The organism is Pantoea sp. X-Soil-YNGN-785, assembly GCF_059730585.1.
In genome coordinates this window covers 1,265,759-2,180,433 of record NZ_AP035942.1, presented here as the reverse complement: position 1 = coordinate 2,180,433, position 914,675 = coordinate 1,265,759, and the positions used below count along the sequence as shown (strand labels likewise).

The 914,675-nt window shown below is 55.7% G+C and carries 850 protein-coding genes, 9 tRNA genes, 1 other RNA gene, 6 pseudogenes and 2 other annotated features (2 of these 868 running past the window's edge); of the genes and pseudogenes, 358 read left to right on the top strand and 508 right to left on the bottom strand.

Translation table 11 applies throughout. The features are described 5' to 3' along the window. On the bottom strand, window positions 1-1,098 hold the 5' portion of the coding sequence (gene cls, locus AC6I8E_RS10160; RefSeq protein WP_497823946.1) for a cardiolipin synthase. It extends 363 nt beyond the left edge of the window; the window shows 1,098 of its 1,461 coding nt (coding positions 1-1,098); the start codon lies at window positions 1,096-1,098; its stop codon lies off the left edge, out of view. A gap of 170 nt (window positions 1,099-1,268) precedes the next feature. Between cls and AC6I8E_RS10155 the strand changes: the two genes are divergently transcribed. Next, window positions 1,269-1,442: a YciY family protein gene (locus AC6I8E_RS10155; protein ID WP_095707117.1), complete on the top strand. Its 174-nt coding sequence runs from the start codon at window positions 1,269-1,271 to the stop codon at window positions 1,440-1,442. 22 nt (window positions 1,443-1,464) lie between these two features. On the opposite strand, the gene AC6I8E_RS10150 is transcribed toward AC6I8E_RS10155, so the two are convergent. Then, window positions 1,465-1,782 carry a hypothetical protein gene (locus tag AC6I8E_RS10150; RefSeq protein ID WP_013358036.1) on the bottom strand — a complete coding sequence of 106 codons (318 nt, stop codon included), beginning with the start codon at window positions 1,780-1,782 and terminating at the stop codon, window positions 1,465-1,467. A gap of 345 nt (window positions 1,783-2,127) precedes the next feature. Here AC6I8E_RS10150 and ycgZ (AC6I8E_RS10145) point away from each other — a divergent pair, with 345 nt between their 5' ends. Then, a complete protein-coding gene (gene ycgZ, locus AC6I8E_RS10145) occupies window positions 2,128-2,370 on the top strand; it encodes a regulatory protein YcgZ (protein ID WP_033732828.1) in 243 nt (80 codons plus the stop codon). A gap of 192 nt (window positions 2,371-2,562) precedes the next feature. Here the strand turns inward: ycgZ (AC6I8E_RS10145) and AC6I8E_RS10140 are convergent, their stop codons facing one another. Both AC6I8E_RS10140 and AC6I8E_RS10135 read right to left on the bottom strand, forming a co-directional pair. Next, the gene (locus AC6I8E_RS10140; protein WP_041456886.1) at window positions 2,563-2,748 is read right to left on the bottom strand and encodes a hypothetical protein; all 186 of its coding nucleotides are present in this window, start codon (window positions 2,746-2,748) and stop codon (window positions 2,563-2,565) included. 76 nt (window positions 2,749-2,824) lie between these two features. Then, window positions 2,825-3,121 (bottom strand): YciI family protein, encoded by a 297-nt coding sequence (locus AC6I8E_RS10135; protein ID WP_003853909.1) that lies wholly within the window; start codon window positions 3,119-3,121, stop codon window positions 2,825-2,827. A 197-nt stretch (window positions 3,122-3,318) separates the two neighbouring features. Between AC6I8E_RS10135 and tonB the strand changes: the two genes are divergently transcribed. Then, window positions 3,319-4,068, top strand: a complete 750-nt coding sequence (tonB, locus tag AC6I8E_RS10130; protein WP_278496277.1) for a TonB system transport protein TonB — start codon at window positions 3,319-3,321, stop codon at window positions 4,066-4,068. Window positions 4,069-4,104: 36 nt separating this feature from the next. On the opposite strand, the gene yciA is transcribed toward tonB, so the two are convergent. From yciA to AC6I8E_RS10110, 4 genes are read right to left on the bottom strand one after another with little or no spacing between them, the layout of a single operon-like run. Further along, complete coding sequence (gene yciA, locus AC6I8E_RS10125; protein WP_013358032.1) at window positions 4,105-4,527, bottom strand: acyl-CoA thioester hydrolase YciA; 423 nt, start codon at window positions 4,525-4,527, stop codon at window positions 4,105-4,107. A 59-nt stretch (window positions 4,528-4,586) separates the two neighbouring features. Further along, on the bottom strand, window positions 4,587-5,126 hold the full coding sequence (locus AC6I8E_RS10120) for a septation protein A (RefSeq protein WP_013358031.1): 540 nt from the start codon (window positions 5,124-5,126) through the stop codon (window positions 4,587-4,589). 51 nt (window positions 5,127-5,177) lie between these two features. Further along, a complete protein-coding gene (locus tag AC6I8E_RS10115) occupies window positions 5,178-5,912 on the bottom strand; it encodes a YciC family protein (protein ID WP_013358030.1) in 735 nt (244 codons plus the stop codon). A gap of 27 nt (window positions 5,913-5,939) precedes the next feature. Beyond that, window positions 5,940-6,356: a YkgJ family cysteine cluster protein gene (locus AC6I8E_RS10110; RefSeq protein WP_013358029.1), complete on the bottom strand. Its 417-nt coding sequence runs from the start codon at window positions 6,354-6,356 to the stop codon at window positions 5,940-5,942. A gap of 254 nt (window positions 6,357-6,610) precedes the next feature. Here AC6I8E_RS10110 and ompW point away from each other — a divergent pair, with 254 nt between their 5' ends. Then, window positions 6,611-7,243 carry an outer membrane protein OmpW gene (gene ompW, locus AC6I8E_RS10105; protein ID WP_033732824.1) on the top strand — a complete coding sequence of 211 codons (633 nt, stop codon included), beginning with the start codon at window positions 6,611-6,613 and terminating at the stop codon, window positions 7,241-7,243. A 48-nt stretch (window positions 7,244-7,291) separates the two neighbouring features. On the opposite strand, the gene AC6I8E_RS10100 is transcribed toward ompW, so the two are convergent. The 6 genes and pseudogenes from AC6I8E_RS10100 to AC6I8E_RS10075 form a co-directional block, all read right to left on the bottom strand. After that, complete coding sequence (locus tag AC6I8E_RS10100; RefSeq protein ID WP_009089937.1) at window positions 7,292-7,606, bottom strand: BON domain-containing protein; 315 nt, start codon at window positions 7,604-7,606, stop codon at window positions 7,292-7,294. Between the two features lie 149 nt (window positions 7,607-7,755). Further along, window positions 7,756-8,559 carry a tryptophan synthase subunit alpha gene (gene trpA, locus AC6I8E_RS10095; RefSeq protein WP_497823945.1) on the bottom strand — a complete coding sequence of 268 codons (804 nt, stop codon included), beginning with the start codon at window positions 8,557-8,559 and terminating at the stop codon, window positions 7,756-7,758. Further along, the gene (gene trpB / locus AC6I8E_RS10090) at window positions 8,559-9,749 is read right to left on the bottom strand and encodes a tryptophan synthase subunit beta (RefSeq protein WP_312214912.1); all 1,191 of its coding nucleotides are present in this window, start codon (window positions 9,747-9,749) and stop codon (window positions 8,559-8,561) included. The genes trpA and trpB overlap by 1 nt, the downstream gene beginning before the upstream one ends. A gap of 46 nt (window positions 9,750-9,795) precedes the next feature. Next, complete coding sequence (gene trpCF, locus AC6I8E_RS10085; protein ID WP_497823944.1) at window positions 9,796-11,157, bottom strand: bifunctional indole-3-glycerol-phosphate synthase TrpC/phosphoribosylanthranilate isomerase TrpF; 1,362 nt, start codon at window positions 11,155-11,157, stop codon at window positions 9,796-9,798. A 2-nt stretch (window positions 11,158-11,159) separates the two neighbouring features. Next, window positions 11,160-12,754 (bottom strand): annotated as a pseudogene (gene trpD, locus AC6I8E_RS10080) (bifunctional anthranilate synthase glutamate amidotransferase component TrpG/anthranilate phosphoribosyltransferase TrpD). Beyond that, window positions 12,754-14,319, bottom strand: a complete 1,566-nt coding sequence (locus AC6I8E_RS10075; RefSeq protein WP_013358022.1) for an anthranilate synthase component 1 — start codon at window positions 14,317-14,319, stop codon at window positions 12,754-12,756. Before AC6I8E_RS10075 ends, trpD begins: the two are co-directional and overlap by 1 nt. Window positions 14,320-14,342: 23 nt before the next feature. Beyond that, window positions 14,343-14,444, bottom strand: a sequence feature (Trp leader region). Between the two features lie 153 nt (window positions 14,445-14,597). Between AC6I8E_RS10075 and rnm the strand changes: the two genes are divergently transcribed. Beyond that, window positions 14,598-15,482, top strand: coding sequence for an RNase RNM (gene rnm, locus AC6I8E_RS10070; RefSeq protein ID WP_497823943.1), 885 nt, complete (start codon window positions 14,598-14,600; stop codon window positions 15,480-15,482). 12 nt (window positions 15,483-15,494) lie between these two features. Further along, a complete protein-coding gene (locus AC6I8E_RS10065; RefSeq protein ID WP_013358020.1) occupies window positions 15,495-16,115 on the top strand; it encodes an L-threonylcarbamoyladenylate synthase in 621 nt (206 codons plus the stop codon). 12 nt (window positions 16,116-16,127) lie between these two features. Here the strand turns inward: AC6I8E_RS10065 and AC6I8E_RS10060 are convergent, their stop codons facing one another. Continuing rightward, a complete protein-coding gene (locus AC6I8E_RS10060) occupies window positions 16,128-16,775 on the bottom strand; it encodes a hypothetical protein (RefSeq protein ID WP_033783249.1) in 648 nt (215 codons plus the stop codon). 779 nt (window positions 16,776-17,554) lie between these two features. Here AC6I8E_RS10060 and rluB point away from each other — a divergent pair. After that, window positions 17,555-18,445 carry a 23S rRNA pseudouridine(2605) synthase RluB gene (gene rluB / locus AC6I8E_RS10055; protein ID WP_013358018.1) on the top strand — a complete coding sequence of 297 codons (891 nt, stop codon included), beginning with the start codon at window positions 17,555-17,557 and terminating at the stop codon, window positions 18,443-18,445. 54 nt (window positions 18,446-18,499) lie between these two features. Here the strand turns inward: rluB and cobO are convergent, their stop codons facing one another. Further along, complete coding sequence (gene cobO / locus AC6I8E_RS10050; RefSeq protein ID WP_095707124.1) at window positions 18,500-19,090, bottom strand: cob(I)yrinic acid a,c-diamide adenosyltransferase; 591 nt, start codon at window positions 19,088-19,090, stop codon at window positions 18,500-18,502. After that, window positions 19,090-19,851 carry a YciK family oxidoreductase gene (locus AC6I8E_RS10045; RefSeq protein ID WP_095707721.1) on the bottom strand — a complete coding sequence of 254 codons (762 nt, stop codon included), beginning with the start codon at window positions 19,849-19,851 and terminating at the stop codon, window positions 19,090-19,092. The genes cobO and AC6I8E_RS10045 overlap by 1 nt, the downstream gene beginning before the upstream one ends. Before the next feature lie 173 nt (window positions 19,852-20,024). Here AC6I8E_RS10045 and sohB point away from each other — a divergent pair, with 173 nt between their 5' ends. Further along, entirely contained in the window at window positions 20,025-21,071 is a 1,047-nt protein-coding gene (sohB, locus tag AC6I8E_RS10040; RefSeq protein WP_013358015.1) for a protease SohB, read from the top strand. A 26-nt stretch (window positions 21,072-21,097) separates the two neighbouring features. Here sohB and AC6I8E_RS10035 read toward each other — a convergent pair whose 3' ends face one another. Further along, the gene (locus tag AC6I8E_RS10035; RefSeq protein ID WP_013358014.1) at window positions 21,098-21,346 is read right to left on the bottom strand and encodes a YciN family protein; all 249 of its coding nucleotides are present in this window, start codon (window positions 21,344-21,346) and stop codon (window positions 21,098-21,100) included. A gap of 371 nt (window positions 21,347-21,717) precedes the next feature. Here AC6I8E_RS10035 and topA point away from each other — a divergent pair, with 371 nt between their 5' ends. The 5 genes from topA to acnA all read left to right on the top strand — a co-directional run bounded on the left by topA (window position 21,718) and on the right by acnA (window position 29,509). Next, window positions 21,718-24,342 carry a type I DNA topoisomerase gene (topA, locus tag AC6I8E_RS10030; RefSeq protein WP_497823942.1) on the top strand — a complete coding sequence of 875 codons (2,625 nt, stop codon included), beginning with the start codon at window positions 21,718-21,720 and terminating at the stop codon, window positions 24,340-24,342. Window positions 24,343-24,599: 257 nt separating this feature from the next. Next, a complete protein-coding gene (gene cysB / locus AC6I8E_RS10025; protein WP_013358012.1) occupies window positions 24,600-25,574 on the top strand; it encodes an HTH-type transcriptional regulator CysB in 975 nt (324 codons plus the stop codon). Window positions 25,575-26,070: 496 nt separating this feature from the next. Beyond that, window positions 26,071-26,229, top strand: a complete 159-nt coding sequence (locus AC6I8E_RS10020; RefSeq protein ID WP_003853864.1) for a YmiA family putative membrane protein — start codon at window positions 26,071-26,073, stop codon at window positions 26,227-26,229. Window positions 26,230-26,233: 4 nt separating this feature from the next. Then, window positions 26,234-26,413 (top strand): YciX family protein, encoded by a 180-nt coding sequence (locus AC6I8E_RS10015; RefSeq protein ID WP_497823941.1) that lies wholly within the window; start codon window positions 26,234-26,236, stop codon window positions 26,411-26,413. A 414-nt stretch (window positions 26,414-26,827) separates the two neighbouring features. Then, window positions 26,828-29,509 carry an aconitate hydratase AcnA gene (acnA, locus tag AC6I8E_RS10010; RefSeq protein ID WP_095707126.1) on the top strand — a complete coding sequence of 894 codons (2,682 nt, stop codon included), beginning with the start codon at window positions 26,828-26,830 and terminating at the stop codon, window positions 29,507-29,509. Window positions 29,510-29,541: 32 nt separating this feature from the next. Here the strand turns inward: acnA and ribA are convergent, their stop codons facing one another. Continuing rightward, window positions 29,542-30,135 (bottom strand): GTP cyclohydrolase II, encoded by a 594-nt coding sequence (ribA, locus tag AC6I8E_RS10005; RefSeq protein WP_010244482.1) that lies wholly within the window; start codon window positions 30,133-30,135, stop codon window positions 29,542-29,544. A 227-nt stretch (window positions 30,136-30,362) separates the two neighbouring features. Here ribA and pgpB point away from each other — a divergent pair, with 227 nt between their 5' ends. The 5 genes from pgpB to yciH all read left to right on the top strand — a co-directional run bounded on the left by pgpB (window position 30,363) and on the right by yciH (window position 33,980). Continuing rightward, window positions 30,363-31,121, top strand: coding sequence for a phosphatidylglycerophosphatase B (gene pgpB, locus AC6I8E_RS10000; RefSeq protein ID WP_013358010.1), 759 nt, complete (start codon window positions 30,363-30,365; stop codon window positions 31,119-31,121). A 134-nt stretch (window positions 31,122-31,255) separates the two neighbouring features. Beyond that, window positions 31,256-31,564, top strand: a complete 309-nt coding sequence (locus tag AC6I8E_RS09995) for a LapA family protein (RefSeq protein ID WP_013358009.1) — start codon at window positions 31,256-31,258, stop codon at window positions 31,562-31,564. 6 nt (window positions 31,565-31,570) lie between these two features. After that, window positions 31,571-32,740, top strand: coding sequence for a lipopolysaccharide assembly protein LapB (gene lapB, locus AC6I8E_RS09990; RefSeq protein ID WP_013358008.1), 1,170 nt, complete (start codon window positions 31,571-31,573; stop codon window positions 32,738-32,740). Window positions 32,741-32,937: 197 nt separating this feature from the next. Continuing rightward, window positions 32,938-33,657, top strand: coding sequence for an orotidine-5'-phosphate decarboxylase (gene pyrF, locus AC6I8E_RS09985; protein WP_497823940.1), 720 nt, complete (start codon window positions 32,938-32,940; stop codon window positions 33,655-33,657). Beyond that, window positions 33,657-33,980, top strand: a complete 324-nt coding sequence (gene yciH, locus AC6I8E_RS09980) for a stress response translation initiation inhibitor YciH (protein ID WP_201251837.1) — start codon at window positions 33,657-33,659, stop codon at window positions 33,978-33,980. The genes pyrF and yciH overlap by 1 nt, the downstream gene beginning before the upstream one ends. A gap of 78 nt (window positions 33,981-34,058) precedes the next feature. Here yciH and osmB read toward each other — a convergent pair whose 3' ends face one another. Continuing rightward, window positions 34,059-34,274, bottom strand: coding sequence for an osmotically-inducible lipoprotein OsmB (gene osmB, locus AC6I8E_RS09975; RefSeq protein ID WP_003853848.1), 216 nt, complete (start codon window positions 34,272-34,274; stop codon window positions 34,059-34,061). Window positions 34,275-34,622: 348 nt separating this feature from the next. Between osmB and araD the strand changes: the two genes are divergently transcribed. From araD to AC6I8E_RS09960, 3 genes are all read left to right on the top strand, one after another. Continuing rightward, window positions 34,623-35,321: an L-ribulose-5-phosphate 4-epimerase gene (gene araD / locus AC6I8E_RS09970; protein ID WP_033783235.1), complete on the top strand. Its 699-nt coding sequence runs from the start codon at window positions 34,623-34,625 to the stop codon at window positions 35,319-35,321. Between the two features lie 217 nt (window positions 35,322-35,538). Continuing rightward, entirely contained in the window at window positions 35,539-36,522 is a 984-nt protein-coding gene (gene kdgT, locus AC6I8E_RS09965; RefSeq protein WP_013358004.1) for a 2-keto-3-deoxygluconate transporter, read from the top strand. A gap of 145 nt (window positions 36,523-36,667) precedes the next feature. Further along, window positions 36,668-37,534: a crotonase/enoyl-CoA hydratase family protein gene (locus AC6I8E_RS09960; RefSeq protein WP_003853843.1), complete on the top strand. Its 867-nt coding sequence runs from the start codon at window positions 36,668-36,670 to the stop codon at window positions 37,532-37,534. Window positions 37,535-37,546: 12 nt separating this feature from the next. Here the strand turns inward: AC6I8E_RS09960 and pdeR are convergent, their stop codons facing one another. The 5 genes from pdeR to AC6I8E_RS09935 form a co-directional block, all read right to left on the bottom strand. Further along, window positions 37,547-39,532, bottom strand: coding sequence for a cyclic di-GMP phosphodiesterase (gene pdeR, locus AC6I8E_RS09955; protein ID WP_013358003.1), 1,986 nt, complete (start codon window positions 39,530-39,532; stop codon window positions 37,547-37,549). Between the two features lie 159 nt (window positions 39,533-39,691). Continuing rightward, entirely contained in the window at window positions 39,692-39,982 is a 291-nt protein-coding gene (locus AC6I8E_RS09950) for a YbdD/YjiX family protein (RefSeq protein ID WP_013358002.1), read from the bottom strand. Then, window positions 39,975-42,044, bottom strand: coding sequence for a carbon starvation CstA family protein (locus AC6I8E_RS09945; protein WP_497823939.1), 2,070 nt, complete (start codon window positions 42,042-42,044; stop codon window positions 39,975-39,977). Before AC6I8E_RS09945 ends, AC6I8E_RS09950 begins: the two co-directional genes overlap by 8 nt. A gap of 200 nt (window positions 42,045-42,244) precedes the next feature. Continuing rightward, complete coding sequence (locus AC6I8E_RS09940; RefSeq protein WP_497823938.1) at window positions 42,245-44,179, bottom strand: exoribonuclease II; 1,935 nt, start codon at window positions 44,177-44,179, stop codon at window positions 42,245-42,247. Window positions 44,180-44,291: 112 nt separating this feature from the next. Then, complete coding sequence (locus AC6I8E_RS09935; protein WP_110330353.1) at window positions 44,292-46,595, bottom strand: FdhF/YdeP family oxidoreductase; 2,304 nt, start codon at window positions 46,593-46,595, stop codon at window positions 44,292-44,294. Between the two features lie 261 nt (window positions 46,596-46,856). On the opposite strand from AC6I8E_RS09935, the gene AC6I8E_RS09930 reads away from it, so the two are divergent. The 4 genes from AC6I8E_RS09930 to AC6I8E_RS09915 all read left to right on the top strand — a co-directional run bounded on the left by AC6I8E_RS09930 (window position 46,857) and on the right by AC6I8E_RS09915 (window position 52,144). Next, window positions 46,857-48,443 carry a PTS transporter subunit EIIC gene (locus AC6I8E_RS09930; RefSeq protein WP_497823937.1) on the top strand — a complete coding sequence of 529 codons (1,587 nt, stop codon included), beginning with the start codon at window positions 46,857-46,859 and terminating at the stop codon, window positions 48,441-48,443. A 185-nt stretch (window positions 48,444-48,628) separates the two neighbouring features. Then, complete coding sequence (locus AC6I8E_RS09925; RefSeq protein ID WP_033783230.1) at window positions 48,629-50,173, top strand: methyl-accepting chemotaxis protein; 1,545 nt, start codon at window positions 48,629-48,631, stop codon at window positions 50,171-50,173. A 152-nt stretch (window positions 50,174-50,325) separates the two neighbouring features. Beyond that, a complete protein-coding gene (locus AC6I8E_RS09920; protein WP_013357996.1) occupies window positions 50,326-51,048 on the top strand; it encodes a YoaK family protein in 723 nt (240 codons plus the stop codon). Between the two features lie 199 nt (window positions 51,049-51,247). Next, window positions 51,248-52,144 carry a LysR family transcriptional regulator gene (locus AC6I8E_RS09915; protein ID WP_041456880.1) on the top strand — a complete coding sequence of 299 codons (897 nt, stop codon included), beginning with the start codon at window positions 51,248-51,250 and terminating at the stop codon, window positions 52,142-52,144. Between the two features lie 6 nt (window positions 52,145-52,150). Here the strand turns inward: AC6I8E_RS09915 and AC6I8E_RS09910 are convergent, their stop codons facing one another. The 5 genes from AC6I8E_RS09910 to sapC all read right to left on the bottom strand — a co-directional run bounded on the left by AC6I8E_RS09910 (window position 52,151) and on the right by sapC (window position 57,102). After that, window positions 52,151-53,263, bottom strand: a complete 1,113-nt coding sequence (locus tag AC6I8E_RS09910; RefSeq protein ID WP_497823936.1) for a CMD domain-containing protein — start codon at window positions 53,261-53,263, stop codon at window positions 52,151-52,153. Window positions 53,264-53,480: 217 nt separating this feature from the next. Then, window positions 53,481-54,269 carry an enoyl-ACP reductase FabI gene (fabI, locus tag AC6I8E_RS09905; RefSeq protein ID WP_010244547.1) on the bottom strand — a complete coding sequence of 263 codons (789 nt, stop codon included), beginning with the start codon at window positions 54,267-54,269 and terminating at the stop codon, window positions 53,481-53,483. A 141-nt stretch (window positions 54,270-54,410) separates the two neighbouring features. Next, window positions 54,411-55,214, bottom strand: a complete 804-nt coding sequence (gene sapF, locus AC6I8E_RS09900; protein ID WP_013357993.1) for a putrescine export ABC transporter ATP-binding protein SapF — start codon at window positions 55,212-55,214, stop codon at window positions 54,411-54,413. A 1-nt stretch (window position 55,215) separates the two neighbouring features. Continuing rightward, window positions 55,216-56,211: a putrescine export ABC transporter ATP-binding protein SapD gene (gene sapD, locus AC6I8E_RS09895; RefSeq protein ID WP_497823935.1), complete on the bottom strand. Its 996-nt coding sequence runs from the start codon at window positions 56,209-56,211 to the stop codon at window positions 55,216-55,218. After that, window positions 56,212-57,102 carry a putrescine export ABC transporter permease SapC gene (sapC, locus tag AC6I8E_RS09890; protein WP_013357991.1) on the bottom strand — a complete coding sequence of 297 codons (891 nt, stop codon included), beginning with the start codon at window positions 57,100-57,102 and terminating at the stop codon, window positions 56,212-56,214. Window positions 57,103-58,185: 1,083 nt separating this feature from the next. Here sapC and AC6I8E_RS09885 point away from each other — a divergent pair. Together AC6I8E_RS09885 and AC6I8E_RS09880 are read left to right on the top strand one after the other, a co-directional pair. After that, window positions 58,186-58,365: a con-10 family general stress protein gene (locus AC6I8E_RS09885; protein ID WP_135908619.1), complete on the top strand. Its 180-nt coding sequence runs from the start codon at window positions 58,186-58,188 to the stop codon at window positions 58,363-58,365. A 616-nt stretch (window positions 58,366-58,981) separates the two neighbouring features. Then, window positions 58,982-60,547: a sensor domain-containing diguanylate cyclase gene (locus AC6I8E_RS09880; RefSeq protein ID WP_497823934.1), complete on the top strand. Its 1,566-nt coding sequence runs from the start codon at window positions 58,982-58,984 to the stop codon at window positions 60,545-60,547. Window positions 60,548-61,239: 692 nt separating this feature from the next. On the opposite strand, the gene AC6I8E_RS09875 is transcribed toward AC6I8E_RS09880, so the two are convergent. The 4 genes from AC6I8E_RS09875 to AC6I8E_RS09860 all read right to left on the bottom strand — a co-directional run bounded on the left by AC6I8E_RS09875 (window position 61,240) and on the right by AC6I8E_RS09860 (window position 64,425). Beyond that, window positions 61,240-61,410 (bottom strand): hypothetical protein, encoded by a 171-nt coding sequence (locus tag AC6I8E_RS09875; protein WP_156105692.1) that lies wholly within the window; start codon window positions 61,408-61,410, stop codon window positions 61,240-61,242. 82 nt (window positions 61,411-61,492) lie between these two features. Next, entirely contained in the window at window positions 61,493-62,458 is a 966-nt protein-coding gene (gene sapB, locus AC6I8E_RS09870; RefSeq protein WP_033783219.1) for a putrescine export ABC transporter permease SapB, read from the bottom strand. Continuing rightward, window positions 62,459-64,081, bottom strand: coding sequence for an ABC transporter substrate-binding protein SapA (gene sapA, locus AC6I8E_RS09865; protein ID WP_033783217.1), 1,623 nt, complete (start codon window positions 64,079-64,081; stop codon window positions 62,459-62,461). Window positions 64,082-64,233: 152 nt separating this feature from the next. Continuing rightward, entirely contained in the window at window positions 64,234-64,425 is a 192-nt protein-coding gene (locus tag AC6I8E_RS09860; protein ID WP_033783215.1) for a hypothetical protein, read from the bottom strand. Window positions 64,426-64,587: 162 nt separating this feature from the next. Between AC6I8E_RS09860 and AC6I8E_RS09855 the strand changes: the two genes are divergently transcribed. Continuing rightward, complete coding sequence (locus AC6I8E_RS09855) at window positions 64,588-65,823, top strand: MFS transporter (protein WP_497824701.1); 1,236 nt, start codon at window positions 64,588-64,590, stop codon at window positions 65,821-65,823. A gap of 138 nt (window positions 65,824-65,961) precedes the next feature. On the opposite strand, the gene pspF is transcribed toward AC6I8E_RS09855, so the two are convergent. Continuing rightward, window positions 65,962-66,963 carry a phage shock protein operon transcriptional activator gene (gene pspF / locus AC6I8E_RS09850; RefSeq protein WP_195858049.1) on the bottom strand — a complete coding sequence of 334 codons (1,002 nt, stop codon included), beginning with the start codon at window positions 66,961-66,963 and terminating at the stop codon, window positions 65,962-65,964. A 165-nt stretch (window positions 66,964-67,128) separates the two neighbouring features. On the opposite strand from pspF, the gene pspA reads away from it, so the two are divergent. The 6 genes from pspA to AC6I8E_RS09820 are packed head-to-tail and all read left to right on the top strand — an operon-like array spanning window position 67,129 to window position 71,143. Next, entirely contained in the window at window positions 67,129-67,794 is a 666-nt protein-coding gene (gene pspA / locus AC6I8E_RS09845; protein WP_013357983.1) for a phage shock protein PspA, read from the top strand. Window positions 67,795-67,829: 35 nt separating this feature from the next. Continuing rightward, entirely contained in the window at window positions 67,830-68,057 is a 228-nt protein-coding gene (gene pspB, locus AC6I8E_RS09840) for an envelope stress response membrane protein PspB (RefSeq protein ID WP_013357982.1), read from the top strand. Beyond that, complete coding sequence (pspC, locus tag AC6I8E_RS09835; RefSeq protein ID WP_013357981.1) at window positions 68,054-68,404, top strand: envelope stress response membrane protein PspC; 351 nt, start codon at window positions 68,054-68,056, stop codon at window positions 68,402-68,404. The genes pspB and pspC overlap by 4 nt, the downstream gene beginning before the upstream one ends. Window positions 68,405-68,458: 54 nt before the next feature. After that, window positions 68,459-68,707 carry a phage shock protein PspD gene (gene pspD, locus AC6I8E_RS09830; protein ID WP_003853796.1) on the top strand — a complete coding sequence of 83 codons (249 nt, stop codon included), beginning with the start codon at window positions 68,459-68,461 and terminating at the stop codon, window positions 68,705-68,707. Further along, window positions 68,688-70,085, top strand: coding sequence for a YcjX family GTP-binding protein (locus tag AC6I8E_RS09825; RefSeq protein ID WP_497823933.1), 1,398 nt, complete (start codon window positions 68,688-68,690; stop codon window positions 70,083-70,085). The genes pspD and AC6I8E_RS09825 overlap by 20 nt, the downstream gene beginning before the upstream one ends. After that, entirely contained in the window at window positions 70,082-71,143 is a 1,062-nt protein-coding gene (locus tag AC6I8E_RS09820; protein ID WP_195858051.1) for a YcjF family protein, read from the top strand. Before AC6I8E_RS09825 ends, AC6I8E_RS09820 begins: the two co-directional genes overlap by 4 nt. A 39-nt stretch (window positions 71,144-71,182) precedes the next feature. On the opposite strand, the gene AC6I8E_RS09815 is transcribed toward AC6I8E_RS09820, so the two are convergent. The 3 genes from AC6I8E_RS09815 to AC6I8E_RS09805 are packed head-to-tail and all read right to left on the bottom strand — an operon-like array spanning window position 71,183 to window position 73,958. Continuing rightward, entirely contained in the window at window positions 71,183-72,604 is a 1,422-nt protein-coding gene (locus tag AC6I8E_RS09815; RefSeq protein ID WP_497823932.1) for a hypothetical protein, read from the bottom strand. A gap of 47 nt (window positions 72,605-72,651) precedes the next feature. After that, a complete protein-coding gene (locus tag AC6I8E_RS09810) occupies window positions 72,652-73,602 on the bottom strand; it encodes a glycosyltransferase family 2 protein (RefSeq protein ID WP_013357977.1) in 951 nt (316 codons plus the stop codon). Further along, on the bottom strand, window positions 73,602-73,958 hold the full coding sequence (locus tag AC6I8E_RS09805) for a GtrA family protein (protein ID WP_033783203.1): 357 nt from the start codon (window positions 73,956-73,958) through the stop codon (window positions 73,602-73,604). Before AC6I8E_RS09805 ends, AC6I8E_RS09810 begins: the two co-directional genes overlap by 1 nt. 229 nt (window positions 73,959-74,187) lie before the next feature. Between AC6I8E_RS09805 and tyrR the strand changes: the two genes are divergently transcribed. Beyond that, complete coding sequence (tyrR, locus tag AC6I8E_RS09800) at window positions 74,188-75,753, top strand: transcriptional regulator TyrR (RefSeq protein ID WP_013357975.1); 1,566 nt, start codon at window positions 74,188-74,190, stop codon at window positions 75,751-75,753. Between the two features lie 49 nt (window positions 75,754-75,802). On the opposite strand, the gene tpx is transcribed toward tyrR, so the two are convergent. Then, complete coding sequence (gene tpx / locus AC6I8E_RS09795; RefSeq protein WP_013357974.1) at window positions 75,803-76,306, bottom strand: thiol peroxidase; 504 nt, start codon at window positions 76,304-76,306, stop codon at window positions 75,803-75,805. 146 nt (window positions 76,307-76,452) lie between these two features. On the opposite strand from tpx, the gene ycjG reads away from it, so the two are divergent. Further along, window positions 76,453-77,436 (top strand): L-Ala-D/L-Glu epimerase, encoded by a 984-nt coding sequence (gene ycjG / locus AC6I8E_RS09790; RefSeq protein WP_497823931.1) that lies wholly within the window; start codon window positions 76,453-76,455, stop codon window positions 77,434-77,436. Here ycjG and mpaA read toward each other — a convergent pair. Then, complete coding sequence (gene mpaA, locus AC6I8E_RS09785) at window positions 77,411-78,118, bottom strand: murein tripeptide amidase MpaA (RefSeq protein ID WP_033783201.1); 708 nt, start codon at window positions 78,116-78,118, stop codon at window positions 77,411-77,413. The genes ycjG and mpaA overlap by 26 nt on opposite strands. A 152-nt stretch (window positions 78,119-78,270) precedes the next feature. Here mpaA and AC6I8E_RS09780 point away from each other — a divergent pair, with 152 nt between their 5' ends. From AC6I8E_RS09780 to ynaL, 3 genes are all read left to right on the top strand, one after another. Beyond that, a complete protein-coding gene (locus AC6I8E_RS09780; RefSeq protein WP_497824700.1) occupies window positions 78,271-79,890 on the top strand; it encodes a peptide ABC transporter substrate-binding protein in 1,620 nt (539 codons plus the stop codon). A 118-nt stretch (window positions 79,891-80,008) separates the two neighbouring features. Beyond that, the gene (gene zntB, locus AC6I8E_RS09775) at window positions 80,009-80,992 is read left to right on the top strand and encodes a zinc transporter ZntB (RefSeq protein ID WP_013357970.1); all 984 of its coding nucleotides are present in this window, start codon (window positions 80,009-80,011) and stop codon (window positions 80,990-80,992) included. A gap of 301 nt (window positions 80,993-81,293) precedes the next feature. Beyond that, window positions 81,294-81,440, top strand: a complete 147-nt coding sequence (gene ynaL, locus AC6I8E_RS09770; RefSeq protein ID WP_010244632.1) for a proline-rich small protein YnaL — start codon at window positions 81,294-81,296, stop codon at window positions 81,438-81,440. Window positions 81,441-81,484: 44 nt separating this feature from the next. On the opposite strand, the gene ttcA is transcribed toward ynaL, so the two are convergent. The 4 genes from ttcA to AC6I8E_RS09750 form a co-directional block, all read right to left on the bottom strand. Further along, window positions 81,485-82,420 carry a tRNA 2-thiocytidine(32) synthetase TtcA gene (gene ttcA, locus AC6I8E_RS09765; protein WP_013357969.1) on the bottom strand — a complete coding sequence of 312 codons (936 nt, stop codon included), beginning with the start codon at window positions 82,418-82,420 and terminating at the stop codon, window positions 81,485-81,487. A gap of 142 nt (window positions 82,421-82,562) precedes the next feature. After that, a complete protein-coding gene (locus tag AC6I8E_RS09760) occupies window positions 82,563-82,820 on the bottom strand; it encodes a hypothetical protein (protein WP_497823930.1) in 258 nt (85 codons plus the stop codon). 727 nt (window positions 82,821-83,547) lie between these two features. Beyond that, complete coding sequence (locus AC6I8E_RS09755) at window positions 83,548-83,814, bottom strand: hypothetical protein (RefSeq protein WP_201251820.1); 267 nt, start codon at window positions 83,812-83,814, stop codon at window positions 83,548-83,550. 219 nt (window positions 83,815-84,033) lie between these two features. Then, window positions 84,034-84,690: an MgtC/SapB family protein gene (locus AC6I8E_RS09750; protein WP_013357964.1), complete on the bottom strand. Its 657-nt coding sequence runs from the start codon at window positions 84,688-84,690 to the stop codon at window positions 84,034-84,036. A gap of 184 nt (window positions 84,691-84,874) precedes the next feature. On the opposite strand from AC6I8E_RS09750, the gene AC6I8E_RS09745 reads away from it, so the two are divergent. After that, on the top strand, window positions 84,875-85,150 hold the full coding sequence (locus AC6I8E_RS09745) for a putative hemolysin (RefSeq protein ID WP_003853763.1): 276 nt from the start codon (window positions 84,875-84,877) through the stop codon (window positions 85,148-85,150). A 46-nt stretch (window positions 85,151-85,196) separates the two neighbouring features. Here the strand turns inward: AC6I8E_RS09745 and AC6I8E_RS09740 are convergent, their stop codons facing one another. Further along, entirely contained in the window at window positions 85,197-86,189 is a 993-nt protein-coding gene (locus AC6I8E_RS09740) for a 2-hydroxyacid dehydrogenase (RefSeq protein WP_147789181.1), read from the bottom strand. 145 nt (window positions 86,190-86,334) lie between these two features. Here AC6I8E_RS09740 and AC6I8E_RS09735 point away from each other — a divergent pair, with 145 nt between their 5' ends. The 3 genes from AC6I8E_RS09735 to AC6I8E_RS09725 are packed head-to-tail and all read left to right on the top strand — an operon-like array spanning window position 86,335 to window position 89,497. After that, window positions 86,335-88,962 carry a YdbH family protein gene (locus AC6I8E_RS09735; protein WP_497823929.1) on the top strand — a complete coding sequence of 876 codons (2,628 nt, stop codon included), beginning with the start codon at window positions 86,335-86,337 and terminating at the stop codon, window positions 88,960-88,962. Further along, window positions 88,959-89,147 carry a YnbE family lipoprotein gene (locus tag AC6I8E_RS09730; protein WP_013357961.1) on the top strand — a complete coding sequence of 63 codons (189 nt, stop codon included), beginning with the start codon at window positions 88,959-88,961 and terminating at the stop codon, window positions 89,145-89,147. Before AC6I8E_RS09735 ends, AC6I8E_RS09730 begins: the two co-directional genes overlap by 4 nt. Before the next feature lie 11 nt (window positions 89,148-89,158). Further along, a complete protein-coding gene (locus AC6I8E_RS09725; protein WP_013357960.1) occupies window positions 89,159-89,497 on the top strand; it encodes a YdbL family probable chaperone protein in 339 nt (112 codons plus the stop codon). Between the two features lie 62 nt (window positions 89,498-89,559). On the opposite strand, the gene AC6I8E_RS09720 is transcribed toward AC6I8E_RS09725, so the two are convergent. Further along, window positions 89,560-90,159 carry an FMN-dependent NADH-azoreductase gene (locus AC6I8E_RS09720; RefSeq protein ID WP_497823928.1) on the bottom strand — a complete coding sequence of 200 codons (600 nt, stop codon included), beginning with the start codon at window positions 90,157-90,159 and terminating at the stop codon, window positions 89,560-89,562. A gap of 256 nt (window positions 90,160-90,415) precedes the next feature. Between AC6I8E_RS09720 and hrpA the strand changes: the two genes are divergently transcribed. Then, window positions 90,416-94,318 carry an ATP-dependent RNA helicase HrpA gene (hrpA, locus tag AC6I8E_RS09715; protein ID WP_497823927.1) on the top strand — a complete coding sequence of 1,301 codons (3,903 nt, stop codon included), beginning with the start codon at window positions 90,416-90,418 and terminating at the stop codon, window positions 94,316-94,318. 52 nt (window positions 94,319-94,370) lie between these two features. Here the strand turns inward: hrpA and AC6I8E_RS09710 are convergent, their stop codons facing one another. From AC6I8E_RS09710 to rstA, 6 genes are all read right to left on the bottom strand, one after another. Further along, window positions 94,371-95,180, bottom strand: a complete 810-nt coding sequence (locus AC6I8E_RS09710; protein WP_147789186.1) for a trypsin-like serine peptidase — start codon at window positions 95,178-95,180, stop codon at window positions 94,371-94,373. A 113-nt stretch (window positions 95,181-95,293) separates the two neighbouring features. Next, the gene (ydgU, locus tag AC6I8E_RS09705) at window positions 95,294-95,392 is read right to left on the bottom strand and encodes a small membrane protein YdgU (protein WP_008925242.1); all 99 of its coding nucleotides are present in this window, start codon (window positions 95,390-95,392) and stop codon (window positions 95,294-95,296) included. A gap of 81 nt (window positions 95,393-95,473) precedes the next feature. Then, the gene (gene asr, locus AC6I8E_RS09700) at window positions 95,474-95,998 is read right to left on the bottom strand and encodes an acid resistance repetitive basic protein Asr (RefSeq protein WP_013357956.1); all 525 of its coding nucleotides are present in this window, start codon (window positions 95,996-95,998) and stop codon (window positions 95,474-95,476) included. Window positions 95,999-96,157: 159 nt separating this feature from the next. Next, window positions 96,158-97,645 (bottom strand): carboxypeptidase M32, encoded by a 1,488-nt coding sequence (locus tag AC6I8E_RS09695; protein WP_095707149.1) that lies wholly within the window; start codon window positions 97,643-97,645, stop codon window positions 96,158-96,160. Between the two features lie 19 nt (window positions 97,646-97,664). Then, window positions 97,665-98,966, bottom strand: a complete 1,302-nt coding sequence (rstB, locus tag AC6I8E_RS09690; protein WP_107319770.1) for a two-component system sensor histidine kinase RstB — start codon at window positions 98,964-98,966, stop codon at window positions 97,665-97,667. Beyond that, window positions 98,963-99,688: a two-component system response regulator RstA gene (gene rstA, locus AC6I8E_RS09685; RefSeq protein WP_013357953.1), complete on the bottom strand. Its 726-nt coding sequence runs from the start codon at window positions 99,686-99,688 to the stop codon at window positions 98,963-98,965. The genes rstB and rstA overlap by 4 nt, the downstream gene beginning before the upstream one ends. A 178-nt stretch (window positions 99,689-99,866) precedes the next feature. Here rstA and AC6I8E_RS09680 point away from each other — a divergent pair, with 178 nt between their 5' ends. Next, window positions 99,867-100,280, top strand: coding sequence for a hypothetical protein (locus AC6I8E_RS09680; RefSeq protein ID WP_033783187.1), 414 nt, complete (start codon window positions 99,867-99,869; stop codon window positions 100,278-100,280). A 19-nt stretch (window positions 100,281-100,299) separates the two neighbouring features. Here AC6I8E_RS09680 and AC6I8E_RS09675 read toward each other — a convergent pair whose 3' ends face one another. Both AC6I8E_RS09675 and ydgH read right to left on the bottom strand, forming a co-directional pair. Beyond that, a complete protein-coding gene (locus AC6I8E_RS09675) occupies window positions 100,300-101,691 on the bottom strand; it encodes a basic amino acid/polyamine antiporter (RefSeq protein WP_201251814.1) in 1,392 nt (463 codons plus the stop codon). A 205-nt stretch (window positions 101,692-101,896) separates the two neighbouring features. Next, a complete protein-coding gene (gene ydgH / locus AC6I8E_RS09670; protein WP_095707151.1) occupies window positions 101,897-102,850 on the bottom strand; it encodes a DUF1471 family protein YdgH in 954 nt (317 codons plus the stop codon). Between the two features lie 539 nt (window positions 102,851-103,389). Between ydgH and pntA the strand changes: the two genes are divergently transcribed. Together pntA and pntB are read left to right on the top strand one after the other, a co-directional pair. Continuing rightward, window positions 103,390-104,922, top strand: coding sequence for a Re/Si-specific NAD(P)(+) transhydrogenase subunit alpha (gene pntA, locus AC6I8E_RS09665; RefSeq protein WP_033783183.1), 1,533 nt, complete (start codon window positions 103,390-103,392; stop codon window positions 104,920-104,922). 3 nt (window positions 104,923-104,925) lie between these two features. Beyond that, window positions 104,926-106,314 carry a Re/Si-specific NAD(P)(+) transhydrogenase subunit beta gene (gene pntB, locus AC6I8E_RS09660; protein WP_377794548.1) on the top strand — a complete coding sequence of 463 codons (1,389 nt, stop codon included), beginning with the start codon at window positions 104,926-104,928 and terminating at the stop codon, window positions 106,312-106,314. Window positions 106,315-106,596: 282 nt separating this feature from the next. On the opposite strand, the gene uspE is transcribed toward pntB, so the two are convergent. Further along, window positions 106,597-107,553, bottom strand: a complete 957-nt coding sequence (uspE, locus tag AC6I8E_RS09655; RefSeq protein ID WP_013357947.1) for a universal stress protein UspE — start codon at window positions 107,551-107,553, stop codon at window positions 106,597-106,599. 117 nt (window positions 107,554-107,670) lie between these two features. Further along, complete coding sequence (gene fnr, locus AC6I8E_RS09650; RefSeq protein WP_010244686.1) at window positions 107,671-108,423, bottom strand: fumarate/nitrate reduction transcriptional regulator Fnr; 753 nt, start codon at window positions 108,421-108,423, stop codon at window positions 107,671-107,673. 317 nt (window positions 108,424-108,740) lie between these two features. Here fnr and smrA point away from each other — a divergent pair, with 317 nt between their 5' ends. Beyond that, window positions 108,741-109,307 carry a DNA endonuclease SmrA gene (gene smrA, locus AC6I8E_RS09645; RefSeq protein ID WP_013357945.1) on the top strand — a complete coding sequence of 189 codons (567 nt, stop codon included), beginning with the start codon at window positions 108,741-108,743 and terminating at the stop codon, window positions 109,305-109,307. Here smrA and AC6I8E_RS09640 read toward each other — a convergent pair. Next, entirely contained in the window at window positions 109,304-110,224 is a 921-nt protein-coding gene (locus AC6I8E_RS09640; protein WP_003853723.1) for a LysR substrate-binding domain-containing protein, read from the bottom strand. The two genes, smrA and AC6I8E_RS09640, sit on opposite strands and share 4 nt — an antisense overlap. Before the next feature lie 322 nt (window positions 110,225-110,546). Here AC6I8E_RS09640 and AC6I8E_RS09635 point away from each other — a divergent pair, with 322 nt between their 5' ends. From AC6I8E_RS09635 to AC6I8E_RS09620, 4 genes are all read left to right on the top strand, one after another. Next, window positions 110,547-111,881: an MFS transporter gene (locus tag AC6I8E_RS09635; RefSeq protein ID WP_497823926.1), complete on the top strand. Its 1,335-nt coding sequence runs from the start codon at window positions 110,547-110,549 to the stop codon at window positions 111,879-111,881. A gap of 67 nt (window positions 111,882-111,948) precedes the next feature. Next, window positions 111,949-113,292 carry a 2-oxoadipate dioxygenase/decarboxylase HglS gene (gene hglS / locus AC6I8E_RS09630; RefSeq protein ID WP_033783174.1) on the top strand — a complete coding sequence of 448 codons (1,344 nt, stop codon included), beginning with the start codon at window positions 111,949-111,951 and terminating at the stop codon, window positions 113,290-113,292. Window positions 113,293-113,721: 429 nt separating this feature from the next. Then, complete coding sequence (locus AC6I8E_RS09625) at window positions 113,722-115,242, top strand: carboxylesterase/lipase family protein (protein WP_497823925.1); 1,521 nt, start codon at window positions 113,722-113,724, stop codon at window positions 115,240-115,242. Between the two features lie 217 nt (window positions 115,243-115,459). Beyond that, on the top strand, window positions 115,460-117,124 hold the full coding sequence (locus tag AC6I8E_RS09620) for a methyl-accepting chemotaxis protein (protein ID WP_312214986.1): 1,665 nt from the start codon (window positions 115,460-115,462) through the stop codon (window positions 117,122-117,124). Here the strand turns inward: AC6I8E_RS09620 and AC6I8E_RS09615 are convergent. After that, window positions 117,082-117,963, bottom strand: a complete 882-nt coding sequence (locus AC6I8E_RS09615) for a LysR substrate-binding domain-containing protein (protein WP_312214987.1) — start codon at window positions 117,961-117,963, stop codon at window positions 117,082-117,084. The genes AC6I8E_RS09620 and AC6I8E_RS09615 overlap by 43 nt on opposite strands. A 125-nt stretch (window positions 117,964-118,088) precedes the next feature. Here AC6I8E_RS09615 and AC6I8E_RS09610 point away from each other — a divergent pair, with 125 nt between their 5' ends. Both AC6I8E_RS09610 and AC6I8E_RS09605 read left to right on the top strand, forming a co-directional pair. Then, entirely contained in the window at window positions 118,089-119,255 is a 1,167-nt protein-coding gene (locus AC6I8E_RS09610; RefSeq protein WP_312214988.1) for a methionine aminotransferase, read from the top strand. A gap of 62 nt (window positions 119,256-119,317) precedes the next feature. Next, window positions 119,318-120,094, top strand: a complete 777-nt coding sequence (locus AC6I8E_RS09605; protein WP_013357937.1) for a transporter substrate-binding domain-containing protein — start codon at window positions 119,318-119,320, stop codon at window positions 120,092-120,094. Window positions 120,095-120,130: 36 nt separating this feature from the next. On the opposite strand, the gene pepT (AC6I8E_RS09600) is transcribed toward AC6I8E_RS09605, so the two are convergent. Then, window positions 120,131-121,357 carry a peptidase T gene (gene pepT / locus AC6I8E_RS09600; protein WP_497823924.1) on the bottom strand — a complete coding sequence of 409 codons (1,227 nt, stop codon included), beginning with the start codon at window positions 121,355-121,357 and terminating at the stop codon, window positions 120,131-120,133. A 127-nt stretch (window positions 121,358-121,484) separates the two neighbouring features. Here pepT (AC6I8E_RS09600) and AC6I8E_RS09595 point away from each other — a divergent pair, with 127 nt between their 5' ends. Beyond that, window positions 121,485-123,080 (top strand): ABC transporter substrate-binding protein, encoded by a 1,596-nt coding sequence (locus AC6I8E_RS09595; RefSeq protein WP_497823923.1) that lies wholly within the window; start codon window positions 121,485-121,487, stop codon window positions 123,078-123,080. A gap of 62 nt (window positions 123,081-123,142) precedes the next feature. Here the strand turns inward: AC6I8E_RS09595 and AC6I8E_RS09590 are convergent, their stop codons facing one another. Continuing rightward, a complete protein-coding gene (locus tag AC6I8E_RS09590; protein WP_497823922.1) occupies window positions 123,143-124,057 on the bottom strand; it encodes a LysR family transcriptional regulator in 915 nt (304 codons plus the stop codon). Between the two features lie 140 nt (window positions 124,058-124,197). Between AC6I8E_RS09590 and AC6I8E_RS09585 the strand changes: the two genes are divergently transcribed. Both AC6I8E_RS09585 and AC6I8E_RS09580 read left to right on the top strand, forming a co-directional pair. After that, on the top strand, window positions 124,198-125,619 hold the full coding sequence (locus tag AC6I8E_RS09585; RefSeq protein WP_497823921.1) for a M20 family metallopeptidase: 1,422 nt from the start codon (window positions 124,198-124,200) through the stop codon (window positions 125,617-125,619). Next, on the top strand, window positions 125,616-126,884 hold the full coding sequence (locus AC6I8E_RS09580) for an MFS transporter (protein WP_370426452.1): 1,269 nt from the start codon (window positions 125,616-125,618) through the stop codon (window positions 126,882-126,884). Before AC6I8E_RS09585 ends, AC6I8E_RS09580 begins: the two co-directional genes overlap by 4 nt. Window positions 126,885-127,304: 420 nt before the next feature. On the opposite strand, the gene aldA is transcribed toward AC6I8E_RS09580, so the two are convergent. Then, window positions 127,305-128,741, bottom strand: a complete 1,437-nt coding sequence (gene aldA, locus AC6I8E_RS09575) for an aldehyde dehydrogenase (RefSeq protein ID WP_497823920.1) — start codon at window positions 128,739-128,741, stop codon at window positions 127,305-127,307. A gap of 196 nt (window positions 128,742-128,937) precedes the next feature. On the opposite strand from aldA, the gene AC6I8E_RS09570 reads away from it, so the two are divergent. Continuing rightward, window positions 128,938-129,204, top strand: a complete 267-nt coding sequence (locus tag AC6I8E_RS09570) for a DksA/TraR family C4-type zinc finger protein (RefSeq protein WP_013357929.1) — start codon at window positions 128,938-128,940, stop codon at window positions 129,202-129,204. Between the two features lie 3 nt (window positions 129,205-129,207). On the opposite strand, the gene AC6I8E_RS09565 is transcribed toward AC6I8E_RS09570, so the two are convergent. After that, the gene (locus AC6I8E_RS09565) at window positions 129,208-129,306 is read right to left on the bottom strand and encodes a YoaK family small membrane protein (RefSeq protein WP_146210980.1); all 99 of its coding nucleotides are present in this window, start codon (window positions 129,304-129,306) and stop codon (window positions 129,208-129,210) included. A 43-nt stretch (window positions 129,307-129,349) separates the two neighbouring features. Continuing rightward, window positions 129,350-129,673 carry a hypothetical protein gene (locus AC6I8E_RS09560; protein ID WP_107319758.1) on the bottom strand — a complete coding sequence of 108 codons (324 nt, stop codon included), beginning with the start codon at window positions 129,671-129,673 and terminating at the stop codon, window positions 129,350-129,352. Window positions 129,674-130,031: 358 nt separating this feature from the next. On the opposite strand from AC6I8E_RS09560, the gene rhaT reads away from it, so the two are divergent. Beyond that, on the top strand, window positions 130,032-131,066 hold the full coding sequence (gene rhaT / locus AC6I8E_RS09555; RefSeq protein ID WP_107319757.1) for an L-rhamnose/proton symporter RhaT: 1,035 nt from the start codon (window positions 130,032-130,034) through the stop codon (window positions 131,064-131,066). A 286-nt stretch (window positions 131,067-131,352) separates the two neighbouring features. On the opposite strand, the gene rhaR is transcribed toward rhaT, so the two are convergent. Both rhaR and rhaS read right to left on the bottom strand, forming a co-directional pair. Further along, window positions 131,353-132,219 carry an HTH-type transcriptional activator RhaR gene (rhaR, locus tag AC6I8E_RS09550; RefSeq protein ID WP_095707164.1) on the bottom strand — a complete coding sequence of 289 codons (867 nt, stop codon included), beginning with the start codon at window positions 132,217-132,219 and terminating at the stop codon, window positions 131,353-131,355. 11 nt (window positions 132,220-132,230) lie between these two features. Beyond that, the gene (rhaS, locus tag AC6I8E_RS09545) at window positions 132,231-133,052 is read right to left on the bottom strand and encodes an HTH-type transcriptional activator RhaS (protein WP_033783160.1); all 822 of its coding nucleotides are present in this window, start codon (window positions 133,050-133,052) and stop codon (window positions 132,231-132,233) included. A gap of 291 nt (window positions 133,053-133,343) precedes the next feature. On the opposite strand from rhaS, the gene rhaB reads away from it, so the two are divergent. The 4 genes from rhaB to rhaM are packed head-to-tail and all read left to right on the top strand — an operon-like array spanning window position 133,344 to window position 137,222. Beyond that, the gene (gene rhaB / locus AC6I8E_RS09540) at window positions 133,344-134,816 is read left to right on the top strand and encodes a rhamnulokinase (protein ID WP_033783158.1); all 1,473 of its coding nucleotides are present in this window, start codon (window positions 133,344-133,346) and stop codon (window positions 134,814-134,816) included. Then, entirely contained in the window at window positions 134,809-136,065 is a 1,257-nt protein-coding gene (locus tag AC6I8E_RS09535; protein WP_013357923.1) for an L-rhamnose isomerase, read from the top strand. The genes rhaB and AC6I8E_RS09535 overlap by 8 nt, the downstream gene beginning before the upstream one ends. 10 nt (window positions 136,066-136,075) lie before the next feature. Further along, on the top strand, window positions 136,076-136,918 hold the full coding sequence (gene rhaD / locus AC6I8E_RS09530) for a rhamnulose-1-phosphate aldolase (protein ID WP_418162110.1): 843 nt from the start codon (window positions 136,076-136,078) through the stop codon (window positions 136,916-136,918). Beyond that, window positions 136,908-137,222 carry an L-rhamnose mutarotase gene (gene rhaM, locus AC6I8E_RS09525; protein ID WP_041456867.1) on the top strand — a complete coding sequence of 105 codons (315 nt, stop codon included), beginning with the start codon at window positions 136,908-136,910 and terminating at the stop codon, window positions 137,220-137,222. The genes rhaD and rhaM overlap by 11 nt, the downstream gene beginning before the upstream one ends. Window positions 137,223-137,256: 34 nt before the next feature. Here rhaM and AC6I8E_RS09520 read toward each other — a convergent pair whose 3' ends face one another. Further along, a complete protein-coding gene (locus tag AC6I8E_RS09520; RefSeq protein ID WP_147789204.1) occupies window positions 137,257-137,907 on the bottom strand; it encodes a TetR/AcrR family transcriptional regulator in 651 nt (216 codons plus the stop codon). A gap of 308 nt (window positions 137,908-138,215) precedes the next feature. Here AC6I8E_RS09520 and bhsA (AC6I8E_RS09515) point away from each other — a divergent pair, with 308 nt between their 5' ends. Together bhsA (AC6I8E_RS09515) and bhsA (AC6I8E_RS09510) are read left to right on the top strand one after the other, a co-directional pair. Continuing rightward, window positions 138,216-138,473 carry a multiple stress resistance protein BhsA gene (gene bhsA, locus AC6I8E_RS09515; protein WP_013357919.1) on the top strand — a complete coding sequence of 86 codons (258 nt, stop codon included), beginning with the start codon at window positions 138,216-138,218 and terminating at the stop codon, window positions 138,471-138,473. Between the two features lie 37 nt (window positions 138,474-138,510). Continuing rightward, window positions 138,511-138,768: a multiple stress resistance protein BhsA gene (gene bhsA / locus AC6I8E_RS09510; RefSeq protein ID WP_013357918.1), complete on the top strand. Its 258-nt coding sequence runs from the start codon at window positions 138,511-138,513 to the stop codon at window positions 138,766-138,768. Between the two features lie 78 nt (window positions 138,769-138,846). Here the strand turns inward: bhsA (AC6I8E_RS09510) and AC6I8E_RS09505 are convergent, their stop codons facing one another. From AC6I8E_RS09505 to ynfM, 3 genes are all read right to left on the bottom strand, one after another. Next, window positions 138,847-140,031: a sugar transporter gene (locus AC6I8E_RS09505; protein ID WP_013357917.1), complete on the bottom strand. Its 1,185-nt coding sequence runs from the start codon at window positions 140,029-140,031 to the stop codon at window positions 138,847-138,849. A gap of 286 nt (window positions 140,032-140,317) precedes the next feature. Further along, on the bottom strand, window positions 140,318-140,578 hold the full coding sequence (locus tag AC6I8E_RS09500; RefSeq protein WP_095707169.1) for a hypothetical protein: 261 nt from the start codon (window positions 140,576-140,578) through the stop codon (window positions 140,318-140,320). Window positions 140,579-140,746: 168 nt separating this feature from the next. Then, a complete protein-coding gene (gene ynfM / locus AC6I8E_RS09495) occupies window positions 140,747-141,997 on the bottom strand; it encodes a multidrug efflux MFS transporter YnfM/SxtP(Kp) (RefSeq protein ID WP_195858075.1) in 1,251 nt (416 codons plus the stop codon). A gap of 95 nt (window positions 141,998-142,092) precedes the next feature. Between ynfM and AC6I8E_RS09490 the strand changes: the two genes are divergently transcribed. The 4 genes from AC6I8E_RS09490 to AC6I8E_RS09475 all read left to right on the top strand — a co-directional run bounded on the left by AC6I8E_RS09490 (window position 142,093) and on the right by AC6I8E_RS09475 (window position 146,703). After that, window positions 142,093-142,986, top strand: a complete 894-nt coding sequence (locus AC6I8E_RS09490) for a LysR family transcriptional regulator (RefSeq protein WP_497823919.1) — start codon at window positions 142,093-142,095, stop codon at window positions 142,984-142,986. Window positions 142,987-143,116: 130 nt separating this feature from the next. Next, window positions 143,117-144,334, top strand: coding sequence for a sugar metabolism global transcriptional regulator Mlc (mlc, locus tag AC6I8E_RS09485; protein ID WP_013357913.1), 1,218 nt, complete (start codon window positions 143,117-143,119; stop codon window positions 144,332-144,334). Window positions 144,335-144,447: 113 nt separating this feature from the next. Continuing rightward, complete coding sequence (gene bioD / locus AC6I8E_RS09480; protein WP_497823918.1) at window positions 144,448-145,146, top strand: dethiobiotin synthase; 699 nt, start codon at window positions 144,448-144,450, stop codon at window positions 145,144-145,146. A 180-nt stretch (window positions 145,147-145,326) separates the two neighbouring features. Next, window positions 145,327-146,703 carry a nucleobase:cation symporter-2 family protein gene (locus AC6I8E_RS09475; RefSeq protein WP_033783148.1) on the top strand — a complete coding sequence of 459 codons (1,377 nt, stop codon included), beginning with the start codon at window positions 145,327-145,329 and terminating at the stop codon, window positions 146,701-146,703. A gap of 531 nt (window positions 146,704-147,234) precedes the next feature. On the opposite strand, the gene osmV is transcribed toward AC6I8E_RS09475, so the two are convergent. Genes osmV through AC6I8E_RS09455 form a run of 4 tightly spaced genes read right to left on the bottom strand, consistent with a single transcriptional unit; the run spans window position 147,235 to window position 150,673 of the window. Then, window positions 147,235-148,371, bottom strand: coding sequence for an osmoprotectant ABC transporter ATP-binding protein OsmV (gene osmV / locus AC6I8E_RS09470; RefSeq protein WP_013357910.1), 1,137 nt, complete (start codon window positions 148,369-148,371; stop codon window positions 147,235-147,237). Then, window positions 148,371-149,018, bottom strand: coding sequence for an osmoprotectant ABC transporter permease OsmW (osmW, locus tag AC6I8E_RS09465; protein ID WP_010244802.1), 648 nt, complete (start codon window positions 149,016-149,018; stop codon window positions 148,371-148,373). Before osmW ends, osmV begins: the two co-directional genes overlap by 1 nt. A gap of 9 nt (window positions 149,019-149,027) precedes the next feature. Next, window positions 149,028-149,939: a glycine betaine ABC transporter substrate-binding protein gene (locus AC6I8E_RS09460; RefSeq protein ID WP_013357909.1), complete on the bottom strand. Its 912-nt coding sequence runs from the start codon at window positions 149,937-149,939 to the stop codon at window positions 149,028-149,030. A gap of 17 nt (window positions 149,940-149,956) precedes the next feature. Beyond that, the gene (locus AC6I8E_RS09455) at window positions 149,957-150,673 is read right to left on the bottom strand and encodes an ABC transporter permease (protein ID WP_013357908.1); all 717 of its coding nucleotides are present in this window, start codon (window positions 150,671-150,673) and stop codon (window positions 149,957-149,959) included. 392 nt (window positions 150,674-151,065) lie between these two features. Here AC6I8E_RS09455 and AC6I8E_RS09450 point away from each other — a divergent pair, with 392 nt between their 5' ends. Next, complete coding sequence (locus AC6I8E_RS09450) at window positions 151,066-152,532, top strand: MDR family MFS transporter (protein ID WP_497823917.1); 1,467 nt, start codon at window positions 151,066-151,068, stop codon at window positions 152,530-152,532. 39 nt (window positions 152,533-152,571) lie between these two features. Here AC6I8E_RS09450 and AC6I8E_RS09445 read toward each other — a convergent pair whose 3' ends face one another. After that, window positions 152,572-152,868 (bottom strand): DUF1161 domain-containing protein, encoded by a 297-nt coding sequence (locus AC6I8E_RS09445; protein ID WP_013357905.1) that lies wholly within the window; start codon window positions 152,866-152,868, stop codon window positions 152,572-152,574. A 45-nt stretch (window positions 152,869-152,913) separates the two neighbouring features. Next, a complete protein-coding gene (locus tag AC6I8E_RS09440; RefSeq protein ID WP_497823916.1) occupies window positions 152,914-153,237 on the bottom strand; it encodes a DUF1283 family protein in 324 nt (107 codons plus the stop codon). Window positions 153,238-153,370: 133 nt separating this feature from the next. Here AC6I8E_RS09440 and AC6I8E_RS09435 point away from each other — a divergent pair, with 133 nt between their 5' ends. Continuing rightward, entirely contained in the window at window positions 153,371-153,697 is a 327-nt protein-coding gene (locus AC6I8E_RS09435; protein ID WP_041457218.1) for a YnfA family protein, read from the top strand. 31 nt (window positions 153,698-153,728) lie between these two features. Here the strand turns inward: AC6I8E_RS09435 and ydfG are convergent, their stop codons facing one another. After that, window positions 153,729-154,475 carry a bifunctional NADP-dependent 3-hydroxy acid dehydrogenase/3-hydroxypropionate dehydrogenase YdfG gene (gene ydfG / locus AC6I8E_RS09430; RefSeq protein WP_497823915.1) on the bottom strand — a complete coding sequence of 249 codons (747 nt, stop codon included), beginning with the start codon at window positions 154,473-154,475 and terminating at the stop codon, window positions 153,729-153,731. A 402-nt stretch (window positions 154,476-154,877) separates the two neighbouring features. On the opposite strand from ydfG, the gene guaD reads away from it, so the two are divergent. From guaD to dcp, 5 genes are read left to right on the top strand one after another with little or no spacing between them, the layout of a single operon-like run. Beyond that, the gene (gene guaD / locus AC6I8E_RS09425; protein ID WP_497823914.1) at window positions 154,878-156,206 is read left to right on the top strand and encodes a guanine deaminase; all 1,329 of its coding nucleotides are present in this window, start codon (window positions 154,878-154,880) and stop codon (window positions 156,204-156,206) included. Further along, complete coding sequence (xdhA, locus tag AC6I8E_RS09420; RefSeq protein WP_497823913.1) at window positions 156,203-157,645, top strand: xanthine dehydrogenase small subunit; 1,443 nt, start codon at window positions 156,203-156,205, stop codon at window positions 157,643-157,645. Before guaD ends, xdhA begins: the two co-directional genes overlap by 4 nt. Then, window positions 157,635-160,001, top strand: a complete 2,367-nt coding sequence (xdhB, locus tag AC6I8E_RS09415) for a xanthine dehydrogenase molybdopterin binding subunit (RefSeq protein WP_497823912.1) — start codon at window positions 157,635-157,637, stop codon at window positions 159,999-160,001. The genes xdhA and xdhB overlap by 11 nt, the downstream gene beginning before the upstream one ends. After that, entirely contained in the window at window positions 159,988-160,764 is a 777-nt protein-coding gene (xdhC, locus tag AC6I8E_RS09410) for a xanthine dehydrogenase accessory protein XdhC (protein WP_497823911.1), read from the top strand. The genes xdhB and xdhC overlap by 14 nt, the downstream gene beginning before the upstream one ends. 60 nt (window positions 160,765-160,824) lie before the next feature. Continuing rightward, window positions 160,825-162,867 carry a peptidyl-dipeptidase Dcp gene (gene dcp, locus AC6I8E_RS09405; RefSeq protein ID WP_497823910.1) on the top strand — a complete coding sequence of 681 codons (2,043 nt, stop codon included), beginning with the start codon at window positions 160,825-160,827 and terminating at the stop codon, window positions 162,865-162,867. Window positions 162,868-162,909: 42 nt separating this feature from the next. Here dcp and hpxO read toward each other — a convergent pair whose 3' ends face one another. Continuing rightward, window positions 162,910-164,067 carry an FAD-dependent urate hydroxylase HpxO gene (gene hpxO / locus AC6I8E_RS09400; protein WP_497823909.1) on the bottom strand — a complete coding sequence of 386 codons (1,158 nt, stop codon included), beginning with the start codon at window positions 164,065-164,067 and terminating at the stop codon, window positions 162,910-162,912. A 628-nt stretch (window positions 164,068-164,695) separates the two neighbouring features. Between hpxO and AC6I8E_RS09395 the strand changes: the two genes are divergently transcribed. From AC6I8E_RS09395 to AC6I8E_RS09375, 5 genes are all read left to right on the top strand, one after another. Further along, complete coding sequence (locus AC6I8E_RS09395) at window positions 164,696-165,877, top strand: glycosyltransferase family 4 protein (protein WP_095707181.1); 1,182 nt, start codon at window positions 164,696-164,698, stop codon at window positions 165,875-165,877. Between the two features lie 67 nt (window positions 165,878-165,944). Beyond that, window positions 165,945-166,190 (top strand): hypothetical protein, encoded by a 246-nt coding sequence (locus AC6I8E_RS09390; RefSeq protein ID WP_033783134.1) that lies wholly within the window; start codon window positions 165,945-165,947, stop codon window positions 166,188-166,190. A gap of 30 nt (window positions 166,191-166,220) precedes the next feature. Next, window positions 166,221-167,375, top strand: a complete 1,155-nt coding sequence (gene ampC, locus AC6I8E_RS09385) for a class C beta-lactamase (RefSeq protein WP_147789214.1) — start codon at window positions 166,221-166,223, stop codon at window positions 167,373-167,375. An 88-nt stretch (window positions 167,376-167,463) separates the two neighbouring features. Then, complete coding sequence (locus tag AC6I8E_RS09380) at window positions 167,464-167,916, top strand: Xre family toxin-antitoxin system antitoxin (protein ID WP_147789215.1); 453 nt, start codon at window positions 167,464-167,466, stop codon at window positions 167,914-167,916. Beyond that, on the top strand, window positions 167,916-168,386 hold the full coding sequence (locus tag AC6I8E_RS09375) for an RES family NAD+ phosphorylase (protein WP_497823908.1): 471 nt from the start codon (window positions 167,916-167,918) through the stop codon (window positions 168,384-168,386). The genes AC6I8E_RS09380 and AC6I8E_RS09375 overlap by 1 nt, the downstream gene beginning before the upstream one ends. A 34-nt stretch (window positions 168,387-168,420) precedes the next feature. Here AC6I8E_RS09375 and AC6I8E_RS09370 read toward each other — a convergent pair whose 3' ends face one another. From AC6I8E_RS09370 to AC6I8E_RS09360, 3 genes are all read right to left on the bottom strand, one after another. Continuing rightward, the gene (locus tag AC6I8E_RS09370) at window positions 168,421-170,238 is read right to left on the bottom strand and encodes a glycoside hydrolase family 15 protein (protein WP_147789216.1); all 1,818 of its coding nucleotides are present in this window, start codon (window positions 170,236-170,238) and stop codon (window positions 168,421-168,423) included. Window positions 170,239-170,330: 92 nt separating this feature from the next. Beyond that, window positions 170,331-171,224, bottom strand: a complete 894-nt coding sequence (locus AC6I8E_RS09365) for an SDR family oxidoreductase (protein ID WP_013357890.1) — start codon at window positions 171,222-171,224, stop codon at window positions 170,331-170,333. Between the two features lie 263 nt (window positions 171,225-171,487). Further along, window positions 171,488-172,522, bottom strand: coding sequence for a LacI family DNA-binding transcriptional regulator (locus tag AC6I8E_RS09360; RefSeq protein WP_147789217.1), 1,035 nt, complete (start codon window positions 172,520-172,522; stop codon window positions 171,488-171,490). Window positions 172,523-172,744: 222 nt separating this feature from the next. On the opposite strand from AC6I8E_RS09360, the gene AC6I8E_RS09355 reads away from it, so the two are divergent. The 4 genes from AC6I8E_RS09355 to AC6I8E_RS09340 all read left to right on the top strand — a co-directional run bounded on the left by AC6I8E_RS09355 (window position 172,745) and on the right by AC6I8E_RS09340 (window position 177,954). After that, a complete protein-coding gene (locus AC6I8E_RS09355; protein ID WP_147789218.1) occupies window positions 172,745-173,767 on the top strand; it encodes an ABC transporter substrate-binding protein in 1,023 nt (340 codons plus the stop codon). Window positions 173,768-173,855: 88 nt separating this feature from the next. Then, entirely contained in the window at window positions 173,856-176,081 is a 2,226-nt protein-coding gene (locus AC6I8E_RS09350) for an ABC transporter permease (RefSeq protein WP_497823907.1), read from the top strand. Beyond that, a complete protein-coding gene (locus AC6I8E_RS09345; protein WP_033783124.1) occupies window positions 176,078-177,139 on the top strand; it encodes an ABC transporter ATP-binding protein in 1,062 nt (353 codons plus the stop codon). Before AC6I8E_RS09350 ends, AC6I8E_RS09345 begins: the two co-directional genes overlap by 4 nt. Window positions 177,140-177,162: 23 nt before the next feature. Then, on the top strand, window positions 177,163-177,954 hold the full coding sequence (locus AC6I8E_RS09340; RefSeq protein ID WP_497823906.1) for an inositol monophosphatase family protein: 792 nt from the start codon (window positions 177,163-177,165) through the stop codon (window positions 177,952-177,954). Between the two features lie 33 nt (window positions 177,955-177,987). On the opposite strand, the gene AC6I8E_RS09335 is transcribed toward AC6I8E_RS09340, so the two are convergent. Further along, entirely contained in the window at window positions 177,988-178,425 is a 438-nt protein-coding gene (locus tag AC6I8E_RS09335; RefSeq protein WP_033783122.1) for a GNAT family N-acetyltransferase, read from the bottom strand. Window positions 178,426-178,604: 179 nt separating this feature from the next. Here AC6I8E_RS09335 and hipB point away from each other — a divergent pair, with 179 nt between their 5' ends. The 3 genes from hipB to AC6I8E_RS09320 all read left to right on the top strand — a co-directional run bounded on the left by hipB (window position 178,605) and on the right by AC6I8E_RS09320 (window position 180,477). After that, window positions 178,605-178,853 carry a type II toxin-antitoxin system antitoxin HipB gene (gene hipB / locus AC6I8E_RS09330; protein ID WP_370421155.1) on the top strand — a complete coding sequence of 83 codons (249 nt, stop codon included), beginning with the start codon at window positions 178,605-178,607 and terminating at the stop codon, window positions 178,851-178,853. After that, the gene (locus AC6I8E_RS09325) at window positions 178,853-180,166 is read left to right on the top strand and encodes a type II toxin-antitoxin system HipA family toxin (RefSeq protein WP_033783121.1); all 1,314 of its coding nucleotides are present in this window, start codon (window positions 178,853-178,855) and stop codon (window positions 180,164-180,166) included. Before hipB ends, AC6I8E_RS09325 begins: the two co-directional genes overlap by 1 nt. Before the next feature lie 104 nt (window positions 180,167-180,270). Then, on the top strand, window positions 180,271-180,477 hold the full coding sequence (locus tag AC6I8E_RS09320) for a type II toxin-antitoxin system MqsA family antitoxin (RefSeq protein ID WP_013357880.1): 207 nt from the start codon (window positions 180,271-180,273) through the stop codon (window positions 180,475-180,477). Between the two features lie 37 nt (window positions 180,478-180,514). On the opposite strand, the gene AC6I8E_RS09315 is transcribed toward AC6I8E_RS09320, so the two are convergent. Next, window positions 180,515-181,402 carry a glycosyltransferase family 17 protein gene (locus AC6I8E_RS09315; protein ID WP_195858088.1) on the bottom strand — a complete coding sequence of 296 codons (888 nt, stop codon included), beginning with the start codon at window positions 181,400-181,402 and terminating at the stop codon, window positions 180,515-180,517. Between the two features lie 384 nt (window positions 181,403-181,786). Between AC6I8E_RS09315 and AC6I8E_RS09310 the strand changes: the two genes are divergently transcribed. The 3 genes from AC6I8E_RS09310 to AC6I8E_RS09300 all read left to right on the top strand — a co-directional run bounded on the left by AC6I8E_RS09310 (window position 181,787) and on the right by AC6I8E_RS09300 (window position 186,089). After that, window positions 181,787-183,169, top strand: coding sequence for a M24 family metallopeptidase (locus tag AC6I8E_RS09310; RefSeq protein ID WP_201251786.1), 1,383 nt, complete (start codon window positions 181,787-181,789; stop codon window positions 183,167-183,169). A gap of 80 nt (window positions 183,170-183,249) precedes the next feature. Then, on the top strand, window positions 183,250-183,894 hold the full coding sequence (locus AC6I8E_RS09305; protein WP_013357878.1) for a LysE family translocator: 645 nt from the start codon (window positions 183,250-183,252) through the stop codon (window positions 183,892-183,894). Window positions 183,895-184,043: 149 nt separating this feature from the next. Beyond that, window positions 184,044-186,089 carry an FUSC family protein gene (locus AC6I8E_RS09300; RefSeq protein ID WP_497823905.1) on the top strand — a complete coding sequence of 682 codons (2,046 nt, stop codon included), beginning with the start codon at window positions 184,044-184,046 and terminating at the stop codon, window positions 186,087-186,089. Window positions 186,090-186,431: 342 nt separating this feature from the next. On the opposite strand, the gene AC6I8E_RS09295 is transcribed toward AC6I8E_RS09300, so the two are convergent. The 9 genes from AC6I8E_RS09295 to AC6I8E_RS09255 all read right to left on the bottom strand — a co-directional run bounded on the left by AC6I8E_RS09295 (window position 186,432) and on the right by AC6I8E_RS09255 (window position 197,023). Beyond that, window positions 186,432-186,767, bottom strand: a complete 336-nt coding sequence (locus tag AC6I8E_RS09295; RefSeq protein ID WP_095707193.1) for a gamma-glutamylcyclotransferase family protein — start codon at window positions 186,765-186,767, stop codon at window positions 186,432-186,434. A gap of 232 nt (window positions 186,768-186,999) precedes the next feature. Then, the gene (locus tag AC6I8E_RS09290; protein WP_497823904.1) at window positions 187,000-187,779 is read right to left on the bottom strand and encodes a fimbrial assembly chaperone; all 780 of its coding nucleotides are present in this window, start codon (window positions 187,777-187,779) and stop codon (window positions 187,000-187,002) included. Then, window positions 187,682-189,034 carry a fimbrial usher protein StbD gene (stbD, locus tag AC6I8E_RS09285; protein ID WP_081917127.1) on the bottom strand — a complete coding sequence of 451 codons (1,353 nt, stop codon included), beginning with the start codon at window positions 189,032-189,034 and terminating at the stop codon, window positions 187,682-187,684. The genes AC6I8E_RS09290 and stbD overlap by 98 nt, the downstream gene beginning before the upstream one ends. Further along, on the bottom strand, window positions 189,012-191,498 hold the full coding sequence (locus AC6I8E_RS09280; RefSeq protein ID WP_497823903.1) for a fimbrial outer membrane usher protein: 2,487 nt from the start codon (window positions 191,496-191,498) through the stop codon (window positions 189,012-189,014). Before AC6I8E_RS09280 ends, stbD begins: the two co-directional genes overlap by 23 nt. 46 nt (window positions 191,499-191,544) lie before the next feature. After that, window positions 191,545-192,291, bottom strand: a complete 747-nt coding sequence (locus AC6I8E_RS09275) for a fimbria/pilus periplasmic chaperone (protein ID WP_497823902.1) — start codon at window positions 192,289-192,291, stop codon at window positions 191,545-191,547. A gap of 57 nt (window positions 192,292-192,348) precedes the next feature. After that, window positions 192,349-192,894, bottom strand: coding sequence for a fimbrial protein (locus AC6I8E_RS09270; protein WP_033783104.1), 546 nt, complete (start codon window positions 192,892-192,894; stop codon window positions 192,349-192,351). 20 nt (window positions 192,895-192,914) lie between these two features. Beyond that, window positions 192,915-193,529 (bottom strand): helix-turn-helix domain-containing protein, encoded by a 615-nt coding sequence (locus tag AC6I8E_RS09265; RefSeq protein ID WP_013357870.1) that lies wholly within the window; start codon window positions 193,527-193,529, stop codon window positions 192,915-192,917. A gap of 1,498 nt (window positions 193,530-195,027) precedes the next feature. Beyond that, entirely contained in the window at window positions 195,028-195,543 is a 516-nt protein-coding gene (locus tag AC6I8E_RS09260; protein WP_013357869.1) for an O-acetyl-ADP-ribose deacetylase, read from the bottom strand. A 316-nt stretch (window positions 195,544-195,859) separates the two neighbouring features. Then, window positions 195,860-197,023, bottom strand: a complete 1,164-nt coding sequence (locus AC6I8E_RS09255; RefSeq protein WP_147789227.1) for a thioredoxin domain-containing protein — start codon at window positions 197,021-197,023, stop codon at window positions 195,860-195,862. A 369-nt stretch (window positions 197,024-197,392) separates the two neighbouring features. On the opposite strand from AC6I8E_RS09255, the gene uraH reads away from it, so the two are divergent. Continuing rightward, a complete protein-coding gene (gene uraH / locus AC6I8E_RS09250) occupies window positions 197,393-197,815 on the top strand; it encodes a hydroxyisourate hydrolase (RefSeq protein ID WP_013357866.1) in 423 nt (140 codons plus the stop codon). A 14-nt stretch (window positions 197,816-197,829) separates the two neighbouring features. On the opposite strand, the gene AC6I8E_RS09245 is transcribed toward uraH, so the two are convergent. Further along, window positions 197,830-198,753: a LysR family transcriptional regulator gene (locus tag AC6I8E_RS09245; RefSeq protein WP_147789228.1), complete on the bottom strand. Its 924-nt coding sequence runs from the start codon at window positions 198,751-198,753 to the stop codon at window positions 197,830-197,832. A gap of 152 nt (window positions 198,754-198,905) precedes the next feature. Here AC6I8E_RS09245 and AC6I8E_RS09240 point away from each other — a divergent pair, with 152 nt between their 5' ends. Then, the gene (locus AC6I8E_RS09240; RefSeq protein WP_013357864.1) at window positions 198,906-199,655 is read left to right on the top strand and encodes an SDR family oxidoreductase; all 750 of its coding nucleotides are present in this window, start codon (window positions 198,906-198,908) and stop codon (window positions 199,653-199,655) included. 180 nt (window positions 199,656-199,835) lie between these two features. Beyond that, complete coding sequence (locus AC6I8E_RS09235; protein ID WP_147789229.1) at window positions 199,836-200,936, top strand: NADH:flavin oxidoreductase/NADH oxidase; 1,101 nt, start codon at window positions 199,836-199,838, stop codon at window positions 200,934-200,936. Between the two features lie 42 nt (window positions 200,937-200,978). Here the strand turns inward: AC6I8E_RS09235 and AC6I8E_RS09230 are convergent, their stop codons facing one another. Beyond that, a complete protein-coding gene (locus tag AC6I8E_RS09230; protein WP_013357862.1) occupies window positions 200,979-201,563 on the bottom strand; it encodes an NUDIX domain-containing protein in 585 nt (194 codons plus the stop codon). Between the two features lie 83 nt (window positions 201,564-201,646). On the opposite strand from AC6I8E_RS09230, the gene AC6I8E_RS09225 reads away from it, so the two are divergent. Further along, on the top strand, window positions 201,647-202,396 hold the full coding sequence (locus tag AC6I8E_RS09225; RefSeq protein WP_147789230.1) for a DeoR/GlpR family DNA-binding transcription regulator: 750 nt from the start codon (window positions 201,647-201,649) through the stop codon (window positions 202,394-202,396). Here the strand turns inward: AC6I8E_RS09225 and AC6I8E_RS09220 are convergent. Further along, window positions 202,389-203,057: a glutamate racemase gene (locus AC6I8E_RS09220; RefSeq protein WP_261985086.1), complete on the bottom strand. Its 669-nt coding sequence runs from the start codon at window positions 203,055-203,057 to the stop codon at window positions 202,389-202,391. The genes AC6I8E_RS09225 and AC6I8E_RS09220 overlap by 8 nt on opposite strands. Next, window positions 203,039-203,437 carry a VOC family protein gene (locus tag AC6I8E_RS09215; protein ID WP_095707203.1) on the bottom strand — a complete coding sequence of 133 codons (399 nt, stop codon included), beginning with the start codon at window positions 203,435-203,437 and terminating at the stop codon, window positions 203,039-203,041. Before AC6I8E_RS09215 ends, AC6I8E_RS09220 begins: the two co-directional genes overlap by 19 nt. Before the next feature lie 231 nt (window positions 203,438-203,668). On the opposite strand from AC6I8E_RS09215, the gene curA reads away from it, so the two are divergent. Beyond that, on the top strand, window positions 203,669-204,700 hold the full coding sequence (gene curA / locus AC6I8E_RS09210; RefSeq protein WP_095707204.1) for an NADPH-dependent curcumin/dihydrocurcumin reductase: 1,032 nt from the start codon (window positions 203,669-203,671) through the stop codon (window positions 204,698-204,700). 255 nt (window positions 204,701-204,955) lie between these two features. Here curA and AC6I8E_RS09205 read toward each other — a convergent pair whose 3' ends face one another. Then, the gene (locus tag AC6I8E_RS09205) at window positions 204,956-207,313 is read right to left on the bottom strand and encodes a membrane-bound PQQ-dependent dehydrogenase, glucose/quinate/shikimate family (protein ID WP_147789231.1); all 2,358 of its coding nucleotides are present in this window, start codon (window positions 207,311-207,313) and stop codon (window positions 204,956-204,958) included. Between the two features lie 665 nt (window positions 207,314-207,978). Here AC6I8E_RS09205 and AC6I8E_RS09200 point away from each other — a divergent pair. Continuing rightward, window positions 207,979-208,983: a GT-D fold domain-containing glycosyltransferase gene (locus AC6I8E_RS09200; RefSeq protein ID WP_147789232.1), complete on the top strand. Its 1,005-nt coding sequence runs from the start codon at window positions 207,979-207,981 to the stop codon at window positions 208,981-208,983. A gap of 190 nt (window positions 208,984-209,173) precedes the next feature. Next, complete coding sequence (locus tag AC6I8E_RS09195; RefSeq protein ID WP_147789233.1) at window positions 209,174-210,496, top strand: MFS transporter; 1,323 nt, start codon at window positions 209,174-209,176, stop codon at window positions 210,494-210,496. Between the two features lie 111 nt (window positions 210,497-210,607). Here AC6I8E_RS09195 and AC6I8E_RS09190 read toward each other — a convergent pair whose 3' ends face one another. After that, a complete protein-coding gene (locus AC6I8E_RS09190; RefSeq protein WP_013357854.1) occupies window positions 210,608-212,038 on the bottom strand; it encodes a purine-cytosine permease family protein in 1,431 nt (476 codons plus the stop codon). A gap of 236 nt (window positions 212,039-212,274) precedes the next feature. Beyond that, the gene (locus AC6I8E_RS09185) at window positions 212,275-212,730 is read right to left on the bottom strand and encodes a winged helix-turn-helix transcriptional regulator (RefSeq protein WP_013357853.1); all 456 of its coding nucleotides are present in this window, start codon (window positions 212,728-212,730) and stop codon (window positions 212,275-212,277) included. A gap of 126 nt (window positions 212,731-212,856) precedes the next feature. Between AC6I8E_RS09185 and AC6I8E_RS09180 the strand changes: the two genes are divergently transcribed. Beyond that, window positions 212,857-214,068 carry an MFS transporter gene (locus AC6I8E_RS09180; protein WP_497824678.1) on the top strand — a complete coding sequence of 404 codons (1,212 nt, stop codon included), beginning with the start codon at window positions 212,857-212,859 and terminating at the stop codon, window positions 214,066-214,068. Next, entirely contained in the window at window positions 214,065-214,949 is an 885-nt protein-coding gene (locus AC6I8E_RS09175; protein WP_147789235.1) for an EamA family transporter, read from the top strand. Before AC6I8E_RS09180 ends, AC6I8E_RS09175 begins: the two co-directional genes overlap by 4 nt. Before the next feature lie 11 nt (window positions 214,950-214,960). Here the strand turns inward: AC6I8E_RS09175 and AC6I8E_RS09170 are convergent, their stop codons facing one another. The 4 genes from AC6I8E_RS09170 to AC6I8E_RS09155 form a co-directional block, all read right to left on the bottom strand. After that, entirely contained in the window at window positions 214,961-215,593 is a 633-nt protein-coding gene (locus AC6I8E_RS09170) for a DapH/DapD/GlmU-related protein (protein WP_095707211.1), read from the bottom strand. A gap of 632 nt (window positions 215,594-216,225) precedes the next feature. Next, window positions 216,226-217,527: a PQQ-dependent sugar dehydrogenase gene (locus AC6I8E_RS09165; RefSeq protein WP_033783080.1), complete on the bottom strand. Its 1,302-nt coding sequence runs from the start codon at window positions 217,525-217,527 to the stop codon at window positions 216,226-216,228. Window positions 217,528-217,539: 12 nt separating this feature from the next. Further along, entirely contained in the window at window positions 217,540-217,947 is a 408-nt protein-coding gene (locus AC6I8E_RS09160; protein ID WP_013357848.1) for a DUF2231 domain-containing protein, read from the bottom strand. 165 nt (window positions 217,948-218,112) lie between these two features. After that, window positions 218,113-219,228, bottom strand: coding sequence for an ABC transporter substrate-binding protein (locus AC6I8E_RS09155; protein ID WP_147789236.1), 1,116 nt, complete (start codon window positions 219,226-219,228; stop codon window positions 218,113-218,115). Window positions 219,229-219,575: 347 nt separating this feature from the next. Between AC6I8E_RS09155 and AC6I8E_RS09150 the strand changes: the two genes are divergently transcribed. From AC6I8E_RS09150 to AC6I8E_RS09125, 6 genes are all read left to right on the top strand, one after another. Continuing rightward, entirely contained in the window at window positions 219,576-220,730 is a 1,155-nt protein-coding gene (locus tag AC6I8E_RS09150; protein ID WP_497824677.1) for a mandelate racemase family protein, read from the top strand. 90 nt (window positions 220,731-220,820) lie between these two features. Then, on the top strand, window positions 220,821-222,449 hold the full coding sequence (locus AC6I8E_RS09145; RefSeq protein ID WP_147789238.1) for an ABC transporter substrate-binding protein: 1,629 nt from the start codon (window positions 220,821-220,823) through the stop codon (window positions 222,447-222,449). Beyond that, on the top strand, window positions 222,446-223,477 hold the full coding sequence (locus AC6I8E_RS09140) for an ABC transporter permease (RefSeq protein WP_187266214.1): 1,032 nt from the start codon (window positions 222,446-222,448) through the stop codon (window positions 223,475-223,477). Before AC6I8E_RS09145 ends, AC6I8E_RS09140 begins: the two co-directional genes overlap by 4 nt. Further along, window positions 223,474-224,379 carry an ABC transporter permease gene (locus AC6I8E_RS09135; protein ID WP_013357843.1) on the top strand — a complete coding sequence of 302 codons (906 nt, stop codon included), beginning with the start codon at window positions 223,474-223,476 and terminating at the stop codon, window positions 224,377-224,379. The genes AC6I8E_RS09140 and AC6I8E_RS09135 overlap by 4 nt, the downstream gene beginning before the upstream one ends. Next, window positions 224,351-225,217: an ABC transporter ATP-binding protein gene (locus tag AC6I8E_RS09130; protein WP_033784580.1), complete on the top strand. Its 867-nt coding sequence runs from the start codon at window positions 224,351-224,353 to the stop codon at window positions 225,215-225,217. Before AC6I8E_RS09135 ends, AC6I8E_RS09130 begins: the two co-directional genes overlap by 29 nt. A 10-nt stretch (window positions 225,218-225,227) precedes the next feature. Beyond that, the gene (locus AC6I8E_RS09125; RefSeq protein ID WP_110330265.1) at window positions 225,228-225,980 is read left to right on the top strand and encodes an ABC transporter ATP-binding protein; all 753 of its coding nucleotides are present in this window, start codon (window positions 225,228-225,230) and stop codon (window positions 225,978-225,980) included. Window positions 225,981-226,048: 68 nt separating this feature from the next. Here AC6I8E_RS09125 and AC6I8E_RS09120 read toward each other — a convergent pair whose 3' ends face one another. After that, window positions 226,049-226,687: an RpiB/LacA/LacB family sugar-phosphate isomerase gene (locus AC6I8E_RS09120; protein ID WP_013357840.1), complete on the bottom strand. Its 639-nt coding sequence runs from the start codon at window positions 226,685-226,687 to the stop codon at window positions 226,049-226,051. A gap of 139 nt (window positions 226,688-226,826) precedes the next feature. On the opposite strand from AC6I8E_RS09120, the gene AC6I8E_RS09115 reads away from it, so the two are divergent. The 3 genes and pseudogenes from AC6I8E_RS09115 (at window position 226,827) to AC6I8E_RS09105 (ending at window position 228,455) form a co-directional block, all read left to right on the top strand. Beyond that, window positions 226,827-227,156 (top strand): cupin domain-containing protein, encoded by a 330-nt coding sequence (locus AC6I8E_RS09115; RefSeq protein ID WP_033783071.1) that lies wholly within the window; start codon window positions 226,827-226,829, stop codon window positions 227,154-227,156. Between the two features lie 265 nt (window positions 227,157-227,421). Further along, entirely contained in the window at window positions 227,422-227,661 is a 240-nt protein-coding gene (locus AC6I8E_RS09110) for a hypothetical protein (RefSeq protein ID WP_147789240.1), read from the top strand. 315 nt (window positions 227,662-227,976) lie between these two features. Further along, window positions 227,977-228,455 (top strand): annotated as a pseudogene (locus tag AC6I8E_RS09105) (P-loop nucleotide/nucleoside kinase family protein). Window positions 228,456-228,467: 12 nt separating this feature from the next. Here AC6I8E_RS09105 and AC6I8E_RS09100 read toward each other — a convergent pair. After that, a complete protein-coding gene (locus AC6I8E_RS09100; RefSeq protein ID WP_497824699.1) occupies window positions 228,468-229,361 on the bottom strand; it encodes a dihydrodipicolinate synthase family protein in 894 nt (297 codons plus the stop codon). A 144-nt stretch (window positions 229,362-229,505) separates the two neighbouring features. Between AC6I8E_RS09100 and AC6I8E_RS09095 the strand changes: the two genes are divergently transcribed. The 5 genes from AC6I8E_RS09095 (at window position 229,506) to AC6I8E_RS09075 (ending at window position 233,368) form a co-directional block, all read left to right on the top strand. Next, entirely contained in the window at window positions 229,506-229,820 is a 315-nt protein-coding gene (locus AC6I8E_RS09095; RefSeq protein WP_013357835.1) for an antibiotic biosynthesis monooxygenase family protein, read from the top strand. A gap of 1 nt (window position 229,821) precedes the next feature. Further along, the gene (locus AC6I8E_RS09090; RefSeq protein ID WP_147789241.1) at window positions 229,822-230,205 is read left to right on the top strand and encodes an amino acid-binding protein; all 384 of its coding nucleotides are present in this window, start codon (window positions 229,822-229,824) and stop codon (window positions 230,203-230,205) included. A 4-nt stretch (window positions 230,206-230,209) separates the two neighbouring features. Further along, complete coding sequence (locus AC6I8E_RS09085; protein WP_147789242.1) at window positions 230,210-230,920, top strand: ArsR/SmtB family transcription factor; 711 nt, start codon at window positions 230,210-230,212, stop codon at window positions 230,918-230,920. Between the two features lie 320 nt (window positions 230,921-231,240). Then, the gene (locus AC6I8E_RS09080; protein WP_095707729.1) at window positions 231,241-232,548 is read left to right on the top strand and encodes an MFS transporter; all 1,308 of its coding nucleotides are present in this window, start codon (window positions 231,241-231,243) and stop codon (window positions 232,546-232,548) included. A 10-nt stretch (window positions 232,549-232,558) separates the two neighbouring features. Next, entirely contained in the window at window positions 232,559-233,368 is an 810-nt protein-coding gene (locus tag AC6I8E_RS09075) for a substrate-binding domain-containing protein (protein ID WP_147789243.1), read from the top strand. Here the strand turns inward: AC6I8E_RS09075 and psrA are convergent. Both psrA and AC6I8E_RS09065 read right to left on the bottom strand, forming a co-directional pair. Continuing rightward, the gene (psrA, locus tag AC6I8E_RS09070) at window positions 233,343-234,242 is read right to left on the bottom strand and encodes an L-proline-binding transcription factor PsrA (RefSeq protein ID WP_013357829.1); all 900 of its coding nucleotides are present in this window, start codon (window positions 234,240-234,242) and stop codon (window positions 233,343-233,345) included. The two genes, AC6I8E_RS09075 and psrA, sit on opposite strands and share 26 nt — an antisense overlap. 14 nt (window positions 234,243-234,256) lie before the next feature. Further along, window positions 234,257-234,751, bottom strand: a complete 495-nt coding sequence (locus AC6I8E_RS09065) for a MarR family winged helix-turn-helix transcriptional regulator (protein WP_033732652.1) — start codon at window positions 234,749-234,751, stop codon at window positions 234,257-234,259. Between the two features lie 73 nt (window positions 234,752-234,824). Between AC6I8E_RS09065 and AC6I8E_RS09060 the strand changes: the two genes are divergently transcribed. Next, window positions 234,825-235,766 (top strand): quinone oxidoreductase family protein, encoded by a 942-nt coding sequence (locus tag AC6I8E_RS09060; protein ID WP_147789244.1) that lies wholly within the window; start codon window positions 234,825-234,827, stop codon window positions 235,764-235,766. On the opposite strand, the gene AC6I8E_RS09055 is transcribed toward AC6I8E_RS09060, so the two are convergent. The 8 genes from AC6I8E_RS09055 to AC6I8E_RS09020 all read right to left on the bottom strand — a co-directional run bounded on the left by AC6I8E_RS09055 (window position 235,750) and on the right by AC6I8E_RS09020 (window position 241,093). Then, complete coding sequence (locus AC6I8E_RS09055; protein ID WP_095707223.1) at window positions 235,750-236,202, bottom strand: thiol-disulfide oxidoreductase DCC family protein; 453 nt, start codon at window positions 236,200-236,202, stop codon at window positions 235,750-235,752. The two genes, AC6I8E_RS09060 and AC6I8E_RS09055, sit on opposite strands and share 17 nt — an antisense overlap. Continuing rightward, window positions 236,171-236,794 carry a P-loop nucleotide/nucleoside kinase family protein gene (locus AC6I8E_RS09050; protein ID WP_147789245.1) on the bottom strand — a complete coding sequence of 208 codons (624 nt, stop codon included), beginning with the start codon at window positions 236,792-236,794 and terminating at the stop codon, window positions 236,171-236,173. The genes AC6I8E_RS09055 and AC6I8E_RS09050 overlap by 32 nt, the downstream gene beginning before the upstream one ends. Then, window positions 236,791-237,228: a PTS sugar transporter subunit IIA gene (locus AC6I8E_RS09045; RefSeq protein ID WP_013357824.1), complete on the bottom strand. Its 438-nt coding sequence runs from the start codon at window positions 237,226-237,228 to the stop codon at window positions 236,791-236,793. Before AC6I8E_RS09045 ends, AC6I8E_RS09050 begins: the two co-directional genes overlap by 4 nt. A gap of 9 nt (window positions 237,229-237,237) precedes the next feature. Beyond that, a complete protein-coding gene (locus AC6I8E_RS09040) occupies window positions 237,238-237,504 on the bottom strand; it encodes a hypothetical protein (RefSeq protein WP_095707225.1) in 267 nt (88 codons plus the stop codon). Window positions 237,505-237,598: 94 nt separating this feature from the next. Then, a complete protein-coding gene (locus AC6I8E_RS09035) occupies window positions 237,599-238,441 on the bottom strand; it encodes a class II fructose-bisphosphate aldolase (RefSeq protein WP_107319712.1) in 843 nt (280 codons plus the stop codon). Next, the gene (locus AC6I8E_RS09030) at window positions 238,428-239,795 is read right to left on the bottom strand and encodes a PTS sugar transporter subunit IIC (RefSeq protein ID WP_147789246.1); all 1,368 of its coding nucleotides are present in this window, start codon (window positions 239,793-239,795) and stop codon (window positions 238,428-238,430) included. Before AC6I8E_RS09030 ends, AC6I8E_RS09035 begins: the two co-directional genes overlap by 14 nt. After that, entirely contained in the window at window positions 239,788-240,102 is a 315-nt protein-coding gene (locus AC6I8E_RS09025; RefSeq protein WP_013357820.1) for a PTS sugar transporter subunit IIB, read from the bottom strand. Before AC6I8E_RS09025 ends, AC6I8E_RS09030 begins: the two co-directional genes overlap by 8 nt. 10 nt (window positions 240,103-240,112) lie before the next feature. Next, on the bottom strand, window positions 240,113-241,093 hold the full coding sequence (locus tag AC6I8E_RS09020; RefSeq protein ID WP_147789247.1) for a 6-phosphofructokinase: 981 nt from the start codon (window positions 241,091-241,093) through the stop codon (window positions 240,113-240,115). A gap of 588 nt (window positions 241,094-241,681) precedes the next feature. Here AC6I8E_RS09020 and AC6I8E_RS09015 point away from each other — a divergent pair. Beyond that, window positions 241,682-242,584 carry a pyridoxal-phosphate dependent enzyme gene (locus tag AC6I8E_RS09015; RefSeq protein ID WP_147789248.1) on the top strand — a complete coding sequence of 301 codons (903 nt, stop codon included), beginning with the start codon at window positions 241,682-241,684 and terminating at the stop codon, window positions 242,582-242,584. Window positions 242,585-242,640: 56 nt separating this feature from the next. On the opposite strand, the gene AC6I8E_RS09010 is transcribed toward AC6I8E_RS09015, so the two are convergent. From AC6I8E_RS09010 to AC6I8E_RS08975, 8 genes are all read right to left on the bottom strand, one after another. Beyond that, window positions 242,641-243,225, bottom strand: coding sequence for a YceI family protein (locus AC6I8E_RS09010; RefSeq protein WP_013357817.1), 585 nt, complete (start codon window positions 243,223-243,225; stop codon window positions 242,641-242,643). Window positions 243,226-243,341: 116 nt separating this feature from the next. After that, window positions 243,342-245,612 (bottom strand): pyrroloquinoline quinone biosynthesis protein PqqF, encoded by a 2,271-nt coding sequence (gene pqqF, locus AC6I8E_RS09005; RefSeq protein WP_147789249.1) that lies wholly within the window; start codon window positions 245,610-245,612, stop codon window positions 243,342-243,344. Further along, the gene (pqqE, locus tag AC6I8E_RS09000) at window positions 245,612-246,778 is read right to left on the bottom strand and encodes a pyrroloquinoline quinone biosynthesis protein PqqE (protein WP_376747875.1); all 1,167 of its coding nucleotides are present in this window, start codon (window positions 246,776-246,778) and stop codon (window positions 245,612-245,614) included. Before pqqE ends, pqqF begins: the two co-directional genes overlap by 1 nt. Continuing rightward, window positions 246,741-247,019, bottom strand: coding sequence for a pyrroloquinoline quinone biosynthesis peptide chaperone PqqD (pqqD, locus tag AC6I8E_RS08995; protein WP_013357814.1), 279 nt, complete (start codon window positions 247,017-247,019; stop codon window positions 246,741-246,743). The genes pqqE and pqqD overlap by 38 nt, the downstream gene beginning before the upstream one ends. A gap of 3 nt (window positions 247,020-247,022) precedes the next feature. Continuing rightward, entirely contained in the window at window positions 247,023-247,778 is a 756-nt protein-coding gene (gene pqqC, locus AC6I8E_RS08990; protein WP_010245074.1) for a pyrroloquinoline-quinone synthase PqqC, read from the bottom strand. Between the two features lie 3 nt (window positions 247,779-247,781). Then, the gene (pqqB, locus tag AC6I8E_RS08985) at window positions 247,782-248,699 is read right to left on the bottom strand and encodes a pyrroloquinoline quinone biosynthesis protein PqqB (protein ID WP_013357812.1); all 918 of its coding nucleotides are present in this window, start codon (window positions 248,697-248,699) and stop codon (window positions 247,782-247,784) included. A gap of 54 nt (window positions 248,700-248,753) precedes the next feature. Further along, window positions 248,754-248,825 carry a pyrroloquinoline quinone precursor peptide PqqA gene (gene pqqA, locus AC6I8E_RS08980; RefSeq protein ID WP_010245082.1) on the bottom strand — a complete coding sequence of 24 codons (72 nt, stop codon included), beginning with the start codon at window positions 248,823-248,825 and terminating at the stop codon, window positions 248,754-248,756. Between the two features lie 143 nt (window positions 248,826-248,968). Further along, entirely contained in the window at window positions 248,969-249,985 is a 1,017-nt protein-coding gene (locus AC6I8E_RS08975) for a dipeptidase (RefSeq protein WP_497824676.1), read from the bottom strand. A gap of 166 nt (window positions 249,986-250,151) precedes the next feature. Between AC6I8E_RS08975 and leuA the strand changes: the two genes are divergently transcribed. After that, window positions 250,152-251,867 carry a 2-isopropylmalate synthase gene (gene leuA, locus AC6I8E_RS08970; protein ID WP_013357809.1) on the top strand — a complete coding sequence of 572 codons (1,716 nt, stop codon included), beginning with the start codon at window positions 250,152-250,154 and terminating at the stop codon, window positions 251,865-251,867. On the opposite strand, the gene AC6I8E_RS08965 is transcribed toward leuA, so the two are convergent. Together AC6I8E_RS08965 and AC6I8E_RS08960 are read right to left on the bottom strand one after the other, a co-directional pair. Beyond that, entirely contained in the window at window positions 251,788-252,567 is a 780-nt protein-coding gene (locus tag AC6I8E_RS08965) for an AraC family transcriptional regulator (RefSeq protein ID WP_147789252.1), read from the bottom strand. The genes leuA and AC6I8E_RS08965 overlap by 80 nt on opposite strands. Further along, complete coding sequence (locus tag AC6I8E_RS08960; RefSeq protein ID WP_497824675.1) at window positions 252,567-253,424, bottom strand: NAD(P)-dependent oxidoreductase; 858 nt, start codon at window positions 253,422-253,424, stop codon at window positions 252,567-252,569. Before AC6I8E_RS08960 ends, AC6I8E_RS08965 begins: the two co-directional genes overlap by 1 nt. Window positions 253,425-253,618: 194 nt before the next feature. Between AC6I8E_RS08960 and pqqU the strand changes: the two genes are divergently transcribed. Beyond that, window positions 253,619-255,739, top strand: a complete 2,121-nt coding sequence (gene pqqU / locus AC6I8E_RS08955) for a TonB-dependent receptor PqqU (protein WP_497824674.1) — start codon at window positions 253,619-253,621, stop codon at window positions 255,737-255,739. Window positions 255,740-255,780: 41 nt separating this feature from the next. Here the strand turns inward: pqqU and AC6I8E_RS08950 are convergent, their stop codons facing one another. The 3 genes from AC6I8E_RS08950 to AC6I8E_RS08940 all read right to left on the bottom strand — a co-directional run bounded on the left by AC6I8E_RS08950 (window position 255,781) and on the right by AC6I8E_RS08940 (window position 257,406). Next, the gene (locus tag AC6I8E_RS08950; protein ID WP_013357805.1) at window positions 255,781-256,341 is read right to left on the bottom strand and encodes an isochorismatase family protein; all 561 of its coding nucleotides are present in this window, start codon (window positions 256,339-256,341) and stop codon (window positions 255,781-255,783) included. A gap of 15 nt (window positions 256,342-256,356) precedes the next feature. Further along, window positions 256,357-256,782, bottom strand: coding sequence for a MarR family winged helix-turn-helix transcriptional regulator (locus AC6I8E_RS08945; protein ID WP_013357804.1), 426 nt, complete (start codon window positions 256,780-256,782; stop codon window positions 256,357-256,359). A gap of 66 nt (window positions 256,783-256,848) precedes the next feature. After that, complete coding sequence (locus AC6I8E_RS08940) at window positions 256,849-257,406, bottom strand: helix-turn-helix domain-containing protein (RefSeq protein ID WP_033783036.1); 558 nt, start codon at window positions 257,404-257,406, stop codon at window positions 256,849-256,851. Between the two features lie 123 nt (window positions 257,407-257,529). On the opposite strand from AC6I8E_RS08940, the gene AC6I8E_RS08935 reads away from it, so the two are divergent. From AC6I8E_RS08935 to AC6I8E_RS08920, 4 genes are all read left to right on the top strand, one after another. Then, on the top strand, window positions 257,530-258,702 hold the full coding sequence (locus tag AC6I8E_RS08935; RefSeq protein ID WP_095707233.1) for a benzoate/H(+) symporter BenE family transporter: 1,173 nt from the start codon (window positions 257,530-257,532) through the stop codon (window positions 258,700-258,702). A 171-nt stretch (window positions 258,703-258,873) separates the two neighbouring features. Then, window positions 258,874-260,256: an SrfA family protein gene (locus AC6I8E_RS08930; protein WP_497824673.1), complete on the top strand. Its 1,383-nt coding sequence runs from the start codon at window positions 258,874-258,876 to the stop codon at window positions 260,254-260,256. A 2-nt stretch (window positions 260,257-260,258) separates the two neighbouring features. After that, window positions 260,259-263,222 (top strand): virulence factor SrfB, encoded by a 2,964-nt coding sequence (locus AC6I8E_RS08925; protein ID WP_033783031.1) that lies wholly within the window; start codon window positions 260,259-260,261, stop codon window positions 263,220-263,222. Next, complete coding sequence (locus tag AC6I8E_RS08920; protein WP_497824672.1) at window positions 263,219-265,585, top strand: virulence factor SrfC family protein; 2,367 nt, start codon at window positions 263,219-263,221, stop codon at window positions 265,583-265,585. Before AC6I8E_RS08925 ends, AC6I8E_RS08920 begins: the two co-directional genes overlap by 4 nt. Here AC6I8E_RS08920 and AC6I8E_RS08915 read toward each other — a convergent pair. The 3 genes from AC6I8E_RS08915 to AC6I8E_RS08905 form a co-directional block, all read right to left on the bottom strand. Further along, the gene (locus AC6I8E_RS08915; protein WP_013357798.1) at window positions 265,582-265,845 is read right to left on the bottom strand and encodes a barstar family protein; all 264 of its coding nucleotides are present in this window, start codon (window positions 265,843-265,845) and stop codon (window positions 265,582-265,584) included. The genes AC6I8E_RS08920 and AC6I8E_RS08915 overlap by 4 nt on opposite strands. Before the next feature lie 2 nt (window positions 265,846-265,847). Beyond that, complete coding sequence (locus AC6I8E_RS08910) at window positions 265,848-266,282, bottom strand: ribonuclease domain-containing protein (protein ID WP_033732609.1); 435 nt, start codon at window positions 266,280-266,282, stop codon at window positions 265,848-265,850. A gap of 86 nt (window positions 266,283-266,368) precedes the next feature. Further along, window positions 266,369-266,710: a helix-turn-helix domain-containing protein gene (locus AC6I8E_RS08905; protein WP_013357796.1), complete on the bottom strand. Its 342-nt coding sequence runs from the start codon at window positions 266,708-266,710 to the stop codon at window positions 266,369-266,371. Window positions 266,711-267,011: 301 nt separating this feature from the next. Between AC6I8E_RS08905 and AC6I8E_RS08900 the strand changes: the two genes are divergently transcribed. Together AC6I8E_RS08900 and oqxB are read left to right on the top strand one after the other, a co-directional pair. After that, complete coding sequence (locus AC6I8E_RS08900) at window positions 267,012-268,166, top strand: efflux RND transporter periplasmic adaptor subunit (protein WP_147789257.1); 1,155 nt, start codon at window positions 267,012-267,014, stop codon at window positions 268,164-268,166. A gap of 12 nt (window positions 268,167-268,178) precedes the next feature. Beyond that, window positions 268,179-271,331 carry a multidrug efflux RND transporter permease subunit OqxB gene (gene oqxB, locus AC6I8E_RS08895; protein WP_013357794.1) on the top strand — a complete coding sequence of 1,051 codons (3,153 nt, stop codon included), beginning with the start codon at window positions 268,179-268,181 and terminating at the stop codon, window positions 271,329-271,331. A gap of 68 nt (window positions 271,332-271,399) precedes the next feature. Here the strand turns inward: oqxB and AC6I8E_RS08890 are convergent, their stop codons facing one another. The 5 genes from AC6I8E_RS08890 to AC6I8E_RS08870 form a co-directional block, all read right to left on the bottom strand. Continuing rightward, the gene (locus AC6I8E_RS08890; protein WP_095707239.1) at window positions 271,400-271,705 is read right to left on the bottom strand and encodes a type II toxin-antitoxin system HicB family antitoxin; all 306 of its coding nucleotides are present in this window, start codon (window positions 271,703-271,705) and stop codon (window positions 271,400-271,402) included. An 82-nt stretch (window positions 271,706-271,787) separates the two neighbouring features. Beyond that, complete coding sequence (locus AC6I8E_RS08885; RefSeq protein ID WP_033783026.1) at window positions 271,788-272,213, bottom strand: type II toxin-antitoxin system HicB family antitoxin; 426 nt, start codon at window positions 272,211-272,213, stop codon at window positions 271,788-271,790. Between the two features lie 22 nt (window positions 272,214-272,235). Continuing rightward, window positions 272,236-272,418 (bottom strand): type II toxin-antitoxin system HicA family toxin, encoded by a 183-nt coding sequence (locus AC6I8E_RS08880; RefSeq protein WP_370421255.1) that lies wholly within the window; start codon window positions 272,416-272,418, stop codon window positions 272,236-272,238. A 195-nt stretch (window positions 272,419-272,613) separates the two neighbouring features. Continuing rightward, complete coding sequence (locus tag AC6I8E_RS08875; protein WP_013357792.1) at window positions 272,614-273,108, bottom strand: RrF2 family transcriptional regulator; 495 nt, start codon at window positions 273,106-273,108, stop codon at window positions 272,614-272,616. 207 nt (window positions 273,109-273,315) lie between these two features. Further along, window positions 273,316-274,515, bottom strand: coding sequence for an MFS transporter (locus AC6I8E_RS08870; protein WP_187266218.1), 1,200 nt, complete (start codon window positions 274,513-274,515; stop codon window positions 273,316-273,318). 186 nt (window positions 274,516-274,701) lie between these two features. Here AC6I8E_RS08870 and tus point away from each other — a divergent pair, with 186 nt between their 5' ends. After that, window positions 274,702-275,631 (top strand): DNA replication terminus site-binding protein, encoded by a 930-nt coding sequence (gene tus, locus AC6I8E_RS08865; protein ID WP_147789263.1) that lies wholly within the window; start codon window positions 274,702-274,704, stop codon window positions 275,629-275,631. Window positions 275,632-275,672: 41 nt separating this feature from the next. Here the strand turns inward: tus and fumC are convergent, their stop codons facing one another. Further along, window positions 275,673-277,070 carry a class II fumarate hydratase gene (gene fumC / locus AC6I8E_RS08860; protein ID WP_033783020.1) on the bottom strand — a complete coding sequence of 466 codons (1,398 nt, stop codon included), beginning with the start codon at window positions 277,068-277,070 and terminating at the stop codon, window positions 275,673-275,675. A 195-nt stretch (window positions 277,071-277,265) separates the two neighbouring features. Here fumC and manA point away from each other — a divergent pair, with 195 nt between their 5' ends. From manA to add, 3 genes are all read left to right on the top strand, one after another. After that, a complete protein-coding gene (gene manA, locus AC6I8E_RS08855) occupies window positions 277,266-278,441 on the top strand; it encodes a mannose-6-phosphate isomerase (RefSeq protein ID WP_147789264.1) in 1,176 nt (391 codons plus the stop codon). 132 nt (window positions 278,442-278,573) lie between these two features. Beyond that, window positions 278,574-280,073, top strand: coding sequence for a YdgA family protein (locus AC6I8E_RS08850; protein ID WP_147789265.1), 1,500 nt, complete (start codon window positions 278,574-278,576; stop codon window positions 280,071-280,073). A 180-nt stretch (window positions 280,074-280,253) separates the two neighbouring features. Next, window positions 280,254-281,249, top strand: coding sequence for an adenosine deaminase (gene add, locus AC6I8E_RS08845; protein WP_147789266.1), 996 nt, complete (start codon window positions 280,254-280,256; stop codon window positions 281,247-281,249). A gap of 296 nt (window positions 281,250-281,545) precedes the next feature. Here the strand turns inward: add and AC6I8E_RS08840 are convergent, their stop codons facing one another. The 5 genes from AC6I8E_RS08840 to AC6I8E_RS08820 form a co-directional block, all read right to left on the bottom strand. Continuing rightward, a complete protein-coding gene (locus AC6I8E_RS08840) occupies window positions 281,546-282,592 on the bottom strand; it encodes an oxidoreductase (protein ID WP_147789267.1) in 1,047 nt (348 codons plus the stop codon). A gap of 101 nt (window positions 282,593-282,693) precedes the next feature. Next, entirely contained in the window at window positions 282,694-283,611 is a 918-nt protein-coding gene (gene araC / locus AC6I8E_RS08835; RefSeq protein WP_147789268.1) for an arabinose operon transcriptional regulator AraC, read from the bottom strand. A gap of 76 nt (window positions 283,612-283,687) precedes the next feature. Next, a complete protein-coding gene (araH, locus tag AC6I8E_RS08830; RefSeq protein ID WP_497824671.1) occupies window positions 283,688-284,671 on the bottom strand; it encodes an L-arabinose ABC transporter permease AraH in 984 nt (327 codons plus the stop codon). Window positions 284,672-284,683: 12 nt separating this feature from the next. Further along, the gene (gene araG / locus AC6I8E_RS08825; protein ID WP_033783010.1) at window positions 284,684-286,204 is read right to left on the bottom strand and encodes an L-arabinose ABC transporter ATP-binding protein AraG; all 1,521 of its coding nucleotides are present in this window, start codon (window positions 286,202-286,204) and stop codon (window positions 284,684-284,686) included. A 99-nt stretch (window positions 286,205-286,303) separates the two neighbouring features. After that, complete coding sequence (locus AC6I8E_RS08820) at window positions 286,304-287,287, bottom strand: arabinose ABC transporter substrate-binding protein (RefSeq protein WP_013357782.1); 984 nt, start codon at window positions 287,285-287,287, stop codon at window positions 286,304-286,306. A gap of 365 nt (window positions 287,288-287,652) precedes the next feature. On the opposite strand from AC6I8E_RS08820, the gene AC6I8E_RS08815 reads away from it, so the two are divergent. The 4 genes from AC6I8E_RS08815 to AC6I8E_RS08800 all read left to right on the top strand — a co-directional run bounded on the left by AC6I8E_RS08815 (window position 287,653) and on the right by AC6I8E_RS08800 (window position 292,207). Beyond that, entirely contained in the window at window positions 287,653-289,356 is a 1,704-nt protein-coding gene (locus AC6I8E_RS08815; RefSeq protein ID WP_497824670.1) for a ribulokinase, read from the top strand. A 202-nt stretch (window positions 289,357-289,558) separates the two neighbouring features. Continuing rightward, a complete protein-coding gene (gene araA / locus AC6I8E_RS08810) occupies window positions 289,559-291,058 on the top strand; it encodes an L-arabinose isomerase (RefSeq protein WP_033783006.1) in 1,500 nt (499 codons plus the stop codon). A 444-nt stretch (window positions 291,059-291,502) separates the two neighbouring features. Continuing rightward, entirely contained in the window at window positions 291,503-291,733 is a 231-nt protein-coding gene (locus AC6I8E_RS08805) for a hypothetical protein (protein ID WP_195858134.1), read from the top strand. Between the two features lie 6 nt (window positions 291,734-291,739). Continuing rightward, window positions 291,740-292,207 carry a GNAT family N-acetyltransferase gene (locus tag AC6I8E_RS08800; RefSeq protein ID WP_013357779.1) on the top strand — a complete coding sequence of 156 codons (468 nt, stop codon included), beginning with the start codon at window positions 291,740-291,742 and terminating at the stop codon, window positions 292,205-292,207. Window positions 292,208-292,243: 36 nt separating this feature from the next. On the opposite strand, the gene yjfF is transcribed toward AC6I8E_RS08800, so the two are convergent. The 4 genes from yjfF to ytfQ all read right to left on the bottom strand — a co-directional run bounded on the left by yjfF (window position 292,244) and on the right by ytfQ (window position 296,789). After that, window positions 292,244-293,230 carry a galactofuranose ABC transporter, permease protein YjfF gene (gene yjfF, locus AC6I8E_RS08795; RefSeq protein WP_033783003.1) on the bottom strand — a complete coding sequence of 329 codons (987 nt, stop codon included), beginning with the start codon at window positions 293,228-293,230 and terminating at the stop codon, window positions 292,244-292,246. Beyond that, window positions 293,227-294,243 carry a galactofuranose ABC transporter, ATP-binding protein YtfT gene (ytfT, locus tag AC6I8E_RS08790; protein ID WP_013357777.1) on the bottom strand — a complete coding sequence of 339 codons (1,017 nt, stop codon included), beginning with the start codon at window positions 294,241-294,243 and terminating at the stop codon, window positions 293,227-293,229. Before ytfT ends, yjfF begins: the two co-directional genes overlap by 4 nt. Then, on the bottom strand, window positions 294,236-295,756 hold the full coding sequence (locus AC6I8E_RS08785; RefSeq protein ID WP_095707249.1) for a sugar ABC transporter ATP-binding protein: 1,521 nt from the start codon (window positions 295,754-295,756) through the stop codon (window positions 294,236-294,238). Before AC6I8E_RS08785 ends, ytfT begins: the two co-directional genes overlap by 8 nt. A gap of 76 nt (window positions 295,757-295,832) precedes the next feature. Then, window positions 295,833-296,789: a galactofuranose ABC transporter, galactofuranose-binding protein YtfQ gene (gene ytfQ / locus AC6I8E_RS08780; RefSeq protein WP_013357775.1), complete on the bottom strand. Its 957-nt coding sequence runs from the start codon at window positions 296,787-296,789 to the stop codon at window positions 295,833-295,835. Between the two features lie 432 nt (window positions 296,790-297,221). On the opposite strand from ytfQ, the gene AC6I8E_RS08775 reads away from it, so the two are divergent. From AC6I8E_RS08775 to AC6I8E_RS08715, 13 genes are all read left to right on the top strand, one after another. Beyond that, window positions 297,222-297,377 carry a hypothetical protein gene (locus tag AC6I8E_RS08775; protein ID WP_179291171.1) on the top strand — a complete coding sequence of 52 codons (156 nt, stop codon included), beginning with the start codon at window positions 297,222-297,224 and terminating at the stop codon, window positions 297,375-297,377. Between the two features lie 96 nt (window positions 297,378-297,473). Beyond that, entirely contained in the window at window positions 297,474-297,689 is a 216-nt protein-coding gene (ydgT, locus tag AC6I8E_RS08770; protein WP_033782999.1) for a transcription modulator YdgT, read from the top strand. Window positions 297,690-297,799: 110 nt separating this feature from the next. Then, window positions 297,800-298,243, top strand: coding sequence for a DUF2569 domain-containing protein (locus AC6I8E_RS08765; RefSeq protein WP_013357773.1), 444 nt, complete (start codon window positions 297,800-297,802; stop codon window positions 298,241-298,243). Window positions 298,244-298,366: 123 nt separating this feature from the next. Beyond that, entirely contained in the window at window positions 298,367-298,948 is a 582-nt protein-coding gene (gene rsxA, locus AC6I8E_RS08760) for an electron transport complex subunit RsxA (protein WP_003853423.1), read from the top strand. Beyond that, window positions 298,948-299,526, top strand: coding sequence for an electron transport complex subunit RsxB (rsxB, locus tag AC6I8E_RS08755; RefSeq protein WP_010245386.1), 579 nt, complete (start codon window positions 298,948-298,950; stop codon window positions 299,524-299,526). The genes rsxA and rsxB overlap by 1 nt, the downstream gene beginning before the upstream one ends. Then, window positions 299,519-301,987 (top strand): electron transport complex subunit RsxC, encoded by a 2,469-nt coding sequence (rsxC, locus tag AC6I8E_RS08750; protein ID WP_095707251.1) that lies wholly within the window; start codon window positions 299,519-299,521, stop codon window positions 301,985-301,987. Before rsxB ends, rsxC begins: the two co-directional genes overlap by 8 nt. Continuing rightward, on the top strand, window positions 301,988-303,046 hold the full coding sequence (gene rsxD, locus AC6I8E_RS08745; protein WP_095707252.1) for an electron transport complex subunit RsxD: 1,059 nt from the start codon (window positions 301,988-301,990) through the stop codon (window positions 303,044-303,046). It abuts the gene before it with no gap. A 3-nt stretch (window positions 303,047-303,049) separates the two neighbouring features. Further along, window positions 303,050-303,682, top strand: coding sequence for an electron transport complex subunit RsxG (gene rsxG, locus AC6I8E_RS08740; protein ID WP_013357769.1), 633 nt, complete (start codon window positions 303,050-303,052; stop codon window positions 303,680-303,682). Beyond that, entirely contained in the window at window positions 303,675-304,379 is a 705-nt protein-coding gene (locus tag AC6I8E_RS08735; protein WP_033782996.1) for an electron transport complex subunit E, read from the top strand. Before rsxG ends, AC6I8E_RS08735 begins: the two co-directional genes overlap by 8 nt. Next, window positions 304,376-305,008, top strand: coding sequence for an endonuclease III (gene nth, locus AC6I8E_RS08730; RefSeq protein WP_003849001.1), 633 nt, complete (start codon window positions 304,376-304,378; stop codon window positions 305,006-305,008). Before AC6I8E_RS08735 ends, nth begins: the two co-directional genes overlap by 4 nt. 207 nt (window positions 305,009-305,215) lie before the next feature. After that, window positions 305,216-305,935 (top strand): HPP family protein, encoded by a 720-nt coding sequence (locus AC6I8E_RS08725; RefSeq protein WP_095707253.1) that lies wholly within the window; start codon window positions 305,216-305,218, stop codon window positions 305,933-305,935. Between the two features lie 240 nt (window positions 305,936-306,175). Then, window positions 306,176-307,519: an MFS transporter gene (locus AC6I8E_RS08720; protein WP_095707254.1), complete on the top strand. Its 1,344-nt coding sequence runs from the start codon at window positions 306,176-306,178 to the stop codon at window positions 307,517-307,519. Next, window positions 307,497-308,840, top strand: a complete 1,344-nt coding sequence (locus tag AC6I8E_RS08715) for an enolase C-terminal domain-like protein (protein WP_095707255.1) — start codon at window positions 307,497-307,499, stop codon at window positions 308,838-308,840. The genes AC6I8E_RS08720 and AC6I8E_RS08715 overlap by 23 nt, the downstream gene beginning before the upstream one ends. Before the next feature lie 40 nt (window positions 308,841-308,880). Here the strand turns inward: AC6I8E_RS08715 and AC6I8E_RS08710 are convergent, their stop codons facing one another. After that, the gene (locus AC6I8E_RS08710; protein ID WP_370421282.1) at window positions 308,881-309,576 is read right to left on the bottom strand and encodes a CTP synthase C-terminal region-related (seleno)protein; all 696 of its coding nucleotides are present in this window, start codon (window positions 309,574-309,576) and stop codon (window positions 308,881-308,883) included. Between the two features lie 229 nt (window positions 309,577-309,805). Next, window positions 309,806-309,955 (bottom strand): hypothetical protein, encoded by a 150-nt coding sequence (locus AC6I8E_RS08705; protein WP_370421284.1) that lies wholly within the window; start codon window positions 309,953-309,955, stop codon window positions 309,806-309,808. A 302-nt stretch (window positions 309,956-310,257) separates the two neighbouring features. On the opposite strand from AC6I8E_RS08705, the gene dtpA reads away from it, so the two are divergent. Next, the gene (dtpA, locus tag AC6I8E_RS08700; RefSeq protein WP_033782990.1) at window positions 310,258-311,739 is read left to right on the top strand and encodes a dipeptide/tripeptide permease DtpA; all 1,482 of its coding nucleotides are present in this window, start codon (window positions 310,258-310,260) and stop codon (window positions 311,737-311,739) included. 161 nt (window positions 311,740-311,900) lie between these two features. Then, window positions 311,901-312,506, top strand: coding sequence for a glutathione transferase GstA (gene gstA, locus AC6I8E_RS08695; RefSeq protein ID WP_497824669.1), 606 nt, complete (start codon window positions 311,901-311,903; stop codon window positions 312,504-312,506). Window positions 312,507-312,538: 32 nt separating this feature from the next. Here gstA and pdxY read toward each other — a convergent pair whose 3' ends face one another. The 4 genes from pdxY to AC6I8E_RS08675 form a co-directional block, all read right to left on the bottom strand. Beyond that, the gene (pdxY, locus tag AC6I8E_RS08690) at window positions 312,539-313,399 is read right to left on the bottom strand and encodes a pyridoxal kinase PdxY (RefSeq protein WP_061062385.1); all 861 of its coding nucleotides are present in this window, start codon (window positions 313,397-313,399) and stop codon (window positions 312,539-312,541) included. Window positions 313,400-313,455: 56 nt separating this feature from the next. Next, a complete protein-coding gene (gene tyrS / locus AC6I8E_RS08685; protein ID WP_033732557.1) occupies window positions 313,456-314,730 on the bottom strand; it encodes a tyrosine--tRNA ligase in 1,275 nt (424 codons plus the stop codon). Between the two features lie 140 nt (window positions 314,731-314,870). Then, a complete protein-coding gene (pdxH, locus tag AC6I8E_RS08680) occupies window positions 314,871-315,527 on the bottom strand; it encodes a pyridoxamine 5'-phosphate oxidase (RefSeq protein WP_013357759.1) in 657 nt (218 codons plus the stop codon). Window positions 315,528-315,552: 25 nt separating this feature from the next. Beyond that, window positions 315,553-315,867, bottom strand: coding sequence for an MliC family protein (locus AC6I8E_RS08675; RefSeq protein WP_013357758.1), 315 nt, complete (start codon window positions 315,865-315,867; stop codon window positions 315,553-315,555). Between the two features lie 189 nt (window positions 315,868-316,056). Here AC6I8E_RS08675 and AC6I8E_RS08670 point away from each other — a divergent pair, with 189 nt between their 5' ends. From AC6I8E_RS08670 to ycgZ (AC6I8E_RS08650), 5 genes are all read left to right on the top strand, one after another. Further along, window positions 316,057-316,260 carry a hypothetical protein gene (locus AC6I8E_RS08670; protein ID WP_013357757.1) on the top strand — a complete coding sequence of 68 codons (204 nt, stop codon included), beginning with the start codon at window positions 316,057-316,059 and terminating at the stop codon, window positions 316,258-316,260. Between the two features lie 370 nt (window positions 316,261-316,630). After that, window positions 316,631-316,864, top strand: a complete 234-nt coding sequence (locus tag AC6I8E_RS08665; protein WP_010245442.1) for a YgdI/YgdR family lipoprotein — start codon at window positions 316,631-316,633, stop codon at window positions 316,862-316,864. Window positions 316,865-316,879: 15 nt separating this feature from the next. After that, a complete protein-coding gene (locus AC6I8E_RS08660) occupies window positions 316,880-317,110 on the top strand; it encodes a YgdI/YgdR family lipoprotein (RefSeq protein ID WP_010245445.1) in 231 nt (76 codons plus the stop codon). Between the two features lie 419 nt (window positions 317,111-317,529). Continuing rightward, on the top strand, window positions 317,530-317,802 hold the full coding sequence (locus tag AC6I8E_RS08655) for a hypothetical protein (protein ID WP_013357755.1): 273 nt from the start codon (window positions 317,530-317,532) through the stop codon (window positions 317,800-317,802). A 228-nt stretch (window positions 317,803-318,030) separates the two neighbouring features. Next, a complete protein-coding gene (gene ycgZ, locus AC6I8E_RS08650; RefSeq protein ID WP_013357752.1) occupies window positions 318,031-318,270 on the top strand; it encodes a regulatory protein YcgZ in 240 nt (79 codons plus the stop codon). A 30-nt stretch (window positions 318,271-318,300) separates the two neighbouring features. Here ycgZ (AC6I8E_RS08650) and AC6I8E_RS08645 read toward each other — a convergent pair whose 3' ends face one another. From AC6I8E_RS08645 to umuD, 5 genes are all read right to left on the bottom strand, one after another. Beyond that, window positions 318,301-318,441, bottom strand: coding sequence for a hypothetical protein (locus AC6I8E_RS08645; protein WP_230299962.1), 141 nt, complete (start codon window positions 318,439-318,441; stop codon window positions 318,301-318,303). A 148-nt stretch (window positions 318,442-318,589) separates the two neighbouring features. Continuing rightward, window positions 318,590-319,204 (bottom strand): TetR/AcrR family transcriptional regulator, encoded by a 615-nt coding sequence (locus AC6I8E_RS08640; protein ID WP_013357751.1) that lies wholly within the window; start codon window positions 319,202-319,204, stop codon window positions 318,590-318,592. A 197-nt stretch (window positions 319,205-319,401) separates the two neighbouring features. After that, a complete protein-coding gene (locus AC6I8E_RS08635) occupies window positions 319,402-319,677 on the bottom strand; it encodes a hypothetical protein (RefSeq protein WP_147788240.1) in 276 nt (91 codons plus the stop codon). A 151-nt stretch (window positions 319,678-319,828) separates the two neighbouring features. Next, window positions 319,829-321,097 carry a translesion error-prone DNA polymerase V subunit UmuC gene (umuC, locus tag AC6I8E_RS08630; protein ID WP_497824668.1) on the bottom strand — a complete coding sequence of 423 codons (1,269 nt, stop codon included), beginning with the start codon at window positions 321,095-321,097 and terminating at the stop codon, window positions 319,829-319,831. Between the two features lie 2 nt (window positions 321,098-321,099). After that, complete coding sequence (gene umuD / locus AC6I8E_RS08625) at window positions 321,100-321,519, bottom strand: translesion error-prone DNA polymerase V autoproteolytic subunit (protein WP_013357748.1); 420 nt, start codon at window positions 321,517-321,519, stop codon at window positions 321,100-321,102. Between the two features lie 337 nt (window positions 321,520-321,856). Here umuD and AC6I8E_RS08620 point away from each other — a divergent pair, with 337 nt between their 5' ends. After that, the gene (locus AC6I8E_RS08620) at window positions 321,857-322,108 is read left to right on the top strand and encodes a hypothetical protein (protein ID WP_013357747.1); all 252 of its coding nucleotides are present in this window, start codon (window positions 321,857-321,859) and stop codon (window positions 322,106-322,108) included. 85 nt (window positions 322,109-322,193) lie between these two features. On the opposite strand, the gene AC6I8E_RS08615 is transcribed toward AC6I8E_RS08620, so the two are convergent. Next, on the bottom strand, window positions 322,194-322,418 hold the full coding sequence (locus tag AC6I8E_RS08615) for a hypothetical protein (protein WP_033732545.1): 225 nt from the start codon (window positions 322,416-322,418) through the stop codon (window positions 322,194-322,196). Window positions 322,419-322,970: 552 nt separating this feature from the next. Between AC6I8E_RS08615 and AC6I8E_RS08610 the strand changes: the two genes are divergently transcribed. From AC6I8E_RS08610 to AC6I8E_RS08600, 3 genes are all read left to right on the top strand, one after another. After that, entirely contained in the window at window positions 322,971-323,228 is a 258-nt protein-coding gene (locus AC6I8E_RS08610) for a biofilm development regulator YmgB/AriR family protein (RefSeq protein ID WP_013357745.1), read from the top strand. A gap of 290 nt (window positions 323,229-323,518) precedes the next feature. After that, the gene (locus tag AC6I8E_RS08605; protein WP_013357744.1) at window positions 323,519-324,367 is read left to right on the top strand and encodes a manganese catalase family protein; all 849 of its coding nucleotides are present in this window, start codon (window positions 323,519-323,521) and stop codon (window positions 324,365-324,367) included. Between the two features lie 65 nt (window positions 324,368-324,432). Continuing rightward, window positions 324,433-325,296, top strand: coding sequence for a glucose 1-dehydrogenase (locus tag AC6I8E_RS08600; RefSeq protein WP_095707261.1), 864 nt, complete (start codon window positions 324,433-324,435; stop codon window positions 325,294-325,296). On the opposite strand, the gene AC6I8E_RS08595 is transcribed toward AC6I8E_RS08600, so the two are convergent. Beyond that, complete coding sequence (locus tag AC6I8E_RS08595) at window positions 325,289-326,299, bottom strand: apurinic/apyrimidinic endonuclease family protein (protein ID WP_013357742.1); 1,011 nt, start codon at window positions 326,297-326,299, stop codon at window positions 325,289-325,291. The two genes, AC6I8E_RS08600 and AC6I8E_RS08595, sit on opposite strands and share 8 nt — an antisense overlap. 101 nt (window positions 326,300-326,400) lie before the next feature. On the opposite strand from AC6I8E_RS08595, the gene AC6I8E_RS08590 reads away from it, so the two are divergent. Then, a complete protein-coding gene (locus AC6I8E_RS08590) occupies window positions 326,401-326,766 on the top strand; it encodes an MmcQ/YjbR family DNA-binding protein (protein WP_013357741.1) in 366 nt (121 codons plus the stop codon). A 64-nt stretch (window positions 326,767-326,830) separates the two neighbouring features. On the opposite strand, the gene zinT is transcribed toward AC6I8E_RS08590, so the two are convergent. Further along, entirely contained in the window at window positions 326,831-327,481 is a 651-nt protein-coding gene (zinT, locus tag AC6I8E_RS08585; protein ID WP_497824667.1) for a metal-binding protein ZinT, read from the bottom strand. A 387-nt stretch (window positions 327,482-327,868) separates the two neighbouring features. Between zinT and katE the strand changes: the two genes are divergently transcribed. Next, window positions 327,869-330,133, top strand: a complete 2,265-nt coding sequence (gene katE, locus AC6I8E_RS08580; protein WP_107319629.1) for a catalase HPII — start codon at window positions 327,869-327,871, stop codon at window positions 330,131-330,133. A gap of 98 nt (window positions 330,134-330,231) precedes the next feature. On the opposite strand, the gene AC6I8E_RS08575 is transcribed toward katE, so the two are convergent. Next, complete coding sequence (locus tag AC6I8E_RS08575; protein WP_033782969.1) at window positions 330,232-331,890, bottom strand: methyl-accepting chemotaxis protein; 1,659 nt, start codon at window positions 331,888-331,890, stop codon at window positions 330,232-330,234. Window positions 331,891-332,114: 224 nt separating this feature from the next. On the opposite strand from AC6I8E_RS08575, the gene AC6I8E_RS08570 reads away from it, so the two are divergent. Then, window positions 332,115-333,371, top strand: a complete 1,257-nt coding sequence (locus AC6I8E_RS08570; protein ID WP_195857032.1) for a mechanosensitive ion channel family protein — start codon at window positions 332,115-332,117, stop codon at window positions 333,369-333,371. Between the two features lie 48 nt (window positions 333,372-333,419). Here AC6I8E_RS08570 and AC6I8E_RS08565 read toward each other — a convergent pair whose 3' ends face one another. Beyond that, window positions 333,420-333,716, bottom strand: a complete 297-nt coding sequence (locus tag AC6I8E_RS08565) for a hypothetical protein (protein WP_033733000.1) — start codon at window positions 333,714-333,716, stop codon at window positions 333,420-333,422. A gap of 428 nt (window positions 333,717-334,144) precedes the next feature. Between AC6I8E_RS08565 and treZ the strand changes: the two genes are divergently transcribed. The 4 genes from treZ to budC all read left to right on the top strand — a co-directional run bounded on the left by treZ (window position 334,145) and on the right by budC (window position 341,480). Further along, window positions 334,145-335,929 carry a malto-oligosyltrehalose trehalohydrolase gene (treZ, locus tag AC6I8E_RS08560; RefSeq protein ID WP_147788243.1) on the top strand — a complete coding sequence of 595 codons (1,785 nt, stop codon included), beginning with the start codon at window positions 334,145-334,147 and terminating at the stop codon, window positions 335,927-335,929. After that, on the top strand, window positions 335,926-338,454 hold the full coding sequence (gene treY / locus AC6I8E_RS08555) for a malto-oligosyltrehalose synthase (protein WP_497824666.1): 2,529 nt from the start codon (window positions 335,926-335,928) through the stop codon (window positions 338,452-338,454). The genes treZ and treY overlap by 4 nt, the downstream gene beginning before the upstream one ends. Before the next feature lie 59 nt (window positions 338,455-338,513). After that, a complete protein-coding gene (glgX, locus tag AC6I8E_RS08550; RefSeq protein WP_497824665.1) occupies window positions 338,514-340,589 on the top strand; it encodes a glycogen debranching protein GlgX in 2,076 nt (691 codons plus the stop codon). A gap of 126 nt (window positions 340,590-340,715) precedes the next feature. Beyond that, a complete protein-coding gene (budC, locus tag AC6I8E_RS08545) occupies window positions 340,716-341,480 on the top strand; it encodes a meso-2,3-butanediol dehydrogenase (RefSeq protein WP_013357731.1) in 765 nt (254 codons plus the stop codon). Window positions 341,481-341,579: 99 nt separating this feature from the next. Here the strand turns inward: budC and AC6I8E_RS08540 are convergent, their stop codons facing one another. Next, entirely contained in the window at window positions 341,580-341,855 is a 276-nt protein-coding gene (locus tag AC6I8E_RS08540) for a hypothetical protein (protein ID WP_033732518.1), read from the bottom strand. A 544-nt stretch (window positions 341,856-342,399) separates the two neighbouring features. On the opposite strand from AC6I8E_RS08540, the gene AC6I8E_RS08535 reads away from it, so the two are divergent. After that, a complete protein-coding gene (locus tag AC6I8E_RS08535; RefSeq protein WP_013357729.1) occupies window positions 342,400-342,939 on the top strand; it encodes a TetR/AcrR family transcriptional regulator in 540 nt (179 codons plus the stop codon). Next, on the top strand, window positions 342,936-344,084 hold the full coding sequence (locus AC6I8E_RS08530; RefSeq protein ID WP_497824664.1) for an MFS transporter: 1,149 nt from the start codon (window positions 342,936-342,938) through the stop codon (window positions 344,082-344,084). The genes AC6I8E_RS08535 and AC6I8E_RS08530 overlap by 4 nt, the downstream gene beginning before the upstream one ends. A 148-nt stretch (window positions 344,085-344,232) precedes the next feature. On the opposite strand, the gene AC6I8E_RS08525 is transcribed toward AC6I8E_RS08530, so the two are convergent. Next, a complete protein-coding gene (locus tag AC6I8E_RS08525; protein WP_041456831.1) occupies window positions 344,233-344,466 on the bottom strand; it encodes a hypothetical protein in 234 nt (77 codons plus the stop codon). A gap of 286 nt (window positions 344,467-344,752) precedes the next feature. On the opposite strand from AC6I8E_RS08525, the gene AC6I8E_RS08520 reads away from it, so the two are divergent. The 3 genes from AC6I8E_RS08520 to AC6I8E_RS08510 all read left to right on the top strand — a co-directional run bounded on the left by AC6I8E_RS08520 (window position 344,753) and on the right by AC6I8E_RS08510 (window position 347,050). Further along, complete coding sequence (locus AC6I8E_RS08520) at window positions 344,753-345,274, top strand: GNAT family N-acetyltransferase (RefSeq protein ID WP_497824698.1); 522 nt, start codon at window positions 344,753-344,755, stop codon at window positions 345,272-345,274. A gap of 103 nt (window positions 345,275-345,377) precedes the next feature. Further along, window positions 345,378-346,589, top strand: a complete 1,212-nt coding sequence (locus AC6I8E_RS08515; protein ID WP_497824663.1) for a diguanylate phosphodiesterase — start codon at window positions 345,378-345,380, stop codon at window positions 346,587-346,589. A 227-nt stretch (window positions 346,590-346,816) separates the two neighbouring features. Further along, window positions 346,817-347,050 (top strand): DUF4060 family protein, encoded by a 234-nt coding sequence (locus AC6I8E_RS08510; RefSeq protein WP_013357724.1) that lies wholly within the window; start codon window positions 346,817-346,819, stop codon window positions 347,048-347,050. 49 nt (window positions 347,051-347,099) lie between these two features. Here AC6I8E_RS08510 and anmK read toward each other — a convergent pair whose 3' ends face one another. Further along, window positions 347,100-348,221, bottom strand: coding sequence for an anhydro-N-acetylmuramic acid kinase (anmK, locus tag AC6I8E_RS08505; protein WP_497824697.1), 1,122 nt, complete (start codon window positions 348,219-348,221; stop codon window positions 347,100-347,102). Between the two features lie 282 nt (window positions 348,222-348,503). Here anmK and slyB point away from each other — a divergent pair, with 282 nt between their 5' ends. After that, the gene (gene slyB, locus AC6I8E_RS08500) at window positions 348,504-348,971 is read left to right on the top strand and encodes an outer membrane lipoprotein SlyB (protein WP_013357722.1); all 468 of its coding nucleotides are present in this window, start codon (window positions 348,504-348,506) and stop codon (window positions 348,969-348,971) included. A gap of 40 nt (window positions 348,972-349,011) precedes the next feature. On the opposite strand, the gene slyA is transcribed toward slyB, so the two are convergent. After that, complete coding sequence (gene slyA, locus AC6I8E_RS08495) at window positions 349,012-349,449, bottom strand: transcriptional regulator SlyA (RefSeq protein WP_010245551.1); 438 nt, start codon at window positions 349,447-349,449, stop codon at window positions 349,012-349,014. A 150-nt stretch (window positions 349,450-349,599) separates the two neighbouring features. On the opposite strand from slyA, the gene AC6I8E_RS08490 reads away from it, so the two are divergent. Genes AC6I8E_RS08490 through AC6I8E_RS08480 form a run of 3 tightly spaced genes read left to right on the top strand, consistent with a single transcriptional unit; the run spans window position 349,600 to window position 352,696 of the window. Further along, entirely contained in the window at window positions 349,600-349,836 is a 237-nt protein-coding gene (locus tag AC6I8E_RS08490; RefSeq protein ID WP_013357721.1) for a DUF1656 domain-containing protein, read from the top strand. 5 nt (window positions 349,837-349,841) lie between these two features. Then, window positions 349,842-350,699, top strand: a complete 858-nt coding sequence (locus tag AC6I8E_RS08485) for an efflux RND transporter periplasmic adaptor subunit (RefSeq protein WP_013357720.1) — start codon at window positions 349,842-349,844, stop codon at window positions 350,697-350,699. Continuing rightward, window positions 350,696-352,696, top strand: a complete 2,001-nt coding sequence (locus AC6I8E_RS08480) for an FUSC family protein (protein ID WP_095707269.1) — start codon at window positions 350,696-350,698, stop codon at window positions 352,694-352,696. The genes AC6I8E_RS08485 and AC6I8E_RS08480 overlap by 4 nt, the downstream gene beginning before the upstream one ends. Here the strand turns inward: AC6I8E_RS08480 and AC6I8E_RS08475 are convergent, their stop codons facing one another. The 4 genes from AC6I8E_RS08475 to AC6I8E_RS08460 all read right to left on the bottom strand — a co-directional run bounded on the left by AC6I8E_RS08475 (window position 352,697) and on the right by AC6I8E_RS08460 (window position 355,101). After that, window positions 352,697-353,164 carry a hypothetical protein gene (locus tag AC6I8E_RS08475; RefSeq protein WP_013357718.1) on the bottom strand — a complete coding sequence of 156 codons (468 nt, stop codon included), beginning with the start codon at window positions 353,162-353,164 and terminating at the stop codon, window positions 352,697-352,699. A gap of 129 nt (window positions 353,165-353,293) precedes the next feature. Beyond that, complete coding sequence (gene sodC / locus AC6I8E_RS08470; protein ID WP_013357717.1) at window positions 353,294-353,812, bottom strand: superoxide dismutase family protein; 519 nt, start codon at window positions 353,810-353,812, stop codon at window positions 353,294-353,296. 84 nt (window positions 353,813-353,896) lie between these two features. Beyond that, window positions 353,897-354,793 carry an aldo/keto reductase gene (locus tag AC6I8E_RS08465; protein ID WP_195857039.1) on the bottom strand — a complete coding sequence of 299 codons (897 nt, stop codon included), beginning with the start codon at window positions 354,791-354,793 and terminating at the stop codon, window positions 353,897-353,899. Window positions 354,794-354,861: 68 nt separating this feature from the next. Then, window positions 354,862-355,101, bottom strand: coding sequence for a DUF1289 domain-containing protein (locus tag AC6I8E_RS08460; protein WP_107320176.1), 240 nt, complete (start codon window positions 355,099-355,101; stop codon window positions 354,862-354,864). A 174-nt stretch (window positions 355,102-355,275) separates the two neighbouring features. Between AC6I8E_RS08460 and AC6I8E_RS08455 the strand changes: the two genes are divergently transcribed. The 4 genes from AC6I8E_RS08455 (at window position 355,276) to rnt (ending at window position 358,333) form a co-directional block, all read left to right on the top strand. After that, complete coding sequence (locus AC6I8E_RS08455) at window positions 355,276-355,872, top strand: TetR/AcrR family transcriptional regulator (RefSeq protein ID WP_312215194.1); 597 nt, start codon at window positions 355,276-355,278, stop codon at window positions 355,870-355,872. Window positions 355,873-355,922: 50 nt separating this feature from the next. Continuing rightward, window positions 355,923-357,020, top strand: a complete 1,098-nt coding sequence (locus AC6I8E_RS08450) for an alkene reductase (RefSeq protein ID WP_033782946.1) — start codon at window positions 355,923-355,925, stop codon at window positions 357,018-357,020. Between the two features lie 116 nt (window positions 357,021-357,136). Further along, a complete protein-coding gene (gene gloA, locus AC6I8E_RS08445) occupies window positions 357,137-357,544 on the top strand; it encodes a lactoylglutathione lyase (RefSeq protein ID WP_010245580.1) in 408 nt (135 codons plus the stop codon). Window positions 357,545-357,664: 120 nt separating this feature from the next. Further along, a complete protein-coding gene (gene rnt, locus AC6I8E_RS08440) occupies window positions 357,665-358,333 on the top strand; it encodes a ribonuclease T (protein ID WP_013357711.1) in 669 nt (222 codons plus the stop codon). A gap of 43 nt (window positions 358,334-358,376) precedes the next feature. Here the strand turns inward: rnt and AC6I8E_RS08435 are convergent, their stop codons facing one another. Continuing rightward, window positions 358,377-358,712 (bottom strand): Grx4 family monothiol glutaredoxin, encoded by a 336-nt coding sequence (locus tag AC6I8E_RS08435; RefSeq protein ID WP_179291196.1) that lies wholly within the window; start codon window positions 358,710-358,712, stop codon window positions 358,377-358,379. Between the two features lie 364 nt (window positions 358,713-359,076). Between AC6I8E_RS08435 and AC6I8E_RS08430 the strand changes: the two genes are divergently transcribed. Next, on the top strand, window positions 359,077-359,886 hold the full coding sequence (locus AC6I8E_RS08430; RefSeq protein WP_147788249.1) for a C40 family peptidase: 810 nt from the start codon (window positions 359,077-359,079) through the stop codon (window positions 359,884-359,886). A 47-nt stretch (window positions 359,887-359,933) separates the two neighbouring features. Here the strand turns inward: AC6I8E_RS08430 and cydH are convergent, their stop codons facing one another. After that, window positions 359,934-360,023, bottom strand: a complete 90-nt coding sequence (gene cydH / locus AC6I8E_RS08425; RefSeq protein WP_095707274.1) for a cytochrome bd-I oxidase subunit CydH — start codon at window positions 360,021-360,023, stop codon at window positions 359,934-359,936. A gap of 281 nt (window positions 360,024-360,304) precedes the next feature. On the opposite strand from cydH, the gene purR reads away from it, so the two are divergent. Then, window positions 360,305-361,330 carry an HTH-type transcriptional repressor PurR gene (gene purR / locus AC6I8E_RS08420; protein WP_033782945.1) on the top strand — a complete coding sequence of 342 codons (1,026 nt, stop codon included), beginning with the start codon at window positions 360,305-360,307 and terminating at the stop codon, window positions 361,328-361,330. Here the strand turns inward: purR and punR are convergent. Next, entirely contained in the window at window positions 361,327-362,232 is a 906-nt protein-coding gene (punR, locus tag AC6I8E_RS08415; protein ID WP_013357707.1) for a DNA-binding transcriptional activator PunR, read from the bottom strand. The two genes, purR and punR, sit on opposite strands and share 4 nt — an antisense overlap. Before the next feature lie 107 nt (window positions 362,233-362,339). On the opposite strand from punR, the gene punC reads away from it, so the two are divergent. Then, on the top strand, window positions 362,340-363,542 hold the full coding sequence (punC, locus tag AC6I8E_RS08410; protein ID WP_095707275.1) for a purine nucleoside transporter PunC: 1,203 nt from the start codon (window positions 362,340-362,342) through the stop codon (window positions 363,540-363,542). A 310-nt stretch (window positions 363,543-363,852) separates the two neighbouring features. Next, window positions 363,853-365,001 carry a cyclopropane fatty acyl phospholipid synthase gene (gene cfa / locus AC6I8E_RS08405; protein WP_033782942.1) on the top strand — a complete coding sequence of 383 codons (1,149 nt, stop codon included), beginning with the start codon at window positions 363,853-363,855 and terminating at the stop codon, window positions 364,999-365,001. 328 nt (window positions 365,002-365,329) lie between these two features. On the opposite strand, the gene AC6I8E_RS08400 is transcribed toward cfa, so the two are convergent. After that, the gene (locus AC6I8E_RS08400) at window positions 365,330-365,989 is read right to left on the bottom strand and encodes a riboflavin synthase (protein ID WP_013357704.1); all 660 of its coding nucleotides are present in this window, start codon (window positions 365,987-365,989) and stop codon (window positions 365,330-365,332) included. A gap of 202 nt (window positions 365,990-366,191) precedes the next feature. On the opposite strand from AC6I8E_RS08400, the gene AC6I8E_RS08395 reads away from it, so the two are divergent. The 6 genes from AC6I8E_RS08395 to AC6I8E_RS08370 all read left to right on the top strand — a co-directional run bounded on the left by AC6I8E_RS08395 (window position 366,192) and on the right by AC6I8E_RS08370 (window position 370,259). Continuing rightward, a complete protein-coding gene (locus AC6I8E_RS08395; RefSeq protein ID WP_013357703.1) occupies window positions 366,192-367,565 on the top strand; it encodes an MATE family efflux transporter in 1,374 nt (457 codons plus the stop codon). 152 nt (window positions 367,566-367,717) lie between these two features. Beyond that, a tRNA-Val gene (locus AC6I8E_RS08390) sits at window positions 367,718-367,794 on the top strand. A 3-nt stretch (window positions 367,795-367,797) separates the two neighbouring features. Continuing rightward, a tRNA-Val gene (locus tag AC6I8E_RS08385) sits at window positions 367,798-367,874 on the top strand. Between the two features lie 11 nt (window positions 367,875-367,885). After that, a tRNA-Val gene (locus AC6I8E_RS08380) sits at window positions 367,886-367,962 on the top strand. Window positions 367,963-368,306: 344 nt separating this feature from the next. Continuing rightward, window positions 368,307-369,719, top strand: coding sequence for a pyruvate kinase PykF (pykF, locus tag AC6I8E_RS08375; protein ID WP_013357702.1), 1,413 nt, complete (start codon window positions 368,307-368,309; stop codon window positions 369,717-369,719). A gap of 303 nt (window positions 369,720-370,022) precedes the next feature. Then, window positions 370,023-370,259 carry a major outer membrane lipoprotein gene (locus AC6I8E_RS08370; protein WP_009090492.1) on the top strand — a complete coding sequence of 79 codons (237 nt, stop codon included), beginning with the start codon at window positions 370,023-370,025 and terminating at the stop codon, window positions 370,257-370,259. 80 nt (window positions 370,260-370,339) lie between these two features. On the opposite strand, the gene AC6I8E_RS08365 is transcribed toward AC6I8E_RS08370, so the two are convergent. Genes AC6I8E_RS08365 through sufA form a run of 7 tightly spaced genes read right to left on the bottom strand, consistent with a single transcriptional unit; the run spans window position 370,340 to window position 377,002 of the window. Then, the gene (locus AC6I8E_RS08365; RefSeq protein ID WP_147788250.1) at window positions 370,340-371,365 is read right to left on the bottom strand and encodes a L,D-transpeptidase family protein; all 1,026 of its coding nucleotides are present in this window, start codon (window positions 371,363-371,365) and stop codon (window positions 370,340-370,342) included. Between the two features lie 56 nt (window positions 371,366-371,421). Further along, window positions 371,422-371,838 carry a cysteine desulfuration protein SufE gene (sufE, locus tag AC6I8E_RS08360; protein ID WP_033732484.1) on the bottom strand — a complete coding sequence of 139 codons (417 nt, stop codon included), beginning with the start codon at window positions 371,836-371,838 and terminating at the stop codon, window positions 371,422-371,424. Between the two features lie 21 nt (window positions 371,839-371,859). Next, the gene (sufS, locus tag AC6I8E_RS08355) at window positions 371,860-373,083 is read right to left on the bottom strand and encodes a cysteine desulfurase SufS (protein WP_041457209.1); all 1,224 of its coding nucleotides are present in this window, start codon (window positions 373,081-373,083) and stop codon (window positions 371,860-371,862) included. Beyond that, a complete protein-coding gene (gene sufD / locus AC6I8E_RS08350) occupies window positions 373,083-374,363 on the bottom strand; it encodes a Fe-S cluster assembly protein SufD (protein ID WP_147788251.1) in 1,281 nt (426 codons plus the stop codon). The genes sufS and sufD overlap by 1 nt, the downstream gene beginning before the upstream one ends. Beyond that, the gene (sufC, locus tag AC6I8E_RS08345; protein WP_013357697.1) at window positions 374,338-375,084 is read right to left on the bottom strand and encodes a Fe-S cluster assembly ATPase SufC; all 747 of its coding nucleotides are present in this window, start codon (window positions 375,082-375,084) and stop codon (window positions 374,338-374,340) included. The genes sufD and sufC overlap by 26 nt, the downstream gene beginning before the upstream one ends. A 42-nt stretch (window positions 375,085-375,126) precedes the next feature. Beyond that, entirely contained in the window at window positions 375,127-376,620 is a 1,494-nt protein-coding gene (gene sufB / locus AC6I8E_RS08340) for a Fe-S cluster assembly protein SufB (RefSeq protein ID WP_013357696.1), read from the bottom strand. A gap of 7 nt (window positions 376,621-376,627) precedes the next feature. Beyond that, the gene (gene sufA / locus AC6I8E_RS08335) at window positions 376,628-377,002 is read right to left on the bottom strand and encodes a Fe-S cluster assembly scaffold SufA (protein ID WP_010245637.1); all 375 of its coding nucleotides are present in this window, start codon (window positions 377,000-377,002) and stop codon (window positions 376,628-376,630) included. Window positions 377,003-377,390: 388 nt separating this feature from the next. Here sufA and AC6I8E_RS08330 point away from each other — a divergent pair, with 388 nt between their 5' ends. After that, window positions 377,391-377,795 carry a hypothetical protein gene (locus AC6I8E_RS08330; protein ID WP_013357695.1) on the top strand — a complete coding sequence of 135 codons (405 nt, stop codon included), beginning with the start codon at window positions 377,391-377,393 and terminating at the stop codon, window positions 377,793-377,795. Window positions 377,796-377,828: 33 nt separating this feature from the next. Here the strand turns inward: AC6I8E_RS08330 and ydiJ are convergent, their stop codons facing one another. Next, complete coding sequence (gene ydiJ, locus AC6I8E_RS08325) at window positions 377,829-380,882, bottom strand: D-2-hydroxyglutarate dehydrogenase YdiJ (RefSeq protein WP_033784570.1); 3,054 nt, start codon at window positions 380,880-380,882, stop codon at window positions 377,829-377,831. 205 nt (window positions 380,883-381,087) lie between these two features. On the opposite strand from ydiJ, the gene ydiK reads away from it, so the two are divergent. Continuing rightward, window positions 381,088-382,206 carry an AI-2E family transporter YdiK gene (ydiK, locus tag AC6I8E_RS08320; RefSeq protein ID WP_013357693.1) on the top strand — a complete coding sequence of 373 codons (1,119 nt, stop codon included), beginning with the start codon at window positions 381,088-381,090 and terminating at the stop codon, window positions 382,204-382,206. A gap of 292 nt (window positions 382,207-382,498) precedes the next feature. Next, an RNA gene (gene rprA / locus AC6I8E_RS08315) (antisense sRNA RprA) lies at window positions 382,499-382,606 on the top strand. A gap of 70 nt (window positions 382,607-382,676) precedes the next feature. On the opposite strand, the gene ppsA is transcribed toward rprA, so the two are convergent. After that, window positions 382,677-385,058, bottom strand: coding sequence for a phosphoenolpyruvate synthase (gene ppsA, locus AC6I8E_RS08310; RefSeq protein ID WP_095707277.1), 2,382 nt, complete (start codon window positions 385,056-385,058; stop codon window positions 382,677-382,679). 436 nt (window positions 385,059-385,494) lie between these two features. Here ppsA and ppsR point away from each other — a divergent pair, with 436 nt between their 5' ends. Next, on the top strand, window positions 385,495-386,322 hold the full coding sequence (ppsR, locus tag AC6I8E_RS08305) for a posphoenolpyruvate synthetase regulatory kinase/phosphorylase PpsR (protein ID WP_013357691.1): 828 nt from the start codon (window positions 385,495-385,497) through the stop codon (window positions 386,320-386,322). 151 nt (window positions 386,323-386,473) lie between these two features. Next, complete coding sequence (locus AC6I8E_RS08300; protein ID WP_312215212.1) at window positions 386,474-387,520, top strand: 3-deoxy-7-phosphoheptulonate synthase; 1,047 nt, start codon at window positions 386,474-386,476, stop codon at window positions 387,518-387,520. 7 nt (window positions 387,521-387,527) lie between these two features. Here the strand turns inward: AC6I8E_RS08300 and AC6I8E_RS08295 are convergent, their stop codons facing one another. From AC6I8E_RS08295 to AC6I8E_RS08225, 15 genes are all read right to left on the bottom strand, one after another. Continuing rightward, window positions 387,528-388,979 (bottom strand): protein adenylyltransferase SelO, encoded by a 1,452-nt coding sequence (locus AC6I8E_RS08295; RefSeq protein ID WP_312215482.1) that lies wholly within the window; start codon window positions 388,977-388,979, stop codon window positions 387,528-387,530. Between the two features lie 79 nt (window positions 388,980-389,058). Further along, a complete protein-coding gene (locus tag AC6I8E_RS08290; RefSeq protein ID WP_312215214.1) occupies window positions 389,059-389,805 on the bottom strand; it encodes an EAL domain-containing protein in 747 nt (248 codons plus the stop codon). Window positions 389,806-390,099: 294 nt separating this feature from the next. Further along, window positions 390,100-390,558, bottom strand: coding sequence for a C40 family peptidase (locus AC6I8E_RS08285; RefSeq protein WP_013357687.1), 459 nt, complete (start codon window positions 390,556-390,558; stop codon window positions 390,100-390,102). Window positions 390,559-390,626: 68 nt separating this feature from the next. Further along, window positions 390,627-391,376 (bottom strand): vitamin B12 ABC transporter ATP-binding protein BtuD, encoded by a 750-nt coding sequence (gene btuD / locus AC6I8E_RS08280; protein WP_497824662.1) that lies wholly within the window; start codon window positions 391,374-391,376, stop codon window positions 390,627-390,629. Next, window positions 391,377-391,922, bottom strand: a complete 546-nt coding sequence (locus AC6I8E_RS08275) for a glutathione peroxidase (RefSeq protein WP_013357685.1) — start codon at window positions 391,920-391,922, stop codon at window positions 391,377-391,379. Between the two features lie 50 nt (window positions 391,923-391,972). Continuing rightward, window positions 391,973-392,956 (bottom strand): vitamin B12 ABC transporter permease BtuC, encoded by a 984-nt coding sequence (gene btuC, locus AC6I8E_RS08270; protein ID WP_013357684.1) that lies wholly within the window; start codon window positions 392,954-392,956, stop codon window positions 391,973-391,975. A 179-nt stretch (window positions 392,957-393,135) separates the two neighbouring features. Next, window positions 393,136-393,438 carry an integration host factor subunit alpha gene (gene ihfA / locus AC6I8E_RS08265; protein WP_003853259.1) on the bottom strand — a complete coding sequence of 101 codons (303 nt, stop codon included), beginning with the start codon at window positions 393,436-393,438 and terminating at the stop codon, window positions 393,136-393,138. Between the two features lie 4 nt (window positions 393,439-393,442). Continuing rightward, window positions 393,443-395,830: a phenylalanine--tRNA ligase subunit beta gene (pheT, locus tag AC6I8E_RS08260; protein WP_147788257.1), complete on the bottom strand. Its 2,388-nt coding sequence runs from the start codon at window positions 395,828-395,830 to the stop codon at window positions 393,443-393,445. A gap of 14 nt (window positions 395,831-395,844) precedes the next feature. Continuing rightward, a complete protein-coding gene (pheS, locus tag AC6I8E_RS08255) occupies window positions 395,845-396,828 on the bottom strand; it encodes a phenylalanine--tRNA ligase subunit alpha (protein WP_013357682.1) in 984 nt (327 codons plus the stop codon). Between the two features lie 71 nt (window positions 396,829-396,899). Further along, window positions 396,900-397,025, bottom strand: a sequence feature (Phe leader region). Further along, window positions 396,976-397,020, bottom strand: coding sequence for a pheST operon leader peptide PheM (gene pheM / locus AC6I8E_RS08250; protein ID WP_106120997.1), 45 nt, complete (start codon window positions 397,018-397,020; stop codon window positions 396,976-396,978). (Overlaps the previous feature by 45 nt.) A gap of 117 nt (window positions 397,026-397,142) precedes the next feature. Then, window positions 397,143-397,499 carry a 50S ribosomal protein L20 gene (rplT, locus tag AC6I8E_RS08245; protein ID WP_003853267.1) on the bottom strand — a complete coding sequence of 119 codons (357 nt, stop codon included), beginning with the start codon at window positions 397,497-397,499 and terminating at the stop codon, window positions 397,143-397,145. A 44-nt stretch (window positions 397,500-397,543) separates the two neighbouring features. Next, complete coding sequence (gene rpmI / locus AC6I8E_RS08240) at window positions 397,544-397,741, bottom strand: 50S ribosomal protein L35 (protein ID WP_004157374.1); 198 nt, start codon at window positions 397,739-397,741, stop codon at window positions 397,544-397,546. A 99-nt stretch (window positions 397,742-397,840) separates the two neighbouring features. Next, the gene (gene infC, locus AC6I8E_RS08235) at window positions 397,841-398,392 is read right to left on the bottom strand and encodes a translation initiation factor IF-3 (RefSeq protein ID WP_033732471.1); all 552 of its coding nucleotides are present in this window, start codon (window positions 398,390-398,392) and stop codon (window positions 397,841-397,843) included. Between the two features lie 3 nt (window positions 398,393-398,395). Further along, window positions 398,396-400,324 carry a threonine--tRNA ligase gene (thrS, locus tag AC6I8E_RS08230; RefSeq protein ID WP_013357680.1) on the bottom strand — a complete coding sequence of 643 codons (1,929 nt, stop codon included), beginning with the start codon at window positions 400,322-400,324 and terminating at the stop codon, window positions 398,396-398,398. Window positions 400,325-400,572: 248 nt separating this feature from the next. Next, window positions 400,573-401,334, bottom strand: coding sequence for a DUF481 domain-containing protein (locus AC6I8E_RS08225; protein ID WP_013357679.1), 762 nt, complete (start codon window positions 401,332-401,334; stop codon window positions 400,573-400,575). A 351-nt stretch (window positions 401,335-401,685) separates the two neighbouring features. On the opposite strand from AC6I8E_RS08225, the gene ghoS reads away from it, so the two are divergent. Continuing rightward, window positions 401,686-402,006, top strand: a complete 321-nt coding sequence (gene ghoS, locus AC6I8E_RS08220; protein ID WP_497824661.1) for a type V toxin-antitoxin system endoribonuclease antitoxin GhoS — start codon at window positions 401,686-401,688, stop codon at window positions 402,004-402,006. A gap of 79 nt (window positions 402,007-402,085) precedes the next feature. Then, window positions 402,086-402,979 carry a fructosamine kinase family protein gene (locus AC6I8E_RS08215; protein WP_497824660.1) on the top strand — a complete coding sequence of 298 codons (894 nt, stop codon included), beginning with the start codon at window positions 402,086-402,088 and terminating at the stop codon, window positions 402,977-402,979. A gap of 12 nt (window positions 402,980-402,991) precedes the next feature. Here AC6I8E_RS08215 and AC6I8E_RS08210 read toward each other — a convergent pair whose 3' ends face one another. Then, entirely contained in the window at window positions 402,992-403,528 is a 537-nt protein-coding gene (locus AC6I8E_RS08210) for a YniB family protein (protein WP_013357676.1), read from the bottom strand. Between the two features lie 149 nt (window positions 403,529-403,677). On the opposite strand from AC6I8E_RS08210, the gene hxpB reads away from it, so the two are divergent. The 6 genes from hxpB to AC6I8E_RS08180 all read left to right on the top strand — a co-directional run bounded on the left by hxpB (window position 403,678) and on the right by AC6I8E_RS08180 (window position 409,020). Beyond that, complete coding sequence (gene hxpB, locus AC6I8E_RS08205; protein ID WP_095707283.1) at window positions 403,678-404,346, top strand: hexitol phosphatase HxpB; 669 nt, start codon at window positions 403,678-403,680, stop codon at window positions 404,344-404,346. A gap of 176 nt (window positions 404,347-404,522) precedes the next feature. Continuing rightward, window positions 404,523-405,359, top strand: a complete 837-nt coding sequence (gene kduI, locus AC6I8E_RS08200) for a 5-dehydro-4-deoxy-D-glucuronate isomerase (RefSeq protein WP_095707284.1) — start codon at window positions 404,523-404,525, stop codon at window positions 405,357-405,359. Window positions 405,360-405,376: 17 nt separating this feature from the next. Beyond that, window positions 405,377-406,138: a 2-dehydro-3-deoxy-D-gluconate 5-dehydrogenase KduD gene (gene kduD / locus AC6I8E_RS08195; RefSeq protein ID WP_033782919.1), complete on the top strand. Its 762-nt coding sequence runs from the start codon at window positions 405,377-405,379 to the stop codon at window positions 406,136-406,138. Window positions 406,139-406,287: 149 nt separating this feature from the next. Further along, window positions 406,288-406,878, top strand: coding sequence for a metal-dependent hydrolase (locus AC6I8E_RS08190; RefSeq protein WP_033782918.1), 591 nt, complete (start codon window positions 406,288-406,290; stop codon window positions 406,876-406,878). A 151-nt stretch (window positions 406,879-407,029) separates the two neighbouring features. After that, the gene (locus AC6I8E_RS08185; protein ID WP_033732462.1) at window positions 407,030-408,421 is read left to right on the top strand and encodes an L-cystine transporter; all 1,392 of its coding nucleotides are present in this window, start codon (window positions 407,030-407,032) and stop codon (window positions 408,419-408,421) included. Window positions 408,422-408,609: 188 nt separating this feature from the next. Next, on the top strand, window positions 408,610-409,020 hold the full coding sequence (locus tag AC6I8E_RS08180; RefSeq protein WP_147788261.1) for a DUF6515 family protein: 411 nt from the start codon (window positions 408,610-408,612) through the stop codon (window positions 409,018-409,020). A 66-nt stretch (window positions 409,021-409,086) separates the two neighbouring features. Here the strand turns inward: AC6I8E_RS08180 and osmE are convergent, their stop codons facing one another. Next, on the bottom strand, window positions 409,087-409,422 hold the full coding sequence (gene osmE, locus AC6I8E_RS08175) for an osmotically-inducible lipoprotein OsmE (protein WP_010245718.1): 336 nt from the start codon (window positions 409,420-409,422) through the stop codon (window positions 409,087-409,089). 303 nt (window positions 409,423-409,725) lie between these two features. Here osmE and AC6I8E_RS08170 point away from each other — a divergent pair, with 303 nt between their 5' ends. From AC6I8E_RS08170 to cho, 4 genes are all read left to right on the top strand, one after another. Then, window positions 409,726-410,928, top strand: coding sequence for a multidrug effflux MFS transporter (locus tag AC6I8E_RS08170; RefSeq protein ID WP_095707285.1), 1,203 nt, complete (start codon window positions 409,726-409,728; stop codon window positions 410,926-410,928). Between the two features lie 118 nt (window positions 410,929-411,046). Continuing rightward, window positions 411,047-411,871: an NAD(+) synthase gene (gene nadE, locus AC6I8E_RS08165; protein ID WP_013357668.1), complete on the top strand. Its 825-nt coding sequence runs from the start codon at window positions 411,047-411,049 to the stop codon at window positions 411,869-411,871. A 60-nt stretch (window positions 411,872-411,931) separates the two neighbouring features. Beyond that, on the top strand, window positions 411,932-412,822 hold the full coding sequence (gene yddG, locus AC6I8E_RS08160) for an aromatic amino acid DMT transporter YddG (protein WP_147788262.1): 891 nt from the start codon (window positions 411,932-411,934) through the stop codon (window positions 412,820-412,822). A gap of 67 nt (window positions 412,823-412,889) precedes the next feature. Next, window positions 412,890-413,750 carry an excinuclease Cho gene (cho, locus tag AC6I8E_RS08155; protein ID WP_033782915.1) on the top strand — a complete coding sequence of 287 codons (861 nt, stop codon included), beginning with the start codon at window positions 412,890-412,892 and terminating at the stop codon, window positions 413,748-413,750. Window positions 413,751-413,822: 72 nt separating this feature from the next. Here the strand turns inward: cho and spy are convergent, their stop codons facing one another. The 6 genes from spy to AC6I8E_RS08125 form a co-directional block, all read right to left on the bottom strand. Next, window positions 413,823-414,317: an ATP-independent periplasmic protein-refolding chaperone Spy gene (spy, locus tag AC6I8E_RS08150; RefSeq protein WP_033732453.1), complete on the bottom strand. Its 495-nt coding sequence runs from the start codon at window positions 414,315-414,317 to the stop codon at window positions 413,823-413,825. A gap of 308 nt (window positions 414,318-414,625) precedes the next feature. Beyond that, window positions 414,626-415,621 carry a succinylglutamate desuccinylase gene (gene astE / locus AC6I8E_RS08145; RefSeq protein ID WP_033782914.1) on the bottom strand — a complete coding sequence of 332 codons (996 nt, stop codon included), beginning with the start codon at window positions 415,619-415,621 and terminating at the stop codon, window positions 414,626-414,628. A 50-nt stretch (window positions 415,622-415,671) separates the two neighbouring features. Continuing rightward, window positions 415,672-417,000 carry an N-succinylarginine dihydrolase gene (astB, locus tag AC6I8E_RS08140; RefSeq protein ID WP_497824659.1) on the bottom strand — a complete coding sequence of 443 codons (1,329 nt, stop codon included), beginning with the start codon at window positions 416,998-417,000 and terminating at the stop codon, window positions 415,672-415,674. Continuing rightward, window positions 416,997-418,466: a succinylglutamate-semialdehyde dehydrogenase gene (gene astD, locus AC6I8E_RS08135; RefSeq protein WP_497824658.1), complete on the bottom strand. Its 1,470-nt coding sequence runs from the start codon at window positions 418,464-418,466 to the stop codon at window positions 416,997-416,999. The genes astB and astD overlap by 4 nt, the downstream gene beginning before the upstream one ends. Then, window positions 418,463-419,494 carry an arginine N-succinyltransferase gene (gene astA, locus AC6I8E_RS08130; RefSeq protein ID WP_013357661.1) on the bottom strand — a complete coding sequence of 344 codons (1,032 nt, stop codon included), beginning with the start codon at window positions 419,492-419,494 and terminating at the stop codon, window positions 418,463-418,465. Before astA ends, astD begins: the two co-directional genes overlap by 4 nt. After that, entirely contained in the window at window positions 419,491-420,711 is a 1,221-nt protein-coding gene (locus tag AC6I8E_RS08125; RefSeq protein ID WP_147788264.1) for an aspartate aminotransferase family protein, read from the bottom strand. Before AC6I8E_RS08125 ends, astA begins: the two co-directional genes overlap by 4 nt. Before the next feature lie 927 nt (window positions 420,712-421,638). On the opposite strand from AC6I8E_RS08125, the gene AC6I8E_RS08120 reads away from it, so the two are divergent. After that, window positions 421,639-422,712 carry a porin gene (locus AC6I8E_RS08120; protein WP_033782909.1) on the top strand — a complete coding sequence of 358 codons (1,074 nt, stop codon included), beginning with the start codon at window positions 421,639-421,641 and terminating at the stop codon, window positions 422,710-422,712. 76 nt (window positions 422,713-422,788) lie between these two features. Here AC6I8E_RS08120 and AC6I8E_RS08115 read toward each other — a convergent pair whose 3' ends face one another. Beyond that, the gene (locus AC6I8E_RS08115; RefSeq protein WP_497824657.1) at window positions 422,789-424,345 is read right to left on the bottom strand and encodes a putative bifunctional diguanylate cyclase/phosphodiesterase; all 1,557 of its coding nucleotides are present in this window, start codon (window positions 424,343-424,345) and stop codon (window positions 422,789-422,791) included. Between the two features lie 605 nt (window positions 424,346-424,950). Between AC6I8E_RS08115 and AC6I8E_RS08110 the strand changes: the two genes are divergently transcribed. The 4 genes from AC6I8E_RS08110 (at window position 424,951) to AC6I8E_RS08095 (ending at window position 427,927) form a co-directional block, all read left to right on the top strand. Next, window positions 424,951-426,495: a methyl-accepting chemotaxis protein gene (locus tag AC6I8E_RS08110; RefSeq protein ID WP_033782908.1), complete on the top strand. Its 1,545-nt coding sequence runs from the start codon at window positions 424,951-424,953 to the stop codon at window positions 426,493-426,495. Beyond that, entirely contained in the window at window positions 426,492-426,803 is a 312-nt protein-coding gene (locus tag AC6I8E_RS08105) for a hypothetical protein (protein WP_013357656.1), read from the top strand. Before AC6I8E_RS08110 ends, AC6I8E_RS08105 begins: the two co-directional genes overlap by 4 nt. 335 nt (window positions 426,804-427,138) lie before the next feature. Continuing rightward, window positions 427,139-427,633: a MarR family winged helix-turn-helix transcriptional regulator gene (locus AC6I8E_RS08100; protein WP_107319609.1), complete on the top strand. Its 495-nt coding sequence runs from the start codon at window positions 427,139-427,141 to the stop codon at window positions 427,631-427,633. A 57-nt stretch (window positions 427,634-427,690) separates the two neighbouring features. Beyond that, the gene (locus tag AC6I8E_RS08095) at window positions 427,691-427,927 is read left to right on the top strand and encodes a hypothetical protein (protein ID WP_033782905.1); all 237 of its coding nucleotides are present in this window, start codon (window positions 427,691-427,693) and stop codon (window positions 427,925-427,927) included. A 154-nt stretch (window positions 427,928-428,081) separates the two neighbouring features. Here the strand turns inward: AC6I8E_RS08095 and AC6I8E_RS08090 are convergent, their stop codons facing one another. From AC6I8E_RS08090 to AC6I8E_RS08055, 8 genes are all read right to left on the bottom strand, one after another. Next, window positions 428,082-429,389 carry a methyl-accepting chemotaxis protein gene (locus AC6I8E_RS08090; protein WP_497824656.1) on the bottom strand — a complete coding sequence of 436 codons (1,308 nt, stop codon included), beginning with the start codon at window positions 429,387-429,389 and terminating at the stop codon, window positions 428,082-428,084. 242 nt (window positions 429,390-429,631) lie between these two features. Then, the gene (locus AC6I8E_RS08085; protein WP_179291173.1) at window positions 429,632-431,065 is read right to left on the bottom strand and encodes a YchO/YchP family invasin; all 1,434 of its coding nucleotides are present in this window, start codon (window positions 431,063-431,065) and stop codon (window positions 429,632-429,634) included. A 174-nt stretch (window positions 431,066-431,239) separates the two neighbouring features. Further along, entirely contained in the window at window positions 431,240-432,037 is a 798-nt protein-coding gene (locus AC6I8E_RS08080) for a glucose 1-dehydrogenase (protein ID WP_033732425.1), read from the bottom strand. An 11-nt stretch (window positions 432,038-432,048) separates the two neighbouring features. Further along, window positions 432,049-433,116 carry an ABC transporter permease gene (locus AC6I8E_RS08075; protein ID WP_013357650.1) on the bottom strand — a complete coding sequence of 356 codons (1,068 nt, stop codon included), beginning with the start codon at window positions 433,114-433,116 and terminating at the stop codon, window positions 432,049-432,051. A 38-nt stretch (window positions 433,117-433,154) separates the two neighbouring features. Then, window positions 433,155-434,687 (bottom strand): sugar ABC transporter ATP-binding protein, encoded by a 1,533-nt coding sequence (locus AC6I8E_RS08070; RefSeq protein WP_095707295.1) that lies wholly within the window; start codon window positions 434,685-434,687, stop codon window positions 433,155-433,157. A gap of 10 nt (window positions 434,688-434,697) precedes the next feature. Beyond that, the gene (locus AC6I8E_RS08065) at window positions 434,698-435,309 is read right to left on the bottom strand and encodes a DUF2291 family protein (RefSeq protein WP_013357648.1); all 612 of its coding nucleotides are present in this window, start codon (window positions 435,307-435,309) and stop codon (window positions 434,698-434,700) included. Between the two features lie 45 nt (window positions 435,310-435,354). Continuing rightward, window positions 435,355-436,290: a D-ribose ABC transporter substrate-binding protein gene (locus tag AC6I8E_RS08060; protein WP_033732417.1), complete on the bottom strand. Its 936-nt coding sequence runs from the start codon at window positions 436,288-436,290 to the stop codon at window positions 435,355-435,357. Between the two features lie 55 nt (window positions 436,291-436,345). Further along, entirely contained in the window at window positions 436,346-437,143 is a 798-nt protein-coding gene (locus AC6I8E_RS08055) for a GolD/DthD family dehydrogenase (RefSeq protein WP_095707296.1), read from the bottom strand. A gap of 352 nt (window positions 437,144-437,495) precedes the next feature. Between AC6I8E_RS08055 and AC6I8E_RS08050 the strand changes: the two genes are divergently transcribed. After that, on the top strand, window positions 437,496-438,308 hold the full coding sequence (locus AC6I8E_RS08050) for a DeoR/GlpR family DNA-binding transcription regulator (RefSeq protein WP_033782898.1): 813 nt from the start codon (window positions 437,496-437,498) through the stop codon (window positions 438,306-438,308). A 193-nt stretch (window positions 438,309-438,501) separates the two neighbouring features. Here the strand turns inward: AC6I8E_RS08050 and cobA are convergent, their stop codons facing one another. The 7 genes from cobA to AC6I8E_RS08015 all read right to left on the bottom strand — a co-directional run bounded on the left by cobA (window position 438,502) and on the right by AC6I8E_RS08015 (window position 450,480). Continuing rightward, a complete protein-coding gene (cobA, locus tag AC6I8E_RS08045) occupies window positions 438,502-439,383 on the bottom strand; it encodes a uroporphyrinogen-III C-methyltransferase (protein WP_370421369.1) in 882 nt (293 codons plus the stop codon). Then, a complete protein-coding gene (locus tag AC6I8E_RS08040; RefSeq protein ID WP_497824655.1) occupies window positions 439,383-442,001 on the bottom strand; it encodes a nitrate reductase in 2,619 nt (872 codons plus the stop codon). The genes cobA and AC6I8E_RS08040 overlap by 1 nt, the downstream gene beginning before the upstream one ends. Continuing rightward, on the bottom strand, window positions 441,998-446,062 hold the full coding sequence (gene nirB / locus AC6I8E_RS08035) for a nitrite reductase large subunit NirB (RefSeq protein WP_497824654.1): 4,065 nt from the start codon (window positions 446,060-446,062) through the stop codon (window positions 441,998-442,000). The genes AC6I8E_RS08040 and nirB overlap by 4 nt, the downstream gene beginning before the upstream one ends. A gap of 10 nt (window positions 446,063-446,072) precedes the next feature. Next, window positions 446,073-446,861: an ABC transporter ATP-binding protein gene (locus tag AC6I8E_RS08030; protein WP_013357640.1), complete on the bottom strand. Its 789-nt coding sequence runs from the start codon at window positions 446,859-446,861 to the stop codon at window positions 446,073-446,075. A 10-nt stretch (window positions 446,862-446,871) separates the two neighbouring features. After that, window positions 446,872-447,744 (bottom strand): nitrate ABC transporter permease, encoded by an 873-nt coding sequence (gene ntrB, locus AC6I8E_RS08025; protein ID WP_013357639.1) that lies wholly within the window; start codon window positions 447,742-447,744, stop codon window positions 446,872-446,874. Window positions 447,745-447,755: 11 nt separating this feature from the next. Then, on the bottom strand, window positions 447,756-449,006 hold the full coding sequence (locus AC6I8E_RS08020; protein ID WP_497824696.1) for a CmpA/NrtA family ABC transporter substrate-binding protein: 1,251 nt from the start codon (window positions 449,004-449,006) through the stop codon (window positions 447,756-447,758). A gap of 262 nt (window positions 449,007-449,268) precedes the next feature. Next, window positions 449,269-450,480, bottom strand: coding sequence for a nitrate regulatory protein (locus AC6I8E_RS08015; RefSeq protein ID WP_013357637.1), 1,212 nt, complete (start codon window positions 450,478-450,480; stop codon window positions 449,269-449,271). Window positions 450,481-450,967: 487 nt separating this feature from the next. Between AC6I8E_RS08015 and AC6I8E_RS08010 the strand changes: the two genes are divergently transcribed. The 8 genes from AC6I8E_RS08010 to AC6I8E_RS07975 all read left to right on the top strand — a co-directional run bounded on the left by AC6I8E_RS08010 (window position 450,968) and on the right by AC6I8E_RS07975 (window position 459,974). Then, window positions 450,968-451,459: a hypothetical protein gene (locus AC6I8E_RS08010; protein ID WP_013357636.1), complete on the top strand. Its 492-nt coding sequence runs from the start codon at window positions 450,968-450,970 to the stop codon at window positions 451,457-451,459. Window positions 451,460-451,544: 85 nt separating this feature from the next. Further along, complete coding sequence (gene icmH / locus AC6I8E_RS08005) at window positions 451,545-452,762, top strand: type IVB secretion system protein IcmH/DotU (RefSeq protein ID WP_013357635.1); 1,218 nt, start codon at window positions 451,545-451,547, stop codon at window positions 452,760-452,762. Continuing rightward, complete coding sequence (tssM, locus tag AC6I8E_RS08000; protein WP_147788270.1) at window positions 452,762-454,876, top strand: type VI secretion system membrane subunit TssM; 2,115 nt, start codon at window positions 452,762-452,764, stop codon at window positions 454,874-454,876. The genes icmH and tssM (AC6I8E_RS08000) overlap by 1 nt, the downstream gene beginning before the upstream one ends. A 13-nt stretch (window positions 454,877-454,889) precedes the next feature. Beyond that, window positions 454,890-455,588, top strand: a complete 699-nt coding sequence (gene tagF, locus AC6I8E_RS07995; RefSeq protein ID WP_013357633.1) for a type VI secretion system-associated protein TagF — start codon at window positions 454,890-454,892, stop codon at window positions 455,586-455,588. Between the two features lie 36 nt (window positions 455,589-455,624). Continuing rightward, entirely contained in the window at window positions 455,625-456,761 is a 1,137-nt protein-coding gene (gene tagH, locus AC6I8E_RS07990) for a type VI secretion system-associated FHA domain protein TagH (protein ID WP_497824653.1), read from the top strand. Continuing rightward, window positions 456,758-457,534: a PP2C family protein-serine/threonine phosphatase gene (locus AC6I8E_RS07985; RefSeq protein WP_013357631.1), complete on the top strand. Its 777-nt coding sequence runs from the start codon at window positions 456,758-456,760 to the stop codon at window positions 457,532-457,534. Before tagH (AC6I8E_RS07990) ends, AC6I8E_RS07985 begins: the two co-directional genes overlap by 4 nt. A 14-nt stretch (window positions 457,535-457,548) precedes the next feature. Continuing rightward, window positions 457,549-458,502 (top strand): hypothetical protein, encoded by a 954-nt coding sequence (locus tag AC6I8E_RS07980; protein ID WP_095707306.1) that lies wholly within the window; start codon window positions 457,549-457,551, stop codon window positions 458,500-458,502. A gap of 44 nt (window positions 458,503-458,546) precedes the next feature. Beyond that, window positions 458,547-459,974 (top strand): serine/threonine protein kinase, encoded by a 1,428-nt coding sequence (locus AC6I8E_RS07975; RefSeq protein ID WP_497824652.1) that lies wholly within the window; start codon window positions 458,547-458,549, stop codon window positions 459,972-459,974. Window positions 459,975-460,037: 63 nt separating this feature from the next. Here AC6I8E_RS07975 and AC6I8E_RS07970 read toward each other — a convergent pair whose 3' ends face one another. Further along, the gene (locus tag AC6I8E_RS07970; protein ID WP_167493432.1) at window positions 460,038-460,712 is read right to left on the bottom strand and encodes a gamma-glutamylcyclotransferase; all 675 of its coding nucleotides are present in this window, start codon (window positions 460,710-460,712) and stop codon (window positions 460,038-460,040) included. Window positions 460,713-460,937: 225 nt separating this feature from the next. Next, complete coding sequence (gene chaB / locus AC6I8E_RS07965) at window positions 460,938-461,168, bottom strand: putative cation transport regulator ChaB (RefSeq protein WP_013357627.1); 231 nt, start codon at window positions 461,166-461,168, stop codon at window positions 460,938-460,940. 373 nt (window positions 461,169-461,541) lie between these two features. Here chaB and chaA point away from each other — a divergent pair, with 373 nt between their 5' ends. After that, the gene (chaA, locus tag AC6I8E_RS07960; protein WP_013357625.1) at window positions 461,542-462,633 is read left to right on the top strand and encodes a sodium-potassium/proton antiporter ChaA; all 1,092 of its coding nucleotides are present in this window, start codon (window positions 461,542-461,544) and stop codon (window positions 462,631-462,633) included. Window positions 462,634-462,693: 60 nt separating this feature from the next. Here the strand turns inward: chaA and kdsA are convergent, their stop codons facing one another. Genes kdsA through hemA form a run of 6 tightly spaced genes read right to left on the bottom strand, consistent with a single transcriptional unit; the run spans window position 462,694 to window position 468,016 of the window. Beyond that, the gene (kdsA, locus tag AC6I8E_RS07955; RefSeq protein ID WP_013357624.1) at window positions 462,694-463,548 is read right to left on the bottom strand and encodes a 3-deoxy-8-phosphooctulonate synthase; all 855 of its coding nucleotides are present in this window, start codon (window positions 463,546-463,548) and stop codon (window positions 462,694-462,696) included. Between the two features lie 25 nt (window positions 463,549-463,573). Beyond that, window positions 463,574-464,383, bottom strand: coding sequence for an invasion regulator SirB1 (gene sirB1 / locus AC6I8E_RS07950; protein WP_147788272.1), 810 nt, complete (start codon window positions 464,381-464,383; stop codon window positions 463,574-463,576). A gap of 1 nt (window position 464,384) precedes the next feature. Further along, the gene (locus AC6I8E_RS07945) at window positions 464,385-464,777 is read right to left on the bottom strand and encodes a SirB2 family protein (RefSeq protein WP_497824695.1); all 393 of its coding nucleotides are present in this window, start codon (window positions 464,775-464,777) and stop codon (window positions 464,385-464,387) included. Between the two features lie 23 nt (window positions 464,778-464,800). Then, on the bottom strand, window positions 464,801-465,634 hold the full coding sequence (prmC, locus tag AC6I8E_RS07940) for a peptide chain release factor N(5)-glutamine methyltransferase (protein ID WP_497824651.1): 834 nt from the start codon (window positions 465,632-465,634) through the stop codon (window positions 464,801-464,803). Beyond that, window positions 465,634-466,716, bottom strand: a complete 1,083-nt coding sequence (gene prfA, locus AC6I8E_RS07935) for a peptide chain release factor 1 (protein WP_013357620.1) — start codon at window positions 466,714-466,716, stop codon at window positions 465,634-465,636. The genes prmC and prfA overlap by 1 nt, the downstream gene beginning before the upstream one ends. Window positions 466,717-466,759: 43 nt before the next feature. Continuing rightward, on the bottom strand, window positions 466,760-468,016 hold the full coding sequence (hemA, locus tag AC6I8E_RS07930; RefSeq protein ID WP_013357619.1) for a glutamyl-tRNA reductase: 1,257 nt from the start codon (window positions 468,014-468,016) through the stop codon (window positions 466,760-466,762). A gap of 216 nt (window positions 468,017-468,232) precedes the next feature. On the opposite strand from hemA, the gene lolB reads away from it, so the two are divergent. The 4 genes from lolB to AC6I8E_RS07910 all read left to right on the top strand — a co-directional run bounded on the left by lolB (window position 468,233) and on the right by AC6I8E_RS07910 (window position 472,157). After that, complete coding sequence (lolB, locus tag AC6I8E_RS07925; RefSeq protein ID WP_033782873.1) at window positions 468,233-468,856, top strand: lipoprotein insertase outer membrane protein LolB; 624 nt, start codon at window positions 468,233-468,235, stop codon at window positions 468,854-468,856. After that, complete coding sequence (gene ispE / locus AC6I8E_RS07920; protein WP_135909089.1) at window positions 468,853-469,710, top strand: 4-(cytidine 5'-diphospho)-2-C-methyl-D-erythritol kinase; 858 nt, start codon at window positions 468,853-468,855, stop codon at window positions 469,708-469,710. The genes lolB and ispE overlap by 4 nt, the downstream gene beginning before the upstream one ends. A 136-nt stretch (window positions 469,711-469,846) precedes the next feature. Then, entirely contained in the window at window positions 469,847-470,794 is a 948-nt protein-coding gene (gene prs / locus AC6I8E_RS07915; RefSeq protein WP_003850825.1) for a ribose-phosphate diphosphokinase, read from the top strand. Between the two features lie 211 nt (window positions 470,795-471,005). Further along, complete coding sequence (locus AC6I8E_RS07910) at window positions 471,006-472,157, top strand: GGDEF domain-containing protein (RefSeq protein WP_497824650.1); 1,152 nt, start codon at window positions 471,006-471,008, stop codon at window positions 472,155-472,157. Here AC6I8E_RS07910 and ychH read toward each other — a convergent pair. Continuing rightward, window positions 472,154-472,429: a stress-induced protein YchH gene (ychH, locus tag AC6I8E_RS07905; protein WP_013357614.1), complete on the bottom strand. Its 276-nt coding sequence runs from the start codon at window positions 472,427-472,429 to the stop codon at window positions 472,154-472,156. The genes AC6I8E_RS07910 and ychH overlap by 4 nt on opposite strands. A gap of 255 nt (window positions 472,430-472,684) precedes the next feature. On the opposite strand from ychH, the gene pth reads away from it, so the two are divergent. Both pth and ychF read left to right on the top strand, forming a co-directional pair. Then, the gene (gene pth, locus AC6I8E_RS07900; RefSeq protein ID WP_497824649.1) at window positions 472,685-473,272 is read left to right on the top strand and encodes an aminoacyl-tRNA hydrolase; all 588 of its coding nucleotides are present in this window, start codon (window positions 472,685-472,687) and stop codon (window positions 473,270-473,272) included. 108 nt (window positions 473,273-473,380) lie between these two features. After that, the gene (gene ychF, locus AC6I8E_RS07895; protein WP_013357612.1) at window positions 473,381-474,472 is read left to right on the top strand and encodes a redox-regulated ATPase YchF; all 1,092 of its coding nucleotides are present in this window, start codon (window positions 473,381-473,383) and stop codon (window positions 474,470-474,472) included. A gap of 171 nt (window positions 474,473-474,643) precedes the next feature. On the opposite strand, the gene AC6I8E_RS07890 is transcribed toward ychF, so the two are convergent. The 19 genes and pseudogenes from AC6I8E_RS07890 to AC6I8E_RS07800 all read right to left on the bottom strand — a co-directional run. Then, window positions 474,644-475,252 carry an ANTAR domain-containing response regulator gene (locus AC6I8E_RS07890; RefSeq protein ID WP_497824648.1) on the bottom strand — a complete coding sequence of 203 codons (609 nt, stop codon included), beginning with the start codon at window positions 475,250-475,252 and terminating at the stop codon, window positions 474,644-474,646. Then, a complete protein-coding gene (locus tag AC6I8E_RS07885; protein ID WP_497824647.1) occupies window positions 475,249-476,406 on the bottom strand; it encodes a transporter substrate-binding domain-containing protein in 1,158 nt (385 codons plus the stop codon). Before AC6I8E_RS07885 ends, AC6I8E_RS07890 begins: the two co-directional genes overlap by 4 nt. Window positions 476,407-476,449: 43 nt before the next feature. Further along, window positions 476,450-478,156: a nitrilase-related carbon-nitrogen hydrolase gene (locus tag AC6I8E_RS07880; RefSeq protein WP_497824646.1), complete on the bottom strand. Its 1,707-nt coding sequence runs from the start codon at window positions 478,154-478,156 to the stop codon at window positions 476,450-476,452. Further along, window positions 478,156-479,649, bottom strand: coding sequence for a purine-cytosine permease family protein (locus tag AC6I8E_RS07875; RefSeq protein ID WP_095707311.1), 1,494 nt, complete (start codon window positions 479,647-479,649; stop codon window positions 478,156-478,158). Before AC6I8E_RS07875 ends, AC6I8E_RS07880 begins: the two co-directional genes overlap by 1 nt. A 337-nt stretch (window positions 479,650-479,986) precedes the next feature. Further along, window positions 479,987-480,895 (bottom strand): LysR family transcriptional regulator, encoded by a 909-nt coding sequence (locus tag AC6I8E_RS07870; protein ID WP_497824645.1) that lies wholly within the window; start codon window positions 480,893-480,895, stop codon window positions 479,987-479,989. Window positions 480,896-481,275: 380 nt separating this feature from the next. Further along, window positions 481,276-482,097 (bottom strand): M55 family metallopeptidase, encoded by an 822-nt coding sequence (locus AC6I8E_RS07865; RefSeq protein WP_497824644.1) that lies wholly within the window; start codon window positions 482,095-482,097, stop codon window positions 481,276-481,278. Then, entirely contained in the window at window positions 482,094-483,137 is a 1,044-nt protein-coding gene (locus AC6I8E_RS07860; protein ID WP_497824643.1) for a DmpA family aminopeptidase, read from the bottom strand. The genes AC6I8E_RS07865 and AC6I8E_RS07860 overlap by 4 nt, the downstream gene beginning before the upstream one ends. Window positions 483,138-483,139: 2 nt before the next feature. Further along, complete coding sequence (locus AC6I8E_RS07855) at window positions 483,140-484,024, bottom strand: ABC transporter permease subunit (protein WP_110331786.1); 885 nt, start codon at window positions 484,022-484,024, stop codon at window positions 483,140-483,142. After that, the gene (locus AC6I8E_RS07850; RefSeq protein WP_095707316.1) at window positions 484,021-484,953 is read right to left on the bottom strand and encodes an ABC transporter permease; all 933 of its coding nucleotides are present in this window, start codon (window positions 484,951-484,953) and stop codon (window positions 484,021-484,023) included. Before AC6I8E_RS07850 ends, AC6I8E_RS07855 begins: the two co-directional genes overlap by 4 nt. Window positions 484,954-485,035: 82 nt before the next feature. Further along, a complete protein-coding gene (locus AC6I8E_RS07845) occupies window positions 485,036-486,577 on the bottom strand; it encodes a glutathione ABC transporter substrate-binding protein (protein WP_061062279.1) in 1,542 nt (513 codons plus the stop codon). Window positions 486,578-486,602: 25 nt separating this feature from the next. Continuing rightward, window positions 486,603-488,465, bottom strand: coding sequence for an ABC transporter ATP-binding protein (locus tag AC6I8E_RS07840; protein WP_497824642.1), 1,863 nt, complete (start codon window positions 488,463-488,465; stop codon window positions 486,603-486,605). Between the two features lie 15 nt (window positions 488,466-488,480). Continuing rightward, entirely contained in the window at window positions 488,481-489,446 is a 966-nt protein-coding gene (gene dgcA / locus AC6I8E_RS07835) for an N-acetyl-D-Glu racemase DgcA (protein WP_497824641.1), read from the bottom strand. A 1-nt stretch (window position 489,447) separates the two neighbouring features. Next, complete coding sequence (gene dgcN, locus AC6I8E_RS07830) at window positions 489,448-490,455, bottom strand: N-acetyltransferase DgcN (protein WP_497824640.1); 1,008 nt, start codon at window positions 490,453-490,455, stop codon at window positions 489,448-489,450. 340 nt (window positions 490,456-490,795) lie between these two features. Beyond that, window positions 490,796-491,008, bottom strand: a complete 213-nt coding sequence (locus AC6I8E_RS07825; RefSeq protein ID WP_312215489.1) for a hypothetical protein — start codon at window positions 491,006-491,008, stop codon at window positions 490,796-490,798. 410 nt (window positions 491,009-491,418) lie between these two features. Then, window positions 491,419-492,000 (bottom strand): immunity protein Sip4, encoded by a 582-nt coding sequence (gene ssi4 / locus AC6I8E_RS07820; protein WP_278495829.1) that lies wholly within the window; start codon window positions 491,998-492,000, stop codon window positions 491,419-491,421. Further along, complete coding sequence (gene ssp4, locus AC6I8E_RS07815; RefSeq protein WP_497824639.1) at window positions 492,000-492,947, bottom strand: Ssp4 family T6SS effector; 948 nt, start codon at window positions 492,945-492,947, stop codon at window positions 492,000-492,002. Before ssp4 ends, ssi4 begins: the two co-directional genes overlap by 1 nt. Before the next feature lie 523 nt (window positions 492,948-493,470). After that, window positions 493,471-493,863, bottom strand: coding sequence for a hypothetical protein (locus tag AC6I8E_RS07810; protein WP_278495827.1), 393 nt, complete (start codon window positions 493,861-493,863; stop codon window positions 493,471-493,473). 10 nt (window positions 493,864-493,873) lie between these two features. Then, entirely contained in the window at window positions 493,874-494,272 is a 399-nt protein-coding gene (locus tag AC6I8E_RS07805; protein ID WP_497824694.1) for a scabin-related ADP-ribosyltransferase, read from the bottom strand. Continuing rightward, window positions 494,261-495,223 (bottom strand): annotated as a pseudogene (locus AC6I8E_RS07800) (RHS repeat domain-containing protein); the annotation flags it as partial. The pseudogene AC6I8E_RS07800 and the gene AC6I8E_RS07805, both read right to left, overlap by 12 nt. A gap of 126 nt (window positions 495,224-495,349) precedes the next feature. Between AC6I8E_RS07800 and AC6I8E_RS07795 the strand changes: the two are divergent. Then, the gene (locus AC6I8E_RS07795; protein ID WP_370584684.1) at window positions 495,350-495,502 is read left to right on the top strand and encodes a hypothetical protein; all 153 of its coding nucleotides are present in this window, start codon (window positions 495,350-495,352) and stop codon (window positions 495,500-495,502) included. After that, window positions 495,456-495,673, top strand: a pseudogene (locus tag AC6I8E_RS07790) (DUF933 domain-containing protein). The gene AC6I8E_RS07795 and the pseudogene AC6I8E_RS07790 overlap by 47 nt, the downstream one beginning before the upstream one ends. 275 nt (window positions 495,674-495,948) lie before the next feature. Here the strand turns inward: AC6I8E_RS07790 and AC6I8E_RS07785 are convergent. From AC6I8E_RS07785 to exaC, 40 genes and pseudogenes are all read right to left on the bottom strand, one after another. Further along, window positions 495,949-496,320, bottom strand: coding sequence for a hypothetical protein (locus AC6I8E_RS07785; RefSeq protein WP_497824638.1), 372 nt, complete (start codon window positions 496,318-496,320; stop codon window positions 495,949-495,951). A gap of 14 nt (window positions 496,321-496,334) precedes the next feature. Beyond that, window positions 496,335-500,798: an RHS repeat-associated core domain-containing protein gene (locus AC6I8E_RS07780; protein ID WP_497824637.1), complete on the bottom strand. Its 4,464-nt coding sequence runs from the start codon at window positions 500,796-500,798 to the stop codon at window positions 496,335-496,337. Between the two features lie 3 nt (window positions 500,799-500,801). Continuing rightward, window positions 500,802-501,242 (bottom strand): DcrB-related protein, encoded by a 441-nt coding sequence (locus AC6I8E_RS07775; protein ID WP_110411526.1) that lies wholly within the window; start codon window positions 501,240-501,242, stop codon window positions 500,802-500,804. Between the two features lie 17 nt (window positions 501,243-501,259). Further along, window positions 501,260-502,105 carry a hypothetical protein gene (locus AC6I8E_RS07770; protein ID WP_140033509.1) on the bottom strand — a complete coding sequence of 282 codons (846 nt, stop codon included), beginning with the start codon at window positions 502,103-502,105 and terminating at the stop codon, window positions 501,260-501,262. 214 nt (window positions 502,106-502,319) lie between these two features. Then, entirely contained in the window at window positions 502,320-503,036 is a 717-nt protein-coding gene (locus AC6I8E_RS07765; RefSeq protein WP_497824636.1) for a hypothetical protein, read from the bottom strand. 218 nt (window positions 503,037-503,254) lie between these two features. Then, the gene (locus tag AC6I8E_RS07760) at window positions 503,255-504,034 is read right to left on the bottom strand and encodes an Ivy family c-type lysozyme inhibitor (protein ID WP_033782839.1); all 780 of its coding nucleotides are present in this window, start codon (window positions 504,032-504,034) and stop codon (window positions 503,255-503,257) included. A gap of 1 nt (window position 504,035) precedes the next feature. Further along, the gene (locus AC6I8E_RS07755) at window positions 504,036-506,621 is read right to left on the bottom strand and encodes a type VI secretion system Vgr family protein (protein WP_497824635.1); all 2,586 of its coding nucleotides are present in this window, start codon (window positions 506,619-506,621) and stop codon (window positions 504,036-504,038) included. A 533-nt stretch (window positions 506,622-507,154) separates the two neighbouring features. Then, the gene (locus AC6I8E_RS07750) at window positions 507,155-507,592 is read right to left on the bottom strand and encodes a hypothetical protein (RefSeq protein WP_497824634.1); all 438 of its coding nucleotides are present in this window, start codon (window positions 507,590-507,592) and stop codon (window positions 507,155-507,157) included. A 642-nt stretch (window positions 507,593-508,234) separates the two neighbouring features. Beyond that, a pseudogene (locus AC6I8E_RS07745) lies at window positions 508,235-508,593 on the bottom strand (immunity protein Tsi6 family protein). 132 nt (window positions 508,594-508,725) lie between these two features. Then, the gene (locus AC6I8E_RS07740; RefSeq protein WP_497824633.1) at window positions 508,726-509,160 is read right to left on the bottom strand and encodes a type IV secretion protein Rhs; all 435 of its coding nucleotides are present in this window, start codon (window positions 509,158-509,160) and stop codon (window positions 508,726-508,728) included. Further along, window positions 509,157-513,107, bottom strand: a complete 3,951-nt coding sequence (locus AC6I8E_RS07735) for an RHS repeat-associated core domain-containing protein (protein ID WP_497824632.1) — start codon at window positions 513,105-513,107, stop codon at window positions 509,157-509,159. Before AC6I8E_RS07735 ends, AC6I8E_RS07740 begins: the two co-directional genes overlap by 4 nt. A 520-nt stretch (window positions 513,108-513,627) precedes the next feature. Beyond that, window positions 513,628-514,281, bottom strand: a complete 654-nt coding sequence (locus AC6I8E_RS07730; protein WP_312215354.1) for an ankyrin repeat domain-containing protein — start codon at window positions 514,279-514,281, stop codon at window positions 513,628-513,630. Between the two features lie 65 nt (window positions 514,282-514,346). Then, window positions 514,347-515,609 carry a Tle-like phospholipase domain-containing protein gene (locus tag AC6I8E_RS07725; RefSeq protein ID WP_497824631.1) on the bottom strand — a complete coding sequence of 421 codons (1,263 nt, stop codon included), beginning with the start codon at window positions 515,607-515,609 and terminating at the stop codon, window positions 514,347-514,349. Continuing rightward, entirely contained in the window at window positions 515,602-516,756 is a 1,155-nt protein-coding gene (locus tag AC6I8E_RS07720) for a DUF2169 family type VI secretion system accessory protein (RefSeq protein WP_312215357.1), read from the bottom strand. The genes AC6I8E_RS07725 and AC6I8E_RS07720 overlap by 8 nt, the downstream gene beginning before the upstream one ends. Before the next feature lie 2 nt (window positions 516,757-516,758). Further along, on the bottom strand, window positions 516,759-518,906 hold the full coding sequence (locus AC6I8E_RS07715; RefSeq protein WP_497824630.1) for a type VI secretion system Vgr family protein: 2,148 nt from the start codon (window positions 518,904-518,906) through the stop codon (window positions 516,759-516,761). 16 nt (window positions 518,907-518,922) lie between these two features. After that, window positions 518,923-520,425, bottom strand: coding sequence for a serine/threonine protein kinase (locus AC6I8E_RS07710; protein WP_497824629.1), 1,503 nt, complete (start codon window positions 520,423-520,425; stop codon window positions 518,923-518,925). 27 nt (window positions 520,426-520,452) lie between these two features. Further along, window positions 520,453-523,062 carry a type VI secretion system ATPase TssH gene (tssH, locus tag AC6I8E_RS07705; RefSeq protein WP_061062264.1) on the bottom strand — a complete coding sequence of 870 codons (2,610 nt, stop codon included), beginning with the start codon at window positions 523,060-523,062 and terminating at the stop codon, window positions 520,453-520,455. Window positions 523,063-523,116: 54 nt separating this feature from the next. Continuing rightward, entirely contained in the window at window positions 523,117-524,163 is a 1,047-nt protein-coding gene (tssG, locus tag AC6I8E_RS07700; protein WP_041456810.1) for a type VI secretion system baseplate subunit TssG, read from the bottom strand. Beyond that, the gene (gene tssF, locus AC6I8E_RS07695; protein WP_147788300.1) at window positions 524,160-526,031 is read right to left on the bottom strand and encodes a type VI secretion system baseplate subunit TssF; all 1,872 of its coding nucleotides are present in this window, start codon (window positions 526,029-526,031) and stop codon (window positions 524,160-524,162) included. The genes tssG and tssF overlap by 4 nt, the downstream gene beginning before the upstream one ends. A 2-nt stretch (window positions 526,032-526,033) precedes the next feature. Continuing rightward, window positions 526,034-526,609 (bottom strand): type VI secretion system baseplate subunit TssE, encoded by a 576-nt coding sequence (gene tssE / locus AC6I8E_RS07690; RefSeq protein WP_061062261.1) that lies wholly within the window; start codon window positions 526,607-526,609, stop codon window positions 526,034-526,036. Beyond that, the gene (locus AC6I8E_RS07685; protein WP_497824628.1) at window positions 526,599-527,426 is read right to left on the bottom strand and encodes a type VI secretion system accessory protein TagJ; all 828 of its coding nucleotides are present in this window, start codon (window positions 527,424-527,426) and stop codon (window positions 526,599-526,601) included. Before AC6I8E_RS07685 ends, tssE begins: the two co-directional genes overlap by 11 nt. A 16-nt stretch (window positions 527,427-527,442) precedes the next feature. Next, complete coding sequence (locus AC6I8E_RS07680) at window positions 527,443-528,420, bottom strand: hypothetical protein (protein WP_095707332.1); 978 nt, start codon at window positions 528,418-528,420, stop codon at window positions 527,443-527,445. 10 nt (window positions 528,421-528,430) lie between these two features. Next, window positions 528,431-529,222: a PP2C family protein-serine/threonine phosphatase gene (locus AC6I8E_RS07675; protein WP_013357582.1), complete on the bottom strand. Its 792-nt coding sequence runs from the start codon at window positions 529,220-529,222 to the stop codon at window positions 528,431-528,433. Further along, a complete protein-coding gene (tagH, locus tag AC6I8E_RS07670) occupies window positions 529,219-531,078 on the bottom strand; it encodes a type VI secretion system-associated FHA domain protein TagH (protein ID WP_497824627.1) in 1,860 nt (619 codons plus the stop codon). The genes AC6I8E_RS07675 and tagH (AC6I8E_RS07670) overlap by 4 nt, the downstream gene beginning before the upstream one ends. A 311-nt stretch (window positions 531,079-531,389) precedes the next feature. Continuing rightward, on the bottom strand, window positions 531,390-531,761 hold the full coding sequence (locus AC6I8E_RS07665; protein ID WP_497824626.1) for a hypothetical protein: 372 nt from the start codon (window positions 531,759-531,761) through the stop codon (window positions 531,390-531,392). A 146-nt stretch (window positions 531,762-531,907) separates the two neighbouring features. Beyond that, window positions 531,908-532,267, bottom strand: a complete 360-nt coding sequence (locus tag AC6I8E_RS07660; protein ID WP_107319559.1) for a T6SS amidase immunity protein Tai4 family protein — start codon at window positions 532,265-532,267, stop codon at window positions 531,908-531,910. 153 nt (window positions 532,268-532,420) lie between these two features. Then, window positions 532,421-532,798 (bottom strand): hypothetical protein, encoded by a 378-nt coding sequence (locus AC6I8E_RS07655; protein WP_147788304.1) that lies wholly within the window; start codon window positions 532,796-532,798, stop codon window positions 532,421-532,423. A 54-nt stretch (window positions 532,799-532,852) separates the two neighbouring features. Next, the gene (locus AC6I8E_RS07650; protein ID WP_497824625.1) at window positions 532,853-533,266 is read right to left on the bottom strand and encodes a hypothetical protein; all 414 of its coding nucleotides are present in this window, start codon (window positions 533,264-533,266) and stop codon (window positions 532,853-532,855) included. Continuing rightward, complete coding sequence (locus AC6I8E_RS07645; protein WP_370421436.1) at window positions 533,263-534,255, bottom strand: hypothetical protein; 993 nt, start codon at window positions 534,253-534,255, stop codon at window positions 533,263-533,265. Before AC6I8E_RS07645 ends, AC6I8E_RS07650 begins: the two co-directional genes overlap by 4 nt. A 104-nt stretch (window positions 534,256-534,359) precedes the next feature. Beyond that, window positions 534,360-534,842, bottom strand: coding sequence for an Hcp family type VI secretion system effector (locus AC6I8E_RS07640; protein WP_013357577.1), 483 nt, complete (start codon window positions 534,840-534,842; stop codon window positions 534,360-534,362). A 538-nt stretch (window positions 534,843-535,380) separates the two neighbouring features. Beyond that, window positions 535,381-536,880, bottom strand: a complete 1,500-nt coding sequence (gene tssC / locus AC6I8E_RS07635; RefSeq protein ID WP_013357575.1) for a type VI secretion system contractile sheath large subunit — start codon at window positions 536,878-536,880, stop codon at window positions 535,381-535,383. Further along, entirely contained in the window at window positions 536,877-537,410 is a 534-nt protein-coding gene (gene tssB / locus AC6I8E_RS07630) for a type VI secretion system contractile sheath small subunit (protein WP_013357574.1), read from the bottom strand. Before tssB ends, tssC begins: the two co-directional genes overlap by 4 nt. 79 nt (window positions 537,411-537,489) lie before the next feature. Then, entirely contained in the window at window positions 537,490-538,506 is a 1,017-nt protein-coding gene (tssA, locus tag AC6I8E_RS07625) for a type VI secretion system protein TssA (RefSeq protein WP_033784560.1), read from the bottom strand. Between the two features lie 16 nt (window positions 538,507-538,522). Then, a complete protein-coding gene (gene tagF / locus AC6I8E_RS07620) occupies window positions 538,523-539,239 on the bottom strand; it encodes a type VI secretion system-associated protein TagF (protein ID WP_013357572.1) in 717 nt (238 codons plus the stop codon). Window positions 539,240-539,253: 14 nt separating this feature from the next. Next, complete coding sequence (gene tssM, locus AC6I8E_RS07615; protein ID WP_312215383.1) at window positions 539,254-542,883, bottom strand: type VI secretion system membrane subunit TssM; 3,630 nt, start codon at window positions 542,881-542,883, stop codon at window positions 539,254-539,256. 3 nt (window positions 542,884-542,886) lie between these two features. Further along, window positions 542,887-544,125: a DotU family type VI secretion system protein gene (locus AC6I8E_RS07610; RefSeq protein ID WP_013357570.1), complete on the bottom strand. Its 1,239-nt coding sequence runs from the start codon at window positions 544,123-544,125 to the stop codon at window positions 542,887-542,889. A 17-nt stretch (window positions 544,126-544,142) separates the two neighbouring features. Then, window positions 544,143-545,483 (bottom strand): type VI secretion system baseplate subunit TssK, encoded by a 1,341-nt coding sequence (gene tssK / locus AC6I8E_RS07605; protein ID WP_013357569.1) that lies wholly within the window; start codon window positions 545,481-545,483, stop codon window positions 544,143-544,145. 5 nt (window positions 545,484-545,488) lie between these two features. Next, window positions 545,489-545,986 (bottom strand): type VI secretion system lipoprotein TssJ, encoded by a 498-nt coding sequence (gene tssJ, locus AC6I8E_RS07600; protein ID WP_110331750.1) that lies wholly within the window; start codon window positions 545,984-545,986, stop codon window positions 545,489-545,491. Between the two features lie 23 nt (window positions 545,987-546,009). Continuing rightward, a complete protein-coding gene (locus AC6I8E_RS07595) occupies window positions 546,010-546,606 on the bottom strand; it encodes a hypothetical protein (protein WP_013357567.1) in 597 nt (198 codons plus the stop codon). A 1,066-nt stretch (window positions 546,607-547,672) separates the two neighbouring features. Continuing rightward, window positions 547,673-549,193 carry an acetaldehyde dehydrogenase ExaC gene (gene exaC, locus AC6I8E_RS07590; protein ID WP_013357566.1) on the bottom strand — a complete coding sequence of 507 codons (1,521 nt, stop codon included), beginning with the start codon at window positions 549,191-549,193 and terminating at the stop codon, window positions 547,673-547,675. 233 nt (window positions 549,194-549,426) lie between these two features. Here exaC and AC6I8E_RS07585 point away from each other — a divergent pair, with 233 nt between their 5' ends. Further along, entirely contained in the window at window positions 549,427-549,990 is a 564-nt protein-coding gene (locus tag AC6I8E_RS07585) for a class I SAM-dependent methyltransferase (RefSeq protein WP_497824624.1), read from the top strand. On the opposite strand, the gene AC6I8E_RS07580 is transcribed toward AC6I8E_RS07585, so the two are convergent. Beyond that, entirely contained in the window at window positions 549,978-550,703 is a 726-nt protein-coding gene (locus AC6I8E_RS07580; RefSeq protein ID WP_033782786.1) for a glutamine amidotransferase, read from the bottom strand. The genes AC6I8E_RS07585 and AC6I8E_RS07580 overlap by 13 nt on opposite strands. A gap of 172 nt (window positions 550,704-550,875) precedes the next feature. Between AC6I8E_RS07580 and AC6I8E_RS07575 the strand changes: the two genes are divergently transcribed. Together AC6I8E_RS07575 and AC6I8E_RS07570 are read left to right on the top strand one after the other, a co-directional pair. Next, a complete protein-coding gene (locus AC6I8E_RS07575; protein WP_013357563.1) occupies window positions 550,876-551,760 on the top strand; it encodes a DMT family transporter in 885 nt (294 codons plus the stop codon). Window positions 551,761-551,806: 46 nt separating this feature from the next. Continuing rightward, window positions 551,807-553,186 (top strand): CoA transferase, encoded by a 1,380-nt coding sequence (locus AC6I8E_RS07570; protein WP_497824623.1) that lies wholly within the window; start codon window positions 551,807-551,809, stop codon window positions 553,184-553,186. Between the two features lies 1 nt (window position 553,187). Here AC6I8E_RS07570 and AC6I8E_RS07565 read toward each other — a convergent pair whose 3' ends face one another. From AC6I8E_RS07565 to ghrA, 6 genes and pseudogenes are all read right to left on the bottom strand, one after another. Beyond that, window positions 553,188-553,754, bottom strand: coding sequence for a TorD/DmsD family molecular chaperone (locus AC6I8E_RS07565; protein WP_013357561.1), 567 nt, complete (start codon window positions 553,752-553,754; stop codon window positions 553,188-553,190). A 28-nt stretch (window positions 553,755-553,782) separates the two neighbouring features. Next, a pseudogene (locus AC6I8E_RS07560) lies at window positions 553,783-553,974 on the bottom strand (phosphatase); the annotation flags it as partial. A 54-nt stretch (window positions 553,975-554,028) separates the two neighbouring features. Beyond that, window positions 554,029-554,232: a hypothetical protein gene (locus tag AC6I8E_RS07555; RefSeq protein WP_201251708.1), complete on the bottom strand. Its 204-nt coding sequence runs from the start codon at window positions 554,230-554,232 to the stop codon at window positions 554,029-554,031. Further along, the gene (locus AC6I8E_RS07550; protein WP_201251737.1) at window positions 554,207-554,839 is read right to left on the bottom strand and encodes an Ssp6 family T6SS pore-forming effector; all 633 of its coding nucleotides are present in this window, start codon (window positions 554,837-554,839) and stop codon (window positions 554,207-554,209) included. Before AC6I8E_RS07550 ends, AC6I8E_RS07555 begins: the two co-directional genes overlap by 26 nt. A gap of 117 nt (window positions 554,840-554,956) precedes the next feature. Further along, window positions 554,957-555,694, bottom strand: a complete 738-nt coding sequence (locus AC6I8E_RS07545) for a phosphatase (protein WP_497824622.1) — start codon at window positions 555,692-555,694, stop codon at window positions 554,957-554,959. A 39-nt stretch (window positions 555,695-555,733) separates the two neighbouring features. Continuing rightward, window positions 555,734-556,675 carry a glyoxylate/hydroxypyruvate reductase GhrA gene (gene ghrA, locus AC6I8E_RS07540; RefSeq protein WP_110331745.1) on the bottom strand — a complete coding sequence of 314 codons (942 nt, stop codon included), beginning with the start codon at window positions 556,673-556,675 and terminating at the stop codon, window positions 555,734-555,736. Between the two features lie 210 nt (window positions 556,676-556,885). Here ghrA and treA point away from each other — a divergent pair, with 210 nt between their 5' ends. Then, the gene (gene treA / locus AC6I8E_RS07535) at window positions 556,886-558,571 is read left to right on the top strand and encodes an alpha,alpha-trehalase TreA (protein ID WP_195857108.1); all 1,686 of its coding nucleotides are present in this window, start codon (window positions 556,886-556,888) and stop codon (window positions 558,569-558,571) included. Window positions 558,572-558,762: 191 nt separating this feature from the next. Further along, a complete protein-coding gene (locus tag AC6I8E_RS07530) occupies window positions 558,763-560,862 on the top strand; it encodes a TonB-dependent siderophore receptor (RefSeq protein ID WP_497824621.1) in 2,100 nt (699 codons plus the stop codon). 66 nt (window positions 560,863-560,928) lie between these two features. Here AC6I8E_RS07530 and AC6I8E_RS07525 read toward each other — a convergent pair whose 3' ends face one another. Further along, window positions 560,929-561,177 (bottom strand): GlsB/YeaQ/YmgE family stress response membrane protein, encoded by a 249-nt coding sequence (locus AC6I8E_RS07525; RefSeq protein ID WP_013357556.1) that lies wholly within the window; start codon window positions 561,175-561,177, stop codon window positions 560,929-560,931. A 209-nt stretch (window positions 561,178-561,386) separates the two neighbouring features. Here AC6I8E_RS07525 and AC6I8E_RS07520 point away from each other — a divergent pair, with 209 nt between their 5' ends. Continuing rightward, complete coding sequence (locus tag AC6I8E_RS07520; protein WP_497824620.1) at window positions 561,387-562,121, top strand: flagellar brake protein; 735 nt, start codon at window positions 561,387-561,389, stop codon at window positions 562,119-562,121. 96 nt (window positions 562,122-562,217) lie between these two features. Further along, window positions 562,218-563,348: a mechanosensitive ion channel family protein gene (locus tag AC6I8E_RS07515; protein WP_013357554.1), complete on the top strand. Its 1,131-nt coding sequence runs from the start codon at window positions 562,218-562,220 to the stop codon at window positions 563,346-563,348. A gap of 120 nt (window positions 563,349-563,468) precedes the next feature. Here the strand turns inward: AC6I8E_RS07515 and AC6I8E_RS07510 are convergent, their stop codons facing one another. The 8 genes from AC6I8E_RS07510 to AC6I8E_RS07475 form a co-directional block, all read right to left on the bottom strand. Next, the gene (locus AC6I8E_RS07510) at window positions 563,469-564,887 is read right to left on the bottom strand and encodes an L-fucose/L-arabinose isomerase family protein (protein WP_147788315.1); all 1,419 of its coding nucleotides are present in this window, start codon (window positions 564,885-564,887) and stop codon (window positions 563,469-563,471) included. A gap of 20 nt (window positions 564,888-564,907) precedes the next feature. Next, a complete protein-coding gene (locus tag AC6I8E_RS07505; protein ID WP_497824619.1) occupies window positions 564,908-566,395 on the bottom strand; it encodes an FGGY family carbohydrate kinase in 1,488 nt (495 codons plus the stop codon). Between the two features lie 2 nt (window positions 566,396-566,397). Further along, a complete protein-coding gene (locus tag AC6I8E_RS07500) occupies window positions 566,398-567,342 on the bottom strand; it encodes a transketolase family protein (protein WP_013357551.1) in 945 nt (314 codons plus the stop codon). Then, a complete protein-coding gene (locus tag AC6I8E_RS07495; protein ID WP_418162248.1) occupies window positions 567,335-568,165 on the bottom strand; it encodes a transketolase in 831 nt (276 codons plus the stop codon). Before AC6I8E_RS07495 ends, AC6I8E_RS07500 begins: the two co-directional genes overlap by 8 nt. A 183-nt stretch (window positions 568,166-568,348) precedes the next feature. Further along, a complete protein-coding gene (locus AC6I8E_RS07490) occupies window positions 568,349-569,455 on the bottom strand; it encodes an ABC transporter permease (RefSeq protein ID WP_147788318.1) in 1,107 nt (368 codons plus the stop codon). Window positions 569,456-569,457: 2 nt separating this feature from the next. After that, complete coding sequence (locus AC6I8E_RS07485; RefSeq protein WP_497824618.1) at window positions 569,458-570,972, bottom strand: sugar ABC transporter ATP-binding protein; 1,515 nt, start codon at window positions 570,970-570,972, stop codon at window positions 569,458-569,460. Then, entirely contained in the window at window positions 570,972-571,571 is a 600-nt protein-coding gene (locus tag AC6I8E_RS07480) for a DUF2291 family protein (RefSeq protein ID WP_497824617.1), read from the bottom strand. The genes AC6I8E_RS07485 and AC6I8E_RS07480 overlap by 1 nt, the downstream gene beginning before the upstream one ends. A 2-nt stretch (window positions 571,572-571,573) precedes the next feature. Beyond that, window positions 571,574-572,515 carry a D-ribose ABC transporter substrate-binding protein gene (locus AC6I8E_RS07475; protein WP_195857116.1) on the bottom strand — a complete coding sequence of 314 codons (942 nt, stop codon included), beginning with the start codon at window positions 572,513-572,515 and terminating at the stop codon, window positions 571,574-571,576. 184 nt (window positions 572,516-572,699) lie between these two features. Here AC6I8E_RS07475 and AC6I8E_RS07470 point away from each other — a divergent pair, with 184 nt between their 5' ends. Then, entirely contained in the window at window positions 572,700-573,656 is a 957-nt protein-coding gene (locus AC6I8E_RS07470) for a sugar-binding transcriptional regulator (RefSeq protein ID WP_013357545.1), read from the top strand. A gap of 10 nt (window positions 573,657-573,666) precedes the next feature. Here AC6I8E_RS07470 and emtA read toward each other — a convergent pair whose 3' ends face one another. Beyond that, complete coding sequence (emtA, locus tag AC6I8E_RS07465) at window positions 573,667-574,296, bottom strand: membrane-bound lytic murein transglycosylase EmtA (RefSeq protein ID WP_081093833.1); 630 nt, start codon at window positions 574,294-574,296, stop codon at window positions 573,667-573,669. Between the two features lie 166 nt (window positions 574,297-574,462). Between emtA and ldcA the strand changes: the two genes are divergently transcribed. Then, window positions 574,463-575,386, top strand: coding sequence for a muramoyltetrapeptide carboxypeptidase (gene ldcA, locus AC6I8E_RS07460; protein ID WP_497824693.1), 924 nt, complete (start codon window positions 574,463-574,465; stop codon window positions 575,384-575,386). A 22-nt stretch (window positions 575,387-575,408) separates the two neighbouring features. Then, window positions 575,409-576,071: an MBL fold metallo-hydrolase gene (locus AC6I8E_RS07455; RefSeq protein ID WP_497824616.1), complete on the top strand. Its 663-nt coding sequence runs from the start codon at window positions 575,409-575,411 to the stop codon at window positions 576,069-576,071. Here AC6I8E_RS07455 and AC6I8E_RS07450 read toward each other — a convergent pair whose 3' ends face one another. From AC6I8E_RS07450 to AC6I8E_RS07440, 3 genes are all read right to left on the bottom strand, one after another. Then, window positions 576,072-576,485 (bottom strand): GNAT family N-acetyltransferase, encoded by a 414-nt coding sequence (locus tag AC6I8E_RS07450; RefSeq protein ID WP_195857118.1) that lies wholly within the window; start codon window positions 576,483-576,485, stop codon window positions 576,072-576,074. A 14-nt stretch (window positions 576,486-576,499) separates the two neighbouring features. Next, window positions 576,500-576,883 (bottom strand): hypothetical protein, encoded by a 384-nt coding sequence (locus AC6I8E_RS07445; RefSeq protein WP_135909190.1) that lies wholly within the window; start codon window positions 576,881-576,883, stop codon window positions 576,500-576,502. Window positions 576,884-577,069: 186 nt separating this feature from the next. Continuing rightward, window positions 577,070-577,249 carry a hypothetical protein gene (locus AC6I8E_RS07440; protein ID WP_013357539.1) on the bottom strand — a complete coding sequence of 60 codons (180 nt, stop codon included), beginning with the start codon at window positions 577,247-577,249 and terminating at the stop codon, window positions 577,070-577,072. A gap of 214 nt (window positions 577,250-577,463) precedes the next feature. Between AC6I8E_RS07440 and AC6I8E_RS07435 the strand changes: the two genes are divergently transcribed. The 3 genes from AC6I8E_RS07435 to AC6I8E_RS07425 all read left to right on the top strand — a co-directional run bounded on the left by AC6I8E_RS07435 (window position 577,464) and on the right by AC6I8E_RS07425 (window position 579,446). Next, entirely contained in the window at window positions 577,464-577,793 is a 330-nt protein-coding gene (locus AC6I8E_RS07435; protein WP_266308255.1) for a hypothetical protein, read from the top strand. Between the two features lie 61 nt (window positions 577,794-577,854). Continuing rightward, window positions 577,855-578,412 (top strand): hypothetical protein, encoded by a 558-nt coding sequence (locus AC6I8E_RS07430; protein WP_497824615.1) that lies wholly within the window; start codon window positions 577,855-577,857, stop codon window positions 578,410-578,412. Between the two features lie 23 nt (window positions 578,413-578,435). Continuing rightward, on the top strand, window positions 578,436-579,446 hold the full coding sequence (locus AC6I8E_RS07425; RefSeq protein ID WP_147788324.1) for a Ppx/GppA phosphatase family protein: 1,011 nt from the start codon (window positions 578,436-578,438) through the stop codon (window positions 579,444-579,446). Window positions 579,447-579,465: 19 nt separating this feature from the next. Here the strand turns inward: AC6I8E_RS07425 and AC6I8E_RS07420 are convergent, their stop codons facing one another. Next, window positions 579,466-579,678 carry a DUF2767 family protein gene (locus AC6I8E_RS07420; protein ID WP_013357535.1) on the bottom strand — a complete coding sequence of 71 codons (213 nt, stop codon included), beginning with the start codon at window positions 579,676-579,678 and terminating at the stop codon, window positions 579,466-579,468. A 180-nt stretch (window positions 579,679-579,858) separates the two neighbouring features. Here AC6I8E_RS07420 and AC6I8E_RS07415 point away from each other — a divergent pair, with 180 nt between their 5' ends. The 4 genes from AC6I8E_RS07415 to AC6I8E_RS07400 all read left to right on the top strand — a co-directional run bounded on the left by AC6I8E_RS07415 (window position 579,859) and on the right by AC6I8E_RS07400 (window position 582,185). Beyond that, complete coding sequence (locus tag AC6I8E_RS07415) at window positions 579,859-580,107, top strand: ElaB/YgaM/YqjD family protein (RefSeq protein ID WP_013357534.1); 249 nt, start codon at window positions 579,859-579,861, stop codon at window positions 580,105-580,107. Window positions 580,108-580,270: 163 nt separating this feature from the next. Further along, window positions 580,271-580,441: a hypothetical protein gene (locus tag AC6I8E_RS07410; RefSeq protein WP_013357533.1), complete on the top strand. Its 171-nt coding sequence runs from the start codon at window positions 580,271-580,273 to the stop codon at window positions 580,439-580,441. A gap of 353 nt (window positions 580,442-580,794) precedes the next feature. Continuing rightward, on the top strand, window positions 580,795-581,856 hold the full coding sequence (locus AC6I8E_RS07405) for a glycosyltransferase family 9 protein (protein WP_147788325.1): 1,062 nt from the start codon (window positions 580,795-580,797) through the stop codon (window positions 581,854-581,856). Then, window positions 581,856-582,185 carry a DUF1493 family protein gene (locus AC6I8E_RS07400; protein WP_497824614.1) on the top strand — a complete coding sequence of 110 codons (330 nt, stop codon included), beginning with the start codon at window positions 581,856-581,858 and terminating at the stop codon, window positions 582,183-582,185. Before AC6I8E_RS07405 ends, AC6I8E_RS07400 begins: the two co-directional genes overlap by 1 nt. Here AC6I8E_RS07400 and AC6I8E_RS07395 read toward each other — a convergent pair. The 4 genes from AC6I8E_RS07395 to icd all read right to left on the bottom strand — a co-directional run bounded on the left by AC6I8E_RS07395 (window position 582,179) and on the right by icd (window position 585,640). Further along, a complete protein-coding gene (locus AC6I8E_RS07395) occupies window positions 582,179-583,189 on the bottom strand; it encodes a glycosyltransferase family 9 protein (protein WP_497824613.1) in 1,011 nt (336 codons plus the stop codon). The two genes, AC6I8E_RS07400 and AC6I8E_RS07395, sit on opposite strands and share 7 nt — an antisense overlap. Before the next feature lie 297 nt (window positions 583,190-583,486). Beyond that, complete coding sequence (locus AC6I8E_RS07390) at window positions 583,487-583,687, bottom strand: hypothetical protein (protein WP_013357528.1); 201 nt, start codon at window positions 583,685-583,687, stop codon at window positions 583,487-583,489. 163 nt (window positions 583,688-583,850) lie between these two features. After that, entirely contained in the window at window positions 583,851-584,048 is a 198-nt protein-coding gene (locus tag AC6I8E_RS07385) for a hypothetical protein (protein ID WP_013357527.1), read from the bottom strand. A gap of 341 nt (window positions 584,049-584,389) precedes the next feature. Next, the gene (gene icd, locus AC6I8E_RS07380) at window positions 584,390-585,640 is read right to left on the bottom strand and encodes an NADP-dependent isocitrate dehydrogenase (protein WP_013357495.1); all 1,251 of its coding nucleotides are present in this window, start codon (window positions 585,638-585,640) and stop codon (window positions 584,390-584,392) included. Between the two features lie 104 nt (window positions 585,641-585,744). Between icd and rluE the strand changes: the two genes are divergently transcribed. The 8 genes from rluE to AC6I8E_RS07340 all read left to right on the top strand — a co-directional run bounded on the left by rluE (window position 585,745) and on the right by AC6I8E_RS07340 (window position 593,597). Continuing rightward, a complete protein-coding gene (rluE, locus tag AC6I8E_RS07375; RefSeq protein WP_497824612.1) occupies window positions 585,745-586,407 on the top strand; it encodes a 23S rRNA pseudouridine(2457) synthase RluE in 663 nt (220 codons plus the stop codon). Window positions 586,408-586,451: 44 nt separating this feature from the next. Continuing rightward, a complete protein-coding gene (locus tag AC6I8E_RS07370; protein WP_497824611.1) occupies window positions 586,452-586,925 on the top strand; it encodes an NUDIX domain-containing protein in 474 nt (157 codons plus the stop codon). A gap of 42 nt (window positions 586,926-586,967) precedes the next feature. Then, window positions 586,968-588,080 carry a tRNA 2-thiouridine(34) synthase MnmA gene (mnmA, locus tag AC6I8E_RS07365; protein ID WP_497824610.1) on the top strand — a complete coding sequence of 371 codons (1,113 nt, stop codon included), beginning with the start codon at window positions 586,968-586,970 and terminating at the stop codon, window positions 588,078-588,080. A gap of 42 nt (window positions 588,081-588,122) precedes the next feature. Then, window positions 588,123-588,764, top strand: coding sequence for a high frequency lysogenization protein HflD (hflD, locus tag AC6I8E_RS07360; protein WP_013357492.1), 642 nt, complete (start codon window positions 588,123-588,125; stop codon window positions 588,762-588,764). A gap of 44 nt (window positions 588,765-588,808) precedes the next feature. Then, complete coding sequence (gene purB, locus AC6I8E_RS07355) at window positions 588,809-590,179, top strand: adenylosuccinate lyase (protein ID WP_497824609.1); 1,371 nt, start codon at window positions 588,809-588,811, stop codon at window positions 590,177-590,179. 104 nt (window positions 590,180-590,283) lie between these two features. Next, entirely contained in the window at window positions 590,284-590,952 is a 669-nt protein-coding gene (gene phoP, locus AC6I8E_RS07350) for a two-component system response regulator PhoP (RefSeq protein WP_003849836.1), read from the top strand. A 2-nt stretch (window positions 590,953-590,954) separates the two neighbouring features. Beyond that, window positions 590,955-592,415: a two-component system sensor histidine kinase PhoQ gene (gene phoQ / locus AC6I8E_RS07345; protein ID WP_013357490.1), complete on the top strand. Its 1,461-nt coding sequence runs from the start codon at window positions 590,955-590,957 to the stop codon at window positions 592,413-592,415. 57 nt (window positions 592,416-592,472) lie between these two features. Further along, a complete protein-coding gene (locus tag AC6I8E_RS07340) occupies window positions 592,473-593,597 on the top strand; it encodes a ribosomal protein uL16 3-hydroxylase (RefSeq protein WP_013357489.1) in 1,125 nt (374 codons plus the stop codon). Window positions 593,598-593,670: 73 nt separating this feature from the next. On the opposite strand, the gene pepT (AC6I8E_RS07335) is transcribed toward AC6I8E_RS07340, so the two are convergent. Then, entirely contained in the window at window positions 593,671-594,900 is a 1,230-nt protein-coding gene (pepT, locus tag AC6I8E_RS07335) for a peptidase T (protein ID WP_095707365.1), read from the bottom strand. A gap of 313 nt (window positions 594,901-595,213) precedes the next feature. Here pepT (AC6I8E_RS07335) and potA point away from each other — a divergent pair, with 313 nt between their 5' ends. Genes potA through potD form a run of 4 tightly spaced genes read left to right on the top strand, consistent with a single transcriptional unit; the run spans window position 595,214 to window position 598,998 of the window. After that, window positions 595,214-596,329 (top strand): spermidine/putrescine ABC transporter ATP-binding protein PotA, encoded by a 1,116-nt coding sequence (gene potA / locus AC6I8E_RS07330; RefSeq protein WP_497824608.1) that lies wholly within the window; start codon window positions 595,214-595,216, stop codon window positions 596,327-596,329. After that, window positions 596,322-597,173: a spermidine/putrescine ABC transporter permease PotB gene (gene potB, locus AC6I8E_RS07325; protein ID WP_497824692.1), complete on the top strand. Its 852-nt coding sequence runs from the start codon at window positions 596,322-596,324 to the stop codon at window positions 597,171-597,173. Before potA ends, potB begins: the two co-directional genes overlap by 8 nt. Continuing rightward, window positions 597,170-597,943 (top strand): spermidine/putrescine ABC transporter permease PotC, encoded by a 774-nt coding sequence (potC, locus tag AC6I8E_RS07320; protein WP_013357485.1) that lies wholly within the window; start codon window positions 597,170-597,172, stop codon window positions 597,941-597,943. The genes potB and potC overlap by 4 nt, the downstream gene beginning before the upstream one ends. A gap of 11 nt (window positions 597,944-597,954) precedes the next feature. Then, on the top strand, window positions 597,955-598,998 hold the full coding sequence (gene potD / locus AC6I8E_RS07315; protein WP_497824607.1) for a spermidine/putrescine ABC transporter substrate-binding protein PotD: 1,044 nt from the start codon (window positions 597,955-597,957) through the stop codon (window positions 598,996-598,998). Between the two features lie 324 nt (window positions 598,999-599,322). Here the strand turns inward: potD and cobB are convergent, their stop codons facing one another. The 4 genes from cobB to lolC all read right to left on the bottom strand — a co-directional run bounded on the left by cobB (window position 599,323) and on the right by lolC (window position 603,443). After that, a complete protein-coding gene (gene cobB, locus AC6I8E_RS07310) occupies window positions 599,323-600,156 on the bottom strand; it encodes a Sir2 family NAD+-dependent deacetylase (RefSeq protein WP_095707369.1) in 834 nt (277 codons plus the stop codon). Window positions 600,157-600,302: 146 nt separating this feature from the next. Then, window positions 600,303-601,547, bottom strand: a complete 1,245-nt coding sequence (gene lolE, locus AC6I8E_RS07305; protein ID WP_033782665.1) for a lipoprotein-releasing ABC transporter permease subunit LolE — start codon at window positions 601,545-601,547, stop codon at window positions 600,303-600,305. Next, window positions 601,547-602,251: a lipoprotein-releasing ABC transporter ATP-binding protein LolD gene (lolD, locus tag AC6I8E_RS07300; RefSeq protein ID WP_013357481.1), complete on the bottom strand. Its 705-nt coding sequence runs from the start codon at window positions 602,249-602,251 to the stop codon at window positions 601,547-601,549. Before lolD ends, lolE begins: the two co-directional genes overlap by 1 nt. Beyond that, the gene (gene lolC, locus AC6I8E_RS07295) at window positions 602,244-603,443 is read right to left on the bottom strand and encodes a lipoprotein-releasing ABC transporter permease subunit LolC (protein WP_497824606.1); all 1,200 of its coding nucleotides are present in this window, start codon (window positions 603,441-603,443) and stop codon (window positions 602,244-602,246) included. Before lolC ends, lolD begins: the two co-directional genes overlap by 8 nt. A 247-nt stretch (window positions 603,444-603,690) precedes the next feature. Between lolC and AC6I8E_RS07290 the strand changes: the two genes are divergently transcribed. Next, the gene (locus AC6I8E_RS07290; RefSeq protein WP_013357479.1) at window positions 603,691-603,900 is read left to right on the top strand and encodes a hypothetical protein; all 210 of its coding nucleotides are present in this window, start codon (window positions 603,691-603,693) and stop codon (window positions 603,898-603,900) included. Window positions 603,901-604,127: 227 nt separating this feature from the next. Further along, on the top strand, window positions 604,128-607,571 hold the full coding sequence (mfd, locus tag AC6I8E_RS07285; RefSeq protein ID WP_041456757.1) for a transcription-repair coupling factor: 3,444 nt from the start codon (window positions 604,128-604,130) through the stop codon (window positions 607,569-607,571). Between the two features lie 132 nt (window positions 607,572-607,703). Here the strand turns inward: mfd and AC6I8E_RS07280 are convergent, their stop codons facing one another. From AC6I8E_RS07280 to AC6I8E_RS07270, 3 genes are all read right to left on the bottom strand, one after another. Beyond that, window positions 607,704-608,246 (bottom strand): glycine zipper 2TM domain-containing protein, encoded by a 543-nt coding sequence (locus AC6I8E_RS07280; protein WP_033732285.1) that lies wholly within the window; start codon window positions 608,244-608,246, stop codon window positions 607,704-607,706. 407 nt (window positions 608,247-608,653) lie between these two features. Next, window positions 608,654-609,193, bottom strand: coding sequence for a hypothetical protein (locus tag AC6I8E_RS07275; RefSeq protein ID WP_313679626.1), 540 nt, complete (start codon window positions 609,191-609,193; stop codon window positions 608,654-608,656). 285 nt (window positions 609,194-609,478) lie between these two features. Continuing rightward, window positions 609,479-610,042 carry an Ail/Lom family outer membrane beta-barrel protein gene (locus tag AC6I8E_RS07270; RefSeq protein WP_497824605.1) on the bottom strand — a complete coding sequence of 188 codons (564 nt, stop codon included), beginning with the start codon at window positions 610,040-610,042 and terminating at the stop codon, window positions 609,479-609,481. A 1,116-nt stretch (window positions 610,043-611,158) separates the two neighbouring features. Between AC6I8E_RS07270 and AC6I8E_RS07265 the strand changes: the two genes are divergently transcribed. Next, a complete protein-coding gene (locus AC6I8E_RS07265) occupies window positions 611,159-611,389 on the top strand; it encodes a SymE family type I addiction module toxin (protein WP_497824604.1) in 231 nt (76 codons plus the stop codon). A 44-nt stretch (window positions 611,390-611,433) separates the two neighbouring features. Here AC6I8E_RS07265 and AC6I8E_RS07260 read toward each other — a convergent pair whose 3' ends face one another. From AC6I8E_RS07260 to hinT, 12 genes are all read right to left on the bottom strand, one after another. Then, complete coding sequence (locus tag AC6I8E_RS07260) at window positions 611,434-611,709, bottom strand: hypothetical protein (RefSeq protein WP_497824603.1); 276 nt, start codon at window positions 611,707-611,709, stop codon at window positions 611,434-611,436. Next, window positions 611,693-612,433 carry a VENN motif pre-toxin domain-containing protein gene (locus tag AC6I8E_RS07255; RefSeq protein ID WP_497824602.1) on the bottom strand — a complete coding sequence of 247 codons (741 nt, stop codon included), beginning with the start codon at window positions 612,431-612,433 and terminating at the stop codon, window positions 611,693-611,695. Before AC6I8E_RS07255 ends, AC6I8E_RS07260 begins: the two co-directional genes overlap by 17 nt. Before the next feature lie 168 nt (window positions 612,434-612,601). Beyond that, entirely contained in the window at window positions 612,602-612,961 is a 360-nt protein-coding gene (locus AC6I8E_RS07250; RefSeq protein ID WP_497824601.1) for a DUF6853 family protein, read from the bottom strand. Continuing rightward, on the bottom strand, window positions 612,954-623,384 hold the full coding sequence (locus tag AC6I8E_RS07245) for a hemagglutinin repeat-containing protein (RefSeq protein WP_497824600.1): 10,431 nt from the start codon (window positions 623,382-623,384) through the stop codon (window positions 612,954-612,956). The genes AC6I8E_RS07250 and AC6I8E_RS07245 overlap by 8 nt, the downstream gene beginning before the upstream one ends. Window positions 623,385-623,423: 39 nt before the next feature. Continuing rightward, window positions 623,424-625,142, bottom strand: coding sequence for a ShlB/FhaC/HecB family hemolysin secretion/activation protein (locus AC6I8E_RS07240; RefSeq protein ID WP_497824599.1), 1,719 nt, complete (start codon window positions 625,140-625,142; stop codon window positions 623,424-623,426). 548 nt (window positions 625,143-625,690) lie between these two features. Next, window positions 625,691-626,995, bottom strand: a complete 1,305-nt coding sequence (locus tag AC6I8E_RS07235) for an NAD(P)/FAD-dependent oxidoreductase (RefSeq protein WP_013357471.1) — start codon at window positions 626,993-626,995, stop codon at window positions 625,691-625,693. Window positions 626,996-627,207: 212 nt separating this feature from the next. Beyond that, window positions 627,208-627,750 carry an alpha/beta hydrolase YcfP gene (ycfP, locus tag AC6I8E_RS07230; RefSeq protein ID WP_497824598.1) on the bottom strand — a complete coding sequence of 181 codons (543 nt, stop codon included), beginning with the start codon at window positions 627,748-627,750 and terminating at the stop codon, window positions 627,208-627,210. A 40-nt stretch (window positions 627,751-627,790) separates the two neighbouring features. Further along, the gene (nagZ, locus tag AC6I8E_RS07225; RefSeq protein WP_497824597.1) at window positions 627,791-628,831 is read right to left on the bottom strand and encodes a beta-N-acetylhexosaminidase; all 1,041 of its coding nucleotides are present in this window, start codon (window positions 628,829-628,831) and stop codon (window positions 627,791-627,793) included. 39 nt (window positions 628,832-628,870) lie between these two features. After that, window positions 628,871-629,653 (bottom strand): thiamine kinase, encoded by a 783-nt coding sequence (thiK, locus tag AC6I8E_RS07220; RefSeq protein WP_497824691.1) that lies wholly within the window; start codon window positions 629,651-629,653, stop codon window positions 628,871-628,873. A gap of 16 nt (window positions 629,654-629,669) precedes the next feature. Continuing rightward, window positions 629,670-630,269, bottom strand: a complete 600-nt coding sequence (lpoB, locus tag AC6I8E_RS07215) for a penicillin-binding protein activator LpoB (protein ID WP_033782651.1) — start codon at window positions 630,267-630,269, stop codon at window positions 629,670-629,672. Window positions 630,270-630,280: 11 nt separating this feature from the next. After that, on the bottom strand, window positions 630,281-630,649 hold the full coding sequence (locus AC6I8E_RS07210) for a YcfL family putative periplasmic lipoprotein (RefSeq protein WP_033732268.1): 369 nt from the start codon (window positions 630,647-630,649) through the stop codon (window positions 630,281-630,283). A gap of 20 nt (window positions 630,650-630,669) precedes the next feature. Next, the gene (gene hinT / locus AC6I8E_RS07205) at window positions 630,670-631,020 is read right to left on the bottom strand and encodes a purine nucleoside phosphoramidase (RefSeq protein WP_013357465.1); all 351 of its coding nucleotides are present in this window, start codon (window positions 631,018-631,020) and stop codon (window positions 630,670-630,672) included. A 360-nt stretch (window positions 631,021-631,380) separates the two neighbouring features. Between hinT and AC6I8E_RS07200 the strand changes: the two genes are divergently transcribed. Further along, window positions 631,381-632,979: an MFS transporter gene (locus tag AC6I8E_RS07200; protein ID WP_095707377.1), complete on the top strand. Its 1,599-nt coding sequence runs from the start codon at window positions 631,381-631,383 to the stop codon at window positions 632,977-632,979. A 3-nt stretch (window positions 632,980-632,982) separates the two neighbouring features. Continuing rightward, window positions 632,983-634,122: a beta-galactosidase BglB gene (bglB, locus tag AC6I8E_RS07195; RefSeq protein ID WP_013357463.1), complete on the top strand. Its 1,140-nt coding sequence runs from the start codon at window positions 632,983-632,985 to the stop codon at window positions 634,120-634,122. 55 nt (window positions 634,123-634,177) lie between these two features. Here bglB and ptsG read toward each other — a convergent pair whose 3' ends face one another. The 14 genes from ptsG to yceD all read right to left on the bottom strand — a co-directional run bounded on the left by ptsG (window position 634,178) and on the right by yceD (window position 646,386). Next, window positions 634,178-635,614: a PTS glucose transporter subunit IIBC gene (gene ptsG, locus AC6I8E_RS07190; protein WP_095707379.1), complete on the bottom strand. Its 1,437-nt coding sequence runs from the start codon at window positions 635,612-635,614 to the stop codon at window positions 634,178-634,180. A gap of 289 nt (window positions 635,615-635,903) precedes the next feature. Then, complete coding sequence (locus tag AC6I8E_RS07185) at window positions 635,904-636,695, bottom strand: metal-dependent hydrolase (protein WP_497824596.1); 792 nt, start codon at window positions 636,693-636,695, stop codon at window positions 635,904-635,906. Between the two features lie 18 nt (window positions 636,696-636,713). Then, a complete protein-coding gene (gene holB / locus AC6I8E_RS07180) occupies window positions 636,714-637,703 on the bottom strand; it encodes a DNA polymerase III subunit delta' (protein WP_033782647.1) in 990 nt (329 codons plus the stop codon). Further along, entirely contained in the window at window positions 637,703-638,335 is a 633-nt protein-coding gene (gene tmk, locus AC6I8E_RS07175) for a dTMP kinase (protein WP_497824595.1), read from the bottom strand. Before tmk ends, holB begins: the two co-directional genes overlap by 1 nt. Next, a complete protein-coding gene (yceG, locus tag AC6I8E_RS07170) occupies window positions 638,325-639,344 on the bottom strand; it encodes a cell division protein YceG (RefSeq protein ID WP_370421518.1) in 1,020 nt (339 codons plus the stop codon). Before yceG ends, tmk begins: the two co-directional genes overlap by 11 nt. After that, a complete protein-coding gene (gene pabC / locus AC6I8E_RS07165) occupies window positions 639,341-640,156 on the bottom strand; it encodes an aminodeoxychorismate lyase (RefSeq protein ID WP_370426808.1) in 816 nt (271 codons plus the stop codon). Before pabC ends, yceG begins: the two co-directional genes overlap by 4 nt. Window positions 640,157-640,247: 91 nt before the next feature. Then, window positions 640,248-641,489, bottom strand: a complete 1,242-nt coding sequence (gene fabF, locus AC6I8E_RS07160) for a beta-ketoacyl-ACP synthase II (protein WP_033782642.1) — start codon at window positions 641,487-641,489, stop codon at window positions 640,248-640,250. An 85-nt stretch (window positions 641,490-641,574) separates the two neighbouring features. Continuing rightward, window positions 641,575-641,811, bottom strand: coding sequence for an acyl carrier protein (gene acpP / locus AC6I8E_RS07155; RefSeq protein WP_003849865.1), 237 nt, complete (start codon window positions 641,809-641,811; stop codon window positions 641,575-641,577). Window positions 641,812-641,965: 154 nt separating this feature from the next. After that, window positions 641,966-642,700, bottom strand: coding sequence for a 3-oxoacyl-ACP reductase FabG (gene fabG, locus AC6I8E_RS07150; RefSeq protein ID WP_013357455.1), 735 nt, complete (start codon window positions 642,698-642,700; stop codon window positions 641,966-641,968). Window positions 642,701-642,710: 10 nt separating this feature from the next. Continuing rightward, window positions 642,711-643,643, bottom strand: a complete 933-nt coding sequence (fabD, locus tag AC6I8E_RS07145; protein ID WP_013357454.1) for an ACP S-malonyltransferase — start codon at window positions 643,641-643,643, stop codon at window positions 642,711-642,713. Between the two features lie 16 nt (window positions 643,644-643,659). Further along, a complete protein-coding gene (locus AC6I8E_RS07140; RefSeq protein WP_147788394.1) occupies window positions 643,660-644,613 on the bottom strand; it encodes a beta-ketoacyl-ACP synthase III in 954 nt (317 codons plus the stop codon). Then, complete coding sequence (gene plsX, locus AC6I8E_RS07135; RefSeq protein WP_497824594.1) at window positions 644,614-645,654, bottom strand: phosphate acyltransferase PlsX; 1,041 nt, start codon at window positions 645,652-645,654, stop codon at window positions 644,614-644,616. A gap of 25 nt (window positions 645,655-645,679) precedes the next feature. Then, the gene (gene rpmF / locus AC6I8E_RS07130) at window positions 645,680-645,850 is read right to left on the bottom strand and encodes a 50S ribosomal protein L32 (RefSeq protein ID WP_003849870.1); all 171 of its coding nucleotides are present in this window, start codon (window positions 645,848-645,850) and stop codon (window positions 645,680-645,682) included. A gap of 14 nt (window positions 645,851-645,864) precedes the next feature. Further along, complete coding sequence (gene yceD, locus AC6I8E_RS07125) at window positions 645,865-646,386, bottom strand: 23S rRNA accumulation protein YceD (protein ID WP_008925931.1); 522 nt, start codon at window positions 646,384-646,386, stop codon at window positions 645,865-645,867. Between the two features lie 140 nt (window positions 646,387-646,526). Between yceD and AC6I8E_RS07120 the strand changes: the two genes are divergently transcribed. Beyond that, on the top strand, window positions 646,527-647,114 hold the full coding sequence (locus tag AC6I8E_RS07120) for a Maf family protein (RefSeq protein WP_370421526.1): 588 nt from the start codon (window positions 646,527-646,529) through the stop codon (window positions 647,112-647,114). 13 nt (window positions 647,115-647,127) lie between these two features. Here AC6I8E_RS07120 and rluC read toward each other — a convergent pair whose 3' ends face one another. Next, window positions 647,128-648,084: a 23S rRNA pseudouridine(955/2504/2580) synthase RluC gene (gene rluC / locus AC6I8E_RS07115; RefSeq protein ID WP_033732248.1), complete on the bottom strand. Its 957-nt coding sequence runs from the start codon at window positions 648,082-648,084 to the stop codon at window positions 647,128-647,130. A gap of 573 nt (window positions 648,085-648,657) precedes the next feature. Here rluC and rne point away from each other — a divergent pair. Beyond that, a complete protein-coding gene (gene rne, locus AC6I8E_RS07110; RefSeq protein ID WP_497824593.1) occupies window positions 648,658-652,086 on the top strand; it encodes a ribonuclease E in 3,429 nt (1,142 codons plus the stop codon). A 348-nt stretch (window positions 652,087-652,434) separates the two neighbouring features. On the opposite strand, the gene flgL is transcribed toward rne, so the two are convergent. From flgL to flgB, 11 genes are all read right to left on the bottom strand, one after another. Continuing rightward, complete coding sequence (gene flgL / locus AC6I8E_RS07105) at window positions 652,435-653,400, bottom strand: flagellar hook-associated protein FlgL (RefSeq protein ID WP_418162274.1); 966 nt, start codon at window positions 653,398-653,400, stop codon at window positions 652,435-652,437. Between the two features lie 14 nt (window positions 653,401-653,414). Next, on the bottom strand, window positions 653,415-655,064 hold the full coding sequence (gene flgK / locus AC6I8E_RS07100; RefSeq protein ID WP_497824592.1) for a flagellar hook-associated protein FlgK: 1,650 nt from the start codon (window positions 655,062-655,064) through the stop codon (window positions 653,415-653,417). Window positions 655,065-655,187: 123 nt separating this feature from the next. Next, window positions 655,188-656,150: a flagellar assembly peptidoglycan hydrolase FlgJ gene (flgJ, locus tag AC6I8E_RS07095; RefSeq protein WP_033732244.1), complete on the bottom strand. Its 963-nt coding sequence runs from the start codon at window positions 656,148-656,150 to the stop codon at window positions 655,188-655,190. Then, window positions 656,150-657,259: a flagellar basal body P-ring protein FlgI gene (locus AC6I8E_RS07090; protein WP_095707388.1), complete on the bottom strand. Its 1,110-nt coding sequence runs from the start codon at window positions 657,257-657,259 to the stop codon at window positions 656,150-656,152. Before AC6I8E_RS07090 ends, flgJ begins: the two co-directional genes overlap by 1 nt. Window positions 657,260-657,268: 9 nt before the next feature. Further along, window positions 657,269-657,979 carry a flagellar basal body L-ring protein FlgH gene (locus tag AC6I8E_RS07085; protein WP_033732242.1) on the bottom strand — a complete coding sequence of 237 codons (711 nt, stop codon included), beginning with the start codon at window positions 657,977-657,979 and terminating at the stop codon, window positions 657,269-657,271. Between the two features lie 60 nt (window positions 657,980-658,039). Next, window positions 658,040-658,822 carry a flagellar basal-body rod protein FlgG gene (flgG, locus tag AC6I8E_RS07080; protein ID WP_003849881.1) on the bottom strand — a complete coding sequence of 261 codons (783 nt, stop codon included), beginning with the start codon at window positions 658,820-658,822 and terminating at the stop codon, window positions 658,040-658,042. 17 nt (window positions 658,823-658,839) lie between these two features. Next, on the bottom strand, window positions 658,840-659,595 hold the full coding sequence (locus tag AC6I8E_RS07075; RefSeq protein WP_013357443.1) for a flagellar basal body rod protein FlgF: 756 nt from the start codon (window positions 659,593-659,595) through the stop codon (window positions 658,840-658,842). A gap of 20 nt (window positions 659,596-659,615) precedes the next feature. Then, window positions 659,616-660,872: a flagellar hook protein FlgE gene (gene flgE / locus AC6I8E_RS07070; protein ID WP_135909264.1), complete on the bottom strand. Its 1,257-nt coding sequence runs from the start codon at window positions 660,870-660,872 to the stop codon at window positions 659,616-659,618. Between the two features lie 26 nt (window positions 660,873-660,898). Beyond that, complete coding sequence (flgD, locus tag AC6I8E_RS07065; protein ID WP_135909266.1) at window positions 660,899-661,573, bottom strand: flagellar hook assembly protein FlgD; 675 nt, start codon at window positions 661,571-661,573, stop codon at window positions 660,899-660,901. Between the two features lie 12 nt (window positions 661,574-661,585). Continuing rightward, complete coding sequence (flgC, locus tag AC6I8E_RS07060) at window positions 661,586-661,990, bottom strand: flagellar basal body rod protein FlgC (protein ID WP_013357440.1); 405 nt, start codon at window positions 661,988-661,990, stop codon at window positions 661,586-661,588. A gap of 2 nt (window positions 661,991-661,992) precedes the next feature. Then, window positions 661,993-662,406 carry a flagellar basal body rod protein FlgB gene (gene flgB, locus AC6I8E_RS07055; RefSeq protein ID WP_003849889.1) on the bottom strand — a complete coding sequence of 138 codons (414 nt, stop codon included), beginning with the start codon at window positions 662,404-662,406 and terminating at the stop codon, window positions 661,993-661,995. Window positions 662,407-662,560: 154 nt separating this feature from the next. On the opposite strand from flgB, the gene flgA reads away from it, so the two are divergent. The 3 genes from flgA to flgN all read left to right on the top strand — a co-directional run bounded on the left by flgA (window position 662,561) and on the right by flgN (window position 664,067). Then, on the top strand, window positions 662,561-663,220 hold the full coding sequence (gene flgA, locus AC6I8E_RS07050) for a flagellar basal body P-ring formation chaperone FlgA (protein WP_497824591.1): 660 nt from the start codon (window positions 662,561-662,563) through the stop codon (window positions 663,218-663,220). A 104-nt stretch (window positions 663,221-663,324) separates the two neighbouring features. Continuing rightward, window positions 663,325-663,630 (top strand): flagellar biosynthesis anti-sigma factor FlgM, encoded by a 306-nt coding sequence (gene flgM, locus AC6I8E_RS07045; RefSeq protein ID WP_033732238.1) that lies wholly within the window; start codon window positions 663,325-663,327, stop codon window positions 663,628-663,630. Between the two features lie 5 nt (window positions 663,631-663,635). Then, window positions 663,636-664,067, top strand: a complete 432-nt coding sequence (gene flgN, locus AC6I8E_RS07040) for a flagellar export chaperone FlgN (protein WP_013357436.1) — start codon at window positions 663,636-663,638, stop codon at window positions 664,065-664,067. Window positions 664,068-664,372: 305 nt separating this feature from the next. Here the strand turns inward: flgN and murJ are convergent, their stop codons facing one another. From murJ to rimJ, 4 genes are all read right to left on the bottom strand, one after another. Next, complete coding sequence (murJ, locus tag AC6I8E_RS07035; protein WP_497824590.1) at window positions 664,373-665,911, bottom strand: murein biosynthesis integral membrane protein MurJ; 1,539 nt, start codon at window positions 665,909-665,911, stop codon at window positions 664,373-664,375. Window positions 665,912-666,032: 121 nt separating this feature from the next. After that, window positions 666,033-666,953, bottom strand: a complete 921-nt coding sequence (locus AC6I8E_RS07030) for a Gfo/Idh/MocA family protein (RefSeq protein WP_497824589.1) — start codon at window positions 666,951-666,953, stop codon at window positions 666,033-666,035. Between the two features lies 1 nt (window position 666,954). After that, window positions 666,955-667,593, bottom strand: a complete 639-nt coding sequence (locus AC6I8E_RS07025) for a DUF480 domain-containing protein (protein WP_013357433.1) — start codon at window positions 667,591-667,593, stop codon at window positions 666,955-666,957. A 13-nt stretch (window positions 667,594-667,606) separates the two neighbouring features. Next, window positions 667,607-668,200, bottom strand: a complete 594-nt coding sequence (rimJ, locus tag AC6I8E_RS07020; protein WP_013357432.1) for a ribosomal protein S5-alanine N-acetyltransferase — start codon at window positions 668,198-668,200, stop codon at window positions 667,607-667,609. Window positions 668,201-668,488: 288 nt separating this feature from the next. Here rimJ and grxB point away from each other — a divergent pair, with 288 nt between their 5' ends. From grxB to AC6I8E_RS06975, 9 genes are all read left to right on the top strand, one after another. Beyond that, window positions 668,489-669,136 (top strand): glutaredoxin 2, encoded by a 648-nt coding sequence (grxB, locus tag AC6I8E_RS07015; RefSeq protein ID WP_497824588.1) that lies wholly within the window; start codon window positions 668,489-668,491, stop codon window positions 669,134-669,136. Window positions 669,137-669,251: 115 nt separating this feature from the next. Continuing rightward, window positions 669,252-669,815, top strand: a complete 564-nt coding sequence (locus tag AC6I8E_RS07010; RefSeq protein ID WP_013357430.1) for a lipoprotein — start codon at window positions 669,252-669,254, stop codon at window positions 669,813-669,815. 134 nt (window positions 669,816-669,949) lie between these two features. Next, the gene (gene pyrC / locus AC6I8E_RS07005; protein ID WP_013357429.1) at window positions 669,950-670,993 is read left to right on the top strand and encodes a dihydroorotase; all 1,044 of its coding nucleotides are present in this window, start codon (window positions 669,950-669,952) and stop codon (window positions 670,991-670,993) included. A 62-nt stretch (window positions 670,994-671,055) separates the two neighbouring features. Next, a complete protein-coding gene (gene dinI, locus AC6I8E_RS07000; RefSeq protein ID WP_003849907.1) occupies window positions 671,056-671,301 on the top strand; it encodes a DNA damage-inducible protein I in 246 nt (81 codons plus the stop codon). Window positions 671,302-671,446: 145 nt separating this feature from the next. Next, a complete protein-coding gene (locus AC6I8E_RS06995; RefSeq protein ID WP_013357428.1) occupies window positions 671,447-671,719 on the top strand; it encodes a hypothetical protein in 273 nt (90 codons plus the stop codon). 246 nt (window positions 671,720-671,965) lie between these two features. Then, a complete protein-coding gene (gene bssS / locus AC6I8E_RS06990; RefSeq protein ID WP_013357427.1) occupies window positions 671,966-672,220 on the top strand; it encodes a biofilm formation regulator BssS in 255 nt (84 codons plus the stop codon). Between the two features lie 94 nt (window positions 672,221-672,314). Further along, the gene (gene solA, locus AC6I8E_RS06985) at window positions 672,315-673,427 is read left to right on the top strand and encodes an N-methyl-L-tryptophan oxidase (RefSeq protein ID WP_497824587.1); all 1,113 of its coding nucleotides are present in this window, start codon (window positions 672,315-672,317) and stop codon (window positions 673,425-673,427) included. Between the two features lie 285 nt (window positions 673,428-673,712). Next, window positions 673,713-674,288 carry a cytochrome b gene (locus AC6I8E_RS06980; protein WP_147788402.1) on the top strand — a complete coding sequence of 192 codons (576 nt, stop codon included), beginning with the start codon at window positions 673,713-673,715 and terminating at the stop codon, window positions 674,286-674,288. A 1-nt stretch (window position 674,289) separates the two neighbouring features. Next, window positions 674,290-674,865 carry a YceI family protein gene (locus AC6I8E_RS06975; protein ID WP_497824586.1) on the top strand — a complete coding sequence of 192 codons (576 nt, stop codon included), beginning with the start codon at window positions 674,290-674,292 and terminating at the stop codon, window positions 674,863-674,865. Window positions 674,866-674,904: 39 nt separating this feature from the next. On the opposite strand, the gene trhO is transcribed toward AC6I8E_RS06975, so the two are convergent. Next, on the bottom strand, window positions 674,905-675,954 hold the full coding sequence (trhO, locus tag AC6I8E_RS06970; RefSeq protein WP_497824585.1) for an oxygen-dependent tRNA uridine(34) hydroxylase TrhO: 1,050 nt from the start codon (window positions 675,952-675,954) through the stop codon (window positions 674,905-674,907). Between the two features lie 253 nt (window positions 675,955-676,207). Between trhO and AC6I8E_RS06965 the strand changes: the two genes are divergently transcribed. The 3 genes from AC6I8E_RS06965 to AC6I8E_RS06955 all read left to right on the top strand — a co-directional run bounded on the left by AC6I8E_RS06965 (window position 676,208) and on the right by AC6I8E_RS06955 (window position 678,469). Next, a complete protein-coding gene (locus AC6I8E_RS06965) occupies window positions 676,208-677,131 on the top strand; it encodes a Kdo(2)-lipid IV(A) acyltransferase (RefSeq protein WP_013357422.1) in 924 nt (307 codons plus the stop codon). Window positions 677,132-677,670: 539 nt separating this feature from the next. After that, window positions 677,671-677,937 carry a hypothetical protein gene (locus AC6I8E_RS06960; RefSeq protein WP_135909286.1) on the top strand — a complete coding sequence of 89 codons (267 nt, stop codon included), beginning with the start codon at window positions 677,671-677,673 and terminating at the stop codon, window positions 677,935-677,937. Between the two features lie 130 nt (window positions 677,938-678,067). Beyond that, window positions 678,068-678,469: a MysB family protein gene (locus tag AC6I8E_RS06955; protein ID WP_013357421.1), complete on the top strand. Its 402-nt coding sequence runs from the start codon at window positions 678,068-678,070 to the stop codon at window positions 678,467-678,469. Here AC6I8E_RS06955 and AC6I8E_RS06950 read toward each other — a convergent pair. The 3 genes from AC6I8E_RS06950 to AC6I8E_RS06940 all read right to left on the bottom strand — a co-directional run bounded on the left by AC6I8E_RS06950 (window position 678,460) and on the right by AC6I8E_RS06940 (window position 682,910). Then, window positions 678,460-678,672 (bottom strand): YceK/YidQ family lipoprotein, encoded by a 213-nt coding sequence (locus AC6I8E_RS06950; protein WP_161733850.1) that lies wholly within the window; start codon window positions 678,670-678,672, stop codon window positions 678,460-678,462. The genes AC6I8E_RS06955 and AC6I8E_RS06950 overlap by 10 nt on opposite strands. A gap of 157 nt (window positions 678,673-678,829) precedes the next feature. Further along, a complete protein-coding gene (gene mdoH / locus AC6I8E_RS06945) occupies window positions 678,830-681,382 on the bottom strand; it encodes a glucans biosynthesis glucosyltransferase MdoH (RefSeq protein WP_497824584.1) in 2,553 nt (850 codons plus the stop codon). Beyond that, on the bottom strand, window positions 681,375-682,910 hold the full coding sequence (locus AC6I8E_RS06940; RefSeq protein ID WP_179291200.1) for a glucan biosynthesis protein G: 1,536 nt from the start codon (window positions 682,908-682,910) through the stop codon (window positions 681,375-681,377). The genes mdoH and AC6I8E_RS06940 overlap by 8 nt, the downstream gene beginning before the upstream one ends. 268 nt (window positions 682,911-683,178) lie before the next feature. Between AC6I8E_RS06940 and mdoC the strand changes: the two genes are divergently transcribed. After that, entirely contained in the window at window positions 683,179-684,321 is a 1,143-nt protein-coding gene (mdoC, locus tag AC6I8E_RS06935) for a glucans biosynthesis protein MdoC (protein ID WP_013357417.1), read from the top strand. Between the two features lie 168 nt (window positions 684,322-684,489). Here the strand turns inward: mdoC and AC6I8E_RS06930 are convergent, their stop codons facing one another. After that, window positions 684,490-685,950 carry a phospholipase D family protein gene (locus AC6I8E_RS06930; protein WP_147788405.1) on the bottom strand — a complete coding sequence of 487 codons (1,461 nt, stop codon included), beginning with the start codon at window positions 685,948-685,950 and terminating at the stop codon, window positions 684,490-684,492. 155 nt (window positions 685,951-686,105) lie between these two features. Here AC6I8E_RS06930 and AC6I8E_RS06925 point away from each other — a divergent pair, with 155 nt between their 5' ends. Beyond that, a complete protein-coding gene (locus AC6I8E_RS06925) occupies window positions 686,106-687,269 on the top strand; it encodes a beta-glucosidase (RefSeq protein ID WP_497824583.1) in 1,164 nt (387 codons plus the stop codon). On the opposite strand, the gene AC6I8E_RS06920 is transcribed toward AC6I8E_RS06925, so the two are convergent. From AC6I8E_RS06920 to AC6I8E_RS06810, 23 genes are all read right to left on the bottom strand, one after another. Then, window positions 687,257-687,430, bottom strand: coding sequence for a hypothetical protein (locus AC6I8E_RS06920; protein ID WP_013357414.1), 174 nt, complete (start codon window positions 687,428-687,430; stop codon window positions 687,257-687,259). The genes AC6I8E_RS06925 and AC6I8E_RS06920 overlap by 13 nt on opposite strands. Window positions 687,431-687,470: 40 nt before the next feature. Continuing rightward, window positions 687,471-687,614, bottom strand: a complete 144-nt coding sequence (locus AC6I8E_RS06915; protein ID WP_010246429.1) for a hypothetical protein — start codon at window positions 687,612-687,614, stop codon at window positions 687,471-687,473. A 132-nt stretch (window positions 687,615-687,746) separates the two neighbouring features. Continuing rightward, window positions 687,747-688,982, bottom strand: a complete 1,236-nt coding sequence (locus AC6I8E_RS06910) for a beta-ketoacyl-ACP synthase (protein ID WP_497824582.1) — start codon at window positions 688,980-688,982, stop codon at window positions 687,747-687,749. Continuing rightward, window positions 688,979-689,710 (bottom strand): 3-ketoacyl-ACP reductase FabG2, encoded by a 732-nt coding sequence (locus AC6I8E_RS06905; RefSeq protein ID WP_033782600.1) that lies wholly within the window; start codon window positions 689,708-689,710, stop codon window positions 688,979-688,981. Before AC6I8E_RS06905 ends, AC6I8E_RS06910 begins: the two co-directional genes overlap by 4 nt. Then, window positions 689,707-690,183, bottom strand: a complete 477-nt coding sequence (locus AC6I8E_RS06900; RefSeq protein WP_033782599.1) for a hotdog family protein — start codon at window positions 690,181-690,183, stop codon at window positions 689,707-689,709. Before AC6I8E_RS06900 ends, AC6I8E_RS06905 begins: the two co-directional genes overlap by 4 nt. After that, window positions 690,173-691,339: a beta-ketoacyl-[acyl-carrier-protein] synthase family protein gene (locus AC6I8E_RS06895; RefSeq protein WP_497824581.1), complete on the bottom strand. Its 1,167-nt coding sequence runs from the start codon at window positions 691,337-691,339 to the stop codon at window positions 690,173-690,175. The genes AC6I8E_RS06900 and AC6I8E_RS06895 overlap by 11 nt, the downstream gene beginning before the upstream one ends. Further along, a complete protein-coding gene (locus AC6I8E_RS06890; RefSeq protein WP_418162285.1) occupies window positions 691,336-691,908 on the bottom strand; it encodes a DUF3261 domain-containing protein in 573 nt (190 codons plus the stop codon). Before AC6I8E_RS06890 ends, AC6I8E_RS06895 begins: the two co-directional genes overlap by 4 nt. Continuing rightward, the gene (locus AC6I8E_RS06885; RefSeq protein WP_497824580.1) at window positions 691,905-694,211 is read right to left on the bottom strand and encodes an MMPL family transporter; all 2,307 of its coding nucleotides are present in this window, start codon (window positions 694,209-694,211) and stop codon (window positions 691,905-691,907) included. The genes AC6I8E_RS06890 and AC6I8E_RS06885 overlap by 4 nt, the downstream gene beginning before the upstream one ends. Next, window positions 694,198-694,806 carry an outer membrane lipoprotein carrier protein LolA gene (locus AC6I8E_RS06880; RefSeq protein ID WP_201251598.1) on the bottom strand — a complete coding sequence of 203 codons (609 nt, stop codon included), beginning with the start codon at window positions 694,804-694,806 and terminating at the stop codon, window positions 694,198-694,200. Before AC6I8E_RS06880 ends, AC6I8E_RS06885 begins: the two co-directional genes overlap by 14 nt. Beyond that, window positions 694,800-695,213 carry an acyl-CoA thioesterase gene (locus AC6I8E_RS06875; RefSeq protein WP_013357406.1) on the bottom strand — a complete coding sequence of 138 codons (414 nt, stop codon included), beginning with the start codon at window positions 695,211-695,213 and terminating at the stop codon, window positions 694,800-694,802. Before AC6I8E_RS06875 ends, AC6I8E_RS06880 begins: the two co-directional genes overlap by 7 nt. Beyond that, window positions 695,206-696,915, bottom strand: a complete 1,710-nt coding sequence (locus tag AC6I8E_RS06870) for a glycosyltransferase family 2 protein (protein WP_095707403.1) — start codon at window positions 696,913-696,915, stop codon at window positions 695,206-695,208. The genes AC6I8E_RS06875 and AC6I8E_RS06870 overlap by 8 nt, the downstream gene beginning before the upstream one ends. Then, on the bottom strand, window positions 696,909-697,256 hold the full coding sequence (locus tag AC6I8E_RS06865) for a 3-hydroxyacyl-ACP dehydratase FabZ family protein (protein WP_095707404.1): 348 nt from the start codon (window positions 697,254-697,256) through the stop codon (window positions 696,909-696,911). Before AC6I8E_RS06865 ends, AC6I8E_RS06870 begins: the two co-directional genes overlap by 7 nt. Next, complete coding sequence (locus tag AC6I8E_RS06860) at window positions 697,243-698,562, bottom strand: AMP-binding protein (RefSeq protein WP_497824690.1); 1,320 nt, start codon at window positions 698,560-698,562, stop codon at window positions 697,243-697,245. Before AC6I8E_RS06860 ends, AC6I8E_RS06865 begins: the two co-directional genes overlap by 14 nt. Beyond that, on the bottom strand, window positions 698,559-699,122 hold the full coding sequence (locus AC6I8E_RS06855) for a COG4648 family protein (protein ID WP_013357402.1): 564 nt from the start codon (window positions 699,120-699,122) through the stop codon (window positions 698,559-698,561). The genes AC6I8E_RS06860 and AC6I8E_RS06855 overlap by 4 nt, the downstream gene beginning before the upstream one ends. A 6-nt stretch (window positions 699,123-699,128) precedes the next feature. After that, a complete protein-coding gene (locus AC6I8E_RS06850) occupies window positions 699,129-699,383 on the bottom strand; it encodes an acyl carrier protein (RefSeq protein ID WP_013357401.1) in 255 nt (84 codons plus the stop codon). Window positions 699,384-699,399: 16 nt separating this feature from the next. After that, window positions 699,400-699,657 (bottom strand): phosphopantetheine-binding protein, encoded by a 258-nt coding sequence (locus tag AC6I8E_RS06845; RefSeq protein WP_010669816.1) that lies wholly within the window; start codon window positions 699,655-699,657, stop codon window positions 699,400-699,402. 13 nt (window positions 699,658-699,670) lie between these two features. Beyond that, the gene (locus AC6I8E_RS06840) at window positions 699,671-700,471 is read right to left on the bottom strand and encodes a lysophospholipid acyltransferase family protein (protein ID WP_201251595.1); all 801 of its coding nucleotides are present in this window, start codon (window positions 700,469-700,471) and stop codon (window positions 699,671-699,673) included. Next, entirely contained in the window at window positions 700,464-701,195 is a 732-nt protein-coding gene (locus AC6I8E_RS06835; protein ID WP_497824579.1) for a beta-ketoacyl synthase chain length factor, read from the bottom strand. Before AC6I8E_RS06835 ends, AC6I8E_RS06840 begins: the two co-directional genes overlap by 8 nt. 229 nt (window positions 701,196-701,424) lie before the next feature. After that, window positions 701,425-701,811, bottom strand: a complete 387-nt coding sequence (locus tag AC6I8E_RS06830) for a hypothetical protein (protein ID WP_033782581.1) — start codon at window positions 701,809-701,811, stop codon at window positions 701,425-701,427. A 269-nt stretch (window positions 701,812-702,080) separates the two neighbouring features. Then, window positions 702,081-703,463, bottom strand: a complete 1,383-nt coding sequence (locus tag AC6I8E_RS06825; protein WP_497824578.1) for an efflux transporter outer membrane subunit — start codon at window positions 703,461-703,463, stop codon at window positions 702,081-702,083. Then, window positions 703,460-704,554, bottom strand: a complete 1,095-nt coding sequence (locus tag AC6I8E_RS06820; protein WP_013357396.1) for an HlyD family secretion protein — start codon at window positions 704,552-704,554, stop codon at window positions 703,460-703,462. Before AC6I8E_RS06820 ends, AC6I8E_RS06825 begins: the two co-directional genes overlap by 4 nt. Then, window positions 704,551-706,236, bottom strand: coding sequence for an MFS transporter (locus tag AC6I8E_RS06815; RefSeq protein WP_013357395.1), 1,686 nt, complete (start codon window positions 706,234-706,236; stop codon window positions 704,551-704,553). The genes AC6I8E_RS06820 and AC6I8E_RS06815 overlap by 4 nt, the downstream gene beginning before the upstream one ends. 2 nt (window positions 706,237-706,238) lie before the next feature. Beyond that, window positions 706,239-706,670 (bottom strand): MarR family winged helix-turn-helix transcriptional regulator, encoded by a 432-nt coding sequence (locus tag AC6I8E_RS06810; protein ID WP_013357394.1) that lies wholly within the window; start codon window positions 706,668-706,670, stop codon window positions 706,239-706,241. 145 nt (window positions 706,671-706,815) lie between these two features. Here AC6I8E_RS06810 and AC6I8E_RS06805 point away from each other — a divergent pair, with 145 nt between their 5' ends. The 4 genes from AC6I8E_RS06805 to AC6I8E_RS06790 all read left to right on the top strand — a co-directional run bounded on the left by AC6I8E_RS06805 (window position 706,816) and on the right by AC6I8E_RS06790 (window position 710,411). Further along, window positions 706,816-707,664, top strand: a complete 849-nt coding sequence (locus AC6I8E_RS06805; RefSeq protein ID WP_147788417.1) for an AraC family transcriptional regulator — start codon at window positions 706,816-706,818, stop codon at window positions 707,662-707,664. A 41-nt stretch (window positions 707,665-707,705) separates the two neighbouring features. Further along, a complete protein-coding gene (locus tag AC6I8E_RS06800) occupies window positions 707,706-708,113 on the top strand; it encodes a DUF2000 domain-containing protein (protein WP_201251591.1) in 408 nt (135 codons plus the stop codon). A 393-nt stretch (window positions 708,114-708,506) separates the two neighbouring features. Beyond that, window positions 708,507-708,767 carry a biofilm/acid-resistance regulator YmgB/AriR gene (locus tag AC6I8E_RS06795; RefSeq protein ID WP_147788419.1) on the top strand — a complete coding sequence of 87 codons (261 nt, stop codon included), beginning with the start codon at window positions 708,507-708,509 and terminating at the stop codon, window positions 708,765-708,767. A gap of 138 nt (window positions 708,768-708,905) precedes the next feature. Beyond that, the gene (locus AC6I8E_RS06790) at window positions 708,906-710,411 is read left to right on the top strand and encodes a SulP family inorganic anion transporter (RefSeq protein WP_179291175.1); all 1,506 of its coding nucleotides are present in this window, start codon (window positions 708,906-708,908) and stop codon (window positions 710,409-710,411) included. 35 nt (window positions 710,412-710,446) lie between these two features. Here AC6I8E_RS06790 and AC6I8E_RS06785 read toward each other — a convergent pair whose 3' ends face one another. After that, complete coding sequence (locus AC6I8E_RS06785; RefSeq protein ID WP_013357389.1) at window positions 710,447-710,647, bottom strand: DUF6404 family protein; 201 nt, start codon at window positions 710,645-710,647, stop codon at window positions 710,447-710,449. Between the two features lie 193 nt (window positions 710,648-710,840). On the opposite strand from AC6I8E_RS06785, the gene AC6I8E_RS06780 reads away from it, so the two are divergent. Continuing rightward, window positions 710,841-711,014, top strand: coding sequence for a hypothetical protein (locus tag AC6I8E_RS06780; protein WP_497824577.1), 174 nt, complete (start codon window positions 710,841-710,843; stop codon window positions 711,012-711,014). A gap of 32 nt (window positions 711,015-711,046) precedes the next feature. Here AC6I8E_RS06780 and AC6I8E_RS06775 read toward each other — a convergent pair whose 3' ends face one another. Together AC6I8E_RS06775 and AC6I8E_RS06770 are read right to left on the bottom strand one after the other, a co-directional pair. Beyond that, window positions 711,047-711,892 carry a substrate-binding domain-containing protein gene (locus AC6I8E_RS06775; RefSeq protein WP_497824576.1) on the bottom strand — a complete coding sequence of 282 codons (846 nt, stop codon included), beginning with the start codon at window positions 711,890-711,892 and terminating at the stop codon, window positions 711,047-711,049. Window positions 711,893-712,056: 164 nt separating this feature from the next. Beyond that, a tRNA-Lys gene (locus AC6I8E_RS06770) sits at window positions 712,057-712,129 on the bottom strand. 217 nt (window positions 712,130-712,346) lie between these two features. On the opposite strand from AC6I8E_RS06770, the gene AC6I8E_RS06765 reads away from it, so the two are divergent. After that, a complete protein-coding gene (locus AC6I8E_RS06765) occupies window positions 712,347-712,604 on the top strand; it encodes a hypothetical protein (RefSeq protein ID WP_418162296.1) in 258 nt (85 codons plus the stop codon). A 131-nt stretch (window positions 712,605-712,735) separates the two neighbouring features. Here AC6I8E_RS06765 and AC6I8E_RS06760 read toward each other — a convergent pair. The 6 genes from AC6I8E_RS06760 to uvrY all read right to left on the bottom strand — a co-directional run bounded on the left by AC6I8E_RS06760 (window position 712,736) and on the right by uvrY (window position 716,277). Beyond that, a tRNA-Leu gene (locus tag AC6I8E_RS06760) sits at window positions 712,736-712,822 on the bottom strand. Between the two features lie 10 nt (window positions 712,823-712,832). Further along, window positions 712,833-712,906, bottom strand: a tRNA-Cys gene (locus AC6I8E_RS06755). 40 nt (window positions 712,907-712,946) lie between these two features. Continuing rightward, window positions 712,947-713,022, bottom strand: a tRNA-Gly gene (locus AC6I8E_RS06750). 152 nt (window positions 713,023-713,174) lie between these two features. Then, the gene (gene pgsA, locus AC6I8E_RS06745) at window positions 713,175-713,723 is read right to left on the bottom strand and encodes a CDP-diacylglycerol--glycerol-3-phosphate 3-phosphatidyltransferase (protein WP_013357385.1); all 549 of its coding nucleotides are present in this window, start codon (window positions 713,721-713,723) and stop codon (window positions 713,175-713,177) included. A gap of 69 nt (window positions 713,724-713,792) precedes the next feature. Further along, window positions 713,793-715,625: an excinuclease ABC subunit UvrC gene (uvrC, locus tag AC6I8E_RS06740; RefSeq protein ID WP_418162297.1), complete on the bottom strand. Its 1,833-nt coding sequence runs from the start codon at window positions 715,623-715,625 to the stop codon at window positions 713,793-713,795. Continuing rightward, window positions 715,618-716,277, bottom strand: a complete 660-nt coding sequence (gene uvrY, locus AC6I8E_RS06735) for a UvrY/SirA/GacA family response regulator transcription factor (protein ID WP_013357383.1) — start codon at window positions 716,275-716,277, stop codon at window positions 715,618-715,620. Before uvrY ends, uvrC begins: the two co-directional genes overlap by 8 nt. 431 nt (window positions 716,278-716,708) lie before the next feature. Between uvrY and AC6I8E_RS06730 the strand changes: the two genes are divergently transcribed. Further along, complete coding sequence (locus AC6I8E_RS06730) at window positions 716,709-716,933, top strand: DUF2594 family protein (RefSeq protein ID WP_003849983.1); 225 nt, start codon at window positions 716,709-716,711, stop codon at window positions 716,931-716,933. A 33-nt stretch (window positions 716,934-716,966) separates the two neighbouring features. Here the strand turns inward: AC6I8E_RS06730 and AC6I8E_RS06725 are convergent, their stop codons facing one another. The 3 genes from AC6I8E_RS06725 to AC6I8E_RS06715 all read right to left on the bottom strand — a co-directional run bounded on the left by AC6I8E_RS06725 (window position 716,967) and on the right by AC6I8E_RS06715 (window position 720,312). After that, window positions 716,967-717,578, bottom strand: a complete 612-nt coding sequence (locus tag AC6I8E_RS06725; RefSeq protein ID WP_033782566.1) for an acyl-homoserine-lactone synthase — start codon at window positions 717,576-717,578, stop codon at window positions 716,967-716,969. A 122-nt stretch (window positions 717,579-717,700) separates the two neighbouring features. Then, window positions 717,701-718,423, bottom strand: coding sequence for an autoinducer binding domain-containing protein (locus AC6I8E_RS06720; RefSeq protein WP_095707412.1), 723 nt, complete (start codon window positions 718,421-718,423; stop codon window positions 717,701-717,703). 1,193 nt (window positions 718,424-719,616) lie between these two features. Next, entirely contained in the window at window positions 719,617-720,312 is a 696-nt protein-coding gene (locus AC6I8E_RS06715; RefSeq protein ID WP_013357380.1) for an extensin-like domain-containing protein, read from the bottom strand. 286 nt (window positions 720,313-720,598) lie between these two features. Between AC6I8E_RS06715 and cycA the strand changes: the two genes are divergently transcribed. After that, window positions 720,599-721,993 (top strand): D-serine/D-alanine/glycine transporter, encoded by a 1,395-nt coding sequence (cycA, locus tag AC6I8E_RS06710; protein ID WP_013357379.1) that lies wholly within the window; start codon window positions 720,599-720,601, stop codon window positions 721,991-721,993. 46 nt (window positions 721,994-722,039) lie between these two features. On the opposite strand, the gene AC6I8E_RS06705 is transcribed toward cycA, so the two are convergent. Continuing rightward, window positions 722,040-723,014 (bottom strand): metal-dependent hydrolase, encoded by a 975-nt coding sequence (locus AC6I8E_RS06705; protein ID WP_497824575.1) that lies wholly within the window; start codon window positions 723,012-723,014, stop codon window positions 722,040-722,042. Window positions 723,015-723,052: 38 nt separating this feature from the next. After that, window positions 723,053-723,688, bottom strand: coding sequence for an HTH-type transcriptional regulator RutR (gene rutR, locus AC6I8E_RS06700; RefSeq protein ID WP_013357377.1), 636 nt, complete (start codon window positions 723,686-723,688; stop codon window positions 723,053-723,055). A gap of 306 nt (window positions 723,689-723,994) precedes the next feature. On the opposite strand from rutR, the gene rutA reads away from it, so the two are divergent. From rutA to rutG, 6 genes are read left to right on the top strand one after another with little or no spacing between them, the layout of a single operon-like run. Beyond that, a complete protein-coding gene (gene rutA / locus AC6I8E_RS06695; RefSeq protein WP_135909439.1) occupies window positions 723,995-725,086 on the top strand; it encodes a pyrimidine utilization protein A in 1,092 nt (363 codons plus the stop codon). Next, window positions 725,086-725,799, top strand: a complete 714-nt coding sequence (gene rutB / locus AC6I8E_RS06690) for a pyrimidine utilization protein B (protein ID WP_033732201.1) — start codon at window positions 725,086-725,088, stop codon at window positions 725,797-725,799. Before rutA ends, rutB begins: the two co-directional genes overlap by 1 nt. A gap of 20 nt (window positions 725,800-725,819) precedes the next feature. After that, the gene (gene rutC / locus AC6I8E_RS06685; RefSeq protein WP_013357374.1) at window positions 725,820-726,215 is read left to right on the top strand and encodes a pyrimidine utilization protein C; all 396 of its coding nucleotides are present in this window, start codon (window positions 725,820-725,822) and stop codon (window positions 726,213-726,215) included. Continuing rightward, window positions 726,215-727,024, top strand: coding sequence for a pyrimidine utilization protein D (gene rutD, locus AC6I8E_RS06680; RefSeq protein ID WP_497824574.1), 810 nt, complete (start codon window positions 726,215-726,217; stop codon window positions 727,022-727,024). Before rutC ends, rutD begins: the two co-directional genes overlap by 1 nt. A gap of 19 nt (window positions 727,025-727,043) precedes the next feature. After that, window positions 727,044-727,556: an NADH-dependent FMN reductase RutF gene (gene rutF, locus AC6I8E_RS06675; RefSeq protein ID WP_033782556.1), complete on the top strand. Its 513-nt coding sequence runs from the start codon at window positions 727,044-727,046 to the stop codon at window positions 727,554-727,556. A 49-nt stretch (window positions 727,557-727,605) separates the two neighbouring features. Further along, the gene (rutG, locus tag AC6I8E_RS06670) at window positions 727,606-728,931 is read left to right on the top strand and encodes a pyrimidine utilization transport protein G (RefSeq protein WP_013357372.1); all 1,326 of its coding nucleotides are present in this window, start codon (window positions 727,606-727,608) and stop codon (window positions 728,929-728,931) included. Here rutG and AC6I8E_RS06665 read toward each other — a convergent pair whose 3' ends face one another. Next, window positions 728,932-729,846: a DMT family transporter gene (locus AC6I8E_RS06665; protein ID WP_497824573.1), complete on the bottom strand. Its 915-nt coding sequence runs from the start codon at window positions 729,844-729,846 to the stop codon at window positions 728,932-728,934. A gap of 96 nt (window positions 729,847-729,942) precedes the next feature. Beyond that, the gene (locus tag AC6I8E_RS06660; RefSeq protein WP_013357370.1) at window positions 729,943-730,116 is read right to left on the bottom strand and encodes a con-10 family general stress protein; all 174 of its coding nucleotides are present in this window, start codon (window positions 730,114-730,116) and stop codon (window positions 729,943-729,945) included. Window positions 730,117-730,674: 558 nt separating this feature from the next. On the opposite strand from AC6I8E_RS06660, the gene AC6I8E_RS06655 reads away from it, so the two are divergent. Then, window positions 730,675-731,592, top strand: a complete 918-nt coding sequence (locus AC6I8E_RS06655; protein ID WP_497824572.1) for an abortive infection family protein — start codon at window positions 730,675-730,677, stop codon at window positions 731,590-731,592. A 43-nt stretch (window positions 731,593-731,635) separates the two neighbouring features. On the opposite strand, the gene AC6I8E_RS06650 is transcribed toward AC6I8E_RS06655, so the two are convergent. The 3 genes from AC6I8E_RS06650 to AC6I8E_RS06640 all read right to left on the bottom strand — a co-directional run bounded on the left by AC6I8E_RS06650 (window position 731,636) and on the right by AC6I8E_RS06640 (window position 735,080). After that, window positions 731,636-733,879, bottom strand: coding sequence for a tape measure protein (locus AC6I8E_RS06650; protein ID WP_497824571.1), 2,244 nt, complete (start codon window positions 733,877-733,879; stop codon window positions 731,636-731,638). 71 nt (window positions 733,880-733,950) lie between these two features. Then, entirely contained in the window at window positions 733,951-734,790 is an 840-nt protein-coding gene (locus tag AC6I8E_RS06645; protein WP_497824570.1) for a hypothetical protein, read from the bottom strand. Further along, window positions 734,790-735,080 (bottom strand): hypothetical protein, encoded by a 291-nt coding sequence (locus AC6I8E_RS06640; protein WP_497824569.1) that lies wholly within the window; start codon window positions 735,078-735,080, stop codon window positions 734,790-734,792. The genes AC6I8E_RS06645 and AC6I8E_RS06640 overlap by 1 nt, the downstream gene beginning before the upstream one ends. A 597-nt stretch (window positions 735,081-735,677) precedes the next feature. Here AC6I8E_RS06640 and AC6I8E_RS06635 point away from each other — a divergent pair. Next, window positions 735,678-735,998, top strand: coding sequence for a hypothetical protein (locus AC6I8E_RS06635; protein WP_497824568.1), 321 nt, complete (start codon window positions 735,678-735,680; stop codon window positions 735,996-735,998). Between the two features lie 473 nt (window positions 735,999-736,471). On the opposite strand, the gene AC6I8E_RS06630 is transcribed toward AC6I8E_RS06635, so the two are convergent. The 6 genes from AC6I8E_RS06630 to AC6I8E_RS06605 form a co-directional block, all read right to left on the bottom strand. Next, window positions 736,472-737,086, bottom strand: a complete 615-nt coding sequence (locus AC6I8E_RS06630; RefSeq protein WP_497824567.1) for a recombinase family protein — start codon at window positions 737,084-737,086, stop codon at window positions 736,472-736,474. A gap of 139 nt (window positions 737,087-737,225) precedes the next feature. After that, the gene (locus tag AC6I8E_RS06625; RefSeq protein ID WP_497824566.1) at window positions 737,226-737,579 is read right to left on the bottom strand and encodes a hypothetical protein; all 354 of its coding nucleotides are present in this window, start codon (window positions 737,577-737,579) and stop codon (window positions 737,226-737,228) included. A gap of 244 nt (window positions 737,580-737,823) precedes the next feature. Continuing rightward, a complete protein-coding gene (locus AC6I8E_RS06620; protein WP_497824565.1) occupies window positions 737,824-738,123 on the bottom strand; it encodes a helix-turn-helix domain-containing protein in 300 nt (99 codons plus the stop codon). Window positions 738,124-738,172: 49 nt separating this feature from the next. Continuing rightward, a complete protein-coding gene (locus tag AC6I8E_RS06615) occupies window positions 738,173-739,042 on the bottom strand; it encodes a hypothetical protein (RefSeq protein ID WP_497824564.1) in 870 nt (289 codons plus the stop codon). Window positions 739,043-739,702: 660 nt separating this feature from the next. Then, the gene (locus AC6I8E_RS06610) at window positions 739,703-740,380 is read right to left on the bottom strand and encodes a hypothetical protein (RefSeq protein ID WP_497824563.1); all 678 of its coding nucleotides are present in this window, start codon (window positions 740,378-740,380) and stop codon (window positions 739,703-739,705) included. A gap of 257 nt (window positions 740,381-740,637) precedes the next feature. Beyond that, the gene (locus AC6I8E_RS06605) at window positions 740,638-742,338 is read right to left on the bottom strand and encodes a recombinase family protein (protein WP_497824562.1); all 1,701 of its coding nucleotides are present in this window, start codon (window positions 742,336-742,338) and stop codon (window positions 740,638-740,640) included. Between the two features lie 43 nt (window positions 742,339-742,381). On the opposite strand from AC6I8E_RS06605, the gene wrbA reads away from it, so the two are divergent. From wrbA to AC6I8E_RS06590, 3 genes are read left to right on the top strand one after another with little or no spacing between them, the layout of a single operon-like run. After that, window positions 742,382-743,002 (top strand): NAD(P)H:quinone oxidoreductase, encoded by a 621-nt coding sequence (wrbA, locus tag AC6I8E_RS06600; RefSeq protein ID WP_497824561.1) that lies wholly within the window; start codon window positions 742,382-742,384, stop codon window positions 743,000-743,002. Window positions 743,003-743,022: 20 nt separating this feature from the next. Further along, a complete protein-coding gene (locus tag AC6I8E_RS06595) occupies window positions 743,023-743,253 on the top strand; it encodes a YccJ family protein (protein WP_003850006.1) in 231 nt (76 codons plus the stop codon). Window positions 743,254-743,305: 52 nt separating this feature from the next. After that, complete coding sequence (locus AC6I8E_RS06590; RefSeq protein WP_147788427.1) at window positions 743,306-744,679, top strand: NAD-dependent succinate-semialdehyde dehydrogenase; 1,374 nt, start codon at window positions 743,306-743,308, stop codon at window positions 744,677-744,679. Window positions 744,680-744,744: 65 nt separating this feature from the next. On the opposite strand, the gene agp is transcribed toward AC6I8E_RS06590, so the two are convergent. From agp to AC6I8E_RS06575, 3 genes are all read right to left on the bottom strand, one after another. Beyond that, complete coding sequence (gene agp, locus AC6I8E_RS06585) at window positions 744,745-746,463, bottom strand: bifunctional glucose-1-phosphatase/inositol phosphatase (protein ID WP_179291176.1); 1,719 nt, start codon at window positions 746,461-746,463, stop codon at window positions 744,745-744,747. Window positions 746,464-746,734: 271 nt separating this feature from the next. Continuing rightward, a tRNA-Ser gene (locus tag AC6I8E_RS06580) sits at window positions 746,735-746,822 on the bottom strand. 67 nt (window positions 746,823-746,889) lie between these two features. Further along, a tRNA-Ser gene (locus tag AC6I8E_RS06575) sits at window positions 746,890-746,977 on the bottom strand. A 235-nt stretch (window positions 746,978-747,212) separates the two neighbouring features. Here AC6I8E_RS06575 and yccA point away from each other — a divergent pair. Next, window positions 747,213-747,866, top strand: coding sequence for an FtsH protease modulator YccA (yccA, locus tag AC6I8E_RS06570; RefSeq protein WP_497824560.1), 654 nt, complete (start codon window positions 747,213-747,215; stop codon window positions 747,864-747,866). A 106-nt stretch (window positions 747,867-747,972) separates the two neighbouring features. Then, complete coding sequence (gene tusE / locus AC6I8E_RS06565; RefSeq protein WP_013357366.1) at window positions 747,973-748,299, top strand: sulfurtransferase TusE; 327 nt, start codon at window positions 747,973-747,975, stop codon at window positions 748,297-748,299. Here the strand turns inward: tusE and yccX are convergent, their stop codons facing one another. Then, the gene (yccX, locus tag AC6I8E_RS06560) at window positions 748,300-748,578 is read right to left on the bottom strand and encodes an acylphosphatase (protein WP_497824559.1); all 279 of its coding nucleotides are present in this window, start codon (window positions 748,576-748,578) and stop codon (window positions 748,300-748,302) included. A gap of 85 nt (window positions 748,579-748,663) precedes the next feature. Between yccX and rlmI the strand changes: the two genes are divergently transcribed. Further along, window positions 748,664-749,854, top strand: a complete 1,191-nt coding sequence (gene rlmI, locus AC6I8E_RS06555) for a 23S rRNA (cytosine(1962)-C(5))-methyltransferase RlmI (protein ID WP_013357364.1) — start codon at window positions 748,664-748,666, stop codon at window positions 749,852-749,854. Window positions 749,855-749,912: 58 nt separating this feature from the next. After that, a complete protein-coding gene (gene hspQ / locus AC6I8E_RS06550) occupies window positions 749,913-750,230 on the top strand; it encodes a heat shock protein HspQ (RefSeq protein WP_013357363.1) in 318 nt (105 codons plus the stop codon). A gap of 34 nt (window positions 750,231-750,264) precedes the next feature. Here the strand turns inward: hspQ and AC6I8E_RS06545 are convergent, their stop codons facing one another. Next, the gene (locus AC6I8E_RS06545) at window positions 750,265-750,678 is read right to left on the bottom strand and encodes a CoA-binding protein (protein WP_033732185.1); all 414 of its coding nucleotides are present in this window, start codon (window positions 750,676-750,678) and stop codon (window positions 750,265-750,267) included. Window positions 750,679-750,854: 176 nt separating this feature from the next. Between AC6I8E_RS06545 and AC6I8E_RS06540 the strand changes: the two genes are divergently transcribed. Beyond that, a complete protein-coding gene (locus AC6I8E_RS06540) occupies window positions 750,855-751,496 on the top strand; it encodes a YccT family protein (RefSeq protein WP_370426250.1) in 642 nt (213 codons plus the stop codon). A 71-nt stretch (window positions 751,497-751,567) separates the two neighbouring features. Continuing rightward, a complete protein-coding gene (gene mgsA, locus AC6I8E_RS06535) occupies window positions 751,568-752,026 on the top strand; it encodes a methylglyoxal synthase (RefSeq protein WP_095707421.1) in 459 nt (152 codons plus the stop codon). A 1-nt stretch (window position 752,027) separates the two neighbouring features. Here the strand turns inward: mgsA and helD are convergent, their stop codons facing one another. Beyond that, window positions 752,028-754,082 (bottom strand): DNA helicase IV, encoded by a 2,055-nt coding sequence (gene helD / locus AC6I8E_RS06530; RefSeq protein WP_497824558.1) that lies wholly within the window; start codon window positions 754,080-754,082, stop codon window positions 752,028-752,030. A gap of 123 nt (window positions 754,083-754,205) precedes the next feature. Here helD and AC6I8E_RS06525 point away from each other — a divergent pair, with 123 nt between their 5' ends. Both AC6I8E_RS06525 and yccS read left to right on the top strand, forming a co-directional pair. After that, window positions 754,206-754,646 carry a YccF domain-containing protein gene (locus AC6I8E_RS06525; RefSeq protein WP_013357358.1) on the top strand — a complete coding sequence of 147 codons (441 nt, stop codon included), beginning with the start codon at window positions 754,206-754,208 and terminating at the stop codon, window positions 754,644-754,646. Beyond that, a complete protein-coding gene (yccS, locus tag AC6I8E_RS06520; protein ID WP_110331649.1) occupies window positions 754,630-756,789 on the top strand; it encodes a YccS family putative transporter in 2,160 nt (719 codons plus the stop codon). The genes AC6I8E_RS06525 and yccS overlap by 17 nt, the downstream gene beginning before the upstream one ends. Here the strand turns inward: yccS and AC6I8E_RS06515 are convergent. After that, entirely contained in the window at window positions 756,786-757,415 is a 630-nt protein-coding gene (locus AC6I8E_RS06515) for a TfoX/Sxy family DNA transformation protein (RefSeq protein ID WP_312216846.1), read from the bottom strand. The two genes, yccS and AC6I8E_RS06515, sit on opposite strands and share 4 nt — an antisense overlap. 210 nt (window positions 757,416-757,625) lie before the next feature. On the opposite strand from AC6I8E_RS06515, the gene sulA reads away from it, so the two are divergent. Together sulA and ompA are read left to right on the top strand one after the other, a co-directional pair. Then, the gene (sulA, locus tag AC6I8E_RS06510) at window positions 757,626-758,117 is read left to right on the top strand and encodes an SOS-induced cell division inhibitor SulA (protein WP_013357355.1); all 492 of its coding nucleotides are present in this window, start codon (window positions 757,626-757,628) and stop codon (window positions 758,115-758,117) included. A gap of 350 nt (window positions 758,118-758,467) precedes the next feature. Then, on the top strand, window positions 758,468-759,538 hold the full coding sequence (ompA, locus tag AC6I8E_RS06505) for a porin OmpA (protein WP_013357354.1): 1,071 nt from the start codon (window positions 758,468-758,470) through the stop codon (window positions 759,536-759,538). 92 nt (window positions 759,539-759,630) lie between these two features. Here ompA and matP read toward each other — a convergent pair whose 3' ends face one another. Beyond that, entirely contained in the window at window positions 759,631-760,098 is a 468-nt protein-coding gene (matP, locus tag AC6I8E_RS06500) for a macrodomain Ter protein MatP (RefSeq protein ID WP_143813132.1), read from the bottom strand. Between the two features lie 53 nt (window positions 760,099-760,151). Here matP and AC6I8E_RS06495 point away from each other — a divergent pair, with 53 nt between their 5' ends. Together AC6I8E_RS06495 and fabA are read left to right on the top strand one after the other, a co-directional pair. Further along, window positions 760,152-762,020, top strand: coding sequence for an AAA family ATPase (locus AC6I8E_RS06495; RefSeq protein WP_195857159.1), 1,869 nt, complete (start codon window positions 760,152-760,154; stop codon window positions 762,018-762,020). Between the two features lie 68 nt (window positions 762,021-762,088). After that, window positions 762,089-762,607, top strand: coding sequence for a bifunctional 3-hydroxydecanoyl-ACP dehydratase/trans-2-decenoyl-ACP isomerase (fabA, locus tag AC6I8E_RS06490; protein WP_008925876.1), 519 nt, complete (start codon window positions 762,089-762,091; stop codon window positions 762,605-762,607). A 68-nt stretch (window positions 762,608-762,675) separates the two neighbouring features. Here the strand turns inward: fabA and rmf are convergent, their stop codons facing one another. The 6 genes from rmf to rlmKL all read right to left on the bottom strand — a co-directional run bounded on the left by rmf (window position 762,676) and on the right by rlmKL (window position 770,639). Continuing rightward, window positions 762,676-762,843 (bottom strand): ribosome modulation factor, encoded by a 168-nt coding sequence (gene rmf, locus AC6I8E_RS06485; RefSeq protein WP_008925875.1) that lies wholly within the window; start codon window positions 762,841-762,843, stop codon window positions 762,676-762,678. Between the two features lie 279 nt (window positions 762,844-763,122). Next, complete coding sequence (gene pqiC / locus AC6I8E_RS06480; protein ID WP_013357351.1) at window positions 763,123-763,692, bottom strand: membrane integrity-associated transporter subunit PqiC; 570 nt, start codon at window positions 763,690-763,692, stop codon at window positions 763,123-763,125. Next, on the bottom strand, window positions 763,689-765,332 hold the full coding sequence (pqiB, locus tag AC6I8E_RS06475) for an intermembrane transport protein PqiB (protein WP_147788433.1): 1,644 nt from the start codon (window positions 765,330-765,332) through the stop codon (window positions 763,689-763,691). Before pqiB ends, pqiC begins: the two co-directional genes overlap by 4 nt. After that, on the bottom strand, window positions 765,319-766,587 hold the full coding sequence (gene pqiA, locus AC6I8E_RS06470) for a membrane integrity-associated transporter subunit PqiA (protein ID WP_013357349.1): 1,269 nt from the start codon (window positions 766,585-766,587) through the stop codon (window positions 765,319-765,321). The genes pqiB and pqiA overlap by 14 nt, the downstream gene beginning before the upstream one ends. A gap of 14 nt (window positions 766,588-766,601) precedes the next feature. Then, a complete protein-coding gene (locus AC6I8E_RS06465; RefSeq protein WP_497824557.1) occupies window positions 766,602-768,518 on the bottom strand; it encodes an ABC transporter ATP-binding protein in 1,917 nt (638 codons plus the stop codon). Window positions 768,519-768,524: 6 nt separating this feature from the next. Continuing rightward, on the bottom strand, window positions 768,525-770,639 hold the full coding sequence (rlmKL, locus tag AC6I8E_RS06460) for a bifunctional 23S rRNA (guanine(2069)-N(7))-methyltransferase RlmK/23S rRNA (guanine(2445)-N(2))-methyltransferase RlmL (protein WP_497824556.1): 2,115 nt from the start codon (window positions 770,637-770,639) through the stop codon (window positions 768,525-768,527). A gap of 110 nt (window positions 770,640-770,749) precedes the next feature. On the opposite strand from rlmKL, the gene AC6I8E_RS06455 reads away from it, so the two are divergent. Then, entirely contained in the window at window positions 770,750-771,859 is a 1,110-nt protein-coding gene (locus AC6I8E_RS06455; protein WP_013357346.1) for a YcbX family protein, read from the top strand. On the opposite strand, the gene AC6I8E_RS06450 is transcribed toward AC6I8E_RS06455, so the two are convergent. The 4 genes from AC6I8E_RS06450 to AC6I8E_RS06435 form a co-directional block, all read right to left on the bottom strand. After that, on the bottom strand, window positions 771,860-772,399 hold the full coding sequence (locus AC6I8E_RS06450) for a cell division protein ZapC (RefSeq protein WP_013357345.1): 540 nt from the start codon (window positions 772,397-772,399) through the stop codon (window positions 771,860-771,862). It lies immediately after the preceding gene. A 153-nt stretch (window positions 772,400-772,552) separates the two neighbouring features. Next, on the bottom strand, window positions 772,553-773,563 hold the full coding sequence (gene pyrD / locus AC6I8E_RS06445) for a quinone-dependent dihydroorotate dehydrogenase (RefSeq protein WP_497824555.1): 1,011 nt from the start codon (window positions 773,561-773,563) through the stop codon (window positions 772,553-772,555). A gap of 134 nt (window positions 773,564-773,697) precedes the next feature. Then, complete coding sequence (locus tag AC6I8E_RS06440) at window positions 773,698-774,999, bottom strand: flippase (protein WP_013357342.1); 1,302 nt, start codon at window positions 774,997-774,999, stop codon at window positions 773,698-773,700. 101 nt (window positions 775,000-775,100) lie between these two features. Next, window positions 775,101-776,081, bottom strand: a complete 981-nt coding sequence (locus AC6I8E_RS06435; protein ID WP_013357341.1) for a glycosyltransferase family 2 protein — start codon at window positions 776,079-776,081, stop codon at window positions 775,101-775,103. A gap of 750 nt (window positions 776,082-776,831) precedes the next feature. On the opposite strand from AC6I8E_RS06435, the gene ssuE reads away from it, so the two are divergent. From ssuE to ssuB, 5 genes are read left to right on the top strand one after another with little or no spacing between them, the layout of a single operon-like run. Then, the gene (gene ssuE, locus AC6I8E_RS06430; protein ID WP_013357340.1) at window positions 776,832-777,383 is read left to right on the top strand and encodes an NADPH-dependent FMN reductase; all 552 of its coding nucleotides are present in this window, start codon (window positions 776,832-776,834) and stop codon (window positions 777,381-777,383) included. Window positions 777,384-777,394: 11 nt separating this feature from the next. Next, complete coding sequence (locus tag AC6I8E_RS06425) at window positions 777,395-778,348, top strand: sulfonate ABC transporter substrate-binding protein (protein ID WP_095707432.1); 954 nt, start codon at window positions 777,395-777,397, stop codon at window positions 778,346-778,348. Between the two features lie 9 nt (window positions 778,349-778,357). Continuing rightward, entirely contained in the window at window positions 778,358-779,506 is a 1,149-nt protein-coding gene (gene ssuD, locus AC6I8E_RS06420; RefSeq protein WP_013357338.1) for an FMNH2-dependent alkanesulfonate monooxygenase, read from the top strand. Between the two features lie 10 nt (window positions 779,507-779,516). Further along, on the top strand, window positions 779,517-780,308 hold the full coding sequence (gene ssuC / locus AC6I8E_RS06415) for an aliphatic sulfonate ABC transporter permease SsuC (RefSeq protein WP_013357337.1): 792 nt from the start codon (window positions 779,517-779,519) through the stop codon (window positions 780,306-780,308). Next, the gene (gene ssuB, locus AC6I8E_RS06410; RefSeq protein ID WP_013357336.1) at window positions 780,305-781,093 is read left to right on the top strand and encodes an aliphatic sulfonates ABC transporter ATP-binding protein; all 789 of its coding nucleotides are present in this window, start codon (window positions 780,305-780,307) and stop codon (window positions 781,091-781,093) included. The genes ssuC and ssuB overlap by 4 nt, the downstream gene beginning before the upstream one ends. Window positions 781,094-781,128: 35 nt before the next feature. Here the strand turns inward: ssuB and pepN are convergent, their stop codons facing one another. After that, complete coding sequence (gene pepN / locus AC6I8E_RS06405; protein WP_013357335.1) at window positions 781,129-783,744, bottom strand: aminopeptidase N; 2,616 nt, start codon at window positions 783,742-783,744, stop codon at window positions 781,129-781,131. Between the two features lie 243 nt (window positions 783,745-783,987). Between pepN and pncB the strand changes: the two genes are divergently transcribed. From pncB to AC6I8E_RS06385, 4 genes are all read left to right on the top strand, one after another. Next, the gene (gene pncB, locus AC6I8E_RS06400) at window positions 783,988-785,193 is read left to right on the top strand and encodes a nicotinate phosphoribosyltransferase (RefSeq protein ID WP_033782533.1); all 1,206 of its coding nucleotides are present in this window, start codon (window positions 783,988-783,990) and stop codon (window positions 785,191-785,193) included. Window positions 785,194-785,349: 156 nt separating this feature from the next. Continuing rightward, a complete protein-coding gene (gene asnS, locus AC6I8E_RS06395) occupies window positions 785,350-786,750 on the top strand; it encodes an asparagine--tRNA ligase (protein ID WP_013357333.1) in 1,401 nt (466 codons plus the stop codon). Between the two features lie 300 nt (window positions 786,751-787,050). Next, the gene (ompC, locus tag AC6I8E_RS06390; protein ID WP_278496937.1) at window positions 787,051-788,226 is read left to right on the top strand and encodes a porin OmpC; all 1,176 of its coding nucleotides are present in this window, start codon (window positions 787,051-787,053) and stop codon (window positions 788,224-788,226) included. Between the two features lie 231 nt (window positions 788,227-788,457). Further along, window positions 788,458-789,648: an amino acid aminotransferase gene (locus tag AC6I8E_RS06385; protein WP_497824554.1), complete on the top strand. Its 1,191-nt coding sequence runs from the start codon at window positions 788,458-788,460 to the stop codon at window positions 789,646-789,648. Window positions 789,649-789,714: 66 nt separating this feature from the next. On the opposite strand, the gene AC6I8E_RS06380 is transcribed toward AC6I8E_RS06385, so the two are convergent. The 7 genes from AC6I8E_RS06380 to cmoM form a co-directional block, all read right to left on the bottom strand. Next, window positions 789,715-790,344 (bottom strand): MBL fold metallo-hydrolase, encoded by a 630-nt coding sequence (locus AC6I8E_RS06380; RefSeq protein WP_013357330.1) that lies wholly within the window; start codon window positions 790,342-790,344, stop codon window positions 789,715-789,717. Between the two features lie 39 nt (window positions 790,345-790,383). Beyond that, complete coding sequence (gene mepK, locus AC6I8E_RS06375; RefSeq protein ID WP_010254972.1) at window positions 790,384-790,932, bottom strand: peptidoglycan L,D-endopeptidase MepK; 549 nt, start codon at window positions 790,930-790,932, stop codon at window positions 790,384-790,386. A 185-nt stretch (window positions 790,933-791,117) separates the two neighbouring features. Further along, window positions 791,118-792,929 carry a L,D-transpeptidase gene (gene ldtD / locus AC6I8E_RS06370; protein WP_497824553.1) on the bottom strand — a complete coding sequence of 604 codons (1,812 nt, stop codon included), beginning with the start codon at window positions 792,927-792,929 and terminating at the stop codon, window positions 791,118-791,120. Window positions 792,930-793,076: 147 nt separating this feature from the next. Continuing rightward, the gene (gene mukB, locus AC6I8E_RS06365; RefSeq protein WP_312216824.1) at window positions 793,077-797,564 is read right to left on the bottom strand and encodes a chromosome partition protein MukB; all 4,488 of its coding nucleotides are present in this window, start codon (window positions 797,562-797,564) and stop codon (window positions 793,077-793,079) included. Further along, on the bottom strand, window positions 797,561-798,286 hold the full coding sequence (mukE, locus tag AC6I8E_RS06360) for a chromosome partition protein MukE (RefSeq protein WP_013357326.1): 726 nt from the start codon (window positions 798,284-798,286) through the stop codon (window positions 797,561-797,563). Before mukE ends, mukB begins: the two co-directional genes overlap by 4 nt. Further along, window positions 798,267-799,589 carry a chromosome partition protein MukF gene (mukF, locus tag AC6I8E_RS06355; RefSeq protein ID WP_013357325.1) on the bottom strand — a complete coding sequence of 441 codons (1,323 nt, stop codon included), beginning with the start codon at window positions 799,587-799,589 and terminating at the stop codon, window positions 798,267-798,269. Before mukF ends, mukE begins: the two co-directional genes overlap by 20 nt. Beyond that, window positions 799,586-800,371: a tRNA uridine 5-oxyacetic acid(34) methyltransferase CmoM gene (cmoM, locus tag AC6I8E_RS06350; RefSeq protein WP_497824552.1), complete on the bottom strand. Its 786-nt coding sequence runs from the start codon at window positions 800,369-800,371 to the stop codon at window positions 799,586-799,588. Before cmoM ends, mukF begins: the two co-directional genes overlap by 4 nt. A gap of 125 nt (window positions 800,372-800,496) precedes the next feature. Between cmoM and elyC the strand changes: the two genes are divergently transcribed. Next, window positions 800,497-801,282 carry an envelope biogenesis factor ElyC gene (elyC, locus tag AC6I8E_RS06345; RefSeq protein ID WP_095707440.1) on the top strand — a complete coding sequence of 262 codons (786 nt, stop codon included), beginning with the start codon at window positions 800,497-800,499 and terminating at the stop codon, window positions 801,280-801,282. Here the strand turns inward: elyC and AC6I8E_RS06340 are convergent. The 12 genes from AC6I8E_RS06340 to serC form a co-directional block, all read right to left on the bottom strand. Beyond that, complete coding sequence (locus AC6I8E_RS06340) at window positions 801,262-802,155, bottom strand: phosphotransferase (protein WP_013357322.1); 894 nt, start codon at window positions 802,153-802,155, stop codon at window positions 801,262-801,264. The two genes, elyC and AC6I8E_RS06340, sit on opposite strands and share 21 nt — an antisense overlap. A 111-nt stretch (window positions 802,156-802,266) precedes the next feature. Continuing rightward, window positions 802,267-803,016 carry a 3-deoxy-manno-octulosonate cytidylyltransferase gene (gene kdsB, locus AC6I8E_RS06335; protein WP_312216817.1) on the bottom strand — a complete coding sequence of 250 codons (750 nt, stop codon included), beginning with the start codon at window positions 803,014-803,016 and terminating at the stop codon, window positions 802,267-802,269. Next, a complete protein-coding gene (locus AC6I8E_RS06330; RefSeq protein ID WP_003849374.1) occupies window positions 803,013-803,195 on the bottom strand; it encodes a Trm112 family protein in 183 nt (60 codons plus the stop codon). The genes kdsB and AC6I8E_RS06330 overlap by 4 nt, the downstream gene beginning before the upstream one ends. 105 nt (window positions 803,196-803,300) lie before the next feature. Continuing rightward, on the bottom strand, window positions 803,301-804,515 hold the full coding sequence (locus AC6I8E_RS06325) for a winged helix-turn-helix domain-containing protein (RefSeq protein ID WP_312216815.1): 1,215 nt from the start codon (window positions 804,513-804,515) through the stop codon (window positions 803,301-803,303). A 39-nt stretch (window positions 804,516-804,554) separates the two neighbouring features. Continuing rightward, on the bottom strand, window positions 804,555-805,541 hold the full coding sequence (lpxK, locus tag AC6I8E_RS06320; protein WP_312216813.1) for a tetraacyldisaccharide 4'-kinase: 987 nt from the start codon (window positions 805,539-805,541) through the stop codon (window positions 804,555-804,557). Beyond that, complete coding sequence (gene msbA / locus AC6I8E_RS06315; protein ID WP_095707444.1) at window positions 805,538-807,286, bottom strand: lipid A ABC transporter ATP-binding protein/permease MsbA; 1,749 nt, start codon at window positions 807,284-807,286, stop codon at window positions 805,538-805,540. Before msbA ends, lpxK begins: the two co-directional genes overlap by 4 nt. Before the next feature lie 34 nt (window positions 807,287-807,320). Then, window positions 807,321-809,576, bottom strand: coding sequence for a DNA internalization-related competence protein ComEC/Rec2 (locus AC6I8E_RS06310; protein WP_497824551.1), 2,256 nt, complete (start codon window positions 809,574-809,576; stop codon window positions 807,321-807,323). 205 nt (window positions 809,577-809,781) lie between these two features. Beyond that, window positions 809,782-810,066 carry an integration host factor subunit beta gene (gene ihfB, locus AC6I8E_RS06305; protein WP_003849360.1) on the bottom strand — a complete coding sequence of 95 codons (285 nt, stop codon included), beginning with the start codon at window positions 810,064-810,066 and terminating at the stop codon, window positions 809,782-809,784. Window positions 810,067-810,148: 82 nt separating this feature from the next. Next, window positions 810,149-811,822 (bottom strand): 30S ribosomal protein S1, encoded by a 1,674-nt coding sequence (gene rpsA / locus AC6I8E_RS06300; RefSeq protein ID WP_013357316.1) that lies wholly within the window; start codon window positions 811,820-811,822, stop codon window positions 810,149-810,151. Between the two features lie 108 nt (window positions 811,823-811,930). Further along, window positions 811,931-812,617: a (d)CMP kinase gene (gene cmk / locus AC6I8E_RS06295; protein ID WP_013357315.1), complete on the bottom strand. Its 687-nt coding sequence runs from the start codon at window positions 812,615-812,617 to the stop codon at window positions 811,931-811,933. A gap of 199 nt (window positions 812,618-812,816) precedes the next feature. After that, window positions 812,817-814,103 carry a 3-phosphoshikimate 1-carboxyvinyltransferase gene (aroA, locus tag AC6I8E_RS06290; protein WP_497824550.1) on the bottom strand — a complete coding sequence of 429 codons (1,287 nt, stop codon included), beginning with the start codon at window positions 814,101-814,103 and terminating at the stop codon, window positions 812,817-812,819. A gap of 82 nt (window positions 814,104-814,185) precedes the next feature. Then, on the bottom strand, window positions 814,186-815,271 hold the full coding sequence (serC, locus tag AC6I8E_RS06285; protein ID WP_013357313.1) for a 3-phosphoserine/phosphohydroxythreonine transaminase: 1,086 nt from the start codon (window positions 815,269-815,271) through the stop codon (window positions 814,186-814,188). A 326-nt stretch (window positions 815,272-815,597) separates the two neighbouring features. Between serC and ycaO the strand changes: the two genes are divergently transcribed. The 4 genes from ycaO (at window position 815,598) to pflA (ending at window position 821,852) form a co-directional block, all read left to right on the top strand. Then, window positions 815,598-817,361 carry a 30S ribosomal protein S12 methylthiotransferase accessory factor YcaO gene (gene ycaO, locus AC6I8E_RS06280; protein ID WP_370421625.1) on the top strand — a complete coding sequence of 588 codons (1,764 nt, stop codon included), beginning with the start codon at window positions 815,598-815,600 and terminating at the stop codon, window positions 817,359-817,361. Between the two features lie 373 nt (window positions 817,362-817,734). Further along, a complete protein-coding gene (gene focA / locus AC6I8E_RS06275) occupies window positions 817,735-818,595 on the top strand; it encodes a formate transporter FocA (RefSeq protein ID WP_033782513.1) in 861 nt (286 codons plus the stop codon). A 71-nt stretch (window positions 818,596-818,666) separates the two neighbouring features. Beyond that, window positions 818,667-820,949, top strand: coding sequence for a formate C-acetyltransferase (gene pflB, locus AC6I8E_RS06270; protein ID WP_013357310.1), 2,283 nt, complete (start codon window positions 818,667-818,669; stop codon window positions 820,947-820,949). A gap of 162 nt (window positions 820,950-821,111) precedes the next feature. Then, a complete protein-coding gene (pflA, locus tag AC6I8E_RS06265; RefSeq protein WP_110331624.1) occupies window positions 821,112-821,852 on the top strand; it encodes a pyruvate formate lyase 1-activating protein in 741 nt (246 codons plus the stop codon). A gap of 52 nt (window positions 821,853-821,904) precedes the next feature. On the opposite strand, the gene AC6I8E_RS06260 is transcribed toward pflA, so the two are convergent. The 7 genes from AC6I8E_RS06260 to AC6I8E_RS06230 form a co-directional block, all read right to left on the bottom strand. Further along, window positions 821,905-823,056, bottom strand: a complete 1,152-nt coding sequence (locus AC6I8E_RS06260; RefSeq protein ID WP_041457190.1) for an MFS transporter — start codon at window positions 823,054-823,056, stop codon at window positions 821,905-821,907. Window positions 823,057-823,374: 318 nt separating this feature from the next. Further along, window positions 823,375-824,667 carry a serine--tRNA ligase gene (serS, locus tag AC6I8E_RS06255; protein WP_013357307.1) on the bottom strand — a complete coding sequence of 431 codons (1,293 nt, stop codon included), beginning with the start codon at window positions 824,665-824,667 and terminating at the stop codon, window positions 823,375-823,377. A gap of 92 nt (window positions 824,668-824,759) precedes the next feature. Then, a complete protein-coding gene (locus AC6I8E_RS06250; RefSeq protein WP_147788455.1) occupies window positions 824,760-826,103 on the bottom strand; it encodes a replication-associated recombination protein A in 1,344 nt (447 codons plus the stop codon). A gap of 7 nt (window positions 826,104-826,110) precedes the next feature. Continuing rightward, complete coding sequence (gene lolA, locus AC6I8E_RS06245) at window positions 826,111-826,722, bottom strand: outer membrane lipoprotein periplasmic chaperone LolA (protein WP_086905548.1); 612 nt, start codon at window positions 826,720-826,722, stop codon at window positions 826,111-826,113. Window positions 826,723-826,899: 177 nt separating this feature from the next. After that, on the bottom strand, window positions 826,900-830,538 hold the full coding sequence (locus AC6I8E_RS06240) for a DNA translocase FtsK 4TM domain-containing protein (RefSeq protein WP_497824549.1): 3,639 nt from the start codon (window positions 830,536-830,538) through the stop codon (window positions 826,900-826,902). Window positions 830,539-830,656: 118 nt separating this feature from the next. Further along, window positions 830,657-831,151, bottom strand: coding sequence for a leucine-responsive transcriptional regulator Lrp (gene lrp / locus AC6I8E_RS06235; RefSeq protein WP_006118610.1), 495 nt, complete (start codon window positions 831,149-831,151; stop codon window positions 830,657-830,659). Between the two features lie 175 nt (window positions 831,152-831,326). Continuing rightward, the gene (locus AC6I8E_RS06230; protein ID WP_135909529.1) at window positions 831,327-831,527 is read right to left on the bottom strand and encodes a hypothetical protein; all 201 of its coding nucleotides are present in this window, start codon (window positions 831,525-831,527) and stop codon (window positions 831,327-831,329) included. Between the two features lie 144 nt (window positions 831,528-831,671). Here AC6I8E_RS06230 and trxB point away from each other — a divergent pair, with 144 nt between their 5' ends. The 5 genes from trxB (at window position 831,672) to infA (ending at window position 837,573) form a co-directional block, all read left to right on the top strand. Next, window positions 831,672-832,640 (top strand): thioredoxin-disulfide reductase, encoded by a 969-nt coding sequence (trxB, locus tag AC6I8E_RS06225; RefSeq protein WP_013357303.1) that lies wholly within the window; start codon window positions 831,672-831,674, stop codon window positions 832,638-832,640. 143 nt (window positions 832,641-832,783) lie between these two features. Next, window positions 832,784-834,553: a heme ABC transporter permease/ATP-binding protein CydD gene (cydD, locus tag AC6I8E_RS06220; RefSeq protein ID WP_497824548.1), complete on the top strand. Its 1,770-nt coding sequence runs from the start codon at window positions 832,784-832,786 to the stop codon at window positions 834,551-834,553. Beyond that, on the top strand, window positions 834,553-836,283 hold the full coding sequence (gene cydC / locus AC6I8E_RS06215) for a heme ABC transporter ATP-binding protein/permease CydC (protein WP_313677887.1): 1,731 nt from the start codon (window positions 834,553-834,555) through the stop codon (window positions 836,281-836,283). The genes cydD and cydC overlap by 1 nt, the downstream gene beginning before the upstream one ends. Window positions 836,284-836,316: 33 nt before the next feature. Next, window positions 836,317-837,009, top strand: a complete 693-nt coding sequence (aat, locus tag AC6I8E_RS06210) for a leucyl/phenylalanyl-tRNA--protein transferase (RefSeq protein ID WP_110331618.1) — start codon at window positions 836,317-836,319, stop codon at window positions 837,007-837,009. A gap of 345 nt (window positions 837,010-837,354) precedes the next feature. Further along, window positions 837,355-837,573, top strand: a complete 219-nt coding sequence (gene infA, locus AC6I8E_RS06205) for a translation initiation factor IF-1 (protein ID WP_002211347.1) — start codon at window positions 837,355-837,357, stop codon at window positions 837,571-837,573. An 86-nt stretch (window positions 837,574-837,659) separates the two neighbouring features. On the opposite strand, the gene clpA is transcribed toward infA, so the two are convergent. Together clpA and clpS are read right to left on the bottom strand one after the other, a co-directional pair. Next, window positions 837,660-839,936 (bottom strand): ATP-dependent Clp protease ATP-binding subunit ClpA, encoded by a 2,277-nt coding sequence (gene clpA, locus AC6I8E_RS06200; protein ID WP_033732099.1) that lies wholly within the window; start codon window positions 839,934-839,936, stop codon window positions 837,660-837,662. A 52-nt stretch (window positions 839,937-839,988) separates the two neighbouring features. Next, window positions 839,989-840,309 carry an ATP-dependent Clp protease adapter ClpS gene (gene clpS / locus AC6I8E_RS06195; RefSeq protein WP_003849318.1) on the bottom strand — a complete coding sequence of 107 codons (321 nt, stop codon included), beginning with the start codon at window positions 840,307-840,309 and terminating at the stop codon, window positions 839,989-839,991. Window positions 840,310-840,625: 316 nt separating this feature from the next. Between clpS and cspD the strand changes: the two genes are divergently transcribed. Next, window positions 840,626-840,847, top strand: coding sequence for a cold shock-like protein CspD (cspD, locus tag AC6I8E_RS06190; RefSeq protein ID WP_013357297.1), 222 nt, complete (start codon window positions 840,626-840,628; stop codon window positions 840,845-840,847). Window positions 840,848-840,921: 74 nt separating this feature from the next. On the opposite strand, the gene AC6I8E_RS06185 is transcribed toward cspD, so the two are convergent. After that, a complete protein-coding gene (locus tag AC6I8E_RS06185) occupies window positions 840,922-842,559 on the bottom strand; it encodes a DUF2813 domain-containing protein (RefSeq protein ID WP_497824547.1) in 1,638 nt (545 codons plus the stop codon). A gap of 125 nt (window positions 842,560-842,684) precedes the next feature. Between AC6I8E_RS06185 and AC6I8E_RS06180 the strand changes: the two genes are divergently transcribed. The 3 genes from AC6I8E_RS06180 (at window position 842,685) to ltaE (ending at window position 846,509) form a co-directional block, all read left to right on the top strand. After that, a complete protein-coding gene (locus AC6I8E_RS06180) occupies window positions 842,685-843,584 on the top strand; it encodes a LysO family transporter (RefSeq protein ID WP_497824546.1) in 900 nt (299 codons plus the stop codon). A 130-nt stretch (window positions 843,585-843,714) separates the two neighbouring features. Then, complete coding sequence (gene poxB / locus AC6I8E_RS06175) at window positions 843,715-845,436, top strand: ubiquinone-dependent pyruvate dehydrogenase (protein ID WP_312216788.1); 1,722 nt, start codon at window positions 843,715-843,717, stop codon at window positions 845,434-845,436. A gap of 71 nt (window positions 845,437-845,507) precedes the next feature. Continuing rightward, entirely contained in the window at window positions 845,508-846,509 is a 1,002-nt protein-coding gene (gene ltaE / locus AC6I8E_RS06170) for a low-specificity L-threonine aldolase (protein WP_312216786.1), read from the top strand. A gap of 4 nt (window positions 846,510-846,513) precedes the next feature. Here the strand turns inward: ltaE and AC6I8E_RS06165 are convergent, their stop codons facing one another. Both AC6I8E_RS06165 and AC6I8E_RS06160 read right to left on the bottom strand, forming a co-directional pair. Continuing rightward, complete coding sequence (locus tag AC6I8E_RS06165) at window positions 846,514-847,338, bottom strand: N-acetylmuramoyl-L-alanine amidase (RefSeq protein ID WP_312216784.1); 825 nt, start codon at window positions 847,336-847,338, stop codon at window positions 846,514-846,516. Further along, a complete protein-coding gene (locus AC6I8E_RS06160) occupies window positions 847,335-847,655 on the bottom strand; it encodes a heavy metal-binding domain-containing protein (RefSeq protein WP_003849304.1) in 321 nt (106 codons plus the stop codon). The genes AC6I8E_RS06165 and AC6I8E_RS06160 overlap by 4 nt, the downstream gene beginning before the upstream one ends. 106 nt (window positions 847,656-847,761) lie before the next feature. Between AC6I8E_RS06160 and AC6I8E_RS06155 the strand changes: the two genes are divergently transcribed. The 6 genes from AC6I8E_RS06155 (at window position 847,762) to AC6I8E_RS06130 (ending at window position 852,238) form a co-directional block, all read left to right on the top strand. Further along, complete coding sequence (locus AC6I8E_RS06155) at window positions 847,762-848,301, top strand: lipoprotein (RefSeq protein WP_497824545.1); 540 nt, start codon at window positions 847,762-847,764, stop codon at window positions 848,299-848,301. Between the two features lie 223 nt (window positions 848,302-848,524). After that, window positions 848,525-849,253, top strand: a complete 729-nt coding sequence (gene artP, locus AC6I8E_RS06150) for an arginine ABC transporter ATP-binding protein ArtP (RefSeq protein WP_497824544.1) — start codon at window positions 848,525-848,527, stop codon at window positions 849,251-849,253. Window positions 849,254-849,268: 15 nt separating this feature from the next. Beyond that, complete coding sequence (gene artJ / locus AC6I8E_RS06145) at window positions 849,269-850,000, top strand: arginine ABC transporter substrate-binding protein (RefSeq protein ID WP_033732083.1); 732 nt, start codon at window positions 849,269-849,271, stop codon at window positions 849,998-850,000. Between the two features lie 6 nt (window positions 850,001-850,006). Next, window positions 850,007-850,723, top strand: coding sequence for an arginine ABC transporter permease ArtQ (gene artQ, locus AC6I8E_RS06140; protein WP_107319466.1), 717 nt, complete (start codon window positions 850,007-850,009; stop codon window positions 850,721-850,723). Beyond that, on the top strand, window positions 850,723-851,391 hold the full coding sequence (gene artM, locus AC6I8E_RS06135; RefSeq protein ID WP_013357286.1) for an arginine ABC transporter permease ArtM: 669 nt from the start codon (window positions 850,723-850,725) through the stop codon (window positions 851,389-851,391). Before artQ ends, artM begins: the two co-directional genes overlap by 1 nt. A gap of 115 nt (window positions 851,392-851,506) precedes the next feature. Then, entirely contained in the window at window positions 851,507-852,238 is a 732-nt protein-coding gene (locus AC6I8E_RS06130; RefSeq protein ID WP_013357285.1) for an arginine ABC transporter substrate-binding protein, read from the top strand. A 21-nt stretch (window positions 852,239-852,259) separates the two neighbouring features. On the opposite strand, the gene rlmC is transcribed toward AC6I8E_RS06130, so the two are convergent. The 10 genes from rlmC to AC6I8E_RS06080 all read right to left on the bottom strand — a co-directional run bounded on the left by rlmC (window position 852,260) and on the right by AC6I8E_RS06080 (window position 861,020). Further along, window positions 852,260-853,390 (bottom strand): 23S rRNA (uracil(747)-C(5))-methyltransferase RlmC, encoded by a 1,131-nt coding sequence (rlmC, locus tag AC6I8E_RS06125; protein WP_497824543.1) that lies wholly within the window; start codon window positions 853,388-853,390, stop codon window positions 852,260-852,262. A 41-nt stretch (window positions 853,391-853,431) separates the two neighbouring features. Then, a complete protein-coding gene (locus AC6I8E_RS06120; RefSeq protein ID WP_013357283.1) occupies window positions 853,432-853,899 on the bottom strand; it encodes a YbjO family protein in 468 nt (155 codons plus the stop codon). Between the two features lie 75 nt (window positions 853,900-853,974). Further along, a complete protein-coding gene (gene potI / locus AC6I8E_RS06115; RefSeq protein WP_497824542.1) occupies window positions 853,975-854,820 on the bottom strand; it encodes a putrescine ABC transporter permease PotI in 846 nt (281 codons plus the stop codon). Then, window positions 854,817-855,779, bottom strand: a complete 963-nt coding sequence (potH, locus tag AC6I8E_RS06110) for a putrescine ABC transporter permease PotH (RefSeq protein WP_003849283.1) — start codon at window positions 855,777-855,779, stop codon at window positions 854,817-854,819. The genes potI and potH overlap by 4 nt, the downstream gene beginning before the upstream one ends. A 9-nt stretch (window positions 855,780-855,788) precedes the next feature. Beyond that, entirely contained in the window at window positions 855,789-856,922 is a 1,134-nt protein-coding gene (gene potG, locus AC6I8E_RS06105) for a putrescine ABC transporter ATP-binding subunit PotG (RefSeq protein WP_013357281.1), read from the bottom strand. Between the two features lie 123 nt (window positions 856,923-857,045). Further along, window positions 857,046-858,155, bottom strand: coding sequence for a spermidine/putrescine ABC transporter substrate-binding protein PotF (gene potF / locus AC6I8E_RS06100; protein ID WP_497824541.1), 1,110 nt, complete (start codon window positions 858,153-858,155; stop codon window positions 857,046-857,048). Between the two features lie 384 nt (window positions 858,156-858,539). Continuing rightward, window positions 858,540-859,019: a YbjN domain-containing protein gene (locus AC6I8E_RS06095; RefSeq protein WP_003849273.1), complete on the bottom strand. Its 480-nt coding sequence runs from the start codon at window positions 859,017-859,019 to the stop codon at window positions 858,540-858,542. Between the two features lie 87 nt (window positions 859,020-859,106). Next, window positions 859,107-860,009: a 30S ribosomal protein S6--L-glutamate ligase gene (gene rimK / locus AC6I8E_RS06090; protein WP_013357280.1), complete on the bottom strand. Its 903-nt coding sequence runs from the start codon at window positions 860,007-860,009 to the stop codon at window positions 859,107-859,109. 20 nt (window positions 860,010-860,029) lie between these two features. Next, the gene (nfsA, locus tag AC6I8E_RS06085) at window positions 860,030-860,752 is read right to left on the bottom strand and encodes an oxygen-insensitive NADPH nitroreductase (protein WP_013357279.1); all 723 of its coding nucleotides are present in this window, start codon (window positions 860,750-860,752) and stop codon (window positions 860,030-860,032) included. 16 nt (window positions 860,753-860,768) lie between these two features. After that, the gene (locus AC6I8E_RS06080) at window positions 860,769-861,020 is read right to left on the bottom strand and encodes a DUF1418 family protein (protein WP_013357278.1); all 252 of its coding nucleotides are present in this window, start codon (window positions 861,018-861,020) and stop codon (window positions 860,769-860,771) included. Between the two features lie 254 nt (window positions 861,021-861,274). Between AC6I8E_RS06080 and AC6I8E_RS06075 the strand changes: the two genes are divergently transcribed. Beyond that, on the top strand, window positions 861,275-861,538 hold the full coding sequence (locus AC6I8E_RS06075) for a GrxA family glutaredoxin (RefSeq protein ID WP_003849263.1): 264 nt from the start codon (window positions 861,275-861,277) through the stop codon (window positions 861,536-861,538). Between the two features lie 89 nt (window positions 861,539-861,627). Here the strand turns inward: AC6I8E_RS06075 and ybjM are convergent, their stop codons facing one another. Beyond that, complete coding sequence (ybjM, locus tag AC6I8E_RS06070) at window positions 861,628-861,993, bottom strand: inner membrane protein YbjM (protein WP_041457189.1); 366 nt, start codon at window positions 861,991-861,993, stop codon at window positions 861,628-861,630. Window positions 861,994-862,251: 258 nt separating this feature from the next. On the opposite strand from ybjM, the gene AC6I8E_RS06065 reads away from it, so the two are divergent. Both AC6I8E_RS06065 and ybjG read left to right on the top strand, forming a co-directional pair. Beyond that, window positions 862,252-863,940 carry an aspartate:alanine antiporter gene (locus tag AC6I8E_RS06065; RefSeq protein WP_013357276.1) on the top strand — a complete coding sequence of 563 codons (1,689 nt, stop codon included), beginning with the start codon at window positions 862,252-862,254 and terminating at the stop codon, window positions 863,938-863,940. A 403-nt stretch (window positions 863,941-864,343) separates the two neighbouring features. Continuing rightward, complete coding sequence (gene ybjG, locus AC6I8E_RS06060) at window positions 864,344-864,949, top strand: undecaprenyl-diphosphate phosphatase (protein WP_107319462.1); 606 nt, start codon at window positions 864,344-864,346, stop codon at window positions 864,947-864,949. A gap of 239 nt (window positions 864,950-865,188) precedes the next feature. Here ybjG and AC6I8E_RS06055 read toward each other — a convergent pair whose 3' ends face one another. Further along, the gene (locus tag AC6I8E_RS06055) at window positions 865,189-866,391 is read right to left on the bottom strand and encodes a serine hydrolase (RefSeq protein WP_497824540.1); all 1,203 of its coding nucleotides are present in this window, start codon (window positions 866,389-866,391) and stop codon (window positions 865,189-865,191) included. Between the two features lie 272 nt (window positions 866,392-866,663). On the opposite strand from AC6I8E_RS06055, the gene AC6I8E_RS06050 reads away from it, so the two are divergent. After that, the gene (locus tag AC6I8E_RS06050; protein ID WP_013357271.1) at window positions 866,664-867,320 is read left to right on the top strand and encodes an HAD family hydrolase; all 657 of its coding nucleotides are present in this window, start codon (window positions 866,664-866,666) and stop codon (window positions 867,318-867,320) included. Window positions 867,321-867,467: 147 nt separating this feature from the next. Here the strand turns inward: AC6I8E_RS06050 and AC6I8E_RS06045 are convergent, their stop codons facing one another. From AC6I8E_RS06045 to AC6I8E_RS06005, 9 genes are all read right to left on the bottom strand, one after another. After that, window positions 867,468-868,604: a PQQ-dependent sugar dehydrogenase gene (locus AC6I8E_RS06045; RefSeq protein WP_497824539.1), complete on the bottom strand. Its 1,137-nt coding sequence runs from the start codon at window positions 868,602-868,604 to the stop codon at window positions 867,468-867,470. 112 nt (window positions 868,605-868,716) lie between these two features. Further along, window positions 868,717-869,376, bottom strand: coding sequence for a DUF3313 domain-containing protein (locus AC6I8E_RS06040; RefSeq protein ID WP_497824538.1), 660 nt, complete (start codon window positions 869,374-869,376; stop codon window positions 868,717-868,719). Window positions 869,377-869,517: 141 nt separating this feature from the next. After that, window positions 869,518-870,153 carry a carbonic anhydrase gene (locus AC6I8E_RS06035; protein ID WP_013357268.1) on the bottom strand — a complete coding sequence of 212 codons (636 nt, stop codon included), beginning with the start codon at window positions 870,151-870,153 and terminating at the stop codon, window positions 869,518-869,520. Between the two features lie 435 nt (window positions 870,154-870,588). Beyond that, window positions 870,589-871,038, bottom strand: coding sequence for a DUF4385 domain-containing protein (locus AC6I8E_RS06030; RefSeq protein WP_013357267.1), 450 nt, complete (start codon window positions 871,036-871,038; stop codon window positions 870,589-870,591). Next, window positions 871,035-871,940: a glutathione ABC transporter permease GsiD gene (gene gsiD, locus AC6I8E_RS06025; protein WP_013357266.1), complete on the bottom strand. Its 906-nt coding sequence runs from the start codon at window positions 871,938-871,940 to the stop codon at window positions 871,035-871,037. Before gsiD ends, AC6I8E_RS06030 begins: the two co-directional genes overlap by 4 nt. Next, entirely contained in the window at window positions 871,937-872,866 is a 930-nt protein-coding gene (gene gsiC / locus AC6I8E_RS06020; RefSeq protein ID WP_013357265.1) for a glutathione ABC transporter permease GsiC, read from the bottom strand. Before gsiC ends, gsiD begins: the two co-directional genes overlap by 4 nt. A gap of 46 nt (window positions 872,867-872,912) precedes the next feature. Then, window positions 872,913-874,448, bottom strand: coding sequence for a glutathione ABC transporter substrate-binding protein GsiB (gsiB, locus tag AC6I8E_RS06015; RefSeq protein ID WP_033782461.1), 1,536 nt, complete (start codon window positions 874,446-874,448; stop codon window positions 872,913-872,915). 54 nt (window positions 874,449-874,502) lie between these two features. After that, window positions 874,503-876,359: a dipeptide ABC transporter ATP-binding protein gene (locus AC6I8E_RS06010; RefSeq protein WP_497824537.1), complete on the bottom strand. Its 1,857-nt coding sequence runs from the start codon at window positions 876,357-876,359 to the stop codon at window positions 874,503-874,505. A 10-nt stretch (window positions 876,360-876,369) separates the two neighbouring features. After that, window positions 876,370-877,329, bottom strand: coding sequence for an isoaspartyl peptidase/L-asparaginase family protein (locus AC6I8E_RS06005; protein WP_497824536.1), 960 nt, complete (start codon window positions 877,327-877,329; stop codon window positions 876,370-876,372). A 256-nt stretch (window positions 877,330-877,585) separates the two neighbouring features. Here AC6I8E_RS06005 and moeA point away from each other — a divergent pair, with 256 nt between their 5' ends. Both moeA and moeB read left to right on the top strand, forming a co-directional pair. Beyond that, a complete protein-coding gene (moeA, locus tag AC6I8E_RS06000) occupies window positions 877,586-878,821 on the top strand; it encodes a molybdopterin molybdotransferase MoeA (protein ID WP_497824535.1) in 1,236 nt (411 codons plus the stop codon). Beyond that, window positions 878,822-879,598, top strand: coding sequence for a molybdopterin-synthase adenylyltransferase MoeB (gene moeB / locus AC6I8E_RS05995; protein WP_195857186.1), 777 nt, complete (start codon window positions 878,822-878,824; stop codon window positions 879,596-879,598). A gap of 303 nt (window positions 879,599-879,901) precedes the next feature. Here moeB and AC6I8E_RS05990 read toward each other — a convergent pair whose 3' ends face one another. From AC6I8E_RS05990 to mntR, 7 genes are all read right to left on the bottom strand, one after another. Beyond that, the gene (locus tag AC6I8E_RS05990) at window positions 879,902-881,494 is read right to left on the bottom strand and encodes an ABC-F family ATPase (RefSeq protein WP_033782451.1); all 1,593 of its coding nucleotides are present in this window, start codon (window positions 881,492-881,494) and stop codon (window positions 879,902-879,904) included. Window positions 881,495-881,672: 178 nt separating this feature from the next. Continuing rightward, window positions 881,673-882,074, bottom strand: coding sequence for an H-NS family histone-like protein (locus AC6I8E_RS05985; RefSeq protein ID WP_003850507.1), 402 nt, complete (start codon window positions 882,072-882,074; stop codon window positions 881,673-881,675). Between the two features lie 868 nt (window positions 882,075-882,942). Further along, window positions 882,943-884,472, bottom strand: coding sequence for an efflux transporter outer membrane subunit (locus AC6I8E_RS05980; RefSeq protein WP_497824534.1), 1,530 nt, complete (start codon window positions 884,470-884,472; stop codon window positions 882,943-882,945). A 1-nt stretch (window position 884,473) separates the two neighbouring features. Continuing rightward, a complete protein-coding gene (locus AC6I8E_RS05975) occupies window positions 884,474-886,042 on the bottom strand; it encodes a DHA2 family efflux MFS transporter permease subunit (RefSeq protein WP_013357256.1) in 1,569 nt (522 codons plus the stop codon). Next, entirely contained in the window at window positions 886,039-887,184 is a 1,146-nt protein-coding gene (locus tag AC6I8E_RS05970) for an HlyD family secretion protein (protein ID WP_033782445.1), read from the bottom strand. Before AC6I8E_RS05970 ends, AC6I8E_RS05975 begins: the two co-directional genes overlap by 4 nt. Window positions 887,185-887,333: 149 nt before the next feature. Then, entirely contained in the window at window positions 887,334-888,443 is a 1,110-nt protein-coding gene (locus tag AC6I8E_RS05965) for an SLC13 family permease (RefSeq protein ID WP_095707474.1), read from the bottom strand. A 20-nt stretch (window positions 888,444-888,463) separates the two neighbouring features. Further along, entirely contained in the window at window positions 888,464-888,922 is a 459-nt protein-coding gene (mntR, locus tag AC6I8E_RS05960) for a manganese-binding transcriptional regulator MntR (protein ID WP_010254350.1), read from the bottom strand. A 253-nt stretch (window positions 888,923-889,175) separates the two neighbouring features. Here mntR and AC6I8E_RS05955 point away from each other — a divergent pair, with 253 nt between their 5' ends. Continuing rightward, window positions 889,176-889,367: a hypothetical protein gene (locus AC6I8E_RS05955; protein ID WP_033782439.1), complete on the top strand. Its 192-nt coding sequence runs from the start codon at window positions 889,176-889,178 to the stop codon at window positions 889,365-889,367. Between the two features lie 241 nt (window positions 889,368-889,608). Here AC6I8E_RS05955 and ompX read toward each other — a convergent pair whose 3' ends face one another. After that, window positions 889,609-890,121: an outer membrane protein OmpX gene (gene ompX, locus AC6I8E_RS05950; protein WP_013357252.1), complete on the bottom strand. Its 513-nt coding sequence runs from the start codon at window positions 890,119-890,121 to the stop codon at window positions 889,609-889,611. Window positions 890,122-890,489: 368 nt separating this feature from the next. On the opposite strand from ompX, the gene rhtA reads away from it, so the two are divergent. The 5 genes from rhtA to glnQ all read left to right on the top strand — a co-directional run bounded on the left by rhtA (window position 890,490) and on the right by glnQ (window position 894,756). Further along, a complete protein-coding gene (gene rhtA, locus AC6I8E_RS05945) occupies window positions 890,490-891,404 on the top strand; it encodes a threonine/homoserine exporter RhtA (protein ID WP_013357251.1) in 915 nt (304 codons plus the stop codon). A 325-nt stretch (window positions 891,405-891,729) separates the two neighbouring features. Further along, window positions 891,730-892,233, top strand: coding sequence for a DNA starvation/stationary phase protection protein Dps (gene dps, locus AC6I8E_RS05940; protein WP_013357250.1), 504 nt, complete (start codon window positions 891,730-891,732; stop codon window positions 892,231-892,233). A 319-nt stretch (window positions 892,234-892,552) separates the two neighbouring features. Further along, complete coding sequence (glnH, locus tag AC6I8E_RS05935) at window positions 892,553-893,299, top strand: glutamine ABC transporter substrate-binding protein GlnH (protein WP_013357249.1); 747 nt, start codon at window positions 892,553-892,555, stop codon at window positions 893,297-893,299. A gap of 78 nt (window positions 893,300-893,377) precedes the next feature. Next, the gene (gene glnP, locus AC6I8E_RS05930; RefSeq protein WP_013357248.1) at window positions 893,378-894,037 is read left to right on the top strand and encodes a glutamine ABC transporter permease GlnP; all 660 of its coding nucleotides are present in this window, start codon (window positions 893,378-893,380) and stop codon (window positions 894,035-894,037) included. Beyond that, window positions 894,034-894,756: a glutamine ABC transporter ATP-binding protein GlnQ gene (gene glnQ, locus AC6I8E_RS05925; RefSeq protein ID WP_010254327.1), complete on the top strand. Its 723-nt coding sequence runs from the start codon at window positions 894,034-894,036 to the stop codon at window positions 894,754-894,756. Before glnP ends, glnQ begins: the two co-directional genes overlap by 4 nt. A 307-nt stretch (window positions 894,757-895,063) precedes the next feature. Here the strand turns inward: glnQ and rlmF are convergent, their stop codons facing one another. Continuing rightward, window positions 895,064-895,996 carry a 23S rRNA (adenine(1618)-N(6))-methyltransferase RlmF gene (rlmF, locus tag AC6I8E_RS05920; RefSeq protein ID WP_135909590.1) on the bottom strand — a complete coding sequence of 311 codons (933 nt, stop codon included), beginning with the start codon at window positions 895,994-895,996 and terminating at the stop codon, window positions 895,064-895,066. A gap of 141 nt (window positions 895,997-896,137) precedes the next feature. On the opposite strand from rlmF, the gene AC6I8E_RS05915 reads away from it, so the two are divergent. Further along, window positions 896,138-896,770 (top strand): flavin reductase family protein, encoded by a 633-nt coding sequence (locus tag AC6I8E_RS05915; protein WP_497824533.1) that lies wholly within the window; start codon window positions 896,138-896,140, stop codon window positions 896,768-896,770. Between the two features lie 3 nt (window positions 896,771-896,773). Here AC6I8E_RS05915 and AC6I8E_RS05910 read toward each other — a convergent pair whose 3' ends face one another. The 7 genes from AC6I8E_RS05910 to hutI form a co-directional block, all read right to left on the bottom strand. Then, window positions 896,774-898,291 carry an HAL/PAL/TAL family ammonia-lyase gene (locus AC6I8E_RS05910; protein ID WP_497824532.1) on the bottom strand — a complete coding sequence of 506 codons (1,518 nt, stop codon included), beginning with the start codon at window positions 898,289-898,291 and terminating at the stop codon, window positions 896,774-896,776. Next, complete coding sequence (locus AC6I8E_RS05905) at window positions 898,288-899,082, bottom strand: ABC transporter ATP-binding protein (protein WP_497824531.1); 795 nt, start codon at window positions 899,080-899,082, stop codon at window positions 898,288-898,290. The genes AC6I8E_RS05910 and AC6I8E_RS05905 overlap by 4 nt, the downstream gene beginning before the upstream one ends. Then, window positions 899,075-899,815 carry an ABC transporter permease gene (locus AC6I8E_RS05900; RefSeq protein ID WP_497824530.1) on the bottom strand — a complete coding sequence of 247 codons (741 nt, stop codon included), beginning with the start codon at window positions 899,813-899,815 and terminating at the stop codon, window positions 899,075-899,077. The genes AC6I8E_RS05905 and AC6I8E_RS05900 overlap by 8 nt, the downstream gene beginning before the upstream one ends. A gap of 8 nt (window positions 899,816-899,823) precedes the next feature. Continuing rightward, on the bottom strand, window positions 899,824-900,543 hold the full coding sequence (locus tag AC6I8E_RS05895) for an ABC transporter permease (protein WP_013357242.1): 720 nt from the start codon (window positions 900,541-900,543) through the stop codon (window positions 899,824-899,826). A gap of 12 nt (window positions 900,544-900,555) precedes the next feature. Next, on the bottom strand, window positions 900,556-901,404 hold the full coding sequence (locus AC6I8E_RS05890; RefSeq protein ID WP_497824529.1) for a transporter substrate-binding domain-containing protein: 849 nt from the start codon (window positions 901,402-901,404) through the stop codon (window positions 900,556-900,558). Window positions 901,405-901,711: 307 nt separating this feature from the next. Then, window positions 901,712-902,503, bottom strand: coding sequence for an N-formylglutamate deformylase (gene hutG / locus AC6I8E_RS05885; RefSeq protein WP_107319451.1), 792 nt, complete (start codon window positions 902,501-902,503; stop codon window positions 901,712-901,714). Continuing rightward, window positions 902,500-903,717: an imidazolonepropionase gene (gene hutI, locus AC6I8E_RS05880; protein ID WP_278497048.1), complete on the bottom strand. Its 1,218-nt coding sequence runs from the start codon at window positions 903,715-903,717 to the stop codon at window positions 902,500-902,502. The genes hutG and hutI overlap by 4 nt, the downstream gene beginning before the upstream one ends. An 81-nt stretch (window positions 903,718-903,798) precedes the next feature. On the opposite strand from hutI, the gene AC6I8E_RS05875 reads away from it, so the two are divergent. Then, on the top strand, window positions 903,799-905,154 hold the full coding sequence (locus tag AC6I8E_RS05875) for a formimidoylglutamate deiminase (RefSeq protein WP_497824528.1): 1,356 nt from the start codon (window positions 903,799-903,801) through the stop codon (window positions 905,152-905,154). Then, window positions 905,151-905,693, top strand: coding sequence for a HutD/Ves family protein (locus AC6I8E_RS05870; RefSeq protein WP_195857191.1), 543 nt, complete (start codon window positions 905,151-905,153; stop codon window positions 905,691-905,693). Before AC6I8E_RS05875 ends, AC6I8E_RS05870 begins: the two co-directional genes overlap by 4 nt. On the opposite strand, the gene hutC is transcribed toward AC6I8E_RS05870, so the two are convergent. Then, window positions 905,677-906,432, bottom strand: a complete 756-nt coding sequence (hutC, locus tag AC6I8E_RS05865) for a histidine utilization transcriptional repressor HutC (protein WP_013357236.1) — start codon at window positions 906,430-906,432, stop codon at window positions 905,677-905,679. The two genes, AC6I8E_RS05870 and hutC, sit on opposite strands and share 17 nt — an antisense overlap. Window positions 906,433-906,758: 326 nt before the next feature. Between hutC and hutH the strand changes: the two genes are divergently transcribed. The 3 genes from hutH (at window position 906,759) to AC6I8E_RS05850 (ending at window position 911,368) form a co-directional block, all read left to right on the top strand. Then, window positions 906,759-908,309 carry a histidine ammonia-lyase gene (hutH, locus tag AC6I8E_RS05860; protein WP_497824527.1) on the top strand — a complete coding sequence of 517 codons (1,551 nt, stop codon included), beginning with the start codon at window positions 906,759-906,761 and terminating at the stop codon, window positions 908,307-908,309. A gap of 15 nt (window positions 908,310-908,324) precedes the next feature. Further along, complete coding sequence (gene hutU, locus AC6I8E_RS05855) at window positions 908,325-910,010, top strand: urocanate hydratase (protein WP_013357234.1); 1,686 nt, start codon at window positions 908,325-908,327, stop codon at window positions 910,008-910,010. Window positions 910,011-910,210: 200 nt separating this feature from the next. After that, window positions 910,211-911,368, top strand: coding sequence for a M20 aminoacylase family protein (locus AC6I8E_RS05850; RefSeq protein ID WP_147788485.1), 1,158 nt, complete (start codon window positions 910,211-910,213; stop codon window positions 911,366-911,368). Window position 911,369: 1 nt separating this feature from the next. Here AC6I8E_RS05850 and ybiB read toward each other — a convergent pair whose 3' ends face one another. From ybiB to AC6I8E_RS05835, 3 genes are all read right to left on the bottom strand, one after another. Next, window positions 911,370-912,335: a DNA-binding protein YbiB gene (ybiB, locus tag AC6I8E_RS05845; protein ID WP_095707486.1), complete on the bottom strand. Its 966-nt coding sequence runs from the start codon at window positions 912,333-912,335 to the stop codon at window positions 911,370-911,372. A 26-nt stretch (window positions 912,336-912,361) separates the two neighbouring features. Beyond that, the gene (gene dinG / locus AC6I8E_RS05840) at window positions 912,362-914,530 is read right to left on the bottom strand and encodes an ATP-dependent DNA helicase DinG (RefSeq protein ID WP_497824526.1); all 2,169 of its coding nucleotides are present in this window, start codon (window positions 914,528-914,530) and stop codon (window positions 912,362-912,364) included. A 123-nt stretch (window positions 914,531-914,653) separates the two neighbouring features. After that, a protein-coding gene (locus AC6I8E_RS05835; RefSeq protein ID WP_497824525.1) for a GNAT family N-acetyltransferase crosses the window boundary here: on the bottom strand, window positions 914,654-914,675 show its end. 497 nt of this gene lie beyond the right edge of the window; only the last 22 of its 519 coding nucleotides appear in the window; its start codon lies off the right edge, out of view; its stop codon occupies window positions 914,654-914,656.

Sequence of the window (914,675 nt, the reverse complement as noted above, 5' to 3'; positions counted from 1 at the left end):
CACGCTGACACTGACGCCACGCTGTGCGGCCGTGCAGATAGCATGCAGCAGATCGTCGCTCGGCACTAAGTAGGGTGTGGTCATAATCAGCTGTTCACGCGCGGAATAAACCGCGGTCAGCAGCGCCTGATGGATCATATCCTCCGGGAAGCCAGGACCGGAGGCGATCACCTGCACGGTGTGGCCGCTCTCCTGCTCAAACGGCATGATGTTGCGATCGGGCGGTGGTGGCAGAATACGTTTGCCGGTCTCAATCTCCCAGTCACAGCTGAACACAATGCCCATCGCGGTCGCGACCGGGCCTTCCATACGCGCCATCAGGTCAATCCACTGGCCCACACCCGCGCTCTGTTTAAAGAAGCGCGGATCCACCAGGTTCATGCTGCCGGTATAGGCGATGTAATTATCAATCAGAACGATTTTGCGATGCTGACGCAAATCCATCCGTCGCAGGAACACGCGCAGCAGGCTGACCTGTAAGGCTTCCACGACGTCAATACCGGCGTTGCGCATCATGCCGACCCACGGGCTGCGGAAAAAGTTGACGCTGCCTGCGGAGTCGAGCAGCAGTCGGCAATGAACGCCACGGCGTGATGCGGCCATCAGCGATTCTGCAACCTCATCCGCCAGTCCGCCGGGATGCCAGATGTAAAACACCATCTCAATGTTATGACGGGCCAGCTGGATATCACGAATCAGCGCCTGCATGACGTCGTCCGCGCTGGTGAGCAGCTGGAGCTGGTTGCCCTTGACCCCGGCAATGCCCTGACGATGGTAGCAAAGCTCAAACAGTGAACGGGCAACGTCGCTGTGCTCGGTTGCAAAAATTTCACGGCACTGTTTCAGGTCGTTGAGCCAGCGGGCGGTCGACGGCCACATGGTGCGGGCGCGCTCCGCGCGACGTTTGCCCAGATGCAGTTCACCAAACAAGAGATAAGCGATAATACCCACCAGCGGCAGAATATAGATTACCAGCAGCCATGCCATCGCCGAGGTTACGGCCCGGCGCTTCATTAACACGCGCAGCGTAACCCCGGCGATCAGCAGCCAGTAACCAAATACCAGCAACCAGCTGATCAGGGTATAAAAAGTGGTCATAAAGTGGACATCCCGTTCGCGCTTTCGTCTGGCAAGTTTACGTGCAGATCACCGCTAGCGAAACCCTTTATCCCGGACAGTCTCGATGAGAGATCTGATTTGGCATTACGGCGGAGATCTCTATAATGCCCTCGCACAGGTCTTGCACGTATGAAGTCAGAGAGGAAGTGATGAAAAGAAGCAGAAATGAAGTGGCGCGCTGGAGAATGTTACGTCAGGTGCATCGCCGCCGCTCCCGCTGGCTGGAAGGACAGTCGCGGCGTTACAAGCGTATCCATTGCATTCGCCATCAGCTGGCCCAGCAGCAACGACGCTCGATCCTGTTTATTACACAGTTAGTCTAGGTTATGTCGGGAGCAGCCCTGTTCAGGCTTCAAAAAATCCCGATTCTGCCATGACGCGTCGCGCCATTGAATGCTCCTGACGCGACGCACCCCGGTCGGTGACTTCGCGCATCAGGCACTCCATCGTGCTGCCCAGCGCCGTCGGTCTGCGATATCCCGTCCGATCGTACCATTCGTAAGACCATTTTCCCGATTTACGCTGGTAATAGATGGTCAGCCACGCAGAGCAGTTTGCAGGGTAACCACTCATGACTTCGATTTTCGGATCAACAATCGCCACAATTCGTGATAACAGTGGGTCGAGCAGAGTAAGTGCCTGGCCGGGATACGTTTTATTCATAATTTGCCCGCGATTCCGCTGTGCTTCCATTCAGAGGTTTAACTCACAAAAGCTAAATGTAGACAGCTCTGCCAGATAATTCCTCCCGACTGCTAAAAAAATGACACAGAGATCATTTTTTAAGGCTGAACAGGCCACCTCAGGGTGTATTTGTGGGGGTGTACAACCGCTGACGTTAAACCTGTACAACTTTACATTTTATCAAGTTATTGTTAAGTAAGGGTTTATCGATTTAATCACCAGGCAGGGCAATCTTTTGCGTTAAATACCTGTACAAGGGAGGCGTTGTTGTATAACTTTACCGCATCGGTTAGTAACTTTTAATGAATCCTATGAGGGTCAACCATGCAGACTAACGTTCGTATTCCCGCTTCAGTATCTGACATCTCCGCTTATTTACACAGTGCTGCGCAGCCTTCCCAGCAGGCCATTCTGGGTTCTGTGGTGACGGAAATTATCGCCTCTGGTCGTAGCCTGAATCGTAAAGCGATTTGCTCAAAACTCATCAGCCGTTTACAGCATGTCACCAGCCCGGAAGAAGAGCAGCACTATCATGCGCTGATCGGTCTGATTCTGGACAGGGGTTAATTCAACGCAACTATGCCAGTGAGTGACGGGAAATCAAAGCGGGTTAACTGAGCAGGCAGGCCCGCTTAGCCATGAATAAGCGCTTAACGGTTATACAGAGATCGTCGCGTTCAGCCGTATGGGCAGAGGCGTAATGCAGTGCGAAAGCCCTGTTTCGCAGAGGGTATTCACGTTAATAAGCTGTATGAATAATTAACCCGAAAGACGTTGTGACGTCATCATCAGCGTGACATTCACCAACTGCAGTGCTGCCGCCAGCACGATCAGCATCACAATCCACTGCTTTTTATTACGCCAGCCCTTTGTTCGCCAGAGGTATAGCGCACCGCCAATCAGTAAAGCGATCATTGCCAGCAGCCCCAGAATGATTATCTGCATCTTTCCTCTCTGAATATTCAAAGCAAAAATGGCTTCTGTGCCAGGCACAGAAGCCATTCTGACTGCAGATACGTTATCAGAAGACGCGTTTAAACGGTTTAACCGAGACCTGTTTGTAGACGCCCGCCGCAAAGTAAGGATCATCCTGGGCCCAGGACTGCGCGGCTTCTAATGATGGGAACTCAGCAATAACGGTTGAGCCGGTGAAGCCCGCCACGCCAGGATCGTTGCTATCCACAGCAGGCATCGGGCCTGCGATGATCAGGCGTCCCTCTTCCTGCAGCAGTTTGAGTCGCGCCAGGTGGGCAGGGCGCACGGCGTTACGTTTTTCCAGTGACTCTGCAGTATCTTCTGCATAAATGACGTAAAGCACTAAGGAACTCCTGGTTATCAGAATTTTGCAACACGTTAAGGGATTGACGATTAGAGTGCAAACGAAACCTGTGGGCGGTTAATGGCTCAGCATAAAGGGCTAAAAAGCGCTTTTCTTCAGGCCGGATGGCGGGAGTTATTGAAACTGATTGCTATTTGCATTTAAAATCGCTGTTCTATTCAATCACTGCGACTGTTATGACTACGCTGACTATGCCATTACCTAAACGCACCCCTGTCTCTATGTTGTTGTCTGTTGCGCTGCATGGCGTCGTGATTGCCGGAATTCTTTATGCTTCATTCCAGCAGGTGATTGAGGTACCCAAAGCATCCCAGCCCATCAGCGTTACCATGGTCGCGCCTGAAGTTCAGCCCGAGCCTGCACCGGCTATCGCAGAGCCGCCTGCGCCACAACCTGAACCGCAGCCTGAACCGGAGCCGGAACCGCAGCCCGTGCCGGAACCGCCAAAAGCGGAGCCGGTACCCATTCCGAAACCTGAACCGAAGCCGAAGCCTAAACCAAAGCCGGAGCACAAACGGCAGCAGCCAAAACGCGAGGTGAAGCCGCGTCAGGAGAGTAAGCCTCAGGCCGATCCGTTTAAGCAGGAAGCACCGGCGACGCAAAGCAAACCGGCGACGGCACCAAAAGCGACGCCGGCTCCTACCGCGTCGGCATCAAACGGCCCTAAGGCACTGAGCGTGAGTAAGCCTGGTTATCCTCAACGTGCTTTTGCATTGCGGGTAGAAGGGCGTGTCAGGGTGAAGTTTGATGTGGACAGCGACGGACGGGTGGATAACATCCAGATTCTCTCTGCTGAACCGCGCAATATGTTTGAGCGGGATGTTAAGCAGGCGATGAAAAAATGGCGCTATCAGAGCGGACAGCCAGGACAGGGTCTTACCATGAATATTGTGTTTAAAATTAATGGTGGTGCCAGCATTGAATAAGGCGTCGGGTCAGGCAGAAGCCGCCTGACCCGTTACTTATCCGGCAGGCTGCTGATTGGCACGACCGGCTGGCAGAGGACGTGAATTGCCCTCATTGTCGACCGCCACATAAATAAAGACCGCCTCTGTGGCACAGTAGGTCTGTCCGATGGGCTCAGACGACACTTTTTTAATCCACACTTCCACATTAATCGTCATCGAACTGTTGCCGGTCCGGAGACAGCTTGCATGACAGCTCACCACGTCACCCACCGCGACAGGCTTCATAAATGACATGCCGTCGACGCGCACGGTAACAACGCGCCCTTCAGCGATCTCTTTCGCCAGGATAGCGCCGCCCATATCCATCTGAGACATCAGCCAGCCGCCAAAAATATCGCCATTGGCGTTGGTATCTGCCGGCATGGCGAGCGTACGCAGCACCATTTCGCCTTGCGGCAATTTATGTTTTTCGCTCATTGCTTCCACTTCTTATGCAGATGAATGCTAAAAAAATGCCCGGCGTACCGGGCAGATGATTATTTTTGTTCCTGCTGCGGCATCTGACGCCAGATATAAAGCCCGCTGAGCAGGGTAAACAGTAAGGTCAGACCGGAGAGACCGAACACTTTAAAGTTAACCCAAAACGCCTGAGATAACCAAAAGGCGACATAGATGTTCACCAGGCCGCAGATCAGAAAGAACAGCGCCCAGGCGACGTTCAGCCGACGCCAGACCGCATCAGGCAACTGCAGCTCTTTACCCAGCATGCGCTGAATCAGCGTCTGCTGCATAAACCACTGGCTGTAAAGCAGGGCAGCGGCAAACAGGGTGTAGATCACCGTGACTTTCCACTTAATGAACTCATCGTTGTGGAACACCAGCGTCAGGGTGCCAAAGACGGCCACCAGCACAAAGGTGAAAATCGTCATCTTTTCCAGTTTGCGATAGAGCACCCAGCTGACGACCAGGGCCAGGCCGGTGGCCACAATCAGTGCGCCCGAGGCGACAAAAATGTCATACAGCTTGTAGAAGATGAAAAAGACCACCAGGGGAAGAAAGTCGAGTAGCTGCTTCATAGTTTTTCCATTCAGAGTTGGCTGCGAATGTGTCCGAAGGCACACCGTCAATCAACGTAACAGCATATAGAGCCGATAGAGATAGATAATCAACATGGCTGAAACCACATTGCCTGCCGCGGTAAAAATCACCGACGAGACATTGAGGGGTAATACCGTCAGCGATGAGAAGAAGAGCATCACAATGACTTTAGCCAGCAGCCAGAGCAGAATTGCCGGGGCGATCAGCCTGACATTCTTCCACGCCATCCGCATGCTGGCGCGCATGGCAGCAAAGACACCCATCTTCTCACTGGCCACCATCACTGGCGCCAGCGACAGCAGGATCGTCAGCAGAATGCCTGGCACCACCAGCACCATAAAGCCCAGCTGCGCGACCAGCGTCATCAGGAAGGTGAGCAGCAGCAGCTTTGGCAGCAGCGGTGCTGACGCGCCAATGGCCCGCAACGCACTGACGCGCTGGCCGGAAGAGACCATCGGAATCAGATAGAGCATACCGCCAAGCAGCAGCGTATTCCCCATCAGCGCGGCAAAGGTGCTGGCCGCCGAGGCGCGCAGCAGCACCTGTTGCTGTTCCGGTGACATATTCTGCACTATCTCAAACAACGAACTGGCGCTGTCATCGCCCTGCTGCAGGATGGCCATCTGATCGGCACCAGGTGTCAGCACATGCACCAGCATGACGGTGACAAACGCGGCCAGCAGCGACATCAACAGCACCGTAGCCAGTTGATGGCGCGCGAAATTTCCTGTGTCACGGTATAACGAGCTTGCCGTGATAGACATGTACACTCCTTGGAGGAACCGGGTTAATTAACCCGGCGATTGTACATGTTCTGGCAGCTCCGGGGCACCCGGCAGGGCATAACTTTCTGTAATATGAGGTAAAGAGGGCGCAAAAAGGGGAGGAAGGCCATAACGCGCGCGGGCGCGATCGCAGGCTTCGTTATGGATACCTTCTTCACCCGACATTGAGAACTCCCGACAGGGCGTCGGGCGTTGTTCATAAATGCCGCAGGAAACGCAGCCGCCAATGTCACCCTGCAGGGCGACGCAGCGAGGCGCACGATCGTTCGTACCACGCATGTTGCGCATTAACAGGCTTAACGGCTCTGTTAATTCTGTGGGCACCAGACCGCCCGCATCGTCGGCTTCAGCCCAGTAAAATGAGACGCGGAAATGGGCGCAGCAGGCGCCACAGCTGACACAAGGGTTAGAGAGTTCACTCATTTGATCACCCGCCCCTCCCAGGGCATCGAACCAAAATCAACAATGAAGATAAGCAACATAGAGCTGGCAAAATTATTCAGCAAGCGGTATTTGCGTGCTGCTGAAAGCGCCGAAATTGATCTAAATCAATTCATTGTTTTTTAAGTAATTTATCTCAGGGCTACTGAGTGCAATTTTCTGTAAATCACGTTAAATAATTGCCAGCAAAAAAAGCGATTCCGTTCGCGACATTAACATTAAGCAAAGGAGTGATAATGAAACTGGCAAAATGCGCGATGCTGCTGGCCCTGGCTCTGCCTCAACTGGCGATGGCCCACGAAGCAGGCGACTTCTTTATGCGTGCCGGCAGCGCCACCGTCCGGCCCACCGAGGGTTCCGATAACGTGTTAGGTATGGGTGAGTTCAGCGCCACTAACGACACGCAGCTGGGACTGACCTTCACGTACATGGCAACGGACAATATCGGTGTCGAGTTACTGGCCGCCACGCCTTTCCGTCACAAAGTGGGTCTTGGCCCGACCGGTACGCTGGCTACCGTACGCCAGTTACCGCCGACGCTGATGGCGCAGTACTACTTCTTCGACAGTAAAAGCAAAGCGCGCCCTTACGTTGGCGTGGGGATCAACTACACCACCTTTTATGATGCCGACTTTAACCAGACCGGTCGCGATGCTGGCCTGACCGATCTCAGCGTCAAGGATTCCTGGGGTGTGGCGGGCCAGGTCGGTCTGGATTACCAGATTAACCGCGACTGGATGCTGAATGCGTCGGTGTGGTACATGGATATTGATACGGAAGTGAAGTTCAAAGCCGCTGGCGAGCAGCAGAACATCAATATGCGCATCGACCCATGGGTCTTCTTCTTCGGGGCGGGATACCGGTTCTGATGAGAAAAAGGCCGCTGAATGAGCGGCCTTTTTTTGTCTGTTAAGACGTTATTTGATCTGCATATTGTTGACGACTGATTTCACGCCCGGCACGCTGCGCGTAACCTGAACGGCACGATTCGCCATCTGTGGTGATGAAACAAAACCGCTCAGCTGAACTTTACCTTTAAAGGTTTCTACGTTGATTTCAGTCGATTTCAGCGAGTCATCTTTCAGCAGTTCACCTTTAACTTTAGTGGTCACCACGGTGTCATCAATATAGCCACCGGTTCCCTCTTTGGTTGCGGTTGGCGCACAGGCGCTCAGTGTCAGCGCAACCACGCCCGCCAGTACAGCACCTGTCAGCAGTTTAACGAATTTCATTGCTTTCTCTCCCTGTCACAAAATGGATGCGACGTTACCGTAACGGCGCATTGTCATTGTGGTGCAGATTTTGCAAAAAGGGCAAATAGCGGAATGAAAAAAAAGGAAACAAATCATGCCTTATCGCGCGATAAGGCATGATGGCAGGATTAACGGCTGGCGGCCTTGAGGCGGCTGACAAAATTCTTCATTTCACTCAGCATGACCTCAGGCTCTGCATGGTGTTTTTCAATGATTCTGACAATCGCAGAGCCGGAGATAGCGCCCGCTGCACCGGCAGCGATCGCCTCCTTCACCTGTTCCGGTTCTGAAATACCAAAGCCCTGCAGCGGTGGCGCGGCGTGGTATTCACGCAGCTTGTCGATCAGATGCTTCAGCGGCAGGCTGGCGCGGTTTTCAGCACCGGTCACACCCGCGCGTGACAGCAGATAGGTGTAACCCCGTCCGTGTGACGCGATCTCACGCAGCAGCTCATCGCTGGCGTTAGGCGGACAGATAAAGATGGGTGCGACACCATGACGCAGCGCTGCCTGACGGAAGGGCGCAGACTCTTCAACCGGCACATCCGCCACCAGCACTGAATCCACACCGGCTTCAGCACAACGGGCATAGAACTCATCCACGCCGTTGGTGAAGACCAGGTTAGCGTACATTAGCAAGCCAATCGGCAGATCCGGGTATTTACGGCGGATAGTCGCCAGCATTTCAAAACATTGGCTGGTGTTGGTGCCCGCCGCAAAGGCGCGCAGCGTCGCGTTCTGAATGGTCGGGCCATCTGCCAGCGGATCGGAGAAGGGAATACCCAGCTCCAGTGCATCTGCACCACCTTCCACCAGCGCGTCAATCACGCGCAGTGAAAGCTCCGGAGAGGGATCGCCCAGCGTAACGAAAGGAACGAAAGCGCCTTCGTTATTCGCTGACAGCCGCGTAAACAGTTGATTGTAACGTTCCATCAGATTTCTCCCTGCGCTGTCAGAATGTCATGAACGGTGAAAATATCTTTGTCGCCGCGGCCAGAGAGGTTGACCACAATCAACTGCTCTTTTTCTGGTTCAGCGTGAATCATCTTCAGGGCGTGCGCCAGGGCGTGAGAAGACTCCAGCGCCGGAATAATCCCTTCTGCGCGACACAGCTGTTTAAAGGCGTCCATCGCCTCATTATCGGTAATAGAGACATACTCCGCGCGACCAATGCTGTTCAGATGCGCATGCTGCGGACCGACCGATGGGAAGTCGAGGCCGGCAGAGATGGAATAAGACTCCTCAATCTGGCCATCGTGGGTCTGCATCATCGGCGATTTCATACCGAAGTAGATGCCGACGCGACCATGTTTAAGCGGTGCGCCATGCTCGCCGGTTTCAATGCCGTGACCCGCAGGCTCAACGCCGATCAGCTTCACGCTGGTTTCATCGATAAAGTCGGCAAACATCCCGATGGCATTTGAACCGCCGCCTACGCAGGCGAGGATCGCATCGGGCAGGCGGCCTTCTCTTTCCATAATCTGCTTTTTGGTCTCTTCACCAATCATGCGCTGGAACTCACGCACGATAGTCGGGAAGGGATGCGGACCCGCCGCAGTGCCGAGCATGTAGTGTGAGGTCTCATAGCTGCCGGACCAGTCACGCAGCGCTTCGTTACAGGCATCTTTCAGCGTGGCGGAGCCGCTGTGAACCGGGATCACTTCTGCGCCCATCAGACGCATACGGAACACGTTAGGGGACTGACGCTCGACATCTTTCGCGCCCATATAGATGCGGCATTTCATGCCCAGCAGCGCACAGGCCAGCGCAGAAGCGACGCCATGCTGACCGGCACCGGTCTCGGCAATGATTTCGTTTTTGCCCATGCGTTTGGCTAACAGCGCCTGACCCAGCACCTGGTTGGTTTTATGCGCGCCACCGTGCAGCAGATCTTCACGCTTGAGATAGAGGCGGGTTTTGGTGCCTTTCGTCAGATTTTTACACAGCGTCAGGGCAGTAGGACGGCCCGCGTAGTTCTTCAGCAGGTCGGTAAATTCGGCCTGAAACTCGGGATCTTTCTGGGCGTCGACAAACGCCTGTTCCAGCTGGCGCAGGGCTGGCATCAGGATTTGCGGAACATACATTCCGCCAAATTCGCCAAAGTAGGGATTCAGTAACGTCATTTTTTATCTTCCTTTCTCGGGCCCGCCGTAGAGCAGGCCAGGCAAATCAGTAGGCACGCAGTGTCTGAAACACCGCGGCAATTTTACGGGCATCTTTGATGCCAGGCGCGCTTTCCACGCCAGAGTTGAAGTCCAGTCCGGCACAGCCCAGCTGCGCGGCTTCAACACAGTTATCCGCACTCAGGCCCCCGGCCAGCAGCACATTGTCCAGCGTCTGCCCCTGTAACAACGACCAGTCGAAACGCTGTCCGGTTCCGCCATCGCCATTATCAAACACATAACGGTCGACGTGCGGCCAGTCGCGCGCCGGTAAGGCACCTTCAATGCGCAGCGCCTTCCAGATTTGAATCTGTGCTGGCAGAGCCTCGCGCAGTTCGGCCACAAATTCTGGTGTTTCATTACCATGCAGCTGCACTGCAAACAGTGAAAGTGCGGTAGCCTGCGTGACAACGTCACTGACAGAGTTATTGCGGAACACGCCGACGTAGCGCAGCGGCGCAGCGGCGATCACGTTCTGCGCGGTAACGGTGTCAATCTGACGTGGTGATCCTTCCGCGAAGATCAGACCACCAAAGATTGCACCGGCTTCATAGGCGGCACGGGCGTCTTCGGCACGCGTCAGACCGCACACTTTATTGCTACCCAGCGTAACCCGACGCACCGCACCGGTCAGGTCAGCTTCTTCCATCAGGGCAGAGCCAATCAGGAAGCCGTTGGCAAAGTGGCTCAGCTCACGAATATCAGCGTAGCTGTTTATGCCCGATTCGCTGATTACGGTGACGCCGTGTGACAGGCGCGGCGCCAGCTGACGGGTGCGGTTGAGATCGATAGATAGATCGCGCAGGTCGCGGTTGTTAATCCCCACGACTTTTGCCTGAAGCGCGATAGCCCGCTCCAGCTCCTCTTCATTACTCACTTCGGTCAGAATGCCCATTTTCAGGCTGTGTGCCACGGCGGCCAGCTGACGATACTGCTCATCATCCAGCACCGACAGCATCAGCAGAATGGCATCCGCCTGGTAATAGCGGGCCAGATAGATCTGATAGGAGTCGATAATAAAATCTTTGCACAGCACTGGCTGAGTAATGGCGGCGCTGACAATCGGCAGAAAGGCGAAGTCGCCCTGAAAATATTTCTCATCGGTCAGCACGGACACCGCAGAAGCATAGTGGCGGTAAACCCCGGCAATGGCGGCCGGATCGAAATCCTCGCGAATCACGCCTTTTGAGGGGGACGCCTTTTTACACTCCAGGATAAACGCGGTTCTTGCACCCTGCAGCGCGTCGTAGAAATGACGGCTGGCAGGTTCAATGCTGTTCTGAAAGGTGGAGAGAGGCTGCTGCTGCTGACGGGCTTCAACCCAAATCGCTTTGTCCTGAACAATTTTTTCTAACACGGTGCCTTTCATGATTATCCTCTTGCTGCCAGTGCGACGACGCGTTCATAAGCCTGCCCGCTGCGGATGGCGTTAAGCGCCTGCTGGGCGTTTTCACGCAGATCTTCCTGACCGAATACTTTAAGCAGCATCGCCACGTTAACGGCGACCGCTTCCTCATGGGCCTGCTGGCCATTACCCTGGAGTAAAGCCGTCAGAATGTCACGATTTTCTTCCGGCGTGCCGCCTGCCAGCGCCTCTTTGGGATGGAAGCCAAAACCAAAGTCTTCCGGCGAAAGCTGATAGCGGGTGATTTCACCTTCACGCAGCTCAGCCACATGGGTCACATCGTGCAGTGCGACTTCATCCATACCACCACCATGAACCACCGCTGCACGCTGATAACCCAGCACTTTCAGGGTCTGCGCAATCGGCAGCACCAGTTCCGGGCTGTAGACGCCAATCACCGCCAGTGGCGGGCGCGCCGGGTTGATTAATGGACCTAACACGTTGAACAGGGTGCGGGTCTTCAGCTGCTGGCGCACTGGCATCGCGTGGCGAAAGCCGGTGTGATACTGCGGTGCAAACAGGAAGCAGACGTTCAGATCGTCCAGCGCCTGGCGCGCACGGTCAGCGGGCATATCCAGATTGATACCAAAGGCGGCCAGCAGGTCAGACGAGCCCGATTTGCTGGAGACGCTGCGGTTGCCGTGCTTCGCCACTTTCAGACCGCAGGTGGCGGCAACAAAGGCGCTGGCCGTCGAGATATTAATGCTGTTACTGCCATCGCCGCCGGTGCCGACGATGTCCGCGAAAGCGTAATCCGGGCGGGGAAAGGGTTTCGCATCTTCCAGCAGCGCGGTGGCGGCTCCGGCGATCTCTTCCGGCGTTTCACCACGTACTTTCATGGCGACCAGTGCAGCGGCGAGCTGCGTGGGTTCCAGCTGTCCGGTAATAATGGCGCTGAACAGCTGATGACTCTCAGCCTGATTCAGCGTCTGCGCCTGGTAAAGTTTTTCCAGTGTCTGTTGCATCGTTATTCTCCCTGTTACTTCGCCAGCGCCCAGGCCAGCGTCTGCTCAAGCAGGCGCGCGCCCTGGGAAGTCAAAATCGATTCAGGATGGAACTGAAACCCGCAGACGCGATCGGTTTCATGACGAACCGCCATCACCATCCCGTTAAAGCTGGCATTAACCGTCAGCTCATCCGGCGTGTTGCTGCCTACCAGCGAGTGATAGCGCGCCACCGGCAGCGGATTGCTCAGGCCGGCAAACATCGCCTCGTCGTCATGAACGATAGACGAGGCTTTGCCGTGCAGGATTTCGCCCGCCTGGCCTACATGGCCGCCATAGGCTTCCACAATCGCCTGATGTCCCAGACAGATGCCGATGATCGGCAGGCGTCCGCGCAGCACCCGCAGCAGCTCCGGCATACACCCGGCATCTTTTGGCGCGCCGGGGCCGGGTGACAGCATCAGCACCGGATTTTCCATCCGCTCCAGCTGAGCAATTAACAGTTCAGCGGGCAGGTTGTTGCGGTAGATCACCACGTTGTGACCAAAGGTACGCAGCTGATCAACCAGGTTATAGGTAAAAGAGTCGATGTTATCGAGCAGCAGAATATCGGCCATCAGAAGATCTCCTTGCAGTGATGGGCAGTCGCGATAGCGCGCAGAACGGCGCGGGCCTTATTGCGGCTTTCATCAGCTTCAGCCTGCGGATTAGAATCCAGCACCACACCGGCGCCCGCCTGAACGGTGGCAACGCCATCTTCGACATAGGCCGAACGAATAACGATGCAGGTGTCGAGATCGCCCTGCGCGGTGAAGTAGCCCACCGCGCCACCGTAGCTGCCGCGACGGGTGCGTTCAGCCCCGGCAATCAGCTGCATAGCGCGAACTTTTGGCGCACCGCTCAGCGTGCCCATGTTCATACAGGCACGATAGGCGTGCAGCACGTCGAGGTCGGCGCGCAGCGTGCCGACGACGCGGGAAACCAGATGCATCACGAACGAGTAGCGATCAACTTTGGTCAGGTCAGCCACGTAACGGCTGCCGGGCACGCAGATGCGCGCCAGATCGTTACGCGCCAGATCGACCAGCATCAGATGTTCAGCCAGCTCTTTATGGTCGGTGCGCATCTCCAGTTCAATGCGGCTGTCGAGGTCACGGTCCAGCGAGCCATCAGCATGGCGGCCGCGCGGGCGGGTACCGGCAATCGGGTAGATCTCAATCTGACGCGAGGTGGCGTCATACTTCAGTGAGCTCTCTGGTGACGCGCCAAACAGGGAGAAATCCTGATCCTGCATAAAGAACATATACGGGCTGGGATTGCTGTTTTTCAGCGTGTCATAGGCAGCCAGCGGTGACGGGCACGGCAGCGAGAAGCGGCGTGATGGCACGACCTGGAAAATTTCACCGATGCGAATCGCCTGCTGCATGGTGCGAACGACTTCACAATACTCTTCATCGCTCTGGCTGGTAGTCAGCGTCATCTGTTCGACCTTTTGTACCGGCAGCGCAGGTGCTGGCTGCAGCATCTGGCCATGCAGCTGCTCGATACGGCGTTGCAGACGCTGGAACTCGCTGGTGGACGGGCAGAACAGGCTGGCCTGCAGACGCGCGCTGCGGGTCTGGTGATCGATCACCAGTAATGTCTCTGCCAGGTAAAAACAGTAGTCAGGGCAGCGCTGCTGATTATCCAGTTCCGGCAGGGTTTCAAAACCAGCCACCAGGTCATAGGCAAACAGACCACCCAGCAGCACGGCTTCGCGCTCGTCGGCAGGGGCGTTAACCAGCTGGGGAATCAGTCGCAGTGCATCAAACACCGAGAGTGCTTTGAGACGGGAATCTTCGTCCTGATGCGGATCGGTGCTCTGTGGAAAAGTCAGCTCTCGGCCATCGGGACGGACCTGATTGCTGACGGAAGCGGGCAGAGCCTCATCCAGCAGCGGCAGCACGGCACGGCCATTTTCTGACAGCGCCTGAACGGTCACCGTATTACCCATGGCGCTGATACGCAGCGCGCTGTCGACAATCAGCAGACTTTTTAAATTACGCTTGCTGTCGATATCCGCAGATTCAAGCAGCAGGGTTGCCGGACGTGCGCCGCACAGCTGGTGAAACACTGCGGCCGGATCTTCGCGGTAAGGCGCGGTGCCGGTAATCAACTTCACTGTAGGTTTCGCATTTGGCATGATGATTTCTCTGAATTTCGCTCAAAAAAAAGCCCGCTCGGTGGCGGGCTCAGGTATTAGCACAGCGGTTACGCAAAGTGTGCACGATCCTGTCGCCCGTTTTCGGGAACATCGCGCCAACCGTTTAAATGCGTGATTACAACAGCCATGATTGAATACCCGTTACGTGTGAACTTGTGTACTAGTTAACGGGTTCATGACGTAAATGTCAATACACTTTTTCACTGACCGTGAAAATCGTTATCATGCTGGCCGGTTTAGTTTTAGCAGGAGTTCTCTTGAGCGATATCGCCCGTTTTCCGGTTTATGATTTACACAGCCACACGCGCGCCTCCGATGGCTTACTGACGCCAGCAGACCTGGTGCAGCGAGCCGTTGAGATGCGCGTTGGCGTACTGGCGATCACCGATCACGACAGCGTTGCAGGGGTAGAGGAAGCGCAGCAGACGGCACGGGACCACGATTTACCGATAAAAGTGCTGGCCGGGGCAGAGATCTCTACGCTGTGGGAGAACCATGAGATTCACATCGTCGGCCTGAACATTGATATTCATCATCCGGCGATGATGACGTTTCTGGCCGGACAACATGACTGCCGCCGGACGCGGGCGGAAGAGATTGGTGAGCGACTCGCGAAGGCACGTATCCCGGATGCGCTGGCGGGTGCGATGCGTCTGGCTGATGGCGGCATCATTACCCGTGGTCACTTTGCCCGCTTCCTGATTGAACAGGGCAAAGCGGACAATATGGTACAGGTATTCAAAAATTATCTGGCGCGTGGCAAAACCGGCTACGTGCCGCCACAATGGTGTACAATTAAACAAGCTATTGATGCGATTCATCATTCTGGTGGGTGTGCCGTGCTGGCGCATCCTGGCCGATATGGCTTATCGGCGAAGTGGCTTAAACGGCTGGTCGCCCATTTTCGCGAGGCGGGCGGCGATGCGATGGAAGTCGCGCAGTGCCAGCAGCCACCCAATGAGCGTACAACACTGGCACAATACGCCAGAGATAATGAACTGGCCGCATCACAAGGTTCTGATTTTCATCAACCCTGCCCGTGGATTGAGCTGGGCCGTAAACTCTGGCTGCCTGCAGCGGTTGAGCCGGTCTGGGAACGCTTCCCGGATCTCGCGCCCGGCCTGACAATCACGGAAAGGTGACACGAGGTTTCTATGAGTCAATTGTTTCACATCCATCCGGACAATCCTCAGCCACGGCTGATTAACCAGGCGGTCGACTACCTGAACAAAGGCAGCGTCATTGTCTATCCTACCGACTCCGGCTATGCGCTGGGCTGTCGGCTGGAGGAGAAGGGCGCAATGGAGCGTATCTGCCGTATTCGTCAACTCGACGGGCACCACAACTTCACCCTGATGTGCCGGGATCTTTCGGAGCTGTCGGTTTATTCGCAGGTAGGCAACTCGGCTTTTCGGCTGCTGAAAAACAACACGCCAGGCAACTACACCTTTATTCTCAAGGCGACCAAAGAAGTGCCCCGTCGCCTGATGAATGAAAAGCGTAAGACCATTGGTCTGCGCGTGCCCTCCAATCCGGTGGCGCTGGCGCTGCTGGAAGCGCTGAATCAGCCGATGATGTCGACCTCATTGATTCTGCCGGGCAACGATTTTACCGAGTCAGACCCGGAAGAGATCCAGCACAGCATTGGTAAGCTGGTCGATCTGATCATTGACGGCGGTACGCTGGGTCAGCAGCCGACCACGGTGGTCGATCTGACCACCGATTCGCCAGAAATCGTGCGTGAAGGCGTGGGCGATACCCGCCCGTTCCTGTAATTACGTCGGGCTTCAGACACCGCGCGACGGTGTCTGAGCCAGATTCGACTCTAACCAGTTCTTAAACTGACCGTAAGGAATATAAAGTGATACATCTTTGAGGATCACTTTGTTATTACGCCCATTCTTAATCGAGTCAGAATAGCCAACAATAACGCCGCCCAGCGTATCATCCCGATTATAAACGCCACCGCCAGACATTCCCTGAACGACCCCCGCATTCGAGGCCATCGCTAAGCAGGGACTTTTATTCCATTTATTCCGAATAGCCGTGCGGGCTAAATTAACCCCGGACGACTCAACCGGCATCGCGGAAATAAAGCTGTAACCATACATTTTAACCGGATCGCCGATGTCGCTGCTGCGGAACTTAGTCAGCGTGCTGGCATCATTCTTGTGATAAATAATCGCAAGGTCGCAATAAGGGTGATAAGACTTCACACGCTGCACGGCAGTTTTAGCCACGTGCGCAGCCGTGAGGCTATATTCAGGCGTCAGAGGAATGCTGGTGCCCAGTGTACCCAGACCGAGGATCGTCGGAATGCCTGTCACGCTCATATCAACGTGCTGCATCGCCGTACGACTGTACTCGGTGTGGCCCACGGAACACCCGCTCAGCACCAGTGCAGCAAGCACCGGGCACAGAAACAGGTTTCTCATGATGTTTTTCTTTATTCAGGCATGTCGGGAAATCCCTGGTGAAGATTTTTGACATGCAAGCAGGGTTCATCACTGAACCGTATTAACGCAACAACTCCGGATGCGCCGGTTTATTGGATTAATGTAAAAACACTATTTTTATTAAAGAATGAATTAAGCAAGACTCAAATGTCGCAAGAACGCTTTGCCGCGTATTTTGCTTTTTTATTATGCTGCCGGGATAAAGTGTATCAGCTTAATAGTGTCGTACAATTTATTAAAGCTAATGACAATCAAATGTTATGAAAAATAAGGTTATAAACGAATCTCTATTAGGAATAATCTGACTTTTCTGTTTTTAGAGTGGGTGCATCATGATTAAATTCAACTAACCAGCATTTCATGCTGATTTTAATATTTTTTTTAGATGATCTAAAGTACGGTAAGAATGATGGAAGTGTAAGATAGCGTTAAGATTTTACTCTCCGAATATCGCTTTGATGAAAAATGAGTGGTTAGAAAATTTAATTGTCATCAGCTATAAAGTTTTCGATCTAGGCGTTTTATTAAACATATTCTCTTATCATATGCCGGGTTTTATTAAATCAGCATCAAGGATTATCAGATCTCAAACTATCAGAGGTTAACCTTTCTTTATTTACTATGACACTATCCATAAAGGGCGTTACTTCAGCATTAAATGCCTGTATAATGGGGCAAACTTGCTAAGTTAACCTGTTGATTTAGAAAGGATTATCACCCAATCATGACGCCTGGGAAGGCGACAAAGAGGAAGCTCAATGAGCGAAAAGTTACAGAAAGTCTTAGCGCGTGCCGGTCATGGCTCGCGTCGTGAAATCGAATCAATGATTGCGGCCGGCCGTGTCAGCGTTGACGGCAAGATCGCCACCTTAGGCGACCGCGTCGAAAGCAGCAAATCCCTGAAAATCCGTATTGATGGCCATCTGGTTTCGATTGCTGAATCAGCAACCGAAGTCTGCCGCGTGCTGGCTTACTACAAACCGGAAGGCGAACTCTGTACCCGCAGCGATCCTGAAGGCCGCCCGACGGTGTTTGACCGTCTGCCGCGTCTGCGTGGCTCACGCTGGATTGCCGTTGGCCGTCTGGATGTGAACACCTGTGGTCTGATGCTTTTCACCACCGACGGTGAACTGGCGAACCGCCTGATGCATCCGAGCCGTGAAGTGGAACGTGAATATGCGGTGCGCGTATTTGGTCAGGTCGACGATGATAAAATTCGTCAGCTGAGCAAGGGCGTTCAGCTGGAAGATGGTCCGGCTGCGTTTAAAACCCTGAAGTTTGGCGGTGGAGAAGGCATCAACCAGTGGTACAACGTCACCCTGACCGAAGGACGTAACCGTGAAGTGCGTCGTTTGTGGGAAGCGGTCGGGGTGCAGGTGAGTCGTCTGATGCGTGTCCGCTACGGCGATATCACGTTACCAAAAGGCCTGCCACGCGGTGGCTGGACCGAACTGGATCTGCCCGCGGTGAACTATCTGCGTAACCTGGTGGAGCTGGATGATGAAACGGTCACCAAGCTGGTGGTCGAAAAAGATCGTCGTCGTACCAAGGCGAACCAGATTCGTCGTGCGGTGAAACGCCACAGTAAAGTGAGCAGCACGCCACGTGCGCCACGCCGCAATCCGGGCAGCAAACGTAACTCCGGTTAATCGTGTTGCCCGATCGCTAAAAACGCAGCCCCAGGGCTGCGTTTTCTTTTTCTGTTACCAGTCAATGCCCTGCTGAGCCTGGATACCGGCATCAAAGGCGTGCTTCACCGGCCGCATTTCTGTCACCGTATCCGCCATTTCAGTCAGGCTGCGATGACAGCCACGTCCGGTAATGATTACGCTCTGGTGCGCCGGGCGCTGTTGCAGTGCGGTAATCAAACCGTCCAGCGGCAGATAATCCATGCTGACCATATAGGTGATTTCGTCGAGCACCACCAAATCGAGCTGCGTATCGGCCAGCATCCGTTTTGCATGCTGCCACACGGTCAGACAGGCGGCGGTATCCGTTTCGCGGTTCTGGGTGTCCCAGGTGAAACCGGTTGCCATCACCTGAAACTCTACACCATGCTGTTCCAGCAGGTTACGCTCACCATTCGGCCAGTCACCTTTAATAAACTGAATCGCCGCCGCACGCTTGCCATGTCCGGCAGCGCGCAGGGCGGTGCCAAAAGCCGCCGTCGTTTTGCCTTTGCCATTGCCGGTGAACACCATCAGGATGCCACGCACCTCGGTGGCTGCCGCAATCCGCGCATCGACCTGCTCCTTTAGCCGCTGCTGACGCTGTTGATGACGATCGTCAGCCATTACTCTGCGGCTCCGGGTTTTCTGCCCGGCTGCGCATCAAAGCTGATACCGGTTTTGCGCCGGCTATCATCACCCATCAGATAAAGGTAGAGCGGCATCAGATCGGCAGGCGTTTTCAGCTTGTTAGCATCTTCCTGCGGGAAGGCGCTGGCGCGCATTTTGGTTCGCGTTCCGCCCGGATTAATGCAGTTAACCCGCAATGCCTGCGTTTTATACTCATCCGCCAGCACCTGCATCATCCCTTCGGTGGCAAATTTAGAGACGGCATAAGCCCCCCAGCCTGCGCGACCGGTTCGGCCAACGCTGGAGGTGGTAAACACCAGTGAACCGGCATCTGACTTTAACAGCAGCGGCAACAGCGCCTGGGTCAGGAAGAAGGTAGCGTCCAGGTTGATGTTCATGACCTGCTGCCAGATCTGAGGGTCGAGTTCCGCAAGCGGCACGATTTCACCGAGGATACCGGCATTGTGCAGCACGCCATCAAGACGCGGAAACTGCTGTGACAGCTCTTCTGCTACCTGATGACAACGTTCTGGTGTCGCTTCAGCCAGATCAAACACGACGGTATGAGCAGCACATTTATTAAGTTGATCGATTGCCTCTTTGACCTGCTGAAGCTTCTCAGGGTTACGGCCCATCAGGATCACTTCAGCGCCATAACGGGCATACGTCAGCGCCGCTTCCCGGCCAATGCCATCAGAAGCGCCAGTGACCAGGATGATACGGTGATTGAGCAGGTCGCTTTTCGGTTGATAATGCACAGCGGGGTCCTCCAGCGAAAACAGCATGATTCCGCTTTATGCCTGAATTTACGAATGGGCGCAATCGCCAGACCACCCATTCTGTGCCGGCTGCTGGCATTTCAGGCGACGGAGCAGGGTAAAACGGCTAAACTGGCGAATTGTTTTTTATTCTTTGTGACTAAGGCGACCTGATGGATTTTATTTCAACGTATGGACTGTTTTTAGCAAAAGCGGTGACGCTGGTGGTTGCCGTCGCTGCGATTGTCATGATTATCATGAATGCCGCGTTACGCAAACGGGCACAAAGTGGTCAGCTTCGTCTGACCCATCTGGGTGATGATTATCAGCAGATGAAAGAGGATTTGCAGCTGGCAAAAATGAAGCCGCAGGCGCAGAAAGTCTGGCTGAAAAATCATAAAAAAAGTGAAAAGCTGAAAGCCAAAGCGGAAAAACAGGCGGCAAAGCAGGGACAGACAAAGAGCGTTAAGCCCACGCTTTACGTACTCGATTTTAAAGGCAGCATGGATGCCGGTGAGGTGAGCTCACTACGTGAAGAGATTTCAGCTGTGCTGGCGGTGAAGCAGCCTGGCGATGAAGTGCTGCTGCGGCTTGAAAGCCCTGGCGGCGTGGTGCATGGCTATGGGCTGGCAGCGTCGCAGCTTCAGCGTCTGCGTGATGCGGATCTGCGCATCACGGCGGCTGTAGATAAAGTGGCAGCCAGCGGGGGCTACATGATGGCCTGCGTGGCCGATCGCATTGTGGCGGCACCGTTCTCGATCATTGGTTCCATCGGCGTGGTTGCGCAAATCCCTAACTTCAACCGCCTGCTGAAGCGTAACGATATTGATGTTGAGCTGCATACTGCCGGACAGTACAAGCGCACGCTGACGCTGTTTGGTGAGAATACCGAAGAGGGACGTGAAAAATTCCAGGAAGATCTCGACGAAACGCACCTGCTGTTCAAGCAGTTTGTTCACCAGATGCGCCCGACACTCGATATCGACCGGGTGGCAACTGGTGAACACTGGTATGGTCGTCAGGCGCTGGATCTCGGCCTGATTGACGAAATCGGCACCAGCGATGACCTGATTATCCGTCAGATGGATCAATTCAGCGTGCTCGGTGTGCATTACGCCCGCCGTCGTAAAATGATGGACCGTTTTACCCAGAGCGCCGGCTCGGTGGCTGAGCGGTTGCTGCTGAAACTCTGGCAGCGCGGCGAAAAGCCACTGCTCTGATGCGAAACCCGGCCTGTGCCGGGTTTTTATTCCAGGTGATAGCGCGGCGACAGCTCCACAGCAAGGTATTTGAAGACGTTAAACACCGCCGTGGTTTTCGCGGTCGGCAGTCCATCCGCATCAAGAAAGAACGGTCCGCGAAAGACCAGCACATCCGCCTGCTGACTTACCTCATCCGCCTGCATGCCCGCTAAATAATCATCATGTTCTTTAATTAGCGCATTGGCCTTTTCCAGCAACGCCTGGCGGGAAATAGCCTGAGTTGATCTCTGCATTTATTCGCTCCTTTTTGACAGCATCCAAATCCTTTCTATATTACTGGCCTGTCACATGCTGTGACAAATCGGTCTGAACGATGAAAACCTGGCGTAAGTTCGGGCTGAGTGCTAATTAAGTTGCGTAACAGATTTTATCAGGTAGAGTGTGGGCGATTCCGATTTCAGGGATTTTGCACCGGGATGTGCGAAGAGTTCAGATGGAAAAAGCACGCTTTATCATGTAGTTGCAGCAGGCCGCATCATCTGATCTGAGATTGACCCCTCCGCCTTGAAATGTTAAACAGGCGCAGCAATATTGAACCCACTGGGTTTTTGGGCATCCAATCCTCTCCCGTTAAGCAGGATGTTTTCATTAGGTAAAGGTAAATATGGGTAAAGCACTCGTTATTGTTGAGTCCCCGGCAAAGGCTAAAACAATCAATAAATACCTGGGTAGTGACTACGTGGTTAAATCCAGCGTGGGTCATATCCGGGATCTGCCGACCAGTGGTTCAACCGCGAAGAAGAGTGCTGACGCTTCGACAGATAAGAAAGTCAAAGACGCTTCAACTGACAAGAAAGTCAAAAAAGTTAAAAAAGATGAGAAAGCCGCACTCGTCAGCCGCATGGGTGTAGACCCTTATCACGGCTGGGAAGCGGATTATCAGATTCTGCCCGGCAAAGAGAAAGTCGTTGCTGAACTGAAGGCGTTAGCCGCCAATGCTGACCACATCTATCTCGCAACCGACCTTGACCGCGAAGGGGAAGCCATTGCCTGGCACCTGCGGGAAGTGATCGGTGGTGATGACTCGCGCTTCAGCCGCGTGGTCTTTAACGAAATCACCAAGAATGCGATTCGTCAGGCGTTTGAAAAGCCGGGCGAACTGAATATTGACCGGGTAAATGCTCAGCAGGCGCGTCGTTTCATGGACCGCGTGGTGGGCTACATGGTCTCGCCACTGCTGTGGAAAAAAATTGCCCGTGGCCTCTCGGCCGGACGTGTGCAATCTGTTGCGGTTCGCCTGGTGGTGGAACGTGAACGTGAGATCAAAGCCTTTGTTCCCGAAGAGTACTGGGAAGTTAATGCCGCACTGACCACGCCAAAAGGCGATGAGCTGTCCATGGACGTGACGCACAAAGGTGATAAAGCCTTCCGTCCGGTCAATCGCGGCGAGACTTATGCCGCGGTGGCGCTACTGGAAAAAGCGCGCTATGAGATCGTCGACCGTGAAGATAAGCCGACCAGCAGCAAGCCGGGCGCGCCTTATATCACCTCGACACTACAGCAGGCTGCAAGCACCCGTCTGGGCTTTGGCGTGAAGAAAACGATGATGATGGCTCAGCGCCTGTACGAAGCCGGTCACATCACCTATATGCGTACCGACTCGACCAACCTGAGTCAGGATGCGGTCGCCATGGCGCGTGGCTATATCGAAAGCAATTTCGGTAAAAAGTATCTGCCTGAAACCGCCATTACTTACGCCAGTAAAGAAAATTCCCAGGAAGCGCACGAAGCGATTCGTCCTTCCGACGTGGAAGTGGTGGCGGAAAAGCTGAAGGATATGGAAGCGGATGCGCAGAAACTCTATCAGCTGATCTGGCGTCAGTTTGTTGCCTGTCAGATGACACCAGCAAAATATGATTCCAGCACCATTACAGCGGCGGCGGGTGAATTTAAACTCAAAGCAAAAGGCCGTATTCTGCGTTTTGATGGCTGGACCAAAGTCATGCCAGCGCTGCGTAAGAATGATGAAGATCGTACATTGCCTGCCGTCAGCGTGGGTGATGTTCTGGATCTGCAACAGCTTCTTCCGGGTCAGCACTTCACCAAGCCACCGGCGCGCTTCAGCGAAGCGTCACTGGTGCGTGAACTTGAGAAGCGCGGCATTGGTCGTCCATCCACGTACGCAGCCATTACCTCGACCATTCAGGATCGCGGCTACGTGCGGGTAGAAAACCGCCGCTTCTATGCGGAAAAAATGGGTGAAATCGTCACCGATCGTCTGGAAGAGAACTTCCGCGAACTGATGAACTACGATTTCACCGCCCGCATGGAGAGCAATCTCGATCAGGTGGCGAATAACGAGGCGCAATGGAAAGCGGTTCTCGATCACTTCTTCGCCGACTTTACTCAGCAGCTTGAGCTGGCTGAGAAAGATCCTGAAGAGGGAGGCATGCAGCCGAACCAGATGGTGCTGACCTCGATTGAGTGTCCGACCTGTAGCCGTCAGATGGGAATCCGTACCGCCAGTACCGGCGTTTTCCTGGGCTGTTCCGGCTATGCGCTGCCGCCTAAAGAGCGATGCAAACAGACCATCAACCTGATTCCGGAAAATGAAGTCCTCAATATTCTGGAAGGCGATGATGCTGAAACCAACGCCCTGCGTGCCCGTCGTCGCTGCCAGAAGTGTGGCACCGCGATGGACAGCTACCTGATCGACAACGAACGTAAACTGCACGTCTGTGGTAATAACCCGGAGTGTGACGGTTACGAAATCGAGAAGGGCGAGTTCCGCATTAAAGGCTATGACGGTCCGGTGGTGGAGTGCGAGAAGTGTGGTTCGGAGATGCATCTGAAGATGGGACGCTTTGGTAAGTACATGGCGTGTACCAACGAAGAGTGCAAAAACACCCGCAAGATTCTGCGCAGTGGTGAAGTTGCACCGCCGAAAGAAGATCCGGTTCCGCTGCCAGAGCTGGCGTGTGAGAAGTCCGATGCTTACTTCGTGTTGCGTGACGGCGCAGCGGGCGTTTTCCTCGCGGCTAACACCTTCCCGAAATCACGCGAAACGCGTGCGCCGCTGGTGGAGGAGCTTCAGCGCTTCAAAGATCGCCTGCCTGAGAAGCTGAAGTATCTGGCCGACGCGCCAGCAGCCGATCCGGAAGGCAATAAAACGCTGGTGCGCTTCAGCCGCAAAACCAAACAGCAGTATGTCTCCTCTGAAAAAGAGGGTAAGGCAACCGGCTGGTCCGCCTTCTATATAGATGGCAAGTGGCAGGAAGCGAAAAAGTAAGTCTCAGGCCAGCATTTGCTGGCCTTTTTCTTACTCTGCTTATCCGATTTATCCACTGACACTGACAACGCACCACATTCAGGCCAGCGCTCGCTGGCCTTTTTCTGAGCCTTATATCAATCCGTTCTACTCTGTCACTTAAACTGATATAGTTGTTATAGCATTTCCGACCTTTCCTGATGCATAGCATTTCTTGACCCTTGCGACTATACGTCAAGCGGGGATGCGACTCTGTAACTTACCGGGATGGAATAGATATGAAATTACAGCAGTTGCGCTATATCGTCGAAGTGGTGAACCATAATCTCAATGTCTCTTCGACAGCGGAAGGTCTCTACACCTCTCAACCCGGCATCAGCAAACAGGTGCGTATGCTGGAAGATGAGCTGGGCGTGCAAATTTTTGCCCGCAGCGGTAAACATCTCACCCAGGTGACGCCTGCAGGCGAAGAGATCATTCGTATAGCGCGTGAAGTTCTCTCCAAAGTGGATGCGATCAAATCTGTCGCCGGCGAGCACACCTGGCCGGATAAAGGCTCGCTTTATGTCGCCACCACACATACTCAGGCACGTTACGCGTTGCCAGGCGTGATCAAAGGATTTATCGAGCGCTATCCGCGCGTCTCTTTGCATATGCATCAGGGTTCACCCACCCAGATCGCCGAAGCGGTTTCCAAGGGCAATGCGGACTTTGCCATAGCCACTGAAGCGCTGCATCTCTATGACGATCTCATCATGCTGCCGTGCTACCACTGGAACCGCGCGATTGTCGTCACGGCGGATCATCCGCTGGCCGGAAAAGGGCAGGTGAGCATCGAAGAACTGGCTGAATATCCGCTGGTGACTTACACCTTTGGCTTTACCGGACGCTCAGAACTCGACACGGCCTTTAATCGGGCAGGATTAACACCCCGCATTGTCTTCACCGCGACTGATGCTGACGTCATCAAAACCTATGTCCGTTTAGGTCTGGGCGTGGGGGTTATTGCCAGTATGGCGGTTGACCCGGTGGCCGATCCTGACCTGATTCGTATTGAAGCCGCCGATATCTTTACCAACAGTACCACCAAGATTGGCTTCCGCCGCAGCACCTTCCTGCGCAGCTATATGTATGATTTTATCCAGCGTTTTGCGCCACACCTGACCCGCGACGTGGTGGATACCGCCGTGGCGCTGCGCTCAAACGAAGACATTGAGGCGATGTTTAAGGACATTAAGCTGCCATTTAAATAGCGTTGATGCTCTCCACGACAACATAAGGCTGCCTGGTGCAGCCTTTTTTGTTGCCAGGCTTTAGCGCCAAATGAGAATCAAAAGTTTTTATGATTTTTTTGTAAATGAAACATTGATCACATGTTTTCCGGTTGGGCTTTCTTAAATGCGAAATACAACACACTTTTAACTATGTCACTTTGCGACTCGCCAGGATTATTCCCATACTCCAGTTAAGAGCTGATGTGTGAAGCCAGTAAACATAAGGTTCTTTAGATGGGTCTTTAGTTTTAAATGGATCTGTTTTTAAATTAACTCAAATTTATTAGCTGACTGTTTAATTAAATATTCGTTCAGGAGTTAATGATTTCTTACGTTACCGAAGCCTATTGATTAATACCGTTAATCGTTTTACTCAATAAAAATAACTGGATTTTTGGCCTTAACGCGTTTAGGATTCCTCCTAAATCTTAATCGATGTTATCAATCATTTTGTTGAGAGTGATTATCAAAAACTATGAATACACGACTGACTGTACAACCGGGTTTCCCGGCAAAAAGCACCAAGGTTGAGCGTACTGGCAACACCCGTCGCAATGCCTGGTTAACCGTATTCGCTGCCTCTGCGCTGTTCTGGGTGGTTGTAGCGTTAATGATTTGGCGTATCTGGGGCTAAAGCCATGTGGGCACATACACTCAGTCATAAACGTTCTTTGACCACGGGTCAGCACAAGCCAGTATCCTGCAAAGGAAAAGAAGGCCTTGCAAAGGACGAAAAAGTGTCTATCCCCGAGTCATGGGATTTGAGTGATAACCAGCGACTGTTTATTGAGTCGTTTCTGGAACCTAAAAACAAATAACGTTGTAAGACCATCTATTCGTCACTGCTCTTTTATAACCGGAGTTTCCGGTGGGCTTTTAAATGCCCCTTTCCACATCCTGTAAGATCAAAGGGTGTCGCCGATTGACAGGCGACCGCAAAAACTTTTACGCTCGATTCCGGCGAAGGAGTGAACCAAATGAATATTATTAAAATGTCCTGGCTTAGCGCGTATGCTTTCTCCTTTGCGTTCTGGTCTGCGGCGGTGTGGATAACGCTATAATTTGAATTAAATCACCTCTTTCTGATGCCTCGTGTTTTCACGGGGCATTTTCGTTTTCGGCGATTGTAGCAATTTGTGTTGTAATCAAAACGTTAACGAATTTGTGGTCTATCTTTAACATAAACCTTTGTCTCACTAAGGTTTAAGACCATGAACGAAAAAGGAGGAGCTATGTCGTCTACCCTACGCGAGCTGAGTCAGGAAATACTGCAGGTCGACACCAACAAATATCACATCTTCAGTCTTCCCCGTGCGGCTCAACATCTCGGCAACATCGATAGCCTGCCCAAATCTCTTAAAGTTCTGCTGGAAAACTTACTGCGCTGGCAGGATGGCGACTCTGTCACCACAGAGGACATCCAGGCGTTGGTTGACTGGCAGAAAGATGCTCACGCCGACCGTGAAATCGCCTACCGGCCAGCCCGCGTATTAATGCAGGACTTCACCGGCGTGCCGGCCGTGGTCGACCTGGCGGCCATGCGCGAAGCGGTGAATCGTCTGGGCGGCGATGTCGCCAAAGTGAATCCGCTGTCGCCTGTCGATCTGGTTATCGACCATTCGGTCACCGTGGACCATTTTGGTGATGATGACGCTTTTGAAGAGAACGTCCGGCTGGAGATGGAGCGTAACCATGAGCGTTACGTTTTCCTTCGCTGGGGGCAGAAAGCGTTTGATAAATTCCGCGTCGTACCGCCGGGAACCGGCATCTGCCATCAGGTCAACCTGGAATATCTTGGCAAGGCGATCTGGCATGAAACCCTCAATGGTGAAGAGTATGCCTGGCCCGACACGCTGGTCGGTACCGATTCACACACCACCATGATCAACGCGCTCGGCGTGCTGGGATGGGGAGTAGGGGGCATCGAAGCTGAAGCAGCCATGCTGGGTCAGCCTGTCTCCATGCTGATCCCGGATGTGGTTGGTTTTAAACTTACCGGCAAACTGCGCGCAGGCATTACCGCAACCGACCTCGTTCTGACCGTCACTCAGATGCTGCGTAAGCATGGCGTCGTCGGCAAATTCGTTGAGTTTTACGGTGACGGCCTGGCCGACCTGCCGCTGGCCGACCGTGCGACCATCGCCAACATGGCACCTGAGTATGGCGCCACCTGCGGATTCTTCCCGGTCGACGATGTCACGCTTAGCTACATGACGCTGACCGGACGTGATGCCGATCAGGTCGCCTTAGTAGAAGCCTATGCTAAAGCGCAGGGTCTGTGGCGCAATCCCGGCGATGAGCCGCGTTTCACCAGTACCCTGGCACTGGATATGAACGAGGTGGAGTCGAGCCTGGCCGGACCGAAACGTCCGCAGGACAGGGTGTCGCTGGGCGATGTGCCCGCCGCGTTTGATGCCAGCAACGAGCTGGAAGTGAATCAGGCGCAAAAACCGCACAAAAATGTTGAGTATACCGACAGCGACACTGGCCTGACTCACACACTGACCGATGGCGCGGTGGTGATCAGTGCGATTACCTCCTGTACCAACACCTCTAACCCAAGCGTACTGATGGCGGCCGGTTTACTGGCGAAGAAAGCGGTAGAGCGTGGTCTGAAACGTCAGCCGTGGGTCAAAGCCTCGCTGGCACCCGGTTCCAAAGTGGTTTCCGATTATCTGGCCGTCGCGCAGCTGACCTCGTATCTCGACGAGCTGGGCTTTAACCTGGTGGGCTATGGCTGCACCACCTGTATCGGTAACTCCGGTCCGCTGAAAGATGAGATTGAGTCTGCGATCAAAGCGGGCGATCTCACGGTCGGTGCCGTTTTATCCGGTAACCGCAACTTTGAAGGCCGTATTCATCCGCTGATTAAAACCAACTGGCTGGCTTCGCCGCCGCTGGTGGTGGCTTACGCGCTGGCGGGTAACATGAAGATCAACCTGCAGACGGAGCCGCTGGGCCACGACAGGCAGGGCCAGCCGGTCTATCTGAAAGATATCTGGCCGTCGCCGGAAGAGATAGCCACAGCCGTGCAGCAGGTCACCAGTGATATGTTCCACAAAGAGTACGCCGAAGTCTTCGATGGCACGCCAGAGTGGCAGGCGATCAGGGTCAGTGAAGCGGCAACGTACGACTGGGATGAAGGTTCGACCTACATCCGCCTGTCGCCGTTCTTTGATGATATGGAGAAAGAACCTAAGCCGGTGCAGGATATTCGCGGTGCGCGGGTGCTCGCATTACTGGGCGATTCTGTCACCACGGACCATATCTCGCCAGCGGGCAGCATTAAAGCGGAAAGTCCCGCCGGACGCTATCTGCTGTCACACGGCGTTGAGCGCAACGACTTTAACTCTTATGGGTCGCGTCGCGGTAATCATGAAGTGATGATGCGCGGCACGTTCGCCAATATTCGTATCCGCAATGAGATGGTGCCAGGCGTGGAGGGCGGCTATACCCGACACTATCCAAGTGGCGAACAGCTGGCCATCTACGATGCGGCGATGAAATATCAGGCGGAAGGCGTGCCGCTGGCGGTCATTGCAGGTAAGGAGTACGGCTCTGGCTCGAGCCGCGACTGGGCTGCTAAAGGGCCACGTCTGCAGGGGGTAAGGGTCGTCATTGCCGAATCGTTTGAGCGTATTCACCGCTCTAACCTGATTGGGATGGGCATTCTGCCTCTGGAGTTCCCGCAGGGCGTGACCCGCAAAACTCTGGGGCTGACCGGTGAAGAGCGCATTGACGTGGAAGATCTTCAGGCACTGACGCCAGGCTGCAGCGTGAAAGTCACGCTGACCCGTGCTGACGGCAGTAAAGAAGAGCTGGACACCCGTTGTCGCATCGATACCGGTAATGAGCTGACCTATTACCGCAACGACGGCATCCTGCACTACGTCATCCGCAACATGCTGGACTGACAAAAAAGCCGGGTATAACCCGGCTTTTTCATTTATGACTTCGGCAGCAGATGCCCCATCTTTTCCGCTTTCGTATCCAGATAGTGCGCATTCTTCGGATTACGTCCCACGACCAGCGGCACACGTTCAACAATGTTGATCCCGGCTTCGCTGAGGATCTCCACTTTGCGCGGATTGTTGGTCAGAAGACGCACTTCATTCACGCCCAGCAGTTTGAACATATCTGCGCACAGGGTGAAGTCGCGCTCATCGGCGGCAAAGCCAAGCTGATGGTTCGCTTCTACGGTGTCATAACCTTTATCCTGCAACGCATAGGCGCGGATCTTATTCAGCAGACCAATGTTACGGCCTTCCTGACGGTGATAGAGCAGCGCGCCGCGACCTTCTTCTGCGATGGCATTGAGCGCGGCTTCCAACTGAAAACCACAGTCGCAACGCAGGCTGAAGAGTGCATCGCCGGTCAGGCATTCGGAGTGAACGCGCGCCAGTACCGGCTCGTTGTCATTAATATCGCCAAAGACCAGTGCAACATGGTCATGTCCGGTTGCCAATTCTTCAAAACCAACCATCAGGAAATCTCCCCATGGCGTGGGCAGTTTGGCTTCTGCCACCCGTTTAAGCTGCATGTGACTCTCCAGAACCTTCAGAGGATGCACTATCATCATGATAGCGCACAGGCCAGTGTGGCCTGACAAACGTGCAATATTGTGCCACAACCCGGAAGCGGGCTGGTAATCTCTGAGACCAATTGCAGTGATAAAGCACAATTATCCAATCGGCAACGGTTATGTTATTCTTTTTTAAGCTAAAGTTATGCAAATGTTGCCATTTGACACCAGGATAAGGGAAGAGGATGTTTAAGATTTCGCGTCGTACCACCTTCGGAATGCTGCTATTGCTCATCATGCCGGTTGCCGTCTGGCTTACCGGCTGGCGCTGGCAGCCAGGTGAAAGCAATGCGCTGCTGAAAGGTCTCTTCTGGATGACGGAAACCGTCACCAATCCGTGGGGTATTGTCACCAGTGTGCTGCTGAGCGCCTGGATGCTCTGGTGCCTGCGCTTTCGCCTGAAGCCCGCCATCCTGCTGCTGCTGATCATGAACGCCACTATTCTGGCGGGACAATACACCAAATCCTTTATCAAAGAGCAGATTCAGGAGCCGCGTCCCTATGTGATCTGGCTGGAGCAGCATCACGGGCTGGATGAGAAAACGTTCTACGAGCTGAAGCGTAAACAGCGTGGTGAGATGGTGACGTCACTGATTGCCGATGAAACGCAGATTCCGGGCTGGCTGAAACGACACTGGGCGTTTGAAACCGGCTTTGCTTTTCCGTCGGGGCATACCATGTTTGCCGCCAGCTGGGCACTGCTGGCACTGGGACTGCTCTGGCCGCGTAGGCATTATAAAACTGTGGTGGTGATTTTCCTGTGGGCGACGGGCGTGATGGCGAGCCGCCTGCTGCTGGGCATGCACTGGCCACGCGATCTGGCGATGGCAACCGTGCTCTCCTGGTTGTTGGTCACCGTTGCGACCTGGCTGGCACAGCGCTTCTGCGGCCCGCTGACGCTACCGCCGGAAGAGCAAAAAGAGGTGGCACAGCGGGAGCCCTGATTGTAATTCACCCTTAAGACCCCATATTATTAGTCGGGCCTGCGCAAAAGCGACTCGCCCGATGCTGCTGGGAGCAGCATTTATGCTGGATTTTTGGCATAATTCTACCCGATAACCTCACAACAGGATGCACTGTGAAATATTTGCTGATTTTTTTAGTGGTACTGGTCATTTTTATCATTTCCGTCACCTTAGGCGCGCATAACGATCAGGTCATTACTTTTAACTATCTGCTGGCGCAGGGTGAGTTCAGCATCTCGACCTTACTGGCATCACTGTTTGGCGCAGGTTTTGTGCTTGGCTGGGTCATCTGCGGGCTGTTCTGGTTACGGACCCGTGTTTCACTGGCCAATGCCAACCGGAAAATTAAGCGTATGCAGACGCAAATTGAGCAGAGCACCGCCCTGGCGACCACGCCATCTTCTCCGGCTGGCCGGGAATAATCCTCAATGCATGAATTGCTGTTTCTGTTACTGCCGGTTGCGGCTGCCTATGGCTGGTATATGGGCCGCCGCAGCGCGCATCAGGATAAGCAACAGGAAGCCAACCGGCTGTCACGTGAATATGTGGCGGGCGTCAATTTCCTGCTCTCAAATCAGCAGGACAAAGCCGTTGATCTGTTTCTCGACATGCTTAAAGAGGACAGCGGCACGGTAGAGGCACATCTGACGCTGGGTAACCTGTTCCGATCGCGCGGAGAAGTTGACCGCGCTATCCGTATCCATCAGGCATTAATGGAAAGTGCTTCCCTGAGCTACGAGCAGCGTCTGCTTGCCGTTCAGCAGCTGGGTCGCGACTATATGGCGGCGGGCTTATATGACCGCGCAGAAGATATGTTTAAGCAGCTCACCGATGAAACGGATTTTCGTATCGGCGCGCTGCAGCAATTGTTACTGATCCACCAGGCCACCAGTGACTGGCAACAGGCGATCGAGGTTGCAGAACGCCTGGTTAAGCTCGGCAAAGAGAAGCAGAAAGGCGAAATTGCTCACTTCTACTGTGAACTGGCGTTACAGGCGATGAGCAGCGACGATCTGGATCGTGCGATGAGCCTGCTGAAGAAAGGGGAGGCGGCCGACCGCAACAGCGCACGCATCTCCATTATGATGGGCCGTATTCTGATGGAAAAAGAAGACTACGCCAGAGCGGTGGGTCATCTGCAGCGCGTGCTGGATCAGGATAAAGAGCTGGTGAGTGAAACATTGGGCATGCTGGAGACCTGTTTCCAGCGGCTCAATCAGCCTGATGCCTGGGCAGACTTTCTGCAGCGCTGTGTGGAACAGAACACCGGCGCGGCAGCGGAACTTTATCTTTCAGACATCCTTGAACAGCAGCAGGGCGCTGAAGCGGCACAAAATTACATCAGTCGTCAGCTTGAGCGCCATCCGACGATGCGAGTCTTCCATCGCCTGATGGATTTAAATCTGCGTGAAGCCGAAGATGGCCGGGCCAAAGAGAGTCTGATGGTGCTGCGCGACATGGTGGGTGAACAGATTCGCACCAAGCCACGCTATCGCTGCCAGAAGTGTGGTTTTACCGCACATGCACTTTACTGGCACTGTCCATCCTGCCGGACGTGGTCTTCAGTGAAGCCCATCCGTGGTCTCGACGGCCAGTAAAGCGGCCGTTATAACTAAATTAACATCACCCCATAATAGTTACAACATGCAATATAGGCAATGATCAGCAGGCTTCGGCAGAGGTGCATTTATTGCCAGGCAGAGGGGCAATGGCGATTGTGATGGCCAGACACCGCAGGTAGAATGCTTGCCGTTTGTCAATCGCGCCTGCGGGTGCTCACTGCAGAGGAAATGCCATGCCTTCACCCCACAACGTGACCGCTTCGCCGATTCTGGTAGCGCTGGATTATCATGACCTCGACAGCGCGTTGCGTTTTGTCGACCAGATCGATCCCCGCAGTTGCCGCCTGAAAGTGGGCAAAGAGATGTTTACGCTGTTTGGTCCCGCGCTGGTTAACACTCTGCAGCAGCGCGGCTTTGAGCTGTTCCTCGATCTTAAATTCCATGATATTCCTAACACTACCGCGCATGCCGTGGCTGCCGCAGCCGATCTTGGCGTCTGGATGGTCAATGTGCATGCCAGCGGCGGGGCGCGGATGATGAATGCGGCGCGTGAGGTGCTGCTTCCCTTTGGTAAAGATGCGCCCCTGCTGATTGCGGTGACCGTACTGACCAGCATGGATACCGACGATCTCCGAGAACTGGGCATTACGCTTTCCCCTGCCGAACAGGCAGAGCGACTGGCGAAGCTGACCCAGTCGTGCGGACTGGATGGTGTGGTCTGTTCTGCACATGAAGCGGTCCGCTTCAAACAGGCGCTGGGTCAGGAGTTTGCGCTGGTCACGCCGGGGATTCGTCCGGCAGGCAGCGATGCCGGCGATCAGCGTCGTATCATGACACCGCAGCAGGCGAAGCTGGCGGGCGTAGACTATATGGTTATCGGGCGTCCGATTACGCAGTCCGCCGATCCCGCCGCCGCCCTGCAGGCGATCCTGGACAGTCTGGAGACACAATAATGGCGAATGACAATCCACTGGTTTACTCAACCGACAGCGGGCGCATCACGCAGCCTGAGCCAAAAGCGGAACGGCCAAAAGGGGATGGTGTTGTGCGGATCCAGCGTCAGACCAGCGGACGCAAGGGCAAAGGCGTCAGCCTGATCACCGGCATCGACCTGGATGATGCGGCTCTGACGCTGCTGGCAGCTGAACTGAAAAAGAAGTGTGGCTGTGGCGGTTCGGTAAAAGAGGGCGTTATTGAGATTCAGGGCGATAAACGCGATTTACTGAAAACGCTGCTGGAAGCCAAAGGGATGAAGGTCAAACTGGCGGGTGGCTGAATAAAAAATCGGGCTACCAGAGTAGCCCGATTGTCATGCAGATGCTTAGCGTAGCCGATTATTCTTTTAATAAGGTCCTTAGTGGACCTGATGACCGATAATACCACCGACAGCGGCGCCGCCGACTGTGCCGAGTGCGCTACCATTGGTCAATACTGAACCACCAATTGCGCCCGCGCCCGCGCCAATCGCGGTGTTGCGGTCACGTTTAGACCAGTTAGAACAGCCACTCAGTGCAACAGCTAACGTGGTCGCCAGTACAACGGCAGTGATTCGTTTCATTGTTGTTGTCATACACTTCTCCTTTGATGTGCTCACAGAGGCAACACTCTTAGTATAGCTCCGATATTTCCTCAGCCCGCTTGTGTCGCATCATTGCCGCATCCGTTACGGCATCGAAATGTGATCACCATGGACAAACCGTTTGTAGCGGGTGAGGCGCAATGCCGGACCCGACAGGTCCACGCATTGCCTGAGAAGATTCTAAGCATTCTGGATAAATTCCGAAGATAGAAAACTCTTAAATCACCACACATTTTTCGATTCACAGCCATTCCTTCTGCGTTTATAGCCATTTGCTCCATAACCCTTTGGCGTCTGACTCCGCAAAATTCAGGGACGATTGTCAGCAGGAGAAAAGGCATGCTGGAACACCTTAAACAACAGGTTCTGGAAGCGAATCTGGATTTACCCAAATATAACCTGGTGACCTTCACCTGGGGCAATGTCAGTGCGGTTGATCGCGAACAGGGCTTGCTGGTGATTAAACCGTCTGGCGTAAGCTATGACGTGATGAAGCGCGACGACATGGTGGTGGTCGATCTGGCGACTGGTGAGGTGGCAGAAGGGGATAAACGACCCTCATCGGACACGGCGACACACCGGGCGCTCTATCTTGCTTGGCCTGAGGTAGGCGGTATTGTCCATACTCACTCGCGGCATGCCACTATCTGGGCACAGGCCGGACGCCCCATTCCGGCCTGGGGAACCACCCACGCTGATGATTTCTATGGCGAGATCCCCTGTACTCGCGCCATGCGTAATGAAGAGATTCAGCACGACTATGAGTGGAATACCGGCCAGGTGATCATCGAGACCTTCACGCAGCGTGAATTGTCACCCTCGGCGATCCCGGCGGTACTGGTCAACTCCCATGGCCCCTTTGCCTGGGGGAAAGATGCCCACGCCGCCGTGCACAGCGCGGTTGTGCTGGAAGAGGTAGCATATATGGGTCTGTTCAGCCAGCAGCTGACCGCTAACCTCCCGCCTATCAATCAGACGCTGCTTGACCTGCACTATCTGCGAAAGCATGGCGAGAATGCCTGGTATGGCCAGAAATAACAGGCGGGACGCAATAGCGTCCCGTTTTTTTGGTCTCTTTTGAGACTGGTATGGCGATCCGCATCATAGTTAATAAAACAACCTAACAACAAAAATAAAACAGTGTTTCATTTAATCGAATCGATCACTGTTTTGATTACCTCAAGTCACTATTTTGCCTGCATCGCCTTCGGGCACCTCCAGCACCACCCTCTGGCATAGCAAAGGTGACATTTATATGCACATCAAACGGGCAATAGATAAAATTCCGGGCGGCATGATGCTCGTACCGCTGTTTATCGGCGCACTCTGCCATACGTTCTCACCAGGGGCCGGGAAATATTTCGGTTCTTTCACCAACGGTCTGATGACCGGCACCGTGCCCATCCTGGCCGTCTGGTTCTTTTGTATGGGGGCGTCGATAAAACTCAGCGCCACCGGAACGGTACTGCGTAAATCAGGCACGCTGGTGCTTACCAAAATTGCCGTGGCATGGGTGGTAGCGGCGATCGCCTCGCGGGTGATGCCGGAAAATGGCGTAGAAGTGGGGATGTTTGCCGGCTTATCGACGCTGGCGCTGGTCGCCGCGATGGATATGACCAATGGCGGTCTTTATGCCTCCATCATGCAACAGTACGGTTCGAAAGAGGAAGCGGGCGCCTTTGTATTGATGTCGCTGGAGTCCGGGCCATTGATGACCATGGTGATTCTGGGCACCGCCGGCATCGCCTCATTCGAGCCGCACGTGTTTGTCGGCGCTGTCCTGCCGTTTGTGGTCGGATTTGCATTAGGGAATCTTGATCCGGAGTTGCGCGACTTCTTCGGAAAAGCGGTACATACGCTGATTCCCTTCTTCGCTTTTGCCCTGGGTAACACCATTAACCTTGGGGTGATTGCGGAAACCGGTCTGCTGGGCATCATGCTGGGCATAGCCGTCATCATCATTACCGGCATCCCGCTTATTCTGGCCGATCGGCTGATTGGCGGGGGCGATGGCACGGCTGGCGTGGCTGCATCCAGTACGGCAGGCGCGGCGGTGGCCACACCGGTGCTGATTGCCGAAATGCTGCCGCAGTTTAAACCGGTTGCCCCGGCAGCCACGGCGCTGGTTGCCACGTCCGTGATTGTGACCTCTGTGCTGGTGCCCATCATCACCGCCATCTATTCAAAACGTCTTAAGCGTCTTCATGTTGCCGTCGGGCAGCGTGCCGCTATTAAGTAACCCGCCTAATCAATCCCCGACGCGCCAGTCGGGGATCACTCTGGATTTTGTGTTGTAAATCAATCTCTCATTTGGTCTGGCCTCACTCTGCATTACGCTGATGTGGCGTATTTAACGCATCAAAATATAAACAGAGGATGAGACAATGACAGTTATTAACCAAGCAACGTGCAGATTATTTACCGAAGTCGGCAACACCACGCAGTTAGTCGCCTATTACGAAGAAGGGCGTCGTACCATGTGGATGATGCTGCGCGCTCAGCCCCGTCCGAGCTTCAACCACGAACTGATTGAGGAGATCATGAACCTGAGCTATGCCGCTCAGCGCTCCGGTCTGCCAATCGATTTCTGGGTCACCGGCTCACTGGTGCCGCAGATGTTCAACGCCGGTGGCGATCTGCGCTTCTTCGTCGAGTGCATTCGCAACAACCGCCGTGAGGCGCTGCGGGCCTATGCCCGTGCCTGTGTGGACTGCATCCACTCAGCAGCACGCGGTTTCGACACCGGCGCGGTGACGCTGGCGATGATTGAAGGCAGTGCGCTGGGCGGTGGATTTGAAGCGGCGCTGGCGCATCACTTCATTCTGGCGCAGAACAACGCGCGGATGGGCTTCCCGGAAATTGCCTTTAACCTGTTTCCAGGCATGGGTGGCTACTCGCTGGTGGCGCGTCGTTCCGGCATGAAGCTGGCAGAGGAGTTAATCTGTGAAGGGGAGTCCCATAGCGCGGAGTGGTATGAGACGCGCGGACTGGTGGATAAAGTCTTCCAGCCTGGCGACAGCTACCGCGCCACACGCACCTTTATCGATACGTTACGGCCTAAGCTCAATGGCGTGCGGGCGATGCTGAAAGCGCGTCAGCGCGTGCTGCAACTGTCACGCGCTGAGCTGATGGATATTACTGAGGATTGGGTTGATTATGCTTTCACTATCGAACCCAAAGATATTGCTTATATGGAACGCCTGGTACAGTTACAAAACCGCCACAGCGCATCACTGCGTAAAGCGGGTTAATCTTAACCAGCGTTAAACGCGGGCAGGATGCTTAGCCAGCCAATGCCCAAATTGTTCCGCGGGCATTGGTTTTGCGTAATAGTAACCCTGACGCCCATCGACACCACTTTTGAGGACAAACTTCTCTTCATCCGGGGTCTCAATACCCTCAGCAATGACCTGCAAATCGAGCGCCTTGGCGACGGCGACGATAGCGCGCACCAGCGATTGTGAAACCGGCTGCTTGTTAATATCGCGGATAAAGCTCTGGTCGAGTTTGATGGCATTGATTGGCACGCGTGCCAGTTGAGAAAGCGAGGAGTAACCGGTGCCAAAGTCATCCAGGTGCACCTGTGCGCCGAGTTCCTGAAACTGTTTCATCAGCTTCAGCGCTTCAGTTTCATTCTCAATCAGGCAGCTTTCGGTCAGCTCAATATCGATAGGGCAGTCGGTGATATTAGCCTCGTGCAGCGCCTGTTTCAGGTCAGTGTAGATGCTCTGATCAATCAGCTGACGAGCCGAAACGTTGACGGCGACGCGCAGAAAAATGCCCTGCTCACGCCAGGCGATAATCTGCTTCAGCACGTTGAGCATGACCCAGCGTCCCAGCGGCACAATCAGCCCTGACTCTTCAGCATAGGGAATAAAGTCAGCGGGCGAGACCAGACCACGCTCTGGTGAGTTCCAGCGCACCAGTGCTTCGGCGCTGCGGACCTGGCCATCGCTGTCGATTTTTGGCTGATAGTGCACCAGCAGATGATCCAGTTCCAGCGCCTTGCGCAGGTTAGTATCCAGCCACAGATACTCAAAGACCCGCTGGTTCATCTCTGCCGCAAATACGCAGAACTTGCCGCGCCCGTTCTCTTTGGCGTGATACATCGCGGTGTCCGCGTTGCGAATCAGGCTCTCGCGATCGTCGCCATGGAGCGGCGCAAAAGCGATGCCAATTGAACAGCCGCTGTAAACTTCGATTAGCCCGATACGGAAAGGCTGACGCAGCCGCTCAAGAATGCGGGAAGACATCGCTTCCAGTGCAGCCTGGCTGGTGTGCTCAGCCAGCACCACAAATTCGTCGCCACCCAGACGGCCCAGGGTCTGGTCTTTACCCAGACAGCTGAGGATGGCCAGTGAAACTGCCTGCAGTAATTGATCGCCGAACATATGACCGTAGGCGTCGTTCACTTTTTTAAAATTATCGAGGTCGAGATAAACCACGCCGGTCTCATCCCCCTCGGATCGCTCCAGCGCCAGGCTAATCTGTTGATGAATGGCGTTGCGATTGGGTAAACCGGTCACCGTGTCGGTGTTTGCCAGCACCCGCAGGCGTTCCTGGGCGCGTCGCTCCTCGGTGATGTCTGTGCCAGAACAGATGAGGAAAATTTCATTTTTGCCACTGCCGCTGTGAACAAACTTATTACGAAAAAGAAACAGTCGCTGACCTTTTTTGGTTTTGACCCAGCGCTCAACCTCATAAGAGTTACCGTCACGGAAGAAGCCCGCAATGTTGCGTCGTGACTGTGAGGCTTCCTGTTTGGTCATAAAAAGCTGAAAGACGTTACGGCCAATAACCTCGTGCTCATTCAGGCCGGTATATTCTTCACTCAGGCGGTTAAAACGCTGAATATTGCCGCGCTGATCGAGGATCACAATCACCGAATTAGCTTCAGAAACCACCTGTTCAGCGAAAGACAGCCCCAGTGTTAAATCGCGGGCAACTGCAGACGTATCGCCCCAGGCAGAGGCGGTGCCGGCCCATGAAGCCTGATTCACTTTACGTCCGACAAAATGCATCGGCACATCAATGCCCTGAAGGGTCATAGTCAGATTGATGCTTGAGGTGATGACCGGCATCGCGCGGATCATTGCGGCCTGGCCGGGGGTCAGCGGCAGGGCGATATTGGTTTGTGATGACTCATCTTCGGCAAAATGCAACGCATCGCTGTCCGCGGTCAGACGCCAATGAGGGCTGGTTGTACCAAAAAGAGTGTACAACAACGTTTGCCCGTGTTCATCGGTCATGGAAACTTCCTCCGGGAAGTGCTCTGCAGGCGTTATCTCATTATTTTAGCAACAGTATTCATCATCTGACGCCAGCACAAGATGCAAACCAAATATATTTTTCCATCCAGATAAGAATGGCACAAAAAAGCCCCGGCGGCGCGGGGCTGTAGCGTGCGGTCAGCAGGGGCATTTGCCCAGTTTACCCGCCTGGCTTGGGAAGCGGGCGTCCAGGCAGTAACGATGGAAATCGCGTTCATTCATCGGCGGCTGGTCGGGATGATGCAGACGCATATGCTGCAGATATTTTTGATAATCCTGGACCCCGACCATTAAGCGGAAGCACTGTTGCAGGCCGCGCCAGAATCCCCGCCAGCTGAGGGCCTGCGGCATCGGCGAAGCCGTCAGGTGGCAGCGGATAATCTGCCACTCACCCTGCGGACGATGGCCCTGATGAATGGCATCAGACATGACGCACCGCCTTGTTGCGCAGTGCCACCGGCGTCTCGCTGGTGGTTGGCACTGCACTGTTCAGCGCACGACGAATCACAAAGAACGCGGCGACCAGCATCGTGACCGCCACCAACATAAAGAAGGCGCACAGCGCCGCATTAATCTGATTGCTGAACACGATGGTCTGCATATCCGCCACGCTTTTTGCCGGCGCAATGATCACGCCTTCATCCAGTCCTTTGCGGAACTTATTCGCCTGAGCCAGGAAGCCAATGGACGGTTTTTCGTGGAAAATTTTCTGCCAGCCCGCGGTCATCGAAGTGATAAACAGCCAGACGGTGGGCAGAATAGTCACCCAGGCGTAGCGCTGCTTTTTCATTTTGAACAGCACGACGGTGCCAAGAATCAGCGCCATCGACGCCAGCATCTGGTTGCCGATACCAAACAGTGGCCATAGGGTGTTGATGCCGCCCAGTGGATCGACCACGCCCTGATAGACAAAGAAGCCCCAGCCCGCGACCGCAACGGTGGTGCCCGCCATGTTACCCAGCCAGGAGCGGTTGTTCGCCAGAGAGGGCACCACGGTGCCCACCAGATCCTGCACCATAAAACGGCAGGCGCGGGTACCCGCATCGACGGCAGTCAGGATAAACAGCGCTTCAAACAGGATGGCGAAGTGATACCAGAACGCCATCATCGCCCGGCTGTTAAAGATCTCGGTAATGATGTGGGCCATACCTACGGCGAAAGTGGGCGCGCCGCCTGCGCGGGAGAGAATCGAGCCTTCACCCACGTCACGGGCGATGCCGCTCAGCATTTCTGGCGTCACGACAAAGCCCCAGCCGTTGATCACCTGTGACGCGCTTTCAACGGTGGTACCAATCAGCGCGGCGGGTGAGTTCATGGCAAAGTAGATACCCGGATCCAGCACCGAGGCACAAATCAGCGCCATGATCGCCACAAACGACTCCATCAGCATGGCGCCATAGCCAATAAAGCGGATATGACTTTCCCGCTCCACCAGCTTCGGCGTGGTGCCGCTGGAGACCAGCGCATGGAAGCCGGAGATCGCGCCGCAGGCGATGGTAATAAACAGGAAAGGGAACATCGCACCGGAGAAGACCGGGCCTGTGCCGTCGATAAACTTGGTCACCGCTGGCATTTTCATCTCAGGCATCGCAAAAACGATGCCCACCGCCAGCCCGACAATCACGCCGATTTTAAGAAAGGTCGAAAGGTAGTCGCGCGGTGCCAGCAGCAGCCAGACCGGCAGCACCGAAGCAATAAAGCCGTAAATCACCAGTACCCAGGTCAGCGAGGTGCCTTTCAGGGTAAAGAAGGGGCCCCAGTAAGGATGCTGTGCCACGTCACCGCCATAAATAATCGCCGCCATCATCAGCACAAAGCCAATCAGTGACACTTCGGCAATTTTACCGGGCCGGATAAAGCGCATGTAAACGCCCATAAACAGCGCAATGGGAATAGTGGCCGCGATGGTAAACAGGCCCCACGGACTGTTCGCCAGCGCCTTCACGACAACCAGCGCCAGCGCCGACAGGATAATGATCATCACGCCCAGCGCGCCGAGCATCGTCACCACACCGGCAAACGCCCCCAGCTCCTGCCGCGCCATCTCGCCCAGCGAACGACCGTCACGGCGGGTGGAGATAAACAGGATCAGGAAATCCTGTACCGCGCCCGCCAGCATCACGCCGACCAGAATCCAGATGGTGCCTGGCAGAAAGCCCATCTGCGCCGCCAGAATCGGGCCGACCAGCGGACCGGCACCGGCAATAGCCGCAAAGTGATGACCAAACAGCACCCATTTATTGGTCGGGACATAATCGAGTCCGTCGCTCAGCCGCTCGGCAGGAGTCATCCGGCGATCGTCAAGTTCGAAGATATTGCGGGCGATAAACAGGCTGTAGAAGCGATACGCGATGCTGTAACAGGCGACAGCGGCTATCACCAGCCAGACTGCGTTGACGTGTTCGCCGCGGCTGAGGGCCAGCATGGCGAAAGCGCCTGCGCCGATTAACGCCACCACTAACCAGATGACACTGGTTTTGACGTTTTTCATGACTAACTCCTTGTAGGGACCGAGGGAAGGCGATCAAAAACAACGAGTTAAACTTAATGTAATGGAATGTAAGTGAAAGTTAATCAGTGGAGAAGTGTGAAGCGGGGTACAAATTTAACGTTTTTGTAACGCGGACGGGACGGGAACAGGCGGGATAACCGAAGTTATCCCGCCAGATTTAAAGCTTAATCACGCCGTGTTCAGACGGCAGGACGGGCCACAACGCTGCGGGTTTCCATACGGACTTCGGCGATGGTCACCTCAATCACGTCAGTTACGCGGTAAACCACTTCACCTTTAATCTGCACGCTGCCATTTTCCTGGCTGAGAACCAGCTCATCACGCACGGCGTGAATGAAGGGTGCCGGAATAAAGGCGACGGCGCCAAACTCGACCAGGCGAACGCGCATACCGCCGCGCGATACATCGATAATCTCAGCGCTGAAGCGACGGTCGGTGCCCGCAAACGGGGCCAGATAACGGGCGTAGAGCCAGTCGCCGACATCACGTTCCGCCATCCGGTTCAGGCGACGGCGTTCACTCATCGTCACCGTTACGGCATCATCCGGGCGGGCAATCTGCTCACCGCGAATAATCGCTTTCAGCAGACGATGGTTGATCATGTCGCCGAACTTACGAATCGGTGAGGTCCAGGTGGCGTACGCCTCCAGACCGAGGCCAAAGTGCGGGCCTGGCTCGGTGCTGATCTCCGCGAAGGTCTGGAAACGACGGATGCGGCTGTCGAGGAACTGGGTTGGCTGGGCATCAAGCTCACGACGCAGCACGCGGAAACCGTCCAGCGTGGTGATCGCCTGTGCATCCACGGTAATACCGTGATTGGCCAGCACGGCGGCGGCCTGCTCAGCATTGGTCGCATCGAAACCGGCATGGACGTTATAGATACCAAAGCCAAGACGGTCACGCAGCACTTTCGCCGCGCAGACGTTCGCCAGAATCATCGACTCTTCAACGATGCGGTTAGCGATACGGCGAGGTTCAGCCACGATCTCCAGCACTTCGCCTTTTTCACCCAGCAGGAAGCGGTAGTCCGGGCGATCTTTAAACACCAGCGCGTGGGTCTGACGCCATTCGCTGCGCGCCAGGCAGAGACGGTGCAGCAGACGAATCTGTTCCGCAATCGCCTCACTCTCCGGCTGCCAGCTGCCGCTGTTTTCCAGCCAGTCTGAGACGTCTTCGTAGGCCAGCTTGGCTTTGGACTCAATCCAGGCCGCAAAAAACTCGACGTCATCACTTAAGGTGCCATCGGCGGCCACCGTGACGCGGCAGGCCAGCGCCGGACGGCGCACATTCGGACGCAGCGAGCAGACATCATCAGAGAGTTCGCGCGGCAGCATCGGGATGTTGAAGCCCGGCAGATAGTTGGTGAATGCGCGCTGCGCCGCCAGCTTATCAAGCTGACTGCCTTCCGGCACGTAGGCGGTCGGGTCAGCAATGGCGATGGTCAAACGCAGGGCGCCATCATCCTGCGCTTCCACATAGAGCGCATCATCCATATCCTGGGTGCTGGCGCTATCGATGGTGACAAAATCCAGCGCGGTCAGATCTTCACGCGTCAGATTTTCATCCAGCATCTCGCCAAAGCTGACGTCAGGTGCTTCACGCTCAAGGTTATGACGCGACAGCGTCACCCACCACGGCGCCAGGTGGTCATCAGCTTTAACAATAAAATCGGTAAGTTCTGCATAAAAGCCGCGATCGCCCTTCAGGGGATGGCGACGCATTTCTGCCACGGCCCAGTCGCCATTTTCAAATGCATGGCTGACATCGCGCACAGGGCGACACTGAATGGCATCTTTCAGCAGGGGATGATCCGGCACAATCGACAGGCGATCGTCTTTTTTCTGCACCCGGCCAACAAAGCGGCTCAGGAACGGTTCAATCAGGGTTTCCGGCTCAGCGCTTTCGCGATCTTTATCGCTGTGGATCACGGCGGTGATACGATCGCCATGCATGACTTTCTTCATCTGCGGTGGCGGAATGAAGTAGCTTTTTTGCGCATCGACTTCCAGAAAGCCGAAGCCTTTTTCGGTGCCTTTAACGACGCCTTCAGCACGAGGCGTTTGCGAATGGAGCTTCTCTTTCAGCTGCGCGAGCAGCGGGTTATCCTGGAACATAATTTTTACGTTTCGTTGGCTGATTGCGGCTGACAGTTTTACGCGAATCGACGCCGCGCGGCAAGGCAAAAAGCCGGACGAACCGGCTTTTCAGGGTGTGGCGAAGGTGCTATCAGGCGATGCGCTGATCGGCCAGTGCCTCAGAGAGTTCCAGCTTCACCGGCACCGATTTAGAGGTCGGTGTACCGCTGTCATCGCCAAAGCTGTTCAGCGGCACCAGCGGGTTGGTTTCCGGATAATAAGCCGCCAGGTTACCGCGCGGAATATTGTAGGGAACCAGTTTGAAGCCGCTGACGCGACGGGTGATACCATCATTCCACAGCGTTTCGATATCAACATTCTGGCCTTCGGTGAAGCCCAGGTCTGCCATATCGTCCGGGTTAATGAACACCACTTCACGCTGACCAAACACGCCACGGTAACGATCATCAAGGCCGTAAATAGTGGTGTTGTACTGGTCATGGGAACGCAGCGTCTGCAGCGTAAATGGCACGTCCTGATCCAGCGTCGGGAACAGCGAGGACGGTAGCGCCGACGCGTTGAACTCCGCTTTCTGGCTTGGCGTATTAAAGCGCAACTCTGCTGCTGCGTTGCCCAGATAGAAACCACCCGGGATATCGCATTTGGCGTTGAAGTCGGCAAAGCCCGGAATCGTCGCGGCAATGTGCTCACGGATCAGGTTGTAATCACCCGCCAGCTCGCGCCATTTCACTTTCTCATCACCCAGCACGGCCTGGGCGATACCCGCAACAATCGAAGTTTCTGAACGCTGTGTTTCCGCCAGCGGAATACCGATACCTTCAGAGGCGTGGACCATGCTGAAAGAGTCTTCCACGGTAATGAACTGATTGCCGGTTGCCTGGGTATCGCGCTCGGTGCGACCAAGCGTTGGCAGAATCAGCCCTTCGTGACCCGGCACCAGATGGCTGCGGTTCAGTTTGGTGCTGATATGCACGGTCAGACCACAGCGTGACAGCGCCTCTTCGGTGCGCGGTGAATCGGGCGCAGCCGCAGCCAGGTTGCCACCCAGCGCGATCAGCACTTTGACTTCATCACGCAGCATCGCGTTCAGCGCTTCAACGGTGTTATGGCCTGGCGCACGTGGTGGCTCGAAACCGAAATGATTACCCAGCGCATCCAGGAAGGCTTTGGCCGGTTTCTCATCGATACCCATGGTGCGGTTGCCCTGCACATTACTGTGACCGCGAACCGGGCAGAGGCCTGCGCCTTTTTTGCCCAGCTGGCCAAACAGCAGCTGCAGGTTGGTGATTTCGCGTACCGTGTCGACCGAGTGCTTATGCTGGGTAATGCCCATCGCCCAGGTACAGATCACACGATCAGCGCTCTGATAGATGGCAGCCGCTTCACGGATTTGCGCCTGTGTCAGGCCAGACTGCGCCACAATCTGCATCCAGCTGGTGTTATCCACCGCGTCGAGATAGGCCTCAATGCCGTTGGTTTTGGCATTGATAAAGGTCTGATCAAAAAGGCCACTTTCACCGGCGGCCAGACGCGCACGATGGGTCTCCAGCAGGGATTTCACCATGCCGCGTACCGCCGCCATATCACCGCCCAGATTCGGCTGGTAATAGGAGGAGCTGATGTTGCCGGCTTTCGAGGTCACCACTTCCAGCGGTTTCTGCGGATCGGCAAAACGTTCCAGACCGCGCTCGCGCAGGGTATTGAAGGTGACGATCTTCGCGCCGTGATCGGCAGCGTGACGCAGGCTGTGCAGCATACGCGGATGGTTGGTGCCAGGGTTCTGCCCGAAGACAAAAATGGCATCAGCGTGATCGAAATCATCCAGGCGAATAGTGCCTTTGCCGACGCCAATGCTGCGCTTCAGCCCGGTGCCGCTGGCTTCGTGACACATGTTGGAGCAGTCAGGGAAGTTGTTGGTGCCCATCAGGCGGCCAAACAGCTGATAAAGCCAGGAGGCTTCATTGCTGGCACGACCGGATGTGTAAAGCTCCATCTGGTCCGGATGGTCCATCGCCTTGATGTGCTGCGCGATCAGTGCAAAGGCATCATCCCAGCTGATCGGCTCGTAGTGGTCGGTTTCCGCGTTGTAGCGTAGTGGATGGGTCAGACGCCCCTGATACTCCAGGAAGTAGTCACTCTGGGTATAAAGCGTTGTCACACTGTGCTTAGCGAAAAAATCGCTGTCGACCATGCGGCGTGTCGCTTCCCAGGTCACCGCTTTGGCGCCGTTTTCGCAGAAGCTGAAGGTACTTTTATTGTCATCACCCCAGGCGCAGCCCGGACAGTCAAAACCGCGTGCTTTGTTCATGCGCATCAGATTGCGCATATTTTTCAGGGCCGCTTTGCTGTCAAGAACGAAACGCGTGGTGGCTTCCAGTGAACCCCAGCCGCCCGCAGCCGCGCGGTAGGGTTTGATTTGGCGTTTAAATTTCATATTGAGTGCAGGCTTTTTATAGTAGGAATTATTGTTTGGTGTTTGTTATCAGGTTATAGCCTGATGGTGAAACAAAGTCTGCAGATATCCTCATACCTTGTCTAATTGATTGACTTAATGGTGCGATAGCTGGCGTTTATCGTGCCTCGGCCAGAATTGTGATGGTGGTCAGATTTTACCCGCCTTTAACCGGCTGATAACGGGAGTTCTCCCCACAACAGGCTAATACTTGCTGTTCACTATCAGAGAGGGCGCGACTCCATGAAACAGCTGACCAGCCAGATCCATGCGTTTGGCAAAGCGTTGATGATGCCAATCTCGGTCATCGCTGCCGCGGGTATTTTCCTCGGGCTGGCGGCGGCGATGCAGAACCCGGCGGTGACCGGCGAGGCCTTTGCGCAGATGCAGGTGCCGCAGTTAATCATTGGATTTATCCGCAAGGTCGCCGGGGCGCTGTTTGCCAACCTGCCGGTCTTCTTTGCAGTGGCGAGCGCCATCGGACTGGCGAAAGCGGAAAAACCTACCGCCGCCTTTGCCGCGGTGATTGGCTATATCGTGATGAACGTGGGTATCAGTGCCACGCTGGCGGCGAAAGGGATCACCGCAGCCACTACTACACCCGCCGCGCTGCAGCAGGCGGGGATGGATCAGACCACCGCCATGATGACCTCGGCGGAGTACATCAACATGCTGGGCGTCTTCACCTACAACATGAGTGTGCTGGGCGGGGTAATTGCCGGTCTGATCACGGTGGCGCTGCACAATCGTTTCTATACCCAGCAGCTGCCCACGGCGATCAGCTTCTTTGGCGGACGGCGTTTTGTGCCGATCGTGACCGTGGTCTGTCTGCCGCTGATTGGGGTGTTGCTGGCGCTGGTCTGGCCTACCATCGGGCAGGGTATCGCCTGGATTGGCCAGATGATTGGCAAAAGCGGCCAGTATGGCGCGTTTCTGCTGGGGGCCTTTGAACGCATCCTGATCCCCACCGGCCTGCATCATATCCTCAACGAAACCGTGCGCTTCACGCCAATTGGCGGCATGGCGGTGGTCGATGGTCAGACGGTGGTCGGTGCGCTGAACATTTTCAATGCCTCGCTGACCCATCCGGGATCAATACCCGATGAGACGCTGCGCACCGCCACGCAGTTTCTGGCACAGGGCAAGATTCCGGTGATGATGTTTGGTCTGCCTGCTGCGGCGCTGGCGATCTATCACACCGCGCGGCCCGAACATAAGCAACGGGTCAAAGCGCTGGTAATGGCGGGTGCGCTAACCTCATTTACCACCGGGATTACCGAGCCGCTGGAGTTCTGCTTTATTTTTGTCTCGCCGGCGCTCTACCTGCTGCATGCTTTTCTGACCGGCCTGTCGTTTATGCTGATGTCGATGCTGCATTTGATGATCGGCAACGTGCAGGGCGGCGTTATCGACCTGGTTGTATTCGGCATGCTGGGCGGCGCGAAAACCCACTGGTGGTGGACGCTGGCGCTGGGCGTCATCTATGCGCCGATCTACTACTATGCTTTCCGGCTGGTGATTACCCGGATGCATGTCGAAACGCCGGGCCGGGAGTCGGAGGATGAGAAACCGCAACAGGTTGCTGCGGATGAGCGGACGCAGGTGATTATCAGCGGACTGGGCGGGCCGGCCAATATCGAGGATGTCGATTGCTGCTTTACCCGTTTGCGGGTACGGGTCAAAGAGATGAATCAGGTGGTCGATCAGACGCTGATGAGCACCGGTGCTAACGGGGTTAATCGCGTCAGCGAGCATGACATTCAGGTGATCTACGGTCCTCAGGTCGAAAAGATCGCTAACGAAGTGAAAATGGCGCTAGGCGTTGCGTAGCAGCAGGCTGTTTCAGGTTTATCATTCGGTCAGACGCCCGGTTGCTCCGGGCGGTTAGCGCCTGTTGACTGGGGGAGGTTGAACACTACCGTCCCGCTTATTGTAACTAAAAAAAGCCGACCCCTAATGCACCGTCCCTTTTTGCCGATATAGCGACTAACCCTGTTTATTATCGGAATGTTGCAATGTCGTTAAAAAAATCCTCACTCATCATCTTTTCCTTCCTGCTGGCGTTGTTTCTTACCAGCGTGGCGATCAGTACCTGGCTGCTGATTCAGAGCAATCACTCACTGAACGCGGTCAACAAAGAGATCCGCGTGGTACTCTCGGTCATTGACCCGATCAACCACAGCCGTACGCTGCGTGTCCGCCTGATGGAGTACATGAAGGAGATTGAGGGCAGTGACGCCAGCAATCCGGCCACGCTGGACAGCGTGCGGACCGTGGCAGGTAAAGCCGATGCCGCCTTCCAGGCCTATATGAATGCGCCGCGTCTGCCGGGCGAAGAGGCAGAGGCAGATGCCTACAGTCAGGCTTATCAGGCCTATCGTCAGCAGGGGTTGCAGCCATTAATTGAGGCCGCAGAGGCGCACGATCAGGTGCGTTTTAAAAATCAGATCCCGACCGTGGTTCGTCTGGATCGTCAGTATGAAATTATTCTGGACCGTGTTCTGGCCCAGCACGAAACTTACGCCAAAAAGCTCAACAGCGACGCCCAGAGTCACTTCACCTCTGGTATTACGTTGCTGGGTCTGTTTGGCGTGCTGTTTTTCGGCATCATCATCGCCATTTACATCTTCATGAGGCGCTATGTCCTTTCGCCAATCAATGAAGCGCAGGAGCACTGCAAGCTGATTGCGGCGGGCGTGCTGGATGCCACCGTGCCGGTGAAACCGGGTTCACGCAGTGAAATTCAGATGCTGATGGGTTCGCTGGAGCAGATGCGCAGCGCGCTGACCGCCATTATTCTTCAGGTGCGTGATTCAACCCGCTCAGTCTCTACCGCCTCGCAGGAAATTGCGGCGGGCAACATCGATCTCGCCTCGCGCACTGAACAGCAGGCCGCTGCGCTGACGGAAACCGCAGCCAGCATGGAGCAACTGGGCGCAACGGTGAAACAGAACACTGAAAACGTGTTTGAAGCCTGCCGTCTGACCAGTGAAGCGGTGAAAAACGCGGAAAGCGGCGAAAAAGTCTCGCAGGAAGTGGTGACATCGATGGCGCTGATCAACGCCAGCTCGAAGAAGATTGAGGAAATTACCACCGTTATCGACAGCATCGCCTTCCAGACTAATATTCTGGCGCTGAACGCAGCCGTCGAAGCCGCCCGTGCGGGTGAGCAGGGACGTGGTTTTGCGGTCGTCGCAGGAGAAGTGCGTAACCTGGCCCAGCGCAGCGCCACCGCAGCCAAAGAGATTGAAGGACTGATTGCAGAATCGGTCTCCATCATCCACGCCGGTTCCGATCAGGTCAGCCGGACCGGCGAGGCGATGAGTGCCATTATCTCATCGGTCAGCCGCGTGAATCTGCTGATGGAGCATATCTCTACCGCGTCTGATGAACAGAGTCGCGGCATCGGTCAGATTGAGCAGGCGGTTACCGAGATGGATAGCGTGACCCAGCAGAACTCGGCGCTGGTGCAGGAGTCTGCGGCGGCGTCTGCCTCACTGGAAGAGCAGGTGCAGTACCTGACGCAGTCGGTCTCGACTTTCCGTCTGGCAAACAGCTGACTGGTTTCCCGCGCGGCGTCCAGGCAGCGCGGGATCCTGAATGATGCGGTGACGCGTATCGTAAAGCAGAGAATCGCGTGTTTGATTCAGCACCTTGTGACGGCGGCAGAATGAGCGGATTATTACGGCTTTCCACTGAACACGGGGTTGTCATGCTAATCAGCACAGAAAGTGCCCGCAGCAACAGCGCCGATACCCGACTGGCCTGCACGCTGGCCGCTGCCGCAGGCGCGCTGAATACCGCCGCCTTCGAGATTGTCGGTTTCTTTTCAGCTAACATGACCGGGAATGTCTCGCTGCTGTCCGATCATCTGGCAAAAGCGAACCTGGGGCCTGGCCTGTTTTTTTTGTCGATCGTGCTGCTGTTTATTGCGGGCTCCATGTTTTCAACGTTGATAATTAATGCCGGGCACCGCAGGAATATCCGTACTATCTATGCCTTCGTTATTCTGATTGAGGGCATCGCACTGATGACGCTAGGCGTGATTGAGAATCACTTTCCGCCGAGGTCGCCCGGTGTGGTGTTGATCATGAGCCTGAGCTTTTTAATGGGGCTGCAGAATGCGGTCGTCACGCGGATCTCCAATGCCCGGGTTCGCACTACCCATATCTCCGGCACGGCGACTGATATCGGGATTGAGCTGGCGATGCTGTTTGAAGTGTTGCGGCGCAAAGCCTCACCGAAAGATGCGCCAAGCTTGCTGGGGCGGTTGCGGCTGCACAGTCTGACCCTGCTGTCTTTCCTTGCAGGCGGCGTGGCCGGCATCGGGCTTTACCGACTGCTCGGCTACGATTTCCTGTTGCCCATAGGGTTGGGGTTAATCTGCCTGGCGCTGAATGCCCTGGTTACTAAGCCAGTAAACCAGAGGGTTTGAAACGGTGATTTTGCTGTTATCGCTGCGGTTCAGATAACCGCCGCGCGTAGCTCTGATTTATTGGTCCCGACTGCGCCGATGATCCGTGCGGTTAAAAGATCATAGCCCGCGCAGGGTAACATTGAGCCTTATACTCTGATTGATACTGCCATTGAGACAGTCACGCGAACAGTCTTAAACCTGCTGATGGATAATTAACATCGACATTAAACAACTCATTTACTTATGTAACCTGGAGCGGGAACGCCATTTCGGGCGGGCCGCGGAAGCCAGTTTTGTTACACAGCCAACCCTCTCCATGCGCCTGAAAAATCTCGAGCGCGAGCTGGGCCTGCCGCTGATTAACCGCAGCAATAACTTTGCCGGATTTACGCCAGAGGGCGATCGCGTGCTGGCGTGGGCCCGTGAAATAGTTTCGGTCTATCAGGGGCTGAAGCTGGAAGTGGAATCGCTGAAACATGGGGTAAACGGCACACTGCGGGTTGGCGTGGTGCCGCAGTGCAGCGTGGCACTGCCGCTGCTGCTGAAAGCCGTGCAGGCGCGTTATCCCCAGCTCGATTACCGCATTGCGGTACTCAGTGCTGATCAGCTGCTGGAAGCGCTTAACAGCCACACCGTGGATGTCGGCATTGGCTTTTTTGAGATGGCGACGCTGCGGGAACTTCATTTTCAGACCGAGATGCTGGCCGATCAGGGCGTTGAGGCCGTATTCCATCCTGACCACTTCCCGGCGCTGGTGGGAGAAACCCCGCTGACGCTGGACGAACTGGCACAACAGCCGCTCTGCCTGGCAGAGCCAACACGCTATTTCCGCCGCTATCTTGATATGGCCTTTCGCGAGGCGGCGCTGGTGCCGCGGGTTATCGTGGAGAGCGCCTCAATCATGCAGCTGATGCAGTGTGCTCAGGTCGGTCTGGGGTTGCTGGTCTCGCCGGTGGGTCATCTGCTGCCCGCATCACTTCAGGGGTTACAGCAGCGCGGCATTACGCTGCCGCCGATGGCGCGCCAGGCGGCGCTGGTGATAGCGGAACCTGGCCGTGCCACTCCGCTGGCACAGCACTTTTTCGACGAAGCGCGCGGTCAGTTGCCGGTCTAGCTCAGGCTACTGCGCCTCGCCCAGCGCGTAAAACAGGCGACTGTTCCAGTTGCCTATCGCCACGCTCTGAATCAGCGCGAACAGCGCCTCAGGTTCCCAGCCCGCCTCCATCAGCGGCTGCAGATGGGCCGCACTGAAACGCTCGGGTGAACGGGTCAGCTGCGCCGACAGCGCGACGATCTGCTGCTCTTCTCCTTTTAATTTCGTGTCATCGACACCCTCGATCAATACCTCATTCCCGGCCAGCAGCCGGAACGCCCAGCGGCTGCCGAGAATACGGGCGGCTGTCGCTTCCGCCAGGGTGTTTTCCTGTGAGAGATGCTGACGCAATTGCGCCCAGCCATACAGCGCCGATGGGTCATGGGCCAGCAGCCATACCGCGTCCTGCATACCGGGCAGCGTCTGACAACGGGTAACGGCAGCGAGCTGCTCTGCACTGGCATACCGCAGCTCCAGCGGCTTTAGCACCGGCTGCCAGTGGGCTGGCTGGTCAAAACCAGTGGAATCTGCATCAGGTGGTGCGGTGCTACCGGGCAGCCAGTGTACCGGCTGGGCCTTCAGCGCCTGTAATCCGGCGACGACGCGCGCCTGATAACTGACAAAGCCAATCAGCTGATTCAGCGTCACAATATCGGGTTCGGTCAGGCCGACCGCATCCAGGGCGGTGATGGCGCTGGCACCGATCAGTTCAGGCTGCATCGCCAGCTGGCGCGCATATTGCGTAATCTGAGTCAGGCGATTATTACTCTCGCGTGAAGAGTCAGGGCCAGGCAGCGGATTGAGGCGGGCAGAGTAGTGATTACACAACCGCTGCACACCCGCGACCTGCGCCACGGTCAGTGCGGTGCTGAGGCGGTCGTAAAGCGTTAAGGTGTGCGTCAGCGAGGTGACAACGCGATCGGGGAACAGCAGCTGTGCCAGATCGCGCGCCGCCAGCAGAGCCGGCTGATGCGTGCGCAGCAGTGACTGCACAACGGCGTCGCTGGCGTGGCATCCCAGCAAAAAACGGTCATCGATATGGGCGGCCTCTGGCACCAGCGGTGCAGCCTGCGTGGTACGTGGACTGGTCTGGCTCTCGTAAAACCAGTGGTTATGGCCCGGATAGCGGCGTTGTTCCATGATCAATCCTTTTGCAAATTCGGGTTCGGTATGCAGGCGGCAGAATCTGAAAATATGCATAAACCGAAGGGCAGGCTTATCGTCGCTGATGGCCAGTCCGGGGCAAAAGATTGATCGGTGATAATTAATAGCGTTACGGTATAACGGCAGCGAAATCAGGCGGGAAGGGCAGGATGGGCGTAAAGAGAAGGGCGAGCCAGGCTCGCCCTTGCAGAACTTATTTCAGTTCCAGTTCGTTCATTGCGGCGATGCTGAAGCCGCCATCAACGTGTACCACTTCACCGGTGATGCCGCCAGCCAGGTCAGAGCAGAGGAACGCTGCTGAGTTGCCGACATCTTCAATGGTTACGGTACGGCGAATCGGGGTAACCGCTTCGCAATGTGCCAGCATCTTACGGAAATCTTTGATGCCTGATGCAGCCAGTGTGCGGATTGGACCGGCAGAAACGGCGTTAACACGCACACCTTCCGGGCCCATGGCGTTCGCCATGTAACGCACGTTCGCTTCCAGCGACGCTTTCGCCAGACCCATTACGTTGTAGTTCGGGATCGCGCGCTCAGCACCCAGGTAAGAGAGGGTCAGCAGCGCAGAGTGTGGATTCAGCATCTCTCGGCACTCTTTGGCCATCGCGACGAAGCTGTAAGCACTGATGTCATGCGCGATTTTAAAGCCTTCGCGGGTAACGGCGTTCACGTAGTCGCCAACCAGCTGCTCGCCAGGGGCGAAACCGATAGAGTGAACGAAACCGTCAAATTTCGGCCAGGTTTTTGCCAGTTCAGTGAACAGAGATTTGATGCTCTCATCTTCGGCTACGTCACATGGCAGCACGATGTCTGAACCCAAATCTTTAGCAAACTCTTCCACACGACCTTTTAACTTGTCGTTCTGGTAGGTGAAAGCCAGTTCTGCGCCCTGTTTGTGCATCGCCTGTGCAATACCGTAGGCGATGGAAAGTTTACTGGCAACGCCAGTAATCAGAATGCGCTTACCGGAAAGAAAACCCATAGCTGTAATCCTTATGGTCATTGTAGTTGGCGGCCGCATGGTTAAAAAGTAAGCGACCGACGTTAATCGACGTGCGGATTCTAGCACGTCTCTCATAAATCAGGTAAATCGGCCCGCAATTTCCGCGATATGCAGCAAAAATCAGCGCTCGCGCCGCCAGGCTTCGGCACTGAGTGCTTCGCCAAAATGGCTGCTGATCAGGCGCCGGGTCAGATCGTGCAGGGGGGAGGCGAGCACGTCAGCCGTGCCGCCACGCTCAACTACTTCGCCCTGATGCATCACCAGCACTTTATCGCTGATGTGCTTCATCATGCCCAGATGCTGGGTGACATAAATGTAGGCGATTCCGTGTTTCTCCTGCAGCTCCAGCATCAGATTTACCAGCTGGGAGCGCATGGTCATATCCAGTGAGGCCAGCGCTTCATCGGCCACAATCACTTTGGGTTGCAGGATCAACGCGCGCGCCAGACCCAGACGCTGTTTCTGACCGGGTGCCAGCATGTGTGGGTAATATCCGGCGTGATCGCGCAGTAATCCTACCTGACGCAGGGTGGCGATAATGCGTTTCTCGCGCGCTTCTGCATCCAGTTCGGTATTAAGTCGCAGCGGAAATTCCAGAATCTGACTGATGCGCTGACGCGGATTCAGTGAGGTTGAGGGATCCTGAAAAATCATGCGGATGCGCTGACTGCGATAGCCGTAATCGCCAAAGGTCAGCGGGTGGTCGTCAATCAGAATCTCACCTTCGGTGGGGGCGATCATGCCGCTGAGCATCTTCGCCAGCGTGGACTTGCCGGAACCGTTTTCACCGATAATCGCCAGCGTCTGTTTTTCGCGCAGGGTAAAGCTGACAGACTTTACTGCCTCAACGTGCTGACGGCGGAACAGGCCGGTGCGATAGCGAAAAGTTTTGCTCAGGTTGCGCACTTCCAGCAGGGTCTCCATATTACTGGCCCTCCATATTCAGCGGGAAATGACAGGCAAAGAGATGTGTTTTACTGCCGGTGAGGCGCGGCGTTTCGACACATTTACGCTGCGCGTAAGGACAGCGAGGCCCCAGGCGGCAGCCTATCGGCAGGCTCTCCAGTGATGGGATCGCCCCTGACAGCGTATTGAGACGGCTTTTGTGCGGCAGCGCGCGGCCAAAATCGGGCATCGCCCGAATCAGCGCCTGCGTATAAGGATGATGTGGCGTGCTCATTAAATCTTCGCTCTGAGCGCTTTCCACCGTCTGACCGCAGTACATCACGTTAATACGGTCCGCCCACTGGCTCATGGTGCGCAGGTCGTGGCTGATCAGCAGAATAGTGGTGTTGTTATTCTGGTTCAGGCGGCTCAGCAGGCGGAATATCTGCGCCTGCGTTGTCGGTTCCATCGCATTGGTGGGTTCATCGGCAATCAGCAAACGCGGTTGGTTAGCCAGCGCAATGGCAATCATCACTTTCTGGCATTCGCCTTCGGTCAGCTCATAGGGGAAGCTGCGCATGATGTCTTTATGATCTTTAATGCCGACGCGATGCAGCAGTTCGATAGCGCGGGTTTTGCGCCAGAACCAGAAGCGTTTAAGCCAGGGGCCTTTATACGTCCAGCGCGGGATCACCTGCATCAGCTGACGGCCAATGCTCTCGGAGGGATCCAGACAGGATTGCGGCTCCTGAAAAATCATCGAGACGTTATGCCCGATAATGCGACGGCGCTCGCGCGGGGAGAGGCGCAGCAGGTCCACATCATCAAACACCATGCGATCGGCCGTCACACGCCAGTTATCGTTGGTCACGCCGCAGATAGCCTTGGCGACCAGACTTTTACCGGAGCCGGATTCACCGACCAGCCCCCGGACTTCACCTTCGCCCAGCGTCAGATTGACGCGATCGACCGCTTTGACCGGCCCGTCAGCGGTCATAAATTCAATGGTCAGATTACGGATATCAAGTAACGGCATTTATTCCACTCCCGCTTCGACGGCGCGACGGATGCCGTCACCGAGCAGGTTAACAATTAATACGCTGACCATCAGCGCCACCCCGGGCAGCATCACGGTCCAGGGCGCAACGTAGATCAGCTCCAGCGAATCGCCCAGCATCGCGCCCCATTCCGGCGAAGGCAGTTGCGCACCGAGGTCAAGAAAGCCGAGTGCGGCAATATCCAGAATCGCCATCGACAGCGCGCGGGTAATTTCGGTAATCAGCAGCGGCAGAATATTGGGCAGGATGGCGTAGCGCAGAATATTACGACCTCTGGCACCGTCCAGGCGCGCGGCAACCACATACTCTTTTTCCAGCTCATCATGCACGGCACTGTAAATTTCGCGCACCAGACGTGGCATCAGCGCCAGCCAGACCGCCAGCAGCGCATGCTCAAGACGCGGCCCGAGAAACGCCACCACGATAATCGCCAGCAACAGCGACGGAAGAGAGAGCAGGGTGTCCAGCACATGGTTCATCACCGCCGAGCGAATGCCGTGCGTCATGCCCGCCAGCACGCCCAGCACCAGCGCGCCCAGCGTAGCGAACAGCGTCACCAGAATCGCGGAACCCACCGTCGGACCGGCACCGCTCAGCAGGCGACTCAGAACATCCCGGCCCAGATCGTCGGTGCCGAGGAAAAATGAGACATCGCCGTAGCGCGACCATGACGGTGGCAGCAGCTGATATCCCAGGAACTGCTGGTCAATACCGTAAGGTGCCATGAAACCGCCAAACAGGCAGAGCAGCAGCAGTGCGCCAAAGCCATACAGGCCGACCATCGAAATCGGGTTGCCATAGAAATGATGCCAGCTCTGACGAAACGCGCTGGGCAGGCGTTTTTCGGCGTAGATATTATCGGAAGGCATACGTTTTCACTTTACTATCCTTAACGCCGGGCAATATTGCTTCAGAAAAATCAGTCATTTTAGTTACTTGCCCCGTGGGTCTGCTTTATGTTGCTTTGTTATGGAAAACTCTGAACAGCTTTAATTTACAGGGTTTGTGTACGTCTTTGCGAATACGCAGAGAGAATGTACCTGTCGCTTATCGATATCAGACACCGTTAAGCGCCGCGATAAAACGAAGGTATTCCCAAACTCGTCCAGCCTGCATGTCAGCCTCTCCCTTACTGGCGAAGTGACATTTTCAACCGTAATTGCTGGTAGGGTAAGCCCGTTCAACTGACTATAGGGGATTATCCGTCGAGATCCCCGTCACAGGCAAGGAAACGGCTTCAGCAATTTCGGCGCTGGGTTACAGAGAATTACAATCCGGGCCGTCGGGTGTTCCATGACAGGCTGCAAAAAAGGGTGGCAAAGCCGACAGAACGTTAAGACTCACATAAATCAGCAAAACTTCCTGGATCCTATTCTGGCGGTCCTGGGCAAAGGGGAGTGAATCAAATGATTAATAGTGACGTTATGGGAAGATAGTCGCTCGCTCAGGTCAGTGGCAGGTCTGTCGGATACTTGCCGTTACCGTCGCTAAAGCGTGCCATGCAAACGGACAGGGATAAGCCACGCTGCGATGTTAATCGAATCCGGTCAGCCACTGTCAGAGCACTCGGGCAAGTCGATTCATGTGTGAACCCTGATGACGGTAGCGATCGCCTGATGAAATAAAAAACCGCGATTTTTAAGCGGTTTTTGATGTGAGTGACAATAAAACGGTGGGTAATATTCAAAGCGTATGTTTTATAATTTTTATATAAACGTAATATTTTATTAACAGCATTGATAGTTTATGTTTTTATGTCGTCACCTTAAAGTTATGTTTTCTTTTTAAAAGTTCACCTTTGTTGTCTGGCTTATTTTTTATCGCCGGGTCTTTCCGGGTGCGCTTGCAAACATCAGGGGTGCTTCTGGAATAGATATTGCAACACGACTATAACCGGTATGGCTTATTTATACCGGTTGTCATCTATAAGTAAATATATCCAGGAGGATATCATGGCCGAACATCGTGGTGGTTCAGGTAATTTTGCAGAAAACCCTGAGAAAGCATCTGAAGCAGGTAAAAAAGGCGGGCAGCATAGCGGGGGTAATTTCGCCAATGACCGTGAAAAAGCTTCAGAAGCCGGTAAGAAAGGTGGCCAGAATAGCCACAGCGGCGGACGTAAGTCTGAATAATCTGATATTCTGATCAGGCCGCAGGCCCCGGCAAACCAGTCGGGGCTTTCACGTTTAAATATTTATTAAATAACGTGGTTTTTACAATGAAAGTATCTGCCCTGAATAAATCCCTGCCGAAAATGTACGGTTTATTAGCGGGGATTTATGTGTTTGCCTGCGTTAACTATCCCAGTGATTATAAAATGTTTCTCCTTCGCTTGCTGGATTGTCATAACAGGGTAAACGAAGCAGGTCTGAAAAGAGAGCGTGTTAAATTAATCAGCCATTCACCGTGCGACATCATTAAAATATTGCAACCTCAGCCCGGCAGTCGTTTATGCAAAAATAACACTGTCTGGACGTTGTCATTCACTCCCTGCCAGACCTGATTCAATCTCTTAAAATAAAATACTTGGGTCATAAAGAGAATAGAGCTGACAACGGTTGATATATTTTTCCGGCGTGGCATCCGCAGCGTGAAGATCGTGGTGATCAAAGGATTCAATTTAATCAGGAAACATGCTGTCTGGCAGCGGCAGGCTGGACGCTCACAGAAATCACAACAACATTGTGAATCATCCCGGTCTGCTTGCGGTTATCTCATGCGTAAATTATGTTTAAGTATCAGGATTTAATGGAAATCATTGTGTTGAATAAAAACTGTGGCGGTGTTGTACCTTCAGGTATCCGTAATTCTCTTGGCCGCACGATGGCCTTTTTCCTTTTGGCAACCGTGCTTGCTGTTGTTGTGATTAACATATTTACGCTCTGGGGATCGTGGCAGCATAATCAGAATGTCCGTGAAGATGATGCCCGTAACCTCTCTGTTTCTCTCGCCAAACAGGCAGAAGATGCCTTTCTGCAGGTGGATATTACGCTGGCGGATGCCGTCAGGCTGCTCAGCCTGAACGGGCTGGATTACGCGGCCACGCCCCCCTTCGCTCGTCAGCTTAAAGAGCAGCAGGGGAAACTGCGTCAGCTTCATGGGCTGTTTATTTATGACGCACAGGGTAAATGGATTGCCACATCGGGCAACTACGTTCCGGCAAACGGAAGCAACGCCGATCGGGACTATTTTATCTGGCACCGTACCCATGAGGATACCCGCGTAAGGATTGGCCGTGTTATCCGCAGCAGGTCTACAGGTGACCTTGTTATTCCGGTATCGTTGCGACTGAATGATTCAAAAGGCAACTTTGCCGGCGTCGCGCTGGCAACGGTCAAAGTAGACTATTTCCGGCAGTTCTATAGCTACTATACGCTGGGTGATCGCGACGTTCTGGGGCTGATTCTTGCTGATACCTCTGTCCTGTATATCCGGCCCTTCCCGGATTCTGCCATCAACCGCAGCCTGTCCATGAGTCCATTATTTACAACTGTCCTGAAAACCTCTGCCAGTGGCAGCGCAACGTGGCGTTCTGCACTGGATGGGGTAGAGCGGGTGTATGGCTACGCCCGCCTTGAGCAGTATCCGCTCATTGTCACGGCGGGATACGACCTCGATAAGATCCGGAGCGACTGGTTCTCCGCCAATATCATCGACGTCATACTGAACGTGGTTCTGCTTGTAATGATTTCCGGGATGGGGATGTTTGTTCTCAGACAGGTTAAAAAGAACGTCAGAAATCAGCTGGAATTAACACAGATCAGGGATGAGCTGACCACGATCAACCATACGCTGCAGTCACTGGCATTAATTGACGGGCTAACCGGACTGGCTAATCGCCGCCAGTTTGATGCGATGTTAGATCAGGTCCTGAAGCGCTCTCAAAAGTCGGGTGAACCCGTGGCACTGATCATGTTTGATATCGACTTTTTCAAGCGTTACAACGATACCTACGGGCATGTCGCCGGCGATACCTGTCTGCAGCGTGTCAGCACCATTCTGAAAGAAATCACGCAGCGACAGGATGCCGTGGTTGCACGTTACGGCGGAGAAGAGTTTGCCATTATCCTGCCTTCGGGTGGAGAAAGCATGGGGAAAAAGGTGGCGGAGCGCGCAGTAAACGCAGTTATGTCTGCCGGAATACCGCACGAAACCTCCGGTATTCCTGAAGGTATTGTGACCCTTAGCGCCGGATACAGTAGCCTGATTTCAAACGGCCAGCCAGATGAGGCCAAAAGACTTAAGCAACAGGCTGATAAGGCGCTCTATGAAGCAAAACACAATGGCCGCAACCGTGTCCATGGGCTGAATTAAATGAAATTCAGGATGTGATGAGTTCGTCCAGCCCTGGCCGTTTGGGAGCCTGGTGCCGCGCATGACCTGGCTGGGGTGATAAATCAATCGGCTGACCATTCCAGGGTTTTGGCGACGAAGGCGGCCTGACGCAGGTTTGTGCCAGAGGCTGACGTTGTTTCACCCTCCGTTAACGCTATCGAAAAACACTTACCCTCTGAGTCACCCTTCAGCTTAACCGATTTAACCCGGGGATTGTCTGGTTCCTGTGAAGAGATGTCGGTAAGCGCTGGCTGGTTTTGGGCACAAAAAAGCCCGCGTTACGCAGGCATGAATTGCATCAAAAAAGGAAAATCGTAGCATCAGCAAAGGCTGATTCGCACACCATACAGTGTTACTGTGCGATTGATAGTGACAAAAGATTTAATAGCGAAGCGTAAGCACGTTATGGTGGCGGGAGCTGAAAAAGGCCCGCCCGGACCAGGTCAGCTGAATGAACCTGATTGCTTACTTGCCATCAGCCCATCGGGTAATCTGATTATCGATTTTGTCATCAAGATAATGCGTAACCCTGAATGAGCCCGCCTTGAGTAACAGGGCAATACATGCTGCAAAAACCAGTACAAGTAACACTCTGCTGAGACTCATAATCTTTTCCCTGATGAATAACCTGTGGTCTTTATACCAGAATTTGTAAAGTCTGGTCGCGATAGTCAGAATCCTGCGGTGTCCCTGGAAATACAAACAGAAAGCCGTCCCGGCCAATACGGCTCCATCATTGCGCCAGACGCATAAGCCATTGAAGCTTTAAGGAATTGCCAGAAAGGCAACAGGATGTGCTTCTTCGCGTTCCTGTGCGAGGTCAGCATCATCCATAATTTCATAGCCTCATCCAGGTTGAAAGTCATTTAACAGCCCAAATTCATACCGGCATGTTTTGAATAACTTTCCCGCGGCGCATAAGCCCTACCGGAGGGCATACCATTCCTTGTGTTTCAGCGGATTCATTGCCGCACCAATCACATCAGAAATCACATTCACCAGAATCACCAGCCCGCCAATTACCATCACACCGGCTGAGATCGCGGCATAATCCTGCTGACGAATCGCGTTAATCAGCCAGCGGCCCAGACCCGGCCAGTTAAAGACCATTTCGGTGATCATGGCCAGCGTCAGCATGGTGGAGAACTGTAGGCCCAGACGCGGGATGACCGGCGGCAGCGCGTTGTGCAATACGTGGCGACGGATCACCGTGAAGCGCGAAAGACCGCGTGTGGCCGCCGCTTTGACATAGTTTTTATCCATCACGTCGCTGGTGCTGTTGCGCAGCAGGCGGATCACTTCTGTCGTCGGGGCCATCGCCAGCACCAGCACCGGCAGAATAAGGTGGGACAGGGCGCTGATAATCATCTCATGCCGCCATTGCGAAGGACTTAGCCAGGCGTCAATCAGCGCAAAGCCGGAGATATTCTGCACCGGATAGAGCAGGTCATGACGTCCCGATACCGGCAGCCAGCCCAGGGTCAGCGAAAAGAACAGCGTCAGCAGCAGCGCCAGCCAGAAGATGGGCGCAGAGAAGCCGACCAGTGCCAGCGCACTGATGGTTTTATCCTGCCATTTATTGCGCATCACACCGGCGCAGATCCCCAGCGGAATACCTACCAGCAGCGCAAACAGAAACGCAAGGATACAGAGCTCCATGGTAGCCGGGAAAACCTCACGCAGCTGTAGCCCAATCTCCTGACCGTTAGTGCTGGAGACGCCAAAATCAAACTGCAGCATCCCTTTGAACCAGAACCACCAGGCATCGGAGAGCGCAGCGCCTTCCAGCGGGGCATTAGGGGTAAAGTAGCTCAGGCTGAAGCTGACCAGCGAGAGCAGAAACAGGGTAATGAGCAGCAGCAGCAGACGGCGCAAAATATAGATAATCACTTACTTACCCTCATCAGCTTCACGATAAACCCCGGCAAACGAGGCGTTGCCAAACGGACTCAGTACCAGCCCTTTGATGTCATGACGAAATGCCTGCAGTCGCAGAGAGGAGGCCAGCGGTAACACCGGTAACTCCTGTGCCAGAATCTGCTGCGCTTTGTCATAACTGTCGATGCGGCCAGAGAGTTGTTGTGATAGCAGAGCATTCTGCAGCGTTTCGTCAAAGGCCGGAGAGCACCAGTGCGCGTAATTGGTCTGCGAGCGAATCGCCGCACAGCTGAGCAGCGGGCGGAAGAAGCTGTCCGGATCGTTACTGTCGGTGGCCCAGCCTGACAACGTCAGATCATGGTTCATCGCCATCAGCTGCGCCTCCTGAAAACGGCCCTCGACCGGCACAATGGTCAGCCGGACACCAACCTGCGCCAGATCCGCCTGTAACAGTTCGGCGGTTTTCAGTGGGCTGGGATTCCACGACTGCGAGGCGGCAGGCACAACCAGCCGCAGATGCAGATCGCTGATGCCGAGTGCGGCAAGCGCGGCGCGTGACTTCTCAGGATCGTAGCCGGTAATGCGCGAATCATTGTCATAAGCCCAGGACGCGCGCGGTAATATCGAAGCGGCCGTTTCGGCAGTGCCGTAGTAGATCGACTCCATCAACCGCTCATTGTTGATGGCCAGCGCCAGCGCATGCCGGACTTCAGGCCGGTCGAGTGGAGGCTTACGGGTATTAAAAGCCAGATAAGCAATGTTCATACCGGGACGCAGTGTCATCCGCAGGCGCGGGTCATCACGCAGTATGCTGAGCTGGCTTGCCGCGGGGTAGGCCAGTACGTCGCATTCACCGGTCAATAGTTTGGAAAGGCGACCGGTTCCGCCGGAACCAAGATCGATCACCGCCTGTTGCAGACGCGGCACCCCACGCCAGTAGTGTGGATTGCGCGCCAGACGGATGTACTGACCGGTGCGATATTCGCTGAGCTGATAAGGACCGGTGCCCACCGGCTGACGATCCATCTCTTCCTGACGGCCCTGAGCGGTGAGCTGGTCGGCATACTCTTTCGACAGTACCGGCGCATAGTGGGTCGCCATATGCCACAGGAACGAGGCGTCCGGGCTGTTCAGCCTGAACTCAACCGTCCTGTTGTCAATCTTTTTAACACTCTGGACGGAATCGGCAAATTGCAGACTATCAAAGTAGGGGTAGTTACCGCCGTTGACGTTATGCCAGGGATGATGACGGTCAAACATCCTTGCGAAGCTGAATACCACATCGTCGGCGTTTAGTGCGCGGGTAGGGCGAAACTGGTTAGTCTGCTGGAACTGGACGCCGCTGCGCAGATGAAAGCGATACGTCGCGCCGTTATCGCGTACTTCCCAGCTCGACGCCAGATCGGGCTTGAGACGATAGGTATAGGGATCGACATCCAGCAAGCGGTCATATAACTGTGCCGCCAGCGTATCGACAGTCAGCCCGCTGCTGGCCATCTGCGGATTAAACGTGTTCAGCGTGCCGCTGACGCAATAGACAAAGCCGGTCTGGCGGATATCACCCGCAGGCGCTGACCACGCAGGCGAACTCAACGCGCTGAGACTGAGCAACAGCGAACATAGTAGTTTTGACATAGAACTCAACGATTTTGAGGCATTAACCAGAGTGTATCGCAAAGCAGGCATAGTCCCAAAACCTGCAACCACTGCCAGCCTGATTTTCGTCATCGCAACTTAAAATGAGCGCACAAATGATGTGGTGATGAGAAAAGTTCTCAATAACTGCTTTACAGATGATAATAAGAATGATTATTATTCACCTGCACTTCGACGGTGGCTCTGCCGAAGAAGAGCACGACATTGCTCACATTGCTTCCAGTATTGTTGCCCGCCTTAATGGCGGGCTTTTTTTTGGCTTTTGCAGTTGAACGGTCAGGTCTGAAGGGCAGGATCGCCTTTGAGTGAGCAGCTGAATTCATTGCGATTTTGCGTGGAATGCACGTCTCTGGAAAAGAGAGTAAAAGACGGTGCTATCTGTAAAGCCTCGCAATAACGTGCGGGAGACCTGCATAAAACCGGACTTAACTATTACAGAAACGCAGTTACTATATGCACAACTTCAGCTCAACCAACTCCTGACAATGAATAAATTCCAGAAAAATGCTCAGGTTTTCCATTATGCATCCTTTCGTTATCTCTTTTTAGGACGTCTGTTCACCGTACTGGGCAATGGAATCGCACCCATTGCGCTGGCTTTTGCGGTGCTGGATATTGGCGGCTCTGCCTCAGATTTAGGCGTAGTGGTTGCATCCCGTTCCCTGTTCAACGTGCTGTTTCTGCTGGTGGGGGGTGTCGTTGCTGACCGCTATTCACGCAGTCGGGTGTTAGTTGTATCGGCGCTGGTTGCCGCTGTTTCTCAGGCTATCGTTGCGTGGTCTGTGCTTGATGGTTCAGCCACGGTACTGAGCCTCACCTTGCTGGGTGCTCTGAATGGCGCGGCAGCGGGGATTGCTTTGCCTGCTTCGTCTGCGTTGGTTCCGCAGGTCGTGCCTGCAAAGCACCTGCGTCAGGCTAATGCATTAATTCAGCTCGGTGTTTATGGTGGCACCGTGATGGGGGCGTCGATGGGAGGCGTGATCACCAGCGCTGTCGGGCCGGGCTGGGGACTGGCGATTGATGCGCTGGGCTTTGCGGCTTCCGCGCCGCTTTATTTTCTTATGCGCGTCAACCCGAATAATGCCGGGACGACGCAAGGCAATATCCTGAGCGATATCAAAGAAGGCTGGGTAGAGTTTGCCGGGCGAAGCTGGATTTGGTCGATAGTCCTTCAGTTCGCCATTATCAACGTCGCGTTCAATGGGATTGTGGAGGTCTATGGCCCGATGATTGCCGACGCCTCTTTCGGGCGGGCGCAGTGGGGAATTATTGTGGCTGCACATAGCGTGGGTTTAATTGCGGGTTCATTTCTGGCTATGAAATGGCATCCTCGTCGCGATCTCTTGATTGGCGCGATGCTGGCGGGTCTATGCGCACTCCCAATATTTATGCTGAGCCAGAATATGCCAGCAGCAGGGCTGATTGTGGGTTTCTTAATTGCTGGCGTTTCATTAGGCCTATTCGGCGTAACCTGGGCGCATTCATTACAGACTCACATTCCGGCGGATAAACTGGCACGCGTGTACGCTTACGATGCGATGGGCTCTTTTATTGCCATTCCCTTTGGACAACTGGTTGCGGGGCCGCTGGCGGCACAATATGGCATAGAGCGTGTCTTACTGATGTCAGCACTGGCGATTGTCATTGTTACCGCTGCCGTCGGATGGGTTCCCGCCCTCAGGCAACCTGAACGAATGGGAACTAAGCCGTACAACATGTGATAGCAATTTTATTCATGACAAAGCAGCAGGGAATCAGCTTTTCATTTCTCTGGAAGGTAAGAAACCTTGCCAACAATCGCCTGCCTCGTTGAGATAATTCTTCATGAGGCAGGGTGAGCATTCATCGGCGGGGGCGAATCAAATTTCCGCTTTTATATCGTGCTTTTTCATCATCGCGCGCAGCTGATGGTAAGTAACGCCTAATAATCCGGCGGCGCGGCGCTGGTTGTAACGAGCCTGGTGCAGGCTGGCATCGACCAGCTCCCGCTCCTGCTGGTTCTGCCATTGACGCAGATCCAGCGGCAGGGCAGGCAGGCCGCTGCTCTCTGTCTCCTGACTGGAGCGCGGGAGCACAACCGGTTCAGAGCGTGAAGCGAACGGATTAATAATGACATTATCCAGCGGCAGCTCGCTGCTGTTGTGACGATAGACGGAGCGCTCAACCACGTTTTTTAGCTCGCGAACATTGCCGGGCCAGTGATAATCAAGCAGGGCTTGCTGCGCTTTAGCGGTAAAGCCGGGAAACAGCAACAGGCCAAGCTCGCGGCACATCTGAATCGCAAAATGCTCGGCCATCACCAGAATATCACTGCGGCGTTCGCGCAGTGGCGGCAACTGCACCACATCAAAGGCAAGACGATCCAGCAAATCGGCGCGGAATTTGCCTGCCGCTGCCAGGGCGGGCAAATCTTCGTTGGTGGCGCAGACCAGCCGTACGTTAACCTGCAGGGCATGATTGCCGCCCACGCGCTCGAGCTGCCCGTACTCAATTACCCTGAGCAGTTTTTCCTGCACCAGCATCGGTGCGGTTGCCAGCTCATCCAGAAACAGCGTACCGCCGTCAGCACGCTCAAAACGTCCCAGATGGCGCTTCTGTGCGCCGGTAAAGGCGCCGGCTTCATGACCAAACAGCTCAGAGTCGAGCAGATTTTCATTCAGCGCGGCGCAGTTCAGCGAAATAAACGGTCCCTGCCAGCGGTCAGAGAGATAGTGTAGCCGGCTCGCGATCAGCTCTTTACCCGTGCCGCGTTCGCCAATCACCATCACCGGTTTCTCAAGGGGAGCCAGTTTTGAAACCTGCTCCAGTACCTCCAGAAAATTATTAGACTCACCCAGCAGATTATCATTCGTGCCTGTCATGATGAATTTCGCTACCCCTTAATCATTTTGACTATCTTAAAACATGACGAAAAGCCTGTAAAATTTAAAATGTGATTTAAATCAAAAAGATATAAAGTTGGCACGCATATTGTATTAATCAGGCAGGACATCACGTTTTAAAACATTAAAAAGAGGAACATCATCATGGGTATTTTTTCTCGTTTCGCTGACATCGTAAATGCCAACATTAATTCCCTGCTGGAGCGCGCAGAAGATCCACAAAAACTGGTCCGCCTGATGATTCAGGAAATGGAAGACACCTTAGTTGAAGTACGCTCTACCTCCGCGCGGTCGCTGGCTGAAAAGAAACAGCTGTCACGCCGTATTGAGCAGGCCGAGCTGCAGCAGGCTGACTGGCAGGAAAAAGCGGAGCTGGCGCTGCGCAAAGACAAAGATGATCTGGCCCGTTCGGCGCTGATTGAAAAACAGAAACTCACCGACCTGATCGCCTCCCTGAAACAGGAAGTGGGCCAGGTTGAAGAGACGCTGGAACGCATGAAAGGCGAAATCAGCGAGCTGGAGAAAAAACTGACCGAAACACGTGCCCGTCAGCAGGCGTTAACCCTGCGTCATCAGGCGGCTTCTTCATCACGCGATGTGCGTCGTCAGCTCGACAGCGGCAAAATCGACGAAGCGATGGCCCGGTTTGAATCTTTTGAACGTCGCATTGACCATATGGAAGCGGAAGCTGAAAGCCACGGTTTTGGTAAACCGAAAACCCTGGACCAGCAGTTTACTGACCTGAAAGCGGATGATGAAATCAGCCAGCAGCTTAATGCGCTGAAAGCCAAAATGAACCGCAGTGAGTAATCATCGACGTTGCGATAAGTGATTAAGGAGAGTCAATGAGCGCACTTTTTCTCGCCATACCGCTAACGATCTTCGTGCTGTTTGTTGCACCGATCTGGTTATGGCTGCATTACAGCAACAAACGCAACGGCGGTTCGGAACTGTCGCAAAGCGAAATCCAGCGGCTGCAGCGCGTCACGCAGGATGCGCAGCGGATGCGTGAACGTATTGATGCGCTGGAAGCGATTCTGGACGCTGAGCATCCCAACTGGAGGCAGCCATGATGAAAGGTCGTAAGTTATGGCGCAAGCCTGATGAAGGCAAGCTGATGGGCGTCTGCGCGGGTCTGGCGGAGTATCTCGACATCCCGGTTCGCCTGCTGCGGGTTATTGTGGTGTTATCGCTGTTCTTTGGACTGTTTGTCTTTACGGTGATCGCCTATTTCGTGCTGGGTTTTGTGCTGGATGAGAAGCCTGCCAACGCCAGTGACGGCGAACGCCAGCCAACCGCCAGCGAGTTGCTGGATCAGCTGGAGAGCACCCTGCAACGGGATGAGCGCAACGTGCGCGACCTGGAGCGCTATGTTACGTCTGAAACCTTCAGCGTGCGCAGCCGCTTCCGCCAGATTTAATTCTGCTATTGCCGGGCCTGTTTCAGGCCCGAACGCTGGCTCAATGGAGGTTTAATGTCTTTTTCGCGATCCACTGCTTTTCGTCACCGCGCGGCACCTGCATTGAAGTCGGCGGCTAAATTCATCATTATCAATGCTGTTACCTACGGTCCCGCTGGTGTCACTGGCTGGGCGGTGAAATCGGTAGCGCGACGCCCGTTACGTCTGTTGCTGGCTGTGGCACTGGAGCCACTGCTGAAACGCGTAATGAACCGGGTGGCTTCGCGCTTCATCAGGGAGAACGATGAAAAGACTGCAAACTGAATTAGTGGCGTTGATGAACCGTGGCGTCGATCGCCACCTGCGGCTGGCGGTAACCGGCTTAAGCCGCAGCGGTAAAACCGCCTTTATAACCTCACTGGTTAATCAGCTTTTAACGGTTCACAGCGGCGCACGTTTGCCGCTGTTTTCCGTTGTGCGGGATGAACGCCTGTTGGGGGTAAAACGGGTGCCACAGCGTGACATGGGCACGGCGCGTTTTACCTACGACGAAGGCCTGGCTCAGCTCTACAGCACGCCGCCTGCCTGGCCCACGCCAACCCGCGGCGTCAGCGAAATGCGTCTGGCGCTGCGCTACCGGCCCAATGATTCCCTGTTGCGCCACCTGAAAGAGACGGCGACGCTCTATCTTGAGATTGTCGACTATCCTGGCGAATGGCTGCTTGATCTGCCGATGCTGGCGCAGGACTACCTCGCCTGGTCCCGACAGATGAACGGTCTGCTGCAGGGCGATCGCGCTGAGTGGGCTAAGCTGTGGCGCGCACTCTGTGAAAAACTCGACCCGCTTGCCCCCGCAGATGAAAGCCAGCTGGCGGAAATTGCTGCCGCCTGGACCGACTACCTGCATCGCTGTAAAACGGAAGGCTTACACTTTATTCAGCCCGGCCGCTTCGTGCTGCCCGGTGATATGGCAGGCGCGCCCGCACTGCAGTTCTTCCCCTGGCCGACGTCTGATGAGGCGCAACTGACTAAGCTGGCGCAGGCGGACAAGGGCAGTAACTTCAGCATGCTGCAGCAGCGTTTTAACTACTATTGCCAGCATGTGGTGAAAGGCTTCTATAAGAATCACTTCCTGCGGTTTGATCGCCAGATTGTGCTGGTTGACTGCCTGCAGCCGCTGAATAGCGGTCCCCAGGCGTTTAACGATATGCGGCTGGCACTTACGCAACTGATGCAGAGTTTTCATTACGGTCAGCGCACTCTGTTCCGCAGGCTGTTCTCACCGGTGATCGACAAATTACTGTTTGCCGCTACCAAGGCGGACCACATTACCAGCGATCAGCATGGCAACATGGTCTCCCTGCTGCAGCAACTGGTGCAGGATGCCTGGCAAAACGCGGCGTTTGAAGGCATCAGTATGGACTGCATCGGGCTGGCGTCGGTGCAGGCGACGCAGAGCGGGCTGGTCGATCACCGTGGCGAGAAAATCCCGGCCCTGCGCGGTCATCGTCTGATCGATGGCGAGCCGCTCACCGTCTATCCCGGCGAAGTGCCGCCGCGCCTGCCCGGTAATGCCTTCTGGCAGCAGCAGGGCTTTCAGTTTGAACAGTTCCGGCCGCAGCAGCTCGACGTTGATCGTCCGCTGCCGCATATCCGCATGGATGCCGCGCTGGAATTTTTATTGGGAGATAAATTGCGATGAGCGATCCGCTGAAGCCGCGTATCGATTTTGCCCGTCCGCTGGATGAGAGCAACACGACGCCGCTGCGCCCGGCGCAGACCTTTGAAGCCGAAGCGCAGGCTGCATTTCTGGCGGTGCAGGATGAGGATGCCGCCGTCGAAGAGGAGGGCGCAGGTGAACGGGCGGTGGAAGCCGCGCTGAAGCCAAAGCGCAGTCTGTGGCGCAAAATGGTGACGGCAGGCGCGCTGCTGTTTGGCGTCAGCGTGATTGCACAGGGTGTACAGTGGACGCACGATGCCTGGCTGGCCCGCGACTGGTTTTCGCTGGGCAGCGGCGTGGCAGGTGGCCTGATTGTGCTGGCGGGCGTGGGCGCGCTGACCACCGAGTGGCGTCGCCTCTATCAGTTGCGTCAGCGCGCGGAAGAGCGGGATGTGGGCCGCGAGCTGCTGCACAGTCATGGCATCGGCAAAGGCCGCGCATTCTGCGAAAAGCTGGCGCAGCAGGCGGAGCTGGATCAGGCGCATCCGGCCCTGCAGCGCTGGCATGCCTCGCTGCATGAAACCCACAATGACAGTGAAATCGTTCGCTTATATGCCCAACTGGTGCAGCCAGTGCTGGATCGCCAGGCGCGACGCGAGATCAGCCGTCATGCAGCGGAAGCCACATTGATGATTGCGGTCAGCCCGCTGGCGCTGGTGGATATGGCGTTTATCGCCTGGCGTAATCTGCGGCTGGTCAACCGTATCGCGGCAATCTATGGCATCGAGCTGGGCTACTTCAGCCGCATCCGGCTATTCCGTCTGGTGCTGCTTAATATGGCCTTTGCCGGGGCGTCTGAACTGGTGCGGGAAGTGGGTATGGACTGGATGTCGCAGGATATCGCCGCCCGGCTTTCCACGCGGGCCGCGCAGGGTATTGGTGCAGGTTTATTAACCGCCAGACTGGGTATTAAAGCGATGGAGCTTTGCCGTCCGTTGCCCTGGCTGGAGCAGGATAAGCCAAGGCTCGGCGACTTTCGTCGTGAACTGCTGGGGCAGATGAAAGAGGCGCTGCAGAAGGGCGGCAATAAGTCAGCCTGAATCTCTGTTGGATGATAAAGGCGGCCTGGCCGCCTTTTTTTAGTGTAGCTGGCGCAGGACCTGCCTCGAATCAATAGTCAGGCATTCACCCGGACACGCCGCTTCATCGGTGATCACCGGATTCGCTGGCAGCGTAAAGGCCATTCCGTTTTTCTCCCGGATAAAATGTGCCATTCCGGCGAATGTCCATGACATGCTCAGCCCAAGCCCACCGAAATCATCATATTTTCGTAACGTCGCAACCTTCGGCAAATACTCTCCGGTCAGGCGATAATAGAGTGCGCCATTGAAATCTTTCGGAACCTGCTGAATGATCGCCTGATCGAGCAGGGCAAACTCTTTGCGAGCCGGAACTGAGTAACCGTTGATCAGATGGCTTATCGTCAGCGAGCCAGCCACTATCACCAGCAGCGCATAGAATGGCTTTTTCCATTTTAACTTTTTGCTGATTTCAAACAGGCCGAGAATAAATGCGCTGGTGGTTATCAGCGCACCGGCAATCAATGTCCGGTAAGCGGCCATGCTTTCACTGACTATCAGATTAGGCAGTGCGGCAATCAGCAGTAAGACAAAAATCAGATAAAATTTGTCGTTGCCCGCGGCTTTAATTTTCTTCAGGCCAAAACCAATAATGATCGAAGAGATGATCACCGATACCGTTTTTGCGCCAAGGTCAAAATTGCAGATCACGTTCTTCAGGTATTCGGTAAAAAACCATTTCAGCTTAACCAGGATGTCGTAGCTGAATGCTGAGCGTGGCAGTATATGACCATAAAGCTGGACAGGCAGCACCTTCGAGGCGATTAGCGCTGCAAACATGCCTGCACCCAGCACCATCAGTGAGATGAGCGCCTGTTTCTTATCAATTTTTCGCGCGGAAAAGCAGAGGTGCAGCGCAGCAAAGAAGGTAAAGCTCATCGCAGCCGGTTGATAAAGACAGAATGCGATGGTCAGCAGGCAGAATGCTAACAGGCGGGCGGGGATGCCCGGTTTAATCGACAAACGGTAGCTGGCACCCGCCAGTAAAATCGCAGCGATATAGGGGAAACAGGATGCCCATGCAACGTAAACCTGAAATGAAGGGAGCAGACAAAGCAATAATGCAAAGGTAATTCGCTGAGCCTGATTCTCCAGCAGCCCCTCTTTCTGACACAGGGTATAGATGTAATAACCGGTTAAAATGAGCAGAACAATCGCGACTGAACGCAGCAGTGCCAGCTTTTCTACGCTCTCCACCAGAAATGAGGCGCTGTACTGAATGATCCCATACATTGGCCTGCCGGATAACGTGTCCCAGTTTAAAATACTCAGCCTGTCAAAGTTAGCCCAGTAGAGATTCGTCCAGTCATCGGTATAGGCGTAATGGGTTAGATAAGCGGGGCTGTAAGCAATCAGAAAAACTACCGCAATAAGTAAAAAAACCTTACGACGTGTCAGTCCGGTATCAGTGGCGAACATCATTCATCCTTTTTTAATCTGGCCATCTTCTCTGCGCCTGAACGGGCAGTTTAATCCGTGTTCTGAGGCGGGTTTAGTCTGGTCGTCACGGATTTTCGCAAAATATAGCGAGGCCGGTTTTTGGTTTCTATATAGATGCGGCCAATATATTCACCCAACACGCCAATGCCAATAAGCTGCACCCCACCGAGAAACAGCACCGAAACCAGAATAGAGGGGTAACCCGGCACCGGATTACCAAACAGCAGTTTATCCACGATCATCCAGAGTCCATACAGGAAGGCCAGCGAGGCCACCAGAAAGCCCAGATATGACCAGATGCGTAGCGGAACGGTAGAGAATGAGGTCAGTCCCTCCAGCGCAAGATTCCATAGCTTCCAGCCGCCGAATTTACTGCGGCCTGCGATCCGCTCAGTGCGCACATATTCCACGATGTCCGTCTGTCCGCCGACCCAGCTCAGAATGCCCTTCATAAAGAGATTCTTCTCGGGCAGCAGCTTAATGTTCTCAACCACTTCACGCGACATTAGCCGGAAATCACCGACGTTCTCCTCTATCTGCGGATCGCTGATGCTGTTGTGCAGTTTATAAAACCAGTGCGCTGTTTTACGTTTGAGGTGGCCATCGGCACGCCTGTCAATCCGCCTGGCTAACACGACATCAGCGCCTGCCTGCCATTTACGGATCATGTCGGGAATAATCGTGATCGGATCCTGCAAATCCACATCAATCGGGATCACGGCATCGCCGGTGGCGGCTTCCAGGCCGGCAAACAGCGCCGGTTCCTTGCCGAAATTACGAATAAACGACAGACTGCGCACCAGCGGATCGCGCTGGCTTAGCTGGGATATCAGTTTATAGGTTGCGTCTGTGCTGCCATCATCGATAAAAACAATCTCAACCTGCCACTCTGCCAGCGCTTCATATTTTCTGACCGCATCATAAAAAAGAGGGATAACCTCCTCTTCATTAAATACCGGCACCACCAAAGAGATTTTCATTATTCTCCCTTGAAGACGATAAAGCGGGAAAAAAGAAAGCCACACACCAGGCTGATAGCTGATGAGATGACAAGGGTAATAATCGGATAGAGGCCTAATCGATCGGCCAGATAACCCACGCTGAATGCCATCGCACCCATAAAAACGACGTAAAGAATATAACGCCACGCGGTCGCCTGCTGTTTAAAGGTCCAGCGCGCATTCACAAAGAAAGAGAAGGTGACGGCCATGCAAAATGCAATCAGGTTAGCGGTCGACTGCATGAGACCCAGGCTCAGGGCGATGAAAAAGGTCACCCAGTGAATCAGGGTATTAACCATACCCACAGTCAGATATTTTGCGAAGAAAGTCAGCATTTTATAATCAATTCTAATCAGTTGTGAAAAATATACCCTGGTTAGCCCGCAATCAACAGTCCGCTGCTGACAAAGACTGACATTCAACCGGCAATGACAGTCGACAGCAGGTCCGTACAAAAGTCCACCATATGCGCGGTAACTGTCAACATTTCCTGACAGATACCTTTCTGCAGGTGCGCCACATAGCGTATTATTGTTTTATCTGAACCTGATTAAGGCGAACGCAATGCGTCTGGAAGTGTTCTGTCAGGACCGTATCGGTCTGACGCGTGAACTGCTTGACCTGCTGGTGGCACGCAACATTGATTTACGCGGTATCGAAATTACGGCGCTGGGCCGCATCTACCTGAACTTTTCTGCACTGGAATTTGACGCCTTCAGTAATCTGATGGCGGAAATCCGCCGTACACCCGGCGTAACAGATGTGCGCACGGTGACGTACATGCCCTCTGAACGGGAGCATCGCGCGCTGAGTGCGCTGCTGGTGGCGATGCCGGATCCGGTTTTCTCCATTGACCTGAAAAGCAAGGTTGAGCTGGCCAATCCGGCCGCTCAGAACCTGTTTAATCTCGATGAAGAGAAGATGCGCAACTTTAGCGCCGGTCATCTGATTAATGGCTTTAATTTCCAGCGCTGGCTGGAGAGCGATCGGGTTGAGGCGCAGGCCCAGCATGTCGTCATTGAGGGGCGTGATTTTCTGATGGAAGCGCGTCCTATCTATCTGCCGGGTGAAGAGGGCCAGAGTGACAGGCCGGTTGGGGCGATGGTAATGCTGAAGTCGACAGCCCGCATGGGCCGCCAGTTGCAGAATCTGGTGGTCACCGACGAATCGGAGTTTGACCATATCATTGCCGTCACGCCGAAGATGCGTCAGGTCGTCGATCAGGCGCGCAAACTGGCAATGCTCGATGCGCCGCTGCTGATTGTTGGCGACACCGGCACCGGGAAAGATATGCTGGCACGTGCCTGCCATTTGCGCAGTGCGCGTGGGAAAAATCCTTTCCTGGCGCTGAACTGTGCCTCTCTGCCCGACGACGTGGCGGAAAGCGAGCTGTTTGGACATGCTGCCGGCGCTTATCCGAATGCGCTGGAAGGCAAGAAAGGCTTTTTCGAGCAGGCCAATGGCGGATCGGTTCTGCTGGATGAGATTGGCGAGATGTCGCCAAGAATGCAGACCAAGCTGCTGCGTTTTCTGAATGACGGTACTTTCCGTCGCGTCGGTGAAGAGCATGAAGTGCATGTCAATGTGCGCGTGATCTGCGCCACGCAGAAGAACCTGATTGAACTGGTGCAGCGCGGGGAGTTCCGCGAGGATCTCTTCTACCGTCTCAATGTGCTGACGCTGCAACTGCCACCGTTGCGCGACCGTCCACAGGACATTCTGCCGCTGACCGAGATGTTTGTGGCCCGCTTTGCGGATGAGCAGGGGATGGCGCGTCCGCGTCTCTCGCCACAGCTCAACGCGTTTCTGACCCGCTATGCCTGGCCTGGCAACGTGCGTCAGTTGAAAAACGCGCTGTACAGGGCGTTAACTCAGCTGGAAGGATACGAACTGCGTCCGCAGGATATCGTGTTGCCTGAACAGGCGCTGGATGTGTCACTCGGCGATGAAGCCCTGGAAGGCACACTGGATCAGATCACCAGCCGTTTCGAACGCTCGATTCTGACGCGGCTCTATCTCTCTTATCCCAGCACCCGAAAGCTGGCAAAACGGCTGGGGGTGTCGCACACCGCGATTGCCAATAAGCTGCGGGAATATGGTCTGGGGCAGAAGCGCAACGAAAGCGAATAAGCGGCAAACAGAAGGTGAAAGCGGATAACCGGGTTATCCGCTTTTTTTATTACTTCAGCGCGGCCAGTGCAGCGTCGTAGTCAGGCTCAGTGGTGATTTCATCCACCAGCTGGCTGTAGATCACTTTATCGTTCTCATCCAGCACGATCACCGCACGAGCAGTCAGACCTTCCAGCGCACCATCGGCAATTTCCACGCCATAATCATATTTAAACTCTGAGCCGCGCAGCGTCGACAGGGTGACTACGTTGCTCAGGTTTTCTGCGCCACAGAAACGTGACTGGGCAAACGGCAAATCCGCAGAAATACACAGCACCACCGTATTATTCAGTTCGCTCGCGGCCTGATTGAATTTGCGCACTGATGAAGCACAGACGCCGGTATCAACACTCGGGAAAATGTTCAGAATTTTGCGTTTTCCTGCATACTCAGAGAGCGCAACGTTGACCAGGTTTTTAGCGACCAGCGTGAAAGCTTTGGCTTTATCGCCAGCCTGAGGAAACTGACCAGCAACCGGTACGGCGTTACCCTGAAAATGAACAGTCTGAGACATAGTGATTCCTTTTGATGAGAAAAAATATCCAATACAAAACGGCTAAAGATAGCCGTTGTTTATGACATAAATGTTAAGGGTTTACGAGTTCAATTGTTGAATTTAACGTGGCGGTCTGCCACTGCATCCTGCATTGTGGAGTGGAAATGAGAACGGTAAAAAGTTATCCCGAAGCCTGGCCATTGCATACGCCGTTTGTCATTGCCCGTGGAACGCGAACCGAAGTCAAAGTGGTGGTGGTTGAAATTGAGGAAGACGGCGTCAAAGGCGTCGGAGAAGCGACGCCTTATGCGCGCTACGGTGAAAGCGAAGCCTCGGTGCTGGCGCAAATCGCCACGCTGCTGCCCGCGCTGCAACAGGGCATGACGCGCGAAGCGCTGCAACAGGCGCTGCCTGCTGGTGCTGCACGCAACGCGATTGACAGCGCCCTGTGGGATTTAGCCGCACATCAGCAGCAGAGCAGCCTCTGGCAGCTTAGCGGCGTTAGCGCGCCTGAGGATGTGGTCACCGCACAGACCGTCAGTATCGATACTCCGGAGGCGATGGCCAGCAGCGCACTGGCGCTGTGGCAGCATGGTGCAACGCTGCTGAAGGTTAAGCTGGACGATAATTTCATCACCGAACGGCTGATGGCGATCCGCGCCGCCGTGCCGGACGCGACGCTGATTGTAGATGCGAATGAGTCATGGCACGCCGAAGGCCTGGCGGCACGCTGTCAGCTGCTGGCCGATATCAATGTGGCGATGCTCGAGCAGCCTCTGCCCGCGGATGAGGATGCGGCACTGGAGAACTTTATCCATCCGTTACCGATCTGCGCGGATGAGAGCTGTCATACCCGCGAAAGCCTGGTGGCACTACGAGGCCGCTATGAGATGGTCAACATTAAGCTGGATAAAACGGGCGGGCTGACCGAGGCGCTGGCGCTGGCCGATGCGGCTCAGCAGCAGGGTTTTACGGTGATGCTGGGCTGCATGCTTTGTACCTCGCGGGCGATACGCGCTGCGCTGCCGCTGGTGCCGCAGACCCGCTTCGCCGATCTCGACGGGCCAACCTGGCTGGCGGTCGATGCAGAACCGGCGATCAACGTGCGCAACGGTCAGCTGATTATTGCTGCCAGCGCAGCAGGTTGACCATCATCTCAAGGTAAGTCTCTGTGGCTTCATCCACAGAAATCACCGGCATTTCAGCGGTGACGCAGGGCAGACTGAGATCGTGACACCAGCTGCCGAATGAGCCTGGCGTGTCATAGCCGACGCTGCTGACGCGGGGAAGGCCGGTGTGGCTGGCCAGCCAGCCGCCAATCTCCACCTGATGCGGATCGTCAATGCAGCCCAGCGGTTCATGCCATGAGACGATCCAGCGCGGCTTAAGCTGATGAATCAGGGCACAGAGCGCCTGGGTTTCCGGTTCAGAGCCCGGATGCGTGCCGGTTGAGAGCGCCACATCACGCGCATCGGCCGCGCTGTTCCAGCGATACACCGTCTCGCCTGACTGCCAGTTTGCTGCCGGGAAGTTACGGTTGAGATCGACGCCATTTGCGTTAGCGCGCAGCCCAAGCTGACAGCCATCCGGATTCACCGCTAATACCACATGGTGCCGACGCATGCCGTCGGGCAGCGTGCGTAATGCGGCGGAGAGCGTCGCGATGGCCGCATTCTCATCACCATGGGTGCCGGCCAGGATCAGACCGCTGTCGGGATCGCCGAGCGGAGCCGGAAACCACAGCAGCGGTGCGCCCAGCACAGAGCGGCCATACTGCTGATAGGGAACGTCAAGTTTGCCCCGCAGGGGTCGCGGATGGAGTGGTGACATACTCATTTCCTCAAAGGGTTTTACTCAAAGTAGCGGAAAAGCCGTGCGCGGAAAATAGCTATTTATCTGTCAGCCATTTGCGCTAAAGTGCCCTGCACAAGCTGTATCAGCAACAGACTGATGCAGCACTTCTTTGGGGTAAAGGAGTGATGATGGTTAAGACCTTTCGTATGACGCTGGCAGCAATCAGTCTGAGCAGTGTTATCACACCCGCTATCGCGGCGAATCCACCCGCTGCCGCACAGCTGGCTGAACAGCAGCAGATCGTTCGCCACATTAAAGATGAACCCGCTTCACTTGATCCGCTTAAAGCAGTGGGACTGCCGGAAATTCAGGTGATTCGCGATCTGTTTGAAGGCCTGACCAATCAGGATGCACAGGGCAAGATTGTGCCGGGCGTGGCACAGAGCTGGAGCAGTAACGACAATAAAACCTGGGTCTTCACCCTGCGCAATAACGCGCGCTGGTCAAACGGCGATCCGGTGACTGCGCAGGATTTTGTCTACAGCTGGCAGCGCCTGGTCGATCCAAAAAACAGTTCACCCTTTGCCTGGTTCGCGGGCTTAAGCGGCATTGAAAATGCGGCAGCGATTACCAAAGGCGAAATGACGCCCGATAAGCTGGGTGTGATCGCTCAGGGTAAAACGCAGCTGAAAGTGACGCTGGATCGTCCGGTGCCGTGGTTCCCGGCGCTGGTGGCTAACGTGGCGCTCTTCCCGGTTCCTCAGAAGACGATTGCGCAGGAGGGCGACAGCTGGACGTCACCCGGCAAACTGGTGGGCAACGGTGCCTATCAGCTCAGCGAGCGGGTGGTAAATGAAAAAATCGTCCTGATCCGTAATCCGGACTACTGGGATGATGCACATTCGGTGCTGACAAAAGTGACCTTTGTCCCGATCAATGAAGAGTCGAGCGCCACCAAGCGCTATCGCGCGAATGATGTCGATATCACCGAATCCTTCCCTAAGAATATGTATGCGATGCTGAAAAAAACGTTGCCGGGAGAGGTCTACACACCTGACCAGTTAGGTACCTATTATTATGCCTTTAATACGCAGAAGGGACCGACTGCCGATGTGCGGGTTCGTAAAGCGCTGTCATGGTCTATTGACCGTAAAGTCATTGCTGAAAAAGTGCTGGGCACCGGTGAGAAGCCGGCGTGGCACTTAACGCCAGATGTGACAGCAGGCTTTAAGCCGTTGCCCACTTTCATGCAGCAGCACGATCAGAACACCCTGAACGCGCAGGCGAAAGCACTGCTGACATCAGCCGGATATGGCCCTGGCAAGCCATTGAAACTCAAGTTGCTCTACAACACCTCTGAAAGCCATCAGAAGATTGCGATAGCCGTGGCCTCAATGTGGAAAAAGAACCTCGGGGTGGATGTCACGCTGGAGAATCAGGAGTGGAAAACCTATATCGACAGCCGTAATAGCGGGAACTTTGATGTAATCCGTGCTTCGTGGGTGGGTGACTACAATGAGCCCTCTACCTTCCTGAATCTGCTGACCTCAGGCAACAGCAGTAATATTTCGCGTTTCAGCAACGCGGATTATGATGCGGTCATCGCCAAAGCCAGCAAAGAGACCAATGACCAGGCGCGCAACAGCGACTACAACCGGGCGGAGCAGATCCTGGCTGAACAGACACCCATTGCCCCTATCTATCAGTACACCAATGGCCGACTGATTAAACCCTGGGTCAAAGGCTATCCCATCACCAATCCTGAAGACGTCGCCTACAGCCGTGAACTCTGGATTGAAAAGCACTAAGCCTGTCATGGCCGGTTTTCCGGCCATCGGCTGACATCTTTCTACACAGCCCGGAGATTGCAACTCAACGCCGTCACGCTAGACTGTATCGTATTGATTTCAGTAGAGAGGGGACGGTGTGGACGTTATTGAAGGAAAAGCATTACAGGTTTCAGATGCCATCATTTCCTGCCAGCTGGATGGCAAGGGTGGGATGATCCCGATTGCTGAAGATGAAGTCATCCAGTGTGAGCAGCCCTGCTGGCTGCATCTCAACTATACCCATCGCAAGAGCGCCGAATGGCTGCAGTCAACGCCACAAATCCCCGATACGGTGCGTGACGCCTTAGCAGGCGACAGCATGCGTCCTCGCGTCAGCCGACTGGGCGACGGGTTTATGATCGTACTGCGCAGCGTCAACCACAATAGCGATGCACGTCGCGACCAGCTGGTGGTCATGCGGGTCTTTATCAACGATAAGCTCATCGTCTCGACCCGGCGGCGCAAAGTCTCTGCCGTCGATGAAGTGCTCACCGATTTGCAAAACGGCAATGGCCCGATTGACTGCGGCAGCTGGCTGGTGGATGTCTGTGATGCGCTGACCGATCACACCAGCGAATTTATCGAAGAGTTACATGACAAAATCATTGAGCTGGAAGATGCGCTGCTTGATCAGCGGATGCCCGCGCGCGGCGAGCTGGGCCTGCTGCGCAAGCAACTGATTGTGATGCGACGTTATATGGCACCTCAGCGCGATGTCTATGCCAGGCTGGCCAGTGAAAAACTGGCCTGGATGGATGATAGCGAACGCCGCCGGATGCAGGAAATTGCCGACCGTCTGGGACGCGGGCTGGACGATCTGGATGCAGGCGTGGCGCGCACCGCGATTCTGGCTGATGAGGTCGCCTCTGCGATGGCGGAATCGATGAACCGCCGCACCTATACCATGTCACTGATGGCGATGATCTTTCTGCCCGCCACGTTCCTGACCGGCCTGTTTGGCGTCAACCTTGGCGGCATTCCGGGCGGTGAATGGAAATATGGGTTTTCAATCTTCTGTCTGCTGCTGGTGGCGCTGGCAGTAGGGGTGGCGGGCTATCTGCGTAAACGGCGCTGGCTCTGATGCGCCAAAGGGTAATGCGGTAATGCCGATATAGGGGCTGAAAATCCCGTTAAGCGAGCAAAAGCTGATCGACATCAAGAACCCGTTGCCGCAGCTGACGCAAACTCTCTCCCGCAGGTGAATGCAACGTCAAGCGATGGGCGTTGCGCTCCATATTGTCTTACTTCCATATTTAGAATTATTGCATAGCACATTTAATTCGAAACATGCCGGCCAGTGTGCCGGCTTTTTTTTGTCTGCCTGGCTGTAACGCCGTTCCTTATCTAAGCTTAAACTCCATTCGCAAGAAAAGGAGTACGGCATGAGCGCGATTCTTAACAGCGAGCCGATCCCCACGGATCCAATCCCGATTCCTGAACCCATTCCCCAGCCGCAACCGCAGCCTGATCCACCAACCGATCCGGAATTTCCGCCGATAATGGATCCTCCGCCTCATCGAAACATATAAAAAAGGGCGTGCTGCCTGCAGCACGCCCTTAAACTTTCCCGCACTTATTTAATCTGTAGTACATCCAGACGCGCGCTGATATCGGGTGCATCGTCTTCATCAACCCGCCAGCCCACAGGCTGTGCTGGCAGCGTTTGCCGGTCAAAGGCGAGATCGCCGCCATCAACGACGGCATCGCCATGTTTGATGCCTTTAAAATCGAACAGACTGACATCGGCCAGGTGCGACGGCACCACGTTTTGCATCGCGCTGAACATGGTTTCGATACGGCCAGGATAGCGCTTATCCCAGTCACGCAGCATATCGGCTACCACCTGACGCTGCAGGTTCGGCTGAGAACCGCAAAGGTTGCACGGAATAATCGGGAACTGACGTGCTTCGGAGAAACGAATGATATCTTTCTCACGGCAGTAGGCCAGTGGACGGATCACAATCTGCTTGCCATCGTCGCTCATCAGTTTTGGCGGCATGCCTTTCAGTTTTCCACCGTAGAACATGTTCAGGAACAGCGTCTGCAGGATGTCATCGCGATGGTGGCCCAGCGCAATTTTTGTGCAACCGAGTTCTGTCGCGACACGATAGAGAATGCCACGGCGCAGGCGCGAGCAGAGTGAGCAGGTCGTTTTGCCTTCCGGAACCTTATCTTTGACGATGGAGTAGGTATCTTCTTCGACAATCCGGTACTCAACACCCTGTGACTCAAGATATTGCGGCAGGATATGCTCAGGGAAGCCCGGCTGTTTTTGGTCCAGGTTGACGGCAATCAGGCTGAAGTTTACCGGTGCGCTTTTTTGCAGACTGCGCAAAATTTCCAGCATGGTGTAGCTGTCTTTTCCGCCCGACAGGCAGACCATGATGCGGTCGCCTTCTTCAATCATATTAAAATCTGCAATGGCTTCGCCGACATTACGACGCAAACGCTTCTGCAGTTTATTCAGGTTGTACTGTTCTTTCTTGTCAACCGTTTGATTATCTTGCATTTTTACCTATCTCAAAAACCAGAAAGCGTCGCTAAAGGGCCTATTGATGCGCGCGCCCAGCCGGTCACTTCACTGTGATGTCACGAATATGCAGCGTATGGTACGGATTGTTGCCGCGAATGCCAGTACTGGAGTGAAGTAATCAGCGGATAATCGCCGTCAGAGTCACAGGCCGCTTTCCCGTCAGGACGATGATTGCCGGAATGCGGTACTGCGAAAGAGCGCAAGCTAAGAGGGCGGGTTTTGCTTCGTCGTGAGCAAACCGGCGGGCTGAGGTAACACGGAAAGCGATCAGCTGCGCGATGTCAGCTGACGGGCACATCTTTCCACTGACAATCAATTTCATCACTGTGCGTTGAACAGGATGGCGGTGATGACGGGTAAGCATCAGTCCGCGCATGCTCTCTTTTTACTGCACAACCTGCGGTCATAAAAATGACAGAGATAATTAAGAAAATTTTCATCAGTACTACCGGATTAATAAAAAGCACAACATGCGCTGCTATAACTCAATCAGGCCTAAATGCATTCCGGATTGTATCGGTCTGATTTGATGCACATCAAAAGAAATGTTTTCATTAAATTCACAGTGAGTCGGATATTAATCGCTGCTTTCATTTTTCAGGTGATAATCTTAAAAACAGGCTCTGTTGAATGTGCGTTGACCCGTCGGGTTTATAATAATAAATTCAGACGTACTGACGTGTTGTGTATCTCATTAAAAACGATAGTTTTATAATTCCTGTGGCGCGCAATAAAAAATGACTTTCCAGTAAAATCAGGGATGTTCATGACATCCGATAAGCAGACTGCGTGAGCGCGGTCGTTTACATTTATGCTTATATGCGTTTACACAGACTCTCTTACATTGACCTGTAGGTTCGCACCTTTCGTCAATACAGACTGTCTGTGAAGCCGTTTAATGTCGGGCTATCTATGTGAAAAAAAATGAATCAATATTTAATGTCTATGAGGCATCCCGATAAAAATCGCAAAATAAAAAAGTACGGCATCAGATTTATTATGACATTGATACTCTTCTTACTTTGCTATGTTGCGGTTATGTATTGTGGCGTTCTGCTGCTGGTCAACCGGCATGGTTTACTCCATTTTTTGCTGCACTGAATTCAGCCGCAGGCCTGAAAAATCCAGCGATAAGCATGATGTAAAAAATGCCTGAGTACTTCCAGAATATCTTCCGCACCTTCTCCAGCAAGACATTGTCCGGTCTCCAGCGCATTATTAACCGAGTTCCGATGATCCAGGATCATCATGATTGTCACAGCACCCGCGCCCGCAATCAGCGTAAAAATCAGCACCATTAATGAAGGCTGGTAATTTTTTCGCGCGGCAGCAGGCAGGGTATCTTGAGAATGGTCAGAGTTTTGGCGCATTGGTCCCCGGGAAAAATTATTACATGGATAAACAATAACGGATTATGCCATTAATTACCGGCTCGCTCTATGTCTCAGGTCAGGCTGTGGCTTCTTTGGTTTGCGGGCAGAGGGATTCGGATGGGGGAGGGCAGAAGGCGCTGGCTGCTACTAATCGCCTTCTGCGATGTCCGGATGCCTGCAGGAAGATATCTGGTCTGAGGCCTATTTCCGGCGGGATTACATCATTTCCAGCGACTGAACACCCTTGATCTCCATAACCTTGTCATAAAGGTGCGCATCATTTGATTTGCGTGAAAGCGTCACCTGAACACTCAGTTCGCACAGACCGCTCTCTTCATCACGATTAATGACCGTCACATTGCCGTAGCGAATGCCTTCGCGCTGCATCACCAGCAGCACCAGCGGCACGCTTTTAGGCTTAAGGAAAACCAGCAGCGTATGGTGTTTGCCGATTAAAACATGGCTCAGACGGCGGAACACCTCCAGCACCACCAGCGCCAGCACCGTGCCATAAATGCCGATCTCATACATGCCGCTGCCGATTACCAGACCAATCGCCGCCGTAACCCATAATCCCGCAGCGGTGGTTAAGCCTTTCACCACCTGCTTCTGAATCATGATAGTGCCCGCGCCAAGAAAGCCCATGCCGCTAACCACCTGAGCGGCAATACGGCTGGGATCAAGGGCCACATGGTCGCTGCTGAGCATGTCGGCGAAGCCATATTTCGACACCAGCATGAACATGGCACTGCCGATTCCGACCAGAATATGAGTACGCAATCCCGCTTCTTTAGCCCGCATCTGCCGCTCCAGACCAATCAGGCCGCCGAGAATGCCGGCAAGGGCGATGCGAATTAACATATCCATTAACATGGCTTTACTCCGAAATAAAAGGGGCCGCAAAAGGGTGACAGTTCAGCGATGGCAGGTAAACAAGATAATTCTGCTTGCAAATGACGCCGGAGAATTTTGTAAAAAGCTGTTTCACCTCTCGACCCCTTGTGCCGCCTGACATATGCTGAGCCAGCCTATTACACCCATTCCCGGAGTCCGACTGATGAAAGCAGCCACCTTTTTGCTGGCCGGTGCCGCGCTATTACTCTCTGCCTGCAGCAGCAACAGTGATGATAACGAGCCACCACAACAAGCCACCGCCGCCCATATCCAGCCACGGGTGGTGATGTCTTCCCTGGCAGAAAGCACCTGTTCGAATGCGGGTGGAACGCTGGCCTTCTCGCATCAGCTGGATGGATCGCGTGTGGGAATGTGTCAGTTAGTGAATGGCCGTCGCTGTGATGAGCAGGCGTTAATTGGCGGAAATTGCGCGCGCTGATGAACAGGCCGGATTGCTCCGGCCCGCATAGCTATACAGAGAATAATCAGGCAGAGAGTCGGTTCGGACACTCCTCACCACGGTCGAGCTGGCTGAGATTACTCAGCGTCGTTTCAGAAATGGCGGTCAGCGCTTCGGCGGTTAAAAACGCCTGATGGCCGGTGAACAACACGTTATGGCACGCCGACAGACGGCGGAATACATCGTCCTGAATCACATCATTCGACTTATCTTCAAAGAACAGGTCGCGTTCATTCTCGTAAACATCCATGCCGAGCGCGCCGATCTTCTGCTGTTTCAGCGCGTCAATCGCCGCCTGTGAATCAATCAGACCACCGCGACTGGTGTTGATAATCATCACGCCATCGCGCATCTGTTTAAACGCGTCAGCGTTAAGCAGATGATGATTCTCTGGCGTCAGCGGGCAGTGCAGCGTAATGACGTGGGATTCAGCAAACAGCGTTTTCAGATCGACATACTCCGCGCCCAGCTCCAGTGCCTGCTCGCTGGGGTAAGGGTCAAATGCCAGCAGCCGCATACCAAATCCTTTCAGAATGCGCATCGTCGCAATCCCGATTTTACCGGTGCCGATAACGCCCGCAGTTTTGTTGTGCATGTTAAAACCGGTCAGGCCATCGAGCGAAAAGTTTGCATCACGGGTACGCTGATATGCACGATGAATACGGCGGTTCAGGGTCATCATCAGGCCGATCGCGTGTTCAGCCACCGCTTCCGGTGAGTAGGCCGGAACCCGGACGACTTCCAGACCCAGCTCTTTCGCGGCAGCCAGATCGACATTATTGAAACCGGCACAGCGCAGCGCGATGTATTTCACACCCAGCCCAGCCAGCTCTTCCAGCACCGGGCGACTCCCGTCATCGTTTACGAAGATGCAGACGGCATCGCAACCCACAGCAGTTTTGGCCGTGCTTTCAGAGAGTAAAAAGTCAAAAAACACCAGTTCAAAACCGAACTGCTGATTAACCTGCTCAAGGTATTTCTGATCGTAATGTTTGGTGCTGTAAACCGCGATCTTCATCGTTATGCTCCTGCAGAGTGATAAACCAAGGATAACGTTTTCTGACTGACTTTGCTGAAACAGCTGATTTGCGCCTGGTGCAGGCCTTCACCTCTGGCAGATTACATGCCATCATTCCTGTCAGGATACTGTAAGGAAAAGGATTATGGCTTTTATGCCACGGATTTTCCGGCGACGGCTGGCGGCTATTCTGGCGCTGATTCTGCTGCTGCTGGGCCTGATGTTGACTGTGACGCAATGGCTGCCACGGCTGGCCGGCATCTGGCTGCCTGACGGGACGCGCATTGCGCTGTCAGGCGCGCCGCGCTGGCGGAACGGTGGACTGTGGTTGCCTCAGATTCGTTATCTCGCCGGTGATTGCTCGCTGGCCACCATAACGGCGGTGTCACTGGGCTGGCATCAGTCGCGCTGGAAACTCAATGCGGAAGCGCTGACGCTGGATAGTGACTGCCTGCAAAAACTACCGGCCAGTAACAGTACGGCTGCGCCTAAAACGCTGGCCGAATGGCAGGCAATGCTGCCTGGCACCGACGTTCATCTGGGCAAACTGATTGTCGCGCCCTGGCAGACTTATGCGGGCGCGCTGGATCTCACGCTGGAAAAAGATCGCCAGCAACTCAATTACCGCGGCGATAATCTGCAGCTGGCGGCCACGCTGACCGGTCAGCAGCTCGCTATCCGTGACCTGACGCTCACCCATCCTGCACTGCCTGAACCCATCACGCTGAGTGGTCATCTGACGTTACCCACTTTTGCTACAGATCTGCCGGTAAACGGTGAGGTGGCCGGGCAACTGGCGCTGGACGCGCTGCCACATCCGCTGCAGCTGACGCTCAACTGGCAGCAGCAGCAGGGCGAGCTGCGGGTAGCAATGGCGGAAGAGAGCAGGCCGCTTCTCCGGTTACCGTGGCAGATCAGCCGCGAGCAGATTCGGATTGAAAAGGGCGAATACTTCTGGCCACTGGCGGACCAGCCCTTGTCTGGGTTTGTTAACCTGACGCTGGATAACTGGCAGTTGGGCCTTGAAGGCAGCCAGATTACGGGTCGCGTTAACCTACTGACGCAGGGACGCGGCGGCAAGGGCAACGTGGTGCTGGGCGTCGGTCCCGGTAACCTTAGCCTGACCAACAGCAACCTGCCGTTTCAGCTGACCGGTGAAAGCAAACTGGCCGATCTGCAACTTTACGGCTCGATTCCGGGTGTGCTTGGGGGTTCGCTGCTCGATCCTCAACTGGTGCTGCAACCTAAATCGCTGCTGCGTCTGCGTGGCCGGCTGCTGTCAACGCTGGAAGTGGATGAGGCGCGCTGGCCGCTGGCGGGTGTGCGTCTCTCCTCACAGGGCATAGATGGTCGCCTGCAGGCGATTCTCAACGCACACGATGCCAGTTTTGGCCGCTTCCGGCTACATCTCGATGGCCGCGCCACAGATTTCTGGCCCGATAAGGGTGAATGGAACTGGCGCTACTGGGGCGGAGGCGAGATGCTGCCGCTGCAGGCTCGCTGGGATGTTAAAGGAACCGGCGGCTGGCATGACACACTGATCCAGCTTGATACTCTGTCTGCCGGCTTTAATCAGCTGGCCTACGGCAGCGTCAACATAGCAAAACCGCGTCTGACGCTGACTGAGCCGGTAAACTGGCAGCGTGATGCGGCACATCCTTCTTTTAATGGTCATTTCAGACTGCAGGCGGGACCGACCCGCTTCACTTATGGCGGCCGTCTGGCTGACTCAGTGCTCGACTTTGAAGCTAAAGGCCGGGATCCTGGCTATTTCCTCTGGCGGGGCGAGTTAAAAGCGGGCAAGGTTGGCCCGCTGCGGGTGAATGGTCGCTGGGATGGCGAACGATTACGCGGCCAGGCCTGGTGGCCAGCTCAGTCGCTGACGGTATTTCAGCCGCTGATCAGCCCCGACATGAAAATGCAGATTCAGGGCGGCAGTCTGCAGGCACAGATCGCTTTTTCCGCCGCCAGCGATCAGGGCTTCCAGGCTGGGGGCCACTGGACGGTTAAGCAGGGCAGCGTCTGGACGCCGGACAGCCAGGTAAACGGTATCGACTTCTCGCTGCCGTTCAGATTCCACGAGCAGCAGTGGCAGTTTGGTCAGCATGGCCCGGTTTCACTGCGCATTGCCGAGGTGAAGAACCAGTTTGCGATGCAGAATATTCGCGCCGACCTGCAGGGGAACTGGCCATGGTCTGAACAGGCGCCGCTGACGCTGCAGGATGTCAGCCTGGATCTGCTGGGCGGACAAATCTCGCTGCCCTCCCTGCGTATGCCGCAGCATGAACCCGCGCGGGTGTCGCTGCGTCAAATCAGCCTCAGCGAGCTGGTGACGGCACTGAAGCCGAAACAGTTCGCCATGTCGGGCAAGGTTAACGGCGAGCTGCCGCTGTGGCTCAATAATCCACGCTGGCTGGTGGAGAAGGGATGGATTGCCAACAGCGGCCCGCTGACCTTCCGGCTGGATAAAGATATGGCGGATGCCATTACCCGCAACAACGTAGCGACCGGCGCGGCGCTGGACTGGTTACGCTATATGGAGGTCTCCCGCAGCTGGGCCACGATCAATCTGGATAACCTCGGCGACCTTACTATGGAAGCACAGGTGCAGGGCGTCAGCCAGTTCAGTAACCGTCGGCAGACGGTCAATCTCAATTATCATCATCAGGAAAACCTTTTTCAGCTCTGGCGCAGCCTGCGCTTCGGCGATAATTTGCAATCCTGGTTAGAGCAACATGCGACTTTGCCATCGAACAAGGACAATTCACCATGAGCCTGAGGCCATTACTGGTTCTGGCAGCCGGACTGCTGAGCATTGGCTGCGTGCCGCGCATCGAAGTCACGGCACCCAAAGATCCCATCACCATTAATATGAACGTAAGAATCGAGCATGAGATTCACATCAAAGTCGACAAGGATGTGGAAGCGTTACTGAAAAACCAGAGCGGTCTGTTCTGAGGAGAGCAACGATGAAACGCATAAGTGCGGCGCTGTTACTCGCTCTGGCGATGGCGCAGCCTGCCTGGGCACTGACGCTCAATGAAGCGCGGCAAGCGGGTCTGGCAGGCGAAACGCTCTCAGGTTATCTGGCGGCACGGTCACAGGACAGTGAAACGCTGGCGCTGGTGCAGCGTATCAACGCCGGACGTAAACAGGAGTATCAGCGACTGGCAGAGCAGAATAATCTCTCCACGGCTGATATCGCCAGTATTGCCGGACAGAAGCTGGTGGGCCGAGCGGCCGCGGGGGAATATGTGCGCGGCATTAACGGTCAGTGGCTGAGAAAGGAAGCAGGCAGCGGCCAGTGACAGGCGAAAAAAAAACCGGGCGCATGGCCCGGTTTCCAGTGTCATCCTGAGATGACTGAGACTTATGCGGTCACGATCTGCTTAATTGTGTCTTTTGCTTCAGCGGTCGCTTTGCTGGCCACTTCCGGGCCGTACGCGATGCCTTCAGCAAACACGAACTCAACGTCAGTGATGCCGATGAAGCCCAGGAACAGCTTAACGTAAGGGGTCAGCAGGTCAGTTGGGGTATCTTTGTGAATGCCGCCACGGCTGGAGATCACCACAGCCTTTTTGCCTTTAACCAGACCTTCCGGGCCTGCTTCGGTGTAGCGGAACGTCACGCCAGCACGCGCAATCAGGTCGAAGTAGTTTTTCAGCTGGGTTGGAATGTTGAAGTTGTACATTGGCGCGGCAATCACCACTTCATCATGAGCCTGCAGTTCTGCAATCAGTTCATCGGACAGATCCAGTGCTTCCTGCTGACGGGGTGACAGCGGCGTTTCGGATGGGCGCATTGCACCGACTAACTCACCATCCAGAACCGGAATCGGGCTAGCGGCCAGATCACGTACAGTGACGTCTTTACCCTGTGCCTTTGCCTGTTCGATGTAGAAGTCAGCGAGCTGGCTTGATTGTGAGTAGCCTGCAAGGATGCTTGATTTCAGAACTAAAACTTTGCTCATGGTGGTTTCCTGTCTGTTACGCGGAAGACTTTCCGCTCAATGGTTTACACTCTACGGTTATCGATGGCGCGGTGAAAGCGCAATATTTCGAGACCCATGTTCGAATTTATTGAATAAGCGTAACCGGGGCGAGCCGCCGGAACGGTTCAGAATGTGCTATGATGCGCACAATTATATTTATTGAATCAGCTGGTTATCCCGGCTTGCAGGGCGCTGCTTCAGGCAGCGACACCGTCTGAGTAAGGTTGTCACTATTATGTCATCTCCCGATACTTCCCCACTGGCAGCGCTCTGGCCACGGCTCGACGGTGTCATGCTGCGCGATCGCCAGCGTCTGCAGCGCCGCTTGCAGGGTGCCAGAAAAGCTAAAAATCCCGAGGCACAGCAGGGCATTGCCCGCGAGCTGGAGCAGGAATTTATTGCTGCTGAACAGCGCGTGGCCCAGCGCCGCGCGGCAACGCCAGCCATAACCTTCCCGGACAATCTGCCGGTCAGTCAGAAGCAGCAGGATATTGCGGCGGCGATTCGCGACAATCAGGTGGTGATTGTTGCGGGTGAAACCGGTTCAGGTAAAACCACGCAGCTGCCGAAAATCTGTCTGGCGTTGGGACGCGGTATCACCGGGTTAATTGGTCATACGCAGCCGCGTCGTCTGGCTGCGCGCACTGTGGCGAATCGCATTGCTGATGAGCTCAGTACCTCACTGGGCGGCTGTGTCGGCTATAAGGTGCGGTTTAACGACCAGGTCAGCGACCTGACGCAGATTAAACTGATGACCGACGGTATCCTGCTGGCGGAGATCCAGCAGGATCGCCTGCTGATGCAATATGACACCATCATCATTGATGAGGCGCACGAGCGCAGCCTGAATATCGATTTCCTGCTCGGTTATCTGCGTGAGCTGCTGCCGCGCCGCCCCGATCTGAAAGTGATTATTACCTCGGCGACCATCGATCCGCAGCGCTTCTCGCGGCACTTCAACAACGCGCCGGTGATTGAAGTTTCCGGCCGGACTTACCCGGTCGAAGTGCGCTACCGGCCGGTGGTTGAAGAAGCGGATGATGGCGATCGCGATCAGCTGCAGGCGATATTTGATGCGGTGGATGAGCTGGGACGCGAGAGTCGCGGCGATATTCTGATTTTCATGAGCGGTGAGCGCGAAATCCGCGACACCGCCGATGCGCTGAACAAACGCGACCTGCCGCACACCGAAGTGCTGCCGCTCTATGCGCGACTGTCGAACGCCGAACAGAACCGGGTATTTCAGTCGCACAGTGGCCGTCGCATCGTGCTGGCGACCAACGTGGCGGAAACTTCACTGACGGTGCCTGGGATCAAATATGTTATCGATCCAGGCACGGCACGTATCAGTCGCTACAGCTTCCGCACCAAGGTGCAGCGCCTGCCGATTGAGCCGATATCGCAGGCCTCCGCCAACCAGCGAAAAGGGCGTTGCGGCCGTGTTTCAGACGGTATCTGTATTCGTCTCTACTCGGAAGATGACTTCCTGAGCCGTCCGGCCTTTACCGATCCGGAAATCCTGCGTACCAACCTGGCGTCGGTGATCCTGCAGATGACCTCGCTGGGACTCGGCGATATCGCTGCTTTCCCGTTTGTGGAAGCACCCGATAAGCGCAACATTCAGGATGGCGTCCGCCTGCTGGAAGAGCTGGGTGCGCTGACCCTGAATGAGGAGAGCGGACACTACAAACTCACCGGCTCCGGTCGTCAGCTGGCACAGTTGCCGGTCGATCCGCGTCTGGCACGAATGGTGCTGGAAGCGCAGAAATTTGGCTGCGTGCGTGAAGTGATGATCATCACCGCCGGTCTGTCGATTCAGGACCCGCGCGAGCGCCCGGCAGAGAAAAAGCAGGCGTCCGATGAGAAGCACCGGCGCTTTGCCGACAAAGACTCCGACTTCCTCGCCTATGTGAACCTCTGGAACTACCTGGCGGAGCAGCAGAAAGCCCTGTCGGGCAACCTTTTCCGCCGCCAGTGCAAAAGCGACTTCCTGAACTATCTGCGCGTACGGGAATGGCAGGATATTTATACCCAGCTGCGGCAGGTGGTGCGAGAACTGGGCATTCCGGTTAACAGCGAACCGGCTGAGCTGCAGCCCGTTCACTGCGCGCTGCTTAGCGGTCTGCTGTCGCACATCGGCCAGAAGGACACCGACAAGCAGGAGTACACCGGCGCACGCAATACCCGCTTCTCGATTTTCCCGGGTTCCGGGCTGTTTAAGAAGCCGCCGAAGTGGGCCATGGTGGCAGAACTGGTTGAAACCAGCCGCCTTTGGGGCCGCACGGCGGGTCGGATTGAGCCAGAGTGGATTGAGCCGCTGGCGCAGCACCTGATCAAGCGCAGCTACAGTGAACCGCACTGGGAGAAATCGCAGGGCGCGGTAATGGCTGCCGAGAAGGTTACGCTCTATGGCCTGCCGATTGTGGCCGCCCGCAAGGTGAACTATGGCAGCATTGATCCCACTCTGAGCCGTGAGCTGTTTATCCGTCACGCGCTGGTGGAGGGCGACTGGCAGACGCGTCACGCCTTCTTCCGTGCTAACCAGAAGCTGCGCAGTGAAGTCGAAGATCTGGAACACAAATCCCGCCGTCGCGATATTCTGGTGGATGACGAAACGCTGTTTGCTTTTTATGACCAGCGCATTGGCAAAGAGGTTGTCTCAGCGAAGCATTTCGACAGCTGGTGGAAAAAGGCCAGCCGTGAAAACGCGGAGCTGCTGAACTTTGACAAACAGATGCTGATCAAAGAGGGCGCGGATAAGGTCAGCCAGCTTGATTACCCTAACTTCTGGCATCAGGGCAACCTTAAACTGAAGCTGAGTTACCAGTTCGAGCCGGGTGCCGATGCGGATGGCGTGACGGTACATATTCCGCTGCCGCTGCTGAATCAGATTGAAGATAGCGGTTTTGAATGGCAGATCCCCGGGGTACGCCGTGAGCTGATCATCGCGCTGATTAAGTCACTGCCCAAGCCGCTGCGCCGCAACCTGGTGCCGGCACCCAACTACGCCGAGGCGTTCCTGGGACGCGTCAACGCAATGGAGATGCCGCTTCCCGATGCGCTGTCCCGTGAGTTTCGCCGCATGACCGGCGTCACGCTGGAGCGGGAAAACTGGCAGTGGGAACAGGTGCCCGATCATCTGAAAATGACCTTCCGGGTGGTAGATGAACACAACCGTAAACTGCTGGAAGGTAAAGATCTCACCGCGCTCAAGGCACAGCTGAAAGGCAAGGTGCAGGAGACGCTGTCAAAAGTGGCAGATGACGGGCTGGAGCAGAGCGGTCTGCATATCTGGAGCTTTGGTGAACTGCCGCGCAGCTACGAACAGAAGCGCGGTAGCTATCAGGTCAAAGCCTGGCCTGCGCTGGTCGATGAGAAAGAGAGCGTCGCCATTCGCCTGTTTGACAGCGAGCAGGAGCAGCAGAAAATGATGTGGCGCGGTCAGCGTCGTCTGCTGCTACTGAATGTGCCGTCACCGGTTAAATATCTGCACGAGAAGTTGCCGAACAAAGCCAAGCTCGGACTTTACTTCAACCCTTATGGCAAAGTGCTGGAGCTGATTGATGACTGCATCGCCTGTGGCATCGACAAACTGATGGGTGAAGCGGGCGGTCCGGCCTGGGATCAAACCTCGTTTGAGCAGTTGCGTGACAAAGTTAGCGGCGAACTCAATGAGACCGTCGTGACCATTGCGAAGCAGGTTGAGCAGATCCTGACGGCCGTCTTCAACATCAATAAGCGTCTCAAAGGCCGGGTCGATATGACGATGGCGCTGGCGTTGTCCGACATCAAGGCGCAACTAAGTGGTCTGGTTTATCGCGGCTTTGTCACCGGCAACGGCTGGCAGCGACTGGCGGATACGCTGCGTTACCTGCATGGCATTGAGCGGCGGCTGGAAAAACTGCCTGCCGATCCACACAGCGATCGCGCGCGCATGTTAAAAGTGCAGGCAGTGGAACAGGCGTATCAGGCGTGGCGCAACAAATTGCCGCCGCAGCGTCAGGATGATGAAGAGGTGAAGAACATTCGCTGGATGATTGAGGAGCTGCGTATCAGCTACTTTGCTCAGCAACTGGGTACGCCGTATCCCATCTCAGAGAAGCGAATTCTGCAGACAATGGAGCAGATAGCAGGGTAAAAGCCAGGATGCGCGCCGTAACAGGCGCGCATCCTATGAAGGGTAAGAAAGATTACTGCGCGAGAGATTCCAGCTTATCTTTAAATGAGGTGACCGAAATCGCACGGTTATCAGCCAGATAGCGATCTTTGGCTGCCGGCGCAGAGCTTTGTACCGCGATTAACTGCCAGCCTTTATCACTTTTGAGCAGCAGCGGTGATCCACTGTCACCCGGCAGGGTGTCACACTGATGCGATAGTACGGCGCGCTGCGCCCAGCCGGTAATCAGGCAATCACTGTGAGAGTAGAGCGTATCCAGATGATCGGCCGGATAGCCTGCCTGCGTCACTTTGCGTCCGGTCAGCTTCAGTGCCGCAGTAAGATCGTTGCGTGAGCCATCGAACAATGGAATCGGCGTAATCGCGGAGGGCGGATTGCGTAAAATCACGATGCCATAATCATAGGGCGCAGCACTGCTCGGCACGATCCAGCCTTCACCATCCGCTTTTAATTTTGACGCCAGCGAGGGTTCAACCCGCGCATCAATATCATGAAGTTCGTAGCGCCAGCCTTTATCACTGGCCATAAATCGCAGCGCAACCGGCTTATCGAAATTACCCGGCGGGGAGAGCAGACAGTGTCCGGCCGTCAGCGCCAGATGCGGAGAGATGAGCGTGGCAGTACAGAGGTTGCCGCTTTCGGTTTCCAGCTGACCAATGGCATCCCAGGGGGCAGCGGTAATATCGGTGATTGCCTGGCGATGATCCTTGCCGAAGAACAGCATCTTAATTTCAGCAGGAGTAGGCGAGTCATCGTCATCATCGGCGTGAACCGTGGTGGCAAAGCTGAAGAGTCCAACCATTAACAGGGTAGCCAGGCGCATAGAAATCTCAATGGCGAGAAAATTAACGTTATTGTTATTACGTAAGTACGGTAACTATAGTCGGTGAGCGTTGAAAAAGGGAGTTTTATTGGTTAATCAGTACGCTACAGCGGCTAAATAAAAAAGCTGGCTGCAACAATGCCACACAGGATCATAACAAGCAGAATAATTTCGAAGCGATAGCGACGCACTATTTCATCCACTCTCGTCATTTCATCCACTCCAGTAAAGAAACACCCGGCAGAACCGGGTGTTTTTAATTATCATCTCGTGGCCGTGCGCTGAAGGCGACCTTAGTTTTTAGCTGCTGGTTTCACAACTTTTTTGTGGTGAACTTTTTTAGCGGCCTGAGCTTTCTGAGCAGGTTTTACCACTTTTTTGTGATGAACTTTCTTAGCAGCCTGGGCTTTCTGAGCCGCTGGCTGAGTTACTTTTTTGTGGTGAACTTTTTTAGCAGCCTGGGCTTTCTGAGCGGCTGGTTTAGTTGCTTTTTTGTGGTGAACTTTTTTAGCGGCCTGCGCTTTCTGTGCAGCAGGTTTTACCGCTTTCTTGTGGTGCACTTTTTTAGCAGCCTGCGCTTTCTGCGCGGCATCTTTTTTCACTGCTTTTTTGTGGTGTTTCTTAGCAGCCTGGGCTTTCTGAGCTGCTTTATGGTGTTTCTTGTGCGCAGTTTTGTGAACGGTTTTAGCCGGTGCTGCAGCGGTAGTAGTAGTTGTTGCGGCTGGCGCAGCAGCTGGAGCAGCTGTGGTGTCAGCAGCGAAAGCAACAGAAGACATACCCATAGCAGCGGCGACAACCAGTGCAAATAATTTTTTCATTGCAAATCCCTCGGAGACTATTTTTTCATGTGTAGCCCACTGCGGGGCCGGTGAAGAGACTATAGGGAAATCAATGAACGGTGTCCGTGGGTGTTTGGTATCGGCGTGTAACCGATTGTACAAAGGTGGGAAAGGGCGATCAGCAGACCGCCCGGAAGCTTAGCTATTCAGGTAGCGTTGTTCAAGATGCTGGCGGAAGAAAGCCGGATTCAGGGCTTCGCCGGTGGCATTGATCAGCAGCTGGTCGGTGGAGAAACGGCTGCCGTGCTGCCAGATGTTCTGTTGCAGCCAGTCAAATACCGGCTGCAGTTCACCGTGCTGAATCAGCTCACTGAGCTGAGGAATGGCGTTCTGTACCGACCGGAACAGCTGTGCGGCATACATCGCGCCAAGCGTATAGGTCGGGAAGTAACCAAATGCGCCGTCGGTCCAGTGGATATCCTGCATACAGCCATCGCGGTAATTACCGCGTGTATCCAGCCCCAGCGACTGCATCATCTTCTCATCCCATAACGCCGGGATGTCCTCAACCTCAATCTCGCCTTCAATCAGCGCCTGCTCGATTTCATAGCGCAGAATGACATGCGCCGGGTAGCTCAGCTCATCGGCGTCAACCCGGATCAGGCCTGGTTTCACCTGCTGAGTCAGGCGCACGAAATTATCCGCCTGCAGGGCGGGCTGATCGCCAAAGGTCGCGATCACCTGCGGCAGAATGCGCTGCAGGAATTCGCGGCTGCGACCCAGCTGCATCTCCATAAACAGGCTTTGTGATTCATGAATAGCCGTGGAGCGCGCCAGCGCCACCGGCTGACCGCGCCACTGCTGCGGCAGATTCTGCTCATAGCGGGCATGACCGGTTTCGTGAATCACGCCCATCATGGCGCTGAGAAACTCATTCTCGTTGTAACGGGTGGTGATGCGTACATCTTCCGGGACGCCGCCACAGAAGGGATGCGCACTGATGTCGAGGCGGCCATGGTTAAAGTCGAAACCCAGCGTCTCCATAATGCTCAGACCGAGCTGACGCTGCGCTGGAACGGCGAACGGCCCCTGCGGCGTGATAAATGGCTGCTGTGCCTGTTTTTCCACAACCTGCTGCAGCAAAGCGGGCAGCCAGGTTTTCAGCTCGCCAAAGGTTTCATCCAGTCGGGCGCGTGTCATACCCGGCTCATAGAGATCCAGCAGCGCATCGTAACGCGAACAGCCACTGGCGTCAGCGCGACGCTGTGCCTCTTCGCGGCTCAGCCGTACGACTTCTTTGAGGTTGGCGGCAAAGCCCTGCCAGTCGTTAGCGGGACGCTGAGTGCGCCACGCATGTTCACATACTGAACCGGCGATCGATTTGGCTTCCACAAAATCATCAGGAAGCAGGGTGGCCTGCTGATAGGCGCGCTGCATCTCGTTGAGATTGGCCCGCTCGACATCGTTCAGGGACTGCTGCTCAGCAGCCTTTAGCCACTCACCGACCTGCGGGGCGGTCAGGATCTGGTGCTGCAACACGCTCATTTCGGCCAGTGCTTCACCACGCGCCTGACTACCGCCTGGCGGCATGGTGGTTTGCATGTCACAGCCAGCGATAGCCGTGACGTGACTGAAACGGGAAAGGCGCTGGAAGGTTTTGGTCAGTTGTTGATACGCTGAGGTCACGTAAGACTCCTTGTGGATTTTAACGCAGCGGAATTTCCCGCAAGGTTAGATCAACCGGCCAGCAAAAGCGAACGCTGGCACCGCCCAGCGGGCTGGACTCAATGGTTACGTTGCCGCTCAGCGCCTGGGCAATGGAGTGAACAATGGCCAGGCCCAGTCCGCAGCCGCCTGTGGCGCGATCGCGGCTGGGATCAAGCCGGACAAAGGGTTCGAAAACCCGTTCACGTTCGTCGGGCGGAATGCCCGGACCGTCATCTTCCACCTGCAGACACCCGACCGGACCGTCGAACCATAAACTGACGCGCAGCCGCTGCTGCGCATAGCGCAGCGCGTTGTTCACCAGGTTATCCAGCACCCGCTCCATGAGTCGGGTGTCAGAAACACCGATGTTTTCACGCTGCGGCAGGTCAAGGTCAAGTCGTATGTCCGGATTAATGGTGCGGAAATCGTCCAGCCGCTCACTCAGCCAACTGGCCAGATCCAGCGATTTCAGATTCAGATCGACGCGCGGCCGATCAAGACGTGCATAGGTCAGCAGCTCCTCAATCAGGCTTTCAAGCTGGCCGATGTCGCGGTTCAGCGCCACCCGTTCACCATCCGTCAGGTTATCGCTCATCTCCAGCCGGTAGCGAAGCCGCACCAGCGGCGTTCGCAGCTCATGGGCAATACCGTCAATCAGCTGCTTCTTACTGGCGACCAGCGTGTTGATGTTCTCGGCCATCTGATTAAAGGCGATGCCCAGCCGGAACAGGCTGGAGGTGCTGTCGAAATGGGTGCGCACATCCAGCTCGCCCCGGCCAAAGCGCTGTGCCGCTTTTTCCAGGCGCTGCATCTCCTGCCAGTGCGGACGCAGCCAGATAAATACCGGCAGCGCCAGCGACATGCCAATAAACACCAGCAGAGCAATATCCAGCAGTCGCATCTGGTGCAGATAAAAGAGATAGGGAATCGGCCCCACCGATAAGACATAGTGGCTGCGCGGAATATGCTGCAGAAAGGTGTATTGATCGTCGAGTGCGACAATCTCTCCGGCGTGCAACCGGCGCATATTGCTTTCATCAAGCTGATATTTGCTCATCGGCTCAATGTGCAGGTCAAACGACAGGCCGAGATCGAGACTCTTGATGGTTTTGTTCCAGTCACGCGGCGGGATCTCACGCAGTTCGCTGCGGATCAGGTAGAGCGAGCTGGCCATCAGGTCATTCATTGACTGCCGGCCCGCGCGCTCAGCGGTGAACTTATAGACCAGACCCACCAGCAGCGCCATGACCAGAAAGCAGACAAACAGCAGCAGATAGAACTGAATAAAGAGCTTTCTCATAATTCGCGGGTATCCCAGGCCTGGGGGGCGAACAGATAGCCTTTATTGCGGATGGTTTTAATGCGGAACGGCTCGGTAGCGCTGTCGTGGAGCTTTTTACGCAGGCGGGAGATGGCCACGTCGATGCTGCGGTCCAGGCCGTCATAACTGACGCCGCGCAATGTTTTCAGCAGTGCATCCCGGTTAAGCGTCTGACCCGCATGGCTGGCGAGAACCCACAGCAGATCGAAATCCGCAGTGGAGAGGGCGATCTGCTCGTCAAACAGCGTCACCTGACGGTTCAGGGCATCAATGGTCAGCGAGCCAAAACGCAGCATACGATTCGCGGCAGGCGCAGCAGGCGCATCTTCCGGCTGCCCATGCTGGGACTGGCGCAGATGCAGGCGCAGGCGGGCCAGCAGCACAGCGGGTGGTGTGGTTTTCAGGATGTAATCCTGCGCACCCATCTCCAGAGCCAGAATATGGTTCATGTCGCTGTCCAGTGAGGTAAGCAACACGATCGGTCCCTGCCAGTTGGCCCGCAGGTCGCGACAGATGGTCATGCCATCTTTGCCCGGCAACATGATATCCAGCATCACCAGGTCGGGTTGCTGTTCGGCAATAACCGCTTCAGCACGGTCGCCACGTGTCTCAACAATGACTTCAATATCGTGACGGCCAAGATAGGCCGCAATCAGTGAACCCACTTCGGGTTCATCTTCTACATAAACAATTTTGTTCATAGTTCACAGGGCAGAGTCAGGGATGGATGAAAGCATATCTTTTCCTGGTCCTGAGCTCTACGCTATCGCACGAAATATCCAGGGCTTGCTGGTATATATCCGGCAAAATGTGCAATCATTAGCGCGGCCTTTTTGCGCCAGGTTTGGGATATTGATGATTACCATGAGGAGCGTTAGTGTGTCTGATAAAGAGCTGGCATCAGCCATATACCCCGACCGCATCTGCTTCAATTACAGTGACTTTCTTTCCGCTTCCTGCAAAAAGCGCTGGAGCTTCGTCGATGCTATTTATGGTGTGATGCCGATATTTGGCATGGTGACACGTAAATCGGCAAACCGTTTACAGGGCAGTGACGACCCGTTAAAAGAATTAGCATTACAAATCATTTCTACTCAGGTCAGCGACGAAATTAACATCGCGCGCCTGATTACTCTCGCAGAACAGCAGCAGATTAGTCGCTTTGATATCCAGCTCCCTTATCCACTTTCGGCGGAGCAGCTGGACGCCATCCACTACGAATATGCGAAGCCGCTGAATCTCACACAGCAGGATGACCTGCTGTGCGTATCCATTCCAGTGCAGTCACACTGAAAACCCTTTCGGGCAGGCTTTACGTCGTCAGCTCCCATACGGCGGGCAATGTCGCGGCAATCAGCAGTCCCATCGCAATCCGCTCCAGCGAGGTCAGCGCAATATCGGCGCGGCCGCCGCGTCGTGCAAACAGGAACAGCAGCAGGCCTGGCGTGTAGAGCACCACTGACATCATCAGGTGCATGGGTCCCGAGGCGTACAACAGCCAGATGCCATACACGCTGGCACCCACACCGATCGCCATCGCCAGCGGCTTATGCTGTCCGTGCACCACTTTGATCAGATATAACCCCACCAGCAGATAGGGTACCAGAATCATCTCCGAGGCGATGGTCAGCAGGTTGTTGTAGTCAGCACCGGTCAGGGCAATCAGGATCAGGCAGAGCTGAATACTGCCGTTGGTCAGCCACAGCGAGGCGGCTGGCGCGTTATGGCGGTTCTGCCGGGCGATACTGCGGGGAAAGGCGCCCTGTTGCGCGGCAATCAGCGGCACTTCCGCGGCCATAATCGTCCAGCTCAGATAGGCCCCGCACACGGAGACAATCAGACCCACCGCAATCACCGCATCGCCCCAGTTACCCATCAGTCGGGTCATTAATCCGGCCATTGAAGGATTACGCATCTCAGCCAGTTCAGCACGCGGCACCACGCCCAGCGACAGCAGCGTGACCAGCAGATAGACCAGCAGCGCAGCCAGCACGGCAAATAAGGTTGCACGGCCCACATCCTTTTTCTGGCGAGCACGGGCAGAGACGACCACCGCACCTTCGACCCCGATAAAGACCCATAGGGTGATCAGCATGGTCTGCTTAACCTGCTCCCAGAGCGGTTTTCCCAGCGTGACGCCGGAAAAATCGAAGCGGAAACGATCATAGTTGAACGCCATCACCGCCAGTACAATAAACAGCAGCAGCGGCACCAGTTTGCCCAGCGTCGCCATCAGATTGATGCTGGCCGCGGTCTGCACGCCGCGCAGCACCAGCCAGTGAACCAGCCACAGCAGCACAGATGCACCCAGCATCGCCTGCCAGGTGTTGCCATCACCAAAGATAATCCGGTCAGGCGTATCGGTGAAGAAGCTCAGGGCAGAGAAGACAATCACCAGATAGGAGACGTTGGCGATCACCGCGCATAGCCAGTAGCCCCAGGCGGAACAGAACCCCATCAGTTCGCCGAACCCGGCGCGGGCGTAGGTAAAGATGCCGCCGTCCAGCTCGGGCTTAAGGCGGGTCAGCAGTAGCATCGCCAGCGACAGAAAGATAATGCCGACACCGGTAATCAGCCACCCCAGCAACAGCGCCGCCGGGCCAGCCACTGCGGCCATGTTTTGCGGCAGACTGAACACGCCTGCACCCAGCATTGAGCTGAGCACCAGCGCCGTCAGCGCACCGAGACCTAATTTTTTCTCCAAAACAACCTTCCCGCTAGCATATATGGCTGGGTAAACCGGATTTCATCACTGAGTTATCGCAGCGCAGCGGCAAAATACAGAGACAATATCCGGTAAAACAGGCGGAGGATTTTACGGAGAGTGGCAGGGGATGGCAATGCGTGACTATGCAAAACAGCGCAGTAATTATGCAAACAGCAGGGCGGCGGGTACCGCCCTGAAGGGACTACTTAAACAGGTCAGCCGTAACGGTCAGGTTACCGCCACTCTGGTTCTGCCACTGGCGGGTGACGTGGTAGAACTTCGCACCTTTATCGGCTGCACGCTTCGCCACTTCTTCTGAAATCTCAGTGGGTGTACCGAAGTGTCCGGTGAAGGTAACGGTATCGAACGGCTGCATCTGCGCGGCAGTGATTGCGTTCACTTCCTGCACGGATTTACCGTTTGGCAGATTCACCGTATAGCGCTTACCGGTTGAGCTTTGGGTTTCGAAGAAACGGCCCACTTTATTGCTTGGTGTTTCAGACGAGGCTACGCCTGGAATCTCAACGTTAGCGGCTGCAGCACCACCGGTTGCCAGCGCGGCTTTACCTGCTTCTGAATCGGCAGGAATCGCATTCGGTGTCTGTACTTTGCGTTCTTTAGCATCCGCTTTATAGACATAGGCGGTGACATACTGATTGCCGCCACTGTTGGCATCGATCTGGCGAACGATAAAGAAGGAGGCCGCGCCTTTCTGCTTAGCCGCTTTTGAAATCGCGTCGTTCACATCTGGCTGGCTGGCAAAGAAGCCGCTGACCGAAACGGTATCGAACGGTTCAAGCTTATACGCTTCTGCTTTAGGCAGTTCGTTGACGCCGTTGAAACGACGATAAGTCGTGGACTGCGTGGCTGCCGGTGCATCGGCTTTATAGAGGTCAGCCGTGACGCGCCAGTTACCGCTGTTGCCGTTGCTGTCGTTGATCGCCTGGATGTAATAAGAGGCAGCGCCCATCTGATCTGCACGCTTAGAGACCGCATCGGCTGCGTCGCCAATTGCGTTGAAACGGCCGGTGATATTAATACGTTCGAATGGCTTCAGCGCGGCCGCTTTTTCTGGCGTTAACTCCTGCGCAGCGAATGCATTGGCTGCCAGCAGAGACAACAGAGTGGACGCCAGAATAGTGTTCTTCAGCTTCATAAAAATAATCCTTCGCCTTACGCAAAAATGAGTACGAAAACGTGCTGGACTCTTGATGTATAACAGATTAGCCGCTGATTATTGCATGTTATAAACAGACTGTCGCAGCGATTTTTTGTGTCAGATCGCGTTATTCAACCATGATTTTTTCATTTGTTTGTCATCAAACGCCGTTATGGCGTGTTTTCGCACGGGTTACCACTAAAAACGGTAACTGTTAGCGCTTAAACAGTTAATGCATTGTTAAATAAAGGTTTTTATTGATGATTAATTCGGCCGGGCACAGTTTTTACTGGCAGATTATCTGCCTGCAGGACTGTTTCGCAGTGGGATAACGCAGCTTATTTAGCAGAAGCCTGAATAATCATGTGAATGTCACTATCCAGCGTAACCGCTCTGGATCGCTCGTCACATTTTCAGTAGGTTATAAACACTTTGAAATACATGCATTCCGACTATAAGTAGCTGAAACGCTGTTTCAGCTACGCTGTCGTCGTGCAGATTCGGGCCATCATCCTTAACCGATGAAAGGAAACACTATGTTAATTGGAATCCCCAAGGAAAGGTTGCCAAACGAGTCGCGCGTGGCTGCCACGCCAAAGACCGTGGAACAACTCATTAAGCTGGGTTTCAGCGTCACCCTTGAGCATGACGCCGGTCAGCGCGCCAGCTTTGATGATGAAAGCTACAGAGCAGCAGGCGCCACACTCAGCAGTCAGGAACAGGTCTGGCAGTCCGATATCGTTCTGAAGGTGAATGCACCGGATGAGGATGAGATTGCGCTCACCCGTGCCGGCAGCACGCTGGTCAGCTTTATCTGGCCTGCACAGAATCCCGATCTGCTTTCAAAGCTGGCTGCGCGTCAGGTCACGGTTATGGCGATGGACTCAGTGCCGCGTATTTCGCGTGCGCAGTCGCTGGATGCCCTGAGCTCCATGGCGAACATTGCCGGTTATCGCGCTATCGTCGAAGCCGCCCATGAATTTGGTCGTTTCTTTACCGGTCAGATTACTGCAGCCGGTAAAGTGCCACCGGCCAAAGTCATGGTGATTGGGGCCGGAGTGGCGGGACTGGCCGCGATTGGTGCAGCGGGCAGCCTGGGCGCGATTGTCCGGGCCTTTGATACCCGCCCTGAAGTTAAAGAGCAGGTGCAGAGTATGGGCGCCGAATTCCTTGAACTCGATTTCGAAGAGGAAGCGGGCAATGGCGATGGTTACGCCAAAGTCATGTCCGAGGCCTTTATCAAGGCAGAGATGGCGCTGTTTGCCAGTCAGGCCAGAGAAGTCGACATCATTGTCACCACGGCGCTGATCCCAGGTAAACCGGCACCGAAACTGATCACCGAAGAGATGATCGCCAGCATGAAGCCTGGCAGCGTAATTGTTGATCTGGCGGCGCAGACCGGTGGCAACTGTGCGCTGACCGTCGCCGATCAGGTGACCGTGACGCCTAACGGTGTGAAAATCATCGGTTACACCGATCTGCCCAGCCGTCTCGCGACACAATCTTCCCAGCTTTACGGCACCAACCTGGTCAATCTGCTCAAGCTGCTGTGCAAAGAGAAAAATGGCGAAATCCAGGTCGATTTCGACGATGTGGTGGTGCGGGGCGTGACTGTCGTGCGCGAGGGCGAGGTCACCTGGCCGGCACCGCCGATTCAGGTCTCTGCTGCGCCACAGGCTAAACCGGCAGCTCAGAAACCCGCAGAGAAGGCTGAAGCAAAGCCGGTGTCTCCGTGGCGCAACACCCTGCTGATCGCACTGGCTATCGTTCTGTTTGGCTGCCTGGCCAACGTAGCGCCAGCTGAGTTCCTCTCACACTTTACCGTGTTCGCGCTCTCCTGCGTGGTGGGTTACTACGTGGTCTGGAACGTCAGTCATGCGCTGCATACGCCGCTGATGTCCGTCACCAACGCCATCTCCGGCATTATCGTCATCGGTGCGGTACTGCAGATGGGCCACGGTGGCTGGGTCACCTTTATCTCCTTTATTGCCGTGCTGATTGCCAGCATCAATATCTTTGGTGGCTTTACCGTCACCCAGCGCATGCTGAAAATGTTTCGTAAGGGGTAACACATGTCTGGCGGATTAGTCACTGCAGCCTATATTGTGGCTGCAATTCTGTTCATCTGTAGCCTTGCGGGTCTCTCACGTCACGAGACCTCAAAGCGCGGGAATATTTTTGGTATCAGCGGCATGGCAATTGCGCTGGTTGCCACCATCTTTGGCCCGGACAGCGGAAACGTCGTCTGGATCCTGCTGGCGATGGTCATTGGCGGCGCTATCGGGATTCGTCTGGCAAAGAAAGTCGAAATGACAGAAATGCCGGAGCTGGTCGCGATTCTGCACAGCTTTGTCGGCCTGGCCGCCGTGCTGGTCGGCATCAACAGCTACATCGACCATGCGCCTGGCCTGCCAGCCGTGATGGAGAATATCCATCTGAGCGAAGTGTTTATCGGTATCTTTATCGGTGCTGTCACCTTCACCGGCTCGCTGGTAGCGTTTGGCAAGCTGTGCGGCAAAATCTCTTCAAAACCGCTGGCGTTACCCCATCGTCATAAGCTGAATCTGCTGGCGCTGGTCGTTTCGTTCCTGCTGTTGCTGTGGTTTGTTAACACCAGCAGCACGGGTGCTCAGGTGTTTGCACTGCTCCTGATGATGGTGATTGCGCTGGCGTTTGGCTGGCATCTGGTTGCCTCTATTGGCGGCGCGGATATGCCTGTTGTGGTCTCGATGCTGAACTCCTATTCAGGCTGGGCTGCGGCCGCAGCGGGTTTCATGCTGAGCAACGATCTGCTGATTGTAACCGGTGCGCTGGTGGGTTCGTCGGGTGCAATTCTCTCCTACATCATGTGCAAAGCGATGAACCGCTCGTTCATCAGCGTGATTGCGGGCGGGTTTGGCACGGAAGTCAGCAGCGGCGATGAAAGTCAGGAAGCGGGCGAGCATCGTGAGATCACGCCTGAAGAAACTGCAGAGATGCTCAAGGCATCCAGCTCGGTGATTATCACCCCAGGCTACGGTATGGCAGTGGCGCAGGCGCAGTACCCGGTCGCGGAAATGACTGCCCGGTTGCGTGCGATCGGCATCAACGTGCGCTTCGGCATTCATCCGGTGGCAGGGCGCTTACCCGGTCACATGAACGTGCTGCTGGCCGAGGCCAAAGTGCCTTACGACGTGGTGCTGGAGATGGACGAAATCAACGATGACTTCAGCGACACCGACACGGTGCTGGTCATTGGTGCCAACGACACGGTTAACCCGGCAGCGCAGGATGATCCCCGCAGTCCGATTGCCGGCATGCCGGTGCTGGAAGTGTGGAAAGCGCACAACGTGGTGGTATTTAAACGCTCAATGAATACCGGCTATGCCGGGGTGCAGAATCCGCTGTTCTTCAAAGAGAATAGTCAGATGCTATTTGGCGATGCCAAAGCCAGCGTAGAAGCCATTCTTAAAGCGCTGTAATAAAAAAGGGCGGCTAATCAGCCGCCCGTAGACAGCTGACGAACCCAAATCAGGGTGAGTCTGGCAGCAATGAACAAGCTCAATGCGAAGGGAACACGGTCAGAGGAAGAAAGCGTCCCGCGCCACGGACGGCGCGGGACGAGCGGGCCATGGATGGCGGTTTTTGCGTCTTTCTGATCTGACCGTGTTCCCTTAGCTGGCTCGGACTTACCGCTACCGGGCCGGACTTTGTCAACAATCTCTGGGCGGCTAATCAGCCGCCCTTTTTCTGTCAGAGGATAATCAATCCTCCTCATCCTCTTCATCATCCAGGTCAATCGGCGATTTGAAATCGTCAGGCTTAAGCGCCAGGAGATCGCAGCGCAGATGATCAATCACCTGTTCCGCCGTATTACCCAGGAACGCTGCCGACAGGCCGGTGCGTCCTATGGTACCTAATACCACTACACCAGCACCGAGATGCGCCGCCAGATCCGGGATGACTTCTTCCGGCAGGCCTTTAGCCACATGGGTGAACTCTTCACCAATCGAGAACTTCTGCCGCAGCGCTTTCATCGCCACCAGATGCTGACCACGAATCGCATCGTTATAGACGCTGGGATCAAAGTCCGGCAGCTCGATAGCGATGTTGATAGGGGTAATCGGGTAAGCACCGACCAGGTGAACTTCGGTCTGATTCACTTTTTCTGCCAGTTTGACCGTTTCACGAATCAGCTTCTGATTCAGGCCATCATGATGTGGCTCTTCACTGGCAAGATTGACCGCGACAATGGCTTTACCGCCTTCCGGCCACGGCTGATCTTTGACCATCCAGACCGGGCACGGGCATTTACGCAGCAGGTGCCAGTCGGTCGGCGTGAAGATGACCGATTCAAGCCGGTCATGCTGATGGGCCATCTTCAGCACCAGATCGTGCTGATGGGCAAGCACTTCCTGGATGATGGCCTCAAAAGGACGGTTGTGCCAGATCACTTTGATGTCAATTTCGACACCGGCATCCAGATAAGCGCGGGCCTGCTCACGGATCCACTCAGTGCGCTGGCTGATGACGCCCTGGCGCATTGACGCGCGCTCATCTGGCGAAAGCAGGGTGGTCATCTCATATGAGAAATCATAGATAGGCAGGAAAGCTTTAATCCTTCCGCCAATGCGTTGATTCAGATAGACCGCACGTCGCAGCGCGGGCTGATCGTCTTGCTGGGCATCAATGGCGACCAGAATATTTTGGTACTGGGACATGAGGCGTTCTCCTTAAACCAGAGCGACTGGAATAAAGATAGCCTATGTTGCACAGCGGAAGAAGGGAAAAAGTTACTGCCGGATCAACAAAATAAGATTTATTGATCCGGCTGCGGATCAGGCGGCCTGATGGCTCTGACCGGCTAACTCTTCCAGCAGGGCGTGGTTTTCAATAGTGATGTATTTGCCTTTCACCGCCAGCATGCCGGACTTCTGGAAACGACCCAGCAGGCGGCTGATCGTTTCAACCGTCAGGCCCAGGTAATTACCAATGTCACCACGCGTCATGGTGAGGCGGAATTCACGCTGTGAAAAACCGCGCTGGCCGAAACGACGGGACAGGTTCCAGATAAACGCCGCCAGGCGCTCTTCAGCATTTTTCTTCGACAGCAGCAGGATCATATCCTGATCGCCTTTGATTTCACCGCTCATCAGACGCATCATCTGCTGACGCAGGGCAGGCATTTTTCCTGACAGGTCATCCAGGGTTTCAAACGGAATTTCACAGACCATTGCCGTTTCCAGCGCCTGCGCAAAGCTGGGATGGCTGGAACCCATGATGGCATCAAAGCCGACTAAATCGCCCGCCAGATGAAAACCGGTGATTTGCTCATCACCCTGTTCGGTAATAGTGTAACTTTTGATCGTGCCGGAACGAATCGCATACAGGGATTTCAGTTCGTCGCCTGCTTTAAAAAGGGTTTGCCCTTTCTGGATCGGTTTTTTACGCTCAATGATATTGTCGAGCTGATCCAGCTCATGTTCATTTAACGTGAAGGGGATGCAGAGCTGACTGATGCTGCAATCCTGGCAGTGAATGGCACAACCGCCCGACTGAATACGACGAATGCTGCGTTTTTCAGGGATCATAATGGTTTGCTCGACGATTATTGACTGGGGTCAATTTTAACATTTTTTGTGCTGAAGGGAACTCATCCGAGCAGTTTTACACCCACAAACATTATGGATGAAGCACACATCGACAAACGCTGATGTGACGGGATTCTCAGAATGCCGCTATCGTTGACTGTCACGAAAAGTTTCCGCTTTTGTAATCTGTCACCCCTATTTTCATCGGCGGCAACATGGGTTAACGCGGGGTAGTCCGGTGATTACAGCTTTTGCTACGCTAACTGTTCAGGCCTGTTTTACCGGCTCCATCAATTTTAATCAGGTGTGAGAAAACCATGAACCTTGATGATAACGATCTCTTTCGGGATGCCATGGGCGATGTCACGCCGTTAAAAGACACCACCACAACCTTATGGCTTAAGTCGCCCTCGACAAAAGCACCACGCAAACCGCCAGGAGAGACAGAGCAGGAGAATTTCCTGACACGGGGTTATCTGGAGATTGTCCCGCTTAACACACCGCTGGAGTATAAAGCCGACGGCATACAGCAGGGTATTCTGGATAAACTGCGTCGGGGTGAGTACAAACTGGATGCCAGTCTCAACCTGTTGCGGCAACCGGTGGAGACCTGCCGTCAGGCCCTGTTCAGCTTCATGATGCAGGCACAAAAGCAGGACTTACGAAATCTGCTCATTATTCATGGTAAGGGCCGTGATGATGAATCCCATGCCAATATTGTGCGCAGCTATCTGGCACGCTGGTTACAGCAGTTTGATGACGTACAGACCTTTTGCGTGGCCCAGACCCGCCATGGCGGAGCCGGGGCGCTCTATGTGGGATTGCGGAAAAGCGATAAGGCACGCCTTGAGAACCGCGAGCGGCATGCCAAACGCAGCCGCTAGCTGTGAAACTTGCGGATGGTGGACATTAACACCTCGGCACTCAGGCTCAGCTCTGCGCCGGTGCGGGTAATGATGCCCACCGGCTCGCCTGGCCCGGAGGAGTTAATCGGCAGCGCACAGACCGCGTTATGGCTAAGATCCTCTTTAATCGCGCCAGACGGCACGAACCAGATGTAGTCGTAGCGGAGTGCCAGCTGACGCGCCAGTGAAGTCGACGACGTTTCAATGCAGTGGGGTGGCAACGTACAGCCTTGTTCATCCAGCATCTGCTGCGCAATCCGGCGCGGTGCGGTGCCCTCGGGGGAAATCACCACCGGCCACTGCATCGCCCGCGACAGCGTGACATTGTCACTTAAAAGCGGGTGTTCAGGTCTTACTACCAGCTTCAATGACTCCAGAAACAGCAGTTCATAGGTCAGCCCGGTCATCATGTCGCTGTCCGCCATCCGGCCAATGCCGATGTCGAACTCGCCGCCGCGTAATCCCGCCAGTAACACATTGTTATGCAGCGTCGCCACCTGAATGGTGGTGTTAGGCTGCAGCTGATGAAAACGATCAAGGATACGGGGCAGCATACCCATTGCGGCGGTGGTTAATGCACCCAGCCGGATAATCACCGGCGCATCACCCGGCTGCTCATTAAAGCTCTGCCCGGCATGGTTAAGTGCGTCAAGCACCCGCACAGCATGGGTCAGAAACTGTTCTCCCATCGTGGTGAGCTGAGCGCCCAGGCGGCCACGCTCAAACAGTCGCACCCCCGTCAGCTCTTCCAGCTCATTCAGGGTTTTGGACAGGGCAGGCTGACTCAGGCTTAGCGTCTCTGCCGCACGGCCCAGTGTGCCTTGCTGCGCGACCGCAACAAAGGTATGTAGATGGCGCAAGCGAATGCGCTGATTGAAAAGGATATTTTTTTCCATACCCTAAACTTAATGAGAATGACCGCCTTCAGGCAACTGTTAAAAATGAATTCTGTTAACTTTGCTGCAAATTTATTTTAACAAACAGGGCAGAATGGCAACTTTATCCGTTAACTCTCTGATTAAAAAGCGCTCGTATCAGTTTATTACTAACCCAGTGGTTCCTGAGAGTACGCGATATCAAGAGCTTAACGGCCTAAAGTTGAATAATTCTCACTATCATATAAAAATCTGACCGCTTAAGGTTAACGATGGGCTATCATAAGCGCCGTTTTTTTTACTTAATCTGATGCCAGATTGCGCTATTGCCAGGGAGTGTCCATTGACCAGCATCGGGGCGGTAGATGTCCGCCAGCTTATCAACCAGCAGAGCCTGAGCCACTGGCAAAAACGGCTCATTGCGCTCTGTTTTATTGTGGTGGCACTCGATGGCATGGACATTGCGATCATGGGATTTATTGCGCCAACGCTTAAAGCTGCATGGGGCGTAACCAATCACCAGCTCGGGGTCGTCATCAGCGCAGCATTAATCGGGCTGGCGCTGGGTGCCATGGTGGCAGGGCCGCTGGCTGACCGCTATGGCCGTCGCATGATGATTATCCTCAGCGTTTTCTTTTTTGGTCTCTGGACACTGGCAACAGCGCTGTCTCAGAACATCGAACAGATGATGCTGTTCCGCTTTCTGACCGGTCTGGGACTCGGTGCGGCGATGCCCAACGTCGGTACGCTGGTGGCAGAATATGCGCCTGAGCGGAGACGGGCTTTCATTATCACGGTCGTGTTCTGTGGCTTTACCTTTGGCGCCGCCAGCGGCGGATTTGCCGCGTCCTGGCTGTTACCACGCTATAACTGGCACTCGGTGTTGCTGCTGGGCGGCATTCTGCCGCTGATGGTGTTGCCCTTTTTGATCCGTGGCCTGCCGGAGTCAGTGCGGTTTCTTATCAGTCGTGGCGCACCCGCCGCCCGCATTCACGCTATCCTCGAACGGATGATGCCGGGCAAAACCGCGCCCGATTGTGCATTTCACGCGCCTGAAGCGACATTGCCGGCAGGCGGTGCGATTAGCACCGTCCTGTCGCGCCGCTATCTGTTTGGCAGCACAATGCTGTGGGGCGGCTATTTCATGGGACTGTTCATGGTCTACCTGATTGGCAGCTGGCTGCCATCTCTGGTGAATACCCTGGGCATGTCAGTTACCGAAGCGGCAATTATTACTGCCATGTATCAGGCAGGCGGAACGCTGGGCTCACTCTTTGCGGGCTGGATGATGGATCGCTTCAACGCCAACCTGGCGCTGGCCGCGATCTACGGCTGCGGCGGACTGTTTATTGTGGCACTCGGCTTTTCGCCCGCCGAAGTAGGTATGATGAGCGCGATCGCCTTTTGCAGCGGCTTCTGTTTTAACGGTGCCAATACCGGCATGAATGCCTTATCTGCCAGCTACTATCCTACTCACGCACGCGCCACGGGCTCCAGCTGGATGCATGGCGTGGGTCGCATCGGCGCAATTCTGAGCGCCTTTGTGGGTGCAGAGATGATGTCACTTGGCTGGTCTTTCAGCGTTATTTTTCTGCTGCTGTCGATACCGGCTGTGATCACCACCCTGATGCTGCTGTTAAAAAACCGCTACGGCTTTAAGCCGATCACAGATTCGTGATTTTTTCCACCAAGGCCAGCGCGTTGCATTACATTAGCAGCAACGCTCATGGTGTCAGGTTGATAAGATGGACAAGTTTCTCAGTGCGGATCTCATCCGCACCCGTTTCTCTCAGGCGATGTCAGCGATGTATCAGCAGGAGGTGCCGCAATATGGCACGCTGATGCAGCTGGTCGCCACCGTCAACGAGCGCACGCTGGAAGCCGATATCGCGCTCAAAGATCGTCTCACCGCCGCGGATGAAATTGGCCGGCTCAGCCTTGAACGTCACGGCGCAATCCGCGTTGGCACGGCAGACGAATTAGCTACGCTGCGGCAGCTGTTTGCGGTGATGGGGATGTCCCCGGTAGGCTATTACGATCTCTCTCAGGCGGGTGTGCCGGTGCACTCCACGGCGTTCCGGCCAGTCACCGATGCGGCGCTTCGGCGCAATCCTTTCCGGGTCTTTACCTCGCTGTTACGTCCTGAACTGATTGACGATCCCGCGCTGCGCGAAAAGGCGGCAGAGATCCTGGCCGCACGCGACATTTTCACTTCCCGTTGTCGGGCGCTGCTGCAGTTACATGAGCAGCAGGGCGGATTAACTGACGCTCAGGCTACCGAATTTGTGACCGAAGCACTGGAAACCTTCCGCTGGCACGCCCACAGCAGCGTGGACAGTCAGACCTATCAGGCGCTGAACCAGCAGCATCGCTTGATCGCAGATGTCGTCTGCTTTCCCGGCTGCCACATCAACCATCTCACCCCGCGTACGCTCGATATCGACCGCGTCCAGCAACTGATGCCGTCGCGCGGCATCGATCCGAAAACGCTGATCGAGGGGCCGCCGCGTCGTCAGGTGCCGATTCTGCTGCGCCAGACCAGTTTCAAAGCGCTGGAGGAGCCGATCATCTTTAAGGACGGGCATCAGGGCACCCACACAGCGCGCTTCGGTGAAATTGAGCAGCGCGGCGCGGCGCTGACGCCTGCAGGGCGTGCGCTCTATGATCGACTGCTCAGCGAGGCGGGCAGCGGTCAGGACAATCAGCAGCATCAGCAGCATCTGGCGGCCATTTTCCGTGACTTCCCCGACGACGAGACCACACTACGCCAGCAGGGGCTGGCCTGGTTCCACTATCGCCTGAGTGAAAAGGGCGTCGCGACACCGCCGGATAAGGGTGAAGCGCTGGAGGATCTGATCAGGCAGGGGCGTGTGCTGGCAGACCCGATCGTCTATGAGGATTTTCTGCCCGTCAGCGCGGCAGGGATTTTTCAGTCCAACCTCGGCGATCGGGCGCAGGTCCGTTCGGCGGGACAGGCGAGCCGGCAGGCGTTTGAAGCGGCGCTGGGCTCTGCGGTACTGGATGAGATGGCATTGTACGAAGAGCGCCAGCAGCGCTCGCTGGCACAGTGCGGAATACAGACGTCCTGATGTTTTCGCCGGGCAACGCCTCTGTTGCCCGCACCACCTTCACTAAGCTGGTTTTTTAAAGTCCTGGTCCTGACGCGGAGCATAAGGGGGAACAGGCTGATCTTACTGAAGAAAAATTACGCTTTATCGGTCAGCGCAGGTTTCGCAGCGTGAGTATCTTAATCAGTTAGCGAGCTGACTGCTTAGCTGTGTAAAAAACGGCGCAGAATCAAACCCGGACACCGCTTACAGGCGGAGTGGCACGGTATTCATCCTGAGCAAAAAGATAAACAATACTTAACCCTGGCTGAGACTGGTGCTCTGAACCTGTTGACGAGCATGTTCATGCCCATCTCTGACGCTTCGGCATATTCTGCAAATCCCCTCCGTACCTGGACAATGGTGGCGGGCCTGCAAATAATGGAGGAACGTCTGAACAGGGAAACAGGAATGAAAAACGAAACAGGTCTGAGGATCATGACGGCCGAGGGGGAGTTGTGTGGATGCATGGACGATGACCTTTTCGTATTCAAAGGCATACCTTATGCGGCGGCTCCGGTTGGCGCACTGCGCTGGCGTCCGCCACAGCCGATCACGCCCTGGCAGCAGATGCGCGATGCCACCGCATTTGGGGCTGCCGGCTGGCAAAATCGCACATATTGTCAGGCGGTGGGCGGTGGCGATCCCGGTGAGTTTAGTGAAGATTGCCTCTACCTGAATGTCTGGACGCCCGATGTTGCGCCGACAAAGCCGCTGCCCGTAATGGTGTGGCTGCACGGTGGAGGCTTCACCATCGGTGCTGGCGGGCTGGCTCCGTACAACGGCAAGCCGCTGGCTTCACGTGGTGCGGTGGTGGTCACGCTGAACTACCGTCTGGGTCACCTCGGTTTCTTCTCCCATCCTGCGCTGGATGCAGAATACCCTGCCGCGGGTACGGTAAACAATTTTGGCCTGCTCGATCAGATTGCCGCACTGCAGTGGGTGCAGCGCAACATTCCAGCCTTTGGCGGCGACCGCCGTAATGTGACACTTTTCGGTGAATCCTCTGGCGCGCGCAGCGTGCTCTCGCTTTGCTGTTCGCCGCTGGCAGAAGGGCTGTTCCACAAAGGGATCGTGCAAAGTGCCTATAACCTGCCGGATACGCCGCTGAAAAAAGCGCGTCAGCAGGGCGTGGCAGTGGCGCGCCATTTCGGCCTGCCGCCCGATGCCAGCGCAGATGACCTGCGCGCACTGCCCGCCGATGCCTTCTGGCCGCTGGAGGGGCAACTGGCGATCCCGCCGGTGCCGATTGCTGGTGATGCCGTTCTGCCCGAGCCTATGCTGAAAACCTTCATGGCTGGCAAACAGCACCGTCTCCCGCTGATGGCGGGCAGTAACAGTGATGAAGCCAGCGTGCTGGAATATTTTGGCGTGGATGCCACCGCGGTATTGCTTCAGCTGCGCGATAAAAACCGGCTCACCTATCGGACGCTGAAATGGATATATGACATCCATGACGATCAGTTGCTGGGACGTGCCGTGGCGCGTGATATGGCCTTCAGCCTGGTGCCGTGGCTGGTGATGCGGGCGCAGCACAGTGCCGGTATGCCGGGCTGGCGCTACTGGTTCGATTATGTTTCTGAGCACGCTCGTGACCTTTATCCTCATGGCACCTGGCACGGCAATGAAGTGCCTTATGTCCTGAACACACTGAGTCAGATGCCGGATCCCAATGAAGCGCGGCCATTCAGTGAAGCCGATCGCGCTTTTGCGGCGCGTGTCAGCGAATACTGGTTTACTTTCGCCCGTGACGCCACGGAGTATAAGCATCAGCTTGATGGCGAGGTTGTCTGGCCAGCCTGGCATCCCGGCAATGACGTGACAATGTCACTTGGCAATGAGTGTAATAACGGACTGGTTCTGAAACGAAACTTTATGCGCGCCCGCATGCGGCTTTTCAGGCTGCTGATGACGCGTATGGTCCGGCTATAGGTCAGAGGTGATAGTTAATCTGCTAACCATTAAACTGCGTGAATGGAATTTTTCTGCTTTTTAAAGTCTAATCTATTGAAATTATGATATTTTCGATAAATGCACGCATTAAGACGCTGTAAAATATCAGGTAACAAAACAGTTACATTTTCACTATCTCATGCCGATAAATCTCCTATGCCCGACGCTTGCGGGTCAACGTGTATAGGATTTTGGTATGGGAATGCTCAAAAATTTTACCATTCGCGCAGTGATGCTCACGATTCTGGGCCTGTTCTGTTTACTGTGGAGCGGCGTCGGGCTGTACAGCATCCACTCGCTTGGCGCGCTCAGCGAAGGCAATGACGTTGACCGTCATCTGGTTGAGCAAATGACGGTACTGAGCAAAGGCAACGATCAATATTTTCGTGTCATTACGCGCCTGTCCCGCGTGATGGAAGGTAAAGCCGCCGGCAAAACGCTGACCGATGAGGCCTATGCACCGGTGCAGCAGGCGCTGGATGGCATGACTCAGCAACTGGCGCGCTTTAAACAGCTGGCTCCCGGTCCGATGGATCCGGACGTCGTCGAGGGCGTCATTCAGAGCTGGCAAAAGTTGCTGGATGAGGGCGTGACGCCACAACTGCAACTGGCCCGTCAGGCCTCACCGGACGCATATCGCCAGCAGGCGAACAATGTCACCCCGCCGCTCAGTCGTGCCTTTGGCATCAGCGCAGAGAAGTTTAACCAGGGCGCAGCCGAAAAACTGGACAAAACCCGGGTTGAAGTCGACCACCTCACCGCGATGACCAAGACGATTATTACCATCACGGTGATTATTGGCCTGCTTATTCTGCTGTTTACCGACCGCTATCTGGTGGCGATGCTGGTCCGTCCGCTGGAAAGTATTCGTACCCACTTCGCAGTGATCGCGACAGGCGATCTCAGCCAGCCGGTAGCCGATTTTGGTCGCAACTGTGTCGGTAAACTGGTGCCGCTGCTGAGCGCCATGCAGGATAGCCTGCGTGAAGCGGTCAGCGCCATTCGCAGCGGGACCGAGAATATCTCGCGCGGTGCTGCAGAGATTTCTGCCGGTAACAATGACCTCTCTTCACGTACCGAAGAGCAGGCCGCTGCGCTGGAACAGACGGCGGCCAGCATGGAGCAGTTGACGGCCACGGTGAAATTCAACGCCGATAACGCTCGTCAGGCCAGCCTGCTGGCAGAAACTGCCACCACCACTGCACAACGTGGCGGTCAGCTGGTGAGCGAAGTGGTCAGCACCATGGAGGGTATCTCTGGCAGTTCGAAGAAGATTGCTGAGATTACCAACGTGATTAACGGTATCGCCTTCCAGACCAATATCCTGGCGCTGAACGCCGCGGTCGAAGCGGCACGTGCCGGCGAACAGGGTCGTGGTTTTGCGGTCGTGGCATCTGAAGTACGTAATCTGGCACAGCGCAGCGCCAACGCCGCCAAAGAGATCGCGACACTGATTGAAGACTCGGTGCAGCGTGTAGGAAAAGGCGCGGAGCTGGTCAGCACGACGGGCGGCACCATGAACAATATTCTGAAGTCGGTGCAGGATGTGGACGCGATTATGAAACAGATCGCTTCTGCGTCGGAAGAGCAGAGTAAGGGTATTTCTCAGGTGGGCACCGCAGTTACCGAGATGGACAGCGTGACGCAGCAGAACGCCTCACTGGTTGAGGAGGTCTCCGCCGCCGCGAGTGCGCTGGCGCTGCAGACTGAAGCGCTGCAGGCCTCTGTGTCGAAGTTCCGCCTTTCCAGTAACCGTCCGGCTTCACCTGCCGTCAGCAATACACCGGCAGCGCCAAAAGCTCCTGCGCTGAGTGCGCCTCAGGCGAAACCTGCTGATAATGGCGACTGGGTGACGTTCTGATCCCTGCAGAGCCACGCCACCAGCTCCGCGAGGAACGGTGGCGCATCCTGCGCGGGCCGCTGCAGTAAACTGTAAACGGCTCCGGTTTTAACCTCGCCAGCGAACGGCTTAATCAGCCTGCCGCTGGCGATATCACTCTCCACCAGGTTGCTGTCGGCAATCGCCACGCCATACCCCTGAATCGCTGCGCTAATCGCTAAATCCATCGTGGCAAAATGCTGGTTTCGCTTCATGCTGAGCATTACCTGCTGCGCCTGTAACCAGCACTGCCAGTCACGCGTGTCTGACGTGGGATGCAAAAAGGTCATTGCGGACAGCGCCGCCGTCGTCTCCGGGCAGGGCTGACCAGCTGCCATTACCGGCGTCAGCGACTCGCTGAACAGGCAGATCCCGTCAGGATGCGGCTTGCCATAGACAATCGCCGCGTCAAAGTTTTCAAGCTGCGCCGCATGATCCAGGGTGGTCGTCAGGGCCACATGCAGTTCAGGGTGGTGAAGCTCCAGCGCCATCAGCCGCGGCACCAGCCAGCGCATGGCACAGGTCGGCGCTTTCAGGCGAAGGCTGACCTGACTGCGACGGACCTTTTCGCTGGCCTGAACAATCAGCTCAAAGCCCTGGCTGAGTTCAGGCAGCAGCGCGGCACCCTGCGGGGTCAGCCGCAGCCCGCGCGCATGGCGGTCAAACAGCATCACGCCCAGCCACTGCTCCAGGGTAGCAATCTTACGACTGACAGCACCCTGCGTCAGGCAGAGCTCGCGGGCAGCATGGGTCAGATTAAGGTGACGGGCCGTTACCAGAAAGGCGTGAATGGCGTTGAGTGGCAGCGATGAGCGTGACACGGTGGACCTCAGCTATGCAATTTTGTCATGGCTATTATGACGACATTTCGCTTGCCGACTCAAGCCGCAGTCCGTTGAATAACGATGTATCGCATCTGACCAGTTATGCACCTGATGGAGAACATATGTCCCTGAAAACGCCAGTCGCTGTTCACTCAAAATTGCCGGACGTCGGCACCACTATCTTTAGCGTCATCGGCCAGCTTTCGGCACAGCATCAGGCGATTAACCTGTCGCAGGGCGCACCCAGTTTCCCCTGCGATCCGGCGCTGGTCGACTCAGTCAGCCGTGCCATGCAGGAGGGGCACAATCAGTATGCCGCGCTGATGGGCCTTCCCGCCTTACGCGAGGCACTCGCTGGCAAAGTGCAGACGCTCTATGGGCAGAAATATGATGCCGCGAGTGAAGTGTTAATCACCGGCAGCGCCAGCCAGGGACTCTATATGGCGATTACCGCGCTGGTTCATCAGGGCGATGAGGTGATCTTCTTTGAACCGGCGTTTGACAGTTATGCGCCGGTGGTGCGGTTACAGGGCGGTACGCCGATAGGCCTGAAGCTGCAGGTGCCGTCGTTTGCTATCGACTGGGATCAACTGCGGGCGGCGATCACGCCGCGCACCCGGATGATCATTATCAATACGCCGCACAACCCCAGCGCGCAGGTACTGACCCGCGACGATCTCAACCAGTTGGCAGCGTTGATCCGCAACACCGACATCGTTGTGCTCTCCGATGAGGTTTATGAACATATTCTGTTTGATGGTCGCCCGCACTGCGGCATGGCGACGCACCCGGAGCTGGCCGCACGTAGCGTCATCGTCTCCTCATTTGGTAAAACCTTCCACGTCACCGGCTGGCGGGTAGGCTACTGTCTGGCACCGGCGGAGCTGATGACCGAGCTGGTGAAAGTGCATCAGTTTATGATGTACGCCGCCGACACGCCGATGCAGGTGGGATTCGCACACTACCTGCAGACGCCGGAAAACTATCTGTCACTTAACGCTTTCTATCAGCAGAAGCGCGATCGGCTAATCGACCTGATGCAGAACTCGCCGTTCCGGCTGCTGCCGAGCGCCGGTTCGTTCTTTATGCTCGCCAGCTATGGACATTTCAGTGACGAACCGGACAGTGAGATGGTAAAACGTCTTATCGTCGATCACGGTGTGGCAACCATACCGCTGTCGGCGTTTTATATGGATGGCACAGACAACAAACTGATTCGTCTCTCTTTTGCGAAAGACGAGGCGACACTAGAGGCTGGCGCGGCTGCGCTTTGTGCTTTTTCTCACTGAATCACGCGAGCGTGATTCAGTACGGGGAACAGGTAACCAGGACTTTTCGGGGTAAATAGATAATGAAAAAACTGAACGCGCTTTTTCTCGCTCTGGGCATGATGACAACGGTACAGGCACTGGCTCAGGATTTACGTTACGGCGTGGAGTCACAATATCCGCCGTTTGAAAGCCGCAACGCTAAGGGTGAGCTGGAAGGCTTTGATATTGAGCTGGGCAATGCCATCTGTAAGGCAGGCAACTTCAGCTGCCACTGGGTTGAGAGCAGCTTTGATGCGCTGATCCCGGCACTGCAGGCGAAAAAGTTCGACGCCATTAACTCGGCGATGAATATCACCGAAGCGCGCGCCAAAAGCATCGCGTTTACGCAGCCGATCTACCGTATTCCGACCATGTTAGTGGCGAAAAAGGGTGAAAATCTGGCACCGACCGCCGAAGGTCTGAAGGGCAAAAACATCGGTGTGTTGCAGGGATCGATTCAGGAAACCTATGCGAAGAAGCACTGGGAGACCCAGGGCGTAACGGTGACGTCGTATCAGGATCAGAACCAGGTTTATAACGACATGGTCGCGGGCCGCCTTGATGGCACGCTGGTGATGTCCGCTGCCGGTCAGTCGGGCTTCCTCGATAAGCCGCAGGGCAAAGGATTTGGTTTTGTGGGCAAGCCCGTCGAAGATGATGCGATTCTGGGTTCAGGCATCGGCTACGGCCTGCGTAAAGATGACGCGCCGCTGAAGCAGTCACTGGACGCGGCAATCGCCAAAGTGCAGGGTGATGGCACCCTCAAAAAGCTGGCTGAAAAATACTTCCCGGGTATTGATGTCAGCGCGAAGCCATAACAGCAATCGGGCGCGTTCTGCGCCCGATTTCTTCGCTTAACCCGCCGCCAGATAACAGAGCTTTTCTGCCACCTGATAGGACTTCACAAACGATGAGACTGGCAGAAACTCGAAGCGTGAATGGAAGTTATGCGCGCCGGTAAAGAAGTTCGGCGTCAGCAGGCCTTTGGCTGACAGCGCGGCACCGTCCGTGCCACCCCGCATCGGAATCACTTTCGGCTCAATCTCCAGCGCGGCAAAGGCGCTGAAGATCAGATCTATTGCCCGGCGATCCTCACCCAGTGCATTGCTGATATTGCTGTAGATATCGCTGATCGTGATGCTCACTTCGCCTGTGGGATAGCGCGCCGCCAGTTCCTCTGCCGCCTGCTGCAACTGCTGCTTACGCGCCGCGAAGCTGGCCAGATCAAAATCACGAATGGAGACCTTCAGCGTCGCCTTGCTGGCGTTGGCCTGAATCTCATTAAACCAGATATAGCCTTCACGACCTTCAGTGTGCTCCGGTGTCTGCTGACGATCAAACAGGCTGATGTAGTCATGGGCCATCAGCAGCGGATTGACCAGCACGCCTTTGCCCGACATCGGATGTGCCGGAACGCCGGTAAACACAATCTCAGCCGCGGCTCCATTAAAGTTCTCGTAAACCACTTCGCCCAGTTCGCAGCAGTCGATGGTCCAGGCAAAATCGACATTAAACCGCGTGTCCAGATCCAGCGCTTTCGCCCCGCGCAGGCCAATCTCTTCGTCTGGTACAAACGCCACCACGATATCGCCATGATCGCCTTTGAGGTTCGCCATCAGCGTCATCACCACGGTGACCGCCGCTTTATTGTCTGCGCCCAGCACGCTGGTGCCGTCGCTGAAGATCACCTGCTGGCCGACGTAGGGCGCGATCTCCGGATGCTCATCGCGGCGCAGCCAGATATCCTGCACTGTATTCAGACAGAGATCGTCACCCTGCCAGGTGAGGATCTGCGGGTGGATATCGGGCGACAAGCCCACGTCAACGGTATCAATGTGCGTGATAAACCCGATGCGCGGAGCGTCTGGACGGTTGCCCCGTTTCACCGCCGTCACCGTAGCATGGTCATCAATCACCACCTCGTCCAGCCCCAGCGCCCGCAGCTCGTCCGCCAGCAGTTCCGCCATGGCGTGCTGGCTCGGCGTACTCGGCAGAGTCGTGGATTTGGCATCGCTCTGACTGCTGACGGCGAGGTAACGAAAAAAACGTTCGGTGAGTTGCGACTCAAGTTTGTCTGTCATCACTATTCCTTATTAGTCAGCCATGGGCGGGGTTCGCTATGGTGCCGAATCGTGCTATCAATGAAGCATCTGAATGATTCATTTAGATATTGTGATCACCGGAAGTCAATACAAAGCGAGGATGATAATGAAAATCAAGATAGCCACCTTAGCGCTTGTTACTGCTGGGATAGCGCTGGCTGGCAGCGTTAACGCCAAAACGCTGGTCTACTGTTCTGAGGGATCGCCAGAAAATTTTAACCCTCAGCTCTATACCTCGGGAACCAGTGTCGACGCCAGTGCCGTGCCGGTGTTTAACCGGCTGGTGGACTTCACGCCCGGCACCACCGATCTGGTGCCCAGCCTGGCAGAACGCTGGGAGATCAGCCCGGATGGCACCGTCTACACCTTCCATCTGCGCAAAAACGTGAAGTTCCAGAGCAACAAACAGTTCAGACCCAGCCGCGACTTCAATGCCGATGATGTGATCTTCTCGTTTATGCGCCAGATGGACCCCAAAAATCCCTACCATAATGTCTCTGGCGGCACCTATTCCAACTTTGAAAGCCTCGAGCTTTCCACGCTAATCAAAAGCATCGATCGGGTGGATGACCATACCGTGCGCTTTACGCTCGCCCATCCGGAAGCGCCGTTCCTTGCCGACCTCGCCTGGTATTTCGCCTCGATTCACTCGGCTGAATACGCAGACGCCATGCTGAAAGCGAGGACGCCGGAGAAGGTCGATATGAACCCGATTGGCACCGGCCCGTTTGAGCTGGTGCAGTACCAGAAAGATTCCCGCATCCTCTACAAGGCCTTCCCGGACTACTGGCAGGGCAAGGCGAAGCTGGATCGTCTGGTGTTCAGCATTACGCCGGATGCTTCCGTGCGTTACGCCAAGCTGGAGAAGAACGAGTGTCAGGTGATGCCATTCCCGAACCCCGCCGATCTCGACACGATGCGCGCCAACCCGGATATCACCCTGGAACAGAAGGCGGGCCTGAACACCGGCTTCCTGGCGTTTAACACCACGAAAGCGCCAACCGACAACGTCAAAGTGCGGCAGGCGCTGGCGATGGCGATCAACAAACCGGCAATCATCGAGGCGATATTTAAAGGTACCGGCACGGTCGCGAAAAATATCCTGCCGCCGGGCGTCTGGAGTGCGGACAAAGATCTGAAAGATTACGACTACGACCCGGAGCAGGCCAAAGCGTTGCTGCAACAGGCGGGTGTGAAACCCGGCACCGAAATTGCGCTCTGGGCGATGCCGGTCCAGCGGCCTTACAATCCGAATGCACGCCGCATGGCGGAGATGATTCAGTCGGACTGGGCCAAAGTCGGCATCAAAGCCAGTATCGTCAGCTATGAGTGGGGCGAATACCTGAAACGCGTGCGCAGCGGCGAGCATCAGGCGGCGCTGATGGGCTGGACAACTGCGACCGGCGATCCCGACAACTTCTTTGGCCCGCTCTACAGCTGCACCTCTGCGCAGGGTGGTTCTAATTCATCAAAATGGTGCTACCAGCCGTTCGAGAAGTTAATCACCGAAGCCCGCGCCGAGCCGGATCAGGGCAAACGTACCGCGCTCTATCTGCAGGCGCAGCAGATGATGCATGACCAGGTGCCTGCGGTGATGATTGCGCACTCCACCATCTTCGAGCCGGTGCGCAAATCGGTCAGCGGTTATCAGGTCGATCCGTTCGGCAAACACATCTTCTATCAGGTAGATATTAAGCAGTAATACCTTCCTGCACAGGCCCATACCTATTGGGCCTGAGTAGTTTATCCAAAATCCGGTAACCCTTATCCCATCCTCACCTGCTGATCCATCTCCGTCAGCCGCTGCTGCAAAAACACCAGAAACTGCGTCAGTGCTGCGTTGCGCTGACGACCCGACACCGTCTGAAGCTGCAACGTCCGCTGACTCAGTTGATCTACCCCCAGCGATCGCAACACCAGATTCTGGGACTCGCGCTCAAACAAAAGAGTAAACGCGCTGCAGATGGTCACTGCCTGTGGCGTATGCAGCAAAAAGTGATAGAGCGTGGCGAAATAGTCGCAGGTCAATACCGGTTCAACCACGCAGTCATTCATCTGACAGGAGAGATCAAACAGCTGCCGCACGGTGGTGTGATGGCCCGGCAGCGCCAGTGGCCAGCGATGCAAATCGCCCAGTGTTACCTCACGTGACGCCAGCGAATGTGACTGATGCATCGCCAGTAACACCGGGGCAGGCCACGAGCCGAGCACCTCAACGCTGCGCTCAGGCTGCAGACTGAACTGCAGAGCAACATCGCATTCACCCGCCCTGACGCATGCCGCCACGCCCTGCGAGTGCGTCACGTTAATCGCAAACAGTGCGCCGGGGTTCGCCAGACGAAACGCCGCCAGCAGGCCAGGCAGCAGACTGAACGCCATGCCATCCGTGCAGGCGATACGGATCAGGCTGCGGCGTACCGCTTTCAGGCCCTTAATCTCCGCTAGCGCATATTCCATATCAAGCTGACTTTTACGCACGTGATGCGCAAAAATTTCTCCCGCCTCATTCAGTACCATGCCGCGTGCATGCCGTTCAAACAGCGGCACACCGACCTGCGCTTCCAGCCGCTGAATCTGACGGCTGATAGCGGACACCGCCACAAACAGTTTCTCACTGGCGGCGCTCAGCGAACCGCTCTCAACGACCGCCAGGAAATAGCGGATCTCGCTGCTTAACATGGTCACTCCAACAAAACGCATCATAAAAGGGCAGCAAAGCCTTGCTTTAAAAGCAACACCCACTCGATAAATTGATAATTGTGGCAAAGAGAGAAGTTTGTCAAAGATAAAGCACGATAAAAATAACAGACAGGGCAAACATGACAGAACAACAGGCAGTTGACCAGGCGATGCACTATTTCGATAGCGGTGAGTTTCAGCAACTGTTGGCGCGGCGCGTTGCCTGCGTGACCGAAAGTCAGCACGCCAGCAGAGGGACAGAGCTGAACCACTATCTGCAGCAGGAAATTGGTCCGCAGCTGGCGGCGATGGGATTCACGCTACACCCATTTGACAATCCGCAGCCCGGCAGCCCGCCGTTTCTGATCGCCACCCGTATCGAAGATCCGTCAAAACCCACGCTGCTCTGCTATGGCCACGGCGATGTAGTGTTTGGTGACGATGAAAACTGGCGCGAAGGGTTATCACCGTGGCAACTCACAGCCGAAGGCGATCGCCTGTATGGACGTGGCAGCGCGGATAACAAAGGCCAGCACTGCGTGAATCTCGCGGCGCTGGAGCAGGTGTGGCAGGCACGTGGCGGTGCGCTGGGCTTCAACTGCAAAATCCTGTTCGAAATGGGTGAAGAGATCAGCTCGCCAGGGCTGGCTGAGATCTGCCAGCAACAGCAGGCGCTGTTAAAGGCCGATCTTTTTATCGCCTCGGATGGCCCACGCCTTAATGCGCTGCGGCCAACACTGTTTCTGGGTTCACGTGGTGCGGCGAACTTTCGTCTGTCTATTCGGGCGCGTGACAACGCCTACCACTCCGGTAACTGGGGCGGACTGCTGAGCAACCCTGGTACTCAACTGGCCAGTGTGATCGCCTGCCTGGTGAATGCGCAGGGCGTATTACAGGTTGCCGCGCTGAAACCAGACTCCCTGACCGACGCCGTGCGCGCCATCCTCAGTGATATTGATGTGGGCGGCATGCCAGGCGATCCCGCACTTGCAGACGGCTGGGGCGAGCCTGGCCTGACGCCTGCCGAACGCCTTTACGGCTGGAACACCCTGGAGGTGCTGGCCTTTGAAACCGGTAATCCGACACGACCCATGAACGCCATTCCGGGCAGCGCTACGGCGGTGTGTCAGCTGCGTTTTGTGGTCGGCACCGACTGGGAAAATCTGGTGGAGCATGTCGAACGTCACCTGCATCAGCACGGCTTCGATAACGTCAGCGTGGAGTTTCTGCGCGGCTCACCGGCGACGCGGCTTGATCCGCAGGATCCGCTGGTGGGCTGGGCGCTGGATACGCTGGCCCGCAGCAGCGGCAAAAAACCGGCGCTGCTGCCTAATCTCGGCGGTTCACTGCCCAATGAGGTCTTCGCCGATATCCTGGGCCTGCCGACGCTATGGGTGCCACATTCTTATCCCGCCTGCGGCCAGCATGGCGTTAACGAACATATGCTCACCTCGATTGCACGCGAAGGCCTGGCGATTATGACCCGGCTGTTCTGGCAACTGGGCGAAGAGGGCGAACAGCTGATGACGCGCCACCATCAGTGGCGGAGAGGTGAACAATGAGCAGCATCGCGCAAAGTGCCCCGCAGGTAAAACCGAGCCTGCATAAAACGCTGTTCGCCACCTGCATCGGTAACGCGCTGGAGTGGTTCGACATCGCGGTTTATGGCTTTTTCGCCAGCTACATCGCCCACGTTTTCTTTCCGGTCAGCGATCCGTCGGTGTCACTGCTGCTGACCTTTGGCAGCTTCGGTATCTCTTTCCTAATCCGCCCGCTGGGAGCCATCGTTCTGGGCAACTATGCCGACCGGCATGGCCGCAAAAAGGCGCTGCTGCTGTCGATTAATCTGATGATGCTGGGCGGGGCGATCATTACGTTTATGCCGGGTTACGCCACTATCGGTCTGGCTGCGCCGCTGCTGATTATTCTGGCGCGGCTGATACAGGGCTTTTCTGCCGGCGGTGAGTTTGGCAGTTCGACCGCCTTTCTGGTGGAGCATTTTCCCGAGCGCAAAGCGTTCATCGCCAGCTGGCAGTTCGCCACCCAGGGTGCCAGTACGCTGATGGCATCGGCTTTCGGACTGGGGCTGACACAGTGGCTGAGCGAAAGTGAGATTCAGGCGTGGGGCTGGCGCATCCCGTTTGCTTTCGGCTTGCTGATTGGGCCGCTGGGGATCTACATCCGCCGTCATGTGCAGGAACCCGCCAGCTTTGCCTCGCAGGAAAAGGAAGCCGCACCGCTGAAAACGCTCTTCGGGCGGCAGAAAGCGCTGATCACGCTGGCGATTGGCGTGATGGTAATTTCGACCGCGGTCAACTACATGCTCAACTACATCCCGACCTACGCCACCAAAACGCTGCATCTGCCGGGATCGGTCGCCTTCACCGCTACGCTGATAGCGGGGATCATCCTGACGGTGGTGACGCCCATCATGGGGTTGTGGGCGGAGCGGATTGGACGGTTGCCGCTGATGTGGGGATCGCTGCTGTTGCTGGTGGTCACTATCTATCCCGCGTTTAAATGGATGGTCGATCACACCACGCCCACCACGCTGATCCTGCTGGTGGCCTGGATGGCGCTGCTGAAGTCGATCTACTTCTCGACGGTGCCATCGGTAATGGCGGATCTCTTCCCGGCGACTACACGCGCCAGCGGGATGGCGATCAGTTACAACATAGCCGTGACGGTATTCGGCGGGTTTGCGCCGCTGATTTGCAGCATGCTTATTGCCGCCACCGGCAGCAGTCTGGCACCAGGCTACTACCTGATGGCAGTGGCAGTGCTGAGCGGTATCGCGCTGCTGCGCTGCAGTAAGCGGGTGGCATAGCAAATCAGGCCAGTTCATTGGCTTTTTCAGGCAGCTGACATAGTCACATCAGGCTCTGACGGCAATAAAAAAGCGCAAAGTGCAGGGAACGGGGTCAGAGGAGGAAAGCGTCCCGCCGTCCGGAAAAAAACGCCGGGAGCGTTTTTGAACAACGCGAAGCGTTGGCCGGGCAACGGGCGCACCTCAGGAATGAGGTGCGTACTAAAAACGCCGGGAGCGTTTTTGAACAATACGAAGCGTTGGCCCGGCAACGGGCGCACCTCAGGGATGAGGTGCGTAATTGCGCGGGCCGGGCATGCCATGGCTGGCGGATTTTGCGACTTTCTGATCTGACCCTGTTTCCTGCGCAGGCGCGATCTCAACCGCGAAACGAACCAGCCTGCGTTATCAATCTCAACGGGCCGTTAAACCGACCTGCTTTTAACTGAACTGTAAATAGGCAACATGGGTCTGCAGATATTCCTCCAGACCATGTTTTCCATCGGCTCCGCCGACACCCGACTTACGCCATCCAGCGTGAAAGCCCTGCATCGCTTCAAAGTTCTCACGGTTCACATAGGTCTCGCCAAACTTCAGTTTGCGCAGCGCGATCATCGTGGTATTGAGATTCCGGGTATAAATTGAGGAAGTCAGTCCATACTCGCAATCGTTAGCCAGCGCAATCGCCTCATCCAGCGTTTTGAAGGTCATCACCGGCAGCACCGGGCCAAAAATCTCCTCCTGCATAATCGCCATCTCCTGACGCACATCGGTCAGCAGCGTAGGCTGGAAGAAGAAGCCTCTCTCTCCGGTGCGCCTGCCGCCCACAACGACTTTTGCACCTGCGGCAACGGCATCAGCCACTTTCTGCTCGACCCGATCCCGGGCGGCGGCATTAATCAGCGGTCCCATGTCGATATCACTGCGTTCGGCGGGATCGCCAAACGTCACCTGCTGAAACGCGGTAGTCAGTGCGCTGATAAACCGATCATAAATGCCTTCCTGCACATAGACGCGCTCCACGCAGTTACAGACCTGGCCGCTGTTGATCACGCGTGAGCTGATAATGGATCGCACCGCCAGATCGAGGTCGGCATCCTCCATCACGATGGCGGGCGCTTTGCCGCCCAGTTCCAGCGACACTTTGGTCACATTTTTAGCCGCGGCTTCCATGGTGGCGATACCTGCGCCGACGCTGCCCGTCAGACTCACCAGCCCGACCTTTGGATTGGCCGCCAGTTCCTGTCCCACTTCCGGTCCCAGACCATAGACAATGTTAATGACGCCAGCTGGCAGACCCAGCGTCTGGATTATGTCGGCAAACAGTGCGGCATTGATCGGCGTCAGCTCGCTGGGTTTAATCACAATCGTGTTGCCGGTGATCAGGGCAGGCGCTGCTTTGCGGGCGATCAGGAAAAAGGGAAAGTTCCACGGTAAAATCCCGGTGGTGACGCCAATCGCTTTTTTAAACAGGAAGATGTTTTCGTTGGGCCGGTCACTGTTGATGATCTCGCCTTCATAACGCCGTGCCCACTCCGCCATGTAATCGAGGTAGTCGGCGGTGAACAGCACTTCAGTCTTCGCCAGGCCCTGGGTTTTTCCGCCTTCCGCCACGATGGTCGCCGTCAGTTCAGGCTCGCGGTCGCGGATGGCGCTGGCGATTTTGTGCAGCCAGACGCCGCGTTCAACCGCAGGCAACGCTTCCCACGCCGGCTGAGCGGCTTCGGCGGCATTGATCGCAAGGCTGGCATCCTGACGGCTGCCCTGTGGAATGCGTGACAGCAACGCTTCAGTGGCCGGATTGATGACTTCAATCCACTGGTCACCCTGATGGGCGACAAACTCGCCATTAATGTAATGTTGATGATGTGTTGTCATTCGCTTGGCTCTCCGCTATCGATACGTTGCAATAATGTGATAGCAGGGTGAAACAGATCCCTAAGCGTGACCTTTAGTTTATTGCCAGCTTGCGCGTCCGGTTGGCAGCCAATCACAGATATCGGTGAGTTCTGCGGCAAAAACGTCAATCTGTTGTAGATTTAAAGGAGTGAAATCGTGAAAAAGGGGTTAAGTAATGGCAAGCGGATGGGCAGGAGACGGCGCAGTACAGGAACAGATTGATAGCACCGTTAACGACGGGATTGAGCGGGTCAGACAATCGCTCGGGCAGGGCGAAAGCGCCACCGAATGTGAACTCTGCGGCGAACCGATTCCTGAAGCGCGCCGTCAGGCACTCAAAGGGGTGCATTACTGCGTGGCGTGTCAGGAAAAAATCGATAAACAGCAGCAGACCAGCAGCTTATATAACCGTCGTGGCAGTAAAGACAGTCAGCTGCGCTAACGGTCAGGAGCCTGGCATCGCCAGGCCGCTGCTAATAAACCACGCCAGAAAGCCCACGCCCGCCACGATGATGGCGATCGGAAACAGAATTCCAATTCTCATATTCAACCTGCTGCAAACAGCGATTTCAGGGAGCGCGATCTTATCATGAGATCTGGAGGACTGCGCGGTGGGTTTTCAGCAGGGTGAAAAGCTGGAACTGGGTTGCCTCGTTCTCCTCACGCAGCACCTCGCCTTTTTTATAAATAATATGGTGCACATGGCCGAGCTGACGCCACACCACAATCGCCGAGGCGATCAGGGCGCAATGTTGCTCCGCCTGCACACACTCAATGGTGGCATAGTGTGTTTCATCCAGACCATTCACAAACACCTTTATCGCATCTGCAGGTAGTATCGCCCGGAGATCATCCAGCATCACCCGGCTGACTGACTGCGAAAGAAACAGTGTTAACCACCTCGTTGTCATTCCAATCCCTGTTCCCATCAATTTGCCCCAGTTTATACGACCTTGTCTGCGGTAAAGAAGGCTTCTTTGCCCTTTTGCCACCATACCAGTTTAAATGGCAGTCAGTTTAAAAGTGTGCTGCGCCACACAGCAAAACGATAAAAAAGTCAGAATAATAAGATACTTACCTTATTCATTGTCCGGTTATCTGACAACTGTGAAATTGTGATCCTTAACGTTAATAACGGGTAAATATTGCCACTCCGCTGCGGCTTCCGGCATTTATCCAAAGGCTGAGGAATTCCTGCAAAACGTAGACTGCCTGCTGAACGGAAGCTGACAGGTTTCCGACAGGCCTCAACCTAACCGGGGAATAACAATGAACAGCGCCATTATTGCAGGTATCTTCTGGCATTTTGTCGGTGCTGCCAGCGCCGCATGTTTTTACGCGCCTTTTAAACAGGTGAAAAGATGGTCATGGGAAACCATGTGGTCAATTGGCGGCATGATGTCGTGGCTTATCCTGCCGTGGGCGGTCAGTGCCATTTTATTGCCAGACTTCAGGGCCTATTACAGCAGTTTTACGCTGTCGCAACTGACGCCGGTTTTTCTCTTTGGCGCGATGTGGGGCATAGGCAATATTAACTACGGCCTGACCATGCGTTACCTTGGCATGTCGATGGGGATCGGTATCGCGATTGGCATTACCCTGGTGGTGGGCACGCTGATGACGCCACTCTTGCAGGGCCGTTTTGGCGAACTGTTTGCTTCGGCAGGGGGCCGGTTAACCCTGCTGGGCGTGCTGGTAGCGCTGATTGGTGTTGGGATAGTGACGCGTGCCGGGCTATTGAAGGAGCGAGCGCTGGGGATAAACGCCGAAGAGTTTAACCTCAGAAAAGGACTGCTGCTCGCGGTGATGTGCGGCATTTTCTCAGCGGGTATGTCCTTTGCGATGGACGCGGCGAAACCGATGCATCAGGCCGCGGCTAATCTGGGCATCGATCCGCTCTATGTGGCTTTACCCAGCTACGTCATCATCATGGGCGGCGGGGCACTGGTGAATCTGGCCTTCTGTTTCTGGCGGCTGGCCACCCGGCCTGAGCTGTCGGTACGTAAAGATTTCTCTGTCGGAAAGTCGCTGCTGATTGCCAATACCGCTTTTGCCGTGCTCGGCGGCACCATGTGGTATCTGCAATTCTTCTTTTACGCCTGGGGCCATGCCCGCATCCCGGCGCAGTATGACTATGTCAGTTGGATGCTGCACATGAGCCTTTACGTCCTGTGTGGTGGGCTGGTAGGCCTGCTGATGAAAGAGTGGAAGTCAGCAGGGCGTCGCCCGGTGAGCGTGTTATCGATCGGCTGTGTGGTGATCATCATTGCCGCTAACATCGTCGGGCTGGGTATGGCGGCCTGAATGCGAATACAAAGACAGTGTCTTTATAAAGAAGGCCCTTAGAGTTAGCAGAATGGCGGTCAGATCGTGCCCGCTCAGGGAACACGGTCAGATCGGAAAGACGCAAAAGCCGCCATCCATGGCCTGCTCGGCCCGCGACGTCCTGTCGCGGGACGCTTTCCTCTTCTGGCCGTGTTCCCTGCGCTTTTTAGCATAATCATTGCTGCTAATAATTCATTGGGGGAATTTCAGTGCGCTAAATTGCTTGCCGGAAGGGTGTTGAATGGGCCTCCAACACAGGCCCTTTTTAGTCAGACTCGGTACTTTTCGAAACCTGCCGTGGCGCAATAAATCGCTGACGCCAGGCGCTGGGCGTTAAACCGGTATCACGGGTGAAGACCACCGAGAAATAGTTACTGTCATCAAAGCCACAGCGGGCGGCGACCTCACTAATCAGGCAATCCTGGGTGCGCAGCAGATATTTTGCCTGGCAGAGCTGCAGCTGGCGCAGGTAATGACCAATGGTCATCCCGGTCTGCTGACGAAAAAGCTGCCGCAGCGCCCGCTCGCTGAGCTGATTCTGCTGACAAAACGCCGCCAGATCGAAGGGGCGGGCAAGGGCACCCTGTAAGGCTGACATCAGCAGATCGAGCTGTTCACCCTCCGGCAATGCCCATGGACGATCGGCGGCGTAGCCATGGCGGCGCAGAATCAATGCCAGCTGTAAAAACAGCGCCTCAGAGAGCTGTACTGACAGCGGATCGCTTTTGCGGCTTTCACGCTCCAGCTGGCTGATAACGCCACGGGCCAGGGACATGCCGCGCGTAGTCAGACGCCAGCAGCCGGGCGTGTCCGGTCCCTGTTGAGGCAGCAGCTGATTCCAGTCAAGGCCAAGGCCAAAGCGGTCACGGCAGTAGAGGATATTATCCAGCACCAGATTGTTGACGCTATCGTAGCTATGGCAGTCACTGTCGCGGATATAAAAAACATCGCCGCAGGTTATCAGCCAGGGACGATCGTTGAGGACATGCAGGCCGTTACCGCGCCAGACAATCACGATTTCACTGAACTCGTGTTGATGGGGCGGAAAGGAGGGTTGGGGCATCCTTTCGGCAACCGCCACCGGTAAACTGGTAGCGGGAAAATAGTCATCCCGACTGAGTATCAATGCCATACGTTGCTCCTTTACAACATCTGCTGGCGCTCCGCTCGCGGTGCGCAGCCAAATTCGCGCCTGAACAGGGTTGAGAAATGGTTACTGTCACCAAATCCACACTGGAAGGCGATATCGGTAATTCGCATATCACTGTGACGCAGCAGATGACGAGCCTGTAACAGCCGCAAACGGTTCAGATAGCGCTGCGGCGTACTGCCGGTTTGCTGCTTCATCTGCCGATGCAGGGTTCGCAGTGACAGGGAGAAGCGATCAGCCAGTTCCTCCCAGACAATCTCGTCACTGTAATGGTCGCTAAGCCAGTCGAGCAGGCGATGCAACCGTGCTTCCTGATCCTGACTCTGCCCGTCAATACAGGCTTCCCTCAGCAACACCAGCAGCTGCAAAAAGAGCTGTTCCTGGTGCGCCTGTTTCTCCAGCGACCAGGTATCATCCTGCTGCATCTTCGCTGTCACACTCAGCGCCTGCGCCATCACTTTGTGATTGATACGCCAGTGAGAGGTGTATTGCCCGTCCTGATCGCAGGGCAACAAGGCCTGCAGCCCGGAGAGAAAGCGAAACGCGCCGGGACTGCGATAAAGCACATTTGTCAGGCAAAGATTTTCGGTCTGCTCATAGAGATGACGATCGTGATCGCGCACAAAGCAGACACAGCCTGCACACAGCGTCTGCGGCTGACCATTAAACACATGAATGCCGGAGCCTTGCTCCACCAGTACAATTTCATGAAAATCATGATGATGTTCCGGAAAAGCTGCCTGCGGTATGCGGGGTTCAATCGCTATCGCGTAATCGCCTTCGGGAAAAAAATCTGCACTGTGCAATATGGTCATCGTCGTCTCTCGCTGCTTAACAAAACCGTAACGCAGTCTAATCAGGACGCCGTTACCTTACCTTGAATTTTCAGCTGGACTCAGCAGGAATCATGCTGATTTTTCAAGAAATCCCCGGCAGTTAACAGATTTGCGGCAGGGGTCACATCGCCTCTGCTGCCATCTCTGTGATCTCCCTCACGAAGTTCTTTGCCCATCTGCCAGCCACTTACGCCTGTTGGCATTCTGGGGAAGGTGACAACCAGGCAAGATTTTTACTCTGTGACCACTTAATCACAGGGAAAAGTCGCCATGACCAGGAGAAACATTGTTGCTATCGATCTCGGCGCATCCAGCGGACGGGTCATGCTCGCCAGCTGGGATGCCGCGCAGCGCCAGCTGGCACTGCGTGAGGTCCGGCGCTTTAAAAATAAGCGCCAGCGTCGTGCCGGTTATGACTGCTGGGATCTGGTTATGCTGGAGCAGGAGATACGCGCCGGGCTGGCTCAGTTAGATGATGAAGGCGTTGTCCCTGACAGTATCGGCATCGACACCTGGGGTGTTGATATGGTGTTGCTGGATGCAGAGGGTGAGCAGGTGGGTGAAGCGGTCAGCTATCGTGATGCGCGCACGCACGGCCTGATGGAGCAGGCGCAGCATGAGCTGAGCCGCAGCGCCATTTATGCCCGAACCGGCATTCAGTTTCTGCCGTTCAATACACTCTACCAGATGCGCGCTCTGCATCAGCAGCAGCCCGACTGGCAGGCCCGCGTGGCGCATGCGCTGATGATACCTGACTACCTGCATTATCGCCTGACCGGTAATCTCAACTGGGAATACACCAACGCGACCACCACGCAAATGCTCAATATTCACAGCGGTGAGTGGGATCGCGATTTGCTCGCCTGGGCGGGCGTTGACGCGCGGTGGTTCGGTCAGCCGCAGGCACCCGGCAATACCGTCGGTCACTGGATCAATCGCGCAGGCACGGCGGTTCCGGTGATTGCCGTCGCCACTCACGACACTGCCAGCGCAGTTCTTGCAACGCCGCTGATGCAGGACGACGCCGCTTATCTCAGTTCAGGAACCTGGTCGCTGATGGGCTTCGAAAGTCTGCAGCCCTATGCCTGCGATACGGCACTGCGCGCCAACATCACTAACGAAGGCGGCGCAGAGGGGTATCGCGTACTGAAAAACATCATGGGGCTGTGGCTGTTGCAGCGTATCTGCAGCGAACTGCAGATTGACGATCTCAGCATGCTGATTGAAGAGACAGCCCGTCAGCCCGCCTGTGTTTCACTCATCAGTCCCAATGATGCGCGCTTTATCAATCCGGACAGCATGGTTAATGAGATTCAGAACGCCTGCGCAGAGCAGGGCATGCCGGTGCCCCAATCTGCCGCTGCGCTGGCTCGCTGCATATTTGACAGCCTGGCGCTGCTCTACCGTGAAGTCATTCAGGAGCTGGCTCAACTGCGTGGCAAGCCTTTCTGCCAGTTGCACGTGGTGGGCGGCGGCAGCCAGAACCGCTTTCTTAATCAGCTCTGCGCCGATGCCTGCCAGATCCCGGTACTGGCAGGCCCGATTGAAGCCTCCACGCTGGGTAACGTTGGTTGCCAGCTGATTGCCCTGGGCGAACTGACCGATGTGGCTGATTTCCGCTGCAGCGTCATTAACAACTTCCCACTCGAAAAATTCGAACCGCAAACACACAGCGTCTTCAGTGCCAGTCAGGCACGCTTCGCGACGCTGAGTCAACCCGCTAAGGAACCCGCTTATGACTAAGCAGATTGAACAGGCTTTTGAACTGGCTAAACAACGCTACGCTGATAATGGGGTTGATGTTGAACAGGCCATGCGCCAGCTGGACCGCATTCCGGTCTCCATGCACTGCTGGCAGGGTGATGATGTCCGGGGATTCGAGAACCCGCAGGGCGCACTGACCGGCGGCATTCAGGCGACCGGCAACTACCCGGGACGGGCACGGAATGCCAGTGAACTACGCAGTGATATCGACAAGGCTATGTCGCTGATTCCTGGCGCGAAACGTCTGAACCTGCACGCTATCTATCTTGAAAGCGACAAGCCGGTGGACCGGGATGCCATTGAACCTGCCCATTTCGCCAACTGGGTCGCCTGGGCCAAAGAGAATAAGTTGGGCCTCGATTTTAACCCAAGCTGCTTCTCGCATCCAAAAAGCGCTGACGGCTTTACGCTGTCGCACAGTGATAAAACCGTCCGTCAGTTCTGGATCGACCACTGCAAAGCGAGTCGCCGCATCTCTGCCTCATTTGGTGAGCAGCTTGGCACCCCCTCAGTGATGAATATCTGGGTGCCGGACGGTATGAAAGATATCACCGTGGATCGGCTGGCCCCGCGTGAGCGCCTGATGAGTGCGCTGGATGAAATCATCTCAGAAAAAATCAACCCGCAGCATCATATTGATGCGGTTGAGAGCAAGCTGTTTGGCATTGGCGCTGAGAGCTACACCGTAGGCTCTAACGAGTTTTATCTCGGCTATGCCGCCAGTCGCCAGACGGCGCTATGCCTGGATGCAGGGCATTTCCATCCAACCGAAGTGATCTCCGACAAGATTTCCGCCGCCATGCTCTATGTGCCGCGCCTGCTGCTGCACGTCAGCCGTCCGGTACGCTGGGACAGCGACCATGTTGTGCTGCTGGATGATGAAACCCAGGCTATCGCCAGTGAGATCGTCCGTCATCAGCTGTTCGACAAAGTGCACATTGGCCTCGACTTCTTCGACGCCTCAATTAACCGGATTGCCGCCTGGGTTATTGGCACCCGTAACACCAAAAAAGCGCTGCTGCGTGCCTTGCTGGAACCAACCGACCGCTTACGCCAGGCCGAGAACAGTGGCGATTACACCGCGCGGCTTACCCTGCTGGAAGAGCAAAAATCACTGCCATGGCAGGCGGTCTGGGAAGCGTGGTGCCTGCGCCATGACGTCCCGGCTGATGCCAGCTGGTTAGGCGATGTCCGTCATTATGAACAACAGATCTTGAGCCAACGTTAAGGATTTCACTATGCAAAGCATTCTTTCTTCCGGGTTTGTTAAGGGAATGGTCAAAGCGACCAGCGACATGTGGCTGAAGGGCTGGGACGAACGTAACGGCGGTAACGTCAGCCTCCGTCTGCTGGAGGAGGAGGTGAAACCCTTTGCCGCCGATTTCTATAAGGAACCGCGCTGCATTGAGCTGACCCAGCCTGCGCCAGCGCTGGCAAACGACTGGTTTCTGGTGACCGGATCAGGAAAATTCATGCGTAACGTCCAGCTCGATCCGGCGGATTGTCTGGCGCTGCTACAGGTCGATGACAAGGGACTTTCCTATAAAATTCACTGGGGCCTGTCGAATGGCGGTTTGCCGACCTCTGAGCTGGCATCACACTTTCAGTCTCATGCGGTACGTAAAGCCGTCAGCAAAGGCGCAGATCGGGTGATTATGCACTGCCATGCGACCAACTTTATGGCTCTGAGCTACGTGGTTGAGATGGACTCTGCCCGCTTTACCCGTTTGCTGTGGGAAGGTAGTACCGAATGTCTGGTGGTCTTCCCGGATGGCGTGGGTGTGCTGCCATGGATGGTTCCTGGCACCGATGAAATCGGCACGGCGACTGCCGGACAGATGCAGTCTCACACTCTGGTGATGTGGCCATTCCACGGCGTCTTTGGCACAGGCCCGACACTCGATGAAACCTTTGGTCTGATTGATACGGCGGAAAAATCGTCAGAAGTGATCGTCAAAGTGCTGTCGATGGGCGGTATTCGCCAGAGCATCACCACCGAACAGCTGATCGCGCTGGGTGAGCGCTTTGGCGTCAAGCCGTGGCAACCGGCGCTGGATGTGGGCCCAGCCAATGCTGCGTAAAGCCTTTGTGATGCAGGTGAATGCCGACTGTCATGCAGAGTATGAACGTCGTCACTCCCCAATCTGGCCTGAACTGGCTGAGACGCTGAAGGCACATGGCGCGCACAACTATGCTATCTGGCTGGACGCAGAGCGGAATCTGCTGTTCGCCAGCGTTGAGATTGAATCTGAAGCACGCTGGGAAGCGGTGGCAAAAACGGAGGTGTGTCAGCGCTGGTGGGCGTCAATGAAAGATCTCATGCCGTCTAATGCAGATAACAGTCCTGTCAGTCAGCCGTTAAAACCGGTGTTTTTCCTGAACTAGATGAAGAAAAGGGCGGCAATGCCGCCCTGTTTTTCTAGCCTCTGGCCTGACACAAGCCGGTCAGCGTTGGCCACATGGCCATCAGCGTATCAATAATACCCTCAAGATCGTCACGCTCTGCGCCTTCACGGGCCCGTACCGACATACCCTGCAACATACAACCCAGATAACGTGATAGCGCAGGAATATTCACTGCTGCACTCAGTTCGCCACGCTGCTGGCGCGCCAGCAGAAAATCACTCAGCACATGCTCCTGCGACTGATGCTGCTGTTGCAGCATGGCGGCAATCTCTGCCGAAGCCGCCGACAGGGCTGTTGAGGTACAGATAAAGAAGCATCCGCCGGGAGAGTCGCGTTCGGTAAAACAGGCCGCAGTAGAGCGGAAATAGGCCTCAATGGCCCGATCCACCGGTAACTGATCATCGCCTAATGCTGCTTCACGCCATGCGCTGAACTTCTCTACATAACGCCCCATCGCTGCGCGAAACAATCCCTCTTTATTCACAAACTCTGCGTAGAGGGTTGGCGCTTTTGCGCCAGTGGCGGCAACCAGATCGGCGAGAGAGGTTCCCTCGTAACCGTGTGTCCAGAACAGGGTCAGAGCTTTATCGAGCGCAGCTTCGCGATCGAACACTTTGGGTCGGCCGCGGCATTTCTTTACATCGCAATCCTGAACCTGACTCATACACCCTCACAGACAGTAAAACATCCTATTAAATTACCGATCATTATAAAAATGTGCAAGGCCCACTGGAAATGTCAGCCGCAAGCGTTGTCATTTTGTGCGCCAGCGCATTTTTACCGCCCCTATGGTTAAGTCATAAAAGGGGCGGAAGCCCATAATCACGCCACTTCGCGAATAAAATAACGTTCATTAAATAAATATTGACGACGAACCAGATCGGGGTCTATTATTTAGTTAACGGTCGTTAACTAAATAGCGACAACCCAATTCAGTCACACCGAATTCAAATACCGGACAGAGAGAATATTATGAAAACCATCAAAACCACCCTGGCAGCACTGGCGCTTACTACCCTGGCTTTTGGCGCATCTGCCGCTGATCTCGTCACCAGCGAACCGGCTAATCAGCAGCCCGTTGGCACCATCTCAGTACTGGGTGGCACCAACCTGAGTTCTGTTGAAGCACAGCTGAGTGCCAAAGCGGATGAAGCCGGTGCGAAATCATTCCGCATCACTTCAACCAGCGGTCAGAACAAACTGCACGGCACGGCTGTGATCTATCAGTAACAGGCAGTTCATCAGATAATGTGAGAAGGGGTTCGTTATGAAACGTATCAATATGATGGTGGCGGCGGCGGTGCTAAGTGGCCTCTCCTTTGCCAGCGTGGCGGCCCAACAGGTGAGCAGCACCCCGTTGGATCAGCAAAAAATCGGTGTCATCAGCGCAACGGGCAGTACGAATCTGACCTCGCTGGAGCAGCAATTGTCAGAGAAGGCCAGCGATGTCGGCGCAAAGTCTTTCCGCATCACTTCGACCTCTGGCAGCAACAACCTGCATGGCACAGCCATTCTTTATAAGTAACAGGCGCTATAAATAATCATAAACAGGCTTCAGATAAACCCACTTATCTGAAGCCTTTTTTATTTGGTACGGCGCTGATTATCCGTTGCTGCGTAACTGCGGATAGCGTCGGAAAATATAAACACACCACAGCAATGCCACCAGACCAATCATCCCGCCGACGTTCCCCACTTCCGCCATGCTCAGATGGAGACTGACCTGATTACCCAGCAGCGCGCCCGCGCCAATACCAATATTGTAGATGCCGGACATCAGGGACATCGCGACATCCGTGGCATCCGGTGCCAGCGAGAGCACCCGCACCTGCATACCCAGCCCGATCATCATCATCGCCACTCCCCAGACAACGCACAGCGTGGAGATAGCGGCAGGGCGAACGGCGGCAAAAATCAGCAGGCCCATGCAAAGGGTGATCAGCGCAATGGCGGCAATCAGCAGGGCGGAAGGAAATTTGTTACCCAGCGTACTGAAGAGCAGGCTGCCGACAATGCCCGCTGAACCAAACAGCAGCAGCAGCAGGGTTGTGAAATTGCCGCTGGAGTGGGCGACGGTCTGCATAAATGGCTCGATATAGCTGTAGGCGGTGTAATGCGCGGTCACCACCAGCGTCACCAGCAGGTACATGCTGACCAGCGCCGGACGGCGAAACAGCATCGGCACACTGCTCAGCGAGCCGGTATGCTCACTCGGCAGGCGCGGCAGAATACGTACCAGCATGATCATCAGCACCAGCGCCGACAGACCAATCGCGCCGAAAGTGGTGCGCCAGCCAAGATACTGACCCACCACGCGGCCAATCGGCACGCCCAGCACCATCGCCAGCGCGGTACCGGTCGCCAGCATACTCAGCGCCTGGGTTTTCTTACCCGCCGGGGCAACACGAATCGCCAGCGAGGCGGTGATCGACCAGAACACCGCATGAGACAGAGCGATGCCGACGCGCGACACCATCAGCGACCGGAAATCCCAGGCGACGGTTGAAAGCACGTGGCTGACGATAAATATCAGGAACAGCACGCCCAGCAGCAGCCGTCGCTCAATATTGCGGGTCAGCAGCATCAGCGGCAGTGAAAGCAGCGCGACGACCCAGGCGTAGATGGTCAGCATGATCCCGACATCAGCCGTCTGCATTGAAAAGTCAGCAGCGATATCAGATAACAGGCCAACCGGCACGAACTCGGTGGTATTGAAGACAAATGCGGCGATGGCCAGCAATACCACGCGTAGCCAGGCAGTTTTACGTGAAACAGTTGTTGGTTGCATGAGGAGTCAAGTCAGTCAGTACAGCGAAATCGGATGTGGCAGAAACATCCAGCGAAAGTGACCTGCGTCACAAATTACTGACCATTGTAGTGAATAAAGCGGGAAGCGAAACCTTATAAATGCCTTTTATTGCTGATTTTTTATTATCGCCCTGTGACAGGGCGATAGCCTGAGGTTATCGAGGGCGAAGCGGTGCAGACATCATTCAGAGCAGGGGTTTGCCCTCAGGCAGAATGTCATTGAACAGCACAGCGGAAAGCGTTTTACCTCCGTGCTGTCCAGTCGATTAACGCGATGGTGGAGTATGTTTCAGGGCCACGCTGAGCTGACTGGCCTGCGGGTCGCTGTGATTAAGCGGACAGCAGTTTTCGCAGCCGATGGCGCCCGCATAATATTTTTTTGCCTGCAGAATAGCGGCGTTCACATGATAAAAACTGCCCAGAAACAGTCGGTTATTCATGTCGGGAAGATGGGGGCAGCCCGCGGCATGAACAACATGATTATCGTTATATCCCGATTGTTTATTAACGTAATAGTAGAGAGCCACAGGCGTTCCTTGTTGCCGTGTTAAAAGGCAAAGCAGATGAATTATTACAATAAAAAGGATTATAGCGGGAAAAGCACGTTTTGTTTGTTATGGATCTGAAGGGAATGTTCAGCGTGACAAGCAGCCAGACCCGCCGGAGAGGTCGGGGCCTGGCATGAGAAAAATCAGTCAGAGTCTTTTACTATGCAGACGCCAGGCAACCAGCAGCGCCAGGATTAACAGGACGCTGATAAACAGCGTGATTCCACTCCAGCCGAAATTATGCCAGAACAGACCGCCCAGCGTGCCCGCCACGCTGGAACCCACATAGTAGCTGAACAGATAGAGCGACGAAGCCTGCCCACGCGCCCGGCGTGCACGGGGACCAATCCAGCCGCTGGCGACCGCATGGGCGGCAAAAAAGCCGGCGGTGAACAGCATCATTCCGGGCAGAATCAGCCAGAGCGAGTCGAAGGCAGTGACCAGCAGACCCAGCAGCATGATGGCTGTCGCGCCCAGCATCACCGGCCCGCGTCCCAGGCGGCTGGTCAGCGCACCGGCTTTAGGTGAACTCCAGGAGCCGGTGAGATAGACCACCGACAACAGACCCACCACGGCCTGGCTGAGATGCCAGGGCGCATCCAGTAAACGGTAGCCGATATAGTTAAACAGGGTGACAAAGGCACCCATCAGCAGAAAACCTTCGGCAAACAGCCAGGGCAGGCCCGGATCGCGCCAGTGCAGCCGGAAGTTAATCAGCAGATTGCGCGGGCGCAGCGTAATAGGGCGGAAATGACGCGATGCAGGCAGGATTTTCCAGAACATCAGTGCTGAAGCCAGCGAAAAACAGCCAATCACCGCCACGGCGATGCGCCAGGATAAGAGGTCGGTCAGGACACCGCTTAACAGACGCCCGCTCATCCCGCCAATGGAGTTACCGCTGATATATAACCCCATCGAAAAGGCGACGACCCGCGCATCCATCTCCTCGCTCAGATAGGTCATACCGACCGCCGCAACACCGCTGAGCGACAGTCCCATCAGCGCCCGCATAATCAGAATGCCGTGCCAGCTGGTCATGGTGGCGGAGATCAGCGTGCAAATGGCCGCCAGCATCAGAGCGGTCACCATCACCGATTTTCGCCCGATGGCATCTGAGAGCGGCCCGGTCACCAGCAGGCCCAGCGCCATCAGGCCGGTAGAGATTGAGAGCGACAGACTGCTGGTCGCCGGAGAAACACCAAACTGCTGTGACAGCACCGGCAGAATAGGCTGCACACAGTAGAGCAGGGCAAAGGTCGCCAGCCCGGCAGAGAAAAGCGCCAGCGTGACGCGCATAAAAGCGGGTGTTCCCCGCCGGATATAACCTGCTGCGGCAACGGACGCCTGCGGTTCAGTCACCGCTTTCTCATCCACTGTTGCCTGTATTGAGCGACTCACACATCTTCCTCTTAGTCAGAAAACCTGTCGTCAGCTTAGGAAAGCGGCATTATGCTGTCTAATATATTAATAATCTCAAATAAGACGTTTAAAATATGAATATCGAACTGCGTCATTTGCGCTACTTCATTGCGGTGGCGGAAGAGTTCCATTTCGGGCGGGCGGCCCGGCGTCTGAATATTTCCCAGCCGCCGCTCAGTCAGCAGATTATTCAGCTGGAAGCGGAGACCGGCGCAAGGCTGTTCAATCGCACCAACCGCAGCGTGCAGCTTACCGCTGCCGGACAGCAACTGCTGAGTGATGCCCGCACGATAATCCTGCAGGTTGAGCAGGCCGCCGATCGTGCTGCCCGGCTGCATCGTGGTGAAGAGGGAGAGCTGCGTATCGGCTTTACCTCGTCGGCACCCTTTACCGCTGTCGTTTCTGATGCGCTCTTCCGGTTCCGACAGCGCTGGCCACAGGTGCATATTCAGATGCAGGAGATTAATACCCGCCAGCAGCTGGCCCCGTTACATGACGGACGGCTCGACCTCGGCGTGATGCGCAACACGCCGCTGCCCGCCGACCTGCGTCATCAGCTGCTGCTGAGCGAGCCGCTCTATGCCGTGGTCCACAAGGCGCATCCGCTGGCTGAGGCTGAAAAGATCTCTGTGACGGCGCTGGCGGCTGAACCCTTTGTCTTTTTCGATCCTCAGGGCGGAACCGCGCTCTATAGCGACATTCTGGCACTGCTGCACCGCTACCACATCAAGCCTTACATTACTCAGGAAGTCGGTGAAGCGATGACCATCCTGGGGCTGGTGGCAACCGGTTTAGGCGTTTCCATTCTGCCCGCCTCTTTTCGCCGGGCGCGGCTGGCCGATCTGGTCTGGCTGCCGTTAACGGAAGAGGATGCGATTTCAGAACTCTGGCTGGTCTGGTCAGCCGGACGCGAAATAAATGCACAGATGGAGAATATGATGACGTTGCTGCGGGAAAACCGGGTCTGAAGCGAGCGCGACACAGCATCAATCTGTGCGATAAATCACATTTCTAATCAAATATTTGACGCTGTCGCCTGATCTGCCTCACCATGGCGCATGTTTATTTAGAAGCGCGAAAATAACCGGGAGCAGGGTTGTGAATCCGGACAGTCAACCTGGCCACATTGACCAGATCAAGCAGACCAATGCAGGTGTCGTATATCGATTAATTGACCGTTACGGTCCCATTTCGCGTATCGAACTTTCCCGCCGTGCTCAGCTTGCTCCGGCCAGCATAACCAAAATTGTGCGTGAGATGCTGGATGCGCATCTGGTGCAGGAGACCGAGTTTCAGGATCCCGGCAGCCGTGGCCGTCCGGCGATTGGCCTGATACTGGATACCGACGCCTGGCACTATCTGGCGATTCGTCTGCATCGCGGTGCCATGACCTTTACGCTGCGCGATCTCAGCAGCCGTGAGCTGGCAGAAGAGCGTCTCCCGCTGCCCGATGAATCTGCTCAGCCCTTACTGACCTCGTTGATTGAACAGGTCGATGCTTTCTTTATTCGCCATCAGAAGAAGCTGGAACGTCTCACGGCCATCGCCATTACGCTGCCGGGGTTGATCAACGCTGCGTCAGGCGTGGTGCATCGGCTGCCGGGTTATCAGGTACGCGATATGCCGCTGGGCGATGCGCTGGCGGCGCGAACCGGCTTGCCGGTGTTTGTACAGCATGACATTTCAGCCTGGACGCTGGCGGAGTCGCTGTTTGGTGCTTCGCGCGGTGCCCAGGATGTGATTCAGATTGTGATTGATGAAACTGTGGGAGCTGGCGTCATCAGTGGCGGTCAGCTGCTGCATAAGAGCGGTCGGGCGCTGGTCGAGATTGGCCATACTCAGATTGACCCTTATGGCCAGCAGTGTTACTGCGGGAATCATGGTTGTCTGGAGACGGTAGCCAGCACTGGCAGTTTACTGGCGCTGGCGGCGCAGCGACTGCCTGCCCAGCCTGACAGCCTGCTCAATAACCAGCCGCTGACGCTTCAGTCACTGTGTGCGGCCGCGCAGTCGGGCGATCGTCTGGCGCGTGACACCATTGCCAGCGTCGGGCATCACGTTGGGCGGATCCTGGCAATGATGGTTAATATCTTCAATCCACAACATATTCTTATCGGTTCTCCTCTCAATGCCGCCGCTGATGTGCTGTTTCCCGCGGTAAGCAACACTATTCTGCAGCAGTCACTGCCTGCCTACAGCGCCGGCATTCAGCTGGCACCCACTGAATTCAGCGAGCCTGGAACGCTGGGCGGTGCCGCGTTGATCAAAGACGCACTCTACAACGGGCACCTGTTAGTGAAACTGTTGCAAGGTTAAGCAGACCTGAACTTGCGCTAACGCAATCCATTCTCATCCTTCATTCCTTAAAATGCCGTTTCGCAGCAAGGTTAATCACCGATTAACCGCAACGGTTCGAGAGGAGAAGTTGTGTGAATAGATTATTTGTTACCGGCACCGACACCGCAGTGGGCAAAACGGTGGTGTCCCGCGCGCTGTTACAAAGTTTTATCCAGACCGGACAAAAGGCTGTGGGCTACAAGCCCGTCGCGCGCTGTGCCATTAGAACCGCTGATGGCCTGCGTAACAAAGATGCACAGGTTCTGCAAAGTTCGTCATCTATCGACTTACCCTATCTGGCGATCAATCCGCTGGCTTTCCAGGAAGAGGAGATCTGCACACATCCGGGGCAGATTATCGATTACGGATTGCTGACCCGGGGATTAACCAGCCTGACGCAGCAGGCCGATCGCGTGGTTATTGAGGGCACAGGCGGCTGGCGCAGCCTGATGAATGACGGACGTCCACTCTCCTGCTGGGTCGTTGAGCAGCAGCTTCCAGTGGTGCTGGTGGTCGGCATCCAGTCGGGTTGTATCAGTCATGCTCTGCTGACGGCAGAGGCGATAGCGCGGGATGGACTGCCACTGGTGGGCTGGGTTGCGAATCGCATCAATCCGGGACTGGCACAATACAGCGACATTATTGAAGTGCTGCAGGAAAAAATTGCTGCGCCACTGCTGGGCGAACTGCCTTATCTGCCACGCGCTGAACAGCGCGATCTCACGTCCTGGGTCGATATTTCACTGCTGGAAAAGGATGCTTTGCACGCTGTGAGTGCAAAGATCGCCTGATTATGAAACAAAACAAATCAACTGAGTCCGGGGTGAGCCTAAAGTTTCAGGCTCATCCCGGGCTGTCTGCAACTATTTCTGTTTAAATTTGAAAGACCTGGATCGACTGTCGCGAAACCCTGACGTCATGGCGCAGAAAATGCATTAACTCCGCTTATCACACAGAGCCGGAGCACCACCATGTCGCATTCGCACGAGAAAGGTTTGTTATATGGGCTTGAAGCCCGCATTGGCCCCGTCCCGGCGTTCTTCGCCGCGCTGCAACATCTGCTGGCCAGCGTGGTGGGCATTATCACACCACCGCTGATTATTGGCTCGGTTCTGGGATTGCAGGCCTATATTCCTTATCTGATTAGCATGTCGCTGTTCGTCTCCGGTTTAGGCACGTTTATGCAGGCCCGACGTTTTTATGGCGTTGGCGCGGGCATGATCTGTCTGCAGGGAACCAGTTTTGCATTTCTGGGGGTGATTCTCTCCGGTGGCCTGATGGTAAAAGGGCGTGGCGGCTCGCCGGAAGAGATTATGGCGATGCTGTTTGGCTGCAATCTGGTCGCGGCGCTGATCCCGGTTCTGATTAGTCGCTGCGTCGGCACGCTGCGCAAAGTGCTGACGCCGGTGGTGACCGGTACGGTCATTACCCTGATAGGCATCAGCCTGATTAAAGTCAGCATTACAGACTGGGCGGGTGGTCACAACGCCACAGATTTTGGCTCACCGGGGAATCTGGCGCTGGGCGCACTGACGCTGCTGGTGATCGTGGCGCTGAACCGCTCACGTAACCGCTGGGCGCGACTGGTGGCGGTGGTGGCTGGCATTGCGGTGGGATGTATTGCAGCAGCCTTAACTGGTCATCTGCAACTCAGGGCCGCGCCGGAGAGCAGCTGGCTGGTGCTGCCTGCTTTCTTCCGGTTTGGTTTCGCCTTTGACTGGACCATTTTTCTGCCGATTGCGCTGGTGTCTGTGATTGCGGTGATTGAAGCGGTCGGGGATCTCACCGCTAACTGCCTGATTTCACAACAGCCGATTACCGGCAAACCTTTTCAGCAGCGGTTGCAGGGCGGCATTGTTGCCGATGGCCTGAGCTGCGTGCTGGCCGCGGTCTTTTCTGCCTTTCCTAACACCACGTTTGCGCAGAACAATGGCGTGATCCAGATGACCGGCGTTGCCAGTCGTTATGTCGGTATGCTGCTGGGGATTATGCTGGCGCTGCTGGGGCTCTTTCCCTATGTCGGGTCGCTGTTGCAGCAGATCCCGCCGCCCGTGCTGGGCGGGGCGACAGTGGTGATGTTTGGCAGTGTAGTCGCTGCCGGTATCCGGGTGATGACGCAGACACCGCTGGGCCGCCGCGAGATGCTGATTGTCGCGATCTCATTTGGGATTGGACTGGGTGTGGAAGCCGTGCCGGAGGTACTGAAGCAGTTCCCGCCGCTGATTAACAATTTATTTGGTCACGCGGTGACGACCGGCGGCATTCTGGCGATTGTGCTCAATCTGGTGCTGCCAGATGAGGCACCTGCGGTGGACGAGGTTGAAGCGGAAACGCTGACTGGAAGTTAAAAGCAGATAATCAGGAAGTTTAGAAACACAGAAGGATCAATGTATTTCTTACAGACAACACAGAAATTAAAGCGATGGAAGCATACGCGTGTAGCAAAGCATCGCGGGCCAGGGATGGTCCGCGCTGAGCCCGCCAGGGATGGCGGGTTTTGCGTCTTTGCGGAGGGCGTATGCTCCCTGAGCCATTACCTGAAACACCAGAAAGAATGGTCCGATGCAGCCAGTAAACTGATTCGCTTTAAGAGCGAGCCTGCTCAGGGAACAGGGTCAGATCGGAAAGTCGCAAAAGCCGCCATCCCTGGCACGCTCGGCCCGCGCGATTACGCACCTCATCCATGAGGTGCGCCCGTAACCGGGCCAACGCTTCGCGTTGTTCAAAAACGCTCCCGGCGTTTTTGTCCATGCCGCGGGACGCTTTTCTCTTATGACCCAGTTCCCTGCGCATTAAGCTTTTGTATTGCTGTCAGTTTCACCCAGATTAGGGTTTCTCTGCGATTAAAAGGGCCATGGCGGCCCTTTCGTCTGACTGGACTATGGATTCAGACGACGACGGGTTCGACCCGAGCTGAGGTAATCCGCGATATAATCCTGCGAAATCTCCCCGCTGTAGCGACCCTCTTCATCGACAATCGGCATCCAGACCGTGTTGTGCTCGTAGAGTTTCGACAACACCACTCGCAGGTTCTCTTCGGCTTTACCCGTGACCTTAAAGGTGTGCAGCTTCTCTTCACAACGGCCGCTGACGTTACGTGCTTCACGACGCTTCACGAAGCCCAGCGGTTTGCCATCCTCATCGACCACGGTAATCGACCGCATATCGTTCTCATCCATAGTGCCAAAGGCTTCTTCCAGCGGCGTCGAGCGGCGCACAGTAATGGTCGGCTGCTGATCGGTTACGTCGCCCGCCTGCACCAGTAACAGGCGCTTAAGGGTGCGGTCCTGACCGACAAACGAGCCGACAAACTCATTGGCCGGGGTAGCCAGCAACTCATCCGGGCTGGCGCACTGCACGATTTTACCCTGACCAAATACCGCGATGCGATCGCCGAGCTTCAGCGCCTCATCAATGTCGTGGCTCACCAGCATTACGGTTTTCTTAAGCTGACGCTGCATATCGAGAAACTCGTTCTGAATCACTTCACGGTTAATTGGGTCGACAGCACCGAACGGCTCATCCATCAGCAATACCGGTGGATCCGCAGCCAGCGCACGAATCACGCCGATACGCTGCTGCTGACCGCCGGACATCTCACGCGGATAGCGGTGCAGGAACTTTTTAGGGTCCAGCGCAACCATGCTCATTAATTCTGTAGCGCGCTCATGACACTGCTTCTTATTCCAGCCCAGCATGCGCGGCACGACGGTAATGTTCTCCTCGATGGTCATGTTGGGAAACAGACCAATCTGCTGGATCACATAGCCAATGTTGCGGCGCAGGGTGGTTGTGTCCTGCGTACTGGTGTCTTCGCCATTAATCAGGATCCGGCCACTGGTGGCCGGAATAAGGCGGTTAATCATCTTCAGCGTGGTGGTTTTACCGCAGCCCGATGGACCCAGCAGCACGCACATCTCACCGGCTGGCACATGCAGGCTGACGTTATCGACGGCTTTATTGGTGGTGCCGTTTTTCTGAGTAAAGGTTTTCGTCAGGTTTTCCAGCGTAATCATTATCGAATCCCCTTTGGAGTCAGCGCCTGCTGCAAACGGTGCAGCAGCCAGTCAAGAAAAATAGCCAGCAGACAAATCATCAATGCGCCAGCAATTAGCATACGAATATCACTGCCGCTGATACCATCCAGCAGCAGCTGGCCCAGACCGCCCGCGCCAATCACGGCGGCAATCGCCATCACGCCAACGTTCATCACCACGGCGGTTCGGATGCCGCCGAAAATCACCGGCAGCGCCATCGGGATTTCAACCCAGCGCAGACGCTGCCAGAAGGTCATGCCGATGCCGCGACCGGCCTCACGCAAACCGTCCGGCAGATTCTCCAGCGCGGTATGCGTGTTGCGGACAATCGGCAGCAGCGAGTAGAGAAACACGGCGGTAATCGCTGGCAGCGCGCCGATGCCCTGACCGATCAGCGAAAACAGCGGGATCATCAGACCAAACAGCGCAATAGTCGGAATGGTCAGTACTACGGTGGCAATACCGAGAATCGGTGTAGCCAGCCATCTGACGCGCACGATCAGAATGCCCAGCGGCACGCCAATCACAATGGCCAGACCGACCGCAACCAGCACCAGCCAGCTGTGCTGCCAGCTCAGGGTGAGCAGAGTGCTCCAGTTATCCATGATGTAGTGAAGGGTATCCACAGTGCCTCCTTACAGCATGTTTTTGGATTGAAGGAAATCACGTGCCACTTTTTCCGGTGACTCATGGTCGATATCGACCCGCTTGTTCAGCTCGGTAATCGCCTCATTGGTGATCTGTGCAGAGAGCTGATTAAGGGCACTATCCAGCCCTGGATGGCTCGCCAGCACATCCTGACGTACGACCGGCGTCACGTTATAGCTTGGGAAGAAGTGTTTATCATCCTCCAGCACTTTCAGATTAAAGCCTTTAACCCGGCCATCGGTGGTGTAGATCAGACCGGCATCCACGAATTCGTCACGAATAGCGTTATAAACCAGACCCGGGTCCATCTGACGGATCTGCGGGCGATCCAGCGCCAGGTTGTAAGTCTTCTGTAGCGGTTTCAGGCCGTCTGAACGCCCCGCGAACTCCAGGTCCAGCCCCAGCCGCCAGTTGTGGTCCGGGTCAGACTGACGAACCTGTTCCACTTTCGCGACCAGTTGTGACATCGTATTGATGCCCTCTTTTTTGGCCCGCTCCTGAGTCATGGCAAAGGCGTAGGTGTTGTTCATCGGCGCCGGGTTCAGCCAGACCAGTCCCAGTTTTCCGTCCAGCTGTTTCACCGTCTCATACGCCTGCTGTGAAGACATCGGCTGGCTGATGTGGTTAAAGATAATCAGTGACGTACCGGTATACTCCCAGACCATATCAATCTGTTTATTCAGCAGCGCGTTACGGCCAATGGTGGTGGCGATATTGCGTTTAGGGACCACCTCAAAACCTTTCTTTTGCAGCCAGAGTACCGTCATGGCTGACAGGATATGCTGCTCGGTAAAACTCTTGGTTGCCATTACCAGCGGGGCAGCCGCCTGTGCCGTCTGGCTGAGCAGCAGCGTCGCGGTCAGCGCGACAGCGCTTTTCTTAATCCACTTCGTTAGCATTGCAAAGCTCCTTGTGGTCAGGCCGCAGCGTGCGGACTCAGAAAGCGGCCCAGCGCGGCCAGCATCATATCCAGAACCAGTGCCACCAACGCAGTCGCAACGGCACCCAGAATCAGGGTCGGGAAGTCATTCAGATAGATACCCGGGAAGATCAGCTCGCCAAAACTGCTGGCACCAATCAGGAAGGCCAGTGGCGCGGTGCCAACGTTGATAGCGGTGGCGATACGCACGCCAGAGAGGATCACCGGCATCGCGTTGGGCAGCTCAACCTGACGCAGACGTTGCCATTTGGTCATGCCGATGCCGTTGGCGGCCTCAATCAGCGACGGAGGAACCGCGCTCAGACCCGAGAAGGTATTGCGGACGATGGGCAGCAGCGACGCCAGAAACAGCGCAATCAGCGCCGGACGGTCGCCAATGCCGATAATAACCATCGCCAGTGCCAGCACCGCGAGCGGTGGCAGGGTGTTACCGACATTGAAAATCTGCATCACATACTCGGCCCAGCGACGCGCAAACGGGCGACTAAGCAGGATGCCGCTGGGAATACCGACCAGCAGGGCGAACAGCATTGACCAGAAAACTAAGAAAAGATGTTGTTGCCCGAGATAAAGCAGATCGACTTTACGTGCGACCAGCTGATCCCAGCCTAAGCCCCAGATCAGCACCGCGATCACCGCGACCACTGCAAGCAGTGCCAGACCGGCGCGTCGGGCCAGTGAAGCATTTTGCATAGGAGAATCTCCCTGATAACGATCTCAATTGTTATAACAACCATAAACAGCCCGACAGGTACGGCAAAAACTGCCGCCGCGCCCAATACCGAAACTGCGATAAAATGTAGATAAAATGACTGTTTATCCACTCTTTTTCAGTGAATACCGAATAAGATGGTGTAATGCTATAGCAGGCCTTTTTTGTACAAGCCAGCTTTTAAGCCCGAAATCAGGCAGATAGAAACAGGTTAAAAGCGTGATAAAGCCGCGTAGCCGCTGGGCTAATGCGACAATAAAAAAAATTCATCGACTTTATGTTACACCGTCACAGATGGCGCAGAAAATGCGCACGCGTGGGAAACTGCACTGGCTGTTTTTCAGCTAGCCTTGCAGATTAAAAAAGGAACCCTATGACTGACAGCGCACAACTCCGGACCGGACATCGCCACTGGATCTTACTCGCCTGCATGCTGGCGATGTTTATGGCGGCCATTGAAGTCACGATTGTGGCCACCGCGATGCCGACAATCATTGCAGACCTTGGCGGCTTTTCGCAGTTTGGCTGGGTCTTCTCCATCTATCTGCTGACGCAGGCGGTCAGCGTGCCGCTCTATGGGCGGCTGGCGGATATGGTGGGGCGCAAAACGATGTTTTTTGTCGGCACCTCGATTTTCCTGGTGGGATCGATGCTTTGTGGCTTTGCCCATACCATGACCTGGCTGATTCTTTTCCGGGCCTTTCAGGGCCTTGGCGCGGGTGCCATCATGCCACTCAGCTCCACCATCGTGGCCGACATCTACTCGCCGCGTGAACGCGCCAGCGTGCAGGGCTGGCTCTCCAGTGTCTGGGGTGTGGCGGCGATCGTGGGGCCGCTGACCGGCGCCTGGCTGGTGCAGCACTTTAGCTGGTCGGTGATTTTCTGGGTCAATCTGCCGATTGGCCTGATCAGTATGCTGATGCTGGCGCGCTGGTTACCGGCGCATCAGAAAGAGGAGTTATCGCAGCCGCTGAACCTGGCGGGCAGTAGCTGGCTGATGCTTTGCGTGACGGCCCTGTTGATTGCACTGTTGCAGGCGGAACAGCTGGGCCTCTGGCTGGTGCCGTTCCTGCTTTTCTCTCTGTTCGCGGGCTGGCAGCTCAAGCGTCACGAGCAGCGTGCTGCGGCACCGTTGTTTCCGCTGGTGATCTGGCGCAGCCGGCTAATTGTGGCAGGCAATGCGGGTAACCTGATTATCGGGGCGGCGATGATGGGCATCAGCGCGTTTCTGCCCACCTGGATTCAGGGGATCAGCGGCGGCTCACCGTTACAGGCGGGCAGTGTGCTGGCAATGATGTCGATTGGCTGGCCGCTGGCCAGCACGCTGAGTGGCAGATTGATGCTGCACACCTCCTACCGCTTTACTGCCCAGCTCGGCGCGCTGCTGCTGGTCGCCGGCAGCGCCCTGTTGCTGTTCCTGCAGCCCGCCAGCTCCCTCTATCAGGCGGGCTTCACGGCGTTTTTGATCGGCACCGGCATGGGGATGACCAGCACCACCTTCCTGGTCTCTGTGCAGAACCAGGCGGATTACCAGATCCGGGGCATCTGTACCGCCTCTATTATGTTCAGCCGGATGATGGGTTCGGCGGTAGGGACGGCGATTATGGGGGCGGTGCTGAATCTTAATCTGCAGTGGCGTCTGCCACAGGTGCAGGATCCGGTGCAGCAGATTATGTCCGAGCCCAGCCGCCAGCAGTTACAGCCGGAAAACCTGCAGCAGATGGTCGCAGCGATAGCCGCATCCCTGCATTGGGTATTCGTGGTAGCCCTGGTGATTGCTCTGTTTGCGGTGGGAGTGGCATGGATGATGCCGCGTCAGCGGCCGGAACAGGCGGAATAACGGGCAGGGCGACAGGATATCGCCCTGGTTTGGTGCTCACTACTGTGCTGGCGCGTCCTGAGAACTGCCGGCACTGGCTGGGACGCTGGCTTCATCGTCACGGCCTGTACGCTTGTAAACAATCTTTTGTGTGTCGTTTTCACAATGTCCAACGACCTGACCGCCCGCCTGATCGACCTGATCGTTGGCAACGATATCGAGACTAAAACCCGATTCAGGTACGCCGTTCTGAATAATCTTCTGGCTGATATCGGCTTTTACCGATTCGCAGGATGCCTGCGCCATCAGCGGCAGAGCAAATAACGCCGCGCTTAACAAAACCCTCTGTAGCTTCATCACGTCTTCCTTATGTTAGTCGTCCGTCATTACTATAGCTCAAATTTACGGCGCTACCGGGCGACCTGAACGGCGGTCCAGACAACGCAGGGTGTTAGGTTCCCAGTACGCGTTGAGATTGAGGCTCTGCTCGCACTTGTCGCGGGTATCAAAGGCGCGATCGGTTTTATCAAACTCTTTTTCGACGCGGGTGTTCACTTTGTTGCGCAGCATACGCGTGTCATTCCATTGCTCTTTGTCCTGACGCGCTGCTTCATTGCTCAGCGCAGAACTGCCATCTTCAATGATCAGACGATTAGTATTCGCAGTGGCAGTCAACGCCGTTGTGGAGAGCAGCACCATCAGCACGGCAGGGATCATTTTTTTCATCACAATTTCCTTTAGTTAACGCAAACATCGCCATCCGGGACGGCTGTTGCAGCGAGTACTCATAGTATATCATCGCCGTTTCTTTGCTCACCAGGGGTGAGTCGTTTGTTTACGTTCAGGAGAGGTAAGAGTGCTGATTAAGACCGCCTTGCTTTTTTTTATTACCGCGCTGGCGGAGATCACCGGCTGCTTTCTGCCGTGGCTATGGCTTAAAAAAGGGGGATCGGCGTGGCTGTTACTGCCCGCCGCGGCGAGTCTGGCGCTGTTTGTCTGGCTGCTGACGCTGCATCCTGCCGCCAGTGGACGGGTCTATGCCGCTTATGGCGGTGTCTATGTGCTGACCGCACTGCTCTGGTTACGGGTGGTGGATGGCGTGAAGTTAAGTGCGTGGGACTGGAGCGGTGCATTGATTGCCTTCAGCGGCATGCTGATCATCGTGCTGGGCTGGGGACGCGGCTAGCGCCAGCCGTGATGGCTGGCGCGGCAGAGGCTTAGGGCTTATGCACTTTCAGGCCCGCCAGCGTCTGGCTGACCGGCATCATTTCCAGGCTATTGATATTGACATGCTTAGGCAGTGTGGCGACCCACCAGACCGCTTCAGTCACATCTTCCGGCGTCAGAGCGGTAGCGCCCTCATAGACCTGACCGGCTTTGTCATCATCGCCTTTAAAGCGCACGTTGGAAAATTCGGTACCACCAACCAGACCCGGCTCAATGTCGGTCACACGCAGCGCGGTGCCGTGCAGATCGGTACGCAGGTTCAGGCTGAACTGACGCACAAAGGCTTTGGTCGCTCCGTAAACGTTGCCCCCGGCATACGGCCAGCTGCCGGCAATGGAACCGATATTGATGATATGACCCACATCCCGCTCCACCATCTGTGGCAGCAGGGCGCGGGTCATATAGACCAGCCCCTTAGTGTTGGTGTCGATCATATTTTCCCAGTCTTCGACGTTAGCCTTGTGCGCAGGCTCAATGCCCAGCGCCAGACCGGCGTTGTTAACCAGTACGTCAATATTGCGCCATTCTGCCGGTAACTGTGCCACCGCCTCTTCAATAACGGCACGGTTACGCACATCCAGCTGCACGGTATAGAGGCTGTCGCCCAGCTCATCCTTCAGCGCTTTCAGACGTTCCGCGCGGCGTCCGGTGGCGATCACTTTATGACCGTTCTCAATAAAGCGGCGGGTGATGCTTTCACCAAAACCAGCGGTCGCGCCGGTGACAAAAATAATCATCTCACTGTTCCTTATGCCATTTTCAGAGTCGATGGCTTCACCATAGCATTTCATTTCTGCTTCTGCGCGTGGAAAAGCAGACTGGCCTGTAAACGGATTTTAACGGGTATCCCACTGCGCCTTTTCAGAGCAGCCTGCACCGTAAAAGGGCGGATTGTCGGGTTGCAGGCCATACTCAGGTTAACCTGTCTGCGCGATATCGCATCGCAACCGTTTGCATCGGCTCCGCAAACGGTTGCGACGCTGCCGGAGGCCACTTTTGTTGCGCAACACCCTGTTATTTTTATTAATATACTGATATTTAAGGTTTTTATTGGATTCCAGATCTGGCACGCAGGTTGCAGGGTTTTTAATAGAGATTCCTCTGCAGATAATCAATCGCGCTTTCAGAAAGGACATACCATGCTATCAGCAACCGATACGGCGATACGCGCCAGCTTCTTTGACTTCACTGGCGTGGTGAATCATCCCGACGATTTGACCGGAAAGGCTCGCTATCTGGAGGATGGGGTGCTGCTGCTGCGTGACGGACACGTAATTGGGCTGGATAGCTGGGAGAACAGCGAGGCGAAGCTGGCAGGTCATCCCGTGACCGATATGCGTGGCAAGCTGATTGTGCCGGGCTTTGTCGATACCCATATTCACTATCCGCAGACGGAGATGATTGGTGCCTTTGGCGAACAGCTGCTGGAGTGGCTGAATCACTACACTTTCCCGGTTGAAGCGCAGTATCACTGCCCGGATCACGCGGCAAAGATGTCCGCCTTTTTCCTGCATCAGCTGCTCTCCAACGGCACCACCAGCGCGCTGGTGTTTGGCACCGTACATCCGCAATCCGTCGACGCGCTGTTCAGCGCCGCCGAAGCCCTGAACATGCGGCTGATTGCCGGCAAAGTGATGATGGATCGCAATGCGCCCGACAATCTCATCGAAACCCCGGAACAGAGCTACCAGCAGACGCGGGCGCTGATTGAGCGCTGGCACAAACGTGGACGGCTGAATTATGCGCTGACGCCGCGCTTTGCGCCGACCTCATCCCCGCAGCTGCTGGAAAAAGTGCAGCAGCTGCGTCAGGCGTTCCCGGATACCTGGCTGCACACCCATCTCAGCGAAAACCCGCAGGAGGTTGCCTGGGTGAAAGAACTGTTCCCGGAGCGCGAGGGTTATCTGGATGTTTATCATCATCACGAGCTGACCGGTCGCCGCAGCGTCTTTGCGCACTGCCTGCATCTGGAAGATAAAGAGTGGCAGTGTCTGCACGACACCGATTCTTCTATTGCCTTCTGTCCCACCTCAAATCTGTTCCTCGGCAGCGGCCTGTTTAACATCAAACGCAGCTGGCAGCAGGGCGTGATAGTCGGTATTGGCACCGATGTCGGCGCAGGCACCACTTTTAATATGCTGCAGACACTGGGCGAAGCCTACAAGGTGGGCCAGCTGCAGCACTACCGGCTCAGCGCCGCCGAAGCCTTTTATCACGCCACGCTGGGCGGGGCGCGTGCGCTGGATCTCGACCATGAAATCGGTAATTTCAGCGTCGGCAAAGAGGCGGACTTTGTGGTGCTCGATCCGGCAGTCTCTGCGCTGCAGCAACTCCGCATCGGCAACAGCAAAGATATCTGGGAAAAGCTGTTCGTATTAATGACGCTGGGCGACGACCGCAACATTGCCCAGACCTGGGTCGGCGGTCGTCCGGTCTGGCAGCGCGATGCACAGGAGCAAGCCGCATGATCCAGTTTCTGTTAAACAATCAGCTGGTCAGCGAAGACGCGCTCGACCCGAATCTCACCGTGCTTAACTATCTGCGCACCCGTCAGCATCGGCCTGGCACCAAAGAGGGCTGTGCCTCCGGCGACTGCGGTGCCTGTAGCGTCACGCTGGGCAAAGCTGTTGAGGGAGAGATGCAGTATGAAACGGTCAACAGCTGCCTGACGCTGGTCTCCGCCTTACAGGGCAAGCAGCTGATCACGGTTGAGGATCTGCGTCACGGTCGCGCACTGCATCCGGCGCAGCAGGCGATGGTTGACTGCCACGGTTCACAATGCGGGTTCTGTACGCCAGGCTTTGTGATGTCGCTGTTCAGCCTGCAAAAAAAAGCAGCGGGCTGGGATCGGCATCAGGCGGAAACCGCGCTGGCGGGCAACCTCTGCCGCTGCACCGGCTACCGGCCAATCATGGCAGCCGCAGAACAGCTCTGCTCGCAGCCGGTCAATGATCAGTTCGATCACAGTGCTGCCAGCACCGTACAGCGGCTCGAGGCGCTGGCCACCCCGGAAATGCAGGAAATAGGCGATAAGGGGCATCGCTGCTTTCTGCCCAAAACCCCGTCCCAGCTGGCGGCAATCTATCAGGCGCATCCCGACGCGAAGCTGATTGCCGGTGGCACCGATCTCAGCCTGCAGATCACCCAGCAGCATAAAAAAATTCCGCTGCTGATTGCGCTGGAGCAGGTTGCCGCGCTCAAAGTCTGCAGCGAATTTAATGACCACTACCTGTTGGGTGCGGGCGCCTCGCTGCAGCAGGTCAGCGAGTTTCTTGCCAGCCGCATTCCCGGCGTCAGCGAGATGCTGCAGCGTTTTGCTTCGCTGCAAATCCGCCTGCAGGGGACACTCGGCGGCAACATTGGTAACGCCTCTCCGATAGGCGACGCCTCGCCGGTGCTGCTGGCCCTCAATGCCAGCTTGCTGCTGCAATGCGGAGAGCAGCAGCGCAGCCTGCCGCTTGACCAGTTCTTTACCGGCTATCGCCAGACGCAGCTGGAAAAAGGGGAGTTTATCCGCGCCATTCGTATCGATAAAGTGACGGTGTCACCTGATTTTGTGGCATGGAAAGTCTCGAAGCGGCTGGATGATGATATCTCTGCCGTGTTCGCTGCCTTTAACCTGCAATTGGAACAGGGCATTGTCAGTTCCGCCCGTATCGCCTTTGGCGGCATGGCAGCCACACCGCAGCGCGCCCGGCACTGTGAAGCGGCACTGGTCGGTCAGCCGCTGAATGCCGTGACGGTGTCACGGGCAGCCGCCGCGCTGGCTGAAGATTTCCAGCCGCTTTCTGATTTTCGCGCCAGCAGTGACTACCGCCTTCAGGTGGCACGCAATCTGCTTCGCCGCTACTGGCATCGCCATAACGGCGAAATAACCTGTCTTGAGGTCTCCCGCTATGTCTCATAACCGTCCTGAACTCAACGAAGAGGTGATTAAGGCGCAGTATGCCGCGGATTTACAGAGCGGCGTGGGTCGCAATCACCGTCATGAGAGCGCGGAAAAACATGTCTCCGGCGAGGCGCGTTTTATCGACGACAAGCCGGAACTGCCGGGTCTGCTGCACCTCTGTCCGCGCCTGAGTGAACATGCACATGCGCGCATCCTGCACATAGATGTGCAGCCCTGTTATGCCGTGCCTGGCGTTGTCAGCGTCTTAACCTGGCAGGATGTGCCGGGCATTAATGATGTTGGCCCGCTCGAGCCGGGCGATCCGCTGCTGGCCCATAACAAGGTGGAGTATCTGGGGCAGATCGTGATCGCTGTGGCGGCGGAATCGCCGGACGCTGCACGTCTTGGCGCAGCCGCGGCGGTGATTGAGTATGAGGTGCTGGAACCGCTGCTGGATGTGGAGCAGGCGCTGGCGCAGGGCAGCTTTGTGCAGGAACCGCACATCCATCAGCGCGGTGACGTTGACGCGGCACTGGCGCGTGCGCCGCATCGGGTCAGCGGATCGTTTCATATCGGCGGGCAGGAGCATTTCTATCTGGAAACCCAGACGGCGATGGTCGTTCCTGGCGAAGATCAGCAGTTGCAGGTTTTCTCCTCGACTCAGAACCCCACTGAAGTGCAGAAGCTGGTGGCGGAAGTGATGGGCATCAGCCTGAATCAGGTAACAATAGATATGCGTCGGATGGGCGGTGGATTTGGTGGCAAAGAGACGCAGGCAGCCGGTGTCGCCTGTCTCTGTGCCATCGTGGCGCGTCAGACTGGCCGGGCGGCGAAGATGCGGCTCTCACGCCGCGACGATATGCGCGTCACCGGAAAACGCCATCCGTTCTTTGTGCGCTACGACGCGGGCGTGGAAGAGGACGGGCGTCTGTGCGGCATCAAAATCGATCTGGCCGGTAACTGCGGCTATTCGCTGGATCTGAGCGGATCCATCGTCGATCGTGCCATGTTCCACGCCGATAACGCCTATTATCTCGGCGATGCGCGGGTAACCGGCTACCGCTGCCGCACCAACACGGCCTCTAACACTGCCTATCGCGGTTTTGGCGGGCCGCAGGGCATGGTGGCGATTGAACAGATCATGGATCATATCGCCCGAGACCGTGGACTGGATCCGCTGGCGCTGCGCAAGCGCAACTATTACGGCAAGCAGGATCGCAACATCACCCATTACCACCAGCAGGTAGAGGACAACCTGCTGGATGAGATCACTGAACAGCTGGAGCTGAGCAGCGACTATCAGGCGCGCCGCGCGGAAATCACAGCGTTTAACGCCCGCAGTCCGCTGCTGAAACGCGGTCTGGCGCTGACGCCGGTGAAATTTGGCATCTCCTTTACCTCCAGCTTCCTCAATCAGGCGGGCGCGCTGATCCTGATCTACACCGATGGCACGGTGCAGCTTAACCACGGCGGCACCGAAATGGGTCAGGGCCTCAACACCAAGGTGATTCAGATTGTCGCCGAAGTGCTGCAGATTGAGACCGATAAAATCCAGATCACCCCCACCGACACCGGCAAAGTGCCCAACACCTCGCCGACGGCGGCCTCCAGCGGCGCTGATCTGAACGGTAAAGCGGCGCAGAATGCCGCGGAAATCCTGCGCGACCGCATGACCGCCATGCTCTGTAAGTTGCATCAGTGCGATGCGGCGGCGGTGAGCTTCCGTAACGGCGTGGTGCGCGCTGGCGAAAAGCATTACACCTTTGCCGAGGTAGCGAAGCTGGCCTGGCTCAATCAGGTGCCGCTCTCCGCCACCGGCTACTACCGCGTGCCGGGCATACATTATGACCGGCTGGCCGGGCGCGGCACGCCGTTCTATTACTACGCATTTGGGGCTGCCTGCTGCGAGGTGGTGATCGATACCTTAACCGGCGAATCCCGCCTGCTGCGTGCCGATATCCTGCATGACGTCGGGGCGTCGCTGAACCCGGCTATCGACATCGGCCAGGTTGAAGGGGGCTTTGTCCAGGGCGTAGGCTGGCTCACCTGCGAAGAGCTGGTGTGGAGTGACAAAGGACAACTGCTGACCGATGGTCCGGCGAGCTATAAAATTCCAGCCATCAGCGATGTCCCGGCTGATCTGCGGGTGACGCTGGTGGAGAACCGCAAAAATCCCAAAGACACGGTGTTCCACTCCAAGGCCGTGGGCGAACCGCCGTTTATGTTAGGAATAGCCGCCTGGTGCGCGCTGCAGGATGCGGTCGCCAGCGTTAACGATTACCGTCAGCACCCGGGGCTGGATGCGCCTGCTACGCCGGAGCGGATCTTCTGGGGCGTACAGCGCCTGACGGGAGCCATTGATGATCTATCATGACTGGATCGGCGTGCTGCATCAGCTGCGTGAAAAACGCCAGAGCTGCGTATTAATTACCGTGCTCAGTGAGCATGGTTCAGTGCCGCGTGACAGCGGCAGCAAAATGGTTGTCACGCAGCAGGAGAGCTTTCTCACGATCGGGGGCGGTCATCTGGAGTTTGCGTGCATCGCTCAGGCCAGAGCGATGCTGCAAAGTGAAGCCACTGCGCCACACACCGAGGATTACAGTCTCGGTGCGCGGCTCGGACAGTGCTGTGGCGGCAAAACCACGCTGCTGTTTGAGCCGCTGCTACAGGCGCAGCCGGAAATTTATCTGTTTGGCGCGGGCCACGTCGGGCAGGCCCTGGTGAATCTGTTGGCTACGTTACCCTGTCACATAAACTGGATCGACAGTCGTCCGGATCAGTTCAGCCACGTTCCGGCTGGCGTGGTCACACTGCAGCCGGACGACCCGCTCGACTGTGTGGCCCAGGCGCCTGAGGGCAGCTACTTCATCATTATGACCCATCATCATCCGCTCGACTTTGAACTGTGCGAAGCGGTGCTGAAACGCGGCGACTTTCGCTATGCCGGCGTCATCGGTTCAGCGACGAAAAATCAGCGTTTCCGCTACCGGCTGGCGGGCAAGGGTGTGGCCAGCGAGCCGCTGGCGCGCCTGCGCTGTCCGATTGGCCTGCCGGACGTTAAAGGCAAGCTGCCCGCCGAGATTGCGGTGGCCATTGCCGGTGAAATCATCAGCGTGTATCAGCAGCAAATCGCCTGAGTTGCGCTTTCGCGGCAACCTGTCAGGATAAGACTTTGCGATGCCCATCAGGAGCGAACCATGAACGCCCGTCAGAATCCCTTCTTTAGCGTCAGCACACTGCCTTACCAGGCGCCTCCCTTTGACCAGATTGAGGAGCAGGATTTCCTGCCCGCGCTGCAGGCGGGCATTGAAGAGAAGCGTCAGGACGTTGAGGCGATCGCCCTGAACAGCGAAGCGCCCACCTTTCTCAACACCTTTGAGGCGCTGGAGAAGAGCGGACAGCTCCTCAATCGGGTGAATCTGGTCTTCAGCGCCATGACCTCGGCCCATACCAGCCCTTATCTGCAGCAGGTAGATGAGGAGATTGCGCCGCAGCTTACTGCGCTTAATGACGACATCATGCTGAACCGTCCGCTGTTTTCACGGCTCGATGCGGTTTATCTGCAGCGCGCCAAACTGGATGCCGAATCAAAACGGCTGGTTGAGGTGATCTGGCAGCGCTTCCAGCTGGCGGGCGCCAATCTCCCGGAGGCACAGAAGCAGCAGCTTAAAGCCCTGAATCAGGAAGCGGCGCGCCTCAGTACCCGTTTCACCAATAAACTGCTGGCCGCCACCAAAGCGGGCGGACTGGTCGTTAATGATCTGCAACAGCTGGCGGGACTGTCACCGGCCGACCTGGCAGTGGCCCAGGCGGAAGCGCAGGCGCGCGGACTGGAAAAAAGCTGGCTGCTGGTGTTGCAGAACACCACGCAGCAACCGGCGCTGCAGAGCCTGGCCGATCGCGCAACCCGGGAAGCGCTGTATAAAGCGGGCGTGACGCGCACGGAAAAAGGCGATGAGAACGATACCCGTGAGCTGGTATTACGGCTGGCGCAGGTCAGGGCAGAGCAGGCCCGGCTGCTGGGTTTTACCAGCTATGCCGAGTGGAAGCTGCAGGATCAGATGGCGAAAACCCCCGATGCGGCGCTGGCCTTTATGCGCAACATCGTGCCCGCCGCGCGCGCCCGTGCGGAACGTGAAGCGGCGGCCATTCAGCATACCATCGATCAGCAGCAGGGCGATTTTACTCTGCAGGCATGGGACTGGCGTTTTTATGCCGAACAGGTACGGCGTGCCCGCTACGATCTCGATGAGAGCCAGATTAAACCTTACTTTGAGCTGAACTCGGTGCTCCGGAATGGGGTCTTCTGGGCGGCGACGCAGCTTTACGGCATCCGCTTTACACCGCGCCAGGATCTGCCGGTTTATCATCCCGACGTGCAGGTGTATGAGATTTTCGATGCCGACGACACGCCGCTGGCGCTGTTTTATACCGACTTCTTCAAGCGCGACAGTAAAGGCGGCGGTGCCTGGATGAGTAACTTCGTCAACCAGTCAACGCTGCTCGACAGAAAACCGGTGATCTACAACGTCTGTAACTACACCAAACCGCCCGCCGGAGAACCGGCGCTGCTGAGCTGGGACGACGTTATCACGATGTTTCATGAGTTCGGCCACACGCTGCACGGCCTGTTTGCCAGCCAGCGCTACCCGAGCCTGTCGGGCACGGAAACCCCGCGCGATTTCGTTGAGTTTCCTTCGCAGATCAATGAGCACTGGGCCAGCGAGCCCGCGGTGTTCCGCAACTACGCCCGGCACTATCAGACTCAGGCATTAATGCCTGCTGAGCTGCATGAAAAGATCGTCCGGGCCGCGACGTTCAACAAAGGCTATGAGATGAGCGAGCTGCTGGCTGCCGCGCTGCTGGACCTGCACTGGCACAGCCTTAACCGTGATGCCGCGCCGCAAAGCGTGGAAGGGTTTGAGCAGCAGGCGTTGCAGAGCGACAATATCGCGCTGACGGCGGTGCCACCGCGCTATCGGTCCAGCTATTTTCAGCACATCTGGGGCGGAGGCTATGCCGCAGGGTATTACGCCTATATCTGGACGCAGATGCTCGCCGACGATGGCTATCAGTGGTTTGCGGAGCATGGCGGACTGACGCGTGAGAACGGTGAAATCTTCCGGCAGAAGATTCTGTCACGTGGCAACAGCAGCGATCTCAAAGCGCTGTATGAAAGCTGGCGGGGCGCAGCGCCTCAGCTGGAGCCGATGCTGAAAAATCGCGGTCTGGCGGATTAATAATAAAAGGGCTGTCGCGGTGACAGCCCCTGTTTTCCTGGATTAGCCCAGCGGGCCGCCTTCAATGGTTTCGCACATTCCGGCCAGCACCCGCTCACCGGTTTCGTTTTTCAATGACTGATACCACTCCGCCGTAACTGCCGGGTCGCGCGCATGGGTCACATCACAGCGTTTACGCGCTTTCAGCACCAGATCTTTTACCCGCTCAACCCGTCGTGCCTGATAGCGCAGCAGGGCATCTTCGATGCCCAGCGAATGCGAAGCCAGCGTCGCGGCCAGCACCACGGCATCTTCCATCGCCGCACAGCCACCCTGACCAATATCGGGCGTGGTGCTGTGGGCGGCATCGCCAAGCAGCGCTACACGCCCTTTGACAAAGCGGCTGAACGGTTCGATGTCGTGGATCTCCACCCGGTTAGTGGTGTCAGGATGAATTCCCGCAATCAACTGCTGCACCGGCTCCGCCCAGCCCTGGAAGTAGCCAGTTAAGTCCGCTTTCACGGTGCTGCGATCCTGCGGCAGTCCCTTCGGCAGCGGTACATCAAAGAAGAAGTAGAACCGATTGCCGCTGACCGGCATCAGTGAAACTCGCTTGCCGTCACCGACAAAAGTGGTCCACTGATCGGCGGGTGCAATGCGTTCGTCTATGGTGACCAGACCGTTCCAGTTAACGTAACCGGCATAACGTCGTTCCAGCTTCTCTTCCAGCACATAGTCGCGGACGACGGAATGCGTGCCATCGGCGGCAATCAGAAAATCGCCGTGCGCCTGACTGTTATCAGAGAAGGTTGCGATAACGCCATTTTCAGTCTGGTCGACCTGGATCACGCGCTTGCCAAACTGCACCCGTTCACGTCCGAAGGTGTCAATCAGCATCGCCTGCAGTTCTGCCCGCGCTACCGGACAGGGATATTCGCCCACCTGCTGCACCAGTGGTGCCATGCTGAAGCGGGTCAGGGGTGTACCTGTTGCGCCATCGTGATAGGCCATATAGGCCATATTGCCGCCCAGCTCACGCAGCGCGGTTTTCATTCCCAGCGCATTCAGGCATTTAACGCCGTTGGGCCAGATGGATATGGCCGCGCCAACAGGCTTCATCTCCTGAACGGCTTCAAAGACCTCAACGTCGATTCCGGCTTTCTCCAGCGCAATCGCGCTGCTCATTCCGCCAATACCGCCACCAATTACGATTGCTTTCATAATGCTCTCCTTTCTGCATAGAGAGACTCCTGCAACTTTTGTACCAGCAACATAGTTAAGCTGAATATGATTATTAAAGTCAATAAAAACAATAAATTATAAGCGTTTCGGCGAAGTGAGGCGAGCATATCCTTTCTGACGTGATGCACTTAAATGTCGCAAATCAGGGCGCAATAAGGGTGCAAATGTGAGCGGGCTGCATCTTTTGTTTCATCGTTTGTTTTATTATTGCTGCCAGGTTTCTGGGGCACTCATCAGCCAGTTAGCCCCGGCTTTCTGTTATCCCGCGCGGTTAATTACTTTAAAAGTTATGAACTAAAAAGCCGCTTCGCTTTGATAGCATTGCTAACAAATAATTAAACATAGACATAACAACTGGCGTGAATATTGCCCGGAAAATTCTGGCTTTATTCAACAGGGGGTTAGGGTGACACAATTAAACACACCTGTTAATAAAAAACGTTCATTCATAATCAGACACAACTGTGACCGTTTTATCACCGGTCGCAATCATTAGTAAAACTGCGCAAGCCGCATCAGAAAAGGCTTTTAGGATATTGCTCAAACGTATCAGCCGCGATCGCGTGATATAGATCACTCTGGACATAAAGGACTCTGGAAGACGATCATGAAAATTGGAATTACGAATAACCAGTATCCGGAGCAACGTAATATCTTAGTTAATCCGGATAACGAATATATAAATCTGAAAAAGAGCAATCTGTTCTATTTTATTAATCCGTTACGCACCCGATTACTTAAAAAGAATAAAACCTTTGTCTTTCAGCCTGTGCCATTTTCCGGGGCATCGCGGGCTGACATCCTTCACCTGTTCAACGAAGTTGCGATTACTCAGCAGAAGTGGGTTGCCTCGTTTGAAACTGAACTGCCGCGCGTGCTGCCGGTGGCGGGTGTTGCCAAGCAGGACAATCCCGAGCTAAAGCGGCTTATTCCTTATCTGTTAAAAGATAACTGTCTGGGGCTGATTGCCATCTCAGACGCCACGCTGAACATCCAGATGAAACTGTTCAAACCGGATGTTGCGCAGCAAATCCGCCGTAAAACCCTGGTGCTGCATCCGCCGCAAAAGCTGTTCGTTCAGCAAAAAACGCCACGTCAGCCAGGTGTCCTGAAGCTGATTTTTGCCGGCAATGAGTTCTACCGTAAAGGCGGGGCGGAAGTGGTGCTGGCAATCAGTGAGCTGATTGAAGAGCACCGGCTGGATGAGTCGCAGCTGGACCTGCAGCTGATAGGCGATCTCACCAAACGTCGCAACGTTGCTCATCGTCAGTTCCAGGATGATGATGCTTTCTGTCGCGACATTGAGAACCGCATCAAGCGCTATCGCTGCATTACGCATCATTCACAGATGGAAAACAGTGCGCTGATGCAGCTGTTCCGTCAGAGCGATGCCGGACTGTTACCGACCTGGCAGGAGACTTACGGTTTCTCCGTGCTGGAGATGCAGGCTAACGGCTGTCCGGTCATCACCAGCAACGTGCGAGCGCTGCCGGAGATCAATCCTGCCAATGCGGGCTGGGTGATTGCGAGTCCGCTGAACGCCGATCGCGAATACAGCATCACCTCGGCTGAGCAAAAATCTCAGCTGCGCCGGTCGCTGGTGGACGGGCTGAAATCGACGCTGCTCGCCATCATTGAACGTCCTGAAATATTGCAGGAGAAAGGGGAAGCGGCCATTCTGCGCATCAAAGAGCAGCATGACACCCAGCGTTATATCGCCCGGCTCAACGATATCTATAGCCGTGGCGTGATGAATGTCACTCAACACCCTCCTGTTGTCTCAATTTGATGAGATTTCTCTGACGGCACGCGCCAGACTGGCCATACTTAGTGCTGCGTACCTCAGGAGAAATGTTATGAAAATTATCCTCACTCTGCTGCTGTCCGGATTACTGGGCAGCAGCGCCTTCGCTCAGCCTGCACCGCTTTTTCCGGCCCGCGCGCCGCTGGCACAGCTGACACCGGTTGCTGACCGCTGCGATCTCTCCACCTGTCAGACCAACTGCTACGTCGAGCAGTCCCATTGCAACACCCGGGATAGCGGTGCCTGTAGCTCAAAGGCTCAGATGTGCGTACAGGCCTGTTCCAGCCAGTGTAAATAATTCGATTCAGTGAAGAATATTTAGTTAATAATGAAAAAGTCCCTGTTTTACCTTGCTTTATTTTCTCTCTCTGCCAGCTGTGTTGCCGCCGATCTCTCCTCACAGCAGGTCACTTCTCTGGTTAAAGCCGCGATCGAACCGCTGATGGAGCAGCAGGCGATCCCCGGTATGTCGGTGGCGGTGCTTTACAAGGGCCGAGCGCAGTTTGTGAACCTCGGCGTGGCCGATCTTGAGTCACGCCGCCGGGTCACGGAAAACACGCTGTTTGAACTGGGGTCAGTGAGTAAAACCTTTACCGGCACTCTGGCCGGGATCATGATCCGCAACGGCGAAATCCGTCTGAACGATCCGGTGCAGAAGCGCTGGCCGCAGCTGACCGGTGAGCAGTGGCGTCCGGTGCGTATGCTGCATCTGGCGACCTATACCGCAGGCGGCCTGCCTTTACAGCTGCCTGATGAGGTCACCGATCAGGCTTCGCTGCTCCGCTTTTATCAGAACTGGCAGCCAACGGCAGCACCAGGTTTGCAGCGCCAGTACTCCAACGCCAGCATTGGTCTGTTTGGCTCGCTGATGGTGAAGGGCGATTATGAGCAGGCGATGGAACGACATGTGTTTCAGCCGCTGCGCCTGACGCGCACTTACATTACCGTGCCGCCGTCGATGATGCTCAACTATGCGTGGGGCTACAAAAATGGCCAGCCGGTGCGGGTCTCGCCCGGCATGCTCGATGCGGAAGCATACGGCATTAAATCCACCGCGCGTGACATGCTCACCTTTATGCAGGCGAACATCGATCCTAACCGTTTATCGGCGGGCAACGCGGTGCTACGGAATGCCATCCGTACTGCGCAGTCGCGCTACTTCAAAGTCGGCAGTCTCTATCAGGGGCTGGGCTGGGAGATGTACGACTGGCCCGTCGATGCTGAGACGCTGCTCAGTGACAACGATAATGCTGTTGCACTAAAGCCGCGTCCGGCGACGCAGGTTAATCCGGTCGGGCCGTCGCAGAGCGCCAGCTGGGTACATAAAACCGGTGCCACCAATGGATTTGGTGCCTATATCGCCTTTATTCCTGAGCAGAACAGCGGCATCGTGCTACTTGCCAACAAAAATTACCCCAATCCGCTTCGCATCAGGGTAGCGTGGCAGATTCTGCAGGCACTGCAGCAGGGTACACCTGAATAATGCACCTTACGCCTGCTCAGCCCGGAGCAGGCTGGCGCCCTCTGTTCATTTGCGCTAAAATAAAAATCAAATGAACAGGAGGGCTGATATGTCCATCGCCATCTACACACCCACTCAGCATCAGCATAACCGTTCGCTCCTGCACGCCCTGAATCTGCCGGAAACGCTGCCTGATGCACACCAGCGTATCGCAACAGGATTCAGCAGCGGCGTGCTGAAGCGCACCGCGTCATTGTCCACCTTTGACGAGGGCTGGCTCTGCCGTCTGGCGGGCATCGACCGCACCACATACAACCGCAAAGTTAAAGATCCGCAGCAGACCTTTTCGCCCGATCAGAGCGGACGGATCTATATGCTGATTCGCGTTCTTTCTGCCGCCAGCAAACTGTTTCGTGACGACAGAGAGCGGCTGGTACAGTGGCTGGAAACGCCCGCCAAAGCGCTGGGCGGTAAAAAACCGGCCGAGATGACCACCACGGTGGCCGGTGCAGAAGCGGTGATTAACCTGATTGGTCAGCTTGAGCATGGCGTGATCACCTGATGGCGGTGCCTTTCTTTCGCCTGGTAAAGCGTGAGTATGCGATGACCGCCTTTGATGGGTTCGGTGCCCGCACCTATTGCGGGCGCTGGAATTCTGTGGGAACGGTCTGTGTCTATATGGGATCGAGCCGGGCGCTCTGTGTGCTGGAGGCGCTGGTGCACCTCACCATTCAGGATCTGGCACACGACTACGCAATGCTGGCGATTAACGTACCGGAACCCCTGATCACCGAGCTTTCGCTGGCGGCGTTACCTGCTGACTGGCAGGCCGATCCTGCGCCATCGTCCACCCGACAAATTGGTGATGACTGGCTCGCCAGCCCGGACAACGGGCTGGTGTTGAAGGTGCCGAGCACGCTGACGGGTGAATGGAACGCACTGTTCAATCCCCGTCACCCGGCGGCGGCTGGCATCATCAGTAAAGTGGTGGTAGAACCTTTTTTCTTCGACCCGCGCTTTCGGCGACAGTAGGGCAGTGAGGCGCTGATATCCTCACCTCCACAGCTCACGCCTGTGATTCTGATAACGCCTGCGCCGCGCAAATCAGCGCCAGATGGCTCAGTCCCTGCGGCATATTGCCCCGCCAGCTCTGACTGCGGACGTCATACATCTCATTGAAGATATCGACGTTACCCTGGCCGTCCAGCGTCGTCAGAATCTCCTGCATCGCCTGTTCTGCCTGGTCTGTTTCGCCCATCTCTGCCCAGGCTTCCACCAGCCAGAAGGCGCAGGCAAGAAAAGTACTCTCTTCCTCTCTGACACCGCTGTAGCGATAAAGCATGGCGCTGCCGTCGCCCAGCGCCTGCTGAATCGCGCGGTAGGTCAAGAGCATCCGTTGTGGATTGACCGCATTGCCGTAGCTGTGAACCAGCGCCAGCGATGCGTCGAGACGATCGTCGCTGCCAGCATAGAAGAGATAAGCCTGTTTCTGTTCTGACCAGCAGTGCGACTCAATCCAGTCACGGATGCGATCACGTTCCCGCTGCCAGCGCCCCAGCCACGTCGGTTCGATATGCTGGCTTTCGGCAAGGGCAACCGCCCGGTCCAGCGCCATCCAGCAGGCCATCTTGGAGTGGGTGTAGTGTTGCAGTTCCGGCAGTTCCCAGATGCCGCAATCTTTCTGCCGCCAGTGATCGGCGCAGCAGTTTGCCAGCTCCCCCAGCATGCGCGAGGTGGTGATATCCAGCACGTGTCCCGCTTCAATAAAGTGCTGTGCGGTAACCAGCAAGTCGCCATACATGCTGAGCTGCAGCTGGTCGCGGGCATTGTTGCCAACCCGCACCGGCTGAGAGTTTTTATAGCCGCTCAGTGGCGGATAACGCTCGGCGGGCACCTCATCACCGTTCAGGGCATAGCAGGCGCGCAGCCTGACGCCGTGACGCATTATGGTCTGCGACAGCCAGGAAAAGGCCGCCTTACAATCTTCCAGCGCGCCAATATAGACGAATGCTTTAATAATCAGGCAGGCGTCGCGCACCCAGGCGTAGCGGTAATCATAATTTTTCTCGCCGCCGATCCCTTCCGGTAAAGAGGTCGTTGCGGCGGCGGCCAGCGCGCCGGTCGGCGAGTACCAGAGAAACTTCAGCGACAGGGCAGAGCGCTTTACCAGTGCCGGATAGCTGCCCGCGTAGCTCAGGCTCTCCACCCAGCTGCTCCAGCCGGTGTGACTGGTTTCAATCCGCTGATCGATAGCCTCCAGTGGCGGCACCGCCAGCGGCTCTTTTTCGGTTACCAGTAACGCGCAGAGCGATCGGGACCCGGCCGTCGTGCGCAGCGTGGCGCAGACCTGCTCATCGTCCAGCTCGGTTATCTGGATATCGTCGCTGGTGCGGAACATCGCCATGATCTCCGCGATGTGAAAGACCTTGCCTTTCTCATTGTCAGCCACCCAGGGCGAACGGGTTTCGGCGGCAGTGCCGAAGCGCAGGGTGATCGCTAATTCCACTTCACCGCTGACGCCCTCAATGCGGCGCGCCAGTTCACACCACGGCAAACGGCCCGCCAGCGTGCTGTTGATGGATTCAGTCAGCAGCACGCTGCCGCTGTCCGTTTCGAAACGGGTCTCCAGCACATTGCTGTTATCACGGTAACGGCGCGAGACCTGATAGGGCGCGCGCGGCACGATCTGAAAATAGCCACCGAGTCCGGCATCGAGCAGGCGATCAAACAGCGGTTTCGCATCGAGATTAGGCGCGCACCACCAGTCAACAGCCCCATCCGGCGCGATCAGCGCCACCGAACGGCCCTCACCAATGGCGGCATAATCACCCAGCCCCGCAAAGCCATCTTCTCTGACCGGTGAATGAAAGATCGGGTTTTCCATGGTCTGCTTCCTTATTTCACGGTAACGGGAATTCTTCTATGGGCAAATGCGGGACAAAAAAATGGCCGCGCTATGCGGCCATCAGAGACAATTTACAGCGTGCCGGTGCCGCCATCAGAGCACCAGACCTGACCGGAAGAGTAACTGCTCTCGGTTGAGGCCAGGGTAACGTAGAGCGGGGCGATCTCAACCGGCTGACCGGGACGGCCCATCGGTGAATCTGCACCAAACTGTTTCACTTTTTCCATCGGCTGACCGCCGCTCGACTGCAGCGGCGTCCAGTATGGGCCAGGTGCTACGGCGTTGACGCGGATACCGTCGCCACCCAGCTGCTTCGCCAGCGATTTAGTGAAGGCAACAATAGAGGCCTTGGTCTGCGCATAGTCGAGCAGAATATCGCTGGGTTTAAAGGCCTGTACTGACGAGGTATTAATAATCGATGCACCGCGTGGCAGATATTCCAGCGCTGCTTTGGTGATCCAGAACATCGCATAAACGTTGGTTTTAAACGTCGCGTCAAAATCTTCCGTACTCAGGGTACGAATGGACTCATTAAATTGCTGACGACCAGCGTTATTAACCAGAATATCCAGACCGCCTAATTTATCCGCAGCGTCTTTCACCAGCTGCTGACAGAATTCTTCAGAACGAATGTCGCCGGGAATAGCGAAAACTTTACGGCCTTCCGCTTCGATTAATTTAATCACTTCATCAGCATCGGGCTGTTCTTCGGGCAGATAGTTAATCACCACGTCTGCGCCTTCACGGGCATAAGCGATAGCCACTGCGCGGCCAATACCGGAGTCACCGCCCGTAATCAGCGCCTTGCGGCCGGTCAGTCGGCCAGTGCCGCGGTAGCTGGTTTCTCCGTGGTCGGGAACCGGGATCATCTTGCTGGCCAGGCCTGGTGCCTGTTGTGGCTGCTCCTCAAACGGAGGCTTAGGAAAGTGATCCAGATCGAGCGTCTTGTTAGTTGGTGTAGCCATTGTATGCTCCTTGAACAGAGTTATCTGAGACATTAAGCCTGGCACAAATGTGATATTTGTCACATCTGACTGCTGATTCATTGAGCAGGTAAAACCAGAAGAACTTAATAATGCAGATAAAGCGTAGTCAGGAAATCGGTATTGTGTGCTGCACTGTCCGATTATTTTTCAGAGGAGGCAGGGAATAATTAAAGCGAAGCGTAAAAACGGCTGGGGATTATTTCAGCAGGTGAAATGTTCCGGCTGAAAATAAAAAAGGGCGGTTAACCACCGCGTACCGAACCGCGCCAGACCACATCGACCGCATATATTCTGTGCTCCTGCTGCTGTTCATTTTTGGGTGTTAATGTTTCCGGTTGCGCTTCCGTCTCCACCAGCCAGGCAATAGCATCGCGGGCAAACTGCTCCACCGGCTGCGCAAAGGTGGTGAGGTTATAGGAGGACCAGCCCGACTGCGGAATGTTGTCATGTCCCATGATGCAGAGATCCTCCGGAATGCGCAGCGCAAAGCGGTGACGCGCCTCATCCATAAAGCCGCAGGCGAGCAGGTCGGTAGCACAGTAAACCGCATCCGGGCGAATGTTACGCGTCAGCAGACGCTGGGCCAGAATCTGGCCGCTTTCATAGGAGGTGGTGCCGAAGCGTTCTACCTGAACCGTAACGCCCGCGTTCTGCGCTGCCACCAGAAAATCGGCTTCGCGCTTCAGCAGGCTCGGCGTGCCCGCCAGCGAATTGACAAAGGCGATGCGATTGCAGCCCGCCCGGACAAAAGCGTTAACCGCCATTTCCGCTGCCGGACGGGAGTCGAGGTTGATATTGAGCGTGCCGGGCAGGGATTCGTCGCGGTTAATCAGCACCAGATGCTGACCATGTTTGTAGCAGAGCCGGGTAATGCCGCTGTCCGGCATGCCGGAGAGAATGATAGAGGCGTCGGCACGGAAATTAATCGCCTGTTGCAGCGCGTCCGAAACCCGCGCATCCGAGCGGTCGGTGTTGATCAGCATCGCCACTTTTCCCGCTTCCTGCAGATACTGGGTCATCCAGCGCACCAGGCTGGCACGGTAGGGCGTGTCCACCTCGGAGGCGATTAAGCAGACAATGCCGCTGCGGTTGCGTACGAGGCCGCGAGCCAGATGATTGACGTGATAACCCAGCTCTTCAGCCGCTTTCATCACCCGCTGACGAGTGGACTCTGACACGCTGGCCCCTTCTGTAAAGGTGCGTGAGACCGCTGACCGGGAGACGCCCGCCCGGTCAGCGACATCCTGCGCACTCACTACCGCTTTAAGCTGCTGCATCTTTTTTCCTCGCCCCTGTGTTACCTGCACTGAGTCTGCCTGAATTTGCAAGGCTGTGCAAAGGATGCCTGTACACCGGATGTTTCAAATTTGTGACAGGGCCTGACAATTGTACAACAACTCAATTGACAGTGCAGCCGGGTCACCGTACTACTTTGCTCATACCTTTGCACGCATGTGCAAAAGCTGGCGCACCTGCGTCATCCAGCCCAGGAGAACATCATGCGTTATCCCTCTCTGCTCGCTGCTGTCATCGTCTGCCCTGTGGTGCCGTTTGCTGCCCCGGCGGCGGGCCTTAATATGATCTGCTCTGCTGATGTAGTGGTGTGCGAACAGATGACCACGCTGTTCAGCCAGAGTCATCCCGACATCAAACTCAGCATGGTGCGGCTCTCTGCCGGTGAAGCTTATGCCCGTATCCGCAGTGAAGCGCGCAATCCCCGTACCGATATCTGGTGGGCGGGCACCGGTGACCCCCATATGCAGGCCGGCGAAGAGGGCTTAACCCAGGCCTACAAGTCACCCCTGCTCGATCAGCAGCAGCCCTGGTCACAGAAAGTAGCGGAGATCTCCGGCTATCGCACCGTTGGCGTCTATGCCGGTGCGCTGGGCTGGGGCTACAACACGAAACTGCTGGCGGAGAAAAAGCTGAAGGTCCCGGCCTGCTGGGCGGATTTACTCGACCCGGGCTTTAAAGGCGAGATTCAGATCGCCAATCCTAACTCCTCCGGCACGGCCTATAACACCCTGGCGACGCTGGTGCAGATCATGGGTGAAGACAAGGCCTTTGACTACCTGAAGAAGCTCAACGCCAACATCTCGCAATACACCAAGTCCGGCTCAGCACCGGTCAAGGCCGCCGCGCGCGGTGAAACCACCGTCGGCATTGTCTTTATGCATGATGCCGTGGCGATGGAGGTGGATGGCTTCCCGATTAAGCCCGTCGCGCCCTGCGAAGGCATCGGCTATGAGATTGGTTCGATGTCGATCATTAAAGGGGCGCGCAATCTGGCCAATGCTAAAAGCTGGTATGACTGGGCGCTCAGCGCGGAGGCGCAGTCGCACATGAAAGAGGCGAAGTCGTTCCAGCTGCCTTCCAACCGCAAGGCAGAGATCTCTGAATACGCCCCGCGCTTCGAGAACATCAAACTGATCGACTACGACTTCAAAACTTATGGCGACTCGGCAAAACGCAAGGCGCTGCTGGGCCGCTGGGATAAAGAGATTGGTGCCAGCGCGCAATAACGGGGGTACCAGCCCGGCCGCCTGAGCCGGGTTGGTGCCAGACCGCGGTGGCGTAAGCCTGATGTCCGCTTCCTGATGGAGGTGATTTATGAATGCGCATAATTGTCGCTTAACCGGTGCGCTGCTGGCAGGTGCCGTCGCGCTGACGCTGCTGCCCTGGTATAGCCTGGAGCAGGGCTTCTTTACGGGTGACTGGCTGTTCAGCTTCTGGGGAGATGAGAACAACGCACCAGCGCTGGGACAGCTCGCGCTGCACAGCTGGCTGGGCATCGCCGTGGCGCTATGGCTGCTCTCGGCGGCCAGTGTCTTTCTGCCGCCAGGCCGCACACGCAGCACGCTGCTGCTGCTATTCAGCGTCTGCGGGATTCTTTTTCTGGTGCTGGAAGGGCATGCCATCGGGTTTAGTGGCTGGAACTGGCTGTGGCTGGAAAATCTCTTTGGTCCGCTGACACAGGGGCAACCGGCGATGGGCGCGGGCGCACTGCTGCTGCTGACCGTCTTTCTGCTGATCTTCGCTTTTGCCCTGGCAGAGCGCGGCGTGCTGAAAGGCGATGCCTTTGTGGTGGCGTCGATTGTGCTGCTGGTGGCGCTGGTGACGACCTTTGTACTCTATCCGGTGCTGAGCCTGTTTGTCGCCTCAGTGCAGGATAGTGACGGCAGCTTTAAACCGGATGGACTGATTGCCAATATGCAGGACCCCGCCATCTGGAGCCTCGCCTGTTTTACCGGCGACACCTGCGGCACAGCCTGGCGCACGCTGGGACTGGCGCTGATGACCGCCAGTGGTTCCACGCTGCTGGGACTGGCGTTTGCGCTGGCGGCCACGCTCACGGCGCTGCCATTTAAAAAAGCGCTGCGAATGCTGACCATTCTGCCAATTATCACGCCGCCGTTTGTTATCGGTCTGGCGCTGATCCTGCTGTTTGGCCGCTCCGGCGTGGTGACAGCATCGCTGGCGACGCTGTTCGGCATCGAGCCGGGTCGCTGGCTCTATGGACTGACCGGCATCTGGATTGCCCAGGTGCTGTCGTTTACTCCCATTGCGTTTCTGGTGCTGATTGGCGTGGTTGAGGGGGTCAGTCCGTCACTGGAAGAGGCGTCGCAGACTCTGCGCGCCAGCCGCTGGCGCACCTTCTCCCGCATCTCGCTGCCGCTGATGGCGCCAGGTCTGGCCAACGCGTTCTTAATCAGCTTTATCGAAAGCATGGCCGATTTCGGTAACCCGATGGTGCTGGGCGGCAGTCACGGCGTGCTCTCGACGGAGATCTTCTTCTCCGTGGTCGGCGCACAGAACGACCCGAGCCGCGCGGCGGTGCTGGCGATGATCCTGCTGGGCTTTACCCTGACAGCGTTTCTGGTGCAGCGCGTCTGGCTCTCCGGCAAAAGCTTCGCCACCGTGACCGGCAAGGGCGACGGCGGCCGTCATGTGATGCTGCCGCGTCCGGTACGCTACAGCGTTTATGGCATGGTGATCCCGTGGGGACTCTTCACCCTGGTGATCTACGGCATGATCATGACTGGCGGCTTTGTGCAGTCGTGGGGTCTGAATAACAACCTGACGCTGGATCACTACATCCGCGCCTTCAGCATCAGCGTGAATCAGGGGCAGCTGGTGTGGAGTGGCGTCGCCTGGAACTCGTTCTGGACCACGCTGGAAATCGCCCTGATTGCCGCACCGCTCACTGCCATTGTAGGGCTGCTGACCGCCTGGCTTATCGTGCGGCAGAAGTTTGCCGGCCGTCAGACCTTTGAATTCATGCTGATGCTCAGCTTTGCCATTCCCGGCACGGTGATAGGTGTGAGCTATGTGATGGCCTATAACCTGCCGCCGCTGGAGATCACCGGCACCGCGATGATCCTGATCGCCTGTTTTGTCTTCCGTAATATGCCGGTCGGCGTGCGGGGTGGAATTGCAGCGATGAGCCAGCTGGATAAAAGCCTGGATGAAGCGTCACTGACGCTGGGCGCCAACAGTTTCCGGACGCTGCGCAAAGTGGTGCTGCCGCTGCTCAAACCGGCGATCAGCGCCGCGCTGGTCTACGCCTTTGTGCGGGCGATTACCTCGATCAGTGCAGTGATTTTCCTGGTCAGCGCGCAGTACAACATGGCGACCTCGTACATTGTCGGGCTGGTGGAGAACGGAGAGTATGGCGTCGCGATTGCCTACTCCTCGGTACTGATCGTGGTGATGCTGCTGATCATTGGCCTGTTCCAGCTGCTGGTGGGCGAACGTCGCCTGCGCCGTGCAGCCCAACCGGCGGTGATCGTTGCCGCACCCTCTGTATCCACGCTGACTCAGGAGAGAGCCGTATGACGACCATTAACGCCGGATCGGTGGTGTTTGAACATGTCGCGAAGCGTTTTGCCGGTTTTACCGCGGTGCCGGATCTGTCGCTTACCGTAGAGCCGGGCACGCTGGTCACGCTGCTCGGGCCATCCGGCTGCGGCAAGACCACCACGCTGCGGCTGCTGGCCGGGCTGGAGCATCCCACCTCGGGGCGGATTCTGATTGGCGGCAAAGAGGTGACCCATCTGCCCGCCAACGAGCGCGACGTGGCGATGGTGTTTCAGTCCTACGCGCTGTTTCCGCATATGAACGCCCTCGACAACATTCTGTATGGACTGCTCTCCGGGGGTATGAATAAACGCGAGGCGCAGGACAGGGCGCGCGAAGGGCTGAAGCTGGTGGGGCTGGAGAGTCAGGGCCAGCGCCTGCCGTCTGAACTGTCTGGTGGACAGCAGCAACGTATTGCAGTGGCGCGTGCGCTGGTGCTGGAACCGCAGGTGCTGCTGCTCGATGAGCCGCTGTCGAACCTTGATGAGCGTCTGCGCCGTCGGGTGCGCACCGACATTCGCGATCTGCAGCAGCGGCTCGGGTTCACTGCCGTCTACGTGACCCATGACCAGGAGGAGGCGCTGGCGGTCTCCGATAAGATTATTGTCATGAAAGAGGGGGATATTGCTCAGCAGGGTGCGCCGGAGACGCTTTACCATTCGCCCAATTCAGTCTTCATCGCGGACTTTATGGGGGAAGCGAACATTCTGCCCTGTGAAGTGGAACAGGCCGATGCGGATGACGCGCTGGTCCGTCTGGGAAATCAGCGCTTCCGGGTGCGGGGTATCGGTGCAAAAACCGGCAGTGCCCAGCTGGCGGTGCGACCGCAGTTTATTACGCTGTCCGGCGACGGTCAGGGCGCGTTGCAGGGTGAAGTGATCCACAGCACCTGGCTGGGCGATCATATCGAATATGAAGTCGCTACCGAGCTGGGCGCGCTGTTCATTATCGATCCACAAATGGAACAGCGTCTGCCGCTCGCCGCCACGGTTGGCGTCAACTTTAAGCCGCAGGGCTTAGCCCTGATTGCCCGTTAATCTGATTAACCCGAGGAGTTCGCATGGAATCGCAGGAAAGAGTGGCGCGACTGGCGTTAGCGGAAGCTGTGGCCCGCGAAGGTGGCGCGACCGCGCTATCTTACTTCAACCGCCGCGACACGCTGGTAGTAGAGACTAAGTACGATTTGCAGGATGTGGTGTCGATTGCCGACCGTGAAGTCGAGCAGCTGATCGCCAGCCGCATACGGGATGCGTTTCCTGATGATGGCTTTCTTGGCGAGGAGACGGGACTGCAGACGGGAACCTCTGATTATACCTGGGTGGTCGATCCCATCGATGGCACCAGCCCGTTTCTCAATGGAATGCCGAGCTGGTGTGTGTCGGTTGCGGTGCTGCGTGACGATATACCTGTCATCGGGGTGATTTTTGCGCCCACCTATGAGGAGTGCTATGTGGCGGCACTGGGGCAGGGCGCGACGCTGAACGGGCGTCGTCTGCAGGTCGATCCTGCGCGCACGCTGCAAAACCACGTCACCGGTTTTGGTGCTAACAGCCATGTCAGTCCGCAGCAGGTGGGCGAGATTGTAGCGGCGCTGCTGTCGGCGGGCGGTAACTTCATCCGCATTGGCTCCGGCGCGCTGATGCTGGCCTGGGTGGCGGCTGGTCGTATCGTGGGTTACTACGAACCCTATATGCACGCCTGGGATTGCCTGGCGGGTTACTGCCTGGTGAAAGAGGCGGGTGGCTGGTACCACCCGTTTAACATCGAAGGTGATCGCATCACTAAAGGGGCGCAGGTGCTTGCTGCGGCACCCGGCGCCGAAGCGGACCTCCGGCGTATTGCTGGTTTGTAGCTCAGTGACCCTGTCACGCTGGCTGCATCAGGGTCAGCGTGATTCCGCAGGTCGTAGCGTTTTCGTCAGATAGTGGCGCTGCATTCCGTCCTGCGGAAAATCGGGCAGGGACATCTGCTGCTGATAACCCTGTTTCTGATAAAACGGCAGCGCCTGAAAACTGAAGGTATCCACCAGCGCAAACAGACAGCCCAGTTTAACTGCTTCCTGTTCCGCCGCTTCCAACAGCGCACGACCCAGACCACTGCCACGCAGCGTTTCATCCACCCAGAGATAATCAATGCAGAGCCAGTTTCCTTTGCGCGAGGCGATCAATCCACCCCGTAATATACCTTCTGCATCCCGGTGAGAAACCGACAGCGGGCCCCAGTTCTCCCGACTGATAAATTGCCGGTTGTAAGCCCCTAATCCTGCCAGTAACTCTTCCCGGTCGTCGTCGTTTTGCTGATGGGTAAGGGTAAATGTGCTCATCCTGTTCCTCTGCTAACCATGTATTGTCTTTATCCCTTGCAAGGGATAATTTCTGCATTATCCTCTGCAGGGTATAATTTGTATATTATCCTCTGTGGGGTATATAATGTACTTTATACCCTGCCGGGGATAACCCCTCTGCGCTATGCTTAAAGCCTGTGATCCTGAAGGAGTCACCCATGATATACAGCCCGCTACAGCTGGCAAACCGGCTAAAGCTTATCCGCCAGCGCAACGGCTGGACCCAGAGTGAACTGGCAAAAAAGGTGGGCCTGAAACAGGCCACCATCTCTCACTTTGAAAATGCGCCTGACAGTACCTCGCTGGCCACGCTGTTTAAGCTTTTACAGGCGCTGGAAGTGAGTCTGGACATAGTGGAAAAAGAGAAGGCCAGTGCGCCTCAGTTGCATGATGAGGATGAATGGTAATGCAAAGGCTGATTGCGTGGATGAACGGTGAGCGGGTAGGCGTGCTTACCCGGCAGCGAAACGGCGCTCATGAGTTTCAGTATGATACCGGCTGGCTGAGTAACCCGCTCTCCAGGCCGCTGTCACTCTCACTGCCGTTGCAGGTTAAGGCGATTACCTCACACGCCGTAATTAACTTTTTCGACAACCTGCTGCCGGATAGCCCGTTGATTCGTGACAGGATCGTGGCGCGTTACCAGATTAAATCCCGTCAGCCGTTTGACCTGTTGCAGGAAGTGGGACGTGACAGCGTCGGGGCGACCATGCTGTTGCCGCCCGATATGCCGCTGCCCGCACTGCAGGCTCGCTATGAGGTGCTGAATGAAGCCCGGCTCGAGAGCGTGCTGTCAGCCTATCAGTCCGATATTCCGCTGGGGATGCTGCGTGAAGAGACCGACTTTCGCATTTCGGTGGCGGGTGCACAGGAGAAAACGGCGCTGCTGCTGACCGAAGAGGGCTGGAGCATTCCTGCCGGCGCTACGCCCACCTCACACATTATCAAGCTGCCAATCGGTGAGATTAAACAGCCAGCCGCGACGCTGGATATGCGTGAAAGCGTAGAGAATGAGTATCTCTGTCTGGCGCTGGCACGTGCACTGGGTATTGATGTACCGCAGGCGACGATTATCCGGGCCGGTAAGATGCGCGCTCTGGCCGTTGAGCGCTTTGACCGCCGCTGGTCGCGCGACCGAACCCGGCTGATTCGTCTGCCACAGGAGGATTTCTGTCAGGCGCTGGGGCTGCCATCCTCGACTAAATATGAGTCGGATGGCGGGCCGGGCATCGCAGAAATAATGCAGATACTGATGGGATCGAGCAATGCCATCGAGGATCGCTATCGCTTTATGATGTTCCAGGTGTTTCAGTGGCTGACGGGCGCAACCGACGGTCACGCTAAAAACTTCTCGCTGTTTATCGAGCGCGGCGGCAGTTATCGACTGACACCTTTTTATGATGTGATCTCTGCTTATCCGGTGCTGGGCGGTACCGGCCTGAACAGGCGTGCACTCAAACTGGCGATGGGGCTGCGTGCCACTAAGGGGAAGAAGACAGAAATCGACAAAATCTTTCCGCGCCATTTTATCGCCACGGCGAAGCAGGTGAATTTTGATCGTGACAGCCTGCAGCAGATCTTTGACTTCTTCGTCCGTGAGTTTCCAAAGGCGGTAGTCTCAGTGCGCGAGGCATTACCGGCCGATTTCCCGCAGCACATCGCGGATGCAATCTTCAGCCATTCACTGATTATGCTGGAGCGGTTACGGCATAACGATTGATGGCGGATATGAGCTGGCACTATCCTGAAAAGCCCTTTCACCACTCTCTGGCAAACCGCCTGTCAGCTATGCTTATCTGACAGGCTTATCAAGGGAGTAAGGGTATGAAGTGTCCGGGATGTGAAGGAGAGGCGTTTGTTTACGCCACGCGTGACGTCAGTCTTAATACGGGTAATCCCGATGATGTCGTGCCGGATGTGAAGGGTGATCACTGCATTCGCTGCGGCGCGGTGATTATGAACGCCGGAACGTCGGAATTGTACCCCGAAAAGGCGGAAGCGCTGGAGAATGCAGGCGTGCCTGTTAAATGATACAAAGAGCCCGCTTAGTGCGGGCTTTCGTTTTTATTCACCACTTGAGAAACTCTTCAAAACGGGCCTGGTTATCCACTAACCATGCAGGCAAATATTCCTGCGTTACTGGCCGGATCACCATTTTCCGGGGTCGGTTCCAGATATCAATATTCTGCTCAACGCAGTGCCGAATATGATCGGGATTGTTAAACTCAGGGAGATTATTTTCTGTGTGAGAAATGGTCTCCATCTTCTCACTGATACGGGCGTCGGTCATTACCCATGAGAAGTGCCAGCCAGCGTTTTCAACTGTTCTGGTACGCATCTTCAGCAGCTTCCAGCGCCACCAGCTGTCTCTGATTGGCGTACCCTTGCGTTTAACGTTGCGTAACAGCTCTGGCTGGCCTCTGAAAAAATGCTTCAGATTCTTCATAGTGGTCATCTTTGGCAGGCGGCAGAGACGGGCAGAGCCATCGTCATTAAGAACCTGAACGTTAAACTTATAATTATAGAAGTTATGGTACAGCGTCGTGCAGAGGTGGCGCGGGCTGAACTGTTTCAGGGCTTCAGGGCGGGGGATTTCATCTACATCCGATACCATGATGATATCGTCGTCCTCAGCGAAGTCGAGGCCGCGCATAATGGCGTTGCGCGCTATCGTCTCATTTTCCCACGGATCGGATTCACCGGCTTTCACCATAGAGCTGCCAGACACGAAATTATGCTGATGGATCGTCGGTACTGAGTCATTAACGACGTAAATAATTTTCTCGCGAAATGCCGCAAACTTTTCGATATTAAAACTGAGTCTTTCTCGACGCTTACCAGTAAAGGTATAGAGGGATTCAACAATGACGAACTTATCAACATGTTCATAAAGCGTATTGAGTCGAAGCTCAAGAAGCATGTCTTCATCGTAGTAAAGGAAACAATCGTAAATCATTGGCTAACGAACCTTCCTGGTATAATTTTAAAATTATTTGAAACAATTATACCGCATGTTAAGCGTAAATTTACTTTTTCCTTACGTTATCTGTACTTTTTGATGCGGTTAATCTGCAACACGTACTCCACACATCAGGCCTTTGGGGAAGTTTCATACAGGTAGCAATTAGGTCATGCTTAAATATTAAACATAGTGCATGCTCACAAATTGAAGATATAAAAAAGCCTGCACAAGGCAGGAAAAATCGTTACAAGGCAATGTCCATCTTTTGATAACACGCAACGAGTAAGTTGTGTGATGGTGGCACCGTACAGGAGAAACATTAGGTTTACTCTGGGAACGGAAATCACAATCACATCAATCTGGCTGCTGGAGTGCGTTATGGATGCCAATCGCTATGCCCTGAAAATAATCCCTTTACCGCCCACTTTTCCCGATGCCGCCAGTCCGGTAATGTCTGATGACACACTGCATCGCCGTCTGGCTGCCATTATTCAGCGGATGCAGCAGCAGCAGATTACGCAGCTGATTATCTATGCCGACAAAGAGCACGGCAGTAACTTTGAGTACCTGGCGGGATTTATTCCGCGTTTTGAGGAGGCGCTGCTGGTGGTGAATCAGCAGGGCGGGCTTACTTACATCATGGGGAATGAGAACCTCAAGCTGGTGCCTTTCGCCCGCAATCCGGGACGCTGTCTGCATGCGCCGGTGTTTTCGTTGCCCAATCAGCCAATGCATGGGGATCAGCCGCTGGATCAGCTGTTGACAGAGGCAGGCATTAAGGCAGGTGAACGCACTGGCCTGGTGGGCTGGAAGCTGTTTACCGGCAGTCAGCATGAGTTATTTGATCTGCCGCAGTTCGTTTATACCGCAGCGGCTCAGGCGGCGGGGGGCGATGTCCATCTGGTTAACGCCACCGGATTGTTTATCTCGCCAGATCACGGTGCGCGTTGCGTTAACTGCGCCGATGAAGTCGCCTTTTATGAGGCAGGAGCCAATCTTGCGTCAACCGCGATGCTGGCTGCGCTGGAGAGCGTTGCGCCTGGCGTCACAGAGAAGGCGTTGGGCGCACGGCTGAATGCAGAAGGACAGCCAAACAGCGTCATCACGATCGCCGCGACGGGCGATCGTTTCGCTCAGGCCCGGCTCTATCCGTCAGACAAACAGATTTCAACTGGCGACAAACTTTCACTGACGGTCGGCTATAAAGGCGGCCTGACCAGCCGCTCTGCGTATGTCGTCAGTGAGGCTTCTGAGTTACAGTGTAACGTTTCTGACTGGTTAACCCGGCTGGCGATCCCCTATTATCATGCGGTCGTCAGCTGGCTGGAGCAGTTGCGAATCGGGATCACCGGCCGCGAACTCTATACGCTTATCGAAACGGTATTGCCCAAAGCGCAATATGGCTGGCATCTCAATCCGGGGCATCTGGTCGCTGACGAAGAGTGGCTGAACTCGCCCATCTATCCCGATTCAGCGGTGACCCTGAAGAGCGGAATGCTGTTGCAGATTGATATCATCCCATCGGTACCGGGTTATGGCGGCTGCAGTATCGAAGATACGGTCGGACTGGCAGACGCGGCATTGCGTGACGAGCTGGCGAGCCGTTTTCCGGAAGTCTGGCAGCGTATGACCCGCCGCAGAGACTATCTGACCGACGTACTGAAAATCCGGTTGCCGGAGGAGGTGATTTTGCTCTCGAACACGGTAGGGTATCTGCGCCCTTTCTTGCTGGATAAGCAGCGTGCGCTGGTGCGGCAGTAAGGTATTGATTCGCTCTGGACAATGCTGTCTGGCCTGATAAGTTAATCAAATCGTAAATCTGCCTATTCTCAGGAGTATTGATGCTGGATATTGTGCATTTTCCGCTGTTCGTCGCGTCGGTCGTGCTGCTTTGTGTTACGCCTGGCCCTGATCTCGCCTATATCATCGGTCAGAGTATGGTCAGGGGACGACGCGCCGGGATCCTTTCGGCGACCGGCGTGGCATTGGGCAGTTGTACGCATGCTATTGCCAGTGCACTGGGATTAACAGCACTCATTGCGGCTTCACCGCTGCTGTTCACGGTCATTAAATATATCGGCGCGGCCTACCTTATCTATCTTGGCGCTAAAATGATGCTATCAACCTTTGGCGTCAGTAAAGAGCGCCCGCTTGACGTTCAGAGCAATATGGCTGAGGTCGAAACCCGACGGTTGATGCTGCGCGGTTTCATTACTTCAATAACCAATCCCAAAGTATTGTTGTTTTTCATCGCGTTCTTCCCTCAGTTTGTGGTGATTGAGGGCGACCATCATGCGATCTCATTTCTGGTGCTGGGAATGGTCTATGCGCTGATTGGCGTCATGATTGATGTGTTGTTTGCTATTCTGGCCGGCGGTGCTGCAGGTGCTGTGGCAAAAAATCAAACGCTGCGAAAAATGCTGGATCGCGTCGTGGGTGCCACCTTTATCGGGTTGGGAATTCGCCTTGCATTGACACGGCGCTAAGGCAGTTGCGTGCTTAACAGAATCGCACACTCATCTCTTATTACCGGCCGCCTCAGGCCGGTAATAATTTGTAAAATTTAACTGAGAGTAAAACGCAGGCGCTTCTGTCAGGATACGCGCCTAAGAAAGTTCCTGGTTGCTCTCATTCGATGAAATGGTTTACCAAAAACGCGGTTTTGTTTGCCTGCAAAACCTCTCTTGCCGCGTTTATCGCACTCTCTGTGGCGCTGTTACTTAACTTCGAAAAACCGGCCTGGGCGCTGACCACCGTGTTTGTCACCTCACAACTCTATGCCGCCTCGACCGTCTCGAAATCGCTGTTTCGTCTGATGGGCACGCTGCTCGGCGGCATCTTTATTTTGCTGATCTATCCTGAAACCGTGCAGTCGCCGGTGCTGTTCAGCCTCTGTGTGTCGCTGTGGGTGACGGTCTGCCTGTATCTTTCTCTGCATGACCGCACGCCGAAGAGTTATGTCTTTATGCTGGCGGGTTACAGCGCAGCGATTATGGGCTTTCCTGACGTGGATACGCCGTCGGCGATCATCAACACCGTGATTTCACGTATTGAGGAGATTACGCTGGGGATCCTCTGCAGCACGCTGGTTCACCGGCTGGTGTTTCCGGTGTCGATGCACCATCTGCTGGGGCAGAGCGTCAATCTCTGGTTTCAGAACGCGCGCAAACTTTGTGATGAACTGATCAGCGGGATGGCAAAGAACAAATCGCTGGAGCGGGAGGATATCCTGATCCAGATGGCGGGCTATCCGCTGAATGTTGAAACGCTGCTGACCCACTGCGTCTATGAGGGCGAAGCGGCGCGTAATGTCATCCGTCTGGTCAGCGTGCAGTATCAGCATCTGACCTATCTGCTGCCGACCCTGACCGCGATTGAGGCACGGCTGGGCGTGCTGGCCGAACTGAATATCCGTTTTCCGCAGTGCGTCACCGATGTGTTTCAGGCATTTTTGCTGTGGCTGCATCATGACCGGATTAACGACATCGCCGGGCTGCGTGAGGCGACTGCCGCCAGTCAGACCACCCTGGAAAATCAATGGCGGGCAGGGCTGCTGGCCACCGAAGAGAGCCTGCTGCTGATCGGCCTGCTCGAGCGGATGGCTAACTTTGTCCGTATTGCCGATGCCTTTGAGAACGTCAGTGCGCGAGCCGGGGATCTCTATAGCCACGGGGATGGGGCGGCGATCCGCAATATCCGGGAACACCGGCACATCGATAAGGGGCTGCTGAGACTCTCTGCGCTGACCGCTTTTCTGGCGACCTTTCTCTCCAGTCTGTTCTGGATTGGCAGCGGCTGGGCTGACGGCGCAAATGCGCCTCTGATGGCGGCGATCATCAGTTCATTCTTTGCCGGTGTTGACTCCCCGGTAACACCCATGAAACTGTTCGTGAAAGGGGTGATGGTTGCGCTGGTGGTCAGTCTGTTCTATATCGCTTTCCTGATCCCGCAGGCCAATACTTTGCAGGCGCTGATGATCTGTCTGCTGCCGGGTCTGATGCTGCTAAGTCTGATCATCGCTAATCCGGCGACCAATATGGTGGGGCTGAGTGTCGCTATTCAGATCCCTGGCTTTATCGGCCTGAGCCATCACTATGTCCCGAATCTGATCGTCACTCTGAATGCAGCCATCTCATCGATGGTGGGGATTATGTTTGCGGTGGTGCTGACGGCGCTGATCCGTAACAAACGACCGTCCTGGATTGCCAGAAGAGCGGTGCAGCGGGGACTACGCGATCTGTTAGGGTTTATCAAAATGGTGGAGCGCAATTCGGCCACGCTGCTGTCACGCCAGCAGTTTATTGCACGGATGCTCGACAGGGTGAACGTGATTCTGCCGCGCAAACGGCTCGATCCGGTGCCGGATATTGTGGTGGGTGGGTATCTGATTACCGAAACCTGGCTGGGTGCTAACTGCTATGACTTTTACGCACGTCATCGAGAGATGCTGGAAGGGCATCGGATTGAGAGTGGACAGATGTTTCACGAGCTGGCGCTCTATCTGAAACGCAAGATGAAGTCGCTACAGCTAACGCCACATCAGGATTTGCTGGATGAACTGGACCTGTTACTGCTGCGGCTGGAGCCGATTGCGCGACAGGAGAGTGTTGCAGTCGCACCGTTAATCCATCTGTTTAATATTCGTGTTTCTCTGTTTCCACATCAGCGCTGGCCGGAGTAAAGCGTAGAAGAGTCGCTGGTAGCGTAGAGAGAGACGTGAACAGCGCCCGGAAGATATAAAGGAAGTGTATTTTAGTTACATCATACATTATCTCTTTATTTAAAACAGAGCAGGCATAGTGCCTGTTTGTGTGGTCTGTCAGTAAAAAAGGCAGGGCTGAGGGGAAGGCAGAGATAACGAAATGGTAATTTAAGCTGACATTGTACCGATTTAAAATCAGTGTGTTGCATACTATTTCCTGTGAGCAAGACACAGATATTATCCTGGGTATTCAGGTACGACGCGCATCCCGCCGCGCCTGAAGCCAGTAATAAGAACAGGGCGCACGTATCTTCAGGCGGGCTAACTGTTTCCCTGTGGCTGGAGCTGATAAATCCACGCGGTGTAATGCTGATTATCCCCGGCAGAGACGCGAACTTCGACGCGATCATAGCCATCTTCAAACGCATCCAGCATCGGCCAGTGCGCATCCAGCTGGTCAGAGACAAACAGATAGCCCGGCACATCGGGGCCATGCTCATCCAGTACGATGCCGGGGAAATCAGCCGCCGCACCCCAGCCACGCTCGTAGAAGGTTCCGTTCACCGAACCGGCCAGCCATTCTCCGCCAATGTTTTCCAGGATATGGGCATTTTCGCGGCCCGGGCAAAGCGTGCCATAGACAAATAAGCGTTTCATTTTCTCTCATCGTGGAATCCGTCGAAGCCAGCAACTTTAACGTGCCGTCATCCGGTTGTCTCGCAGAACCTCGATGCTGCCCGACAGAGTCAGCCAGTAGCAATCCCTGGGTAAATTCTGCCAGCTATCAGACACACCTGATACGCAGAATTCACGTAGCGGCGTCTGTGACAATCGCAAAGTGTGACTTTTGGGTGTTCTGAATGTGTTAGCTGACGGCACTCGCGTGCCATTACTTAAAGACAGTCGCGTAATTAACCGGAATGCCCTGGTCATTGATCACCGCATAGCTCACAGAATCCCCGGATTTCAGCGTGGCGTCACTGTTCAGTTGCAGATCGGACTGTGGGGCAATCATCAGGTTTTTTATAGATTGTTGACCTTTAGGATTGACGTTCATGCTCATGAACCACGGCGTTGGGTTTGTTATCGTGATTTTATTTCCCGACACCGCGAAACGGATCTTTTCCGGATCGATGGTCATTGGGGCATTGAGTCCTGCAGGCCGGACAAAGATTTTCAGCCGGATTCTCAGCGGCAGCACCACTTTGCGCTCAGCCACGCTTAACGCTTTTTTCAGTGCCGGAATCTGGTAAATATTTAACCAGAAAAGGCTCTCTTTATTTGCGGGTAACGTCTGCCGCGATGTGAGCATCAGACGCAGCGAGCGCATTTCTCCGGGAAACATTTTTACCACCGGCGGAATAACAATAATCGGCGTGATGCTGGCATCAGGTGAAAGGGTAAGGTCACCATCGTCTGTCCAGATTTGCAAAAAAGTTTCGTTCTGGCCGCTGTTAATAACATTAATTGACTGGGTCAGATCCGACGGATTAAAAACGATCCGGGTTTTATCTACATTAACCACCGCCCACACGCTGGTTGAGAGCAGCAGGCCAGATAATACGATGAGATTACTGAAAACTAACCACAACCTGTAATTGTGCATTGACTGTTCCTGCTGTAATCGTTTGTCCACTGATTGCTTCAAGTGAAGCCGTAAAATCGCCACTGTAAATATCGCTGCCGCCTGAAGAGATTTGCGACGTGAGATCTTTATAGGCATACCAGCCACGGCCGTTACCTGTGCCGGTCAGGGTTCTGTCAGGCAGTAAATTCAGCACCATATTATGGCTGTCATAAATCTTTATCCCGACGCCGGCGGCGGCAGCGCTGCTGCCATAATGTGAATCCAGCAGCCAGGTTAATCCGCCGCCAGCAGTCGTCAGTCCCAGATTCCTGGCCTGCGTCACCGCATTTGACTGGTTAACGAGAAAGCCCATAGCGACATTTGCTGAGGTGGTTGTCGAGGTTGAGGTGCCGGATAGGGCGCCAGATTCACACTGGATGGTGACGGTAAACGGGGCCTGACTTTTTCCGCCAGCGGCGAGCGTGTTCACGCTTACGGTAGGCAGCAACACCACCGACGGATAATCCAGGACTTCGCACAGCGCACCGCGTACATAGGTGACATTCGAGTAGGTGCTCCATGCAGCAGGCCAGTTACGGTACCAGCCATACCAGTATGAGAGACTATCCTGACCCACCTTCAGATTATTGGTATCCAGGCCCGGCCCCTTAAAGGCAATGTAACCGCGAGGTTGTGTCCAGGTGTCCACATAACGATTACTATTGCTGGCGTAATAGCGGGTAGAATCTATTTTAAACATCTCATACAACACATTGCTGAATGCACTGGCCGGAATATAGATATAGGTACCATCGGAATACCAGTCACTGGCCGTCAGCTGCCGGGCTTTCCAGTAGCGACTGTAATACTCACCGGTTGAAAGGTTAGTCAGCCTTACGGCAACGTTGGCGGCCACATCATAATAAGCGCCATCCACTTCAGACGTAATATATTGCCCGGCATAGGGACTGTCGCCATTAGTGGCATACATTTCATACAGACTGTCTGCATCTGCCACGGCGCAGCGATAAAGAATCTGGTTAGCCGAGTAGGAAACATTGCTTGCAGATGTCAGAAAGCTGCCCACTGAACTGGCCAGTAACGTGCCGGAGGGCTGAAAAGTCTTTCCGCTATTGATACTTATCACGGAAGGCAGCCCTACATTACCTGAGCAGGTATCACAGGCGCCGGTCCAGTATGCGGCGGTATAGCCTGCCGCAATCGCGCTCTGAGAAAGAGCGGAGGTGGCGGTGACAACACTGCAATTGGCCCAGGCGGAGATAGTAAACAGTAATAAAAAAACAGGCAGAAGTAATTTTTTGATTCTCACACAATTAACCCTTGCGGCAGACGGCATCCAGGCGAACAATATCCTCATTCACCCGACCGGTTATTTGATAATTAACAAAGCAGGTTTTATTGCCTTTGTATTGCCAGTTGACTTTTAAGGTTCCCGAGTCATGCGGAACACGTGCATATAACTGACCACCCTGACCGATAATTCCTATTACGGTATTATCAGCATCACGAACCTCTGTACCCATTGGCGGAATATCATCATCTTCATTCTTGAGTGCGATCAATACCGCTTTACCCTGCAAGGTGGCAAAATTAATACGTGTAACGGAGCCGGCATAAGGCACAACGCGCTGGCTGCCGCCGCTTAATTCAGCATCAGCATTCATATAACGCGTGTCCAGACTGACAGTATTGGCCTGATAAGGGGTCAGTGAAGGCAGGATGGCATAGCCGAACCGATCAATAACGGCACCCTGTCCATTGCGCACGCTGGCTCCCTGAGCGCCTTCCGCATGAATAAGTGCAAAGGTGTCGCTGGTATAGGGCCCGGCAGTGACGCCGCCAGGGTGGATCAGTAACGTACCAGAGAGCCCTAATCCCGCCTGGCGATAATTGTCACCCTGACCATAATTCGCTCTGATTCCACCCATACGCGTGTTCTGCTGAACATTTCCGCCGAACGAGGCACGGTAACTACCGCTATTTTGGGTCTGTTCGGCACCCCCATAGAGAGACCAGGAGAGCTGATTATTCTCGCCAGACGAACCAGTCAGAGAGAGAGTAGAATTACGTGTTTCTTTAGACTGATTGTAATTATAAGCAACTGAAGCCGTGTTATTGGCCCAGTTAAGCGGAACCGAAACATTCAGGGCAATAGTATTTTCGGTATATTTCTCCCGCCAGGTGTTATCGCCGTCATCCAGCCTGCCCCCATAACGATCGTAGTTCCAGGTTGTGCGCTGTCGGGCGACGTTGAGGCCATAACTGATGTTTTTCCAACTGTTGTTATAACCAAGCTGAAGCTGAGTAATACGTGAACGGTTATTATAGTAATCCGCCGTGCTGGCGCTCAGGCTGAGTAAGCCATAATTCTCCATTGACTGACTCAGGGTCACGGAGAAGTTATTACGCTGATGCAGCGTATCTGAGTAGTAACTGATGCCATTGTCCTGCTGACGCCGGACACCCAGCACATCCTGCAGGTCGCGGTAACCGCTGGTTGAATAACGATAAGCCGCCAGCACAAGGTTGGTTCCGGTCGCAAAGGTTTTACTGTAACTCAGCTCGGCGCGCCATCCCGTGGCGTTGCTGTTTTGATCGACCCTGGCATCGGAAAAGATGGTGTTCAATCCCACGGCTCCCGCCGAAGAGGTCCAGACACCGCCAAGCAGCCAGGCCTGATAGTCCTGAGCCAGTCGCGAACCCGCTGTTGCAGTCAGGCGGTTACTGATACCGCGCTGCAAAAGCCCCTCGAAGAACGTGTTATTCACCGAGTAGAACTGACGCACCCGGCCTAATGCCAAAGAGTAATGCCAGTTTCCCGGCCTGACCGAGTCAGGAACAGAGGCATAGGGAACGGTAAATGATGACGTTTTTCCATTGGCCTCTGCCACCTCAACATCAAGATCGCCCTGGCTGCGGGTATTATACAAGTCGTTGATAACAAATGGCCCGGGCGCAACGCTGGTCTCATAGATAACGCGATTCAATTGCCGGACGATAACCCGGGCACTGGACGAGGCCATGCCACGAATCTCGGGCGCATAACCACGCCGACTCTGGGGACGCATCCTTTCATCGGTGGTGAGTTTGATACCGTTGTAAGCCAGACTGCCAAACTGTGAGCTCTCTGTGTAGCTGTCGCCTAAGGTCAGCAGACTGTCCAGCGGTTCAATGGGGCGCTGCAGCCAGGTTCTGACGGTAGTGTAGCGAATATCGCTGCCGGTCACGTTATTGTCGACAAACCGGAGATTGCCCTGGTGGCGCAGTTGCCAGTTATCAATATTGGTACCCGCCGTCATACCACTCCAGAGATACTGATACTGGTAGCCGGATGCGGTATTTTTGGTCCAGTTGTAGTTCGTATTGTGCCGGATGAAGAGGGCTGTAATCCCTTTGTCCCATTCGGCGACGGGGATAGTCCCGCGAGGAAGATGGATTAATTCAGCGTCCGGAATCGTTAATTGCAGCCGCAGTGAAGCCTGATCGAATTGCCAGCGCGCTGACGATGACCAGTGATTTAAAGGCTGACAGCCATCGCTGGCTATGGATTTGTTGAGTGACCTGAGACGCAACGATTCTGCCACCGCAGGGGAAAGACAGGGTTCAGCAGGCTGACCATTTTCTTCCGGAAGAAAGGTGAGGGCGACGCCACTTTTAATCAGCTTATTATTAACATAGATATCCACATAATAATTGCCAGGCGTGATATTGTGCTGATTAAATTGATCGATATTCTGACCAAAGGCAGAACCTTTGAACAGCGAAGGATCAAAGTAGTACTCATCCGCGTGTCCAGACATTGAAAAAGTGAATGATGCACAGAATGGTAAAAAAAGGAGGCAAATATTACCAGGCTGAAATCGGATACTTTTCACTGACTTTTGCTCCCTGGTCATTCATCGCTGAAAGAGAAACCACGCTGTTATTGGATGGAAACTGAATTGCGCTTTTACACCTGACTGTTTTTTTAGAATAAGGGGCAATCATGTCAGCATCGCAGACAATTTCTTTTCCTGCTGTTTTTATTGCAACGTCTGTAAGCGAAAGATACCAGGGCCGAATGTTATTGATCTCAACCCCCTCTTTTTTTATTGCCACCTTTAATCCTTCGAAAATATTATCCGGCTGACTAATCCCTTTTGGCCGGTAAAAAATCTTCATCCGGTTACGTAACATTAAAACCATGCTATTACGGCCTGATTCATCCTGAATATTGGCAGGGGGAATCTGCAAACAATTAAACCAGAAGACTGTCTCACGATCCTGGGGCAATGAGATTTCAGGCATGAACCTGATTCTTAAAACCTGACCGGTAAGAGGCTGAATCCGAAACACCGGGGGTGTCACAATAAAAGGCGCATCACTTTTTTCGCCTGGCTGCGAATCCATATTGCCGTTATCAAACCAGGTCTGAATAACATAAGGAATTCTATCGTTGTTCTTTAACTGAACATCGACGGAGATCGCGTTACTCGGGTAAATTATACGGCTACCAAGAATAGTGACGCTCGCCTGGACTTTATCCGAAATAAACGTGATTAAAAAAATGATAATTACAAATCTTAATGGAAACAACATAATGCGCGAAGCCATATCGAATATTTCAAGCGTGGCGTGCGTATCCGGTTTGCCAGATACGCACGGAAAATATTACTGGTAAGTCACGGCATATTGCAGTGATGCGGTTACCGTCCCTGCAGTGGGTGTGCCTGCGGCGTAGTAGCGGGCAGAGTAGGTGGCTGAGCCTGAAGTTTCACCCGCCTGTAGCGTCATATCGCCGCTGCCAGCGTAACCACTGGTCAGATTGATAACCGCATCCTTTGGATCGAGGATTTGTACTTCAACATTTTTTGCTGTGCCGGTATTGGTTAAGTTACCGGCAGAACTGACATTATTGCCGACAAATACCGTCGAGATTTTCGTCGTCTTAGTGCTGTCACCGGTACAGCCGCTCACGCCCACGGTGAAGGTGGTATCACCCGCAGTCGTGCCAGACGTTGCAAGGTCCGACGTGCTCACCGTTGGTAGCAGAACGACAGGGGATGCATTATTACCGTTTACCGACACTGAACAGGTTTCAGCGGTGACTTCGCCCTGAAAATTGATGGTGTTATCTGAGGCAGCGAATACGCTTCCCGACACCAGTGCAGAACTGACCAAAACAGCAAGACTGCGCGATCTGATTTTCATCTTCATTTAATACTCCTTTATCTTCTTTATGCGGAAAACAATTGATTCAGGCTGATGCCCATTTTCCTGCGAATCGCATCTTTGATGTTATAAACGCGCTTCTTTTCAACACCCATTTCACTGGCAATAATCGTCAGTGAAAGCCCGCTTGCCGCCAGGTCAAGAAACTGAACTTCATCCTGATTGAGTGGATTAACTCTTTTCCTGATTTCAGCTTTCAGGCCGAAATAACAGCCATTGATTTGTTTACTTATCTCGTCAAGAGACTGGTCTGCACGAATGACAGTTTGTATTCGCAAATCTTCTTTTTGCCAGTACGCCGCAAGCGGTTCCATAAAGCGATCGCTGACGACAATGAGCATTAACCCGGTGTTTTTTAAATACTCAATCCAGTTGCTGTTAGTAAAATACCTGACATTTCCTCTGGAGAAGTCAACAAAGACGCATCCTCTGCAAAAGATACTTTCATATTTTCCAGCCACCATATTCAGCAGGGATGAAGAGAAAAAATGATTTCTTCCGGGCCAGGTGGTAATTTTTTGCAAAGGACATCGGTTATAAATGTCTGATGCGCGATGGGTGAGATCACAGCCATATTTGCAAGTGGCGCAGCGAATTTCCTCTCTGGTTATCTTTTTCATAATATTCTGGTGTGGTTGCGAGAGTTGTGATTATTTTATCGATAAAAATCTCCGCATTTCAAGGCGATGAAAATTACCCGCTATTTTGTGCATTCGGATTTTTCTTAAAGAGTAACCTCCAGGTCTGGGCGTAAGATTTGTTGAAAATTCGGGACAAAAATGGATTCCTATCCCTTAGCATCGCTGCGGGACCAGGATTTTTTTACGTCCATTAGGAATATTTGGCAAATAAGGCCACTTTGATCAATAAAAATTCCGCACTCAGAGCTAAATCTGCGTGAATTTTGATCAGTGCATTTTTTGTATTTAGCAGCCTGCAAACAGGTGCTGTTAAATAAATACAGGGTTAATTTTTCTTGTGCTGCCTCCTTATTTCATTTTCGATGACGCGACATTAATCTGGCTTGATAAAATTTGATGTTGATATGTAATCGCTAACAAATCACTTTAATTAAGAAAATTCCTGGTAAAAATTATGTTAATTGAGCCCTCTGGCATAAATATTGATCTAAATCAGTTATTTAGCATACGGATACATCGCTATTTTTAACTATGTCATTAAAAGAAAAGAGAGATAAAGTTATTTTCTGATCGCGGGGCATTATTCAGGTTTTGTATAAAACAATGGATTGTATCGCGTGAACATTTACGCTTTTATTTACTGACACACTGAAATGAAGCGTGAGCACCGGCTTGACAGTCAGGCAGAGCAGGGACTTTTTGCCTCTTGTTTGCGTGACATTGATAGTGCTGAATCAGTCACCATGCGACTGACCACAAAGTCGTTTCCTGGCAGCAAGGTTATACAGGCTTTTTCGATTGTTTCAGGATTTACGTAGCGACCTGCGGAGTAAACAGAGCGTGATTGTGCATCGGCGTGTTTAAGGCCATTTTTTTAACGTTGCCAATGCGAGAGTATGTGGAGACGCATCTACTGCATTTCTGTGACCATCAGCAAGGGTAATGGCGATAACTTTTGCGTAGCGACGTCATGTTACAAAGGCAAAATGCATTTATCAGATGAAATCGGTGATAATGGTCTGATACATCAGGCGTTCGAACAGACAGCAGTCTCTGAATGAGCCTGAGCAATGCATTCGGTCAGTTGCAGAAGGTAAAACTTGTTGTCGGCCTGCAAATCTCAGACAACAGAGAGAACTGATAAGAAGCGCGCGAGAAGTTGTTGCAGAAACTGTGCAGCGAGGAAAGCCAGTAAACTTTATGATCGTCGCGGACCAGAGAGCGTGGCGCTGAATGCTCAGGCGGGTGTCGTGATGCTTTCAGACAGATTTGCTGCAATGTGGCTAACAGCCAGAATCAACAGAAATGGAGAGCCGGCCAGACAAAATACCGCCAGACTTCAGGCCGCAATGAGCATGCGCATAATGTATATTATGTTAAATAAGGTATTTAATTCCTTCTTTCAGCCTGCATCTCTTCTGGCAGATTTAAATGCCCTGACGAAAAGACGCCTCCCCTGACCTTCGCATGCGAATTATCAGTTAAGCAGCTTAAGATAGAGATCGTAATTCTCTGCATCGAAACAGACTAAGTTAACGTTCTCGAGTGTGCGGTTCTCAGCGATGCAATGTTTAATGACATCTAAGGCAATCGTCGCGGCACGTTCTTTAGGAAAACCATAAATCCCTGTGCTGATATTTGGAAACGAGACCGTTTTAATACCGTGATAGTCGACAAGTTTAAAACAGCTCTGGTAAGCACGTTTCAACAGTGCATCTTCGTCATGTCGTCCATCGCTCCAGCGTGGGCCAACAGTATGGATGACATAATCCGCAGGCAAATTACCTGCGCCAGTTATTACGGCATCACCGACCTTGCACCCACCCTGACGGTTACGGATTAACTGACACTCCGCCAGAATCACAGGTCCGCCTGCACGATGGATTGCGCCATCTACACCACCGCCACCCAGTAACGAAGAATTGGCTGCATTAACAATCGCTTCTGCGGATACCTTAGTGATATCACCCTGAATTACAGTTATTTTTTTCATCTGATCCCACCTGTTTACTTTAGTTATATGACCGAACCTGCTGACGTTGCATTTCTTTGTCGTCATGACTGAAAATTTGCGACGCATTCGAATATAGCCTGAATTTAGTGAAGCGCAGCCGAGCCAGTTAAGACGATTTAGTCAACAACTCAGGAACGAAAGATAAACTGGCAAACATATTAAGGGATACATTGCCTGCGGTCTGTCAATGACGCCAAAAATACGTGGGCTTTCTCAGTTAGCAAAAAAACGAAAAATAAAAAGATGCCGGAAGGATTATCATCCTCCTTCCGGCACCCTGAATGCGGACAATGATTTAGTCTCCTGCCTGACCAGAGGCTTTATTAATCGCCGACTGCAACATCTCTTCCATCGCACCGCCTGGGTAAATCGTCACCGTCTCTGCAGTCGCACCTGACAGAGGCATAACAATCATTGCTGGCGTTCCCTGAAAACCGGTATTTTTCGCCAGGATATCCGTACGGGACAATGTGCCGAGCATATCATTGCTTTTTAACTTACCGGCACCGGCTGCAGACGCTGCCTTGGTGATATCTTTCTGTGTCAGCGCGCCCTCGACATGACCACTGGCAAATAGCGAATTGTGGTATTTCATATAGGCATCACCGCCCTTTTGCTGCCAGATTCTTAAACCTGTTTCGGCCGCCTGGAAAGAGGGTTTCCAGCGATAACCAAAAATGGGCCACTCTTTGAAGATAAAGCGTACCTGAGGATTATTTTTCATCAGCGATTGAATGATGGGCGCCTGTCGGGCACAGACGCTGCATTGATAGTCGAAAAATTCTATTACCGCGACTTTTGCATCCTCCGGCCCGATAGCAGGCACGGTGTTATCATTCAGCAGTTCGTCCTGATGCTGTATGGCTGCGGTGGTCATCGCTTTCATTTGCTCATCATACTGTATTTTTTGCAGTTTCTGATCCACTTCAATCAGTAATTCAGGATGCTTCAACAGATAAGCTTTCGCCAGCTCACCAATACGCGCTTCCTGTTCTGGCGTAAACGGTGGTTCAGCAACTGGCGTCTGCGAGAATTTTTGTGTGGCATCCATATCAGTTACTGCTGGCTGTGGCTCACTCTTTTCTGCCACGGAAGCGGCCTCAGCAGACGGATTAACAACCGGTGAAGGCTGATCGATCTCAGGCTGTGGCTGAACCGGCGCAGAAGCCGCAGCTTCCTGCGATACCGGAGCGGCACTGGCTTCTGGCACAGCCGCAACAGATGGCTGCTCTGCCGAACCCGGATTGGATGGCGTTGTCGCCACAGAATCATCCGCTTGCTGCGATGCCTCATGAGTTGCTGTAACGGCTGGCGCTTCAGAACTGGCTGGCTGCTGATCCGGCTGGATAAGGGTATTCACAGCGGGACCAGCAGCCGTTGATTCTGCCGCCATTGCCGTCGAAACGCTGGTACCACCAGCCAGTAACATCATGGCCAGCGCCAGTTTATTCATTCTCATTGGTTGTCGTCCTGAAGGTGGGATTACTCACGTGTGATGGCGATGTCGGCAGCGCCGCGCTGGGTATTTTCATTAGTGGGTTCTGTAACTCATTGACTCGCGTCATATAAAACCGATTTAAACCTGTTGCCGCCCTGCTTTCTCTGCGGGATGTAAGGGAAATTTAACCTGGAGCCCCTTTTTCGTGGTGAGCTATAACCGCATTGATGCTGAACAATATATTGAAAGAGTTTTTGTATGATGTAACTAAAGTCACATCCCTCTCTCAGAAATTTCACATTTCCCTCGACGAATTATCCCTTTGACCTCAGGCACATTACTCTCTCAGCACTGTCACCTGACCTCAAACAGTCAATAAAGGAAACATTGATGAAAACTTCATATGCTTTGATTGCTACATTACTGATGACCTCTGGCGCATCCGCTCTCGCAGCCCAGCCGGCTACCGCGAAAAACCCGCTGAGCGTGCACGTTCTTAATCTGCAGACAGGCCAGCCAACAGCCGGTATTGAAGTTGAACTGGATCAGAAACAGCAGGATAACTGGGTGAAGCTGGCGTCAGGCGTCACCGATAACAACGGTCGTATCAGTGCCCTGTTCCCGCAGGACAAAACGGCCAGCGCAGGCAGCTACCGCGTCGTATTTAAAACCGGTGACTTCTATAAAAAGAGCAACCAGAAGACCTTCTTCCCGGAGATCCCGGTTGAGTTCAACATGGAAGCGAACGGTGAGCATTACCATATTCCGTTACTGCTGAGCCCCTTTGGTTACTCCACCTATCGCGGCAACTGATGACCGTCCGGCACTCAGGTGCCGGATTCCCCCTCTCCCGCGACACGTTCCGGAAAACGGGCCACCAGCCAGTCGATGAAGACCCGTAACCGTTGCGTCACGTGCCGGTTTTGCGGATAGACCAGATGAAACGGATAGCCCGCGGGACGCCAGTCGCGCAGGATCTCCACCATCTCACCCCGCCGCAGAATCGATGACAGCGAATAGCTGAACGTCTGAATAATCCCCAGCCCTGCCAGTCCCGCGGCCAGATGCCCGTTACTCTCATTGACGCCAATACGATGCGCACTGATGATCTCAATTTTCTCTTCCTGCCGTTCGAACCGTAGCGGAAATGGCTTGCCGGTTAGCGGCGAAAGGTAACTCACCAGCCGGTGCCCGTTACGCAGTTCATCAGGATAGGCAGGCACGCCAGACGCTTTCAGATAGGCGGGTGTCGCGCAGGTGATCAGCGTGGCGTGACCAATCAGTCGGGCGACCAGTGAAGAGTCAGCCAGGGGACCGCCACGGATCACACAGTCAACGTTATCGCTAATCAGGTTGACCGGACGATCGGAGACGCCAAGGTCGAGCGTAATATCCGGATAGCGGGCAAAGAAGTCAGGCAACAGCGGGATCAGGATATCCCGCGCGGTCGATCCGCCGATATCGACACGTAAATGCCCGCGCGGCTTACTGCGCAGCGCATTGAAACAGGCATCGATATCCTCCAGATCGTGCAGGATACGCAGTGCCTTCTCATAGTATTCCCGCCCCTCCGGGGTAACGGTCACGCGTCGGGTCGTGCGCTGCAGAAGTCTGATGGAGAGATGCGCTTCCAGCTCCTGAACCAGCTTGCTCAGCGTGGCTTTCGGCATGTTCAGCGAGTCCGCCGCGCGGGTAAAACTGCCGCTTTCCACTACCCGTGAAAAGGCTTTAATCGCCAGCAGCTGATCCATTTATGTCCCCTATTATCCACCAGCATGGATAGTCATTTTCATTTTTGCGGATTTATCCGTCAATCCTGCTCTTTTACAGTAGCCATCAGTCCGGCAGCCCCGCTGACCGGGAAGAGATAAATCTGTTAATGCCACCATTCGGAGAAACGCTAATGAACGCATCACTTGCAGGAAAAATTGCGCTGGTAACAGGCGGAACCAGCGGAATTGGCCTGGCCACCGCACGGGAACTGGCGGCACAGGGCGCGCAGGTATTTATTACCGGCCGGCGTCAGGCGGAACTGGATGCTGCGGTCGCTGAAATCGGCGGAACCGTCAGCGGTATGCGGGCCGATGCCTCTCAGCTGCACGATCTCGACAACGTTTACTCCCGCATTGCGGCGCAGGCCGGACGGCTGGATATTCTGTTCGCCAACGCCGGAGGCGGCGACATGCTGCCGCTGGGCGCGATTACTGAAGAGCACGTTGATCGGATCTTTGGCACCAACGTGCGCGGCGTGCTCTTTACTGTGCAGAAAGCCCTGCCTCTGCTGGTTGATGGCGCGTCAGTCATTCTGACCGGATCAACCGCTGCTTCACAGGGTACAGCGGCCTTTAGCGTATACAGTGCCAGTAAAGCGGCGGTGCGTAACTTTGCCCGTTCGTGGGCGCTGGATCTGAAAGATCGCGGTATCCGGGTTAATGTCGTTAGTCCCGGCCCGATCCGCACGCCGGGGCTGGGTGGTCTGGTCAGTGAAGATCAGCGTCAGGGCTTGTTTGATGCGCTGGCCGCGCAGATACCGCTTGGCCGACTGGGAGAACCGCAGGAAGTGGCCAGAACCGTTGCTTTTCTCGCGTCAGATGCCGCCAGCTTTATCAATGCGACAGAGCTGTTTGTCGATGGCGGAATGGCGCAGGTCTGAGTGCTGATAACAGACCCTGTTGCGACGGCAGCGGGGTCTGCATCTCACTGGCTAAGCGCAGCGGTGTACTCAGCTAAGCCCAGCCGCAGTCATAAAAAGTCACGTTGCAATCATCCCGCCCGGTCAATCCCCCGCTATAGTTATTGCCTGTCACGTCCGTCATAACACCATGGAGATAACATGAGCCAACTTTTTTCTTCTGTCTCACTGGGCGAACTTACGCTGGATAACCGCATTGTGATTGCGCCGATGTGCCAGTACTCCGCTGAAGTGGGTAATGCCACTGCCTGGCACCGTATCCATCTTGGTCAGCTCTCGTTTTCCGGCGCGGGTCTGATGATTATCGAAGCCACTGCCGTCGAGGACATTGGTCGTATCTCTCCCGGCGATTTGGGCTTATGGAATGATGACAATGAAGCCGCGCTGAAAACAGTGCTGGAAGATGTGCGCCGCTACTCCTCTATCCCGGTGGGTATTCAGCTTGGCCATGCGGGCCGCAAAGCATCATGCGCCGTGCCCTGGGAAGGCGGTAAGCAGATTGCGCCAGATGCCGGCGGCTGGCAGACCGTGGCGCCGTCAGCTGTGAGCTACAGCGAGGGTGAAGTGAAACCGCTGGCGATGAGCATTGACGATCTGCAGCGGGTAAAACAAGCCTTTGTCGACAGCGCCCATCGCGCGGTACGCCTGGGCATCGAGCTGATCGAAGTCCATGCCGCACACGGCTATCTGCTGCATCAGTTCCTGTCGCCGCTGTCGAATCAGCGCAGTGACGAATATGGTGGTTCGCTGGAAAACCGTATGCGCTTCCCGCTTGAGGTGTTCAAAGCCGTCCGTGAAGCCGTACCCGCGTCCGTGCCGGTAGGCGTGCGCATTTCCGCTACGGACTGGGTTGAAGGCGGCTGGGAAATTAAGCAGTCGATCGCCTTCTCACGTGAGCTGGAAGCGCTGAACTGCGCTTATATCCACGTCTCAAGTGGAGGTCTGTCGGAAGATCAGAAAATCAGCGTCGGGCCAAACTATCAGGTGCCATTCTCTCGCGATATCCGCGAACAGGTGTCGATTCCGGTGATTGCGGTTGGCCTGATTACGGAACCGCAGCAGGCGGAAGGTGTGCTTCAGCAGGGAGATGCCGATCTGGTCGCTCTGGCGCGCGGTATTCTCTACGATCCACGCTGGCCATGGCACGCCGCGGCTGTGCTGGAAGGTAAAGTTCAGGTTCCGCCTCAGTATCTGCGCTCTGAACCGCACGATGTTAAAGGCATTCTGACGCAGGATCAGTAAGCTTTACGGGCAGAACGCATAGACGGCGCTCTGCCCGCTTTCTTATAAAATGCCTTTGAGTCGCAGATGCTGCAGCAGCATGATGGTTTTAGCATCCACAATCTCACCCTGGTCAATCGCCTGCAACGCCTGGTCGAAACCGATCTCCAGCACCTCGATATCCTCACCCTCTTCCGCTATCCCGCCGCCTTCACCGCTGCGCTGCTGGTCGTCATACTCAGCAATAAAGAAGTAAAGCTTTTCCGTCACCGAACCGGGGCTCATAAAGGCTTCAAACACCTTCTCAACGCGGCTGACGCGAAAACCCGTCTCCTCTTCCGCTTCAGCAACAATGCGCGCTTCCGGCGAGGCGTTATCCAGCAGGCCCGCGGCCGCTTCAATCATAAATCCATCATGCCCGTTGAGGAAAACCGGAAAGCGAAACTGCCGGGTCAGCACTACCGTGCGTTTGTCGCGGTTATAGAGCAGGATGACTGCGCCGTTGCCCCGGTCATACGCTTCACGGCTCTGCTCCTGCCACTGGCCATCACGGCGCAGCAGCGAGAAGGTATATTTCTTCAGGGTATACCAGTTATCTGACAGCAACTGCTCACTGATGATGCGCACACGGGATTGGTTCTGCTGCATGGTGCTCTCCAGGATAAGTAGACAGCCCACACGCTATCATGCAAAATCGTGCACATTCAAGAAAAAACACGCAAAGGAAAGAGATGCTATCCAGCCAGCGTAAACAGAAAATCCTTGCCCTGCTCGCTCAGGAAAAACAAGTGCAGTCGCGCGACCTCAGCCAGCGCTTCAACCTCTCTGAGGACTCTATCCGCCGTGACCTGCGTGAGCTGGCAGCGGAAGGTTTATTGCAGCGGGTGCATGGCGGTGCGCTGCCGGTTTCCGCTGCGCTGGGCAACTTTGAAACACGCAAAAGCATGCAGGCTGCGTCAAAGCAGATCATTGCCCAAAAGGCGGTTTCGCTGATCCAGCAGGGACAGATCGTACTGATTGATGGCGGGACCACCAGCGCGGAACTGGTGCGACAGTTACCTGCAACGCTGAGCTTTACCGCCGTCACCCACAGTCCCAGCGTGGCGCTGGCATTAGCCAATTATCCACTGGTGGAGATCATACTGATTGGCGGACAGCTCTATAAGCATTCAGTGGTGACCGTGGGCGCGGCGATGCTGGAGTCGATCAATCGCATTAATGCCGATCTCTTTTTTATGGGCGTTACCGGTGTGCATCCGGCTGCCGGACTGACTACCGGCAATTTCGAAGAGGCGACGGTGAAGCGTGCGCTGGCAGGACGTGCAGCAGAAACCGTAGTGCTGGCGTCAGCCGAAAAGCTGAATTCCGCCTCAGCCTTTGCCATTGGCGACTTGTCGCTGGCCAGCACGCTGGTTGTAGAAACGCAGCCGGACGACGCGCTGCAACAGGCGCTGAGCCAGCATAGCGTAACGATCATCTGAGATCGTAGCAGGCCTGCAAAGCCAGATGCGGGCCGGTCAGTGGTCGTCGGGGCGCGGGAAACTTTTGGGCAACCGGCGTCATTGAGCTTTGCGCCAGGGCCACCGCAACGGCGCCCTGCTGATACGCCTGCTCTGCGGCTGCCGCGATCAGGGCAAAATAGCGTGTTGTCTCCCCCGCTTTAAACGCCGCCCATGCGTCCTCCACCAGCGCAACCTCTGTCTGGCTGCCGGGCTGGCAAAAGAGCGCTCGCGTCGCCGCCAGCGTTGATTCTGCCGCACAGAGCGCCACCCTCGGCCCCGTATGACGCTGCAGCGCCGCCGCTAACATGCCGTCGGTGCGCATGACACGATCCTGCACGGAGAAATCATCGGCAACCGGTCCCAGCGTGGAACAGGTAATCAGTACGGCATCAAACTGCGGCAGCATTGCTTTGATCAGTTGCGCGATACGGCAGCGTAACTCCGCCGTCATCCCGCCGCTGCGTTCCGCCTCGGCCAGCAGCGAAGGCATCACCAGGTGATTTAGCGGCGAGCTGTCACGCGTAAGTCCGCTGGCGGCATCATCAAAGATCGCGATATTGCTGGCAGCGGTGTGGAAGCAAAGAATATTCAGGGTGAGTTCCTTTTCTGATGGGTGCAGGGTCAGCGTGTGGGTTGCCACAAGCCATGCTGGATAACGACACGATAACCATCCTTGTCGATAAATGTCACGCCCTGCTGATCCCAGTAAGGATTAAAGGATGACACCCGCTGGAAGCCTGCGTCATCCATAGAAGTACAACGAAACAGCCAGTCTGGCTGGTGGGGAATGTAAAGCACCAGCAGATCGTCTTCCGTTGGCGCTGGCCGGACGGGATGGGTATGACAGAGTGTGAATTCGAGATGCCAGCCCAATCCCTCCGCGCCCAGCATCACACCACTAAAACCCTGATGATCGGTAAACTCACCGATTTCCTGCAACCCCAGCCCGTGGCAATAGATCTGACTGCTTTGTTTCAGATCAGTCACAGGTCGGGCAATACGCAAATGCTGAGTAGTCATGGTTCTCTCCCTGTTCAGTTCACTGGTATTTATCACACTCTTCAGCGCTTCCTGTGATCCTGGATGCTAACAACCGCCCAGGCAGTTCCATCAAACGACCGTATTTGCAAATGACGCAAAATCCGCTTACCGCTCACAGCGCTAAATGCATTCCCGCCGCAGTCATCTACACTTTCCCGGTATTCATATGGCAATGCCCAGTGCATCGCCCGGCTATAAAAGGAAGACAATATGACTGAACAAGCAACCCAGAACCATGCATGGTTACTGGCTTCACGCCCTCACGGTGAGCCGACCAAAGAGAATTTCCGCCATGTGGCGCAGCCCATCCCGGAAATCAAAGAAGGCGAAGTGCTGCTGAAGACTATCTACCTCTCACTCGATCCCTATATGCGTGGCCGGATGGACGACGGTAAATCTTACGCCGCGCCGGCAGAGCTGGATCAGCCAATGGTCGGTGGCACCGTCTGTCAGGTCGTCGAATCGAAAAACAGCAACTTTAAAACCGATGACTGGGTGCTGGCGCAGAGTGGCTGGCAGGAGTATGCCGTCTCCGATGGCAAAGAGATTGCGAAGCTGGGCAACGATCTGCCGCATCCGTCATGGGCGCTGGGCATTCTCGGAATGCCAGGCTTTACCGCCTACATGGGTCTGATGGATATCGGTCAGCCGAAAGCGGGTGAAACCCTGGTCGTCGCCGCGGCAACCGGTCCGGTAGGCGCAACAGTAGGTCAGTTAGGTAAGCAGAAAGGCTGTCGTGTCGTCGGTGTCGCAGGCGGTGAAGAGAAATGCCGTTACGCGGTCGATACGCTGGGCTTTGATGCCTGCCTTGATCACCACAGTGCCGACTTTGAAGAGCAGCTGAAAAACGCCTGCCCGGATGGCATCGATATCTATTTCGAAAATGTGGGTGGCAAAGTGTTTGATGCGGTATTCCCGCTGCTTAACACTGCCGCGCGTGTACCGGTCTGTGGCCTGGTCTCCGCTTACAGCCAGCGTGAACTGCCTGAAGGCCCGGACAGAACCTCACTGATCATGGCGGGCATTCTGAAGCGCCGTATCCGTATGCAGGGCTTTATCATCTTCCAGGATTACGGTGACCGCTATCCGGAGTTCCTGGAGGCGATGCGTCCTATGGTGGAGAGCAAAAAAATCCACTATCGCGAGCACATGATTGAAGGGTTAGAGAACGCACCACAGGCGTTTATCGATATGCTGAATGGTAAAAACTTCGGTAAAACCGTGGTGAACGTCGGCGCATAATGGTTAGCGTGCCACGTCACTGACGTGGCACGCTGCATTGAATGCAGTATCCCTATCCCCGCAGTATGACCTCTCTGGCCTCAGGCCCGCGCGTAACCCAAAGACTCTCCAGCAAATCAGGCACACCTGTCACTGACGACGTTTAGCAGTAAATGTATTCAGAAGGAAAAAAGTGAAGACGTGATATCGCACGAAAGTTAGCCTGGTGAGCGCGTAATAACGCTGAGCGCCAGGGCGGCGCTCAGCAGGTCATAATTACTTCAGACGGAACGCGACAACGCTGTCGCCCGCCGTGGTGCCAAGCGAGCCATGGCCGCCTGCGGCAATCACCACATACTGCTTACCATCTTTGCCCATAAAAGTTGATGGCGTGGCCTGTGCACCCGCGCTCAGTTCCGTCTGCCACAGCAGCTCACCGGTGGTGCTGTCGTAAGCACGGAAGAAGTTATCTGCCGTTGCGCCGTGGAACACCAGGTCACCCGCTGTCAGCAGCGGTCCGCCGTGCGCCACCATCCCCATCGGGAAACCGAGCGGGAAACGGCCAGGCAGGAAGCTGGTCTTGAGGTTTTTGGTGGTGCCAACGCGACGCAGCCATTCGGTTTTGCCGGTGGTCAGATCCACACCCACCATCCGTCCCCACGGTGGCGCGATGCAGGGAATACCCAGCCCCGATGCCATCTGCTGGATGTGGATAGCGTAGTCACCGTGGAAGTTCTCATTCCAGTACGGTGTGCCATCTTTGGTGAAGGTACGCTGAGTTTCGGTTTCCGGCGTGCGCTTGATCAGGTTGTACTTGTAGGCCAGGCGCACCGGTGCCGCAATCAGCATCTGGCGCTGTGGATCAACCGCCACGGAACCCCAGTTAAACACTCCGATATTGCCCGGGAAGATCAGCGAGCCTTTCTCGGTTGGCGGCGTCCACGGGTTACCGTCATAACGCAGTTCACGGAAGGTCGTGCGGCAGGCCATCTGGTCAAACGGCGTAATGCCCCACATCGACTTCTCAGTCAGCGGCTGCGGAATGAAGTTCAGGCTGGAGACCGGCTGGGTCGCCGCGTACTGCTCTCCCTTAATGCCATCGGTAGAGACCTTAACCTGCTCTACCGGGTAAACCGGCTCACCGGTCAGGCGGTTCAGCACAAACAGGTTGCCGGTTTTGGTCGGCAGGATCACCGCCGGTTGCGGTTTGCCCTGATAGTTGATGTCTACCAGCGACGGCTGTGACGGGTTATCGCGATCCCACAGGTCGTGGTTCGAACTCTGATAACGCCATTTGAACGCACCGGTTTTCAGATCCAGTGCCACCAGCGCATCACGGAATTTTTCGGTATTGCTGGCAGGATCGCGTTCAATGCCGATTTCATCCGGCGAGGCGTTACCAAATGGCACATAGACCAGGCCGTTTTTCAGGTCGGCGCTCAGCGTAGCCCAGGCGACCGGGGTATCCTGCGGATAGGTTGCGCCTGCGGCGACCGGTGCGGTGTTATCCGGATTAGCCGGATCGAAGTTCCACACCAGACGACCCGTAACGGCATCATAGGCACGGATGACACCCGATGGGTTGCCGCTGTTGAAGCCGTTATCCATCACAGAACCGCCAACAATCACCAGATTGCCTGCCACCAGTGGTGCGGCAGTCTGCATCAGCGCATGCGGACGCACCTCGCCCATGTTGGCGCGCAGGTTTACCACGCCGTTGTCACCAAATTCAGCACAGGGCTTGCCGGTGTCGGCATCCAGCGCCAGCAGGCGGGCATCGGTGGTCGCATTGAAGATACGTTTGCGGCAGATAGCCGGGGATGCGCCTGTCTGCTGCTCCGCCTGCTGACCGGCATCGAAGTAGCTCACGCCACGGCAGGTCTGGTGCTGCTGCAGATAAGAGCGGTTTTTATCCGGCGCTGTTTTCCACTTCACCGCACCGGTTTCCGGGTCAAGAGCATGAACCTCGTTGTGCGGCGTACAGAGGTAGAGCATGCCGTTGGCTTTCAGCGGCGTCGCTTCAAAGGTGTACTCGGTTGCATCATCACCCTGACGCAGATCGCCGGTGTGATAGGTCCAGGCCACTTCCAGATCTTTAACGTTATCTTTAGTGATCTGCTTCAGTGCCGAGAAGCGCTGGCCATCTGTGGTGCCGCCATAGGCGTTCCACTCTTCAGCAGCACCGCCGGTCGCGGAACTGTTACGTTGGGTATTGATGGTGCCCTGTTGCGGCAGCGGATCGTAGAAGCAGAGGCCAATCACCAGCAGCACCATCAGCACCACGGAGCCGCCAAGGAAAGGATGGAAGCGACGCTGTCCCTGATAGAGAGGACGAACCACCCACGGCAGAGCCAGCCAGACACCCAGCACACCAAACAGGTCGCCGCGCGGGATCCACTGCCACTTATCGAAGCCCACTTCCCAGATCGTCCAGAACAGCGTTATCCACATCAGCAGCGCATACAGCGTCAGTACACTGCGTTTGTTCATCATCAGCAGAATCGCGCTGAGCAGAACGCCTACCCCCATCAACGCATAGAACGCGCTGCCTCCTGCAAGCAGAAGTTGTCCTCCCATGTAAATCAGGGCGATAGCAAATATCACCATGATTACACTGGTTATTTTATTTATCATGATCCATCCTCGGGTCATTAGCGGTCATCAGAAAATTAAGCTGGAAACATAAATTCAACGAGATCTTAACTTACGTGAGAAATATGTAAAAACGTGTATAAGCGTAACCCATTAAAAATATTTATTAATAATGTCAACTGCAGGGGCGCTGAGACCGATTTATTTACTTTCCTAAGGCGCAAATACGCGATATTCATCACAAAAAATTAACGATAGGCCGTGAGTTATCGCACCTTTTGTTCAAAAGCGAATAATTAACAGACCGGCCGCGCTTCATGAACGCCAGCTTAAGTGTGACCAGACAGGGATAACGAGTGTCAAATAAGCATAATGGTTTATTCACTCAGTACTGCAACAACTCTTAATGCTAAAATCAGAAAACTTAGTGCGCAGCTGTTTTAAACCCTCCGGTTATCAGCGCTCATGCGGTTTCAATGACTTTCAGATTATTAATTCTGGCAATTGACTTTGCTCTGCCATTATTTTTTAGCGCTGCCTTCGGTAAGGAATAGATTAATAATGAAAGGGATTCTGGTGAATAAAACGTTTTAAGATATTCCGTAGCCCGACCCGACTTTTATCTGTGATATATATCGTCACTCTTATAAAAATTTATCCGGCCAGCAGGCGGGATTTCCACTGACAGCAATAACCCAAGGCTAACTATGTCCGCACTTAACACTATTTATCGTAAGTTTCGCTTCCCGTTTAAATTTATTAATGCGGCCATTCGCTATCCTGCCGCGCAGGCACGGGTTAAACGTTATTCCGTCATGTCGATAGAAGAAACTATCGATCTGCTATTACGTAAACCGCAATTATCACTGGCCCGTTACGGCGACGGCGAACTGGAGATGACCTGGTATAAAAACATTGGCTTTCAGCCATTTGACCCAAAACTGTCGGCAAGGCTCAAGGCGCTGCTGCAGCAGGCGCCTCAGGACAACCCGAACTGTCTGATTTGCCTGCCAGATGCTTTTCGCACCACCCGCAATATGAAAAATGGATCGGCCCTGTTCTGGTTCTTCCATAAATCATTTTACTTTAAACATTATGATGCTCTGCTGAATCATCAGTACCTGTATGGCAACACCTCCGTTACCCGCCCTTATCACGATTATAAAAGCAAACAATTATCCAGGACGATATTCGATAAATTTAAACAGCTCTACCAGGGTCGCCGGGTATTAATTGTTGAAGGCAGTGGCACACGTCTGGGATTAGGCAATAATTTACTGGAGGGGGCCAGTGAAATTAAACGCATTACGACGCTGAACCGTAATGCTTTTTCCGTTTATGATCGTCTCTTCGATACGGTATTAGCGAATGCAGTCAACTTTGACCTGGTCTTAATTTCTTTAGGCCCGACGGCAACCGTGCTGGCGTATGATTTAAGTCAGCGCGGAATTCGCTGTATTGATAGCGGCCATGTCGACATTGAATATGAATGGATGCTGGCCAGTGCCACCAGCAAAGTAAAAGTGGCAGGAAAAAATGTTAATGAAGCGGGCGTACTGCTGAGTGAACAGACAACAGTCGCTGATGCGACATATCAGCGGCAGATTTTGCAGCACGTTGGCGAAACGCCACAGGATACAACCATGGCGGAAACGGAAGTGGTGGTTATCCCGCTGCCCCACGTCAGCAGCACCCATCATAACGCAGCCTGAGGTTCACCACCGACAGGCAATGACTGCACCGCATTGATGCGCAGGCGAATAATTAGCGGGATCATTTAACCCATTAAGCGCAGGCTCAGCAGCCCGCAGCCTCTGTCAGCCCTGGTTTTGCCGGATGAACCTCTTTTCCGGCATTAATCTTGCTTCGGCTCTCCTGAGACATTTAATCAGGAGACGTGAGATGACATCCAGCCGTTACCGTTACACCATATTTTCACTGCTGTTCCTGATCGCCCTGATCAACTACATTGATCGCGGCGCCCTGTCATTTGCGGCCAACGCCATTGCGGCGGAGTACCACTTCAGCAAAGTCCAGCTCGGCGCGGTGCTGGGTTACTTTGGCTTCGGTTATCTGTTTGGTTCGCTGTGTGGCGGCTTCCTTGCCGACCGGATCGGCACGAAAAAAGTCTGGCTGCTGGCTGGTGTGCTCTGGTCGTTGCTGGAGATCGCCACCGCCTGGGCCGGTGAACTGGGCATGGCGTTGTTTGGCGGCTCCGCCATTATGGGCTTTGCGGCCCTGCGCATCCTGTTTGGTTTTTCTGAAGGCCCGGCCTATGCGCTGATGAACAAGGCGATTGCCCACTGGGCACCCGACAATGAGCGTGGCTTCGCGCTGGGCATCGGCCTGCTCTCAACCCAGGTCGGCGCGCTGCTGACCGCCCCGATCGCGGTTGGCCTGCTGCTGCTGACCCATGACTGGCGCATGATGTTTATCCTGCTCGGTGTGTTCTCCCTGCTGGCGATGGCGCTGTTTGCCCGCACCTTCAGCGACAGCCCGGAAAAGAGCCCTCACACCAATGCCGCTGAACGCACACTGATCCAGCGCGCTCAGCGCCGCAGCGCAGGCGACAGCGTCTCCCTGCCGTGGTGGCGCTTCTTTACCAGCCGCACGCTGGTCTGCAACGCGCTGGGCTACTTCTCATTTCTCTACATCACCTTTACCCTGGTGACCTGGATGCCGAAGTATCTGCAGGATAATTTCCATTATGACCTGCACTCGCTGTGGTACGTGGCGATGATCCCCTGGAGTGGCGCCTGCATCACCGTGCTGCTGGGCGGCCGTATTGCCGATGCCCTGCTGGCCCGCTTCGGCAACCTGCGGCTGGCGCGCAATCTGTTTGCGGCGGTCACGCTGTGTGGCACCGCCTGCTGCTTTATGGCGATCCCCTACGTGCAGTCGGCTGCCGGGATTATCGCACTGATGACGCTGGGCAATGCGCTGAATGCGCTGGTGAATAATGTCTACTGGTCGGTAGTGATTGATGTCACCCCGAAAGCGTCGGTCGGCACCTACAGCGGCATAACGCTGGCTATAGCCAACCTGGCGGCAATTATCTCTCCGATGCTCTGCGGCTGGCTGGCGGAATATTACGGTTACAACGCGATGTTTACCGTCACTGCAGTCATCGCCTTCGGTAGCATGCTGGCGATGACGCTGCTGCAGCCAGAAAAGCCGCTGGTGGCCGAAGCGCAGACTGGCGCGGCAGATGTTTCAGCGGCGTAATCTCAGGAAGGGAGGTTCCCTGCCATGAAGGATTGCGGCTTAGCCTGACACCCTGCCGATCACACATTCAGCCCGGAACAAAAGCCGCCTTTCATGGCGGCTTTTACCTTTTCACATAGCGGTATAGATTGACTGTTCAGGTCTGCCACGACGATCCCAGCGGCTGGCGAATAGCCATAACAGCGCCGTCGCAAACCAGCCGATGATCCACGAGACATCATTGCCGGCAAAAATCCAGGTCAGCGAGCCATGGTGCAGCGGATTATCAATAAACGGCAGTTGCACCACCACCCCCAGGAAATAGACGGTGATACCGGCCAGATTCCAGCGTCCATAGCGTCCATCCGGCTGAGACAGTGCCGGGACATCGACCCTGCCTTTGGTGATCAGATAGAAATCGGTCAGGCTGATCGCGCTCCAGGGCACAAAGAAAGCCAGCAGGAAGAGCAGGAAGTGGGTGAAGGATTTCAGGAAGGCCGGTTCACTGAGCAGAGCAATGACGCAGGCCAGCGCCACCATCAGCACCACAAACAGAATGCGTGCGCCCCGACTCAGCGTGGTTTGCTGCCGAAAGCCAGACACGATGGTCGTCAGTGACATAAAACTGCCGTACGCATTCAGCGTGGTAAAGGTGATTTTCCCAAAGCAAATCGCGAAATAAATCACCATCGCCATGGTCGCCGTGCTGCCCATGCTCACGATGTAACCCACCTCATTACCTGCAAACGCACTACCGGCAATAGCCGCGACGATCACCCCCAGCGTCATTGAAGCCTGGGTGCCAAGCACAGTGCCGAAAAAAACCGCGCTGAACAGTTTCTTTGCAGAGACATCAGCCGGCAGATAGCGCGAATAGTCCGAGACGTAGGGACAGAAGGCAATCTGCCATGATGAAGAAAGGGAAACCGCCAGCAGGAAATTCGCCACGGTAAAGTGCTGATTCTGCCAAACGGCGGATAAATCATGCGCAGAGAACAGCGTGATGAAAAGATAAACAAAGGCTAAAACGCCGATAACGCTCGCCACTTTCCCCAGCTGATGGATGACACGATAGCCCAGCACCGCAATGATCACGATGAGGATGCTGAACAGGATCATCCCCGCTGAATTGCTGACATGGATAAGTTTAGCCAGCGCCTGTCCCGCTAACACTGTCCCGCTGGCTGAAAACCCCACATACATCATGCAGACCAGCACCAGCGGAATAACGGCACCAAACACGCCAAACTGCATACGGCTGGTGATCATCTGCGGTAAACCCAGGCGCGGTCCCTGGATCGCATGCAAAGACATGATCGCTGCACCCAGAATCTGACCCACCAGTAAGCCAATTAGCGACCATACAACGTCGCCACCCAGCACCACGGCCAGCGCACCCGTGACAATGGCCGTGATCTGCAGGTTGCCCCCAAACCAGAGCGTAAACTGGCTAAAGGGATGGCCATGGCGTTCGCGCAACGGGATGTAATCAATGGAACGGGTTTCTGACAGGCGCTGTTTCTCTGCGCCTGAATAGTCTGCTGCAGATGTTTTGACCGACATAGATTCCTCGCTGAAACAGTGAGAGACGCGTTAACTGAAAAGGTGAAGTTCCCGATTCATGGTTGAAGATACATGTCTATACAATCAGCGAGAATGTCATGCGCATCGACAAGTTACAAGGCAACCTGTCATTGGAAAATGTGATGATATCGACAGGCTGACAATGATGATTGGGATCGCGTGGAATGTCAGGCCTGTCAGATTCAGAGAGTGCAGAGGCGTAAATTCTCTGACAATTAGCCTTCCGCGACTACCCGCTGGCGATAACAGTCTGCCGGGCCCAGTTTTTGCCCCGTTGAGGAACAGACCTCCAGGCGCGGCAGCGGCTTGCCTTCTGCATTATCCAGCAACACCGAGTGCGTCTCGCCCTTCTCAAACAGATAGCGCTCGCCCCACTGGCGCATAGCCACTACCACCGGAAACAACGCACGGCCTCTCTCAGTCAGGACATATTCGTTGTAGGCGCTGCCATCGGAGACTGGCGCAATCTCAAATACCCCCATCTCCACCAGCTGCTTCAGGCGCGACGCCAGGATATTTTTTGCCAGCCCCAGATTGCGCTGAAACTCACTGAACCGGCGGACGTCATCAAAGGCTTCACGCACGATCATCATGCACCAGCGTTCCCCAATTGATTCCAGGGTTCTGGCAACCGGACACTCACTGGTTCTCAGGGATTCCTGCTTAGCCATGTTTTCTCTCACTTTGCCTGTCTGATGAAGCCAGCTTAGCCAGCCGGAAAAGAAGTTGCAAAAAAAAACCTCTGCTGATAATTATGTTGCAACTCGGTTTCAAATAAAAACCACTCAGGCGCTGTTATGACCATAACAACTGGCAAGTCTTGTCCTTCTGAATCAGATTTCCCGCCCGCTGCGACGCTGATGCTTACGCCCCGGATGATCGTTTTGTTCTCACTGACCTCTGCGCTGGCGGTCGCCAATGTTTACTCGGCGCAGCCATTGCTGGAATCGATAGCCGCCAGCCTGAATGTTTCCCCTGGCACCATTGGCGCGGTGGTGACGGCCACGCAGATCGGTTACGCCATCGGGCTGATCGTTCTGGTGCCGCTGGGCGACTGCGTGAATCGCAAAAAACTGGTGGTTATCCAGCTACTGCTTTCCGTGCTGGCATTAACCGCCGCGGCTTTCGCGCCCGATCTGATGACGCTGCTGGGCGCGATGCTGCTGGTGGGGTTGATGGCGGTGGTCACACAGCTGATGGTGGCCTGGGCCGCCATGCTGGCATCGCCCGCGCAGCGCGGCCAGGTGGTCGGCAGCGTGACCAGCGGCATCGTGATCGGCATCCTGCTGGCGCGCTTTGTTTCCGGGATGATTGCCGATCTGGCGGGCTGGCGGACGGTCTTTCTGACGGCCGCCTGCCTGTTACTGCTGATCTCGCTGGTACTCGTAAAAGTGCTGCCCGCCTCAACCGGCCAGACGCAGCGCACCGCTTACCCGCTGCTGTTACTGTCAGTTTTGCGGCTATTCCGTTCAGAACCCCAGCTGCGCAAACGTGGCATCCTGGCGCTGCTGATTTTCGCAGCCTTCAGTATGCTCTGGTCCTCAATGGTGCTGCCGCTGACCGCCCTGTCACTGTCACACACTCAGACCGGGATGTTCGGACTGGCGGGCCTGGCCGGTGCGCTGGCGGCCACCAGAGCAGGCGCCTGGGCTGACCGGGGATGGGGCCAGCGTGCCACCGGCTTAGCCCTGGTGCTGCTGACCCTCTCCTGGCTGCCGATAGCCGCACTTCAAAGTTCGCTACTGCTGCTGGTTTTCGGGGTGATCCTGCTCGATTTCGCTGTTCAGACAGTGCACGTGATTAATCAGAGCCTGCTCGTCACTGCACGCCCCGAAGCGGCCAGTCGTCTGGTCGGTGCGTACATGTGCTTTTACTCGCTGGGCAGTGCGCTGGGGGCCATCGTGGCGACTCAGCTTTACGCTCACTGGGGATGGCAGGCTGTCTGTTATGCCGGGGCAGCCGTCAGCGCCTCAGCCTTTCTTTGCTGGTATGGAGCACGTCAATCATGAAATTATCGCATCTGCTACTCGCCGTGCTGATCACCGCCATCTGGGGCGTAAACTTTTCCGTTATCAAACTCGGGCTGCATGCGGTCGATCCCTTTATCCTGGCGGGCATCCGCTTTACGCTCTGCGCCCTGCCCGCGCTGTTCTTTATCCGGAAACCGGACGTGCCGTGGCGCTACCTGATCAGCTACGGGCTGGTCTTCGGAATCGGTCTGTGGGGACTGGTGAATCTGGGGATTAAAACCGGGCTGTCGGCGGGCATCGCCTCGCTGCTGCTGCAGTTCAGCGCCTTTTTCACCCTGCTGCTGGGTGGCTGGGTATTCAGAGAGCGTCTCAGCCGCTATCAGGTCGCCGGATGTCTGCTGGCCTGCGCCGGTCTGCTGAGCATTTTCTTTATTACCGATGGCTCGGTGACGTTCTCCGGCATGCTGCTGGTGCTGGCAGGCGCGATCGCCTGGAGCATTGCTAACATCATCAACAAAAAAGCGGCGACCCGGCAGGTGTTTGCGTTTCTGGTCTGGTCGAGCGCCTTTGCACCCATCCCGCTCTTCCTGCTGGACGGGCTGGTCAATGGCAGCACGGGCTATCATGCGCTGTTCACGCAGCTGGATATGAAAGCGGTGTTATCGATACTGTTTCAGGTCTATCCCAACACCCTGCTGGGTTACTGGGTGTGGAACTGGCTGCTGAAACAGTATCCGGTCTCCACGGTGGCGCCGCTGTCGCTGCTGGTGCCGGTGTTCGGCATTCTGGGCTCAGTGGCGATATTTGGCGAAAAGGTTTCAGCTCAGAAAATCGTCGCGCTGATGCTGATCGTCATCGGGCTGGCGGTGGGACTTTATGGGCAGCGGATCGTGCGCTTTATCGGCGTCCGAACCGGCTGACGTTGAGATAATTATTCCCCGTGCCGCTGGCAGAACGCGTCGATGTCGCCGTGCTGAAAATCGGGCAGATTCGCGAGCAGTTTCTCCAGTGGCCAGTTCCACCAGGCAATGCGCTGTAGGCGGGCGGCAATCGCAGGCGTAAACCGGACCCGCAATGGCCGGGCCGGAACACCGCCCACCACGCTGTAGGGCGCAACGTTTTTGGTTACGACTGCGCCCGCGGCCAGCACCGCACCATCGCCAATAGTCACGCCGGGCAGCACAATCACGCCGTGCCCGATCCAGACATCATTGCCTATCACCACCCGGTCGGCACGACGGGCAGCAAAGAAGCCCTGATCGCGCCGCGCATCGGGATGGTAATACTCCGGGCAGTAGGTAAAGCGATGCTGCGAAGCGCGGTCCATCGGATGATTCGGCGCACCAATCCGCACCTGATTGGCAATGGCGCAGAAACGTCCCACCTGGGTGTCGGCCAGACAGCAGTGCTCACCCACATAGGAGAAGTCACCCAGCTCGCTGTATTCCAGCACGCTGTGCGCCAGAATCTCGCACTGCTGACCTACGGTGGTTTCCCGCATGCGTACACTGTCATCAATCCAGGTATGGGCTAATCGGGCGGGCATAACGGCGGCAATGGACATATTACTCCCTGTCAGGATAAGCAGCACCCCGGCGGCGTGCTTTTGCCGCACCACCTTACCCGCCTTTAATGACAGAGAATTGACACAGAAAAAAGGCGGAGTGGTTAGCTCCGCCTTGTTTCAAGTTCCGGTTAACCTGCGTGACCGGTCAGTTGCATAAGGGCAACGATGATCTGCAAGATGACCCGGATAAGATCCAGAATCAGCTTAGTCAGTTCCATCACTTTCCTTCTCCTTTTTCAGGAGCGCGCTATTCGGCAACCAGGGCTTTGACTCTACCCGCCGGGTGCCTGAGCACATCTTTGTGGAGAGGGCTGAGCGGCACTCATGGTTAAAGCCACAGGCCAGCACCACCTGATGCCTGCCGGGATTTTTAAAACCGTGCCCCTGGGAGCGGCCAGTCGACAATGAGGCGATGCTCAACACTCAACACATGTATAAACATACAGTATTTTGGCGAAACTTGAAATCCTTAGCCGCACATTTTACAATCTTGTTTGTGGAGAGTGCTGAGCACCTCGTTCGCAGCGCGGTTACCAGCCGGGTAGCGAACAAAAAAATAAAGGATTTGGCGCGATGCCAAATCCTTTTTTTATGCCTGTTTTACGGCGATAACCCAATCCGCGCAGAATTTACTTCGCGGCGCTGATACGCCAGACGGTATTCCCTGCGTCGTCAGCGATCAGTACGCCGCCCTGTTTATCGCTGGCGAGACCGACCGGCAAACCACGCACCTGCTTTTCATCGTCCGTCAGGAAGCCCGAAACCACCGTCTGCGGCTGCCCCACCGGCTTGCCATTCTCAAATTTCACCCACACCACTTTGTAGCCATTCAGCGGCGTCCGGTTCCAGCTGCCATGCTCGCTGATAAACGCACCGCCACGGTACTGCGGCATATTATCACCACCGTAGAACAGCAGGCCCAGCGGCGCGACATGCGAACTCAGGGCGTAATCGGGCTTGATCGCCTTCTCAACCAGGTCGGGACGCTGCGGTTCGGCACGGGTATCGACATGCTGACCAAAGTAGCTATAGGGCCAGCCGTAAAAACCTTTATCCTGTACCGAGGTCAGGTAGTCCGGCACCAGATCGGAGCCGATTTCATCACGCTCGTTGACGATAGCCCACAGCTTGCCGCTCTGCGGTTCCCACTGCAGGCCGGTCGGATTGCGCAGACCGCTGGCGTAAATACGGCTGGCACCGCTGGCCGCATCCACTTCCAGTACCGCTGCCCGGCGATACTCTGCGCCAATGCCGTTTTCGGTGACGTTACTGTTGGAGCCAACGCCCACATAGAGCTTGCTGCCATCGGGGCTGGCTAACAGTGCTTTGGTCCAGTGGTGGTTAATCGGTCCGCCCGGCAGCTCCGTTACCTCTTCAGGAGCAGTACGGATCTCCGTGTCACCTTCGCGATAGGGGAACTTCACCAGGCTGTCAGCATTCGCGACGTAGAGCGTGTTGCCAATCAGCTGGATACCAAACGGCGAGTGCAGATTTTCGATAAATCGATGCTGCTCCCATTTGCCATTGACGTTGCGCAGCAGCGTAATACGGTTGCCGCCTGCGCCGCCCTTGCCTGACGCTTTCTGGACGATGCCCATGATCAGCTGTTTAGGTCGGGTGGTCGGTTTTGGCGGGCCATTGGATTCCGCGACCAGCACATCATTGTTTGGCAGCACGTAAACCTGACGCGGATGCTGCAGATTCTCAGCAATCTTCTCAATCTTCAGGCCATCAGCCACTTTTGGCATTTCACCGGCTTTCCAGGGCGTGCCTTCCGGCACCTGCATCGGCGGCATAAAGAAATTCTGCGCCTGCGGCAGTTCGGGATTGGGTCCGATCTGCTTTTGCGGATCGACCAGCGCACCATCATCACAGCCTGCCAGGAAAGTGGTCAGGGTCAGCGCGAGCAGCGTTTTATGCGGTATGTTCATGGTGGCTCCTCCTTAAGCGCTACGCTGACGTAACGCAAGTTGCACATTCGCCAGCAGCAGCAGCGCTACCACCAGCGTCGAGAGCGTTACGCCCAGCGGGATCACTGCGGCGGCATCACGGCTGTGAATAAACGCATTGACGATAGCGATGATGATGGCCACCAGCCAGAGCCAGAAATGGCCCTTTTCCGCGCTGTCACTGCCGCGAAACAGATAAACCAGTGCAATGAGACGTGGCACGATCGCCAGTATCAGTCCCAGCGCAATCAGCCAGCCTGCGGCATCCGTCCAGAACTGCACAAAGGTCTGCATGTAGAGAATGTCAAACAGCCAGGCCGCCACAAAAAAGCCCAGCGGCACCGGCTCCAGCAGAGCATACAGCGTCACGGCAAACGCCGATCTTCCCAGGGTATTGCGCATGTTTCTCTCCATTTTTAACGTGAATGCGGACCAGGTCAGATGTCGCGCTGCTCAGAGCAACCGACCCCGCGCCTGTAAAAGATTAGTAAATCTGAAGAGAAACAGAGGGTTTATTCGGAGGGAATTGTAAATCAGGCGGATGACGTCCCTGTCATCGCCGGTCAGTCAGGGCTTATCCGCGGGTAAGGTGACCCAGTAGCCTGGCTGGTAAGGCAGCGGGAGGAACTTCTCGTGGAACGCGCGGAAGGTGGCATCCGGATCGACATCGGCAAACAGATCGGGATGCAGCCATTTCGCCAGCGCCTGAATCGCCACAAACTGATACGGGCTGTCGTAGAACTGATGCCAGATGGCGTGGACGTTGCCGTTATGCGCCACCGGCAGGGTTTTAAAGGCATCACGCATCATCAGTGCCTTAAGACGCGCCGTCGCTTCGGTGACATTTGCACCCGGACCGACGCCGACCCATTTGCCCACGGTGTTGTAGTTCTTCCAGTTTGCGCCGGTCACCACCACCACATCCGGCTGGCTGGCGATAATCTGCTCCGGGTTAATCGTGCCGAAGGTGCCAGGGATCAGGTCTTTCGCGATGTTGCGGCCGCCTGCGATCTCCACCATCTGACCAAAGTTCTCATTGCCGAACGACATGCAGCATTCGTCACTATAGCCGCCTGCGCGGTCGATCATCACTTTCGGACGATAGCCGGTGAAGTTCTTCAGCCGCGAGGTGACAAGGTCAATCTGCTGCTGGCGGAAGGTGATGATCTCCTGCGCGCGTTCCGGTTTGTTCACCAGTTCGCCCATGATGCGGATACTTTTCTCAGCGTTAACCATCGGCGCTTCACGGAAATCGATAAACACCACCGGCACACCCACGGCCTGCAGTTTTTCAATCAGCTTGCCTTCATCGGTCGCCGCTTTCGACTCCAGATTCATCAGCACCAGATCGGGCTTCAGGGTTAGCGCCTGCTCGACGTTAAAGGTGCCATCTTTCGCGCCGCCGAAGGTCGGTAATTTTTTAATTTCCGGATAACGCTTCTCATAGGCCTGATAACCGTCCCAGTCCGCCTTATGAAGGTCATCACGCCAGCCAATCACCCGCGTGAACGGGGCGTCGGTATCAAATGCGGCCAGCAGATAGATCTGACGGCCCTCACCCAGAATGATGCGCTTTGCCTCCTGCGGCACCTCGACCTGACGGCCTGCGACATCAGTAATCATTTTGGCCGAAGCCGTCCCTGCCAGCGTGAGCAGCCCCAGCGCTAAAAACCATTTTTTCATTATGAAAACCCGCACAAATGATAATGAGAATTATTAATGTAAAGCGGCGTTACTATCACCTAAAACGGCGTTCAGGGGAAGTCATGCGGTTAAATGTTTTTTGCGGCGAGGTTAATGGGTTAAGTGACCATTAACAGCAAACTTAATCAGGGAAAAAGCGCAGCGTGTTGCTGCTCACAAAACGGACAGCTTTCGTGAATATGCTCACAACACCCTGGGCGGCTGCACACATATTAGCCGTTAATCGTATCGATTTGGCCAGTGCGTTAATGAATTGTGAGCGCTAGATTGAAAATGAAACGCCGTTTTAATAACTCACCAGGACAGCGAACCACAGGAGCGTAACCGTGAAAATCAGCGCCATAGATGTCACCCTTTTTACCTATCCCACCCGGCGTGTTGCCGACAGCGCCGGCCACTCCCATCCCGGCCTGGAAAATGATGCGCAGATGGCGCTGTTGACCCTGACCAGCGAGGGTGGCGATTGCGGCTACGCCTTTGCGCCGCCGGAAGTGGTGCGGGCGCATGTGGTTAATGCCTTTTTTCGCAAGGTGCTGATCGGTCAGAACGCCTTTGACCGCGAGCGTATGTGGCAGGATCTGGTGCACTGGCAGCGCGGCAGCGCCCACCAGCTTACCGAGCGTGCCCTCTCCGCTGTTGAGCAGGCGCTGTGGGACCTGATTGGGCGCAGGCTGAAACAGCCGGTGCATAAACTGCTGGGCGGCTATCGCGAGAAGATCCCGGCTTACGGCAGCACCATGTGCGGCGACGAGCTGAGCGGCGGTTTATCGACGCCGGATGAGTATGCACAGTTCGCGGAAAAGCTGGTGGCACGCGGCTATCAGGCGATCAAGCTGCACACCTGGATGCCGCCGGTCGCCTTTGCGCCCAGCCCGGCCATGGACATCAAAGCCTGCGCAGCGGTGCGTGAAGCGGTTGGCCCGGATATCGCACTGATGCTGGATGGCTACCACTGGTACAGCCGCAGTGACGCGCTGACCATCGGCAAGGCGCTGGAGAAGCTTAACTTCACCTGGTTCGAGGAGCCGATGGAGGAAGAGAGCATGGCCTCTTACGCCTGGCTGGCAGACAACCTCTCAATCGACGTGCTCGGCCCGGAGAGCCTGGGCGGTAAACATCACAGCCGCGCCGACTGGGTCCGTGCCGGTGCCTGCGACATTCTGCGTGCCGGGGCCAATGGCGTAGGCGGCATCTCCGCCACGATGAAAGTAGCCAGTCTGGCGGAAGCTTTCGGCATGGATTGCGAAGTCCACGGCAACGGCGCAGCCAGCCTGGCGGTGGTCGGAGCTATTCGTAACTGCCGCTGGTATGAGCGCGGCCTGCTGCATCCCTTCCTGGATTATGAAACGCCGCCTGCGTATCTCAACAGCCTGATTGATCCAATGGACGATCGGGGCTTTGTCACCCTGCCCACCCGCAGCGGGCTGGGAGAGGATATCAACTTCAGCTGGATTGAAACCCACACGCTGAACCGCTGGTAATGAAGTACGGCAAACAATAATAACCCCGTTGCCGCACAGCCCTGATGACGCGGTAAACGGGAAAAACCTCTGACCTGCTGGACTTTACCTATGACCCTGACACAACGATGTGGCGCGTGGCTGATCACGCTGCTGATGCTCACGAGCGCGTCAATCCAGGCAAAGACCCCGGATGACCAGCTGATCGTTGGCATGAATATGAACAACCTGCTCACCCTGGATCCGGCCGCGATGACCGGCAACGAGGTGGTCGGTATTGTGGTGAATCTCTATGACGGCCTTGTGGAGCTGAATCCGCAGCAGCTCACCGAGGTGCGCCCGGCGCTGGCGGAACACTGGTCAGTCAGTCCGGATAACCGCACCCTGACCTTCCACCTGCGCAACAACGTCAGGTTTCACTCCGGTAATCCGCTCACCAGTGCTGATGCGGTCTGGTCGATGCGGCGGGTGCTGCATCTGAATCTGGCGCAGGCGTCGGTGTGGAAGTCCTACGGTTTCAGCCGCGACAATGTGGACCAGATGATCACCGCACCCGACGACCGCACGCTGGTGATCACCCTGCCTAAACCCAACGATCCGCAACTGGTGATCTACTCGCTGGCGGCGCTGGGCAGTATGGTGGTGCTGGACCGCAAAACGGTACAACAACATGAAATCGATGGTGACTGGGGCAACCGCTGGCTTACCACGCATGAAGCGGGTTCCGGCCCGTTCCGGCTGGATGTCTGGCAGGCAAAAGATGTGCTGCGCATGAGTCGCTCGGCAGACTACTGGCGCGGTGAGGCGAAGATGTCGCGGGTGGTCTTCCGCCACCTGCAGGAGTCGCAAACCCTGCGGCTGATGATGGAGAAAGGCGATCTCGATATCGCCAGCAATATGGCGATCCCCGATGTGCGCGCCCTGCGTCACGATCCCGACCTCACCATTGATGCCGTCAGAAAAGGGACAATCTACTACCTGGCGATGAGCATGAACGATCCGCGCTTTGACAATATTAAGGTGCGTGAGGCGGTCCGCTATCTGGTCGATTATCAGGGCATCAATAAAAGCCTGATGACCGGCTATGGCGAACTGCACCAGCGCCCGATACAGTCGGGGATGCCCGCCACGCTGCCCGATCCCGGTTACCGGCTCGATGTGCCGCGCGCCCGTGCGCTGCTGGCTGAAGCGGGTTATCCGGAGGGCTTTGACACCACGCTGCGGGTGCTTGCCGATCAGCCGTTCCTGAATATCGCCATCGCCATTCAGTCAACGCTGCTGCAGGGCGGCATCCGGGCAAAAATCATTACCGGCACCGGCAACCAGATTTATGGCGCGATGCGCGATCGCCAGTTCAGCCTGCTGGTCGGACGCGGCGGCAGCGGCGTCGAGCCGCACCCCCACTCCAGCCTGCGTGCGCTGGTCTACAACCCGAACAATGCCGACAGTGCCCGGCTGACCAATTTCCAGGGCTGGCGTACCGGTTTCTACGACGCGCAGCTCAACCGCATGATCGATCAGGCGCTGGTGGAACGCGACAAAACCCGCCAGCAGCAGGCCTATTTCGCCATCCAGCAACGCTACGACCAGCTGGTGCCTGCGCTGATGCCGATTTCACAAATGCTTGACTCCGTGGTGGTCAGTAACCGGGTACAGGCGTATCAGCCCCATCCTTCTGCGACCACCTTCCTGCGTGACGTCTGGAAAACGCCTGACAGCCTGGCGGGAGGCACACCATGATGATGACCCTGACACGAAATCAGTGCCGCCGCATCAGCCATCGCGCGGTTCAGGTACTCATCACGCTGTTCGGCCTGTTGCTGCTGACCTTTTTTATTGGCCGGGTAATGCCGCTGGATCCGGTGCTGGCGATAGTCGGCCCGGATGCCGATCAGGCCACTTATCAGCAGGTCTACCACCAGCTTGGCTTTGATAAACCGCTGTGGGTGCAGTTTGGCCTCTATCTTAATGCCCTGCTGCATGGTGACCTGGGCCACGCGCTGCTCACCGGCCAGCCGGTAGTGCATGACATCCTGCGCGTCTTTCCCGCCACGGTAGAGCTGGCCACACTGGCAATTGTCATTGGCGCAGGGCTGGGCGTACCGCTGGGTGTGCTGGCGGCGGCGCGGCGTAACAGCGTCATCGACTATGTGGTGCGGATGCTCAGCCTGGCCGGTTACTCCACGCCGATCTTCTGGGTTGGCATGATGGGCCTGCTGCTGTTCTATGCCCATCTCGGCTGGGTCGGCGGTGCTGGCCGGGTGGACTTCAGCCTTGATGGCATCGTGCCACGTCGCACCGGCTTTATGCTGATCGACGCCCTGCTGGCGGGCAACGGTCAGGTGTTCCGGAATGCGCTGATTCATCTGGTGCTGCCCGCCTCGCTGCTCGGCTTTCACTCCATGGCCTACATCAGCCGGATGACGCGCAGCTTTATGCTGGCGCAGCTGTCACAGGAGTTCATTCTGACCGCGCGGGTCAAAGGCCTGACCGAGTGGCAGGTGATCTGGCAGCACGCGTTTCGCAATATCCTGGTTCAGCTGCTGACCGTGGTGGCGCTGGCCTATGGCTCGCTGCTGGAGGGCGCCGTGCTGATTGAAACTGTCTTCTCCTGGCCCGGTTTTGGCTCCTATCTCACGGGCAGTCTGATGCTGGGCGATATGAATGCGGTGATGGGCTGCGTGCTGGTGGTCGGCCTGATCTTTGTGCTGCTTAACCTGATCGCCGATCTGCTCTATCAGGTGTTCGATCCGAGGACCAAAGTATGACGATCTCTTTTGACACCCCTTCTGCCGGTCACACCCGCGAGCGGCTGGCGCGCTGCCGGCGATTCGCTGCCCGCTGCGGCACTTTCCTGTGGCGCATGGCCTGTAATCCCCTGACCGCCATCGGCGGCGGCATTGTGTTGCTGCTCTGCATCGTGGCGCTGTTTGCGCCCTGGATCGCACCCTATCACCCGCTGATTCAGGATCTGGACAACGCCCTGACGCCGCCCGGTGCAGCCCACTGGTTCGGCACCGATGAGTTTGGCCGGGATATCTTCAGCCGTCTGGTGTGGGGCGCGCGCATTACGCTCTACATCGTGCTGCTGGTGTCGATCACCGTCGGACCGCTGGGCCTGCTGCTGGGCGTTACCGCGGGTTACTTTGGCGGCAAAGTCGATGGGGTGCTGATGCGCGTCACCGATATCTTCATCTCCTTTCCCAGCCTGGTACTGGCGCTGGCGTTTGTTGCCGCGCTGGGGCCGGGTCTTGAGCATGTGGTGATTGCCATTACCCTCACCGCCTGGCCACCGATTGCCCGTCTGGCGCGTGCCGAAACGCTGTCGCTGCGCCAGGCGGACTTTATCTCAGCGGTGCGATTACAGGGCGCGTCGCCGCTGCGGGTGCTGTGGAAGCATATTATTCCGCTCTGCCTGCCGTCGGTGATTATCCGTATCACCATGAATATGGCGGGCATTATCCTTACCGCCGCCGGGCTGGGTTTTCTCGGACTGGGTGCACAGCCGCCGGATCCGGAATGGGGCGCGATGATCGCCAGCGGCCGTACCTACATGCTGGAGTGCTGGTGGGTGGTTACCGTGCCCGGTCTGGCGATCCTGATTAACAGCCTGGCATTTAACTTCTTAGGAGATGGCCTACGTGACCTGCTCGATCCCCGCAGTGAGTAACGCCCTGCCGTTGCTCGACGTGCGCGATTTGCACGTGAACTTTGTTAACGGACGCCAGATCACCCCGGCGGTGCGCGGCGTCTCCTTTCAGCTCGGTCAGGAGAAGCTGGCGATTGTCGGCGAATCCGGCTCCGGTAAATCGACCGTGGGCCGCGCCCTGCTGCAGCTGCATCCGGCCAGGGCGCGCATCGAGGCGAGCCGGATGCAGTTTGGTGATATCGACCTGCTGCACGCCAGCCCGGCGCAGATGCGCGCCATTCGCGGCAAACGCATTTCCATGATTATGCAGGACCCGAAATATTCCCTGAACCCGGTGATTCGGGTGGGCGAGCAGATCGCCGAAGCCTGGCGCAGTCATCATCGCGGCCAGAAAGCAGCGGCGCGTCAGCGGACGCTGGCGATGCTGGAGGAGGTGCAGATCCGCGATCCTGAACGGGTTTATCAGCTCTATCCGCATGAAATTTCTGGCGGTCAGGGGCAGCGCGTGATGATCGCTATGATGCTGATTACCGAGCCGGAACTGGTGATTGCCGATGAGCCGACTTCTGCGCTGGATGTCTCGGTTCGCCTGCAGGTGCTGGCGCTGCTGGACGATCTGGTGAAGGCGCGCGGGCTGGGACTGATTTTTATCAGCCACGATATCAGCCTGGTACGCAGCTTCTGCGATCGGGTGCTGGTGATGTACGCCGGACGCGTGGTGGAGTCGCTGGCCGCCAGCGAGCTTGACCACGCGCAGCATCCCTATACCCAGGGATTGCTGGCGGCACTGCCCGACCTTGATCACCGTCGTACACGCCTGCCGGTATTACAACGTCATGCCAGCTGGTTGACGAATTAAGGAGTTCGCGATGATTGATGTGAAAAATCTCAGCCTGAGTTTTGGTGACGACGATCGCCGGAGTCAGGTGCTGTTCGACGTAAATCTGCAGGTGAAACAGGGTGAAATTTTCGGGCTGGTAGGCGAGTCGGGTTCGGGTAAAACCACGGTGCTGAAGTGCCTGGCGGGATTATTTACTCACTGGCAGGGAGAGCTGAGCATTGATAACCAGCCGCTGAAGCACCGCATCGATCGGGCGCGCTGTCGTCAGGTACAGATGGTGTTTCAGGACCCTTACGGTTCGCTGCATCCGCGTCACACGCTGGGCGACATCCTGGAAGAGCCGTTGCAGATTCAGGGTATCGGGCAGCGCCAGCAGCGGGTGGTGGCGATGCTGGATAAGGTCGGGCTGAATCGCGCCTGGCAGACGCGCTATCCGCACCAGCTTTCAGGAGGCCAGCGTCAGCGCGTAGCGATTGCCAGGGCGCTGATTCTGGAGCCGCGCGTACTGCTGCTGGATGAGCCCACTTCTGCTTTGGATGTTTCGGTACAGGCGGAGATCCTGAACCTGCTCAGCGATCTGCAGCAGCAGGAGAACCTGACCTATCTGATGGTGACGCACGATCTCGGCGTGGTGGCGCATCTCTGCCATCGCGTGGCGGTGATGCAACAGGGCAAAGTGCTGGAGACGCTGGATGTGCCGACGCTGGTGGCGGATCGCGCTGCGATGCCCTATACGCGGATGCTGGTCGAGGCGAGTCGCCATACTCATGTGGCAGGCTGAAAGTCAGCGGAGGTCAGGAGAGAGAATAAAAAAAGGCCGGTCAGACCGGCCTCGTGAAATCGGAGGACTTAATGCGTCAGCTGACGCACAAAGGCAACGATCTCCTGATTTTTGCCATGCTCAGACAGGCACTGCTGGAAACGCGGGCCGCTGACAGCGGTACGCACCAGTTCAGGATCAATAGCGCGCAGCGTGTCGAGATAGTTATCTTTGATCACTGCAGCCTTAACCTGGTTCAGCAGACCGGCATTGCGCACCTGCGGCTCTTTACGCTCTGGCGGATAGCCATTGCCCTTCTCGCCGGTGAACGCTTTTTCAAAGATAAAGCGCAGATTCAGTTCTGCACCCCAGCCAAACCCTTTAGCAAATGGCAGGGACAAGGCATTGCCGTTGTTGATCTGTGCAAACAGGTAAGCATCCGCCGGATCGATACAGTAACCGCAGACCACGCCCGGATGGATGTTAAGCGACATCAGCGCGCCCTGTCCGGTGCCGCAGCCCGCGACCACGAAATCTACCGCCTGGCTGTTGAGCAGTATGCTGGCCTGAATACCGAGGTGAATGTAAGTCAGATGGTGATCCTGCTCATCGCTCATCCCGACGTTGAAGACCTGATGGCCCAGCGGCTGTGCGACACCTTCCAGTTCTTTCAGCACGATAACGTTTTTAGCGGCCTGGCTGTTTTCCATCATTAATGCGATTTTCATGATCTACCCTTATAAATTAATTGAAACACCGTTTCATTTTAATGAAAAAGCACTAAAGTGCATGGGCTAATTCACCTGCGCGCTGTGAGAGCCATCACAAAACGGCCATTGTAGTGCCTGTTACTGCATGAGGATTCCGATGTTTATCTATCATAAAGATCAGCCCCTGGACGATTTGGGTGATGGCGTGACCCGCCGCGTGCTGGCACATGGCGGCACAATGATGGCGGTTGAAGTCCGTTTTGAAAAAGGGGCGACTGGCCCGCTGCATCACCATCCCCATGAGCAGCTGACCTATGTACTGAGCGGACGTTTTGCCTTCACCATTGAGGGTGAAACGCGGGAAGTCGGCGCGGGGGATACACTCTACAAAGCACCCAATGTGGTTCATGGCTGCGTCTGTCTTGAGGCAGGTGTGCTGCTGGATACCTTTACGCCGCAACGCGAAGATTTCCTCGCGGCTAAATAACTCACGCGGCCCGATGGGCCGCTTGCCAAACTGACCTGATGTTGTCTCTTTTCCCTGCCCACCGGATTTGACTTAAAACCGGTGCAATTTTTCTGAAATTCTCTTCACTGCTAACTGAATGATTAGCCAGCACTTCCTCTGCAGCCGCGCTACGCTTAGCGCCGGCTTAAAAATCATTCAGGCAGATTTCTGTACAAAATACGGATCGTTGTATAAGTTTAATAGCAACACCAGTGCGTTTTTTAACCCGAAACAGGACAATAATATGCCAATGCAAAACACCCTGACCCTGCCGGTGAACCATACCATTCCGGTCAAAAATGAGTTCAAATCATCCTTTACCGCCTCTGAGCAGGATAAACTTAATTTTCTGATTGAGGAGTTACTGGAAGCAGGCAAAGAAAAAAGCTGCATGGAATTGCTGCGTCATCTGGCCTCCGCGGACAGTGCCGAAGAAGAAGCGTGCTGCCGTGAACTTCTGACGCTGCTGATGGCACAAAAATGAAGCCTGTGTCTGGCTGTTTAGCGCAGATTCACTACGCTTCAGGACCTTTATTCCTACTCCGGACATTCGCCTGACCGCACGTCGCCGTTCAGGCGTATTCATTTTCATGTAAACATTGCCTGTTGTTCCCAACGCCAGATTGCCCACAGCAGCGGATGCTGTTTCGGGCGGTTAATCCGGGGTGACTCACAAGCCCTCCCAGTCTCTCATTGCTTATCCCTCCCTGCTTTTGTTAGCCTGAATCGCGCATCGGCGAGACGCGCCTTACACCGGCCGCACGGGTTATTATCCACCTGTTAAAGGAGTGACACGATCATGACTTCTGCACCTGCCACACTGCATCTGCTGTGTGGAAAAATTGCCTCCGGGAAATCGACGCTGGCAGCGGAACTGGGCGCTTTACCGGGTTGCGTGGTCATCAGCGAGGATCAGTGGCTGGCCGTGCTCTGGCAGGACGAGATGCATTCAGTGGCCGATTACGTGCGCGTTGCGGCAAAACTCAGGAGCCCCACCTGGTGGCGCTGCTTAACGCGGGTGTCTCGGTGGTACTCGATTTTCCGGCCAACACCCGGGCAAATCGTGACTGGATGCGCTCAGTGATAGAGGCATCCTCTGCCGATCATCGCCTGCATTATCTGAACGTGCCGGACGCACTGTGTAAATCGCGTCTGCACGCCCGTAATCAGGGCGGCGAACACGCCTTTGCCGCCACGAACGAGCAGTTCGCGCTGATTACCCGCTATTTTGAAGCGCCGCAGGAGGAAGAAGGTTTTCACCTGGTGCGCCACGGGTAACGGCTTCTGCTATCAGAAGAGATCGAGAGCGGCAAGCACGTCAGCAATCTCCCGACAATCGGCAGCGGAAAGCGGCAACAGTGGACGCGGCAGGCAGTCGCGTTCGGTCAGCCTCAGCAGCCCTGCCGCAGCGCTGATTACCCGGAAACTGCCGCCGTGCTGGCGGAACAGTGCCCACAACGGCTCAAGACGATCGGACTGTGCTCTGACGTTCGCATAATCACCTGCGGCTGCCGCCTCGGTCATCGCTTTTGCAACGCGCGGAAACAGCCCGCCGCACACCGAATACCAGCCATCACAGCCCGCAATCAACCCGTTGGCGGCAGAGGCATCACCGCTAACGCCAATCGATACGGAAGCAGGCAGCATGTTGCGCAGTTGCGCGAGGCGATCATTCGCTGCGGACTGCTCCGCCGGAACACCCGGAATTTTCACTGAACCCACGCCAGGCAGTTGAGCGATCCGGCCCAGCAGCGCATCAGAAAACGTAAAATGGGTAGTGCCCGGATTGTCATAGACGCAGATCGGCACCGAGGCGTGACGCGTCACGGTCTCATAAAGCGCGAACACTTCCTCCTCTTTCAACGCCTGATAACCCAGCGGCGGCAGCAGTAATGCGGCAGCACCCGCCTGCTGCGCATCTTCAGTCAGCGCCAGCACCTCATCGGTGCTCACCGCGCCCACGCAGATCATCACCGGAATCGAATCTGCATGTTCAACCGCCAGCGTTGCGATGCGCCTGCGCTGCGCGCGGGTCAGATACGCATAGCTGCCGGTTGATCCCAGCACGCCAAGGGAGTCAACTTTTGCCTCCGTCAGCCTGCTCAGCAGCCGCAGAAAGGCGGCTTCATCGGGTCTGCCCTCCGCAAAGGGAGTAAGGGGAAAGGCGCTGAGCCCGCTGAACATATCGTCTGCTCCATCGTAAGAATGCGTTGCCTGGCTGACGTTCGTCCGTACAGCCATATTTCGTTTGCGGCCGAAGCATCGGTTCGCTCAGCCCGCTATTTTTGTGCCATCACCCTCTTTACTCTCGTTTAAAGGAAGATAGCGATGATTGCCGTACTGTTTGAAGCTGAAGCCCGCCCCGAACACCAGATGCGTTATCTGCAACTGGCCGCCGACCTGAGTCCGCTGTTAAAGGACATTGATGGATTTATCTCTATTGAGCGCTTTCAGAGCCTGGGTGATGAGAAAAAAATCCTCTCGCTCTCCTGGTGGCGCGATGACGCCGCGGTGCAGGCCTGGAAACGTAACCTCTGCCACCAGGCCGCGCAGCGTGAAGGTCGTGAAACCCTCTTTGCCGGCTATCGCATTCGCATCGCCGCGCTGGTCAGAGAATATGCCTCACAACAGGGAGTAAATTAACATGTTCGATATTCATGTGATCCTGCAAAATAGTCCAGGCACCCTTTCCCGGCTCACCACGCTGCTGGGCCGCCATGGAATCGGACTGGAAGGCGGCGGCCTGTTCTCGTGTGGTGCGCAGAGCCACGCCCATTTTCTGGTTGCGGATGGCGAACGGGCGCGTGCCGTGCTGGAAGCGGAGGGGATCACCGTCGAGGCCGTAAATGTCCCATTGATTCGCAGGCTACCGCAGCTGCGTCCTGGCGAACTGGGGGCGATCACGACACGCCTGGCCGATGCCGGGATCAACATTCTGGTGCAGTACAGCGATCACGCTAACCAGCTAATCCTGATCACCGATAACAATCAATCAGCCGCCGGGCTGACCACAGAATGGGCTCCATAATCTGATGACGACACAGCAACACCATCACGCAACGGACGACAGCGACGCGCTTGAGCACGCAATTGTGAGCGTCGCCACCGCGATGGCCGATTCGTCTCGGGTAAAGATGCTGTCAGCGCTGATGGATGGACGCGCCTGGACGGCTACGGAACTTTGCGCCGTCACCGACGTGGCCCCCTCCACCGCCAGCGCGCATCTGAACCGGTTGATTAACAGCGGCCTGATCGTCTGTCTGGCACAGGGCCGTCACCGCTATTACCGACTGACAGGCAGTGACATCGCAACGCTGATTGAGAATATGATGGGGGTGTCGTGGCGACGGATCGCTGCGCCGCAGAGCACGACGCCGACATCACTGCGCACTGCCCGCACCTGCTACGACCATCTGGCGGGTGAAGTCGCGGTGCAGATCTACGCCGCAATGGTACAGCAGGGCTGGATCACGCCGGAGGGCAGCGCCCTCACCCTTTATGGACAACAGCAGTTTGCGGCGTTGCGAATTGATCTGTCGCAGCCCGGCCGCCGCCGGGCGTGCTGCAGCTGCCTCGACTGGAGTGAACGCCGGTTCCATCTCGGCGGTTACGCGGGCGCCGCGCTGCTCACCGCCTTTGAGGTGCAGGGCTGGCTCACCCGACAGCCCGGCTACCGTGAAGTGACGTTTACTGCGGTGGGCGCCAGGCATTTACGTCAGGTTTTCGATATCACACTTCGCTGACACAGCACGCCTGAGTTCAGAGCCCATTTGCTGTCAGGCTCTGCGCGGGCGGCCTCGGACTGCCTGGAATCCCCTAATCAGCCCATAACAGGCTTATGAATTCTGTCACATTTCCGCAAACTCGCCTCAGAGCCGATAACACGCCGACAAAATCGGCAGTTTCTATAACCTTATGAATCAGAATGCTTTTAAATGATAACGCCAAGCAATCATGCGGCGCACACATTAATCATTGCCATTTTTGCACTTATTCAGCGCCGGGCGCTGATCCACTCTTCAGTCACAGGCGCGGCAAAAAGCGTCATACCTTACTGGAGTTACTGATGCAGACAACCTCACCCATGACTCACCGCGCCAGGATTGGCGCTATATTTCGTGTTACCTCGGGCAACTTCCTCGAACAGTTTGATTTCTTCCTGTTCGGTTTTTATGCCACCTATATCGCCCATACCTTTTTCCCGGCCAGCAGTGAGTTTGCCTCACTGATGATGACCTTTGCCGTCTTTGGTGCAGGCTTCCTGATGCGCCCCATCGGCGCAGTGGTGCTGGGGGCGTACATCGATAAGGTCGGCCGTCGCAAGGGGCTGATCGTCACGCTCTCCATCATGGCGGCGGGCACATTTATGATCGTGCTCATCCCCTCTTACCAGAGCATTGGCCTGTGGGCACCGCTGCTGGTGCTGATCGGCCGGCTGCTGCAGGGCTTCTCCGCCGGTGCAGAGCTGGGCGGGGTGTCGGTTTATCTGGCCGAGATCGCGACGCCGGGCCGCAAAGGCTTTTATACCAGCTGGCAGTCGGGCAGTCAGCAGGTCGCGATTATGGTGGCGGCGGCGATGGGCTTTATCCTCAACGCCGTGCTGGAAGAGAGCGCTATCCGCGAATGGGGCTGGCGCATTCCGTTCCTGTTTGGCTGCCTGATTGTGCCGTTTATCTTCGTGCTGCGTCGCAAGCTGGAAGAGACGCAGGAGTTCAGCAATCGTCGCAGTCATCCTGATGTGAAACAGGTGTTCCGCATCCTGCTCAGTAACTGGCAGGTGGTGATTGCCGGGATGCTGATGGTCGCGATGACCACCACGGCGTTTTACCTGATTACGGTTTATGCCCCGACCTTTGGCAAGAAAGTCCTGCTGCTGAGCGCCTCGGACAGCCTGCTGGTGACGCTGCTGGTGGCGGTGTCGAACTTCATCTGGCTGCCGATTGGCGGCGCGATCTCCGACCGCTTTGGCCGCAAACCTGTCCTGGTTGCCATGACCCTGCTGGCGATCGCCACCAGCTATCCGGCCCTGAGCCTGCTGGCAGCGGCACCGGGCTTCTCGATGATGCTGGGCGTACTGCTGTGGCTTTCGATGATTTACGGCCTCTACAATGGCGCGATGATCCCGGCGCTGACCGAAATCATGCCAGGGGAAGTCCGCGTGGCAGGCTTCTCGCTGGCCTACAGCCTGGCAACCGCAGTGTTTGGTGGCTTTACCCCGGTGATGTCGACCGGTCTGATCGAACTGACCGGCGACAAAGCTTCGCCTGGCTACTGGATGAGTTTTGCGGCTGTCTGCGCGCTGGGCGCAACACTGTATCTCTATCGTCGCACCCGCAGTGCCGTATTACCTGCCCATAAAACCGTTAGCTGAGGAACTGAAGATGAAACTGAAAACGATGTCACTCTACGCTGCCCTGCTGTTCAGCGTGGCGGGCAGCAACACGGCGCAGGCAAAAGAGCTGACGGTAATGATCTCCGGCGGATTTAAAGCGGCATGGGATACGCTTTCGCCACGCTTTGCCCAGCGTGAAGGGATCACCCTTAACACGGTTGCCGGTCCGTCGATGGGCAAGACACCACAGGCGATTCCGGCGCGGCTGGCGCGTGGTGAACCGGCTGATGTGGTAATTATGGTTGGCGATGCGTTAAGCGATCTGCAAAAAAAAGGCGCAACGCTGCCGGGTTCACGGGTTGAGCTGGCGGACTCGCGCATCGGTGCAGTGATAAAACAGGGTGCCACGCCGGTGAAAATCGGCAGCGAAAGCGAGCTGCGTACTGCCCTGCTGAACGCCTCTTCCATCGCCTACTCCGACAGCGCCAGCGGCAAATATGTCAGCAGCCAGCTGTTCAGCCGACTGGGCATTGAGGATCAGGTGAAGGCGAAAGCGGTGAAGGTTGAGCGCATCCCGGTGGCCTCCGAGGTCGCGGCGGGTAAATACGCTATCGGCTTTCAGCAGGTCAGTGAACTGCTGCCGGTCTCCGGCGTAACGTTCATTGGCGAACTGCCGGACACGCTGCAGTACACCACCCGCTTCGCCGGTGCCGTAGTACGCAGGTCAGCGCAGCCGGACGAGGCGGCGAAGCTGCTGCACTGGCTCGCCTCGCCTGAGGCACAGCAGGCCGTGCACGCCAGCGGCCTGCACAGCGTGAAGGCGTCAAAACCGGCTAAAGTCGCTGATACTGTTCAATAATCAGGTTTTCCAGTTCGCCCGCGATGTGCGAGAGCATCCGGCCATTTTTACGCAGCAGTCCGACGGTGCGTTTCACCTGCGGATCGGTTAACGGCACCGCCATCAGCAGGGCGTGATCGTAGCCGGGCATCGACATGGCGGGGACGGCAGCAATGCCAAGCCCCGCCTCAACCATCCCCAGCATGGTGGTGACGTGCCGGGTTTCACAGACACAGGGTTTCTCCGGCATGATCGCCTGCAACGCCTGGTCCAGCAGGTTGCGATTGCCGGAGGTTTTATCCAGTCCGACCCACTCATACTGATAAAACGCCTGCCAGCTCAGACTCTTTTTGCCTGCTATCGGATGGTCACGCCGACAGGCCGCCACATAAGGGTCGTCCATCAGCGGCTGGAAGTGCACATCCGGCTGCGAGCGGCTGGAAAAGCTGATGCCGAAATCGGCCTGACCGCCAATCACCGCGTCATAGACGTTGGCCGCACTGCTGTCGACCAGCTTGACTCGTACACGGGGATAGCGCGCCTGAAACAGCCGGATGATGTTGGGCATAAAGTAGTAAGCGGCTGACGGCACGCAGGCGACGGTAATCAGGCCGGTGCGGGCTAAGCTCACTTCACTCAGATCGGCCATCACCTCTTCAAAATCGGCCAGCAGCTTTTCCGAACGCTGAGCAAACGCATGTCCTTTCAGCGTCAGCGTGACGCGGCGCGTGGTCCGCTCAAACAGTTTGATCCCCAGCGTGGTTTCCAGCTTATCGATGCGGCGGCTCAGTGCCGATTGCGAAAGGCAGATTGACTCCGCCGCCAGGCGAAAATTGCCAAACTCCACCAGCGCGCGAAACGCGTAGAGATCGTTGAGATCGAAATTAACCGGCATACATTCCTCTTCCCCTAAACCGCATCAGGCTTGCCATCATCATTTTCATCGCCTTCCGTCTGGCTGAAATCGCTAACGAATTTGCTGAGCAACTGTTCCAGCGTCTCGCGGTCGCTCTCTGGCCAGTGGAGGAAAATGCGCTGATAAACCTGCACCCGTTGCGCATCGATTTTATCGGTCATCGCCCTGCCAGCCGCGGTAATTGCGGCTTCGTTGATCCTTTTGTCCTGACGGTTTTTCTGCCGCACGACCAGCCCGGTCTCCTCTAATTTCGCTACCTGACGGCTGACTGTGCTGTAATCACGACCCACCCGATCGGCGAGTTCGCCCACGCCGATCGGCCCGAACCGGCTGACCTGAACCAGCAGTGGAAACAGTGCCCGATCCAGCTCAATACCCGCCGCTTTAATCATCGCCATATCGCGCTGAGGCCGGTTAAGCGCGCCCGCAATTGTCAGCAGACAATCATGCAGCGCATCGTACTTATGTGTATTTTGCACGCTTTTCATTGACGCTATCCAGAGGCAGGAATAATGTGTGTACTTTACACCCATTAACTCCTGAACAGAAGGATGATAAACAATGAAAGCAGTAATAATCGGGCAGGCAGGCGCACAACCTCACTACGGCGACATGCCGGAACCCCAGCCCGGTGAGCATCAGCAGCGGGTGACGGTCAACGCTACGGCACTCAGCCAGCTGGCAAAGGCCCGCGCGGCAGGCACCCACTACAGCTCTGTGGCGCACTATCCGTTTATTCCCGGCATTGACGGTACCGGATATCTCGACACGGGCGAGCCGGTCTATTTTCTGACGTTTAACGCCGCGGCAGGCAGCATGGCCGAGCGAACTGTGGTCAACAGTGAACATATTATTCCACTGCCTGCCGGTCTGGATCTGGTACTGGCTGCCGCTCTCGCGAATCCGGGCATGTCCTCCTGGGCGGCGCTGACCCGTCGGGCGGCACTGCGTCCTGGCGAGACCGTGCTGATCAATGGTGCCACCGGCACCTCGGGACGTCTGGCGATCCGCATTGCCCGTGCGCTGGGCGCAGGCAGAATCATTGCCACAGGCCGTAACCGGGAGACTCTGGAACAGCTACAGAGTGAGGGTGCTGATATCATACTGACGCTGGATGCATTATCGGCAGAGCTTCCTTCTCTGATGGCGGAAGGCATTGATGTGGTGCTGGATTATCTGTGGGGTGAGAGTGCACTGGCGATCATGACGGCGGCGGTACGCGGTGGTGACAAGGTGGTTCGCTTTGTCCAGATTGGTTCGCTGAGCGGACAGGAGATTTCTCTGCACAGTAAACTGCTGCGTTCATCCGGCTTAACGCTGATGGGAAGCGGGCTGGGCAGCGTGCCAGACCGTGAGCTGATCGCCTCAATAGGGGAAATGCTGCAGGCCGCCGCGTCACATGGATTTGCCATCCCCTTCCAGTCGCGGCCACTCAGTGAGGTCGCTGAGGCCTGGCAGAGCGACGACAGCCGCTACCGCACGGTCTTTACCCTTCCGATGTAACGGACGGCTCCACCTTATGCAGAAATCGACCAGGATAATCGGGTTGGATGGCGTGCTGGCTGCTGTAGCGGCCAAACAGCTTATAGCGGTTTAACGCGATGCGGTCATAGGCAAAATTACCGATCGCATCCGGAAAGTGGCGCAGCACCGCCAGCCCGCGCCACGGGGCAGGCAGTTGCTGTATCACGCGGAACACCGCCTGCGCCCGCAGCCAGTGCTGATTGTCCGCGATATAGACAATGGTGCTGACGTTTTCTTCCGGCAGTCCGGCCCAGCGCAGCAGCGCTTTGCCCTGCTCGCTCTGCACCGAGGCAAAACGAACCTGCCGCGCCAGATGATGACGCAGCAGAAACTGAACCCAGCCGTTACACAGTTTACAGACGCCGTCATAGAGCACGGCGCTTTCACCGGTTTGCAGATACGGGGGTGATGACATCCTGCAACTCCTCACTCATCTGATGATGAGCTGAAGTGTAGCGGGTTCTGGTCAGTTGCTGGTGCAGCCAGTGGATAACGGCCGCGTGATCCTGGTTGCAGGCATTCACTTCACACACCGGCCCCAGCGCCATCGGCCGGGCCTGTTGTGCCAGCTGGCGCAGCTCCGGCAGATACTCAGCGCCCGGATGGCCAGGCAGCCGCTGTGACAGCCGCGCCTGATAGCGCGCCACCGCTACCTCCGGCGCGATCCTGAGCCATAGCTCCAGCGCCTCTTCGACGCCCGCCTGTTTCAGTCCCTGCTCAAGCAGCGTGCGCGGCTGAAAGCCAAACCAGGCATCGATAAGCCAGATCTGACTGGCGGGTGCCTGGCCGACAATGTTCCAGATCGCCTGATAAGCCGCGCAGCCCAGCTGCCGGTTACGCTGGCGATCGACCGGTGCAAAGCAGGACATAAACGGCTCTTTCAGGCTGTCGAGGGTCAGCACCGGCCAGCCAAAGTGCTGTGACAGCGCGTGCGTCAGGGTGCTCTTTCCCGACGCCGGAATACCGTTAACCAGTACCACACGTTTGGGGGGGATGTTTTGCGTCATAAGATATCGATGACCTCCGCCACGCTGCTGGCCTGACGTAACCGGACCAGCGTCTCCTCATCCTCCAGCAGCGACACAATCGCGCGGATCCCCTCTTCGATATGCGCGTTGCTGTCGCGTGCGCCAAACATAATCACAATGTCCGCCTTCTCACTGCCCTGAAATGAGATCGGCTCATTCAGCAGGATCAGACTGAAACAGTCGCGGAGCACCCCCGCTTCCGGTCGCGCATGGGGAATGGCGATCCCCTCCTCAAACACATAATAAGCACCGTGAGCCAGCGTATTGGCGATCACGGCATCAGGATAGGTGGCATCAAGATAACCGCCGCTGACCAGCGGTTCGGCGGCCAGCGCGATAACCTGACGCCAGTCCGTGGCGTCGATGCCAATCTGAATGGCGTTGGCCTCCTGCAATAACTGCTTAATCGTCATCAGCTCTCCTTAAATCGACTGGCGAACCACATTGCGTAATTCATCGATTTTGACAAACAGCGCATCAATTTCATTGCGGTAGCGACGGCTTTTCGCAAATAAGCTTAATGCCCGGTTATATTCCAGCATTAATTGTTTTTGCGTTTCGCCATCACGCGGGTTAATCGCCAGCTGCTGCTCCAGCTGCGTTATTTTATCGCGACTTAATGCCGCCAGATGATCCTGCTGCTCGCTGGGTGGTTCCACAGCCGGAGACTTTTTGAGGAATCCAAACATAGGCTCTCCTGCCCCGCATAATATTGGGGTAGCTAATATAAACAGTGAATAAAAGATCGTTAACGCATTAACCCGGTGATGGCGGCGCGGGTAATTACCGGAATAACTGCATTTTCTCTACCAGCACATTCGTGACCGCATCATTGGCTGGCACCAGGAAATTACGCACGCTGTCATTAACCTTGCCTTTTTCAAAGGTTGATTTGCACTGCGCTACCCACTGCACATTCATTTCAGTGCCGACATTTACCTTCTCAATTCCGCTGCTGACCGCCAGCCGCATATCCTCATCGCTGACGCCGGTGCCACCGTGCAGTACCAGTGGCGTGTGGGTTGCCGCCGTAATATCCGCCAGACGCTGATGCTGAATATGGGCTTTACCGGTGTAAAGCCCGTGCACGGTGCCGATGGAGATCGCCAGCATATCAACGCCGGTCTCTTCGACGAAGCGGCGTGCATCTTCCACGGGCGTGAACGCTATCGCCTCCATCTCTACGCATTTACCATCTTCCGACCCGCCGATGGCACCCAGCTCCGCCTCTACTGAAACATGATGTGGTCGCGCCATATCAATCACCCGGCGGGTGTTCGCAATATTCTCATCAATGGGCAGATGTGAGCCGTCGTACATAACAGAACTGAATCCGGCATCAATCGCCGTCTGTATCGCCGCTAAATCGGAACAGTGATCGAGATGCAGGCAGGTCGGCACGTTCGTACTCTCTGACAGCGATTTAATCGCATCGACCAGCAATTTATAGCCAAGATATTTCGCCGTGCCGGTGGAAATCTGAATCATTAATGGGCTGTTGGTTTTCTCTGCCGCTTTAAAATAGGCGGGCAGCATCTCCAGACAGTGAAGATTAAACGAACCGACCGCTTTGAAGTCACGCTGTTTGGCCAGCTGTAACAGATCGGCGAAGTTATAAAGTTTCATGGATTTTTTCCTCCTGAGGTTTGGTCGATTTGCCATTAACAAACCAGGCAAGTGCGGTAATAAAGGCGATAAACAGAGCGACAAACAGCCAGTTATTCTGGAAGGCGTGGCCGAGCACCAGGCCGGTACTGATCACGTCGGAATCGCTGAAGGTGACCCCGGTGAAGCCGTAGCTCTCCAGCATCGGCACCAGGATGGCGGGCAGAATGGTGATAAAGAGTCCGTGGACGAAGCCACCGATCATCGCGCCGCGCCGTCCGCCCATGGCATTACCAAATACTCCGGCGGTGCCACCGGCAAAGAAGTTGGTCAGCAGGCCAGGCAGGATCATCGCCAGACCAAACATCGGGAAGACCAGCATGCCGACGATGGAACCCAGCGTGGTGGCGAGGAAGCCGACAATCACCGCGTTTGGGGCGTACGGAAACATCACCGGGCAGTCCAGCGCCGGTTTCGCGTCCGGCACCACGCGCATCGCGATACCCCGGAAGGCTGGCACCAGTTCGTTCAGCAGCAGGCGGACGCCGCTGTAGAGCACGAAGACCCCGGCCACGAACTGAATCGACTGCATAAAGGCGTACATCAGGTAGTTCATGCCGTTGCTGTACTGGGCGATAAACGCCGGGCCGGCTGCCACAGCGGGGATCAGGTACATCGGTACCATCACCAGCGCCATCGACAGATAGGTATCCTGCAGAAACTTGAAGTTATCGGGCAGCTTCAGGTCTTCGGTGGAGCGCGATCCTTTGCCGACGACTTTGGCGACTGCCGCCGTGACCAGATAACCGATGGTGCAGAAGTGACCCAGCGCCACGTCGTCCGAGTCGGTGATGCGCCGCACCGCCGGCTGCGCCAGCGCAGGCATTACCACCGCCATAATCCCGCCAAAGATGCCGCCGGTCAGAATCAGCGGCAGGCCCGTCAGCCCTGCTTTGTAGCCGATGACTGCGCCAATGGTCGCCATCCACAGCAACGCCTGGCCGGTCAGGAAGATGTACTTAAACGGCGTCAGTCGCGCAATGATGATGTTGACGATAAAAATCACCAGCAGCGTCAGCGCCACTTCAGACCCCAGCTCACGGTTAGCCAGCCCGGCAATGGCGGCCACATCGGTGATATAGCCGCGCATGCCGAAGCCATGGGTAAAAATGGTATTGAGGAACGTCAGGGTGCCAACAATAATATTGATACCCGCCATCATAATTAAAAAGCCGAGCAGCGTTTTAAAGGTGCCTTCCACCACCTTGCCTGCCGATTTTTTTTGCAGCAGCAGACCAATCAGGGCAATAAAGGCGATCAGAATCGATGCCTGCCCCAGCAGATCTTTTACCAGGAAGTCGATCACACTATTCATGGGCGGCGACCTTCTGGTTGCGTTCTTTTAAAAAGGCCAGGATCTTCTGCTCTATTTCCGCTTTATCGGTGAGCCGGTTAAGAATAATGACCCGTTTAATCTGTTCCGGACTGGCGTCGGCGTTTAAAACATCGGCAAACGCTTTTTGCGTCAGGATCATATCTGACTTAAAGGCATTCGCTTCTGAAATGGTGGTGTGATCGATGTCGGCCTCAATCTCCAGTTTTTTTAATACCGCTTTTGCGCTCATCTCAATCGCAAAACTGGAACCTAATCCACAACCACAGACACATAATATTTTCAGCATGGTTTTTTCCTCACACTATATTGAGTTGTTTAGCGAGTTTGTAATGGTGCCCGTCAATATCGACCAGGCGTTTTTGCATGCTTATTAAATCAATCGGAATCGGTTTATTGCTGCCATTAATAATGACCGCTTTATTCCGCATGCCTGACTGAATACAACGCACCACTTCACTGGCCATAATGGTGCCCTGAAAGATCTCTTCGCAGGTGGGATCACCATTGCGCAGCCCGTAACCCAGGATGGTTTTACGGATGCGCACGCCAATAAGGGGTTCAAGCTGTTTGATTAAGGTGTCGATCGCCCCCTGAAAACCTGGCGAATATTCCCGGGTGTAGCCTTCCGAACAGAGGATGACCACGCTGTTCTGCTCTGCCAGCCGCCCGGTAATGCGCTGCGCCAGTTGTGGCAGCGGGATCTGGCACTCAGGAATTAACGCAATATCTGCGTTAGATTTAATCGCGGACTGCAGCGTTAATTCGCCGCAATAACCACCGAGCAACTCCAGCATAAAAACGCGTCCCGGTAAGGCACGGCCGGTATTACGCAGTTTCGCCACCTCTTTTAATACCTGCTCGCAGGCGGTGGAAAATCCCAGCGTGTAGTCGCTGCCGAAAACATCATTATCGATGGTCATGCCGACGCCGAAACAATTCACGCCATACGCCGACAGGGTATGGAGAAATTGCAGCGACCCGTCTCCGCCCGCCATGATTAATATGTCAATCCGGGCGTTTTTCAGCTGGCGGGCAATTAACTCATACTCGCTGCGCACCAGCTTCTTTTCAGTGCGTCCCGATTGCATAACAGGAATAGAGGCGATGGAAAAGTCGAGCAGATCGCGCTGGCTGATCTCACGATGATTATTTTCGAGCAGGCCGGGAATACCACCGTCAAATATCACCATCTCCGCCTGTGCCATGCGCCCAATCTGGAAGACAAAATTATTAATGCCGGTCACGTCACCGCCACTGATCACCATTCCAATTCGCATCACCCTCACCCCGCTGGCTTATTCTGCTGAAGGGTATTCTTCCGGTTAGCGGGGTTGCTATTTGCAGAGGAGATCACAGTTACGTGCGGTTTTTCTCAGGCGGGAATATTGACAGTGCTCTTAACATCGCTTTATTTGTGATTTGCCTCACACTATTCCAACTTATTGCGTTCAAGGCGAATCGATATAAATCATTGGCTTAGCAGATGGCGCGGGTGAACTGGCCAGAAAGCGGGAGGAGGTAAAATCAGCCATTAGAGCGGCGTTGCAGATTTGTGACTTTCACCTCATTTTTCCCGTTTTCGCAGAGCAGAAACCGCAATTAAGGTGCAGAAAGAAAATCCGCAGGCAGATGTTAATCAGATTCAGCATCTCTGTTGCGAACGAGTAGCATTCTTCGGTATAACCTTTCAATGCCCACAGAAAACACAGCCTGACGATAATGATTTCTAAGGAAAAACTTCCACGCTCTTTGTGAGGGGTAACTTTCTCTTCTGCATCCGACGCCGTTATTTCGCACGGCAAAACCCGTGTTCTCCGTGATGACAAACCGGTTCCCTGTGACCACATTTGACCAGGATCATACGCATGGAAATAGCTATCCGTACCCCTCTCGTTCACTCCCTGCCACTAAGTCAGCTCAGCGGCAGCAACGTCTGGCTGAAAATGGAATCAGCGCAGCCAACCGGATCGTTTAAGCTCAGAAGCGCAGGCCATATCTGTCAATACTACGCGGCACAGGGCGCTAAGGCATTTGTCAGCTCCTCCGGCGGCAATGCGGGTATTGCCGTGGCACACAGCGGCCGCAGACTGGGGCTACCGGTCACGGTGGTGGTGCCTGAAACCACCTCGGCGCGCGCCAGACAGCTTATCGAACAGGAAGGTGCGAAGTTGATCGTACAAGGCAACGTCTGGAGTGAGGCCAATGCGTACGCGTTATCGCTGGCGTCGCACGAACATATCTACATCCATCCCTTTGACAATCCGCTGCTGTGGGACGGCATCAGCACGCTGGTAGATGAAGTGATCAGTGAGGGGGTGCGGCCGGATGCGGTAATCCTCTCCGTGGGCGGCGGCAGTCTGCTCTCCGGCATTGTCCAGGGTCTGGAAAGACATCAGCTCAGCCATATCCCGATTTATGCGGTTGAAACTGAGGGAACCGCGTCGCTTAACGCCGCGCTGGAAGCCGGTGAGCGGGTCACGCTGGCCCGGGTCAGCGGTATCGCCACCACGCTGGCAGCCAGTCAGGTGTGTGAAAATGCATTTAACGTGGCATGCCGGGCAGATGTCAGGGGAAAGGTTGTGACAGATGAAGAGGCTGTTAATGCCTGCCGCCGCTTCCTGGACGATCATCGTGTCCTGACAGAGCCAGCCTGTGGCGTCTCATTATCGATGCTGTATGACGGGAAAATTGGCTTTAAACCGGATGATAACGTGCTGGTTATCGTCTGTGGCGGGGCGTCTGTTACCCTGAAGAGTCTGCAGGGCTGACGAGAGCAAAGTCAGGGGAAAAGTGGCGCAGCCAGAGGGGCTGCGCCTGTCGCCGGTTACTTCGCGTAAGCTTCAGTAGACAGCGTCAGCGTAACGTCGTCGCTGACTGCAGGGACATATTTGTCCAGCTTGAAGTCAGAACGCTTGATGGTGCCGGTGGCGTCAAAGCCAATCGCCTGCTTCTTGACCATCGGATGCTCGCCCTGCTTGTTCAGCGTCGCGTGCAGCGTCACTGGCTTAGTGATGCCTTTCAGGGTCAGGTTGCCTTCAACGTCAAATTTGTTGTCGCCCTTAGCAACGACTTTGGTGCTGTGGAAGGTCGCAGTCGGGTATTTGGCGGTATCGAAGTATTCAGCACCTTTGAACTCTTTGGTCAGCGCGGCAACGTGGCTGTCAATTTTGCTGACTGGCAGGGTCACGTCAACGCGTGAGGCCTCCGGATGATCTTTATCAAACACCAGCGTACCGGTTGCATCCGGGATATCCGCGGTAGGATTTGAGAAGCCAAAGTGGTTCCAGGCAACAATTACCGACGTATGCTCAGGGTTCAGCTGGTAGTGCATCGCCTCGGCCTGAGATAACGGAGCGTAGAGGGTAGCAGCGGCTAACAGGGGCAGTGCAATACGTTTGAAGTTCTTCACGGTCAATTCCTTATGCGGACAAAAGTGAATTGAGTGTGGTCCAGTTTTCCCGGAATAGACAGTGAAGAGATTTGTCGGTAATTTTCAAATAAATTCAGCAACCTTAAAACCGGTCATTACGCATTCGCGCCGGTGAACAGCACCCGCCAGCGGCGGCGATCCTGAATCAGCGTGCGGTGCAATTGCTGTAAATCTGCAAGGGTCAGCGCCCCAATCTGCGCCGCATCCGGTTCTGCCAGGCCATTTTCACGGCGCAACAGGGCCAGTGGCTGCTCAGCCTGCTGGCTCAGCAGTCGCGCTTTCAGGGCCACCAGATCACATCCCGCCAGCGTCTCGTTCAGTGACCGCAGGAAGTTACGGCAGTAGCGCAGCAGTGACAGCGCGCTGTAGTCGGGCGACTGCAGCGCAAATAACACCCCATCTTCATCGGCGCAGCGCATGTAACGGCTGCTGACCACATAACCTATCGGCTGCTCAACGCGGTAGCGCTGGAAAAAACGCGGATCATAGATGAGCGCCAGTGCGCGTAATGCCGCCAGCTGTTCAGGACGCTGCAGCGGAATAAACAGCAGCAGCGCGTTGTCGGCACTGGCGTGCGGAAGGCGCGTCATACCGGTTTGTGTGGTCATGCGCTTTGGCGGCGTGTCAGGGTTGACCGGGAGCGACAGCGCGCTCAGCCGCCGGGCAATCACTGAGTGCAGCATCGCATCGCCGCCCTTCAGCGCCGCCCGCCAGCATCCTGGCGTAACGTTGGCTGCCAGCTGATAAGGCAACTGTCGCAGCAGCGCGCGGATAGCGATGCTCTCCACAGGCGCGGGCCGGTTTGCCTCAACGGGTAATGTCAGGGCGGAGACAATCTGGCTCAGCGCCTGGTCAGCAACCGCCTGATCCGATAGCCGGACCGTCAGTTGCCACACACCTTCCACTTCCTGCCAGCTGCCGTGACCGCCCTGATGACGCAGCGCCGCAAACAGCGGACGCAACCGCCGGCCCAGCGCTTCGCCCGCCTCCGCAGTAAAGGTTGACCAGAACTCCGGTCGCAGGATCAGCGTTGGCTGCGGGTCATCTGACGGATGATGCGGCAATGCCGCCGCCTGAGCGGGCAGCGGCGCAGGCGTCGTAGTGATGTCGAGCGGATAGAAGGTGAAACGGGCAGCGGGCAGCGCCTCCGCCGGGGCGGGCTCACAGGCCGTCAGCGCCAGAGTGAAGCCCTGCGTAACGATGTGTTCTATTGCCGGTTGCGATGAACAGAACAGCAGCGTGCCGGGCGCACTGGCGAGATTTTCCAGCAGCGGCTGCAGCGCGGGCAGGTTTTTGTCAGGTGCGAAACCGATAGCGCGCTGACGCAACTGCTCCATCGGTGACAATGTCACAAATTGCTGCTGTGCCAGCTGATAATAGTGCTGATGCTGCTGTTCATTCGTCTGGCGCAGCGCAGCAATGTAACCGTTAACCAGTTGATTTACCTTTGCAGGCTCACTGGTTTCGATACCCAGCGCCAGCCAGTACGCATCTTCAGCCTGATAAATCCATTTCAGCTCCAGCGCCTCCGCCAGCCCCTGCTCACGCAGAATAGCCAGCAGCGAACCGGGCGCTTCATCCAATAAAAACTCACGCCACAGCGTGACGCCGTCACTGCTATCGAGTAGCCAGCTGCGCCATAGTGCTGCCTGGGCTGTTTCCGCCAGCTGCCAGCAGGTATCGCTACTGAGATTCGGCGGAGCCAGCTCCTGCCGCCACTGACCGGCAGGCAGCGCAGCGGCAACCTGACGCGCCAGCTGTTCCAGCTCATCCAGCGACTGCGGTCCCTGCAGCCAGAGCCGCATATTGCTGGCAACGTAGTAGCGCTGGTGGAACTGACGCAATGCCCGTTGCAGCGCAGAGAGCTCGTCGCCAAAGCTCGCCCGGCTGCCGATATGGAAGCGCTGAAATTCAGCGGGGGTAGCAGCGGCGTGCAGTAATGCCGCTTCGATGCGGGATGGCTCATGACGCTGCAACAGCTGATATTCCGCGTCGATGACTGCCACTTCCTGCGCGATTGCCTGATTATCGAGCAGCGGAGAGACCAGCATATCCTGCAGTCTTGCCAGCCCGTCTGCCAGCAGCGACGGCGTGACCTCGAAAAAGTACGCGCTACGCCGGGCCAGCGTGGTGGCGTTAACTTTTCCGCCCTGCGTCTGGATCCAGCTCATCAGCCGGCCCTCATCGGGCCAGCCGCTGCTGCCGGTGAACAGCAGATGCTCCAGCAGATGCGCCAGTCCGGGCCAGCGATCCGGCTCGTCGTGACTCCCTGCCCCTACCTGAATCAGGGCGGCGGCCTGGCTGGCATCGGGCTGATGCACCAGTTCAACCGTCAGACCCTCAATCACCAGGCCGCGCATGTTCATCACAGGTTCCGTGTTTTGTAAATCAGTTGCGAGTTGCTGCGGTTGCGGAACTGCAGCTGACCAATTTTAATGTCGCTGCAATCCGCCTCCCGCCGGGCGTCGAGAATTTTGCCGTGATGCGGTGATTTGCTGCACACCGGATCGGTGTTGTCAGCATTGCCGGTCAGCATAAAGGCCTGACAGCGACAGCCGCCAAAATCTTTCTCTTTCTCATCACAGGAGCGGCACGGCTCCGGCATCCAGTCAAAACCGCGATAGCGGTTGAAGCCGAACGAGTTATACCAGATATCGTCCAGGCGCTGCGTCAGTACCGACGGAAACTCGACCGGCAGCTGGCGCGCACTGTGGCACGGCAGCGCGGTGCCCTCTGGTGTGACGCTCAGGAAGATTGCCCCCCAGCCGCCCATACAGGGCTTAGGTCGCTCTTCGTAGTAGTCTGGCGTCACAAACAGCAGATTGGTCAGATTGCCGCTGTCGCTCATCCGCTCACGATAGCGGCTGACCACCGCTTCCGCCTGAGCGATCTGCTCACGCGTCGGCAGCAGGCCTTCGCGGTTGAGCTGCGCCCAGCCGTAGAACTGACAGGTCGCCAGCTCAACGTCATCCGCTTCCAGCTCAATGCAAAGGTCGATGATCTTATCGATCTGGTCGATGTTATGGCGATGCAGCACAAAGTTCAGCACCATCGGATAGCCGTGCGCTTTTACCGCTTTCGCCATCTCCAGCTTCTGCTGAAACGCTTTCTTCGACCCGGCCAGCGCCGCATTCAGGGTTTCGTCACTCGCCTGGAAACTGATCTGGATATGATCCAGACCGGCCTCGCTGAACGCATCCAGCTTCTTCTCTGTCAGGCCGATGCCCGAAGTGATCAGGTTGGTGTAAAAGCCGAGATCGCGCGCCGCTTTGATCAGCTCCGGCAGATCTTTACGCACCAGCGGTTCGCCGCCGGAGAATCCGAGCTGGACGCTGCCCATGGCGCGTGCCTGACGAAACACCTCAATCCACTGCTCCGTGGTCAGCTCCTTCTCCTGCTGCGCGAAATCCAGCGGGTTGGAGCAGTAGGGACACTGCAGCGGACAGCGATAGGTCAGCTCGGCCAGCAGCCAGAGCGGCGGATTCACGTCAGGTTTATGCGGGGTCACGGAACTGTATCCACTTCTGTTCATAGGCTGACTGCAGGAACTCTAAAACGTCCGGCCCCACGCCGCCCGCCTCCGGGAAACGGCTATCCAGCGTCGCGATAATCGCGGCGATATCCTGTTTGCCATCCACCAGCTCAAGAATGGCGGCGGCGGTTTCGTTCAGCTTCGCCATGCCTTCGGGATAGAGCACCACATGGGTATCCTGGGCGGCTTCCCACTGCATACGGTAGCCGCGACGAAACGCGGCAATCGAGTTTTCATTCATCTGTTATACCAGTCGGGTGGTGTGCCACGCCGCCTTGTCGGTGACGGTGTGATAAGGCGGACGTTTCAGCTCATAAGCCATGGTCATGGCGTCCAGCATGCTCCATAAAATATCGAGCTTAAACTGCAAAATTTCCAGCATCCGGTTCTGCGTTTCCGCGGTGGTGAAGTACTCCAGCGCCAGCGCCAGGCCATGCTCTACATCGCGGTTCGCCTGACCCAGACGGCTGCGGAAGTAGAAGTAGCCCTCTTCTTTGATCCACGGATAGTGTTGCGGCCAGCTGTCGAGCCGCGACTGGTGGATCTGCGGCGCGAACAGCTCGGTGAGTGAGCTGCAGGCCGCCTCCTGCCAGTTGGCACGGCGGGCGAAATTGATATAGGCATCGACGGCAAAACGCACGCCAGGCAGCACATGCTGCTCTGACAATAATTCTTCGCGCGTCAGCCCGACCGCCTCGCCCAGCCGCAGCCAGGCCTCAATGCCGCCCTCTTCGCCGTTGCTGCCGTCGTGGTCGAGGATGCGCTGCACCCATTTACGCCGGGTGGCCGGATCCGGGCAGTTAGCCATGATCGCCGCATCTTTCAGCGGAATGGTGGTCTGGTAATAAAAGCGATTCGCCACCCAGCCCTGAATCTGCTCCCGCGTGGCCTGACCGTTATGCATCGCGATGTGATACGGGTGATGAATGTGGTAGTAAGCGCCTTTGTCGCGCAGGGCCTGTTCAAAAGCCTGCGGCGACAGCGTGTCAGTAATCTGCATGATTTAGCCCTGAAGATGAATCGCCATTCCGTCCCAGCTCACCTCTATTCCCTGCTCCGTCAGAAACTGACGCTGGGGTGACTGCTCATTAAGGATCGGATTGGTGTTGTTAATGTGGATCAGAATTTTGCGTTTAGCTGGCAGCGACGCCAGCAGCGCCATCAGCCCCTGCTCTTCCGCCAGCGCCAGATGGCCCATCGCCTTGCCGGTGTTATGACCCACGCCGGTGGTCAGCAGCTCATCATCCTGCCAGACGGTGCCGTCAATCAGCAGGCAATCCGCTTTTTGCAGCCACGGCAGGATCACCGCATCCGGCTCGCCCAGACCTGGCGCGTAGAGCAGCGTCTGTCCATTCGCCCGGTTTTCAATAAACAGCGCCACGTTATGGCCCGGCAACGGCCGATCGCGATAGGGCGAGTAAGGCGGTGCATTACTGATGATAGGAATCGCGGTGAACTGCAAATCGGTGCAGACATCGACGCTGAACGGCGTCAGGGGCGCAATTGGCCGGTGCTGTAAACCGCCGTTCCAGTGGGTGAGCATCGGAAAGATCGGGAAGCCGGTACTGAGGTCGGCATGCACTTCCGGCGTACACCACACCTGATGCGGGCAGCCCTCACGCAGGCTCAGCAGCCCGGTGGTGTGATCGATCTGGCTGTCGGTGAGGATAATTCCCCCGATCGCCGTGCCGCGCAGTACGCCTTTGCGGGTCAGCTCTGGCGTGTGCAGGATCTGCTGGCCGATGTCGGGTGACGCATTACATAACACCCAGTCTTCACCGTTATCGCTGAGGATAATCGACGATTGCGTGCGTGCCTGAGCCTGAATGGTGCCATTACGCACGCCGTGGCAGTTGGCGCAGTTACAGTTCCACTGCGGAAACCCGCCACCCGCGGCTGAGCCGAGGATTTTGATAAACATAGAGGAAAACCAGAAGTTGAAAAAAAATGCCCGCTCAGAGGGCGGGCAGAACGATTAACGGTTGGAGATGTAAAGAGTCACTTCCAGACCGAGACGCATATCAACGAAAGTTGGTTTTTTCCACATGAGTTACTTCCTCTTGGTTAACAGTAAATGTGCTGTCTGAAATCGGCGTGACGGCTGTTAAATGAGAGCACCGTCACAATTTCCAGGCAGATGTTGCGCCAATGGCGCGTCGGGATCAAGCCCGGAACGTAAGGAAATTGTTATCACAGCCCGGTCAGATGTAAAACCCGCTGCCAGTTTCCCCATGCCAGCTTCTCTGTCAGTCTCTGATCATAGCCCGCTTCCTGAAAAGCGGCGAGCAATCGCGGCATTCCGCTGACATCGCCCAGCGCGGCCGGAGGGGTAATCCCGTCGAAATCAGAGCCAAAGGCCACATGGTCGCTGCCCATTATCTTCAACAGGTGATCACAATGCTTAACAATTTCTGTTAATGGCGTGTCAGCGTCGCGTTTTCCATCGGCGCGCAGAAACGCATTGCCGAAATTAATGCCAACCAGACCGCCGCTGTCGCGGATCGCAACCAGCTGATCGTCGGTCAGATTGCGCGGCTGCGGGCAGAGCGCGTGCGCGTTGGAGTGGCTGGCGACCAGCGGCGCAGGGGAAAGCCGGGCGGTCTCCCAGAACGTCTTACTGTTCATGTGCGACACGTCGATCATCATCTTCAGCTCACCCGCCTGCTGAATCAGCTTTTCACCGGCGGCGGTCAGACCCGGTCCGGTATCAGGCGTGCCGGGAAAGGAGCCGCTGACGCCTTCACCAAAGCGGCTGTGCAGATTCCAGAATGGCCCGATACTGCGCACCCCCGCCTGCCAGAAGGCGCGCAGCTGCTCGCCCTCCTCGTCCAGCGCATCGGCCCCTTCGATATGCGCCACCATCGCCAGCACGCCTTCCGCGCGGCAGGCGGCAATCTCGTCACTGCTGCGGCAGAGTCGCGCCCGTCCGCCGGACGCAGCGGCCAGCTGCTGCAGGATATCGAGCTGCTGCCACATGATTTGCAGCGGTTCATACGGCTCATCAGCGCGGGCCGGTACAGCGCTGGCAATGTACGCCTGCGGCGGTACAAAGATCGCAAACAGCCCGCCGCCCATTTTGCCCTGCTGAATGCGCGAAAAGTCGAGATGACCCCGTTCAATCCCCTGATAAAATGCCTGCGCGGGTGCATCGCGATGATGCAGCCAGAGGTTGAGCAACAGATCGTTGTGTCCGTCAAAAATCAGCATAAGTGTTCACCCGGATAAACAGGCGACCATGCTAACCCTGCCTGGTGGATTCATCAAACAGGAGCGCACGCAGAGGCTTGTCACTTTTGCGCGTCAGGTTGTCACTATTGCGCGCGCGGCCCACAAGACGTGTCGGCAGACTGGTAAAAAACACAAGGAGAATCCTATGCTGACCCAACCTGCTGATAAATATCGCCCCTCCCCGCTGATTGAGCTGCCCGACCGCCAGTGGCCGTCGCGCCAGCTGACGCAGGCTCCGCGCTGGCTCTCCACCGATTTGCGTGATGGCAATCAGGCGCTGGCAGAGCCGATGGATCGGGAACGGAAAATGGCGTTCTGGGATCTGCTGCTGCGCTGCGGGTTCCGCGAGATTGAGGTTGCCTTTCCCTCGGCGTCGCAGACGGATTTCGATTTTGTTCGTGACCTGATTGAGCAACAGCGCATCCCGGAGGAGGTGACGTTGCAGGTGCTGACCCAGGCGCGCGAGGATCTGATTGCCCGCACGTTTGTGTCATTACAGGGTGTGCCGCGCGCTATTGTGCATCTCTATAACGCCACCGCGGCGCTGTTTCGCGAGCGGGTGTTTAAACAGAGCAAAGCGGAAATCGTGGCGCTGGCGACGGCGGGCGCACGGCAGATCCGCGCAGAATGTGAGGCGCAGCCGGAGACCCACTGGACCTTTGAATATTCGCCAGAGACCTTTTGCTTTACCGAGCCGGAGTTTGTGCTGGAGATCTGCGAGGCAGTGGCTGATGTCTGGCAGCCTGACGCGCAGCGACCGATGATCATTAACCTGCCCGCCACGGTGGAGGTGAACACCCCCAACGTCTATGCCGATCAGATTGAGTTTTTCTGCCGCCACTTCAGCCGTCGCGACGCCGTCTGCATCAGCGTACATCCGCACAATGATCGCGGCACCGGCGTCGCCTGTACAGAACTGGCGCTGCTGGCGGGCGCTGACCGGGTCGAAGGCTGCCTGTTTGGCAACGGCGAACGCACCGGCAATGTGGATCTGATAACGCTGGCGCTGAACCTCTATACCCAGGGCATTTCACCGCAGCTCGATTTCAGCCAGATGCATGAGGTGATTGAGGTCGTGACCCGCTGTAACCAGCTGCCGGTTCATCCGCGACATCCCTATGCAGGCGAACTGGTCTTCACCGCCTTCTCCGGCTCTCATCAGGATGCGATTAAAAAAGGATTCGCCATCCGTGCCGAACAGCAGGAGAAAGAGTGGCAGATGCCCTACCTGCCGCTGGATCCGGCCGACATTGGCTGCAGCTATGAGGCGGTGATCCGCGTGAACAGTCAGTCAGGAAAAAGCGGTGCCGCCTGGCTGCTGGAGCAGAATCACGGGTTGCAGATGCCGCGTGCGCTGCAGCAGGATTTCAGCCGCTGCGTTCAGCTGGAGACGGACCGGCACGGCGGCGAAATGACGCATTATGCACTGTGGCAGCTCTTCTGCCGTCAGTATGGCGTGACGCAGCCTGCGGTGGCATTGCAGCGGGCTGACAGTCAGAGTGACAGCGGCGGACAGACGCAGATCATCGCCAGCGTGCTGGTTCAGGACCGCTCGCTGACACTGACCGGCAGCGGCAACGGCTGGTTGTCGGCGGCGGTGAATGCCCTGCGCAGCGCGTTTGACCTGCAACTGACCATTGAGGACTATCATGAGCATACGCTGGGACGGCGCAGCGACAGCCGTTCTGTGGCCTATATCAGCTGCGTGGATGCCCGGGGTGGACGGGCCTGGGGAGTGAGTATCGACAACGATACGGCCCGCGCCGCGTTGCAGGCGCTGCTCAGCGTGGCAGGCCAGTTTCTGCAGGCGGGAAGTAGTCAGTGGGCGCAACGCCCAGCAGACGACGAAACATCGCACTAAACGCGCTGGGGCTTTCATAGCCCAGTTCCAGCGCCACCCGTAGCACGGAGTCGCCCTGCGCCAGCCGCGTCAGGGCGATTGCCAGGCGGGCACGTCGCACCCAGTCGCTGAACTGCAGTCCGGTTTCGCGCATGAAATGACGGGCCAGCGTGCGGCCCGAGACATTCATCTGAGCGCTGGCACGCTCCAGCGTCCAGCTTTCACCGGGCGTCTGCTGGATCTGCTCGCACAGCGACTGTAACCGCGGGCTGTCGGGCGTCGGCAGCGCAAACGGCAGCACATCCATGCCCCGAATCTCATCCAGAATCAACTCCATCACCCGCTCGGCCCGGCTCCCGGCACTGTACTGCTCCGGCAGGCTCAGCGCCGTGACAATCAGCTCGCGCAGCAGCGGCGAGATCTGCACCACCTGACAACTGGCGGGCAGATCGGCACGCGCCAGCGGATCGATAAACAGCGTACGCGCCGCTACGCTGCCGGTAATGTGCAGCGCATGGCGGGTAAACGCGGGCAGCCAGACGCCGCGACTCGGCGGCACTATCCAGCTGCCGAGCTCCGTCTCGACCCGCACCACGCCGCTCAGCGTGTGGATCAACTGGGCGCAGGCGTGATGATGCCAGGGTTCACTGGCACCGTGCAGGTAGTCGTGCGCCAGTGGCACCAGCGGGCGCGTGCTGAAGTCAAAATGCTGCTGACTCATTACGCCTTCAGATAGCGGTAGATGACCGCCAGATCCTCTTCACCGAGTCCGGCGTCCACCGCCTGCTGCCAGATCTGAGCGATGTTCTCCAGCGCCGGCAGTGGCGTTTCAGCCGCATCCAGCGCCAGACGGGCATCTTTCAGCGCCCAGATCAGATGCATCTGCGGCGTGTAGTCGTCGCTGGCGATCATCCCGAGCTTCATTTTCGCATACGGCGCGGCCAGCGGACCGCCCTCCAGCACCTGCCAGAGATCGTCGGTTGAAAAGCCGAAATCCTCTGCCAGCCGGGTGCTCTCCGCCAGGCTCTGCATCATGCCGATCAGCCAGCTGTTAATGACCAGCTTCATCCGGGTGCTTTTGCCCGCCTCGCCCAGCCACTTTGTTCCTTTGCTGATGGCGGCAAACACCGCTTCTGCCGCCTCGGCACGGCTCTGATCGCCGCTGGCCAGCACCAGAATCTGTGCGTTTTCTGCGGGTGCTTTGGTGCCGGAAACGGGCGCGTCAATGAACAGCAGATCCGGTCGTTCCGCTGCGAAAAAGGCGATCAGCGCGTCGGTTTTTTCCACGCCGATGGTGCCCATCTGACAAAGCGTCGCACCCTGCTTAAATGCCGCTTTAGCCTGATGCAGCACCTGCTCTGTGGTGTCGCCGTCGGAGAGCATGGCGATGATCACATCGGCTTCACGCACCGCCTCTTCCGGTGAATCCGCCAGCTGCAATCCGGCGTCCAGCAAATCTTCGCCGCGCGCGCGGGTGCGGTTCCAGCCGTGTACGCGAAAGCCTTTTTTCAGCAGGTTGGCGGCAAATGCGTGCCCCATTGCGCCTAATCCCAGAACCGCCACTTCAGGTTGTTTCATGCTGACTCCCATAAGTTTGTGTCTGCATCCGTCAACGCTGGATGCCTTATTACTGCAAAAGATGGATTCCAGCCTGGCGGTAAACAGCGAAAAAATCCAGCGTGAAACGGTGTACCCCGGTACCCCGAAGCCTTACCATATGCGGCAATTGTTCCACCTGGTTCATTTACGCTTCTTTTTTCAGGCCTCTGATAATGAAAATACTCTCTCTGCGTCAGGCGACGCTGCTGATGTTGCCTGCCATTTTGCCGCTGCCGCTGCTGGCGGCAGACAATGACAATACCCTGGTCGTGACGGCCGCCCCGCCGGAAACGGGCCTTAACGAGCTTGATACCCCCGCCGCCCTGAGTGTGGTCAGCGGCGACGATATGCGTCAGGCGGCACCGCGCGTGAACCTGTCGGAAAATCTCAGCAGCGTGCCGGGTCTGCAGATCCAGAACCGCCAGAATTATGCCCAGGACCTGCAGCTGTCGATGCGCGGCTTTGGCTCCCGCTCCACCTATGGCGTGCGCGGTCTGCGCATCTATGTGGACGGGATTCCGGCCACCATGCCGGACGGCCAGGCGCAGACCTCCAACATTGATATCGGCTCGATTGATCATGTCGAGGTGCTGCGTGGCCCCTTTTCTGCGCTCTACGGCAACGCCTCGGGCGGCGTCATCAATGTCACCACCCAGCAGGGTCAGCAGCCAACCACGCTGGAAGCAGGAAGCTGGTACGGCAGTTACGGCAGCTGGCGCAACAGCGTCAAAGCCAGTGGCGCGACCGGTGACGGCACGCACGCCGGGGATGTGAATTACACCGTCTCCGCCTCCCGCTTTACCACCCATGGCTATCGCGATCACAGTTCTGCGCAGAAGAACCTCGGCAACGCCCGGCTTGGCGTTCGCATCGATGATGTCAGCACCCTGACGCTGCTGTTTAACAGCGTGCACATCGACGCTCAGGATCCCGGCGGCTTAACCGAGGCGCAGTGGCGTGACAATCCGCGCCAGGTGGTCAGCAACGTTACGCTCTACAACACCCGTAAAACGGTGGATCAGACCCAGGGCGGCCTGCGTTATCAGCGCCAGATGAGTGAAAACGACGACCTCAGCGTGATGCTCTACGCGGGGATGCGCGAAACCACCCAATTTCAGTCGATTCCCGCTGCCGTTCAGCGTAATCCGTCCCATCCAGGAGGCGTGATCGACCTGACCCGCCACTATCAGGGCGTCGATACCCGCTGGACCCATCGCGACACGCTGCTGTCGATGCCGGTGGCGGTGACCGGTGGCCTCGACTACGAAACCATGACCGAGCGCCGCAAGGGCTATGAAAACTTCACGGTCAGCAACGGCGTCACGCAGCTGGGCGAACAGGGTAATCTGCGCCGCAACGAGCGCAACCTGATGTGGACGCTCGATCCTTATGTGCAGACCAACTGGCAGCTCACCGATAAACTGTCGCTGGATGCAGGCGTGCGCTTCAGCACCGTCAACTTTGACTCTAATGACTTCTATATCCGGCCTGGTAACGGCGACGACAGCGGTGAGGCGCGCTATCACAAGTGGCTGCCCGCGGCGGCGCTGAAGTACGCCTTTGATCCCAGCTGGAACGCGTGGATCTCGGCCGGACGCGGCTTTGAAACTCCAACTATTAATGAGCTTTCATACCGTTCAGATGGCGCAACCGGCCTGAATCTGGGGCTGAAACCGGCCACCAGCGACACGCTGGAGATCGGCAGCAAAAAACGCATCGGCAATGGCCTGATCAGCGCGGCGCTGTTCCAGACCGATACCCGCGATGAGATTGTGGCGGATGCCAGCAGTGGCGGACGCACCACCTATAAAAATGCCGGTCAGACCCGTCGCCGCGGTCTGGAGTTAAGCCTGGACCAGCAGTTTGCCTGGGACTGGCGGCTGAAAATGGCCTATACGCTGCTGGATGCGCGCTATCGCAGCAACGCCTGTGGCAGCGACAGCTGCGACGGCAACCGCATTCCGGGCATCGCGCGGAACATGGTGTACGCCGGACTCGGCTATCTGCCGGAACAGGGCTTTTACGCAGGCAGTGAAGTGCGTTATCTGAGCCAGATCGCCGCTGAAGATCAGAACAACGTGAATACCCCGTCCTATACCGTGGCGGCGGTGAATAGTGGCTATAAGTGGCTGGTGGATAACTGGACGCTGGATCTGTTTGGCCGGGTCGATAACCTTTTTGACCGGCACTATGTGGGTTCAGTGATTGTGAATGAGAGCAATGGTCGCTACTTCGAATCTGCGCCAGGCCGCAACTACAGCGTCGGTGTGACGCTGGGTTACGCCTTCCGCTAAAACAATCCGGGCCACCCTTGCGGTGGCCCGGATATCTCTTATCAGGCGCGGGATTTCAGCTGCGTCACAATATCCTCACAGCTGCCGGTTTCACCCAGGCGCGGGAAGATCAACTTCACACTATTGTTGTGCGTATCCATATTGAGATCGGTCATCGCATCGGTCGCCAGCGTGACGTTGTAACCTAATTCATACGCCTGACGTGCCGTTGACTCCACGCCGATGCTGGTCGCGATACCGCAGATCACCACCTGAGTAATGCCGCGCTTTTGCAATTCCTCATGCAGTGACGTGTTATGAAACGCCCCCCAGGTTTTCTTAGTGACGGTGAGATCATTCTGCTGCGGCGTCATCGCAGGAACCAGCGTGGCCCAGTCGGTAGGCAGGTCGCCGCTGTGACGCGCCTGCTCGTTACGGCCCGGTGCCCCTCCGGCCACGTTAACCAGCACCACCGGCAGGTCGTGCGCGCGAAATGCCTCAGCCAGCCCGGCACAGCGTTCGATCACCGGCTGCGGTTCATGGACCAGCGGCAGCGCTACGATGCCGTGTTGCAGGTCGATAACAATCAGCGCAGTTTTTGCATCAAGTGTGGTTACAGCCATGTTGGATCCTCGGGTTTAATAATCAGTGAGTCGTTGCAGCAGAGGGAGAACGTCGGTCAGTTGCTGCTGCTCTGCCGGGCTGAGCCGCGCGTCGAGCGTCCGGACCAGCCAGTCATCGCGCATTGCGCGACTCGACGTAATCACCGCCAGACTCGACGCGGTGGGCAGATAGCGGGTTTTACGACCATCATGGGGATCGGGCTCGCCCGTGATTAATTCTGCCGCCACTAATCCGGCGACGGTCGTCCCCATCGACTGGGTGCGTACACCCTCGGCAGCGGCCAGTTGCGTTACCGTCATCGCCCCGTCCCGCACCAGATGCCCCAGCACCGCCACCTGCGACCAGGTGAGTTCGCCAGGCGGTGCCGATTCGCGCAGCCGGCGGCCCAGCTTGCCCACCAGCATGCGCAGCGTGGCAGCAGATTCAGTCAGATCGCGCATTTCCCGTCTCCATCGATAAGCGAAAGTATAAAGATACGAAGGTAAACTGTGTAGTTTGCTCCGGTATCAATTTGTAACGTCCGGGCGCTGCAGATAGTGAATCAGGCTGTGAAAGCGCAGCGGCGTGCTGAGCGGGTTACGGTAGCTGTGCGGCACGTCGGCACTGAACTGAAACGCCTCCCCTTTTAGCAGACGCCGCCAGCGATCGTTGACCCCCAGCAGCAGTTCACCCTCGATAACCACCACCTGCTCCACGCAGCCCGCTTCATGTGGCGAGGAATGGCTCTGCGCGCCCGCGGCCAGCTCCACTGCCAGCAGATCAAAACGCAGTTGCGGATCGTAAGGCAGCACGGAGCGCACCGACATATCAGCATTGGGCTGACTGAAACCGGGTAGGGTGCCGGAAGGCAACGCGCTCCCGTCGATAAAAAAGGAAAAGGGAACGTTGAACCCGGTAGCAATCTTCCACAGCGTCGCCACCGTGGGACTGGATTCACCCCGCTCAATCTGCCCCAGCATCGCTTTACTGACGCCGGTGCGCTCCGCCGTCAGCGTCAGGCTCCAGCCGTTGGCCTGACGCAACTGTCTGAGCGCACCGCTCAGGTGTTGCTGAAAATCTGCCATTTTTTCTCCTGAGTTCTCGTCACCCTGGCAGGTGACGTTATGCCGACAGTGTAACACTTGTGCGTTATAGCGCACTATGCGAACATGTGCGCTATACCGCACAATCTCATTAAGAGTCTGACCATGACGAGAGCAGAACCGTCCCGTTTTACCCTGCCGATGCTGGTCTCCGGTTTTGTTGCCGTGCTGGTGGGCTACAGCAGCAGCGGCGCGATTATTTATCAGATGTTTCAGGCGGCGGGTGCCACGCCCGCGCAGATTGGCGGCTGGCTCTCGGTACTGGGACTCGCGCAGGGGATCGTCTCGCTGGGCCTTTCACTGCGCTACCGCATGCCGGTGCTGGCCGCCTGGTCCACGCCGGGTGCCGCGCTGCTGGCAACCAGCTTTCACGGCGTTTCGCTGAATGAAGCGGTGGGCGTGTTTGTTTTCGCCAACCTGCTGATTGTGGTGTGCGGCGTCACCGGCCTGTTTGCCCGGCTGATGAACCACATTCCCGCCTCGCTGGCGGCGGCGATGCTGGCGGGGATTCTGCTGCGCTTCGGGCTACAGACCTTTGCCGATTTGCAGAGCAACGTTGTGCTGTGTGGCAGCATGTGCCTCGCCTGGCTGCTGGCCCGTCGCTGGCTGGCACGCTATGCCATTCTGGTGACGCTAATGGTGGGGATTGCCGTGGCAATGGCCCAGCATGCCATCCACTTTCCGCCGCAGTCGATGATGCTGGCGCTGCCGGAGCCGGTAATGCCGCACTTTACCCTGACCACGCTGCTGGGAATCGGCGTGCCCTATTTCCTGGTGACCATGGCGTCGCAGAATGCCCCCGGCATCGCGACGTTACAGGCACATGGCTATCGTCCGCCTGTCTCTTCTCTGATGAGCTGGACCGGTGTTACGGCGCTGCTGTTGTCGCCTTTTGGCGGCTTTTCGGTCTGCGTGGCGGCGATTACGGCGGCGATCTGCATGAGCGATGAGGTCGATGCAGATCCTCAGCAACGCTGGCGTGCCGCAGCGCTCGCCGGGGTCTTTTATCTGCTGGCGGGCGCGTCCGGTGCGCTGATCGCCGTGCTGTTCAGTGCCCTGCCCGCCGTGCTGATTGAGGCGCTGGCGGGTCTGGCTCTGCTGGCCACGCTGGGCGGCAGCCTGCATCGCGCACTCGATGTGCCTGCCGAACGCGACAGCGCACTGATCACGTTTCTGATCACCGCATCAGGCGTCTCTTTACTGGGCATTGGCCCTGCCTTCTGGGGACTGATAGGTGGCGTTATCGCTCACCTGTTGCTGGTGCGTAAAACCGCCTGATTGCGTGATAGCTGCTGAAATATCGGTTATTTTTCCGCCCGCCGGTGAAAAAAACACTGGATTTAGCCCCTTTTCTGCCGTTTGATTTGTCATTGCCCCGCGTAAAATCAACCTAATCGTCGATAACACGCGATTTTCTGCCTCAGACAACGACCGATAAGGGCCCAACAGGTGGCAAAAACTTTTCTGCGCAGCGGTAATTTAGATGCAGTTCTGGCGTTAGGTGAAAATGGCCAGCCGGTCTACGCCTCAGCACTGCAAATTCGTGAAACCCTGCGCCTGCGCCGTCAGGGCGCACTGGCAGATTGCCTGGCCATTCCTCAGGCCAATGAACGGGGCGATCGCCTCGACTGGTATGCCCCTTTCAGCGGCCGGGTAAAATCCTGGCTGGGCGCCAGCGATCATGAACGTCGGGCGGCGCTGCAGCAGCTCACCGCCTGCCAGCAGGATATGCAGGATCTCAGTACGCGCGCGCGCGCGGCAGAGAACCCGTCGATGCGGCTGTTTGGTGCGCTGCTGAGCAAAACCCTGCAATTTCCCGACCAGCAGTATGTTTATCTGGTTGATGGCAAACCGGTCATTACCTTCTGGGGTTTTGTCGATGCCCAGGCACGCAGCCGCGACGATGCGCTGGCCTGCCTGCGTGACACGCTGGAGGAGAATCTGCCGGTGGCGCTGGCTGAACCACTGCCAGAGCTGCCTGCCGCACCTGTTGCCGCCGAGCCGGTCATCGTCGCTGAGCCTGAACCTGCACCTGAACCTGAAGAGGAGCCGCTGCCGGTCGCGGCAGCCGCTGAACCTGAGCCGGTTGCACCCGTGGCGGCTCGCCGCCGTTTCCGCGTCTGGTATCTGTTACCGCCGGTGGCGATTGCTGCCGCCGTAACGGTGGCCGTGCTGCTGCATCGTCCTGAGCCTGTCGCCACGCCAGTGGCATCAACGAAGCCAGCAGCAGCCCCTGCGACTGTTTCCGCTCCCGCCGCGGTTTCCACCCCAACACCGGCGGCGGCCACACCTGTTGCTACACCGTCAGCGACGACACCGACGGAGACAGCCACAGCCGAGAAACAACCGGAGTCGCAGCCGCAAAAACCAGCCAGCGCTGGCACGACCGAAGCCTCACCTGCCGCTTCATCTGCTACCCTTGCCAGTGTGGTGACCCCGCCGGTTCCGGCTAAACCTGATGATTTGATTGTCACGCCGGACGCCGTGCGCGAAGGCCAGGTGCAGGTGATTGATGGCCGCTGGCGTGTCACTATCGACCAGATGCCGACGCCAACCGGTAAACCGCCGGTGATGCGCTTCCAGTTTAAAAATGGTAAAGGCAGCGTGCAGGTCGCGCAGGGTAATACCAGCTGTAAAGCGGATGTCAGCGCCGCCATGACCAGCGCCGGTAACCTGGTGATTGAGAGCCGCTACACGGCGAAGTGCCAGAACAATTCGCGCTACCGTATGCCACTGCTGGTCTGCCATGCGAGTATGGGCGCCGCCGTGTGTGAAGCACAGTATGCTGAAGACCGGGTCTTCCCGATGACGATTAAGCGTGAGAGTAAATAACGATGCTGGCTCCCCTGATCGATGACAAACAAAAAATTTCGCTGATTGAAAACAGCGGTGTGCAGTTTCTGGATTTTGGCCTGCAACTCTCAGCTACCCAGGCGCGCCGTCAGTTTGTGCGCCAGACCGCTAACGGCCCGCTGCTGCGCCTGAACGTCGATGGCAACAGCGGTAAATTCATGCTCTACCCGGAAGATGGGGGTGCAGCTGAAGTGGTGCGCCCGGAGTCCGATATCGCCCTGGCGGACTCGCTCACTCTGCTGGCTGCCTGCTGGCTGCCGCTGCCGATGCTGCGCTGCGCCAGCGGCCGTCGTTTTATCGGCGGCCCGGAAAACTGGGCGCGGATGCGTCTGGTTGCCCTGCCCGCGCCTGATGCGGCAGGCAATACCCATCGCGTCACCCTGGCCTTTGATACCCGCTGTGTCGCGGAACAGGATGGCGGCGAACAACTCGGCCTTAGCGCTGCCGATGCGCAGAACGGCGTGACCTTTGCGCTGGCCTGGCACAACTACGAGCTGGGTGATTTTCTTGACCTGACCTGGGTTGACGGCTGGCTGCGTGAATCCTTTACCGACCGCGTTTCCGATCGCCGCGAACAGGCGATTAATCAGGCTCTGCGCGAATTTGAATATCAGGCGCACTACCTCAATCTGCTTGAGCTGCTGGGCGAGCAGCTCGACCTCAGCGAGATCCACATCCAGGCCGCCACGCTGCAGACTCCGGCGGTCAACGTCGATATCATTCTGGATGTCGGCAACTCCCATACCTGCGGCATTCTGGTGGAAGATCATCCGGAAGAGAGCAACGGCCTGAAGCAGACCTATGAGCTGCAGTTGCGCGATCTCTCACAGCCGCATCAGGTTTACAACGAGCTGTTTGACAGCCGTCTGGAGTTTGCTGAGACGCGTTTCGGCAAAGCGAACTTCTCGCTGGAGAGCGGGCGTGAGCAGGCCTTTATGTGGCCTTCCCTGACGCGCGTCGGACGCGAAGCGAGCCGTCTGGCCCTGCAGCGTGTGGGTCTGGAAGGCAGCACCGGCCTCTCCAGCCCGCGCCGTTATCTGTGGGATGAAGCCCGTTATCAGCCAGGCTGGCGTTTTAACACGCCAGGCGATCAGGCTGAACCCCTGGCCTATGCCGCCCCCTTTACCACCCTGCTGAACGACGAAGGCCAGCCGCTCTCTTCGCTGGCACCCGACGATCGCCTGCCGGTCTTTTCACCGCATTACAGCCGCAGTTCGCTGATGACCTTTATGCTGTGTGAGCTGCTGGCGCAGGCGCTGATGCAGATGAACAGTGCAGCACAGCGTCAGCGTATGCCGCAGAGCCACGCGCCGCGTCAGTTGCGCCATGTGATCCTGACGCTGCCGTCAGCGATGCCGAAGCCGGAGCGCGAAATTTTCCGCCGCCGGATGCAGGAAGCGCTGGCGCTGGTCTGGAAAGCCGAAGGCTGGCTGGCGGACGACGATGATCTGTCGCCTTCGCTGCCGCGTCAGAACCCGAAACCGCTGCCGGATGTGCAGATGGAGTGGGATGAAGCGACCTGTGGTCAGATGGTCTGGCTGTTCAATGAAACCCAGGTCAACTTTGCCGGTCGCGCCGAAGATTTTTTCAGCAGCATGGCCCGTCCCGATCGTCCGCGCGAGGCCGACGAACTGCCAGGCAAAAGCCTGAGGATCGCCTCGATTGATATCGGCGGCGGCACCACCGACCTCGCCATCACGCAGTATCGTCTGGATGATGGTCAGGGCAACAACGTCAAAATCACGCCACGGCTGCTGTTCCGTGAAGGCTTTAAAGTGGCGGGCGACGACATTCTGCTGGATGTGATTCAGCTGTGGATTTTACCGGCGCTGCAGCAGCATCTGCAGAGAGCAGGCCTGACCCTGGCGGAACCGCTGATGAACAAGCTGTTTGGTCACGACAGTCGTATGGACGGTCAGGCGACGCTGCGTCAGCAGGTCACCTTACAGCTGTTTATTCCGCTGGCGCAGGCGGTGCTTGAGCGTTACGAGAACTGGGATCCGCTGGAGAGCCATGCGGAGATCAACGCGCTGTTTGGCGAACTGGTCGATCAGCCACCGGGCGAGGCGGTGCTGGCATTTGTTAACGGCGAAATTCAGCGCGAACTGGGCGGTAACAGCCGCTTTGACCTGCTGCAGGTGCCGCTGGTGGTGAGCCTGTCGCAGCTGCACGGCGAATTTATGCAGCACCGCATGGCGATTATTCCGGCGCTGCGCTCGATGTGTGAAGTGGTATCGCTCTATCAGTGCGACGTGCTGCTGCTGACCGGTCGTCCGTCGCGCTTCCCTGGCATTCAGGCGCTGGTGCGCCATCTGCAGCCGCTGCCGGGCAGCCGTATTCTGTCGCTGGAGGGCTACCACACCAGCGACTGGTATCCGTTTAACAAACATGGCCGCATCGATAACCCGAAATCCACTGCGGCGGTCGGCGCAATGCTCTGCCTGCTGGCGCTGGACCTGCGGCTCAGCAGCTTCTGGTTCCGTGCCGGGGATTTTGAACCCTATTCGACCATTCGCTACCTTGGCATGCTCGATGAAAACCAGGCGCTGACGGACGAGAACCTCTGCTACAGCGAAATTGACCTCGACGATCCCGGCTATGCGCTGGATAAAAAAAGCAGTTTCCGTATTCGCGGCAACGTCTGTCTCGGTTTCCGTCAGCTGGATAACGAACGCTGGCCCGCCTCGCCGCTCTACAGCCTGACGCTGAACGACGCCACGCTGGCGCGCAAAGTAGCCGGTGAAAGCGTGCTGCGCATCCGTCTGGCCGTCAAAGCCGGTCCCGACGCCGCCGGCCCGGAAAGTCTGGTGCTGAGCGATGCGCGCCTGGACGATGGCACCCGCGTGCCGCTGGAGCAGTTAAGTCTGAAGCTGAATACCCTGTCGGCGACCGGCAATGCCAATGCGCAATACTGGATTGACAGCGGGAGCGTATGTAAACGATGAAAGCGTTAAAACCCCGTCAGCCACAAACGCTGGCAAAACGTCTCAGCCTGTTGCAGGACGCACTGAATAACAGCCTGAACTGGATTGAGACCACCCGTGAGCAGTCGCCGCGTCTGGCGCTGGAGGCAGAAACCCTGACGCTGCAACTGCGCCAGGCGCGCGTGCAGACTCAGGCGCTGGCACAGCAGGTGGCGCGTCCGGTCACGCTGGCGCTGTTTGGTCAGTCCCAGGCGGGTAAAGCCTGGCTGCTGAACGAAATGGTGGCCGATGCCCAGGGCCAGTTAGTGACCCGGATGGGCGATAAACAGCTGAGCTGGTTCCAGCATATCAATCCCGGCAACCTCGATTTTGCGACCGCCACCCGCTTCAGCCATCAGCGCGAACCGCTGTCAGGCGAATGGCCGGTTGAACTGACGCTGCTGAGCGAAGCGGAACTGGTGCGGCTGATGGTCGCCTGTGCCAGAGCGTCCACGCCCGACACCGCACAGATCGACAGCACACTGCAGCGCCTGCAGCGTCATCGCCTCACCACGCCGCTGGCCGGTCTGGAAGGCGACGCGCTGGTGACCCTCTGGTCCTGGAGCCGCCGCCGCCCGCATCACGATGCGCGGCTGGATCGCCATTTCTGGCCACAGGCCGTTGAGCTGGCGCCCTGGCTCAGCGTTGACGATCGGGTGCAGCTCTTTTCATTGCTGTGGCCTGCTCAGCCTGCCCTGAATGAAATGCTGCGTACCCTGCTGCACCTGCGTCATCAGCTGCGTAACAGCAGCCGGGTACTTGCCCCGCTGAGCCTGCTGACCGACGCCTCACTGCTGCCCGCCGAGCAGCTGATTGTGCCTGGCAGTGAACAGGATCAGCAGCAGTCAGTGGAAGTCTGCCCGATGAACGGTAATCGCATTGGCAAGGCGCAGAACGTGCCGCTGGGATTACTGGCGCTGCTGACGCTGGAGGTGCTGGTCCCGCTGAGTTCCACACCGCGAACCGCGCTTTATGATGATGCCGATATGCTGGAGCTGCCGGCGCCGGGTCAGTCCAGTGATGCGGCAACGCAGGAAGATCGCCAGCGCCTGCAGCAGCAGGATCCGCTGCGTGCTCAGCTGCTGGAACAGAAACGCGCCCTGCTGCCTGGCTTTTACGCCGCGCGGCAGGCGATTGATCTGCTGCTGGTCTGCACCGCAGCCAGCCACCGTCAGGATGCCGATCTTGCCAGCGAAACGCTGCGCGAATGGCAGCGTCACCAGCCTGCCCAGGAATCCGCAGAGAAACCGCGTCTGATCTGGGCGATTACTCCGTTCGATGCCCGTCATCAGCAGGTCAACGTAGATGAGGCGGTTCAGCGTCAGATGGGACAGCCCGGCCAGCACTGGGGATCGATGCTGGCGCTGGATCGCGCAGGCGTCGACCGCATGGCGAGCTGGTTGCTGGAGGAGATGCAGCCGGAAGCCCGCCGCGACATGTTGCTGGCTCAGCTGGCACAGATTCAGCACACCGTGGTGGAGCGGCGTCTGCTGCCCTGGACCGAAGCGGGTGCCAGCCCGGAGCAGGCGGCACGCAAACAGAATATCGCCGACACGCTGCTGAAGTGTTTACAGCATCGCACCGGCCTGCATGGTGAGCTGCTGGAGCGCCTGCAGCCGCCGCGTGAAGCGCTGCGCCAGCTCTGGCTCAATCAGTCAGCCCTGCCAGGCAGCAAGCCGGCCACGATACAGGCACCGGAAAATCAGTTTGGTATCGGCTTTGAATTTGACCTGTTCAGCGAGAGTCCGGCGGAAGCGCCGGTTCAGCCGCGTCAGAGTCTGCAGAGCACCCAGCAGTATCCGCGTCAGGTGCTGCTGCTGTGGCTGGATCATCTGCGTCAGCTGCCGGAAAACCGCAGCCTGCTGGCGTTGCTGAATGTGGACAAGGCGACGATGGAGTGGCTGGTTGAAGAGTTAATTACAGCCGGTTTCCGCACCGATATCGCACAGAAACTGCAGCAGGCGCTGCATGAGCCGGATACCCAGAGCGTCAGCCATGAATCCCGCGCCGATCGTCAGGTGACGCGGGCGATGACGGTGCTGGGGGATTTTGTGGCCTGGCTCGGCTTTTTACAGCGGCCTGAATCGGAACGCCCTGCCAGCCGGGTTAACCGGGGTCAGGCGATTTTCTCCCGTCCGCCGGCACCCAGCGTCAGCTTCAGTGCCGGTCAGCGCCTGACCAAACTCTCTGCTGCGCCGGCCAACCACACCGCCTACTATATCTACGACTGGCTGGTGGGGCTGAATCAGGTGATCATTGAAAACAATGGTTACACCGGCGGCGGCGACCTGCCGCTGGCGGCCCGCGAAGCGCTGATTGCGCTCCTTAAGCCCCTGCGCACTTAATCGATAATCAGGCGCAGTTCGCCCTCCAGCGACTGCGCCGCCTCTTCCAGCAGCGCCAGCACCGGCGCTAAATCGGCCTGATGCGCAGCATAGTGCTGCAGCCACATCGTGGCAGGCAGCGCCATTCCGCCCGTCAGCCAGTCCCACAACGCATCCAGATTATGTCCGAAGCTCTGCGGGCAGCCGCTCTGCTCAGCAAACTGCTGATAAAAGGCCGCGCGCGTGGTGAGCTGACGCAGGTCAAAGGTCAGGTTAAGCATGATCAGGGCACCTGTCTGAAGCTGCGGTAGTGATCGGTGGAGAGAAATACCAGCCCGTCAGAGGAGTAAACCAGGCGATCGGCGTCGCGGTGACCGCAGCGATAATTCACATCCGCTTCATACCACTGACGGCCTGCACGCGCGGGCAGTCGCTTTTCACGGTTGGTAAAGCGATCGCCGCCGATAGCTCTGCCCGGCAGCACCTCGCACAGATTGCCTGTAGCCGGATTCCAGCCACGCTTACGCGCATCACTTTTAGTGAGGTAGTAGTCCGGCAATTGCTGATGCTGCAGCACCCAGCGCGCCACGGTATGGGCGTCAGTCAGGGTGGCGATATCCGCCTGCGCAGGGGCTGAAACAGTATTCAGATACGGTTTAAGGCCGTAGAAACAGGCCGCGAGGACAAGAAAAAGTCCAATCCAGAGTTTTTTTGACATGATGGCATCCGTGACGACAGGATGCAGATGATACCAGTTTTGCGCCCGGAGAAAAGCGCGGGCCAGACAAGCTGGCCCTGGCGAGGTTATGCGGCGTGCGATTCCCCGCTGTGACGACGCCATGCACCCGGCGCGACACCATACTGACGTTTGAAGCTGCGGTTAAAAGATTGCTGAGAGTCGAAACCTAACGAGATCGCCACATTGAGAATCGGTTCATCGGTGCTGGTCAGACGATCGGCTGATTTCTTCAGTTTCTTAACCCGGATGTATTCACCCAGTGGGTAGCCGGTATGTTCTTTGAACATACGCTGCAGGTGCCATTTAGAGTAACCGGCGCGTTCTGAAACCGTATCCAGGTCCAGACGTGCTTCAATGTTGTTATCAATCCAGTCGATTAAATCATGAATAAAGGCGTCACTCATCATTCCAGTCTCTCCCGTCGCTGTAGCGAAAAGTATTAGTATCAGTTGCAGTTACACTTAAGGGTGGCTGACTATGCCATTTAATGCAAGTTTTATTAGTACATTAAATGCCGCACTGTTTGTAGGGTTTTAACGCAACTGGTCAGGCTTTCAACGCTCTGTCCAAAACCGCACATAAAGTGTATCTGTTATTCTTGCAGTTGCCCGCGACGCAAGCCTACACTCCCTGCGATTAATTGCAATATTAAAAGTTGCAAATATTGGCCTGCAGGTCGTCTTTTATATCTATCGCGGAATAACAACAATGATTACGAACCGGGTTCGTCAGGGTTTAACCCTCTTAGGGATGGTACTGCTCATCACGCAACTGAGCAGCTGCGATAAAGGTGTGGCGCAAAACGCCCCGCCGCCACCGCCTGAGGTAAGTGCCGCGCCGGTGCTGATCAAGCCGGTCAGCCAGTGGGACAATTTCAATGGCCGGGTGGAAGCGGTGCAGAGCGTTCAGCTGCGGCCGCGCGTCTCGGGCTATATCGACGCCGTTAACTATCGCGAAGGCGATGAGGTCAGAAAAGGTCAGGTGCTGTTTACCATTGATGACCGGAGCTACCGCGCGGCGCTGGAGCAGGCCAAAGCGGAACTGGCACGGGCGCGCAGTCAGGCCAGTCTGGCCCGCAGCGAATCGGGCCGCAGCGAGAAACTGATTGGCACCCAGGCGATTTCCCGCGAGGCGTGGGAACAGCGTCGCTCTGCTGCCAGCCAGGCGCAGGCCGATGTGCTGGCCGCTGAAGCCGCGGTCGACATGGCTCAGCTGAACCTCGACTTCACCCGCGTCACTGCGCCGATCGATGGCCGCGCCAGCCGGGCGATGATCACCGCCGGTAACCTGGTGACCGCTGGTGACAGCGCCAGTGTGCTGACCACGCTGGTGTCGCAGCAGCAGATGTATGTCTACTTCGATGTCGATGAAAACACCTTCCTCAACTATCAGGCGATGACGCGTCAGGGCCAGCAGCGCCATGCCCTGCCCGCTGAGATTGGCCTGGTCGGCGAACAGGGTTTTCCGCATCAGGGCAGGATCGACTTCATGGATAACCAGCTGACCGCCAGTACCGGCACCATTCGTATGCGCGCCCTGCTCGACAATCAGCAGCGTCAGTTCACGCCGGGTCTGTTTGCCCGTGTGCGTCTGCCCGGTAGCGCGCAGTTCGAAGCGGTGCTGATTGACGATAAAGCGGTCCTGACCGATCAGGATCGCAAGTATGTCTACGTGGTGGACGGTGAAGGTAAAGCGCAGCGGCGCGATATCCAGCCAGGCGCGATGGTGGATGGCCTGCGTATCGTTAAATCGGGTCTGCAAGCCGGTGACAAGGTCATCATTGCCGGTCTGCAAAAAGTATTTATGCCCGGCATGCCGGTCACTGCTCAGCAGGTCGCCATGCGTGCGGCAGCCGCTCAATAATTCGAGGCCGCTATGGACTTTTCCCGCTTTTTTATCGACCGGCCTATTTTTGCTGCGGTGCTGTCGATTCTGATATTCGTCACCGGCATGATTGCCATTCCGCTGCTGCCGATCAGTGAATATCCCGACGTTGTGCCACCCAGCGTGCAGGTGCGCGCCGAGTACCCTGGCGCTAACCCGAAAGTGATTGCGGATTCCGTGGCGACGCCGCTGGAAGAGGCGATTAACGGCGTCGAAAACATGATGTACATGAAGTCAGTGGCCGGTTCGGACGGCGTGCTGGTGACGACCGTGACTTTCCGTCCGGGCACCGATCCCGATCAGGCACAGGTGCAGGTGCAGAACCGCGTGGCACAGGCGGAAGCGCGTCTGCCGGAAGATGTGCGTCGGCTGGGTGTTACCACCCAGAAGATGTCGCCGACGCTGACGCTGGTCGTGCACATGTTCTCACCGAACAATACCTACGATTCGCTCTATCTGCGTAACTACGCCACGCTCAAGGTGAAAGATGAGCTGGCGCGCCTGCCGGGTGTCGGTCAGATCCAGATTTTTGGCGCAGGTGAATATGCGATGCGCGTCTGGCTTGATCCCAATAAAGTCGCGGCGCGCGGCCTGACGGCCTCTGACGTGGTGACGGCGATGCAGGAGCAGAACGTGCAGGTCTCTGCCGGTCAGCTGGGCGCGGAGCCGCTGAAAAAGCAGAGCGACTTCCTGCTGTCGATCAACACTCAGGGCCGACTGGAGAGCGAGCAGCAGTTTGGCGATATCATCCTGAAAACCTCTGAAGATGGTTCGCTGGTGCGGCTGCGCGATGTGGCGCGGATTGAGATGGGATCAGGCAGCTATGCCCTGCGCTCCCAGCTGAATAACAAAGATGCGGTCGGTATCGGCATCTTCCAGGCGCCGGGCGCTAACGCCATCGACCTCTCCAATGCGGTTCGCGCCAAAATGGATGAGCTGGCAACCCGCTTCCCTAACGATGTGAAATGGGCTGCGCCTTACGATCCGACCGTGTTTGTCCGCGACTCCATTAAAGCGGTGGTGCAGACCCTGCTGGAGGCGGTGATTCTGGTGGTGCTGGTGGTGATTCTGTTCCTGCAGACCTGGCGCGCCTCGATTATTCCGCTGCTGGCGGTGCCGGTTTCGGTGGTGGGTACGTTTAGCGTGCTCTATCTGCTTGGCTTCTCGCTTAACACGCTGAGCCTGTTCGGGCTGGTGCTGGCGATCGGTATTGTGGTGGATGACGCCATTGTGGTGGTGGAGAACGTCGAACGTAATATCGAGATGGGACTGTCGCCGCGCGCCGCCGCGCATCAGGCGATGCGTGAGGTCTCCGGGCCGATCATCGCCATCGCGCTGGTGCTGTGCGCCGTGTTTGTGCCGATGGCGTTTCTCTCTGGCGTGACCGGGCAGTTCTATAAGCAGTTCGCCACCACGATCGCGATCTCCACGGTGATCTCGGCCATTAACTCGCTGACGCTCTCGCCTGCGCTGGCGGCGATGCTGCTGAAAGGACATGATGCGCCGAAAGATCGGCTGACGCGGATCATTGATGCGCTGTTCGGCTGGCTGTTCCGTCCGTTTAACCGCTTCTTCCAGCGCAGTGCGCACGGCTATGAGTCGCTGGTCGGCCGCACGCTGCGTCGCCGTGGCGCGGTATTTGGCGTCTATATCCTGCTGCTGGCCGGTGCCGGCTTTATGTTCCACACCGTGCCGGGTGGCTTTATCCCGACCCAGGATAAGCTCTATCTGATTGGCGGCGTGAAGATGCCGGAAGGCTCCTCACTGGCACGCACCGATGAAGTGATTCGTAAGATGAGCGAAATCGGTATGCAGACCGATGGCGTCGCCTATGCGGTGGCCTTCCCCGGCCTGAATGCGCTGCAGTTCACCAACACCCCGAACAGCGGAACGGTGTTCTTCGGCCTGAAGCCGTTTAATGAGCGCAAGCACACAGCAGCGGAGATTAACGCAGAGATCAATGCGAAAATCGCGCAGATCCAGCAGGGCTTTGGCTTCTCAATTATGCCGCCGCCGATTCTGGGGCTGGGTCAGGGTTCGGGCTATTCGCTCTATGTGCAGGATCGTGCCGGTCTGGGTTATGGCGCATTGCAGACGGCGATTAATACGCTCTCGGGCAGTATCATGCAGACGCCCGGCATGCACTTCCCTATCTCCTCCTATCAGGCCAACGTTCCACAGCTTGATGTGCAGGTTGACCGGGATAAAGCCAAAGCTCAGGGTGTGTCACTGACCGCACTGTTCAGCACGCTGCAGACCTATCTCGGCTCGTCGTACGTGAATGACTTTAACCGCTTTGGGCGCACCTGGCGCGTCATGGCGCAGGCGGATGGGGAGTTCCGCGACAGCGTCGAGGATATTGCGAACCTGCGTACCCGCAACGACCGCGGTGAGATGGTGCCGATTGGCAGCATGGTGAACATCACCACCACCTACGGCCCCGATCCGGTGATCCGCTATAACGGTTATCCGGCGGCGGATTTGATTGGCGATGCCGACCCGCGCGTGCTCTCTTCGGCGCAGGCGATGAGTCAGCTGGAAGCGATGTCCGGTCAGCTGTTGCCTAACGGTATGAACATCGAGTGGACCGACCTGAGTTATCAGCAGTCAACCCAGGGCAATACCGCGCTGATTGTCTTCCCGATGGCCGTCCTGCTGGCGTTCCTGGTGCTGGCGGCGCTGTATGAGAGCTGGACGCTGCCGCTGGCGGTGATCCTGATTGTGCCGATGACGATGCTCTCTGCGCTGTTTGGCGTCTGGCTGACTGGCGGAGACAACAACGTCTTCGTGCAGGTCGGACTGGTGGTGCTGATGGGCCTCGCCTGTAAGAACGCGATTCTTATCGTGGAGTTTGCGCGCGAGCTGGAGATTCAGGGCAAAGGGATTATCGAAGCGGCGCTGGAAGCGTGTCGCCTGCGTCTGCGTCCGATTGTGATGACCTCAATCGCCTTTATCGCCGGTACCATCCCGTTGATTCTGGGTGAAGGTGCGGGTGCAGAAGTGCGCGGCGTGACCGGTATTACCGTCTTCTCCGGCATGCTTGGCGTAACGCTGTTCGGCCTGTTCCTGACGCCAGTGTTCTATGTCGCCCTGCGCAAGCTGGTGACGCGCCGGTCAGATAACGCGGAATCAGTGACGGCGTAAACTGTAAACGTTAACAGGGGCGATCGGGTGATCGCCCCTTTTTTTGTCTGAGATTGGCAGCATGTTAATTAACGCTGCTTTAATTTTTCATTCAGCGTTTCAACGATAAACGCTTTCAGGGACGTTTCATTTTGCGCAGCAGCCTGCGAGAGCCGCACGCCCAGCGATTCAGGATAGCGCAGCGTAAAGGTCTTGATTCTTTCTTGCTCCGCATAGAGATGAATGCCGGAGGCAGCGCAATCTTCCAGGTATTCGCGCAGCGAAATCTCCCCTTCTTTGTGCAGGCCCTGCACGCTGTCAGAGACAAAATCACAGTAGCCTGACAGGCCAGTAAAGCGTCCACGGAACAGGTTGATTTCGGGAACGTAAGTGATGACTGCGGGTTACCCGTCGACGTTAGCCAGATCAGAATAATTATCCATCTTAAACTCCTGCATTATTCTTGCGGGCAGATAATCAGGTGCGAATCTCAATTTGGGCTTTTCGTCCCAGTTGCGCCAGCGCCATCTCCACTTTTTCAACTTTCGATGAGTGCTCAACATCCAGCAGTCGATCAACCTGTGGGCCATTCACGCCCAGCTGGCGTGCCAGATCGACTTTACGAGTGCCGGTTTCAATCATTGCGTTATAAAGTGCCGCTTTCATCGCCACCAGCACAGGTACGGAGACAATGTATTCACCTTCCAGCGGTTTACTGGCGACCGGAATCGGACGACGGGTATCCATCTCAAGAGAGATAGCCGTCACCAGTCCATCTTTGGCTTCTGACAGTGCTTCCTCAACGGTGGCGCCGACGGAATGCAGTAACGGCAAATCACGACACGAGACCTCATAGGTATCGGTTTTGGCGTCATGGGTTAAGCTGACGGCATAATTAAACATAGGGTTACCTCTCTGATCGGGCTCACAAGCCCAGATCTTTTAAAATTTTTCTGCGCGTACATTCAGGCATTTCTTTCGCTCCATGATCCGGAAAAATGGATTGCCTGTCGCCCAGGAAGACCTTGAAATGGCTGCTTCCACTGCGGTGCTTAGTCAAAATAGCGCCCTGCTGAATGAGCCAGCGTCTGAATTCACTGTACTTCATCGCGTTCCCTCGCTGTGTATAACAGCAAGAATAACATTGGTGGTACTTAAGGCAACAATAATGTTGGGCTCCTGAGTGAGTTTTCAAACAATTTATTACGTTTATCGCGATGACCGAACTCAGAAAGATGGGTATTGATTCATGGCAGATTTGAGGCAGGACGATACTGATCAGCAGGTATAAAAAAAGCCGCAATCAGCGGCTCTTTTTGCAGAGTTCTTCACTCTCTTCGGGTTCAGGTTCCGGTACGGCGGTGCAGTTGCTGGTGTCGCGTTTCTTCAGCTCGTTCAGCGCGTCGGCCACAGTGCGTTTTGCGAGTACATCCAGCGATGCCTGCTCGGCTTCGTCGGCTATCGACTTGAAGTACCAGCAGAGGTTGGCACTGACCAGACAGCGCGGCGCGACATCGGGACGCGCGGCCCAGATCTTTTTGTCTTCAATGACGGAGACATAGATATCCCGCAGGGTAATGTCTGCAGCAGGACGGCCGAGATGAATCGAACCGGTACGGCCCAGCGTGGAGACGATAATGCCGTCACGGGTCAGCGGGACCATTAATTTTCGGATGAAACTGGGATTCGCTTCCAGCCCATAGGCCAGAATCGCGCTGGTAGAGCGTTTACCCATTTGCTCCGCCATCGCTACGCTCAGAACCATTTGCAAAGCTGTCGGGAAGCGGTAATCAAGCATTTCTTTATCCTGAGTTGCGGTGCATCTTATTGTTTTATTGCCGCATAAGTGAACAATCAATGAGCAATAAATATAACAAACACTGTTGCTTTTTTGAAGCAAACCGGCAATGACAAGGCACGTATTCACCAAAGGCGGAGGCCTGATAGCACAAGGTGCTTACCCTGCTCCTCATCCTTATCCTGCCGGACACAGTGAGCAGTTCGGTCATGCGATGGTGACCGACGCCGCCGGTAATCGCTGCTTCAGCGCCATAACCAGCAACACGTTAAAGACTGCTAAAGCGCAAAGCAACCACAGCGTCGCCGATGCCCCCATCTTTTCAAACACATATCCACCAATCAGCGGTGTCAGCGCCTGTCCCATTAGCGCCGGGCGGGCCATTTTCCCCACCACAATCGCGTAAGACTCTGGTTTGACCATCGCCAGCGGTAAAGTTCCACGCACGATGGCGCGTAAGCCATTTCCTGCGCCATACAGCACCATGCTTAGCAGCGCCATCTGCGGAAAGAGAGCCAGCAGCAGCAGGCCCAGCGCCACTAGCCCGACTGAAAAAAAGGTAGTACGGATCGGATGACTGCGTTTGAAAACAATATCGACGATGCGCGAGCCTACCTGACATGGGCCGAGCACCGCGCTGATCGCCAGCGCCGACGTCAGCGTATGGCCACTCGCCTGCAACAGGGCGATAAGCTGCACGGAAATCGCCGTCATAATCACCGACGCGAGGGTAAAAATGGCGCACAGCAGCCAGAACAGCGCAGGTTCAATCTCCGGCGTCGCAGAGTGTTTAACCGCCCTTTTCGCAGGCGGTTTAGCATGAGTTGCCGGTAAGGCAAACAGATAGGCAGGAAGCACGCAGACCACCATCATTGCCGCAATAATCAGTGACGCATCCCGCCAGCCAAATCCATGAATCAGCAACGCCGTTCCCGGCCAGACCAGCGTGGTGCAGAAGCCTGAAATCAGCGTAATACCGGTGATCGCCGAACGCGCCTGACTGCCATAACAGGTGCCGAGTGTGGCAAACAGGGCATCGTAGAGGCCCATCGCCATCCCTATGCCGATGATCACCCAGGCAAACAGAAACAGCGGCAACGAGTCGCTGACCGCCATCATCACCAGCCCTACTGCCATCACCAGACCGCTCAACGCCAGCAGCAGACGACCGCCAGTACGGGCGATAATCCTGCCGGCCAGCGGTGACAGCAGGCCTGACACCAGTATCCCCGTCGAGAGCGCGCCGTAGATCCACTGCTGCGACCAGCCTGTCTCAGCTGCAATCGGGTTCGCCATCACCGCCATCAGGTAGAACGACCCTCCCCATGAGAGGATCTGCACCAGGCCCAGGGTGAAAATGGCGGCGATACCGGGTTTATTGTTCTGACTCACAGGCGATCTCTTCATTAGCAGGCGAATCGTTTTTATAACATGTTCTGCCAGAAGCCAGAATGTGTGACGCTCTTTTCACTGGATAGCCAGGCAGGCCGCACGTTTTTAATGGTATAATAAAGGTATGTTGTAACTATAAAGCACTTGCCTCCCTGACAGGCATCTGCCACATTGTGGACGTTGTAACTATGGAGGCACAACATGACGCGCTACGACTTAGTGGCTGATATGCATCAGTGTGTAAACGACCTGGAACTGGCGCTGGGCGAGCTGCGCCAGCAGATTGAGGCGCAGCCTTTACTTATCGCCCGCGTCTTCAGCCTGCCGCCGGTGGTGAAAGGCCGCGAACATGAAGCGATTACTCAGATCGCCGTCGAGCAGCATCTGGGCGACAGCGCGTTAAAAATGGCGCTGGACCATTACTGCCGCCTGTTTATGCAGCATCAGTCTGAACAGCTGAGTACCAAGGCTGCCGTGCGCCTGCCTGGGGCACTCTGTATCGAATGTGATGAACAGCGCGAAGCGGAGATCGGTTCGCTGGTCGACCTCATTAATCAGCTTAAGGCGCGGCTTGAGCAGCTGATTACGGTGGACTCGGGCCTGCCGAGCGAAGCGCGTTTCGAGTTCGTCCACCAGCATCTGCGCGGCCTGATTACGCTGAATGCCTACCGCACGATCACCCTGCTCAGCGCCCCTGACAGCCTGCGTTTCGGCTGGGCCAATAAGCACATTATCAAGAACCTTAAGCGCGAAGAGGTGATCGCCCAGCTGGAAAAAAGCCTGAAGGCGGGACGCGCGCAGGCACCGTGGTCACGTGAACAGTGGGCGGAAAAAGTGCAGGAGGAGCTGGCAAGCGTGCGCGCCCTGCCCGCCTCGGCCCGGCTGAAAATCAAGCGTCCGGTGAAAGTCCAGCCGGTCGCACGCGTCTGGCGCGCGGACGAAAAAAAACAGACCCAGCTGGCCTGCCCGTCACCGATACTGGTGATCTGCCGCGATCGCAGTCAGGTTCCGGTACTGGGCGAGCTGCTTAATTATGACGCGGATAACATTACGCACCGGCATAAACCCGCCGCTGAACCACTGAATCTGCTGATACCCCGACTGCATCTGTGGGTCGATTGCCCGATATAAAAAAAGGCCAGCATCCGCTGGCCTCTTGCTCATCGCTGAGCTTACGACTTCATGCTGCCGACCATCTCTTCCGGACGGACCCAGGCATCAAACTCCTCTTCAGTGAGATAACCCAGCTTCAGCGCCGAGCCCTTCAGCGTCAGCCCCTCTTTATGCGCCTTCTTGGCAATTTCAGCCGCTTTGTCATAACCGATGTGAGTGTTCAGCGCCGTCACCAGCATCAGCGATTCGTTCAGCAGTTGATCGATGCGCTCACGCACCGGCTCAATGCCGACGGCGCAATGATGATTAAAGCTGTCCATGCCATCCGCCAGCAGGCGAATTGATTGCAGGAAGTTATGGATCACCATCGGACGGAAGACGTTCAGCTCAAAGTTACCCGATGCGCCGCCCATGTTGATCGCCACGTCGTTACCCATCACCTGACAGCAGAGCATGGTCATCGCTTCGCACTGCGTTGGGTTAACTTTACCCGGCATAATGGAGCTGCCAGGTTCGTTTTCAGGAATGGCGATTTCGCCAATGCCGCAGCGCGGGCCGGAAGAGAGCCAGCGCACGTCGTTGGCGATTTTCATCAGTGAAGCAGCCAGCCCTTTCAGCGCGCCATGCGCATGCACCAGCGCATCACAGGTTGCCAGTGCCTCAAACTTGTTTGGTGCGGTGACAAATGGCTGCTGCGTCAGATCGGCCAGCGCCTTCGCCACGCGCACCGCATATTCCGGATGGGTATTCAGACCGGTGCCCACCGCGGTTCCGCCCAGCGCCAGCTCCGCCACGTGCGGAATGCTCTGTTCGATATGCTTGAGGTTGTGCTCCAGCATTGCCACCCAGCCGGAAATCTCCTGGCCCAGCGTCAGCGGCGTCGCATCCTGCAGATGGGTACGGCCAATCTTAACGATGTCTTTAAACGCATCAGACTTCTGGCTGAGCGTCTTTTTCAGTACCTGAATCTGAGGGATTAACTGTTCGCGCAGTGCGATAACGGCGGCAACATGCATCGCCGTCGGGAAGACGTCGTTGGAGCTCTGGCTCTTGTTCACATCGTCGTTGGGATGGACCAGGCGCGACATTCCTCGCTCACCGCCAAGAATTTCACTCGCGCGGTTTGCCAGCACCTCATTCATGTTCATATTGGTCTGGGTACCGGAGCCGGTCTGCCAGATCGCCAGCGGGAACTCGTCCGCATGTTTATCCGCCAGCACTTCATCCGCCGCGCTGACGATCGCATCTGCGCGGTCAGCGGGCAGCAGTCCAAGATCGCGGTTAACGCTGGCCGCGGCGCGTTTGGTCAGTGCCAGCGCATGCACCAGCGCGGTCGGCATTTTTTCGGTTGAGATACGGAAGTGTTCCAGCGAGCGCTGCGTCTGCGCGCCCCAGAGTTTGTCTGCCGGTACATCGATGGGGCCCATTGAATCTTTCTCAATGCGGTTGCCTGCCATGAATACGTCTCCTTCACCTTGTTTTTAAAAGAATGACCGCCAGGTCGTTGCAATCAACTGTCGGACAGTCAGGATAGTAATACACAATAATTTAACATTATCAGAGCTTAGCGTCCTTTTGCGCTGGATATGTATTTTTACCGGTAGTTTCTGCTTTAATAGCCGCAATAATTTCCCGTGATAAAGGGTTAAACAATGCAAAAAATGAACAATTCGCTGCAAAATTACGCATGGGGCAGCAAAACGGCGTTGACTGAGCTTTATGGGATTGCCAATCCCGAGGACCTGCCGATGGCAGAGCTGTGGATGGGCGCACATCCGAAAAGTCCCTCAACCGTGATGGATCAGGGCAGCGAGCGTTCGTTACGTGACGTGATTGATGCGGCGCCCGACGCGATGCTGGGTGACGCGGTAGCACAGCGCTTTGGTGAACTGCCGTTCCTGTTCAAAGTGCTGTGTGCCGATCAGCCGCTGTCGATTCAGGTCCATCCCAGCAAACGTGCGGCCGAAGTGGGCTTTGCCCGTGAGAATGCGGCGGGGATTCCGCTGACAGCCGCCGAGCGCAACTATAAAGATGCAAACCACAAGCCGGAGCTGGTCTATGCGCTGACGCCGTTCCAGGCAATGAATGGCTTTCGCACGCTGACGCAGATGGTCTCCCTGCTGGAGCCGGTTGCAGGTGCACATCCTCAGATTGCCCATTTTTTGCAACATCCGGAGCAGGAGACGCTTGCTGCGCTGTTCTCTACCCTGCTGTCACTGGAGGGTGAAGCGAAATCGCTGGCGCTGGGCGTACTGAAATCCGCGCTTGATGCGCAGCAGGGCGAGCCATGGGAAACCATTCGCATGATTGCGGCTGAATATCCTGACGACAGCGGCCTGTTTTCACCGCTGCTGCTGAATGTGATCACCCTGCAGCCCGGCGAGGCGATGTTCCTCTACGCGGAAACCCCGCACGCGTATCTGAAAGGCGTGGCGCTGGAGGTGATGGCCAACTCTGATAACGTATTGCGGGCCGGTTTAACCCCGAAATATATCGATATCGACGAGCTGATGGCCAACCTGAAGTTTGATGAAAAACCTGCCAGCTCGCTGCTGACGGAGCCAGAGCAACAGGGCAACGCGCAGCGCTTCCCGATTCCGGTGGAAGATTTTTCCTTTGCCATCCATAGCCTGAACGCAGAACCGCAATCGCTGGCGCAACAGAGCGCCGCCCTGCTGTTCTGCATCGAAGGCCAGGCGGTTATCGCCAAAGACGTTCAGCAACTGACGCTGAAACCGGGTGAATCCTGCTTCATTGCCGCCAGCGAATCGCCGGTAACGGTCGCCGGTACGGGCCGGCTGGCGCGGGTATTTAACGACTTAGGGTAGAGCGGCTGACGGAATCTCTGTTAACTGCTATTATTTCAACCTATTAGCTTTTAAACGCCTGCGGGCGTTTTTCTTCGGTCGCTGGGGTAAACCTGCGGCATAAGCGGACTCAAGGATAAGGACGAATCAGCAATGAAAAAGACCAATGTTGCCGTAGGTGTCATCATCGCACTGGGCGTAGTCTGGACTGGCGCGGCGTGGTTCACCGGCAAGCAAATTGAAAGCCACAGGGATGAGCTGGTGCAGAACGCCAATGCACAGCTGAACGCTTATGCCCCTAACAGCCGACTGAAGATCAGCTATCAGGACTATCAGCGCGGCGTGTTCAGCAGCAAGGTGAATCTGGTGGTTCAGGCCAATTCGCAGACGGAAGATAACCCGCTGCTGAAGCCGGGTCAGAGCATCATCCTGAATGAAACCATCGATCATGGCCCTTTGCCGTTTGCGCAGCTGAAGCATTTCAATCTGATCCCGAGCATGGCATCCGTTCATACCGAGCTGGCTAACACCGATGCGGTGAAGAAGCTGTTCGAGCTGACCGGCAATAAATCGTTGATTAATGCAGATACCCGCATCGGCTACAGCGGCGCTACCGATACCGCGCTGCGTGTCCTGCCGGTTGACTATCAGAATGCGCAAACCGGCGAGCGTTTTGCCACCAATGGCGGCACCTTCAATGTCAGCGCTGATAATAAAGGCGATAAAGTGTCGCTGGACAGCGATGTGGATAGCCTCGCGCTGACCAGTAAAAATGAGATGGGCCAGCCGGTACTGTTCACTGTTAATGGTCTGAAGCTGAGCGGTAACACGCATCTCAGCCCGGAAGGCGTGCGCATCGGCGATCAGTCGGTGGACATTGAGAAGGTGAATGCCAGCATCAATGGTCAGGACGCCCTGACGCTGCATAAAATGAAAGGCACCTCCTCTTTCGATAACAGCGCCGGTAAAATTGGCGGCGATATTGATTACAAAGTGGAAGGCGTTCAGCTGCAGAAGCAGGACTTCGGTCAGGCAGCGCTGAAGATGAAGCTGTCACAGTTTGATGCGCAGGCGGTCAAAGCCTTCTCCGATCGTTACAACGCGCAGATGCAGGAGCTGCTGACCCAGCCTGGCGTTGCGGAAGATCCTATCCGCTATCAGGCAGGCGTGCATCAGATTCTGATGGCCAATCTGCCGATGCTGCTGAAAGGCTCGCCATCCATCAGCATTGCTCCGCTGAGCTGGAAGAATGACAAAGGTGAAAGCACCTTTAATCTGACGGCCAGCTTCAACGATCCTTCTGCCGTGACCGGTGAAGCCCAGACGCTGAGCGCTATGGTTGACCGGGTACTGAAAAGCCTGGACAGCAAGCTGGTGATCAATATGCCGATGGCAACCGAAACCATGCACAAAGTGGGTCTGGCTGAGGGTTATCAGGCAGATGACGCCCAGAAGCTGGCGGATCAGCAGGTAAAAGGTCTGGCGGCGATGGGTCAGATGTTCCGCCTGACTCAGCAGCAGGATAACAACATCGTGACCAGCCTTCAGTACGCCAACGGTCAGGTGAACATGAACGGCGACAAGATGACGCTGGAACAGTTTATGTCCCGCTATATGCTGGGTATGCCGACCAGCGAAGGCATGCCGCAGTAAGCACTATCTTCCATCTATAGCGACCTTCGGGTCGTTTTTTTTATGCCTGAACGCTGATTTGCCCGCCGGTTATGGGTAATTAAGCAGCATCCGGCGCGGCTGTTGCGCAAATAGCTGGCGCTGTTGCGCAAGATATTTTTATAATGCTCTGCACTTCACCGACAACTCAGCGAGTGCGCCATGATCGATTCTAAAATTCCTCTGACTGATATTCACCGCCACCTTGATGGCAACATTCGTGCACAAACCATTCTCGATTTAGGCCGCCAGTTTAATCTTGCCCTGCCCGCCTCAACGCTGGAGACGCTGCGTCCGCATGTGCAGGTCGGCCAGAATGAACCTGATCTGGTGAGCTTCCTGCAGAAACTCGACTGGGGCGTGAAAGTGCTGGGCGATCTGGATGCCTGCCGCCGCATTGCGCAGGAAAATGTTGAAGATGCCGCGCGCGCGGGCATTCATTATGCTGAACTGCGTTTTTCGCCCGGTTATATGGCGATGACCCATAACCTGCCGATTGCCGGTGTGGTGGAAGCGGTCATTGACGGCGTACGCGCTGGCCGTCAGCAGCACGATATCGACGTGCGTCTGATTGGCATTATGAGCCGTACCTTTGGCGAAGATGCCTGCCTTGCCGAACTGGAAGGTTTACTGGCCCATCGCGATCACATCACCGCGGTCGATCTGGCGGGTGATGAGCTGGGCTTCCCGGGCAGCGAGTTCCTGAGTCACTTTACCCAGGCGCGCGATGCCGGTTTCCGGGTTACCGTGCATGCGGGCGAAGCGGCCGGTCCGGAGAGCATCTGGCAGGCGATTCGTGAGCTGGGCGCTGAGCGTATCGGTCACGGCGTGAAAGCGATTGAAGATCGCGCGCTGATGGATTTCCTGGCGGAGCACCATATTGGTATTGAATCCTGCCTGACCTCCAATATCCAGACCAGCACCGTGCCTTCACTGGCGCAGCATCCGCTGAAGACCTTCCTGGAGCATGGCATTCTGGCGACCATCAACACCGATGATCCGGCGGTTCAGGGCATTGAGCTTGCTCATGAGTATCAGCACGCCGCACCGGCTGCCGGTCTGAACGCAGCGCAGATGCGTCAGGCGCAGGAGAATGGACTGACGATTGCCTTCCTCAGCGAGGCTGAGAAAGCGGCTATCCGCGCCCGCGTGCAGTAATCTGCTCGTTGCAGCCATAAAAACGGGCCGGATATCCGGCCCGTTTTAATGTAAGGAAATGCTCAAGGACAGGTGGCTTTAAGACCGAGCTTACACAGGGAACGGGGTCAGATCGGAAAGACGCAAAAGCCGCCATCCCTGGCATGCTCTGCCCGCGCCGTCCTGGCACGGGACGCTTTCCTCTTCTGACCCCGTTCCCTGAATGTTAAGCAAATTTATTGCTGTAGTACTTGCCCGCTTTTAAGCTTGTCAGGCATCTGCCCGAAGTATTAAATGATCATTATTACACTCACCAATCAGACGCGCTTCAGCGACAGCGTCTGGCGTTTCTCGGCGGATTGCAGACCCAGTTCGATCAGCTCCATCACCTGAATCGCCTCTTCCGCCGTCACCGGATTATTACCGCGTCCGGCAATGGCATCGCGGATGCCCGCATAGTAAGCCGGATAGTTGCCCGGCTGGGTCATCTGCGTGGTTTCGGTCAGAGCGTCGCCATCAACCAGCGTCAGTGTGCCGTCGCGCATGTCATAGCCCCAGTCCTCCTGCGGCGGGAAGTCACCCGACTTCAGGCGATCTTCCTGCGGATCCAGACCATATTTAACGTAGCTGCCACGCGTGCCGTGGACAGTGTAACGGGCGGATTCTGCCGCCACCAGCATGCTGGCGTGCAGCACCACGCGGCGCTGCGGATAGGTCAGCGTGGCGTGGAAGTAGTCGGTGGTCTGCGCGCCCGGACGCATTTCGGCCAGATCGACATTGATGGCGACCGGCGGGCCAAACAGCTGCAGCGCCTGGTCCAGCAGATGCGGCCCCAGGTCATACCAGATTCCGCTGCCTGCACCCTTCATTTCACGCCAGCGATTGCGTACTTCCAGACGGAAACGGTCAAAATGCGATTCGAAGTAACGCACTTCACCCAGCGAGCCAGCCTCAATCAGGGATTTCAGCGTCAGGAAATCGCTGTCCCAGCGGCGGTTATGGAACACTGACAGCAGCAACCCTTTAGCTTTCGCCAGCGCATCCAGTTCGCGCGCCTGTGACAACGTCACGGTAAATGGCTTATCGACCACCACATGTTTACCGGCATTCAGCGCCGCTTTAGCCAGCGGGAAGTGCGTATCGTTGGGGGTAGGAATAACAATCAATTGCAGAGTCGGGTCGTCCAGCAGCGCCTGAGGATCGGCCACCACCTTCACGGCAGGCCAGTCGGCGTGGACTTTGCTGGCGTCGCTACTGGAAATGGCGGCCAGTTCGACGTCCGGCGTTCCCGCAATCAGCGGAGCATGAAACGTTTTACTGGCAAAGCCGTAGCCGATCAGACCAACACGTAATTTATCACTCATTTGGATTCCTCTCAGAGCCTGCCTGGCAGGCTCTTAGTTGATAACCTGATTGATTTAAGACTATTAACCAGGTGAGGACAAGGCGGAATCCCCCGAAAAAACTAAGAGATAGCACTTCGCGCCAGGGGCCAGGCCGTCTGCGCCGCCAGGCTATCGTGCGCATCCTGATTGCGGCGGCGGAAGTCGCTGGGACTGACGCCAACACGCTTGCGGAATACCCGTGAGAAGTAAAGCTGGTCGTCGTAACCCACTTCACGCCCTACCGAGGCGATGGGTTCCTGAGTGGTCTGCAGCAGCAGTTTGGCGCGGATAACGCGCTGATCTTCACGCCAGCGCAGCAGGTTGACACCCATCTGCTCGCGGAACAGGTGCGCCAGTCTCGACGGTGACAGGCAGACGTGACGCGCCACCTCTTCAATCTTGACCTCGCTGGCGAGATGGTTGGTGACATACTGACAGGCTTCGATAACGCGCGGGTCGCGGATCAACTGATGGCTGCGCGGATCTTCTTCAACGGCACGCAGCAGCAGCCGCTCCAGCAGGTTCATTGCCAGCTCTTCCGCAAAGCGGCGGCCTGAGTTATGAGTCTGTTCGATACTGGCAAACAGGCGGTCGAACTCGCCGCGCAGCGATTCCGGCAGCAGCAGTCGTCCCACGCCCTCCTTCTCATCCTGCCAGCGCAGCCAGTCGTGCCAGTAGGCGCGCGGACGGAAATAGACCCAGCGGTGGAACCACTGCGGGCTGTCCGGCGCGCGGCCGTAGTAGTGAGCGGTTTTTGGCTGAAAAAGCAGCATTTCGCCTGGTTCGCAGTCAAATGCCCGCTCGCCGTCGAATACCCGCCCTTTGCCTTTAATGGTGAGGTTCAGAATGTAACCTTTCATGCCGTGCGGGCGATCGATAAAGAAATCGAGCGGGCCATCAGCGGTGATGGGCGTCAGCCCCGCCACCAGCCAGGCATTGAATGAATAGCCCGGCAACAAGGGGTTTTGCTGCTCGGCCGGTAATTCGCGGTGATACATAGCGACCTCACTCAGTCTGTTAGTGTTCGGATAGCCCGCAAAGGCGTCTGCTTCTGCGGGCCAACGGCTCGATCAGTCAGGCTTTTTTCTGTTTGTAACGGTCAAAAATCACCGCAGCTAACAGTATCAGACCGCGCACCACATACTGTGAGAATGGCGAGATATTCAATAAATTCATCGCATTCTCGACGGTACCAAGAATTAATACCCCTGCAACCACGTAGGAAATCTTGCCGATGCCGCCCTTCAGCGACACACCGCCCAGTACGCAGGCAGAAATCACCACCAGCTCATAGCCGATGGAGGTCATTGGCTGACCGCTGGTCATACGTGACGCCAGGATGATGCCCGCCGCTGCGGAAACCAGCCCGGACAGAATGAAGATGATGATGCGGGTACGCACCACCGGCACACCGGCCAGTCGCGCCGCCTCTTCATTGCCGCCAATTGCCAGGGTATTACGGCCAAAGGTGGTTTTGTTAAGCAGGAAGCCGAAGATCAGCATGGTCGCCAGTGTCAGCCAGATGGGTGCTGGCACGCCAAGCCAGTTGGCAAAGCCCAGCTCAAAGAAGCGCTCATCTTCGATCCCGACCGCTTTACCGTCAGAGAAGATATAGGCCAGGCCGCGCACAATCTGCATGGTCGCCAGCGTGGTGATCAGTGCATTGATCTTCAGTCGGGCAATCACAAAGCCATTGATAAAGCCGGTGATCATGCCGAGCACCAGACCGGCTGCCACGCCAATCCACAGGCTTTCGGTCATGTTGATCACCACGGCGGTCACCACACCCGCACAGGCGATCACCGAGGCGACCGACAGATCGAAATCCCCGGAGGCCAGACAGAACAGCATGCCGCAGGCGACCATGCCGGACATCGACATCGCCAGCCCTAAGCCTTTCATATTGATAAGCGAGCCAAAATTCGGCACAAAAATCGCACAGACAATAAACAGCAGCGCAAAGACCACCAGCATGCCGAAGTTGTCCCAGATGCGACCTAACTGCAGGCCGCCGCGTGAAGCGGGCTGCGGCGTATTTGAGGTCGTGGATGAAGCCATGATGATCTCCTGTCAGGCCACGGCGGCCGCTTGAGTGGTTTTGGGCATCGCCAGGCTCAGCGTCTGCTGCTCCGTGGCGTCGTCGTGCAGCAGTTCACCGGCTATGGCACCTTCACGCATCACCACGATGCGATCGGCCAGGCCCATCACTTCCGGTAAATCGCTGGAGGCGAACAGCACCGCAATGCCCCGGTTCGCCAGCTGATAAATCAGATTATAAATTTCATGTTTGGCACCGACATCGATGCCGCGCGTGGGCTCATCCAGCAGGATCACTTTCATATCCTCGGAGAGCCAGCGTCCCAGAATCGCCTTCTGCTGGTTACCACCGGAGAGGTTCATGATCAGCTGATCGGCGCTGGGCGTTTTGATGTTCAGCGAGCGGATATGGCTGTCGGCATTTTTGTTTTCCCAGCCGTTTTTTATCAGGCAACCGGCGGTAAGATTGTGACGACGGGCGCTGATGTTGATGTTGTCGCGCACCGAGTGCACCGGAATAATGCCCTCGGCTTTGCGGTCTTCCGGGCAAAGCATGATGCCCGCACGGATAGCGTCGATGGGTTCACGCAGCGGCAGCGGTTTGCCGTCCAGGATCACCTGACCGCCACGCAGACGCGTGCCGCCAAATAACCCTTTCAGCAGTTCACTGCGTCCGGCTCCGACCAGGCCAAACAGACCGACGATTTCACCGGCATGAACTTTCAGCGAAATCGGCGTCCGCACGCCCTTTGCTTCGACCTTGTCCAGTTCAAGCCGCACGTCGCCTTTAGCGCGTGGTGAGTAGCCATAGATATCACCCAGATTACGGCCCACCATCGCCTGCACCAGATCGTCGTGATGGGTGTTAGCCATGTCAGTAAAGGTCCGCACGTAGCGGCCATCTTTAAAGACGGTGATGGCGTCACTGAGGGCGAAGATCTCTTCCATGCGGTGTGAAACGTAGAGCACCACCCGGCCCTCCTCGCGGAGCTGACGGATAACGCGGAACAGGTTGTCGATTTCACGCGCCGATAGCGAACTGGTTGGCTCATCAAAGGCGATAATGCGCGCGTTACGCGCCAGCGCTTTGGCAATCTCCACCATCTGCCACTGTCCCAGCGACAGGTATTTCAGCGGCATATCAGGGTCAATATCCATGCCGAGATTTTTCAGCTGCAGGCCCGCCTCAAAGCGCATCAGCTTACGATTGACCAGCCCATGTTTGTGCGGAATCTGACCGAGGTAGATGTTCTCCGCCACGCTCATTTCCGGCACCAGATGCAGTTCCTGGTAAATAATGGCGACGCCCGCGTCCAGCGCATCTGTGGTGCGCTGAAAGCTCATCGGCTTGCCTTTGATACGAATCTCACCGCCGCTCGGCTGATAACTGCCGCTGAGTATTTTTAACAGCGTCGATTTGCCTGCGCCGTTCTCGCCCATCAGCGCATGGACTTCACCGCCCCGGCAGTCGAAGGAGATATCCTGCAACGCTTTCACGCCAGGGAAGGTTTTACTGATGCCATGAAACGACAGAAATGCTGAATCAGTGTTCATGTTGGTCCTCACTCTTTCGCGCCACCGGCCTGTCAGGGCGGGCGGCGCGAAATCGGCTATTAAGGATGCCGGGCTACGAACAGCCCGACAGGCTCAGGGTTACATCAGTCCTTTTTTCGCCAGTTCAGTTTTGAAGTTGTCACGGGTGATCAGCACCACATCGGTAACTTCGGTGAATTTCGGTGGCTCTTCACCTTTGCTGACCCAGTTGTAGAGCATCTGGCTGCTTTTGTAGCCATGGATATCCGGGCTTGGCAGCAGCGAACCGTAGAAGCCGGTCGCCTTATCTTTTGACAGTTCACTGATGGCATCGACGCCGTTGATGCCGATGCCGATGACGTCAGCCGCTTTGAAGCCCTGTCCTTCGGTGGCACGCACGCCGCCCAGCACGGTGTTGTCGTTCATGCCGACAACCAGCCAGTGTTTGACTTCAGGATGCTGCACCAGCAGGGAGTTACCGGCGTCAAATGCGCCAGGGATATCGTTAGATTTGGTGGGAACCTGGTAGATCTGGGCTGCCGGGAAGCCAGCGGCTTTGATCGCGTCCATTGAGCCGCCGGTACGACGACGTGCTGTGTCGAGTTCGTTCGCGGTAATCGCCATCACGCCGGTAGTTTTCACATCCCAGCCGCGTTTCTGCATCTCTTTATAGAGTTCCTGCCCCTGACGCTCACCAATTTTGGTGGCCGCCATCATCACCAGCGGCACGGTGTCCATCGGCTTGCCTTTGGCAGTAACGAACTGATCATCCACGGCGATGACTTTCAGGCCATAGCCGCGTGCCTTCGCCATAATGGCGGAACCGAGTTTCGGATCGGGAGTACAGATAACAAAACCTTTCGCGCCGTTAGCCGCCAGGCTGTCGATGGCATTCAGGGTTTTTTCACCATCCGGCACGGCAATTTTGATGACATCAAAGCCAAGATCTTTGCCCGCTTTGTCGGCGAATTTCCATTCAGTCTGGAACCAGGGTTCCTCTGGTTGCTTGACTAAAAAACCCAGCTTCATGGTCTCGGCGATAGCGGATTGTGACATAACCGCTGCCAGGCCGATGGCCGCGAATGCTTTAGTGAATTTATGCATGATGCTCTCCGGTACCAGGTTATTTTTCGCTGCTAATAACGAATCGGTGTAAACGCTACCAGTTAATTTTCTTATGTGGGTACAGCCATAAATCAGTGCGTTAGGCTGGCATGTGCTGACAGACTGTCCAGACGCTGGGCTAGTTTTAGCGGTATTAGCGAAGAAAAATGTAGAGCGGTATCACACATTAAAATCACGACAAAATGATCCATATATTCAGCAAATTTAACCGGAGCTTAACTTTTGCAATGGATCACAAAATCACTGCCGATGACAGAAAAGTGCATATTGTTAGCCAGCGATGACTAACTGTTCCGGCGCGCCGAACCCAGGATACAGGAGTTAACTAACTACAGGAGATTCCGATGCGTGCTGGAGCCATCACCCTTGGGCTGGACTTTGGTAGTGATTCGGTGCGTGCGCTGGCCGTGGATTGTTATAGCGGCAAAGAGCTGCAGAGTGCGGTGTGCAGCTACCCGCGCTGGCAGCAGGGCTTATACAGCGATCCGCACACGAACCGTTTTCGTCACCATCCACAGGATTACATTGACGCCATGGAGCAGGCGCTGCTCGGCGTGCTGAATGCACTGAGCGACGATCAACGCGCAGCCGTGATCGGCATTGGCGTTGACAGCACCGGTTCAACCCCGGCGCCCATCGACCGCGACGGCAACGTGCTGGCGCTGCGCCCGGAGTTCGCGGAGAACCCCAACGCGATGTTTGTGTTGTGGAAAGATCACACGGCGATAGAAGAAGCCGAAGAGATTAATCAGCTGTGCCACAGCGGCCGCTTCCAGGATTACAGCCGCTATATCGGCGGCATTTACTCTTCGGAGTGGTTCTGGGCGAAAATTCTGCACGTCTCGCGTGAAGATGCGGCCGTGCGTGAGGCCGCCGTTTCCTGGGTCGAGCTGTGCGACTGGGTACCTGCCCTGTTAAGCGGCACGACCGCGCCAGATAAGCTGCGCCGTGGCCGCTGTGCGGCCGGGCATAAAGCGCTATGGCACGGCGACTGGAACGGCCTGCCCGATGTCGATTTCCTTAATGCACTCGACCCGCTGTTAACCCAGCAGCTCGACTCCCCGTTATTCACAGAAACCTGGACCGCGGATCTGCCGGTCGGCACGCTCAGCCCCGAGTGGGCGCAGCGTCTTGGCCTGACGCAGACGGTCACGCTCTCCGGTGGCGCATTTGACTGCCATATGGGCGCAGTCGGTGGCGGAGCTAAACCTTATACGCTGGTGAAAGTGATCGGCACCTCCACCTGCGACATCCTGATTGCTGACACAGAAAAAGTTGGCGATCGCGATATTAAAGGCATCTGTGGTCAGGTCGATGGCAGCGTCGTGCCCGGCGCTATCGGGCTGGAGGCCGGTCAGTCTGCCTTTGGTGATATCTATGCCTGGTTCAGCCATTTACTGGGCTGGCCGTTACAGCTGGCGGCGCAGCAGCATCCGGCGCTGAAGCCTCAGCTGGCTGAGATGCAGAAAAACCTGATTAAAGGTCTGACCGAAGCCTGGGCCGCCAATCCGCAGCTCGACCATCTGCCGGTGGTGCTGGACTGGTTTAACGGTCGCCGCACGCCAAACGCCAATCAGCGTCTGAAAGGGGTAATTACCGACCTGAATCTGGGCACCGATGCCCCCGCGCTGTTTGGCGGTCTGGTCGCGGCCACCGCGTTTGGCGCACGCGCCATTATGGAGTGCTTCGAGCAGCAGCAGATCCCGGTCGAGAGCATTCTGACCCTCGGCGGCATCGCACGGAAATCTCCGGCGATTATGCAGGCCTGCTGCGATGTGATGAACCGGCCACTGGATATCGTCGCCTCTGACGAGTGCTGTGCGCTGGGTGCGGCCATTTTCGCCGCCGTGGCCGCTGGTGTTCACGCCAGCGTCCCTGATGCACAACAGGTCATGGCCAGCCCGATTGCCGTGACGATGCAGCCCGATCCGGCGCGCGTCGCCCGCTATCAACAACTTTATCAACGCTATCAACAATGGTGCGTGACGGCAGAACCGCAGTTCGCCGCCCGGCCCGCTTCCGCTACGAGCCTGGCCCAACAGGCGTAATTGTTGCAGGCAGTCTGGACACGGACAGCGCGAAACAGCCAGCGTACACGGAGTACGTGAGGATTACTCGCTGTGCTCGCCCCTTCAGGGCCGCACTTCAGGGCGTTCAGGTTGCTAAAGCAGCCTGTGTGAGCACTGCCCGGGTTCAGACTGACAAATAAATTAGCCTACTAAGGTAGGCGCAAAGTAAAGGAGTGGTTTTATGGAACAGTCAAACAACTACAGCGTGTGGTTTGTCATCGGCACGCAGCACCTCTACGGGCCGGAGACGTTACGCCAGGTTGAACAGCATGCACGTCAGGTCGTTGAGGGGTTGAATCAGGCCGGTTTACCCATGCGTCTGGAGCTGAAACCGCTGGTGAAGTCACCGGATGAAGCGCTGGCCCTGTGTCGCGACGCAAACTATGACAAGCAGTGCGCCGGGATCATTACCTGGCTGCATACTTTCTCTCCAGCCAAGATGTGGATTGGCGGCCTGAGCGTGCTGAATAAGCCGCTGCTGCAATTCCATACCCAGTTCAATGCGGAGATCCCGTGGGACAGCATGGACATGGACTTTATGAACCTGAACCAGACCGCGCACGGCGGCCGTGAGTTCGGTTTCATCGGCGCGCGCATGGGCCTGCAGCACAGCGTGGTGACCGGTCACTGGAAAGATAGCGCCAGTCAGCAGCGTCTGGGGAACTGGATGCGTGCAGCGCTGGCAAAACAGGCTAGCCAGCAGCTGAAAGTCGCGCGTTTTGGCGACAACATGCGTGAAGTGGCCGTGACCGAAGGCGATAAGGTCGCTGCACAGATTCAGTTCGGCTATTCAGTGAATGGCTGGGGTGTAGGCGATCTGGTTGAGGTGATCAATGGCGTCAGCGATGGCGACGTAAATGCGCTGATCGACGAGTACGAAAGCCTGTATCGCTTTACCGATGTTGCTGCATCTGGCGGCGAAAAACGTCAGAACGTGCTGGATGCCGCGCGCATTGAGCTGGGTCTGAAGCGTTTCCTGGAAGCGGAGGGCTGCCACGCCTTTACCACTAACTTCCAGACGCTGCACGGCATGACACAGTTGCCCGGTCTGGCGGTTCAGCGTCTGATGGGTCAGGGTTATGGCTTCGCAGGTGAAGGTGACTGGAAAACCGCTGCGCTGCTGCGCATTTTCAAAGTGCTGGCAGGCGATCGCAAAGGTGGCACCTCATTTATGGAGGATTACACCTATCACTTCTCACCGGGCAACGATCTGGTGCTCGGCTCGCACATGCTGGAAGTCTGTCCGTCGATTGCCATTGAAGAGAAGCCATTAATCGATGTGCAGTTCCTCGGCATTGGCGATAAAGCCGACCCGGCGCGCATGATTTTCTCCACGCCAGCGGGCCGTGCGGTTAACGCCAGCGTAATTGATATGGGTGATCGTTTCCGTCTGCTGGTTAACGTGGTGGATGCTATCGAGCAGCCGAAACCGCTGCCGAAGTTGCCGGTTGCCCGCGCACTGTGGAAAGCGCAGCCATCACTGGCGACTGCTTCCGAAGCGTGGATTCTGGGCGGCGGTGCGCACCATACGGTGTTCAGTCAGGCGCTGACGCTCGACGATATGTATCTGTATGGTGAGATGAATGATATCGAAGTGCTGGTGATAGATGAGCACACCACCTTGCCTGCGTTTAAAGACGCGCTGCGCTGGAATGAAGCGTATTACCGGTTGAAACGTTAATAGGTAATTAAGCGGCGCTTTAGGGGTTCTGAAAAGATACTGCTTCAGGATTGATAAGGTGCCGTTTTTTAGTAAATAAGTGCTATTCAGTCGGGAATGGCGGGCGTTCCGTAAAGTCGCCGTAAATACATCCCTGTAGGCTCGGCCGCCGGACGACTCGCCTCATCCATGAGGCTCGCCCGCAAGCGGGCCAACGCTTCGCGTTGTTCAAAAACGCTCCCGGCGTTTTTGTCCATGCGGCGGACGCTTTACTCCACTACCCGTCATCCCCTCCTTTTTGTGGCACCTAAGCGATTTTTTAAGGATCCAACCATTCCTGGCAGCAATTAAAAATCTCATGTACCAGACGCCTTACTTCACTGCTGATTTTAGCCTGCTTAATCTCAACTTTGCGTTCGCACGTTTAATTACAGCAATGATCAAGCCCAACCGGGAAGGAATGGTATGCCTGAAGAGCAAAGCGTCCGCGCCAGGGATGGCGCGGCCGATCCGCATGGATGCGGGAACCCTTTGCGATCAGGCATACCTTTGCTGACCTTACACCCGAATCCCATAGCGATTATTTTCCCGGTAATACATAAGAACACCGGTCTCTTTGCTAAAACTCAACTCTTTCACCATCTTGCACTTTCCTCCACCAGCCTGTATTGCTACATACCTGATAAAAAAGGTTAAAGCGCCATGCAAATTGCCGATCTGAACCAGCATCCCGACTACGCCTCACAAACTGCACAACTGCTGCATACAGAATGGTCACATCTCCCTGCATGGTCGGATCAGCCCACTATCCTTACGCGTTTAACAAAACGGAATCAGACCGGCTCGTCGGAATTTACCCTCGTCGCCACATCGGACGGCGAAACGGTTATCGCGACCTGTAGCGTCATCCGTTATGAACTGGACGACATCGCGGCAAGGGAATACTGGATTGGCGAAGTGGTGACGGATAAGAAATTCCGGGGCCGGGGCGTAGCGAAAGCCTTGATCCAGCAAGCGATTGTCCGGGCAAAACACCAGCAGATTGGCGAGCTCTGGCTCTATACCCCCGATCAACAGGCGTACTATCAGCGTTCAGGATGGCGGGCGGTCGAACAGCGGCACATAGCGGGTGAAGACGTCACGGTGATGGTGCTGCATCTGGCACAATAAATGGCGGCTCCTGAGAGCCGCCATTCAGCCATTTATTCAGCCAGGGATTCGTTTAACCGGTGCGTTCTGCTGACGATCCCAGATTACCGTCAGCAACCGCTGCAGCGCGATAAACGCAAACAGCAGAATCCCGATGGCGATCTTGGTCCACCACGAACTCAGCGTGCCGTCAAAATTAATCCAGGTCTGAATCAGCCCCTGAATCAGCACACCAAACAGCGTGCCCAGCACCGTCCCAACACCACCCGACAGTAACGTGCCACCAATCACCACCGACGCAATCGCATCCAGCTCCACACCCAGCCCGGCCAGCGCATATCCTGCCGAGGTATAGATCGAGAACACGATGCCAGCCAGCGTCGCCAGCGTGGTGGAAAGCATATAAATCTTGATGGTAGTCGCACGGGTTGAAACGCCCATCAGCTGAGCCGACGTCATATTGCCGCCGATGGCGTAAACCCGGTTACCAAACCGCGTACGGTGCGCCAGAATAATCCCGCCTAACACCACCACCAGCATAATCACCGCCAGCAGACTGAGACGCCCTCCGCCCGGCACTTTCCACGCCAGACTGGACAGCAGGGTGTAGAACGGATGATCGATGGGAATCGAATTCTCGGACACCAGATAAGAACAGCCGCGCAGGAAAAACATCCCCGCCAGCGTAATGATAAAGGCCGGGATCTTCAGCGCATCGATCAGCCAGCCCATCATGGCGCCGAACAGCGCACCCAGTGACAGAATCAGCGCAAACGCCAGCAACGGATCGACATGGAAATCGCCAATCGCCCGCGCCAGAAACACGCCGGTAAAGGCGATCACCGCGCCGACCGACAAATCGATACCACCCGACAAAATTACAAAGGTCATGCCGACGGCGATAATGCCGAGGAAGGCGTTATCGGTCAGGATATTGCAGATCACCCGGGTTGAGGCAAAGCCCGGAAACTGACTCAGACAAAACAGGTAACCTGCCACAAACACCAGCAGCGTGATCATCAGCGGAAGATGACGTTTAATCATGTCGGGCGTCTCCGTTTCAACATCGCAATAAACCGCGGTGACTGCAGCAACAGCACACACATCACCACCACCGCTTTCACCACCTGATTCAGCTCCGGCGGGAAGCCGGAAAGCAGAATCCCGGTATTCATCGACTGAATAATCAGCGCGCCAATCAGCGACAACACCAGATTAAAGCGGCCACCCATCAGCGATGCACCACCAATCACCACGGCGAGAATCGCATCCAGCTCCAGCCATAAACCGGCATTATTGGCATCCGCGCCGCGAATATCCGCCGCGACAATCAGCCCGGCCACAGCGGCACAGACGCCACTGATCGCATAAGTCGACATCACCACCAGCCAGCCGGTCACGCCCGCGTTGCGGGCCGCGCGCAGGTTAATCCCCACCGCTTCGATAAACAGACCCAGCGCGGTCTTGCGCGTCAGAAGCCAGACCGCCAGCGCCACCACCAGCGTGATCCAGACCGGCACCGGCAACATCCACAGCGAGCCGTTACCAAACCAGCCAAGGCTGTCACTGTCGAACGTCACAATCTGCCCCTGCGTAATCAGCTGAGCGATACCACGCCCGGCGACCATCAGAATCAGCGTGGCAACAAACGGCTGAATACGCAGCAGCGCCACCAGCACCCCATTCCACAAACCACAGGCTAAACCGGTTCCCAGCGTGCAGAGAATAATAAACGGCACACCGTGTCCGGCGACAGTCAGTGTGGCGGCAGTCGCGCCCGCTATCGCCATCACTGCGCCCACGGAAAGATCGATGCCGCCGGTAGCGATCACCAGCGTCATGCCAATCGCCAGCAGGGCAACCGGGGACGCACGGTTAAGAATATCGATCGGGCTACCGAACAGACGCCCATCCTGCAGGTGCACGGCAAAAAAGTTACTGGCTACCAGACTGTCGATCAGCAGCACCAGCAGCAGCGCGGCGATTTGCGGCATCCCTGGCGGGAACTTCAGCTTACGACGTGGCATTTTTTCAGTTGTCATAGAGGAATCAGGCATGTTTAGCCCCTCCGTCCGCGATAGCATTGACGATCGACGCCACCGAAAGCTGCTCCAGCGGAATTTCTGCCACCTGCTTCAGATCGCGCATGATCAACACCCGATCGGCATAACCGACCAGCTCTTCGAGTTCAGAGGAGATCACCAGCAGCGCCAGACCATCGGCGCACAGGGATTCAATTAAACGGATAATCTCGGCGTGTGCGCCTACATCAATGCCGCGCGTCGGTTCGTCGAGGATTAAAAACTGCGGTTTAGTCACCAGCCAGCGTGACAGCAGCACCTTCTGCTGGTTGCCGCCCGATAACAGCTCCACCGGCTGCTCGGCGTGCGGCGTGCGAATACCCAGGCTCTTAATAAAACGATCGGCAATCGCCTGCTGCTCGCGCTTTTTAATCGGCCGTAACCAGCCGCGCTGCGCCTGCAAGGCCAGAATAATATTTTCGCGAACGGAGGCCGCGCCGATAATCCCGTCTGTCTTACGATCTTCCGGGCAAAACCCCATGCCGAGCTGCGAGGCTCTCGCGGGATTAGTAATCTTCTGCACTTTCCCTTTGATCTTTGCAGTCCCGCGATCGGCCCGACGAATACCAAACAACACCTCAGCGGTCTCTGTACGGCCTGAACCCAGCAGACCGGCCAGGCCGACGACTTCACCGGGACGCACCGCCAGGTTAAAGGGTTCGATAGTGCCCTTCCTGCCGTAATCTTCAAACGACACCACCGGCTGATTACTGCGCAGCGTGCTGCCCTGACGCTGTAATGCAGTCTCCAGCAGTTCACGACCCAGCATCAGCTTAATCAGTTCAATCTGCGGCAGCGTGGCGGTATCGCGAGTCGCGATAAACTGCCCGTTACGCAGCACGGTAATCCGGTCAGTAATGCGGTACACCTGGTCGAGAAAGTGGGTCACAAAAATCAGGCTCATCCCTTTGGCTTTAAGCTGCGCCATCAGGGTAAACAGCATTTCGACTTCGCTGGCATCCAGGCTGGCTGTCGGCTCATCGAGGATCAGCACCTGGGCCGAAAGATCCACCGCGCGGCAGATGGCAACAATCTGCTGCATCGCCACCGAGTAGTGACCCAGCGGACGTGTCACGTCGAGGGAAAAACCGTAGTTTCGCATCAGCGCATCGGCATCACGCACCATGCGGCGACGGTCGATCATGCCAAAGCGACGCGGCTCACGACCAATATAGAGGTTATCTGCCACCGACATGTTCGGCAGCATATTCACTTCCTGATAAACGGTCCCGATGCCCATCTCCTGCGCCTGCGCGGTGTTATGCGGGGTAATCGGCTCACCATTCAGGGTAATCGTGCCGGCATCACGGCTGTAGACGCCGGTCAGCACCTTAATCAGAGTCGATTTGCCAGCACCGTTTTCCCCCAGCAGCGCCATAATCTCCCCTTTGCGGATTTCAAAGGAAACATTGCTCAGCGCTTTAACGCCGGGAAACCCTTTGCTGACGCCGCTGATGGATAACAGCGGTGTTTCATTTTGCGTCGTCATTTTGCTCACTCCGCCTTACGTCATGAAAAACCGCCCCGGGGGGCGGTCTGCGGCTGGTCTGGGGCAGGTCTGCGGATCAGTAACCCATACCCTTTTTCTTATCCAGCTCCGTCTGCGCGTCAGCAGGCAGGAACAGCTTTGACTCGGTCTTGATGACTTTAGGCGGCAGCGTGCCATCTTTTTTGAATTTCTCCAGGGCATCAAACGCCGGGCCAGCCATGTTCGGCGTCAGCTCCACGTTGGCGTTGGCTTCACCTGCCAGCATCGCTTTGTAGATATCCGGCACACCATCAATTGAGCCGGTCAGTATGTCTTTGCCCGGTTTCAGGCCCGCTTCTTTAATCGCCTGAATGGCACCGATCGCCATATCATCGTTATGCGCGTAAACCATGCAGATGTTTTTGCCGTTGTTCTCAGCCTTGATAAAGCTCTCCATCACCTCTTTACCCTTGCTGCGGGTAAAGTCACCGGACTGCGAGCGGATCACTTTAATGTTTGGATGGTTGCTGATCGCTTCAGCAAAGCCTTTCTTACGATCAATTGCCACGCTGGCCCCGACGGTGCCCTGCAGTTCCACCACGTTACACTGCTTGTCGCCCACGGTTTTCACCAGCCAGTCGCCAATCAGTTTGCCTTCCAGAACGTTGTCCGCCGTCACCACGGCCTGATAGAGCGATTTGTCTTTCACCACGATAGCGCGGTCCAGCAGGTAAACCGGGATTTTGGCGTCTTTGGCTTCTTCCAGCACCGGCTCCCAGCCGGTCTGTACGACTGGCGCGATGAAAATGGCATCAACGCCCTGGGCAATAAAAGAACGTACTGCCTTGATCTGATTCTCTTGTTTCTGCTGCCCGTCGGCGATTTTCAGGGTGATTCCGCGTTTTTTGGCTTCGCTTTTCGCCACGCTGGTCTCAGCCGAACGCCAGCCAGATTCCGAACCGACCTGCGAGAAGCCGACCGTCATATCTGCAGCGAGCACCGGGCCGGTTAATGCGGCGCTGACCAGCGTGGTCAGAAGTAAACGTTTCCACATAGTTTTTAATCCTCTGAAAGGCGTTTGCTGTTTAGGGTAGAGAGCCTGCTTAGACTGGACTAAAAAAGCGTGCATAATGGCGACACACTTCACAAAACAGAGCAATTTAAAGGAGTTACGTGCAGCCGGACGGGTTCGCTGGTCACAGTGTTATGGATAAAATGGCTGAGTAATAAAACAACGCTCGTTAAATAATTGTAATAAACAGAATCGCTTATGCTTAACGTCACTGGAAACGATTACAGACAGGCGTACAAAATGGGTTATCCGGTCTGCGATGAACAAAAAATGGGTTTTGTGATTGCCCGCACAGTCGTTCACGCGTGCAGACTGGGCGCGAAACGTTTCTATGCGTGTGGTTTCAAAAGGATTAATTTTTCTGCCCTGAAAATGTCAGAAAGGAGGCATTGACGCAGCGGCTGGCATGAAGGGATGAAAAATGATATTCAAGATGCGCGTTTAACGCTGTATTCCGGCATGGATATTTGTAAGCTGATACGCTGTTTAAAAGCATCGCGCGGGCAGGCTGGCACAGACAGCAATAAAAATAGCAGATTTGGACTTTTAGTGGCTAATAAGGTGCTTTAGTCTGATTTTCGCTTTTTTTAACCGGCCCGATCTGGACAGCCCTGGCTTGCCCCCTATACTGAGCACTCCTTTGTACTTCTATCTGTTATGGCAATGATGACTGCGCACGATTACCTGCTTAAATTCCGCAAAGTAAATAATTCAGACAGTCTGGAAAAGCTTTTCGATCACCTTAACTACTCCCTTACAAATGATATGGAAATCATCAATATGTATCGGGCTGCCGATCATCGTCGCGCCGAACTGGTTTCTGGCGGACGGTTATATGATCTTGGCTGTGTCCCTAAAACGGTGTGGCGCTACGTGGTCTGATTTCCGGCTGATTAATCGCTCTCTTTACCTCTGACCTTGTCCGGATGGGCGTGCCCCTCTGGACATGTTATTCTGCTGCGCTTCGACTCCCCGAGACAGGAATAACCACGATGAATGAACAGGTTGCTGCGCCACGTATTGGTGGCTGGCTTTTGCTGCCACTGGCCTGGCTGATAATGACCCTGTTAACCACCGTTCTGGTGCTGGCGATGTATCTGACCCCCCTCTTTAATCCGGAATGGCGTGTGGCGCTGTTTTCACACGGCAGCACCCTGCTCTCTTACTGGGCCATTTCGCTGCTTACCGCCGTGGCGGTCTGGGCCTACAGCCTCTGGATCAGCTGGCTTTTCTTTAAGCGTTCCCGCCGTTTGCCGCGCCACTATCTGCTCTGGCTGCTGATAACCGTGCTGCTGGCGCTGAAAACCTTTGCCTTTACGCCGGTTGCCGATAGCCGTGCTCTCCAGACGTTACTGCTGTCACTGCTCGCGGCGGCGATATTTGCGCCCTATTTCAAACGCTCAAAGCGGGTAAAAACCACCTTTATCGCGCCGTAACGCTGTGAGTTATGTCAGGAATTTAATTCTGAGTGCGGTCTGCCGCCTTGCGGGAGGCGCGGGTGTTGAGATACGCCGCGCTATCAATGATAATAAGCCGCTTTCCGGCTCCCAGGCGAAAAAATGACCGATTATCTGCTTCTCTTTGTTGGCACCGTGCTGGTGAATAACTTCGTATTAGTGAAGTTTCTCGGCCTCTGTCCATTTATGGGCGTTTCCAAAAAACTGGAAACGGCGATTGGCATGGGCCTCGCTACAACATTCGTGATTACGCTGGCTTCTATCTGCGCGTGGCTGGTCAACCATCTGATCCTGCTGCCGCTGGATCTGGTCTATCTGCGCACAATGGCCTATATCCTGGTGATCGCTGTTGTCGTACAGTTCACCGAAATGGTGGTGCGTAAAACCAGTCCGTCGCTCTATCGTTTACTGGGTATCTTCCTGCCGCTGATCACCACCAACTGTGCGGTGCTGGGCGTGCCTCTGCTGAGCGTTAACCTCAACCACACCTTTATGCAGGCCGCGCTGTATGGTTTCAGTGCCTCTATCGGCTTCTCGCTGGTGATGGTGCTGTTCGCCGGGATGCGTGAGCGTCTGGTGCTGGCCAATGTGCCTGCCCCGTTTAAAGGCAACTCCATTGCCCTGATTACCGCGGGCCTGATGGCGCTGGCATTCATGGGCTTCAGCGGTCTGGTGAAATTCTGATGACCGCGATCTGGATTGCTGTTGCCGTATTAAGTGCCCTGAGCCTGGTGTTCGGCGCCCTGCTGGGTTACGCCTCGCGCCGCTTTGAGGTGGAAGAAGATCCTATCGTTGAGCAGATTGATGCCATTCTGCCGCAGAGCCAGTGTGGCCAGTGCGGCTACCCTGGCTGCCGTCCCTATGCTGATGCGGTCGGCAACAACGGTGAAGCAATCAATAAATGCGCGCCGGGCGGTGAACAGACCATGCTCAAGCTGGCTGCGCTGCTGAACGTTGAACCGCAGCCGATTGATGGCGATGAAACGGCGAAAGAGCCGGTGCGCACCGTGGCGTTTATCGATGAAGCCAACTGCATTGGCTGCACCAAATGTATTCAGGCCTGTCCGGTGGATGCAATTGTCGGCGCAACCCGCGCCATGCACACCGTGCTGAGCGATGTCTGCACCGGCTGCGATCTCTGTGTCGCACCCTGCCCGACTGACTGTATTGAAATGCGTCCGGTCGCCACCACGCCAGCTAACTGGAAGTGGGATTTGAATACCATTCCTGTACGGGTGATCCCGGTAGAAACTCATGCTTAATCTGTTTAACTTCCTGAAAAAAGAGAAAGTCTGGGATTTTCAGGGCGGTATCCATCCGCCTGAAATGAAAACCCAGTCCAACGGCACGCCGCTCAGCGAACTGCCGCTGCCGCACCGTTTTATTATCCCGCTGAAACAGCATATCGGCCATGAAGGGGAGATCTGCGTTGTGCCCGGCGAGAAAGTGCTGCGCGGTCAGCCCCTGACGTTTGGTACTGGCCGCATGCTGCCGGTCCATGCGCCCACCTCTGGCGTGATTGAGGATATCGGTCAGCATATGACCGCGCACCCGTCGGGCCTGTCCGAACTTTGCATCTTCCTGACGCCGGATGGTGAAGACCGCTGGATGCAGCTCGATCCGCTGCCAGACTACCGTCAGCATCCGCGCGCCGACATCGTGCAGCGAATTCACGATGCGGGCATTGCGGGTCTGGGCGGCGCGGGATTCCCGACCGCCACCAAACTGAAAGGCGGCCTGCGCGGGGTTAAAACCCTGATTATCAATGCGGCAGAGTGTGAACCTTACATCACCGCTGACGATCGCCTGATGCAGGACTACGCCGCCGAAGTGCTGGAAGGCAGCCGCATTCTCGCCTGGGTGTTACAGGCTGAGCGGGTGTTGATTGGCATTGAAGATAATAAACCTGAAGCGATCGCCGCGCTAAAACAGGCGCTGGGTAGCGAGCGCGATCTGCAAATCCGGGTGATCCCGACCAAATATCCTTCTGGCGGTGCCAAGCAGCTGACCCGCATTCTGACCGGCATGGAAGTGCCGCACGGCGGACGCTCAACCGATATCGGCGTGCTGATGCAGAACGTCGGTACCGCCTGGGCGGTCAAGCGGGCCATCATCAACGGTGAACCGATCACCGAACGCGTGGTGACACTGACCGGCGAGGCGATTGCCCAGCCGCGTAACATCTGGAGTCGTCTTGGCACGCCAATCAGCCATCTGCTGCATCAGGTCGGATTTACGCCTGCGCCGCGTCAGATGGTAATCATGGGCGGTCCGCTGATGGGCTTTACCCTGCCATCGCTGGATGTGCCGGTGGTGAAGATCACCAACTGTATTCTTGCGCCCTCTGCCAGTGAGATGGGCAACAATGATGAAGAGCAGTCCTGCATTCGCTGTTCCGCCTGTGCCGATGCCTGTCCGGCCAAACTACTGCCGCAGCAGCTTTACTGGTACAGCCAGGGCGGCGATCACGATAAAGCGCGTGCCCACCATATCGATGACTGCATCGAATGCGGTGCCTGCGCCTATGTCTGCCCGAGTAATATTCCGCTGGTGCAATATTACCGTCAGGAAAAAGCGGAACTGCGCGCCATCGATCTGGAAGCGAAACGCACGCTGGAAGCTAAAGCCCGCTTCGAAGCGCGTCAGGCGCGCCTGGAGCGTGAAAAACAGGCCCGTGAAGCGCGTCATGAAGAGGCAAAACAGCGAGTTGCCCGCACCGATACCAGTGAGCTGGCAGCAGCTAAAGCGCGGGTGAAAGCCCGTCAGTCCGCTGAACCGGATGAAGCGACGCTTGAAGCGCAGCGTGAAGCCCGCCATGCGCAGGCGCGTCTGCGTCAGGCTGAGGCGCAGGCTGAAACCCAGCCGGTAACGCGTCAGTCAGTCGATCCGCGTAAAGCGGCGGTTGAAGCCGCGATTGCCAGGGCAAAAGCGAAGAAAGTCTCACCGGCTGATACGGCTGCTGACGCCAGTGTCGATCCGCGTAAAGCCGCCGTCGAGGCCGCTGTAGCGCGCGCCAAAGCGAAGAAAGCAGCACAGTCTGAAGGCGCTGATGCGACGGCTCCGGCTGCATCGGAGAGTGTTTCAGAAGCCGCACCAGGCACCACTGCTGAAACCGACCCGCGTAAAGCCGCGGTTCAGGCCGCTATCGCCCGTGCCAAAGCGAAGAAAGCGGCACAGGCTGAAGGCGCTGATACGACAGCGTCGCAGAGCGTGACTGACGCCGCGCCGGACGCTGCGGCTGAAGCTGCACCGGACGCCGCAGTGGAAACCGACCCACGTAAAGCCGCGGTTCAGGCCGCTATCGCCCGTGCCAAAGCGAAGAAAGCGGCACAGGCTGAAGGCGCTGGTACGACAGCGTCGCAGAGCGTGACTGACGCCGCGACGGGCGCTGCGGCTGAAGCTGCACCGGACGCCGCCGTGGAAACCGACCCACGCAAAGCCGCGGTTCAGGCCGCTATCGCCCGTGCCAAAGCGAAGAAAGCGGCACAGGCTGAAAGTGACGCCGATGCCGCTTCCCGTGACGCCGCAGCGCTCGCCACCGCCGCGCATTTTGCGGTAGAGAAAGCGGAACAGGCGCAGGAGCAGGCAAATAACGCCAATGCTGAACCCGAACAGGCACCTGAACTGAATCAACCCGATGATGCGCGCAAGGCCGCTATTGCTGCCGCCATCGCCCGTGCCAAAGCGCGTAAAGCGCAGTCGTCTACGACGCTTGAGGATTAAATGGCTTTTCGTATCGCAAGTTCTCCTTATACCCATAACCGCCGCAGTACCGGCAACATCATGCTGCTGGTGGTGCTGGCGGCGGTGCCAGGTTTTGCTACACAGTGTTATTTCTTTGGCTACGGCACCGTTTTACAGGTCTTACTGGCGACCCTTACCGCCTGGCTGACCGAGGCGGCGATCCTGCGTCTGCGTAAAGCACCGGTTGCCAGCACGCTGGCGGATAATTCGGCATTGCTGACCGCCATCCTGATCGGTATCAGCCTGCCGCCGCTGGCCCCCTGGTGGCTGGTGGTGATTGGTACCCTGTTTGCGGTGGTCATTGCTAAACAGCTCTATGGCGGACTCGGCCAGAACCCGTTTAACCCGGCGATGGTTGGCTATGTAGTGCTGCTGATCTCCTTCCCGGTGCAGATGACCAGCTGGCTGCCGCCTGACACGTTACAGGCGATTAAACCCGGCCTGATGGACAGTCTGAGCATGGTGTTCCGGGGCCACACGCTGGCGGGTGACACCATGCAGCAGTTGCAGATGGGTGTGGATGGCATCAGCCAGGCGACGCCGCTGGATACCTTTAAAACCGGCTTACGTGCCGGTCACAGTGCCGAACATCTGCTGGCGCAGCCGATTTACAGCGGCGTGCTGGCCGGGCTCGGCTGGCAGTGGGTGAACGTCGGTTATCTGGCGGGCGGCCTGTTCCTGCTGTGGAAGAGTGCGATTCGCTGGCATATCCCGGCCGCTATGCTGCTGTCACTGGCGTTCTGCGCCACGCTGGGCTGGTTCTTCTCACCGGAATCGCTCAACAGCCCGCTGATTCATCTTTTCTCCGGTGCCACCATGCTGGGGGCGTTCTTTATCGCTACCGACCCGGTAACCGCCTCGACCACCAATCGTGGTCGTCTGGTCTACGGCGCGCTGATCGGCCTGCTGGTCTGGCTGATCCGCAGCTTTGGCGGCTATCCTGACGGCGTGGCGTTTGCTGTGCTGCTTGCCAACATCTGCGTGCCGCTCATCGATTACTACACCCAGCCGCGCGTTTACGGCCATCAGAAGGATTAAGCGATGCTGGAGACGATTCGCAAAAATGGCGTCACGCTGGCGATTTTCGCCGCGATTACCACGGCCGCTACCGCTGTGGTGAATACGGTCACCAAACCGACGGTAGAGCATCAGACCCAGTTACAGCAGAAAAATCTGCTGGATCAGGTGGTACCTGTCGAGCTGTATGACAACAACATCCAGCAGGATTGTTACGTTGTCACGGATGCAGCGCTGGGTAACAGTGCGCCGCATCATCTCTTCCTGGCGCGTAAAGGTGGCAAGCCGGTCGCGGCCGCACTGGAGACAACGGCGCCTGACGGCTATTCTGGTGCGATACAGATGCTGGTCGGTGCCGATTTCCAGGGTAAAGTACTGGGCGTGCGCGTAATCGAACATCATGAAACGCCTGGCCTGGGCGATAAGATCGAACTGCGCATCTCTGACTGGATCAACAGCTTTAATGGCAAAGTGGTGCAGGGTCCGTCTGATAAAGCCTTTGCGGTTAAAAAAGATGGCGGCGACTTCGATCAGTTTACCGGCGCCACCATTACCCCACGCGCGGTGGTCAATGCGACGAAACGCACTGCGCTGTTGATGAAAACGCTTCCGGAGAGACTCTCTTCGTTACCGGCATGTGGAGACACAAATGAGTGAAGCTAAAAGTCTGCTGGTTGGTGGATTGTGGAAGAACAACTCGGCACTGGTGCAGCTGCTGGGTCTCTGCCCGCTGCTGGCGGTCACCGCGACCGCCACTAACGCGCTGGGTTTAGGCCTTGCCACCACGCTGGTGCTGACCCTGACCAACAGTTTTATTTCCGCCTCGCGCCGCTGGGTACCGTCGGAAATCCGTATCCCGATTTATGTGATGATCATCGCCTCGGTAGTGAGCTGCGTGCAGATGCTGATCAACGCCTATGCCTACGGTCTCTATCAGTCACTGGGGATTTTTATCCCGCTGATCGTGACCAACTGCATCGTGGTCGGCCGTGCTGAAGCCGTCGCCTCTAAAAGCAGCATTCCGCTCTCGGCGCTGGATGGCTTTGCCATCGGCATGGGCGCAACCTGTGCCATGGTGGTGCTGGGTTCGCTGCGCGAAATTATCGGCAGCGGCACGCTGTTTAACGGTGCCGATCAGCTGCTTGGCCCGTGGGCGAAATCGCTGCGTATCGAAGTGGTTCATTTCGACTCACCGATGCTGCTGGCCATGCTGCCGCCTGGCGCGTTTATCGGCCTGGGCATGATGCTGGCGTGCAAATACCTGATCGATCAGAAAATGAAACAGCGTGCAGCGCTGCGTGCTCAGGCGGCTGAAACCGCTGCGCCTCAGAACGCCGTCGGGAAGCCGGTGTGAATCAGACCAAACGCACCGAAATCCTTCACCGGCTGCAGCAGAACAATCCGCATCCGACCACCGAGCTGAATTTCAGCTCGCCGTTTGAGCTGCTGATTGCGGTATTGCTCTCGGCGCAGGCGACCGATGTCAGCGTGAACAAGGCCACCGCAAAGCTCTATCCGGTGGCCAACACGCCCGCTGCGATGCTGGCACTGGGCGTGGATGGCGTAAAGGAATACATCAAAACCATCGGCCTGTTTAACAGCAAAGCGGAAAATGTGATTAAGACCTGCCGCATTCTGCTTGAGCAGCACAACGGTGAAGTGCCGGAAGATCGTGCGGCGCTGGAAGCCCTGCCCGGTGTAGGTCGTAAAACCGCTAATGTGGTGCTCAATACCGCCTTTGGCTGGCCGACGATCGCTGTTGATACGCATATTTTTCGCGTCAGTAACCGCACGAAATTTGCGCCGGGTAAGAATGTGGAAGAGGTGGAACAGAAGCTGCTGAAGGTGGTTCCGGCTGCCTACAAGGTCGATTGTCACCACTGGCTGATTCTGCATGGCCGCTACACCTGCGTGGCGCGTAAACCGCGCTGCGGCTCCTGCCTGATTGAAGACCTCTGCGAGTATCCCGACAAAGTTGAGTGATCCCACTGATGACTGACCCGCTGCGGCGGGTTTTTTATTGTCTGCCTGTGCCCGCTGCGTGACGTCTTCTGCGCGATCCCCCTTTTCACCACGCTTTCTGACGCGCCGGAATACCGGCACAGTTTGTCGGGTTGTTACATTGATGTTGATGATGGAAAATCGCCGCCCCTGACGATAAGAAAATGTTATGACACGGTGAGTAACGTAATGAAGAAAAGCCCTTCTGCTGGAAGGCATCCTCTGCGCCTGTTTCTGGCGCGCCTCTGGCCGCATCCGCTGGCAGTAAGTAACAAGCATGTGGTGATCGCCGGACTGGGTGCGGGCATTGGCCTGGTGCTGACCAGCCTGCTGAGCCACTGGATGCTGGGCGAACTGAACCTGTGGTTTGTCGCCCCGGTTGGCGCATCAGCCGTCCTGCTCTTTGGTTTGCCTGCCAGTCCGCTGGCGCAGCCGTGGGCAATCGTTGGCGGCAACAGCCTGTCAGCGCTGGCAGGCGTTACCGTCAGCCAGCTGATACCCGATCCGGCCATCGCCTGCGGTGTCGCGGCCTGTGTGGCGATCCTGCTGATGTTCCAGCTGCGCTGTCTGCATCCGCCCGGCGGCGCGGTGGCGCTGACCGCTATTCTGGGCGGGCCATCGGTACAGCAGCTGGGTTATCAGTTTGTCCTGACGCCAGTCCTGCTCAACTCACTGACGCTGGCGCTACTGGCTCTGCTGTTTAACAATCTGGCCGGTCGCCGCTATCCGCATCCGCTGGCCCCTGAAGAAGTCAAACCCCAGCCGGTCGCCATGCCGGTCCCGCTGACGCGCGCCGATCTGCATCAGGCTTTACAGGGCGGCGAACTGCTGGATATTGACGAAGATGATTTGCAGGCACTGCTGCTGCGTGCGGAAGAGATTGCCCAGCGCCGTCAGTTTAGCGGCTGAAGCCTGCCTGCTGCTGACGCGTCCCGTTCTGCCGGCACGCTCCGTATGGCCGAATGACACACACAAAGTTGATCGCTGCCACAGTTTTGCTCAGCCGCTTCGCCTCGCCTTTCCGGTAACATCTTGATAACACAACCCCCCAGGCCGGACGCCCATCCGGTCCTGGGCGGATGCCTATAGAGCCCGCCTTTTCAGCGCCCTACACTTTGCTCTTCTTTACGTTTCTCATGAGGAAGAATGATGGATAGCGCCTTATCCCCGCAGCACGATGAGCTGATCGCCTCCGCCATCAAAAAATTCTTCACCCATATCATCCCGATGCTGGTGGTGATGCTGATTATTAATCAGATCGACCGCGCCAACATTGGCTTTATTAAAGCCGAACTGCGTACCGATGCCGGGATCAGCGCCGCTGCCTTTGGTCTGGGTGCGGGCCTCTTTTTCATTGGTTATGCGCTGTTTGAAGTGCCGAGCAATCTGATGATGAAGCGCTTTGGCGCACGCGTCTGGCTGACACGCATCATGATTACCTGGGGATTGGTGGTGGTCCTGACCGGATTCGTCACCTCACCCATTCAGTTTTACCTGCTGCGTTTCTTACTCGGCGTCGCCGAAGCGGGCTTCTTTCCCGGCGTGCTGTTCTATTTCCGTCAGTGGGTGCCGAATGCCTGGCGCGGCCGGGCTACCGCGATGGTCCTGAGCGCCACGGCTGCTGCCTTTCTCTTCTCCGGGCCGATCACGGGTGCCATCCTGATGATGCACAACTTTCTGGGGATAGCGGGCTGGAAATGGGTGATGTTCCTTGAAGGCGGCGCCTCGGTGCTGGTCGGGATCCTCGCCGCCTGGGTGCTGGTATCGCGTCCTGCTGATGCGCGCTGGCTGAGTGATGCAGAGAAACAGGCACTGGTGCAGCAGCTGAACAGTGAAGAGGCACAGCGTGACGCGCTTAATCGCGAGCCGGGCAGAATGTCACTGTTACGCAATCGCAGCCTGCTGTTCTTCTGCGCAATTTTCTTCACCATGACCATGACGGGTTATACGCTGGTGTTCTGGCTGCCGCAGATTATTCAGCGCATACAGGGGTTCAGCAGTTTTGGCATCGGGATTCTCACCGCTGTGCCATGGCTGTGCGCCATTATCGCCATCAACCTGCTAAGCCGCTTTTCAGACCGCCACCGTGACAGACTCGATAAAGCGCTGGGCGTTGCCATGCTGGTCGCCGCCTGTGGCACTTTTATGGCTACGCTGGGTTCCCCGTGGTTTGGTTTCCTTGCGATGATCGTGGCCTGTATCGGCTCAAAAGTCAGCGCCACCTTTTTCTGGCCGATGCCGCAGGGAGAACTGCCCGCCTCGATTGTCGCACCGGGCATTGCGCTGGTGAATTCTGTTGGCAATCTTGGCGGCTTCTTCGCACCGACGGTGTTTGGCTATCTGGAGATGAAGACCGGTTCCACTACCGGCGGCCTGTATGCGCTGACCAGCGTTTCGCTGCTGACCGGGCTGTGGCTGCTGCTGCGCCGCAGGCCATCCCCGTCTTCCCTTGATCCTATGGAGAATCACCATGTCAGACAGTCCAGTCATTAAAACAATGCGGGTGGTGCCGGTCGCCGGGTATGACAGCATGCTGCTGAACATTGGTGGCGCGCATAACTGCTACTTTACCCGCATCCTGGTGATCCTGACCGATTCCGCAGGCCGTACCGGCGTGGGCGAAAGTCCCTGTCACGCTTCAACGCTGGCGCTGCTGGCACGTTTTCGATCGCAGATTGAGGGCAGCGAACTGCTGCGGCTGAATGCGACGATCGCCACACTGTTTGCCAGTGACGCACGCCATCAGCAGACCGCGCATACCGATGACATCCACATTCCGCAGATGAACCCGGAGAAGTTCTACAACGCCACAGCGGCGATTGAAGCGGCGCTGCTTGATTTGATGGGCCAGCATCTGAATCTGCCGGTTGCCGAATTACTTGCCAGCGGCAGGCAGCGCGATCGGGTGCCGGTGCTCGGCTATCTGTTCTATATCGCCGACCGCAACCTGACCAGCATGAACTATCAGACAGGCCAGTCTGGCGGTGATGCCTGGCTGCAACTGCGCCATGAAAAAGCGATGGATGCGCAAGGCGTCGTGCGGCTGGCTGAAGCCGCAGCGGAACGCTATGGCTTCCGCGACTTCAAACTCAAGGGCGGCGTACACCACGGCGAAGTGGAGGTAGAGACGGTCAACGCCCTGCTGCAACGCTTTCCGCAGGCTCGCGTCACGGTCGACCCCAACGCCAGCTGGTCGCTGGACGAAGCGATTTATTATGGTAAACAGCTGGCGGGCCGCATTCCTTATCTTGAAGATCCCTGTGGCGCGGAACAGGGCTACTCCGGCCGGGAAACGCTGGCCGAGTTTAAACGCGCCACCGGTATTCCGGTCGCCACCAATATGATCGCCAATGACTGGCGACAGTTGCAGCATGCGTTACAGCTCAATGCTATCGACATTCCGCTGGCCGATCCGCACTTCTGGACGATGCGTAATGCACATACCGTGGCGCAGCTCTGTCAGGAGTGGGGGCTGACCACCGGGTGCCATTCAAACAACCACTTTGATGTGTCTCTGGCGATGGTGGCGCATCTGGGGGCGGCTGCACCCGGCGATCGTCTGACGGCCTTTGATACGCACTGGATCTGGCAGGATGGACAACAGCTGACGCAGCATCCGCCGCAGATTCGGGATGGGCATCTGGAACTGCCAGAGGGGCCAGGGCTGGGCGTCACCCTGAATATGGAACGGGTCGAAGCGGCACACGCACTCTACAATTCGCTGCCGGATAAAAATCGTAACGATGCGCTGGGCATGCAGTTTTTGATTGATAACTGGTCGTTTAACGCCAAACGCCCGGCGCTGCTGCGCTGAAGAACAGCAACCTGTGACAGTGTCACAGGCTGCTCACTTTTTAGCGTTGTGCCCATGCCGCCTGCATCCAGGCAATCACCAGCGGAGAATCTTTCTCCTGCAGCGCAGCGCGTTCTGACTGGAACAGGGTGGCAACAAAGAAAGGATGATCCGGCAGCTCCACACCGCGTACGTCCCCCGCGTCATCCCAGGCAGTAATACGTAGGGTGTTATCGCCCAGCGCCGCACTGAATTCCGGGTTGACGCCAAAGTTACAGTGATAGCCTTCATCGCTGTCCAGCGTGCCGTAGGCCGCAGCAATACGTGAACCGGGTTCGAACCTGACCGCGCCGCGCTGCTCCACCAGCGAGCAGCTCAGCGGAGCTATGACCATGCGCCCGCCGGTGTCGGTTTCGGCATGACTCGCATCGTGCCAGCCCAGTACATTGCGCGCATACTCGATGACCGCATACTGGAATCCCCCGCACGACCCCAGGAAAGGTTTTCCGCTTTCCCGCGCCCAGCGAATGGTGTCAAAAACGGCCTCATCATTATGGTAGGGACTGCCAGGCACGACCCAGACCGCGTCACTGCGCCTGAGGTCGGATTCAGCGAGTTTTTCGCTGGCAATCCATTCAGCTTCAACCGTAATGTTCAGCCAGCGGGCAGCACGTTCAATAGCAAGTGGAATGGCCTGATGGGCAACCGCATCGGCGCGGTAGTCACCAGCCAGAGATAAACGCAGGGGGGACGACATAAATAGATCCTTCTCGGAGAAATTGAGAGGTTACAGGAATGTTAATTTCAAGTCGAGCATCCTGAACGCCGCGTCATAATGCTGCCGCTCAGTACAGAGATCCTCACCCCTTCACCAGAGCCTGCGGCCCATTTTCTTCAACGGAAACTTTTTTCCGGTTTATGCTGCCGACAGGCTTTTCAGCCTTCCTGCGCAGCAACGCAATCGGTTTCTTGTTTTGCTTTCTGAATTAAATCGCGGGTTTGTGCTCTCGATCAGCAATTGTATGCTTTGCCGCCAAAGGAGACGCGTTAACGTTTACTTTTTCGTCATATTGCCTGAATAATGGCCTGAAACCTCCTGTAAATGCTGCTGATAAAATCTGCAGCAAACGTTTCATCTGAATTACTCTCCATTAGCAGTTAATGTTAAATCCATCCAGCGTCTCGCTCACATTCAGTTGATTTATACTGATATGCTTTTTGTCATCAAAATTAAAATCTGATCAACAGTTTGTTATAAGGTTTTTAACCCTGGATTATCAGCTCAGGCCGGTTGTCAGAAAATTCTTGCCCTGCCGCCCGTAATCAGCCAAATTAGTCGCCGCTTTTCCCTTCTAATAACAATCTCGCGCATGAAAAACTCACATGACGCGGACTTAATTGCTGTCCCGAAACAGGGTATGAAAAAACTGAGGTACATGTGTCAACTGCAAACAAACACACTGATGAGGCTGTCAGTCTCAATGCGTTTAAACAGCCGAAGGCGTTCTACTTAATCTTCTCGATTGAGTTATGGGAACGTTTTGGCTTCTATGGCCTGCAGGCCATTATGGCGGTTTACCTGGTGAAGCAACTGGGATTGTCTGAATCAGACTCCATCACCCTGTTCTCTTCATTTAGCGCGCTGGTTTATGGACTCGTCGCCATTGGCGGCTGGCTCGGCGATAAAGTGCTGGGCACCAAACGTGTGATTGTGCTGGGCGTGCTGGTACTGGCACTGGGTTATGCGCTGGTAGCATTCTCCGGTCATAACGTCAGCATCGTCTATATCGGTATGGCGACCATCGCCGTGGGCAGCGGGCTGTTCAAAGCGAACCCCTCTTCGCTGCTCTCCACCTGCTACGACAAAGATGATCCACGTATCGATGGTGCCTTCACCATGTTCTATATGTCGATCAACATCGGTTCACTGTTTTCGATGATGCTCACCCCGTGGTTAGCGGCGAAATATGGTTACAGCGTTGCCTTCTCGCTGTGCGTTATCGGTCTGATCATCACCCTGTTTAACTTCCTGTTCTGCAAACGCATGGTTAAGGATTACGGTTCTAAGCCCGACTTTGCACCGCTGCAGGTCGGAAAACTGCTGATGACGCTGGTTGGCGTCGTAGTACTGATCGCGCTGGCGAACTGGATGCTGCATCATCAGGTCATTGCACGCCTGGTGCTGGCTGTGATTGCGCTGGGTATCGTACTGGTGTTTGCCAAAGAAGCCTTTGCGCTGCAGGGCGCAGCGCGTCGTAAAATGATTGTGGCCTTCCTGCTGATGGTCGAAGCGATTCTGTTCTTCGTGCTCTATATGCAGATGCCAACGTCACTCAACTTCTTTGCTATCCGCAACGTTGAGCACACGATTCTCGGCATTACCTTTGCGCCCGAGCAGTTCCAGGCGCTGAACCCGTTCTGGATCATGCTGGCCAGTCCGCTGCTGGCGGCGCTCTACAACAAGCTAGGTGATAAGCTGCCGATGCCGCACAAGTTTGCCTTTGGTATGGTGCTTTGCTCCGCTGCGTTCCTGGTGCTGCCGGTGGGCGCGAAGTTTGCCAGCGATGCCGGTATCGTTTCTGTTAACTGGCTGATCCTGAGCTATGCGCTGCAGAGTATCGGTGAACTGATGATCTCCGGCCTTGGTCTGGCGATGGTCGCACAGCTGGTGCCTCAGCGTCTGATGGGCTTTATCATGGGCTCCTGGTTCCTGACCACCGCAGGCGCGGCGGTCATTGCCGGTAAAGTGGCCAACCTGATGGCGGTGCCTGAAAACGTGACCGACCCGCTGATTTCGCTGGCGACCTACAGCCGCGTATTCCAGCAGATTGGTATCGTGACCGCTGTCATCGCTCTGCTGATGCTGATTACGGCGCCGTTGCTGAACCGTATGACGCAGGATCCTGACGCGAAAAAATAACGTGCAGGCGTCATCGCTGCCGTGACACGAATCAGCCGGGCTCTGCCCGGCTTTTTTTATTGCTGCCCCTTTCCCTCATCGATCCCTGATCCTTATCACTGGCAATTCCACCCTGAGCCTTTACTATGCTGTGATCCCATTGCAACAAGGAGTACATGGTCATGAAACTGTTTTGCAAAGCAGGAGCCTGCTCTCTTTCTCCCCACATTGTTATGCGCGAATGCGGACTGGATTTCACGCAGGTGAGTGTTGATCTGGCCACAAAACTCACTGAACGGGGCGATGATTTCCGCCAGATTAACCCTAAAGGCCAGGTGCCCACGCTGCAGCTCAGCGACGGCACCGTGCTGACGGAAGGCGTTGCCATTGTGCAGTACCTGGCAGATCTTAAGCCCGATCGCCATCTGCTGGCACCGGTCGGCAGCCTGACGCGTTATCACACCGTGGAGTGGCTCAGCTTCATCGGCAGCGAGCTGCACAAAAGCTTTGGGCCGCTGTTTCGTCCCGGTTACTCCGATGAGGTGAAAGCACAGACGCGCAGCCAGCTGGAAGCGAAATTCTGCTATGTCGATGCGTCACTGCGCGGCAGACAGTGGCTGATGGGGCTGCATTTCAGCGTGGCGGATGCCTATCTGTTTGTGGTGACGCGCTGGGCAAAAGCGCTGGGACTGGATCTGTCCGGCTTTACGGCGCTGGAGGCGTGGTTTGATCGCGTTGCCGAACGTCCTGCGGTGCAGGCGGCGCTGAAAGCGGAAGGCTTAGCCTGAGTGAAAAGGGCCGGTTGACCGGCCCTTTTGCTTTACAGCTTTTCTGCCGCGAAATGCTGCGTCGGACTGGCGATGGCATCCTGGGCCGCCACCAGCTGCAGCTCATACTCGCCCATCTGGTGGGTTTTCAGCATCACCTCATAGACCGCCGCAGTGACGTGCTCCAGCGCATCCTGCAATGATTTGCCGTGAAGCAGATTCACCAGCAGCAGACCGCTGGTGAGATCGCCCACGCCGACTGGCTGACGCACACCAAAATCGACCAGCGGACGGCTGATGTGCCAGGCGTCTTCCGCCGTTACCAGCAGCATCTCAAAGCGATCGCTGCGACGACCGGCGCGCGCCAGGTGCTTCACCAGTACCACGCGTGGTCCCTGGGCAATCAGCGCCCGCGCCGCGTCGACTGCCGCGTCGACGTCGGTAACGGTGCGTTCGCTCAGCATCTCCAGCTCAAGCAGATTCGGGGCGATAATGTCGCTGGCCGGCATTGCCATTTTGCAGTGAAACTCCGCCACGCCGGGTGCCACAATGCAGCCTTTCTCGGGGTGACCCATCACCGGATCGCAGAAGTACCAGGCATTTGGGTTAGCTGCTTTGACCTGCCGAACAATCTGCAGAATCTGCTCGCCCTGCTCTGCCGAACCCAGATAGCCGCTCAGCACCGCGTCACAGGTCTTCAGGCGGTCAATATCCGCAATACCTTTAACGATGTCGGTTAAATGCGTTGCAGGCATCACCGTGCCGGTCCAGTGGCCATATTGCGTATGGTTGGAAAACTGTACGGTATTCAGCGGCCAGACGTTTGCCCCCAGGCGGCGCATCGGAAACTCAGCCGCCGCGTTACCGGCGTGACCAAAAACAACGTGCGACTGAATCGCTAAAATATTTTTCACTTGTTTGCCCTGTCCTGCCTTGCCATAAAAAAGGGCCGGAAACCGGCCCTGAAATCTTACTGCCAGTTAATCAGGCAGTAATGTTTCTTGCCGCGACGCAGCAGCGTAAAACGGTTAAACAGTTTGTCGCTGTCGCTGAAGCGGTATTCCGCATCAGACTGCTTTTCACCATTCAGAGAAACGGCATTGGAGCCGATCATGGTGCGTGCCTGACCGCGAGACGGCACCAGCTCAGCTTTCACCAGCGCCTGCTGCAGATCGTCGTCAGCGCCCAGCACGATAGTGGGCATCCCATCCTGCGCCAGCTGTTCAAAATCGGCTTCGGTCATGTCGCTTACGGAGCCTGAGAAGAGGCTGGCCGTAATACGTTTTGCCGCCGACAGACCCGCTTCGCCATGCACCAGACGCGTTACCTGCTCAGCCAGTACATACTGCGCACGTGGCGCGGTGCCGCTGTTTTTGTCCTCTTCTTCCAGCGCGTTGATCTCTTCAATGCTCAGGAAAGTGAAGAACTTCAGGAAGCGATAGACGTCAGCATCCGCGGTATTGATCCAGAACTGATAGAACTTATACGGACTGGTTTTCTTCGCATCCAGCCAGACTGCGCCGCCTTCAGTTTTACCGAATTTGGTACCGTCAGACTTAGTGATCAGCGGAACGGTCAGGCCAAAGACCTGGTTCTGATGCAGACGACGGGTCAGGTCGATACCAGAGGTGATGTTACCCCACTGATCGGAACCGCCAATCTGCAGCGATACGCCGTGACGCTCGTTCAGGCAGGCAAAGTCATAGCCCTGCAGCAGATTGTAGGAGAACTCGGTAAAGGAGATACCCTGATCGTCACGGTTCAGGCGCTGCTTCACCGCTTCTTTATTGATCATCTGGTTAACGGAGAAGTGTTTGCCGATATCCCGCAGGAAGGTCAGCACGTTCATGCTGCCAAACCAGTCATAGTTATTGGCGGCGATGGCGCTGTTGCTGCCGCAATCGAAGTCCAGGAATGGCGCCACCTGCTGGCGGATCTTCTCAACCCATTCGTTGACGGTGTCGCTGGTATTAAGTTTACGCTCTGCGGCTTTAAAGCTCGGGTCGCCAATCAGGCCGGTTGCACCCCCGACCAGCGCCACCGGCTGATGGCCGGCATCCTGAAAACGCTTCAGGCAGAGCAGCGGTACCAGATGGCCCAAATGCAAGCTGTCAGCAGTGGGGTCAAAGCCGCAATAGAGCGAAATTGGCCCCTGCGCCAGTTTCTCTGTTAACGCGTCTTCATCCGTCACCTGGGCGATAAGGCCCCTCTCCTGCAATTGTTGTATCAGGTTACTGCTGGTCATTACTGACTCCAAATTGATCAGACTGCACCTATGCTGGTACACAGCTTTCCGCTGAGTTGCGGAATCGAAAAAAATGAGGGCTATAGCATAAAGCGCTGACGCCTTCTGTGCCAGCGCTGATAGGGGGAAATGATGCAGATTCAGGGTGCCAGACGGTCGATTTTCCAGCCGTCGTGATCGCGCTGATAGATGAAACGATCGTGCAGACGATGTTCGCCTCCCTGCCAGAACTCCACGGTGTGAAATTTCACCCGGTAGCCACCCCAGAAGCTGGGCAGCGGCACGTCGCCCTGCTGGAACTTCTGCTTAAGCTCAAGGAACTTTCCTTCCAGAATGCCACGGGCCGAGATCCGGCTCGACTGCTTCGACACCCAGGCCCCAATCTGGCTGTCGCGCGGACGGCTGTGGAAATATTTCAGCACCTCCAGCGGCGACAGTTTCTCCACTTCACCCAGTACCATCACTTGACGCTCCAGGTAGTGCCACGGGAAGTGCAGGCAAATGCGCGGATTGTGCGCCAGCTGCAGCGCCTTGCGGCTGCCAAGGTTGGTGTAAAACACCATGCCCTGCGCATCGAAGTGTTTCAGCAGCACGATGCGCTGCCACGGCTGGCCCTGCTCATCCACGGTGGCCACGGTCATTGCCGTGGGATCGGGCAGTTTTGCTTCACACGCCTGGCTCAGCCACTGTTCAAACAGGGCTATCGGATCATCCGGCAGATCCTTACGACGCAATCCGCCGCGGGTATATTCGCGCCGCAGATGGGCAATGGTGTGTAGCGTTTCGCTGTCGCTCATAATGCTCGCCTATTCAGATAAAGAGTCAGCTGGCAGGTTGCAGCTCACAATCGTTCACGACGATTTTATCATTACGTTCGATAAATGCGCCGTTTCCTTTGGACCAGAACACATAGGTGTTGTCGCTGTAGCGCGCGCCGGAAGCGGATACCGTCTGCTTCAGCGTCAGGGGCTGGCCATCCATAATAAAGCTCACCTGCTCTTTCGCCTCATCCAGCGTCACGGTCAGGGGCAGGGTTCCGCAGCGATAGTGCAGGGTCTGCGGCGACGGTGGCTGTTTATGCATCAGGCTACAGCCCGAGAGCAGCAGCACCGCGGCAACGGTTAATCCTTTCAACATAAGCGGGTCTCCTTCACGAGTGAAGCTGGCATTATAAGAAGGATTTGGCGCGAAGTAAGTGGGAATCCACGCCAATCTGGTGGATGCTGTCAGGCAGCCTGAATTATTGCGCGTTTTCAGGCGGTTGTCTGAATGCACAGGCCGCGTTCTCAGGCTACGCTCTATAGATCTTAAGCGAGGAAAACAAACATGAAATTTGATAACGAAGATGCATTTAAGCTGGCCGTGGCGTTTATGAACCACAAAGAGAATGCCACCGTTGCCAGCAGCTACTTTAAAACCTTTATCGACACCTACCAGAAATTTGACCGCTGGCTGAGCGCATCCGATCCGGTCAGCGCTATGAAAGCGGAAAAAGCGGCAGCCAAAGCTGGCGAAGACTCCCTTCTTTGATCCCTTTCCTCACTGGCCCGATAGTCATCAGGATATCGGGCCTGCGGACATGATCAGCTGTTAACGCTGGTGCAGACGATTACCCCTGGGACGACTCTGACTTTAACAAAGAATATCGGCTTCGGCTGCCGTGCTTATTTCCTGCATTGGCGTCACGTTTATTCCGGCCCGGTAATGCCGCTGCTAAAACGGCATAAACAGCCGTGCACATTTGCAATAAATGCTATTCCCTGCCGTCATTCCTCAGAATAATCGCTACATCCCCCTTTTTTTGTCTAAAAAACCGGCAGCGAAGCGTGACAGGACCAGCAAACTCTATAAAGCCGTCTATGCTGTAAACGTCTGGTTATACTTCATGGAGTTGAAAAAAATGAAAATGAAATCCCTGTCAGCCATTGCTTTGCTGGCTCTTTCTTTAGGTACGCTGGCAGGCTGCGCCTCGAATCAGTCGATTAAGACCACTGATGGCCGCACCATTGTCACTGATGGTAAACCGCAGATCGATTCAGATACTGGCCTGGTTTCTTATCGCGATGCTCAGACAGGAAAAACTGAGCAGATCAATCGCAATGAGATCAGTAATATGAGTGAACTCGACAACTAATATAAGGTGAATAAGATGAAAAAAGCGCTGATTTTACCTCTCGCCGCATTGATTGGTATGACCGTATTAACCGGCTGCACCCGTACCAGTTATGCGATTCAGACTAACGATGGACGCACCATTATTAGTGATGGCAAGCCTTCTGAGTCAGATGCTGGCCTGCTGGCCTACACTGACGCCAATGGCGTGAAGCAACAGATTAATAAAGCGGACGTTAAAGCGGTCTCTGAAGTACCGAAGAAATAAACCGGGCACGCTCGTCCAGTTAATAAAGCCGCCTACGGGCGGCTTTATTTTTGCCTGCGCTTAGTACGGCATGTGGCACGACCGAATTTCTCTGCCACCTGCCGATTCCAATCAGAAATATCCGTCATGCTTTGGCAATAATATGGCAGGCAGCATAGCAATAACCGTGACTCACCTGCCTGTTACTTATCTGAATTTCAGGCAACACTATCCTTTTTTACCAGCTTAATAGCTCAGACTGTTTTACCCGTAAAACAGACGTTTGCTTTTATTGTTTTTTATTAGAGACTTATCGCTTGGCTTAAAGGTTCATTTTATTTTTAAACATTTAAACCGCGTTTATCGGCGGTTTCCGACCTTTTAGTCCGGATTGCCTTTAACTAGACTATTCATATCGTTATTCAATCAGGAGGTCGCTGATGGTTTACCATGATAAAACAATCGGTCATAGGATTCTTGGTGAAGCCGCAATCAATCTGGCGTTTGAAGAGCAGGAGATTACGCTGGTATCACTGATTCGCCAGCTGGGTGAAATGGCTGAAAACGAACGCAGCGATGAGCGCGTCGCACAGATTGCTGATGCACGCAACTGGCTCAAAGGCTTTATCGAGGCCTCAACGCGTGACCGCGCCGAATTAAACTGGCTGGTCGAGACTGGACAGGCGCCGGTTTTCCTCAAAGATTATCGTTAATGCGCTGAATGATGGCGCTGTCGGTTCAGGGTGCCAGGCCTCGCCTGGTGCCCTTCCGCCTTTCCCTGCACCACGCCAGTTTTTGCCTTTTTCCTGTTTATCACTGAACGCTATGCAGATAGCACAAAAACCCCCTCTTCTGCGCTGAAATAGCTATACAGGCTCGCTTTTTTTGTATAACTTTGCCGCGAACCGATCGTTTTTCCATCACCTGACAGGAAATCACCCATGTACCCGAACCAGAGACTGCCGCGGACGGCAGACGATATTGCCCGTTATTTTAATGCGGCAAGCCTGCCCTCACAGCAGGAAACGCTGGGCCAGGTGGTGGTGGAAATTTTGCATGCGGGCGGGAACGTAAACCGTAAAGCGATCTGCACCAAACTTCTTCGACGGCTGGAAACAGCGTCTACGCTGGAAGATGAGCGCCACTACCGTGCTCTCATCAGCCTGCTGTTTGGCCGTTAAGCAGCGGACGCTCTCTGCCAGCGACTTCTGTTAATGCGTCAGCGGTTCCCCGCTTTCCGTCACCTGCTGTTGCAGCGGATGTTTCGCTGCGCGGGTTTCAAATCCCCCCTCGGCAGCAAAAACAGAGCAGCCAATAGCGGCTACGAGTGTCAGTAAGATTGAGGTTTTCACGAAGCAGGCCTTAATTATTACGCTACAGAATAAAACGTAAAAGCCTGGCACATAAACAGCGCCGGGAAAAGCGCACTGCAGACTTTCTCTGTCCGACAAAATGCGGGCGGAGAAATGCCGGCTTATTGATTGACCCGCCCCGTAACGATTACCCCAGTACTTTTAATGCCAGCGCCAGCGTCTGCTGTTCGTTGCTCACATCGCTGACCTTGCCTGCCACCCGCATACCGTAAGCAATGCAGAGGATTAAACCGGCTGCCGCTTCACTGTCCAGCGTGTTATCGATTGAGCCATCCCGTTGCCCCAGCTCCAGCAGCGAGACCAGGAAGCGCTGATTACGCCGGACTACCTCATCAATACGCTGCGCCAGCGCCTGATCCATCGTCTGCAGCGCAATGGCGCTGGCAACGACCAGACAGCCGCGCCGCCCTTCGATAGCACGCGCCGAGTCGAGATAGAACTGCAACAGCTCGGTTATTTTTTCCCGTCCGCTGATACAGGGTGCCAGACGACGGCGCAGCTCGGTATTTCTGAGCAACAGGTAACGTTCAAACACCAGCAGAAAGAGCGAGCGCTTATCTTTAAAGGCCTTATAGATGCTGCCTGCGGAGAGGTTCATCGCCTCACCCAGATCGCTTATTGATGTGGCGTGATACCCTTTTTGGCGGAAAACGATCATGGCGTGATCCAGAGCCTGTTCAATATCGAACTCTCTGGGACGTCCCCGCTCTTTGTTTTTATGCGCTGTCGCTGTCGTGATCATTGTTACCGGTCTGGGAGGTACGTTCCTGTCAGAATTAGCCCGGATTCTATCCCAGGCACGGGTAACAAGTATAGATAGCGGCGATCGGCCAGCGACCTGACACTGACGGATGTCCGTTTCTGTCGCCCGATGATCAAGGGAAATAACCGGTTGTGCCCTGCAACCCGATAAAGGTTACAGGGCAGACCGGTCACGACTCATTCAGATAATAACGCAGTCTCTTTGCGGCGATCTGCCCGTTGCTGCCTGCGTTGCTGGGCGTTTATTTTGATGAGCCATAACATAAACTGCTTAATAAGCAGGCTGGCGTGGCTCTCATTGTCAGCAAAGCATAAAAAGAGTCGGGTTTTGATATTGCTGTTGTCGTCGACCGCATAAATCTCATAGTCGTCGTGGTGGCGGGATTGAATGATTGCTGTGAAATGTATTGCAGGCCAGAGCATTACTCTGGCTTCAAACTCTCTGAAATCCATTATATTTACCTGGTTATTTTTTTAAAATGCCCGATGAAAAACGACTCAATCGGGCCAGGCAAAGGATAACTTCCTGTCACTTTAATCGCGTGATAAAAAAAGCTTTTAGCAGACGCTGCTATATCAGCAACAGAGGAGGCCGGACCCGCGCCTACTTAACCGCCGCCACCGGCAAATCCGCTACCCGTGTGGTATAGGCAGGTGACAGCATCTCGCGCTTCATCGCCCAGGCCTTGTTGATCCCCTGCCCGGCAAACCACAGCTTTCCGCTGCCGAGCTTGTTAATTTTATCCATCAGCTGCATCAGCTCCTGGCTGTTGCGGCGTGGCTGATGCTCATCAAACAGATCAAGCTGGGCCACGCCCTGGCTGAAAAAATCCCCCAGCACGATGCCCGCCTTGATATAGCGATATCCCTTAATCCAGATGTTATCCAGACACGCCATTGCTACATTGATGATGTCGCGGGTGTCCTGCGTCGGGATCAGCAACGTCTCTATAGACTGATTGCCATAAAAGGGTTCGTCAGTTGCGTGCGGGCTGGTGCGCAAAAATACCCCTATCTGACGGCAATACTGGTTCTCACGACGCAGTTTCTCTGCCGCGCGCTCCGCATAGGCACAGACGGCTTCGCGCATCTGGTCATAATCGGAGATGCGGCTGCCAAACGAACGCGAACACATGATTTGCTGCTTATCCGGTGTCACTGACTCCAGTTCTAGGCAGGATTCGCCACGCAGTTCTCTGACGGTACGCTCCATCACCACGCTGAACTGTTTGCGAATGGATTCGGTGCTTTGATCGGCCAGATCTTTCGCCGTCATAACGCCCATGGCGTTGAGTCGTTTGCCGATCCGGTGCCCCACGCCCCAGACGTCAGCCACATCGATCAGTGCCAGCAGCTTTTTCTGTCGTTCGGGGTCCGACAGATCGACAATACCGCCGGTTTTGCTCCACTTTTTGGCCGCAAAATTCGCCAGTTTGGCCAGCGTTTTGGTCTGTGCAATGCCGACGCCGACGGTCAGATGGGTCTCTTTGCGGATCCGTTCTTTGACCTGACGGCCAAAGGTCTCCAGCGCCATGCAGTTCTGCACGCCGGTGAGATCCATAAACGCCTCATCGATCGAGTAGATTTCTACCGAGGGGGCCATCTCTTCGAGGATGGTCATCACCCGATGGCTCATGTCGGCATAGAGCGCGTAATTTGAGCTGAAGACCTGTACCACATGACGCGTCAGCTCTTCGCGCATTTTAAAATAGGGCGCGCCCATTTTAATGCCGGCTTTCTTTGCCTCGGCGCTGCGCGCAATCACACAGCCGTCATTGTTCGACAGCACCACCACCGGTTTGCCTTTCAGATCGGGCCGGAAAACGGTTTCACACGACGCATAAAAGCAGTTCACATCGACCAGCGCGAACATGGTCAGTGCGTCGATTTAATAACAAAGGTCACAACACCAAACACCTCCAGCGCATCTTCGGTCTGGATAGCGATCGGTTTAAATTTGGTATTCATCGGCATCAGTTGCAGGCAGGGATGAAGCTGAAGACGTTTAACGGTAAATTCACCGTCGACGGCGGCCACCACGATATCGCCATGTGAGGCGGTGAGCGAGCTGTCGACCACCAGCATGTCACCATCGTTAATGCCCGCCTCAATCATCGACTCGCCGCTGACGCGGACAAAATAGGTGGCGCTGGGATGCTGCACCATCAGCGCATTGAGATCGATACGTTGTTCGACATAATCCTGCGCCGGGGAGGGAAATCCACACGGCACACGTTCGATATAAAGCGGTAAAGGCATAACGGCGCGAATGTCCGCAGGTTTAATGAATTCCACAATTTCACTCCTTTCTCAGATTACTGTATATAAATACAGTAATAGCTAATCCCCCATTTAATCAAGTGACACGGAACATTTTTAGGCAAAGGAGTTGATGGTAATGCACTTTTTTAACCCTCTTTTTTCTCACTGCTGTGAGAGTAAGCAGAAACGGGTTACTTTTGCCGCAGTACGGGAATATCAGCGTTTTTTTCTTTCAGTAACTAATCTTATAAATTCACCCGCTGATTATTTTTACTTAAGGAAAATCTGACAACGTCTCTGTGGCATTCGCTGAGGTTTGAATATTCAGAGCAGGCTGGTTATTCTGCCTTTTTTAAGGCCTGGAGGGGTTATGGCAGACGACGATCGAGTTAAACATCTGGAAGAGGCAGTTGCGCAGTTAACGGTTGAGACCACGGTATTAAAAGCGATACTCGGTCAGCAAATTGCGCTGAATAATCTCAACTACAAAGGGAAGTTTGACGATGTGCTGGCCGCCCTGGCAAAAGAATATGCCGAACGCGGTCTGGAGGAAGGCAACAATCAGGCAATCCATGACGCTCTGCGCCAGTATATTAAATATGAGCCACCCGCAATGGAATAGGACTTTCCGGCAGCGTCCGCTCACCGGACGTTACCGGCTCCTGAACACTGCCATCCCCTGACCTGCCCCGTCCCCGGGTTAGTATTTACGCCTGGCTATCACTCTCCAGCGCATCCTGAATCGCATCGGCCAGATTACCAATTTCATTCGCCACGGCCTGCAGGTCCCAAGAGGCTTTTGAGCCGGTTGCTGACGTTGAAGCGCTGACGGACTCCTTTGCCACTGACAGCGCCGCTGCTACAGCCACTGAACGTTTATGTTGTTCCTGAGTCACGCCCGCAGGCGGAATCGCAAAATAGTCGTGAACCATGATCATTTCCTTGTGATGAATAAGGGCTCAACCTTAGCCTTCTGCATCAGGTGTGGGAAGTGAATTATGTGGCATGACCTGTCAGGCGGACAGGATTGCAGCAGTCGTGTTGCGTTGTCCGTTTTTCCTGCGCAAAAAACCTGTACGGCCTGTACAGGTTTTTTGCTGAAATATCTGGCTGAACGGCTATTGTATCGTTTTCGCACGGCTGAAAAAAAAGAGGCGTTACGCACCAGCGGACACTATCATCCTGCGAAAAAAATCTTTTAACAGCCTGAATTAACTCAGATAAAGCCTGAAAGCCCGATACGCTTCCGTTGTCTGCCTGCCCCTCAACACCTCTGACCAGTGATCTTTTGTCAAATTTTATTGTACAACTTTGCCATTCTTGTATAACTTTGTCTCGTGATGTTAAATCACTTGTAACGAGTGTGCTTTGCACCGCATCTGAAGGTGTTGTGGATTTCCACCTTCAGATGCAATTTTTTTTGCGTCAGCCGGTTACCGGCTCTGAATCGACGCATTCCTCCCCAATTTCTTATGAGGCCTGACATGCAAACAACGATGAATACAGAGTCTCAGATTTCTGATTACTTCATGAACTCTGGTACAGCGCTGACGACTGAAAAACAGGTTATCGCCGCGGTCCATGCTGAACTCGCACGAGCCAAAGCCCATGTCTCCGATAAAGACATCGTGCTGGGCCTGATTCACCACCTGGAGAGCGAGCGCGACGTGGTTAAGCAGGATATTTACCGTCAGGCTCTTGAACATGTTCTGCAGCGTGCAACGGCTACCAGCGAAAGCTAAAAACCTGTGTCTGTTATGACGGAACGTGAATTAGCACGGATGCTTTTCCACTACGGAATTGGCCCCTTTTAAAGGGGCTTTTTTTATTGCTGCTGCACTGCATCACCCGCTTCTTTTTTACCTCCCGCATAGCCTGCCCTGAAGGACCACATATAGCGCTACTATTTACCGTTTTTGCCGCTTATTTCACCTTAAATTGCGATTAATTTCTCTCGGTTCGCTTTATTTATCCAATATCTGTGTCCAGGCTTTTTCTGCATCCACTGCAAACACAGACGAGGAAAATAATCATGTTTCATCATTCATCAAAACTTCAATTCCCGGTTCGTGTAGAGAAGCCCGATCCAGAGTTTGCCATGCTGTTACAGCAGGCTATCGGCGGCGTCGAGGGTGAGATTCGTGTAGCGATGCAATACTTTTTCCAGGCGATGGGCGCGCGGGGTGATGCGCGGATTCGGGATCTGCTGATCTCTACCGCCACCGAAGAGCTGAGCCATATCGAAATGCTGGGCTACGCCGTAGCGCTTAACCTTGAAGGCGCACCGCTCTCTTACCAGGAAGCGTCAGCGAAAGATCCGGTCGTTAATGCGATTCTGGGCGGCATGAATCCGCGCCATATTCTCTCTTCCGGTCTGGCGGCAATGCCGGTGAACGCCAACGGCATGCCGTTCGACATGAGCCACATCTACGCCTCTGGCAACGTGGCGGCCGATATGCTGGCTAACGTCACCGCAGAAGCCACCGGCCGCGTACTCGCCACCCGCCTCTACAACATGACCGAAGATAAAGGCATGAAGGATTTCCTCTCCTTCCTGATCGCCCGTGACACCATGCACCAGCAGCAGTGGCTGGCGGTGATCGAAGAGATGGGTGGCCTGAACGCATCGCTGCCAATCCCGAACAGCTTCCCGCAGGAACATGAGGCGCAGGAGCACTCTTACTACTGCCTGAATACCTCACTGGATAAACCGCTGCCGGAAGGTCGCTGGAGCAGTGGCCCGGCTTACGATGGTCATGGGCAGTTCAGCGCGAAGCAGCAGCCCGAGATTCTGGGTGATGAGCCGCTGCTGGGCAACGCCCGTCCTGGCTCCGGTGCGCAGTCAGAGCAGATTGACGGCGTTACGCCACCGAAACCTTAATTGCCCGCCTGTCAGGGATCGATGCCCTGACAGGTTTTTCCCATCTTTTTTATGGAGGAGACGTCATGTCATCCACTCAGCGTCCACAACCCCCTTTCGAAGAGCAGCAGCAGACGTGGCCCGGCAGTACCGCCGCGATGCAGCCACAGCCCGATCATGGTGAAGAGAGTTATCAGGGTTCAGGCCGTCTGGCGGGTAAAAAAGCGATTATTACCGGCGGCGATTCCGGCATTGGCCGGGCCGTGGCGATTGCTTTTGCCCGGGAAGGGGCTGACGTGCTGATCTCTTATCTTGATGAGCATGAGGATGCGCAGGATACCGCCAGACTGGTTGAGGCCGCCGGTCAGAAAGCGATTTTAGTGCCCGGTGACATTACCGATGCATCACACTGCAACGCGCTGGTCGATAAAGCCGTTGAAGCCTTTGGTGAAATTAACATTGTGGTGAATAACGCGGCGTATCAGATGACGCGCGAATCGCTGGATGAGATCGGCGACGACGAGTTTGATCGGACGATGAAGACTAACCTGTACGCGATGTTTTACATCACCAAAGCGGCCACAAAACATATGCCTGCAGGCGGCTCGATCATTAATACGGCCTCGATCAATGCTGACCAGCCGAAACCGAAACTGCTCGCCTATTCCGCGACTAAAGCCGCCATCGTTAACTTCTCTGGCGGCCTGGCAGCCCTGCTGGCGGAGAAAGGCATCCGTGCCAATGCGGTCGCACCTGGTCCCATCTGGACACCGCTGATCCCATCGACCATGCCGGTTGAACAGGTGAAAAACTTTGGCAGTGAAGTACCACTGCAGCGTGCCGGTCAGCCTGCTGAGCTGGCACCCACCTATGTGATGCTGGCCAGTGATGAAGCCAGCTACATTTCCGGGGCCACCATTGCCGTTACGGGCGGCGTCGCGATTATTTAACGTCTGCCGATTCCCTGGCCCCTTCAGCCAGGGGATCCTTTAGCAGCTTCTGCGCGACGCCCCACTGCCAGAGCGGTTCCCGCGCCAGATTTTTCATTTTCACTTCGCACATGATGTCGAAAGCCTGAAACGACAGCGCCCACCCATTCAGCGTCGGATTGAAGAAGAAGTCAGAGTGCGCCCGCAGTTTGCTTTTGCTCACGCCCAGTTGCTGCTGATCGGGCCAGCCCTCCTGCGGAATAATCCCCTCCTGAGAAATCGAATAGTGCAGCACCGGTCGCACGCCGCGCCAGGAGTCGATTACCCTGGCCACACGCGCGTCATCCGGCTGAATAAACTCGCTCTCTTTCACCCAGTGATGGTGGATATCCAGCACAACCGGACAGAGGGGTGCCGCCTGCAGCACATCATCCAGCGAGCAGGAGATCTCATCATTCTCCACCGTCAGCATCAGCCGCGCCTCCGGGCTGAGCTGATTAAACGACTGCTTAAAGCCGTCGAAGCCCGCCTTACCATTCATATGAATGTTGATTTTAAAATCCTGGAAGGTCTTACCGTAGCCCATCAGACAGGCGCAGAGCGTGTGATACTCCACATCCTCCAGTGCGCGCACCACCACATCGGGATTATCGGAAGCCAGCACGGTATATTGTCCCGGATGGAAGGAGAGCCGGATATCATGTGCCCGTGCCAGCTCGCCACAGCGGGCAAACAGCGGATAAAGCTCAGGCAGGAATTCCGCAAACAGCGGCGTCGCTTCGGGCACCGTGTAAAGTGGCAACAGATCGCTGCCGATACGCATCATTCGCAGCGGCGGCGGTAACGTGGCCAGATGCTCAAGCGTCAGGTAGAGATTATTGAGATTAGTAACGGTGATCTCATGAACCAGCTGATGACGTTCAGCGTGCGGTAAACTCAGAAATCGTTTACGGGTCGTCGCGCGAAACGGGAAGAACTGTTTGCCATCGCTATTGAGATATTTACATGCAAAGCCTAATTTCATGACTGCTCCTGATTAATGCTTATCAGAAGTGTAACAGGCCTCTGGCGACCAGCCAGTCGCGGGCCACAGCGACAGACTGAATAATGACAGGGAGAGAGACTATGCAGGGTCACGCGATCCAGCGCATCGCTATCGACGCGGCTGAACAGCTGCCCGCCGCCGAATCAGGCTATCCATTCGGGCCGGAACATCAGGTTTATAAAGTGTGTGGAAAAGTGTTTTTACTGCTGACCGAACTGCGGGGCGTACCGATTATTACCCTGAAATGCGAACCGCAGCAGGCAGAGCTGCACCGGGTGATCTATCCCTCGATCACTGCCGGTTACCATATGAATAAGCGCCACTGGATTACGGTGTATCCCGGCGACGGTCTCTCGCCAGGCCTGATTCAGCAGCTGGTTGAAGAGTCATATCAGCGGGTGGTGCGCGGCATCCCCGCCTCACGACGCCCGGTGTGGGTGGGATAAAGGCGGCGAAAGGTAATAATGAAAACCCGCTGTGACCAGCGGGTTTTCAGCCCCGCCCCGGCACTCAGTGGTGCAGCATCTCATTCACCACCTGTGCATTCGTCATCTGGTAAGGGTAATAGGTTGGCCAGTTGTCCATCTCCGCCAGCAGGGCCTGCTGAGACTGGTTGCCCATAAAGATATGGAAATGGGCGGACTTTCGTGGCCCGATGGTGTGGTCGCTGAACTGCACATATTTCGGCGCCTGACTGCTGGCGTCCTGGCACTCGAACAGGTAGCGCACGCCTTTCTTCCCGGACGTATAGGTCAGGATTTTGTGGCCTGCATAGTGATAGTGGCAGGCGCTGACCTTATCGCCGACGTGGAACTCCATCACGCCATTTTCGATCCCAATGGCTTCGACGTCGGTAGCGTAGCCTTTGCGATAATAGGCCTTGTACTGTTCTGCCGTTTTACTGTTGTCCTGCTGCGCTTTTTTCTGCCAGACCGGGTCCAGTTCGCCGCTCTGCAACAGCGGATAGACCGACTGCCAGATTCCGTCCCAGTCAGAAAGCGGACGATCTTTCACATCGCTGTCAGCGAAAACCCCTTCAGCCGCCTTCTGCTCCATCGCTGACAACGGTTTTCCATGGGCATGCGTACCCTGTGCCAGCGCCTGCTGACTCATTAACAGCGCGCCGACGATTCCCATCCATTTACCTGCATGATTTTTCAAAGCCTGATCCCCGATTAATGTAACAGCCAGAAATGTTATGATATAACATTTCACAATTCAACCCTGATGAACATTTCCCGGTATTAATTTTATTTAATGGTCAGGGGCCTCTTCTGGTATATCCCACGCACCGGTAATAAGCGGAACTACCGTGGCATCAAAGCGGGTTGTCACTATAGCGGGCGCGGACTGAGAGGCCGCTAAGCCAGACGGCACAAGGCGTGAATAAGCGAAGCGCTAATGAGAGCTGAGAGATAAGCGCGCGTTTTGAACCCGATAAAAAAGGCGCTGCGGGGTGGTTTAAATCGCGGATTTAACCTCAGCATTGTTCAGGTTGTTCTATATTTAGTGTCGCCGAACGTAAAATAACAGCTGGAGCATGGATTAATGTCGAAAGAAACCGAGAAGAAACCCCTGAGCGAACGCGCGCCGACCACCGGCCCGGAATCATCAGAGCCGGGGCTGGGATCGCTGGCACCGAAAGATGGTTCGCATCAGCCCCCAGCCGAACCGACCCCGCCAGGCAAACAGCCTACCGCCCCGGGCAGCCTGAAAGCGCCACAGACACACAACGCCAAACTTGATCAGCTTGAAGCCAGCCGCAAAAACGGCACCGACCGCCCTCTGACCACCAACCAGGGCACACGCATCGCCAATGATCAGAACTCACTGCGTGCCGGTTCGCGTGGTCCGACGCTGCTGGAAGACTTTATTATGCGTGAGAAGATCACGCACTTTGACCATGAGCGTATCCCGGAGCGTATCGTGCACGCCCGAGGCTCTGCCGCACACGGCTATTTCCAGCCTTATCGCTCCCTGAAAAATCTGACCAAAGCGCAGTTCCTCAGCGATCCCGAGCAGACCACCCCCGTCTTTGTCCGCTTCTCCACGGTTCAGGGCGGCGCAGGCTCTGCCGATACCGTGCGTGATATCCGCGGTTTCGCCGCCAAGTTCTACACCGAAGAGGGTGTGTTTGACCTGGTCGGCAACAACACGCCCGTGTTCTTTATTCAGGATGCGCACAAATTCCCTGACTTTGTGCACGCCGTGAAGCCAGAGCCGCACAACGAAATCCCGCAGGGCCAGAGCGCCCATGACACCTTCTGGGATTACGTCTCTCTGCAGCCGGAAACCATGCATAACGTCATCTGGGCGATGTCTGACCGCGGCATTCCGCGCAGCTATCGCACCATGGAAGGCTTTGGTATCCACACCTTCCGCCTGATTAACGCCGAAGGCAAAGCGACCTTTGTCCGATTCCACTGGAAGCCGGTGGCCGGTAAAGCCTCGCTGCTGTGGGATGAGTCGCAGAAACTGACCGGCCGCGATCCCGATTTCCATCGTCGCGATCTGTGGGAAGCGATTGAAGCGGGTGATTTCCCGGAATATGAACTGGGTCTGCAGCTGATCCCGGAAGAAGATGAGTTCAAATTCGACTTCGATATTCTGGATGCCACCAAGCTGATCCCGGAAGCGCTGGTGCCGGTTGAGATAGTCGGCAAGATGGTGCTTAACCGTAATCCGGACAACTTCTTTGCCGAAACCGAGCAGGTGGCGTTCCACCCGGGTCATATCGTGCCGGGTCTGGATTTCTCCAACGATCCGCTGCTGCAGGGTCGTCTCTTCTCCTATACCGACACGCAGATCAGTCGTCTGGGCGGACCGAACTTCCATGAGATCCCGATCAACCGTCCGACCTGCCCATACCATAACTTCCAGCGTCAGGGCATGCATCGTCAGGATATCGACACCAATCCGGCAAACTACGAGCCGAACTCGATCAACGACAACTGGCCGCGCGAAACCCCACCTGCTGCAACCGGTGGCGGCTTCGAGAGCTATCAGGAGCGGGTTGAAGGTCATAAAGTGCGCGAGCGCAGCCCGTCGTTCGGTGAATATTATGCGCAGCCGCGCCTGTTCTGGAACAGCCAGACAGAGGTTGAGCAGCAGCACATCATTGGTGCCTACTCATTTGAGCTGAGTAAAGTAGGTCGCGCCTATATCCGTGAGCGCGTAGTCGATCATCTGGCACGCATCGATACTAAGCTGGCGCAGGGCGTGGCGGATAACCTTGGACTCGCCCTGACCGATGAGCAGCGTAATATCCAGCCGCCGGCGGCAGTGAACGGCCTGACCAAAGATGACAGCCTGAGCCTTTATGCCATCCCGGATGGTGAGATCAAAGGTCGTCAGGTGGCGTTGCTGCTGAGCGACGGCGTGAAAGCGGCTGATGTGCTGGCGATTCTGCAGGCGCTGAAAGCAGAAGGTGTGCACACCAAACTGCTGGCACCGCATATGGGCCAGGTGCGTGCGGATGACGGCTCAGTGCTGCCGGTTGATGCCACCTTTGCCGGTCTGCCTTCTCTGACCTTTGATGCGGTCATCGTGCCGAATGGCAATATCGATGCCCTGCTGTTAAGCGGCGATGCCCGTTACTTCCTGCTGGAAGCCTATAAACACCTCAAGGTGATTGGTCTGGTGGGCGACGCGCGCCGCTTTAAAGCGCAGTTCGGCCTGGAAGATGCCGATCAGGAAGAAGGCATTGTGCAGGGCGACTCCGCTGAGATCGCGCTGATGTCGGATTTCACGCAGGCGATGAAAGCGCACCGCGTCTGGTCCCGCAGCCAGAAGGCACAGTCCGTTCCGGCCTGATGCGTTGAGTAAATAAAAAACCGCCTCCAGGGGCGGTTTTTTTATGCCGGAAAGCGTAGCACAGTCGCGTGCGCGGTGATCCGTCAGACGTTCCGTTATCAGAAGGTCTGCCAGTTCTCATTGTCTGTCACAGCGACAGGCTGACGTTTTGGCACAGCAATCGCCTTCGCAACCGGTGCGGCAGAGAACGCTGCGTGCAGCGTGCCGGTTTTGAATACCGACACCGTTTTACGCAGGTAGCTCGCCTGCTCTTCCAGCGAGGCGGCGGCAGTGGCGGACTCCTCCACCAGCGCGGCGTTCTGCTGCGTCACCCCATCCATTTCTGAGACTGCAATGCAGACCTGCTCAATGCCCCGCGTCTGTTCGGTCGAGGATGCCGCAATCTCTTCAATCAGCTGCGTCACACGACTCACCGACTTCACAATACTCTCCATCGCGGTGCCCGCCTGCGCAGCATGACCGGCACCGGTTTTGATGCGCTCTGCTGAGCGGTCGATCAGTCCACGAATTTCCTGCGCGGCGCTGGCGCTGCGTCCGGCCAGCGAGCGCACCTCACCCGCCACCACCGCAAATCCACGCCCCTGTTCACCGGCACGCGCGGCTTCAACCGCAGCATTCAGCGCCAGAATATTGGTCTGGAAGGCGATGCTGTCGATAATGGCGATAATACCGGCGATCTGATTCGAGCTTTCGCTGATCTGATCCATGTTGGCAATCACCCGGGCAACGGTCTCACCGCCCTGCAGGGCCGTAGCTGACGCCTCTTTCGACACCGTGGTCGCCTGCTGTGCATTGTCTGCGTTGAGCTTCACCGTCGAGGTGAGCTGCTCCATGCTGGCGGCGGTCTGTTCCAGCGCGGCTGCCTGCTGCTCGGTACGGGAAGAGAGATCGGTGCTGCCGGCGGAAATTTCCGCGGCACCGGTGAAGATAGAGCGGGTGGCGTCATCGACTGAGGTAATGGTCACGACCAGCGCATCACGCATCTGCTGCAACTCCTGAATCAGCTGGCCCATCTCGTTGCGGCCCTCATGCTGAATCGCAGAGGTTAAATCACCGGCCGAGATAGCGCGCATATGAGCGGTCAGTCTGGCCAGCGGGTTAATCAGCAGCTTCTGCAGTCCCATCCAGACTGCCACCCCAATCACGCCGGTGATCAGGCCGATGGCCAGCAGCGCCCAGAGTGCATCCGTCAGGCTGCGCTGGTTGTGCAGAGAGGTATCTTTCATCAGCTGGATGTTCACTGCACGCCAGGCCTCATAGGCCGTGTCGAGCTGATCCTGTGCCGCCTGCGCTTCAAGGTTGCCATAGGCCGGGTAGTTGCCCTGCTTCAGAAAGGTGACAGAGGCCAGCATGGTGTCACGCATCTGCTGATAAGCAGTCTGAACCTGCGTCGACTGGGCTTCACTCTGTCCTGCTTTACGCGGCATCGCCTGCCACGCTTTAAAATCTGCATCCGCCTTTTCCGCTGACTGACCCGCCTGCTCCAGCAACGCAGCCATCGCCGCCAGCGATTTAGGGTCCTGCTGATTTTTCAGGAAACGGATCGCCACGCGGTTGATGGTGACGCGGGTTTTAATCAGGGTTTTCACCGCATCACTCAGGTGCTGCTGCTGCAGCGTCAGTTGCTCGGCCGCCACGAAGTTTTTGTCGGCTTTTGACACGCCGTTGTAGAACAGAAATCCGGTCAGGGTCAGTAACGTAATAAAGACGGCCAGCACCGCCAGAATACCGTGAGTTATTTTAAGATTTTTAAGCATGTCCGCAGACTCATATCAGAGAAGATAAAGCTGTTATCGGCCAGCGAGGGATTTATCTGAGCGCAGTCGCAGAGAAGCCTGCTCTCTGCACCACGCCGGATGCAGCCAGCACGTCGTACTGCGCTGAAAAAAGGGTGTGACGCCGCCTGAACGCATTCGGCGCTTAACAAGCGACCCCGTGCTGTGGTTGAATTCGCCCCTTACATTTTTAGCACGTGGTTAACATGCATTACATTCAGAGTCTGATGAGTTTTATTGAGGGGAACCGGGTGCTGTCGATCGGCTTCAGCCTGCTGCTGCTGATTATGGCCGGGATGGTCACTCACCTGATCTGCAAATTTTTCATCGTCAAAGTGATCAGGAAGGTCTTTTTCAGCAGTCATAAAAAAGACGTTCCGCTGGATAAAGATGTCCGCCTCTCTCAGAAGCTGTCAAATTTTGTGCCGGTGATTGTGGTCTACAATTTCCTGCAGTTTATGCCGGGCCTGCCTGAAAATCTGAAAGTGGCGATTCAGACCATCTGCGGCATTCTGTTTTTTGTCTATCTGTCGATCTTCTTCAACGAAGTGCTGGAGATTGTTAACAACTCCTACTCGCGCAAATCCAAGCGCAAGAATCACTCGATCAAGGGCTATATCCAGATTGGTAAGATCCTGGTGCATATTATCGCCGCGATCATGATTCTGGCGATTATGTCCAACAAGTCACCCGCGATTATTATCTCCTCGCTGGGTGCGGTCGCCGCGGTACTGATGCTGATCTTCCAGCATACGCTGCTGTCGCTGGTGGCGAATATTCAGCTCTCCTCCAACGATGTCCTGCAACTGGGCGACTGGATTGAGATGCCGGACAGGAATATCAGCGGCGAGGTGATCGATATTGCGCTGCATACCATCACCATCCGCAACTGGGACAACACCATTTCGCGCATCCCGACCAAGAACTTCCTGACCGAAACCTACACCAACTGGCAGGCGATGTTCTCCTCGGGCGCGCGCCGCATAATGCGCAGCTTTTATCTTGATCAGAAGTCGATCACCTTTGTGAATCAGGAGATGCTGCAGGCGATGAGCCAGATCCGCCTCGCGGGCGAAACAATCACTGAGCTGCTGGATGGACGGGATATCAATGCTGTCGGCGACCGCTGGTTTATGGAGAACGGCATCACCAATCTGATGGTGTTCCGTAAATTCCTGAGTGCCTGGCTGGCCCAGCGCGATGACATTATGAAAGAGATGTATATCGTGGTGCGACCCCTGAAGCCGTCGCCGGATGGGCTGCCGGTGGAAATCTACTGCTTCACCTCATCCATTTTCTGGGCCGATTATGAAAATACCCAGGCGGCGATTTTTGAGTATATCTATGCCATGGCCCGGCTCTTTGAACTGCAGATTTATCAGCATCCGGCCGGGTCTGATTTCGCCCGTCTGGCGCAGCCGCGTCCCGTCAGCAGAGATGCAGAGCCAAACGGCATGCCGTAACCCGTGACCTGCTGTGGCGGTCCCGCACCGCCACGGTAGCTCAGGTCATTAACTCTTACTCAGCGCATAGTTCAGCACTTTGTCATTCTTCATCTGCACGGTCAGCGTCTGCCCTTCGGTGGTGTTCAGGGTGCGCGCCTCACTGTAGGTCCACTTCAGCAACCGCTGACCGTCCGGGTAAGGCGTCTCACTGTCAGGCTGACCAAACAGCGCAATCAGCTGGGCTTTGGTCGTCTGACCGGCATGAATGTGCTGCAGATTACGGTTGTCCAGTCGGTGTCCGACCCGGTTAGAACAGGCGGAAATCAACAGCAGCAGTGTGACTAACAGAACGCGTTTCCTCACGTAATATCCTTTTGAAATGTTCAGCGCCGCAGATCCTCCAGCGTGACCTGCGCGATCGCGCTTAAGCTTATAGCGAATCCGCGCCATCCGGCAGGGTTTTCTGGGCCTGCCCCCCATGATTCTCCCCAGCCAGAGGCCGATTCAGAACAATTAACGCAAATTAATGCGCCTGAACCGCCTGCCGCCCTGCGACTGCAACATCTTAGTCTATGATTACTCTCTGTATGCCGCGTGGAAGCGGTCTCACTTTTCCCTTCCCGCCGCATCACGCTGAATACCAGTCCAGCTTCCTGGCTGAAGAGGCGCGCCAGCCCACCTGGCATCCGGGTCTCACTGATTGCTTTACGATTTTTTGACGCTTACGTCATCGACATCCTATTCGCGCGGTGGTCACCATCGCGTATTTCCAGGCTAAATGAGGCAACTGAATGGAATCCAAATCTTTTTCTAAAAGTTGGGGCGCTGAACGGGTTGCCAGTGACGAGGTGCGTTTCCGCCTCTGGGCAACCGGTCAGCAACGCGTGACGCTGCGTCTCGCCGGTAAAGATATTGAGATGACACCGCAGGCGGACGGCTGGTTTGAAACCGAGGTCGCCGGTGTGGCGGCGAATGCCGAATATGATTTTTTGCTGGCGGATGGCACGGCCGTGCCCGATCCCGCTGCCCGTGCCCAGAAAGCGGAGGTCAATGGGCCCTCACTGGTGATCGATCCTGACGCGTATCAGTGGCAGAACACAGGCTGGAAGGGTCGTCCGTGGACGGAGTCAGTGGTCTATGAACTGCACATCGGCACCTTTACCCAGGAAGGCACCTTCCGGGCAGCAATAGAGAAGCTGCCGATGCTGGCCGAAACCGGCATCACCATGATTGAAGTGCTGCCGGTGTCGCAGTTTGGCGGCAATCGTGGCTGGGGCTACGATGGCGTGCTGCTCTATGCACCGCATGCGGCTTACGGTTCGCCGGATGATTTTAAAGCCTTTATCGATGCGGCGCACGGTCTCGGCCTGTCGGTGGTGCTGGATATCGTGCTGAACCACTTCGGCCCGGAGGGCAACTATCTGCCGCTGCTCGCGCCGGACTTCTTCCATAAAGAGCGCCAGACGCCGTGGGGCGCCGGTATCGCCTATGACGTTGATGCGGTGCGCCGCTATATCGTGGAAGCACCGCTCTACTGGCTGCAGGAGTTTAATCTGGATGGCCTGCGCTTTGACGCCATCGATCAGATTGATGACCCGAGCGAAAAGCATGTGCTGGTTGAGATTGCCGAGCGCATCCGCGCCACCATTACCGATCGCCCCATTCACCTCACTACCGAAGATTGCCGAAACGTCACCTTCCTGCATCCGCGCGACGAGAACGGAGATGCTCCGCTGTTTACCGGCGAATGGAACGATGACTTTCATAACGCCGTACATGTGCTGGCAACCGGTGAAACCCACGCCTACTACCAGGACTTCGCTGACCAGCCGGCGCAGCGGGTAGCGCGGGCGCTGGCAGAAGGCTTTGTCTATCAGGGCGAAGTCTCAGCACAGTCGGGCGAGGCACGCGGTGTGAAGAGCAGCAGCCAGCCGCCAGTCGCCTTTGTCGACTTCATCCAGAACCATGACCAGACGGGCAACCGCGCGCAGGGCGAAAGGCTGGTCTCGCTGGCAGGTGCAGAGCGGACACAGGTGCTGCTGGCCATGCTGCTGGTCTCGCCACACATTCCGCTGCTGTTTATGGGCGAAGAGTATGGCGAAACCCGACCATTCCTGTTCTTCACCGATTTCCACGGCGATCTGGCTAAAGCGGTGCGTGAAGGTCGCGCCAGAGAGTTTGAAGGCCATGCCGGTCACGGCGAAACGGTGCCGGATCCTAACGATGTCACCACCTTTGAACAGTCGAAACTCGACTGGCAGCGCACAGAAACGCCGGAAGGTCAGCAGTGGCTGGCGCTGACGCGTCATCTGCTGGCGCTGCGTCAGGAACATATCGTGCCGCTGCTGCAGACCGCCGGCGGTGATGCCGGTCAGGTGGTGAAAACCGCAGACGGTTTCCTGGCGGTGCGCTGGGACTTCCCGCAGGGCACGCTGTCACTGGCGCTGAACGTCGGCGACAGCACGCAGCCGATTCCCGATTTGCCGGGTGAAACGCTGTTTGCCTGGCCGCAGACCGCAACCGAACTGATTCCCAACGCTATCGTGGTGCGTCTGGCTAAGAGAGAAGCAGAATGACTATTCCAACCGCAACGTACCGCATCCAGTTCCGCAACGGCATGACCTTTGACCGTGCGGCGGCGCTGGTGCCCTACCTGAAACAGCTGGGCATCAGCCATCTTTACGCCTCGCCGATCTTCAGCGCCACCGCTGAATCAACCCACGGCTATGACGTGACCGACGTTAACCAGATTGAGCCGTCGATTGGTGGCCGGGAAGGTTTTGACCGCATGGTGGCCGCGCTGAAAGCGGCCGGGCTGGAGCTGATCCTCGACATCGTGCCGAATCATATGGCCGCCTCGCTGGAGAACCCCTGGTGGCGCGCCGTCATTGAACACGGCGAACAGAGTCGCTATGCCACTTATTTCGATATCGACTGGTCTCGCCGCCTGACGCTGCCGTTCCTCGGTGACACCTTTGAGGCGGTGCTGGAAAACGGTGATATCAGCGTGCAGCGCGATCCGCAGACCGGCAAACCGGCGCTGGCCTACTTCGACAATTTCTATCCGCTGAAACCTGAGACCTGGCAGGATCGCGAAGAGGCGGTGCTCGCCCTGCGCGATGCCGCAGAGATCGCCGAGCTGCATGACCAGCAGCCATGGCGACTGATGTCATGGCGCGACGCACCCAACGATCTCTCCTACCGCCGCTTCTTTGAAGTGACCGGTCTGGTCGGCGTGCGCGTGGAAGACAAGGCCGTCTTTGATGCCGCACATCAGCTGATCCTCGAACTGGTTCACAGCGGCGCGGTGCAGGGATTGCGCGTCGACCACGTGGATGGCCTGGCCGATCCGCGCGGCTATCTGGAGCAGTTACGCCAGGCGGCCGGTCCCGACTGCTATCTCACCGTGGAGAAGATCCTCGGCGACAATGAACAGCTGCCTGATGAGTGGCCGGTTTCCGGCACCACCGGCTATGAGTTTATGGCCGCGCTCGCCAATCTGCTGGTTGACAGCGATCGCCTGAGCGGACTGCGTAAAGCCTATCAGGCGGTGATTGGCAAAACCGTCGACATGAAAGCGGAGCTGCGTGCCGCTAAGCTGCTGATGGCGAACCGCAATTTTGCCGGTGAATTTAACCGTTTACTGCAGCTGGCACTGAAGATTGCTGATGCCGACGGCGCGACTCAGCCGGAAGCGGAACTGAAAAATGCGCTGCGTGAGCTGCTGGTGGCCTTCCCGGTTTACCGCACCTACGGAACGCCGCAGGGCCTGACATCCGCCGACACTGCGCTGCTGCAACAGGTCGTCAGTGAAGTTAAAACGAGCGATCATGCGCCCGACACCCAGGCGCTGGATTTCCTGGCCCGCATTCTGCGTGCAGAGATTGCCGACTCCGCCCGCGACGATGCCACGCAGTTCCGCACCCGCTTCCAGCAGCTGACCGGCCCGCTGATGGCGAAATCGGTCGAGGACACCCTCTTCTTCCGGCAGCACATGGCGCTGGCACTGAATGAAGTCGGCGCTGAACCGCTGGCGCGTCACTTCTCGCTGGATCAGTTCCATGCAGAGATGCAGGCGCGGCGCGAACATCAGCCCGATGCACTGTCGGGCACCTCAACGCACGACACTAAGCGCGGCGAAGATGCCCGTGCGCGGCTCTATACCCTGACCGAAGCGCCACAGCACTGGGCGGAGTGCGTCAGCCGCTGGCGGGAGATGAACAAGGATCACGTCGTACGCCTGAAAGATGGCCCGGCACCGGAACCGGCCGTGGAGTGGATGCTGTATGAAGCGCTGGCCGGCGTCTGGCCGACCACCCTGCAGCCACAGGATGCGGAAGGTCTGGCGGCGCTGGAAGCCCGCTTTGTGGTCTATGTTGAGAAAGCGATGCGTGAAGCCAAACTGCGCACCGACTGGGCCGACAATAACGATGACTATGAAGAGGCGGTGCTGAGCTATGCCCGTCATCTGCTTGCGCCTGGCAACAGCGCCTTCCTCAATGATTTCTGCCAGTCACTGCAACCCTTTATGCGCGCCGGCCTGGTCAACAGCCTGACCCAGACCGTGGTGAAGCTTACCGCACCAGGCGTACCCGACATTTATCAGGGCAGCGAGGCGCTGGACTTCAGCCTGGTCGATCCCGATAACCGCCGCGAACCCGATTTTGATGCGCTGGCGGCGATGCTTAACGCGCCGCAGCAGGACGGCAGTGAGGCGCACTGGCTGCGCGGTCAGGTCAATCAACAGGCGATTGTGAAGCTGTTAACGCTGCGTCAGCAGCAGCCAGAGCTGTTCCGCCACGGTGATTATCTGGCGCTGTCGACAGAGGGTGAGCATCAGGACAAGGTGCTCGCCTTTGCCCGCACTCGCGAGGATCAGGCGGTCATCGTGATTGTCTCACGGCGGGTCTTTAACTCACTGCCGGAGAATCTCGATCAGCCGCCCGAGGCGCGCTGGGCTGATACCCATATCGCCCTGCCCGCCGCACTCGGCCAGCGCCGCTATCAGGATGTGCTGAGCGGTAAAACCTTTGATGCAGGCGACAAGCTGCCGCTGACAGAACTGGCATCGCAGTGGTGCGCCGTGCTGGTGGCACAGTGAGTGTCGGGAAGAATTTAGTTTATTACGCGTCAATCTGTTCACTGAATAACGAGGCATAAATGTCAAACAGTCAGCGTTTTGAAATTACGGCGGGTTACAGCCATTTGCTGGGGGCCAATTTTGATGGCCAGGGCGTGAACTTTGCCCTGTTCAGCGCCCACGCCGAGCGGGTTGAACTCTGTCTGTACGATCCCAGCGGTAAAACGGAAATTGCCCGGCTGGAGCTGCCGGAATATACCCACGAAGTGTGGCACGGCTATATTCCGGGCCTGAAGCCCGGCGCGCTCTATGGTTACCGCGTCTATGGCCCTTATGACCCGGAAAATGGTCATCGCTTTAACCCGAACAAGTTGCTGCTCGACCCGTACGCCCGTGAACTGGCGGGCGACATCGCGTGGAACGAGGCGCACTTCGCGTACGATCTCTACCATGACGATAAAGATCTGACGTTCGACACTCGTGACAGCGCCCCGTTTACGCCTAAGTGCCGGGTGATCGACCCGAATGAATTCGACTGGCAGGATAAAAACCGCCCGAATGTGCCGTGGCCTAAAACCGTCATTTATGAAACCCACGTGAAAGGCTTTACGCAGCTCAACACCGCACTGCCGCCGGAACTGCGCGGCACCTTTGATGGTATGGGTCACAAAGCAACCGTCGACTATATCAAAAGCCTGGGCATTACCTCCGTCGAGCTGCTGCCGGTGCACTGGTTCCCGGACGATCAGCATCTGCTGGATAAGGGACTGAAAAACTTCTGGGGCTACAACACGCTGGGCTTCTTTGCGCCCGCGACCCGCTACTTCGGGCCACGCGGCATTCAGGGCTTCCGTGACATGGTGCGCGCCTTCCACGACGCCGGTATTGAGGTCATCCTCGACGTGGTCTACAACCACACCGCCGAGGGTAATGAGCTGGGTCCGACGCTGTCGTTTAAAGGCATCGATAACTTCTCCTATTACCGTACGATGCCCGACCAGCATCGTTACTACATCAACGATACCGGCACCGGCAACACCGTGAATACTTCGCATCCGCGCGTGCTGCAGATGGTGCTCGATTCGCTGCGCTACTGGTCTGAGTCGATGCATATCGACGGTTTCCGTTTCGATCTCGGCACGATTCTGGGCCGCGAACCGGATGGTTTTGACCCGCGCGGCGGCTTCTTCGATGCCGTGATGCAGGACCCGATCCTGTCGCAGAAAAAGCTGATTGGTGAACCCTGGGATATCGGTCCGGGTGGCTATCAGGTGGGTAGCTTCCCGCCAGGCTGGGCAGAATGGAACGATCAGTACCGTGACACAGTGCGTGACTACTGGAAAGGCAAAAACGTCTCCACCGACTTCGCCGCCCGCCTGCTGGGTTCCGGCGATCTCTACGACCAGCACGGTCGTCGTCCGTGGGCCAGCGTCAACTTCATCACTGCCCACGATGGCTTCACGCTCAACGATCTGGTGTCGTACAACGACAAACATAACGATGAGAATGGCGAAGACAACAACGACGGTCACAACGACAACCGCTCCTATAACTACGGCGTTGAAGGCCCGACCGATGACGAAGGCATTAACGCGGTGCGCGAGCGACAGAAACGCAACTTCCTCGCCACGCTGATCTTCTCTCACGGCACGCCAATGCTGCTGGCAGGTGACGAGTTTGGCCGCAGCCAGATGGGCAACAACAACGGCTACTGCCAGGACAGCGAAATCTCCTGGGTACACTGGGATAACCTGCCAGAGTCCGCGGAGGCGCTGCGCGAGTTCACCCGTCAGATCCTGACATTGCGTGCTCAGCAGCCGTTGCTGCGTCGTGAAAACTGGCGCGACGGCATGGATATCAAATGGTTTAACGCCGGTGGCGGCTTCCAGCAGAGTGAGCAGTGGGATGAAGGCTCAACGCTGGGCGTCTATATCGGCCGGCCGGATCTGCAGACCGAGGAAGGCATCTGGCATGACGTGCTAATGCTGCTTAACCCGTTTGAAGGCAATGTGCCGTTCCGCATTCCGCAGTTTGGCGAAGGTGGCTGGGTGCTGGAGCTGACCACCAGCGATGTGGCGAAGCGGGGTCTGGTAATCACCAAAGAAAAAGATTTCGAGCTGGAAGGACGCAGCTTCGCTCTGTTCAGACGTCCCTAGTCACTGAACAGGTTAACAATCAGGCAACAGGCGTAGCGCATTTCGCGCTGCGCTTGTTTTTTTGCAAATCGCTGCCAGGCTTAACCGGTTGTTAACAGTAAGAATTGATGCTGATAAGGAGGCATAATGTCCAGATTTACACAGAAGGTTGTGGTTGTGACAGGTGCCGGATCCGGCATTGGCGAAGCCAGCGCAAAGCGCTTTGCTGAAGAAGGGGCATCCGTGGTGCTGGTAGGACGCACCCGACAGAAACTGGAAGAGACGCTGGCTGAAATGACGGCGGGTGATCATCTGGTGGCGGCCTGCGACGTCTCAGAAGCCGGACAGGTTAAACAGCTGTCAGAAACGGTGCTGAAGAAGTATGGCCGCGTAGATGTGCTGGTAAATAATGCGGGCGTTATCGTGCAGGGCCGCATCCATGAAGTCGACCTCGACGCATGGAAAACCCTGATGAAAACTGACCTTGATGGCGTTTTCCACGGTGTTCACTACTTCATGCCAGCGCTGCTGAAGAGCAAAGGTAACGTCGTCAACATTTCCTCCGTTTCCGGCTTAGGCGGTGACTGGGGTATGAGCATCTATAACGCCGCTAAAGGGGCAATTACTAACTTCACCCGTGCGCTGGCGATGGATTACGGTGCGGATGGCGTGCGGGTCAATGCCATCTGCCCCGGCTTCACCTTTACCGATCTGACCGAAGATGCGAAAAAGGATCAGGAACTGCTGGAGCGTTTTTACGATCGCATTCCGCTGCGTCGTGCCGGTGAAGCGGATGATATCGCTCGTGCAATTCTCTTTATTGCCAGCGATGAAGCCAGTTATATTACCGGCGTCAATCTGCCGGTTGATGGCGGGCTTACCGCCTCAAATGGCCAGCCTAAACAGGCATAAGTATCAGGGCAGCGTATTACGCTGCCTTTTTTATTCTGAACGCCCCGCCCTGTAAATTCCCTTTATTCTCTTTTACTGCTGCCATTTAATTTCAGTGAATTAATGCTTTGGCGTATGGCGGGTTGGCGTTGCCGCGCGCGCTGGTTTAATTGCCGTGCTGGTCGTGGTCGGGCAAATAAAGGTGCTCAGGCAGGCATTACACAATATGGCATTAGCGTGATGGACTTTCGCCACCGCCAGCGCCTGCTGTCGGGTATAAAGCGAACCAATAAAAACGCGTTTATCGTTCTTTGACAGATTAACGCAACCTTCTTTGTGTAAAATCCATCCACCCATGGGACGCGGGCACAGATAATAATAGCTGGCTTTGAGCATGGTAGTCATCCTGATAGTTGCTGTATGTGTCGTAAAAAAACGAACCAAAATTCGTAAGAGGTTTTATTTGTAATCTGAAGCTTTATTAAACTAACTGAGAATTATCCCTAAAACCACTTTATTGCGTAACGCAAACCGACTTTGAGAATATGCCCTTTTCGGTCTCTATTATCGCTTCAGTCATTCAGCGAGCTTAACGTTCCCGTCCCGCTTTGCAGCCCCGCTTTCATTTAAGGTACTAATGCATCAATAAAAAACTGAAATTCAGATTAATCGTTACAAAACAGAAGGTTGATTAGACTGTCGCTGTAAACGGCCAGATAGGTTACGGCAGTTATGATTAGAGCCGCAACAAACGACATTAGCCGCCGCAGGGGTACTTATGAGTATTGATAAACTGAGGCTGAAAAAGCGTGACCGCGGCAGAGCGTCTCTCTTTTAGCGAAGCGCTGGGCCATGCAGAGTCGGGGGTTTATCAATAACGGCGGGCGTAATTAACGGCGAGTGGCTTGAAAAAGTAAAACGATCGGTTTACTTTTAAAGAATGAAAAAGAGAGATGATATCCTTCAGGCCGCCGAGCGGCTCTTCTATACCCACGGCTTCCACGCCACCAGTACCGACCAACTCTGTCGCGAAGCGGGCGTTTCGACACGCACGCTTTATCATCATTTCGCCTCGCGTGAAGCACTTACCGCCGCGGTGCTTGACGCCCGCGAACAGCGCTTTATGGCGGCGCTGCTGCCAGCGCAACAGCCTGAGGCAATCGCGCATCTGTTTACGGTACTGGGTGAGTGGACGACGTTAAATGGCGCGCGAGGCTGCTTCTTTCTGAAAGCCTGGGGGGAATATGCCGAGCGGGATAGCGGGCTGGCATCTCAGGCACTGGCCTTTCGCGCCACGATGCGCGCTTACATTACGCAATGCGTGACGCATCTGCGCGGCGAAGTTAATCAGCAGCTGAGTGATGCCATCTGGATACTCTTTGAGGGAGCGATTACCACCGCGCTGATTACCGGTCCTGCCGCTGTACGACAGGCGGCACAGGTCGCCAGCCAGTTATTGCAGCGTGGTGAGGTCAGATGAGGTCACCCGCCGCGCTGGCGCTGACCGGCTTTAGCCTGATTGCTGTGACTTACGGCATGGCGCGCTTCTCGTGGGGATTGATGCTGCCTTCGATCTCAGCCGATATCCCGTTCAGCCCGCAGCAGGCAGGCTTGCTGTCAGCCTGCAGCTTTGTGGCCTACTGCCTCACTATTCTCACCGCAGCCGCACTGGCAGACCGCTATGGTGCCCGACTGACCGCGCTGCTGGCGGCCCTGAGTGCCGCATCGGGGTTGCTGCTGCTTGCCTGCGCCTCCTCACCGCTACTGCTGGCGACAGGACTGTTTGTTGCCGGATTGAGTTCAGGGCTGGCCTCGCCTGCACTGGCCGCGGCTGTCAGTAACAGGATTGCGGCTGTAGATCAGCCGCGTATCAATACCCTGATTAACGCCGGCACCAGCGCCGGTATCATTCTGACCGTGGTGATCCTGAGCGTGCTGCCAGGCGGATGGCGGGCCGCCTGCATGCTGTTCGCCCTGCTGTCACTGGCCTGTATGCTGCCGGTAATCCGCGTGCTGTCGGTTCATGCTGTCGGCAGCGCTACTAAAGCGCGATGCTGGCACCAGCGTCTGTACCGTCGCGCTATGCGCCGGCTGATGGGCATAGCGCTGGTTTCAGGTCTGATCAGTGCGGCCTGGTGGAGCTTTGGGTCGGCGCTGCTGCGCCAGCATGTCGGCGTTGATGCAGAGACCGCCCGTTTACTCTGGCTGGTTGCCGGAGGTGCAGGCATTGTGGGTGCAGCAACCGGCCCGGTCGCTGCCCGTATCGGGCTGAACGCGGTTTACCGGCTGTCACTCTGCGGAATGGCATTGCCACTGCTGGTTCTGGCCTTCAGTCACGGTGAATCTACCGGTTTACTGGTTGCGGTGGCCTGCTGCGGCGCAGGATACGTGACGTTGTCGGGCGTGTTGCTGGTATGGGGAGCACAGGCCACGGCTGAAGAGCCCGCGACAGGCGTCGGTATCCTGTTTTTTATGCTGGCAGTCGGTCAGGTTGCGGGATCGCTGCTGTTTGGTCAGCTTTACGCCGCGCTGGGTGCCGGTACGGCATTAACGCTGTTTGCGCTCAGCGCCCTGCTCCTGCTGTTTATTACACCATCGCAGAATAGTGACGCATCAGATAAATAAGCCGTAAATTACAAACAGCGTCATAAATCGTGGCGGGAATTAACTGATAATGTTATTTACCAGACAACGTAAAACAGAACTGACCAGCTCATCAGAAATAATAATATCACTTTTATAATTAAACGGATAAAGGCAGCCCCGAAGTTTTTCAGATCGCGCGGATATTTTTAATCCGTGGATTCACCTTTTGCTGAAGTAAATCTTCAGCGGGACCCAGATAATAAGGCACCGCACACTGCTTACCATCTTTGGTAAAAATAATCTGGTTATCCTGCAGGAATAACGCCGTAAAATGGCCCAGCACGACCCCATTTAATTCGAAGCAGTGATTTCGTGCTGCACGCAGCCCCTGCTTACTATTCAGAAAATCAACAAATCGCATCACGCTGCGCCTCCCGTCAATTAATTCACCCTATCGGAACGGCACAGATAATAGCCTTAACCCCGTTGCGGATCATCCGGCTGACGCTGTTTTCAGAATAGGCTTAACCGCCATTCAGAAGCGGGGTTCACCGGCAGAGATGAGTATTCCCTTTTCGCCAGGCATAGTCCTGGGGGAAGCGCCCGTATTAAAATTGCTGACGCGCACGAGATTTATATTGCGCGCTATGAGCACCCGCTATACCGTTGTTTTTCAACAGGTGCAGACGATCAGGGCAAACCTCATGATGGAAATTTTTGATGCAGATGAACGCCACATCCCGGCGATTCAGCAGATTTACGCCTGGCATGTCCTTAACGGCACCGGCTCATTTGAGACCGTGCCCCCTGACGCTGCAGAGATGGGCGAGCGAATGCGTAAGATACAGCAGGCGGAGCTGCCGTGGTTCATCGCTGTCAGCGACGGCGACGTACGTGGATTTTGCTATCTGGCACCTTACCGCCCGCGCCACGCCTACCGCCATACGCTGGAAGACTCGATTTATATCGACCCCGGCTTTCAGAAGCGCGGTGCCGGTTCACGTCTGCTGGAGCATACCATCCAGTGGGCGGAGCAGAAAGGCTACCGCCAGTTGATCGCCAACGTCGGCGACAGCGAGAACCGGGGGTCGATTGCCGTGCACCAGGCAGCAGGATTTGAAATGACCGGCATTCTGCGCTCGGTGGGGTTTAAACAGGGCCGCTGGCTGGATACCGTTTTTATGCAACGTTCTCTGGGAACAGGCGATACCACGCCGCCAGTTGACTAAAATATTAGCGTCAGAATAAGAAAGTCATACTGGCCCTCGTTTTCCCAAGGAGAAGCTTCTGGTAAGGTGCCTTAACAAAAAATAAAAAATTCCGGAAACCTTTATGTTGTCGACAATCATCTATCGCAGCCACATCACTGAACATGTGCAGCTCGAGACCCTGAATGATTTGGCGCGGAAAGCGAATAAAATCAACAAATCGTCCAGTGTCACCGGAATTTTACTGTTCAATGGCACGCATTTTTTCCAGCTTCTGGAAGGCCCGGAGGCGGCGGTTAAGGCGGTCTATAGCCGGATTTGCCAGGATCCGCGCCACCACAATCTGGTCGAACTGCTGCGCGATTACGCTCCGGCGCGACGTTTTGGTCATGTTGGTATGGAGCTCTTCGATCTGCGGCTGCACGATCAGGAAACCGTGCTGGAGTCAGTGCTGGAAAAATGCACGACGAAATATCAGATGACCTATGCCGATCGTGCACTGCAGTTCCTGCGCACCTTTGTTGAAGCGCGCGAAAAAGAGAACTATTTTGAGATCCCTGCCGCCAGCGGCTGGACGTTTATTCGTAATGAGACAGAGCAGCGCGAAGGCGATGCGGCGCTGTTGGCTACGGATGAAGTCAGCTTTGCGTTTCAGCCTATTGTTGATCCCTTCGCCTGCGAGATCGTTTCACTGGAAGCACTGCTGCGCGGTCCGCAGGGAGAATCGCCGCTCGACTACTTTGCCCGACTGACACGCGAGCAGCTTTATCGGGTCGATCTGCAGTCGAAAAAGATCGCCTTTGCGCAGGCGAAGAAGCTGGGGATTGAGGGGATGACCCTGTCGATCAATCTGCTGCCGATGACGCTGGTAGAAGTGCCCGACGCCGTCCCCTTTTTGCTGGATGAGATTGCGGCCCATGGGCTGGTGCCCGAGCAGGTCATGGTTGAGTTCACCGAGAATGAAATCATCTCGCAGCCGGAAGCGTTTGAAGCCGCCATCAGGCAGCTGAAAGCGGCCGGTATCAGCCTGGCGCTGGATGATTTCGGTGCCGGTTTTGCCGGGCTGTCGCTACTGACCCGCATTCAGCCCGACAAAATTAAGATCGATCGCGCCATCATCTCAGACGTGCATAAAAGTGGGCCGAAACAGGCGATCATCCACGCCATTCTGAAATGCTGCGCCTCACTGGAGATCGGTGTGATCGCCGAAGGCATTGAACAACCGGAAGAGTGGATGTGGCTGGAAGCCGCGGGCGTGACCCAGTTCCAGGGGTTCCTGTTCTCGGAGCCTGAACTGAATGGCGTTGCGGCCGTGGCCTGGCCGGAGCTGATTTAACCTCCTGCGATTTGGATGATTTTACGTCTCCCTGCCTTGCTGGATCACCCGGCGGCTGCTAAATAATTAACAGCGCCGGAGGATCATCTTTCTGTCATCTTCCCGCGTCACAGTCAGTCATGACCCCATCAGTGATTAAATGTTTAGCAGTCAGATGTTCAGTGTTTAGGCCAGCGCTACGCGCCATGCGTGCGACGTGACTCCAGGGACAGCATTTGAGGAACTGAATGAAGCAAATCATCCGCGGTGATAAAGAACCCTCCCATATTCTGGCTGCGACCCGTGCGCTCGAAGCGCACTACGCCCGCTACGGAGAAGGTAATAAGTACCATCCCATCATCTATTCCATCGCATACCGCAGCCGGTTTTATCAGGTTGAGGTCATTACCCGACGTGAAACCATGGTAGCCACGGTGATTACCGGGGTTCGTAATCTGACGCATCTCTCCGGCGCCGCCTGACGGCCGCCTGCTCGCCTGCGGGGGCAAACTGGCCCCCGCAATCCCCCGCTTAACGCTGGTAGAGGGAATTGGCCGGATAAATTGCGCCTATCACGCTTTTCTCTCGTGCGCCCGTCACCGCAGGCAGATTGCCCGGCAGACCGGAGAGCGTACGGAACGCCAGCCAGGCAAACGCCAGCGCCTCCATGTCATCACCACTGATACCCGCCGCATCGGTGGTCGCCACTTCGGTTCCCGGAAGGTGTGCTGCCAGCCGCGCCATCAGCAGCGGATTGCGACTGCCACCGCCACACACCAGCAGACGATCGCAGCCATCATTGAGTAACACCTGCTGTGTAATGGTGATGGCGGTCAGCTCCACCAGCGTGGCCTGCACATCCTGCGGTGCCAGACCCGGGAAATAGCGCAGATGCTGCTCCAGCCAGCCCAGATTGAAGTGTTCGCGCCCGGTGCTCTTCGGCGGCGGCAACGCAAACCAGGGTTCGCGCAACAGCGCCTCCAGCAGAGCCGGGATCACCGAGCCGCTGCGCGCCCACTGCGCATCTTTGTCATAAGGCTGACCCTGATTGCGCCATATCCAGGCGTCCATCAGCATATTGCCGGGACCGGTATCGAAGCCGCGCACCGCCTGTCCCGGGATCAGCAGCGAGAGATTGGCGATGCCACCAATATTCAGCACCATGCGGCGTTCTGCGGCATCCATCAGCAGCGCCTGATGAAAAGCAGGCACCAGCGGCGCGCCCTGCCCGCCCAGCGCCATGTCACGGCGGCGAAAATCGCCCACCACGGTGACGCCGGTTGCCGCGACGATCTGGTTATTGTCACCAATCTGCAGCGTATTTGGCGCGTCACTCTGGGGCTCATGCCAGACGGTCTGACCATGACAGCCAATCGCCGTGATATCGCTGGCCTCCAGCGATTCGCGCTTCATTAATGTCACGACGGCTTCAGCGAAGAGCTGGCCGAGGCGGGTATCAAGCTGACCGAGCTGTGACAGGGTCAGGGACTGGCCCTGGCAAATCGCCAGAATGGCCTGACGCAGCGCAGGTGGCATCGAATGGCAGTAACTCGCCTGCTGCGCCACCATATTCTCATCAATGGCGGCCAGCACCACATCCACGCCATCCAGGCTGGTGCCTGACATTACCCCGATATAGCGTCCTGATTTCATAACCATTCCTTACTTCCGGCGGGAAGTGCGATTCATCTGCGGTTAGCCTGACAAATAATGATCGCTAATTCTATGATTAAATTCTTTTTATCCGATCGTGCTGACCAGTAACGTTACGGGAATATTTTTAAACGACGATTGAATTATTGTTGATCTTACATAGTCTATGCTTCGTCCAACCGTGTTTTATTCGGACAGGGATTAATTTGCCAGTTTTGTGTCTTATACTGTGTGCAGGATATAGCGATAAACGTGGCGCCTTCTCGACTAAAGGAGTTTCAAATGATTAAGCGTGTAATTGTGGTCGCTCTGGCCGGTGCGATGCTGGCAGGTTGTAGCAATACCAGTACGCTGTCGGGTGACACCTACAGTGCCAGTGAAGCCAAGCAGGTGCAGAGCGTGTCGTACGGTACGTTAGTCTCTGTGCGTCCGGTGAAAATCCAGGGCGGTGATGAAAGCAACGTCATCGGTGCAATCGGTGGTGCGGTGCTGGGTGGCTTCCTGGGTAATACCATTGGTGGCGGCACCGGACGTAGCCTGGCAACAGCCGGTGGTGCGGTTCTGGGTGGCGTAGCAGGCCAGGGTGTTCAGGGCGCAATCAATAAAACCGATGGCGTTGAGCTGGAAATCCGTAAGGATGATGGCAACACCATCATGGTGGTTCAGAAACAGGCCGCCTCGCGTTACTCCGTTGGCCAGCGTGTTGTCATGGCGTCCAACGGCAGCCAGGTGACGGTTTCACCTCGCTAAGGCTGCAAAACAAAAAACCGACGCCCGGGCGTCGGTTTTTTTATTTCTCTTTGTGCTGAAGTTCGAGAATGTTTTTCTCAAGCCGGGCGATCAGCGTCACCATCTGACTAATCTCTTCCCGACTGATGCCGGACAGAATGTCATCCCGCGTCTCATCAATCACACTCTCAACCTGTTCGATAATCGGCTCCGCCTGCTGCGTCAGCTTAATGCGCTTGGCGCGACGATCGTTGGCGCAGGTCGAACGGGTAATCAATCCTTTCTCTTCCAGTTGATCCAGCGTCCGCACCAGCGAAGGCTGTTCAATACCAATCGCCTTGGCTAACTGAATCTGCGACTGTTCGGGCGGCAGTTGATGAATATTGTGCAACGTCACCCAGTGAGTCTGAGTCAGCTCAAGCGGCTTGAGCCGCTGATCAATCAACGCGCGCCAGATGCGCACCAGGCGAGATAAATCCGTTCCGAGGGGCGTATCCATTTCATCTCCTTATAATTAGCTTGCTAGCTATCAAGCCAGATTTTACACTATTCTGCGAGTTTACAGGACAAATTACAAATCCCGGACCAGGCTACGATTACGCGGCAGCGCGTTCAGTCTGCCGTCTGGGTTAACGAAGGATGTTATCACGTGCTCACTCCTGCTTTTTCAGGTGCTAAACCGCTAACCGATCTGGTCGTGGGTGCCTCGCTTTTTTTCCCGCCGATATTCAAAGCGGTGCTGCTCGGCTTCTTTTTCTGGCTGCTGATTCACCCGCTGGTGCGCGGCTGGATCTACTCCGGCGACGTCTGGCATCCCACCCTGTTTGATCTCTCCCTGTTTGTGCTGTGCGTTACCGCCGCACTCTGGCTCATCGGTCACGGATAATCGATATGAAATTTAACGCGGTAAAATACTTTTCAACGCTGATTGTGTTTGCGCTGGCGCTGCTGGCCGGTGGCTGGCTGTGGAACTACTACATGCAGTCGCCCTGGACGCGTGACGGAAAAGTGCGGGCAGAACTGGTGGATATTACGCCTCAGGTGTCGGGCCGGATTACGCAACTGAAGGTCAGAGACAATCAGTTCGTGCATCAGGGCCAGCTGCTGTTAACACTGGACCCGGTGCCATGGCAGATTGCACTCGACAACGCTGCCGCCCAGCTCAGCAAAGCGCAGGCGGACCTGGCGAAAGCGCAGCATGAATATCACCGGCGCAGCAGTCTGCCGCGTAACATCATCTCCGCCGAGGATTTGGATGCGGCACGCTTAAGCGCGGAAGCCACCGCCGCCAGTGCCAAAGCCGCGCAGGCGGAGCTGGAGCGGGCGCGCTGGAATCTGCAGCAGACGACGCTGACCGCACCGACAGATGGCTGGATCACGAATCTGACGCTTCGTCCCGGCAACTATGCGACAGCGGGGTCGCCCCTGTTTGCGCTGGTCGACAGCCACTCTTATTACGTCTTAGGCTATTTTGAAGAGACCAAGCTGCGCCATATTCACGCTGGTGCGGCGGCTCAGGTGGTGCTTTACAGCAATGGCATGCGGCTGCAGGGCCAGGTGGACAGTATTGGCCGCGCTATCTATGACCAGAGCATTGAGACCGACAGCGGTCTGGTGCCCGATATCAAACCCAACGTGCCCTGGGTGCGGCTGGCGCAGCGGGTGCCGGTGCGCATTCGTCTCGATCCGCTCCCGGCTGATGCCAGTCTGGTTGCGGGCACCAGCTGCACCATCACCATCCAGCCATGAATGTTCAGTGGCTGGCCTGGGATCAACTGCCCTGGATTAAGGCGAACGGCGGTCAGTGGCGCTATGCGTTGCGGAATGCTATCGCGATGTGTCTGGCGCTGAGCATCGCCTATGGCCTGGATCTTGATGAGCCTTACTGGGCGATGACCTCCGCCGCCGTGATCAGCTTTCCTACCGTGGGCGGCGCGATCGGTAAAAGTCTGGGCCGCATCGTCGGCAGTCTGCTCGGGGCCACCGCCGCGCTGCTGATTGCCGGACATACTCTGAATGAGCCCTGGCTGTTTACCTTTGCGATTGCCGGCTGGCTGGCGCTCTGCACCGGCATTGCAAACCACTACCAGAACAATGTCGCCTATGCCTTTTCGCTGGCGGGTTACACCGCCGCTATTATTGCCTTCAGCAGCGTCAACATCACTGATATCACCTCGCTGTGGACGATCGCCCAGGCTCGCGTCTGTGAGGTGATCTCCGGTATTCTGTGCGCCGGTTTGATGATGATGGTGCTGCCGAGCACCTCCGATGGCGAAACGCTGATTACCTCCCTGAAACAGATGCATGCGCGATTGCTGGAACATGCGGTATTACTGCTGCAGCCCTCGGCCAGCGATACCATTCGCACCGCACATGAAAACGTCATCAGCCAGATCCTCACCATGAACCTGCTGCGCATTCAGGCGTTCTGGAGCCACTACCGTTTTCGCCGACAGAACAACGTCCTGAACTATGTGCTGCACCAGCAGTTGCGACTTACCAGCGTGCTCTCCAGCCTGCGCCGTATGCTGCTCAACTGGCCTGACGCGCCAGAGGCGCTGTTTGAGGCGCTGCAGCAACTGCTGGCGGAGCTGGCAAAACCGGCGTGTGATAAATATCGTCTGGCGCAAATCCTGCGCAGCGTGACACCCGCAGCGGATGGCGACTACCGGCAGCGCGCCTTTTGTCAGCGGCTGCGCTACTTCTGCTGGATGTACCTCAACGTGCTGCGCTGGATCCGTCTGCTGGATCGCGCCGATGCCGATACCCGCTTTCAGCCACCGCCGGTTCCGGCGCTGGCGCGTGACAGTGACAGTGCCGAAGCGGGCTGGAGCGCCCTGCGCACCTTCTGCGTGATCGTACTGGGCTGCGCCTTCTGGATTAATACGCAATGGTCTTCCGGGGCCTCGGCGCTCACCCTGACCGCCATTGCCTGCGTGCTTTATGCCTCTGCCCCTTCACCCGGGGGCAGCGTCACGCTGCTGCTGAAAACGCTGCTGTGGCTGTTTGCATTTAGTTTTGTGATGAAGTTTGGCCTGATGGTGCAGATCGGTCAGCTATGGCCGTTTTTACTGTTTCTGTTTCCGCTGCTGGTGACGCTGCAACTCTTCAAGCTGCAGCAGAAACAGCGCGCCGGGATGTGGGGGCAGTTCATCGTCTTTATGGGCTCGTTTATCGCGGTGACTAACCCGCCCACGTGGGATTATCAGGACTTTTTTAACGATAACATCGCCAAAGTCTGCGGAGTGCTGCTCGCCTGGCTGGCGTTTCAGATCCTGCGGCCCAGCTCCGATGCGCGGCGCAGCCGGCGGCATATCCGGGCACTGCGGCTGGCGTTTCTCGATCAGCTGCGGCAACGACCCCGGCTCAGCGAGAGCCGCTTTGAATCGCAGATTTATCATCGCATCAGCCAGCTCAGCCATAGCCGGGATGAGCAGGCGCGCGTCTGGCTTCTGCGCTGGGGCGTGGTGCTGCTCAACTGTTCGCATATCGTCTGGCAGCTGCGTGAATGGCGCGCCGGTTCAGCAACGCTGATGGCATTTCGCGATAACAGCCTGCAAAATTTACAGCAGATTATCAGCAGCCGCGGCGTACGGCACAGTTCGCTGGAACAGATGCTGACGGAACTGGAAGCGACCATTACCGCGTTACTGGCGCTGGAAAACAATGAGGCCAGCGAACTGGCGGGGATTATCTGGCGATTACGCTGTTCGCTGGCACAGCTGAAGCAGGCTGTGCCGGAGTGATTACTGGCAATACTGCTGCTGTTGACGGTTAAAATCATCCTGCAGCTGTTGCAGCGTTTTATGGCCCTCGAAGCGGGTTTTATCCATCTCGGTCATCGGTTCAATCACCAGCGCTTTCTCATCAGGTGAGAAGATAAAGCGACGCGTCAGTTCGGTGCCGGTAAAACTCTGACCGTGAATGCCACCGCACACCATGGTCATGGTGCGGCGATAAATTGTGGTGTCAGTGAAATTGGTTTCAGTGGCGCTGCGAAAAACCTGATCGCACCCCTGCGCTTCCAGCTTGCGCACCATGTTCCGACTGAGCCATTCACGACCTTTGGCGATCTTTTCACAGGTGACACGCATCTTGCTGGTATCAATGGTGCGCTGAAGCTCCCGTCCGGTTTCAGTGACCAGCTGCGTATCATTGGGTTTATCGCATCCCACCAGCAGCAGACACAGCAGTAATGCACCCTTGAATTTCATTTTCCCGCTCCTTTCCTCATCACGCTTTCTTACCTGAATCAATATCATAGGGGGGAAATGACGGGGATGGTATAACAATTCATAAACAGGCGGGATAAAAAGGGCGGCTATTGCCTGCCGCCCGGAAATTCAGATAACGCCGCAGGCATAACGCGCCCCGCCGCCGCCCAGCGGTGCAGGATGATCGGCATGATTATCTCCGCCAGCATGCACCATCAGCGCTTTGCCTTTGATCTCTTTTAACGACTTCAGCCGTGGCGCCAGCACCGGATAGGTGGCACTGCCTTTCTCATCAACATAGATCGCGGGCAGGTCGCCCAGGTGACCTTCAGCATACGGCCCCAGATGTTTGCCGCTGTTAGCCGGATCCAGGTGACCGCCAGCCGCACCGGCGGCGACCACTTTCCCCTCAGATTCACCCGGTTCACAGCTGCCTTTAGCATGGACATGAAAACCGTGAATGCCCGGCTTCAGTCCCTGCAGGTCCGGCGTAAACTGCAGACCATACTGGGTCTCGTCAATCTTAACGGTGCCCAGCGATTTGCCAATCCCTTCAGCGGTAACCTGATGGATCGTAACCTGCTCGCTGGCAGCCTGTGCTGAGCCGCAGGCGATCAGCGCAAAAAGCGCAACTGCTTTCATTTTCATGTTGACTCCATTTGTATCCCAGGGTTTGAGATAAGTCTGGTCGCTGTTGCACTATTTTGCCGAAGATTGACGCAGTTTTACGCTTCAGGGCACATCAAATCCCAGCGCCGCTTTGCGAATACGGAACCACTGCTGCCGCGACAGGGATAAATCCAGTGCCCCGGCGGCTTCGCTGACGCGCGCCGTTTTGCCTGAGCCGATGATCGGCAGAGGCCGCGACGGCAGCATCAGTATCCAGGCATAGACCACCTGCTCCAGACTGGTGGCACCGGTTTCCTGCCGCACCACCTCCAGTTCATTACGCAGGGGCTGGAAGTGAGGATCGTTGAACAGACGTCCGCCACCGAGACAGGACCAGGCCATCGGACGAATGCGCAGTTGCTGGCACTGATCCAGCGATCCATCCAGTAATACGCTTTGCTGCACGGGTGAAATCTCCAGCTGATTTGTGACCAGCGAGAACGGCAGACGGGATTGCAGCAGTGAAAACTGGGATGGTGTGAAATTCGAGACGCCAAAATTCAGCACCTTGCCGCTTTGATGAAGTGCCATAAAGGCTTCAGCCACTTCGTCAGCCGCCATCAGCGGATCGGGACGATGGATCAGCAGCAGGTCGAGACGATCGGTGTGGAAATGGCGCAGCGAGTTTTCAGCACTCTGCAGGATATGATTTTTGTCGGTAATGTAGTGGCCAATCTGATGTTCAGGTCGGGCGCGGGTGGCAATGCCGCACTTGGTCACAATCTGAAGCTGATCGCGCAGTCCGGGAGCCAGCTTCAGCGCCTCGCCAAAGGCCGCCTCACACTGGTAGTCGCCGTAAATGTCCGCATGATCAACGGTAGTAATGCCGAGCCTCAGATGGTGCTCAATAAACGCAACCCGCTCCTGCGGCGACATGCCCCACTCCATCAGACGCCAGTACCCCATAACCAGCGGTGAAAAATCGGGGCCCTGTAAAGCGATGGCCTGCGGTTCTAACATGACGTTCTCCCTGTTGCGCGTTGGCTGTAATTAGTGTGTCAGAGAGTATAACGGAAAGCGGAAAGTCGTCAGAATAACTCCGGCTGTTGTGGCTCGGGTGGCTCTTCGCCTTTCTGCTGCCGCTGCAGGCGCAGACGACGCTGCTGACAGAGACGAATGACTTCCCGCTTTTGCGCATCGCTGAAGCGCAGCCAGTTGAACCGCTCATCGCGGCTGCGTAAACATCCCAGGCAGTAGCCACGTGCATCGGTCTGGCAGATGCCGCGACAGGGGCTGGGAACCGGGAAAAACTCAAGCTGCTCGGCCACCATGACTCCGGATTAACAGAATAAACAGTCCAGTAAAAAGCGTAGCCTGGATGCACAGGAATTAAGCTTTGCCCCGTCAGAATTATCCTTTTCTCTCACGGGTGAGTTAACACTCTGTGCCAAATGCACGGTGCAGCGTTGCATTAGACCAACCGGTCTACTACTCTCTCTGCCATGAATAAGACGCTACAACGCAATGAAACCCGCGAACACCTGCTCCAGACAGGTGAACAGCTCTGTCTGCAACGCGGCTTTACCGGAATGGGCCTCAGCGAACTGCTGACGCAGGCGGCGGTGCCGAAAGGCTCCTTCTACTACTATTTCCGCTCTAAAGAGGTGTTTGGCGTGGCGTTACTGGAACGCTACTTTGCGCGTTATCTGCAGGATGTTGAGTTACAGCTCAACCAGACAGACGGCACACCGCGTGAACGTCTGCTAAATCATTTTCGTGCTGCGGTTGAGCTGTTTGTGCAGCAGGGACACATTGTCGGTTGTCTGGGCGTGAAAGTTTCTGCTGAGGTCTGCGATCTTTCAGAGCCGATGCGAGACGCACTGCAGCAGGGTGCAGGAAAGATCACCGCGCTCTATGCCCGGACGCTGATTGCCGCAGAGCAGCAGGAGTCGCTGAGCCTGCCGCAGCCCCCCGCTCAGATGGCAGAGTTGCTGTCGCTGCTGTGGCTGGGCGCCAGTCTGCAGAGCAAAATTTCCCGCGAGGCGCAGCCACTGCGTCTGGCACTGAGTACCATCGAACAGTGGCTTAAAAGCCACTGATTTTTAAAAAACGTGTTTGTAGACGACTGGTCTACTAATCAGGAGCTATTATGGCGAGTACCCAGCTGTTTCGTCCGCTGAAAGTCGGCGCAATTACCGTCCCAAACCGCGTATTTATGGCACCGCTGACCCGTCTGCGCAGCATTGAGCCAGGCGACATCCCTACCCCGATGATGGCGGAGTATTACCGTCAGCGCGCCAGCGCCGGTCTGATTATCACCGAAGCAACCCAGATCTCTTTCCAGGCAAAAGGCTATGCCGGTGCGCCAGGCCTGCATACTCAACCGCAGATTGCCGCATGGAAAGTGATTAACGAAGGTGTCCATCAGGCAGGCGGTCATACCGCCGTACAGTTATGGCACACCGGTCGTATCTCGCATAACAGCGTGCAGCCGGAAGGCAAAGCACCGGTAGCGCCATCCGCCATTGCAGCGGGTACGCGTACGTCACTGCGTGCTGAAGATGGCAGCGTCTATCGCGAAGACACCTCTGTACCGCGCGAACTGACGGTGCCAGAGATCCAGCAGATCGTGGCCGATTTTGGTCAGGCTGCGGCGAACGCACGTGAAGCAGACTTCGACCTGCTTGAGCTGCACTCCGCGCACGGCTACCTGATTCACCAGTTCCTGGCACCGGGTTCAAACCAGCGTACCGACGAATATGGTGGCAGCATCGAAAAACGCGGTCGCTTTGCGCTGGAAGTGGTCGATGCGGTGATCGCCAACTGGTCAGCCGATCGCATTGGTATCCGCGTCTCGCCTATCGGCAGCTTCCAGAATCTGGACAACGGTCCGGATGAAGAAGAAGCGGCGCTGTGGTACATCGGTGAGCTGGCAAAACGCAACATCGCCTATCTGCACCTCTCTGAACCAGACTGGGCCGGCGGCAAGCCTTACACCGACGCCTTCCGTCAGAAAGTGCGCGATCTCTTCCCGGGCGCCATCATTGGTGCCGGTGCTTACACCGTTGAGAAAGCGGATGATCTGATTGGTCGCGGTCTGATCGATGCGGTTGCATTTGGTCGTGATTACATTGCTAACCCGGATCTGGTTGAGCGTCTGCAGCAGGATGCCCCACTCAACCCACAGCGCCCGGAAAGCTTCTACGGCGGCGGCGCGGAAGGTTATATCGACTACCCGACACTGTAATCTGTTTGGGCTGCCGTCCGGGACGATGACGGCAGCCATTATTCAATGGCGATTTTCATCGCTATACTTAGCGCCTGGGTCATCCGGCGATGGCGTTTTATTTAAAAGAGGATGTTATGCGTTTACTTCATACCATGCTGCGCGTTGGCGATCTGCAACGTTCAATCGATTTCTACACCCGTGTGCTGGGCATGCGCGTGCTACGTCAGAGCGAAAACACCGAATATAAATATACCCTGGCGTTCGTAGGCTACACCGACGAAAGCGAAGGTGCGGTGATCGAGCTGACCTACAACTGGGGCGTTGATAAATATGACCTCGGCGATGCTTATGGTCACATCGCGCTGGGCGTCGATGACGCAGCAGCAGCCTGCGAACGTATCCGCAAAGATGGCGGCAACGTGACCCGTGAAGCGGGCCCGGTTAAAGGCGGCTCCACCATTATTGCCTTTGTTGAAGATCCCGATGGCTACAAAATCGAGCTGATCGAGAACAAAGATGCCGGTAACGGCCTGGGCAACTAAACCTGCCCCTCAGCCCGCCTGACCCGGTGGGCTGAATCCCTTTCTCTGCGCTTCATCTGCTGCACCCGTCCCCGTTTTTTGCCATAATACGCGCTGCCCTTTTTCTGCAACGAGATCCTGATGTCTGAATCGAATTCCCCTAATGCACTCAATCAACGTTTCCGTGGCTTCTATCCGGTGGTGATCGACGTTGAAACCGCTGGTTTCAACGCGCAAACCGATGCGTTACTGGAGATTGCCGCTATCACGCTGAAAATGGATGAAGAGGGATGGATTCAGATTGACCAGACGCTGCATTTCAACGTCGAACCCTTTGTCGGCTCGCTGCTGCATCCGGAAGCGCTGGCCTTTACCGGTATCGATCCGAGTAATCCGCTGCGCGGCGCGGTGAGTGAATATGAGGCGCTGCACGCCATTTTCAAAATGGTGCGCAAGGGCATTAAAGATAGCGGCTGCAATCGCGCCATTATGGTGGCGCACAATGCCACGTTTGATCTGAACTTTATGTCAGCGGCAGCAGAACGTGCCAGCCTGAAGCGCAATCCGTTTCACCCGTTTGCCACCTTTGATACCGCAGCGCTGAGCGGACTGGTGCTGGGTCAGACGGTGCTGGCGAAAGCCTGTATTGCGGCGGGAATGGAGTTTGACAGTACGCAGGCGCATTCAGCGCTCTATGACACTCAGCAGACGGCGACACTGTTCTGCGAGCTGGTGAACCGCTGGAAACGGTTAGGTGGCTGGCCTCTGCCCTTCGCCGGGGGCGACGCAGACGCCACGACATCCGCATAAGGGATGCCACAATGAAAGAGGCCGACATAATGTCGGCCTTTTTTTATTCTGCTTCTTTAAATTTTTCTGCGGTCTCTTTGATCAGCGACTGCAGTTCACCACGCTGTAACATCTCGACGATGATGTCGCATCCACCAACCAGTTCACCATCCACCCATAGCTGCGGGAAGGTCGGCCAGTTAGCGTATTTCGGCAGCTCAGCACGAATGTCCGGGTTCTGCAGAATATCCACGTAAGCAAAACGCTCACCGCAGGCTGACAGCGCCTGCACCGCCTGTGCAGAGAAACCGCAGCTTGGCAGTTTCGGGGAACCTTTCATGTACAGCAGGATCGGGTTTTCTGCGATCTGGCGCTGAATTTTTTCTACAGTACTCATAATTGCCTTCCTTAATTCGTTACTTCGTGTTTGTTTATTGTAGCGACTTCACAGCGTGACTGAAAATGAGATTTTGCTCCCTGCCCGATTAAATGACCATCATTGTTAAGTCCCGTGCGCAGGACATTTAACTTCAGGTATTAACAGCTGGTAACAGTTTAATAATTCGTAATAATTCCGTTGGTATAACATGCTGAAAATGTTCATTTTCAGTGCAATCACGTGGGCTGCAAAGATTAACATTAAAAGGCATTACAGTTTTTAAGCGAACTGGACTAGAATGGCCTGGGCACTGATCCTGGATCAGATTAATCTCAACTTTGTCGCGGTGCGTAGTGGCCCTGACAACTTAACTAATTAATGGACTATGCGTTTAATCATTACGCTTTTTATGCTGGCCTTTGCGCAACTGTTTTTCAACATCGCCGCTGCGTCGCCTCACGCGCCGGTGAACGTCAATACGCATAAAGCAGAGAAAAAGAGTGCGCGCGACGATGAACGCCGCAAGCGTCGCCCGGTAAAAACGGTGACGAAAAAAACTCGTCTCAGCCCTGACCAAAAACTTAAAACGAAAAAACAGAAAAAAGTCGAACTCACTGCTAATCAGACGCCTGCTAAGAAGACCTCGCTCAAAACCGCCCGTATCAGCAAAAGCAAAGAAAAAAATAAAGAGAAGAAACGCTATGGGCATCAGCGCCAGCTGAAAACCGCTGAGGTCACCACCCGCGAGCCAGGCACGATTAAAATGAGCAAATCCCACCGCCAGCGCTATCAGAAGGCGCGTGAGACTGCAATGACCAAGCTGATGGGGCAGTTGGGTAAACCCTATCAGTGGGGCGGCACCTCTCCACATACCGGTTTCGATTGCAGCGGTCTGGTCTGGTATGCCTATAAAGACCTGGTGAAATTTAAGATCCCGCGTACCGCTAACGAGATGTATCACCTGCGTGACGCCGCGCCGATCAAGCGTGAGTCGCTGGAGAAAGGCGATCTGGTCTTCTTCCGTATTAATGGCCGCGGCACAGCGGACCACGTCGGCGTTTATTTGGGCGATGGCAAGTTTATTCAGTCGCCACGTACCGGCAAAGATATTCAGATCAGTGCATTAGGGGAAGATTACTGGCAGCGCCACTATATTGGTGCCCGTCGGGTGATGACGCCGAAAACGATACGCTGAGCAGCAGAACAGTCAGAAAAAAGCCGGGATAATCCCGGCTTTTTTTATTAGTGCAGAATGGCAGTAAAACTAAAGGCCACAATCATCAGCAGACAGCCGACAGTGGTCATCAAAGCCAGTTTCAAATCGGTACTCATTGCTTGCTCCTTAGTCACACACTTTGCAGGGATATGGCATTTTCCCACAGGGTCCGGTAAAAATCTCGTTTTATCCGTTCAGCCTTGTTAGAATCCCGCCTTTGTTGCGCAACGCGCGCAACCCTGATTCCGTTTGCGCATCTTTTCTGGCGTTTTTTCTCCGCCAGCGGCCTGTTTACCGGCCAGAAAAGCCGCATTTTTGCGGAAAAAACCCTGAGCAGACGCAAACGTTTAACATTACGCTTATCATAGAGTTAGGTAAGCACTGGAGTCCGATTTTCATGGCAACAATTAAAGATGTGGCGAAACGCGCTGGCGTCTCAACGACCACCGTTTCGCACGTCATCAATAAAACCCGCTTTGTCGCTGAAGAAACACGCGAGGCGGTCTGGCAGGCAATTAAGGAACTGCACTACTCGCCAAGTGCTGTGGCGCGCAGCCTGAAAGTAAACCACACCAAAACGCTGGGCCTGCTTGCCACCTCCAGCGAAGCGCCCTATTTCGCTGAAATTATTGAAGCGGTTGAAAACCACTGTTTTGACAAAGGCTATACGCTGATTTTGGGTAATGCGCATAACGATCTCCAAAAACAGCGCGCCTATCTCAGCATGATGGCGCAGAAGCGCGTCGATGGTCTGCTGGTGATGTGCTCTGAGTATCCGGACGATCTGCTGCAGATGCTGGAAGAGAACCGCAATATCCCGATGGTGGTGATGGACTGGGGCGAATCGCGCGCCGACTTTACTGATACAGTTCTCGATAACGCCTTCCAGGGCGGCTATCTGGCGGGACGTTATCTGATTGAACGCGGACACCGTGATATTGGTGCTATCCCCGGTCAGATGGAGCGCAATACCGGCGGCGGACGCCATGCCGGTTTTCTGAAGGCGCTGGAAGAAGCGGGTATTCAGCCGCGTGCCGAGTGGATTGTACAGGGTGACTTTGAGCCGGAGTCAGGCTATCAGGCGATGCAGCAGATCCTGTCACAGAAACAACGCCCTACGGCGGTGTTCTGCGGCGGTGACATCATGGCGATGGGGGCCATTTGCGCCGCCGACGAGATGGGTTTGCGCGTACCGCAGGATATTTCGATCATCGGCTATGACAATGTGCGCAACGCCCGCTATTTCGCCCCTGCCCTGACCACGGTGCATCAGCCAAAAGCCCAGCTGGGTGAGAAAGCGCTGGATATGCTGCTTGACCGCATCACCAGTAAGCGCGAAGTGTCACAAACGATTGAAGTCCATCCGACGCTGATTGAGCGCCGTTCAGTGGCAGATGGTCCGTTCCGCGACTATCGCCGCTAATCCTCGCTTAACCACTCCTGATTAAGCGTTTGCGCATCACCCAGATAGCTGAGCAACCAGCCTGTCGCCGGTGATGCGCGATCTTCTGCCCAGCTGACGCAACAGGGGCTATCCGGAAATGCCACCGGCAGCGTCAGTTCGACCAGCTCGCCGCTGTCGAGCAGTGGTCTGGCCAGATGACCCGGCACCATCGCCACACACAAGCCTGCCTGCACGCACTCCAGTCCGGTTTGCCACTCCGGCACCACCAGCCTGCGCTGGTTATCCAGCGTCCATGTCATACGACGCGGCAGTGCGCGTGATGTATCTTCCAGCACCAGTGACGGCCAGCTACGCAGCGTGTCATCATCGATCTGGTTCGCCTGAGTCAGAGGATGATCGGGCGCGACCACGCAGCGCCAGTTGAGCGTACCCATATCTCGAAATGCAAACCGTCCGCCTACCGGAATCGCCTGGGTGGCCCCAATCGCAACTTCCACCCGACCGTCGGCCAGTGCATCCCAGACGCCGTTAAAGACTTCATAGCTGATGATCAGTTCCATATCGGGGAAGTGGCGATAGAAGTCTTTGACCAGCTGCCGGGTGCGTTGAGGTTTGGCGATGCGGTCAACGGCAATGCTGAGCTGCCCGCGCCAGCCGTTGGCCAGCTGCTGACACTGACGCCGGGTGGCAAGCATTTTTTTGATGACGCTGCGCCCTTCCCGAACAAAATGTTCGCCTGCTGGCGTCAGCACCACTTCGCGATGCTGGCGTTCGAACAGCGGCACTGCCAGCCAGTTCTCCAGCTGACGCACCGTGTAGCTGATGGCAGAGGGCACCCGATGCAGCTCCTGAGCAGCGGCGCTGAAGCTGCCCCCGCGGGCGACCGCGTCAACGACCTCTAATGCATATTCTGACCACATAATCTGCCTTCAAAAATTTTAACAGCAATCGGCAAATATTACCGTTTCACAGCGGCAAACGCACCTTTTACACTCTGCCGCGTTCATCCTGCAAAAATGAGAATGAGATGTTGTCGAATAAAGGATTTATGCCCTACCTTGCCCTGCTGAGCATGCTCGGCTTTTTAGCCACAGATATGTACCTGCCCGCCTTTGGTGCGATGCAGCAAACGTTTAATACCTCGCCGGGCCTGATCAGCGCCAGTATGAGTCTCTTTCTGGCGGGTTTCGCCTGTGGGCAGCTCTTCTGGGGACCGCTTTCCGATCGCATTGGACGTAAACCGGTGCTGCTGGCCGGACTGGCCATGTTTGGCATCGGCTGTGCGGGCATGCTGTGGGTGAATGATATCACTCTGATGCTGGCGCTGCGCTTTGTGCAGGCGATTGGCGTCTGTGCTGCGGCCGTGAGCTGGCAGGCACTGGTAGTGGATCGCTATCCTGCCGCGCGCGCTAACAAAGTCTTTGCCACGATTATGCCGCTGGTTGCGCTCTCCCCGGCGCTGGCCCCGTTGCTGGGTGCCTGGCTCATCGGCCATTTCCACTGGCGTTCGATTTTCCTGGTGCTGACGCTGATTGCGGTGGCGTTGATTCTGACCACGCTGCGCCTGCCCACCGTACGCCAGGAAGCACGCGAGAAAGGAGCCCAGCCTGGCTTTTTCACTCTGCTGAAATCACGGGTTTACAGCGGCAACGTGCTGGTCTACTCCGCCTGTTCAGCCAGTTTTTTTGCCTGGCTGACCGGCTCGCCGTTTATTCTGGCGGATCTGGGCCTTTCACCCGCCGATATCGGCCTGAGTTATGTGCCCCAGACGCTCGCCTTTTTGATTGGTGGATTCGGCTGTCGTGCCCTTCTTAACCGCTTTAATGGCGCTCAGCTGTTACCGTGGCTGCTGGGCATTTACAGCCTGAGCATTCTGGCGCTGTTTGCCGTCGCGCTGTCAGGCGGCAGCACGCTGGTGAGCCTGATGGTGCCGTTCTGCGGTATGGCGCTGGCTAACGGTGCGATCTATCCAATCGTGGTTTCCAGTGCGCTGACGCCCTTCCCGCACGCCACCGGTAAAGCGGCCGCATTGCAGAACACTTTACAGCTAGGACTCTGCTTCGCTGCAAGCCTGGCAGTCTCTGCCGGATTAACGCATGCACTGTTTACCACTACGCTGATGATGACGGTGACGATTCTGCTGGCGCTGGTGGGTTACGTCATACAGCGTACCGCAAGCGCACAAACTGTTGTTGCCTCCGCGCAACCTGCCTGCCAGGATAATCACTGACACACTGACTTTTTCGTTAGCCTCCTAACAATAAGTCATTGAATATTGACCCGCGTGAGCATATACTCATCCGGGTCAACAAATCTGTAATAAATCAACAATATAATAACGTAATAATCTGATTGGCACCCTGTTGCCGGGACGGTATTCGCGCGCGTTATTCTTACCCAGACCGACCTGCTGCAGGCTAGTCCAGTCCTCTGTATCACACAGTCAACCGGTGTGCGGAGTCATCCGTACCGTTTCTCAATGCCTGACGAAATTGACTACTCTTTGTTCAGGTTCAGATTGGACAGGTGGTGGAAAAGCTATGAGTTCATCTTATGCAGAAGCAGTGAGCCCTGAAGAAAACCATTGGTATCGCATCGTCCACGAGATGCTGGAAAAAGCGGATATTGAAATTAATGGTTCACGTCCCTGGGATATTCATATTAATCATCCCGGCTTTTTTAAGCGTGTTCTGCAGGAGGGATCGCTTGGGCTCGGTGAGAGCTATATGGATGGATGGTGGGAGTGCGATCGGCTGGATATTTTCTTCCATCAGGTGCTGAAACATAAACTCGATCAGCAACTCCCGCATCACTTTAAAGATACGCTGCGCATTGCCGCTGCCCGCTTAACCAATCTGCAGTCGAAAAAGCGGGCCTGGATTGTCGGTAAAGAGCATTACGACCTGGGTAACGATCTCTTTTCACTGATGCTCGACCCCTATATGCAATATTCCTGTGGCTACTGGAAAGAAGCTACGACCCTGGCGACGGCGCAGGAAGCCAAGCTGGATATGATTTGCCGTAAATTAGCGCTGGAACCTGGAATGTCGCTGCTGGATATCGGCTGTGGCTGGGGCGGACTCGCGGAATTTGCCGCACGTCATTATGGCGTCAACGTGCATGGCGTGACGATTTCCGCCGAACAACAGAAACTGGCGCAGCAGCGCTGTAGTGGATTAGACGTCACGATTCTGTTGCAGGATTATCGCGATCTGAATGAGCAGTTTGATCGCATCGTTTCAGTAGGCATGTTCGAGCATGTCGGGCCGAAGAATTACGCCACCTATTTTGATGTGGTTGATCGTAATTTAAAGCCTGACGGAATTTTTCTGCTTCACACCATTGGCGCGATTAAAACCGATATGAGTGTCGATCCCTGGATCGACAAATATATCTTCCCCAACGGCTGCCTGCCTTCAGTGCGTCACGTGGCGGATGCCAGCGAGCCGCATTTTATTCTGGAAGACTGGCATAACTTTGGGGCCGATTACGACAAAACGCTGATGGCCTGGCATGAGCGCTTTTTGCAGGCCTGGCCGGAGCTGGCTGATAACTATGGCGAACGCTTTAAGCGGATGTTCTCCTATTATCTTAATGCCTGTGCCGGCGCCTTCCGCGCGCGGGATATTCAGCTGTGGCAGATTGTGTTCAGTCGCGGTGTTGAGGGCGGATTACGGGTGGCGCGGTAGGGAGTGTCAGTTTGTTAAGAGGGTGATCCCGTGCTGAAGGTTTTAAAAAACTGGCCTGTTTTGAGAGTGGAACTGCATAGGGAACACAGTCAGATCGGAAAGTCGCAAAACCCGTCATCCCTGACATGCTCGGCCCGCGCGATTACGCACCTCATCCCTGAGGTGCGCCCGTTGCCGGGCCAACGCGTTGCGTTGTTCAAAAACGCTCCCGGCGTTTTTGTCCCAGTTGCGGAACGCTTTCCTCTTCTGACTGTGTTCCCTGCGCTTCGGGCTATTATACTGCTGCCAGAATCACACGATTTGGCTTTCCAGCAGTCTTTGCGGGTTATTAACTCTCGGCGGCAGGCTGGCCGGTCAGCATACTCATTGCCGCCGCGGCATCGCGCTGGGCTAACACCCGCTCAACGGTCTCTACGATTGCCTGTGTGTGCGGATCGATCTCAATGTTGACCCGGTCGCCAAAGGTCTTCGCGCCCAGAGTCGTACGCTCCAGCGTTTCCGGAATCAGATAGACGCAGAATTTGGTCTTCGTCACATCACCTACCGTCAGGCTTATGCCGTCGATGCCGACGAAACCTTTATGCAGAATATATTTCATCTGCATCGGATCCTGGATTTTAAACCAGACTTCGCGATTGTGTTCTGACTGGATAATCTTGCAGATTTCAGCGGTGGTCATAATATGACCTGACATCAGATGACCGCCTATTTCGTCGCTGAATTTCGCTGCACGCTCAATATTCACCACATCGCCCTGGCGTAAATCACCAAGGTTAGTCACGCGCAATGTCTCTTTAATTAAATCGAAACTGACGCGGTCACCTTCGATTGCCGTTACGGTCAGGCAGCACCCGTTATGGGCTACGGATGCGCCCAGCGCCAGTCCCGGCAGGAGCTCTTCCGGCAGTCGGACAGTGTGGGTACGAAACAGTTCTTTTTCTTCAATGGACACGATTTCTGCGGTGCCCTGCACAATACCGGTAAACATAGTCTTTGCCTCTGCGAAGTTTACGCTAGTTTATCACAGCTCCGGTAGGCTGATAGATTTCAGCCCACCTCACCCCATTAATGGGGTTCAAAACGCATTGTGTGACAAAGATTGGCGAATTCTGTTACCCCGGTTACACTGGTTCGCGCTATTCCCCGGGCTTTTCTGCCCTTTTAATTCATTTAATAAGTCAGGTGTTAACGTGCAGAAGTATTTAACAGAAGCGCGTCAATTGCTGGCCCTTGCGATTCCGGTCATCCTTGCTCAGGTGGCCCAAACCGCAATGGGATTTGTGGATACCATTATGGCCGGCGCAGTGAGCGCCACGGATATGGCCGCCGTTGCTGTCGGCACCTCTGTCTGGCTTCCGGCCATCCTGTTTGGTCATGGTCTTCTGCTTGCATTGACGCCCACCGTTGCGCAACTTAACGGTTCAGGCCGCCGCGAACGCATCGGCGAACAGATCCGCCAGGGCTACTGGCTCGCCTTTTTTGTCTCACTGCTGATTATGGTGCTGCTGTGGCACGCCGGTTATCTTATCCGGGCGATGCATGACATCGATCCCGCGCTGGCGCTTAAAGCCGAGGGCTATCTGCACGCCCTGCTGTTCGGCGCGCCAGGCTATCTCTTCTTTCAGGTGCTGCGAAATCAGTGCGAGGGGCTGTCGAAAACCAAACCCGGCATGGTGCTGGGCTTTCTGGGCCTGATGTTTAACATCCCGCTGAACTATGTCTTTATCTACGGCCACTTCGGCATGCCCGCGTTGGGTGGCGTCGGCTGCGGCGTGGCAACGGCATCGGTCTACTGGGTGATGTTTATCTGCATGCGCTTCTGGGTACGCCGGATGGGCAGCATGCGCGATATCCGGATGGAGAGTCGCTGGTCGCCGCCTTCGCGTCCGATTCTGAGCCGCTTAATGACGCTGGGATTGCCGGTAGCACTGGCGTTGTTCTTTGAAGTCACGCTGTTTGCCGTTGTGGCTCTGCTGGTGTCGCCACTGGGCATCGTTGACGTGGCTGGCCACCAGATTGCGCTGAACTTCAGTTCCCTGATGTTTGTGATGCCGCTGTCGCTGGGTGTGGCGACCACCATCCGCGTCGGTTATCGTCTGGGCCAGGGCTCTACCGAGCAGGCAAGAGTCGCCGCCTGGACCGCCCAGGGTGTGGGCATCAGCATGGCAGCGCTGACCGCCATTTTTACCGTCACGTTTCGTCATCAGATTGCCCTGCTCTATAACGACAACCCCGAAGTGGTCACACTGGCGGCACAGCTGATGCTGCTGGCAGCGATTTATCAGTTCTCGGACTCGATACAGGTGATTGGCAGCGGGATCCTGCGGGGATATAAAGATACGCGCTCGATTTTCTTTATTACCTTTATCGCTTACTGGCTGCTGGGACTGCCCGCTGGCTATCTGCTGGCGCTGACCGACTGGCTGGTGCCCCGGATGGGACCAGCGGGCTTCTGGTGCGGCTTTATTATCGGTCTGACCTCGGCGGCGGTCATGATGATCTGGCGCATCAGGCGTTTACAGCGGTCACCTGCGGAAATCATCCTGGCTCGCGCGGCGCGATAACCGTAAAAGCGGGTTATTTATAGCCCGCAATGACGAAAAAAACGACGGTTAGCACAGTTGCTGCTCAGTCATGGCGAAAAAACTATTTTCCCCTTGCCAGGCTTCTGCGCTGCCGTTAATATTCGTCCCCGCTGTCGCCCTGACAGCATGTTGCGCTCTTAGCTCAGTTGGTTAGAGCACCACCTTGACATGGTGGGGGTCGATGGTTCGAGTCCATTAGAGCGCACCAAGTGCGTCCGTAGCTCAGTTGGTTAGAGCACCACCTTGACATGGTGGGGGTCGGTGGTTCGAGTCCACTCGGACGCACCAATATTCAGTATGCGCTCTTAGCTCAGTTGGTTAGAGCACCACCTTGACATGGTGGGGGTCGATGGTTCGAGTCCATTAGAGCGCACCACTTTCAGAATTTCTTCAGCTTGCGCAACTCTCCCTTTTATTGATCTGCATCGCTTCCCCCTCTGCTTTTTGATTGGTTTTCGCATACTTAGCGTCTATACTGTCCCGCGTTGCTTACTTGAAAGGTTTCAGCGATCACGTGCTTACTGCGATAACTCAAATGATTTGCGCAACAACAGCGTGGTGGTTACCAACCGTAACCGCACAACTTCCCTGCACGCCTGGCCTTCGTCACCTATTCTTACTCAGTACTGCCCATTTCAGTCTCAATCAGAATTTTCACTTCGATGCGCTGCCATCGGATTTCGCCCTTATTCATCCATCACAACTTACAGAAAATCCGTCATGAAAAAGACTAAAATCGTTTGTACAATCGGCCCGAAAACCGAATCCGAAGAGATGCTGACTCAACTGCTTGAAGCGGGCATGAATGTTATGCGTCTTAACTTCTCTCACGGCGACTACGCCGAGCATGGTCAACGCATTACTAATATGCGTGCTGTCATGCAAAAAACCGGTCGTCAGGCGGCTATCCTGCTGGACACCAAAGGCCCTGAAATCCGCACCATGAAGCTGGAAGGCGGCAACGATGCGGCGCTGAAAGCAGGCCAGACCTTTACCTTCACCACCGACCAGAGTGTGATCGGCAACAGCGAGCGCGTTGCGGTGACCTACCCGGGTTTCACAGCCGACCTGAAAATTGGTAACACCGTGCTGGTCGATGATGGCCTGATTGGCATGGAAGTGACCGAAGTCACCGAAAATACCGTCGTGTGTAAAGTCCTGAACAATGGCGATCTGGGTGAGAACAAAGGCGTTAACCTGCCAGGCGTCTCCATCCAGCTGCCTGCACTGGCTGAAAAAGACAAGCGCGACCTGATTTTTGGTTGTGAGCAGGGCGTAGACTTTGTTGCCGCCTCGTTCATCCGCAAGCGTTCAGACGTGCTGGAAATTCGTGAGCACCTGAAACAGCACGGCGGCGAGCATATCCAGATCATCTCTAAAATCGAAAACCAGGAAGGCCTGAATAACTTCGACGAAATCCTCGAAGCGTCTGACGGCATCATGGTTGCGCGTGGTGACCTGGGTGTTGAGATCCCGGTTGAAGAAGTGATCTTCGCGCAGAAGATGATGATCAAAAAATGTAATAAAGCACGCAAAGTGGTAATCACCGCGACGCAGATGCTTGATTCAATGATCAAGAACCCGCGCCCTACCCGCGCAGAAGCCGGTGATGTGGCGAACGCCATCCTCGACGGTACCGATGCAGTCATGCTGTCTGGTGAGAGCGCTAAGGGTCGTTATCCGCTGGAGTCGGTCACCATCATGGCGACCATCTGTGAGCGTACCGACCGCGTCATGAAGTCACGCATCGACAGCCAGAGCGACACCCGCAAACTGCGTATCACTGAAGCAGTCTGCCGTGGTGCGGTAGAGACAGCTGAGAAGCTGGAAGCACCACTGATTGTGGTCGCGACCGAAGGCGGTAAGTCTGCTAAAGCCGTACGTAAATATTTCCCGAACGCCACCATTCTGGCACTGACGACCAATCAGACCACCGCACGTCAGCTGATCCTGAGCAAAGGGATTGAGACGCGTCTGGTCACTGAAATCGCCTCAACCGATGATTTCTATCGTCTGGGTAAAGAAGCGGCGCTGGAAAGTGGTTATGGTCAGAAAGGGGATGTTGTTGTGCTGGTATCAGGTGCATTAGTACCAAGCGGAACTACCAACACCGCCTCTGTACACGTACTGTAAAACTCTTTTTTGCCATTATTTTAAAGCGCCTTAACGAGGCGCTTTTTTTATTTCTGCTTAAACCAAATCCCGGAAAATTCCAATCGAAAATAACTATTCAAATACTCTTAATATTAAGGTTAATCCGATTAAATCTCTCTGTTTTCGCTAAATTTTTTTATCATATTCTGGGATTCGCTGCTTCTTTGAGCGAACGATCAAATTTAAGCATCTTCTCATCAAAAATTTATTCTCAACTTAAAAAGCTTTGTGTAATACTTGTAACGCTACATGGAGATTAACTCAATCTAGAGGGTATAAATAATGAATCGTACTAAACTGGTACTGGGCGCGGTAGTTCTGGCTTCAACTCTGCTGGCTGGTTGCTCAAGCAACGCTAAAATCGACCAGCTGTCTTCAGACGTTCAGACTCTGAACGCTAAAGTTGACCAGCTGAGCAACGACGTGAACGCAGTGCGTTCAGACGTTCAGGCTGCTAAAGATGACGCAGCTCGCGCTAACCAGCGTCTGGACAACCAGGCTCACTCTTACCGTAAGTAAGAGTTCTGGTTTAAAAATGGCGCCTTTAAGGCGCCATTTTTTTTGCCCAAAATTCAGTGCCCTTTCAGGCACTCATCCTTTCAGGGCTGCGCAGTTTTACCTCCGGCCTGCCCATCCGGGCTATTCGCGTCCGCAGAGGCACTCTCCAGCCCCGCAGGCGGCACGGTATCACTCTGCACCGGCTCGCCACTGCTGACCAGTACAGGCATGCCTGAGCGTCGCGTTAAGCTGGCTTTAATCAGCGCGCTATCGCTCTTCTCACTCTTCATAAATTTCTTCAGGTCACTGCCGATCGCAATGGGCATAGTCTGCGGATCGTCTTTATCATTACGTGACAGCGGCTGATGCACTTCCACGTAGCGTTTTCCATCCGGCTCCACCACGTACTTCACCGGCTGATTGATGATCTGAACCCGCGTCCCTTTTGGGGCAGCGTTAAACAGCGCTTCAATATCCTCAGAACGCAGACGGATGCAGCCTGAACTGACGCGCATGCCAATGCCAAACTTCGCATTGGTACCGTGGATCAGATACTGGCCGGTGCCACGCGCCAGACGCATGGCAAACTGCCCCATCGGGTTATCCGGTCCAGCGGGTACCACGCCAGGTAATGTAATGCCCTCTTTGGCGTAACGCTTGCGGATGTTCGGGGTGGGTGTCCAGGTGGGATTCGGGATTTTCTGGCTGATCTGCGTCACCATGACTGGCGTTGCTGCCCCCAGCTGACCAATGCCGATGGGATAGACGATGACCTTATCTTCCCCTTTGGGATAGTAGTAGAGACGCAGTTCGGCCAGATTCACCACAATCCCTTCACGCGGCGTATCAGGCAGGATCATCTGCAGCGGCACCGTCAGCTGGGTACCCGCTTTAGGCAACCAGGGATCGGTACCGGGATTCGCCTCCAGCATGCCCAGTAGCCCGACCTGGTAGCGGGCCGCGATTGATTCCAGGGGTTGTTTATCATCAGGAACCTGAGTCAGAACGTTTTCGCCAATCAGGCGACTGTCAGGCGGTGGCAGCGGGTATTCGGTGGCGAATGCGGGTGCAGAGAGCCCAAAGCAGGTCAGCAGCAATGCACCGGCTAAACGTAAAGCAGGTTTCATGCAATTTTCTCGTCAGATAAAAAAACAGACGCCGGATGGCGTCTGTCGAGTGTAACTTAGCTGAGGTTCTGAGCGGTATGGCGAATAGACCGAATCATCGCCTCCAGCCCCTGCGACCGGGTGGGCGTCAGGTGCTGCACCAGGGCCAGTTCGCCAAACCAGTGGCGAACATCCAGCGCCAGAATTTCGGCGGGTGGCAGGTTCTGATACAGACTAAATACAATAGCAATCAGACCTTTAACGATAGCGGCATCGCTGTCACCTTCAAATGCGATGGTGCCATCTGCCTGCGGGGTCATTCTGATCCACACCTGACTCTGACAACCCGAAATCGCGTTTTCCGGCTGGTGTAATGTTTCAGAAGATTCCGGAAGCTTTGAACCCAGTTCGATAATGTAGAGGTACTTCTCTTCCCAGTTAGCGCAACGGTTGAAGTTGCGAACCAGTTTCTCTTTTTCAGGCAAATTCGCCATCAGTGGCTCCGTTAAAACTGTTCAGCCGCCCAGCAGACGATGAATGCGCGTCAAACCGGCAGCCAGACGATCCACTTCCTCTTCACTGTTGTAGAAGGTGAAGGAGGCACGGCACATCGCCGGGACATTGTAGTGCTGCATCAGCGGCATCGCACAGTGATGTCCGGTGCGGATGGCAATACCGTATTGATCCAGGAAACTGCCGACATCGAAGGCATGATGTTTGCCCAGGTTGAAGGCAATAACACCGGCACGTGACTGCGGACCGTAAATCTGAATATCCGGAACGGTGCCCAGCTTATCGAGCGCATAGTTCATCAGTGCCGTCTCGCGCTGATGAATGGTATCCAGTCCCAGCGCCTGCACATAGGCCATCGCCGCGCCAAAGCCGATAATGCCCCCGGTGTTCGGTGTGCCTGCTTCAAAACGCCACGGCGCACTGTTCCAGGTGGTGCCGGTGGGCAGCATGACCTGACCGATCATCGAACCGCCGCCTTCCCACGGTGGCATCTCATCCAGCAGCGCTTTGCGCCCATAGAGAATACCGACGCCATTCGGACCGTAGAGTTTATGGCTGGAGAAGACGTAGAAGTCGCAGCCGATATCCTGCACATCCACTTTGTCATGCATCACGGCCTGCGCGCCATCCACCAGCGTAATCACGCCAGCGGCTTTTGCCTGGGCAACGATGGCTTTAACCGGGTTAACGGTGCCGAGCACGTTTGACACGTGCGTCACGGCCAGCAACCGCGTGCGGCTGTCGATCAGCCCCGCCAGTTGCTCCAGCGCCAGTTCACCGTTGTCATTTAAGGGCAGCACACGCACTTCTGCGCCGGTACGCTGCGCCAGCATCTGCCACGGCACGATGTTGGCGTGATGCTCCATCTCCGTGATGATCAGGTTGTCGCCAGACCTGAGGTTACTGCTGCCCCAGGTATTCGCCACCAGGTTGATGCCTTCAGTGGTGCCTTTAACGAAGATAATCTCTTCCTGGGACCCGGCATTAATGAAACGGGCAGCCTGATCGCGCACGTTCTCCATATCGCTGGTCGCCTGCTGGCTCAGCGTATGGATACCACGATGCACGGCCGCATAGCCGTGCTGATAGAAATGACTCTCGGCGTTAATCACCGACAGGGGACGCTGTGCGCTGGCTGCACTATCAAGATAGGCCAGCGGATGACCGTTGACCTCACGCTTCAGGATAGGAAAATCAGCCCTGATGCGTTCGAGATCGAAGTTCATCATACGTCGCCTCCGGGAAAACGTTGTGCGATACGCTGCAGTACGGCCTGACGCATCACTTCATTTTCAAGTGTCTCGGTGAGTTCGGCTGCAAACGCATGAATAATCATGGTCTGCGCCGCATCCTGCTCAATACCGCGAGAACGCAGATAGAACATCTGCTCATCGTCGATACGACCAATGGTAGCACCGTGGCTGCATTTAACGTCATCCGCGTAAATTTCGAGCTGCGGTTTGGTGTCGACTTCAGAAAGCTTGCCCAGTAACAGGTTGTTATTGGTCATCTGCCCGTCGGTCTTCAGCGCATGCTGTGCCACTTTGATGTGACCGTTAAACACCGCACGCCCTTTGTCACGCACGATAGTTTTATGCATCTGGCGGCTGACACAGTGGCCTTTGTTGTGCTCCAGGTAAGTACGGGTATCCGCCACTTCCTGTTTCACCGGCAGTACCAGGCTGTTAATTGCCAGCGTGGTATTTTCGCCATTCAGCTGAGTACTGGTGTTGTGACGCGACAGGCCCGCACCCAGCAGGAAGCTGGTGCTGCTGACCTGGCCATCGTTGCCAATCACCAGATCGTTATGCGCAAAGTGATAGCTGGCGCTGCTTTCAAAGGCGAGCTTGGTGTGAGTCAGTTTCGCATTGTCACCAATCGCAAAGGTAAAGCGCGTGCCGGTGAAATGGGCGCGCTCATCCAGAGAGACGTAGTGCTCAATGACTTCCGCTTCGGCACTCTCTTCCAGTTGCAGATGATGGCGATAATGAACGGTGTTCATGCCCGTCTGCTGACCGCTGGTGATGTGCAGCAGATAGACCGGACGGGCAGCGGCTTTACTACGTGCCAGACGCAGGGTCGTCACCTCTTCTGCCAGGCTCTCGGTCAGATGCAGGAAGACTTCCGGCTGAACCGCAGCGGGCAGCGGACGGCGCTCGGCGGCCACGCTGTGCTGGACCTCAAACAGTTCGACGTCGCGGCTGCTGAAGGCGGGTTGGAACTGACCATCCACATACACCAGACGGATTGCATCCAGCGGCAGGGCCAGTGCATCAACCTGTTCAGCGCTCAGGGTCTGCGGCGCATCGGGCAGCACAAACTGCTGGGACAGCAGCGTGTCCAGCGGCGTGTACTTCCAGTTTTCATGCTTGCGGGTTGGCAGACCAACACGCATCAGTTGCTGCCAGTGCTGCTGTGCCTGTAAAGAGCGCACGTCACCGCGCGATTCAAACAGGTGATGCCACTGTTGCAGCGCAGAATCACTCTTCGTCGGTAAGCCAGCCATAACCTTGCTCCTCCAGCTGTTTCACCAGCGAGAAGTCGCCAGATTTCACGATTTTGCCCTGATACAGAACATGAACGAAGTCTGGCTTGATGTAATCCAGAATACGCTGGTAGTGGGTCACGATGATAAAGGCACGTTTCTCATCACGCAGGCTGTTTACGCCATTCGCGACGATTTTCAGCGCATCGATATCCAGACCAGAGTCAGTTTCATCCAGGATGCAAAGCTCAGGTTCAAGCGCCGCCATCTGCAGAATGTCGTTACGCTTCTTCTCACCACCGGAGAAGCCAACGTTAACGGAACGGGTCAGCAGATCTTCCGGCATCTTCAGCAGATGAATTTTCTCTTCAATGAAGTCCTGGAAATCAAAGCGATCCAGCTCGTCCTGCTGACGATATTTACGTACCGCGTTGACCGAGGTTTGCAGGAAGAACTGGTTGCTGACGCCCGGAATCTCTACCGGATACTGGAAGGCCATAAAGATGCCTTCACCGGCACGCTCTTCAGGGGCCAGTTCCAGCAGATCTTTACCTTTGAAGCTGACTGAACCGCCGGTCACTTCATAATCTTCACGGCCTGCCAGCGTCGCTGACAGCGTACTTTTACCGGAGCCGTTCGGCCCCATGATGGCATGCACTTCGCCCGGTTTAATTTCGAGATTCAGGCCACGCAGAATGGCTTTATCTTCAACACTGACCTGCAAATCTTTAATGCTTAACATTCTTATTCCTTCACATTGCTTCCGGCAAGGCGTGTGACGGCATCAGCCCACACTGTGCTCAAGGCTGATGGCTAACAATTTCTGGGCTTCCACAGCAAATTCCAGTGGCAGCTCCGAGAATACGTCTTTACAGAAGCCGTTCACGATCATTGAGATGGCGTCTTCTTCACTGATACCGCGTTGCAGACAGTAGAACATCTGATCTTCGCCGATACGTGAGGTCGTGGCTTCATGCTCAAGCTGGGCGGTATTGTTGCGGGTTTCGACATACGGGAAAGTATGTGCGCCGCAATCAGGGCCAATCAGCATTGAGTCACACTGCGTAAAGTTACGGGCATTGGTGGCAGTTGGCATGATTTTCACCAGACCACGATAAGTGTTCTGACTTTTACCGGCCGAAATCCCTTTAGAGATAATGGTCGATTTGGTGTTTTTACCAATGTGGATCATCTTGGTGCCGGTATCGGCCTGCTGACGACCGCTGGTCAGTGCCACCGAATAGAACTCACCTACCGAGTAGTCCCCGCGCAGAATGCAGCTCGGGTATTTCCAGGTGATCGCTGAACCGGTTTCAGACTGGGTCCAGGACATCTTGCTGTGGTCACCTTCACACAGCGCACGCTTGGTCACGAAGTTGAGGATACCGCCCTCGCCTTCGCCGCCAGGGAACCAGTTCTGAACGGTCGAATATTTCACTTCAGCATTTTTATGGATGATCACTTCCACCACGGCGGCATGCAGCTGATAGCTGTCACGCACGGGGGCTGAACAACCTTCGATATAGCTGACGTAGCTGTCTTCATCGGCAATCAGGATGGTGCGTTCAAACTGACCGGTTTTCGCCGCGTTGATGCGGAAATAGGTCGACAGCTCCATCGGGCAGCGAACCCCTTTCGGGATATAAACGAAGGTGCCGTCAGAGGCGACCGCCGAGTTCAGTGCCGCAAAGAAATTATCGTTAGCCGGAACCACCGTACCGAGATACTGCTTCACCAGCTCCGGGTGTTCCTGAATCGCTTCGCCGAATGAACAGAAGATAATCCCCTGCTCCGCCAGCTTGCCGCGATAGGTGGTTGCCACAGAAACGGAGTCAAAAATGGCGTCAACCGCCACTTCCCGCCCTTCACGTACAGGCACACCCAGCTGATTAAAGGCGTTCTCCACTTCCTGCGTCAGGTAGTCGCTGGCTGGCGCGCTGCCGGAAGCCTGGGTCACACCCGGCTCTGAGGCACAGGTGTCATCGCAATTACCGCAGGAGGGCGCGGAGTAGTAGCTGTAATCCTGATAGTCGAGTTTTTCGTAGTGGGCTTTCAGCCAGTGTGGCTCTTCCATTTCAAGCCAGGCACGAAACGCTTTAAGACGAAACTCCAGCATCCACTCTGGCTCGTTACGCTTGGCCGAGATCGCCCGCACCACATCTTCATTGATGCCGTTGGCAAATTCTTCGGTCTGCAGTTGGGTAAAGAAGCCCTCTTTGTAGTTGAGCTTGCCTTCCCAGATTTGTACATCGTCAGATGTTTCGCTGTGTCGTGACATATTTCACTTACTCGACGCCAAAGCTCTCACCGCACCCGCAGGCGTGCTGAGCTTTAGGGTTATTGAATTTAAAAATCTGATTCAGGCCTTCACGAACATAATCCAGTTCAGTGCCATCAACGAATGGCATCGCCTGTAGCGGCACAAACAGCGTTGCGCCGTGGAATGAGAACTGCAGATCGTCTTCGACGGGTTCTTTCACCAGATCCATGACGTAGCCGAACCCAGCACAGCCGGATTGTTTTACGCCCAGACGCAGACCCTTGACGTCAGGGTCCTGAGCCGCCAGATTGAGAATTTGTTGCGCTGCGGTTTCAGTCAGCGTCAGACCTTTCCAGACAAAATCGTCGGGTGAGAAAGAGTCTGTATTAACAGATGCCATGTTGATACCTCTTGAGTCCGGACCTTTTCAGGCTATCCCCCTATGGTAGTGATCTGACCAATCACTTCAACCTCTTGTTTTGCAGGGATAATCATCTTGTGCTGTTTTATTTGCTCAATTATTAAGCATAGCTGCTTCCGTTCATCCTGCGTGAACAGAGTCAGCCTCAATAAGCCAGTGATAACCTATTAATAAATCACTCTATTTGAAATAACCATTTTTGATAAAAATGCTTATTGATAGGTTACGCCTTTCTCCGATGTAAACAGATTGTTATTTCCGATTATACCGACAGGCAGGATAAATCGATAAATTTTTCTGTCCTGCAATTGCAATCCCGGCATAGATGAATATGATAATTATTATCATTAACATTCAGGGTGACGCCATGATGCTTTCTGTCTCCGCCTGGCTGCAGCATAAAATCGACGAATACCAGTTTTCGGTACGTGATATCACCGTCGACTTTTATATGGCGCAGGCAAAACTCGACCGGGCCGACTGCACGATTCATCAGCTGCGTCAGTTTAACGATGCCTGTCAGGATATGGCAGAAGTCTGCCAGTTGAACGGTGACGACCAGAGTTACCTTCATGCGATGGGTAAACTGCATCACCGGCTGGTGCAGGAGATGGGAAACAACGATCGCGATCGCCTGTTTCGCCTTCAGGCCTATCAACTGGCGCGATTGTCCCTGACCCGCCTCTGCCATCAACTGGCTATGGTCGGAGAGTGGAACAAAGCCACCGTGCTGCAAAGTGACTTCGTGCGTCACGCTGGCTGGATATTCTAATCCAGCCACGGCGTGACGTCGCGCACAATTTTTTTACATTAGCGTTAACAATGCCTGAAGCGGATGGCGCATGCCGTTGCCTTCCACACGCTTGACCTGGCTGCGGCATGAATAGCCGGTGGCCAGACAGCGCTGGCGCGGCAGTCGCTGAAGCTGCGGATGCCAGGAGAGCGCATAGATCCCCAGCGAGTTTTCGAGGTTCTGACTTTCGTGCCCATACGTGCCCGCCATGCCGCAGCAACCTACATTGATGTTCTCCAGCTTTGCGCCAAAACGGGAGAAAATCGCCTGCCACTGGGTGGGCGCTGAAGGCAGCGCGGTTACCTCGGTGCAGTGCGCAAACAGATACCAGGATTCCCCGCCCGTGGCCTGCACTTCACGTTCTGCCAGGGCACGCTCTAACCATTCATGCACCAGCAATACGCTGAAGTCGCCGCGCGATTCACCCAGCGTCTGACGATACTCATCGCGATAGCAGAGCACGGTAGCCGGATCGACGCCCACCATCGGCAGTTCCAGTTTTGCGACCCGATTAAGAAAATCGGCGGTACGGGCTGCCGTGCGGGCGAAACGTTGCAGGAAGCCTTTCACGTGCTGCGCTTTACCGTTTGGCGAGAAAGGCAGCAGCACCGGGCGATGCCCCAGCTTCTCAATCAGCCTGACAAAATCGTTAACCAGCTGTGCCTCATAGAAGCTGGTAAAGGGATCCTGTACCACCAGCACACAGCTGGCGCGCTCCGTGGCTGACAGTCCTTCCAACTGTTCCAGCGTCATGTTCATAGCGGGATGGCCACTGAGCTGCTGTTTCAGGTTAGGAGACGAAAGCAGCGGCAGATCGACCATGCCGATATGCGTTTTGCTTAACTCTTTCATCCACGGCTGGCGCAGGAAGAAGTTAAATACTTTTGGCGCCTTCGCCATCAGAGGCGCATAGCCTTCGACCGCCGCCACCAGGTGATCGCTGACCGGGCGCAGATAACGGGTGTGATAGAGCTGCAGAAAGCGCGAGCGGAATGCGGGCACGTCAATTTTAATCGGACACTGGGTGGAGCAGGCTTTACAGGCCAGACAGCCGGACATCGCCTCTTTCACCTCGTGCGAGAAGTCATACTCCCCTTTACTGGCGTGCCAGCTGTTGCGGGTACGGGCGATCAGCCCGCGTAGCGACAGGCTGTTTTCCGGCAGCTGCTTTTCCAGTGCCAGCGGATCGACGCCCTGCCCGGCCAGAAGTCGCAGCCACTCCCGCGTCAGCGTTGCCCGCCCTTTTGGCGAGTGAATACGGTTGCGGGTGATCTTCATTGACGGGCACATCGGGCTGCGGGCATCAAAATTGAAACATAACCCGTTGCCGTTACACTCCATCGCTCCACGCCATTCATCCCGGACCGTTAACGGAATCTGCCGATCGTATGTTCCGCGCTTCACCGCATCGACCTGCATCATTTCGTCGTTGCTGTTAAAGGGCGTACAGATTTTACCCGGATTCAGGCGGTTAAGCGGGTCAAAGGCCGCTTTGATGCGGCGCAACTCATTAAAAAGCGTCTCGCCGAAGAATGCCGGACTGTACTGGGCGCGGAACCCTTTACCATGTTCGCCCCACAGCAGGCCGCCATAGCGCGCGGTCAGCGCCACCACTTCGTCGGAGATCTGTTTCATCATCATCTCCTGCTGCGGATCGCACATATCCAGCGCCGGACGCACGTGCAGTACGCCTGCATCGACGTGACCAAACATGCCGTAGCTCAGGCCGTGGCTGTCGAGCAGCGCGCGAAACTCGACAATGTAGTCCGCCAGTTTTTCCGGCGGAACGGCGGTATCTTCGACAAACGGAATCGGCTTAGCCCGGCCTTTAGCATTTCCCAGCAGGCCCACCGCTTTTTTACGCATGTTATAGATGCGCTCAATGCCCGCCAGATCGTTACAGAACTGATAGCCAATCACGCCGCCCTGCTGCTGCTGCATCAGCGCATCAAGCCGGGCACAGAGTTTTTCGATCTGCTGATCGATGAGTGCGGCGTTATCACCGGCGAACTCAACGATGTTCAGACCCAGCATCTCTTTATCGGGTACGTCAGCAATCAATTCACGCACCGAGTGCCACACGATATCTTCCCGCGCCAGGTTCAGCACTTTGGAGTCAACGGTCTCAACTGACAGCGCCTGCGCGTCCACCATAAAGGGTGCGTTACGCAGGGCGGAATCGAAGGAGTCATATTTAATGTTTACCAGCCGCCGCACTTTCGGCAGCGGGGTGATATCGAGACGAGCCTCAGTAACAAAAGCCAGCGTGCCCTCGGCACCACAGAGCAGGCGCGTCAGGTCGAAGGTTTGCATATCGTCGCTGAAGACGTGGCGCAGGTCATACCCGGTAAGGAAGCGATTCAGCCTGGGAAACTTTTCCAGAATCAGATCCCGGTGCTCGCGGCAGCGCGTCAGCACCTGCTGATAAATACGGCCTTCGGGGGTTGCCGTCTGCGCCAGCGTTTCAGCCAGCGCGGTGGCCATCGGTCGCGTATCAAGAATATCGCCGCCCAGCAGCACGGCGCGCAGGCCCAGTACATGGTCTGAGGTTTTACCATAGACCAGCGAACCCTGACCCGACGCGTCGGTATTGATCATGCCGCCCAGCGTGGCGCGGTTACTGGTGGACAGTTCAGGCGAAAAGAAAAAGCCGAAAGGCTTCAGCCAGGCATTCAGCTGATCTTTGATGACGCCAGCTTCGACCCGCACCCAGCCCTCATCAGTATTGATCTCCAGGATGCGGTTCATGTAGCGCGACATGTCCACCACAATGCCCTGATTCAGTGACTGACCGTTAGTGCCAGTGCCGCCGCCGCGCGGGGTAAATACCAGGCTGGCAAAGCGTGCTTCTCCGGCCACGCGGGCGAGCAGCGCAACGTCCGCCGTCGAACGCGGAAAGAGCGCCGCGTCGGGCAACAATTGATAGATGCTGTTATCGGTGGAGAGTGAAAGACGATCGGCATAGCTGGTCGCCATGTCGCCGGTAAAACCCTGCTCTTTCAGCGACTCAAGGAACGTCAGCACCAGTTGAACGAGGCCCGGTGCCTGCGAAATCTGTGGGATCATGATTGTCTGACCGAAGGTGTTGTAAACGTTTGCGTTTATACGTGAGCGATTTCTCGTTTTATCATATTTTTTCTGCGGCTGCCCTTTTTTCAGAAAAGACAAAAACCTTTCTCCGCGACGCTGTTTAAACCCTGGCAAATAGATCATGATAAAAACGGGCATCCGAATGCCCTGAAATGAAGGATTAAGACGAGGTTATGAGTCAATGATGAAAAGCCAGTACCGGGATATGGATTTACCGCAAATACTCTTTACCCTGATGTTCATTCTGCTGCTGATTGTCGCCTGCTTATGGGTGGTGCAGCCGTTTATTCTGGGCTTTGCCTGGGCCAGCATGGTGGTAATTGCGACCTGGCCATTGATGCTGAAATTCCAGCGCCTGTTGTGGGGACGCCGTTCGCTGGCGGTGATCGTGATGACAATGCTGCTGTTGCTGCTGTTTATCATTCCTATCGCACTGCTGGTCAGCAGCCTGATCGATAACAGTGCCCCGGTCATCGCCTGGGTTACCCAGGGGCATACGATGCCGCAGTTGCTGTGGCTCAGGGATGTGCCGATGGTCGGCAAAAAGCTTTATGTCAGTTATGACACGCTGGTGGCGAGCGGCGGTGCCGGCATCATGGCTAAAATCCAGCCCTACATTGGCCGTACTACCGGCTTTTTTGTCGCGCAGGCCGGTCATTTCGGCCGCTTTATGATCCATCTGGGCGTGATGTTGCTGTTCAGTGTGCTGCTTTACTGGCGCGGCGAGCAGGCTGCACAGGGCATTCGTCATTTTGCTTTCCGCATGGCGGGACGACGCGGTGATGCCGCCGTGCTGCTGGCGGCACAGTCCATTCGTGCCGTGGCGCTTGGCGTGGTGGTGACGGCGCTGGTGCAGGGCGTGCTGGGCGGTATCGGTCTGGCGATCTCCGGTATCCCCTATGCCACGCTGTTAACGGTGCTGATGATCCTCTGCTGTCTGGTTCAGCTCGGCCCGCTTCTGGTGCTGGTCCCGGCTATTATCTATCTCTACTGGAGCGGCGATACCACCTGGGGAACCGTGCTGCTGGTCTGGAGTTGTGTGGTGGGCACGATGGATAACGTCCTGCGTCCGATGTTAATCCGGATGGGTGCAGACCTGCCGATGATCCTGATCCTCTCTGGCGTAATAGGTGGCCTGTTTGCCTTCGGCATGATTGGTCTGTTTATCGGGCCAGTGGTGCTGGCTGTTTCCTACCGTCTGGTTTCCGTCTGGGTTCATGAAGCGCCAGCTCCCGATAATGACCCACTGGCCGTGGCTGAAGCCCTGGCCGATCATGAGGGTACCCCACCAGCCGTCTGATTCACAGCAATGACACGCTGTGTCACTCTATCCTGTGAGCATTGATTAGTGCGGTTAATGATGATTAGCCGCACCCCTTCTCAGAGACTCGCCAGATTTTGTTTTCCATTAGCGATTTTTAAGAAAAAAGCCATCTTTGGCCTTTATTTGACCTTTCTGGCCTAAAAAAGATTACTTTCTGCACTGTTTCTTAAGTCAAACGGCGAAGTAAAGGTGACAAAAGATTATCGGCTTTAAACTAATAAGAGGATTCTTAAAGACGCCAGCCAGCGGTATGAATAACATGTTTCCTATGTTCGAAATCAAGCTAATGATTTTCAGACAACCTGATTCCCCTGAGTAGAGTAAAGAATTGCTGTGTGTAGTCTTTGCCCATCCCCTGTGATGGGCTTTTTTTTTGCCTGAATATGACCCGCTATAAACAGAAAAAGGCCCGCAGTGCGGGCCTTTCATCATTTCTGTAAGCGTCGTCAGGCGGTTTTGTTTAACTGTGCCAGACTCACCCACGTTTCCACTACAGTGTCCGGGTTCAGCGACAGGCTATCAATGCCCTCTTCCATCAGCCATGCGGCAAAATCCTGATGATCGGACGGCCCCTGACCACAGATTCCGACATATTTACCCTGCTGCTTCGCGGCCCTGATCGCCATGGAGAGCAGTGCTTTCACGGCTTCGTTACGTTCGTCAAACAGCGCGGAGACGACGCCGGAATCGCGATCCAGCCCCAGCGTCAGCTGGGTCATGTCGTTGGAGCCGATTGAGAAGCCATCAAAGTGCTGCAGGAACTGCTCTGCCAGCAGCGCATTTGACGGGATCTCGCACATCATGATGATCTTCAGCCCGTTCTCACCGCGCTTCAACCCCTGCCGGGCCAGCTCTTCCACCACGGCCTGCGCCTGATCCACCGTGCGCACAAACGGCACCATGATTTCGACGTTAGTAAGACCCATCTCGTTGCGAACGCGTTTTACCGCTTCGCACTCCAGCGCAAAGCAGTCGCGGAAGTTATCCGCCACATAGCGACCTGCGCCACGGAATCCGAGCATCGGGTTTTCTTCTTCCGGCTCATAACGTTCACCGCCAACGAGATTGGCATATTCATTGGTTTTAAAATCGGAAAGTCGGACAATTACGCGTTTCGGTGCAAATGCCGCACCAAGCGTGGCAATTCCCTCCGTCAGGCGAGCGATGTAAAACTCCACCGGATTATCAAATCCTTTCATCATTTTACGGATCTGCTGCTGCAGTTCCGGCGTCTGCTGATCAAATTCAAGCAGCGCTTTCGGGTGGACGCCAATCATTCGGTTAATAATAAATTCCAGTCGCGCCAGGCCAACACCTTCGTTCGGCAGACAGGCGAAATCGAAAGCACGATCGGGGTTACCTACGTTCATCATAATCTTCAGTGGCAGCTCAGGCAGCGAATCGACCTGCGAACTGGTGACGTCGAAGTCGAGCAGTTGATCATAGACGTAGCCGGTGTCGCCCTCGGCGCAGGAGACAGTGACCTGATGGCCCTCTCTCAGCCGATCGGTCGCGTCGCCACAGCCTACTACCGCTGGAATACCCAGCTCACGCGCGATGATCGCCGCATGGCAGGTTCGTCCGCCTCGGTTAGTGACAATGGCTGACGCCTTTTTCATGATCGGCTCCCAGTCCGGGTCGGTCATGTCCGTCACCAGCACATCGCCTTTTTCAATGCGGCTCATTTCGCTGATATCGTGGATGACTTTCACCACGCCTGCGCCGATACGATGACCGATGGCTCGCCCTTCAACGACGACGCTGCCCTGACCCTGCAGCGTATAACGCTCCATTACCTGGCCATTTGAGCGCACGGTTTCAGGACGCGCCTGAACAATGAACAGTTTGCCGGTGTGTCCATCTTTGGCCCACTCAATATCCATCGGCCGCTGATAGTGCTGTTCAATCAGCACTGCCTGCTTCGCCAGCGCCTGCACTTCCTCATCGTTCAGGCAGAATCGGTCGCGTTCGGCCTCAGGCACATCTTCGATGCGTACCTGTTCGCCATGCGCCTGAGAATCGGCATACACCATGCGCACCTTTTTCGAGCCCATATTGCGACGCACGATAGAGGGACGATCGGCCGCCAGCGTTGGCTTGTGAACATAGAACTCATCCGGGTTAACAGCGCCCTGCACCACCATCTCACCCAGTCCCAGGGCGGCGGTGATGAAGACCACCTGATCAAAGCCTGATTCGGTATCAATGGTGAACATCACACCTGACGAGGCCAGGTCCGAACGCACCATGCGCTGTATGCCGGCAGAGAGCGCCACGCCACGATGGTCGTAGCCCTGGTGCACACGGTAGGAGATAGCACGGTCATTAAACAGTGAAGCAAAGACATGCTTGACCGCCACCATCACGGCGTCGATGCCCTGCACATTCAGGAAGGTTTCCTGCTGGCCGGCAAAGGAGGCGTCGGGCATATCTTCGGCGGTGGCAGAGGAGCGGACGGCAAACGACGCGGCCGCATCATCGGCAGAGAGTTGCTGATAAGCGTCCAGAATGGCGGACTCCAGTTCCGGCAGAAACGGCGTTTCCACCACCCACTGACGAATCTGTTTACCCGCTTTTGCCAGCGCATCAACATCATCAATATCCGTCTCATCCAGCAGCGCATAAATTCGCTGGTTCAGCCCGCTTTGATCGAGAAACAGGTTAAAGGCGTACGACGTGGTCGCAAAACCATTGGGTACGGAAACGCCCAGCGACGACAGATTCGTTATCATTTCACCTAAAGAGGCGTTTTTACCGCCTACCCGATCAACATCATGCATACCAAGCTGGTTATACCAGAGCACCAATGGCTGTTCCTGAGTGGACATCGCGCTTATCCTTTATCAATTATCAATGAATGGACACAGAGAGTGAGCTGTTTTCAGCCTGGCATATCACCCCATCAATAACGATCTGTTGAATCGTTAAAGCAGAATTTCAGCCGCAGTTTCGGAATTGTGAGCGGATTATTTTGCTGTTGCGCAAAGTCGCTATTTTTCGCTAACTGACTGATGTGACAGGAAATGGCAGATTTTCAGCCACTTAAGCATTCTTTTTGTTGCGCAACAGACGCAGGACTATTTGTGGCCCGTTCACGGTTTGAAAAGAATTCCGGCGACTCGAAACGCCTTTTCATTTTTGTTAGCGTGATGAAACTGCAGACAAATAATCCGGACAGACCTTCCAGAAATTAAAATCAGAGATGATTTATTAAGTCGCATCACTCATGCTGATGGCTCACTCCTGGCTGAGGCTGAATTCATTATGACAACTGACAGAAGCGTTTTTTATATCTCCGATGGTACAGCGATAACAGCTGAAGTCCTGGGCCATGCGGTGCTGTCGCAGTTTCCGGTTAATATCACCAGCCTGACGTTGCCATTTGTGGAAAATGTCCAGCGGGCGCTGGCGGTTAAAGCCCAGATAAACGCACTTTATCAGCAGAGCGGCGTGCGGCCGCTGGTGTTCTTCTCCATTGTCACGCCAGAGGTGCGCGACATTATCGTGCAGAGTGAGGGGTTTTGTCAGGATATCGTGCAGGCGCTGGTGGCTCCCCTTCAGCAAGAGTTGGGCTTATCGCCTGCGCCGGTGGCACACCGCACCCACGGACTGGACGCCAGTAATCTGGGGAAATATGACGCACGTATTGCGGCGATCGATTACGCCCTGGCGCATGATGACGGCATCTCGCTGCGCGGGCTGGAAGATGCGCAGGTTATCCTGTTAGGCGTTTCGCGCTGTGGCAAAACACCCACCAGCCTCTATCTGGCGATGCAGTTTGGTATTCGTGCCGCCAACTACCCCTTTATTGCCGACGATATGGATAATCTCAAACTGCCGCCCGCGCTGCGCGCCCATCAGAATAAACTGTTCGGGCTGACGATCGATCCGGAACGGCTGGCAGCGATACGGCAGGAACGGGCGGAAAATACCCGCTACGCCTCAATGCGCCAGTGCCGGCTGGAAGTAGGCGAAGTCGAAGCGCTGTTTCGCACTCATCAGATCCGCTATCTCAACAGCACTAACTACTCGGTCGAAGAGATTGCCACCAAAATTCTCGACATCATGGGCCTGACGCGCCGTATGTACTGAAGGGAAATCGGGTCGAAGATGTAAAGCGCCGCTGCCGTGGGTTTTGATTTCATTATCAAATCACGGGTTGAATTCGCAGACTAATGGTTTATTGTGACCACCATCACTTCCCGGTATTTCACCGCTGCGAAGAACCGTTTTCGAGAAACTCATGAACAAAACCGACGAACTGCGTACCGCACGCATTGGTAGTCTGATTACCCCCGCCAGTCTGGCGGCTGAACATCCTGTCTCTCCAGCGATTGCAGACAACGTCACCGTTGCCCGTAAACGTATCGCCCGTATATTGACGGGTGACGATCCGCGCCTGCTGGTAGTGATCGGGCCCTGTTCGCTGCACGACCCGAAAGCAGCCCTGGAGTATGCTGCGCGTCTGAACGCGTTACGCATCCGCTATGAAGATCGGCTGGAGATTGTGATGCGTGCCTACTTCGAGAAGCCACGCACCGTCGTAGGCTGGAAAGGGTTAATCTCCGATCCGGACCTGGATGGCAGCTACGATGTGAACCGGGGTATCGGCATTGCCCGCAAGCTGCTGATTGATATCAACGCGCTGGGCCTGCCCACCGCCACAGAATTTCTGGATATGGTGATCGGCCAGTTTATTGCTGACCTCATCAGCTGGGGCGCGATTGGCGCACGTACCACCGAAAGCCAGATCCACCGCGAAATGGCCTCAGCCCTCTCCTGCCCGGTCGGCTTTAAAAACGGCACCGATGGAAACGTGCAGATCGCGGTGGATGCGATTCGCGCCGCACGCGCCAGCCACATGTTCCTGTCGCCGGATAAACTGGGTCAGATGACTATCTACCAGACCAGTGGCAACCCGCATGGTCATGTGATCCTGCGAGGCGGTAAACAGCCTAACTATCACGCCAGCGATGTCGCCGCCACCGCGGAGAGTCTGGCGGCCTTTAATCTGCCAGAGCAGCTGGTGATCGATTTCAGTCACGGCAACTGTCTGAAGCAGCATCGTCGTCAGATGGATGTGGCGGCAGAGGTAGCAGAGCAGATTAAATCAGGATCGCGGGCCGTTGCCGGTGTAATGATTGAAAGCTTCCTGGAAGAAGGCAATCAGAAAGTGGTAAGCGGTGAACCGCTGGTTTACGGCCAGTCGATTACCGATCCCTGCCTTGGCTGGCAGGAGAGTGAGAAGGTGCTCGCCCTGCTGGCCGAGGCGGTTTCTCACCGCCTCTGAGTCTTTATTAGCTGGAGCAACTCACCTCTAAGGTTTTGCCCCAGTCTGGCGGCCGCTGACGATACTCAGCGGCTGTCTCATCACTGAAGGGCCGCTGTAACGCCTGATGCAGACGAGCCAGCGCCCCCTGCTCTCCCCGCTCCGCCTCTCCAATCGCCTGCTGCGCCAGATAGTTGCGCAAAATGACAGACGGATTAGCCGCCTTCATCACAGCCTGTCGTTCTTCATCACTAACCTGCTCATCCACGAGACGGTTGCGGTAGCGCTGATACCAGCCATCAAACGCCTCACGATTGATGAACTCGTCGCGCAGCGCTGAACGGCTTTCAGCCTGTTGGGTTTCACTCAGCAGCCGGAACGTCAGGGTGTAATCAGTGTGCTCCTGCGTCATCAGCGCCAGTAGATCGGTCAGAATCTGATTGTCATTGCTCTGTTGTGTCAGCAGGCCGAGTTTTGCCCGCATCCTCTCACCCCAGACCCGCATCAGTTCAGGTTCATAGGCGCTCAGCGCCGTCCGCAACTGCTCAGTGGTCAGCAGACCCGACAGCGCATGCGCCAGACGGTTAAGATTCCACATGCCAATCATCGGCTGATTTTCAAAGCTGTAGCGCCCCTGATAGTCGCTGTGATTACAGATAAAGTCAGGCTGATAATCATCCAGAAAACCAAACGGGCCATAGTCGATGGTCAGGCCAAGGATCGACATATTGTCAGTATTCATGACGCCATGCGCAAAACCCACGCTCTGCCACAACGCAATCAGGCGCGCGGTGCGTAACACAATGTCGGTAAACCACTGTTGATAGCGGTCCGCTTCCTCTTCCAGATGGGGCCAGTGATGACGAATGGCGTAGTCAGCCAGTTGCTGCACTTTCTCCTGCTGCTGGCTGTAAAAGAAATGCTCGAAATGACCGAAACGCAGGTGGCTCGGTGAAATGCGCATCAGCATCGCGCCACGCTCAGTGGTTTCGCGGTAGACCGGCTCATCGCCTATCGACAGAGTGAGTGCGCGCGTGGTGGGGATACCCAGATGGTGCAGCGCTTCCGAGGCGAGAAACTCACGGACGCTGGAACGGATCACGGCACGACCATCGCCCATGCGGGAATAAGGCGTCAGGCCTGCCCCCTTGAGATGCCAGTCAAGTTTGCTGCCATCATCCAGACGCTGTTCACCCAGCAGGATACCGCGCCCGTCACCGAGCTGACCCGCCCAGACACCAAACTGATGGCCACTGTAGACCTGCGCCAGCGGCTGCATGCCGGGCAGCAGTGCCGCACCGTGCCAGACATCGTGACCGTGACCTTCAAAGAGCGCGCTATCCAGCCCCATTGAGGTTGCAAGCGGTGCGTTGTGATACAGCAGGCGTCCGCCTGCCAGCGGCGTGGGGTTCAGCGCGGTATAACATCCGGTCAGCTCACGGAACCAGGTGTTGTCAAAAGAGGCCTTGCCTGCGGACATTGTTTCTCCCATGCGATACTCAGCGATACGTAGGTTAGTCCTTTAGTGTAACGCTGATAGCAGGGATTAACAGGTTCTGTCAGCCGGGATGCTGAGAGGATGGCATGCGCTCGTCGGCACAGAGCAGTGAACGCAGTGCGTCAGATTTTACCACCGGGAAGAGCGCACCCTGAAAATCGGCACCATTCAGTTGGCTGACTTTATCGAACAGCACTTCGTCATCAATGCCGCAAATAATCAGCCGGTCACAATGGGCGCGGAAATTATCAATAATGCTCTGAATAAATGGCACAAATGAAGCGCGTTTTGCCAGCGAGTGAATAAATTCTTTGTCGAGACAGATGCAGCTGAATAAATTATCGTAGACCGCATTAGAGGGTGTTTTGCCCGCGCCAAAATGTGAAAGCGCTAAATTAAACTCAGCATGCAGGCTCGCCAGCAGCGGATTATTTTTGCCCAGCTTGAGTTGCGGAAACGTTTCAGTGATATTCAATAGAATGAAAGGCAGCTGTTTTATTTTGCGCATGACTAATTCACTGGCAAGCAGCGTCCGGGCCATGCCTTCATCAATACGGATAAAAGCTGACACGGAATGCGCTGCAAATAATCCGCGATTCTGCTCCAGCAATCCAATCTGGCTTTGCAGCAGACGTAACTGCTGCGACTCATCAAGCTGGGGAAGCAGCAGATCCTGAGGCAGGGTGATGGGCGCACTTTCATGCACAAACTGTGTTACCAGCTCGACAGCGGTCAACCGTCCATCAACATCACAGACAGGATAAAACCAGATTTCCGACTGATAGTCGGCCGAGAGATGAATTTTCATTTTAATGCCAGAATATGCGGCGATGTTGATATCGTATAGTAATGGTCAGCCGCCGGCAATAGTGCCAAATCATTGAAGAGACGAACTTCTTTACCCTTCCATTTCCGTTTGGCAACAACCGATCACGCTTAAGCCAAATAGTAGTGATAAAACACCCGTTATTAGTGGAATTAAATCAGCCATTATTCTGTTTATTAAAATACTCGTCCTAAACGTTCATTTAAAATAAAACTTTTACTCGTTGTTTTAACTCTATTTAAAATTGGACTTAAGTCTGATTTCGCGAAGGTGCTGTTAAATACGGCGAGCCTGCCAGAACACTTTTCGCCAGTAGACATTGTCGAGTGAGGAGCGAATGACGCCCTGACTGGTCGAGGCGTGGATAAAAGCGTTATCGGTATCATAGATGCCCACATGCAGGCCATTTTCACCGCGTCCGGTTTTGAAAAAGACCAGATCGCCTGGCAGCAGTTCATCTTTGCTGATGCGGGTGCCAATATCGCTTTGGGCTGAGGTGGTGCGCGGCAGTTGCAGTGCAAATTTATCGCGGAAGGTCAGATAGACAAAGCCGGAGCAGTCAACGCCGTTACGACTCATACCGCCATAACGATAAGGCGTACCGCGCCAGTGACCGAGCTGATCGTTCAGTTCCGCTATCACGGTGATTGAATCGGAAAGACGGCCATTAATCGGCGGGGCGTGATGACTGCATCCCGTCAGCAGCAGAACTAAAATCAGCAAACCCAGGCGCATCGCCAAATGTCCTTATCAGAAGTTGCAACCGGCATAATGTAGCGGTAAAGCCCGCCAGGTAGCAAGTGTCAGGGCAGAACGGTCAGCAGCGTGCGTCCTTCAAGTTCAATCTGCCGGAAAGCAATCTGGTAGAGCGGTGTCAGGCGCTGCGGCGTCAGAACCTCTGAAGGTTCGCCCTGCGCGATCACGTGCCCGCTATCCATCAGCCAGACCCTGTCTGCCTGCTGCAGACTGTGGTTAAGATCGTGACTGCTGGCGACAACACTAACACCCGACGCGCACAGCGCCGCAATCAGATCGTCCACCGCTTTTTGCTGGCCGATATCCAGCGCCGTCAACGGCTCATCAAGAATCAGCAGCCGCCCGCAGGGGTTGATGTAAGGATCGATCTGGGCACAGACGGCTGCCAGCCGGACGCGCTGCCATTCCCCGCCGGAGAGCCGGGTTAGTGAACGCGATAACTTATCCTGCAGCTGAAGCCGCTGCAGCAGCATGCTGAGACAGGCATCGGCCTGTGGCCCCACCGGTTTCAGGTGCAGACGCAGATAGTGCCAGACCGGCATCTGACTCAGTGGGGCCTGCTGCTGTGGCAGCCAGCCGCGCACCCTTGACAGTGCCGCGCCGTTCCAGTCACTCAGCGCCTTTTCGTCCAGCAGCACCGTGCCGGAGGCAGGTTGTAGTCCGGCAATCACACTCAGTAAGGTGCTTTTACCGGCTCCGTTCGGGCCTGCAATGTGCAGCAGCTGACCGGCGGCAAGCTCGCCGGTCAGAGGAAGCAGCCGTCCGGGGACGGCGGCCTGTTGCAGGCGCAACAGCATCTATTTTGCCAGCGCCTGTTTAATCGTTTCCAGAATGATGGGATCTTCCGGCGTCATGTCAGGTGCAAAACGCTGGATCACACTGCCGTCACGGCCAATCAGGAACTTTTCAAAGTTCCACAGGATGTCGCCCTGCTCTTTCGGCGCGCGCCCTTTACTCTCCATACGTTCGTAAAAACCGCTGCCTTCCGGACGCACCGCGTCAGGCCGGGCCGCGATCAGCTGCGCATAGAGCGGATGACGCGCCGGGCCATTAACCTCGGTTTTGGCAAACAGCGGGAACGTTACGCCATAGGTGGTACTGCAGAAAGTTTTGATCTCCTCACTGCTGCCCGGTTCCTGTTCCAGAAACTGATTGCAGGGGAAACCGAGGACGCTGAAGCCCTGATCCTGCCAGGCTTTCTGCAGATTCTCCAGCTCTTCGTATTGCGGCGTCAGACCACATTTCGAGGCAACGTTGACGACCAGCAGAACTTTGCCCTGCCACTGTGACAGCGTGGTTTTTTCCCCGTCGAGCGTAACCAGTTCAGTCTCATAAATGTTCATGCTTTTTCCTGTAATGGATGCGGTTGTGGATGCAGAGTAGCCAGCCGAAGCTAGCGCGAAGATTTCACCAGTAAAATAATAAACAGTGGCGCGCCCAGTGTCGCCGTCACGACGCCTATCGGCAACTCCGCTGACGTCAGTGCCAGCCGCGCCACGATATCGGCGGCCAGAAGCACCGCCGCGCCCGCCAGCGCCGATGCTGGCAGCAGATAGCGGTGATCGCTGATGCCGCTCAGACGCAGCAGATGCGGGATAACAAGCCCGACAAAGCCAATGGCGCCGGCCATCGCGACGCTGATGCCCACCAGCCAGCCCATCGCCAGTACCAGCAGGTTACGCCAGTAGAAAAGTGACAGCCCGAGCTGACGGGCGGACGTCTCGCCCAGGGCCAGCAGATTGAGAATCGGCCCGGTCGCCCCCAGCGCGAGCATCACCGGCAGCAGTGCCAGCATCATCCAGCCATAGCGCCAGTCAATGCCGCTGAATCCGCCCATCATCCAGTACATCAGCTGACGCAGATCGAGACTGGTGCTGAAGTAGACCGCCCAGGTCATGATGGCACTGCAGATAATCCCCAGCGCCACGCCGGTCAGCAACAGCCGGGTGACCGAGAGCTGACGATGGGCAAAATGCAGCAGGATTAGCGTAATTATCAGCGCACCGGCCATCGCCGCCAGCCCCAGACTCCACAGCGAGCCGCTGCCCAGCAGCACGCCGAGCACCAGACCGATACCTGCGCCGTTCGAAACGCCGAGCAGGCCTGGCTCCGCCAGCGGATTGGTAAACAGCGCCTGCATCACCACGCCGCATACTGCCAGCGACGCCCCCACCAGGACGACCGCCAGACTGCGGGGCAGCCGCAACTGCCAGACAAAGAGCTGTCCGCTATCGCTGAACCACGCAGAGGGCGCGATCCAGCTGTCCCCGGCACAGAGGCTGAGACAGAGCAGTGCAGAGAGCATAAGGGCGAGCGCAATCAGCCATTTCTGGCCGCGTTGATCGGCCTGGCGCGCGAACGTATCGAGCAGAGACATAAGCGGGATTAGCTGAGAAAACAGTGATTTGATTGTAGAGGGATTGGTGAAAAAAGAAAGGCTGATGAGGCGGTCTGCGCCGGGATGGCCTGGACTCTAAAGGATAGGATGAGCGGCAATGCTGCATGCTGTCATTATGAAAAAAGGCCGCTTTCGCGGCCTTTTTGAAACGCTGAAATTCAGTCAGTCTCTTTGGGTGTAGCGTTCTCTACGCGGCTTTTCAGCTTCTGTCCTGGACGGAACGTTACTACGCGACGCGCAGTAATCGGAATATCTTCACCCGTTTTCGGGTTTCTGCCAGGACGCTGGTTCTTGTCACGCAGGTCAAAATTACCAAACCCAGACAGTTTTACCTGTTCTCCATTTTCCAAAGCGCGACGTACCTCTTCGAAAAACAGCTCTACTAACTCTTTGGCATCGCGTTTGCTCAGCCCGAGTTTCTCAAACAGGTACTCTGACATCTCAGCTTTTGTAAGCGCCATAGGTTCAATCCCTCAAGGTTGCCTGGAATCGCTCTTTTAATGCCGCAACGCATTTGCCAACGGTCGCGGCAATCTCCTCTTCTTCGAGTGTCCGGCTGGTATCCTGCAAAATCAGGCTGATTGCGAGGCTCTTGTAGCCCTCAGAAACGCCCTTACCGCGGTACACGTCAAACAAGTTTACGCCAACTACCTGATTTACGCCAACTTTCTTACACTCCGCAATGATATCTGCTGCAGGGACGTTTTCAGCCACTACAACGGCAATATCACGGCGGTTCGCCGGGAAGCGAGAAATCTCGCGCGCGTCAGGCAGGACGCGGTCTGCGACCTTATTCCAAAGCAGTTCAAAGACTAAGGTGCGGCCATTGAGATCAAGCTTACGTTCCAGCTCAGGATGTACAACGCCGATAAATCCGATATGTTCATCATGCAAATAAATCGCCGCGCTCTGTCCTGGATGCAACGCCGGATTCGCCTCAGCCCGGAAGCTAATCTCATCCAGTTTGCCGGTTAAATCGAGCAGCGACTCTAAATCGCCTTTCAAATCATAGAAGTCAACTGTCTGACGCGCCAGATCCCAGTGCTCTTCAACACGGTTGCCGCTGATGACGCCAGCCAGCATAAGATCCTGACGGATGCCTAAATCCGCCTGCGTATCTGGCACAAAGCGTAAGCCGCTCTCGAACAGACGTACACGGCTCTGCTGACGGTTCTGGTTATAGACCACCGCACTGAGCAGACCGGTCCAGAGTGACAGACGCATGGTCGACATATCACTGGAGATCGGGCTTGGCAGTAACAGCGCCTCTTCACCCGGATGCAGCAGCTGCTGGATTTTCGGATCGACGAAGCTATAGGTAATCGCTTCCTGATAACCTTTATCCACCAGCAGGTTTTTCGCGCGTTTCAGCGACAGATTCGCTTCACGGTGACGGGTCATGACCAGACCAGCCTGAACAGGTACATCAGGAATATTGTTGTAGCCATAAATACGGGCCACTTCTTCGACCAGATCTTCTTCAATGGCCATATCGAAGCGCCAGCTCGGCGCGACGGCCTGCCACTGCCCTTCACCTGCCGTCACGTCACAGCCGAGACGCGTCAGAATGTCGGTAACCTGCTCATCCGCAATCACGTGACCAATCAGACGGTCCAGCTTTTCGCGACGCAGCGTGATCGTGGCGGGTACAGGCAGGGCTGCCTGATGGGTCTGATCGATGATCGGGCCTGCTTCACCGCCGCAGATGGACAGCAGCAGTTGGGTAGCACGCTCCAGCGCGGTATGTTGCAGCGCCGGGTCAACGCCACGCTCGTAGCGATGAGACGCGTCGGTATGCAGACCGTGACGACGGGCGCGGCCAGTGATAGAGAGCGGATCAAAGTACGCACACTCGAACAGGATGTTCTGCGTTTCGCCGTTCACACCCGAATGTTCGCCACCAAAGATTCCGGCCATCGCCAGCGCTTTCTGATGATCGGCGATCACTAAAGTATCACTCTGCAGGGTGGCTTCAGTGCCATCCAGCAGCGTCAGCTTTTCGCCCTCTTTCGCCATGCGCACCACGATACCGCCATCAATACGGTCAAGGTCGAAGGCGTGCATTGGCTGACCCAGCTCCAGCAGAACGTAGTTGGTGATATCGACGACAGGATCAATAGAGCGAATGCCGCAGCGACGCAGCTTCTCTTTCATCCACAGTGGCGTAGCTGCCTTAACGTTAATTCCTTTCACGACACGGCCCAGATAGCGCGGACAGGCTTCTGGCGCGTCAACCTGAATCGGGAACGTGTCGTTAAGCGTCGCCGCGACCGGCTGCATCTCCGGCACCTTCAGCGGCAGGCCGTTGAGCACGGCAACATCACGGGCGATACCGATCAGACCCAGACAGTCGGCGCGGTTAGGCGTGACGCTGATTTCAATGGTGTTGTCGTCCAGCTGCAGGTACGCGCGGATATCGGCGCCAACGGGCGCGTCAGAAGGCAGTTCGATGATGCCGTTGTGATCGTCGGAAATACCCAGCTCGGAGAACGAGCAGAGCATCCCTTCAGAGGGCTCGCCACGCAGTTTAGCCGCTTTGATTTTGAAATCACCTGGCAGCACAGCGCCGACGGTCGCGACAGCAACTTTCAGTCCCTGACGGCAGTTCGGCGCGCCACAGACGATATCCAGCAGGCGATCGCCACCGACGTTGATTTTGGTGACACGCAGCTTGTCGGCATTGGGGTGCTGACCGCACTCCACGACTTCACCAACCACAACGCCGTGGAACACACCGGCGACGGCATCAACGCCGTCCACTTCCAGACCGGCCATGGTGATTTGTTCAGACAGCGCAGCGCTGTCCAGGGCTGGATTTACCCATTCGCGTAACCAGAGTTCACTGAATTTCATTGGATATCCTGCCCTTACTTAAATTGTTTGAGGAAACGTAAATCATTTTCGAAGAAAGCACGCAGATCGGTCACGCCATAGCGCAACATGGTCAGACGCTCCATGCCCATACCAAAGGCGAAACCGGAATAAACTTCCGGATCGATGCCGACGTTGCGCAGCACGTTAGGGTGCACCATGCCGCAACCCAGCACTTCCAGCCACTTACCGTTTTTACCCATAACATCCACTTCTGCCGATGGCTCAGTGAACGGGAAATAAGAAGGACGGAAGCGAATCTGCAAATCTTCTTCGAAGAAGTTGTTCAGGAAATCGTGCAGCGTGCCTTTCAGGTTGGTAAAGCTGATGTTTTTATCCACGATCAGCCCTTCCATCTGATGGAACATCGGCGTGTGCGTCTGGTCATAATCGTTACGGTAGACGCGGCCTGGCGCAATAATACGGATAGGCGGCTGCTGAGCCTGCATGGTGCGGATCTGCACGCCAGAGGTCTGCGTACGCAGCAGACGCGTGGCGTCGAACCAGAAGGTATCGTGATCGGCACGCGCCGGGTGGTGCGCAGGAATATTCAGCGCATCGAAGTTATGATAATCATCTTCAATTTCGGGCCCTGTTACCACGCCAAAGCCTAACTCGCCAAAGAAGGTCTCAATGCGATCCATGGTGCGGGTGACCGGATGCAGACCGCCATTCTCGATACGACGACCCGGCAGAGAGACATCAATGGTCTCTTCAGCCAGACGGGCATTCAGCACCGCGGTTTCCAGTGCATCTTTACGGGCATTCAGTCGATCGGTGACCTGCTGCTTCGCTTCATTGATTACCGCACCCGCTGCAGGACGCTCTTCTGCTGGCAGCTCGCGTAGCGTCGTCATCTGCAGTGTGAGATGTCCTTTCTTACCCAGGTATTCGACGCGCACCGCGTCAAGGGCGGCGATATCCGTCGCCCCGTCGATGGCCGCCGTGGCGCTGGCCACCAGTTCTGCGAGTTGGGACATAGTTTCCTCTTTTTCCAGTCAGGCTGGTCAGTTCTCGTTGGGACCTGCCGGTCCAATATGCTAGCGCCAGAAACAAAAAAGCCTCCACGAGGGAGGCTTTTAGCGCGATTTTTCGTTTCTTCTCTTATGCGCAAAAGCCCCCGAATGTCAGGCGCTAAAGTAAAAAAAGAAACGGAAAATAGCAGCATTCATGCTTGCGGTTACCTTGTCATGCGATACAGGGGGTCTATTGAAAAGCTCAGCGACGAAAATGTCAATCTTTTGCGTAAGTTACAGGCAATAAAAAAGGGAGCAAGCTCCCTTTTCCATCTGACTTACGCCAGGGCTGATTTCGCTTTTTCGACCAGTGCAGAGAATGCCACTTTGTCGAATACTGCGATGTCGGCCAGGATCTTACGGTCAATCTCAATGGCTGCTTTTTTCAGACCATTGATGAAACGGCTGTAAGACATGCCGTTCTGACGCGCCGCTGCGTTGATACGCGCGATCCACAGCTGACGGAACTGACGCTTACGCTGACGACGGTCACGGTAAGCATACTGACCAGCTTTGATAACAGCCTGGAAAGCAACACGGTAAACACGTGAACGTGCACCGTAATAGCCTTTAGCTTGTTTTAAGATTTTTTTGTGACGTGCGCGAGCAACTACACCACGTTTTACACGAGCCATTTAGCTCTCCTGTTTAATATTCTGAATTAATGAAAAAAATTTACTTATGCGTACGGCAGGCAGGCAATAACCAGACCCAGATCGCCTTTTGACACCATGCCTTTAGGGCGCAGGTGACGTTTACGCTTAGTAGATTTTTTAGTCAGAATATGACGCAGGTTTGCGTGTTTACGCTTGAAGCCGCCAGAAGCGGTCTTCTTGAAGCGCTTAGCCGCGCCACGTACAGTTTTAATCTTTGGCATTTTAAAAATATCCACTTCGCATTGTTAATAACATGACCCAGACAGGCGAACAGATAACCGCACAGCGCGAACGCTGCGCGGTCATTGCTACTTGAAAGCCTACTGTTTCTTCTTAGGAGCGAGCACCATGATCATCTGGCGGCCTTCGATCTTCGAAGGGAAGGATTCGACAATGGCCAAATCCAGATCTTCACACAGGTCTTTACGGACGCGGTTAAGCACTTCCATACCGATCTGCTGGTGCGCCATCTCACGACCGCGGAAGCGGAGCGTGATTTTGGCTTTATCGCCATCTTCCAGAAAGCGAATCAGGTTGCGTAGTTTGACCTGATAGTCGCCATCATCGGTTCCAGGACGGAATTTGATTTCCTTAACCTGAATAACTTTTTGCTTCTTCTTCTGTTCCTTAGAAGATTTGCTTTTTTCATAGAGGAACTTGCCGTAATCCATAATACGGCAGACCGGCGGTTCGGCATTCGGGCTGATTTCGACTAAGTCGCCGCCCGCTTCCTCGGCTTTTTCCAGAGCTTCGCGTAATGTGACAATGCCAATCGGCTCGCCATCCATGCCCGTTAAGCGCACTTCAGTTGCGCGGATTTCACTGTTAATTTTGTTCGGACGCGTCGGTAGTACTCGTTTTCCGCCTTTAATACTTTATTCCTCCAATTGGTGAAGATTTCGGCTGCGAATCTCTTGTTGAAGTTTCTCAACAAACAGATCGACATCCATCGATCCCAGGTCTTTACCACGGCGGGTGCGAACGGCAACTTTGCCAGATTCCACCTCTTTATCACCGCAGACCAACATATAAGGGACGCGACGTAATGTGTGCTCGCGGATTTTAAAGCCTATCTTCTCATTTCTCAAGTCTGCCTTCACACGAATGCCAGCATTCTGCAGCTTACGCGTCAAAGACTCAACATATTCCGCTTGTCCGTCGGTAATATTCATTACCACAACTTGCAGCGGTGCCAGCCAGGTTGGGAAGAAACCGGCGAATTCTTCGGTAAGAATACCGATGAAGCGCTCCATCGATCCCAGAATCGCACGGTGAATCATCACTGGCGTCTGACGGTCGTTGTTTTCACCCACGTAGGTTGCTTCAAGGCGTTTTGGCAGGGAGAAGTCTAGCTGAACTGTTCCGCACTGCCAGGCGCGATCAAGACAATCGTACAAAGTGAACTCAATTTTAGGGCCGTAGAACGCGCCTTCACCTGGCTGGAACTCAAACTCAATGTTGTTTTCGTTCAGCGCAGCGGCCAGGTCTTCCTCGGCACGATCCCACATCTCATCTGTACCGATGCGCTTCTCAGGACGGGTGGATAACTTCACCACAATCTTTTCAAAGCCGAAGGTGCTGTACATGTCATAAACCATGCGGATACAGCTGTTCACTTCGTCACGCACCTGCTCTTCTGTACAGAAGACGTGTGCATCATCCTGGGTAAAGCCGCGAACGCGCATCAGACCGTGCAGCGCACCTGATGGCTCATTACGGTGACAGCTACCAAACTCTGCCATACGCAGCGGCAGGTCACGGTAGGATTTCAGACCCTGATTAAAGATCTGAACGTGTCCAGGACAGTTCATCGGTTTGATGCAGTATTCACGGTTCTCAGATGAGGTGGTGAACATTGCTTCTTTATAGTTTTCCCAGTGCCCGGTTTTTTCCCACAGGACGCGGTCCATCATGAACGGACCTTTCACTTCCTGGTACTGGTACTCTTTTAATTTGCTGCGGACAAACACTTCCAGCTCACGGAAGATGGTCCAGCCGTCATTATGCCAGAAGACCATACCGGGTGCTTCTTCCTGCATGTGGTAGAGATCCAGCTGCTTACCAATCTTACGATGGTCACGCTTCGCCGCCTCTTCCAGACGCTGCAGATAGGCTGCCAGCTGCTTTTTGTCTGCCCATGCGGTGCCATAAATACGCTGCAGCATTTTGTTGCTGCTGTCGCCGCGCCAGTAGGCACCGGAGATCTTCTGCAGTTTAAAATGATGGCAGAACCGCATGTTCGGCACGTGCGGACCGCGGCACATGTCGACATATTCTTCGTGATGATACAGGCCAGGCTTATCGTCATGGCTGATGTTTTCATCAAGAATAGTGGTCTTGTAGATTTCGCCGCGCGCCGCAAAGACGTCGCGTGCTTCCTGCCAGCTGACCTTTTTCTTCACCACATCGTAGTTGGTTTCAGCCAACTGATGCATGCGTTTTTCCAGCAGGTCGATATCTTCCTGGGTCAGGGTACGATCGATGTCGACATCATAATAGAAGCCGTTATCAATGACCGGGCCGATCGCCATTTTGGTATCCGGCCACAGCTGTTTAATTGCGTGCCCTAACAGGTGCGCACAGGAGTGACGGATAATTTCCAGACCCGCTTCATCTTTTGCGGTAATGATCGCAACAGCGGCATCGTCGGTGATGGGATCAGCAGCATCAACCAGTTCACCGTTAACGCGGCCAGCGATACAGGCTTTCGCCAGACCTGGACCGATGTCCAGCGCAATATCCATGACACTGACAGGGCGGTCAAACACGCGCTGGCTGCCATCAGGAAGCGTAATTACAGGCATTTCATGTCCTTATTTGCAGTGGTAAGCCACACGAAAGCTTACATGCAACGTAATATAAAATGAGTGACCTGGCGTGATATCAGACCCACATTGTCGGAATGTCGCCAGGATTGCAGTGCGGAGCAGATGATAGCAGTTTTCGCCGACGAGAAAAACCATCCCCTTTTCGCTAAGCCATGGAGCGAACAAAAAAAAGCGGCCTGACACACAGTGTCAGACCGCCGGGCTTGCCGCAGGCAAAAATGCGCTTACATCGCGTAAGAGAGCATGATTGAGGTTTTGGTGTCGGTGCGATCTGGCGCAGACTCAGCCGGATTGTTGTTCCAGGTGACGTTGTAAGCCAGCTTCAGCGCGAAGTGGCTATTGATAGCGACCTGCAGGCCGGTTTCAGAGTTCACCGTGGTGTCTTCACCGAAGCTGCTCAGCACGGATACGCCCTGAATAAATTTGGTGGTATCGGTCAGCTGCCACTGATAGCTCACAGCGCCATAGCCCAGCGCCTTGGTCTGATGACCGCCAGCGTGGTAATCGTCATAACGTACACCCGGACCAAATTCCGCACGCAGCGAGTGCACTGGACCGTTCAGGATCTGACGACCGTAACCGGCAGTCAGCACGTCACGTGAATCGTAACCATTGAAACGATCGCTTAACCAGCTCGCCTGGCCAAACAGGTAGTCATAGGAGTTGAGGTTATAGCGTGAACGACCACCGATGTTGTACGTCTCTGAAGAGCGTTCATCATTTGACGAGGTGTTCGCTGCGTTACCCCACAAGCTGTAGGCCATAGATGACTGATACCAGGTCATATTGGTCTGAGCAGTCAGCGATGAACTGGTGGTGTTACCGGTTTGCGCCAGGTATCCCGCAGAAGCAGAACCTTCAAATGGCTTTTTAGCCGTGGAAGGGTCATCCATTGAGGTGAATACGGCGTTATCGGCCAGTGCCTGGTGACAAAACGCTCCGGCGGAGAGCAAAAGAACAGCAGACAGCTTGTTATAGGCTTTCATTAAATGTGATCCGTGCGACTGTTTAAAAAACGGAGAGTCTGAAGCGTTTTGCCGGGCATTCAATGCAATTTACGGTAAGTTTTGTAAAAAATTATTAACTTACACAAAATGCCTGGAATCACCCTGACAACCCATGTTAATTGGGACTCATCTTATTAACGTCGCGCATTATAGTGCTGCCCAAATGAAAAGCCAGACGTAACGGCAGAAAGATTTTTACGTCATGGGCAGTACTCCTGACACTGATTTACGCTATGCGTCACGACAGACACCCAGCATCTCTTTCATAATTCGCCTGAATTTTCACCATAGTCTACGCTCAGTTCAGTTTCTCTTTCCCGGAGGTGCCTTATGAGCAACACTGCCCTGACCCGCTATATCGTGACCTTTCATTATCAGGAGTCGGGATTAAGTGACATCCTGGAGCTGACCAGCGCGATGACCGCCGCCGGTTTCACCACCACACTGGCCGATGAAAATGGCCATCCCCATGAGCTGGGCACGAACAGTTATGGCATTGTCAGTACGCTGGACGCTGAGTATCTGCGACAGCAGGTTGCGGCTGCCGGTGAAAACGCCCTGGGTCAGAAACCGGATGTGACTGTCATCACCTTTGAAGAGTATCTGCGGGACACTGCCAGTCATCGCCCCGCCACCTCAGCGCCGGAATAAAAAGGTGCAATCACGCTGGTTTTGGTGAATATTCAGGCATCAGCATCGGACTTACGCAGCGAACAACGAGGATAGCCCTATGTGGTCAGCCATCAGTCGTCTGTTAAGCGAGCAGTTAGGCAACGCCGAAATCACTCAACGTCACGCCCTTGCGGGTGGTGATATCCATCCCACCTGGCATATTCGCTACGGTGATCACGATGTCTTTGTCAAAAGTAACAGCCGCGAGATGCTGTCGCTTTTTACCTGGGAAGCCGACCAGCTTGCCTTGCTGGCGCGCACCGGCACGGTTCGGGTACCAGAAGTGTATGGTGTGGGTCATCATCGCGAGGAGAGCTTTCTGTTGCTGGAATATATCAGGCCACAGCCGCTTGATGAGCAGAGTGCATATCAGCTGGGTCAGCAGCTGGCGCACCTGCACCAGTGGAGCGAACAGACGCAGTTCGGCCTCGATTTCGACAACAACATCACCACCACGCCCCAGCCCAATAGCTGGCTGCGGCGCTGGTCGGTCTTTTTTGCCGAACAGCGCATTGGCTGGCAGCTGCAGCTGGCGGCCGAAAAGGGAATTCAGTACGGGGATACCGAGCTGATTATCGCCTCCGTGCAGCGGGTGCTTGCGTCACATCATCCGCAGCCGTCGCTGCTGCATGGTGATCTCTGGCCCGCTAACTGCGCCAGCAGTGACAATGGCCCCTGGCTGTTCGATCCCGCCTGCTACTGGGGCGACCGTGAGTGCGATTTAGCCATGCTGAGCTGGTACCCTGACATGCCCCGCCAGATTTATGACGGTTATCAGGCTGTGTGGCCCCTGCCGGATGGTTTTTCGCAGCGTCTGCCGGTCTACCAGCTCTACTATCTGCTGAACCGGGCTAACGTGTTTGGCGGGCACTGGCCCGGCGATGCACAGTTCGCCATTGGCCAGTTGCTGGATGAGGATGCGCTCGGCACCCGTCAGGCCAGACCGGCCTGACGGCGTTCACGGTCAGATAAAGCCCAGCAGCGACAGCGCAAAATATCCGGCTATCGCAATCACCACTGGCAGGACATAAAGCGGGAAGATCTGCAGGAAGATGGTGTGACGGGGAACGCGCACCTTCTCTTCCAGTTGCTGACGGCTGCGTCCTTCACTGCCCTTTGCCTGCTCCAGAATCATCTGATCTTCAATGCCCTCTTTGACGTGACGTGCCTGCCGTCCCATCCGCGCGCCTGATGATTCCAGCGCCAGCCCGACAAAAATCAGAATGTAGATCAGCCAGAAACCCAGATTCATCTGACCGTTAAATTCCGGTACCGGCGAGTTATGCCAGAAAACGTTCAGGAATGGCGTGTTGAAGCGCAGCATATCGACAATGACATGGACGAAATCAAGCATAACGGCGTCAATGCCCGGCTGCTTCTCGCTGTGCTTAAACATAAAGCTCAATACCGAAATAATGGTCGACAACAGTGCCACTAAAAAGAGCACCCAGCCCACCACGCGCTTAAGGATGGCGATACGGCCAGCCTGTTGATAGGTCATAATATCTCCTGAACCTGGAATCCAATTTGCCGTCAGTCTACCTGCCAACGAAGAAATTTCCCAAATAAAGCGTGGTCAATCGGATGAAGCATGCGTCAGCAGAGAATGATGTTATGGTTAAACCGACTTTATTTATAAGGAGACCGCTGATGACCTGGCACCGCCCTGTCCTTGCTGCCCTGTTTGATATGGATGGCTTACTGATCGATTCTGAACCGCTGTGGGATCAGGCTGAACTGGATATCTTTTCAACGCTGGACGTCGACCTGTCACGACGCAGTGAAATGCCCGATACCCTTGGCCTGCGTATCGACCAGACTGTGCGGATGTGGTACGAAACGCTGCCCTGGCAGGGCCCCTCTCAGCAGGAGGTTACTGACCGTATTATTGCGCGCGCCATGACGCTGGTGGATCAGACGCGGCCGCTTCTGCCTGGCGTGGAAACAGCGCTGCAGCTGTGCCAGGAGCAGGGAATGAAAATCGGCCTGGCCTCAGCATCGCCGCTCATGATGCTGGAACAGGTACTGGAGATCTTCAACCTGCGCCACTATTTCGATGTGCTGGCTTCAGCAGAAGCACTGCCCTACAGCAAGCCCCATCCGCAGGTCTACCTTAACGCCGCCGCCAGCCTGGCAATTGATCCACTCAACTGCGTCACGCTGGAAGACTCGTTCAATGGCATGATCGCCACCAAAGCGGCCCGCATGCGGTCGATTGTGGTGCCTGCCGCTGAACACCGCGATGACCCGCGTTGGGCGCTGGCGGATGTCCGGCTGGACAATCTGACCCAGCTTAGCCTGCAGCATCTGCAGGGATGATAAACAGCCCGCGCATAGCGGGCTTTTTTTTGCCCGCTGCGCCTGCCGGTTGATCTGCTCCGCAAAAAAAATAAAACAACGTTTCATTTTTATTGAATTCCCATCTCGCTCTGCCTAAGATGCCCGAAGCGTCCCCATTCGGGGCATGAATAACCTGACCTGCAGAGAGGCCTGAGATGGACGTTCGCCAAAGCATTCACAGCGATCACGCTAAACAGCTCGACACTGACGCGCTGCGCCGCGAGTTTCTGATTGAGACGATTTTTTCCGCTGACAATTACACCCTGACCTACAGTCACATCGACCGCATCATCATTGGCGGCGTGATGCCGGTTAACAAGCCAGTCACTATCGGTGATGAGATGGGAAAGCAGCTGGGCGTCAGTTACTTTCTTGAACGCCGCGAGCTGGGCATGATCAACATTGGCGGTCCGGGCCTGGTTGAGGTCGACGGTAAAGCCTGGGAGATCGGTCATGAAGAGGCACTTTACATTGGTAAAGGTGCGCGCAACCTGCTGTTCCGCAGCCTGAACCCGGCCCAGCCCGCTAAATTCTATTACAACAGCGCACCCGCACACTGCACCTTCCCGGATAAGAAGATTACGTTACAGGAAGCCGCAACCGCCACGCTGGGTGATGCTGCTACTGCCAATCGTCGCACCATTAACAAATTTATCGTGCCGGATGTGCTGCCCACCTGCCAGCTCACCATGGGCTTAACCCGACTGGATGAAGGCAGCCTGTGGAACACCATGCCCTGTCACACCCATGAACGGCGCATGGAAGTCTATTTCTACTTCGATATGAGCGAAGAGAGCGCGGTCTTCCACATGATGGGAGAACCCCAGCAAACCCGCCATCTGCTGGTACATAACGAGCAGGCGGTCATCTCACCCAGTTGGTCAATTCATGCCGGCGTCGGCACCCAGCGTTACACATTCATCTGGGGCATGGTGGGTGAGAATCAGGTCTTTGATGACATGGACCACGTCAAAATCAGCGAACTGCGTTAAGCAGAGGAGAAGCATAAATGGTACTGAATACGTTTGATTTAAAAGGCAAAGTGGCAATGGTGACCGGTTGCAATACCGGTCTGGGTCAGGGTATGGCTCTGGGGCTGGCTCAGGCTGGCTGCGACATTGTCGGCGTTAACCGTTTCGAACCTGACGAAACGCAGCGTAAAGTTGAAGCACTTGGCCGCCGTTTCTGGTCGATATCGGCTGACCTGATGAAATCTGATGTTGCGTCGCAGGTTGTTGAGCAGGCGGTCGCAGCCGCGGGCAGAATTGATATTCTGGTCAACAACGCCGGGATTATTCGTCGTGAAGATGCACTGAACTTCAGCGAGCAGGACTGGGATGATGTGATGAACATCAACAGTAAAACGGTCTTTTTCCTGTCACAGCAGGTAGCCCGGCAGTTTATTGCTCAGGGTAACGGCGGCAAGATTATCAATATCGCCTCTATGCTGTCGTTCCAGGGCGGCATCCGCGTGCCTTCCTATACAGCGTCGAAAAGCGCAGTCATGGGTTTAACGCGCCTGATGGCGAACGAGTGGGCGAAGCATGGCGTTAATGTTAATGCGATTGCCCCAGGCTATATGGCTACCGATAACACTGAACAGCTGCGTAAAGACCAGGCCCGAAGCGATGAGATTCTGGGGCGTATCCCGGCAGGACGCTGGGGCGTGCCTGATGACATGATGGGCCCGGTAGTTTTCCTGGCCTCTTCCGCGTCTGACTACGTTAATGGCTATACACTGGCGGTAGATGGCGGCTGGCTGGCTCGTTAATCTTTCTGGCAGAGCGGGCGGACAGTGTTTCATCACTGTCCGCCTTGTTAAAAATATTCATGCTTCGTTACAGCGTCACATGTTCTCATTTACTGGATAAATCCCTATACTGGATGCATCGACAGCTTTCTTTGCAACCAGGTTCTATCATGACGGGCGAAGGCCACATCATTTTTGCCATTGCCAGCGCTATTTTTGCCAAACGTGCTGAGCTGACACCCGTACTGGCGCAGGCCGACTGGTGGCATCTTGTTCCCTCAGCCCTGCTGACATGCCTCCTGCCCGATATCGATCACCCCAAATCTCTGCTGGGACAGCGACTACGCTGGCTTTCTCATCCTATTGCGCGCGCGTTCGGCCATCGGGGCTTTACCCATAGTTTGCTGGCGGTGGCGGCCGGTTTATGGCTTTTTCAGATAAACCTGCCCCAGTCGTCGCCGATACCGGCAGACGTACTACAGGGTCTGACGCTGGGCTACCTCAGCCATATTGTGGCTGATATGCTGACGCCCGCCGGGGTTCCGCTGCTGTGGCCCTGCCGCTGGCGCTTCCGTCTCCCGATTCTGCGCAGTCAGAAAGGAAATCAGCTTGAGCGGGCGTTATGTCTGGGACTGGTAGGCTATGCGCTGTGGTTCCCGGTCGGCATGCCATCTTTTGGTGCAAACGGCTGGCCGGCTCAGCTGTTTGATACGCTACAAAATGGCGTCGGACGGTTAATTTCCAGTCATACTGCGCAATAAAGCCGCACAAAACGTCATTAAGTTATAAACCATGCCATTTGGATATAAGGTGCCCTCTCCGCCTGCTGTTACCATTCCCGCTGTCTTAATTCGTGATTAACATTATGCGGCTTTCCCGGGTGGGAAAGCCGCATTACTCTGGAGTTTCAGTATGGACCTTCCTCTTACGCTCAATATCGTGGCCTTTGTGGTGCTGCTGGTATTGCTCTCCCGCTTCAGCCGTCAGAACTGGAGCCTGTCGAAAAAAGTGCTGACCGGTCTGGTGATCGGCGTGCTGTTCGGCCTGGTTTTGCAGTTGATCTACGGCGAAAACAGCGCAGTGGTAAAAGAGTCTATCAGCTGGTTTAACATCGTCGGTAATGGCTATGTCCAGTTGCTGCAGATGGTGGTGATGCCGCTGGTGTTCGTTTCTATTCTGAGTGCGGTGGCCCGTCTGCATAACGCCTCGTCGCTGGGGAAAATCAGCGTACTGACCATTGGCGTACTGCTGTTTACCACCGCGATTTCGGCGCTGGTCGGCGTCTTCGTCACCGGTCTGTTTGGTCTGAGCGCAGAAGGTCTGGTTCAGGGTGTGCAGGAAACCGCGCGGCTGAGTGCGATCCAGAGCAACTATGTCGGCAAAGTCTCTGACCTGAGCGTGCCACAGCTGGTGCTTTCCTTTATCCCGAAAAACCCGTTTGCCGATCTGACCGGCGCTAATCCAACGTCAATTATCAGCGTCGTCATCTTTGCCGCATTCCTGGGTGTGGCTGCCCTGCAGTTGCTGAAAGATGATGAAGTGAAAGGTCAGCGCGTGCTGGTCGCAATCGACACGCTGCAGTCATGGGTTATGAAGCTGGTGCGTTTAGTGATGAAACTGACGCCATATGGTGTGCTGGCGCTGATGACCAAAGTGGTTGCCGGTTCAAACCTGCAGGACATCATCAAGCTGGGCAGCTTTGTGGTCGCCTCTTACCTCGGTCTGGCCATCATGTTTGGTGTTCATGCTCTGCTGCTGTCGGTGAATGGCATCAACCCGCTGCGCTTCTTCCGTAAAGTGTGGCCGGTGATCACCTTCGCCTTCACCAGCCGCTCCAGCGCAGCGAGCATTCCGCTGAGCGTAGAGACGCAGACCCGTCGTCTTGGCGTGCCGGAGTCGATTGCCAGCTTCGCGGCATCCTTCGGTGCCACTATCGGCCAGAACGGCTGTGCCGGTCTCTATCCGACCATGCTGGCCGTAATGGTTGCGCCAACTGTCGGGATCAACCCGTTTGACCCGCTGTGGATTGCAACCCTGGTCGGGATCGTCACGCTGAGCTCTGCAGGTGTGGCGGGCGTCGGCGGCGGTGCCACCTTTGCCGCCCTGATTGTTCTGCCTGCGATGGGCCTGCCTGTCACCCTGGTGGCGCTGCTAATCTCCATTGAGCCGCTGATTGATATGGGTCGTACGGCACTGAACGTCAATGGTTCGATGACCGCGGGTTCCCTGACCAGCCGCTGGTTAGGTCTGACCGATAAGCGCGTACTGGAAAGTGACGACAACGCCGAGCTGGCGCACCGTTAATCTGCTGTAAGCCTGGCGCGCCCGCGCCAGGTTATTTCTGCCCTTCCTCTCCATAATCCTCCCCATTGATGGCGACGCCGTTAAGAAAGCGTTAAGCATGGTAAACAGGCGAAAAATCGCCGCTTTAGTGCTTGTCTTTACCCGGTAAAAAGCGAATTCTGCATCCAGTCTTATGAGGAGGACATCCGATGAAAAAAATTATTGCCTCGCTTCTGACGCTGGCGCTGTTGACGCCCGCGCTGGCTTTCGCCCACCCTGGCGACTGGGGCCCGGGTGGATGGGGCCGACATGGCGGACCCGGCCCCCACTGGGGCGGTCCTGGCCCCCACTGGGGCGGTCCTGGCCCGGTGCGTTTTTTACCTGAAGCCGCTACCGCGGTGCTGATTGGCGGACTGACCTACTACCTGCTGAACGGCAGTTATTATCAGCTTCATGGCGAAGAGTATGTGGTGGTCGAGCCGCCAGCAGAGTCGCGGGTCAGCAGTGAAATGCGGGTACTCGACTTTAATGGTAAACGTTTCTATGTGCAGGACGGCCACTACTACCAGCGGCAGATAGACGGTGATTATGTTGAGGTGCCGCGGCCGGCGGGATTGTAGTCCGCGCCGCAACGAAAAACGGCCCGTCATGACGACGGGCCGTTTGCTATTCAGGGGTGCTACGTATTACTGCTGAACCTGCGGATCGGTGTCATATTCCGCGCAGCTCTGGAAGCCGTAGTTCATCACACGGCCAGTGTCGTTATAGCTCACGAAGTAAGTCTGTGCTTTACCGTCGCGCTGACCCAATACGTAAGTCTGGCAGGTGCCGCGCGCGTGAACCATGGTGATTTCAGTAGACGGCGTACCAGCGATCTGACGAACCTGATCGCGGGTCATACCTTTTTTAACATCCTTAACGACTGGCTTAGTCACGTAGCTTTCAGCACGATCGTAAGTCGTACAACCAGACAGTGCAGCCAGCGTCAGCGCCGCAGCGATACATCCCATCACTTTATTCATCTTGTTGTTCCTCATTGATTGTCCATGTGGAAACAAGCCTGGAACATAAATGCTGATTTATCAAGTTTATGAGCAACAATTCATCGCATAGCAAATGTCAGGATATCGTAAAGAAGGCTGTTTTGCTGTCAACGCAGACGTATACTTCCCCGCAAAACAGACACCCTGTAACGATTCATTTTCAGACTCATCGGCCATCATCAGTGAGGGCGTTGATCAGTGTGGTAGCGGCGTTACGGGTATCTGCAATTTACTGCCTTGCCCGCTTTCTGTTCACCCCACCGCTGACGACTCCGAGGATAAATGACCCCTGTACATTCTAACCGCCTGGTTTACGCCATTACGCTCGGCCTGCTGGCCGCACTTGGCCCGCTCTGCATTGACCTCTATCTGCCCGCACTGCCACAAATGGCGCAGGATTTGCACACTGAAACCGCAACCGCGCAGCTGAGTCTGACCGCCGGCCTGCTGGGTCTGGGCGTTGGCCAGCTGCTGTTTGGCCCGATGAGCGATAAGTTTGGTCGCCTGCGCCCGCTGACCCTGTCACTGGTGCTGCTATTTATCGCCTCGATGGGCTGTGCGCTGGCGCAGGATATTAACCAGCTGCTGCTGGCACGACTGTTCGAAGGGTTAGCAGGTGCGGGCGGCGCCGTGCTGTCACGGGCGATTGCGCGTGACATGTATAGCGGTCATGAGCTGACGCGCTTCTTCGCGCTGCTGATGCTGGTCAACGGTCTGGCGCCGATTGGTGCACCGGTACTGGGCGGTGTGCTAATGACGATAGTCAACTGGCGCGGCATCTTTATGGTGCTGGGCGGCATTGCCATTCTGCTGATCCTGCTGGCACGCTGGAAGCTGCATGAAACACTGCCAGAAGAACGGCGCAGTAAAGGATCGATTTTCTCCGCTTACGCCGCGCTGGGTCAGGTGATAACCCATCGCCCCTTTATGGGCTTCTGCCTGACGCAGGGCTTTATGATGTCCGGGATGTTCGCCTACATTGGTGCCTCACCGTTTGTGCTGCAGCAGATTTATGGCCTGTCGCCTCAGGCCTTCAGCTTTTGCTTTGCGGCCAACGGTTTTGGTCTGATCATTGCCTCGCAGACCAGCGCCCGTCTCTGTCCGCTTTGGGGCGAGTATCGGGTGCTGAAAGGCGGGCTGACGCTGGCCTTTGTCGCCTCCAGCCTGCTGCTGTTGACTGCGCTGCTCCATGCACCGCTGGCACTGCTGCTGGTCGCACTGTTCTTTACCATCGCCAGTAATGGCGTGATCGCCACCACCGCCTCATCACTGGCGATGCAGAGTCAGGGCCACCGCGCGGGCAGCGCCTCTGCCGTGATTGGCGTCACCATGTTCACGCTGGGCGCAATTACTGTGCCGATCACCGGCATCGGCGGCACCTCGGTACTGAGCATGTGTGCCACCATTTTCGGCTGCTTTATGATGGCAATTCTGATGTTCAGCGTGCTGGCGAAAAAACCGCTGCCGCAGGTAAAAACTCACTGATTTCGCAATGTTAAGGCGTAATCAGTTGCCGCTTAAGCTTGTTGTTTTGGCGAAGGCACGTTAGCTTTATTAAAACGTTCGCATCGAGCCGACAGGCCACTGACCTGAGGAGAAGTTCATGTCACTGCAGCAGGAAATTATTGAAGCATTGGGTGTGAAACCCGCTATCGACGCCGACCAGGAAGTGCGCGTCAGCGTCGATTTTCTAAAAGCCTACCTGAAACGTCACAGCGGACTGAAAACGCTGGTGCTGGGGATCAGCGGCGGTCAGGATTCAACGCTGGCGGGTAAGCTGGCGCAAACGGCGATCAGCGAGTTGCGTCAGGAGAGTGGTGACAACGACTATACCTTCATTGCCGTGCGTCTGCCCTATGGTGTGCAGGCGGATGAGCAGGATTGCCAGGACGCGCTGGCTTTCATCAAGCCTGACCGTTCGCTGGTAGTCAATATCAAAGAGTCAGTGCTCGCCAGTGAGCGTGCGCTGAAAGACGCAGGTATCACGCTTTCTGACTTCGTGCGCGGCAACGAAAAAGCGCGCGAGCGAATGAAAGCGCAATACAGCATTGCCGGCATGACCAAAGGGGTAGTGGTCGGCACCGATCACGCGGCGGAAGCGGTCACCGGATTCTTCACCAAGTATGGCGATGGCGGCACTGACATCAACCCGCTGTTCCGCCTGAACAAGCGTCAGGGCAAACAGCTGCTGAAGCATCTTGGCTGCCCGGAACATCTCTACCTGAAGAAGCCGACTGCCGATCTGGAAGATGATCGTCCAGGCCTGCAGGATGAAGTGGCGCTGGGTGTCACCTACGAGATGATCGATGATTATCTGGAAGGGAAAACCATCAATCCTGATAACGCCCGCATCATCGAAGGCTGGTATCTGAAAACCGAGCACAAACGTCGCCCGCCGATCACGGTATTTGACGACTTCTGGAAGTAATCCCGCGCCTCCTTTGCCCCGGCAAGGGAGGCTTATCTCACTCACCTTGTTGATCGCTGTATGCCTGCCACCGTTTCGCGCGCCACCCTTATCGGGCTTATCGCCATTCTGCTCTGGAGCACCACCGTTGGCCTGCTGCGCAGCGTCAGTGAAGCCTTTGGCGCTACCGGCGGCGCGGCGCTGATCTACAGCACTACCGCCATGCTGCTCTGCCTGACCCGCGGCCTGCCAAAGCCCGGCACAATGCCTGCAATCTATTTATGGCTGGGCGGCATCCTCTTCGTGGGCTACGAAATTTCTCTGGCGCTGGCTATCGGGCTGGCCAGTCATCGCAGTCAGTCGCTGGAGCTGGGGATGATTAACTATCTCTGGCCCTGCCTCACCATTGTGCTGGCGATCCCATTTAATCAGCAACGTTTCCGCGTCTGGCTCTGGCCCGGACTGCTGCTGTCGCTGCTGGGTATCGTCTGGGTGATGAAAGGCAGCGGCAGCAGCTCGGCTGCGCTGCTATGGCAGAACATGCTGCGCAATCCTGTCGCCTACGCACTCGCCTTTATCGCCGCCCTGACCTGGGCGCTCTACAACAACGTTACCCGCCGCTTTGCCCGGGCTTCGAACGGCGTTACGCTGTTTTTTATCCTGACCGCGCTGGCACTGTGGATCAAATATGCCATCAGCGATCGTTCTGCGCCGATGACCTTTGCGCTGGTCCCGCTGCTGGAGGTGCTGTTTGTCGGCCTCTCTACCGCCATCGCCTACTCCGCCTGGAACCACGGGATTCAGCAGGGCAACCTGACGCTGCTGGCCACTGCCTCCTACTTTACGCCGGTGCTGTCGGCCCTGCTGGGATCGCTATGGCTCGGCCTGACGCCACCGCTGGCCTTCTGGCAGGGGGTCGCGATGATTACGTTGGGTTCGCTGATCTGCTGGCTGGCGACACGGCGTCTTTAACCAGACGGCTGGCGATCATTTCGCCTGCCTGTTATGCTGTATGGACAACCAGTAAGTGGAGTCCATTTTGGCCAGACGTGCTGCCATTCTTCGCCCCGAACCCGACGCGAATACAATTTATCAATATCCTGAACACCTGCGTGAATGGCTGGAAGGTCTGCCGAATCACCCTGGCGTCTATACCTTTCACGGCGAGAGTGAGTCGCTGCCGCTCTATATCGGTAAAAGCGTGAATCTGCGTTCGCGGGTAATGTCCCATTTTCGCACTCCTGATGAGGCGAAAATGCTGCGTCAGTCGCGGCGAGTCAGCTGGATCCCTACCGCAGGCGATCTCGGCGCACTGCTGCTGGAAGCGCAGATGATCAAAACCCAGCAACCGCTGTTTAATAAGCGACTGCGCAAAAACCGGCAGCTCTGTTCGCTGCAGATTACCGATGGCAAACCAAACGTGGTTTACGCAAAAGATCTTGATTTCAGCCAGTCTCCCAACCTTTTTGGCCTCTATCGCAGTCGCTTTGCCGCCCTTGAACGACTGAAGCAGCTTGCGGATGAGTATCAGCTCTGTCATGGCCTGCTGGGTCTGGAAGCGCTGAGTGCGGGACGAGGCTGCTTCCGTTCGGCACTGCGCCGCTGCGCCGGTGCCTGCTGCGGTAAAGAGCCGGTCAGCGATCATCAGGATCGTCTGCTGGAAGCGCTGGAAAATGTGCGGGTCTTTTGCTGGCCGTGGCAGGGTGCCGTAGGTCTGGTGGAGGAAGGCAAAGAGATGACGCAGATCCACGTCATCGACCACTGGTTCTATCTCGGTTCGGTCAGCAGCATGGATGAAGCCAGAAAACTGCAGCGGCCCAAAGGCGGTTTTGACCACGACGGCTACAAAATTCTCTGCCGCCCGATTCTGTCGGGTGCCTACCCTATTCTTCCGCTATAAAAAAACCGCCGATGCTGCCCACTCATTTCAGTGGACAGCGTCGGCGGTCTCAGACCGTTGGCTTAATTAAGGTTATTCAGCCGGTTCTGCTGGCGGTGCCATTTTTCCTTCGTGCGGGCCTTTCTCAGTCAGACGCTTTTCAAAGTTCGCGTTGTACTGTTTTTTCTGCTCCGGCGTCAGCACGTTATAGAGCTTGTTCTGCGTTTCCAGCATCTTCAGCGCATGCTCTTTTGCATTGGCAGACATTTTTTCTGCCTGCGCTTCTGCTTTGCTCTGATCAAAGCTGTCAGAGGCAATGATGCTGTGGGCTGCGCGACGCTCATCCAGCGACGGACGCTGCATATCTTTGTGGCTCTCTTTCATGATGTCGCGCATCTGCGTTTTCTGCGCGTCGGTCAGGTTCAGACCTTTAAACATCATCTCCGGGCCATGGCGCATTGGCGGTTTGTGCATCGCTTTTTCGCTGCCCGCTGGCGGTGGAGTCAGGTTATCTGCTGCTGCATGGACGGCGGTGGCTGCACCAAACGCCAGCGAAGAAGCCAGTAAAAGGGAAGTCAGTTTGCGCATAATCGTGTCCTTATAATTCATGATAATGACGACAGCACTCTGTCGCGTCTTCGGAAACAAGCATACGACGCTGAACGTCAACTACTCAGAGCCTGAGTAAAGCCGTGAAAGCATAAAAGATAAAAATCGGGCAATCATGAAGAGAATAAGAAGAAAGGCGTGAGGAATTGAAAACGTTTATGAATTTACAGCGAATTTCGCAGAAATCATGGAGGAGTGTAATGGTTACGACAGGAAAGCGGAAGGCTCTCTCCCGCTTTTCCTGCCGATTTTTTAGCACCGATGAACGGCACCGGTAACTTCAGGCATCAGACCGGCAGTGCCTGGGTCTGTTCGCCCTCTTCTATCAGCATCAGTCCGGCACGCAACCCGGCTGCTACATTGGGGTTCGGGAACAGCACATATTCCCGTGCCTGCTGCACGTAATAGCGGGTGTTGCCATCTTCCGCCAGCAACGTCCCCTGTGGAAAGGCGGTAAAGTTCAGCGTTTCCGGTGACATATGCAGCGTAAAGTGCTCACTCAGCCGGGTGATCTGCTGCGCGACCCGATAATGGCGCGGCTTAACCGTAGTGACGGGCATGGCTTCACCATAGAGTAACGATGCCAGCGCCTGCTGTGCCGCACTGAACTGACTGAGATCGTTCTCGCCAAACGGCAACGCTTTGCCCAGCTCCAGGGTGCAGCTGGCCGCACCGAAGTGCTCGCAGCTGAAATGAGTAAAGGTGCCGCCCGGCGCACGATGAAATACCAGCGCTTCCAGACCGGCTGCGGCCAGCCAGTCGAGAAACCCGGGCGGCCAGGGGCGCTCGTTGTGCGGCATCACGCCGAACTGAGGATGGTAAGAGCCGCGAATCGCGGTGTGCATGTCGAGATGCCAGCGCGTCTCATCGCACTCACCCAGCTGCCAGAACGTTTCCAGCGTCTGCTCCAGCCGCAGCACGCGGCGGGCCTCATCGCTATCGTCAATCTGCTGCCAGCGTCCGCCAAACAGCCGGTTGATGTCATAGCGCACATAGCGCTTGCCAGCCCGCAACGCTGACGGGTTACCCAGAATCACCAGCATGCGCTGCTGCAACGGTTTTTCGCCGCGCAGCAGGGGATTAATCAGCTGGTTCACGATTTCAACCGGAGCGGTTTCATTACCGTGGATCCCGGCGGAAAGCACCAGCGCCTGTTTAACCGGCACCGTTGGCTCCATTAACAGTATGCCGTGATACAACCACTGCCAGCGAAGATGCGCCGTTTCACCACTACGCTTACGCGGTACTTCGCCGGAGAGCGTTTGCTGTAAAAAGTCCTGCATCGTTCCTCCTTTTCGCCCTGAGCAGGCGGCAGCCTGAGCTGCCGCCTCCTTCACTGCTGAAATGCATATACATTTCCTAAGTCTAGCAGCTTCGTCAGTTCATCCAGCGCGTCACGTCCCTCACGCAGCAACTGCGGGTCGACCAGGTCGGCCTGGGTCAGGCGATCGCGGTAGTGACGGTCAACCCAGTGATTCAGCGTATTGAAGAGCCTGTCGTTCATCAGCACCGCCGGATTGACTGCCTGCTGCTCCTGAGGCGTCAGCACCACCCGCAAGCGCAGGCAGGCCGGGCCTCCCCCGTTATACATGCTTTCGCGCAGATCAAACACCTTCAGGGCTTTCAGTGGCGTATCACCTTCGACCTGTTCACACAGATAGCGCCAGACACCCGGATGCTGACGTGACTCTTCCGGCAGCACCAGCATCATGCTACCGTCAGGACGGCTGAGCAGCTGGCTGTTAAACAGATAGGTCTCTACCGCCTCTTTTACCGAGACCCGATCTGCTGGTACTTCCAGTGTCACAAAGCCGGGTACGCGCGCCCGAAGCTGCGCCAGCAGCTCAGGCTGATTAACAAAGGCGTGCTGATGACAGAACAGCATCTGCTGGTTGCTGACCGCAATCACATCGTTATGAAACACGCCCTGATCGATCACCGCAGGATTCTGCTGCGCGAACAGCACGCTTTCGGGTGAAAGCTGATGCAGACGGGCCACTGCCTCGCTGGCCTCACGGGTCTGCCGCGCCGGATAACGCTGCGGAGCGTTGCCCTCATGACTGCTGTCGCGGCCATAGACAAACAGCTGCACGCCGCGCTCGCCATAGGCGCCGCCGAACCGGTTGTGGTTAGCCGCCCCTTCATCACCAAACATCGCCACCTGCGGTAGCGCATCGTGCACCGCAAAATGGCGATCGTCGCGGAAGATGGAACGCAGCAGCCAGGCCGTTTCCGGCGCTTCCATCGCCCGGTGGAATTTGTTGTTAAGGTTTGCCACCGTCAGGTGAACCCGGCCATCCACGCTGTCCGCGGACGGCGAAACCGTAGCGGCATTGGCAACCCACATCGCCGACGCGGAGCTGCAGGCGGAGAGTAATCCCGGCGCGGTTTTGCCGGCTGCCGCCAGCACCTGCTCATCGTTGCCGCTGAATCCGAGCTGACGCAGCGCCGCAATATTGGGCCGCTCATGTGGCGGGATCACGCCCTGCACGTAGCCCATATCGGCCAGCGCTTTCATCTTCAGCAGCCCCTGCTTTGCCGCCAGACGGGGATTCGAGGGCTGCAGCTGGTTGCGGGTTGAAGCTTCGTTACCAAACGACAGCCCGGCATAGTGGTGCGTTAATCCCACCAGTCCATCAAAGTTGGCTTCGGTTGCCTTCATGATGTTTTCTCCGGCGCGGAGAAATCCAGGCCCGGCGACAACGTGGTGGGCAGCGTCAGGTCCGGCGTCTCCAGTGAGGCCATCGGCCAGGCGCAGTAATCCGCCGCATACCAGGCGCTGGCGCGATGGTTACCCGACGCCCCAATGCCGCCAAACGGTGCCGTACTGGCTGCGCCCGTCAGCGGTTTGTTCCAGTTGACGATACCGGCACGCGCTTCCAGCAGCAGTTGATCAAACTGCTGGCGCGAAGGCGAGATTAATCCGCACGACAAGCCGTAACGGGTCTGGTTCGCCAGCATAATCGCCTCATCAAAGGTGTCATAGCGGACGACGCCCAGCAGCGGGCCAAAGACCTCTTCATCCGGGATGCCCTGCACATCGGTTAAATCAATAATGCCTGGCGTCAGTATGGCGCTGTGGCGATCCGGCCAGCGCATCGCCAGCAGCACTTCGCCACCCGCCTCCACCCGACGTTGCCACTCACCCATAATCTTCTCTGCCGCGCCGGTGGAGATCACGCTGCCCATAAAGGGTTGCGGCTCAGCATTCCAGGCGGCCGGTTGCAGTCGCCCCGCCACTTCAGCCAGCCGCTGCAGAAAGGCATCACCCGCCTCGCCACGTTTAACCAGCAGACGCCGGGCGCAGGTGCAGCGCTGACCGGCGGTAATAAAGGCGGACTGTAACGTGATGTTGACGGCCGCATCCAGGTCAGCCGGATCTTCTACAATCAGAGCGTTATTGCCGCCCATCTCCAGCGCCAGCATCTTCTCAGGCTGACCGGCAAACTGGCGATGCAGCTGATAGCCGGTATGGGCGCTGCCGGTAAACAGCAGGCCATCAATCTGGCTACAGGTGGCCAGCGCCTGACCGGTTTCACGTCCACCCTGCAACAGCGCCAGCACGCCAGCTGGCAGGCCCGCGGCCAGCCAGATCTCAGCCGTTTTCTCGGCGGTCAGCGGCGTCAGTTCACTGGGTTTAAAGACCACGCAGTTACCCGCCAGCAGCGCCGGAACGATATGCCCGTTTGGCAGATGACCGGGGAAGTTATAGGGACCAAATACCGCCAGTACCCCGTGCGGACGATGGCGCAGCGAGCTTTCGCCTTCATGCTGCTCACCGGTGCGGCTATGGTACGCCTTCACCGAAAAGCCGATTTTATTGATCATCGCGCCGACTTCAGTCAGCGCTTCCCAGCGCGGCTTGCCGGTTTCACGAGCGATGGTTTCTGCCATGTCTGTTTTGTGCGCTTCAAGCCCGGCGGCAAATTTCTCTATGATCGCCTGCCGTTCCGCCAGCGGGCGTCTGGCCCAGGCCGGAAAGGCGGCGCGCGCCGCGTCACAGGCCGCCGTAACCTGCGCGGCCGATGCTGCCTGGCCCTGCCATAGCGTCTCGCCGCTGACCGGATCCGCTTTGGTCAGGATCTCCGCGTCGCCGCTCAGCCATTCTCCCTTTATCAGGTGCGTCATGCTGTTTTCTCCTCTTTGCAGAGCGTCACTACGCGCAGGCTGTCGCCCGGCTGGCAGTGGAGCGCCTGCATCTGTTCATCCGTGAGTTGCACGCTGTCGCCGTCGGCATGGGCCGGGATCAGCGCCACACGGAACTGGCGGTAATGGTTATTGGCAACCAGGCAGAGCGGCGCATCAGCCGGATTTTCGCCCGGCTCTGCGCTGCGCAGACGGCTTTTGCGTACGGCGCGAATGTGGTCGATATCACACTCCAGCGTCGGACCGCCATCAAAAATGTCGACATAGTTAAGGTAGCGGAAGCCTTCCGCCTCCAGCACGGCACGGGCCGGTGCGGTGTGTGGATGTACCTGTCCGATGACCGCCTGCGCCTCTGGCGTCAGGTAGTCGATATAGAGCGGATGCTTTGGCATCAGCTCCGCGATAAAGGACTTCTGGCCGGTGCCGCTGAGGAAATCGGCCTTACTGAACTCCATTGAGAAGAAACGGCTGCCGACGCTCTCCCAGAACGGTGAATGCCCCTGCTCATCGCTGACGCCACGCATCTCAGCCACCACCCGATTGGTGAAGCGTTCACGGAAACTGGCCATAAACAGGAAGCGGGACTTCGACAGCAGATAGCCGTTTTTGCCGTCACGGTAGTCAGGATCGAGGAACAGCGTGCAGAGCTCACTGCTGCCGGTGTGATCGTTACTCAGCGACAGGGTGGGCAGCGCGGCATAGACATTCAGCTCTTTCGAAGCGTGCACCTGGGTGCCGACGCGAAAGTTGTACCAGGGATCCTGCAGGCCGACCGCCACCTCAATGGCGCAGATGCCCACGGCGCGGTTATCTTCACTATCCGCCAGCACAAAGACATAGCCCTGCTCTGCGCGCGGCAGCGTATCCTCCCAGGTCTGCAGCGATCGATCGATACGCGCCTGTAACGTGGCGCTATCAACGGGCAGCGAGGTCAGCCCGCCGCCGGTTTTACCGGCCAGCGCCATCAGCTGGCTTAAATCATCGCGTTCAACCGGACGGATTACCATCATGATGCGGACCCTCGTACCAGGCGTTCACACACCTCGGCAAAGCGTGCCATGCCGAGCTTCACTTCCTGCTCACTGATATTCAGCGCGGGGGCAAAACGGACCACGTTAGCCCCGGCAATCAGCACCATCACGCCCATCTCAGCGGCGGCCAGATTGATCTCTTTGGCTTTACCGGCAAAGTCGTCGCTCAGCACTGCGCCAATCAGCAGACCCAGACCGCGCACCTCTTTAAACAGATGCAGGCGCTGATTGATCTCATCCAGGGCCGCGACAATCCACTCGTGACGCTGCGTGACACCCGTCATCATGTCAGGCTGGTTGATCAGCTCCATCACTTTACCGGCGACCGCGCCCGCCAGCGGATTGCCGCCATAGGTGGTGCCATGGGTGCCGACGCCCATTACCCGCGCCAGATCGTCCCGGGTCAGCATCGCACCTATCGGGAAGCCGCCGCCCAGCGCTTTGGCGCTGGTGAGGACATCCGGCGTGACGCCATAATGCATATAGGCGTAGAGCGAACCGGTACGACCCACGCCGCTCTGCACTTCATCAAAAATCAGCACGGCCTGATGCTTATCACAGAGTTCACGCAGTCCACGCAGGAACGCCGGATCGGCAGGCAGCACGCCGCCCTCACCCTGGATCGGTTCAACAATGACGGCGCAGGTATGGTCATTAATCAGTTCAGCGGCTGCAGCCAGATCGTTAAACGGCGCATGCTGGATCTCAGGCGGCAACGGCGCAAAATCTTTTGAGTAGGCGGGCTGACCACCGGCTGACACGGTAAACAGGGTGCGCCCGTGAAACGCATTCTTAAACGCCACAATGCCACTTTTATGCGGGCCGACACGGTCATGTGCCACTTTACGGGCCAGCTTCAGCGCCGCTTCGTTCGCTTCCGCCCCGGAGTTACAGAAGAACACCCGGTCAGCGAAGGTGGCGTCGATCAACTGCTTCGCCAGTCGCAGGATCGGTTCGTTGGTGTAGCCATTACCGGTGTGCCATAACCGTGCGGCCTGTTCCTGCAACGCCTGCTGCAATGCCGGATGCGCATGCCCTAACGCATTAACAGCGATGCCACCGGCAAAGTCGATATAGTCTTTACCGTTTTGATCCCAGACGGTGGAGCCTTCTGCGCGAACCGGTATAAAGGTCGCAGGTGCATAAACCGGCATCATCCATTGATCGAAATCGTGACGTGAAACGTGCAGTGCCATAACCCACTCTCCTGCTTTACTTTACCGGCCAGGTAAAGCTTATGTTTTAAAATTGTTAAAGGTTGTTGTAGTGCAGCCCTACTGTAGAGTGCAGTTAACGTGCCAGCCAGACAATTAATGCATAAAATGGTCATCACAACGGAATATCAATGAGTTAGATGCTGACAATATTCAATTAATTTGCATATATAGTGAATAATTGTCTGATTGCAGCGGCAAAGCCGGGTTTTAAACAGCGGAATTATGCATTCGCGGGATGAAATATCGCTTTTGTGATCGCTGATAAATTATCTCTCCATAAAAACCCATTTCCTGCCCTGTTTTAGCGCAGTTTGCCTCTCACTGGTGCAGCGGTGGTCGCCGGATTTCGCCTGAACTAAGAGCGCTAAATAGCGAAAATTAACAAACTATTTTCATTTATCACGCCTGGCGGATTAATTTTACCGCCTGTCATCGATTAATTAATGAGCAATGTGATGACACTTTAATCAGTGTCGTGCAGATTATTTCTGACGTGATTATCGGGCGGGAAATAATATTTCTGAAAAGATGAACAGATATTAATATGCAGACTAATGATTAGAAGGGAATCCTTGTGAAATTATCACTTTCATAAAACTCACTATAATTAATACAGGGAGTGATGTGATTCAATTATATACAGTTAACTTATGGATTATAGTGTGTTTTTTTAACTAATTTATTGATTATAATGTAGTTTTACACCATACCCCCTTAAGGTTTTATTAGAAGAAAATCTTATTACCTTGTCATTTAATCTTCTGTCCCCTGCTGTTATTCATTAGCTGAATATAGACATCACATTTTGTTACTTTTATTACGCTTTGTAATTTTAACTTTTTGTGTCATTTTCATTTCACCCCGAAACAGGGGAATAATAATTAATGAATACAGGGTAATAATTAAATGATGAAGCGCACTTTACTAACGGCTATTATGCCGTTACTGATCGGTCTTTCTTCCGCACAGGCCGCAGAAATTTATAACAAGGATGGCAATAAGCTGGACCTGGTCGGCAAGATTAACGTGTCACACCTCTTTTCTGACGACGATAACAACAACGGTGATACCTCTTCTTATGCCCGTTTTGGTTTTAAGGGTGAGACGAAGATTACCGATCAGCTCACCGGTTATGGCTTCTGGCAGTATCAGTACAGCCTTCACAACTCTGAAGGCAGTGACGCACAGGCCACCAACCGTACCCGTCTGGGCTATGCTGGCCTGAAATTTGGTAAGGCCGGTGCGCTGGATTACGGACGTAACTATGGCCTGGTCTATGACGCGCTGAGTTACACCGATATGCTGCCGTTCTTCGGCGGCGATTCCGGTTATACCGACGCCTTCCTCTCTGGCCGCTCAACCGGCGTGCTGACCTGGCGTAACAGTGATTTCTTTGGTCTGGTAGACGGGTTAAACCTTGCTGCACAGTATCAGGGTAAAAACGACCGCAGCAGTAACATCGACGGCGTGCGTCGTTCGAATGGCGATGGTTTTGCCCTCTCCGCGTCTTATGACTTCGATTTCGGCCTGAGCTTCGCTGGCGCGTTTGCCAGCCTGGATCGCACCACGGCGCAGAACGCAGCCGCACGCGGTGAAGGCGAAAAAGCCCAGCACTGGGCAACCTCAGTCAAATATGATGCGAACCAGGTTTATCTGGCCGCAATGTACGGCGAAACCCTGAACGCCACGCCGATCAGCGGCGGCTTCGCCAACAAAGCGCAAAACTTTGAAGCCGTGGCGCAGTATCAGTTCCTGAACGGCTTCCGTCCATCCGTGGGTTACGTCTCATCGAAGGGCAAAGAGATTGAAAATATCGGCGATGCCGACATTATTAAGTACACCGCCGTGGGTGCCACTTACTACTTCAACAAGAACATGTCGGTCTATGGTGAATACCGCATCAACCTGTTGAAAGATAATAACCCGCTCGGTCTGGCGACCGACGACATCACCGCGCTGGGTCTGATTTACCAGTTCTGATGAGACAGCAGGCCCGGCGCTTCCTGCCGGGCCTGTTTACTGACTCATGCCAGCCATAATCCGTTCTCACGCCAGTTTAGCCCAGCGCCCTGACTAAGTTAACCGCCACAGCCTCTTCCTCCATCAGCTCTTCCACGTTGGCCGACGCCAGCAGCGTGGTTGCCTGCCCGGCAGGCACCGGACGGCTGAATAGATACCCCTGACCATAATCACAGCCGCGTTTTCTCAGCCACCGCAGCGTAGCGACATCCTCGATGCCCTCTGCCGTAATCACCACATTCAGCCCCTGACAGAGCGCCAGCAGCGTTTCCACGACTTTTCGCTGCTCCGACCCGGTCACAATTCCGGCAATAAACGTCTGATCAATTTTGATTTTGGTAATCCCCAGCCCCAGCAATACGGAGAGGTTGGAATAGCCAGTGCCGAAATCGTCCAGTACCACGCCAATACCGGCCTCTTTCAGCAGGCGGATCGCCTCGCGGGCATCATCAGAGATAGCCATAACGTTCTGTTCCGTGATCTCCAGTTCCAGCATGACCGGTCCGGCATGCTGCATGATGTGGGACAGACAGGTGGTCAGCGACGGTCTCAGCAGCTGCTCCGGGGTAATGTTCAGCGACAGGCAGAGCCCGGCAGGCCATGCCCGTGTTGCACTGACCGCATCCTGCAGCAGCGCCACCGTCATGCTGTCCATCAGCCCCAGCCGTTCCACCACCGGCAGAAACTCAGCGGGTGAAACCGTCTGCCCCGACGCGGTGATCCAGCGTGCCAGTATTTCAAAGCCGGTAATGTTTCCGCTTCGCAGCGACACCAGCGGCTGCAGAAAGGGAACGATGGCGTGGCCGCTGACGGCAGCAACGACCTCCTGCTCCAGCCTTTCCCGCTGGCGAAAGCGCAGCTCCATGTCTGGTGTGAATCGCGCCAGATGAGAACGCGTGTTCTGTTTAGCTTCGTACAGCGCCAGATCCGCCGCCCGCACCACATCGGCCTGCCCGGTGCAGGCTGAACTGGCAATGCCTGCAGAGAGACTGAGGAAGGTATGCGGGCCGGTCCGGATGGATGCTGCATGCTGACAGAGACTTTCAGCGGCGGCCAGCGCCTGCTCAGCCTGCGACGCCGCGGTTACGATAGCAAACTCATCCCCACCAATGCGAAACACCTGGCTCTGCGTGCCCGCCGAGGTGGTCAGCAGTCCGGCCAGCGCAACCAGCGTGGCGTCGCCCTGACGATGACCGTTCAGGTCATTGATACTCTTGAAATCATTGATGTCGAGCAGCGTCAGGGTATAAGGCACCTCGCCGGTATTCAGCGCAGCAAGGTGTGCGGTGAATGATCGGCGATTCATCACGCCGGTCAGCGCATCCGTGCCGGCCAGCCTGAGTGCGTTTTTTTCTGCACTCAGCGATCTGCGGACCAGATTCACGATAAACAGCGCCGGAATAATCATTGCCAGCCCGGCAAATGCAGTCGCAGTCAGGATAAAACGCACCCGCTCGCTGGTTTCGAAACCGGGATCGTAGCCCAGGCCCAGCAGGCTGGAAATCCGCGCCTCAAGCCCGAATTCCCACAGTATGGAGAGTAAAATGATGGTCGCAATATTCAGCACTGCGAGCCAGAAAAGTTTCAGGCGCATGCGTTCATTCCCGGTGATGGAGAGTGTCAGAGTGTTGTTTTAATTATCTGTAAAAACCCGGGGTGGATTTCTCATAGCCTGTCAGCTTAACTGCCGACGATAATCACCCCTCCGCTATTTCTGCTCATAGAAATCACGCGTTCTCACCCGCCTCGCGCCAGCACAACAGAAGACCTGCTCTGCGCGGCGCGTGCCGGTGACGTCATCAATATCGATGAGTGTTCTATCGGCAGCGGCGACCAGATTAACAGGCCGGTCCGGTTATATTTATGCATTACGACGGTTTCGACGGGTTATACGACCGAAAAGGCGGGACACTACACAGCGCGTCAGGATGTACTGTGAAAGGGACATTAACTTACGAATTAACAAGAACTTGCCCTGTTATCGCCACCGTAAGTCGTTGCGCAAATTTGCGTGACAGAGCCTGGAAGCACGACGCTTTTTTATTTATTTCCGGTGGTCTGATTGCATGGTAGACATTCCGGCATATCGTACTTTTATCGCACAAAACTAAATAGCACTCAATTTAGTTAAGTACAACCCTACAGAACCCTCTCCGGCTGCCGATACCGAGTTACCCAACGAACTCTTCTGGAAGATCGATGAAAATCTCAACGCGCCTTAGCGCAGGTTTTGGCCTGCTGATTTTGCTGTTTATTATTTGTGCCGGTACCGCGATTCAGGCGCTGAACAGCGCCCGTAATAGCATGGACGAGGTGGTCAATGTCCGGCTGAAAAAGTACCAGACCGTGCTGGATATGCGTGGCGGCGTGCGGGATATGGCCATTGCAGTGCGTAACCTGGCCCTGATGACCGATCCTGTTGCGATGAAGCCAGAATGGGAACGTCTGCAAAAACAGCGGGCGCTTTACATCAGCAATCGTGAAGCGCTGTCGCGCATGATGCAGACTGACGCCGGCCCCGCGGGACGCGAGGCGATGAGCAGAATTGAATCTGCCGAAGAGGCCGCGCTATCCACCCTGATGAACGCCGGAAAACTCGGGCTGGAAAACCGTCAGCAGGAGGTTACCGACTATCTATTAACCGTAGCGCGTCCTGCGCAGCAGACTCTGCTTAAAGCGATCAACGATCTGACTGAGCTGGAGATGCGCAACAGTCGGGATGCGGTGGTGGAAAACGGGAACGCTATCGCCCGTACCACCTGGATACTGATCATCCTGGCAGCGATCTCCGTGCTGGCTGCGGTCGCCACCTGCGCGTTTATTGTGCGTATGCTGATGCGTCAGCTGGGCGGCGAACCTGTTCAGGCACAGGCGCTGGCTGCCGCGATCGCGGCTGGTGATCTCACCTCCGCGGTTACGCTGCGCGGTGGCGACAGCACCAGCCTGCTTGCTTCGTTAAGCGGTATGCAGACCAATCTGCGCGGGCTGGTAACGCAAATCAAGGATGCTTCCGCTTCGGTGGCGCTGGCGGCCGATGAGATTTCCCAGGGCAACAGTGAGCTGTCATCCCGTACCGAGCAGCAGGCTGCTGCGCTGCAGGAAACCGCAGCGAGCATGGAGCAGCTCACCGCCACGGTAAAAAGCAATGCGGCGGGCGCGCATCAGACGGCGGGTTCAGCACGCGAGGCTGCCACACTGGCTCATGCAGGCGAAGCGGATGTTCAGCGCCTGTCAGAAACCATGCATGACATTTCGCTGAGTGCCGTGCGGGTGCGTGACATTACGTCGGTGATTGAGGGCATCGCTTTCCAGACCAATATTCTGGCGCTTAACGCCGCAGTAGAAGCAGCACGTGCCGGGGAAGACGGTCGCGGATTTGCCGTGGTCGCGGGTGAGGTCCGATCGCTGGCCCAGCGCAGCGCCACTGCGGCACGCGACATCAAGCAGCTGATTGAACAGGCGGTGACGCAGGTCGAGGAAGGTGTCACGGTGGCCGCAGGAACGGGTGAGCGCATCCTGAAAATTGTCAGCCGCGTAGGTGAACTGGCCGATGCCATGGACAACCTTTCACTCTCCTCCGGTGAGCAGATGCAGGGCATCTCCCAGGTCAGCATTGCGGTGAGTCAGATGGATGGCGTCACGCAGAATAACGCCGCGCTGGTACAAGAGTCCTCTTCTGCGTCACAGTCCCTGCTGGCGCAGGCGCGCGACCTGCGTGGCATGGTCGGGACCTTCACCGTATGAACCCTTCCGGCGGACACCGTTCCGCCGATACGGCTGATCTTATCAGCCGTATCGGCGGGCTAAAACAGGACGTGGATATTCTGCTGCAGCAGCTCAGCGAAGGGGAGTATCTGAGCGTGGATACCTTCGCCAATAACTGGATACATCTGACCGAGCTTTACAGCCGGATTCAGGCGCACATGAGTGACCGCGCCCTGATGGATAAACTGGTGCGTAGCGACCTGCTACTAGCCGCTGACCTGCTGGCGGTGGGAAGAATGATTGCGGTCATGGATAACTTTCTGCGCTGCGCGGTCATTACCCGATGACCGGATCGTGGCGCTGACAGTGTGCGACATTCGCTTCTACGTTAAACGCTGAAATGATGCGGCAAATTTCAGCCGATTTGCCCCTGGCGCACGTTGTGTGCCAGGGGCTACGCCCGGTTATGTTGACTTCAATTTAATTTGACTCAATACTGAGCCACCTTTCACACGGAGGCGCAGCCAACGGCTTTTCCTCTCGCCGCGAAAGCGCCTGAAAGTTAGGTGTCTGACACCCGACAAAAGATGCTGCCGCAGTCCGCATCTTCCCGATACACGCTTAGCAAGACTTCAGGGCTGACAAGCCACCGGTGGTCTGGCTCTCCTGCCCCGGACTGAGAATGAGTAAAGATATGAATGATGAAACCGCGGGGATCGCTGATACATCTCCCGCCAGTGCAGCGCCTGAAACCATCGACCAGTTTCTCTGCTTTGCGCTCTACTCCGCATCGCTCGCCATGACAAAGCTCTATCAGTCGCGGCTGAAACCGCTGGGGCTGACCTATCCGCAGTATCTGGTACTGCTGGTGCTGTGGGAAAAAGATGCCCTGACCGTCTCCGATATTGGCGCACGCGTGCGGCTGGATTCCGGCACACTCAGTCAGCTTCTGAAGCGGCTGGAGAGCGCAGGCATCATCTGTCGGCAGCGTGACACAGGGAAGGATGAGCGCCGGGTTGTGGTCTCCCTGACGGAACAGGGCCACCAGCTCAAAGTCGCGGCGGCGGGCGTCCCGGCCGATATGGTCTCCGTAATGGATACCGCCTGCAGTGAGCTTGGTGAACTGACGACCCAGGTTGCCACGCTGCGGGAAAAACTGCTTAAGGCCCTGCCATGATGCTGGCTTTCGATAAACGTGCGGGCAGGCTGAATCACCGAAGCGTTGTCCGATCAGATGCTTTTCAGCAGAATTGCTGCACTGGAGTTTCTTTTGAGTACCGATAAACCAGCGGATATGGATGATGTCTATGCCGTGGTAGGACAGGCTGTTTCCAGCCTGCTGAAGTCAGGCAAGACGGCAGGCATACAGGAAATCATCGCGTTCCTGAAACAACAGGAAGCGCGATCGGTCAACGGCCAGAGAGAAGTTTACGCCAGAGCCGTTCGTGTCGTGACGAAACTGGTTAACTGACCCCTGCCGGGCTGAGCGACGCTTTTAAGGTAAGCGTCACAATCGCCATTCCTCATTCTCCTGTTCGTAACAACGCCGGACCTGGCCCAATGAATCCCTGTTCTTCAGGGGCACGCCTTCACCGGCCCTGTTTATCCGGCCGGTTCAGACGTCGTTATTCGCTATGCGCTGCCCGGGCAACGTCTCTGACGGCGCTTTCAACCCGCTCTGAATCTTTCTGAATGCTGGCTATCACTTCCCCCGCCTCACGCATCAACAGTACCCCCTGGCCGGTGTTCGCCAGCGAAGTTTCAATTCCCCGCAGCACCTCTCTGGCCAGTTGATTATTCCCTGCTACCACCCGCTCAATTTCTTCGGTCGCACTGCTGACGCTGGCCGCCAGGCTGCGGACCTCTGCCGCCACGACGGCAAAGCTGCGGCCCGACGTGCCTGCGCGCGCCGCTTCAATGGCGGCATTCAGTGCAATAAGGCGGGTCTGCATGGCAAAGCGCCGGATGGTTTCAACCATGCCATCAATGCTGTCAGACTGGCTGTTCAGGCGCGTGACGTCTGCCGACACCACACTCATCTCTTCAGCAATCCGGCTGATCATCTGAATGCTGTTGTCGATAACATCCGCGCCCGCCTGTGCACTTCCCCGCGTCTGGACAGCCATGTTCCAGGCATTTAACGCCGCGTCATACTCCTGCTGATTACGCAGCACCTGTTCCGTCACATCGGTGGCGAATTTAACAATTTTAGTAAGCTGTCCATCGCTGTTGAATACCGGATTGTAAGTGGCCCTGAGCCAGAGCGGTTCGCCACGCCGGTTAAGACGGGGAAACTGGCCCGAAAAGAACTCGCCCTGATTCAGCCTCAACCAGAACTGCCGGTACTCCTCACTCTGAGAGAGTGCATCCGAACAGAAAAGCCGGTGATGCTTTCCTATGACTTCGGCAGCCTGATAGCCGGTAGCCTTCAGGAAGTTATCATTTGCCTCCAGCACGTGGCCGTCAGGACGAAAGGCGATTACGGCCATGGAGCGGCTGATCGCATTGATAATCGACTCCTGCTCCAGTGATGACTGCATTCTCTCTGAAATATCCGCGGCTATTTTCACGATTTTGAAAACCCGTCCGCGCCGGTCAGTCACCGGAATATAGCTTGCCTCCAGCCAGACTGGTCGCATGCCTTTAGCCAGCCGCAGATATTTATCACTGAAGCTTTCACCTGCCGCCAGACGCTGCCAGAAACGGCGATATTCTGGCGAGTTAACCAGCGCGGGCGGACAGAACATGCTGTGATGCTGACCAACAATTTCTTCCGCCCGGTATCCCATGGCCGCCAGAAATAGCGGGCTGGCTTTCTGAATAATGCCCTCAGGCGTGAACTCAATCACGGGCATAGCGCGCCCCAGCGATCGGAATGACGCGGCGGCGTGCAGGCCACGCTGACGGAGAAAAGAAGGGACAAGATATTTCATTAAACTCAGGCGCATCAGCAGGACCAGTAAGCGGTGGAATTGCTTTTGTTATCGGCATATTGCCGGCGTCCCTTACGCATCGCTGCGATAGTTGCGGCTGATGATTGCAACACGATGTTACTACTGACACATAAGCCTGACGTTAGCCTGTCATCAGCACGACTCTGTGATGAACCCGGCCGGACGTGCCATGCACCGCGCCGGCCGGATTTACCTGCCAGCGCCGTGCTGGCAGGTTTCCGTTAGAGCGCCGTGCCGGTGGGTGCCATTAAATCGTAACGATCGTTCTGCGGGGATGCGTCCATGGCCATCGGCGGCTCAATTTTCAGGGTGATCCAGTTAGAGGTTACACGCTGCTGCTTGCTGTCCTCCAGCGTCACCGACAGCCGGTATTCGTTGCTGGCGTCTGGCGACGGATCCCATTGCGGTAGGATCACACTCCAGCCCTGCGGATCCGCATTATTGGCCGGTGGCGTCAGGCTCAGCGCCTGCGTGTCACCCTGCCAGCTCACTGCCTTGATGTCATTGCTGGCCCGCACCTGCAGCTTCAGCGGCAGGCTCTCGCCACTGCTTAACTGCCAGGGAGGTGTCGCCAGGAACACCGACAGCGTTTTGCGCTGACGGAATGCGAGCACCGGCGTATCGCTGCGGGTCACGGTATCGTAACGGCTGCCGCGCAGGGAGCGCGCTTCGGCGACGTTACCGGCATCAAGCTGACGGCTCAGCGCTACGCCAAAGCGGTAGTTCAGTTTCAGCCCCAGCTGATCCTGGCTTTCACCGGCACTGCTGGTTTTGTGGGTGGCCGACAGCGTTACCAGCGGCACCGGCGTGTAAGAGAGGCCAAACGACATGGCGGAGGGATTGTGATAGCGGTTGCCGCTGTTAAACAGATCGACATTCTCACCCAGATATTGCTGATAGCTCACCGAGACGCCCAGTTGACGATAAAAGGGCAGATAGCTCTGGCTGGTGATGTCATAGCCGCGCGCCATGCGCTGCTGCTGCGCGTTGCCCAGATTTTTCCAGCCGGAAAGCGGCTGATAGTAGTTGGCAGAGAAACGCATCGAATCACTCCAGGCCTCAGTCCCCACCGAGGCGCGCTGCAGGCCGCTGCTGAAGACATGATCGACAAAGCCGTTGTAGCCCAGCAGCCAGTTACCGGCGTCCCAGCGTTGTCCCAGTCCCGCATTGCCGACCAGACCCTCGCCGGTATCATGCAGGCCAAGCTGGCTGAAGGTAAGCAGGCTGTTCTCGTCGGCCAGTGCGCTGAAGAGATCGCCGCCCGTGCCGGCAAAGTTACCGTTCATGTCGACTTTCAGATCGAGCTGCGCGGTGCCGTAAGGGGAAAGCAGTGACTGCCCTTCACTCTCGACCCGGTCGGCCACTTCATCGCGCAGATGATTGAAGGCCCAGACGCCCGCCTGCTGGCCAAACGTCACATTGCTGTCGCTGTTGTTACTCGCTTCACCGATGCTTTTCGCCACGGCTGCCAGCTTTTTGCTCCACGCTTCATCCTCATCGCGGGTGCTGCCAAGCGTCGGCAGCGACTCACTGTAGCGCGCAGGATTGTCGAATGGCGTTTCTGACACTGCCGTTTCAGTCTGAAACGCACGGGCGCTCTGCAAGGCAGAGAGCGACAGCGCAATCAAAGAGAGAACCCCTGTTTTCCGTATCATGTCACCCGGCACATTGATTAGTGTGTTGCTGCGATTAAAGACAAATCATCAGCACTTACCTTAACATATTGTGACGGCGATGCAGGACAGCGGCGGCGAATTGTGCATATCCCGGAAAAATCCGGGCAAAAAAAGGCCTGCGTTCAGAGCAGGCCCGACGCCGAAAAGCGGATATCAGGAGAAGATTAACCCGCCATCCACATTAATGGTCTGGCCGGTAATATAGCGCGCATCGTCTGAGGCTAGGAAAGCCACCAGTCCGGCGACATCTTCCGGCTGACCGGCACGCTTCAGCGGAATGTTTTTCACCCACTCCGCCATCAGCTCACCTTTGCCGTAGGTTTTCTCCTCGCTGCTGAGGATCTCGCCCCAGACGCGATCATTGTAATCCCACATCTCACTCTCAATGATGCCGGGACAGAAGGCGTTGACCGTAATGTTCCACGGTGCCAGCTCCAGCGCCAGACTCTGCGTAATGCCGATGACCCCCATTTTGCTGGCGGCATAGTGCGGCGTGTAAATAAAACCCTGTCGTCCCTGCCCAGATGAGGTGTTAATCAGACTGCCGCTGCCCTGCTTCACCATATATTTCGCCGCTTCACGACAGCAGAGCCAGACGGCAGTGGTGTTCACGGCCAGAATCCGTTCAAAGTCGCTTTTCGGCATGGTGTCGAAGCGGTCAATGGTAATCACGCCCGCATTCTGAATCGAGACGTCAATCTGACCAAAGCGTTCAAAGGCCTGCTGATAGAGCTGCTGCACCGCCGCTTCATCTGTGACGTCGACCTGCAGCGCCAGAATCTCACTGCCATACTGCTGCGAAAGCTGGTCAGCGGTGGCAAAGACCCGATCGGCATTCGACACCATCACCAGCCTGGCCCCATCGCGGGCGAAACGCGCCGCGATCCCGGCACCGATGCCGCGACAGGCACCGGTAATCACCACTGTTTTTCCACGTTGCTCGCGGCTCATAATCGCTCCTGTTAACTGTGACGGATATCAGTGAGAGGCACTGCCTGCTGCTTTTTTTCATGGCGACGCAGCAGCACCACTTTGCTTTGCAGACGTTGCTGGAACTGGTCGATCACGACGGCTGTGACAATCACCAGACCTTTAATCACCATCTGCCAGAAATCGCTGACGCCCATCATCACCATGCCATCCGCCAGGAAGACGATAACGAACGCGCCAATAATTGAGCCGGACACCCGGCCACGTCCGCCCGCCAGCGCCGTGCCGCCCAGCACGGTGGCACCAATGGCGTCCATCTCAAACATGTTGCCGGTCATCGGATGCGCGGTCTGCAACTGAGACGCCACTACCAGCCCGACCAGACCGGCGCAGAGGCCGGAAAAGGCGTAAACAAAAATTTTCACTTTGATAATCGGCACGCCCGCCAGCCGCGCGGCGGACTCATTGCCGCCAATGGCGTAGATGTAACGGCCCAGCGGGGTTTTGCGCGTCAGGTAGAGGCCGAGCAGCAAGAAGCCGAGCATCAGCCAGATCGGCAGATACACCCCCAGCACGGTACCGGAACCCAGCAGGGCAAAACCGGTGTTGCCCAGCGCGGGCATCCCGACCAGATTGGCGTAGGTGCCGCCATCGTTGAACAGCAGTGCCGCACCGCGCGCCACATACATCATGCCCAGGGTGCAGATAAAGGGAGCCACGCCCAGCCGGGTGATCACCGTACCGTTAATCAGCCCCACCAGCACGCCAAAGATCGCCACCACCAGAATCACTTCAGGCACGTTGAGAAACAGCGTATTGCCGCCCCATAACGGAATGCCACTGGTCAGCAGCGCACCCGCCACCATGCCGCAAATCCCGGCGACCGCGCCTACAGAGAGATCGATACCGCCGGTGAGGATCACCAGCGTCATCCCTATCGCCAGCAGCCCGGTAATGGCGACGTGCTGCGTCATAATCAGCAGGTTAGAGGGGGTCAGAAAGTTCGGCACCATCACGCTGAAGAAGCCGACCACAATCAGCAACGCAATAAAGGTGCGCGCCTTGAGCAGGTACATATAGAGCAGATATTTTTGGTTCATGACGTTCTCCGGCCAGCTTAGCCCAATGGGCCAGGTGCTTAATCCTGCGGGGTTGATGCCGCGATCAGATGTTCTCTCGTTGCCGCTGCGCGGGGCAGATCGGCCGTTATCCGGCCATCGGCCATCACTAAAATGCGGTCCGCCAGCGCCATCACCTCATCCAGCTCGGACGACGAAAACATCACGGCCAGCCCCTGTTGTGCCAGATTGCCAATCAGGTGATAAACATCGGTTTTGGCACCGACATCGATGCCGCGCGTCGGCTCATCCAGCAATACCACCTGCGGCCCGGTCATCAGCGCCTTACCCAGCACCACCTTCTGCTGATTACCGCCACTCAGCGCCGTGACCGGCAGATCGGGATCGCTGACTTTAATCGCCAGATGGCCGATCATCTCACTGACCCGCTGCTGCTCCCGGCCCGGATTCAGCAGCCCCAGCGCCCGACGAAAACCGCGCAGGCTGAAGTCAGAAAGCGTCATATTGGCGGTAACCGACATCAGTTCAATCACCCCTTCGCCTTTACGATCTTCGGGCACCAGCGCGATGCCGCTTTTCAGCCGCTGCTGAAAACTGCGTTTCGCCAGATCCTTACCGGACAGCCGGACCCGGCCCGACTGACAGGGCATCAGCCCAATCAGCCCCTTAAACAGCTCCGTGCGTCCCGCGCCCAGCAGTCCATAAATGCCGATCACCTCGCCTTTACGCAGGCTGAAACTGACCTCATTAAGCTTGTAGCCGCCGTTCTGATGCAGCGCGGTCAGCCCCTCAACCTCCAGCACCGTTTCCCCTTGTGGCGCAGGCTGATAGTCGAACTGTTTTTTCTTATCGCCCACCATCTGGGCGATAATCCACGGCACGCTGGCGTCGCGCACCTCGCGCTCACTGATAAAGCGCCCATCGCGAAAAATGGTGATGTGATCGCCTATCTCCATCAGCTCTTCCAGTCGGTGTGAGATATAGATAATGGTGACGCCGCGCCGCTTCAGCTGATCGATGACATTGAACAGCACTTTCACTTCCGACTGGCTCAGGGCGCTGGTGGGTTCATCCATGATCAACACCCGGGTATCCTTCGACAGCGCCCTGGCAATCTCCACCAGTTGCTGATGCCCGATGCCCAGCTCGCCCAGCGGCGCATAGGGATCGACATCGAGCTGCAGCCGCTGCAGCAGCGATTTCGCCAGCGCGTACTGATACTTTTCATTGATGACGCCGCGCTGGAAAAACTCGTTGGCGATAAAAATGTTGTCCATCACGTTCATGTTGGGAAACAGATTCAGCTCCTGGAAAATGATACTGATCCCCTGCTTCTCCGCCTGATGGGTGGAGTTCAGCGACACCACCTGGCCATCCAGCAGGATCTCGCCCGACGACGGCGTTTCCACCCCGGCCAGCATCTTCATCATGGTGGACTTGCCGGCCCCGTTCTCCCCGATCAGGACATTCACTTTGTTGCGATAAACGCGATAGCTGACCTGATCGAGCGCGGTCACACCAGGATAGAGACGCGACACGTTGCGCGTTTCGATAATCACGTCGCCGGACGTTTGCGGTTGCGGATTTTGCATCTGCCGCTCCTTATTGCCGGGTGATGGCAGCCGGAGTGATATCCGGCAGCTGTTGCGGAATGTCCCAACTGCTGAACACGCCAGTAACACTCACTTTGTCGCCGACCTTCGGCGCGAACTGCTGCATCAGGGTTGAGGCGTGCTGGTTGATCGCCTTGCCGTAATCACCAAACAGTACCTGATCGTTGAAGTCCTGATAGCTCGCGCCTTTATAGACATCGCGCAACGCCGTGCCACGAATGATTGGCCCGACCTGTATAGTGACGCTGTCACCTGATTCATCCTTCACGGCCATCTTTCCGCTGCGGGAAGTGGTATTGACAGCCGTTACCTCGCCGCGAACGGAAACGCTGAAAACACAGGGATTCTCAGCCTGACTGCGATAACCGTAGGTCTGGCAGGCGCTGTCAAAGTCTTTGGCAGATTGCAGCGACGACATCAGCGTCGCCAGCGGTTTCGCCTCGGCCTGGACCTGCGGCACCAGCTTCTGCTGCCAGAGCTGGTCGATGTTGGCCATCTTCGGATTGGGGGGATTCTTCAGGTCAGCCAGCTCCTGCTGCGACACAATTTTGCAGCCACCTGACAGCATGACCACTAGCGTCAGCCAGACTCTTCGGGACATCTTCTTCTCCCTGGCGCCCGCTTTCGCAGGCGCGGCAGCGGTTAATTACGACTTGTAGTTAAAGTCCTGGACGCCTTTGGCGTTTTCCGGGGTAATCAGAATGCCGCGGAACATCACCCGCTGTTTTTCCGGCTTCACGCCTTTCTGAATGAAGTTATCGAGATCGGTCACGCCTTCGGCGGCGATCGCCTGGGCCTGCAGCATCACCGTGGCTTTCAGCGTGCCTGCTTTCACCGCATCGCGTTCATCGTTGCTGCCATCAATCCCTACCACGATCACATCGTTGCGACCGGCTGCTTTGAGTGCCGCAATCGCGCCCAGCGCGACCGGACCGTTACCGCAGATCACCCCTTTCACATCGGGATGCGCCTGCAGGATGCTGTCCATGATGCGCTTGCCGTCGATCAGGGTGCCTTTGGCATCCTGACGCGCCACACTCTGCATATCGGGATATTGATCCAGCACCTGATGGAACGATTTTGAGCGGGTCACACAGTTGTTGTCGGCCAGGTTACAGGCGAGCTCGGCGTATTTGCCCTTTTCCCCCATCTTCTCGACAAAGACGTTGGCCACATCTGAACCCGCCTGGAAGTTGTTGTGGGTAATCTGCGCCAGCGCCACGTCATCCACCGGGATTTCACGGTTGATCAGCACCACCGGAATCCCGGCATCTTTGGCTTTTTTGATCGCCGCCACACTGGCGGTGGAGTCGGCGTTATCCAGCACGATACCCTGCACTTTCTTACCGATAGCGGCGTCGATCAGTTCGCTCTGCTTCTTCACATCTTCGCCGTGCGACAGCACCGTGGTTTTGTACCCCAGCGCCTGTGCTTTGAGATTGGCGCCTTTGGCTTCAGAGGCGTAGTAAGGATTATCGAGTGAGTTAACCAGAATCATAATGGTGCCTTTTTCGGCGGCCAACGCCGCCTGAGAAACCAGACAGGCAGCCACGGCAGTGCACAGCAGGGTACGGTTTTTCATGATGTTCTCTCTTATCGTTATGGCAGGGTATGAAGTCCCGGGTGTTGGGTTGGCCTTACCAGATGGTGAAGCCACCATCGATCATCAAATCTGCGCCGGTAATCATGTCGCTGCCGTTGCTGGCGAAGAACAGTACGGCGGCGGCGATCTCATCGGTATAGGCAAAGCGACCGAGCGGAATCAGCTTTTTCATCTGCTCGCCCTTCTCGCCGCGCCAGGCTTTCTCGCCCATCGGCGTCAGTACTACGGTAGGCGACAGGGTATTTACGTTAATGCGATGCGTGGCAAACTCTTTAGCCATCACTTTGGTCATGCCCAGCAGGCCCGCTTTGGCGGAGGTATAGGCGACATGGTTGTCGATCGCGATGGACGCCGCCTGGGAGGCGATATTGATAATTTTGCCGCCTGCGCCAGCACGGATCATCAGCCGTGCGGCCGCCTGCGAGCAGAGGAAAGGTCCGGTGAGATTTACCGCGATCTGCTTCTGCCACTCGGCAAAATCGGTCTCAATCACCGGCTGCAGCATCACGTAGCCTGCGCAGTTGACCAGGATATCGATGCGGCCATAGTGGGCAACCACCGCGTCAAACGCCTCTTCCACCGACGCGGGATCGGTGACATCACAGCAGACAAACTGCACCCGATCGGCCGCGAAGTCCGCCTGCAGACGGGCAACTTTCTCCGCTTCAAATGGCGGATAGAGCAGTGCCAGACGCGCGCCCTTCTCCAGCAGCATGCCATTAGTCGCCATCGCGATGCCGCCCAGCCCGCCAGTCACCACCGCCACCTTACCGGCCAGGTTCATTGCGGTATCCACGCCGTAGCGCAGGTTTACGTCATATTCACCACTCATCCCACTCTTCCCCTCATATTTTTGCTGATGCCGCTGACTCAATCATTTTCGAACAAAAATATAAGCTATCGAAAAGAAATGATATGTGGGGCAGATCAAATTTCGACCATCTGCCGTTCAAAGCGGCTTATCTGATTGAAAAGACGTGATCTGGCTTCCAGTCCCGAAATAAAGCCTGCTGCCTGCAATCCGGAAACCCTGAAAGATTCAATAACCTGCGGATTATTTGCTTTCGTTCGAAAATCAAAGGCAATTCAGGTCATCTCGCATTCATAAAAATGGCGCGTTAAACTCAGCGACAGAGACCTTGTTCGCCCGAGCCATCAGGTTACTGGAAAAGGGAGCATTTCGATTGAAAAGCAAAAGTGAGCAGTTCGCTGACATGCAGCAACGCCGCGAGAAAATTCTGGAGATGATCCGTGAAGATGGTACGGTCACGGTCAAAGCGCTGACCGAGACCTTTGGACTGACTGAAGCCACATTACGCAGCGACCTGCGCATGCTGCAAAAACAGGGGTTTGTGCAGCGCTACCACGGTGGCGCAACGCTGATGACGGGCAAGCAGAATACCGGCGCGATGCTGCTGGAGCGGCAGACCCATCTGGAGGAGAAAGAGGCGATTGGCCGACTGGCGGCGCAGCATATCGAAAATGGCGACACGGTGATTTTCGATTCCGGTACCACCACCACCGCGATTACCGACGCCATCAGCCATATCCGCCGTTTATCGGTGGTGACCACGGCGGTTAATATCGCCCTGAAACTGGGCGGCGAGCCGGGCATCAATATCCTGCTGACCGGCGGTACTTTTAAATTTCCGACGCTTTCCACCTCGGGCGAGAAGGCGGCCAGTTTTTTCGAAAATGTGCTGGCCGAAAAACTCTTTCTTGCCACCGCCTGCATTTCACCGCGTCTGGGCCTGAGCTTCCCCAGCGAAACGGACATTAAGGTCAAACTGGCGATGATCAAATCAGCCAGCACGGTTTACGTGGTGGCGGACTCCAGCAAAATCGACAAGGTGTCGATGTTCGCGCTGCCCTGTGACTGGAGCAACATCCACTACCTGATCACCGACAGCGGCATCAGCACCGCGCAGGTTAAAGCGTTTGAAGCCTTAGGCGTGAAAGTGCTGGTGGCCCCGCTGCCGCTGAAGCGGGCGATGTAATTGAGCATGCGTACCGAAGTGCCGTGAGTGATTCCAGAACACTGAGAAACGAGAATTTCAGGCGCAGGAAAGCGCGGGCATTGCAGCAAACCCGCACCAATCCTAACCGTGCAGGAATGGCCTGCCTGAAGAGCAAAGTGTGCGAGCCAGGGAGGGCGAGCCCAGTCCGCAGGGATGCGGGATCCCTTTGCGATCAGGCAGGCTTTTCCTGCACGACGCACCGTACTTCCTGCTCAAGGCACCCGACTTCCTGCACGTCGCACCGGCTCACCGTCGCATCCCCCCGCACCTGCAAATCCGCCCGATAAAACCGCACGACCTCACCCACCACCAACAGCGACGGCGACACCGGCTTCTCCTGCGCTACCGTCTCCGCCAAGCCACCCAGCGTGGTAATCAACACCCGCTGATCCGGCCGGGTTCCATTCTCAATAATCGCTACCGGCGTCTCCGGATCACGCCCCTGCGCCTGCAACTGCGCACTGATCGACGCACTCCAGCTCAATCCCATATAAAACACCAGCGTCTGATTCACCGCCGACAGCGCGGCTGCATCCAGCTGCGGCTCGCCACTCCGGCCATGGCCGGTAATCAACCGCAGAGACTGCGCACAATCCCGATGCGTCAGCGGAATCCCGCTGGCCGCCGCACAGCCCACCGCCGCCGTAATCCCCGGCACCACCTCACAGCGAATCCCGGCCTGCTGCAGACTCACCATCTCCTCGCCACCGCGACCAAAAATAAACGGATCGCCTCCCTTCAGCCGGATCACATTGCGCCCGCTGCGCGCCAGATCCACCAGCAGCTGATTAATCTGCGCCTGCTTCAATCCGTGCTGCCCCGGCTGCTTACCTACGTCAACGCATAACGCGCTCTCCGGCACTTCCGCCATCACCGCTTCACTCACCAGCCGGTCATACACCACGACTTCAGCCCGCTGCAGCAACCGCAACGCCTTCACCGTCAGCAACTCCACATCACCAGGGCCTGCGCCAACCAGCCACACCACACCCTGCGGCTTTGCCACACCGGCCGGGGCCAGTAACTTATCCAGAGAATCAATTGCTCGCGTCATCATTCCTCCACAACCACGTCGGACAACAAAAGCTGCTTCAGCTCCGGAATACAGGAGCCACACTGCGTGCCGCACTTCAGCTTCCGGCCCAGTGCCTGAGTGGTTCGACACCCCTGCGCTATCGCCTGCAAAATCGTCTGCTCACCCACCGCCATACAGCTACAGATAATCCGGCCTGCCGCGCTGCGCTGCACCGACTGGCCCGCCAGCACGCTGTGCCGCCCGTCAGCATCCTGCGGCGCATCCGCAAAGGCCGCCGCGACAAATGCACTATCAATCGACGGCAACATGGATCCGGCATAAAACGCCAGCTGTAACACACCGTCACGCCATGCCAGCAGCCGGTAATCATTGCCGCTGCCAGTGGCGACCTGCAGGTCACAGCCTGACACATCAACCTGCCCGGCCAGCCACGCCTGCGGCGATCCCTCGCCTGCTACCGCATAACGCTGCACCGCCGCATAGGGCGCACGCGACCAGTAACGCAATCCTGCGGGCTGCGTAATCCCGCGCTGCCACAACCAGCCCTGCCAGCTCACGGCCAGCGGCAGAATCCGGACCGGCGTCTGCTTCAGCGCAGGCTGCCCTGAAAACGGACAGGCGCGGGCGGCGACCAGCATATCGACGTGACTCTGCTGACTGAACTGCCGGTTCCAGTGCATCGGCACAAACAGCTCGCCGCGCCGCATCCCGGCATCAATGCGCACCCGCGCACTGATCCAGCCCTGTACTGACTGCACCCGTGCCAGACCGCCTGCCGTCACGCCATACTGCGCGGCGTCAGCCGGATGAAGGGCCACAAATGGCTCATCACAATGCTGCATCAGACGCGGCACCAGCCCGGTGCGCGTCATGGTATGCCACTGATCGCGCACCCGACCGCTGTTCATCAATAGCGGATAAGCCGCATCACGCGGGGTTAAGGCGGGCGTGGCCGGGACAAGCAGCCGGGCTTTGCCGTCAGGGTGAAAAAAGCGGCGATCGCCAAACAACCGCGCACAGCCCTGCGGATGAGCAGCATTTACCGGCCACTGGACCGGACGCAGCGCATCCCATTCGGCCTGGCTCAATTGCGACAGGCCGCTGATATCAAATGCCCGCTGACCGTCATTCTCAAAACCCGACAGCGCCGCGTGCTCGCAGAAAATCTCAGCCGGATGCTGCCAGTTAAATCCCTCACGGAACCCCAACCGCTGCGCCACCTGCGCCAGCAGCCACCAGTCAGGCCGGGTATCACCTGGTGCGGCGGCAAAGGCGCGCTGCCGCGAAATACGTCGTTCTGAGTTCGTCACGGTGCCGTTCTTCTCGCCCCAGCCCTGGGCGGGCAGCAGAATATCGGCAAAAGTGCTGGTGTCGGTCTGCGCCATCACATCTGAGACAATGACCAGCGGACAGGCCGCCAGCGCCTGTGCCACGCGATTGCCTTCCGGCATCGACACCGCCGGATTAGTGCCCATAATCCACACTGCTTTCACCTCGCCTTCGGCAATCGCCCTGAAGAGATCCAGCGCCATCAGCCCCGGCTGGCGGGCTATCGACGGGCTGCGCCAGAAACGCTGCACCCGGTCGCAATCCTGGTCAGTAAAACTCATGTGCGCTGCCAGCTGGTTCGCCAGACCGCCCACTTCGCGACCGCCCATCGCATTTGGCTGTCCGGTCAGCGAAAAAGGCCCGCAGCCCGCACGGCCTATTATGCCTGTCAGCAGATGCAGATTAAGAATCGCCTGGTTATTGTCGCTGCCGGTGGCGGACTGATTAATCCCCATGCACCACAGCGTCAGCACCCGATCGTGCTGGCTGAACAGCCGGAAAAAATGCATCACCTGCTGTTCCGTTAAATCACAGGTCTCTGCGACCCGCGCGACATCCCACTGCGCGGCGGCGGCCAGGGTTTCACTCACGCCATTCAGGTGCGGCAGCATGCTGGCATCAAGACCATCGTTCTGCGCCAGCCAGTGCAGCAGACCGGAAAACAACGCCGAATCGCTGCCGGGACGCAGTGGCAGATGCAGATCGGCCTGATCACAACTGGCCGTGCGGCGCGGATCGATAACAACTATGCGCATCGCCGGTCGCTGCAGCTTCGCCTGCATCAGCCGCTGCCAGACCACCGGATGTGCCCAGGCAGCATTGGACCCCACCAGCAAAACCAGATCGGCCTGCTCCAGATCCTCATAACAGCAGGGCACCGCATCTGCCCCCAGCGCCCGCTTATAACCGACTACGGCTGATGCCATACAGAGCCGCGAATTGGTATCGATATTGGCGGCACCGATGTAGCCCTTCATCAGCTTATTGGCAACGTAGTAATCCTCGGTCAGCAACTGGCCTGAACCGTAAAACGCCACCGCCTGCGGACCATGCTGATCGATCACCGCCCGTAATCCTGCCGCTGCCGCATCCAGCGCCGCATCCAGGCTGACCGGCTGGCCGTTAACCTGAGCGGTAAGAAGACGCCCCTGTGGCGTCAGCGTCTCGCCCAGCGCCGCGCCCTTAACGCACAACCGGCCTGCGTTAGCGGGATGGTGCGGATCGCCGATCACCGTTGCCTGATGATTGCCCTGCGGCGTGATGCAGACGCCACAGCCGACGCCGCAATAGGGACAGGTGCTGTTCATGATGCCTGCGCCAGCGGATTTTGCGGGCGGTTTGCCAGCCAGATCTGCCCCGCTTCCAGCTTCACCGGCCAGCAGCGCAGCTGATGCTGCGGATTATCCAGACTCTGTCCGTCACGCAGCCTCACCCGCTGCTTGTAGAGCGGAGAGATCACCACCGGCTCGCCGCCGACGTCACCCAGAATCCCGCGCGACAGCACGCTGGCATCGCTGCCAGGCTCACGATCCTCCAGCGCATAGAACGCGTCGCCAAAGCGGAACAGCGCAACACGCTCGCTGCCGAGTCGCGCCCCGATCCCTGCTTCAGGCGGAATCGCTTCCAGTGCGCAGACGGCGCTCCACGGCTCGGCGGGCAGCTGCAGCAGCGGACGCGCAGCCACGGCTTCAGGCTGCCGCTGACCGCGTACCCGGCTGTAGTGCAGGGTTTCATCGGGCTGCTCGCTGTTGATCGTCGGCGTAAACAGCGCGAGCCGCGACGGGTCCGCCAGCGTGGTCTGCCACTCGCACTGCCAGGCGTCAACCACCCGCTGCATCTCCTGCTCCAGCGTCTCGCCCAGCCCAAGGCTGTCCTCAATCACCACCTGCCGCAGGTAATCAAGACCGCCTTCCAGATTGTCCAGCCAGACGCTGGTGCGTTGCAGACGATTAGCCGTACGGATATAGAACATCAGCAGGCGATCGACATAGCGCAGCAGCGTGGCATCGTCGAGGTCGCTGGCGAACAGATCGGCGTGGCGCGGCTTCATGCCGCCATTGCCGCACACATAGAGGTTCCAGCCCTTTTCGGTGGCGATCACACCGATATCTTTGCTCTGCGCTTCCGCACACTCGCGGGTACAGCCCGAAACCGCCATTTTGATTTTGTGTGGGGCGCGTAGTCCCTTGTAACGGTTCTCCAGCGCGATGGCGAAGGCCGTCGAGTCCTGCACGCCGTAGCGGCACCAGGTCGATCCGACACAGGACTTCACGGTGCGCAGCGACTTGCCGTAGGCGTGACCGGTTTCAAAACCGGCCTCAAGCAGCGTCTGCCAGATAGCGGGCAGCTGATCAAGGCGCGCGCCAAACAGGTCGATACGCTGCCCGCCGGTGATTTTGGTGTAAAGGTCATAACGCGCCGCCACTTCACCGATGGCGATCAGCCCCTGTGGCGTGATTTCACCCGCCGGAACGCGCGGCACCACCGAATAGGTGCCATCTTTCTGGATGTTGGCGAAGTAGCGGTCGTTGGTATCCTGTAGCGGCAGGTGCGCCGGTTTCAGCAGATAGTCGTTCCAGCAGGAGGCAAGAATCGACCCCACCAGCGGCTTGCACACTTCACAGCCCTGCCCCCTGCCGTGTGAGGCCAGCAGCGCATCAAAGGTTCTGAACTCACCGGCCCGTACCAGGTGATAAAGCTCCTGCCGTGAATAACTGAAGTGGTCGCAGACATCTTTTTTCACCTCGACGCCGAGAGTTTCCAGCTGAAACTCCATCACCTGCTTCACCAGCGCCGCACAGCCGCCGCAGCCGGTGGCCGCTCTGGTGCAGCTTTTGATGCTGCTCATCTCACCGCATCCGCCTTTCACCGCCGCGCAGATATCGCCCTTGCTGACGTTGTGACAGGAGCAGACCTGGGCGCTGTCGGGCAACGCTGCGACGCCTGGTGCTTTCGGCGCCCCGGCCAGCGCAGGCAGGATCAGGCTCTCCGGCGCGGCAGGCAAGGGTAAATCGTTGAGCATCATCTGCAGCAGCGTGGCGTAATCGCTGCTGTCCCCGACCAGCACGCCGCCCAGCAGTCGGGTGCCCTCCGCAGAGACCACGATTTTCTTGTAGATGCCTTTTGGCCCGTCGGTCCAGTGATAGTGCTGGCTGCCCGCCGTGCGGCCATGCGCATCACCGAACGACGCGACCTCCACGCCCAGCAGTTTCAGCTTAGTGCTCATGTCCGCGCCGCTGAAGGCAGCCGGTTCAGCCGCCAGATGTCCGGCCAGCACCCGTGCCATCTGATAGCCCGGCGCGACCAGGCCAAAGATCTGGCCGTTCCACAGCGCGCATTCACCAATGGCAAACACGTCGTCATCACTGGTCTGACAGCGATCGTTAATCTCAATGCCGCCGTGCGGCCCGAGCGTCAGGCCCGCCTCGCGCGCCAGCTCATCGCGCGGACGGATACCGGCGGAGAACAGCACCAGGTCGCCGGGTAAATGGCTGCCGTCAGCAAAGCGCAGCACCACGCTGCCGTCGGGCTGCTGCTCAATCAGCTCGGTCTGTTTTGAGGTGTGAACCGTCACGCCCAGCGCATCGATCTTCTGACGCAGCATCAGTGCCCCGCCCTCATCAAGCTGTACCGCCATCAGGCGCGGCGCGAACTCCACGACGTGCGTCTCCAGCCCGAGCTGCCGCAGCGCATTCGCCGCTTCCAGACCCAGCAGGCCGCCGCCAATCACGATACCGCGCTGGCTATGCCGGGCGCAGGCGGCAATGGCATCCAGGTCATCCAGCGTGCGATAGACAAAACAGCGTTCGCCGTCGTGGCCCGGCACCGGCGGGACGAACGCGCGTGAGCCGGTCGCCAGCACCAGCTTATCCCACGCCAGCTCATTGCCCGCGCTGTCACGCAGGCTGCGCTGCTGGCGATCGATCGTCACTACTGTGCAGCCGCTGCGCAGTTCAATACCGTGCAGGGCAAAGAAGTCTGTGCCGACCAGCGACAGATCGCCGGCCGTTTTACCGTTGAAATAGTCTGACAGATGCACCCGATCGTAAGCCTGCTGGCGCTCCTCGCCATAAACCACGATGTGATAGTGCTGATGCAGTTCACGGGCAACCAGCTGTTCAAGAAAGTGGTGACTGACCATGCCGTGACCAATGACGGCTAAAACCGGTTTACTCATCTCAGGACTCTCTGCAGCCTGTGGCTGCGGTTCAGGTTGATCGTGATCGAACAGGGCATCGAGCGTGACAGGGTCGGCGCGCTGCAGACGTTCCAGCAGCGCGGGGCCCTGCCGGGTGTCGCCAGAGAGCAGCACGCCACAGAGGCGGCCCTGACGGAGAAAAAGGCGGCGGTAGTCGCCAGAGATAGGATCAAAACTGCTGATGGAGGATGCCTCGCTGACGTCGCCGGCGCTGAACAGCGAAATGCCGCTGACTTTGAGCCGCGTCGCCAGCGGCTCACTGACGAAATCCGCCAGCGGCGATCCCGTCAGCTGCGCCGCCAGAATCTGTGCCTGCGCCAGGCAGGGCGCGACCAGGCCAAAGGTTTCGCCCGCGATTTCGCAGCACTCGCCCACGGCGTAAACATCGGGAATGGCGCTGCGCAACTGACCATCGACCAGAATGCCGCGCTGACACGGTAGCCCTGCCGCCTGCGCCAGCGTCACCTCAGGCTGAACACCGATGGCGATCACCACCTGCGTGGCGGCGCAGTGACGCCCGCAGGTCAGCGTCACGCCAGCCTCGTCAATCGCCGTGAGTCCGCTGTTCAGTTCGCAGTGGATACCGCGTTGCGCTAAGGCCGCCAGCAGCAGCTCACCCGCTTTTGCATCCAGCTGGCGATCCAGCAGCCAGGGTTTATGGTGCACCAGCGTCACCTCACGGCCACGGGCGCGGAGTGCCGCCGCCGCTTCAATGCCGAGAAAGCCGCCGCCCAGGATCACTACCGGTCCCTGGCCCGCCAGCAGTCCCCGGACGTCGGCGATGCTGCGAAAACCCATGACGGACTCTGCGTCGATGCCGGGAATCGCGGGCAGACGGGGCTGCGATCCGGTGGCAAACACCAGCCGATCCCAGTCGAGCTGGCGCTGATCGGTCTGCACCGTCCGCGCCGCCAGATCGACCTGCTGCACGGTTTCACCGTTCAGCAGCGTCACGCCGTGCCGCTGATACCAGTCGCGATCGTGGATCAGGGTGTCAGTGAAGGACTTTTCACCCGCCAGCACCGGCGACAGCAGCACGCGGTTGTAGTTGCCGTGCGGCTCGCGGCCAATGACCGTAATGGCGTAACGCTGAGGCGCGAGCTGCAGCAGGCTCTCCACCATCTGCATCCCCGCCATGCCATTACCTATCACCAGCAACCGTTGCCTCATGGTCTGCTCCTTACGCTGCCGTGGTCTGTTTTTCATAGAGGAAATGCAGCACTTTCTGACGCAGCTGGTGGTAGCGCGGCTCATCCGCCAGCGCGACCCGCGAGCGCGGACGCGGCAGATCGACGGTGAGGATCTCCCCGACCTGCGCCGCCGGGCCGTTGGTCATCATCAGTACCCGATCGGAGAGCAGCACCGCTTCATCCACGTCATGGGTGATCAGCACAATAGTGGTGTTCAGCTCCTGCTGAATGCGCATCACGCTGTCCTGCAGGTGGGCGCGGGTTAAGGCATCCAGCGCGCCGAATGGCTCATCCAGCAGCAGCACGCGCGGCTTCATCGCCAGCGCCCGCGCAATGCCGACACGCTGCTTCATGCCGCCGGAGATTTCGCCAGGCCGCTTGTGCATGGCGTGGCTCATCTGCACCCGATTAAGGTTGTGCTCGATCCAGTCGCGCATCTCCGCTTTGCTGAAACGCCCTTTAAACACCTGCTGCACCGCCAGTTCGACGTTCTGAAATGCCGTCAGCCACGGCAGCAGCGAATGGTTCTGAAACACCACCGCACGCTCGGGACCCGGTCCGGTGATTTCGCGGTTATCACACAGCAGCACGCCGCTGCTGGGACGGGTTAATCCGGCAATCAGGTTGAGCAGCGTCGATTTGCCGCAGCCGGAGTGGCCGATCAGGCTCAGGGTTTCCCCTTCGTGGATATCAAAGCTGACGTTGTCCAGCGCCAGAAACTCGCCGCTGGCAGTGTTGAAACGCTGGCTCACCTGCTGAACGCGAATAATGTGTTGCATGGTGTTCTCCTTATTTTTCCCAGCTGAAACGACGGACCAGCAGCATCAGCGCCTGCTCCAGCAGCAGCCCGACGACGCCGATAATCAGGATGGCAATCAGAATGTTTGCCACGTTGAGGTTGTTCCACTCGTTCCAGATCCAGAAGCCAATGCCCAGCCCGCCGGTCAGCATTTCGGCGGCGACGATGACCAGCCAGGCGATGCCGATAGAGAGACGCACCCCGGTGAGCACCGCAGGCAGCACGGCGGGCAGCAGGATCCGGCGCATCACCGTCCATTCAGAGAGCTGTAGCACCCGCGCCACGTTGAGGTAATCCTGCGGAATACGCTGCACCCCTTCAGCGGTATTGATGATCATCGGCCAGATGGAACAGATGAAAATGGTCCAGCTGGCGGCAGGCTCGGCGCGCTGAAACAGCAGCAGTCCAATCGGCAGCCAGGCCAGCGGGCTGACCGGCCGCAGCAGGGCGATAATCGGATTGAACATGCGCGCCATAAAGGTAAAGCGCCCCAGCAGAAAACCCGCCGGGATGCCCACCAGCGCGGCAAGGCCGAAGCCGATGGCGACGCGCTGCAGCGAGGCCAGCACGTTCCAGCCGATGCCCTGATCGTTGGGGCCATTGCTGTAGAACGGGTCAGCAAACAGCACCTGCGCGGCCTGCCAGGTGGCATAAGGCGAGGGAAACGAGGGTTCGGACAGCGCCGCGAGCTGCCACACCAGCAACATCAGCAGCAGGCCGCCCGCGGCGGGAATGGCGCGCTGCAACAGCGGACGCAGCCGCGCCGGACGAACTGCGGCTTTCGGGATGATCTGTAGCGGAATAACGGTGGCACTGCCGGGGGTTTGCTCCGGCTGCGCCAGGGCGCGCGCGTCAGTTTTCATGGCAACCTCTCTTAACGTTTGATAGCGAAACTGGCGGCGTAGGCGGCAGGATTGCTGCCATCCCAGACTTTGCCGTCGATCAGGGTGCTGCTGCGCATCTCACTGGCGGGCAAGGTAATCTGCCCGACGGCGCTGGCGGCCTGTTTATAGACGTCGATGTGGTTGATCTGGCGGGCCACGGCGAGGTAATCGGGATCGCTGGTGAGCAGTCCCCAGCGTTTCATCTGGGTCAGGAACCACATGCCATCCGAGAGCCACGGAAAACTGACGTTGCCGTTGTCGAAGAAGCGCATCGGATGCGCGTCCTGCCACGACTGTCCCAGCCCGTTCTCGTACTGACCAAGCATCCGCCCCTGCAGCGTCTCCACTTTGGTGTTGATCCAGGCTCGACCGGCTAACACCTGCGCGGTTTCACGGCGGTTATCGTCTGAAGCATCGATCCAGCGCGCCGCCTCCAGCACCGCGGCAGTCAGCGCGCGGGCCGTATTGGGATTCTCTTTCACCCACTGTGCACGGGTGCCCAGCACCTTTTCCGGATGCTCCGGCCAGATCTGCTGGCTGGTGGCGGCGGTAAAGCCGATATTGTCGCTGATGGCACGCTGGTTCCACGGCTCGCCGACGCAGTAGCCGCTCATGTTGCCAATCTTCATGTTCATCACCATCTGCGGCGGCGGCACGACCACGGTGCGCACATCGTCAAACGGATGAATGCCGGCATTGGCCAGCCAGTAGTAGAGCCACATGGCGTGCGTACTGGTGGGAAAGGTGTGGGCGAAGGTCAGGCTGCCTTTAGGGCGGCTATCAACGGCTTTTTTCAGGCTGGCCGCATCGGTAACGCCACTGGCTTTCAGCTGGTTCGACAGAGTGATCGCCTGGCCGTTGTGATTGAGCGTCATCAGGTTCGCCATGTCGTGCTGCGGCCCCGCTACGCCAAGCTGCAGCGCGTAGATCATGCCGTAAAGCACATGGGCCGCATCCAGCTCGCCGGAGGTCAGTTTGTCACGCACCGCCGCCCAGCTCGCCTCTTTGCTGACCTGCAATGTCAGGCCATACTTTTTGTCGAAGCCTTTTACCGACGCCATGACGACCGGCGCGCAGTCGGTGAGTGGGATAAAGCCAACCCGCACCTGCGCCTTTTCTGGCGCATCGGTGCCTGCTGCCCAGACTGCATTTCGTAATCCCGGCACGATCCAGGCCGCACCCAGCGCTGCACCGGAGATCAGCGCCTGACGTCGTGTCAGTGAAAATGGCGTTTTGCTCATCATGTTGCCCCTGAACAGAAATAAAAAAAGGCGTCCTCCGACAAGCCGAAGCCTGCGGATGGACGCCTTTATCCAAAGCACTGACCCCACCGCCATTGGCGGGAGCAATGCGTACTCTCTGTAGGGTTAAAGCAAAGGGTGTGCCAGATCGCTGGAGCCGCGTTAAAGCCGACGTGCGGTGATGCGCTGCTGAATAATTAACCTTTTTTGCACGTTTCTGACGCAGATCACGCACAAAGGTTGTGCAGCTACCTCGTCCGGGTTAGTTGCTCAGGGTCTTCGCGACGGCCAGCACTGCCTGCGCGATCTCCAGTACGCGCTTATTCTGATTCATCGCACTTTTGCGCAGCGCCTGCCAGGCGGCCTCTTCGGTGAATCCCTGCTGCTGCATCAGCCAGTGTTTGGCCTGATCGATTACCCGTCGCTCGTCGAGTGAAGCGCGCATCGATGCCAGCTCATCCGCCTGCTGCTGAAGGCGCTGTGACTGCTCACCAATCAGCGACAGCACCGAGCGCCCGAGCTGCGGGGCCAGCCCGTCACTGCTGAGCGTTGACGCGCCGGGCAGCCAGTCAGCTCCGCAGACGTAGAGCGAAAAGTTGCTGTCACTCTGCACGACCGGCGATGCCGCCTGTTGCTGCGCCTGCTCAATCGCCTCACGACAGCGCTGCATCAGCGTGGCCGTCAGGGCATCCTCCAGCGTTTTCATCTGGTCCAGACGCTCGGAGAGCAGGGAAAACCACTCCAGCGCGCCGGTTTCATCATACTGGCTACCGGTGCAGGCGATGCGCCGCAGCCGTTCGATATCCCGGCTGGCCTGAGACAATGGCTGCCAGCTTTCACAGGCGGCGCTGTCGGCAAACTCCCGGAAGGTGGTAAAGCTCTGCTCCTGAGCCGCAATCAGCGCCACCATCTGGCTGCGCTGCTCAGGCGTGAAGTGCCGCGCCGCAAAGCCAGCTGAACCGATGGCCCGCTCCTGACCTGCCAGCTCTTTGCCCTGCATAAAGCTGAACAGCGCGATCAGTGCACGCGAGATATCGGGATCGCTGGCGGTGTCGGCTGCCTCAAAAACCAGATTAAGTAAGGTGCGGATAACCTGATTAAATGCCGCCATCGCCGCCGCCTGATCCCGCTCATGCTGGCTGATTTGCTGACGCAGCAGCGGTAATTCCGCCAGCGCCTGCAGGGCAGCCGCAATCAGGTTGCAGAAACGACTGAAGCCGGGCTGTGCGGTGGCGGACGGCAGCGCCTGATAGAAATGGTGCAGGCCGGCGCTGACCTCCTGCTGACGGGCGTGACGCTCGGTGCTGAACAGCGTGCCACCGGAGCAGATCCAGAGATTGTTTGCGCCGCGTTCCCGCTGCAGCCGATGAACCAGCTCACTGACGGCAGCCATCAGTTCGCCGGTCTTAAGCAGCCGTTGCAGGCTGGCAATATCGCTGTCACGCGATGCCTGCAGCCAGATCAGGGCATCCATGGTTCACCTCTCCGCCATTAAAACTTTTCTGAAGCAAAAGGCGTGCCGCTTTCCGGAAAAAAGGCGGACATATCCGGCGCGTAAATTCTGATTTTGATAAGATTCTTTGCGTGAAGAGATAAATTTTATCGGTAACGAACGATTAGAAAGGCTTAATAGTTTCCAATCGGATCAATTGCATGTCAGAATGCGCGGCAATGTTCTCAACCAGTTTGTCTCTGCGATAATTCAGTTCGCTTTAACTATCACATTGTCTGGCGCTTTTCTTATATCGCAGCCCGCCCCAAAAGCGCCTGCTATCACGCATCGCCAGTGGTTGCAATGGTTTGAATTCTCAAAAGTCTTAGGTAGACTAAACGCGTAACTATCCTGATGTAATCTGAACTTTTTTTGAACGACAGACTTTCGGCACGATGCGGCGCGAAAAACAGCGCCTCCTGCATCGGGCCTGGCAATATGCAGATACTTTGATGAGATCACGAGGAACATGGTGAAAAAGAGTCTTGCGTTAACGCTGCTGGCGGTGCTTACCCTGGCAGGCTGTAAGGCCCCGCCGCCGCCCGTCACTGACGATACGCTGGTCACCAGCGAAATTAACGGCGTCAAACTGGTCCATCGACACGCTGTCGCGGCACCGACTGAATTTGAGCCGGTCAATCAGACCTGGCGGGCGCTCTATGGTGCCTCGGTCATGACCTCACCGGATTACGGCGGCAAAGTCGTTCGCTATCTCGAAACGGGTAAACCGTTTGAAGTATTAGGTAATGTGGAACACAGCTGGCTGGCAATTGCTGACCAGGCTGATGGCCCGTTAATTGGTTATGTACCGTTAAAAGCGGGCGTAGAGAGCAGTCGTTACGATGCCACGCTGCAGAGCGATCGTCCCCGTCCGCGGAAAGCGAAACAGGTCTGTGTGGCCGTCGGCGGCGCGAGTAAAGCCTGTCGGACTAACGATACCGCGACCTGGATCTTAGACTGAATATGAAATCCGGCGCATATTGCCCGCAGCACCGTCCTGTGCTGCGGGTACAGGGATTTGCCATTGGCTGGAAGATCACGAATTAATGACTGTGGAATCCCCTGCGCGTGAGGCGCCCCCCTCAGGCAATGAGAATCTATTACTTCAGGCTGCGGCGCCACTGCTGAATGCGGTGGTGCAGATTCGTCGGGCAGCCACCCATGACGACCCTGCGGGTCTGCGCCAGTCCCTGATCGATGAAATTCGTCAGTTTGAACAACGCTGTAAACAGGCAGGGCTGCCGTTTGAGATGATTATCGGCGCGCGTTACTGCATCTGCAGCGCGCTGGACGAAGCCGCAGCGCAAACCCCCTGGGGCACGCGTGGCGTCTGGTCGGGCAACGGCATGCTGGTGACCTTTCACAATGAAAGCTGGGGCGGCGAGAAATTCTTTCAGCTGCTGTCGCGCATTTCACAAAGCCCGCAACAACACCTCTGGCTGCTGGAAGTGGTGCAATATTGCCTGCTGCTGGGCTATGAAGGCCGCTATCGCGGCAGTGAAAATGGCCGCGCCCAGTGCGACGGTATCCGTAAGCGCCTGAAAAGCCTGATTGACGAGACGCGCGCCCAGCGCCAGACGCCGCAACCCCCGCTGGTCGAGGTGCATCCGCTGGTCAGTACCCTCGCCCGCCCGATGGTGCCGCTCTGGGCCTGCGCCATGCTGGTCGCGCTTATCGGCTGCCTGATCTACAGCGGCCTGAACTGGCGGCTCGGCAACGCTGCCGAACCGCTGCTGCGCACCATCTATCAGACCCCGCTGCCGCAGATTACTGCAGGCCGCCGTCCCTCTTCTCCGCAGGCGCTGCTCGATCTGCGTCAGCGACTGAACGATGTGATTGCTGCCGGACAGCTCGAAGTCAGCGATGGTGCCTTTGGCAGTAAAGTGATTATTCCCGCAGACAAACTGTTTGCCGAGCAAGGCACGGTGATCAACCCGGTGGGCCGCGCGCTGCTGGCCCGCGTCTCAACCGCGATGAAAGATGTCAAAGGCACCATTCTGGTGTCCGTGTTTACCGACGATCATCCGGTGGATAACAGCCGTTTTGCCTCCAGCTATGAGTTCTCATTTGCCCGCGCCCGTGCCATCACCCAGCTGTTGCAGCTGCAGCTGGAGGACGGTCATACGGTACGCTCTGAAGGCCGTGGTGACAGCGACCCGCTGCTGCCCAACGACAGCAGCGAAAACCGGACCCGCAACCGCCGCGTTGAGATCACCCTGTTTGCCGCGCCTGAAACGCTCAGTAATCATCAAGGAGCACAATAATGCGCGCTTCCCTTCGCCTGCTGTTAACGCATCGCCTGCTGTGGAGCTTTATTGGCGTCACGGCGCTGAGCTGTCTGGTCTGGATGCTGGGCCCGTTCTGGACATGGGGCGAGTCGCGTCCACTGGAACCGGTGCTCCCTCGCCAGCTCACCGTGAGCGCGCTCTATTTTCTCTGGATCCTGTTCCAGCTGATCCCGTCGCTTTATCGTGCCTGGTTTAACAGCCGCTTACTGACCCAGCTTCAGTTGGCGGGCAACGACGATCCGGCGGAACGTCAGATGACTGAGGAGCGGCTTAATCAGCGCTTCAGCGACGCGGCGATGCAGCTAAAACGCACCCAGTTTGGCCGTCGTCACAGCGGCAATCTGCTCTCGCGCTTTAATGCTAATTATCTCTACCAGTTGCCCTGGTATCTGGTGATGGGTGCGCCCGGTGCCGGTAAAACCACCGCGCTGTTTAATGCGGGCCTCGATTTCCCGCTGACCGATACGCTGGGTAAACAGGCAATTCGTGGCGTCGGCGGCACCCGCAACTGCGACTGGTGGTTTACCGACAGCGCAGTGCTGATTGATACCGCAGGGCGGTATGCGCTGCAGGAGAGCCAGCGCGTGCGCGATGCCGCGGAGTGGCACAGTTTTATCAATCTGCTGAAACGCTATCGCACCCGCCAGCCGATTAACGGTGTCATCATGACGATCAGCGTGGCCGATCTGCTGAGCGATTCTGCCGAAGCGCGTTTTGCCCAGGCCAGCGCGCTGCGTGAGCGTATGGCGGAACTGCATCAGCAGACGGGTATTCACTTCCCGGTCTATGTGATGGTCACTAAAACCGATTTGCTGAAAGGCTTCATGAGCTACTTTGGCAACATCGATAAAGCGCGGCGTGACGCTATCTGGGGCTTTACGTTTAACCGTGAGACGGGCAAGCCGCACAAAGATGACTGGCATCGTCATTTTGGCCAGCAGTTCCAGCGGCTGGAAGAGCAGCTACAACAGCAGCTGGCGGAGCAGATGACCCAGGAGCGCGATCTGAATGAGCGCGCTGAATGCTTCCTCTTCCCGCAGGAGTTCGCCTCACTGCGCCCGCTGCTGAACGAGTATCTCGATATCGTCTTCTCTGATCATCAGGATGCCGTCGCCTGGAGCCCGCGCGGCCTCTTCTTTACCAGCGGTACGCAGGAAGGCCTGCCGTTTGATCGGGTGATGGGTGAACTGAGCCGTAAACTGCAGTTACGTCAGGCGGGCGAACATTCGATTGCCGCCTGGGACAGCGTTAACCGCAACAGTCCGATTCCCGGCAACAAAGGCCAGAGCTTCTTTATTCGTGACCTGCTGAGCGATCTGATCTTTAAAGAGAGCGGACTGGCGGGCAGTAATCGCCGCTGGGAGTATCGCAATCAGCTGTTCCACTGGATTGGCTACGGCGTGCTGGCAGGCGCGCTGCTGATTGCCTCCAGCCTGTGGAGCATCAGCTACTACCAGAATCAGCACTATCTGCAGCAGGTGGCCGCACGGGTGCCGGCCATTCGTGAGCAGAGTCAGCAGGTGATTCATCAGCCTGCTGATAATATTTTTGATCTGCTACCCTTTCTGAACAACCTGGTGAAGCTGCCGCTGTCGGAACGTTTTTCTCTCGATAATCCGCCGCTTACTATGCGGGCTGGCTTATATCGCGGCAGTCAGGTCAGCGACGCCGCCTGGGTGCTTTATCAAAATGCGCTTAAGTCTTTGCTGCTGCCGCGCGTGGCGCAGCAGATCACCAACATTCTGCGCAACGATCCGGGTGATGATAACGCCTACAGCCGCAATGCGCTGCGCGCCTATCAGATGCTCTATCAGCCGCGCAATTACGATGGCGAATTTTTACGGGCCTGGCTGCTGCAAAACTTACAGCGCTCGCTGCCCGATACGGTCAGTGCCCGCGATCTGCAGCAGCTCGACTGGCACCTGAGCCAGCTGCTGGATCAGCAGATTCAGTCATCGCCTTATGCGCGTGACAATGCACTGATGATGCGCAAGCTGGCAGACAATCTTAAAATCGCGGGCCAGGCGGGCAGCGTGCTGGCGGCAGCACCGCTGCACCCGGCCGCGCGATCACACTCGCAAAGCGAGTAATGGTGAGGTGAACATGGCTGCTTACACCGCCCCCGGCTGGTACGGCAAGCTGCCGTCGACCGGTGACTTTCTGCACCGTCGTCTGAGTGAGCAACAGATTAGCCCGTGGAATCACTGGTTCCAGCAGGGATTAATGCACTGGCATCAGCAGGCCTGGTCATACAGCGCGAACTTTCTTCACGCGCCGGTATGGAACTTTGTCCTGCCGGTGACCGCGACCCGGCCACACGTACAGATGGGCTGTCTGCTGCCCTCCTGTGACCGCGTCGGCCGCGCCTGGCCGCTGCTGGCGCTGCACAGCTTTCCGCTGGCGCAGTGGCATCCGGCTCAGCTGACCATCTCCGGTGACTGGTTTCAGGATCTGGGCGCGACCCTGTTACGGGCGGTTCAGACGCCACTGGACGGCGAGCAGTTAGAGCAGCAGATTCAGGCGCTGCCGCCGCTGCTGGTGCCCGCCAGGAAGCCCTCAGAGATTATGGATGTGATCGGTTTTCAGGATCTGCCCTGCACGCTGAGCTGGCGTGAAGTGGCCGAACGTTTCGACCCTCAGCAGCATATGAGCTACTGGTGGAGTAATCGCAGTGATGGTTTTGCCCATGCGACCCACAAGCACAGCGGCAACCTCACGGCGCAACTGTTTTCGTTACTGTTTAACCCGGCGGCAGGTGCACAGCCGGGACGTAATGGCCTCTATCCTCCGATGTTCGAGTGAGGCCGGATGCGTTTGCCGTTCAATCTGGGATAACTCATGCAATTTACCATCGTGCAATGCACTACGGATGTTCCGGTCAGAAGCGTCGCGTTTCAACCGCCTGGCGGCACCATTGGCCGCAGTCAGGACAACGATCTGGTGCTGCCGGATGAGACGCGGGCTATTTCGCGCCTGCAGGCGCTGGTTCACCTGTCGCATGACGGGGAGTGCCGGCTGACCAACCAGGGCAGCGTAACGCCGGTCGAGCATAACGGCATTACGCTGGGTCGCGGCATGCAGGTGCTGCTGAAGCACGGCGACGCCTTGCGCATCGGTGATTATGCGCTGGAAGTGCGCGATCCCGCCTGCCAGAACGCGCAGAGCGATCCGCTGGCGCTGTTTGCGGGTGACAGCGCCCGGCCCGCGAATCCTTTGGGCATTCACGAACATCATGAGGTTGAGAACCGGCTGCTGGTCAACGACGTGCCGCCTTCACGTCATGAGCGGCACAGTGATGCGCGGCTGGCGATCGATCCGCAGGCCAGTGAGCCGCGCCGGGCGCTGACAGCACAGCCGGTGGATCAGGATCGGCTCATCGCCGCCCTGCTGGACGGCATGGGGCTGAGCAACGGTCACGCCACGCCGGTTGACGAAGAGCAGATGCGCATTACCGGCCGGATGCTGAGCCTCTTTTCTCAGGGCACCGTGGCGCTGCTCTCATCACGTTCCATTCTCAAACGGGGCGTGAAAGCGGACATGACCATGATTCTGAATGAGGCCAACAACCCGTTCAAGATCCTGCCCTCCGGCAAAACCGTGCTGATGCAGATGTATCAGAGCCAGATGCCCGGATTTATGCCGCCGGAGCAGGCAGTGCGCGATGCGCTGGTCGATCTGCAGGCCCACCAGCTGGGCATGATTGCCGGAATTCGCGCCATTATTGCGGCGATGCTGCAATCCTTTAATCCGCAGCGGCTGGAAGAGCAGGCGCGCGCCGATGGCCTGGTGTCAAAACTGCCATTTTCCACCGCGAAGAAAGCGGCGCTCTGGGACTACTTCATGCGTAATTACCAGCGTACGGCCGGTGAGATAGAAGATGATTTCCATACGCTGTTTGGCGAAGCTTTCCTTCATGCCTACGACATGGAAGTGAATCAGTATAAAGATTCTCAGACGCGGGTGGACGACGCATGAAAATCGTTTTTGCCAGCCGCTGCCAGCAGGGGCTACGCGATGAGAATCAGGATCGCACAGGTGCCGAGCTGGATGAGCGAAAAGCCTGTTTTGTGGTCTGCGATGGCGTGGCCGGGCTGCCCGGCGGCGAGATGGCGGCACAGCTGGTGCGCGACACGCTGCTAAGCCAGATACAGGCGAACACCGACTTTACGCCGGAAATCACCCACCAGGCGATCGAACAGTGCCGCTTAGCGCTGCATGAGGCACAGGGTAAAAATCCGAAATATTCCCGCATGAGCACCACGCTGGCAGCCCTGTTTATTGACCGCCAGAAACAGCGTGCATGGTGGGCGCATGCCGGTGACAGCCGGGTTTACCACTTCCGGCGGGGCGTGCTTCACGAGGTGACCCGGGACCACAGTCTGGCCCAGCAGCTGAAAGAAGCGGGCTATGAAAATACCGGCATTAACAGTAATTTACTCTATAATGCGCTCGGCGCTGAGCCGCCTCGCTTAGTCAGCTTTTCGCAGGAGATTGCGCTGGAGGATGGGGACGCTTTTCTGGTCTGCACCGATGGCTTCTGGCTGAATCTGAACAGTAGTGAAATGGAACAGGCGCTGCGCATGGTGAATGCCTGCGAAGAGTGGCTGGCTCTGATGGAACAGGCGGTAAGCCGCAACGTTAAGAAAGATAATCTCAGCGCACTGGCGGTCTGGATTGGTGAGCCGGAGGAGGCAACACTGCTCTATTCACTGGCTGATTCGGCGCGCTTTCTGCCGCCTCGTTTTTGATTCCAAGGATCCTTATGAAACTGTGGTTGCCCGGCATCATCACTCTGCTGATTGCCTTTAACGCCCAGGCTGAAAATTATCGTGTGGTCTACTCCCCCAGCCTGGCGCTGGAGGTTTATATCGATAATGTGGTGAGTAAAGCGCCTGACGACTGGTGTAAAGAGACGCTGCCGCTGCGTATCGTCTCTGGCAAAAGCAAGGATTCGGCCGTGCTGACCACCTTTTTACCGCGCCTGGGCACCCTGCTCGCGAATCAGTGCGGCTTACTGGACGAACTGCCCTGGCAGATGACCAATAAAGAAGGTGGCGTCCTGGCCAGCGGCAGCGCCAGCAAGTTGCAGAACTGGCGCCCGATTGTGATGGCGGATGCAACCGCCAGCGCGAGTGACAGCAATGCCGCCCCGCTCGACCTGTCACGGCCCGCCAACAGCACGCCGCTGCAACATTTTGATCTCCCCAGCGGCTGCCATTTCCGCACCGCCTGGGATGAGAATGCGCGGACCCTGTTCATCCCGGATGTCAGCAAGCAGCAGTGCTCGCCTGACGGCTGGGCAGAAGGCAAAAGTGAACTGACGCTGGCGACAGCGGATCACCCGACGCCAGTTGCGGTCACCTTTTATCAGGGTTACCCCATCGCCAATCTGACTATTCCGGACAGCAAGCTGGAAGTCATTGCCGCGAATAATCAGCGCATGATTGTGACACGCCCGGATACGCCAGATAGCTGGCTGGTGCTGCCCTTTGATGCCAGGCAGCATGTCTGGCGCTTCAATGGTGCGCTGTTAATAAAGATGGATAAGAATGCTGCGCAGCAGGACGCTGACGCTGTGAAATCGCGAGTCGATACATTGCGCAGCCAGTGGGCGCCCTATTTCATGCCACAGCAAAAAGTGAATGTGTTACTCATCGACACCCTGCACGCGGATCTGGTTGATCCTGCCATTGGTGCCTGGCGTAACATCAATTAATTACCGCGCAGCCTGACGACCAGGCCGTGTACAGAGAGTTCACTATGTCGGCAAATGATAATCCGAAAACCGTTCCGAATGCCCTGCCTGACGGATACCGTTTTAATGAATTTGAGATCAAGGAAGTGATCGGAGGCGGCGGCTTCGGCATCGTCTATCGCGCGTGGGATCACCAGCTTGAACGTACTATTGCCATTAAAGAGTATATGCCCGTGTCGCTGGCTGTCCGTGCCGCCGACTTAACGCTGGAGCTGCGCGGTGAACGTTTCCAGAAGCTGTTTAATGCAGGGCTGACCAGCTTTATTCAGGAAGCGCGTCTGCTGGCCCGCTTCAATCATCCCGGTCTGCTGCACGTGCTGCGCTTCTGGGAGCAGAACGGCACCGCCTATATGGGCACGCTTTACTACAGCGGGATGACGCTGAAAGAGTGGCAACTGACCAGCCCGGCCTCGATCTCTGAAGCCTGGATCCGCCGCCTGCTGCCGCCGCTGCTGGGAGCTATCAGCACCATCCATCAGGCTGGCTATCTGCATCGCGACATCTCGCTCGACAATATCCAGATTCAGGAAAACCAGCTGCCGGTGCTGCTGGACTTCGGCTCGGCGCGTAAAGAGATTGGCAACCTCTCTGACGAAACCGAAATCATGCTTAAACCGGGCTTTGCGCCGATTGAGCAGTACAGCGAAGAAGGCGAAGTCGAACAGGGACCGTGGACCGATATTTACGCGCTGGGCGCGGTGCTGCACAGCCTGATTACCGGTAATCCACCGCCAGTCAGTGTGGTGCGCTGTATTGAAGATAATTATCAGCCGCTGGTGGAACGTCAGCCTGAAGGCTACTCGCTGCCGCTGCTGCATGCCATTGACTGCGCGCTGGCTATGAAACCCGGCGATCGTCCGCAAACGATTGACGCCTTTGCGGCGCTGATTGATCTGCCGGTCAGTGATGTGGAAGCCGTGGTCAACAGCTTCCCGGTACCGGGCGAGCCGACTGTGCTGCCCGTCGAGGAGCCGGTTGAAGCGGCTCCGCCGGTGGTGATGGCGATGAATCACGCTGCGGCGTCAGCGGAGCCGGTAACGCCGCGCACGGTGCGGCGGCTGTCGCCAGGCTTGCTGGGGCTGGCTGCCGTGGCGCTTCTGGCCGTGGTCGTCACCGTCTGGCTGGCTAATCGCCACAGTGCCACACCGGATGTCGTTAACAACCTGGCAGCCGCGACGCAGACACCTGCATCAGCTCCGCCGCCAGCCGCCGTGCCTGCTGCCCTGGCGACGGTTTATCTTAAGCTGGAAAGCGGTGAAAGCGTGGTGCTGAATGGACAGCCGGTTGAGGTTAAACCCGGCAGCAGCGGCTTTGCCGCGCTGAATCTGGCGGCAGGACAGTATAAAATTGACGTGAAGAATGGCAGTGAGATGCACACGCAGTCCCTGACGATTGATAAGCCGGGCACCTGGCTGATTAATCCGGGTAACTAATCCCCGGATCGATCGTAAAAGGGTGCGACATTGTCGCGCCCTTTTCTTTGCGGCCGGCCCTGCTCAGGCCTGCCTGAGGCAGGATTGCTGTAACGTCCTCACCTGATGCGCCAGCCGGCTCAGACTCTCTTCTTCCATGCCGCGCCGGGTCAGTTCTTCTTCCAGCGCAAACAGATACTGTGCATTCGATCCCAGCGGGCCACTTGCTGCGGCAATTAAAGGCGCAATCGCCTCCGGGCAGGAGTCCGATTCATAGAGCGGATGGCGCGGGTCCATAATAAAGGTCAGCGCAGTGACGCTGCGGCCATCCTCCAGCTGTAACTCACACCATGTCGGTAAATAACAGCCGGTGATCATCTCCCGCTTCCACAGCAGCGCCAGCTCTTCATGTAACCGCGCTTCCGGCAGACGAAATGCCAGTCCCGTCGTGCGGCCACCCTGCTTCAGCGCCAGCATGCGGCCAGGATGCGTGGCGGTGCCACGTCCGGCAATCAGCCGCAGACAGAAAGCGCGATGCCAGCCTTCCAGCGAACCGGACGCGACTTCGTCCGCCTCAAAAATCGGGTTCCACATCAGCGAGCCGTAGCCAAAGATCCAGACCGGGCTGTGATCGGGACGGCAGGCCAGCGTGGCTGCCAGCGAAGCCGCGCGCTGCTCGCAACTCCAGAGCAGCGTCTCATCGATATCCCCGAATGACGTCTTACAATCCGCTTTTAACAGAAATTCCCGGGTAAGCAATGCGACCTCCTCGACTTCAACAGCGTCCTGCAGAATGGCTCCTGTAACATGACGCCCAAACAGCACTGCGTTTCGATCATCAAATTGACATTAATCTATTTACGCGCGGGGTTTCAAGCGTGATTCCGGTCGCAGGTTAAAAAAAACCAGATAAACCTGATAGCACAGGCAAAAAAAAGGTCCAGATAATCCTGGCCCTTTACCGCAAACCGGCTAGCCGCCGGGTTAACGTTTAGGGTGCCACTTATCATCGTCGCCTTTTTCGTACTCTTTCTTCACGGCGGCCCAGGCGACTTTATGCGCGACCTCTTCCCGTGAATCATCGCCGCGGCGATCTTTAGCCTCTTTATACTGATCCCATGCGCTGTTAAAGGCCTGCTGATAGATATCCTGCGCGTGCGCAGGAAGCACATGTTTTACATTGTCAGGTAAGTCGGCTCGGTTAGCGTAAGGCATAACGGCTCCTCAGTTTATGGATTCACACTAAGCCTGGCGCAGGCCAGCAAAAATACAAACAGCGACTTATTAGCGCTTCAGATGAAAAATCAGGTGCTGACCCTGCAAATCATAATGATAAGCCGATTTCCCGGCAGAATGAGACCACATAGGTGCATAAGTCATAATTGTTGTAGACTGATTGCTATTGCAATATTTGAGATAATATCAGGTTAATACCCCTTCGGAACTTTATTGCATTTAAGTAAAAAGCAGTAAATTTTTCCCACCCGGGCCGGTGAAAAGATAAACTGCGCCCTGCCTTAAAACTGATTATATTTCTAACAACAGCATCCGCTGCGTCCGGATAATCATTAACCAGAGAGGATGGTGAATGCCTTCACATGAAAAAACACGTCACAAGGAATTCTCGCTGATATTTCCCATTATCACGCTGGGTATACTCTATTTTTTTGGTGCAAATACTTCATTTCCGGTCGTAGTCGGTATTAACTTACTGGCGCTGGTTGCCATTCTGAGCAGCGCATTCAGCGTTGTGCGTCACGCTGACGTGCTGGCGCACCGACTGGGTGAGCCTTATGGCTCGCTGATCCTGAGTCTGTCAGTGGTGATTCTGGAAGTGAGCCTGATCTCAGCGCTGATGGCGACCGGCGATGCCGCACCGGGACTGATGCGCGATACGCTTTATTCGATAGTGATGATTGTGACCGGCGGTCTGGTGGGTTTTGCGCTGCTGCTGGGCGGTAACAAATTTGCGACGCAGTACGTTAATCTGGCGGGCGTGAAGCAATATCTCATCGCTATCTTTCCGCTGGCGATTCTGGTGCTGGTGTTTCCCAACGCGCTGCCGGGCGGAAACTTCTCGGTAACTCAGGCGCTGCTGATTGCGGCAATTTCCGCGGCGATGTATGGCGTTTTCCTGCTGATTCAGACCAAAACGCATCAGAGCCTGTTTGTCTATGAGCATGAAGATGATAGCGATGATGGTGATCCGCACCATGGTAAGCCGTCGGCGCACAGCAGCGTCTGGCACACCGTCTGGCTGATTGTGCATCTGATTGCCGTTATTGCCGTGACCAAAATGAACGCCAACACGCTGGAAAGCCTGCTGACGGAGATGAATGCACCGGCACAGTTCACCGGTTTCCTGGTGGCCCTGCTGATCCTCTCCCCTGAAGGCCTGGGCGCGATTAAGGCGGTACTGATGAATCAGGTGCAGCGCGCCATGAACCTGTTCTTTGGTTCGGTGCTGGCGACCATCTCCCTGACGGTGCCTGCGGTGACCATTATCGCCACGCTGACCGGACAGGAGCTGATATTCGGGCTGGAGCCGCCGCAGATGGTGATTATGATGGCATCGCTGATCCTCTGTCAGATCTCCTTCTCAACCGGCCGCACCAATGTTCTGAACGGTGCTGCGCATCTGGCGCTGTTTATTGGCTATCTGATGACCATCATGCTGTAACTTCACCGAATTTCAGGCGAAAAAAAAGAGCGATTATTCGCTCTTTTTTTTGCAGAAAACTTACTTGCTGGTATCGAGTTCCGGGAAGCTCTTCACCAGATCGTCAATCGCTTTCATCTGCACCAGGAACGGCTCAAGCTTATCCAGCGGCAGCGCGGATGGGCCATCACACAGGGCATGCTCCGGATCCGGGTGCGCTTCGATAAACAGACCGGCAATGCCGACCGCCATACCGGCACGCGCCAGCTCTGCCACCTGCGCACGACGACCGCCGGATGCTGCGCCAAACGGATCGCGCGTCTGCAGCGCATGGGTCACGTCGAAAATTACCGGGCTGTTTTTGGTGACTTTTTTCATCACGTTAAAGCCGAGCATGTCGACAACCAGATTGTCGTAGCCAAAGTTGCTGCCGCGATCGCACAGGATAACCTGCTCGTTGCCGCCTTCCGCGAACTTATCCACGATGTTACCCATCTGACCCGGGCTGACGAACTGTGGCTTCTTCACGTTGATGACCGCACCGGTTTTCGCCATCGCTTCCACCAGGTCAGTCTGACGCGCCAGGAAGGCCGGCAGCTGGATCACATCAACCACTTCGGAGACGGGCTGCGCCTGTGCCGCTTCATGGACATCAGTGATAATCTTCACGCCAAACGTCTGCTTCAGCTCCTGGAAAATCTTCATCCCCTCTTCCAGGCCTGGGCCACGGTAAGAGTGAATAGAGGAGCGGTTCGCTTTATCAAACGACGCCTTAAACACGTAAGGAATACCGAGTTTATTTGTCACGGTGACGTAGTGCTCGCAGATGCGCATCGCCAGCTCGCGCGACTCCAGCACGTTCATCCCGCCAAACAGAACAAATGGCAGATCGTTTGCAACGTTGATATCGCCAATACTCACGACTTTCTGTGTCATGCCCTTTCCTTTTCAGTGGGTCCGCTTAGTGCAGCGTGACCTGTTTTTGTTCGATTGCGTGAATCTGAACTTTGATCATTTCGCTGACCGGGTCTTCAGGACACTGCTCAACGAAATAGTTTAAATCACTCAGGGCGATATGTTCGCACTCCAGCTGCGCGTAGATCAAACCGCGATCGCGGATTTCATAGGGATCATCCGGATCGATACGCAACAGCACCTGACTGACGTTCAGCGCCAGCTCCATCTTCTGCTCTTCCATCAACGCCGCTTTCAGCGTGTCGAGCATCTTGCGCATCACGGTGACGGTTTTGGCTTCGTCGAGATCATCGTCATACAGACGCGCGGTGGGGCTGATATTGCCTTTCAGCCACACTTCCAGCGTATGCCGGTCAAGGGTTTCACCATTGAACGGGTTGATCATCCACTTATCGCCATCAATCCAGTCGGCGCGCAGAATCAGCTGCGTCGGGAAGATCACCGGCATCAGCGGCAGTTCCAGCTCGGCGGCGATGTGCAGCAGAATCACGCCCAGTGACACGGCGGTGCCCTGACGGGTCTTTAAGACATTGTCGATCCAGAGCGCATCAGAAAGTTTATAGACGCCGCTGGCGCCGCAAAATCCCCACTGGCGATAAAACAGCTCCAGCAGCTTTTCCAGCTGCATGTCAGCATCTTCGATGTCGCTGACATAGTCACGCGCTTCGGCGACTAACGCCGCAAGCTGCGCTTCCACCGACACCGCCGGGAAATCGGCGCGGATGGCAAGCGTGGCACCAATCACCGCTTCACACAGCGGTGTCTGGCTGAAATCTAATTGTTCGATCGAGGTCATGCTATCCCCATAACGGCATTTTGGTCAGCGCCAGCGTAGTGATGGTCACCAGGGCGATTAACGCCACCAGAAAAGCGATCCAGCGGGTGCGATCAGTGCGTGGACGGCGACTCAATGCCACAAATCCTAAGGCGATGTAGATGATAACCGCTAAAAGCTTCTCCGTCAGCCAGCTTCCTTGTGGCGTGAAGGGATAGAAGTGGGTAATCACCACCAGCAGGACGCCGGTCGCCAGTAACAGGGTATCGTTAACGTGCGGCAGAATGCGGACCCAGCGTTTTGTCATCATCGCCGAACCACGGCGCAGCCAGTAAAACCGCAGCAGGAACAGCGTCACGGTCAGCACGACCGTTAAGATATGCAGATTTTTAATCAGGGGATAAAAAGCAAACATCATGAATCCTTTTCAAAGCGCTTTTATGAAGGGAACTGACCCAGCGTCACACGCGGATTACCGCCGTAATCCCTGACGGTTTCAACGGCGTGATAGCCATTATTCTGCATCAGCGTGGCCACCGCCTCACCCTGCTGCCAGCCATGTTCCAGCAGCAGCCAGCCACCCGGCAGCAGCCACGCGGGCGCCTGCTCAATCAGCGTGCGCAGATCGGCCAGCCCCGTTTCATCCGCCACCAGTGCGCTGCGCGGTTCGAAACGCACGTCGCCCTGCTCCAGATGCGTGTCGCTGGCATCAATATAGGGTGGATTGCTGACGATGAGCGTAAAGTGCTGCGGCGTCAGCGCCTGAAACCAGTGACTGAGCAGAAAGGTGGTATTAGAGAGGTTGAGCTGTTCTGCATTGCTGCCTGCCAGCTCAACGGCGGCTTCAATGCGATCCACGCCGGTCACCTGACAGTCGGGCCGCTCGCTGGCCAGCGCCAGCGCAATCGCCCCGGTGCCGGTGCCCATATCCAGAATGGTCGAGGGAGTCGCGGGCAGATGCGCCAGCGCCTGCTCAACCAGCAGTTCGGTATCCGGGCGCGGGATCAGCGTGGCGTCACTGACACGTAACGGCAGCGACCAGAACTCACGCTCGCCTACCAGATGCGCCACCGGTTCACCCCGGGCACGTCGCGCCAGCAGGCTGTCCAGCTGGGCGAGTTGCGCATCGTTGAGCGCCGTTTCATCAAAGGCAATTAACCAGCTGCGCGATTTGCCGGTCACGAAACCCAACAGGATCTCTGCGTCACGCTTCGGACTGTCACCCCCGCACAACGTGGCGACAGCCTGTTTCAGCCAGTGACGAATATCCATTAGTCCTGACCAGCCAGCGCTGCCAGCTGATCCGCCTGGTACTCCTGCACAATCGGCTCAATCAGGCTGTCGAGTTTGCCTTCCATCACTTCGTCCAGACGGTAGATTGTCAGGTTGATGCGGTGGTCAGTCACGCGGCCCTGCGGGAAGTTATAGGTACGGTTACGGTCAGAACGATCGCCGCTGCCCAGCAGGTTGCGGCGGGTACTGGCTTCGGCGGCGTGACGGCGGGCCATCTCTGCCGCGTGAATACGGGAACCCAGCACCGCCAGCGCTTTGGCTTTGTTTTTATGCTGTGAACGTTCGTCCTGACACTCCACCACGATGCCGGTTGGCAGGTGGGTAATACGGATCGCGGAGTCGGTGGTGTTTACGTGCTGACCGCCTGCGCCGGATGAGCGGAAGGTGTCGATCTTCAGATCGCCAGCGTTGATTTCCGGCAGTTCCGCTTCCGGAATTTCCGGCATCACGGCAACGGTGCAGGCTGAAGTATGAATACGGCCCTGTGATTCGGTCTCCGGCACGCGCTGCACGCGGTGTCCGCCTGATTCGAACTTCATGCGGCCATAGGCACCGTCGCCGGTGACGCGGGCAATCACTTCTTTGTAACCGCCATGCTCGCCTTCGTTGGCGCTGACGATCTCCACCCGCCAGCGACGCGCTTCGGCATAGCGGCTGTACATGCGGAACAGATCGCCGGCGAAGATCGCGGCTTCATCACCGCCCGTTCCGGCGCGCACTTCAATAAAACAGGCGCGCTCATCGTCGGGATCTTTCGGCAGTAACAGCACCTGTAACTGCTGTTCCAGCACGTCACTCTTCTCACGCGCTTCCTGCAACTCTTCCTGCGCCATATCGCGCATTTCAGGATCGTCGAGCATCTGCTGCGCCGTTTCGATATCTTCCTGAACCTGCTGCCAGTCGCGGAAGCAACGGGTCACATCGGTCAGTTGAGCATATTCGCGTGACAGCGCACGGAAACGCTCCTGATCGGCGATCACGCCAGCATCGCCCAGCATCGCTTCCACTTCTTCGTGGCGCTCCTGCAGGGCTTCCAGTTTGGCAACTATAGAGGTTTTCATTTAAATGTGGGATTCCCGTAAACAGGTGGCGACAGCGGTGCGCCTAATCGAGACCCAGGCTGTCGCGTAAAATCTGCAGGCGTTCATTATCGCCATCGCGGGCGGCCTGCTGAAGTGATTTGGTTGGAGCGTGTATTAAACGGTTGGTCAGCTTGTGCGCCAGTTCCTGCATGACTTTTTGCGGATCGGCACCCTGCTGCAGCGCCTGCAGCGCACGGCCTTCCAGCTCAGCACGGATATCCTCCGCCTGAGAACGATATTCACGGATGGTATTCACCGCGCCCTGTGAGCGCAGCCACGCCATGAACTCGCTGCTTTCCTGAACCACGATGCTTTCGGCCTGAACCGCGGCCGCTTTGCGCTGTGCCAGGTTCTGCTCGATGATCGCCTGCAGGTCATCCACGCTGTAGAGATAGGCGTTAGGCAGATCGCCGACTTCCGGCTCCACGTCGCGTGGCACCGCAATATCGACCAGCAGCATGGGTTTGTTACGTCGCGCTTTCAGAGCGCGTTCCATCATCCCCTTGCCGATAATCGGTAGCGGACTGGAGGTTGAGGAGATAATAATGTCGGCTTCGGCCAGGCGGGCATCGATCTCCGCCAGCGTAATCACCTCTGCCCCAACTTCCGACGCCAGCGCTTCGGCACGCTCGCGGGTGCGGTTGGCAATGATCAGATTTTTGACCTGATGTTCACGCAGATGACGTGCCACCAGCTCAATGGTTTCACCCGCGCCAACCAGCAGCACATTAACGGAGGAGAGGGATTCGAAGATCTGACGGGCCAGCGTACAGGCGGCAAAGGCCACTGACACCGCGTTGGCACCGATATCGGTTTCCGTGCGCACGCGTTTGGCGACAGAGAAGGTTTTCTGGAACATGCGTTCCAGTTCACTGCTCAGCGCATGACCACGTGAGGAGTCGGCAAACGCTTTTTTTACCTGACCGAGGATCTGAGGTTCGCCCAGCACCAGTGAATCAAGTCCGCTGGCGACGCGCATCAGGTGGCTGACCGCCTCATTATCCTGATGCCAGTAGAGGCTGTTGCGTACATCCTCTTCATCCAGCTGATGATAATTGCATAACCAGCTCACCAGACGCGCCTGTAAATCGGCCTGCTGCTCTACACTCAGGTAGAGTTCCGTCCGGTTACAGGTGGACAACACCACGCCGCTCTGCACCATTGGCTGTGATAACAGGCTGTTCAGCGCCTGCTCAAGCGTCTCCGGCCCGAACGAAACGCGTTCGCGCAGAGCAATGGGGGCAGTCTTGTGGTTGATTCCGAGAGCGAGCAGCGTCATGGCGGTTTTGGTTGGGATGTCCCAATAATGTCAGGGTTTTGTGAGGCGCATTCTACAAGATGCGGCAGATCAAGAAAAGCCATACAAAGGCTATGACTGTAATAAGATTAACCTGTTCGTGCTCAATTTGCTGCATAACAGCATTGACGGTTAAAACCGGGACGGTTAGCGTTATCCGTTACGAATAATAAATGTGTCCGAGGAGATGACCACTTGATGCTTAATTCACCACGCAATCTGTTGCGCCTTTTGCCCCTTGCCAGCGTGCTGCTGGCGGCCTGTAGCGTCAACAAACCGCAAGGTCCCGGCCCCAGCGTTACCGCGCCACAGTGGCAACAGCATCAGCAGGCGGTCTCAAAGGTCACGCACTACCAGACCCGCGGCGCCTTTGCCTACCTCTCTGACAAGCAGAAAGTCTACGCCCGCTTCAACTGGCAACAGACCGCGCCCGATCGCTATCGCCTGCTGCTGACCAATCCGCTCGGCAGCACCGAACTGCAGCTTGATGCGCAGGGCTCGGTAGTGCAGATCGTCGATAACAAAGGCAAGCGCTACGTCAGCAACGATGCGCAGAAAATGATCTCGCAGCTGACCGGCATGAACATTCCTTTGGCGAATCTGCGTCAATGGATGATGGGTCTGCCGGGCGATGCCACGGATTATAAGCTTAACGATAGCTATCAGCTGAGCAGCCTCAACTACAGCCGCGACGGTCAGAACTGGCAGGTTTCGATTGCGGGCTACGACAGCAAGGTTACCCCGCCGCTGCCGTCAAGCCTGGAGCTGAAAGAGGGCGATCAGCGGATTAAACTGCGTATGGACGGCTGGACCGTTCAATGATCACCCACTGGCCTGCCCCGGCAAAACTGAATCTTTTTCTCTACATCACTGGCCGTCGTCCCGACGGCTACCACAACCTGCAGACGCTGTTTCAGTTTCTCGACTACGGTGATGAACTGCAGATTAGCGTCGATCACAGCGATTCTGTTCAGCTGTTAACGCCGGTGCCGGGCGTCGCGGATGCGGACAACCTGATTGTGCGCGCTGCGACCATGCTGAAACAGGCGGCACAGGACAACCATCGCCTGCCAGCACGCGCAGGTGCGCAGATTGCTATCGAGAAAAGGCTGCCTATGGGCGGCGGCATCGGTGGTGGCTCTTCTGATGCGGCGACCGTGCTGGTGGCGCTGAATCATCTGTGGCAAACCGGCTTCACACCGGATGAGCTGGCGGCAATCGGCGTGAAGCTGGGCGCGGATGTACCGGTCTTTGTGCATGGCTTTGCGGCCTTTGCAGAGGGCGTGGGTGAACAACTTCAGCCCGCAGCGCCGGAAGAAAAGTGGTATCTTGTCGCCCATCCCGGTGTGAACATCAGCACACCCGTGGTATTCAACGACCCCGGGCTGACGCGGGATACGCCATCGCGCAGTTTATCGACGCTTTTAGCCTTACCCTTCACCAATGATTGTGAAGCAGTGGTAAGAAAACGTTTTCGTGAGGTTGATGCGCTTGTTTCCTGGCTGCTAGAATACGCGCCGTCACGCCTGACTGGCACAGGCGCTTGTGTGTTTGCTGAATTTGACACCGAGTCCGCCGCCCGCCAGGTGCTGGAGCTTGCCCCGAATGGGGTACGCGGATTTGTAGCCCGGGGCGTTAATGTCTCGCCGTTACAGCGTACCCTGCGAGGCGATTAGCGAATGCGTGACAGTGTCACCCCGTTCCAGACACTGCACGTTTCGCATTAACACACCCGTGTGAACGTCTATGACCGTACGCGCCGGTTACAGTCATGCCGTTCATTCTCTGGACGCAAAGCCTGAGGTTCTTCTCGTGCCTGATATGAAGCTATTTGCTGGTAACGCCACCCCGGAACTAGCACAACGTATTGCCAATCGCCTTTACACCAGCCTGGGAGACGCCGCTGTAGGCCGTTTCAGTGATGGTGAAGTGAGCGTACAGATTAATGAAAATGTACGCGGTGGTGATATTTTCATCATCCAGTCCACCTGTGCTCCCACCAACGATAATCTGATGGAACTGGTTGTGATGGTCGACGCGCTGCGTCGTGCTTCTGCTGGTCGTATTACCGCAGTCATCCCCTACTTTGGTTATGCCCGTCAGGACCGCCGCGTGCGTTCCGCGCGTGTGCCTATCACCGCTAAAGTAGTGGCAGACTTCCTTTCCAGCGTCGGTGTTGACCGTGTTCTTACGGTTGACCTGCACGCCGAGCAGATCCAGGGCTTCTTCGACGTCCCGGTTGATAACGTATTTGGCAGCCCGATCCTGCTGGAAGATATGATGCAGATCGGTCTGGAAAACCCGATTGTTGTTTCTCCCGATATTGGTGGCGTAGTACGTGCCCGTGCTATCGCTAAACTGCTGAACGACACCGATATGGCTATCATCGATAAACGCCGCCCTCGCGCGAACGTTTCTCAGGTGATGCACATTATCGGTGACGTTGCTGGCCGCGACTGCGTGCTGGTCGACGATATGATCGACACCGGCGGCACGCTGTGCAAAGCGGCTGAAGCGCTGAAAGAACGTGGTGCCAAACGCGTATTTGCTTACGCGACGCACCCGATCTTCTCCGGCAATGCGGTTGAAAACCTGCGTAAATCTGTACTCGACCAGGTCATCGTCTGCGATACCATCCCGCTTTCTGACGAGATTAAGTCACTGCCGAATGTGCGCACGCTGACCTTATCTGGCATGCTGGCCGAAGCGATTCGCCGCATCAGTAACGAAGAATCGATCTCGGCGATGTTCGAGCATTAATCTTCGCGGAACCGGGCCCTGTGCCCGGTTTTTTTATCTCTGCCGTCTGGATTAACGCGCTTCTTTTTCTGACTTTTCCCCGATAAATTTCCTTTTAATCCCCTATTTTCAACGCCACCCACTCTTTTACTAAAACGCGATGTTCCCCCGCTTCTGCCGTTAAGCGTTAAGTGGTAATTTGCTGCGCATTTCCCATCAGAATTCAGCCACCATGAGCCTCGATATCTACACATTGTTTGTCTGCGAGCTCTATGTACTGGGGTTTCTGAGCATCATTATGGTTTTTGCCTGGGTGGGGTCGCACTATGACCGCGTTCTTGGCTTCACCTGCCTGTCACTGATTTTCACCCTGATTACCGTATTCTTAAGCAGTCTGCGCAGCAGCGGCCTGCATTTTCTGCCGGTTGCAGTGGGCAATGTGTTAGTGATGCTCGCTTATGGCGGATTATTAAATGCGTTCCGGCGCTTCTGCGGTAAACCTATCGGCACGCACTGGCTACTGGGTGCTCTGCTCTGGGTACTCCTCTGCTGCTTTCCGGCGTTTTATTACAGCTTACCCAAACGGGTACTGGTATTGTGTATCGCCTGCGTTGCTTATACTGCCGCACTGATCCAGCTGGTCTGGCAGGCGCGTGACACGCTGAAAGCCACTTTCTGGCCTGCCCAGTTGCTGTTGTGGATCCACCTGCTGTTTCATCTGGCGCGCCTGTTTCTGGATAGCGCCATTCCCAGTACACAACCTGGGGCGATTGGCGGATCGGACTTCTCGGTTTACGTGATTCTGGAATCCATTCTGTTTGTCATCGGCCTGACGTTTACCATTCTGGCCATGGTAAATGAGCGGATGCAGATCGCGTTAAAACACACTTCCCTGCACGATCCGCTGACCAGCGTCTGGAATCGCCGCGCCCTATTTGCTGAAGCGGAGAAAATAGTGGCGCGCTGCCGCCGTCAGAACCGGCCGTTCAGCGCGATACTGTTCGACCTCGATCATTTTAAAAGCATCAACGATCGGTATGGCCATCATCAGGGCGACCAGATTTTGATTCACTTTTGCGAAATTGTCAGAGGATTGATACCGGCTGAGGGGCGTTTTGCACGACTGGGCGGCGAAGAGTTTGCGGCCATCATTCCGGCTGAAGCACGGGATGCAGAGGCGTGGTGTGAGGCGATCCGGCTGGCAGTCTGTGCGTCGCAACCCAATGAAATTGCCTGGTCGGTCAGCATTGGCTTTGCCACGGTCACGCACGGCCAGCAGGATTTTGAGAGTTTACTGGCGCTTGCTGATGCGGCGCTCTATCACGCCAAAGCCAGTGGCCGGAACTGCACAGCGCAGCATCCGGTCCCGGCAGCCATCAGTTAGTGGTGGGAATTGTGTGACCGGCGGCAGCGCTTGTCATAGTGACGCAGCCAGTAATAGCGATCTTCAATTTTTTCACGGCCACTGATACGCGCGCCCACCAGCCACATCAGTGCGCCAATAAAGATGCTCAGAATCGCGCCCTGCGCCAGAAACTGCGGCAAATCGAGTGACGGCAGCTGGTTCATGATTGAAAACCCAACACCCAGCACCATTGTGACTAATCCCAGTACCATCAAGCTGTTACCCGCTACGCGGCAGTGTTGATGTTTCATGCTGCACCTCCATCCATATGAGTTAATAACCGCACACAATGTTAAGTGCCATAAGTTTAGGCAATGGCTGGGGTCCACGTTGCGGACTGGATCACACATCAGCTATAAAGAATGACCTGGCCCTGAATGCAGCCTGTTGATTTAGATAGAAAATGATTAATCACCGTTCTGAACCATTTCAATGCTTGTGCTTTGTCATCTCGCCTGTGGCGAAGTAAACTAACGCCCTTTCGCGATAACAGCAGGATAATCATTGTGAGCAGCATTAAACTGATTGTGGGACTGGCCAATCCGGGCGCTGAATATGCCGCCACACGCCACAATGCGGGTGCCTGGTATCTGGATCTACTGGCTGAACGCCACAATCAGTCACTGAAAGAGGAAAGCAAATTCTATGGCTACACTGCACGCCTGGCGATAGCCGGCGAGGATGTACGCCTGCTGGTGCCGACCACCTTTATGAACCTGAGCGGTAAAGCGGTGGCGGCAATGGCGACCTTTTATCGCATCACGCCAGAAGAGATTCTGGTGGCGCACGATGAACTCGATTTGCCGCCCGGTGTGGCGAAGTTCAAGCAGGGCGGCGGCCATGGCGGCCATAACGGCCTGAAAGACATCATCAGCAAGCTGGGCAACAACAATAATTTCCATCGGCTGCGCATCGGTATCGGGCATCCCGGCGATCGCAACAAGGTGACCGGATTTGTGCTGGGCAAGCCGCCCGCCAGCGAGCAGAAGCTGATTGATGATGCCATTGATGAGGCGGCGCGCTGCACCGAACTGTGGCTGAAAGAGGATCGCATCAAGGCAATGAACCGGCTGCACGCCTTCAGGTCTGCTTAAACGCCCGAATCGTCGTGATTCCGTGTATAATGCGCGAAATTTTTCCATTCGTCTCCGACAGTCCGCCCTCTGGCGCGCTGTCCATCCAGTTATAAAGGGTATCAAACCATGGGATTCAAATGCGGTATCGTGGGCCTGCCGAACGTCGGTAAATCCACTCTGTTTAACGCGCTGACTAAAGCGGGCATCGAAGCGGCTAACTTCCCGTTCTGTACCATTGAGCCAAACACCGGCGTGGTACCCATGCCTGACCTGCGTCTCGACCAGCTTTCTGAGATTGTTAAACCACAGCGCGTGGTACCGACTACCATGGAATTTGTCGATATCGCGGGCCTGGTAAAAGGGGCGTCCAAAGGTGAAGGCCTGGGTAACCAGTTCCTGACCAACATCCGCGAAACCGAAGCGATCGGCCACGTGGTGCGCTGCTTTGAAAACGACAACATCATCCACGTGGCGGGTAAAGTGAACCCGGCGGAAGATATTGACGTCATCAACACCGAACTGGCACTGTCCGATCTTGAAACCTGTGAACGTGCGATTCAGCGTGTGCAGAAGAAAGCCAAAGGCGGCGATAAAGATGCCAAAGCCGAGCTGGCTGCGCTGGAGAAGTGCCTGCCGCATCTTTCTGAAGCGGGCATGCTGCGTTCACTGGATCTGGATGCCGACGACAAAGCGGCCATCCGCTATCTGAGCTTCCTGACCCTGAAACCAACGATGTACATTGCTAACGTCAATGAAGATGGTTTCGAGAACAACCCGTACCTGGATCAGGTGCGTGCGATTGCTGAAGCAGAAGGTTCAGTCGTCGTGCCGGTGTGCGCCGCCGTTGAGTCGGACATTGCCGAGCTGGAAGATGAAGATCGTGAAGAGTTCATGGCGGAGCTGGGACTGGAAGAGCCTGGCCTGAACCGCGTTATCCGCGCCGGTTACTCGCTGCTGAACCTGCAGACCTACTTCACCGCTGGCGTGAAAGAAGTGCGTGCCTGGACCATCCCGGTTGGCGCCACTGCTCCACAGGCAGCCGGTAAAATCCACACCGATTTCGAGAAAGGCTTTATCCGCGCCCAGACCATCGCGTTTGAAGACTTTATCGCCTACAAAGGCGAGCAAGGCGCGAAAGAAGCCGGCAAGATGCGTTCAGAAGGTAAAGAGTACATCGTGAAAGATGGCGATGTGATGAACTTCCTGTTTAACGTCTGATTTGCTGATTGTCTCATGAGGTTTCGCTGAATCTCATAACAACGCAAAAACCCTATAAAAATCCACGCAATTGCGTGGATTTTTTATTTCACAGCGTCCCAATATCTCTCGCAACAACGCACTCAAAGATGCGTATGAAAAACAGTACAGCCTCCGGTTAAACAATGCCCATTACTCCGTCAGCATTGACCTCAGCCGGTTGATCCAGGACTCCATATCGTTCAGCAACGCACAACTGAGATTTTCAATGGTCATGTGTTGCGCCATTGAAGCGCGGCGCAGCAGGCTGTAAGCATCGTCCTCCTCAAGCCGTAGCGCAGACATTACCCGCAGTTGCGCGGAAAACAGAAACCGGCGAGCCCTAAGACGCTCCTCCTGCCGCCGGAGCTGCGCTTCGAGCTGGTGGATCTGTGCGGCATGAGTAAGCGCCAGGGTAAACGCAGTCATCACACCGTCAAAGCGCACGGGTTTGCGCATGTAGCTGTCGATCTTCTGTTCGGCAATCCACTGTAGTCGTGATGGCGTTTCAATGGCAGTCAGCGCAATCTTTGGCAGCGCGGGCCAGGGGAGCGGGTTTGTGGGGTGAAACAGGGTAGAGTTATCGCCATCGAACACCACCAACTGCTGGTCAGCCAGCTGGTTCTCATCCGGAAACACTGCACAGAACAGGCCTTCTATCCCTATGCGGCTAAACTGCTGCGCCAGATGGTGGTTATCACGGTCAGAACAGCCGATCACACACACCTTTAATCCGCGCATCTGCACGTTTTTTCGGCTCATTCGCCACCTCCATGCGGCATAAGGCTCGCGAGGTCCACCCAGGCCAGCCAGGGATCGGGTTCCACCGGCGCATCAGCCTGCCAGAAACTCTCCAGCCTGCCGTTGTGGCAACGCGCCAGATGCGGGGTCAGCCAGCAGTGATTATTTCCGGCGTTAAGGCGGATCCGCCCGGCTGGCGAATCCATTTCATCCAGCAATACCGCATCGCGTACACCTTCAACGTCATCATTGCCGTGGCGCGCAATGGCTCTCGCCAGCAAATGCCCGGCCAGCCAGGCACTCTCGCTGTCCACTGATGGCGAAACATGCTCACCAAAGCGCTGGTGATAGCTGCTGAGAAAACGCCGGTTGGCGGTGTTGTCTATCGACTGAAACCAGCTGGCAGAAACCAGGTATCCCTCTAACGCCTCTGCGCCAATCAACTGAACTTCCGGTTCACACAAGGTCAGGCTTAGCTTTAGCACCTCATTTAACCAGGGCTGCTGCTGGCAGGCCTGATGCCAGGCGCGGTAAAAACTGTAAGCGCTTTTACCGACCAGGGTATTCAGGAGGACTTTCGGGCGGCAGGCGATAATATCCGCGATTATCGTCTCGACATTTTCTTCGCCCATCGGCAGTAATTTGCTTTGCAGCACGCTGCCGCCCGCGGGGATCATGGCTTCACGGGTGATGCGATCCATCTCCCAGGACCAGACATAGTTCGAACCGATGTGATAGATCTCTGCCGCCTGCTGCTGTAAAAGCCAGCTCAGCATCGGCAAAATATGCTGATTAGGGGTGGCGCCCAGGTAAATCACGCTATTGCTGCTCTCAAACCCTTCATAGCGCGCGGAATGCCACAGCAGCGCGTTGGCACCCTCGATCAACGGCAGAATGGTCTTTCGCGCCGCGGACGTGTAGCAGCCGATCACATGACGCACGCCGTGGCGATAGAGTAAGTCGTGACAATATTCATAGTAGAGATCCAGCGAACCCTGCGGATCGCGGATCACAGGCGCAAGGGTAAACGGATGGGCGGGATTAGCGTTTATCTCCTCGATTGCCAGCAGGATGCCATTAAGCATCTCGCGCCCGATCACCGCATAATCGCCTGAAACAGAATAGAGAATACCAACCGGAATAACGCGTTTAGGCAGCAGCGGAGTGGCAGTCATAATAGCTCCTGAATCAACGCGGCCCGCAGGCCGCGTCTGTTTCTCAGCGCGGTGGTAGAGTAATCAGCGCAGTGTAGTAATGCGGCTGACGCATCAGCACCAGATCTTTACGTCTTACAACATGATCCGGGTAAGGAGTGCCGGCTGAACCCGTGGATATCTCCAGTACGGCCAGCCCTTTCTCACCGATAGCTTTCGCTTCCTGACGCGGAAAAGCAAACGTGTCTGGGCCAAATATCCCGCTCAGGCCAAAGCTTTCACCCTCAGCGGCTGGCCAGTTAGCGAACGCCAGCCAGACATTATTCTCACCGGCCCGAACGCGCGGCAGAAGCCAGTGGTAAGGATCGGCACCGCGCGGAATCGGCCAGACATGGGGGATCGCCGTGCCCGCGTGCGCCATGGGAACGGGGGAATGAAGCTGCGCCGGACAGGCGATGATGTCACAGCCTTCCAGCGCCAGAATCCGTGCGGCTTCCGGCACCAGCAAATCTTCGCCCAGCAAAATACCGACGCGCCCGCACGGCAGATCGCACGTCACCCACTGACTGCCTGCGCTGGCCCACTGCCGATCCTGGTCGCTGACGTGAATCTGCCGATAGTGCGCACTCAATCCGCTACTGCTCACCAGTACCGCGCTGTTAAAGTACTGCTCCCCTTCCCGCTCGGCGAATCCCGCGAGCAGCGCGATATCCAGTTCCATCGCCAGTGCGATCAGCGTCTGTACAGGCGTATCATCCAGCGTTAGCGCGAAGCGGCTACCGTCACTCCCGGTCAGCGCCCGCTCCGGCAAGACCAGCAGTTCTGCGCCGCCCGATTTTGCCTGTTCGGCCTGGTGCCGAATCTGTTTCAGATTAGTACTTACATCGTTTTGCGGGCGAAACTGCGCCACCGCAATCCGGGACGCTTTGCCATCGGGCAGTGGATGACGTCCGTACAAGCCAAAAAAGTCCTTTGGATTCCAGAAGAACGTATTGGTCATCAAACGCTGATACAGCTCAGGCCGGCGCTTATTCAGTTGCGGATTTTCCTCCGGAAGGGGTAATTCAGCGCTGAGTATCCGATCGCCGCCGTCGCAACTGGCCAGCAAACGCCCCTGGCTATCCACAATGCAACTGCCGCCGCTGAACTGCACGCCCCGCTCCCATCCCCAGCGATTACTTTCAATCAGCGCGCAGCCATTCTCCCAGGCGCGCGTGAGCCAGTAAGGCGCAGGTGTACGTTCAGCCAGCCAGTTGCTGATGTGGCAGATAATGTGCGCGCCGCCCAGCGCGGCCAGCCGCGCGGTTTCAATAAAGTGAATATCCATACAGACCAACATCGCGATATTGCCAATCTCCGTCTGAAAGACCTGATGACCGCTATCACCATTCGCCGCCCATTTCGGTTCCGAAATATAGGGGTGGGTTTTACGGTGAACGCCGATTACGCCCTGCGGTCCGACCAGGATGGCGCTGTTATAGTAGAGGTCTGTGACACTGTCCCGCTCCGGCATGCCGAAGACCAGAAAGCAGTTAAATTCACGCGCAATAGCAGCAAATGCCTGGCTGGTGGCGCCGTCTGCCGTTTCGACATAGGGGGCGACTTCCGCGCGGTCCAGCCAGCAGTAACCGGTGGTGGCCATTTCCGGCATTACGATCAAACGTGCGCCATCCCGCGCGGCCTGAGTTGCCAATGCCAGCAGGCGAGCGACATTCTCCTCTTTTCTGAACTGCGTGGGTTCAAACTGAATGGTTGCCACATTGATTTGCATTATTCTGCCTCCTTGCTCAGTAACGGATTAAATACCGGTTTCGGTCCCTGGTAAGCATCAGAGGGTTTCCAGTTGGTTTGCATATCCTCAGGGAACGTTTTGAAGTAATAGCTGCCGCGCGTTGCCACGCTGATAGCAACATGCAGCACAGGACCCACCAGCATGGCAATAAACGAGGCGTACACCATCGGATACAGGCCCAGCACACCCGCCGCGCCTATCGCAACCGCGACGCACAACGCAATGACGCCGGACGGGTTCCACATACGCAGATACGCTTTGCGAAACTCCACGAAATCAGAGGGCGCAAGATGCAGCACTTTGCGACAGATAAAGTAATCCGCAAGGATAATAAATACCCAGGTGTTGGTGAGAATGCCGGTAATCGACAGGAAAGTGCCGGTGTACTGCAGGATATTGCAGATATAGAACACCACGCCGAGCAGCCAGACCAGCAACATCCACCACTGACGTCCCGGCCGATAGTTAAACGCCATATCCATGGTATTCGACAGGGCAATCGAACCCGAGTAGAGATTGAGCACGTTAATGCGGATCTGAGTAATCACCGCAAATAATACGCCGGTCAGCCCAATGATCAGCGGGAAGACGAAGCCCGGATCGAGCGCCAGCGACCAGACATCATCGCCCTGAATATGCGGCATCAGGGTGTAGGCCATAAAGGCACCAAACAGCATGACCACGACAATCGGGATCAGCATCCCCAGCATGATCGTTGCGGTGCCTTTATGACTGATACCCGGGCGGGCAAAACGACCGTAATCGGTGGCCATCAGGCCCTGAAAAACAATCTGCCCGTTGGCCATATTCATGACCAGCCACAAAGCGTTACTGTCGACCTCCCCCTTTGGCTGCCAGCCGCTGAAGCTGACCGCCGGATAGTGGTGCGTTAATTGCCAGATACAAAAACCAAACAGCACAATGAAAATGGGAACGCCCCAGGTTTGCAGAAATTGCATTGATGACATGCCTTTCCAGACAAACCAGATGGCGGCCAGCCCCATCAGCGCAAAGATGGCGATACCGGTCGGGGAGTTGACCGGCACGCCCGCATAGTTGGCGATGGCGTGGGAAACAATGGTGCCTTCGAACAGGAAATAGAAGATGAAGTTGACCGCATAAATCAGCGAGGTGACGGCGGAGCCCATATAGCCAAACCCCAGACCGCGTGTCATCAGATTAAGAGAAAGCCCCTCTTTGCTTGCCATCTTCATAATGCACGAGCCAATCAGGGTGGCGAATACCACCATATAACCTATCGGCAGCAGCAGCATTGGCCAGCCGACCTGGTAGCTCATGTCTGCGCCAAGGCTGAACCAGAACATGGCGGTAGAGTTGCCAAGCAACACCAGAATAATGGCCGGAATGGGCCAGCGATAGTGCGACGGCACGCGACCAACCGCGTAATCCTCAACGGCCTCTGCTTCGGTAATATCCTGTGGCCCCTGAAACCATGCTTTCAACTTATTCATAGATTTACTCCAAAAAAAAGCCCCGCCGACAGCATTGCCGGCAGGGCTTCTTCGCCTGAAATCGATGTCGTGGAGTGGCGGGTCGCCACAAGCCGCTTACCAGGCTACGGTGCCTGTTCCTGCGCTGCAGAATACGGTAACGATGAGAAAGCAATTACTGCGCCAACTGTTAAAAACAGCGGAGGAAGGCGGTCTGCAGACTTGCTGGCCGGATTAACGCGCATGATGTCAGTGCAGCGTGCACCATTGTGAAACAGACGCACTGCGCGTTATTTCATGACGTATCCGGGTTAAGAATGAATAAAATCTCAGGCAACCTGACAATGCAGACGCGGGTTCAGCCCTCCATAAACTGCGCCTGACACTGCCGGGCTATCTCCCACAGTCTGTTACGAATCACCTGCTTGAGTTGCAGCGTGGACTGCGACTGTGGCTGGTCACGACGGCTGATCAGCATCACTTCAAACGGCAGGGGCTGGGCGACGGGCAGCAGCTTTAGCTGATCGGCATAGCGACAGGCGGTGAAGAGATCCACGACGCCCACGCCACCGCCTGCCAGCACCATATCTGCAATGACCGAATAGGTTTTGATCGACAACGAAACGGCGGGATTCAGTTTCTTATCACGCAGCGCACGATGCAGGACGCGTCCAAGAGGATCCTGCGCCTGCATCATCAGTAAATTATTGTCGCATAACCATTGCAGCGTAACGGGTTCATGGCGGGGATGATGGCGCGGTAACAGCGCCACCATGGAAGACTGAAAAAGAGGTTCAGCCAGCAGATCCGCATCGACCTGCTGACCGAAGACCAGCGCGAAATCGAGCTGATTTTCCAGAATCATCTGGCATAAGGTACTGAAGTGCTCGGTGACCAGTTCGACACTGACCGAAGCCATCTGTTGCCGCCAGGTGACCAGAGCCGGGGCCATCACCATCTGACCAAACGCGTGAGCCGCGCCGACGCGGACTAACTGCCCTTCACCACGCCGCAGCTGTTCGGTGAGCTGGGTAATGGATTGCAGACGCTGGCAGAGATCGTCGATTTCAGGCAACAGGCGTCGCCCTTCTGCCGTCACACTCATACCCTGTATACGTCGCTCAAACAGCGCAAATCCCAGTTGCTGTTCAGCGTGATTCAGCACACGGCTGATATTCGGTTGCGACACATTCAGCAGGCGCGCCGCTGCGCTGATGCTGCCGGTCTGTACGATGGCCTGAAAGACCTCTATATGGCGGAGCCGCATGATGATTTATCCTGGATGGAATACCGGACCCGGAGGCCTCTCCGACAGGCTGCACCGGCGGAGAGTGAAAGTAATTATTCCCCTGTTGCAAAAACTGTACCGCAAAACCAGCGCAGGCTCAGCGACCTGTCACGCACCTTTTCGCATCCGGCAGTCCCGTCTGAAGCCTCTGCAGAGAGCGGGGCTCGCGCTGCCGTGGTGCAGCTTTAATCAGAAGCTTGGATTTATAGGGATGAAGCCAGCAGAAATGCTGTCCCGCCAGAGTAAAAATGGGCATGTACAGTATGCAGTTCAGGAGAGTGCCTGGTAGCGCGGAATCAGCACAACAGCAAAGGCAGCCTGAACGGGCTGACGTTACAGGCAGCCCTGGGCTAATGTCGCTACGACTGGGTACTCGCCAGATAGGAGAAGGCACTGAGTAAGCTGATTAACATCTCCATTTTATCCGCCTGATAACCCACGGTAACGGCATCCAGGCGCGTGACGCCAGGGATCAGGCTGAACAGATCGGCCAGCACCGGTTTTGTGGCCTGAAGCTGCATAGCGTAAGGTGCCGTCAGGCGGGTCGTGCTCACCTGGGGTTGATGCTTCAGCGCAGCGCGTGCTGCGGCCGCGATCGCACGCTGGGCCGTCTGTGGACTAATGGATTCCGCGCAGGTATGCGAAATGGCGCGTTTTACACAGACATAATCGACTGAGGGGTAGTGTTCCGCTATCCAGCTCTGTAACTGATCGTCGCCGGTGACCAGCAGCAATGGCGTACCCTGTTCAGCGGCGGCGGCGGCATAAATATCGGTTTCGCCCATCACCAGGCCATTGATGTGTATACGCCAGAACGCACGCCCATTGATGGTATGCGCCAGTACGCCGGATTCACCCGCTGCACTGTGAAACCCCACCAGAAACAGTCCGTCGAACGTCTGCTGTTCTATCCCTTCCACCATCGACAGGCAGCGAGGTTTGCCCTGCACCAGTCGGGCGCGGGGATCGATATTTTCCGCACGTAAATTGGTCATCTGCGCATGGCTATCGGCAACAACTACTTCCATTGCGCCGCCGGCGAACGCCCCCTCAATCGCGGCATTCACTTCCTGTTCCATCAGACCACGGGCGATCTGATGCTCCGGGTGACCAGGTGTACACTGCTCCGGACGCATGACGCCCGCGATGCCTTCAATGTCGGCTGAGATAAAAATTTTCATGAGGTTAACCTGTCCAGAATCTGCGTCAGTGAGGGTCGATGGTGACCGCGAAAGCCGGTAACAGCCTCGGCGCTCAGCAAGGCATCCAGTACCGCCTGTTCAGTGGCATCGGCTGCCGCGGCAAGCAGCGGCTCCAGCGTGTCGTCCTGCGGCGGTTGCGGCAGCGGTTGCGTGGAAAACGCCACCGCAATATCGCCCGAGCCGTGGCCCCAGTAACTGCCCAGCCGCCCCAGACCGGCACCGGCCCGCTTCGCGATGCGCTTCAGCTGACGGGCATCCAGCGGCGCATCTGTGGCCATAATGATGATGACAGAACCGGCATCCAGCTGCGGCGTCCTCCCGGCCAGTAGCGGCGCAATCATCTCGCCCGCCCGCACGCCATCGATCGTTAAGGCCTCCAGTGCGCCGAAATTGGCCAGCACCAGCACGCCAAGCGTGGCGTTAAGCGAGGGAATAACCCGCGAGGCGGTGCCGATGCCCCCTTTCAGGCTGAAACAGCTCATCCCGCGTCCCGCGCCGACGCTGCCGCGCGCGAAGTCAGCGGAGGCCGTCTGCAGCGCCGCCTGCGCCATCGCCTCACTGACAGCCAGCGCCTGGATATCATTCAGCCAGCCATCGTTGCACTCCAGCACCAGCGGGTTGACCGTGGGCAACGTTCGTCCCAGTTCCGGGTTACGACGGATGGCTTCCCGCACCAGCGCGGTAAACAGCGTGCCGACTGCCAGCGTATTACTGAGCAGAATCGGCGTCTGAAGCACGCCAAGTTCCTCTATCTGCACCAGTCCGACGGGTTTCGCAAAGCCGTTCAGCACCTCAGCTCCACACGGCAGCGGCGTGAGAAACAGATTGTCGCCCGGCGGTACGATAGCGGTGACGCCAGTCTGTATTTCACCTTCACTCAGCGTGTCATGTCCGACACGCACACCCGCAACATCGCTGATGCGATTCGTGGGTCCGCATGCGCTTCGCGGTTGCCCGAGCTGACGCAGGTCACGCCAGCGATCCAGCAGCAGGTCGCGCTGCAGTTGTTGATAATCCATCTTCAGCCCTTGAGTTTGGGATCGAGCGTGTCACGCAGCGCGTCGCCAAGCAGATTAAATGCCAGCACGGTGATAAAAATCGCCAGCCCCGGAAATACGCTCATATGCCAGGCTCCGGCCATCATCATGCTGCGGCTCATCGCCAGAATATTGCCCCATTCCGGCACGTCTGGCTCCGGGCCCAGTCCGATAAAGCTCAGGCCCGCCGCCGTCAGAATACTGGTGCCAATCCGCATGGTGAAATAGACAATCACGCTGGAAAGCGTGCCGGGCAGGATATGCCGCAGAATGATGACACGGTCTGGCGCACCGGCACAGCGCACGGCTTCAACATAGGCAGCCTGTTTCAGAGAGAGCGTCGACGCCCGCACGATACGGGCAAATACCGGTACGCTGAAGACCGCGACCGCGATAATCACATTGTTCAGGCCGGTTCCCAGCAGCGCCACCACCGCAATGGCCAGCAACATGCCGGGAAACGCGAATAGGACGTCGGCACCGCGCATGATCAGCATATCGACCCAACCGCCGTAATAGCCCGCCAGTAAGCCCAGTATCACCCCGACCAGCATGCCCATCGTCACCGACAGCACGCCGATATAGAGCGAGATGCGCGCCCCATAGATAATGCGGCTGAGCAGGTCGCGCCCCAGCTCGTCGGTCCCCATCCAGTGTGCCGTAGAAGGCGGCGACGACAGCGCCATCCAGTCCGGGACCATGGGATCCCAGGGTGCCAGCCAGGGGGCAAAAATCGCCACCACAATTAGCAGCAGCACAAACCCGCCAGAGACCAGCGCCAGCGGGTTACGCACAAAGGCATGCAGGAAATCACGCCACGGCGAACGAATGATCTGAGGCGGATTTTCGGTCAGCGATTGACTACTCATTTCGGCTCCTGTCGCAGACGAATGGCCGGATTGACCACCGCGTAAAGCAGATCGACCAGCAGGTTAATCACAATAAACTCAAACACGAACAGCATCACCAGCGCCTGAATCACCGGCTGATCCTGCGCTTTGATCGACTCAATCAGTAACCAGCCTAATCCCGGCCAGTTGAAAACACTCTCCACAACGATGGATCCGCCCAGCAGAAAACCGAACTGCAGACCCAGCATGGTGATCACCGGGATGAGCGCATTGCGCATCACATGTTTCCACGTCACCAGGCGGTTGCGCAGCCCTTTGGCTTTAGCGGTACGCACGTAATCTTCCTGCGCCACCTCCAGGAAGGCCGAACGGGTAAAGCGCGCCATGACCGCCGCCACCGATGAACCCAGCGTGATGGCGGGCAGGACAATATCGCTGGCCCTGTTAAAGCCGCTGACGGAGAACAGCCCGAAAGGCATCGCGACGAACTGGATGAGCAACAGCCCCAGCCAGAAAGCGGGCATCGAAATGCCGCCGACCGCAACGCTCATCAGCGTCCAGTCCTGCCAGCGTCCCCGTTTCAGGGCCGCCATCACGCCAAACAACAATCCGAGAATAACGGACCAGGTAAAACCCGCTAAGGCGAGCCACAGTGTCGGCATAAAGCCCTGCCCAATCACCTCCCGCACCGGTTGCTGGGTGCGATAGGTAGTGCCCAGATCGCCCTGCAACAGGCTGCCGATCCAGTGCAGATACTGCTGCGGCAGCGGATCGTTCAGCCCGAGATGCTGACGCGCCGCCTCGACCGCCTCAATGGGCGCATCCGGTCCGGCATAAATGCGCGCCGGATCGCCCGGCATGAGCTTGATAAAACCGAAAACCAGTAGCGAGACCACCAGCAAAACCGGGATCATCTCCAGTAATCGGCGAAGGATGTATGCAATCATGCCATTCCCTGAAATGAGGTGCGACGGGCCTTCTCACGTCCCCGACCCGTTCCGGACAGGGGACGAGAAAGAAGAAACCGTCTTATTTAAAGGACGCCTGAGTGAACAGCAAATTGCCATCAGGCAGCATCGAAACGCCGCTCAGCGTGTTGCGCTTGCCCACCAGATTGTCTGGCGTGCCAAGGAACGCTACTGGTGCCTCTTTCCAGAGCACCTTTTGCGCCTGCGCATAGGCGATGCCGCGCTTTGCCGGATCGGCCGTTGCCAGTCCGGCCGCAATCGCTTTGTCTGCATCCGGATTGCTGAAGTAGGAGACGTTGTAGGAGGTCGGCACCCAGGATTCGGTGGCAAACAGCGGACGCAGCGCCCAGTCGGCGTCGCCTGTAGAGGTCGACCAGCCGCCATAATAGAGGTCAAACTCCGCCATTTTCGGATCCTTTACGCCCCACAATTTGGCGTTGCGCGTGCCGGAATCCATCGGTGTCACGGTGGCACGGATGCCCACGGTGGCCAGCTGCGCTTTCAGCACCTGTGCGGCACGGACGCTGGCCGTGGCATTGGTCACCCAGAGCTTAAGATCCAGACCATTCGGATAGCCCGCGGCTTTGAGCAACGCTTTAGCCTCGTCCGGTGCATAGCGATAGTCAGGGTCGGTTTGTTTCTGATAAAACTGCACCCCTTCCGGCATCGCGGAGGTGGCCGGTTTGCCCAGTCCGGCAAAGGCCACTTTCAGCCATAGATTACGGTCAATCGCATAGTTGATGGCCTGACGCACCCGCACATCGGCCAGCGGCTTGTGCTGCGTGTTGATCGCCATGTAATAGAGATAGATGCTGGGGTCACGCTGAATCGAAAGGTGGCTGTCCTGCTTCACCGCCGCGATCAGGTCTGACGGCAATGGCCAGATGGCATCCACCTGCCCCGATTTTAATGCGGCGACGCGGGTCGCATCTTCCGGACTCGGCGAGAAGATCACATGGTCGACTTTAGGCCATCCCTGCTGCCAGTAACCGTCATACTTCGCCAGCGTGACCGCTTTGCCCGGTGTCCAGTTGACGAATTTAAACGGACCGGTTCCCACCGGATGCAGCCGCAACTGCGCTTCGTCCGGATATTGCTTAAGAACGGACGGGCTCCACATCACCGCCGAAGGATGCGCCAGCGTGTTGATAAAGGCGCCGAACGACTGATTGAGATCGATTTTTACCTGGTCGGGTGCCAGCACCGTGACCTTATCGATCATCTTGTAGAGGCTGTTACGCTTCAGCCCTTTTTTCTGGTCTGCCAGCCGATCAAGGTTAGCTTTGACAGCGTCCGCATCAAACGGGGTACCATCCTGAAAGGTGACGCCTTTGCGCAGCGTCAGCGTAAATTCGGTGGCACTGTCATTGGAGGTATAACCGGTCGCCAGCCAGGGCTGCAGCTTCATCTGAGGGTCGAACTGGAACAGGCGCTCAAAGATGCCGCTCTGAACCGAGTAGCTGACATTATCCGAGGTATCGTGCGGATCCAGTCCCGTAATATCGGCATACATGGAGATGCGCAGATCCTGCGCCTGCGCAGTCATGACCAGCGTTGTCGTCAATGCGAGGGCCAGCGAAGTACGGCGAAACAGCGTTTTCATATATTCTCCTGGGCGTTGAGGATAACTACAATGCAATGCCGTCAGCGACCCAGTGCTGGGGCGCAACCTGGCGATAACGGGGTTTCGTGACCGTTTCGCCCACCTTACGTAACGGCGAAGGAATTTCGCTGTCATCGAAAAGACGGGGCTGACGGTTCTCAGGATCGGCGACCGGCACGGAGGCCAGCAGACGCCGGGTATAGGGGTGTTGCGGCTGATTAAAGACCGACTGGCGCGGGCCAAGCTCGACAATCTGGCCGAGGTACATCACCGCGACGCGATTCGCAATGCGCTCGACGACCGCCATGTCGTGAGAGATGAAGATCCATGCCACGCCCGTCTGCTGCTGCAGGTCCATCATCAGATTCACTACCTGTGCCTGAATCGAGACGTCCAGGGCTGATACCGCTTCATCCGCAATAATCACTTTCGGTTTCAGTGCCATGGCGCGGGCGATGGCAATACGCTGACGCTGACCGCCAGAAAATTCGTGCGGATAACGACGCGCGTGTTCGGGCAGGAGGCCGACGCTCTTGAGCAGCGCATCGATCTGTGGAGAAGCCTGTTCAAGCGAAGAGACCATGCCATGTAGCAGCAACGGCTCGGCAATGGTGAACCCCACTGTCAGGCGGGGATTCAGTGACGCATAGGGATCCTGAAACACCATCTGGATTTCACGGCGCAGCGGCTGGAACTCCGCCTCTTTCAGGTCAGAGATCTCCTTTCCTTCAAAATGAATGCTTTCAGCGTCACTGTTGATGAGGCGCATCAGTGCGCGTCCGGTTGTCGATTTGCCGCAGCCGCTTTCACCCACGATGGCCAGGGTTTCACCCGGCCACAGCGTGAAATCAATCTGCTCCACCGCATGCACATGATGCGTCAGGCCCGATAAAATGCCGCTGCGAATTGGGTAATAGACTTTCAGCCCACGCACATCCAGCAGCGGCGACTCATCATAGCGAGCGGTTTTCTGCTCGCTTTGCGCAGCATCCCGCGCACCGGGCAGAGGAAAGCGTTGCGGCCACGCGTGCTCCCGCATATCGCCGAGTCTGGGCACGGCCGCCAGTAACGCTTTGGTATAAGCGTGCTGCGGGGCGGCAAAAATCTCAGACACGGTTCCCTGCTCGACCACTTCGCCACGCAGCATGACCACCACGCGATCGGCGATTTCCGCGACCACGCCCATATCATGGGTGATAAACAGTACCGCCATCTGTTTCTCACGTTGCAGCTCACGCAGAATATGGAGAATGCGCGCCTGCACGGTGACATCCAGCGCAGTGGTAGGCTCGTCGGCAATCAGGAGCTGCGGATCACAGGCCAGCGCCTGCGCAATCATCACACGCTGCCGCATGCCGCCGGACAGCGAGTGCGGATAGCTTTTCATCACGCGATCCACATCCGCGATACGCACCTGTCGCAGCAGCTCACGCGCGCGCGCATGGGCCTGTTTTCTGTCGCACTTCTGATGATCGCGTAATGCCTCGGTGAGCTGATCGTCAATGCGCAGCACCGGATTCAGCGAGGTCATCGGCTCCTGAAAGATCATCGCCATTTCATCGCCACGCAACGTGCGGCGCTGTGCTTCGTTCAGGGTTTCTAACGCGTGCAGGTTTCCACTGCGGTCACGAAACTGCATGCTGCCGCGATCGACACGTCCATTGCTGGACAGCAGGCCCATTACCGCCAGCGACGTAACTGATTTACCTGAACCGCTTTCACCCACCACGGCGACAATTTCACCCGGATGAATGGCAAAGCTGATGCCTTTGAGTGCCTGATTCTCACCGCTGCGTCCATGAAATGAGACGTTAAGGTCCTGAATCGCCAATACGGGAGATGGCGAGGCCGCACGGGTAGCAGGAGAAGTACGTTGTGTGTCTGTCATCGTCGCCTCAAAGCGTTATAGCCAGATACGGCCTTCGGAGTAGCTCAGGAAAGGAGAACTGTCGGCGGCAAGCCAGATGGGGCCGTCCAGATCGACGAATTCCGCGTTAACCGCGACGGGCAATGCCGCCTCCATCGCCAGTGACGAACCCAGCATGCAACCGACCATGATGCGCATTTTGCGCGCGCGGGCTTCCTCCACCATCGCCAGCGCTTCCGTCAGGCCACCGCACTTATCCAGTTTGATGTTGATCATCTCGTAGCGGTCGCGTAATCCGGCAATATCCGCCCGCGTATGGCAACTCTCATCGGCACAGACCGGTATGGGATGTTTAAAACGTTGCAGGTCATGATCCTGTCCGGCGGGAAGGGGTTGCTCCACCATCGCAATATTGAAAGCCTTCAATGCCACCAGCAGACTTTCAAGGTCCACCCCCGACCAGGCTTCATTGGCATCGATAATGAGCGTGGCATGCGGTGCCGCCGCACGAATCGCCGCCACTTTTTCCAGAATCTCACTGCGGTCGAGCTTAATTTTGAGCAGGATGGCGCCACGTGAGACCGCATCCGCCGCTGCGAGAGCCATATTTTCCTGCGTATCCAGGCTAAGGGTTTCTGCCGTCACGACTGACGCTGGCTGAGAGCACCTGCTCATTTGCCACAGCGTCTGATTTGCCCGTGCCGCGTCAAGTCGCCATAGCGCACAGTCCAGCACGTTGCGCGCTGAACCGGCGGGTAACCGGTGTTGCAGATCGTGACGGCTCAGGCCCGACTCCACCTCAGTCCGTATCGCTTCGAGCACGGCCTGAACGCTGTCGGGTGTCTCATCGTAGCGGGCCGTCGGGGTACATTCTCCCTGCCCGATGAAACCCTCCTGCTCCAGCGTGACCCGGATGACCGTCACGGCGGTGCGGGTACCGCGTGCGATAGCAAAGGGTCGCGCCAGCGGCAGCTCCACCACCTCAATCTGCAACTGTCGCATTTCAGCCACGCTCCTGAAGCAGTGCGGCGATCTCATCAATACCAAAACGCACAGGATCCGTAGCCGGTAAGCCGAACTCAGCGCTGATTTCGGCGCAATAAGCGAGCGCCTCTTCTTCACTGTAATTTGAGGTGTTGATCGCAAAGCCCGCCAGCTGAACCGACTCACTGGTCACCTGCGCGGCACGCAGATTGGCTTCAACGCACGCCTGCAGGCTGACCATCGGCTGGTGCGGCAAATGACGCATATGAGGACGTCCCATTTCATGGCACATCACCACCCAGTGTGGCTGCGCTCCGTGCATCAGCCCCATACTGACGCCCGCATAAGAGGGATGGAACAGCGAACCCTGACCTTCGACGATATCCCAGTGGTCCTCGTCATTCGCCGGAGAAAGCGCTTCTGCTGCACCGGCAATAAAATCAGCGATAACCGCATCCACAGCAATACCCTCTCCCGCGACCAGAATGCCGGTCTGCCCCGTGGCGCGAAAATCAGCTTTCATGCCGCGCGCACGCATCGCCGCCTCCAGCGCCAGTGAGGTGTACATCTTGCCCACTGAGCAGTCCGTACCGACGGTCAGGATGCGCTTACCTGTGCGCTTCTTGCCGCTGCCAACATTAAGCGCCGGACGCATATGACGCAGGTCAAACAGCTCAACGCCAGAAGCCTGCGCAAGCGTCACCAGTTCCGGCTCATCCACCAGCCGATGGTGCAGACCACTGGCAACATTCATGCCTGCTTTGATGGCACTTTTGATGGTTTCCAGCCAGTGCGCAGGCAGATATCCCCCGGCATTGGCAGTGCCCAGCACCAGCGTTTTCGCACCGCGCGCTTTGGCACCGGGAATATCCAGTTCATCCAGACCCAGACTGACCGTGCAGCCCGGCAGTTTAATTTCGCCAACGCACTGCTCAGGCCGCCAGATATGAATACCGCGCGCCGTTTTTGCCGCGAGGGGATCGGTTACATCGCCAAGAAAGAGTAAATAGGGTTGTGGGATTAGCATGTTGTCTCTCGTTTCAGCTAAAAGATCAGGTTCTGAAACCACTATTTCATGCGTTCTGAAAGGTGACGAATGCTTGTTTAGCAGGAGGGTATAACACCAGGTTATAGCCAGAGGGAATAGTGATGACAGGTGGGTTTTTCAGGGGGTTTGGGACAGGGAATGGAGTAAAGAAAGGGGTGGGTCATAGGAAAAAGATTGTGTTCGGGGAGAAAGGATGGATATGGGCAAGGGGAAGAAATGGCTTACCAGCATTTAATGCCACTGGTAGATTTGAAAAGTCGAATTCCAGAAACATAGTTTGGCCGCCTTTGGAGTTAGTGAAATCACAAAAATAATCAGCTCACTGCTGGCAGTTTATTTTATCTCTAACTTGAGTGCGAATGATTACTTCATAAGCGTCTTGTTCGCATAGCCTGGCTTTATTAAACTCTTCTTCGCTTATCTCAGACTTAACATCTTTATTAGAAATCCCACCAGCATCATAGTTAATAAAATACTTTCCATTCTCTTGGGTAATAAACATGCCGTAGCCACTAAATATAGTTTCACCCATCATTTACCCCTTTCTTTAAATTATATTAATAAACAATTTATTTACTGACTATGTGACCTGTAATTTCATCTGGGATTCACCCAGATGTATATACCAGGCAGCCAAAAAATTATTTACACCTGCCTCATGGCCATATGGCATACGCAGGTTGTGCTGAACTACTGACTTCCGCTGGGTGGACCCGCAATTCAGCATGTTGCCTGCGCCAGGCTAGCGTCATAGTTCCTTACCTGCCTGCGCACCTTCCTGTGACAATAACCAACTACCGTTATCGAAGTCGCGCCAAAGAAACCTGAATGTTGCATGGCTACCCTCATTATCGAAATCCATTAGCGACAGGTTTGAGAGAAAAATAGAAGAGAGTCGCGGAATGGGTGTTCCGCGATAACAGCACTACAGACCCGTACGGGTTATTTCATGCGACGCTGCCGGGCGACGCTGGCAAGGCGTTGTGTCCGGCAGTAAATGGCAAACAGAACAAAACCCTGCCCATTCAGTATCCAGCGAGCACCCACCAAAGCAGCGAGTGCCAGAATCAGCCACAGGCCCGAGTGGCTAGCCGTAACAACGCTGTAGCTCAGGAGTAATACAGTCGATATAAGCAACATTGCACAGACGTAAGACAGTCCCGCCACACCCGCTGTATGGCCTCGCGCAAGCAGGTAACTGGCCGTGAGCATCGCGCCAATAACAACAATTGAGGGAACAAAAAAACTCAACGCATGCATCTGTGGACTCAGAGGAAGTAACGCGTGCAGAAATGTCAGCAGATTAAATGCAAATGCTACCAGTAACAGCATCAGTACGATTGCAACGGGGAAGCCGTTTTGCCGGGGCAGCGACTCAGAAGGCTGTTTAAAATAGCGCTCAAGCTCTGAAGTGGAACGGGCAAGTATGGAATCATCCTGCCGTGCGATTGCCTGATCTATTTCGCGCCCCTGTTGCAGGAGTTCAGTGATATTACGTCCAATAAGCCATGATAAAAATTGCATTAAATTACCGCCAGTGACTGGATTGTTCCCACGATGTAGCGTCCGGTACGCGGCACGTTACCTGGAGCAGCAATGATACCACTGACAGCACTGCCTGCCACAGCCGCTGCGCTCGTGACGACCTGCGCGAGTTGCTTAACAAGTTCTTTTTGCACCGGCTCTACAGGGAAACGCTTTGGATAAAGTCCTGCACGGATGGCGGCTTTAAGCTCTTTATTAGTTATACCCGGGTTTTGTGCCTTGATGATTAATTCAGTAAGCCGCGCCCTGTCCTGCCTTGGATAGTTCCTGAGCCACTCCGTGGCTTTTAAAGAAGAGACCGATTTCATCGCTCGCCATGTTGCCAGAGCTTCTTTTAATGCACCGCCCACACTGGCAAGTGAAATAAGGTCAAGAGACGTTGAAGTGGCAACGTACCAATCCTGAGAGTCCAGCCACGCTACGTTTTGACCACCGTTTTCGACGAGATCATAAACCCGGTAGATACCATTGACACATTGCACGCCTGTTGCGGCAGCGCCAGCATAACCAATAGCAACAAGCACGCCGCTACTGCCAGCCGTTATAGGCGTTGCTGAAGCGCCGATAACCGCCACGCCAGCAGTGATAATCATTGCACCACAGGAAAGCACGGTCGAGGCAATCTCCGTTCCCATTGAGGTTGCGCTTACTGCTTCACTAAGTGACTTGCCCGTATCAGACGCTGTGGCTTGCTTAGGCGTTTTGGTCACAATAAGATGTGTGACAATACCACTTTGGCCATTAGGATGACGCTGACCGGGCCGAACAAGGTAACGCTGTGCGCCATCTGCATAGATGATGCCAGCCTGATAAAACTCCCGGGTACAATCCATTGCTGCACCCAGCGCTTTGAAATCAAAATCAGGTGCCCCATAACCGGTTAGTCTCGCGATGTCATAACCCGGTAAGTTATTTTCGGGATTCATTCCTGGCAGGTTAATTTTATCTCCTTATAAGGTCAAAATGATAAAAATTTTTATCACAACTATCTATTAATTTTCCACCAAGTTAAAAGTGAAGCATCAATTTCATCCTACAATCCACTATCTTAATCAAAAATAAAATAAAAAAATTCATCCTGCATAGTAAAAAGAAGATGCATAATAATGTGCTATTTGGTCATCACATTTTATATTCAAAATTAGAAAATATTTTAGAAAAATGGTAGCAGGAATGATTTTAATTTTCTCTATACTTTTATTTTAACTACACTTCGGCAGCCTCAGCTAATCAACCCTGCTCAGCAGGTTCGGCACATAAGTGTAGATATTTAAGTCTCCGCTAGCCTCACCCGTTCCATCTACCTCAATAGACCATCGGCCAAGTCATAATAGCGTAACAGACTGTAGTGGACACACGCCTATAAATCCAGAATAACTTATAATTCAATGTGTTATAGAGGGATTGGAGCATCATTGCATTTCCCTTTGACAATAAAAATAATTAAATTTAATTACTTAATGACGAAAACCAATTTGCTTCATATTCATCTTGCTCTGATGGGTCGGAGGCTAATCCCTCATTTGCATAGTCAAATATATTAACTAAATCTTCTTTGCGAGCTGGAACACCTAAACTCGTTTCATAAGCACTCAACCCTTTAGACATTTGCCTTGTCATTCGTGAGGGTAGTACATTAACTTTAGCGCCTTTGCAAAAATAAACTATATTTTTATCCAACTCCCTTATTCTTTTAAAGCACTCAAAAAAATCATTACCTTCAGCATTCAATTGACATTTACTTTCAATGTCAACCCTCATGAGACATTTGACGCCACTTATTAGATGAACCTCTACATCACGCACTGCACCATCAAACATGCAGGTTAAATTTATTTTCATTAAATTCAATCTATCCTCCGAAGAAATTTATAAAACTGAATCCTACAAAACTGCCATCTCCGTTAACCGGAGTAACCCCCAAAATATCTTTATTTGAGATAGCGCCAGGTACAGCCATTTCTACCTCATCAGGGAAAGGGGTATTTTTACCCAATGTTTTATTAACATCAATGGCATTTTTTTGTTGTCGGATAGCATAAACAAAACCTTTTTGTTCATCTCTTGCTGCAAAATTTTGCGCTACCTCTATATCAGACGATGTACTGACAAAATGACTCGGTGGTGATCTGTTATCTCTGGCATGTAAAAGAAGATCTGCGCTATCACCGAGAGGCTTAAATCCTTCGCGAAAAATAACATTTGGGGGTCTTTTATCACCTCGGTATAAAAAGCCTGTTTCACATTTCATCAACCCCCACGGATCCACCCAACCCAGCGCGTTCGGCGCATACTGGTAAAGATTGATCCCGCCCGCCAGACCTATCGGGTCCTGCTGGGTAAACCGTCCGCTGTCCGGATCATAATAACGAAACAGATTGTAGTGCAGTCCGGTTTCCCGGTCCAGGTACTGGCCCTGCATACGCAGGTTCTGCTGAACGACCGGCATCCGCTGGCTGGACTCGCGCAGCAGCTTGCCCCACGGGCTGTTGATGCCTTCCCAGGCTTTTTGCCCTTCAGCGTCGGTCAGCAGCTCCGGCATTCCGTTGGCCGCATTATGGAACCAGTAGATCTCCGGGCTTTCCACACCATCAATACGCGCCAGCGGTTCATAGCTCTGGCTGTCGCTGTAAACATAGGTCAGCGGAGTGCCGTCGTGGATCTCCTGCAGCAGGCGGTAACCTTCCCAGACGAAGCGCGTCGTAACGGCATTGCCGGATGGTCTTCCCTGTAACAACGACTGGCTGGTTTTACTGATGCGGCGTCCCAGCGGATCGTAACGAAAACTCACTTTAGTGCGCGGCTTGTTACGATCCCGCGGCTCGCTGATGACGTCCGTCAGGCGATGCTCACCATCGTAGCGATAACGCCAGCGAATCTGCCCGTCATCTTTCTCGGTGGTGCGGCCATGGATATCGTACTGCCAGCGGATACCGTTCAGTTCGGTGACACGGTTATGCATGACATGGGCAGCACTATGGCGATCCAGCGGGTTGCCCGCGCCATCCCAGCGCCACTGTTCATTACCCGGCTGCGCACCGTCCTGTGACAACAGCCGCCCAGCGTTATCGTAGTTCCATAATGTCTGGCTGAACGGATTATCGTCACGCTCTTCACGGATCAGGTTGTTACCGTAATCGAAGTCGCGGCGACGGGACCAGACGCGCGGCGCAGGACGCTGTGAGTCACCCTTAAATACATTGATTGCGCATAGTGCCTCAGAGTTCCCGATGCAATGTGTCACGAGTAGACTCGATTCATGGTGCCATTATGTGCCATCAGTGGGTCAGGCCTTACCGAACTGGAGGATGAAGACCGGGACGAGTTCATGGCGGAACCGAGACTGGAAAAGCCGGGCCAGAATCGCGTTATCAGTGCCGGTTACTCTCTCCTGAACCTGCAGACCTACATCGCCGCTGGTGTGAAAGAAATCCGTGCATGGACCATTCAGGTCGCCCGATCGCCCTCAGGCAGTCGGTAAAATCCAAGCCGACTTCGAGAAAGACTTTATCCGCGCCCAGACCATCGCGTTTAAGACTTTATCGCTTATAAAGGCGAGCAAGGTGCTAAATAAGCCAGCAAGATACGTTCAGAAGGTAAAGAGTACGTCGTGAAAGATGGCAATGTGATGAATTTCCTGTTCAACGACTGATGTGGTTTCAGGCTTTAAAAAAACACGTTCTTAGCATGTTTTTTATTTCAGGCAACGAAGAATGGAATCGGAAGCTACTGATGAATTATCTTTCATAAAACAACTGTCTTTAATCATAATAAATTAAATGGCATGCTTGTTTTTATAAGCATTTTACTTTGTCCAATCTTGAAAAATCTATTCTATCAGATTTTCGTGGAGTAACCACATCACTCCACGAACTTAAATATAGCTACCCATTATATCTTATCGCTCTAATGTTGAATAGATAACCATCAGTATGCAGGTGAAACACGCACAAGCAAATTATCTTTTTGATTGTAAGAAAAATGCCAATCACTCCACCCGTCAATTTTCTCACTAAAAACACAGACTACTAAGACTTCTTTTTTTGCATCAATGGTCATGTAGTAAAACTGTCCCCCATCAGGAGGCGAAAATGTTGATAAAACCTCTCCTCCTCCGTTAATTATAGATAACCTCTGAGGCAATTCTCTCTTTTGGTCTAGAACAAATATCAACTCTCTACTTCCATCGACCATCACCTGATCAATTTTAGAAAATGGCATGGAAAATATTTTTTCTTTACATTTCCACTTTACAATCGACTCACAAGCCATGACATTTAGATCATTAATTTCGCTCATTTTTACTCCCTGCTTCAATCGCCGATGGGCTTTTCATCTACTACTCTCAAGTAGTCCATTCTTTCATTAGGGGGTACTAACATTTCCACCTGTGATTTACCACCTTTAAGGTAAGCACCAGCCCCTTTATCAATTTGGGGACCTACCTCTCCAAAGTTGACAGGCAAGGGTTTTATAACCTCATAAGTAATAACTCTATCAATATCAGGTTTCCATTCATTTTTGACTCCAAGCTCATTCCTTACGAAAGCTTTATTAGGAATATCATCGAAAGTAGCAAAACCGCCCGGGCGGGTAGCAGGTTGGCCCGGAGCCACTGCCATATTAAGTTTAACACCAGGTAAAACTTCTGCTTTAACTGGAGGTTCATTCAATGGCCAAGGAGACTGTTCTTTTATCAAATTATGATAGGCTTCGGAAGCATCGGATGTTTTTTTGAAATTGCCACGATGATGCCGCTGATATTCATTCCATGTATTAGTTTTCTTACAACTCAACCCCCACGGATCCACCCAACCCAGCGCGTTCGGCGCATACTGGTAAAGATTGATCCCGCCCGCCAGACCTATCGGGTCCTGCTGGGTAAACCGTCCGCTGTCCGGATCATAATAACGAAACAGATTGTAGTGCAGTCCGGTTTCCCGGTCCAGGTACTGGCCCTGCATACGCAGGTTCTGCTGAACGACCGGCATCCGCTGGCTGGACTCGCGCAGCAGCTTGCCCCACGGGCTGTTGATGCCTTCCCAGGCTTTTTGCCCTTCAGCGTCGGTCAGCAGCTCCGGCATTCCGTTGGCCGCATTATGGAACCAGTAGATCTCCGGGCTTTCCACACCATCAATACGCGCCAGCGGTTCATAGCTCTGGCTGTCGCTGTATACATAGGTCAACGGAGTACCGTCGTGGATTTCCTGCAGCAGGCGGTAGCCTTCCCACACAAAACGCGTCGTTACGACGTTGCCAGATGGTCTTCCCTGTAACAGCTGCTGGATGGTTTTACTGATGCGGCGTCCCAGCGGATCGTAGCGGAAACTCACCTTAGTGCGAGGCTTGTTACGGTCCCGCGGCTCGCTGATCACTTCCGTCAGGCGATGCTCACCATCGTAACGGTAGCGCCAGCGGGTGTGCCCGTCATCTTTCTCAGTGGTGCGGCCATGAATATCGTACTGCCAGCGGATACCGTTCAGTTCAGTGACGCGGTTATGCGTGACATGAGCGGAACTATGGCGATCCAGCGGATTGCCTGCGCCATCCCAGCGCCACTGTTCATTACCCGGCTGCGCACCGTCCTGAGACAACAGCCGGCCAGCGTTATCGTAGTTCCATAATGTCTGGCTGAACGGATTATCGTCACGCTCTTCACGAATCAGGTTGTTGCCGTAATCGAAGTCGCGCCGACGGGACCAGACGCGCGGTGCAGGACGCTGCGAGTCGCCTTTGAACACGTCACGGCGGCGCAGTCTGCCTAACCGGTCATATTCACTGCGCATGGTCAGGCCACCCTGTGTCCGGCTCAGTTCCCGGTGCAGCGTGTCACGGGTAAACTCGGTAACCGGCAGGTTGTCTAAAGCGATGCTCAGTAAATGACCGCTACCGTAATAAAGCTGCTTCAGGTTGCGACCATCGGGCAGCGTCAGGGCCGTACAGTTGCCCAGCGCGTCATACTCCCACGCCAGTTCGCCCTGCTCCCCCTGTTCAGCAACAATGCGACCCAGCGCATCATACTTAAAGGTAATCTCCTGCTCGGCCTGCTGGCTCCACTCGCTGTCAGACAGCGGCAGATGCTGCGACACTTTACCCAGCTGACCGCCGCCACTGTAGTGATAGCGCGTCTGGCCTTCCGGCGTGGTTCGCGCCAGCAGTTGTCCCGCGCGGCTCCAGTGATAACGATGGGTAATGGAGTGAGGATGCCCGGCGGCAAAGGTGCGTGATACCGTGCGGCCCGCCGCGTCATAGTCGTATCGGGTGGCAACGCCATCCAGCCCAACCTGAGCCAGCAACAGAGAGTCTGCGCTCCATTCGAACTGGTACTGCTCACCGTTCTCGTTTTGCAGCGCCGTCAACCGGCCACGGCTGTCCCAGCTTCGCTGAACCGTCTCACCCTGCGCATTGCGGTTGGCGATCAATCGCCCGACGTTGTCGTAACGGAATTCACTGCGCTTGCCATCAGCCGATTCATAGGCCAGCGGCAGTCCGTTTTCACTCCAGTGCAACCGCTCTTCCCATCCTTCTGCACGTTCCAGCTGAAGAGGACGGCCTGCGGCATCATAGTGATAACGGGTTTCTTCACCATCCGGCGCGATGACACAACTGAGCCAGCCCAGCGGATGATAACGGTAGCGCGTGGTCAGCCCTGAGCAATCGGTTTCACGGATAACCTGGCCGGCATCGTTAAACTCCCGGCGGTAGCTGTTACCCGCTGCGTCGATCTCCTCGACAACCAGTCCGAATTCATCCCGTTTATAGAGCGTGCTTTGTCCGAGCGCATCAACGACGCGCTCAAGGCCATGATGGGGATCGTAATAGTACTTCGTGGTGGAACCATCTGCTCCGGCAACCACTGTCGGCAGCGAACGGTGGGACAGCCATTGCACAGCCTGCACACCGCCGTCAGCATCTTTCTCTTCAACGCGGTTACCCAGATCGTCATAGGCGAAGCTCACCGCGTTGCCCAGCGGATCGATGCGGCGCGTCAGGAGTTCGTTTTCATTCCACTCGTAGCGCCACTTCTCGCCCCGCTCGTCGATAAAACAGGTGATGAGGCCCGCAGCATTCCAGTGATGTTCGCGCTGCTGACCGTCATAGGTTGAAACACGCGTGATGCCCGCCTCGAGATCGTAATGCATATGGCAGCCATCGCCGGTATTGGTGCGGTTCTCTACCACACGCCAGTGATCCAGCTTCTGCCAGCGATATTCGCTTTCGAGCCCGCCGGGCAGCTGATGCCAGACCATTAATCTGTCATCGTTGTACCGGAAGCGCCGGGAGATAACGCCTGCGGCATCGGTTACGCTGGCAAGCTGGCCCTGTTCAGTGTAGGTCCAGCGCGTCAGAGGCCAGTGCTGATTGCCATCAAAATGGCTGGCGGATGTCGGGCGCCGCGCGTGCTGTCTGTCGTCGTAATGCAGCGTGACGTCAATCGCCAGCGGCGCGTCATGGATACGCACCAGGCGAGCCTGTGCATCCCAGCCCATCTCCAGCGCATTACCGTACTCATCGCTCAGTGAAGCCAGCCGCAGCACCTGCGGATCGGCAGCCGTGCGCCGGTAAAGACGCCATACCGCACCGTCGTCATCGGCAATGGCGATATCGCCTGACTCATTGCGCCGAACCATCAGCCCTTCGCTGATGCTGTAGAGCACCTCTTTTTCACCGGGAACGTCAAAGCTCAGTTCACGCCCGTTATCATCAAACCAGGTCGCCCGGTTCCCTTCCAGCGTCAGATAACTGTCAAACATCGTGGCCCAGCCCTGACCAAACAAACCGGCGCGCTGAGTCAGGCTGTTATAGCTGCGCTGAAAACTCAGCGGGAAACGTCCAGGGAGGGAAAAATCACGCTCGGCATCATCATTCAGGACTTTAACGCCGGTCGCTGCATGAACCGGGAACAGCGACGAGAAGGCCGCGTTGATCGACATATCTGCCAGCATCCCGCCGCCCGCCATTGCCAGCGCGCAGGGCATGTTTTTGAGGATCTCACAGGGACGACCACGAAGGAGAGAAAGGCCGATCATCATCACGGCCAGACCCGGGACCTTGCCGCTTTTGATCTCTCTGACCGTAACGGTTTCACCCCCAATGATGACATTGGGGGACACATCGTCACTCACGGTGGCATCACAGGTGGTTTTATCCTTTGCGCGCACCGCAGGCTGGCCATTGATAAAAACGCTTTTCGAACCCTGAGCCAGATATTGCGGGGCACTGTGTTTTTCACAGGCCACTTTGTCCTGCTCCAGCGGAGAGGTGCCCGCATCGGCGGAGGCGACCGTGGGCTGCCACATTGCACTGCCAAACTGGCCGACCGCAGACAGCAGCATGCCGCCGTAGTCCGCAAAGCTCTGCGGCGATTGTGGTTCCGGTGGCGGTGTCTCACCGGGCGTGAGCATCCCGGCCGCGCGTGCGGCTAAAAGACCATTAACGTAGACATTCTCTGACCCACTGGCGATCACACCGGCGGGTGACGGCGGAAATATCATGTTACCCAGACCATCGGCTGCTTTGCTGATCTCCTGTGACAGACCCACGGCATTGGCCAGTACACCACCCAGAATACCGCTGAGCAGGCAACTGTTACCCACAGCGGCTACACTCGCCGCTGCTACCCCTGTACCCAACAGGGGCGCTGCCGAGACGATAGCAGCACCCACTGCGGCACCAATGACGGCATACGCCGCACCTTCTGCCACAATGCTGGTGATATCAGCAAAAATGCTGGAGTGAATGATCTCATCGCCCACGCGGGCCGCAGGATTATCCATAAGTTATGCTTTCCGTGGCGTGTTCAGAGTCAGGCTTTGTTTAAAAGCACTCCAGCGCTGTCCGTCTTCTTCATTGAATGGACGCATCGCGGAGAGCGTAAAAATCATTAAGGTGTTCGAGTCCGGCACCTGCGTAGCCAGCTGTTTCTGCCACACGGCCTGCCCGTTACGGTCAAACATAGTTTCAACTTCAATTGCGTGTAGGGTGTTATCTACACCCGCCATCACGCGTACAAACTCACTCTGCTGGATGTGACCCATCTGACTCCGCAACGTGTCCCACTGACGCTGGAATTCTTTTTCCGCATCACTGCCCTCAGAAATAACACCACGGCTCACAACCCATGCCAGGCCACTGGCTTCGTCGCGGAGAATATTCATGGTGGTGTCCTGCCAGGCAGCAGGAAAAAGCGCAAAGGCGCCCTCATTGAATTGGTAATTCATAATAGATTTCCGTTTTATTAATGGTTTGTAGCGGGTGGAATCAGGCTATGGTATTCGCCATCAACGTTGTCGGCATTAGTGAGTAGCTGTGTATTATCTCGAGCAACTTTAATGTCGAAAAGTCGATGCGTAATATCAGGATCCCCACCGCAACTGGTGTCGTGATGATCTTCACGAACCGTGATGACAAAGAAACGTTTATCACTGCTGTCATCGAGATCGTACCGCAGGCATTTATCATCGAGGCTGGTCAGGTGCCAGGTGTGAATCGCTTCCGTTGCGGCACTGATAGCCTGGTCAGCGCTGATTTCGCTTTGCTCTGCACCCAGATCTGTTTTCAACATGATGGAGCTGACCTTCCCCTGGTCAATCTGGAACATTAACTGTTTCCCGCCCGACTGGTAGACAAGCCATTGCTGATTATCACTGTTGTCTTCTTTGGCGGGTCCATAGGCTTGCTGAACCTGTTCCAGACTATCGCCTGCCTTTATATTTCGGGCCGTCGGCACGCTGGCACTTTTCAGAAGGACCTCAGCCAGAACCGTGTGGCTGGCATCTCCAACCGCTGCCGCGCTAAATAACTCAAAGCCGTCGTAGGTATGCTGAAAGTAGTTGTACTGCTGGTTGTTAATATCCACTTCTCCGGCCAGAACTGAACTGAGGGCCTTGCCTGCGCGTACGAAACTTTCGTTGCTCCAGTTGTCACCAGGAGTGAAAGCATAGTCGTTCAGCAGAACGGAAAAATCGCCCTCGTTAAGAGCAGGAACAGACAATTCCGTACCAGACTCAGCTCTGGCAAGACAGGATAAAAACAGGATCAAAGGCACAAATATAAGGCTGGTGAAAAAACGATTTACAATCATTGTGTTTTATCGAGATTGGAAATTAAAAATAAGAAAAAACATTCATTCACTAATGCAACGCAATTAAATTGACTCAATAAAAAATACACAGATAAATAATATGCGCGAGGTGGAGACAAAACATCACCACCTCAATAAAATATCACAACATTAATCAACGTTATTATTATCATCTGAAGCGCAAAAAACTCTCATTTGAGAATAATAAAAATCATCACTCCCACTTACCACTTTGCTCTACAAGCATTTTATTCCCCTGCGTTACTTTTAACGCAAGCGGATTAAAGCTCACAATATAATCTACGCCGCTATTATTGAAAATCATTCCATCAGCTTTATTTGAGTTGGCAGGTTGCGTGGTTTTACCTTCAAGAGTGATTTGTTTCCCATCTTTATTTCTGAGACCTAAGTATTTAACTTTATTACATACAGTATAAAACCCTCCGCAACCATTCACTAAAGTAATGGTAAAATCAGCTGTCGAGAAAATCTTCATGCCCGATTTTAAACCCCCCTGGTTCACTTCTTTATCGAGCGCGTAAGTTTTTGGAGCGTAAAACTCGCCATTCTCAGGGTCTTTTATTAACTTCCATAAAACTTTATTATCTTTAAGTTCTAAATTTGCTTTACCCTTGACTCCGCCAAATGAAGAATCAAATTCAATTAAAGCTTTTTTACCATTTGCAGTGCCTTTGAGATTGCTGCCATTCCCCTCAGGACAATCTATTTTGTTTCCACCCCGTGTTACATAACAATAACTACCCGTTATGTTATTATTATCATGCTTTAATTTTAATGTCAGAGTGGAGTATAACGACCTATTATCATTTTTTTCTTGACCACTCCACTGACCAGAAAAGTCATCAGAAGCGAGCAAGGATAATGAAGAGATTGACAGCAAAACAGCTAAGCTAAATCCAACTTTATTCATTTAATTAACTTTTACAACCTAAGGATTTTTAACGCTATTAAGTCAGCCGTTAAGATTAAGATTCATTTAATTATGGACTATAATTGAAAGCAGCAAGCTTTAACAAAAAGTAACATTATTTCAAGATTTGCCATTTTAAAAGATACCATTTGCAGATGGTTTGCAAACTTCATCTGTGATGGTGCGCATACATGACGCACCATCACGCAGAGATTTAATTACTTGGAATCATTCTTCCACTTTCCGTCTTCAGATAGCACGATTTTATTATTAACGACAACCGTAAGATTACTAATTACATTGTTAATGATATAGGTTGCATCATGATTGCGGAATTTATAACTCAGAACCGGGCAGGAAGCTTCACCACAATCACTTTTCATGGCTTTGCCTTTTAATCTGACAACAGCCCCATCTGATTTTCTTACACCCTCATAACTAACGTCATTACACTCCGAACCCACAGCGCAGAGCGACGTTATTCTGATTTTAAATTTCGCCGTCTCGAAAAACTTCTCGCCATTGCTTTGCATTTCTTTTTGGTTTTTAGCGGGAGTATCTGACTGTTTTTTATCAAAACGTTTTGCCCAACTCGCAATATCTTCCTGCATCTTATTATTTGCACGATCATTGCTTACATAGTGTATCTTATCATCTTCAGGCAGCATCCATGCAGCATAGACTTTACCGTCAGGCTGTATAACAAATGCTGAAGCCTGCTCAAGATAAAGATCTTTTAACCAGCCCTCAACGAATATACCACCGTTCGCTGTTTTGTGAGGCTGGCCAAAAACATCAAAATTCTGGCTAAAGTCATTGTACTCGCTACCTAAAACAGATTTCAAATTAGAAACGACTTTCTGGTCATTAAAAATAGTTGAAACACTATTCAGGTTATTATACTGAGAATAAGCCGCCTGGGTATCCGATGCTGTTGCAATACCTATTGTGCCACTTGTAAAAAAAACCAGAAAAATTAAATTAATAAATAAATTCATTTTATTCACCTGAAAACTTTAAAAATTCAGCAGCTTCATTGGTATAGCGCTTGGTCAAACCGTTTGAATAATGATCCCACCAGTTATATGAAACACCGTTTTTCACCGTAGTCGTTGAACCATATATAGCCTTGTCATAATTCAATCTGGCGCTTACAAGGTCATTTTGGAATTCAGAAGAACCCATTTTTTCAACATAGTCAATAGATTTTTCAGTGAGTTGTGAAGATTTGACGATATCATCACCACTCATAGAATTGAGTATAGCCTGAGCGCCACCCACTCCTCTCATATGAGCTAATGACATAACGGCCGCTTGTTTTCCTGGATCACTAAAATTAAGCGCCCCGGCTTTTTGGGCTGTCTGGTTCATATATTTTGAAACCACTGCGAATTCTTCATCACTACCCTGTCCATACTGTTTCCTGGCGGCAGCGATATCTTTATATGCAGGCCCAAATCCTTTTCTGAAACCATACATTTCCGGTACACCCCCCTGTTCACCACCCGCACCTTCCGACTTCATAATTGACCGGACGACACTATCATCAAGTTTCTTCGGATCACCCGCATTTGTATTTTGTTTTAACGGCGCAGCCGCACCTTTCGCCGGGGCCGCCGCAGCCTTTGGTGCAGCGGATGCAGCCTGCCCTTTCTGCTTCGGCGGGAACAGGTTATCTACGGCCTGACTGATGTTCTGTTTATGACTGGATCCCGGTGCGCTGGTGCCTGGCTTCGCACCATCTGTGTTCAGGTTCAGTTTGCCGCCAGAGGTGGTGATATGACCATCGCCCTGCACGAAAATATTGAACCCCTTGCCGACGATATTAATCTGACCATTCGCATTGAGTTCGATAGCACTCTCTCCGCATTCAAAACGAAGCTTAGTGCCCGACCCAACGACGTAAGTATCAACCACCGCATCGAGTTTGCCCTTACCGGTCAGCCGCTCTTCGCCCCCTTTCACTCCGTGGACGCGGTTAGTTTCGACACGGTAGAGCTCATTGCCGCCCGCATAATGGCTGTGATTGTTGGCGACGGAATGGCTGGCGTCATTTTTAACATGCGTATCCATGTTCTTCTGCGCCTGGATCCACAGGTGTTCCTCACCCGCCTTATCCTCAAACCTCAGCGCGTTCGCCGTGTCCGCCGTGCCATCCTTCGACCGGCTCAGAAAACCCATCTGCGTCGCCGCCGCCGGCAGCGCCCACGGCGGCATGCTCGCCTCGTTGTACACCCGGCCGATGATCAGCGGACGGTCCGGATCGCCATTGATAAAGTCCACCACCACTTCGTCGTTAACACGCGGGATCTGCACGCCGCCGAACCCCTGACCGGCCCACGCGCTGGAGACGCGCACCCAGCAGGAGCTGGTGTCGTCGCCCTTCGCCAGCCGGTCCCAGTGAAACTTCACCTTCACCCGCCCGTAGCGGTCGGTCCAGATCGACTCGCCTTTCGGCCCCACCACCTTCGCGGTCTGCGGACCGTGCGTTTTCGGCCACGGCGTCTCCGGCGGCGTGCGGTACGTCACCGACGACGGCAGCACCGTGAAGCTGATGTTGTGACGGCTCTCGCCGGTGTCGCCGCTGGCGTAACTGTTCTCGGCGAAGTCATAGGTCGCCGAGGTCACCAGATACTCGCCGTTGTCGCTGAAGTGCGGCGCGTTGATGATGGCGAAGGTGAAGCCAGGCGCGATGCCGGTGGCGGTGCCCGACCCGCTGACGCTGTGGTGCTCGGCCTGCCACACCTCCTGACGGATGCGCGCGTAGGACTCGCCGTGGCTGTGGTCGACAAAGTGACCTGGCCAGTCGTAGACGTCCACCGAGCCCGGCACCGGCGACGCCGGGTTCTGCCGCGCCTGCAGCATCCACGCGTTCGGCTTGCGGAAGTCGTAGTCGTCGGTGCTGTAGATGCCCGGCGTCACGCTCTCCGCCAGCGACCACTGGCTGATGCCCTCTTCCGTCACAACGCCGCCCGACGGGGTGACGTGATAGGCGATGGTCTCATAGCCCGGAAACGCCTGATGCTGGTCCGGCGCGTCGCACAGCACCAGCGTATGCTTGTCCGCCTCGTGGCGGAAGAAGTAGTAAATCCCCTCCAGCTCCATCAGGCGGCTGATAAAGTCCAGGCTGCTCTCCTGATACTGCACGCAGTACTCCCACACCCGGTAGTTACCCCCCAGGCGCGTCTCAACGTTAACCGCGTACTCCTTCAGCAGCGTCTGCACAATCTGCGGCACCGTCTGGCTCTGGAAGATGCGCAGGTTGCGGTCGCGCCGCATCGGCCACAGGTCCGGCTCGACCGTCAGCTGGTAGACCGCGTAGCGGGTGCCGCTCAGCTCCTGGCTGCGCACCGCTATCCGGGTGATTTTGCCGTTGAGGTAGCGCGGACTCAGCGCACTCATCAGGCCATCGGTCGGCAGCGTAAACGTCACCGGTTTGCCCAGCAGGGCGTGACGGTCAATGCGCGCGTCGGTGGCCAGCAGTTCGGCGGTGAGTACAAACGGACGGGACAGCGTCTCGGTGCCCGTGAGCGTGTGGAACAGCAGGCCGTCCGCCGGCAGCTGTGCAGTAATGCGTGAGAACATAATTAGTTTCCGTACTTATATTAGAGATTGGGTACCAGTACGTCATGGCGCTGTCACCCGGCGTATCGATGTGCATTAGCGGCTCCCAGCACCCGCGATCTACAGATACTGCATGTCACGCTGCTGCTTTCAATCACCGTTTGCAACCCGCTACACAGGCAGCGCACCGTCCCGTTTCAGCTCCCGTGGCGGTGCATGACTTTTAGCCCGTCATGGCAGGCTTTTTAAACAGCCAGCCAGACGCGTTCACCCCACACTCGCAGCTTTCATACGCCGCACAAAGTCCCAGGCAGGGTGAGTCATACGTGGTTAAGTAGCGTCCGATATGGGTTTACAGATATCTGGAAAGCCAATTGGCATCAGTTCCGCTGGCTTGGGGCTTTTGGCAGCACAACCCAGTGATACAACATTTCTTCTCTGGCCGGAGTATAGAGGCATTTCAGGAAGCGCTGTTCGATCGCTTCTTTAGAGAAACCCGGCGTAAGGGAAAGCATAATCCGTATCAATATTAACAGCCGGCTTCCCTTCTTAATTTAATTCGCCAGCCAGATACCGTAATAAATTACTATAGACCCAAGAGACAGAATGACTTTTGAAAAAATGAATAGCCCTGGCGCCAGCTTATTCGTAATCGGTGAAAACCTCCTGTAATTAGCAGCATTATATTTCCTGTGAAAATCCATAAAAGTGCCAAACATATTGCACAACCCAACAAGTATAAACCTCATACCCCATATAAAAAATAATGACGCACCTAACGCCTCCATTAAGTCCCCTGCGGCGTTCCTGGTAAAACCTGGGACTATCGCTGCCAGTCCTTTAAGCACGAACCCGATAGCTATGATGGCGATAAAAACACCGATAAAAGCTTTTCCTATAAAAGCCAGCGTTCTTTTTCCATAGGAAATCTTACTGCTCCAGATAAAATATTCCGCCAATAATAAGAAGAAGAAAAACGCAAAGATTTCCATGCTGTTGCCATCCGTTTTAAAAATCAATTAGCAGCCAGAACCGTTTTAGAAGCGCTAATGATAGCGGTCACTTTTCATCGGTCACAGGTCAGGCTGTCAGTTAATAGACCGCGTATCGAGTGCCGCTCAGCTCCTGGCTGCGCACCGCCACGCGGGTGATTTTGCCGTTAAGTTAGCGCGGACTAAGTGCGTTCATCAGGCTATGGGACGGTACGTAAAAGTCACCTGCTAGCGTACCTAAGCGTGATGGTCGATACGCGCGTCGGTGAACAGCAGTTCGACGGTGAGCACAAACGGACGACCAGCATTTCGGTGCCCGTAAGCGTATCAAACAGCAAGCCGGCTGCGGTGAAGTAATGCGCGGGAACATGGTTTATCCGTACAGACAGAACTGACAGAACTGACAGAACTGACAGAACTGACAGTGAAGAGTGCCAGTTAAAGTTGAAGGGAAATAATTTTTACTAAAAGCATCTTCTGATTAGAAGTAACAAGTGTCAGGATGAAATTATTTCCTACACAGACTCCTGCTTAAAAATAACAAGCAAAATCTATGAACATAGGTAACAAAGTAAGTTTTGCAGTCAATATGTGATTTGGATATCAACTAATAAAGACAGAATAAAACACTCCAACACCTATTTACTTCTGGGGTTTTAAATATCTTTTTTTCCGTTTTCCATATTCTGGATCGGTTTGATGAGGCAGGATAACTTTTAGCCCAGCACCTATTTGAGAGGCAATATAATTTGCGTTTGAAAGATGTTTAGCAAGCTCTGGGTCAGTTGTATCAAACTCTTTGGAAGCCAGACTCCCCAGATTCATACTATGCAGAACACTTTTATCATTTTCTTCACCAGTTAATATTTTTTTACATAAATAAGCTGTTTCAGAGCAACCTGAAAAACTGTAAAATCAGGCTTATCTAAGGCTCTTTGATTAGTGATATCAATAGCATCGTTAATGTAGTCAAGAGCGGTATATTCTTCTTTATTTATCATAACCAAAATGTATCATTCTCGTTTGAGAGCAAAGGCAGATCTAAATTAAAAATTACTAGACCCAACTTGTTTATATATAAAGACCAACCAAAAGCTCACTCTATAGTAACTTAATATAAAAAACCATTAGAATTAACCCTTAACACCAAAGTCAAGATAACCCTCTGCAGTAATAGCAAAACACCAATTCGCTCCCTCATCAAAAAAATAATGATGCTGAGGGATGTTATCTATTACATAGATCACAAAAGACAGGAATATTTTCGAACCAAGCGAAACTGCAAAATCAAGCGACGAGTCATTAACATAATAAATTATCTCACCCTCATTTATAAATTTATATAACCCACTTTCCTTAATGAATTCTTCAACTTCTTTTTCAATTTGTGTAGATTTGAAATCAATCGGCTTTTCAATATGTAACTCCAAACACTTCCAGTCTATTTTTGAGCCTTTCCAATTAAACGACTCAGAGAGCACATCAGCAATTGGCTCCCATTCATTAATTATTGTTGGCTTGGGATGAAAATTATCCATCGCCAACAATACCTCTTGATCTAAATTCATTTTCCTCTCCACGACTTTGACGGTAAGTTAAACAATTTTTGTAGTCTTTTCACTGATGATTCTGTCGCTTCAAAAAGATAGTGTTCACCTTTTTCTTTTCCACTGAATACATTTATATGAGCGCCGCTACGCTCGTCATACTCGATTCTAAATCCAGTTTTGCCGTCAGCGGTTGTCATTCCTACAGGCTTGCCTTTAGTAGCGCCGAATTTTCCAGTATTAACTTTCTCAGCCTTAAAGCCTCTTTCTTCAAGCCATTTTAATGCTTTGTTTCTAGCTTGTTCGTAACTATCTTTACATCTACTCAACCCCAGCGGATCCACCCAGCTCAGCGGATTCGGCGCATACTGATAAAGGTTAACCCCACCAGCAAGCCCTATCGGATCCTGGCTCACAAACCTGCCCGCATCCGGATCATAATAGCGAAAGCGGTTATAGTGCAAACCTGTTTCCGCATCGAAATACTGCCCCTGATAGCGCAGTGGCTGATAAACCGGCTCTGTATTCTCCACTGCGGCCTGCTCTGTGCGCAGCGTATTACCCCAGGCACGATAGACGGCACGCCAGACCACACTGCCATCAGCACCGGTCAGCTCTCGTGGCAGACCAGACACATCGTTGTGATACCAGTTAACCTGAGCTTCATGCTCCGTCTCGCCCTGCTGCAGACTGATCTGCGCCAAGGGAGCAAAGCTGTCATCCTCGTAAATCCAGAGGTGCTGACGCGAGCCTCTCACCTCACTCAGCAGGCGATTGCCTTCCCAGATAAAGCGCGTGATACCAAAAGCATCGCGTTTCCAGCTTCGACGTCCAAACGCATCATACCCGTAGGTGGTTCGCTGCTCGCTTCCGTTTCGGATGCTCACCGATTCGGTAAGCTGATGTTCAGCGTTCCAGATAAACTGCTGGTCTATGTGGCGGCCACTCTGTTTGCGCGTCACATTACCAAAGCCGTCATAGGTCCAGCGTTTATCTTCATAAACCCTGAGTCGGTTATCCTGCAGGGGCTGCGCCTGCGAATCACTCAGCAGATTGTGTGCCGGATCAAAGGCGAAATGCTCATCATGTGCCCGCGTCATCCGTCCCAGCGCGTCATATTCGTAGCGATAATCGCCCGTGTATTTATCCGTCATCTGCGTCAGCTGTCCATCGCGACGCCAGACATATTCGCGTGCCACCGCTGACTGCGCGCCACGACACGCACGCTGGCTTATCAGCCTTCCCATCTCGTCGTGCAGATATTCACTGCTGATTGCGCCCTGGGTGCGATGCACTTCACGGTGCATGACGTCACGTTCGCTTTCGCTGATGACCCGGTTACCAAAGTTAACCTGGACCCGATGCCCGCTGCCGTAATAAAACTGCTTCAGTTCCCGGCCATCCGGCAAGGTGGTGTGCGTCCGGTTACCCAGCTCATCATAGCTGTGGCGCAGTTCGTAACGGTGACCCCGAACCAGCGTCCGCTCAGCGAGTAACTGCCCGGCATCGTCCCATTCCAGCTCAGAGCGACCGCCGTGATTGACACCTGCAGTCAGGCGTCCCAGCGCATCGTAACGATAGCGGGTACGTTGCCATGTGGCATCTCCACCGCGCGACACCAGTTTCTCCAGCAATCGCCCGGCGGGATCCCGTTGGTAGTAGGAGTGGATTACCTGCCCGCTGCCATCGCCTTCTTCAATACGAGCCAGCGGCCAGCCACTGTCATCATATTCATAACGCGTTTTACAACCATCAAACCCGCGCTCCTCCACCCGGTTATCCCGGGCATCGTAGCGAAATGTATATCGCGCACCGTTCTCATTAATCAGTACGGTCAGGCGACGGGCCAGATCGTATTCGTAGCCAATGCTGTGACCGAGTGCATCAGTGCGTGATAGCGGCAAGCCATCAGCAGCCAGCGTCCAGCGCGTAACCTGCCCCAGAGGATCCTGCCAGGCAATCAGACGTTTCCAGCGGTCAAACTCAAAGCTTTCCGTTCCACCATCGGCATGCACAATACGCTGGGGCAGGCCATTCCATCGGTTATAGAACCGGGTATGATTTCCTGCCGCATCCGTCTGCTGCTTCATCCAGCCATATTTGTCATAGTCAAATGTCGATGTGCGCCCTGAGCAATCGGTATGACTGATAAGAAAGTTGGCCTGGTTCCAGCATAACGTTTGTATACCCGCCGCAGCATCACGTACCCTGACCAGATTGCCACGGTCATCATGGTTGTATTCTGTAATGCGTCCTATCTCATCCGAAAAACGGATTAAGTTTCCTGCTGAGTCGTAGATAAATTCACGCGTGCCGCCCAGCATGTTGGTCACACGAACTGGCGTGTTCCAGCGTTCGTGATAATCAAAACGTGTAGTCTGACCATCTGGCTCAATGATTGCCGTACAGTTGCCGCGTTCATCATAGCGGTAGCGCGTTATCCGGCCGCTCTGGTCGGTGAGTTGTGTCATCTGACCGCGGGCATTACGTCTGATACGAATATGCCCTTCCATCGCATCCTGATAGCCAATCAGTTCCTTATTGTCGTCAAAGTCATAGCGTGTCACGCGTCCCAGTGCATCAGTGACCGTTGTAGTCTGACTGCCATATTCAAAACGCCATTCCCCGCCGAGGCTGTCGCGATGTGCCAGTACCTTTCCTTCAGGAGCATAGGTGTCATAGTGATAAAAACACTCCATTTCGCCCGCGCGGCGATGCGCCACCATAATATGGTTACGGTACCGGAATTCACGCAGCACCTCGTTGAGCTCATTACGTACGGTAATCAGGTCACCCTGAGGTGAATAATCGTAGCGGCACAGAATTTCGGCATTCAGAGGATCAGACGGATAACAGACGCTGACGCTGGTGATACGGAAAAAAGCACTCCCTGTGTCCGATTCAAACTGAGAGAAGTTGATATTAAAACGACGCCCGGCGCTGTCTTCAATCTGCACCGGCAGATGCAGGATGTTGTAACGAATAATAAGGCGGTTGCCGTGACGGTCGCTGATGGCGGATAGCAGCCAGCGGTCAGATTCAGCTTTATGTGTAAAGTGCCAGTGCTGACTTTCATCTGCGTCTGAAATGCAGAATTCCTCTGCCTGTGGCTGCGAGATATAGAGTTGTTCGTAACGATGAAGTTGTGGCCTGCGTCCTGTATCAGGATAAGGAAACTCTATTTCACGCCCCTGCTCATCGATCAATATTAGCAGATGATTTTTCTTACGCACTTCCTGTGAGATGGGCAGTGACCAGCCCTGTCCCAGCCAGCCATTGCCGATTTCATCGGAAAAATAGTAGCGTTGCCAGTTTAGGGGGACCGAGGCTGGAAAAAAGAAATCATTATCTTCAGGGCCGAACAGCAGTTTGATACCCAGTACAGGGTTAACCGGACTACCAATCGCCATATCGACCTGCGGCAGAGGCCTTGCCGGAATTTTGCACGGCTCAGTCTTTTTCTGCGCATGTCCTTTGTCACTGCCTCCCTTTTCGCTGCCCGCTTTCTTAGCGCTGATAACTTCATCAGCTTCTTTTTTAGCGGCTTTAGCTTCAGCTTTAGCGGCGGTTGTTTCAGCTTTGACGACTGCTTTTTCTGCCAGTTCAGCACCTTCTTTTACAATACCCTTGCCCACTTTCGCGGCTTCTACTGCTTTACCAGCCTTTGCTGCCAGCTTACCGGCTTTAAACGCTGCCCCACCACCGGGTACAAAGTTAGCTGCCGCCGATGCAGCTGAAAGTGCTGCGTTACCATAATCGCCTTCTGCGGTGTAAATTGCCGCGTTCGCGCCATCAGCCACCGTGCCGACAATTGGAACTGCGCCTAACACGTCCAGACCGGTATGGACCCAGTCGCCATAACTGCTCCACCAGCTTTTCTTTTTCGGCGGGTTGGCACTGCCCGCCGCCACATGGCCTTGTGGCGCAGGCGCATATTGTAATTTACCAATCGTATTTCCGGTTGCCATTGGAGCTCCGTGCGAAAATATACAGGTTAAAGAAGGATTTTTTATATTAAGCGTGCTTATTCAGATAAGGCATGCGATGCAGTTCAGGTAAATAGTTTCACCAGCCGCCGCTTAAGGATTTATTCATTGCGGTGAGAAAAAAGATAAAGCGGCCAGATATTGTCAAAAGGGGTTTTATACAAAATCAATGAGTGAGATCGTAACATACAGGCATGTAATAATTAAAATTCCAGAGCAATCATCATAATGCCCACATTATTCAGGTGCGAGGATTGATACCAGTACCGCACCATCTCGCTATCATGCCAGAAAGTGAATAAGTCAGGGTTTATCACTATGCATCTGACACGCCAGCCAGCACTTCTTAGCGCCTGTTAAATCACGAGCAGAGCTGTTTAAGCAGGCCGTTATGCAATCTGAACCTGTCACTTATTATAACCATGCCAGGTTCATCAGTCTAAATTAATCGCACGCTCAGGCATCCATCAGAAGCTGATTTTAAATTTGACCCAAATCCCTGTTAATTTTTGTGGGTTAATTTTTTTATATCTTCCAGCTTATCGATTGCCATCTTATTATCTTTATTGGTATTACTGATGATTTTATCCAAAAACTGATTAAAAGTTACATTATTAACATCAGTAATATTTGCATCTGCGCCATGATTGAGAAGGTATTCAACCTGATCATATTGTTGACCATACAGACCTTGAAAAATTGCCGTTTGACCTAAGCTATCTTTTGCATTGACATCAGCACCAATCTCTACAAGATATTTCAGAGTCGGGAAGGATCTTTCATTGGTTGCATAAAATATTATCGGCGTGCTTTCAAATCTCGCATTTTTATCCATCCCGCCTTTAATTAAGGCTTTAAAAAACACAGGGTCTGCGTATCCTGCTGTATTGGTTGCCACAGATCCCATGTCGACAACGTATTGAAGAGGATTAGCGCCATGTTTTACTAAAACACTCAATATATTTATTCTGTTAACTTCCTTTTTTGATGCCTCACTCAGGGCATAATACAAAAGCGTTAAGTCCTTCTCGCCAGGCTTATTAAGATCGGTTTGCGTTGATAATTTTTCCACCTCATCAACGTTGCCCTCTTCAATTGCCTGCGCCAGCTGGAGCTGGCTTCCTGAAAAATAATCTTCGGGATGAATTTTCTTCATATCACAAGCCTGTAAAGTTAAAAACGCAAATAAAAAAGGCAAATAAATCATTTTCCTTAGAATGTTCAATTATTTTCTCCTGTGATGGTTGCTATATCATGGCTTTTTTCTAACTCCAGACAGTGTATGACCTGATCCATGCCGTGCAAGGTGACAGGATTGCCCTCTCCGCCGGTTAGATTGTGTCTTGTACCTGCGGAGTCAGGCGCCTTCCCCGCAATATACGCTTTTAACATTGCCAGCCCAGGCCCATATTTCATTCCAAAATCCAGCAGTCGCCCGGCATTATTCTCCTGAATATCGGTCAGTATTTCACCTTTCACTCTGAATGCATCGATATTTTTTCCATCTCCGGAAGCCGCCGAACCGGAATATCGTGAGACAGTATTCAGGTTTAAACCCGCAGCATTAAATGTCCACCCTTTAACATTTCCTGCTTCTGATGCTGAAGACGCTAACCCACCGCCCAGAGAATGACCGACCACATCAACATTACTTGTTTTAGATAAGTGCGTACCTATTTGAACGGCTTGTTCATAATAGCCCGTTTCTTTGTCAACGCCTTGGTTGAAATTCGCCTTCCAATCTTCAAGCTCACTCGGCCTTGTACCCCGGAAAACGACAGAGGTTTTTATATCATCGCCAAATACTGCCGGATCCGGCGCATAAACTCTGGCTCTGAACCCCGGAGACGCAGTAGCAATAAGATCTTGAGGTTTCAAATTTATCTTTTTTAATGCCTCTGAATCATTACTGATATCAGTCCATCCTTCAGGCATATGAGGGGTTAGTTCCCGGGGATCGCCTCCATCATAAATCACTGAGGCTAAACGAGCTTTTTCAACGGCGGTGTTATCCAGTTCGAGACGATTTGCTGCAGCCTGCACATCCTTGTTGCTACTGCTCTTTCCCAATTCAATCAAATACTTACGGTATTTCCATCTTTCACTTTTCGTCATACCGAGCATGCCTGGCAAGAAACTGCCATTCATGAAAAACATATCCTGAACTCTGATAATTTTGAAACCGCCTATGTTGGTATCAGGACTGTGTTCAATCGGCCAACAATTGCCCTCCACCGTTCCGCTGGTAACACCCTTGTTCGTTCCTGCTGCATCTCCAATCGTTTTGGGCACAAAACTTTGATTGAATACAAAGGCAGGATGACCATTAAATTTGACAGAATTAATTGTGGATGCAGATGAGCCAAGCGTGGTCTGTACGGGATAGGGGACGGGAGATTGCGATCCCGGCGTAAAACAAAGATCAGGTGCCATACCTACTACTTTGTATGCACCATCTTTACGGGCAGCGTAATTTTCAGCCATTCGTTTTCACCTGCTGTAATTTCGCCAACAGACTCGGTGGTAAAGGCACAAACTGGCGTGAAGCAGAGTGACGATTATGGCTTGCGGCAAGCTCAAGCTGTTGCTGGCGCTGTTCCGCTTTGATGAAACGCAGTTCGGTCATGGCCGGCTCCATAAGTTCCGAAATTACAGTACGATAGCTACAATGTACTTTTCGCTCATTCAGGTCGATAACCAGCGTATCAAGGACCATATCTTTTGCCACTCCAGCCCCTTTCTCCGTGGTAATAAAGACAAAAAGTGACTCCACGGGTACCTGCAAATGAATTTGCTGATTCTCAATCTCACGGGATGAAATAAAATAACGCAGCGTTACAGGTACACTTTTGAGTGGTTCCGGTAAGGGAAATTGCATTAAGGGATGCGCGCCATTCCAGTAAGCAAAGTTAAAATCCTGCGGCAGCAAAGGATGACGGTCTTTTCGCCATTTTTCATCGTAGCGTCCTGCCAGTTCAATCCTTCCTTGCCAGCCCCGTCCAAAAAAGCCAAAACCCGCAGGTGATGACTGTTGATCAATTTTTTGTACTGGCTGTGTTGGCCACTCGATCTGTGGGGCTGTCAGGCGCTGGGCTTTCAGGTTTTTCAGTACTTCGGGAGGATACCATCCCATCCCAACACTGTTTACCGGGGAGGCAATAATTTTTTCACCTTCTGAAGAGTAGAATCCCCCCGCGGCGTATTCATAGCGAAGATCCAGCGATGTTATCGGTTGAGATTCACTCAGCTGCCAGGTCGCAATCATCTTTCGCCATTCACGCGGCCCATTAATTTTAATGAGACGGGTAAATTCCCCCAACTGAACGCCAGCAGTAAAACTTTTTACCGGCTTATCTTCAGGTGCCCAGGCGGTCGCATTAATGACCACATCCATACGTGGTTTATAGGGGGCCAAATCGCTTTCAAATCGGACACTACTCCGGCCCTGCTCAGCGAAATAGCTGTCCTGCTCAACCAGCTCACCCTGATCCTCACAGAAAACTAGTTCACCACTTTTTATATCCAGATCATAGCTAAGACGGGCAACGACTGTTGAAAAGCCATGGTCGTGTTGATCTAAGGACTCAAAGAGTAATGCAGGAAAGGCAGTTAAATTGGCAAAGTTTTCCATAATCAGTTGATGTCTATCTGTGTACCATCGATATCAATCACCTTCTCACCAACCAGCTTGATTTTATTCGCGCTGATAGTGATGGTGCCATTCTGCTCAAGCACAATCATCGATTCGCCACATACCAGGGTGATTTTGTCTTCAGCACTGAACTCTGCATTTGTTCCGGCAGAAAGTGCGATATCCCGCCCGGCATTGAGCGAATATTTCATAGCGACATTGTGCATCTGCATTGCGCCGACATTAGTCATCCAGCCAGCGCCGACATTGAGCACATAGGCTGCCCCGATATTTGTGTTCTGCGCCAGGCCGACATTGAGCATTGATGCCAGAGCAATCGTTTCAGTTTTCGCCTGATCCACTTTCAGTGTCTGATTGCCATTTATCGTTACCGCCTGATTCTGGCCAATCCGCACTTTCTCATTCTGATCGACCGTTTCGGTGCGATTGCTATGCACGGTGATGGTTTCATTACCATCCACCGTCTCAGTACGGTTCTGATGAACGGTAATGGTTTCATTCTGATCGACTGTTTCAGTGCGGTTTTTCTTCACCTCGGTGGTTTCATTGCCGCCGATGGTTTTGGTCCGGTTGCTGCCAACACTGTGGGTTTCATTGTTTTCCACCTCAGTGTCCATGTTCTTTTCAGCATGCAGCCAGACCTGTTCCTCACCCGCCTTATCCTCAAACCTCAGCGCGTTCGCGGTGTCCGCCGTGCCATCCTTCGACCGGCTCAGAAAGCCCATTTGCGTCGCCGACGCCGGCAGCGCCCATGGCGGCATGCTCGCCTCGTTATACACGCGGCCGATGATCAGCGGACGATCCGGATCGCCGTTGATAAAGTCCACCACCACTTCGTCGTTAACACGCGGGATCTGCACCCCGCCGAACCCCTGACCGGCCCAGGCGCTGGAGACGCGCACCCAGCACGAACTCGTGTCGTCGCCCTTCGCCAGACGGTCCCAGTGAAACTTCACCTTCACCCGGCCGTAGCGGTCGGTCCAGATCGACTCGCCTTTCGGCCCGACCACCTTCGCGGTCTGTGGGCCGTGCGTTTTCGGCCACGGCATCTCCGGCGGCGTGCGGTACGTCACCGACGACGGCAACACCGTAAAGCTGATGTTGTGGCGGCTGTCGCCGGTATCACCGCTGGCGTAGGAGTTCTCGGCAAAGTCATAGGTCGCCGAGGTCACCAGATACTCGCCGTTGTCGCTGAAGTGCGGCGCGTTGATGATGGCGAAGGTAAAGCCCGGCGCGATACCGGTGGCCGTGCCCGACCCGCTGACGCTGTGGTGCTCGGCCTGCCACACCTCCTGACGGATGCGTGCATAGGACTCGCCGTGGCTGTGGTCGACAAAGTGACCCGGCCAGTCGTAGACGTCCACCGAGCCCGGCACCGGCGACGCCGGGTTCTGCCGCGCCTGCAGCATCCACGCGTTCGGCTTGCGGAAGTCGTAGTCGTCGGTGCTGTAGATGCCCGGCGTCACGCTCTCCGCCAGTGACCACTGGCTGATGCCCTCTTCCGTGACCACCCCGCCAGACGGGGTGACGTGATAAGCAATGGTCTCATAGCCCGGAAACGCCTGATGCTGGTCCGGCGCGTCGCACAGCACCAGCGTATGTTTGTCCGCCTCGTGACGGAAGAAGTAGTAAATCCCCTCCAGCTCCATCAGGCGGCTGATAAAGTCCAGGCTGCTCTCCTGATACTGCACGCAGTACTCCCACACCCGGTAGTTGCCCGCCAGCCGCGTCTCAACGTTGACCGCGTACTCCTTCAGCAGCGTCTGCACAATCTGCGGCACCGTCTGGCTCTGGAAGATACGCAGGTTGCGGTCGCGCCGCATCGGCCACAGGTCCGGCTCGACCGTCAGCTGGTAGACCGCGTAGCGCGTGCCGCTCAGCTCCTGGCTGCGCACGGCTACCCGGGTGATTTTCCCGTTGAGGTAGCGCGGACTCAGCGCGCTCATCAGGCCATCGGTCGGCAGCGAAAAGGTCACCGGCTTGCCCAGCAGGGCGTGACGGTCGATGCGTGCGTCGGTGGCCAGCAGTTCGGCGGTGAGCACAAACGGACGGGACAGCGTCTCGGTGCCCGTGAGCGTGTGGAACAGCAGGCCGTCCGCCGGCAGCTGTGCAGTAATGCGTGAGAACATAAGTAATCCCTGACTATTAACTGTGTGGATCAAGCAACCAGACGCCTTCTTCGCTGATGGTCAGCGTCTGCTGGCGGGTGCCACTCTGGCCACTAATGGCAAAGGTGTAGTTACCCGGTGCCAGCTGCAGCGTGGCGAAGCCATTCACCGCCGGGACCAGCGCCTGCGGCTGACCGTTGACCTGAACACGTTCACCCTGCTGCAGACGGATATAGACCTGAGCGACCGGCGCGGGGGGCGGTGCCGGTTGAGGATCGGGTTCACGTGCGGCGGTCTGCGCAGGCTCAGCAGTCTGAGCCGGGGCGCTGGCAACGGTATCCGGTGGGGTCTCAGCCTGCGTCGGTGGCGCAGCCACCGGCTGATTAACCGGCGCGACGGTGGCGGCAGGCGCGCTGTTTTGCGCGGTCTCAGCCTGCGCCGTCTGGTCCTCACCACGCGACATCAGCAGACCGGCGCACAGGCCGACCAGCACGCCTGCGGCCACCAGACCCGGCAGTGCAAAGCGATGCCCCAGCAGCGTTTTCAGCGGCGAGGCGGGTGTGACGACCTCTTCTTCTTCAATCGGCACCAGCATGGTGCCCGGCCCGCTCATTTTTGCGCTGAGCAGCGGTTCAGGCTCGCGCTCCGGCAGCGCCATCAGCACCGCAAAATCATCAATACTCTGCGGACGGTCTTCCGGTTTCAGCGCCAGCGCGCGATCCACGGCGCTGAGCAGCGCGGTGGAGTAGCCCGCCAGACGACGCTGCACCAGCGGCTGATAGTTATCTTCGATGCTGCGCACTACGCTCACTGGCGGCGGCGCACCGGTAATCAGCGTGTGCAGCACCGCGCCCAGCGCGTAGATATCGGTCCACGCGCCCTGCTCACTCTCGTCGTTGTCGCTGTACTGCTCAATCGGCGCATAGCCGGGGCGCAGCATGGTCTCGCTCTCATCCGACAGGTTGCCGATGGTTTTACGCGCCGACCCGAAGTCCAGCAGAATCGGCTCGCCGCTGCTCTGGATCTGGATGTTATCCAGCGAGATATCGCGATGCAGATAACCCGCTTCATGGATGGTTTTAATCGCCCCCAGCAGCGGCGGCAGCATGCGACGGATCCACGCCTCATTCACCGACTGCGGATTACGTTCGCGGAAGTTCGAGAGCGTGGTGCCGCTGTAGAACACCGTGCCCATGTAGGCGGTGTCGTTCTGCACCCAGAAACGCAGCACGTGCAGCAGGTTCGGATGGTTAAAACGCGCCAGCAGCCGCGCCTCCTGAATAAAGCTGTTCAGGCCGGCGTGAAAGGTTTTGCTGAAGCGCTCGCTGCGCAGCACCAGATTCAGGTCATCGCTGCGCACCGCCAGCGAGGCGGGCATAAACTCTTTGATAGCGATATCACGCTCAAGCTGGTGATCCCAGGCGCGATAGACGATGCCAAAGCCGCCACCGCCGATGACCTCTTTGATTTCAAACTCATTGAAGCGGTAACCCAGCGGCAGGGCGTTGGGGACATTCAGGGGTTGATCATGTTCCGACATATTCGAAAACTCTCTGATGACTAGGCTTTAAACAGCGAACTGGCAGACAAATTCGCCCTGCTCACAACGCACCTCAACGCGGCGATAGCGTTCATCGCGGGCGTGGGCGCTCAGCAGTATCTGGCTCATCTGCGGCAACAGCGTGTTGGTGAGGATGGCATCGACCATGCGACCGCCCGACTCCACCTCGGTGCAGCGCTGTACGATCTGGCTGACCACCGACTCGTCGATCTGCGCCTCAATGCCGTGGTTGTCGGCCAGACGACGCACGATGCGCGCCAGCTGCAGCCGCACGATCTCCGCCAGCATGTCATCGCTGAGCGGGTAATAGGGCACCACCAGCAGACGGCCCAGCAGCGCAGGCGGGAATACCTCCAGCAGCGGCTTACGCAGTGCGGTACTCAGGGCATCGGGATCCGGCATCAGTTCAGGATCGGCGCACATGGCGCTGATCAACTGCGTGCCGACGTTCGAGGTCAGAATGATGATGGTGTTGCGGAAATCGATGTGGCGGCCTTCGCCATCCTCCATCCAGCCTTTGTCGAACACCTGGAAGAACAGCTCATGCACATCCGGATGCGCTTTCTCAATCTCATCCAGCAGCACCACGCTGTAGGGACGACGGCGAACGGCTTCGGTCAGCACGCCGCCCTCGCCGTAACCGACGTAGCCCGGCGGGGCGCCTTTCAGCGTCGAGACGGTGTGCGCTTCCTGAAACTCGCTCATGTTGATGGTAATGATATTCTGCTCACCGCCATACAGTGACTCGGCCAGCGCCAGTGCGGTCTCGGTTTTCCCTACACCGGACGGACCGCACAGCATAAAGACGCCTGCGGGTTTGTTGGGGTTGTCCAGGCGCGCGCGTGTGGTGCGAACCCGCTTCGCGATCAGCTCCAGACCGTGACGCTGGCCGATGACGCGCTGGTTAAGGGTGTCAGCCAGATTCAGGACGGCGTCGATCTCATTTTTCACCATCCGGCCCAGCGGAATGCCGGTCCAGTCCGACACCACGGCAGCCACTACGCCCGCATCGACGGCGGCAAACAGCAGCGGCGTGTCGCCCTGCAGCGCAGTGAGTTGCTGCTGCGTTGCATCACGCTGTTCACGCAGCGCCGCATCCTCTTCGGTCACACAGCGGGCGCGCAGCGCAATCAGGGTCTCGACCAGTTCGCGCTCCTGCAGCCAGCGCTGTTGCAGCGCATCGCGTTCAGCTTCCAGGGCAGTGCGCTCTGCGGCAATCGCCTGCTGGCGGGTGACGTCACCGAGGCCGACCTTAATTTCGCGTTCAATGATCTCCGCTTCAATCTCCAGCGCGGCCAGACGGTGCAGGCAATCCTCCAGCGCCGCAGGCTGTGCGCCCTGACTGACCGCCACGCGGGCGCAGGCGGTATCCAGCAGCGCCACGGCTTTATCAGGTAACTGACGCGCCGGAATGTAGCGATGGGATAGTTTCACCGCCGCACTGACCGCATCATCCAGCAGCAGCACCCGGTGGTGTTTCTCCAGCGCGCTGACGGTGCTGCGCAGCATCAGAATCGCTTTGGCTTCATCCGGCTCCTGCACCTGCACGGTCTGGAAGCGACGGGTCAGCGCCGGGTCTTTCTCGATGTACTTTTTATATTCGGCCCAGGTAGTCGCGCCGATGGTGCGCAGCTGGCCGCGCGCCAGCGCCGGTTTCAGCAGGTTGGCGGCATCGCCGGTGCCCTGCTGACCGCCCGCGCCGACCAGGGTGTGGATCTCATCCACAAATAGCACAATTGGCGTCGGGCTGGACTGCACCTCATTGATCAGCGCCTGCAGCCGTGCTTCGAACTCCCCTTTCATCCCGGCACCCGCCTGCAGCAGGCCGATATCCAGCAGCCAGAGCTGCACATCGCGCAGCGGCGCAGGCACATCGCCCGCCGCGATACGCAGCGCGAGACCTTCGACCACCGCGGTTTTGCCGACACCTGCTTCGCCGGTCAGCAGCGGGTTGTTCTGACGACGACGCATCAGAATATCCACCATCTGGCGGATCTCATCGTCACGGCCGGTCACCGGATCGATGCGGCCGTCACGTGCGCGCGCAGTCAGGTCCTGCCCGTACTGCTCCAGCGTGCTGCCGCTGGCCGCAGGCGGTGCGCCAGCGGCATCCACCGGTGCGATCAGCGCCTGCTGCGCTTCTTTGCTGTTGCTGAGCAGCGTGTCGAACTGCTCCAGCAGCGCATCGGCGTTGACGCGACTGAACTGGCCGGAGATGCCTTTCAGTACGCTGGCCAGGTTGAAAGTTTTCAGCATGCCGATCAGCAGATGGCCACCGCGAATGCGGGTCGCGCCATATTTCAGCGAGGCGTAAACCCATGCCCGCTCCACGGCGCTGTCGATATGCTCAGAGAGGTCGGAGACCGCACTGGCACCGCGCGGCAGGCGATCCAGCGCGGCAACGATGTCCTGAGTCAGGGCCTTTTCATCCAGTGAAAAATGTGTGATGACCTGCTGTAAGTCGCCATCCTGCTGCTGCATCAGCTGATGCAGCCAGTGCACCAGTTCAACATAGGGATTGCCGCGCAGTTTGCAAAAGGCGGTGGCGCTTTCCAGCGAGGTAAATAACAGCGTATCCAGTTTGCCGAATAGCACGGCACGGCTGATTTCTGACATAGGGGGCTCTCTTCAATGAAAGACGCAGGCTGTGTAACAGGGAAAGCGGCTGGGCTAGCGCGAAGCTGCCTCAACCTCAAACATAAAATCTTCTCGATCCTGCGGCTGCGGCATCTGCCCCAGCCAGCTGGTGTAACCAAGCCGGGCAGCGCCGCCCAGCGCCACACCCTGCACTTCGTCAGCGGCCAGGATCAGGCTGAGATCCCACTGCATTTCGATGCCAAGGTAGTGACGCACCCAGTCGCGCACTTCCTGCGCGCCGGGAGCATCCGGCAGAAAACGGGCATACTGCGCGGCGCTGAGCGGGCCCAGGTGCAGGCGAAAACGGTGCTGCACGTCACGCACCGCCACCCCGAGAAAAGCAGAGGCACCCAGCCGGGGCATGTGGCGTCCCGCGCCGAGCCGGGCCTGATCGCGGCTGTCCAGCGTCAGCCAGTGCGGCAGGTTCTGCGTCAGCCGGACCGGCACGCCAAAGTAGTGGCGCAGGATACGCACCAGCCCTTCGGCATCGTGACCGTGACGGCTGAGATGACCCACCAGCATCAGGCGGGCATGAAGACTCAGCGAACTGGCCTGCTGCTGGGCCGGTAAACCGATGCCCGCCAGGCAGGCGAGATAGTTCAGAAAGCGGCTGTCGTCGGGGCGATCCAGCGATACGGTCGGCTGCGCATCCGCCCAGGCGCGATAAAACAGCAGCGTGGCGCGGTGATGGAACAGGTCAGCAAACGCCGACAGGCTGTGATCCTGATGATGCACGATGCGTTCATGCACATATTCAGTCAGATGGGTCGGCAGCGGCCCGTTGGGGCCAAACAGGCCAAAGCTGTAGATCGACAGCTCATGGCGTCCGGACTCTTCACGTGGCGTGGCGCTGGCGACGGTGGCGGGCGCAAACGCCAGTGACGGCGTCTGACCGATGCGCACCGATTCGAACTTCGGCAGCGGCGCACGGCCCAGCGGATAGCGCTGACCGCCCTGCGCATCCAGGCGTCGCAGCAGCTGGAACAGATCGTAGCGCCACGGCGCGGCCATCACTTTCTGCCAGAAATCATCCGGCAGTCGGGTCAGCCGCGGCAGCGTAATGACTTTTTCGCCACTCATATCAGCGCTTTCCGGCCCATGCGCGGTGGCCAGTAGCCCACTTCGCCGCGCTGCTGGCTGTTCAGGGTGAACTCCGTGAAGCTGTTGAGCGCTACGAGGCGGCCACAGACCCGCTCCAGCACGCTGCCGAACAGCCACGGACTGGCACCCGAAAACGCCTGCTCATCCACCTCCAGCGTGATGCTGACGCCGCGCGCAAACACTACCGGGCCCGGTTCCGGCACGCGGCGGTTGACCGCGCTGAGCGTACAGTGGCGGATGCCGTCAATCTGGCGGGCAACCGGCGCTTCCGCCAGGTTGGCGTAGAGGCTCAGCAGCTGGCGCAGCGCCGCAGCACCTTCCCCGTCGCTGCTGTCCATCAGGCTGAGGTAGTTCATCTGCAGATGGCTGATCAGCCGCCACGCAGAAAGGCCTTCGGCCAGCGCCGGACGCGGTGGCGTCGGCCCTTTGCACAGCTTCAGCTCCGACACCGGAATAGAATCCGGCATTACGAAGTTGCCCTGATCCTGCTGCAGCATCAGCGGCAGATCGCGGCTGGTACACATCACCTCGGCGGAGAGATAGCGCACGTCATCACGCCACGGCGCGTGATGCTCATCCACCAGCGAGAGAAAGACTTCGGAACCAATATAGCCGGTGCGCGTGCCGTAGCGCTGCGCCTGTTCTGACAAGGTGCGCTGTTCGCGGCGCAGCGAGAAGTAAGCACCGTAATCACCCTGGTCACCGCTGAAGGTGCTCCAGAAAGGACGGAAAACCTGCTCTTCCCGCTGGCCTTCTACGGTGGCGAACAGCCGCTGCACCGAATGCACCTCATAATCCAGCGGCCGGATGTTATCCACTACCAGATGATATTCATGCTGGCTGTCGCTGACCTTCAGGCGCTCGGCGGTTTTCGGGAACAGATTGATGACCGGCGTGCAGTGCAGCGCCAGATGGCTGTGATCGACCACGCTTTCCAGCGCGCTGTCCGCTTTGTCGAGCAGGATAATGATGTCGAACGCCGTGGCGTTGTCACAGCGGCGCAGGAACGGGCCGAGCTGACTCAGACTGATAAACTGGAAACGCGCCGGAAACGCAAAATACTCCTGCAACAGACGATAGCCGTCGAAGTTGCGCAGATCGTCCGGCAGCAGCGCCTGCTCCGGCGCAAATCCCTCCTGCTGCAGGGCGTCATCCGTCAGCACCTGACGCTGTGGCCGCTGCTCTGCCGACTGCAGGACGATGCCGACCCGGTGCTGCATCAGCAGCTCAAGCAGCTTCAGCGCCTGGATATCGGGGCCGCTGAGGAACAGCATCAGGTCATCCACACTGAGCTGACTCAGTGAGGAGATCCCCTCGCAGCTGATGCGGATGCGCAGCGCACTGGCCGCGCCCAGACCACCCAATTTTAGTTCGCCAGAGGGCAGATCGCCGGGCACGCCGCCGAGAGTGACTTCGCTGATGCGCAGCGGATGCAGCACCACATCGTGTGCGGTGGTGTAGCTGCAGGTCACCCCGGTTTTTTTCAGGTTCTGGCTCTCCATCATGGTGCCGCGCGGCACGCGAAAGCCCTGGGTGATATCACCCTTGCGGCTGTCCGGCGTGAGCTGCGCGATCGCCATTGACGGCGTTGGCGAGAGATAGGATGGCGCAATCATCTCCAGCAGGCGCTGCGAGAAGCGCGGAAACTCCGCATCCATCTTCAGCTGCACGCGCGACGTCAGGAAGGCGAATCCCTCCATCAGCCGCTCGACATAGGGGTCCGCCACGTCGATGCCATGCATGCCAAGACGTCCCGCCACTTTCGGGTAACGCGTCGCGAACTCCGCCCCCATCTCGCGCAGGTAAGCCAGTTCACGGTTGTAATAGTCGAGCAGATTGCTGTCCATGATTACCCTGCATCCTGAAGTTCGAAATGGCCGCTCTCCAGATCAACCTGAGTGCGGAACAGAAACGCCAGCGGATAAGGCACGCACCAGAGGCGCCCTTTGATCTCAATCGACAGCACGTTGTGCAGACTAAGCGAGCCGAGATCGCTGACGCAGCGCACCTGCAGACCCTGCGGCAGAATACGCGGCTCGAAGTGCAGAATGGCGTTGGTCATTTTGCGCTGCATATCCTGCCATTCGATATCGGAGACGTTCTGCCCGGCCAGCGGCGCTACGCCGAAGTTCCAGACAGAGCGCTGCACCTGATCGAAACCGTCCAGATCCTGCTGCGCTTCGTTGTTGATGGTGTTAAACAGCCACTGCAGATCGCGCAGCACGTGGCGGCGCAGCGTACTGTGGCTGATCAGCATGCTGTTCTCCGGCTCCTGCTGCCTGTCCGGCGCGTTGTCGGTCAGGCGGTCCAGCAGCGAGGATTGCAGTTTGTCGCGGGCGGTCAGCGCATCGCGCTTTTTGCGCGCACGAAAGCCGCCATGCAGCTGGGCATAGCCGTCGTTGTGCGCGCCTGAATCATGGCTCATCGGCGGACCCAACGTTATCGAACGCGACCTGCTGCAGGCTCAGCAGCGAGAACTCCGCGCTGTCGCTGAGCCACATTTTTTGTCCCTGGCCGATAAACTGGTCCGGATCGTTGCCCAGCGGCTGCCATTCGGTGACGCTGGCGCGCAGAAAACGCTCGTCCGCACCCGCCAGCAGCGGATAGCGCGCCGGGATCTGACACACCTGTTCGCTGCCATCCACCAGCTGCACCCGAGTATGACGCCACACCAGATCGGTGACGCTGGCGGGTGCCTGGAACTGCATCTCACGAATGGCGGCGAACGGAATCCAGTAATAACGGCCCTGATTGATCACTTCACACACCGGCCCGAAACGGCTGTCGCCATCCATCAGCCAGCTGAAAGCGGTGGACTGATCCTGCCCGGTCGCGGTGCCGGGATTGGCGGCCGCAAGCTCCAGCGCGTCGGCACGCAGTGCGCTGCCGCGCGCGACATCACCCGCGGTTTCGGCCTGTAATGCGGCCAGCAGTGTGTCGCACCAGTGCCAGGCGCTGCCCGGCAGCACGGGTTGTGTTTCGCCACGCAGCACGGCATCACGCTGCCGCTCACCGGCAATCGCCTGCTGCAACAGATTAACCGTTGGTTGCGCCTGCGGGCTTAACGCCAGCCAGGATTGCAGCTGCGTCTGCGCACGCGTCCAGTTGCCCGCCAGGCAGAGTAACTGGACAAAGGCGGCGCGCAGATCGGCGTTCGCCGGACTGGCCTGAATCTGGCGGGTAACGTCAGCCAGCGTCTCGCTGAGCGTGGCGTTCGCAAGATGATGTTGTAAGGATTCCATGCAAACTCCTTTTGCGTCAGTTAAGGGTGCGATATACCGCAGCGGCGGGATCTTTCAGTTCAGGGTGCAGTTTTTCCACCAGCTGTACGCTCAGCGTGGTATTGCCGCTGACCCACGGTGACCAGACTTTACGGACTTCCTGCAGACGTGCCTGCAAAGCACTCTCATCAGCGGCTTCACTGGCGGGCATCAGCACCACCACCTGACGGGCCGCCTGCCAGCCGTTAAAGCGGTTACTGAACGGCAGAACCAGCCAGCTGTCCGGGGATTTTTCGTTACTCAGCACCATGCGCTCGCTGTTAACCGTGGTGATGTGCAGTTCGGCGGTGGGCGACTGACTGTTCAGCCCCATCACCGGGAAGCCCTGCAGGAAGGTCACGCCGACGGCTGCCGGTGCGCCGTTACCCTGCTGCGTCAGACGACTGTGTCCGCTGAGCCAGCCATCGGAACCGCAGACCAGCCCCTGCTTTGCCGGCACAAACAGCGCGCTGCCCTGCGCCGGATGCTGCCACCAGGTGCGGAAATGGCAGCCGTCGAGCAGGCTGAACTGCAGCCATGGCGAGGTATCCGCTTGGGCGGCATTGACCAATGGGTCCGCGGGCACGGCAGCTGTGGCTGGTTGTTGTTGTGCAGGCGGTGCGGGCGGCGTCACCACGGTTTTCCACTGCTGCGCCCGGGCGGCGCTGCCGGTAGCGATTTCACTGCCCTCTGTATCGGTCAGCTGCCAGTGCAGCTGCTGCAGCGGTTTACACTGCGACGCCATCAGGCCAGCCACCCGTGGCAGAAACTCTTTCAGCACCGACGCGTTTTTCTCACCCAGGGTGACGATGCGCAGGTTAATGGTGCTGTTACACCAGCTCGACAGCTGATTGTTTTTGACGTCATCAATCCAGACATCCAGTTTCTGTGCCGGGGACTGAACGATGCGATAGTTTTCAGCATAAGCGTGCGTGCTGAGCAGCAGCGCAGCCAGACCCAGTAATCCATATTTCATGTTGGCGTTCTCAATCTCGCAGAGGGAAGAACTGCGCCGCTTCAGAGAGCGAGTGCAGCAAAGTGGTGTCCTGGGGCGATCCAATCCAGACGGCCAGCGCGCTGAAATTATCCTGCTGCCCCTGATCTGACTGATCGTTTTTGATGATTTGCTGCATCAGCGTCAGCCACTCTTCCGGCGTATTCACCATGTGCAGTGACTGCTGCATCTGCTCCAGCGTAACGCCGTGCCAGAAACCATCGGTGCAGAGCAGAAAGGCATCGCCATCTTCAATCCCGACCACGTCGCTGTAGCTGGCGTCGCGCTGCTCATCACCCATTCCCAGCGCAAAATAGAGCAGGTTGCTGTTGATGCCTTCGGTGCGATGTCCGGCATCTTTCATCTGCTGCACCAGGCTGTGGTCGGTGGTGACCAGATAGAGATAGCCGCGGCGGAACAGATAAAGGCGGCTGTCACCGGCATGCGCCCAGCAGGCAAGGTGGTAGTCGCGGTCGATGAACAGGCTGACCAGCGTGGTGCCCATCCGGCTGTGCTCGCTGCTGGCTTTCTGCTGCTGCCGGATAGCGTGATTCGCGTGATTAACGTAGTTGCGAATCGACTGCGCATTGAGGTGCGCATCCCCATCGAACGCTTCCAGCAGGCTGCTGCGGGCGATGGCGGCCGCCCTGTCACCGCCGGGAAACCCGGCCACACCGTCGCACACCACAAAGCAGGCGGAGCGCTTACCGATGACATCACCGATCTGATCCTGATTACTGGCGCGATCGCCCTGATTCGACGTCGAGGCAATAGTGATATTCATGCGTCATCCGTGTGGGTTTGTGAGTCTTTGTACTGATTAACTTCCAGGTCATAGGCGTGCAGAAACGCTTCGCCAAACAGGGTGTGGAAATCGTCTTCGATCTCGCCCGCCGTCTCGCCGTAGCGCTCAACAAAATGCTCCCACAGCGCCGCTTTACGGCTGCCCGGCAGGCCGATACGGGAAACCGATCCCGCCTGACGTGCCTCTTCCTCCAGCTGCTCCGGGTTAAAGGATTGCAGCATCGAGGCGATGATGGCGCGGATACCGGCGATCATGCCCAGCTGGTGCGCCTGCAAATCAATCAGCGCATCCCGCACCGCCTGACGTGGTGGCATAAAGCCCGGCATCCGGCTGCCAAACATCTGCATCAGGACAGTTTTGCCCGATGGCAGCAGCTTGAACGGGTTGTTGGCGTCGTCGAGGATCACCGTCATGTCAGCCTTAACGCCGCGCTTAAGGATCGAGCGCGATGACAGCAGCGCGACCGTGCCCTGCGAGAACATGCTGAGCATCTGACCAAACTGCAGCATCTGCTCGCGGTCAAACTGCGGCGTCGGCTGCAGATCGCGCAGACCCATGCCTTCCAGCAGCGCGTCCAGCAGTTCGCCTTTCAGCGCATCGCCGCTGCTCTGGCTGGATGTGGAGGGCTGCACGGCGGCGGCATGCTGGTGACCCGAGGCAACCGGATCAATGCGCAGCCGCCCTTTCGGCGTCGGTGAGGGAGCTCGCTGCACCGCCTGGGGTGTGGGCAGCGTAATCCCGCCATAGTCGTTTGGCGGATTAACAGCGTCTGTCTGACCGGACTCTGCCTCATCCGCCAGCAACGTCTGGCGCGGGGATTCACTATGAGGCTGGTCATCAACGGGTAAGTCGATGCCGCTAAATAGCGGAGAGTGATCCATTTCGTTCAGGCTGACGGAAGCCTGCTCAGGTGAGCGTGGGGCAACCGGCTCAGGCTTTGTCTCTGGCTGAGGCGGCACATGCAGCGTCGCCGGTTTCGCTGGCTCCGGCTGCGCCAGCGGCACCGCGTTCCCCATCATCAGTCCTAATGGATCATCATGGTTGCGCACATCCGCACTGCTCTCGCCGTCGAACAGGCTCAGTGGATCCAGTTCCGCAGTAGGCGCCTCAGCCTGCTTTGGCGTAGTGTGCGGCTGAGCCGCCAGCGTGCTCGGCGTACGGTCGTCAAAAATACTCTGCTGCGCAAAGAGCGCATCACCGTCATCAAACAGGCTGCTGTTTTTGGGCTGCTGACCATAATCCAGCGGCGCATCATTGATTAGCTGTGCCAGTGGATCTTCCGGATTCCGATCTGGCATGGCGGGCGCGGTCAGCGGATGGGCATCCGGCATCTCTGGCACGGCTTTGCGTTTAGAGAGATCGTCGGAAATCGAGAACTCTTTCGCCAGACTGTCCCAGATTTCGCTGGGGATAGCGGCGGTGGTACTGGCTTTTTCGGCTACCGGTTCACGAGGAGCCGCGGCGGGCTGGACCGGCTCCGGACGCGGAACCGCCCTTTCAGCCTGCGGCTGCTGCGCACTATTGAGATCGCTGACCAGCAGCTGATAATCATCGATGCCCAGAATGTCCCCATCCTGCAGCTCAACCTGACGACCGCGTTCCAGCGGAATATCGTTGAGCAGCACGCGCGTCACATTGCCACGGTTAGTCAGACGACATTCACCGTTCGCGGTGATGTGCACAATGGCCTGCAGCCGGGAGAGCGTTCGGTCGTCATCCGGCAGCACCAGATTGTTATCCACGCCGCGACCAATGGTGCCGCCGGGCGGAAAGAAATCACAATGAGTTTGCGGCGGCTGTTGGCCGGGTTTAGTCGTTATTATCGTAAAGCGCATAACGGATTCCTGCGGTTAGCGGTTCGGCATCTACACCGCGCACCTCTCGGGGAAAGGCGCGGGGTATAGGGAGCGGGAAAGTTTAATTTTGGAGTTGGGGTTTATTATTTTTTCGCTGAGTTTATTTATCTACTTAAATAGCAGCACTGCCTTATTTCTTTTAATGACGACATTTCGTCAACACATTAACTCTCAATGAATTGAAGAGGCAAATGATTCAAACAGAGCCGAGGTTGATTATTATAAAAATTAATTGTGAATAACCAGAGTACAAGCGCACGCTCAATAACATCGGATTTATATATGCTTCTCTATTTCATTACCCCAACGTCCTGAGCAATAACCTTACCCTTGAATGTCACGATATAATCCCAAAGACTCTCGCCCTTCTGGTCTGGATAAAATGAATAATCATGTTGACCGTTAGCGAAGCGATAGCCCCTGAAGTCGCAGACGTCAGGGCAATTGGTATTGATCGTTTCACCTTTAAGAACTATCGATGAATTATCTTTTACTCTTGTTGACTTAAGCAAAACGTTATCACAACTGACGTTACCTTCCTCACAGTCATAGGTAATATCCGCTCTGAATTTTTTTCCTTCGAAGTGTGAAACCGACTTAGCCAAAGACAATAAAGGCAGACTCATTAGCACTATGATAATAAAACCAATGACTTTTCTCATTATGTGGAAATTTCCTTGCAGGAGTCACTGTCCTGCTTAACGTCAGGTGTAATGAGCGATTCCATTTAACTAAACATATCTCCTTTGATAATTCACTACTGATGTTTAACGCTGCAATATCCTTCAAGCTCTACCAAAAAAGAAAATTACTTTTTGTATTTATTATAGAGAGCCTCAGCATCCTGGCTTTGCGAAAGTAATGTGCATTTCATCATATTGAAGCTTCCTTTGACTGAGCCGGTCAGATCCATCTTCAAATACGCATTGATTAATTTATCGCCATCACTGAAGGCTTCAACAGGGAGATGGCTTACCTCTAACCAGGCTGAGGCACTTTTGAAGGCATCATCACTGAAAGCCTTGTCAGTGGCAGCTTTACCTGCACAGCGATTCAGAAGCCAGTTGCTGAAAATCTGCGGTTGCTTAAAGGAGTCTGGTGCCGGAGGCGTTATCGCCAGCACTGCAGGAGATAGCGTCAAAGCCAGTAACATCAGTAATTTTTTCATTTCAGTATCCACAGGGAGGCAGCATCAGGGACACACTGCCATATTCTGCGCATTCAGGAAGTGACAGGTATCAGAACAGATGTTGCTTTTTCAGGGTGCCACATACACTCGGATATTAATGAAACCATCTCCATGATCATAGTTAAGCACATACTAGCTATAAAAATGACGCCAGATAATAAAACCTAAACCTCCGCCAAGCATCATTACCGCAGTCACCATATTTAAAGTATGAAGGCGTATTAGCCAGCCTATTTCTTTTTCAGGTAACGATTGAATAAAATCATAAGTTTCCTGGCTAACGCTCTCATTACCTCTGCGCTGAAGTTTTACACCTTTATATAAGCGTGCAAACCAGGAAATTTTTACAGGATGGAACGATAGACTGAAAAAGGAGCTAACCTGAGTGCTGAAATCAAGATCCAATCTTCTTTTGCGAAACTCGCTAATTAATGATTCATAGTTTTGAATATTTTTTCTGAATATTATGTAGCCTACAATTTGCAAAGCAATCGAACTCAGAAAAGACATCACTGACACAGCAATCAAAATGCAAGGCAAGGTCATAAAGTCTTATACATAGCTTCAGTTAAATACATAAACAAAAATAGCCATAAAAATAGCCCAGACAACTGTCAGAAGAAAAGTAAGCTGGTAAAGAGAGAGCGTCTTTTCCATCCACACCATTTTATCCTTAGGTTGTTTTTGTACAAATTCATAAGCCTTTATGCTGACATTTTCAGATTTAGAAAAGCGCATTTTCCGCCCTTTCCTGAGATTCATGAAAAAGGCTAACTTCTGATAATTAGCATAGAACCCTAAATGATTTGCAACTTTCGTGGTTAAGTCTAATTGCAAGCCAGCATTTTGATAAAGATCGATAAAATCCTGATACGCTTTTCGATTAACTCTAAAGAACCACGCAGCATAGACATGCAGAAGAATGACCAAAACAGATAAAATCAAACTGCCATACATAAAAAAATCATACGAACTCATAAAATCTTATCCATTAAAATGCCTGCCCCTTTTTCACCCAGCTTAGCAGCACCAAACCCCCCTGCAGCGGATCCGACTATTCCACAAGCTAACGCACCTATGCCTCCGGTTGCAACACCCAGTGCTACGCAGGCGGAAGTTGCGATTGCACCCGCCGCCGCGCCGCCCAGGATACCTGCAGTCGTGCTTGCTGCAAACTGAGAATACCCTTTCACCGCTACTTTAGAACATTCATCTTCTCTTTCAGTGGTACAGCTGTGATAAACCTCATTCGTTGTATTCACAGCACTAAATCCTATCGAAACCCATCCACCCATTTTCATAAATTTCGCTGCTTTGGCTGCACTATCTACATAGGTCGAATAACCGCGTATTACTCCTGTGCCAGCAGTTTGCCAGTCATGGATAATAGAGGAACTGGAAAGGTTTAAAGCATGCTTAATCTTTTCATAGGGGCGCAAATTCAACATAAATCGGGATAAACGATTCAGTAATACTTCAAGTTCACCAAACAGGCGTTTCCGCTCGATAAAAAACTGCTGCCCGAACAATGTTCCTGACGTCAGATATTGGTTACGGTAGGCATTCTCAATAGCGACAAGTTTCTTGCCAATTTCATTGAAATAACGCTCTCCCGCATCGCCGATGATACCTGATGCTTTATCCATAAAATTGGTAATAGCAGCAATGGAAGCATAATGGCGGTTAAAGAAATCAGCCTCATCAACGGTCAGATGAGTGACACTATTATTGGTTCTGGATTTAGCCTCTTCCAGCGTGCGCATGGCTGCCGGGTGATTATTACCGTTCGGATCGGCAACGATTAAAATCTGGCCGGGTTTAGCCCATGCAACATCAGCATTTAATTGCAAAAAATAGTTCGCGGCAGACATATTACGCGTGCCATAAAGCCACATTGCCTGCTCAGTCAGTCTTCCTGGACGCTGAACAACACAAAATCCCGGCTCAATTGAATTTTTCTCAGCCATAACAACCTCCTTTTGCAATTAAATGTTCGAAACGTATAATTACCACAACCTCTAATCCATTGAATTTCAATGAATATACGCCCCCTTTTCGGAGGCGTATTTTATTACGCTTCTTTGTTGCCTTTAATGTCCCAGCCGGCGCTGCTCTCTGCGCCTTTGCCGCCGGAAGAGCTCTGCTCCCAGTACTGCTGCTTCACTTTGGATGCCTGGAAGGAGTAGGTCATTCCCAGGGTATCGCCGTTGTCGGAGCCATTGTAATTCACCGCAGTCACCAGAACGTCTTCCAGAGTGATGCGCGCATACTCAACCTGTGAACCGCCCGCTTTACAGATAGAGAGTTCAACTTTAGTGAGATGCTTACCGCTTGCGCAGTTCTTCAGCAGCGCAGTGGTGGATTTGTCGATCAGTGCATTCACGTGCAGGTCGTTGAAGTTAACTTTACCCGCACCGCCGCCGCCGCCCACAGACATGTTGCCTGGCTGAGAAGCACCCCATGAGAAAGAGGTAATATCAGTCCAGCCAGTGTGATTTGAGTCTTTCGACTCGCCAGTAACACCGTCAACCTTCATAAACATATCAATAGCCATTATCTTTCACTCTTTATTGGTTGAGATTATTGCTTTCAAAAAAAGCAAGGATATGGCAAAAAGAAAAGCATGGGGCTGAATAAAACAGTCCATATTTTACCTTTGCCTTGCTTCTGAAATATCGTCATAAACCATATTTCAGATATTGCATTGCCGGGCACCAGACCGGGCAATGTATTAAATTCCCATGACGAAAATCGGAATACTGAACAGGGAGTCAGGTAACACAAAAGCAATTAATACCGTTCCCTTAGCTTGTGCCCTGCCCAGTAAAAAAATGACGCAGTGACTGAAAGAGTAATCAGGATGCCGTTAATTATTTTCCCCATCATCGTGACATTCCAGTCACAGAAGAAAATGAAATAACCTGCACAGGTGGATAAAATCAGGGCTGAAATAAAACCAGCAGATAACTTAGTAAATACAGAGCTGATTTTTTAACCATTCTTTTATCCTCCCTGACATTCACCTCAGCAATCTTTCTTTGAGGCATCAGGCGCAATATCTTTTCGCGCCTGATAATCTTATGACTCAGCCCTTAAGCATTATCATTCTTCAGTGACGGCAGCTTAGAGACCAGACGCAGCGAAACGGTCAGGCCTTCCAGCTGGTAGTGCGGACGCAGGAAGAATTTCGCGGCGTAATAGCCCGGATTATCTTCCTGCTCTTCCACATTCACCTCGGCAGCGGCCAGCGGCTTACGAGACTTGGTCTCCTGCGAGGAGTTAGCCGGATCGCCATCGACGTAGTTCATCACCCAATCGTTCAGCCAGCGTTCCATCTCATCGCGCTCGCGGAAGGAGCCGATCTTGTCACGCACGATGCACTTCAGGTAATGCGCAAAGCGGCAGCAGGCGAACAGATAAGGCAGACGCGCGGCCAGACGGGCATTGGCGGTGGCATCGGCGTCGTGATATTCCGTCGGCTTCTGCAGTGACTGCGCGCCAATAAAGGCGGCGAAGTCAGAGTTTTTGCGATGCACCAGCGGCATAAAGCCGTTTTTCGCCAGTTCGGCTTCGCGGCGATCGCTGATGGCGATTTCGGTCGGACACTTCATGTCCACGCCGCCGTCGTCGCTCGGGAAGGTGTGGCACGGCAGGTTCTCAACCGCCCCGCCCGATTCTACGCCGCGGATTGCGGTACACCAGCCATACTCCTTAAAGGAGCGGTTGATGTTGGCGGCCATCGCATACGCCGCATTGCTCCAGGTGTAGTTGCCGTGATCGGAACCGTCGGTCTGCTCTTCAAAATCGAAGCTGTCGACCGGGTTGGTACGAATGCCATATGGCAGACGCGCCAGGAAACGCGGCATCACCAGGCCCAGATAACGTGCATCTTCCGACTCACGCAGGCTGCGCCAGGCAGCATATTCGGTGTTCTGGAAGATTTTGGTCAGATCGCGCGGATTTGCCAGCTCCTGCCAGGATTCCATCTGCATCACTTCCGGCGCGGTGCCGGTGATAAACGGACAGTGTGCCGCCGAACCGATGCGCGCCATCTCACCGAGCAGCTCAACATCCTGCGGGCTATGGTCGAAGTAGTAGTCGCCCACCAGACAGCCAAACGGCTCGCCGCCGAACTGACCATACTCCTGCTCATAGATCTTCTTGAACAGCGGGCTTTGGTCCCAGCCAGCACCTTTATAGCGCTTAAGCGTACGACCCAGTTCCTGCTTGGAGATGCTCATAAAACGGATTTTCAACATCTCGTCCGTTTCAGTGTTGTTCACCAGATAGCTCAGGCCGCGCCAGGCGCTTTCCAGCGACTGGAACTCCGGATGGTGAATAATCTGGTTAACCTGCTGCGACAGCTTTTCGTCGATCTCCGCGATCAGCGCCTGAATGGTGCGATAGGCGTCGCTGGAAACGGTGACGGTGTTCTCCAGCGCCTGCTGCGCCAGAGTTTTTACCGCGCTCTCGACCGCGGCACGTGCCTGATCGCTTTTCGGCCGGAACTCTTTGTTCAGCAGCGCGCTGAACTCATCCTGGCTGAAACTTGCCGCGCCCTGCGACTGGGGTTGTTGTGAAGTCTGCGTCATGCCTGCGGCTCCTTACCTTCAGTGGCCTCATCCTGCTTAGGCAGATGGGTCAGAGCCTGCAGCAGCGTTGGGTCCTGCAGCACTTTACCAATCAGCTCTTCCGCACCGTTTTTGCCGTCCATATAGGTCAGCAGGTTTGCCAGCTGGGTACGCGCTTCCAGCAGCTTGCTCAGCGGCTCGACGTTGCGGGCCACGGCATCCGGCGAAAAGTCATCCATGCTGTCGAAGGTGAGATCGATGTTCAGCTTGCCTTCGCCATTCAGAGTGTTGTCTACCTGGAACGCGGCGCGTGGCTTCAGCGCTTTCATGCGCTCATCGAAGTTGTCAATGTCGATCTCAAGGAATTTGCGGTCGTCGATGCCCGGCTGCGGCTCCAGCGGTTTACCCACCAGATCCGCCAGCACGCCCATCACAAACGGCAGCTGGATTTTGCGTTCCGCGCCATAAATTTCCACGTCATATTCAATCTGAACGCGAGGCGCGCGATTGCGGGCAATGAACTTCTGCCCACTGGATTTGCTTGTTGCCATGGTTTTCTCCATCAATGATGCGCGGATAATGTGTCACAGCAGGCGCGCAGCTCCCGCTGTGTGAGTGGGTCACGCCTGCTTAGTCGCGACGTCCGAAAATGGTTTCCAGCTGATGCACGCCATCGGGTGCCAGCTCGCGGATGATTTCCAGGAAGTCGCGTTCGATTAAGCGCTGTACCCGGTCGATCATCAGCGGAGCCGGATGGCTCGGCTCGTGCTGGGTGAAGTAGAGCTTCACTTTCTCCAGCATCAGCTGGGCATCGGCGCGGGAACTGATCTGTACCGTGCGCCAGTCCGCGGCCGCGCGCGGCGCCGTTGCGACCGCCGCCGGGGCCGCCGCTTCTGCGGGTTGTTCCGCCGCTGCGGTGGGAATCAGCTGGCTGATGTCGGTGGCCTGGCAGCGTTCGGCGATCAGCGCAATCTGTCGGCGCAGCAGGGCCAGTTCCGGCACCGCCGCGTCGCCCAGCCGTTCGGCCACGGTTTCGCAGATGGTCTGAAGCCGCTCATGAATCTGCAGCACCGCCTCAATACCGGGCTGGTCGCCGCGCGCCAGTTCGTCGATCAGACGCGGCAGGCCACCGGGGTAGTCCGCCACCTCGGTTTTGCTGCCGTCGCACAGGGCGGCCGCATCACGCAGCGTGATGCCGTCGGACGGGTAGCGCAGCAGCCAGCACTGACGCACCGCGCCACTGAGTTCCGTTTTGTCACCCAGCAGCGCCAGGGCATTGATGCGGTAGAAAGGATCCTGCTCACCGTACTCTTCCAGCCGGGGCCACAGCGGCTCCCAGTAGAGCAGCAGCGCCTGTTCAATCAGCTTCAGGCCCTGGGCGTAGCCCGGCAGCCCTTTCAGTTCGGTCCAGGCGTGGGTCAGCGCCAGCATCACCCGTAAATCTTTACTGCGGGCCAGCAGCGCTATCGCTAGCTTCTCAACTTTGTTCCAGTCGGCGGGTTCCGCCGGAATGATGGTGTTACCGAACTGCTGTTCCGCTTTACCGGCACTGGCCTGCTCCATCGCCTGAAAATCGGCGTCGTACTCCAGGTTATCGCCACCGGGATTGTCATCACTGACCGGAGCCAGCAAAGCCTCTGTATTCATCGTCATGGGTGTTGCCTCAGGATTCAAACATCGGGGGATAAAGTCCGTTTCGTCCCGGCTTTGCCCCACCGGCCGGATCAAACAGCAATGAAAAAAGCTGGGCGGTGAAGTTACCGCTGTGGACCTGGGTATAAAGCGGAAACCCGTCGCTTTGATTGGTCCACCAGAAACTGGTGTAGAACTGCGGATCGAAGTTCTCACCCGGCAGCGTCCAGTTCAGCGTTGAAGGCGTGTCGCCATGCCCGATAACGTTGAGGATATCTGACGGCTCACCCGTCTCCTGCGGCGGTTGCGGCTGCGGAATGCTGATCAGCGCCTGATCCAGCTGCTCCGGCGATCCGCCGCCCTGCACCACCCGCAGCAGCGTATTGCCCACCTGCTGATACCACTCGCCGGAGCGTGCCAGCAGCGCTGGCGACCACTCGGCGGGGGTGAAGTGACGCAGCGCGCAGAGCGGATAGTTACGTCCCACGCTGTCCCGTGCCGCGATCAGGCAGCCCATCTGGATCAGCTGACTGCCCAGCATCGGCGGCACCACAAAATTCCAGACCGGCGCGTTGAGGAACGGGCGCGACGGCGCGTTATCCCCCTCCTGACTGCTCTGCCAGTGATGCAGGCCCACCTGAAACCAGCTGGACCATTGGCGATAGAGGACATCAGGAAAGCGGCGCTTCACAAAGTCACCCGCGCTGGGCAATTTGCCGTACCAGCAGGGTGCAGCGTAATGAGTCATTGTCGGGTCCTGTTTCAGGGGCAGCTAAAGCCGGGAAGCTGGAACGGGTTACGAATGCTGCCAGGGGTGAACGACAGCGTGACCTGATGACCCTCCACGCTGAACGTGGCTTCGCGGGTCAGGCCGCCAGCCGCGGTAACACGGGCGCGATCGAAGAAGCGATTGAGTGCCCAGGGCCCACTGGTCACCAGCGTTGAGGTGGTGCCGTTGGTCAGGCCCAGCTGCATGCGCACCTGGCTGGTGCCGCCCGGACCGGGCCAGCTGACCATCTGTACTGCCTGCGGCCCGTGGCTGTAACGCAATTGCTGTCCATCCACATCCAGCGTCAGGTTAAGAATGTCATTGTCCATTTTTACGGTGCGCAGCGTGACGCGGAAGCCTGGCGTGGTCGCACCGTTAGCAAAGAACGCATCACGAATTGACTGCGCCTGCTGGAAAGGACGCAGCAGCGCTTCGCCGCCCGGCAGCGTTTTGCCGTCGATACCCGGCGTAAAGCGCCATGAGGCGTTTGTGGTGTCGACTTTGCTGGCCAGGTTGTCGCGGAAGAAGCTGTCCATCATGCCGCTGCCGGGGGCGAACATCCGTGCCAGATCGTCGGGTGTCACCTCACTGCGCGCGGAGCGCACCAGCGGATAACGGCCGGCGATCGCCTGACGACAGAAACTGCCGACTTCCATGGTGATGCGTTTACGGACGTTATCCATGTCGCGGCGCTGCGCATCGCTGCTGGCCCCGACCGCCATACTGGAGACCATATTCTGCAGCGAACCGGGCAGACGTCCGGCGCTGGCCTGCAAACGACTGATCGCATCGCTGGCCGGTGGCGGCATCCCGCTGTTGGCGGCATCCTGCACCGCCGTGAGGTAACGATAGAGATCGTCAATCTGATGCAGGAAATCATCCACCGCCAGCACCTTGCTGCCCTGCTGTAACGGCTGAGCCAGCTCAAGCACGGGCGCAAAATGCACGGCAACCGCCTGCTCCGGTGACGCCTGCGCTGCCGCCTGTCCACGCGCCGCAGCCGCTTCAGGCGAGGTAAACAGCGCTTCAAGGGTGCGGGTGGCGCTGTTATCCGACGGCTTTGCCGCCTGCGCCGTTTTCTCATCGGGCTGCGCCCGGTTCAGCGTCAGCAGGTTACTGAGGTTGATGACCAGCTGGCGCAGCGGCGAGTGGTTGCCCGACAGCAAGCGCGCGGTGTTAATACGTTGCGAGAGATCGGCACTGCTGTTGAGCTGGATATCGCTCAGGAACTGCTCCCACTGGCGGATGTAGTCCTGCACATAGAGCTGGCGCACCGCGAGATCGGTCTGCTCACTTTTCTGCTGCGGCGCAGCGCCATCCAGTACCCAGAGATCGTCCTGATAGAGCGCCTGCGTTACCGGACCAATCTGCTTGTCCACATGCTGCCAGTAGCCGTCCGGCGTATAGAGACCTGCCACACCGTCATTAACCGATTTACCGCTTTTACGGGAAAACACCAGCTCGCTCTGGGGACCGCCCAGCGCCGCCAGCGTCACCGGTTGCAGGCTGTCATCACGTTGCAGCAGGCGCTTCAGGCGTCCATAGACGCGCTGTGACAGCGGCATCTGATTAATCAGCGCCTGCTCGCGCTTTACCAGCGCGTCATCCTTCGCATATGGCGACGAGTGAATCTGCGTCTCCAGCAGCTGTTGCAGATGCCACGCCAGCTGTTTTACCTGCTGCTGTGTCACGTTCTGCGGCAGCTCGCGCGACAGGTTAAGCATCAGCCACGCCTGCAGGAACTTGCCATCGTAGTGCTTCGGCTGATAGAGCATCTGATACGCCTTCAGCGCTTCATAGCTGTAGTCAGCGTCGCTGCCGTTGTCATTGCGCAGCCAGCGGGTGATGTTCTGCGCCACCTGCGGCAACAGCAGCTGCTTCAGCGCTTTGTCGTAAAGCGCACGCGTCGCATCGCTGACCTCGGTGCCACGATAAAGGCCCATACGACGCGTCAGCGGCGGCGATTCCAGCGAGAAGTCGGCGCTTTCCGGCAGGTGCAACAGGGTGTTGAGATAAGGCACCAGCGCAAAGAGATCGCCGTTGACCTGCTTCTGAAGCTGGTCGCCCAGCTGCTCCACCTGCGGCGCTTTAGCGGCCATCTCCTGCAGATAGGCTTTGTTCTTGCTGTAGCTGGTGAGCCACAGACCGCCCGCGACCAGTAACAGCAACAGCAGCGCCAGATAGCCTGACCAGAGTCCGGCGCGGTTGCGCAGCTCCCACCAGCGGTTGCTGCCCGCCAGACCCGACTCCTGGAAAACCACATTTTCCAGCACGCCTTTGAGGAAGAAACTCTGCCCTTTGTTCTGCGGAATCGGGGCGTCCTTATCGACCTGATCCCAGCTGCCCGATTCGCCCGCCTGCTGGCCTGGCAGATTCAGGGCACGGTTCAGCTCGCCCATTACCCGGTCAAACGGCAGACCTTCCTGGGTGCCGCTGGCAAAGTAGATGCCGCGTGGCGCGAACTGGGTTTCAAAATCGGAGCGGGCGAACAGCGTGTCGAGCGCGTCGGCCAGCAACGGACGCAGCGCAGCGAACTCCTGCGGGAAGAGATAGCTTTCGGCACGCGCCTGCGCGTCGCTCTCCGTCAGCAGCCGATCGGCCAGTCCGGCATCGAGCCGCTGTTGCAGCAGGGAATACTCCTGCTGGAACTGGCTGTTCAGCTCGAAATCGGCGGCGGATGCCTTCGCCCACGGAAAGGTGAATCCCCAGATCTGTTCACGCTGCGCTTTATCCAGCGAGGCGAAGTAGCTGCGGAAACCTTTGAGCAGGTCTGCTTTGGTGACCAGCACATAAACCGGGAAACGGATGCCGAGACGATCGTGCAACTCCATCAGACGCTGACGCAGCGCCAGCGCCTGGTTGCGCAGTGCCTCGGGCGACTGACTCAGCAGATCGGAGACGCTCAGCGTGACGATAACGCCGTTGATCGGCTGACGTCCGCGATATTTACGCAGCAGATCGAGGAAATGGTGCCATTCGCTGGCATCCCGCTCCTGCTGACTCTCCTGGGTGCTGTAACGCCCGGCGGTATCGAGCAGCACGGCGTCGTTAGTAAACCACCAGTCGCAGTTGCGGGTGCCGCCAATGCCGCGCAGGGCCGACTTGCCAAACTTATCCGCCAGCGGGAACTGCAGGCCGGAGTTGACCAGCGCGGTGGTTTTACCGGCACCGGGTGCACCGATAATCATGTACCACGGCAGCTGATAGAGATACTGCCGACCAAAGCGCTGCGCCCAGAACGGCGTGCCTTTGCTGCTGTGGCGCTGGAAGTGCGCCTTTCTCAGCATTTCAGTAGCTTCGGAGAAACGGCCCGCCAGCACCTGCTCTTCACTGGTCAGACGCTGACGATCGGCTTCCGGCGCATCGCTTTTGCCGGTTTCCAGACTCGACATCAGCTTGCGGTTAAGCCAGTAATTGTATAGCCGCGGAATCGCCTGCCCCAGTCCCCAGACCAGATAGAGCAGCGCGATACTGATCATGCGGTTCTGCTCTGGCTCAAGTGGCCGCGAATCAACGATAGAGAAGACCGGGCCAATCACCCAGATGATAAAAGAGAGCGCGGTGATGCCGACAAAGCCCCACGCAAGGCGGCTGGTCAGCACCGCAAACAGAATATTCAGCATGGATCAGTTCCCTCTCGCCAGGCCGTTGAGTTCGGCATGCGTCGCATCCGGCGCCACCAGCAGTGTGATTTCAACACGACGGTTACGCGCGCGATTTTCTGCGCTGGTGTTCGGCACCAGCGGATTGCTTTCGCCGCGCCCTTCCGCTTTCACCCGCGACGGCTGCGCCAGCTGCTGTTGCAGCAGGGTCTGCACCGAACGGGCGCGCGCCAGCGACAGCTCAAAGTTGGAGGCGAAGCGCGCGCTGCGGATCGGCACGTTATCGCTGTAGCCAATCACCTGAATCTGGCCGCTGACGTTGTTCATGGCCGCCGCGATGCGCCGGATCACGTCAATGTAGCCGCCGCGCACTTCGGTCGCCGCCGAAGCAAATAGCCCATCCCCTTTCAGCGTCACCACGCTGCGGTCCGCTTCATCACGCACCGCCACCAGCCCGGCATCAATTTCCGGCTTCAGGAAGGCGCGCAGATTCAGCGTGGCAGGCGGAGGCGGCGCCGGGTTGCCAATCTTTACTTCCGGCAGCGCCGTCTGATAGATGCGGGCCAGCACCGGCGAGGTGTAATCACCCAGACGCCAGTTGAGCACGATGTAGAACAGACAGGCGGCCAGCCCAGCCACGGCCGCACAGGCCCACAGCGGGATCATCGGCCGCCATAGCTTGCGCAGCACCGGCTGATCGGTGGGATGCGGTGACAGCGCCGCGGCGTAACTGCCGCGTACGCTTTTGATCATCTGCAGCAGGCGCTGTTTGATGGTCTCCAGCTGCGAGCGGCCATTGTCCAAAACCCGGTAGCGTCCTTCGAACCCCAGCAGCAGGCAGAAGTAGATCAGCTCCAGCATCAAAATGTGACGCCTGGGGTTCTGCGACAGCTTCGCCAGCAGCTGGAAAAACTTCTCGCCGCCCCAGGTTTCGTTGTGAAAGGTGACCAGCAGACCGTTGCTGGTCCAGACGCCGCGACTGCCCCACGGCGTCAGCGCCGCTGCCTCATCCAGCGCGGTACAGAGACAATAGCGCGCGCCGATGATCACTTCGTAGCCGAGACCCGACTGCTGGCAGCTCAGCTCAAAGCGGCGGATCTGGTCGATCAGCTGCTGACGCAGTTGCGCCGGGTCTTCATGCGACACCGAATGGCGGATCTGTGGAATCGCGTTAATCAGGGGGTTGGCCGCCGCAACCAGCACATTCTGGTGGCTGGCATCCGGCGCAAGATCGCTGTGTGAATGTTGTTGTTCCTGCATCATGCTGCGTGCTCAGTTTATTATTCTGACTGACTGCGGATGGCCCAGAACTCCATGTTCAGGCCCGGAAACTCACCGGCAAGATGCAGCGCAAAAGCGCCCGAGCGCTCCATCTCTTTCCATAGCTCGCTGTTCTTATCCAGTTCGAAATAGCTGTATCCGGCATGCCACGGGATCTGCGGCGGCGCGCCGGGCATCGCCCGAAGTGCCAGACCCGGCAGCTGCAGCTGCACCAGATCGCGGATTTTGCTGACCGGCGCGACTTTCATCTGTGCCGGGAAATGGGTTTTCAGAGTGTCGGCCGGCACGCTGGCTTTCACAGCCAGCACAAAGCCGAACTCATGCACCATGCTGCTCTCCGGCACGGTAGCGACGTTAAGGCCGTGCGAACGCTGCGTCAGTGGCAGCTGAATGGCGCTCTCCTCCATCACTTGCGACAGACCCTGACGCAGCAGCAGCGACAGACGGCTGAAGCAGTTATGCAGGTCATCATGATCGTAGAGCGGCAGTCCTTCCGGCGCGCGCGCGGGCGTCCAGGTACTCAGCTCTGCGGCCAGTTGCAGCCAGTGGCTGTAGAGGGTTTCAGGATGCAGCAGCGGCAGATGTTGCAGATGGCTGTGCAGGCCAAGCTGACGATTGAGCAGCGCCAGCAGCATAAAATCGACCATATCGGCGCTGTTGAAGCGGCCGGTGCCGGGTGCACGCTGACTCAGCTGCTGGCTGCGCTGCTGGATAAGCCCGTGCAGGTCGTTAAACATGTTTTGCAGTGGACGGCTGCTGTTCAGAGTCAGCATCGGCGGGATGTAATCGCTGTCGAGCCGGATATGGTTGTCGCTGCGTTTTTCAATGACCTGCGCAACGCCCATCGCGGTCCACTCGGCGGTCAGATCCTGCTCCAGCATCAGCCGCAGGCGCAGCTTGCCGAACTGTACCGTCGCGCTGCCTACGGCCTGGGCGTTGTCATCTTCCACTTCCGCTTCCCAGGCCAGATAGCGCGCCAGAGAATCCTGCGACTCCTGGAAAGCGACGGCTTCGCGGCCATTGCGACGGGTCGGTATCGCCAGCACCACTTTGCTGCGGTCAACAGAAGCTGGCAGATCAAGCGGTGCCGGGCCATGTTGCGGCTGGCTGAAGGCGAAAAACGTGCCGTCTGGCAGACAGCCGCTGGCCGCACTCAGCGCCAGTTTCCCCTGACGCAGCAGCGCTTCATCAAACTCCAGATCGTAAAAGCCCCAGGTGTAGACGCGCTGTGACTGCCCCCATTCACGCAGGGTGCTGAGAAGATAATTTTCTGACTGCTGGAAATGGTGAGGACGCAGAAACATCCCCTCGGTCCAGACGACCTTTTCGGCTCTGTTCATCGACATCACTGTTTTTCCACGCGAAGGCCATTAATTCCCGCCACGATGCGCGCATTCAGCTCGCTATCGTCACGTTTCCAGAATGCCCAGAATGAGGGTGACTCCCCTTCGGGAACCGGCAGCGACAGTCGCCACACCTTGCCATCCAGCGCCTGATATTCCGCCATGATGCCGATGAAGCGCGCCTCAGGCAGGCTCTTAATCCGCAGCGTTTTGCTGCGCTGCTCTGGCGTCAGGAAGAATTGCTGGGTGTTAAGCTGCGCACTGCCCAGCACCGTTGCTGACTGGTTTTGCAGGGAGAAGAAGTCTGCTGACATGAACTCCGCATCGGAGCTCAGTAACACCACACGGACCTTCAGCGGCGCACCGCCGTTAAGCTGATTCTGCCCCTGAACGTCCAGGTTGTAGTAAGCCACCGGCGGCGTACTGCTACTGCTGCAGGCCGTCAGCAGCCACATCAGCAGCACGATCAGCCCACCGCGCAGTTGTGTTGTTCTCATCATCCAGCCCTCCCTGCTCAGTGCGATTAGTTAATGATCCAGGTTCCGTTAGTGCTGTTCTGACAGGCAGTGCTGTCACCGTTAACCGCGACGCAGGTTTTCTTCTTGCTACTGCTGCGCACGCGGCGTTTCGGCTGATCGGCTTTGACGGTCTGATCGTAGAGTGCGCTTTTCACCACGGCGCGGAATGGAACATAGCCTGTCAGCTGGACGGTTGACTGCGGCGCGGCCGACTGAGGTGCATCTTTGACACTGGCGGTAGCGTTGTCTGGTTGAGGCTCTGCTGCCTGAGCCGGTTCACCCAGCGCCAGCCAGTTGTTCTCGACCTGACCAATCACGGTGTAGGTTTCGCCGGTTTTCAGCGTCTCCACTACCTTGCCGCCGTAGCCTGGCTGGCTCATTACCGAACCGGGATAGAGCGCGCGATAGGTTTCATTGACCGGACTGAACTGCGCTGGCGGTTTTACGGCATAACGGTGACTGATCGCCACACCGTCCACCGTGCTGGTGACCAGGGTGTCATCGGTCATTTTTGGCGGGGTTTTACAACCGGCGACTGAAAAAACAAACATCAGGCCTAACGCAACGCGGAGCTTCACCATTTTTTTCATGTTGTGTTCCATTCATACCTTGGAGAGTGGCCAGAGGCCGGGTGTCAGTAATGAAAATCGGAGATGTCATCTGCACAGGAAGCCACTTAGTGCCAGATTAAAAAATAATCCTTAAACAAAAAGCGCCTAAGCGTCTTGCTGCGAAACGTTAACCGATCAGCAAAAGTTAAGTATAAAAAAGCAACATCGGGGACGTAAACGGGAAATGGGAGGAATCTGTCCTGGCAAACAACGATCAGAAACATGATCAATTTTTTCCCGGCAAATTTAAGAAGGTGGGGTAAACCCAAGCTTTCCTTATGCCATCCCTGGTCGAAAAACCGGCGGATTGAATTAAGCCGATAACCGTGAGTCAATTATCCGGCAGTAAGAAATGACACATTACGCCCGAATAATTTTCATTATATTGGTTTATTTTCAATGCTTTATAACTTTAGCGAAATTTCATAGCTACCGCACGAGTCAGGTAGATCCTGCCCGTGGTTCAGAGATTACAATCCATGTGTAAATATTAGCTGCGAGTTTACAGAAGATTGACAAAATTTCAACGCCCCACTTTCAGAAGAATTTACTCAAGTAAACCTTAACAAATAAAGTTAATACAAATATGTGTTACTTTTAAGCACACGGTTAGGACTAATCTTAACAACTTGCGAAAATATGAAGTTTTTTTGCACATAAATAAGTTTCCTCTGAGATTGCTATTAAAAGTACTCACGTTTTTAATGGTTCTGATTTAAGCCAAATTTCAAAGTTTTTATGTCGTACAGGCAGTCTGCAACTATGCTGAGTCGCAAGGGGATATTTATATATTTAAATAAATATCAATATCTTATACGGATTTACAGTGAGGGGGATGTAAACCAGGCAGGGTGGGGATTGGAAGGGGTTAAGCGAAACGTTAATCAGGCCAGATGCGCTTTCAGACCAGACTGATTAATTGTTCTTTACCGGTTCGCTTTTATAAACTGGCTACCAGATATTTCCTAACGGGTTTCGGCCTTCTAACCAAAAAAACCACGCCGTAGCGTGGTTTAGTGTGAGAGCGTGCCGCATTAAGCCGGCACGACTAAGACCATCAGAAGAAGCCCAGCGGCTCAATACTGTAGCTGACCAGCAGGTTTTTCGTCTGCTGATAGTGATCGAGCATCATTTTGTGGGTTTCACGCCCGATGCCCGACTTCTTGTAGCCGCCAAAGGCAGCGTGCGCCGGATAGAGGTGATAACAGTTTGTCCAGACGCGCCCCGCTTTAATCGCCCTGCCCACCCGATAGGCGCGGTTGATATCGCGGGTCCAGACGCCGGCACCCAAGCCATAAATCGAGTCGTTGGCGATGCTGATCGCTTCCGCCTCATCTTTAAACGTGGTGATGCCGATCACCGGGCCAAAGATCTCCTCCTGGAACACCCGCATGCTGTTGTTACCTTTCAGCAGGGTTGGCTGGATGTAGTAGCCGCTATTGAGTGAGTCATCCAGCTTCTCTACGCCGCCGCCCACCAGCACTTCTGCGCCCTCCTGCCGTGCCACCTCAAGATAAGAGAGGATTTTATCGAACTGCTGCTGCGACGCCTGCGCGCCTACCATGGTATCGGTGTCCAGCGGGTCACCGCGTTTGATGGTTTTCACCCGCTTCATCACCGCCGCCATAAACGGCTCGTAGATCGACTCCTGCACCAGCGCACGCGATGGACAGGTGCAGACTTCGCCCTGATTCAGGAAGCCCAGTACCACGCCTTCGGCCGCTTTCTCAATAAAGCTCTCCTCCGCCTGCATGATGTCTTCAAAGAAGATGTTCGGTGACTTGCCACCCAGTTCGACCGTCGAGGGGATCAGACTTTTGGCGGCCAGCTCCAGAATGTGCCCGCCGGTAGCGGTAGAGCCGGTAAAGGCGACCTTGGCGATACCGGAATGGGACGCCAGCGCCTCACCCGCCTCTTTACCAAAGCCGTGCACCACATTCAGCACGCCCGGCGGCAGCAAATCTTTAATCAGATCGACAAAGATAGTGATCGACAGCGGCGTCTGTTCAGCCGGTTTCAGTACCACGCAGTTCCCTGCGCCCAGCGCCGGAGCCAGTTTCCAGGCCGCCATCAGCAGCGGGAAGTTCCACGGGATAATCTGCGCCACCACGCCCAGCGGCTCGTGGAAATGGTAGGCAGCGGTGAACTCATCAATCTCTGCCGCGCTGCCCTCCTGCGCCCGGACACAACCGGCAAAGTAGCGGAAGTGATCGACCGCCAGCGGCATATCGGCCGCCAGCGTTTCGCGCACCGGTTTACCGTTATCCCAGGTTTCATAGACCGCCATGGTCTCCAGATGCTGTTCCAGCCGATCGGCAATTTTCAGTAGCAGCAGCGCACGTTGTTGCGGTGAGGTCTTGCCCCAGGCGTCCGCTGCCGCTGCCGCGGCGGCCACAGCGTTATCCACATCGGCCGCGTCTGAGCGCGGGAACTCACCGGCCGCAGAGCCGTTTACCGGCGAGGTGTTAGTAAAGTAGTTACCCTTCACCGGCGCGACGAATTCACCATTAATGAAGTTGCCATACTTCTTCTGTAGCGTAATCAGAGAACCCTGTTCTCCGGGGGCAGCGTAACGCATGATCATTCTCCTGACAGGTGACTGACGTAACAATGATGAAACTTATTATTAACATGAAGGATCATTGTGAGCCTGTCAGGTCTGTTAACCGGAAACTGTGACCGCTCCGAAGGAATAGGCGTTTACGCTGCGCTTAGAGAAAATTCCGACTTTTCCCCGAAAGCGTAGTCAGCGAGAAACTTGTGCGGCACAAAGGGGGTCAACATGAGGATGAATTCATTCCGGAGATAAGCATGCTGGCTTCAGCTTTTACCCAGATGCGCGCTAAAGCCAATTTCGTGCATCAGTTTATACGCAATCCGCGCAAGATGGGCAGCATTACCCCCTCGTCAGAGGCGTTGTGCCGGACGATGATTACGTCGGTGAAATGGCCTGAAGCGGCGCGCATAGCGGAACTTGGCGCGGGTGATGGCGTACTGACCCGACAGATACTGGCACACATGGCACCCGACGCAACACTGGATGCCTTTGAAATCTGCACTACGCTGGCAGACAAGCTAACCGCACTGGAGGACCCGCGCATGACCGTGCGCACCTGTTCTGCGGAGTATCTGAACGGCAACTATGACGTGATCTTCTCCGGCCTGCCGCTGCTCTCATTACCGCCCGAACTGCGTGAAGCCATTCTGCGAGCGGTCTATAACGCCCTTGGCCCGGACGGTGTTTTTGTGCAGTTCCAGTACACCTCACTGACCCAGCCCGATCTGTCGCGTTACTTCACCTGGGAGCGCCAGCGGGTGCTGAAAAACGTGCCACCCGCGTGGGTCTATCGCTGCACGCGTCACTACGCGCCCTGAGCTCGCTCCACTGCCGGGCGCGTCTGTTGCCAGAACGTCACCAGCAACTCGCGCGCCCAGTCTTTGCCCTCAATCTCGTTAGCCCCATCCTCTGTGCAGCCCGGCGGCGTACAGACACTCATAATGTGCCGTGAAAATTCGGGATGGAACTGTACCGAGAGTGCCTGCGGTGAATAACGCACAATCTGACAGCCATCGCGCGCAGAAGCGGCCAGCACCTGCGCCCCGGACGGCGCACTGACGACCGACTGACGATGCGACAACCAGACGCTGAAGTCGGCGGGCAGCTTCTGCAGCAGCGGATCGCGCTGGGTCTGATCGGAGCAGCGAATGGGTAACAGACCGCGTTCCCAGCCGTTGGGATTGTCTGCCACCTCACCGCCCAGCGCATAAGCCATCAGCTGATGGCCGTAACAGACACCGAGCAGCGGCAGACCCTGATCAATCGCCGCTCTGACCCAGGCGGCGCTGCGCTCACTCCAGTCGGCGTGATCGGTGACCATCGCCCATGAACCGCTGAGGATCGCGCCGGAAATCTGATCAAAATCGGGTAAGGCTTCGCCCAGATGAGGCCGCACAATCAGGTACTCATCGGGTTGCAGATTCAGTGCATCAATAAACCAGCGCGGCTGTTCACCAATCTCTGAAACGACGTTTGCGGGTGGGACTTCAAGCTGAATCAACGCAAGGGGTAAGGCGGACGTATAGGTCATACCGAATCGGTTCCTTTAAGAAGTCGTTTCAAATCAGTCTGCCAGCATCACGCCCGAAAGTCTCATCGGGCTGCACCGCAATTGCAGAAAATTTCTCACTGCGATTGGCTGGAGTGCCGCAGTTCGTGCCATCATTAGCGAGCTAAGCAAAAATCATCGAAAGGATATTATCGTGGCTGTGCGGCATTTTTTTCTGATTCTGATGGTGGTTTCCATCTGGGCCTTCAACAACGTGGCGGTGAAATGGGGGCTGCTGGAGTTGCCGCCGCTGTTTCTGACGTTTATGCGCTTTGTGGTCGTCGCCATCGTGCTGGTGCCGTTCTGCCGTATTAACCGTCAGCAGTTGCCCTGGCTGCTGTTGCTGGCTTTTACCTTCGGCTTTATGCACTTCTCGCTGCTGTTTGTCGGCCTGCGTTACACCGATGCCGGTACCGGCGCGATTGTGGTACAGCTGGGCACGCCGATTGCGATGTTGCTGGCAATGGTGGTGCTGAAAGAAAAGCTAAAGCTGGTGCAGCTGCTGGGCATTATGATTTCGCTGAGCGGCGTGGTGGTGCTCTCTGGCAGTCCGACGATTCCCTCGTGGTGGGTGCTCTGTCTGCTGTTGTGCAGCGCCACCGGCTGGGCCGTCAGTAACCTGATAGTGAAAAAGTCGCCGCCGATTAAACCGCTGACCATGACCGGCTGGATTGCGTTTCTGGCGATTCCCATCGTCGGCGGCTCCAGTCTGGTGATGGAATCCCATCAGCTCTATGCGCTGCAGCATGCGGGCTGGCGCGGCTGGTTTGCCATTCTTTATAGCGCCATCGCCTCATCGATTGTGGCCTATACGCTGTGGTATATGCTGCTGAAGAAATATAACGTCAATCTGATCATGCCCTACTCGCTGCTGACGCCGGTTTTATCGGTGGTGATGGGGATTATCGTGCTGGGTGACAGCCTCAACAGCTTTAAGATTATCGGCGCCTCGCTGGTGATCCTGGGCACGGCTATCGCGGTGCTCAACCTGCGTAACCTGCGGATGCATGCGCGCTTCCCGCGCCTGCGGCGGCGTTAATCCTGCGTGCTATGCTTGAGAAATCTCCCCTCTCAGGATGCACAATATGGACTCACAGCTTGCCGCCGCGCTCTGGCAGCAGATGCAGCAGGGATTGCGGGGTCGCGACGACGCCTTGCCTCTTCCTGCCTTCCTTGAGCGCGCCACCTTCGCTTCTGCTTTTGCCGTCAGTGAACTGGCGGCCACCAGCATCGGTCTGGCAACCCAGGCCACCGCCGCACTGGTCGCCGCCTCCCACCCTGAATATCCCTCTCCGCCCGTCGCCGTCAATGTGCGCCTGGCGTCGCGCTGGTTCCAGCAGAGCTTTATCCCGCTGAACCGTGCTGCGCCCGCGATGTGGGATGCGTTTGCCGGTGACTATCGCAGTCGCGATGGCTGGATCCGCCTGCACACCAACGCCGCGCATCACCGGCTGGCGATGGAACAGGTGCTGGGCGCGCACGCCGATCGCGCGGCGCTGGCACAGCAGGTGCAACAGTGGCAGGCAAGCGAACTGGAGCAGGCGATTATTGATGCCGGTGGCTGCGCCGCTGAAATGCGCAGCGCCGCCGCCTGGCAACTGCATCCCCAGGGCCAGGCCGTGCAGCATGAGCCGCTGTTTAGCTGGAAAACAACACTCGCGGCACCCGCTCCGGCGTGGCCGCTGGCCGAAGCGCGCCCATTACTGGGTATCAGGGTACTGGATCTGACACGGATTATTGCCGGGCCGGTCGCCACGCGGTTTCTGGCCAGCCTGGGGGCCAGTGTGCTGCGCATCGATCCGCCAGGCTGGCAGGAGCCGACGCTGGATGAGGAGATGAGCTGCGGCAAACGTCGTGCGGTGCTCGACCTGACACAACCCGCCGATCGCGATCAGTTTATCCGCCTGCTACGTGAAGCGGATGTGCTGGTGCATGGCTACCGGGCGGATGCGCTGGAACGGCTGGGGTTTGATACGGAGACGCTTCAGTCACTCTCGCCCGGTCTGGTTGATGCCGGTCTGAATGCCTGGGGCTGGCAGGGGCCGTGGCGCAACCGCCGAGGCTTTGACAGTCTGGTGCAGATGGGATGCGGCATTGCTGAACGGGGCATGCAGTGGCAGCAGAGCGACAAACCGGTTCCGCTGCCGGTACAGGCGCTGGATCATGCTACCGGCTATCTGCTGGCGGCCGCGGTGCTGGAAGGATTACGGCGACGCGTGACGCAAGGAGATGGCAGCCAGGTGCGGCTGTCGCTGGCACGCACCGCGTGGCTGTTGCAGCAGCATCCCACCGGGCAGTGCGCGGGTTCCGGCATTACGCCACAGGTTAAAGATAACCTGCCCTGTTACGAGTTAACGCCATGGGGGCTTGGGGTCAGGCTCAGGGCAGCCGCCTGGCTACCCGGTACTCCACAGCTCTGCGTAACACCGGGCTGTACGCCGGGCACGCACCCGGCGAGGTGGTAAATCAGGCGTCTGGCGCTTCTTCACTGCTCTCAAGCAGTTCGTTGTACATCGCCTGAATTGCTTCGCGGCTCAGCATCGCCAGCGTGCGATAAAACGCCGTGGTTGCATGCGCTTCCACTTTACCCAGGAACGCACCGCACCACGGCAGCAGGTACTCTTCAAACAGCGCCAGCTGCGCCGCGCTCTCATCTTCCGCTGACTGATCTTCCAGCCAGGATGCGGCCAGCAGCAGCACGCCAAAATGATCAGCAGGCGCATCGCTCAGCGGCATGCCGCGTGAGGTTAAGAACGCACGTACTTCCGGCTCCGTTTTGCCTTCCGGCCACTGTGAGGCGTAAGGCGGCACATTACAGTCGCTGCCGACAAACAGCGCGTTGTAATCGGCGGCCAGCGCCTGCGGATCGCTGTTCTGTTGCAGACGCGTCAGCAGTTCATCCTGCTCCAGCGGCCACTGCGACTGCAGTTTGCCTTCACGCAGCAGCGTGAACAGTGGCACCAGCAGCGGGTCCTGCGGCTGACGATTAAACAGTGAGCCGATCACACGGCACAGAATGGAAAACTCATTCATGAGTCAGATTTCCTTGAGGCAAAATAAATTAAAAGTCAGCCAGTTCAGCAATATGTTTGCCGCTACGCATTTCCAGAAAGTCGAGCAGGCGACGCGGCGTGACATTTAACACCCGATCCTCAGGAAAATCCACCTCACGGGCAATCCGCAGGCAGTAATCGAAATGGCCCAGCGTAAACGCGGTGTGGGAATCGGAGCCAAACGCCAGCCGTCTACCGGAATTATAAGAGTCTATTTCACAGGGTATTCAGGGCAGGGAGAGATCTATGTACTGTCATTCCTTTTGCTCACCTCTGGCTTTACCAAGGAAATAAGCTGCTCCATACCCCATCAAAACAGAACCGAAAAAGCCGCATAGTTTCAGAGCAAGACTATCAAACAAAAATAGCGAAGCGAGAGCCAGGAAACTCATCGCTGCTGTTATCGTACCCTCAAGAAGGTGTGCCGAAAGTTTACCCAGCCATTTTACAAATTTCATTATTAATCCTTCGGCACGTTTGAGGGTGACTATTGATATAATCGAGATATGGCTTTAGCTGGTCTTCAACGACAAAATAGATCATGTCCAGCCCTTGCGGCTGTACTTTCCAGTACATTGCATTGTAGTGATTCTGTAATCTGCGGCTTCCCAAAGCGGCTTCTTCAATCAGTCCTTGCCATAGGGCAGTTGATATGGTGAAGCTGGCACTGAAACGGTACAGGGCTTTATAGGCATAGCTACTACGTGAATTCCTGATGATTGCCACAGCTACTGTTTGTGACACAAAAATCTGACCACCCAAACGGCCACTAACACGGCCTGCACCATATGCCAACTGATTATGTATGGCTTCTTTGCCCTCATCGTCAAGTTTCCGGTAAAACTCGGTAATTACTGTAGTAACCAACCTTCGTAAGGGTTCTTCATTCCTAACCAGGGATTTCACTACTTGGTAGAATCGCTCTGTTTCGCTATCGTTGCGTAATTTGCGGTCATATCCAACAGCACCAGTACTTATATAGGTACGTTTAGCACCATAATACGCACTCTGCGGAATCCCTTTAATGCTATCCCATATACCTTTAGCAATGTTTAAAGCGTTCATTCCCTGACCTTATTTTGTTCAGATACGTTTGATAGTATCTGAATAAAGTCATTTTTTAAAACAGACAGCGATGGCCCTAAAAAGCCCCTGTGCGGGGCAGAGTTCCCGATGAAGCTGTTAAAAGTCAGCCAGTTCAGCAATATGTTTGCCGCTACGCATTTCCAGAAAGTCGAGCAGGCGACGCGGCGTGACATTTAACACCCGATCCTCAGGAAAATCCACTTCGCGGGCAATCCGCAGGCAGTGATCGAAATGGCCCAGCGTAAACGCGGTGTGGGAATCGGAGCCGAATGCCAGCCGTCCACCCGCATCACGCACGGCGGCGGCGATAGCGCGGCAGTTAGGTTCGCTGCCCGGACGCGAATGGGTAAAGGAGGAGTTGTTCAGCTCCAGCGCCACGTCGAAGTGCGCTGCGGCCTCGGCAATCGCCGGGATATCAACCGGGAATTTCGGGTTGCCCGGATGGCTGATGATATGAACCAGCCCGCCCGCCATGGCGGCGATCATCGCGTCTGTGTGATGCTTTCTGTCGCGCGGCCCATAAACCGGCTCATGAAAACCGGCGACGATTAAATCCAATGCATCGAGCATCGGGCCGGAACAGTCGATCTCGCCCTGCTGGTTTTTAATGTTGGCTTCGATACCGCGCAGAATCCCCACGCCATCGATGACGCGCGGCCAGACGCGCATGTTGATGAAGTGCCAGTAGTGCGGCGCATCAGCCATATCGGGGCCGTGGTCGGTAATGGCAAACAGCTTCATGCCGGTTTGTTTCGCCTGGGTCACGTAGTCGTGCAGCGTGCTGTAAGCATGCGTGCTGGCGATGGTGTGCATATGCAGATCTACCGGATACATCCTCTTCTCCTGCTGAGTGCCCCTGCCGGGGCCGGTTCATTAGTAGCCGCGCTGACGATCTACCCTGCCCTGCGGCGGCTCGCCTGCCTGATCCTGGGTGATGGCGCGGGCGATGTAATCGATAGCTTCGTCGATCAAGGTTACCGCCGCATTATGAGGCGTGATCGTGACGCGCGGATGTGACCAGAGCGGATGCGCTTCGGGCAGCGGTTCAACCTGAAACACATCCAGCGCCGCCGCTTTCAGCTGACCGCTATTGAGCGCGGCCAGCAGATCCGCTTCCACCACCTGTGCGCCACGCGCGATGTTGAGGAAGAACGCGCCGTGCGGCAACTGCTCTAAAAAGGCGTGGTCGATAAGATTAATAGTCTCGTGCGTGCTCGGCAGCAGGTTGATCACCACACGCGTCTCCTGCAAAAACGCAGGTAGCGCATCGCGTCCGGCAAAGCTGGTCACGCCGTCGATGGCTTTTGGTGAACGGCTCCAGACGCGTAGCGGGAATCCCCAGGGTTTCAGGCTCTCTGCCACGCTCTGTCCCAGCACGCCCGCGCCCAGAATCCCGACGGTGAAGCTTTCACGCGGGTAAGCAGGCAGCGGCTGCCAGCACTGTTGCTGCTGCTGAAGACGGTAGTCGTCAAAACGACGGAACCAGTTCAGTACGCTATGGACGGCATATTCCTGCATCTGGCGCGCCATCCCGGTATCTTCCAGCCGGTAAAGCGGCACGCTGTCGGGCAGCATCTCAGGGTGCTGCTGCAGCTGTTTCAGAATCTCGTCAACGCCTGCACCCAGCGCAAAGACGCCGCGCAGTGTGGCACGTCCCTGCAGCATCTCTGCGGGGGGTGAACGGACCAGCGCATAATCTGCTGGTCCGTTGTCGCCTGGCTGCCAGGCACGCACACGCGCATGTGGCAGACGCTGTTGCAAACCGTTAATCCAGGCCGCTGCAGACTGCGACGGGTGATACCAGATGATCTCCATCCTGCTCTCCTTTTTTTCTTTCAGCGTCGGGGAAAAGTGAGGTGAGAGCAAGAAAAAACCCGCGTGAAAAAGCGGTTTTTTCCATAAAAATAATTCCCGTGGCTTCACATTTCCGGCTCGCTTCAGGGTGAAGTGGGCAGATAAGGTCTAAAGTTGGTCCTGTGGTCAATGCGTTACGCGCGGCCGCATTTCGGACAAGGAGAAAAACCGATGACAAAAATTGAGGTAAACGCCGACTCACGGCGTCAGCGTTATGCGCCCTTTCTGCTCACGTTGCTGCTGAGCGTACCCGCTTTCACCGCCCATGCCGACGACAACAGCCGCATGCTGAATAATCAGCCGCAGCCGCCGGATGTTCGTTTAGGGCCGCTGTTTAATGCCGTGCAGCAGGCGAAGTTCTATCCCGATCAGAAGACTTTTGCCGATGCGGTGCCGAAATTTGATCCCGCTTCGATTCTTGCCGACTGGCAGATGCAGAAGAAACAGCGCAATTTCGATCTCAAACGTTTTGTTGACGCTAACTTTACCCTGCCCGCTGCGGGCGACAAATATGTGCCGCCCGCCGGACAAAACCTGCGTGAGCACATCGATGGCCTGTGGCCGGTGCTGACGCGCACCACCAGCAGCGCCGGTCAGTATGACTCGCTGCTGCCGTTGCCTAAGCCCTATGTGGTGCCGGGCGGGCGTTTCCGCGAAGTCTATTACTGGGACAGCTACTTCACCATGCTGGGGCTGGCCGAGAGCGGACACTGGGATAAAGTCCAGGATATGACGGATAACTTCGCCTCGCTGCTTGACCGTTATGGCCACATCCCCAACGGCAACCGCAGCTACTACCTGAGCCGTTCACAGCCGCCGTTCTTCAGCCTGATGGTCGACCTGCTGGCGACGCACGATGACGGCAAAGCTTATACCCACTATCTGCCGCAGCTGCAGAAAGAGTACGACTACTGGATGGCCGACAGCGATAACGTCGCGGCGGGCGCAGCCAGCAAGCGGGTGATTAAGCTGGCAGATGGCACCCTGCTCAACCGCTACTGGGATGCGCGCGATGTACCACGCACCGAATCCTGGATGGATGATATTGCCACCGCGCAGAAAGCGCCGCAGCGCAATAAAGCTGAACTTTACCGCGATCTGCGTTCCGGTGCCGCATCGGGCTGGGATTTCAGCTCACGCTGGTTTACCGACGCGCACAACCTGTCGACAATCCGTACCACCCAGCTGGCGCCGGTTGACCTGAATAGCCTGCTATTCCATCTGGAGCAGACCCTGTCGAAAGGCTACCAGATGAACAAGCAGAGCGATCTGGCGAAGCAGTACGCCGATCGCGCGGAGAAGCGCCAGGCGGCGATCAACCGCTATCTGTGGGACAGTAAACAGAACTGGTATGCCGACTATGACTGGCAGAAAAAGCAGGTTCATCCGCAACTGACGGCTGCCGCGCTGTTCCCGCTCTATCTGCAGGTCGCCAGTGATAAGCAGGCTGAAAGCACCGCCAGCGCAGTTGAAAAGCAGCTGCTGAAGCCCGGTGGTCTGGTGACCACCACCGTGAACAACGGCCAGCAGTGGGATGCACCGAATGGCTGGGCACCGCTGCAGTGGGTTGCCGTGGAAGGTCTGGAGCATTACAACCAGCCAAAACTGGCGAAAGAGGTAGGCTTACGCTTCCTGCAAAACGTCCAGACAACCTATGACCGTGAGCATAAGCTGGTGGAGAAATATGTCGTCGACGGCAAAAATCTCGGCGGCGGTGGCGGCGGTGAGTATCCGCTCCAGGACGGCTTTGGCTGGACCAACGGCGTCACGCTGAAACTGCTCGATAAGTATTGTCCGAAAGATAAAACCTGTAACAGCGCCCACGATATTCCGCAGGCGTCAGCCTCACAACCTTAACCCTCTCTGGATACCTCTGGCCTCACCGGAGGTATCCGCACGCCTTTTCAGCGAATTTTACTTGACCTTCTTACATCAACAGGCAAAATTGCAGCCAATTTACAAAAGGTAATAATTCTCATTATGATAATGAGATTACCTATTAACAACTTTACTCACCTGCCTTAATCTTTGCTATGAAAGGAACTCCGATGAAACTGTCACTGTCGCTGAGAGGGTATATTCGCCTCTGCACCCTGGCGCTGACCGCGCCTGCTCTGAGTTTCGCTGCCGATATGGTGGTGACTGCACAACCGCAGGAAGACTCGACGTCACCGACCCAGGGCTATCTGGCGACGACCAGCCAGGGCGCAACCAAAAGCGATCGTCCGCTGATCACCACGCCGCAGTCGATATCCGTGGTCACCCGCCAGCAGATGCAGGATCAGGGCGCGCTGACCCTGAACCAGGCACTCGGCTACAGCTCCGGCGTCTTCACCAACTTTGGCGGTGCCGCGACCCGTTACGACACCATTGCGCTGCGCGGCTTCCACGGCGGCGATGTCGATAACACCTTCCTCGACGGCATGCGGCTGATGAGCGACGGCGGCAGTTTCAACGTATTGCAGGTGGATAACGCCTTCCTTGAGCGCATCGACGTGATCAAAGGCCCCTCTTCTGCACTCTATGGTCAGACGGTGCCAGGCGGCCTGGTCAATATGGTGACCAAACGTCCGCAGTTCGCCGAGGAGGGTCACATCCAACTGCAGGCAGGCAGTAATGCCACCACCGGCACGATGTTTGACTATACCAATGCGATCAACGACCAGTGGGCGTTTCGCCTGACCGGCGTGACCCGCAACAGCGATACGCAGTACGATCACACCCGCGAAGAGAAATATGCGCTGATGCCGCAACTGATGTGGCAGCCGGATGAAGATACCCATCTGATCCTGAAAGCCTATCTGCAGAAAGATCCGTCGGGCGGTTATCACGGTTCTGTGCCGGGCGACGGCAGCCTCACCGAACACAACGGCTATAAGCTGAGCAATGGCTTTTATGAGGGCAACAGCGACCTCGATCAGTTTAAGCGCCGCGAGCAGATCTACAGCTTCGACTTCGCTCATCGCTTTAACGACGTCTGGTCATTCTCCTCAACCGGCAGCTACAGCCACTCCAATGTCGATCTCGATCAGGTCTATCAGATTGGCTGGGACGAAAATAATCCCGATCTGCTGAACCGCTACTACTCTGGCGAGCGCTCGTCGCTCTCCGCCTGGTCAACCGATAACCGTTTACAGGCGGAGTTTGCCACGGGTGAGCTGGAGCACCGCGTCACGCTGGGTGCCGAGTATCATCGCTATAAAAATGAGATCAGCGCGGCGGGCGGTTCGGCTAACCAGCTCAATGCTCTGACCGGCGAACAGGTAGGCGACATGCCGGATTACACCTGGGCGGATAAAACCCGTCGCTACTACCAGACCGGCCTCTATCTGCAGGATGAGATGAAGCTGGATCGCTGGCATCTGGATCTCTCCGGCCGTTACGATCGCATCGTCGCCAATAACAGCGGCAGCGATCGCCGTCAGGATGATCACATCAGCGGACGCGCGGCACTGCTCTATGCCTTCGACAACGGCATCTCACCTTACGTGAGCTGGAGCCAGGCGATTACCCCGACCGCGCTCACCGATCCCAACAATAATCTGCTGAAGCCGACCACCGCTGAGCAGTATGAAGCCGGGGTGAAATATCAGCCCAATGGCACCCGCGATCTCTATAGCGTGGCGGTCTATGACCTGACGCAGAAAGATGTGGCGAACCGCAACGTGCTGACGGCGACCTATTCGCCATCAGGCAAAGTTCACTCACAGGGTATCGAGCTGGAAGCGCGTAATCAATTAACCCCGCGTCTGAGCACCGTGGCGAGCTATACGCTGAATCATCTGCGCTTTAAAGATTCGGTGGATGGCAACAGCGGACATACACCGTACGTCACCCCCAACAGCATGGCAGCACTCTGGGGTCACTATCAGTTTGATTACGGTCTGAGTGCGGGTGCAGGCGTGCGTTACATCGGCAAACAGTGGGCGGACAATGAAAACACCACGCGCGTGCCGTCAGTGACGCTGTTTGATGCGTCAGTGCGGGCCGATCTTGGCGTCTGGAACAGCAGCCTGAAAGGGGCCTGGGTTCAGGTCAACGCCAACAACCTGACCGATCGTACTTATGTGGCGGGCTGCTACGGCACAGGCTACTGCTACTGGGGTGCGGAACGCAGCGTGATGGCGACCGTTGGTTACGACTTCTGATTAAAAGTAAAAGATAAAAAAAGGGGACGAATCGCTTCGTCCCCTTTTTTGTTGAAACCGTTACGGTTAACTGCGTACTTTGCGGTATACGAACAGCACCACGATGGCACCGATAACAGCGACCACAAAGCTTCCGAAGTTAAACCCATCGACGCGGCCGAAGCCAAACAGCGTACTGATCCAGCCACCCACTACGGCACCGATAATACCCAGAACGATAGTCAGAATGAAACCGCCACCGTCTTTACCCGGCATAATCCACTTCGCCAGAATACCCGCGATTAAGCCAAAGACGATCCAGGAAATAATACCCATCTGTTGCTCCTTCCTTTTTATGATTAAAGCGTGAACGCCTGATTTATCAAGCGGTTTACCGCGATAAGTATAGCCAGCTTTTTGGAAAACGCCTCACGGGTCACACTATTTTTTAAGAATTCACCGGCTAAAGCTTTTTTTTGCCGCGCCGATAACCGGGATGAGGCAAAAAAACAGCATCAATACAGTAACCCCTTGCGGAGCAGGACGTGAAAGAAGCCGACCAGGAACAATATTTAAAACGTGGCACGCTGGCGGTTCTGGGCGTAATGAAAGATCTGCTGCGCCTGCAGACGCCACTACTGGTGCGCTTCGCGCGCGGGCAGTTTATCAGCCGGATGCTGGCTGCCGATGAAGATCGCCTTCTGTTTGACCTGGGCAGTAATAATCTGGATAACGAATACGCCCTGACCAGCGACGATCTCAGCATTACCGCTGAAACCTATGGCGCGAAGGTAGAGTTCAGTCTCGCCTCGCTGGAGAGGGTGGAGTTTGAAGGATTACCCGCCTTCAGCGCACCGTTGCCGGAGCTGCTGTGGCAGATTCAGCGACGTGAGTTTTTCCGCGTCTGCGCACCGCTGGAGCCGCAGTTCTGGTGTCATACCCTGTGGCCGGATGGCAGTAAAACGCGCCTGCGTTTACAGGATCTGTCACTGGGCGGCATCGGCGTGCTGGTGGATGAACCGCTGCCGGACGGGTTACAGAACGGCGACAGCTTCAATTCGTTCCGGGTCGAGCTGGGCGAGTATGGCATTTTTGACGTGCCGGTGAAGCTGCTGCACATTGGCGAGCGTTGCGTGGTGACCCGCAAGAATGAAACCCGCATTACGCCCCGACTGAGCTTTCGCTTTGCCACGCTGAACCCGGCGCAGGAGCGGCAGCTTCAGCAGATTATTTTTGCTCTTGAGCGACTGGCTCGCGATAAATCGACCCGTTTCCAGTAACGTCTTCAGGGATGCGCCACACAGGTGGGCCGCATCCAGGCTATGCTTCTTGCTTGTTTTCTTTTAAACCGGAACCCAGCAAGGAGACCCTCCCCAATGGAAAACTGGCTCTCTTCACGTCGTTTTCACTCCCTCTTTTTTAATCAGGAACTCTGGCTCAACAGCGCCATCGTGGTGGTTTCCACGCTGGTGATTTACTGGGTATTACGTACCCTGATTCGCTTTATCTCCAACCGGATTGCGCTTTACAGCGAACATCGTCATGTCCGCGCGACCGCGATTCTGGTGGAGATACTGCGCAGCACCAGCCAGACCCTGCTGCTGATCTTTTCACTGCTGATTGCCCTGAAGTTTGTGGACCTGCCCGAATCCTGGAGCGTGACCATCGCACACGGCTGGTTCCTGGCGCTGATCGTACAGCTCGCGCTGTGGATCGACTGCGGCATCCGGCTCTGGCTGAAAAGCCTGCTGCGCGATCCCCTGCACGTGCGGAATCCGGTGACGACGGTGATCCTCGGGATTCTGCTGCGGGTCGTGGTCTGGATCATGATGTTCCTGGCCATTCTGTCGAACATGGGCATCAATATTACCGCACTGGTCGCCAGCCTGGGCGTCGGGGGGATCGCGATTGCGCTGGCGATTCAGACCGTGCTGAGCGATGTGTTTGCGTCGCTGGCGATAGGCTTCGATAAACCATTCGAGCATGGCGATTTCATTGTCTTTGGTGATATAGCCGGTTCCATTGAACATATCGGCCTGAAAACCACCCGGCTGCGCAGCCTGAGTGGCGAGCAGATCGTCTGCTCAAACACCATTCTGTTGCAGCAGACCATCCACAACTACAAGCGTATGCAGCAGCGCCGCATCGTGTTTAAGTTTGGCATCAGCTATGCCACGCCTTCTGAGCAGGTGCGCCAGATCAGCCCGCTGGTGAAAGAGATTATCCAGGGCGTTGAGACCACCCGTTTTGACCGCGCCCACTTCCTGGCTTTCGAGGACTCAAAGCTGACTTTTGAAGTGGTCTATTTTGTGCTGGATGCGGATTACAACAAGTACATGGATATACAGCAGGAGATTAACCTGCAGCTCATGGCGGCTCTTGAAGAGCGCAATATCCGCTTCGCCTTCCCGATCCGTCAGGTTGAGTTCAGCGGGGGTAATCTGCCGCCGGTGGATCTGGTTGCCGTGGAAAGTGACGATGGCGAAGTGCGCAGAATGGCGCGCTAACATGCCCGCCCTCCTGTCCTGAAAATGGCGGGCCATGAAGCCGATGCGGCCAGAACCGTGGTCTCATCGGCTTCATGGCCCGCATTGCCCTTATCGCGTTCTGCGATTCACTCTCATCGCTTACTGATGCCGGTAACAACTCACGCCGAGATACTCACTGAATGCTTCCTGCAGCACACCGGCCGTGGCCGAGTGGTTCATCGCCACGTGGTGCTCAAAGCCATTGCGGCAGATCCACGCCAGCAGCGTCTCCAGCTGCGGCACCTGAATGACCGCACGACAGCCGACCGTGTCCAGTGGATCGGTGACCGACATTCCCTCGCCCACATAGGCTTTGATTTCGCCGCTGAAATCGTCGGTCGAGAGGCGGAAATAGGTAAGGTCGCCCTGCTTCATCCGGCCATGCACCGCACCGCAGGTGTTCTCTTTGCCCACGGTGGTGCCAATAATATCCGCCGTGCCCATGGTCGGTGACTCCAGGCTGGCGCTGGCAAAATTTCCGCAGTGAAACAGCACGCATTTGTCCCGCTCGTCGCCAAAGTTGTTGTTCCAGTCCGCCAGTGAAGCAGGACTCAGCGAACAGCTGGCAAGCGCATACATCGACAGCGCGCCCATCACGTCCACTTCACAGGCGCTGGGCATCAGCTGTCCCGACATCACGCTCATGATTGAGCAGACGTTGATGCCCAGGTTTTCCTGCAGCGACGTCCAGCACTGAATGGCCGTCGTGTCGATATCGTTGTCACTGATCCACTCGCTGATGACCACAAACAGTTTGGCCATAGTCACCATTTTGTCCCCCGGAATGCCGCGCGCATCGGCGTTGGCTTCCAGGATCTCGCGCTTCTCTGCCACGCGGATATCGTCATCACGCAGCCGGTTTGTGCGGGTAAAAATCTCCGATAAATCCAGGGTTTCTACCGCGATGCCCATCTTCTCCAGCAGCTTTTCGCTGTAGCGGACGGTGTTGAATCCGGCGGGCCGCGCACCAATCGCGCCAACGCGCACCCGCCGCATCGCATTCACTACCCGGCAGAGCTGGCTGAAGCGCTGTAAATCCTGCTGAAAAACCTCGCCGCTCAAGGCGCAGACGTGCTGGCGGGTCAGGGTAAACGGAATGCCATACTGTCGCAGGTTGTTGCAGAGCGAAATTTTGCCGCAGAAGCTGTCGCGTCGGGTCGCCAGCCCCATTTTATCCAGGTTGTCCTCTTCCGCCTGCACCAGTACCGGCACATTCAGCCCGGCCAGACGAAGCGCTTCGGCAATGGCCTTTTCATCACCAAAGTTAGGCAGCAGCACCACAATGCCGTGAATCGCTTCGCGATGCTGACGAAACAGCGCAGCACAGGTTTTAGCCTCCTGCCGCGTCTCGACGCCGCCCAGATTGGTCTGCGTTTCATCCAGCATCACCGTATTAATGTTCATCTTTTCAAACAGCGCAACCGCCTGCTGGCGCGCCTCGCCCACCAGATAGCTGGGAAAAAATCCCCGGTTGCCAATGATGACACCGAAGGTTAACTGCTGAGGAAGTGTTGACATGGCTCTGCTCCGGTTAAGGATTAATGTGGCTGATAACGACAGCGTGCAACGGCGTCGATCCAGCCTTTATAGTTTTCCTGCATACGCTGCGCGTGCTCTTCACGCGGCATGATGACGCTCCCGCCCTGCAGCGCCTGCATATCACTGCCCTGCTGCCACCATCCCAGTACTTTGCCCGCCAGCAGCGCCGCGCCCAGCGCGGATACTTCGGCGGTCGGCACCCGCTGCAGCGGCCGCTGTAACACATCCGCCTGTAACTGCATCAGCCAGCTGTTTTCGGTGGCGCTACCATCCACACAGAGGGCCGGGAGCTGCTGGCCGCTGGCCTGCTCCATCGCAAAAAAGACGTCGGCGATTTGCCAGACGATCGACTCCAGCGCGACACGCGCCAGTACGTCGGGCGTGGCGGCGTCCGTCAGTCCGCATACCATGCCGCGCGCCTGCAGATCCCACCAGGGCGCGCCCAGGCCGGAGAGCGCCGGGACAAAATAGATGCCCTGATTGTCGTCGCAGCGCTGCGCCATGGCGGTCAGCACACGCGGATCCTGCACGCCGAGCAGTTTGCCCAGCCAGGCGGCACCGGAACCGGTGTGGGTGATGTTGCCTTCAAACGCATAACGCAGCGTGCCGTCGTGCCAGGCCACGGTGGTGCTGAGGCCATTTTCCGTCAGTAGCGGCGTCGCCATCGACATCATCAGTGAGGAGCCGGTGCCGTAGGTGGCTTTCACCACTTCTGACTCGCCGCGCCGCTGTGCCTGCAGCGCAGCATGGGAGTCACCGATGCGCGCCAGAATGGGCGTGCCGGGCGCTAAGCCGGGAATGTCACGCACCGCGACCACGCCCTGTTCGCTGGCGGAGGAGGTAATACGTGGCAGCGCGGCGCGCGGTAGCTGAAACAGCGACAGCAGCTCGTCGTCCCAGTCATTAAGATGCAGACTATAAAGTTGAGTGCGGGCGGCGTTGGCGTGATCGGTAACGAATACCTCACCTGCGCTGAGCTGCCAGCTGAGCCAGCTGTCGACGGTGCCGATGCAAAGCTCACCGGCTGCGGCCCGCGCCGCGCCGTTGGGAATGGCGGCCAGCATCCCGGTCAGCTTGGCGGCCGGAAACATCGGATCAACGGCCAGCCCGGTTAAGCCGGTAATACGTGGCGCTTTGCCCGCCTGGTGCAGATCGCGACAGAATGCCTCTGAGCGTCGATCCTGCCAGCTCACCAGTGGCGTCAGCGGCTGACCATCACGCCGCTGCCAGATCAGCACCGACTCGCGCTGATTGCTGATCGCTACGGCCGCGACAGGCGCGCCATCACAGGCTGACAGACACTGGATGATTGCCTGCTTTACCGCCTGCCAGATTGCCATAGGGTCCTGCTCCGCCAGTCCGGGCTGCGGATGTTGCAGGGTTAAACTCTGGCTGCCGCGCGCCACGACGCGGCCACTGCGATCAACCGCAATCGCCTTGGCGTTGGTGGTGCCTTCGTCGATCGCCAGAATCAGGGGTCCCACCATGTTTATGCTCCTGCGCAGATGCGTGCTGCACTGTTGACTACGCTGCTGGCATCAATGCCATGACGGGCACGGGTCGAGGCGCGATCGCCGGCAATCGCATATTCGCCATCCGGAATGCCGAGCCTTAACAGCGGGATGCCGCAGCCGCCTTCCGCCAGCACTTCGGCCACCAGGCTGCCGACACCACCATTGACGTTGTGCTCTTCTACGGTAATCACCGCTGGGTAGTGATTTAACAGGTTGCGCAGCTGTTGGGTATCACAGGGACGAATCGATGGAACCGCGATCACACCGGCTGAAATGCCCTGTTCAGCCAGTTGCTCAGCGGCGTGAACCACCTCGTGAACCGTTGAGCCCATCGCCACCAGCGCGATGTCGCTGCCTTCCCGCAACAGGTCGATCGCACCCGGACTGAACCGGTAGCTTTCGTCGTGCAGCTGCGGCAGATCTTTGCCGTCCAGACGGATATAGACCGGGCCAACATGCTCAAGGGCGTAGTCGATGATCTGGCGGCACTCCAGCGGGCAGGAAGGCGCATAGATCTCGATATTGCCGAAACCGCGCATCACCGCGATATCATCAATGCTGTGGTGGGTGCTGGCTAATGGGCCATAGCTGGCCCCGGCATTCAGCCCGAACAGTTTGACGTTGGTATTGTTGTAACAGACGTCCACTTTCACCTGCTCATTGGCGCGTGATACCAGAAACGGCGCGGCGTTACAGGTCACCGCAACTTTGCCGCCCAGCGCCAGCCCGGCCGCTGTGCCCACCAGCGTCTGCTCGGCGATGCCGACGTTGATCAGCCGGTCGGGAAACGCTTTGATAAAGGGGGCGATTTTGGCAGTTGAGGTGGAGTCAGCCACCACCGGCACCAGATCCACGCCGCGATTCACCGCGTCGATAAAGGCCGTTACCATGACGCTTGCTAAATGTTGTGCATTACTCATCTTTCAGTTCCTCCAGTGCCAGCGCGATCTCTTCGCCTTTCGGCACCCGGTGATGCCATTCGGCTTTGCTCTGAATAAAGGAGATACCAAAGCCCTTTTCGGTATGTGCCACGATCACCTGCGGCTTGCCGTTCTTCGGCAGGTTTTCAATGGTGTCGACGATCGCCGCCATCTCATTGCCGTTGCATTCGGTGACCTCCAGCCCGAAGGCGCGCCATTTTTCCGGCAGCGGATCGGTGTTCATGATGTCGCGGGTCGCCCCCGCCAGTTGCAGCTTGTTTTTGTCATTAATGATGATCAGGTTGTCGAGGCCGTAATGCGCTGCGACCAGTGCTGCCTCCCAGTTGCTGCCTTCGGCCAGTTCCCCGTCGCCGGTCACCACAAAGATGCGGCGCGAGCTGTTATCTTTTTTCGCTGCGATAGCGATGCCCACCGCCACCGGCAGTCCGTGTCCCAGTGCGCCAGTATTCAGCTCAACGCCAGGCGTTTTCTGCCGCACCGGATGGCCGGGCAGATGTGAGTCGGCATGCTGATAAGTTGCCAGCCAGTCGGTCGGAAAGTAGCCCGCTTCCGCCAGCACGCAGTAATAACCGCCCACCGCGTGTCCTTTAGACTGGATGTAGATGTCACGCTGATCGTCGTCCGTGCGATCCGGAGCGCAGTTCAGAATGCGGAAGTAAAGCGCGGTGAGGATCTCCACCTGCGATAGATCGGCACCGGTATGACCGCCTGCCGGGCTGCCCGCATTCAGCTGGATGATGCGACGACGGATAGCACGCGCCCGACGCTCAAGGTCTTCGACAGGAAGATTGAAAGGATTCATACACTACCTCTGAATTTTAAATCGTTTATGAATATATATTCACGTCGGTTAAAAAAATTTCTGCCAGAAAAGGCGTGCCTTACACTGGCACTCTCCTTTGTCTGCCACTCTGCCCGTTAATCCGGGCAGGCCATCCCCGTGAGCAGAAACATGCAGCAGTCCCGCCTGCCTGGCTCAGCGCGTTCAGGATTTTGCCGGTGAGCCCTCCTCGATTAATGCTTTCTGTGCCACCACCGCCGCCTTCTGCTGCATCCGGCTTTGAGTCTGGTCGATAATGACCGCGATGATGATGACAATGCCCTTAATGACCATTTGCCAGAATTCGCTGACACCCATCATGATCAGGCCATCCGCCAGAAAGCCGATGACAAACGCCCCGATCAGTGTGCCAACAATGGTGCCGCGTCCGCCCGCCAGCGAGGTGCCGCCCAGCACCACGGCGGCAATCGCGTTCATCTCAAACGCGGTGCCGTTCGCCGGATGGCTGGCGACCAGCTGCGATGAGACCACGATGCCGGCAATGGCTGCACAGAAGCCCGACAGGGTGTAGACCAGAATTTTCACCTGCCGGGTTTTCACCCCCGACAGTTCAGCGGCACGCTCGTTGTCGCCGATGGCATAGACCTGACGGCCAAACGGCAGACGACGGGCGATATAGGCGATGACCAGCGCCAGCAGCACCATCATCCAGATGGCAAACGGCAGCCCGAGAAACGTCCCCGCACCAATCCTGTCGAAACCGGTATTGCCCAGTAGCGGATTGCCCTGCAAACCGGGAAAGGTCTCGCCGCCAGAGGTAAGCATTGCCGCCCCGCGCAGGATGTACATGGTGCCGAGGGTGCAGATAAAGGGGGCCACATTGTAGCGGGTAATGATCCAGCCGTTGCCCGCGCCAATCAGCGCGCCGACCAACAGCACCACCGGCACAATGACCCAGACGCTGGGAAAGATAGCGATGCCAAACATCGGCAGCACAATCCCTTTAGTGATCAGCCAGCCGGCGATCATGCCGCATAGCCCTAAGGTGGCCCCAATCGACAGGTCAATGCCTGCGGTGATAATGACAAAAGTGATGCCCAGCGCCAGAAAGGCGTTGATGGCGATATGTTTCACCATGATCACCAGGCTGCCGGTGGCGAGAAAGTCCGGCACGGTGATGGCGAAGAAGCCGACAATCAGAATCAGCGCAATAAAGGTGCGCAGTTTCAGAAGCAGCAGCAGAATGCTTTCGCGTGAACTGAACGCTTTAGCCGGAAGTGTGTTCAGCGCGACGCTGTTATTGCTTTTCATGCTCAGAACCCCTGCGCACTTGCTTTCACCAGCGCTGCCTCTTCCGCCTGGTCGCGGGGAAGATCAGCCGTAAGTTTGCCGCCCGACATCACCAGGATGCGATCGGCTACCGCCATAATCTCTTTCAGGTCTGAGGTGGAGAACAGCACGGCGATGCCCTGCTGCGACAGCGCCACCATGGTGCGAAATACCTCGGCTTTGGCCCCGACGTCAATGCCGCGGCTCGGCTCATCCAGCAGCAGCAGACGTGGGTTGGTCAGCAGCGCACGACCAATCACCACTTTCTGCTGATTGCCGCCGCTGAGTGCACTGATGGCGACGTCCGGCGACGAGATTTTGATCGCCAGGTTGCCCACCGTCTGGTTCACCGCCTGCTGCTCCGCCTGATGCGCAATGGCAAAGCGGTGCGACAGTCGCCGCCACAGGCTGGCGATGGTGAGATTACTGGCGACCGATGAGACCGGGAAAATCCCGGCGCGTTTGCGATCCTCCGGCACCAGGCTCATGCCCATACGGATGCGATCGGCGGTCGGCAGACGGGTTGGCAGTGGTTTACTGTCGAGCCACAGCCTGCCGAGATAGTGGCGCTGGCTGCCGAGCAGACACTCAAACAGTTCGGTGCGACCCGCGCCCATCAGTCCGTAGATCCCGACAATTTCGCCGGCCCGCACCTGAAAACTGACGTCATCCACCAGCGTATTGCCGTTGGGACTGACGCAGGTAATGTGCTGCGCCTCCAGCACCGGCGCGCCAAATTCACGCCGATCCGGCAAAAAGGTCGTGACCGGCTCACTGCCCAGCATCTCGCGCACGATCCACGGTACATCGATGGTGCTGACCGGGGCTTCCGCCTGGAAACGTCCGTCACGCAGAATGGTAATCACGTCACCAATCGCCATCAGCTCCTCCAGCCGGTGAGAGATATAGATGAGGGTCACGCCCTGCTGCGTCAGGTCGCGGATCACCCGGAACAGGATCTCCACTTCGGTTTTGCTCAGTGCGGAGGTCGGCTCGTCGAGGATCAGAATGTCTGCATCTTCTGCCAGCGCTTTGGCGATCTCCACCAACTGCTGCTGACCCACTTTGAGATTGCCGACCCGCTCAGTGGGCGAGATCGGCTGATCGAGCCGCGCCATCAGTGCGGCGGTGCGGCGTGCCTGCTCCGCCTCATTGATGGGTGACAGGCCGCGCTGGATCTCCCGGCCCAGAAAGAGGTTCTCCGCCACCGAGAGGTTTTCAAACAGGTTCAGCTCCTGGTGCACCATGCCGATACCGTGCCGGGCGGCGTCACGGGTGCTGCTCAGCGTCAGTGGCTCGCCATTCAGGAACAGCGAACCGGCGCTGGGCTGCTGCACCCCGGCCAGAATCTTCATCAGGGTCGATTTTCCCGCCCCGTTTTCACCGATGATGACGTTAACTTTGCCGCGCCAGACCCGGTAGTCGACGCGATCCAGCGCCAGCGTGCCGGGAAACAGCATCGATATCTGTTCGGCCCGCAGAATGATCTCATCGTTCATCAGGGCGTCCCCCGCTTCAGCTCCACCGCCACCACCTCTTCAACGCTGTTGTGACCGATGCTCACCGCCAGCAGCGCCTGCACCGGCTGGTTGACCCAGCTGGCATCCAGCGGCGGCAGCTGCTTCACCGCATGACGATTAAGCGCCCGCGTCAGTTGGGCGTACTGCACCTGATTTGTAAACTCCTCGAAACGGAACCCGGCGGCGTCACGAATAGCGTTGCTGCGCAGCACCGGCCCGACGCTGACTGCCACCGGTTTACCGTTGATCGTCAGCGTCAGCGTGCGTTCACGCGGATTACTCTCATCAAAAGCGCTGGCCGTCCCGCTGGCCCGTACGAAGACGCTTTCACGCCCCCCGGGTTTAACCGTCTGACTTTTCGCCTCCATGTCGGCCCAGCTCAGCGCGTGGCTGTTCGCGGTGGTCATGACCCGCGGCTGCCAGGTCTCCTCCGCAATCTGCTGCGGCGTCTGGGTGGTATAACTGGGTTTCGCGTGCGGATCTTTCGGCAGAATCGGGTTACCGTCCGCATCCAGATCCACCACGGTGCAGGCGCTGAGCAGCGCCATACCGGTCAATACCGCCACTATCCGTTTCATGGTTATTTCGCCAGGTTGAAGTTTTTCAGCTTAGCGGCGTTGCTGTCGTCAATCAGCACACAGTCCATCAGTTGCTTCTCCTGTTTCTGCGCTTTGCCGTTCTTCAGGTAGTAGTCCGCCTGCGTGACCGCCATCTGCGCCTGATCCCAGCCCGGTTGGAGTACCGTCGCTTTGATGTTGCCTTTGTTGAGGATCGAATCGCGGGTGTAGTCGCTGCCGTCAAAGCCCACCACGATCACCGAGGTTTTTCCGGCGGCTTTCAGCGCGGCTTCCGCGCCCAGCGCCATGGTGTCGTTACCGGAGATCACACCAACGATGTTGGGGTGTTTCTGCAGCAGAGTTTCCATGCGGCTGAAGGCTTCGGTCTGGCTCCAGTTAGCGCTCTGCTGCGCCACCATTTTCAGGTCGGTGTAGTCATCCAGCACGTCGTGATAGCCCTGCGACCGCACGCCCGCGTTGGTGTCAGACTCCTTGCCCAGCAGTTCAACGTACTCGCCTTTGCCGCCCAGCAACTTTGCAAATTTCTCTGCACCCAGCTGCGCGCCCTGATAGTTATTGGAGACGATCTGCGCCACGGCGATACCGGTTTTGTTGATCTCACGGTCAATCAGAAAGGTCGGGATACCGGCATCTTTGGCTTTCTGCACCGGCCCGACGGTGGCGTCCGCGCCGGCGTTATCCAGAATGATCGCTTTCGCTTTGCGCGCAATCGCGGTCTCAATCAGCTGGTTTTGCTTGTTAACGTCATCGTCGTGCGACGCCACCAGCGTGGCGTAACCCAGCTCTTTGGCTCTGGCTAACGCGCCTTCTGCCTCGGCTTTGAAAAACGGGTTGTCATGGGATGGGGTAATAATCGCCAGCAGGCCTTGCTCTGCCGCCAGCGCCGTTGCAGAAAAAGCGAACATCGAAGCCAGCAGGGTCAGTTTAATCAGAGGACGAGTCATTATTTTTCTCCGCTTTGAATATATATTCACACGCGATTTTATATGCATAATGACTATGCGCCTGCGCTGACGCGCCGTCCAATGCGCGATTGTTAAAAAGCGAAAACGATCACAAATTAGCCTGCGTTGTGATTTTGATCATCCTGGTTAACAATACCGGGCAGATTCAGAGAGGGAAAAACCGATGGCAAAACAGGATGAACAGCGACTGATGGTGAAGATTGCCACGCTTTACTATGTCGAAGGGCTGAAGCAGTCAGAGATCGCGCAGTCGCTGACCCTATCGCAGTCGTTTGTCTCACGCATTCTTAATCGCAGCGTGAAAGAGGGTGTGGTCAAGATCAGTGTGGTGCCACCGGCTAACGTCTATCCGGAACTGGAAAAGGCGATTGAGCAGACCTACAACCTGCCGCAGGCGATTGTGGTGGATGTGCCGGATCAGGCGTCGTCACTGCAGATTAAGCAGGCGATTGGATCGGCGGCCGCTCACTATCTGGAGACCCGGCTGCGCAACGATGAGCTGATTGGTATTTCGTCGTGGAGCGGCACTATCCGGGCGATGGTGGATGCGCTGCATCCGCTCAACAGCGCCTGTAAAGGCGTGATCCAGCTGCTGGGCGGCGTCGGAGCCAACGGCAACGTGCAGGCCACCATTCTGACCCAGAATCTGGCGGCGCTGCTGAACTGCCCCGCCTGGCTGCTGCCGTCGCAGTCGATTGAGCATTCGGTCAGCGATCGCCAGCGGCTGTCGGCCAATGCCGAGGTTGCCGAGGTGCTGAGTAAATTTGAGCAGGTCGATCTGGCGATTGTCGGCATCGGCGATCTGGAGCCGTCGGCGCTGCTGCGCAATTCTGGCAACTACTATGATGGCAAAATGCTGCAGACGCTGGCGGCACGCGGTGCGGTCGGTGATATCTGCCTGCACTATTTTGACGCCTGCGGCCAGCCGGTATTGAAAGCGGAAGAAGATCCGGTGATCGGAATGGAGCTGGCGCAGGTGAAACAGTGCCCGCAGGTCGTCGGGCTGGCTGGGGGACGGGAGAAAGCGCAGGCAATTCGTGGTGCGCTATTGGGGGGTTATATCAAGGTGCTGATTATTGACTATCCCACGGCGCGGCTGCTGCTCACGCCGCAGGCGTAGTCAAAACCGGTCAGATGGTGCGGTAAGCGGTGGTGACTTTCCAGAGATAGCGCGGCGCCTGCGCCGCCGGATGCCTGTTCTGCACATGCTGATAGAATTCATCCGGTGACATGGCGTTGATCATCGCAATGGCCCGATCGCGGTCGCGGGAAAATGTTCGCAGCAGCGCACCGGCACCGTTGGCATAAGAGACGATGGTGGCGTAGCGCAGGGTCAGCGGATCGCGGATGCCCGACAGCGCAGAGTCCTGCAGGATGCGGATATAGGCTGTGCCGATATCAATATTTTTGGCCGGATCGCGCAACTCGGCATTCGACGGCTGGCCCCTGCGGCCCAGCGTGCGATAGACTTCGCGCCCCGCAGTCGACGCTTTAATCTGCATCAGCCCTACCGCATTGGAACGGCTCACTACGCCCGGATTTCCACCCGATTCGACACTGATAATGGCGCTGATCAACTTCTCATCAACGCCATAATGACTGGCGGCATCTTCGGTAAACATGGCCCAGGTTCCATTGACGCTGGAAGGCGGTGCCTGCGTTAACGGCGTGTTGCGCTGCTTAACGGCATGGTGCGGTGGCTCGCTGGCACAGCCAGTCAGGAGTAAAGCCGAGAGTATAAGGTGTCGGATTTTCAGCAATTTTTCGTCTCATCGCGGTTGTGGCGAATGCTATCATACCCAGGCAGCCTGAGAGCAAAATTACCGTTTATCCTAAATACACGATTATGCGGCGTCCACCGTGACTTCAGCGGGGCTTTTCGCCATCATCGCCGTCAGTCATGAGCGCTAACAGCAGGAAAGTATGATGATTTCACGTTCAGTTCGTCTTATCTCCCCCTCCGGTTACTGTCATAATCAGCCTGCGGCGCTGCAGGGCATTGCACGACTGCGCGCGGCGGGCCATCAGGTGGAGAACGAGCAGGTGATCACCCGCCGTTTTCAGCGCTTCTCCGGCACCGACGCGGAACGCCTTGCGGATATCAACCAGCTTGCCAGCCTCACTACGCTGCCCGACGTGGTGCTGGCGGTGCGCGGCGGTTACGGAGCCAGCCGGTTACTGGCATCCATCGACTATGTTGGCCTGCAACGCCACCTGCTGAATCAGCCGCTGGCGCTGTGCGGCCACAGCGACTTCACCGCGATTCAGCTGGCGCTGCTGGCACAGGTTGGCCTGATTACCTTCAGTGCACCGATGCTGGCCGGTAACTTCGGTGCCGCGACCTTATCTGAATTTACCCTGCACCACTTCTGGCAGGCACTGACATCACCTACAGTAGAGGTGAAATGGCAGAGCGAAACCCCAGACCAGGGCGACTGGCAAGGTACGCTGTGGGGCGGAAACCTGGCGATGATCTGCTCGCTGATCGGCACGCCGTGGATGCCGCAGATTGAGAACGGCATTCTGGTGATAGAAGATGTGAATGAGCATCCGTTCCGCATTGAACGCATGCTGATTCAGCTGGAGCAGAGCGGCATTCTGGCGCGACAGCGGGCAATCGTCACCGGCAGCTTCACCAGCACGGCCCTGTCGGACTATGACAATGGGTTTGATTTCAGTACCGTCTGGCAGCGCGTGCGTGATACTACCGGTCTGCCAGTGATCTGTGGATTAGATTTTGGTCATGCCGCTGATACCGTCACACTGCCGCTGGGTGCCAGCGCACGATTAGCGGTCAGCCAGGGCAACGCCCATTTGCAGGCGACCGGGCATCCCGTCCTGCGGGATTAGAGAGCGTTTCAGGAGATCGACATTGAAGCCGTTGTATGACGATTTGTGGATCTCAACCCCGGAATTCCCGGTGGAAGATGCCGTTAATGACCTGATGATGCATGGCTTTATGCTGCGTCACCCGCGCGGCAATCTGCTGATTGGCCGCGTAGAAAACCCGCTCGATCATGAAGTGATTGCCGATAGCGGCGGCGTGATCCGTCACTATCTGACCCACTGGCACGAATCCGCGCCTGGTGCGGCGGTGATGCAGCAGCGTTTCAGCAGCGCGCTTTACTGCCACAGCCGCTCATTAGGCCCCATCAGCCGTTTTGCGGAGCCTGATGACACCTTTTCGCAGCCGGAGACGCACTTCGGCGATTTCCATCTGCTGCCTACGCCCGGACACACACCGGGCAGTTGCAGCTTTCTTTATACCTCGCCGCTGGGGCTGACCTATCTGTTTGTCGGCGATACCGTAACCCGTTCTCATGACAACTGGATCACGGTGCTGGTGCCGGACAGTAATCCGGCTGAGCTGAGTCAGACGCTGGAATTTTACCGCTCGCTGCGCCCCGACGTGGTGCTGATGAGCACCACGCGCGGGCATCTTTCCTGGAAAAAAGTGACGCTGCAAAGCTGGCTGGCTGCCATTGATGAAGCTGAACAGCATCCTCTGGATCTGCGGGAAAATCCGCTGTTCTGATTACAGTTCTTTGGTCAGATAGTGCCGCTGATAATCATCTATGTAGTTCGCCAGCGTGAGCCGCAGAGTGTAGCCAAGTTTTTCATAAAACGGCCGCGCCTGAAAACTGGCGGTATCCACCTGTGCATAACGGCAGCCGCGATCCCGCGCCTCCTGCTCGGCAGCCTGTATCAGCTTACTCCCTGCCCCCTGCCCGCGTAGCGCCTCACTCACCCAGAGCATATCAATCCGCAGCCAGTGACCGGTAGTTGAGCCGGTCAGCCCGGCCAGCTTTTTGCCCTGCTCATCACGGATAAACACCCCAATTGACCTGATCGTATTCACATCAATAAATTTGCTGTTGAAGGCATTGAGGCCCAGCCTGACCTCATCCAGATCCTGCGCGGTAACGTTGTCGGTAATCTCAGGTTGCATAGTGGCTCCCGGGGTTAACTGTCGGAACGCTGACGATCGTCGTAGCGCTCCAGGGTCAGCGCATCGACATCGCGTTTTTCGCTGCGGCTGCAGGGCAGCAGTTTATCGCTGTCGCGGTATACAAAGAAGGTTGCCTGGCTGCGCTGGTTCACAATCAGCTGATCGCCATTGCGAAAGCGGGTAATCGCCACCTGATCGCCCGCTTCTAAGCGGGTTCGCTGCTGACCGGCGGCAATCTGGAAGTGATTTTCCGGCCACATCAGGGTGGTTAAACCATATTCGGCACGCGAAACCGTCATGGTCGGCCGGCCGGGACAGTTAAGCTGAAATTCGGTTTCACTCCAGGCGGGTGCGATATGACAGGCCAGCAGGCCCAGGGCAATTAACGCTGCCTTCATGTTGTGTCTCCACTGATTTTATTGAGAATTTTCTTAGCTTAACATATAAAAACCAGAGGAGAGGCGTGAGGCGAGCGTGACTGAGACCATTAAAAGGTGGAATCGGTGTGCGAAAAAACCTGAAAGTTGAGAAAAGATAAAGTAATCCGGCCAGCCTGACAGCGTGCCTGCCTGGCCGGATAGTGACTATTCGGCTGCCACCTCGGCGGCCACTAACATCAGCGCCAGCCCGGCATTTTCGCTATCATAAGCCTGCATGGCTGCACGAATATTCGCTGAGCAGGCGAGCACCTGTTGCTTCTTATCGGCTTCCAGCTCGTCAATCGCGTGGCGAATAATCATTAGACTTGCTTCTTCTTCTTTCATCATTTATCCCTGGATTTGCCTAAGTGGTGCGCAAAGGAGCCAAGAATAACGTTTATTGATAAGCAAAGTCACCCCTTTACATTCCTGTTGCTTAACGATTAAACAAATCACAAACAGGAAGCGTAGCGGAAGCTGCTATAATTAAGTGATTAGTGGTGCAACAGGATAGACTCTGCGCCACAACACTCCCAGGGATTGAAGCAGGTAGAAAATCATGATGCGACTCAGCATTTTAATCCTCATCGCGATGGTGACTGGATGTTCATCTGGCCCGAAAGGGGTGGAATGTCCGGGTGAGGTCTCGACAATTTATGGTCAGTCGATGGGACAGACTCAGGGTGTGATTTTTGATCTGGTTAATAGCTTCACCGTGACACGGGACAATGTCAGCGTCACCAGTGGCCCGCTGCAGTCGCTGGATCGGTTTAAATATGTTCCCTCCGCCGTGACGCGTGAAGGCTACTATGCGCAGCGCCTGTCAGATAAGCAGTTCCGCCTGATTAATCCTTACCAGGACACCCAAATTACCTGGACCTGTCCATAAGGGATGAATCCTGCTGCCAGATGGTTTATTGTCAGGAAACGTCAAGCAGCAGGGCTCCCCGATGGAAAAGCGTCTGGATAACAACGGTTATATCGACTTCCCCTTCCCCGCGACGCGCAATGCGGATGGCTCTGTTAATCCCTGTGGCTTTGATCTGACGCTGGAAACCGGTCGACTTGAAGAGATTGTCGTGCTGAATCGCTCAGCGAATCTGCGGCGACTGGTCGAGGAGGCTAACCTGCAGGAGGGGTTGTTTATGACTCTGGCCTGTGACTGGCAGCAGCAGGAAAAGGCGGTCTGTGGTTTTATCGATGTGGCTTTTCGTCCTGACCTGCCGCAGCACGACTTTGAGGAAGCCCTGCAGCTGGAAGCGAGCTTTCATCGTTACCTGACCGGACAGGAGCAGCAACATCAGCTGCCCGCCGGGACACTGGTTAACTATGCCCGTTCAGTGCTCGACTGGAGCTGGTCGCCGCTGCGTCAGCGTCAGCGCGATTACGAAAAAATTACCATCCAGTTCTATTGTCCGCAGGCTGATGACGCCGAATGGTGCTTTGACCATCTGCGTCATTTCCTGGTGAGCGTCTACCCGACCTGCATCGCCACCCGTTCACTCTGATCCCCTCTGCCCCCGGAGTCGCTATGCGTCCTGCTGCGCTGTCTGTTTTTACGCTGTTCTGCTCGCTGTTTTTTGTCGCATCGGCCCAGGCCGATCGCTGCCAGCAAATCCGCGCCGGTCTGGATATCGGTTCCGGTACCACCAAAATTGCGGTGGCGCGCGTCAATGTCTGCCAGCAGCGCATCGAAAAAGTGCTGTATCAGGATCAGCGCGCCGTGGCCTGGAACGACGCATTAGCCCATTCAGCGGATAACCAGCTGAGTCCGTCAGTAACTCATGAAGGTGCCGCCGCACTGCAGCAACTGGTGGCGCACGCACAGCGCTTTCATCCGCAGCGAATCAGCGGCGTGGCGACGGCGGTGTTTCGCAACGCCAGCAACGGTCAGGCCGTCATTGAACAGTTGCAGCGCCAGAGCGGTGCGCAAATCAGCATTATTTCGCAGCAGCAGGAGGCGACGCTTGGCTTTCTCTCTGCCAGAGCCGCGCTTAAAGATCCAATGGTCCGGGATGAGCAGTTACTGGTCTGGGATATTGGCGGCGGGTCAATGCAGATGACTGCATGGCGGCAGCAGGCGGGCAAGCCGGTAGCAGATATCTATCAGGGCAGACTGGCTTCGGTGACGCTGAAAAACTTTATTCTGACGGTGCTCAAGAACAGCCCGAAGGCGGAATCCCCCAATCCCATTGGTTCCTGGCGGCAGTCGGTGCTGCGCTTTGTGCAGTTTTATGCGACTAACGAAGTCAGCCCGCAGATCAAACAGGATGTGGCCGGTCGTCGGGTAATTGGCATCGGGGGCGTGCACGGTTTTTCGATTCGCAATCAGTTACCGGGCAAACCCGACCACTATACGCTGGCGACCCTGAGCCAGCTCTCGCAGCAGCAGGTCTGGAAAGGCGACAGTGAGCTGTCTGGCGACTATCGCGCCACGGACGTGAGTAATCTGTTACTGGTGGAAGGATATATGCAGGCGCTGAAAATCAATGAGGTGGAGATTGTTGAAGCCAGCCTGATTCAGGGCGTGCTGCTGCAGTAGCACAACGCTTCCACATTCGCTAAACGTCGGGCTTAACCAGCCGGATAGCGTGATCCAGCATTCGCTGCTCATCCCGTTCACTGTGGGCGCGCTGCTGCCGGGTTCGTTTAAGCAGGTCATAGATTTCGCCACGCCGGGTATCATGACCGCGCTCCATCAGCACAATGACTGCATCGCCAATAACGCGGCAGACTTCATCATAGTCATCATCATTCAGTGCATCACGTTTCATCGTTTCTCCTGCGGCGGTGACTCTCTTCTCAAAAGGCTAGACAGGAAATGGCTGGCCCGCAAACGCAGCGCTATTAACAGCCAGAAATGATTTTTTAGCGCCTTATCGGGCGCTGGCGGAGCAGAACTCACTATCTTTGCTACGCTTTGAGAGTCTTACTCAAAACCAAGGAGCATTTAAATGTCAGGAAAAATCGAAGATAAAGTAAAAGAAGCCGCTGGCGCAGTTCAGGAACAATGGGGTGCAGCAACCGGTTCATCCGAGCATCAGGCTAAGGGCGCAGCGCGTCGTTACACCAACCAGGCAAGCTATGCTGCACGTGATGCTGCTGAGACCATTCGCGATCAGGTTCAGTCCAATCCTGCTGCCGGTCTGGCCATTGCTGCAGGCGTTGGCGTATTTATCGGCTTCCTGCTGGGTCGCAAGTAATACCGCCACACGTCAACAGAACGGGAGCCACTGGCTTCCGTTTTTTTTGGCTGTAGCTGACCGTATGCTGAGAAACATCTGAAAGATAAGCCTTCACAGGCCAGCGCACGGTGAGTCTCCAGTCTTAATTACGTTCTCTTTCTGACAACATCAAGGTGATCTCATGAAAACGATTCCTGCTTTGCTGCTGGTGGCAGCGACCTTAACCTCTCTGGCGGGCTGCTCACATAAGAGCGACGCGATTAAAGAAGATGGCCGTCCCCATGCGCCAAGTGGCCAGTCTTCTCCGGGCGGCACCCTGGGTTCAGGCCCGGTGGGTCAGCCTCAGTCGTAATACCCTGCCCCGGCACGCGTGCCGGGGTTGGTTTCTTTTATATTCAATAGCTCCCGTAAAATAAATTCGCTAATAGTTAACCTGCTAGTAATTAAGGGCGGGATTAAAAAATCCTGAAATATTATTATTATAAGAATCATCCCAACTATTTTCGAAAATTGCCTACCTCTTTTACACAATTCTGTATATATACCCTGAATAAACAACACTAAAATTGTGGAAAAATTTTAAACAAATATTCTACGACCAATAAAAAAGATTTCCCCCTGCTGAACTTTAGACGTAAGAATATTCTCTAATAATGCACAACACCTTTTGTTTAATATTATTGATACGTTCAAGAGAATTCAGACGTGAAGAAAAAAAAGATTTATCTGATAGACCGACTTTTAACGCTTTATTCTCGATTTTCAGGCAGAACAAAACCGCAGGCCCTGCAGACGCTGACACCCGGCACGGTAGTGATTTACTCCACTACGGCACTGGGCGATTTCCTGATGAATACACCGGCTATCTGGAGCCTGAAGAATCGCTTTCCTACCAGCAAATTTATTCTGGTTTCCAGTAAGAAAAATAAGGACCTGGTCAGCCGTTATAACTGGTTCGATAAGATCTATATCTGGGATAACAAAGTGGCTAATTTCCTGCCGCTATTTTTCAAACTGCGTCGCCAGAAACCGGATTTGTCAGTGATATTACACGCCCATTTTCCCTACGATATTATGAGCTCAGTACTGACCGGCAGTAAGGCGATTGTGCGCGATCATTACGGCAGCGAATCCCCGGTGCTGAATAAATATCTTGATCACTATTCAGGCTATTTCGACGATCACACCATCAAGCGCAAGCTGAAGCTGATCGAAGCGCTGGGCGCAGAGACAGAACAGACCCGGATGCATCTGCCCGAGGTAAGTAGCCGCCCTGCTGCAACGGCCAGCCATCGCCGTATCGGTTTTCAGTTAGGGGCATCTAAAGATATTCGCCGCTGGCCGCTGGCTTCATTCAGCCAGCTGGCGACCGCGTTGCTCGAACGCTGGCCTGACGCTGAAATTATTGTCACCGGTACAGCTGCTGAGCAGTCTCTTGAGAAACAATTTATCGAAAGCCTGCCGCTGCACTGCCGTAAGCGTGTGACGCCAATGGCAGGCAAAACGAATCTCAGCGGCCTGATTACCCTGATCCGCACGCTGGACCTGCTGGTCACCGGCGATACCGGCCCACTGCACATCGCGGTGGCGGCACAGACGCCAACGGTCAGCCTGTTCTCTACCGCCAATCCACGCTACACCGGCCCCTGCCAGGACAGCGATCGCCATATTGTTATTCATCGCCCGGATAAAACGGCGTCGCAGCATCCGATGGCGTCGATTAAGGCCGAAGAAGTCGAGCAGGCCGTGGCGAAACTGGTGGGGTAATGAACGATCTCTCTCACGCTATTATTGCGCTGATTGAATACCACAATCAGCCAACCGCCCTGGGCCGGTTCCGGAAAGTGGATCGGGCGGGTTTTCATCTGCAGCAGCTGCCGCTGAATGAGGTGGAGTTCGCGATTCTGATGAATGATTTTTTTGCCACGTTCAACGTCTGCTCTGAGCATTATGATGATGCCCGCTATTTTCCGGCGGCGCACTCGCGGCATATGACACCGATGAAGTGGTTTACATCTGGCGGATATTCTCCCGTAACGATCGCGATGCTGTGTGAAGCGGCCAGCCGTGGAGGCTGGCCTGAAGCAGATTACTGAATAATCGTTTGGGCGAAGGCGTCATAAACCTCGCGGCTGCTCAGCGCGTTGACCTCACGTGACGCCGGTTGCAGCACCTGATAGTTAACCTGCCACGGATGCCAGCACGCCGGATCGCTGTCACCAAACAGCGCCACCACCGGTAAGCCCAGTGCGGCACCGATGTGCATTGCCCCGCCATCACTGCTCACCAGCCCCTGACATAACGACATAGCCGCAATCAGCTGCGGCAGGCTGGTAGTCGCCACCGCCTTTATCGGCAGGTGCGGGCAGAGCGCCATGATTTCACGCGCTTTTTCATCATCCCCCGGATGACGCGGATTATCGCGGCTGCCAGGTGACCAGAGCAGCATGATCTGGCAGGGATGATGCGCCGAAATTTTCTCAGCCAGCCCGGCAAATCGGGCGGCGTCCCACTGCTGGCTCGGCTTGCGGGCGCTGATCTGGAGTGCATAGACCGGAAGAGTGGGATCAATCGCACAGGTGTCTCGCAGGCTGGCCGCTATAGCCGCATCCGGCCGCAGCGTCAGTTTGCCTGGCGCGGTGGCGCTGAGACGCAAATCCCGTCCCAGGCTAAACAGGGTTTCGCTGATATGACAGGGTGACTGGCCGGGCGGCGGCAGTAAATCGCTGATCAGCGGATGCGGCTGCTGCCCCAGCGCGATCACTCTGGCGGGACGCACGATTTTAACCCACTTCAGGCCATGCTGATCCCAGCGGCTTTTGGCCAGAATCACTATGTCGTAACGCTGCCTTTTCAGATTCAGCATCAGCTTCAGTCGCTGTAACACACAGGCCAGTCGTCCCTGCCCTGCCTCACGGTGATGCAACTTGGTGTAATAGAAGAGCTGCCGGATATCGGGATTATGCTGCAACACGGGCGCAGCGTAGTTGTTGGTCAGTACATCGACCTGATACTGGCCCGACTGCGCCAGCGCACTGATGAGTGGCGTGGTCAGCAAGGTATCGCCAATATTATCCCGACAAATAATTAAAACCCGCATGTCTGACATCCTCTGCGCACTGGCTACGCCGTTCTGGCTGAATAAAAGTGAGACTCGCACAATTAACGTCTCTGAAGCGTTAACGTAACGGCATAAGTCAGCAAATTAGTCAGCGCAGATCGAGGTTGGTTCAATGATCGCCATGTTGTTGAAAGGCGATGGGCGCTTTTCAGGCAAGTGTTATGCCGGGCTCATTAGCCGGGTGAATGATTAAGAAAAACTTGCGCGGGGCGTCAGCGTGAGGAAGAGATAAAAGGCCACCTACGGCGGCCAGTGTCATCACTGCATTCAGCGGTATCAGCAGTGGACGTTATTTGACAGCAGGTTGATAGCCAGTCTCATAACAGGTTCAGGCTCAATACCGGTAAACATTTGATGAATTTTTTCAGTAATGGCTTCGCGGGTTACCAGCTTATCCTCAGCCACAATTTCCATAACAGCCTGACCAAATAGTAGTCGGCATGCCGCAATCGCATCACTTAAAGCTTCATCGTCCATAATATTCTCCCTGTGTATTCGCAGAAGCGTACACCTCTGTGACAACGGGATCCTGTTCAACTCTTTTTTTTGCGGCACGCGTTACAAAAATGAATCAGCTGTCACGTGCTGATAGCCAGGCCCGACATATTAAATGCCGGGCGCTTATCAGACAGGCATAAGATTAACTTAGCGTTTCATTTAACAGATCAAGAGCGACATTGTAAATCAGCGCAGGCTGCGCATCAGGTAACATCACCTTTATTTTTGCTTCCAGAGCGCGGTTAGTGACCGGCTGATTATCTGCTAATAATTCCAGCACAGCCTGCCCAAACATCAGGCGACAGATATAAATCGCGTCTTTTGTATAATTAGCGTCCATAAATCCTCCTTATGAGTGAGGTATTACAGTAACGATATTCAGTCACAAACAGATGCCAGTTTTGCGTTCACAGTTTCTTTTGTAGTGGCATCAGATAATGCAATTTGCAGAAATATTAAAATATTCAGTCGCAGGTAAGAATTTATCAGGATGTTGATAATGAAAAGTCATTCATTCATACGTTGAAGGGGATACTGAACACCTGTTAATTGCCTTAGTAAGAGCATCAATGCTGAAGACGTTATGAATGAGGAGAGGATGCGAAGAGAAGGGAAAAGCGTGAAAGGGCAGGCATAAAAAAGCCCACATCGCGTTTAACGCGATGTGGGCTTAAGCAGACATTACATATTTTCGATGATCGCGTCACCAAACTCTGAACATTTCAGCAGCTTAGCGCCATCCATCAGGCGTTCGAAATCGTAAGTCACGGTCTTGTTAGCGATAGCGCCTTCAACACCTTTAACAATCAGGTCAGCCGCTTCGAACCACTCCAGATGACGCAGCATCATTTCTGCTGACAGGATCACTGAACCTGGGTTCACTTTATCCTGACCGGCATACTTAGGCGCAGTACCGTGGGTTGCTTCGAACAGTGCACACTCATCACCGATGTTAGCGCCTGGTGCGATACCGATACCGCCAACCTGCGCCGCCAGGGCGTCAGAGATGTAGTCACCGTTCAGGTTCATACAGGCGATAACGTCATATTCTGCCGGACGCAGCAGGATCTGTTGCAGGAACGCATCGGCAATCACATCTTTAACGATGATCTCTTTACCGGTGTTCGGGTTTTTGAACTTCATCCACGGGCCGCCGTCGATCAGTTCGCCGCCGAACTCGTCTTTCACTAACTGGTATCCCCAGTCTTTGAAAGAGCCTTCGGTGAACTTCATGATGTTGCCTTTGTGAACCAGGGTCAGTGAATCACGATCGTTGGTGATGGTGTATTCCACTGCCGCGCGCACCAGACGTTTGGTACCCGCTTCTGAACACGGCTTAACGCCGATACCGCATTGCTCAGGGAAGCGAATTTTCTTCACGCCCATCTCTTCGCGCAGGAACTTGATCACTTTGTCCGCTTCGGCAGAGCCCGCTTTCCACTCGATACCCGCATAGATATCTTCGGAGTTTTCACGGAAGATCACCATGTCGGTCTCTTCAGGGCGTTTAACCGGGCTTGGCGTGCCTTTGTAGTAACGTACCGGACGCAGGCAGACGTAGAGGTCAAGCTCCTGACGCAGTGCTACGTTCAGTGAACGAATACCGCCGCCAACCGGGGTGGTCAGTGGGCCTTTGATAGCCACGCGATATTCCTTGATTAAGTCGAGCGTTTCCTGTGGCAGCCAGACGTCCTGACCGTAGAGTTCAACTGACTTCTCACCCGTGTAAATCTCCATCCAGGAGATCTTACGCTCGCCGTTGTAGGCTTTCTTCACCGCCGCGTCGACGACTTTCAGCATCACCGGGGAAACATCAACACCGATACCGTCACCCTCAATGTAAGGAATGACCGGATTGTTTGGCACTGTAAGCTTGCCCTGATTCAGGGTGATTTTCTGACCTTCCGCCGGAACTACTACTTTGCTTTCCATTAACCTCTCCTGGGCGTTTGTTAATGATTTGTAAGATGCGCGTCAATACTACTTGAATATTTCCGTCACGCCAATCACCGCAATTTCACGTTATAATGCGCCGAATGTTTCTGACTGCAAAGCCCATGCGAAAAACAACTCAACGAATTCACCAGGATAAACGATTCAGCCGCCCGACGCGTGATGCGCGACGTGCGCCTGCCCGCCCTGCTGCTCCACGACGTGTCATTCTGTTTAACAAACCATTCGACGTTTTGCCGCAATTCACTGATGAAGCGGGCCGTCGCACCCTGAAAGATTTTGTCAGCGTCGCAGACGTTTATGCCGCGGGCCGCCTTGACCGCGACAGCGAAGGCCTGATGGTACTGACCAACGACGGTGCCCTGCAGGCCGCGCTGACGCAGCCCGGCAAACGCACCGGCAAGGTCTATTATGTGCAGGTGGAAGGCGATCCGCAGGAAGCGGATCTGCAGCCTCTGCGGGATGGGGTTAATCTGAAAGATGGCATGACGCTGCCCGCTGGCGTGGAAAAAGTGGCTGAGCCAGCGTGGCTCTGGCCGCGTCAGCCGCCAATCCGCGAGCGCAAAAATATCCCGACGCAGTGGCTGAAAGTCACACTGTATGAAGGCCGTAATCGTCAGGTGCGCCGCATGACAGCCCATATTGGCTTTCCCACCTTGCGGTTAATCCGCTACGCCATGGGGAACTATTCACTCGACGATCTGGCTTCAGGTACGTGGCGTGAAATCAGCGAGAGCTCCACCTGAAAACCGATTTTTTATAACCTCAGGTTAACAATTGCGGAGAAGTGATGTTTAAACCTCATGTTACTGTCGCCTGTCTGGTTCAGGCCGAAGGTGAACTGCTGGTGGTGGAAGAGACGATCAACGGTCGTGCCACCTGGAACCAGCCTGCCGGACATCTCGAAGCGGATGAAACGCTGCTGGAAGCCGCCGAACGCGAACTCTATGAAGAGACCGGCATCGCGGCATCGATGCACTATTTCATCGGGATAAACCAGTGGATCGCGCCCGACAGTACGCCTTTTGTGCGTTTTCTGTTTGGCGTGGATCTGGCCAAAAAATCGCCAACCCAGCCGCAGGACAGCGACATCGATTGCTGCTGGTGGCTACCGCCAGCGCAGATTCTCACTGCATCTAACCTGCGTTCGCCACTGGTCGCGGAAAGCGTACGCCTCTGGCAACAGGGCACGCGCTACCCGCTACATCTGGTCAGCCCGTTCCAGTGGCCGTTTCACGAGGGTGCGCGTCTGCCTTCTGCATGATAGAATGCGCCGCCTGTTTTTTTATCGTAATGCGAGCGTGTCATGTCTGACAACAGCCAGAAAAAAGTGATCGTCGGTATGTCCGGCGGCGTCGATTCTTCCGTTTCCGCCTGGTTACTGCAGCAGCAGGGCTACCAGGTTGAAGGCCTGTTCATGAAGAACTGGGAGGAGGACGATGGCGAGGAGTATTGTACTGCCGCGGACGATCTGGCAGATGCGCAGGCTGTGTGCGACAAGCTCGGTATGAAGCTGCATAAAGTTAACTTTGCCGCAGAGTACTGGGATAACGTCTTTGAGCATTTCCTCGAAGAGTACAAAGCGGGCCGCACGCCTAACCCCGATATCCTCTGCAATAAAGAGATCAAATTCAAAGCGTTCCTGGATTTCGCAGCGGAAGACCTGGGCGCGGATTTCATCGCTACGGGTCACTACGTGCGCCGCAAGGACGTCGATGGTCAGAGCCAGCTGTTACGCGGACTGGATGGTAACAAAGACCAGAGCTACTTCCTCTATACCCTGAGCCACGAACAGATTGCCCAAAGTCTGTTCCCGGTCGGCGAGCTGGAAAAACCGGAAGTGCGCCGCATTGCGGAACAGCTGGACCTGATTACCGCGAAGAAAAAAGACTCGACCGGCATCTGCTTTATCGGCGAGCGCAAATTCCGCGACTTCCTTGCGCGCTATCTCCCGGCTCAGCCAGGCGAAATAGAAACCACGGAAGGCCAGATCGTCGGTGAACATCAGGGGCTGATGTACCATACTCTGGGACAGCGTAAAGGTCTGGGTATCGGCGGCCTGAAAGAGAGCAAAGATGATCCCTGGTATGTGGTTGACAAAGATGTGGCGCGTAACCGTCTGATTGTCGCCCAGGGCGGCGATCATCCGCGTCTGATGTCCGTTGGCCTGATTGCGCAGCAGCTGCACTGGGTTAATCGTCAGCCGATTACCGTCCCACTGCGCTGCACTGTGAAAACCCGCTATCGTCAGACCGACATTCCCTGTGAGATTATTCCGCAGGGTGACGATCGGATTGAGGTGCGCTTTGACGAGCCAGTTGCTGCGGTCACGCCGGGCCAGTCTGCGGTCTTTTACCTTGGCGATGTCTGCCTCGGTGGCGGTATTATCGAACAGCGCCTGCCGTTAGTGGCGGAGTAAACGGGCTTAGCCCGCGTTGATGACGCGTAAACAGGAGTAACCGTGGCGAAAAATTATCAGGAAATCACGCTGGCGCTGGCGGGCATCTGTCAGTCCGCCCATCTGGTGCAGCAGCTGGCTCAGCAGGGTCACTGCCAGCCCGAAGCGCTGACCGTGTCGCTGCGCAGCGTACTGGACCTGAATCCTGGCTCCACGCTGGCGGTGTTCGGTAACAATGAAGCCAACCTGCGCCTCGGACTTGAAACCCTGATGGCGGTGCTGAACAGCAGCAGTCGTCAGGGTGCAGGCGCTGAACTGACGCGTTACACCCTGAGCATGATGGTGCTGGAGCGCAAGCTCAGCGCCAGTAAATCCGCCATGACGACGCTGGCACAGCGCATTACGCAGCTGGATCGCCAGCTGGCACATTATGAACTGGAGTCAGACACCATCCTCAGCGCGATGGCTGGCATCTATGTGGATGTGATCAGCCCGCTTGGACCGCGTATCCAGGTTACCGGTTCGCCTGCGGTGCTGCAGAATACGCAGGTTCAGAGTAAAGTACGTGCCACTCTGTTAGCCGGTATCCGCGCTGCCGTATTGTGGCAGCAGGTCGGCGGTGGCCGACTGCAACTGATGTTCTCGCGCCAGCGTTTGCTGCGTGAAGCGAAAACCCTCTTATCCCGGCTGCCACTGACTTACTAAGTCGGTGCGGCAAAACACTGCTAAATGATTCAGGAGTTGCACTGATGGAATTATCCTCTCTGACCGCCGTCTCACCTGTCGATGGTCGTTACGGCGATAAAGTCAGCCCGCTGCGTGCGATTTTCAGCGAGTTCGGTCTGCTGAAATTCCGCGTTGAGGTTGAAGTTCGCTGGTTACAAAAACTGGCCGCGACCGCAGAGATCAAGGAAGTTCCTGCATTTGATGCCGACGCAAACGCTTTCCTTGATGCAATTGTCGCCGGTTTTTCAGAAGACGATGCCGCCCGCATCAAAACGATTGAGCGCACCACCAACCACGATGTGAAAGCGGTTGAGTATTTCCTGAAAGAGAAAGTGGCCGATATCCCTGCCCTGCATGCCGTCTCTGAATTTATCCACTTCGCCTGCACCTCTGAAGATATCAACAATCTGTCGCACGCCCTGATGCTGGAAACGGCCCGCCGTGACGTCATCCTGCCTTACTGGGACCAGCTGATCAGCGCCGTGAAAGGGCTTGCCAGCGAATACCGTGACATTCCGCTGCTCTCACGCACCCACGGCCAGCCGGCGACGCCATCGACCATGGGTAAAGAGATGGCCAACGTCGCCTACCGTCTGGAGCGTCAGTTACGTCAGCTGAAGCAGATTGAAGTGCTGGGTAAAATCAATGGCGCAGTCGGTAACTACAATGCCCACATTGCCGCCTATCCCGAAGTGGACTGGCATGAACTGAGCGAGAACTTCGTTACTTCGCTGGGAATCACCTGGAACCCGTACACCACGCAGATTGAACCGCACGACTATATCGCCGAGATGTTCGACTGCATTGCCCGCTTTAACACCATCCTGATCGATTTCGATCGCGATATCTGGGGTTATGTGGCGCTGAACCACTTCAAACAGAAAACCATCGCGGGCGAGATCGGCTCCTCAACCATGCCGCACAAGGTGAACCCGATCGACTTCGAAAACTCCGAAGGCAATCTGGGCCTGGCGAATGCCGTGATGCAGCATCTGGCCAGCAAACTACCGGTGTCTCGCTGGCAGCGTGACCTGACCGACTCCACCGTGCTGCGCAACCTCGGCGTGGGCGTGGGTTATGCGCTGATCGCCTATCAGGCGACGCTGAAAGGTATCTCCAAGCTGGAAGTGAACCGCGATCGTCTGCTGGACGAGCTGGATCATAACTGGGAAGTGCTGGCAGAGCCGATCCAGACGGTGATGCGTCGTTACGGCATTGAGAAGCCGTATGAGAAGCTGAAAGAGCTGACGCGCGGCAAACGCGTGAATGCTGCCGGCATGCAGGCCTTTATCGACAGTCTGGCGCTGCCGGAAGAGGAAAAAGTGCGTCTGAAGCAGATGACGCCTGCAAACTATATTGGTCGCGCTATCCAGATGGTTGACGATCTGAAATAATGCCCGCCGCAGACCGGCCCAGTCCGGTCTGCGTTAACATCTTGTTTAATACATTTCGCGTATACTTTCTGCAGGTTGACTCAAACAGAGTGTAAGGAATTTCTATGCGTGTTCTGGTTGTTGAAGACAATGCCCTGCTGCGCCATCATCTCGCCGTCCAGTTACGTGACATGGGCCATCAGGTCGATGCCGCCGAAGACGCCAAAGAAGCTGACTATTTTCTCCGCGAACATCTGCCCGATATCGCGCTGGTGGATCTCGGCCTGCCGGATGAAGATGGCATGTCGCTGATTCGTCGCTGGCGCAGTGATGCCGTGCGTCAGCCCATTCTGGTGCTGACCGCCCGTGAGGGCTGGCAGGCAAAAGTCGAAGCGCTGGAAGCCGGTGCGGATGACTACGTCACCAAACCGTTTCACATTGAAGAGGTCGCGGCACGCCTGCAGGCGCTGATGCGCCGCAACAGCGGTCATGCGTCGCAAATCATCGATATGGCCCCGTTTCAGGTCGATCTCTCACGCCGTGAGCTGACGGTGAATGAAGAGCCAGTAAAACTCACCGCCTTTGAGTACACCATTGTCGAGACGCTAATCCGAAATGCGGGCAAAGTGGTGAGCAAAGACTCGCTGATGCTGCAGCTCTATCCTGACGCTGAACTGCGTGAAAGCCACACCATCGACGTCCTGATGGGTCGTCTGCGCAAAAAGATTCTGGCATTGCACCCTACTGATGTCATTGCCACCGTGCGTGGCCAGGGTTACCGCTTTGATCTCTGACCATGTCCTGGTTTAATCGTTACCGCCCTATTTCGCTGCGCGCCCGCTTTCTGCTGGCCTCCGCAGCGATAGTTCTGTTCCTCTCTCTTTCTTACGGCATGGTCGCAGTCATTGGCTATGTGGTGAGTTTCGATAAAAATACCTACCGGGTGATGCGCGGCGAGAGCAATCTGTTCTTTACGCTGGCGCAATGGCATGACAACAAGCTCACCATCGCGCAGCCGGAACGCATGACGCTGAACTTTCCGACGCTGGTCTTCATCTACGATGAGCACGGCAAGCTGCTGTGGCAGCAACGCGACGTGCCGGATATTCGCAAAAAGATCCGCCGCGAATGGCTGCTGAAGCCCGACTTTTACGAGATCGATACCAGCAACCGCACCAGCATGGTCGCGATGGGCAATAATCTCAATGCTAAGCAACGGCTTAATGACTGGGACACCGACAGTAACGACACCTTTACCCACTCGGTGGCCGTTAACCGTTACGATGCCACGACGAATCTACCCGCGCTCACCATCGTAGTGGTCGACTCTATTCCGCAGGAGTTGCAGCACTCTGATGTGGTCTGGTCGTGGTTCAGCTATGTGCTGGCGGCCAACCTGATACTGATTATTCCGCTGCTGTGGCTGGCGGCGCACTGGAGTCTGCGGCCAATTGGTGCGCTGACACAGCAGGTGCGCGAACTCGAGACCAGTCAGCGTGAGAATCTGGCGGATAATCCGCCGCAGGAGCTGCGTAGTCTGGTGCGCAACCTCAATCTGCTGCTGACCAATGAACGGCAGCGCTACACCCGCTATCGCACCACCCTTTCTGATCTGACCCACAGCCTGAAAACGCCGCTGGCCGTATTGCAGAGTACACTGCGATCGCTGCGCAATGGTAAAGAGCTGACGGTGGAACAGGCGGAGCCAGTGATGCTGGAGCAGATAAGCCGCATCTCACAGCAGGTGGGATACTACCTGCATCGCGCCAGTATGCAGGCCGATCACAATCCGCTGCAGCGCGATCTTCATTCCGTTTCCGGTCTGCTCGACAGTCTCTGCTCGGCACTGAATAAAGTTTATCAGCGCAAAGGCGTGGCGATAACGCTGGATATCTCACCGGAGCTGACCTTTGTGGGCGACCAGAATGACTTTATGGAAGTGCTGGGTAACGTACTCGATAACGCCTGCAAGTACTGCCTGGAATTTATCGAAGTCAGTGCTTATCAGAGCGAAAAGGCGCTGCATCTCTATATCGACGACGATGGCCCGGGTATTCCTGAGAGCAAGCGCGATTTAGTGTTTGTGCGGGGGCAGCGCGCCGATACGCTGCGTCCGGGCCAGGGATTAGGTCTGGCGGTGGTGCGCGATATTCTGGAACAGTATGAGGGTAACGTCATCGCCACCAGCAGTGCGCTTGGCGGAACACGTATGGAAGTGGTTTTTCAGCGCCAGGAAGTCGAACATCGTCGCGAGTAGAAAACCGTCCGGGCTGTTATACTAGCTGGCATTTACAGCCCTAAGCGGAACCCTTGTATGGACTATCAGCTCGATATTAACTGGCCCGATTTTATTCAGCGCTACTGGCAGAAACGCCCGGTCGTGCTGAAGCGTGGTTTTAAAAACTTCGTTGATCCTCTTTCACCGGATGAACTGGCCGGACTGGCAATGGAAAACGAGGTGGACAGCCGCCTGGTCAGCCATCAGGACGGCAAATGGCAGGTCAGCCACGGCCCGTTTGAGAGCTATGATCACCTGGGAGAGAACAACTGGTCGCTGCTGGTCCAGGCGGTCAATCACTGGCATGAACCCTCTGCCGCGCTGATGCGCCCTTTCCGCTTCCTGCCTGACTGGCGTGTCGATGACCTGATGGTGTCGTTTGCCGTGCCTGGCGGCGGCGTCGGTCCCCATTTTGATCAGTATGATGTTTTCATTATTCAGGGTACGGGCCGCCGTCGCTGGCGCGTCGGTGAAAAAGTGGCGCTGAAGCAGCACTGTCCGCATCCGGACCTGCTACAGGTTGAACCCTTCGATGCCATCATCGATGAAGAGCTGGAGCCGGGCGATATTCTCTACATTCCGCCAGGATTCCCGCATGAAGGCTACTCGCTGGAAAACGCCCTGAACTACTCCGTTGGTTTCCGCGCCCCCAGCGGTCGTGAGTTAATCAGCGGCTTTGCCGACTACGCCCTGGCCAATGAGCTGGGCAGCCTGCGCTTCAGCGATCCGGATGTGCCTGCACGCGATTGCCCGTCGCAGATCCTGCCGCAGGAGATTGAAGGCGTGCGCCAGCTGATGCTGGATGTGGTCAATCAGCCGGAGCAGTTTGAGCAGTGGTTCGGCGAATTCATTTCGCAGTCACGCCACGAACTCGACGTCGCGCCGCCGGAACCGCCTTATCAGCCTGATGAGATTTATGATGCGCTGCAACAGGGCGATGCCCTGAGCCGGTTGGGTGGCCTGCGTGTCCTGACGATTGGTGATGCTGTTTATATCAATGGTGAGCGGGTTGAGTGTTCACGCCCCGATGTCATGGCGGTTCTGGCGAATCACTATCGCATCACGCTCGACGACCTGGGAGATGCGCTGGATGATCCGGCCGTGCTGGCGCAGATCGCCGGTCTGGTGAATGCTGGTTACTGGTACTTCGGCGAGGAATAACCCGCAGCGCGGAACCGTGCGCTGCGGCTGAAACAGGCTCTCTGGCTTTTACTGGCAGAGAGCCTTTTTTCATTTAATCCTTCTTCTGTGCTGCCAGTTCTGACAGACGCACAATGACTTCCACTGACTTCGCCATGATATTCAGCGACGCGAACTCATGCTTGCCGTGATAGTTATAGCCCCCGGTAAAGATGTTCGGGCAAGGCAACCCTTTCCACGACAGTGACGACCCATCGGTGCCGCCACGAATCGGTTTCACTACTGGTTCAATGCCACAGTCACGCATCGCCTGCAAAGCCAGATCAATGATATGCGGGAACGGCTCGACTTTTTCACGCATGTTGCGATAGCTGTTAGTGATTTCAACCGTGACCGAGCAGTCCGGGTGCAGGGTTTTGTTGATCTCCGCGGCGATCTGCAGCAGCGTCTGTTTACGCTGTTCGAAACTCCCGGTTTCAAAGTCACGAATGATATAGAGCATCTCGGCGTGTTCAACGCTGCCTTTGATCTGGTGCAGATGGTAGAAGCCCTGATAGCCGTCGGTGTACTGCGGTTTTTCGCCGGCCGGTACAGCCGCATGAAACTGGTTAGCCAGCTCCAGCGCATTGACCATCACGCCTTTGGCGGAGCCTGGATGCACGTTGTTACCGACGATTTTGACCGTAGCCGAGGCGGCATTGAAGTTCTCATACTCAAACTCGCCCAGGTCGCTGCCATCAATGGTGTAGGCCCAGTCAGCCGCAAACGCCTCCACATCAAAGTGAGAGGTGCCGCGACCGATCTCTTCATCGGGCGTGAAGGCGACACGGATCGCGCCGTGCGGCGTATCGCTGCTAGCCAGCTGCGCCATCGCCGTCATAATCTCGGCAATACCCGCTTTATCATCCGCGCCCAGCAGGGTTTTGCCATCGGTGGTAATCAGCGTATGCCCAATCAGCTTGTGCAGCACCGGGAACATCACCGGTGACAGAACCTCATTGCCATTACCCAGCGCAATGTCGCCACCGCGATAATCTTCGATGATCTGCGGATTCACATGTTTCGCTGTGAAATCAGGCGACGTATCCATGTGGGAGATGAAACCGATAACTGGCGTCGGCCAGTCAACATTGGCGGGCAGTGTGCCCATGACGCAACAGTGATCGCTCAGGGTGACATCAACAAAACCCAGGGCCAGCAGCTCCTCCTGCAGCTGACGCGCCAGCGTCCACTGCCCTTCACTGCTGGGCACCTGGCGCGCCTGCGGCTTAGCCTGTGTCTCAACTGCCACATAACTTAAAAAGCGCTCAAGTAACTGTTCCATATCCCATCCTTTAAAAGTGCCGTCCGGTATTATTCACAGACCCGCCGGTCACAACGTTGCGTAAAATCATTCGCAGACAGGTTAGCGCTGTCAGTGACCTTTGTGAAAGTAATAAGCCCGAAAAAAACGCCTGATTACGTGATTGTTGCGGCAAACCTCGCAATGTTGTTAACAGCCGGTCAAATTGCCGCGGCCAGGCGGGCAAAACATGGCAATGCCTTATTTTTCAGGTATCATCCGCCCCTCTTTGCTGGCTGGCTGCGCTGAGCGGCTATGCTGTTACCTGTTCGACCCTAGACAGACTGAGACTAAAATGACGCAAACACGCGCACAGCAGGCGCTGGTTACGCTTTCTGGCATCAGTAAAGCTTTTGATGGTAAGACCATCATTGATGATTTTAACCTGACCATCCATCACGGTGAGTTCATCACCCTGCTGGGCCCGTCGGGCTGTGGCAAAACCACCATTCTGCGCCTGATTGCCGGACTGGAAGCGGCAGATCGCGGCCGTATTTCGCTCGATGATCAGGACATTACTGATACGCCGGCCGAACACCGTCACGTCAATACCGTGTTTCAGAGCTATGCGCTGTTTTCGCATATGACGGTATATGAAAACGTCGCCTTTGGCCTGCGGATGCAGAAAACCCCGGCGGCGGAGATAACGACCAGAGTCAATGACGCGCTGGCAATGGTGCAGCTGGAAAGCTTTGCCGATCGCCGCCCGCATCAGCTCTCTGGCGGCCAGCAACAGCGTGTGGCGATTGCCCGCGCAGTAGTCAATCGTCCTGAAGTGCTGCTGCTGGACGAATCCCTATCGGCGCTGGACTATAAGCTGCGCCGTCAGATGCAGAACGAGCTGAAAGCCCTGCAGCGTAAGCTCGGCATCACCTTTGTCTTTGTCACCCACGATCAGGAAGAGGCGCTGACCATGTCCGATCGCATCGTGGTCATGCGCGACGGCAAGGTCGTGCAGGACGGTACGCCACGCGAAATCTACGAAGAGCCCGAAAACCTGTTTGTTGCCCGCTTTATCGGCGAAATTAATGTCTTTGATGCTGAAGTGCTCGCCAGCAACGGCGCGCCAGACGTGCGTGCCCGGGTCGAAGGACGCGAGTACGAGATCCACTGTGCTTTCCCGGTCAGCGTGGGTGACCGGCTTCATGTGCTGCTGCGTCCGGAAGATCTGCGTGTGCAGGAGATCCACGGTGACAGCGCATCAGATGGCCTGATTGGCTATGTGCGCGAACGTAATTACAAAGGCATGACGCTGGAGTCTTCGGTAGAGCTGGAGAACGGTAAGCTGGTTACGGTCAGCGAGTTCTTTAATGAAGATGACCCGGACGTTGATCACTCGCTTAATCAGAAGATGGCCGTGAGCTGGGTGCCGGGATGGGAGGTGGTACTGCCCTATGAAGCTGATGCGTAATGGTTTTCAGAAGGGGATCATCGCCCTGATTGTCGGCTGGCTGGCACTGTTCGTCTTTGTGCCCAACCTGATGATTTTTGTCACCAGTTTTCTGACGCGCGATGATGCACATTTCGTCAGCGCGGTGTTGACCTTCAGTAATTACACCCGGCTGCTCGACCCGCTCTATGCGCAGGTGCTGCTGCACTCGCTGAGCATGGCGCTGATTGCCACGATCGGCTGTCTGCTGCTCGGCTATCCCTTTGCATGGTGTCTGACAAAACTCACACCGCGCCTGCGTCCGCTGATGGTGTTTCTGTTAATTGTGCCTTTCTGGACCAACTCGCTGATCCGTATTTACGGCCTGAAAATTTTCCTCAGCACCCGTGGCTGGCTGAATGATTTCCTGCTGTCGCTGGGGCTGATCGATAAGCCGTTTCGCATCATGTATACCCCGGAAGCGGTGATCCTCGGGCTGATCTACATTCTGCTGCCGTTTATGGTGCTGCCGCTCTACTCCAGCCTGGAGAAGCTGGATAGACCGCTGCTGGAAGCGGCGCGCGACCTCGGTGCCGGTAAGCTGCAGACCTTTTTCCGTATTATTCTGCCGCTGACCATGCCGGGCATTATTGCGGGCTGTCTGCTGGTGTTGATCCCGGCGATGGGGCTGTTCTACGTCGCCGACCTGATGGGCGGCGCAAAGAATCTGCTGATTGGCAACGTCATCAAAAGTCAGTTCCTCAACATCCGCGACTGGCCATTTGGCGCGGCTACCAGCATTGTGATGACGCTGTTGATGGGATTGCTGTTGCTGATTTACTGGCGCGCGGCGCGACTGCTGAATAACCGGGTGGATTTAGGATGATGGCACGCCTGTTACGCGGCAGTTTTATGGCGATTATTTACGCCTGGTTCTATATACCAATTGTTATTCTGATCGTGAATTCGTTTAACGCCTCCCGCTTTGGCATTAACTGGCAGGGTTTCACGACCCGCTGGTACAGCCTGCTGCTGAACAATGACAGTCTGATTCAGGCGGCGCAGCACTCGCTAATCATGGGCGTGCTCTCAGCCAGCTGTGCCACACTGATCGGCGCACTCACCGCTGTCGCTCTCTTTCGCTACCGTTTTCGTGGCAAGCCCTTTGTCAGTGGCATGCTGTTCGTGGTGATGATGTCGCCGGACATTGTGATGGCTATCTCCCTGCTGGTGCTGTTTATGCTGCTGGGCATTTCGCTGGGCTTCTGGTCACTGCTCTTTTCCCACATTACATTTTGCCTGCCGTTTGTGGTGATTACCGTCTACTCACGCCTGAAAGGCTTTGATGTGCGCATGCTGGAGGCAGCCAAAGATCTGGGGGCCAGCGAAACTACCATTCTGCGCAAAATCATTCTGCCGCTGGCGATGCCAGCCGTCGCCGCCGGATGGTTACTGAGCTTTACCCTGTCGATGGATGATGTAGTGGTCTCTTCCTTTGTCACCGGTCCGACGTTTGAGATTTTACCGCTGAAGATCTACTCAATGGTAAAAGTTGGCGTCTCACCGGAAGTGAATGCGCTGGCCACTATTTTAATGCTGCTGTCACTGCTGCTGGTCGCGGCCAGTCAGTGGCTGCTGCGTGACAGAAATAAATAAGAGGATTGAGGATGAAAAAGAGATCTTACTGGCTGGCGGCAGGTGCATTGTTGCTAGGTATGAACGTGGCGCAGGCAGACAACAGTAATACCCTCTATTTTTACAACTGGACCGAATATGTGCCGCCGGGGCTGCTGGAGCAGTTCACGAAAGAGACCGGCATTAAAGTGATCTATTCGACCTATGAATCCAATGAGAGCATGTACGCCAAACTGAAAACCTGGAAAGATGGCGCTTACGATCTGGTCGTACCGTCAACCTACTTCGTGGCAAAAATGCGTAACGAAGGGATGCTGCAGAAGATCGACAAAAGCCAGCTCAGCAACTTCAGCAACCTCGATCCCGACCTGCTGAATAAACCCTTCGATCCTGACAATAACTATTCGATTCCCTATATCTGGGGCGCGACGGCAATCGGTGTCAATACCGATGAGATCGACGTGAAAAGCGTGACCCGCTGGGCCGATCTGTGGAAGCCGGAATATAAGCAAAGCCTGCTGCTGACCGACGACGCGCGCGAAGTGTTCCAGATGGCGCTGCGCAAGCTGGGATACTCCGGCAATACCCGCAATCCTGAGCAGATCAAAGCGGCATATCTTGAACTGAAAAAGCTGATGCCCAATGTGCTGGCCTTCAACTCTGATAATCCCGGTAATCCCTATATGGAAGGCGAAGTGAATCTGGGCATGCTCTGGAATGGCTCAGCGTATGTCGCACGTCAGGCGGGCACGCCGTTAGCGATCGTCTGGCCTGAAGAGGGCGGCATTTTCTGGATGGATAACCTCGCGATCCCGGCTAACGCGAAGAACAAGGCGGGCGCGCTGAAGCTGATTAACTTCCTGCTGCGTCCTGACGTCGCGGCTAAAGTGGCGGAAACTATCGGCTATCCTACACCGAACCTCGCGGCAAAGGCGTTGCTACCACCCGCCGTGGCGAACGATCCGTCACTCTATCCACCTGCTGACGTAATTAAGCACGGTGAATGGCAGGATGATGTGGGCGACGCCAGTCTTCAGTACGAAACCCTGTTCCAGCAGCTTAAAGCGGGCCGTTAAAATTGATTAAAGGGGCAGACTGCTGACAAACCCAATGAGGGTTGCTTTGGCAGCAATGCATTAGCTAAAAGCGCAGGGAACACGGGCAGAGGAGGAAAGCGTCCCGCGACAGGGACAAAAACGCCGGGAGCGTTTTTGAACAACGCAACGCGTTGGTCCGGTAACGGGCGCACCTCAAGGATGAGGTGCGTAATCGCGCGGGACGAGCGGCCATGGATGGTTTAAGCGACTTTCCGATCTGACCGTGTTCCCTGTGCATACACGGTCTTACAGCTGGCCGTGGCAGACTTTGTCAGCAACCTCGGGCGGCCATCGCCGCCCCGCCTACTTATACAGCCCGCGCAGCAGGGTATGAACAAACTCCGGCACCACTTCACTCGCCAGGCCGTAATGCCGTTCGGCAAACTCGTTACCCACCTGGCTCGGCTCCAGGTTCAGCTCAACGGTGTGCGCGCCCTGCAGTTTGGCCTCATGCACAAAGCCCGCGGCCGGATAAACATGGCCTGACGTGCCGATCGCGATAAAGTAATCGGCCTGTTCCAGCGCCTGGTAAATCTGCTCCATGCCCAGCGGCATCTCGCCAAACCAGACCACGTGCGGCCGCAGCACAGAGGGGAACTGACAGCAGGTGCAGCGATCGTCCGGCGTGATATCGCCGGTCCACTCAATTACCTGACCGCTGGTGACACAGCGCACCTTTAACAGCTCACCGTGCATATGCAGCACCCGGCTGTTTCCGGCACGCTCATGCAGGTTGTCGATGTTTTGCGTGACCAGCAGGAAATTATCGCCTAACACCTGCTCCAGCTCCGCCAGCGCCAGATGGGCGGCATTAGGCTGGATGTCGGCTTCCTGCAGCTGCTGACGACGCGCATTGTAGAAACGCTGCACCAGCGCGGGATCGCGCTGAAAGCCTTCGGGCGTGGCAACGTCTTCAACGTGGTGCTCTTCCCACAGGCCATCAGCCGCGCGGAAGGTCCGGATGCCGGACTCCGCGGAAATGCCTGCGCCGGTCAGCACCACAACATGCGGCTGGGGATGAGCGGCCAGTTCGGCCTGACGATCGCGCTCAAAAATGCGCTGGCGAAAGCGCTGATGCACTTTTCTCCGGGTTTTCTTCAGGCGGGCAAGTCGTATGCGGCGACGTGGTGTACGCATAAAATCTCCTGGCGTAGCAGCTGCGGCGAGCCGCTCTAAACAGATTCCGGGTTAACATCACCCGATAGTAACGGTTGCTGAGGGCATGACCCAACAGCAAAGGTCTTAAACAGATGCGGCGCGAAATCACTCGCGCCGCATTTTTATCACTGACCGCTTAGTACCCGAGCCGGGTCAATGCGGCTGGCGCGTCTGGCCGGATACCAGCTCGCCAGCAGGCTCAGCAGAATGGCGGTAATCAGTACTGAGAACACGTCAATCCAGTGCAGTTCCGAGGGCAGGAAATCAATAAAGTAGATATCTCCTGCCAGCAGATGATGACCGGTGATTGACTCCAGCCCGCGCACCAGTGAGGTCAGATTCAGCGCCACCAGCACGCCCGCGACCACGCCGCTGACGCTGCCCAGCAGGCCCGCCAGCAAGCCGTACCAGATAAAGATGGCGCGGATCAGCCGATCTTTCGCGCCGAGGGTACGCAGCACCGCGATATCGCTGCTCTTGTCCTTCACCGCCATCACCAGCGTGGAGACGATGTTAAAGCAGGCGACACCAATTACCAGCACCATCGCCAGATACATGATGGCGCGGATCATCTGAATGTCGCGGTACATATAGCCGTAGGTGCCAATCCAGCTCTTAATGTAGACGTAAGAACGGGTTGCTTCACCGGCATCGCGCACCAGTTTGACGGCCTGGAACGGGTCGGTCATCTTCAGCGCGATACCAGAGACGCTGTCACCCATATCCAGATAGTGCTGCGCATCGGCCAGCGGCACCAGCGCCAGACTGTGATCAAGCATGCCGCTGAGTTGCAGGATACCGCTGACCTGCAGCCGAATGCGTTTTGGCTGAAGCAGTTTGTTATCACCATCGTTATTCGGGATCATGATGGTGATCCAGTCGCCCTGCTTCACCTTCAGCGATTCAGCAATGCCGCCGCCCAGAATGATCTGCTGCTTACCGGCGGCAAAAGAGGACCAGGCGTTACCGGCGACAAACTGTGGCAGTGCGCTGAGGCGCGGCTCCTGGGCAGGATCAACGCCCTTCACCTGCAGCGCTTCCAGCCGGGCACCGCTCTCAATCAGGCCAGTGAAGTTGACATAGGGGGCTGCCGCCGCAATGCCGGGCACCTTTTCAATCGGCGCAATCATCGACTGCCAGTGCTGGAACGGCTGATTAACCGCCTCGATTTCACCGTGCGGCACCACCGCCAGAATGCGGTTATTCAGCTCACGCTCAAAACCGTTCATGGCGCTGAGGCCGATAATCAGCACCGCCACGCCTAGCGCAATCCCGATGGTGGAGATCACCGAAATCAGCGAAACCATGCCGCCACGACGGCGTCCACGGCTGAAGCGCAGGCCCAGCAACAGGGATAACGACGAACCCATTACAGCGCTCCTGCCAGAGTGAGCTGATCGCTTAACTGACCATCACGCATCTCCATCTGACGCGTCATGCGTTTTGCCAGCATCAGATCGTGCGTCACCACCAGAAAGGCGGTGCCCTGACGAACGTTCAGCTCGCCCAGCAGTTCAAAAATAGCATCGGCGTTGCGCGCATCCAGGTTACCGGTGGGCTCATCCGCCATCACCAGCCGTGGTCGGTTGACCAGCGCACGGGCGATCGCCACGCGCTGACGCTCGCCGCCGGACAGTTCAGACGGCCGGTGCGCGGCACGGTGGTCCAGCCCGACGGCGGCCAGCATCTCGCGGGCGCGTTCCTGCGCTTCCGCTTTCGCGATTTTGCCAATCAGCAGCGGCATCGCCACGTTCTCCAGCGCGCTGAAGTCTGGCAGCAGATGGTGGAACTGATAGATGAAGCCCAGCTCGCGGTTACGCAGCTCGGCTTTGGCCGACGAGGACATGGCGTTCAGCGACTGACCATCAAACACCACATCGCCCGACGTCGGCGCATCCAGACCGCCCAGCAGATGCAGCAGCGTACTTTTACCGGACCCGGAGCTGCCGACAATCGCCGTCAGTTCACCGGGCTGAAGGCTGAAAGCCACATTGCGTAGCACATCGGTCTGCACGCTGCCTTCCTGATAGCGTTTGCACAGGTCGCGGCACTGCAACAAAGGAGTGTTACTCATAACGTAAAGCCTCAGCAGGTTGAACGGCGGCAGCGCGCCACGAAGGATAGAGCGTAGACAACAGCGCCACAATCATCGCGCTGAGGGCGATGGTGACCACCTGCCACACATTGATATCAACCGGCAACGCGGCACCATCGAGGAACAGGCCAATCACCGGCATTAAATTGTTGAGCTGGCTGGCGAGCAGCACACCGAGCAGCGTGCCGAGCAGCGTGCCGATAATCCCGGCGCTGGCACCCTGCACCATAAACACCGCCACGATTTGCCGGCGCGTCAGGCCCTGGGTTTGCAGGATCGCCACTTCGCCCTGCTTCTCCATGATCAGCAGGCCTAATGAGGTGATGATGTTAAAAGCGGCCACAGCGATAATCAGGCTCAGCAGCAGGCCCATCATGTTCTTCTCCATGCGCACCGCCTGGAAGAGATCGCCTTTGCGCTCACGCCAGTCTTTCCAGACAAGACCCTGGGGCAGCGTCTGCTGGCTGAGGCTGTCAACCGATAGCGGTTTATCCAGCCACAGCCGCCAGCCGGTAATATTCCCGGCCGGATAGCGCATTACGCGCGACGCATCCTGAAGATTAACCAGAATCTGATAACCATCGACTTCGCTGTTGGCGGCATAGGTGCCCGCCACCGTAAACAGACGCTGGCTCGGCACGCGTCCCATCGGGGTAAACTGGCTGACCGACGGCACCATCAGACGCAGCTGATCGCCACGTTTTACGCCAAGCTGTGACGCCAGCTGTTCACCGAGGATCACATTGTACTGCCCGGCCTGCAGCACGCTCTGCTGGGTGTTCACCAGGAACGGCGTCAGCGGATCCTTTTCATCCGACTCAATGCCCAGCATCACGCCAACCGAGACGCTGTGCGGGCTTTGCAGCACCACACTGGCGGTGGTCAGCGGCGCGATGCGGCTGACACCCTGCAGATTCAGCGAGTCAGCGGGTTGCTGTTGGGGATTGAGACTGCCTTTGTCGCTGGTGATCAGCGCCTGAGGCATCAGGCCAAGAATATTGCCTTCGAGTTCACGCTCAAAACCATTCATCACCGATAACACGGTGACCATCGCCAGCACGCCGAGCGTAATGCCAATCGTTGAGAGCCAGGAGACAAAGCGACCGAAGCGATCCGATGCTCGTCCGCGCATGTAACGCAGACCGATAAATAGCGCGACAGGTTGATACATGGAATCCAGTAAGCCGTTGCCTGAAAATAGGTAGTGGGATGATAAAGGAGCGGCTCGCTTTATGAAACCTCTAACCCTCTGAGTCTGCAGCAAAGTTGCGTCAGGATACGTCACATTCACGACCAAAGCCGCAGAATAGACGATAAAGCCATCGCTTATTGGCTGATTATCCAGCGCCCTGGCGCGTAGACTACAATCTGTAACAGGATAAGAGGGTATTTATCGCACAGCGATAGAGGTAGCGACCATGTTGAAATTTCCCAAAGGCAGTATCGTTAAACATCAATCCGGGGAAATCAGAGGCGAAATCATCAACGTCTTTGAGCAGGGAAGCGCACCAGCCGGCTACTACGTAAAGTGGGACGACGGCAACCTCAGCTATCATCCTGAGCAGGAGTTATCCTGGGCAAATATCGACCGCCCACGCATGTATTACACACAGCAATCCATAAAATAGAATGCCCGTTTAACCCCGTCGCTGCAGAGCGACGGCGGTTTTTTCTGATCCCGCTCCAGACTCGTCTATCCTCTCTCTATCCGCTGTATTACCGCCGACGCCCGGTAATGGCTGACCGATCCCCGTGTTCAGCGCGGCGCGGCAGGAAAATTGTGCCGCAAAGGTGATCCCCCTGACATAATATGGAATGATTACGTCCTGGAAAAATGGAGCAACCCCGAGATCCCATGCCCGAACAGACTCGTTATACCCTGCCCGTTAAATCCGGCGATCACCGCCAGCTCGGCCAGCTCATCGGCGCTGCACATGCGGTAGAGTGTGCCAGCATTACCGAACGTCATGCTGGCCCGGTATTGATGATTACCCCCGATACCCAAACCGCCCTGCGTCTGCTGGATGAAATCCGTCAGTTTACCGATCTGCCGGTGGTGCACCTCGCCGACTGGGAGACGCTGCCGTATGACAGCTTCTCGCCGCATCAGGATATTATCTCCGCGCGCCTCTCGACCCTCTATCAGCTGCCGGTGATGCAGAGCGGCATGCTGATCATGCCGGTCAACACCCTGATGCAGCGCGTCTGTCCGCACAGTTTCCTGCACGGTCATGCGCTGGTGATGAAGCAGGGACAAAAGCTGTCACGCGACCGGCTGCGCGATCAGCTTGAGCAGGCAGGTTATCGTCATGTCGATCAGGTCATGGAGCACGGCGAATACGCCACGCGCGGCGCCCTGCTCGACCTGTTCCCGATGGGCAGCGATCAGCCCTATCGCATCGACTTTTTCGATGATGAGATCGACAGCCTGCGTCTGTTCGACGTCGATAATCAGCGCACGCTGGAAGCGGTGGCAGAAATTAACCTGCTGCCTGCGCATGAATTTCCCAGCGACAAAGCCGCCATTGAGCTGTTCCGCAGCCGCTGGCGCGAAATTTTTGATGTGCGCCGCGAGTCGGAGCACATCTATCAGCAGGTCAGCAAAGGCACGCTGCCAGCGGGCATCGAATACTGGCAGCCGCTGTTCTTTGAGCAGCCGTTACCCAGCCTGTTCAGCTATCTGCCTGACAACACCCTGATTGTGAACTGCGGCGACCTTGAAGGCAGTGCCACCCGCTTCTGGCAGGATGCTGAGGCGCGCTATGAGAACCGCCGGGTGGACCCGATGCGTCCGCTGCTGGAGCCGGTCACTCTGTGGCTGCGTCCCGATGCGTTAATGGGTGAACTGAAAGCCTGGCCGCGCATCCAGATGACCAATGAGGTGCTGCCTGCCAAAGCTGCCAACACCAATCTCGGTTATACCCCGCTGCCAGACCTCACCGTTCAGGCGCAGGCGAAAGCGCCGCTCGATCATCTGCGGCAGTTTATTGAGACCTTCAGCGGCGCCGTGGTCTTCTCGGTAGAGAGTGAAGGCCGCCGCGAGAGCCTGCAGGAGCTGCTGGCACGGATTAAACTGCGTCCTCAGCCGGTGCACCGTTTTGATGAAACCGTCGACGATCGTTTCACGCTGATGATCGGGGCCAGCGAGCGCGGTTTTATCGATACCCAGGGCAACCGGGCGCTGATTTGCGAAAGCGATCTGCTGGGCGAACGCGTCAGCCGTCGCCGTCAGGATACCCGTCGCACCATTAACCCGGACATTCTGATTCGTAACCTGGCGGAGCTGCATCCCGGCCAGCCGGTGGTGCATCTGGAGCACGGCGTGGGCCGCTATATCGGCCTGACTACGCTGGAAGCAGGCGGCATTGAGGCGGAATACCTGATGCTCTCTTACGCCAATGACGCCAAACTCTATGTGCCGGTTTCATCGCTGCACCTGATCAGCCGCTATGCGGGCGGGGCTGACGATAACGCGCCACTGCATAAGCTGGGCAGCGATGCCTGGTCACGCGCGCGGCAGAAAGCGGCGGAGAAAGTACGCGATGTGGCGGCTGAGCTGCTGGACATCTATGCCCAGCGCGCCGCTAAAACCGGCTTTGCCTTTAAGCATGATCGCGAGCAGTATCAGCTGTTCTGCGAAAGTTTCCCGTTTGAAACTACGCCCGATCAGGCACAGGCGATCAACGCCGTGCTGAGCGATATGTGTCAGCCGCTGGCGATGGATCGACTGGTGTGCGGCGACGTGGGCTTCGGTAAAACCGAAGTCGCGATGCGCGCCGCGTTTCTGGCGGTAGAAAACCACAAACAGGTGGCCGTGCTGGTGCCGACCACCCTGCTGGCACAGCAACACTACGATAACTTCCGCGATCGCTTCGCCAACTGGCCGGTTCGCATTGAGATGCTATCCCGCTTCCGTACCGCCAAAGAGCAGGCGCAGGTACTGGAACAGGCCAGCGAGGGCAAGATCGACATTTTGATCGGCACCCACAAACTACTGATGAGTGACCTCAAGTGGCACGATCTCGGCCTGCTGATTGTCGATGAAGAGCACCGGTTCGGGGTGCGTCATAAAGAGCGCATTAAAGCGATGCGTGCCGATGTGGACATCCTGACCCTGACCGCCACGCCGATCCCGCGCACCCTGAACATGGCCATGAGCGGCATGCGCGATCTCTCGATTATCGCTACCCCGCCTGCCCGCCGTTTAGCGGTAAAAACCTTTGTCCGTGAATACGACGATCTGGTGATCCGTGAAGCGATTCTGCGTGAAGTTCTGCGTGGCGGCCAGGTTTACTACCTCTACAACGACGTCGAAAATATTGAGAAAGCGGCGCAGCGTCTCAGCGATCTGGTGCCGGAAGCGCGGGTAGCGATTGGTCATGGACAGATGCGCGAGCGTGAGCTGGAGCGGGTGATGAACGATTTCCATCATCAGCGTTTCAACGTGCTGGTCTGTACCACCATCATCGAAACCGGGATCGACATTCCGACCGCGAACACCATCATCATTGAGCGGGCCGATCACTTTGGTCTGGCGCAGCTGCATCAGCTGCGTGGTCGCGTCGGTCGTTCGCATCATCAGGCTTACGCCTGGCTGTTGACGCCGCATCCGAAGTCTATGACCACGGACGCGCATAAACGCCTGGAGGCGATCGCCTCACTTGAAGATCTGGGCGCCGGCTTTGCGCTGGCAACCCATGACCTGGAGATTCGCGGAGCGGGCGAACTGCTGGGTGATGAGCAGAGCGGACAGATGGAGACGCTGGGCTTCACGCTCTACATGGAGCTGCTGGAGAATGCCGTGGATGCGCTGAAAGCGGGTCGCGAGCCATCACTGGAGGATCTCACCAGCAACCAGACCGAGGTGGAACTTCGCATGCCAGCGCTGCTGCCCGAGACCTTTATCCCGGATGTCAGCACCCGTCTTTCACTTTATAAGCGCATTGCCAGCGCGGAGGTTGAAGAGGAGTTGCAGGAGCTGAAAGTTGAGATGATCGACCGCTTCGGCCTGCTGCCTGACCCTGCGCGTAATCTGCTGGACGTGGCGATTATTCGCCTGAAAGCCCGCGCGGTCGGTCTGCGTAAGATTGAAGCCAGCGACAAAGGTGGCTATTTCGATTTTGCGCCGCAGAACAAGGTCGATCCGGCATGGCTGATTAGTCTGCTGCAGAAAGAGCCGCAGCAGTGGAAACTGGATGGGCCAACACGCCTGCGATTTACCCGCGAGCTGTCGGAAAGAAAAATCCGTATGGATTGGGTGCAGGGCTTCGTTTCACAACTGGCTGAGCATCAGGCGTAACCCTCTGCCCGCGCTTTGCTGAGCTAATCGGTAAAGTGCGGGAAAATGGCGATAAAAAAGGCGCATCTTTGAGATGCGCCTTTTTCATTACGTCGTGCTGTGTGGCCGCGAGTGCGGCAAAGCTTTGCCCAATTACGCCTGGTCACCGTTGAGAATCAGCTGACCATTGCGATCCAGTGGAATACGCGTGCCGGGGTCATTTTCCATACGGATTTTACCCTGCTGATCGCCTATTTTATAGGTCACGTCATATCCCAGTTTTTTCTCTTGTTTGTCATACACTGTTTTACAGCGCTGTTCGGTTGTCGTGTAGGTATCACGATCCTGCAGTCCGCCCTGGACCTGATTACCCGCATAACCGCCTGCCAATGCACCTGCTACCGTCGCAACATCCTTACCGCGACCGCCTCCGAACTGGTGACCCAGCACTCCACCTGCCACTGCACCTAATACAGAGCCAGCAAGACGGTTTTCATCCTGTACGGCCCGACGATGCGTCAGTGTGACATTACGGCACTCCTGACGTGGCTGTCTGATGCTCTCTTTGATTGGCGTTGCAGCCAGTACCTGAGCGTATTGAGGACCGCGATCAAACACGTTCATGCCTGCTACGGCGGCAACACCCAGCGCTGCTGCCACACCAATACCGATACCCGCTAACATTGATTTATTCACAGGAAGTTCCTCCTGAAAAGTGTTACCGCGCAATCCTGCTGTTAAAGCATCCTCAGTAACTGAGGTATAACCGGCGTGCGCGACGCGCCGTGTTTGTTGAGATGAAGTTTTACAGATGGACCGAAAATGCAACATCAGATAAATGGAGGAAATTGGTCACTTTACTATCAGGGCCAGTTTTTAGGAGAGTTCTGAGGTACAGCGAATTATTACTGGTACCGATTTAAGCCAGAAATTTAAGTATTTAAATCAATGTGATAAAACTTTACAAAGCGTTATAAAGACGCTGACTGCCTGTTCTGGTAACGGCATTTCCATCGCTACCTGTAAGCAGGTTACTGACTATGCCGTAAACGTGGACATTCATTGCTGAAGCAACCAGGCTTCAGGAATGAAGGAAGAGAAAACTAATCAAAAATACTCTCTGACGGGCATTCCTTCACGTCGCTCCAGCCCACTACGGCGCCGTCTGGAGTGAGATTTTTGATGGACACGCTATCGCCTGAATATTCAGAGCCTCTGACCACGATATCGTAGTCATGGTTAGCTTGAGGAATAAATTCAGCAGTGGCAGAATTTTGAGTGTTCTGGTAGTACCCAGTCTCAGTCCAGTAGTGGATGATCCGAATCATTTGTCCCGGCTTCAGGGTGAACTCATTGATGAAAGCACCATTATTATCAGATGAGGCTGGCATACCTATTCGTTTATTCCCTGTGACAGGGATACCCAGAATGGCAAAGCCAGAAGTAATACGGCGTTCCAGTACTTTTTTATAGCAACCTGAACCCTGCTTTTCAAAGAACTGAAGAGCCGTATTGCCCTCTGAAGCGACGCGAATCCGGGCCGCATCCTGTCCTTTATAATCATCCAGAGAAGGTCTGAAACCTGCGGTGCAGCCACTCAATAATAGTGCTATCAATCCGGAGATGATGTTTTTTGCCGCCATTGTTTATTGTCCTTAATTTAACTGAAATAAAAATGGGATTATTTTAATGATGTCGGATCCGGGTGCCTGTTGCGTTGCACAGTCTTTATGGGGCGATGCAACTATTAAACAAAATGGCTGGCCAAATCATTGTGCAAAGACTTTATTAATCCTGCGAGGAAAATAAAATAAGGTATCTATATCTGACAATTAACTAAGACCTGAGATTCATTAAATCTTACCCTTCACAGGCCGCAAAAAAACAACCCTGACCAGATGATCAGGGTTGCAGATTTTAGCGTTAAATCAGAAACGGTAGCCGATACCAATGTTGAAACCATTGATAGCAACATCTTCGTTATATTTCACGCGAGTACCTTCATAGCCAACACTCACAGAGAGGTTGCTGACTGGATTCACGACAATACCTGCGCCATAGGCAAAAGAGGATTTATTTTCGCTATAATCTTCGGAATACGCTCCGAGATAAGTCACGTTCTCATCCACTTTGGTATGGGCAACACCGATCAATCCATAGAAGCTGACATAGTCATTGATACGATATGCCGGACCAGCCATCAGTGAGTAATATTTCACTTTAGTTTTGCCGTCATACCCGCTGACATCGCCATAAAAATCTTCGCGCTCAGAAAAACTTTGATCGCCTTTCAGATAGCTGAACGAACCAATAACGCTGAGAGGAGAGTCCCACTCATAGCGATACTGAACATTGACACCGCGAATGTTTTTGAAGTCATCAACTTTTCTTTGAGCATAGCCGATCGAGACAGTGTGATTATCAGCCAGCGCATTGCTGCCCACGAACAAACCGCCACACAGTAATGCCAGCATCGTTAACTTAGAGGTCATCTGGTTAATTCCTTTTCATAATTTAACATTATTTCCCTGCGCTTATCGCAGGACTTCGTTCCCTGAATCACCCATACCCGACGGACTGGTTATCGTTTTATCAATCCGCCTGTACCGGCCAGGAATTTCCTTTAGCGCTCCGCGCCTTATGCTCAGACAGGGTCGGAGTGCATCTGTTTATACCCGGGTGTTTTAAAACAGGCTGACCTGTGGAAATCTGGGATTTAAATCCCACTCGTTCACAATGGCATTTCGTCCATTTAATTTGAGTTAAGTCAGGAATTTCACCACCTGAATAACTAATGTACTTTATTTATTAATCCATTTTTCAGGGCATTATTAGACCAAAAATAATCAGAGGTATCAAGACCGCATCGCCACAAAAAAAAGAAAAATCACCGAAAATATTATCCCTAATACATCCAGAAAACCACACGGTTTTATACCGTCTATTAACACGGATTCTCAATCTGACCGCAAGATTCCCCTTTATTCAGACTCTGAGTTACAGATCTATTTAAATTGACCTGTATGGAAAATAGCAATTGGCGAGTTACACCTGCACTTATTCAAAAATGCTGACCTGAAACTGACTGCCAATGCTTATGCTCCTACCAGTGTGCTCTGTTGTGCAGTGCACATATTTCGCAATGTTGCCGGAGTTCTGCAATCTGATGCCGGAACGATTTTTATTTACTGTAGCTATGGAGGCTGTTAATGCTCCCTTCTGCCGGATGTGCTCATCCGCAGTCATGTTACAGCTGCGTCACGTCGCAGCCTTTATTACCGACTTTAGTGGAGGCAAGGCGTAATCAGTAAGACAGAATGAAGGCTGGTTAATGTGGAATCATAGTGTGATATTCAGCCGGGAAAGAATATTCCGTAAGGCGATATGAAGAAGGGATAAGCGAAATGCAGACCGGAAAAAAAGAATCCGTTTATCAGAGACGGCTCGCAATTTACTACTTCGCTTTCAGCGAGTTTACCCGACCGAAGGTGTATATTTGAACAGGAGAAAACAGGAGAGGAAGAGCGTAACGAGAGATTTTAGCGCGGACTGAAGGTGGTGGAACACCAACAGCCCGCTGACCACAACCAACTGATAAGGAGTTGATCATGGCTGATACGCATCATAAGCCAGAGACGCACATGCCCACAACTACCGCCAGCGAATCGCAGGTGCATTATTACAAAGTGGGTTACCGGCCTAATAAAGGCCAGCCGAACCCGCTGCCGCAGTTGACTATTGAAGGCCGCTGGCTGGAAACGCTGGGATTTACGACCGGGCAGAAGATCGAGGTGATCACTGGACCGGGGCAGTTGATTCTCCGGCTGGCTGAAGAGTGACAGGCAGATAAAAAAATCCCGGCTCGGTAGGCCGGGATCACTGTTTATTGTGGATCGGATGGCGGCGTTTTTCGGACTTTGCGTTCATCTATTTTAGCGAAAACCCATGAACCTAACCCTACCGCAGTACCCGCGATAGTGCTTACAACGATGATATCTATAATTACTTCTTGCGTTAAATTCACCTTGCCATCAAAAATTAAATCAATAATAACAATAGCTATAAAGAAAAAAATGAAACAGCAGGCAATAAGGTAAATAACACTTAAAAATAAAAGCCTTAAATTTATATTCTGATTTTTTTTATTGTTCAACATCATTAGAATCCTTTTTGCTAATTTTGTCTTTAACTTTATTACCAATAAACTCACCACCAACAGAACCAATAACATCGCTGACGAAGCCAGAGCTTGGGCCTAAAACTGGTTTCAATACAGGCGGTGCAACCACACCAACCACACTACCTATGACCCAACCAGCTCCCGTACCAGTTAAAGCACCTTTATCAGGCCCATCAGTAAATAGGGTTCCACCTGCCGCGATTCCTGCGTTTTGCCATATATTTCGCCCCGGAGCCAGTGCTCCCGTAATACCTGCCGAAGCGCTGCCCCAATAATCCCAGGTTTTTTGCTGATTTTCAGGCAAACTCTGGTTCTTGACACTGTTTATATCAAACCACTGATATGTTCCGTTCGCTATTTCTGCGATTACTGCACCACCCACGACCTTACCTATCGACGCCGCCGGGCCTAAATACCACGCACCCGCAATCAACACACCGTCTTTATAACCGTTTACGATAACTTTGCTTATATTTACCCCTTCAGGCATATCACCTTTAACATTTTTACTCATTGCCGCGTTGATTTGCTGCGCTGTCGCCCCGGTATCACTCATCGACATTCCCGGCGTTGAGGCTGAATTACTATAACTGTTGAGTCCGGATGGAAGATTAAACAGTTCGTTATTTTCTACACCATTTCTCCCCGCCTGCGTGCCCGCCGCCGCACTGCCCGCGCTATCTCCGGCAATGCCGCCCGCCATGCCTGCCGCAACCGTGCCCATCGCAGTAGTGGAAGCTCCGGGCTTTATGACCGGGCAGAAGATTGAGGCGATCTGCAGGCCGGGACAGCTGATCATCCGGCTGGCGACTGAAGGTTAACTGACTAATAAAAGTAAAACCCCGGCCAGGTTGGTCGGGATTTTAAATTATTATGATTGGAATCGTAACTTTTCTGGGATTTGATAATTTTCAGGAATAGGTGGCCAGTCATAATTATCTGACCAGCCAATCATTTCAATATCATCAAATATATTTTCAAAAAAGTTACGCAAATTCATTGCATAAATTCGACTCATAACTAAGGCAGCCTTTACAGCAAGCATATCTTTTTCGCCAATGGCCCTTCTCAACGTAAGTGCCATTGAGGTAAGCTTTTTAAGCTCTTCTTGTAATTCGTCATCTAAATTTAGAGAATAATCAATAGCAAGCTTATCCTCTGAAATAGCACAAACCTCTGCCAAATCAGCCAATGTTGTTTTGATAAGGTCTAACTCATTTATGTTAGTCAATTTTCAGCTTCCTCCCTTGTCCTGCGTTGGTCTTCTCGATGTTCACTGACCCATCAAGGTTAAGAACAGCTTTGAAATTTCCATTTTTGTCAAAAACTTCCAAGTGATCTTTATGCATAGCATCTAGATATAGCTGATCCCCTTTCTTAATTAAATCACCTTTTTTACCTTGAGCCTGATAAACACTTTGTCCTTGATATTGCTTAGATGTTTTACGAGTTATATTTTTAACTTCACCTCCGAAAGAGGTGTTTTTCAAAAATTCACTCATGTTTCCGACAGCACTGGCATTAGGTACATGTGGCACTTTCTTGCCCGGCAATATAATCCCGGCCAGCATCCCGCCCGTCGCTTCCAGCGCCACCTGGTTCCCTTCGGATGCCTGCTTAATAGTATCAGCTACCGCAGACCAGGTATCACTGCTCATTAGCGCCTTAACGCTGTCTGCCACCGTCTGATTCTTACCGGACAGGTCATTAAGCGCCGTATCACAGTAACCGTCTCTGGTTGCACATGATGCCAGCGCCATTGCCGCATCCGCTACGTAATCCGCTCCACCTAATGCCGCATCGCCGGTATCCGCAAGAGCGTTGATAATGCCATTGGCAATAGAAGAGGTTGTACCTTCACCCAGCGTTTCCCTGACCTGATCCTTCATAGATTCGGCAACCTGCTTAGCTGTAGCGCGAGCCTGATCACCGGACAGTGAGTTATTCTCAACCGCATTTTTACCCGCCTGCGCGCCCGCCACCGCATTGCCGGCGCTGTCGCCGGCAATGCCGCCCGCAAGGCCCGCCGCCAGCGTTCCCAGCGCGCTTATCGTCTGGCGCTGCTCCTCACTCAGGTCCTCGCGCTTAACACCCGGATACATCTGCTGCGCGATGTACTCGCCCATCGCCGCGCCCGAGGCACCCACCAGTGCCGCGTTGCCCGATGCGTATGCCGTCACCGCACCCACCACCGCGTGCGCTATCAGGTTCGCCTGAACGTTCACCACATCCCTGCCGTCCGGGCCTTTCGTGGTCGTCAGCGTATGTATCTGCTTCGCCAGGTACGGTGCCGCCGCCCCGCTCACGGCCTGGGCGATATTGCCTCCCGCCAGGCCCTGTATCGCCGCCGTCGCCGCGCTGATACCCTGCTGCACTGCCCCGCCGGTCCCCATTCCGCTGTCCAGCATCGCCCGGTTGTAAAGCGTCTGATACACCTGACCCGTGATGTCGGCCGTGGTGGGTTCATGACCCGGATTCGCCTTCCGCCACTGCGCTTCAGCGTCCTTCCTCTGGTCCGGCGAGATGTTTTTCATCTTCTCAGTAGCGGCCTTTGTCGCCGCTATCTCGCCCTGCGTCCGCGCGATGTCCCCCGCCTGGCTGCCGATTTCCGCCAGCAGCTGCGCCGTCTCCATCCGGCGCTGCTCTCTATCCTTATCGAAGATTTTATCCAGCCCCGGATTCGCCCCCTCTGCGTCGCGGCTCAGCGCCGACACGTCCTGCGTCTGATTCGCCTTATCGCGGATAACAATCGTGCCGTCGCTTACCGCCGCCTTCGTCACCGACGAGGCGCTCCCGCTGCCGTTCAGCCCCGCCAGCAGGCCGTTCGCCATGTTGCCCTCAAACTGGCTGCCGATGCTGCCGCCGGTGCTCATCCCCACGCTCTGGTGTTCGGTTTTGTAGTCCGCGTGGTTCTCAATGTTGCTGAAGCCCAGCGTGCCGGTGTCGAGCCGGTTTTTATCCGCGTTGGCGGTGGAGCTGATAACCGCACCGTTGAGCTGGGTGTGCTCACCGGCCGTCACGTCAAAGCCGCCCTTACCGGCAAAGATGCCCGTCTGTTCGGCTACGCTCTGCCAGTTGCTGTGCATTTTGTCCTGGCTGAGGTTCACGCTCGCCGACCCGGTCATCGAGCCGAAGGTGAAGCTGCCGCCCGCGCTGGCGTTCTGCTGTTTACTGTCGTAGCGGTCGCTGTCCTGCTCTGAGGTCAGCGTCAGGTTGCGGCCCGTGTCGACCTTCACGCTCTCGCCGCGCACCTGTGCCCCGGTCAGCGTGGTGTCGCGCCCGGCGTTCAGGCTCAGCCCGTTGCCCGCCGTGAGCGTGGTCTCGGTGTGGGTCAGCCCGTTGCCGTTTGCGCGGCCTTTACCCGCGTTGACGCTGGCCGACACGCTGATACCGTAGCCGCCCGAGCCGGCAGTCAGCCCGATGCCGACGCTGCCGCCCTTGCTGCTGTTAGTGCTGTCGGTGCGCTCGCTGTTCTGCGCAGAGAGCAGGCTGATGTCGTTTTTCGCCGTCAGCGCGAGGTCGCCCACCGCCTGCAGCTGACTGCCCTGCACGAGGATATCGCCCGCGCTGCCCGGCTGCGCGCCGGTGGCGGTGATGTTCAGGTTACCGCCCGCGCCCAGCGTACTGCCCTGCGCATCGCGGCTTTCGGAGCGGGTCTCGCTTTTCGACGACTGGCTGCCGTACGAGAGGCTGATGCCGACCGAGCTGGTCGAGCCTTCTTCATAACCTTCCTGGCCCGGCTTCAGGCCCGAAGCGGTGTTTCTGGCGTTCGCCGCGTCGGTCTGCGCGCCGTCCATCTGGTAAGCCTGCGCGGCCTGCGCTGCAGTCAGCGCCGCTTTGGTGCCCTGCAGTGCCTTCAGCCGGCCATCATCGCTCTCATCGGCGGTGCGGGCGGTCTGCACCGCCGTGTTCAGCGCCGCGCCCACCGTGCCGGACAGCGCAAGCGTCAGGCCGCTCTGTTTCTGCTCGGTCTTCGTCAGCGCGGTGTGGCTGTTTTCGGCTGCGCTGACGGTCACGTCGCTGCCGCTCAGGGAGAGATCTTTACCGGCGATCACGTCGCTGCCGTGCACGGTAAGCTGATTACCGGCGCTGAGAGTCACGCTCCCGTCGCTGCTGCCCACCGTGCTGCCCCGGTGAAGTGCGCCGCTGGCGTCGGTGCTGCTCTTCTGCATTGCCTGACCCACGGTGAAACCGATGCCGCCGCTGCCCATCAGGCCCGATTTTTTCTCCTCGCGCTGATGCACTTCATTATTCGTTTCTGTGGCGGTCGTGATGCTGAGATCGCGGCCCGCCGTCAGCGCCACATCCTGCGTACCAGCGACGTTGCTGCCGGTCACGGCAATATCGCGGCCCGCCTGAAGCCGGACGCTGTCGCCGCTCAGCGTGGTGCTGAGCGCCTGACTGCTGTGCAGCTCGTCGTGAGTTTCCAGACTGCTGCCCGACAGCAGTCCTTTGCTGGTCTGCTTACTGTGTTCGGTGAGATCGGTCCGGCTGTTGCCCGCGCTGAGCACGATGTCGCGTCCGGCACTGGCGGTCAGTGCACCGCCCGCCGTGACGTCAGCGGCGGTCGCGCGGATATCCTGTCCGGCACTCAGCTGCAGTGCGCCACCGGCGCTGATGCGTGTTCCGACATCACTCTGCTGTGACATGCGACGGTAGTTGCTGCTGTTCCAGCTATCGTCTTCACTGTGCTGCGTGCTGAGGGTGCCGAGCGTCAGGTCATTGCCCGCCTGAATCTTCGTGGTGCTCTTCTCTCCGGCGTTGCCGATATCGCTGGCGGCCAGAGTGATATTGTTCAGTGCACTCAGCGTCAGCGCACCGTCACTGCCCTGCACGTAGATACCGGCCGGACGATCGATCCAGCGGTCGGTGCCGTCGCCGCGCAGCGTGGACTGGCTGGTGATGTCGCGCCCCGCCAGCAGCGTAAGCTGACTGTCGCCACGCAGGGTACCGCCGAGGTTAGTGATATCCTGGCGGGCGGTAAGATTAACGGTGTTGCCGCTGATGTAACCGCTGTTAGTCAGCGACTGCGCCGTCAGCTGCGTCACATCACGTCCCTGAATGGTCCCGCTGTTGGTGATGTCGTCGCGGGCATTCAGCGCCACGCTACCGCCCCCGATCAACGCGCCGTCGCCGGTTAAGTCACCCTGTTTTACCTTCGCATAAACCTGCGGCACCAGTACGGTCTGCTGTGTGCCATCCGGCAGCGTTACGGTCTGGTTCACCAGCCAGACGATGTCGCTGGTGAGCAGTGCCATCTGTGCCGGGGTCAGCGCCACGCCGAGTTCCAGGTTGTAGGCTTTGCCAAAGGCTACCCCATTATTCATCAGCCCGCGATACTGATCTTCATCGCTGCCATATCCGCTGATATAGCGGTTGCCGGTCAGCTGAATAATCTGATCACGCACCAGCCGCTGCTCGTAATAACCATCACCCAGCCGCTTCAGAATCAGGCTGCTGTCGGTGGTCAGGGCATTCTGCATATAGTCGCTGCTGAGCCACTGTTTCTGATTCACAAAGCGCGGATCGGTCTCAACCAGGTAGTGGCTGTCACTGCCGGGTTGCAACTGGTAGAGGCTGTTATCCGGCAGACGGATGTCCGGTGAGACGGCGCGGATCACCGGCGTAATCGTCTGTCCATCGACCACCGTCGCGGGCAGCGTCAGCGAGAACTGCTGCCCGGCAGGTAACAGCAGTGGCCGGTCTTTGAGGCTGCCGAGTTTGTCCAGCGTCAGTGCGCTGTCATAGCGCAATCCGGCGGGCAGTAAGGTACTGCCGCTATCCGTGGCACTCAGCGCCACGGCGGTAACCGCCTGCTGAAGAGAAGGCGAGCCAATACTGTCGGCCTGTGCAGTGACACCCTGCTGCTGTCGGTTGCCGGTCTGGTAGCCATTGCCCTGCGGCGCGGCATTCGCCTGCCAGCTCAGCGTCTGCAGATCGATGGTTTCCGTTACGGGGGCCGGGCGATAGGTTTTCCGATCCTTGCCCTGCGAAGTTTCGGTCCCGCCAAATTTCTTTTTCTTCTTTTTCGCGTACCAGCGCACCGATTTCCCGTCGTCCGTGGTGACGCGCGTTCCTTTCGTCGCCTGATTATTCAGCTCACCTATCTGACCGCCCAGTACGGCTCCTGCGACAATCTGACTGTCCTGATTATTGAGACGGCCGGCGCTAAAGGTCATATTTCCGCCCGACAGAATTTTGCCCGGATCGCTCTCCTGGATCTGGGTTTCTTTCACTACCCTTCGGTAGTCATACTCATAAAACTCGCTGCCGCTGGTGCCGTCCGGCATTTTTGCCGTGTGCACGCCATATTTATTTTTTTTGCTGGTGTCCACTTTGGCCCAGTCGAAGCGGTCAGTATGGCCTTTGAGCACCGCGTCATGGTGCTGGCTATCTTCAGTCGTAACGACCTGCGTGGTCAGATGACGGTTGGTATTGTTGATTTCCGCCATGCTGATCGTGGCATCCTGCCCGGCCTCAATGGTTGCCCCGTCATTGTTGAGCTGCTGCCCCTGTCCGGTGGCCTGATAATTCGCATCCAGCTGGCCGCCAATATGCAGATCGCCATCACTGTAAATCAGCGCATGGTCACGATTATTCAGGGTGCCCGCCCCGATATCCAGTCGCTGTCGGGCAGCAATCACCGCCGCTTTGCCCTCTTCGCTGAGGTTATTGAGCAGCGAAGCCGCAATGGCAATATGATCACCAAAGATGCGACCGGTGCCGCTGTTATTCAGAACGCCCGCCACCAGATGCGTCAGGCCACCGTCAATCAGACCACGATTATTCAGGGTATCCGCAGCCGTGATGTCGGTCTGTCCGCCGCTGATCTCACCACCTGCCTGGTTATTGACATTCTGTGCAGTCAGAAATAGCGCCTGCTGGGCCGCGAGGGTGCCGTCGTTGATGACGTCACCCCCTGTCGTCAGGCGCAGTGTGCCATTGGCTTTGACCGCCGAGGTATTATGGAAATCACCCGCCAGGGTGATGCCAAGATCGCCCTGCGATAACACCTGCCCGTCGCCGCTCAGCGCAGCCGCGTTGATCTGCGCGTCGTGATCGGCGATCAGGGTGCCCTGCTGGTTGTTGATAGTCAGCGTCTGACCCGGCGCATTATTGATGGCCAGCATCCGACGCTGCTGGGTTTTAGAGGCAGCAGACCGGGCTGGCGCACTCTGCTGGATGGTCAGGGTATCGGCGGATGAGATCAGCCCGCTGACGTTGTCCAGCGCCTGCTGAACGATTAATGCCAGCCGCTGATTTGCACGTAACGCACCCTGGCTGTTATCCAGGGTATCGGCTTCGAGGGTTAAGCTGCCCGCTTCGATCCCTTTGCCGCTCTGTCGGGTATCGCGGTTGATCAGCGATGGCGTGGTAATCGTCATCTGCTGGCCGCCCTGAATCAGCCCGCTCCGGTTATCCAGTTGCTGGCTCAGCGACAGTAAGCCGTCACCGACGCTTTGCACCAGTCCGTCACTGTTGGTGAGCTGACCTGCCGTCAGTGATAGCGTGCCTGCCGAGAGGAGTTTGCCTGTCTGATTAAACAGTGCATTTTGTCCCGCATTGAGCGTCAAATCGGTGCCGCCCTGTATCTGCCCCTGCTGGTTATCCAGCGCGCCACTGTCGATGTGAAGGTTACCGCCACTGGCAATCAGTCCGCGCTGGTTAGCCAGCGTCTGGCCGGATGTGTTAAGGGTGATATCCCCCGCCGACTGCAGTTTACCGTCACTGTTGTTCAGTGCCTGACCGCTGAACAACAGCCCACCATTACCTGCGATTTGTCCCTGACTGTTGTTCAGCTCAGAGGCACCGATCGTGGCCTGGTTTCCAGCGGCAATAAAGCCCGTCTGGTTATCAATCGCACCGCTGCGCAAATCCAGACTGTTCAGGGCAACGATGCCGCGCTGACTGCCACTGTCGCGATTGATCAGGGCGTGGCCCTGGGTGTCCAGCGTCATGTCGCTGCCGGCCTGTAACAGACCGCCCTGGTTCTGCAGCTCGCCACTGGTGAGATCAAGCCGTCCTTTACCGCCCGTCAGCGTGCCGGACTGGTTGTGAATGTCGCCTGCCGCAATCTGTGCCCCTTTGCTGCCGGTGATAAAGCCGCGCAGGTTATCCAGCGTGCCGCTGTAGAGCTTCAGGATACCCGCACTGAACAGGCCGCCTGCCGCTCCACTGTCACGGTTAATGAAGTCGTTGCCATGAGTATCCAGATTGAGATCGCCACCCGACTCAATCCTGCCTGCACGGTTGTTGAGCAGCCCGCTGTCCAGTTGCAGCGTGCCTTTAGCACCCAGTTGTCCCTGCTGATGATCGAAGGTCTGCTGATGGGTGTCGATGCGGACATTCTGGCCCAGCATCACCCCGTTCTGGCCATCGATCTGGCCCGTGGAGAGGAGCAGATCGCCACCCGCAACGATCCCCCCTTGTTCACCGCTGGCGGTATTGGTCAGTTGCGCGCCATGGGTGTTCAGCGACAGCGTTTCACCCGCCTGCAGCAGGCCATGCTGGTTATCCACGCTGCCGCTCTCCAGCGTCAGCGCACGATCGGCAGTGAGGGTGCCGTCAGTGTTATTTACCGCAGCGCTGTTGAGCTGGGCGTTGCCCGCCGAGACCAGTGAACCGCCGCTGTTGTTGATATCACCGCTACTCACGCGCAGATTGCCGCCCGCCACCATAACGCCGGATGCCGCGTTATTCAGCGACTCTCCCTGCGTATCCAGTTGCATATCACCGCCAGACTGGAGCCGTCCGGCGCGATTATTCAGCGCACCGCTACTCAGCTGCACTTCCCCTCTGGCACTGACCAGCCCCGCTTCAATATCGACAGCCTGGCCCCGGCTATCAATGAACAGGTTTTGTCCCTGAATGACGCCGTGGTCGCCCGCAATCGTTCCGGTTAAAAGTTGCAGATCACCGCGCGCCACAATGCCGCCGCGGTCGCCACTGGCCGTGTTGGTCAGCTGCGCGCCGTGGGTGTCCAGCGACAGCGATGCACCGGACTGGATCAGGCCGCGCTGATTATCGAACGCGCCACTGTTCAGCGTGAGTGCGCCATCCGACAGCAGCGTGCCGTCACCGTTGGTCACACCTGCACTACTGATCGTCGCTGCCGAGGCCGCTGCTATTACGCCGTTCTGGTTATCAAAGTCGCCGCTGGTGATGGCAAGTGCGCCGCCGCTGACTATTCCGGCTTTACCGCTGTCACGGTTGATCAGGGCCTGGTCGTGAGTATTGATCGCCAGATCGCCGCCGGACTGTATCAGGCCGGTGCTATTATCCGTTTTACCGCTGGAGATCTTCAAATCGCGCCGGGCCACCAGATTTCCACCGGTGTTACCGATCTGGCCCTGTTGGGTATCGAGGGTTACCCCATCACCGAGCACGGTTCCGCTGTGGTTATCTACTCCCTGGCTGCGCAGGGTGAGTTGCTGGCCCGCTTCGATGCGGCCCTGCTCATTATCGATAGCCTGACTGGTCGTTAATGTGGCATCGCCGCTGATGGCAGTGATGCGACCTTGCTGGTTACTCAGGCCAGCACTATTAAGTTGCAGATTGTGGCTGGCCTGCAGCGCCCCCTGTACGTTCGTCAGGGTTTCCTGAACCTGCAGTTGCAGATCGCCGCTGCCCGCCGCCAGCAAGGTGCCACTACTGTTATCCAGGCTGCCTAAGGCGAGATTAAGGTTACCGCCGCTCTCAATCCGTCCACCGCGGTTGTCTGCATCACCTGAAACCGCGATCGCCATCTCGCCTGTGCCACGCTGCGACAGCAGACCCTGATGGTGATCCAGCGTGCCCGCCGTCAGCGTCAGCGCCTCTGCCTGGGTATGTCCCTCTGAGAGATCGATCCTGTCACCGCTGAGCGTTAACGCACCCGCTGACAGCAGATTGCCCTTATTGCCTTCAAGCCGGGTTGCATTAAGGGTCAGCGCGCCGTTGCCCGCCAGCTGCACCGTGCCGCCCTGATTATCCAGCCATGGCGTATCAAGCTGCAGCGAATCACCGTTGCCTGCGATGAGTCCACCGCGATTTTCAATGTGCTGTGCCTGCAGCCGGGTATCGCCTTCATTGCTCAGCGTACCCTGATTGTTGAGTAATGAACCGGTGGAGAGAGTCAGCGCTTCACGGTTCTGCTGGCGCAGCAGACCGCGATTGTTACTGACGTTTTGGGCTGTGATGGCCAGGCTGCCAGCAGACAGTTTGCCATCATCATTGTTAAGCGCTGTTGCGGCCTGGATCCCGAGCGTGCGGCCCGCTACCGTTGCCCCCTGGGTACTGATATCCGCCTGGGTGGAGGTCAGCGCAATCGCATCGGCTGAGGTCTGACTGCCGGCCAGATCGACCCGACTGCCCCGCGCCTGAATCTGGTCATGCGCCAGATTTTTACCCTGAGCTTTCAGCTCGCCCTGACTGTTCAGCAGCAGATTGCCGGGCTGACTCAGTGTACCGTTGCCGTCAACGCCTGCCGCCAGCGTGCTTTCAGCGCTACTCTGCAGGGTGCCGGCAGAGAGCGTGGCGTTTCTGCCCGCGCTCACCAGACCGCTGTTGCGCAGCGTACCGCCGGACGTCAGCGTAACATCCTGCTGTGAGACGATATTCCCGCGGTTATCCTGGTCGCCATTGCTGGCTATCTGCAGTGCGGCCTGACTTTGCAGCGTGCCGCTGTTCTCCAGCCGGCCATCTACCGTCAGATGCAGCTCACCGGCACTGGCCCCCAGTTCACCGGCATTCCGCACGCCAACGCCCTTTTCAGTCCCGGTCAGGGTAATTTTATTGGCATACATGCCGCCAATTGCCGCCACATCAAGCGCAAACTCAGGCCGTGTCGCCCCATCATCCGCTTTAACCGTCGTGACGTTACTTTCAGTCGCGACCTGGTTCCTGCCCGTGACCACATTAAGTTCACGGGCATGCACTCTGGCGTTCACCGCTACCGACTGCGCAATGATCTGGGTGTAGTCCGCATCGCTGTCATTCAGGCCTTTACCTTCGATATTGATGCGGCCGCCATTCACATCGAAGCCTTTAAGCTGACCATTTTCGATCAGCGCCTGCCCGGTGGTGAGCGTATTGCGGCTGGCATTGATAAATCCGCAGCCGTTACAGGTGATGCCTGAAGGGTTAGCAATCACTACCGCCGCCCGTTTACCCGCCACTTCGATAAAGCCGTTCAGCTGGCTCGGGTTACGGCTGTTCACCTCATTGAGGATGACCGTCGCTTCCTGCTTTGACAGCCAGGGGTTTGCCGCCACCATACCGCCCAGCTGAGTCGCGGTGTTCTGATGACTGTTGTTGAGGATTGCGCCACGCGCATCGACGTCGAGCTGGCTGTACTGATTGCGGGAAACGCCCTGACTGTTGGGCGTCTGAATGTTAATTTGCGGCAGACCGTTGGCAGTGGCCATAACGGTAGGCTGCTGGCTGCCCGGCGCGCTGCTGTCGGCCACAATGTTAGCCTGCGCTGGCAGGCTGATTACCCCAGCCACCAGCCAGAGTGCAAAGCTGAGCGGTGAGATCTTTACCCGTGTCTCTGACAGTGAGGTGCGTTTCGGGCTGCGGGCAACGCGCGAATAGCCGCTGCGGGTGATGTCGGACACCACCATTAACATGCCGCGAACCCGGTTGAAGATAAGGCGATAGCAAAGTTTATTCATAATGCGCACAGTCCATTGTCAGCAATATTGATAAAGGATTTAGTAGTTCCAGTTCACGCTGAAACCAAACGTTACAGGATCGGTTTTGAAGCCGTCCGGTTTCGACAGAGGCATTCCGGCAAACAAGTCGTAACTGACACCGGCGGGCGTGATGCCGCCGCGCAGCCCGATGACGCCACCCGCCAGATGACGTCCCAGTGGCCCACCCTGTGAGGCACTGTTGCCCCCTACCTCGCCATAGTCGGCACCCAGGTAGAGTTCCTGCGCAGGCAGCGGTGTCTGCCAGGCCAGCGTGTTCTGAACGGTCCAGCCCCGGCTGGCACTCAGGGTGCGTTCACCATCAAAACCGCGCACGGTCCAGCGGTTGCCAATCGCGAACTCATCCTGCGCTGTCAGTGGGGTGTTGCTCATCTGGCGACGATATTGGATGTTGTAACTTAAATGCTGATTACCCAGTGCGAACGGCGTGGTGAGTCCCGCCTGCCAGGTCAGAATTTTTGATAACGCGGTGGCATAGGTGGAATCCTGATATGACTCCTCCCAGGCGGGCAGCGCGCCGAACCAGCGCGTGCCGCGCTGATAACTGACACCGGCGTCCAGCGTGGCGGCGCCGATATAGTGCCGGTGCGACAGGCCGAGTCGCCATGCGCTGGTACGGCGCTGCTGGCTGGTAATTTCGGTGTCGTTGATGAAGTTGCGTGACGCTTTGACCAGCACATCAGCGCTGACGGTGGTTCTGGCGGTCGCATTGCGGTAGATCACCCGACTGGCCTGAACATCCAGCGATCGGCTCTTACCGGCGTAGAGAAAGTCGCGGCTGTAACCGGCAACCGTCTGATGATAATCGTAGTCGCTGGCGGTAACGCCAAACAGCCAGTAGCCCAGAGGTACCGAGTAGTGTCCTGACAGACTTTTGCTGCTTTTTCTGCCCGCAAATCCCAGGTCGCGGCTGGCGGTCAGGTAGAAGAGATCGCTGAGGGAGGTGGGATTATCCAGCGCCAGCATGATCCCGCTCTGGTAACGCCCGGTACTTTCGGTGCCCGAGTCATCCAGCCATGCGCCGAGTCGCCAGAAACGATGCTGCGTGCGTTCAATCACAATGTCACTTTCACCCGGATTGAGGCCAGGGCGCAGCGCCATGTGCGCCTCTACCGTCGGCAGACGCTGCAGGTTCTCCAGCCCCTGTTCAATATCCCGCAAATCCAGCAGATTGCCGGCATGAGCGGGTAATGTCGGCCACAGGCTGACGTAGCGTGATGAGGCGGGTGACAGTTCCACATTACGGATCCGGCCGGGCACAATCAGCAGCTGCAACACGCCCTGACGCAGATCCTGCTGCGGAGCCAGTACGCGCGTTGTCACCCAGCCGTGATTAATCAGCCGGTTTTGCAGCGTGCCCATTAACTGGCTAATCCCTTTTACGCCGAGACAGTGACCATTAGCCTGACTGGCGAGACGTTGCAGAGGCACCCAGTGCGGCAGCGCATCCTGCCCGGACAGGCTGACCTTCTGAATAACAAAACAGGGGGTTTCCTGCGGAAACTTAAGACGGGAAGGTGACGGAACCGTTTCTGAGAGACGCACATCAGGCACCTGCGGCATCAGCCGCTGCTGACGCGCTTTCTGTTGCGCCTGCTGATGCTGCAATTGCTCATCACCGGGTGCCGCCTGCACCGTGTGCACTGCCAGGGCGTTGATCAACAGCGCACCGGGCAGAAGTGCCAGCGCTGCGAGAAGTCCATTTTTATCGGGCCGCATAACCTGTCCATGTGGTTAAGATATTACAAAATGTATATAGCTGCTTACTCTGCGCGCATTATGCCGCCGCAATCTTAAACCTCAAGAAAAAATGCAGAAAAACTTACATAAAACTTACAATAGCAAACTGCACGCCCCATTTAAAAACGTACCATCCCTGACCAGAAATCCGCTCATAGCAGGGACAGAAGCCTGTTCAGCCGTGCATCAGCTCGTGTTGAATCGTCGACGCAGCAAGCTGGGTAAAATCTGCAGCCCGGATGTTCCGACTTAAATGGATGTCGGACACGCTGGAAAGAGGGTCCACGATTAAATCTGACCACCCGGACTTACCTCTTATTTAAGATGGCACGTAATTCCAGTCCCCCTTCCCTGTCAGCGGGCGATCGCTACAGGCAATTCATTAAGCCGTGTTAATCAATGTATTAATGCTGGCGAGATGAAGGTCTTTTTCTGCTGCAGGAATCGGTTTCAGCCACTTTTCAGGGCATAAAAAAGCCCCCTCAGAATGGAGGAGGCTCAGCCTTTACCAGATTAAGCGCAGTTGCTTAGTGCAGCTTAAGCCGCGGGCGGATAACCCGGTTGATGCTGCCGACCAGCATCATCAGGCCGGTTTTGAAATAGCCGTGCAGTGCGATCTGGTGCATACGATAAAGAGAGATGTAGACAAAGCGCGCAATGCGCCCTTCCACCATCATTGAACCGCGCATCAGGTTGCCCATCAGGCTGCCGACCGTACTGAAGCGGGAGAGCGACACCAGCGAACCATGATCTTTGTAGACATAAGCCTTCAGCGGTTTGCCGTGGCGCTGCGCCAGGATGTTGTCCATTGCGCGTGAGGCCATCTGGTGCGCTGACTGGGCACGAGGCGGCACAAAGCCGCCGCCCGGCAATGCGCAGGAGGCGCAGTCGCCAATGGCGTAGATGTCATCATCCAGCGTAGTCTGCAGCGTCTCTTTTACCACCAGCTGATTGATGCGGTTGGTTTCCAGTCCGCCAATCTCTTTCAGGAAGTCCGGCGCTTTGATGCCCGCCGCCCAGACCATCAGATCGGCTTCAATAAACTCACCGCCTTTGGTATTCAGGCCATTCTGCTCAGCGCTGGTAACCATGGTCTGTGTCAGAACGCGCACGCCCAGTTTGGTCAGCTCCTGATGCGCTGCAGCAGAGATGCGCGGTGGCAGTGCAGGCAGAATACGTTCGCCCGCTTCGACCAGCGTTACGTTCAGCGCTTCGCGTCCCAGCCCTTTAAAACCGTAACTGTGCAGCTGTTTGACCGCATTGTGCAGCTCCGCTGACAGCTCAACGCCCGTTGCACCGCCGCCCACGATGGCGATGTTAACTTTCTCGACCTTACCTTCGCTGGCAGAGAATTTCAGGAACAGGTTGAGCATTTCGTTGTGGAAACGGCGTGCCTGATGCGGATTGTCCAGGAAGATGCAGTGATCTTTGACGCCCGGCGTGCCGAAATCATTTGAGGTGCTGCCCAGCGCCATCACCAGCTGGTCATAGGCCACTTCACGCTGTGGCACCAGCACTTCGCCCTGTGCGTTCAGCACTTCGGCCAGACGGATCACTTTGCGGCTGCGATCGATGTCGGTAAGCGAACCCAACTGGAACTCGAAACCGTGATTGCGGGCATGAGCAAGATAGCTCAGCGCATCAATGCCTTCATCCATCGAACCGGTAGCAACTTCGTGCAGCAACGGCTTCCACAGATGGCTGTGGTTACGATCCACCAGGATAATCTCGGCCTTCTTTTTACGACCCAGTTTATGACCCAGCTGCGTCGCCATTTCAAGGCCGCCCGCTCCCCCTCCGACAATAACAATTCTCTTAACAGACGTAGTCAACAAAGACCCCCTCAAATTGTGAACCAAAAGTTAACCAAAGGTTAAATTAAACCTTAAGAAACATAGGGTTGGCGAAGTTAAAATCGCTATCTGCTCGCAGAATAGCATGGCGGGAAGAGGAGAACATAAGAATATTGATATACATCAAAGCGGGGAAATAAAACTCGGATAATTACGTAATGAAAACAGGCACCTTGCGGTGCCTGTCCTGCTTAACCTAATGTTTTGAAAGCTTTTATCCGCTGAAGATGTGGGGATATGTTTTTGAATTTATGCCCTTCTGTCTCGTCCCAGACAATTTCATAGAAGGGATGCAGCTGCCCGGCGGTGCGCTGGCTGTCCAGCGCCTCATCCTGACGGGAGAGAAAGGTCAGACAGCGGTCACGATTGCGTTCGCGAAAATCGCTGACGCACTTGGTGGCGATGTCCTGATACTCTTCTGGCCGGTCAATCTTCCCTTCCATGTTCTCCTGCGGAAAGAGGTTGGGATTGAAGATTGCCTGCCGGATACCACACAGAAAACCGATGCGCTCTGACCAGAAGCCGCCCAGCCCGACGCCGCAAATCAGCGCACGATTGTCGTCGGAGAGCGTCAGCATTTTATCGGTCTCTTTCAACAGAAACTGCATGTCATGTTTAGGATGGAGGGTGCTGTAACTGAGCAACCTGACATCAGGATCGATAAATTGCAGTTGCAGCACCTTTTCGTGATTGCCCGGACTACTGGAATCAAAACCGTGCAGATAGATGATCATGATAATCCTCAGGTTAGTGATAGCGCCGGGCAGTCACTGCTTACCACGACGCTTTGTGAGCCAGCCAGCGTTCCTGAAGTGCACTCAGTTGCTGGGCATTGTTTTTCCAGCGATGCGTTGCCTGCAGCTCATCGCGGGTGAACCTGCCCTGATGATACAGCTGCGTAATCCGCTCTGACCCGACCGGGATCAGGTTATCCAGCACGCTAATGGCACCCTGACGCTGATTGCAGACCAGAATCATGTCACAACCGGCAGAAAGAGACTGCTGCGCCCGCTCAGGATAGCTGCCCATCACGGCGGCGCCCTCCATTGAGAGATCGTCGGAGAAAATCACACCGTCGAAGCCCAGTTGCTCACGCAGCACGGTTTTGAGCCAGTAGGGCGAACCACTGGCGGGCAGCGGATCAACGTCAGTGTAGATAACATGTGCAGGCATAATCGCATCCAGTGCCTGCTCGGTAATCAGCTTGCTGAAAATCGCCATGTCGTGCTCACGCAGCGTCTTTTCATCGCGTGGATCGCGTGGCGTCTCTTTATGCGAATCAGCGCTGACCGCGCCATGTCCCGGAAAATGTTTGCCGGTCGTTTTCATGCCTGCCTCATGCATCCCCGCAATAAAGCGGCGGGCAACAGCAAGCGCGATGGACGGATCGGCATGGAAAGAACGATCGCCAATCGCAGCACTGATATGACCAATGTCGAGCACCGGCGCGAAGCTGATATCGATATCCATGGCAATCATCTCGGCTGCCATCTGCCAGCCCGCCTGCTGCGCCATTTCACCGGCGGTTTCTGCATCGTGAAGCGCCGCAAAAGATTGCATGGCGGGCAGTTGGGTAAAGCCGTCACGGAAACGCTGCACGCGACCGCCCTCCTGGTCCACCGCAATCACCAGCCGGGCGTGAGAGGCCGCGCGGATCTGCCGCACCAGCTCTGCCAGCTGGGCCGGGTCGTGATAGTTTCGGGCAAATAAAATTAAGCCGCCTACCAGTGGATGCTTAAGGATCTCGCGCTCTTCGCCATCCAGTTCATAACCCTCAACGTCGAGCATCAGCGGGCCGGGTAAATGTGATCTCATAACCTGAATCCTGTAGCGTTACGCACCTGCATAACGCGATTAAATCTGTTCCCAGCTCTGTCGGGCCAGCTGGTGTAATGTGTCGTCGTCACCCTGACCGGCACGCAGCTGATACCAGCTGGCCATCAGCAGACGCAGCCACGGTTGCCAGCGTCTGACCTGCTGCACCAGCACCGGAAGCGGCAGCTGCATCGCTGCGGCGTACTCTGCCAGCCAGTCGATCTGATGCGGCGGATCGCTGGCACAGACGGCCGCCAGCTCCAGCGCCACATCGCCATCAGCGGCATATTCCCAGTCGATCAGACGCAGGCCCTCCGGGCTCTGTATGACATTTCCGGCATGCAGATCCATGTGCAGCGGTGCCAGCCTTAATGGCTGAGGTTCGCCCTGCTGCGTCAGACGTCTGAGCGCCCGCAGCCAGCGGTGATGCCGCTGTGGCGAGAGCTGCCAGTAGCGCCATAACAGCGGCAACAACTGCAGACGATAGCCGGTTAACGGCTGCTGATGCAGCTGCCGCAGCAGTGCCACAATCTGCGGACGCTGCTGGATGAAGCGTTGTTCATCCAGCGCGTCGCCTGCGCACCAGGTCAGCACAATGCCCTGACGATGACCAGCAACGGGCTGCGGTGCCAGTCCGCTGGCTCGCATTTTTCGCAACAGCCGGAATTCGCGCTGGCGATCCACAAATGGAATTGCCGGTTGTGGCGCAGCCCGCGCGATGAAGGTACCGCGCGAGCTGACAATCTTCTGACTGTGACCGGTCAGACCGGCCAGCGGGATAGTTGATACCTTTCCTGGCTCGCCGGTCGCCTGCTGAATTATCCGCTGAAAGACGGGATTAATTCTGTGCAATGCCGTTGCCGGACCAGATGATCTCACCAGTCTGAACCAGCATCAGCTGCATCTGCAGAGCTGGCGCTTTAACATCGCCGCGTGCGTTACTGTAGAGCACATACTGGGCATTAACGTTGCGTGCCAGACCAATCGCTTTGCTGCGCGAGTTCAGGCTGTCCTCCGGCGATAATCCCAGCGTCTGCTTGGCCTGCGCCAACTGATCGGCAGAAACCAGCGTGAATTTGCCATTGTTGTTCAGCGCATTCTGGATAGCCGCTGTTGCTTTCTCGCTTTGCAGCGCGCCATTGGTGCTGTTTTTGATGCGGTCGACCAGCAACACGCTACCCGGCTCGGCGCTGGCGGCCTGCAACATCTGCGCCACCAGCGGCTGTACGCTGGCATCCCAGTTGATAGTGACCAGCTTCGGTGGCTGTGGCACAGGCTGAGGCTGCGGTTGTGGCACCGGCTCAGGTTGCGGAACAGGCTGCACCGGCTCGGCTGGCTGGGTCGGTTCAACCGTGGCGGGCTGCTGCTGTTTCACTACACAGCCGGTCAGAATGAGCGCCATCAGGAGCGCTCCGGTACGATTAACACTGCGTATCACGTAGAAAATCCTTAAAGATAGAGATAAAGACGAACCTTGCTGGCAGTCAGGTTACCCAGCTGCGAGGTGGCGACAATACTGCCCTGCGCCGGAACGGTAACGGTCTGCGCCGGTTCCTGCGGGGTGATTTCCAGACCTTTGTCGTCATACCAGTAATAACGATAGTGCACAACGACCGGTGTTTCGCGCTGATTATAGAGCACGCTGGTGGCTCGTTTCAGTCCATCGTTCTCATCCAGCGTCGGTTCATCGGTAATGATCCCTGCTGACAGCACAGAAGACTCCATCACCAGCGATTGTGAAGTATTGATCATCGGTTTTTCACTGCTGCAGGCCGTCAGGCAGAGCAGGATCGGCAGGCCAGTCAGCCAGGATCGCATAGCTTTTTTCCGTTATCAGGTCAGTCTGAGAGCATCGGGCCCAGCGGTTCGCCGCCCAGCAGATGCATATGGATGTGATAGACCTCCTGACCACCATGTTGATTGCAATTCACAATCAGCCGATAACCATTCTGATCGATCCCTTCCTGACGGGCGATTTTCGCTGCGGTGGTAAACATACGTCCCAGCGCATGCTCATGGGCCGCTTCCGCCTCGTTGACCGTTGGGATCAGCACATTTGGCACGATTAAAATATGGGTCGGTGCTTTAGGCGAAATGTCGCGGAAAGCCGTAACCAGTTCATCCTGATAAACCACATCAGCGGGGATTTCGCGGCGGATAATTTTACTAAAAATGGTTTCTTCAGCCATGGTGCAATTCCTTGAGCCTGAGTCGTAATCAATCAGTATGCGGGAGAAATTTGTTTTCTTTCAACCTCAGTACCACTTTTCTTGCATTGTTCGCCTGCCTTTGCAGCAGCTCCTCTCCTCTGTCACCTGAACAGCATTCCAGATGCTCGCAAGCTGCCTGCCATACCAGCAAAATGAAACGCTGTTTTATAAATTAGAATTTCGCCACCCTTTTCTTTATATGGCTGCCACTTCAGCCCAGGCGTTAGCCAAATTGCGAAGGTTTAGCCGCCCGGTCAGCTCTACTTTGCTAACCAGTCCGGGTGAGAAGTCCGGCGTCACCAGGGATATACCGCCATATAACATCAAGGAGCATTAGCCATGCGCTCACGTAAAATTGGTCTTGGCCACTATCTGGCCTATGGTTCCGGAGATTTTCTCGGAGCAGGCACCACGGCGCTCACAGCCGCCTGGTTGCTCTATTTTTATACCACCTTCTGTGGATTAACCCCGATTCAGGCCACCTTAATCTTTGCTACCGCTCGCGTGCTGGATGCCGTGGTCAGCCCGCTCATGGGCTTTATTACCGACAACTTTGGCTCAACCTGGCTGGGCAAACGCTTTGGCCGCCGCAAATTCTTTATCCTGTTAGGCATACCCTGTGTATTCAGTTATAGCCTGATGTGGGTCAGCGACATGAGCTTCTGGTGGTATCTCTGCACTTACCTGCTGTTTGATATCGTCTATACCATGATCCTGGTACCTTATGAAACGCTGGTCCCGGAAATGACTGACGATTTCAAACAGAAAACCCGGTTCTCCGGCGCGCGTATTGGTCTGGCGCAGCTCTCAGCCATTCTGGCCGCATTTTTACCCGGCATTTTACTGGGTATGCTGGGCAAAGATAATCCCGACTCCTTTTTCTACGCCAGCCTGGTGTTCTCGGTAATCTGCGCACTGGTGCTGACGCTGGTGTGGTGCTTTACCTGGGAACGTCACCCGGATGATTTCTCTGCCGAGTCGCGGCGTGCTGAGCAGGAAAAACAGCAGCTGACGCTGATGCAGAACCTTAAACGGCTCTATGTTGAGCTGGCCTCAACTTTACGTATTCGCATCTTCCGCCAGCACCTTGGCATGTACCTCGGCGGCTATATCGCCCAGGATGTGTTTAATGCCGTCTTTACCTGGTATGTGGTGTTTGTGCTGATGCAGAGTGCTCAGGTTGCCTCCAGCCTGATGGGCACCATGGCAGTGCTGCAGTTTATTGCTGTGATGGCGATGATCCCGCTCTGTATCCGCATGGGGCCTGCACCTGCCTACCGTCTGGTGGCCATCCTGTTTGGCCTGGCGTCGCTCTCCTATGCCGGATTGTGGTATGCCGGCATGAACGACAACATGTCACTGCTGTTAGTGATCTCTGCCCTGGCAGGTCTGGGACGTGGCGGCATTAACTATGTGCCATGGAACACCTACACCTATATCGCGGATGTCGATGAGGCCATCACGGGTCAGCGCCGTGAAGGCATTTTTGCCGGCATTATGACCCTGACGCGTAAAGCGTCTCAGGCGGGTGCCGTCATGCTGGTCGGTATCGTGCTGCAGCTCTCTGGTTTTGTCTCTGGCCAGGCAACCCAGGTACCCGGCGTCAGCCACACCATCCTGGCGATCCTGAGTATCGGTACAGTGGCCGTTCTGGCCTGCGGCTTTATCGTGTCACTGCGCTTTAAACTTAATCTGCAGACCCATACTGTCCTGCGCCAGGAAACGCTGAAAATGCGTGAAGCGGACCGCATCGTGCCGGAAAGCATCACCCCGGAAGCACGCGGGATAGTTGAAACACTGGCTGGCATGCCTTACGAAAATCTGTGGGGCAACAATAACATTGGCTTCCTTAACCGGAATAAGCCAGCGCCGGAAAAATTGTCCGCGCATCCCTCTTTACACCCTTCTATAAACTCGACCTTAAAACGACAGGAATAAACCATGACTGTATTTCCCGTTAAACACAGCAAATTATTGTGCCAACCTGAGCATCTGCTGCCACGCAGCGAACTGGTACAGCTGATTCAAAAGCTGACACAAAATCTGGTTAACATCACCGATGAGACAGGCGAATTTTTATTGCGGCTGGACGATGGCCGGGTGATTGATACCAAAGGCTGGGCGGGTTGGGAATGGACACATGGCATCGGTCTGTATGGCATGTTGCACTACTATCAGCAAACCGGCGACCAGCAGACGCTGGCGATCATTGATGAATGGTTCACTGAGCGTCTGGCGGAAGGAACGCCGACCAAAAATGTGAATACCGTTTGTCCTTTTCTGACGCTGGCTTACCGTTATGAAGAGACCGGTAACCCGGCCTGGGTGCCGGTACTTGAGCGCTGGGCTGAGTGGGTCATGTATGAAATGCCGCGCACCGAACAGGGCGGCCTGCAGCACATCGTCTATAACAATGAAAACACCCAGCAGCTCTGGGACGATACGCTGATGATGAGCGTCATGGCGCTGGCCAAAATCGGCCAGTTGCTGAAACGCGATGAGTGGGTTGAAGAAGCGAGCTATCAGTTCCTGCTGCACACCCAGTATCTGATGGATCGTGAAACCGGCTTATGGTTTCACGGCTGGAACTTCGACGGTCGCCATAACTTTGCTGATGCACGCTGGGCGCGTGGCAACAGCTGGGTGACGATTGTGATTCCTGACTTCCTGGAGATGATGAACTGGCCTGAGCATCACGCGACCCGCCGCTTCCTGCAGCAGGTTCTGGAGACCCAGGTCAAAGCGCTTAAGGCCTGTCAGCACAGCAGCGGCTTGTGGCACACTCTGCTTGATGACCCGAACAGCTACCCGGAAGCCTCTGCCACGGCAGGATTTGCCTATGGCATTCTGAAAGGGGTTCGCAAGCGCTATCTCCCCGCGGAGTATCTGGAGGTAGCAGAAAAAGCGCTGCGCGGCGTGATTGCGAATATCGATGACGATGGCGAGCTGAAACAGGTTTCCTTTGGAACCGCGATGGGCAGTGACCTGGACTACTACCGCACTGTTCCTCTCACCTCAATGCCTTACGGTCAGGCGATGGCCCTGCTCTGCCTGACTGAGTACTTGCGCGTTTACCTGTAACACGCGCCCCAAAAAAAAGCCCCGCTTAGCGGGGCTTTTTCATTTCGCTGAATCATTACATGCTGCGGATGTAATCATCCATATCGGTTTTCAGGTTATCGGATTTAGTCCCGAAAATTGCCTGCACACCGGAACCGGCTACCACCACGCCACGGGCGCCGAGGTTTTTCAGTTCAGTCTGATCCACTTTAGCCACATCAGCGACGCTGACGCGTAAACGGGTGATACAGGCATCCAGGTTAGTGATGTTCTCTTTACCACCAAACGCCGCCACCAGTTTGCCCGCCATCTCTGTACCGGTCGCGGTAGATTGCTCGCTGTTGCTGCTCTCTTCACGGCCAGGCGTTTTCAGATCCAGTTTGGCGATCAGCACGCGGAATATGGTGTAGTAAATCAGGCCGTAGATGATACCGATAATCGGGAACAGCCAGATTTTGCTGCTGTTGCCGCTCAGCACGATAAAGTCGATAAGACCGTGTGAGAAACTGGTGCCATCACGCATACCGAGCAGGATACAGATTGGGAATGCCAGACCTGCCAGCAGCGCATGGATCACATACAGGATCGGTGCGACGAACATGAATGAGAATTCAATCGGTTCGGTGATACCGGTCAGGAATGCGGTCAGCGCGGCGGAGATCATAATCCCCCCCACTTTAGCGCGATTTTCAGGCTTCGCTGAATGCCAGATAGCAATCGCTGCCGCTGGCAGACCGTACATTTTGAACAGGAAGCCGCCTGAGAGTTTACCTGCGGTCGGGTCACCCGCCATATAGCGTGGGATATCACCGTGGAACACCTGACCTGCCGCATTGGTGTATTCACCAATCTGCATCTGGAAAGGAACGTTCCAGATATGATGCAGACCAAACGGCACCAGTGCGCGTTCGATTACGCCATAAATACCAAAGGCGACAACCGGGTTCTGATAGGCCGCCCACTGCGAGAATTCCTGAATCGCGGAACCAATCGGTGGCCAGATAAAGGAGAGCAGCACGCCGAGAATGATAGCGGCCAGACCGGAAATAATCGGCACAAAACGTTTACCGGCAAAGAAACCCAGATATTCCGGCAGTTTAATGCGATAGAAGCGGTTAAACATATAGGCGGCGATGGAACCCGCGATAATACCGCCCAGTACCCCGGTGTCGGCGAGGTGTTTAGCCTCGATCTCTGCCGCAGGCATATGCAGCACCAGCGGCGCAACCACCGCCAGGGTTTTCACCATGATGCCATAGGCAACAACTGCTGCCAGCGCCGAAACGCCATCGTTATTGGTAAAGCCCAGCGCCACACCGATAGCAAAAATCAGCGGCATGTTGGCGAACACCGATCCACCCGCTTCCGCCATTACATGCGAAACCACTGCAGGTAACCAGCTGAAATTGGCTGAACCGACCCCTAACAAAATACCGGCAATCGGCAGAACCGATACCGGCAGCATCAGCGATTTACCGACCTTTTGAAGGTTGGCAAAAGCATTTTTGAACATAGCGTGAAGCTCCTGAGTATGAGTGCATATTTGCGCAGTGCGCGTGGCAAAGAGGGAGGATTCTTTGCCGGGCTGGCGGTGACCGCCTTTTGATTTATTACGAAGGGTAAAATAAATCCCCTTTTGTTACTTTGATGGCTATCACGTTTCGACAATCACAGGGGCGCACTTTACGAAATTTCTCACTGACGTGCATCGGTAATTGACGATAAAAAGCTGACCCTGTCTGAAAAAACAGGGTCATATAGGCAGGTTACAGATTAATTACAGAGGCTGAAATAAAAGCCGATCAGGCGCCGAGCTGGCTCATCGGGATATGGAACAGCGTTGAGAAATTTTGCGTGGTGGCGGCAGCCAGCGTTTCCACATCGACACCTTTCAGTACCGCCAGGTAATCGGCAACATCGCGCGTATAAGCAGGCTGATTCTCTTTGCCACGATACGGCACGGGTGCCAGATAAGGTGAATCCGTTTCCACCAGCATCCGGTCCAGCGGCACATAACGCGCAGCTTCGCGTAGCTGTTCAGCATTACGGAAGGTGACGATCCCGGAAAAGGAGATATAAAAGCCCATATCGAGCAGCTTAGCGGCGGTGGGCTGATCCTCAGTGAAACAGTGCAGCACGCCGCCGCAGCGCTGAACCTGCTCTTCACGCAGAATCGCCAGCGTATCTTCGCGCGCATCACGGGTGTGGACGATGATCGGCTTATTCAGCGCGATCCCGGTTCGGATATGTTCCCGGAATGAGCGCTGCTGCTGATCTTTGGTCTCTGGCTGATAGTGATAATCCAGCCCGGTTTCACCGAGCGCTACCACCTGAGGATCGGCAGAGAGCCGGCGAAACTCTTCAACGTCATAAGCCTCTTCCTGATTCAGCGGATGCACGCCGCAGGAGAGCGCAATATTTTTCCGCTCGCCGACCAGGCTCTTCAGGGTATGGAAACCCGGCAGCGTAGTGGCGATAGCCAGCATAAATTTCACATCACGTGCCGCCGCTTTAGCGATCACATCATCAAGGTCACGATGGTTCTTTTCATAATCCAGGCCATCGAGATGGCAATGGGAATCCACAATAAACATAATTACTCTCAGATAGGTTTAGCCGACCAGCGCAGGCTTCTGTTGGTCCGCCCAGCTCAGAAGCTGATCGGTCAGCAATAATTCGCGATTCACTGACGCCACATGCAGTAACTGCTCGCGACAGCGCATCCATGCCAGGGTACTGCTGTTGAGTGCGCTGGCTGAAAAGTATCCGGCCAGCAACTGCACCACATCCTGGCGGTCAATATTACTCAGCCACTGACCTGCATTTTGCTGCCATTTCATCGCATCCAGCAGTAAAGAGAGCAGCCAGCCGATACGTGCTGCCGCATCGTCAGCATTCAGCGCAGGTAACAGTTGCAGGATGTCCTGCTGCAATGCCGCGGGCAGCGCATCGCAGAGCTTTTGGCGCGCCTGCCACGGCCCGTTTTCCAGCAGGCTCAGCGCCGCGCCCGGCGCGCCTGCGCTCAGGCGTAGCGCCGCCAGCAGCATCTGTTCATCATGCGAGGACTGCTTCTTCAGCCAGAGCAGGCTTTGTCCTTCATCGGGTGGCGTCAGATGCAGCGTCATGCAGCGACTGCGCAGTGTGGCCAGCAGACGTGACGGATCGCGGCTGCTGAGGAAGAACCAGCTGTTGGCTGGCGGCTCTTCCAGCGTTTTCAGCAGGGCGTTAGCGGCCGCTTCCGAAAGCTGTGCAGCATCCGGCAGCCAGACCACTTTCGCGCCGCCCTGCTGGCCAAAGTGATACATTTTTTCTGTCACCTGCCGCACCGCATCGATGCCCAGGGTACTTTTGCCCTTCTCCGCCTCTAACCGATACCAGTCAGGGTGAGTATTAGCCTGCATCAGCTGGCAACCGTGGCACGCTCCGCAACTTTTCAGTCCATCCGGCTGCTGGCACATCAGCCAGCGGCTCATCCCCCAGACCAGCGCGTCATCGCCCATGCCAGCCATCGCCTGGATCAACAGCGCATGATGGGCGCGATTTTCCTGATGCTGGCCAATCACCTGGCGATAAGGCTGATTCAGCCACGGATACCAGTTCATCACGCCTGCTCCGCCAGCCAGCTCTCCAGCGCCAGCTGAAGTGACGCTGTCACCTCGGTCAGCGACTGAGTGGCGTCGATGATCAGGATAGTGGGATCTTCTGCAGCAAGGGCCAGATAGCGCGCTCGGGTACGTTCAAAGAAGCGCAGCGACTCCTGCTCAATACGATCCAGCTCACCGCGCGCACGGGCGCGCTGCAGACCGATCTCAGGCGTGACATCAAGATAGAGCGTCAGATCGGGACGAAAATCGCCTAATACCGCATCGCGCAGCGTCTGCATCAGTCCGCTGTCAAGACCCCGACCGCCACCCTGATAAGCCTGCGAGGAGAGATCGTGACGATCGCCGATTACCCAGGCACCGCGAGCCAGCGCCGGTTTGATTACGGTCTCTACCAGCTGAACCCGTGCGGCATAGAGCATCAGCAGTTCGGCTTTATCCGTCACCTGCTCACCTTCAATACCCTGCTTAACCAAAACCCGAAGCTGTTCTGCCAGCGGCGTACCGCCAGGCTCGCGGGTAAAGACCAGATCACTGATACCACGGGCATGCAGTGTAGCGACAATGGCGTCGCGCGCGGTGGTTTTTCCGGCGCCTTCCAGGCCTTCAATGACGATAAACTTACTGTTCATTTTTTTCCTTCAGCGTCTGCCGGTAGACCTGCACCGCCTTGTTATGGCTGGCGAGGTTGGTGGTAAACGTATGTCCGCCCTTGCCGTCTGCAACAAAGTAGAGATAGTTCGTTTTCTCGGGATGGGCCGCTGCCTGCAATGAGGCTTTGCCCGGCATCGCGATCGGTCCAGGCGGCAGGCCATTAATAATATAGGTATTGTACGCGCTGGCCGTCTCAAGATCTTTGCGGGTCAGTGTACCGTTATAGCTGTCACCCATGCCATAGATCACCGTGGGATCGGTCTGCAAACGCATACCTGTGCGCAGGCGATTAATAAACACCGAGGCCACGCGCGCGCGCTCTTCGCTGACGCCGGTCTCTTTCTCGATGATCGAGGCCATGGTCACCAGATCTTGTGGCGTTTTGTAAGGCAGATTATCCGCCCGTCCCTGCCACACCTCATCGATGGTTTTCTTCATCCGAGCATGCGCACGTTGCAGCAGCGCCATATCAGTCGTGTTGGCGGTGTAGAGATACGTGTCCGGAAAGAAGTTGCCCTCCAGTTGCTCTGGCTCCACGTTGAGTGCGCTGGCAAGGGTGGCGAACTGATCATCTTTCAGAGTGTGGCGGATATAGGGCGCTTTACGCAGCTCGCTGAGCCACTCTTTCAGCCTCTGCCCCTCCACAAACCGCACAGGGAACTGCGCCTCTTTACCACTGGCCAGCAGCTGTAACAGCGCGCGCACGGTCATGGTCGGTTCAAGGCGATAGGTGCCCGCCTTAAAGGTCGCCAGCTCCGGCTCCAGACGCAGCAGCGCGCCAAACCAGATACTGCGCGGAATGATGTTTTTCTCTTCCAGCTGCGCCTGGAGTGCGACCCGGCCTGTACCGGCTGGCAATGTGTAGATAGTTTCCTGATTAATGGTCAACGGGGTGGCCGCAAACTGCTTAACCTGCCAGTAACTCAGCACAGCCGCGAGACCCACAATCGCCAGCAGGCTGACGAGAATTTTTTTGCTTCGAATCATGATGCATCCATTATCTTTTTACAGCTAGCGTGCAACTGATTAAACAGCGAGCGCTCAGTAAACTGTACGGCTTCTATCTGTCGGACCGGCAGAACCGGCATCAGCGCGTTACATATCACCACTTCATCAGCATCCAGCAGCTGTGCCGGTTCGCTTTTTATCACCTGACAAGCGTGACCTGCTGCTGCAAGTTGCGCCATCAGACTTCGCCGCATAATGCCGTCCACGCCTGACGCGGATACATCGGGCGTAAAAATTTGTCCGCCCTGCCGCCAGAATAAATTGGCCGCACAGCATTCCACCACCCAACCTTCAGTGTCAAGCACCAGCGCCTCGTCAGCGTCTGTCTGGTCAAGATGAGCCCGAATCATCACCTGCTCCAGACGGTTAAGGTGCTTGATACCGGCAAACTGCGGGTTTCGCGCCAGACGAACCGGACTCAGCCGGAGTGAAGCACCATGCTGCTGTAACCCGGCGTAGTGTTGCGGCCAGGGCGCTAATGAGACGATGCGCGTGGGTTCACCACAGCCCAGCCGGCTATAACCCCGTCCGCCGCTGCCCGCGCTGATGATGACTTTCAGCACTGCCTGCGCCTGCTCCTGTGCGGCCTGTCTCATCTCAGCCTCCAGCTGATCCCAGTCGACGCCGCCGATCCATAACCGCTCGCAGCCTGCTTTAAGGCGCAGCAGATGGCTCTCCAGCAGCAGGATTTTACCCTGAAGGACGGCGGCGGTGGTAAAGCAGCCATCGCCGAACTGCATGCCGCGGTCGCTGGCAGCCAGCGTCGATTGTTTGACTCCGTTAATCCACATCATTCTCTCCTGAGCGTGAGACGTGATTTCAGCGCATTTTGCAGGATAAAAAAAGGCCCGCATCGCGGGCCTTTTTAGCAATCTGCAACGATTACACTTTACGGAAGATCAACGAACCGTTGGTTCCGCCGAAACCAAAGGAGTTACACAGCGTGTACTCCAGTCCAGGAACCTGACGCGCGGTGTGCGGCACGAAGTCGAGATCGCAGCCCTCATCCGGATTGTCCAGGTTAATGGTCGGTGGAACGGCCTGGTCGCGCAGTGCCAGAATCGAGTAAATCGATTCTACCGCACCTGCGGCACCCAGTAAGTGTCCGGTCATTGATTTGGTTGAGCTGACCATGACGCTGCTGGCTGCTGCCCCAAAGACCGATTTCACCGCCTGCGCTTCAGCTTTATCACCGGCTGGCGTGGAGGTGCCGTGTGCGTTGACATAGCCGATCTGCTCTGGCGTAAGCTGAGCATCACGCAGCGCATTGATCATTGCCGCCGCTGCACCCGAACCATCTTCTGGTGGTGACGTCATGTGGTAGGCATCGCTGCTCATACCGAAACCTACGATTTCTGCGTAGATTTTCGCACCACGTTTCTTCGCATGTTCGTACTCTTCGAGCACCACAATGCCAGCGCCGTCACCCAGCACAAAACCATCACGATCTTTATCCCACGGGCGGCTGGCCGCTTGCGGGTTGTCGTTACGGGTTGAGAGGGCGCGTGCTGCACCAAAACCACCGACGCCTAATGGCGTGCTGGCTTTCTCTGTGCCACCCGCCAGCATCACGTCAGCATCGTTATAGGCGATGATACGTGCGGCATGACCGATGTTATGCACACCAGAGGTACAGGCTGTCGCGATAGAGATGCTTGGACCTTTCAGGCCATACATGATGCTGAGATGACCCGCCACCATGTTAACGATGGTTGAAGGCACAAAGAATGGGCTGATTTTACGCGGGCCGCCGTTGACCAGTGAGGTATGATTCTCTTCAATCAGACCTAAGCCACCGATGCCGGAGCCAATTGCTGCGCCCATACGGCTTGCATTTTCATCGGTAATAACCAGACCGCTGTCCTGCATGGCCTGCATACCGGCCACAATGCCGTACTGGATGAAGGCATCCATCTTGCGCTGATCTTTGCGCGAGATGTAGTCATCACAATTAAAATCTCTTACCAGACCTGCAAAACGGGTTGCATAAGCACTGGTATCAAAATGGTCGATCAGGGTAATGCCGCTCTGACCGGCAAGGAGAGCACTCCAGGTAGACTCTACGGTATTGCCGACAGGAGACAACATGCCAAGACCAGTCACAACTACACGACGCTTAGACACGTTCGTCCTCCAGGGAGGGGAAATAGGGAACTATGTGGGACAAACAAAAAAATCAGGCGGTCGAGCGACCGCCTGAAGATATTCATTAGCCTTTATGGCTATTGATGTAGTCGATCGCTGCCTGAACGGTAGTGATTTTCTCAGCTTCTTCGTCTGGAATCTCAGTATCAAACTCTTCTTCCAGAGCCATCACCAGCTCAACGGTATCAAGAGAATCGGCACCCAGGTCTTCTACGAAAGATGCAGAGTTGGTGACTTCTTCCTCTTTCACACCCAGCTGCTCACTGATGATTTTCTTAACGCGTTGTTCGATATCGCTCATACTATTTAATTTCCTATCAAAACTCGCTTACGCGATGGTTTTCGTAGTGTATAAAATGGTGAAAAAGATGCAACAAAATCCCGGCTGGTCGAACCACGATTTTGCGTTATTTTGCGGTTTTAACCGCAAATAAAGCAAATGATTTCGTGATTTATCAGACCATGTACATTCCGCCATTGACGTGCAGCGTTTCACCTGTGATGTAGGCTGCTTCGTCAGAGGCTAAAAATGCCACAGCATTGGCGATTTCCTGTGCGTCGCCTAAGCGACCCGCAGGGACTTCCGCCAAAATACCGGAACGTTGATCTTCGTTCAGTGCCCGCGTCATGTCAGTCTCAATAAAGCCTGGAGCCACGACGTTGACGGTAATGCCACGTGACGCGATTTCGCGCGCCAGTGATTTGCTAAAGCCAATCAAACCCGCTTTTGCTGCTGCGTAGTTTGCCTGGCCCGCGTTACCCATGGTGCCAACAACGGAACCAATGGTGATGATACGGCCCACGCGTTTTTTCATCATGGCACGCAGGACCGCCTTAGAAAGGCGGAATACCGATGTGAGGTTAGTATCCAGGATATCCTGCCACTCATCGTCCTTCATGCGCATGAGAAGATTATCACGCGTAATGCCTGCATTATTGACTAAAATATCCACTTCGCCAAATTCAGCGCGAATATTCTCTAAAACGCTGTTAATTGAATCAGCGTCAGTCACGTTCAGTAACAGGCCTTTACCCTTGTCGCCAAGGTAAGCACTGATGGCGTCGGCGCCACTCTGGCTGGTTGCAGTTCCTACCACTTTGGCACCACGTGCCGCCAGGGTTTCTGCAATCGCACGACCAATGCCGCGACTCGCGCCGGTAACCAGCGCAACTTTACCTTCAAAGCTCATGATTTTCCTCTTATTCCTTACCGAGTGCAGCCGCCAGGGATGCCGTATCGTTAACGGCAGCCGCTGTCAGGGTATCGACAATACGTTTGGTCAGACCGGTCAGGACTTTACCTGGACCCATCTCCAGCAGCTGTGTCACGCCCTGTGCCGCCATCGCTTCCACGCTCTCGGTCCAGCGAACCGGGCTGTAGAGCTGACGAACCAGCGCATGACGGATGGCCGCAGCGTCAGTTTCCGCTTTCACATCGACGTTATTGATCACCGGCACCGCTGGTGCATTAAACGTAATGCTCTCCAGCGCAACCGCCAGTTTATCAGCGGCAGGCTTCATCAGTGCACAGTGAGAAGGCACGCTGACCGGCAGTGGCAGGGCACGCTTAGCGCCCGCAGCTTTACAGGCAGCGCCTGCACGCTCAACGGCTTCTTTGTTACCCGCAATAACCACCTGGCCTGGCGAGTTGAAGTTAACCGGTGAGACAACCTGGCCCTGCGCGCTCTCTTCACAGGCTTTGCGAATAGCCGCGTCATCCAGGCCAATAATCGCCTGCATTGCGCCGGTGCCTTCTGGCACCGCTTCCTGCATCAGTTTGCCACGCAGTTCTACCAGCTTCACTGCGTCAGCAAAGTTAAGCACACCCGCACAAACCAGCGCCGAATATTCGCCCAGGCTGTGACCGGCCATCAGGACAGGCTGTTCACCGCCCTGCTGCTGCCAGACACGGTAGATGGCCACAGAGGCAGCTAACAGCGCAGGCTGAGTCTGCCAGGTTTTGTTCAGCTCTTCAGCCGGACCCTGACTCACTAACTGCCACAGGTCATAACCCAGCGCGTCAGAGGCTTCACGGAAGGTCTCTTCTACCAGCGGATAGGTTGCTGCTAATTCAGTCAGCATGCCCACGGTCTGTGAACCCTGACCTGGAAAAACAAATGCAAATTGCGTCATCTTCTGTTCCTGTCAATCAAAAGCGAACCAGCGCAGAACCCCAGGTGAATCCACCACCAAAGGCTTCCAGCAGAATAAGGTGTCCGGGTTTGATGCGGCCATCACGAACCGCTTCATCCAGTGCGCTTGGCACCGATGCAGCAGAGGTATTGCCATGGCGATCCAGTGTGACGACCACTTTGTCCATGGTCATACCGAGTTTTTTCGCGGTAGCGCTGATAATGCGCAGGTTCGCCTGATGCGGAACCAGCCAGTCCAGCATTTCACGATCGAGATTATTAGCCTGCAGCGTTTCATCAACGATGTGGGCCAGTTCGGTGACGGCGACCTTGAAGACTTCGTTACCTGCCATGGTGACATAGGCGGGCTGATCCTGATGGGCACGATCCTGATAAGGCAGCGTCAGAAGCTGCGCATAGCGACCATCAGCATGAAGGTGAGTAGAGATAATCCCCTGCTCTTCACTCTGGCCCAGCACGACCGCACCCGCGCCATCACCAAACAGGATGATGGTGCCGCGATCTTCCGGATCCAGCGCGCGCGCCAGGACATCAGCGCCGATAACCAGAGCATGCTTAACTGCGCCATTTTTGATGTATTGATCGGCTACGCTCAGTGCATAGGTGAAACCCGCACAGGCGGCAGCAAGGTCAAATGCCGCGCAATCTTTAATCTCCAGCATTTGCTGGATCATGCAGGCGGAGCTGGGGAAAGCATGGCTGGACGAGGTTGTGGCGACAATAATCAGCCCAACATCGTTCGCCTCAATGCCTGCCATTTCAAGCGCGCGTTGCGCCGCGCTGAATCCCATGGTGGCGACGGTTTCGTCAGGCGCAGCAATGCGACGCTCACGGATGCCGGTACGGGTAACAATCCACTCGTCCGACGTCTCCACCATTTTTTCCAGATCGGCATTGGTGCGAACCTGGTTGGGCAGATAACTGCCCGTACCGATAATTTTGGTATACATCTAGGCTTTGTCACTCCTGGCTAATACAGCATCAAGGCGCGCAGCAATTCGCTCGGGAATTTGCTGCCTCACCGCCTGCTCTGCCTGTTCTATCGCCACGGCGAAGGCGTGTTGATTTGCTGCGCCGTGACTCTTGATCACTGTTCCGCGCAATCCTAACAGACAAGCGCCATTGTACTGGTCAGGGTTGAGTTGCCCGAAGCGTTTCGCCAGACGTTTCTGGATTAAGCGCCCCAGCAACTGAAGCCACCATGACCGTTTTTTACCTTCCCCTGATGACTTCAGCAGAGAAAGAAACATTCTTACCACGCCTTCCATCGTCTTCAGCGTGACGTTTCCGACAAAACCGTCACAGACCATTACATCCGTTTTGCCGGTGAGCAGCTCGTTACCTTCGAGGTAACCAATATAGTTGATTTGCGGTGATTCTCGCAGCACTACTGCGGCATCGCGGATGGTTTCCAGCCCTTTGGTCTCTTCATGACCAATGTTGAGCAACGCGACACGGGGCCGTGGAATACCAAGCACATGCTCAGCCATCACCGACCCCATCACAGCAAACTGCACCAGCATCGCACTGTCTGAGCCCACATTCGCACCCAGATCCAGCACCACGGTTTTACCCTGTTGCTGATGCGGTAAAACGGACATCAGCGCCGGACGCTTAATTCCATCCAGCGGTTTTAATAAGAGTGTCGACAGCCCCATCAGCGCACCGGTATTGCCGGCGCTGATGCAGGCCTCTGCACGTCCCTCTTTCACCATCTCCAGTGCCACGCGCATTGAACTGCCGCGACTGTTCCGGATGGCCTGAGCGGGCCGCGCATCACTTGCAATAACCGATTCGGCAGGGATCACCTGCAAACGCCCCGTCAGGAAGGAATCCGCTTTGGCAAGCAATGGCGTGAGAGTGTCGGGATGTCCGACCAGAAGAAGGAATAGTTCCGAATGAGAGGCCAGTGCCTGCAATGCTGCAGGCACTGTCACGCAGGGACCGAAGTCCCCGCCCATGGCATCAATCGCCAGGGTCAAACGTGTCAAGGTATCGCCTTGCTAAGCAAGAAACTTACTTAACGATAACCTTGCGACCGCGGTAGTAACCGTCCGCAGTGATGTGGTGACGCAGATGAGTTTCGCCAGAAACTTTATCTACTGACAGAGCAGCAGTGGTCAGCGCATCGTGTGAACGACGCATACCACGCTTAGAACGGGTGGGTTTATTCTGTTGTACGGCCATGGACCTTACTCCTATTACTTACGCTTTAAACTGGCTAATACGGCAAATGGATTTGGTTTCTCCGCCTCTGCAGGCAGTTTGCCAAAGACCATGTCCGCCTCGGACACTTCACAGTGTTCAGAATCGTGCACCGGAACGACCGGCAGCGCGAGAATCAGTTCATCCTCGACAACCGCCAGCAGATCGATTTCACCAAACTCGTTGACATCGACCGGCTCGTACGCTTCCGGTAATGCTTCGGCCTGCTCTTCAGAAGAGACAGGGCTGAAGCAATAACTCACTTTTACGTGATGGGGAAAGGTCTGGTTGCAGCGCTGACAACGTAACGTCACCTGAACTTCAGCAGTACCCGTCAGTACCGCCAGACGTTGGTTATCAACCGCAAACGACATGGCACAATCCACATCACTGTCCACACTAACGACCGACTCGGCCACACGCTCCACCTGAACAGATGTGTAGACACCCTGATAATCAAGGCGCTTCTGAGCGGTGCGGACAGGGTCCAGCGTTAGGGGTAATTTTACCTTTTGCATAGGGCGCGCATATTAACTTTGTAATGTCATAGAGTCAAAGAAAAAGGCCGTTAAACAGCATCTTTCAACCACTATTCGCATCCAGTGCGGCGCACAGTTTAAAATGACTGTCACCAATTCGCTATCACTATTGAAAAAAAATGACGCCATCGATTCTTTTAGCTTCAACCTCGCCCTTCCGGCAGGCATTACTGCGTAAGCTGGGCCTGCCTTTTATTACCGCTGCGCCTGATGTAGATGAGTCACCGCAGCCCGGTGAAAATGCCGAAGCACTGGTGATTCGTCTTGCCGTGGCGAAAGCGCAGGCGCTGGCTGGAACCTATCCCCGCCACTGGATAATCGGCTCAGATCAGGTCTGCGTGCTGGATGGCGCGATCGCCGGTAAACCACACACGGCTGAGAATGCGCGGGCGCAACTGCGTGCCGCCAGCGGTCAGGCGATTACCTTTTACACCGGACTGGCGCTGTTTCATCCGGCCAGTGGCAGGCTGCTGCAGTGTTGCGAACCCTTCGTGGTGCATTTCCGCACCTTGACCGACACTGAAATCGCCGGATATGTGGAAAAGGAGCAGCCGCTGCAGTGTGCAGGCAGTTTTAAAAGTGAAGGTCTGGGAATTTGTCTGTTTGACCGGCTGGAGGGGCGCGATCCTAATACGCTGGTCGGGCTGCCGCTGATTGCGCTCAACGGGATGTTGCAGCAGGCCGGCATCAATCCTTTAACGGAGTGATGCCGGAGAACGATTACGCCTTAAGCTGACGCAGTTTATTCAGGCACTGCTTCAGGCCCTCATCCAGTGGCGCTTCAACACGCATGACTTCGCCAGTGCCGGGATGGGTAAAGGTCAGTGCCGCCGCATGCAGGAACAGGCGTTTCAGACCGGTTGATGCCAGCTGACTGTCAAAGTCACGTTCACCATAGCGATCGTCGAAGGCGATGGGGTGGCCAGCATGCAGCGTATGTACACGAATCTGGTGCGTCCGTCCGGTGACCGGACTGGCTTTCACCAGTGTGGCAAACTCAAACCGCTCTTCCACTTTAAAGCGGGTTTCAGAGGCTTTACCTTCGCTGCTGACGCGTACGACACGCTCACCACTCTGGAGAATATTTTTCAGCAGGGGAGCCTGAACGACCTTCAGATGCGACGGCCAGTTGCCGCGTACCAGGGCCAGATAATCTTTTTGCATCCCCTTTTCACGCAGTTGCTCATGCAGGGAACGCAGCGCTGAACGCTTTTTCGCAACCAGCAGAATGCCGGAGGTGTCACGATCCAGGCGATGCACCAGTTCCAGGAAGCGCGCTTCCGGGCGCAGCGCACGCAGCCCTTCAATCACCCCGAAACTGAGTCCGCTGCCACCATGCACGGCCGTGCCGGACGGCTTGTTCATCACCAGCAGCGACTCATCCTCAAAGAGAATAGCGTCCGCCAGCGAAGCGACCTTCGCCAGCTTAGGTGATACGGCGTCTTCATCGCGCTCCGCGACCCGGACCGGCGGAATGCGAACCTCATCCCCCTCCTCCAGCTTGTACTCAGGCTTGACGCGCTTTTTATTCACCCGCACCTCACCCTTGCGTACGATGCGATAAATCATGCTCTTTGGCACACCCTTGAGCTGGGTGCGCAAAAAGTTATCAATACGTTGTCCGGCATTTTCAGCCGTGATGGCGACAAAATGTACGCCGGGATTCTCTGTTTTCATGGCGGCGATTCTAAATAGTGTCCCCTGATAGCGCCACCCCTTTTTCTGTGCTTAACTCTGGGGTTGATGTGATGGCAGGTCGCTTCTCTGCTGGCTTTTTCAGCAAACCGCTGCTTTGTCCGACACATTAGCAAGTTAAATGTAAAGAAACTTCACAAGCTGGCTAAAGTCGCCTTGCTATATGAAGGTTAGCAATGGAATAATGCCTGAGTTTCTTAACTGAAGCATTTCAGAGCAGAAACCGAGCGAAATTGTCATTTTGCCGGATTGAGCAGACACGCAGCAATGGCGTAAGACGTAATGCGAAATCAGGCACTTAGCGGGCTGCGGGTTGCGGCCTGGACAACAGTATGGGATGCACGGGTTTTCATTATTCTCTCAGGCATTTCCACTATCTGGTGCTGTTTTCCCTTATGAAAAACAGGCCACCGACGTTATTTGCGCCCCTCGCGCGGTCGACAGCCGTGAGGCTGACGACATTGCACTAAGTCACGGGGCCATCGGTTGATACTCGTCCAGGGTAACTATGCCCGCAGCTGTAATCACTCATGAAAGAATAACGAGTAAGTCACGATGAAAAGAATGTTAATAAACGCAACTCAGCAGGAGGAGTTGCGCGTTGCCCTGGTTGACGGTCAGCGTCTGTACGATCTGGATATCGAAAGTCCTGGACACGAACAGAAAAAAGCCAACATCTACAAAGGTAAAATCACTCGCATCGAACCCAGCCTTGAAGCTGCGTTTGTCGATTATGGCGCAGAGCGTCACGGTTTCCTCCCGTTAAAAGAAATTTCCCGCGAATATTTCCCCTCCAGCTATAACGCACATGGTCGTCCTAATATTAAAGACGTGCTGCGTGAAGGCCAGGAAGTCATTGTTCAGATCGATAAAGAAGAACGCGGTAACAAAGGCGCTGCGCTGACAACCTTTATCTCTCTGGCGGGCAGCTACCTGGTACTGATGCCGAATAACCCACGTGCAGGCGGTATCTCTCGCCGCATCGAAGGTGACGATCGTACCGAACTGAAAGAAGCCCTGTCAGCGCTGGATCTGCCGGAAGGCATGGGCCTGATTGTGCGCACTGCCGGTGTTGGTAAATCTGCCGAGTCACTGCAGTGGGACTTAAGCTTCCGTCTCAAACACTGGGAAGCGATTAAGAAAGCCGCTGAAAACCGCCCTGCTCCGTTCCTGATCCATCAGGAGAGCAACGTGATTGTGCGTGCCTTCCGCGACTATCTGCGTCAGGACATCGGTGAAATCCTTATCGATAATCCGAAAGTGCTGGAACTCGCGCGTCAGCATATCGCGGCGCTGGGTCGTCCGGACTTCAGCAGCAAAATTAAGCTCTACACCGGTGAAATCCCGCTGTTCAGCCACTATCAGATCGAATCGCAAATCGAATCCGCCTTCCAGCGTGAAGTCCGCCTGCCTTCCGGTGGTTCGATTGTGATCGACAGTACCGAAGCGCTGACCGCTATCGATATCAACTCAGCTCGCGCCACGCGTGGCGGTGACATCGAAGAGACGGCCTTCAACACCAACCTTGAAGCGGCCGATGAGATTGCCCGTCAGCTGCGCCTGCGTGACCTGGGCGGCCTGATCGTTATCGATTACATCGATATGACGCCGGTACGCCATCAGCGCGCCGTTGAGAACCGTCTGCGTGAAGCTGTCCGTCAGGACCGCGCCCGTATTCAGATCAGCCACATTTCACGTTTCGGCCTGCTGGAGATGTCCCGTCAGCGTCTGAGCCCGTCATTAGGTGAATCCAGTCATCACGTCTGCCCACGCTGTAGCGGCACCGGCACCATCCGTGATAACGAGTCACTGGCGCTGTCCATTCTGCGTCTGATTGAAGAAGAAGCGCTGAAAGACAACACCAAAGAAGTTCACGCCATTGTTCCGGTTCAGGTTGCTTCTTACCTGCTGAATGAAAAACGTGAAGCGGTTAACGCGATCGAAAAACGCCAGGGTGGCGTGCGGGCAATCATCGTTCCTGATGACAAGATGCAGACCCCGCACTACTCCGTACTGCGCGTACGTAAAGGCGAAGAGACGCAGACCCTGAGTTATCATCTGCCGAAGCTGCATGAAGCCGAAATGGCGATGCCATCGGAAGAGGAACATGCTGAGCGCCGTCGTCCTGAGCAGCCTGCTCTGGCCGCCTTTGTGATGCCTGATGCGCCTCCTGCGCCGGTAGAAGTTGAGCCAGAAGTGAAGCGCACTGAAGCTCAGCCAGCAGCAAAATCAGCCCCGACTGTTGCTGCACCAGCGACCGTCAGCACCGGTTTCTTCGGGCGTCTGCTTGGCGGCCTGAAAAAAATGTTCGCTGGCGAAGAAGCGCCTGCTGCTGCACCAGTGGCCACTGAGGTTGCTGAACCGCAGAAAGCGACTGAAGAGCAGGAAAGCAACAGTGGTCGTGGCGAGCGCCGCAGCAACAATAACAACCGTCGTAACAACAATCGCCGTGAACGTACGCCGCGTAACGGTGACAATGCACAGTCCCGTGAAAGCCGTGAACCACGCGAAAGTCGCGAGCCGCGTGAAAGCCGTGAACCGCGCGAAAGTCGTGAGCCACGTGAAAGCCGCGAGCCGCGCGATGGCAACGACAACCGTCGCAACAAGCGTCAGTCTCAGACGGGTGAAGTGCGCGAAGAGCGTCCGGCACTGAGCGAAGAAGCGCGTCAGCAGCGTGATGAGCAGCAGCAACAGCGTCGTGAACAGCGTGCTGAACGTCAGCGTCGTCGTCAGGAAGAGAAACGTGCCGGTGAAGAAGCGGCCAAAGCGGCTGAGCAGCCAGCCGTCGTTGCTGAAGCCCAGGACGTCACTGAGGCGCAGGATGATGAACGCGTTCAGGTTATGCCGCGTCGTAAGCCGCGTCAGCTTAACCAGAAGGTGCGTGTGGATGATAACCGTCCGCCTATGCCAGCCGAAGCCAGCGACATTGCCCAGCCTGCTGAAGTGCGTCAGTCACAGCCAGCTGACGTTGCTCAGACACAGCCTGAGTTCCAGGCTTCGCAGAGTGACGAGCAGGATGACAACGACAGCCGCGATAACGCCAATATGCCGCGTCGTTCACGTCGTTCACCACGTCATCTGCGCGTCAGCGGACAGCGTCGTCGTCGTTACCGTGATGAGCGTTACCCGACGCAGTCAGCTATGCCACTGGCCGCTGCCGCTGCTTCACCTGAAATGGCATCTGGCAAAGTCTGGATTCGCTATCCGGTGAGCCAGGCCAGCGAAGAGCAGGTTCAGAATGTAATGCATGAGACGCCAGCTTATAACAGCGAAGAGACCGCAGACGCGACCCCTGCGCTGCCGGTTGCTGCCGCCGTTGAATCGGTTGCTCAGGATGCACCAGTGCAACAGGCCGAGCCGCAGGCAGAAACGCCGGTGGCGATCGTCAACACTGACGATACCCGTGCTATCGACGCCCCGGTTGATGAGCAGCCTTCTGTTGTTCCGGCTGCTGATGAAGCTAAAGCGGAAGCTGTAGCGGCTGAAGCCGTGCCTGCTGAGCCCGTCGCTGAAACGCCCGTATCACAGCCTGCTGAGCCGGTCACCGAAACAGCGGTGGTAACGCCAGCTGCTGAGGTTTCACAGCCTGCCGACGTTGCTGAGCAGTCAGCTACTGATGTCAGCGAAGCGATCGCAGCAGAGGTGGAAGAAGTGCTGAACGCGCCGGTTGCTGCTAACGCTGAAATCGCGCCAGTCAGTGAACCTCATGCGCCGGTTGCCGCGCGTGATGTCGCGCCTGCAGCACCGGTAACGGCAGCTGAACCTGCTACATCAGCGCCGGCTGCTGAAGCGGTGCCGAATGACGGTACGCGCTGGAAGCACTATGCCTCTGCGCCGATGACTAAAGCGCCTGCGCCGGTCTGGCAGTCAGAACCCGCTCCGCACAGTGACTGGGTACGCGCGCCGTATGAGTTCGACGGTCGCGGTTCTGCGGGTGGTCATAGCGCCACCCATCAGGCCACTGCCCCGGCGACAAAGCCGTAACGCATAAGCTGTTGTGAACTGAACCCCGGCCTGAAAGCCGGGGTTTTTTTATGGCATCGATTCAGCCCCAGGCAGTAAAAGAATTAATATCGCCCCGTTTACGTCGTCAGCCATCAGTAAAGACGGCGTCAGTCATTTTGGCCGTAACAAAGTGCGGGAAAGCATCAGGCATGCATGGCTGCGGGATAGTGTGAAATGAGGAAGCAGGAAAGCCCTACAGGCAGACTTTATGAAAAATCGCCCTGCCACCAGCTGAATCACAGGCAAAAAAATCCCACTCTCCTTTAGCAGAAGAGTGGGAAAAAGTAAGCGCATCCGGTTAAAGTACGCTCAAAATTTCAGGTCAGACTACGAATTCATCTGGAACAGCGACATCTTCGACATATCAGTGAAGGTCTTATAAGAGGCCTGAAGTGCTGTCTGCTGCATGGTGTAGCTGGAAGCCGCTTCCGTTAAATCTACGTTAACCAGGTCACTCATCTGCGAGCTGTAAATCACTTTACGGTCATCGCCCTGTGCATCCAGCGTATCGATTTCACCAAGCTGAGTACCGATTTCAGACTCCACGCTGGAGACATTATTCAGTGCGTTACCCAGCCCGCGGTTGGTTTTATCCATTGCATTCTGGAAGGTCTGTTTAGTCGTGGCGTCCGCATCATCCTGTGGCACTTTCAGTGCCGCAATAGCGCTATCGAGCATTTTAAACAGATTGGTTTCGCTGGCGCTGCCATCCGGTTCTTTGGTGGCATTGCCAGTGATTGACATGAAGATGCTGTCACCGGTATGCGCCACGGTCATGGTACGACTGGTATCCACCTTCTGGGTAATCGCTTCGGTGCCGCCAGCGTAACTGACGCCCGTGCCCGCCGTATCGACAAACGGCGCGCTGTCGGTTTTATAGCCGGCAAAAATATAGCGGCCATTGGCATCTTTGCTGTTGGCCAGGTTCAGCAGCTGGGCGCGAACACCTTCCAGTTGGGTAGCAATCGAACCACGATCGTCGTCACTCAGCGTACCGGTTGAACCATTGACGATCAGCGTCTGCGCCGTAGTGATGGCAGTAGTAACGCCCCTCAGCGTATTGTCTTCCAGGGACAGGCCCTGTTTAGCGAAGGTGCGCGCCAGCGCATACTGTTCACCCTGCTGCTGAGTCTGAGTCAGCACCACAGCACGTGACGCGGCAATCGGGTCATCCGAAGGGTTGGTGACACGGCGGCCGCTGGAAAGCTGCTCGCCCACTTTCAGCCAGGAGGCCTGTGAGTCAGTAATGCCGCGCACCTGCTGCTCAAAAATCATATTTGTACTGATTCGCATGTTATCTCCTGCCCTTAGCGAATATTGATCAATGCGTTAAACACGGTGCTGGCAGTCTGAAGCACCTGCGCATTGGCCATGTAATATTGCTGATACTTGGTCAGATTGGCGTACTCTTCATCAAGGTTTACGCCAGAGACCGACTGCTGGCGTTCGGTCAGCTGACTGACCACACTTTTCTGAGTTGTACTGGTCGTTTCCAGCGAGCTGGTTTTGTTACCCACGGTGCTGACGATAGCCGCATAGGCCTGCGACAGCGTGGCATTACCGCCGACCAGCTTTACATCCTGCAGATTCAGCAGTTTCTGCGCATTGCGGTTATCACTCTCACCGCCCACGGCACCTGCTGCGGCCACCTGAGATTCATTGGTGATGGCGACGGACATGTCGTTAACCACATTCTGGACCGGCTTCACCAGGAAGCTGTCTTTAGCGGCAGGTGCAGGCGTGGCGCCAACGGTCAGTTTCAGGCCGTCAAAGCTCAGCGTGGTATTGCCACTGGCATCGGTACTCTGCGTGATGGCGGCTGCGGTGCTGTCAGAGGCACGCGTGGCAGTCCAGTTTGTGCCGTCAAAGCTGACGTTATAGTTAGTGGCTTTCAGCGCGCTGGTATCGGTCCACTCTGCGGTAACCGAGGCAGCGGTGCTGTTTTTGCTGTTGCTCACGACCAGCGGACTGCCGATATTAAAGAAATCGACGCCCTGGTCGCCGTTGCTGTCAAAGCCCTGCTTGTGGACATCGTTAAAGCTGGTAGTAAACGCAGCCGCTAACTGACCCAGCTGATTCTGTGCCAGATCCAGATCCTGAGTACGGAACGCCAGCAGACCACCCAGCGAACCCGTGGTGATCAGTTTTTCCGGGATCTCAACGTTGCCCGCCTGCTTATCGACATAGCCAATAGTGGTGCGCGTCGGATCGCTGCTGGAATTCATCGCCACCAGATCGTGAGATTTGTTGCCGTTCACCAGCGTCAGGCCGTTGGCCATAGATACGGTGTAATTGCCATCCTGCTGCGATACCGTCACGCCAACGACTTTATTCAGGTCATTGACCAGTTGATCACGCTTATCAAGCAGATCGTTAGGCGCAGCACCGTTGCCATTAGTCAGCTTGCCAATCTGCTGGTTAAGATCGGCAATCTGGCTGGTGAGGGTGTTGACCTGTTTAACACTGGAACTGACATCGGAATTGACGCTGTTCTGCATATTGTTCAGGTATTGCGCTGAGGTCTGGAACTGGTTTACCAGACCCTGCGCATTGCTGAGCATCGACTGACGCGCTGACGGATCGTTGGCGTTGCTGACGACGTTCTGCAGGTTGGTAAAGAAGCCCTGCAGCGAGGTCGACAGGCTGGTCGTCGCGGTCGACAGCAGATCGTCAATGTTAGAAATCTGCGTATGCTGAGTATCGACCGCACTGTAGCTCGCGCTGGCACCCCGCAGCTGTGTGGCAATGAATGAATCATATTCACGTTGTACACCGGTGATATTCACGCCGTTACCATAATAGCTGTTGCCCTGCAGGGTACTGTTCGCCTGCGCCAGTACCGTGGTCTGACGTGAATAGCCCGCCACGGTGTAGTTAGAAATGTTGTTACTGGTGGTGCTCAGAGCGGCCTGCGCGGCACTCAATCCGCTCATCGCGGAGTTAATTATGCTGGACATCTCGGTTCCTTACGTTCCCCGTCAACCGGGCTGGCAGACATCAAAGTGGGCGCCAGCAGGCGAAAACGCTTCTGGCTATAGGGATGTTATCGGCTTGCTTAAGTGAAACTTGAGGCGAAATAATCAGAACAGGTCGCCAATATCCTGGCTGTACGCTTTGACGACTTTGTCACCCATGCTTTTGAATTGCTGAATCATTCCCACCAGCTTTTGCGCATATTTCGGGTCGGTAGCATAGCCTGCCGCCTGTAACGCCTGCGCGCCCTGCTCTGCGCTTGAGGCGTTGGTCACCGCCGCATAGCGAGGGTTTTTGGTCAGCAGTTTGACGTAGTCGGTCAGCGCCTCGAAATAGGAGTTGTACACCCTGAAGCTGGCACGGACTTTCTTCGCTGCACCCTGCTCATATTCGGTGGTCATGATATCGGTGGTCTCACCTTTCCAGTCACCGCTGGCTTTAATCCCGAACACGTTATAGCTCGGCTTGCCGTCGCGGGTCAGGATCTGTCGCTGGCCCCAGCCCGACTCCAGCGCCGCCTGGGCCAGAATCAGATGATGCGGAATACCACTCTGCTGACTGGCCGCCTGCGCTGGCTGCGTCAGCTGAGCGATAAACTCACGGCTGTCGCTCGGCAGCCCCGTCGGTGACGCGACCGGCGGCAGTCGTGGCATCGCCTTACGCACCATCTGCTCCAGCTGCTGGGCGGGCAGTGGTGTGGCCCCGCTGGTGCTGAGAATAAAGCTGTTATCCAGCTTCATCGGCACCGTACCGGCTTTTTCATCCGGCGCGGTGGCGGGCTGCATCTGTTTGACGATGGTTTCCGCCAGGCCGAGGCCACGCTTGCCCATCTCCTGTGCAATCTGCTGGTCATACATAGAGGTAAAGAGTTTGGTCTGCTCGTTGCCCATAATGCCGTCCTGCGGCAATGCATCGCGCATACTCTTCAGCATCATCTGTACAAACATCCCTTCAACCTGACGTGCAACCTGCAACGCATGTCCTTTCGGATCGTTGCTCGCCTGGCGTTTAAGATCATTCAGGGAGCGGCTGTCGAAAGCCGGACTCGTGACAGATTGCATATCAGCCATCAGATAATTTCCAGTTTGGCACGCAGACAGCCGGCACTTTGCATCGACTGCAGAATCGACATCAGTTCGATAGGTGATGCACCCAGCGCATTCAGCGCACGCACTACGTTGTTCAGGTTAGCGCTGGCATTGACGCGCTGCAGCGCACCGCCGGTCTGGCGCAGATCGATCTGGGTCTGCGTCGTCGCCACGGTCTGACCACCGGCCAGCGGTGTATCAGGCTGACTGACGTTCTGCTGCTGGTTAACCGTCACTGACAGGTTGCCCTGCGCCACTGCACACTGATTCAGCGTGACTTCGCGGTTCATAACGACTGAGCCAGTACGGGAGTTGATGATCACTTTGGCATCTTCAACCGGAATCGAGACATCAATGTTCTGGATCTCGGCCAGCAGACGCACCTGCGCACCATTATTCGGTGACACGCGGATCTGCACGGTACGGGCATCCAGCGGCTGCGCTGCGCCATAACCGCCACGGGCGTTGATCGCATCAGCAATACGCTGCGCCATTGAGAAGTCTTCGTTATTAAGCTGCAGGTTAATGGTGTTCTGCGAACCAAAGTTGCTCTGCAGTTCACGTTCAACCGTTGCACCGCCGGTGATACGGCCACCGTTCAGCTGGTTGACCTGAACGCTGCTGCCACCCGCAGAGGCACCCGCACCACCGACCAGGATGTTGCCCTGCGCCAGCGCATAGACCTGGTTATCAACCCCTTTCATCGGCGTCATTAACAGCGTGCCGCCGCGCAGGCTTTTGGCGTTACCCAGTGATGAGACCACCACATCCAGGTTCTGTCCCTGACGGGCAAACGACGGCAGCTTAGCGGTCACCATAACGGCTGCCACGTTTTTCAGCTGCATGTTGGTGCCCGCAGGCACGGTGATGCCAAGCTGTGACAGCATGTTGCTCACTGTCTGGGTAGTAAATGGCGTCTGCGTGGTCTGGTCACCGGTGCCATCCAGGCCCACGACCAGGCCGTAGCCCAGCAGCTGGTTATCACGTACGCCCTGTATCGTGGTTAAATCGCGAATCAAATCGGCTTTGGCCAGCAGGCTGACGCCCAGCAGCAGCGCCAGCCCGGCGCGTAACAGCGTTAACTTTTTCATTGAAACCTCTTACATCGGCGAGATGTTCAGGAAGAAACGCTGGAACCAGCCCATGGTCTGCGCCTCATTGATGTAACCATTTCCGACGTACTCAATACGTGCATCGGCGACAGCGGTAGATAACACGGCGTTACTGGCGCTGATGGTGCGTGGGTTGACCACGCCCGAGAAGCGAATGAACTCCGTGCCCTGATTAATGGCGATCTGTTTTTCACCGACCACGTGCAGGTTGCCGTTTGACAACACCTGATCCACTGTGACGGTAATGGTGCCGGTAAAGGTGTTATTGGCAGATGCGCCGCCTTTACCTGCGAAGTCGTTTTTGCCTTCGGCGCTGAGATTGGCTTTTTCGCCACCTGCACCCACCAGGCCTGCCAGACCCGTCGGCACGCCGCTTACACCAAAGCTGTTGCTGCCGTCGCGGCTGGCACTGGCTGAGGAGCTTTTGCTGGCGCTGACGTTTTCCTGCAGCGTGATGGTCAGGGTATCGCCGATGTTGCGTGGACGGCGATCTTCAAACAGCGGCTGATAGCCGTAGTTAAGTGGCGCGACGCCCTGGAATATAGAGCCGTTGACCACCGGTGGCGCGGACGGCATTGGTTGCGCTGTAGTTGCACCTTCGACCAGCGGGGTACGCGGGACCAGGGCACATCCGTTGAGGGTTAGCAGCAACGAGGCGACTAACCAATGTCCAGGCTTGAGAATCTGTTGCTTCGCCACGGCGTCACGACCTTATTAATGTCTGTCATTCAGGCCAGCACGGGCTGGCCCTGTTCGGGATTAAAGCTGAGTTAATTTCGCCAGCATCTGATCAGAGGTACTGATCGCCTTGCTGTTGATTTCGTAAGCGCGCTGCGTCTGAATCATCGTGACCAGCTCTTCCGCCACGTTTACGTTCGAGGTTTCGGTGTAGCCCTGATAGAGCAGACCCGCGCCGTTCTGGCCTGGGGTGCTGTCTGTCGGTGCGCCCGATGCCTGCGTTTCTTTGTAGAGGTTTTCACCCACGCTATCGAGACCGGCGTCGTTCATAAAGGTGCTCAGTGTTAACTGACCGACCTGCGCGGCCTGGGCCTGCCCCTGCTGCGTCACGCTGACCACACCGTCACGCGACACCGTAATGCTGGTGGCGTTGGCCGGAATGGTAATGCCTGGCTGCACCGGGAAACCGGAGTTGGTCACCAGCTGGCCGTTCTGATCAACCTGAAACGCGCCATCACGGGTATACGCAGAGGTGCCGTCCGGCATCTGAATCTGAAAATAACCCTGACCGTTAATAGCGATATCTTTTGAGTTACTGGTCTGCGACAGGTTGCCCTGGGTGTGCAGACGCTCAGTGGTCACCGGACGTACACCGGTACCGATCTGCAGGCCCGATGGCAGCGTTGTCTGTTCTGACGACTGCGTGCCCGGCTGGCGCATAGTCTGGTACATCAGATCTTCGAACACGGCACGTGAACGTTTAAAGCCGTTGGTGCTGACGTTTGCCAGGTTGTTGGCAATGACGTCCATGTTCATCTGCTGCGCATCAAGACCGGTCTTAGCGATCCATAAAGAACGAATCATGTTGTTATCCTCGCGCCTTAGCTCATGTTCAGGAGCTGATTGGCTTTTTGTTCATTTTCGTCGACGTTGGTGATGACTTTCATCTGCATCTCAAAACGTCGGGCGTTGGCGATCATATCGACCATGGTTTCCACTGGTTTGACGTTGCTGCCTTCCAGCACGCCAGGCATCACCTGCATAGTGGCGTCAGCCTGCAGTGCAGCACCGCGGGTCGCCTGCGTCGACGCAGTAGGACGGAACATGCCGTCATCACTGCGCTGCAGCTCCTGCCCGGTTGCCCTGACCAGCTTCAGCTTGCCCAGCTGAACCGTGGCGTTCGGTGAATCACCGGCATTCAGCCCGGTGATGGAGCCGTCTGCCGCAATGGTGATTTCCGTACCCTGCGGGATCACAATCGGACCGCCATCGCCCATCACAGGATTGCCCTGAACCGTCAGCGTACCGGTCGGACTGATTTGCATATTGCCGTTGCGGGTATAGGCTTCGCTGCCGTCAGCGGTACGCACCGCCAGCCAGCCATCCTGCTGCACCGCCACATCGAGCGGACGCTCGGTGTAATCCATCGCGCCCTGACTCATGTCGGCGCCGGGTGTAGAGGCGGCGACCAGCGTACGGGTCGGCAGCGACCAGCCACTCACCGGCACCGCGCGCAGCGCATTCAGCTGTGCACGAAAACCCGGTGTTGAGGCGTTGGCGAGGTTGCTGGCGGTAACCGCCTGCTGATCCAGCGTCTGGCTGGCCGCGCCCATCGCGGTATATATCGCGTGATCCATATGGCAATCCTGTTAGCGAATTAACGTAAGTTAACCAGCGTGTTGAGAATCTGGTCCTGAGTTTTGATGGTCTGCGCATTCGCCTGATAGTTACGCTGCGCGACGATCATGTTCACCAGCTCTTTACTCATGTCGACGTTGGACGATTCCAGTGCGCCCGACGTCAGTGAACCGAAGGTGCCGGTGTTAGCCAGACCAATGGCTGCCTGACCGGATGCACTCGAAGCCTGCCAGACGTTGTCGCCTTTCGATTCCAGACCTTCCGGGTTTGAGAAGCTCGACAGGACAATCTGACCCAGCAGCTGAGTTTTCTTGTTTGAGTAGCTGCCGGTAATGGTGCCGTCATCATTGATCGCGTAGCTGGTCAGATCGCCTGGTGCATAGCCATCCTGCGTCGGGCTGCCAAAGGTGGTAGCGCCGGTGTTCTGCTGCAGGCTGCCCAGCATGCTCAGGTTAATCGGCTGATTGGCGACCGCGCCATTGGCGCCACCCACGTTCAGCGTCAGGCCGACGGTGCCATCCGTGGTGGTGCTCACAACGGCACCGGTAGCATCCAGCTTAGAGACGCTGGTCAGCTTACCGCTGGTATCAAACGCCATTCTGAAGTCACCCGCTGAGGTACCGGTGTTGCCATCAATGGTGTGGACTGTCCAGCTGTTGCTGGTGGTGTCTTTCACGAAATACATGTCGAGCGCGTGGTCATTACCCTGCGAATCGAACACGGTGGCGGTGGTTTTCTTGTTGTAGCTGTCTGCGTTCGCCGTCGAGAAGGTGGTCACCGTTGGCGTGGTATCCGTTGAGTTCAGGTTGGCAACCAGACCGGCGGTAGTGGTGGCGCGGGCTGGCATCTGCTCGGTAGGAATACGCAGCGCCACCGGGTTCGCACCCGACTGGATAGTGGCCGGTGAACCGCTTGCCGGATAGCCGGTCACGTTCAGACCCTGGGTGTTCACCAGGTTACGGTTGGCATCCAGCGTTAACTGACCGTTACGTGAATAGAAGACGCCGCCGCTGCTGTCGGTCATACGGAAGAAACCGTTACCGCTCAGCGCAACGTCCAGGCCACGGCTGGTGGTGGTGGTCGCGCCATCGTTAAAGTTCTGGATCACCGCAGCGACTTTGGTACCGAGACCGACGTTAGAACCGGCAAACATATCGGCAAACGCGATGGTGCTGGATTTAAAGCCCGCTGTCGCGGAGTTGGCAATGTTGTTACCGATGACATCAAGGTTACTTGAAGCAGCACCAAGGCCGCTGACCGCTTGGGAAAATGACATGTGTTTGTTTCCTGTCTACAGGTTAATCAGAGAATCTGACGTACGTCGTCAAGGGTGGCGGAGCCCATGGTGCCGAGATCCAGTTTTGTGGTGTTATTCGCAGTACTCACCCCATTGACGTAGGCGTAGTTAAGCGGTTGTGCCACCAGTTGTGTGTTGCCATTGCTTGCGGCAATCGCAACGCTGTATTTACCATCCGGTGCGACAGAGCCATCAGTCAGCTTGCCATCCCACGAGAAGGTGTGGACGCCAGCACTCAGCGCGCCCAGATCGACGGTGTCGATCACCGTGCCATTGGCATCTTTAATGGTGGCGGATGCGCCGGTAGAGGCGGAAGCCAGCTCCACGCCGAATGGCGTTGTGGTGCCGTTGCCTACCAGAATCTGTCCGCCATTAACCATCACGCCGTGCCCAATCAGCGTGGAGCTCTGCAGCGACTGGCTGGTGCTGATCTGACCGGAGATCGATCCCAGTGTGGTATTCAGTTTTTCAATGCCGCTTAGGGTATTGATCTGTGCCAGTTGCGTGGTGAGCTGGCTGTTATCCATTGGATTGGTTGGATCCTGGTTCTTTAACTGCGTCACCAGCATGGTCAAGAACTGATTCTGCAGATCCTGTGCGTTGTTGCCGGTTGCACTGGTGCTGGATGAGCTAAGGACCGTGGGGTCCAGCTTTTCATTAACGCCTACCGCGATAGCCATAATTCTTCTCCGTTATTGCCCGATCGTCAGGGTTTTCATCATCATCGACTTCACGGTGTTGAGCACCTCGACGTTGGCCTGGTAGCTGCGTGACGCCGACATGGTGTTAACGCTCTCAGAAACCACATCCACGTTCGGCATCTTCACGTAGCCTTTGGCATCGGCCATCGGGTTGCCCGGGTCATAGACCAGCTTCGCAGGGGTAGGATCGTCCACGACGCGTGCCACTTTCACACCGCCGGTCGCAGAACCCGGTGCCGCATCGGTCTGGAAGACCACCTGCTTTGCCACGTAAGGCTTGCCATCGGGGCCGGTGACGCTGTCGGCGTTTGCCAGGTTACTGGCACTGACGTTTAATCGCTGTGATTGCGCGGTCATCGCTGAGCCGGCAATGTCAAAAATATTCAGCAAGGCCATAATTATTGCCCTTGTAACACGCTCATCATGCCTTTGATCTGGCTACTGATGAGGGTGAGGTCGGTTTGATATTTCAGGCTGTTATCCGCGAACTGCGTACGCTCACGGTCCATATCTACGGTGTTGCCGTCGGCAGAAGGCTGGTCAGGAATGCGATAAAGCATATCCATTGATGGCGCCCCGTTTGTCTGTGCTTCAATGTGGCGAGCTGACGTGACTTTTAACGCCATGCTGCTGCCTTCCGCACGACCATTGGACATCACCCGACTCAGCTCGCTGGCAAAGTCGATATCCCGGGCCTGATAACCAGGGGTATCGGCGTTGGCAATATTTGACGCCAGGATCTCCTGACGTTGAGCACGCAGGTTGAGGGCCTCCGTTCCAAATTTCAGCGCCGCATCCAGTTTGTCGAGCATGTTTCCTCCGCGTATGAGAATTTCGAGCTCGCAGCTTAATTTGAAAAAGCAAGCCGTCATCGTCTGAATAACGCCTTAAATGACCGCTATTTTGACAATTGAGGATTTTTCTTAACGGGTACACTCGTCGCCATCATCAGTGAGGAACTGCACAATGCGTCGATATCTGACTCTTCTGACCAGCCTGCTGGTCGTGATCGCCCTGCCGGCTGCTGCCGGGGATCTCAATGCACAACTGAATCAATTTTTTAAAGCGCGTGACGCTCAGCATGCTGAAGGCATGGTGGTAGTGGTTCGCACGCCGAAAGAGCAATGGCCAGCCTGTGAGACGCCTAAGTTTACCCTGCCAGGCAATAGCCGGTTATGGGGCAACATGAGCGTGGCGGCAAACTGCGATGAGAATCGCCGTTATATCCAGGTACAGGTTCAGGTCACCGGTTCCTATCTGGTAGCGACCCGGCTGCTGAACCAGGGCAGCAGCGTCAGCGAAAGTGATTTCACGCTGCAGACCGGCCGCCTTGATACCCTGCCTGCCCGCGCCCTGCTGAATGCGGACGCAGTCGCAGACGCCGTAGTGCTGCGTGATATCCAGCCAGGACAGCCGATTAATCCCTCCACGCTGCGTCAGCCATGGCGTGTTAAGGCGGGTCAGAATGTGATGGTGATTGCCAGCGGCGACGGCTTTGACGCCAGCGGTGAAGGCAAGGCGCTGAACAATGCCGCCCGCTCGCAGTCGGTTCGGGTGAGAATGGGAAATGGCCAGGTTGTCAGCGGTAAGGTGCGCGAGGATGGGAATATTCTTATAACGCTGTAAAGTGTTAAAGAAGCCCGCAGTGCTGCCGATAGAAGAATCAACAAAGCGATAACGCTATTATGATTCAGGTGGCAGATTTCCCCTGACCGTACAGGAGCCCGAATATGAGCATTGACAGAACGCAACCTCTGAAACCCGCCAGCACCGTCCAGAGCCGCGACAGCAGTGAGTCTGGCAGCAGCAAAGTGCGTCAGAGTGCCAGCCCGGTGGCAGCCACGACCCCCGCTGCAGCTCAGGTCAGCCTGAGCAGCGCGCAGTCGCAGCTGATGCAGCCGAGCAGCAAAGATATTAACGTCGAGCGCGTTGAACAACTGAAAACCGCCATTCGTAATGGCGAACTGAAGATGGATACTGGCAAAATCGCCGATGCGCTGATTGCCGACACTAAGGCGTATTTAGAGGGTAATTAATTCCCATGAGTAATTTGCAGACCACATTAGATAAGATGCAGGACGTGCTGGCGTCGCTTTCAGCGGTGCTGGAAGAAGAGCAGCAGCAACTGGCAGCGGGCAGCATTAACAGCAACCTGTTACAGCGCATTACCGAAGATAAAAGTGCGCTGCTCAGTACGCTGAACTATCTGGATGAGATGCGCCGCACCGCTGAACAGAGTCAGGCGACATCGGCACCTTATCGTGGTCAGAACGACATGGCGCGCCGCTGGGACACTATTCAGCAGCATACCCGTCGTCTGCAGGATGCCAATGTTCATAATGGCATGCTGCTGCAGCATCAGATTCGCTACACCGAAAATGCACTTGAAGTGCTGAAGCCGCATCAGACTCAGGCCTTTTATGGCCCGGATGGGATGGGTAAAGGTCAGGCAACGTTAAGTCGAAAAGCCTGAGCCGCAAAGTAGCGAAAAAAATCCCGCCTGGTGCGGGATTTTTTGTTGGTGCGTTTTTTCCTTCACCATGATTAGCTTTGAAATTGAGCCTGCACAGGGAACAGGGGCAGATCGGAAAGACGCTAAAGCTAATCCCTGGCCGCTCGTCCCGCGCGATTACGCACCTCATCCCTGAGGTGCGCCCGTTGCCGGGCCAATGCTTCGCGTTGTTCAAAAACGCTCCCGGCGTTTTTGTCCAGGGCGCGGGACGTTTCCCTCCTCTGCCCCTGTTCCCTGCGCGTTGAGTTTATTTATTGCGGCAAGCTTTACACAGCGGTGCGCCGTGCATAGTCGCGCAGCCTGAAGCCCAGCACTCCCAGCGCCAGGAAATAAGCGCCGCCGCCGACAGCACAAACCGCCGCCAGACGCAGCAGTCGCCACAGCATGGCGCCCTGTTCCCAGGCCGGCATCCACTGCAGCATGGCAAACAGCGCGCCGGCCATCACCACTACAGCGATCAGCAGGCGGAGCAGGAAGCTGCTCCAGCCCGGCTGCGGCATAAAGATATTCTTCTTACGTAGCTGCCAGTAGAGCAGCGACGCATTCAGACAGGCCGCCAGACCAATCGACAGTGACAGACCGGCATGTTTCAGCGGGCCAATAAACGCCAGATTCATTAGCTGCGTCATGATCAGCGTGATAATCGCGATTTTCACCGGCGTTTTGATGTCCTGACGGGAATAGAAGCCCGGTGCCAGCACCTTAACCACAATCAGGCCCATCAGTCCGACGGAGTAGGCGATCAGCGCACGCTGCGTCATCAATGCATCAAAGGCGGTGAACTTACCGTACTGGAACAGCGCCACGGTCAGCGGACCGGAGAGCATGCCCAGCGCCACGGCACTCGGCAGCGCCAGCAGGAAGCAGAGGCGCAGACCCCAGTCCATCAGTCGGGAATATTCATCATGGTTGCCACTGGCAAAACTTTTAGCCAGCGACGGCAGCAGAATGGTGCCCAGCGCCACGCCCAGCACACCCGAAGGAAACTCCATCAGGCGATCCGCGTAGTACATCCAGGAGACCGAACCCGAAACCAGAAAGGAGGCGAAGATGGTGTTAATGATCAGCGAGATCTGACTGACGGAAACGCCCAGAATGGCCGGTCCCATCTGACGCATCACTCGCCACACGCCCGCATCGCGCAGATTAAGACGCGGCAGCACCAGCATTCCCAGCTTTTTCAGGTGAGGAAGCTGATAGCCGAGCTGCAGCACGCCGCCCGCGACTACCGCCCAGGCCAGCGCCATTACCGGTGGATGAAAGTGCGGCGCAGCAAACAGCGCAAAACCAATCATGCTGACATTCAGCAGGGTTGGCGCAAACGCCGGCACCGAGAAGCGGTTCCAGGTGTTCAGCACCGCCCCCGCCAGCGAGGCCAGCGAGATCAGCATAATGTAGGGGAACGTCACCCGCAGCAGCGAGCTGGTCAGGGCAAACTTATCGGCACTGTCGGCAAAGCCTGGAGCCGTGATCATGATGACCCAGGGCGCAGCGATCATCCCCGCCACCGTGACCAGCGCCAGTGCCAGCGTCAGCAGGCCTGAGACGTACGCCAGGAACAGTTTCGTCGCCTCTTCACCCTGCTTGCTTTTATATTCAGCCAGAATCGGCACGAACGCCTGAGAGAATGCGCCTTCAGCAAAAATACGGCGCAGCAGATTGGGCAGTTTAAACGCAACAAAGAAGGCATCGGTCGCCATTCCGGCACCAAACACCCGCGCCACGATGGCATCACGGGCAAAGCCCAGTACGCGGGAAAACAGGGTCATAGAACTGACCGCTGCCAGCGATTTCAACAAATTCATAATTGACGGCGCATCCTGAAAAGAATCGGCAAAAAAGGAGAATTAGCGCGGGCACCCGAGGATGCCCGGCGACAGTCTACTGCCACGGAGGGAAATGACCAGCACGGAGTGTTACAAGGCGTTATTCCTGCGTCGCCTCACGCCACAGTTTTTCCACCACACGCTGCGCCATCAGCGCCTGCTCACCGCTGGTTTCAGGCTTCGTCTGATTTTGTACGCAGTCAATAAAATGGCGTGCTGCACCGCTGAAGCCGCGTTGCGTCAGATGACTCTGCCAGGCAGGCGGCGGAGTGATTAGCAGGCCATCACTGCGCTCTTCCTGCCAGTCGCGCATCTCGCTGATGTCGATGCACTTACCGTCACACACTGCGCTGACCCGCTCGCGCTGACTGCCTGCGCGCCGGTGCATGCTGGTGGTGATCGCCAGGCCTTCAACAGCGAAATGGTGCTCGGCATAGAGCATTTGCCCCTGCTCGTTCGTATCAATGCGTCCGTGAACCTGGCGAAACGGCTTGCCGCCCAGCCAGAGCGCGGTGTCCACCACATGCAGGTAGTCATCAAGCAGGGTAAAGCGAAGATCCCATGGTCCGACACTGTCGCTGCGGTGCTTTTCAATCCGCAGAGAAGCCGCGCCAGCCATCTCCGCCCGCAGCTGCTGATAGCGCGGGGCGAACCGGCGGTTAAACGCCACCATCAGTTTACGCTGGCATTTTTCCGCCAGCGCCACCAGCGCTTCAGCCTGCTCCAGGGTTTCAGCCAGCGGCTTGTCGACGCAGACATCTTTTCCTGCCAGCAGCAGCGCCCTGACCACCTCATAGTGGGTGGCGGTGCTGCTGTGAACAAACACCGCGTCGCAGGCTGCGGCTAATTCATTCAGTGAGCCAAAGCACTGCATGCGATAGCTGTCACAGATCGGGCGGGCTTTGGCCTGATTCGGGGAAAACGCCCCCACCAGCGTCCAGTCTGTCGCGGCCGACAGCACCGGCAGCCAGGCTTTCTGTGCGATACCGCCCAATCCCACCACGCCAATACGTAATGTCATCTCAGCTCTCCGGTTGCAGCAATTGGGTGAGTTGTGCCTGAAGTGCGGCGACCTGCTGTTCCAGCGTAGTGACACGCGCCGCCAGGTCCCCCTGCTCTTCCGGCGCGTCGGCAGCCTGATGGGCGTCATCTTCATCGCCCAGCAGATGCATAAAGCGGCTTTCACGCTTGCCTGGCTCACGCGCCAGGCGGATGACCTGTGCACTGTCTTCGCGCTGCATCAAGCCTTCCAGCGTCTGCTCCACTTCGCCGACATCACTGAACTCGTGCAGACGACCGCTGCGGGTACGCAGTTCACCTGGCGTCTGCGGCCCACGCAACAGCAGCAGGGTGAGAAGAGCGACTTCCGCACTATTGAGTTTCAGTGTACCAAACGCGGAATTACAGAAACGCTGCTCATATTTCACCACCCGCTGTCCGGCGGCGCTGCTGCCGGTGACCAGATGACGCTTTTCGAGCTGATCGAGCTGATTCTGTACCTCGCTTTCACTCAGCTCCATCACCGGCTCGCGATTCGATTTCTGATTACAGGCCACCACTACGCCATTCAGTGACAGCGGATACTGCTCTGGCGTGGTGACCTGCTTCTCCAGCAGGCAGCCCAGCACGCGCAATGCCTGCGCGGATAAAGCCATCTTCATGCTCGCGTCCTCATTATTGTCCACGCCGGTCAGGCGTCCATTCCCGCAGGGTTAAGGCTGTCAGCACGTGATCCTGCCAGCGTCCGTCGATCAGCAGATAATCTTTCGCGTAACCCTCTTTTTCAAAACCGAGTCGCGCCAGCAGATCGCCGCTGCGCTGGTTGTGCGGCATGTAGTTCGCCATGATGCGGTGAATATGCTGCTGGCGCTGCATATAGCGGATAGCCGACTGCAAGGCTTCAAACATCAGCCCCTGCCCCTGCCACTTTTCACCCAGTGAATAGCCGAGATAACAGGCGTGAAAGGAACCACGCAGCACGTTGCTGAAGTTCGCCACGCCCCGCACTTCGGTTTCATCGCTGTCCATTAAAATGAAATAGAAGGCCGACCCCTGCTTATGCATGTCGGAAATCAGCCCGAGGCGCGCCTGCCAGCCCGACGGGTAGCAGTGGCTGTCATCGCGCACCGGCTCCCACGGTTTTAAAAACAGGCGGTTTTCCGAATAGTAATCTGCCATTCGCCAGGCATCACGTTCGTGAACCAGACGGACCACCAGTCGATCGGTGGTTAATCGCACCCTGGGCGCGGCAGAACGATAGCCAAACATCCTGACTCCTGAAATCAATGGCTGTGAGTGAAAGCCGTCATTACCCGGCTTTCACTATAACCGCCGCCTGGGCTGCGGTAAAACGTTACAGCGGTTTAGCTTTAAAGAGGTTGATTTTGCTCTGTTATCACAGCGATGACCCGTCGGTTCGCCCGGCTACAGCCACCAATCCTGGCTGGCAGGTTTGCCCTGCAGGGTAATCTCTTCCATACTTTTTGAGCGCCCGAAAACAGGATGAATTGATTCACTCTGTTAAACACTAAACCTGTAAAAATCCGGGAGATCAGGATGAAACTCTATATCTATGACCACTGTCCTTTCTGCGTTAAGGCGCGAATGATTTTCGGTCTGAAGAATAAGCCGGTTGAGCTGGTGGTGATGCTCAACGACGATGAAGAGACGCCAAAACGACTGATCGGGCAGAAAATGGCACCGATTCTGCAAAAGCAGGATGGCAGCGCAATGCCTGAAAGCATGGAGATCGTGCATTACGTCGATCAGCAGGATGGCGCGCCGCTGATCACCGGCGCGCTGAACCCGGCGATTGGCGACTGGCTGCGCCACATGAACAGCTATATCAATAAACTGCTGCTGCCGCGCATTGCCGAAGCGGCCTTTGCCGAATTCGCGACGCCTGAGGCGCGTGCCTGTTTCCGCAGCAAAAAACAGGCGAGCCTCGGTGATTTTGAAACGCTGAAGAGTCACTCTGCCGGGCTGATTAAGAATGTGAGTGAGGATCTGCGCAAACTGGACAAACTCATCGTTCAGCCTAATGCGGTAAACGGCGAACTGTCGGAAGATGATTTTAATCTCTTCCCGCTACTGCGCTCCCTGACGCTGGTCGCCGGTATCGACTGGCCGAGCCGGGTGGCGGACTACCGCGATAACATGGCCAAACAGACCCAGGTTAATCTGCTCTCTTCGATAGCGCATTAGTCCCGCCCTGATGAGAGACGCTGCGGCGTTTCTCATCCCTTTCCTGATGACACCCGTCACGCATTCAGGCAGGCTATGGCCTGTTTACTGGCTCTGATATTCAGGATAAAGATCGATGAAAAAGGCTTTTTTCGGGCTGACTGCCCTGCTGATGGCGCTGCTGGTCAGCGGCTGTAATCAACTGACGCAATACACCATCAGCGAACAGGAAGTGAATCAGGCGCTGCAGAAGCACAACAACTACGAGAAAGATATTGGCGTCTCCGGACTGGTTAACGCACACATCGTGCTGAACAATCTGACCAGCCAGATTGGCCGCGAAGAGCCGGGTAAAGTGACGCTCTCCGGCAACGCTAAAATTAATGTGACCTCACTGTTTGGCCCGCAGCAGGCCGATATGCAACTGAAGATGCGTGCTCAGCCGGTTTATGATCAGCAGCAGGGCGCCATTTATCTGCGCGATCTGGAGATTGTCGATGCCCAGGTTGCCCCGGAAAAAATGGCCTCAATCATGAAGACGCTGACGCCTTACCTGAATCAGTCGCTGAAAAGCTATTTTGATCAAAAACCCGCCTATGTGCTCAGCGCTGACCGCAGCAAAGGCGAATCGCTGGCGAAAAAATTTGCCAAAGGACTGGAAGTGAAGCCCGGCGAACTGGTCATTCCCTTTACGCAGTAATCCCGATTTCCGCGCCTACTGGCGCGGATTTTCTCTGGCGGCATAAAAAGCAGGTGCAAACGGTTGCCTGAATCCTTATGCTTAGACCCCGGCCAAAACACGCCTTTTGTTTCCTTTCTGCCGGAGCTTCACTGATGACAGCACAACCTCAGCAACTTACCCTGCGTCGCCCTGACGACTGGCATATTCATCTGCGTGATGATGAGATGCTTAAAACGGTCCTGCCTTATACCAGCGCAGTGAATGGTCGTGCCATTGTGATGCCAAACCTGGTGCCGCCGGTAACCAGCGTGGCGGCCGGTGAAGCGTACCGCGATCGCATTCTGGCGGCACTGCCCGCCGATCACGCCTTTACGCCGCTGATGACCTGCTACCTGACCGACTCGCTGGATCCTGATGAGCTTGAGCGCGGTTTCACCGCCGGTCTGTTCACCGCGGCGAAGCTCTATCCGGCGCACGCTACCACCAACTCCAGTCATGGCGTGACCAATATCGCGTCGATTGCCCGCGTGCTGGATCGGATGCAGACGCTCGGTATGCCACTGCTGATCCATGGTGAAGTGACTGATGCACATATCGACATTTTTGACCGCGAAGCCCGCTTTATCGAAACCGTGATGGTGCCGCTCCGCAGCCAGTTTCCGGCACTGAAAGTGGTGATGGAGCACATTACGACGCAGGACGCCGCTGAATATGTTGCTGATGCCGGTGAGACGCTGGGCGCAACCATTACCCCGCAGCATCTGATGTTTAACCGCAACCATATGCTGGTGGGCGGAATTCGCCCGCACCTCTACTGCCTGCCCATCCTTAAGCGCAACGTGCATCAGGAAGCGCTGCGTAAAGTGGTAGCGAGCGGGAATCCACGCTTCTTCCTTGGCACCGATACCGCGCCGCATCTGCGTCATCTTAAAGAGGCCAGCTGCGGCTGTGCGGGCGTTTTTAATGCGCCGACGTCGTTGCCCGCCTACGCCACCGTTTTTGAAGAGCTGAATGCGCTGGAACATTTTGAAGCGTTCTGTTCTGAAAATGGCCCGCGTTTTTACGGTCTGCCACTGAATGAGGGGACGATCACGCTGGTGCGTGAGCCGTGGCAGGTGCCGGAGTCAATTGCGCTCGGCAGCCACTCACTGGTGCCGTTCCTGGCCGGTGAAACGCTGAACTGGCGCATCGCATAATTTTACTTGCCTCCGGACCACCAATACTGTAAATATATACAGTATCTTAACCGGAGGCTATTATGCGCGTTGAAATTACCGTATCCAATACCCGACCTCTTCCTGCTGGCGCGATAGAAGCGTTAAGCGATGAATTATCGCGCCGCATCGACGAACAGTTCCCTGACTCGACCAATCACGTCAAGGTACGTTACGCCAGTGCTAACAATCTCAGCGTGCTGGGCGGTGGAAAAGAGACGCGCGACCAGATCAGCGAAATCCTGCAGCAGACGTGGGAAAGCGCTGACGACTGGTTCATTACTGATTAACCGCCACTGTGCTTTTTTTCCGGGTGTCGCCACCCGGTTTTTTTATCTTTTCTCCCCTCTCGCACTTCCCCCTCTCTGCATCTAGACTCTTACTGATCAATGCCCTATCCTTGCGCTCGTCACGCATAACAGGAGGTGCGACACCATGACTACTGATAAACCGGAAGAGGCGATGACCTTTGGTGAGTTGTTAGCACTGATTGGTGATCAGCAGCGTCGTTTAACGGTGCTGGAAAATGCCTTTTCCAGTCTGATTTTCTGTCTTGACGATCGTGCCAGTCAGTTGCTGGTGCACAATCTTTCGCTGGAAGCCCAAAATCAAAACCATGATGAGCAGCTTCAGCAGCACTTTGCCCGTCTGGCAGAAACACTGCAAAAACGTGGCGGCGGCATCGTGCCGGAAACCCCGGCACTTTAAGCCCGTTCACGCGGCTTAACCCGCTTTTTGCATGCCCATTGAACAGTGATAAAAATGCCTGCCCGTCAGGCATTTTATTTTTCAACGCCCTCCTTTCAAACGCAAATATTCTGTGAGAAGCTGGCTCACGGCATTTTTTAAACAGTGATACCCGGGTTTACTGTTATAATTGTTTCGCTATCGGAATAAAAAAGCCGCATTGAACCTCATCATGCACTTCGTTTAACGAGTAATAAGGAGGTTATAATGGACAGAAGAAAAGACGTTATCCAGACCCATCCACTGGTGGGCTGGGACATCAGTACCGTTGATAGCTATGACGCCATGATGATCCGCCTGCACTCGCTGTCGTCGCAGGATCAAAAAGAAGAAGAAGCGGATGTTGGCCCGACCTACTGGCTGACAACGGATGTGGCAAGGCAGTTTATCTCGATCCTCGAGGCAGGCATCGCCAAGATAGAATCAGCCGAGCAACCAGAACGACTCCTCAATAAGCATTAATTTCTGCCGCATCAAAGAGGCGCCCTCAGGGGTGCCTTTTTCGTTTCTGTTTCTGGTATGCTTTTGATTATGTGACTCTTAGAGTGTCGTTATCATGATTTATGATCTTATCGTCGTCGGCAGCGGCTCAGTGGGCGCGGCGGCTGGCTACTATGCTACCCAGGCGGGTTTATCGGTATTAATGATCGACAGCGCCCATCCTCCCCACAATCAGGGAACGCATCATGGCGAGAGCCGGCTGATTCGTCACGCGTATGGTGAAGGCGAACGTTATGTTCCGCTGGTTCTGCGGGCGCAGACGCTGTGGGATGAGCTGGAACAGCGCGCCGGTGAGCGCATCATGCACCGCAGCGGCGTACTTAACCTTGCACCTGACCACTCCCCCTTTATCCGGAACGTTATCGACAGCGCGAGCCGCTGGCAGCTCAATATCGAAGTGATGCAGCCCGATGACGTGCGTAAGCGCTGGCCGCAAATCAACGTGCCAGAGGGTTATCTGGGCGTCTTTGAGCCGCAGTCCGGCTTTCTGAAATGTGAACAGGCGGTTCGGAGCTGGATCCAGCTGGCGGAACAGGCGGGCTGTGCGCAGCTGTTTAACTGCCCGGTCTCAGAGATTGGTCGTGATGGCGACCTGCAGCAGGTCACCACTCTGGATGGCATCTATCGGGGCCGCAAAATGCTGATAAGCGCTGGCACCTGGGTCGGCAAATTAATTCCTGGCCTGCCGGTCGCCCCTACCCGCAAAGTATTTGCCTGGTATCAGGCAGATGGCCGCTACAGCGAGAATAATAAGTTTCCCGGCTTTACGGTTGAAATGGCAGATGGCAGCCAGTTTTACGGCTTTCCAGCGGATAATAACGCACTGAAGGTAGGTCGCCATGATGGCGGTCAGCTGATGCAGCAGCCTGAAGATCGTAAACCTTTTGGCGCGGTAGCGGCGGACGGCAGTGAGGCCTTTGGTTTTATCCGTCAGTTTTTACCTGGCGTCGGCGTCTGTCTGCATGGCGAAGCCTGCAGCTACGATTTCAGCCCGGACGAAGACTTTATTATCGATACCCTGCCGGGTGAACCTGACCGCCTGTTAATCACTGGACTCAGCGGACATGGTTTTAAATTTGCCAGCGTGTTAGGCGAGCTTGCTGCGGAATTCGCACAGCAAAAACCGTTCTCCTTTGATTTGTCCCCCTTCCGCCTCTCGCGTTTCTGACTCTGATAACGGATGGCATCAGTCTGATGCCGCCCTGTTGACATAATCTGACGAAAAATGAATCTTACTGACATAATGGTGATTTATATTTCGCCCATATCGTTAATTAACGTTGACGACTAACCCGCCAGAAATATCTCATTCAGTAATACTGGTCATTTCACCGCAGTTTTATTCAACCTTTTCATCCCGGAAATTAAAATTTATAGAAGCGTAAGGTCGATTGCTTTTATATTTCATAATGTGGATGCTTATTTCAGATTATTTCTTCATGAAACCCACATTATGTTATTACGTAATACACCTCATCAGTTTGGACTGGTTGCTGTACTACTGCACTGGTCAATGGCGCTGGCGATTTATGCCATGTTTGCACTGGGACTCTGGATGGTGGGTCTCGGCTATTACGACAGCTGGTACCACGATGCACCGGAAATCCATAAAAGTATTGGCGTCATCCTGTTGCTGACACTGATCCTTCGCCTGCTGTGGCGCGTTATTTCCCCGCCGCCAAAGCCGCTGAGCAGCTATTCCCCGCTGGTGCGCATCAGTTCGGTAGTGGCGCACCTGCTCCTTTATACCCTGTTGCTGGCCATTCTGATCAGTGGCTATCTGATCTCCACCGCCGATGGCAAACCGATCGCCGTATTTAACTGGTTTACGCTGCCCGCGCTGTTCAGCGGCGCAGGCGAACAGGCAGACCTGGCAGGCGACATTCATCTCTGGCTGGCCTGGACGGTTGTGGTCCTGTCGGTACTGCATGGTCTGGCTGCGCTTAAGCATCACCTTATCGATCGCGATATCACCCTAAAACGGATGTCAGGTTTACGTCTCCCCTCTCCCTCTGAAAAGGATAAATAATATGTTTAAGAAGACCCTGCTGGCGATGACCGGTGCCAGCCTGCTGCTCGGCTCAATGACTGCGAGTGCCGCGGACTATAAGATTGATAAAGAGGGCCAGCACGCCTTTATCCAGTTCCGCATTCAGCATCTGGGTTACAGCTGGCTCTACGGCACCTTCAAAGATTTTGACGGCAGCTTCACCTTCGATGAGAAGAACCCGGCCGCAGATAAAGTTGACGTGACCATTAACACCAGTAGCGTTGACACCAATCATGCGGAGCGTGACAAGCACCTGCGTAGCGCTGACTTCCTGAACAGCAGCAAAAACCCGCAGGCAACGTTCAAATCTACAGCAGTGAAGAAAGAGGGTGACGAGCTAAAGATTACCGGCGATCTCACGCTGAATGGCGTGACTAAACCGGTGACGCTGGAGGCGAAAATGCTGGGTGAAGGCAAAGATCCGTGGGGCGGCTACCGCGCAGGCTTTGAAGCCGAAGGCGAAATTATACTGAAAGATTTTAATATTACCAAAGATCTGGGGCCAGCTTCGCAGAAGGTTGAGCTAATGATCTCGGTTGAAGGTGTGCGCCAGTAAAACAGCAAGCCGCCTGAAGCTGACTTCAGGCGGCCACGCTTATTTCTTCACTGGCGACGGAATAGTCATGTTTAACAGGCCACGCGACTTGTTAAAGATCTTGTTGCCATTCTCACGTCCCGCCCGGCGAGCGCGCTGCTCCTCCGGTGAGAGTTTTGCTTCTTCCTGACAGATCGGGCTACAGCAGTTCTCAAACTTCTCTGCGCAGCTTTTGCACTGGATAAACAGCAGATGACAGCCGTCATTCACGCAATTGACATGGGTATCACAGGGTTCGCCGCACTGATGACAGTTCGACAGCACGTCGTCAGAGATCCGCTCCCCCATCCGCTCATCAAACACAAAGTTTTTGCCTTTGAAGCGAACCGGTAATCCCTGTTCACGGGCGCGTCGGGCATACTCGATGATGCCGCCTTCAATGTGGTAGACATCCTCGAAGCCGTTATGCCGCATCCAGGCGCTCGCCTTTTCACAGCGGATCCCGCCGGTGCAGTACATGACGATCTTTTTGTCTTTCTGATCCTGCAACATATCAACCGCCATCGGCAGCTGATCGCGGAAGGTATCAGCAGGTACTTCCAGTGCATTATCGAAGCGACCCACTTCATATTCGTAGTGGTTACGCATGTCAACGAACAGGGCGTCAGGATCGTCCAGCATGGCGTTAACTTCTGCCGCTTTAAGATACTGACCCACGTCGCTGGCATCAAAGCTGTCGTCTTCAATACCGTCCGCCACAATGCGGTCGCGCACTTTCAGACGCAGTACCCAGAACGATTTCCCATCATCATCCAGCGCAATATTCATGCGCAGGTTGTTCAGCGCCGGGTCAAAGCCATACAGCCACGCTTTCATGTTTTCATACTGGCTGGCGGGCACGCTGATCTGCGCATTGATGCCTTCATGTGCGACATAGACGCGGCCAAAGACTTTGAGTGACGTCAGGCCAAGGTAGAGCGCATCGCGGAAGGCTTTAGGGTCGGCAATCTGGAAATATTTATAAAAAGAGACAGTAGTGCGCGGCTCGGTTTCAGCCAGCATGCGCGCCTTTAGCTCTTTATTGGAAACGAGGTTATGTAACACTGGCATGGTGTTCTTTCCTGTTATCAATAGGAGAAATTTAGCGGGCACATGATACCTGATTTCACCGGGATGCAAAGGCCAGTCTCGGAATTATGCGCGGATTGCTGTTTTTTCCGGCACTATCTGGTTATTTAATATCAGCCTGCAGTAGCCTGTTCTGTCAGTGATATTTATACGCACGATAAAAACTGGCACAATGGCGTAAATCAATGAGATATCAGCACTGAATGGTGCGCGACGCAGGAAAATTAACCTTCACATGACTCAGTTGCCTCAGTTTTCACGAGAACTGCTTCACCCGCGCTATTGGCTGACCTGGCTGGGTGTCGCTTCTCTTTATCTTTTGGTGCTACTTCCTTATCCCCTGCTTTATGTGCTCGGCTGCAATATTGGTCGTATTGGGATGCGTTTTATGAAGCGCCGCGTCAATATAGCCCGACGTAATCTGGAATTAACATTTCCGGATATGCCGGTTAATGAACGCGAAGCGATGGTTAAGCACAATTTCGAATCAGTCGGCATGGGATTGATTGAGACCGGTATGGCGTGGTTCTGGCCGGACTGGCGCATCAACAAATGGCATAAGCCTTCGGGACTGGAGCATATCCAGCAGGCGCGCGATAGTCAGCGTGGCGTACTGCTCATTGGCATGCACTTTCTGACGCTTGAGATTGGTGCACGCATGTTTGGCATCCATAATCCTGGCATTGGCGTCTATCGTCCTAATGACAACAAACTGATCGACTGGCTGCAGGTAAAAGGCCGGATGCGGTCGAATAAAAGCATGATCGACCGGAAAGATCTCAAAGGCATGATCCGCGCACTGAAGAACGGTGACATCATCTGGTACGCACCCGATCACGATTATGGCCCGCGTAGCAGCGTCTTTGTGCCCTTTTTTGCCGTGGAAAAAGCAGCTACGACGGTGGGCACTCATCTGCTGATCCGCACCGGCAAACCGGCGGTTATCCCCTTCGTGCCACGTCGTCTGCCCGGCGGACGTGGTTATGAACTGATGATACTGCCTGACATCAGCGCCGAATTTACGCTGGAAAGCGATGAAGTGACCGCCGCCAGAATGAATAAAGTGGTCGAAGAGGGCGTCCTGCTGGCCCCCGAACAGTACATGTGGCTCCACCGCCGCTTTAAAACGCGCCCCGAAGGCGAGCCTTCACGTTATTAATCAGTTCGCGCTAAATGTCCGTCAGGCATTTAGCGCGTTTCTGACCCGACATCCAGCTAAATAAATCAGTCGCTCATCACAGAAGAATCCTTTCAGCCATATTTCAGTGCCAGTGATGAGTATGGGACTATAGACGGAATATAATTTCTTTCTGTTTACCGTTAAACTCGCTAACCCATTCCTTTACCGGAAAGCGCTGCGCGCGCACTTTAGCTTTTTATTAATTAATATTGCATCGATCTCGGTTTAATTTCATCTGGCGCTATTTATTCCGTATTCCAGGCCTAATCCTATTTAGCCAGCCTTAATGGTATCTCCGCGCTTATGAATCGATAAAAATTAACTTATTTTACAATCAATTACCTGGTTAATTTGGCTTATATTCCATTTTGCTTTTTTTTAACGTGCTGATAGATCGTTATGGAATTTGTAGTCGTTTATGCTTATCGGTAATTTCATTTGTAACAGTCAGACCTTTAATGGACCTGACTAAAATTATAAAAAGACAATACACAGCAACCTCTAACGGGACAGATTATATGAACAAAGGTCTCTACTATTACGTTACTATCAGCACCGATCAGGACAATTATCATTTTCTGCATCGAAAGGGGTGCAAACGCCTGCCAGATAAAGACGAGCTGATATTTATCGGCACACTATATAATCTGAGTCAGGCACTTTCGATCGCCAGAATTAATTTTAAGAAAGTGAAGCCCTGTATAAAATGTTGTATCCGCTACTCCGCACCGGTGATTCATGACTCCGTCCAACCTGTTCTGCACTTCCCGCAAAAGATGATCTGACCCTGGCTGGCGGGAAATGGCTTATTTCCCGCCAGTTGCACCGCCCTGCCCTTTCCCTCCCTCAGATTTCGTCTATCCTTCACTGAAATCAAAACAATCCGTAGTTAATGAACCCGTAAGGAGAAGAGCGATGAGCATGTACAGTACGTTAGAGGAAGCGATTGATGCTGCACGTGAGGAGTTTCTCGCTAACAACCCTGAAGTGGATGAAGAAGAAGCCTCAATCGGTCAGTTTGGTCTGCAGAAATATGTGATGCAGGACGGCGATATCATGTGGCAGGCTGAGTTCCTGGCAGATGAAGGTGATGCGGGTGAATGTCTGCCTTTCCGCAGCGGTGAAGGCGCACAGGCTATTTTTGATGCTGACTTTGATGAAGTGGAGCTGCGTCAGGAGTGGCTGGCGGAAAATACGCTGCACGAGTGGGATGATGGCGAATTCCAGCTGGAGCCGCCGCTTGACACCGAAGAGGGTGAAGCAGCGGCACAAGAGTGGGAGGATGATAACAGCGACTCCGATCGCAGTTATTCGTAAGGACCGTGACTGGCATCCACCGGTAACAATAGGGTGTCCATCACCAGGGACAGCGGCAGATCAAGGATAGTCAGTACCCGCCACCCGCTGTCACGCACATCCCACTGCACGCCGGGATAATATTGATTACCGTGCCCCTGTCCGGGCACGGTACGGCTGATAATACTGCCGCATCCGCTTAAACAGAGCACAGCCGCAACGATAACGCCTGTCTTTAATAACCCTTTCACCACTGATATCCGCCCTGAACAGCCGTTGAAGTCGTCACGCGCTACCTGCGGTAGCGTCCAGCACTCAATTTATCATCCTGACGCTGTTTTAATCCGATAAAAAAAGCGGCATCGCTGCCGCTTTTTCAGATTACGCGTTTTTTGCCAGCGCGTTCGGGTTGAGGTTAAGTTTCTGATAACTCTCTACCCACTGATGATACTTGTCCGCATTTTCCCAAAGTCGGGTGTGAACACGGGCCAGCACCACCGGATCGCTGATCAACTGCAGACGCTGTTCACGACCCAGTTTATCCGGAGCTTCGCTCAGCGCCTGATCCACACGGCGGTCACGCGCATAGTCCAGTAACTGACTCTGCTTATGACGCGATGTCGCCAGTGCCGTTGCCAGCGCGTTGAAGGCGGGATGGAACAGGGCATGCATAAAGCCATTTTCCAGCGCGCGTTCGCGGTTCAGCAGCACATAGCGATCGGTATCGACCAGCTCCTGCGGCGGCGAGTACTCTTCCGGGATCAGGAACAATTTGGCTTTCTTGCTCTTAATCCCCAGGGTTGAGCGACTCGACATCACCGAAACAAACGGGGACAGGATCAGTGAGAAGACAATCGGAGCCAGCCACCACAGGAAGTTAAGATCCAGCAGTCCCATACCAGTTGCCCACACCAGACCTAATGCCATTTGCGAACCGTGACGTTTAAACGCCTCGCTCCATGGAGTGGCATCGTCATCACGCTGCGGTGAGTTCCACACCACTTCCCAGCCAAGGAAAGCACTGACGACGAACACCGTATGGAACAGCATGCGCACCGGTGCCAGCAGCACCGAGAACAGCGTTTCCAGCACCAGTGATGCCAGCAGGCGCAGCGGACCACCGTAGGCCTTCGATCCTTTAAACCAGATCAACACCACACTCAGCATCTTCGGCAGGAACAGCAGCACCATCGTGGTTGAGAACAACGCTATCGCCAGCTCAGGACGCCACTGCGGCCAGACCGGGAACAGCTGTCTGGGTTGCAGGAAGTAGGTCGGTTCCATCAGCGTATGCACCACCTGTAAGGCAGTGGAGAGCGCCAGGAACATGAACCACAGCGGAGCCGACAGATAGGACATGACACCGGTCAGGAATACCGCACGGTGAACCGGGTGCATCCCTTTTACCAGGAACAGGCGGAAGTTCATCAGGTTACCATGACACCAGCGGCGGTCACGCTTCAGCTCATCCAGCAGGTTCGGTGGCAGCTCTTCATAAGAGCCCGGCAGGTCATAAGCAATCCAGACGCCCCAGCCTGCACGACGCATCAGCGCGGCTTCAACGAAGTCATGCGACATGATCGAACCGGCAAAGGAGCCTTCACCCGGTAACGGGGCCAGCGCACAGTGCTCAATAAAGGGTTTCACGCGGATAATGGCGTTATGGCCCCAGTAGTGAGACTCGCCCAGCTGCCAGAAGTGCAGACCGGCAGTAAACAACGGACCGTAGACGCGGGTAGCGAACTGCTGACAGCGCGCATAGAGCGTATCCATACCTGAGGCTTTCGGCGACGACTGGATGATACCGGCATTCGGATTCGCGTCCATCATGCGCACCAGACCGGTCAGACACTCACCGCTCATGACGCTATCGGCATCCAGTACGACCATGTAGCTGTAGTTGCTACCCCAGCGACGGCAGAAGTCATCGATGTTACCGCTTTTACGCTTCACGCGACGACGACGGCGGCGATAGAAGATCTTGCCCGCCCCGCCAACATCCCGCACCAGTTCCATCCAGGCTTTCTGCTCGGCAATGGCGATATCCGCATCGTAACTGTCGCTGAGAATGTAGACGTCGAAATGTTCAGCGTTCCCGGTGCGAACCACGGACTCCCAGGTTGCACGCAGACCCGCATAGACACGTTCAACGTCTTCATTACAGATCGGCATAATCAGCGCGGTACGATGCGCCGGATTAAGCGGCTCATCTCCGACCGTTGAATACGAGATACTGTATTTGTCACGGCCAATCAACAGCTGCAGGAAGCCCATCAGGGCGGTCCAGAAACCGGCTGAAACCCAGCAGAACAAGATAGCGAACAGGAACAGGATGCCGGTCTGCAACACATAGGGCAGGATCTGCATCACCGACTGCTGCCAGTTCTGATTGATCATCTCCATCGGGTCCAGCAGCGTCCAGCCCTGATAGGGCAGAATGCTCTTCATGTACCAGGTGGCAACCACGGTCTGGAAAATGGTCAGGATCAGCAGGATGTAGCGGCGAATCGAACCGACATGACGCCACTTCTCTTCAGCACGCTGCTCTTCCGCATTGGCATAACGCGGCACCGATTTGTGTCCACGCAGTGAGTCCCAGGCACGGGCAACCGGGTTGGTACGCCAGGCTTCCGGGAACATCAGTGAGCGTTTGACCTTCGGCATCGCTTTCAGCGTGGTGCGGTCGAGATAATCTTTACCCAACTGCTGACCGTCGGCCAGCGAATCGGGCCAGGCCATTTCGACCCGCGATGAGACCGATTTTAACGGCGCATCGTCGGGACGATCACTGGCTGCGACATCCCTGCCCAGCGCATCATGGATGAAGTGGAACTCGCCGGCATTCTGCAATGAGACGCTCAGGCGGGCCTTCCCTGCCGCATCCAGCGGCAGAGATTCCACATAACGTTGAGGTGTAAAAGTGGATTTATTCATTGGCAGGTAACTGATAGCTCCAGGTTTCCGTCAATGTCTTGTCGCCGCTTACCAGGGCCGCACGCATTTCGGTGGACTGCTTGGTATCTTTCACACGCAGACGCAACACCAGACGCCAGCCTTTGGTGACCGGGTTATAACGTACGCTCTGCTCAACCACATCGGCATTTTTGCCGACGCTGACCTGCGGGGCCACCTGGCTGTTTTCCGCCATCTTACTCATGTCTTTACCCACGAAGTCGATGGTGAAAGCCACGGTGCCATCCGGCTGACGCACGAGATTAGACTGCTTCACGTCACCCGCTGAACGGAGGGTATTTTTGACCCAGGCCGTATCATCGGAGTGCAGCTGGTTTTCGTCGCGCGAGAAATGCAGACGGTATTTGAAGTTCATCTCTTTGCCAGGCTCTGGCAGTGTCTCTGGCGTCCAGAACGCAACGATGTTGTCGTTGGTTTCGTCTGCCGTCGGGATTTCAACCAGTTCAACCCGGCCTTTACCCCAGTCGCCGATTGGCTCAACCCAGCCGCTTGGACGCAGGTCATAGCGGTCATCAAGATCCTGATAGTTGTTAAAGTCACGCCCGCGCTGCAGCAGACCAAAACCTTTTGGATTTTCGATGGTGTAAGTGCTCACCGCCAGATGACGCGGGTTATTCAGCGGACGCCAAATCCACTCCCCGTTGCCATTGTGGATGGAGAGACCGTCCGAGTCGTGCAGTGCCGGACGGAAGTTGTTCACCGTGGATGGCTGATTCTGACCAAACAGGAACATACTGGTCAGCGGCGCAATACCCAGTTTGCCGACGTTATCACGCAGGTAAACTTTTGACTGCACATCAACGGTTGACGCCTCACCCGGATGCAGCACAAAGCGATACGCACCCGCCGCGCGCGGCGAATCGAGCAGTGCATAGATCACCAGCTGTTTGTCCTGTGGTTTAGGACGCTGAATCCAGAACTCTTTGAAACGCGGGAACTCTTCACCGGACGGCAGGGCCGTATCGATGGCGAGTCCACGCGCCGACAGGCCATAAACCTGACCGGCACCGATCACCCGGAAGTAGCTGGCACCCAGGAAGCTGGCGATCTCATCGTTTTTACCCTTGTTGTTAAGAGGGTAAAGCACTTTGAAACCGGCAAAACCGAGGTTTTTCACCGCATCCGCGTCATGTTTTACATTACCGAAATTAAAATAATCGGGGTTGTATTTAATCTCGCGCACCGCGCTGGCGGTCACTTCGTTAATCTGCACCGGGGTATCGAAGTACATACCCTGATGATAGAACTCCAGCTTGAATGGCGTGCGCAGTTTGCCCCAATACGCTTTATCGTGGTTAAACTGGATCTGCTGATAATCAGCAAATTTCATTTCACGAAATTGAGAGGGTAAATTGCTTTTAGGCGCTTCGAAGCTTTTCCCTGCCAACGCTTTGGCTTGTTTTGCAACATCATCGATGTTAAACGCCCAACTGTTATTAGCGTACAACGCCAGCAGAACCGCAGTACCAATCCAGCGTACCTTCATCAGTCCGGCTTTATTTTTTTCTTTAGTCAGCACATCCCCCCCTTTCGTGTGCTTAAATCAAACCCGTTTATCTTAAAGGATTATTCGGTTTTCCGACAGCTTATGCGCAACATTGTTCCCGCATTTCGTCAGGCTTAACGCTACTTTTAGGACAATTAGACACTACGGATTCCACTGATAGTATACCCGGTTTATCCCAGGTAGAATTTTGCCCGAGCATAATCCGGTTTCAGGGTGAAACTGGCCAAACGTACTAACGAACTGGAACTTTATGAGTACTGTAAAACCTGAACGTGAATACTTCCTCGACTCCATCCGCGCGTATCTGATGTTACTGGGGGTGCCGTTTCACGTTTCCCTCATCTACTCAGCACAGAAATGGGCAGTAAACAGCCAGGAGGCCTCGTTATGGCTGACGCTGCTGAATGATTTTATCCATGCGTTTCGCATGCAGGTCTTTTTTGTCATCTCGGGCTATTTCTCCTACATGCTGTATCTGCGCTATCAGCCACGCCGTTTCCTGAAGGTGCGACTGGAACGCGTGGGGATACCGCTTCTCACCGCCGTTCCGCTGCTCACGCTGCCGCAATTTTTCATGCTGAAAGCGTGGACAGATAAACTGGCTGACTGGCCGCGTTTCACGCCGTATCAGAAGTTTAATAACCTGATGTGGGAGCTGATTTCACACCTGTGGTTCCTGGTGGTGCTGGTGATGCTGACTACGCTGGGCATGGTGACGTTCCGCTGGTTGCGCGATCAGCATCGCACCATTGATTACACGCGGGTTGGCTGGGGTGCACTGACCGCTGGCATGCTGGCGTGGGCGCTGGTGTGGTGCGTGTTCCGCCGTCTGGTGTTTATGTTTCAGCCCGCCTGGCTGATGGATGGTTTGTTCAGCATTGTTGTGATGCAGACACTTTTCTATCTGCCATTCTTTATGCTCGGGGCGCTGGCGTGGAAGCATCCACCGCTGAAGCAGCTGTTTGTACGGTTTAATCCGGTGATGTGGATTGGCGCGGTGTTGATGTTTGTCGCCTACTGTACCAATCAGCGACTGAGCAGCGGCGATGGCTGGTTATATGAGCTGGATGCGATCATCACGACGCTGATGGGCCTCTGCATGCTGAACGTCTGCTTCTGCTTTGGTCACAAACTGCTGAACGCGCATTCACCGCGCATCATGTATCTGGTCAATGCATCGCTGTTTATCTACCTGGTGCACCATCCGCTGACGCTGCTGTATGGCATTTATGTCACGCCGCGCATCGAAAATAACACGCTGGGCTTCTTCGTTGGCCTGTTGATGGTGTTTGGCATCGCGTTTCTGCTGTATGAGATTCACCTGCGCATCCCGCTGCTGCGGTTCCTGTTCTCCGGGAAGTTTGAGCGCAAACAGGCCGGACAAGGGAATTGATGGTGTTATATACAGACAGCACAAAAAATTAAAGCGATGGGAGCAAACGCCAGTAGCAAAGCATAGCGGGCCAGGGATGGCCCGCGCTGAGCCCGCCATGGATGGCGGGTTTTGCGTCTTTGCGAAGGGCGTATGCTCCCTGAGCCCGCGCAGGGTCCATCCTGGATCTTACAGCAGCCACTCAATCGGCAGTCGCCACACTAACCGCACCTGAAGCCGTTGCCACCAGGAGCAGCCCGGCTCGTGCTTGTGCACGATCTGCTGCGGCTCATCCGGATACTCCAGCCAGTTTACCCGTCCCCACTTATCCAGCCGCAGTGTCCATGCCCGATCGCACATCGACTGGCTGAAACGTTGATGCGTTTCTCCGGCCAGCGCCGCACTCTCGATAACCAGTCCCATCTCGGTATTCAGCACGGCTGAACGGGGATCGAAGTTAAACGAGCCGATAAACAACGTTTTTTGGTCCACCGAAAAGGTTTTGGCATGCAGGCTGGAGCCAGAATTACCGGTTAAGCCCCGGTCGTGCGGGGCTTCAGGGACGCCCGCCTGCGGTTTCAGCTCATAAAGCGCAATGCCGTGGCGCAGCAGCTTTTTGCGCCATTTAGCGTAACCGGCATGAACAATCGACACATCGTTGGCCGCCAGCGAGTTGGTCAGAATGGCAATTTTCACCCCTTTGCGCTTCAGCGCCAGCAGCTGGGCGACACCTGCGCGGGTTGGCACAAAGTAGGCCGAGATGATGTCGAACTGCTGTTGTGGCGTGCCAATCACCTCCAGCATCCGCTGCGGCAGCAGGCTTCTGGCGCGTGCTTTACCCAGCCCTTTACGCGGATCGTCACTCAGCAGGCGCGCTTTTGCCCAGGTCAGCGCCAGCGTCCCCTCTTCCAGCTCCTGCAGCAGCGATGAATTTTCCAGCCGCTGCAGGTAGCGCTGCACCGGTTCACTGTGACGCCATTCTGCTGGCAGACTCACACTGTCCTCTTCCGGCGCCTCGTCATCCAGCACCTTCTGCAGCGGCGACACCGGCTTACTGTGCCAGTAGCGCTCAAAATCCTCTGCAACCTCTTTCACCACCGGGCCAATCGCCATCACGTCGAGATCGGCAAACAGCGGTTCATTACCGGTGCCGAAATATTCGTCGCCGATATTGCGCCCGCCGACCACGGTCGTCACGCCATCCACCGTAAAGCTTTTGTTGTGCATGCGGCGGTTCAGACGGGCAAAATCAGTGAGATAGCCCAGCGCTCGCAGCGTACGAAACGAGAATGGGTTAAACAGCCGGACCTCAATATTGGGATGGCGATTAAGCTGGGCCAGCGTCTCGTCCAGACCCGGCGTATTATTGTCATCCAGCAACAGCCGTACCTTCACGCCGCGCCGGGCTGCTTCCAGTACAGCGCTGAACAGCAGCCGGCCAGAGAGATCGTTTTGCCAGATGTAATACTGAATATCGAGTGAACGCTCCGCTTTCTGTATCAGCAAATAGCGGGCAGCAAAGGCATCCAGCCCGTCGCTGAGCTGATGGACACCGCTCAGCCCCGGATGGCGCTGGCACTGGGGCTCCAGCCGTGTTTCCAGCCAGCTGGTCTGTTCTGATGGCTGCGAGAGCTCAAACGCTTCGGTCATGAAAATTCCCTGTAAAATGCAGTTATTTTTATTATTCCCCGGCCCGGTGTCTGACGCCATACCTCTGCTCCGATTGAGTGAGCGGTCACGGGCGTTTTTTAGTCTAGACTTAACCGGACGATCTGTGACCGGCATTTGTCCGGCAGGAGAGGAATATGTCTCATCAATCCCTTACAGATGCCCGCCAGCGCTACCATCCCAGCCTGTTTCGCAGCTTTTTCCAGGGCAGTTTCCCCTGCTCCACCGCCTGCCGTACGCCAGGGAAACGTCTGGATATGGTGATCAGCAGCGGACACGATATGCTGCTGGAAAAAGATTATGCCGCGCTGGCTGAGCAGCATCTGCTCACCGCCCGCGACGGTGCGCGCTGGCATTTGATTGAAAAGATTCCCGGTCAGTATGACTGGCAGAGCTTTCTGCCCATGGTTGACGCCGCACGACGTCAGCAGATGGAGATCATCTGGGAGCTGGCGCACTTTGGTTATCCCGATCATCTTAATATCTGGAAAGCCGAATTTGTTGATCATTTTAGCCGGTTCGCCCGCGCGATGGCGCAACTGATGCGCGACCAGGGCATTGAGCGCCCCTTTTTTACACCGGTGAATCAAATCTCATTCTGGTCGTGGGCCGGTGCGGATGTCGCCTGGTTTAATCCCCATGCCGCACAGCGTGGTAAAGAGCTGAAGCGCCAGCTGGTCCGCGCCTCGCTGGCGGCGATTCATGCGATTCGCGACGTCTATCCGGAGGCACGCTTTGTGCTGACCGACCCGCTGGTTCAGATTGCCCATCATCCTGATAACCCGGACAGCAAGCCTTATGCCGATGCGCATCACCAGGCGCAGTTTGAAGCCTGGGATATGCTGGCTGGCCGCGTTGATAAGGAGTTAGGCGGCAGTGAAGATTGCCTGGATATTCTGGGCCTGAACTACTATCCCGACAACCACTGGTTTTTCCCCAATCAGCCGATGTCACAAGATGATCCGGTGCGCGAGCCGCTGCATATTCTGCTGGCGCAGTGCTGGCAACGCTTACGGCGTCCGATGCTGATTGCCGAAACCGGCGCAGAAGGTGATGCACGTGCGCCCTGGCTACAGGAGATCAGTGAAAATGTGGCGGTGGCGCTGGATCAGGGCATTGCGGTGGAGGGGATATCGCTCTATCCGGTGGTGGAATATCCCGCCTGGGCCGATGACCGACGTTCGCCAGGTCCGCTGCTGGGATTAGCCGATCCCAATGGCAACCGGAACCTGCATGAGGCGTTAGCGCTGGTGTTGCGCAGTCAGCAGATTAAGTTTGCGACGCGTAATCAGACAGGCTGAGACGGTGACTTTTTGGGGTGACAGGACTGAACGTCGAGCGTGGGGTCGGCAGGATGACGAACGTCGGTAAGCCAGACCATCGTAAACAGGAAGGTCACCCCGATCAGGCAGGCAGCCAGTAAACCGATAATTGCAATTAATTTATCATCTCCGGAGTCCATCGCCTTCTCCTTATTCAGTCCGTTGGATCCCCTGTCTGCGTCAGCTCATCCAGAGCGTAATCATCAGCACAAAGATTATAAGCGTTACCGAGGTCACCGCAAGCACCACTATCGCAAAGTGCGCATCGTCAAGTGACTGGCGAATCGGCTCATCGTGATCGTCGGGCGGCAAGGGCAAAGACATAACTATCCTGTGAAAAATAGGGATCGCCGACAGTGATGCGGCGGGTGACAGTGTAAATCAAAGGCTGATTATCGTCCGGTTTTTTCTTCTGAAAGATAAACCGGCCCGTGCCAGTGCAGCACGGGCCTGAGATCAGACGCCGCGCCAGCGCCTGAAGATCAGTGAGGTATTAATTCCACCAAAGGCAAAATTGTTGCTCTGGATATAGTCGGTCTCCAGCTCTCGAGGCTTACCCATGATGTAATCCAGCTGACCACCGTCGGCGGTGGGTTGTGTCAGGTTCAGGGTTGGCGCAAACCACCCTTCGCGCATCATCTCAATGCTCATCCAGGCTTCCAGCGCCCCACAGGCACCCAGCGTATGACCAAAATAGGATTTCAATGAAGAAATGGACGTGGTTTCGCCAAATACCGCCGCAGTCGCCAGACTTTCGGCCATATCACCGCGCTCAGTGGCTGTGCCGTGCGCATTCACGTAGCCCACCTCTGACGCTGTAATTCCTGCACTCTGTAATGCCCGCTCGATGCAAATCTGCATGGTTTCCCGCTGCGGCTGCGTGATATGGGCCGCGTCACAGTTGGTGTGAAAACCGGTGAGCTCGGCGTAAATGGTGGCGCCGCGCGCCTGAGCATGTTCCAGCGACTCCAGAATCAGCGTGCCTGCCCCTTCACCAATCACCAGACCATCGCGCTGCTGATCAAAAGGCGCGGGCGTGGTGTGGGGAGCGTCGTTACGCTGGCTGGTGGCAAACAGCGTATCGAACACTGCGGCTTCCGACGGACAGAGTTCTTCGGCTCCCCCCGCCACCATCACCGTCTGATAGCCGTGACGAATCGCTTCCCAGGCATAGCCAATCGCCTGACTGCCAGAGGTGCAGGCGCTGGAGGTCGGGATCACCCGGCCGCGCAGGCCGAAAAACAGCCCGGCATTAACGGCAGCGGTATGCGGCATCATCTGCACATAGGTGGTGCCGGTAATATTGTTAGTGTGCTTTTCCGTCAGCATGGTGGCGAACTCGCTGACCGGCCCGGTGCTGCCGGTCGACGAACCGTAGGCGATACCCGTTTCTCCACTGGTCAGCACCGGATGATCAATCAGGCCCGCCTGAGTCAGTGCCAGCTCGGTCGCGCGCGTTGCCAGCAGCGAAACACGGCCCATGGCGCGGATACGCTTGCGGGTGTAGTGCGCAGGCAGCACAAAATCATCCACGGGCGCGGCCAGCAGAGTATGCAGTCCGTCATAAACCTGCCACTCCGGCATAAAACGTACCGCATTGCGGCCAGCACGGATGCGTGCCGAGATCTCAGCCCAGGACTCCCCAAAGGCGGTCACGCCGCCCATGCCGGTTACGACGACCCGCTGGATCACAGCATGCCTCCATTAATCGAAATCACCTGACGCGTCACGTAACCGGCGATATCGGACATCAGATAGCTCGCCAGCCCGGCGACCTCTTCAGCCGCACCCATGCGCTTCATCGGCACGATCTTCATCGCCTCTTCAATCACCTGCGGCTCCAGCCCTTCCATGCCGGTGTCGATCAGCCCCGGCGCGATGCAGTTAACCGTGATTTTACGTTTAGCCAGTTCAATCGCCAGCGCCTTGGTGGCACCAATAATGCCTGCTTTCGCCGCACTGTAGTTGACCTGGCCGCGATTGCCCATCATCCCGGATACCGAAGAGAGCGTGATAATGCGGCCACCGCGTCGCAGGCCGATCATCGGCATCACGCAGGGCTGGATCACGTTGTAAAAGCTGTCGAGATTGGTATGGATTACGCTGTCCCACTCCTGATCCGTCAGCGCGGGAAAGGCTGCATCACGGCTGATACCGGCATTGCTCACCACGCCATAGTAGGCACCGTGTTGCGCAATGTCCGCCTCCAGCGCGGCGCGGGTTGCCGTCCGGTCAGCAACATCAAATCCCAGCACCCGTCCACTGCCGCCTGCAGTCTCGATCTGTTGCAGGCACTGCTCAGCACCATCGCGATCGCGGTTGAAATGTACGATAACCTGATAGCCATCCTGAGCGAGACGCAGCGCTATTGCGCGGCCTATGCCTTTACTGGCGCCCGTGACCAATACTGAATCTGTCATGGCTGATTTCCTTGTGACATTAATTGCTGTAACTCTGCTTCATTGGGTTGATAAGTATTCAGACGGCCGCTGGCAAGCCGCTGCGTGCCATAACGAATGTCGCCTTCAAAGCTGCCCATGCGGTCGTCGCGCATCAGCAGCGTCATCCGGATATCCAGCGTGACATTAGCGGGAAACCGGGGATGCTCTGCCCGCCAGCCGCGTCCGCCCAGCAGCATACCGGGTGGGATCAGGGTTGCACCGCCCTGCTTTGCATGCCAGCCCGACCAGACGCCCACAGTTTGCGCCATCATCTCCACGCCAAACCAGGCGGGCAGTTCACCCTGTGGCGTCAGGAACGGTGCCAGTAAGCCACCAGCGCAGGTCGAAACCTGACAGTGAACCTGCTCATCATCGACGGCAATCAGTTGATCAAGCAGCAGCATCGGTGCAGCGTGCGGCAGCCAGAGCGCCGCGGGAGAGTTAATCATTATCAGGCCGCCCCAGAATCAGACAGGTGTTGTTACCGCCAAAGGCGAATGAATTAGAGGCGATGACCGGCCGTTGCAGCGCCTGTGGCTGTAACAGCAAGCCGCAATCCGGCAGTGTCTCATCCTGCGCCGCCTCACTGAAATCCTGCGCGGGCAGCGGCAGATTTTCCTGCAGGATCAGCGCACTGAGTGCGGCTTCGCATACGCCCGCCGCACCGAGCGTATGGCCGGTCAGATGTTTGGTCGAACTGCACGGCACTGCATTGCCAGACAGACGCGCTATCACGGCGGCTTCCATTTGATCGTTCAGCGGCGTCGCTGTGCCGTGCAGATTGATATAACCCACCTGCTGCGGCAACAGATTCGCCTGTTGCAGCGCCATGCGCATCGCCCGTTCAGCGCCCTCACCCTGCGGATGGGGCGCAGACATGTGCCAGGCGTCAGAAGATTCGCCGACGCCCAGCAGCGCCAGCGGCTGCGGCTGCGGTTCGCGCGTCAGCAGCATTAGCGCGGCCCCTTCGCCAATCGAGATGCCGTCGCGATCGCGGCTGAACGGGGCGCAGCGGCGTTCCGACAGCGATTCCAGACTGTCGAAGCCGTTAATCGGCATCCGGCTTAGCGAGTCCGCACCGCCCACCAGCGCCACATCCACCAGCCCTGCCGCGATCAGCCGCTGGCCGCTGATAATGGCACGGGCACTGGAGGAACAGGCGGTGGAAATGGTATAGGCCGGGCCATCCAGATGCAGATAGTGAGCCAGAAAACGGGAAGGATCGCCCAGCTCCTGCATCTGGTAGTGATAATCCGGCTGGCTACCGCAAATCTGCTGATCGCCCTCATCCACGCCCGAGGTGCTGGTCCCCAGCACAATCGCCACTCTGCTGGCACCATAGCGCGTAATCGCCGCATCAAGTGCCGGGCGGATCTGCGCCAGCGCGGCAAGCAGCAGCTGATTATTACGGGTGTTGTGCGCACTCAGGGCGACCGGGATCGGGGGCAATTCGCCGTCAACCCTGCCGAGCCAGCAGGTACGATCACCGCTCAGCCAGCCATGACGCAGTTGCATGCCGGGTGCCTCACCTTTTTTCAGGCTGGCCGCAATATGCTGACTGTCATTACCCAGGGCATTCAGCATGCCGATGGCAGAGATGTAGATCATGAGGCGTCCAGATGTTGAATGCGGATCTGATAGCCAAAGGCATGCTGCTGAATGCTGATCGGCTGGCGCTGATTACCGCGTTGCAGATAATCAATTTCGGTCACCAGTTGGTTATCGGCATCGATCAGCAGGCGCTTTAACCCCTGATCCTGCAGCGTCCAGCCTGGCGGCAGCTGTTTTTGCCACACCTCAAGCGGCCAGTAGCTGAGCATGATGTCCGCCAGCACCTGACTGGCGGGTGGCATGTGCGGCAGCGGCATCAGCTGCTGAGTGTGAATACCGCTGGCATCGTAGCGCAGGCTGAACAGGCGGATACCCACCGAAGAGAGCCCGGCCAGATCGATTTGCTGTTCATCGGCGCTGAGCAGTACCAGCAGTGACTGACTCTGACCTTTAACCTGCCCGGTCAGCAACTGCTGCTGCTGGAAGGCCGGACGGATGCCCGGCGGTGGCAGCGTCACTTTCACGCCTGGTTTCAGCCAGGCAGCGGGACGGCTGCTGTCGGGTGCATGGCCGGCACAGGCGCTGAGCAGCAGAGCCGTCAGCAGAATAAAGGCGGCGCGGATCATCGTTTACTCCTTGATCGGGTGGGTCGCATCGCCAGCGGCGACAGCAGGAACGCGCTGAAGATGCCGCTGCATAATACGGTACCAAAACTGGCAATCGCGCTGGTGCTGCTGAAGACCAGCATTCCCAGCGTCAGTAAGGTGGTTATCATCGCCAGCGATACCGCCAGCAGCGAGGTCAGCGGCGTCCCCTGTGGGTTGCTGAAAAATAGCGTGTAGTTAATTCCGATGCCCAGCACCAGAATCAGCGCCAGCAGCGCGAACAGGTTGAGCGATGCACCGATCCAGCCCAGCGTGGCCAGCGCCATCGCCAGCGACAGCAGCGACGGCAGCGAGCTGCGTAAGCCCGCCTTTAATCCCAGCCGCACGACAAAACTCAGGGTAATCAGTAGCAGCGCCAGCGCCAGTAATCCGCTCAGTAACGTCCGCCAGAAGCTGAACAGCGAATCGTAACTCGCTTTGCGATCGATCCAGCTGATGCCCGGATGCTGCTTAGCCAGCTCTGCGAGTGCGGCGCTGTTTTTGACGCCGCTGGTGGGGATCAGAACGCCACTCTGCCCGTCCGGCAGCGTCAGCCACAACAGTCGCCAGCCTTCACTCAGCGGACTCGCCAGCCAGGCCTCTGGCGTCACCGGCATCGGGGTCAGATCCGGCGCGGCCAGCGCTATCCCCGCCTGCTGCACGCGAGCCGTAATCGTTGGAGCGGCCTGCTGCAGCAACTGCAGATCCTGCTGTTGCTGCGCCAGTGACGACAGCGGCAGCAGACGATAGCGCTGCAACCAGCCCTGCTGCTGCGCCTGGTGCAGGTCCGGTGCCAGTTTTTCCAGCCGCTGCAGCGTCTGCTGTGCATCATCGCCCCAGACCACAAACCAGGTCTGATCGGCGCGCTGGCCGGTCAGGGTTGCCAGCTGGCGATCCTGCTCCAGCAGCTGCGCAGGCGCACTTTGCAGATGCGCGATGTCATCATCCACTTTTAGCTGAGCAATCCCGGACACGGCGAAGATGGCCATCAATACGGGTAATCCGACACGCAGCCCACGCTGACGACGCCAGGCAGCAAGCCAGCGGGCCAGGGGCACCATCAGCGGCACCGGACGCACCGGTAATCCAGGAACCAGCCACGGATAGATCAGAATCACCGTCAGGCAGGAGGCGGTTAAGCCGCTGGCGGCAAACACCGCCAGCTGACGCAGCCCCGGAAACGGCGCCAGCAGCATCAGCAACCAGGCAATGGCCGTGGTCGCGAGCGCCAGCAGCAGCGTGCCACGCACTTTACGCAGGCTCTGCCACGGTGTCTGCTGATCGCCGTGCACCATGCGCTCGGTGAGATAATAGAGTGTGTAATCTGCCGAGATGCCGACAATACTCAGGCTCATCACCAGCGTCATCAGATGTAGCTCGCCGAAGCAAAGCAGCGTCATCACCGTGCCCGCCATTGCGCCAATGGCCACGGAGGTCACCGTCAGCAGCAGCGGACGCAGTGAGCGGAAGACCAGCAGCACCAGCAGGACGACGCCAGCCAGCGTCACACTGCCCAGCGTTTTGACATCATGCTGAGCACGCTGACTGGCGTTGTCGCTGAACAGCACCGTGCCCCGCGTCAGCAGTTTCGCCTGCGGCCAGCGGCTTTTAAGCTGCTGTTCCAGCGCGCTGAGCCGGGTCACCAGCGCATGACTTTGCTGCATACTGAAGGCGTTATTTGCCAGCTCGCCATGCAGAAAATACCACTGCTGATCCTGCTCATTTTTTACGGTCAGCCAGCCATCATGCAACGTCATCCGCCCAGCGTTCTGGGCCAGCGCCAGCTGCGAACCGCGCACCAGCATCAAAGGATCGCCTTGCAACTCTTTGCTGCTGACGCCCGAGAAGGCCGAGAAGAGCTGCGCCAGCAGCCAGTCGGCCTGCGCTTCGCCGCCGTTCTGCAACCGGCTGCGCGTCGCCTCATCAATCAGGCCGTTACGGTGTTGCCAGGCAAAGCGGCCCCACTGCTGCTGCTGTTGTCCATCAAGATCGCCCTGCACCTGTTTCAGATCAGGCAACGCGCGCAGCTGAGCCAGCCACCAGGCGGCGACCTGGGGATCGTCCTGCTCACCGGGTGAAACCAGCCACACCATCTGGCGATCCAGCCGCTGCATAAAGCCCTGCTGCAGCGCAGGCGGTGCCGCGCCCAGATTCTGCTGCGGCAGAAGCGCCAGCACGCTGCTGTTGAGCTGACTGCGCGGCAACAGAAAAGCGAGCGCGGCGGCCAGCAGCAGGCAGAGGGCCAGCCACAGAATGGCCAGCAGCCGATCATTACGGCCCCGCAAAACGCGCCTGCTCCTCGTCGCTTAACTGTGGCGGTTCAATACGGGTGTTGCTGAGCTGAATCTGCGTCTTATCGCCCTGCTTATCGTCCAGGTTGATACTATCCAGGAAGGCGCTGCCCGCCAGCGAGATACGGTTGAAGATTTTGTTGAGCGGCGCGGCTTTCGGCATCAGTTCCAGCGTCCAGGCGCCATTGCCACGATCGCTGAAGACCACGCTGAAGTTCTCATTCAGCACCTTCTGATCGGCCTGGAACAGCGCCCGCAGCAGATGGTTGAACTGGAACATCTGCGGATTACTGTCGGCGGTGATCACCTGCGGCTTCTGACCGCTGAGGCTCTGCACCATTCGTTTATCATCCAGCAGCAGGGTCATCACAAACGGCGTCTGTTGATGCCACCACAATCCCTGTTCGCGGGCGATTAGCATCTCTCCGTGCGACACCAGCGGCTGACGCATGCCTGCGATGGTGCGCGTCTGGGTGAAGTCTGCCCGGATCACCGGCTGGCTGGCAAAACGCTGTTGAAGCTGATCCAGTGTGACCGCACTGGCGGCACCGGCCCACAGCAACAGGCTGGTAAGCACTATTTTCAGCATCCTTTCACTCCTAAACGTTCCAGTAAAATGTCGGGCGATACAAAGCATAACGCCTGACTTTCCTTCTCCACCGCTACCTGCAGGGTATGTGCTTTGGTCGTGATCAGATCGGCAGCGTTGCGCACTTCATAGTCGATGCGCAGGCGGTTCTCATATTCAGTAATCCGTGCGCTGACGCGAATCGTCTCTTCGCAGCGCAGGGGCTGACGATATTTGACCCGGGTATCGACCACCGGCCAGACGTAGCCGCTGGCGGCCATTTCGGCATAGCTGTAATTAATGCTGCGCAGCAGGGCTTCGCGCGCCACTTCGAAAAAGCGGAAATAGTTACCGTGCCAGACCACGCCCATCGGGTCGCAGTCGTGGAATGAGACGGTCAGCACGACTTCAGCATGATGTTCAGTCATGGTCAGACTCCTTGTGGTGCGCCTGTTGCTCAGGCAGCGTCCAGAAATCGAAAAAGTTGAACCAGTCGAGCGGTGCCAGCAGCGCATAATGGGCCAGCCGTTCCGCGTAATGATCGACCGCCTGTTGCAGCGCCTGCTGACGCTGCGCCCGTGGCAACAGCAGCGGATCGGCAAACGGCTCACAGTGAATGCGCAGCTTACCCTGTTGCTGCAGGGCGAACATCAGCAGCACCGGACAGCGCAATGCGGCCGCCAGCACAAACGGCCCCTGAGGAAACGGGGCAGCACGACCCAGAAAGTCGCTCCAGATCACCCGTCGCTCGCCACCGCGCTGCGGATTCACCGCCGTGCGATCCCCGACAATTGCCACCCACTCGCCCGCATCCAGCTTCTGCTGCAGCAGGATCGCCGTCTCCGGGCCGATATCGCTGACCGGCATCAGATTGACGCCCGCCTGTGGGGCGATGGTTTCCAGCACCGCCCGAAAACGCCGGGCGTTGTCGGTAAACACCAGCGCGTTAATCACCAGCCCGCTAACCTGCTGCGCCATGGCGCGACAGGCTTCAATGTCGCCAAGATGAGAAGCAAGAATCAGCTTGCCCTGACCCGCAGGCGCGCGGATTACCGCTTCCGCGCCCGGCGCAAAATCGATATCTCGTCCCCAGCGCAGATCGCCGCGCCAGCTGGCCACTTTATCCAGCATCGCCCCGGCAAAGCGCAGGAAATGGCGATAGCTGTTAAGCCGGGGCGGTAACGCTACCTGCCGCTGCTGTGCGGCGGCCGTCACCTGCGCCAGCCACTGCCGGGAGGCCGTGCGTGCGCGCTGACCGCTCAGCCAGTAAATCGCCACCACCGGCCAGAGCAGCAGCGTAAAAGGCAGTCGGCCGCCATAACGATAGACCGCCAGCATAAAGCGTAATCCCCACTGTCCGCGCCGTTCTGTTTCCACTGACCAGTGCGCTGGCGGTTTACGCATCGTCAGCAGCCGGGGAATGCGCGGCAGCATGCCAAAGAAGAGCCGGGTGTGCATCCAGGAGATGCGCAGGTTGTCATAGAGTGCATCGAAGTGAGACAGCCCGCTGGCGGGATAGGTTACGCGGGTCGGGATAAAGCGACTGTGGATGCCCTGCCAGTAGAGTCGCACCATAATTTCGGTGTCGAAATCCATGCGCTGGCCGATAGCACGGCGATCGCACAGCGCCAGCGTCGCGGCCAGCGGATAGACGCGGAAGCCGCACATGCTGTCGCGGATCGACAGCGACAGCGTTTCAATCCAGACCCAGAAATGCGTGATGTAGCGACCATAAAGGCGTGATTTGGGGATCGAGTCGTCATACAGCGGCTGACCGGAAATCAGCGCATCGGGATAACGTTCAGCTTCTGCCAGCATCAGCGGCAGATCTTCTGCCTGATGCTGGCCGTCCGCGTCGAGCTGCACTGCATGAGTGAAACCACGTGCCGCCGCGGCCCGCAGACCGTGGATCACTGCCGCGCCTTTGCCCTGATTACTGTCGAGCCGCAGCAGGCTGAGCTGCGGAGCGTGCAGCGTCGCCAGCTGAAGCTGGGTGGCGGCATCGCTGCCGTCATCCACCACGATCACCGGCAGATTAAAGGGAGCCAGCCGCGCCAGCACCGACGCCATCATTGCGCCGTGGTTGTAGCAGGGGATCACTACGCAGGGCGAAAATGCGGTGTTTAACACAGTGCAATCTTCCCGCTGCTGGCACTCTGCTCGCCGTTGTCACTCAGCAGGCTGTAACGGAAGCTCAGACGCGACTTTTCAGCGTCCCAGTCAAGATGGAGCTGTAACAGAGAGTCGGGTGTGACCGGCTGCTGAAATTTGATGTTTTCAATGGCGGCAAACTGTTTTCCGGGCGCAAGCAGCAATATCCCGTAGTGCATGACCCAGTCGAGCTGTGCCACACCAGGCAGAATCGGCAGGGTCGCGAAATGGCCCTGGAACCAGAACAGTCCGGCTTCAATCTGCAGGGTCAGCGTCACGCTGTCCGCCTGCAGCTCCCGGCTGCGTTCAATCGGCAACATGGAAAAGTTCCTCTATTTGCGGCCAGGCGCGTTTACTTTGGGGGGTAACCGGAATGGTTGCGACAACACGCCAGTAGCGCGGCATCGCCAGCGGTTCCAGCCAGCGCTGCAGCTGGCGCTTCCACTGCTGTCTGCGCTGATGCAATGCTGCGTCGTCCAGCGTGCTGTTCAGCGACAACACAACGCCAATCGCCTGACGCTCATGACGCGTGACCACCAGCGCCGCAGCATCGTCTATCTCCGGCAGGTCGGTCAGACGTCGCTCCACTTCACTTAACGAGATGCGCTTATCGCCGATTTTTACGATGCGATCGTGACGTCCTGCCAGCTGGAATCCGCCGTCCGGCTGCATATTCAACCGATCGTCAAGCGGAAGGCCGCATTCACCCGCAATCAGTGGCGACCAGACCTGCCAGCGATCGGGCGTCACCTGCTCCAGCCTGACTGCCGGGAAGCAGCGCCACGGCGCGTTGGTTCTATCACACTGACGCCAGGCCAGCGTGCCGGTTTCGGTGCTGCCATAGATCTCACTGACCGGACAGCCAAAGCGCTGCCACACCCGTTCCGCATCGGCACCGCGCAGTGCGCCACCGGCAGAGACAATCAGTTCACAGGCGGGCGCGACAAGCCCGCTGTCCAGCCGCGATAAAAAGGCCGGGCTGCTGATAAATGCATAACGACAGTCGTGCAGGAGCTGAGCCAGCTGTTCACCGTAAAACAGTGGCTGGGCGGAAAACGGCAGCCTGAGCATCATCGGCAAAAAAATCCGGAACGATAGACCGTAGAGATGCTGATGGCTGACCGAAGCGATGAACCGGCAGCCTCGCAACTGATCGCCCCACAGGTTGCGCAGCCACTGGCTCTCCTGCTCCATCACCGCCAGCGACTTCACCACCTGACGCGGCGCGCCGGTCGATCCCGAGGTAAAGAGCACCAGCGCTGAACGTGCCGGCAGCGGCGGTAACTGCCCCTGCGCTTCTGCGTCGTCACTCGCCAGCAGCGGAAGACTGACCGCCAGCGGCATGTCACACAGTACGCCATCCAGCCGATCAGCCATCTCATCCAGCAGCGCGGCACGGCTGTGTCCCGGCATCACCGGCGTTTTACCGGCGTACCAGCATGCCAGTAGCGCGACACAAAATCGGTAACTGTCATCGAAACAGAGCGCCCAGTGCCTGCCCGGCTGTGCCGTTAAGCGTTGGCTGAGTGCCAGCACCTGACGATACATCGTGCTGAGCATCAGCGGTTGATCGCCGCGCCAGGCGACCTCGCGCTCATCTCCTGTCAGCCAGTCAGCCACCCTCATGCTTTCCGCCTCACGCGCTGACGAATCAGCCATTCAGCCCCCATCAGCGCGGCGATGAGCAGATAGCTGATGCCGCCGTTCCACAGCGTCCAGAGCCGCAGATCGCCATTCAGACAGGTAAACAGCGCCATGCTGCCGTTGCCGATGAAAAACAGACACCATATTTGAGTCACGCGGCGGGTATAAAGTATCGCGGCAGCAGGCAGCTCAGGCTCGCGTAACCGGGCAATGCGTTCCACCAGCGGCATCGCACTCCAGAGTGAGGCGCCAAACACCAGCAGCATCGCCAGATTAACCGCCACCGGATACCAGAGCAGCAGATGCTGAGCGCGTAACAGCTGGCTGCTGACACAGAGCAGCGCGCCGAGTAGCGCCAGCCAGCCCATGACCGCGCCCATAGCATTCTGCTGACGACGCAGCTGCAGCCAGCGCAGACTAAACAGCAGCGCCAGCAGCCAGAACAGCCCCTGCCAGTGCGACTGAGTCAGTGCCAGCCAGACCAGCAGTGGCCAGGTCAGCAGCGTAAGCAGATTGAGCAGACGAAGAGTGGCAGCAGGCACAGGGGATCAGGCGTCTTCGCGCATCAGTTGTTCTACTGCATCCACCACATCCTGGACGGTACGTACCGTGCGGAAGGTTTCCGGCTTAATTTTACGGCCGGTACGTTTTTGCAGGTGAACCACCATATCGACGGCATCAATGCTGTCGAGTTCAAGATCTTCATAGAGCCGTGCCTCAGGATGGATATCCTCAGGGGCAATTTCGAACAGGCTGGTAAGCAGCGAAGCCACTTCCTGATAAATCTCTTGTTTGTTCATCATAAGGTTGTCTCCGCTTTCAGCCGCGCTGTTGGTTGACGAACGCTGCCAGCGTCGCAACAGAGAAGAAGTGGGCACGCAGGGTTTCACTCTCCGCAGAAAGTGCCACGCCATAGCGATTTTTCACTGCCAGGCCAAGTTCCAGTGCATCAATGGAGTCCAGCCCCAGTCCGTCGCCAAACAGCGCCGCGTCGGTCTCTATATCATCGGGGCTAAGATCTTCAAGGTTCAGCGTGTCGATAATCATCTGTTTGATATCGTTAATTAATGAATCCATACCGGTTTTCGTCTTACCTGTTCTGGGGGACCAGCGCCTGCTCTAAATGGCGGGTCAGGCGACGCGCGGCCAGCGGCTGCGCATCGGGATTGCTTTCACAAAACGACTGACTGTCGATTCGCGTTTGTACTCGCACGGTAAACAGCGGTTTAACCGGCGGAATCTGATACCAGCGGCTCTGTTTATCGAGCATCCGCTGGCTGCAGGTGATGTGAACCACGCGCAGATCGCATCCGGCACGCACCGCGATATTGGCGGCCCCACGCTGCAGCGTCAGCGGCTGACCATAGCGGGTACGGGTACCTTCCGGAAAGATAAGGATGTTGTCGCCGCGCGCCAGTCGCTGCTGACTGTCCGGCAGCAGCGTCTCTGCTTCACTGTTGATCAGATAGTCGGCGGCGCGAATCACCCCACGCATAAAGGGGTTCTTTTGCAAATCGGCTTTGACCAGACAATCCATCTCTGGTAGTACCGAGGCGATCATCACGTAGTCGATCAGTGACGGATGATTAGCGACAATCAGGCAACCGCGATCCTGTTGCAGCTGCTCTGCCCCTTCAATGCGGTAGTCATAGACGCCGGTTATCCGGCAGAACCGCAGAAAGCAGCGAAAGCTGAAGGCGATAGCGCGTCGGGCCAGTTGACGGCGGCGCAGCGAATCACGCTGAACCAGCAGCAGCAGATTGAAGCCAATCAGTGACAGCAGCAACCCGCCAAGGCCAAATAGCGTAAAACTCACCGCCGTCATCATTAGCCGCCAGCAGTAGTTAACGCGACTGCCCGCGAACAACGCCGGTTGTGAACAATCAGCCATGATTTCTCTCCCAGTGCCATGTCAGGCGTTCGCCTGGCAGGCTGAAGGTGGTCGATTCCGCCAGCCACTGCTGCAGAAAATGCAGGCTCTGCGGCAACCGCGGTTCTGCGCGCTCCTCTTTTCCGGCGCTGCCCGTACAGTACAGCTCTTCGCCCGCACGCAGCAGCAGCGCCACCGCATAGGGGACATTCACGCACTGTTCCGACAGCCACGGCAGATAATAATCAGGCACGATACCGTCAAAATCGACCAGCAGTACCTTCTGATAACCCGACTGATGCAGAGCACTGACTTCAATCAGCCCCTGCTGAAAAGAGTCCATGCCTGCCGCAATAGAGGTGGAGACCAGTGGCGCTTTTGCCGCAATGGTCAGACTGCCGACCGCCGAGTTGTGAACCGACATGGCGAAATCCGTGGGGGACATGGCCTGCTGATCCGCCAGGGTGGTGAGAATACGCAGATTACGCTCCAGTTCACCGTGACGACTGGTAAACACGATCGCGTCAACCTGCTGACGCGCCAGCAGCGCCAGCCCGCACTCTACTGCCGCACGACTGCCCCCGCTCAGACGACGTGCTGTCATCATCGGTAAAAATTGCGGCTTTGCCATCACCTCAGTCGGGTCGATAGCCATGCCCTGTTGTGCCCAGTTCTGCCAGGCCTCGCGCCCGTGTAATCCCGGAGCCAGAGCCTGCCAGTCGACCAGTGAGTAAGTGAGCTTCATCTCAACACTCTTTTCGTCATACGTGTGGAGTCGGCGTTCATCGGATCGTCACCCCTGCCCTCAGCAAAAAAGTGCGTACCGGAAATCTTCTGCCGATCCCGCATCGGGGATTCACGGTAGAGGTTTATTTGGTGGTTCAGCAATAGCAGCTCATCTGATTTGTCGGCCGGATGCCGGCGATCTTTATGCTCCGATCGTCTGTTAGCAAATCATTGCGACAGCGCACGCATTACTGAGCGGCCATGGCCGAGAGTCGTAACTGAATATCCTGATCGAGATTGGCAATCCAGCGGTTGTAGTTATTGTGGATCTCACCCTGTCCCGCTTTCAGGTTTTCACTGCTGACATAATCGATGCGGTAGTTCTGGCTGGTATAGGTAATGCGAATGGTCGCCACGAAATCACGCTGGGCCAGACGGCCATTGATCACGCCAGGAGAAACAGGCGTCATCACCCATTTACGGCCAATGCCCGCTTCAATGATCGCCAGTTTCATCTGGTTATCGGTGTAGCGCTGAGTCAGGGTCTGATTCACGTTATGAATCGGTGCCGTACGCGCGCAGCCGGTTAATAACACAGCAGCGACGACTAATGTAAAAAATGTATTTTTATTCATGATGAATCCCTTCTTTTGTTATTTATATCAAACATTTATGTGAATAACTTGCCGTGCGCAGCCTGAACTTTTCGTGCGCTTTTCCGTCTGGCTGGCTTAAAACCCGCGCATGATACCATCGAATGTAAAGACAGGTAAGCAGAAGTATGCATGGGTTTTTAGTGGTTATTTGGGGGATTAAAGCGGGGTAAGATGCGCAGTCATAGCCACAGCGCAGAGGCCGTTCCTGGCCGCAGAAACTCTGGCTGCGGCTGGATCGGATCAGGCAGTTACGGTGTGGAGGCCGGTGTCCAGCCACCGCCCAGCGCGCGGTAGAGGTCAATCTGCGCCAGCAGCAGGTTATTTTTGACTGTCACCCGATTGAGCTGAGTTGAGAACAGGGTTCGCTGCGCATCCAGTTCATCCAGATAAGAAGCGTAACCGTTCTGATAGCGGTTGCGGGCAATGCGCAGCGCCTCCGTTACATAGGCTTCCTGCTTTTGCAGCTCCTGGAGCTGTTCCTCACCCCGTCTGATGGCATCAATGGCATCGCTGACTTCCGAGAAGGCGTTGCGTACCACTTTTTCATAGCCATAAAGTGCCTGATTGCGCGTCGCCATGGAGACATCCACCTGCGCCGTCAGCGCTTCACGGTTCAGCAGCGGCGCCAGAATGCTGCCGCCGACGCTCCACAGCCGGAACGGGTCATCCGCCAGCTGATGCAGCACCGAACTCTGCAGGGTGCCGGTGGCGGTGAGATTCAGCCCTGGCAACAGCTTCGCCCGCGACGATGCCAGGCTCGCATCTGCGGCCAGTAACTGACGCTGTGCCTGCACAATGTCCGGACGGCGATTGAGCAGCTCTGAGGGTAACAGTGACGGCATCTGCTGCGGTAAGATCTGGTCGAACTGCTGATGACGGGCGATGCTGCGCGGATTCATGCCCACCAGAATGCTCAGCGCATTTTCCTGCTGGGTGATTTGATGCTGCAGCTGCGGCATCTGCGCTCTGGCTGACTGATATTCCGAGGCCGCCTGCATCCACTCCAGTCTGGAGGTGTAGCCGGTTTCAAACTGACGCTGTGCCAGCTTCAGGGAGTTGTTGCGGGTCGCCAGTGTCGCCTCCGTCACCCGCAGCTGTTCATCCAGCGCGCAGAGGTTGAGATATCCTGACGCCACCGAACTGGCGATGGTCAGCTCGGCGGCAGACGCGGCAGCCTGCTGCGCCGCTAAGGTCGCCTGTGCCGCCGAAATGCTACTGCTGCGCGCTCCCCAGAGATCGACCTCATAGTTCGCCTGTAGTAAGCCCTGGAAAACATCGGTTTCATACGGCTGGCCCGTCACTGAAGAGAGCGTGCGCCCGCGGGTCGCAGCCACCCCGGCGCTCAGCGTCGGAAAGTTATCGCCCTGCGTGGCGCGCAGCTGTGCGCGATACTGATCGACCCGGGATCGTGCCGTGAGAATATCGGGATTATTGCGTAGCGCCTGGGTCACCAGCCGGTTGAGATATTCATCATGAAACGCGCGCCACCACGCCGCCTCCGGTGCGGCAGAAGGACCGACACTATTACGCCACGCGTCGGGGATCGGCAGAGAGGACGGTGCCTTTTCAACCTGGGTGGCACAGCCTGTCAGCAGCAGCGCCATCACACCGATCAGTAAACGAACCCTCATGGTGCGCCCTCAGCAGCGGGCTGGGCGGCGGTGTCGATATTTACTTCGACCGACATACCCGGACGCAACTGATGCATATCCTGATCGTTGATGCGGATGCGAACCGGAATACGCTGTGCGATTTTAACGAAGTTGCCGGTAGCGTTATCAGGCGAAATGGCGCTGAACTCCGAGCCTGCGGCCGGCGAGATAAATTCCACCTGCCCGTTAAAGCGTTTGCCATCCAGCGCATCGACCCGAATAGTCACCGGCAGGCCGGGCCGAATATTGGCCAACTGGGTCTCTTTCAGGTTCGCGATGATCCATTTGTGATTGGGTACCACCGAGGTCAGGCGCGTACCGGCCGTGACATAAGCACCGGTGCGAACCGACAGCTGACCAAGCTGGCCATCGTCGGGCGCAGTAATCCGGGTATTCGCCAGATCGATCTCTGCCAGCTCCAGCGCAGCGCGGGCGCTGTCGACATCGCCTTCCAGCGCGTCGCGGTTAACGATGACGGTTTGCAGATTCTGTTCGGCGACAGCGATCTGCGCCGCCGCCTGACGCACCTGCGCCTGGGCCTGGGCATTTGCAGCGCGGGCGGCGTCACGCTCACGCACCGACAGCGATCCATCCGCCGTAAGATTTTCAACGCGCTTCAGATCAAAGCCGCTTTTCAGCGCCTGGGCTTTGGCATTCTCCAGCGCCGCTTTATTGCTCTGAATCGTCGCTTCTGCGCTGCGCCGCTGCTGCAGATTATTGTTAAGTGCCGCCTGCTTCATCGCCAGCTGCGCCTGCGCCTGATGCACCCGCTGGCGATAGATACGGTCGTCAATCGTCATCAGCAGCTGCCCTTTTTTCACCGGCTGCAGGTCAATCACCTCTACCGAAGTGAGATAGCCATTAACCTGCGGACTGATAAAGGTTACCTGACCGCGCACATAGGCGTTTTCGGTACTTTGTATGGCGCTGGTGAAGGGCCAGAGTTGCCAGGCGTAGAGAATAACCAGTACGCCAATCACCACAATGCCGCTGCCTGCGGCAATAGAAAGAATACGGCGGCGATTGGCGCGCTCGCGTTCCGCCGCCTGAAGATCATCCTGATGACTCATTGTTTCTCCGTTGATTCCTGTAACGCGGCCAGCTGTTGCTGCTCACGCAGGTTAAATTGCGCCTGACGCCAGTCAAGATAGCGACGTCGGGTTAAACGCCAGATCACCCACATCAGCGTGACCAGGGCAAGCGCGGCAGTTAACAGGTAGGTGTCGTTATAAGCGAGCACGTTGGCCTGCAGCGTGGCAACCGTCTGTAACTGGCTGGTGCTCTGCGCACCGCGCAGAACGTCGTCACCCACCAGCGAATTAAACAGCGCGTTGTACTGGCTGAGCCGCTCGGTAACGTTGGGATCGAGCAGTGAGAGCTGATCGCCCAGCAGGCTGGAGTGATATTTTTCCCGCCAGACCTGAAACGTTCCCAGAATCGCCGAGCCGATCAACCCGCCCAGATTCTGGCTCATGCCAAACAGCACCACAAAGCTCACCAGATTTTTCGGCTGCGTGACCACGCTGCCAATGCCCATCAGCATGGCGGGTGCCATGAAAAATGCGCTGCTGAAGCCCAGCAGAAACTGGCTGAAATACATCTCGGGGCCACGGGTCAGCGGACTGGATTGCGCATCCATCAGCGAGGCGATAATCATCACCACCAGCGAGGCGACAATCGGCCAGTTAAGATGCGCGGGCTTGATGGTCAGCGCACTGGCAGCGATGCCCACAACAACCCCGGCCATGATCGCCAGCGCCAGACCGCGCATCTGATCGTTCTGCAGGCCGATCTGCTGCAGAAAGCCAACCGCACCGGTGTTCTGTTCCGCCAGCACAATACGGATCATGATCATCACAATGCCCAGCCGCACCATCATGCCGCTGCTGAGCCAGCGAGTATTAATCAGCGGGTTGCGCCGGTTATGTTCAATGACCATGGCCGCGACAATCAGCGTCAGGGCAATCGCGGTACAGATACCGAGCCAGGGCGTGGTAAACCACCACTCAATACGGCCCAGCGTCAGTACACCGCACAACAGCGCCATGCCGGGCGCCAGCAGGATAAAGGTGACGAAGTCCATCTTCTCAAACGTTTTGATGCGATCGCCCGGAGGCAGTTTCACCAGCAGGACTCCACCGAGCGCAATCAGCGCCAGACCGAGTTCAAACAGATAGAGACCGCGCCACTCATTAAGCTGCAGTAATTCCGACGAGAATAAGCGGGCCAGCGGGATAGCCAGCTGCGAGGCCGTCAGCCCTATCACCAGCGCTTTCAGCCTGTGTTTCGCAGGCCAGGCCTGTACCTGATAGTAGATACCCAGCGAGCTGAGTGCTGCAGCTACCATGCCGTGGGCCGTGCGCACAACGATCGCAGAGCTTAAATCGTTGGCGAACAGATGAAAGAACGCCACCAGCACATAGAGCACCAGAAACGCTTCAGTAAAGACACGCAGGCCAAACTGCTGACGGAACTTCACCAGCAGCAGGTTAATGGAGATATTGCCCATCACGTAGACCGCAGGCAGCCAGGCAATCTCGTTCGACCAGGCCCCAAAGGTGCCCTGCAGATTAACCAGGTTCGCCGTGACCAGCGCATTACTCAGCGCACCAGTCAGCGAGATCAGTAAGCCGATCAGGCCAAACGCCAGACGTTTTGGCATCGGATGCAGCGGGGTCGAGGGCGAACCCGGCAGCATCGGTTTTTCATGCGGCAACCACTCGCGTGCAGCGTAGGGATTTCGCTTTGCCACTGCTACATACTTCCCATGCGGCTCAGCAGTTGTTGCAGTACGCGCTCGGTGACGGCCAGATCCTGCGGATCGATATCGGCCAGCATTTCAGTACGGAGTGCATCAGCTTCGGTTTTCACTTTAGCAAACGCTTCGTTGCCCTTTTCTGTCAGCACCAGGTGACGTTTGCGGCGATCTTCCGGCGGCTGTACCCGCGTCAGCAGTGACTGTTTGACCAGCCGATCCACCAGCGGCACCATGCTGGCATCTTCCAGTCCCAGCAGCTGCGCCAGTTCGGTCTGAGTCATGCGTTGCGGTTCACTGGCAATCAGCCCGATGGCCATCCAGCTGCTCATGCTTAAGCCGCTATCTTTGAGGTGGCGATCCACCGCCAGCCGCCAGGCATGGGCGGTCAGATGCAGTAAATGGGTAAAGGTACGGGTATGCTGAGACAAATGTTAGCAGCCTAATAGTAAGATATCTAATTGAGTGGAAGCGTTATTATACGCAAAGCGAAACACGATTGAAAAGCGTCCGGTCTGTTAAAAATTAGTGGATCACGTCAGAATGTCCAGAGGCCGTAACCGGGAGCCGGATAACATGAAACAGGCATCAGCAAACTGGGTCGATCTGCGTCGCGACGCCGTGAGTGGTATCGAGGCCCTGCGCGCCCATTTTACCGGCCACGCCTATGACCCGCACTGGCACGACAGTTACCTGATTGGCGTGACCGAGCAAGGTGTACAGCAGTTTCATTCGCGACGCAAACAGCATCAGAGTCGTCCCGGAACGGTCTTTATGCTTGAGCCGGAGGAGCTGCATGATGGTGATGCCATCAACGACAGCGGTTTTACCTATCGGATGCTCTATCTTTCGCCACAGCAGATTGCCCGCCACCGCGCCCCTGAGCAGGCTGATGCGCCCTCACCGCGTGAGCTGCGGTTTGCCGCCACGCTGCGCGATGACCGCCCGCTGGCGTATGCCGTCTGGCATGCATTTGATGCGCTGTGGCACAACCATCCTGCCATCATCAAAGAGGCAGCGATGGACAGGATGCTGAGTCAGCTCACCCCGCACCAGCAGTGGTCCCTGCCCGCGCAGCACACAGACAGAGATGCCCGGCTGGCGCTGCAGGCGCGTGACTGGCTGATTGCCCATCATGCGGATAATCCCGGTCTGGCACAGATGGCACAGCATCTTCAGACAGATCGCTTCCGGCTGTCGCGCCTGTTTCAGACGCACTGGGGTTTGCCGCCCCACGCCTGGCTGGTGCAGTGGCGACTGAGCCAGGCACGACGCCTGCTGGCGCAGGGCCAGCCTGTCGCCGATGTGGCCGCTGCGCTGGGTTTCGCCGATCAGAGTCATCTGGGCCGCTGGTTTAAGCGCGCCTGCCAGCTCTCCCCCGCCCGTTATCAGCACGCCTGCACAAATCTTCCAGACCCAGGCTGAGTCACTTGCCACAATGCGTTTTTTTCGTCAGGAGAAGCGCAATGCAGGACAAACGATGTGTGATGATACTTAATGCCGCTCTGCCGCCAGGCAAAGCGACCAACGCCGCCGCCGTGATCGCCTTAACCCTGGGACAGCGCCATCCGACATTGGTTGGTGACGCGCTGGAGGATGCAGAGAACTACCCCTCACCCGGTTTGATTACTACCGGCATTCCGGTGCTGGCTGCCTCCGGCCAGGAGCTGGATGTTTTGCGGGAACAGTGCGAACAGGCAGAGTACGATCTGGTGCTGTTTCCGGAAGCAGGCCAGAGTACCACCGATTATCAGGCGCTGGGTGACGTACTGCGGCAACAACCCCGTCAGCAGTGGCGTCTGCTGGGGCTGGCTATCGTCGGCGATAAGAAAGCGCTGCGCAAACTGACGGCAAAACTGCCGCTTTTCAGTTAGTTTTTCAGCGGGAAGCAGGCTGAAACTTCCCTTGCTCCTGCGTTTCATCAGCCGAACCCATCGTTTGTATAGGTTATTTGTACAGATTTGGGTTCGGATTAATCCTTTTAAGCTGCTGATAAGTGATTAATAGCACGTTTTGCCAAAGGATCCGATTGTACAGATTGCCCTTCATTGTATAAGTTTACTGCCATGAGTTGTCATGCGACTCTGTAACGAATGATGCACTTGCGTCGCCTCTGAAGGTGTCAGTGGATTTCCACCTTCAGAGGTTATTTTTTTATCTGCTCAGTTTTTGCAGCTGGCACCATCGCATCTGTCCATGTGATGGTTTTTTGATCGATTTTGTCCTGACATCCGAACCGGAATCGGGCTGTTCTGAAGGGCTTACACATGCAATATATTCTTCCCCGGACCAATCAGGAAATTGCTGATTACTTTAATCCTGCCGCCAATAAGCCAGCCAGCGAGATGGAAATGCTGGGTATCCTTGTTGCAGAAATCCTGCAATCAGGCATGCCAGTGAATAATAAAGCCATTATCTCAAAGCTTATTCACCGGCTGGAACTGGAAAGCGAGAGGGAGATGCTGGACATCTACCGGCAGTTGCTTGACCTGGTGGTCCATAAAACCCCGGACGATTTTTCACTGTAATCGCGACTCCACGGAGGGAGTCACCCGCCTTTTTCTGGCATCTTCGCCAGTCGCCCGGTACTATCTGCCCCTCACCATTATCCTGATTTTCCCGCCCCTCGCGCGGGAGCAAAACAACTAAAGAGCCTGCAAAACTTTATGACTCAGACCAATGATGTTGCCGCAACCGACGTTGTGGCGGGCGATATCAGTGTGGGGCGCGTTCTGCGTTCGCCTGCGCTGCTGACCCGTGAATGCCTGGCCGGTGTGATTACCGCGCTGGCGCTGATCCCTGAAGTGATCTCTTTTTCCGTTATTGCCGGTGTCGATCCGAAAGTCAGTCTGGTCGCCTCGGTGGTACTCTGCCTGACGCTATCGATACTGGGCGGTCGTCCGGCAATGGTCACGGCAGCGGCTGGTTCCGTGGCGCTGGTGATCGGGCCGATGGTCCATCTGCACGGTGTTGAATATATTCTGCCTGCGGTCGTGATGGGCGGTGTGATTCAGATTCTGTTTGGTGTGGCTGGTCTGGCGCGCATGATGCGCTATATCCCCCGCTCGGTCATGCTGGGATTTGTGAATGCCCTTGGCGTGCTGATTTTCTTTGCTCAGGTGCCGCACGTCTGGGGTCAGTCATCCCTGGTGTGGATCTTCTTTGCCGTCACCCTGGCTATCGTGCTGTTGTTGCCGCGCCTGCTAAAGAGTGTTCCTTCACCTCTGGTCGCCATTGTGGTGGTGACTGCGGTCGCACTGTTAATGGGTTATCGCATGCCGAACGTGGGCGATGAAGGGCCAATGAGTCCTGGCCTGCCCGGTTTTAACAGTCTGCTGGTGCCGCTTAACCTGCAGACCCTGCAGATTATCTGGCCCACCGCACTCAGCATTGCCTTTGTCGGGCTGATGGAGTCACTGCTGACCGCCAAACTGGTTGATGACCTGACCGATACGCCTTCCAGTAAGCGACGTGAAGCCTGGGGCCTTGGGGTCGCAAATATTTTTGCCGGTTTTTATGGCGGCATCGCCGGGTGCGCGATGATAGGTCAGACGATTGTTAACGTTGAGCTGGGCCGGGCGCGCAGCCGTGTCTCCACCCTGGCCGCCGGTCTGGTGCTGCTGTTGCTGGTGACCGGACTCAGCCGGATTATGGCGCAAATCCCGATGGTGGTGCTGGCCGGGATCATGATGGTGGTGGCGGTGAAAACCGTTAACTGGCATAGCCTGCAGCCCGCCACCCTGAAACGTATGCCGTGGTCAGAAACGCTGATTATGGTGCTGACGGTGGCTGTGACGGTCTGGACAGGTAATCTGGCGCTGGGCGTGCTGGCTGGGGTGATCCTCGCGATGCTGCTGTTTGCCCGTCGTATTGCGCACGTTATCCATGCGGAACGCCAGCTGAGCGACGATGGCAGCTCAGTGCGCTATGTGGTGCGTGGTCCGCTGTTCTTTGCCAGCAGCAACGATCTGTTTGAGCATTTCGATTATGCCCATGACCCGAAAAAAGTGACGATCGATTTAACCCACGCACAAATCTGGGATGCATCCAGCGTCGCGGCACTGGATGGCATTGAGTATCGCTATCAGCGTTATGGTGCAGAGGTGACCATTGAGGGGCTGGATCCACGCAGTACTGATTTCCATCAGCGCCTGACCGGTAATTTCGGCTAAGAGGGTGCGTTCTGCTGCCTCTCCGGCAGCAGAATTTACTCAGCCTGTTGTCGGCGCGCCCGGTAACGGCCCACCATCGTAATCAGCGCCTGATAGATTAAACCGGCGTAGAGACTTGTCAGAACCGCCAGACCAGGCTCCTTGCCCTGCTGCTGCCATGACATAAACCACATGAATACGCCCCACAGAACAGAGAATACCAGCCAGCCGCGGACGAACTTCATCATGCCATTCATAACGACTCCTCTTAAATGAAGCGCTACCTTAGCGTGCTCATGCCCGCAACGCATTCCCGGCTTGCAGGAGTTGAGAGGCGTCTCAAATAATCGCCATTAATTTACGTTATGCAGCGGACGCCCGACGCTGACTGCGCGATTTTTTGTCGATTCTCTATACTTTACGTTCCGCTTACCTGATCAGGGAATTACGATGAAACGTACGGCTTATCTGTTATCGACGCTGGCTATTCTTGCTACCCTCACCGCCTGTGCACCGCCACCGCCGGGCAGAGATGCCCCACCACCGCCACCGCCACCGCCAGGCGGACAGCAGCCGGTTGGCACACCGGGTGGTGTCGGTCCGGCAGGACAACCGCAGGGATAATGTATTTCAGGCCAGCCTGTCTCGCAGGCTGGCTAGTGCCGAAAGGCGCAGCCGCAGGCTGACATCTCACCCGGAATGACTTTGCCAGAATGAGAGTGACGCTGCTGTAATTGCCCCTCTTCATCGCTGTTTTCTGCCTGCTGACCCAGCCAGCGATCTAATGCGCGGCCGATGATTTGTCTGACGTCCGGTGACCAGCTGGTAAGATGCCAGGTCGGACTGCGGGCTTCCTCAGTGTCACCAAACCCTGCCACCGCCAGATGCGTACCCTGACCAAAATCGCGTACTGCCTGTATCGCACCAAACGCCAGCAGATCGCTTTCACAGAAAAGTGCCTGAATGCGCTCAGCGGCACGGGTCTTTTTCAGATACTGCATCATCGCCTGATAAGCGCCGTCACGGTCGTCAGCGGCAGCAGTGAGTTCTGCATCCAGCGTCATGCCTGCCGCCTGTAATGTGGTGCAGTAGCTCTGCTTCTGCGCCACGTCACCGGGCTGGATCTGCAAAAAGCCAAACCGCTGATGCCCCTGTGCGAGCAGTAACGCTGCTGTCACTTCGCCCGCCCGCAGCGCATCCGCCTGCCATTCAGGCTCTGCGTCAATCTCCAGCACCGGCAGATTACAGGCACTGATGGCCTTGTTTCCGGGCAACAGCAGCAGACCCCGCAGCGCAAGGGGCGTCGCCTGCTGGATGAGAGCTGTCAGTGCCACGTCAGTTTCGGCATTCAGCAGCACCGTGATAACCCCGCGCGCATTGAGCTGGCGCGTGACCTCATCCAGTATTTTCTGTTGAGAGGGATTGCGCAGCTGGCTGGCGACAACGCCGATAATCGGGGGTAAAGCCGGTTCCGTTAAGTCAGGAATAGACGGTGTATTCATTGGCGTTAGCTTCTCTGAGACGGCAAACAATCCTCCACTTTACGATAAGCCAGGGTGTTTCAACAGGTTACAGAGTTCGATGTGGGCCGCAAAAATGAGTGAAATCAGATGTAACTGAGTTTGCGGTGGCAGAGCAGCAGGCGTTAAGAAGAGGCGAGAGAAGGACCGGGCAGCAGGAATTGAACCCGCATCGTCAACCCATTAAGAGTTGCAGTAATACCTTTATACCATGCCCGAAAAGTTTGCCTGGAAAGCACACTGTGTAGACTGTAGACAAGGTTAGTGCTCCTTTCAGAACTGACAAGCGCAAGCGGCGTGTTTATTCAGCAATCGCTGCTTAAACCCATAAACCAGGCGCGGGCACCTGCAGACATTGATTATTCCGCTAACCTTAAATTTCAGGCAGCCTGTCCCGCCCGGGACGTATGGCCAAACTTATATAGAGGTCAAGACTATGCCTTCAGGACAATTCTACGTGGTTGATCAGCCCGAACTGAGTTTTACCGCCAACTATCGTCTGGATAAGGTCAATGACAAACCCTTTGCCTCGCGGATGGTTCTGGAGATTCAGAAGCAGTCGCAGCCAACAGATGCATTCGATGCTATCAGCATCGGGCATGAAGTGACCTTTGTTTCATCCAGTGGAGAGGCGCAAAAAATGGTGCTGGTAAGTGATACAGCTGATGAGCTGGTGTTCAGCTCCCGCGGCTGACGGCGGCTGATACTACCAGTCGGATGTTTCGTCACCGTCGCGCCAGATAACAGACACAAAAAAACCGCCCTTGGGCGGTTACGACATTACTGCATATTACTTTGTTTTATTCTTTTTCTGCGGCAGAAATATGGTGCCCGGGGCGGGACTTGAACCCGCACAGCCTTACAGCCGAGGGATTTTAAATCCCTTGTGTCTACCGATTTCACCACCCGGGCAGGGTGTAACTGGAGGCGCGTCCCGGAGTCGAACCGAGGTACACGGATTTGCAATCCGCTGCATAGCCACTCTGCCAACGCGCCTTAAACTGATGTGCCGTCAGGCTAACCTGACCTGCGAATCTGGAGCGGGAAACGAGACTCGAACTCGCGACCCCGACCTTGGCAAGGTCGTGCTCTACCAACTGAGCTATTCCCGCAATTTTCAGCAATTTCGTCGAACCTGCTGATTTTATTTATCTTCTGGCAGCCTGGCTGCCGTTCGATGCGTTGCATTCTACTTAGATGACGCAATGAGTCAATAAAATTATCCTCACAGCGTGTCCGTTTGCTGCTTTTTAAATCGTATCGATCACGGTTCGAGCAGATCGCCGCGCGCAGCGCTTAAATACTGGAACATAGACCAGAAAGTCAGCACTGCAGCAATGTATAACGCGACTACGCCAACCGCCACAACGGTAGCATCAGGACGCCACAGTAAGGCAAACAGGGAGAACATCTGAGCGGTGGTTTTCACTTTACCAATCCAGGAAACCGACACGCTGCTGCGTTTGCCAATCTCCGCCATCCATTCACGCAGTGCAGAGATAATGATCTCGCGGGCAATCATAGTGGCTGCAGGCAGCGTAATCCACCAGGCGTGGAAATATTCCGCCACCAGCACCAGCGCAATCGCCACCATCACTTTATCCGCTACCGGATCGAGAAACGCACCAAAGCGCGTCGTCTGCTTCCAGCGGCGCGCCAGAAAGCCATCAAACCAGTCGGTGATGGCAGCAAAAACGAAAATCAGTGCGGTAGCCAGCGGCGCCCAGGTGAACGGCAGATAGAAAGCCAGCACAAAGAACGGAATGAGCACGACTCGAAACAGGGTGAGACACGTCGGGATGTTTAATTGCATATGCCGGTAACTGTCTGGATATAGGTAAAATTTAGCCTATGTTCCTACATTGCCCCCCCTGTTTCAATGCTAGTGTTTCAACGAGTAGTATATTTTTTCTGCCAGCGCGTGTGAGATGCCAGGTACATTGGCGATCTCCTCCACTGACGCATTCATCAGCGGCTGCAGGCCCCCCATGTACTTAAGCAGTTGCTGACGCCGTTTCGGCCCTACGCCTTCGATGCTTTCCAGTGCGCTGGTGTTCTTTACTTTGGCTCGTTTTTTACGATGACCTGAAATGGCATGATTGTGAGCGTCATCACGAATGTGCTGAATTACATGCAGTGCTGGCGCATCCGGTGGCAGCGAAACACCCTCACCTTCCGCCTCAAAGAACAGCGTTTCCAATCCGGCTTTACGGTCGCTGCCTTTGGCGACACCGAGTAAAATGGGCCGTTTTTTGTCCCAGGGCACATCCAGCTCCGCGAAAACCTGCTTCGCCTGAGAGAGCTGGCCTTTACCGCCATCGATCAGAATCACATCCGGGATTTTATCTTCTTCAATCGCTTTACCATACCGGCGTCGTAACACCTGATTCATGGCAGCATAATCATCGCCCGGCGTAATGCCGGTGATGTTATAGCGACGATAGTCAGCACGCAGCGGACCATTCTGGTCGAACACCACACAGGAGGCGATGGTCTGCTCACCCATGGTGTGGCTGATATCGAAACACTCCATGCGCGTGATCCGGTCGAGCTCAAGAAACTCTGCCAGGGCCATCAGCCGCTGATGAATCGTGGAGTGCTGCGACAGACGTGTGGTTAATGCCGTCGCGGCGTTAGTGCGCGCCAGCTTAAGATAACGGGCGCGATCGCCGCGCGGCTTGCTCTGGATATTCACCCGGCGTCCTGCCAGTGCACTGAGCGACTCCGCCAGCAGCTCACGCTCCGGCAGGGTAAAGTCCAGCAGAATATCACCCGGCAGCGTGCGTGCCTCGCTGCCCTGCAGATAGAACTGCCCGACAAAGGTCTGAACCACTTCGGCCAGGTCGGTATCCACCGGCACTTTCGGGAAATAGCTGCGGCTGCCCAACACTTTGCCCTGACGGATAAACAGCACGTGAAGACAGGCCATGCCTGCTTCATATGCCACCCCCATCACATCCAGGTCATCACCCTGATTGGAGACAAACTGCTTTTCGGTGATACGGCGCACAGCCTGAATCTGATCGCGCAGTCGTGCCGCTTCTTCGAAGCGCAGGCCAATGCTCGCCTCTTCCATACGTTTGACCAGCTGAGTGAGAACCTGATCGTCTTTACCGGCTAAAAACAGGCGTACGTAATCCGTCTGCTGCGCATACTCCTCTTCACTGACCAGGCCCGCGACACAGGGTCCAAGACAGCGACCGATCTGATATTGCAGACAGGGCCGGGAGCGATTGCGGTAGACGCTGTTTTCACACTGGCGGACAGGAAAGACTTTTTGCAGCAGGCCCAGCGTCTCGCGCACCGCATAGCCGTTGGGGAACGGGCCAAAGTATTCGCCTTTGGCATGCTTTGCACCACGGTGCATTGCCAGCCGCGGATGGGTATCGCTGCTGAGAAAAATGTAGGGATATGATTTATCGTCGCGCAGCAGTACGTTATAGCGCGGCTGATAGAGCTTAATGTAGTTATGCTCAAGCAGCAGCGCTTCGGTTTCGGTGTGGGTAACGGTGACATCGATGTGCTGGATATTGCTGACCAGCGCTTCGGTTTTGCGGCTGCCGACCTGAGTCCGGAAGTAGCTGGTGAGACGCTTCTTCAGGTCTTTGGCTTTGCCCACATAGATGACGGTGCCTGAAGCGTCATACATGCGGTAAACACCGGGTTTGCTGGTTACCGTACTCAGAAAGGCTTTGGAATCAAAAACGTCATTCACTACTGATTAACGGCTCCGCATTATAGAGGCCATGTCGAATGGCCAGATGCGTTAACTCTACGTCGCCACTGATATTCAGCTTACTGAACATCCGGTAGCGGTAACTGTTAACGGTTTTAGGACTGAGATTTAACTGCTCGGAAATTTCCGTCACCTTTTGTCCCCGGGTGATCATCAGCATAATCTGCAATTCCCTTTCCGACAAACAGCTGAAAGGCGATTCCGCTTTTTGCGGCTCAATCTGGCTCAGCGCCATCTGTTGAGCAATGTCTGACGCGATGTAGCGCTGACCGGCATTTACCGAGCGAATCGCATTAATCACTTCCTGTGGCGCAGCCCCTTTACTGAGGTAGCCTGCTGCACCTGCCTGCATAACCTTCGCAGGCAGCGGATTTTCCGTGTGAATGGTCAGCATGATAATTTTGATATCAGGATTATATCGCACGATTTTGCGCGTCGCCTCCAGTCCGCCGATCCCCGGCATGTTCATATCCATGAGGATCACATCAACCTGATTGGCACGGCACCATCTGGCGGCATCCTCGCCACAGTTGACCTCTCCGACCACGGCCAGACCTTTCACATCCTCCAGGATGCGACGGATACCCGCGCGGACAAGTTCATGGTCATCAACAAGAAGCACACTGATCAACGGGGAAACTCCAGAGGCTAAAAAAGAAGAAGTAATTCACGATTTCAGGCATCAATCATACCCGCTTTTACCTCAAAAGCACATCAACAAAGCAAAACAGTGTAAGCATTACATGATTGCTGTCAGGCCCGTCCGGAAGAGATTAACCGGCGGTGATGATAAAAGATCGGATCGCGAAAAAATAAATAAATGTTATTATTTTCAGTGGATTAACACCATCTCGCTTTAAGGTTTAGTGCCGTACATCCTCGCCACGGCTGAGTTGATGAAGCCTGTGATTACTTTCAGCGATTGATTAGTTGTACTGGACAAACCAGCCTTTGAAGGCGAAGCGAAGCGCCCGTCTCAGCAACTTACTGCCCCTGTGATATACTCACGCACTGCTGTTCGGACAAATTGCCGACACGTTGTCATTCACCAAGGAGAAACGCATGAGCGATGAAGATTTTGCAACTTCCCAGGAAGCCCGGAAATTAGCGGATGAAATCGCAGGCCTGAAGATGATGATCACCCTGATTCTGAAAGGTATGGGACAGGCTGATGCCGGAAAAGTGATTATTAACATGGAACGCTATGTGCAGACGCTGGGCGATAAGCCTCAGGCGGAAGTGTTCAGCAATACCATCAAACAGATCAAAACAGCCTACCGTCAGTAAGCTTTTTTGCCCCCAGCAGCGGGGGCAAATACGCTAACTGTGCGCCTGCCAGTTAACCGACACGCCCAGCGTTGGCAGCACCTCTTCCGGGCTGAAACGACGTGTTCCCCGATATTTCTCTGCCAGAGCGGGCTGAACGACCGGAATACGGATCGCAAACAGATTATCTTCTGACAGAATGAGTCCCGGCGTCAGCGGCTCATACACCACGCCATGCTCTTCAAACATCTTCTCCAGCATCGGCGTTGCCGAACTGATGATGTATTCCATGCCGTTCAGCTCTGCCAGCTGTACCGCGTGCCAGAGAATGTTCAGCGGCAGTTCCGCGTCGACTTCCAGCCGTGCCGAGAAGCGCGACATCTCCCACACTTTCTCATGGCTGAAAGGCAACACAATGCCTTCACTCTGCTCAGGTTCGAACCAGGGCATCAGACGCGCGCAGCCACTAATGCCCTCACGCGCATTCCATGCGATTAGCCAGGTGACATCTGATCGATCGTAGCGATCATACTCCTGTCCTGGCGTGCTCAGGCGCGGAGGGATTGACCACCCTTCGCCACGCGCAAAAACGCTATAACGGTAGCTGCCGAGTTCGGCAAGCAAAGAGGATGGCATATCCTTTAATTGCGTTTGCACTATTTTCATCATGCGCCTCTGACATCCCCATGTTTGCAATGATTTCTTTGCGCCAGCCTGGCAAAGCCCCGGCGCAGGGTAGACAACAGACCTGTACAAAGGAACTGCCAAATGTAGCAGTTGTGTTATGTTCAAATCAGTCCGATTGCCGCTGCGTAGCAGGCAATCTGCGTTTTATTGGAAACATTGAAACGCTTTTGCATATTTTTTTGGTGAAAGTTAACGGTATGTTCAGAGATGGATAAAATAAGTGAAATTTCGACCGCCGTTTTTCCTTCGGCTGTCCATTTCAGAATTTCCAGCTCGCGCTGACTAAACGCTTTTTTTAGTACCATCATTGCATCATCGCTAAAGCGCTCCAGCGTATCCAGGCTTAGTTCCGCTAAAAGGTGTAGTTTCACCTCCAGCTCAGCATGGCGGAGCTGGACAGAAATGGGCTGTTGCGATGATATAGATAATATACCAATGACGCGATTTGGTGCCATTGCGGAGCAAGAAAATCCGCTCTGCAGCCCATATTCTCTCGCCTCATGCCAAAGATTGCCGGCGTCAGTGAACTGTTCCTCAATCCAGGCCATCCCTCTTCCCGGTCGCTGACACAATGTAAGCACCGGATCGACAGCGTAATAATTCTGCTTCTCATAACGTTTAACCCATAATTTGGGATAAGTGCTATGTAAATGAATACGCGGCCGGGTAAATGGCACCGGATGCTGAATCAAAAAGGCAAAATAATCGAAGCCCAGTGATTCAGTAAACTGTTGCAATAACGTCTTCAACTCAAAAGAAGCCGTTAATGCCTGAAATTTCTCTTTCACCTCACTTCGCCAGGCGAAATAGTTTTCAGTACTCATATTGCCTCAGCGTTAATTTCACTCGCCCTTCCGGTATTATTCATTCGGATTCATCGGATAAATTAAATTAACAGCAGAAAATTAATTTATCGTTGAGGTGAATCCCTCACCCTCTGCAGCGCATAAAGTCCTTCACCGTTATGACGGAGTAAAAAAATGCCCCTGCCCCTGTAACGTGAGGCCGGCCACAGCAATTTCAATCACCCCAGGAGAATAAGATTTTTCTGATAGAAATTCAATCCCTGCCGATGAATTGAATTTCATCTCAGTTACTGGAGGGCTGCTGGAAATATTAAATCGTCTACAAGACATTGAGTAAATAATGCGTAAACAAAGCGTTAATTACATCTCAATAAGCGAAGCGGCAGCGGAAAACTGCTGACATATTTTTTATCAGGAAATAAGCTCTGCTCTTCAGGCGATGCCGCATTCCTGTGATGAGTCCCCCTACACAGCAGCACGCGCCTCACAATCCGGAAAAGCTAACGGGTTCACGGACTGTACCTGCGACCTCTCAATGCTGATTCTGCTCCTCTTGCCGTTGCTGCCCGACAGGCGTAACGAAGGGCTGAGTAATAACAATATTCTGCGAAAATCCTGCCCGACTGCGTCGACTAGCGGACGAGTGGACGAGTGGACCCGCTCAGCCTTTAAGCAGTTTTTTAGACTGCGAATAATCTGAACCAAAAGCGGTGCATTAAAAAATCAGCTTTATTTATCTTCTGCCTGAACGCAATACGTGGCTTAGATCACTATTTATGCTGACAGTACGTTATGGCAGCAATACGCTCAACCCTGACTCTATTTTAGTCATGAAAATCACTTAACCGATAGTCACGCAACTAAATCACTGAAAAAAATTGCAACGGGTAAATTCCCGATTGTTATTTGATGCTGCATGCTTTATCGATGCAATTAATTTCTCTTAATTCACTTTTCAGCATCGTGAATTAATTTCATCCTGACGTTGCTGGCACTGTTCAGATGAGACGACGAAATTTTAATTCTGACTGCATTGATGAGCACTTTTCTTTTGTAATTTATGGACCTGAAAAAGGCTGCCTGATCAGCCTCCTGATTTGCTGCTGGTTCATTGTCAGGTGTGGCCGCGCTGGCAATGATAACTGGATTGGTTTTTCCCTTACCGGCTGTTTAATTCTTAATCAAACACGGTATTGATCCTGCCTGATGATTTATCGGCAGTAGCCGGCGCCACGCATACCCAGATGAAAATGTGAGGCGTGCGCGGCGTTGTAGTCCGGCCCCAGCGCATTGCCGAATACGTCACAGCCACCCCGCCATAGCGTGTGCAGCATAGCCGCTTTCTCTTCTGGCTGTTGCCAGTGACGACTGACCTCAAGCCGCTGGCCATCATCCAGCTGGAAGCCGGTCACATCCCAGGCATCGGCGGTGGCATGCTCACTGAGCCGCCCCTCTGCGCGGTGATAAATATTACGACAGGCATAGCTGCCAACATGAGTAATTCGTACCAGTGGACTATGCATATCCCGGGCGATCTGGTCCCGACTGCGCAGGGCATACATGGTGCTGGCGACCGCCATTGGACAGCTGGCGAGAAAACTGCTGCTGAGGCTGACCGGGCCAAATTTCTGAATTCGCAGCGGATGGCCGATCGGACAGTTGCCTGTGACGGCCGGACGCTCGCTGAAACTCACCCAGCCCGCCTGTTGGGCACGACGCATCACCGCCAGACATGCGTCGGGATCCTGGGTCAGCCTTTTCATCTTTATCTGCGTCATCCAGCCAGGGGGATCGGTGACGGAGAGTGGTGTAAAGGGATTGAACTGCGGCGGGAGATGCTGCTTAAGCCAGGGTAAGCTGACCCATCCCAGCGCAATTAACAGCAGAAACAGGATAAGCGTACGCATAATTCCCTTTGCAGCATAATGATTAATAACTAAAAAGTGTAGAAGCACATTCCGCTTCATGCCGTCTGTCTGACAAAACGTGATGAATAATCACCCAGACTGACGCAGGATTGAACGAAACCGTCCGTTATTACGGCTTACGGAGCGTCAGGCTTCACAATTGATAAAAAAGCGTTACCCGATTCCGGCCCTCTTCCTCTATCTTATGCCCACTCGCCCTCTGGGCAGACGCGTTTACTAACAGCCAGCAGAGCTGACACAACATCAAGACAGGAAAGACAATTCTATGGTTGATCAATCTAAAGAAACCGCACGCGCCCACGACGCGCCCGACAAGCTACAGCGCAACCTGCATAATCGCCATATTCAGCTGATCGCCATAGGGGGTGCTATCGGTACCGGCCTCTTTATGGGTTCCGGTAAAACCATCAGTCTGGCCGGGCCCTCGATCATTTTCGTCTATATGATCATCGGCTTTATGCTGTTCTTCGTGATGCGCGCCATGGGCGAGTTGCTGCTCTCTAACCTTGAGTACAAGTCTTTCAGCGATTTTGCCGCGGATCTGCTTGGGCCGTGGGCAGGCTATTTTACGGGCTGGACTTACTGGTTCTGCTGGGTGGTAACCGGCATCGCTGACGTCGTGGCCATCAGCGCCTATTTCCAGCTCTGGTTTCCGGGCTTCTCGATCTGGATGAGCGCCCTGCTCTGCGTGGTGGTTTTTCTGGCACTGAACATCGCCACGGTTAAGCTGTTTGGTGAGATGGAGTTCTGGTTCGCGATAATCAAAATCGTCGCCATTGTCGCGCTGATCGTCACCGGGATTGTACTGGTCTCAATTCACTACCCTTCACCCGGCGGTGGCACCGCGGCGCTGAGCAACATCTGGGATCACGGCGGAATGTTCCCGAAAGGACTCAGCGGCTTCTTTGCCGGATTCCAGATTGCGGTGTTTGCCTTTGTCGGCATTGAACTGGTCGGAACGGCAGCGGCTGAAACCCACGATCCACATAAAGTCTTACCGCGCGCGATTAACGCGATTCCGCTGCGCGTCATTATGTTTTATGTGCTGGCGCTGATGGTGATTATGGCGGTGACGCCGTGGACCCAGGTCATGGCCGACCGCAGCCCGTTTGTTGAGATGTTCGTGCTGATTGGCCTGCCTGCTGCGGCGAGTATCGTTAACTTTGTGGTGCTGACCTCTGCTGCCTCTTCAGCCAACAGCGGCATCTTCTCCACCAGCCGTATGCTCTATGGCCTGTCGCAGCAGGGCGTCGCGAGCCGTGCGTTTGGTCGTCTCTCTGCCCGAGCGGTCCCGACTACCGGCCTGTTCTTCTCCTGCCTGTGTCTGCTGCTCGGTGTGGCGTTGATCTACCTGATCCCGGATGTGATGAAGGTCTTTACGCTGGTGACTACCGTTTCAGCCATTCTGTTTATGTTCGTCTGGACCATCATTCTGTGCAGCTATCTGGCTTACCGTAAAAAGCATCCTGAGCGCCATGCCAAATCGGCCTTTAAGATGCCACTGGGCAAATTCATGTGCTGGGTCTGCATGGCATTCTTTGCGTTTGTGCTGGTGCTGCTGACGCTGCAGGAAGATACACGCCAGGCGCTGATGGTCACGCCACTCTGGTTTGCGCTGTTGGGTGTGGGCTGGACGTTGCGTCATCGCCGCAGCCGCTAATCGCTGACGGCATGTAAAAAGCCCGGTCACCTGACCGGGCTTTTTTTTACAGCCGTTCACCCAGCGCAGAGAAAATGGCGGACAACGTGGGGCGTTCATAAGGTAAGCGCTGCGGCCGCGAATCGAGCTGCTGAGGCGTGCCCAAGCCAAAGGTGAAGGTATAGTTATCGCCTTCGCCCATGCGCAGGTCGGCTATCGTGGTCTGCCCATCCTGCTCGCGCAAAGCGTAGAAGCCGTGGCTGAACCAGGCGACACGTTCTGCATACCAGCTGCCCCGGAAGGCGTCGAACAGTTCAGGATGTCGCGGATACCACGCCACATGCAGCGGACGCGAGGGCGACAACAGCGACCAGTAGGCTTCGCCGTAGCGATCCGGCGTGATGATCACACTGCGCCAGACCAGCGTATTAAAGGCAGTGGGCGTCACCAGAACTTTATTGGCCGCAATGCCCTGCGCCGTCAGCGAATCACGAATCTGCCAGCCTGCGACGCCCTGAATCACCACACTCCAGACCAGATAAAGCGTACTCAGTGCCAGGCCGATCCGGTTCCCACGCATGCCTTTGTCACCACGACGCCACAACGCGACACCCAGCCCTATCAGCAACGGCAGCGTATAGAGGGGATCGACGATATAAATACTGCCAATGGCATAGGGATAATCGGTGACTGGCAGACCAAGCTGGGTGCCGTACACCGTCATTAAATCAAGCAGCGGATGGGTAATCAGCGCCAGCCAGATCGCGGGCCACCACACCGCCCACTTCACCCGCTGACGAAAGAGTTCTGCAATCCCCCACGCCATCAGAGGTGAGATCAGCGTAAGCCAGAGCAGCGCATGTGTTTCCGTGCGATGCAGCGTCATGTTGCGTATCGCATCACCATGGTCAATAAACACATCCAGATCGGGTAAGGTGCCGCAGACGCCACCCACCAGCACAGCCTGCCAGATCGGCACCCGACGTCCCATCACCGCCACGCTGACCGAAGCACCCAACACCAACTGCGAAACAGAATCCATTGATTCACTCCGTCACCGAATTGTGAATGTGTCCTGAATTAGCGTACGCGAATCCCTTCAATGATCATGCGCTGGACGTTTTCGACGGTCTGATCGAAAAACGCCGGATCGCTGAGCGTCTGACCAGTCACGGCCTCAACCTGGGTGGCAAAGTCGGCGTAATGTTGCGTGGTGGCCCACAGCATAAAGATCAGGTGCTGTGGCTGTACGCCCGCCAGCCGTCCTTCATCAATCCAGCGTTCAATAATAGCCGCTTTGTCATCCACCAGTTGCTTGAGATCGCCCGCCAGTTCCCCTTTCAGCAAGGGTGCGCCCTGCAGCATCTCCAGGCAGAACAGCCGGGAAGCCTGAGGATGATCGCGTGACACTTCCAGCTTTAGCCGGATGTAACGCCGGATGGCCACCAGCGGATCCTGATCGTGCGCCAGCGCGCGCAATGGTGCCAGCCAGACATCCAGAATCTGTTTCAGCACCGCCACGTAGAGCACTTCTTTAGAGGGAAAATAGTAGAGCAGGTTGGTTTTAGAGACATCGGCCAGCTCGGCCACCTTATCAAGGCTGGTGCCGTGAATACCAAACTGTGAGAAGAAGGTTAACGCCGCTTCCAGTATGGCAGCCCGCTTCGCTGCCACCGCACGCGAACGACGCGTTGGCTTTTTTTCATCGCTATTCACACGTTTACCTCATCCTTCTGGTGTCAGCGCATCATAGCAAAGGGATGAGTCGCTGCCCAATCCGCACCCTGCACCTTTTTTGCTCAGCCTGCATGCAAAATGTGCAGTGAATTTTGACCAGATGGTCCGAAATGGACCAGTTACTCCACTTGCCTCTTCTGGGTTAATTTTAACTGTTTGTTATTTATAACAATAAAAAATGTGGCACACCATTTGCAGAATTGTGACTGAGCGCAGCTTATACGGACGTAGCAGGATGCAGTGCAGCGCGTGAAACACCTTTCCCCCATCACAACGAGGTTTCACATGAAGATAGGCGTCTTTATTCCGATTGGTAACAATGGCTGGCTGATTTCGTCCAACGCGCCGCAGTACATGCCGACCTTTGAACTGAACAAAGCCATCGTGCTGAAAGCAGAGCATTACCACTTCGACTTTGCGCTCTCGATGATCAAACTGCGCGGCTTCGGCGGAAAAACAGAGTTCTGGGATCATAACCTGGAGTCATTCACCCTGATGGCGGGCCTGGCGGCCGTCACCTCACGCATCGAAATCTACGCCACCGCGGCCACCCTGACGCTGCCTCCGGCGATTGTGGCGCGCATGGCATCCACGATTGATTCCATTTCAGGCGGTCGTTTCGGCGTTAATCTGGTGACCGGCTGGCAGAAACCCGAATATGAGCAGATGGGAATGTGGCCGGGCGACGAGTACTTCGGCAGCCGTTATTCTTATCTGACCGAGTACGTTACCGTGCTGCGCGACCTGTGGGGCACCGGAAAATCGGACTTCAAAGGTGAGTTCTTCACGATGAATGACTGCCGCGTCAGCCCACAGCCGCAGCGTGCGATGAAGGTGATCTGCGCCGGACAGAGCGATGCCGGTATGGCCTTCTCCGCTCAGCACGCCGATTACAACTTCTGCTTCGGCAAAGGGGTGAATACGCCTGCTGCGTTCAGTTCGACTTCAATTCGCATGAAGCAGGCCGCCGAAAAAGCGGGCCGTGATGTCGGCTCCTATGTGCTGTTTATGATCATTGCCGCCGAAACAGATGAAGAGGCACGGGCTAAGTGGGAACACTACAAAGCCGGTGCGGATGAAGAGGCACTCTCGTGGCTCACTACCCAGAGTCAGCAGGACACTAAATCAGGCAGCGACACCAATGTGCGTCAGATGGCGGATCCGACCTCAGCCGTCAATATCAATATGGGCACCCTGGTAGGTTCGTACGCCAATGTAGCGCGGATGCTGGATGAAGTGGCGCAGGTCGAAGGCACGCACGGCGTGCTGCTGACCTTTGATGATTTCCTGGAAGGTATTGAGAACTTCGGTCAGCACATTCAGCCGCTGATGGCCTGTCGCAGCGCCCTGCTCGACGCACAGCAGGAGGTGGCATGATGAATACCGTTTATTGTGCCCACACGCCGGATGTTCCACAGGTTGAACTGCCTGCTCGTCCTGAGCCGATCGCCTTTCCGCCAGGCCAGACGGCGCTGATTGTCGTGGATATGCAGAACGCCTACGCCACCGAAGGGGGTTACCTCGACCTGGCGGGCTTCGATGTTTCCGCGACGAAACCGGTGATTGCAAAGATCCATCAGGCGGTAACGGCGGCGCGTGCGGCCGGCGTGCAGATCATCTGGTTCCAGAATGGCTGGGACAGTGACTACGTTGAAGCCGGTGATGCCGGTTCCCCCAACTTCCACAAATCGAATGCGCTGAAAACCATGCGTAAACGGCCCGAACTGCAGGGCTCGCTGCTGTCGAAAGGCGGCTGGGATTACGCGCTGGTCGATGAGCTGGTGCCACAGGCCGGTGACATCGTACTGCCAAAATCGCGTTACAGCGGCTTCTATAACACCCCGCTCGACAGCATGCTGCGCAGTCGCGGGATCCGTCATCTGATTTTCACCGGGATCGCCACCAACGTCTGTGTGGAATCGACGCTGCGTGACGGCTTCTTTCTGGAGTACTTCGGCGTGGTGCTGGAAGACGCCACTTATCAGGCTGGCCCGCCCTTTGCTCAGCAGGCGGCGCTGTTCAATATCGAAACCTTTTTTGGCTGGGTATCGGATGTCGATACCTTCTGCGAAAGCCTGAATGCCCGCTAATCCACGAAGAGGACGTCGCTATGCCGAAAAGTATTATTGTGCCGCCAGGCACCACCACACCCATCGCCCCGTTTGTCCCTGGCACGCTGTCGGATGGTGTGGTCTATGTCTCGGGTACGCTGCCGTTTGATGGCGACAACAATGTGGTCCATGTCGGTGATGCCGCCGCGCAGACCCGTCACGTGCTGGAAACGATTAAAAAGGTGATTGAGACCGCCGGTGGCACGATGGCCGATGTGACATTTAACTCGATCTTTATCACCGACTGGTCGAATTACGCCGCGGTGAATCAGGTTTACGCCGAATACTTCCCCGGTGAAAAGCCCGCCCGTTTCTGCATTCAGTGCGGCCTGGTCAAGCCTGACGCGCTGATTGAAATCGCCAGCGTGGCGCATATCGGCAAGCCGGAGGTCTGATGCAGCTCGATATTCTGGGTCTTCAGAATCCTGAGGCACCGACGCTGGTGCTCTCTTCCGGTCTGGGCGGCGTGGCGGGTTTCTGGCAGCCACAGCTGGCGGCGCTGACGGCACGCTATCGGGTCGTGCTCTATGACCAGCGCGGCACCGGTCGCAGCGCGGACAGCTTACCGGAAGGCTACAGCATGGCGATGATGGCGGCAGAGCTGGCCGACGCGCTGGCGCAACACGGCATCCTGCGCTTCAGCCTGATCGGTCACGCGCTGGGCGGTCTGATGGGGATACAGCTGGCGCTGGATTATCCGGATCGGATCGAACGGATCGTGGTGATCAACGGCTGGCTGACGCTGCATCAGCATACCCGTCGCTGCTTTCAGGTCCGGCAGGATCTGCTGCTCAATGTCGGCGTCGAGGCCTTCGTCCGTGCTCAGCCGCTGTTTCTCTATCCTGCTGAATGGATGGCAGAGCATCAGATACGGCTGGAGCAGGAAGATAGCCATCATGTGACGAATTTTCAGGGGATGGAAAACCTGATGCGACGACTGCACGCCCTGATGAGCGCTGACTTCAGCGCACGGGCTGTCGCCATTCCACAACCGGTGCTGGTCATCGCCAGCCAGGACGATCTGCTGGTGCCATGGAGCTGCTCAGTGGCGCTGGCCGGGGCGCTTCCGAACGCCACTGAAAAGATGATGGCCTGGGGTGGCCACGCCATGAGCGTCACCGACCCCGAAAAATTTAATGCCCTGCTGCTGCAGTGGCTGGATCAGACGGATGACGTGCAGCCGCTGCAGCGCGTCGCAGGATAACCCTTTCGTGGAGAACACTATGAGCCTGGAAACCCTTACCCCAGCCGTTGAGAAAACTGAATTTCGTCATGCGATGTCGCGGCTGGGTGCGGCGGTCAACATCATCACCACAGAAGGTCCGGCCGGACGTGCAGGCTTTACCGCCTCGGCGGTGTGCAGCGTCACCGATTCGCCGCCGACGCTGCTGGTCTGCCTTAACCGTTCTGCCTCAGTTTATCCGGTGTTTCGCGACAACATGCAGCTTTGCGTCAATACGCTGGCGGCGGGACACGAAGCGCTCTCTACTCTGTTCGGCGGGAAAACGACGATGGCCGAGCGGTTTAGTGCCGCTGAGTGGTCGACGGCCGTCACCGGCTCGCCGGTACTGAGCGGCGCGGTTGCCTCCTTTGACTGCCGCATTACGCAGACTGTCAGCGTCGGTACGCATGACACCCTGTTCTGCGAAGTCGTGGGCATAGTGCGAAATGATGATACCCATGGCCTTATGTGGTTTGACCGGGGCTACCATCCCCTGTTGCGGCAGGATGCCTGATCACTCTTCCCTGAAACTTACCGGCATTCATCACGCTCTGGAGTAGACGATGGCACGATCCTGGTTTCCGCAATGGCAAAAGAAGTCGGCACTGACAGAAAACGGCATTATCGCCCCGGATGAAACACTGCCGCTGGGGCAGACGCTGGTGCTGGGTTTGCAGCATGCGGTGGCGATGTTTGGCGCAACGGTGCTGATGCCGCTGCTGATGGGGCTGGATCCCAATCTGGCGATTCTGGTCTCGGGTATTGGCACCCTGCTGTTCTTCTTTATCACCGGTGGTCGCGTGCCCAGCTATCTCGGGTCGAGCGCCGCCTTTGTTGGCGTAGTGATTGCGGTGACCGGCTTCAGTGGTCAGGGACTGAATCCCAACCTCAGCGTGGCGCTGGGCGGCGTGATCGCCTGCGGCCTGCTCTACACGCTGATTGGGCTGGTGGTCATGAAGTCAGGCACGCGCTGGATTGAAAATTTGATGCCGCCGGTAGTGACCGGTGCGGTGGTGATGGCGATCGGGCTGAATCTGGCACCGATTGCGGTTCATAGCGTCTCCGCCTCTTCCTTCGACAGCTGGGTTGCGGTGATGACCGTGCTCTGTATCGGTCTGGTTGCCGTGTTTACCCGCGGGATGGTACAGCGCCTGCTGATTCTGGTCGGCCTGATTCTGGCCTGGGCGATCTATGCGCTGCTGACCAATGTTCTGGGACTGGGCAAGCCGGTCGATTTTACCCTGCTGTCACAGGCAGCCTGGTTTGGCCTGCCGCACACCACCGCACCGACCTTTGATCTGCAGGCAATGGTACTGATCGCCCCGGTGGCGATCATTCTGGTGGCGGAAAATCTGGGACACCTGAAAGCCGTGGCGGGCATGACCGGCCGTAACCTCGATCCTTACATGGGACGTGCCTTTGTGGGCGATGGACTGGCCACGATGCTTTCCGGCTCGATGGGCGGCAGTGGCGTAACCACCTATGCCGAGAATATTGGGGTGATGGCCGTGACTAAGGTCTACTCCACGCTGGCGTTTGTCGCTGCAGCCATCATTGCCATCCTCGCCGGTTTCTCACCGAAGTTTGGTGCGCTGATCCACACCATTCCGGCTCCGGTGATTGGCGGCGCATCCATTGTGGTCTTCGGGCTGATTGCGGTGGCGGGCGCACGCATCTGGGTGCAGAACCATGTCGATTTAGGTCAGAACAGTAATCTGATTATGGTCGCCACCACGCTGGTGCTCGGCGCAGGGGATTTCGCGCTGAAGATCGGCTCTTTCACGCTGGGCGGGATCGGTACTGCCACCTTTGGCGCGATTATCCTCAATGCCATTCTGCGCCGTCGCAGCGCGCAGCAGGACAAACCGCTGGCGCGACAGCAGGGTTAATTACTCCAGCGGTGTGGCAGCAGGCTGCACCGCTTTTTTCCGTTTCAGCCGCAGCTCACTGATGATCACGCCGCAGACGATCAGCGCCCCACCCAGCAACGCCAGCGCAGGCAGGCGCTCACCGGCAATACGCCCCACGATGCCCGCCCAGACCGGTTCTCCGGCATAGATTACCGTGGCGCGGGTTGGCGAAACGCTGCGTTGCGCCCAGTTCATGGTGACCTGAATCAGTGCGCTGGCCGCGCCCAGCCCCAGCGCGCTGAGCAGCAGCGGCGTTGAGATTACAGGCACCGTTTCCCCATTGGGAATCATCAGCACAAAGGCACACAGCGACGCCACCGCCAGCTGGATTAGCGTCACGCGGCGTACATCAACCTGACCGGCATAGCGGCTGATTAAGATGATCTCGGCGGCAATCGCCAGGGTGCTGAGCAGCGTGGCTATTTCACCCGCATTCAGGTTGATGCGGCCATCCTGCGGTCCGGCCACCAGCAACAAGCCGGTAAATGCCAGCACAATCCCCAGCCACGACATCAATCCCGGAGGACGGCGTAAAAACAGCCACTGCAGCAGCGGCACCACCGGAACATAAAGCGCAGTAAGAAACGCAGACTGGCTGCTGGAGATAGTCTGCATGCCCCAGGTCTGAAGACCATAACCCCCGGCAATCGACAGGCCGATCAGCGTGCCCGCTTTTATTTCCAGCCAGGTCATGCCGGCCAGATAACGGCGGAAAAACAGTGCCAGCAGCAGCGCGGCGGTGGCGAAACGCAGTCCGACAAAAAAGAACGGGCCGGAATGCTGCATCGCACGATGCACCACCAGGAAGGTGCCGCCCCAGATCATGGTGATAAAAAGTAATACCAGCTCCTGCCGCGTCAGGCGCAGGGTTAAACCGCGGGGTGTGTCCGACATAATTCACCTGATGATGTGTCCGGACGATATTGTGGGGAGAGCGAGGGGGAAAAGCAACGACGTTAACCGCCGGCCTTAACCGGCGGCAGAGTGGGATTATGCGTCCGCTTTTTTAGGACTGCTGCGCCCGCCCTTCTCACCGGCGCGCGCGGCGCGCTGCGGATCGTTTTTGAAATTACCGCCGCTGTTTTTTCCCCCTTTACGTCCCGCTTCTGCGGCACGTTCACGGTTCTCAGCAAAATTTCCTGAACCTCCACGATGTGTTGTCATGATTTGCTCCTGTCGCGTAGTGCGATAAATAAGAATGAAATAGCAGAGAGCTGACGGCCTGAAGCCAGAATTCAACTCATGCTTAAATAATAGCCAGATTCTTCTTTTACTCGCCCGACAGTCACATTTAGCAACAGAGTAATCACCAGAAATTTGATTAAACAACGAACGTTCTGCCGACTTACAACCGATTAGCTGCGGATTTATTGCCCGACTCGTTCGCCTCCGTTTCCGTATCGCCTGCGTAAAACGAAAGCTCTTCTATACTTTTTCTGGACGTCAAAACCACCTGGAGAGATTTATGGCCAAAATTCTGGTCACCTTACTTATCTAAACGATTATTAGTTAAATCATTGAAAAGGTTAGATTTAAACTTTTAAATTTTTATCATTTTCACATTTACTTCATAATTTATCGATTAAACATACAAAGCCATTTTTTGCATCGATAGCCTTGAAAATTTTCTGGTCAAACCAACACTTGCTTGTATATGCTGCTAACAATCCTTTAGCTTTTTTAATTTAAAAGCTTTCTTCCAGGTATTGTAGGGAGTGACAATTGGCTATTTTTGATATCTTTTCTAAAAGACAAAAACGACTTCGGGGCGAGGTGCCTGACGTCTATCAATACACTGATATCCCTCAAGTTCTAAGGGTGCAAGTGATACACATCGTCAGAGAAACTATTGGAGATGATTACGGGCCGGGTTATGCCGGAGGCGACATTTATGACGCAATTCATAAAACATTATGCCGCGAATATGGATTGTTTACTCTTAACGAACGCGCCAAAAGTAATTCACAAGCTATTTTCGAATTCTTTCTAAATGAAAAGAACCATGAAAGGTGCTTAGATTTCATTGAGTTAAGCTTCAAGTATATTCATCACCTCGTACGTGAAGACTATTACAGATATCAAGGGAATGCCCAAACTGCTGATGATGCAATCGATGAACTCAACAACAGGTTTAAGGAAACAGGTTTAGGTTACCAGTTTGAATCGGGTGAGATTGTTAAAGTAGATTCTCAGTTTATACATTCGGAAGTAGTAAAACCCACACTTCAAATACTCGGTAATAATATTAAATATCAGGGCGTTAATGATGAATTCCTGTCAGCCCATGAACATTATAGACATCAAAACTACAAAGAATGCCTTAACGATTGTCTGAAATCCTTTGAAAGTCTGATGAAATCTATCCATGTAGATCGGGGATGGGATTTTAATCAGAATGATACAGCTAAGAAACTTATCAATGGTTGCCTTGTGAACGGTTTGATTCCTGAATACATGCAGAATGAATTTTCGTCGCTAAGAAGCCTTCTTGAAAGTGGTATACCAACTATCAGGAACAAGGAAGGTGGTCACGGTCAGGGGCACGAAGTAACTAATGTGCCTGAGCATCTGGCAAGCTATGCACTTCATCTTACTGCATCCACCCTACTGTTTCTTGCTAAGTGTGACGAGAAACTATGATTAAAAAAACCCTGAACAGCTTTCACTGAACAGGGTCTATGTTTTAGTTGTTCCTTCTGATTAAAGATGAAGGGTTCCAGCCAGCATTCTGACCAGGACTCTGCCAGCCACCAGCAAGGCCAGTTGCAGACATCATCTGCAATTCGTGCTGCTGGTTGATTGTGTCAAGAGCCACACGCTGGATCGTACCGTCAGGGAGAGCAACGTTAAGCTGACCGTTCGAGACTACTTCAATGCGTAGAGGCGCGAACTCTAATGGTTTCTGGGCTAACAGTGCAGCCTGATTTTGCTGTGCGTATGGGTTATAACCTGCCAGAGCAGGGTCTTTCAGGCCGCCTTTACCCATTCCCTCCCACATGTCACCGATCTTGGTGAACAGCCAATCAACAGGGCTGTCTTTGAGTGTGTTGCCTCCGTGTGTGGTCTCAGTACCAGATGCACCGCCCCATCCCCATTCCTTGTTAGCGAATTTCTGGAACTCTGGAACCCACTTGTCAAAGATGAGGTTACCGAGTTCAACGCCAATGTATGCAGCGGCAGCGATCCCGAATGCTTTACCCGCTGTACTACCCATCACAGAAGTTGCACCACCTTCAGCAGCAGCCTCAGCAGTGCCACCAGCAGCACGACCCACACCGAGCAGACGTCCACCAAGTTTCAGACCACCGAGACCAAGTGCAGCCGTAGCGGTCACAATGAGCCAGTCAAAGAAGGTGTTGAACTGGTCTTTAACAGTATCAAGGGCTTTTTGTGTAGATGGTGACAGAGTGCTGTAGAACTTGTCCCACTTCTCCTCGAACAGGGTCAGGTAACCGTCAATGTTCATCCCGATGTTATCGAGTGCCTTCGTGATATCGCTCAAACGGTCAATAAACCAGCCGATAGCCTGACCTCCACGCTCGAACAGTCCACCAGAGTTGTTCAGTGAGCTGGCAAGGGAGTCATACAGAGTTGAAAGGTGTGAGCTGAAACCACGGAAATTTTTATCCATCGCATAGCGTTCAGCGTTGTACATGCGACCACGAGCAGCAAGGATATTGTGTTGGGCCATCTTCACTTGTTCGGAAGTTGGTTGCATCGCTTTCATCATCAGTTCTGCGATATCTGATCCCTTCATGGTTTTCAGCTTTGCTTTCACATCAGCAGAATCTTTTACACCGAGTGTATCAGCCAGTCTGGAGACTAACGCTGGAGAGGCGTTGACAACCTGTAACCAGTCTTGCCCCATTAATTTTGGAGAAGCCGCGATCTGTTGCATAGCATAGTTCAAACGGTAAACAGCGTCGTTGTTCATGCCTGTTGTATGGGCGAATACTGATTCATCACCGAAGAACTTAGCGAGTTTGTCGTTATCGAATGCTTTAGGCATGGTCATGCGCATCTGAGCCATTTGCTGACGTACTGTCACAGTATCAAGGCCATACTGGTTAGCGACTTCATCAGCTTTAATGGTTATGCGTAGAGCTTCCTGCTTACTGCCATACGCGACCTGAGCCATGGTTGCAGCCTGCTGACGCTTAGCCCCCTCTTCAATGCTGTCTTGGAAGAACTGAACAGCTTTCTGTACAGACATCAGAGCACCAACGAGGGGGATTGCTGCTGATGAGATACCGCCAAACGCTGATCCGAGGTTGCTTGATTCCATTGCAGCAAGGCGCTGTGAAGCACGAGCCTGTGAAGCTACTCGAAGCTGCTGGGAAAACTCATAGTTCAAGCGACGAAGATTTGACTGGAATCCGCGTAGGTTATCAGACGCTGTATGCTGCATCTGGAGAAGCTGTAAACGTGAGTTATAGCGTTCGGCTAACCCATCATCACGTAGCTGTAAGCGTCCATACAGTGAGCTGGTGCGTGCACGTTCAGCGACTGTATTAATACGGCCTCGCACGTTAGCTGGTGGTCTGTTTCTGGGCGCTGTTGTTACAGGTGGAACGGTCACACGAGGCTGTGTCCGATATGCAGCCTGCATCATACGGGCAACGCTTCTTGATGCTGCTCTGCCCTCTTGCTCATAAGAACGGAACAGTCCATTACCAGCATTACCAACGCGAAAGGCGTCTGTCAGAGAACGGTTGATGTTACGTGATGCTGTCTGCGCTCGTTTCTCGATAGCCTTAAAAGTCGGGTTCATGAGTTTGCTGCGGTCTTTTGAGAAGACTTTGTCCAGTCTCTTCTCCATTCTCGTAGCGATTGGGAGGATCTGCTTTTCGAGTTTATTCAGGCCAGCCAACACCTTCTCTGAAAAGCCAAGTGCAATAATAAATTCGTCAACTACCTGATTAGCCATTGCTTTACCTTAGATAAAAGAAAAGCCCTGGCATAACCAGAGCTTAAGGAGGGGTCTTAATTGTATGGGGGTTATTTCTTCGCACGTTTCACAACTTCTGAAATGAGGTCTTCGAAAGTTGGGATAGCAGCCAGTGCATCACGTGCTTTTTGTTTCGCTTGAGTCAGAGCCACCGCAGCATTTTTACGTTTCTGAATAAGTCGCTGTAAATCGCGGTCGTACTCAACCTGCGAAACAGCTTTCGCCTCTTCTGAATCAGCATACGCCATAACGTTGACCACACCATGAGGCAAAAAGACAAGCGTTGATGACAAGCCACCATTAGATCGACGCTCTGCCAGGCGATAACCTTCGATGTTGTAGAGGCCATCTTTCAGCATTGTATTGAAATGATACTCCCCTGCGGCGAACATGGTTTTGATATCAGGATGCCTCAGTTCGTAGGCCCATTTAGATTGAATCTGTGCACGGTAACGCAGTTCATCAGTCTCGAAATCAGAGACTGCCTCGCAAGCTGCGATATGGTCTGCCGTCAGCTTTTTGATGATTGGCGTAAAGTATTCCTCAACCCTTAAACGCTGCTCAGAAGGGAAAAGTTGGTCAAAACTTTGCTGGTGGTCTTCAGCGTCCTGCTGCTGTTTCTCGCGTTGCATGGTGTTAAACAATTCTGCTTCAGCCTGGAATCTGTCAGCACGATCAGAGTCTGTGTCCAACTGGTTGATCGGGACTTGCTTGATACGCCCTGTTTCTGCGTCCCAATCAGTTCGGTAGGTCACAGTGTCAGCGGGGTCTGTCTCACGTTCACTGGCTGCGAGAGTAGCAAGAGCTTTTACATGGGCTTCGCGTCTTTCCAAGCTGTTTGGATCATCGAAGTCAGTCGGGTTATTGAAGTTGATGGGTGCAAGATTCATTAGTGTGTTTGTCCGTGGTTGCAGGGATTTTGTACATAAGGTTTTGAGCGGAGACGGTCAATAAACTGATCCATCTGGTCACGTGTTGTTGCGTAGAGTTCATTGGCGTGTTCTTCAGCTTCTTCCGGGGAAAAGCGCATTAAGAGGAAAGCATCACTGAAAGCGTTCACGAGTAAATGAGGTTCGGCATAGACGCATTTGAAGAGCTGACCTGCTGAGACAGTGTCGAGATTGATCTCGAATCCACGGCTGAGATCTTCTTGGTCACGCCATTTGATGATGTCATCCATTCAGCGCCCACCTCTTTTCGGATTTGATCAGCACGCTGTTCAAGCTGGTGGACTCTTGCCGTGATTCCATCAGCTTAAGGAGTTCGTTTACTTCAAGCATTGCGTTGTCTCCACATGGAATCAGCGCGGCATAGAAACACGACGAGAATAGTTGTGAGGATCGTAAGGGTCATTGCGGGGATACCTTTTAGAGTTGGATAAAAAATTATCGCTAACCCGATGATCAGGCTAACGATGATTGAGTCAGATTTGCAAAGCTGCTTGTCGCCGCATCCCCGCAAAGGTACGGGAAAACAGTTTTGCACCTGTGCTCGATACCGCTGGAGAAGCGGGAGCTGACAGGATTTAGTTGAGATGACCGATAAGACATCTTTGCGAATCTGGCTGGGAGTGTTTTGAGATAGGCGGTGAAGACACCGCGCTATAGGTGAAGCATCAGGAAGTGACTTGAAGAACTACTGACCACTCTTAAATGTTAACATTATTGCAACAAATTGTCAACATTTTAATAACACAGCCACCCGTAAAAATGGCTAATGTATCGTGGCAAAATGCCGATATCAAAAACTGTGGAAACCTACAAAAAAGGAAACAGCAGTGAGAAAAATCACAGTTATTTTGGCATCAGCAATTTTGTTCACAGGTGCTGCACATGCTTTTGGCGAAGGGCCAGCAGAATTGCAAGAAAAGGCTGCGCGTGTAATGGCGCAAGAGATAGGCATGACACGTGACCAGATAAATGAGTTGAAGGGTATTATTGCGGAAAACGCACCTATTGGTGATCTGAACAAATGTTCCGACTACGGTTACCTGATGGGGCAAAAGATGGGTGAGCAAATGCCATCAATGTCTGACAAAGTGACAGATGCTATACAAGATTTTGCTACTTGGGGCTGTGTTGTTAAAAACAGAGGCTGATTAGCTCTTTAGTAAAGTGATATTGGCAGGCTGCTGATACCTACCCTGTCACCATCTGAGTTCTGGTAGAAATAACCTGGCTCGACTGGTTGTGTGCGGAAGTAGTCAGCAGTTGCTTTTACATCCTGATATGCACGCTGTCTTAGTATCTCGCGCTGTCTGTCTTCATCTGATAGACGCTTGTTATAGAGGATTTCTGATCTGGAGACTTTGCTGGACATTGCTGGGAGGCCTTTTTAGATTTTTTTAAAATTAAGGGAGGGTGTTTTTGATACGGGGTATGGGGAGTGTCTGGGGAAATATCTGTGAAGTCTAAATTGAGGCACTTAGAGGCTCAAAGCTGAGCATTAGGTTCCTTTCGCAAAAGCTGAAAATATGACTGCTCAAAGGTGCTGTGAGAGCTTCTGAGAAGGGTTCTGGTCAAATCTGATCACATAACCACTCGATCCAACCATAGATAGCTATCTATAAGATTACTTACTCGTGAGCTTCTTCACCTTTGCCACCATCCCTACAGAGCATTCACACAGTTTGGCTATCTCTGCGTATGTGTAGCCACCTTTAACCAGGTAACGGGCAATCTTGTCACGTAACGCTGTGTCTGCTGGGCGTCCCTGATACTTACCCTCTTCTTTCGCTTTCGCAATACCTTGTGACTGACGCTGACGGCGTTTGGTGTAGTCCTCATGGGCATAGTGAGCAGCAATGTCCATCATCAGGCCGTTTATCAACTGAATGATCCTGTCATCTGCTGATGCTTTCAATGCACCGTGCGATGTTGGCAGGTCAACCACGACAACACGTAAACCACGTTGAGCAATGATTGCTTTCAGTTCTTCGTACTGTGCTGCTGGTAAGCGAGTCAACCTGTCGATGCTTTCAACCAGAATCAGATCGCCCTTCTTAGCACTGTTGAGCAGTCTGGAAAGTTCTGGACGTTCCAGCTTTGCACCAGAGAAGTTTTCAACGTAGTGAATCACGTCCTTTAGCTGGTGGTCTTCAGCGAACTGATTAACAGTCTGGAGAGCGCGTGTTGCATCTTGGTCAGAGGTTGATGCACGCAGGTATATATGAGCAGTTGTCTTCATGGTTGGCCTGTTGTTCACAATGGGTTTCAATGCTCTTATTCTACGTGAATTAACTATGTAGAGTAAATAAAAATAACCCTATGTGAACAACATTATTCACGAAACCTGTTTTCAACTCAGGTATACCCTATGTGAACGATTAAGCGACTGCTTTAGGCGCAACAGAGAAACGCTGAAAAGTCGGGGTTGATGCTGGCGTTTTAGATTGGGTCACAATGGATGTTGTAACTTCTGCTTTGCTTGGGAGGCCAGCCTGAGCAGCCAGTACACGCTTTGACATAGAACGACGCTGGTTGTTGTCACTGGCTAACAGCTTCTGTGCGACATCAATCTGTGTCTTTAGGTCAATTGCGTTGGTGGTCTTGTCATCAACACCGTATCTACGGAGGGTTACAGCGTCTTTGTGAAGGATTGCTTCAAGGAAGCTGTAAGAGGCTGATTGAGCCTGCTCGGTCACAGTATCAGCGTTGGTTGTATTGGTTGTGGTAGTCATTCATAGGGTTACCTTTTGGTTTTTTGAGAATGGGGATCTGGGAGGCAATAACGATAGACACTGAGCAGATACCCATCAGAGAATGCTCAGGTAAGTTATTACAGATCAATAATTTATATTGGAATTCATCTTAAAGTGTGTGTTCAGTCGCTGGTTAGGTCATCGACAAGTTTGAGAAGGAATACGGTCAGGACGCTTGTTGGAACGATATCGTAGAGAAAATGGATGATGAACGATTGCATGGTTAGTTACCGGATGAGTGTTTGCGATGACGTACTAAGCAGAGGTTAACGTAGCTCTGAGAGATACCGAGCTGTTCAGCGATCTGCTTATGGGTGAGTTTCTGAGAGCGCAGATTAACAACCTGTTCAGGAATGTTCTGCTGATGTGTTGCGACTGGTAGTCCAGCCAGTTTACGGATCAGAATTGATTCGTGTGGGTTCAGGCCAGCCTGCTTAGCAGCTTCTGTTGGTGATTTACCCTCAGAAACAAGGGTCAGAAAGTGTTTAACCTCAGGTGTAGGGGCGAATGTGAATTGTTTCATTTACAGATACCTTGTGGAAACACGTGGACATTTAGCCCACGAGGATCACTTAAATGGTGTTTAAAAGTTGTTTTAATGGTTGGTTGCACTTAACCAGACGTGACAGCGTGTGTACTCCACAGGGAAGACGGGTTACACCACGATAAACGCACCAGCCTGACACAAAGTCATTTTTGATATGTGCCATGTTGAAATCATGCCGAGACAGATAGCTTCGCTTGCCTCTGGTGTTCGTAATTGCATCTGACATCGTGTTGTTAACGTAATCCTGCTCGTAGGGTTCGAACTCTGGCAGTGTGCAAAGCTGAAAATCTTCTTCTGTTGGCAGGTCTTCCCATACCATCACACGTGAACCAGCACTTACCCGTACATGTTCAACAAACAGTTTATGATGCTGGAATACACGGATCACACGTTCGCAGATTGAACAGATGTACTGTGCATATCGCTCATTGGCACCGCCTGCATCTTGCAGAACGTCACGTTTACGGTTCAGAAATTCCAGGACAGATTCAGTGGTGATGAATGGGATTGAACGTAGCACAGCAAACACCGTGCGAGGGTTAACCTTTGTATTATCTGTTGCACTGTCAGACTGTTTACAGCAGCCGGTAAATATGTCTTCAGACCTTGAAGGCATATCACCATAACTTGCCCACAGCTTAAAATAGACAGTGCAAGGGTTGACGATAACCCGCCCCTGACGACGAACGAGTCCAGACCCTTTCACATTGGTTTGATTGTTCTTAGGAGTAGGTGAAACTGCTTTAACAGCACGAGCAACATCTTTATCAGTAGGTGCTTTGTAGTCTGCTGGCAAATCGTATCGAAGATTGATGTCACGCTTACTCATACGTGATTCACGTTTCTTTTCTTCAGGAGTGCGGTTCATCCACAGTTTAAATTCGCGGTCGTTCATCTGGTAGCCTCAAAATCTGTTAAGAATGAGGCATAAAGCGGGATTAAGTTGATTTTGAGTTAGATGTCTACAGGGCGTAGAACTGCTTGAATTGAACGACTATCGAACGGGATAGGCAGGCTTGTTTAATTTTCGAGTTGATTTTCTTTTAGTTGGCTTTATGCCTAACTGATACACACATCATAACAATTATTACAAGGGTTGTCAATTAATACTTTACTAATGATTGCTCCTGTGTTAAGGGCTTATCACACTGTTATTTATGCGTGAGCTATGGCGTATCCCATAAGGGAGCCATCAACTGTGATAGGGTTCTGATCATTTTATCTTGAGGGTAATGTTAATATAGCAACTTGCTTCGCTGTGCCGTTGCTCTGGTCGCAATCCAGATTGCTCCACCATTTGACAGTTCAACTTTACAGATCATTAAGATACTTACTACTACTGCGTTTTAATGTGTTTGATTAATAAGGAAAAATAGATAAATTGGCTCAAATTTTTCACAAGATTTGTGCGGCGCGTATGGGTATAGTGGGGGTTTTGTCAACACTTATTTAAAGCTGATTTTGTTGCCTGTACCGCAGTACGGGTATGAATCGGTGAAGGTGACAAAGTGTCTGCCCTGCCACCCTCTGAGCTTATGACGATCGCGATTGAATATTAAGGCGTCAGGAACAATTCGGGGTCATACCAGTCTTCGTTGGCAATGAGATTGCAGTGGCTATCGTCTTCTAAGAAGATCAATCCTGCTCGACCTGCTTTAGCGAAAGCAAATTTAGCCGTTACATCAAAGCTGTCACCATTGAAGGGACGGTCTCCATCGCTGCTGTATCCACCCTGTAAAGTCCCGGTATCTCCGATTGACCAATCATGTGTAGCTTTCCACACATCGCCACTCACCGTAATCTTCTGGTTCAGATACGGTAAATCCTCAAATTCGGCATTGCTGTTAACAATGTCATCTGATGAGAAGATATCGTCCTGGATGCGTTCGAGAAAATCTACCTGATTGTCATCGTAAAAGTCGTCAATTGAGAGCCAGACAGATACTGGTAAACCCTCTTTCAGTTCAAGGATACAAAGGTCAATAGCTGAGTCTGACATTTCGAACTGTTTAGCTCTGTATCTGCCCTGAGCAGGGTTCAAGATGATGAACTCAGCATCTGACAATACATAGCCTTGTTGATGATCTTTCTCTTCCTGAAGCATTGCAGCATAGCTTTTGTAAGCAAGGAAGGCAGAGACCACTTCACGTATTTGTGAGAGTTTGACTGGTGATGTTTTGATTTCAGGATGTTGGGAAATCTTGTAGCAGATAGCCTGGATTGTTGCTTTCATTAGAACCTCTCCGTCAATCGGATCACATGGCAATCATTTCAGGTTTGGTATTGGACATTTTGTTACCCTCAACCATTTGCCAGATCCGACAGTGTGAGAAGGTTTAAATGTGTTGGATGTACTGCTACCTTTTTTAAGCTGTCCAAAACTTAGGCGGGTGCCTAAGTCCACTATAGCGTTGAAAAAGTAAAAATCAATAGCAGTTATAAAGCCTCCTTTTTTGCTTTCGTTATCGCATCCTCAAAAGGCCATCGCTATCATTCCTGCGTGTTTGGATAGTCTGGTTCGACTTCAGGCCAGTCACCGCGATCGGTCTGGGTTCCGTTCCTAAACTCTTCAGCCGGGAGCACTTTAGGTAATCCCTGCCCCATAACTGCAATGAAATCATGGTCAGGTGTGTCGTCAGTAGCTTGCTCAAAGGTCAGAGTAAGGTCTCGTTCACCTTCCAGAGAAAACCCTCGGATTACGTTCCCATTGTGAAGACGTATGTCCACCAGCTTCGCGCGACCATCTATCACAATTTCACGCACCATCTTCTTGATAATGACATGTGCTTCAGTCCTACCCTCTGAACTCTCCAAATCAAGTTTTGAAAGGTCGAGGTCAGATACTGACTGAATACGCATCGTTTCGCGCCTGAGTTCAGCCTGGAGCGATTCCTTTTCCTTCTGCTTTTCAGCAAGTGCATCTCGTATCTGGGTGATAGCCGGTAGCTGTATTAGCGTCTCAGTAAGCGTCTGAAGTTCTTTATCAACCGTCTGAAGTTTACGCTGGATTTCAATTATCTTGCTCTGGTCAATGTTGCTGTCGTAAAGCTGTGACAGTTTGCTGAAGAGACGGGTACAGAGTTCTGTATCCAGCTTTTTACGTGACACTGAACCATATTCACAGCGTCCTTCATGCATACCATTGCAGCGGTAAGTTCCCTGATAAACAGGTTTACGGATGCCAGATGGCGACATAGTCAGACCACATTTACAGCGGAGCATTGTCCTGAAGATATTCACATACAGCCAGTGATCACCTGTTGCCAGCCTCCCCTTTCCTCCCTGTGCCAGAAGCGTCTGAACAGCATTGAAGGTCTGATCGTCGATTATGCGTGGATAGTAATCAGGTATCTCATCGCGAAGGATTGTCTTGCGATCTTCAGTGCTGATCTTTGCAGGGAGATAACCAAGTACGCTACGTGAAGTTAAAAGGCATTTAACAGATACAGCAGACCAACCACCGCCACCTGGCTTAAACGTTTTTGATATACGGGCCTTGCGATCATTGATGGTCTCTATACCGTTTTCATTGAGATGCTTACAGATAGCAAACATGCTGTGACCAGCTAAGCGCATTTTGAAGATCAGCCTGACGATCTCAGCTTTAGGCTCAATAACAATGAATGATTGTCTATCAGGGCTTAGTTCAATCCAACCGGGTGTTTGCCTCCCCATCGGTAAGCCTGTTTCGATTGCCTTAGCAGTCTTCGCTTTCCAGACAGCTATAGTTCGCTCTTGTTTGACTACTGATTCCTGGTGAGCACGCTCAGCAATCAAAATGTGTTTGATCAATCTTATTGGGTCAGAAAGGGATGATTTATCATATCTTTCATTGTCAGATAAGGTCAGAATTTCGACATCCTTTCTAAGAATCTGCCGAATATCATCAATCGCACTATCTATGTCAGCACGCGAGGCACGGTCAAAATTTTCCATGACAATGAGACTGCCTGCAGGGATGTTTTCAGATAGAACATTATCAAGCATACGCTTGAACTCACCCCCGTCAGCCTTGTGTTTCTGGTGGAATCCAGACTTTCCTTTGTCAACGTAGCGATGTGTTGGTGACATGAAATACTGGTCACTGTGCTTATGGTAAAACGCATCAATCATATCGTTCTGCCGACGCAGACTGTCACCAGAGTCCTGAGCTTTCGTACTCCACCTGACATAAGAGACAAGCAATTTCATGTGCTACGCTTTCCTTTAGTTTCTTTTGCTGAGGAATTCTAACATGCAAGATGAGCAGCGTGCTAAGACAAGAATACTGGTGCTCTATTACTCGATGTACGGACATATTGAAACGATGGCGAACGCAGTTGCAGAAGGCGCTCGTCGGGTTCCCGGCGCGGAAGTGGATATCCTGCGGGTACCAGAAACGATGGAGGCCGATCGCTTTGCACAGGTGGGCGGCAAAACCAATCAGCAGGCAGCAGAAGCGACGCCTGAGGTACTGCCGCATTATGACGCGATTATCGTCGGCACCCCGACCCGCTTTGGCAACATGTCCGGACAGATGCGGACATTCTGGGACCGCACCGGCGGTCTCTGGGCGTCAGGCGCGCTGTTTGGCAAGGTTGCCAGCGTCTTTACCTCAACCGGCACCGGCGGCGGTCAGGAACAGACCATTACCTCAGTCTGGACCACGCTGGCGCATCACGGCATGGTAATTGTGCCTATCGGCTACGGCACCAAAGAGTTGTTCGATATTTCTCAGGTTCGCGGTGGCACGCCTTATGGTGCGACCACACTGGCGGGCGGCGATGGTTCGCGTCAGCCGACAGAAGCGGAACTGAATATTGCCCGTTTCCAGGGTGAACATGTTGCCGGACTGACAGTGAAACTGCAGGACTGATTTAAACAAAGGAGAAAAGTATGTCTACTGAACAATCGAAAGCACACCACGTTGGCGAATGGGCCAGTCTGCGTCATACCTCCCCTGAAATTGCCGAGGCCATTTTCGAAGTGGCGAATTACGATGAGAGACTGGCAGAAGAGATCTGGCGTCAGCAAGGCAGCGATGACGTGCTGATTCGTGCCTTTGAAAAAACTGATAAAGATCTCCTGACCTGGGATGACAAGCCCGTAGAACGTAAGAACGTCTGATTCAGGGGCGGGACCTTCCCGCCCTCATTTTTAGCTCACCAAGGAGTACGCTATGTCTTCCTATCAAAGCATTAATCCCGCCAATAACCAGTTGCTGAAAAGCTGGCCGTCGCATGATGAGGCCGCTGTCAGCCAAGCTCTGGACGTTGCCGATCGCCTGTTTCACTCATCATGGAGCAAAGGTGAGATCCAGCCACGTCTGCAGGTACTGAAAAAACTGGCTGACCTGATTGATAGCCGCGCGGAAGAACTGGCCACCATCGCCAGTAAAGAGATGGGGAAACTGATTGGTCAGAGCCGTAGCGAAGTGAAAATCTGTTCACAGATTGCCCGCTACTACGCAGAGAATGCAGAACGTATTCTTCAGCCGCAGTCCTATCCCAGCGAGCTGGGCGAAGCCTGGGTTGAGTATCATCCGATTGGCGTGTTAGTCGCCGTCGAGCCGTGGAACTTCCCTTACTATCAGCTGATGCGCGTGCTGGCCCCTAACCTGGCGCTGGGTAACCCGGTGCTGGCGAAACATGCCAATATCGTGCCGCACTGTGCCGATGTCTTTGAAAAGCTGGTGCGTGAAGCGGGTGCACCTGAAGGTGCCTGGACTAACCTGTTCATCTCAACCGATCAGGTCGCCGATCTGATTGCTGACGACCGGGTTCAGGGTGTTGCTCTGACCGGTTCCGAGCGCGCAGGCAGCGCTGTGGCTGAGCAGGCCGGTAAGCATCTGAAGAAATCGACGCTGGAACTGGGCGGCAATGACGTGTTTGTGGTGCTGGACGATGCCGATCTTGACGAAGCCGTCCGCCAGGGCGTGCAGGCGCGTCTCAGCAACTGCGGCCAGGTCTGTACCGCCGCAAAACGTTTTATTCTGCATGAGAAGATTGCCGATCGCTTTATCAGCCAGTTCAGTGCCGCGCTGAGTGCCGCCACGCTAGGCGATCCGCTGGATGAGAAAACCACGCTTGGCCCGCTCTCTTCCGCTGACGCACGCGACCGTCTGGTGAAACAGGTAGACGAAGCGGTGGCTAATGGCGCAAAACTGGTGACAGGCGGTAAAGCCGTTGACGGTGAAGGTTGCTTCTATCAGCCCACCATTCTGACCGGCATTACCCCGGATAATCCTGCCTATTATCAGGAGTTCTTCGGCCCGGTGGCGCAGGTTTATGTCGTGGGTGATGATCAGGCGGCTGTGGCGCTGGCGAACGACTCGCACTATGGTCTGGGTGGATCGGTCTGGACTCGTGATATTGCACGCGGTCGTAAACTGGCATCTGCCATTGAAACCGGCATGGTGTTTATCAACTCCCAGAGCGATACCTCTGCTGAGCTGCCATTTGGTGGTGTGAAACGTTCAGGCTATGGCCGTGAGCTTTCTGATCTTGGCATCAAAGAGTTTGCTAACCAGAAGCTGGTGGTCGTGGCGGGTTAATCGTCCTGCAGCCATAAAAAAACCCCGTCGCGACGGGGTTTTTTATTATCGGCCGGAAAGCGTAATTACTGTGTGGCCACAGCTGCTGACGTTGAATTGTCATGGTGTGCCGTTGCAGGCGCGTTCGCGGCGTCAGCTTTGTCAGTCGTGGCTTTATTGTCACTGGCTGATTCTGCTGCATTGTCGGCTTTTGCTTTCTCAGCGGCGGCTTTTTCTTCTGCTGCTGCTTTGTCAGCTTTTGCCTTTTCAGCCGCGGCTTTATCAGCTGCAGCCTTATCCGCTTTTGCCTTTTCTGCTTTTGCTTTTTCTGCAGCAGCTTTATCGGCTGCGGCTTTGTCCGCTTTCGCTTTTTCAGCTGCGGCTTTGTCCGCCTCTGACTTCTCAGCGGCAGCTTTATCTGCGTCAGATTTCTCTTTGGCTGCGGTCGCTTTGTCCGCTTCAGCTTTATCGGCTGCAGCATCCTGCGTCGCGGCGGCTTTCGCACTGTCATCGTCAGCCTGAGCTGCCGGTTGTGGTGCCGCAGCAGGCTGCATCGGTGTACCCTGCAGTGCCGCATTCAGCACCTGAGAGAACTGATCCCAGCTGCAATAGCCATTCGCATCGGCCTCACAACCCGCCAGCTGCAGCGTCACGCGCTTCGGTGGGTTCTTCAGGCTCAGTACATCCGCATTGCGCAGCTGATCGGCGGTCTGATAAACATACTCCACCTTGAGCAGGTCTTTATCGTTTTTCGCATCATGCCAGCGTTCGAAAACAACCTGACCGCCAATTGGCGTTTTTTCATAGGTGTCAGGCAGCTCATAAGGCTTGACCTGTAACGCACTCAGCAGCGAGGCGATGTTCGAGTCATGGCCGACCATCAGCGTAATTTTCGGCGCGTTGGCTTTGTCCTGATCCACTAACTGACTGCGGATGTAATCCACCAGCGGTGCTGCCACTTCACGGGAAACGTCCGGACTGGTAAACAGCGTGTCCTGATAACCATTTTTAATCGCTGACAGCTCTTTCCACTGTTCAGGCGTTTTGATCTGGCCCCAGGCAACCTGGTCCAGCGGGAAACCTTCGTAATATTGCAGCGTAAAGGCATCCATCAGCGAATTACCCACTTTCAGCGGGCCACTGACCGTTGGCTCTTTACCGTTTTCAGCGCTGAAGGTGTTCTGACCACTGCTGAGGTCGCACTGCTTTTTATTGTTACAGGCAGGCGAAGCTTTGTAGTCGACAATCTTTTCCAGCCGCTGGAAGGCGGGCTTCAGTGACAGTTTCTCATTGGCGGCGGCCATGGCGGCCAGCGCTTTTTTATTGAAGGCTTCACTGTCATCGGTGATGACGGGATTGAATACGGGATCCATGGCGCCCATTTCATCCTGATGCGTGACGGCAACGTCACAGCCAGGGAAGGCACCATTCACGAAGAACTGCGCGGTAGCGACAGTGCGCTGCAGGCTGTTCGCGTAAACAAAGACGTTATTGCTGTCAGGGCAGCTGCCGTTCTTCACCAGGCCCTGCTGTGCCAGCCACTGACGGGTGTAGTTACCCATGTAGACTTCCAGCACGCCACCTTTGGTGGTCAGCTGTCCGCCGGGAACATCCCACTGCGGCCAGCTCTTTTTGGTCGACTGCTCCAGCACGCTGCCATTATCGGCCAGCGGCGCACGCAGATTGTGACGGCTTAACATCAGCACCTGTTGCAGCTGCATATCGCCATCAGCAGCAAATGCTACCGTTCCGACCGGCAATGCAGCGAGCACTGACAATGCGCAAAGACTCAGTTTCTTGATCATTGTGCCTATTCCATTCATTCAGTAAAGAAACACTCTGGCTATCAACCGATTAGCTCGCCTCAGAGCGATGTATTTAACAGTGTAACTCAGCTCGCCTCAGAAAAGCGCCAGATGTTTGCAAAAACAGTGAGTGGACTATAGCAGAGATGCATCGGGCAGATGAATGCGCAGCCGCGCGTCATCGGAAGAGGCGTGCTTTTTTCAGACTGGAGGAAAAAACCGGAATGGCAGAAACGAAACAGGCCAGCACTATGTGCTGGCCTGTAAAATGTGGCGGAGGAGGAGAGATTCGAACTCTCGGATGGTTTCCCATCGGCGGTTTTCAAGACCGCTGCCTTAAGCCGCTCGGCCACCCCTCCGTTTTGAAACGGTACTGCTTCGGTAAACTTACTGATTTTACCGCTTTATTGCCCGTGGCAGATAAAGTGGCGGAGGAGGAGAGATTCGAACTCTCGGATGGTTTCCCATCGGCGGTTTTCAAGACCGCTGCCTTAAGCCGCTCGGCCACCCCTCCGCAATGACGCGCACTATAAACATCCCGTTTAGCGATGTAAAGCGTCTATCTGTCTATTCGCCTGAAAAACAGCCAGATTGTGATTTTTCGCTGTGAAAATCGCCACTCTGCTCAAACAATTAGCAGAATAGCGCGTAAAGAAGGGTAAAACGCCTTTTCCCTCTTTAGTGGCCTGCGTATTCTCGGCACATATTTAGTGTTCTGCTGATTAGTGTTCTGCTTAAAGGAGCGCAACATGGAAAGAATTGTCACCTCATCGCAGTCCTCACTGCTGTCAACGCACAGAGTTCTGCGTAATACCTATTTTCTGCTGGGACTGACCCTGGCCTTTTCCGCGGTAACGGCGACAGTCAGCACCCTGCTGGCCCTGCCTGCGCCGGGTCTGATTCTGATGCTGGTCGGCTTTTATGGCTTGATGTTTTTAACCTACCGTCTGGCGAACAGCCCGATGGGTATTCTGGCCGCGTTTGCGTTTACCGGCTTCCTGGGATATTGCCTGGGTCCTATCCTGAGTTCATTCCTGACCGCAGGCATGGGCGACGTGATAGCGCTGGCGTTGGGCGGTACGGCGCTGGTGTTCTTCTGCTGTTCTGCCTACGTGCTGACGACCCGTCGTGACATGTCCTTCCTGGGCGGCATGATGATGGCTGGCTTTGTGGTGCTGCTGGTGGCGGTGGTCGCGAATATCTTCCTGCAGCTGCCTGCGCTGCATCTGGCTATCAGCGCCCTGTTCATCCTGTTCTCCGCAGGTGCCATTTTGTGGGAAACCAGCAACATCATTCATGGTGGTGAAACCAACTACATTCGGGCGACGGTCAGCCTCTATGTTTCGCTCTATAACATCTTCGTCAGCCTGCTGAGCCTGCTGGGTTTTGCCCGCAGCAACTAACCAGCAGTGACAGTCAGTCTGTGAAACCCCGCTTCGGCGGGGTTTTTTACTTTTACTGTCCGCCAGGTTTGCTAAACTGCGCCGTCATTTATAGAGAGGACGTCACGTGAATTTTAACGGTAACGAAATCGCCGTCGATGCCGAAGGCTATCTGAAGAGCATCGACGACTGGAGTGAGGCGCTGGCGGCGCACATCGCGGAACAGGAAGGGCTTACCATGTCTGAAGCACACTGGGAAGTGGTCCATTTCGTGCGCGCCTTTTATCTGGAATTTAACACCTCACCTGCCGTGCGGATGCTGGTAAAGGCAATGGCGCAGAAGTATGGGGAAGAGAAAGGCAACAGCCGCTACCTGTTTCGCCTCTTCCCGGAAGGACCCGCTAAACAGGCGACGAAAATCGCCGGCCTGCCTAAACCGGCGAAATGCCTGTAGTTAACCGGTTTTGAAATCGCGGGGCGGTTCTGCGGGCTGGTGTGGCTCCACCAGCACCTTATCAACGCGTGCGCTGCGTGGTCCACCTGCTTTAAGCCAGGCGATGAGTGCTTCGACCTGCTCCGCCCCGCCCCAGGCCAGCACCTCGACGCTGCCGTCATCCAGATTTCGCGCGTAACCCAGCACGCCCAGGGTTCTGGCTTCGGCCTGCGTACTGTAACGAAACCCGACGCCCTGGACGCGGCCATGAACCCATGCTTTAAAACAGGCTACTGACATTATTCTCTCCTGCTGCTGTTCGTTGCAATTTCCCGTTATCCACCGGACAATGGCGCCTCATTTTTTCAGGTAAGCATAGCAAACTATGACAGTCAGATTGATTCTCGCAAAGGGACGTGAAAAGTCCCTGCTCCGTCGCCATCCATGGGTCTTTTCAGGTGCCGTTGCACGTCTGGAAGGTAAAGCGCAACTGGGTGAAACCATTGACGTGTGTGACAGCAACGGTAAATGGCTGGCGCGTGCCGCTTATTCGCCCGAGTCGCAGATCCGCGCCCGCGTCTGGAGCTGGCAGGCCGATGAATCCATCGATATCGCCTTCTTTGTGCGCCGTTTTGAACAGGCGCAACAGTGGCGCAAATGGCTGGCGGCCCGCGATGGTCTGGATAGCTATCGCCTGATCGCTGGTGAATCAGATGGTTTACCGGGCGTCACCATCGATCGCTTTGGCAACTTTTTAGTGCTTCAGCTGCTCTCGGCAGGCGCGGAATATCAGCGCGCGGCGATCATCACTGCCCTGCAACAGTGCTTCCCTGATTGTGCCATCTATGACCGGTCTGACGTCGCTGTGCGTAAGAAAGAGGGGCTGGAGCTGACGCAGGGCACCGTCACCGGTGAACTGCCCCCGCCACTGCTGCCGATTACCGAGCATGGCATGAAGCTGCTGGTTGATATCCAGGGCGGCCACAAAACCGGTTATTACCTCGATCAGCGTGACAGCCGTCTTGCCACGCGTCGTTACGCGCAGGATGCCCGCGTGCTTAACTGCTTCTCTTATACCGGCGGGTTCGCAGTTTCTGCGCTGATGGGCGGCTGTAAAGAAGTGATCAGCGTCGATACCTCACAGGAAGCGCTGGACGTTGCCCGTCAGAACGTTGAACTGAATGAGCTGGATCTTTCCCGTGCACGCTTTGAGCGTGATGATGTGTTCAAACTGCTGCGCCGCTACCGTGACAGCGGTGAGAAATTTGATCTGATCATTATGGATCCGCCAAAGTTCGTCGAAAACAAAAGCCAGTTAATGGGTGCCTGTCGCGGCTATAAAGACATCAATATGCTTGCCATTCAGCTGCTGAACCCAGGTGGCGTGCTGCTGACTTTCTCCTGTTCCGGTCTGATGGCCACCGATCTGTTCCAGAAGATCATCGCCGATGCGGCGCTGGATGCGGGCCGCGAAGTGCAGTTTATTGAGCAGTTCCGGCAGGCAGCGGATCATCCGGTCATCGCCAGCTATCCGGAAGGTCTCTATCTGAAAGGTTTCGCCTGCCGCGTGATGTGACTTGAAAAATCAGCTCCTGCCCCCATATTGGAAAGAGAGCTTTTTTTCGGAGGTCACTATGATTGCCAGTAAATTTGGTATTGGTCAGCAGGTTCGTCATCGTTTGTCCGGCGTTCTGGGCGTTATTGTGGATGTCGATCCTGAATACTCGTTAGATGAGCCTAAAATTGAAGAGGTTGGCGCGGAAGAGAAAATGCGCACTGCGCCCTGGTATCATGTGGTGATGGAAGATGAGGAAGGCGATCAGGTTCATACCTATGTTGCCGAAATTCAGCTTTCTGGTGAAACCAGCATTGAGCATCCTGAGCAGCCATCAATGGATGAGCTGGCGGCGTCAGTACGTCAGCAATTACAGGCACCTCATCTGCGGCATTAATCTGTGGCGGCACGCTCTGCCGCCACGCTAATTTTTAACGCGTTATCCCCAGACGCGGAATCTCAATCTTCGGGCAGCGATCCATAATCACCGTCATGCCTGCATCCTGTGCCAGTACCGCCGCCTGCTCATTAATCACACCCAGCTGCAGCCACAATGTTTTTGCCCCTGCGGCAATGGCTTCCTGCGCCACGCCCCACGCGGCTTCTGAATTGCGAAAGACATCTACCATATCAATCTCGCCCGGTACTTCCGCCAGACTGGCGTAAGCCTGCTGCCCCAGCAGGGTTTGGCCGGCCAGTTTTGGGCTGACCGGGATCACCTCATAGCCCTGATCGAGCAGATATTTCATCACACCATAACTGGGACGGTCGGGACGATCGCTTGCCCCTACTAAGGCGATACGTTGGGTGCGCGTCAGCACATCGCGAATTGTCTGGTCGTTCATCTTTATCTCCTTTCAGGTCAGTGTTGAGTGTAGTTTGGCGCATGCTTCAACAGTTAAGTCCCTGACGAAATTAATTGAACCCGCGCACGAATAAATATGTTTAAATGTAAATTAACTGCCATAATGTAAGAATTTGCTACACATCATCCTTTGCGTCACCACTTACCGGAGTTGAAATGAAGCTGTCGCTGGCCGTAACGGGGTTACTTACACTCCTTGTTTCGGCGTCCTGTTCTGCCATCACATTGAAGCTCGATCCCCAAATCGATCTGTTGGTGCTGGATGGTCGAAAAATTTCAGGCTCGCTCCTCAAAGGAGCAGACAGCTTAGAGCTGGATCGCGGTCAGCATCAGTTTCTGTTTCGGGTAGAGAAGCAGCGCAAAGGGCAGAAAGAGAGTGTGATCGCTTATCAGTCTGCGCCGATGATCGTCACCTTTACTGCCGTGGCCAAAACCATCACCATCCGGTTGCCGGCGCTGGAGACAAAACGTGAGCGTTATCATTTTGACCGCAGTCTGAATTTTCAGCTGGTGGATGAGAAAGGCAATGAGATCACCAGCGTGCGTGACCACCTGCCGGCCACCGCGACAGCGGATATGGAAAAAGCGATGCTGAATTACAATCGCACCCATCAGATTGCCTCTGTCCCCCGGTTTGCAAATTCCGCTTCTGCTACGCCCTCTTCTTCCCGCCTCACCGCCGATCTGGACTGGACAACCCAGGCCGAACTGCCTTCGCTGCATCGCTGGTTTCACCGGTTCGATGAAGCTACGCGTCAGCAATTTCTGACACTGGTCAAAATGCTGCGTACGAGTTGATAGCATTAAAGGGCCAGAGGTAAACTCGTGCTTTCTCTTGTCTTGCGCATGAGCCTTATCAGGACGCTTTTATGGAACAGACTTTTCGTACCCTTGGCACCACAAAACATATTGCGCTGGTCGCCCATGACCACTGCAAAACTGCCCTGCTTGACTGGGTTAAACAAAACCAGCCCGCACTTGAACCACACATCCTCTATGCGACCGGCACCACCGGAAATCTGATCAATCGTCATACCGGTCTGAATGTGACAGCCATGCTGAGCGGCCCGATGGGTGGCGATCAGCAGGTCGGCGCGCTGATCTCGGAAGGAAAAATTGATGCGCTGATTTTTTTCTGGGATCCGCTCAACGCCGTGCCGCACGATCCGGATGTGAAAGCTCTGCTGCGTCTGGCGACCGTCTGGAATATCCCGGTCGCCACGAACCGCTCCACAGCGGATTTTATTATTCAGTCGCCACTGTTTGCGCAAAACGTTGAGATTATGATCCCCGACTATCAGCGCTATCTGGCCGATCGTCTGAAATAACTCAGGCTTTACGCAGTACGGGTACGCCCAGTTCGCGGAAGTGATCGACAAACGAGGACGGCGCGGCCTTATCAAACATCAGAAAGACCTGCTGACGCGCGCGCGTCAGCGCCACATAGGCCAGACGGCGCTCTTCCGCATCCGGAAACGCTTCGGGCTGTGGTAACAGGCCCTGTTCGATAATCGACTCGCGTACTTCCGCCGGGAAGCCCTCTTTACCCTGCTGCAATCCCACCAGAATAACGTAATCCGCCTGCTGACCTTTGCTGGCATGGATTGTCATAAATTCCAGATTAAGTTTCGGCCAGCGGGTTCTGGCTTTATCCAGTAATTCCGGTCGCAGATAGTGATAGCGCGCCAGTAGCAGAATCCGCTCATCAGGCTTCGCGTAACCGCTGAGTTTGTTCAGCAGGGCTTCCAGCTGATCCTCCGACAGCAGCGAAATCGACTTTTTATTGCCCTTGGTGACGCTGTTCAGCGGTTTTGCCAGCTGCTGCGGATTCTGCTGGATAAACCGGTTAGCAATGTCACCAATGCGGTCATTAAAGCGGTAGGTGGTGTCCAGCACGCACCGATCGCCCTCACCAAAGTAGTGATGAAATGCGGTGGTCAGCGTCATCTCTGCACCGCTGAAGCGGTAGATAGCCTGCCAGTCATCGCCAACCGCAAACAGCGCGGTGCGCTTATTTTGCTTGCGCAGTGCGCTGAGCAATGCGGCACGCTGAGGCGAGATATCCTGGAATTCATCCACCAGAATGTGTTTCCACGGACTGATAAACCGTCCTTTTTCCAGAATCGCAATGGCCTGGTGGATCAGTCCCGAAAAATCGACCGCGCCCTCCTCTTTCAGCGCGCTTTTCCACGCTTTCAGCAGGGGTGCCATCAGTTTGATGCGTTTACTGAAGTGATCCCGAATCTCTTCCGGCACATCCGCGATCATGGCCGCCTGTGCGCCGCCATGCATGCGCATCAGACCGAGCCAGCGCTCCAGACGTGACGCCAGCCGGTTTGCCAGCCTCTCGTCCTCCCAGAATGGTCCTTCCGGTACCTCCCACTCCAGTTCGTCACGGAGCCACTGACGCCAGCCGTTTGCCATCGCCTTTTTCTCATGGCACTGCTGCCGCCACTCCCTGAGTAGCAGCGTACGACGCGCATCCGCATCGCTCTCGAGCTTACTGATAACCGGCTGCTTATTGCTGCCTTCACGAATAATATGCAGAGCCAGAGAATGGAAAGTCCGTGCCTGGATGTCACCCGCAGAGAGCCGGGACTGAATACGTGCGTTCATCTCTTCAGCCGCCTGGCGGCCAAACGCCAGCAACAGAATTTGATCGGCACTGGCCAGTCTGCGCTCCATTAACCAGCCTGCACGGGCCACCAGCACCGAGGTTTTACCGCTGCCCGCACCGGCCAGTACCAGCAGAGAATCCTCGCCATTAACCACGGCCTCACACTGCGACTGATTGAGTGGTGTGCTCTCGACGCTGGCGAAGAACGACTGATAGCGGGTCAGCATGGCGGCAGTCCAGTCGCGGTTTCGCTGCCTCAGGGCCGACTCACCCTGATCCAGCCAGTGCTGGCAAAATGCCAGGTTATCACGGCAGTCAGGAAAATCGTTTAAGCGGGTGAACGGCATCGGCAACGCGTCGAACTGTTTGAGAATCTTTGTCTTCAGCGCCTGCAGCTCGTGGCGATTCAGCCAGCGATCCTGCGCGCTAAACGTTCCGATTTCGTCGCGCAGTGACTGGAGCACCTCGCGGCACACCGCACTCATCTCCAGACTCCAGTTCTGCCAGGCCTGCAGCAGATAGTGGTGAAAGCGCTGCGTCTCCTGCCATTCCGTTCCGTGCAGCCGGACCACTTTTTCATCGGCCAGCAGAAATTCCAGCTCACCCCATACCAGCCCGCGCTTGCAGGCAATATCCAGTAACTGGTTAAAGGGGATCAGATACTCATGCTTATCGCCACTGACTTCGACACCCGCTGCCAGCAGACGAACACGGTTATAAGGATGCTGGGCAAGCCGTTTGCCCATTGAGGTTGCTTTCAGTTCCACGCCGACACCAACGTCAGATAACAGGATTAGGGGGAGTTTACCTGTCAGACCCTTGGCGCTCCAGCCTTAAAACAAGCTAAACTTGGCGTCACATCTTGCGGAATGCAAAAGGAAAAGAAGATCATGCGCACCGTTTTAAATATTCTTAATTTTGTCCTGGGCGGCTTTTTCACCACCCTGAGCTGGCTGTTTGCCACCCTAATCAGCATCGTGCTGGTTTTTACCCTGCCGCTGACCCGCTCCTGCTGGGAAATTACCAAACTTTCACTGCTGCCATTTGGCAACGAGGCGGTACATGTTGATGTGCTGCGCCCTGAAAGTAAGAGCCACATAATGAATACCGGCGGGACCTTCCTGAATATCTTCTGGCTGATTTTCTTCGGCTGGTGGCTCTGCCTTTCGCATATCTCCGTCGGGATTGTGCAGTGCATCAGCATCATTGGTATTCCGGTGGGGATTGCAAACTTTAAGATCGCCGCCATCGCGCTCTGGCCGGTTGGCCGCCGGGTGGTGTCAGTGGAAGAGGCGCGTGCTGCGCGCGAAGCCAATGCCCGTCGCTATTAATACGATGTCAGATGCCGTGCCAGGCTGGCGGAAATATCTGTTTAACAGTACCTGGCGCTATCTGCTGCGGATCCTGTTTGCGCTGAGTGGCTGCGCTGCCATCCCCTGGTGGCTGCATCAGATTGAGTGGACGATTCCCCTGACGCTGGGGGTGGTCGCGGCTGCGCTGGCCGATCTTGATGATCGCCTGGCCGGTCGTCTGAAGAATCTGCTGATTACCCTGCTCTGCTTCTGCTTCGCCTCGGTTTCCGTAGAGCTGCTGTTTCCCTGGCCGTTCGCTTTTATTATCGGTCTGGCGATTTCGACCTGGGGCTTTATTTTGCTGGGTGCCCTGGGGCAGCGCTACGCCACTATCGCTTTTGGTGCGCTGCTGATTGCGGTCTATACCATGCTCGGCATTGGGCTGTTCAGCCAGTGGTACATGCAGCCGATGCTGCTGCTGGTCGGTGCACTGTGGTATAACCTGCTGACCCTGCTGGGTCATCTGATGTTCCCGGTCCGGCCGGTCCAGGAACAGCTGGCAGGAAGCTTTTCACAACTGGCGCGCTACCTTGATGCCAAGGCGAATCTGTTCGATCCCGATGCGGGCGAGCAGGATGATGCGGCGTTTATCGATGCAGCGATGGTGAACAGCCAGTTGGTGGCGCAGCTCAACCTGACCAAAACGACATTGCAGAGTCGCCTGCGCGGCGATCGCGGGTCGCGCGGCACCCGTCGCAGTCTGCACTACTACTTTGTAGCGCAGGATATTCATGAACGCGCCAGCTCTTCTCATCTGCAATATCACCTGCTGCGCGGCGACTGGCGCTATAACGAAATTCTGTTTCGCTTTCAGCGCCTGCTGAATATGCAGGCACAGGCCTGTCGCCAGCTGGCTCATTGCATCCTGATGCGTGAAAGATGGGTACATGACAGCCGCTTTGAGCGCGCGTTCGAACGTTTGCAGAAAGCGATTGAACGGCTTGAGCAGCATGAGCCTGAGGCCCCGCATACCCGCGCGCTGTTCTGGCTGTTGCGTAACCTGCGCGCCATTGACGCACAGCTTGCTTCCATTGAATCAGAGCAGACGCTGGCCGGGGAAGATCCACAGCACAGTGACAATTTGCTGTCGCGCGAAGGGTTAAGTGGCTGGAGTGATATCCGGCTGCGCTTCAGCCGTCATCTCTCTCCCGCGTCGGCGCTGTTCCGGCATGCGGTTCGCATGTCAGTGGTGCTCTGTATTGGATACGGCTTCATTCAGATAACCGGACTGGAGCGGGGATACTGGATTTTGCTGACCAGCCTGTTTGTCTGCCAGCCCAACTATAACGCAACGCAGCGACGTCTTGCCTTGCGCATCGGCGGAACGCTGGCGGGGATTGCGATTGGTTTACCCGTTTTATGGCTGGTACCCTCCATTGAAGGGCAGTTAATCCTGATTGTGATTACCGGCGTGCTGTTCTTCGCTTTCAGACAGGTGCAGTATGCGCAGGCTACGCTGTTTATCACTCTGCTGGTGCTGCTTTGCTTTAACCTGTTGGGTGAAGGGTTTGAAGTCGCCCTGCCCCGTGTCGTGGATACCTTACTCGGTTGTGGTCTGGCCTGGCTGGCTGTCGCCTTTATCTGGCCTGACTGGCGCTTTCGTCAACTGCCAGCGGTGGCAGAGCGAACTCTGAAAGCGAACTGTCGCTATCTGGATGCAATCATGGAGCAATATCATCAGGGTAAAGATAACCGTCTCGCCTATCGTATCGCCCGCCGTGATGCGCATAATGCGGATGCTGAACTCGCCTCAGTCGTCTCAAACATGAGCAGTGAAAGTCGCACCAGCCAGAAGCTGCGTGAGTCAGCTTTTCAGTTGCTCTGCTCCAATCACTCATTTCTGAGCTACATTTCCGCGCTGGGCGCTCACCGCGATAAAATTACTGCGCCGGACCTGCTCACCTTACTGGATGATACGGTTTGCTATGTCGAAGATGTGCTCCAGACGGACGTGGTCAGCGATGAACATGTTGAAGCGATGCGCCAGCAACTGGCTCAACGAATCAGCCAGCTGGCTGCAGATGCAGATACGCGTGCGCCGCTGGTGCTCCAGCAACTCGGTCTGCTGGTGGCATTAATGCCCGATGTGGCTCGCCTGCGCCGCACGCTTATTACTGACTAGCTGTCACTGCTTCTGAAGTCCGGGTTTGATAAAAGCGTGCGCTGGAACCATGCATTCAGCTCCGCCCGGGTTGCCTGCGGCAGCGCAGCCGCATGGTGGCCCATAATAGCCCCCTGCAGCGCCAGTAATGTCTGAAACCCCACGTGCTGGTTGATCGCTTTTAGCTTCAGCCAGCACTGTTTGGCTCCTATCTGATAGAGATGATTGACGCTCATCACGCCCGCCTCAAAGAGCATCATCTCCATGCGTACGCTGAGATTAGGCAAATCTTTCAGCCGCGGAGAGGCTTGCCTGTCCTGCAACTCCAGCTGCGCCGTCTCTAAAGAGGCGGCAGAGAGCGCCAGCAGATGGTCAGAATCGCGCCATAATGCCTCATCAACCCGAAAGTAATTGAGGCTGACCAGTTTTCCCCGCTTGCGAAAAATTAAGGGTTGCAGCGGGCGATCGGCAATATACTCGCGCAGGGGTTCACTGGCCCGCAGATAGAGTTCGTCTTTATTAATTAAGGCAAAAACCACACTTTCGACAGCCAGAGCGTACCCCCCAAACTGGGTGCGGGACTCTATCGGTCCCAACGGGGCCAGACGCGTTCTGGAGCGCTCTACGACTGGGTTCACCTTTTTCATTGCACCACCTCCATGTCAGAAATATTTCTTAAATTGCCTTGGGTATCAGGCAATTAGAAGATAGAAAAAAGTGTCAGCTGGTTCAATGAATAAATAGTGCTTCAACTAATCTTGTCGCGTTTTTGCGAGGCGTTTTCAGAAATTTGGGTTGATCTTTATCCAGGATGACAGTACTGTATATTCATACAGTCAACTGCTGGTGATTAACTTATGCGAACCCAACATCCTGATAATGCACGCTATGCTCATCATTACGCGTCCTCTTCCGTTCCGGCCTCTCAGGGCGGTGGAATTACTGAGTTACGCTGCAGTGAGCAGCCCGGTATGATGCAGATGCTGTTGTTGCCATTATTACAGCAGCTGAGTCAGCAATCACGCTGGCAGTTGTGGCTAACACCGGCACATAAACTGAATCGCACCTGGATGCAGGAGTCGGGATTACCGCTGGATAAAAGTATGCATATCGCCGATTCTGAACGTCTGAATGCGGTGGAGGCGATGGTCAAGGCACTACGCACAGGAAATTACAGTGTCGTTCTGGCATGGATTCCTTATGACCTTGACGAAGATGAGCGCCGTCAACTTGAAAATGCGGCGGCAGAGGGTGAGGCGCTGGGTTTGATTTTGCGGGCAAGCGGGACATCGGAAGCGCCTCTCAGACCGCAAAGTGCGATAAAAATTCAGTCGGATTTGTTTCATTAAGTAAAAATCAGAAGTTTCCCAAGCTATTTTTCTTATCTGTCGTCGCTAAACCACTGATTCTGTTAGTTCGAGCTGTGACAATGGTTTAGCAGGTTTTTAAGGCTTTTTGCCGCGACAATACTACCAGGCTAATTGTTAGAAATTGTGTATAAATCGCTGTTTTTTTACAGAAGCGCCTCACATCATACTTGTAAGTTTCCAATCTCGTTGTAGACTTTATCTCGCCAGGGTGCTCAATAACCTCCGTTTTTTGCGGTAGAGTCATAAGCGAGCGTTTTGACCCGGCGAAGGATTTAAACCAAGAGCAACCTTTTTGCTCATTGCCTATTTGGATGATAACGAGGCGCAAAATGAAAAAGACAGCTATCGCAATTGCAGTGGCACTGGCTGGCTTCGCTACCGTAGCGCAGGCCGCTCCGAAAGATGACACCTGGTACACCGGTGCTAAACTGGGCTGGTCTCAGTATCACGACACTGGTTACTACGGTAACGGTTACGAGAACAACAACGGTCCAACTCATGAAAGCCAGCTGGGCGCAGGTGCGTTCGTTGGTTATCAGGCAAACCCATACCTGGGCTTCGAGCTGGGCTATGACTGGCTGGGCCGCATGCCTAACAAAGGTACTGTGACTAACGGCGCATTCAAAGCACAAGGCGTTCAGCTGGCTGCTAAACTGAGCTACCCAATCTATGACGATCTGGACGTGTATACTCGTCTGGGCGGCATGGTATGGCGCGCAGATGCAACGCAGACTAACCCAACTACTGGCCGCATCAGCGACCACGACACCGGCGTATCTCCGCTGGCTGCAGTTGGTGTTGAATATGCACTGACCAAAAACTGGGCTACCCGTCTGGATTACCAGTGGGTTAACAACATCGGTGATGCACAGACCGTTGGTACCCGTCCAGACAATGGCATGCTGAGCGTAGGCGTTTCATACCGCTTCGGTCAGGATGACGTCGCTGCTCCGGCTCCAGCTCCGGCTCCAGCACCAGCTCCAGTTGTTGAAACCAAGCGTTTCACTCTGAAGTCTGACGTTCTGTTCACCTTCAATAAATCTACCCTGAAGCCAGAAGGCCAGCAGGCTCTGGATCAGCTGTACAGCCAGCTGAGCTCAATGGATCCTAAAGATGGTTCCGTTGTCGTACTGGGCTTCACCGATCGCATCGGTTCAGAGCAGTACAACCAGAAACTGTCTGAGAAACGTGCTCAGTCAGTCGTAGATTACCTGGTATCTAAAGGTATCCCTTCTAACAAGATCTCTGCACGTGGCATGGGTAAATCTAACCCAGTTACCGGCAACACCTGTGACAGCGTGAAAGGCCGTAATGCCCTGATCGATTGCCTGTCTCCGGACCGTCGTGTAGAAATCGATGTTAAAGGCATCAAAGACGTTGTAACTCAGCCACAGGCTTAAGTTCACACGTCATAAAAAACCCCGCTAAGGCGGGGTTTTTTTATGCCAGTAATCGTTCCGTCAGCGCACACACTCTGAAATCCCCTGCCCGCTTACTCGCTCTCTGAACCCGATTTACCCAGAATTGCCTGCAAATCCTGCTTCAGACTCGACATCTGAGTAGCATATTTCTCTTTGCGTTCCGCATCTTCTATCAGCTGAACAATCGTTTCTGAAAGCGTGCAGCCGCGCCGCTGAGCCAGGCCTGCCAGCCGCTGCCAGACCAGATACTCCAGGTCTATCGATTTTTTACGGGTGTGCTGATGTTCAGCATTGAAATGGCGTTTCCGCCGGGCACGGATGGTCTGCTTCAGTCGGTTATCAAGATCGGAATGAATATGTTCTGCAATCCACTCATTCACCGTCACCGGATTGTTTTCCATCGCCAGCAGTTTATCCACTGCCGCCTGCGCCGCGCTTAACTCAAGGTGACGCGTGATCAGTTCACCTTCCCGATGTTTTTTCACCAGGTATTTCCACTTCCATCCACATTCAAGATTTTCGAGTTGCTGGTATTTCATCGGAATCTCATCGTGATCACGTAACGGGCTAAGAATAACAGCTTTTTTCCCGGATGCAGCAACGAAAAACATGCTGCCATCATCACATCTTCAACAGGAAGTCTGCAGTGCTTAACAAGGGTGAATCCTGTATAATCTCGCTTTTCTTAAAACAGACAAATGCGATTATTTTGACCAGCACTCAACTTACGTGGCAGACCTTACAGCCGGATAGCGCGCAATACCAATCCGTTTTCTCCCGAATTGCTGATGAAGAAACTGATGCTCTGGCAACGGTACAGCCCCGGTTGCTGAATGCACTGGCGCATTTACATCACCAGACGCAGGGATTCCCGTTGCTGCTGGTTCGAAGCCAGGAGAATCGCGATTATCTGACCTTTATCGTTCAGGCCGCGCAGCGGGTCATGACTGACAGTACCACTCTGTCCGGCGGTGATTACCATATCATGGCTGACAACGTCACGCTTCAGCCTCCTTCCGATCCGCAACGCCCATTCACCAGTCAGGGTGGTATTCACTTTGCTGAGTGGATTGAGATGGAGCAGTTATTTGGCTGCGTGCGCCAGTATAAAGATCGCATCCAGCTCGAGCCAGGGCTTATCCATCGCGCCAATGGCGGCACGCTGGTACTGTCACTGCGTAGCCTGCTGACGCAGCCGATTCTCTGGCTGCGCCTGAAAAAGTGTATTGAGCAAGGCTATGTTGAGTGGACATCTCAGGATGAACGCCGGCCGCTGCCTGTCTCGATTCCTCCGTTGCCACTCAACCTTAACCTGGTCCTGTGCGGCGACCGGGAAGCGCTGGCGGATTTTCAGGAGCTAGACCCTGAAGCGCATGAAATGGCCATCTATACTGAATTTGAAGAGAACATTCAGGTTCTGGATGAAGATGACATGCTGGCCTGGTGTCGCTGGAGTGCTGAACTGGCGCAACAGGCGGGCCTGCCCCTGCCGGAAGCGGACTTCTGGCCAGAGCTGATTAAAGAAGGTGTCCGTTACAGCGGCGATCAGGATACGCTGCCACTCTGCCCGCGCTGGCTGCAGCGTCAGATGCGCGAGTCGGCCCTGATGGGCGATGCACTTGATGCCGAAGCGCTGCGTGATGCGCTTGAAGCGCGCTTGTGGCGCGAGAATTATCTCAATGAACGGATGCGTGATGAGATCCTGCTGCGACAGATTCTGATTGAAACCGAAGGCGAGGTGGTCGGTCAGATTAACGGCCTGTCGGTGGTGGAATATCCTGGTCATCCCCGTGCCTGGGGCGATCCTTCTCGTATTACCTGCGTGGTTCATCCCGGCGATGGCGAGTTCATGGATATTGAGCGCAAAGCGGAGCTGGGCGGCAACATTCATGCTAAAGGCATGATGATCATGCAGGCATTTCTGATCGCCGAGCTGGAGCTCGATCAGCAACTGCCCTTCTCAGCCTCGATGGTCTTTGAGCAATCTTATTCCGAGGTCGACGGTGATAGCGCTTCGCTGGCTGAACTCTGTGCCTTAATCAGCGCACTGGCGAATCAGCCGATCAATCAGCAAATCGCCGTGACTGGCTCAGTCGATCAATTTGGCAACGTACAACCGGTTGGCGGACTGAATGAGAAGATCGAAGGCTTCTTTGATATCTGTCATCAGCGTGAATTGACGGGTCAGCAGGGTGTGATTATTCCTTCCTGCAACGTGCGTCATCTCAGTCTTAACCAGGCCGTTGTGACAGCGGTTGAACAGGGTCGCTTCCATATCTGGGCGATCGACCGTGCTGATGAAGCGCTGCCGCTCCTGACTGGTAAAATCTGGAGTACTGAAGATGGTCAGGGCGACTGCCTGCTGAATACCATCCAGGAACGCATTAGCCTGTTTAACCAGCCGGACGTGCCGCAACGTCCCTGGGCGCTCCGCTGGCTTAACTGGTTCAACCACCGTTAATCCGATTTGCTCAGCGTACAACTGTTCGCTAATATTCGTGATTCACTAAAACAAGGCTTATTGAAAACATGGTAGATAAACGCGAATCCTATACCAAAGAAGATCTGATTCTGTCAGGTCGTGGTGAACTGTTTGGCGAAAATGGTCCGCCGCTTCCATCTGGCAACATGCTGATGATGGACCGCGTGGTCAAAATGACCGAAGACGGCGGAAAATATGATAAAGGCTTTGTTGAAGCGGAGCTGGATATCAATCCTGATCTCTGGTTCTTCGGCTGTCACTTTATTGGCGATCCGGTGATGCCGGGTTGTCTGGGCCTGGATGCCATGTGGCAGCTGGTCGGTTTCTATCTGGGCTGGCTGGGCGGCGAAGGTAAAGGTCGTGCGCTGGGCGTGGGTGAAGTGAAATTCACCGGACAGGTCCTGCCAGAAGCGAAGAAAGTCACTTACCGCATTCATTTCAAACGCGTCATTAATCGCAAACTGGTGATGGGCGTGGCAGATGGTGAAGTGCTGGTTGACGGTAATCTGATCTATACCGCCAGCGATCTGAAAGTCGGCCTGTTTAAAGATACCGCCGCTTTCTAAGCGTTTCCCCCGGAAACAAAAACCTCCGCGCATGGCGGAGGTTATATTCCCTTTTCAGTGACATCCGGTTATGCAGCTACCGACCTGTCCTCCATGGCTTGTCGCCAACCTCCCAACCAGTGAGACTTAGCGTCAATCAACTGATACGGACACATCTCTTTTGAGCGTCCAGTAATGCCTGCCTGATAACCACGTGAATGGGCGCGTTCGAGGCGGTCTCGTTTCTGTCTCTTCATACTCCGTGTCCCTCATGTAAGGTCTGTGGAATCTGGTGGAAAGAAAAGTGGTGAATTAATGTTCAACCACCCTTATGTTCTACCTCCTGCGCACCCAAAGATCAATGCCCAATCTTCATGCCAGTGTCATAAATGTGACCTTAATCGGTAAAATTAAGGACGTTTTGTGATGCATACGCCAGCACTATCTTTCTGAATAAGCTAATAAAAAAGCCCCTGAACAATGTCGATAAAGCACGACAATCGTTCAGGGGCTTAGCTTATTTATTCACATCAATCTTAATTTAACGCAACCACACTATTAGCAATCTTCTGTGCGGTCTGCTGCCAGCCCGCCGCCAGCGTTCTGACCATTGCATCGTAGCCATCTTCAGTCTGCGGCAGCACGAGGTTAAACGCCTGTTTGGTCAGACGACCCTGATGTTCCAGCGTCCATTCACCACTGACAATCGCTTTGCCATCGTAGCGTCCCTGGAAGCCTGTAATGGTTACATTCAGCGTGTCGTGCTGTGCGCCTAAGGGTGATCCCGCCACTAATCGGCCAGGCAGCGCCTTGCTCAGATTAGTAATCAGCGTTTGCTGTAACTGCTGATCAAGCGGGCTGGCCCAGAGATTATTCGCGGCGATAACATATTTGACATCGCTGGTCTGGTAAACCAGTCCATTACCTGCCAGATAGTCCGGCACCGTCACCTGCTGCACCCATAACATCGGCTGCGCTTCATTCAGCTGACTGCTGGTGACCTGCATGGACGCCGCCCCGGAGGGCAGCTGATACCAGGTATTGTCAACGCTGCTGCTGCACGCACTCAACACCAGCGCGGCACAAAGTATCAATCCTTTTTTCACTGTTTCGCCCTCTTCGGCTGGGGATCCTGTCCCGGTTTCGCCTCAAATACCAGCGCATTGCTCTTGGTGTTTAGCGTTCTCAACACTGGCTGGAGTTCACGCAACACCTGATCCAGACGCTGCATATCGCCGACCAGCTTGCTGTAGGCAGGCGAACCTGGCTGCAGGCCCTTCATGCTGCGGTTCAGCTCGCGCAAGGTCTGCTGCAGATCTTCCGGCAGCGTTTTCATGGCCGGGCTGGCGGTGACTTTGTTGATGTTGTCGATGGTGCGCTGCAGATCACGCATCGTTTTCTGGCTCTCTTTCAGCGTACCCGTCGCTTCATTGACCATACCGTTCAGCGGCAGGCTGTTAATCTTATCCAGCGCCGCCATCAGCTTCTGCTGAATCTGGCTCAGGCCGCCGCTGACCGTTGGGATCACTTCATAGCCAGAAACTTTCTGCGGGCCTTTGTAGGCTGGCGCATTGTCATAGAAGTCGAGATCGACATAGAGCGCGCCCGACAACAGGTTGCCGGTTTTCAGCGTGGCGCGCAGACCACGTTTTTTACCATCCTGCAGATGCTGCTCCAGATCGAAGTTCTCACCCAGTCGGCTGATAAAGCGATCCGGCTCAATGCGGATTAGCACCGGCACGCGGTAATCATTATTCAGCGCCTGATCCAGGCCGGCTTTCATCAGTGGCGCTTCCGAGACGGTACCCAGACGAATGCCACGGAACTCAACCGGCGCACCCGCCTGCAGACCGCGAATCGAGTCAGAGAAGAACATCACGTAGTCGATATGGTTGGTGTAGAGCGAGTCCTGAATGCTGCGCTGATCGTCAAACAGATGGTAGTCAGACTTGTTCTGCGCGGGCTCGCCCAGCTCCCAGCCATCCGGCACGTCAAAACTGACACCGCCGCTGAATAGCGTGGTAAGCGATCCCATTTCCACCCGCATCCCTGAGGCGGACATATCCACGGCGATGCCGCTGTCCTTCCAGAAACGTACGTTGGTGGTAATCAGGCGATCGTAGGGTGCGGCGACAAATAGCTGATAGGTCATCATACGTTTGTCAGTATCAAATACGCTGGTCTCAACCGTACCGACACGGTAGCCACGGAACAGCACCGGATCACCCGGATTAAGCTGGCCTGCCTTTTTGCTGTCCAGTACGATACGAATACCTTTGGCATCCGGTGGCGCTAACGGCGGCGCATCCAGCAGCTTAAATTGCTCGGGTGGCTGCTTTTTGGTGCCAGGCTGCAGTTCGATATACGCACCTGACAGCAGCGTGCCGAGTCCGCTGATCCCTTCACGTCCCACCTGCGGTTTCACTACCCAGAAAACGCTGTCGCTGTGCAGCAGTTTTTCCATGCCCGCATTCAGACGCGCTTTGATTTCCACATGGTGAAGATCGTCGCTTAACACCGCGCTCTCCACCACGCCAACATCGACGCTGCGACTTTTAATCGTGGTTTTACCGGCAACAATGCCTTCGGCATTTTCGGTGGTTAAGGTGACTTCCGGCCCCTGATGGCTGAAGTGATAAAAGAGGATCCATCCGCCGATTAACAGCGTAACGATGGGGACAATCCAGACCGGCGACCAGCGCTTAATCTGTTCCACCTTTGCATGGCCGTGGTTAGTTTCCGTCAAGGCGCGACTCCTTCATATTGTTTTCGCGTACACGATCCCAGGTTAATCGCGGGTCAAAGGTCATGGCAGCGATCATGGTAATAATCACCACCATCGCAAACAATACTGCCCCCCACGCGGGATAAACATTCATTAATTGCCCCATACGCACCAGCGCAGAGAGCACGGCAATCACAAACACGTCGATCATTGACCAGCGGCCAACAAATTCGACCACTTCATAAATTTTATGCATCTTATGACTGTCACGCCGCCCGCGTCCGCTGGCATCCCAGCAGAGCCAGCCGATTGCCAGCATCTTCAGCGTCGGCACCATGATACTGGCGATAAAGATCACCAGCGCCACCGGATAGGAACCATCGCCCCACAGCACAATGACTCCCGCCATGATATTAGAGGGATAAGCCGTGCCAAGGGTTTCCGTCACCATGATCGGCAACAGGTTAGCCGGGATATAAAGCAGTATTGAGGTGAACAGCAGCGCCAGCGTCCATTGCAGGCTGTGCTTACGTCGCGCCTGGGCGGTGACGCCGCAGCGCGGACAGGTGTGCTCAGCTTCCGGCAGAATGGCGGTACAGCAGGGGCAGGAACGCAGGCCCTGCTCTAAACCACTGATGCCCACTTCAGGTGGATGAGGGATGGCGGGTCGCGGGGAAAGACTGTCCCACAAGTCCCGGCGGTCAACGCACTGAAAGGCGCGCAGCTGCAGCAAGCAGAACAGCACCCACGGCCAGAAGCTGGTTTCCAGTCCGATATCACCATAGGCCATCAGCTTGACGAAGCTGACCAAAACGCCTGCCATAAAAATTTCTGCCATGCCCCAGTTACGCAACTGAAACAGGATACGCGCCAGACCAGTTTTGAGGCGGACGGGCAGAGGGACCGGATTGACCAGCAGAATAATGGTGACCATGCAGAAGGCCGGAACCGCCTGCACAAACAGCAGAAACAGTGTCGCCAGGCTGCTGTAATCTTCCGTCACCATGACCTGGGGGATCTGCGACAGCGTAATCTGGCTGGTCAACCCCGCCACTTTCATAGAGACAAAAGGAAACAGATTTGCCAGCAGCAGCATAAACAGCGCCGCCAGCGCATAGCCCGTCGGCCGTTTACGCGGCTCGTGCCAGTTAGCCGTCAGAGAGGTGTGGCAGCGCGGGCATGACGCACGGCTGCCAACGGGAATGTCCGGCAGCTTAATCATTAAATCGCATTGTGGACAGAGCATCCACGCGTTACTTTTCACTGCTGAACACATCCGTTAGCCCTGCCCTACGCGCCGTTTTTCAGTGACTCAAGCTCTTCCCAGCGCGCAAAAGCGGTTTCCAGCTCCTGCTCAGCCTGCGCCAGATTATCCAGCACCGGTTGCGTCTGATCGTGTGCCTGACTGAAGAAGTCCGGGTGACTCATCTTCGCCTGTAACTCACCGATGCGCGCTTCCAGCTGCTCCAGTTTTTGCGGCAGCTGTTCCAGCTCTCGCGCCAGATTGTAGCTGAGCTTATTCACGTTACGCTTCGCTTCACACTTTTCGGCGGCTGGCTTCGTACTATTCGCTGTCGCTTTAGCCGGTGAAGCAGACCTGTGCTGCCGGTAGGCGGCGCGCTGCTGCTGCGCATCGTGATAACCGCCCACAAAGGTACCGATTTCGCCGTTGCCTTCAAAAATCCAGCACTCGGTGACGGTATTGTCGACGAACTGACGATCGTGGCTCACCAGTAAGACCGTGCCCTGATAGCCATCAATCAGCTCTTCCAGCAGTTCCAGCGTTTCGACGTCGAGGTCGTTGGTTGGTTCATCCAGAATCATCAGGTTGCTGGGACGCAGGAACAGACGCGCCAGCAGCAGACGGTTACGTTCCCCACCGGAAAGCGCACGCACCGGCGTCATCGCACGTTTTGGATGGAACAGGAAGTCCTGCAGATAGCCCAGCACGTGGCGCGGTTTGCCGTTGACCAGCACTTCCTGCTTGCCTTCGGCCAGGTTGTCCATCACGGTGCGATCCGGATCCAGTTCAGCACGGTGCTGGTCAAAGTAAGCCACTTCCAGCTTGGTGCCGGAATGTACGCGGCCGTGATCGGCTTTCAACTGCTGCAGCATCAGGCGCAGTAAGGTCGTTTTACCGCAACCGTTCGGCCCGATCAGCGCAATTTTATCGCCACGCTGAACCTGGGTTGAGAAATCCTTCACCAGCGTTTTGCCGCCCACCGCGTAGTCAACATTTTCCAGCTCAAACACAATCTTGCCGGAACGGGACGCTTCGCCCACCTGCATGTTGGCTTTGCCCATGACTTCACGACGTTCTGAGTGTTCGCGACGCAGCGCTTTCAGCGCGCGCACACGACCTTCATTACGGGTGCGGCGGGCTTTGATGCCCTGACGGATCCACACCTCTTCCTGCGCCAGCTTGCGGTCGAATTCGGCGTTCTGCATCTCTTCAACGCGCAGCGCTTCTTCTTTGCCTTCCAGATAGAGATCGTAGTTGCCCGGCCAGGAGACCAGCTTGCCACGGTCAAGATCGACAATACGCGTCGCCATGTTGCGGATAAACGAACGGTCATGCGAAATAAAGACGATGCTGCCGCTGAAGTTTTTCAGGAAGGTTTCCAGCCAGTCGATCGTTTCGATATCGAGGTGGTTGGTTGGCTCATCCAGCATCAGCACACGCGGGTTACTCACCAGCGCACGGCCCAGCGCTGCCTTACGCAGCCAGCCGCCAGAGAGCGACGACAGCTCGGTATCGGGCTGCAGACCAATCTGCTCCAGCACGTCATGGATGCGGCTCTCCAGCTGCCACAGGTTCTGATGGTCAAGAATGCTTTGCAGTCGCGCCATCTCATTGAGGTTTTTATCGCTGGGATCTTCCATCACCACATGGGAAATGGCGTGATAGGCTTTCAGATGCTCAGCCTGCTCTTCAACGCCCTCAGCCACGAAGTCATAGACCGAACCGGTAATATTGCGCGGCGGATCCTGTTGCAGACGCGCCACCACCAGGTCAGTTTCATAAATGATGCGGCCATCATCCAGTGGCTGTTCGCCATTGATGATTTTCATCAGCGTGGATTTACCCGCTCCGTTACGGCCCACCAGACAGACGCGTTCGTTCTCTTCGATGTGCAGCTCGGTATTGTCTAACAGCGGCGCATCGCTGAAGGAGAGATAAGCGCCGTGGATACTGATTAATGACATGTAATCTTATTCCTTACCGGCATGAGTGATCAGCCAGCAGTTGTGAATCTGACGGTTACGCGCGAAGTCCTGCGACTGCGTTTTCTGGGTAATATCCTGCGCCTGCAGGCCCAGTGCTTTCAGACCATCCATGTCCATTTTGAAACCACGTTTGTTATTGGAGAACATGATGGTGCCGCCGCGACGCAGAAGGCGTTTCAGGTTACGCATCAGCATCATATGATCGCGCTGAACGTCGAAGCTCTCTTCCATACGTTTTGAGTTGGAGAAGGTTGGCGGATCGATAAAGATCAGGTCAAAATTCTCATCACTCTCATTCAGCCAGCTCAGGCAGTCCGCCTGCATCAGGCGGTGCTGACGCCCGGTCAGTCCGTTAAGACGCAGGTTGCGCTCCGCCCACTCCAGATAGGTACGCGACATATCTACCGTGGTGGTTGAACGCGCCCCCCCCAGACCGGCATGCACACTGGCGGTGCCGGTATAGGCAAACAGGTTCAGGAAATCTTTGCCCTGACTCATCTGACCGAGCATTTTACGGGCAATGCGGTGATCGAGGAACAGGCCGGTGTCGAGATAGTCGGTCAGGTTCACCCAGAAACGCGCATTAAACTCTTTAACTTCGAAATAGTCGCCCTTCTCGCTGAGCTTCTGATACTGCGCTTTGCCTTTCTGGCGCTCACGCGTTTTCATAATCAGACGGTCAGCAGGCAGCTGCAGTACGCTCAATGTCGCACTGATGACATCGAACAGGCGCTGACGCGCTTTATTCGGATCGATGGTTTTCGGTGGCGCGTACTCCTGAATAATGACCCAGTCACCATAGCGATCGACAGCAACGTTGTAGTCTGGCAGATCGGCGTCATAAATGCGGTAGCATTCAATGCCTTCCTGACGCGCCCACTTCTCCAGCTTCTTCACATTTTTGCGCAGACGGTTTGCGTAATCTTCCGCAATCTGTCCGGCGCTTTCATGACTGTTAACCGCCAGCTGATAGTTTTTCTGCACGCAATCCAGCGGACCGTTCTTCGCTTTGAACTGGCGATCGGCTCGCAGTTGCAGGCAGCTCAGCAGTTCAGGCGAGGCGCTGAACAGCGACAGGTTCCAGCCGCCAAAATGCTGCTTCATCAGACGTCCGAGCTGGCTGTGCAGCGCAATCAGCGCCGGTTCGCTCTCCAGACGTTCACCGTACGGCGGGTTACTCAGCACTGTGCCGTGAACCACCGGATCGAGCGGATTGGTCAGTTGCAGCAGGTCCTGTTGCGCAAATGTAAAGAGTTCAAAGACGCCAGCACGACGGGCATTCGCCTGCGCCCACTCCAGCACCCGGCCATTGTTGTCATAGCCAAAGAAGCGCGCCTGGGTGGCGGCCGTGCCCGCGCGGGCACGGTTCTGCGCTTCGGTTTTCACGTCCTGCCACAGCGCAGCATCAAACTTGTTCCAGGCAGTGAAGCCCCAGTGCTTACGCAGCAGGCCCGGTGCGCGATCGCAGGCAATCAGCGCCGCTTCAATCAGCAGCGTACCTGAACCACACATCGGGTCGATCAGCGGCGTGGTCGGCTCCCAGCCAGAACGCAGCACAATTGCTGCCGCCAGCGTCTCTTTTAACGGAGCCTGACCGGTCTGCTGGCGATAGCCGCGCTGATGCAGTGAGGTGCCGCTGAGATCCAGCGCAATGCTAGCGCGATCGTCATTCAGCCAGACGTTAACACGGATATCCGCCTGCTCACGATCGACATTCGGCCGTTCAAGATTCTGACGGGTAAAGCTGTCCACGATGGCATCTTTTACTTTCAGCGCGCCGAACTGGCTGTTACGAATCGAATCGTTGGTGCCGCTGAAATGCACGACGAACGTTTTGTCGCTGCCGAACATCGACGGCCAGTCCACGCTCTGTACACCCAGATAGAGATCGAGATCGCTGTAGACGCCAAACTCTCCCAGCGGCAACAGGATGCGTGATGCTAAACGACTCCACATCAGGCTTTGGTACATGGCGCGATCGTCGGCTTCGTAGTGAACGCCTCCCTGCACCACTTGCAAATCCTGCGCGCCCAGCGCGTCCAGCTCACTTTTTAACAGCTCTTCGAGCCCACGCGCCGTGCTGGCAAACAGAGAATTCATATCGTCACTTTTTAACTCTTGAGAAAATTGTCGCGCATTATAGCGAATCGGAGACCTATGTCATAAAGTTAGCTTCTTTTGTGTCGCGCGTCGGGTTCAAGGAGAACACCATGATCACGCTTTCCCGCTTATTTATTCATCCTGTGAAGTCAATGCGGGGATTAGCGTTGTCACATGCGCTGGTCACTGACAGCGGACTGGCATTTGATCGGCTGTTTATGGTGACCGAACCCGATGGCACCTTTATTACTGCACGTCAGCACCCGGAGATGGTGCGCTTTACGCCCGCGATCCTGCCGGATGGCCTGCTGCTGGCCGCACCGGATGGCAGCCAGTCCCTGATCCGCTTCAGCGATTTTAGTGAGCAGGATCATCCCACCGAAGTCTGGGGCAACCACTTTACTGCGCGCATTGCCCCCCAGCCGATTAATCAGTGGCTGAGCCAGTTCTTCCCGCGCGACGTTCAGCTGCGCTGGGTCGGGCCGCAACCGACTCGCCGGGTCAAAAAGTTTGATCATATTCCGCTGAGCTTTGCCGATGGCTTTCCGTTTTTGCTGATCAACAACGCGTCGCTGCACGATCTGCAACAGCGCTGCCCGGCCAGCGTCCGTGCAGAACAGTTTCGCCCGAACCTGATCGTCAGCGGCGCGGGCGCCTGGGATGAGGATAGCTGGGCAGAGATTCAGATTGGCGACGTCATCTTTGAGGCTCCAAAGCCATGCAGCCGCTGTGTGCTAACCACGGTCAGCACCGAGACCGGACTCAAGCATCCCACCGGTCATCCGCTGGCGACGCTGCAGACGTTCCGCACAGCTCAGGATGGCAGTGGAGATATCGATTTCGGTCTGAACTTAGTGGCGCGTAACAGTGGCGTGGTGCGTGCGGGTGATGAAATGATCGTCCTGAAACGTCATGCGCCGCGCAGCTATGGTGCCGGCGAAGTGGTCGAAACGCTGAAACCACAGCAACAGGCACAGGATGCCGTGACCATCACATTTCAGGGCAAGACCTTTACCGGGGATAATCAGCAGATATTACTGGATCAGCTGGAGATGCAGGGCTTTCGCATTCCTTACTCCTGTCGGGCAGGTCTGTGCGGTAGCTGCAAGCTGAGTCTGGTAGCCGGTGAAGTAAAAGCGCTTAAACAGAGTGCCCTGCGTCAGGACGGCACCCTCTTAAGCTGCAGCTGTATTCCGGCAGGTGATATAGAAGTGAAGTAATCAGACCGCGCGGGCGTAGTGCGCGACATCCTGGTACCAGGGCTGCAGGCGGTCGTTCATCACCTTAATGGCATCGCCGAGCACCATATTTTTACCGGCCAGGGTTAAACCTGGCTGCGCCAGCAGGCAAAGCGCCGCATTATTACCACTCTCAACCACCAGCAGACGTGCCAGCGTCCCCTCTTCGGCCAGCGTAACCTGTACCATTTCACCGGGACGGGGCTGCATTGCCGGGGCATGCGAGGTGAAATGCCAGCTTTTCGGCATCAGGGGTTTGAGGAAGCGCGCGGCGACCAGCGCATTCAGCACCAGCTCAGCACGATGGCTGCCACTAAGTTTGCACTGACGACAGGTCTCTTCAAAGGTGTAATACAAAGCGGCATCATCGACACAGAAACCCGATTCAGTGAACGCGTCCGGCGTGAGCATTTTGCGGGAAAAGCGGGAACGGAAAAGCATCCCGTCAGCCAGGTCGAGCATCATTCGGTCGTGGCTGCTATCAAAATACCAGCGCCAGTTATCATCGGGTTTAATTTTCATCGTGTGCCCTGTATTTACCGCTACGCCAAAAATCGCGCAGAATTCAGCGAAAAAAGAAACATAAGGAAAAGCTGAAAAAGCATGCAACAGGACAAAATATAAACGAGCCGAGGGGATAAATAAACCCCCCGGCCAATGATTGTGAGAATTGTCTTAGAGATGCGTAACGATATCTTTAATTAATCCTGGCCCCTGATAAATAAAGCCTGAATAAATCTGAACCAGCGTTGCACCTGCGGCGATTTTTTCACGCGCAGCGGTCAGAGAATCGATGCCGCCAACGCCGATAATGGGAAGACGCCCCTGCAGCTCCTGAGAGAGGCGCTGGATCACCGCCGTACTGCGCGACTGCACTGGCCGTCCACTCAATCCACCCGCTTCTTCAGCATGCTTAAGACCACTTACCAGCGAACGATCGAGCGTAGTATTACTGGCAATGACGCCATCAATCTGATGACGAATCAAACTGTCCGCAACCTGAATTAACTCCTCTTCAGAGAGATCGGGCGCAATTTTTACGGCCAGCGGAACATATTTCAGATGACGCTTTTCCAGCTCTTTTTGTTTCTGTTTGATAGAGGAGAGCAAATCATCCAGCGCTTCACCATATTGCAGTGAACGCAAACCTGGCGTGTTGGGTGAGGAAATATTGATGGCGATATAACCGGCATGGGCATAGACCTTTTCCATGCAAATCAGATAATCTTCTTTGCCCTGCTCAACCGGCGTATCTTTATTTTTACCGATATTGATCCCGAGCACGCCGTTAAAACGCGCTTTTTTTACATTCTCAACCAGGTGGTCAACACCGAGATTATTAAATCCCATCCGGTTGATAATGCCGCCCGCTTCCACCAGACGAAACATCCGCGGCTTGTCATTACCTGCCTGGGCGCGCGGCGTGACGGTGCCGACTTCAACAAAACCAAAGCCCATCGCCGCAAACGCATCAATGCACTCTGCGTTCTTATCCAGACCCGCAGCCAGGCCCAGGGCATTTTTAAAGGTCAGTCCCATGCAGGTGATCGGACGCGACGGCAGATTCTGGCGATAAAACAGCTCCAGCGGCGTGCCGTTCATAAAACGCAGTTGCTGAAAGGTGAGTTCGTGCGCGCGTTCGGGGTCGAGTTTAAACAGCGCCGGTCGGACGATAGGATAAAACATGCACTCTCCTGAAGGACGGAAGCAATCGTGAAAGTCGGTGCACGGGAAAATGTGCGCCAGAATGGTAAAGTGCTCTGGCGCAAAAGTAAATCGAACGGCGGGGATGCAGAAAACTATATGAAAATGCTTTGATCTTAAACGGCGGAATCGTTTACGGGCTGGTTTTTCACCTCGGAAGGAAACAGATACTCCCGCAGGATGCCGTGACGCTGCATGATGCCAAAGATACCGAGACAGACAAACGCTTCAGCTCCCACCATCGACCATGCGGCACCGATTGCGCCAAACTTCCATGCCAGGAAACAGCATAGCGGCACGTTAATCACACCTGCAGCCATCATCACCCACATACGCTGGCGGGCCAGACCGTGCGGGATCAGAATCTGTAATCCAGCCGGATAGGCAATGTTGCCAAACAGGAAGCAGAGCACAAAGACGCGCAGCACATCCGCCGACGGAATAAAGTCTTTACCCAGTAAAATAGAGACCACCAGGTCAGCAAAGAACCAGGTAAAGATCACAATCGACAGACTCAGGGAAAACGACAGCAGCAGGCTTTTGCGCGTCGCCGCAATGGCGGCACGTTTATCCCGACCAAACAGGTGGCTGACGCGCGGGAAGAAAGCACTGCCGATCTGCTCGGGTACGGAGTTAGCCGCTTTACGCAGACGATCCGCCCCGTTGTAGATCCCGACCATATAGGTAGAGGTAAAGGAGGCCAGGATTACCACGTTGACGCTGTTAAACAGATTGGCACCCGCGATAGCAATAAACACATCCATGCTGTCGGTGATGCGCTGTTTGATCTCGCGCGGTTCAAAGCGGTAACGACCAATGACTTTCATCTCCAGCACAAACTTCAGCGTAATCGCTGCGCTGATGATGGAGACAGTACCAGGGATCAGCGCCGCCAGCCAGGTATCCTGCGGGGATTTCACCAGCAAAAAGGTCAGTGGAATGGCACAGAAGTTACCGAAGGTAGCGATCATCGCCGTTTTACCCAGCTTCTCAAAACCCTGCATCAGCCAGCCGAATGAAAACAGCGAGCCTATCAGAGTGGTGCAGTTCGCCAGGATGATAAAGAACAGCGGATGCCAGGCAGGATTAAACCAGGTCGCCGTCAGTAACGTGCCACTGGTCACCACCAGCAGCATCAGCTTGGCGTTGAAAGTTGACCAGAAGAGCTGGCTGACGCGTTCCTTGTCATCACGGTGGTGAGCAATGTCTTTGGTGGTAAAGACGTTGAATCCCCAGTCAGAGATGGTGCTGCAATAGAGCACGCAGGCGATGGCCAGCGCCAGCGTACCCATCTGCTCTACACCCAGAACGCGGGCAAGATAGGGCAGCGTGGCCAGTGGAAACAGGAACGATGCGCCGCGGTAGGCCAGCAGCGAGAAAATATTAATAACCAGACTTTTATCGAGTACTTTTGCCATGACGCAACAACCTTATACACATTGCATGTCTCACCTTCTCATTTCGCTAAGGCATAAACAATATCGCTTCACATTTTTCAGAATCAGGCTGTTTTTCAGAATCAGGCGGCGTTTTTCAGCTCTTTTTTGACCTTGTAATGCTGAAGTGCAATAAACAGTTCAGGGCGATTGAACAATAGCCACTCTTTAAAGTTTTCTGTTTTCACATTGCGACCCATAAAGCGAATCGCGTTAAGCACATATTCCGGCACAGGCGTACGGTTATAGAGTGATAAATAGATCATCAAACGAAACGAGTGAACTAAATAGGCTTTTTCAAGCGTATCGCGCCACGCTGACTTAATCAGCGAACTGGTTAGCGTATTGTAGGCGTGCATAAAGGCATCATAACGCTGATAGAAAAACTCATTACTTTTGGTACTGTTCGTCAGGGAGCCGTTGCGAATACGCTGTTTATAATAAACCTGATGACTCACCCAGGCCTGCTGACTTTTCATAAAGCAGGAGAGCGTGAAATTGTGGTCTTCATGAACGCGTTTAACAAAACGTAATTTATGCTGTTCAATAACGCGTTTGCTGATGACATAGCTCCAGGCCGCCGAGGTATAGCTGCCGTTACGCAGCAGGCCCAATAAGACCTCCTGCGGTTTTTGCTGACCAAAGAGTTCGTGTCTGACTTTTGGCGAGGTGATATCAATCTGGCCGTCGCGATAGACGCACGATTTAAAACAGAACAGGTCCGTTTCAGGATGCTTTTCCGCTACCATGCCCAGTTCAGCGACCAGCCCATCCGCCACGACGTCGTCCGGATCGCAGAAAAAAAGAAACTGGCCCTGCGCCTGATCAATACCGACATCCCGTGCATGACCCGCTCCACCATTTTCAGTGGTAATTATTTTCACCTGGGAAAGATGAGAATAATTCTGTTCAAGTAAGGCTAATGTTCCATCGGTTGAGCCATCATTCACAATGATTATTTCATTGGGCGATTTAACCTGGCGTAATAGTGAATCGACGCACTCCACAATATATTTTTCAACATTGTAAGTTGGAATAACCACTGATAATAGCGTGTCAGACATAGGCAATTCTCTGCTGTTAGAAAAAAGAATACGATTCACCTGCCAGATGCAGGGATTGATCAGAGGCGAAACGTCAAAAAGAGTAAGGCGCTAATATTATGGTAGCTTTCATTTAGCCTGATTATCTTAAACCGGTTATGCGAAAAAAGACCAGTTGTAAAAAATTATCTTAACGTTTCACCTGATTATCACTGTTAAAAAAAGTGCATCTATAGCCCGCTGTAATGTTAAAACCGTTGAGGAACGATTTAAATTACCCCCATATGGCAGGTGTAACCAGAATCAGGAATATGTAAGCGAACATCTGAAACCGTGAATAACTTCAGCATTCCTTCATTTTTATTACAGTTTACGCTCTGCAATTAATCCTAATATCATGCCGGAACACCACTGAAACAGGCTGATGTCAGGCTGGTTTCCATTCCGGTTACGGGCTGCCGCTGCGCTTCAACACGGTTTCAGCCACAAGCAGAATGGTTAAGCAATCAGAAGAAAGATAATTTTTTCCGCCACGCGTCCTGTTTTAACCCTCTTGCATCACTGCTCTTAATGAATGGTTTTGCTGCTCGCCATTATTTTAAGAATTATCGGAAGCGATGTTTTCACTATCTGCCACCGGTACGTCTATTTGCAGTTTTTACCCTTGCTTTGCCGGATAAATCATTTAAGCCCACTCCCCTGCTCTGACAGTATGAAGGCATAAGTTCTCAACTTTTGATAATCAATAACTTTTAGTTATAAGGAGTGATGATGCGAGTTATTACGCTGGCAGGCAGCCCACGATTTCCCTCCCGCTCAACCTCATTACTGACGCTGTGTCAGCACAAGCTGGAGGCACGTGGCATTGAAGTCATTCCCTGGAATATTCACAACTTTCAGCCTGACGATCTGATTAATGCGCGCTTTGATGCGCCCGCGCTGCTGGCCCTGCGTGACGATCTGGCCTCGGCTGATGGCCTGATTGTGGCGACACCGATTTATAAAGCGTCCTTTTCGGGTGCGCTGAAGACTCTGCTCGACCTGCTGCCTGAGCGCGCACTGGAGCACAAAGTTGTGTTGCCACTCGCCAGCGGCGGCAGTGTCGGGCATATGCTGGCGCTGGACTATGCGCTGAAGCCGGTTCTCAACGCCTTAAAAGCACAGGAAATTCTGCATGGGGTCTACGCCGAAGACAGCCAGGTCACGCATTACGATCGTCAGCCGGTACTGGAAGATTCACTGGCAGAGCGTCTTGATGAAGCCGTCTCCGCGTTCTGGCTGGCGCTGACCCGTCATCACCATCCCGTTGCGCAGGCAGTATAAGGAAGCAATCGATGAAGCAGAGATTAGGAAAGTGGCTGGTGGCAGGACTGTTACTGGCTGGCCTTCAGGTTCAGGCCGCTGAATCGGATCCGGCTGAGATTCGCATCGGCTATCAGAAAGGTTCAGTCAGCATGGTGCTGGCGAAGTCACATCAGTTGCTGGAGAAGCGTTTTCCCCATACTCACATTAAGTGGATCGAGTTCCCGGCTGGCCCGCAAATGCTGGAAGCGCTGAACATCAACAGCATTGACCTCGGCAGTACCGGTGATCTTCCGCCGCTGTTTGCCCAGGCCGCAGGCGCCGATCTGCTCTATGTCGGTTCGGAGCCGCCAAAACCGAAATCAGAAGTGATTCTGGTGCCGAAAAACAGCGCTCTGAAACAGGTTGCCGATCTGAAAGGCAAAAAAGTCGCTTTCCAGAAAGGTTCCAGCTCACACAATTTACTGCTGCGCGCCTTACAGCAGGCGGGCCTTACATTTAAAGACATTACACCCGTCTATCTGACGCCAGCCGATGCGCGTGCCGCCTTCCAGCAGGGTGACGTGGATGCCTGGGCAATCTGGGATCCCTACTACTCTTCGGTACTGCTGCAGGGTAATTCGCGCCTGCTGATTGATGGCAGCTCACTGAACCTGACCGGGTCCTTCTATCTGGCGACGCGCAGCTATGCCGAAGCCCACGGCGCGTTTATCCAGCAGGTGCTCGACACCTTCAGCAGTGCCGATGCGCTGACTATCAGCCAGCCTCAGCAGAGCACCACGCTTCTGGCGCAGGCAATGGGCCTGCCTGAACCGGTTATTGCCAGCTATCTCAGCCATCGTCCACCCACCCGGATTTCGCCGGTCAGTGCTGAAACCGCAGCCGCACAGCAGCGTACTGCTGACCTGTTTTATGCCAATCATCTGTTGCCAGTCAAAGTGACGATCCAGGATCGCATCTGGCAACCGCATACCGTAACGCAGTAAGGAGCAACAATGAGCGTATCCATTTTCTGGTTCCTGCCGACGCATGGCGACGGCCACTATCTTGGTACCGCCGAAGGCGCGCGCCCGGTTGATCACGCCTATTTACAACAGGTGGCGCAGGCCGCTGACCGTCTCGGCTTTGGCGGGGTCCTGATCCCAACCGGCCGCTCCTGTGAAGATGCCTGGCTGGTTGCCGCTTCGCTGATCCCGGTGACGCAGCGCCTGCGTTTCCTGGTGGCGCTGCGTCCTGGCGTGATTTCACCGACTCAGGCGGCGCGTCAGGCTGCTACCCTGGATCGCCTCTCCAACGGCCGCGCGCTGTTCAATCTGGTGACCGGCGGCGATCCGGAAGAGCTGGCGGGCGATGGCGTGTTCCTGGATCACCGTGAGCGTTACGCAGAATCTGCCGAGTTCACCCGCGTCTGGCGTCGGGTACTGGAAGGTGAAACCGTCGACTACGAAGGCAAGCATGTGAAGGTTCGCGGCGCACGCCTGATGTTTAAGCCGGTGCAGCAGCCTCGCCCACCGCTCTGGTTTGGTGGCTCTTCTGAACCGGCTCAGGAACTGGCGGCCGAACAGGTCGATGTTTACCTCACCTGGGGCGAACCCCCTGCTCAGGTTCGGGAAAAGATTGAACAGGTGCGCGCGAAAGCGGCCGCGCAGGGACGTACGGTGCGGTTTGGTATCCGTCTGCATGTGATTGTGCGCGAAACCAATGAAGAAGCCTGGCAGGCCGCCGACCGGCTGATTGCCAATGTGGATGACGCCACTATCGCGAAAGCACAGGCCGCGTTCCAGCGGGCCGATTCTGTGGGTCAGCGCCGGATGGCCGCGCTGCACGGTGGTCGCCGCGACAAACTCGAAATCAGCCCGAATCTGTGGGCAGGTGTGGGTCTGGTACGCAGTGGAGCCGGAACCGCGCTGGTCGGCGATGGCCCGACCGTGGCCGCACGCATCAAAGAGTATGAAGCGCTGGGCATCGAGACCTTTATTCTGTCGGGTTATCCGCATCTGGAAGAGGCTTATCGTGTTGGCGAACTGCTGTTCCCGCATCTTGATCTGCAGGTGCCATTGGTGCCTCAGCCGCGCGTGGTTCAGGCGCATGGTGAAGCGGTAGCCAACGATTTTACCCCTGAGAAAAAAGTCGCCCGGGGCTGAGGAGAGCATGATGGCCAGAACCCGAAAACGCCTTGCTGATACGCTGGTGCCGTGGCTATTGCCGACGCTGCTTGTTGTGGTGTGGCAGATTGCTTCGCAAACCGGCTGGTTATCGAATCGTATTCTGCCCGCGCCGGAGAAAATTGTGACCACCTTCTGGCAGCTGACTGCCAGCGGTGAACTCTGGCAGCATCTGGCGATAAGCAGCTGGCGGGCGCTGATCGGCTTCAGCATTGGCGGTTCTATCGGCCTGATACTTGGGCTGATCACCGGCACCTCAAAAACCGGTGAACGCCTGCTGGATACGTCGGTGCAGATGCTGCGCAATGTGCCACATCTGGCGCTGATCCCGCTGGTAATCCTCTGGTTCGGAATCGACGAGTCCGCCAAAATCTTTCTGGTGGCGCTGGGCACGCTGTTCCCGATCTATCTGAATACCTATCACGGCATCCGCAATATCGATCGCGGGCTGGTTGAGATGGCGCGCAGCTATGGCCTCTCCGGCTGGAGTCTGTTCATCCAGGTGATCCTGCCCGGCGCACTGCCAAATATTATGGTCGGCGTGCGTTTTGCGCTCGGTCTGATGTGGCTGACGCTGATTGTTGCTGAAACCATCTCCGCCAACGCGGGCATCGGCTATCTGGCAATGAACGCGCGTGAATTCCTGCAGACCGATGTGGTGGTGGTCGCCATCATTCTTTATGCCCTGCTCGGCAAACTGGCGGATGTCGCCGCGTTGTTACTGGAACGCGTCTGGCTGCGCTGGCACCCCGCTTACCAACTGAAGGAGGAGAACGCATGAGCCAGACTCTCTCACCAGCCCGCCTTAACACCGGCACGCCGGTTGGCGTTAACGGCGTCAGCAAACAGTATGGCAGTCGTACCATTCTCAATAAGATCGACCTGCATATTCCTTCGGGTCAGTTTGTGGCGGTAGTGGGTCGCAGCGGCTGCGGCAAAAGCACTCTGTTGCGCCTGCTGGCCGGACTGGAACAAAGCTCCAGCGGTGAACTGCTGGCAGGCAATGCGCCGCTGCAGTCGGCGCGCGACGATACCCGCCTGATGTTTCAGGATGCGCGACTGCTGCCGTGGAAAAAAGTCATCGATAACGTCGGGCTGGGCCTGCGCGGACGCGAATGGCGCAGCGCGGCGATGGATGCCCTGACGGCGGTAGGACTGGCCGATCGTGCCAATGAGTGGCCGGCTGCACTTTCTGGTGGGCAGAAACAGCGTGTGGCGCTGGCCAGAGCGCTGATTCATCGGCCCGGCTTACTGCTGCTGGATGAACCACTGGGGGCGCTGGATGCCCTGACCCGCATTGAAATGCAGGGATTGATCGAGTCACTGTGGCAGCAACATCACTTTACCGTCCTGCTGGTCACGCATGATGTCAGTGAAGCGGTGGTGATGGCGGATCGCGTGTTGTTGATCGAAGAGGGTGAGATCGGTCTGGATCTACTGGTAGATTTGCCACGACCACGGCGTCGGGGATCGGCGCGGCTGGCCGAGCTGGAAGCGGAGGTGCTGGATCGGGTAATGCAGCGTACGGAACGACCGCAGCCGGTACGTTACGCGCAGCAGCGCTGAAAAAGGGAGCGTCTCAGACGCTCCCTTTTTTAGTATCAGGCGTTCAGTGCCCGGGTAATTTTTTCGTAGAGGTCGCCAGAGAGTTTATCCAGCTCCAGCAGCTGCTCCAGCGCTTGGCGCATCATCGCCTGACGGCCTTCGTCATATCGTTTCAGACGAATCAGCGGCTCCACCATTCGTGCCGCAACCTGCGGATTGCGCGTGTTCAGATCGATGAGCATCTCCACCAGGAACTTGTAGCCGCTGCCATCTTTAGCATGGAACGCGGCCGGGTTAGCCGAGGCAAAAGCCCCCACCAGCGAGCGAACGCGGTTTGGATTGCTCATAGTGAAGGAGCGATGATTCAGCAGCTGACGCACGTTGCGCATCACGTTGGCAGCCGGACTGGTTGCCTGCAGCACAAACCATTTGTCCATCACCAGACCATCCTGATGCCAGCGCTCATCGTAAGCCGCCAGCAGCGCGTCGCGGCACGGTAACTGAGCCGCCACAGCAGCGGAAAGCGCCGCCAGCGCATCGGTCATGTTGGTTGCCTGGTGATACTGCGTCTGCACCAGTTTGTCCGCCAGCTGTGCATCACTGAAGGCAAGATAGGTCAGGCAGACATTTTTCAGGCTGCGCTGACCAATCGCGTCATGCTCCACACGGTATTCAGGCTGCTGATTGGCGTTGTAGATCGCAAAGAACTCATCGGCCAGTTCGCGTGCCAGTGTGCGTTGCAGGGCGTCACGCACCAGCGCAATCGCCTGCGGATCGATAGTGTCAAACAGCTCGGCAATCTCATTTTCTGACGGCAGCGTCAGGATCAGCGCAGTCAGGGCCGGGTCACAGTCGGTATCAAGCAGCACCGCGCGGAAAGCATCGGCAACATGCAGCGGCAGCGACAGATGCTGGCCCTGCTGATAGCGGGCAACGTTCAGGCGAATATAAGTCGCCAGCAGGCTCTGAGCCGCATCCCAGCGGGAGAAGTCGTTGCGTGCATGACGCATCAGGAAGGTGAGCTGAGCATCACTCCATTTATAATCGAGCTTCACCGGGGCGGAGAATTCACGCAGCAGCGACGGCACCGGCTGGAAGTAGACATTATCGAAAATAAAGGTCTGGAACTCTTCGGTGACATTCAGCACATGATGCACCGGATGGCCGTTATTCTGCAGCGGGATCACCTTGCCTTCACCGTCATACAGCTCAATATCCAGCGGGATATGCAGCGGCAGCTTCTCTTTCTGGTCGGCAGTCGCTGGGGTGTGCTGCGTGACATGCAGCGTGTACTGCTCAAGTTCCGGATTGTAATCGTCGCGCACCGTCAGTACCGGCGTACCGGACTGGCTGTACCAGCGGCGGAACTGCGACAAATCGACATTTGAGGCATCTTCCATCGCCTGAACAAAGTCATCACAGGTGGCGGCGCTGCCGTCGTGACGGTCAAAATAGAGCTTCATGCCCTTCTGGAAATTCTCTTCACCCAGCAGGGTGTGCATCATGCGGATGACTTCTGACCCTTTTTCATACACCGTCAGGGTGTAGAAATTGTTCATCTCGATAACCTGATCCGGACGGATCGGGTGCGCCATCGGGCTGGCATCTTCGGCGAACTGCGCGCCGCGCACGATACGGACGTTATCGATGCGGTTCACCGCACGTGAACCCAGATCGGAGCTGAACTCCTGATCGCGGAACACCGTCAGTCCCTCTTTCAGGCTGAGCTGGAACCAGTCGCGGCAGGTCACGCGGTTACCGGTCCAGTTGTGGAAATATTCGTGACCGATAACCGCCTCAATGCCGAGGTAATCTTTGTCGGTCGCCGTTTCCGCTTTCGCCAGCACATATTTGGCGTTGAAGACGTTAAGACCTTTGTTCTCCATCGCCCCCATGTTGAAGAAATCCACGGCTACGATCATAAAGATGTCGAGGTCATACTCCAGGCCGAAACGCTCTTCATCCCACTTCATGCTGTTTTTCAGCGAGGTCATCGCCCAGTCGGCGCGATCGAGGTTACCGCGGTCAACGAAGATCTCCAGCGCCACATCACGTCCTGAACGGGTGGTGAAGCTGTCGCGCAGCACGTCAAAATCGCCCGCCACCAGCGCAAACAGGTAGCAGGGTTTCGGGAACGGATCTTCCCACTTCACCCAGCTGCGGCCCTGCTCATCCCGGCCGCTGTCAATGCGGTTTCCGTTGGAGAGCAGATACGGGTAACGTTCACCGTCGGCATAAATGGTGGTGGTAAAGCGCGCCAGTACATCCGGGCGATCAAGATACCAGGTAATATGACGGAAGCCTTCAGCCTCACATTGGGTGCAGAGCGCCTCGCCCGATTTGTACAGCCCTTCCAGCGCGGTGTTCTGATCCGGATGAATCACATTGATGATTTTCAGGGTGAAGCTGTCCGGCAGCTGGCTGATAACCAGTGCGCCCTCTTCTTCACGGAAGGCCGTCCAGGGTTGCCCGTCGACTTCCAGCGCAATCAGCGTTAACGCTTCGCCGTCGAGTCGCAGCTCAGCCTGGCTGTCGCCCACGCGTTTAACCTGGCTGATGGCCGTTACACGGGTCGTCGACGCATCCAGTTCAAAAGTTAAATCGATATCGGTGATGGTGTAATCGGGCGCACGGTAGTCGTGGCGATACTTGATTTGGGGCTGTTGCGTCATATTGCGTCTCGCGTTGTTATAAGTTTACCGGCAAAGTCTAAGCTTGTTACTACAAGCTTGCCACGCACAATGCACCTGAAGGGTGAAATGGCTACACTTTGTTAACAATGGCACAGATTGGCCTCGACCCGCCCGACTGAAATATGCTGTGATTGGCTTCAGATAGTGAATTATACTTTTGCGTCTTTATGACTGTGTACAACACCGGGCACTGCGCCACCGAACAGGATGCTGAAACGCGCCATGACAGGACATGCTTCCCCGATACTGACCTCCCTGCTGGATACGGACGCCTATAAGCTCCATATGCAGCAGGCCGTTTTCCACCGCTATCATGACGTAACGGTGGCGGCGGAGTTTCGCTGCCGCGGCGACGAACTGCTGGGTCTCTACGCTGACGAAATTCGTGAAGCGATTACTGCCATGCAACACCTGGCGCTGACTGATGATGAAGCGACCTGGTTATCCCACCTTCCCTTTTTCCAGCAGGATTACCTCAGCTGGTTGCGCCAGTTCCGCTATAACCCGGAGCAGGTTGAGGTGCGCAATCATCATGGCAAACTGGAACTTCGTATCCAGGGACCGTGGCGGGAGGTGATCCTGTGGGAGGTGCCGCTCCTGGCGCTGATCAGTGAGATTGTGCATCGTCATCGCACGCCGCAGGTCACCACCCAGCAGGCGATTGACCACCTGCATCAGAAACTGGGCGACTTTAAGACGCAGGTGGCTGACCTGGATATGTCGCGCTTCCGCCTGATGGATTTCGGCACCCGCCGCCGCTATTCGCAGGATGTGCAGCAGTCGATTGTCTCCACGCTGAAACAGGATTTCCCGTGGCTGATTGGTACCAGTAACTATGATCTGGCGCGCCGTCTGTCACTGACGCCGGTCGGCACGCAGGCGCATGAGTGGTTCCAGGCCTTCCAGCAGATTAGCCCGGTTCTCGCTAACAGTCAGCGTGCTGCGCTGCAGGCGTGGCTGGACGAGTATGACGATCAACTGGGTATCGCACTGACCGACTGCATCGCCATGGATGCGTTTCTGCGCGATTTCGGTCCGGTGTTTGCCCGCCGCTACCAGGGGCTGCGCCATGACTCCGGCGATCCGGTTGAATGGGGCGAGAAAGCGCTGGCTCATTATCAGAAACTGGGTATCGATCCGCAAAGTAAACACCTGGTCTTTTCTGACAACTTAAATCTCGACAAAGCACTGGCGCTTTATCGCCACTTTGGCCAGCGCACGAATGTGGTGTTCGGCATCGGTACGCGTCTCACCTGTGATATTCCAGGCGTAACGCCTCTGAACATCGTTATCAAGCTGGTGCAGTGCAACGGCAAGCCGGTAGCGAAACTTTCAGACAGCCCGGGCAAAACCATCTGCCAGGATAAAGCCTTTGTCAGAGCCCTGCGTAAAGCCTTTGATCTGCCGCTGGTGAAAAAAGCGAGTTAAACCTCTTCTTATCGGGGCGTTGATGCGCCCCGCCTCTGCTGTAATAAATCCGCTTTCCCCCTGAATTTTGCTTGTTTCCTGAAGACTCACAAGTAACATAGCAAAACCCCGGATGGGGCAACTTTTAACTCACTTCTTCTATATAGAGAGATATTTATGAGCGTAGTGCCTGTAGCGGACGTACTGCACGGTCGCGTCGCGGTTGACAGTGAAGTCACCGTACGTGGTTGGGTGCGTACCCGAAGAGATTCCAAAGCCGGTCTTTCCTTCATCGCTGTCTATGACGGCTCCTGCTTTAATCCCGTTCAGGCTGTCGTCAATAATTCTCTGAATAATTATCAGGATGAAGTGCTGCGTTTGACCACCGGCTGTTCCGTTATCGTTACCGGTAAAGTGGTGGCATCGCCAGGTCAGGGCCAGGCGTTTGAAATTCAGGCGACCAGCCTGGAAGTCGTCGGCTGGGTGGAAGATCCGGACAGCTACCCGATGGCCGCAAAACGCCACAGCATCGAGTATCTGCGCGAAGTCGCTCACCTGCGTCCGCGTACTAACCTGATTGGCGCGGTCGCCCGCGTTCGCCATACTCTGGCGCAGGCGCTGCATCGCTTCTTTCATGAAAATGGCTATTTCTGGGTTTCTACTCCGCTGATCACCGCCTCGGATACCGAAGGTGCTGGCGAGATGTTCCGTGTCTCAACGCTGGATATGGAAAACCTGCCGCGTAACGATCAGGGCAAAGTCGACTTCAGCGAAGATTTCTTTGGTAAAGAGGCCTTCCTGACCGTTTCCGGTCAGCTGAACGGCGAAACCTACGCCAGCGCCCTGTCGAAGATCTACACCTTCGGCCCGACGTTCCGCGCAGAGAACTCCAATACCAGCCGCCATCTGGCTGAATTCTGGATGCTGGAGCCGGAAATTGCGTTTGCGTCACTGGATGATGCGGCTGCACTGGCAGAAGCGATGCTGAAGTATGTGTTCAACGCGGTGCTGGAAGAGCGCGCCGATGACATGGCGTTCTTCGCTGAGCGCGTTGATAAAGACGCGGTTGAGCGCCTGCAGCGTTTCATCACCACCGATTTTGCCCAGGTAGACTATACCGATGCGGTTGAAATCCTGATGAACTGCGGTCAGACCTTTGAGAACCCGGTTTCCTGGGGTATCGATCTCTCTTCTGAACACGAGCGCTACCTGGCAGAGCAGCACTTCAAAGCGCCAGTCGTGGTGAAAAACTATCCGAAAGACATCAAAGCGTTCTATATGCGCCTGAACGAGGATGGCAAAACCGTGGCGGCGATGGATGTTCTGGCGCCAGGCATTGGTGAAATCATTGGCGGTTCACAGCGTGAAGAGCGTCTCGATGTTCTGGATGCACGTCTGGAAGAGATGGGTCTGAACAAAGAAGATTACTGGTGGTATCGCGACCTGCGTCGCTACGGTACCGTGCCACATTCCGGCTTCGGACTGGGCTTTGAACGTTTAATCGCCTATGTGACTGGTGTGCAGAATGTCAGGGACGTCATCCCCTTCCCACGCACGCCACGCAATGCAAGTTTCTAAAATTCAGCATTAAATATAAGAAATTCATATATATAAAGAGGTCGGCACTGCCGGCCTTTTTTTATTTTTGTAAATTTTGAGTTCTCTCACAAAGTTCCGTATTTTTTACATTTTGTAATACATATTTTCCTTTAGAAACCAGATTACGAGTTTAGTAGCATTTAAGCGCTAGAATTACGGCGGGTTGGATGGAAAGATGCGTGCAGACACAGGAAGACACCAAACTTCGCTCAGGGTTCTGTAAAGATTTCCTGACGGCAGTGGCAGGTGTACAAATAACTCCAATGAGGGTAATGAATAATGATGAAGCGCAATATTCTTGCAGTGGTTATCCCTGCTCTGTTAGCCGCCGGCGCAGCAAATGCTGCAGAAATCTATAATAAAGACGGCAACAAACTGGACCTGTACGGTAAAGCTGTTGGCCTGCATTACTTCTCTGATAACGATGCACCAAACAACGACGGCAATAACGGCGACAAATCTTACGTTCGTTTTGGCTTTAAGGGCGAAACTCAGATTAATGACCAGCTGACCGGTTACGGCCAGTGGGAATATAACATTCAGGCGAACAACTCTGAAGGTTCTGACGCACAAGACGGTAACAAAACCCGTCTGGGCTTTGCCGGTCTGAAATTCGGTGATGCCGGCTCAATCGACTACGGCCGTAACTACGGTGTGGTTTATGATGCAATCGGCTGGACCGATATGCTGCCAGAATTCGGTGGCGACTCAGGATATTCAGATAACTTCATGAACGGTCGTAGCACCGGTCTGCTGACTTATCGCAACACCAACTTCTTCGGCCTGGTAGATGGCTGGGACTTCGCTGTTCAGTATCAGGGCAAAAACGAACGTGACTCAATTCGTCGTTCTAACGGCGACGGCTACGGTCTGTCAACCTCTTATACCTCACCAATCGGTCTGGGTATCGTTGGTGCATATAGCAGCAGCGATCGTACTAACGCTCAGGCAGCAGGTGCACAGACTACTGTCACACCTAGCGAAGCGAATGGCGGCGGTGATGCAACAACCACTGTTACCGGTCAGGGTGCGGGTAAACGTGCTGAAAACTGGGCAACAGCTATCAAGTATGATGCTAACAACGTTTACCTGGCTGCAATGTACGGAGAGACACGTAACTCAACTCCAATTACTGCTACCGGTACTCTGGCTAACGGCAACACGTTCTCTACAACTGGCTTTGCAAACAAAGCTCAGAACATTGAATTGGTTGCACAGTATCAGTTCGACTTCGGTCTGCGTCCATCCATTGCTTACGTTCAGTCTAAAGGCAAGGATATTGAAGGCGTGGGCGATGCTGACCTGGTTAAATACATCGACGTTGGCGCGACTTACTACTTCAACAAAAACATGTCTACCTATGTGGACTATCAGATCAACCAGCTGGATGACAACAACCGTCTGGGTCTGAACACGGATGACACTGTAGCAGTAGGCCTGGTTTACCAGTTCTAATCTTGCTTCAGACTTGTTGAAAACGGGGCTACGGCCCCGTTTTTTATGCCTGTTATTTAGCTTGTCCCCATTTCTCCTCGCCCTTCTGCTCAGCGTTAACCTCAGCTTCTCTTGATAGCAAAATCAAAGCCGCAAAATAGAGGATTTTGTCTCGCAAACGGTTGGCATTTGCCTGGCCGGACGCTAACCTGAGAGCCCTCTTGCTAAAGTTCACGCTAATGGACCTGACACATGTTTGAATCGATCTCTGCTGCACCCGCCGATCCTATTCTCGGGCTGGCCGATCTGTTTCGTGCTGATGACCGCCCTGAAAAAATCAATCTGGGCATCGGCGTCTACAAAGACGAAACCGGCAAGACCCCGGTACTGACCAGTGTAAAAAAAGCTGAGCAATACCTGCTGGAAAACGAAACCACGAAAAACTATCTCAGCATTGATGGTCTGGCGGATTTCGCTCGTTGCACACAAACGCTGCTGTTCGGCAATCAAAGCCCGCTGATCACCGCAGGCCGCGCACGTACAGCTCAGACACCGGGTGGCACAGGTGCGTTACGTGTAGCAGCAGATTTCCTCGCCACGCAGACCTCGGTGAAACGGGTCTGGATCAGCAATCCAAGCTGGCCGAATCACAACAACGTGTTCAATGCTGCCGGTCTTGAAGTTTGTGAATATCATTACTATGACGCAGCAAACCATACGCTCGATTTCGAGGGTATGCTGGCGTCACTGCAGCAGGTTCAGCCTGGCGACGTGGTACTGTTCCATGGTTGCTGCCATAACCCGACCGGTATCGACCCAACGGCTGAGCAGTGGCAGCAGCTGGCGCAGCTATCACAGACTAATGGCTGGTTACCGTTGTTCGATTTCGCCTACCAGGGCTTTGCCCGTGGTCTGGATGAGGATGCCGAGGGCCTGCGTATTTTTGCCGCCTCGCATCAGGAGTTGATCGTCGCCAGCTCTTACTCCAAGAACTTCGGTCTGTATAACGAACGTGTCGGAGCCATCACCCTGGTGGCGGCGGAAGCCAGCGTGGCCGATACGGCGTTCAGCCAGGTGAAGTACACCATTCGTGCCAACTACTCCAATCCACCGGCGCATGGTGCTGCCATTGTCGCTACCATTCTCGGTAACGACACGCTGCGTACCATCTGGGAGCAGGAGCTGTCGGATATGCGTCAGCGCATTCAGCGCATGCGTCAGCTGTTTGTGAACACCCTGGCTGAAAAAGGCGCGCAGCGTGACTTCAGCTTTATCATCAGGCAGAACGGTATGTTCTCGTTCAGTGGCTTGACTAAAGACCAGGTGATTCGCCTGCGTGAAGAGTTCGGTGTCTATGCCGTTAACTCAGGCCGCGTGAATGTGGCGGGCATGACGCCAGACAACATGTCGGCGCTGTGCGAAGCGATTGTCGCCGTGCTGTAACGCAGATGACCAAACAAAAATGGGCCTGACGGCCCATTTTTTATTGCAGTAAAAATTACGGATTGTTTACTGCAGGAAAGGATTACTGATGCGTTCATGCCCCAATGTTGAAATCGGGCCGTGACCGGGAAGAAAAGTCACATCATCGCCAAGCGGCAGTAATTTTGTGCGGATAGCATCAATGAGCTGCTGATGATCGCCCTGCGGGAAGTCAGTACGCCCAACACCACCATTAAAAATCACGTCGCCTGAAATCAGCAATCGTCCCGGACGGTCAAAGAACACGACATGGCCGGGTGAATGTCCCGGACAGTGCAGAACGTCCAGCGTGGTCAGCCCGACCTGCACGCTCTCCCCCTCTTCCAGCCAGCGATCGGGAGTAAACGGTGCGCACTCGTCAAGTCCAAACATCCGGCTCTGAGTAGGCAGCGCTTCCAGCCAGAAGGCATCGCGCTTTTGCGGTCCGACAATCGGAATCTGATAAAACGCCGCCAGTTCAACAGCGGCCCCGACATGATCTAGGTGTCCATGTGTCAGCAGAATCTGAGCAGGTTTAAGTTTTAGCTGTTCCAGCGTTTGTTTGATCAGTTCGGCATCGCCGCCTGGGTCGACCAGTGCGGCTTCGCGAGTCGTGTCGCACCAGATAACTGAGCAGTTCTGGGCAAAAGCGGTAACAGGAATAATGTGGTAATTCATAACGCTCCATGACCGGCTCACGCAGCGTTGCCGGTGTCATTACCAGTGCCTGATCGGACCGGTATCAATATGTACAAAGTTACTGCGGGGATAATATCCTACACCACCCGCACGCAGAGATAACGCCGCTTTGCGTACATTCGCCAGCGAAACCCCTTCAATATGAAAATCCATCGCCTGGCCTTTGGTGTGATAGCTGTGCTTTGCTACTCCCGGACCACTCTCACGTAACATATTGTTGGTTGCCAGTGAACGATAGCCGGAAACCAGCTGGATCGGTTTACGCATGCCCAGCAGCGCCTGCAGGCGAAAAATCTGGTCAAACAGATGTGGATCGATGCTTTTCACTTTGTTGGCGCGATAGTCACGGAAAAAATGATTTAATCGTGACAGCTCATCCTTGTCGTAACTCTTACCATTAAAAAACTCAGTTTTAAGGGTTTCACCGGTGTGAAGATTATTAAGCATCAATACACGCGGGCGAGACGTTGAAAGCGAGGCCCTTGCAGAAGCTGGCAATAATGCCAGTCCGGCGGCGGCACTACCGCACAGCAGTAGTTTGCGACGAAAAGAATCAATAGTAGACATGTAACGGTTTACCTGAGAGTGAAGCCATAGAAATGTGCAAAAAGCGCACAGGCCGAACCATAACTTTCTCCCGGAGAAGCGTCAACCCATCTGCCATGAGTTTGCGAGGCGATCCCTTATGGGATCGCCATTTGATAAGATTTTTCTTTAATGAGGATTTGCGGGGAACGATTTAAAATCAATTACTAGAGCAGTAATTGCCCGGCCCGACTCAGGGCCTGACTGCCCGAACGGGCGGTGTCATCATAATTGTAAATATCTGTGCGGAACTGCGGTTTGCCATCATCAGCGACCCACGCCGTCAGGTAATAGAGATTGACCGGAATGCGGTGGCGAATCGGCACATAGCGGGTGTCACCCTCTTTCAGCGTGCTGGAAATTCGGGAGTCATTCCAGCCCGCATCCTGCAGCAATAACCCTGCCAGTTCAGACGCTTTGTTCACCCGCACACAGCCTGAACTGAGCGCACGGATATCACGCTGGAACAGGTTATGGTTTGGCGTGTCATGCAGGTAGATTGCATCTGAACTCGGCATATTAAATTTATACCGGCCCAGCGCATTCGCCACGCCCGGAGCCTGAATCATCCGATAGGGAAACGACGCCGCAGAGACCATGCGCCAGTCAATCATGCTGGGATCAATCACTTCAGCATCTGCACTCCAGCCCGACAGCAGTGTATACCCATGCTTGTAAAGATAGGTTGGATCCTGCTTCACCTTCGGAATAATGTCTTTACGCACCAGCGTTGTCGGCACATTCCACGGCGGGTTGAGCACGACGTTATTCAGCGCACTGCGCATGAGTGGCGTTTTACGATCGGGACGACCGACGATGACACGCGATGAGAGAATCTTGTTGCCGTTGTTGTAATAGATGAGCGAGTAGTTGGCGATGTTCACCATGATGCCATTGTGCATATCGTCCGGCAGCAGGCGAAGGCGCTGAATATTCAGCGCCAGCAGCGAAGCGCGCATCTGCGGAGAGACGTTAAGCCACTGCCGCGTTCTGGTACCGATAGCCCCATCCCCATCCAGCCCCTGCCACTGCTGGAAACGCTTCACTCCTGCAACCAGCGTCTCGTCATAGACATTGGCGGTATTCCCTTCCAGCGTCTGACTCTGCACATTGCCCGGTGATTGCAGCGGCGGCGCGGCCAGTTCGCCCACTGGCGCAGCGGAAGGACTCACCGCGACCGGCTGATCGCTGTGGCTCACCGGTACCGGCGCTACAGGCACGGCATCGTCATCTGGTGCGGGCGCGTTAACCTGTGCCGTTAACATGCCGCTGCGCTGCAGAATTTCACGCAGGGCAGGAACATCATCACTGACCTGGCCGGGACGCAGGGTTTCACTGCTTTTTAGTTGCGGCCAGGGCTGCTTATCGCTGAGCAACGCTTTCAGCGCGGCGTGCATAGGCTGATACTGTGGATGCTGCGGCTGTAATGAGGCAATAAACGTGTCAGCCGAACCCGCATTGACTGCGTTCTGCCACTGATTCACCACCGCGACTGACGGCTGGGTCAGCCTGTAGGGAACGTTGCTGTAGAGCCAGGTTTCACCCTGCGTCGGCACATTTGAAACAAACTGCAGATAGCCCAGCATCGCATCAGAGAGCGCGACATCACGGGCAAAGCCGGTAATAGCCGGATTCGTCAGACGCTCAATCCAGCGCGTGAACTGCGGCTGAACGCCTGAAAGTGCCACCTCAGCCAGCTGCTGCTGAAATTTCTGCACCGCCTGAGCATCCTGCCAGAGCGGCTGCATATGGCGGGAGGCATAGAGCGTTGCCAGCGGTCCCAGATAGAATGGCTGGTCGGCACTGGAAAAAGCCTGACGGATGCGGTGCTGACTTTCGGAAACCGTGATAGCCGTCTGCGTTGTCCCTGGCATCGCGGCGATGACAGCGGCCTGTGGTAGCGTAAATGGAACAGCGGTTAGCGCCAGCGCTAACAATGATAAAACGCGATGATGATTTAATTTTTTTACCAGCAACATCCCTGCCCCCTTAATTTTCAACTTCGCAATGTTCCCTGTATCCACTGCGACCGCGCCGTGACTCATAATGTGAGTATACAAACAAAAACGGCATTTGCCTCATGGGACAAATGCCGTTATCAGATTAACCAATGGTTCAGTTTTTGACTACGTTTCCGCCTGCGATTTTTCAGCAGTCAGATCGGGTAGCGCATCCGCTTCGCTTCCCGCACGCACTGGTGAAGGATCGGCAGCAAAACCACGCAGCCCGACCACATGCACATGCTCGGTGTTATTAAACACCTTACGTACCAGTTTGTAGGTCGTGCCTTTCTCCGGGCTGATGTTCTCCGGTGCCGCAATCACCAGCTGCATCTCCAATCGCTCACAGAGTTCAAACAGTGTGGCGATGGAGCGGGCATCCAGACGGGCCGCTTCATCAAGGAACAGCAGTCGGCATGGCGAAATATCTTTGCCGCGCAGACGACGGGACTCCTCTTCCCAGCTCTGCACCACCATTACCAGAATGGACATACCGGTACCGATCGCCTCACCCGTTGAGAGCGCACCGCTTTCTGCACGCAGCCAGCCATCGGAGCCCCGGTTAACTTCCACTTCCATCTCCAGATAGTTGCGGTAGTCGAGCAGCTCCTCACCGATGGTTTGCGGCGTCCGCTGACCCATGTCGATATGCGGGTTAAGACGCTGGTAGAGTTTCGCCAGCGCCTCCGAGAAGGTCAGGCGGTTGCTGTTGAACAGATCCTGATGCTGCTCATGCTCTTCTGACAGCGTATCCAGCAGCATAGCGTGGGTTTCACGCACGTTCACGTTGAGCCGCACGCTGCGTACCTGACCAAAGCTGACGGTCTGCAGCCCCTGGTTGAGCTGGCGGATGCGGTTCTGTTCACGCTGGATCGTTTTGCGGATAATATTCGCCGCACTGCGTGAACTGATCGCCAGCATCTGCTCACGCGCGGTCAGCTCTTCAGTCAGACGGTTCAGTTCGATTTCCATCTGCTCAATCGCTTCGACCGGATCGTCGGTACGAATAATATCCTGACGAATACGCTCGCGCAGATGCTGATAGACCGCAATAAAGAACTGAATCTTACGTTCAGGACGTTTTGGATCTTCCGACAGCCGCAGTACGTCGCGCAGATGTTCGTTGTCCGCCACCGCCAGACGCAGCGCACCCAGCGCTTTATCCGACATCGAGCGCAGCTCATCACCGCTCAGGTAAGCCAGTTCGCGACGATGCAGGCGACGCTCAACGCCATTCTCTTTCACCAGACGCAGGACGGTACACCAGCCCGCTTTCGCGCTGACCACCTGCTCACGCACCTGATGATACTGACGCTCCAGCTGACGCAGGCGCTTCTGCAGGTTATCCATCTCCGCTTCACAGAAGGTGAGCTGTTTCTCCAGCTGATTGCGGCGGGCGCGGTTGTGGCTCAGTGCAGTGTAGAGCTCATCGCGGCGAACGCGCGCGCGTTCTTCTGCGCTACTGTCAGCAGTGACGCCAATGTCCTGCATCTCCTGCTGCAGCTCTTTGAGCATGTCGCGCTTGGCGTCGTAAGCACTTTTCAGTGAAGCCAGCACCTGTGAGTATTGCGTCAGCTGCGCCTGATGTTCACGCAGGCGATCGCGGCTGCGACTGCGTTCACCTTCAGCCTGCTCAAGACGCTGACGCAGCTTATCGCTGAGGTCATTGTTGCCGTTGAGCATGCTGGCCGAGTCGTCGTAGCTGAAGTGAGCGCGACGCTGCACCACTTCTGTCAGCGCAAAGGCCTGCTGACGTGCGTTGCGCTGCTGCTGCTGCGCCTGCTGATAATCCGCCTGTAACTGCTCGTGCTGTTCCGGATCGCTCTGCAATACCGCGATGATCGGTTCCAGTTTCGCCAGCTTCGCGCCATGCTGATGCAGGAAGCGCGCCGCGTCCTGTGCCGCATCGACCTGCTCACGGATCTCTTCGCAGCGATCGCCCAACGTATCGTCCAGCAGCAGGTTGACGCGTGGCAGCAGTCGGTTTAACTGCGACACGCCCTCTTTCGCCAGCTCATACTGCTGACGCTGCTGCTGATTATTGCTCTCATGCTGATTCAGTGCCCGCTCAAGCTCACCCCGGCGCGCGCCCAGCTGACGGATCTGCGCTTCCGGGTCGGCATCAAAGGCCACTGCCAGATGTGTGCCGATAAAGCGACTGAATGACTGATGCAGACGCTGCGTTTTCTGCACGTCGAACGACAATGTGGCGTAACGCTCAGCCAGTTTGTCGCGCTCAAGGTGCAGCAGCTCCAGCTGATTTTCGCGCGCTGCGCGGCCAAACAGCGGGATTTTCGGGAAGCGGGAGTAGCGCCACTGACGCTCTGCCACTTTCACCACGACGGCATTCTGCAGCTCATCAACGCTGAAGACACTGTCATCGAATGACTGCGGGTCACCCTCGATCAGGTAGAGATCTTCCGGGCACTCCTCCAGACCATCCAGCATCTCACGCACGCGGGAGAGATCCGGCACCACGATTGCATGACGTGACGGACCATAGAGCGCCGAGAAGTACGGCGCATCATCGAGGGTCACATCATCATAAATCTCAGACAGTAATACGCCGCCAAAGCGTTCGGCCAGTTGAGTCAGGCGCGCATCTTCCGCCCCGCCCGGCTGACTGAGCCGCTCAATCTGTTGCTCGATATCACGTTTGCGTGCCGCCACTTCGTCGCGCTCGACGGTGGTTTCACGCTCGCGCTCCAGCAGTTGCTGCATAAATTCGGTAACGTCCTGGCTGCTGTTCAGCGCCTGACCGGTCTGTTCACTGAGCTGCGTCAGGATCTCCTGCGCCGCCAGCCAGTGTGGCGCACGGGCAGTCAGGCTGGTGATGCGTTCGCGCAGCTGTTCCAGCTCCTGACGCATCATCATGCGCTGCTCACCGGCGTCCGAGACGCTGCTGTTCAGCTGTTCGATCTGCGCTTCAAGCTCCTGCTGCAGGCCCGCCAGCGCATCGGCTTCGTACTGCTGCCCCTGACGCTTGCAGAACTCGGCCAGCAGACGCTCCGCCTCATGCTGCTCGCGCAGACGCTGTTCCAGCTCATTGAGACGCAGACGCAGCGACGAGAGCTGGTCGGCGTGATGACGCTGATTGCTGGCATCACGCAGCAGTTCGCGGCCGGTTTGCCACGCATCCTGACGGGTCACGTCACCAGCAATGCTGGTCACCAGCGCCAGCGCCTGTTCAAACTGACTGTGCGCGGCTTCGGCCACGCTCAGCTTCTGCTCCAGGCGCAGCAGGCGTTCTGTCGCCTCCTCCTCTTTCGCCTGGAAACTCTCCTGCCATTCTGCAGCGTTATCGATGGTCAGATCGGGCAGCTGGCAGAGCGCACGGGCGCGTTCCAGCGCCTGCAGGGCCTGCTGATACTGGATGGCGCGCGTTTGCTGCACGTCGAGTGCCTGCTGGAAATCGGCGAGCTGACTTTTCAGCTCATCCACTTCCAGTTCAGCCGCTTCGGCACGCGCTTCATTCTCTTCCTGAATTTCGCGCGCTTCGGCAACCACTTCGGTCTGCTCTTCCAGACGCAGCGTCAGATCTTCGATATCCGCATCGTAGCGCTCAATCTTCTCCTGCTGCCGCATCGCCGTCTGCACCAGATTCAGGTGATCGCTGGCAGCCTGATAATCGACTTCGAGATCGTTCTCTGCGCCACTGTGCTCTGACAGCTCGCGCGCCATCTCAACATGACGATACTGCTCGGTAGCAAGTTGCTTACGGCTGCTGAACAGCTCATTGCGCAGCTGTAATGCGCTGTCGAGATGTCCACGGCGCTCGTTGGCGTGACGCATGTAGTCAGCCGACACGTAGCTGGTCGCCTCTGAGATCAGGTGCTTAAAGAGATCGCGATCAGACTGGGTAACGCGGATCGCCTCCAGCGTCATGCGATTCTCGCGCAGCGCAGCTTCCATATCCTGGAACGCTTTACGCACGCCGCTGTTTTCAGGCAGCAGGTAATCACGCAGCGATCGGGTGATGGCACTGGAGATACCGCCATAGAGCGAGGCTTCAATCAGACGATAGAACTTGCTGCGATCGCTGGCAGAGCGCAGACGACGCGGCACCACGCCCAGATCAAACAGCATGGCGTGATAATCCGTCACCGAGTTGTAAGCGCGGAACTGCACGCCTTCCTGTGCCTCAACCCGCTCTTTTACCTCGTTCAGCGGTAAGACGCGTGCCTGACGGCTGTTAAGCACTTCCGTCAGCATATCGGTCGGGTTGGTATCGGTGGGCAGACCGTGGATACTGAACGGCTTGATATCGACCTTTTTATCGCGTCCGGCGACCTGCTGCAGACGTACACCGACTACCACACGCTGATGGCGTGAGTTCACCACATCCAGCATGGCGTAGCAGACACCTGCCCGCAGTTTACCGTGCAGACCTTTGTCACGGGATCCCGACGTGGCGCCCGCTTCGGTGGTGTTACGGAAGTGCAGCAGCGTTAAATCGGGGATCAGTGCGGTGACAAATGCCGCCATGGTGGTGGACTTACCCGCGCCGTTACCGCCTGACAGCGTGGTCACTAATTCATCAAGATCAAAGGTACGGGCAAAAAAGCCGTTCCAGTTGATCAGCGTAAGCGAACGAAACTTTCCGCGCTCAATCATGCCTGTTCTTCCTCTGCGTTCTCACTCGCGTCGCCTTCCTGCCCTTCACTTTCATCGGTGTCGATCGGTGCAGTCGCATTTTCCAGTAGCATGGCCTCGCCATCACGAATCAGGCGAAGCTGCGCTTCACGGGCATCATCACCGCCGCGCACGTCGGCACCAAAGCGGAACACCGATTCCGTGATACGGAATTTGCTGCTGTCGTTGCCGAAAAACCACACCATGCCAAGACGGCGCAGGCGGCTCAGAGAGGCGCGCACTTTCTCCTGCAGTTTGGTGCGATCCAGGTCTGAACCGGTTGAACGCTGGTTAACCAGCTTCAGCAGACGGTTCTCGTCGGCCAGCGAGAGCAGCTCGTCATAGAGCTCCTGCTGGGTGAAGATCCCCTCATTCGCCAGGCGTTCCGGGCTGAGATAGAGGTAGCAGAGAATCTTCCCGACCATCATGTCCAGCTCAGAGAGTACGGAACGCGGAATCAGCGTGGTCGAACGCGGACGCAGATAGAAAAAACCTTCCGGCGCACGAATTAACTCAACGTTATAGCGGGTGTAAAACTCTTCGAGAAATGACTGGTAGTCCATCAGAAAAGCGTGGTTATCCAGCTCTTCAATTCCGATATGGCGTCCGGCGCGTAACTGGCTGTCCAGCGCGGGAAAAATCGGGTTGGCCAGTGCCTGTGCCAGCTTAACCGGCATCACTTGTTCAATATTTGTCGATGACATGTGCCTGCACCTTGGCTCCGTAATCATTGATGGCTTGCCATTCCACAGGCAAACCGGCTAAATCAGCTTCCGCTACGCCAAGGCGTACCGCCTGGTCCACCACAATGCGCGCCAGGTCGAAATGGCGAGCGCGTGGATACTGGGCCAGGTAGTCACGCATCACTGACGCGAGGTTGAGCGGTTTTTGTTGCGATTTGTAGACCTGCAGCGCTTCTTCAATCATCGCTGCCAGCTGTTCGCGAATTTCGTTAATCTCTTCGTATTCCATCTCTGGCGGCAGTTCGCCCATCACTTCGTCATTCCGCAGCGTCAGCGCCTCATCGCGCATGTCATACAGGCGGTCGGCATTGGCATAGGTTAGCGCCCAGGGCGCGTCGAAGTAATTCTGTACCGATACCCGCAGACGCTGGGCAAAGACGCGGTTTTTATCCATGTCGATGGCGGTACGAATAAATTTATGGACGTGGCGGTCATAGCCTATCCACAGGTCAATCGCCTGCTGGCCCCAGCTGGTAATACGGTCGAGCTTGCTTTGCAGGTCAAAAACCAGCTTATCGACGAAGCCCAGGTCCGGGCTGTCCAGCGTGGCATCCTGAATACGCAGCAGGTTTTCCTGAAGTTTGTCGCCCGCCGCTTCCAGCGTATCCTGCAGTTCACGCAGCGTCCCGGAGGTTTCAGAGAGCAGCATTTCACAGCTGGAGATCGCCGCGCGCCAGTCTTTATTCAGCAGTTCAGCGATATCGTTTTTCACCGCCTGCTGCTGTTCATCCATAAGACGCTGGGTCATATCGATGCTGTCGAAGATCTCCGCCACCGAATATTTCAGCGGCGCGAAAACATTGCGATGCCAGTGAAACTCATCGCCGTTTTCCTGCGCGGCATCGGCTGCCCGCTTGAGCTCGCTGGCCACAATCGACAGCTGCATCGACAGACGCAGCGTTGAAAACTCACGCTGACGGATGTAGTAGTCGGTGATGCCGATCGCCAGCGGCGTCAGGCGATAGATAGCATTGCCTTCGGTGAGTTCACTGGTAAAGCGGTTGAGCAGGCGCTGACGCACCATGTCGTTGATGGCGTTGTTGGCACGAACCAACACGGTTTCATGGGTTTGTTCAAAAGCTTTACTGACATGACGGAAAGCGTCAATCAGATCGCCTTCGCTCATTTCGCCATCCATCCGCTCACCGTTGAGGGTGGCGATAGCCAGCAAAAAGGCCAGACGTTCCACTGGCAGCGCAAGGGAAAAGTCATTTTTGCGCGCCCAGGATACCAGTTCAGGTACCGTCTGGGAAAATTCACTCATAATTCGTCCTTCTGCCCCGGTTTACGCGCGGTCACATGGATGTAGCGCCCTAAGCTTAAAAAGGGTTCCTGACGGCAATAACGCCGCTCCATCTCAATAATTTCGTCGTCGCTTTTTGGCTCGCCCTTCGGCGGTTTCATGTAGTCACTGAATACCCGGATCCCGGCACGCTGCTCAATCACAAAGCCACACTCCTCCAGCCAGCGATAGACCTGTTCGGGGTCGCGCGGATAGTCAGGCGACAGGGTTCGCTTTTTGCGTTTAGTCAGGTTGGTGCGCAGATAGCCGAAGTTACCCAGCGTTAAGGTGCGCAATGTCAGGCCGTGCAGATTGTAAAACATCAGCGACATGACGCCCCCCGGACGCAGCAAATCGAACAGCGCTTTGAGCACCTTTTCCGGTTCAGCGACCCACTCAAGCACAGCGTGGAACAATACCAGATCCACCGGCTTATCCAAATGTTCGCCCACCTGCTGCGCGCTAATTTGTCTGAATTGCATGTTGTGGCTCACACCCTGTGCCGCTGCATTTTCGGCGGCCCGACGCAGCATCTCAGCAGAGAGGTCGCACAGCAGAACCTGATGGCCCTGGGCAGCAAGTCCGCTGGAGACCTGGCCGACACCGCCGCCGGCATCCAGTACTGACAGCGGATGGGGCAACAGCCCGGGTACTATCTTCTCCAGCTCATCCCGGAGGATGGCCTGGCGTATCTTCCCTTTGGTGGTGCCGTAAATATTTTGCGAAAATTTATCCGCGAGATCGTCAAAGTTACGATCCTGCATGGCATGCGCTCCGGTATGCTGCGGTGAGACTTGTGCTATTTTGTCACAGGCACCAGAAGAATGAACCTTTCATCCCCATCTTCCCTTCCGGGTGCTCTATTTTCGGACAACAGGACGCGTTTTCGATGTTATTTACCCTGAAAAAAGTGATTGGCGGGCTGCTTTTACCCTTGCCGTTTCTGCTTTTGCTGATGGCGCTGGGCATTTTACTGCTTTGGTTTACTGACTGGCAAAAAAGCGGCAAAACCGTGATCTCCGTCAGCTGGCTGTTACTGCTGCTGCTGAGCCTGCAACCGCTGGCCGATCGGCTGCTTTTGCCGCTGGATAACCGTTATCCGACCTGGAACGGCGCAGAGAAGGTGGACTACATTGTGGTGCTGGGCGGAGGCTATACCTTCAATCCGGCCTGGGCACCCAGCTCGAACCTGCTGAATAACAGTCTGCCACGCGTGGCAGAAGGTATTCGTCAATGGCAACGCAATCCACAGTCGACCCTGATTTTTACCGGCGCTGCCGGTGGCACCAATCCGAAGAGCAGCGCCTGGGTAGCCGCTCAGGTGGCAGAAAGTCTGGGCGTGCCGCGCGAACATATTCAGATTCTGGACCAGCCTCGTGATACTGCGGATGAAGCGCAGGCGGTCAAAACGGTAGTCGGCGATCGCCCGATGCTGCTGGTCACCTCAGCGAATCATATGCCGCGGGCGATACGCTTTTTCCACGCGGTCGGTCTGAAGCCGATTGCTGCGCCTGCTAATCAGCTGGCGATTACCTCGCCGCTGAATGGCTGGGAACGGGCGATACCGTCATCAATCTGGCTGAGTCACAGCGAACGGGCAGTGTATGAGACGCTGGGCACGTTACTGCAGCGGCTTAAAGGTGAGGAACCTGGCTCAGCCGAGCCAGGGGAGTAGTTGCGTGCAGGCATGGTCAAAACGCGGACGATTAAACGTGCCGGTCTGCACAAGATGCTCGATGCAGTCCCACAGCTGATAAACCCATCGGCGCCAGACAAAGCCCTCAGAGACGGGTGCCCGTTGCAGGTAGTCGTGCAGCAGCGCTGTCTCGGCGGGTGAGGTATCCAGATGGATCAGGTCATATTCACGGGGCGCCCAGAGAATCGTGCCCGGCTGTGTCATCGCGACTAACTGGTCGCTACGGCTGTTTTTCAGCATGCTCTGCAGCCGCACGTTGCCGTGAACCATCACACAGGGATCATCGAAGTCGCGAAAAAGATGTGCCAGACGCGACCGGCAGCGGAACAGAATCTGACGATCTTCCAGCGTGAAGGCAGGTGGGCGCAGATAGCTCAGGGTCGACCACAATACTTCAACCCGTTGTGCATACCAGGCCGGCCAGTGATTCTGCTGGGTGCTGTCTACCGTTCCGACCAGGCCGTGGCTGTCGAGCCGGTGCCAGGCCAGCAGCCCCTCGACTGCCTGCTCGCAAAACTGTTGCCAGCGCTGAGCATCCCGCGCAGGCGCCTCCGCCGTCACGCCATTCAGTCGCGCCATCAGAAGCATTTCATGCACCGGAGGCTGCTGGCTCAGCACCAGACCATAGACCGCTGGCACAGGGATGAATCCGGCCTGCCCCAGTAATGCCAGCTTTCTGGCTTCCAGCGCTGCCCGCCCCTGATGACGAAAATATTTTGCCACCATCGGCATGGGGTGCCCCTGCCGATCGTACAGGGCATAGAGTCGGGTGGGCGGATGTTCACTGATTAATTCGAGGCGGCTGATGGTTTCACCCAGCGCCAGCGTGAGTTCCGATTTAAGCTGTTCCATGCGGCATCCTCCTCAGATGAGTATCACAATATCCTGAAGGAAGTACTGGAGATAAGTTTAGCGGCGGATCAATAACGTTGCGCTGAAACGGGGAGACTGGCTCCCCGTGTATCAGGCCTGCATGGCAGCGCGGACGCGTTGCAAATCGTCTGGCGTATCTACACCCACGCTGGGAATGGTTTTTGCTACGGCGACATGAATTTTTTCGCCGTACCATAAGACACGCAGTTGCTCGAGCAGCTCAATCTGTTCAAGAGGACAAGGCGCCCAGGCAACATAGCGGCGAATAAAACCGGCACGGTAGGCATAGATGCCAATGTGTCGCAGAAGCGTATCGCCAATCTGTTCGCGTGAGGCAGCATAGCGTTCACGATCCCAGGGAATGGTGGCCCGTGAGAAATAGAGCGCATAGCCATTCGCATCCATGACCACCTTCACCGCGTTCGGATTGAAGGCTTCTTCCACATCGGTGATTGGCACCGCCAGCGTTGCCATCCCGGCCGCTGAGCCCGCCAGATTGGTCGCCACCTGGCGCACAATCTCTGCCGGGATCATCGGCTCATCACCCTGCACGTTGACGATGATTTCGTCATCAGCAAACTGATATTTTTCGATCACTTCCGCCAGCCGCTCCGTGCCGGACTGGTGATCGGCGCGCGTCATGCAGACTTCACCGCCTGCTGCTTCCACTGCGCTGGCTACGTCAGGATGATCGGTGGCAACAATGACCCGGCTGGCACCCGATTCACGGGCGCGTTCCATCACATGCACGACCATCGGTTTACCGTGAATATCGAGCAGCGGCTTGCCGGGTAAGCGGGTTGACGCATAGCGCGCAGGAATGATGGCAGTGAAACTCATGGATGAATCTCTTCCACTGACAGCGTGCGGGCTTCGGTTTCCAGCAGCACCGGAATACCGTCACGAACCGGGAAAGCCAGGCCATCAGGCTTGCAGATCAGCTCCTGCTGCGCATTGTTGAAGTAAAGTTTGCCATTGCACACCGGGCAGGCAACGATTTCGAGTAAACGATGATCCATATGTCCTCCATCAGGAACCGAATGCTTAAGGCATCAAGCATACCATAGCGCGGCGCAGGCGGGATGGGGTAAAACACCTTCCCGCAGCGGCTGCCGCAAAATTGATTAATTCAGCTGCCACCGGGCTGGCCAGTGGTCTTTGAGTGCATCAGGTACCTGCAGAATTGAGACGCTTTCTGCTCCCTGCCAGGCTGCGAAGCGTTCAATCGCACGCCGGATATCCACCACAAAGCGCGCCGTGACGCGGGTCGTTTCTTCCAGCCAGAGTTTTTTAATCTCCAGCTGTTTGGCCTGACGCAGCATGCGGGCATCGAGCCGCCCTTTTATCTGCCCACGATGAAGGATGGGCAAAACGAAATAGCCAAACCTGCGCTTCTCCTCGGGGGTGTAACACTCGATACGATAGTCAAAGCTGAACAGCTCCAGCGCACGTTTGCGATCCCAGACCACCGGATCAAACGGTGACAGCAGCGCGCTGTGCGTTGCCTGCAGCGGCGTCTCCAGCAACGGTAAGTAGTCACGATGCAGCCACATCTCACCCAGCCCCTCTGTATTGACGGCGACCAGATCGCCCGCAGCCTGGGCATCAGAGATAAAATCGTTCAGGGGTGCCCGTTTAAGGCGATAGTAGTCCGGCAGCCAGGCCGCGCGGAAAATCCCTAAGCTACGGGCGCTGTTCATCAGCATCTGTCGGGTGGCCTCTGCTTCGCTGATGCCATGCACCGCATCCTGCCAGTCGGGCATGACGCGACTGCGCAGATCGTAGACGCGCTGAAAGTTACGGCGTTCCGCGACCATCAGCTCACCGGCGCTGAAGAGATTTTCCAGATGGCGTTTGTGTGGTTTCCATGCCCACCATCCCGACTTCGGGTTTTCCGCATGGGTGAAATCGGCGGCGCGCACCGGACCGTTTTCCTGAATCAGCTGCAGTAATTCGGTAATCGCCTGCTGGTGGTCAGCAACCCACTGCGCGTTGTATTTCCAGCCAAGGCGTTCAGGCGACAGCATGCGATGACGAAGCAGTCTGTAATCGGCGCGGGGAATAAAGCAGGCTTCGTGCGCCCAGTACTCAAAAATGTCTCCCTGTGCCAGCGCCTGTTCCAGCCATGCCTGAGGGTAGTTTCCCAGGCGACTGAATAGCACCAGATAAGGACTGCGGGCCACCACATGAATGGTATCAATTTGCAGCAGCGACATGCGGGAGATGCAGTTAATCAGATCCTGATAAACTGCGCGTTTTGCCGGAGGGCGCAGCAGGCCCTGCGCGGCGAGATGAAGGTGACGTGCTTGCTGTAACGAAAGTGAATGCGGGGTGTTCATCCTCTTCCTTATCAGGCTTCACCTGAATGGGTGCGGGTATCAGAGCGGGCGACGGCAGCGTTGTTCAATGTCGTCCAGTAACGGCGTTACGGCTTTACCGGATAAATGGGCATCAACCGGCAGATACCACCAGTCAGGCTGCGCAAAGTGACGGCATTTCACTGCGTCCTTTTCGGTCATCAGTAGCTGCTGACCCGGCTGTAATAATCGTGTCAGCTCATCTTCACTGTAGGCATGATGGTCAGCAAAGGCGATCTCTGCGACTGGCGTTATGCCCTGCTGTTTCAGCGTGGTGAAAAAACGCGGAGGATGACCAATACCGGCCATGGCAACCACGGCACCCAGTTGCTCAGGTGCGCGGGTTTCCCCGGTCAGCAGATTGGTGGCGAGTCCGGGCTGAAGTTGCATTGCAATCTCGTCACCCAGGGCCTCACCGCCATTAATGATGACGGCATCGACCTGGTGGAGACGATCGGCACGTTCACGCATCGGACCGGCAGGCAACCACCAGCCATTGCCAAAGCGACGAACACCATCAACCACCACGATCTCGCGATCGCGCTGCAGCGCATAATGTTGCAGGCCGTCGTCAGTGATAATCACATCCAGCGGCCCCTGCTTCAGTAACGCCTCAATCGCCTGTCGCCGTTTGGGCGCAACCGCAACCGGCGCTCCGGTGCGCTGGGCGATCAGTACTGGTTCATCACCGGCCTGTTGTGTGGGGGTCTGCGCCGAGACCAGCAAGGGATAGTGGTCCGCCTTGCCGCCATATCCTCTGGAGACGACGCCAGCGCGCAGGCCACGCTGCTGCAGCGCCTCGACCAGCCAGATCACAACCGGCGTCTTTCCATTGCCACCGGCAGTCAGGTTACCCACCACTACCACAGGCAGTGGCGCACGCCAGCTTTTACGCCAGCCGCGCCTGTAACTGAAACGTATCAGGGCCGTGATCGCACCATACAGCAGGCTGAATGGCCATAACAGAATCCATAACGGGGAGCGACCACTCCAGATACGTTCAATCATTGGCCGAATTGCATCTTATACAGCTGTGCATAGGCGCCGCGTTCTGCTAACAGCACCTGATGCGTTCCGCGTTCAACAATCTGACCATCTTCGATCACCACGATTTCATCGGCCTTCTCAATGGTAGAGAGGCGGTGCGCAATCACCAGCGAGGTACGGTTCTTCTGCAACTCATCCAGTGCAGACTGGATGGCGCGTTCTGACTCGGTATCCAGCGCAGAAGTCGCTTCATCCAGGATCAGAATCGGACAATCACGCAGCAACGCACGGGCAATGGCGATACGCTGACGCTGACCGCCAGATAACAGCACGCCATTCTCGCCAATCACCGTATCCAGGCCTTTATCCATTTTATTGATAAAGTCCATTGCATGCGCCATGGTGGCCGCCTGCTCGATCTCTGCACGGCTATATTGCTCACTGCGGGCATAGGCGATGTTATTAGCAATGGTGTCGTTGAAAAGATGCACATTCTGCGACACCAGCGCCACCTGATTACGCAAAGCACGCAGGCTGTACTCACGCAGATCATGACCATCCAGCAGGATTTCACCCTGTTGAATGTCGTAAAAGCGGGTCAGCAGGCTCGCCATCGTAGACTTACCGGAACCTGAACGGCCCACCAGCGCAACCGTTTTTCCTGCCGGCAGCGACAGATTGATATTACGCAGTGCCGGAATTTCACGACCTGGATAGGTAAAGGTTACATCCCGGAATTCGATATCCCCTTTAGCACGGGTGATTTCGCGCGTGCCATTGTCCACTTCCTGCTCGCTATCCAGAATAGAGAACAGCGTCTGACAGGCCGCCATGCCACGCTGGAACTGGGCATTGACGTTGGTCAGAGACTTGAGCGGACGCATCAGGGCAATCATCGAGGAGAAGACGACGGTGATCGTACCGGCTGTCAGCGTATCCATTACGCTTGGGAAGCTGGCAGCATAAAGGACAAAAGCCAGTGCCAGCGACGCGATCAGCTGAATAATCGGATCAGAAATGGAAGAGGCTGAGACCAGTTTCATACCCTGCTGGCGCATACGGTTACTGACGCGGGAAAAACGCTCCGACTCAATTTCCTGACCGCCAAAGATCAGCACTTCTTTGTGCCCCTTTAGCATCTGTTCGGCGCTGGTTGTCACCTGCCCCATGGTGTTCTGCATACTTTTGCTGATCGAACGGAAGCGCTTGGATACGGTACGGATGGCAAATGAGACGACAGGCGCCAGGACAATCAGGATTAACGACAGCTGCCAGCTGTAGTAGAACATCATGATGAACAGGCCAATAATCGAGGCACCTTCACGCACAACAGTGACCAGTGCGCCCGAAGATGAAGAAGCAACCTGCTCCGAATCGTAGGTAATGCGCGACAGCAGGGTACCGGTTGACTGCTGGTCAAAAAATGAAACCGGCATGCCCATCATATGGCTGAACAGGCGACGACGGATATTCATCACGACATTGCCAGAGACCCAGGAGATGCAGTAGCTGGAGATATAACTGGTGACTCCGCGAACCAGCATCAGGCCAATAACGACTAATGGCATCCAAAGCATTACTGACCTGTCAGCTTTACCAAAGCCATCATCCAGTAACGGTTTCAACAGGGAGAGCATTAAGGCGTCGCCCGCAGCATTAATAATCAGGGCAACAGAGGCCACGATTAATCCCGCTTTGTTAGGCGCGATCATCGGCCAGAGTCGGCGAAACGTCTGCCACGTAGAGAGATCTTTATCTTGATGCATTATTTATTCACGCTGTTGGAAATAGCCGGCCATTCTACCTGGATTCGCGTTTGACGCCAAACCACTGATGATACCAACGGGGCATTAATTGTTCCCGCAGGGTGAAAACCTGCACTCTGCCCTGCTCTATCCTGATACTGATTTGTCCTGACTGGCCCGTGTCCAGCCACTGAAATCCAGCCGTTCGGTAATTTTCCAGCACATTTTTCGCGGGCATGCGCCATGCATTGTAGCGTGCCAGAGAGGCAATCGCGGTGTGTCCTTGTGTTTTGCGCAGCAGCAGGGAGGTCGACGAAGTACGGCTTCCGTGGTGCGGTACCTGCAGGATATCAGCCTTCAGCCCCTGCTTCTCCAGCGCCACCAGCTGACGTTCCGCTTTAGCTTCGATATCACCGGTTAACAGTAGCCGGACCTGACCGTCATCGACGATGATGACACAGGAGTCGTTGTTCCCACCGGCTAAAGGGTTCGTCAGCGGCCAGACAACCCGGAAATGGAGCTGTCGCCAGCGCCACTGCGTGCCGCGTACACAGGGTAAGTGCGTTTTATCCGCCAGTGCGCTTCTCACTTCAACCGCGGGCCAGCGTTGCGTAATCGCCTGCAGCCCACCAGTGTGATCCAGATGGTTATGACTGAGGATGACCTGTTTTAAACGTAACTGTCTGCGCTCCAGCCAGGGAATGATCACCCGGCTCCCCGCATTATCGTTCTGCCAGCGTGGTCCTGTGTCATACATCACCGCTTCGTTACCCTGAGTGAGCACTATGCTCAGGCCATGCCCAATATCCAGCATATCGATGCGCCAGCCCTGTTCAGGTTCTGGCTGGCGACTCAGTATCATCGTCAGCGCTAACGCGCAGCTGCTTAATGGCAGGGAGAAGAAGAACTGCGCACGCCAGAGAATCAGGCCACCCCATACCATGACCGTAAACCAGACTGTGCCATTCAGCGGCCACCAGCCCGGCGGCAGCAACGTCAGGCAATAAAACAGTGCGCGTAAAGAGAGATCGGCCGCTCCCCAGAAGAAGCCCGATACCTGCGCCACCGGGAGCAACATGGCAAGTGTTACAAGGGGCATAGTAATAAATGAGACGACCGGGATTGCGACAACATTGGCCACCAGCGCGGTCAGGCTGATCCCGTTGAATATCGCCACCTGCAATGGCACCATCAAAATCATCATGCCCGCCTGCAAGTGCAGCAGCTGTAACGGAATCCAGCGCCGTTGATGACGGAACCGCGCAGGCAGCGGGAACCAGTGGTACCAGACCAGCAGCATGCCGACAGCCAGAACCGAGAGCCAGAAGCTGTCAGAGAGCACCGTCAGCGGATCCGTTACCAGCAGCAACGCAATACAGAACGCCCAGATCTGCCAGCTGTTCAGCTGAACACCCGCAAACCGTGTTATTGCCCACAGCGTCAGGGCGAGCAGTGAACGGGCTGCGGGCGGCTGAGCCCCGGAGAGCCACGTATACACTGCAGCAAATAGCCAGCTCACGATGAGGGGAAAAAGATAGCCGATAAAGCGGGCTGGAAGGATAAATTGCACCCCACGCGCCATCATCCAGCCGGTGCTGGCGGCCAGGGCAATATGCATGCCCGATATCGCCATCAGGTGCGCCGTGCCGGTATCTCGCAGTAGCTGACGTGTCTGCTGGCTCATCTCATCTCTGATGCCAAATGTTAGTGCCTCCAGCGTGCCTCGAAAAGGCATTTCGCGGGTTCTGTCACGGTGCCATACAATAAATCGCCAGCGGCCATCACAGCGATCGCTGACAGCATGCTGTTTAAGGATCCGCCCCTGGAGCGGCGTATTATTCGCGAGTGCAAAACGCTGGGCATCGAAGTCGCCTTCATTCAGGCGGGCATGAACCGGTCGTAAGCGCAGCTGCATCGTCCAGCGTTGTCCAGGGCAGTAAATCGTTGGGTCAGCATCGAAATAGAGCCAGGCAAAGCGGGGCGGAAATATCATCCTGCTCTCCTCTTCCAGCAGACGAACCCGGATTTGTTTTCGCTCTTGTCGCAATTCATTAATCTGAAGAGTGAAGGTGGCGGGATGTGCGGAGAGCCGTTCAATATCCTGCACCATCACGCGGGCATCGTGACAGGCCCATGCCAGAAACAACAGAGTAATACCCGTCAGACGAGCGGGCTGATAAGGACAATGTTGCAGAGCCACGCCCACAAAGAGCAGGGCCACTATCGCCTCACCGGAAGGCAGTCGGGCCATCAGCAGTAGCGGTAACGTTGCAACGATCGCCAGTCGCGCCAGAACGGTCCATGTCAGCATAATCGTGTCCATTATTTCAGTACGATTATTCTGGGCAAATCAGGTGAAAGTGACAGGAGAGGATCAGTCAGGCGCGGGCGGTCTCGCAAAAAGAATAACGGATTGCAGTGTTGGGCACAGCATTCCGGATGTCAGTTCTGAATCTGAATAACAGGCAAAAAAAAAACGACATCCGGAGATGTCGTTTATCTGGTTCGGTATCGGCTTAGCCGTAGATATTTGCGCGATCGCGCAGCTCTTTGCCTGGCTTAAAGTGGGGAACGTATTTACCTTCCAGATCCACTTTGTCACCCGTTTTCGGGTTACGTCCAGTACGCGGAGCGCGATAGTGCAAAGAAAAGCTGCCGAATCCCCGGATTTCGATGCGTTCGCCCTGTGCCAGCGTAGTGGCCATGTGCTCAAGCATCTCTTTTACTGCATCCTCAACGACTTTCGCCGGTATATGAGTATGCTGTCCCGCCAGTCTTTCGATCAGTTCTGACTTGGTCATGTAACCTCCGGTTTATCCCTGTGGGAATGTATGACAGCTTTTACCGAAACCGGGTGGTTGCCCACCCGGTGCTTCAGGTCGATTACTCGCCTTTAGCCGCTTTGAACGCTTCAGCCATAGCGCTAGAGAAATTGCTTTCTTCCTGTTTGGTGTTAACAGTATTGATAGCTTCTTTCTCATCAGCCTGGTCTTTCGCACGGACAGACAGGCTTACGACACGGTTTTTACGATCAACGCCGGTGAACTTAGCTTCAACGTCGTCGCCAACGTTCAGAACCAGAGTTGCATCTTCAATGCGGTCCAGTGAAGCTTCAGAAGCGCGCAGGTAACCCTCAACGCCGTCTGCTAATTCAACTGTAGCACCTTTAGCATCAACTGCAGTCACTTTACCGGTGACGATGGCACCTTTCTTGTTCAGAGTGATGTAGTTGTTGAACGGATCTTCTGCCAGCTGTTTAACGCCCAGAGAGATACGCTCGCGCTCTGCATCAACCTGCAGTACAACGGCAGCGATTTCGTCGCCTTTTTTGTACTCACGAACGGCTTCTTCGCCAGTCGCGTTCCAGGAGATGTCAGACAGGTGAACCAGACCGTCGATGCCGCCGTCCAGGCCGATGAAGATACCGAAGTCAGTGATTGACTTGATTTTACCTTCAACACGATCGCCTTTGTTGTGCGTCTCAGCGAACAGCTGCCATGGGTTAGATTTACACTGCTTCAGACCCAGGGAGATACGACGACGCTCTTCGTCAATGTCCAGAACCATAACTTCAACAACATCGCCTACGTTAACAACTTTAGACGGATGGATGTTTTTGTTGGTCCAGTCCATTTCAGACACGTGTACCAGACCTTCAACGCCTTCTTCGATTTCCACGAAGCAGCCGTAATCAGTCAGGTTGGTAACACGACCGGTCAGGCGGGTGCCTTCCGGATAGCGTTTAGCGATAGCAACCCATGGATCTTCGCCCAGCTGCTTCAGACCCAGAGAAACACGGGTACGCTCGCGGTCGAACTTCAGCACCTTAACGGTGATTTCGTCGCCAACGTTAACGATTTCGCTTGGATGCTTAACGCGTTTCCATGCCATATCAGTGATGTGCAGCAGGCCATCAACGCCGCCCAGATCAACGAATGCACCGTAGTCAGTGAGGTTCTTAACGATACCTTTAACTTCCATGCCTTCCTGCAGGTTTTCCAGCAGCTGATCGCGCTCTGCGCTGTTTTCGGATTCGATAACCGCACGACGTGAAACCACGACGTTGTTGCGTTTCTGATCCAGCTTGATGACTTTGAACTCAAGCTCTTTGCCTTCCAGATGCAGCGTATCGCGCACCGGACGCACATCTACCAGTGAACCTGGCAGGAACGCACGGATACCGTTGAGCTCAACTGTGAAGCCGCCTTTAACTTTGCCGTTGATAACACCGGTAACAGTTTCAGCGTCTTCGTAAGCTTTCTCCAGCGTGATCCATGCTTCATGGCGCTTAGCTTTCTCACGGGACAGCAGGGTTTCACCGAAGCCGTCTTCCACTGCATCCAGAGCAACATCAACTTCGTCGCCAACCTGGATTTCCAGTTCGCCGGCTGCGTTCTTGAACTGCTCTGCAGGAATTGCAGATTCAGATTTCAGACCCGCATCAACCAGAACGACATCTTTGTCGATAGAAACGACGATGCCACGAACGATAGAACCCGGGCGGGTTTCGATTGTTTTTAAGGATTCTTCAAATAGTTGAGCAAAAGATTCAGTCATATTGATAATCTTCAGGATTCTTCAATTTAACGTCCATCTGACTTCATGTCGGATGGGGTTGTTTCACATGCCCGGCACCGGATCCGTGGTACAGGGTGATAAATTCAGTTAAGCCGGGATGCCCAGCTTCTCGCGGGCATAGTGTAGCGCTTTTTCAATGACCTGGTCGATAGACATCTCTGTAGAGTCCAGAACCAGTGCATCGGCAGCAGCCACTAGAGGCGCAATTGCGCGGTTACGATCGCGGTCGTCGCGTTCTTTTATCTCGGCTAAAAGGCGGTCAAAGTTAACATTAAAGCCATTTCCCTGCAACTGTAGCATACGTCGCTGAGCACGCTCTTCCGGGCTGGCATCAAGGAAAATCTTTACTGGCGCATCCGGGAAAACCACGGTGCCCATATCACGGCCATCAGCAATCAGGCCCGGCATCTCGCGGAAACCGCGCTGGCGGCGCAATAACGCTTCGCGCACCCGTGGAAACGCAGCGACACGTGATGCGGTATTGCTGACCTCCTGAGTGCGGATTTCACCGGTCACATCTTCACCTTCAAGTATGACCTGCATTTCACCGTTTTGTGACAAAAAGCGCACATCAAGATGCGCAGCAATCGGCACCAGCGCCTCTTCAGATTCAATGTCCACCTGATGATGCAATGCGGCTAACGCCAGCACGCGGTAAATAGCACCGGAATCCAGCAGATGCCACTGCAGCGATTCTGCCATCGCTTTGCACAGGGTTCCCTTTCCCGCTCCACTTGGCCCATCAATAGTTATGACCGGGGCAGTTACTGTCATTATTCCCTCCTGTTGCTGCGTGCATTATGACCTTCAGGCCACCCTTAATGCTTAGCATTATACGCTGCATAGCAAGGCTTGGTTACCCTTTCGCACTGACGGGGTTCGAAATGTTAGTCAATTCAGAGGATATCGGTGCGGTTGCAGCCAGATTAAATCAGGGAGAGATCCGGTGCGGAACCGCACCGGAAAGGCAATATCAGGCGTGCTGGCTGATTTTAGCCAGTTGAACAAAATAGTCCGGGAAGGTTTTCGCTGTACAGCCAGGATCAAGAATGGTTACCGGCGTATCGGAAAGTGCAACCAGAGAAAAACACATCGCCATGCGGTGGTCATTGTAGGTGCCAATATCAGCATGAATCAGCGATGCTGGCGGTGTAATACGGATGAAATCATGACCTTCTTCGACTTCCGCCCCAACTTTACGTAATTCCGTGGCCATTGCGCTCAGTCGATCGGTCTCTTTTACCCGCCAGTTATAAATATTACGTAACTGGGTAGTGCCCTCTGCAAACAGCGCGGTGGTCGCAATGGTCATTGCAGCATCAGGGATATGATTCATATCCATATCGATAGCCTGCAGTTTTCCGGCCGTGCAGGCAATATAATCGTCGCCCCACTCAATCACAGCGCCCATCCTTTCCAGCACGTCAGCGAAACGGATGTCGCCCTGCACACTCTGGCGTCCGATACCGGTGACGCGAACCGTCCCGCCTTTTATGGCAGCAGCAGCCAGGAAATAGGAGGCGGAAGAGGCATCGCCCTCAACCAGGTAATCGCCCGGTGACTGATACTGTTGCTGGCCCTTGATCAGGAAGCGCTGATAGTTCTGATTCTCAACGTCGACGCCAAAGCACTGCATCAGATTCAGAGTGATATCGATATAAGGTTTGGAAACCAAATCACCTTTGATGGTAATGCAGGTGTCCTGCTGTGCCAGCGGCGCGGTCATCAGCAGTGCAGTCAGGAACTGACTGGATACGCTGCCATCCACGCTGACGTCACCCCCAATGAAACCTCCGCGTAAACGCAGCGGCGGATAGTTTTCATTTTCCAGGTAATCAATGATTGCGTCACCCTGACGAAGCGCGTCAACCAGATGGCCGATGGGACGCTCTTTCATGCGGGGTTCGCCAGTCAGTTCGATATCGTGCTCACCCAGACAAAGTGCTGCGGCCAGAGGACGCATTGCGGTTCCGGCATTGCCCAGAAACAGCGACAGCGGTTGAGAGGAGCGCAGCGGCCCGGCATTTCCCGTCACTTCACACACGGTGCGATCGCCGGAAAGCGTATAGTTTACGCCCAGCGCAGTCAGCGCATTCAGCATGTGCTTTACATCATCGCTGTCGAGCAGGTTAGTCAGACGGGTGGTGCCTTTAGCCAGCGCAGCCAGCAGCAATGCGCGATTGGAAACGCTCTTTGAACCAGGCAGATTTACGGTGCCATCAACGCGTGCGATCGGTTGGAGAGTCAGGGAGTCCTGCATGTGAAACGAAATCCTCAAAAAATACAGAGACCTCCCCATATGGCGAGGTCTGGCATCAGCATCAACGCTGATATCTTAGTAATCAACCGTGACGGCGTTCAAAGTCGACCATGAAATCGGTCAGCGCCTTCACACCTTCCAGCGGCATGGCATTATAGATAGAGGCGCGCATACCGCCTACTACACGATGGCCTTTGAGCGCATGTAATCCTGCCTTAAATGACTCTTCCAGGAACAGTGCATCGAGCGACGCATCCGCCAGCTGGAAAGGAATATTCATGCGTGAGCGGTTTTCTTTAGCCACATCGTTACGGTAGAAGCCACTGTGATCGATAACGCCATAAAGCAGGTCAGATTTTGCCTGATTGATACGATCAATTTCGGCTACACCACCCTTCTCTTTCAGCCATTTAAACACCAGGCCTGAGAGATACCACGCAAATGTTGGCGGGGTATTAAACATCGAATCATTATCGGCCAGCACTTTGTAATCGAGAATTGAAGGTACCGAGGCGTGCGCCTGGCCCAGCAGATCTTCGCGAACGACAACCAGCGTTAATCCGGCCGGACCGACATTTTTTTGCGCGCCTGCATAAATCACGCCATAGCGGCTCACATCGATCGGACGTGACAGAATGGTAGATGAGAAGTCAGCGACAACCGTTTTACTGCCGAAATCGGGCTGTTCATCAATGGCGATGCCATCAATAGTTTCATTCGGGCAGAAATGCAGATAAGCAGACGATTCGCTCACCTGCCATTCGCTCATCGGCAGAATGGCACGTTTACCATCGCGGGTGGTTTTCACATCCAGCGTGCGTGGGGAGCAATACTTTTCTGCTTCTTTAATTGCACTGTGCGCCCAGTAGCCGCCATCGACATAGTCGGCGCTGGTCGCTTGCCCGAGCAGATTACCCGGTACAGCAGCGAACTGCGCACGCGCGCCGCCATGACAGAATAAAACTTTGTAATTAGCCGGTATTTTTAGCAGATCACGGAAGTCCTGCTCTGCTTCCTCAGCCACCTGAATAAACTCTTTACTGCGGTGACTGATCTCCATTACAGAGGTACCCAGACCGCGCCAGTTCGTCAGTTCCTGTTCTGCACGACGAAGGACTTCAACCGGTAGCATCGCCGGGCCAGAGCTAAAATTATAAACTTGCGTCATTTCCCCTCACCACTGTCATATCGAACGGTTATGAATAACCATCCGGTTTTATCACTGCATTCTGATAGCTGCAATCATAAATCAGGGTGCGGTCACATTTTCTGAATCCGGCTCGCCGGAGGTTATGTTACCAATGCAAATCTGAACGGAATTTTGTGAGGCTCTATCCAGCCCCACCAATCCGCATTTGGCCTGAGTGCCGCGGCAATGAAAACTATGCCGGTAAACTAAGCCGGTAAAAATGTCCCGCCCTGATAGCGGTCAGTTAGCAAAATCCGTATCATGGCGCGCTTTACGCACCCTATGACAACAGAGAGAGCGGCACTATGACGCAAACATTTATCCCGGGCAAAGATGCCGCACTGGAAGACTCCATCGCGCGTTTCCAGAACAAGCTGCAGGATCTTGGCTTTAATATTGAAGAAGCCTCCTGGCTTAATCCTGTTCCCCATGTCTGGTCTGTGCATATCCGCGACCGCGATTGCCCGCTCTGCTTTACCAATGGTAAAGGCGCCAGTAAAAAAGCGGCACTGGCCTCTGCACTGGGCGAGTATTTTGAGCGTCTCTCTACTAACTATTTTTTTGCTGACTTCTGGCTGGGGAAAAAGATCGCTAACGGTGATTTTGTTCACTATCCCAATGAAAAATGGTTTGCGTTACCAGAGGATGATTCCTTACCTGAAGGCATTCTGGATGCGCGCCTTCATGCGTTTTACGATGCCGACAATGCTCTGACGGCTTCCGGCCTGATTGATTTGCAGTCCGGCAATGCTGAGCGTGGTATCTGCGCTCTGCCCTTTACCCGCCAGTCCGATCAGCAAACTGTCTATATCCCGATGAACATCATCGGCAACCTCTATGTCTCAAATGGCATGTCGGCGGGCAACACCGCGAATGAAGCGCGTGTTCAGGGGTTGTCAGAAGTGTTTGAGCGCTACATTAAAAATCGCATTATTGCTGAAGCAATCAGCCTGCCAGCGATTCCTGATACGGTGATGCAGCGTTATCCTGACGTCATTGAGGCGATTGCGCGCCTTGAAGCGGAAGGCTTCCCGATTTTCGCCTATGACGCTTCGCTGGGCGGCAAATATCCGGTTATCTGTGTGGTGCTGTTTAACCCGACCAATGGCACCTGTTTTGCTTCCTTTGGTGCGCACCCTGATTTCGGTGTGGCGCTGGAGCGTACCGTTACTGAGTTGCTGCAGGGTCGCAGCCTCAAAGATCTGGATGTGTTTACACCACCAACCTTTGATGACGAAGAAGTGGCTGAACATGCCAACCTTGAAACACACTTCATCGATTCAAGCGGTCTGATCTCCTGGGATCTGTTTAAAGAGACGGCAGATTATCCCTTTGTCGACTGGTCTTTCGCAGGCAGCACCGAGCAGGAATTTGCTACGCTGATGGCGATCTTCGCTTCAGAAGATCAGGAGGTCTATATCGCTGACTACGAGCACCTGGGCGTCTATGCCTGCCGCATCATCGTACCTGGCATGTCTGATATCTACCCGGCGGAAGATCTGTTCCTGGCAAATAACAGCATGGGTGCTGGCATGCGTGAAACCCTGCTTGCCCTGCCTGACAGCAACTGGAATCCGGAAGAGTATCTGGATCTGATTGGACAGCTGGATGATGAAGGTTTTGACGACTTCACCCGCGTTCGCGAGCTGCTGGGCCTGGCAACCGGTAAAGACAACGGCTGGTACACGCTGCGTATTGGCGAATTAAAAGCGATGCTGGCGCTGGCGGGCGGCGATCTGGATCAGGCATTGATCTGGACCGAGTGGACAATGGAGTTTAACAGCTCAATCTTTACGCCAGAGCGGGCTAATTACTATCGCTGCCTGCAGACCCTGCTATTACTGGCAATGGAAGATGAGCGCGATCCGCTGCAGTATCATCACGCCTTCCTGCGTATGTATGGTGAGAACGCAATGGAAGCGGCTTCCGCTGCTATTAGTGGTGAGAATCCGTTTAACGGGCTTCAGGCTGTGGATGAAGAGTTGCAGGCATTCCCGGCCCATCAATCCCTGCTTGCTGCCTACGAAAAACTGCAGGCCGCTAAACGTCATTACTGGAAAAAAGCGTAAGGCATAACGCCTGTAGCTGGAAACAGATAGCTCAACATGGCACTGGATTTATCTGGTGCCATAATTTCCCTCTATCTCAATGAAACATTAGCTGTAATAAAAATACCTTCCGCCACATTGCATCATTTCACTTAACATATAAGATATTAATTCGTAACATAGACTGAATTAAAAGTGCGAGCAACCGCATCACATTAAAATATATTTGTATTTTTAAAATTAATTTAAACTTACAATTTCAATAATTTACGCGATTATTTTTTCATTTCCATGCGAGATGATGGCGACCATTTCGGCAAACATGATCCACATCAATTGCTGACCTATACTCCTTTGTTAGTATTTTTTCAGACAACTTCAGGAGTAAGTTAGTGTGAAAACTGACAACCCTTTTAATCTTTTATTACCAGCCGCAATGGCGAAAGTGGCCGAAGAGGCCGGTATCTATAAAGCAACCAAACATCCCTTTACGACCTTCTTTCTGGCAATAAACGCTGGCGTATTCATCTCAATCGCATTCGTTTTTTATATTACAGCGACTACCGGCAGCGGCGCGATGCCCTATGGCATAGCCAAACTAATTGGCGGTATCTGTTTCTCACTCGGTTTGATGCTGGTCGTGGTGTGTGGCGCCGACCTTTTTACCTCGACGGTATTAATCGTCGTGGCTAAAGCCAGTGGTCGCATCAGTTGGGGTCAACTGGCCCGCAACTGGTTTAACGTCTACGCCGGTAACCTGGCAGGTGCACTCTTCTTTGTCGCCCTGATGTGGTTTGCCGGACAGCATATGGTTGCGAATGGTGCCTGGGGCTTAAATGTCCTGGAAACCGCCGATCACAAAATGCATCACACCTTTATAGAAGCAGTCTGTCTGGGTACATTAGCTAATCTGCTGGTCTGCCTCGCCGTCTGGATGAGCTATTCCGGTCGCAGCCTGACCGATAAGCTGGTCGTGATGATTCTGCCTGTTGGGATGTTTGTCGCCAGCGGTTTCGAACACAGCATCGCCAACATGTTTCTCATTCCCTATGCCATTACTATCCGCGACTTCGCAACACCTGAGTTCTGGCAGGCTGCTGGCACTACGGCTGCACAGTTTCACGCGCTGACCGTCAGTAACTTTATTCTCCACAATCTGATTCCCGTAACGATCGGTAACATCATCGGCGGTGGCGTTCTGGTTGGGCTGACTTACTGGGTTATCTATCTCCGCAAAGGTGACCAGGTACATTAAACGCATTTTTGACGGCACAGGACGTTGACTGTGCCCGACCGTAAAGTCTCTTCATATAAGGCAGGTATATTATGACCGAACTTAATGCAAAACTGGCTTCAGCATGGGAAGGATTTGCTGAAGGCGAATGGCAGAACAGCGTCAATGTGCGCGACTTCATTCAGAAAAACTACACCCCCTATGAAGGTGATGAGTCATTCCTGGCGGGCGCCACTGAAGCGACCACCAAACTGTGGGAAAGCGTGCTGGAAGGCATCAAAATTGAGAACCGCACCCACGCGCCAGTCGACTTCGACACCGATCTCGCCTCCACGATTACCTCGCACGACGCGGGCTACATTAATAAGTCTCTGGAAAAAATTGTTGGGCTGCAGACTGAAGCGCCATTAAAACGCGCCATCATTCCTTATGGCGGCATCAAAATGGTCGAAGGTTCATGCAAAGTGTATGGCCGTGAACTCGACCCTTCTCTGAAAAAAATCTTCACTGAATACCGCAAAACACACAACCAGGGTGTATTCGATGTTTATACCCCGGACATTCTGCGCTGCCGCAAATCAGGTATTCTGACCGGTCTTCCTGATGCTTATGGCCGTGGCCGTATTATCGGTGACTATCGTCGTGTGGCGTTATACGGCATCGATTTCCTGATGGCGGATAAATTCGCTCAGTTCGCATCACTGCAGGAAGATTTAGAGAACGGTGTGAATCTCGAAGCAACCATTCGTCTGCGTGAAGAGATCTCCGATCAGCATCATGCGCTGGCTCAGATTAAAGAGATGGCCGCAAAGTATGGTCATGACATTTCCGGCCCGGCTACCAACGCAATGGAAGCTGTGCAGTGGACTTACTATGGTTATCTGGCTGCCGTTAAATCACAAAACGGTGCTGCCATGTCGTTTGGCCGCGTCTCAACCTTCCTGGATGTTTACATTGAGCGTGACCTTAAAGCCGGTAAGCTGACGGAAGAACAGGCTCAGGAACTGATTGACCATCTGGTCATGAAACTGCGCATGGTTCGCTTCCTGCGTACCCCGGAATATGATGAGCTGTTCTCTGGTGACCCAATCTGGGCAACCGAATCACTGGCAGGTATGGGCGTTGATGGTCGCACACTGGTATCAAAAAGCACCTTCCGCTTCCTGAATACCCTCTACACCATGGGTCCTTCACCTGAGCCAAACATGACCATTCTGTGGTCAGAAAAACTGCCCATTAATTTCAAAAAATACGCCGCTAAAGTCTCTATTGATACTTCATCTTTGCAGTATGAGAACGATGACCTGATGCGTCCTGATTTCAACAATGATGACTACGCCATCGCCTGCTGCGTGAGTCCAATGATTGTCGGCAAACAAATGCAGTTCTTTGGCGCACGTGCCAACCTGGCGAAAACGCTGCTTTACGCAATCAACGGCGGCGTGGATGAAAAACTGAAAATGCAGGTCGGACCGAAAGGCGACAAAATCAGCGACGACGTGCTGGATTTCGACACCGTCATGGAGCGTATGGATCACTTCATGGACTGGCTGGCAAAACAGTATGTGACTTCGCTGAACATCATCCACTACATGCATGATAAGTACAGCTATGAAGCGGCACTGATGGCTCTGCATGACCGGGATGTCTATCGCACCATGGCCTGTGGTATCGCCGGTCTCTCTGTTGCTGCGGATTCACTTTCTGCAATTAAATACGCCAAAGTGAAACCGATTCGTGACGAAGATGGTCTGGCGATTGACTTCGACATCGAGGGTGAATATCCACAGTTCGGTAACAACGACGCCCGTGTTGATGACCTGGCCTGCGATCTCGTTGAACGCTTCATGAAGAAAATTCAGCAGTTGACTACCTATCGTAATGCCGTGCCGACGCAGTCTGTTCTGACCATCACCTCGAACGTGGTGTATGGTAAGAAAACCGGTAACACGCCGGATGGACGTCGCGCTGGCGCACCGTTTGGACCTGGTGCTAACCCGATGCATGGTCGTGACCAGAAAGGTGCGGTGGCTTCACTGACTTCTGTCGCTAAACTGCCGTTTGCCTATGCAAAAGATGGTATCTCCTATACCTTCTCAATCGTGCCAAACGCGCTGGGTAAAGATGATAACGTGCGCAAAACCAACCTTGCCGGTCTGATGGATGGTTACTTCCATCACGAAGCCAGCATCGAAGGCGGCCAGCACCTTAACGTCAACGTTATGAACCGTGAAATGCTGCTGGACGCGATGGAGCATCCAGAGAAATATCCGCAGCTGACGATTCGCGTTTCTGGTTACGCTGTACGCTTTAACTCACTGACTAAAGAGCAGCAGCAGGATGTGATTACCCGTACCTTCACACAGTCACTGTAATCACGGATAAACCCGATAAAAAGGCTCCTCGCGGAGCCTTTTCCTTAAAAGTCTGTTCTGATGGTCATCTTCATCAAGGTTCCCACCAGAATCGATTTCCTGCCCTGAGCGCAACAGAGATTGCGCCGTCTGTCCCGGCAGACTCACTGGAGAAACATCGCAATGTCAGTTAACGGTCGTATCCACTCATTTGAATCCTGCGGCACCGTCGATGGTCCCGGCATCCGTTTCATTACTTTCTTCCAGGGCTGCCTGATGCGCTGCCTCTACTGTCACAACCGCGACACCTGGGATACCCACGGTGGCAAAGAGATCAGCGTCGACGCGCTGATGGCGGATGTGCTCTCCTATCGCCACTTTATGAATGCCTCTGGCGGCGGTGTTACTGCGTCTGGCGGTGAAGCGATTCTTCAGGCTGAATTTGTGCGTGACTGGTTCCGCGCCTGCAAGGCCGAAGGCATCCATACCTGTCTCGACACCAATGGCTTCGTACGCCGCTACGATCCGGTAATCGACGAACTGCTCGACGTGACTGACTTAGTGATGCTCGATCTCAAACAGATGAATGACGATGTGCATCAGATTCTGGTGGGGGTATCAAATCACCGTACCCTGGATTTTGCCCGCTACCTGCAGAAAAAAGGCAAGCGGACCTGGATCCGTTTTGTCGTCGTACCCGGTTACTCCGACGATGATGACACCGCGCATCGGCTGGGTGAATTCACACGTGACATGGAGAACGTTGAGAAGATTGAATTGCTGCCCTATCACGAACTGGGTAAGCATAAATGGATTGCAATGGGTGAAGAGTACAAGCTGGATGGGGTGAAACCACCGGCGAAAGAGACGATGGAACGCGTTAAGAATATTCTCGCCAGCTACGGCCACGAAGTGATGTACTAGAGAATCGGTCACAAAAAAGGGAGCTTAACGCTCCCTTTTTACTGTTCAGCGATCAGGCATGTGCCACTGGCGTCGCCTGCTGGTCCGCTTTACGCAGCAGCATCAGCAGATAGATCAGCGCTACTGCAGCGATCATCACAAACAGCAGCCGGTCAGAATAATTCTGCATCAGAACGGAGGTCATTGCCGGTCCAGCCAGACTGCCAACGGTATAACTCATCAGCAGCGCCTGATTCATCGCAACCAGTTCATGATGTGCAACCGTCTCACAAGCCCAGGACATGGCCACCGGATAGAGTGTGAAGCCTGCCAGCCCCAGAACAAACAGTGCTGGTGCCATTGCGGCATTGGTTAGCATCGCCATCGCACCCAGGATAACGACAAAGACCTGCACCCGCAGCACCAGCAGGCGGCCGAAACGATCGGCCAGCCGACCAACTGGCCACTGCCCGACAATGCCGGCGCTGACCAGTAACGCCATCCAGTAGCCGACATTGGCATCACTCATTCCCTGATGCGACAGGTAAAGCGGCATCAGGCCATAAAGCGAACCTAAAACGATACCGGAGATAATGCAGCCATTGATGCCGAGACGTGAACTGCGACGACGAAGCATCGGCCAGATGCGAGCCGGTGCCGCTTCAGCCGCTTCACCGGTGGCTGATACTCGTGTAAAGACCAGAGGCAGTACCGCACAGAACACCAGTGAAGTGACCCAGGGTACTACGCTCAGTAATTCTGTAGAGAGGGTGCTGACCAGTAACTGACCGGTTACAGTGCCAAGATAATAAACGATCATATAGGCAGCCAGTAGCTGTCCACGATTTCGGACGGTTCCGCTACAGAGAAGTGCGCTTTCAACCACGACCCACATCAGCGCACAGCCTACCCCCGCGACAAAACGAAGCGAACTCCACGCCCAGAAACCTTCCATCGTTACCAGGCAAATCGTTGCCACGGCAAAGAGCCCGGTTGCCAGATAATAACTGCGATTAAACCCGTAATGTCTGATTAACCAGCCAGCCAGTAATGTACCTGCCAGATTGCCGGTGTAATAAGAGGAACTTACGATGCCCACCTGCCAGGTTGTCAATAAGTCATGCGTCAGCCACAGTGGAACAAGCGTATTCAGCACGGCAATGGCGACAGTCATTAACATCAGGCCGCAAAGCAGCAATATCACGGGGCGTGACCAGGTTGACATAGGGGATAGAAACCAGAGCAAAATGAAGTAAATTGCGCGCAGTTTGCCACTGGCTTTTTTAAAGTCAATGGGCTGAATTTGATAGCAGCACATTTTGCTGCTGGACAATTTAATTTACTAATCTTCAGTGGGTTACAATTGTGTTATGCGGCATATTGCTGAGCGCTATCTCTATGAAAAATTAGATTTTTAAGCGTTCCGACGCACCTGGTATCGATAACGTTTATTTGTGATTAAATTCAGTCTCAGTAAATCCTTTTTTCAAAAACTACGCATAAAAAAACCCGGCCATGGCCGGGTTTAAGAATGGTGAATCGCTTAGCCGATGACATCGACGCCATTCATGTAGGGACGTAAAACTTCAGGCACGGTGATGCGGCCATCTTCCTGCTGATAGTTTTCCAGCACCGCGACCAGAGTGCGGCCTACGGCCAGTCCTGAACCATTCAGGGTATGAACCAGACGCGGTTTCTTTTCCTGTTTGTTGCGGTAACGCGCCTGCATACGACGCGCCTGGAAATCACCCATGTTGGAACAGGATGAAATTTCACGATAGGTATTCTGCGCTGGCAGCCAGACTTCCAGATCGTAGGTTTTGGTCGATCCAAAGCCCATATCGCCGGTACAGAGTAAAACCTTACGATACGGCAGATTCAGCAGCTGCAGCACTTTCTCTGCATGACCAGTCAGCTCTTCCAGCGCATCCATTGACTGTTCCGGAGTGACAATCTGCACCATTTCAACTTTGTCGAACTGGTGCATACGGATCAGGCCGCGCGTGTCACGACCGTAAGAACCCGCTTCAGAACGGAAGCATGGCGTATGCGCGGTCAGTTTAACCGGCAGGCTATCCTCTTCCACGATCTCATCGCGCATCAGGTTGGTCAGCGGCACTTCCGCGGTAGGAATCAACGCATAGTTGCTGCTGTCTGACTGCTCTTCCAGCGGGCGAGTGTGGAACAGGTCCTCGCCGAACTTAGGCAGCTGACCGGTGCCATAAAGCGTTTCGTGATTAACCAGGTAAGGCACGTAGGTTTCAAGGTAGCCATGCTGCTCAGTGTGCAGGTCAATCATAAACTGACTCAGTGCACGGTGCAGGCGGGCAATCTGACCCTGCATGACCACAAAGCGTGAACCGGTCAGTTTCACGGCAGCCGCAAAATCCAGGCCTTTCGCCGCTTCACCCAGTTCAACGTGATCTTTAACCTGGAAGCTGAACTCGCGCGGGGTACCCCAGCGGCTCACTTCCTGGTTTTCGCTGTCATCTTTGCCCAGCGGCACTTCATCTGCCGGAATGTTCGGCAGCGCCAGCGCAAAGTCACGGATTTGATTCTGCAGTTCATCCAGTTCTGCTTTTGCGGCATCCAGGCGTTCGCCCAGCGCGTTCACTTCCTGACGCAGCGGCTCGATGTCTTCCCCACGTGCTTTGGCCTGACCGATGGATTTGGATCGGGAGTTACGCTCTGCCTGCAGATTTTCAGTTTCCACCTGCAGTACTTTGCGACGCTCTTCAAGCGAACGCAGCGTTTCCACATCCAGTTTGTATCCCCGGCGTGCCAGTTTTTCTGCGACTGCGTCTGGCTCGTTACGCAGCAGATTGGGATCGAGCATGCTTATCCTGTGTATAAAAAGTTGGTTGAAAGAAGGGACGCATTCCCGCGGAATGCGTTGAAAACATTGCCCACATTACCGTAACGTCTGTTTCAGCGGTAGCGTTTTGTCGGGCTATTTTGATCCTGCTCAGCGAGCCAGCTTAGCTTTTCACCAATCTTACCCTCAAGCCCGCGCTGGGTTGGGGTGTAATAGCGTGCGCTGGCCAGTTCCTGCGGAAAATAGACTTCACCGGCGGCATAGGCGTTGGTTTCGTTATGGGCATAACGATACTCTTTGCCCAGGCCCATCTCTTTCATCAGCTTAGTCGGCGCATTACGCAGATGCTCAGGTACATCGTAATCGGGATGGTCGCGCGCATCACGCATGGCGGCTTTAAACGCGTTGTAGACTGCATTACTTTTAGGCGCGCACGCGAGATAAACAATGGCCTGAGCGATGGCACGCTCCCCCTCTGCCGGCCCGACGCGCGTAAAGCAATCCCACGCCGCAATCGCCACCTGCATGCCGCGTGGGTCGGCATTGCCGACATCTTCTGAGGCGATAGCCAGCAACCGGCGTGCGACATAGAGCGGGTCGCCACCTGCGGTAATAATGCGTGCATACCAGTAAAGCGCCGCGTCGGGTGCCGAGCCGCGCACGGATTTGTGCAGAGCCGAAATCAGGTCATAAAAGCGGTCGCCTTTGTTGTCAAAACGCGCGGATCGCTCACCCGAGACTTCGTTGAGCAACTGCGGCGTCAGTTCACGCTGACCCGAGGCGGTGATTTCAGCCATATCCGCCATCATTTCCAGCGTGTTCAGCGCCCGGCGTGCATCGCCATTAACCAGTTCAGCGATCATCCTACGTGTATTGTCCGGCAGCACGATGTCACTGTCGCCATACCCACGCGCTTTATCCTGCATCGCCTGATCCAGCACCTGCTCAATATCCTCGGTCGTCAGTGATTTCAGCAGGTAAACGCGGGCGCGTGACAGCAATGCGGAGTTGAGTTCAAAAGAGGGGTTTTCGGTGGTCGCACCAATAAAGGTAATCGTGCCATCTTCGATATGCGGCAGAAAAGCATCCTGCTGGCTCTTGTTGAACCGATGGACCTCATCCACAAACAGGATGGTGCGCCGCCCGGCATGTTTATTCTGGCGGGCACGCTCAATCGCCTCACGAATCTCTTTCACACCCGAAGTGACTGCTGAGATACGCTCCACATCGGCGTTACCATAATGCGCAATAATTTCAGCGAGTGTCGTCTTGCCGGTCCCGGGTGGTCCCCACAGGATCATCGAGTGCAGGTGCCCTGCTTCAATCGCGCGCGGCAGCGGTTTGCCCGCACCCAGCAGATGTTGCTGACCAATGTACTGTTTCAATGTTTCTGGCCGCATACGCGCGGCCAGAGGTTTGAAATTTTCGGTGGAAAAATCCAGGGACAGGTTACTCACCGTGACCTCACTGACGTTGGTCGTCCACCGTCACGCCTTTAGGCGGTGTGAACGTGAATTTATCCGGGCTGATAGTACCATTCTGCTGGCTTTTCAGCTGGTAATCACTGCGCTGGCCATCCTGTTCGATAGCGCTGAAGCGGTTAATGGTGCCGCTGGAGGTCACCTGAATGGTGAATTGTTTCAGGTTGCCATCGCTGTTTTTCGGTGTCAGCTCGAAATTGTCACCCTGCTGTTTAATGTTGTACTGCTTCCAGTCATTCGACTGGTTGCGGGCAATCAGCATAAACGGCGTATTGCTGGTCGCATTCTGCAGCAGGCTAACGGTCGCCTGCTCAACAAATGGATTGTAGAACCACAGCGATTTGCCGTCAGAGATGATGATGCTTTCGTCCGGCGCGGTCATATGCCAGTTAAACAGGCTGGGACGTTTAACCCACAATTCGCCTTCACCATCCTGTACATTGGCACCGCTGCTGTCGGTCACTTTTTGCGTGAAGCTGGCGTGGAAGCTGCTGACCTTGTTCAGGCGCTGTTGCAGATCACTGGAAGCATCAGCCAGAACGCTGGCCGAAGAAAAGGTGGCCAACAGGCCCAGAGCGATTACGCGTAATTTCATCTGCTTCAATTCCTTATTTAAACGTTCCCATCGATAACTGCATTAAGCCTGGTCGCCGTTCCGTCATCAGAACAGAGGAAAAAGCCGAAAGCTGATCCAGATATGGGGGTTAACCGCGTAAAAACAATGAGCCAGTCGGAACTGGCTCATCAAGTAGTGTTTCAAAACATTTAACCGCTACATATCGTGAGGCGGTGGCGACAGCACTTCACGGTTACCATTGTGTCCTGGTGCAGAGACGATGCCCTGCGCTTCCATCTGCTCAATGATACGTGCCGCGCGGTTATAGCCGATGCGGAACTGACGCTGAACGCCTGAAATCGAGGCTCGGCGCTTATCGACCACAAAGCCGACTGCCTGATCGAACAGCGGATCAAGTTCTTCATCGCTATCGATGCCACCGGCACTTTCGCTCTCTTCGCCTGCCGTAATACTGTCGATATATTGCGGACGACCACGTGCTTTCCAGTCCTGAACCACCGCATGTACTTCCTGGTCACGCACGAAGGCACCGTGAACACGAACCGGCAGTGAGGAGTTTGGCGGCATGTAAAGCATGTCACCCATACCCAGCAGGGATTCCGCGCCGCCCTGATCGAGAATGGTACGGGAGTCTATCTTGCTCGAAACGGTAAAGGCGATACGTGTCGGGATGTTCGCTTTGATCAGGCCAGTAATCACATCTACGGATGGACGCTGTGTTGCCAGCACCAGATGGATACCCGCAGCACGGGCTTTCTGTGCCAGGCGCGCAATCAGCTCTTCAACCTTTTTACCCACTGCCATGATCAGGTCAGCAAACTCATCGACCATTACCACGATATACGGCAGTTTCTCCAGAACCGGCGGCGTCATATCCATACTGTCGCCCGGCTTCCAGAACGGATCAGGAATCGGACGGCCCATCGCTTCGGCCTGCTCCACTTTCTCGTTGTAACCCGCCAGGTTACGCACGCCCAGCGCCGACATCAGCTTATAGCGACGCTCCATTTCGCCGACGCTCCAGCGCAGCGCATTCGCGGCGTCCTTCATGTCGGTGACCACTTCGGTCAGCAGGTGCGGAATGCCTTCATAGACCGACAGCTCCAGCATTTTCGGGTCGATCATAATGAAGCGAACTTCTTCCGGTGTCGCCTTGTAGAGCATGCTGATGATCATGGCGTTCACGCCCACGGACTTACCGGAACCGGTAGTACCGGCAACGAGTAAGTGCGGCATTTTCGCCAGATCGGCCACGACCGGCTGACCGGCAATGTCTTTACCCAGCACGACGGCCAGTGGCGACGGGTTGTCGCGGAATTTAGGGCAATCCAGGACTTCACGCAGATAAACGGTCTGACGATGTTTGTTTGGCAGTTCCAGGCCCACATAAGGTTTGCCTGGGATCACTTCCACCACGCGAACCGCGACAGTCGAGAGTGATCGTGCCAGGTCGCGCGACAGGTTAGAGATACGTGCTGCTTTTACACCCGGCGCCAGGTCAAGCTCGAAACGGGTGATAACCGGGCCAGGTGAGATGCCGACCACTTCGGCTTTGACGCGGTAATCGCCTAGACGTGACTCCACCAGACGGGCAGTCTGCTCCAGCGAGAACATATCAACCGGCTCTTCCTCTTCAGGAGGCGCCGTCAGCAGATCCAGCGAAGGCAGTGGCGTGGACGGTTTCTCCAGCGGCTGCTCGTGGCGCATCAGGAACGGATGGATCAGGCTGTCATGCAGTGAAGGTTTCGCTTCTTCAACTGGCTGAACCGGCTCAACGGCTGGCGTCCCATAAGACGGCGCAGAATAAGCCGGGGCGTGAGGCGCCGTTGGTGCAGCATACACAGGCGCAGACGGCGCGGCATAACCCGCTTCAGGATCTGCTGGCGTACCGTAAGCTGGCGCAGAATAAGCCGGGGCCTGAGGTGCCGCTGGTGCATGATAGGCAGGTTCTGCGGGAGCCGCAGGCGTCACTGGGGCACTATAGGCAGGTTCTGCCGGTGCAAAACGGGCAGGTGCAGGCACCTGAGCCGGTGCCTGAGGACTAGAGACCTCACTTACCTGCTGCCACGGTTCGTGTGAAACCGCAGGCGCTTCCGGCTCCGGCGTCGCAGCAATGGTAAACAGCGGTTCAGACGGGCCGTCATCCACCAGATCTTTCATCGGTGAAAAATCGAACGCGGAGGCAGTATCAATATTCAATACCGGCTCTTTTCTCACTTCAGGTTCATAGCGCTGCTGTTGCTGCTCGGCGAACTGACGTGCCAGTGCATGCTGCTGCTGCGCATCCTGCTCCTCTTCTTCGTCCTGCTGCCAGCTGGTGCCGTAACGCTGCTGCTGTTCAGACTGGAAGGCCTGACGCAGTTCAGCCTGCTGCAATGCCTCTTCAGCATCAGGTGCAGTGGAAACCGACGTAGCCGATGCCGTTTCGCTCTCTTCCGCTTTGGCTTTCTCTTCAGCCATGCGCTGAGAAGGTAACTTAATGCCATAAGAAGCCAGCTCACGACGCGTAGGCAGTTTTACCGGATTAGGACGCGGCAGCGCCGGTCCGATACCCTGCTTAACCTGAGGATTCAGATTGGTTTCAGGGGCTAAGTCGAAAACAGGCGCAGTACGTGTGGCCGCCGTTCCGGCAGCGGCGGCTGTTGCGGCCGCAGGGATCGCTGATGTGTCACGCCAGTTACCCATTTTAGGTTCGTCATCGTCGTAAGCATTGAACGATGGCGCAGCCGGAGCTTCGTCTGGCATTTCAAAGTGGTAAAGCGGTGGTGAAGCTGCGGCTGCAGAAGCACTCTGCGCTGGAGCCGTCGTTGCACCATAAGATGCAGGGATGTTCTGTGCAGATGCTGGAGCAGGTTGTGCCGTCGACGATGCAGGTATTGCTGCTGACGCGGCAGGTGCCGATGCAGTAAAGGCCGCTGCAGCAGGTGCCGCGGTAACCGGCGCTGCGGGAGCGATGGTCACCTCTGCAGCTTCCGCAGTGGCGGCTACCGCCGCACTGGTTGCGGCTGCTGCTTTCGCCAGTAGCGGATCCGGCTGTGTCGGCACAGGCTGAGCGGCAGCGCGTGGCGCGGCAAGCAGCACATCATCTTCCTGATCGACAGCACGCGGCGCAGACAGCAGCACGTCATCATCCTGATCGGCGGCATGCAATGCAGGGACATCCGCATAATCTTGCGCGTCGCGTTCGTCATCCTCTTCCTGCCAGGGTTCATCGTGACGTGAGCGGTTGCTGGCAAACGTCAGGACGCCCATGACGACACCACCAATTCTTTCTGCAATGGTGAGCCAGGACCAGCCGGTATACAGGGTTATCCCCGCCGCCCAGACGCAGAGCAGCATCAGCGTGCCGCCAGCCGGACTGAACCAGGGGGCAATAGCATTACTGACCAGACTACCAATCACGCCGCCTGAAGCGAAGTACCAGATATCATCAGCGTTCAGCGCTGCCATACCACAGGTCGTTACCACCAGCGCAAGAACGCCAATTAAGCGTAACCCGACGGCAAAGTAGTCAAAATAGTCCTGGCTGTCGCGCTGACGGAAAGCAATCCAGCACAAACCCAGAATGACGGGCGGAATGGCGTACGCCATCACACCAAAGATGAAGAGTAAGGTGTCAGCCAGCCAGGCACCGACGCTGCCGCCGATATTATGGATAGGTTCATGCCAGGCCGTTTGCGACCAGCTCGGATCGGAAGGGTTAAAACTGACCAGTGAAACCATCAGGTAAATGGCAAACAGCGCCACCAGAATGAGCAACGCTTCCAGCAGACGACGTCCACTGCTCAGCGATTGTAACGAAACGTCTTTATCTTCTGTATATTCCTGGCTCAAGAGGACTCTCCAGGTGCCTGTAAAGTAAGAAGCAACAGCGTCGGGCAAGCCCGACGCTGATCCTGTATGAATGCACAGGAGTGTACCGAAATCTCACAGGTTTTGCACCTGCCCCGCATCAGCGAGTTTTGATCACCAGTCGATTGCTCTGTTTGACCTCTTCCATCACCACATAAGTTCGCGTGTCGTTTACGCCCGGCAGGCGCAACAGGGTTTCGCCCAGCAGCTTACGGTAGGCAGACATATCAGGTACGCGCGTTTTCAGCAGGTAGTCGAAATCGCCGGAAACGAGGTGACACTCTTGAGTTTCCTCAAGTTTTTGCACAGCGGCGTTAAATTGCTCAAACACATCCGGCGCACCACGATTCAGAGTAATCTCAACGAATACCAGCAGAGAGGCATCCAGATAGTGCGGGTTTAACTGCGCAGTGTAACCAAGAATAAATCCCTGGCGTTCGAGACGGCGTACACGCTCAAGACATGGCGTAGGCGATAAGCCTACGCGTTTGGAAAGCTCTACGTTTGAAATGCGACCATCTTTCTGAAGTTCATTCAGAATGTTCCTGTCAATTCTGTCGAGGTCTTTCCCGGGGCGTTTCTTATTGTCTACCATTATTATTGTCTCTCTTAATTCCTTCCCTTTACCTGCCACGCCCTGAAAACGCTCAATGTTCGGGGCATTTCTGAAGTGAGCTAACAGAGCCTGTGATCTGACACCTATCGATATGACGCATGTTGTCTGTCCACATCATGCGTCATTATCCATATCAGGCTGCTTTTATTCGGCGTTACACGCAAAACAGGCGACGAAAACCTGTTTTGTTCCGATAAATGTTATTCGCTTCTGATAATGTTTTCGCAAAAGCGCAGGCGATTGTCAAAGTAAAATCACCAAATTCAGGACAAGATGCCAGACAGACCGCTGGGTATCTGTTTTTAAATGAGTATTTTTCCACTTTTGCACCCTTTAAAGCCGATTTTTGACCCATTCTGGCGCATTGACCAGGCAAAACCGCCGCTCATCGTCTACGCCACTTGCAGCTATCGTTAACAAAATTGGCTAAGTCTTGTTATTGTCGCCGGATATTCCCTACAATCGCAGGCTATGTCAGCCGAATGAAACTGAGGAACGCATGAGTACGGCCAAACACAGTAAGTTACTCATTCTGGGCTCCGGCCCAGCGGGTTATACCGCAGCCGTTTATGCTGCACGCGCCAACCTGAACCCGGTGCTGATCACCGGTCTGGAAAAAGGCGGACAGCTGACCACTACCACTGAAGTGGAGAACTGGCCGGGCGACCCGCACGATCTGACAGGTCCATCGCTGATGGAGCGCATGCACGAGCATGCCGAAAAATTTAATACTGAGATCATTTTCGATCACATCCACACCGTTGATCTGCAGAACCGTCCGTTCACCCTCACTGGCGACAGCGGCGTATACACGGCAGATGCCCTGATCATCGCCACCGGTGCGTCAGCTCGTTACCTGGGTCTGCCGTCTGAAGAGGCGTTCAAGGGCAAAGGTGTCTCTGCCTGTGCAACCTGTGACGGTTTCTTCTATCGCAACCAGAAAGTCGCAGTGATTGGCGGGGGTAACACGGCCGTTGAAGAGGCGCTCTATCTGGCGAACATCGCGGCTGAAGTGCATCTGATTCACCGTCGTGACAGCTTCCGCGCAGAGAAGATCCTGATCGACCGGCTGATGGAAAAAGTGCGCAATGGCAATATCGTGCTGCACACCCATCGTACGCTGGAAGAAGTCACAGGCGATCAGATGGGTGTGACCGGTCTGACACTGCGTTCTACCCAGAACAGTGATGAAACAGAAGCGCTGGAAGTCGCGGGTCTGTTTGTTGCTATCGGACACAGTCCGAATACGGCTATCTTCGAAGGTCAGCTGGCGCTGGAGAACGGTTACATCAAAGTTCAGTCGGGTCTGCACGGCAACGCCACTCAGACCAGCATCCCAGGCGTCTTTGCGGCAGGCGATGTGATGGACCATATCTATCGTCAGGCGATCACCTCGGCAGGCACCGGCTGCATGGCCGCGTTAGACGCTGAGCGTTTTCTTGACGGGTTGGTTAAAAACGATCGGTAAGTTGTTAACCCTCTGATCTCAAATGTTCCAGGCGACGGTTTTTCCGTCGCCTTTTTTATAGCTCTCATGCTAGATTCTGGCGCCTGAAGAGATGGAAATGTCTTTCCATTTTCCCCTGTCACCGACATTTAGCATGGTCTCGCATGGACAAATCGCGGCAGCAGCATCTTACCCGCTGGCTTCGTCAGCAACGTCGTTTCGCCGGTCGCTGGTTGCGGCTCAACACGCTGCTGGGCATGGTAAGTGCCCTGCTGATCATTGCCCAGTCGGGTTTACTGGCCTCGCTGCTGCAGGCGCTGATCATTGACCAGCAGCCGCGTGAAACCCTGACGGTCAGCATCCTGCTGTTACTGCTCTGCTTCGCACTGCGCGCCCTGATCAACTATGCCCGCGAACTGACCGGTTTTCGGGCGGGGCAGGCTATCCGTCAGGCGTTACGTCAGCAGGTCTTAGATCGATTATCTGATCTGGGCCCGGCGTGGATTCAGGGAAAACCAGCCGGGAGCTGGGCAACCCTGCTGCTGGAGCAGATCGAAGAGATGCAGGAGTACTACGCCCGCTACCTGCCGCAGATGACGCTGGCGGTGCTGATCCCCTGCTGCATTCTGCTGACTGTTTTTCCGCTGAACTGGACCGCAGGTCTGATCCTGTTTGCCACTGCGCCGTTGATTCCGCTGTTTATGGCGCTGGTCGGCATGGGTGCGGCCGAGGCCAATCGCCGCAACTTCCTGGTGCTGGCCCGCCTGAGCGGTAACTTTCTCGACCGTCTGCGCGGCAGAGAAACGCTGCGGCTGTTTCATCGTGGTGAAGCAGAGCAGCAGGCGGTTGCCGACGCCACCACTGATTTTCGCCAGCGCACCATGGACGTGCTGCGTTTAGCGTTTCTCTCCTCCGCCGTGCTGGAGTTTTTTGCCTCGTTAGCCATTGCTGTGGTAGCCGTCTATTTTGGCTTCTCCTATCTGGGCGAATTACATTTCGGTGATTATGGCCACGGCGTGACGCTGTTTGCCGGGTTCCTGGTACTGATCCTCGCCCCGGAGTTTTTCCAGCCACTGCGCGATCTCGGCGCGTTCTATCATGCCAAAGCCCAGGCGGTCGGCGGTGCCGATGCACTTGAAACATTTATGCAGGCAACACCTGACGCCGCGCCGCAGGAGGGTCAGTTACCTTTCACAGCCGACCGTTCCATCGCGCTTGTCGCCGATGATCTGCGGGTCTGCGCGCCTGATGGTCAGGTGCTGTGCGGCCCGCTCACTTTCACTATTGCCGCTGGCGAGCAGATTGCGCTGGTCGGTCAAAGCGGAGCCGGGAAAACGGCACTGATGAACGCCCTGCTTGGCTTCCTGCCTTATCAGGGCTCGCTGAAAGCGAATGGCGTCGAACTGCGTGATATACGGCGGAGCGACTGGCATCAGCAGCTTAGCTGGGTAGGCCAGAATCCTCAGTTACCGGCCACCACCTTGCGCGACAATATCCTGATGAATGCAGTCTGGAATAGCGAGCGCTTTGCGACGCTGCTGGAATCGTGTGGCATTAACGAGTTCCTGCCTCGTCTGCCCAGGGGTATTGAAACTCAGCCCGGCGATGGTGGTAATCAGCTGTCAGTGGGTCAGGCACAGCGGGTCGCGGTCGCACGCGCGCTCTATAAATCTTCACATTTATTGCTGCTTGATGAACCGGCAGCCAGCCTGGATGCACTCAGCGAACGTCATGTGATGCTGGCCCTCAACCAGGCAGCTGCCTGCCAGACCACCCTGATGATTACCCATCAGATTGATACGCTGAGTCGCTGGCAGACCCTCTGGGTAATGGAGGCGGGTAAACTGGTGCAACAGGGCAACTGGCAGCAGCTATCGCAACAGCCCGGTGCCTTCAGCGAAATGCTGAAGCATCGTCAACAGGAGATCCGCTGATGTCGACCTTGCGTCCTTTTCTTCGTCTCTGGCTGCGCCACCCTTTCCGTCTTGCGCTGGGCATCGTGCTGGCGATTGCTACCCTGCTGGCCAGCATTGGCCTGCTGACCCTGTCAGGCTGGTTTCTCGCCGCATCGTCAGTAGCAGGCGTAGTGGGCCTCTATACCTTCAACTATATGCTGCCCGCGGCTGGCGTCCGTGGTGCTGCGATCATCCGTACCGCCGCACGCTATGCTGAACGTCTGGTCAGTCATGATGCGACGTTCAGGGTGCTTCAGCATCTGCGCGTCCACACCTTCAGCCGCCTGATGGCACTTTCGCCGGGACAGCTGTCACAGTTCCGCCAGGCGGACCTGCTCAACCGTTTTGTCGCCGATGTTGATACGCTGGATCATCTCTATCTGCGCGTCATTTCGCCGCTGCTCGGCGCATTTGTGGTGATAGTGGTCGTTACCCTTGGGATGAGTTTTATTGATGTTTCGCTGGCACTGACGCTCGGCGGTATCATGCTGAGTACGCTGGTTCTGATGCCATCGCTGTTTTATCGTCTGGGCTCACCGGCAGGCGTTGCAATTGCCCATGGACGCGCCCGCTGGCGTCAGCAGCTGATGCAGTGGCTGGCGGCGCAGGCTGAACTGACGTTATATGGTGCCTCGCAGAGCTGGCGTCAGCAACTTGACCAGGATGAACAGCGCTGGCAGCAGGCACAAAGCCAGCAACAGCGTTTACAGGCCGCCGCCCAGAGCCTGCTGCTGCTGATCAGTGGCGTAACCGTAACCCTGCTGCTCTGGCTTGGTGCTGCGACAATCAGTGAACAGCAGTTACCCGGCTCGCTGATTGCGCTGGTGGTGTTCTGCGCCCTGGCCGCCTTTGAGGCGCTGGCACCGGTTGCAGGCGCTTTTCTGCCCATGTCGCAGGTGACAACTGCCGCGCAGCGGGTCAATGACATTATCGATCAGTCACCCGCTATCACCTTTCCGGCACAGTCAGACGCCCGATCAGGATCGCTCGACGTCAGTATCGATCGGCTCGACTTCAGCTACCCCGACCGTCCGGATAAGGTACTCAATGGCTGTACCCTGCAGATCGCCGCGGGTGAACATATTGCGCTACTGGGACCGACCGGCTGCGGAAAATCGACGCTGCTGGCGCTGCTGACCCGCGCCCGGGAGAGCCAGCACGGTGTCATCAGCCTGAATGATCTGCCGATTACCGCCTGGTCAGAGTCCGCGTTGCGCCAGCGTATCAGCGTGGTGACGCAGCGGGTTCATCTTTTCAGTCAGAGCCTGCGCGATAACCTGCTGCTGGCTCGTCCCGATGCCACTGATGAGCAGCTATGCCGCGTACTGAACGACGTTGGCCTGCAGCGCCTGCTTGAGAACCAGGAAGGATTAAACGCCTGGATGGGCGAAGGGGGTCGCCCGCTTTCCGGCGGTGAACTGCGCCGGCTGGCGCTGGCGCGCGCGTTACTGCACGACGGCGATCTCTGGCTGCTGGATGAGCCCACCGAAGGGCTTGATGCGACCACCGAGCAACATATTCTCGCCCTGTTGCAACGGCTGACCGCCGGAAAAACCACGATCATGGTTACTCACCGGCTGAGTGGCCTGGAGCGCATGGATCGTATCTGCGTGATGGATAATGGCGCGATTGTTGAACAGGGCAGTCATACGGAATTAATCTCAAAAGCGGGGCGCTACTGGCGTTTCCGGCAGCGTATTGCGTTATAGTCTTAGCGAAATGCCGATGAGTAACATAACGCGATGAGACTGGTACAACTGTCACGGGAATCTCTGCTCTTTCCACCGCCTGAGATGGCGCTGCGTGAGCCAAATGGCCTGCTGGCCATGGGCGGCGATCTCTCCCCTGCCCGGTTACTTAATGCTTATCAGCACGGTATTTTTCCGTGGTTTTCGCCCGGCGATCCCATTCTCTGGTGGTCGCCCGATCCCCGGGCCGTTCTTTTACCAGAGCAGTTTCATCTCAGCCGTAGCATGAAGCGTTTTCACAATCGCTCACCCTATCGGGTGACAATGAACGAGTCCTTTGCCGAGGTGCTTGAGGGCTGCGCCAGCGGTCGCGAGGAAGGCACCTGGATTACCTTTGAGATGAAGCGTGCCTGGTTGCGACTGTATGAACTTGGCCACGCGCACTCCATCGAGGTGTGGGATGAACATCAACTGGTGGGTGGCATGTATGGGCTGGCGATGGGACAAATCTTCTGCGGTGAGTCGATGTTCAGTCGTCAGCAGAATGCATCCAAAACCGCACTATGGGTCTTTTGTCAGCATTTCATCCGGCATCAGGGCCGACTGGTGGATTGTCAGGTACTTAATCCCCATACTGCCTCGCTGGGCGCGCAGGAGATCCCGCGCGCTGATTATCTGCAATATGTACAACGCCTTGCTGACCAGCCGGTCAGCGATGGCTGCTGGCAGACACAAACGCTTTTTTAGCCGTGCAGAGATGTTTTGCACACATAAAGGCGCATAAGTGGTATAATAGTCGAGTTTGGTATGTCGTCCGCGCTTCGCAATAACGAGCCGGAATTGCCAGGCTGGGAATCTCAACGCACTCTCGGAACTGTTTTCAATCGTGCGCATGTAACCGGTTGATTCAGATTCTTAGCCCGCTAATCCCCTGCAGACGTCACCTTAAACACCCTAATTTTACCGGATGCGCGCAACTGACGTGCACCCCGGCAAAGCGTTGGCAAAATCGCCGACGGTTCTTTACATAAATCGTTGAATTGGGCATTATCTTGCCGGTTCAACTGAAAGGTAGTACACCCAGAGGATTCGATGGCCAAAGAAGACAATATTGAAATGCAAGGTACCGTACTGGATACGTTACCTAACACCATGTTCCGCGTAGAACTTGAAAACGGACACGTGGTCACTGCTCATATCTCCGGTAAAATGCGCAAAAACTACATCCGTATCCTGACGGGTGACAAAGTGACCGTTGAGTTGACCCCGTACGACCTGAGCAAAGGCCGCATTGTCTTCCGTAGTCGCTAATTTGCAGTAATCTCATCGCTTTGCATATTGCAGCGAAAAAAAAGGCCGGATTTTAATCCGGCCTTTTTCACATCTGTAGCAGGTGATTAATGCACAGTGCCTTCGGTTTTGCGTTTTTCAGCACTCAGGAAGTGATAGGTCAGTTCACCTTTCTCACGATCCAGCGCGACTGATACTGAGCCGCCATCCACCAGCGAACCAAACAGCAGTTCATTAGCTAACGGTTTCTTCAGGCTGTCCTGTACGGTGCGCGCCATCGGACGTGCGCCCATCGCTTTGTCATAGCCCTTCTCAGCCAGCCAGTCACGCGCTTCATCACTGACTTCCAGCGACACGCCTTTCGCATCCAGCTGCGCCTGCAACTCGACAATAAACTTGTCGACCACCTGATGGATCACCTCTGGTGACAGGTGACTGAACCAGATGATGTTGTCGAGACGGTTACGAAACTCTGGCGTAAAGATCTTTTTGATCTCCTCCATCGCATCGGTACTGTTGTCCTGATGAATCAGGCCAATCGACTTACGTTCAGTCTCACGCACACCGGCGTTAGTGGTCATCACCAGCACCACGTTACGGAAGTCTGCTTTACGACCGTTGTTGTCGGTCAGCATGCCGTTATCCATCACCTGCAGCAGCAGGTTAAAGACATCCGGGTGCGCTTTCTCAATCTCATCCAGCAGCACGACCGCGTGAGGATGCTTGATTACCGCATCCGTCAGCAGGCCACCCTGATCAAATCCGACGTAACCCGGAGGCGCACCAATCAGACGACTGACGGTGTGACGCTCCATGTACTCAGACATATCAAAGCGCAGCAGCTCAATGCCCAGGGCTTTCGCCAGCTGCACGGTGACTTCCGTTTTACCAACACCGGTTGGTCCGGCAAACAGGAAGGACCCGACCGGCTTACGATCCTGACCCAGACCAGCGCGGCTCATTTTGATTGCTTCCGTCAGCGCCTCAATGGCGTTGTCCTGACCAAACACCAGCATCTTCAGGCGATCGCCCAGATTTCTCAGTGTATCGCGATCGGTTGCCGACACGCTTTGCTCAGGGATACGGGCAATACGGGCCACCACAGTTTCAATGTCAGAGACATTGATGGTTTTCTTACGCTTACTGGCTGGCATCAGGCGCGCACGCGCACCCGCTTCATCAATCACATCAATCGCCTTGTCAGGCAGATGACGATCGTTGATATATTTCACCGCCAGTTCCACGGCTGCACGCACCGCTTTAGCGGTATAACGTACATCGTGATGCGCTTCGTACTTGGTTTTCAGGCCATTCAGGATCTGCACGGTCTCTTCAACAGAAGGCTCCGTGATATCGATCTTCTGGAAACGACGCGCCAGAGCACGATCTTTTTCGAAGATGTTGCTGAATTCCTGATACGTGGTGGAACCCATCACGCGAATCTTGCCCGAAGAAAGCAGTGGCTTGATCAGGTTAGCGGCATCAACCTGGCCACCGGACGCGGCACCCGCACCGATGATGGTATGGATCTCATCGATAAACAGAATGCTGTGTTCGTCCTGTTCCAGCTGCTTCAGCAGCGCTTTGAAACGTTTTTCAAAGTCACCACGGTATTTAGTGCCCGCCAGCAGTGAACCGATATCCAGCGAGTAGATGGTGCAGTCTTTCATCACTTCCGGTACATCGCCCTGCTCGATACGCCAAGCGAGACCTTCTGCAATGGCGGTTTTACCCACACCCGATTCACCCACCAGCAGCGGGTTGTTTTTACGACGACGGCACAGCACCTGAATGGTACGTTCCAGCTCTTTATCGCGACCAATCAGTGGATCAATACCACCGACGCGAGCAAGCTGATTAAGATTGGTGGTGAAGTTTTCCATACGCTCCTCCCCGCCTGCTTGCTCTTCGTTAACCGGATTTTCAGCGCCTGGCGCCTGGCCCGGCTCGTCTTTGCGCGTACCATGAGAGATGAAATTCACCACATCAAGGCGGCTGACTTCATGTTTGCGTAACAGATAGGCCGCTTGCGACTCCTGCTCGCTGAAGATGGCGACCAGCACATTTGCCCCGGTGACTTCGCTGCGACCGGATGACTGGACATGGAAAACCGCACGCTGCAGGACGCGCTGGAAGCTGAGCGTCGGTTGTGTATCGCGCTCCTCTTCACTGGCGGGCAGCACCGGCGTGGTTTGTTCGATGAAGGCTTCGAGTTCCTGCCGCAGAGCCACAATGTCCACCGTACAGGCTTCCAGTGCCTCTCTGGCCGACGGGTTACTGAGCAACGCCAGTAACAGATGCTCGACGGTCATAAACTCATGACGGTGCTCACGCGCTCTGGCGAAAGCCATATTTAAACTGAGTTCCAGTTCTTGATTGAGCATTAGGCACCTCCCCCAATTATCGCCCTTACCAGTTTCCTATATGGAGACGGGTTCAGGCTTTTTCCAGCGTACACAGCAACGGATGATGGTTTTCCCGCGCATAGTTGTTCACCTGGGCCGCTTTTGTTTCGGCGACTTCTGCAGTAAATACACCACAGATCGCCTTGCCGTGATAGTGAACTTTCAACATCAGCTGCGTTGCACGTTCAACATCATAAGAAAAGAACTTTTGTACGACGTCAATAACAAATTCCATAGGTGTATAATCGTCATTATTCAGAATGACTTTATACATAGAAGGCGGCTTTAACCCTTCGCGTACTTTGTCTTCGGCCAGATGTTCAAAGTTAAGCCAGTCGTTTGTGTTTGCCATAGTGTTCCGTTGAGATTTTGCTTTGAGCCTTTTAATGGCTACATGTTGAGAGTTTAACATGCCTGTCAAGCTCCTGGTCGCTGCTGAAAATTTATTCAGAAATTCCCTTGCGCGACCTGCATCACAAAATTTGCAATAGCGTTAACTACCTCAAATTTTGATGATTTTTTCCCCACCTGGCCCGGTGGTTTGCTTGACGCCAGCGGCGCTTTCTCTACATTCTACCTGCACACGCTGATTGAGTTTTAATCAAATCCGACTCACAGCCTGTAAGACCTCACCTACTTATAAAATGTCTTGCGAGGGAAGTAAAAGCATGGAGACGGGCACAGTTAAATGGTTCAATAATTCCAAAGGCTTTGGCTTTATCTGTCCGGTTGGCGGTGGCGACGATATTTTTGCACACTACTCCACCATCCAGATGGAAGGCTACCGCACGCTAAAGGCAGGCCAGCAGGTTCAGTTCGACGTTCATGAAGGTCCGAAAGGCAATCACGCTAGCCTCATCGTGCCGGTTGAGATACAGGCCGTGGCGTGATACTTACCCCACCTCTGAACAGTGACGCAAAAATGCCAGCCAGTGCCGCTGGCATTTTTCTTTCCGAAGCAGACTTAATCTGCCTGGCGCTGCGCCAGCCCAATCACCCGGGCAAACATCTGCCGTATTAACGGCGGGATGGCCTCCGGCCCGCGTTCCGCCGCCGACGTCGCCACTGCGATTGCCAGTTCTGGCTTGGAGCTCTGGTGAATCGCTTTAGTAATAATACGCCTGGAACTCATCGGAACGTTTAACGGCAGGTGCGCCATCTGATGATAGACATCCTGGAAACCCTGGTGATAGAGAAAATTCTCCATATCCAGCGCCGGTAGCTGCGTCAGAAAACGCGGCTCAGGATCGCCGGGCTGTAACTGCGTACGTGCGGTGCTGGCATATTTGTTACCCGCCTGATCACCGTCTGTCAGCACATGCCAGGCGATGCCCATGCGGCGGGCAAACTTCAGCAGCGGCTTTAAGCCCGACTGAGCAAACTCAATTACTTTTACCCCTTCAGCCGCGAAGTTGTAACCGCACTGCTGTGCCAGCTCATTCATGATCCAGACTTCGGTTTCCCCCTCCACCAGCAGCCAGCAGCGGGCAAACAGCGCTGCAGGCCGGTTGACACGAATATGGAAGCCGATGCGTCGGCTCTCTTCGGCACTCAATCCCTCCGGACCAATACGCCAGGCGGCCACGCGCGAGGGGCCGCGTACCAGACGACAGACGTTCTCTACAGGCACCTGAGACAGCAGCTCAGCGGAATTGGTGGTGGCGATTTTTTGCAACGGCAGCAGCTTCAGCAGGTTCCATGCTACCGACAACATAATCGGATGCAGCCGGGTTTCAGGATCTTCAATCAGCAGCAGCGGCCGGGCATCAGCGGCCAGCGGGACATCGCCTCGCGCCTCAATCAGCAGGGTAAACATTTGCAGCAGGATCAGCTGACGGCTGCGGGAGTCGGTTCCGGCAATCAGCTGATTGAGATGATCCAGCGCCCGCCATCCCTTTTCCCCGTCGCGTGTCTGCGCATCCCGTGACCTGAGTTCGTTGCCCGCATCGGGCAACTGCACCAGAAAGTAGTGCTGCATTAGCTGCTGCATGGTCTTCAGCCCCTGTCGCAGCACCTCATCACTGAGCTGCTGGGGATGATGCTCCAGATCGCGTGCCAGCGTCTCCATCCCCGCCAGCAACTCAGGATGCGGAAGTGACACCGGTGCACTGTTTCGCGTCCGTTTGCTGAAACGCGCATCGCGCAATCGCAGCACCGGATAGCGTTTCAGCAGCAGATCAATGGCCGCCGCGCAGTGCTGCTCAGGCAACAGCTGTGCGTTCACATCAACGAAACGGCGTCGGGTCTCGATGCCGCTGTCACGCCAAGTGGCACTAACACTGTAATAAAGCCGACGCTGACCCTGAGCATCGTGCTGCCAGAAGGCCGAGAGCACCGCATCCGGGTCGCTGCCGTCATCGCGAAAATGAAATACTACTGACAGACGGCGCATAGGATCGGTCAAATCGCCTGGCGTGAAATGGAAATCAGCCTGGGTAAAATCATAGGCTGGTTCATGGGGCGAAAGCAGCAGGCTCAGGGCATCCAGCAGGCTGGATTTCCCCCACGCATTCTCACCAATCAGCAGATTGGTGCGGGTTAGAGGGAGTGAGAGTTTGTTGATGCCGCGGAAACCGCGAATATCGATATGTTCCAGAATCATAGGCGTCCGTCCTCAGGTTATAAACAGCATGGTTGCCGCCAGCGAACCGGTCAAGCTGCGATGGGGTTTACTCCGATACGCTTTTTCGCTAGCGTGTTGCCTCTTCCCCCATGGATGGCATTGATATGTACTCCGGACTTCTGATTATTCTGCTGCCGCTGATCGCCGGCTGGCTGCTACCTTTCCGCAAAGCCGACACCCTGCGCCAGGTAAATCAGCTGCTGGGCTGGATGGTCTACGTCATTCTGTTCTTTATGGGCATCAGTCTGGCCTTTCTCGACAATCTGAGCAGCAACCTGCTGGCGGTTTTTCACACCGCACTGGTAGCGGCGTTCTGTATTCTGCTGTGCAATCTGCTGGCACTGCGCGGACTGGAAAAGTATGCCCCCTGGCATCATGCGCACCGGCAGGAGAAACTGCCATCGCGACTGCATATGGCGCTGGACTCCCTGAAGCTGTGCGGCGTCGTTGTCCTTGGTTTTTTGCTTGGGCTGACCCAGTGGCCACTGCTGCATCACGCCTCAACCGCAAGCGAATATGCGTTGATCTTCCTGCTGTTTCTGGTGGGCGTTCAGCTGCGCGGCAGCGGCATGACGTTGCGGCAAATCATCCTGAACCGTCGTGGCATGCTGGTGGCCGTTGTCGTGCTGGTCAGCGCGCTGATCGGCGGCATGCTTGCCGCGCTGGTGCTGGGCATCCCACTGAAGACCAGTCTGGCGTTGGCCAGCGGCTTTGGCTGGTACTCCCTCTCCGGCATTCTCATGACCGAAGCCTTTGGGCCGGTCATCGGCAGCGCCGCCTTCTTCAACGATCTGGTGCGTGAACTGGTGGCCATCATGCTGATCCCGGCACTGATTGGCCGTCATCGTTCAAGTGCACTGGGCCTGTGCGGAGCCACCTCCATGGACTTTACCCTGCCGGTACTGCAGCGGGCGGGCGGCAATGAGATTGTCCCGGCCGCCATTGTGCACGGCTTTGTCATGAGTCTGCTGGCCCCGATTCTGATCGCCCTCTTCTCTGCCTGAATCCTGTCTGAGATGCGCTGAGCTCTGCCAGCGCATTTTTTCACGTCTGCTTTTCTGCCGTGTCGTCTACGCTTCTTTTTTCGGTTCTGGTCACGTCACTCTTTAGTACGGGCCGACAAAGGAGAAGAGCATGAAACAAACCGTGGCGGCGCTGGTCGCCAAAACGCTGGAAAGCGCGGGCGTCAAACGCATCTGGGGTGTCACCGGGGACTCCCTTAATGGCCTGAGCGACAGCCTTAATCGCATGGGCACCATCGAATGGATGCCGACGCGCCATGAAGAAGTGGCTGCCTTTGCGGCGGGCGCGGAAGCCCATATCAGCGGCGAACTGGCGGTCTGCGCCGGTTCCTGCGGGCCAGGCAACTTACATCTGATCAACGGTTTGTTCGACTGCCATCGCAACCGCGTCCCGGTTCTGGCGATTGCGGCGCATATCCCCTCCAGCGAAATCGGCAGCGGCTATTTCCAGGAAACCCATCCGCAGGAGCTGTTCCGCGAATGCAGCCACTACTGTGAGCTGGTCTCGAATCCTGAGCAGTTACCCCAGGTGCTGGGCATTGCCATGCGTAAAGCGATTCTGAATCGTGGCGTCTCAGTCGTGGTACTGCCTGGTGACGTGGCGCTGAAACTGGCACCGGAAAGCGCCAGCACTGAGTGGTATCCGCCGCAGTTGCCGCAGGTCCTGCCGCAGCCCGCCGAACTGGCGCGGCTGGCTCAGACGCTGAACGACGCCACCGATATTACGCTGCTGTGCGGCAGTGGCTGCGCCGGTGCGCATCAGGAAGTGGTCGCGCTGGCCGAAGCGCTGAAAGCGCCTATCGTCCATGCGCTGCGCGGTAAAGAACACATCGAGTATGACAACCCTTATGATGTCGGCATGACCGGCCTGATTGGCTTCTCATCCGGTTTCCACGCCATGATGAATGCCGGGACGCTGGTACTGCTCGGCACCCAGTTCCCCTACCGCGCCTTCTATCCTGAAAAGGCTAAGATCATCCAGATCGATATCAATCCGGGCAGCCTGGGATCACATTGTCACGTCGATCAGGCTTATGTCGGCGATGTGAAAAGCACGCTACAGGCATTGCTGCCGCAACTGACGCCCAAAAGCGATCGCAAACATCTGGATAGCGCGGTTAAGCATTATGGCGAGGCGCGCAAAAGTCTGGACGAACTGGCGCAGCCCAACGATAAGCAGCCGATCCACCCGCAATATCTGGCACAGCAGATCAGCCACTACGCCAGCGACGACGCTATCTTTACCTGCGATGTCGGAACCCCGACCGTCTGGGCGGCGCGCTACCTGAAGATGAACGGCAAACGCCGCCTGCTGGGTTCGTTTAACCATGGCTCAATGGCGAATGCGATGCCACAGGCGCTGGGCGCGCAGTCGATCGATCGCAACCGTCAGGTCGTCGCGCTGTGCGGCGACGGCGGTTTCAGCATGCTGATGGGCGATTTTATCTCGCTGGCGCAGCTAAAAATGCCGGTAAAACTGGTGATCTTTAACAACAGCGTACTGGGCTTCGTGGCGATGGAGATGAAGGCCGGTGGCTATCTCACTGACGGCACCGAGCTGGAGAATCCTGACTTTGCCGCTATCGCCCAGGCCTGCGGCATCCGTGGCATCCGGGTAGAAAAAGCGTCGGAACTGAATGGCGCGCTGGAGCAGGCGTTTGCCCATGATGGCCCGGTGCTGGTGGATGTCATTACCGCCAAAGAGGAGCTGGCGATGCCGCCGCAGATCAAAAAGGAGCAGGCCAAAGGCTTCAGTCTTTACATGCTGCGCGCCATCATGAACGGTCGCGGTGATGAGGTGGTAGAACTGGCGAAAACCAACTGGCTGCGGTAAAACAGAGGTTCCATCCAGGCGGGCGCGATGCCCGCCTTTTTTTTGTCTTCCGCCACGTTCAGGAGCATAAGGTGATCGATTTACGCAGTGATACCGTGACCCGGCCCAGCGCCGCCATGTTAAGCGCGATGATGTCAGCCGAAACCGGTGATGACGTCTACCGTGACGATCCCACCGTGAATGCGCTGGAGGCGGAAGCCGCACGCCTGAGCGGCAAAGCCGCAGCGCTGTTTTTCCCGACCGGCACCCAGGCAAACCTGGTGGCATTGCTCAGCCACTGCGAACGCGGCGATGAATATATCGTCGGTCAGCAGGCGCACAACTACAAATATGAAGCGGGCGGTGCGGCAGTGCTGGGCAGCATTCAGCCGCAGCCGGTGCTGGCCGCCGACGATGGCACCCTGCCGCTCGATGTGGTGGCAGCGGCCATTAAGCCGGATGATATTCACTTTGCCCGCACCCGCCTGTTGAGTCTGGAGAACACCCATCACGGAAAAGTGCTGCCGCTGGATTATCTGGAACAGGCCTGGACCTTTACCCGCGAGCACAAGCTGGCGCTGCACATTGATGGCGCACGTATTTTCAATGCGGTGGTCGCACAGAAGACCACGCTGGCAGAGATTGCCCGCTACTGCGATACCCTCACCATCTGTCTCTCTAAAGGTCTGGGCACGCCCGTCGGTTCACTGCTGTGTGGCAATGAGGCGCTGATTGAACGCGCCCGTCGCTGGCGTAAAATGACCGGCGGCGGTATGCGCCAGACCGGTATTCTGGCCGCGGCAGGTCTCTACGCGTTACAACACAACGTGGCGCGACTGCAGGAAGATCATGACAATGCCGCCTGGCTGGGTCAGCAGCTGCATGAGCTGGGCGTCAGCGTCATCGATCAGCAGACCAACATGCTGTTCGTATCCGTGCAGGAAGCCCAGATCAAACCCTTAGGCGAGTGGATGAAGGCACACGGCGTTTTAATCAGCGTGGGAACACGTACCCGGCTGGTCACTCATCTGGATGCGGACCGTGCGGCGCTGGAGCAGGTTGTCGCCCACTGGAAGGCGTTTCTCCAACAGTAATCCGCTATTCCGCCGCGCCATACTTCTCCAGTAGCGCGGCAGCTATCGCGGCGGTTTCGGCATCGGGCTGACCGCGATAATCCGCAGGCCGGAAATGCATCTGAAACGCAGCAATCACCTTCTGCTGCTCACGCGCACTCATCCCCGCTGTCACTGCATAACCGTAGCGTTGCAGACTTTCCATAAGCGGCTGTACAGGCACCCGCGCGTGCGGATCCTGACCCGCTAAATAAAACTGCACCCGTCCGGCATCGGGCCAGGCACCGAGTCCGCGCTGTGCCAGCTGCTGCCACGGGAACAGCGGACCGGGATCCTGCTTACGCTGCGGCGCGATATCACTGTGACCGACAATGTTTTCTGGTGGGATGCCATAACGCTGTGCAATATCCCGCACCAGCGCCTCCAGCGTAGTGATCTGCGCGGCGGTAAAGGGCTGCCATTCGAGGCCGGTCAGCGTCCGGCGATAACCCCGGTTCACCAGCTCAATGCCAATCGAGGTGTCATTGATGCGGGTGGCTCCACGCCAGAAGCTGGGCCCGGCATGCCAGGCAAGCTGCTGCTCCGGCACCAGTTGCCAGATAACGCCTTTACCGGCGCGCTGTGGCGGCTGGCGGGGAATCAGATAGTGGGCGCTGACTTCCCGATCGGTGAGCGTCGCCAGCGACGAAGAAAAATCTTCGGCGGTGTAGTGGACCACAATCACCTTCACCCGTGGTCGTGCGCCCTGCGCCGGATGCCGCAGATCGGCCCAGTAGCCGTCACGGGACTCCATACCGGAGTGACAGCCCGCCAGCAGCAGTGCCAGTATCAGCAACAGCCCGCGTTTCAACGAATGATCACCGCCGTACCGCTGACGCTGACCATCAGCATGCTGCCATCTTTGCCGACCGTTTCGTAATCAATGTCGATACCGACCACCGCGTTGGCACCCAGCGCTTTCGCCTGCTCTTCCAGCTCTTCAAACGCGATCTCCCGCGCTTTACGCAGCTCTTTCTCATACGCGCCGGAACGGCCACCGACCACATCACGGATGCCCGCGAAAAAATCGCGGAAGATGTTGGCCCCCAGAATCGCTTCTCCGGTAACCACGCCGCAATATTCACTGATGCTGTGACCTTCCAGCGTTGGGGTTGTTGAAAATTTCATCGCATTCTCCTTGTTGAAAACCGGGCTAAGGCTCTTTCGACTAAAAAGCACGGCTATACTCTATGCTAAAAAGGGCACCTTGCCAGAGAACCATAAGGAAATCGAGATGAGAAACAACGCGTTTGCGCTAATGATCCCGGCGGCCCTGCTGCTCAGCGCCTGTACCACCGTTGAGCCAGTCATTAAGGATAATGGCCCGCGAACCGCCCCCTGCATTGACGGCGGTCCTGACCAGGTAGCCCAGAAGTTTTACGACCTGCGTGTCGAACAGCCTGTGCAGGGTCTGCCCGACAGCAACACGCTGGCAAAATATCGCCCTTACCTGAGTGATGCGCTTTATCACTCCCTGCAGGCGGCCAGCGGCAGCAATGCCGGTTTACAGTGGCGCAATGGCGATCTCTTCTCCAGCCTGTCACAGGGTCCGACGGCTGCCAGCGTCGCCGATGCCTCCACCATTCCGAACCGTGATGCACGCAACATTCCGCTGCGGGTCGATCTGAGCCGCGACGGCAAGCAGTGGCAGGACGAAGTGCTGATGATCCATCAGGGCACCTGCTGGGTCGTTGATGACGTGCGCTACATGGCGAACCCTGCGCATGCCGAGGGTGGCAGCCTGAGCCAGATGCTTGAAAAATCAAAAAAATAATTAAGGTTCAACGGTTATGAAAAGCGCAGCCACCGCAGGTGACTGCGCTTTTTTTATTGCCGCTGTCCGCCACAAGGCCTTTCACTGACCGCAGACAGCGCATGATATTGTGCTAAGCTTTTGCTATTTACCTGCTGTTTTACAAATTTTAACCCACCTTAATTGCATAACTATTCTGGTGACGTTAAAATCCGCGACACTAATAGCTATTCAAATCTGGCGCATGAGTATTCAACTAAACGCAATAAACTGCTTCTACGGTGCTCATCAGGCGCTGTTCGACATCAACCTTGAGTGTCCGCAAGGCGAGACTCTGGTGCTGCTGGGGCCCAGCGGTGCGGGCAAGAGTTCGTTACTGCGGGTACTTAACCTGCTGGAGCAGCCACGTTCAGGTCAGTTGCAGATTGCCGGCAATCAGTTCGACTTCACGCAGAAACCGTCTGATGCCGCGATTCGCGAACTGCGTCAGAACGTCGGCATGGTGTTTCAGCAATATAATCTCTGGCCACATCTGACCGTGCTGCAGAATCTGATCGAAGCGCCCTGCCGGGTTCTGGGCCTCTGTAAAAGCGACGCCCGTGCCCGTGCCGATAAGCTGCTTGACCGACTGCGCCTGACGCCCTATAGCGATCGCTTTCCGCTGCATCTCTCCGGGGGTCAGCAGCAGCGTGTGGCCATTGCCCGCGCGCTGATGATGGAGCCGCAGGTGCTGCTGTTCGATGAGCCGACGGCCGCGCTGGACCCTGAAATTACCGCACAGATTGTCAGTATCATTCGCGAACTGGCGCAGACCCGCATTACCCAGGTGATTGTGACCCATGAAGTGGAGGTGGCACGTAAAACGGCCAGCCGCGTTGTTTACATGGAGAACGGTCACATTGTGGAACAGGGCGATGCCAGCCGCTTTACACAGCCGCAAACCGAGGCGTTTGCTCACTATCTTTCGCACTAAGTCAGGATGCTAAAAATGAAAAAAATGGTACTTGCTGCACTGCTTGCCGGTTTTAGCCTGAGTGCTACCGCGGCACAGACGATTCGTTTTGCGACCGAAGCCTCTTATCCTCCTTTTGAGTTTGTGGATGCGGATAACAAGATTCAGGGCTTTGATGTCGATCTGGCTAACGCGCTGTGTAAAGAGATCGACGCGACCTGCACCTTCACCAATCAGGCGTTCGACAGCCTGATCCCGAGCCTGAAGTTCCGTCGCTTTGATGCGGTGATGGCGGGCATGGATATCACGCCGGATCGTGAGAAACAGGTCCTGTTCACCAAGCCTTACTACGACAACTCGGCGCTGTTTGTTGCTCAGAAAGGCAAAGTTGCCAGTGTTGAAGCGCTGAAAGGCAAGCGGGTTGGCGTTCAGAATGGCACCACTCACCAGAAATATCTGACGGATAAACATAGCGACATCACCATCGTGCCTTACGACAGCTATCAGAACGCGGTGCTGGATCTGAAAAACGGCCGTATTGATGCTGTCTTCGGTGACACTGCCGTGGTCAACGAGTGGCTGAAGCAGAATGCTGCGCTGGCTGCCGTCGGCGACAAAGTGACGGATAAAGCCTACTTTGGTACTGGCCTGGGCATTGCGGTACGCACCGGTAACACCGATCTGCAGACTAAATTCAATGGCGCGCTGGATAAGATCAAAGCAGATGGCACTTACAAAACCATCTACAGCAAATGGTTCCAGCAGTAATCTCTGATGAATGAAATGATGACCCTCGCAAGCGCCGCCGGGATGACCGTCGGCCTTGCTGTTTGTGCTCTCATCGCAGGCCTGGTGCTGGCGATGATATTCGCTGGCTGGGAGTCACTGCGCCTGAGACCGCTGGCGTGGATTGGCACCGGTCTGGTGACGCTGATCCGTGGCCTGCCGGAAATTCTGGTGGTGCTGTTTATCTATTTTGGCGCCTCACAGCTGCTGCTCACCCTCTCTGACGGTTTCACGCTGAACTTCGGGCTGTTTACGCTGCCGGTTCAGATGCAGATTGAGAACTTCGATGTCAGTCCGTTCCTGTGCGGTGTGATTGCGCTGGCGATGCTCTATGCCGCCTACGCCTCACAGACGCTGCGCGGCGCACTCAAAGCGGTGCCGGTCGGTCAGTGGGAGTCGGGGCAGGCGCTGGGCATGAAAAAGTCGGCCATTTTTCTCCGGCTGATTATGCCGCAGATGTGGCGTCATGCCCTGCCCGGTCTGGGTAATCAGTGGCTGGTACTGCTGAAAGATACCGCACTGGTTTCGCTAATCAGCGTTAATGACCTGATGCTGCAAACCAAAAGTATCGCCACCCGCACGCAGGAGCCGTTTACCTGGTTCCTGGTGGCGGCCGCGATCTACTTAGTGATTACGCTGTTGAGCCAGGCGGTGTTACGCCGCATCGAACTGCGCACCACCCGCTTTGAACGGGGGAACAGCTAATGCTGGCCTATCTGCCCGAACTCATGAAAGGGCTGCACACCAGCCTGACGCTGACGGCGGCCTCGCTGGTGGTAGCACTGCTGCTCGCGCTGCTCTTCACCGTGGTGCTATCGCTGAAGACGCCGGTACTGAATCCGCTGGTAAAAGGGTTTATCACGCTGTTTACCGGTACGCCGCTGCTGGTGCAAATCTTCCTGATCTACTACGGTCCGGGACAATTCCCCTCGATCCAGCAGATTCCCTGGCTGTGGCATTTACTGTCGCAGCCGTGGCTGTGCGCGATGCTGGCGCTATCGCTGAACAGTGCGGCTTACACCACGCAGCTATTTTACGGTGCGGTCCGGGCGATTCCTTCCGGACAGTGGCAGTCGTGCGCGGCACTGGGAATGAGCCGCAAAGACACCCTGCGCATTCTGCTGCCTTATGCATTTAAACGCGCCCTCTCCTCCTACTCCAATGAAGTGGTGCTGGTGTTTAAAGGCACCTCGCTGGCCTACACCATCACCCTGATGGAAGTCATGGGCCACGGCCAGCTGCTCTATGGTCGCACCTATGACATTACGGTCTATGCCGCGGCGGGTCTGATTTATCTCTGCGTTAACGGTTTGCTGACGCTGATGATGCGCCTGATCGAAAAACGCGCCCTGGCCTTTGAACGACGTAACTGAATACCGGGCGAGCCCCCTCGCCCTCTTCGCCTGAAAAATCACACTAATTGCATAAAAATTCATTTTATGGCAGGGTATCGCCTTCTCTGGCTGACCACATCACAGGAATCATAAAATGAAAAAATGGATTATCGCTGCTGCGCTGGCTTCGCTGGCGGTGACCGCGCAGGCCGCGGAAACGATTCGCTTCGCTGCTTCAGCAACCTATCCGCCCTTTGAATCTCTGGACAAGGAAAATAACCTCGTCGGATTTGATATCGATCTGGCTAAAGCGCTGTGCCAGCAGATGAAAGCGGAGTGTACCTTCACTAACAATGCCTTCGACAGCCTGATCCCGTCACTGAAATTTCGCCGCTATGACGCCGTGATTTCCGGTATGGATATCACCACGGAGCGCAGCAAGCAGGTCGATTTTACCCAGCCTTATTACGCTAATTCTGCCATCGTGATTGCACCGAAAGGCCGGTTCAGCAGCTTCGGTGATTTGAAAGAAAAGCGCATCGGCGTTGAAAACGGCACTACCCACCAGAAGTACCTGCAGGATAAGCATCCGGAAGTGAAAGTGGTGGCGTATGACAGCTATCAGAATGCGATTCTGGATATGAAGAGTGGCCGGCTGGATGGCGTGTTTGGCGACAGCGCGGTAGTGAATCAGTGGCTAAAGGCCAATCCGGATCTCGCGACGGTCGGTGAACATGTCACGGATGCAGACTACTTTGGTACCGGCCTCGGCATTGCCGTGCGCAAAGGCAATACGGCGCTGCGCGATCGGTTCAATCAGGCACTGACTGAACTGAAAGCCAACGGCAGCTGGCAGCAGCTCAATCAGAAATGGTTCCCGGAGTAATGACCGGCTGAAGCTCCGGACTTAGTGCTGACGTCGGGTTAACAGCGTCAGCACTTCAAAATGCGCGGTGTGCGGGAACATGTCGAACAGCTGCACTTTTGTAACCTCATAGTCATTCAGCCGGGCAATATCCTGCGCCATGGTCTGCGGATTACAGCTTGAATAGAGCAGATAATCCGGGGCCATCTGGCTGAGATAGTCACACAGCGCCTCACCCATCCCACGGCGTGGCGGATTCACCAGCACCAGCTGCGGCACTGCGTCGCGTCCGGTGGCAAACGCCGTCGAATCCAGCGCCGCAAACTGCACTTTTTCCAGCCCCAGCATCTCAGCAGAGCGTCGGGCGCATTTAATCGCCTCAGCGCTAATCTCGATGCCGGTCAGTTCCATTTCCGGTGTCGCGCAGTGCAGGCCAAAACCGCCTACGCCGCAGAAGAGATCCCACATGCTGTTAACCGGCAGCGCACGCACCCAGTCGCGCGCAGTGGCATAGAGCGCGCTGGCAACCTGCGGGTTGGTCTGAAAGAAGCTCTGCGGGCGGATCCACAGCGGCACGCCATTGAAGTTCTCTGCCAGCGACTGATCGGGCGTCAGCGCAATCTCCTCTTCGCCCTCCAGAATCGCCATGTGCACCGGCTGAATGTTGGCCGAAATCACCGCCAGCTGCGGTAACTGCTGCTGCAGCCACGGCAATGCCGCGCGCAGCTGTTCCAGTTTGGCGGTTGAGCGCAGGACAAAACGCAGCATCACGCCGCCCTGCTGGCTCTCGGTGATCAGCATAAATTTGAGTTCACCGCGTTTGCGCGCCACGTTGTAGGGCGTCAGGCCAGCGCGGGCGATAAAAGGCTTAAGCGCTGCAAACACCGGCTGGAAGCTGGCGGGATAGAGCGGGCAGTTGCAGAGATCGACAGGCTCACCATCACGGTGAACAAGACCCAGCACCGGACGCTCCACACTACCGCTGACCACCATTTTGGCTTTGTTACGAAATGCCTGCTGCGCTGACGTGACGGGCGGTAACCAGTCCGCAACCGGCTGTTCAGCCAGTAGCTGTTCCAGCTGCGACTGTTTGTCGTTCAGCTGAATGGGATAGGGTTTTTCCAGCCACTGACAGGAGCGGCAACGGTTAGCGTCATAAAGCGCGCAGTGCATGGTAAAGCCTTAACGATGGGGTCGGGCGGAGCGCGATTGTATCACCGCTTTCTGAAAAAAGCGCGGCTGCTGGCAGGCAGAAACAGCAGCATCAACACGACCAGATCGGGGATTTTCTGCGACAGCGTATGGTGGATAATCTGGACGTTGTTGTCGCCATCAATGCTGAAAATCTCGGGGTAGATCCCGCCCAGCGAGGCAAAAAGCATATAGATCAGCACAACCCCCTGCGTGGCTACATAGCCCCAGCGGCCACGGTTACTGCCGCGCATCAGGGTAAAGGCGCAGCGCAGTTCGAACAGGAAGATCAGCTGACTGGCGATAAAGATAAGCGTCGAGTCCCAGGACTGGGCGCTGCGGTGAACAAAGTTGGCGATTTCACTGTAACCCAGCTCATTGGCCAGCATCAGTACGCTCAGGCAGCGGGTCGCAATAATGGCAATGCCCGCAACCGTCACCGGAACCGGTGCGTCTGAAAGCGTTGCACTGCTTTTGAAGATTTCTGACATAGTCCCTGACTCCACCCGATCGAAAAACGGGCCGGTTAAACCGGCCCGTTCATATAGTGGCAAAGGTTACGTATTTCAGCCACGTTTAGCTTTCTGAATATCGCTTAAACGCTGTTTTTCTTCGTGCGCCATAAATCGCCAGGCGATAAAACCGACTAAACCAACCACAAACAGGATCAGGGAAGCCAGCGCATTGATTTCCGGGTTCACGCCGCGGCGTACGGTAGCGAAGATCGCCATCGGCAGCGTGGTAGCGCCAGGCCCGGTCACAAAGCTGGCGATCACCAGATCGTCGAGTGACAGGGTAAATGCCAGCAGCCAGCCGGTCACAATCGCCGGCGCAATCATCGGCACGGTAATGATGAAAAAGACCTTCAGCGGCGTCGCGCCTAAATCCATCGCTGCCTCTTCGATTGAGCGGTCCAGTTCACGCAGACGCGAGTTGATCACCACCGCCACATAGGCGGTACAGAAGGTGACGTGCGCCAGCCAGATGGTCAGCATACCGCGCTCACTCGGCCAGCCAAAAGCGTTGCCCATGGCCACAAAAAGCAGCAACAGCGACAGGCCGGTGATCACATCGGGCATCACCAGCGGCGCCGTCAGCATAAAAGCAAAACCGTTGTGCCCGCGGAAGCGACCAAAGCGCACGATGATCACCGCCGCCAGCGTACCCAGCACCACCGCCATGGTGGCCGACAGCCCGGCAATGCTCAGACTCAGCAGCACCGCGTCAATCATCGCGCTGTCCTCAAACAGCACTTTGTACCAGTGGAATGAGAAGCTGTCCCACACCGTTACCAGCGGTGAGCTGTTGAAGGAGTAAACCACCAGCAGCAGCATCGGCGCATAGAGAAACAGAAAGCAGCAGATCAGAATGCCGGTACGCCAGGGCGAGCGAATGGTTGGCAGATTATTCATGCCTTCTCTCCCATTTCACGGTTTTGATGCTTATGGAACCAGATGATCGGCAGAATCAGAATCAGCAGAATAATCACTGCCAGCGCCGATGCGACTGGCCAGTCGCGGTTGTTAAAGAACTCCTGCCACAGGATACGACCAATCATGATGCTGTCCGGACCACCCAGCAGTTCCGGAATCACGTACTCCCCCACCGCCGGGATAAACACCAGCATTGACCCAGCGATAATGCCGCCTTTCGTCAGCGGCACAATCACGCTGAAAAAGGTTTTCAGCGGACGCGCACCCAGATCCAGTGAGGCTTCCACCAGCGAGTAGTCGATACGGGTCAGCGCGGTATAGATCGGCAGCACCATAAACGGCAGATAGCAGTAGACGATACCGATATAGACTGCGGTGTTGGTGTAGAGGATCACCAGCGGATGATCGATCACCCCGAGCCACAGCAGGAAGCGGTTCAGAATACCGTTGTTGTTCAGCAGGCCCATCCAGGCATAGACGCGCACCAGAAACGAGGTCCACGACGGCAGGATCACCAGCAGCAGCAGAATGGTGCGCATCGACGGCTTGCTGTGCGCCACGGCCCAGGCAAGCGGATAGCCAATAAGCAGACAGATTACCGTGGAGATCGCCGCCACTTTCAGCGACTGCAGATAGGCGTCGATGTAGAGCGGATCGTCGGTCAGCGTCAGGTAGTTGCCGAAGTTGAGCACAATACTGAACTGGTCGTCGGCCCAGCTCACCAGCTCGGTGTAAGGGGGGATCGCCCGCGCAATGTCCGCGAAGCTGATCTTCAGTACCGTCAGAAACGGCAGCAGGAATAACAGCACCAGCCAGACATAAGGCAGTGCGATCACCAGCTTGCGGCCATGCTGCATTTTTACACGCGTGGCCCAGCGTTGCAGCGGTGTGCCGACCAGTCGGGCGGGCGCTTTAGCGCGTTGGAAAATCTGGCTCATAGCCGCTCCTTAAACCGTCAACACCACGCAGCTGTCGCTTTCCCAGCAGAGGCGGACTTCATCACCCCAGGTCGGCAACCCTTTGCGGTAGCGATGCGCGTTTTGCAACTGTGCGCTGATCATCTGCCCGCTGTGCAGACGGACATGGAAAATCGAGAGGTCGCCGAGATAGGCGATGTGAACCACTTCGCCCACCGCAAAGTTACAGCCATCGGCAGGCACTTCGTCGCACAACATCACTTTTTCCGGACGCAGCGCGACATGCACCGGCACGTTATCCACCACCGAAACATCGGAGTCGACTTTCAGCGGATGCATCAGGCCGGGACTGTCGATCACCAGGCCATCTGCCTGACGTTCACGCAATAAGCCTTCAAAGACGTTAACCGACCCGATAAATTCGGCGCTGTAGCGGCTGGTCGGATGCTCGTAAATCTCCTCCGGCTCGCCAATCTGCACGAACTTACCGCGATTCATAATCGCAATACGGCCCGCCATGGTCATCGCCTCTTCCTGGTCGTGCGTTACCATCACGCAGGTCGCGCCCACACGCTCCAGAATATCGACCACTTCCAGCTGCATCCTGTCGCGCAGTTTTTTGTCCAGCGCGCCCATCGGCTCATCCAGCAGCAGCAGTTTGGGCCGTTTCGCCAGGCTGCGGGCCAGCGCCACACGCTGACGCTGACCACCGGAAAGCTGATGCGGTTTGCGTTTCGCAAACTCCTGCATATGCACCAGCGCCAGCATTTCGGCGACGCGGCTGGTGATCTCCCCTTTCGGCAGCCGATCCTGCTTCAGACCAAAGGCGATGTTCTGCTCCACCGTCATGTGCGGAAACAGCGCGTAAGACTGGAACATCATGTTGATCGGACGCTGATAGGGAGCAACGTGCGACAGATCCTGTCCATCCAGCACAATCTGGCCGCTGGTTGGGGGTTCAAAACCGGCCAGCATGCGCAGCAGCGTGGATTTGCCACAGCCCGATGCACCCAGCAGAGCGAAGATTTCACCTTTATAGATAGTCAGGCTGACATCATCCACGGCGTGCTGGCCGTCAAAGGATTTGGTCAGATTGCGAATTTCCAGCAGCGGCGTTAAAGCCTTTGCGGTTTTATGTTGAGGGCGGGGAATGGCATCGTTCACAAAGGGTTCTCTCCGGAGCCAGGCGGAACATGGCGGCAAAATCCGCCGCTAAAAATGGCACAACAGAGGCCGGGGTTGCGCCTCTGTTGCTGATGCGTGACAGGTCAATCCGTTAGGGACGAACTACTTACCACTTTTTACTTTAGTCCATGCGCGCGTACGCACACGATCCAGTTTCGGATCCTGGACTTTCAGCACGAACAATTTCGACATCGCTTCTGGCGTCGGGAAGATACCCGGGTTGTTGCGGACGTCGGCATTGATCAGCGGCAGCGACGCTTTGTTGCCGTTGGCGTAGTTCATTTTGTTGGAGACATCAGCGATCACTTTCGGATCCATGATGTAGTTCAGCCAGGCGTAGGCACCGTCGAGGTTTTTGGCATCTTTCGGGATCGCCATCATATCGAAGAAGGCCAGAGCTCCCTCTTTCGGCACGCTGTAGCCCAGATGCACGCCGTTTTTCGCCGCATCGGCACGGTTTTTCGCCTGCAGAATATCGCCCGACCAGCCGATGGCGACGCAGATGTTGCCGTTAGCCAGATCGTTGATGTACTGCGACGAATGGAAGTAGCGGATGTTCGGACGCAGTTTCAGCAGCAGGTCGGTCGCTGCGCCGGAATACTCTTTAGCATCCGAGGTATTCGGATCTTTGCCCAGATAGTTGAGCACGGTGGCGAAGATCTCTTCCGGTGCATCCAGGAAGGAGACGCCACAGCTTTTCAGCTTCTCCAGATTTTCCGGCTTCAGCACCAGATCCCAGCTGTTGACCGGCGCATCGGCGCCCAGTGTGGCTTTAACCTTGTCGATGTTGTAACCGATACCGGTGGTGCCCCACAGATAAGGAATGGCATATTTATTACCCGGATCGTGCTGCGCCACTTTTTCCATCAGCGCCGGATCGAGGTTTTTGTAGTTCGGCAGTTTGCTCTTATCCAGTGGCTGGAATACGCCGGACTGCAGCTGACGCGCCAGGAAGCTGGAAGATGGCACCACGACATCGTAGCCGGTGCTGCCCGCCATCAGTTTGCCTTCCAGCACTTCGTTGGAGTCAAACACATCGTAGACCACTTTAATGCCGGACTGCTTTTCAAAGTTCGGCACGGTATCTGGCGAAATATAATCGGACCAGTTGTAGACGTGCAGCGTTTTATCTTCCGCCATACTGCTGGCCGACGCGGCCATCAGCGCAGCAGCTACCACAGCTGACAGCCATTTCTGACGTGAGTTGAACATATTTTTCCATCCTCCTGAGCGGGTCATTTCAACGCTGCAAACCTGAGATCCCTGCATTGCGTTCTGTACAAGACGTCAGTGACACAATGAATCATTATTCAGCGGGAGTTTAATAGCAAAATCCTATAGCTGGGACGCAGTTACACGTCTGTTACAGCCCCGCAAGCATAGCCCCCCCGCTCAGGCTTCACCAGACCCCAGCGTAAAAAACGCCTGAAAGCGATATTTTATGCATGTCTGAGCTATGAGGTTCGGCTTTCATGGCATAAACCACGACAAATATCTGGCGGTAAAGGGCAAAATGCAGAATAAAAAAAGGCGGAGGCAAATCGCGGGCATAAAAAAGCCGTCTCAGGGACGGCTTAGTGGGCGACCCTATCGGGCTTAGTGCAGCACAGAATGAACGCTGGTCACCGGAACATGCTCTTCTTCTTCACCCACAATCAGCAGATTATTGGCAAAGGCCTCCAGAATCACCATGGAGATTTGCTCTTCACTCTGTTTCATAAAGTGTGAGAACTGACCAAAGGTCAATCCGGCGGTAGTGGTCATTGACTGACAGACAATGAGCTTCGGCAGATTATCATCCTGAATGTCGATAAAGGCTTTCACCGTCAGTGAACTGGCATTAATTTGCGACAGATCGCCGACCAGCGGAATCAGCGCCGTCGGCTTCACTTCAGCCAGCGCCGAAAACAGAATGACGTTGTCGACCAGATCGATTTTGGCGTCAAATACCCCATCGAAGTTTTGCATGTGCGGCAGATGAAGTGCCTGACAGGCATCGCATTCGAACCAGGTGATATTTTGCTGATCCAGCCAGCGACGCAGCAGGTCGATATCCGGAACGACAAGAGAATCCATCGTAAAATCCCAGTGGGGTGATAAACAGGCGACTTAGCTTACGGAAAAATGCGCGGCGATGCCATGAAAACTGCTGAAAAGCGCGTGTCAGCCAGCGGTTTTAGGACGGAGCCCGGGGATGGCCTGCTGCTCAATCCGCTGAATCATCAGCGCGGCAATGTTAAGGCCGCTGCTGGTTTCAATGCCTTCCAGCCCGGGCGAGGCATTCACTTCCATCACCAGCGGACCGCGATGGGCACGCAGAATATCGACACCGGCGATTTCCAGCCCGAGCGTGGCCGCTGCTTTTACGGCGATCTGCCGCTCCTGTGGCGTGATCGCTACCGGATACGCTTTACCGCCGCGATGCAGATTAGAGCGGAAATCGCCCTCTTTCGCTACCCGCTCTATTGCTGCCACTACCTGATTGCCGATCACCAGACAGCGAATATCTCGTCCCTGCGCTTCTTTAATGAACTCCTGCACCAGGATATGGGCATTCAGGCCGCGGAAGGCATCGATGACGCTCTCAGCCGCCTGACGCGTTTCCGCCAGCACCACGCCAATGCCCTGCGTCCCTTCCACCAGCTTAACCACCAGCGGCGCGCCGCCGACCATGGCGATCAAATCGTCAGTGTCATCGGGCGAGGAGGCAAAGCCGGTGACCGGCATATCGATACCTTCACGTGCCAGCAGCTGCAGCGAGCGCAATTTATCCCGGGTGCGGGTAATGGCGGCGGACTCATTCAGGGGATAGCTGCCGCACATCTCAAACTGTCGCAGCACTGCCGTGCCGTAAAAGGTAATGGCGTTGCCGATGCGCGGGATAACGGCATCGAAATGGCCCAGCGGTTCACCACAGTAGTGAACCGCCGGTGAGGCGGGATTGATATTCATATAGCAGGAGAGCGGATCGATGATTTGTACCACGTGGCCGCGCGCAGCGGCCTCGTCACGCAATCGCCGGCTGGAGTAGAGCGTCTCATCGCGCGACAGAATGGCTATCTTCATCGCAGCTCTCCCTTTGTGAATTAACGCGTGGCCCAGCCCTGCTGATGCAGATAATCGAGCATAAACGGACGCGTCTCTTTAATGATCAGCCGCTGGATCAGCTCGCTCCAGGTTTCGCTGCGCTGGTTGCTGTCGCGCTGCTGATAGTAGAGTTCTGTGCGGCTATCGTATTCTGCCAGCACCGCCGGATCCAGAGGCTGATAGCGGTTCTCATGCACCAGCATCGCATGCGGCATACGCGGTTTGACGTCCGGCTTTGATTCCGGATGCCCCAGGCAGAAACCAAACAGCGGCAGCACAAATTTCGGCAGGCCCAGCAGTTCGGTCACTTCCGCAATGCTGTTACGGATCCCGCCGATAAAGACGCCACCCAGATCCAGCGATTCCGCCGCGACCATCGCGTTCTGTCCCATCAGGGCGGTGTCGACGCAGCCCAGCAGCAACTGCTCAGCACGGCCCAGCTGCGCATCCGGGCAAATCTGCAGGTGGCGATTAAAGTCCGCGCAGAAAACCCAGAACTCAGGTGCATCTGCGACCCACGTCTGTCCGCCGGTCAGCGTCACCAGCTTGTCACGCAGCGCTTTGTCGGTGATACGGATAATAGAAGAGCACTGTAAAAAGCTGGATGTGGACGCCGATTGCGCCGCATTAATAATCGCTTCACGCTGGGCTTCGCTGACCGGCTGGTCAGTAAAGGCGCGGATTGAACGGTGGCTGCACAGTAAATCAATGGTCGGTGTCATAAAGTCTCCAGCAACATTATCTTTTTTTATCAATCTGATTGAACAGCTGTGGCGCGATAGCTTTCGCGGTGCGCCACATCAATAGCCAGGCAGCAGGCAGCATCAGCACCACGCCAGCGATGAACAGCACGGTAGCCAGCGTTCTGGCATCCGCCTGATCTGGCAGCGGCAGCCAGTGGTTAATCAGCAGCAGCGCACCCAGAATTAACAGGCCGCCAGCCGCTTCCAGCACCACGATAAACCGGGGTAATCTGGCCACACTCTGCATCATATCCTCCTGCCTTTGCGGCTTACTGAGCGTCAATTATGGTCAACAACCCAAAAATTGCGCGGGTTACACGGGCTGCCGTCGTGAAAAAGCCCTTGTTTCAGACGCTTCCTGAACGGCGGCAATAGCGTGCGGGCATCAGACTAACAGGCAAATCCTGCTTTCCTTAAGCGATACGAGCGGGCATGATGGTTGCCATTCTCTGTTTGATTATGTGATACACATCACATAATCGTCGCTGCAAGGAGTTCTCAATGATTGCTGTTATTTTTGGTCGTCCGGGCTGTCCCTACTGTGTCCGTGCCCATGAACTGGCCGACAAACTGACCGCGGAGCGCGATGACTTTAGCTATCAGTATGTTGATATTAATGCAGAAGGCATTACTAAAGCCGACCTGGAAGCCAGCGCCGGTAAACCGGTCAGCACCGTACCGCAGATTTTCGTGGACGAAAAACATATCGGTGGTTACACCGAGTTTGCGGCCTGGACCAAAGAGAATCTGGGATTTGTCGCGTAAGCGCAGATAACCGGAATGAAAAAGGCGAGACAGGATTTTCCTGTCTCGCCTTTTTGCTTTCTGGCTGACGTCAGCCATCGGGCAGCGTGTTAGTTGAGTGACGCCATCACAATCTGCATTAACCGCACCAGCAACGCCCCGCAGCCAGCCCAGAACAGTGCGCTGAGACTCCACGCGATGGCAAACAGTCCGCTGCTGTGAATAAACAGGCTGTTATTGAGCAGCAGTGCTGCCAGCAATGTTCCCCAGAGCCCCATCAGCAGCGTGCTTTTTAACGGGCTTTCCACCTGCATCAACGCCATCAAAATACCAGGTAACATAAAGAGCAGTAATTCGGGCTGACCACGAAGCGGGCCGGGACCGACCTGCCAGAAATGACAGGTAAAAACAAACACCAGACTGTACAACACCACGCCGCACAGGCGGGTAGTCCAGAGATAAGAACGCTGCGGCATACCACCCCACTGATTAAAAGTAACCCCGACAATAACCTGCTGATATCCCTGATGCGTTCTGGTGGAAATAAAAAGAAACAGTTCGTTATGGCAACGAATGAAAACAGCTAATAGCTGTATAAGATATTTGTGATTAGAATAGCGCCGCGATAACGGTTCCATTTGCAGTGTTGATACAACAGAACCTCAACGGCCTGATCACGATAGCGAAAAACAGGCCACTCTTCAACAGGTTACACGTAAACAAGAAGTTAAACAGTGAATATTAACGTCGCAGGATTGTTAAGCGGAAATGACATTTTGTTATTATTTGTCGTTTTGGCGCTCGGCCTCTGTCTGGGCAAGTTGCGTCTTGGCTCGGTTCAGCTGGGAAATTCGATTGGCGTATTAGTGGTTTCGCTCTTATTAGGGCAGCAGCACTTCGCGATCAATACCGATGCGTTGAGTCTGGGCTTTATGCTGTTTATTTTTTGTGTTGGTGTTGAAGCGGGTCCCAACTTTTTTTCTATTTTCTTTCGCGACGGCAAAAACTATTTCATGCTCGCCATCGTCATGGTCGTCAGCGCGCTGTTGCTGGCACTGGGGCTGGGTAAACTCTTTGGCTGGGATATTGGGCTCACCGCCGGCATGCTGGCTGGGTCGATGACCTCAACGCCGGTGCTGGTCGGCGCAGGTGATACCCTGCGGCAAAGCATCAGCGATCCAAAGCAGCTTGGATTGATGCAGGATCAGCTGAGCCTCGGTTACGCTGTGACCTACCTGATCGGCCTGGTCAGTCTGATTTTCGGGGCACGCTACCTGCCCCGTCTGCAACATCAGGATCTGCCGACCTGTGCGCAGCAGATTGCGCGGGAACGCGGTCTGGATGCCGACAGCCAGCGTAAAGTCTTCCTGCCGGTGATCCGCGCCTATCGCGTGGGCCCGGAACTGGTGGCGTGGAGCGGCGGCAAAAACCTGCGCGAGCTGGGTATCTATCGTCAGACAGGTTGTTACATTGAGCGTATTCGCCGCAACGGTATTCTCGCCAGTCCCGATGGTGATGCGGTGCTGCAGCTTGGTGATGATATCTCGCTCGTGGGCTATCCCGATGCACATGCCCGGCTCGACCCCAGTTTCCGTAACGGCAAAGAGGTGTTTGACCGCGATCTGCTGGATATGCGTATCGTCACAGAAGAGATCGTGGTGAAGAACCACAACGCAGTGAACAAACGCCTCAGCAAGTTAAACCTTACCGATCATGGTTGCTTCCTGAACCGGGTGATACGCAGTCAGATTGAGATGCCGATCGACGACAGCATCATGCTCAACAAAGGTGATGTGCTGCAGGTCAGCGGCGAGGCGCGACGGGTGAAAAGCGTGGCCGATCGCATCGGCTTTATCGCGATTCACAGTCAGATGACCGATCTCCTGGCCTTCTGCGCGTTCTTTATCGTGGGTCTGATGATTGGTCTGATTACGTTTCAGTTCAGCAATTTCAGTTTTGGTATTGGCAACGCGGCGGGTCTGCTGTTCGCCGGTATTATGCTCGGCTTCCTGCGCGCCAACCATCCGACCTTTGGCTATATTCCGCAGGGCGCGCTTACCATGGTGAAAGAGTTTGGCCTGATGGTGTTTATGGCGGGCGTAGGATTAAGTGCCGGCAGCGGGATTAATCACGGCCTGAGCAGTGATGGTGCGCTGATGCTGCTGTGCGGTCTGCTGGTGAGCCTGATTCCGGTGATCATCTGCTATCTGTTTGGTGCCTATGTGTTGCGGATGAACCGCGCCCTGCTGTTTGGAGCCATCATGGGCGCGCGAACCTGCGCACCGGCCATGGAGATCATCAGCGATACGGCACGCAGTAATATTCCGGCGCTGGGCTATGCCGGGACCTATGCGATCGCCAACGTGTTACTGACGCTGGCGGGGACGCTGATTGTGATTATCTGGCCAATACTGCCCCTATAAAATTTTTTTGCTGACGTCCAGAACTTTATTGTTAAGCGATAGTCATAATAAGTGCCACTGCTTTTCTTTGAAATCCCCAAATTGTGGAGCCCGCTGGTCTTTTTCCCGGCGGGTTTTTTTATGCCTTTTTTTCGCCCGATCCCGCGCTTCCACTCTGAAATCACCTCTCAAACCGTCATAAAACTTAAACAGTTGTGCAACTCATTATGAGATTAAGAGCCTTTCCGTAGACGAACTGCCCGGCAAAAAGCAGGATAGCGCTCTGTTAAGTTAGCAAATTGTGCTGATTGATTGGTCGGGCGCGCTGTCGCTGAACGTTTATTTGCCGCTGTTATCGTGCCTGGGTGACCGGATGTTGCCTGAAGCTGATGACCGGCCTGTCTGCTGAGGAATTTATCCCGATATGGAAGAGCTGAACCACGCACTGTTTACTGCCATCAATGCCACACCGGCATCACCCGCCTGGTTGCTGCAGCTGGCGACCTTTATTGCCAGAGATTTGATCGCCATCGTGCCACTGTTAATCGTCACGATGTGGCTCTGGGGACCGCGCGATCAGGTTTCTTCGCAGCGGGTGCTGGTACTGAAAACGGGTATGGCGCTGATCTATGCGCTGGCGATCTCATGGTGTGTGGGTCATCTGCTGCCGCATCCCCGCCCTTTCGCTATTGGCTACGGTTATCAGTTCCTGCATCACGCCGCTGATGACTCTTATCCCAGCGATCACGGCACGACAATATTCACCTTTGCGCTGGCATTTATTTTCTGGCATCGCCTCTGGTCGGGTGTGGTGCTGATGGTAGCGGGTTGTGCTATCGCCTGGTCGCGGGTCTACCTGGGCGTTCACTGGCCAATGGATATGCTGGGTGGGTTCCTGGTGGGTCTGCTGAGTTGTCTGGCGTCGCATCTGGCGTGGCAGTTCTATGGCGAGCGGATGCTGGCGGTGATAAACCCGCTCTATCGGGCGCTGTTTGCTTTGCCTATTCGTAAGGGCTGGACACAGAATTAAGAAAGGGACTGCTCATAAGCCTGAGTCAGGATCTCACAGCGATCGATAAGCTTAACCCGAAGGGAACACGGGCAGAGGAGGAAAGCGTCCCGCGCCATGGATGGCGCGGGCAGAGCATGTCATGGATGACGGCTTTTGCGTCTTTCCGATCTGACCGTGTTCCCTGAGCAGGCTCTGTCTTACAGCTTACGGAACACACTAATCAACTGTCTCAGGGACGCATCAGCGTCCCTGCTCACTTATGATAGCCACTTCCCGAACCAGCCGTTGAACTTCATCATCACAAAATCAATCATCCGGCTGAAGAAGCCGCCTTCCGGCACATCCTGCAGCACCACCAGCGGCCGCTGTTCGATCGTCTTACCGTCTAACTGGAAGTCGATGGTGCCAACCACCTGATTCTTCTTCAGCGGCGCTTCAAGCTGCGGCGCATTGAGTTTAAAACTCGCCTTCAGGTTCTTCATCTGCCCTTTCGGGATGGTCAGCGCGGCATCTTTCGCCACGCCCAGATTCACCTGACTTTTGTCACCAAACCAGACCCGCTGCTGCGCAAACGGCGCATCCGCTTTAATCGGCGTTACCGTTTCAAAGAAACGGAAGCCCCACGTCAGCAGCTTTTCACTTTCGCGGAAACGAATCGCGTCGCTGGCGGTGCCGAGCACCACCGAGATCAGACGCATGTCGCCTTCGGTCGCGGAAGCCACCAGGTTATTGCCCGCGCCGGAGGTGTGACCGGTTTTGACACCATCCACCTTAAGGTTGGTGCTCCACAACAGGCGGTTGCGGTTAATCTGGCGAATCTTATTAAAAGTGAACTCTTTCTCTTTATTCAGTGCGTACTCTTCGGGCACATCGCGGATCAGCGCCTGGGCAATCAGCGCCATATCACGCGCGGTACTGTACTGCCCTTCTGCATCCAGACCATGCACCGTCATAAAGTGGGTATTCTGCAGTCCCAGCGCCTTCACATAGTTGTTCATCAGGCCGATAAACGAATCCTGACTGCCCGCCACATAGTCCGCCAGCGCAATACAGGCGTCATTACCGGACTGGATCACAATCCCTTTATTCAGCTCATGAACCGGTATCCGATCGCCCGGCTTGAGGAACATCAGCGAAGAGCCGCGCAGCTTAGGATTGCCGGTCGCCCAGGCATCCGGTCCCACGGTGACCAGGTCATCCGGTTTGATTTTGCCCGCTTTAATCGCCTGACCGACCACGTAGCTGGTCATCATCTTGGTCAGACTGGCGGGATCGAGACGCTGATCGGCACTGGATTCGGTTAACACTTTACCACTGGCGTAATCGATCAGGATCCATGCTTTAGCGTCAATGCCGGGCGCGGCGGGCGCCTGCTCAGCAAACACGCTGATGGGGGCAAGAATCAGTAGTGAGGTGGCAGCAAGGTGCCGCAGGCGAGATGAGAAGCGAGTGTTTGTCATGGGCTTGGCCGGATTGTCCTTGTTAAATCGAAATTCCAGGGGCAGAAAATTCTCACTCAAACGCTAACCGTTGCCGGCAGCGAAAAAAACCGTCGAATCGTAAAGTTTTTTAGAGTTTAGTAGAGTAACCCTGGCATAAGCGCCGCGCGCGTGCCGCTTTTCCCCGCGTCTGTCACTTTCAAAACTGCGTGAAATTCCGATTTTTCGCAGAAGAGTTAAGCCCGTCACAATTATCGGCTAACCTGAAAGCCAGTCAGCCGAGGAGACCGACCATGGACTTAGCCCTTTTTGATCTTGATGAAACACTGATTTGTGAAGACAGCACCAGCCTGTGGCTGCGCTGGCTGGTATCACAGGGATTCGCCCCCAGCGAACTGATTGATCAGGAACAGGCATTGATGAACCAGTACTATGCCGGCACGCTGTCGATTGAAGAGTACATGAATAAAACCCTCTCCCCGCTGGCAGGCATGGCAACACTGACCGTTGAAGGTTGGGTGCGCCGCTTCATTCATCGCGACATCATGCCACGCGTTTATCCGGCCGCCCGCGAGCGCATTGAGTGGCACCGGGCACGCGGTGACAGAGTGATGATCATCTCCGCCAGTGGCGAACATCTGGTGGTGCCGATTGCCGAGAAGCTGGGTGCCTGCGGCGCGCTGGCGATTGGCGTTGAGATCGTGGATGAGCGCTACAGCGGCAACACCTACGGCACCATGACCTACAAAGAGGGTAAAGTGACCCGCCTGGGTGACTGGAAAGCGCTGCAGCAGGAGGAGAACTTTGACCGCACCTGGGCTTACAGCGACTCCATGAACGACCTGCCGCTCCTCCAACAGGCCGATCATGCCCACGTTATCAACCCGGATGAACAGTTGCACCAGGAAGCGCTAAACCGCGGCTGGCAGGTTTACCACTGGGCACGCTGACTCAGCGCCTTCCCGGCAGGCATCATTGTTTCAGGCAGTCTGGACACGGACCGTGCGCAGCAACCGGCGCATACATGGAGTATGTGAAGATTGGGAGCACGGCTCAGGTCCAGACTGACAAATAAAATCGTCTGCCAGGCCAGCTCCTTAGCCGCGGGACGCGCCAGCGTCCTGCGCTAATCCCACTTTCAGTAGCCTGCCATTGGCCTCATCGGTCAGCACATAGAGCCAGCCATCCGGTCCCTGCCGCACATCGCGGATTCGCGCCTTCTGATCGCCCAGCAGGCGCTGCTCTTCCACCACTTTTTCGCCGTTGAGACTCAGACGGATCAGGTTTTTCTCTTTCAGTGCCCCGATAAACACCGAATTCTTCCACTGCGGAAAACGGGCGCTGTTATAAAACGCCATGCCGCTGATGGCCGGCGAATCCTTCCAGTGATAAAGCGGCTGTTCGGTGCCTGCAGCATGGGTGCCCTTTGATTCCGGCACTTTATCGCCGCTGTAGTCAATGCCGTACGTCGCCAGCGGCCAGCCGTAGTTCTTGCCCCGGGCCATGATATTCACTTCATCGCCACCGCGCGGGCCATGTTCATTTTCCCATATCGTGCCGGTCCAGGGATTAAGCGCCAGTCCCTGCGGATTACGCAGACCATAGGCCCAGATCTCTGGCCGCGCGCCGGGCTTTTTCACAAACGGATTATCGTCCGGCACGCTGCCATCGGCGTTGAGCCGCAGCAGTTTGCCCTGCAGCTTATCGAGATCCTGCGCGGCGCTGCTGACAAAATTATCGCCGAACGCGATCCAGAGGTAGCCCTGCGTATCAAACGCCAGCCGGGTGCCGATATTATTGCCGCTGGAGAGCATCGGCGTCTGCCGGACTACCTCGCGGAAATCGCTGAGTTGCCGGTTATCCGGACTCAGCGTCCCGACGCCCACGACGGCACCTGCTTTGCCGCTGCTGTTTGACTCGGTGTAGCTGAGCCAGACGCGACGGCTGGTCGCAAAATCGGGTGCCAGCACCACGTCCAGCAGACCACTCTGACGCTCTGCCCAGACCTTTGGCACACCCTGAATCGGCTGCGACAGGCCACTCTCCGGACTCCAGCTGCGCAGCGCTCCGCTACGCTCGGTAATCAGCAGCGTTTTGTTGTCGGGCAGGAAGGCAACAGACCATGGATGTTGTAACTTATCCTGCAATACCTCGACCTTTACGTCGGCGGCAAACAGTGGCGAGGCGCACAGCAGCGCGCCGCCGAGCACAAGAGCAGTCGAAAAACGGGACATAAGGTTCTCCTGACGGGATAGCGTGCCCTTAAGCGTAGTCATCCGCTGCGTGGTGAACCTGAGGATTTACAAAAGATTAAACAGGGCGACAAGGATGTGCCGCCCCGAAAGGTTATGGCGCGTTGAAACTCACCGTGTCACGAACCAGCGTATCAATACCCGGCTTCAGATCATCAAAGGTGATTGACGTCGTGCTGTTACTGACCGTTTTGCCAAAGGCTTTTCGCACAACCCGGATCAACGGTTTGCCGGTCACGGCGTCGCTGGCTTCGATTTCCAGGAACAGTTCACTGTTCTGAGTTCGGTGGCCTGATGCTGCCATCGTACTGGCGACGACTGCCGCAATCGGCACCACTTCGTAAAACTGTACGCCCTCGTTCTCTGCCGAGACGGCGGTGATCGCGGCACGCACTTTAAGAGTATGTGGCGAAGCCTGATTAACCAGCGGCAGACGGGTGGCAATCGCCCCTTTCAACTGAATATCGGTGTAACTGCGTATCTGATCCAGCGTCTGCTGACTGACGCGAGCCGTAGGCCGCGCAGTCGGATAGAACACGACCGGTGTATAGAGCACATCCTGATACTGGCTGCTCTTATAGTCGGGAGAAATCCAGCGCAGGGTCGGTTCCCCGCTGGCCGATTCAGAGGGCTTCAGCTGGCTGTAATCCGCTAAGAAACCCGAATAGTGCTGCTTGTCTGCAACATGAGAAGTACATCCACTGAGCAACAGTGCGGAAACTGCCAGCAGAGCAGCAACGGACGTTTTACGCATGATCAACTCGCTTGTGTCAGGAAGGTTTAAGCAAGCATAGATAAATCACGGGGGAAATGCTGAAAATAGGCGTCGTTTTAAGGGGTTATCTGTGCGGAAGATCGGAAAATACCCGCTGCATAACGCAGCGGGTGAAAGGCATTACTCAAAACTGGCATCAGGATTATCAGACAGGGTGATGAACTGCTTACCGCCCTGAGTCAGCGCCATGATGGTGCCGGTTTCGATGTCGTAAACCCAGCCGTGCAGGCGCAGCTTGCCGTTACGCAGGGCAACGGAGACCGACGGATGAGTCTTCATGTTGTTCAGCTGAGCGATCACGTTCTCTTTGACCATCTCGTTCAGCTTCTTCTCTGGCGAGTCATATTCACGCTGCTCGACCACTGCTTTTGCCGCATCGGCATAGCGCAGCCAGTGCTCAACCGCAGGCATGGTATCCATGCAGGCGCATGACGCGATGGCGTTCATGGCACCGCAGTTGGAGTGACCGCAGATGATGATGTCTGAGACGCCCAGCGCGACCACCGCATATTCGATCGTGGCGGAGACACCACCCGGCTCCGGGCCAAATGAGGGAACGATGTTGCCCGCATTGCGGATAACGAACAGCTCTCCTGGCTCCTGCTGCGTCACCAGTTCCGGCACCAGACGGCTGTCTGAACAGGAGATGAACAGCGCTTTCGGATTTTGATTTGACGCCAGGCTTTTGAAAAGATCCTTCCTTTCAGGAAACACATTCTGCTGGAAATTCAGAAATCCGTTGATGATCTCTTTCATTATTTAGCTCTCACATTATCCATTTCATTACCTGAGGGGCATAGCCCCCTCAGTGGGGTTTGCTGGTTTATTATTAATGAAAACAAGTGAATATCAACCCGCGTTTTTCGGACAGCGCTGAACTGCTGTCATCGTCAGCGTTTCGCTTATCCGTCATCCAGCGTTTTCGGAGCCGATTTCTTTTTACAGCACGGGACGTTACCGGAAAAGGCAGAGTGTGATCCATCCGCTTTTTTTGTCCGAGTCGTGGACCGGCTTTTACGCGTTTTTTCACTACTTTACGTCGCAGTTTGACCGAAACCAAAGATTTCTCATTTGCATCTGGCCTTTCAGGGCTGACAAAGGGGATCAGGTTAACGCCCGGAGAATGAGCCGGGCGGGTTCAGGCAATGATGGCAGCCACGGTGGAGGTAGCCGGGGGAAGAGATTTAGCGCTTAACCATACTGCTGCTGATGTGCTTTTTTGCGGCGCAGATAATCCTCATCCTCACGCAGTTTGTCCCAATAAGCTTTGAAGATAGCCGCCGCTGCGGCCTTTTCCTCATTGACGCCGCGCGGCAGCTCCTTGCCGTCCGCGTCATATTTGCGGCCGCCTTTGTGGTTACTGTAACGCCGCGCCCGGGTGTACCCCATCTGGATAAATTTGCGCGCCATATCCATGCCGACAAAATCGTCCTGACGCCGGTAATCCTCAAACAGCGCCATGATTTTTTCAGCCGACTCTTCAGCAATGGGAACGGTGCGAAAACGCCAGTGCGGCAGAATTTCGCCTTTATAAGGCTCGACCATCAGCACACCCTGCTCACCTCGCCCGACCTGATAAAGCTCGGGATGCTGGCGGAAGTCGATCGTGCTGAAGTCCTGATCATAATCGAAAGGTTTCATTTCTTTAGTTTAGGATCAAGTGCGTCACGTAGCCCGTCACCGAGCAAATTAAATGCCAGAACCGTGAAGAAAATCGCCAGACTGGGGAAAATCGCCACGTGCGGGGCAATCACCATGTCGGCCCGCGCCTCATTCAGCATGGCGCCCCACTCCGGCGTGGGCGGCTGCGCGCCCAGCCCGAGAAACGACAGACTGGCGGCGGTGATGATGGAGGTGCCGACCCGCATAGTGAAATAGACCACAATCGGCGATACCGTGCCGGGCAGAATATGCCGCATCAGGATCGTCCAGTCAGACGCGCCGATGCTGCGTGCCGACTCAATATAGGTCTGATGTTTCAGCACCAGCGTGTTACCGCGTACCAGACGGGCAAAGGCCGGGATGCTGAAGATAGCGACTGCCACAATCACGTTGCTCATGCCGCTGCCCATAATCGCCACCACCGCAATCGCCAGCAGAATGCCGGGAAAGGCAAACAGTACATCACAGATGCGCATGGTGATACGGTCCCACCAGCCCTCGTAATACCCGGCTAACAGCCCGAAAAGTGTGCCAATCACTGCGCCAATCACCACCGAGAAAAAGCCGGCAATCAGGGAAATACGCGTGCCGACCAGCACCCGGCTGAAGATGTCGCGACCCAGCGAATCGACGCCAAAATAATGCATCAGCGACGGACCGTCGTTGAGCCGGTCATAATCGAAGTAGTTCTCTGCGTCGAACGGCGCAATCCAGGGGGCGATCACCGCCAGTACAATCAGTATCAGCACAAACACCCCGGCCAGCAGCGCCACCGGCTGACGCCGGAAGCGTCGCCAGAACTCACGCCACGGCGTACGCACCCGGTTCTCCGCTATCAGCGGCATCGTTTTCAGGGCCGCTTCACGTCGCCAGTTTTTCATCGCGACTCCTTGAAGCGAATAGCGGGGTTAATCACCGCATAGAGCATGTCGACAAACAGATTGATCAGAATAAACTCCAGAGAAAACAGCAGTACTTCGGCCTGAATAACCGGATAGTCGCGCATCGCCACGGAGTCGACCAGCAGACGCCCCAGGCCCGGCCAGTTAAACACCACCTCGACCACGATTGAGCCACCCAGCAGAAAACCAAACTGCAACCCCATCATCGTGACCACCGGGATCATCGCGTTGCGCAGGCCATGTTTCACCACCACCAGCGACTCGCGTACCCCTTTGGCCCGGGCGGTACGCATGTAATCTTCCTGCATCACCTCCACGAACGAAGCGCGGGTAAACCGTGCCATGACCGCGGCGACCGCTGCACCTAAAGTGATGGAGGGCAGAATGTAATGCTTCCAGCTCTCAGCGCCGACGGTGGGCAGCCAGCCCAGCTCAACCGAGAAGACCTGCATCAGCAGCATCCCCAGCGCAAAGGCGGGAAACGAAATGCCCGACACCGCCAGCGTCATCCCCAGCCTGTCGGGCCAGCGGTTACGCCAGACCGCCGAAACGATGCCGATGGTCATGCCAAAAATCACCGCCCAGATCATGCTGGCAAGCGTCAGCCACAGTGTCGGCATAAAGCGTGAGGCGATCTCATCCGCAACCGGCCGCTTTGAGACCATCGACTGACCGAAATCACCCTGCAGCGCATTCAGCATAAAGTGCCAGAACTGCTGTGGCAGCGGCAGATCCAGACCCAGCTCCTGACGCACCAGCGCCACCACCGAGGCATCCGCTTCCGGCCCGGCGATCAGGCGCGCCGGGTCGCCCGGCAGCAGGTGAACAAACAGGAATACCAGCACCGCCACGATCAGCAGCGTGGGGATCAGCCCAAACAGTCGTTTGAGAAAGTAGTTAAACATGCAACATCCTGCAGTTGCGGCCAGCCACACGGGCTGGCCGGCTCCGTTACTTCAGCGTGGCCTCATCAAAATTGAATGAGGTATCGGGCATCACATAAAAACCAGTCAGGTTTTTGCTGTTGGCAGAAACCAGCTGCTCAACCACCAGCGGGATCCACGGATGGTCCTGCCAGATGGTGTCCTGTGCCTCTTTGTAGAGACGCGCTTTTTCAGCACGGTCGGTGGTTTTCAGCGCATCGGCCAGATCTTTATCGACCTTCGGATTGCTGTAAAACGCGGTGTTAAAGATTGCCGGTGGCCAGGCTGCGGTGGCAAACAGTGGCGTCAGCGCCCAGTCGGCTTCACCGGTTGAGGCGGACCAGCCGGTGTAGAACATGCGCACGTTGCTCTCTTTCTGGCCTTTACCTTCGACTTCAGCAGCACGCTGACCCGCATCCATCGCCGTGACTTTTACCTTCACGCCAATCTGCGCCAGCTGCTGCTGAGTGAACTGCAGCACCTTCTGCGCGGTGCTGTGGTTGTGCGACGACCAGAGCGTAGTTTCAAATCCGTTCGGGTAGCCTGCCTCTTTCAACAACGCTTTCGCTTTAGCGGGATCGTAGCTGATAGCCGGATAGGTCTGCGCAAAGTCGATGGCGGGCGGCACGATGCCGGTCGCAGGCGTGGCGTAACCGGCGAAGGCCACTTTCGCCAGCGCCTGACGGTTGATGGCATACTCGAGCGCTTCACGTACCTTCGGATTGTCGAACGGCTTCTGCGTCACGTTAAGGCTGATGTAACGCTGCATAATCGAAGGCGTGGTCACCACATCGAGCTTACTGTTCTTCTCCAGCAGTTTTGCCTGCTCATAAGGCACCGGGAACGCAAGGTTCGCTTCGCCGGTCTGCAGCATGGCCGCGCGGGTATTGTTATCCACCACCGGTCGCCAGGTAATGCTGTCCAGCTTCGGATAGCCCGGTTTCCAGTAGCCATCCCACTTTTTCACCTTCACAAAGTCGGTCTGATTCCAGGTTTCAAACACAAACGGACCGGTGCCCACCGGATGGAAGCCGATCTCTTTGCCATATTTTTTCAGCGCGGCAGGCGAAATCATTGCTGCCGCCGGATGGGCCAGATTGTTGATAAAGGCTGAGAACGGCTCTTTCAGCGTCACTTTCACCGTGGTCGGATCGACGACTTCGGTGCTGGCAATGCGTTTAAACAGGTTATAGCGCTTAAGATGGTTATCCGGATTGCTGGCGCGATCGAGGTTGACCTTCACCGCGTCCGCATTGAAGTCCGTGCCATCCTGGAATTTAACCCCGGAGCGCAGCTTAATCGTGTACGTCAGGCCGTCGGCGCTGGCCTGGTAGCTCTCCGCCAGCACATTGGTGAGTTTCATATCCTTATCGAAGCCAAACAGCCCCTGATAGAACGATTTCGCCACCGCCTGCGACAGCGTGTCATTGGCATCATAGGGATCGAGCGTGGTGAAGTTGGACGCGACGGCAATCACCGCATCCTGTGCTGCCCAGGCGGGCAATGTCATTGCGCTGCTTAACACGCCAGCCGCCAGTAACCCTTTACGCATCGTAATCTGCATCTTGTTCTCCTGTAATCCCTGTCGGGTTGGTCGCCGGGGCGACATCTTCACTGTTCAGGTCGCGCTGATAACGTGGCGGGCGACGAAATGACCCGGAGCCACCTCCATCAGCGGCGCCACTTCAGGTTCATCCCCTAAGGCATGAATCGGGCTGGGGATCTCATCGACCAGTAAGGCGCGTTCACGATGCCGGTGCGCCGGATCGGCTACCGGCACCGCGGCCATGAGTTTTCGGGTATAGGGGTGCTGAGGCTGTTCAAACACCGCCTGACGCGGCCCTATCTCAACAATCTGACCGAGATACATTACCGCCACACGGTGGCTGACACGCTCCACCACCGCCATATCGTGAGAAATAAACAGAAAGGCGATGCCAAACTCGCGCTGCAGGTCGAGCATCAGATTAATAATCTGCGCCTGAATCGACACATCCAGCGCCGAGACGGACTCATCGGCGATGACCACCTTCGGATTCAGCGCCAGCGCGCGGGCAATACAGATACGCTGGCGCTGCCCGCCGGAAAACTCATGCGGATAGCGCTGAGCATGTTCCGGCAGCAGACCGACTTTATCCAGTAACCAGGCGACGCGCTGCTCCGCCTCACGACGCGGCATCGTCTTGTGGACCAGCAGCGGCTCCATAATTGAGAAGCCAACCGTCAGTCGGGGATCAAGCGAGGCGTAGGGATCCTGGAAAATAAACTGAATATCGCGCCGCAGATGGGCGAGCGCAGCACCTGAGAGATGGTCGATGCGCTGTCCGTCAAATGTCAGCGTGCCGCCCTGGCTGGCAACCAGCTTCAGCAGCGAGCGTCCGGTGGTCGATTTACCACAGCCCGACTCCCCCACCAGCGCCAGGGTCTCTCCGGCATAGAGATCAAAACTGACTTTTTCGACGGCATGAACCCGGCTTTTGACGCGATTCAGCAGGCCGCCGCGAATATCGAAGCGGGTGACCAGATCGCGTACCTGCAGAATGGGGGGCTGCAGGCGGCGAACCGTATCCTGCGGCACGTCATCAACGGCGTCGCTATGCAGCAGCGGAAACTTGGCCGGCAGGGGCTGCCCCTGCATCGAACCTAGCTTTGGCACAGCCGCCAGCAGCGCCTGGGTGTAGGGCTGCTGCGGTGCGCTGAACAGTTCGGCGACGGGCGCATTCTCCACCACATCGCCGCGATACATGACCTGAACGCGATCGGCCATTTCGGCGACCACGCCCATATCGTGCGTGATAAAAATCACCCCCATCTGCATCTCTTTTTGCAGCACACGGATGAGTTGCAGAATCTGCGCCTGAATAGTGACGTCAAGTGCGGTGGTCGGCTCATCGGCAATCAGCAGCGCCGGTTTGCAGCAGAGCGCCATCGCAATCATCACGCGCTGACGCATTCCGCCTGAGAGCTGATGCGGAAAACGAGACAGGACATTGTGCGCATCGGGAATGCGCACCAGATCGAGCATCCGGCGCGCCTCTGCCAGTGCCCCGGCGTGGCTCAGCCCCTGATGAAGACGGATGGATTCAGCAATCTGCTCGCCCACGGAGAAGACCGGATTCAGCGAGGTCATTGGCTCCTGAAAGATCATTGCCATATCCGCGCCGCGCACCCGACGCATCTGACTTTTTGAAGCGCGCATCAGATCCAGCACCTCGCCATTGCGACGACGTAATTGCACCTCACCGCTCACCCTGCCGCCAGCCTGCTCAATCAGTCGCATCAGCGCCAGCGAGGTGACCGATTTTCCTGAACCTGACTCTCCTACCAGCGCCAGCGTTTCGCCGCGAAACAGATCGAGTGACAAATGACGCACCGCGTCTGTGACGGTGGCTTCGTGCTGAAAACGCACACTGAGATCGCGTACCGCCAGCACCTGATCAGGGGCCAGCGGCGGTAGCGTTTGCCTGTCGCTCATTTCTGCATCCTTAACTTTCGCGATAGATAGCGACCTCAGCCGCCTCGCCGACCCGCGCAACGCCCCGGTACATCCCTTCGCTGTTGAACGGCAGCGCCACGTTGCCTGCGCGATCGATGGCAATTAAGCCGCCACTGCCGCCCAGTTCCAGCACGCTGTCATGAATAACGTTAACACTTGCCTGTTGCAACGAGCGTCCGACGTAGCGCATCTGCGCGGCCACATCGTAAGCCGCCAGCGTCCGCATAAAGACTTCACCGGTGCCGGTACAGGAGACCGCCACGCTGTCGTTGCTGGCGTAGCAGCCCGCGCCCGGCAGCGGCGAGTCGCCGACGCGTCCGGCCTGCTTGTTAGTCATCCCGCCCGTTGACGTGGCTGCAGCGAGGTTGCCCGCCAGATCCAGCGCGACCGCCCCGACAGTGCCGAACTTACGGTCCGGGTCGAGCGGGTCGTCGCTATGTGCGGCACCATCATGGTCCAGCACCGCGGTATCGCTGTTGAGCGCGCGCTGCAGCTGCTCCCAGCGTTCCGGCGTCGAAAAGTAATCAGGTTCGACCGTTTCCAGCCCCTGCGCCACGGCAAACTGCTCCGCGCCTTCCCCGATAAACAGCACATGCTCGCTTTTTTCCAGCACGGCACGTGCCGCCAGGACCGGATTACGTAATCGCGTTACGCCTGCGACCGCGCCCGCTTCCAGCGTGCGGCCATCCATAATGCAGGCATCAAGTTCATGGGTGCCCTGATGGGTGAAGACCGCGCCTTTGCCCGCGTTAAACAGCGGACACTCTTCCAACAGTCGTACGGCCTCGGTTACCGCATCGAGTGCACTGCCGCCCTGAGCCAGTATCTGCTGACCCTGAGTGACAATATCGTGGAGCGCCTGACGGTAGCGTTGCTCCTTTTCAGCGCTCATTGCTGCGCGCGAAATCGCACCTGCGCCGCCGTGAATGGCGATCACTGCATTGACCATAACGCTCTACCCTGTGATTGCATCAGGACGAAAAACACTGATTTAAAATGGTTTTCACCCATTTTTGGTGATTTTTGACTATAGAAAGCCTGCTAAGTGTTGTAAAGCGGAAACTGTTCCTGTGGTTATAACCTTTTCTTACCGCCATATTTCACTTTGGTCGCAATGACCGGCAGGTCAGGCCGACGCCGATGTGACTCAGCGACCAATTCCCACCATAATAGGCAGCATCTGAAATAACCAGGCTGGACTGTTCATGGAAAGTTTTACTGCAGGTTTGATCTCCCTTGAGGAGGCGCAACAAAAAATGTTGTCACAGCTGACGCCCGTCACCGACTCACTGAGCGTGCCGCTGGCCGAGGCGGTCGGGCGCATCACCGCAACCGCAGTCACCTCACCGATTGCCGTGCCGCCCTTTGATAACTCCGCGATGGACGGTTACGCCGTCAGGCTGGCCGATGTCAGCAGCGGACAACCGCTTCCCGTGGCAGGCAAGGCCTTTGCTGGCGCGCCGTTCAGCGGTGAGTGGCCGCAGGGCAGCGTGATTCGCATCATGACCGGTGCGCCGGTGCCCGCAGGCTGTGAAGCGGTAGTAATGCAGGAGCAGACCGAAGCTCAGGGCGATGCGATTGTCATTACCGCGCCGGTGCGTCAGGGACAGAATATTCGCCTGACCGGTGATGATATTCAGCCGGGCCATGTGGTGATGGAAGCGGGTACGCGTCTGGGTGCCGCCGAGCTGCCGCTGCTCGCCTCGCTGGGTATCGCCGAGGTCAGCGTGCTACGAAAACTGCGGGTGGCTATCTTCTCCACCGGTGATGAACTTCAGCCGGTCGGTGAGCCGCTGGCAGACGGTCAGATATATGACACCAACCGTTTTGCCGTCTCGCTGATGCTGCATAAGCTGGGCTGCGAAGTCATCGACCTTGGCATTATCAAAGACGATCCCGCTGCTCTGCGCGCCGCATTTGAGGAAGCCGATCGGCAGGCCGATGTGGTGATCAGCACCGGTGGCGTTTCTGTGGGTGAAGCGGATTTCACCAAAAGCATGCTGGAAGAGCTCGGTGCCATCAGTTTCTGGAAGCTGGCGATCAAGCCCGGCAAGCCGTTTGCCTTTGGCCGCCTTAACAGCAGCTGGTTCTGTGGCCTGCCGGGTAACCCGGTCTCCGCCGCCGTCACTTTCTATCAACTGGTGCAGCCGCTGCTTGCCACCCTCACGGGCCAGCAGAAATCCGCCTTGCCACCCCGTCAGAAAGTGCGCTGCGCCTCGCGCCTGAAAAAGTCACCGGGCCGGCTCGACTTCCAGCGCGGCATCCTGCGCCAGAACGCACAGGGTGAACTGGAGGTGGAGACCACCGGAATGCAGGGTTCGCACGTCTTCAGCTCTTTCGCCCAGGCGAACTGCTTTATTGTGCTGGAACGGGATCGCGGCAACGTGGAACCGGGTGAATGGGTTGAGGTGGAACCGTTCAACGCCCTGCTGGAGGCGTAAATGCTGCCTGAATTAAGTGATGAGGAGATGCTGCGCTACAACCGACAGATTGTTCTGCGCGGCTTTGATTTTGAGGGGCAGGAGCGGCTGAAAGCCAGTCACGCGCTGGTCGTCGGGCTGGGCGGGCTGGGCTGCGCGGCTGCGCCCTACCTTGCTTCTGCCGGCGTCGGCAATCTGACGCTGCTGGACTTCGATACCGTGTCGCACTCGAACCTGCAACGGCAGATCCTGCATCATGACGCGGATATCGGCCGCGCTAAAGTGGACTCTGCCGCACAAAGCCTGGCCGCCATCAATCCACACTGCCAGCTGCATCCGGTTAATGGACAGCTGGACGATGCGGCGCTGCTGGCGCTGATTGCCCAACAGCAGGTGGTGCTGGACTGCACTGACAATGTTGCGGTTCGCGAGCAGCTTAACCGGCTCTGCCGACAGCAGCGGGTACCACTGGTTTCAGGCGCCGCAATTCGGATGGAAGGTCAGATCAGCGTATTCAACTGGCAGCCTGGCACCCCCTGTTATCGCTGCATCAGCCGCCTGTTTGGCGAACAGACCCTGAGCTGCGTGGAAGCAGGCGTTATGGCCCCGCTGGTGGGTGTGATTGGTGCGATGCAGGCGATGGAAGCCATTAAAGTGCTGACATCCTTTGGCACGCCCGCCGCCAGCCGGTTGCTGATGTACGATGCGATGAGCGCGGAGTTCCGCAGCATGAAAGTGGCGCAGGACGCGCATTGTGAAGTGTGTGGCGGTGGGGCTAGCAAAACATCAGCTTCCTGAAGCTCGCACAGCTGTGATGCCTGGCCTGCTTCGGAAACACGGTCAGATCGGAAAGTCGCTTAAACCATCCCTGGGCGCTCTGCCCGCGAGATTACGCACCTCATCCCTGAGGTGCGTAGTCGCCCGCGCTGAGCATGCCATGGATGGCGTCCTTTGCGTCTTTGCGAAAGGCGTATGCTCCCTGAGCCTATGCTGAACTTCCCCTGAACCCGCTTATAACCCTTAACTACTGGGTCATAAGCAATGAAATTCTCAGCACCACAGGCCAAAAAAAACGGGGTGGCCTGAGCCACCCCGTTTTTATCAGACGATACCCTGACTGCGCAGGTAATCTTCGTAATTACCGGTGAAGTCCACCACCTTGTCTGCTTTCAGCTCAATCACGCGGGTTGCCAGCGAGCTGACAAATTCGCGGTCATGCGAAACAAACACTAGCGTGCCTTCATACATCTCCAGCGCCATATTGAGCGATTCAATCGACTCCATATCGAGGTGGTTGGTCGGCTCATCCATAATCAGGATGTTCGGTTTTTCCATCATCAGCTTACCGAACAGCATACGACCCTTCTCACCACCGGAAAGCACTTTGGCCGGCTTCTTAATATCATCCTGCGAAAACAGCAGACGACCGAGAATACCGCGAATGGTCTGCTCATCATCGCCCGGCTGTTTCCACTGACTCATCCAGTCAAATACCGTCAGATCATTGGCAAAATCATCGGCGTGATCCTGAGCGTAATAACCAATACGCGCATTCTCTGACCATTTCACCGTGCCATTATCTGGCGTAAGCTGACCCACCAGCGATTTCAACAGTGTTGACTTACCAATACCGTTGGCACCGATTACCGCCAGCTTCTCGCCCACTTCCAGCAGCAGATTTAAATTCTTAAACAGCGGACCGTTATCAAATCCTTTGGTTAATCCTTCCACTTCCAGCGCATTACGGAACAGTTTCTTGTCCTGCTCAAAACGGATAAACGGGTTCTGACGACTGGAGGCTTTCACTTCATCCAGTTTAATTTTATCCATCTGCTTAGCACGTGAAGTCGCCTGACGTGATTTAGAGGCGTTGGCGCTAAAACGACTGACGAACGATTGTAAGTCAGCAATCTGCGCTTTCTTTTTGGCATTATCAGATAACAGACGTTCACGTGCCTGCGTTGCTGCGGTCATATATTCGTCATAATTACCGGAATAAACCCGCAGCTCGCCATAATCCAAATCGGCCATGTGGGTGCAGACCATATTAAGGAAGTGACGGTCATGCGAAATGATAATCATGGTGCTGTCACGCTCGTTCAGCACCTGCTCCAGCCAGCGAATCGTATCGATGTCCAGGTTGTTCGTCGGTTCGTCGAGTAACAAAATATCCGGATTAGAAAACAGCGCCTGCGCCAGCAGCACACGCAATTTAAAGCCCGGAGCGATTTCGCTCATCGGGCCATAATGCTGTTCAACCGGAATGCCGACGCCGAGTAATAATTCACCGGCACGCGACTCGGCGCTATAGCCATCCATCTCACCGTAAAGCGCTTCAAGATCGCCGACTTTATACCCCTCTTCTTCGCTCATTTCTGGCAAAGAATAAATGCGGTCGCGCTCCTGCTTTACTTCCCATAATTCATGGTGACCCATGATAACGGTGTCCAGCACGCTGAATTGTTCAAAGGCGAACTGATCCTGACGCAACTTACCGATGCGCTCGTTGGGATCGTAAGAGACGTTGCCGCCTGAAGGCACCAGATCGCCACCCAAAATCTTCATGAAGGTGGATTTTCCGCTGCCGTTCGCACCGATTAAACCGTAACGATTACCGCCGCCAAATTTAACGGAGATATTTTCGAACAGTGGCTTGCTGCCAAACTGCATGGTGATATTGCTGCTAACTAACACGGCATTGACCTTTGTGAAGAGAATGGATGAAAAAACGGCGGCTATTATGCCAGATGTGACGCAGCGCACGCCAGCGTCAGGCGAGGATTCCTGGCGGGGTGATTGATATCCCGACAGAAATAAAAAAGCCGGAGGACCCTAATGGCCCCCCGGCTCCCACTTACAAGGATTGTGTTGATCAATCGATCAGGAAACTGTCCAGGCTTTTACCGGAATCCAGCGCTTTTTTAATCGCTGCCGGGGTGCGGCCCTGACCTGTCCATGATTTCTGCTCACCGTTTTCATCGGTGTAAGAATATTTAGCCGGACGCGGCGCACGCTTGGTGCGTTTTTTTCCGCTTTCCAGCGCACCTAATAATTCATTAGGATCGATGCCGTCAGCCAGCAGCATTTCGCGATATTTAGACAGCTTTTCTTCTTTTTCGCGATTCTGCGTCTCTTCCGCTTCTGCTTCTTCGCGGCGCTCAGTAACAACAACGGTTAATTTTTCCAGGATCTCTTCAAGATCGGTCAGTGGCAGTTCACGAGCCTGGGCACGTAATGTGCGAATATTGTTCAGTACTTTAAATGCGTCACTCATCACAATGTCCTTGATTAAGGGGGGTTAATAAAACTGTAGCGCCAAGATTACCTAATTCAAATAAAAAAATAAATTATTTTTACGCTACAGATAATTCTTAAGTATTAATTCAGACAAAACAGCACTATTAAAATCGGCAGTGCCTGACGTTTTATTAACGCTGAATTAACAACAAATCGTGCTCCGGTTCCATTGTTGAAAACGATTTCAGAGGCTTTATACCGAAAGCTGACCGTTTACCTTATCTACTAAAGTGGGTTTTTACAGCATCATTATTTACCGATGCGCACCTGCTGATAGCCGATTAAAAACATGCTCTGATCGCGATCTCAGTCACACCAGCTTACAGATTATGCTTAAAAATCGCCCTCCAGGCCGTTAAATAGCCCAAAATAATTAACGCCCTGATGAATTTTTAATAATGCCCGCTGCTATCTGTTAACTTTTTTTTGCCGCTGCGTTTAGCAGCAGAGTCAGATTATTCGCAGTTCCCTCAGCTGTGCAATAACAGTTCTACCTGACGCAGGCGGAGGAATAGTTGCGCCCGGGTTACCTGCCTGCTCATGAGGCGACTTAAAAAATCCGTTCAGGAAATAAATTCAGAAAGGTGACAGAGTTCAAAAAGCTGAATCAGAATAGACCAGCAACATAAAAATAACGTCGCTTCTCGGTTGCTTAAAATAACCCTGTGCTTATCACGCGTTTATTTTCTGCTGCCTGTGTCGGGCAGAGCGTCGGTGAGACACCTGGTTATTCAACAGGTTAGATAATCATCAATCGCCGGGAGAGGCTGTCAGCCTCTGACGTAATGCTGACAGGAAGAAAGATTAAGGGCGGTTACTGCACAGAGGCAGCGACCGCCAGAGGACTAATTTGCCTGGGTGGCCGGGCCAAATACCGGATATTGCGGCATTTCAACGTTCTGGTACGTTTCCCAACCGCCGCCCAGCGCTTTATAGAGCGCAACTAAATCAAGAGCGCTCTGCATCCGCGCCTGTGTCGCCTGCTCCTGTGCCTGCGCCAGCTGACGCTGTGCATCCAGCACCTCAAGGAAGGTTGAAAGCCCCTGCCGGTAACTGTCGCTGGCGAGATCAAAGGCGCGCTGAAGGGCACCGGTCGTCTCATCCAGCGCAGTGACACGCTGCTGATCGGCGCGATAGCTGACCAGCGCATTCTCCACATCCTGCAATGCCGTCAGCACCGTCTGACGGTAATCCAGTGCGGCGCTGGCCTGCTGTGCCCGGGCGAGTTTGACGCTCGACACCAGCTGTCCACCCTGGAAGATCGGAATCGACAGCGACGGACCGTAACTGTAGAAATGGCTGCTCCAGTTATCCAGATAGCTGACGTCGGTATTGCGCAGGCCCAGCTGACCCGTCAGTGACAGGCTCGGGAAAAGCTGCGCCACAGACACGCCAATCTCAGCGGTTTGAGCATGCAGCGTCGCTTCAGCCTGACGAATATCGGGACGACGACGTGCCAGCGTGGAGGGAATACCCACCGGGACAAACTGCGGTAGCGGTGGTAACGCTTTTGGCGTACTGAGTTCAGCATCCAGCGCACCCGGCGTTTTACCAAGCAGCACCGCCAGCCCGTTCATCGCCTGTCGTGCCTGTGACTGATACTGCGGCAGTTGCGCCTGCAGCGTGCTGAGCTGGGCTCGGGCATTTTCCACATCGGTCAGCGGTGCCAGTCCATTCTGCTGCTGACTCTGCGTAAGCTCGGTGGTCTGCTGCGCTACCTCAATCTGCTGCTGCAGCGTCTGAATGGTGCTCTGCGCGCCTCGCAGCTGCAGCCAGGCTCGCGCTACTTCGGCTTCCAGTGAGACCAGCGCATCATTGCGCTGCTCTATCGCCGCCTGCTGCTGTGCATTAGCGGCCTCAACCTGACGGCGCACTTTGCCCCACAGATCAAGTTCCCAGCTGGCATCAAAGCTACCCTGATAAAGGTTAACCGGCTGGGTCAGGCCATTGAGCTGGCTGGCCACGTTGCTGTCGAGCTGATCGGTCGCACCATTGGATTCCAGCAAGCCTTTAAGTCCAAGCTGCTGTCGCGTCACTTTGGCCGAACCGCTCAGACTCGGCAACAGACTCCCCTGCGCCTGTGTCAGCTGTTCACGCGCCCCGGCAATGCGCAGCACCGTCTGCTGCAGGCTCAGGTTACCGGCGATCGCCCGCTCAATCAGGCTGTCGAGCTGTGGATCGTTGAAGCTACGCCACCAGCGTGAATTAATGGCGGCAGTTTGCGGTTTTGACGCCTCCTGCGAATCCAGCGTGTTGTAGCTGCCCGGCACGACGGGTTTCGGTGCCTGATAGTCAGGTCCGACGGCGCAGCCTGCCAGCCCCAGGGCCAGCAGTAAACTCAGGGGTTTCAGGCGATGAGAGAAATAAACCTTCATGTTAGTGTGCTCCTGCACTGCCTTCGCTCTTAATCGGCGAAAGCAGCCAGCAAAATGGAATCAGAATCAGGGCGACAATACTCAGGCCTGAGAAGACATCGATGTAAGCGAGGATGCGCGACTGCGCAATCATCTCCTGATAGAGCTGTCCGGTTGCCAGCGTAACGGGATCACCCACCGCCGAGGTAAAATCACGTATCGCCTGCGCCCAGTGCTGAAGCGTAATGTTGAACGGCTCGTTCAGCGGCGTCATGTTATGCACCATATGCGCCGAGCGTACCTGCTCGCGTTCGGTGATGGCCGCGGTCGACAGCGAGATCCCAATCGATCCGGCCACGTTTCGGAACATGGTAAACAGCGCCGAGGCATCAGCATTAAGCCGCTGTGGAATGGTGACAAAGGCGATAGTCGTAAGCGGAACAAACAGGAAACCCAGCCCAATGGACTGTGCGCTGCGCATCAACACCAATGTTTTAAAATCGACATTGGGCGTTAAGGTGGAGGAGTAGAGAAACGCCACGGCCAGACAGCTGAAGCCAAACGCGATGATGTATCGCGTCTGCACAATCGGCATCAGTTTCAGCACCAGCGGAATCGTCAATACAATCAGCACCGCGCCAGGCGACAGCACCAGCCCTGACCAGGTGGCGGTGTACCCGAGATCCTGCTGCGCCAGCTGTGGCAACACCACGGAGCTGCCATAGAGAATCATCGCCATCCCAGCCATCAGCAGGCCAGCCACCCAGAAGTTGCGGTCTTTCATCACCAGAATATCGACCACCGGCTTACGGGCATACATCAGCCAGTAGATGGCCCCGACGATACCGACCAGCGCCAGCACCGCGAACAGCACGATAAAGTGTGAAGCGAACCAGTCCTCATCTTCTCCACGATCCAGCATCACCTGCAGGCAACCCAGCCCCAGCGTAATCAGACTGATACCGATGTAATCGATCTTCAGTTTGCCTTTGGCCCATTTACGCTCCCACGGTGGATCTTCCAGCAGTTGATAAATGGCCAGTACGGTCAGCACGCCGACCGGAATATTGATAAAGAAGACCCAGCGCCAGCTGTAGTTGTCGGTGATCCAGCCACCCAATGTCGGACCAATAACCGGCGCGACAATAATGGCGATAGAGGAGAGACCAAACGCCTTGCCGCGATCTTCCGGCTTGAAGTAGTCCAGCAGCACGGACTGCTGAACCGGCTGCAACCCGCCGCCAAAAAAGCCCTGCAGCACGCGGAACAGAATGATTTGCCAGAGTTCCGTGGCAATACCGCACAGAAACGAGCAGATGGTGAACATCACGATGCAGATCAGGAAAAACTGTTTACGGCCAAACAGCCGGCTGAAGAACGCAGAGATAGGCAGCACGATGCCGTTTGCCACCAGATAGGAGGTCAACACCCAGGTTGACTCATCGTAACTGGAAGAGAGCGAACCGGCGATATGCGGCAGCGCCACGTTAACGATGGTGGTGTCGAGGATCTCCATAAACACCGCCAGCGTCACCGTGATCGCCACTAACCACGGATTACTGGCGGGTTTCCAGCTCTGCGCCGTACTCATTCCACCGTTACCTTCGGTTCAACCGAGAGACCCAGCGGCAGCGGATGGTTCGGATCAAGGCCCTTATCGATAACGATTTTCACCGGCACGCGCTGAACGATTTTCACGTAGTTACCGGTGGCGTTTTCTGACGGGAAGGTTGAGAAGCGCGAACCGGAACCCATCTGAATACTGTCGACATGCCCTTCCAGCTTCATATCCGGCCAGGCATCGACGCTGATGTCCACTTTGTCGCCCGGATTCATCCGTTGCAGCTGAGACTCTTTGAAGTTCGCCGTGACCCAGATCTCAGGTGAGACCAGCGAGAACAGAGAGGAACCGGCCTGCACCAGGGTGCCCAGCTGAACGTTACGTTTAGTGATGAACCCGTCATAAGGCGCACGAACCTGGGTATAGGAGAGATTCAGATCGGCTGTACTTAACTGCGCCTTTGCCTGCTCAACCTGTTGCTGACGCGCTTCAACATTGGTCTCCTGCTGACGAATCTGCAGGGCGACCTGTGACGCAACTTCAACCTGCGCTTTCGCACTTTGTAACTGCGCCTGCGCCGACCGTAACTGCGCGGATGCGCTGTCAATATTACGCTGACTGGTCGCACGCGGGTCAACGCCACGCTGGCGACGATAATCCGCCTGCGCATTCAGCAAGTTTGCTTCTGCTTTCGCCTGGTCCGCCAGCGCCTGATCGCGCTGTGCCGGATACTGTACTTTTGACAGCGCCAGCTGTGCCTGCGCCTGATGCAGTTGTGCGACCGCTAAGCCAAGCTGCGCATTAGCCTGTTCACGCTGAGCACGGTTATCACTGGGATCGATTTCCACCAGCAGATCGCCCTTCTTCACCCGCTGGTTATCTTTTACCAGCAGTTTCACGACATAGCCGGACGCTTTAGGCGCAATGGTAACGGCATCGCCTTCAGTAAAGGCGTCATCGGTGGTTTCAATATTACGGGTAGAGAACCAGAACCAGAAGCCGACAATCAGCATCACCACCACCACCACCGCCAGAATAATCAGCGGCTTTTTACCGGGGCGTTTACGCTCAGGCTGCTGGTCGTTGTCCTGATTTTCCTCTGACTGACGGCTTTTATCCGTCGCGTTATCTGCGTCCTGCTGGTGTTGATCGCGTTGGTTATTCTCGCTCATAGTTCCCATCACTGGCTAAGGCCCTGATTCCGGGCATAAAGGTCCTGTTAACCTTATCTCGGAAATTGACAAAATCCAGTGCAACTTTACGAAACTTGATGAATGGCGCACATCCTGCCACTTGATGGGCGTAGCAGGATGCGTCCGGGCTAATGGAGTAACTGCAACAGCAGCCAGCCGCTGGCCATTGACCAGGCCAGCAGAGGAAGGGAAAAGAGATGGAATTGCCACCAGACAGCTTTGTCTTTCGCCATGCGCAGGGCAATCAGGTTAGCAAGCGATCCCGGCAGCAGACCGAATCCGCCAATGTTAACGGCCCAGGCGAGCACATCCGTCGGCGGTACTTTTTGCAGCAGCAGAATCGTTGCCGGGACGTTGCTGATCACCTGCGACAGCCCAATCGCCAGCAGATAGAGCTGTCCCTGGCCAAAATGCGCCACCGCATCAAAGTGCGCCTGCATCACCGGCAGACGCGTCAGCAGGAAGACGTCAATAAACATGGCGATAAATACTGCCAGCAGGCTCCAGTCGATGCGCAGCAGCACCGGACGTGCCATCACCAGGAAAGTGGCGAGGATCAGCAGCAGTATCCAGCCGGTGATCTCCAGCTCCAGACCGGCAATAAACAGCAGGTACAACACGACGCTGACGATAAAAAGCGGCTTCTGCCACTGCGGCTGTTCCGGGTTGTCATGCTTATCAATCGACCGCTTTGAAAAGCTGAACCAGGTTAACACCACCAGACTCAGCAGCAGCCAGGCGGCCAGCGGCAGCATCTGCACGATAAATGCCACCACGCTCAGCTTGCCGTGGCTCCACAACAGAATGTTTTGCGGATTGCCAACCGGCGTCAGCAGCGATCCGGCATTAACCGCCAGCGCCTCAAAAATAATCAGTCGCGAGATAGGTAAACGGGAGAACTTACGCAGCGTCAGCGTCAGCGGCACCAGAATGAACAGCGCCACATCGTTGGTTAAAAACGTCGAGAGCAACGCTGCAGCCAGCACCATAAAGAGTGCCAGCGCCCGTTCATGCCGGAAACGCGCAACCAGCCGTCCCCCCAGCACGTCAAAGTAGCCGCTGGTTTCCAGCCCTTTGGTCAGAATCAACAACCCGGTGAGCGTGATGATGGTATGCCAGTCTACGGCACCGGGCAGAGCGGCCCAGCGGAAATCCGCCAGAAATGCCAGAACTACACCAATCACGATTAGTAAATGCAAAATAGAGTCATGCAAAAAAGATCGAAGCAGTTGAGGCATGGTGAGGGTACGCCTTAGCGTTAACGGGTTTCGGAGAACTTCTTAAATACAGCCAGCGTTTCATCACTGACGTGATGCTCAATACCTTCTGAATCGCGTCGGGCCGTTTCGGGGCTGATGCCTAACGCCAGCAGAAAACTTTCAACAATATGATGACGGGCACGGCTCTCCTCTGCCAGCTTCTCGCCTTCACCGGTCAGGAAAACACCGCGGTAAGGCACCTGCTCAACCAGCCCGGCACTGCCAAGCCGCTTCAGCATTTTCGCCACGGTCGGTTGCGAAACACCCAGGCGGGCCGCCATATCGACCTGACGCGCTTCGCCAAATTCACCAATCAAATCAGAGATTAACTCAACGTAGTCATCAATTAATTCCCGACGATGCGCTTCACGCACCTGCCGAAAACCTTCGACATGCTCTTCAATATCTTTCAGTGGTCCTTTTGGCGCAGAAACCACGCTTTTAGCACGACGACTCATTCAGCTTCCTCATTATTATTTCCCGTATTGACACTGCTATACGGATTTAGCTGCGCTCATTGTAAACCAGCCGCAAAGAAGCTCAAATTTTTCGTCATTAGGCTTGGCTAAACAATATAGCCAGTGCTATATTTGTTGATAATGTAAGCAGCAAAAGGCGGGATCCCGGTTGATCCTCTGTTGCGCCGGTGTGATGACGTTTCTCACCGCAGGCTGCTGACTACCGCGTCGACAATGATTGGGAGGTGATTCTATGAGCACCCTGAAATGTTGCTTAGATTGCAGCAAATGCTTCCAGGCTGAGAAAAAAACAACCACGGAGATGAAATCCTGGCTGTGCCTGCTGACGCGTTCCCCGTTCACACTGCGTCTGATGTTAATTGAGAAACTGCTGGGCCATAAGCCTGCCGATCGTCGCTGCCAGAATCTGATCTGGCGCGGCTAATCCTGCTTCAGCGCCTTTCAGCCAGCGACTGAGAGGCTCACTTCCCTCTTTCTTCATCCCTTTTCTTATTTGCCTACGAAATCTGTATGCCTTACGGCATTAACAGCTACGGCTGGTTATCGGCTGCGGATAGCAGAAGCCATCGGATATCGGTTCGGGGTGAAAGGCGAGCGGGGTAAAATCAGCACAATAAAAAACGGCCCACAAGGGGCCGTTTTTTTGCAGGTCAGCTAAGCTAAACTTAGAAGCTGTAACCTACGCCAGCAATCCAGGTGCCAACGTCAACGTTACGGATACGGCTCTGCTCGTAACCAACGTCCAGCGCAACGTCCTGAATTGGGTTAAACTGCAGACCTGCACCGTAGGAGAAGCCTACGTCGCTTGAATCAGTTTTAGCGCGTGATGCAGTATCGTTCTGCTGGAATTTACCGTAGCCGATACCCACAACACCGTAGATGCTAGCCCAGTCGTTCAGACGGAAAGCTGGACCACCGGTCACACCGTAGTACTGGCCTTTATTGTAGATGCCAGCTTCGGTACGATCTTTTTCAGTGTAGGTGAATGAACCGATCCAACCCAGTGGGTTAGAACCGTCTTCGTAGCGGTATTTCAGGTTGAAGCCGTTAGCTTTGTTAGCCACGCCCTGATAGTCGCTCTGAGCATAGCCACCAGTTACGGTGCTCTGTGCCATTGCTGAACCTGCAGATACTGCCAGTACACAGGCTAATGCTGAAAGACATGCAATTTTTTTCATAACCACCTCAAATGTGAAAATACTTCTCTCCTGACAACGCTGAAAATATAACAAAAAATAGCGAGAAACTCTGCCCGGATTTTGTTGTCTAACAGAAAGTTTGGTGTAACAGGAAGTTAATGCGACATCCTATGTCATTCATTTTTCTTATAAAATCCGTCATCTTTCTGCAATAATCATTTTGTGCTCATTTCGTTCTTTAAGTTAAATCCTAAAAAATCCTGACATTTCTTTACCTAAATGGCCCTGATTCTGGCCAAAATTTGCTCAGTTAAGTCAGATTTAAAACGCGATTCCGTGATTCTTTGCCCGCTATTTCCTTTACACTGGCTGACTCATTACGTTTTTGACCAGGAAAAGTACACAGGATGTCTGCCTCTCCCGCTTCCAAAAATCTTGCCCCGATAGTCATGCCGATTGCCGTGCTACTGATTGCGATGCTGTCGCTGCAGGGCGGCGCTTCGCTGGCAAAAAGCCTGTTTCCTTCTGTAGGTGCCACTGGGATTACCGCACTGCGCTTAGGCTTTGGTACCCTGATACTCTGTGTCATTTTCAAGCCCTGGCGTTTACGCTTCAGCCGGGAGCAGCGTCTGCCCCTGCTGATGTATGGACTGGCTCTGGGCACCATGAATTTCACGTTTTATCTGGCGATTCGTACCGTGCCACTGGGCGTGGCGGTGGGACTGGAATTTACCGGCCCGCTGGCGCTGGCGCTGTTTGGATCGCGCCGGCCACTGGATTTTGTCTGGGTGTTGCTGGCGGTAATTGGCCTGTGGTTCCTGCTGCCGTTTGGTACAGACATGACCGCGATTGACCCGCTGGGCGCAGCGCTGGCAGTGGGTGCAGGTGCCTGCTGGGCGATCTATATTCTGGCGGGACAACGGGCAGGTGCAGAGCATGGCCCCGCAACGGTAGCCATCGGTTCGCTTATCGCCTCGGTCATTTTTGTGCCGCTTGGGCTGACGTTCGCCGAAAGCGGCATCTGGACATGGGCGGTGATGCCGATCGCGTTGCTGGTCGCGCTGCTTTCCAGCGCCATTCCCTATTCACTGGAGATGATCGCCCTCACCCGCTTACCGGCGCGCATTTTCGGCACGCTGATGAGTCTTGAACCCGCCATGGCCGCCTTTTCCGGCATGCTGTTTCTGGGGGAAACGCTGACCGGACTTCAGTGGCTGGCGCTGCTGGCCATCATCATCGCCTCAGCCGGTTCAACACTGACTATGCGTCCGAAAAAGAATCAGTTAAGCAGCGTTGAATTATCAGACGACAGGCATAAATAAGCGATTTCAGCCCGCCACGCTGGCGGGCGAAATAACAATCATGCTCAGCATGAGAATTATTCTTAACCGCTGCGCTTTACGGCTCATCCTATTTTGAAACAGTCACTTACCTGTTATTTACAACTGCTTATAATATTATGATTTAAATGACTATTTAATAATAGTTATATTTTAACATAGCTTTAACCTTACCCGTCCAGCTCGGCCTTTAATAAAGACACACGCTATTTCATCCATCGTCAAAGTCGTTTCTGCAAAGCTCAAAAGCGCTGCTATACTTATCCGGTACTTGATTAGGACAACCATCAAAGAGAGGACTGAAACGATGAGTACCGCTAAATTGGTTAAAACGAAATCTTCTGACCTGATTTATACCCGCAACGACGTGGCCGAAGATGAGAAGAAAGCCACCATCGCGGTGTTAAACCGTCTGGTAGTCGAGTTTATTGACCTGTCATTGATCACTAAGCAGGCGCACTGGAACATGCGCGGTGCTAATTTTATCGGTGTGCATGAGATGCTGGATGGCTTCCGCACTACGATTACTGACCATCAGGACACCATTGCCGAGCGTGTGGTTCAACTGGGTGGCGTGGCGCTGGGCACCACGCAGGTTGTGAATGACAAGACTCCGCTGAAAAGCTATCCGCTGAATATCCACAGTGTGCAGGATCATCTGAAAGCGCTGGCAGACCGTTACAGCGTTGTGGCGAACGATACCCGTAAAGCGATTTCAGAAGTAAAAGACGAAGATACCGCTGACATATTTACTGCGGCATCGCGCGATCTGGACAAATTCCTGTGGTTCATCGAAGCCAACATTGAATAACACGTATTGCACTCAATCAGGCGGGGAAACCCGCCTTTTTTACGTCTGTGTTACCGCAATTTTATGACCCTGTTAACAGTTCTTCCCTCCCCCGCTTCACAGCCTTAACATCTGAGGCAAACTACCGCTTGCACCAAAACAGTTATCTGCACCAAAATTGAGCACCAATAAGGTGCAATGGCAGAATTAACTGCAAAATCGTGTCAGCTATGTTATTTAACTCTCTGATTTCGCGGATTTTGCAAAGTTGGCATAATTCTTTCATATGACAAGCCGCAAACGCAGGCCCTGCCGCCTGGTAGTAAAAAAAGGAAAAATGATGAAGTCACTGTTAAAAGTTTCTGTGGCCGCGCTGGCGCTGGCCTTCTCCCTCTCTTCCACTGCAGCAGAAAAGAAGCTGGTCGTCGCTACCGATACCGCCTTTGTTCCGTTTGAATTCAAACAGGGTGACAAATATGTCGGTTTTGACGTGGATCTGTGGGATGCCATTGCGAAAGAGCTGAAGCTCGATTACACCCTGAAGCCAATGGACTTCAGCGGCATTATCCCTGCACTGCAAACGCGCAATGTCGATCTGGCACTGGCGGGTATCACCATTACCGAAGAACGTAAAAAAGCGATCGAGTTCTCTGATGGCTATTACAAAAGCGGTCTGCAGGTGATGGTGCGTAACAATGAAAACAACATCAAAGGCATCAGCGATCTGAACGGCAAAGTCGTCGCAGTGAAAAGCGGCACCGGCTCTGTGGAGTACGCCAAAGCCAACATCAAATCGAAAGATCTGCGTCAGTTCCCGAACATCGACAGCGCCTACATGGAGCTGGGCACCAACCGTGCAGACGCGGTGCTGCATGACACGCCAAACATCCTGTACTTCATCCACACCGCGGGTAAAGGCCGCTTTAAAGCGGTAGGCGATTCGATTGAAGCGCAGCAGTATGGCATCGCCTTCCCGAAAGGCAGCGACGATTTACGTGAGAAGGTAAACGGCGCACTGAAAACCCTGAAAGAGAACGGCACCTACAACACGCTTTATAAAAAATGGTTCGGCACTGAGCCTAAATAATAATTTGCCCGTTATCTGATTTCAGCAGGGAAACTTTTTCCCTGCTTTTTTCCATCGCAACATATCTGGAGTGACACCATGGAGTTTGACTGGAGCGTCATCTGGCCCGCCATGCCAGCGCTGCTCGAAGGCGCCAAACTGACCTTAATTATCTCAATCATTGGCCTGGTTGGCGGCCTGTTTATCGGGCTGGTGGCCGGTTTTGCCCGCGCTTACGGTGGCTGGATCACCAATAACATCGCCCTGGTGTTTATCGAAATCATCCGTGGCACCCCTATCGTGGTGCAGGTGATGTTTATTTACTTTGCGCTGCCGATGGCATTCCCTGACCTGCGTATTGATCCTTTCACCGCCGCCGTGGTGACCATCATGATTAACTCCGGCGCGTATATTGCCGAGATCACCCGTGGTGCCGTGCTGTCGATCAACAAGGGATTCCGTGAAGCCGGACTGGCGCTTGGCCTGTCGAGCCGCGAGACACTGCGCTACGTGATTATGCCGCTGGCACTGCGTCGTATGCTGCCGCCGCTGGGCAACCAGTGGATTGTCAGCATCAAAGATACCTCACTGTTTATCGTTATCGGCGTGGCCGAACTGACACGTCAGGGTCAGGAGATTATTGCCGGGAACTTCCGCGCTCTGGAAATCTGGAGCGCCGTCGCGATCATCTATCTGGTGATTACGCTGGTGTTGAGCTTTGTGCTGCGCCGCATTGAGAAAAGGGTGAAAATCCTGTGATTGAATTTAAAGATGTCTCCAAGCATTTTGGCCAGACCCAGGTGCTGCACAATATCGATCTGAAGATTAACCAGGGTGAAGTGGTGGTGATTATCGGCCCATCCGGTTCCGGTAAGTCGACGCTGCTGCGCTGCATTAACAAGCTGGAAGAGATCACCAGCGGCGAGCTGATTGTTGATGGCCTGCGCGTTAACGACCCGAAAGTCGACGACCGTCTGATCCGTCAGGAAGCGGGTATGGTGTTTCAGCAGTTTCATCTGTTCCCACAGATGAGTGCGCTGGACAACGTCGCTTTCGGTCCTATCCGGGTGCGCGGTGCCAGCAAAGAGGCAGCACGCCAGCTGGCACGAGAGCTTCTGGGCAAAGTAGGTCTGGCAGAGCGTGCGCATCACTTCCCGTCCGAACTGTCCGGCGGCCAGCAGCAGCGTGTGGCGATTGCCCGTGCGCTGGCGGTCAAGCCGAAGATGATGCTGTTTGATGAGCCAACCTCTGCGCTGGACCCGGAGTTACGTCACGAAGTATTGAAAGTGATGCAGGATCTGGCGGAAGAAGGCATGACGATGGTGATTGTGACGCACGAAGTGGGCTTCGCGCAGAAGGTCGCCTCGCGTCTGATCTTTATCGACAAAGGCCGGATTGCGGAAGATGGCGATCCCGACAGTCTGATCAGCAATCCCCCCAGCGAACGTCTGCGCGAATTCCTGCAGCACGTATCCTGATCAAAACGGGCCGCTTAGCGGCCCGTTTTGATTGTTGGCAAAGTCTGCCCTGCCCAGCTGTGAGACCGACCCTGCGAAGGGAACACGGGCAGATCGGAAAGTCGCTTAAACCATCCCTGGTCGCTCGGCCCGCGCCGTCCATGGCGCGGGACGCTTTCCTCCTCTGTCCGTGTTCCCTGCGCTATTAGCTAATGTGTTGCTGCCAGAGCAACCCTGATTGGGTTTGTCAGCAGTCTGAAACGGCCGCATCGCAGCCCGTCCTTTTTTCTCAGCAGAGAGATTCCTGTTACCTGCGTAATGAGATGCCTCAGTTCCCCAGGCGACTCAGCAGCTTGCTGCGCTGTGCGGCAGGCATAAAACTCCACGCCAGGAAGCGGCTCTGCTTCTGACCCTGCGCCATATTCACCACCCGCACCTCTTCGACGTCGAGCGCCTGCAGCTGTTTTTCCAGCGCCGGTAAATTCTCTTTGCGCGAAACTAATGAAGTAAACCAGCCAATCTGGCGACCAAACGCCACGCTCTCGGCGATCATCTTGCCGATAAACGCCTTTTCGCCACCGGGATACCACAGCTCATTGTGCTGCCCGCCAAAGTTAAGTGGCGCACTCTTATCCAGCCCGAGATTGCGCACTTTACGCTGCGATCCCGAGGACGCCTCTTCAGCCGACGCGTGGAACGGCGGATTACACATCACCGCGCTGAAAAATTCATTTTTGCTGACCACGCCCGCCAGCACCGCATCGCTGTTTTTCTGACGACGCAGACGGATCTGGCGCGTCAGGCGTGGGTTAGCCGCGACGATGCGGTTAGCGGCTTTGATGGCGGCTTCATCAATTTCGGTGCCGGTAAAGCGCCAGCCATATTCCGCCGCACCAATCAGTGGATAGATGCAGTTTGCGCCGCAGCCGATATCCAGCACGTCCGCCGCCGGGATCGCGCCGTTGTTGTCCAGCGCCAGCAGATCGGCCAGGTAGTGAAGATAATCGGCGCGCCCTGGCACAGGCGGGCAGAGTGAGCCGGGGGCCAGCTGCCAGTCGATGTCATAAAACAGTTTGATGAGCGCCTGGTTCAGCAGCATTACCGCCTCCGGGTCCGCGAAATCCACGGACTGCACGCCATAACCGTTAGGCCGGACTTTCGCCGCCAGCGGCGGATGAGCAGCAGTTAACGCGGCAAAATCGTATTCGCCCTGATGGCGATTGCGGGCGTGGAAGGGCGACGTGCTGGCTGACTTTTTCATACGTTCTCTCAATTATTCAGGCGCGCGTACAATACGCTGTAGGCGCCGGAAAATAAACCCGCACAATCCGCTTACCTCTTTCCGATTCCGTCGGGTGATGCTGTCGGGCTAAGATAAATAAAATCATCTGCTGGAGACGTTATGACCCGGAAACGCTATTCCTATCAACCCCGTGCTGGTCATGGACTGCCGCACGATCCGCTGAACGCCATCATCGGGCCGCGCCCGATTGGCTGGATTAGCTCTGTCAGCGCCAGCGGTCAACACAATCTGGCCCCTTACAGCTTCTTTAACTGCTTCAACTATCATCCGCCGATTATCGGTTTCGCCAGCAGCGGCTGGAAAGACAGCGTGCGGAATATTGCAGAGACCAAAGAGTTTGTCTGGAACCTGCCGACTCGTCCGCTGGCCGAAGCGATGAATGAAAGTTCTGCCTCGCTGCCTGCCGATCAGGATGAGTTCGCCTTTGCCGGGCTAACGCCGCTGGCCGCTTCACAGGTCAGTGCCAGCCTGGTAGCGGAAAGCCCGGTCAACTTCGAGTGCCGCCTGACGCAACTCATTCAGCTGCAGGATGCCAGCGGTAACCTGCTCGACAGCTGGCTGGTGATGGGTGAAGCGGTGGCGATCCACATCGATGAATCGCTGCTTGAAGAGGGCATCTATCAGACCGCCAAAGCCGAGCCGATTCTGCGCGCGGGCGGACCCAGTGCCTATTACGGGATCAGTGAAGCGCAGCGCTTTGATTTAGTCCGCCCGGACGCACGCCGCAAATAATCCTCACTCCATAAGCGCATCGGCCCGGTGCGCTTTTATCTGCGCCACCGCGCGGGCAATGTCGGGGGCCAGCCAGCGATCCTGCTGCCAGCGATCAACCACCTGCCGCAACAGCTGCCAGGCGAGCCGCGTGCCCGCTGCCAGCTCTGATTCACCATGAAACTCCAGCGCCTGCGCCGCCAGCAGATACTCAATCGCGATAATGTGATCGACATTGCTGACCAGCTTCAGCAGTTTCAGCGCCGACCCGGTGCCGAGGCTCATATGATCCTCCTGTAATCCCGATGTGACATAGTTATCGAGCACCGCAGGCTGCGCCAGCTGACGGTTTTCCGCGCAGAGTGATGCCGCCACATATTGCGCAATCATCATGCCGGAATTGACGCCAGGCTCCGCAACCAGAAACGGCGGCAGGCCGCTGACAAGCGGATTGACCAGCCGATCCAGCCGTCGCTCAGCAATACTGCCCAGCTCCGCCAGCGCAATCGCCAGCAGGTCGCAGGCCATCGCCACCGACTCACCGTGCGGATGTGACTGCGACACCACGCGCCAGGCCTGTGGCGTGCCCAGAATCAGCGGATTGTCGGTACAGGCGTTGAGTTCGGTCTCCACCTGACGGGCGGCATGGTCGAACTGATCGCGGCAGGCACCGTGCACCTGCGGCATCGACCGCAGGCTCAGCGCATCCTGAGTCCGGATGCCGACGCTCGCGTTCAGCAGCGGGCTGTCACGTAACAACTGGCGCAGACGTTCGCCGCTGCGCTGAATCCCCGGACTGGCCTTGAGCGCCAGCACCTCAGGGTCAAAGGCCACCAGCTGTCCGCGCAGCGCCTCAAAGCTCATTGCGCCGGTAACATCCGCCCAGTCCAGCAGACGTTCAGCATCGTCCAGAGCCAGACAGGCTAAGCCGGTCATGCAGGGCGTGCCGTTAACCAGGCTCAGCCCCTCTTTTGCGCCAGGCCGGTAAGGGGCTAACCCCGCCTGTTCCAGCGCCTGCTGCGCCGGGATGATTTCGCCACGCCACTCCACCTCGCCAATACCAATCAGCGCCAGGCCGATATGCGCCATATGGGTCAGATAGCCCACCGATCCCTGCGACGGCACCTGTGGCGTAATCTGCAGATTCAGCAGCGCCAGCAACTGCTGCACCAGCGCCACTGAGACACCCGATTTGCCGTGGCTGTAGTTAGCAATCGCCGCGCACAGAATGGCGCGCACCTCCGCTTTTTTCAGCACCGGCCCGACGCCGCAGGCATGGCTCATCAGCGTATTGCGCGACAGCTGGCCCAGCTCATCTTCAGACAGCGTGATGTTACAGAGCGCCCCCAGCCCGGTATTGATACCGTACGCCACCTGCCCCGCCGCCACGATGTTGCCGACGATTTCACGGCTCTGGGCGATGCGCTGCCAGGCGCTGTCGCTCAGCGTCAGGGTGGCACCGTGCCGGGCAACCTGCACCAGTTCCTGCCACCTGAGCGGACCATCGCCCCAGACCCGCGTCTGCTTCGTCACGTCACTCATACCACCGGCTCCACCTGATGATGACTGGAGATAAACTGCTTAAAGCGCGTCGATCCCGCCTCGCCGAACATCGCTTCTGGCGTGCCCTGACAGTCAATCGTGCCTTGATGCATAAACACCACCCGGTTAGAGACATTGCGGGCAAAACCCATCTCATGTGTAACCACCAGCATGGTGCGCCCCTCTTCCGCCAGGCTGCGCATGACCTTCAGCACCTCGCCCACCAGTTCCGGGTCCAGGGCTGACGTCGGCTCATCAAACAGCATCACCTCCGGGTCCATTGCCAGCGCACGGGCGATTGCCACCCGCTGCTGCTGCCCCCCCGAAAGCTGGGCGGGATAGAAGTCTTTGCGGTTCAGCAGACCAACCCGATCCAGTAGCTGTTCCGCCTGGGCGATGCAGGCTTTTTTATCGCGCTTCAGCACGTAGTGCGGCCCTTCAATGACATTCTGCAGCACGGTGAGATGCGACCAGAGGTTAAAGCTCTGAAACACCATCCCCAGTCGGGAACGCAGCCGTTCAATCTGACGCGGATTGGCCGCCAGCTGATGCCCGCGTGCATGGCGCTTCATCTCAATAGTTTCACCGCCGACGCTGACCACGCCGGAATCGGGCGTCTCCAGCAGGTTAATGCAGCGCAGCAGCGTACTTTTGCCCGATCCGCTGGCACCAAGAATAGAGATGACATCGCCCTTGTGCGCCTGCAACGAGATGCCTTTCAGCACCTCCAAGGCACCAAAAGATTTATGGATATCGCTGGCCGACAGCGTGACGGGTTGCAGTTCAGACATTTTTCTCTCCTCCGGTAATCGGCTTAGCGGTCAGTAACGGCTTTTTTTCCGGTTTATGTACCGGCGTCAGACGCCGCTCCAGCAGGGCATAGAGTTGAACAATAATGAAGTTGAGGATCAGGTAGATCGCCGCCGCACAGAGAAACACTTCCATGGTGCGGTAGGTGCGCTGAATGATCTGCTGCGCTACCCCGGTGACATCCCACACCGTCACCAGACTGGCCAGCGCGGTCGATTTCACCAGCAGGATCGCTTCGGTAGAGTACGCGGGCAGCGCGTAACGCAGCATCACCGGCGCGATAATCCGTCGCAGCAGCAGCCCGCGCGACATACCGCAGGCCATTCCCGCTTCCACCTGACCGGGCGGCACCGCCAGCAGCGCACCACGCAGAATCTCCGCGGTGTAGGCAGCGGTACAGAGCGACAGTGCCAGCACTGCGCAGGTAAAAGGCTCTCGCAGGAACGGCCAGAAGACGCTGTGACGGATCACGCCAAACTGCCCCAGACCGTAGTAGATCAGGAACAGCTGAATCATCAGCGGCGAGCCGCGAAATACCAGAATGTAACCACGGGCAAACGCGCTCAGCACCCGCCAGCGGCTCATGCGCAGTGCCAGAATACCTACTGCCAGCACGCCTCCGCAGAGAAACGCACTGATAAACAGGCCCAGCGTGACCGGCAGTGCAGCGCTGAGTTTAAGGAAGGTGTCAATGAGGAACGCAAAATCGATCATAAGTCTCCTTAATGCTGCGCAGCGGTGCGGCTTTGCCAGGCGCGGCCAAGACGGGATTCGGCGCGCAGAAAGGCGCGGTTCGACAGCAGCGTCAGCAGCAGGTAACAGGCTCCGCCCACCAGGTAAAAGGAAAAGTAGTCACGGGTCGAACCGGCCGCAATCTGGCTGGCCCGCATCAGCTCGACAATGCCGGTCACCGACACCAGCGCCGAATCTTTCAGGCTCATCTGCCAGACGTTTGACAGGCCGGGCAGCGCATAGCGCGCCACCTGCGGCAGCAGAATGCGTTGCCGGATGCGCCAGCGCGGCATGCCAATCGCGACAGCGGCTTCAATCTCCCCTTTCGCCAGTGCCAGTCGTGCGGCGCGGTAGACTTCCGCCTGGTAAGAGCCGGAGATAAGCCCGATAGCCAGCGCCCCGATCAGAAATGGCGGCGCTTCGATAAAGCCATCCGCGCCAAACAGCTGTCCGATCTGCGTGATCAACCCCGATCCGCCGAAGTAGAACAGGTAGATCACCAGCAGCTCAGGAATGCCACGGAAGATCACCGAGTAACCTTCCCCCAGCCAGCGCACCGCCCGGTGCGGCGATAACTTTGCGGCAGCAACGCCCGACCCCACCACCGCGCCAACCAGCAGCGCGGCAAACGACAGCAGCAGCGTGGTCAGCGTGGCACTTAGAATCAACCGTCCCCAGCCGTCCGGGCCAAAACTCAGCAGGCTTATCATCCGTTACCTCTCTCAGGGTGTGACGTCAGTTTTGAACCACTTCTCGCTCAGCTTTTTCACTGTGCCATCGGCCAGCGCGGCTTTGATCGCCTGATCCAGTCGGGCTTTCAGATCGTTGTCTGCCATGCGCACGCCCAACGCCTCGCCCTCACCCCAGATCGGGCCGCCCAGCTGCGGACCGCTGAAGCTGAGGTTACGGTTATCCGGTCGTGCCAGCATCGACTGCGCAAAGGTCACATCGTCAAACACCGCATCAATGCGTCCGGCCTGCAAATCGAGGATCGCATCGGCTGAACTGGTGTATTCGCGCACATCCGCCACATCTTTGAAGTATTTGTCGATAAACGGCGTGTAGACCGTGCCGGAGGCGATACCGATCGTTTTTCCCTTCAGCGCGGCTTTCAGGGGTGCAATGGCAGGCGCTATGGTTTTTTCATCGTCGGTAAGTTTGACGATCTTACTGTCGGCGGGCAGCAGTGACCCTTTTACCGTGATAAAGGTGGCGGGCGTGGAGGCGTAAGGGACGGTGAAATTCACCACTTTTTTGCGGTCGGGCGTAATCACAATCGCATCCATGATCACGTCATATTTTCCGGCATTCAGTCCGGCGATCATGCCATCCCAGTTCTGTACCACCAGCTTGCACTGAATCGCCATGCGCTGGCAGAGATCCGCCATCAGCTCTGGTTCGAAACCGCCCAGCTTACCGCCCGGCAGGGTGAGGTTCCAGGGTTCATAACTGCCTTCAGTGGCAATGGTGATCGACTTCCACTCTTTAGCCTGGGCGCTGACGCCACAGAGCAGCAGACTGGAAACCAGCGTAGTGAGACATAAACGACGAAGGGTCAGAGGGTGCGTCATACGATTCTCCTGAAAGTAGCGGCCTGGTGATCGCCCTGCAAGATTTAACATAAATTTCACAGGATGATATGTCATGTATATACAAGTTAACGCAGTGCAGTTCATTGCCGGCTTTATCATTTTGTGAGCCAGACGGGATTTATTCAGATTGAGCACGCGCTGCAGCACTTGTACATACAACCAAGCAAAGGTTATGCCAGCTCTGCAAAAGCGACGAATGGAGGCGGAAGCAAGGGAGCAGCCAGACAGGCTGCTCTCACCTGCACCCGATTAGCGCAGCGCTGCACCAGGGCGGCGCATCGCAGATTTATTGCGGTCTGGCCTGCGCCAGCATGGCGTGGATCATCGCCTTTAACACTTTTTGTAACCCTGCGGCACGCGCCTGCTGCCAGGCATAAGGCGGGGTTTCATCCATGTAGTTCAGCTGCGCCAGTTCCAGCTGAACTGCCTCAATCTGCTGCTGAGGCTGGCCATAGGCGCGGGTGATGTAACCGCCTTTAAAGCGGCCGTTGAGCACCCAGCTGTAGTCGGTCTGGGCCGCACACACCGCCTCAATCGCCGCGCTCATTTCAGGCGTGCAGCTCGCGCCATCGTTGGTGCCGATGTTGATATCGGGCAGCCGCCCCTCAAACAGGCGGGGGATTTCACTGGCGATGGAATGCGCGTCAAACAGCAACGCATAGCCGTGCTGCGCTTTAAGCCGCGCCAGCTCCTGCTGAATCTGCTGATGGTAAGGTTGCCAGATCTGCTCGATGTAGCTCTGACGCGCTGTGGCATCGGGCGTTTTGCCTGGTGCAAAGGTTGGCGTGCCGTCGAACAGGGTTTCCGGGAACAGGCCGGTGGTGGCAGTGGTATAGAGTGGCTGATTATCGGGCGGACGATTAAGATCGACCACAAAACGGGAATAGCGGCCGATTAACACACTGGCCCCGAGGTCACGCACAAAATCATACAGCAGCGGGATGTGCCAGTCGGTGTCAGGCAGGCCGCGCGCGGCCTCGCTCAATCCGGCGTCTACCTCAGGCGTCAGTTCAGTACCGGCGTGGGGAATGCTGACCAGCAGCGGCAGGCTGCCCTGGGAAAAATAGAAAGGGTTCATTGCGGTTCTCCACGATAGATAACGGTACAGGGCAGTTCACCACCCAGCCAGTAAACCAGTTCTGCCGGACGTGCCAGCGGCCAGTGGACGAAGTTTGCCACTTTACCCGCCTCCAGCGAGCCGTGACTCTCCGCCAGCCCCAGCGCTTTTGCCCCCCACAGGGTGACGCCCGCCAGCGCCTCTTCCGGCGTCATGCCAAACAGCGTACAGCCCATATTGAGCATCAGACGCAGCGACAGCGCGGGCGAGGTGCCGGGATTGGCATCGCTGGCCAGCGCCATCGGCACGCCGTGGCGGCGGAAGAGATCCACCGGCGGACGCTGGGTTTCGCGTAGCAGATAAAACGCACCGGGCAGCAGCACCGCCACGGTGCCATGCTGCGCCATCGCCCTGGCATCCTCTTCGGTGGCATATTCAAGATGATCAGCTGAAAGCGCACCATAGCGGGCCGCCAGTGCAGCACCGCCCAGCGCGGAAAGCTGTTCTGCATGCAGCTTCACCGGCATGCCCAGCGCCACCGCCCGGTCAAACACCCGCGCCACCTGCTCCGGGGAAAAGGCGAGATGCTCGCAGAAGGCATCCACCGCATCCGCCAGCCCCAGCGCCTGAACCTGCGGCAGCAGACGGTCGCAGATGATGTCGACCCAGCCATCCGGATCGTGCTTAAACTCCGGCGGAAAGGCGTGCGCCGCCAGGCAGGTGGCGTGGACATCGGCGGCCACGCTCTCGCCCAGCTGACGAACCGCCCGTAGCATCCGCAATTCGCTCTCTTCATCCAGACCATAGCCGGACTTGATCTCCACGGTGGTGACACCCTCAGCCAGCAGGCGGTCGAGTCGCCAGCGGGCCGAGGCCACCAGCTCCTCTTCCGTCGCCGCGCGGGTGGCGCGCACGGTGGAGAGAATGCCCCCGCCCTGCGCGGCAATCTCTGCGTAGCTGACGCCATTCAGACGCTGTTCAAACTCCTGGCTGCGGTCGCCGCCAAACACCAGGTGAGTATGACAATCCACCAGCCCCGGCGTCACGATACCGCCTGGCAGACGATGATGCCGATCGGCGACGAAGGCGGGCATCTCCGCTTCAGGCCCGACCCACACCAGCCTGCCCGCCCGCAACACCAGTGCGCCCTGTGGGATCAGATGGTACTTTCCGTCACGCATGGTGACCAGGTCGGCCCCCGTCCACACCGCCTCTACGCGCATCTCTTCTGTCATCGCTGCCTCATGCCTCCGCCGTTTACACTGTGCCTCAAAGTATGTATATGTATATACAACCACATCCGATGAGGATCAACCATGGCGACTTTTTTTGCCCCGCGCGCACTGCTGGCGGAGGGCTGGCAGCAGCAGGTACGTATTACGGTCAATCAGGCCGGTTTTATCGACTCTATTTCCCCGGACAGCCACGCCGATCAGGCCATCCGCCTCAACGGCGAGGTGATCCCGGCCATCGCCAACCTGCACTCGCACGCCTTCCAGCGGGCGATGGCGGGTCTGGCCGAAGTGGCGGGCGATCCACAGGACAGCTTCTGGACATGGCGGGACCTGATGTACCGCATGGTGCAGCGCCTGACGCCAGAGCAGGTGGGTGATATTGCCGCCCTGCTCTACATCGAGATGCTGAAAGGCGGCTACACCCAGGTAGCAGAGTTTCACTATCTCCATCACGACCCCAGCGGCGCGCCCTACAGCGATGACGCGATGCTGCAACAGCTGATTGAAGCAGCGGAGATTGCCGGTATCGGCCAGACAATGTTGCCCGTGCTCTACAGCTACAGCGGCTTTGGCAGCCAGCCTGCGGCGGCGGGTCAGAAGCGTTTTATCCAGCAGACTGACCACTACCTGCAACAGCAGGCGCGGCTGGATGCGTTGCAGCAGCGGCGGCCCCTGCTGAACCGTGGCCTCTGTTTCCATTCGCTGCGGGCAGTAAGCGAAAGCCAGATGCACGAGGTGCTGGCGGCCAGCGATCCGGCGCTGCCGGTGCATATTCATGTGGCTGAACAGCAGAAAGAGGTCAATGACTCGCTGGCGTGGAGCGGCGAGCGTCCGGTAGCCTGGCTGCTGAACCGCTTTGCGGTGGATGCACGCTGGTGCCTGATCCACGCCACCCATCTGGATGAAGATGAACTGTCGCGTCTTGCGCGAAGTGGCGCGGTAGCGGGTCTCTGTCCGACCACCGAAGCCAACCTCGGCGACGGCATCTTTCCGGCAGTGGAGTATATCGCGCAGGGCGGACGCTGGGGCATCGGCTCCGACAGTCACGTCTCGCTGAGCGCCCAGGAGGAGCTGCGCTGGCTGGAGTATGCGCAGCGGCTGCGTGACCAGCGTCGCAACCGGATTACCCTGCCCGGCCAGCCCTCGGTAGGCGATTTGCTGTGGCAGCAGGCCGCGGCGGGCGGAGCCCAGGCGTGCGGCATTCAGCAGGGCGCGCTGGCGGTGGGACAACGTGCCGACTGGCTGGTGCTGCGCGATGATGCATGGCTCGGCAGCGTGGATTCACATGCGGTGCTGAACCGCTGGCTGTTTGCCGGACAGCGCGATCAGATTCGGGACGTTTATGTGGCGGGTAAAGCCGTGATTGAAGATGGGGTGCATCCGCAGCAGGCGGCGTGTGCAGCACGCTTTGCTCAGGCGATGGCGGCACTGCGATGATCGCCCGGTTCAGGTACGACGATCTGGCGGTCAGCCGCTGGCGCAACGGCGGCGGCGAAACCCGCGAGATCATCAGCTTCCCGCCCGGTGCTGAGCACTTCGGCTGGCGCGCCAGCATTGCGACCCTGGCGCAGGATGGTCCCTTCTCCGCCTTTCCGGACATCGATCGGGTGATTACCCTGCTGCATGGCGATCCGGTGTTGTTAACCGCGCCCGGCGTGCAGCACCTTTTAACCCCGCAAAAGCCCTGGGCGTTTGCCGGAGAACTCGCCTTAACGGCGCAGCTGCAGGGTAGCGTCAGCGAAGATTTTAATATCATGACCCGACGCGATGAATGGCAGGCTACGGTGGAGGTGGTTACCGCACCGGTCAGTAGCCTGCACGGCGTCGCCTGGGTGCTGGCGGGTGCGTGGCAGACCGCTGACGGGGAAAGGCTGACCGCGCAACAGGGCGCGTGGTGGGTCGATGAAGAAACACAACTCAGCCCGTGCGAGCCGGATGCCCGGCTGCTGTTTACCCGACTTAACCGTGTCCCCTGAAGCGCCCCAGTAGTTTGTAGCGTGAGCCGGGATAGAGCAGTCGCGCATAGGTGACGATTTTTGTGTCGCTCCAGGTCTGACGGCGAATCAGCAGGCAGGGTTCGTGTTCATCCAGCGACAGATGTTTACGCTGACGCGCATCGGGCAGCACCGCTTCAACAATGTGCTCGCCTGCCGTCAGCGGCGCGACCCGCATCAGATAGGTATAGGGCGTCATCTGCTGATAATCCTGCGTCAGGTAGTCGGGCGCGACCAGCGGATTGACCAGACGATCCTCAAGCTGCACCGGCAGATCATTTTCGTAATGCACAATAAGCGAATGGTAGAGCGTCTGTCCGGTGGTAAGCCCCAGCACGGCGGCCTGCTCAGGATCGGCTTTATCCTGACCGATGGCGAGAATTTTACAGCTGTGCTGATGACCGCGCTGAGCGATCTCATCGGCGATGTTATGCACCTCCAGCATAGCGGTATAGCCTTTCATCTCCGCCACAAAGGTGCCGACGCCCTGCATCCGCACCAGAAAACCTTCGCTGGTCAGTTCGCGCAGCGCCCGGTTAATGGTCATGCGGCTGACGCCCAGCTCATTCACCAGTTCACTTTCTGATGGCACACGCTGATTCGCTTTCCACAACCCTTCACGGATCTGGCTGACGATGGCCTGCTTCACCCGCTGATAAATCGGGGCCGGTTCATCGCTCATCGCCGCCGCCAGTTGTGCCAGTGCCGTATGCTCGACCATTTGCTGTTCCTTATGCTGAAAGTCCCTTAAGTTTACTGTCTCACTGCGTGAATGTATATACATCCAGTAGCGCACGCCGTGCCCCACTGGTGCAGTCTGCGCATCCTGATGGTGCACTCCCTCCGTCGCGTTTAACCCGCGACCCGCGCCAGGTGGACATTCGATTTTTGTGATCGGTCTGGCACGGCACTTGCTTAGTCTGTTTGATTGTATAGACAAGCATAGACAAGAATTAACGCTTATGTTTCACTCGCATTATTCCGCTGGTTCAGGGCATGGAAAGCAACTTAGCTTTGCCAGCACACTTGTATAGACAGGAGTAGACTATGTCAGGTTCGTTTCAGGCATTGCGCCTGGTGCCCGGCGAGGTGGACCTCGCCACATTACGCGCTATCTATCAGGGTAACGTCACGCTGAGTCTTGACGACAGTGCGCGTCAGGCGATTGCGGCGGCGCAGCAGACCGTGGAGACGATTGTCGCCTCCGGCAACGTGGTGTATGGCATTAATACCGGCTTTGGCAAGCTGGCACAGACGCAAATCCCGGCCAGCCGGCTGGCGGATCTGCAGCGCAATCTGGTGCTGTCACACAGCGTGGGTCTGGGCGATCTGCTGCCTGACAATGTCACCCGCCTGGTGGTCGCCACCAAAATCATCAGCCTGGCGCGCGGTCACTCTGGCGTGCGTATCGAACTGGTTGAGGCGCTGCTGGCGCTGTTCAACGCGGGCGTGATGCCCTGCATTCCGGAAAAAGGTTCAGTCGGTGCCTCCGGCGATCTGGCACCGCTGGCGCACATGTCGCTGATGCTGCTGGGCGAAGGTCAGGTGCGGGTCAATGGCACGCTAATCCCGGCAACCGAGGGACTGGCAGGCGTGGGCCTGTCGCCGTTTGTGCTCGGTCCGAAAGAGGGCCTGGCGCTGCTCAACGGCACCCAGGTTTCGACTGCGCTGGCGCTGCGCGGCCTGTTTGAAGGTGAGAACCTGTTTGCCGCCGGTCTGATGGCCGGTGCGCTGTCGCTGGAAGCGATCAAAGGCTCGCTGAAACCGTTCGATGCCCGCATCCACAAGGCGCGCGGCCAGCAGGGCCAGATTGCCGTCGCGGCAGCTGTCAGCACCCTGATTGAGGGCAGTGAAATTCTGCAGTCGCATACCCATTGTGGCCGCGTTCAGGACCCTTACTCCATCCGCTGCGTGCCCCAGGTAATGGGCGCCTGCCTGGACAACGTCAGCCACGCGGCGCGAATTCTGGAAATCGAAGCGAACGCCGCCTCGGACAACCCGCTGGTATTCAGCGACAGCGGCGATGTGATCTCCGGCGGCAACTTCCACGCTGAGCCGGTGGCTTTTGCCGCTGACATCCTGGCGCTGGCAATTGCCGAAGTGGGTGCCATTTCGGAACGGCGACTGGCGCTGCTGCTGGACAGCGGCTTATCCGGCCTGCCGCCCTTCCTGGTGCGTGACGGCGGCGTAAACTCCGGCTTTATGATCGCCCAGGTCACCGCCGCCGCGCTGGCTTCTGAGAACAAATCGCTGGCCCATCCGGGCAGCGTCGACAGTCTGCCGACCTCAGCGAATCAGGAAGACCACGTCTCCATGGCGACTTACGCCGCCCGCCGTCTCGGCAGCATGTGCTTTAACAGCGCCGCCGTAGTGGGCATCGAGGCGATGGCCGCGGCGCAGGGCATTGAATTTAACCGGCCACTCAAAAGCTCCACGCTGATTGAGCAGGCCATCGACACCATTCGCGAGCAGGTCGCCTTCCTTGAGGAAGATCGTCTGCTGGCACCCGATATCGAGGCAATGCGTCAGTGGGCAAGTCGCGCTGACTGGCCTCAGGCATTGACCGCGCTGCTGCCAAGCATGCGCCCAACTTCTTGAATTAAGGAATCCTTCATGAGCGAAACTCTTTCTCAGGCTGTGGCACGTGAGATTCGTGCACCACACGGTACTACGCTGCACTGCGCCAACTGGCTGATTGAAGCGGCTTACCGCATGATTCAGAACAACCTCGATCCCGATGTCGCCGAACGTCCGGAAGATCTGGTGGTGTACGGCGGCATCGGTAAGGCAGCACGCAACTGGGAATGCTTCGAGCAGATCCTGCGTTCGTTGCGGGCGCTGCAGCCGGATGAGACGCTGCTGATCCAGAGCGGCAAGCCGGTCGGCATCTTCCGCACCCACGCGGATGCGCCGCGCGTGCTGCTGGCAAACTCCAACCTGGTGCCGCACTGGGCGACCTGGGATCACTTCCATGAGCTGGATAAAGCGGGCCTGATGATGTACGGCCAGATGACCGCCGGTTCCTGGATTTATATTGGTGCGCAGGGCATCGTGCAGGGCACCTATGAAACCTTCGTGGAAGCGGGCCGTCAGCATTATAACAATGACCTCAGCGGCCGCTGGATCCTCACCGCCGGGCTGGGCGGCATGGGCGGCGCACAACCGCTGGCGGGTGTACTGGCCGGGGCCTGTGTGCTGGCGATTGAGTGCCAGGAGTCACGCATCGATTTTCGTCTGCGTACCCGTTATGTGGACTACAAAGCCACCACGCTGGATGAAGCGCTGGCGTTAATCAGCGAAGCCACCGCCGCCAAAAAAGCAATTTCGGTCGGCCTGCTGGGCAATGCCGCTGAGATCCTGCCGGAGCTGGTGAAACGCGCCCAGGCGGGTGGACCGAAGCCGGACATCGTGACCGACCAGACATCGGCGCACGACCCGATTAATGGCTACCTGCCGATTGGCTGGGATCTGGCGCGCTGGCAGCAGGAGCGCGTCTCACAGCCGAAGGCGGTAGAAAAAGCGGCGCGCGCCTCAATGGCGGTTCATGTCCAGGCGATGCTCGACTTCTGCCATATGGGCATCCCGACCGTAGATTACGGCAACAACATTCGTCAGGTCGCTCTGGACGAGGGTGTCAGCAACGCGTTCGATTTCCCTGGCTTTGTGCCAGCCTATATCCGTCCGCTGTTCTGCGAAGGCAAAGGCCCGTTCCGCTGGGTCGCGCTCTCCGGCGATCCGGAAGATATCTACAAGACCGACGCCAAACTCAAAGAGTTGTTCCCGCACCATAAAACGCTGCATCGCTGGCTGGATATGGCGCAGGAACGCATCGCCTTCCAGGGCCTGCCTGCCCGTATCTGCTGGCTGGGACTGGGTGAACGGCATCTTGCCGGTCTGGCGTTCAACGAAATGGTCCGCAACGGCGAGCTGAAAGCGCCGGTCGTGATTGGCCGCGACCATCTTGACTGCGGCTCGGTCGCCTCTCCTAACCGTGAGACCGAAGCGATGAAAGATGGCTCGGATGCGGTCTCAGACTGGCCGCTGCTCAACGCCCTGCTGAATACCGCAGGCGGCGCAACCTGGGTCAGCCTGCATCATGGCGGCGGTGTCGGCATGGGCTTCTCACAGCACTCCGGTGTGGTGATTGTCTGTGACGGCAGCAAAGAAGCTGATGCGCGTCTGGGTCGCGTATTGTGGAACGACCCGGCCACCGGTGTGATGCGTCATGCCGACGCAGGCTATGAGCTGGCGCAGCAGTGCGCGGCTGAACATGGCCTGAACCTGCCGATGCAGAAGTAATCCTTTGACCGGGGCGAGCAGCAGCTTGCCCCGTTTTCCCCCGCTATTCCATTCTTACCCTCTGGCATAAACATCACTTCCTTATTACTTATTCCATTTTGATTTAGCCTATAGCCAGATTTAGTCCTGACGGCGATAGACGCGGCATCACCCGACCACTAAAGTGAAATCTTCTCATTCTGTATGGAGCGCGACTCTGCATGACCCTTTCCCCTGCCCTGCTTGAAGATGCCCTGCGCTGGCGTCGTGAGTTTCATCGCCATCCCGAATTAGGTTACCAGGAACAGCAAACCAGCCAGTTTATTGCGGAAGAGTTAGCGCAGGCAGGATTGCAGGTGTTCCGTGGCCTGGCGGGCACCGGCGTCATCGGCACACTGGAAAATGGTCCCGGCCCGGTTATCGGGCTGCGTGCAGATATGGATGCGCTGCCGATTACGGAAAAAGGTGATGCCGAGTGGCGTTCTGCGACGCCAGGCGTGATGCATGCCTGTGGACACGACGGCCACAGCGCTATTCTGCTGGCTGCCGCCCGCCAGCTGGCCGCCACACGTCAGTTCAGCGGCACGGTGCATTTCATCTTTCAGCCTGCCGAAGAGAATCTGGGCGGGGCACGTAAAATGGTGGAAGAGGGGCTGTTCCAGCGTTTTCCGATGGATGCGATCTACGCCATGCACAACTGGCCGGGACTGCCGCTTGGCTCACTGGCGGTCAACCCTGGCGCGATGATGGCGTCGCTGGATTCGTTTGAAATTACGCTGCACGGCAAAAGCTGCCACGCGGCGATGCCGGAAAGCGGTGCCGACCCGATGGTGGTGGCGGCCGAGCTGATTCTGGCGCTGCAGACCATTCCGTCCCGCCGGCTCTCGCCGCTGGCGTCGGCCGTGGTCAGCGTGACGCAGATTCACGGTGGTGAAGCGATTAACGTCATCCCGGAGCAGATTGTTTTACGCGGCACGGTGCGCTGCCTGCAGACCAGCGTGCGCGAAAAAGTGCGCGGGCTGATTGATGAGTTTGTCGGAACCCTGCCGCGTCCGTTTGGCGTGAGCGGTGAGATTGAGTGGCTGCCGGGCTATCCGGTCACCGCCAACCATGTGGCCCCGGCTGAGCAGGTGCGCGAGGTGGCGCTCTCAACACTGGGTGCTGAACAGGTTCACTGGCAGGTTAATCCGTCGATGGCGTCAGAAGATTTTGCCTGCATGATGGAAGCCTGTCCCGGCGCTTACTTCTGGCTGGGCGCAGACGGCGAAGCGCCCTCTGCGCCGCTGCACAACGCCCGCTATGACTTCAACGACGCGCTGCTGCCGATTGGCATCCGTTTCTGGCAGAACCTGGTTGAAAAGGCGCTGCCGGTAGCCTGAGTCAGTACCCGGCGGCGAAGATCTGCTGCTCTGCCGCTGCCAGCGAGTCGCACTGGCCGCTGGCGCGCAGGCAGCAGGCGAGCTGCAGTCGCAGTGACGCAGGCACCGGGCGCTGCTGATTCAGCACCTCTTCAATCCAGCGCGCCGTCACCTCTGCCGTCTTGTCTGCCGGCAGTTCAACGGCCACTTCTGGCTGACGCTCCACCCACACTTCCGCTTCCGCGCCTGCGCCCTGAATCATACTGATCGCCGGGCAGCGCTGGGGATTGGCATAGACCTCCCCCTCGGTGCCATTGAGCAGTATCGCAGGCGCATCGATGTCGCTGAAGAATTTCGCCACACGCGGTATATATTCAGGATGCGAGACGCTCGACAGCCGCAGCGCGGCCCGCTCCGCAAACGGCGTAGCCAGTTTTGCCAGCGTGTGCGCGCTGTTACGCACCCCCATCCGCCAGCGCAGCGATAGCTGTTTCGCCATTGGCGGGCAGAGATGATCGATGGTGATAAATGCCAGGCCCTGATTGAGTTTTGCCTGCGCCGCCTCTGCGGTGGTGACGGGGGCAATACCCAGCGCGGCAAACACCGCTTCACTGGTGATGCGTGTTGCGTCGTCGCTGACGCCGTGTACCAGCACCGGGAAGCCAAGTTTCACCAGCAGCAGCGCCAGCAACGGTGTAAGATTTCCCTGCCGGCGTGCGCCGTTGTAGCTGGGGATCACCACCGGCATCGGGCGGTTTTCCGGCGCACGCAGCTGCATCATCTGCGCCTGCATCGCCTGATAAAAGCCGCGCATTTCGGCTTCACCTTCGCCTTTAATACGCAGCGCAATCAGAATAGCGCCCAACTCCAGATCCGGCACTTCGCCCGCCAGCATCGCGCCATAGAGCGCCACGGCAGTATCAAAGTCGATATCGCGGGCATGATTTTTACCGCGACCCACCTCTTTAATGATTTTATTCAGTTCCATCACTCGCTTCCGGTTAAGTGCGCGGCTCAGCGCCGCGTGGGACGGCGTTTACGCACGGTGTGCTTTGGCACCACGGCGGCCGGTATCGCTGCCGGCTCTGGCGTTTCCGGCTGCTCAATCGGAAAGATCGGCAGTGCGGCTAACAACCGGCTGCCGTAGGCTTTGCTCAGCAGACGGCGGTCGTAAATCACGATTTCGCCATAACACTGATGGCTGCGAATCAGGCGTCCGACCTGTTGAATCAGGGTAAATGAGGCGCTGGGTAAACTCTGCACCTCAAACGGATAGCGCTTCAGGCTTTTCAGCCATTCGCCTTCGGTCAAAATTACCGGACTGTCCACCGGGGGAAAAGCGATTTTGTGGATATGCACCTGACTCAGCAAATCGCCTTTGAGATCCAGCCCCTCAGCAAAGGACTGCAGGCCAATCAGAATGCTGGTGTCACCTTGGGTAACGCGCTGACGGTGCAGATCCACCAGGCGGCTGCGCGGCTGATCGCCCTGCACCAGCATTGAGAGCCGCAGATCGGGCAGACAGGCCACAAACTGCTGCATCGCCCGGTTGCTGGCAAACAGCACCAGTACGCCCTTATGCTTCTTCTCCGCCATCTGCTGACGGAAGAACCCGGCCATCTCGGCAATGTGCTCCGCTTCGTGCGTCATCAGCGGCTCCAGGCGCATCTGCGGGATCACCAGCTTGCCCTGCTCCACATGGTTAAACGGTGAGTCGAGCGCCACAAAGCGGTCGCCCGCTTTTTCGCTAAGCCCCGACATCTCCTGCAGGCGATTGAAGCTGTTGAGCGATCGCAGCGTGGCGGAGGTGACTACGACATGCGGAATTTTGCGCCACAGCATCTTCTCCAGCTGGTCGCTGACGCGGATGCCGGCGCAGTGAAACAGCAGATGCGCCTGGCCTTCGCGCAGCTCGCGGGTAATCCACTTCGATACCGGCGCGCCAGAGGCTTTTTCCATCGCCGCCAGCCGCCAGAGCTTGCTTACCGATTCGAACCAGCCAAACTGCCGGTTGAGCTGCAGCAGGTTGCGATGCAGCCGCACCATATCGACCTTGCCGGTCTGCTCGCTGAGCGCATTAATCAGGCCTTCGCTCAGTCCCCGCAGGGCATCGCTGAGTTTAAACAGCCGGGCGCAGAGATCCAGCAGCTCCTGCGGCAGCGCGCCCAGCACAAAGCGAAATTCGCCCGGCTGGTTATTGGGCGGCAGCAACGGATTCAGCGCCTGCGCGGTAATAGTCAGCAGTTCGCGCAGCTCATCGCAGTGCGCCTTCAGCCGTTCCGGATTCGCCAGCGGCGGCGGCGATTTTGGCCGCGTCTGCGTCATAATGCTCTCGACCAGCTTGATAAACAGGTCGAGCTGCAGGCTGCTCCAGCCCGGCGTGATGTCGGCGCTAATCTCCAGCGCATCGCGGGCCACTTCCGGCAGATGATGTCCTTCATCCAGTACCAGCATCAGGTTTTTAGCGGGTGGCAGCACCGACTCATTCTCCATCGCCGCCATCACCAGCGCATGGTTCGCCACCACCACATCCACCTGCTCGATTTCGCGCCGCGCCACAAAGAACGGACATTCACGATACCAGTGGCAGTGCGAACCCAGACAACTCGCTTTATCAGTAGAGAGTCGCTGCCACAGGCTGTCGCTGACGTTCTCCTCGCTGTGATCGCGCAGACCATCCCACTGGTAGCGATCCAGCGATTTCTGTAAGCGGCCACACTGCGTCTGTTCTTCTTTGGTGCTGCTGACGGCGTCATCGTCCAGATAAAGCAGCAGATCGCCCTGCTGATCGTCATCGGCCGCCATCGCCGCCAGATTGCGCGGACAGACATAGCGCCCGCGACCAAAGGCGGCGGTAAAAGTGAGATCGGGGATGATTTTCTTCAGCAGCGGCAGATCTTTGGTGAAGATTTGATCCTGCAGCGCCACGTTGGCGGTGCTGATCACCAGCTGCTTTTCCTGAGCGCGGCTGGCTGCGATGCCCGGAATCAGATAAGAGAGGGTTTTTCCCACGCCGGTCGGCGCTTCGACCGCCAGATGACGCGCGTCGTCACCCGCCAGGCATTTCGCTACTTCGGCGATCATCTGGCGCTGCGGCGCACGCGGAATAAAATCAGGCACCTGCTGCTGAAGCGCTTTATACCACTGCGCTATCTGGCTTTTTACTGCGGCTGTCAGGGCCATGATTTGCGTTACCACACCGAAAAAATGGCCTGTATTTTTACACAGTATCCTGGCGACGTCAGCTTTCGCGCCGAATTTTTCGTGCCGTGTCGTAAATTTCAGCGATTGTCCGACGGCGGTGTTTTACGCCAGAACTTTGTACAAA

What these genes read in the sequence shown, in the direction of transcription:
- cobA (WP_370421369.1), bottom strand. Translation starts at nt 439,383, where the DNA reads ATGACGCGAGCAATTGATTCTCTGGATAAGTTACTGGCCCCGGCCGGT.
- AC6I8E_RS06865 (WP_095707404.1), bottom strand. Translation starts at nt 697,256, where the DNA reads ATGTTGCCGATTGAACGCAGCCGGGAGCTGCAGGCGGACAGCGTGACG.
- ychF (WP_013357612.1), top strand. Translation starts at nt 473,381, where the DNA reads ATGGGATTCAAATGCGGTATCGTGGGCCTGCCGAACGTCGGTAAATCC.
- aat (WP_110331618.1), top strand. Translation starts at nt 836,317, where the DNA reads ATGAGACTGGTACAACTGTCACGGGAATCTCTGCTCTTTCCACCGCCT.
- AC6I8E_RS06515 (WP_312216846.1), bottom strand. Translation starts at nt 757,415, where the DNA reads ATGAAAAAGGTGAACCCAGTCGTAGAGCGCTCCAGAACGCGTCTGGCC.
- pflB (WP_013357310.1), top strand. Translation starts at nt 818,667, where the DNA reads ATGACCGAACTTAATGCAAAACTGGCTTCAGCATGGGAAGGATTTGCT.
- ssp4 (WP_497824639.1), bottom strand. Translation starts at nt 492,947, where the DNA reads ATGAATCCCGAAAATAACTTACCGGGTTATGACATCGCGAGACTAACC.
- fabD (WP_013357454.1), bottom strand. Translation starts at nt 643,643, where the DNA reads ATGACGCAATTTGCATTTGTTTTTCCAGGTCAGGGTTCACAGACCGTG.
- AC6I8E_RS06915 (WP_010246429.1), bottom strand. Translation starts at nt 687,614, where the DNA reads ATGTCTTTGCCCTTGCCGCCCGACGATCACGATGAGCCGATTCGCCAG.
- pflA (WP_110331624.1), top strand. Translation starts at nt 821,112, where the DNA reads ATGTCAGTTAACGGTCGTATCCACTCATTTGAATCCTGCGGCACCGTC.
- AC6I8E_RS08975 (WP_497824676.1), bottom strand. Translation starts at nt 249,985, where the DNA reads ATGCTGATTTTTGACGGACACAACGATCTGTTGCTCAACCTCTGGCTG.
- topA (WP_497823942.1), top strand. Translation starts at nt 21,718, where the DNA reads ATGGGTAAAGCACTCGTTATTGTTGAGTCCCCGGCAAAGGCTAAAACA.
- ybiB (WP_095707486.1), bottom strand. Translation starts at nt 912,335, where the DNA reads ATGGAACTGAATAAAATCATTAAAGAGGTGGGTCGCGGTAAAAATCAT.
- lolA (WP_086905548.1), bottom strand. Translation starts at nt 826,722, where the DNA reads ATGAAATTACGCGTAATCGCTCTGGGCCTGTTGGCCACCTTTTCTTCG.
- hemA (WP_013357619.1), bottom strand. Translation starts at nt 468,016, where the DNA reads ATGACGCTGCTCGCTCTCGGAATCAACCACAAGACTGCCCCCATTGCT.
- AC6I8E_RS08180 (WP_147788261.1), top strand. Translation starts at nt 408,610, where the DNA reads ATGAAAAAAATTATTGCCTCGCTTCTGACGCTGGCGCTGTTGACGCCC.
- AC6I8E_RS06525 (WP_013357358.1), top strand. Translation starts at nt 754,206, where the DNA reads ATGCGCACCGTTTTAAATATTCTTAATTTTGTCCTGGGCGGCTTTTTC.
- AC6I8E_RS09025 (WP_013357820.1), bottom strand. Translation starts at nt 240,102, where the DNA reads ATGCTGAAAATATTATGTGTCTGTGGTTGTGGATTAGGTTCCAGTTTT.
- lapB (WP_013358008.1), top strand. Translation starts at nt 31,571, where the DNA reads ATGCATGAATTGCTGTTTCTGTTACTGCCGGTTGCGGCTGCCTATGGC.
- AC6I8E_RS09450 (WP_497823917.1), top strand. Translation starts at nt 151,066, where the DNA reads ATGACTGACAGCGCACAACTCCGGACCGGACATCGCCACTGGATCTTA.
- fnr (WP_010244686.1), bottom strand. Translation starts at nt 108,423, where the DNA reads ATGATCCCTGAAAAACGCAGCATTCGTCGTATTCAGTCGGGCGGTTGT.
- AC6I8E_RS07945 (WP_497824695.1), bottom strand. Translation starts at nt 464,777, where the DNA reads ATGTTTGCTTTTTATCCCCTGATTAAAAATCTGCATATCTTAACGGTC.
- AC6I8E_RS06625 (WP_497824566.1), bottom strand. Translation starts at nt 737,579, where the DNA reads ATGACTACCACAACCAATACAACCAACGCTGATACTGTGACCGAGCAG.
- AC6I8E_RS07545 (WP_497824622.1), bottom strand. Translation starts at nt 555,694, where the DNA reads ATGTATCCGGTAGATCTGCATATGCACACCATCGCCAGCACGCATGCT.
- hutU (WP_013357234.1), top strand. Translation starts at nt 908,325, where the DNA reads ATGAGCGAAACTCTTTCTCAGGCTGTGGCACGTGAGATTCGTGCACCA.
- manA (WP_147789264.1), top strand. Translation starts at nt 277,266, where the DNA reads ATGCAAAAAATGAACAATTCGCTGCAAAATTACGCATGGGGCAGCAAA.
- purB (WP_497824609.1), top strand. Translation starts at nt 588,809, where the DNA reads ATGGAATTATCCTCTCTGACCGCCGTCTCACCTGTCGATGGTCGTTAC.
- potH (WP_003849283.1), bottom strand. Translation starts at nt 855,779, where the DNA reads ATGAGCCAGATTTTCCAACGCGCTAAAGCGCCCGCCCGACTGGTCGGC.
- AC6I8E_RS07420 (WP_013357535.1), bottom strand. Translation starts at nt 579,678, where the DNA reads ATGAAACGTGATGCACTGAATGATGATGACTATGATGAAGTCTGCCGC.
- AC6I8E_RS08820 (WP_013357782.1), bottom strand. Translation starts at nt 287,287, where the DNA reads ATGCATAAATTCACTAAAGCATTCGCGGCCATCGGCCTGGCAGCGGTT.
- cmoM (WP_497824552.1), bottom strand. Translation starts at nt 800,371, where the DNA reads ATGCAGGATCGTAACTTTGACGATCTCGCGGATAAATTTTCGCAAAAT.
- poxB (WP_312216788.1), top strand. Translation starts at nt 843,715, where the DNA reads ATGAAACAAACCGTGGCGGCGCTGGTCGCCAAAACGCTGGAAAGCGCG.
- AC6I8E_RS05890 (WP_497824529.1), bottom strand. Translation starts at nt 901,404, where the DNA reads ATGACGCACCCTCTGACCCTTCGTCGTTTATGTCTCACTACGCTGGTT.
- astA (WP_013357661.1), bottom strand. Translation starts at nt 419,494, where the DNA reads ATGATGGTAATCCGTCCGGTTGAACGCGATGATTTAAGCCAGCTGATG.
- AC6I8E_RS06050 (WP_013357271.1), top strand. Translation starts at nt 866,664, where the DNA reads ATGGACTTAGCCCTTTTTGATCTTGATGAAACACTGATTTGTGAAGAC.
- AC6I8E_RS06185 (WP_497824547.1), bottom strand. Translation starts at nt 842,559, where the DNA reads ATGATTCTGGAACATATCGATATTCGCGGTTTCCGCGGCATCAACAAA.
- cydC (WP_313677887.1), top strand. Translation starts at nt 834,553, where the DNA reads ATGTCGACCTTGCGTCCTTTTCTTCGTCTCTGGCTGCGCCACCCTTTC.
- AC6I8E_RS08950 (WP_013357805.1), bottom strand. Translation starts at nt 256,341, where the DNA reads ATGGCTGTAACCACACTTGATGCAAAAACTGCGCTGATTGTTATCGAC.
- AC6I8E_RS08615 (WP_033732545.1), bottom strand. Translation starts at nt 322,418, where the DNA reads ATGGTTCACGACTATTTTGCGATTCCGCCTGCGGGCGTGACTCAGGAA.
- AC6I8E_RS06450 (WP_013357345.1), bottom strand. Translation starts at nt 772,399, where the DNA reads ATGAAAATTAAACCCGATGATAACTGGCGCTGGTATTTTGATAGCAGC.
- ldcA (WP_497824693.1), top strand. Translation starts at nt 574,463, where the DNA reads ATGATTTCACGTTCAGTTCGTCTTATCTCCCCCTCCGGTTACTGTCAT.
- AC6I8E_RS08075 (WP_013357650.1), bottom strand. Translation starts at nt 433,116, where the DNA reads ATGAACCAAAAATATCTGCTCTATATGTACCTGCTCAAGGCGCGCACC.
- AC6I8E_RS05985 (WP_003850507.1), bottom strand. Translation starts at nt 882,074, where the DNA reads ATGAGTGACGCATTTAAAGTACTGAACAATATTCGCACATTACGTGCC.
- AC6I8E_RS07860 (WP_497824643.1), bottom strand. Translation starts at nt 483,137, where the DNA reads ATGGATTATCAACAACTGCAGCGCGACCTGCTGCTGGATCGCTGGCGT.
- hglS (WP_033783174.1), top strand. Translation starts at nt 111,949, where the DNA reads ATGGACAAGTTTCTCAGTGCGGATCTCATCCGCACCCGTTTCTCTCAG.
- ttcA (WP_013357969.1), bottom strand. Translation starts at nt 82,420, where the DNA reads ATGCAAGATAATCAAACGGTTGACAAGAAAGAACAGTACAACCTGAAT.
- AC6I8E_RS05875 (WP_497824528.1), top strand. Translation starts at nt 903,799, where the DNA reads ATGGCGACTTTTTTTGCCCCGCGCGCACTGCTGGCGGAGGGCTGGCAG.
- ydgU (WP_008925242.1), bottom strand. Translation starts at nt 95,392, where the DNA reads ATGACGAGAGTGGATGAAATAGTGCGTCGCTATCGCTTCGAAATTATT.
- mdoH (WP_497824584.1), bottom strand. Translation starts at nt 681,382, where the DNA reads ATGAATAAATCCACTTTTACACCTCAACGTTATGTGGAATCTCTGCCG.
- trxB (WP_013357303.1), top strand. Translation starts at nt 831,672, where the DNA reads ATGAGTACGGCCAAACACAGTAAGTTACTCATTCTGGGCTCCGGCCCA.
- ssuE (WP_013357340.1), top strand. Translation starts at nt 776,832, where the DNA reads ATGCGAGTTATTACGCTGGCAGGCAGCCCACGATTTCCCTCCCGCTCA.
- AC6I8E_RS09735 (WP_497823929.1), top strand. Translation starts at nt 86,335, where the DNA reads ATGGCTTTTATGCCACGGATTTTCCGGCGACGGCTGGCGGCTATTCTG.
- AC6I8E_RS06385 (WP_497824554.1), top strand. Translation starts at nt 788,458, where the DNA reads ATGTTTGAATCGATCTCTGCTGCACCCGCCGATCCTATTCTCGGGCTG.
- exaC (WP_013357566.1), bottom strand. Translation starts at nt 549,193, where the DNA reads ATGCGTTACGCTGCCCCCGGAGAACAGGGTTCTCTGATTACGCTACAG.
- AC6I8E_RS08910 (WP_033732609.1), bottom strand. Translation starts at nt 266,282, where the DNA reads ATGTCAAAAAAACTCTGGATTGGACTTTTTCTTGTCCTCGCGGCCTGT.
- AC6I8E_RS07240 (WP_497824599.1), bottom strand. Translation starts at nt 625,142, where the DNA reads ATGCGGCCCGATAAAAATGGACTTCTCGCAGCGCTGGCACTTCTGCCC.
- AC6I8E_RS09085 (WP_147789242.1), top strand. Translation starts at nt 230,210, where the DNA reads ATGACGACACAGCAACACCATCACGCAACGGACGACAGCGACGCGCTT.
- AC6I8E_RS07510 (WP_147788315.1), bottom strand. Translation starts at nt 564,887, where the DNA reads ATGTCAACACTTCCTCAGCAGTTAACCTTCGGTGTCATCATTGGCAAC.
- AC6I8E_RS06800 (WP_201251591.1), top strand. Translation starts at nt 707,706, where the DNA reads ATGCAGGACAAACGATGTGTGATGATACTTAATGCCGCTCTGCCGCCA.
- tssA (WP_033784560.1), bottom strand. Translation starts at nt 538,506, where the DNA reads ATGAATACAGAGGCTTTGCTGGCTCCGGTCAGTGATGACAATCCCGGT.
- AC6I8E_RS08935 (WP_095707233.1), top strand. Translation starts at nt 257,530, where the DNA reads ATGACGAGAGCAGAACCGTCCCGTTTTACCCTGCCGATGCTGGTCTCC.
- yccA (WP_497824560.1), top strand. Translation starts at nt 747,213, where the DNA reads ATGGAAAGAATTGTCACCTCATCGCAGTCCTCACTGCTGTCAACGCAC.
- nfsA (WP_013357279.1), bottom strand. Translation starts at nt 860,752, where the DNA reads ATGACACCGACCATTGATTTACTGTGCAGCCACCGTTCAATCCGCGCC.
- AC6I8E_RS06075 (WP_003849263.1), top strand. Translation starts at nt 861,275, where the DNA reads ATGATTGCTGTTATTTTTGGTCGTCCGGGCTGTCCCTACTGTGTCCGT.
- slyB (WP_013357722.1), top strand. Translation starts at nt 348,504, where the DNA reads ATGATTAAGCGTGTAATTGTGGTCGCTCTGGCCGGTGCGATGCTGGCA.
- AC6I8E_RS07120 (WP_370421526.1), top strand. Translation starts at nt 646,527, where the DNA reads ATGACGCCATCGATTCTTTTAGCTTCAACCTCGCCCTTCCGGCAGGCA.
- osmB (WP_003853848.1), bottom strand. Translation starts at nt 34,274, where the DNA reads ATGACAACAACAATGAAACGAATCACTGCCGTTGTACTGGCGACCACG.
- pdxH (WP_013357759.1), bottom strand. Translation starts at nt 315,527, where the DNA reads ATGAGCGACAGCGAAACGCTACACACCATTGCCCATCTGCGGCGCGAA.
- AC6I8E_RS06830 (WP_033782581.1), bottom strand. Translation starts at nt 701,811, where the DNA reads ATGAATAAAAATACATTTTTTACATTAGTCGTCGCTGCTGTGTTATTA.
- AC6I8E_RS09815 (WP_497823932.1), bottom strand. Translation starts at nt 72,604, where the DNA reads ATGATGTTCGCCACTGATACCGGACTGACACGTCGTAAGGTTTTTTTA.
- AC6I8E_RS08915 (WP_013357798.1), bottom strand. Translation starts at nt 265,845, where the DNA reads ATGCTTAACCTGACCTTTGACCTGCGTCAGCTCACCACGCGCGCGGCC.
- AC6I8E_RS08800 (WP_013357779.1), top strand. Translation starts at nt 291,740, where the DNA reads ATGCAAATTGCCGATCTGAACCAGCATCCCGACTACGCCTCACAAACT.
- AC6I8E_RS08880 (WP_370421255.1), bottom strand. Translation starts at nt 272,418, where the DNA reads ATGAAGTACAGTGAATTCAGACGCTGGCTCATTCAGCAGGGCGCTATT.
- AC6I8E_RS09590 (WP_497823922.1), bottom strand. Translation starts at nt 124,057, where the DNA reads ATGTTAAGCAGCGAGATCCGCTATTTCCTGGCGGTCGTTGAGAGCGGT.
- rsxA (WP_003853423.1), top strand. Translation starts at nt 298,367, where the DNA reads ATGACCGATTATCTGCTTCTCTTTGTTGGCACCGTGCTGGTGAATAAC.
- AC6I8E_RS10115 (WP_013358030.1), bottom strand. Translation starts at nt 5,912, where the DNA reads ATGTCTATCACGGCAAGCTCGTTATACCGTGACACAGGAAATTTCGCG.
- AC6I8E_RS07730 (WP_312215354.1), bottom strand. Translation starts at nt 514,281, where the DNA reads ATGAAGAAAATTCATCCCGAAGATTATTTTTCAGGAAGCCAGCTCCAG.
- AC6I8E_RS08635 (WP_147788240.1), bottom strand. Translation starts at nt 319,677, where the DNA reads ATGGATTTCAGAGAGTTTGAAGCCAGAGTAATGCTCTGGCCTGCAATA.
- AC6I8E_RS08965 (WP_147789252.1), bottom strand. Translation starts at nt 252,567, where the DNA reads ATGAGTCAGCAGCATTTTGACTTCAGCACGCGCCCGCTGGTGCCACTG.
- AC6I8E_RS06785 (WP_013357389.1), bottom strand. Translation starts at nt 710,647, where the DNA reads ATGAATGGCATGATGAAGTTCGTCCGCGGCTGGCTGGTATTCTCTGTT.
- AC6I8E_RS10035 (WP_013358014.1), bottom strand. Translation starts at nt 21,346, where the DNA reads ATGCAGAGATCAACTCAGGCTATTTCCCGCCAGGCGTTGCTGGAAAAG.
- AC6I8E_RS07450 (WP_195857118.1), bottom strand. Translation starts at nt 576,485, where the DNA reads ATGCAACCTGAGATTACCGACAACGTTACCGCGCAGGATCTGGATGAG.
- AC6I8E_RS08620 (WP_013357747.1), top strand. Translation starts at nt 321,857, where the DNA reads ATGGCAGACGACGATCGAGTTAAACATCTGGAAGAGGCAGTTGCGCAG.
- hrpA (WP_497823927.1), top strand. Translation starts at nt 90,416, where the DNA reads ATGTCATCTCCCGATACTTCCCCACTGGCAGCGCTCTGGCCACGGCTC.
- clpA (WP_033732099.1), bottom strand. Translation starts at nt 839,936, where the DNA reads ATGCTCAATCAAGAACTGGAACTCAGTTTAAATATGGCTTTCGCCAGA.
- AC6I8E_RS07395 (WP_497824613.1), bottom strand. Translation starts at nt 583,189, where the DNA reads ATGCGGGTTTTAATTATTTGTCGGGATAATATTGGCGATACCTTGCTG.
- AC6I8E_RS07585 (WP_497824624.1), top strand. Translation starts at nt 549,427, where the DNA reads ATGCTGGCTTCAGCTTTTACCCAGATGCGCGCTAAAGCCAATTTCGTG.
- rpsA (WP_013357316.1), bottom strand. Translation starts at nt 811,822, where the DNA reads ATGACTGAATCTTTTGCTCAACTATTTGAAGAATCCTTAAAAACAATC.
- AC6I8E_RS08215 (WP_497824660.1), top strand. Translation starts at nt 402,086, where the DNA reads ATGTGGTCAGCCATCAGTCGTCTGTTAAGCGAGCAGTTAGGCAACGCC.
- ldtD (WP_497824553.1), bottom strand. Translation starts at nt 792,929, where the DNA reads ATGTTGCTGGTAAAAAAATTAAATCATCATCGCGTTTTATCATTGTTA.
- AC6I8E_RS06545 (WP_033732185.1), bottom strand. Translation starts at nt 750,678, where the DNA reads ATGAACGACCAGACAATTCGCGATGTGCTGACGCGCACCCAACGTATC.
- trpB (WP_312214912.1), bottom strand. Translation starts at nt 9,749, where the DNA reads ATGACGTTACTGAATCCCTACTTTGGCGAATTTGGCGGAATGTATGTT.
- AC6I8E_RS06805 (WP_147788417.1), top strand. Translation starts at nt 706,816, where the DNA reads ATGAAACAGGCATCAGCAAACTGGGTCGATCTGCGTCGCGACGCCGTG.
- anmK (WP_497824697.1), bottom strand. Translation starts at nt 348,221, where the DNA reads ATGAAATCAGGACGCTATATCGGGGTAATGTCAGGCACCAGCCTGGAT.
- AC6I8E_RS07675 (WP_013357582.1), bottom strand. Translation starts at nt 529,222, where the DNA reads ATGAATATCACTATTGCCTCGACGTCGAATCAGGGCGATCGCGCCAGT.
- pspB (WP_013357982.1), top strand. Translation starts at nt 67,830, where the DNA reads ATGAGCGCACTTTTTCTCGCCATACCGCTAACGATCTTCGTGCTGTTT.
- araA (WP_033783006.1), top strand. Translation starts at nt 289,559, where the DNA reads ATGGAACAGTCAAACAACTACAGCGTGTGGTTTGTCATCGGCACGCAG.
- mgsA (WP_095707421.1), top strand. Translation starts at nt 751,568, where the DNA reads ATGGAACAGACTTTTCGTACCCTTGGCACCACAAAACATATTGCGCTG.
- AC6I8E_RS09930 (WP_497823937.1), top strand. Translation starts at nt 46,857, where the DNA reads ATGAAACAGCTGACCAGCCAGATCCATGCGTTTGGCAAAGCGTTGATG.
- pdeR (WP_013358003.1), bottom strand. Translation starts at nt 39,532, where the DNA reads ATGACCGATGAACACGGGCAAACGTTGTTGTACACTCTTTTTGGTACA.
- AC6I8E_RS08520 (WP_497824698.1), top strand. Translation starts at nt 344,753, where the DNA reads ATGGAAATTTTTGATGCAGATGAACGCCACATCCCGGCGATTCAGCAG.
- AC6I8E_RS08300 (WP_312215212.1), top strand. Translation starts at nt 386,474, where the DNA reads ATGAACAAAACCGACGAACTGCGTACCGCACGCATTGGTAGTCTGATT.
- AC6I8E_RS07685 (WP_497824628.1), bottom strand. Translation starts at nt 527,426, where the DNA reads ATGGAATCCTTACAACATCATCTTGCGAACGCCACGCTCAGCGAGACG.
- AC6I8E_RS09880 (WP_497823934.1), top strand. Translation starts at nt 58,982, where the DNA reads ATGGAAATCATTGTGTTGAATAAAAACTGTGGCGGTGTTGTACCTTCA.
- yciA (WP_013358032.1), bottom strand. Translation starts at nt 4,527, where the DNA reads ATGAGCGAAAAACATAAATTGCCGCAAGGCGAAATGGTGCTGCGTACG.
- AC6I8E_RS07370 (WP_497824611.1), top strand. Translation starts at nt 586,452, where the DNA reads ATGTTTAAACCTCATGTTACTGTCGCCTGTCTGGTTCAGGCCGAAGGT.
- AC6I8E_RS06980 (WP_147788402.1), top strand. Translation starts at nt 673,713, where the DNA reads ATGTTATTACGTAATACACCTCATCAGTTTGGACTGGTTGCTGTACTA.
- rutA (WP_135909439.1), top strand. Translation starts at nt 723,995, where the DNA reads ATGAAGATAGGCGTCTTTATTCCGATTGGTAACAATGGCTGGCTGATT.
- AC6I8E_RS07265 (WP_497824604.1), top strand. Translation starts at nt 611,159, where the DNA reads ATGGCTGATACGCATCATAAGCCAGAGACGCACATGCCCACAACTACC.
- AC6I8E_RS09200 (WP_147789232.1), top strand. Translation starts at nt 207,979, where the DNA reads ATGTCCGCACTTAACACTATTTATCGTAAGTTTCGCTTCCCGTTTAAA.
- AC6I8E_RS06605 (WP_497824562.1), bottom strand. Translation starts at nt 742,338, where the DNA reads ATGAAATTGCTTGTCTCTTATGTCAGGTGGAGTACGAAAGCTCAGGAC.
- AC6I8E_RS07270 (WP_497824605.1), bottom strand. Translation starts at nt 610,042, where the DNA reads ATGACCTCTAAGTTAACGATGCTGGCATTACTGTGTGGCGGTTTGTTC.
- sufD (WP_147788251.1), bottom strand. Translation starts at nt 374,363, where the DNA reads ATGGCTGGCTTACCGACGAAGAGTGATTCTGCGCTGCAACAGTGGCAT.
- AC6I8E_RS05965 (WP_095707474.1), bottom strand. Translation starts at nt 888,443, where the DNA reads ATGCCTCAACTGCTTCGATCTTTTTTGCATGACTCTATTTTGCATTTA.
- AC6I8E_RS06620 (WP_497824565.1), bottom strand. Translation starts at nt 738,123, where the DNA reads ATGAAACAATTCACATTCGCCCCTACACCTGAGGTTAAACACTTTCTG.
- AC6I8E_RS09215 (WP_095707203.1), bottom strand. Translation starts at nt 203,437, where the DNA reads ATGACTACTCAGCATTTGCGTATTGCCCGACCTGTGACTGATCTGAAA.
- mdoC (WP_013357417.1), top strand. Translation starts at nt 683,179, where the DNA reads ATGAGTACTGTAAAACCTGAACGTGAATACTTCCTCGACTCCATCCGC.
- gloA (WP_010245580.1), top strand. Translation starts at nt 357,137, where the DNA reads ATGCGTTTACTTCATACCATGCTGCGCGTTGGCGATCTGCAACGTTCA.
- AC6I8E_RS09065 (WP_033732652.1), bottom strand. Translation starts at nt 234,751, where the DNA reads ATGAAAAGCGTGCAAAATACACATAAGTACGATGCGCTGCATGATTGT.
- acpP (WP_003849865.1), bottom strand. Translation starts at nt 641,811, where the DNA reads ATGAGCGATATCGAACAACGCGTTAAGAAAATCATCAGTGAGCAGCTG.
- pheT (WP_147788257.1), bottom strand. Translation starts at nt 395,830, where the DNA reads ATGAAATTCAGTGAACTCTGGTTACGCGAATGGGTAAATCCAGCCCTG.
- AC6I8E_RS09100 (WP_497824699.1), bottom strand. Translation starts at nt 229,361, where the DNA reads ATGTTCAGCGGGCTCAGCGCCTTTCCCCTTACTCCCTTTGCGGAGGGC.
- pepT (WP_497823924.1), bottom strand. Translation starts at nt 121,357, where the DNA reads ATGACAGACAAACTTGAGTCGCAACTCACCGAACGTTTTTTTCGTTAC.
- AC6I8E_RS09040 (WP_095707225.1), bottom strand. Translation starts at nt 237,504, where the DNA reads ATGTTTGGATTCCTCAAAAAGTCTCCGGCTGTGGAACCACCCAGCGAG.
- AC6I8E_RS09185 (WP_013357853.1), bottom strand. Translation starts at nt 212,730, where the DNA reads ATGGCTAAGCAGGAATCCCTGAGAACCAGTGAGTGTCCGGTTGCCAGA.
- flgK (WP_497824592.1), bottom strand. Translation starts at nt 655,064, where the DNA reads ATGTCCAGCATAATTAACTCCGCGATGAGCGGATTGAGTGCCGCGCAG.
- hpxO (WP_497823909.1), bottom strand. Translation starts at nt 164,067, where the DNA reads ATGAAAGCAATCGTAATTGGTGGCGGTATTGGCGGAATGAGCAGCGCG.
- AC6I8E_RS07480 (WP_497824617.1), bottom strand. Translation starts at nt 571,571, where the DNA reads ATGAAACGGATAGTGGCGGTATTGACCGGTATGGCGCTGCTCAGCGCC.
- AC6I8E_RS06010 (WP_497824537.1), bottom strand. Translation starts at nt 876,359, where the DNA reads ATGAGCGACAGGCAAACGCTACCGCCGCTGGCCCCTGATCAGGTGCTG.
- moeA (WP_497824535.1), top strand. Translation starts at nt 877,586, where the DNA reads ATGGAAAGTTTTACTGCAGGTTTGATCTCCCTTGAGGAGGCGCAACAA.
- tagF (WP_013357572.1), bottom strand. Translation starts at nt 539,239, where the DNA reads ATGACTCATTACGCTGCACCCTGCTGGTACGGCAAATTGCCCAGCGCG.
- cysB (WP_013358012.1), top strand. Translation starts at nt 24,600, where the DNA reads ATGAAATTACAGCAGTTGCGCTATATCGTCGAAGTGGTGAACCATAAT.
- cobB (WP_095707369.1), bottom strand. Translation starts at nt 600,156, where the DNA reads ATGCGTACACCACGTCGCCGCATACGACTTGCCCGCCTGAAGAAAACC.
- ampC (WP_147789214.1), top strand. Translation starts at nt 166,221, where the DNA reads ATGAAAAAGTCCCTGTTTTACCTTGCTTTATTTTCTCTCTCTGCCAGC.
- ompC (WP_278496937.1), top strand. Translation starts at nt 787,051, where the DNA reads ATGATGAAGCGCAATATTCTTGCAGTGGTTATCCCTGCTCTGTTAGCC.
- AC6I8E_RS07260 (WP_497824603.1), bottom strand. Translation starts at nt 611,709, where the DNA reads ATGATGTTGAACAATAAAAAAAATCAGAATATAAATTTAAGGCTTTTA.
- fabA (WP_008925876.1), top strand. Translation starts at nt 762,089, where the DNA reads ATGGTAGATAAACGCGAATCCTATACCAAAGAAGATCTGATTCTGTCA.
- AC6I8E_RS09475 (WP_033783148.1), top strand. Translation starts at nt 145,327, where the DNA reads ATGTCGCATTCGCACGAGAAAGGTTTGTTATATGGGCTTGAAGCCCGC.
- AC6I8E_RS09260 (WP_013357869.1), bottom strand. Translation starts at nt 195,543, where the DNA reads ATGAAAAAAATAACTGTAATTCAGGGTGATATCACTAAGGTATCCGCA.
- AC6I8E_RS09885 (WP_135908619.1), top strand. Translation starts at nt 58,186, where the DNA reads ATGGCCGAACATCGTGGTGGTTCAGGTAATTTTGCAGAAAACCCTGAG.
- trpCF (WP_497823944.1), bottom strand. Translation starts at nt 11,157, where the DNA reads ATGAAAGGCACCGTGTTAGAAAAAATTGTTCAGGACAAAGCGATTTGG.
- AC6I8E_RS06895 (WP_497824581.1), bottom strand. Translation starts at nt 691,339, where the DNA reads ATGATCTACATCTCTGCCATCGGCATGCTGAATGCCCTGGGTAATGAC.
- AC6I8E_RS05955 (WP_033782439.1), top strand. Translation starts at nt 889,176, where the DNA reads ATGAGCACCCTGAAATGTTGCTTAGATTGCAGCAAATGCTTCCAGGCT.
- tssJ (WP_110331750.1), bottom strand. Translation starts at nt 545,986, where the DNA reads ATGATGAGAACAACACAACTGCGCGGTGGGCTGATCGTGCTGCTGATG.
- AC6I8E_RS05905 (WP_497824531.1), bottom strand. Translation starts at nt 899,082, where the DNA reads ATGTCTGAACTGCAACCCGTCACGCTGTCGGCCAGCGATATCCATAAA.
- AC6I8E_RS09560 (WP_107319758.1), bottom strand. Translation starts at nt 129,673, where the DNA reads ATGACAACGAGGTGGTTAACACTGTTTCTTTCGCAGTCAGTCAGCCGG.
- AC6I8E_RS08595 (WP_013357742.1), bottom strand. Translation starts at nt 326,299, where the DNA reads ATGAAATTAGGCTTTGCATGTAAATATCTCAATAGCGATGGCAAACAG.
- kdgT (WP_013358004.1), top strand. Translation starts at nt 35,539, where the DNA reads ATGCACATCAAACGGGCAATAGATAAAATTCCGGGCGGCATGATGCTC.
- AC6I8E_RS09610 (WP_312214988.1), top strand. Translation starts at nt 118,089, where the DNA reads ATGTCCCTGAAAACGCCAGTCGCTGTTCACTCAAAATTGCCGGACGTC.
- phoP (WP_003849836.1), top strand. Translation starts at nt 590,284, where the DNA reads ATGCGTGTTCTGGTTGTTGAAGACAATGCCCTGCTGCGCCATCATCTC.
- AC6I8E_RS07795 (WP_370584684.1), top strand. Translation starts at nt 495,350, where the DNA reads ATGGCGGAACCGAGACTGGAAAAGCCGGGCCAGAATCGCGTTATCAGT.
- pspC (WP_013357981.1), top strand. Translation starts at nt 68,054, where the DNA reads ATGATGAAAGGTCGTAAGTTATGGCGCAAGCCTGATGAAGGCAAGCTG.
- AC6I8E_RS06425 (WP_095707432.1), top strand. Translation starts at nt 777,395, where the DNA reads ATGAAGCAGAGATTAGGAAAGTGGCTGGTGGCAGGACTGTTACTGGCT.
- rsxG (WP_013357769.1), top strand. Translation starts at nt 303,050, where the DNA reads ATGCTGGAGACGATTCGCAAAAATGGCGTCACGCTGGCGATTTTCGCC.
- AC6I8E_RS09360 (WP_147789217.1), bottom strand. Translation starts at nt 172,522, where the DNA reads ATGCAGCAGCTTAAAGCGGTAGTGAGTGCGCAGGATGTCGCTGACCGG.
- AC6I8E_RS07340 (WP_013357489.1), top strand. Translation starts at nt 592,473, where the DNA reads ATGGACTATCAGCTCGATATTAACTGGCCCGATTTTATTCAGCGCTAC.
- AC6I8E_RS09015 (WP_147789248.1), top strand. Translation starts at nt 241,682, where the DNA reads ATGGAAATAGCTATCCGTACCCCTCTCGTTCACTCCCTGCCACTAAGT.
- AC6I8E_RS08515 (WP_497824663.1), top strand. Translation starts at nt 345,378, where the DNA reads ATGTTGTCGACAATCATCTATCGCAGCCACATCACTGAACATGTGCAG.
- AC6I8E_RS08575 (WP_033782969.1), bottom strand. Translation starts at nt 331,890, where the DNA reads ATGCTTAAAAATCTTAAAATAACTCACGGTATTCTGGCGGTGCTGGCC.
- AC6I8E_RS09115 (WP_033783071.1), top strand. Translation starts at nt 226,827, where the DNA reads ATGTTTATCTATCATAAAGATCAGCCCCTGGACGATTTGGGTGATGGC.
- glnP (WP_013357248.1), top strand. Translation starts at nt 893,378, where the DNA reads ATGGAGTTTGACTGGAGCGTCATCTGGCCCGCCATGCCAGCGCTGCTC.
- potB (WP_497824692.1), top strand. Translation starts at nt 596,322, where the DNA reads ATGCGTAATGGTTTTCAGAAGGGGATCATCGCCCTGATTGTCGGCTGG.
- btuD (WP_497824662.1), bottom strand. Translation starts at nt 391,376, where the DNA reads ATGCTGTTGCGCCTGCAACAGGCCGCCGTCCCCGGACGGCTGCTTCCT.
- AC6I8E_RS08480 (WP_095707269.1), top strand. Translation starts at nt 350,696, where the DNA reads ATGAATGTTCAGTGGCTGGCCTGGGATCAACTGCCCTGGATTAAGGCG.
- AC6I8E_RS08590 (WP_013357741.1), top strand. Translation starts at nt 326,401, where the DNA reads ATGCAGGGTCACGCGATCCAGCGCATCGCTATCGACGCGGCTGAACAG.
- AC6I8E_RS10015 (WP_497823941.1), top strand. Translation starts at nt 26,234, where the DNA reads ATGTGGGCACATACACTCAGTCATAAACGTTCTTTGACCACGGGTCAG.
- tonB (WP_278496277.1), top strand. Translation starts at nt 3,319, where the DNA reads ATGACTACGCTGACTATGCCATTACCTAAACGCACCCCTGTCTCTATG.
- AC6I8E_RS06340 (WP_013357322.1), bottom strand. Translation starts at nt 802,155, where the DNA reads ATGGAACAGCTTAAATCGGAACTCACGCTGGCGCTGGGTGAAACCATC.
- tssE (WP_061062261.1), bottom strand. Translation starts at nt 526,609, where the DNA reads ATGAGCCATGATTCAGGCGCGCACAACGACGGCTATGCCCAGCTGCAT.
- rluB (WP_013358018.1), top strand. Translation starts at nt 17,555, where the DNA reads ATGAGCGAAAAGTTACAGAAAGTCTTAGCGCGTGCCGGTCATGGCTCG.
- AC6I8E_RS07470 (WP_013357545.1), top strand. Translation starts at nt 572,700, where the DNA reads ATGGCAAAACAGGATGAACAGCGACTGATGGTGAAGATTGCCACGCTT.
- AC6I8E_RS09925 (WP_033783230.1), top strand. Translation starts at nt 48,629, where the DNA reads ATGTCGTTAAAAAAATCCTCACTCATCATCTTTTCCTTCCTGCTGGCG.
- asr (WP_013357956.1), bottom strand. Translation starts at nt 95,998, where the DNA reads ATGAAAAAATTATTTGCACTGGTTGTCGCCGCTGCTATGGGTATGTCT.
- psrA (WP_013357829.1), bottom strand. Translation starts at nt 234,242, where the DNA reads ATGCCGGTTAATTTCGATCTCAACGATCTCTACGCGTTTCGCGCGCTG.
- AC6I8E_RS10100 (WP_009089937.1), bottom strand. Translation starts at nt 7,606, where the DNA reads ATGAAATTCGTTAAACTGCTGACAGGTGCTGTACTGGCGGGCGTGGTT.
- AC6I8E_RS09110 (WP_147789240.1), top strand. Translation starts at nt 227,422, where the DNA reads ATGCCAATGCAAAACACCCTGACCCTGCCGGTGAACCATACCATTCCG.
- AC6I8E_RS09945 (WP_497823939.1), bottom strand. Translation starts at nt 42,044, where the DNA reads ATGAAAAACGTCAAAACCAGTGTCATCTGGTTAGTGGTGGCGTTAATC.
- AC6I8E_RS09730 (WP_013357961.1), top strand. Translation starts at nt 88,959, where the DNA reads ATGAGCCTGAGGCCATTACTGGTTCTGGCAGCCGGACTGCTGAGCATT.
- elyC (WP_095707440.1), top strand. Translation starts at nt 800,497, where the DNA reads ATGTTATTTACCCTGAAAAAAGTGATTGGCGGGCTGCTTTTACCCTTG.
- AC6I8E_RS08400 (WP_013357704.1), bottom strand. Translation starts at nt 365,989, where the DNA reads ATGTTTACCGGTATTGTGCAGGGCACCGCAGAAATCGTGTCCATTGAA.
- AC6I8E_RS07980 (WP_095707306.1), top strand. Translation starts at nt 457,549, where the DNA reads ATGAAACTGTGGTTGCCCGGCATCATCACTCTGCTGATTGCCTTTAAC.
- lolD (WP_013357481.1), bottom strand. Translation starts at nt 602,251, where the DNA reads ATGAGTAACACTCCTTTGTTGCAGTGCCGCGACCTGTGCAAACGCTAT.
- AC6I8E_RS05980 (WP_497824534.1), bottom strand. Translation starts at nt 884,472, where the DNA reads ATGAAGGTTTATTTCTCTCATCGCCTGAAACCCCTGAGTTTACTGCTG.
- AC6I8E_RS06795 (WP_147788419.1), top strand. Translation starts at nt 708,507, where the DNA reads ATGCAATATATTCTTCCCCGGACCAATCAGGAAATTGCTGATTACTTT.
- AC6I8E_RS08870 (WP_187266218.1), bottom strand. Translation starts at nt 274,515, where the DNA reads ATGAAGAGATCGCCTGTGAGTCAGAACAATAAACCCGGTATCGCCGCC.
- rlmKL (WP_497824556.1), bottom strand. Translation starts at nt 770,639, where the DNA reads ATGAATTCTCTGTTTGCCAGCACGGCGCGTGGGCTCGAAGAGCTGTTA.
- pntA (WP_033783183.1), top strand. Translation starts at nt 103,390, where the DNA reads ATGTTAATTGGAATCCCCAAGGAAAGGTTGCCAAACGAGTCGCGCGTG.
- AC6I8E_RS09780 (WP_497824700.1), top strand. Translation starts at nt 78,271, where the DNA reads ATGGTTAAGACCTTTCGTATGACGCTGGCAGCAATCAGTCTGAGCAGT.
- AC6I8E_RS06130 (WP_013357285.1), top strand. Translation starts at nt 851,507, where the DNA reads ATGAAAAAATGGATTATCGCTGCTGCGCTGGCTTCGCTGGCGGTGACC.
- AC6I8E_RS07410 (WP_013357533.1), top strand. Translation starts at nt 580,271, where the DNA reads ATGAAAACGATTCCTGCTTTGCTGCTGGTGGCAGCGACCTTAACCTCT.
- AC6I8E_RS06595 (WP_003850006.1), top strand. Translation starts at nt 743,023, where the DNA reads ATGTCTACTGAACAATCGAAAGCACACCACGTTGGCGAATGGGCCAGT.
- AC6I8E_RS09460 (WP_013357909.1), bottom strand. Translation starts at nt 149,939, where the DNA reads ATGCTAACGAAGTGGATTAAGAAAAGCGCTGTCGCGCTGACCGCGACG.
- tmk (WP_497824595.1), bottom strand. Translation starts at nt 638,335, where the DNA reads ATGAACAGTAAGTTTATCGTCATTGAAGGCCTGGAAGGCGCCGGAAAA.
- rutD (WP_497824574.1), top strand. Translation starts at nt 726,215, where the DNA reads ATGCAGCTCGATATTCTGGGTCTTCAGAATCCTGAGGCACCGACGCTG.
- AC6I8E_RS09170 (WP_095707211.1), bottom strand. Translation starts at nt 215,593, where the DNA reads ATGTCCATTGCCGCCGTTATGCCCGCCCGATTAGCCCATACCTGGATT.
- ihfB (WP_003849360.1), bottom strand. Translation starts at nt 810,066, where the DNA reads ATGACCAAGTCAGAACTGATCGAAAGACTGGCGGGACAGCATACTCAT.
- AC6I8E_RS08210 (WP_013357676.1), bottom strand. Translation starts at nt 403,528, where the DNA reads ATGACCTATCAACAGGCTGGCCGTATCGCCATCCTTAAGCGCGTGGTG.
- treZ (WP_147788243.1), top strand. Translation starts at nt 334,145, where the DNA reads ATGGAATCCAAATCTTTTTCTAAAAGTTGGGGCGCTGAACGGGTTGCC.
- AC6I8E_RS05900 (WP_497824530.1), bottom strand. Translation starts at nt 899,815, where the DNA reads ATGATCGATTTTGCGTTCCTCATTGACACCTTCCTTAAACTCAGCGCT.
- dinG (WP_497824526.1), bottom strand. Translation starts at nt 914,530, where the DNA reads ATGGCCCTGACAGCCGCAGTAAAAAGCCAGATAGCGCAGTGGTATAAA.
- rhaD (WP_418162110.1), top strand. Translation starts at nt 136,076, where the DNA reads ATGCAAAGCATTCTTTCTTCCGGGTTTGTTAAGGGAATGGTCAAAGCG.
- xdhC (WP_497823911.1), top strand. Translation starts at nt 159,988, where the DNA reads ATGATCTATCATGACTGGATCGGCGTGCTGCATCAGCTGCGTGAAAAA.
- AC6I8E_RS09075 (WP_147789243.1), top strand. Translation starts at nt 232,559, where the DNA reads ATGAAACTGAAAACGATGTCACTCTACGCTGCCCTGCTGTTCAGCGTG.
- flgA (WP_497824591.1), top strand. Translation starts at nt 662,561, where the DNA reads ATGCGTCGATATCTGACTCTTCTGACCAGCCTGCTGGTCGTGATCGCC.
- AC6I8E_RS07880 (WP_497824646.1), bottom strand. Translation starts at nt 478,156, where the DNA reads ATGCAAATCAATGTGGCAACCATTCAGTTTGAACCCACGCAGTTCAGA.
- rimJ (WP_013357432.1), bottom strand. Translation starts at nt 668,200, where the DNA reads ATGTTTGGCTATCGTTCTGCCGCGCCCAGGGTGCGATTAACCACCGAT.
- AC6I8E_RS10065 (WP_013358020.1), top strand. Translation starts at nt 15,495, where the DNA reads ATGAGTCAATTGTTTCACATCCATCCGGACAATCCTCAGCCACGGCTG.
- AC6I8E_RS07400 (WP_497824614.1), top strand. Translation starts at nt 581,856, where the DNA reads ATGAACGATCTCTCTCACGCTATTATTGCGCTGATTGAATACCACAAT.
- xdhA (WP_497823913.1), top strand. Translation starts at nt 156,203, where the DNA reads ATGATCCAGTTTCTGTTAAACAATCAGCTGGTCAGCGAAGACGCGCTC.
- AC6I8E_RS07770 (WP_140033509.1), bottom strand. Translation starts at nt 502,105, where the DNA reads ATGATTGTAAATCGTTTTTTCACCAGCCTTATATTTGTGCCTTTGATC.
- AC6I8E_RS06660 (WP_013357370.1), bottom strand. Translation starts at nt 730,116, where the DNA reads ATGACAACACATCGTGGAGGTTCAGGAAATTTTGCTGAGAACCGTGAA.
- AC6I8E_RS08670 (WP_013357757.1), top strand. Translation starts at nt 316,057, where the DNA reads ATGAAATTTGATAACGAAGATGCATTTAAGCTGGCCGTGGCGTTTATG.
- AC6I8E_RS08675 (WP_013357758.1), bottom strand. Translation starts at nt 315,867, where the DNA reads ATGTTGAAAGGATTAACCGTTGCCGCGGTGCTGCTGCTCTCGGGCTGT.
- osmV (WP_013357910.1), bottom strand. Translation starts at nt 148,371, where the DNA reads ATGATTACGCTGGAAAACCTGACGAAAACCTTTACTCAGAAAAACGGC.
- mpaA (WP_033783201.1), bottom strand. Translation starts at nt 78,118, where the DNA reads ATGTCACCACTCCATCCGCGACCCCTGCGGGGCAAACTTGACGTTCCC.
- AC6I8E_RS09860 (WP_033783215.1), bottom strand. Translation starts at nt 64,425, where the DNA reads ATGAATTCAGCTGCTCACTCAAAGGCGATCCTGCCCTTCAGACCTGAC.
- sufC (WP_013357697.1), bottom strand. Translation starts at nt 375,084, where the DNA reads ATGTTAAGCATTAAAGATTTGCAGGTCAGTGTTGAAGATAAAGCCATT.
- AC6I8E_RS10110 (WP_013358029.1), bottom strand. Translation starts at nt 6,356, where the DNA reads ATGAGTGAACTCTCTAACCCTTGTGTCAGCTGTGGCGCCTGCTGCGCC.
- AC6I8E_RS09950 (WP_013358002.1), bottom strand. Translation starts at nt 39,982, where the DNA reads ATGTCTGATGCCATTCATCAGGGCCATCGTCCGCAGGGTGAGTGGCAG.
- tpx (WP_013357974.1), bottom strand. Translation starts at nt 76,306, where the DNA reads ATGTCTCAGACTGTTCATTTTCAGGGTAACGCCGTACCGGTTGCTGGT.
- slyA (WP_010245551.1), bottom strand. Translation starts at nt 349,449, where the DNA reads ATGGATACGCCCCTCGGAACGGATTTATCTCGCCTGGTGCGCATCTGG.
- AC6I8E_RS07290 (WP_013357479.1), top strand. Translation starts at nt 603,691, where the DNA reads ATGTTGAAATTTCCCAAAGGCAGTATCGTTAAACATCAATCCGGGGAA.
- AC6I8E_RS08365 (WP_147788250.1), bottom strand. Translation starts at nt 371,365, where the DNA reads ATGAAACCTGCTTTACGTTTAGCCGGTGCATTGCTGCTGACCTGCTTT.
- AC6I8E_RS09935 (WP_110330353.1), bottom strand. Translation starts at nt 46,595, where the DNA reads ATGAAATTTAAACGCCAAATCAAACCCTACCGCGCGGCTGCGGGCGGC.
- AC6I8E_RS07850 (WP_095707316.1), bottom strand. Translation starts at nt 484,953, where the DNA reads ATGATTGCATACATCCTTCGCCGATTACTGGAGATGATCCCGGTTTTG.
- bssS (WP_013357427.1), top strand. Translation starts at nt 671,966, where the DNA reads ATGGACAGAAGAAAAGACGTTATCCAGACCCATCCACTGGTGGGCTGG.
- AC6I8E_RS07445 (WP_135909190.1), bottom strand. Translation starts at nt 576,883, where the DNA reads ATGAAGGCAGCGTTAATTGCCCTGGGCCTGCTGGCCTGTCATATCGCA.
- pykF (WP_013357702.1), top strand. Translation starts at nt 368,307, where the DNA reads ATGAAAAAGACTAAAATCGTTTGTACAATCGGCCCGAAAACCGAATCC.
- ytfT (WP_013357777.1), bottom strand. Translation starts at nt 294,243, where the DNA reads ATGCCTGATTCCTCTATGACAACTGAAAAAATGCCACGTCGTAAGCTG.
- AC6I8E_RS06965 (WP_013357422.1), top strand. Translation starts at nt 676,208, where the DNA reads ATGACTCAGTTGCCTCAGTTTTCACGAGAACTGCTTCACCCGCGCTAT.
- hutC (WP_013357236.1), bottom strand. Translation starts at nt 906,432, where the DNA reads ATGGTCGAGCATACGGCACTGGCACAACTGGCGGCGGCGATGAGCGAT.
- araD (WP_033783235.1), top strand. Translation starts at nt 34,623, where the DNA reads ATGCTGGAACACCTTAAACAACAGGTTCTGGAAGCGAATCTGGATTTA.
- nagZ (WP_497824597.1), bottom strand. Translation starts at nt 628,831, where the DNA reads ATGAGATCACATTTACCCGGCCCGCTGATGCTCGACGTTGAGGGTTAT.
- AC6I8E_RS07740 (WP_497824633.1), bottom strand. Translation starts at nt 509,160, where the DNA reads ATGAATTTAGATCAAGAGGTATTGTTGGCGATGGATAATTTTCATCCC.
- budC (WP_013357731.1), top strand. Translation starts at nt 340,716, where the DNA reads ATGTCCAGATTTACACAGAAGGTTGTGGTTGTGACAGGTGCCGGATCC.
- rluC (WP_033732248.1), bottom strand. Translation starts at nt 648,084, where the DNA reads ATGAAAACAGAGAATCCCGGCGTACATTTTGTCGCCATCACGGCTGAA.
- AC6I8E_RS09565 (WP_146210980.1), bottom strand. Translation starts at nt 129,306, where the DNA reads ATGAGAATTGGAATTCTGTTTCCGATCGCCATCATCGTGGCGGGCGTG.
- AC6I8E_RS07840 (WP_497824642.1), bottom strand. Translation starts at nt 488,465, where the DNA reads ATGACAGACACACAACGTACTTCTCCTGCTACCCGTGCGGCCTCGCCA.
- AC6I8E_RS09060 (WP_147789244.1), top strand. Translation starts at nt 234,825, where the DNA reads ATGAAAGCAGTAATAATCGGGCAGGCAGGCGCACAACCTCACTACGGC.
- AC6I8E_RS09710 (WP_147789186.1), bottom strand. Translation starts at nt 95,180, where the DNA reads ATGCGCCTGGCTACCCTGTTAATGGTTGGACTCTTCAGCTTTGCCACC.
- pntB (WP_377794548.1), top strand. Translation starts at nt 104,926, where the DNA reads ATGTCTGGCGGATTAGTCACTGCAGCCTATATTGTGGCTGCAATTCTG.
- AC6I8E_RS06705 (WP_497824575.1), bottom strand. Translation starts at nt 723,014, where the DNA reads ATGGATTCTGTTTCGCAGTTGGTGTTGGGTGCTTCGGTCAGCGTGGCG.
- AC6I8E_RS08785 (WP_095707249.1), bottom strand. Translation starts at nt 295,756, where the DNA reads ATGACGACGCAAAATGAAACACCGCTGTTATCCATCAGCGGCGTCAGC.
- aldA (WP_497823920.1), bottom strand. Translation starts at nt 128,741, where the DNA reads ATGACAACACATCATCAACATTACATTAATGGCGAGTTTGTCGCCCAT.
- rstB (WP_107319770.1), bottom strand. Translation starts at nt 98,966, where the DNA reads ATGAGAAAGCTCTTTATTCAGTTCTATCTGCTGCTGTTTGTCTGCTTT.
- artQ (WP_107319466.1), top strand. Translation starts at nt 850,007, where the DNA reads ATGAATGAAATGATGACCCTCGCAAGCGCCGCCGGGATGACCGTCGGC.
- ycfP (WP_497824598.1), bottom strand. Translation starts at nt 627,750, where the DNA reads ATGATCATCTATCTGCACGGTTTTGATTCCAGTAGTCCGGGCAATCAC.
- AC6I8E_RS09160 (WP_013357848.1), bottom strand. Translation starts at nt 217,947, where the DNA reads ATGCGCAATACCCTGGGAAGATCGGCGTTTGCCGTGACGCTGTATGCT.
- AC6I8E_RS07865 (WP_497824644.1), bottom strand. Translation starts at nt 482,097, where the DNA reads ATGAAAATTTTTATCTCAGCCGACATTGAAGGCATCGCGGGCGTCATG.
- AC6I8E_RS06095 (WP_003849273.1), bottom strand. Translation starts at nt 859,019, where the DNA reads ATGGATTCTCTTGTCGTTCCGGATATCGACCTGCTGCGTCGCTGGCTG.
- cycA (WP_013357379.1), top strand. Translation starts at nt 720,599, where the DNA reads ATGGTTGATCAATCTAAAGAAACCGCACGCGCCCACGACGCGCCCGAC.
- AC6I8E_RS09295 (WP_095707193.1), bottom strand. Translation starts at nt 186,767, where the DNA reads ATGAAACGCTTATTTGTCTATGGCACGCTTTGCCCGGGCCGCGAAAAT.
- clpS (WP_003849318.1), bottom strand. Translation starts at nt 840,309, where the DNA reads ATGGCAAACACAAACGACTGGCTTAACTTTGAACATCTGGCCGAAGAC.
- AC6I8E_RS09725 (WP_013357960.1), top strand. Translation starts at nt 89,159, where the DNA reads ATGAAACGCATAAGTGCGGCGCTGTTACTCGCTCTGGCGATGGCGCAG.
- AC6I8E_RS09165 (WP_033783080.1), bottom strand. Translation starts at nt 217,527, where the DNA reads ATGAACATACCGCATAAAACGCTGCTCGCGCTGACCCTGACCACTTTC.
- ytfQ (WP_013357775.1), bottom strand. Translation starts at nt 296,789, where the DNA reads ATGTGGAAACGTTTACTTCTGACCACGCTGGTCAGCGCCGCATTAACC.
- hutH (WP_497824527.1), top strand. Translation starts at nt 906,759, where the DNA reads ATGTCAGGTTCGTTTCAGGCATTGCGCCTGGTGCCCGGCGAGGTGGAC.
- pgsA (WP_013357385.1), bottom strand. Translation starts at nt 713,723, where the DNA reads ATGCAATTAAACATCCCGACGTGTCTCACCCTGTTTCGAGTCGTGCTC.
- trhO (WP_497824585.1), bottom strand. Translation starts at nt 675,954, where the DNA reads ATGCCAGTGTTACATAACCTCGTTTCCAATAAAGAGCTAAAGGCGCGC.
- matP (WP_143813132.1), bottom strand. Translation starts at nt 760,098, where the DNA reads ATGAAATACCAGCAACTCGAAAATCTTGAATGTGGATGGAAGTGGAAA.
- AC6I8E_RS08765 (WP_013357773.1), top strand. Translation starts at nt 297,800, where the DNA reads ATGAATGAACAGGTTGCTGCGCCACGTATTGGTGGCTGGCTTTTGCTG.
- AC6I8E_RS09155 (WP_147789236.1), bottom strand. Translation starts at nt 219,228, where the DNA reads ATGAAAAAATGGTTTTTAGCGCTGGGGCTGCTCACGCTGGCAGGGACG.
- AC6I8E_RS09805 (WP_033783203.1), bottom strand. Translation starts at nt 73,958, where the DNA reads ATGCTGACTTTCTTCGCAAAATATCTGACTGTGGGTATGGTTAATACC.
- AC6I8E_RS09245 (WP_147789228.1), bottom strand. Translation starts at nt 198,753, where the DNA reads ATGGATCAGCTGCTGGCGATTAAAGCCTTTTCACGGGTAGTGGAAAGC.
- nirB (WP_497824654.1), bottom strand. Translation starts at nt 446,062, where the DNA reads ATGAGGCAACGGTTGCTGGTGATAGGTAATGGCATGGCGGGGATGCAG.
- rne (WP_497824593.1), top strand. Translation starts at nt 648,658, where the DNA reads ATGAAAAGAATGTTAATAAACGCAACTCAGCAGGAGGAGTTGCGCGTT.
- AC6I8E_RS07255 (WP_497824602.1), bottom strand. Translation starts at nt 612,433, where the DNA reads ATGGCGGGCGGCATTGCCGGAGATAGCGCGGGCAGTGCGGCGGCGGGC.
- AC6I8E_RS08945 (WP_013357804.1), bottom strand. Translation starts at nt 256,782, where the DNA reads ATGCGCGATCTGACTGAATCTGCTGCCACGCTGCGCATGCTGGTGGGC.
- AC6I8E_RS09825 (WP_497823933.1), top strand. Translation starts at nt 68,688, where the DNA reads ATGAAAAGACTGCAAACTGAATTAGTGGCGTTGATGAACCGTGGCGTC.
- pabC (WP_370426808.1), bottom strand. Translation starts at nt 640,156, where the DNA reads ATGTGGATTAACGGAGTCAAACAATCGACGCTGGCTGCCAGCGACCGC.
- cydD (WP_497824548.1), top strand. Translation starts at nt 832,784, where the DNA reads ATGGACAAATCGCGGCAGCAGCATCTTACCCGCTGGCTTCGTCAGCAA.
- rhaM (WP_041456867.1), top strand. Translation starts at nt 136,908, where the DNA reads ATGCTGCGTAAAGCCTTTGTGATGCAGGTGAATGCCGACTGTCATGCA.
- AC6I8E_RS06955 (WP_013357421.1), top strand. Translation starts at nt 678,068, where the DNA reads ATGAGCATGTACAGTACGTTAGAGGAAGCGATTGATGCTGCACGTGAG.
- AC6I8E_RS07680 (WP_095707332.1), bottom strand. Translation starts at nt 528,420, where the DNA reads ATGAAATATGGATTACTGGGTCTGGCTGCGCTGCTGCTCAGCACGCAC.
- AC6I8E_RS08010 (WP_013357636.1), top strand. Translation starts at nt 450,968, where the DNA reads ATGGTGAAAAAGAGTCTTGCGTTAACGCTGCTGGCGGTGCTTACCCTG.
- pqqF (WP_147789249.1), bottom strand. Translation starts at nt 245,612, where the DNA reads ATGAACATGCGCGGCCTGGTGATTGAGGGTCTGACGGTTGAACTGGTG.
- AC6I8E_RS09570 (WP_013357929.1), top strand. Translation starts at nt 128,938, where the DNA reads ATGGCAAGCGGATGGGCAGGAGACGGCGCAGTACAGGAACAGATTGAT.
- AC6I8E_RS10060 (WP_033783249.1), bottom strand. Translation starts at nt 16,775, where the DNA reads ATGAGAAACCTGTTTCTGTGCCCGGTGCTTGCTGCACTGGTGCTGAGC.
- xdhB (WP_497823912.1), top strand. Translation starts at nt 157,635, where the DNA reads ATGTCTCATAACCGTCCTGAACTCAACGAAGAGGTGATTAAGGCGCAG.
- AC6I8E_RS06835 (WP_497824579.1), bottom strand. Translation starts at nt 701,195, where the DNA reads ATGAAGCTCACTTACTCACTGGTCGACTGGCAGGCTCTGGCTCCGGGA.
- AC6I8E_RS06615 (WP_497824564.1), bottom strand. Translation starts at nt 739,042, where the DNA reads ATGAACGACCGCGAATTTAAACTGTGGATGAACCGCACTCCTGAAGAA.
- artP (WP_497824544.1), top strand. Translation starts at nt 848,525, where the DNA reads ATGAGTATTCAACTAAACGCAATAAACTGCTTCTACGGTGCTCATCAG.
- AC6I8E_RS09445 (WP_013357905.1), bottom strand. Translation starts at nt 152,868, where the DNA reads ATGAAGCTACAGAGGGTTTTGTTAAGCGCGGCGTTATTTGCTCTGCCG.
- AC6I8E_RS05975 (WP_013357256.1), bottom strand. Translation starts at nt 886,042, where the DNA reads ATGAGTACGGCGCAGAGCTGGAAACCCGCCAGTAATCCGTGGTTAGTG.
- flgM (WP_033732238.1), top strand. Translation starts at nt 663,325, where the DNA reads ATGAGCATTGACAGAACGCAACCTCTGAAACCCGCCAGCACCGTCCAG.
- AC6I8E_RS06005 (WP_497824536.1), bottom strand. Translation starts at nt 877,329, where the DNA reads ATGGTCAATGCAGTGATCGCCATTCACGGCGGCGCAGGTGCGATTTCG.
- AC6I8E_RS07425 (WP_147788324.1), top strand. Translation starts at nt 578,436, where the DNA reads ATGCGTCCTGCTGCGCTGTCTGTTTTTACGCTGTTCTGCTCGCTGTTT.
- pqqE (WP_376747875.1), bottom strand. Translation starts at nt 246,778, where the DNA reads ATGAACAGAAGTGGATACAGTTCCGTGACCCCGCATAAACCTGACGTG.
- AC6I8E_RS08455 (WP_312215194.1), top strand. Translation starts at nt 355,276, where the DNA reads ATGAATAAGACGCTACAACGCAATGAAACCCGCGAACACCTGCTCCAG.
- AC6I8E_RS08925 (WP_033783031.1), top strand. Translation starts at nt 260,259, where the DNA reads ATGCTGGCTCCCCTGATCGATGACAAACAAAAAATTTCGCTGATTGAA.
- pyrD (WP_497824555.1), bottom strand. Translation starts at nt 773,563, where the DNA reads ATGTTTTATCCTATCGTCCGACCGGCGCTGTTTAAACTCGACCCCGAA.
- astB (WP_497824659.1), bottom strand. Translation starts at nt 417,000, where the DNA reads ATGAAGGCAACCGAAGCCAACTTTGATGGACTGGTGGGATTAACGCAC.
- rimK (WP_013357280.1), bottom strand. Translation starts at nt 860,009, where the DNA reads ATGAAGATAGCCATTCTGTCGCGCGATGAGACGCTCTACTCCAGCCGG.
- AC6I8E_RS06875 (WP_013357406.1), bottom strand. Translation starts at nt 695,213, where the DNA reads ATGACTGAACATCATGCTGAAGTCGTGCTGACCGTCTCATTCCACGAC.
- AC6I8E_RS06160 (WP_003849304.1), bottom strand. Translation starts at nt 847,655, where the DNA reads ATGAAATTTTCAACAACCCCAACGCTGGAAGGTCACAGCATCAGTGAA.
- kduI (WP_095707284.1), top strand. Translation starts at nt 404,523, where the DNA reads ATGGACGTTCGCCAAAGCATTCACAGCGATCACGCTAAACAGCTCGAC.
- pqqC (WP_010245074.1), bottom strand. Translation starts at nt 247,778, where the DNA reads ATGCAGATTACTGACACGCTGTCGCCGCAGGCTTTTGAACAGGCCCTG.
- AC6I8E_RS09030 (WP_147789246.1), bottom strand. Translation starts at nt 239,795, where the DNA reads ATGAATAGTGTGATCGACTTCCTGGTAAAAGATCTGCTGGGGCAGGCA.
- chaA (WP_013357625.1), top strand. Translation starts at nt 461,542, where the DNA reads ATGCCTTCACATGAAAAAACACGTCACAAGGAATTCTCGCTGATATTT.
- AC6I8E_RS06325 (WP_312216815.1), bottom strand. Translation starts at nt 804,515, where the DNA reads ATGAACACCCCGCATTCACTTTCGTTACAGCAAGCACGTCACCTTCAT.
- AC6I8E_RS09455 (WP_013357908.1), bottom strand. Translation starts at nt 150,673, where the DNA reads ATGCAAAATGCTTCACTGGCCCGACGCGCCGGTCTGGCACTGCTTGCA.
- AC6I8E_RS09380 (WP_147789215.1), top strand. Translation starts at nt 167,464, where the DNA reads ATGTCCATCGCCATCTACACACCCACTCAGCATCAGCATAACCGTTCG.
- AC6I8E_RS09055 (WP_095707223.1), bottom strand. Translation starts at nt 236,202, where the DNA reads ATGTCATCACCCCCGTATCTGCAAACCGGTGAAAGCGCCGTGCTCTAT.
- lolE (WP_033782665.1), bottom strand. Translation starts at nt 601,547, where the DNA reads ATGGGTTCGTCGTTATCCCTGTTGCTGGGCCTGCGCTTCAGCCGTGGA.
- AC6I8E_RS09300 (WP_497823905.1), top strand. Translation starts at nt 184,044, where the DNA reads ATGAAATGGTTTACCAAAAACGCGGTTTTGTTTGCCTGCAAAACCTCT.
- AC6I8E_RS08185 (WP_033732462.1), top strand. Translation starts at nt 407,030, where the DNA reads ATGGACCTTCCTCTTACGCTCAATATCGTGGCCTTTGTGGTGCTGCTG.
- AC6I8E_RS07090 (WP_095707388.1), bottom strand. Translation starts at nt 657,259, where the DNA reads ATGAAAAAGTTAACGCTGTTACGCGCCGGGCTGGCGCTGCTGCTGGGC.
- tssM (WP_312215383.1), bottom strand. Translation starts at nt 542,883, where the DNA reads ATGCTGAATATTCTGTTTGCGGTGCTGACCAGCCGCCTTGCGTGGGGC.
- AC6I8E_RS09175 (WP_147789235.1), top strand. Translation starts at nt 214,065, where the DNA reads ATGAAATTATCGCATCTGCTACTCGCCGTGCTGATCACCGCCATCTGG.
- AC6I8E_RS06960 (WP_135909286.1), top strand. Translation starts at nt 677,671, where the DNA reads ATGAACAAAGGTCTCTACTATTACGTTACTATCAGCACCGATCAGGAC.
- pspA (WP_013357983.1), top strand. Translation starts at nt 67,129, where the DNA reads ATGGGTATTTTTTCTCGTTTCGCTGACATCGTAAATGCCAACATTAAT.
- AC6I8E_RS08605 (WP_013357744.1), top strand. Translation starts at nt 323,519, where the DNA reads ATGTTTCATCATTCATCAAAACTTCAATTCCCGGTTCGTGTAGAGAAG.
- sulA (WP_013357355.1), top strand. Translation starts at nt 757,626, where the DNA reads ATGCGAACCCAACATCCTGATAATGCACGCTATGCTCATCATTACGCG.
- AC6I8E_RS07735 (WP_497824632.1), bottom strand. Translation starts at nt 513,107, where the DNA reads ATGGCAACCGGAAATACGATTGGTAAATTACAATATGCGCCTGCGCCA.
- ycgZ (WP_033732828.1), top strand. Translation starts at nt 2,128, where the DNA reads ATGCAGACTAACGTTCGTATTCCCGCTTCAGTATCTGACATCTCCGCT.
- tus (WP_147789263.1), top strand. Translation starts at nt 274,702, where the DNA reads ATGACGCGCTACGACTTAGTGGCTGATATGCATCAGTGTGTAAACGAC.
- gsiC (WP_013357265.1), bottom strand. Translation starts at nt 872,866, where the DNA reads ATGTTTAACTACTTTCTCAAACGACTGTTTGGGCTGATCCCCACGCTG.
- AC6I8E_RS08805 (WP_195858134.1), top strand. Translation starts at nt 291,503, where the DNA reads ATGCCTGAAGAGCAAAGCGTCCGCGCCAGGGATGGCGCGGCCGATCCG.
- AC6I8E_RS07665 (WP_497824626.1), bottom strand. Translation starts at nt 531,761, where the DNA reads ATGAGAAAAGTCATTGGTTTTATTATCATAGTGCTAATGAGTCTGCCT.
- AC6I8E_RS09505 (WP_013357917.1), bottom strand. Translation starts at nt 140,031, where the DNA reads ATGCAACCAACAACTGTTTCACGTAAAACTGCCTGGCTACGCGTGGTA.
- guaD (WP_497823914.1), top strand. Translation starts at nt 154,878, where the DNA reads ATGCTATCAGCAACCGATACGGCGATACGCGCCAGCTTCTTTGACTTC.
- serC (WP_013357313.1), bottom strand. Translation starts at nt 815,271, where the DNA reads ATGACGCAAGTTTATAATTTTAGCTCTGGCCCGGCGATGCTACCGGTT.
- hxpB (WP_095707283.1), top strand. Translation starts at nt 403,678, where the DNA reads ATGACCTGGCACCGCCCTGTCCTTGCTGCCCTGTTTGATATGGATGGC.
- tyrR (WP_013357975.1), top strand. Translation starts at nt 74,188, where the DNA reads ATGCGTCTGGAAGTGTTCTGTCAGGACCGTATCGGTCTGACGCGTGAA.
- ihfA (WP_003853259.1), bottom strand. Translation starts at nt 393,438, where the DNA reads ATGGCGCTTACAAAAGCTGAGATGTCAGAGTACCTGTTTGAGAAACTC.
- AC6I8E_RS09235 (WP_147789229.1), top strand. Translation starts at nt 199,836, where the DNA reads ATGAGCCAACTTTTTTCTTCTGTCTCACTGGGCGAACTTACGCTGGAT.
- spy (WP_033732453.1), bottom strand. Translation starts at nt 414,317, where the DNA reads ATGCGCAAACTGACTTCCCTTTTACTGGCTTCTTCGCTGGCGTTTGGT.
- AC6I8E_RS07500 (WP_013357551.1), bottom strand. Translation starts at nt 567,342, where the DNA reads ATGAGTAATGCACAACATTTAGCAAGCGTCATGGTAACGGCCTTTATC.
- AC6I8E_RS09750 (WP_013357964.1), bottom strand. Translation starts at nt 84,690, where the DNA reads ATGTTAATGGATATGTTAATTCGCATCGCCCTTGCCGGCATTCTCGGC.
- AC6I8E_RS07720 (WP_312215357.1), bottom strand. Translation starts at nt 516,756, where the DNA reads ATGGAAAACTTTGCCAATTTAACTGCCTTTCCTGCATTACTCTTTGAG.
- AC6I8E_RS08720 (WP_095707254.1), top strand. Translation starts at nt 306,176, where the DNA reads ATGGATAGCGCCTTATCCCCGCAGCACGATGAGCTGATCGCCTCCGCC.
- AC6I8E_RS06975 (WP_497824586.1), top strand. Translation starts at nt 674,290, where the DNA reads ATGTTTAAGAAGACCCTGCTGGCGATGACCGGTGCCAGCCTGCTGCTC.
- AC6I8E_RS09395 (WP_095707181.1), top strand. Translation starts at nt 164,696, where the DNA reads ATGAAAATTGGAATTACGAATAACCAGTATCCGGAGCAACGTAATATC.
- AC6I8E_RS09020 (WP_147789247.1), bottom strand. Translation starts at nt 241,093, where the DNA reads ATGCGAATTGGAATGGTGATCAGTGGCGGTGACGTGACCGGCATTAAT.
- AC6I8E_RS06880 (WP_201251598.1), bottom strand. Translation starts at nt 694,806, where the DNA reads ATGCTGAAAATAGTGCTTACCAGCCTGTTGCTGTGGGCCGGTGCCGCC.
- AC6I8E_RS08815 (WP_497824670.1), top strand. Translation starts at nt 287,653, where the DNA reads ATGCGTGCTGGAGCCATCACCCTTGGGCTGGACTTTGGTAGTGATTCG.
- AC6I8E_RS07715 (WP_497824630.1), bottom strand. Translation starts at nt 518,906, where the DNA reads ATGTTCTCACGCATTACTGCACAGCTGCCGGCGGACGGCCTGCTGTTC.
- AC6I8E_RS08525 (WP_041456831.1), bottom strand. Translation starts at nt 344,466, where the DNA reads ATGCGATTTGTTGATTTTCTGAATAGTAAGCAGGGGCTGCGTGCAGCA.
- rluE (WP_497824612.1), top strand. Translation starts at nt 585,745, where the DNA reads ATGTTTCTGACTGCAAAGCCCATGCGAAAAACAACTCAACGAATTCAC.
- AC6I8E_RS09640 (WP_003853723.1), bottom strand. Translation starts at nt 110,224, where the DNA reads ATGGAAAAAAATATCCTTTTCAATCAGCGCATTCGCTTGCGCCATCTA.
- smrA (WP_013357945.1), top strand. Translation starts at nt 108,741, where the DNA reads ATGAACCTTGATGATAACGATCTCTTTCGGGATGCCATGGGCGATGTC.
- AC6I8E_RS09365 (WP_013357890.1), bottom strand. Translation starts at nt 171,224, where the DNA reads ATGGCTACACCAACTAACAAGACGCTCGATCTGGATCACTTTCCTAAG.
- AC6I8E_RS09490 (WP_497823919.1), top strand. Translation starts at nt 142,093, where the DNA reads ATGAATATCGAACTGCGTCATTTGCGCTACTTCATTGCGGTGGCGGAA.
- bglB (WP_013357463.1), top strand. Translation starts at nt 632,983, where the DNA reads ATGACTGTATTTCCCGTTAAACACAGCAAATTATTGTGCCAACCTGAG.
- AC6I8E_RS08715 (WP_095707255.1), top strand. Translation starts at nt 307,497, where the DNA reads ATGTCAGACAGTCCAGTCATTAAAACAATGCGGGTGGTGCCGGTCGCC.
- pqqB (WP_013357812.1), bottom strand. Translation starts at nt 248,699, where the DNA reads ATGTTTATCAAAATCCTCGGCTCAGCCGCGGGTGGCGGGTTTCCGCAG.
- rlmF (WP_135909590.1), bottom strand. Translation starts at nt 895,996, where the DNA reads ATGAAAAAGTCAGCCAGCACGTCGCCCTTCCACGCCCGCAATCGCCAT.
- AC6I8E_RS06045 (WP_497824539.1), bottom strand. Translation starts at nt 868,604, where the DNA reads ATGTCCCGTTTTTCGACTGCTCTTGTGCTCGGCGGCGCGCTGCTGTGC.
- AC6I8E_RS09310 (WP_201251786.1), top strand. Translation starts at nt 181,787, where the DNA reads ATGGATGCCAATCGCTATGCCCTGAAAATAATCCCTTTACCGCCCACT.
- glgX (WP_497824665.1), top strand. Translation starts at nt 338,514, where the DNA reads ATGTCAAACAGTCAGCGTTTTGAAATTACGGCGGGTTACAGCCATTTG.
- AC6I8E_RS06645 (WP_497824570.1), bottom strand. Translation starts at nt 734,790, where the DNA reads ATGAATCTTGCACCCATCAACTTCAATAACCCGACTGACTTCGATGAT.
- AC6I8E_RS06440 (WP_013357342.1), bottom strand. Translation starts at nt 774,999, where the DNA reads ATGGCAAAAGTACTCGATAAAAGTCTGGTTATTAATATTTTCTCGCTG.
- AC6I8E_RS08485 (WP_013357720.1), top strand. Translation starts at nt 349,842, where the DNA reads ATGAAATTTAACGCGGTAAAATACTTTTCAACGCTGATTGTGTTTGCG.
- rlmC (WP_497824543.1), bottom strand. Translation starts at nt 853,390, where the DNA reads ATGCACTGCGCGCTTTATGACGCTAACCGTTGCCGCTCCTGTCAGTGG.
- araG (WP_033783010.1), bottom strand. Translation starts at nt 286,204, where the DNA reads ATGAACACTGATTCAGCATTTCTGTCGTTTCATGGCATCAGTAAAACC.
- AC6I8E_RS07755 (WP_497824635.1), bottom strand. Translation starts at nt 506,621, where the DNA reads ATGTTCTCACGCATTACTGCACAGCTGCCGGCGGACGGCCTGCTGTTC.
- AC6I8E_RS09135 (WP_013357843.1), top strand. Translation starts at nt 223,474, where the DNA reads ATGACGATCTCTTTTGACACCCCTTCTGCCGGTCACACCCGCGAGCGG.
- AC6I8E_RS08450 (WP_033782946.1), top strand. Translation starts at nt 355,923, where the DNA reads ATGGCGAGTACCCAGCTGTTTCGTCCGCTGAAAGTCGGCGCAATTACC.
- AC6I8E_RS08665 (WP_010245442.1), top strand. Translation starts at nt 316,631, where the DNA reads ATGAAAATGAAATCCCTGTCAGCCATTGCTTTGCTGGCTCTTTCTTTA.
- AC6I8E_RS09340 (WP_497823906.1), top strand. Translation starts at nt 177,163, where the DNA reads ATGGAATCGCAGGAAAGAGTGGCGCGACTGGCGTTAGCGGAAGCTGTG.
- bhsA (WP_013357919.1), top strand. Translation starts at nt 138,216, where the DNA reads ATGAAAACCATCAAAACCACCCTGGCAGCACTGGCGCTTACTACCCTG.
- AC6I8E_RS08065 (WP_013357648.1), bottom strand. Translation starts at nt 435,309, where the DNA reads ATGTCCCGAAGAGTCTGGCTGACGCTAGTGGTCATGCTGTCAGGTGGC.
- potD (WP_497824607.1), top strand. Translation starts at nt 597,955, where the DNA reads ATGAAAAAGAGATCTTACTGGCTGGCGGCAGGTGCATTGTTGCTAGGT.
- rutC (WP_013357374.1), top strand. Translation starts at nt 725,820, where the DNA reads ATGCCGAAAAGTATTATTGTGCCGCCAGGCACCACCACACCCATCGCC.
- hutG (WP_107319451.1), bottom strand. Translation starts at nt 902,503, where the DNA reads ATGAACCCTTTCTATTTTTCCCAGGGCAGCCTGCCGCTGCTGGTCAGC.
- hipB (WP_370421155.1), top strand. Translation starts at nt 178,605, where the DNA reads ATGATATACAGCCCGCTACAGCTGGCAAACCGGCTAAAGCTTATCCGC.
- AC6I8E_RS06720 (WP_095707412.1), bottom strand. Translation starts at nt 718,423, where the DNA reads ATGAGTACTGAAAACTATTTCGCCTGGCGAAGTGAGGTGAAAGAGAAA.
- AC6I8E_RS07490 (WP_147788318.1), bottom strand. Translation starts at nt 569,455, where the DNA reads ATGAAAAGCAATAACAGCGTCGCGCTGAACACACTTCCGGCTAAAGCG.
- AC6I8E_RS06055 (WP_497824540.1), bottom strand. Translation starts at nt 866,391, where the DNA reads ATGACAAACACTCGCTTCTCATCTCGCCTGCGGCACCTTGCTGCCACC.
- hinT (WP_013357465.1), bottom strand. Translation starts at nt 631,020, where the DNA reads ATGGCTGAAGAAACCATTTTTAGTAAAATTATCCGCCGCGAAATCCCC.
- rhaB (WP_033783158.1), top strand. Translation starts at nt 133,344, where the DNA reads ATGACCAGGAGAAACATTGTTGCTATCGATCTCGGCGCATCCAGCGGA.
- AC6I8E_RS08510 (WP_013357724.1), top strand. Translation starts at nt 346,817, where the DNA reads ATGAAGCAAATCATCCGCGGTGATAAAGAACCCTCCCATATTCTGGCT.
- AC6I8E_RS08275 (WP_013357685.1), bottom strand. Translation starts at nt 391,922, where the DNA reads ATGAACATTTATGAGACTGAACTGGTTACGCTCGACGGGGAAAAAACC.
- AC6I8E_RS09350 (WP_497823907.1), top strand. Translation starts at nt 173,856, where the DNA reads ATGAATGCGCATAATTGTCGCTTAACCGGTGCGCTGCTGGCAGGTGCC.
- AC6I8E_RS08070 (WP_095707295.1), bottom strand. Translation starts at nt 434,687, where the DNA reads ATGCAAAATCCGCAACCGCAAACGTCCGGCGACGTGATTATCGAAACG.
- AC6I8E_RS06715 (WP_013357380.1), bottom strand. Translation starts at nt 720,312, where the DNA reads ATGCGTACGCTTATCCTGTTTCTGCTGTTAATTGCGCTGGGATGGGTC.
- mntR (WP_010254350.1), bottom strand. Translation starts at nt 888,922, where the DNA reads ATGAGTCGTCGTGCTAAAAGCGTGGTTTCTGCGCCAAAAGGACCACTG.
- AC6I8E_RS08885 (WP_033783026.1), bottom strand. Translation starts at nt 272,213, where the DNA reads ATGTTTAATTATGCCGTCAGCTTAACCCATGACGCCAAAACCGATACC.
- AC6I8E_RS08370 (WP_009090492.1), top strand. Translation starts at nt 370,023, where the DNA reads ATGAATCGTACTAAACTGGTACTGGGCGCGGTAGTTCTGGCTTCAACT.
- yccX (WP_497824559.1), bottom strand. Translation starts at nt 748,578, where the DNA reads ATGTCAGTAGCCTGTTTTAAAGCATGGGTTCATGGCCGCGTCCAGGGC.
- rlmI (WP_013357364.1), top strand. Translation starts at nt 748,664, where the DNA reads ATGACAGTCAGATTGATTCTCGCAAAGGGACGTGAAAAGTCCCTGCTC.
- AC6I8E_RS09520 (WP_147789204.1), bottom strand. Translation starts at nt 137,907, where the DNA reads ATGAGTCAGGTTCAGGATTGCGATGTAAAGAAATGCCGCGGCCGACCC.
- yceG (WP_370421518.1), bottom strand. Translation starts at nt 639,344, where the DNA reads ATGATTCGAAGCAAAAAAATTCTCGTCAGCCTGCTGGCGATTGTGGGT.
- ydgT (WP_033782999.1), top strand. Translation starts at nt 297,474, where the DNA reads ATGACTGCGCACGATTACCTGCTTAAATTCCGCAAAGTAAATAATTCA.
- AC6I8E_RS09755 (WP_201251820.1), bottom strand. Translation starts at nt 83,814, where the DNA reads ATGCGCCAAAACTCTGACCATTCTCAAGATACCCTGCCTGCTGCCGCG.
- AC6I8E_RS07200 (WP_095707377.1), top strand. Translation starts at nt 631,381, where the DNA reads ATGCGCTCACGTAAAATTGGTCTTGGCCACTATCTGGCCTATGGTTCC.
- AC6I8E_RS10120 (WP_013358031.1), bottom strand. Translation starts at nt 5,126, where the DNA reads ATGAAGCAGCTACTCGACTTTCTTCCCCTGGTGGTCTTTTTCATCTTC.
- AC6I8E_RS07440 (WP_013357539.1), bottom strand. Translation starts at nt 577,249, where the DNA reads ATGAAAGAAGAAGAAGCAAGTCTAATGATTATTCGCCACGCGATTGAC.
- AC6I8E_RS08120 (WP_033782909.1), top strand. Translation starts at nt 421,639, where the DNA reads ATGATGAAGCGCACTTTACTAACGGCTATTATGCCGTTACTGATCGGT.
- AC6I8E_RS08710 (WP_370421282.1), bottom strand. Translation starts at nt 309,576, where the DNA reads ATGTCGTCCCCCCTGCGTTTATCTCTGGCTGGTGACTACCGCGCCGAT.
- ppsA (WP_095707277.1), bottom strand. Translation starts at nt 385,058, where the DNA reads ATGTCCACTCAGGAACAGCCATTGGTGCTCTGGTATAACCAGCTTGGT.
- AC6I8E_RS07885 (WP_497824647.1), bottom strand. Translation starts at nt 476,406, where the DNA reads ATGACTGCCACTCCGCTGCTGCCTAAACGCGTTATTCCGGTTGGTATT.
- thrS (WP_013357680.1), bottom strand. Translation starts at nt 400,324, where the DNA reads ATGCCTGTAATTACGCTTCCTGATGGCAGCCAGCGCGTGTTTGACCGC.
- AC6I8E_RS07275 (WP_313679626.1), bottom strand. Translation starts at nt 609,193, where the DNA reads ATGGCGGCAAAAAACATCATCTCCGGATTGATAGCACTATTATTGAGT.
- AC6I8E_RS05870 (WP_195857191.1), top strand. Translation starts at nt 905,151, where the DNA reads ATGATCGCCCGGTTCAGGTACGACGATCTGGCGGTCAGCCGCTGGCGC.
- AC6I8E_RS09280 (WP_497823903.1), bottom strand. Translation starts at nt 191,498, where the DNA reads ATGTCTGGACACGCGGATGAGTACTACTTTGATCCTTCGCTGTTCAAA.
- AC6I8E_RS06380 (WP_013357330.1), bottom strand. Translation starts at nt 790,344, where the DNA reads ATGAATTACCACATTATTCCTGTTACCGCTTTTGCCCAGAACTGCTCA.
- AC6I8E_RS09810 (WP_013357977.1), bottom strand. Translation starts at nt 73,602, where the DNA reads ATGAAAATCTCTTTGGTGGTGCCGGTATTTAATGAAGAGGAGGTTATC.
- AC6I8E_RS08920 (WP_497824672.1), top strand. Translation starts at nt 263,219, where the DNA reads ATGAAAGCGTTAAAACCCCGTCAGCCACAAACGCTGGCAAAACGTCTC.
- AC6I8E_RS08080 (WP_033732425.1), bottom strand. Translation starts at nt 432,037, where the DNA reads ATGAGCCGCGAGCAACGTGGAAAAACAGTGGTGATTACCGGTGCCTGT.
- AC6I8E_RS08040 (WP_497824655.1), bottom strand. Translation starts at nt 442,001, where the DNA reads ATGAACAGCACCTGTCCCTATTGCGGCGTCGGCTGTGGCGTCTGCATC.
- AC6I8E_RS09625 (WP_497823925.1), top strand. Translation starts at nt 113,722, where the DNA reads ATGAAAAACGAAACAGGTCTGAGGATCATGACGGCCGAGGGGGAGTTG.
- ynaL (WP_010244632.1), top strand. Translation starts at nt 81,294, where the DNA reads ATGAGCGCGATTCTTAACAGCGAGCCGATCCCCACGGATCCAATCCCG.
- AC6I8E_RS07430 (WP_497824615.1), top strand. Translation starts at nt 577,855, where the DNA reads ATGGAAAAGCGTCTGGATAACAACGGTTATATCGACTTCCCCTTCCCC.
- katE (WP_107319629.1), top strand. Translation starts at nt 327,869, where the DNA reads ATGTCGAAAGAAACCGAGAAGAAACCCCTGAGCGAACGCGCGCCGACC.
- pyrF (WP_497823940.1), top strand. Translation starts at nt 32,938, where the DNA reads ATGCCTTCACCCCACAACGTGACCGCTTCGCCGATTCTGGTAGCGCTG.
- yccS (WP_110331649.1), top strand. Translation starts at nt 754,630, where the DNA reads ATGCCCGTCGCTATTAATACGATGTCAGATGCCGTGCCAGGCTGGCGG.
- AC6I8E_RS08660 (WP_010245445.1), top strand. Translation starts at nt 316,880, where the DNA reads ATGAAAAAAGCGCTGATTTTACCTCTCGCCGCATTGATTGGTATGACC.
- AC6I8E_RS08430 (WP_147788249.1), top strand. Translation starts at nt 359,077, where the DNA reads ATGCGTTTAATCATTACGCTTTTTATGCTGGCCTTTGCGCAACTGTTT.
- purR (WP_033782945.1), top strand. Translation starts at nt 360,305, where the DNA reads ATGGCAACAATTAAAGATGTGGCGAAACGCGCTGGCGTCTCAACGACC.
- AC6I8E_RS07185 (WP_497824596.1), bottom strand. Translation starts at nt 636,695, where the DNA reads ATGTTTATTGTGGATTCCCATTGCCATCTCGATGGCCTGGATTATGAA.
- AC6I8E_RS08105 (WP_013357656.1), top strand. Translation starts at nt 426,492, where the DNA reads ATGAACCCTTCCGGCGGACACCGTTCCGCCGATACGGCTGATCTTATC.
- rhtA (WP_013357251.1), top strand. Translation starts at nt 890,490, where the DNA reads ATGTCTGCCTCTCCCGCTTCCAAAAATCTTGCCCCGATAGTCATGCCG.
- ntrB (WP_013357639.1), bottom strand. Translation starts at nt 447,744, where the DNA reads ATGAAAACTGACGCGCGCGCCCTGGCGCAGCCGGAGCAAACCCCCGGC.
- AC6I8E_RS08020 (WP_497824696.1), bottom strand. Translation starts at nt 449,006, where the DNA reads ATGAGCAAAACGCCATTTTCACTGACACGACGTCAGGCGCTGATCTCC.
- AC6I8E_RS07390 (WP_013357528.1), bottom strand. Translation starts at nt 583,687, where the DNA reads ATGGACGATGAAGCTTTAAGTGATGCGATTGCGGCATGCCGACTACTA.
- AC6I8E_RS08295 (WP_312215482.1), bottom strand. Translation starts at nt 388,979, where the DNA reads ATGTCCGCAGGCAAGGCCTCTTTTGACAACACCTGGTTCCGTGAGCTG.
- tagH (WP_497824627.1), bottom strand. Translation starts at nt 531,078, where the DNA reads ATGCGCTTTACGATAATAACGACTAAACCCGGCCAACAGCCGCCGCAA.
- sapF (WP_013357993.1), bottom strand. Translation starts at nt 55,214, where the DNA reads ATGGAGACCCTGCTGGAAGTGCGCAACCTGAGCAAAACTTTTCGCTAT.
- AC6I8E_RS09035 (WP_107319712.1), bottom strand. Translation starts at nt 238,441, where the DNA reads ATGAAACTTTATAACTTCGCCGATCTGTTACAGCTGGCCAAACAGCGT.
- AC6I8E_RS08735 (WP_033782996.1), top strand. Translation starts at nt 303,675, where the DNA reads ATGAGTGAAGCTAAAAGTCTGCTGGTTGGTGGATTGTGGAAGAACAAC.
- lolC (WP_497824606.1), bottom strand. Translation starts at nt 603,443, where the DNA reads ATGTATCAACCTGTCGCGCTATTTATCGGTCTGCGTTACATGCGCGGA.
- AC6I8E_RS06825 (WP_497824578.1), bottom strand. Translation starts at nt 703,463, where the DNA reads ATGAGGGTTCGTTTACTGATCGGTGTGATGGCGCTGCTGCTGACAGGC.
- AC6I8E_RS08285 (WP_013357687.1), bottom strand. Translation starts at nt 390,558, where the DNA reads ATGCGCCTGGGTTTGCTGATTTTAGTTCTGCTGCTGACGGGATGCAGT.
- AC6I8E_RS08705 (WP_370421284.1), bottom strand. Translation starts at nt 309,955, where the DNA reads ATGAAACGTTTGCTGCAGATTTTATCAGCAGCATTTACAGGAGGTTTC.
- AC6I8E_RS07870 (WP_497824645.1), bottom strand. Translation starts at nt 480,895, where the DNA reads ATGCGGCTCCGCCATATAGAGGTCTTTCAGGCCATCGTACAGACCGGC.
- AC6I8E_RS07565 (WP_013357561.1), bottom strand. Translation starts at nt 553,754, where the DNA reads ATGAATGAGTTTTCCATTCTGTGCCGTGTGATCGGCTCACTGTTTAAT.
- AC6I8E_RS09370 (WP_147789216.1), bottom strand. Translation starts at nt 170,238, where the DNA reads ATGGAAAACCCGATCTTTCATTCACCGGTCAGAGAAGATGGCTTTGCG.
- rnt (WP_013357711.1), top strand. Translation starts at nt 357,665, where the DNA reads ATGTCTGAATCGAATTCCCCTAATGCACTCAATCAACGTTTCCGTGGC.
- AC6I8E_RS09720 (WP_497823928.1), bottom strand. Translation starts at nt 90,159, where the DNA reads ATGAGCAAAGTTTTAGTTCTGAAATCAAGCATCCTTGCAGGCTACTCA.
- AC6I8E_RS06790 (WP_179291175.1), top strand. Translation starts at nt 708,906, where the DNA reads ATGACTCAGACCAATGATGTTGCCGCAACCGACGTTGTGGCGGGCGAT.
- pyrC (WP_013357429.1), top strand. Translation starts at nt 669,950, where the DNA reads ATGACAGCACAACCTCAGCAACTTACCCTGCGTCGCCCTGACGACTGG.
- tssK (WP_013357569.1), bottom strand. Translation starts at nt 545,483, where the DNA reads ATGAACAGAGCCGAAAAGGTCGTCTGGACCGAGGGGATGTTTCTGCGT.
- artJ (WP_033732083.1), top strand. Translation starts at nt 849,269, where the DNA reads ATGAAAAAAATGGTACTTGCTGCACTGCTTGCCGGTTTTAGCCTGAGT.
- kdsB (WP_312216817.1), bottom strand. Translation starts at nt 803,016, where the DNA reads ATGAGTTTCACTGCCATCATTCCTGCGCGCTATGCGTCAACCCGCTTA.
- ssuD (WP_013357338.1), top strand. Translation starts at nt 778,358, where the DNA reads ATGAGCGTATCCATTTTCTGGTTCCTGCCGACGCATGGCGACGGCCAC.
- AC6I8E_RS08535 (WP_013357729.1), top strand. Translation starts at nt 342,400, where the DNA reads ATGAAAAAGAGAGATGATATCCTTCAGGCCGCCGAGCGGCTCTTCTAT.
- AC6I8E_RS08960 (WP_497824675.1), bottom strand. Translation starts at nt 253,424, where the DNA reads ATGAAACAACCTGAAGTGGCGGTTCTGGGATTAGGCGCAATGGGGCAC.
- AC6I8E_RS09180 (WP_497824678.1), top strand. Translation starts at nt 212,857, where the DNA reads ATGACCATAACAACTGGCAAGTCTTGTCCTTCTGAATCAGATTTCCCG.
- sohB (WP_013358015.1), top strand. Translation starts at nt 20,025, where the DNA reads ATGGATTTTATTTCAACGTATGGACTGTTTTTAGCAAAAGCGGTGACG.
- AC6I8E_RS09820 (WP_195858051.1), top strand. Translation starts at nt 70,082, where the DNA reads ATGAGCGATCCGCTGAAGCCGCGTATCGATTTTGCCCGTCCGCTGGAT.
- rutG (WP_013357372.1), top strand. Translation starts at nt 727,606, where the DNA reads ATGGCACGATCCTGGTTTCCGCAATGGCAAAAGAAGTCGGCACTGACA.
- AC6I8E_RS07725 (WP_497824631.1), bottom strand. Translation starts at nt 515,609, where the DNA reads ATGGCTGAAAATTACGCTGCCCGTAAAGATGGTGCATACAAAGTAGTA.
- AC6I8E_RS06765 (WP_418162296.1), top strand. Translation starts at nt 712,347, where the DNA reads ATGCCTTCAGGACAATTCTACGTGGTTGATCAGCCCGAACTGAGTTTT.
- add (WP_147789266.1), top strand. Translation starts at nt 280,254, where the DNA reads ATGATCGATTCTAAAATTCCTCTGACTGATATTCACCGCCACCTTGAT.
- ssuB (WP_013357336.1), top strand. Translation starts at nt 780,305, where the DNA reads ATGAGCCAGACTCTCTCACCAGCCCGCCTTAACACCGGCACGCCGGTT.
- AC6I8E_RS10020 (WP_003853864.1), top strand. Translation starts at nt 26,071, where the DNA reads ATGAATACACGACTGACTGTACAACCGGGTTTCCCGGCAAAAAGCACC.
- AC6I8E_RS07660 (WP_107319559.1), bottom strand. Translation starts at nt 532,267, where the DNA reads ATGAAAAAATTACTGATGTTACTGGCTTTGACGCTATCTCCTGCAGTG.
- pspD (WP_003853796.1), top strand. Translation starts at nt 68,459, where the DNA reads ATGTCTTTTTCGCGATCCACTGCTTTTCGTCACCGCGCGGCACCTGCA.
- AC6I8E_RS08725 (WP_095707253.1), top strand. Translation starts at nt 305,216, where the DNA reads ATGAAGAAAAGCCCTTCTGCTGGAAGGCATCCTCTGCGCCTGTTTCTG.
- pqqU (WP_497824674.1), top strand. Translation starts at nt 253,619, where the DNA reads ATGAAAATACTCTCTCTGCGTCAGGCGACGCTGCTGATGTTGCCTGCC.
- dps (WP_013357250.1), top strand. Translation starts at nt 891,730, where the DNA reads ATGAGTACCGCTAAATTGGTTAAAACGAAATCTTCTGACCTGATTTAT.
- AC6I8E_RS09265 (WP_013357870.1), bottom strand. Translation starts at nt 193,529, where the DNA reads ATGAAAAAGATAACCAGAGAGGAAATTCGCTGCGCCACTTGCAAATAT.
- AC6I8E_RS08600 (WP_095707261.1), top strand. Translation starts at nt 324,433, where the DNA reads ATGTCATCCACTCAGCGTCCACAACCCCCTTTCGAAGAGCAGCAGCAG.
- flgB (WP_003849889.1), bottom strand. Translation starts at nt 662,406, where the DNA reads ATGCTCGACAAACTGGATGCGGCGCTGAAATTTGGAACGGAGGCCCTC.
- ydiK (WP_013357693.1), top strand. Translation starts at nt 381,088, where the DNA reads ATGATGAAAAGCCAGTACCGGGATATGGATTTACCGCAAATACTCTTT.
- moeB (WP_195857186.1), top strand. Translation starts at nt 878,822, where the DNA reads ATGCTGCCTGAATTAAGTGATGAGGAGATGCTGCGCTACAACCGACAG.
- AC6I8E_RS09580 (WP_370426452.1), top strand. Translation starts at nt 125,616, where the DNA reads ATGAGCAGCATCGCGCAAAGTGCCCCGCAGGTAAAACCGAGCCTGCAT.
- AC6I8E_RS07655 (WP_147788304.1), bottom strand. Translation starts at nt 532,798, where the DNA reads ATGTCTTTTCTGAGTTCGATTGCTTTGCAAATTGTAGGCTACATAATA.
- rsxD (WP_095707252.1), top strand. Translation starts at nt 301,988, where the DNA reads ATGGCTTTTCGTATCGCAAGTTCTCCTTATACCCATAACCGCCGCAGT.
- nadE (WP_013357668.1), top strand. Translation starts at nt 411,047, where the DNA reads ATGTCACTGCAGCAGGAAATTATTGAAGCATTGGGTGTGAAACCCGCT.
- dinI (WP_003849907.1), top strand. Translation starts at nt 671,056, where the DNA reads ATGCGCGTTGAAATTACCGTATCCAATACCCGACCTCTTCCTGCTGGC.
- AC6I8E_RS07515 (WP_013357554.1), top strand. Translation starts at nt 562,218, where the DNA reads ATGGAAAACTGGCTCTCTTCACGTCGTTTTCACTCCCTCTTTTTTAAT.
- artM (WP_013357286.1), top strand. Translation starts at nt 850,723, where the DNA reads ATGCTGGCCTATCTGCCCGAACTCATGAAAGGGCTGCACACCAGCCTG.
- AC6I8E_RS09275 (WP_497823902.1), bottom strand. Translation starts at nt 192,291, where the DNA reads ATGGCTTCGCGCATTATGTTGTTTCCATTAAGATTTGTAATTATCATT.
- AC6I8E_RS07025 (WP_013357433.1), bottom strand. Translation starts at nt 667,593, where the DNA reads ATGAAGATGGCTTTATCCGCGCAGGCATTGCGCGTGCTGGGCTGCCTG.
- AC6I8E_RS06905 (WP_033782600.1), bottom strand. Translation starts at nt 689,710, where the DNA reads ATGACAGATTCAGTATTGGTCACGGGCGCCAGTAAAGGCATAGGCCGC.
- sirB1 (WP_147788272.1), bottom strand. Translation starts at nt 464,383, where the DNA reads ATGACCTCGATCGAACAATTAGATTTCAGCCAGACACCGCTGTGTGAA.
- AC6I8E_RS07785 (WP_497824638.1), bottom strand. Translation starts at nt 496,320, where the DNA reads ATGAGCGAAATTAATGATCTAAATGTCATGGCTTGTGAGTCGATTGTA.
- btuC (WP_013357684.1), bottom strand. Translation starts at nt 392,956, where the DNA reads ATGTCTCTGCTCGATACGTTCGCGCGCCAGGCCGATCAACGCGGCCAG.
- AC6I8E_RS09605 (WP_013357937.1), top strand. Translation starts at nt 119,318, where the DNA reads ATGAAAAAACTGAACGCGCTTTTTCTCGCTCTGGGCATGATGACAACG.
- pqqD (WP_013357814.1), bottom strand. Translation starts at nt 247,019, where the DNA reads ATGAATGAAAACTCGATTGCCGCGTTTCGTCGCGGCTACCGTATGCAG.
- AC6I8E_RS10155 (WP_095707117.1), top strand. Translation starts at nt 1,269, where the DNA reads ATGAAAAGAAGCAGAAATGAAGTGGCGCGCTGGAGAATGTTACGTCAG.
- AC6I8E_RS06820 (WP_013357396.1), bottom strand. Translation starts at nt 704,554, where the DNA reads ATGAGTCATCAGGATGATCTTCAGGCGGCGGAACGCGAGCGCGCCAAT.
- AC6I8E_RS07475 (WP_195857116.1), bottom strand. Translation starts at nt 572,515, where the DNA reads ATGACTCGTCCTCTGATTAAACTGACCCTGCTGGCTTCGATGTTCGCT.
- AC6I8E_RS08090 (WP_497824656.1), bottom strand. Translation starts at nt 429,389, where the DNA reads ATGAAATATCTTGTCCCTTCTTTTCTCCGTCAGCGTGGCCTGCACGCC.
- AC6I8E_RS09140 (WP_187266214.1), top strand. Translation starts at nt 222,446, where the DNA reads ATGATGATGACCCTGACACGAAATCAGTGCCGCCGCATCAGCCATCGC.
- AC6I8E_RS08015 (WP_013357637.1), bottom strand. Translation starts at nt 450,480, where the DNA reads ATGGATGCCCTGATCTGGCTGCAGGCATCGCGTGACAGCGATATTGCC.
- AC6I8E_RS07845 (WP_061062279.1), bottom strand. Translation starts at nt 486,577, where the DNA reads ATGAAAACGCTGTTTCGCCGTACTTCGCTGGCCCTCGCATTGACGACA.
- flgN (WP_013357436.1), top strand. Translation starts at nt 663,636, where the DNA reads ATGAGTAATTTGCAGACCACATTAGATAAGATGCAGGACGTGCTGGCG.
- AC6I8E_RS07760 (WP_033782839.1), bottom strand. Translation starts at nt 504,034, where the DNA reads ATGAATTTATTTATTAATTTAATTTTTCTGGTTTTTTTTACAAGTGGC.
- ompW (WP_033732824.1), top strand. Translation starts at nt 6,611, where the DNA reads ATGAAACTGGCAAAATGCGCGATGCTGCTGGCCCTGGCTCTGCCTCAA.
- phoQ (WP_013357490.1), top strand. Translation starts at nt 590,955, where the DNA reads ATGTCCTGGTTTAATCGTTACCGCCCTATTTCGCTGCGCGCCCGCTTT.
- icmH (WP_013357635.1), top strand. Translation starts at nt 451,545, where the DNA reads ATGACTGTGGAATCCCCTGCGCGTGAGGCGCCCCCCTCAGGCAATGAG.
- AC6I8E_RS07825 (WP_312215489.1), bottom strand. Translation starts at nt 491,008, where the DNA reads ATGGGTGAAACTATATTTAGTGGCTACGGCATGTTTATTACCCAAGAG.
- AC6I8E_RS09045 (WP_013357824.1), bottom strand. Translation starts at nt 237,228, where the DNA reads ATGACGATTAAGCAGTTATTGCAGGAGGCCAACGCCATTCAGATTGGC.
- AC6I8E_RS08110 (WP_033782908.1), top strand. Translation starts at nt 424,951, where the DNA reads ATGAAAATCTCAACGCGCCTTAGCGCAGGTTTTGGCCTGCTGATTTTG.
- AC6I8E_RS08570 (WP_195857032.1), top strand. Translation starts at nt 332,115, where the DNA reads ATGCATTACATTCAGAGTCTGATGAGTTTTATTGAGGGGAACCGGGTG.
- punR (WP_013357707.1), bottom strand. Translation starts at nt 362,232, where the DNA reads ATGTGGTCAGAATATGCATTAGAGGTCGTTGACGCGGTCGCCCGCGGG.
- flgD (WP_135909266.1), bottom strand. Translation starts at nt 661,573, where the DNA reads ATGGCTATCGCGGTAGGCGTTAATGAAAAGCTGGACCCCACGGTCCTT.
- infA (WP_002211347.1), top strand. Translation starts at nt 837,355, where the DNA reads ATGGCCAAAGAAGACAATATTGAAATGCAAGGTACCGTACTGGATACG.
- ghoS (WP_497824661.1), top strand. Translation starts at nt 401,686, where the DNA reads ATGAGCAACACTGCCCTGACCCGCTATATCGTGACCTTTCATTATCAG.
- AC6I8E_RS09620 (WP_312214986.1), top strand. Translation starts at nt 115,460, where the DNA reads ATGGGAATGCTCAAAAATTTTACCATTCGCGCAGTGATGCTCACGATT.
- cobO (WP_095707124.1), bottom strand. Translation starts at nt 19,090, where the DNA reads ATGGCTGACGATCGTCATCAACAGCGTCAGCAGCGGCTAAAGGAGCAG.
- pheS (WP_013357682.1), bottom strand. Translation starts at nt 396,828, where the DNA reads ATGTCCCAACTCGCAGAACTGGTGGCCAGCGCCACGGCGGCCATCGAC.
- pepT (WP_095707365.1), bottom strand. Translation starts at nt 594,900, where the DNA reads ATGGAACAGTTACTTGAGCGCTTTTTAAGTTATGTGGCAGTTGAGACA.
- ybjM (WP_041457189.1), bottom strand. Translation starts at nt 861,993, where the DNA reads ATGCCGCAGCGTTCTTATCTCTGGACTACCCGCCTGTGCGGCGTGGTG.
- ycjG (WP_497823931.1), top strand. Translation starts at nt 76,453, where the DNA reads ATGAGAACGGTAAAAAGTTATCCCGAAGCCTGGCCATTGCATACGCCG.
- tagF (WP_013357633.1), top strand. Translation starts at nt 454,890, where the DNA reads ATGGCTGCTTACACCGCCCCCGGCTGGTACGGCAAGCTGCCGTCGACC.
- rhaS (WP_033783160.1), bottom strand. Translation starts at nt 133,052, where the DNA reads ATGACCATATTGCACAGTGCAGATTTTTTTCCCGAAGGCGATTACGCG.
- AC6I8E_RS07640 (WP_013357577.1), bottom strand. Translation starts at nt 534,842, where the DNA reads ATGGCTATTGATATGTTTATGAAGGTTGACGGTGTTACTGGCGAGTCG.
- AC6I8E_RS08170 (WP_095707285.1), top strand. Translation starts at nt 409,726, where the DNA reads ATGACCCCTGTACATTCTAACCGCCTGGTTTACGCCATTACGCTCGGC.
- agp (WP_179291176.1), bottom strand. Translation starts at nt 746,463, where the DNA reads ATGATCAAGAAACTGAGTCTTTGCGCATTGTCAGTGCTCGCTGCATTG.
- AC6I8E_RS07875 (WP_095707311.1), bottom strand. Translation starts at nt 479,649, where the DNA reads ATGAATAAGTTGAAAGCATGGTTTCAGGGGCCACAGGATATTACCGAA.
- AC6I8E_RS06930 (WP_147788405.1), bottom strand. Translation starts at nt 685,950, where the DNA reads ATGACCGAAGCGTTTGAGCTCTCGCAGCCATCAGAACAGACCAGCTGG.
- AC6I8E_RS05915 (WP_497824533.1), top strand. Translation starts at nt 896,138, where the DNA reads ATGACCCGGAAACGCTATTCCTATCAACCCCGTGCTGGTCATGGACTG.
- AC6I8E_RS06725 (WP_033782566.1), bottom strand. Translation starts at nt 717,578, where the DNA reads ATGAAAATAGTGCAAACGCAATTAAAGGATATGCCATCCTCTTTGCTT.
- AC6I8E_RS08940 (WP_033783036.1), bottom strand. Translation starts at nt 257,406, where the DNA reads ATGGCAGATTTTCAGCAACACCTGAGCGGTGCGCTCAGACAGTTGCGT.
- AC6I8E_RS08100 (WP_107319609.1), top strand. Translation starts at nt 427,139, where the DNA reads ATGAGTAAAGATATGAATGATGAAACCGCGGGGATCGCTGATACATCT.
- AC6I8E_RS09760 (WP_497823930.1), bottom strand. Translation starts at nt 82,820, where the DNA reads ATGCGCGGACTGATGCTTACCCGTCATCACCGCCATCCTGTTCAACGC.
- AC6I8E_RS07710 (WP_497824629.1), bottom strand. Translation starts at nt 520,425, where the DNA reads ATGTCGGAACATGATCAACCCCTGAATGTCCCCAACGCCCTGCCGCTG.
- kdsA (WP_013357624.1), bottom strand. Translation starts at nt 463,548, where the DNA reads ATGACACAGAAAGTCGTGAGTATTGGCGATATCAACGTTGCAAACGAT.
- rhaR (WP_095707164.1), bottom strand. Translation starts at nt 132,219, where the DNA reads ATGGCATTGATACTCAGTCGGGATGACTATTTTCCCGCTACCAGTTTA.
- AC6I8E_RS06860 (WP_497824690.1), bottom strand. Translation starts at nt 698,562, where the DNA reads ATGAGGGTGGCTGACTGGCTGACAGGAGATGAGCGCGAGGTCGCCTGG.
- AC6I8E_RS08540 (WP_033732518.1), bottom strand. Translation starts at nt 341,855, where the DNA reads ATGCTCAAAGCCAGCTATTATTATCTGTGCCCGCGTCCCATGGGTGGA.
- AC6I8E_RS07975 (WP_497824652.1), top strand. Translation starts at nt 458,547, where the DNA reads ATGTCGGCAAATGATAATCCGAAAACCGTTCCGAATGCCCTGCCTGAC.
- AC6I8E_RS06920 (WP_013357414.1), bottom strand. Translation starts at nt 687,430, where the DNA reads ATGGACTCCGGAGATGATAAATTAATTGCAATTATCGGTTTACTGGCT.
- ompX (WP_013357252.1), bottom strand. Translation starts at nt 890,121, where the DNA reads ATGAAAAAAATTGCATGTCTTTCAGCATTAGCCTGTGTACTGGCAGTA.
- AC6I8E_RS06780 (WP_497824577.1), top strand. Translation starts at nt 710,841, where the DNA reads ATGAAACGTACGGCTTATCTGTTATCGACGCTGGCTATTCTTGCTACC.
- AC6I8E_RS08610 (WP_013357745.1), top strand. Translation starts at nt 322,971, where the DNA reads ATGCAAACAACGATGAATACAGAGTCTCAGATTTCTGATTACTTCATG.
- oqxB (WP_013357794.1), top strand. Translation starts at nt 268,179, where the DNA reads ATGGACTTTTCCCGCTTTTTTATCGACCGGCCTATTTTTGCTGCGGTG.
- AC6I8E_RS09940 (WP_497823938.1), bottom strand. Translation starts at nt 44,179, where the DNA reads ATGTTCCAGGATAACCCGCTGCTCGCGCAGCTGAAAGAGAAGCTCCAT.
- AC6I8E_RS08530 (WP_497824664.1), top strand. Translation starts at nt 342,936, where the DNA reads ATGAGGTCACCCGCCGCGCTGGCGCTGACCGGCTTTAGCCTGATTGCT.
- mnmA (WP_497824610.1), top strand. Translation starts at nt 586,968, where the DNA reads ATGTCTGACAACAGCCAGAAAAAAGTGATCGTCGGTATGTCCGGCGGC.
- AC6I8E_RS06840 (WP_201251595.1), bottom strand. Translation starts at nt 700,471, where the DNA reads ATGGCTGATTGTTCACAACCGGCGTTGTTCGCGGGCAGTCGCGTTAAC.
- AC6I8E_RS06590 (WP_147788427.1), top strand. Translation starts at nt 743,306, where the DNA reads ATGTCTTCCTATCAAAGCATTAATCCCGCCAATAACCAGTTGCTGAAA.
- AC6I8E_RS09855 (WP_497824701.1), top strand. Translation starts at nt 64,588, where the DNA reads ATGAATAAATTCCAGAAAAATGCTCAGGTTTTCCATTATGCATCCTTT.
- AC6I8E_RS07550 (WP_201251737.1), bottom strand. Translation starts at nt 554,839, where the DNA reads ATGAACGCTTTAAACATTGCTAAAGGTATATGGGATAGCATTAAAGGG.
- AC6I8E_RS09375 (WP_497823908.1), top strand. Translation starts at nt 167,916, where the DNA reads ATGGCGGTGCCTTTCTTTCGCCTGGTAAAGCGTGAGTATGCGATGACC.
- ssi4 (WP_278495829.1), bottom strand. Translation starts at nt 492,000, where the DNA reads ATGCAATTTTTATCATGGCTTATTGGACGTAATATCACTGAACTCCTG.
- AC6I8E_RS07075 (WP_013357443.1), bottom strand. Translation starts at nt 659,595, where the DNA reads ATGGATCACGCGATATATACCGCGATGGGCGCGGCCAGCCAGACGCTG.
- tssF (WP_147788300.1), bottom strand. Translation starts at nt 526,031, where the DNA reads ATGGACAGCAATCTGCTCGACTATTACAACCGTGAACTGGCTTACCTG.
- mepK (WP_010254972.1), bottom strand. Translation starts at nt 790,932, where the DNA reads ATGTCTACTATTGATTCTTTTCGTCGCAAACTACTGCTGTGCGGTAGT.
- AC6I8E_RS07775 (WP_110411526.1), bottom strand. Translation starts at nt 501,242, where the DNA reads ATGAATTACCAATTCAATGAGGGCGCCTTTGCGCTTTTTCCTGCTGCC.
- AC6I8E_RS07580 (WP_033782786.1), bottom strand. Translation starts at nt 550,703, where the DNA reads ATGACCTATACGTCCGCCTTACCCCTTGCGTTGATTCAGCTTGAAGTC.
- asnS (WP_013357333.1), top strand. Translation starts at nt 785,350, where the DNA reads ATGAGCGTAGTGCCTGTAGCGGACGTACTGCACGGTCGCGTCGCGGTT.
- AC6I8E_RS09195 (WP_147789233.1), top strand. Translation starts at nt 209,174, where the DNA reads ATGACATCCAGCCGTTACCGTTACACCATATTTTCACTGCTGTTCCTG.
- prmC (WP_497824651.1), bottom strand. Translation starts at nt 465,634, where the DNA reads ATGGATATTCGTCACTGGCTGAAACAGGCTGTCGCCACGTTGTGCGGG.
- AC6I8E_RS09320 (WP_013357880.1), top strand. Translation starts at nt 180,271, where the DNA reads ATGAAGTGTCCGGGATGTGAAGGAGAGGCGTTTGTTTACGCCACGCGT.
- bhsA (WP_013357918.1), top strand. Translation starts at nt 138,511, where the DNA reads ATGAAACGTATCAATATGATGGTGGCGGCGGCGGTGCTAAGTGGCCTC.
- AC6I8E_RS08125 (WP_147788264.1), bottom strand. Translation starts at nt 420,711, where the DNA reads ATGGCACTGCACGTTTCACGTCACGATTTCGATCAATGGATGATGCCG.
- ychH (WP_013357614.1), bottom strand. Translation starts at nt 472,429, where the DNA reads ATGAAACATCAACACTGCCGCGTAGCGGGTAACAGCTTGATGGTACTG.
- AC6I8E_RS08190 (WP_033782918.1), top strand. Translation starts at nt 406,288, where the DNA reads ATGACGGGCGAAGGCCACATCATTTTTGCCATTGCCAGCGCTATTTTT.
- cydH (WP_095707274.1), bottom strand. Translation starts at nt 360,023, where the DNA reads ATGAGTACCGATTTGAAACTGGCTTTGATGACCACTGTCGGCTGTCTG.
- flgC (WP_013357440.1), bottom strand. Translation starts at nt 661,990, where the DNA reads ATGGCCTTGCTGAATATTTTTGACATTGCCGGCTCAGCGATGACCGCG.
- AC6I8E_RS09875 (WP_156105692.1), bottom strand. Translation starts at nt 61,410, where the DNA reads ATGAAATTATGGATGATGCTGACCTCGCACAGGAACGCGAAGAAGCAC.
- AC6I8E_RS08655 (WP_013357755.1), top strand. Translation starts at nt 317,530, where the DNA reads ATGGTTTACCATGATAAAACAATCGGTCATAGGATTCTTGGTGAAGCC.
- AC6I8E_RS07985 (WP_013357631.1), top strand. Translation starts at nt 456,758, where the DNA reads ATGAAAATCGTTTTTGCCAGCCGCTGCCAGCAGGGGCTACGCGATGAG.
- sapC (WP_013357991.1), bottom strand. Translation starts at nt 57,102, where the DNA reads ATGCCTTCCGATAATATCTACGCCGAAAAACGCCTGCCCAGCGCGTTT.
- dcp (WP_497823910.1), top strand. Translation starts at nt 160,825, where the DNA reads ATGAACGCCCGTCAGAATCCCTTCTTTAGCGTCAGCACACTGCCTTAC.
- AC6I8E_RS08085 (WP_179291173.1), bottom strand. Translation starts at nt 431,065, where the DNA reads ATGATACGGAAAACAGGGGTTCTCTCTTTGATTGCGCTGTCGCTCTCT.
- yciH (WP_201251837.1), top strand. Translation starts at nt 33,657, where the DNA reads ATGGCGAATGACAATCCACTGGTTTACTCAACCGACAGCGGGCGCATC.
- AC6I8E_RS07485 (WP_497824618.1), bottom strand. Translation starts at nt 570,972, where the DNA reads ATGAACGATGAGATCATTCTGCGGGCCGAACAGATATCGATGCTGTTT.
- AC6I8E_RS06650 (WP_497824571.1), bottom strand. Translation starts at nt 733,879, where the DNA reads ATGGCTAATCAGGTAGTTGACGAATTTATTATTGCACTTGGCTTTTCA.
- ssuC (WP_013357337.1), top strand. Translation starts at nt 779,517, where the DNA reads ATGGCCAGAACCCGAAAACGCCTTGCTGATACGCTGGTGCCGTGGCTA.
- AC6I8E_RS08465 (WP_195857039.1), bottom strand. Translation starts at nt 354,793, where the DNA reads ATGTTAGAACCGCAGGCCATCGCTTTACAGGGCCCCGATTTTTCACCG.
- AC6I8E_RS06310 (WP_497824551.1), bottom strand. Translation starts at nt 809,576, where the DNA reads ATGCTGACATGGACCGTTCTGGCGCGACTGGCGATCGTTGCAACGTTA.
- AC6I8E_RS08640 (WP_013357751.1), bottom strand. Translation starts at nt 319,204, where the DNA reads ATGATCACGACAGCGACAGCGCATAAAAACAAAGAGCGGGGACGTCCC.
- pspF (WP_195858049.1), bottom strand. Translation starts at nt 66,963, where the DNA reads ATGACAGGCACGAATGATAATCTGCTGGGTGAGTCTAATAATTTTCTG.
- AC6I8E_RS08095 (WP_033782905.1), top strand. Translation starts at nt 427,691, where the DNA reads ATGCTTTTCAGCAGAATTGCTGCACTGGAGTTTCTTTTGAGTACCGAT.
- AC6I8E_RS06850 (WP_013357401.1), bottom strand. Translation starts at nt 699,383, where the DNA reads ATGATGAACAAACAAGAGATTTATCAGGAAGTGGCTTCGCTGCTTACC.
- pqiA (WP_013357349.1), bottom strand. Translation starts at nt 766,587, where the DNA reads ATGTGTTCAGCAGTGAAAAGTAACGCGTGGATGCTCTGTCCACAATGC.
- AC6I8E_RS09190 (WP_013357854.1), bottom strand. Translation starts at nt 212,038, where the DNA reads ATGTCGGTCAAAACATCTGCAGCAGACTATTCAGGCGCAGAGAAACAG.
- AC6I8E_RS09345 (WP_033783124.1), top strand. Translation starts at nt 176,078, where the DNA reads ATGACGACCATTAACGCCGGATCGGTGGTGTTTGAACATGTCGCGAAG.
- lolB (WP_033782873.1), top strand. Translation starts at nt 468,233, where the DNA reads ATGCTTAATTCACCACGCAATCTGTTGCGCCTTTTGCCCCTTGCCAGC.
- AC6I8E_RS07525 (WP_013357556.1), bottom strand. Translation starts at nt 561,177, where the DNA reads ATGGGTATTATTTCCTGGATCGTCTTTGGCTTAATCGCGGGTATTCTG.
- AC6I8E_RS10150 (WP_013358036.1), bottom strand. Translation starts at nt 1,782, where the DNA reads ATGAATAAAACGTATCCCGGCCAGGCACTTACTCTGCTCGACCCACTG.
- AC6I8E_RS07495 (WP_418162248.1), bottom strand. Translation starts at nt 568,165, where the DNA reads ATGAATCCTTTCAATCTTCCTGTCGAAGACCTTGAGCGTCGGGCGCGT.
- pncB (WP_033782533.1), top strand. Translation starts at nt 783,988, where the DNA reads ATGACAGGACATGCTTCCCCGATACTGACCTCCCTGCTGGATACGGAC.
- AC6I8E_RS07140 (WP_147788394.1), bottom strand. Translation starts at nt 644,613, where the DNA reads ATGTATACCAAAATTATCGGTACGGGCAGTTATCTGCCCAACCAGGTT.
- sapA (WP_033783217.1), bottom strand. Translation starts at nt 64,081, where the DNA reads ATGTCAAAACTACTATGTTCGCTGTTGCTCAGTCTCAGCGCGTTGAGT.
- AC6I8E_RS06730 (WP_003849983.1), top strand. Translation starts at nt 716,709, where the DNA reads ATGAGCGATGAAGATTTTGCAACTTCCCAGGAAGCCCGGAAATTAGCG.
- AC6I8E_RS08900 (WP_147789257.1), top strand. Translation starts at nt 267,012, where the DNA reads ATGATTACGAACCGGGTTCGTCAGGGTTTAACCCTCTTAGGGATGGTA.
- flgL (WP_418162274.1), bottom strand. Translation starts at nt 653,400, where the DNA reads ATGCGAATCAGTACAAATATGATTTTTGAGCAGCAGGTGCGCGGCATT.
- AC6I8E_RS07805 (WP_497824694.1), bottom strand. Translation starts at nt 494,272, where the DNA reads ATGAAATGTGAAACAGGCTTTTTATACCGAGGTGATAAAAGACCCCCA.
- sapD (WP_497823935.1), bottom strand. Translation starts at nt 56,211, where the DNA reads ATGCCGTTACTTGATATCCGTAATCTGACCATTGAATTTATGACCGCT.
- potF (WP_497824541.1), bottom strand. Translation starts at nt 858,155, where the DNA reads ATGTTCAACTCACGTCAGAAATGGCTGTCAGCTGTGGTAGCTGCTGCG.
- AC6I8E_RS09335 (WP_033783122.1), bottom strand. Translation starts at nt 178,425, where the DNA reads ATGAGCACATTTACCCTTACCCATCAGCAAAACGACGACGACCGGGAA.
- curA (WP_095707204.1), top strand. Translation starts at nt 203,669, where the DNA reads ATGACTGAACAAGCAACCCAGAACCATGCATGGTTACTGGCTTCACGC.
- mukB (WP_312216824.1), bottom strand. Translation starts at nt 797,564, where the DNA reads ATGATTGAGCGCGGAAAGTTTCGTTCGCTTACGCTGATCAACTGGAAC.
- AC6I8E_RS06995 (WP_013357428.1), top strand. Translation starts at nt 671,447, where the DNA reads ATGACTACTGATAAACCGGAAGAGGCGATGACCTTTGGTGAGTTGTTA.
- rsxB (WP_010245386.1), top strand. Translation starts at nt 298,948, where the DNA reads ATGACCGCGATCTGGATTGCTGTTGCCGTATTAAGTGCCCTGAGCCTG.
- tssC (WP_013357575.1), bottom strand. Translation starts at nt 536,880, where the DNA reads ATGACGCAGACTTCACAACAACCCCAGTCGCAGGGCGCGGCAAGTTTC.
- uspE (WP_013357947.1), bottom strand. Translation starts at nt 107,553, where the DNA reads ATGTCCCAGTACCAAAATATTCTGGTCGCCATTGATGCCCAGCAAGAC.
- yddG (WP_147788262.1), top strand. Translation starts at nt 411,932, where the DNA reads ATGCCTGCCACCGTTTCGCGCGCCACCCTTATCGGGCTTATCGCCATT.
- yceD (WP_008925931.1), bottom strand. Translation starts at nt 646,386, where the DNA reads ATGCAAAAGGTAAAATTACCCCTAACGCTGGACCCTGTCCGCACCGCT.
- cspD (WP_013357297.1), top strand. Translation starts at nt 840,626, where the DNA reads ATGGAGACGGGCACAGTTAAATGGTTCAATAATTCCAAAGGCTTTGGC.
- murJ (WP_497824590.1), bottom strand. Translation starts at nt 665,911, where the DNA reads ATGAATTTGTTGAAATCGCTGGCAGCGGTCAGTTCTATGACCCTGTTT.
- solA (WP_497824587.1), top strand. Translation starts at nt 672,315, where the DNA reads ATGATTTATGATCTTATCGTCGTCGGCAGCGGCTCAGTGGGCGCGGCG.
- AC6I8E_RS09315 (WP_195858088.1), bottom strand. Translation starts at nt 181,402, where the DNA reads ATGATTTACGATTGTTTCCTTTACTACGATGAAGACATGCTTCTTGAG.
- ompA (WP_013357354.1), top strand. Translation starts at nt 758,468, where the DNA reads ATGAAAAAGACAGCTATCGCAATTGCAGTGGCACTGGCTGGCTTCGCT.
- AC6I8E_RS07780 (WP_497824637.1), bottom strand. Translation starts at nt 500,798, where the DNA reads ATGGATAATCCTGCGGCCCGCGTGGGCGATGAGATCATTCACTCCAGC.
- AC6I8E_RS05910 (WP_497824532.1), bottom strand. Translation starts at nt 898,291, where the DNA reads ATGAGTGACGTGACGAAGCAGACGCGGGTCTGGGGCGATGGTCCGCTC.
- AC6I8E_RS09255 (WP_147789227.1), bottom strand. Translation starts at nt 197,023, where the DNA reads ATGAGAATGAATAAACTGGCGCTGGCCATGATGTTACTGGCTGGTGGT.
- AC6I8E_RS08115 (WP_497824657.1), bottom strand. Translation starts at nt 424,345, where the DNA reads ATGCGCCTGAAACTTTTCTGGCTCGCAGTGCTGAATATTGCGACCATC.
- gsiB (WP_033782461.1), bottom strand. Translation starts at nt 874,448, where the DNA reads ATGCAGATTACGATGCGTAAAGGGTTACTGGCGGCTGGCGTGTTAAGC.
- AC6I8E_RS09205 (WP_147789231.1), bottom strand. Translation starts at nt 207,313, where the DNA reads ATGATAAATAAAATAACCAGTGTAATCATGGTGATATTTGCTATCGCC.
- tssB (WP_013357574.1), bottom strand. Translation starts at nt 537,410, where the DNA reads ATGGCAACAAGCAAATCCAGTGGGCAGAAGTTCATTGCCCGCAATCGC.
- fabG (WP_013357455.1), bottom strand. Translation starts at nt 642,700, where the DNA reads ATGAGCTTTGAAGGTAAAGTTGCGCTGGTTACCGGCGCGAGTCGCGGC.
- lrp (WP_006118610.1), bottom strand. Translation starts at nt 831,151, where the DNA reads ATGGTAGACAATAAGAAACGCCCCGGGAAAGACCTCGACAGAATTGAC.
- AC6I8E_RS07030 (WP_497824589.1), bottom strand. Translation starts at nt 666,953, where the DNA reads ATGACATTACGTATTGGCGTGGTGGGATTGGGCGGTATCGCACAGAAA.
- AC6I8E_RS06465 (WP_497824557.1), bottom strand. Translation starts at nt 768,518, where the DNA reads ATGTCATTAATCAGTATCCACGGCGCTTATCTCTCCTTCAGCGATGCG.
- AC6I8E_RS07750 (WP_497824634.1), bottom strand. Translation starts at nt 507,592, where the DNA reads ATGGAAATCTTTGCGTTTTTCTTCTTCTTATTATTGGCGGAATATTTT.
- AC6I8E_RS06035 (WP_013357268.1), bottom strand. Translation starts at nt 870,153, where the DNA reads ATGAAAGAGATCATCAACGGATTTCTGAATTTCCAGCAGAATGTGTTT.
- rpmI (WP_004157374.1), bottom strand. Translation starts at nt 397,741, where the DNA reads ATGCCAAAGATTAAAACTGTACGTGGCGCGGCTAAGCGCTTCAAGAAG.
- AC6I8E_RS06495 (WP_195857159.1), top strand. Translation starts at nt 760,152, where the DNA reads ATGCAGCAACGAAAAACATGCTGCCATCATCACATCTTCAACAGGAAG.
- AC6I8E_RS08225 (WP_013357679.1), bottom strand. Translation starts at nt 401,334, where the DNA reads ATGAAAGCCTATAACAAGCTGTCTGCTGTTCTTTTGCTCTCCGCCGGA.
- araH (WP_497824671.1), bottom strand. Translation starts at nt 284,671, where the DNA reads ATGGCTTCATCCACGACCTCAAATACGCCGCAGCCCGCTTCACGCGGC.
- prfA (WP_013357620.1), bottom strand. Translation starts at nt 466,716, where the DNA reads ATGAAAACCTCTATAGTTGCCAAACTGGAAGCCCTGCAGGAGCGCCAC.
- cfa (WP_033782942.1), top strand. Translation starts at nt 363,853, where the DNA reads ATGAGTTCATCTTATGCAGAAGCAGTGAGCCCTGAAGAAAACCATTGG.
- AC6I8E_RS09125 (WP_110330265.1), top strand. Translation starts at nt 225,228, where the DNA reads ATGATTGATGTGAAAAATCTCAGCCTGAGTTTTGGTGACGACGATCGC.
- AC6I8E_RS07910 (WP_497824650.1), top strand. Translation starts at nt 471,006, where the DNA reads ATGAGCCTCGATATCTACACATTGTTTGTCTGCGAGCTCTATGTACTG.
- grxB (WP_497824588.1), top strand. Translation starts at nt 668,489, where the DNA reads ATGAAACTCTATATCTATGACCACTGTCCTTTCTGCGTTAAGGCGCGA.
- AC6I8E_RS07810 (WP_278495827.1), bottom strand. Translation starts at nt 493,863, where the DNA reads ATGAAAATAAATTTAACCTGCATGTTTGATGGTGCAGTGCGTGATGTA.
- sufS (WP_041457209.1), bottom strand. Translation starts at nt 373,083, where the DNA reads ATGAACTTCGATCTCGAACGCATCAGGGCTGATTTTCCTATCCTGAAG.
- msbA (WP_095707444.1), bottom strand. Translation starts at nt 807,286, where the DNA reads ATGCATCAAGATAAAGATCTCTCTACGTGGCAGACGTTTCGCCGACTC.
- AC6I8E_RS06925 (WP_497824583.1), top strand. Translation starts at nt 686,106, where the DNA reads ATGTCTCATCAATCCCTTACAGATGCCCGCCAGCGCTACCATCCCAGC.
- ydfG (WP_497823915.1), bottom strand. Translation starts at nt 154,475, where the DNA reads ATGATTATTTTTGTCACCGGCGCGACCGCTGGTTTTGGTGAAAGCATC.
- tssM (WP_147788270.1), top strand. Translation starts at nt 452,762, where the DNA reads ATGCGCGCTTCCCTTCGCCTGCTGTTAACGCATCGCCTGCTGTGGAGC.
- AC6I8E_RS08290 (WP_312215214.1), bottom strand. Translation starts at nt 389,805, where the DNA reads ATGAAAATTCATCTCTCGGCCGACTATCAGTCGGAAATCTGGTTTTAT.
- AC6I8E_RS06330 (WP_003849374.1), bottom strand. Translation starts at nt 803,195, where the DNA reads ATGGATCATCGTTTACTCGAAATCGTTGCCTGCCCGGTGTGCAATGGC.
- AC6I8E_RS07555 (WP_201251708.1), bottom strand. Translation starts at nt 554,232, where the DNA reads ATGAAATTTGTAAAATGGCTGGGTAAACTTTCGGCACACCTTCTTGAG.
- cmk (WP_013357315.1), bottom strand. Translation starts at nt 812,617, where the DNA reads ATGACAGTAACTGCCCCGGTCATAACTATTGATGGGCCAAGTGGAGCG.
- sufB (WP_013357696.1), bottom strand. Translation starts at nt 376,620, where the DNA reads ATGTCACGACACAGCGAAACATCTGACGATGTACAAATCTGGGAAGGC.
- wrbA (WP_497824561.1), top strand. Translation starts at nt 742,382, where the DNA reads ATGCAAGATGAGCAGCGTGCTAAGACAAGAATACTGGTGCTCTATTAC.
- yjfF (WP_033783003.1), bottom strand. Translation starts at nt 293,230, where the DNA reads ATGATTAAACGTCATCTTCCGCTGATGATCACGCTGCTGGTGTTTGTG.
- AC6I8E_RS09090 (WP_147789241.1), top strand. Translation starts at nt 229,822, where the DNA reads ATGTTCGATATTCATGTGATCCTGCAAAATAGTCCAGGCACCCTTTCC.
- AC6I8E_RS07890 (WP_497824648.1), bottom strand. Translation starts at nt 475,252, where the DNA reads ATGAGCCGAAAAAACGTGCAGATGCGCGGATTAAAGGTGTGTGTGATC.
- kduD (WP_033782919.1), top strand. Translation starts at nt 405,377, where the DNA reads ATGGTACTGAATACGTTTGATTTAAAAGGCAAAGTGGCAATGGTGACC.
- tagH (WP_497824653.1), top strand. Translation starts at nt 455,625, where the DNA reads ATGCAATTTACCATCGTGCAATGCACTACGGATGTTCCGGTCAGAAGC.
- AC6I8E_RS09535 (WP_013357923.1), top strand. Translation starts at nt 134,809, where the DNA reads ATGACTAAGCAGATTGAACAGGCTTTTGAACTGGCTAAACAACGCTAC.
- AC6I8E_RS09230 (WP_013357862.1), bottom strand. Translation starts at nt 201,563, where the DNA reads ATGCAGCAGAACCAATCCCGTGTGCGCATCATCAGTGAGCAGTTGCTG.
- AC6I8E_RS10075 (WP_013358022.1), bottom strand. Translation starts at nt 14,319, where the DNA reads ATGCCAAATGCGAAACCTACAGTGAAGTTGATTACCGGCACCGCGCCT.
- AC6I8E_RS08850 (WP_147789265.1), top strand. Translation starts at nt 278,574, where the DNA reads ATGAAAAAGACCAATGTTGCCGTAGGTGTCATCATCGCACTGGGCGTA.
- rpmF (WP_003849870.1), bottom strand. Translation starts at nt 645,850, where the DNA reads ATGGCCGTACAACAGAATAAACCCACCCGTTCTAAGCGTGGTATGCGT.
- AC6I8E_RS07855 (WP_110331786.1), bottom strand. Translation starts at nt 484,024, where the DNA reads ATGAGTAGTCAATCGCTGACCGAAAATCCGCCTCAGATCATTCGTTCG.
- mukE (WP_013357326.1), bottom strand. Translation starts at nt 798,286, where the DNA reads ATGTCATCGACAAATATTGAACAAGTGATGCCGGTTAAGCTGGCACAG.
- rplT (WP_003853267.1), bottom strand. Translation starts at nt 397,499, where the DNA reads ATGGCTCGTGTAAAACGTGGTGTAGTTGCTCGCGCACGTCACAAAAAA.
- hspQ (WP_013357363.1), top strand. Translation starts at nt 749,913, where the DNA reads ATGATTGCCAGTAAATTTGGTATTGGTCAGCAGGTTCGTCATCGTTTG.
- AC6I8E_RS07505 (WP_497824619.1), bottom strand. Translation starts at nt 566,395, where the DNA reads ATGGTGGGACCCCTGATTCTGGCGATCGACGAAGGCACCACCAACGCC.
- AC6I8E_RS09120 (WP_013357840.1), bottom strand. Translation starts at nt 226,687, where the DNA reads ATGAAAATCGCATTAATGATGGAAAACAGCCAGGCCGCTAAAAACGTT.
- AC6I8E_RS06030 (WP_013357267.1), bottom strand. Translation starts at nt 871,038, where the DNA reads ATGAAACCTTTCGATTATGATCAGGACTTCAGCACGATCGACTTCCGC.
- leuA (WP_013357809.1), top strand. Translation starts at nt 250,152, where the DNA reads ATGCTGACCCAACCTGCTGATAAATATCGCCCCTCCCCGCTGATTGAG.
- tssH (WP_061062264.1), bottom strand. Translation starts at nt 523,062, where the DNA reads ATGTCAGAAATCAGCCGTGCCGTGCTATTCGGCAAACTGGATACGCTG.
- AC6I8E_RS09920 (WP_013357996.1), top strand. Translation starts at nt 50,326, where the DNA reads ATGCTAATCAGCACAGAAAGTGCCCGCAGCAACAGCGCCGATACCCGA.
- chaB (WP_013357627.1), bottom strand. Translation starts at nt 461,168, where the DNA reads ATGCCTTACGCTAACCGAGCCGACTTACCTGACAATGTAAAACATGTG.
- rstA (WP_013357953.1), bottom strand. Translation starts at nt 99,688, where the DNA reads ATGAACAAAATTGTTTATGTAGAAGATGAACCCGAAGTGGGTTCACTG.
- AC6I8E_RS06775 (WP_497824576.1), bottom strand. Translation starts at nt 711,892, where the DNA reads ATGAATACACCGTCTATTCCTGACTTAACGGAACCGGCTTTACCCCCG.
- AC6I8E_RS09390 (WP_033783134.1), top strand. Translation starts at nt 165,945, where the DNA reads ATGAAAATTATCCTCACTCTGCTGCTGTCCGGATTACTGGGCAGCAGC.
- AC6I8E_RS05895 (WP_013357242.1), bottom strand. Translation starts at nt 900,543, where the DNA reads ATGATAAGCCTGCTGAGTTTTGGCCCGGACGGCTGGGGACGGTTGATT.
- treY (WP_497824666.1), top strand. Translation starts at nt 335,926, where the DNA reads ATGACTATTCCAACCGCAACGTACCGCATCCAGTTCCGCAACGGCATG.
- mfd (WP_041456757.1), top strand. Translation starts at nt 604,128, where the DNA reads ATGCCCGAACAGACTCGTTATACCCTGCCCGTTAAATCCGGCGATCAC.
- gstA (WP_497824669.1), top strand. Translation starts at nt 311,901, where the DNA reads ATGAAACTGTTTTGCAAAGCAGGAGCCTGCTCTCTTTCTCCCCACATT.
- AC6I8E_RS07435 (WP_266308255.1), top strand. Translation starts at nt 577,464, where the DNA reads ATGATGCGACTCAGCATTTTAATCCTCATCGCGATGGTGACTGGATGT.
- lpxK (WP_312216813.1), bottom strand. Translation starts at nt 805,541, where the DNA reads ATGATTGAACGTATCTGGAGTGGTCGCTCCCCGTTATGGATTCTGTTA.
- AC6I8E_RS07010 (WP_013357430.1), top strand. Translation starts at nt 669,252, where the DNA reads ATGAAAAAGGCTTTTTTCGGGCTGACTGCCCTGCTGATGGCGCTGCTG.
- araC (WP_147789268.1), bottom strand. Translation starts at nt 283,611, where the DNA reads ATGTATCACCGCGAATTACCGGCCGAGCAGCAAAACCCCTTGTTGCCG.
- AC6I8E_RS07570 (WP_497824623.1), top strand. Translation starts at nt 551,807, where the DNA reads ATGGACTCACAGCTTGCCGCCGCGCTCTGGCAGCAGATGCAGCAGGGA.
- AC6I8E_RS09095 (WP_013357835.1), top strand. Translation starts at nt 229,506, where the DNA reads ATGATTGCCGTACTGTTTGAAGCTGAAGCCCGCCCCGAACACCAGATG.
- serS (WP_013357307.1), bottom strand. Translation starts at nt 824,667, where the DNA reads ATGCTCGATCCCAATCTGCTGCGTAACGAGCCAGACGCAGTCGCAGAA.
- AC6I8E_RS08905 (WP_013357796.1), bottom strand. Translation starts at nt 266,710, where the DNA reads ATGATGAGTGACGCCTTTATTCATGATTTAATCGACTGGATTGATAAC.
- AC6I8E_RS09325 (WP_033783121.1), top strand. Translation starts at nt 178,853, where the DNA reads ATGCAAAGGCTGATTGCGTGGATGAACGGTGAGCGGGTAGGCGTGCTT.
- AC6I8E_RS07385 (WP_013357527.1), bottom strand. Translation starts at nt 584,048, where the DNA reads ATGGACGCTAATTATACAAAAGACGCGATTTATATCTGTCGCCTGATG.
- aroA (WP_497824550.1), bottom strand. Translation starts at nt 814,103, where the DNA reads ATGCAGGACTCCCTGACTCTCCAACCGATCGCACGCGTTGATGGCACC.
- fumC (WP_033783020.1), bottom strand. Translation starts at nt 277,070, where the DNA reads ATGGCAGGCAACCGCATTGAGAAAGATTCAATGGGCCCCATCGATGTA.
- ppsR (WP_013357691.1), top strand. Translation starts at nt 385,495, where the DNA reads ATGACAACTGACAGAAGCGTTTTTTATATCTCCGATGGTACAGCGATA.
- AC6I8E_RS09910 (WP_497823936.1), bottom strand. Translation starts at nt 53,263, where the DNA reads ATGGAACAACGCCGCTATCCGGGCCATAACCACTGGTTTTACGAGAGC.
- hutI (WP_278497048.1), bottom strand. Translation starts at nt 903,717, where the DNA reads ATGACAGAAGAGATGCGCGTAGAGGCGGTGTGGACGGGGGCCGACCTG.
- umuC (WP_497824668.1), bottom strand. Translation starts at nt 321,097, where the DNA reads ATGTTCGCGCTGGTCGATGTGAACTGCTTTTATGCGTCGTGTGAAACC.
- AC6I8E_RS08840 (WP_147789267.1), bottom strand. Translation starts at nt 282,592, where the DNA reads ATGAGTGATAAATTACGTGTTGGTCTGATCGGCTACGGCTTTGCCAGT.
- AC6I8E_RS10140 (WP_041456886.1), bottom strand. Translation starts at nt 2,748, where the DNA reads ATGCAGATAATCATTCTGGGGCTGCTGGCAATGATCGCTTTACTGATT.
- rutF (WP_033782556.1), top strand. Translation starts at nt 727,044, where the DNA reads ATGAGCCTGGAAACCCTTACCCCAGCCGTTGAGAAAACTGAATTTCGT.
- AC6I8E_RS09050 (WP_147789245.1), bottom strand. Translation starts at nt 236,794, where the DNA reads ATGACGCAAAACATCCCCCCCAAACGTGTGGTACTGGTTAACGGTATT.
- ribA (WP_010244482.1), bottom strand. Translation starts at nt 30,135, where the DNA reads ATGCAGCTTAAACGGGTGGCAGAAGCCAAACTGCCCACGCCATGGGGA.
- uraH (WP_013357866.1), top strand. Translation starts at nt 197,393, where the DNA reads ATGAAAACTTCATATGCTTTGATTGCTACATTACTGATGACCTCTGGC.
- AC6I8E_RS09225 (WP_147789230.1), top strand. Translation starts at nt 201,647, where the DNA reads ATGCTATCCAGCCAGCGTAAACAGAAAATCCTTGCCCTGCTCGCTCAG.
- osmE (WP_010245718.1), bottom strand. Translation starts at nt 409,422, where the DNA reads ATGAATAAAGTGATGGGATGTATCGCTGCGGCGCTGACGCTGGCTGCA.
- AC6I8E_RS09305 (WP_013357878.1), top strand. Translation starts at nt 183,250, where the DNA reads ATGCTGGATATTGTGCATTTTCCGCTGTTCGTCGCGTCGGTCGTGCTG.
- AC6I8E_RS05970 (WP_033782445.1), bottom strand. Translation starts at nt 887,184, where the DNA reads ATGAGCGAGAATAACCAACGCGATCAACACCAGCAGGACGCAGATAAC.
- ydgH (WP_095707151.1), bottom strand. Translation starts at nt 102,850, where the DNA reads ATGAAGCTGAAGAACACTATTCTGGCGTCCACTCTGTTGTCTCTGCTG.
- pepN (WP_013357335.1), bottom strand. Translation starts at nt 783,744, where the DNA reads ATGACGCAACAGCCCCAAATCAAGTATCGCCACGACTACCGTGCGCCC.
- rutB (WP_033732201.1), top strand. Translation starts at nt 725,086, where the DNA reads ATGAATACCGTTTATTGTGCCCACACGCCGGATGTTCCACAGGTTGAA.
- acnA (WP_095707126.1), top strand. Translation starts at nt 26,828, where the DNA reads ATGTCGTCTACCCTACGCGAGCTGAGTCAGGAAATACTGCAGGTCGAC.
- ghrA (WP_110331745.1), bottom strand. Translation starts at nt 556,675, where the DNA reads ATGGAGATCATCTGGTATCACCCGTCGCAGTCTGCAGCGGCCTGGATT.
- AC6I8E_RS06455 (WP_013357346.1), top strand. Translation starts at nt 770,750, where the DNA reads ATGATCACGCTTTCCCGCTTATTTATTCATCCTGTGAAGTCAATGCGG.
- glnH (WP_013357249.1), top strand. Translation starts at nt 892,553, where the DNA reads ATGAAGTCACTGTTAAAAGTTTCTGTGGCCGCGCTGGCGCTGGCCTTC.
- ybjG (WP_107319462.1), top strand. Translation starts at nt 864,344, where the DNA reads ATGGAAGAGCTGAACCACGCACTGTTTACTGCCATCAATGCCACACCG.
- AC6I8E_RS06630 (WP_497824567.1), bottom strand. Translation starts at nt 737,086, where the DNA reads ATGAAGACAACTGCTCATATATACCTGCGTGCATCAACCTCTGACCAA.
- AC6I8E_RS08055 (WP_095707296.1), bottom strand. Translation starts at nt 437,143, where the DNA reads ATGAGTGGTGAATATGACGTAAACCTGCGCTACGGCGTGGATACCGCA.
- rsxC (WP_095707251.1), top strand. Translation starts at nt 299,519, where the DNA reads ATGCTTAATCTGTTTAACTTCCTGAAAAAAGAGAAAGTCTGGGATTTT.
- flgJ (WP_033732244.1), bottom strand. Translation starts at nt 656,150, where the DNA reads ATGGCTGATATGCAATCTGTCACGAGTCCGGCTTTCGACAGCCGCTCC.
- AC6I8E_RS08475 (WP_013357718.1), bottom strand. Translation starts at nt 353,164, where the DNA reads ATGAAATTCAAGGGTGCATTACTGCTGTGTCTGCTGCTGGTGGGATGC.
- ycaO (WP_370421625.1), top strand. Translation starts at nt 815,598, where the DNA reads ATGACGCAAACATTTATCCCGGGCAAAGATGCCGCACTGGAAGACTCC.
- AC6I8E_RS07530 (WP_497824621.1), top strand. Translation starts at nt 558,763, where the DNA reads ATGAAACTGTCACTGTCGCTGAGAGGGTATATTCGCCTCTGCACCCTG.
- AC6I8E_RS07595 (WP_013357567.1), bottom strand. Translation starts at nt 546,606, where the DNA reads ATGGAACACAACATGAAAAAAATGGTGAAGCTCCGCGTTGCGTTAGGC.
- AC6I8E_RS09585 (WP_497823921.1), top strand. Translation starts at nt 124,198, where the DNA reads ATGACAGAACAACAGGCAGTTGACCAGGCGATGCACTATTTCGATAGC.
- AC6I8E_RS08030 (WP_013357640.1), bottom strand. Translation starts at nt 446,861, where the DNA reads ATGCAACACATTATTCGCGTTCAGCAGGTGAGCCAGCGTTTCAACACT.
- AC6I8E_RS07415 (WP_013357534.1), top strand. Translation starts at nt 579,859, where the DNA reads ATGTCAGGAAAAATCGAAGATAAAGTAAAAGAAGCCGCTGGCGCAGTT.
- dgcN (WP_497824640.1), bottom strand. Translation starts at nt 490,455, where the DNA reads ATGCTAATCCCACAACCCTATTTACTCTTTCTTGGCGATGTAACCGAT.
- astE (WP_033782914.1), bottom strand. Translation starts at nt 415,621, where the DNA reads ATGCAGGACTTTTTACAGCAAACGCTCTCCGGCGAAGTACCGCGTAAG.
- AC6I8E_RS09595 (WP_497823923.1), top strand. Translation starts at nt 121,485, where the DNA reads ATGAAAATCAAGATAGCCACCTTAGCGCTTGTTACTGCTGGGATAGCG.
- punC (WP_095707275.1), top strand. Translation starts at nt 362,340, where the DNA reads ATGTTGTCGAATAAAGGATTTATGCCCTACCTTGCCCTGCTGAGCATG.
- ydiJ (WP_033784570.1), bottom strand. Translation starts at nt 380,882, where the DNA reads ATGATCCCACAGATTTCGCAGGCACCGGGCCTCGTTCAACTGGTGCTG.
- AC6I8E_RS06180 (WP_497824546.1), top strand. Translation starts at nt 842,685, where the DNA reads ATGTACTCCGGACTTCTGATTATTCTGCTGCCGCTGATCGCCGGCTGG.
- AC6I8E_RS07210 (WP_033732268.1), bottom strand. Translation starts at nt 630,649, where the DNA reads ATGCGATCCTGGCTGACTGGCCTGCCGATCCTGCTCTGCCTGACGGCC.
- AC6I8E_RS07650 (WP_497824625.1), bottom strand. Translation starts at nt 533,266, where the DNA reads ATGAGTTCGTATGATTTTTTTATGTATGGCAGTTTGATTTTATCTGTT.
- AC6I8E_RS06435 (WP_013357341.1), bottom strand. Translation starts at nt 776,081, where the DNA reads ATGTCTGACACGCTATTATCAGTGGTTATTCCAACTTACAATGTTGAA.
- rmf (WP_008925875.1), bottom strand. Translation starts at nt 762,843, where the DNA reads ATGAAGAGACAGAAACGAGACCGCCTCGAACGCGCCCATTCACGTGGT.
- astD (WP_497824658.1), bottom strand. Translation starts at nt 418,466, where the DNA reads ATGACGCACCTGATAAAGGGAGAATGGCTGAGCGGCGACGCGGAGATC.
- AC6I8E_RS09745 (WP_003853763.1), top strand. Translation starts at nt 84,875, where the DNA reads ATGAAAGCAGCCACCTTTTTGCTGGCCGGTGCCGCGCTATTACTCTCT.
- AC6I8E_RS08875 (WP_013357792.1), bottom strand. Translation starts at nt 273,108, where the DNA reads ATGCTTGATTACCGCTTCCCGACAGCTTTGCAAATGGTTCTGAGCGTA.
- AC6I8E_RS06120 (WP_013357283.1), bottom strand. Translation starts at nt 853,899, where the DNA reads ATGTCAGAAATCTTCAAAAGCAGTGCAACGCTTTCAGACGCACCGGTT.
- AC6I8E_RS06640 (WP_497824569.1), bottom strand. Translation starts at nt 735,080, where the DNA reads ATGGATGACATCATCAAATGGCGTGACCAAGAAGATCTCAGCCGTGGA.
- AC6I8E_RS09440 (WP_497823916.1), bottom strand. Translation starts at nt 153,237, where the DNA reads ATGAAAAAAATGATCCCTGCCGTGCTGATGGTGCTGCTCTCCACAACG.
- AC6I8E_RS09355 (WP_147789218.1), top strand. Translation starts at nt 172,745, where the DNA reads ATGCGTTATCCCTCTCTGCTCGCTGCTGTCATCGTCTGCCCTGTGGTG.
- ispE (WP_135909089.1), top strand. Translation starts at nt 468,853, where the DNA reads ATGATCACCCACTGGCCTGCCCCGGCAAAACTGAATCTTTTTCTCTAC.
- flgE (WP_135909264.1), bottom strand. Translation starts at nt 660,872, where the DNA reads ATGTCATTTTCCCAAGCGGTCAGCGGCCTTGGTGCTGCTTCAAGTAAC.
- AC6I8E_RS07765 (WP_497824636.1), bottom strand. Translation starts at nt 503,036, where the DNA reads ATGAATAAAGTTGGATTTAGCTTAGCTGTTTTGCTGTCAATCTCTTCA.
- gsiD (WP_013357266.1), bottom strand. Translation starts at nt 871,940, where the DNA reads ATGAAAAACTGGCGACGTGAAGCGGCCCTGAAAACGATGCCGCTGATA.
- potC (WP_013357485.1), top strand. Translation starts at nt 597,170, where the DNA reads ATGATGGCACGCCTGTTACGCGGCAGTTTTATGGCGATTATTTACGCC.
- stbD (WP_081917127.1), bottom strand. Translation starts at nt 189,034, where the DNA reads ATGCCGTCTGCCGCAAGGGTTAATTGTGTGAGAATCAAAAAATTACTT.
- AC6I8E_RS06610 (WP_497824563.1), bottom strand. Translation starts at nt 740,380, where the DNA reads ATGAAAGCAACAATCCAGGCTATCTGCTACAAGATTTCCCAACATCCT.
- trpA (WP_497823945.1), bottom strand. Translation starts at nt 8,559, where the DNA reads ATGGAACGTTACAATCAACTGTTTACGCGGCTGTCAGCGAATAACGAA.
- mukF (WP_013357325.1), bottom strand. Translation starts at nt 799,589, where the DNA reads ATGAGTGAATTTTCCCAGACGGTACCTGAACTGGTATCCTGGGCGCGC.
- AC6I8E_RS09145 (WP_147789238.1), top strand. Translation starts at nt 220,821, where the DNA reads ATGACCCTGACACAACGATGTGGCGCGTGGCTGATCACGCTGCTGATG.
- ptsG (WP_095707379.1), bottom strand. Translation starts at nt 635,614, where the DNA reads ATGTTCAAAAATGCTTTTGCCAACCTTCAAAAGGTCGGTAAATCGCTG.
- AC6I8E_RS08060 (WP_033732417.1), bottom strand. Translation starts at nt 436,290, where the DNA reads ATGAAAAACCGTACCCTGCTGTGCACTGCCGTGGCTGCCTGTCTGGTT.
- AC6I8E_RS05850 (WP_147788485.1), top strand. Translation starts at nt 910,211, where the DNA reads ATGACCCTTTCCCCTGCCCTGCTTGAAGATGCCCTGCGCTGGCGTCGT.
- ycgZ (WP_013357752.1), top strand. Translation starts at nt 318,031, where the DNA reads ATGTACCCGAACCAGAGACTGCCGCGGACGGCAGACGATATTGCCCGT.
- flgG (WP_003849881.1), bottom strand. Translation starts at nt 658,822, where the DNA reads ATGATTCGTTCTTTATGGATCGCTAAGACCGGTCTTGATGCGCAGCAG.
- AC6I8E_RS09270 (WP_033783104.1), bottom strand. Translation starts at nt 192,894, where the DNA reads ATGAAGATGAAAATCAGATCGCGCAGTCTTGCTGTTTTGGTCAGTTCT.
- AC6I8E_RS09960 (WP_003853843.1), top strand. Translation starts at nt 36,668, where the DNA reads ATGACAGTTATTAACCAAGCAACGTGCAGATTATTTACCGAAGTCGGC.
- potI (WP_497824542.1), bottom strand. Translation starts at nt 854,820, where the DNA reads ATGAATAATCTGCCAACCATTCGCTCGCCCTGGCGTACCGGCATTCTG.
- rhaT (WP_107319757.1), top strand. Translation starts at nt 130,032, where the DNA reads ATGAACAGCGCCATTATTGCAGGTATCTTCTGGCATTTTGTCGGTGCT.
- AC6I8E_RS06040 (WP_497824538.1), bottom strand. Translation starts at nt 869,376, where the DNA reads ATGCGTAAAACGTCCGTTGCTGCTCTGCTGGCAGTTTCCGCACTGTTG.
- AC6I8E_RS07610 (WP_013357570.1), bottom strand. Translation starts at nt 544,125, where the DNA reads ATGATGCAGGAACAACAACATTCACACAGCGATCTTGCGCCGGATGCC.
- icd (WP_013357495.1), bottom strand. Translation starts at nt 585,640, where the DNA reads ATGGAAAGCAAAGTAGTAGTTCCGGCGGAAGGTCAGAAAATCACCCTG.
- holB (WP_033782647.1), bottom strand. Translation starts at nt 637,703, where the DNA reads ATGAACTGGTATCCGTGGCTGAATCAGCCTTATCGCCAGGTGATTGGC.
- sufE (WP_033732484.1), bottom strand. Translation starts at nt 371,838, where the DNA reads ATGGCGAATTTGCCTGAAAAAGAGAAACTGGTTCGCAACTTCAACCGT.
- AC6I8E_RS06155 (WP_497824545.1), top strand. Translation starts at nt 847,762, where the DNA reads ATGAGAAACAACGCGTTTGCGCTAATGATCCCGGCGGCCCTGCTGCTC.
- AC6I8E_RS09740 (WP_147789181.1), bottom strand. Translation starts at nt 86,189, where the DNA reads ATGAAGATCGCGGTTTACAGCACCAAACATTACGATCAGAAATACCTT.
- tyrS (WP_033732557.1), bottom strand. Translation starts at nt 314,730, where the DNA reads ATGACCAGCAGTAACCTGATACAACAATTGCAGGAGAGGGGCCTTATC.
- AC6I8E_RS06230 (WP_135909529.1), bottom strand. Translation starts at nt 831,527, where the DNA reads ATGGGTCAAAAATCGGCTTTAAAGGGTGCAAAAGTGGAAAAATACTCA.
- AC6I8E_RS09240 (WP_013357864.1), top strand. Translation starts at nt 198,906, where the DNA reads ATGAACGCATCACTTGCAGGAAAAATTGCGCTGGTAACAGGCGGAACC.
- AC6I8E_RS06540 (WP_370426250.1), top strand. Translation starts at nt 750,855, where the DNA reads ATGAAGCTGTCGCTGGCCGTAACGGGGTTACTTACACTCCTTGTTTCG.
- tssG (WP_041456810.1), bottom strand. Translation starts at nt 524,163, where the DNA reads ATGAGTGGCGAAAAAGTCATTACGCTGCCGCGGCTGACCCGACTGCCG.
- AC6I8E_RS06845 (WP_010669816.1), bottom strand. Translation starts at nt 699,657, where the DNA reads ATGGATTCATTAATTAACGATATCAAACAGATGATTATCGACACGCTG.
- dgcA (WP_497824641.1), bottom strand. Translation starts at nt 489,446, where the DNA reads ATGCGACAGTTGCAGATTGAGGTGGTGGAGCTGCCGCTGGCGCGACCC.
- AC6I8E_RS06890 (WP_418162285.1), bottom strand. Translation starts at nt 691,908, where the DNA reads ATGATCCGCGCCGCCTTTATTCTGCTGACGGCTCTGCTGCTCAGCGCC.
- AC6I8E_RS08775 (WP_179291171.1), top strand. Translation starts at nt 297,222, where the DNA reads ATGAAAAATGATATTCAAGATGCGCGTTTAACGCTGTATTCCGGCATG.
- AC6I8E_RS07245 (WP_497824600.1), bottom strand. Translation starts at nt 623,384, where the DNA reads ATGAATAAACTTTGCTATCGCCTTATCTTCAACCGGGTTCGCGGCATG.
- sufA (WP_010245637.1), bottom strand. Translation starts at nt 377,002, where the DNA reads ATGGCATCTGTTAATACAGACTCTTTCTCACCCGACGATTTTGTCTGG.
- fabI (WP_010244547.1), bottom strand. Translation starts at nt 54,269, where the DNA reads ATGGGTTTTCTTTCCGGTAAGCGCATTCTGATTACTGGCGTTGCCAGT.
- AC6I8E_RS06665 (WP_497824573.1), bottom strand. Translation starts at nt 729,846, where the DNA reads ATGTCGGACACACCCCGCGGTTTAACCCTGCGCCTGACGCGGCAGGAG.
- AC6I8E_RS07645 (WP_370421436.1), bottom strand. Translation starts at nt 534,255, where the DNA reads ATGGCTGAGAAAAATTCAATTGAGCCGGGATTTTGTGTTGTTCAGCGT.
- sodC (WP_013357717.1), bottom strand. Translation starts at nt 353,812, where the DNA reads ATGAAAATGAAAGCAGTTGCGCTTTTTGCGCTGATCGCCTGCGGCTCA.
- potA (WP_497824608.1), top strand. Translation starts at nt 595,214, where the DNA reads ATGACGCAAACACGCGCACAGCAGGCGCTGGTTACGCTTTCTGGCATC.
- AC6I8E_RS08330 (WP_013357695.1), top strand. Translation starts at nt 377,391, where the DNA reads ATGATGCTTTCTGTCTCCGCCTGGCTGCAGCATAAAATCGACGAATAC.
- pgpB (WP_013358010.1), top strand. Translation starts at nt 30,363, where the DNA reads ATGTTTAAGATTTCGCGTCGTACCACCTTCGGAATGCTGCTATTGCTC.
- treA (WP_195857108.1), top strand. Translation starts at nt 556,886, where the DNA reads ATGACAAAAATTGAGGTAAACGCCGACTCACGGCGTCAGCGTTATGCG.
- AC6I8E_RS06080 (WP_013357278.1), bottom strand. Translation starts at nt 861,020, where the DNA reads ATGCAGAGTGTGGCCAGATTACCCCGGTTTATCGTGGTGCTGGAAGCG.
- AC6I8E_RS06260 (WP_041457190.1), bottom strand. Translation starts at nt 823,056, where the DNA reads ATGTCAACCTGGTCACGCCCCGTGATATTGCTGCTTTGCGGCCTGATG.